Source organism: Hymenobacter mellowenesis, from assembly GCF_030581005.1.
Taxonomy (GTDB): Bacteria; Bacteroidota; Bacteroidia; order Cytophagales; family Hymenobacteraceae; genus Hymenobacter; species Hymenobacter mellowenesis.
In genome coordinates this window covers 57,100-979,845 of record NZ_JAUQSX010000001.1, presented here as the reverse complement: position 1 = coordinate 979,845, position 922,746 = coordinate 57,100, and the positions used below count along the sequence as shown (strand labels likewise).

Genomic DNA, 922,746 nt, shown 5'->3' with positions numbered 1-922,746 from the left:
TGGCACGACGGCTCCTACCTGGAAGACCAGGACTTCTGGCGCGTCTCGGGCCTCGACCGCGACGTGTCGCTCTACAGCCTGCCGAAGCAAACCATTTGGGACTTCTTCGCCCATGCCGACCTCGACCCCAGCTACAAAAACGGCCAGTTTTCGGCCGACGTGACGCTGCGCAACTTCGCTGCAACAGCCACTGCGCCGACTCGCCTCACCGTGGAGGTTTTAGACCCCAACGGCAAAACTGTGTTGCGTCAGCAGCAGTCCGTGCCTTCAATTGTAGGAAATGTCAGCTCGAATGCCAGTGGCACCCAGACGGTGAAGCTGGCCGGCACCATCAAAAACGTGCGGCCCTGGAGCGCCGAAATCCCCACGCTCTACCAGTGCCGCCTCACGCTGGAGGACGCGCAGGGCAAGGCGTTGGCCGTGACGGGCTGCGCGCTGGGCTTCCGCCAGGTTGAAATCAAAAACGCCCAGCTCATGGTGAACGGCGTGCCCGTGGAAGTGCACGGCGTGAACCGCCACGAGTGGGAGCCCACCACGGGCCGCGTGGTGACCGAGGCCGGCATGCGCAAGGATTTGGAGATGATGAAGCGCTTCAACGTCAATGCGGTACGCACCAGTCACTACCCGAACGACGAGCAGTGGTACCGCCTCTGCGATGAGCTGGGTATGTACCTCGTGGACGAGGCCAACATCGAAACCCACGCCTACGGCGCCGAATTGCAGGGCGGTTTCGACAAGAGCAAGCACCCGGCCTACCTGCCCGAGTGGAAGGCCGCTCACCGCGACCGCATCGACCGGCTGGTGGAGCGCGACAAAAACCACCCTTCGGTCATCATCTGGAGCCTGGGCAACGAGTGCGGCAACGGCCCGGTGTTCCACGAAGCCTACACCTGGCTGAAGCAGCGCGACCCCAGCCGCCCCATTTCCTTCGAGCAGGCCGGCGAGGACGTGAACACCGACATCGTGGCCCCGATGTACCCGTGGATGGGCTCGATGAAGAAATACGCCGAGGCCACCGACAAGAAGCGCCCCTACATCATGTGCGAATATGCCCACTCGATGGGCAACGGCCAGGGCAACTTCCAGGAGTACTGGGACTTGATTCGGGCGCACCCGCACATGCAGGGCGGCTTTATTTGGGACTGGGTCGACCAGGGCATCCCGGTGAGCAACTACGGCGCGCCCTTCTGGGCCTACGGCGGCGACCTGGGCGGCTACAACCTGCAAAACGACGAAAACGGCTGCGCCGACGGCCTCGTGACCGCCGACCGCCGGCCCCACCCCGGCCTGTACGAGGTGAAAAAGGTGTATCAAGATATTCGGTTCAGCGCCGCGCAGCCCGCTTCGGGCCGCGTCACGGTGCTCAACGGCTTTTCCTTCAAAAATCTGGATAACTACGCCTTCCGCTGGGAAGTACTGAAAAACGGCGTGGCGGTGAAAACCGGCACTTTCGCCGCCAAGGCATCTCCGCGCCAGCAGCAGGAAGTGAAGCTGGACCTGCCCAAGCTCACGTCGGAGCCCGGCGCCGAATACGTGCTCAACGTCTTCGCCCACACCAAAGCGGCCGAGTCGCTGCTGCCGGCCGGCCACGAGGTGGCCCGCGAGCAGTTCCGCCTCACGCCCGCTGCCGCCTATTTCACGCGCCCAGCGGTGGCTGCCACCGGCCTGCAAATCAAGCGCGAAGGTGATAAGTTAACCTTCACTTCGGGCGAAGTGAGCGGCGAATTCAATACTGCCCAGGGCCGCCTGAGCAACTACCGGCGCGGCAGCAACCAGGTCATCGGCCAGTACCCGGAGCCTTATTTCTGGCGCGCGCCGACTGATAACGACTTCGGCAGCAACATGCCGCAGCGGCTGGGCGTGTGGCGCACGGCCCACGCGGCCCGCAAGGTGCAGCGCGTGACGGTGGGGGAGGAGTCGGCCGCCGGCCTGCCCATTAAGGTCGAGTACCTGCTCACCGACATCAACGTGCCCTATACCGTGGCCTACCTCATCCATCCCGACGGTGCCGTGAACGTAACCGCCTCCATGGACATGACCGGCCGCGACCTGCCCGAGCTGATGCGCTTCGGGATGCGCATGGAACTGCCCGGCCGCTACAGCAACCTCAGCTACTACGGCCGCGGCCCCTGGGAAAACTACCAGGACCGCAACACCGCCACCTTCCTGGGCGTGTTCCGCGACTCGGTGCGCAACCAATACCCGAACGTGTACATCCGCCCGCAGGAGGCTGGCTACCATACCGATGCCCGCTGGCTCGCCCTCACCAACGCCACCGGCCAGGGCCTGCGCATCGAAGGCGCCCAGCCACTCAGCTTTAGCGCCCTCGACGTGCGCACCGAAGAGCTGGACCCCGGCCTTACCAAAAAGCAGCAGCACACCAGCGACGTGAAGCGCCACGACCGGGTATTCCTGAACGTGGACCTGAAGCAGCGCGGCGTGGGCGGCGACAACAGCTGGGGCGCCTACCCCCACGACCAATACCGCCTGCTCGACAAGCAGTACAGCTACAGCTACACCCTGCGGCTGGTGGACGAGAAAGCGCCGCAGGCGGGGGCGGGTATGTAAAAGCGCGGCACTTCGCATCTCGTAGTTGAACGACCGGTACCTTGTCGGTCAGACATCATTTTCAAGGTGATGTCGTTCAACCGCGGGCGCGAAGTGTCGCGTCCCTGCCCTATTCCTGCTCACCGCTAACGACTTCGCCATGCGCCACCACTGGATTCCCTCGCTGCTTCTGACTACTTGTTGCTTGGCTTGGCTACCGAGTATGGCGCAACCAGCAGCAGTAGCGCCCATTGCCCCTAAGTTGGCGACCGTTTTGCCGGATGCTTTAGTGCACCAGAGCGTGGCGGTCACTCCGCAGCCACCGGATGCAAGGCCGGCGCCAGCGGCTGCTATGGTACGCCCGATTGCTGCACCGGGTCCGTTGGCGCTCTTAAATTCTTCGATTGTCATCGACCTTGCTACCCCGGCAATTAACCCGAATGACATTGACAAGCTGAGGATTTACAAAGGCGCCGATGCGCCGCCGCAGTGGCGTCCGCTTGCGACTTATGGCATTATCGATATCACGATGAAACGCAAGGCGAAGCTGAAAGTGACCAGCCGCACTCTCGCCCAGCTTGGGCGTAGCCTGGCCTTATCGGGCACCGTCAGCTACGCAATTAATGGCATGCCGGTGGCCGAAACCAAGCTGCGCATTGCCAACGACGCCATTGCGCGCATCGACATCACACGGGCCGTGGGTTCGAGTTCCGATGTGCTGGTTGATGTTCGGATTACCAACCGTACCCCGCCGCCCCCCGCGCCCGACCCGTCCGGGAAGCCCCGGATTATGATTCGCGGCACGGCCTCGCTCTAAATCACCTACTTACTTGATGCGTCCTTTTCAATTTGCCGGTTGCCTGTTGCTGACGCTCGTAAGCGGCGCCCTTTTTCAATCTAAGACGGCGCAGGCCCAAACGCCCGTCGGCCTGGGCTGGGCGAAGAACAACGTGAACGGCGCGGTGTTCCGCAAAAACTCCGTGGTGACGCAGGGCCGTGACCAATACACCGCCTACTACGACTCGACCGGCTACGTAACGCTGGCCAAGCGCCGCCTGCCCGCCGGCCCCTGGCAGGTGCAGCGCACTGCTTACAAGGGCAATGTAAAGGACGCCCACAATGTCATCAGCCTAATGGCCGACGGCGCGGGCTACCTGCACCTGAGCTTCGACCACCACAACAACCCCCTGCGATACTGCCGCGGCAAAGCGCCCGGCTCGCTCGAAATGGGCCCGCTCGAAGCCATGACCGGCCAGCAGGAGCAGAAGGTGAGCTACCCCGAGTTTCATCGTTTCCCCGGCGGCGACGTGCTGTTTATGTACCGCGACGGCGGTTCCGGCAACGGCAACCTCGTGCTGAACCGCTACGCGGTGAAAACCCGGCAATGGACGCGCCTGCACAGCGTGCTCATCGACGGCGAAGGCAAGCGCAACGCCTACTGGCAGGCCTGCATCGACGCGCGGGGCACCATCCACGTCTCCTGGGTGTGGCGCGAAAGCCCCAACGTGGCGTCCAACCACGACATGGCCTACGCCTGCTCGAAAGATGGCGGCCAAACCTGGCAGCACAGCACCGGCGAAGCCTACCTCCTGCCCATCACCGAAAGCAGCGCCGAGTATGCCGCCCGCATCCCCCAAAACAGCGAGCTGATTAATCAGACGGCCATCACGGCCGACGCGGCGGGCACGCCGTACATCGCCACATATTGGCGGCCGGCCGGCACGCAGGTGCCGCAGTACCAGCTGATATACAAGGACGGCAAAGCGTGGAAAACCGTGCAGGTCAGCCAGCGCACCACGCCGTTCAGCCTGAGCGGGGTGGGCACGAAGAAGATTCCGATTGCGCGCCCGCAGCTGCTGGTTTCGACGCAGAAAGGCCGCACGGCTGCCTATTTGCTCTACCGCGATGCCGAGCGCCAAGACCTCGCCTCCGTGCTGCAATGCCCCGACCTCGCCCAGAACCAGTGGACGCCCGCCGACCTCACCGCCAGCTCCGTGGGCAACTGGGAGCCCAGCTACGACACCGAGCGCTGGAAGTCCGAAGGCATTCTCAGCCTCTTCGTGCAGCGCACCGGCCAAGGCGATGGCGAAACCCTGGAAAACCTGGCCCCGCAGCCCGTGTACATCCTGGAATGGAAGCCTGGCCAACCCGTGCAGCCGGCCAGCATCGGCGCCGTGACCACGCCGGGCGCCCCGGCTGGCGGCGTGAAAAAGGCTAGTGGCGCTCAAGCCGCCGCGCCGTCCTACGACGGTTGGAAACTGGTGTGGGCCGACGAGTTCAACACGCCCGGCGCGCCCGACCCGAAGAGCTGGCAGTTCGAAACCGGCTTCGCCCGCAACCACGAGCTGCAGTGGTACCAGCCCGACAATGCCCGCGTGGAAGGCGGCTACCTCGTCATCGAAGCCCGCCAGGAAACCCGGCCCAACCCCAACTACAAAGCCGGCAGTACCGACTGGCGCACCAGCCGCCCCAGCATCGAGTACACCTCGGCCAGCCTGAACACCCACGGCAGGCAGCAGTGGCAGTACGGCCGCTTCGAGATGCGCGCCCGCATCGACGCCCGCTCCGGCCTGTGGCCCGCCTTCTGGACGCTGGGCGTGGACAAGCCCTGGCCGAGCAACGGCGAAATCGACATCATGGAGTACTACAAAGGCAACCTCCTGGCCAACGTCGCCTCCGGCACCACCCAGCCCTACACCGCCAAATGGCACTCCGAAACCAAGCCCGTCGCCAGCTTCGCCGACCCCGCGTGGAGCCAGAAATTCCATGTCTGGCGCATGGACTGGGACGAGAAAGCCATCCGTCTCTACGTCGACGACCTGCTGCTCAACGAAACCCTGCTCACCAATACTGTGAACCAGGACGGCACCCAGTTCAACCCCATGATGCAGCCGCACTACGTGTTGCTCAATCTCGCCCTGGGCGGCGACAACGGCGGCCCACTCACGGGCACCACCTTCCCCAGCCGCTACGAAATCGACTACGTGCGGGTGTACCAGCGGTGATTTTGGTCATCTTAAGGCAGCTTCGGCAGATGTAGGGGCGGGGCTTGTCCCCGCCCGACTATTGGCGCCGTCTCAACTATTTCGTTCAACGGCCGGGCGGGGGCAAGCCCCGCCCCTACGTCGTTCTCCTGCCCACTGGCGTGAAGCTGGGGGCCCCGTCCGCACAAAAAAAAGGCCCCTGCCAATCGACAGGGGCCTTTTTATACAAAACCAAGCAGAAATTACTTCGCCAGCTTGGCTTTCAAATTCTCGTCCAGCGCGGCCAAGAACTCCTCGGTGTAGAGGTAGTCGCGGCCGTGCTCTACCTTGTTGCCGTGGATGCAGACGGCCAGGTCCTTGGTCATTTTGCCGCTTTCCACGGTTTCGATGCACACCTGCTCCAGCGCCTGGCAGAAGTCGATGAGCTCTTGGTTGCCGTCGAGCTTGCCGCGGAACTCCAGGCCGCGCGTCCAGGCAAAAATCGACGCAATCGGGTTGGTGCTTGTGGGCTTGCCGGCCTGGTGGTCGCGGTAGTGGCGCGTCACGGTGCCGTGGGCGGCTTCGGCCTCCATGGTGCCGCCGTCTGGCGTCACCAGCGTGCTGGTCATCAGGCCGAGCGAGCCGAAGCCCTGGGCCACGGTGTCGGACTGCACGTCGCCGTCGTAGTTTTTGCAGGCCCACACGAAGTTGCCGTTCCACTTCAGCGCCGAGGCCACCATGTCGTCAATCAGCCGGTGCTCGTAGGTGATGCCGGCTTCCTTGAACTTGGCCAGGTAATCGGCTTCGTAAATCTCCTGGAAGATGTCCTTGAAGCGGCCGTCGTATTTCTTCAGGATGGTGTTTTTGGTGCTCAGGTACAGCGGCCAGCCCTTCATCAGGGCTTGGTTGAAGCAGGCGTGGGCGAAGCCGCGAATGCTTTCGTCGGTGTTGTACATGGCCAGGGCCACGCCGTCGGACTTGAAGTTGAACACCTCAAACGACTGCGCCTCGCCGCCGTCTTCGGGCTGGAAGGTGATGGTGAGCTTGCCCTTGCCCTTGGTCACGAAATCCGTGGCGCGGTACTGGTCGCCGAAGGCGTGGCGGCCGATGCAAATCGGGGCCGTCCAGTTAGGCACCAGGCGGGGCACGTTGCTCATCACAATGGGCTCGCGGAACACCGTGCCGTCCAGAATGTTGCGGATGGTGCCGTTCGGCGACTTCCACATCTGCTTGAGGTTGAATTCCTTTACCCGCTCCTCGTCGGGGGTGATGGTGGCGCACTTGATGCCCACGCCGTACTGCTTGATGGCGTTGGCCGCGTCGATGGTCACCTGGTCGTTGGTTTCGTCGCGGTACTCGATGCCCAAGTCGTAGTATTTGATGTCGAGGTCGAGGTAGGGCGTAATCAGCTTGTCCTTGATGAACTTCCAGATGATGCGCGTCATTTCGTCGCCATCGAGCTCCACTACGGGATTGGCTACCTTAATTTTAGTCATTAGTAAGGGCTTGAGTAAGATGTTGTTGGTTGATGCGCAGCCAACGAAACCGGGGCCGGCGGCCGGCTGGCCGCGCCGCCCCCGCTTCATCGTGCGCTCTACAAAACTACAGCGGCCCGTTGCTGCGGCAGCATCGGCGCGCCCGAAGGCCCGAATTTTTCACTTCCGGCCAGCCTTTTTGGCCTCCCGCACCTGCTCGTAAGCCACGCGCTGCAAGGCCACGGCCTGGGCAGGCGCGAGGCCCAGCGCGGAGGCAGACTGCTCGGCGGCGCCCAGCTTGCGCGGGTCCTTGCCCGTGAGCTCGGCGAAGAGCACGCAGGCATTCAGGTAGGCGCCCGAGGCGCTGGGGTGGCGGCCGTCGGGCGCCCAGAGGTTCATTTTGCTGGCGTTGGGCGCGTAGGGGTTGGGCATGGCCGCGCCGCTCTGGATGGCGCGCAGCCAGGCATCGCCGGCCGGGGCCACGCCCGCGATGCGGCCGTCGCCCCGGGCCAGGCCGTAGTAGGCCGCGTGCAGGTCGCGGGTCATCGAATCGAGGGGCTGGCCGGCGTAGGTGGCGCCCGGCGTGTAGGTGAGCTGGGCATTGGCCCAGGTTTGGTAGAGGTAGACTTGGGCGCTGGGGTTGGCCTCGTGCACCGCCTGCTCCATCTTGGTGCCGTAGGTGACGAACCGCTCGGGCTGGCCGCCGTGGCGCGTTGGCAGCGGGCCGGTGCTGTGGTCGTGCATGACTACCACTTCCCACTTGGGCTGTTTGATGACGGCCAGCAGGCTGTCGTAGTGAAACTGCAACGACTGTCCGCTGAGGGCTTCAATATGCACCTCGTAGTTGAGCCCGGCCTCATCGGTCATCTTCTTGAAAATGCCGGGAATGCCGCCCCAGGGCCCGGGCTCGTTCAGGTACTGGCGGTAGCGCTGCCCGTGGCGGTTGGGCGTAAAGTTTTCGTCCGTGACGTTGGCCGCGTTGTAGTTGAGCACGGGAGGCCGGGCGCCGTGGAAAAAGCTGTTGCCCACGAACAGGATGACCGTGGGTTTCCTGGGTGGCTTAGCGGCTTGGGCGGCGGGGGAGAAGAGGGCGCCGGCTAGGAGCAAGAGGATGCGGGGAAGGCGCATAGAGGAATTGAGAACGATGTAGAGACGCAATATTTTGCGTCTCGTCGTTGCGGATGTTGTTTAATCTGCGCGGCCGTGAACGCCGAACGTTATGGTCCCGGTCGTTCAACGACGAGACGCAAGATATTGCGTTTCTGCCTCGTTCAATTGAAATCGAGGTGCTTGTCGAAAAACGGCAGCACGTGCTGGAACATCCGGCCGTCGTGACCCATGATGCGACTACCGTGCGTGCCCTCGTACTCCTCGGCCGTGTGGCGAATGCCGAACGACGAGAGCCACTGGCTAAAGGTGCGGCAGGTGGGCGGAATGTGCCGCACCTCGTCCTGCGCGCCCCAGTCGAAGGCGAGAGCCCGCAGCTGCCGCAGTGCGGCCGTGTGCGTGGGCAGCAAATAAGTGGGCGTGCCGGCCACCCAGCGGGCCAGCGCCGCATCGCGCCGGGCCAGGCTGTCGGCGCCCAATGAGCCGGGCAAGTCAGCCCCGAACAGCGGCGCTTTGGGATTGGGCGAGAAGGCCCGCGACACCGCCACCGTGGACAGTACCGGGTGGCTGCTCAGGGCCTCGGCGGCGCTCGTGGCGCGCAAGGCCTGGGACAGGCCCGGGCCCGGCAGGTAGCTGGGGTGCGGCCCCAGCAGCGCCGGGCTCAGCGCGTAGGCCGCCGCCCAGTTGCCGGGGTATTGTAGTGCCAGCCGCAGCGTGCCGCCGCCGCCCATGGAGTGGCCGGCCAGCCCGCGGCTGCCGGGCCGGGCCAGCGTCCGGAACTGCTTGTCGATGAAGGTAGTCAACTCGCGGGAGGTGAAGTCGCCCCACGGCCCGTTGGTGGCGGAGTTGACGTACCAGCTGCCGCCGAAGCGGGTTTGCTCATTGGGCACCACTACGATGAGCGGGCGGATTTTGCCTTCGGCAATGGCCTGGTCGAGCAGCGGCTTCATGCCGTCTTTGTTGAAAATTAGGCTGTCGTTCCAAGTGAAGCCGTGCAGGTAGTAGAGCACCGGGTAGCGCCGGGCGGGGGTGGCGTCGTAGCCGACGGGCAGGTACACGCTCACGCGGCGGCGCGGGTTTTCGCCGCCGGGGTTGCCGCGTAGCAGCTTGGAGTCGAGGTAGGTGACGACCACGCGGCCAGCCGGCGCGTTGATTTGGGCTTTAAGACCGGGGCTGCTGAGTAGCGTCAGCAGCAGGAGTAGCAACGGTAACGGGTGTTTCATTGGCGCATTTTGGCAGGTTTGGGACAAGCCAGAACGGTCATGCTGAGCGTAGCCGAAGCATCTCTACCGCTTTGTTGCCGGGGTGTCTCACCAAACCCTAGCGACGAAGCTTTTCAGCAGTCATTCGTTGCAGCGAATGGATTACTGCTGCGGTAGAGATGCTTCGGCTGCGCTCAGCATGACGTTCTTTTCTCGTTGTTCTTGTAGATTCTTTCGGAATTTACCTAACACCCTTTTGCAGCTCCGCCTTCAGCGCGGCGATGACGTCCGGGTTCGGCAGGCAATTCTGAAACTTGATGTTTTCCAAAATCTGGGGCAGCTCGGCGGCGTTTTTCACGTCCACGATATAGGGCGGCTTGATGCGTAGCAGGGCCGCAATGGGCTTGTCGTTGAAGCGCTTGTAGGTCCACTGGCACCAGCCGATGCCCACGCTGTTGAGGTTGTGAGCCGCATCGCCCATCCACTGCGCCGAGTTTTCGCCGGTTTCGCCCACCCAGACGGGCACGTTCTGGGTTTCGCGGAAGCGGAGCAGGTTGGCGATGGCGCCGAGCTGGTTGGCGTCGGGGTTGGTGGCGTCCAAGGCGTTGCTGAGTGGGTATTTGGGCAGGATGCTGTAGCGGTGCGAGTTGTACACCAGGTTCTGCTGGTGGGTGAAGGTGCGCTTTTCGATGGCGTTGTAGTTATTGCCGTAGCCGTTGCCTTCGAGCAGCAGCAGGTGCTGGTCGCCCTCGGCGCGCACCGTGTTGATGAGTCGTTCTAGCATGGCCTGAATGGGCGGGTTGCCGCCGGGCACGTTGTTGGGCTCGTTCACGAGGTCGTACATCGCAATGCGGCCGTCGTTCTTGTAGCGACGCGCCAGCGTGGCCCACAGCCCGTTGGTGATATCCTGAAACACGGGCTCTTTCCAAAAATCCAGCGGCTGCAGGGCGTCGGCAATGTTGGAGTCGGTGCCCTGGGCGCCGGGCGCGGCGTGTAAATCCAGCACCACGTAGAGCTTGTTTGCCGCGCACCAATACAGCGTCTTATCAATCAGGCGAATGGCTTCCAGCTGGGCCGGTTTCTGGAAAAGCTGGCCGGCTTGCTGCCACTGCTTCAGCTTAGCCACGTACTCCGCATACGGCACCGTGCCGCGGATGACGCCGTTGCGCACGGCCCGCTGCGGTGGCGTCAGAAACAAGTCGTAGTGTAGCGGCAGCCGGATGCAATTGAAACCTTGCTGCGCAATAAAGTCGATATCCGCCTTCGTGATGAAGTTGGTGCGGTAGCGCTGGTAGAATTTTTCCACCGCCGCGTCGCTCATGCCGGATTGGTAAAGCACCTTTTTCACCGCGCCCTGGGTGCCGCCGTAGCCGGGCTTCATCATGTAGCCTTCCTGCAACAGCCAGCCGCCCAGGTTCATGCCCTGCAGCAGCACCTCGCGGTTCTGGGCGTCCACGATTCTGGGGCCGTCGGCGCGGAGCAGGGGCGTTTGGGCGAGGGCGGGGAGGGCAAGCAGGGCCAGGAAAGCGGCGAGAAGCTTCATGCGCGGGTGAATTGTAGCGTGGACTCTGCGAGTCCGCGCAGGAGTAGGAGGTTCGCCCATGCGCGGACTCGCAGAGTCCACGCTACATTTTGCTAGTTAACAACATAGGTAGCAATGGAATGCGCCGGGCTGGTGGTGGCCGCCGCCTGGCCTTTTATCCAGAGCTGAAACTCCTGGGGCTTGTCGCCGCTGTTCATCACCACCACGGCCAGCTTGCCGTCGGGGTTGCGATAGGCGGTGGCTTGCAGCCAGTCGCGGTTGGTGGTGCTGGCCACGCGCCTGGCGCCTGGGCGGATGAACTTCGAGAAGTGGCCGATGTAGTAGTAGGCGCTGGTGTAGATGAGCTTGCCGGCCTTGGTGTCGCCGATGACGGGGGCGAAGCAGAAGTTGCCCACGTGGTTGGGGCCGCCGGTTTCATCCAGCAGCACGTTCCAGTCGGTCCAGCCCACGGTGCCGGCGTTGAAGTCGCCAATCATCGACTGGCCGTACTTCTCGCCCAGGGCCCAGTCGTCCACTTTGGCCAGGTCGAATTTCTCCTTGCAGCCCTCGGTGAAAATCAGGTTGGTGTTGGGGAAGGCCTCGTGCACGCGGCGCTCGTTATCGAAAAGCATCCCCGAGCCGGTCCAGGTTTCGTACCAGTGGTAGCCGATGCCCCACACGTACTTGGCGGCCTCGGGGTCGTCGAGCACGGTGCTGGCGCGCTGGAACAGCAGGTCGCGGTTGTGGTCCCAGGCGATGAGCTTTTTGCCGCCCAGCCCGCCCTTGGCCAGCGTGGGCCCGAGGTAGCCCTTGATGAAATCCCGCTCGTCCTCGCCGGTGAAGATGCACGACTCCCACTTCTGGGTAGCCATCGGCTCATTCTGCACCGAAAGGCCCCAGATGGGGATGCCCATCTGCTCGTAGGTCTTGATGAACTTCACGTAGTAGTCGGCCCAGGCCTGGCGGTACTGGGGCAGCAGCTTGCCGCCGTGCAGCATCTCGCCGTTGGTTTTCATCCAGCCCGGCGGGCTCCAGGGCGTCACGTACAGCGTGAGCTTGCCGCTGGCCGCCGCCATCACCTGCTTGATGAAGGGAATGCGAAACTGCTCGTCGTGCTTCACGCTGAATGTTTTCAGCGCCGCGTCCTTGTCTTCCACATACGTGTAGCTGCCGCTCGAAAAGTCGGAGCTGTGGATGCTGGTGCGCCCCAGCGTGTAGCCGATGCCCGCCGTGGGGCTGTAGTAGGCCTTCAGAAATTCCTGCTGCTGCGCCTTGGGCAGCTTGGCAAAGGTTTCGGCTGAGGCATCCGTCAGCGCCCCGCCGATGCCCAGCATGGTCTGGAACGTGTGCCCGGGGTCCACAAACACGCACACCTGCGTCTCCAGCGGCTGCGCCGACGGCTGAAAACTCAGCGCCGAGCCGGCCGCCATTCGCTGCGTGGTGCCCTGAGCCGTAGTGAATACCTGCACCTGCTTACCCGCAGCCGAGTAAGCCGTTGATTTGGCCGGGGCTGGTTTGGCAGCGGCTGTTTTGGACGTTTGAGCGGCCACGCCTGCCGCGTGCAGGGCCGTGAGCAACAGGACAGGCAGGACTTTATTGAAAGAAGGCGTCATAGTGGGAATTGGCGCAAGCGCCGAAAAAAGGAAGGATTACAGATGAAAAGCCTGATTGGGAAAAGCGGCATCCTCGTACGGCTTGAGCGGTTGGGCCCGACTCACCGAATCAAACACCAGAGCCTGCGGCTTGGCCGTAACGTAGGCTGGCCACGCCGCGCCGGGGCTGCCGGTGGCAATGAAGCTCACCCAGCGCCGGTGCATCTGCCGCGCCAGCTCCTGGGCCGATGGCACGCCGGCCGCTTTCGGCCCCAGCGAATTCCAGACGAAGCCCAGCTCCTGGGCGTGCACCGGGCCCGCGCCGCCGGGCACGCGGTAGTCGAAGCGGTAGAGCCAAACGGCGTGGCCGGCGCGGGCCAGCGTGCTGACCAGCCGGTACGAGGCCAGGCGGTAGAGGTAGTCGGTGGTGGTGCGCAGCCAGGCCTGGTCGGCAGGCTGGGTGCGGGCGGCTTGCTGATAGGCTTGCCACACGCTGGAGCCATTAGTCCCGAACAAGTTAGTGAGCACCTCCGCATTGGGCTGGCGCAGGGCGGGCCAAAAGCCCATGAACAGGCCGGCTTCGTCGCGGTTGGTGCCTACCAGGGCTCGCAGCGGCGGCCGCTTGCGGGCCAGGTGAGCCAGCGGCTCCTCTGGGATGATGCGCCCATCCCGCACCGGCCCGAACAGCTGCAGGCCATTGGGGCCGGCGGTCATTTGCTGCTGCGCGCGCAGGATGTCGGCCGTGGGCAGCGTCAGGAGCTGTTTGGCCTGGTCGGGGCGCAGGCCCAGGGCGGCCAGCAGGCGGGTGGTTACGGTGGCGGCCGTGGCAGTGTCGCGCACGGCCTGGGTGCCGCCGCTTTCCAGAATGACCTGCTGGAAAAGGCCATCGGCAGCGGGTGTAGCCAGAACCGCACCCAGCAGCTTGGCCCCGGCCGACTCGCCCATTACTGTCACGCGGCCCGGGTCGCCGCCGAAAGCGGCGATGTTGGCGTGCACCCAGCGCAGGGCCGCCACGGCATCGAGCAGGCCCAGGTTGCCGGCCTGGCGGTACTCCGGGCCCAGCAAATTCCCCAGCTGCAAAAAGCCGAAGCTGCCCAGCCGGTAGTTGATACTCACGGCCACAAGGCTGTCGGCCCCGGCAAAATTCTGCCCCGGAAAGTCGTCGCCCGAGCCGCCCGTGAAGCTGCCGCCGTGTACCCACACTACTATGGGCTTGAGGCGGGCGGCGCGTAGCGAGGGCGTCCACACATTTAGCGTGAGACAGTTTTCCTCGCCAGCCGGCGCATTGTTGGTGTTCTGCGGCGCGTGCGGACCGAATGCGGTGGCAGGGCGCACATCGGTCCAAGGCCGCAGCAGCTGGGGCGGCCGGAAACGGGTGGCCCCCACCGGCGCCTCGGCATACGCCACGCCTCGAAACACTAGTGTTCCACGGGCCTCTCGGGTGCCTTGTAGGCGGCCGGCTTGCGTCTGGCAAACAGGCCCGGTGGCGGCGGGTGGCATAAGCTGTTGCCCAGCAGCCAGCAGCGGCGCGCCGCTAGCCAGCACGTAAATTCTTAGCCACCGGAACAAGTCTGACACCATGAAACCAACGGGAAGGAACGGCTGCAACTACCAGACGAAGGTAGCTACGGACCCGCCGTATAGTGAGGTATTGATTAGTTTTCCTTTGTATTGAATATTAAATGGTTGTAGTGTATTGCTGGTGTTCAACACCACCAGCACGCGCTTGCCGTTGGGGGTTTTATAGGCCACGTTAGGCAGGTTGGCGGGCAGGTTGGTGGCCACGCGTACCGAGCCCGGCCGCACAAACTTGCTGGAATGCGCTACCGTGTAGTAGGCCACGTTGCGCGTCACGGTATTGCCCGATATGGTGACGGCGCCCAGGCACTGCGTGCAGCCGCCGGGCGTGTGCGGGCCGTAGTTCTGGTCGTTGGCCAGGTTCCACTCCAGCACGTTGCGGCTCCAGTTGCGCGGCGCCCCAATTTCGAGATTGTTGACGTGGTAGGCCAAGTCGCCGGCGAAGCTGGTGGTGCCGGGCGCCTGCGTCCACTGCTCCGTGAAGTAAATGTTTTTAGTAGGGAAGCTGGTATGCACCCCGTTCAGCGCCCCAATGGTGCCGCCGTAGAGGTGGAAGGCCGAGCCATCGGTGAAGGCACTGGCGGCGGGGTCGCTGAGTACGGTGTTCACGAAGGCTAGCCCGTCGGCGTCGGGGTTGTGGTCGTAGGCAATGATTTTGGTGCTGAGGCCGGCGGTCCGAAAGGCCGGGCCCACGTTGTTTTTGATGAAGGCGGCCTGCTCGGCGCCGGTCATCACCATGCTGGGGTTGTTGCCGCCGTACAGTGGCTCGTTTTGCAACGTCACGGCATCGATGGGAATGCCCTGGGCCTGCATCCCCTGAATGTATTTTACAAAGTACTGGGCATAAGCCGCGTAGTATTGCGGCTGCAGGCTGCCGCCCACGGGGCTGTTGTTCGACTTCATCCAAGAGGGAGCCGTCCAGGGCGAGCCCAGGATTTTAATGGCCGGGTTCACCGCCAGAATCTCCTTCAGCACCGGAATGAAATAGGCCTGGTCGGGCGCCAAACTGAATTGAGCCAGCGTGGGGTCGGGCGTGCCCGAGTCGTCGTAGGTATACACCTGGCTGCTCAAATCCGACGCCCCGATGCTGACACGCAAATAGCTAATGCCCAGCGAGGTGCTGTCGGTGGCAAACAGCTCCTTAATCAGTGCTGCCCGGTTGCTGGCTGCCATCTGGCTCATCACATAAGCGCTGCCGCCGGTGAGGGTATAGCCGAAGCCGTCCATCGTTTGGAAGGTCTGGGTGGTGTCCACCGCAATGGTGGGGTCCGCGTTGGCCACGCCGTTGAAGCTCAGCCCGGTCCGCTGCCGATAGAAGAGGGCCGTTTTATCCGGCGTAGTCAGCCACACGGCTACCTGCGAAGCGCCCGACGTGGTGGGCGGCGTGACGGGCGGCGTCACCGGCGGCGTATCGGGGTTGTCCTTTTTACAGCTGCCGAGCAGCAAGGACAACCCCAGCAGCAGGCCGGCCGGGTAAGAAAAACGGGTGGGAAAGGACCGAGGCATAACAAACGGGGAAAAGAAGGATGGGTAGTGCAGTTTAGAAGCCGTCAGAGCCAGTAGAACGTGTACCCCGAAGCTCTGCTTCGGCGACGTTGAACGATTGTCGCGCGGGCCGAAGCGGAGCTTCGGGGTACACGTTCGGCCGGCTCAAACGGCGCAGGCGTTATTCGACAACTACCCGGTGGCTGCTCTGCTGGCTGCCCACGCGGAGCATCACCACGTAAGGACCAGCCGCCAGCTGGCGCAGGGCCGTGAGCGGCAGCTCGTGCTTGCCGGTGGCCTGGGTAGTGTTCAGCAACGACAGGGCTTTCTGGCCGAGGCTGTTGTATACCTCCACCGTCACGGGCTGGGCGCCGGCGGGCACGGTGTAGGCCAGGCGGCTATCGGCGGCCACGGGGTTAGGGTAGGCCGAGGTTTGCAACTCAGCCGCGGCGTTGCGGCTGGCCAGCACGCCCGTGCCCACCTGATAGGTGTAGAACTGGTTGCCGGCGATGTTGGCGAAGTTGGGGTTGGCGCCCAGCGCGTTAACCTGACCGGCAATCTGCGGCAGCACATCCGACGAGAAGTCGGCGTTGTCGCCCACGTAAGCCACCATCACCCGAATCAGGTTGGTGTTCACGGCTCCACCCAGCACCGACAGCGGGTATTCAATTTCCCAGCCCGTGGTGGTGTTGCTGGCCACGCTGCCCGTGGGGCTGGTTTTGAAGGAAACCTTGGCGCCCACAATGCCGCTGGCGGGGTCCGTCACGGTGAAGGCGTTGCCCTGCTTGTCGGTCGAGCCCAGGTACACGTCGGGCGCCTGGCCGGCGCCGTTGCGCGGCAGGGTGTAGTCAATCTTGCTGTGGTAGGCATTCAGGTCGTTGCCGCCCAGGGGAGAGGCCGTGAGGCGGAAACCGAAATCGGCCTGCATATCCAGCGTGGGCGTGCTGCGGAACTGCGAGCTGTTATCGGAGCCGGCCGGCAGGGCCACGTTGGCCGGCGCACCGGTTTTGTTGGGCATGTCGAGATACATGAGCATGGCGTTGTAGTCCGACTTCTCAGGCGAGGCCACTACCATGATGTTCAGCGTGGTCGACGTGGTGCCCATGTAAATGGACTTCAGGCCGCGGTCGGTGGCCGAGTGCGCGTTGGTGTAGGTGCCCAGCAGCTGGTACTTGCCGGTGCCCGTGCCCACCTCGCCAGCCGATAGGGTGCCATCAACGGTGAACTGGGCCTGCGCCCCCAAGGAGCTGAGCGCCAAGGCGGTGATTGCGGAAAGAGTAAACAGGTTTTTCATGAAAATTTGGTGGGGTTTTAAAAATGAAAAAGGTGACTGAATGACTGATTTTAAAGATATTACCACACGTAAGTGGCCACTGCGCCCGCGGGCAAAGTGGCGGCGGCCGTCCGGCCCTGGTGGCGCAGGCTGAAGGTTTGGGGCGTAGCTTGGTCGTTGAACACCAGCAGCACGTGGCCGCCGGTGGGGGTGCGGTAGGCCACGTTGGGCAGCACGCCCGCGCTGGTCGAGCCCACGCGCACGGCGCCGGGCCGCACAAACTTGCTGCTCTGAGCCACCGTGTAGTAGGCCACGTTGCGCGTCACCACGTCGCCGGCCAAGGTGATGGCGCCCAGGCACTGGTTGCAGCCGCCGGGCGTGTAGGGTTTCTGCTCGGGGTCGGCGGCCAAGTTCCACTCCAGCACAGTGCGGGCCCAGTTGCGCGGCGCCCCGATGAACATGTTCTTGGTGTGCCAGCCCAGGTTGCCTTCAAACTTGGTGCGCGAGCCCACCCACTGCTCCGTGAAGTAGAGGTTTTTGGTGGGGTAGGCGTCGTGCACCTTGCTCAGGGCCTCAATGGGGCCGCCGTAGAGGTGAAAGGCCGAGCCATCCACGTAGGGGTTGGCCTCGGCGTTGCCGAGCACCGTGAGCGGGTACTCGGGCTTGTCGGCGTTGTGGTCGTAGCAAATGATTTTGGTATCGAGCTTGGCCGCCTTGAAGGCCGGCCCCAGGTGCTTGCCGATGAACTCGGCCTGCTGCTCGGCCAGCATCAGCAGGCTGGGGTTGTTGCCGGGGTGCAGCGGCTCGTTCTGCACCGTGATGGCGTCGAGGCGAATGCCCTGGGCCTTCATCCCCTGCAGGTATTTCACGAAATACTGCGCATACGCCGCGTAGTATTCCGGCTTGAGCGAGCCGCCTTTGGTGGCTTCGTTGGTTTTCATCCAGGCCGGCGGGCTCCAGGGCGAACCCAGGAGCTTGATGGCGGGGTTGATGGCCAGAATTTCCTTCAGCACCGGAATGAGGTGCTGCTCGTCGGGCGCCAGGCTGAACCTGGCCAGCGTGGGGTCGGTCTGGCCGGCGGGCAGGTCGTCGTAGCTGAACACCTGCGCATCGAGGTCCGAAGCCCCGATGCTCAGGCGCAAGTAGCTGATGCCGATGGCCTTTTCGCCGGTGCCAAACAGCTCGCGCAGCAGCTCGGCACGCTTGGCCGGGCTCATGGCGTGCAGCAGCTGGGCGCTCCCCCCGGTGAGGCAGTAGCCGAAGCCGTCCATTGTCTGGTAGGTCTGGCTGTCGTCCACCTCAATCACCGCGCCCGTGGCCGCGCCGGCCCCGAAGGCCAGGCCCGCCGGCTGCATTTGTAGCAGCTGCGACTGGTCGGGCGTGGTCACCCAGCTGTCGATGCGGGCGGGGGCACTGGTTTTGGTCGTCGTTTTGGTTTTGACTTTGGTGCTGCGCTGCTGGCCATAACCTGGTAGTACCGCGAGGGCGAACAGGGCACTCAGCCCCCAGCAACGAACAGAAACAGATGGCATTGGCATGGAAAGAGAAAGAGGCATCGGGGGAAGTAGCAAAAAGGGCTGGTCTGGATTCAGGAGCCGGCAAACGCCGGATGAGCCCTCGAACCGAAACCAGCCCTGCTGCTTGGGATTTAAACCGTCATTCTTCGGCTGCGCTCAGCATGACGGTTCTTTCCTCATCAAATCAATAGCGCCCTAGCATGTCGCTCCGGAGCAGAAAACCGGAAACACTGTTCCCACCATTTTTTCCACCCTCCACCCCGAAACGACAGCTTGGCTAGAACCCCGGGTTTTGCTGGGCCTGGGGGTTGGTGTTGAGCTCGGCCAGGGGAATGGGGAAGAGCAGGAAGTTCACGTCGCGGGCCCCGCCCTGGCGGCGGCGCGAGATGATGTCGAGGGCCGTGATGGTGTGCGTGGCCGAGCCATCGGCCAGGGTGTGGCGGGCGTAGCGTACCAAATCCCACCACCGCTCGCCTTCAAAAGCCATTTCCAGGCGGCGCTGGCGGTCAATTTCGGCGCGCAGCGTGGTTTTGGTCGCGGCCTGGGCCGAGGATAGGGTGAGGGCCGTGAGGCCGGCGCGCTGGCGCACCACGTTCAGCTTGTTGAGCACGTCCTGATTGGGGCCGGTTTGCTCGTTGGCGGCTTCGGCGTAGGCCAGGTACACTTCGGCCATGCGCAGCACGTAGTTGTTGTCGACGGAGTTGAAGCCGTTGCCGATGCTGGTCCACTTGAATACGAAGGGGCCCCGGTCGTTGGCGTTGGCACCGCTGGTTTGCGGGTTTTTGGCGTCGAGGTAGCTCACGTGGTCGCGACCAATCAGGCGGCCCGCGCTGTTGAACAGCACGCCGTTGAAGGCCCAGCGGCGGTCGTTCACGGTGTCAGCAAAGGCGATGAGCTCGGCGCTGGGCACGTTGAATTTCGGAAACGAGTACGTGGCGTAGGGCAGGGGCAGCAGCAGGTCGGGCAGGATGTTGCCGCCGTCGGCCGTGCCGGAGTATTGGATTTCGAAGAGCGACTCGGCGCCCTTGTTCTCGGCCGGGAATAGCGACTTGAAGGAGTTGTTCAAGGGCACGTTGCGGGCAATCACCGTTTGGGCGGCGGCCTGCGCGGCGGCCCAGTTGCGGCGCGTGAGCTGCACACGGGCCAGCAGGGCGCTGGCGGCGTTGCGGCCCGCGCGGTTGTTGTTGCTGGCGGGCATGCGTGTGGCGGCAATTTGCAGGTCGCTCACCACCTGGTCGTACACGGCATCGGCCGAAGCGCGGGGCAGGTTGGTTTCCGAGGGCTGGCTGCTTTCGGTGGGCAGCAGGCGCAGCGGCACCCCGCCGAAAGCCCGCACCAGGTTGAAGTAGTTCAGCGCCCGGATGAAGCGGGCCTCGCCCACAATCTGGCTGCGGCGGGCGGTGTCCATCACCACGTTGGGCACGTACTTGATGACGATGTTGGCCCGGTTCACGCCGATATAGGCCTGCCGGAACACGCTGCCCACCTGGCCGGTCGTGGGCGTCCAGGCAATGTTTTGCAGGGCGGCCACGTCGCCGTTGGTGCTGGTCACGTTGTCAGAAGGCGCTTCGCCCATCACAATCAGGTCCTGGCCGTAGGCGCCGGTGTTCTGCAGGGCGTCGTACACGGCCGTGAGGCTCGATTCGGCGTCGTCGGCCGAAGTGAAGAAGTTATTGGGCGTGATGCTGGTGAGGGGCTCTTTCTTCAGAAAGTCGCAGCCGGCCAGCAGCGTCAGGGCACAAAGCGGGAGGATATATAGCTTTTTCATGGGAATTCTAGCGAGTAAAGCGGCTTAGAAAGTGGCGTTGAGCCCCACGGTGTAGGTGCGCGACTGCGGGTATACCCCAAAATCGCGGCCGAAACCGGTGGTCGAGAACGGGTCGGCGCTCACCTCCGGGTCGTAGCCCGAGTATTTGGTCCAGGTCACCAGGTTTTGGGCTGTGCCGTAGATGCGCAGGCTCTTGATGGCCGCACGCTTGGAAATGTCGGCGGGAATGGTGTAGGCCAGGGTCAGGTTCTTGAGGCGCACGTAGGAGCCGTCCTCGATGAAGCGGGTCGACACGCGGTTGTTGCCGGCCGGGTCGTTGGCCACGGCGCGCGGAATGTTGGTGTTGGTGTTTGTAGGCGTCCAGCGGTTCAGCACGGCCGTGCTCTGGTTGAGCGCGGTGGTCTGGCCTTCGGTGATGGTCCGGTTCTGGTTGTAGATGTCGTTGCCGAAGCTGCTCTGGAAGAATACGCTCAACTCGAGGCCTTTGAAGGTGAAGTTGTTGGTGACACCAGCAAATGCCTTAGGATTGGGGTTGCCAATGATAACCCGGTCCTGGTCGTTGATGATTTTGTCGCCGTTCACGTCCTCAAAGCGCAGGTCGCCGGCCTTGGGAGCAATGCTGTTTTGCTTGGGCAGGGCCGCGCCTTCGGCGTCCGACTGCACAATGCCCAGCGCCCGGTAGCCGTAGAACACGCCCAGCGGCTGGCCGGCCTGCTGAATGCTGTAGCCGCCGATGAAGGTGCGCGGCACCTGCTCGCCCTTCTCGTTGGGCAGGGTGCCCAGTTCGAGCACCTTGTTGCGGTTGCCGGTGATGTTGAAGTTCGTCGTCCAGCTAAAGCCCCCGTCGTTGCCCTGCACGTTGGTCGTCACCAAGCCCAATTCCAGGCCCCGGTTCTGAATGCTGCCCACGTTCTGAATCACGTTCAGGTTGCCGGCGCCGGTGCTCTGCGGCAGCGTCACGCCCAGCAGCAGGTCGGTGGTGCGCTTGTCGTAGGCATCCAGGGTGAGGGTGAGGCGGCCGTTGAACATACCAAAGTCGATGCCGCCGTTGAGCTGCCGGGTGGTTTCCCAGCGCACGTCGTTGCCGATGTCGCTCTGGGTAATGCCGCCCAGAATGGCCGAGCCCGTGCCCTGGTAGTTGTTGCCCACCGAGTAGCGCGAGAAGCGCTGGTAGGTGTAGATTTCCTGGTTGCCGTTGGCGCCGTAGCTGGCGCGCAGCTTCAGGTCCGACACCAGGCCGCCCTGCGGGAAGAAGCTTTCCTTCGACACGCGCCAGCCCAAACTCACGGCCGGGAAGTAGCCGAAGCGGTTGGCCCCGCTGAAGCGGCTGCTGGCATCGGCCCGGAAGCTCACCATGGCCAAATACCGCTCGTCGTAGTTGTAGTTGACGCGGCCGAAGTAGCTCAGCAGCGACCATTGGTCGGCGTAGCTACCGGGAATGCCCGACGCCGTAGCGCCGCCGTTCAGGTAGGGCACGGCGTTGGAGGCGAAGCCCCTCGTGCCGGCGCCCGACGTGAACCGGTCCGAAGCCTGCATCGACTGGCCGCCGAGCACCGTGAAGTTGTGCCGGTCGCCGAGGGTTTTGTTATACGTCAGCGTGTTTTCCAGCAGCCAGATAACCTGCTGGTTAGTGGCCGTGTTGGCCGAGCCGCGGGTTTCCGTCGGCGACGACGAGGTGCCGGGGTAGTTGCGGCTATAGAACGTGTTTTCCGTCTGGGTGCGGAAATCCAAGCCCAGCGAGGTCTTGAAGGTCAGGCTTTTGAGAATGTCAAACTCGCCGTACACATTGCCCAGGCTTTGGTACACAATGGCTTGGTTGCTGGTTTCCAGTAGGTTGCCCACCGGGTTGTCGCTTAGCGTGAAGGGGTTGGTGCCGTAGGTGTTGTCGGCGTTGCGCACCGGCACGGTCGGAATCTGCGTTAGCGCCCCCAGCACCGTACCCGAGTTGCCCAGCGCCGATTCCGAACGCACCGAGCCGTTGGTGTGGCTGCGGCTCAGGTTCAGGTTGGTACCCAGCCGGAACCGGTCGGTCACGCGCTGGTCGAGGTTAATCTTGAAGTTGTAACGGTCGAAGCCCGAGTTGATGTTGATGCCGTCCTGCTTGAAATAACCGCCGGCCACATAGTAGCGCGTCTTGTCCGAGCCGCCGCTCACGTTCAGCTGGTAGCTCTGCATATCGGCCGGCCGGAAAATCTCGTCCTGCCAATCGGTGTTGTAAGGCGGCAGGTTATTCAGGTCCGGGAAGCCGGGCGCCTGCCCGGCATTGGTCCGGATGGCGTTGTATTCCTCGGCAAACTGCCGGGCGTTCAGCACATCCAGCTTCTTGCGCAGGTACTGGCGGCCGTAGTACACGCTCAGGCCCACCTGGGCCTGGCCGGCCCGGCCCTTTTTGGTAGTCACCACCACCACGCCGTTGGCGGCGCGCAGGCCGTAAATGGCCGCCGCGGCCCCGTCCTTCAGCACGTCGATGCTCTCGATGTCATTCGGATTCAGGGTGTTGAGCGGGTTCAGGCGCTGGTTGTTGCTGGTGAGTTCCTGCTGGTAATCGGGCAAAATCGGGATGCCGTCAATCACGTACAGCGGCGAAGCGTTGAGGCTCAGCGTGGCATTGCCGCGAATGCGGATGTTGATGCCCGCGCCGGGCGCGCCGCTGGGGGCCGTCACCTGCACGCCGGGCGCCTGGCCCTGCAAGGCCTGGTCGAAACCCGCCACCGGCTGGCGCGCAATGGCCGCCGCCCCCACCGACGACACCGCCGTGGTCAGCTCCTGGCGGCTCTGGGTGCCGTAGCCCACCACCACCACTTCCTTCAGCGACTGCGCATCGTCCTTCAGCTGGATGTTGAAAGTCGTAGTGCTACCTACGGGGATTTCCTGCCGGGCAAAGCCCACCGAGCTGAACACCAGTGTGCTGCCCTCGGGTACGCTCAGCGAAAAGTTGCCGTTGGTGTCCGTCGCCGTGCCAATGCTGGTGCCTTTCACCAGCACCGTCACGCCGGGCAGCGGCTCGCCGGTGCCGCTGGTCACGCGGCCCGACACGGGGATGTCCTGCACCGCGCGGGTCGTGGCACCTGCCGTGGGCGCGGACACGCCAGCGGCGGCCGGGGCCCCGGTAATCACGAAGTAGTTCACGCGCAGCTCTTTGTACTGCAGCGCCACCTGCGGCAGCACCGCCGCCAGCTTGTCGGCCAGCGAGCCGTCGCCGGCCTGGGCCGATACGCGCTTGTTGTCCACCAGCTTGCTTTCGTAGAAGATGGTGGCGTGGTACTCGCTTTCCCACTGCTTGAGCAGCGACTTGAGCAACACCGTTTTCGTATTAGCCGGCGTGTCGGAGGGCGTGTTCTGACGCACCGAGTTCACCGCGAGAAGTTGGGCGTGGGCCGGCGAGGCAAGCAGCTGAAGCGCTGTGACGCCGGCAACCAAACACGCGGGCCGGAAGGCCAGCAAACCCAGGTGGGTAAGGGTTTTGTTCATGATTGGGTGGGAAAAAATGAAAAAAGGTTAGTTCTGTTCGGTCAGCGTCAGGCGGTTGCCCTGCCGCACGGCCCGGATGTGAAAAGTTTCTTCCAGCGACTGCAGCAGCACGTCGAGGTCCTGCACGGGCACGGTGCCCGTAACTTTGCGCTCGTTCAGCTCCGGCGTGGCCACGATGACCTGCAGGCCATAAGTGTCTTCGAGGCGGTTGGCCAGCTCGGCGATGGTGGTGCCGTCGAGCACCAGCATGTTGTCTTTCCAGGAGGCGTAGGGGGCCGTGGGCACGTTGCGGCGGGCCGTCACCTCCAGCTTGGCCGGGGCGGTTTCGCGGGTGTCCACCAGGTCGCCGGGCGCCAGCACCACGTCGGGCTGGCGCTTGTCGTCGAAGCTCACCCGCACCTTGCCCGAGAGCAGCACCACCCGGCCCTGCGTGCGCCGCTGCACCACCGTGAACTTGGTGCCCAGCACTTCCACGCTAAACCCGCCCAACGTGTGCACCACAAAGCGCTGGTTGTCGGCCTGGTGCTGCACCGCGAAGTAGGCTTCGCCATCGAGCCACACCTCGCGGGGCTTGCCGGGCACCCAGGCCGTGGGGTAGCGCAGCGTGGAATGCCCGTTCAGGGTCACGCTGCTGCCGTCGGGCAACTGCAGGGTGCTGGTCTGGCCGTAGGCCGTGGCGTATTCCTGCGGCGCGGCGGCGCGGTGCGAGTACAGCCAGCCACCGCCGGCTAGCAGCGTGCCGGCCACCGCCGCGGCGGCCGCCCAGCGGCGCCACATGGGGGCCACCGTCGGCTCGGCCCGCGGCTCATTTGTTTCGCTCATCAGCATCTGCACGTGCAGGCGCGTCAGCATTTGCTCGTAGTCGGGTTCGTCGGCTAGGCTGATTTCGTCGTTGGCCGCGGCCAGCGTTTCCCAGTGCTCGTGCATCCATTGCTGGGCTTGGGGTTGGTTTTCGGGCTGGCCCAGCCAATGGCGCACGGCCTCGGCCTCGGTGGCGCTGGCTGTGCCCTGCACGTAAGCCGTGAAAGAAGTTTGTGTAATAGCTGTTGGCATAGAGGGCGGGTAAAACAGGCGACTAGGCCCGTTGCGGCCGACGATAAAAGGCGTTGAAGCCGCTGGTATTTGGTTGGCAACGATTGCGGAAAATCCCAAACGTTTGCGGTAATACACCGTGCCCTGCCTTTCCCCCTACACGACTTGTAAATATTTTTTTCGTTGGCCTGTCAGCACGACGTAGGGGCGGGGTCGTACCCGGTAGGGCTTGCCCCCGCCCGGACGTTGCACGGAACCGTTGAAATGGCGCGAACAGCCGGGCGGGGGCAAGCCCCGCCCCTACGTCGTTCATATGAGCCCCAACCTTTCTTCCTAATGCTTTTCTAGCATCCAGGCCAGCAGCATGCCCAGGATGCCGCCGCCATGCAGGCGCAAGTAGCTGCGCATGGTTTTGAGGGCGCGGGCGATGTGCGCCTCCACGGTTTTAACCGACAGACCCTGCATTTCGGCTATTTCGGGGTAGGTGAGGCCCTGCTGCCGGCTCAGCACGAACACCTCGCGCTGCTTGGGTGGCAGCTGCTCCAGGGCGGCCTGGTAGAGGTTTTCCATTTCCTCGTATTCGGCCTCGTTCGTCACGCTCTCGGGGCGGCCGGCGGCTACCTGTCCTTGCAGGCGCAGGTGGTGCTGGTCGCGGCGCAGCTCGTTGAGCACGGCGTGGTGCGCAATGGTGAAAAGGTAACTTTTCAGGGGCTGGTCGTCGCGCACCTGCTCGCGCTTTTCCCAGATTTTGATGAAGCACTCCTGCACGATTTCCTCGGCCACGGGGCGCGACTTCAGGTAGCTGTAGGCAAACCGGTAGACCAACGCGCTGTAGTGACGGAACAGCGCATCAAAGGCCCGCTCGTCGCTCAGCTTGAGCCGCCGCAGGTACTCTAATTCCGAAAAGCCGGACGCTGTTTTCACCGAAATAGAAGGGAACTGAATGGAAAAAGAAAAACGATTTTGCAGCCGAAAAGTAAGGGAAGATACTGCTTTGAAGCGTGAGTATAACCAAGCCGCAAGGGTAGCCCGATGTTTTCGGCCCCGAACGCCGAAGCGTCCGGAACAATGGAAACTTGTGGTACGCGCATCCGGCAGCCACGAGCCCGTGCACTAGCCGTTAGGATGCCGCCAACCAAGCGGCCGGCTGGGTGCCGCAACACGGCCTGGAATGCGCTTAAACGTTGGTTTTGTTTTTTTGGGATGGAAGCAGGGTAGTGGGCGGGCCAGGTGTATTACCCCAAACGTTTGCGACCTTTCGGCCGCGCATACGCCGCAACAGCGTTGCAATGCCCTGAGTTTTCAGGCCCACTATTTCTCCTAACAAGTAAATAAGCCGGGCGGCGGTATGCTGCCACTGCTCGACGCCTGGCTTTCAGAAATGCTATGAAATTTCTTAAACACTTGTTTTGCCTCTTGCTGCTGGCCGCCGCCGGACGTCCGGCCCTCGCCCAAATACCGCAAACCCCACCAGCGCCGCCCGCCCCCAGGCCCGCCGCCGCCGACGCCGAGCACCAGCGGCAGGATTACCAGCTGCGCAACGACTGGGCCAACCTGCAGCGCTACGCCGCCGCCAACCAGCGCCTGCCCGCGCCCGGTGCCGGCCCGGCCCGCGTGGTCATCATCGGCAATTCCATCACCGAAGGTTGGGTGAAAGAAGATTCGGCCTTTTTTGCGGGCAAGCCTTATGCCTACATCGGGCGCGGCATCAGCGGCCAGGCCACGGGCCAGACGCTGGTGCGCTTCCGCCCCGACGTTATCGACCTGAAGCCGGCCGTGGTGGTCATTCTGGTGGGCACCAACGACGTGGCCGAAAACAACGGCCCCTACAACCCGCAGACCACCATGAACAACCTCATGAGCATGGTGGAACTGGCCCAGGTCCACCACATCCGGGTGGTGCTGGGCTCGGTGGCGCCCAGCACCGATTTCTGGTGGCGCAAGGGCCTGAACCCGGCCCCGAAAATCATCGCCTTAAACAAGCTCATCAAAGCCTACGCCGACCAGCACAACTGCGTGTACTACGACATGCATACCGCCCTCACCGACGAGCAGCACGGTCTGAAAAAATCTTACGGCGAAGACGGCGTACACCCCAACCTGGCCGGCTACCGCGTGATGGAGCCATTGCTCAACCAGGCCGTGGCGGCGGCGCTCAAGCGGAAGTAACGCTGCCAGAAGAGGCAGGAAATTGGGCCTGTTTAGCGCCATAAATCGGGGTTTTCCCGGCTATGAACAACTGGTTGTTGGTAAAGCAAAATTTTAGGGCCGTCTAATTTCCGTTGCCGGGCCAAAAGCCACCGTTGGCCGGGTCAGTCAGTGCATTCAGCCAGCGCAGTAGGAAAATGAGATAGGTGCAAGGTTAAATTTATATCGTTCAACAACGGTAGCCTTCACGCCTTTCCCCGCTTGCTTATGCGCTCTTCGTTCCTTCTGGCCGTTTTAGTTACTAGTGCTTTGTTTTGCAACTCCTTCGGTGCTCAGGCACAAGCGGTTTACGCCAGCAGCTCGGCTTACACGCCCCGCCCGGCCGGCAGCCCGCGCGAAGACGGCACTACCCACACCTTCATCGGCCGCGTGGTGAACCCCGACGGCGCCCTGCCCGGCGCGGTGATATCGGTGGTGGGCACCAAGGAAATGGCTGTGAGCAACTCCAACGGCGAATTCAGCCTGCTGCTGCCGGCCACCAACGCCCCCGTGAAGCTCACGGTGAGCTACGCCGGCTTTGCCGACGAAACCGTGTCGGTGCAGCCCGACTCGCCCGACACCACCCTCCGGCTGGCCTCGCCCCAGCCCATCAAAGTAGGCCGCAAGCAGGAACTGAAGGCCTACATGAAAACCGCCCACCGGGAGGCCCGCCGCAGCTTGCGTCGCCTCAAATAAAGATTTATTCCACCGTTCACTCCCACCAGTTACCAGCGCCCCCAGCCAGTATAGGTTGGGGGCGCTTCTGCATTAGGCCCGTGGCAGATGGCTTCGCATTGAGGTCAGGCTGTAGCTTCGCTACCCTGACGGGCATCGGGTGATGCCGTTTTCTTCTCTCGGTGCTATGCAATTGTCTGGGGTGTCATATAAAGGATGGGGCCGGCTGGCTATTGCAGCGCGGGCGCGGCGGTGGAGCTCAGCGCTACTGCTGGCCTGCATGACCTGGCACGCGCAGGCCCAGCCTGCCGCACAACCGGCGGCGGCCGGGGCCATGCTACTGCGGCCCGCGGCCGTGTTCGACGGGCAGGAGTTGCACGCTGGTTGGGCCGTGCTGGTCGAAAACGACCGGATTACGGCAGCGGAGCCGGCTGCGCAAATCAGCCCGCCGGCCGGCGCCCGCACCCTCGACCTGCCCGGCCTCACCCTGCTGCCGGGCCTGATTGAAGGCCACTCGCACCTGCTGCTGCATCCCTACAACGAAACGCCTTGGAACGACCAGGTGCTGCTCGAATCGCAGGCCCTGCGCGTGGCCCGCGCCACCGTGCACGCCCAGCGCACGCTGCTGGCCGGCTTCACCACCGCTCGCGACCTGGGCACCGAGGGCGCTGCCTACGCCGATGTGGGCCTCAAGCAGGCCATTGATAAGGGCATTATTCCCGGCCCGCGCCTGCTGGTGGCCACCCGGGCACTGGTGGCCACGGGCAGTTACGGCCCCAAGCTATCGGTGGACGAGGACGTGCCCCAAGGCGCCCAGGAAGCCGATGGGGTGGACGGCATCATTCGGGCCGTGCGCGAGCAGATGGGCAAAGGCGCCGACGTGGTGAAGGTGTACGCCGACTACCGCTGGGGCCCCAGTGCCAGCCCCCAGCCCACCTTTTCGCTCGAAGAGCTGACCTTGATTGTGCAAACGGCCCGCTCGGCGGGGCGGGGCGTGGTGGCCCACGCCAGCACGCCGGAGGGCATGCGCCGCGCCGTGCTGGCCGGCGTCGAAACCATCGAGCACGGCGACGAAGGCACGCTGGAAGTATTCCAGCTGATGAAAAAACGCGGGGTGGCCCTGTGCCCCACGGTGGCCGCCAGCGATGCCATCGCCCAGTACAAAGGCTGGCATAATGGCCAGGGCCCCCTGCCGCCGCGCCTGCAGCAAAAGCACCTCAGCATGCAGGCCGCCCTGAAAGCGGGTGTGACACTGGCGCTGGGCGGCGATGTGGGCGTATTTGCCCACGGCGACAACGCCCGCGAAATGGAGTTGCTGGTGCGTGACTACGGCCTCACGCCGCTACAAGTGTTGCGCCAGGCCACCAGCGGCAACGCCCAAATCTTCCACCTCGCCGACCGCGGCAGCATCCGCCCCGGCCTGCTAGCCGACCTGGTGGCCGTGGCCGGCGACCCCACGCAGGACGTAGCCGCAGTGCGCCAGGTGCAGCTGGTGATGAAAGGCGGCGTGCTGTACAAGCAGCCTTGAAGACACTTGTGAGTAGCAGATTTGTGCCGAGTGATTGGTACAAAAAAAGCCCAAACCGGTCAGGTTTGGGCTTTAGATTTTTAGAATATGAAGGGCGCTTACAAGCCCAAATATAGGGCATTAACGGACATTAGCTGCCGCTTTATTGCACGCGGCGCACGCTGCTGCCGCCGGAATGCGAAGCATTGGTGACGCGGGCGGCGCCCTTGTAATGCACATCGGAGCCACCCCCCGCGTCGGCCGACAGCTCGCCATCCACAGTCAGGTTTGCGTCGGAGCCACCGCTGGCGCGCACGGTGGCGGTGGTGCTGCGCAGGTCGAATGCGTTGTAGTCGGAGCCCCCGCTGATGTCCACGGTCTGCCGCTCCACGCGGCCGCTCAGGTCGACGTCGCTTCCGCCCGAGGCGGAGCAGGTGAGGGTTTTGGCCGACAGGCTCAGCTTCACATCGGAGCCGCCGCTGGCTTGAATTCGGAAGGCATCGGCGGTGAAGGTGGACTGGCCTTTCGCATCGGCGCCGCCGCTCAGGCTGAGGCCCGTGAGGCGTGGGCAAGTGATGTACACGTTGGCTTTGCGATTGTTGCTGAGCAGGTTTTTCCAGGAAAAGCCCGATTCCCAGCCAATTTTCAGGGTGCCGCCCTCTACTTTGGTCACAAGGTGGGTCTGGGCCTCGTCGGAAGCCTCCACTACCACCGAGGTGCCGACGCCCTGCGTGAGCACCACGTCAATACCGCCGCTGGACTCCACGGCCTGAAAGCTGCCCACCTGGCGGGGCTGCTTCACCTGGGCCTGGGCCGTGCAGGAACAAATGGCGACGGTAGCCGCGACGGCCAGCAAATAAGAAAGGACTTTCATGGCTGCAGATAATGAGGTGAAACGTAGTGGCCGACAGATGCTTGGCGCGCACAGACGGGTGCCTGGCCCGGTACTCATTTGGCTTTGCGAAACAGGTAGCGCGTGGTGAGCACGCCCACTTCCGAAACCGGATAAACGTGGACAAGTTCCCAGCCCGCCGCGGTCAGGGCCTCCAGCTGCTGGGTCACGAGCAAGGCATTGCGCTGGTATTTGTCGAGGTTTTTGCTGGTTGAGAAGCCGCCAAAGTCTTCCAGCTGAATATCCGCCTTGCCTTGGAAAGGCGGAGCCAGCAGGATGTGCGACAGCGCTTTGGCCTGTGACTCAAAGGTGCTCATGGTCATGAATTCATAAGCCCTGGGCGGAGCCGTTTGCGCGTGCGCCGTCAAACTCAGCCCGGCCACCAGGCCGAATAGGACAAAAATCCGGCGTAGTGAGTGCCGCGCAGCCGGCTGAAAGGAAATAAAGGTCATGTGCATAGGGCAGGAAAAATAAAAAAGCCAGGGAAAGCGGCTCGCGCTTTCCCTGGCTAAATCTACTGCCGCCCTGGCAAACGATACTAGTCCCGCTTGCCCTTCAGCATGGTTTTCAGCGCGGCCAGCTCGTCGCGCAGCTTGGCGGCCGTGAGGAAGTCGAGGTCCTTGGCGGCGGCTTCCATCTGCTTCTCGGTGGTTTTGATGAGCTTTTCGAGCTCCGGTCGGGTCATCATGGCCACCACGGGCTCGGCGGCCAGGGCCAGGGCGGCGCCGCCATCGTCGGGGCCGGCGTAGGCCTGGGTGTCGAGCACGCGGTAGTCGGCCAGGTCGGTCTGGCCCATGATTTCGGCGTGGCTCTTGCGCACGGTGCGCGGCGTGATGCCGTGCTCCTGGTTGTAGGCCAGCTGAGTGGCGCGGCGCCGGTTCGTCTCGTCAATGGCCCGTTGCATCGAGCCGGTCATGCGGTCGGCGTACATAATCACCTTGCCGCGGTCGTTTCTGGCGGCGCGGCCCATGGTCTGAATCAGGCTGCGCTGGTCGCGCAGGAAGCCTTCCTTGTCGGCATCGAGAATGGCCACCAGGCTCACCTCGGGCAGGTCGAGGCCTTCGCGCAGCAGGTTCACACCGATGAGCACATCGATTTCGCCCAGCCGCAGCTTGCGCAGGATTTCCACGCGGTCGAGCGTTTTCACGTCGGAGTGCACGTATTCCACCTTAATGCCGAGACGGTCCATGTACTTGCTCAGTTCCTCGGCCATGCGCTTGGTGAGGGTGGTGACGAGCACCCGGTCGCCCATTTTCACGCGGTTGTCCACCTCGTCCAGCAGGTCGTCAACCTGGTTGAGGCTAGGCCGGATGTCGATTTCGGGGTCGAGCAGGCCGGTGGGGCGAATAATCTGCTCCACCACCACGCCGTCGGCCTGAGCCAGCTCGTAGTCAGAAGGCGTGGCCGATACGAACACCGCCTGCCGGTACATGCTTTCGAACTCGTTGAAGGTCAGCGGCCGGTTGTCCAGCGCCGAGGGCAGACGGAAGCCGTACTCAATCAGGGCGGTTTTGCGGCTGCGGTCGCCGCCCCACATGGCCCGGATTTGGGGCATAGTGGCGTGGCTTTCGTCCACCACCAGCAGGTAGTCATCGGGGAAATAATCGAGCAGGCAGAACGGGCGCGAACCTGGCGAACGGCCGTCGAAGTAGCGCGAGTAGTTCTCGATGCCCGAGCAGTAGCCCAGCTCCCGAATCATCTCCAAATCGAACTCGGTGCGCTCCATGATGCGCTTGGCTTCGGCGTCGCGGCCTTCCTTCTCGAAGTAGGCGTGCTGGTGCACCATGTCGTCCTGAATCTGCTTGATGGCCGAATTCAGCGTCTCCTTACCAGTCACGAACAGGTTGGCTGGATAGAGGGCAATACCGTGGGCTTCGTCGCTCAGCTTCTTGCCGCTCACCGGGTCAATCTTGTGGACAGACTCGATTTCATCGCCAAAGAAGTAGACGCGAATGGCGTAGTCGGCATAGGCCGGAAACACATCCACCGTGTCGCCCTTCACTCGAAACGAGCCCCGCGTAAATTCCACCTCGGTGCGCGAATACAGAATCTGCACGAACTGATAGAGCAGGTTATTGCGCGTGTAGCGCATGCCCGGCTTGAGGAAAATGACGTTTTTGGCAAATTCCTCGGGGTTGCCAATGCCGTAGATGCACGACACCGAGGCAATGACAATGACATCGCGCCGGCCCGAGAGCAGGGTGGAGGTGGTGTGCAGCCGCAGCTTCTCGATTTCCTGGTTGATGGCTAGGTCTTTCTCGATGAAAACGTCGGTGCTGGCGATGTAGGCTTCCGGCTGGTAATAGTCGTAGTAGCTGATGTAGTACTCGACGGCGTTGTTCGGGAAAAAGGCCTTGAACTCGCCGTAGAGCTGGGCGGCCAGCGTCTTGTTGTGGCACAGCACCAGGGCCGGCTTGCCGGTTTGGGCAATGACGTTGGCCATGGTGAAGGTTTTGCCGGTGCCGGTGGCGCCCAGCAGCACCTGGGCCGGCTCGCCGTTGTTGACGCCCTCCACGAGCTTGGCAATGGCGGTGGGCTGGTCGCCGGTCGGCTTAAATTCAGAGGTCAGTTGGTACTCCATGCAACGCGAAAGGTAGGCCGAATTGGTCAGCCTACCTTAACCATAACCGAGGAAATAGGGTTTCGCGGGAATTGGGAAAAGTCAGTTGGAAGTGAGCATCAAACAGAACGTCATGCTGAGCGCAGTCGAAGCATCTCTACCTTAATAGTATTCCTTTTGATTGGACTTACTACTGCAGTAGAGATGCTTCGACTGCGCTCAGCATGACGTTCTGTTTGATGCTTTATCCTGAAACCCTACCGCCCGAATTCCATCCCCGCCTCCAGGCCGAAGCTATACGGGCGGCTCTGGGCCAGATAGCTCTGCGCCGGATGGGCATTCATCGGCGTCAAGCCCAGCTCAGCCACCGGGCCGAGAGTGAGGGCCCAACCCGCCGTGGTCGGGCGGAACTGCGCGCCAGCCGCGCCGCGCACGCTGCCCAGCACCCGCCGGTAGGGCCCGGCCGAGAGGACAGAGTACGTTTTGGTAGCTTCCGGCTCACCTTCCACGTCGCTGCGGGCGCCGAGCAGGGCGCTCACCACGCCGCCGAGGCGGCCGTAGAGGCTCCAGCCGCGTTTCACGGGGTTGGAATAGCTCACTTGCAAGGGCACGCTGCCCATGCGGTAGCGGAAGTTGGTGGTCCGCATCTGGCCGTTGGTGAAGGAGCCGAGGTCGTAGAGTTGCTCGCCCACGAAAGACGCGGTAGAAGCCGATTGAGCAGTGGACTGGCTGAATTCCAAGCCCGTGCTTGCCGACCAATGGCCCTTGAGGTGGCGCGTAGCCAGCAGCGCCAGGCGCTGGCTCAGGCCGGGGCGCAGATGCTCACGGTACTGGGCGGCGGCGGCTTCGGTCAGCTTCGGCGAGTCGGGGCCCAGGGCGGGGTTGTAGCCGTATTCGGGCTCGATACCCGCCCGCGAGAAGTTCACATTCGGATTGAAAACCGAAGCCGCGTAGCTCACGCCATAGTTCCACTTACTAAGCTCGGCGGCCAGCGTAGGCTCGGGCAGGGCTACCGTGGCCAAGCCGTTGGGCAGCGCCGCGCCGTTGGTCAGGCTGAGCGTAGCCGGACGGGCGGCGAGGAAACCCACCTGCTGCGGTCCGGCCGACGCCTGCGCCAAACCGGCCGAAGCCGAAGTTGCGCCGGCTACTTCCGTTGCGGCGCCCGCGCTGGTAGCTGCTGCGTCCGAACCAGTGATGCCATCCACCGAAGTAACACCAGCCGGTGCGGTACCGGCGGCAACCAAGCCGGCCTCCGTGGCGCCATTGATGCCAACGGTACCAGCGGCAGACTGCGCGCCGCCTTGCGCGACGATGGCGCTGCGGCTAGCATTCTGAGCAGCAGTAGCATCAGGCGTTGCGCCTGGCGTGGTGCTGTTCCGGCCAGCTTCGGCGCGGGCATCGCGCTCAAAGCCGCCACGCACCGAGGCCGCGCCGAAGCCAGTGCCGGTGGGCGCGGTGTTGGCGGCGTAAGTAGGCGCAGTGTTGCTGGCGCGGCCATTCAGGCCGTTTTCGGAAGCTGCATCAGAGCCAGCAGTGCCGGCTGCGGTGCCGGCCAGTGTGGTGGCGGGGGCCTGAGTTGCTGCACCGTTTAAGCTACCGTTATCAGAAAAGACCCGGCCGGCCGAAGTGGCCGCCGAGCTGCCCAACTGGCCATTGCGCGAAGCGGCTGGGGCCGTCACCGTAGCTACTTCGGCGCCCCGGAAGGCACCGTCGTGCTGGGCCCACCAGCCGGTGCCGGCCAGCGAGGCCAGAAACAGGCTGGCCGCCGCCACCCAACGGGTAGCCACGAGCCGCTTGCGGTAGATTTCGTTCTGCCGAATCAGCAGCGAATTGTCAATCTGGTCCCACAGCATGGGGCGCGGCGGCACGGCGGCCTCCTCGCCCAGGTGGTGGCGAAACAGGTCCTCGAGGCTGCCGGTGGTTTTAGGCGTAGTGTTATCGTCGATAGGATTAGCTGACATGGCGGGTTGGATTGCCGAGGCGTTCCAGTTTAGTTTGTAAGATAACGCGGCCCCGGGAATACTGCGACTTGCTGGTACCCTCGGTGATGCCCAATAATTCGCCGATTTCCTTGTGGGTGTAGCCCTCAATGGCGTAGAGGTTGAAAACCATGCGGTAGCGCGGCGCGAGCTCCTGCACCATGGCCAGCAGCTCCTGGAAATTGTAGTTGCTGAGCGTGAACTCTTCGCTGGCCAGTGTTTCGGGGTATTCGCCGTCGCTCACCGCCACCAGCGAGGCGTTGCGGCGGTGCTGGCGCAGAGCGGCATTAATCATGATGCGGCGAATCCAGAACTCCAGCGGGCACTCGCGGCGGAAGCTGCCCAGCGTGCGAAACACGGTGAGGAAACCCTCCTGCAATACGTCTTCGGCCTCAAAAGTGGTTTGGGCGTAGCGCAGGCACACGGCCATCATTTTGCCGGCGTACTTGTCGTAGAGCAGTTTCTGGGCGAGCTGGCGGCCGCGCAGGCAGCCGTCAATCAGCTCGGCTTCGGTGGGCGGGCTGGTCACGGCCGAGTGGCGGCTGGCGGTGAGGCGCGGCGCCACGGGCGTGGCGGGCTGGTCGGGCAGCACATCGTCGGCACCGAACGCAAACCAGGTCGCGGCGCTCATGCCGGCAGCCGGTAACCCGTGCCGGCGGGGGAGAAGGTAGTAGAGAAGGTCATTTTCTGCAGCATGGAAAGGCGAGTCGAGCCAGGGAAAGCCGGCCCCGCAGGGGGCGTGTTGCAAGGGAGATGCACCCCGCTGCCAAAGGGTTGCAAGCCGGTGAAAAACCTGCTGCAGCATCCACGGAAATAAGGCGACCCACCAATCCATCTTCGAAGATATTTATTTCTCACGCAACAACCCTGGCAACAGTTTCGGAGTTGAGGTTGAACGATGTAGGGACGGGGCCTGCCCCCGTCCGGCCGCCTGCGCTGCCTCAATAATTTCGTTCAACGCCCGTGCGGGGCAAGCCCCGCCCTTACCTCGTTCTAACCTTTTTCAACCACCTTAACCCCTTTTTCATGAAGACCCTTGTGCTGTTTTATTCTACCTATGGCCACGTCTGGAAACTGGCCGAAGCCATTGCCGAAGGCGCCCGCCAGATAGCCGGCAACGAAGTAGTGGTGAAGCGCGTGCCCGAAACGCTGCCCAAAGAAGTGCTGGACCAGACCGGGGCCACCGGCGCCCAGCAGGCCTTTGCCCATGTGCCCGTGGCCACCCCGCAGGAGCTCACAGAATACGACGCCATCCTGTTCGGTACGCCCACGCGCTACGGCAACCTCTGCGGCCAGATGCAGGCTTTCATGGACAGCACCGGCGGCCTCTGGGCCAAGGGCGCACTGGTGGGCAAAGTGGGCGGCGCCTTCGTGAGCACCGCCACCCAGCACGGCGGCCAGGAAACCACGCTGCGCAGCTTCCACACCGTGCTGTTGCACCACGGTTTCGTGATTGTGGGCCTGCCCTACGCTTGGCAGGGCCAGATGGGCCACGAGGAAGTAACCGGCGGCACGCCCTACGGCGCCAGCACCGTGGCCGGCGGCCAGGGCGAGCGCCAGCCCAGCGAAAACGAGTTGGAAGGCGCCCGCTTCCAGGGCCGCCACACCGCCGAAATCGCGCAGAAGCTGGCGGCAAAGTAGTGTGATGCAGCCTTCATTATAAGTGAGTAAAACCAGAATAGCCGCTCCTTTGGGAGCGGCTATTTTCTTGGGTATCATGTGGGAAAGCTGCGGTGCATGAGCGTGCAAAAAGTGCTTTCCTTTTCTTCAAACTAAGAAATTAGTTTTGTAAGTGCGTCTTTTTTAGTGAGTAGTGTAATAAAACGATTGATAGTGCGATATACCTCTGGCTTGGCTGGTACTTTTGTAGCCGGCGCAACGCTTTCCTGCTTTCCACATCTTTCGCCACACCTTCTTTCTGCTGATGAAACACACCTTACTCGGCTTGTCGCTACTGGCGACCTGCGCTAGCTCTGCCTACGCCCAAACGCCCGCGACCGCGCCGGCCACCGCCACTCCCGCCGCCAAACCCGCCGCGCCCAAGCCGCTGGTGCTGCCCGAGGCGCCCAAAGGCACCGGCCGCCTCAACGGCACCGTGCTCGACGGCGCCACCAAAAAGCCCGTGGAGTTTGCCACCGTGGCCCTGCTGCCCACCACCGGCGACACGCCCATCGACGGCACCGTGGCCGATGAAAAAGGGAAGTTTAGCCTGCGCGGGCTGGCCCCGGGCAGCTACCGCCTGCAGCTCAGCTTCCTGGGCTACGCGGCCCTGACGCGCGACGTGACCGTGACCAGTGGCACCACCGACCTGGGCCCGCTCAGCCTCACGGCCAGCGCCCAGCAGCTCGGCGACGTGACCGTGACCGGCGAAAAGGAAACCATCGAGGTGAAGCCTGACCGCATTGTGTACAACGCCGACCGCGACCTGACCAACAAGGGCGGCGTAGCCGCCGATGTGCTGCGCAAAGTGCCGCTGCTGAACGTGGACCTCGACGGCAACGTGCAGCTGCGCGGCTCCTCCAACATTCGGGTGCTCATCAACAACAAGCCCAGCAGCATCCTGGCCGGCAACCTGGCCGACGCCCTCAAGCAGCTGCCCGCCGACCAGATTGCCTCCGTGGAAGTCATCACCACGCCGGGCGCCAAGTACGACGGCGAAGGCACGGCCGGCATTGTGAACATCATTCTGAAAAAGAACAACCTGCAGGGCGTAAATGGCAGCGTGAACGCCGCCGCCGGCAACCGCAGCTCCAACGCCGGGGGCAGCCTCAACGTGCGCCGCGGCAAAGTGGGCGTGAACACCAACCTCAGCAGCTACCTCTACTACAGCCCCAGCGCCAGCACCTCGGAACGCACCAACTTCGGCGGCTCGGCCGATAATGTCATCTCGCGGCTAAACCAGAACGGCAGCGGCGACAACCTGGGCGGCGGCGCCTACGGCCGCATGAGTCTCGACTACGACCCGGCCAAAAACCACAGCCTCACCGTGGGCTTTAGCGGCAGCCTGAACCGCAACCAGAGCGAGAGCCAGCAAACCAACGACCTGCGCGTGTTCAGCGGCCCCACCGCCAGCCAGCTCTTCACCCGCGCCACGGAGAATAACTACAACTCGTCGAGCTACGACCTGAACGGCACCTACACGCGCACCTTCGAGGGCCAGCCCCGCCGCGAGTGGAGCCTGCTGGCCCAGCACTCGCGCAACCGCAACCTGCAGCCCTACGCGCTCAATCAATTCGAAAACCAGTACACGGCCACCGGCCTGCCTAACTACCGCGAGAGCAGCGACAACCTCTCGCGCAACCTCGAAACCACGCTCCAGACCGATTACACGCACCCCATCGGCGACAAGCGCAGCGTGGAAGTGGGCGGCAAGGCCATTCTGCGCCGGGTGCTGAGCGACTACCAGATTCAGACCGCCACTGGCGTGGACGCGCCGTTTGTAGTGGATGCGCGTCGCTCCAACGTGTTCGACTACGACCAGAACGTGGCCGCCGCCTACGCCACCTACGGCTTCCCGCTGGGCAAAAAGCTGAACTCGCGCGTGGGCACCCGCCTGGAGCGCACCGACATCGTGGGCCGCTTCCAGCAGAACGACATCACCCGCTTCACCAGCGGCTACACCAGCCTACTGCCCAACGCCAGCATCAACTACACCCGCAAGCCGGGCAGCAGCATCCGCCTGGCCTACAGCCGCCGCATCCAACGCCCCAACATCTACTACCTGAACCCCTACGAAAACCGCGTCGATAAATTCAACGTGAGCCGCGGCAACCCCGAGCTCGACCCCGAATTCACCGACAGCTACGAGCTGAATTACAGCACCTTCGTGAAAGGCTCGGTGCTCAACTTCTCGCTCTTCACGCGCCAGACCAACAACGCCATCGAAACCGTGCGCACCCAGCGCCTCGATACTACCGTGACCACCTTCGCCAACGTGGCCCGCAACCGCACCTACGGCGCCAGCGTGTTCGGCTCCTTCAAGCCCACCACCAAGTGGGAAATCAGCGGCTCCACCTCATTCAATTACGTGGTGCTGCGCTCCGGCTTCCTCAATACCACCAACGAGGGCCTGATGTACAACTTCAACCTGAATTCAACCTACAAATTCACCAAAACCCTGAGTGCGCAGTTCTACGGCGGCATCAGCTCGTCGCGCGTGCAGCTGCAGGGCCGCTCTTCTGCATGGAACTACTATTCCATGGGCATCAAGAAAACCATTCTGAAAGAGAAGGGCGACCTGACCCTCAACGCCGACAACTTCATCACCGCCCGGCGCGACCTGAACTCTTACGTCACCACGCCCGTCTTCAACCTGGAGCAGCACAACTACATCGCCCTGCGCGGCATCCGCCTGGCGTTCGGCTACCGCTTCGGCAAAATTGAAAATGCACCGCCCAAGCAGCGTCGCAGCATCCGCAACGACGACACCAAAGCCGGCGAAAGCCAGGGCGGCCAGCAGTAGGAGGGAGGCGTAGGCGCCCGCTGCTGTCATTGCGAGCGCAGCGAAGCAATCCGTCCTGTCAAAGCCAGACACGTTCCTTTATCACAAAGCCCCGGTACTGCGCAGTATCGGGGCTTTCGTTTTTTAATCAAGGCTGGTCGCTAAAGAAAGAGACTGGTCTTGACAAGACGGATTAACTACGCTGACCTTCGGTTGCCACGGCCTGCGGCCTCGCAATGACAGATGCTGCCCAGGCGCCTGCCTCATTTCCCATTCCAGATATCCCACGCCGCCTCCGCCTGCAAACACAGCATCTCAAACCCGTTCTTCACCTGCGCCCCGGCCTCCTTGCCTTTGGCCATGAAAAGGGTTTCGGTGGGGTTATACACCAGGTCATATAGGTAGTGCTGCTCCGTCAGCGCCTCGTAAGGCAGCGGCGGGCACTCGTCGGTGCGCGGAAAGGTGCCCAGCGGCGTGGCATTGATGATGAGCGGATGCGCGGCCACCAGCTGCGGCGTCAGGTCGGCGTAGGTGAGGCCGCGGGCCAGCGGGTCGCGGCTCACCAGCCAGTACGCAATGCCCAGCTCCTGCAGCGCCACGCCCACGGCCTTGGACGCGCCGCCGGTGCCCAGCACCAACGCCCGCGCCTCGGGCCGGAGCGGAAAGAACCGGCGCAACGATTCGCGGAAGCCGATGTAGTCGGTGTTGTGGCCGCGCAGATGCCCGTCGGGCGTGCGCTCAATCACATTCACCGCCCCCACGTGGGTGGCCGAGGGCGCGAGCTCATCCAGGTAAAGCATCACCGACTCCTTATAGGGCACTGTCACGTTCAGGCCCACCAGGTTGGGGTGGGTGGCCAGCAGGCCCGGTAGCTCATTCACCGAGGCCAGCTCGAACAAGTCGTACTGATAGTCGCTCAGGCCCAGCGAGTAAAACTTCTGGGTGAAATACGTTTGGGAAAATGAGTGGCTGAGGGTGCGGCCGATAAGCCCGAACTGGCGCATGGAAGGGGATGGAAGGGGAAGAGCTTCAAAAGAACACAAAAAAACGCCCCCAACCTTCCGGCTGGGGGCGTTTTGGCTGAGAAATGACTGCTTACCGTGGGCAAACCCCGGCCGGCCGCTTATTGCACATCGGCCGCAGGCTGGGCGCCAAACTTGCTTTTCAGGAACGACCACAGCGGCGGCAGCACCGAAATCAGGATGATGCCATAAATCACCAGCGTGAAGTTATTCTTTACGAGCGGAATATTGCCAAACAGGTAGCCCGCCAACGTGAGCGAAATCACCCACAGCGCCGCCCCCGCAATGCTGAACGAGGCAAAGTAGCGGTACGTCATGGTGCCCACGCCGGCCACAAAAGGAGCAAACGTGCGCACAATGGGCACGAAGCGCGCCATGATGATGGTTTTGCCGCCGTGCTTGGCATAAAAGGCCTGCGTCTGGTCGAGGTATTTGCGATTCAGGAACTTGTAGTTCTCGCGAAACACGCGCGGCCCCAGATAGTCGCCCACCATATAGTTCAGGTTATCGCCGATGAAGGCCGCCGCGATGAGCAGCGGAATCAGCAGCCAGATGTTGAGCAGCGGGTGGCCGGTTTCGGGGTTGGGCTGGGCGGCCAGCGTGCCGGCCACAAACAGCAGCGAGTCGCCGGGCAGGAAGGGCATCACAATCACCCCGGTTTCGGTGAAGATGATGAGGAACAGAATGAGGTAGGTGAGGTTGCCGTAGTCGTGCACCACGTTCACCAGCGTCTTATCGAGGTGGAGTAAAAGGTCGAAAAAATGTTTGATGAGTTCCATGCCAGGCCTAATGTGAGCCACAAAGAAAACGGGCCGCCGCCAAAGTGGCCGCGCCTAGCCACTATTTCCGGGCGGGGGTAGGGTGGACGGAGTGCCTTCCTTACCTTTGCGCCCCCTTACGCGTTGGCCGGCCGAAGTTTAATTATTTTTTTCTGCCATTTCACTTCTGCCGGAAACGCCTTTCTGCATCGTGCTGGCCTCATTCTACCCAAACCAGGCCGCCGCCAGCGGCGGCTGGTGGCCGCCCGCTCTTCAAAAATGGCATGACCTGTGATAAGCGGCCTCACAACTACTGCCCACCTGTGGCCGGCGTTTCGCTGCCCAGAGACCAATCTACCCGGCTGCCCAAACCTCCACGATTCCTTTGCCGTTGCAGGACGTAGAAAAAAATTTACCTGAATAATGATTGTTTATCAAGGAGGTGATTGGTGGCGGGCCTTGTGGCACTTCCATACTTCCGCCGTCATCCGTCTGTTGCTGAAGCGCGTGGCGCTGGTCGGGCTCTACGGGTCGGCCATCGCCGTGATTAGCATCGACTTCCATACGCTCAACGTCCGCATCGGGCGCGAGTACCTGTCCATTCTGGGCATTTTGCTCAGCTTGCTGCTGGTGTTCCGCACCAACACCGCCTACGACCGGTACTACGAAGGGCGCGGCGTGTGGGGACAGCTCGTGTCGCACTGCCGCGGGCTGGCCATGGAAATGAACGCCCTGCTCCCCCGTGAGGCCAAATCGAGCCGCCGCTACTTTGCCGCCCTCATCTCCAACTTCCCCATTGCCCTCGAAGGCAGCCTGCGCAACCGCGTGCGCTTCGACAAGATGGAGGCTACCCCCGACATCATCGACCGCCTGCAAAAGGCCGAGAGCGTGTGCTCTACCATCATTGCCGTATTGATGGAAAGCGTGGAGCAGCTGCGGCAGGTCCAGATTTTCGACCCCATCCACCTCATCAACATCAAGCAGCACTACCTGGGCATGATGAGCGTGAACGGTACCTGCGAGCGCATCAAGGCCACGCCCATTCCGTATTCCTACAGCTTTTTCATCAAATGCTATATCACCATTTTCATTATGATAATGCCGTTGGTGCTCGTAGATTCGTGCGGCTGGTGGATGGTGCCCATCACCATGATTGGGGCCTACGCCATGCTGGGCCTGGAAATGATTGGCAATGAGATTGAAAACCCCTTTGGCTACGACAGCAACGACTTGCCCATCACACAGCTCTCCAATAAGATTCGGGTGAGCGTGCACGATTTGCTGGGCGTGGAACTGCCCGCTGAGAAAAAAGCGCTGGCCACCATCCCCTACAGCATCGTGCACTAGCTTCTGCCTCTGGTGTTTCGCACACCGGATGGCCTGCTTGACGCAGTGGCTACGCACAACATCCAGGAATCATTATTAATAATGATTTGAACAAAATATTTAACTTTTCCCAAGTTGGGTTACTTTTTTCCCAAACAGGTTTACCTTTTCCCAACTCCTGCGTATATGCGCCTCGTGACGAAACACGGGCTTTTCGTTTCCCTCCTTTTTACATCCAATTCCCAATCCAAATGCAAACTTTAACATTTACTCAGAAGCTGTTGCGACAGCGGCGCTTCCTCAGCTTTTTGCTCCCGCTGTTCGCCATTTTTGTCGGCCTAGGCTCGACGCAAACGGTGCAAGCCGCTGTGACACTAGGCAGTGCACAGGTAATCGTTAACCAAGGCAACGGCAACAATACTTATGCGAAAGCCACTTATGATGGCTCTACGCTAATTGACCAGAAGCCGGGTTCCACCACAGCGCCGAAGTTCGACATCAACACAGGTACGCTTATTTTCAACGGCGGCACCCTGACCACCACCGAAACCGGCACGAGCGTCGTCAACGGTGCTTTTATCGACTACACGATTTATGACCCTAGCTTCAACCCTGTTTCGTCGGGCACTGTTCAACTTGCGCAGACCACTGCAAGCGGAGGCGTACGCACTTTCTCTAACTCTACTGCAGCCACAAGCATCATTCCGCTCATTCAAACGGCCGGTGATGGTTATTCCCTTTCAGTAAGCTACCGCGCTACTTACCGCAACGGTTCCGGCCCGGTACTGACTACTCGCGACGATAACGGCGGTGCGGGCTATACAGCTTTTTTTGATGTGACGGGTACCCGTGCTCCGGCCCCCACGCTTAACCCTGCCAACATTCAGATTGCCTCTGATGGTGGGAATGCAACCTCGTACTACTTCCCGAACACCGGTACCAACCCTCAGTTTCCGGGCTATAATTTCTGCTCCAGCCAGAATGCCGGTGGAACCTCCTGCGCTTTTGACATCAACAACGGACAGCTACGTCTCACGAACACGACGGTGACGACCACCGAAGCGGGTTCTAATACGGTGAGCGGCGTAGTGCTTTATTATCGTGTTCGCTCTACTTCGTCGGGTGGCGGCGCCTTCCAGCCAATCACGCTCTCGCAATCGGGGACTGCCTCGGGCGGTGTTCGGACTTTCATCATCGACCCCAGCAGCCCCAGCAACTCCAACCCGCAACCTAACCTGATAGGTGCATCGGCAGTAACGTCAATTGGCAATTATGCCATTGATATTTACTACCAGGCTAGTGGGGTAAACAGCTCTACGGGTGTTCCTTTCACCGTTACCTATCCGCCTACCGGCTACTCCACTGCTACTTTCACGGTTGGGGGCACTCCCATTGCCGTAACCATCTGGACTGGCGCAGTTAACGACAACTGGTTTGACGCTGGTAACTGGACGAATGGTATTCCCAATCCATCTACGAATGCGCTGATTCGCGACTTGGGCACTGGCAACAGTGTACCCTATCCCAATATCCGCTCGGACTTCCGTTACGAAACGGCGGGCGGGGCGTTGATTTACGATAACAGGGGCTCGGGCCCGGCCCAGACGCTCAATTTTGTGATGGGTGGTAACTCGCAGGCAGCACGTTCTATCGCCCGCTTGGTAGTCGGTCAGTTGCGGGTGTTCGGCACCTTCGACAACACGTACGACAGCTTCATTCAGCGGGAAAACACCATCATGGAGTTCGCGGGGGGCAACCAGAATATTACGGGCGGCTCGTTCGTACGGGTCGACATCTCCGGCGGAGGCACCAAGACACTGCAAGGGGTAATGAACGTTTCGGAAGCGCTCAACTTCATGACGCCGAATGTGTACACTACCGCTGCTAACCCGCTGGCAAATAATCCTTACGTTACGCTGTCGAACAACGCTGGTATTTTGGCTACGGACATCACTCAGCCCGCCACCAACGTCGTTTTCCTGTCTGACCGGGCCTCTACCAACTTCAACAACGGCGCACAGCTGAACGGGGAGAATGACCCTTCTTTCCTGTATGGCTTTGTTCGGACAACCCGTCAGGGGGTATTGGTTGGTGAAACCCGCACGTACGGCAACATCGGTATGACTCTGACATTTACCGGGAATAATAGCCCCGGCAACGTAGAGGTTACCCGCAATACGGTTGAAGCATATTCCCCCGTTAGCGGCCGGTTCGGCATCCGTCGCATCATTGGTGTGCGGCCCAGCGACCAGCAAACGTCCAGTGGTGGCCTCCGGGCAAACATGGTTTTCCGCTACCGCGATGCCGAAACCATGAACCTGAACGGCCCCAACACCAGAACGCCGGGCACTGGCAGCATTCCTGAAGCCAGCCTGATTATTTTCCTTTCGACGAACTCGGGCAACACCTTTGGAGCCATTGGCCGCGACGGTGCGGTTGACCAAACGAATAACACGGTATCCAAGACGGGCGTAACGAACTTCGCTACCTTCACCCTCGGCGACCAAAACAACCCGCTGCCCGTTCGCCTCACGGCGTTCGATGCCAAGCGCTTCGGCAAGAATGCCCTCATCACCTGGCAGACGGCCACCGAATTCAACAGCAAAGGCTACGAAGTGCAGGCTTCGACCAATGGCACCGAGTTTCATACGGTGGCTTATGTGGCCAGCGCCGCTCCTAACTCTACGAAGCTGACCAACTATAGCTACGAAGACAAGACGAGCTACAGCGCCGGCACGGTTTACTACCGCCTGCACCAAATCGACCTCGACGGCAAGGAGGACTATTTCGGTCCCCGCACCGTTAGCTTCGATGGCAAAGCAACGGCTGCTAGCGCAGTGGCTTACCCGAACCCCTACAATGCCAACGACGAGTTGCACATCGCATTGGAGTCGAACGATGCCGGCAAAGGCACACTGCGCATCACCGACATGACCGGCCGTACGGTGCGCGAAGAGTCGATTGAGCTGAACAAAGGCTTGTCCGACATGCCGGTGAACGGTGTGAAAGAATTGAAAGCCGGTGTTTACATGGTGCGCGTGACGCTGCCTTCCGGCGAAACGAAAACCCTGAAAGTGGTGAAGCAATAAGCTTCAGACACAAACACGAAAAAGGCCGGCTCCCGCAAGGGGGCCGGCCTTTTTGCTTGTGGGGGCTAACTGGCCTCCGAACCGTTAGCCAAATCGGAAGCGAATCGCCGGTTTAGCCGCGGGGCATCGACGTGCCCGGCTTGGTGCTCTTGGCAGCCGGGTGGAACATGGGGTCCACGGCGTCCATGTCAAGGAAGTGGGTGAAGGTGTCGCCGCGCAGGCCCAATCGAATGGTTTCGAGGCTCACTACTTCGTTGGGGGCGATGTTGCCCACGTTCACGTTGGAGCCCAGCAGCTTGATGAACCACACCTGCTGGGCCTTCTGCGGGGCCTCCCAGATGATTTTCTCGGCCGGAATCTTGGTCAGGATTTCCTCTACCAGGCCCGAGCGCACCTCGCCGGTGCTGCGGAACAGGCCTACATTGCCGCCCTCGCGGGCCTCACCAATCACCTTGATGGCGCCGGCTTCGAGTTCGGTTTCCATCTGCGAAATCCACTTGTAAGGCGGAATGATTTTTTCGGCGTCCTTCGAGCCCACTTCGCTCAGCACGCGCACGCCCTTGCTCAGCTCGCGGATGTACTCGCACTTGCGGCCGTGGTCGAGGTCGATGCTGCCGTCCGACACCTCGGCGTACTCCATGCCGAACTTGTCGAGCAGACGGCGGTAATCGTCAAACTGGTTGCGGATGATGAAAGCTTCAAACAGCGTGCCGCCGAAATACACCGGAATGCCGGCCGCGCGGTAGATTTCGAGCTTGCGCTGGAGGTTGGGCACCACGTAGGAGGTGGCCCACCCCAGCTTCACCACGTCGGTGTAGGCGCCGCCCACTTCCAGAAAATCTTCCACTTCGCGCAGGCTCATGCCTTTGTCCATCACCATGGTGTAGCCTTGCTCGCGGGGCTTGGCCGTGCGCTCAGGAAGTTGAGAGAGGTCGTAATTCATCAATTTGAGGTGTAAAACAGTTGATTTAGGAGAAAACAGCGGCCGGAAACGGGTGGAGCCGGCAACAAAAAACCGCCCGTTCGCGAGAACGGGCGGTTACAAAAGTAGCGTCTAAGTGAGGGAAATGTTATTTCCGAAACTGCTCAATCAATTTCTTGAGGCCCGGCTGCTCACGCAGTTCCGGGAAATAGTCGAATAGCAGTACGTGTTGCTCGTAGTTGAGCGTGAGGGCCGTTTCGAGGGTGTTGTAGGCCTCGCGCATGCGGCCGTCGGCCAGCAGGTAGGCGCACAGCATATACTGAAAATGCGCCTCCATCGGATGCAGCTCCACGGCGTGGCGCACCAGTTCTACGGCTTCAGAAAAGTGGCCCTGCTCGTAGAGAATGGCGCTCCAGCTCACCCAGCCCTGCACGTCGTCGGGAGCCACTTCAGTGGCTTTCTCGTACGATTCAAGCGCGCTCACCACGTTGCCCACCTGGTTCTCGGCTGCGCCCAGCGCCGACCAGTACTCGCCGCTCTCCGCATACAACTCGGTAGCCTTGCGGAAGTAATGGATGGCCTCAAACCAACGCCCCTGTTCCTGCAGCAGCACACCCTGGCCAAACCACGCCTCGTCCATCTCTGGGTTTAGCTCCAGCGCCTGGCGGTAGTATTTGCGGGCGGGCTCCCACTCGCGTAGCTTCTCGTAGCATTCGCCGATGTTGCACAGGGCCTCATCAGTCGGCTGGCCGGCCGGGTAGGCCTGCTCAAACTCGGCAATGGCCTTCTGGTACTCCTGCTGGCACACAAAGGTGTCAGCCAGCCAGTGGTGGGCGTCGTGGAAATCGGGGCTGATGGTCACGGCGAAATCGAACGCCTCCGCGGCCTTCGTGAAGTCTTCGCGGCGGTACCAGTATTGACCCAGGTTGTACCAAGCCGTGGCCGAGTACGGGTCATCGTCGGTGAAGCGCTTGAAGAACTCCTCATGCTCCTCCAGCCGACCCGTGATGTCGAGGCAGTGCAGGAGCTCTTGCACGCCGGTTTCGTTGTCGGGGTTCAGGCGCAGGCTTTGCTTGTAGTGCTTGGCCGCGCTCTTGAATTTCTGCCAGCTCTGGAAAGCCAGGCCGAGGTTGAAATGAATGTCCTCGCGCTCGGGCTCCTGTTCCAGGCCGGCCCGGAAAAACTCCACCGCCTCGGCAAATTCGCCGCGCTGCGTGCTGATGATGCCGCGCGTCACGGCCACGTCGGCGTTGGTAGGGTCGAGGGCAGCTACGGCGTCAATCTGGCGCTCGGCTTCGGTGTAGTCGCCGCGCATGGCCGTCACCTGAGCGCGGTCAATCAGTAACTCGGTTGAGAAGGGGTATTGACCCAGCGCGGCCTCGCAGGCCTGCAGGGCCTTGTCAAATTCAGCGTTGGTGACGTAATGGTCGATGATGTTCTCGAAGTCCTCCAAGTCGAAGAAAACGGACTCCTGCTGGGCCAGCATGCGCTCGAAGCGGCGCACGGTGTCCAGCACAGCCCGGTGGTTTTCAAAATGTTCGTTCATGCGCATAAAATCGCCGTTAAGTGGATTAATCGGGGTTTTGTGAACGGGCGGCCTGAGCGTCGGATAACAAAAAATAAGCCGCCGGCAAACCGTTGTTCACTCCACTTGCTAGTACTCTGTCAATGATAACAAATATTGAGCAAAACCGTGCAATCCGGCTCTTGCTAAGATACGATAACCGCCGGGGCGCTGGTCGGGTTTTCGCTCAATCCGGCCGCGCACCAGGCCAGTGTCTCGGCTAACGGGCGGAATGTGAGCCCTGTAGCACTTTGGACTTTGCCGTGTGCGTACACCACCGGCCGACGGCCGGCCCGCGCCGTGTCTTTCGTAATGAGCGGCCGCGCACCCGTGAGCACCGCCCGGGCGTGCTCCAGCCGCCAGATGACTTCGGCAGCCCAGTCGGGCACAGCCACCGTGGGCGGGCGGCGCTGCAAAGCCGCCGCCGCCTGCCGGAAAAAGTCGCCGAGCGGCAGGGCTTCGGCGCTCAGAATGTAGCGCTCCCCGCTCACCTCCGGGTGGTCGAGGGCCAGGGCCAGTAGTTGGGCCACCACGTCGCGCACATCCACGAAATTGACTAGCCCGCGGGTGTAGAAGCGGTGTTGCTGGTGGGCGTAGCGCAGCAGGCGGGTGCTGCTGCGGTTCCAGTCGCCCGGCCCCAGCACCACCGACGGATTTACGATGACGGCAGACAAGCCCTCGGCCACGCCTCGCCACACTTCTAACTCGCCGAGGTACTTCGAGGTCGCATAGGCCGGGTGCGCGGCGCCAAGGTCCCAGGTGGCTGCCTCCGTCACGCTCAGCGTTCCGGTAGCCGTGGCAGCGCCCGACGGTGTGCCCAGCGCCGCTACCGACGACACATACGCCAACCGGATGCCCGGCCTCTCCAGACAGGCGTCTACCACGGCGGCCGTGCCTTCCACATTCACCTGCAGCAGCAGGGTTTCGTCCTGCGGGGCGTACGATACCAGCCCAGCACAGTGGAATACGTGCGTCACATCGGGCGTGAGGGCGGCGCGCAGCTGCTCGGTATCCAGCAGGTCGCCGGCTATCCATTCCACACCCGGCGCGGCCGTGGTGGGCACCGCCCCCCGGTGCAGGGCACGCACCGGCAGCCCCCGCTCGCGCAGGGCCCGCAACAGAAAAGAGCCAATGAGGCCCGTGCCGCCGGTAACGAAAACCATAGATTTAATTGTTAGTTGCTCGTTGTCAGTTGCTCGTTGTCAGTTGCTAGGTGTTCAGCAGAGTAGTTAACAGCTAACAACTGACAACCAAAAACAAAGTCATCAGAGCGTATTGTTCAGCAGCGGCATTTTCAGCAGCTTTTCCAGGTAGGGCTGCGGCACGGTACGGCGCAGCAGGGTGTCGGTGTGGCGCAGGTGATGGGTATCAGTACCCACAAAATCAACCAAGCCGCCGTCAATCAGCTGCTCTGCTACTTTCTTAGCGCCCGGCGAGTAGTAGCCCGACAGTGAATTCAGGTTCACTTGCAGGAGCACGTCGTAATCGCGGCGCATCTTCTCAATTTCCGCGAAGCGGCCGTACAGGTAGGTGTAGCGCTCGGGGTGGGCCAGCACCGGCCGGTAGCCCTGCGCTTTCATCTCGAAGATGATTTCGAACAGGTTGAGCGGCTCGTTCATGTACGATGTCTCAAACAGCAAATACCGCTTCTCCCCGCCGAAGGTGAGCATTTCGGTGCCATCGGCCAGCTTTCGGCCCAGGAACTCGTCCAGGTAATACTCGGCCGCACAGTCTAATTCTACATCAGTCAGGCCGGCCTCAGTGGCAGCGTCTCGCAGCAGCTTCAGCGCCGCCCGGATGCCTTCCGGGGTGTTCTTGTAGAAGTCGCCCATGATGTGGGGCGTCATCACCAGCTTGCGAAAGCCCAGCTCGCGCAGGGCCCGTAGCAATTCTACCGAATGCTCCACCGTTTCGGCTCCATCGTCGAGGCCGGGCAGCAGGTGCGAGTGCATGTCGGCCCCCAACGTAGCTAGGGCAGCCACCGGCGGCGCCAGATTGGCGGCCGGCGCGGCCCCGCCAAAAAGCTTTTGCCAGAGCGAAGCCATTTATCTAAAGTGTGTTAGGTGAAAAACTTCTTCAACTTTTGGCCGAAGGTGAGGGGCCGGCTGGATGGCTCTTCGTAATAGCCCTGGCCGTAGCCACCGTAGTTGCCGTAGCCGTAGCCGTAGCCGTAGCCATATCCATAGCCATAGCCCGCGCCAGCCGGTGCATCGTTGAGGATGGTGCACATGTTGGTGAGGTTGTTGCTGCGCATGAGGCGGTTCAGGTTCTTAATGAAGGCCTTACGCGAATAATCAGCCCGCACAATGTAGAGCGGGATATCCGCTTTGCGCATAATTAGGATGCCATCTGTCACCAGACCCACCGGCGGGGTATCAATCAGAATGACGTCATAGGTCCGGTACAGCTCCTGAATCATGGCATCGAACCGGTCGCTCAGAATCAGCTCCGACGGGTTGGGTGGCGTGGGGCCGGCCGAAATGAACTGCAACGAATCAATGGTGGTCGGCTGGATGCATTCCTGCACGCTGTGGCGCTCGATGAGAATGGTGCTTACGCCCTTGGTGTTTTCGGCGCTGAAAGCCAAGTTCACCTTGGGCTTGCGCATGTCCAGGTCAAGGATGACCACCCGCTGCCCCGACAGCGCGATGATGCCGGCCAGGTTCACCGTCACGAACGTTTTGCCTTCGCCCGAAATAGTAGACGTGACCGAAATCATCCGCTTTTTCTTCGAAGAGCTAATAAAATCCAGGTTCGTTCGGATGGAGCGAATGGATTCGGAAATAGCCGATTTGGGGTTTTTGTCCACCACCAGCCGCGAAATCTCCATTCTCTCCTTGTCGTAGGTGGGAATGATGCCCAGCACCGAGGCCTTGGTGCTGCGCTCCAGCTCCCGCACATTCGTCACGGTGTTGTGCATAAAATAGCGCACCGCAATCAGGCCCAGGCCCAGCAGCAGGCCCCCGGCCAGTCCAATGGCGTAGGCTAGCAGCTTGTTGGGGAAGATGGGGGCACCCGGTAAGGAGGCCGGCGACAAAATCGTGAAATCGGCAATGTTGCCGGCCTTTTGAATCTCAAAACCGATTTTCCGCCGAAACAAGTCCTGGTATTGCTGGCCGTATTGCTCCACCGGCCGGCGCAGGCGGTCTTGCTCGGTGGCCTGGGCCGGCTTGTCTTGCAACGATGCATCCAGTTTGCTGCTTTGCTGGTCCAGCAGCCTCATTTGCCGCCGCAGCAGCTTTTCGTCCTGCTGCAGAATGCGCCGGATTTTGTTGCGCGTAAATTCCAGGTTGGCCTGGCGCTGCTGCACGGCCTCTGTCTTGTCGGTGCTGGAGCGGCTGAGCCGGCGCAACTGCCACTGCTGGTCGTTCAATTCATTGAGGCCCGAGGCCAGCTGGGGGTCGTCGAGGCCCGCAATGGCGGGGATGCTCTGCTCCACCCGCTCGTCCTCCGAGGAAGTAATGCTTTCCTCTTTGATGAGCCGGCCGAGTTCGACCAACAGCCCCAACTTTTCATTCAGGGTTTCTTTGTCCAGTTCCAACTTTTCCAGCCGCTGCACAAGGGAACCTGCCTCGGCCGTCACGTCCAGCACCTTGTTTTTTTCCAAAAAGGCTTGCAGGCGAGCCTGGGCTTCCTGCAGTTGCTGCTTGGTGTCGTTGAGGGTTTTGTCCAGAAACTTGGTTTGTTGGTCAACCGACAGGGCCTTCTGGGCCATTTTCGCCTGTTTATAAACCGTGTCAATTTTGTTGACGATGCTCTGGGCCTTGATGGGGGTAAAGTCTTTAAACGAGATGCCAATGGTGTTGGCGTCCGGGTTCACAATTTCTACGGCCAGATTTTTATCCAGATAGGCATTAACGGCCCCCGCGTCCTGAATGGTGAAATGGTAGTCCGAGTCCAGCACCTCCTGGTTTAGTTGGGGGGTGCCATCAATCTGCAGTTGAATGCCGGGCAGATTGATGGGTTGCCCCAACGCGTATTCCTTGCCCGCAGTACTTCCGCTGTTGGCGAACTCTAGTTTAAAGCGCTGAAGACTTGTGAATTTCAGGCTGAATTTCCGGTTGTAAAAGCTAGGGTCGGCAATGGTGTACTTGACGTGGAAGGGAGAAGTGCCGTACAATTCTGTTTCCAGCACGGTGCCTTGCACATAATAATTCACGTCCAGTGCCAGGGAATCCTTTAGGCGCTGGTAAATAACATTGGACTTGATTAATTCTACCTCGCCCGCCAGCTTGCCTCCCCGGCCTTTATCGCCGGCTGGGGCTATCTGTTCGGCAATGCCCATTTCGGTCGCCTGTGCGCGCTCATCAATTCGCAGCAGCGACGACGATTGGTACACCGGCTTGGTATAGCGCAGGTACAGCCAAGAGGCCGTCATGCCCAGCACAATGAGCAGTATCATCCACAACAAGCTGCGGCGGGCCACCAGCACCAGAGTGGTGATATCAAGGCCCGCGGAATCGTCCTCATCAGCATCGTTGAAGGGAGTGGTGGGCGGGGCCACCACTCCCCCCGACGCGTTGCGGATGAGTTCTTCAAGCTCGAGGTTTTCGTTTATAGCCATTGCACTAGAATTGCCAGATTTGCCCGCTCCACAAAGGCGGTATAAGTATACGTGAGACCGGACAACGCAGCGGTTACCGTCTGACTTGAGAAATAATAAAGAACGTAGTCGTCAGCACCACGCTGGTCAGGCTGAGAATCGGACCCGCGTCGGTCAGCGCATCGAGGAATGGTCTCCGAATAGGCTCAATGTAAATCACGTCATTGGGCTCCACCTGCAGATTGGCCCGTCGCATGCCGTCGAGTGTCGATAAGTCGATTTGCTGCACCCGCGGGTTTTTCAAATCGCCGCGAATGATGCGGATGTTATCGGCCCGGCCGCCGTTGCGGTACAGGCCGCCGCTGCCGCCCCCCCCGCCATCGATGCCGCCCGCCAAGGCCAGCACTTCCAGCAGGTTCATGTTATCGTTATTCAGCGCAATAACCTGTCCGCCCACCGACCCCATCACCACAACGCGGTTATTGGTCACGCGCGTCGACACGAAGGCTTGCTTGTAGTATTCATTAAAGCGGATAGCCAGCATGCTATCGGCTTGTAGCAGCGACAGCCCGCTGACGCGAAGGCGGCCTACCAGCGGCAGCGTCACGGTGCCGTCTGCCTGCACCAAAAACTCAGACCCCCCACTGCTGGTACCCGCACCAGCGCCGGTGTTGCGTGTCGGCTGGGCACTACGCCCGGCACCGCCCACCACGCTGCCCCGGCTGGGCAGCCCGCCCGAAGGCGAGCCGAACTGCAGTTCCCCGTTGGGGTCCAGAATGCGTTCGCCTTTGTTGGTGTTCACCCGCACATCCAGGTAATCATTGGGCTGAATGACATAATTGCGCTCGGTCCGATTCACCGCAATGCGCAGCTTGGTGCTGTCGAGCTGGCGTCCTTGGCTGTCGGTGAGGCGAAAAAGGGTCCGCTTTTGATAATACTTCGTGGAGGCACACGACGAAAAAAGCAGCATAGCCGGCAGCGCCAGAAGCCACAGCCGCCCAAAGCGGCAAAGAAGAAATGTCGGCATGAAGGCCAATGAGTGCAGAATCAAATAAAAAAACCGGAAACTCCCGAAGCCCGCAACGGCAGGTTTCCCCCAAAAAGCCTCAAAAGTAACGCTTTTGCCGCGCCCTTTCAACAACAGCTCGTTAGGCTCGCCGTCCGCCCGGCCGTTGCCAACGCCGAAACCCGTACTTTCGCGTAGCCAAAACGAACAGTCGTTCGTTTCGAAATGGCTCATTCGTACGTACTCACAATTCCCACCAACCGTTCCCGTTCTATGGAAGCCGTAGCCACCGAAAACCAGACCATGATTGCGCAAATGGTGCGCGACTTTGGCGCCCAACACATCAAGCCCCACATGATGAGGTGGGATGAAAGCCAGGAGTTTCCCGTCGATGTGTTTCATAAGCTCGGCGAGCTGGGCCTGATGGGCGTGCTGGTGCCCCAGGAGTACGGCGGGGCCGGTTTTGGCTACGTGGAGTACGTTACGGCCATCGCCGAGCTGTCGAAGATTGACGGCAGCATTGGCCTGAGCATGGCCGCTCACAACTCGCTCTGCACCGGTCACATTTTACAGCACGCCTCCGAGGAGCAGAAGCATAAGTACCTGCCCAAGCTGGCCACCGGCGAATGGATTGGCGCCTGGGGTCTCACTGAGCCTAACACCGGCTCCGATGCCGGCAACATGCGCACCACCGCCGTGCTTGACGAGAGCGGCGAAAATTATATTCTCAACGGCGCGAAAAACTTTATCACCCACGGCAAAACCGGCAACGTAGCCGTCGTCATCGCCCGCACCGGCGAGGTGGGCGACTCGCACGGCATGACGGCCTTCATCATCGAGCGCGGCACGCCGGGCTTCGCGGCCGGCCGCAAGGAAGACAAGCTGGGCATGCGCGCTTCCGAAACCACCGAGCTGATTTTCACCGACTGCAAGGTGCCCGTGGGCAATGTGATTGGCAAAGTGGGCGACGGCTTCGTGCAAAGCCTGAAAGTGCTCGACGGCGGCCGCATCAGCATCGCGGCCCTGAGCCTGGGCATTGCGCAGGGCGCCTATGAGGCTGCCCTGCAATACAGTAAGGAGCGCCACCAGTTCAATCAGCCAATCAGCAACTTCCAGGGCATTGCTTTCAAGCTGGCCGATATGGCTACCGAGATTGAGGCCGCCAGCCTGCTCACCTACCGCGCCGCCGCCATGAAGGACGCCGGCCAGAACGTGAACCTGGAATCGGCCATGGCCAAGCTCTACGCCTCGGAAGTGTGCGTGCGCACGGCCAACGAAGGCGTGCAGATTTTCGGCGGCTACGGCTACACCAAAGATTACCCCGCTGAGAAATACTACCGCGACTCCAAGCTCTGCACCATCGGCGAGGGCACCAGCGAAATCCAGAAGCTGGTCATTGCCCGGGTGCTCCTCAAGTAGAACCACCGATTTAACAGATTCTAACGGATTTAACAGATTTTTTGTGGTTCCGCTCGTTTCTGGATTTGGGTTGAAAAGGCCCGAATTAGCGCATGAGGCGCGAAACCACAAAAAAACTGTTAAATCCGTTAGAATCTGTTAAATCTACGGTCTATCTTTGCGGCCCGGTTTACACCGCCCTCTTCTGAAAATCTCCCTCACTCCCTGATATGATTATCGTTCAAATCAAAGACAACGAATCGGTTGACCGCGCTCTGAAGCGCTTCAAAAAGAAATTCGAGCGCACCGGCGTCCTGAAAGAGCTGCGTCGTCGCACGTTCTTCCAGAAGCCCAGCATCACGCAGCGCAAAATGAAGCAGAAGGCAGTTTACAAGCTCGCCACCTACGGCCAGCCCGGCGAATAGTCCGCTGCCGTAAGCCTCGGTTAGCTTTGCTAAAACCGGCTGGCTTGCCCCATTGGGCAGGCCAGCCGGTTTTTTCGCGTCCGTATGGCAACGGTCAGTTGTTAGAAAATAAAAAAGCCCTACATTGGATGCCCGGCCCAACCGCCGGGCATTTTTGCTGTTGGTATGGACGCTTTTCTCGATTTTCTGCGCTTTGAGAAGCGCTACAGCGCGCACACGCTCACCTCGTACCAAACCGACCTCGGCCAGTTTGCCGCCTACCTGAAATCGGCCTACGAGCTAACCGACCCGGCCCAGGCCACGCACCCGCTCATCCGGGGCTGGGTGGTGGAACTGATGCAGCAAAATCTGGACCCGCGCACCGTAAACCGCAAAGTGGCCTGCCTGCGCTCCTACTACAAGTTCCTGCTACGCGCCGGCACCATTGCCAGCAACCCCATGCTGCGCATCAAGGCCCCGAAGATGGCTAAAAAACTGCCCGAGTTCGTGCCTGAAGAAGCGCTGAATGGCTTGCTGAACACGTTCGAGTTCAGCGACGACTTTGTGGGGCAGCGCGACCAGTTGGTGCTGGAAATGCTGTACGGTACTGGCATTCGCCTCTCCGAACTCATTGGCATTCACCCCGACGATGTGAGCCTGGGCGCGGGCACGGTGCGCGTCACGGGCAAGGGCAACAAGCAGCGCATCGTGCCCCTGAACCCCACGCTGAAGCTGGTGATTGAGAAATATCAGGCCCGGCGGGCGCACGAATTTGGCGCCGTTGGTGGCCCGCTGCTGCTCACCGACAAGGGTGACCCGCTGTATGAAAAGCTGGTGTACCGCACCGTGAAGCGGTATTTGAGCCAGATTACGACCTCTGCGGCGCAGCAGCACCCGCACGCGCTGCGGCACGCGTTTGCCACCCACCTGCTGGGCAAGGGCGCCGACCTGAATTCCATCAAGGAATTGCTGGGGCATGCCAGCCTGGCGGCCACGCAGGTGTACACGCACCTGTCCGTCGACCGCCTGAAATCCGTATTTGAACAGGCTCACCCACGGGCCTGAGTTTGCCACACCCTTTTTACCTCTTAATCAACTGCTTTATGAAAGTTCAGATGCATTCGGTGCACTTCGACGCCGACAAAAAATTGCTTGATTTTGTGCAGCAACGCCTCAATAAACTGGAAACTTTTTACGATAAAGTGACCGGCGGCGAAGTAATTATGCGCCTCAACAACAAAGACGGCATTGAGAACAAAACGGTAGAAATTAAGCTGCTGGTGCCCGGCAGCACCCTTTTCAGCACCGAAGACGCCGCTTCGTTTGAAGCCGCCGCCGACGCCGCCGCCGAAAGCCTGCGCCGTCAGATTACCCGTCATAAAGAGAAAACCCTGAGCCATTAATTCTGAGCTCTCTTAGTTCATACAAAAAGCCCCGCCTGAGTAATCAGGCGGGCTTTTCTTTTGTGGTAAGAACGAGAGTTAACCGCTAATTGATTAGAGGCTGAACTCGGCCTTAATCTGGGGCACGTAGTCGAGCTTTTCCCAGGTAAAGGTTTCGAAGGTTTTGGTTTCGCCGCTGGGCATCACCACGTTCACGGTGCCGGGCTGGCGGCCCATGTGGCCGTAGGCGGCGCTTTGGCCGAAGATAGGGTTTTGCAGGCCGAAGCGCTTCACGATGGCGTAGGGGCGCAGGTCGAACAGCTTTTGTACTTTCTGGGCTACTTCGCCGTCGGTGAGGGGCTGGCCGGCGGCAGTTTTCGCGTGGATGGTGCCGTAGGTGGTCACGAACACGCCCACGGGCTGGGCCACGCCGATGGCGTAGGCCACCTGCACCAGCACTTGGTCGGCTACGCCGGCTGCTACCAGGTTTTTGGCGATGTGACGGGCGGCATAAGCGGCCGAGCGGTCCACTTTCGAGGAGTCTTTGCCCGAGAAGGCGCCGCCGCCGTGGGCGCCTTTGCCGCCGTAGGTATCCACAATGATTTTGCGGCCGGTAAGGCCGGAATCGCCGTGCGGGCCGCCGATGACGAACTTGCCCGTGGGGTTGATGTGGTAGGTAATCTGGTCGGTGAACAGGGCCTGCACGTCGGCGCTCAGGCCGGCTTTCACGCGCGGGATGAGAATGCTGAGCACGTCGGCCTTGATTTTATCGAGCATCACGCTTTCCGAGGCATCGAACTCGTCGTGCTGGGTGCTGATGACGATGGTGTCGATGGACTCGGGCTTGTGGTCGTCGGAGTAGCGGATGGTGACCTGGCTTTTGGCGTCGGGGCGCAGGTAGGGCATGTCGCTTTTTTCGCGCCGGATGGCGGCCAGTTCCTGCAACAGGCGGTGCGAAAGGTCGAGGGCCAGCGGCATGTAGTTGGCCGTTTCGTGGCTGGCGTAGCCGAACATCATGCCTTGGTCGCCGGCGCCCTGGTCTTCGTCCTTGGCGCGCTCCACGCCCTGGTTGATGTCGGGCGACTGCTCGTGCAGGCGATTCATCACCTCGCAGGTGTCGGCGTTGAAGAGGTATTCGGGCTTGTCGTAGCCGATGCGGCGGATGGTGGCGCGCACAATGGGCTCGGCATCGACGTGGGCCTTGGACTTGATTTCGCCCGCCACGAGGACAAAATCGGTGGTTACGAGCGTTTCACAGGCTACTTTGGAGGTAGGGTCCTGACGCAAATACTCATCGAGGATGGCGTCGGATATCTGGTCGGCAACTTTATCGGGATGGCCTTCCGAAACCGATTCGGAAGTAAACAGATAGGGCATTGAGTGCGCGAAAAGAGCAAAAGAGAAAAAGAAAGACGCCCGCCCAGCCAGTAGGCGGCGGGCGGGCGCACCGCAAAAGTACGAAAAATCGGGGCATTGGCCGCGGTGAAGCGCACGGGCCGGCGCCGGCGGGGCTGCCTACAGCTGTGCCAGCCGGCCGCCGTCCACGGCCAGGGTGGTGCCGTGGATGAAACTGGCTTCGCCCGATGCCATGAAGGCAATGGCGGCGGCCAGCTCTTCGGGCTGCCCCACGGTGGCTTTGTCGATTTTCTCCCTGCCGCTCTTCACGTTGGGGTTGCTCCAGAGCATGGGCGTGTCCACGGCGCCGGGCGCCACGGCGTTGATGCGGGTGTGGCGAAAATCCAGCTCCAGGCTCATGCCCCGCACAAAGGCTTCGAGGCCGCCCTTGCTGGTGGCGTAGGGCACCACGTTGGCGGTGGTTTGGTGGGCGTGCACCGAGCTGATGGCCACAATGGCGCTGCCCTTGGGCATGTGCGGCAGGCAAAGCTGGGTGAGCTGGGCCAATGAGCGCAGGTTCACCTGCATGAGCAGGTCCCACTGGTCGAGGGTTAGTTTGGTGAGGGGTTCGAAGGTCATCATGGCCGCATCGCACACCAGCACGTCGACGCGCTGGAACTTGGCCAGCACTTTCTTTACGGTGGCTTCAATGGCCTTAGGCTTGGCCAAATCGCAGGCCATGAACACGGCTTTGCCGCCGGCTTTGGTGATGAGGCGCACGGTTTCGGCGCCGTCGGCTTTGTCGCGGCCTAGGGCAACGACCTGGCCGCCCTCGGCCCCGAGGCGCAGGCAGGCCGCCTGGCCGATGCCCGAAGTGCCCCCCGTAACGAGGCATATTTTATCTGTAAAACGCATGCTGAATCAACCGGTTTGAAAGACTTCCGCCGGCTGGCGGAACGGCTGCTTGTACGTCCGGCCGGCGGGCGCGGCTGTGCGGCTCCGAAAAAAAACGGCCCGCCCAGCAAGCCACTTGGCCGGTGCAACCGCCGCCGCCGCGTATTTTGCCGTTCCATTCAATTAGCGGCTGTGCGCAAAACATTAACCAGGCTTTTCTTTCTCGCGCTCGGTCTGAGCGGCGCCGGTGCGGCCCACGGGCAGGTATTCGAACGCGGATTTGTGGTGACGACGGCCGGCGACACGCTGCGCGGCGAAATCGAAAACCGCTTCTGGCAGCAGCCGCCAACCCGCATCGATTTCCGGCCCTCGGCCACCGCGCCCACGCAGGCGCTGGGCCGGGCCGGTGTGCGGGCGTTTGGGCTGGACGGTGGGCGGTATTTCCGTACCGAAGTGGTGCCGCTGGACCGCATGGCCCGCACCCAGGGCACCGACCTGCCTCAGCGCCTGGTGATAAACCCGCGCCCCGACACGCTGCTGGCTGAAGTGCTGGTGGATGGGCCGGCCCCGCTGCTGCGGGCCGTGGTCGACGACGTGACGCACTACTACGTGCAGCGGCCCGGCAAGCCCTTTGAGGAACTGGTGGACCGCAAGTACCTGAGCACCGTGGACGGACGGCAGGGCATTGTGAACGCCAACAACTACAAAGGCCAACTGCTGCTGTATTTCGGCGACTGCCCGGCGGCCACGAGTGCCGTGACCGCAGCGCCCTTCACCGTGGCGGGCCTGACCGGCGTGGTGCAGGCCTTCAACGAGCAATGCAGCCCGGCCCGGCGGCTCGGCGTGAGCTACACCGCACGCACGCACAGCCACCGCGCCTTTGCGTTCAACGGCGGGGTGCTGGCCGGCGTGGGCTACAACCACCTGCAGTTTGGCAGCACGGGCGGGGGCGAAGAAGCGCCGCTGCTCAACAACCTGAACCTCGACGGGCGGGCGCACCTGCTGGGCGGCCTCTACCTCGACGTGCTGATGCCCGGCCGGCGCTGGATGGCGCATTCCGAAGCCGTGTTCAGCGAATACGGCCGGAAGGGCACCTTCGCCCTGGCTGGCGGCGCGGGCTCCTACACGTGGTACGGCACCCGCATCGATGCCCGCCTGGGCGTGCGCAACGCGTTGCTCCAGCGCCCGCAGCGGGAAGTGTTTGTGGGCGGTGGCTTGCTGCTGAACATCACCACTAGCTCGCACTCGCAGGAGCAGTACGGCACTGGCAGCAGCCGGCTCACGCGCACCTTTGTGCTGGTGCCCACGCAGTCGAATTTTATTGGTGGACCGGCTTTCGGTATCGGGCCGTATGTGGAGGCCGGCCTGCGTTGCGGGCGTTTCACATTCAGCCTCGACGCGGCCCTGAACGAAGGCGCCAGCTACACCGACCCACTGACCGTGAAAGAAGCCGACCACGACCCCTCCGACCCACTGGCTACTACTACCTCCTACAACGGCTACAGCTACTCGGGCGTGCAATTAACATACCGGGCGCTGGTGGGCTTCCGCCTCGGGCATCGCCCCGACCAGCAAGCCAAACCGTAGAACGTTGAAGTGGCCGCTAAGCCGGCACCGTGCCGGGCACCACCTTGGTGCACACCAGCACCACGGGCCGGCCGCGCAGGTCGGTGGTGGCGAAGAGGTACACCTCGCCGCCTTCCCGGATGCCGGTGCGACGCCGGAAATCGGCCACCGAATCGGGGAAATTGCGGGTGGTGACGTGGGCGCGGGCTTCCGGGCCGAGGTAGGCTTTAAGGATGGGGCCGTCGGCTTTTTCGGCGGCCAGCACCCGGAAAATGCGGCCCGGGAAGTCCGGCCGTAGCACGTCGGAAGTGTAGAGGTGGCTGTGCTGGTGCAGCTTCAGCAGCTCGAACGCCGTGCCGATGCTGCGGAAAGCGCCCGCCTTTAGCACAGCCGCGTTGGGCTCGTAGAGGTATTGCTGGGCTTCCGCGTAGCGGGGGATGGCGCGGGCCTCGCGGGCGCGATTCAGGCGGAATTCCTGCTGGCTGCCGTCGCGGCGCAGGTTCAGGGCGTAGCGCTCGGGGTCGACGGCCGGCTCCTGGCCCAGCTCGTAGAGCACTTCCTTCACCTCGTTGTCCACGGCCACCACCCAGAGGCGGCGCACGTGGCCCAGGCCCTGCACCGCGTGCTCAATATCGAGCATGGGCGAGGTTTTGAGCAGCACCTTATCGGCCTTGTGCAGCAGTAGGGGGAGCAGCTTCACCACATCGGGCTCGCAGTCGCGCAGCAGGAAAATCTTGCGGGCGGCCGTGTCGCGCCGGGCCGGGTCGAGGTAAAGCCAGTCGTAATGCTGCGAAGTCTCCTTCAGAAATGCCAGCGCCTCGGCGGCGTGCACGTCCACGTTGGTCAGGCCGAGCTGGCCGAAATTGTAGCGCACCACTTCGGCCAGCGCGGGGTTGCGCTCCACGTAGTCGACGTGCGCCACGCGGGCCGCAAATGCCGCCGAATCGGCTCCGAAGCCGCCGGTGAGGTCGGCCAGGCGCTGGCCCTCCACCAGGCTGGCTTTGAAGGCCGCCGTGCGCGCCGACGACGCCTGCTCGACGGAAAGGGCGGGCGGGAAAATCAGGTCGGGGTTGTCAGCCCATTCGGGCAGTTTCACGCGGGCCTTCTGGCGGGCCTGAATCTGGCGCACCAGTTCGGGCACGGGCAGGCCGGGGTGGCGGCGGGCTTGCAGGGCCAGGTGAGCGGGGTCGTCATGTAGGTGCGCGGCCACGTAACGCCGGGCCGCTTCGGGCAGGGGGTAGTCCATTGAAGAAGCCTATACGGGAAAACAAGAGCCAAGTAGCAGGAGCCAAATAGCAAGTAGCAGGAGGCGGGAGGTTTCTGCTATGATGAGCAGCCCCTTGTCTCAATTCTTGCTACTTGCTACTCAATACTTACTACTGCTTAGCGCACCGCCCAGCCTAGGCTGAGTACCGGCTGGCCCGCGGGCGCCAGGCCCAGGCCCACGTTGGTGGGGCGCAGGCGCGGCCACACGCTGCCGTGCGCCGGGCTTCCGTTGTATGAGTCCACGGCGCGTTTGAAATAGGTGTTGGTGTTGCGGTTGATGAACACCGTGGCCAGCAGGCTGGTGGCAAATACGCCCAAGGCCACTTTCTGGGTGTTGTTGAAGTACTGCCGCTCGTCGCCGGCCAGGATTTGCTGGCCCCACAGGCCAAACGAGCCCACGGCCACTATCCGGTCAATCAGAAACGTGGTCTTCTGGCGGCGGTACTGGTCGAGGTAGGCCAGGGCTTCGGGATGGCCGGCCAGGTAGGGGCGCAGCTTCTGGCCGAAGAAGCCGGCCGACTGGTACTGGTCGCCGCCCACGCCGGGGGGCAGGAACTCGAAATTGTGCTGCGGGCCGCCTAGGCCGCGCTCGGCGTCGTCGGGGTGGAGGCGGATGGTGGCGGGCGCCTGTTGCGCCTGCGCGGCGGTAAGCGCCGTAAAAACCAAGGCCATAGCCGCTGCGCCGCGAAGCCGCCGCGGTGCGGCAGTCAACCCATTAAGTTTGTGCATATAACAAAGATAGAATGCGCGCGGAAGGAGAAAATACCCGTGGGCTCTACTTTTTTGCGCCGCTAACTCAACAAACCAGTTAGCGCACACGTTCAGGCCGGGCCGAGCCGTGGTTTTTCAAGCGGCCTGCTTCACCCTTTTTAGCTGCTTTTATTATGCAAACATCCTTCATCCCTCGTGCTTTGCGGGCCTTGGTTCCCGCTACGTTGCTACTGGCTGCCTGCGGCAAATCCGACACGCCGGCGCCCACCCCGGCGCCCGACCAAGGCAAAATAATGGTGGTACACGCCGCTGCCGCGGCCAACTCTACGCCGATAACCGCCTTAGCCAACGACCAACAAATTGGGCAGGTCAACTACGGCCAGAATTCTGCCTATACCGCGGTCAATACCGGGAGCATCGTCGTTAAGGCTAATAATGGCACGGCTCAGCTGTCGAACAAAACAATAACACTTCTGAAAGACCAGAGCTATTCGGTGTTTGCTTATTCACCAGCTGCTACCATCGGCAGCGTCGACCTGCTGCCGGTAGTTGACGACCTGACGGCTCCGGCCTCCGGCACTGCCAAGGTCCGCATTGTCCATCTGGGTGTGGGGGCACCCACGCCGGTTCGTTTGTCGATTCCATCGCCCACGCCCACAGGTAGCCCAACCGACCTGACGCCTGACGTAGCATTTGGCACGGCTTCCGGCTTTGTGGCAGTTAACGCCGGCCCGCTCAATCTGATTGTCACCTCTGGCACGACCACGCGCACGCAGCTAGTTGCTGTGGGCGACGGTTCGGGCGCCGGCACGGGAACAAAGACGTTTGATGCGGGCAAGATTTACACGGTTGTCGTCCGCGGCGTATCGGGCAATGGTGTTCCTGCGGCTCAGCAGATTCAGGGCGTTATTATCACCAATAACTAAGGTTTTACGGCTAGCTTCCGTTTTTCCAAATCAAAAGCCTGCACCTGACCGGTGCAGGCTTTTTCGTTCTTTGGCCCCGAACAAATGCCGTATCTTTGTGGTTGAAAGACGAATCAACAATTCAATCCTATCATGGTGGAAACCACGACGAAAACGTACGTTCCGTACAAAGTAAAGGACATGGGCCTGGCCGAATGGGGCCGCAAGGAAATCCGCCTCGCCGAAGCCGAAATGCCCGGCCTGATGTCGCTGCGTGAGGAGTTTGGCAACAGCCAGCCCTTCAAGGGCGCCCGCATTGCCGGCTGCCTGCACATGACCATCCAAACGGCCGTGCTCATCGAAACCCTACAGGCGCTGGGTGCGGAGGTGACGTGGTCGTCGTGCAACATCTTCTCGACCCAAGACCATGCTGCCGCCGCCATTGCTGCCGCCGGTACCGCCGTCTACGCGTGGAAGGGTTTGAACGAGGAAGAATTCGACTGGTGCATCGAGCAGACGCTGTTCTTCGGTGAAGACCGTCAGCCGCTGAACATGATTCTGGACGACGGCGGCGACCTCACCAACATGGTGCTGGACCGCTATCCCGAGCTGGCCGCTGGCATTAAAGGCGTTTCGGAAGAAACGACGACCGGCGTGCTGCGTCTGTACGAGCGCGTGAAGCAGGGCTCGCTGCCCTTCCCCGCCATCAATGTGAACGACTCGGTGACGAAGTCGAAATTTGACAACAAGTACGGCTGTAAAGAGTCGGCCGTGGACGCCATCCGTCGGGCTACCGACGTGATGATGGCCGGCAAAGTGGCCGTGGTGGCCGGCTACGGCGACGTAGGAAAAGGCACCGCTGCTTCGCTGAGCGGCGCCGGCGCTCGCGTTATCGTGACCGAAATTGACCCCATCTGCGCCCTGCAGGCGGCCATGGACGGCTACGAAGTGAAGAAGATGGAAAACGCCATTCCGCGCGCCGACATCGTCATCACTACCACCGGCAACTGCGACATCATCCGCGAGGAGCATTTCCGCGCGCTGAAGGATAAGGCCATTGTTTGCAACATCGGCCATTTCGATGATGAAATCGACATGGCTTGGCTGAACACCAACTACGGCCACACCAAAGACACGGTGAAGCCCCAGGTGGACCTCTACACCATCGAAGGCAAAGAGGTTATTATCCTCGCCGAAGGCCGCCTCGTGAACCTGGGCTGCGCCACCGGTCACCCCTCGTTCGTGATGTCGAACTCGTTCACCAACCAGACCCTGGCCCAGCTGGAGCTGTGGGAGCGCGCCGACCAGTACGAGAACCAAGTGTACACACTGCCCAAGCACCTCGACGAGAAAGTGGCCCGCCTGCACCTCGCCAAAATCGGCGTAGAGCTGGACGAGCTGAGCCCGAAGCAAGCCGACTACATCAAAGTGCCGGTAGAAGGCCCGTTCAAATCGGACCTGTACCGCTACTAGGAGGCTAGGCTTTCCACGATACTTTAACAAAGAGTCCGTCTGGTACGCCAGACGGACTCTTTTTTTTGCGTCTTCAGCGCAGCGGCTGGTCGGGTTTCATCAGCCCTTCAAATTCTCGGCCGTTGCTGAAAACTGAGGTGCCGAGCAGCAGCCAATGATGGTTCAGCACCGTCCAGTAGTGCAGCCGCGTTCCCTGCTGCTGCAGCAGGCCCAAAGCCGGCTCCCAGTCGTGCCCGAGCATAAAGCCCGAAACGCCGGCGTAGAGGCCATTCGGGGTAAGTGTGCCGCCGGCAGAATCGTACTCGGCCCGCAAGTAGAGCTTGTTGCTGCCGCCGAGGTCGATGGTGTGGCCGGCGCTGGCGTTGGAAACCGGGCCAGACTTTGGTGCTCTGGAAATCAGGTTTTTGGATGGTCCGGCTGGGCTGGTGGGGCGTCGGCTGCACATCAGGAGTAATGCCAGCCCGAAGAGTACGGCCGCGCCCCAGCCCATGTGCCGCCGCACCAGCCCTGCGGCCCGAAACAGAATGTAAATGATGCCCAGTAGCACCAGCATGTTCAGCGCTGACCACAAGATATTCGCCATAAAGTCAGGGGCGTAAACAGCAGTAAGTTCTGTCTACGCTGGCAAGGTAGTGGTTGCGCTCGTGTGCTGTCCCAGCGCCGCCCGCACGGCCGGCGCCACCTGCGTGCCCAGCAGCTCGATGGAGCGCAGCACGCTCTGGTGCGCAATGCCTTCGATGACGAGCTGGGCCAGGAAGCGGGTGTTGTTGAACAGGCGGTGCTGGTAGAGGAGCTTGTCGATGATGTCCTGCGGCGAGCCCACCAGCAGCGGGCCCTGCGGGCCGCAGAGGTAATCGAAGTGGCGGCGGTCCATGGGCGACCAGCCCCGCTCGCGGCCGATGCGGTTCATGAGAGTGGAGTAGGGCGGGAAAAACTCGTCGCGGGCCTGCTCGGCGGTATCGGCCAGGTGCAGGTGGCAGTTGATGGCCAGCTGCAGCGCGGCTACGTCGTGGCCGGCTTTCTGGGCCGATTCGCGGTAGAGCTCGGCAAACGGCACGTACTGCGCCGGCGCCCCGCCCAGGATGGCAATGGTGAGCGGCAGCCCCAACTGCCCGGCCCGAATGACCGAGGCCGGCGTGCCGCCCACCCCAATCCAAACCGGGATTTTGGCCTGGGCCGGGCGCGGGTACACGCCTTTGGCATCAATGGCGGCGCGGTGCTTGCCCTGCCAGGTCACTACTTCGTTGTCGTTGATTTTGAGGAATAACTGCAGCTTCTCGATGAACAGCGCATCGTAGTCCTTCAAGTCCTGCCCGAAGAGCGGAAACGATTCGATGAATGAGCCGCGCCCGGCAATCATCTCGGCCCGGCCGTTGGAAATGAGGTCGACGGTGGCGAAGTTCTGGAAGGTCCGCACCGGGTCGACGGAGCTGAGCACGGTGACGGCGCTGCTGAGGCGGATGCGCTTGGTGACGGCCGCCACGGCCGCCAGTATGACTTCGGGGGCGGAGATGATGAAGTCGGGCCGGTGGTGCTCACCGAGGGCCAGCACGTCGAGGCCGGTTTCATCGGCCAGCTGGCCCATGACCAGCAGTTCCTGCATGCGTTGGGCGGCGGCGTGGTCGTGGCCGGCGAGGTGGGCGGGCGCTACTTCGCCAAATGAACTGATTCCTATTTGCATGGAGCGGGTATCAAGTATAAAGACAGCAAACGAGACGCGCGAACGGGGCGAATTGTTTTGGCGGCGGGGTGGTGGCCTCGTGGGCCGGGCGAAGTAGCTTTGGCGATGCGTAATCTTTACCTTTTAGGACTGTTGGCGGTGGCCGCCCAATCTGCACTGGCCCAGGCGCCTGCCACCGCGGCCGGGAGCCTGGCCCCGCTCACCGTCGATAAAATCATGCGCGAGCCGGCGCAGTGGGTGGGCACCGCGCCGGCCAACATCTACTGGGCCGAGGATGGCCGCCGCATCTATTTCAGCTGGAACCCCACCAAGGACCGGCGCGACTCGCTCTACCAGGTGGCGCCCACGGGCCCGGCCGTGCCGCGCAAAGTGAGCCAGCGCGAGCAGCGGGAACTGCCCGCCAGCACCGGCGCCTACGACGACGCCTACACCCGCAAGGTGTACGAGCGCGAAGGCGACATTTACCTGCTCGACCTCAAAACGCAGAAAATCCGGCGCGTGACGAACACCACCGAGCGCGAAAGCACGCCCGATTTTGCGCGGCAAGGCAAGCTCGTGAGCTACGTGCGCGCTCAAAATCTTTATACCTGGAACCCCGCCACGGGCGAAACCGTGCAGCGCACCGACTTCCGCAAGGGCAGCAAGCCCGCCAGCCCCACGCCCACCGACAAGGCCGAGCGCTACCTGCGCGCCCAGCAGCTGACGCTGTTTGAGGTGGTGCGCCTGCGCGACCAGGACAGGCAGGCCCAGGAGCGCCAGCAAAAAGCCCTGGCCCGGCTGCAGCCCAAAGCCATTTACTTGGGCCTGCAAACCGTGGCCAACCTGCAGCTCAGCCCCGACGGCCGCTACGTGACCTACACCCTGCGGCAGGAGCCCACGGCAGCCAAGGTGGCGCTGGTTCCCAGCTACGTCACGGCCTCGGGCTTCACGGAAGATATTTCGAGCCGCACCAAAGTGGGCGCGCCCCAAACGGCCGAGGAGCTGGGCATCTACGACGTGGCCCGCGACACCACCTTCGTGCTGGGCTACAAGGAATTGAAAGGCCTGGACGAGCTGCCGGCCTACCGCAAAGAATACCAGCTGCCCGCCAAAGCCCCCTTGCCCGCCGACTCGGCCAAGGCCGCCGCCAGCAAAGCCAAAAAGCCCACCCCCGAGCTGCGCCGCGTGCAGCCGTTTGGCCCGTACTGGTCGGCCGATGGGCAGCAGGCGTTTCTGGTGATGCGCACCACCGACAACAAGGACCGGTGGATAGTAGGCCTGGACCCGGCCACCCAAAAAATCAAGCTGCTCGACCGCCAGCACGACGATGCCTGGGTGAACGGCCCGGGCATTGGCTACGCGGCCGGCAGCGTGGGCTGGCTGCCCGACAACCGCCGCGTGTGGTTCCAAAGCGAGGAAACCGGCTACAGCCACCTCTACACCGTGGACGTGACCACCGGCCAGAAAAAAGCCCTCACCAGCGGCAAGTTTGAAATTCAGAGCGCCCAGCTGAGCCGCGACCGCAAAACCTGGTACCTCACCGCCAACGCCACCCACCCCGGCGAACGGCATTTCTACCAGCTGCCCCTAAACGGCGGCGCGCTCCAGCAAATCACCACCCGGCCCGGCGCGCACGAGGTGGCCGTATCGCCCGACGGCCGCACGCTGGCCGTGCGCTACAGCTACACCAACAAGCCCTGGGAACTGTTTGTGATGGCCAACAAGCCCGGGGCCCCGATGCGGCAGCTCACCCACAGCACCACGCCGGAATTTGAGGGCTACCCGTGGCGCGACCCCGAAATCATCACCATCAAAGCCCGCGACGGGGCCGACGTGTACGCCCGCCTCTACCGCCCGGCCAACCCCGTGGCCCAGGGCCCGGCCGTGATATTCGTGCACGGCGCCGGCTATTTGCAGAACGCCCACAAGTGGTGGAGCCAGTACTCGCGCGAGTACATGTTCAACAACCTGCTGGTGGAAAAGGGCTACACCGTGCTCGATATCGACTACCGCGGCTCGGCCGGCTACGGGCGCGACGTGCGCACGGGCATCTACCGCTACATGGGCGGCAAGGACCTCTCGGACCACGTGGACGGCGCCAAGCTGCTGGCCGAGAAGTACGGCGTCAGTCCGCAGCGCATCGGCATCTACGGCGGCTCCTACGGTGGATTTATCACGCTCATGGCCATGTTCACGCAGCCCGAGGTGTTCCGGGCCGGTGCGGCGTTGCGCTCCGTCACGGACTGGGCACACTACAACCACGGCTACACCGATAACATCCTCAACGAGCCCTACAACGACTCCCTGGCCTACGCCCGCTCGTCGCCCATCAACTACGCCAACGGCCTGAAAGGCGCGCTGCTCATGTGCCACGGCATGGTGGACACCAACGTGCATTTCCAGGACATCGTGCGCCTGTCGCAACGCCTCATCGAGCTGAAAAAGGAGAACTGGGAGCTAGCCGTGTACCCCGTCGAAGACCACGGCTTCGTGGAGCCTTCCTCGTGGACCGACGAGTACAAACGCATTCTCAAGCTGTTCGAAACCAACCTCAGGCCCGTCGGGGACCGGGGCGGAGCCGGGCAGTAAGCTCCGGGCACACTCTTCGATTGCATTGCCGGCAAAGCCTTTTGCCGGCGCCCCTATTTAATGGTGGCCGGCCGCTACCTATCGGCTTTTCTTTTTGGGCTTCGTGATTGGGGGCAGATGTGCCAGATAAGGGCGCACATATTGATTCTTGGGAAAGAATTGCAGGGTGCGGCTGCCGTAGTAGCGGCAGATTTCGGGCTCATTCAGGCGGAAATAGCATTCGGTCAGGTAGCCCAAGGCCTGTTCGTAGAGCAGGGGGTTTTGGGTAAGCTCGCTCAGCGATGACGCCCCGATTAGAAAGCGCGCCATGTTGTACGCCGCCGGTTTCCATTGCTCCTGGTCCATTTGCAGGGTGCTGAGTTTCCAATAGGCCTCCAGAAACCAATAGTCGATGGTGGCCATGGAGTCATTTTCACCGTTTTCACGGTCTAAGTCGTTGACCAACTTCTGGTACGCATCAAACGCCTGCGGCTTGGTTGACTCCGTTTGATAAAGCGCCCGGGCGTAGTGAAAAAGCAGGAAGCGGTTTTGGGGCTCGCTGGCGACGGCAAGGCTTAACCCAGCTGCCGCTTCGGCAAAATGGGCTTGGTCATAGGCGGATTTGGTTGCAGAAAGCGCTGGCCCATACACAATCGATTCCGCCGCGGGCAGCGGCTCGGGCTGCATCATGTGCTGACCAGCGGCGGCAATCTGCTTGGCCGAGGCACCGGCAATGGCGCTAGCATGGGCCTTGAGAATGGTGTTTTTGACGTAAGGCAGCACCGCATCTGGGGTCATCAAGTGATACTGCGCATTCCCGGTGGCAGGCAGCAGTAAGCTGAAAATCACAATGAAACCGAGCAGGGTGGTAGCCCGCCGGTGCACGAAACGAAAATTAACGGCTTGCAGAAAAGCATTCATCGCCGGGAAAAAGGAAGCCAATTGAAAAAGAAGTGAGCAAACTACTACCGTCCCTCCGGCGTCACGCCCATGTTGGCGTAGCAGAAGCTCCACACGTCGGCCCATTCATCAATGAGCAGGGCCGTGCTTTTGCCCGCGCCGTGGCCGGCGTTCACATCGATGCGGATGAGGGTGGGATAGGGGCCGGCGTTGGCTGCCTGCAGGGCAGCGGCATACTTGAAGGAGTGCGCGGGCACCACCCGGTCGTCGTGGTCGGCGGTGGTGATGAGCGTGGCGGGGTAGGCAGTGCCGGGCCGTATGTTATGCAATGGCGAAAAGGCCAGCAGGTTGTGAAACTGCGCTTCGTCGTCGGAAGTGCCGTACTCGGGCGCCCAGTTCCAGCCAATGGTGAATTTCTGGTAGCGCAGCATGTCCATCACGCCCACGGCGGGCAGGGCCACACGGCACAGGTCGGGCCGCTGGTTGGCCACGGCGCCCACCAGCAGGCCACCGTTGGAACCGCCTGCGATGGCGAGGTGCTGGGTATCGGTGTAACGGTTCGTCTTCAGGTATTCGGCGGCGGCGATGAAGTCGTCGAAAACGTTCTGCTTGTGCGGCGTCATGCCGGCTTGGTGCCAGGCCTCGCCGTATTCGCCGCCGCCGCGTAGGTTGGCCACGGCCAGGACGCCGCCGTTTTCCAGCCACAGCAGCCGCGCCACCGAGAAGCCGGGCGTCAGGCTCACGTTAAAGCCGCCGTAGGCGTAGAGGTAGGTGGGGTTCTGGCCGTTCAGGGCCACGCCCTGCTTGTGCACGATGAACATCGGAATCAGCGTGCCGTCTTTGCTCGGGTAGAATACCTGCGTGGTGAGATAGTCGGCCGGTTGCACGTCCACCGTCGGCGCCCGGAAAACCGTGCTAACGTTGGTGGCCAGGTCGTAGCGATAAATCGTGGTCGGGTAGGTAAAGGACGTGAAGGCGTAGTACACCGCCGTGGCTTCGCGCCGTCCGCCGAAGCCGCTGGCCGTGCCAATAGCCGGTAGCGCCACCTCGTGCCGGAACTCGCCCGTCTCGGAATATACCTGCACCAGCGAGCGGGCGTCCTGTAGGTAGCCGGCAATGAGGCAGCCGCCAGCCTGCGTCACGCTTTCGAGCTTGTTGGCGGTTTCGGGCAGCACTTCGCGCCAGTTGCTTTCCTGGGGCTGGCTGGGGTCGATGCCGACCACGCGGTAGTTGGGCGCCAGGTAGTTGGTGTAAACCAGCACCTCGCCGCCCACGTTGCCGATGACGGTGTTGTTGAATTTAAAGGACTCAAATAACGTCGTCCAGGCGTCGGCCTGGGCCGCATCGGTGAGGTCGCGCACCAGCAGGCGGTTGCCGTCCGAAATGCCGTCGGTGAGGTAGAGGCACAGAAACCGCTCATCCTCCGTAGCGCCAGCCATGCGAAAGCCCAGCGCCATATCGAGGTTTTCGTACACCAGCTGGTCCTCGGCCTGCGGCGTGTTCAGCTGGTGGAAATAGACTTTGTGAAACTCATTTTTGCCGGAGAGGTCGTTTTCGCCGGGCCGTGGTGCATCGTAGCGGCTGTAATAGAAACCGTTGGCCGTCCACGACGTGCCCGAAACCTTCACCCAATCCAGCGTGTCGGGTAGCAGCTGCTGGGTATTGAGGTCCATGATGCGCACCTTATTCCAGTCGGAGCCGCCGCTGCTGGTGGCGTAGGCCAGGTAGCGGTGGTCGTTGCTGAACTCCATGCCGGCCAGGGCCGTGGTGCCGTCTTCGGAGAATTTGTTGGGGTCGAGTAGCACGCGGGGCACCTCGTCGTCGCGCTGGCGGTACACTACGGCCTGGTTCTGCAACCCGTCGTTTTTAGCAAATACCAGCTCGTCGCCCACCTGCTCGGGCACGCCGTAGCGCTCGTAATTCCAAAGCTTGGTGAGGCGCTCCCGGATTTTATCCCGAAACGGAATCTGGCCCAAGTAGCCAAATGTGGCCTCGTTCTGGGCCGCGACCCAGGCAGCGGTTTCTTCGGAATCGAGGTCTTCGAGCCAGCGGTAGGGGTCGGGGATGGAAGTGCCGAAATAAGTGTCGGTAACGTCGGATTTACGGCTGTTGGGGAGGTTCACGGCGGGAAGTATCGGGGAGTTCGAGGCCGGCTTTGCGGCTGGGCTCGGCGTTTTCGGGGGTGGTGGCTTCGGTGAGAGGCTGGCGGCGCGGCAGGGTGTTGCGCGCGGGTGGCGAGCTGGCCCGGCAGGCGGGCAGCGCTAAAGCTGCCAACAGCACAAATAGGCGAAAGGCAGCTTTCATAGCGGAGGTGAAAATGGTAAAAGGAAGAACGTCATGTCTCGGCAAACCCGATATGACATTCAAAGACTTGCTGTTGAGCACGCCGAGCTACCTAAAGTTACTCCACCTGCGCATTGTCGGCCACTGCTCCGCTCTGCGCAGCACCACCTGCTGCTTCTGTTTCTGGGGCCGCAGCCGGGGCCACAGCGGCGGCTACCAGCTCGGGCAGGTTGGCGCGCAGCCAGCGCAACTCCTCGTCTACGCGCTGGCTCACTAGGCGCTCTACTTCCAGGCGCTGGGCTGGGCTGAGCTGGTCGAGGGCCGGCGTGGGGGCCGCATTTGGGGCATCGGAAGTGGCGGCCAGCACCAACGCCTCGGCCCGTTTTACGCGGGCAATGGAGTCGGCCACGGCGGCGCTGGTTTCGGCGGCGGCAGCCTGGGCGGTGGTGGCGGCCTGCTTGGCAGTGAGGGTCTCGCGGCGCTGCTGGCGTCGCCATTGCCCCAGCGTGACGCGCAGCATGATGTAGAGCACCAAGCTCAAAATGCTCAAAATGAGGGCCAGCGGCGCGGCAAACCGGTAGAGCAGGCTGCCCGGACCCGTGGCGGGCAGGGCCGCGCTGCTGGCGCTGGCGGCATCGCGCTCGGCGGCGGCCTGGGCTTCGGCGGCTTCGGCAGGACCGGGGGCGCCGGGTACGGCCGTGGTGTCGGGCTGTTCGGGGGCCATGGCGGCGGCCACTTCGCCCATGGGCGTGCCGCTTTCCACGTAGTTGGTGAGGGCAGTTTCGAGGGCTTCGACCCGCGCCATGCGGGCAGGGTCTTTGCGGCGGGCCGGCGAGCCTTTCAGCTTGCTCACAATGGCCTTGGCCAAGGCGGCCAGCCGGGCGGGGTTGTCTTTTTTACCCTGGTAAATGGCCCCGCGGCCCTCAATGGGCTGGTAGAGCAGGCTGTACACGCGCAGGCTGTCGGGCCGAATGCTGGCGGCCAGGCCCTGCAGGTTGGCGCCCTCGCAGCGCACGGTGCTTTTGAGGTTGGGCCGGCCGGCGTCGTCGTACACAAAGCGTACCGTAGCGCACCAGATTTGCACCTTGCTCTCGTCGAGCGAGGGCTGTCCCAAGGGCGTTTGGGCCGTTGCCAACAACGGCAGGGCAACAGCAAAAGCAAGCAGTAGGCGGCGGAAAATCATGCGCAGAAAAGTGGTTGAGGACCGAAAAGTACGAAATGCCGGCCCAGCGTCCATCTTCTTCTTAGCTGTAGTCAATTTCCGTGTTATCGCCGATGTTCAGCGAGTGGTTCATGCCCCGGAAGGAGGCGTCGGAACCCACGATGCAGTCGTGCATCACGGCCGAGCGCAGCTCTGAATATGAACCTATGATGGAGTCGGTCAGGATGGTGTGGCTGATGATGGTTTTGTCGCCGATGGCCACGTTGGGGCCGATGATGGACTGCGAAATTTGGCAGCCGCGCCCGATGCTGACCGGCGGAATAATCACCGAATCGGGAAACTCCGAGTAGTCGCGGTGGTCCAGAAACTCGGCCGTGTTCAGCAGGCGGGCGTTGGCTTCAAGCAGGGTTTCCTTGCGGCCGCAGTCAAACCAGTTGTCCACGGGGCAGGTGGTCATCACCTCGCCGTCTTCGATGAGGTGCATCAGCGCGTCGGTGAGCTGGAATTCGCCGTGGGTGCGCACATCGGCCTCGCGCAGCCACTCCAAGGCCTCGGCCAGCTTGTCGGGGTAGGCCAGCTTGTAGAGGCCCACCATGGCGAAGTTCGACTTCGGGATTTTGGGCTTTTCGACCACCTTGCTCACCCGGCCGTCTCGCCCGATGTCGACGATGCCGAAGCGAGTGGGGTCCTTCACCTCCTTCACGGCCAGCACCGAACCGGGCGTGGCCAGCAGGGCGGGTAGGTCCACGTCCACGATGGTGTCGCCGAGCAGAATCAGTACGCCGTCAGGGTCGTTGCGGAACTCGTCGCGGGCTAGCCACAGGGCGTGGCCGAGGCCTTCGCGGGGCTCCTGCACCACGAACTTGGCGTTGAGGTCGGGGTAGTTGCGGCGCACGTAGCGCACGATTTTATCGCCCAGATAGCCCACAATGAACACAAACTCGGTGAGCCCGGCCGTGCGCAGGCGGTCGATGATGTGGCCCAGAATGGTGTTGCCGGCCACCGGTACCAGGCTTTTGGGCTGGGTGTGGGTGTGGGGGCGCAGGCGCGAGCCAATGCCGGCGACGGGAATTACGGCTTTCATTGTAATGAACCGAGGAAGAAACCGATTAAGGAGGAGCGAAGGCAGCCGGAAATGCCCAGCTAAGCAGCAAGCTACAACTACTAGGGCCAAGCTGCGTACTTTGCGCCAAGCCCGGAACCAAACCGGGCCGGCGGCGCCAGGTTTTGGCGCCGCCCAAATACTTGCCCCAACTCACCAATTCACCAACTTCCTAACTCCCCAACATGAAACGCTTTCTTCTGTACTTCGCGGGCCTGGCCCTGTTGCTCACCCAGTCGTCGTGCGGCTATAATGGCATGGTGCAGCGCGACCAGGCTGTGAAGGCCCAGGCCGGCAACGTGCAAAGCGCCTACCAGCGCCGCAACGACCTCATCGGTAACTTGGTGAACACCGTGAAAGGCGCCGCCAAATTCGAGCAGGGCACCCTCACTTCGGTCATCGAGGCCCGCGCCAAGGCCACCAGCGTGCAGCTGAACGCCAACGACCTGACGCCCGAAAACATCAAGAAATTCCAGGAGGCCCAGAGCCAGGTTTCGGCCGGGCTGGGCCGCTTGCTGGCCGTGTCGGAGAATTACCCCGACCTGAAAGCCAACGCCAATTTCCAGGAGCTGCAGGCCCAGATTGAGGGCACCGAAAACCGCATCAACGTGGAGCGCAACAAGTTCAACGCCGTCACCAACGACTACAACACTTTCACCCGCTCCTTCCCCAACAACCTGTTTGCCGGCATGTTCGGCTTCCCGCCCAAGCCCTACTTCGAAGCCGACCCGGCCGCGAGCAAGGCGCCCACGGTGCAGTTTTAGGTTTGATTGATAGCACGTCATGCTGAGCGCAGCCGAAGCATCTCTACCGCGCAAGTAATTAGTTGCTATTGCGGTAGAGATGCTTCGACTGCGCTCAGCATGACGTTCAATGTTCTTTCACTACTAATTCCCACCCATGACTTCCCCTCTCACTCCCGCCCAGGACGCGGCGCTGGTGGCCGCCATTAAGCAGGCCGAGGTCACGACGTCCGGTGAAATCCGGGTGCACCTCGAAGACACCTGCCCCACGCCCGAGCCGCTGGACCGCGCCGCGCAGGTGTTCGGCGAGCTAAACATGCACAAGACGGCCGCCCGCAACGGCGTGCTGTTTTACCTGGCCTGGCAAAGCCGCCAGTTTGCCGTGGTCGGCGATTCGGCCATCAACGCGGCCGTGCCCGACGACTTCTGGGAAACCACCAAGGAAGCCGTGCTGGAGCAGTTTCGGCACGAAAACTACGTGCTGGGCCTAGAGCGCGGCATCAAGATGGTGGGCGAGCAGCTGAAGCGCTACTTCCCCTACAACGCCAGCACCGACCAAAACGAGTTGGACGATTCTATTTCCTTCGGCGGCCAGAAGCCGTCTTCCGACGCATGAAAAATTCCGTGGCTGACGCCCGTTTGTTGACGCCTATTGCTGAGGTGGCGGGCCGGGCGCGCGCGTTGCGGCCTGCGCCGTGTCGTTGGCTGCTGGTGCTGCTGCTAGGCTGGGCCAGCCTCACGGCAGCGGCCCAGTCGCTGCCCCCGCGCCCCAACCCGCCGCGCCTCGTGAACGACCTCGCCGGCCTCATGCAGCCCGGCGAGGCCGACCAGCTGGAGCGCAAGCTGGTGGCCTACGACGACAGCACGTCTTCCCAAATTGCCGTCGTGACAGTGCCCACGCTCGATGGCGACGAGGTAGCCGACTATGCCCAGAAGCTTTACGAAGGCTGGGGCATCGGCCGCAAAGGCAAAAACAACGGCATCCTCATTCTGGTGGCGAAGCAGGAGCACGTGGCCCGCATTCAAACCGGCTACGGCTTGGAAGGCGCCGTACCCGACGCCATTGCCAAGCGCATCATCAGCAACACGCTGGTGCCCGCCTTTAAGCAAAACCAATACTACGCCGGCCTCGACCGGGCCACCGACCAGCTCATCGCCCTCGCCAAAGGCGAATACAAAGCCGACCCGGAGGACGCCCGCCCGCAGCGCACCCGCGACCGTAGTGGCTCCGGCTTCCCCTTCTGGGGCATCATTATCGTTATGGTTATCATCTTCGTTATGTTGCGTAACCGGGGCGGCGGCGGTGGCCGCGGCAACCGGGGCTTCGGCGGCGGCTTCATCCCGCCCATCATCTTCGGTGGCGGCTTTGGCGGCGGAGGTGGCGGTGGCTGGGGAGGCGGCGGCGGCGGTGGGGGCTTCGGCGGCTTCGGCGGCGGCAGTAGCGGCGGCGGCGGTGCCAGCGGCAGCTGGTAGGTTTTATAAAAAGCCAAAAAGAACGTCATGCTGAGCGTAGTCGAAGCATCTCTACCGCGAGAGTAAATCCTTTTGATTGGATTACTGCTGCGGTAGAGATGCTTCGACTACGCTCAGCATGACGTTCTTTTTTTGTGTTCTATGACCCTAATGTTCGCTCTGCACGCCCACCGGGATGGCCACGTTCAGCCGATTTTCAGCTGGGGGCACGGGGCAGGAGTAACCGTGGTTGTAGGCACAGGAGGGATTATAGGCCTTATTAAAATCAATCTGCATCACCGTGGTTCCACGGGGTGGAATGTGTAGGTCGATGTAGCGGCCGCCGCCGTAGCTGCCGCGCCCGTTGGTGAGGTCGGTGAAGGGCAGGAATAGGTAGTCCTCCAGGCCGGGCTGGCCGAGCGGCTCCTGGTCCTGGTACACGCTGAGCCGCTGGGGCTGGCCATTGAGCACGAAGCGCAGTTCTCCGTACTTGCGGTAGGTGGGCCGGCGGGCGGTACTGGTTTTCATAGCGAAGGGCCGGGACGTGGAATCGCGCACGAACGTGGCCGCCACATAGTAGCCGTAGCGGGTGGGGTAGAAGGGCAGGCTGGTGAGGGCCCGCTGCTCAGCCGGCGTTAGGGGCGACTCTTGGGGGTTGTGGAATTCAGCATTCAGGGCCTGCTGGAAGGCCAGCACACTGCGCTGGTGCGCCAGCGAATCGAGGCGGCTGGCGGCAGGTTGGGCCTGAGCCGGGCCTCCTAATAAAGAGGCGAAAATTGCAATAAAAAAGAGTTGCTTCATGGCCTCAAAGCTACTCTGCCACCCGTAGCAAGCCACTGTTTCCAACCTTTTTGGCAAAGGCCAAGTATCAGCTTGTATTCGGCGGTAGTCAGGCCGCGGACAATTTCTTTCACCCTTCTCTTGTCGATGCCATGAATGCTTCCCGCTTAACCCTGTTGTTCTTTTTCTTCGCGCTGGCCACCACGCTCACCGGCTGCGATGCCATTGCCGGTATCTTCAAAGCCGGGGCCTACACGGGCATCATTGCCGTATTTATCGTGGTAGCGCTGTTGTTTTTCATTGTGAATAGAATGCGCGGCCCGCGCCCCTAATTCGGTCCGTCACCCCACAAAAAAGCGCGGCTCCTGCGAAGGGGCCGCGCTTTTTGATTTCAAACCAAGATGTAACGTTATTCGCTGCGCTTGCTGGGCATGGTGCCAATGATATGGTCCCAGAGGGTGCTGCTCACGCCAAAGGCCACCTCATCCTGGCGGTAGTGGTGCTGGCTGTGGTGCGTCCACCACACTTTCAGGAAGTTTTTCGGCGGCGCGTAGGCGTGAATGGCGTAGTGCACAAACAGGTACATGGCGTAGCCAAACGTGAAGCCCGACAGCAGCCCAAACGCATAAGAGCCAAAGCTGAAGCGGAAAATAAAGAACAGCAGCGACGCCATAAACACCGTGATGATGGGCGGCATGGCCAGGCGCGTTTTGTCCTTGGGGTACTCGTGGTGCACGCCGTGCATGGTGTACTGGAACTTGGCCCGGCCCGGCGTGGTGGCCGGAATGTGGTACACATAGCGGTGCACTAGGTACTCTACCAGCGTGAACGCCAGCAGCCCCACCAAAAACAAACCCAGCGCCCCCAGGCCCGACATAAAGCCCCGGGTGAGGCCATAATACATGCTCAAAATGCCCGTGATAGCGAAAATGCCCACCGGCAAGGCAATGTGCGTGTGCGAAAGCCGCTCCAGCAAGGGGTTCTGAAACAGTTGCGCCGAGCCTTTGTGTTTGGGCCGCACCGGGGTGTTGGCGTCAAATGAAGGAGCTGGCTTAACGTCTGGTTCTTCGGTGGATACGGATTGCATAAGGCTAACGAACAACGAACTAATTAAGAAACAAAATTACGACGCGGGCGGCAAAGTGCCGGGCAAGGCAAAACCTGCGCCCGCCAGCTGCGCCACCACGGCCGGCAGCGTACACGCCGCCGAGCAGCGCAGCCGCGCCTGGGCATAAAACTTCATCCGGGCCGTAAGGGTTTCGCGCAGCCACGCTTCGGCCCCGCCCGCGGCGGCCAGCAGCGGGCGTTTGGCCACTTCTTCGGGCGGCAGGCGGGCGGCCAGCACGGCCACCGGCACATCGAGCCAAAGCGTGTGGCCGGCTTGGTTGAGCAAAGCCATATTATCGTGGAAGCAGGGCGTGCCGCCACCGGTGGCCAGCACCAGCGGTGCCCCAACATGCGCCAGCGCCCGGCGCAACACCGCCGATTCTATCTCCCGGAAACCCGCTTCGCCTTCGGTGGCAAAAATTTCGCGCACGCCACGTCCGGTCTGGGATTCAATCGCAATGTCCAAATCCAGAAACGGGCGGTTGAAGTGCGCAGCCAGCTGCCGGCCCAGGGTGGTTTTGCCCGCGCCGGGCAGGCCCACCAGGCTTAGGTGGCCGGAGCCGCCGGGTATCAGGGCGTCGTTGGGGAGGGGAGGGGGCACGGGGAGAGAGGGTGAAAGCACGTCATGCAGAGCGCAGCGAAGCATCTCGCATGTGGTAGTAATCAAGGCCGTTACAACGATTGGATTAGTGGCAGCACGCGAGATGCTTCGCTACGCTCTGCATGACGTGCTTCTATCCGACGCTGCTTCCAGCACCTACCCCAGCTTCACGCGCGGGTCAAGCACGGCGTAGAGCACGTCTACGGCAATGTTTATCAGCACGAACAGGGCCGCTACAAAGAGCGTAGCGCCCATCACCACCGGGAAATCGAGGTTTTCAACGGCGCGCAGCGTCACTGTGCCCAGGCCTTTCCAGTTGAAGATGTATTCGATGAAAAACGCGCCGGCCATGAGCGAGGCCAGCCAGCCCGAAACAGCCGTAACCACCGGGTTCAGGGCATTGCGCAGGGCGTGGTGCAGCACGGTGGCACCGCGGCTCAGGCCCTTGGCGCGGGCCGTGCGGATGTAGTCCTGGCTCAGCACATCGAGCATGCTGGAGCGCGTGAGCTGCGTGATGATGGCCAACGGCCGAATGCCTAGCGCTACGGCCGGTAGCAGCAAATTGCGCAGCACCAGATGCCGCTCCCCCGTGAATGGGTCGGTTTCGTACAGCTGTCCGGTGAGGCTCAGGCCCGTCCAGCGGCTCCAGTAGAAGCCGAACGTGACGGCGATGAGAATGGCCGCTACGAACGACGGCACCGAAATGCCCATCACCGAGGTGCTGACCAACAGCCGGTCCAGCCACGAGTGCGGCCGTAGCGCTGCCGCCACGCCAAACGCCACGCCGCCCACGCTGGCAATGAGCATAGCTGCCAGCGCCAGCCACGCCGTACCGGGGAAGTAATCGAGCAGAATGCGCAGCACGTCCTTGTTGCTCTGGAAGGAGCGGCGCAGGTAAGGCGTTTTCAGCACCAGCGCTTTCGAGCCCAGCGGCAGCACGGCCACGCCGCCGTAGCGGGCCCGGCCGGCTGAGTCGGCCGGGTGCAGGCCGAGCGGGGACACGTCATTCAGGTAGCCGAGCAGGCGGGTGGGCAGGGGCTGGTCGAGGCCGAGGTCGGCGGTGATGGCGGCTTTGGTGGCCAGGTCGGTGCGCTGGCCAGCCAGCAGGGCGGCGGGGTCACCGGGCAGCACGTTGAAGAGCACAAACACCGTGCACGCCACGCCCACCAGCACGAGCAGGCCCTGGCCTAGGCGACGGAGAATGAATGAAATCATAATGACGTAGTGGTGCGTCCGAAAATAAGCGGAACGTTATGCTGAGCGCAGCCGAAGCATCTCTACCGCGAAGAGTAAATCCAATCGAAAGGGATTAGTTGCGCGGGCAAGATGATTCGCTGCGCTCAGCATGACGTTCTACTATTCCTTCAACACCTTCTCTACTTCCCAGAGCGCGGGGAGGTCGTGGTAGTGGTACTTGGCTTTCACCACGCCGTTGTGCAGTACCATGAGGCCGGGGTTGGAGCGAATCATGGATTTGAGCACGGTGGCATCGGCGAAGTAGTAGGGGCCGGCCAGGTTCACGTCGTGGCGGAACGAGTCGAATTTGGCGGCGCTGGTGCTGGTGATGGTGAGGGCCGTGATGCCGCGGCGCGACTTGGCGGCGCCCTCCATCAGCGCGTTGATGGCCTCGAAACGGTCGCGGTCGGTCTTGTTGGTGTTTTGCACGATGAGCACCAGCTTGCTGCCTTTCAGCAGCTCCTGCGTGTAGGAGTTGCCCTGGGCATCGGATACTTCAAAATCGGTGATGACCGGCGTGGATGTTTTCGGATTCAACGACTCCATGGCCTTATATTTCCAAGTGGTGTCGGTGGGGTAGGAGTCGAATTCCTTGGTTTCGCCGTTGCGCGTCATGGTGTAGCGGTACTTGGCGGGCTCGGCGGGCTTCATCAGCTTGCCAATGTCGTTGCCCACTTTGTAAGGCAGGAAATCGAAGTAAGGCAGGTGGCCCAGCGCCCGCACCCCAATGCCAATGGCAATGGCCGTGGCAAACGTCATCACCATAATGCCGAAGGTGCCCTGCACAAACGAGTGGCGCAGGAAGCGTTGGTGCGTGAACACCACAAACCACAGCACCAACAGGAACATGTCCTTGGCAAACGACGTCCAGGGCGTGAGCTTGATGAAATCGCCGAAGCAACCGCAGTCCGTTACTTTATTGAAGGCGGCCGAATAGAACGTGAGGAAGCCGAAGAACGTGAGCAGCCCCAGCAGCACCCACAGCGTGACTTTGAGGTGCCAACGCAGCAGCAGCGCCACACCCAGAATCACTTCCAGCGAGCTGAGCACGATGGACAGCGTACGCGAAATGTTCTTGAACCACAGAAAGAATCCTTCGAGCGCGGGCACCGACACGGCAAACACCTCGAAGTATTCTTCGAGCTTGTAAGCCGTTCCCACCGGGTCGTTCAGCTTGATGAGGCCGGAAAAAATGAAAATGGCGCCCAGCACAAACCAGCACACGCGGGTGACGGTGCGCAACAAGTGAGGGGCCGGGGCAACAGCAGGGGCGGAACTAGTGGGGGACATAAGAACAAAGTAAGCCGGTGGCAAACGCGCGGGCAACGCCCAATGTTTGCATAAAGGTCGGGCCGGAAGTTGAATAGTTGTGCGGACGGTTCGCTCAGCGCGCAGCCGTTCACCTCACCCCCTGACCCCCTCTCCAAAAAAAAAGGGGCACCGGACTTGCTCCTGATGAGCTCAGCCATAAAATTGTCCTCACGAGCCGGTGCCCCCTCTTTTTTGGAGAGGGGGGCAGGTCCCGGCGTCTTGTCGGGAGCTTTACCGCCCCGCCACCACTTCCGCATACCCGCTTCGGGCCAGAAACGCCTTAGCGTCGCGGATGTTAAGGATGTCAGCCAGGGCCTGCTTCTTGTCGGGCTGCTGATTGTAATAGGCCTGCACAATGCGGTAGCCCACGTAGTAGCCCAGGTCGCAGGGTTTCTCGGGGGTTTCCTGTTTGCCGTTGGCCAGCCAATTGTCGGAATTGCTGCCGAGCATTTCCTTCTGAAAATCGGCCCAGAGCTGTTTTTCGTGGGCGTTGCCGTAGGGGTGCAAGCGCGCGTTGGGGTTGTGGCCGGTCACCAGCTCGGCCACGAAATCGGCCATGCCTTCGTTGAGGGCGTAGCTGAGCAGGGTGCCGTCCTGTGGGCCCTGGTTGCGGTGCACCAGCTCGTGCACCATCAGCGAGGGCATCTCCGAAACCGGGGCGCAGCGGTTGCGCTGCACCAGGCTCAGCTCCGAGGTGTTCACGCCGGGGCCGTTGGCAATCTGGTCGGCCCCGATGAGCAGGCCCGCGTCCGATACCGTGCCGCCCGACACCCAGCCGCCAATCACGAAATAAATGTTCTGGAAGCGCAATGCCGGGTACAGCTCCTGAAAATGCCGGAAGGCGGCCACAATCTTCGGCTTCTCGCCGGTAATGGCCATCGTGGTGGCCCGGATGGAGTTGTAATACTGCGGACGCTGCAGAATCCGCTTCGTGAAGAAGGCGTCATCCTTGATTTTGAGGTCGTAATAATCCCGCAGGCCCGCCGAGGCTTTGTTGAAATATTCGCGCCGGAAAATAGCCCGGGCCTGGGCCGTATCGCGCCGGGCGGCGGCGTAGGCGGTCCAGAAGTGGTCGATGTCGGTGGTGGTCAGCTGCACGTCCTCGGGCCGGCGGATGATTTGCTTTTCCTCCAGCCGGCGGGCGCGGGCCAGCAGCCGGGGCCACTGCTTATCGGCGTGCAGCAGGTCGAGGTCGGAATCGGTGCTAATCTGGTGGCTGTCGACGTAGCCCGCGTCGATGGCCTTGCGCAGGTTGGCCAGGGCGTTGGGGGCGTCGCGCTGCAGGCTGTAGTAGCAGGCCATGTTGTAAAAGCTCACCGCCTTGTAGCGCGGCTTAGCCGTGGGCTCCTGCGCCAAGCGCTGGTAGGCGGCAATGGCGGCCGGGTAGTCCTTCTTTTTGCCAGCCTGCTGGGCGATGTTGAGCAGCGAGTCGGCGCGGGAAGTGTTTTGGGCTGCGGCGGTGAAGACTGCGCCGAGGATGAGCAGCAGAAGCAGGAAGGGTTTCATCGGAAAGGAGCGCTGGGTTGGTACTGGTCAGATGCCGACGTCCGGCCGCGCGTTGCCTAAGAGAACGTCATGCTGAGCGCAGTCGAAGCATCTCTACCGGGTAAGTAATCCAATCGAAAGGATTTAGTGCTGCGGTAGAGATGCTTCGACTGCGCTCAGCATGACGTGCTTTCTGGTGGTGCTTTAGCCCCTTACTGCTCCCCGCGCAAAATCAGCGCGAATACGGCGTAGTTCAGCATGTCGCGGTAGCTGCCTTCCACGCTTTCGCTCACCAGCGCGGCCCCGCCAATGTCTTCGAGCTGCTTCACGCGGTGCAGCTTCATTAGTATCAGGTCGGTGATGCTGGATACGCGCATCTGGCGCCAAGCCTCACCGTAGTCGTGGTTTTTGGCCAGCAGCAGGCGGCGGTTTTCGGCGGCTTCGGCGTCGTAGGCTTCGGCCACGGCGTCGGGCGTCATGTCCAGCGACGTTTCCTTGGGCAGGTGCAACTGCATCAGGGCAATGAGGCAGTAGTTGATAATGGCCACGAACTCCTCGTTCACGTCATCGGCCACGAGCTGCACGCCGGTTTCCTGAATGGTGCGGATGCGGTTGGCCTTGATAAAAATCTGGTCCGTAACCGAGGGCAGGCGCAAAATGCGCCACGCCGTGCCGTAGTCGTGGGTTTTGGCCAGAAACAGGGTGCGGCAGCGGGCCAGCAGCAGGTCGTAGTGGTCGGGAGTAGTCAAGTGGTGGGTGAGCGGGTTGGTGGAGTGGCGGGTTATGCGCGTCGCCGCAAGTTCGGGCCGTTGGCCGGATATTGGTGTTTTCGTCGTCTTTTGGTCCGGTCCTATGCTCACCATTTATCCACCAATCCACCAGTCCACCACTTCACTACTCAGCCCCCACGGCCGCCTGCTCAGCCTGGACCGGCCGCAGGTGATGGGCATCCTCAACCTCACGCCCGACTCGTTTTTTGCCGATAGCCGCGTGGCCTCCGAACGCGACTTGCTCGCCCGCGCCGAGGCCATGCTGACGGCCGGCGCCGCCGTGCTCGACCTCGGCGCCTACAGCACCCGCCCCGGCGCCGACGACATTTCCGCCGAAGAAGAAACCCGCCGCCTGCTGCCCGCCATCCAGGCCCTACGCCGCGAATTCCCGCAGGCCTTCCTCTCCGCCGATACCTTCCGGGCCGGCGTGGCCGAAGCCGCCGTGCACGCCGGCGCCGACCTAGTGAACGACGTGGGCGGCGGCACCCTCGACCCGCAAATGTTCAGCACCGTGGGCCGCCTGCGCGCACCCTACGTGCTGATGCACCTGCGCGGCACGCCCCAAACCATGAGCAAGCTCACCCACTACGAAGACGACCTCGTGCTTACGCTGCTGCGCTACTTCCGCGACCGGGTGGCCGCCTTGCGCCAAGCCGGCGTGGTCGACATCGTTCTCGACCCCGGCTTCGGCTTTGCCAAAACCGCCGCCCAGAGCCACGAGCTGCTGCGCCGCCTGCCCGAGCTGCACATGCTGGGCCTGCCGCTGCTGGCCGCGCTGTCGCGGAAGAAGATGGTGTACGGCCCGTTGGGTTTGGGACCTGAAACGGCCCTCAACGGCACCACGGCCCTGCACATGGTGGCCCTGCAGGGCGGCGCCAGCCTGCTACGCGCCCACGACGTGGCCGAAGCCCGGCAAACCATAGAATTATTTGCGCATACCTTTCCAATGGCAGAATAATGGCCGTAATTTGAGGGGCGAAGGGGCTGCCGGTGCAACGGCGGCGCTTTATTATTGTCATCCTGCGTGGCGTTTGTTAGCCCGAGCTTGCGAAGGACCTTTTCACGTTCGCACAGGTAACACTGCAAGCCGTTCTTCGGTGATAAGGCCCTTCGCGGTGCTTAGGATGACAGCCGATTTTTCTTCCTCTTTCCCCAACCGCCATGTCCGGCCCATTCCCCATCAATTTCCTGCATTTCGGCTGGATTGACGCGGCCGATGTGTTGCTGGTGACGGTGCTGCTCTATCAGCTCTACAAGCTGCTGCGCGGCTCGGTGGCCCTGAATGTGGCGCTGGGGCTGGTGTCGTTCTACATCCTGTATCTGCTGGTGAAGGCCACGGGCATGGAGCTGCTCACCAAGATTCTGGGCCAATTTATGAGCGTGGGCGTGCTGGCCAGCATCATCCTGTTTCAGCAGGAAATCCGACGCTTTTTGCTGAACGTGGGCAAGGCCACGGCCCTGGAGCGGGTGCGCGGCTGGAGCTGGGGCCGCCCCACCGAGGCCGCGCCGCTGGCCATCGGCGCCTTCGTGGAAGCCGCCAAAAGCCTCTCCAACAAGTACACCGGCGCCCTCATCTGCTTTGCGCAGGCCTCCGACCTCACGGCCTTTGCCGAATCCGGCGACCGGCTCGATGCCGAAATCAGCAAGCGCCTGCTGCTGTCCATCTTCAACAAAACTTCGCCGTTGCACGACGGCGCCGTCATCATTGCCGGCGGGCGCATTCAGGCCGCGCGCTGCATTCTGCCGGTGAGCGAAAACCCCGACGTGCCCGCCTCGCTGGGCCTGCGCCACCGCGCCGCTATCGGCCTGAGCGAAATCACCGACGCCGTGGTGCTGGTGGTGAGCGAAGAAACCGGCGCCATGAGCCTGGTGCACCACGGCGAGGTGTTCCGCAACCTGGCCACCGCCGAGCTGCGCACCCGCCTCAACGAGTGGCTGCTGAGCAGCGCCGCCAGCCCCGCGGCCACCACCCTCAAGCCGGAAGCGGCCGCCTAGGCCAAGGCCGAAGCAGGAGCGGACGGGGCAGCCGAAGTTCGCATTTTTGAAAACCGGAAGGAGGAAGACGGCCGTTGGCGAATAGCACAGATTCGGTGTGCTGACAGTTCGTAATGCTCAAGATAATCAGCTTGTTGCTTGCCTCGTAGCGTGCTTGAAGGGCATTGCCGGGCAGAGGCCAAATTAGGTTTTTGAGCTTTTTGGCTTTACTTTTCTCAAGACGTTCGGCCCAACGCCTTATTGGACGTGGCTTTTGCGGGCTTCTTTTCGACGCTCGTGGGGGCTGCTGCCCGTCGTCCGGTCACACCCAGGCCGTTGCTTTCCACCATCCGTACAACTTTCGTTTTTCACACCCATTCCCCTTCACCCACCCCGTATTCACTCACTTTTTCCCCATTTTCATGTTCGAAAACTTACTTCGCAAGCCGCAATCCCAGCGGTGCGGAACCCTCGTGGCCGGTAAGCGGCTGGCGCGGGTACTAGGCGTAGGCGCCCTGCTGCTCGGCGGCCTCAGCGCCCGGGCCCAAACGCCCACCACTGTCTTCAGCGAAACGTTTGAAGGCGCCACCAATTCCTTCACCATCGTCAACGGCACCCAGACCAACCAGTGGTATGTGGGCACGCCGGGCGGCAACGGTCCCACCACCGCGGGCACCAAAGCGGCCTTTATCTCGAACGATGCCGGCGTGACCAACGCCTACACCATCACGGCCACCACGCCCGTGGCGACCTCGGTGGTGCACCTGTACCGCGACGTGACCTTCCCGGCCGGGCAATCCATCGTAGACCTGGGCTTCGACTGGAAGGCCGGCGGCGAAAGCACCTACGACTACATCCAGGTGTTTCTGGTGCCCACCACGGTGACGCCCGTGGCCGGCACGCAGCTCGTGAGCGGCACGGCCGGCGCGGTGCAGCTCGGCACCAACCTCAACCTGCAGACCGCCTTCGGGCGCACCACTTTCCAGCTGCCGGGCAACGTAGCCGGCACTACGCAGCGCGTGGTCTTCACCTGGCGCAACGACAACTCGGGCGGCGTGCAGCCACCGGCCACCATCGACAACATCACCTCGACGGCGGCCACGGCCAACCCCATCAGCGGGGCCTACACCATCAACAGCGCGCTGCCCACGGCGGGCACCAACTTCACCAGCTTCACAGATGCGGCCACGCGCCTGAACCGCGACGGCATCAGCGGGCCACTTACCCTCACGGTATCGGGCGGGCCCTACACCGAGCAGTTTTTGCTGAACGAGGTGACCGGCACCAGCGCCACCAATACCATTGTGGTGAACGGCGGCGGACGCACCATTCAGTTTGCCTCGGCCAACTCCAACCAGCGCGCCGTGGTGCAGCTCAACGGCACCGACTACACCACTATCAACAACCTGAACATTGACGCTACCAACGCCGGCACCCCGGGCACCTACGGCTACGGCATCTTGCTGACCAACGCGGCCGACAACGACCGCATCACCAACAACGTGGTGAACGCGGGCCAGGCCAGCACCTCCACTTTCTTCACCGGTATCGCGGTGAACGGCTCGGTGGCGGGCGCGACGACCAGCGGCAACGCGGCCAACAACCTCACCCTGGAGGGCAACACCGTGAACGGCGGCTACTACGGCATCACCCTGATGGGCGTGAGCGCCACATCGCTGAACACGGGCAACATCATCCGCAACAACACCGTGCGGGATTTCTATACCTACGGCATTTATGTGGGTTATCAGGATGGCCTGCGCTTGGTGGGCAACGACATTGCCCGGCCCCTGCGCACTACTGTGGGTACCTTCTACGGCGTTTATTTCAGCGGGGCCTCCATCAATACGGCGGTGGAGAAAAACCGCATCCACGACCCGTTCACGGGTAACCTCACCTCGACGAGCAGCGCGTATTTGTTCTACATCGCCACCAGCACCACGGCCACGGCCGCTACGCCCAACGACTTTGTGAACAACCTGTGCTACAACATGAACGGCAACGGCCTGCTGGCGGCGTTCTACAACACGGGGTCGTCGTTTATTCGGATGTACAACAACACCGTCAGCTGCGACGACCAGGTGGCTTCGACGGCCACTACGTACGGCATCTATAACTCGGGCGCTTCGGCCGACATCAAGAACAACGTGGTGAGCGTCACGCGCGCGGGCACCGGCACCAAGTACGGCCTGTACTTCCTGACCAACATCCCGGCCAGCAACTACAACGACATATATGTGCCCAACGGCAACGTGGGCTACTACACCTCGGCCTACGCCACCCTGACCGCTTGGCAGGCCGCCAGCAACAGCGTGTTCGACCAGAACAGCGTGTCGGTTGACCCCTTGTTCGTAAACCCCGCCTCCGGCAACTTCACGCCCGGCAACGTGGCGCTCAACAACGCGGGCACGCCCCTGACGCGCGTCACCGACGACATCACCGGTGCCACCCGCGGCGCGGCTCCCGACCTGGGCGCCTACGAATTCACGCCGGTGAGCCTCGACGTGGCGCCCGTGAGCCTCGTGGGTCCGGCCACGGCCACGGCCTGCTACAGCACCACCGAGCCCATCACGGTGCAGGTGCGCAACGCCGGCACCGCCGCCCTGAACTTCGCCACCAACGCCCTGACCGTGACCGTGGTGGTGACCCCGCCCACCGGCGCGGCCCAAACCTTCACCACCACCGTGAGCACGGGCACGCTGGCCAGCGGCGCCACCCAGAACATTACGCTGCCCACCACGCTTGACATGTCGGCCCTGGGCACCTACTCCTTCGCCGTGACGGCCACGGCCGTGGGCGACCTCAACACCACCAACAACGTGCTGACGCCAGCTCCCACCCGCACGGTAGTGGCCCCGGTGGCCGGCACGCTCTCGCCGGCCAGCACGAACATCTGCTTCAGCGGCACCGCCGCCTTGTCGCTGGCGGGCGCGGCCAACGGCAACCTGCAGTACCAGAGCAGCAGCAGCGCCACGGGCACCTTCACCGACATTGCCGGGGCTACTTCGGCCACTTACACCACGCCGGTGCTCACCAGCACCACCTACTACCGCGTGCGCATCACCTGCAACAGCAACACGGTGTACAGCAACGTGTCGACCATCACGGTGAACAGCCCGGCCATTACGACGGCGCCTTCGCCGCTGAGCATCTGCGCCGGCGGCACGGCTTCGCTGTCGGCCACGGTGCCCACGGGCATCAACGTGCGCTACTACACGGCCGCCACCGGCGGCACGCTGGTGGGCACCGGCAACCCCTACGTGACGCCGGCCCTCACGGCCAGCACCACCTACTACGCCGAAGCCTTCGCGGGCGGGCAGGAAAACGTGGGCAAGGCTTCAACCACCGGCGCCGACGGCACCAATACGGGCGGCGGGCTTTATTTTACTACCACCGGCCCCACCACCATTGCCAACGTGACGGTGTACCGCACGGCCAACTCGGCGGCCGGCACGGCTACTATCAACCTGCTATCGGGCAGCACCTCCAGCACTACGGGCGCCCTGGCCACCATCACGGTGCCGGTGCCGGCCAACACCACGGCCGCTGTGTCGCCCACCGTGCTCACGCTTAACTTTGCCGTGCCCGCCGCTGGCAACTACACGCTCTACCTGAGCGCGGCCACGCCGAGCTTGGTGCGGGACTACTCGGTTAACGCCGGCATCACCTTCCCCTACGTGTCGCCGAGCGGCACGGTGCGCATCACCGATGGCACCCTGGCCGGCTACTACTATTTCTTCTACAACTGGCAGATTGGCTCGGAGTGCGTGAGCACCGCCGCCCGCACGCCCATTCAGGTGAACGTGACGCCGGGCCTGGTGGCCACGCTGCCAGCTGCGGCCGCTACCATCTGCGGCAGCTCGACCTACGCTCTCACCGGCACCATTGCCGGCACGGCTACGGGCGCTACCTACACCACCAGCGGCACGGGCACGTTCTCGCCCAACGCCACCACGCTGAACGCTACCTACACGCCTTCGGCCGCTGATATTGCCGCCGGCACGGTCACCATCACGCTCACGCCCACCGGCCCGTCCGCGCCCTGCACCCAGACGGCGCGCACGGTGCTCACCCTGACCACGCCTCCGAACAGCTCCTTCAGCTACCCGTCGGGCGTATACTGCACCAACTCGCCCGTGACGGTAGCGCCCATCTTGGCGCCCGGCGCGTCAATCGGTACGTTCTCCGCCTCGGGCGTGGGCCTGCGCATCGACCCCGCTACGGGCGTTATCACGCTGTCCAACACCAACATCGACGGCACGTTCACCATCAGCAACACGGTGACCGGCACGGGCGCTTGCAGCACGGGCTCGTCGTCCACGGCCACGTTCACGGTCATCTTCGGCATCGGCCAGCCCACGCTCACGGCCACCCCGCAAACGGGCGGCGCAGTGCAGCTCAGCACCCCGCCCCTGACGGGCGTGACGTACCAGTTCTACCGCAACACGGGCGGCACGGCTACGGCCGTGGGTGCGCCCACTGCCACTGGCACGCTGCTGCTGAACGCCGGCACGCAAAGCGGCAGCTATACGGTGGTAGCCATTTCGTCGGCGGGCTGCTCGTCGCTGCCCTCGACGGCGGTAACGGCCACCGTGCTGGGCACGCAAACGGCCACCCTCAACGGCGTGAGCCTGCGCGTGTTCCCCAACCCCACGCCCAACGGCCAGCTCACGCTGGAACTGAGCGGCATACACGCCAAGGCTTCGCAGCTCACCGTACTGAACTCACTGGGCCAGCTGGTGCACACCAGCATGCTGCCGGTTGGTACCGGCGCGCTGAACCTGGCGCATCTGGCGGCGGGCGTGTACACGGTGCGGGTGCAAACGGAGCAGGGCGTGCTCACGCAGCGCATCGTGCGCGAGTAGTCGAATTCCCGTTGCATTAGTAGAAAAGCCCCGCTGGCAGCACGCCAGCGGGGCTTTTTTGTGCCCGAAGGTTTTGTTGCAACGGCGGTGCGGTGCAGTGCGCCGGTTGGGATGGTGGGCGAAGGCACGAGAAATACGCCACGGAATTGCGGAAAAAAATAGGGGTCGGTTTATATTTGTTTTTAAAGGCGTTGCAGCCGGAGGCCAACCCGAGGCTTGCGTGCCTGAGCAAAGCGTAGGTCAGCAGTAGCATTCTGACCAGCTGCTGATTAATTTCCCCGGAGCAACCGGAACCAACGCCCACCCCACTGCCAAATTCTGTGTTGCGCCCGGGCCTGGCAGCCCGCCTGCTGTTCTTCTGGTTGCGTTGCCCTCTTCCACCTGGAGGGATTGTTTTTTGCTACCCTTCTTCTTCTCTTATTCAACAACCTTTACCATTCTTTCTTCATGGAGAAAAAATACCTTCGCAAGCAACCGGTCAGGTTGCTCCAGGCCTCGTCGGCGCGTGCGCGCCTGTCGCGGCTATTAGGCGCGGGCCTACTGCTGTTCGGCAGCTTTAGCGCGCAAGCCCAGCTCTCGGGCGCCAAAGCCATTCCGGGCTCGGGCAGTACCGGCTACGCCACGCTGACGGCGGCCATCGCCGACCTGAACGCGCAAGGGGTGGGCCCGGGCGGCGTCACCTTCAACTTAGCGGCGGGCTACACCGAAACCTTTGCCTCGCCCACGGCGGGGTCCATCACGGCCACCGGCACGGCGGCCAACCCCATCGTTTTCCAGAAATCGGGCACCGGCGCCAACCCCACCATCACGGCGGGGGTGGGCACTTCGCCCACGCTGGACGCCATCATCGGCCTGCAGGCGGCCGACTACGTGACCTTCGACGGCCTGACGCTGGTGGACCCGGCGTCCAACGCCAACGTGACCACCCAGATGGAATGGGGCTTTGCGCTGCTGAAAACCACCACGTCGGCCGTGGACGGCTGCCAGAGCGTGGTGATTCGGAACTGCACCATAACGCTGCAAAAGAGCACCGTGACGTCGGGCATCTACTCCAACAGCCACACGGCCACCGCCCTCGCGCAGGTGGTGCCCACCACAGCGGCCGGCACCCACTCGAACAATAAGTTCTACGGCAACACCATCAGCGGCGTCAACAACGGCATTTACGTGGGCGGCTACGCGGCGGCCAGCCCCTACACGTACTACGACCAGAACAACGAGGTCGGCAGCATCGTGAGCGGCACCACGGCCACCGGCAACACCATCACCAACTACGGCACCACCGCCACGGCCTATGGCATCTACGCCATTTACCAGAACGGCCTGAAGGTGCAGGGCAACACCGTAGATTCGGCCCCGACGGGCGCGGCGGCGGGCCCCACCAGCACGCTCTACGGCATCCTGGTGACCACGGGCGGTAATGCCGACCTGCTCGGCAACACCGTGCGCGTGGCCACCAACACCACCACCACGACTACCTACGGCATCCAGAACGGCAGCGGCGGCAACGCCACCAACGGTACGGTCAACATCGCCAACAACAGCCTGACGATGACATCGGCCACGGCCACTACGGCCACGTTTTATGGCCTCTACAACACGGTAGGGGTGGCCAACCTGAACATTTCGGGCAACACCCTCAACAACTGGAGCCGCCCCGCGGCTACCTCGGGCGCCAACTACATGCTGTATGTGAGCACTGGGGCCACCACCACCCAGAACGTGTTCAACAACACGGTCAGCAACTTCAGCACCCCCGGTACGTCGTCGGTGTACAGCATCTACGCCTTCAACAACTCGTCGGCGGCGGTGCAGTTCTACGGCAACACGGTGCAGAACATCAGCACCGACGGCAGCACGCTCTATGGCATGTACCTGAGCGGCGGCGCCACGCTTGATGTGTACCGCAACCGCGTGTCGGGCCTGACGGCCAACGGTACCAGCGGCTTCATCTACGGCATCTACACCTCGGGCACCACCACCAACATCACCAACAACATCGTTGGTGATTTGAACACGCCCGCCGCTTCCAGCACCGCGGCCCTTTCGGGCCTGTACGTGGGCGGCGGCACCACGGTGAATGCCCAATACAACAGCATTTACCTGAATGCCAGCAGCACGGGCGCCAACTTCGGCACCACGGGCATCTACTACACCTCCACGGCCACCACGCTGGTGACGCTGCGCAACAACGTGGTGGTGAACACCTCCACGCCGGCCGGCACGGGCCTCACCGTGGCCCTGCGCCGCACGAGCGGCACCGCGGGCGCCGCGCCCAGCAACCTGGGCACTGCCACCAACAACAACCTGTACTACGCCGGCACGCCCGGCACGGCCAACCTGATTTACGCCGAAGGCACCAGCCCCGTCACGAACGGGCAGCAGACGCTGGCCGATTACAAGGCCTTCGTATCGGGCCGCGACGCCAGCGCCGTGACCGAGAACCCGCCCTTCCTGAGCACCAGCGGCACCAACGCCAACTTCCTGAAGGTAAGCACCACCACTCCCACCCAGATTGAGAGCGGCGGCGCGCCCATCAGCGGCATCACCACCGACTACGCCAACCTCACGCGCAGCACCACCGCCCCCGACCTGGGCGCCTTTGAAGGCACCTACCAGCCGCTCGACCTGACGGGCCCGCTCATCACGGGCGCTACGCTTATCAACACCAACAGCACCGCCAACCGCACGGTAGTCATTACCATTTCGGACCCCAGCGGCGTGGCCACCGGCACCAACGCCCCGCGCCTGTACTACCGCAAGGGCACCTCGGGCGCCTTTGTGTTTGTGAATGCCACCAGCGTGAGCGGCAGCAGCTACACCTTCACCCTGAACTACGCCTTGCTGCCCGGCGGCAGCGTGGCCCAGGGCGACGTGATTCAGTACTACGTGGCGGCCCAGGACCTGGCCACGGCCGGCAACGTGAGCACCAGCCCCGGCGGCGGTAGTGGCGCCACGCCCCCCGGCACCACGGCCCCGGCCAACCCCGGCTCGTTCCAGATTGTGGGCAACATGAGCGGCATCTACTACGTGGGTACCTCCACGCCGCCCGCCGGCACGCCGGCGAGCCGCGTGTATGCTACCCTCACGGCGGCGGCCAACGCCTACAGCATCAATACGCTGGTGGGCGCCACCACGTTCTACCTGCTCGACGCCACCTATTCGACGGCGGAAACCTTCCCCATCATCTTCGGCAATAACCCCACCGCTTCGGCCACGAACACCCTGCTCGTGAGCCCCGCCCCGGGCGTGAGCCCGGTGGTGACGGGCACCAGCGGTGCTCCGGCCGTGGTGCTGCTCAGCAGCGCCCGCTACATCACCCTGGACGGCGCCAACACTACCGGCGGCATCACCCGTAACCTCACGCTGACCAGCACCAACACCGGCGCCAACGCCGTGGTGTGGGTGGGCAGCCAGGGCGCCGGTGCCGGCTCTACCAACATCACCGTGCGCAACCTCAACGTGGTGGGCGGCAGCATGAGCAACACCGCCTCGTTCGGCATCTACGCCTCGGCGGCGCCCTCGGCGGCGGTTTCCGTGCCCAGCACTTCGACCTACGGCGACGACAACGACAACCTCGTGATTCAGAACAACGCCGTGACCACGGCCTACGAAGCCATTTACGCCAAGGCCAACGGCGTGGCTACGTCCTACGACGGCCTGCAGATTGTGGGCAACCGCATCGGGGCCGCCCCCACCACTACGGGCACGGTATCGTCCGATAACGTGATGAACCGCGGCATCGACCTGCAGGGCGCCACCGCGCCGCTGGTGTCGCGCAACACCATTCTGGGCATGGACGCCACGGCTGCTTCCATCAACATTGCCGGCATCGAGCTGAACACCAACGTAACCGACGCCGTGATTTCGCGCAATTCCATTTCGGGCCTGCGCCAGCTGAACACTGGCGGCTGGGGTGCTTATGGCATCAACGTGAACAGCACTACCAACGTGACCAACACAGAAATCTCGAACAACGTGATTTCTGACATTCTAACGGCGGCTTACACCAACAGCACCACCTACAACCCCTTCGGCATTCGCCTGGCGGGCGGCACGGGCATCAAAATCTACTACAATACGGTGGGCTTGTCCGGCTCGTTTACGCCGACCACCAACTACGCCAGCCCGAGCAACATCAGCGCGGGCCTGCTGGTGACCACCACCCTGGCCACGGGCCTGGACGTGCGCAACAACATCTTCGCGAACGCCATCACCACATCGGCCGCCACCAGCACGGTGAAATCCTACAGCGTGTACTACTCGGCCGCCAGCGTGCTGGCCGTGAGCGACTACAACGACTACTACGTGAGCGGGCCCCGGGGCGTGCTGGCCTACGTGGGGGCCGATGCGGCCACCCTGGCCGCCCTGCAAACCGCCACCGGCAAGGACGCGAACTCGATTAGCACGGACCCGATTTTCACGTCGGCCACCAACCTGCTGCCGATTTCGCCGGCCGTGGCCAGCGCCGGTACGCCGCTGCCCATCACGATAGACTTCGCCGGCAATACCCGTTCGACCACGGCCCCCAGCCTTGGGGCTTACCAGTTTGTGCCCCAGGCCGTGGACGTGGCCCCTAGCGCCCTGGTTTCGCCGGCTAACGCAGCTACCTCGACCTGCTTCGGCGCCAACACGCCGGTGACGGTGCAGGTGCGCAACCTCGGCACGAGCGTGCTCAACTTCGCTACTAACCCGCTCACCGTGACGGTGGTCATCAGCGGCCCGAACAGCTCGACGCAGACCCTGACCCAGACCATCAGCGCGGGTACCCTGGCCTCGACGGCCACGCAGGACATCACCCTGACCAGCCTGGCCGACTTCACGGCCCTGGGCAGCTACTCCTTCGCCATCACGGCCACCGTGACCGGCGATGCCAACACCGGCAATAACCTGCTCACGCCTGCGCCCACGCTCAATGTGGCAGCGCCGGTGGGTGGCACTTTGTCGCCGGCTTCGTACTCGCTGTGCGTGAGTGGCACGGCTTCGCTGGCCCTGGCCGGCGCGGCCAATGGCAGCGTGCAACTGCAGAGCAGCAGCAGCGCCACGGGCACCTTCACCGACATTGCCGGGGCTACCTCGGCCACTTACACCACGCCGGTGCTCACCAGCACCACCTACTACCGCGCCAAAGTGAGCTGCGGCATCAACGTAGCGTACAGCAACGTGGCCGTGGTGACGGTGAACAACCCGGTGATTTCGGCGGCGCCCTCGCCGCTGAGCGTGTGCGCCGGCGGCACGGCTTCGCTCTCGGCCACGGTGCCCACGGGCATCAACGTGCGCTACTACACGGCCGCCACCGGCGGCACGCTGGTGGGCACCGGCAACCCGTACGTGACGCCGGCCCTCACGGCCAGCACCACCTACTACGCCGAAGCCTTTGCGGGCAGCCAGGAGAACGTAGGCAAGCCTTCGACGACGGGCACCGACGGCACCAACACGATTGGCGGCCTGTATTTCACGGCCACTGCGCCCACCAGCATCGTGAACGTGACCGTATACCGCACGGCTAACGCCGCCGCGGGCACGGCCACCATCCAACTGCTGAACGGCAGCACCACCACCGGCACGCCGGTAGCCACCGTCACGGTGCCGGTGCCGGCCAACACCACGGCTGCCATTTCGCCCACGGTCCTCACGCTCAACCTGGCCGTGCCGGCCGCTGGCCAGTACACGCTGTACCTGAGCGCTGCCACTCCCAGCCTCATCCGCGACTTCAGCGCCGGGCCTCAGCCCGCCACCACGTTCCCTTACACGTCGCCTAGCGGGGTGATTACCATCACCAGCTCCACGCTGGGCAACGATTACTACTACTTCTTCTACAACTGGCAAGTGGGTTCTGAGTGCGTGAGCACCGCTGCCCGCACGGCCATTCAGGTGAACGTGACGCCGGGCCTGGTGGCCACGCTGGCTTCCAACGCGGCCAGCATCTGCGGCCGTACGCCTTATACGCTGGCCGGCGCCATTGCCGGTACGGCCACGGGCGGCATCTACACCAGCAGCGGCACGGGCACGTTCTCGCCCAGCGCCACGGCCCTCAACGCCACCTACACGCCTTCGGCCGCCGATGTAACGGCCGGCACCGTGACCATCACGCTCACGCCTACCGGCCCGGCCGCGGCCTGCACCCAGACGGCGCGGGCGGTGCTCAGCATCACCACGCCGCCGAACTCCTCGTTCAGCTACCCTGCTGGCGTGTACTGCACCAACTCGCCCGTAACGGTAGCGCCCATCTTGGCGGCCGGCGCGGTGGCGGGCACGTTCACGGCTTCGGGCTTCGGCCTGCGCATTGACGCCACCACCGGCGTCATCACCCTGAACAACACCAACATCGACGGCACGTTCACCATCACCAACACGGTGACGGGCACGGGCGCCTGCAGCACGGGGGCGTCGTCGACGGCCACGTTCAACGTCATCTTCGGCATTGGCCAGCCCACGCTCACGGCCACCGCCCAAACGGGCGGCACGGTGCTGCTGAGCGCCAACCCGGTGTTGTCGGGCGTGACGTACCAGTTCTTCCGCGGCTCGGGTAGCACGGCTACGCCGGTGGGCTCGCCCACCACCACGGGCACGCTGGTGCTGCCGGTGGGCTCGCCATCGGGCACCTACACGGTGCAGGCCACGTCGACCCAGGGTTGCGCGTCCATTCCTTCGGCCGCTGTCAACGTGGTGGTGACCACGGGCACGCAAACGGCCACGCTGGCCGGCGTGAGCCTGCGCGTGTTCCCCAACCCCACGGCCGATGGCCAGCTGAGCATCGAGCTGAGCGGCATCAACGCCAAAGCATCGCAGCTCACGGTGCTAAACGCGCTGGGCCAGGTGGTGCACACTGGCACGGTGGCCGCCGGCACGGCTCAGCTCAAGCTCAGCCAGCTGGCGTCGGGCGTCTACACCTTCCGGGTGCTGACCGAACAGGGTGTCCTCACGCAGCGCGTGGTGCGGCAATAGCCTTCGCGCTTCGGCGCATTGAAAAGCCCCGCTGGCAATGCCAGCGGGGCTTTTTTTGTGGTCTGCCGGTCCGACCGCCCCAGACGGTCCGAGCGGTGCTGAATATTACTTCAGCACCTCCAGCTCCTTGCCCACTTTGGTGAAGGCGGCAATGGCCTTGTCGAGGTGTTCGCGGTTGTGGCCGGCGCTGAGCTGCACCCGGATGCGGGCCTTGCCCTGCGGCACCACGGGGTAGTAGAAGCCCACCACGTAAATGCCCTCCTTGAGCATCCGGGCCGCGAATTCCTGGGCCAGCTTGGCGTCGTAGAGCATGACGGGCACGATGGGGTGCTCGCCGGGCGTGATGTCGAAGCCGGCGGCGGTCATCTTCTCGCGGAAGTACTTGGTGTTTTCTTCGAGCTTGTCGCGCAGCGCGGTGCTTTCGGTCAGCAGCTCCAGCACGCGCAGCGAGGCGCCCACGATGGCGGGCGCCAGCGTGTTCGAGAACAGGTACGGGCGGCTGCGCTGGCGCAGCATGTCGATGATTTCCTTGCGGCCCGAAGTGAAGCCGCCCATGGCCCCGCCCAGGGCCTTGCCCAGCGTGCCGGTGATGATGTCGACGCGGCCCATTACGTTACGGTACTCGTGGGTGCCGCGGCCGGTGCGGCCCAGGAAGCCGCTGCTGTGGCACTCGTCCACCATCACCAGGGCCTGGTACTTATCGGCGAGGTCGCAGATTTTATCGAGCTGCGCGATGGTACCGTCCATCGAAAACGAGCCGTCCGTCACGATGATGCGGTGGCGCGTACCCTTGGCCTGGGCGTCCTGGAGCTGCTTTTCCAGGTCGGCCATGTCGTTGTGGGCGTAGCGGTAGCGCTGGGCCTTGCACAGGCGCACGCCGTCGATGATGCTGGCGTGGTTGAGGGCGTCGGAAATAATGGCGTCCTGCTCGTTGAACAGCGGCTCGAACACCCCGCCGTTGGCATCGAAAGCGGCGGCGTAGAGAATGGTGTCCTCGGTGCCCAGAAACTCGGCCAGCTTGGCTTCCAGCTCCTTGTGGATGTCTTGCGTGCCGCAGATGAAGCGCACCGACGACATGCCGTAGCCGTGGGTATCGATAGCCTCTTTGGCCGCCTTTATGACCTCGGGGTGGGAGCTCAGGCCCAGGTAATTGTTGGCGCAGAAGTTCAGCACTTCGCCGGCTTCGTCGGTTTCAATCTCGGCGCCCTGGGGCGAGGTGATGATGCGCTCCTTCTTGAAAAGGCCGGCGTCCTTGATTTCCTGAAGCTGCTGCGTGAGGTCGGGCTGGAGAGTGGCGTACATAATGGCGGGTTGGTGGAGTGGTGGGATAGTGGATTGAGGACCCAAAGATACCGGGCTGCGCCGGCCGGTGTGGTTGCTCAGCTCAAACGTGTTTGGTTGGGATGCCAACCGGCCGGGTGAAAAGCTGTAACCTTCGCGCGGTAGTATCGTTAAGCTAATTAAATTAGTCTTACTCTTCCAAAAAAATTAGTTATATGAAAATCGCAGTTGACCAGGGCCAGGACAAAGGCTTCCTCCCCGACGGCCGCCACACGGTCGAAATCACCTCCATCGAAGAAGGCACCAGCGAGCACCAGAACGTGCCCTTCTTCGCCGCCCGCATGGAAAGCGAAGACGGCTTCGTGACCCAGCGCTTCTACAATTCCGAAGCTGGCCACCCCATCATCCTCCAACTCTACTCGGCCGTCGGCATCAAGCCCGAAGCTGGCAGAGACCTCGACACCAAGCAGCTGGTGGGCAAACGCCTGTCGGTGGAAGTAAGCGACCATTCCTACGCCGACCCCGCCACCGGCAACGAGCGCAGCGTGCGCCAGGCCACGGGTTTTCGCACGGCGTAACCGGAATCTGGCAATGGCCTGAACCGAATGGAGGTGCAGCAAACTAGCGTTGCTGCACCTCCATTCGGTTCAGGCCATTGCCATTGTGCTGCTCCTTTTTAGTTGGCTATTGCTTAGAAAAAGGACTGAAAAACCTTCTGAATTTGGGGTTGGTGGGCAACCACGCAAAGCGTTGATTGATAACCTCGGCTTTTATGGCCGGTAATACGGATAGCCAATCAATTGCATCGCACAACAATGAGGTAACCAGCAGTTCGCGAGTGTTCGTGAGATGCAGAATTGCATAGCTGTAGTCGGAACTAGCGGTCCGAGTTGTGGCGGGAGTATATTGAACGAGACGTTCGATTTCCACCGCGGCAAAAGTGAAGTTGATTGCCCGATTGGTGTACGTCATCTCGCTTCTCGCCCGGTCGAAGCAAAGGCAAGCCCGGCCGTCCCATTGCCAGTAAGCCCACCACAGACAAATAGCCGGAAAGCAACGCCAAGCCAGTAGCAGTAGCACCGCATCCGCAATGCACGTGAATGCGTCGACTCCCAGCCTGACCGTCATAACCCCCGCTGCCGCCAGCAAAGCCAGGCCATAGAAAGTCTGCAGTAACGTCCACCAGAAGCTCATATCCCGCCACGGTCTGTAGACAAATCGAACCACTGGTTGCGCAAGCTTTTGGGTCTGCCGATACTCACCGATACTGAGCACCAGCGGCAGCACCACGGCCAGCAGCAATAATGCCGCAATGCCTATTTCAGTTTCTGGGCTCATGAACGGAAGGAATCAGGTTTCACAAGCGACTTATCGTCTCCGCCGGCTTGCTATTACACCGCTTATTTTCCGTGCTCCCGCGCCAGAAACGCCTGCACGCCCTTGCGCCCGCTGTCCATTAGCTGCTTTTTCTGAGCATCCGAAATGCGCTTGATTTTTGGGCTGAAATTCAGGAAATCGATATTGATGGTGCGGGCGCGGTCGGCGGGCTGCACGGGGTTGAGGTTTTCGAGGGCCACGGTGTAGAGGGCGGCCAGGTAGGAGTTGAAATCCTGAATGTCGTAGGGGGCGAGCTGCTGGCGGCCGGTGGGGGAGGTGTCGAGCGGAATCTGTTCGGCGCGGTCGAGGCGCAGGCCCAGGGTTTCGGGGTTGTAAACGTGGCCGCGGGCGTCCGTGGGGCCAGTGAATCCGGCGGGCAGGTAGCGCGGGTAGTCGAACAAATCGACGGGGTAGTTGGCCAGCAGGCCGCCATCCACGAGCACCTGCGTGGGCTGGCCGGGGGCCGGGTCGCCGGTCACCACGTTGCCTTGCGCATCGAGCAGCACGGCCCGGAAATAGAGCGGAATGCTCATGCTGATGCGCACGGCATCGGCCACGCGCATGGTGGGGTTGGTTTCGTAGCTGAACACCTGCACGCGCTGCGTGGTCAGATTGGTGCCCGTGGTGTAGAGGTCGCGGAAGCGGCCGGGCTCCTTTTGCGCCAGCTGGTGCAGGCCGGCCAGGGTGAGGTTGGGCTGCTGGGTTTTGCGGGCCACCAGCTCGCTGAGGTAGGTGGCAAACTCATCGCCCCGGTACCAGCCGTACTGCGTGATGAGCCGGTGCGTGCCTCCGAAAAAGATGAACCGGCCGTCATTCAGTCGCTGCACAGGCGTGGCATTCACCACGTCGATAATCTCCTGGGCCGAGTAGCCCACCGCCAGCAGCGCTGCCTGAATAGCCCCCGCCGAGGTGCCGCCCACCCGCCGGATGTCGCGCAGCAGCCCGCGCTGCTCCAGCTCCTGCAAAGCGCCACCGTAGGCAATGCCGCGGATGCCGCCGCCCTCCATCACCAGGTTGCGGTAGCGCGGTGGGGCAGGGGCCGTTTGGGCGCCGGCCGCAGCGCTGCCCAGCAAAGCCGCCCACGTGGCCATCAGGAAAATCAGCCGGCTGTTCATGGGTCCAAAGATATTGCGGGCCGCCCGAGGTGCGGGGCTAGAGCTGTTGGTCGTGCTCCTTGGCGAAGTCGCGCAGCAGCTGGGCCACTTCGGGGCAGGGGGGCGCGGTGAGGCCCACGGCGGCGGGCCGGGGCAGGCATTTAGCTACACTCTCTAAAAAAGCAGCATTGACCGACGCGTAGGCCAGCGGCCAGCGGCCGAAGGCGCGCAGCTCGATGGGGCCGTAGGCGAGCGTGGTCACGTCGTAGTGTCGGGCGTCGTCGTTGATGCGGGCGTAGAGGTCGCTCAGGGCGGGCTCGGGGCCCTCCAGCAGCTGCAAAAACTGCCCTTTGGCATACAGCAGCATGCCGGTGATGCGGGCCTGCTGGTTGTAGAGGCGGGCCTTGCGCACGAGCGTCGTGAGCGTCACTTCGTGCACAGCACGGGAAGCTTCGCTGCGGTAAAGCAGCGAATAGAGGGAGGAGGGTTCAGGCATAGGACAAGGCACCCTGGTAGGGGCGCGCAGGCAACGTGGAAGTTGACAATACGTAGCAAGCCACGCTTGGGCTGCAACGCGCCCGGTATCTTTGTGCCAATTCCCGCCTCCCACCCCACCAATTTGACTTTTCTGATGGCCACAACTCCCGGCGATACTGATACTTCTGTTTTACCCGGCTCGGTGCTGGTCATTGGCGCCTGCGGGCAGCTCGGCTTGGAGCTGGTGGCCGCCCTGCGCCAGCGCTACGCGCCCCACCTAGTGGTAGCCGCCGATGTGCGCCCCCCCAAGAACCCCGAAATGCTGGCCGGCGGCCCCTTCGAGCTGCTCGACGTGCTCGACCGCACCCGCCTCGACAAGCTCATCCGCCAGTACCGCCCCAAACAGATTTACCACCTCGCCGCCCTGCTCTCGGCCACGGCCGAGAAAAACCCGCTCTTCGGCTGGCAGCTGAACATGGACGGCCTGCTCATTGTGCTCGAAGCCGCCGTGGCCCACGGGGTGGCCCAGGTGTACTGGCCTAGCTCCATCGCCGTGTTCGGGCCCGATACGCCGCGCGACCACACCCCGCAGGTCACCATCATGAACCCCAACACGGTGTACGGCATCAGCAAGCTGGCCGGCGAGCAGTGGTGCGAGTGGTACCACCGCAAGCACGGCCTCGACGTGCGCAGCCTGCGCTACCCCGGCCTTATCGGCTACAAGAGCCTGCCCGGCGGCGGCACCACCGACTACGCCGTGGACATTTACCACAAGGCCGTGGCCGGCTCAACCTACGAGTGTTTCCTCGAAGAAGACACGTATTTGCCGATGATGTACATGCCCGACGCCCTCAAGGCCACGCTGGACCTCATGCACGCGCCGGCCGAGCAAATCAAAGTCCGCACCAGCTACAACCTGGGCGCCATGAGCTTCTCGCCGGCCGAAATCACGGCCAGCATCCAGAAGCACATTCCTGGTTTTGAAGTGACTTACAAACCCGACGGCCGCCAGCAAATCGCCAATTCCTGGCCCGCCAGCATCGACGACTCCAAAGCCCGGCAGGACTGGGGCTGGCAGCCCGATTTCGACCTCGACAAGATGACGGCCGACATGCTGCTGCATTTGAAGGAGATGCAGCCGGCGTAAGATAATCAGCGATAATAAAGAACGTCATGCTGAGCGGAGTCGAAGCATCTCTACTGCAGTGCTAAAATTGATTAGTTGTGCAGTAGAGATGCTTCGGCTGCGCTCAGCATGACGTTTAAGTGTAGCGCTAAGCTAAACCCTACTCCACGCGCAAACGGCTGGCGGCTGCGCCGCAGCGCACCACATACAGGCCGGGTGCGAGGCCCGTTACGTCGAGCGTGGTGGCGGTAGCGCGAGCGGGCAGCAATTGGCGCCGCACCTCGCGGCCCACGGCATCGAGCAACTGTACCGGGCGGGCGGTGCTGCTGGCTTCGGGCCAGGCAAGGTGTGCAGCGCCAGTGGCAGGATTGGGGGCCACGGAGAAAGCTTCGGCCGCCGTGGCTGAGGCAGCGTGCGTAGCCAGCACCCCGCTGCTGAGCCGGGCCACGAAGGCCATAGCGTAGTTGCTGTCGCCGGTAAGGGCGGTATTTCCAAAAGCGGCCAAGCCTGTGTAGATGCCGCCCACGGTGGCATTGCCGGCGGCATCGACCACAACCGGGCCGGCCACATCGCTGCCCGTGCCACCGGCGCCCACGGCTTGCAGCCACTGCCCGCTGGGGCTGAGCGTAGCCACAAAGGCATCGTATTGCCCGGCGCTGGTGAGGGTGATATTGCCAAAGCTGGCCGTGAGCGACGGGCTGAACCCGCCATAAGGCCCAAACAGCCCGGTGACAACGGCATTGCCGTCCGCATCGAGGGCGATGGAGCTGGCGATGTCATTGGCCAGGCCGCCGGCGCGTACGGCCTGCGTCCACTGGCCGGAAGCGTCGAGCTTGGCCACGAAAATGTCGTAGCTGCCCACGCTGGTGAGCGTGGTATTGCCAAAGGTGGTGCTTTCGAGCAGGGTGCCCAGCACCGTGATGGTGCCGGTGGCATCCACCACCAAGGCGTTGATGGTGGTGGGCGGGGCATTGCTGCTACGCGACTGCACTGGCGTCACGGCCTGCGTCCACTGCCCGCTGGTAGTGTTCAGGCGGGCCAGAAAAGTGCCTTCGTTGCGGCTGGAAATAAGGGTGGTGCTCCCGAACGTGATGCCGCTGCCGCAATGGCCGACTACGACCACGTTGCCGGCCACATCCAATGCCAGGGCGCTGGGCTGGGCGCCGTAGGGGGGCGGGCCTTGGTTCAGGAGCGTCCAGGTGCCCGTGCCCGGGTTGAGCCGGCCCACGAACAGCTGCATAGTGCCGGCGGGCGCGTTGAAAACGTGGCTGCCCAGGTTGCCGGAGCCAGTGATGGTGCCCAGCACCAGGACATTGCCCGTGCCGTCGAACACCAGGTCCGCCACCTGGTCGGCGTTGGTGCCGCCGGCACGCACAGCCTGCGTCCATTGGCCGGTGGTGCTGAGCGTGGCCACAAAGGCATCGGCGTTGCCGGCGGAGATGAGCGTGAGCGGGCCAAACGCAGCCGTGGCTCCCGTCACCAGGTTGCCAAAGCGGCCACCCACCACGGCGTTGCCGGCGGCGTCCAGCTTCAGGGCGCTCACCAAGTCGTCGCCCGCGCCGCCAGCGCGCACAGCCTGTAGCCATTGGCCAGTGGGGCTGACTTTGGCCACAAAAATATCGTTGTGGCCGGCGCTGGTCAGCGTGGTGGTGCCCAGCGTGAGGGTGCCGTGAAACTGCCCGGCCACGACGGTGTTGCCGGCCGCATCCAGGGCCATGGCCGACACGCCGGAGCTGCCCAGGCCGGCCGGGGCGGCGGGACCGGGCGCTGCTGCCCATTGCCACCTTTGGGCCTGCGCACGGGCCAGGCCGGGCGCCGCCAGCAAGCCAAAACAAAGCAAATGGCGCAAACCCACGGTAAATTTTTTCATGCGGAAGGAGGGCTGAAGTGGAAAAGAGGTCAAGAATTACGAAATTATAACACCTTCGCCGCTACAATCCTGCATCAGCAACGAGCACCAACATGGGCCGTGGCTACGCTTCCGGCGCTCTGGTTGCTGACCGGCTTTTCCAGCCTTTAATTGCCTGCCGCCACCAACTTCTTTTCTTGGGCTGAGCGGCGGCCCTGCTGCCAGAACGCCAGCCCCACCACCAGCCCCAGCGCTCCCTGCAGCGCCACCGTGTGCGGCGCCCCAATATGCCGCGCCAGCCACCCCACCAGCAGCGCGCCCAAGGGCTGAATGCCCTGGAACGCCATCACGTAGTAGCTCAGCACGCGGCCGCGCATGTGGTCGTCTACATTGGTTTGAATGGCCGTGTTGGTGCCCGCAATGAAGAGCATCATGCCTGCCCCGCCCAGCGTGATGAACACCAGCGCCAGCCCCAGGGCCGGGCTGAGCGCAAACGCCAATACGCTGGCACTGAACACCAGCGCCGCGTAGGTGATGAGCTGCGGCCTCCGCGCCTCCGCCGGCTGCCCGGCCAGGTAGAACGCACCGACAAGTGAGCCCAGCCCCGACAAGCTGTTCAGCCAGCCAAAGGTGCCCGCCGCCCCGTGAAACACGTCCTTGGCAAACACCGGCAGCAGCGTGCCAAAAGGCATCACGCAGAAGCTGATGCCCGCCATGAGCGAAATCTGGCGGCGCAAAATGGGGGCCTGCCGCAGGTAAGCCCAGCCCTCGCGCAGGCCCTCCCAGGCGCCGGGGCGGTGCGTGCGTGCCGGACGCGGCGCAATGCGCATGAGCAGCAGCGAGGCCACCACGGCCACGAAGCTCACCGCATTTACCACAAAGCACGGCCCCTCGCCGAAATGCGCCAGCAGCAGCCCTGCCACGGCCGGGCCCACCAGCCGGGCCAGGTTCACCATGGTCGAGTTCAGGGCAATGGCATTGGGCAGGTGGGTGCGGTCGTCCACCAGCTCCACAATGAGCGACTGCCGGGCCGGAATGTCGAACGCATTGATGGTGCCCAGCAGCAAACTCAGGCCCGCCACGGCCCAGGTGGCGTAGTGCCCGCTCAGCACCAGCCAAGCCAGCACGCTAGCCTGCACCAGCGAGGCAATCTGAGTGATGAGCAGCACGCGGTAGCGGCTGTAGCGGTCGGCCACGGTGCCGCTGTAGGGCGAGAGCAGCAGCGTCGGAATCTGCCCGCAAAACGACACCAAGCCCAGCAAAAAGGCGGAGTGCGTGGCCTGGTACACCAGCCAGCCCACGGCCAGCCGCTGCATCCAGGTGCCAATGAGGGAGACAGACTGGCCGGCGTAGTACAGCCGGAAATTGCGGTGTTGCAGCGAGCGGAAAACCTCGGCCACGCGCTAGGCTTTTTGGGCGGCCGAGTCGGCTTGCTCGGCGGCCTTAGCCTCGGCCGCGCGGTTGCCGCCGGGCCGCTGGGGCACGTTGAAGAGCAGCGAGGTAGCCCACGGCACCAGGAAACAGAGCACCGTGAGCACCGTGAGGGCCACGTCGGCGGCTTCGCCTTCCAGGGCCTCGCTCACGGGGTGGCCGGGCAGGAAGTGACTCACCAGCGAGAAAAGCAGCTTGAACCCCAGCAGGGCGATGACCACAAAAGCCGCCGTTTCCAGAAACGGGTACTTGCCCATAAGCAGCACGAAGGCCTGCGCCACCAGCCGCATGGCCAGAATGCCGATGAACACACCCACGCAAATCAGAATCAGGTTGTCGGTGAAGGCCACCACGGCAAACACGTTGTCGATGCTGAAGGCCAGGTCCATCAGCTCAATGAGCGCCACGGTAGCCCAGAACTTTCCAAACAGCCCTAGCGTGTTGCGGTAAATCCAGCTTTTTTCCTTTTCGATTTTCTCCTCGTCGTGCGCCGGGCCGGCCTTGAAATGGTCGTACACCAGGTACAGCAGGTAGAGCCCGCCGAGCGGCTTCAAAAACCAGAACTTGATGAGAAACGATGCGAACAGAATGCACAGCCCCCGGAAAATGTACGCCCCGAAAATGCCATAGCGCAAGGCCTTGTGCCGCTGCTCCTTGGACAGGTCGCCCACCATGGTGGCCAGTACGGCAGCATTGTCCACCGAAAGCAGGCTTTCGATGATGACCAGATTGCCCACGATGGCCAGCGAGGCCAGCGGGTTTTGGATGATTTGCTCGATGTAGTGGTTCACGGCGGAGAAGCTAGGGTAGCTGGGTAACGCGGTAGATTAGGCAAAGATGCCAGAGGTCGTTAAATACAAAAGAACGTCATGCCGAGCGTAGCCGAGGCATCTCGCGTGTGGTAGTAACTCAATCGTTGGAACGGTTTTGATTACTGCCGCACGCGAGATGCTTCGACTACGCTCAGCATGACGTTCTAAATAATCAGAGCGGAATGATGCCCAGCAACAGCGAAGTTACCAGCATCACCAGCACCGTGCCGCCGGCCCACTTCAGCGTGAAGCGCTGATGCGCCCCGATGTCGACGCCCGCCAAACCCACCAGCAAATACGTGGACGGCACCAGCGGACTCAGCAGGTGCACGGGCTGGCCCAGCAGCGAGGCCTTGCCCATGGTGGCCGCCGAAATCCCGAACGCCGAGGCCGCCTTGGTGAAAAACGGCAGGATGCCGAAGTAAAACGCGTCGTTCGACATGAAGAAGGTAAGCGGCGCGCTCACCAGCCCCGTCAGCACCGGGAAGTGCGGCCCCAGCGACTGCGGCACCAGCGCCACGAAGGACTGCGCCATGGCATCGACCATGTGCGTACCGCCGAGGATGCCGGTGAAAATGCCCGCCGCGAACACCATCGCCGCCACCGACAGCGCATTGCCCGCGTGCGCCGCAAACCGCTGCCGCTGCTGCGCCAGGTTCGGGTAATTAAGCACGGCGGCCAGCGCGAAGGCCAGCATAAACAGCACCGGCAGCGGCAGCAGTTCGCGCACCAGCGCCACCATCAGCACGATGGTGAGCAGAGCATTCAGCCACAAAAGCCTGGGCCGGCGCAGGGCTTTTTCTTCGGGCGAAATCTCCAAATCCAGTACTTCGGGCAGCGGCTGGGGCAGCCCGGCGGCGAGGCCGTAAACGACGGCTTTGGTTTCTTTAGCTTCGATAAGATGCTCCAGCCCCAGCCGTTTCCGCTCCTTTTTGCCGAAGCGCCAGGCCACGAAAAACACCCACACCAGCCCCGCGCCCATGGCCGGAATGAGCGGGTTGAACAGCTGCGTGCTGTCGAGGTGGAGCACGCTCATGGCGCGGGCCGTGGGGCCGCCCCAGGGCAGAATGTTCATCACGCCGCCCACCAACATATTCATGCAGGTCAGTATCAAGGGGCTGATGCCCAGGCGGCGGTAGAGCGGCAGCATGGCCGTGACGACGATGATATAAGTCGTGGCCCCGTCGCCGTCCAGCGACACCAGCAGGGCCAGCAGCGCGGTGCCGACGATGATTTTCAGCGGGTCGCCGTGGGCCACGCGCTGGATGCGGTTGATGACCGGGTCGAACAACCCAGCGTCGGTCATCAGCCCGAAGTACATGATGGCGAACACCAGCATGATGCCCGTGGGCGCAATATTCTTGATGCCGTCGAGCATCATCGGCCCCATTTGCCCACCGAAACCGGTGAGCACCGCAAACGCCACCGGCACCAGCAGCAGCGCCGTAATGGCCGAAAGACGGTTCGTCATAATCAGCACCATGAAGGTGAGAATCATGGCAAAGCCAGCGAGTGCGAGCATGGTGGTGGGGTGGTGGGTGAGTGGATTGGTGGGTTAGCGGAACGGGCTGGCGGAATAAAAAGAATGGTCATGCTGAGCGCAGTCGAAGCGTCTCTACCGCTTCGTTGCGCGGCTCACCATCCGCAGGCAACGAATTCGTCCCACCTCATTCGTTGCAGCGAATGATTTACTGCCGCGGTAGAGATGCTTCGGCTGCGCTCAGCATGACCGTTCTTTTTTCAGTAGCACATGCTTTAGCTTGTGCGGCGTTGCACGTTCTGGCGGCTGCACAAGCTAAAGCATGTGCTACTAGAAGCTAAACCGCAGCGCCGTGAAGTAATACGCGCCCATGAAGCCGAACTGCGAGGTGAAGCGCGTGTAGGGGGTCTGGCCCGAGGCGGTGAGGGAGGGGAAGGCGATTTCGTCGGGGTAGACGTTGAAGAGGTTGTTGGCGCCCAGGGTGAGGCCCACGCGGGGCGTGAAGGCGTAGGTGAGCGAGGCGTCGGTGATGACTTTGGCCGAGAAGGTCTGGTCCAACTCGGGGGTACTCTGGATGGCGGTTACTTCGCCGAAGCGGGTGGCGCGCACCAGGCCTTCGATTTTCTTGAAGCGATAGTTGGCCGAGCCGATGAACTTGGAGCGCGGCTGGGCCACTTCAATCAGCCCAATCATCACGCGGTCGACGAGCGGGGTGCCCAGGTTGGCCAGCGAGGCGGGGGTGCGGACTTCGCCCACCACCTTGGTCGAGTTCAGGGCCATGGCCAGGTTGAGGCTCATTTCCTGGTCGCGGTCCATCTTTTTGCGGTAGCTGGCCACCACGTCGAGGCCGCGGGTGCGGGTGTCGAGGGCGTTGGAGAAGAATTGCACCTGGGCGTAGCCTGAGCCGGTGAACACGGGAGCCAAGGCCGGCTTGGAGGCGTCGAGCTGGCCCGAAATCACCACCCGGTCGGTGATGTCAATCTGGTAGGCATCGGCCGTGAACACGAGGTCGGGCGTGACCTGGGCCGTGAAGCCGAGGTTGTAGTCGAGCGTGGTTTCGGCCTTGAGCTGGCCCACGCCCAGCTTCTGCACATAGGGGTTGTCGTTGCGCAGGTGGGCAATGGGGTAGGAATCGAACACGCCGTTGAGCGTCAGCCACTGGGCATCGGCGTAGTTGGAGTAGTAGAGCTGGTGCATCGACGGTGCCCGGAAGCCCCGGTTGAGCGAGCCGCGCACCGAAAACATCTCCGAAAACTTGTAGCGGGTCGAAATCTTGCCGCTCACGTTGGAGCCGAAATCGGAGTAGCGCTCGAAGCGGCCGGCCACGCCCACCAGCCAGTTGTCGGTGATGTCGCTGAGCACGTCCACGTACACGCCCACGTTGTTGCGGGTGCGGGCCACGGCGTTCACGGCCGCGATGCCTTCGCGGCCGCTGCTGCCCACGTCGGGGTTGTTGGTGGTCACGGGGCCTTTTTTCCAGGAGGCTTCGTCGCCGGCCAGCAGCTGGTAGTTTTCCACCCGAAACTCGCCGCCGTAGCTCAGGCTGAACGACTTGAGGCCGCCGATGGCAAAGCCTTTCGACACGTTGACGTTGGCCAGGGCCTGGCCGAACTTGTTGGTACCGGTGTAAAACTCAGTCGGTGAGGCGCTGCCGTACGAGGGGTTCACCGTGTGGTTGGCGTAGGTCTTGATGATGTTCTGGCCGCCGCCGAGGCTGAAATCGAGGTTCCAGCCGCTGGCCGTTTTGCGGCGCAAACCCACCGTGGAGGCCAAATCCTGCACCGTGGCCGGGAATACGGGGTTGTAGCCGTTCGGAAACAGCGAGAGTACCGCCCGCGCCTTGTTGCTCGGGTTGCGGAAGAAGCCGTAGGCCGTCATGTCCTTGTAGGAAATCCCGCCGAAGGAATACAGCCGCCATTTCTCGCCCAGCGCCACCTCGCCGTTATAGAAAAACTGGCCCATCGTGTTGCGGGCCGTGCCATACTTGGTCACGTCGCGGTTGAAATTGTTCTGGGCCACCAGGGCGTCGTCGGTGGCTTTGTCGGAGTTGTACACCCGGCCGGTGTACTCGCCCGAGCGGTCGGTGGGGTCGTTGTGGTGGCCCTGCACGGTCAGGTTCAGGAAGCCGTCGCGCTTACCCACGGGCAGGCCGAAGTTCAGGCCCGTGTCGTAGGTGGCGCCGTCGCCTTTGGCCGTGATGCCGTAGTTGCCGGTCACCACGCCGCCGCGCGGGTTGGATTTGAGCACGATGTTCACGATGCCGGCAATGGCATCGGAGCCGTACTGGGCCGCCGCGCCGTCGCGCAGAATCTCCACCCGCTCGATGGCGGCCGTTGGAATGGCGTTCAAATCGGTGCCCACCGAGCCGCGGCCCACCACGTTGTTCACGTTCAGGGCCGAGGACTGGTGGCGGCGCTTGCCGTTCACGAGCACCAGCGTCTGGTCGGGGCCCAGGCCGCGCAGCGTGGCCGGGTCCACGTACGAAGTCACGTTGCTGATGGCGTGCTTGGTGGAGTTGAACGAGGGCGCCGTGAAGTGAATCATCTGGCCCAATTCGGTCTGGCCGGTTTTGGTGATTTCCTTGGCCGTGAGCACGTCCACGGGCACGGGCAGGTCCACGTTGGTGCGGGCCTCGGAGGCCCGGTTGCCCACCACAATCACGTCGGCGGTGGTGTGGGTGGCGGTTTTCATCGGCACGTCGAGCGTGCTGGCGCCGTTGGGCACGGGCATCTCACGCAGCTCGTAGCCCACGTAGGAAATCACCAGCACGTCACCGTCGTCCACGTCGAGCTTGAAGCTGCCGTTGGCGTCGGTGGTGGTGCCGCGGTTGGTGCCCTTCACCGCCACCGAGGCGAAGGCCAGCGGGCTTTGGTCGTTGCCATCCAGAATGCGGCCGGTGAGCGGCCGGCGTGCCAGCGGGCTGGAATCGTTTGGGGCCGCAGCTACAGCTGTAGCCAGCGAAGCGGCGGTGGCCGGGGCCGTCGCCGCGCAGGCGGCCAGCAGCAGCGCCGCGCCCGCCGTCCGGGCCGAGAGGGGAGAGGAGGGTAGGATTCGCTTCATGGGAATTTTGGGAAAGTGAGAATGAGTTCGTGGTTTAGGGAAGCGAAGTAGCGCGGCGATTTAGAATACATTTGGAAGAAATCGGAATTTTGAAAAATAAGTGAGTGGGGGCTTACTTTCTTGCGTCACCCAACGGTTCACCTCACCCCCTGACCCCCTCTCCTCAGGGAGAGGGGGCACCGGTCTTGCATGGTTGTAGCGTGGACTCTGCGAGTCCGCGCCGGAGCGAACGACTCCCTCTGTTCTAGCAGGCGCGGACTCGCAGAGTCCACGCTACAAATCGTCAGGCTCCCCTCTCCGCGGGGGGGGGGGCTGGGGGTGAGGTTCCGGCATCAGGCGCCGCATCGCTGCTACCTTGCCATTCATTCCCATTCGTTCCCTCATGAAACTGCTGCTCGTTGAAGATGAACCGGCCCTGCTGGCCAGCGTGGTGAGCTACCTGCAGGCCCAGCATTACATCTGCGAAGTGGCCACCAACTACGCCCAGGCGCAGGAAAAAATGCTGCTGCACGATTACGAGTGCATTGTGCTCGACCTCACCCTGCCCGGCGGCGACGGCCTCGACCTGCTGCGCGAGCTGCAAAAGCACCAGAAAGCGGCTGGCGTCATCATCACCAGCGCCCGCGCCGCCGTCGACGACCGCATCACCGGTCTGGAGCTGGGCGCCGACGACTACCTGCCCAAGCCCTTCTACCTGCCCGAGCTCAGCGCCCGCATCGCCGCGCTGGTGCGCCGCCGCCACTACCAGGGCACCAACTTGCTGCAAGCCGGCGAACTAAACGTAGACGTGCCCGCCCGCCGCGCCGCCGTGGCCGGTAAGCCGCTGACGTTGACGCGCACCGAGTTTGACCTGCTGCTGTTGCTGCTGGCGAATCAGGGCCGCGTCATCACCAAAGGCGCCATTGCCGAGCACCTGTCCGGCGACGCCGCCGAGCAGTTCGACACGTTCGAGAATGTGTATGCTCACGTCAAAAACCTCAAGCGCAAGCTCACGGAGGCCGGGGCGCCGAACTATATTCGGATGGTGTACGGGCTGGGGTATCGGTTTGAGCCGAATTGAGCCATTCGGAAAATTCAGAACGTCATGCAGAGCGCAGCGAAGCATCTCGCGTGCCACCACTAATCCACAACAATAGAGTTAGCTGTTGCGGGCAAGATGCTTCGCTGCGCTCTGCATGACGTTCAAGTAAGTCGCGACCATTCATGAAGCTCCTGGCCCGCACCACCGTTTACTTCCTCATCTACGCCAGCGTGGTGGCCGGGGCGGGCACGTTCGTGTACTATGGCTTCATCCGCAAAATCTACTACGCCTACGTCGACCGCACCCTGAGCCGGCGCAAGCTGCGCGTCGACAAGGCCCTGCGCCTGCACCTGCGCACGCCGGCCGACCTGGACTTCTGGCACCGGCTCGACCACAACGTGGAGTTCAAGGCGTTGAAGCGAGGCGGCGGGGCGCCGGTTTTCAGCGTGCGGATGATGTACAACGAGCTCACCGGCAACGTGACGCCCTACCGGCAGCTGGCCGCGCCGGTGATGTTCCAGGGGCGGCCCTACCGGCTGGAGCTGCGCACCACCATGCTCGATAGCCAGGAGTTGCTGGCCCGCATCGTGCAGGCGGGGGCGCTGCTGTTTGGGGCGCTGCTGGTGGGGCTGCTTGTGCTACAACACGTGCTGGCCCGGCGGCTGTGGGCGCCCTTCTACCGCACGTTGGGCGAGCTGCAGCGCTACAAAATCGACCAGCCCGAGCCGGTGCATCTGGCCCCGACGCGCATCCCGGAGTTCAAGGAGCTGAACATGGCGCTGGGCCGCCTGCTCAACCGCAACCAGCGCATCTACCGGCGGCAGCGCGAGTTCACCGAAAACGCGGCCCACGAGCTGCAAACGCCCCTGGCCATTCTGCGCACCAAGCTCGATATGCTGGTGCAGGCCCCCGGCCTCACCGAGGAGCAGGCCGGCCACATCGAGCCGCTGCTGGATGTGACGCAGCGCCTCACCCACCTCAGCCGCAGCCTGCTGCTGCTGGCCCACCTCGACCAGCAGCTGTTCTTTCCCACCGAAACCGTGGACTTGGCCGCCGCCATCCGTACCCAGCTGGGCCACCTGCGCGAGCAGCTGGCGGCCACCAACCTGCGTCTCGAAACCGACTTACTGCCGGCGCTGCCTCTAGCTGCCAACCGCTCGCTGATTGACATTCTGGTGAGCAACCTGCTCAGCAACGCCATCCGTCACAACGTGCCCGGCGGCGAGGTGCGCGTGCAGCTTACGCCGGAGCTGCTGGTGGTCGAAAACACCGGCCGCCCCCGCGCCTTGCCCGCCGACCAACTCTTTGTCCGCTTCCGGCCCGGGCCGGAGCGCCCGCCCGGCAGCGTGGGCCTGGGCCTGGCCATTGCGCGGCAGATTTGCGAAACGTACGGGTTTTTGCTCAGCTACCACTACGAGGAGCCCGGCCGGCATCAGTTGCGGGTGCGGCTGGGGTAATGAGTGCGGCAAATAAAAAAGCACGTCATGTCGAGCGCAGCCGAGACATCTCGCATGGTGTAGTAACTCAATCAATTGGATTACTTCGGCACGCGAGATGTCTCGGCTGCGCTCGACATGACGTTCTAAATCTCTGTCTCCTCATCCAGCAGCCCGCTCATCTCCTCCAGTATCGCCGGCCAGTTTTCTAGGTACAGCATGTGGCCCTGGCCAGGCAGCAGGTGCACCGGGGCGCCGCCCAGCCGCCGGGCCAGGTAGGGGATGTTGCCGGGCGCCCACACGCCATCGGCCTGGCCGTGCCAGAGGCGCACGAGGCAGCGCACGTCCTCGATGCGGAAGCCGGGCGGGCGGCACCAGGCTTGCGCGTCGTCGTACACGCCGCGGCCGTGGTGGGCGAAGCCGGCCACGGCGGCATCGCGCAGCAGGGCGCGGAAGCGGCTGGTCACGCGGGCCTCTTCCCGAAACATGAGGCGGATAAACCAGTCAATCGTGCGGTCGGGGTGAAGCTGCCACTGCCGGCTTAGCCAGAGGAAGGTAGTCCGGTTCAGCCAAGGAAAGCCGATTTGGCCCCAGCGCAGAAATTTCCATAACGGCGAGAGGTGGCGGTAGGCGGCCCGCTCGCCCAGCGGCAGGCAGGTGCTGAGCAGCTGGGCCGCCGCTACCCGCGCCGGGTGCTGCGCCGCCAGCGCCAGCGCGTGCACCCCGCCGACGGACCAACCCATCACGCCCACCGGCTCCCGGATTTCCAGCGCATTGAGCATGGCCACTACGTCATCGGCAAACGAAGGAAACGTGAGCGGCCGGTACACGCTGGACTGGCCGACGCCGGGCCGGTCGGGCGCCAGAACCTGGAGCTGCAACCGGGCCAGCAGCGCCGCATCATCGGGCAGCTCCAGGCCCGAGGAGCCGAAGCCGTGGTGAAACACCACCGCCCGATGCGCGGGGTGGCCGTAGCGCGTCAGGCCCAGGCGGCGGCCGTCGGGCAGGCCGATGGTGAGGGGCATGGGGTGGCCGGCGGTGGGGGAGGGCATGGGGCCGAAAGTAGCGCGAACTTTGTAGTTCACGTCCCCGCGCCGATTCAACGGTTGACGTTCTGACACGCGAACTACAAAGTTCGCGCTACTTTCGGCCCGGCGGTTTATTCCACCACCAGCTTGCCCGTGGCCGCGCCGCAGCGCACCAGGTAAAGGCCCGGCGCCAAACCGGCCACGTCGAGCGCGGCCGAGGTGGCGCGGGCGGGCAGCTCCTGCCGGCGCACTTCGCGGCCCAGGTTATCGAGCACCAGCACGGGGCGCGGGGCGGTGGTGGCTTCGGGCCAGCTCAGGCGCACCTGGGCGGTGGCGGGGCCGTGCCCGGTAGGGTTGGGGGCGAGGGTGAACACCTCGGCCGGGGCGGCGGCGCGGGCGGCCGTGACCAAGCCGCTGAAGCGCGCCACAAAAGAAATGGGGGAGTAATTGCTGGGCGTGAGAGGTGATACCAGCGTATAAGGGCCGAAACGGATACTGGAAGGCTCGAAATCACCAAAAAGAGTTGCCTGGCCTCGGCTGTCGGCGGCCACGCCTGCCAAGCGGGCGAAGCCGGCGTCGGGCACTACGTAAGCCGACAGCCATGTCCCGGCAGGAGTTAGCTGCGCTACGAAACTGTTAGTGCCGCCCGTGGGCGGGGCGTTGCCGCTGAGTGTGGTGGTCCCCAGTGTTGCGCTGGTGCCGTTAAAAGTGCCCAGCACCGTGACGTAGCCCGCGGTATTTACCTGCATCCGGGCCAGGGTTTCGGTGGCGTTGCCCGTGGCGCGAGCCGCCCACGTCCAGGTGCCGGTTGCGTCCAGGGCAGCCACGTAGCCATCGGCCGTGCTGCCCCCGTCGTGGGCGAGGGTGACGCTGCCCAGCACCAAGCCGTTGCTATAATAAGCGCCGCTGACGAGCAAGGAACCCGCGGGCCCGAGCGCGAGGCCGCCCACGGTTTCAATGCCGGCTCCGCCGGTGCTCACCGCCCGCGTCCAGTTGCCGGTTGGGCCGAACGTGGCCACGAAAATGTTGTATAAATTGGATGTTCCCACGGCAAGCAAGCCAAAGCGCATGGTGTAATTAAATGTGCCGGCCACGTGCACGGCCCCGGTAGCATCTACTGCCATGCCGCCCAGGCCGTCGTTGTAAGCGCCTCCGGCCTGCACCAGTTGGGTCCAGATGCCGGCAGAACTCAGGCGGGCCACAAAGACATCGCCGTTTTGGCCAGTGCTCGACGGGGTGCCGGCATTCAGCACCGTAGTGCTGCCGAGCGTGAGCGAAGGGCCACCAAATTCGCCGCCCACCACCAAGTTTCCGCTGCCGTCAAATGCGACTTTCTTCACAAAGTCCCGGTACGTGCGGGCGCCCACCACCTCCGCTTGCGTCCAAGCCCCAGCTGAATTGAGCACCGCCACAAATCCGTCTTCGCCACCCCCGCCGCTGTTGCTCAGGCCAAAGCTGCCAATCTGCAGGGATGAGCCGGTGAAGGAGCCGGCAAGGGCCACGTTGCCGGCTGGGCTCAAAGCAATGTCGTAAACAACCAGCACCAGGCCGGCACCGTCTATTTTCACGGCTTGGGTGCACACTCCCGCACTGTTGTAGCGCGCGACGTACACGCCGTTGACGTTGCCAGTGGTCAGAGTGAAAGTTCCGAGGGTGATGGTGTTGATGAAGCGCCCGCAGACCACAACATTACCCGCGTCATCCGACGCCATCGCCGCCGCCGCCGCCGGACTCGGCCCGCCCAGAACGGTGGCCCACTGCCACGCCGGCTGCGCGCCCACCCGCCCGGCCCCGAGCAGCAACAACAGAAACAGCAGCGCCCGCAGGCAGGGGGTAAAAAGCTTCATAGCAGGCAGAATTTAGGGTAGCCAAAGATATAGCCCGCACCTGCCCGAAGCCAATTCCGTAAGCAAGCCCACTCCCCGCCTCCCATCTTCCCGCCACCCTCCCCATGATAGTCAATTCCACGCCCGCCGGCTGGCAAATCATCTACCAGCAGGCCCACGCCCTGCTGGCCATGCAGCTGGCCTGGCACTGGCCGCCCACCCTGCCCCCCGACCAGTGGGTGGGCCTGCTGGCCGCCGTGTCCCAGCACGACGACGAGCAGGCCGCCTGGCGCGGGCACGGCGGCCACCACGGCCTCACGGCCGCCGGCGCCCCGGCTAACTTCACCCAGAAAGCCTTTTCGATGGAGCAGGCCGCCGGGGTGCTAGCCGCCGCGCGTTTCCAGGGGCGCTGGCGCAGCCTGCTCACCAGCCTACACCTGAGCTGTCTGTACGAAGGCCTGCGGGGCAAAGAGAAAGAAATCGACGGCTTTCTGGATGAGCTCAGGGCCGGCCAGCAGCAGTGGGAGCGGGCGCTCAAAATCACCAAAAAGGAAGCCGACCGGGCCTACACCCTGCTGCACTGGTGCGACCGCCTCTCGCTCATCCTCTGCCGGCACGAAATCCCGGAAATGGGCCGCGCCGTGGAAATTCACCACGGCCCCGACGGCCGCCGCTACGACCTGCGCCAGCCCGCGCGCCCCGTGCTGATAGAGCCCTGGCCGTTTCAGGCCCCCGAATTTGAGGTGAGCGTGGAAGCCAGCGTGCTCACACAGCTGCGGTTCGAGGACGACGCCGAACTGGCCGCCGCCCTGCGCGCCGCGCCCATCGAAACCCTGCGCTGGACGTTGGCAAAGGCCTAAAGCCAGCTATTTAATAACTGTGCGGGTTTCAGGCCGTACTAGAAAGGCGTTTCCACTCCTTTCCCTTCTGCATGCCTACGCACTATAAGCTCTCCGATGTGCTCGCTGTCATTAAGTCCTCGGCGGCCGAATTCAGCACCAACAACTCCTTTCGGCACGCGGCGGCGCTGTCGTACTACACCATTTTTTCGCTGCCACCGCTGCTGCTCATCGTCATCACGCTGGCCAGCACGGTGTACGGCGGCGAGGCCATTAACGGGCAGGTGTACGGGCAACTCAAGGGCATAGTGGGGCCGGAGTCGGCCAAGTTCCTGCAGGACAGCATTGCCAAGTTCACGCTGCAGCAGCGGGGGCCGGTGGCCACTGGCATTGGGGTGGCCACGCTGCTTTTCGCGGCCACCACGTTTTTCGTCACCTTGCAGGAAAGCATCAACGATATCTGGAACCTAAAGGTGAAAACCAACGGCATCGGCATCGGCGACTACATCAAGCAACGCCTCCTCTCGTTCGGGCTGATTCTGAGCGTAGCCCTATTGCTACTTATTTCCTTCGTGGTGAGCGCCGTGCTCAATGCCTTTACCGGCTGGCTACAGGCCCAGATTCCTGAAGTGGGCGTCATCGTCATCAAGCTGGTCGATTTTGCGCTCTCACTGGGCATCACCACGCTGCTGTTTGCCATGGTGTACCGGTTTCTGCCCGATGCCATCATCCGCTGGCGCGACGTGCTGATTGGGGCCTTCATCACGGCCTTGCTGTTTGTGCTGGGCAAGTTTCTCATCGCCTTCTACATCGCTAAGGCTGACCCCGGCTCGGCGTTCGGGGCGGCGGGCTCGGCCATTGTGCTGCTGCTGTGGGTCAACTATTCGTCGCTCATTATCTTCTTCGGGGCCGAGTTTACCCAGGAGTTTGCCGATGCCTTCGGCCAGAAAGTGCAGCCCAAGGCCCATGCCGTGCGCGTGCGCCTGGAGGAAGTGGCCCCTGGCGAGTCGGAAGAGGAAATTGCCACCGGCCGCCCGCGCTCCACGGGCCGCTGGCGGGCATAGGCACCGGCGGGCAATTCGGTGAAAAGTCCTTTGGCAGTGAGTCAGTGGCCGAAAATAAGGCGGTTGGGTTGGGCTATAACGGCTTTTTTCGGGGCGAATTGGCCAACGTTGTGGTCTGGTTGAGGTCCTTTGCGGCAAAATATTGCCTTGCAACTTATAGCGTGCGTGGAGGCATCTTTGGGAAAAATTCCCACTATGCATTCAACCTTACGCACTTTTTTCTGCAGCCTTCCCCTGGCCCTGGCCAGCTTGTCGGCCCTCGCCCAAACGCCCGCCGAGCGGGTCATCATCGTGAGCCCCGTGGTGGGCGAAGTTATCGACGGAGCCGAAAAGGCCCGTTTTGGCCTGTTTCCCTACTATTCGGCCGATAGTTTTCAAGATGCGCGCTTCCTGCGGGCCCTGGCGCCGGACAGCGCCATCACGCTGCGCACCCGCCTGCGCGACGGCCGGCAGGTAGCCAAGCCCTTCACCTTCGCCGAGTTTCAGGCCGCCCACGACCTCATCGAGCGTCGCCAGCGCGAGCTCGACGCCAACCCCCAGCCGGCGGCCGGCACCGCTTCCAGCAGCCAAGGCACGCCCGAGCTGCCGGGCCGCAGCTACAGCATCGAGCTACGCTCGGGCACTACGTTCACGGGCGTGCTGCAAACCACGGCGCCCGATGCGCTGGAGTTCATGACCAAAGACCTGGGCCTGGTGACGGTGCAGCGCAGCAACCTCAAGCGCCTCTCGCTGCTCACCACCGAGCAAGCCGCCAAGGGCTACACCGATGCCGGCAACGGAACGCGCATCTTCTTCGCGCCCACGGCTCGCAACCTCCGCCAGGGCGAAGGCTACCTGCAGGACATCGACATTATCCTGGTGGGCGTTAACTACGGCATTACCGACAATATTTCGGTGGGCGCGCTGGTGCCACTCCTCCCCGGGGTAGGGGGCAATGTGTTTGCCATCACGCCCAAAGTGAGCGGGCAGATATCGGAGAAGTTTAGCATAGGCGCCGGCGCGCTGTACGCGCGGGCTTTCGGCGTGGGCGGCGGCGTGGCCTACGGCGTGGGCACCTACGGCACCGCCGACGACAACGCCACCCTGGGCCTGGGCTACGGCTTTGCCGACGGCAAGGGCGCCAGCAGCAGCCCGGTGCTGCTGCTGGGCGGCGCCAAGCGGCTATCGCGCGGCTTTTCGGTGCTCAACGAAACCTACATTTTCTCGGAAGGCCTTGCGGGCCTGGTGGGTGGGCGCTTGCAGGGCGAGCGGTACGGCGGCAGCCTGGGCTTCCTTTACGGCAGCGGTTACATTGGGGGCATCTACCCCGCCTACCTGGAGCTGACCTACCGCTTCGGTAAGCACAAATAGCGCGCGGTCCAATGGGCGGACTTGCCGGGCTGTGCAACACGCGGGCACGGTTTGGGGTATGAGCCGGTGGGCGTGAGCGGTGCATGTTTACGCCGCACGGTCCTTGTTCAGCCCGGTCTATGTCCAAACTTTTCGTCTGCACGGCACTCCTCGGCCTGCTTGCGGCCCGGCCCGCGGTGCTGCGCGCCCAGCCGGCCGCCCCACGCCCGGCCCCCGGCGACACCACCACCCGCCGGCCCGTGGGCCTGCGCCCCGGCTACGACGACGTGGGCAGCGGCGACCACCTGTTTTTCATGCCCACGGCCCGCAACCTACGCCGCGGCGAAGGCTACGCGCAGGACCTGGAGCTGGCCGTGCTACGCGCCGACTACGGCCTCACCGACCATTTTTCCCTCGGTATTCTGGCTTCGGTCATTCCCGGGCAGGGGCTCGATAACATTGTAGCCCTCACGCCCAAGGTGAGCGTGCCGGTGGCGGGCCGGCTGCGGGTGGGCGCGGGCAGCTTCCTAGTGGGCACGCGCTCGGGCGTGGGCGCCCTCACCTACGCCAACACCACCTACGGCACCGCCGACCACAACATAACCCTGGGCGCGGGCTACGGCGCTACAGGGCAGCGCGGCATCTTCAGCACGCCGCTGGTGATGGTGGGCGGCGCCACCCGGCTGGCCCGGCGCGTGGCCCTCGTGAACGAAACCTATTTCCTCTACGACCGCGCTTTTCTGGATTTGGGCAAGGTGCTGCTGGTGGCCGGCGTGGCGGGCGTGCGCGTGGCGGGGCCGCGCTTTGGCGGCGGGCTGGGCGTGTTCTATGCCCACGGCCAGCTGGAAGACGCTGACTATTTGAACGGTTCGGGCAGCTACGCCTACCCGTTCGGGGAGTTTACGGTGCGGTTTGGGAAGCTGCAGTAGCGGGCGGGTAATGTGTTCATGCCGAAGTAGCAGAGCACCATTGAACGTCATGCTGAGCGCAGTCGAAGCATGACGTGCTTTTTTGTTGTTTCTCAACTTCCCAAGCGGGTTCGATGCTTCGGCTGCGACAAGTTCAGCCGGGCCTTTTGCTCGATTATTTGGCGCCAAACCGTACCTTCCCCGGATGAAAATTCTACCCCTGATTTATGCCTGCGGCCTGCTGGCAATGACTTTGCCCACTCACGCCTTCTCCCATCCGCAAGCCGCGCCGGCCGATACGATAGCGGGCCACAGTCGCATGGTGCGCAAGCTCACCGACGCCATGTGCACGGGCGTTACCAACGACCGCAGCGTCAATTTCGACAAGATGAGCCCGGCCGAGGCCATGCAGTTCACGCAAGGGCTGTTTGTGAAAGCCATGCAGCGCGACAGCGTGGCGTTTATGGGCATGATAACGGCGGCCAGCAAGCAAGGCCAAAGCTCCCAGCAGGTGGGCCAGGCCCTGGGCAAAGACGTGATGATGAACCTGGCCAACAACTGCCCGGCCGCCATGCCCCTGGTGATGCGTCTGAGCCAGACCGAACAGGTGCAGCAGGCCGCCAATGCGAAGCTGCCGACCGTCACCGACGTCGAAAGAAAAACGCTGCAGCCCATGGCCACCCATCTGTGCACCCAGCTCGACGCGGCCAATGCCAAGCAGGCGTTCGACAAAATGCCCACTGCGCAGCGCGCGGCTTTGTTCAATAAGCTGATTGAGCAGGAATTCCTGGCCAACCGCACCAAGCTGCAGGCCTACTACAGCAAGGCCCAGCTCGATGATGCACAGCAGCGCGAAGAAATCGGCAAGAAAATAGCCAGCCTGATGATGACGCAGGGCTCCTGCGCCAAGTATCTGATTGTTATCGGGATGGATATGATGAAGCAGCAGAAGCCGTAGCGGCGCAGCCGCTTACGCCGCGGCTGCGCCTTTTTCCTCCTTCACCGCCAGCTGCCCGCAGGCGGCATCAATGTCCTTGCCGCGCGAGCGGCGGATGTTGGTTTGTACGCCGCGGTCGGCCAGGAATTTGTGGAAGGCGGTGATTTTATCGGCCTCGGCGTTCTGGTAGCTGGCGTTGTCGATGGGATTGTACTCGATGAGATTGATTTTGCAAGGCAGCCACTTGCTGATTTTCAATAGCTCGGCCGCATCGTCCAGCCCGTCGTTGAAACCATCAAACACGATGTATTCATACGTCACTTTGCGGCCGGTTTTCTGGTGGTAATACTGCAGGGCTTCCTTGAGCGCGGCCAGGGAATTGGCCTCGTTGATGGGCATGATTTCGTTGCGCTTGGCGTCCGTCGGGGCGTGCAGCGAAAGGGCCAGATTGGCCTTCACGTCATCGTCAGCCAGCTTTTTAATCATCTTGGCGATGCCGGCCGTGCTGATGGTGATGCGGCGCGGGGCCATGTTCAGGCCATCGGGCGCGGTGATGCGGCGCACGCTTTCCACCACGTTGGCGTAGTTGAGCAGCGGCTCGCCCATGCCCATGTACACGATGTTGGTGAGCGGCGTGCCGTACTGGGCCTCGCACTGCTCCCGAATGCGCACCACCTGGTCGTAAATCTCGGCCGCGTCGAGGTTGCGCTTGCGGTCCATGTAGCCCGTGGCGCAGAACTTACACGTGAGCGAGCAGCCCACCTGCGAGCTGATGCAGGCCGTCATGCGCGTGTCGTGCGGGATGAGCACGCCCTCCACCACGTTGCCGTCGTAGAGCTTGAAAGCCGATTTGATGGTGCCGTCGTTGCTGAGCTGCTTGTTCTGCACCGTCACGCCGTTGATGACGAAATGAGCATCCAGCAGCTCGCGGGTGGCCACCGAGATGTTGTTCATCTCCTCAAACGTGGCGGCGGTGTTTTTCCACAGCCACTCCGTTACCTGCTTGGCACGGAAGGGCTTCTCGCCGTGCTCTACCATAAAGGCCTTGAGCTCGTCGGGCGAGGTTTTGCGGATATCGCGCTTTTTAACAACGGGGGCGAGGGGCAGTTCCAGTAACATAGCACAAAGATACAAGCCAGTAGGGCGTTGGGTTCCCGGGCCATGCAAACGGCGAGCGGCTTAATTTAACTGCATCACCAAATTAACGGCCACGCGTCGGCCGTTTTGAGTACCAGGCTTAAGGCGCGGCAGCTTTTGAGCGGCGGCCACCAGTGCCTGTTCACAAGCTGCGGGCAGCAGTGTTAAGCTCCGGTGTGCGGTTTGGCCCCGGCCGTCGGCTTGTGCTCCTTTGTGCTCGTCCGATGCAGGGGGCAACGCTTGGTTATTGAGGCTTTTTACGTCGTAGATAGTGCCGCTTGGTCCTATCGTGAGGGTCACGAAGACACGGAAATCTGGTGGGGCACACCCACTGGCGGCGCTGGCAGCGTTGAATTCGCGGGATAAGTCTTTGGCTAACTTCTTGGTTCCTTCCTCGCCTTGGTAAAGGGGCATGTGCTCTACGTAGGTGTACACACGAGCAGAATCGGGGGCTGCTGCAGAAGCCACAAGTCCCAGCTGCCTGAACGTGACCGGTATGGTGAAGCGTACCGGCACGGCCTGCCCCGCCTGCCGGCCCGGCTCGAAACGGGGCAGCTGTTTCACCGCCGCCACCACCGCCGAATCGCAGTCGCGCCGGAAGCCCTTGGCCACGGCCACGTCTTCTACCAGCCCACTTGCCGCTACTGTGAAGCTGACGAACACCCGACCCTCGGCCCGCGCGCGCATGGCTTGGTAGGGGTAGCGAACGCGCTGCTGGATATACGTCACAATGGCCAGGCTGCCCCCGCCGCCGTGCAGCTCCGGCATCTGCTCCACAATGGTGTAGACCTTCTCGGCGGGCGGGGCTGCCGGAGCGGTTTGGGCCATAGCGGGCGCAATGAGTAGAAACAGGGCGCTCAGAACCAATGAATAGAGCGTGGGTAGCGGGTTATTCATGCAGCGGGGCTGGGGGTAGAATTTCAAAAATAAGCCTCGGTACGTTTTCGCTGCCGCACCTGCGCCGTCAGGGCCTCGGGCAGCAGGTGTAGCTTATTCGGCGGCGATAGTCGAACCGGGGCAATGCCTCAGGTGAAAAATTCAGGACTTCACCGGCAGCGGCGGGCCCAGCAATTTCATGCCGTGGTCGGTGAACAGCTTTTCGCGCTCGGCCACGCTGAGCGGCGCCTTGCTGCCCGAGCGGGCGCGGAAGAAATCTTCCATCTGGCCGGCGGGCTGCAGGAAATACACCAGCTTGCCGGTGTCGCTGAGCTGCGTCCAGGTGTGGGGCACCTGGCGAGGCAGGAAAATGGTGTCGCCGGCTTTGAGCTGGCGCTGCTCTTCGCCCACCACAAACAGGTAGTCGCCGCTCACCACGTAGAAAACCTCGTCCTGCGCCAGGTGCAGGTGCAGCGACGGGCCGCCCTTGGCCATGCCCGTGTATTCGAACACGGCCAGCGCGCCGCCCGTGTCTTTGCCGGAAATCTTGATGTCGTTGGGGTTCGGGCCCACGAAGGTTTTCTCCTGAAAACGACCCTCGCCTGCGGTCACCGTGAAGCTGCGGGTGGGCGGGGCTGCTGGTTCCGCATTAGCAGTAGGAAAGCCAGTGGGCAGGCCGGTGGCGGCCAAAGCGGCGGCCGGGGCGGCCAGCAGGGTGGTGGCGAGAAAGTGTCGGCGTTGCATAACCAGCGGTTTTTAAGTTGGGAATGCACAAAGGTTCGGCTCAAACGGCTGCGGCTATTGGTAAAAAATGGACGTTTTCAGCTGGCCCAGGTCAGGCTTCTACCAGGCCAAAGGCCCGCTCCGGAGCCCGGTTGTCCTGCTCAAAGAAGGCGCTGGGGCTGCTGCCCGTGAAGGCGCGGTAGTCTTTGGCGAGGTGCTGGTGGTCGTAGTAGCCGCAGGCCAGGGCAATGCTGAGCCAGTCGAGCCCCGGCTGGCTGTTCTTGAGCCGAAAGGCGCGGTCGAAGCGCACGATGCGGGCGTAGAGGGCTGGCCCCACGCCCATGCGCCGGGCAAACTGCCGGTCGAGCTGCCGGGGGCTGAGGCAGGCGTGGCGGGACAGCGCATCGAGTGTAGTGTGGGGCGACGGGTGCAGCAAAAGTTGGCCCACGGCATCGGCCGGATGGGCGGCCGCGCGCACGCGCCGGATGCGGCCCAGCAGAAAGGCTTCAATCAGGGGCAGCATTTCGGGCCAGGCGGCGGCGCTGCTCAGGCGCTCGTTCAGCTGGCGCAGCTCGGCGGCCCACACGGCTTCGGCGTCGATGTAGGTATTAGTGAGTTCGGGCTGCGGAATGCCGGTGAGGCGGTAGAGGGCGCCCGGCTGCAGCACCACCTGCAGGGCCAGAAACTCACGGCCCACGTAGCGGTGGCTCACCACGGCGTGCTGCCCGATGAGCGCCGCGCGCGGCCGGGTGGCTTTGGCCGGGCCGGTGGGGTACGCCACCGCTTCGGCATCGCGCGGGTAGAAGGCCAGGCACTGCTCCGGCCGCGGCGGGTAGGCCTTGAGGGGCAGGGGCACGCCCTTGTCGAATACGAAATGAATGACCTGAATCAGGCGCACGTATTCCCGCAGCGGCGGACTGGGTAAAAAATCCTGGAGCAGCATGGCCGGCGGCTTGGAATAGCTGGTAGTGAAGCACCTAAGCTACGCATTTTCTGCATGCGGCTTTTGCCGTTGGCCGGCGGCGGCTACCGCACCTGCGCCGCCAGCGCCTCGGGCAGCAGGCGCAGCTTGCGGATGTTGTAGTCGAAGCAGAGCATACCGGTTTTGGCGCGGGCTATTTCCCTGCCGGTTTGGTTATGCACCTGGTACACCACGTCGAAACCGTACTTGTTGGCGTCAGCGGCAGCCATTTGGATGTGCAGCACGTCGCCGTGGAAGGCCTCGCCCTTGTACTCCACGGCGGCATCGACCATGATGAGGCCGAGCTTGCTGACGGGGTCGTAGTCATTTTCGAGGCCCAATGAGCGCAGGAACTGCACCCGCGCCTCGTGCAGCAGCCCCAGCAGCGCATCGTTGCCGAGGTGGCCGCCGTAGTTGAGGTCGGTGATGCGCACGGGGATTTGCGTGGTGAAGGAGAAGGTATCGGGCAGGGCTACTTTTACGCGGGGCATGTTTTAATGAGGAATGAAGAATGAGGAATGAAGAATTCGCCGACAAGCCAAAGGTAGAAGTGCGGCGCACCGCCGACGGCTCGGCCACGCTCTACGTACCAGCGCTCGATGAGCACTACCACTCGCGGCACGGCGCCCGGCAGGAATCGGAGCACGTGTTCATTGAGGCCGGCTTGCTGCCGTTGCTGGAAGCCGGCCTGGGCGGCCCCTGCGCCCGGCCGCTGCACCTGCTCGAAGTGGGCCTCGGCACCGGTCTCAACGCCCTGCTAACCCTGGACCGCGCCCACGCCGCCGGCGCCGCCGTAGCTTATGACGCCCTCGAAACCGTGCCCCTCCCGCCCGAGGTGGTAGCCGAGCTGGCCCGCAAATGGACCGCCGATTCGCCCGAAACCGTGCCACTGCTGCAACGGCTACACGCCGCGCCCTGGGTTGAAACCGTGCCGCTGGCCCCCCATTTCTTCCTCACCAAGCTGCCCGAGGCGCTGGAAGATGCCACCCTGCCCGGCGGTTATTACGACCTGATTTATTTCGATGCCTTCGCCCCCGAAAAGCAGCCCGAGCTGTGGACGGAAGCCATTTTCGCCCAGCTCTACGCCGCCGCCGCGCCTGGCGCGGTGCTGGTGAGCTACTGCGCCCAGGGCCAGTTCCGGCGCAACCTGCGCGCCGCCGGCTGGCATACCGAAAAGCTGCCCGGCCCCCCCGGCAAGCGCGAAATGACGCGGGCGCGGAAGGAGGCTGCTGGTTAAAAAAGGACGTCATGCTGAGCGCAGCCGAAGCATCTCTACCGCAGCACTAAATCCAATCAAAAGGAATACTATTGCGGTAGAGATGCTTCGGCTGCGCTCAGCATGACCGTTGTTTATACCCTTCTATTACCCCAACCCACCGCCTTGTCCCGCAAATTTCTCGAAAACGAAAGCCCCGGCTGGGTGGCCGACGGCCTCATCAGCGAGGCGCAGCAGCAACAGCTGCTGGCCCGCTACCCGCCCGAAGCGCAGGCCCTCGGGCTGCTGCCGCTGCTGGGCAGCGTGCTGGTGGGCCTGAGCGCGCTGAGTGTGGTGGCCGCCAACTGGCAGGCGCTGCCCGCCGCGCTGCGGCTGGCGCTGCTGCTGGGCAGCCTGCTGGGCTCCTACGGGGCGGGCGCCTATTTCCTGCGGCGCGGCAATGCCGATTTGGGCCACGGCCTGATGGGGCTGGGCTTGATAGTATTCGGGGCCAGCATCATCCTCGTCAGCCAGCTCTACCAGCTGGTGGGCTACGACGTGAGCGGGCTGCTGGCCTGGGTGGTGGCGGGTACGGCGTTGAGCTACGTGTACGGCTCGCGGCTGCTGGTGCTGCTCACGGTGCTGATTGGGGCGACCGTGCAAACGTATTGCGTGGAGGTGCTGGGCAGCTTCAGCTACGCCACGGCGGGGCTGGTGGCCGTGGGGCTGGGCTACTACTGGTGGCGCCGGCCGGCGGTGGTGAGCAGCTCGGTGCTGGCCATTGGGCTGCTGTGGCAGGCGGGGCTGCTGGTCATCGTGCTTCATGCCAAAATTACCTGGTTCTTTGTGCCGGCCATGGCTATTTACGCAGCCGGCGACTGGCAGGCCAGCCGCCCCGGCGCCCGGGCCCTGCAGGCGCCGCCGCTGGTGGCGGCCTACCTGTTCATGTTCGGGCTGGCCACCTTCGGCGAAACCGACACTTACGCCAACGTGCTGCGGCCGCCGCTGCTGCCCTACCTGGGGGCGTTGGGGACGGTATTTGCGCTGTCGGTGGCCGGCAAGCGGGTGCGCGGCCGAATGAACACGCTGCTCGACTGGCTGCTATTGCTGCCGGGCTTCTACCTGCCGGGCGGGCTGCCGCTGGCCGTGGCCACGCTGGTGGTACTCTACGCCCACGCCGGCTCGGTGCTCGCCCGCGCCCACCGCAACCAAGACTCCGACCAACTCACCCTCGGCGCGGTGCTGTTTGTGGTGGCCACGGCTGTGGCCTACTTCAAGCTGACCTGGGCATTTCTGGATAAGTCGCTTTTCTTCCTGCTCGGCGGCGTGCTGCTGCTCAGCCTGAGCTGGTACCTGCGCCGCCGTAACGCCCAAGCCCTGGCCGCCACCCCGCCGCCCGCAGAATCTGCTGCCGCAAAAGACACTAGCGAGCCAACTCGTAACTCATAATTCAAAACTCATAACTCCAAAGAATGGCCGACCTGCTCACCTGGGCTTCGGACCCGGCCCGCCGCCGGCCGCTGCTGCGCCTGCTGGTGGCCGCGCAGATGCTCTACGTGCTGGGCGTGGCCGGCGCGGGCTACGCCACCACGGCGCTGGGCCAGCACATCGTGCTGGCCACCACGCCCGTCGACCCGCGCGACCTGCTCTCCAACGATTTCGTGCGCCTGCGCTACGCCGTGAGCGAAGCGCCCTTGAGCCAGTGGCACGAGGCCGCGCCGCCGCGCCGCCGCCAGGGCGTGTTCGTGCTGCTGGCCGCCGGGCCCGACAGCCTCAGCACCACCGTGGGCGTGTACTCCAAAGCCCCCATGGCCGGCCCGGGCCAAGCCGTGCTGCGCGCCTGGGTGACGGATGTGTACCGCCATTCGCTGTCGCTGCGCTTCAACCTGGAGCGCTACTACGTGCCCGAAGGCAGCGGCCTGCGCCTCGAAAAAGCCGGGCGACTGCACCCGCTGCGGGTGCACGTCAGCATCGCGCCCTGGGGCCAGGCCCGCATCACCCGGGTGGAGGATGTGGTGGTAGGTAAGAAGTAGTGGATTGACGGAGTGGCGAGCGGCGGCCCTGTCATTGCGAGGCCGCAGGCCGTGGCAACTAAAGGTCAGCGTAGCTAATCCGTCCGTCCTGTTCTCATCGGTTAGGCTTCTGATGTGGCAAAGCCTTTTCAAAATGCAAAGCCCCGGCACTGCGCAGTGCCGGGGCTTTGTGGTGAAAGAAAGGGTCTGGCTTTAACAGGACGGATTAGCTACGCTGACCTTTAGTTGCCACGGCCTGCGGCTTCGCAATGACAATTACTGAATTTTGAACGTCACAGGCACGGTGAACGACACGTTCACCTCGCGGCCGTTCTGCTTGCCGGGTATGAAGCGGGGCAGCGTTTTGATGGCACGCATGGCTTCTTCATCCAGCCCGAAACCGACGCTTTTCACAATTTTCACGTCCGTGATGTCGCCTTTCGAGTTCACCGTGAAGCTTGCGTACACCTTGCCCTCGATGCCTTGGTTCTGGGCGCTGCCGGGGTAGCGGCAGGCTTTCTGAATGGCCGCCACGATGGCGCCCATGCCGCCGCCGCCGGGCAGCTCGGGCATCTGCTCCACGTAGGTGTAGGTGGTGGGCGCCACCACGTCGCTGATGACGTTTTCGCCTTTGCCGGTCTTCAGGTCGTCGAGGTTGGTTTCGGCGCTGGCGCCCTCATCGCCTTTGATGTTGCGCAGGCCGGAGGCTTTGTCCTTGAGTTCGTCCTGTTCGGGTACCTCGCTTTCATCGGGCGCTTTCTTGTCTTCCACCACCACGGGCACCACGTTTTTCACCGTGGGCGGCTGCGGAGGCGGGGGCGTGGAGGGGTGGCTTTCGGCGGGTGGCGGGGGCGTTATCTGGTCGGGCTGCAGCGGTGGGATAATGGGGTTAAGTTCCACTAGCTTCTTCGGGGGCGCCACGGGCAGCTTGTCCTTCAGCCACTGCGCGGCCAGCGGAAACACCAGAATCAGCGCAAAAATGGTGGTGGCAATTATCAGCGCCCGCGTCACGTGGCGTTGGTAGAGGGCGCGGAGCTGGTAGGCCCCGTACTGGCGGTTGCGACCATCGAACACGATGTCGTTGAGGCTGGCCGTGGCCAATTGGGTATTGGTCATCATAACGTTGCGGTTTTAAGAAGGGTGAGGTCGTCGGAGGTGATTTTCACCAGCGCGTATTTCTGCTGGTTCGTGATGTTCATCTCATCGAGAATGTCCACCATGTCCTTGTATTTGGAGTCCTCGGTGGGCTTGATGAGTACCACCAGCCGCCCGCGCTCCTTCTGCCGGTTCAGCAATACCTGCCGAATACCGTCGGCCGAAAAGGTGGTCGTTTTCAGCTCCGGTACCCGCACGGTTTTATCGCCAGGCGCATTCAGGCCGAAGAAATAATGTACTCGGTGGCCCTTGCCGAGGATGATGGTCAGGGCATCATAATCCCGAATGGGCATGTCAGGGCCCTCTTTCTTCACCGGCATCTGCAAGTCCATGGCGTAGGGCTTGGCAAACGTGGTGGTGAGCATGAAAAAGGTGAGCAGCAGAAACGCCAAATCCACCATCGGCGTCATGTCGATGCGGGTCGACATCTTCTTGGCGCGGCGCTTGCCGGCTTTGGTAGGCCCGGCGGCCTGGGGTTGGATTTCGGCCATGAGTTCAGTCCTTTTCAGGTGATTGATACCCGGCCAACGCGCTGCGCTATTGCCTTATTGTAAGGATTTTATCGCAAATATTTAAATTTATGCGCCCACACTAGACCCGCTTTTTCAACGTTTTATCAGGTTGCCCGCGCGGCGGGCTCAGAACCGCCACACCCGCCCCGGCGTGATGTAGGCCGTGAGCGGCACATCGGTGGGCAGCACGTCGGCAATGCGCCGCACGGGCGCCTCGTTCAGCAAATTCAGGCCGATAAGCTGCGTTCCCGGCCGGCACTGCACCAGAAACCGGTCGTAAAACCCGCCGCCGTAGCCCACGCGCTGCCCGCTACGGTCCACGGCCAGCAGCGGCACCAGCACGGCGTCCAGTATTTGCGGGAAGACTTCGGGGGCGGTGATGGGGTGGGGCACGGGCTCGTCAATTCCCCAGCGGTTTTGGGTGAGTTGGGTGTCAGGAAGCAGCTCGTAGTGTTTCAGCGAAACGCCATCCGGCTGCACCACGGGCACGGCCAGCCGCAGGGGCAGCTCCTCGCCCCACACCCAGCGAATAAAAAACCATATGTCGGGCTCATTCCGCTTCAACAGCGGCAGAAACAGGTGCAGCCACTGCCACTGCGCCACCGGAAACTGGCGGAACAGGTTCTCGCGCAGCTTGTCGCTGCGGCGCGCCACTTCGCCGGCATCCAGGGCCAGGCGGCGGGCCAGGGCGGTGCGGCGCAGGTCGGCTTTTCGCATTACATGTCGCGCGCTGGGGTTTCGGCCAGCAACTGCGGCAGCAGGGCAGCAAAGCTGGGACTGAACGGCTGGGCACGGCCGTCTTCGTGGTCGTAAAACACCACCGGGTAATCTGCCGTGGCTTGGTTTGGCCCGGTGTAGAAGCACAGGATGTCGCCGGCTCCGCCATAATTGGCAAAGGGAATGCAACCCGCCCGTAATGCATCGGGCCAGTTTGCCAGCATTTCTTGGCGAAGCAACTGCTGCCATTCGTCTACCGGGTGCGGAAAGAATTCAGCGCCTCCTAGTAACAAATCATAGAAATGCTTATGCTGCAAAAAACGACGATAATCCGCAGGTAGTGGATAGTGAATGGCTGCTTCCAAGCTATCCAACGCTGCATTCGTGACGGTGCTGGGAATGGGTAGCCAGCTTTCATATCCATCCTCAGCATAAGGACAGGGGTGCGAATCCGCCATTGCAGGATGAACCGGCAAGGGTATGCTGTTAAGCTGATGGCTCATCATCCATTGCAGGCAGCGGTCCACTATTTCTAGCATGAAGCGTCTTTTGGTCTATTCCTCCTCCAGCACCACAAACTCCAGCGCCAGCGGCTCAAACGCCTCAATCAGCTGCTCGATGAAGCCGGGGTTATTTATCAGAATGCTGAGCACATTCTCGCTGCGCTCCTGCAGGCCGCCGCCGGGAAACAGCTTTTCCTTGAGTGCCGTGAGCTGGGCGTAGGCGGTTTCGTGCTTGGCTTCGGCGGCTTTGCTCAGGCGCTTTTCGAGGCCGGCGAGGCCACCCGCGGCTTTCTGGGCTTCGGCGGCAACGGTTTTTACGAGGGTGGGGTCGAGGCGCTGGGCCAAGTCCTGTACTTGCTGGAAGGCGGCGGCCAGCGCCTGCTGCTGCGCTGCAAGGCTAATTTCCTCCTGGCCCAGGGCGGCGCCCACCTGCTTCTTGAGCTCCGGCAGTGGGCGGAAAATTTCCCGCGAAGTCAGCCCCAGCTTCTTCAGCTTGCCCGCGTTGGTCCGGCTAATGTATTCGGCCGAGTTGCGGGGCAGCACGATGGGGTAGGGTACCCCAAACGCCGCAAACACGTCTTTCAACTGAAACCAGTACGCCACCTCGGCCCCGCCGCCGATGTAGGCCAGGTTGGGCAGCAGGATTTCCTGGTACACCGGCCGCAGCACCACGTTGGGGCTGAACTGCTCGGGGTGCGTCTGGGCCAGCTCCAGCAGCTCAGCCTGGCTGTGGCACTTGGCCGTGTTGCGGATGGTCACTTCCACGCAGTCGGCACCGCTGGCGTCGGGCTCCAGCCGCTCGCGCTTGCCTTCGTCGGTGATGAAAAACAGGTTGATGGGCCGCGAGTACACCTGCGGCTTGTAGCCGGCGGCCGTGAGGCGGGCGTTGGTGGCCTGCACGGCGGCGTTGGAGGCCTGCTCCCGGATTTCCTTGGTCAGCAGCGGCGCTAGGGCCTGTTTCAGAGCCGGGCGGTCGGCGTCCAGCGTCACCAGTCCAAATTCGCCAAACAGCGCATCGGCTAGCTTGCGGGTGGCTTCGGCCAGATTTTGGGAGGTTGAATACGCCTCGTGAAAAGCCGCCGGCACCTCGGGCGGCAATTGGCTCAGCAGCTGCTCGCTCAGGCCATCGAGCGGCAGCCGGCCCACGGGCCCGCCGGTGCCGGCCGCATCCCACGAGTACGTTTTGCCAAAGAGCGAGAAGTGGTTGATTTCGGCGAAATCATGGTCCTCGGTAGCCATCCAGTACACCGGCACGAAATCGTACTGCGGGTATTTCGCCTTCAACTCGCGGCTCAGCTTAATGGCCGATACGATTTTGTAGATGAAGTAGAGCGGCCCGGTGAGCAGGTTGAGCTGGTGGCCCGTGGTCACAGTGAAGGTGGTGGGCTCGGCTAGCAGCAGCAGGTTGGCTTCAATGGCCGGCTCGGGTTCGGGCGCCAGGCCGTACTGGTCGCGCAGGGCGGCCACCAGGCGTTTGCGGGCTTCGGGCGTGTAGCTGGCCTGCTTTTCTTCTATTTGGGCCGCAAAATTTTCCAGCGAAGGAAAGCGGTTGTAGAACGGCGCCAAAGCGGGTTTCTGGGCCAGATAATCAGTAAGCAGGCCGGAGAAAGCGCCGGTTTCGGCGTAGGGCAGGGTGGTACAGCGAGTGGGCATGGGGGGAATACGAGCGGGGCCGGGTTCGGTGTGAACCTTGGCCAATGGCAAAAGTCCGCACAAAACCCGGCCCCGGCCGAAAAGTTACAACAAGCGGCACAGTACCTGCGCTGTCTACAAAATCCGACGAATCCGTGGTTGGCTACGCCTTCCTTCGGGTCAGACCAAGTGCCCGTACAAATCGAAATCGGAGGCCGAATCAATCTTCACGTTCGCGAAATCGCCGAGGCGCACAAACGTGTCCTTTTCCACCGGCACCAGCACTTCATTGTCCACTTCCGGCGAGTCGAACTCGGTGCGGCCCACGAAGTGGCCGCTTTCCTTGCGGTCGAACAGCACTTTGTATGTCTGGCCCACGCGGGCTTCGTTCAGTTCCATCGAAATGCCCTGCTGCAGTTCCATGATGGCGTCGGCGCGCTCCTGCTTCAGCTCGGCCGGCACGTCATCCACGAGGGTGTGCGAGTGCGTGTTTTCCTCATGTGAGTAGGTGAAGATGCCCAGGCGCTCGAAGCGCGTCTGCTCCACGAAATCATACATCTCCTGGAAATCCTGCTCCGTTTCGCCGGGGTGGCCGGCGATGAGCGTGGTGCGCAGCGCAATGCCCGGCACGCGCTGCCGAATGGTGTCAACCAGCTCGATGGTGCGGCGCTTGGTGATGCCCCGGCGCATGGTCTTCAGCATGTTATCCGAGCCGTGCTGCAAGGGCATGTCGAGGTATTTGCAGATGTTTTCGCGCTCGGCCATCACGTCCAGCGCATCCAGCGGGAACTGCGAGGGGTAGGCGTATTGCAGGCGAATCCAATCGATGCCGTTCACGTCGGACAGGTTGCGGAGCAGGTCGGCCAGCTTGCGCTCGCCATAGTGCTGCAGGCCGTAGTAAGTCAGGTCCTGGGCAATGAGAATCAGTTCCTTGGTGCCCATGCCGGCGAGGCGCTTGGCTTCTTTCACCAGGTCCTCAATGGGCCGGTCGACGTGCTTGCCGCGCATCAGCGGGATGGCGCAGAACGAGCAGGGGCGGTTGCAGCCCTCCGCGATTTTGAAGTAGGCGTAGTGGCGCGGCGTGGTAATCAGGCGCTCACCGATGAGCTCGTGCTTGTAGTCGGCATTGAGCACCTTCAGCATCTGGGGCAGTTCCAGGGTGCCGAAATAGGCGTCCACCTGCGGAATTTCCACTTCCAGCTCGTCCTTGTAGCGCTGTGAGAGGCAGCCCGTTACGTAGAGCTTTTCAAGGCGGCCGGCTTCTTTCTCATCCGCGTAGCGCAGAATGGTGTCGATGCTTTCCTGCTTGGCGTTGTCGATGAAGCCGCAGGTATTGATGATGACGATGTTGGCGTCCGATTTCTCGGCCTCGTGCGTCACATCGAACTGGTTGGCTTGCAATTGGCCCATCAGGACTTCCGAGTCCACGATGTTTTTCGAGCAGCCGAGAGTGATGACGTTTACTTTATTGGTGGTCTGATTTCTAACCTTCATGAATGCGGAATGTGTCGGCTGGCGCGCGGATTAGGCGAGTTTTCGCAGGATAGCGGCGCGGATAATGACTTGAATAAAAACAGGTAATTCGGAATGCAAAATGAACAGGCAGTCCGCTCAGGACGACAAATTTACGACGTAGCCAGTCCCCGCCCACCAGTCAGCACCGCATAAACCCGCGGTAACGCCCAGCGCAGCAGCGCGCCCAGCCCGGCGCTGACGGCCACAATAAGCAGCGGCAACAATAAATAAGTGAGCAAATGGATGTGCGGCACGGTCCGGCCATAGCGCAACGCCAGTTCGGTGGCATAGTTCACCAGCGGCACGTGCAGCACGTAAATCATGAACGAAAAGCCCGTCAGCCAGCGAAACCAGGCTCGGGCCATGCACCAGCGCACCAGCCCGTTCAGCCCAAACCAGGCCACCAGCATGCCGCTGGCCTCGCCCACTTTGTGCAGCGCCAGCATGCTCAGCGCCAACGGCAGCGAAAACGGCGGGCCGACGTGAAACGCCATCCAGGTTTTGAGCGCGCACACGCCCAGCCACAGCCCCGCCAAGGGAAGCAGCCGCAGCCAGTGGGGCGGCGTCAGCACGTCCGCGTTGCGCAACGCCAGCCACACGCCCAGCGCAAAAAACAGCAGCCCTTCGCCCTCCACCAATGGCAGCGGCACCATGAAAAACCACAGCAGCCCCGCCACGCTGAAGTAGATAGCGGGCTTGCGTAAAATAGCCACCCGTAGCCACGGGTACGACAGATTGAACACCAGCAAGCTGCGCAAAAACCACAGCTGAAACGGCGCGGGCTCCACCAGCCAGCGCGTCAGCAGCTCGCCGATGCTGAGCTGGCTAAGCAGCTGCCGGGGCCAGAACGGGCTGATTTCGGCGTCGATAACGGCCTGTTTGGTAATGGGAAACTGCTCCAGCGCCCACAGCGCCGCCAGCCACAGCCCACTCCAGAGCAAGTAGGGGAGGCCCAGCGTGCGCAGGCGCCGCTTCACGCGCTGGCCGTGCGGCGCCGCGCCCTCACGCCAGGCAAAGAGGTAGCCCGAAATGGCAAACAAAATGGGAATGCGGAAGCGCAGCAGCCCATTGGCCAGGATGTATTGCAGCCAGGTGCCCGGCCCCAGCGGCTCCTCCACGGGCGTGAATGGCTGCAAATAGCGCGGGTGCAGGTTGTAGCCGTGCACGTAAATCAGCAGCACCATAGCCACCAGCGACCAAAACCGCAGCTTCTGGCTCAGAAAAGGGTCGAGGCGGGCGGGGAGGAGTAGTGGCTGGGTGGGCATCGTGCCCGCAAGAAGGCAAAAAAGCGGGAAACGGTTGGCCGGTCAGCCCGTTATGTCGCTTGGCGGGCGCCGAAGCATCAACCGCCTTCGCCGGCCGGCGGCGCGGCCGCGAGCCGTTGCATGAGGCCGTTGAACGGGGCGGCGTCGGGGGCAATGGGACGGAAAAAAGCGTCGTCCACCCGCTGCACGATGGTGTAAGCCTGCCGGAGCTGCGCTTCTCCAAAGGAAGTTAGCAGCAACTGCCTGGCGCGGCCATCGCGGGGGTTTTCCAACCGCTCCACCAGGCCTTTGCGGGCTAGGGTTTGCAGCACCTTCGACGTCATCATCTTGTCGGTGTGGGCGTAGTCGGCCAGGCGCTGCTGGGTAACGCTTTCGCCCTGCTGCGTGAGCCAGTACAGGCCTGCCAGCAACGAAAATTGGGTCAACGTCAGCCCAACCGTCCGTAGCTGCTGATTCATGAGCAATTGCCAGCGCATACTCACCTGCCAGAGCAAGTAGCCGTTGTTCTCTTCTGGCTGGCGATAAGCAAAAATGGGAGGAGAAGCCATGAGCAGCAAAGCAAGGGAATATTCACCGACTACCCCTCATCCGCTCAAAAGGTTGGTTAGGCCAGTAATGCCTGACGGATACGCTCAAAGTCATTGGCGGGAATGCCAAAGCAGCCCACCCGAAACGAATACCCCCAGTGCGTTTTATTCTGAATAAACGACAGGTCTTCAAGCAAGGGCTGAATCGGAGCTTCCTGTACCGCTTGGTAGAGCACCTTGCGGCGGAAAGGCTGAAAGTCGGCCGCTACGTGGGCCTGAAATACCTCCTCATCCGCCACCGTGCCCAGGCCAACAAAGAGCTGGCAGGGCTCGGAGCGGCCATACGTCAGCTTGGGTGCGTAGAGGACCACCCGGTCGCCCGGCTGCATCCGGCGCAGCGGCGCGGCCTTGCCGTGGTTGGCTTGCACAATGCCTTGCGCAATGCCCGAAAGGGCATGGTCGCGGGCCGCGACCACCACCCAGTACTGCGGCTGTGTGCTCACGACTGCTTGGTTTCTTGCAGCGTCAGCCAGTAGCCGTCCGGGTCGGCAATGATGGCGGTGTTGCCGAAGGGCGTCGACTGCACGCCCTGAACCAAAGTGGCTTTGCCCGCAATGCGTTGCAGCAAGTCATCGAGGCCAGCAACGGCAAACCACAGGCCCACTCCCCAGCCGAGGTTGGTGGTGGCTTGCAGGTCTACCATGGGCTTGCGAATGGCGAAAGTGGCCCCGCTCTGCGTTTCAAATACGCAGGCATCCGGCGGCGTTTGGGCGGCGGGGCGGAAACCGAGCACTTCGGTGTAAAAATGACGGGAGGCTTCAAGGTCGCTTACCTGAAGCGAAACGAATCCGAGCTGAGTGGCGCTTTGCATGAGTGCTAATTTAGTAGTTGCGACTACTAAATTAAGATTTATTTTTAATTCGCTGTGTGAGCGTAAGAAAAAAATTACAAACCCAACTCGGCTAACACCAGCACTTGTGGCTGCAAGCTGCTGAGTGCTAATTAATCATAAAGCCCAAGCGCAATGAAGCACCTTTCCACGTCCGAACAAATCGTTCTCACGTGAGAAGGTGCTTCACGGTGTTCGGCATGACAGAACCTATTGGTTGCTACAGCGCCTCAAACTGCCGCAGGAAGCGCATGTCGTTTTCCGTGAACAGGCGCAGGTCCTTAATCTGGTACTTGAGCATGGCAATGCGCTCGATGCCCATGCCCCAGGCGTAGCCGGAGTATTTCTCGGGGTCGATGCCCGCGTTTTCGAGCACGGCGGGGTCCACCATGCCGCAGCCGCCGATTTCGACCCAGCCCGAGTACTTGCAGATGTTGCAGCCCGCGCCCTTGCAAATCAGGCAGGTGATGTCGATTTCAGCGCTGGGCTCGGTGAAGGGGAAGAAGCTGGGGCGGAAGCGGATGTTGATGTCGGCCCCAAACAGCTCCTGCACAAAGTAGTACACCGTCTGCTTCAGGTCGGCGAAGCTCACGCCTTCGTCAATGAAAATGCCTTCCACCTGATGAAACATCATATGCGCCCGCGCCGAAATGGCCTCGTTGCGGAACACGCGGCCCGGCATCACGCGGCGGATGGGCAGGGGCTCGGTTTCCATCACGCGCACCTGCACGGTGCTGGTGTGGGTGCGCAGCAAGTGGGGTTGTGGGTTGGCGGGTTGGTGGGTTAGTGCGTTTTCGTCCGAAGAATCCACCAATCCACCACTCCGCGATTCCACAAAAAACGTGTCCTGCATGTCGCGCGCCGGGTGGTTTTCGGGGAAGTTGAGGGCGGTGAAGTTGTGCCAGTCGTCCTCAATTTCGGGGCCCTCGGCCACGGCAAAACCAATGCGGGCGAACACGCGCAGCATCTCCTCGCGCACCAGGCTCAGGGGGTGGCGGGTGCCCAGGGCGTTGGGCACGGGCGGCAGGGTGTAGTCGAAGTCGGGGTTGGCCGGGGCGTTGTCAGCGGCGGCTTCGGCGGCCTGCTGGGCCTCGTCGAAACGGGCCTGGGCCTGCTGCTTCAGGGCGTTGAGCTGCTGGCCTACGGCGCGCTTTTCTTCGTTGGGCACGGTCTTGAGCTGGTCGAACAAATCGGCCAACCGGCCCTTGCGGCCGAGGTAGCTGATGCGAAAAGCATCGAGTTCGGCGGGATTATTCAGTTCGGCTTTCGTAATTTCGGCCGTAAGAGCGGCAATGGATTCCTGCATCATAGGCCGCAAAGTTACGGCAAGGGCCCGGCCCTGGCCGAACGATTCACCAACACATTCAGTTACCGCAATTCCTGATTCACCTTCCTTAAATTTTTTACCATGAAACGTGCGCTATTTTTCTTGCTAATTCTCGGAGGCGTAGCTTCTTCCGCCTCGGCCCAGGCCGGCTGGGACACCCCCGCCAGCGGCTGGGATACGCCCAAGAAAGCTCCCGCCAAGAAAACCACGACTAAAACCAACGCCGCGGCCACCAGCACCAAGGCCACGGCAAGCGGCGGCGCAACCCCCGAAGCCCCTGCCACCGAAGCCGCTCCCTCGCTGGAAGCCGCCGCTGCCGCTGCCCCCGCCGCCGACAAGGGCTTTGGCGGCGCCGGTGCCGCCGCGCCGAGCAGCGCCAGTATTGGCCAAGGCATTTCGGTAGCGCCCGGCTCACCGGTGATGATGCGCGGCGGCCGCAACGTGATGATGGACGACGCCATTGCTGCCCGCGAGCGCCGCCTCAACCGCAAGCCGCGCCGCGAGAAGCCCTGGCCGCCGCGCCCCGCCGCCGAGCCGGCTGCGGTAGCCGCTCCCGCCCCGGCTGCCGCCGCAGCTCCCGAGCCCGCTCCGGCTCCGGCTGAAGCCACGGCCGGCACGGCTGCCACCGCCGCCAAAGGCGGCAGCGCCGACAAAGCTAAAGCACCCGTGAAAGCGGCTCCCAAGAAAAAAGCCCCTGAGCCCCTCGGCTGGTAAGCTGGCGCCGTTTTTCGTCGGCTTTTGAATAGTCCGGCCCGGTTGTTTTCCGCTTTTGCGGCAAGCAGCCGGGCCGTTTGGCGTTGGCGGGGAGCTAAGATGGTTTTTGAACGATGTAAGACCCTGCCCATGCATCGTCCAGATGGTCCTAATGGCATCAGTAAAGGCGAAATCTTTGGCTCATTGGCGTACCAAGCGGCGCAGTTTCGCGTATGCCGAGCACGACGGTACTGCCTGGGAGCGCGCTGCTCTGGGGGCACCTGGCCCGTTATTCTTTCACCCCTTCACCACCCTTTTTATGCTTCGTTCCTTGCTTTCGGCCCTGCTCGCACTAGCCCTTGTTGCTGAAGCGGCGGCCCAGTCGGCACCCGCCACCAAGACTACCACCAAAGCCAAAACCACCAAAACCTCCACCCGGCCCGCTGCCACGCGCAACACCACCATGAAGCCGGCCGCCGCGTCCGCGCCTAATTCCGGCGGCCGCAACGACATTGGCCCCGGCGGAAATGGTGCTGTGGGCTCTACCGAAAGCGCCGATGGCAAAGGTCAGAGCATCTATGCCGCCCCCGGCATGCCCGTCAATGTCGACAACCCCAAGAAGGTGCAGGGCTACAACGGCCCCGCGCCCGCCCGCACCAAAAGCCGCACCACGCTCAGCCCGCGGTAAAACTCCAGAGTTGGTCGAGACAATGACCCGTTTGGTATGCGTTTGCATACCGGGCGGGTCTTTTTTTGGGTTGAAAATGCGCAGAAGGAAAAGTTGGCACGCCTTTGGAATATGTCCATACAGCTACGGTAATCAACTTTTCAACTTCTTCTTTATTCTTTTTCAGCCATGCTTCGTTCGTTCCTCACCCTTGCCCTGTCGATGTTCCTGCTGGCTGAAGCTAGCGCCCAAACCACCCCGGTTGCTTCGACTAAAAAGACCACCAAAGCCGCGAAAGTAGCGGCCCGCCAAGCCAAGAAAGCCCGCCGCGTCGCCGTGAAATCGGCCCCCGTTGCGCCCCTCAACGACGGCTGGCCCCCCATCGAAAACAACACCCAAACCGCCGTGGCCTCGAACGACGGCTGGAACTCGCCCGAATCGGTGCTGCCGGCCAGCACTTCGCGCGGCGAAATCGACAACCAGAACATCTCGGCCGCGCCCGGTATGCCCGTGCACGTTCGCACCAGCAACGGCCTGACGCCCTACAGCGTGCGCCCCGCCCGCAAGCCCGCCGCCACCCAAACCACCCTCGGCAACTAACAACGCCCAACCCGGAGCTTTGCCAAAAAGCCTGACCGGCGGCCCGACTACTTTTGCATCGGCTCCCAATTCATGCCACTATCCGCCCCGGGCAGTTGTGCGTATGAGTGGGAGCCGATTCGCTTTCAGCCCGGCTTCGGCTGAGCTTATTCCGGTTGATTCAGCCCACCCTTTTCCTCAACAATATGATTCGCTACATTTTCGCCGCGCTGGTGTTGCTGGCAGTGGCCGCTACGGACGCCTCGGCGCAGTCGCGCAGCAAAAAACTCACCCCATACTCCACGCGCGGCCCGCGCAAGGTGAAAACGACGGTGAAAATCAATCCCCACACCGGCAAGCCCTACGGCGCCGGCGTGCCCGAAGACATCAAAAACGGCTCGATGTATCTGGCGCCCGCCACGCCCATGCGCCGGCAGGTGGGCTACACTAACAATGGCGGCTACAACGACAACCGTACCCCGCGCCCCCGCTACACCAAGCCCGCCAACAGCTCCCTGAGCCGCGACAGCAACCTGCCCACGACGCCGGCCTCGAAAACCAAAGTGAAAGTGAAGCGGAAGTAGCCGTTAGGCAGAAAATATAAGAACGTCATGCTGAGCGCAGCCGAAGCATCTCCACCGCTGAAGTAATGATTTACTCTCATAGTAGAGATGCTTCGGCTGCGCTCAGCATGACGTTCTTGTTTTCAGACTGAACAAACAAGTCCCCTGTTACTCCGCCTCTATCAGCTCATTCTGCTCCACGGCTTCGTAATACAGCGTGCTGCAATTTTCGGGGCGCAGCACTTCCTGGGCGGCGGCGCGCACGCTGGCCACGGTCACGGCCTGAATGCGGCGGCTTTCCTCATTCACCAGGTTGGCATCGCCCTGCAGCTTGCTATAGGCTAGGTTCAGGGCGCGGTTGAGAAGGTCGATTTCGCCGAAAACCAGGCTGCTTTCAGCCTGGTTTTTTACTTTTTCCAGCTCCTGGGCATCCACATCGGCGGTCAGGAATTCGGCCACCACGGCTTCCACGGCCGCATCGGCTTCCCTGATGTCTACGCCCGCGTTCAGCTTGCCGCTGATGACGAGCAGGCCGGGGTCGAGCGAGCCGGTGAGGGAGGAAGAAATATTATTGAACAAGGCCTGCTCCTTCACCAGCCGCTGGTGCAGGCGGGCCGACTTGCCGTGGCCCAGCATGTCGCTGAGCAAATCCACAGAATGGTACCGCTCATCGCCACGAGCAGGCATGTGGTACACTTTGTAAAGGGCCGACAGCGGCACCGGGGCCGTGGCGGTGCGGTGGCGGGCTTCGGTCTGGACGGGCTCTTTGGGCAGCTGGCGCTGGTAGGCCGGGCCGCCGGGAATGGGCCCGAACCACTTTTCGGCCAGGCGGCGCACGTCGGCCGCGCTGGCCGCGCCGGCCACCACCAGAATGGCGTTCTGGGGCGCGTAGTGCTTCCGGAAAAAGCCGCGCACGTCGTCCATCACCGCATTTTCGATGTGCGAAATCTCCTTGCCGATGGTATTCCACTGGTAGGGGTGGGTGTGGTAAGCCAGGGGCTTGAGCTGCAGCCACACGTCGCCGTAGGGCTGGTTGAGGTAGTTCTGCTTGAACTCCTCTACCACCACTTTACGCTGCACTTCGAGTCCATTCTCGGAGAAAGCCAGGTTCAGCATCCGGTCTGATTCCAGCCAGAAGCCGGTTTCGAGGTTGGCCGCCGGCAGTGAGAGGTAGTAGTTGGTGATGTCGCTGGAGGTGAAGGCGTTGTTCTCGCCGCCCACGCGCTGCAAGGGCTCGTCGTAGCTCGGAATATTAACCGAGCCTGAAAACATCAGGTGCTCAAACAAGTGCGCGAAGCCGGTGTGGCCGGGGTCCTCATCGCGCGAGCCCACGTCGTACATCACGTTGAGCACGGCCATGGGGGTGGAAAAATCTTCGTGGACGATGCAGCGCAGGCCGTTATCGAGGGTGAATTCGGTGAAGTGAATCACGGGAAGTAGCGGGAAAAGGTGAAGGCGAATCAGACGCCAAAGGAACAACAGCCAGCACGGGAAAACCGTTGTCGAATTTGGCAGCTGTTGGGCAAAGTGCCGACTTTTTGGTTCAGAAGCTGGCGCGCACGCCCAGCAGCCAGGTGCGGGGCACGGGGTAGGCATTAGTGTCGTAGCCGGCGGCCAGCAGGGTGGCACCCCCGCTGCTCACGTTGGGGTCGAAGCCGCGGTAGCTGGTGAGCACAAACAGGTTTTGGCCGCCTACCCATACGCTCACAGGGTGGGGGGCACTGGCCGGACGCAGCGCGCAACTGATGGTCAGCTGGCTCAGGCGCAGGTTGGCGGCCGACTGCAGCTGGGCGTCGTCGTAGCGGGCGGGCAGGCTGTTGGCGTAGGCGGCTGGCACATCGGTGTCGTCGTGCGTGCTGGTCCAGCGGTCGAGCAGGCGGGTGGTGCCGTTGGTGTTGCCGGTGGGCAGGTCGAGGCGGGCTAGGGTGGTGTTGAGCAGCTGATGGCCCGCCAGGGCATCGAACTGGGCATCCAGGTCGAAGCGGCTCAGATGCAGCGTTTGCGAAAATGTGAGGGTGCGCGTGGGCAGGGCCGTGCCCTGGTACTGGGCCACATAGGTCGCGTTGTACGGATTAGTGCCCACGGTCTGGTAGCGCAACAGGCCGTTGGCGGGTTGGCCGGTGGCGTCAAATTCGCCCACGCGCAGCAGCGGCAGCCGCTGAAACAGCAGGTAGGGGTGCGGCGTCTCGCCTACCACCAGGCCAGGCACGTCGGCCACGCCCGCAATGGGCGTCACCGACTGCACCTGCTGCTGCTGGAGTGCGGCGGCCACCCGGCTCCGGCCGCTGAGCTTGCCCAACTGCCAATCGCCCGCTACCGTCAGCAGCAGGCCCTGGGTTCGGAGGCTGGCTTCCCGCTCTTCGCGGCTGATGAGCATGCCCGACGGCGCGGGTAAAAGCACCAGCTGCGACACGGCCACGTGGGCCGTGGTGCGCCGGTAGGCCGAAAAATCCAGCAGCACCCGGTCTTCCCACAGGCCTACCCGCATGGCCGCCTCCAGCTGGGTGGTGCGGGAGGGCGCCAGGGTCGGCCCTCGGGGCTGCAGGGTGGTGAGGCCCTGCCCCGGGCTCAGCCGAATAAAATCGGACAGCACCGCGCTGCCCAGGCCCAGGGCCGGCAGGCCGGCGTTGCCGGTCTGGCTTAGGCCAGCCCACACCGTGACCGTGCTCAGCGGGCGTACATCGGCCAGAAAGGCCTCGCGGTGCAGGTGCCAGCGCACTTCTGCCCCGGGCAGCCAGCTGGCCGGCACCGGCGTCGTGGCCGGATAAAGCTGCAGGTTGCGGTTGTCGTCGGCGCGCAGCGAAGCCAGCACTTCGTACCGCTCCCGGTAAGTATAGGTGCTCACCAGCGAGGCGTGCAGCAGCGAATACGTCGTCTGCTCGGCCGTGCTGCCGGCGAAATAACCGGCGTTGTTCTGCTCGCTGCTCAGGGCCCGCTCGTAGCGCTGGTAGCCGGCTGCCGCGGTCAGCAGCAGGTGGTGGTCGTCGAAAGTCTGGTCGTAATCGAACTGGAGCTGGGCCACGGTCACGGCGGCGTCCAGCGCGGTTGTCGTCACGTTGAGCGGGGCCGGCGGTGCGGATGAATTGTCGGGCTTGGTCAAAAAACGGGCCTGGTTGCCGGCCCGCGACTGCTCGCGGCTGGCCATCAGGCGCAGCACGAAGGAAGGCGCCAGCTGGTAGCGGCCCCCGGCCTGGAGCAGCAGGCGCCGCGTGGTGCCATCGGAGCCGGCCTCATTGGCCATGGCCAGCGGGTTGTAGAACGTGTCGGTGCCCGGGTAGCGGTAGTATTCGCCCTGGAAGTAGCTGCCGTCGGGGTTGCGGGCGCGCAGCGTGGGCGGCGCCAGCAAGGCCGCTTCCACGGCGCCCTGGCCCGGCAGGGTTTGGGCAATGTGGGCCGCCGAGGCATTCAGAAACACGCCCAGCCGCTGGCCTACCTGCTGGTCGAGGTTGAGGCGCAGGGCGTAGCGGCGCAGGCCCGAGTGCTGCACCACGCCGCTTTGGTCCAGAAAATCGGCGCTGAGGGCGTAGCGGGTGCTCGGGCTGCTGCCTTCCAAGGTGAGGTGGTGGTTTTGCAGGAAAGCCGGCCGAAACAGCTCGGCTTGCCAGTCGGTGCCCGGGTCGAGCTTGTTTAGCGAAGCCGGGGTTGCGTACGGCGCCTGGCCCGGATAATACCCCGTATTGGTCCAGGCGTTGTTCACCACGGCGGCGTACTGGCTGGCGCTCAGCAAATCGTAGCGCTGGCGCACCTGCTGCACCCCGGCAAAGGCGGCGTAGCGCACGCGCAACGGCTTCTTCTGGCCGGCAAGGCCCCCGCGTTTAGTCACAATTTGGATAACCCCGTTGCTGCCTTGCATGCCGTACCGGGCCGTGCCCACCCCGCCGCTCAGCACCGTAATGCTGGCCACGTCTTCGGGCGCCAGAAACAACAAAGGGTTGGCCCCCGGCTGCGCCGCTTCTGGCCGGGAAAATGTGCTGTAGCCGGCACCAAGGGCCACACCGGGGGCGAAATCGGCATTCAGCGCTGGCACGTTGTCCACCACGTACAGGGGCTGGTCGGTGCCGGCCAGGCTGCTGCCGCCCCGGATGCGGACGGCTGCCCACGCCCCCGGCGCGCCCGAGGTGGGCGTCACCTGCACGCCGGCTGCCTGCGTGAGCAGCGGCTGCACGCTGAGGAAAGTCGGCGGCACCCACTGCGTGGTAATCCGAACAGATACAAGTTCACAAACAAGTTCGCAACTGTAGCAAAACCGAGGCCTCAGTACGGTATCAAGGCGCATTGCCGGCGCCACGGCCAAGGGCACCGGACGGGAAGGCAAAACCTCCACCGGCTGCTGGGCACAGGCGACGGAAGCCGAAGCCAGTAGGAAAGGAATGGATAGAATTCGAATCATAAAACAGCGAAAAGCACTACTGAGAAAACAGATGCCGGCCCCGGCCTGATTGCACAGGCAATTACCGCCGGGGGTTTCGCCATTTCAGTCTGCGGCTGGCGCTCTAGCCTTGCTTCAGCTAGCTTCTACCGGCGCGCTTCCAGCCGCAGCGTCACGCAGGAATCTGTGACCAGCACCACGCTGGTGCGGTACATGCTTTCCCAGGCTCGGCGCGTGGCCGCCCCGCACACCACCACCTCGTGCCCAACCGTGGCTTTACCCAGCTCCCGGTACGGCACGGCCATGATGCGGTGGCCATACTGCAGCTCCGCCGCCCCCTGGTAGAACCACATACTTGGGCTGTAATCAGGTGGATAGCCGATGGAATAGGCTTGCAGGCCGGGCCGGGCCTGCACCTGATGGCGGATATGGGGGCCCAGGCGTAGGGTAGCGGTTTGGTAGCGGGCATCGTAGGTGCGTACCAGCGCCCGGCATTGCGCCCAGTAGGGCAAGGCCGCCACCAACGCCAGGGCTCCCAGCCGGCCGGCCACGCTGCCGGCCTGGGGCTGCTGGGCCAGTAGCGCCCGGGCCGGCAGTAGCAATCCGGCGGCCGCCAGCAAGGCCAGCAGCGGGTATATGGGGGCGTCGTACCAGGGCAAGCGGTTTTGGGTGGCGGCCAAAATCAGGCTGAAGCTGCCGGCTACGCACACCGCCAGCCGGGCCAGCGCCCGGCCGCGGCTGCCGGCGGGCAGTCGCCAGCCCAGCAGCCCGCCCACCAGGGCCGGCACCACCCAAAACATAAACTTGCTCTCTATCAGCGTAGTCAGGTAATAATAGGGCTCGGTGGTGTGGCCTTCCAGCTGGGCCAGGGCGGGGCCGCCCAACTCGTATTGCCACACCGCGTGCAGGTAGCCTGGGCCGGCCAGCTCGCGCACGCCATACCACGCGCCCATGCCCAGCACCAGCGGCAGCAGTGCCAGCCAGGGCGCCGGGCGCCGCAGCCGCTGGCCCTGCCCTAGGGCAAAGGTGGCCAGCAACAGGCCCGGCCCAAACAGCAGCCCGGCCACCCCTTTGGTGAAGGCCGCCAAGAAAAAGAACCCACCCGTGAGCCATGCGTGGCGGTCGCGCCCTTCGGCTAGGTAGCGCAGCCAGCTGAGCGCGCCCAGGGTGGTCCAGAGCGTGAGCAAGGCGTCGAAATCGCCGGAGCGGGCCACGTGGTAGCCCACGTAGCCGGCCGCGGTGAGCAGCACCAGGGCGGCCAGCAGGCCGCCTTCCCAGCCGCCCAGCCAACGCCAGCCGGCCCGGTACACCACCAGCACCGTGGCCAGGCCGGCCAGGGCCGCGGGCAGCCGCAAGCCCAGCTCCGTAGGCCCGAGTAGCTTGAAGCTAATAGCTAAAATCCAAGGCCACAGCGGCGGCTTGCAGTTCCAGAGGTCGGGTTGCTGGAGGGCGTCGCGCAGCACCAGCCACTCGTGGTTGCGCAGAATGTTGAGGGCATTGATGCCCGTGCTGGCCTCGTCCCAGGACTGCACCGGGTGGCTGCCCAGCAGCCAGAACAAGGGTAGGTAGGCCAGCGCGGCCACCAGCAAAGCGCCGGGCCACCAGCGGGAGCGTGGCGGAATCAAGGAATTAACAGGCAATGCGAATGCAGGCAGCAGGGTGGGGTATCGGGCAGCAGGAGCGGCAAAGTACCGACATCCGCCGCTGATTTGCCAGGCCTGGGCTGCCCCGGCCATTGGCCCAACGCTGATTTATTGGCGCTGGTCGGCATCGCCCACCTCACCGCCGAGGCCCCGCGCAGTAGCCCGCCTGGGCAAGCGGGCTACTGCGCGGCCGCCGGGTAAAAAGTAGTGGCGAGGGTGAAACCAAGCCAGGGACTAAAGCCCACATCGCGGCTTTCGGCGGCGACGTGGGCGCCTTGGCTGGTGGTGTAGTAAACCGGGTAGCTGTACTCGTAGGAAGGCGTGAGCGAGGCGCGCAGTCGCAGGCCAAAAGTGGTTTCGTAGCGGTGCCAGGGCGCCAGGCGTACCTCCGCGCCCAGCAGCAGCGCCAGCTCGGCGGCGCGCGGGGAATAGGCGGCATCCGGCGCCGAGCGGAACAGGGCCAGCACCGGCCCGGCGCCCAGCAGCCCGTGCAACACGCTGGCCGGGGTGCCCGTGCGCAAGTAGAGCGGCACGAATAGCCGCCCCTGAAACACGGTTTGCGGATGGTAAACCGGTTCAGGCGTGGCCCGCTGGTACGTCACCTTTACCAGGTTATACTCTATCAGCGCCTCCAGGCCGATGCTGGCCCGGGGCTTAGCCACGTAACGGGTCAGGACCAGGCCCACGGCGGCACTGGGGTAGCTGAAAGTGTCTTCGCCCCTGGCATTGCTGTTGCGATACGGGCCGGTGCTGTAGCCCAGTGCGCCGCGCGCGCCCCAGCCCCATTGCGAAGGCAGCGCGGCGGGCAGCGACTGGCCTGTGGCAGTTTTTGCCGCCAGCAGCCCGAAGCAAAGAACCATTAACGGGCGCATAAACCGAAACGGAAAAGGAAAGACCGATGCTCAAATATAGCCGCCGCCGCGTCCGCTACCTTTGTGCCTCCCAACCCACCCCATTTGCCATGACTCCAGCTGCTGTCGCCCTTCGGTTCGACCGTCAAGACCTCTCTAACGAAACCCTACTGCACCTCTACCAGCACCTGCTGCGCCCGCGGCTGATTGAGGAAAAAATGCTGATTCTGCTGCGCCAGGGCAAAGTAAGTAAGTGGTTTTCGGGCATCGGGCAGGAAGCCATTTCGGTGGGCAGCACGCTGGCGCTGGAATCCGACGAGTACATTCTGCCGCTGCACCGCAACCTGGGCGTGTTCACGGGCCGTGAGGTGCCGCTGGGGCGCCTCTTTGCGCAGTGGCAAGGCAAGCGCACGGGCTATACCAAGGGCCGCGACCGCAGCTTCCACTTCGGTACCAACGAGCACCACATCGTGGGCATGATTTCGCACCTCGGCCCGCAGCTGGCCGTGGCCGGCGGCATTGCCCTAGCCGATTTGCTCGATAAAAAGCCTAAAGTCACGCTGACCTACAGCGGCGACGGCGGCGCTTCCGAAGGTGACTTCCACGAGGCCCTGAACGTGGCCGCCGTGTGGCAGCTGCCCGTCATTTTCATGATTGAAAACAACGGCTACGGCCTCAGCACGCCTAGCAACGAGCAGTTCCGCTTCAAGTCCTTCGTCGACAAAGGCCCCGCCTATGGTATGGAAGCCGTGCAGGTCGACGGCAACAACGTGCTGGAAGTGTACACCACCGTAAAGCGCCTGGCCGAGGACCTGCGCGAAAACCCGCGCCCGGTGCTCGTCGAAGCCCTCACGTTCCGCATGCGCGGCCACGAGGAAGCCAGCGGCACCAAGTACGTGCCCCAGAGCCTGATGGAAGAATGGGCCGCCAAAGACCCGGTCGAAAACTACGAAAAATGGCTGCTGGCCGAAGGCATCCTCACCGAAACCGCCCGCCACAGCATCCGCGAAACCATCAAAGCCGCCATCGAGGCCGGCCTGCAGGAAGCCGATGCGGTGCCCATGCCCACAGCCGACATTCAGGAGGAAATAGCGGATATGTACCAGCCCTTCGAAGCGCCCGTGACGGACGCGCCAGCGGGTAGCGCCGCGCCCGAAAAGCGCTTCATCGACGCCATTTCTGAAGGGATGAAGCAGAGCATGGAGCGCTACCCCGACCTCGTGCTCATGGGCCAGGACATTGCCGACTACGGCGGGGTGTTTAAAATCACGGAAGGCTTCGTGGCGGCGTTTGGCAAGGCGCGGGTGCGGAATACGCCGCTCTGCGAGTCAGCCATTGTGGGCATTGGCCTGGGCCTGAGCATTAAGAAGAAGAAAAGCATGGTCGAGATGCAGTTCGCCGATTTCGTGACTTGCGGCTTCAACCAGATTGTGAACAACCTAGCCAAGAGCCACTACCGCTGGGGCCAGAACGCCGACGTCGTTATTCGCATGCCCACCGGCGCGGGCTCGGCGGCCGGCCCGTTCCACTCGCAGAGCAACGAGGCCTGGTTCACGCACGTGCCCGGCCTGAAAGTGGTGTACCCCAGCAACCCGCACGACGCCAAGGGCCTGCTCTGCGCCGCCTTCGAAGACCCCAATCCGGTGCTGTATTTCGAGCACAAAATGCTTTACCGCAGCATGTCGGGCCCGGTGCCGGCGGCCTACTACACCACGCCCATCGGCCAGGCCGCGCTGGCGGCCGAGGGCAATGAGCTGAGCATCATCACCTACGGCATGGGCGTGCGCTGGGCCCTCGACGTGTGCCAGGACCTGGGCGTGTCGGCCGACGTGCTCGACCTGCGCACCCTGCTGCCCTGGGACCAAGAAGCGGTGCGCCGCACCGTACTCAAAAACGGCCGCGTCCTCATCCTGCACGAAGACACGATGACCGGCGGCATCGGCGGCGAAATCGCGGCTTGGATAGGGGAGAACTGCTTCGAGCACCTCGACGCGCCGGTGCGCCGCGTGGCCTCGCTCGATACGGCCATTCCGTTCGCGCCGCCGCTGGAAGCGGCCTTCCTGCCCCAGCAGCGGCTGCGCGAGCAGGTGCAGGCCCTGCGCAATTATTAAGCAATAAGACCGTCATGTCGAGCTTACCGAGAATGTCATGTCGAGCGCAGCCGAGACATCTCGCGTGCCGAAGTAATTCAATTGACAGAGTTTACTACCATAAGCGAGATGTCTCGACTGCACTCGACATGACGTTCCTCTTGCCCGCTACCTAAGAGTGGCGCGATTTTAGCGCGGACACGCCGTACTTTGTCTTCTGCTTCCTTCCTGATTTTGTCCGTCTTACGGTGATATATCGTATACCTTCCGTTGTTCTCCGGTGCTTGCTGGGCGTATGGCTGCTGAGCAGTTGCACGCTCTACCACAAGGTGTTCCATCCCTACCGTCTGCCCACGCCCAAGCCTTCGCCCGAGTACATCGCCCAGCAGAAGGCCAAGAAGGAAAAAGAAAAGAAGATGCTGGCGTTCCAGCACGACACGGAGAAGAATGCCAAGAAGGGCGGCTCCGACGCGGAAGAAGCCGCTACCGATGTGTCAACACCTAGCGGTGGCACCATCACGGCCCCGACAGAGGCGGCAGCGGCCCGCACCCTGCCCGAAAAGTCGACCGTGCGCTACGATAAAAAGGGGCTCATGAAAAAGCCCAAGCTCAAGCGCCGCAAGGTGAATAAGCAAACCAAGTCGTTCCATCCCTGGCAATCTATCCGTAACTTCTTCAAGTATGGCCTCCATAAGAAACCTGATTACGAGCATGGTGCCTCACCAAAAGCTCCTAAAGAAGAAGCAGCGCCCGATGCCGCGCCTGATGGCGGCGGCAAGCCCTAGCGTCGCCTGGCTGGTGCTGGCCGTTGCGCTGTGTCTGGGCAGCGAGACCGCGCAGGCCCAAATTGTGGACGCCAAGCCGGCCCAGGTGAAGGCCGCCAACCGCCGCGCCCTGCGCGAGGCCAGGCGCACCGATTCGCCCTTTAAGGAAAGCCACCTCGATGTGACGGCCGAGCAGCTCAAGCGCGGCAAAAGCACGCAGCCCCAAACCGAGACGAGCCGCGACGTGAACTACAAAAAAGGCACTGCGCCTAACGTGAAGCCCGCTGGCCTGCTGGGCCTGCGCCGCGACAAAACCACCACCCTCGTGCGCAAGGAAAAGCGCCAGCGCAACCGCATGGCCAGCCGCAACGACGAAAAAAAATGACCGGCCCCGTGGGAATCAACTAGCTCCAAAACTGTTGTAGTCTTTCGGAGCGTCCGCCGGCTGCCCTGGGCAAGCCGGTGCGGCCTTTGCATCATTCGCTATTTATCCAGCATTTCCCATGTCCACCCCCTGGCTTCCGCTCACCCAACCCGAACAGCTCATCGACCTGGCCCAGGCCTCGCACGAGCAGCCGGTTCTTATTTTCAAGCACAGCACCACCTGCTCCATCAGCGCGGCGGCCAAGGGCAAGATTGAGCGCCAGTGGGCCGACAGCGGCCTCGACCTGCCCATCTACTACCTCGATTTGCTGCGCTTCCGCCCCCTCTCGGCCCAGATTGCCGAGCAATTCGGTGTGCGCCACGAGTCGCCGCAACTGCTGCTCATCAAAGACGGCGAATGCACCTACGACGCCTCGCACATGGGCATCCGCCTGAGCGACGTGCAGGCGGTGGTTAAGTAGGATGGACAGTTAGAAAGCAAAAAAAGAACGTCATGCTGAGCGAAGTCGAAGCATCTCTACCGCGCAACTAATCAGTTTTAGTATTGCGGTAGAGATGCTTCGACTTCGCTCAGCATGACGATACCATCAAAAAATCATTTCTCTCTACCGATACTCAAACACTACGTTCTGCTTGATGTCCGGGTGCAGGCTCAAGGCCACGGGGCAGGTGAGAGCGGCGCGCTCCAGCACGGTGCGGTCGGCGGGGGCGAGGGCGGCGGGCAGTTCAAACGTCACGTCGATTTGGGCGATGCGGCGCGGCGGCTCCGGGCTCATGTGCTTCGTCACGGCCCAGGTGGTGCCCACCAGGTCCCAGGCGTGGCGCTCGGCTACGATGCCCATGATTGTCATCATGCACGAGCCCAGCGCGGCGCTCACCAGGTCGGTGGGCGAAAACGCTTCGCCCCGGCCGTGGTTGTCCACGGGCGCGTCGGTTTGAATAAGGGTGCCGGAAGCGACGTGCGTGGCTTCGGTGCGGAGGTGGCCGGCGTAGCGGGCGGTGGCGGTGTTCATCAAGTCAGCGAGTTACCTTTACCAAGTAGTTTCTTCTTTCGCTAAATTACGTATTATGCCGTGCGCCGCTCCGGTGGCGCCGGCAACGGCTCTTTTTCGGTTGATTTATGCTTCCTTCCTTTTCCCGTTATCTTGGCTTACTGGCGGCTGTCGGCCTGGCCACGGCTGCCCAGGCGCAGGACCGCCCCGCGCGCCCCGTAGCTCCTGCATCGCGCCCGGCTCCGACGGCATCCGAAACGCCGGCTCAGGCGCCCACGCGCCCCGCGCCGGTGCCCGATGCACCGTCCGATGAGCAGTCGTACAGCAAGGAGTTCGTCTACGGCATCAACTTCAACACCCAGGGCGGCCTGCTCGGGGGCGCTTCCATCCGTTCCACCCGCGTGCTCGACGACCGGCTGCTGCGCTTTTGGAGCCTAGAGGGAGTGATGCTGAAAAACGCGAAAGAGGAGCGCATCAACACCGTCGTGGGCGGCAGCTACATCGACCGCAAAACCAACTACGCGTTTGTGCTGCGCCCGTCCATTGGCATGCAGCGCATCCTGTTCCGCAAAGCCGCCGATGCCGGCGTGCAGGTGAACGGCCTGCTGAGCGTGGGGCCGTCCATCGGCCTGCTCATGCCCTACTACATCAGCTACGACTACACGGCGGCGCGCACGCAGGTCATCAACGTGGCCAGCGACGAAATCGTGAACGAGCAGTACGACCCGCTCAAGCATACCTCCCCGGGAGCCATTCTCGACCACGGCCCGCTCTTCAGCGGCATCAGCGACACCAAGGTGGTGCCGGGCTTCCACGTGCGCGGCGGCCTGAGCTTCGAGTATGGCCGCTACCGCGACGCCGTGACCGGCCTGGAAGTGGGCGTGCTGGTGGAGGCCTTCACCAAGCGTATGGTCATCCTCAGCCCTTACAGCCGCCCCGAAGACCAGGCTGTCAACCGCCAGTTCTTCCCCTCCGTGTACCTCACGCTGTATTTCGGGCACCGCTCGTAGCGCGCCAGCCCCGGTGATGGCTTGATAGTGAACAGCTAAGGGGCCGTGCCCCATCCGGCACGAACGGCTGCGCCCAGGCGCAGCCGTTCGTGCTTATTTTTGTGTAGCCGTTTGGTTGAAACGTTTTGGCGGCGAATTGCTTTTGCATAGGGTTGATGTGCTCCGTCAACTGCTAATCGATAACTGAAGATGATTGACTTGCCCGTTATTCAGCCCGAAACGGCTGCCCCCGCTCGCCCCCGCAAGCCCGACTGGCTGCGCGTGAAGCTGCCCGTGGGCGAAGAATACGCCGCCGTGCGCCGCCTCGTGGATGAGCACAAGCTGCACACCATCTGCGAAAGCGGCAACTGCCCCAACATGGGCGAGTGCTGGGGCGCTGGCACGGCCACGTTCATGATTCTGGGCAACATCTGCACCCGCTCGTGCTCGTTTTGCGCCGTGGCCACCGGCCGCCCCACCGAGTACGACCTCGACGAGCCCCGCCGCGTGGCCGAAGCCATTGCCCTCATGAAAGTGAAGCACGCCGTCATCACTTCGGTGAACCGCGACGAGCTCAAGGACCGCGGCGCCAGCGTGTGGCGCGAAACCGTGGTGCTCACCAAGCAGCTCTCGCCCGGCACCACCATCGAAACCCTGATTCCGGACGTGAAAGCCAACTGGGACGCGCTGGAGGTGATGATTTCGGGCGGCCAGGAAGTGATTTCGCACAACATCGAAACCGTGGGCAGCCTCTACCGCCTCGTGCGCCCCCAGGCCCGCTACGACCGCAGCCTGGAGCAAATCCGCCGCACCAAGCAGGCCGGCCACCGCACCAAATCTGGCATAATGCTGGGCCTGGGCGAGAAGGCCGACGAGCTGTATCAGGCCATGGATGACCTCGTGGCCAACGGCCTCGACATCCTCACCCTCGGCCAGTACCTGCAGCCCACCAAGCGCCACCTCGACGTGGCCGAGTTCATCACCCCCGACCAATTTGCCCACTACCGCGAAGAAGGCTTGAAGCGGGGCCTCAAATACGTGGAAAGCGGCCCGCTGGTGCGCAGCTCCTACCACGCTGAGCGCCACGTGAACGTGCCGGTATAAATTTGCTGTACATTAGGCCGAAAAATTGATTTATGGCCTTTTTTACTGCTGCTGGCCGCTTGCGGCGCCGGGATTATTTTCTGCGGGTAGTTGCGCTCTATGCCCTGGGAATTGGCGTTTACGCCATTCCCGGACTGCTCTACGCGGCCGAAGTACCTGGTATGGTTGGCCTGGCGGTTTTTGTGGCCCTGCTGGCCGTGGTTTACCTCTGCATCATTCAGGCCTTGCTGCGATTGCACGACCTGAATTTGCGAGGCTGGTGGTTTTTGATAGCCTTTCTGCCCATTGTGAGCTACATACTGGGCGCCGGAATGCAGTTTGTGCAGGGCACCATCGGGCCGAATCGGTTCGGCCTCGACCCCAAGCGCCCGACCCTGTTGCCTCCTCTGGTCGCACCTCTTGAAACCGATGAAGCTGACAATGAGCCCACGCCTTCGCCGCTGACATAAGCGAAAGGCCCCTTCGGAAACGGAGGGACCTTTTTTTGCTCGTCAGTAGCTGCAACGGGGTACAACCCCGCACCGGCTCCGTTTCGAATCCAAAGCAGGAGATTCACTGAGCCACCAGCTTTGATTTGGCTTCAAGTTGAGCCTGCCGGGTTTCCAGGTAGGTGGCCAGGTTGTCGTTGTTCACGAATAGAAGCCGAACGGCATTTTGCGGGCTTGCCAGCGCAGCATTGCGCTGGGCGGCTTGTATCAGACGTCGGCTCTGGCGCCCCATAAACCGGCTCCACTGAATAATGACGGTGTGCTTGGTTAGGGGCTGGGCCGGCAGGGGCTGGCCATTGGGCTGCCGCAGATAGGTCAGGTATTCGGAGAGGGGCAGGGCCGTGTCGATAGGGGCCTGGGGCTTGGGTGGAAACTGGTTGAGCCCGCCGGCGGCGTTCCAGGCAAGGTTGGGGAAGCCCCCGGCGTAGCAGTTGATATAAAACGACTGCAACCGGCCCGCCCGGTCGTAGTAAGCCGCCTGCAACGGCTGGTAGTGATTCTTAGCCGCTACAGAATCGTGCTGGTGCAGGTGCGAAAGAAAGGTCCGGTAGCTGGTATCCAGCACGAAAACCTGATGGGCCGGAATGCCATAGCGGCCGGCCAACTTTTGCAACTCAACCGGCGGTACGGCCCGCAGTCCATGCATGCCATACAAACTTTGAAATACCGTCTGGCAGCTGCTTACGCTTAGCAAGCAGCTCAGCATCCTAAAAATGAGTTTGAAACGCCGGGCCATAAAAAAAGTCTCTTCCGCAAAGGAAGAGACTTTTTCGAGGTAACTGGTGGCAACGCGCCACTGTCTTAATTAGCGACGGGCGTTGTTGTCCTGCGGTGGGTAGGTGCTCAGGATGCCGTTCACGATGCGGTGGGTTTCGGCTTCGTCAATCGTATTCTGATTCACCTGGGCCTGGCCGGTGCCGCGCCACGCCAACTCCTTGCGGCGGGCGTCGATGATGTCAATCACCACGGTGCCGGCTTTGTACTGCGTCACGGGTGAGTAGGCACGGCCGTAGTAGCCATAGCCATACCCGTAGGGATAGCCGAGGCCGTTGTAGTAGGGCGAAACCTGCTGCTTATCTTCTACGCGGGCACTGTAGGCCACGTAGATATCGGGCGCGGTGGTTACTTCGGTCAGGCCCTTGGCCGTCATCTCGGCCGCCACGGAGGCACGCATGCGCTTGTCGAGAAAGGACTCATAGCCTTTGGCCGGGCCGCCTTCCGCGTCGCGGGGCTGCTGCGGGTACCAGGCCCAGGTTTTGAAAGCACGGAAGTTAACAGCGTGGTCGAAGTCGTTGGTAACGCCCACGCGGGCGGCCGGGGTGCAGGCGCTGGGGCCGAGCAGCAAGGCAATGGCGGCCACGGCTAAACCAATAGGACGGGCCAGGGAACGGGTGAGGCGGTTCATAAATGCGGGTGTAATACGAAATTGGGAAGAGCGGAAACGGCTGCGGCAGAAGCCCGTTGGGCCGTTATCGTGAGCTAGTAGACTAACGAAAAACCGAACGCTGTCGTTCACATTTTAGTCGAATGAAGCTTGGGTTTGAGCGATGAATTTCCGGCTGTCCAGAATTGAGATAACCGGATTTTGTCCTACCTTACCCCCAAATTCCCATTCTTTCGTTCCTGCTCCGTCGATGAAAAATACTGTCTTGTTGGTTTTGGCTAGCGCCGGTTTATTCTCTGCCTGCACTTCCTCGCGCGACGAGCTCCGGCGCACGGCGCCCAACACGGTGCCCGTGCCGCACAATACCATCGTAGACTGCCCCGTGTACGATGGCATGACCAAAACTTCCAACATCCTCGTGCAAACCACCTCCGGCAACACCGTGCAGGTGCTCGATACCATCAACGCCTACTTCGTGCGCGTGCGCCTCGAAAAAGCGGGCTTAGTCCAAACCGGCTACATGGACCGCCGCTGCTTCGGCGAACGGGGCGATAAATAAAAACTGACTCGTCCGTCATTGCGAGGGCGCAGCCCGTGGCAACCGAAGGACAGCGAAGCCAATCCGTCCTGTCAAAACCAGATGTGTCCTTTTACCAGAAAGCCCCGGCACTGCGCAGTGCCGGGGCTTTCTGTTTTGAAAAGACTTTGTCACATTACTAAGCGAGTCGCTGAGAATAGGACTTATTGCCGCGCTCCATCTCTGCTTAATGCGCAGAATGTTTCGCTCGCAATGACAGATGATTAATACGACGGCCCTTTGTCGGCCTGCACCAGGCTTTCTTCCTGGTCGGCGTACTGCTCGATGGGCGTGCAGCTGCAAATGAGGTTACGGTCGCCGTAGGCCGAGTCGATGCGGCTCACGCTGGGCCAGAACTTGTTGGCGCGCACGTACTCCATGGGGTACACGGCCTGCTCGCGGGTGTAGGGGCGGGTCCACTCGTGCACCAGCACGGTGGCGGCAGTGTGCGGAGCGTGCTTGAGCACATTCTCCTTGGCGTCAGCCTTTCCTGATTCCACGGCCGCGATTTCCTTGCGGATGGAAATCATGGCGTCGCAGAAGCGGTCCAGCTCATCCTTGCTTTCGCTTTCGGTGGGCTCCACCATCAGCGTGCCGGCTACAGGGAAGCTCACGGTGGGGGCGTGGAAGCCGTAGTCCATCAGGCGCTTTGCAATGTCTTCCACCTCAATGCCGGCCTTTTTGAACTGGCGGCACTCCAGAATCATTTCGTGGGCGCAGCGGCCGTTGCTGCCCGAGTACAGCACCGGGTAGTGCTCCTCCAGGCGGGCTTTGATGTAGTTGGCGTTCAGGATGGCAATTTCCGTGGCGCGTTTCAGGCCGTCGCCGCCCATCATCGAAATGTAGGCGTAGCTGATGGGCAGGATGCTGGCCGAACCCCACGGCGCGGCCGAAACCGAGCCGGCGTCGCGGCCCTCGACGGGCACCACGGCGTGGCCGGGCAGGTAGGGCACCAGGTCTTCCACCACGCCGATGGGGCCCACGCCAGGGCCGCCGCCGCCGTGCGGGATGCAGAAGGTTTTGTGCAGGTTGAGGTGGCACACGTCGGCGCCGATGTTGGCGGGCGAGGTGAGGCCCACCTGGGCGTTCATATTGGCGCCGTCCATATACACGCGGCCGCCGTGGTTGTGGATGGTTTGGCAGATATCGACGATGGTTTCCTCGTACACGCCGTGCGTGCTGGGGTAGGTCACCATGAGGCAACTCAGGTTGGCGGCGTGCTTCTCGGCCTGGGCCTTGAGGTCGGCCACGTCGATGTTGCCGTCTTCGGTGCTCTTCACCACCACCACCTGCATCCCGGCCATCACGGCCGAAGCGGGGTTGGTGCCGTGGGCCGAGGCCGGAATCAGGGCCACGGTGCGGTGGTGGTCGCCGCGCGCATCGTGGTAGCCCTTTATGGCCAGCAGGCCGGCGTACTCGCCCTGCGCGCCCGAGTTGGGCTGCAGGCTCACGGCCGCGAAGCCGGTCACCTCGCACAGCCAGTGCTGCAAATCGGAGAAAATCTGCTGGTAGCCCTGGGCCTGCTCGATGGGCGCGAAGGGGTGCAGGCCGCCGATTTCGGCCCAGGTCACCGGAATCATCTCGGCGGTGGCGTTGAGCTTCATGGTGCACGAGCCCAGCGGAATCATGCTGTGGGCCAGGCTCAGGTCCTTGTTTTCGAGCTGCTTCATGTAGCGCAGCATCTCGTGCTCGGCGTGGTGCGTGTTGAAGACGGGGTGCGTGAGGTACTCGCTGGTCCGCACCAAGCCGGTGGGCCAGGTCAGCTCCACTTCGGCGGGCAGCTCCACGGCGTCGGCTTCCTGGCCCAGCACTTTGGCAAACACATCCAGAATGTCGTTTACGTCGTGCAGCTCGGTGTTCTGGTTGAGCGAAATGCCTACGCGCACCTCATCGAAGTAACGGAAATTGAGGCGGGCGGCTTCTGCTTCCTTGCGCAGGGCCTGCGCCAGCTCGGCGCTTTCCAAGCGCAGGTTCAGGGTGTCGAAATAGTTTTCGTTGGTCTGCTCGATGCCCAGCTTTTTGAGGCCGGCGGCCAGGGTTTGGGCCAGCACATGGGTGTTGGCGGCAAACTGCTGGATGCGCTGCGGGCCGTGGTACACGGCGTACATGCCGGCCAGCACGCTCAGCAGCACCTGGGCGGTGCAGATGTTGCTCGTAGCTTTTTCGCGGCGGATGTGCTGCTCACGGGTTTGCAGGGCCATGCGGTAGGCCTTGTTGCCAGCGGCGTCGATACTCTGGCCGATGAGGCGGCCGGGAATCACGCGCTTGAACTGCTCTTTGCAGGCGAAGAAGCCGGCGTGCGGGCCGCCGTAGCCCATCGGCACGCCGAAGCGCTGGGAGTTGCCCACGCACACATCGGCGCCCAATTCACCGGGCGAGGTGAGCAGCGTGAGGGCCAGCAAATCGGCGCCCATCACCACGAAAACGTTGTTTTTCTGGGCTTGCACGATGAAGTCTTTGTAGTCGAACACCTCGCCGTCGGCGGCGGGATACTGCACCATGGCGCCGAAGAAGCCTTCGCCGCTGAGGTCAATCTGGCGGTGGTCGCCAACTACCAGCTCGATGCCGACGGGCGTGGCGCGGGTGCGCAGCAGGTCGATGGTCTGGGGCAGCACCTGGTCGGACACGAAGTACTGGTGCGCGCCTTTCTTCTTGGTATGGCTGTGCAGCATGTGCATGGCCTCGGCGGCGGCGGTGCCTTCGTCGAGCAGGCTGGCGTTGGCGATTTCGAGGCCGGTGAGGTCAATTACCATGGTCTGGTAGTTGATGAGGGCTTCGAGGCGGCCCTGGGCAATTTCGGCCTGGTAGGGCGTGTAGGCGGTGTACCAGCCCGGATTTTCCAGGATGTTGCGCTGAATGACCGGGGGCAGGGTGGTGTCGTGGTAGCCGAGGCCGATGTAGGATTTGAATACCTGGTTCTGGCTGGCAATCTGCTTGAATTTCGCCAAAAAAGCCCGTTCGCTGAGGGCGGCGGGCAGGTCGAGTGGTTTTTTCAGGCGGATGGCCGGGGGCACGGTTTCGTTGATGAGCTGCTCGATGCTTTCCACGCCGATGGTGCGGAGCATGGCGGCCTGCTCGTCGGCGCCGGGCGCGTTGTGGCGAGCTTCAAAAACGTCGACTAGCTGGAGTTTCAGCGTCATAAGAGCGGAAAATTGGAGGTGGGAAGCCGTTGTGGCGGGGGGAGTTTCAGGTTCAGATTCCTTAACAAAGGTAAGCCCGAAAAGGCCCGACGAACTGAAGGCAAAGGCGTAATTTTGGCGCGTTACTATTCAAAATCGCCTGTCATCCTGAGCGCAGCGAAGGACCTTGTCACGCCAGAAAAGTTAGCAGTAACCCAAATTCGCGCAATCGTGATGAGGTCCTTCGCTGCGCTCAGGATGACAGCCGATTTCACATTCTACCCACCATTACCTCACCCCCTCCTCACCCAATGCAATTCCCACCCATGTCCCTCACCATCGGCCTCATCCGCGAAAGCAAAACCCCACCCGACAAGCGCGTACCGCTCACGCCCAAGAAATGCACCGAAGCGCTGAGCTCGTTTCCTAACCTGCGGCTGGTGGTGCAAAGCAGCGCCGTGCGCAGCTACTCCGACCAGGAGTACCGCGACCTGGGCCTGGAAGTGCGCGACGCCGTGGCCGACTGCGACGTGCTGATGGGGGTGAAGGAAGTGGCCATCGACCAGCTCGTTCCCAATAAAACTTACTTCATGTTTTCGCACACCGTGAAGAAGCAGCCCGCCAACCGCAAGCTGCTGCAGGCCGTGCTTCAACACAACATCACGCTGGTTGATTACGAGTTGCTGACCAACGAGCGCGGCGAGCGCATCGTGGCTTTCGGACGCTACGCCGGCATTGTGGGCGCCTACAACGCCCTGCTCACCTACGGGCGCAAGCACGGCCTGTATGACCTGAAGCCGGCCTACGAGTGCGTGGACATGGACGACATGCAGGAGGAATTTTTCAAAGTGAAGAAGCTGCCGCCCATCAAGATGGTGGTCACCGGCTCGGGCCGGGTGGCGCAGGGCGCGCTGGAGGTGCTCGACCGCATGGGCATTCGGCGCGTGAGTGTGTACGACTACCTCTACCTCACGTTCAACGAGCCGGTGTACACGCAGCTGCGCAGCTCCGACTACAACCGCCGCCGCGACGGCCGCGTGTGGGATACCCAGAATTTCCATCAGGAGCCGGAGGCTTACGAGTCCACGTTCGGCAACTTTCTGCCCGTTACGGACCTGCTCATTGCCTGCGCCTACTGGCACCCGGCGGCGCCCCGGCTGTTTGAGGAAGCGGACACCCAGCGCCCCGACTTCCGCATCAACACCATTGCCGACGTGACCTGCGACGTGGACGGCTCCATTCCCACCACTAAGCGCAGCAGCTCCATCGCCGAGCCTGCCTTCGACTACAACCCCGCCACCGGCGAGCTGGAGCCGCCCTATTCTCGGCCGACAAACATCACCGTGATGGCCGTGGACAACCTCCCCTGCGAGCTGCCCCGCAACGCCAGCCGCGACTTCGGCCGCCAGCTGCTCGACAACGTGCTGCCCCACCTGCTGGGCTCCGATGCCGAAGGCGTGATTGCGCGCGCTACCATTGCCAAGGGCGGCCAGCTCACGGAACGGTACGCATATTTGGCTGACTATGTGGCGGATGGCAATGCCGCGCCCGTGGCCTGAAGCTCGTAGGTTCTGGCAGGTATGCTTCGCCCTCGGCGGGCTTATTCCACGGCTATGCGCCGCGTCACGAAACCGTCGGCGTATTGCACCCGCAGCACGTAAGCGCCGGTTTGCAGCCGTGCGACATCAAGCGCCAATTCGGGTTGGCCGACGGCCCGTGCCAGCACCACGCGGCCCAGGGCATCGAGCAGTTCTACGCGTTGGGGCCGGCTCGCCGCATCGAGGGCAAGGTGCAGTTGGCCGTGGGCGGGCACGGGCCAGGCTCGCGTAGACGCCATAAGCTGCTGGCTGCTCACCTTTAGTACATTGCCGTCGAGCAGCCGCACGAGGCCGATGATGGTTTGCCCCCCGACACTCAGGAAACTACCCGCTACCATGATGGCCCCGTCGGCTTGCACCAGAATACGTTTCACCGCAGTAGTCGGGCCATTGGCTGGCAGAAAACTGGCGTCGGGGGCCAGCGTGCTCAGCACGCGGCTGAGGCCCGGCTGCGAGGTGGGCAGCGTCGTGCGGGTTCCCAATAGCACGCGGCCATTGGGCTGTACGGCCAAGCTGCTGGTGTTGGCAAAAGACAGGTTTTGGACGGTGCCAGCTGTGCCACCATTGGGCAATAGATGGTTGAGGCTTGCGCCCGTAATAAATGGAGACGTGTCGGTGTAGAAGTAGCTGGTGTAATACAGGTCGCCATTGAGGTCCTGGCCAATGGCCGTCACCACGGGCCCACCGCCCAGGCCGGTGTTCAGGCTGAAAACTGCGGTGAAAGAAGGGTCGAGGGCCCCGCTTGGAAGGAGTCGAAAAACGCAGGAGCCACTGCCGAAACGGGACCCGTTCACATTGTAAAATCCGGCTACCACCAGCTTGCCATTGGGCTGCACCACCAAGTCGCTGGCATTATAGCGTGGAAAATTGAGGTCGGCCTGGCCCGTGGTGCCATCCAGCGAGCGAAGCCAGTCTTCGCTGGTGGTGGTGCCCGTCAGCTGCGTAGTGCCGGCCGCGAATACCCGGCCACTTGGCAACACCGCCACCCGGTTAATCGAGCCAATTGCAAATGGCGGCGCAAACGCGGCATCGAGGGTGCCGTTGGGCAGCAGGCGAGCCAGGCCTGCCCGGCTTGCGCCCGCAATATTCTGAAAATCACCGCCCACCAGTACTTTGCCATCGGGCTGCACCAGCACGGCTCGAACTTCGCGGTCAGGGCCGGCTGCGGCCGGCCAGGTGGCATCGGGCACACCCGTAGCGCTTAGCTTGGCTAGATTTGTGCGGGCCACGCCGTTTATCTGCGTGAAATTGCCCCCCACAATGTAACCGCCGCCGGGCAGCTGCACGACGTCGTTAATCTGCCCTGGGACGTTAAACGACGCGCCAATTTGGTAGATAAGGGTGGCTTGAAACCCCGGGTCGGGTGCCTGGGCCCACGCTGCTTGTTGGGTGAGTAGCACCAATATCCCCAACAAGCCATACCACCAGCGTAAAGAGTTTGCCTGCATAAAATCCAGCGTTAAGTACAACTGCCGAATAAGCAAGAATAAAGCCTGTTTTTAGAAACAGCGTTGTAACAAGCAGTGCATCAACAAAAAAGCCCCTTCTGAAACCAGAAGGGGCTTTTTGTGACGAAGCGGCCGTGTGTGGAGCTGGAAGGCGCGGTTACTTCATCGGGGAAATGCGGAAATTAGAAGGTCTTGTTGAACCAAGCTTTGATGTCGTCCACAGCGTGGCCGGTTTTCTCCTGCAGCTTGCCGAACCACTCGTCCTGCTTGCCTTCCTGGTAGTCGAGGTCATCGTCGGTGAGGTTGCCCCACTTCTGTTTGGCTTCGCCTTTAATTTGGTTCCAGTTGCCGCGGGCGCGCAGCTCGGTGCCGCTCTCCGACGCCGTAGCGTTGTCGGTTTTTTCGTTGAACCAGTTTTTGATGCTATCGATGGTTTCGCCGGTTTTCTCTTGCAGGCGGCCAAACCATTCGTCTTGTTTGCCTTCGTGGTAGGTCAGGTCGTCGTCGGTCAGGTTGGCCCATTTCTGTTTGGCTTCGCCTTTCAGCTGGTCCCAGTTGCCTTTTGCCCGCAGTTCCGTGCTGTCGCCGATGTTATTGTTGTTCAAGTCCATGATTGAAAGGGTGGGAAGGAAATGTGAAAAGAAAAGGTGATTTGTGAGCTTGTACGCGGCGCTGCACGGCCGTGTTTATCGTCTCGTCCCGAATGCCCGAATTTTGCACCAGCCGCCGTGTTTCTGCCCAAGAGGCTAAAACGCAAAAAGCCCCGCCATGCGAATGGCGGGGCTTTTCAGTCGCTGAATGATTCAGCTTACTTCTGAGGGGTGGCGGGCGTTTCTTCAATCACGCCGTTGGCGGGCGTGTTGCGCACCACGGCGGTGTCGCCGGGTTCGCGGGCCATGTCAGCTTTAACGGTGTCAACGGCACCTTCCACGGCGTCGCCAGTGGCGGTGGCAGCGTTTTCGGTAGCGGTGGCCGCCTCATCGGCTTTTTTCTCGGAGCACGAAGCGAAGGTGAACGTGCCCAGGGCAGCCACCAGCAGCAAGGTTTTGAAGGAAGTCTTCATGTGATGATAAGGAAAGGAATGATTGAAAAATGTACCCTTTATCGGGCAGGAAGCAAAAGGTAACCCGGCAAAATGCTGCGGCCGAGCTTATCGAGGGGCTGTAAGCGGGAGCGAAGGGGAGAGTAAGACCGTCAGGCAGAGCGCCGCGCGGCATCTTGGCCTCGGAAGTAAATAATTGTCATTGGGATGCTACGCGGTGCTCTGCCTGACGCCCTTTTTTATATCCTGCTTCTCTTAACGCCACAACCGCGCGGGCGCCGTAATTTGGCCGCATGGACGACTTGCGCACGACGCTTCTCACGCTGGCCCCCGACGAGCGCCGCGACTTTGGCGTGTTCATTCAGCGGCAGCGCCGCAAGGCCGCCGGCCGGCAGGATTCGCGCCTCTACGAGCTGCTGGTGCAGGCCAAAGAACTTAAGCCCGAGCAGCTCATCGCCAAGCTCTACCCCGACGAGCCCAACCCCGTGGCCTACTACGCGCTGCGCAAGCGCCTGCTGCGCCACCTCACCGATTTCCTGCTGCTGCGCCAGCGCCAGCTCGATACCACAGCCGCCGCCTCGGTGCGCGGGCAGCTCACCCTGGCCCAGTACCTGTTCGAAGCCGGCATTCCGCGCCTGGCCTGGAGTACACTGCGCAAAGCCGAAAAGCTGGCGCGCGAAAACGAGCAGTACGAGCCCCTGAATGCGGTGTACAACCTCCAGATTCAGCACGCGGGCTCGCCCCACGCCGTGCCGCTCGACGAAATACTGCCCCGCTACCGTGCCAATAAGAAGGCCGCCGACGAGGAAGAGCGCGCCAATATTGCCGACAGCCTGCTGCGCCAGCGCCTGCGTGAGTCGCGGGCCCGGGGCCGCGCCACCGTGGCCGTGGATGGCATTTTGCAGCAGATTCTGGCCGAGTACGACCTACAGGAAGCCTTCGCCCGCTCGCCCTCGCTGCTGAGCCGGCTTATGTCCATTGCCCGCAACGCCATGCTGGTGCGGCGCGATTTCACCTCCTTCGCACCCTTCATCGAACGCTGCTACAACCTCATGGAGCGGCGCCACGGCTTCGCGCCGGCGCAGCGCGGGCACCAGCTGCGGCTGCTCTACATGCTGGCGCACGCACTCTACCGCTCGCGCCGCTTCGCCGAGTCGGTGGCGTATCTGGAGAAGGGGCAGGCGCTGATTGCGGCCGGCCCGGCCCGGCAGTTTGGCGAGCTGGTGCCGCGCTTCACCTTCCTGCTGGCGGCCAACTACGCCTTTCTGCACCGCAACGCCGAAAGCATTGCCCTGCTTGAAAGTGCCCTGCGCGGCGCCAAGCCGCTGGCCGCCGCCGACGACCTCACGGCCCGCTTCCAGCTCTCGTTCCACTACTTCGCCGAGGGTAAATTTGCCAAAGCCAACCAAAGCATGCTCAGCCTCAACCGCACCGACCATTGGCTGGAGCAGCACCTGGGCTTGGAATGGATGGTGAACCGCAACATCGGCGAGCTGCTCATCCAGTTCGAAATGGGCAACCAGGAGCTGGCCCTCACCCGCCTGCGTGCCATTGAGCGGGCCCTACGCGAACAGTTTCCGGCCGTGCCCGCCACCGACGAAGCGCCCGCTGTGCCCGTGGGCGGCCCCTACCAGGCCGTGCTGCTCTACCTAAGCCTGGTGCGCGAAGTGGTGGAAGACCCCGCCGCCGCCCGCCGGCCGGAGTTCACCGACCGGGTGTGGCGCATGCCCAATTTCCTCTCTTCGGAGCGCGAGGACCTGCAGGTACTCAGCTTCTACGCCTGGCTGCGCGCCCAGACGCTGGGCCGGCCCTACTATGACGTGCTGCTGGAGCTGGCGTATGCGTGAGGGCGAGACTAACAACACCGTCATGCTGAGCGCAGCCGAAGCATCTCGCGTGTGGTAGTAACTCAATCGCAAGAAAAGAATTACTACCACACGCAAGATGCTTCGACTGCGCTCAGCATGACGTTCAGACAATCATGCACAAAAGAGGCCCGAACACAGCTGCATTCGGGCCTTTTTGCAATATTCTACAGCAGCCTACTTTTTGGCGGCTTCCTTCACGTTGGCTTTGGTTTGTTCGGCCGAGCGTTCGGCGGCATCGCCGAGGGCCTTCATTTTGGCTTCCAGCTTATTGCCAGCGGCGTCGAGCTTTTCACCGGCCGCATTCATTTTGGCGTCCAGCTTTTCGCCGGCGGCCTCCAGCTTGGCATCGGCTTTGGCAGCGGCGGCGTCGATTTTGGCGCCGGCCTCGGCGGCCGAGCCGGCGGGGGCGGTGCTGTCGGTCGTTACGGTGGTGGTCGTGGTGCCGTCGGCAGCGGTGGTCGTCTCGGCGGTTTTGGTTTCGCAGGCCGTGGCGGTGAGAGCCACGGCAGCAGCCATGAACAGGGATTTCAGCGACATTTTCATGATGAAATAAAGTGGCGGTAAATGGATGAGCTTAATAAAAAGTGGCGGCAAAAGGTAACCCGGCTCGCCGGCCCGGGGCGCAAATCGGCAACCGTGGCCGGGCTAACTTTTTAGCCGCCGCCCTAGTATAGCCCCTTACGCATTCTCTCTTTTTCGCATTCTCATGGACTCAACCGCCAACATCCCGCAAACGCCCGCCACTCCCGAAGTGCCCATGGCCGTGAGCGACCAACAGAATTCCGCGCTGCTCGACGATACCCTCACTTTCCTCACCGCCAGCACGCCCACCAATTCCGGCCCCCAAGGCTTGGCCGAAGTAGAGCGGTGGCAGGCGGTGTTGGCTTCCTCTGAGCGGCCGGGCCTCGCCAAAATCAAGCAGGAGCTCAACCAACTCAACGAGCTGCTGACCGATTCCAAAACCCCCGCCCACGACATTGCCGAACTCCTCGCCAGCCTCGGCGCTGAAACTGCCAAGGTGGCCGAAGATGCCGGCGGCGACTATAGCAGTCCCCTCACCAATCTGAGCAAGCTGCTCATCAAAGCCGGCAATACGCTCTCGAAGTAAGCCGGCGGCTTGCAGCCTCCTTAACCATTGTAGCGCGAACTTTGTAGTTCGCGTCGCCACGCTGCCCGGAAAATTCCGGCAGCCCGTGGCCGACGCGAACTACAAAGTCCGCGCTATTGCTTTTTTATGTCCCAGCTAACCCCAGCCGACCTGCTGCCCTACGACCCGTTCGACGGCATGCGCTTCGGCCCCGAAACCTGCTTCCTCAGCGGCCAGCCCGTCGGCCCCGCCGATACCGTGCCCGTGTTCGCCGAGTGGCTGCAAAACAGCTACAACCTGGCCGAGCGCCCCATTCAGCTCCTCGACCAGCGCACGGTTCTCATGAAGGATTTGCGCTTGCCCGCCAGCCCCGCTGCCCGCCAGCGCATTGAAGAACTGGAGAGCAGGGTAGAAGCCGCCGCCGCGCAAGGCCCCGCCGCCCTGCGCGCCCTCGGTGACGACACGGTGTTCCTCTGGCTGGGCAAAATGTTCTACGGCATCTTCATCACCGAACTGCTGAACGAATTTGAGCCCCTAATAAAGCCCAAGTACCCGCTGGCCGAAAACGCCGCGCTGGTGCGCCGCTTCCAGGCGTTTTTTCAGCTGCTACAGGGCCTGCGCGTACCCACCGAGTACGCCGACTTCGTGCCTGGCTCCGTGTTCGTGCTCGAAGCCGACCCCACCGAGGACATCACACCCTTCGAATACGACGATGACCTGAACACGCTCGTTTTCAGTATCAAGCTCGATAAAGCGGTACTGGTAGCCTGTCTGGTCGATATCGGCCTCGTGGGCCAGGCCATGCGCAAGGTCTACGCTGACGCCCAGCGCCCGCTGCACCCCGTCCAAATTGCCGAGTTCAAGGCCCGCGTGTACTACGCCGCCCACCTGCTGCACGTCGTGCCCGACGTATACCCGCGCCACCCGCGCCCCGGCGACACGAAAATCGTCTTCGATGCCCTCATCGACGACGTCACCGGTGCCATCTTCAACCCCTGGGAAAACAGCGCCTACACCCAAACCCTGGCCGAAATGTGGCAGCGCTGGGGCATCAGCCTCGCCGACTTAGTAGCCAAACCTGCCGAGCCGCTAAGCTTGCTCTACAACCCCGACGGCACCCCGCGCGAGCTGAAGCACTGGCCTGCAACTATTCAGTAAAAACCGAGGAACGTCCTGCCGAACGCCCTCGAACCACTGCACCGCGCCGCCGTAGCTCCCCTCTCCTGTGGAGAGGGGCCGGGGGTGAGGTTCCGGCGTCAGGCGGCGCGTTGTACGAAGTTAAAATATGCTCCGGTTATCCTCTCACCTCCGCACCGCGCTGATTCTGTTGCTGCTCCTGCCGCTAAATGGCTGCATCCGGCTGCTGCTCAAGCCCGGCCGGGAATTTGAAAAATACACGCCACCACCCGCACCCGATTACGCGCAGGCCAGCAGCTGGGCCGCCCTGCCCACCCAACGCGACTCGGCCGATGCCGTGCCCCAGCATTCTACGTTGCGCGACCAGCAGGCCAATGCCGCTATCGATGTGTTTTTCGTGCATCCCACCACCTACTACTCGCCCCGGCACTGGAACGCCGACGTGCGCAAAAAGTGGCTGAACAAGTACACCGACCGCACCACCATCAAGCAGCAGGCCAGCGTGTTCAATGCCACCGGCCGCATCTACGCGCCGCGCTACCGTCAGGCCACCCTCTTCTCCTTCCTCGACAAAGAACCCAATGGCGAGAAAGCCCTGGAGCTGGCCTATTCCGATGTGCGCTCCGCCTTCCAATACTACCTCGCGCACTACAACCAGGGCCGCCCGTTCATCATCGCCAGCCACAGCCAGGGCACCGACCACGCCACGCGCCTGCTCCACGAGTTTTTCGACAAAGACACCAAGCTGCGCCGCCAACTCGTAGCCGCCTACCTCATCGGCTTCCAGGTGAAACCCAACGAATTCCTCACCATTAAACCCTGCCCCGACTCGCTGGCCACCGACTGCTTCGTCGCCTACAACACCTCCGATGCCGGCCACGAGTCGCCCATGTTCCAGCCCAGCATCGCCGTCAACCCCCTCACCTGGACGCTCGATTCCACTCTAGCCCCGGCCAGCCTCAACCGCGGCGCGGTCAGCATCCGCTTCCGGCACGTCCACCCCAACTTCACCGATGCCCAGATTCACCACGGCCAGCTCTGGGTGCACGCGCCCCGCTTCCGGGGCTTCCCGCACTTCCCGCCCTCCGGCAAGAAGAAGCTGCGCTACTCCCGCCACATCGCCGATTATGCGCTGTTTTACATGAACATCCGCGAGAACTCTAAGGCGCGGGTGCGGGCGTGGTTGAAGCGTCATCCGGAATAGAATCAGGCTGATTTCAGAAGCTTTATTACATCATGAACCAGTGAGGGATATTTTTCTGGCACAAATGAATCGCAGAAATCTTCGTAACCAATCGCGAAATATTCATCGTGCCAGTTATTCCAACCTTCAAAATTTTTGGCGGAGTGCATAGCCAAATCATGGAGTAAATCGGACAACCCGGCGATGTATGCCATTATCTCATCGTGGTTTAGCAGTGGAAACCACGGGTTGATAGTTTCTTGAGATGCTCGGTGGCTTAAGTTGCGAATGTCAACCAAACCCACATAGAGCACTCTGCGATAAATAGCTTCTTTTTCTTGGGTCATAACCACAAAGAAAAGCCCCACTGGCACGATGCCAGCGGGGCTTTCAATTTAGCTAAAAACGGCAATTAAGCGCCGATAGCCACGCGCTTGAAGTCCGTTACGGTCATGCCTTTCGACTTGCTGTCGAGCAACTGGGCGATGGTCATCGAGCCGTCTTTCACGAACTCTTGGTTCAGCAGGGTCTGCTCTTTGTAGAACTTGTTCAGCTTGCCCTGGGCAATTTTCTCCAGCATGGCCTCGGGCTTGCCTTCGGCACGCGCCTGCTCTTTGCCGATTTCAATTTCGCGCTCCACCGTAGCCGAGTCCACACCGTCTTTGTCAACGGCAACGGGCTTCATGGCCACGATTTGCATGGCCACGTCGCGGCCCACGGCAGCAGCGTCGGCCGAACCTACGTTCTTCAGGCCCACGAGCACACCTTTCTTGCTGTCGGAGTGGATGTACGAAGCCACTTTCTCGGCGGTCAGCGTTACGTAAGTCAGGTCCAGCTTCTCGCCGATTTTGCCGGTCAGGTCGGTGATGTGCTCCTGAATGGTCAGGCCATCGTCCTCTTTCACGGACAGCAGCTCCTCTTTGGTCGCAGCGTTAGTGCGCACAGCGGCATCCAGGATGCGCTGCACCAGCTCGCGGAAGTTTGCCACTTTGGCTACCGATTCGGTTTCGCAGGCCAGGGCCACCAGCTTGCCGTTGGTGCCGTCCTCGCTCACGTTCACGGCCACGAAGCCTTCCGACGTTTCGTTCTCGGCGCGCTTGTCAGCGATTTTCTGACCGGCCTTGCGCAGAATGTCGCGGGCAGCTTCGAAGTCGCCATCGGCTTCGGTCAGGGCTTTTTTGCAATCCATCATGCCGGCACCGGTCATGGTGCGGAGCTTGTTTACGTCTGCGGCGGTAATAGCGGCCATTGGAAGTAGCGCGGACTTTTAGTCCGCGAATTAAGTGAATGGTTGTTTTTTGAGAAAAGTCGCGGACTAAAAGTCCGCGCTACGAAAAGAAAAAGGGAACCTCCGGAGCCTAGACTACTCGAAGGTTCCCTTTTTTCAAAGAGCTCGGAAGGGACTATTCTTCGTCAGCAGCCGTTTTTTCAGCAATGGCAGCCTCGTCGGCTTCCTTGCGGTCGGCGTCTTCTTTGTCAACTTTGCGCTCCGACAGGCCGTCTTCGATTGCCTTGCCAATCACGCTCACGATGAGCTGAATCGACTTCGAGGCATCGTCGTTGGCAGGAATCGGGAACTGCACCAACTCGGGATTCGAGTTGGTATCGCAGATAGCGAATACCGGGATACCCAGTTTGTGGGCTTCTTTCACGGCGATGTGCTCGCGCTTCACGTCCACTACGAACAGGGCAGCGGGCAGACGGCCGAGGTCGGCGATGCCGCCGAGCACGCGGTCGAGCTTCTCGCGCTCGCGCTGCATCATCAGCTTCTCGCGCTTAGCCAGTGCCGCGTAAGCGGTGTTCTCTTTCACCATCTTGTCGATGGTGGCCATCTTCTTCAGGCTCTTGCGAACCGTGGCGAAGTTGGTGAGCATGCCGCCCAACCACCGGTCGGTCACGAAAGGCATTTTCAAACGCTCGGCTTCCGTCGTAACGATTTCCTGCGCCTGCTTTTTCGTGGCTACGAACATGATTTTGCGGCCGCTTTTCGCAATGTTGCGAATAGCCTGGGCTGCGTAATCAAGCGAAACCAACGTTTTGTTGAGGTCGATGATGTGGATGCCGTTCTTCTCCATGAAGATGTACGGCGCCATTTTGGGGTCCCACTTGCGGGTGAGGTGACCAAAGTGGGCACCTGCGTCGAGCAGGTCCTTATAAGTCGTCTGAGCCATGATGTATTTCCTCCTGGATTAGCGTTTCGAGAACTGGAACGAACGACGAGCCTTGCGCTTGCCGAATTTCTTGCGTTCCACCATGCGCGGGTCGCGGGTCATGAAACCTTCCTTCTTCAAAGCCGGACGGGTTTCTTCGTTGTCGCTAACCAGAGCCTTGGTGATAGCCAAACGGATAGCCTCGGCCTGAGCCGAAATGCCGCCGCCGCGCACGTTCACCTTGATGTCGTACTGGCCGACTTGCTCGAGGATTGCCAGGGGTTGGTTCACTACGTTCTCCAGCAACTCGTTGCTGAAGTACGATTTCATGTCCCGGTCATTGATAGTGATATTCCCTTGCCCGGCCTGCATGTAGATGCGGGCCACCGAGGTTTTTCTTCTACCAGAGGTGTTGGTAATTGCCATTAGGTTAAAAAAATGTGAAAATGTGCTGAATGTGGAAAATGTGAGAAATGAAGAGGTAGAGAAAATCTCCACATTTTCACATCAAACCACATTTTTCACATTCAAAAGAATTACAGGTTTTTCAGTTCGATGGCCACGGGCTGCTGGGCCTCGTGGGGGTGCTGGTCGCCGGCGTACACGTACAGGTTGCGGTACTGAGCGGCGCCGAGGCGGTTGCCTTGCAGCATGCCTTTCACGGCGTGCTCAATCACGCGGCGCGAGTCGCGCTCCATTTGCTCGCGCACGGTGCGACGCTTCTGGCCGCCGGGATAGCCCGAGTGGGTGATGTAGACCTTCTCGGTCATTTTTTTGCCCGTCACGCGCAGGTTGTCAGCGTTGATAACGATGACGTTGTCGCCGCAATCCGCGTTGGGGGTGAACGAAGGCTTGTGCTTGCCACGCAGGATGTTGGCAATTTGGCTGGCAACGCGGCCCAGCGGGGCCACGCTGGCGTCTACGATAACCCAGCTCTTCTGGGCGTTGGCCTTATTGACGTGGGTCGTCTTGAAGCTCAGGTGGTCCATGAGTCGAAAAAAAGGTATGCTAAACTATTGAATAAGAGAGCGGAGCCGCTAGGGCTCCGGGAAAAACGGACACAAAGGTACTGATTTGTCGCGAAATAGGCAAACGTAGTTGAGTAGTTTTTCTTGGATTCGCTTTCCTCCGGTCCAATCATGAATACCGATAAATGGCAATGCTTGGCTTGAGGGCGTACTTTTGAAGCTTATTGTCGCTTATGAATCCTTCGGCTGCTTTTCCCGATACAACTGCTTCCGACCGCCGTGCGCGGCTGCTCTTAGCGGTATTGTTCCTGATTTCGGTAGTCATGGCCTTCATCACCAAAGGCACTTACGACTCGGGCGACAGCGTGAAGCACTACCTGTTTGCACACTACGCGTTTCAGTACCCGCTCAACTATTTCGATTCGTGGGCCAAGCCGCTGTTTACGCTGCTCTCGTCAGGGCCGGCGCAGGCGGGGTTCATCGGCATGAAGCTGTTCCAATGCATGGTGGTGGCCGTTTCGGCCTGGTGCGCCTACGTGATTGCGCGGGCGTTGCGGCTGCCGGCGCCGGAGCTGGCGGTGCTGTTCTGCTACGCCGCGCCCGATTATTTCCTCATCCAATTCTCCGGCCTCACCGAGCCGCTGTTCGGGCTGATACTCGTGGCCTCCGTGGCGCTGGCCATGACGGGCCGGCCAGGCTGGTCGGCGGCGCTGATTTCGTTTCTGCCCTTCGTGCGCTCCGAGGGCTTTATCCTGATTGGCATCTGGGTGGTGTACTTAGCCTGGGAGCGGCAGTGGCGCTATTTGCCGCTGGTGGTGCTGGGCTACGTGCTGTTCAGCGCGGCCGGCGCCATTGTATTGGGTGAACTTGGTTGGGTATTTGGCCACAACCCGTACGCCACCGTTTCGGTGTATGGGCACGGCGACTGGCCGCATTTTGTGGCCAGTCTGCCGGGCTTGCTGGGCTGGGTGCTGTCGGTGCTGGTGGCGGTGGGCGGGGTGTGCATGCTGCGCGACTGCCTGCGGCCGGCGCGGCGCCGGGAGCCTTTATTCGTTGCCGAACTGCTGCTGGTGTACGGCAGCGCCACCGTATTTATTGCCGCGCACACCATTTTCTGGGCGAAAGGCTTGTTCAATTCCTTCGGCCTGACCCGCGTGCTAGACGTGACGACACCGCTATTTGCCCTGGTGGCGCTTCGGGGGCTGACCAATCTGGCCCTGCTTGGGCGCAGCCCGCTGGCCCGGCGGCGCATTCAAATCGGCTTTGCGGTGGCGGTGGTGCTTTTCCTCTTTACCGGCGCGCGCAATGCTTTCCGCTGGAAGCGCGACTTCACCGTGCCCCCCGACCAGTTGGTGGTGGACCAGGCGGCTGCCTGGCTGCGCCAGACCGGCGACCTGGCCGCCCGGCCCATGGCATACGAGTTTCCCTACGTGTCTGTCGCCACGGGCAACGACCCTTTTACTGCCCGCACTCACCCCGGCATTACGCTAAATAACAACAGCCAAGTCGAGTCGCTACCCGTAGGCACGCTGCTGATATGGGACGACTGGTTTGCCCGCACCGAAGGCCGCGTGCAATTGGCCACCATGCGCGCCGATGCCCACTTCCGCGAACTGTGGCAAACGGCGATGCCCCGCCACCCCGAGCACCCCGAACGCGACACCACGCGCATCGTCATCTTCGAGCGGGTGCGGTAGCGTTCAGCTTACAGGTTCTGCCGCAGGGCTTCCACCAAAACCCGGAAATCCTTTGGATAAGGCGCTTCGACGGAAATTTCTTCACCGTTCAGGCCCGTGAACTGCAGCTTGAGGGCGTGCAGGGCGAAGCGCTTGATGAACGGCTGCTCTTCCTCGCCTTCCTTCATGTTGAACTTCTTCTTCAGCGAAGACAGGTAGAAGTCCTCCCCGCCGTAGTCCTTGTCGCCCACGATGGGGGCCTGCAGGTACATGAGGTGCAGGCGAATCTGGTGCATGCGGCCTGTCACGGGCTCGCACAGCATGAGGGCGTGGCGCTTGAAGGTTTCGAGGGTGGTGAAGTGCGTTTCGGCCGGCTTGCCTTTGTAGGCGAGGCGGGCTTTGCCGCGGCTGGTGGTTTCGATGTTGCGCTCCACCACTTCGTCCTGTAGCTGCGGGGTTCCCCACACCACGGCGTGGTACTGCTTTTTCACCTCGCGGTTTTCGAACTGCATGGCGAGGTGGCGGTAGGCGGCCGGGTTTTTGGCGAAGGCCAGCGCGCCGCTGGTTTCGCGGTCGAGGCGGTGGGCGGCTTGGATGTCGTCGTGGTGCTGGCGGGCCAGGCGTAGCATGTTGGGCGCGCCGCCCACCCGCTCGTCGAGCGTGGCCAGAAACGGCGGCTTGTTGACAACGAGGTAGTCGTCGTTTTCGAAAATAACGAGGTCGGAGAAATTCGGAAGCTTCATAGGAAGCGGCAAAGGTACGGCCCCGGGTGCGCTATCAATTTTCGTTCTGGGCTTTAGGGAAGCATCGTAATTTCCTTGGTTACCGCATTTATTTTGAAAACACGCAGCTTGTTGTCGTCAAAAAAGCTCACAAAGCGGCATTCCATCCAGTCATCCTCAAAGCCCTGATGCAGCCCGTCCGTCCACCAAATATTATCGGGTGCATTGAGCAAGGTCACTTCAAAATGCTGGTCGATATCGTAAACCGTAATGCCGCATCCAGCTACAATGATGTAGTTATTTGAACCCAGAATGATGGCAGAAGCAGGGTCGCCGTAGTGCCACGCAACGGATAAATCTGATTCCTCAAAGTCACTGAGGGTTCGGCAAGTGGCCTTGGACTTCAGATAAACGCTTTCGTGTAAAGAATAAACCTTGTAATCAGCATTCTCTGCTAAGTGCTTAATCATGTGCTATTAATTTTCAGCGCCAGTAAAATACAACCTCTTTATTCTGGAGCTTCTAGTTGCTCACCGGGCTCCCGCCTTTTGGCTTGCTCAGCTTGAATTCCAGTGTAGTGCCCTCGCCCACGGTGCTTTTGACTTTGATGGTGGACTTGTGCGCCTCCACGATGTGCTTGCTGATGGCTAAGCCCAGCCCCGAGCCGCCCGACTCACGCGAACGGCTCTTGTCGATGCGGTAAAAGCGCTCAAAAATGCGGTTCTGGTGCTCGGGTGCGATGCCGCTGCCGTCGTCGCGCACGGCAATGCGAACGGAGGTTTTGCCCTCGACCAGCGACACCACCACGCGGCCATTGTCGCGGCCATACTTGATGGCGTTGTCAATCAGATTGACCAGTACTTGGCGGATGCGGTTGCGGTCGGCCACCACCAGCAGGCCGGTTTCGGGCAGGGTGGGCGGGAATAGCTCGACGGTGGTGCCGCGCCGGGCGGCCTGCTGCTCCAACAGCTCGAAAATGTCGAGCACTAGGGCCACCAAATCGAAGCGCTGGCGGCGCATGCGGACCACGCCTTTTTCGAGCTGCGCGATGGTGACCAGGTCCTGCACGAGGGCGTCGAGGGTATCGAGGCTGGCGGCGGCTTTGCGCAGGAACTTGCGGCGGGTGGCCAGGTCGATGTCGTCGTCCTCGTCGTCGAGAATGGTGTGCACAAAACCCTGGGCGGCGAAAAGCGGTGTCTTTAATTCGTGCGAGACGTCGGCCAGAAACTCGCGGCGCAAGGCCTGCAGGCGCACCAACTCATCGAGTTCCTGCTGGCGGCGCTCGGCCATGAGCAGGATTTCGTCGCGCACGCGCTTCACGGGCTCGGGCCGGAACAGGAACTTGCTGCTGAGCTTCTTGAACTCCTTGCGTTTGATGTGCTCCAAACCCGCGTAGATGCCGTTGATTTCCTTGAAAATCAGCGCTTCAAACGATAAGTATATCAGCAAAAAGCACGCCGCCACCGTGACGCCTGCCGCCAGAAACGCCTCCCGGAACGGCAGCGTGGGGCCGATGCGAGCATACGTAGTGAGCACGCCCGCCACCAGCAGCGCAATGAGAATGGCAATGGTGCGAGAGGAGAGGTTCATAACAACGGTAAGTAATTAAAAAAGCACGTCATGCAGAGCGCAGCGAAGCATCTTGCGTGCAATAGTAAATAATTACCGGTGGCGGGCAAGATGCTTCGCTGCGCTCTGCATGACGTGCTTTTGGCAGCACCTTATCCCCAATCAGTCCACGTTGAACTTGTAGCCCACGCCCTTGATGGTCTGGATGTGATGGTCGCCCACCTTTTCGCGCACTTTGCGCACGTGCACGTCCACGGTGCGGGCCAGCACGAAGACGTCGTTGCCCCAGATATTCTTGAGCAGTTCTTCGCGATTGAAGACCTTGTGGGGGGTGGCCGCCAGGAAGGCCAGCAACTCGAATTCCTTTTTGGGTAGGGTGATTTTTTTGCCGTCCTGGTACACGGCAAAGGCCGTGCGGTCGATGCGCAGGCCGTTGATGTCGATGGCATCGACGGCGCCGTGGGGGTCTTGGTCGCGGCGCTTCACGGCGGCCAGGCGGCCGAGCAGGGCGCGCGGCTTGATGGGCTTGGCGATGAAGTCGTCGGCGCCGGCCTCGAAGGCGGCCACTTCGGAAAACTCCTCAGCGCGGGCCGTCAGGAACAGGATGTAGGTGTCCTTGAACTTGGGCTGCTCGCGCAGCAAGCGGCAGGTGGCAATGCCGTCGAGGTGGGGCATCATCACGTCGAGCAGGATGATGTCGGGGTTGAAGTCGGCGGCGATTTCCAGGGCCTTGCGGCCGTCGCCGGCCGAGGCGGTTTGGTAGCCCTCTTTCTTGAGGTTGAACTCCAGCAGCTCGACAATGTCCGGGTCGTCATCGACCACGAGAATCTTGTACACGGCGGATTTGGGAGTACTCACGGCGTAACGGGCTTAAGTGAAGCAATGGTTGCGGCTACAAAAGTACCGCCCGCCGCGGCGTGCCCCATGTTACGATTATGTGACGAAGGCCCGCCTGCACCCAAAACGCGCTGACTTCCAGTCCCCAAGCTGCTACGATGCCGCGCTGTCATCCGGGGCCTGCGGCTTCAGGCTGAGGGCAATGCTGTAGAACACGTTCAGAAATGCGTAGAGCATGGCGTGAATGGCCCACACGTGCCGGCTGATGGCGGGCGAATATTTCAGCACCAGGTTGCTGGTCAGGAAAATCAGCAGATTGCCCGAGAAGTACAACAGCAGGCCGGTCGAAGCCCAGAACATGGGGTCGCGCTCCAGGTGTCGCGTCACGACCTGGCGGGTGATTTCGCGGCGGAAATAGTAGAATACAAACGTCAGCACCGCCACGCCTTCGATGAAATGCTGCATCGGGCTGAACTCCGCGGTGTCGAGCCGCGGGCGGTAGGTGAGGGCCGTGCCTAACAGAAACACCGCCACCATGGCCGGAATAAAGCGGCTGATGGCCAGCTCGCGCAAGCTGTGGCGGTACATGAGCGCCAGCAGGGTGAATTCGATGGCCGTGTCGATGGGAAACAGAAACAGGTTGGGCCGGTGCTGCCGTTGCAGCGTCATGGCCACGGCCGTCATTACCAGCGCCAGCAGCGTGAGCACCACCAGGTAGCGCATGGCGCGGTCGAGCCGGCGGTACCGAACTACCCCAATAAGCCCGGCAACAGCCAAAGGAACCGCCGAGAAATCGATAATAAATTTTTCAACGGCCAGCCACATATCCACAAATATTAGTTGCCCAGCCCGATAATTCGCGCCGAAATACGGCACCTCTTCGGCCTCATTGCCGATAATACGTTCTTCCCAATAGCTAATTCACCAAATTAAGCCGCGATTTCAGGCCCTGATAGCGCACCATGTCCACCTTCACGGTGCCCACAAACATCTCGGCCTGAAACAGCACCGGAATCTTGTTGCGGTCGTCGGAGAAATACACCGAAATGGCGTTTTCGCCCCGAAACAGCTTGTTGTTGGGCATTTTGGGCACCAGCTTGAAGGCGCGCACGTCGCCGGCTTTGGTTTCCACCACTTCGCGGCCCTTAAACACTACTTCCAGCATAAAATTGTCGCCGTCGAAGTAGCCCGGCACGCGCACCACGTCGCCCACCTTCATGCGGTCGAAATTCAGGGTGCGCAGGTAGTAGAAGCCGCTCACCAGCTCCAGGGTATTGTTGGCCACCTTCACGGTGGTGCGGGCGTTTTCGTGGGTGTGGTCGGTCACCTCGGCCATGTCGTGGAGGTGGTCGAAGTCCACGGTTTCGCGCTTGCGGTAGTTCTTCTCGGCAATCTCGCGCTGGGCCCGCAGGGGCAGAATGCTGGTGGTGTCGATGAGCGCGCGCCATTGGTCGCGGATGCGCAGGAAGTAATCGAATGAGCCGGTGGTTTTGCCGCTCACCGAGGCCTTGTAGCAGGGGCGGCCATTGAAGCGCTCTAAGCTGCCGGAGGTTTCCACAGTGGCCTCGCCGCCGTTGATGAGGCCGTAATGCACCGTGTATTTGATGACCTCGCCGCGCCCGAAGCTGGACTGCGGAATGCTGCGCACGGCATCGCCGGGGCCCAGGGGCAACTGCGCAGCGGCTAATACTAACAAGATAGCGGGGGTAAGAAAAAGCCAGCGGCGGTTCATAAAGGAGTAATAAATAGAAGCGAACCAGCTTTAGACAAACGCAATGCCAGCCCGTAGCAATATCAAATATACGGACGTAAAAAAGCCCGCTGCGGATTGCAACGGGCTTTCAGTTTTACGGGTTTCGCCGCGACTACAGCGTGTCTTCGCCGTCGTCGGCGATGCTCATGTCCACGGGGATGACGTCTTCGTCGCCCTTGGCCATGGTGCGGATTTTGTCCTCAATTTCGGCGGCCAGCTCGGGGTTGTCGAGCAGCAGCGTCTTCACGGCTTCGCGGCCCTGGCCGATTTTGGTGTCGCCGTAGTTGAACCACGAGCCCGACTTGCCGATGATGCCCATGTCGACGCCAAGGTCCACAATCTCGCCGACTTTCGAAATGCCCTGGCCGTAGATGATGTCGAACTCCACCACTTTGAAAGGCGGCGCTACTTTGTTCTTCACCACCTTCACCTTGGTGCGGTTGCCGGTCACGTTGTCCTTGTCTTCCTTGATTTGGCCGATACGACGGATGTCGAGGCGTACGGAAGCGTAGAATTTCAGGGCGTTACCACCGGTAGTGGTTTCGGGCGAGCCGAACATCACGCCGATTTTTTCGCGCAGCTGGTTGATGAACACGCAGCAGCAGCCCGTCTTGTTGATGGTGCCGGTGAGCTTGCGCAGGGCCTGGCTCATGAGGCGGGCGTGCAGGCCCACTTTCGAGTCGCCCATGTCGCCTTCGAGTTCACCTTTCGGCACGAGGGCGGCCACGGAGTCAATCACGATGATGTCGATGGCACCCGACGAAATCAGCTGGTCGGCGATTTCGAGGGCTTGTTCGCCGTTATCGGGCTGGGCAATGAGCAGGTTGCTGGTGTCGATGCCCAACTTCTCGGCGTACGACTTGTCGAAGGCGTGCTCGGCGTCGATGAACGCGGCCATGCCACCTTTCTTCTGCGCTTCGGCAATCATGTGCATCGTCAGCGTCGTCTTACCCGACGATTCCGGGCCGTAGATTTCAATCACGCGGCCGCGGGGCACACCGCCAATGCCGAGGGCAATATCCAGCGAAAGCGAACCCGTGCTGATGCTCGGAATGTCGCCCACCTTGTTGTCGGAGAGCTTCATCACGGTGCCTTTGCCGTAGGCTTTGTCCAGCTTGTCCAGCGTGAGCTGGAGGGCTTTCATCTTTTCGGCGGCGGTGTTCACTTCGCCCTTCTCTGCTTTTTCGGCTTTCGGGGCCGCTTTGGTAGCTAGTGCCATGTGGGGGTGTTTAAGAAAAACGGGTTAGGTTTGGTAAAGTTAACGGTTTTGGCCGGGTCGCAATCGAATAAATCTATTCTTTAGCAAAAGCCCCGAATGGGCTGTTTTGCGGCGGCTTTTTCTAACAGAAAGACCAGTGGTTTGGTGCCGTTGAAAGGCGAAATATATGCGGATTTATCTAAAAATATTAGTTGGCCTTGTGGCTCTGCTAATTAGAGTGGGAGAAGCGCGGGCACAACTCGACAACAAGGCATTTATTCATCCATATCCAGGTATTACACCACTTGTTTTTGGGGTGGAAGTGGATAACCCAAGCCAGCAGGGAATCCAAAGATTGGATTCTGTCAACAGGCTTTGGCAGAAGCGGAAGTCTGAAGAAGTCTACGAAGCGGGCGACCTGCGCCTTTCGCTCAATGCCTTCGTTTTCTTCAAAGACAACGAATACTTCAACAAGATTATCGACGGCTACACGCTCTACGGCACGCAACTGAACCCACAGCTGGTGTACTACCCCAGCAAAAACCTGCGGCTCGAAGGTGGCGTGTTTCTGTGGAAAGACTTCGGCAACCCGGTGCTGAAGGCGGTGCGGCCCACTTTCCGGGCCACCTGGACGCACGGCAAGCAACAGATGGTATTCGGCAACATCCGGGCGAACCTGCACCACAACTACATCGAGCCGATGTTCAATTTCGAGCGGGTGATGCTAAACCCGCTGGAAGAAGGCATTCAGACCATCTACCGCGGCAAGCGCTTTTTTCTGGACCAGTGGGTGGACTGGCAGCGCCAGCAATACCGCTACAGCAACTACCAGGAGGAAGTAGCTGGCGGCCTGAGCACCAGCTACCGCACCAGCCGCGACGGCAGCCGCTGGACCACCACCGTGCCGTTTCAGTTCACGGCCATCCACCACGGCGGCCAGATTGACACGCTTGACAAACCCTTGCAAACGGTGTTCAACGGTGCTTTGGGCCTCGAAACGCGCTACCAGCTGCAAAGCCCCACCGTGCGCGCCGTGCGCTTCCAGGGTTACGTGCTGGGCTACCAGGACTATTCCTTCACCCGTGGCCAATTTCCCTTCCGCAACGGCTGGGGGCTGTACCTGAACGGCACCGTCGAAACCCGCTTTCTGGACGTGATGGTGAGCTACTGGCAGGGCCAGCGCTTCCTCTCGCCGCTCGGGGGCGACTTCTACCAGAGCGCCTCGCGCACCGTCTCGGACCCCGGGTTTCTGGACCCCAAGCGCAAGATTATCATGGTGCGCCTGATGCGCGACGTCCGCATTGCTGACGCGGCCGCCATCACGGCGCGGGTTGAGCCGGTGTACGACCTCAACAGCAAAGCCCTGGATTATTCGCTGGCCCTGTACTTCAACTTCCGGCAGGAATGGTTGCTGGGCAATATCGGCAAGCGCGCGCGGGTAGGGCAGTAGGCTGGTAGCATTAGCTTTGGTTTGAACATCGTTGAACGGCACACCGGCAAGCACAAGCGAAAGCCTACGCTACATCCGCACCAGCCAGAAACGGCGGATTTGACTCATGGCGTCGGAGTTGCGGAACCAGACCGGGCGCTTGGGCGGTGGCTCGGGCTGGAAGCCAATGGCGCGGGCCACGGCCTGGCCCCGTTCGTTGCTCAGGAAGCAGCGCACCAGCAGGCGCTGGCTGCCCACGGGTCCAAAGCCAAATTCGGTCACGGCCGTCAGGGCCTCGCGGGCGTAGCCCTGGCCCTCGGCGGCAGCTGCCAGGTAGTAGCCAATTTCAGCCTGGCCTTTCTGCTGGGGCATGAGGCAGATGTCGCCAATGTATTCGCCCGCCGCGCGATGCCAGATGCCGAACACGTAGAAGCGTCCCGTGCGCCAGTCGTCGGCAAATGCGCTCAGGGCCGCGTCGGCATCGGCCAGGCAGCGCACGGCCTGCAGGCGGTCGGGAAAGGACGGCTGGAAGCGCGGTCGGTCGGCGTGCAGCAGTTCGAAAAAAGCCGCGGCGTCGGCTGGCTCGTAGGGGCGCAGGCACAGGCGTTCAGTGTAGAGCGGGGCGCGGGGCAGCATGGCGTCGAAATACGGCAAAAGCACCGCCAGGGGATGTACGGTCTGAAAAATAAAAAGGCCGCTACTGAACCCAGAAGCGGCCTTTTTAAAAAAAAACTCAAGCGGCTATTTGTTCTCGCCCACGTATTGGCTCGGGCTGCCCAGCGACTGCTGGGTGCGCATCACGTTCACCTGCCGGGCGGCTTCGTTGAAGAATTCGAGGCGGCGAATGAGCATTTCCTTGGCCAGCACCCGGCCTTCGGGCGTGCGCATGGTAGCGCGCTTGTCGGCCAGCACGTGCTGCATGGCAGCCAGCGTCTGGCCCTCGTGCTTCATGAACTGCTGCTGAAACTCGGCCAAGCGGGCCACACCGCTGGCGGTGAGGGTAAAGTTCTCGCCGGCGGCCTGGTTCAGCACTTCGCAAAGGACGTAAACCTCAATGGGCAGGCTGGTTTCGAGGGCCGTGGTGCGCAGGTCGAGGCCGGCGGCCAGGGCGTCGAGGATAATGCGCACGTTGCGCTCAAATTGCTGATAGTAGGCTTGGGCTTCCATGTTGGTATTGGGGCAGGCAGTCGATTAGGATACAAAGAACGTCATGCTGAGCGAAGCCGAAGCATCTCTACCGCTATAGTAAATGAATACTTGCGCGGTAGAGATGCTTCGGCTTCGCTCAGCATGACGTTCTTTTTATTTCTACAACAACTCTTTCACAATCTGCTCCACGCCGATGCCTTCGGCTTCGGCCTTGAAATTGCGCACGAGGCGGTGGCGCAATATCGGCACGGCCACGGCGCGCACGTCCTCAATGTCGGGCGAATACTTGCCGTTGAGCAGGGCGTTGCATTTGGCGCCCACAATGAGATGCTGCGAGGCGCGCGGCCCGGCGCCCCACTCCAGCAGCTGGTTGGTGCGGGCGTGGGCGCGTTCGGAGTTGGGGCGGGTTTTGTGCACGAGGCCCACCGCGTATTCCACCACGTTGTCGGCCACCGGCACGCGGCGCACCAGCTCCTGGAAGGCTTGAATATCGGCGGCGTGTAGCACCTTGTTTACCGTGTTTTTGATATTCGAAGTCGTTTGCTTCACGATGTTCAGCTCCTCGGCATAGGTAGGGTAGCCCAGTTCGATGTTGAACATGAACCGGTCGAGCTGCGCCTCGGGCAAGGGGTAGGTGCCTTCCTGCTCAATGGGATTCTGGGTGGCCAGCACGAAGAAGGGGCGGCTGAGCGGGTAGCGCTGCCCGGCCACCGTCACGGCGTATTCCTGCATGCTTTCGAGCAGGGCGGCCTGGGTTTTGGGCGGCGTCCGGTTGATTTCGTCGGCCAAGATGATATTGGCGAAAATGGGGCCTTTCACGAAGTGAAAATCCCGCTGCTGGTTCATCGTCTCGGAGCCCACGATGTCGCTGGGCATCAGGTCCGGCGTGAACTGGATGCGGTTGAACGACAAATCCAGCGAGTCGGCTATGGTCTGAATCAGCAGGGTTTTGGCCAGGCCGGGCACGCCCACCAGCAGGCTGTGGCCCTGCGAAAACACGGCCGTGAGTACCAGCCGCACCACCTCGTCCTGCCCCACAATGACTTTGCCGATTTCCTGGCGCAGCTTCTGGAAGGAGGTTGCCAGGGCGTCGGCGGCTTCTTTGTCGTTTTGGAATTGAGCCATTGATAGAAATGAGCTAAGCTAAAAAAACTGTCATCCTGAGCGTAGCGAAGGACCTTATCAAGCGAGAACGGTTTTCGTTCAATGGTGATAAGGTCCTTCGCTACGCTCAGGATGACAAAGAAAGGTTGCTACCGGTTGTCCGTCGATTCCAGCACCTTGCACTGGGCGTATTCCGGCGCCACTTCCAGGTACACACTGCCGCGGTTCTTGGCAAACCACTCATCCAGCGCTTTGTTGCGCTTCTCGTTGAGGGCGGCGGCGGCAATTTTCTGGTAGTCCTGCTCCAGGTTGGCCTGATGGGGCGGCGTGTTCGATTTCAGGTACAGGATGCGCATGGCGTCCTTGCCGTCGTCGGTGCGGTAGGGCATCGGCGGGGTGATGTGGCCCACCTTCATGGTGTCGATAACGAAGAAGATGGCCGGGTCGAGCTTGTCGAGGGGCAGGCGCGAGCCACCGTCCTGGCGGTTGGCCAGCAGGCCGCCGTTGGTGCTACTCTGCTTGTCGGAGGAATTATCCTTGGCCGCTTTAGCAAAGCTGATGCTGTCAGTCAAAATCTGGCGGCGCAGCCGAACCAGCTGCTTGGCCGAGGCGCTGGCATCGGCCGCGCCGGTTTCGGGCTTGAGCAGGATGTGGCGCGTCGAATACGTGTTGCCCTTGCGCTCAATGAACTGAATGAGGTGGAAGCCGAACTGCGACTGCACCACCGGCGACAGCTGCCCCGGCTCCAATTTCATCGAAGCTGCTTCGTATTCCGGCACCAACTCGCCGCGCTTGAAGAAGCCCAGATAGCCGCCTTCCTTTGCCGAGCCCGGGTCTTCGGAATACTGCTTGGCCAGCGTGGCAAAGTCGGCCCCAGCCAGCACCTGCGCCCGAATGTCGTTTAGCTTGGCCATAGCGGCCTGCTTGGCCTTGTCATTCACCTGCGCCGGAATCACAATCTGGCCCACTTCCACCTCGGTGCTGAAGTAGGGCAGGCTGTCTTTAGGCACGCGGCTGAAGTACTGGGCCACTTCGCGAGGCGTCACCGCCACCTTGCCGGTGATGGTTTCCTGCATTTTCTGCTGGGTGAGCTGGTCTTTAATCTGGGGCCGCAGGTCGTCCTTCAGCGCCTTGATGGGCTTGTTGTACTGCTCCTCCAAGCGTTTTTCCGAGCCGATTTGCTGCACGAAATAGGCCATGCGGCGGTCTACTTCGTTGTTCACCGTCTTGTCTTCTACCACCACCGAGTCAGTTTCGGCCTTGGCCAGCATCAACTTGTTCAGCACGAGGCTTTGCAGGATTTTGCACTTCAAATCGGGCGGCAGGGGTTTGCCGGCCGCGCGGGCCACCTCCTGGGCGTAGATGAGCTCTACGTCGGAACGCAGCACAATCTGGTTGTCCACCTTCACCACAATGCCGTCGAGCAGCTCCTGCCCTTTAGGCCGGGTGATGCCCAACTGGGCTTTGGAGGCGGGCGCCAAGCCCATTATCAGCAACAACGTAAGCAGGGCCGACGCCGCGGCGCGATTCACTTTAACAAGCATAAATCAAATAAGTAAAGCCCAACGGCCAGTTTGCCGGGGCCTGAGCCACACCCACGCCTAACACGCAAACGGGCGCACAAATTTCACGATAAATCCGCGGGCGGACAAAAACAAGGAGCCGCGGCGGGCTCTGAGGGTTGCAGAGGCACAAATAGAACGTCATGCCGAGCGCAGCAAAGCATCTTTACCGCTGTTTACTGCCGCGGTAAAGATGCTTCGCTGCGCTCGGCATGACGAGCGTTTACTTCGTGATGAGTTTGCTCACCTCGGCCTCGTTCACCTTCACGGGGCGAGCGGCGCGCATCTGCGCAATCCACTCTTTTTCCAGGTAGGTCTGGTAGTCGCTGGTGGCTTGGCCACGGGCTTCGGCCAGTGTTTTGGGACCGGCGGGCAGCGTTTTGTCGATGGTAACGGCGTAGTAGCGGCCGTCTTTCTGCACATTATAGGTGCCGGGGCCCTTGCTCAGCAGCTCGTCCATCACCTTGTTATCGCCCTTCTGGAAAATACGCTGGCTGATTTGCACCGACAGCGGGTTCTGCTCATTCAGCTCGCTCTCGATGGCCGCCGGGTTGGCGCTTACCAAGGCCACTTGCACCGATTCCGTGCCCGGGGCTTTGGCCACGGTTTTGCTGATGCGGCGGGCCGAGATAGTACCCCGCCGACGCAGGTAGCTGGCCACTGAATCGGCGCGGGCGCTAGCCAGGCTGGCCTTTTCGTCCTTTTTCACGCGGCCGGTCAGGGTCACGCGCGAGAGCGTATCCTGCAACATCGTCTTAATCAAGTCTTGCAAAGCAATGCCCCCAATTTTGCTGGGCACGGCCGAACCCGGACGAATAGCAATGGCTTTGGGCACGTTCTTCGTCACAGGGAAACGGCCGGCTTTCAGCTCTTTCTGCACGCGGGTGAGCAGGGCGGGCGTAGCGGCGCTCACCACGGTGCCTTGCACGCGCTGGTCCCACTGGTACTTGGCCTGGTTGGCGGCGAAGTACTTTTTCAGGCCCACGGTGTCCTCAATGGCCTTGCTCCACACCTTTTCGTCCATCAGTTGGAAGAGCAAGATGCCGTCGCGGTACTCCTTCACCAGCATGCGGTAGTCCTCGTACTTGGTGTCGAGGCTGTTTTTCTCGAAGTCGGTCAGGCTTTGCTCCACATACTGGTCGTAGAGCTGCTGCATGGCGAAGCTGGGCTGCGCGCCGATGCGGGGCCGCTGGTTTTGCTGCGCGAAGGTCAGGAAATCCTTCACCGTGTAGGGCTTGCCCTTGATGGTGAATAGGGCCGAATTGTCGGTCACGGCGTTTTTGGTGGGCTTGCCGGTAGCGGCGGTCGGGGCCACGTACTTGTAGCGGCCGGCTACCAGGGCCGTATCAGCTTTGCTGAAGGCGTAGGTTTTCGCGGCGGGCACTTCCGCAAACTGGTCTTCCTGGCGTATGCGCTTCAGAAAAGCGGCTTTGTTCAGCTCCGAGCGCGAGTCTTTGGCCACTTTGCTTTTCAGGCCGGGCTCCAAGTCGGCAAACTTGGCCAGCGGCTGCTTCTCAATCAGCTTGATGACGTGCCAGCCGTAGGGCGTTTGCACGGGCGCCGAGATGTCGCCAGGCTTTTGCAGCTTGAAGGCCACTTCCTCGAACGAAGGAATCATGCGGCCAGTGCCGAAGGGCGGCAGCTCGCCGCCGTTGGCGGCCGAGCCGGCGTCTTCCGAGAACTGGGCCACGAGTTTGTCCCAGTTTTCACCCTTTTTCAGGCGGCTGTACAGCTCGTCAATTTTCTTCTTGGCGGTGATGGAGTCAGGTTTCGGAGCGTTGGCGTTCATCCGAATCATGAGGTGGGCCACCTTGATTTCGCCCTGCGCGGCGCGCTTGTCGTTCACCTTGATGAGGTGGTAGCCGAAACGCGTGCGAATGGGCTGCGAAATCTGCCCCACGGGCGTTTTGTAGGCCGCCGACTCAAACGGGTAAACCATTTGCATGGCCGTGAAGTAGCCCAGCTTGCCGCCGTTCTCCTTGGCCGAAGGGTCTTCGCTGTTGGCGCGGGCCAGCTGGCCGAAGTCTTCGCCCGCCAGCGCCTGCTGGCGCAGCTTGACAACTTTCTGATAAGCCGTCAGGGTGTCCTGCGGGGTAGCATCGGGGGCCACCCGGATGAGGATGTGCGAGGCGTTCACCTCCTGGCTCATGCGGTCGTAGGCCTCGCGCACCAACTGGTCGGTCACACTCTTCTCGGTGAGGTAGGGCTGGGCCAGTTGCTGGCGGTAGCCGTCGAGCTCGCGCTTGAAGGCCTGGGTGGTATCGAGGCCGCGCTGCTCGGCTTCCAGTACCTTCAGCCGGAAGTTGGTGTAGAGGTCGAGGTAGTCGTTGACGCTCTGGCGGGTGCCGTAGTCGGGCGCCGAGCTGTTGTTTTTGCGGTACACGTAGGCAAACTCGTTGGCCGGTACCGGGTAGGTGCCCAGCGTCTCGACCACGGGCCCGGTGGCAGTAGAAGCCACAGCGGCCGTAGCGGCCGGTTTGGAGGTCTGGCAGCCAGCCAGCAGCGTGACGACGGCCGCGCCGGCGTACAGAATGCGTTTGTGCATATATAAAGTAGGAGAAAACAAAAACGTCGGCGGGAAAGAAGTCAGCCGCGCGGGCATAAAATTACCGGTGCGAAATTAACTAATTTCCGGACGGAAAGAAAGGCGACCGTTGGTGAGGGGACAGTGAAAAGCAAAACGGTCAGGCTGAGCGCAGCCGAATCATCTCTACCGCGCCAGTAATTGATTACTGGCGCGGTAGAGATGATTCGGCTGCGCTCAGCCTGACCGTTCTTTAATTACCGCCTTACTAAGCCAGATGCTTGCTCAGGTGGCACACCGTATGGTTGCCGCGGGTGAAAAATTCCACCCTGTCCATGAGCCGGTTCACCAGGGCCATGCCCATGCCGCCCTTGCGGCCTTCTTTGATGTATGCCCGCAAATCGGGCGACTGGTGCTCGCCGGGCAGGTAAATGGTATCGCCGTGGTCGGCAATTTCTACATTCAACTCCTGCTTCTCAAAGGCCAGCTCCAGGTCCAGAAACTGGGTTTCATCCTCCCCGTTGGCATGGATGATGAAATTAGCCACTACCTCGTCAATGGCCAGCACTACCTGATTAATCGTGATTTCGGGCAGACTGAGGCCGGTGAGGTAGTTCCGCACAAAGTCCCGCACCTCTTGAAGGTGGCTGCGGGAGCAGGCAATGCGGAGGGAAGACTTCACGTTGGGAGTGTTGAATGTTGAGGGTCGAATGTTGAATGAATAGTTGCGTAAAACACGAGCCAAAGCCCCTATCAACTCACCATTCAACTCTCAACACTCAAAACTTAAATTTAGGCTGCTTCGGCTTCGGTGGCGCTGGGCACGATGGTCATCAGCGCATCCAGGCCCAGGATTTCGAACACGTTGAACACTTTTTCCTGCATGTTGAAGAACACCAGCTTCACGTTGGCATCCTGAAAACGCTGCAGATGCGAAATAAATACGCCCAGACCCGCCGAGGAGATGTAGCTCAGCTTGGCACAGTCAATCAGTACCTTGCGGTAGTTGAGAATGTCGGGTTTGGCCAGCTCGGTGTCGAGGACAATGGCGGAGCTGGCGTCGAGCTCGCCGTCGAGCAGGAGGGTAAGCGTATCAGCGGAGGGTTGGGCAGTTACTTTCATAATGAGGTCGATACGTCAGGCCAACGGCAGGGGTTGGGCCGACTTGAATTTAATGACCAGCAGGGTCTGGTCATCGTGAATCGGATGCCCGTGCGTGAAGCTGTTAAGGTCGTCGAGGATGAAGCTTTTGATGTCCTCGGCTTCCTGGAAATAACTTTCTTCGAGGCGCAGCTTCAGCCGGTCCTCGCCGTATTCCTCGGTGCCGTCGCCGCCGCGCGCTTCTACGATGCCGTCGGTATAAATCACCATCACGTCGCCGGGGCTGTAATCGTAAAACTGGTTTTTGATGTGCTTCTCGTAGCTCTCGTTGCGGATGATGCCCAGCCCGAGCCCCTGCGACTCGAAGTAGAACACCTCCTCGCGCATGGCGTGGTAGTAGAGCGTGTGGCAGTGGCCAGCGCGGGCAAACACAAATCCACCCTGCTCATAATCAATGATGTAAAGCGAGGAGGTGATGAACGATGACTTCTCCAGGCAGTGGGTGAGGGCCATGTTGGCCTGGGCCATAAAGCGGCTGGGCACCGGGAATTTGTCGCGCTCATTCTTCGCCAGCGGGTTTTCCTGCATCAGCGAATGAAAGATGCCTTTCATCTGGGCCATGTGGAAGGCAGCCGTGACGCCTTTGCCGCTCACGTCGCCAATGATGACGGCCAGCCGCCGGCCCGGCAGGTGCAGGAAATCGTAGAAATCGCCGCCCACTTCCTTGGCCGCCAGCGAGTGCGAGCTGATGTCGAACCAGTTGTCCGTCGGCAGGTTTTTGGGAATGAGGCTGTCCTGCACCTGGGAGGCAATTTTCAGCTCTTCCTGGGTGCGCTGGTTGGCCAGCGAGGTTTGCACCAGCTCCAGGTTTTCGATGCTGAGCACGGCCTGGCTGGTGAAGGTTTGCAGGATGCTCAGGTCGGCGCGGTCGAAGGTGTGGGGTTTCACCTTCAGCAAGTAAAGGGTGCCGTAGCTGAAGTGCAGGCCTCGCAACGGCAACTCAATAAGCGAGCGAAACGCGGGCAGCGCCTTGGCAAAGCCCGGGCGCAGGTGCAGGTCGTTGGTCAGGTAGTCGCCTTCAGGGGCGGGGTGGGCCTGCAGACCGGTCCGCAACGCCTCGGCCTGGGCTGCGGTGATGCCGTGGTACTGGCTGGTGCCGGCCCCTTCAAAGCCCGGGTGGGTGGGGTCGAGGTCGAGCCAGGCGGCATCGGCGTGCACGGTTTGCACAGCGGCTTCCAGCAAAATGCGGTACACTTCGGCCGACGTATGGCCGCGCTGCACCAGCTGCGCGAGGCGCTGCAGGCTTTGGATTTCGTCGTGCCGGGGCGCGGAAGCGGGCTCGACACGACGAAAATAGAGGCGAACCAATACCACCAGGGTCCCCACATCGGCCAGCAGCAGCAGCCAGCTGGCCCACGGCGTGTCCGTGCCGGGCGCCGACACCAGGCCGCCGATGGCCAGTGCGCCACTCAGCAGAACCAGCAGAAAACCAAGGTATAGTAGCGGATGACGCACAGACAGAACGTAGGAATAGAAATTATACCAGCCCGCCGCGTCCTGGCCGGGCGCTCAACCGGCGTGCAAGATACAAGTAGCGGCCCGAAAAGGACTCACGCGGCGAGTACGTAAAAAAGCGGGCAGCGCCGGCTCTCGCCCAGCGCTGCCCGCGGCAAACTACGCAGCCCGCCGAAAGTTAGCGGCTCGAATAATTCGGGGCCTCGCGGGTAATCTGCACGTCGTGCGGGTGGCTTTCGCGCAGGCCCGCGCCGGTGATGCGGACAAACTGCGCCGCCTGTAGGGCCTCGATGTTGGCGGCGCCCACGTAGCCCATGCCGGCGCGCAGCCCGCCCGCCAACTGGTAAATCACCTCCGATACATTGCCTTTGAACGGCACGCGGCCCACAATGCCCTCGGGCACGAGCTTCTTCACATCGTCCTCGGCGTCCTGGAAGTACCGGTCCTTGCTGCCATCCTCCATGGCCTCCACCGAGCCCATGCCGCGGTAGGACTTGTACTTGCGGCCTTCGTAAATAATCAGGTCGCCAGGAGCTTCCTCGGTGCCAGCCAGCAGCGAGCCCACCATCACGGCGGCGGCGCCGCCGGCCAGGGCCTTCACCAAGTCGCCGGAGAACTTGATGCCGCCGTCGGCCACCAGCGTCACGCCGGTGCCGGCGAGGCCCTTGGCGGCTTCGAGCACGGCCGAGAGCTGCGGCACCCCAATGCCGGCAATGATGCGCGTGGTGCATATGGAGCCGGGCCCGACACCCACTTTCACGCAGTCAGCCCCGGCGTCGGCCAGGGCTTTGGCGCCAGCGGCCGTGGCCACGTTGCCGGCCATCACGTCGAGGTTAGGGTAGGCGGCTTTGATGGCGCGGACGGCGTCCATTACGCCTTTGGAGTGGCCGTGGGCGGTGTCGAGGCTTACGATATCCACGCCGGCTTCGACCAAAGCGGCCACGCGCTGAAGCAGGTCGGGCGTGACGCCCACGGCAGCGCCGACGCGCAGGCGGCCCAACTGGTCCTTGCTGGCGTGCGGGGCGCGTCGGCGCTTGCGGATGTCCTTATATGTCATCAGGCCGGCGAGTCGGCCTTCGCTATCTACCAGCGGTAGCTTGTCTACTTTGCTATCGGTGAGCAGTTCTTCGGCCGCGGCCTGGTCGATGCCGGCGGGGGCCGTCACGAGGCGGGAAAGGGGCACCATCACCGTGGTTACAGGCTGGCTCATGTCTTTCTCGAAGCGCAGGTCGCGGCTGGTGAGAATGCCTTCGAGCTTGTGATTTTCACTTACCACCGGAATGCCGCCGATGTTGTGCTTGCGCATGAGCTGGCGGGCATCGGCCAGGGTGGCGGTGGGCGGCAGGGTGAAGGGGTCTTGAATCAGGGCCGACTCGCTGCGCTTCACGCGGCGCACCTGCTCGGCCTGCGCCTTGATGGACATATTCTTATGAATGATGCCCAGGCCGCCTTCCTGCGCCAGCGCGATGGCCATGTCCGACTCCGTGACGGTGTCCATGGCCGCCGAAATCAGCGGGGTTTGCAGCCGGATGTTGTTAGTGAGGCGGGTGCCGGTGTCGCAGTCGCGGGGCAAAACCTCGGAGTACGCCGGCAGCAGCAGTACGTCGTCGTAGGTGAGGGCCTCGAAGGCAATTTTTGGGGTTGCGGAGTCCGCCATGGCAAAAGGGGTTGGGGGTTGTAACCTTTTGCCGGACGAAGTTACGGCGGGAAGTTGGGTTAGACCCCGTTTTCCCGCCGCTTAGTCGTTATTCTTTGGTGAATTTGCCGGTGCCCACCGCGCCGCCGGCCGTGAGGCGCGAGAGGTACAGGCCCGCCGCCAGCCGACTCACGTCCACGTGCTGGCCGTTGCGCACGCGGGTGCGCAACACGGCCCGGCCCCGCGCATCGGTTATTTCGAGCTGGGCTTCCTCGATGAGATTAGTGGGTAGCGACACGCGCAACTCGCGGGCCGTCGGGTTGGGATAGAGGTTGACGCTCAGCGTCTGGACCGGGCGCGCCGCGGTGGTCGTGGTGGGCGCGTAGAGCCAGGAGTAGGCGGCCGGGAACTCGCGCCGCCAGAACCATTCGGCGTGCTGGCCGTCGGCGCGGGTATTGAAGTTGAGGTTGGCGGTGGGCACACCGCCGCGCTGCAGCGAGTCGCGCAGGGCCTGCATCTGGGGCACCATGGTGGTGCTTTCGGTGGTGCCGCTCACGAAGTAAAAGCGGGTGTTGGGGTTGGCCGGGTGCTGGTGGGCGTAAGTGGCCAGCTGCTGATACGCAAACCAGTAAGCGGGCGAAAAGGACGCCACTTTGCTAAACACCGATGGGTGGCGCAAAGCCGCGTAGGTGGAAATGAGCCCGCCCATACTGGAGCCGCCGATGCCGGTGTTCTCGCGGCCCGGCAGGGTGCGGTAATTGGTGTCGATGTAGGGCTTGAGGGTTTGCACCAGAAAATCGAGGTACAAGTCGCCTTGGCCGCCGCCGTAGGCCGGGTTGTTCCAGGGCGAGTATTCGTCGAGGCGGTTGGGGCCGTTGTCGACGGCCACCACGATGCAGCCGGTGGGGTCTTGACCGCTGGCCGCCAGTTGGTTCAGGGCCTCGTCCACGCCCCACTCGCCGGCAAAAGCAGTGGCGGCATCGAACACGTTCTGGCCATCCTGCAAGTAGAGCACCGGGTAGCGGCGGCCGCTGCTGGCGTAGCCGGGCGGCAAATACAGCCACACGCGCCGGGTGCGGCCCAGCTGCGGCATGGCAAACGTGGTCGAAATCACGCTCACGTTGGCCGCGGCCGTGGAGGTGCCCGTGCCGGGCGAGCCGCCGGCCAGGTCTTCCCAGTTCAGCACCGTGGCCAGCACGGTGGCCGCGCTGCTGCCGAAGGTATAGGTGCGGTTGGGCACGGAGCCGTTGGAGGCGTTGGTTTCGACGGCGGCCCAGGAGCCGCGCGTAAACTTGTATTCCATGGTACCAGTGGCGGCGGGCAGCGTAATCTGGTAGCTGCCGTCGGGGTTGCGGGTGAGGGCATGGGCGGCGCTGCCAGGGTTCCAGCTATTGAAAGTGCCCGCGATGTAGAGGGTGGCGTTGGCCGGCGTGTTGGCCGGCACGGCCGTGATTCGGAAGGTGACCTGGGCTTGGGCAGCGAAGCCGAGGAGCGCCAATAGCAGCGAGAAAAGCTTTCTCATGGGAAGTGGGTGGGAGTGGGAAGGATGAGCGGATTGGGGCGGCGAAGGTACGGTGGGCGTTTTGGTGGTGGTGTGTCGTCTGTGTGGTGGGGTGCCGTCTGTCATCCTGAGCGCAGCGAAGGACCTTCTCACGGCCGCACAGTTCAGGCGTGATAAGGTCCTTCGCTGGGCTCAGGGTGACAGACGATTCTGCGGTTCACAAACAATTCACAGTCCCAACCCGTCTTAGCACCTACCATTTTAATAACCGACTTTCTATGTCTGATTCAACTGCCAAAACCTGGTTCATTACCGGCGCCTCGTCCGGCTTTGGCGAAGCCCTGGCCGACTACGTGCTCGAAAAAGGCGACCGGGTGGCCGCCACCTTCCGCAAGCCCGAGCAAGCCGACGAGTTCACCAAAAAAGCCGACGGCCGCACCCTCGGCCTGGTCTGCGACGTGACCGACGAAGCCACCGTCAAAACCGCCATTGCCGACGCCATTGCCAAGTTCAGCCAGCTCGACGTCATCGTGAACAACGCCGGATACGGCTCCATGGGCAGCATCGAGGAAGTGCCGGCCGAGGAGGTGCAGCGCCAGTTCGATGTGAACGTGTTCGGCGCGCTGCACGTGCTGCGGGCCGTGCTGCCGCAGCTGCGCAAGCAGCGGAGCGGCCACGTGCTCAACATTACCAGCATCGGCGGACTGAAAACCTTTCCCGGCGTGGGCATCTACAACGCTTCAAAATTTGCCTTGGAGGCCATTGGCGAGAGCCTGAGCCAGCAGGTGGGCCCGCTCGGCATCAAAGTGACTAATATCGAGCCCAGCGGCTTCCGCACGAAGTGGGCGGGCGAGTCGGCCACTATTGCCAACACCAAGATTGCCGATTACGAAGCCACGGTGGGCGAAAACCTGCGCGGCATCCAGGGCTACAGCGGCCGCCAGCCCGGCGACCCCGTACGCGCCGCCAAAGCCATGTACGACGTGGTGCAGCTGGAGAACCCGCCGTTGCACCTGCCGCTGGGCAAAGCGGCCGTGAAGGGCGCGCGGGAGAAGTTCGCCGGTATCGCGAAGGAGCTGGAGCAGTATGCCGAAGTAGGCGACGCGGCCGATTTTCCGGCCGGGGAGTAGGTGACGCATGAGGTAGGGGCGGGGCTTGCCCCCGCCCGGTCGTTGAACGGAATCGTTGAGGCGGTGCAGACGACCGGGCGGGGGCAAGCCCCGCCCCTACGCTCTGTATAACCATTTTTTAACACCACTCTGCTTATCGCCCGGCGTATCTTCGCCCCATGCCGCATTCCACCAACGACCACCGCGCCGCTTCCTGGGAAGACTTGCAGCGGCTGCTGTTTCAGGATACTTGGGACGGGCGCATCGGGCGGTTTCGGTCGCCGTTTGTGTACCGGGGCAGCCGCTCGCGGCATTATTTGCTCAATACCAGCCTGCAGCGCCTCGGCGGCGAATACCAGAACCTGGAGCACCACCTGCTGCGCAACTTCCGCAAATACGCCCGCGACACGCCCATGCCCGTGGTGGGCGCCAGCACCTGGGACTGGCTGGCCCTGGCTCAGCACCACGGCCTGCCCACGCGCCTGCTCGACTGGACGTACTCGCCCTACGTGGCCCTGCACTTCGCCACCGACGACCTCGACGCCTACCACGAAGACGGCATTGTGTGGGCCCTGAACTACGTGAAAGCCGCCGAGCACCTGCCCGAACGCCTCCGCCAGGCCCTGCGCCACGAAGGCTCCAACGTTTTCACCTCCGAGCTGCTCCAACCCGAAAGCAGCAGCCTCGATGAACTCGAAGAGCTGCAGGCTGAGCCCTACGTGCTGTTTCTGGAACCGCCCAGCCTCGACGCGCGCATCGTGCACCAGTACGCGCTTTTTTCGCTGATGAACACGGCCGAAAGCGTGCTTCACGATTGGCTGGCCGCTCGCCCCGAGCTGTATTTCCGCATCATCATCCCCGCCGAGCTGAAGTGGGAAGTGCGCGATAAGCTCGACCAGGCCAATATCACCGAGCGGGTGTTGCTGCCGGGCCTCGGCGGCCTCAGCCGCTGGCTGCATCGCCACTACTCGCCCCGGACGGATGGCCGTAGCTTCTTGGATGAGAACGAGATGCGGTGATTGGATGGATTGGTTGAAGCAATATAGAACGTCATGTCGAGCGCAGCCGAGACATCTCGCGTGCCGAAGTAATCAAAACCGATTCAACGATTGAGTTACTACCACACGCGAGATGTCTCGGCTGCGCTCGACATGACGTTCTGTTTTTCACCATTCCACCGCTCCACAACCCCACCATTTACTGCCCCAGTCGCCTCTTGGTGAGCTTGGTCGGAATGTGTTCCATCGGCTTATCCGGCCAAGGATGGCGGGGGTAGCGCCCTTTCAAATCCTTGCGCACCTCAAAATAGCCTTTCTCCCAAAAGCTCCGCAGGTCGCGCGTCACTTGCGCTGGCCGCCCGCCGGGTGACAGCAGATGCAGCAGCAGCGGCACCCTGCCGGCGGCCACGGTAGGCGTTTCGGTCAGGCCAAATAGCTCCTGGAGCTTCACGGCCAGTACTGGCGCGGCGGGGTCGCTATAATCGAGGGTGATGTGCGAGCCGCTGGGCACTTCGAGCGCGGCAGGGGCGAGGCGGTCGAGCTCCTGGCGCTGGGCCCAGCCGCCGGGCAGGCGGGCCAGCAGCAGCTCGTAGAGGTCGAGGCGCTGCACTTGGTCGAGGGTTTTGAGGCCGGTGAGGTGTGGGCCCAGCCAGTCGGCCAGTTCCTGCGTCAGCGTGGCATCGTCAAAAGCCGGCCACGTTGTAGTTGTCAGTTGTTCGTTGTCAGTTGTTAGGTTGGTTCCAAGAGCCGGGAAGTGCTGCCGCAGAAACTCCAGCCGCTGCTGCAGCTGGCGGGCGGCGGGCGTCCAGTTCAGCTTGCTCACGCCGGCTTCCTGCAAATAATTGAGCAGGGCCCGCGCCACTAGCGCCGCATCGGGCTGGCCGATGACTTTTTCATCGAGCAGCAACGCCCCCAGGCGGCGCACGCGGCGGCCGGTCACGCGCTGGGTGGCGGCGTCGTAGCGCACTTCATCGGTGGTCGTAATCTGGTCGGCGAAGGCCAGCTCCAGCTCATCCTGCCCCAGCGGCGCGGCCAGCGTGGCGCGCGGCGCCGAGGCCGTGCCCGCCAAGTGCGCCACGGCGAAAAAAGTGGCTTGCGGGTCTACATCGGTCGTGTTCAAACCTACGCGCTGGCCCGTCACGAGGCGCAGGCGGTCGTGGGTTTCGCGTTGGGCCAGCCGGTCGGGATAGGCCAAGGCGGTGAGCAGGCCCACGGGTGGTTGAGCGGCTTGGTGGGTTGGTGGGTTGGCGGATTTGCCCAGGCGGCCGGTGAGGTTGCGGGCCACGTCGCGCACGCGCTGCAAGGTGGCGTGGTGCAGGGCCAGGCCCGGCAGCGGCGGCCGGCCGCTGGCCAGCGCTTCGAGGCGCAAGCGCAGGTCGGGCGGAGCGGGGCGGGTGTCGGTGGGGGCAGCCCAGCGCAGTAAGTCCCGCTCGGCCAGCAGTGCCGCCAACGAAGCCGCCGCCGCACTGTGGCCGAGCTCCTGCCCGCGCACCACTAGGTGCCCCAGGCGCGGCGGCAAACCCAGCGCCGCCAGCTGACGGCCGTGGGGCGTAGGTTTTAGGGCAGGAGGGTATGGGGGTAGGAGGGCAGGAGTTGCGATGGGAGAATCAGATGGTATCAACCCTTGCCCTCTTACCCCCTTACCCTCATGCCCTACCACCGCGCCCAATCGAATCAATAATTCCCGCGCCTGCCCATAAGCAGCGGCGGGCGGCACATCCAGCCAGCGCAGGCTGGTGGGCTCGGCGGCACCCCAGAGGGCCAGCTCCAAGGCCAGGCTGCTGAGGTCGGCGGTTTGGATTTCGGGGGGGCGGTGGGCGGGCAGGTTGTGGTGCTCGGCTTCGGTCCAGAGGCGGTAGCAGGTGCCGGGCGCGAGGCGGCCGGCGCGGCCCCGGCGCTGGTCGGCGGCGGCGCGGGCCACGGGCACGGTTTCGAGGGTGGTGAAGCCGGTGCGCGGCACGAAGCGCGGCACCCGCGCAAAGCCGCCGTCAATCACCACCCGCACGCCCTCAATGGTGAGGCTGGTTTCGGCAATGCTGGTGGCCAGAATGACCTTGCGGCGGCCCGCCTTCGAGGGGCGCAACGCGGCGTCTTGGGTTTCGAGCGGCAGCTCGCCGTGCAGCAGGTGCAGGTCGATGTTATCTGGCAATGATTCGAGCTTGCGGGCGCTGCGCTGCAAATCGCCCACGCCGGGCAGAAAAACCAGGATATCGCCCTCAGCATGCGTGTTTAGCGCAGCGCGCACCTGGGCTGGCACCAGCTCGGCTAGCCGCTCATTGGGCTTGCTGGGCAGGCTCGACGCGCGGCGCGGGTCGAGGTAATGCGTGTCAATCGGAAACAAAAAACCTGCCGACGATACCACCGGCGCCGGCAGCCATTGCCCCAGACGCTGGGCTTCCAGCGTGGCGCTCATTATGAGAATGCGCAGCTCGGGCCGCAGCACCGCCTGCGCATCTAGCGCTAGGGCCAGGCCCAAATCCGCGTTCAGACTCCGCTCGTGGAATTCGTCAAACACAAGCGCCGCCACGCCTTCTAGCGCTGGGTCGTCCTGAATCATGCGCGTGAGAATGCCCTCGGTGATGACTTCCACGCGGGTTTCCTTGCTCACCTTGCTGTCGAGCCGCACGCGGTAACCGATGGTGCGGCCTACGGGCTCGCCCAGCAGTTGGGCCAGGCGGGCGGCGGCTCCGCGCACAGCCAGCTGGCGTGGCTCCAATACCAAAATTTTATCCTCGGGCGCGCGCCAATCGGCGGCCAAGAGCTCCAGCGGCACCACGGTAGTTTTGCCGGCGCCGGGCGGCGCTTCTAGCACTACGCGGGCGTGGGCGGCCAGGGCGGCCCGCAGCTCGGGCAGCGCCGCGATGATGGGCAGGTCGGGAAGCGGCGGTAGGGTGAAGGCGTTGGGCATCGGGCCAAAATTACGGCCTGATGCGGGGCGGCCAGGCATTCGGCAAAACGGCGCTAAGTTTGGCGTGTCACCGTATGATTTTCAGTTCGTCACGCTCTTTATGTCCACCACATCACTGCCTGCCACCGCTGACGCCTTGGCCTACCTGCCCGCCATGCGGCATTTCCTGGCCGAAATCGGCATCCCAACCCAAGAAACGGAGTTGACTGCCGACACCTTCCTGCCGGGCATTCTCATCGAAGGGGGCGGCCTGCTGATTGACCCCGCCAAGCTGCTCTATCCCGGCGACATCCTGCACGAGGCCGGCCACCTGGCCGTGACGCCCACCGCCGAGCGCGCCCAGCTGGCAGGCAACGTGATGGCCGGCAAGCCCGAGCAGCACGGCACCGATGGCGACGAAATTGTGGCCATGCTGTGGTCGTACGCGGCCGCACAGGCCATTGGAGTGCCGCCCGAAATCGTGTTTCACCCCGCTGGCTACCGCGGCAGCAGCCAGTGGATTCTAGATAACTTCCGCCATGGCATCTACTCCGGCCTGCCCCTGCTGGTCTGGATGGGCCTGACCACCAACGAAGAATTTCCTCGCATGACGCGCTGGCTGCGCGAATAAACCCTGGCTATACCCGCTGCATGGGCCACAGCTCCACGCTCACCGGGCCGCCCGCGTGCAGCAGCGGCGCGCCGGCCGGCGTGGGCAGGCCGTGGCTTTCTATTAGGGTTGATTCGTAGTGCAGCACCTGCGCCGAACTCAGCGGCCAGGGCTGGTGGGCCACCCGGCCCCGGTAGAGCTTGGTTTGAGCCTTGTTGCTGGCATAGAGGGCGTAGCGCTCGGTGAGAAAAAACGCCAGCGAGCCGGGCTCGGCGGGCGGCAGGGGCGCGCCGATTTTCCAGGTGGCGCGGAACTGCGCGGCCGGCGCCCCGCCGTGCGTGCGCCGGGCTGTGAACTGCCGCAGCTGCGCGCCCGGGCTTTCCATGTGCATAGTGGCCCGCAGGTAGGGCAAGTGGAAAAAGGTGCGCGCCACCCACACCGCCAGCGGACTGGTGGCATCGAGCGAGAAAAACCATACGCCGGGCACGCCGTCGAGGTGCACGTAGGTGCGTACATTCAGTTCCAGAAACTCATCGGTGCCGCGCACCGGCGGGCTCACCCGCGTCCGCACCTTGGCCATCTGAAACGGCACCACGGCCAGCCAGGCCATGCCGTCGTGCGTGTCGATGCGCAGGCGCGGCGGCAGGTGGGGCTGTAGCAGCTCAGCCGGCACCGGCCAGTGCATAAACAGCAGGTCGCGCCACTCCTGCCGGAGCAGGGGCGTGCCCATCGGCCGCTCGCGCAGAGCCAGCCGGTCGGCCAGCGTGGGGGCGTTGGGGTCGGCTGGCGCGGGCGGGGCAAATGCGAAATCAGGCATGGGTAGAAGCAAGGTGTGCCCCTACAACGGATTTTGGCCCCAAACGATTGGGAAAACGGAAGTTGATTGAATGCTGTGCTGTAGTAGAACTGCTGAAAAAGTCGTCATGTCTCGGCAAGCTCGACATGACGACTTTTAAAACACAGCTTTAACAAACTCAGTACGTTGGAAAAGCCGCATCCACCTGCTCGGCCCAGGCGGCCACTCCGCCGCGCAGGTTCAGCACGTTGGTGCGGCCCAGGCGGTGGCGCAGGTAGCCGGCCGCCTGGCCGGAACGCACGCCGTGGTGGCAAATAACTACCACGGGGCCTTCCGTGCGGATTTCGTCGGTGCGGCGCGTCAGCTCGCCTAGCGGCAATAGCTGGCTGCCGGGCAGGTGGCAGTAGTCAAATTCTTCGGGTTCGCGCACGTCAATGAGCTGCAGGTCGTGGCCGGCTTGCAGGCGGCGGTGCAGTTCTGCGGGGCTGATTTCGAGGGAGGCGCTTTCCATTAGTAGAGTGTCTTGAAGGCGCAAAAGTAGGGGCGGGGCTACCTTGCGGCTCCGCTTTTCCTGTTGCCGTGGCTGCCTTGTACCTCTTCGACTTCCTGACCGCCGTCGCGGCTGCCATCAAATCGTCCAGCCCGCTGGAAGTGGCCGGCGTGCTCACCGGCGCGGCCTGCGTGTGGCTGGCGGCTCGCAATTCCATCTGGAATTTTCCCGTCGGCATTCTCAACGGCGCGCTCTATACCGTTGTGTTTTGGCGGAGCAACCTCTATTCCGATACGGGTTTGCAGCTGGCTTTCATCGCCTTACTGGTATACGGCTGGGTGAAATGGCTGCGCGGCACCGCCGCTGCCGACGCCGCTCCGCTGCCCATCACGCACACGCCCCGGCGGGTGGCGGCCTGGCTCATAGGGGCAGGCCTGCTGTACGCGCTGGGCATGGGCTATTTTCTTTCAACCCGGCCCACTGCCGCGCTGCCGTATTGGGACAGCACAACCACGGCCATCAGCTTGGCGGCGCAGCTGCTCCTTTCGCGCCGCCATATCGAAAACTGGCTGCTTTGGATTGGCGTCGATGTGGCCTACGTGGGCATGTATTGGCACCGCCACCTCTATCTCACCAGCGGCCTTTATGCCGTGTTTCTGGGGCTGGCAGCTTACGGCTACTGGCAATGGCGGCGCGAGCTGGCCGCGCCGGCCCAGGCGGTCACGCACTAATATTTAGGCGATTAAGGCGGTACATGCCTATAAAGTCATGGCGATGTGCAATCTTTGGCTGACTGTGTAGCCCGGAGGCACCCCCGTTAGTCCACCCCCTAACGTCTCTGCGCGGCTGCCCTAGCCCCTTTCCACCCCCGTTTTCTGCCACCCCTCCTTTGCTACGCATTTCCCTGACCGGCCCCGAATCTACGGGCAAAACGACGTTGGCTGCCCAGCTGGCGACGCACTACGGCACGTCCTTCGCCCCCGAGTACGCCCGCGAATACCTGGCCGAATCCGGCCCGCGCTACACGCTCGAAGACCTCGAAGAAATTGCCCGCGGCCAGCTGCAGGCCGAGGCCACGGCCGAAGCCAGCGCGCGCGACATCGTGTTCAGCGACACCGACTTGCTGGTGATTAAAATCTGGGCCGAGCACTCCTTCGGCATCTGCCCGGAGTGGATACTGCACCGCATCGACCAGCAGCAATACGACCTGGTGCTGCTCATGGGCGTGGACCTGCCCTGGCAGCCCGACCCGCTGCGCGAGCACCCGCACCTGCGCCAGCAGTTCTACGACCTCTACCTGCGCGAATTGCGGGAACGGATGTCCAACTTTGCCGAAATTTCCGGCGATGCCGACCGCCGCTTTGCCCAGGCCTGTTTTCTGGTCGATGAGCTGTTGCAAAGCGCCAGGCCGGCCGCCCTTTTGGAAGAACCCACCATGCCCAACACCTCCACCCCCTACACCCTGCAAAACCCGACCTGCCGGGCCACCTTCGCGGCACACGGCGCCGAGCTCACCAGCCTCGTCACGCTTGCCGACAACCTCGAATACGTGTGGCCCGGCGACCCGGCGGTGTGGGCCCGGCACGCGCCGGTGCTCTTCCCGCTGGTGGGCCGCCTGCCCAATGACGTGTACCACTACGAGGGCCGCGACTACAAGCTGCCACAGCACGGCTTCGCCCGCGACCAGGAGTTTGCCGTGCTGCGCCACGATGCCACGGAGCTGGCGTTCCGCCTGCAACACGATGAAACGACCCAAACCATTTTCCCCTTCGCCTTCGAGCTGACCATTACCTACACCCTGCGCGGCACGCAGCTCACCGTGCGCTGGGACGTGCGCAACCCCGCCGCTGACCAGCCGCTGCTCTTCAGCATTGGCGGACATCCGGCCGTGCGCTGCCCCCTGCTGCCGGATGAAAAATTCGAGGACTACTATTTCGAGTTCGACCACCCCGTCACGCTGGAGCGCCATCTGCTGCAGGGCGGCCTGCTCACCGGCGCCACCGCCCCCGTGCTCAGCGACGCGCGGGAGCTGCCGCTGAGCTACGAGTTGTTTGCCGATGACGCACTGGTGTTCAAGCACTATGATTTCACCAGCCTCACACTGCGCTCGCGCAAGTCGGCGCATTTCGCGCGCTTCCGCTTCGATGGCTTTCCCTATCTCGGCCTCTGGACCAAAGGCCCCGGCGCCGGCTTCGTGTGCGTTGAGCCCTGGCACGGCATCGCCAGCCCCACCGGCGAGCCCGGCGAGCTGCGCGACAAAGAAGGCATCCTGACGCTGGAGCCGGGCGAGGTGTTCTCGGCCGCCTTCAGCATTGAGGTGGGATAGATTGGTTGTCAGTTGCTTGTTGTCAGTTGTCAGATGTTTAGCAGGGTAGTCAAAAAACTAACAACTGACAACTAACAACTAACAACGAACCAATGTCCGACCCGTTGACTATCCAGCCCATCGCGCCCGAGGCTACCTACGCCCTGCGCCACAAGGTGCTGTGGCCCGACAAGCCGCTGGCCTACGTAATGATTGCCGAAGACGCGGCCGGCCACCATTTCGGCGCTTTCCAGAACGGCGAGCTTGTGGCCGTCATCTCCCTGTTTGTGACGGGCGCGGAAGCCCGGTTCCGCAAGATTGCCGCCCGGCCCGACTGCCAGCGGCAGGGCATTGGCAGCCAGTTGCTGCGCCACGTTTTTGAAGAAGCCCAGCGGCTGGGTGCCACCCGCATCTGGTGCGACGCGCGGCAGGACAGCGCGGCTTTCTATGCCCGGTTTGGGATGCAGCCCGAGGGTGAAATATTCTACAAAGGGCCCGTGGCCTACGTGCGCATGGCGTGCGCGCTGTAGACCACGGGCCCTTCGAAATTAACTAAAATGAAGCCTCAGACGCCGATGCGGCGGCGGTTGTATTCGGGTTCCCAGTCGTTGATGGGGCGCGAAATGCCGGGCGGCAGGTCCAGGTCGGGCAGGCCGGGGTCGTGGGGTTCGCCGCCGTCGTCGTCGCCATCGGAGGGCGGGGGCGGGGGCAGCACGCGCCGACGGCCCGGCATGGCCAGCACAAACAGGAAGAAGGCGCAGAAAGCAACGGCGTAGACGAGGCTGAACATGGCGAAGGCAGCTAAAACGGTGCGGAAACCTGAAACGCAGGTTCCGGGCGCGGCGTTGCGCCGCCCGACGTCCCTAAATTAACTGACGGTCAGCAAACGTGTACGCTTCGGGCCCGGGAATAATAAAAAAATGATGCCCGGCGCCCAGGGTGCTACCTTTGCGGCATGTTTAGGGGTGCTGGTGTCGTGTGCGACATTGGCTGAGATGATACCCATCGAACCTGAACCGGGTAATGCCGGCGCAGGGAACAAACAATCCGCGGACGTTTCCGCTGCCGCTCCGACCCCTGGGGCGACGGCGCGTTCCATTTTTTTACGCCAAAATCTTTTTGAAAACTGTACTTCTCGCGGTAGCCGCCTTCTTTGGGCTGGCCGCCGCGCCGGCATGGGCGCAAGGCCCCGTGTCCGGCACCATCACCGATGCCCGCACGGGGGAGGCGCTGCCCGGCGCCACCATTTTGCTCGACGGCGCCGCCAGCGGCACCACCGATGCCACCGGCACCTTCAATATTTCGACCGTGCCGGCCGGCGCGCACGAAATCCGCATCACGTTTTTGGGTTATGACGCGCTGGTGCGCCCGCTGCAGGGGCAGGCAGCCGAGCAACGGCTGAGCGCGAAGCTTACGCCCGCCACCTTGTTCACCGGCGAGGCTCTCGTGACGGCCAGCCGCGCCAACGACCGCACGGCCATGGCCTACACCAACCTCGGCAAGGAGGATTTGGCCAAGCGCAACTTCGGCCAGGACCTGCCTTATCTGCTCGACCAGACGCCTTCGGTGGTGGTGAATTCCGATGCCGGGGCGGGCGTGGGCTACACCGATATCCGGATTCGGGGCACGAGCAACACGGGCATCAACATGACCATCAACGGAGTGCCGCTGAACGACCCAGAATCGCGCGGCTCGTTTCTGGTGAATTTGCCGGATTTGGCGTCGTCCATCAACAGCCTGCAGGTGCAGCGCGGCGTGGGCACCAGCCAGAACGGCGGCGCGGCCTTCGGGGCCAGCATCAACATCAGTACGCTCGATAACCGCCGCGAGGCCTACGCCGAAACCCAGAACACCTACGGCTCCTTCCGGACCTGGAAAAACAACGTGTCGTTCGGCACGGGGCTTATCAACGGCCATTTCACGGTGGACGGCCGCCTCTCGCGCATCCGCACCGATGGCTACATGAACCGGGCAGCGTCGGATTTGAAGTCATACTATTTCGCCGCCGGCTACCAAGTCAAGAACACGCTGCTGAAATTCATCACCTTCTCGGGCCGCGAAAAAACCTACCAGGCCTGGAACGGCGTGCCCGAGCCGGCCCTCACCGGCGACCGCGCCCGGCTCCAGACCTTCATCGACAACGGCGAGCTGAGCGCCGCCGACGCGGCCCGCGTGCTGACGGAAGGCCGCCGCTACAGCTATTACACCTACGACAACCAGACCGACAACTACCAGCAGAACCACTACCAGCTGCACCTCTCGCAGGGCCTGGGCCCGAACTGGAATCTAGGCGCGGCGCTGCACCTCACCCGCGGCTTCGGCTACTACGAGAGCTACCGCACGCGCCGCAAGTTTGTGGACTACGGCCTGGCCAACGTGATGATTGGCAACCAGACCATTACCCGCACCAACCTCATCGACCAGAAATGGCTCGATAACTACTTCTACGGCGGCACCTTTGCCCTCAACTACCAGCCGCGCGCCGGCAAGCTGCAAGCCACGCTGGGCGGCGCCTGGAACCAGTTCGACAACGACCACTACGGCGAAATTATCTGGGCGCAGTACGCGGCCAACCTCCAGCCGCGCCAGCGCTACTACTTCAACAACGCCACCAAGACGGACTACAACGCCTACGCCCGCGCCACCTGGCAGGTGCTGGACAAGCTGGGCGTGTACGCCGACGTGCAGGTGCGCCACATCAACTACCGCATCGATGGCCTGGAGGACGACCAGAACGACGTGACCACCCGCGCCAGCTACACCTTCTTCAACCCCAAGGCCGGAGCCACGTTGGAGCTGAGCCCCGGCCAGCAGCTCTACGCCAGCTTCGCGGTGGGCCAGCGCGAGCCCGTGCGCGCCGACTTCACCGACCGGCCCGCCGGCGACCAGACCGCCAAAGCCGAGCGGCTGGAGGACTGGGAAGGCGGCTACCGCTTCAGCCGAACGGGCCTGACCAGCCTGGGCCCCATCACCGCGCTGCGCCTGGAGGCCAACGGCTTCTACATGAACTACCACAACCAGCTGGTGGCCACCGGCCAGCTCAACGACGTGGGCGCGGCCCTGCGCACCAACGTGGCCCGCAGCTACCGGCGCGGCGCGGAGCTGACGGCCTTCGCGTCGGCCAACGACAAAATCAGCCTCAGCAGCACGCTCACGCTGAGCCAGAACCGCATCCGGGATTACCAGGACGTGGTGTATGATGCCAACTACGCGCCCGTGGTGGCGGCCCCGCGCACGTCCACCATTTCCTACTCGCCCGCCGTGGTGTCGGCGCACACGCTGGAAGGCCAGCCGCTGAAAGGCCTGCGCCTGGCGCTACTGCTCAAAACCGTGAGCCGCCAGTACCTCGACAACTCCCAGAACGAAGCCCGCAGCATCCGGCCCTACGAAACCCTGGATTTCCGCCTGCGCTACGCCCTGCACCCGTCTTTCATGAAGGAAATCGAGCTGGGCCTGCTCGTGAACAACGTGCTCAACCGCGAGTACGTGGCCAACGGCTACACCTACAGCTACGTGGGCGCCAGCGGCAGCCAGGAAACCTTCAACTGGTTTTTCCCGCAGGCCACGCGCAATTATCTGGCCTCGGTGGGGCTGAAATTCTGACCACGGATTCGCTCGAATTTTTCGGATTGCACGGATTTTGTGGATGATTAACTTTAAAACAACAGCAAAAAAGGCCATCCCCACGGATGGCCTTTTTTGTTTGATTTACTAAATGATTATCGAATTGCAGCGCCGTCCATAAAATCCGTGCAATCCGAAAAATCCGAGCGAATCCGTGGTCAGATAATCAGCCGCACGCCGCCCAGCTCCGACACCTGGTAGGGAAACCGGTCGCCGGGCGAGCCGATGAACATGAAGTTTTTGGGGATGTTCCACTTCGCCGACAGCTCCTCAATCAGGTCCGGGCCGAAGTGGCCTTCCATCGTCACCAGCTCCACCTCAATCTGCTCGTAAGCCCGGTCCAGCACCCGAATATCGTTGAGCAGCTCCTCGGGGTATTTCTCGCCGTCTTTGAGTAAAGTGACGATTTTCAGGCGGTTGGTGAACTCGTTTTCCACCACGTAGGTCATCACCTTATTGAGGTTGGCCACGTTGTCGCCCTTCGTGAAAAACACGAACTCTTGCTGGGCCAGCTCCCGCAGTTGCCGCCGCACCTTGAGGCGCGCCAGCCGCGACACCCGCGGCAGGTGCCGCGCCAGCGAATCGACGGCCGACAAGGCTAGGTTCAGAATGGCCGTCCGGTTGAGCATAATGCTCACGATGGCCATGGCCGGCAGGAAATATTCGAGGAACACAATCAGGTATTCGGGGTGAATCTGCACGTTGCCAAACAGGGCTATCAGCACGCCCAGCATGGCCAGCGTCACCGTGAGCACGCCCGCGTACACTGGGCGCGGCAAGTTGGGCCGCTTGCCTTTGAGCAGGAAATTGCCGAGGGCAAAAAAGGCCATTACCGACAAAAACGAGATGGTATAGACGCCCGCCAGCGGCCCCAGTTGCCCGTTGGTGATAAGCAGTACCGACACGCACAGACCAAAAAAGGTAGTGAGAATGAAGTAGTTGCTGCCCCGCTTATTCTCACGCAGGAAAAACTGCGGCAGAATGCGGTCCAGCGTCATGCGCTTCATCAGCCCGCTCACGCCCACGAAGGAGGTGAGCACAGCCCCGCTGAGCACGGCCACCGCGTTGATGGAAATAACGGTGCCCAGCCACGGCCCGCCCGTGACCGTGCCCAGGTGCGAGAGCAGCGTTTCGGTGTGCTGGCCCACTTCCACCAGCGGCAGCACGGCCACGGCCAGAAACGCAATGAGCGGATTAAACACCGTGACCACCACCCACATGTTGCGCAGCGTTTTCTGGAACACGCCCCGGGCCTGCTCCTCCACGAAGTTGGCCGAGCTTTCAAACCCCGAAATGCCCAGCATGGCCGCGCTGAACCCGAAAAACAGCGCGTTCAGGATGCTGCCGCCCTTCACGGGCAGCGCAAAGTTGAGCGAGAGGTTGTGCAGGCCGTGGGTAGCCAGGTACCAGCCCGCCACGCCCACCAGCAGCGTGAGCGAAGCCAAGTGGACGATGAAAATAACCACCGCCACGATGGCCGACTCCGACATGCCCAAAATGGTGAGCGCCAGAAACAGCGCCAACAGCCCCATGGTGGCCCCGATGATGGGCAGCCCGTGCCACAGCGTGTGCAAATAATGCATGGCCTCGTTGGCCGAAAGCACCGCCGTGGCCATGTACGACAGGATGGTGAGGCAGGCCGCCAGCGCGGCGTTGCGCTTGCTGGTGGTGTTCAGCAGCACGTTGTAGGCGCCGCCATTCAGGGGCAGGGCGCCCACCACTTCGCCGTAGATTTTGCGGAACAGAAACAGCACCGCGCCCACCACCAGCAGGGCCAGCCAGGCATATTGCCCGGCGTAGGAAATAGCCAGCGCCGACACGTAGAGGCACGACGAGGAAATGTCGTTTCCGCAAATGGCGGTGGCTTCCAGCTCGTTGAGCTTGGGGGCGTGGTGGGTGGGAGGCCCGGCGGGGGTGGACATGAGGGTAAGATGAATTTTTGGCAAGCATACGGCTTTATGCGCCAAATGGAGAGGCCGCCCCCGCCAGACTATTGAAATTGAGCAGGCAAGCGGCTGATTGTTGGGCCGCGGCTGCAACCACGCCTGCGCCCCGGCTGTTACCTTTGCGCCCACACTCCCACCCAATCATTCCCCTTAAACGCCCGCCCCATGTCTTCCGAAGCCGACGTTCTCTCCCCCCAGTCGAAAGCCCACACCGCCCAGAAAGGCAGCACCAACGCCAACGGCTTCACCGATTATTTCGACCTCGACGGCCTGCTGACCGAGGAGCACCTGCTCATCCGCCAGTCCATCCGCGACTTCGTTAAGAAGGAAATCAACCCCAACATCGAAAAGTGGGCCCAGGACGCGCACTTTCCTTCGGAAATCGTGCGCAAGTTTGGCGACGTAGGCGCCTTCGGCCCCACCATTCCGGCCGAGTACGGCGGCGGCGGCCTCGACTACATCAGCTACGGCCTGATTATGCAGGAAATTGAGCGCGGCGACTCCGGCATGCGCTCCACGGCCTCGGTGCAGGGCTCGCTGGTGATGTTCCCCATCTACCAGTACGGTTCCGAAGAGCAGCGCAAGAAGTACCTGCCCAAGCTGGCCTCCGGCGAGTGGCTGGGCTGCTTCGGCCTGACGGAGCCCGACCACGGCTCGAACCCCGGTGGTATGACCACCAACCTCAAGGACATGGGCGACCATTACCTGCTGAACGGCGCCAAGCTCTGGATTTCGAACTCGCCCGAATGCCAGGTGGCCGTGGTATGGGCCAAAAACGAGCAGGGCCGCATCAAAGGCGTCATCGTGGAGCGCGGCATGGAAGGCTTCAGCACCCCCGAAATTCACAACAAGTGGAGCCTGCGCGCCTCCTGCACCGGCGAACTGGTGTTTGAGGACGTGAAAATCCCCAAAGAGAACATCCTGCCCAACGTTGACGGCCTCAAAGGTCCGCTTTCCTGCCTCGATTCGGCCCGCTTCGGCATCGCCTGGGGCGCCATCGGCGCGGCCATCGACTGCTACGAGTCGGCCCTGAAATACTCCCTGCAGCGCGAACAGTTCGGCAAGCCCATCGCCAGCTTCCAGCTCCAGCAGAAGAAGCTGGCCGAGATGATTACCGAAATCACCAAAGCCCAGCTCATGGCCTGGCGCCTGGGCGTGCTCAAAAACGAAGGTAAAGCCACCAGCGCCCAGATTTCGATGGCCAAGCGCAACTCCGTGGACATGGCCCTGCACGTGGCCCGCGAGGCGCGCCAGATTCACGGCGGCATGGGCATCACCGGCGAGTACCCCATCATGCGCCACATGATGAACTTGGAGTCGGTGATTACCTACGAGGGCACGCACGACATTCACCTGCTCATCACGGGCGCAGATATCACGGGTATTCAGGCGTTTAAATAAAAGCCATTTATCTAGCTACAGAAGGGCCGTTCTATACATAGAGCGGCCTTTTTGCGTTAGACCTGCCGATGAAAAAGGTTATCTGGTTTCTAGTGTGGCTTTTGCCACAGGCAATTCCTAGCCGTGCCCAGTCGGCCGCCGAGAAGCTGAGGTACCAGCTGGCCGAGTCCATCCTCAAGGAGTTTCCGGCCCCATTTGCCTATGCGAAGCGAACTTCCGACGGCAAGTACCACCGGCAGCCCCCGATGGCCACCGATACCCCCACCGTGCGGCTCCTGTTGCTGGACCGTCCGTATTCCACCGATGCCGACTACGAAATCGTGCTGGCCGGCGAGGGAACCCCGGCGCAGGCCCAGGCCCGGAAGTATTTTTCCACAGCCGATATCGCCTATATGCGTCAGCAGCTGCCTGCCAGCAAGCGTTTTAAATTCGAGCAAGCCAGAATCCGTGAGCCCGGCGTCCGGGTCATTTCGCTTGATACCTTAATGGCCATGAACAAAAGGCTGGGCTGGCGAGCCCGTATTCTGGCCCGCGATTCCCTGTTCCAGCGGTTCGGCAGCGACCGGACTTTCGCCATCGGCGGAATTTTATTTTCGAAGAACCACCAACGGGCCTTGGTAAACGTGGGCGGCGAAGGGTGGGAAGCCTGCGTCTACACCAAAGTGGGAACAGGCTGGCGGAGGGAGGCCACCTTGATTATGGTTGAGTATTGACAAGGCGACCGTTTCCGGGCCAAACAAAAAGCTTTAGCGCCGCTCCATCATGTACACCGTTTCGGTGGTGGCACCCACGCCCACGGTGCTCTGGGCCACGCTCACCAGCCGCCAGCCCTGGGTAGCTAGCTTATTTACTTGCAGCAGCTCGGCGTGGTGCAGGGCCACGGCTACGTCGGTGGTGCTACGGTCGGAGCTGGCTTTGACGTTGGTGAGGCGCTGCACTTGTTGCTTGCCGTCGGGCTGAATGGTAACGATTTCGGGCACGTACGACTCATTGCCGGGGCGGCCGCTGCCCACCACCATCAGGTAGCCCGTGGGCACGGGGGCCGTGTTGGGGTAAAAGGCCCAGGAGCCGGCCACGGCCAGCGCTATCGCGACGGAGAGAGCTACTTTTTTCATACAGTTTGCCGGAATGAAATGTGGAATGTGGGCGCAACATACTTAAGCTGTGGGCAAGAAGCTGGCCGTACCAGCACTGGCCGCTATCAAAACCCGTCCTCTGTGCCGTAATTTGGCCCCATGATGAAAATCGTCCCTGCGTCCGAACCCCTCGTGCTGCTCGAATGCCTCGTGGCCGGCACCTCGCACCGCCCCAACCTGGAGAAGTACGAGCCCAAGCTCACGGTGGGCCAGGCCCTGCACCTGAGCCGCGAAGCTGATAACCACTACGACGACTGGGCCGTGCAGGTGCACACCGCCCCCGCCACCGACCCTGCCAACGTGTGGCTTGGCTACCTGCCCGAGGGCCGCAACGAAACCGTGGCCCGGCTGCTCGACGCCGGCAAGCACCTCTCGGCCCGCCTCAACCACAAATCCTGGGAAACCGACTGGCTGCATCTCGACATTGAAGTGCTGCTGCACGAGTAGGCGCGGAGAAAAAGGGGAAAAAGAACGTCATGCAGAGCGGAGCATCTTGCCCGTAGTCGCTAATTAGTTGAAGCATGCGAGATGCTTCGCTCCGCTCTGCATGACGTCCCAGATAATTCTAATGTCGTGGAGCTTTTTTGCTCGTAACTTAGTTACTCATACGCTTAGCAAGCGCCGACCAATCATTTTAGCAATATCATTATGCGCGAAGCCTATCTCACCGGCGGAACCGACGGATTCGATGCCACCGACAAGGACATCGACAAAGCCCTCCGCCCGCTCAGTTTCGACGATTTCACGGGCCAGGACAAGATTCTGGAAAACCTGAAAGTGTTCGTGGCCGCCGCCAAGCAGCGCGGCGACGCCCTCGACCACGTGCTGCTGCACGGCCCTCCCGGCCTGGGCAAAACCACCCTCTCGCACATCATCGCCAACGAGTTGGGCTCGGGCATCAAGATGACCAGCGGCCCGGTGCTGGATAAGCCCTCCGACCTGGCTGGCCTGCTCACCAACCTAGAGCCGCACGACGTGCTGTTCATCGATGAAATCCACCGCCTCAACCCCGTGGTGGAAGAGTACCTGTACTCGGCGATGGAGGACTACCGCATCGACATCATGCTCGATTCGGGCCCCAACGCCCGCTCGGTGCAGATTTCGCTTTCGCCCTTCACCCTCGTGGGCGCTACCACGCGCTCGGGCATGCTCACGGCGCCGCTGCGGGCCCGCTTCGGCATCTCGGCTCGTTTGGAGTATTATGATTCCAAGCTGCTGACCACCATCGTGCAGCGCTCGGCTGAAATTTTGGGCACGCCCATCCATGAGGATGCGGCTTTTGAAATTGCCCGCCGCTCGCGCGGTACGCCTCGTATTGCCAACAACCTGCTGCGCCGCACCCGCGACTTCGCTCAAATTAAAGGCGACGGCACCATCACGGTCGATATCGCGCAGTTTGCTTTGAATGCCTTGGACGTGGACGCCCGCGGCCTCGACGACATGGATAAGCGCATTCTGACCACCATCATCGACAAGTTCAAGGGCGGCCCGGTGGGTATCAGCACCATCGCCACGGCTTGCGGCGAGGAGGGCGAAACCATCGAGGAAGTGTACGAGCCTTTCCTGATTCAAGAAGGCTACATCAAGCGCACCTCGCGCGGCCGCGAGGCCACCGAGGCCGCGTACCAGCACCTGGGTCGCCTGCTGCCGAACCACTTGCGTGGTAACAACGGCGTGAGTTTGTTCGACGAAATAACGTCGTAATGTAGCGTGGACTCTGCGAGTCCTCGCTTTGTTCACACGATGCTACACCTGCGCGGACTCGCAGAGTCCACGCTACACCACGGAACGCGCCGCCCCCAGCGGCGCGTTTCCTGTTTCTTTGCAGCTCAGTTTCGCTTTATTGCCCATGCTTCCTCCCTCACAGTGGGCTCCCTTTATCAAGCGCCGTGCGGCGGAGCTGGGCTTCATGGCCTGCGGCATTTCAAAGGCTGAATTCTTGGAAGAAGAAGCTCCGCGCCTCGAAACCTGGCTCACGCGCCGCATGAACGGCAAGATGGGCTACATGGAAAACCACTTTGACAAGCGCCTCGACCCGCGTCTGCTGGTGGACGGCGCTAAATCGGTGATTTCGCTGCTGCTCAACTACTACCCCGCGCCCGAAACCCAGCAGCCCGACGACACCCTCAAAATCAGTAAATACGCTTACGGTCGCGACTACCACTTCGTCATCAAAGACAAGCTGAAAACGCTGCTGGCCGACATGGAAGCCGAAATTGGTGCCATAGGCGGGCGTTGTTTTGTGGACTCCGCACCGGTGCTGGACAAGGCCTGGGCGAAGAAATCGGGCCTCGGCTGGGTGGGTAAAAATTCCAATCTGATAACGCCGGGCACGGGCTCTTTCTACTTCATCGCCGAGCTGATTGTGGACGTGGAACTGCCCGCCGACGGTCCCATCCGAGACTACTGCGGCACCTGCACCAAGTGCGTGGATGCCTGCCCCACCCAAGCCATCACCGAGCCCTACGTGGTGGACGGCAGCAAGTGCATCAGCTACTTCACCATTGAGCTCAAGGACCAGATTCCGACCGAAGTGGCCGGGCAGTTCGGCAACTGGGTATTTGGGTGCGACATCTGCCAGGACGTATGCCCTTGGAACCGCTTCTCTAAGCCGCACAATGAGCCGCAGTTCAACCCCGCGCCTGGCCTCAAAGACCTGACGCCTGGCGACTGGCGCGAAATCACCCACGAATTATTTACGGAGCTGTTCCGGCAGTCGGCCGTGAAGCGCACGGGCTACGAAGGGCTGAAACGCAACATCCGGTTTGTGACGGAAGGCCAGGAGGCCCTGCCACCCGCCAACGACTAGCCGACGCCGGCCACGGGAAAATCATCCCGGAAACGGCCGAACACACGCTTCAGCACGTGCCGGTATACCCGGGAAAACTGCTGGTAGCACCAGCTGCGGAAATCCGCCAACTCGGCCGGGAGCACCATGTTAAGAGCTTTGCGCAGTTCTTTCTCGAACAGCGCTTTGTTGAAGCTGACTTTTGTCAGAATAATTTTCACATATTCTAGCATCGGGTGGAGTACAAGGGCAGTGAAAAATGGGTGGAAACAGCGAACTCGCGATAAGAACAAGCTTGCCCGCCTTGATGATAGGAAAGGTACAATATATGGGAAGCCGAACGCAATCAGCAGAATGGTTCTAGGCTTTGGCAGGAGGCTTAATACGCGAAAAGAGCGGCCAGGGCCGCTCTTTTCGGGGGGAATGCCAAAATTTTGTATTCTCCTATATGACCTTGTTTAGAAGAATAAATTGAGTGCTGCCTGAGCCACCGCGCTGGTGATGGGCTCATCAAAAGCCTCAGCCAAAGCCGGGTCCTGAATGGCCGTATTGTCGCGCACCAGGAAGATGCTGGCCGTAGGCAAGGTAGCAGTGGTCGATACGGGTTGGGCCACGTTGGCCTCGCCGCCGGTGGCGGCCGTGGTGAGGGCCTGGGCCGCGGCGGGCCGCGCAATGGCCGTGTCTTTTTCGCTGGGCCAGTTGCTCACCGTGGCGCCGCGGCTGCGGCGCAGCCCGCGCACGTGGGCCGAGTGCTGGGCTTCCACGCTTTGCATGCGCAGCACGGCCCCGTTCAGGCGGTAATCGGAGAGGACGTTGAAGACGTGGTTTTTATAGAGCCGGACGCCAAAGTCCTCAATCTGCTGCGCCAGGGCCAGAAAATTGTCGTAGTTGGTGAAAACGGCCGGGAAAAGCTCCGGGTTGGCCGTCACGTTGCGCCGGCCGCTGAAGTCGAAAGTGGGCGTGGCCGGCACCACGCTGCCCGCGCCCTGCAAAGTCTGCGTCAGGAACGTGATGTGCTGGGTTTGGTGAGCCAGCAGGCGCTGGAAATCGGCGGTTTGGGCGGCCGGAATCAGGCCGGTGGCGGCCAGGGCCTGGGTGTAGAGGGCGGCTTGCAGGCGCTCGAGCTGCAGGAGTTGCAGCACGGCGTCCTGGGTCGAGTCCTGGGTGGCGGCGGTGGCCGGCAGGGCGCTTAGTGCGAGCGGCAGCGCGGCAGCGGCAGCCCGGCCCAGCTGCGCCAGCACGGCACGGCGCGGCGCGGCCGAAGTAGAGGCCGGCGTGGCGGCCAAATGGTCAAGCAAGGATATCAGCTTCATGCGAAAACCGGCGGGGCGGCTGTAGAAATAACGGGTAAGGCCGCGGCAATTAGCCGTTGGCGGTGCACAAGCCCGGGTCGGTGCTGGGGTTGGTGTCGGGGCAGGTGATGGACAGCACGTACGGCGCCAGGAACGGAGCCAGCGCTGCGAGCACCTCGGTAGGCGTTTTGGTGATGAGCTGACCGGTGCTGTTCACCACCGTGCTGTCGGCAAACGAGCCGGGCGTGAGTAAATCGCGAACGGTAGCCGCGTGCCGGGCCTGCACCGTCGACATCTTGAGCAGCAGCGTGCGGGCGTAGCTGTTTGAGGTGGTGAAGAACGGCACAATCACCGGATAGGCCGCCGCCGCCAAGTCTTCAAGCTGCAGGGCGGCCGCCAGCACCCCGGCCCGCGACGTGAGCGTGAACCGCGTGAGGATGAAGGCAAAATCCGAAGGGAAAAGGGCCTTGGCGCGGGTGGGGTCAATGAGATATTTCAGCGTTTCGCGGTGCACCACTTCGTGGTCGCGCATATCGGCAAAAATGGCCCGTTCGGCGGCCGGCAGGTCACCGGGAGGCGAGTCGACCACCTTCTGATAGGTGGTGGATTTGGCCAGCGACAGCAGGTACGCGTAGTACAGCATGCCCTGGTTGCCCTGGGGCAGCAAAATCTGGTTGGTGTCGACGGTCGGCGTGGGGGTGGAGGAGGTGTCGCAGCCCGCTACCACTAGGGCAGCCGAAGCCGCCGATGCGGCCGAAACCTGCAAAAACAAGCGTCGCCCCAGCGACTGCTCCCGCCAGGCGGGCAAATGAGAGTGGTCAGACATTCGTAAAATATTCAAGCCAGCCCGCCAACCCGATAAGCCGGGCCCCAGCCATTACAAAGGTACTCCCTGCCCGTCCAATGGTTGCAAAGCCCCCACAACAAAGCCGGCCCCGCGCAAGCAGAACCGGCTCCATAAGCTGAATTGGGCCGAAAAAGTGTCCTGTTAGCTGGTTTATGCCAACAAGCCGCCCGCCCGCGAAGCGTCCACCACCTCGGCGGGTTGCAGTACCTGGTCGAAAGCCGCTGCCGCATCGGCTGCGCTATAAACGGCCGGAGCCGTGGTAATGCCCGTAGTGAGCGGCACGGTGCCTATCACGGTGCTGGATTCGGCAGGGCTGGCAGTGCTATAGGCCGGAATGCCAAACGCGCCCCCGGCGGTGGTTACCTGCGTGCTGGTGGTCCCGGTCACGCCGCTGGTATAGGTCGGGTCCGTGGCCAGGTCGTCGGCACTGTTCACCCAGGGCAGCTGGCCGCGCATGAGGCGAATGTGCGCCGCGTGGCGGGCTTCTACGGAGTGAATCTGGAGTGCCGTGGTGAGCAAGGTGGTGCCCACGAGCTCGGCCGCGCGGCCCTTGTAGGCCCGCACGCCGGTGTCTTCCAGCAGCTGGGCTACGCGCAGTTGCCCGGCGTAGGTGCTCGGAAAGGCCGACGGCTTGAAGCGAATGCCCGTGGTGGCTGTGCCCGTGACGGGCGTGCCGCCCGCCGCCTGAATGGTGCGCGTGAGCAGGGCCACATGAGCGTCTTCGTGCTTTTTGATTTGGGTGATGGCGGCCGTGGCCGTGGCATTGGGCAGGGTGCCGGCGGCCAGAAACAGCCGGTAGAAGTCGGCTTCGAGCAGCTCCAGGGTCAGGGCGTAGTTCAGCACATCCACGGGCGTGGAGGTGGTGCCGGCGTAGGCTTTCTGAAACAGCGCGCCCAGAAACAGCGGCGTAGCGGCCAGCGCCGAGCGTTTGGCCACCGAGCCCAGTGAGCTGAACACCGCGCGCCGCGAATCGAAACGGTCCAGCACGTCGGGGTCTACGGCCGCCAGCTGGTCAATAATCTGAAAAAAATTCATGATGCGAAGAATGACGAAGGGAGGAAAACGGGCTACTTGCCCACGCTGCTGGCGTCCAGCTTCTCGGTGATGAAGGGCTGGGCGGCGGCGATGACGTCGGTGGGTGTCATCTGCTTGTCGAGGCCGGTGGCGTCCACCTGGTTGTCGTCGGCAAATGAGCCCGGTGACAGCAGGTCGCGGATGAGGGCGGCGTGGCGGGCCTCCACCGACACAATCTGGCCGGCAATAGTGAGGTAGGTCTGCGATTTCAGCAGCACGCCCGCGCCGTTGTAGGCGGCCACGCCCAGGTCTTCAAACGTTTTGGCGGCGTTCAGCACACTGGCCCGGCTGCTGAAGTTGATGCTGGTAAAAATGGGTGTGAGCGTGGGCAGCAGCGAGCCGCCCGCGCCGGAAATGGCGGTTTTCAGAAAGTCGCGGTGAATGGCTTCGTGGGTGGCAATCTGGGTGAAGTAGGCCAGCTCGCCGGACAGAAAATCGGCGGCCGGCGTTTTCACCACCTGCGCATAAAAGGCGGCTTCGAGCTGCTCCAGCGCATACGCGTAGTTGAGCATGCCCACATCGCCGGTGCCAAGGCTAATGCTGCTGACCGGGACAATGGCCGCCGGGTCGCTGTCTTTGGAGCAGCCGGCCAGCGCGAGGGCCGTAGCTCCCGCCGTGGCGCCGGCATATTGGAAAAACGAGCGCCGCTTGATGGGCGTGTGCAGCGGCTGAAGAGTATCAGACATGAAAAAACAAAATATGAGGCTGGGCACCCGCCCAAGCCTTGCTACAACAAGCAAGAGCCCACGCAAGGCCCGGAGGTTGTACGGTTGAACAAGTAAAAGTAACGGCCCGGCAACGGAAGTCGCTCGTCGGGACCGCAACAGCTACCCAACAGGCGCCGCGCTGGCTGCCTGGCGGGCACAAAAAAAGGGCCGACCCGCAGGTCAGCCCTTTTCATTGGCAAATTACGTGGCAGAGCCGAAAGGCTACGCCAGGAAGGTGCTGCCGTTCACTACAAAGGTGCGGGCGATGGTTTTTACCGTCGTCACGTCGAGGGCCTCATCAAAAGCCTCCGTGATAGCCACAGCGAAGGCGGCCGCCGACAGGCCGGTGGTGTTGGGCAAACCAGTCAGGTTCGTACCGCCTTGGGTGGTGTTGCTTTCGGCATCAAACGTCACGTTCGTAGGGGCGTTGGTGTTGTTGCCCGCGCCGTAGATAGGAGCCGTCTGGGTAGGCGAAGCACCACCGTTGTCGGTACCGGAAATCCAGCTTTTGGGGGCAGCGTTGTAAGGTGCCACCGGCACGCCTTGCGAGGCAGCATTATTGTTGGGGCCGGCGCGGCGCATGGCGCGCAGACGAGAAGCGTGGCGGGCTTCCACCGAGTGAATGTTGAGGGCCGCCGTGAGCACAGTTTTGTTGCTCATCAACAGCGCTGCGCCGCCTTTGTAGGCACGCACGCCGGTATCTTCCAGCGACTGGGCCACAGCGAGGTAGGTGGCCGGGTTGGTGAATACGTCGGCAAATGGGCCGCCAGCGGAACCCTTGCCGCCGGTGAAGTCGAACGTAGCAGTGGTGGGGGCCGCAATAGCCGCCGTGCCCAGCACCCCGCGCAGGAAGGTTACGTGGTTGGCCTCATCGATTCTGATGAGTTCCAGCGCCGCCTTATTGGTCGCGCTGAGGCCACTCTGCAAGGTAGTAGAAGCCTGGCCGGCGTTGTAGAAATACGATTCCAGGTACTCCAGGCTCAGAGCGAAGTTGAGCACATCGTTCACCGTAGCGCCCACTGGCGTCTGGGCATACGCTTTATTGAAAATGGCACCCAGCGCCAGCGGCACGGCAGCCGCCGTGAGCTTCTGGCCGAGACCGGTCATGTGCTTGAAAATGCTGCGACGCGAGTCGAGGCGGTCGTACACTTCCGGGTCCACTTTCTCGATTTCCGAGATGATTTGGAAAAAATTCATGGCGAAGAGAATTCAGAGTTGAAGAGAAAGGGATATTATTTCAGGCCCGAAACGTTGAGCTTGGAGCCTTCGGCCAGGAAAGTGTTGGCCACGGCCACTACTTCGGACGGCGTCTTCGAGCGCTCCTGGCTGGAGCCGCTGGAACCGGCCCCGCCGGCGCTGGCGCTGTTGTTGGCGCTGCTGATGGTCACGACGTCGTTGCCTACGAACGAGCCTTCCATCACCAAGTCGCGGATGATGGCGGCGTGGCGTGCTTCCACCGATACGATTTTGCCGGCCAGCGTGAGGTACAGCGGCGAGCTGATGTACTGGCCCGCGCCGTTGTAAGCCGCTACGCCGAGGTCTTCGAACGCCATGGCAGTGCCCAGCACGCTGGTGCGGCTGTTGAAGTCAATTTTGGAGAAGTCCGGCGTCAGGCTGTCGCTGATGCGGCCGCTCGTGATGGCCGCCTTGAAGAATTCGCGGTGAATAACTTCGTGGTAGTAGAGGTCGTCCAGAATCTGCTTCTCGGCGCTGGCAGAGCCCAGGCCGGTGTAGTAGGTGCCGGTGCGCAGGCGGGTGTAGAAACCGGCTTCGAGTTGCTCCAGCGCATAGGCGTAGTTCAGCACGCCGGTATCACCCGAGCCCACATTGATGAGGTTATCAGAAGTAACAGGGTCGTTGTCTTTCGAGCAGCCGGCCATCACCAGGGCCGTAGCACCTGCCGTGGCGCCGGCATACATGAAGAAGGAGCGACGCTTAATGGGCGTGTACAGCGGCTGGGCGAACGAAGCATCGTCGGAGCCACGGGGCTGGAGATTGTCGGACATGGTGAAAATAGGTTAGGTGAAAAAAACGATTTGGTGGGAAAAGGCAATAAGAATCCGCACGGCGCCGAAGAGCCATTTTTTGGAGAATTAAGCCAGCATTGTTGAGGTGTTGTGTGGGCAGATACGGCAACAGGGAGTATGAAGGATTCATAAAACCCAAATTTTGTGTTGCGAATGCTGTAAAAGTTGATTATATCAGGATTGACAGCATTGCTAAAAAGTGGGGATTCCGTTGCTGAGGGCTACTTTTAAGGTCTGCTAAAGCGCCGGCAACTATGCGAATACTTTTTAGGCAAATGCTGTGGCTCTGGTGGCTGGTGGGGGCGGCAGCGGCCGCCGCGCAGCCCGCTGCCCCCGCCACTAGCCCGTCCAAGCCCGCCAGCACCGCGCCGGCCGACGTGGCCCTGGTTCCGGGCCCGGCTGCGCTGCCCGTCACGGGCGTTTTCACGCTGGCGTTCCGGCTGCGAGGCGGCACCCTGGAAAAATATTCCGAATTCCCCGAGCTGGAAGGCTTCAAAAAAACCGGCAAAACCCGCACCAATACCACGCGCACGGTGCAGGGCCGGCGCTTCGTGGATGTGACCATCACGCAGCGCTACGTGCCCTACGGCGAAGGCGATGTCGTCATCAAACCCTTCCAAATCACGGTGAACGGAGTGGTGCTGCGCGGCGGCGGCAACACCGTGCACGTGGGCCCGGCCCCGGTGCCCAACCCCGGCACCCTCACCAAGCCGGCCAACCCCACCGCGCCCCTGCAAGCCGTGGCCGACCTCGACAAGATGTTTGGCAAGCCCAAGGCCGTGCTCTACCAGGACGTGCCCGACCACGCCTTTCTGGCGGTGGTGGCCGAGCAGCCGCGCGTGTTTGTGGGCGAAGGCGTGCGCGTGGGCCTGTATTTCTACCTCAAGCCCGAAGACCAGGCCCTGCTGGCCTTTCACGATTTCAACGACCAGCTGCCGCCGCTGCTGCACGAGCTGCACCAGCCTACGGCATGGCAGGAGCCCGGCCCAGAAGCCAGCGTTACGCCCGATACCGTGCGCCACCTGGGCCAGAAATACCTGCGCTTCCGGCTGGCCGAAAATATTTATTATCCGCTCACGGCCCAGCCTCTGCGCTTCCCGCCCCTGGCCCTGACGATGGTGAAATTCAAAGTGCTGAAAAAGCCCGAGCCGGGCCAGGACAACCGCCTGGCGGGTTACAAAACCTACTACGCGCCGGGCGTGGCGGTGCAGGTGCGGGCCTTGCCGCAGGCGGCTCGACAGGGCGCGGTGGCAGTGGGTTCGTTTGAGGTGCGGGAGGCCATCAGCCGCACCCAATTTCGGGTGGGCGAGTCGTTCACTTACTCATTCGGGGTAGAGGGCCGCGGCAACCTGGCGGCCGTGCTGGCACCCGCGTGGCCCACCCGCCCGGGGCTGGAAGTGTTTGGCTCCGAGGTGAAAGAAGAACCCGTGCCGGGCGGCGGGCGCAAAATGTTTCGCTACCGGCTGGTGGCGCGCCGCCCGGGCGTGCTGCCGCTCGACAGCCTCATCAGCCTGGTGGTTTTCAACCCAACTAAGGCGCGCTACGACACGCTCCGGCCCGAAGTGCGCCCCGATGTGCGCGGCGTGGTGGCGGCCCCCGCCCCCTTGCCCAGGCCCGAGGACGACCCCTTCTACGGCCCCGCGCTGGCCAGTGCCGACGACACCCTGCAGTCGATGGACGTGTACCGCGACGTGCGCCGCTACGCCGACTGGCTGCTCATCGGGCTGGCCGGGGTGGCGGCCTTCGGCTGGTGGCGGGCGGGGCAGCGGGCGTAGTTTTGGGGCCAGTGCTGGGGAGAAAAAACGTCATGCAGAGCGTAGCGAAGCATCTCGCCAGTGGCAGCAATTAATTCTGTGACGCGAACGATAATAATTATTGTGGCGGGCAAGATGCTTCGCTACGCTCTGCATGACGTTCTTTTTTAATCATTAAAACTATGTCCAACACCTTCGGCTCCCTCTTTCGCATCACCACCTTTGGCGAGTCGCACGGGGCGGGCATCGGCGTGACTATCGACGGCTGCCCGGCCGGTGTGGCCGTGGAGGCCGCGCAGATTCAGGCGGCGCTGGACCGGCGCCGACCCGGCCAGTCTGACCTCACCACGCCGCGCAAGGAGGCTGATACCGTCCAGATTCAGTCGGGCCTGTTTGAGGGCTTTACCACCGGCACGCCCATCAGCCTGTTCATCCCGAACGCTGACCAGCGCTCCGACGACTACTCGCACATTGCCCACGCCTACCGCGCCAGCCACGCCGACTACACCTACGACGTGAAATACGGCCGGCGCGACTACCGCGGCGGCGGCCGCAGCTCGGCCCGCGAAACGGCTGCCCGCGTGGCGGCCGGCGCCGTGGCCATGCAGCTGCTGGCGCATTTCGGGGTCGAAATTGCCGCCTACGTGTCGGCCGTGGGTGAGGTAGAAGTGCCTCTGGAGTATCAGGAGCTGGACTTAAGCCTCATCGACAGCAACCCCGTGCGCTGCCCGCACCCCGAAACGGCCGCGCTGATGGAGGCCCGCATCCGGGCGGCCCAGGCGGCGCGCGATACGGTGGGCGGCGTGATTACGGGCGTAGCGCGCCATGTGCCCGCCGGGCTGGGCGAGCCCGTGTTCGACAAGCTGCCGGCCGTGCTGGGACACGCCTTGCTCAGCATCAATGCGGTGAAAGGGTTTGAATTCGGCTCCGGGTTTGAAGGCACGAAGCTGCCCGGCTCGGTGCACAACGACGAATTTTACACCGACGAAACCGGCGCCGTGCGCACCCGCACCAACCACAGCGGCGGCAGCCAGGGCGGCATCAGCAACGGCCAGGACATTTATTTCCGCGTCGCCTTCAAGCCAGTGGCTACGCTGCTCCAGCCCCAGCAAACCATCAACGACCAGGGCGAGGCCGTGACGCTGGTGGGCCGCGGCCGCCACGATGCCTGCGTGCTGCCCCGCGCCGTGCCCATCGTAGAAGCCATGACGCAGCTGGTGCTGGCCGATTTGCTGCTGCGGGCCCGCTCCAACCGGCTTTAACGCTTCACAATCACAAATTCGACGCGGCGATTGCGGGCTTTGTTGGCCTCAGTGTCGTTGGCCGCCACGGGCCGCGAGCCCCCGTAGCCCCGGGTGCTGAGGCGAGCGGGCGCAATTTTTTGCCGCACTAGATAGGCCTTCACCGCCTGGGTGCGCTGCTCGCTGAGCACCTGGTTGGGCTTGGGGTCCTTGGCGTCGCCGGTGTTGTCGGTATGGCCGTCGAGGCGGATTTCCAGGCCCGGGTGCTCGGTCAGCGTCTGGGCCAGGCGGTTGAGCTCGGGGAAGGAAGCTGGCAGCAATTCGGCCTTGCCGCGCACGAAAAACAGGTTGTTCAGGGCAATGTGTTCTTCGGCTGCGGCCGCGATGGCCACGGGCGGCGCCACGGCCACACCACTCAACTGCCGGGGCACGGCGGCAGCGGCGGGGCGGGCAACTTGCAGGGCCGTCGCTTTGGCGGCCAGTGCTTCGGTGGGCGCCGTCAGGGGCATGAGGTACAGGTCCTGGGTTACCTGGCCGTATTTCGTGGCCGTAGTCAGGTTCAGGCTTTCATTCACCGACAGGTAGCCGGGGGCCGTGGCGCGCAGGCCGTACTGCTGCCCGGCCGGCAGGGTGGCTTCGAACGAGCCGGCCACGGCGGGCAGCACCACGCCGGCCTCGGTGCCGGTGGGCAGCTGCTCGTAGCGCACCTCGGCCGTGGTAATGGCTTGGCCCGTGCGGGCGTCGAGCACCCGGCCGCGCACCAGCACGGCGGGGGCCGGCTTGAGCGCCGCTGGCAGCACCACCCGAAAGATATCGCCCAGGTGCCCCGGTCCGGTATCGCTCACCAAATAGGCCACGTCGCCGGCGGCGGAGGTGGAATAATAGCTGTCGCCCAGCGGCGTGTTGATGCTTGGTCCCAGGTTCAGCGGCTCGCTCCACCGGGTCCAGGTATCATCGAGGCGGGTGCTCATAAAAATGTCGAGCCCTCCGTAGCCGGGGTGGCCATCCGAGGCGAAATAGAGGGTTTTGCCATCGGGAGCCAGAAAAGGGGATACCTCTCGGGCGGGCGTATTGATGGGGGCAGGCAGCAGGGCCGGGGCCGACCAGGAACCGTCCGGCTGACGCCGGCAGAGGTAAAGGTCGGTGTTGCCGAGTGCCGTGGTGAGAGACGCCGAGCGTAGCAGGATGGTGCCGCTGGCATCGAGGCAATACGTCGAGTTGCGCCGCGCAAAGTCCGGCCGGTAGCCGGTGCCTTCGGGCAGGGCCTCGGGGACGGTCCAGGTACCATCGGGGAGGTGGCGGGTGCGCGACAAGCCCGGGCCCAGCAGATTGCCGTCCGGTCCGTAGCGGTTGTTGATGAGCAGCGTTTGGCCATCGGGCGACACGTGCTGGGGGTAGTCCGAAGCGGCTGTATTGATGGGTGGCCCCAGCGCCTGTACGTGTCCCCAGCTGCCATCGGAGTTGCGTTCGGCCACGTAGACGTCGGAGTTGAAGGCTATGGCATCGTCGAGGGCGTTGTAATTGCCCATCACCCGCGAGAAATACAGGAACCGCCCGTCGGCCGAAACCAGCGGAGTCACTTCATAGCGCTCCGTGTTCAGGCTGGGGGCCTCCAGGCGTTCGCGCTTCAGAGTAGCGGGCAGGCCCGGGGCCAGCCGAATGGGGTGGTGGTGCCAGAGGCGCAGGCGGCGCAGGGTCACGGCGCCCCCGGATTCCACCGTCAGGCCGAAGTCCGGGCCGGGCGGGTTGGGCCAGGGCTGCCGCAGCACTTGGTGGCCATCTACCCAATACGTTACCTCGGCTCCCGCGCGGGCAATGCGGATGGTGTGCCAATCGGCTGGGGCTACGGCAGTGGGGAGGGGCATGGTGGCCAGCATGGTCCAGGCGCCGGCTTGCAAGCGAAATACCGTCGCGGTAGGAGCCGCCAGCGCGAGGTTCAACTGCGTGGTAGTGAGTTGCTCGGCCGTGCCCACGCGCTGCCCACCCCAATACACGCCAAAACTTCCCTGGCCGCGCAACTCACCCTCTATCACAAAGTCCTGCTGCTGGTTCAGGGCCGGTCCGTAGGGCTCAATGGGAATGTTGCTGAAAGTAGTGCCGAGGGATTGGAAGGAATAGCCAGTCGCGGTTATCTCCCCCACCAGGTTGGGGATGCGGCCCACCCAGTAGTGGCGGGCCTGCTGAAACGTCTCATCCATGAGCAAATCAGGCGGCAGCTGCTGGCCCCGGCTCTCGGCCGGATTCAGCAGCGCCAAACCGATTAGTAGCGCGGGCGCCAAGTATTTCATGCTGCTTAGTAGTAGGGAGAAAGTCGTGTTATCGGCCCGAGCCAGCGGTTTCGATGCGGCGGTTCGGCCCGCCGGCAAGGTAGGGCCGGGGTGGGCCGGCGCGCCATCCGTGCCAGCGCGTATTTTTCTGGGCCGGGGCAATCAATGTAGCTACATTTGCAACCTCCGATGCCCCGACGCGGTTGTACCTTTGCCGCTGCAAACGCGTCAAGCTTCCCCCTTGATTTTAAGCCCCCCAGCCATGTCTGTTTCCATCTATGCCGAAGCTTCTCCCAACCCGGAGAGCATGAAATTTGTGCTCAACAACAACCTGCTGGTTGATGGCGTGAGCGTGGATTACCCCAACCTCGAAGCCGCCGCCAACTCGCCGCTGGCGCAGGAGCTGTTTAACTTCGACTACGTGGGCCGCGTGTTCATCGCCCAGAACTTCGTGACCGTGACCAAAACGCAGCCCGACCTGGGCTGGACGCAGTTGATTCCCGAGCTGCGCCAGTTTCTGAAAGGCTACGTGGAGGCCGGCGGCCCCATCTTCACCGTCGACCCCGCCGCTGAGCAGAAAGCTGCCCAGGCCGCCGTGGCCGGCGACCCCACCCAGCAGGAAGGCCAGATTGCCCAGAAAGTCATCGACCTGCTCGACAACTACGTGCGCCCCGCCGTGGAACAGGACGGCGGCAACATCACCTTCAAAAGCTACCACGAAGGCATCGTGACCGTGAACCTGCAGGGCTCGTGCTCCGGCTGCCCCTCGGCCACCGTCACGCTGAAATCGGGCATCGAAAACCTGCTCAAGCGCATGGTGCCCGAGGTGCAAAGCGTCGTGGCCGAAGGTATTTTGGTGTAACCAAAAACGCCGGTCATTGCGAGCGGAGCGAAGCAATCCGTCCTGTTCTCAGCGACAAACATTCTAATGTGAGAAAGCCCCGGCACTGCGCAGCGCCGGGGCTTTTTGTGTTTTGAAAGGGCTCATCACAACTCAGGGCTGGTCGCGTCAGAGAGGACGGATTGCCGCGTTTCGCTACGCTCAACTCGCAATGACAGGCGCCCTCCTTACAACTGCGACTTGATAGTGAAATTCCGCGCCACGGTGAAGCCGAAATAGATGTCGCCTTTGAAGAAATTGCCTTCGGTTTGGGGCACGAAGAACTTCTCGGTCATGCCCTTGGAGTTGGTGACGTGGAGTTGGAACACGTGGCCGCCGGTTTCGATGTCGACGCCCAGGCCGAGGGCGTTATGGAAATTATCGGCCACGTAGCCGGGCAATACATAGAAATAGTCGGCGGTGAGGGCTACGCGCTTGGTCAGCTTCTGGCGCAGGCCCGCCCCGATGGAATACACATCGTTCTGCATGCCGGCCAGCGCCACGTAGTTGCGGTGGATAAGCGTGGGCATGAGCTGCACCGACAGGTTGGAGTTGAACTTGCGGGCGATGAGCACTTGGTAAGCATAGTCCAGCCGCGAGCCCACTCTGCGCTCTGAGGTATTGGCCACTTCGTTGAATTTGAGCGTGGTGATGGCCGACGACGCAAACAGGGTGACCGAAACCGGCACCGGCCGCGCGCCGCTGGTTTGGCGCAGGGCGCGGTATTTCAGGAAGCCGTCGAAGGTTTTCTCCTGCGAGCTGCGGCCCACGCCCACGGCCAGCCGGTCGCTCAGGCCGTACTCGAAGCTGAGGCGCAGTTCGGCATTGTCGAGGCCAAAAAACTCGTAAGCGCCGCTGTTGAGCGTGCCGAAGCGGTGCTGAATGAGGAAGGCCAGCGTGCCGTGCCCGGGCGTTTCGACGGACTGGGCATTGATGATGTGCGTGCCCTTGAACGTGGCGGCCACCGGCTCGCGCTTGGTCGAATCGGTGGTTTGTTTTTCGAGGTCGCGCAGCAAATCGGTTTGGGCGCGGGCGGGGCTGGTCAGTGCCAGCAGGCCGACCAGCAGCAGGCCTGCAAAGCAAAAATTAGTGTAAAAGTGACGGCGCATAAAAAGAGGAAATAGGCGGGAGGTTTGGTTAATGGGCCGGCGTGACGGCGCCCACGGCACCTGGGGCGGCGTCGCAGGCGAGAGCCACGCGCACGGTCACGATTTTGGCGATGTTGTTGCGCACGAGCAGCGGAATCTCGATGTTGTAGTCGGCCGTAGCCACCGGAAACACGGCGAATGCCAGCAACTGGCCGCCCTTCAATTCCACGCTGGCGGGCGCCTGAATGTGGTGCTTCACGCCGTGCAGGGTCAGGTCGCCTTCCACCTGCACGTTGTGCGGGCCGGCAGTGGCCAGCGTGGCCGCGTCGAAGCTCACGAAGCGGCCCGAGAAAGTGGCTTTCGGAAATTTATCCGACTCCATATAGTTCTCGTTGAAGTGTTCCTGCATCAGCGTGCGCTTGAACACGAAGCCCTTGATGGGCACCGAAAAAGCCAGCTGGCCGGCCGCAAAATCGAGTACGGCGGCCACCTGCTGGTTTTTTGCCTCGATGTCCTCGATGGGGCTGGCCGAAAAAAACGATACCTGCCCCGTTTTCGTCATGAACCTGCTTTGCGCGTGCGACTGGCTCAGGGCCGAGAGCGAAAAGAGCGCAAGCAGCAAAAAGGAAGGGCGTTTCATAGCAGAAAGAAGGTTAATTGTTGGGCTTGCCGGCTGCTATCCATTTCTCGATGCGCTGGATGTCGCATTCCGAAAGCATGTCGCGGCCCTGCGGCATGGCAATGGCGTTGGGAGCGTGCCGGATGCTGCCGATGATTTTGGCGGGCGAGAAGTAGCGGTTGATGGCGGCGTAGTCGCCAAAATTATTGCCGCTGCCTTTTGTCGTGTACACGGTGGTGCCGTGGCATTCGCGGCAGTGGGCGTCGAAAATGGGCGAGATGACGGCGCTGTAGGTCACGTTTTCGCTCGGCACGTCGCAGGCCGGCGCGGGCTCGCCGTGCGAGTAGGAGCAACCGGCCGCCAGGCCGAGCGCGAGGAGCGAGGCGCCCGCCAGCACGGGCCGCAGCAATGCAGAAAAAGAGTAGTTGACGGCCATACCGAACAGCATCAGAAGAAAAGAAAAAGAGAAGTCCGCTTGCGCTTGAAAACGGAAAGCTACGACGCGCGGCGGGCCTTTGCGCGCCTGCCTAAAACCCGTACTTCACCCCCAGAAACACGCCGGCACTGGTCAGCTTCACTTTGCCCGCGCCCACGCCGCCCAGTGGAACCTTGAAGTAGGGTTCGCCCTGCAGGCGCCAATGCCGCCCCAGGCTGCGCTCGTAGCCGGCCGACAGATTGAGGACGCTGAACAAGTGGTGGTTGGCGTTGACCAAGCCCGGCATGTCCCAGGGTTTGTAAACGCCGCCTTCCAGGTATTCATAGTTGTAGTTTTCGCGCTGCATGAAGAAGGACGACAAGCCCGCCGCGCCAAACCAGCGGGCGTTGTTCCGCACCAAGGCATCGTAGCGCAGGTTCAGCGGCACGTCGAGCACGGTGCATTTGCCTTCCACCCAGGTGATGTCGCGGGTTTGGGCCCGGGGGTAATTGGTCCAATCGTAGTCTTCGCGCCGGGCGTAATATTCTTTGTTGGCCCGCAGCAGGCCGGTGCTGATGCGCAGGCGGTTGGTGAGCTGGTATTCCAGCGTCAGGCCCAGGTTCAGGAGCGGCCGCTCCACGCTGGCAAACCGCACAGTGCTCACGTCGGGTGCTCCCACCAACCCAACAAAGAAGCGCGGCTGACGTGCCGCCAGCGCCGACGGCACCCCGGCGCCCGGGGCCAGCGGCATCGGCAGCGCATTCGTGGCTGCCAGCAGTACGTTCACCGCAACCGGTGCCAACGGCGCGTTATCGGTTTCAGGCGAAGAATCCGGGTTCTGGTCGGAGGCTGTCATTGCTACCGGCGCAGAGGAGGCGGCCGGCGCGCCCGCATTGCCAATGGCAAGCGTGGACTTGCTGCCTTCAGAACGTGAAGCAGCATCGTTGCGCTGAGTAAATGGAGCAGCATTGCGGCTGCGCGGCCTATTCTCAGCCAGGGCAGCGGGGCTGACAAATGCTGATGCGCTGGAAAGACGCGCTGGGAATTTTGCTTCAGCTGGCTTGGAGCGGCCCCGCCGTTCGGGCGTTGCTGCCGGAGCAAAAGCCAATTGCCGCTGGGCTTGCTGGCGGTTTTCTGCCAGCTGCGGGCTTTGCTGCGTGCGCTTTGGAACAACCACTGCGGCCAATAAATCCCGGGTTGCCGGCGCCGGATTCCGCACTGCCGGAGTCGTGCTCTTTGGCGAAAGCTCAGTCGAAGTCGTGGCCTTTGGCTCGTCTGCCGCCGCTGTCGCAGCCGCTACCGGGCCTTTTGCAGTTGGCGAAACGGCCGCAGCTCCCGAGGCTGCAACTGGAGCAACCGGAGCCAGCCGGTGGGCGCGCACAGTAGAGCCGGTGGGCGAAAATGCCGGCGAAGGCGTTGCCGAATGCTCGGTGGCTGTAGCAGCGGCCGTGGCTGGCGCGGTGGCCAAGCCAGCGGGCTTCCAAAGCAGCCAACCTAAACCCACAAAGGCCACAATAAGCACTTCGAGCGCGACAAAGCGCCACAGCTTGCGGCGCACAGTGCGCGCCACTTCTTCTTTGTCCAATTGGGTTTCCAGGCGCAGCCAGGCGTCCAGCGGGAAGGGCGCGGGCTCCGGCTCCGGCGGGTTTAGCCGTTGGAATGCGTTATCAATATCGTTATCCGACCACATAGCGGGCTGTTGAAATAGAAGTCATTTGGGCCAGCATGACGCGTAAATGGGCACGGGCCTTGAATAGATTGGACTTGGAAGTCCCCACCGAAATGCGCAGCTGCTCAGCAATTTCCTCGTGGCCAAAGCCATCAATCACCGCCAGGTTGAACACCGCCCGGTAGGCCGGCGGCAGGCGCTGCACCAGGCCCAGCAGCTCGTCGTAGCTCAGGGTGTCGAGGGGCGTGGCGGCCTGGTCGGCCTGGTTCAGGGTCACGTCGTCGAGCTCCTGCTGGTGCTGGTGGCGCTCGTTGGCGCGGTAGTGGTCGATGGCCGTGTGAATCATGATGCGCTTGAGCCAGCCCCGGAACGAGCCCGCCACGTCCTCGGGGTGGCGGGTGGCATCGAAACGGTACAAGTCGCGGAATACTTTCAGAAAGCCGTCGTTGGCCGCTTCCAGGGCTTGGTCCCGGTCGCGGGCGTAGCGCAGGCAAATGCCCATCGCAAACCCGTGGAACTGCCCGTACAGCCGGCGCTGGGCCACGCGGTCCTGCCGTTGGCAGGCGGCCAGCAGCTCCGGCAGCGTCGGGGGGGCAGAAGAAGAGGAGGAGAGGTGCAGCATACGCAGCAGTTGGGAGGGCTTCACTAGACCACTCGGAAGTTAAGCAAAATCGGTTGCCTGTCTATGAATAATGGAAGCAAAACGGCACCAAGCCACTGCCGGCGGGAACTGCGGTGGCGGGCGGCATAGGTAAGTGAGTCAGTGGCTTCCGGGCCTTACCTTTCGCCCCCATGCATTTCTTCCCATGAAACATTCGTTACTTCCCGCTACCGCTTTTCTCCTTCTCACCACGGCGGCTTGGGCGCAGGCGCCCAGCGTCACGGCCCTGAGCCCTGGCAGCAACGCGCCTGCCGCGCCGCCCACGGCGCCCGTGCGCGTCACGTTCTCGCAGCCCATGAGCGCGGGCGGGGCAGGGCTGGCCGTGTTTGGCGCGCTGCACGGCGGGCGGCTGAGCGGACCAACGGCCGCCAGCGGCAACGCCCTTTCCTTCCAGGCCGCGCGGAGTTTCCAGCCCGGCGAAACCGTGTCCGTTACCATTCCCGCGGCGGTGCAGAGCAGCGCGGGCATCGCGCTGGGCAATCCCAAAGTGTTTCAATTCACGGCGGCGGCCACCGGCGGCACGGGTACTTTCGGGCCGGGCGGCATGGTGCCCTCCGGCACCAATTACACCGGCAACGTGGTGGGCGATGTGGACGGCGACGGCGACCTCGACCTGGTGATGGCCAACTTCGACTACAACCCTGGCACCGTGGATGTGCGCCTCAACAACGGCAGCGGCCTCTACTCGGCCGGCGCCGGGGCCACCGTGGGCGGCTTCACCGGTGCCCTGAGCCTGGCCGATGTCGACAACGACGGCGACCTCGACCTGCTGGCCTGCAACGGCAGCGTGAGCGTGCGGCTCAACAACGGCCAGGGCGTGTTCAGCGGCAGCACCACGGTGGCCATCAGTGCCGCCCATGTTATCGCGGCCGACCTCGACGGCGACGGCGACCTCGACCTGGCCGCCGCCGGCCTGGTGGCCAACGTGGGCACCGTCAGCGTGGCGCTGAATGCGGGCGGCAGTTTCGGGCCGGCCACCGTGATAAACACGAATAACCGGTCGACCACCGCGCTGGCCGTGGGCGACATGGACAACGACGGCGACCTGGACGTGCTGAGCGAAGGCACCAACGCCAACGTAGCCATTCGCCTCAACAACGGCGATGGCACGTTTGCCGCCACTCCGTTGTCGGTGCCCGTCAACCAAACCACCCTGCGCGACGTGCTGGTGGCCGATGTGGACAACGACGGCGACCTCGACGTGCTGGCGGCGGACCTCGGGTTCGACATCAGCGTTTGCCTCAACAACGGCGCCGGAAGCTTCGGTTCTTACACGATGCTGCCCATGGGCGGCAGCCCGAGCTACCTGAGCCTGGCCGATGTGGAGGGCGACGGCGACCTCGATATGGTGGCGGCCACTCTCGCGGCCGGCACGGTCAACATCCGGCTCTATCTCAACAACGGACTGGGGACGTTTACTGCGGGCAACAACCTGCCAGTAGGGCCGGCAACGGACCTTTCGGGCCTGGACGTGGCCGACGCTGACGGGGACGGCGACTTGGATTTGCTGGTGGTATTGGGGCGCTTCGGCGTCAAAATACTATTGAATGCGAACAGCCTCACGCCCAGCCCCGCGCTGACGGTTACCGCCCTCGCCCCGGCCCGCAATGCCCCCAGCGCTCCGCGCAACAGCCGCGTGGCCGTGACGTTCAATCAGACTCCCAGCAACACCCCGGCCACCCGCAACGCGCTGCAAGTAACCGGCGCCCAGCGCGGGCGGCTGGCCGGCGCCGCCACCCTGGCCGGCGCCACCCTCAGCCTGGCCCCGGCCAGCCGTTTCTTTGCCGGCGAGCGGGTGGCCGTGAGTGTGACCCGGGCGGTGCAAAGCGGAGCCGCGTTTCAGGCCGCGCCGCAGGTGTACCAGTTCACAGCCGCCGTGGGCGGCGGCACGGCCACGTTTGGCGGCGGGGGCGAGGTAAGTAACTACAGCACCCAGGTATTTCCTGCCGACGTGGACAACGACGGCGACCTGGATATCGTGACTTCCGGGGGAGTGAGCGTGAACAGCGGCAACGGCACGTTCGCCCGCACGCCCACTTATTTCCCAAGTCGGGCCGAGGCCTCCGGCCTGGTTGTGGCCGATGTGGACGGCGACGGCGACCTCGACATTGTGTCGAGTAACGGCTACGGTGGCGCAACCGGCCAGCCCGGCACCATTTGCGCGACGCTCAACAACGGCAACGGCACGTTCGGGGCCCTGCGCTCCTCGCCGGTGGGCCGGTCGGCCATGTGGCTGGTGGTGGGCGATGTGGACGGCGACGGCTTGCCCGACGCCGTCACCGCCAACGATTATAACCAGGTCGGCATAGCGTTGGGCGCGGGCAATGGCACGTTCGGCGCTGTCAGAAACCTGGTGGTGGGCTTTGCCGCCACGCAGCTGCACCTGGTCGACGTGGACAACGACGGCGACCTGGACCTGATGCTCAGCAACAGCACGCTGTTCACGCTGAGCCTTAACGACGGTTTCGGTGCTTTTGGCGCGCCCATCACCGTGCCAGCCACCACGGGCGGCCTGCTGGTCATGGCCGACATTGACAACGACGGCGACCTGGACCTGCTCACGGCCAGCACTCAGCTGGTGAACATCATGCGCAACAACGGCAGCGGCGTTTTCACCAGCAGCTCCTCGTTTTCGCTGGTCAATAACGGTCTTAGCCCTCAATTCGTCGGCCTCGTGGCGGGCGATGTGGACGGCGACGGCGACCTGGATTTGATAGCTGCCGGGGGCGGCGGCTCGTATTCCGCCGTCATGGCCGTGCGGCTCAACAACGGCACCGGCACCTTCAGCCCCGGCACCGACTTCCTGCTGGGTTCCAACATCACCTGGCCTTCGCCCCAGGCCCTGGCCGACCTGGACGGCGACGGCGACCTCGACCTGATGGCTTCGACGTGGGCTTCGGGCCTGGCCGTGCGCTTCAACCTAGGCACGCCCACCGCCGCCCGCCCGGCTACCGGCCCCGCCATCGGGCTTTATCCCAATCCCGCGCACGATGTGCTCAACATCTCGTTGCCCTTTGATGCCGCTTCGGGCGGCCCCGGCCAAGTGGCGTCCTCCGTCGAACTGCTGAACACGCTGGGGCAGGTGATGAGCCGCGCCCCGCTTCGCTCCGCCGGGCAAGCGGCCGTGGCTGCGCTGCCCGTAAACCAGCTGGCCCGGGGCCTCTATCTGGTGCGGGTTCGTACCAGCAGCGGGGCCACGCTCACGAAGACTGTCGAAATCAATTAGCCCTGCCCTTATCGGTAGCATCCGCCGAATGCCCTGGCTACTCACAAACAAAAAAGGCCGCTCAGTTGAGCGGCCTTTTTTGCTGGAGCAGAAGCTTGGCGCTTCTGCTAAAGTTGGTGCTACACGTTGGCCGTGCTCAGCTTGGGCGCGTCGCCGGGAAGGCCGGTTACGTCCTCACCAGCGGCTTTGCGCTCCCGCTCCTCTTTCTTGCCGTAGGTGTCGAGGATAATCGGGGTGGCGATGAACAGCGACGAGTACGTGCCGAAAATCACGCCGATAATCATGGCGAAGGAGAACGAGCGGAGGGTTTCGCCACCGAACACGTACATCACGAACACCACCAGAAACACCGTGGTGAACGTAATCATGGTGCGCGAGAAGGTCGAGTTCAAGGCCGGGTTCACCACTTGGGCGAAGGTCAGCTTGGGGTTTTCGCGCAGGTACTCGCGAATCCGGTCGTAGATAACCACCGTGTCGTTCATCGAGAAGCCGATAACCGTGAGCAGCGCAGCCACGAAAATCTGGTCCATCTCGTAGTTTAGGCCGAAGAGACGGGCAATGGGGAAAGCCGCAATCACGAGCAGGGCATCGTGGAACAGCGCCACTACCGCAGCCATCGAGTACTGCCACTTCTCGAAGCGGAACAGCACGTACACGAAGATGCCCAGCAATGTGAGGCCCAGCGACAGCACCGAGGTGCGCTTGATGTCGTCGGCGATGGTGGCACCCACTTTCGAGGTCGATTTGATAACCGGCGCGTCGGCGCTATAGGCCGCCAGGCCCTGGTTGAGGGCGGCCACTACTTTGGCGTCGGCGGCGGGGCTCTCGTCCTCAGCCAGGTAGCCGGTGGTGATGCGCAGGCGGTCGGGCGAGCCGTACTGCTTCACTTCGAGGCCGGCGTCCTGGAACGAGGGACGGATTTTGTCGGCCACGTCAGAAGCGACCATCGTCTTGTTGAAATCAACTACGTAGGCGCGGCCCCCTTTGAAGTCCACGCCCAGGTTCGGGCCGCCCTGGTAAGCCATCAGGCCGAAGCCGATGAGGATGAACACGGCCGAGAAGGTGTAGGCCATCTTGCGCTTGCCCACGATGTCGAAGTTCAGGTTCTTGAACAGGTTGCGCGAAATGGCGGTGCTGAACGTCATCGGGTGGTTCTCGTTGCCCTTCACCATCCATTCGATGATGAGGCGCGACACGAACACGGCCGACAGGAACGAGGTGAGCACGCCAATACCCAGCGTCACGGCGAAGCTTTGCACCGGGCCTGTGCCGAAGAAGCCGAGAATCACGGCAATCAGCATGGTGGTCACGTTCGAGTCGAAAATGGCCGAGAAAGCGCGCGAATAGCCTTTGTTGATGGCGTCGGGGAGGCTCAGGCCGTGGTCCAGCTCTTCCCGAATCCGTTCGAAAATCAGTACGTTGGCATCCACCGAAGTACCCATCACCAGAATCAGACCGGCGATGCCGGGCAGCGTGAGGGCCGTGCCGAACTGGGCGAGCACGCCCAGAATCAGGAAGATGTTGAAGAGCAGCGCGATGTCGGCCACGATGCCGGCGCGGCCGTAGTAGAAGGCCATAAAGAGCATGATAATCACCACACCGGCCAGCGACGAGTACAGGCCCTGGTTGATGGCTTCCTGGCCCAGCGAGGGGCCTACCACGGCTTCTTCCACGATGCGGGTAGGAGCGGGGAGCTTACCAGCCTTCAGGCTGTTGGCCATATCCTGGGTTTCTTCAATCTGGAAGTCGCCCGTGATGCTGGTGCCGCCGCCCGTGATTTCGTTCTGCACCACCGGCGCCGAGATGACGTAGTCGTCGAGCACCATGGCCACCTGCTTGCCGATGTTGGCAGCCGTCATTTTAGCCCACTTGCGCGAGCCGGCGGGGGTCATGTTCATCAGCACTTCGGGCTGGCCGGCCTGGCCGATGTCGGCGCGGGCATCGCTCACCAGCTCGCCGCTGATGGGGGGCACGCCGTCGCGGGTTTTGCGCACCGGAATCAGCTCCAGGTACTCCTGCTTCTCAATGGTTTTGGGTTTGTTGAGCCAGGTCAGAGCCAGGGTGGGGGGCAGCACAGCTTTGGCTTCGGGTGAGCGCAGGATTTTGTTCATCGCCGAGGTGTCGCGCAGGTTCACGCCCAGGCGGCCGGGCATGGTGAAGAGCTTGGCGAGCACGCCGGGCTTGTTGGCCGAAGCCGAATCAGCGGCGGTTTTACCAGCCTTGTTTTTCTTGGCGAGCTGAGCAGCAAGCGAGGTCGAGTCGCCGGCAGCGGCGGCAGTGGCCGTGGTGTCGGTGGTAGCGGCGGCGGTGGCGGGAGCGTCTTTGGCAGCGGCCTGCTTGGCCGAAAGCTGCTGGTCGAGGGTCACGAGGTAGGGGCCGATTTCGTTCTGGTTCCATACTTCCCAGAACTCCAGCTTGGCTTGGCCTTGCAGCAGCTTGCGCACGCGGTCGGGGTTATCCACGCCGGGCAACTCGATTTGCAGGCGGCCGGTGCCTTTCACGCGCTGGATGCTGGGCTGGTTCACGCCAAACTTGTCGACGCGGGTGCGCAGGATGTTGAACGAGCGGTCGATGGCTTCTTCCACTTCCTTGTCGATGGCGCCAATCACCTTCTCGTTCGAAGAGTTGATGTCGATGTTGCGGCTCTTGTTGGTGGTGTTGGCGAAGATGGTGGCCAGCGGCTTGCTGGGCGCCAGGCGCTGGTAGGCCTGGGCAAACAGCGCCGTGAAGGGCGTGCTGGAGTTCACCTTCTGGGCTTCCTGGGCGTCGGCCAAGGCCTTGTTGAAGGCGGGGTCTTTGCTGTTGCCGCTCATGGCGCGCACAATTTCCACCGGCGATACTTCCAGCGTCACGTGCATGCCGCCTTTCAGGTCAAGGCCGAGGCCGAGCTCGCTCTGGCGCACTTCACGGTAGGTGAAAGGGCCGAACACTGGCGCCCGCCACACCGAGTCGAGGTAGTGCTGGCGCTGCCCTTCGTCGAGCTTGCCGTTTTTGGTGGCATAGGCCACCGCCTTCTGCTGCACCCCGCGCGAGACGTAGGTGAAGAACAGGAAATACGCGCACAACGCCGTGACGACGAGAGTGAGCGCAATGATTAATCCTTTGTTACGCATTTTGAGTCATTTAACATTTAACAATTATCATTTAACAGTTCAAACCGGGAACATCTAACAGCAGCATTCTGCACCCCGTAGTCAGGGTGTTAAATGATAAATGTTAAATGTTAAATGACCCTAAGGGGCCTGCGGCGACAAGGCCACGGCCAGCAGCCGCGCCCGAAACACCTCACCCGCCCGGATGCCGGCGCGCAGGCGCGGCACGGCCAGGGCCCGGCGCAGGGTGGGCAGCCAGGTGGCGGCCAGCGCCGGCAGCGGCAGCCAGGCCGTGGCCGGCGGGGCCACGAAATGCTTCAGCGAAGCCGTGGCTTCGAGCATCACCTTCTGCTTCACCACTGTGGCGCGCACGAACCGCGCTTCGCCTTTGCCCACGGGGCGCAGCACGCTCACGGCGCGCTGGTTCAGGCCCAGCACCAGCAGCACCGTGGCGGCGAGCAGGGCAAAGCGGAGCGAGAACCAAAAACGGGAGAGCAGAGCCAGCATGGGTATGTACGGGGTCTGCAAAGATACCATTTTGAGGGGAATGCGGGCAAGGGGCACTCTGCATCCTAGAAAAAGCCGCTCGCAGGCGTATAAATGAGGCTTGCCCCCCTGTGCGGCCGTTGTGCAAGCAGCCGCTACCGGCCGGTGGCTTGCGGCGGGCATACCCACCGCGACAGGCGCTGGCCCCGCCGCACGGTCAACTCCACCGAATGGGCGCGCTTGCTGATAGAGTCGCCGACGTGCAGATACTGATTCAGGCTGCTGCTATCCTGCTGGAATGGCGCCTGGTCCGGGGACGGCGCGAAGGCACCGAAGTCATACCGGGTGTCCGTCTGGCCGTTCAGGAAAAAGAAATGGGATTTCTGCACGTGGAATACCCCGCTGATGCGGCCTTTCAGCGCCGTATCCGTGGCCACTTCCAAGCGCGGGAAACGTTGCCGCAGGCCGTATGAAACCCCGAAGTAAGCCAGCAGCGCCACCACGCCCAGCGCCAGAATAAGTTTGGTCGACATGGCAGCAATATAGCGTCGGGTTACTTCAGCGCCTCAAACGTGTATTGCGCATCGGCCCAGAAGGCATCGAGGGCGATGATGCGCGGCTTGAAGAACGAAATCAGCTTCGGCCAGTCGTCGCGGTTGAAGATGTTGACGGGGCTTAGCTCCTGGTAGATGCAGCTCAGCGGCAGGCCTTGGGCATCGAGGGCCTCGGGCTCCCAAATCCATTGTTCGCCCAGCGTTTCGTGCAGCAGCGTTTTCAGCTCTAAAAATTGCTCCCAGAACAGCTCCCGGATGCCGGCGTCCGGGTGGTTCAGCTCGATGGCGATTTTGGCCTGTCGGTTGTCGGCCTGCATCCGGAAATACAGGTGCTTGAAGCCCGTCTTGTAGTTAATCCAGTTCGTGGTTTCGCCCTCGGCCGAGGGCACGGGCGCCATATACTGCCCAAAGGCCGTCCAGAACGCCTGCCGCAGCTGAGTAGCTTCTGCTTTGCTATACATTTTTTTAGGGTAGGAGGGTAAGGGGGCAGGAGGAGAGGAGTTATTACCACAATAATAATGACTCCTCCCCTCCTGCCCCCTTACCCTCCTATCCTAAAAACTACAGCGGCGTGGCCCACCAGCCGGCCTCGTTGCTCTGAATGGCCACGCCGCCGGCGTTGTGGTAGTATTCCTGCACGCACTCCTTGAAGCCGGCGTTGTTGGTGCTGGCGAAGCACACGGCGTGGTCGGCGGTGGGCAGCGGGCCGGTGTGCATGGCAAATACGCTGCCGCGCTCGGCCTTGGTGATGATGAGGTAGGTGGTGTCGTTGAGCTTGCCTAGGTTGGCGTCGAAGGCTTGGCCGTAGGCGTCGTCAGGCGTCACCACTACGTGGTAGGCGTCGTTGCCGGCCGGGTGTTGTAAAATGCCGGCCTGGCCGTTTTTATCGCAGCTAATCAGCCCCAGCAGGCCGGCCGAAACCACGGTGAAAGTGGCCAGGCGAGAGAAGAGTAAACGTGTGCGTTTCATAAGCAGCAAAGCAAAAAACTATCTGAACCGGATGAAAGCGAAGCAGCGCGACCCCGTTGGCCGGCGCCCGGCTGTTCGTAATTCCAGGTCCAAGATAATCTGTTTTTACTTCAATACGGACGAAAGGGCCAAAAAAATGCACGTCCCGCCGGGCAAAACCCGTTAGTCGGGACGTGCTAAAAAGGGCCTGATTGCCGCGTACGAAGGCTTATTGCTCCGTCGCCGCCACCTTGCTCTGCAGGAAGCCCACCAACACTTCCAGCCCCTTCTCGAAGTGGCGGTTGTTGGGAATCACAATGTCGGCGTAGTGCTTGTAGGGCGCAATGAACTGCTCGTAGGTGGGCGCCACGTGATGGGTGTAGCGGTACAGCACATCGGCCAGGTCGTAGCCCCGCTCGTCGCGGTCCCGGATGATGCGGCGGTGCAGCTTCACGTGCTCCTGGGCGTCGATGTACACCTTGAGGTCGAGCAGCTCGGCGATTTCCTTGAAGTGAAACACGAAAATGCCCTCCACCACCACAATGGGCGCCGGCCGAAACACCAGCTCCTGGGGCGTCGCGGCCGCGTTGTTGAAGGTGTACTCCTTGCGCCGCACCTCGTGGCCCTGGCTGATGCGCAGCACGTCGTTGGCATACGCCGCGGCATCGATGCTGGCGGGCAAGTCGAAGTTTTCCACGCCCTGGTCGTCGCGCATTTGCTTTTCGCGCGGGTGATAATAATTGTCCTGCGAGATGAGGCAAATCTGCTCCTCGGGAAACGAAGCCAGAAGCCGGCGCAGAAACGTGGTTTTACCAGAAGCGCTGCCGCCGGTGATGCCAATTAGATACGGGGTGTGCATAGCAGGCAAAGGTAACGCTTCGCTTAATTAGAAAGGAAAAAAGAACGTCATGCTCATCTGGCGTCCGCGCAGCCGAAGCATCTCTCCCGCGCAACTAAATGATTTCAGTATTGAGGTAAAGATGCTTCGGCTACGCTCGGCATGACGTTCTTCTAGTTGTTCCAAACAGAATTACTCCGCCTTATTACTCCGCCTTCAAAAACGCCAGCAGGCCCGCCACGGCCCGCGCCCGGTGGCTGATGCGGTTTTTCTCGGTGCCGCTCATTTCGGCAAACGTGCGGCCGTCGCCCTCCGTGGGCACAAACACGGGGTCGTAGCCGAAGCCGCCCGCGCCCCGGCCTTCCTCGCTGATGTGGCCCAGCACCTCGCCCGCAAACTCGTGCGTGCGGCCATCGGCCCGGGCCAGGGCCACCACCGTGCGGAACCGGGCCGAGCGGTCGGGAGCGTCCTGCAGCTCCTGCAGCAGCTTGGCCACGTTGTCTTCGGCCAGCCGCTGGGGGCCGGCGTAGCGGGCCGAGTACACGCCGGGCGCGCCGCCCAGGGCCGTCACTTCCAGGCCGGTATCATCGGCGAAGCAGTCCACGCCGTAGTGCTGGCGCACATATTCGGCTTTCTGGCGGGCGTTGCCCTCCAGGGTGTCCTGGGTTTCGGGCAGTTCCTCGTGGCAGCCGATGTCGGCCAGGCTCAGCAGGGAGAGGCCGGCGGGCAGCAGCGGCCGGATTTCATCGAGCTTGTGGGCGTTGTTGGAGGCGAAGCAGAGCTGGGTGGGGGCGGGCATGAAGGAAGGCGTGGGTTGAAAGAAGCGCAAAATTGACAAAGCACAAAAGAACGTCATGCAGAGCGCAGCGAAGCATCTTGCCCGCAGTCATTAAACCCAATCATTGGAAAAAGGAATGGTAGTAGCGGGCAAGATGCTTCGCTGCGCTCTGCATGACGTTCTTTCAACAAAAACGTTCTTGCTACAGTCGGCCTCTTACCGAAACATCGACTTGATGGTGCCCCAGGAGCGTTGCACGCTGCTGGGGGTGCCGGCCAGCACCGTGAGGAAACTCTGGTCGCCGGCGGGGCTGTGGATGGTGAGGCGGTAGGTGAAGGGGCCGCCTAGCTGGGCCGGCGTGGACGCGCCGCCAGTAGGAGCGGTGCGGAAGACGTTGGTATCGTAGTACGTGTAGCGGCGCTGGCCGTTGGGCATCACGCTGCCGACGGCGGTGTAGCTGGTCTCGGTAGCGCCCTTGCGGGCCAAGTCGAAGCCGGTGACGTCGGTTTCGCTGGTCACTTCCCAGTCGATGCGGATGCGCGAGCTGTCGTAGGCGGCGCTGAACAGGCTGAGCGAGGCAGCCACGGCCACCACGGCGCTCCACAGCACCAGCAGCAGCACGGCGGGGCCGGCACGGCGAATCAAGCGGCGAACGAGTATGGGTTTCATCACGCGCAACGAAGCGGCCCCGAGTGCGGGCCGGATTCAAATGTACAAACCTTTTCGGAAAGCCAACAAGCCCACGTTCAGGACTTGCGGCCGCGCGCTCTGCGGAAAATATTGGGCCGGAGGTTGGGTATTTCGGAGCTAAGCTGTACTTTTGCAGTCCCTTCCGCAAAATCGGCAGGGTTCAACCGGTAAAACCGACCTCTCGATATGAAAAAGGACACCCACCCCGAGTACCAGGAAGTCGTATTCCAGGACTCTTCTTCGGACTTTAAGTTCATCACGCGCTCCACGATGAAGCCGACCGACACCATCACGATGGAAGACGGCAAAACCTACCCGCTGGTGAAAATCGAAGTTAGCTCCGCTTCGCACCCCTTCTACACGGGCAAAAACATGTTCATCGACACGGCCGGCCGCGTGGAGAAATTCCGCAGCCGCTATGCCAAGAAAGAGCAGAACAGCGCCAACAAAGAATAGCTTTATTCGAGCTGTTAGCCATTGGTTGCTAGCCGTTAGCTTTTTGAAGACTCCTTCCGGCATCGCCGGGAGGAGTTTTTTTATGGCCCGTGGCCAAAGCCGCCGCCGTAAATTTGCCCTTCCTCATAGAAGCTAACAGCTAACGGCTATTAGCTAATAGCTCCAAAAGAATGCACGTTCTCCTCTTCGACGACCCGGCCATTCGGCCCCACTTGCTGCCGTTCACCTTCACGCGGCCGGTGGCGGCGCTGCGCTGCGGCATCCTCACGCTGGCCGAGAAGTGGCAGCATCGGCTCGGGGTCGAAACCGTGGGCTACCTCACGCAGCCGTATCTGCAGGCCAAGTTTCCGGCGGGCGACGTGAGTGGAGCGGCTCTCATTATTAACGGCGCCGTGTGCCCCGACGATTTGCTGACGCGTCAGGTGCAGGCCCTACAGCCCGGCCAGGCCCTGTACTGCGACGAGCTGCTGGTAGCCGCCCACGTGGCCGACGCCTCGCTGGTGGCCGAGCTCATTCAGGACGGCATCCCCGAAACCCGGCAGGTGGCCGAGCCCGTGACGGTGATTGACCGGCCGTGGCAGCTGTTTCTGCGCAACGGCGTGGAAATCCGCCGCGACTTCGCCCTGCTCACCAAAGGCCGCACCTCGCAGCCGGTGGGCGACGCGCACACCATTGTGTATGGCGCCGAAAACATCTTTATCGAAGAAGGCGTGAAAATTCGCGCGGCCATTTTAAATGCGGAAGACGGCCCGATTTACCTGGGCAAAAATTCGCAGGTGCACGAAGGCGCCATCATCAAAGGCCCGCTGGCCTTGTGCGAAGGCTCGCACATCAACGCGGGCGCCAAGATGCGCGGCGACAACACGGTGGGCCCGTTCTCGAAGGTGGGCGGCGAAGTGGGCAACAGCATCCTGCTGGGCTACAGCAACAAGGGCCACGACGGCTACCTCGGCAACTCCGTCATCGGCGAGTGGTGCAACCTGGGGGCCGACACCAACACCTCGAACCTTAAAAACAACTACGCGCCCGTCAAAATCTGGAGCCACATCGCCAAGCGCTTCGTCGACACCGGCCAGACCTTCTGCGGCCTGATGATGGGCGACCACAGCAAGGCCGGCATCAACACCATGTTCAATACGGGTACCGTGGTGGGCGTAGGGGCCAATATTTTCGGCGCCGGCTTCCCGCGTACCTTTATCCCAAGCTTCAGCTGGGGCGGCGCGGCCGGCTTCGAAACCTTCAAGCTGCCCAAAGCCAACGAGGTGGCCGAGCGTGTGATGGCCCGCCGCACCCTGCCGTATGACGCGGTAGAACAGGGGATTATGAAGGCGGTGTTTGAGGCGACGGAGGAGGACCGGATTTGGGAGAAGTCGAAAGGATAGTAATGCAACTCTCCGGAAACAATCGTCATTCGTTCCTACTAGCAATTCATCAATCAATTGAGGAAGAGGCGGCTGGCAGTGCCAAAGAATTGTTGCAAGGCCAAGTCAACGAGCCAGCCTATCCACCGAATGGCGGATTTACTACTGAAGAAGAAGGGGCGCTGAAGCTGCTCCAGAATAATGAGGTGCTTCAGTCGGCTGTGCGCAAGGTGCTGGCAGATTGTGCCGCCGGAGTTGTTTTCAATTTGTTGAATCTGATTGACGGAACCAGCGACCCTGAACACGGCGACTGGACCGGGGTGATGCTGGTTGACAAGCCGAGGAACAACGAAGAGTACCGGGAACTCCTCCACGATGATTTCTTTGAGGCCTATTGGAATTGGCGCGAAACCCGACCCGATAAAACCTGGTGCCTGGACACCTTCTCCGAATAATGACCTTCGCTGCAATTCCCAACCAAACCGCCGTCAAACAACTCCTGCGTCAGTCGGTGCAGCGGCAGCACGTGGCGCACGCCCAGCTTTTCCGGGGGCAGGAGGGCGGCGCGGCGCTGGCCCTGGCCCTGGCCTACGCGCAGTTTCTGAACTGCGAGGCCCGCGCCGCCGATGCCGACGACAGCTGCGGCCACTGCCCCGCCTGCACCAAAATAGCCAAGCTGGCCCACCCCGACCTGAACTTCATTATGCCCGTGACCACCACCAAATCGGTGGCCAAGGACGCAGTGAGCAGCAAGTTCATGGCCGAGTGGCGCACTTTCGTGCTCGACAACCCCTACCAAGGCCTCAATGACTGGATGCAGCACATCGGGGCTGAAAACAAGCAGGGCAATATCAGCAAAGACGAGGCCGTGCAGATTCTGAAGCTGGTGAGCCTTAAAGCCTTCGAGGCCCGCTTCAAAATCGTGATTCTCTGGCTGCCCGAGCTCATGCACCCGGCCGCCGCCAACGCCGTGCTCAAGCTGCTGGAAGAGCCGCCGCCCGCCACCATCTTCCTGCTGGTGAGCCACGCGCCCGAGCAGCTGCTGCCCACCATCATCAGCCGGGTGCAGCCGGTGGTGGTGCGCCCATTTTCGGAGGACGACATTACGGCCTACCTGCGCGATGCCTACCACGTGCCCGAGGTGAAAGCCCGCCAGGTGGCCCAGCTGGCCGAAGGCAGCCTGGGCGCCGCCATCGCCAGCCGCGACGCCAACGCCGACCACGACTATTTCGAGTTCTTCGTGAAGTGGATGCGGCAGTCCTACAGCCAGAAAGCGGCCGATATTCTCAAGCACAGCGACGAGTTTCAGAAGCTGGGCCGCGAGAACCAGAAGGAGTTGCTGAGCTATTCGCTGGGCTTGCTGCGCAAGGTGCTGCTATTCGGCATCGACCCTAAGTTCATCCCCCATCTGCCCGCCGCCGAGCAGGATTTCGTCACCAAATTCTCCAAGCTGGTCACCCCCCGCAACGCCGACCTGCTCACCAAAGAACTCACCGACGCCCACTACCACATCGAACGTAACGCCAACGCCAAAATGGTGTTCGTGGACAGCTCGCTGCGGATGGGCGGCTTTCTGAGGGTTTGAGTGAATAAGAAAGCACCAGTCATGCTGAGCGCAGTCGAAGCATCTCTACCGCAATAGTAAATGAGTTGCGTTGCGCGGTAGAGATGCTTCGACTGCGCTCAGCATGACGTTTTAAATAATAACTGCCTGTTAAATGAAAATCCGCCTCGCCACCCGCGCCAGCCGCCTCGCCCTGTGGCAAACCGAACACGTGGCCGCCCTGCTGCAGCAAGCCGGTTTTGAAACCGAAATCGTGCCCATGCAAACCACCGGCGACGCCGTGCAGGACCGCAGCCTGGCCAAAATCGGCTCCAAAGGCGTATTCACCGAAGAGCTGGAAAATAGCCTGCTGCGCGGCGAAACCCACTTGGCCGTGCACTCGGCCAAGGATGTGCAAAGCAGCATCCCGCGCGAGCTGGAGCTGCTGGCCTTTCTGGAGCGCGAGCAGGTGAACGACGTGGTGCTGAGCTTCGACGAACAGTTTTCGCTTGATAAACCCGGCATTGTGCTGGGCACCAGCAGCACCCGCCGCAAGGCCCAGCTGCGCCGCTTCTACCCCCACGCCGACACCGCCGAAGCCCGCGGCAACCTCCAAACCCGCCTGCGCAAGCTCGAAGAAGGTCAGTTCGACGCTCTGGTGCTGGCCTACGCCGGCGTGCACCGCATGGGCTACGAGCACCTCGTGCGCCACACGCTGCCGGCCCACCAGTTTGTGCCCGCCACCGGTCAGGGCAGCATCGCCATCGAATGTGCTGCCGACTTGGATGAAGACCTGAAAGCCCGCCTTAAAGCTGCCCTCGACCACCCCGCCACTCACACCTGCCTGCTGGCTGAGCGTGCCTTCCTGCACACCATGGAAGGCGGGTGCAGCATTCCGTCGTTCGCCCTGGCTACGCTGGAAAGCGGCCATCTGCGCCTGCACGGCGGCCTCATCAGCCTCAGCGGCGAGGAATACGTGGAGGAAATCCAGACCACCGGCACTTCCACCGAGGCCGGCGCCCACGCGCTGGGCGTGGCCGTGGCCGATGCCGTGCTCGGGCGCGGCGGGCGCGAAATCCTGGCCAGCATCCGCGAGCACCGGGGCTAAGTCGGAGGAATAGGGTGCCTGTTGCATCCGGCCTGGTTTCGGCCTGCGGGGGGCAGAGCGGGCCGGTTACTTGTCCGGCGAATTGGAACCGCGGCCAACCAGCGCGTAGAGCAGCAGTGCCACCACGGCGCCGCTCGTGTCGGCCAGCATGTCCTTCTGTGCGTCCCAGATGTCGCCCTGGCTGCCCAGGAAGGCCGCGCCGGCCGCGCCACCGGCTTTCGCGGCGTATATCCACTCAATAATTTCGTAGGTCATGGCCACCGTGGCAATGGCAAACAGCGGAAACAGGTACGAAACCAACCGGTTGCGGATGGTGCCCAGCCGGTCGGTTAGCTCGATGATGGGGTAGGCGTAGAAGCCCACCGAGAAGTGCGCCACCCGGTCGTACATGTTGCGCTTGAAGCCAAACAAGTCGTTGAACCAGGCAAACGGCACCTTCTCAAAGGTGTAGTACCCGCCAATGGTGTGCATGAATAGCAGCACACTCATCAGCGCGTAGGCCAGGTTCGAAAACCGAATGCCGCGCAGGTAAAGCATCGTCAGCGTGGCGGCAATGGCCACAATGGGCAGGTTCTCGGCCACCCAGGTGCCGCGCTCGGCCGGGTTGATGGCGCACACGGCAAACAGCAGCACGTAAGCCGCCAGCAGCAGCCCGGGAAACAAATGGCCGGTGGCGGGCGCCGGCCGGGTGGGGGCCGAAACAGTAGGAGAAGTAAACATCAGCAAGTGAGAAAGAATGAGTGCCGCCATACGCACCAGCCAGCCCGTGCGTTGGCTGTGAGCATAGCCCGGTAGCGGCCCGACGCCGGGCGCGTGTATTTTTGCAGCTCATCTGCCCCTTTTCGCATATCATGACTCAGAAATTTCACCGCGCCCTCTGCGGCCTGCTGGCGCTGCTGTGGCTGGCCGGCCCAGCCGCCGCCAAACCCGGCAAACCCAAAAAGAGCGGCAAAGACGAGGTCGTCACCATCACCACACCGCAGGGCGTTATCCGGCTCATTCTTTTCGATGACACGCCGCTGCACAAAGCCAACTTCCTGAAAAAAGCGCAGAGCGGCTTCTACAATGGCACCACCTTCCACCGCGTCATTGAGAACTTCATGATTCAGGGCGGCGACGCCAACTCCAAGGACGCCGACCCAACCAACGACGGCCAGGGCCAGCCCAACGAGGCATCCATCCCGGCCGAGCTGGTGGGCCACCAGCACAACTACGGCGCCTTGGCGGCTGCCCGCATGGGCGGCCCGGCCGGCACACCCAGCAGCGGCAGCCAATTCTACCTGGTTGAAAACCACGACGGCACTCATTTCCTCGACGGTCAGTACACCGTGTTCGGCCAAGCCATTCAGGGCCTCGACGTCATCGACAAAATTGCCAAGCTGCCCAAAGACCCGCGCGACCGGCCACTGGCTGATTCCAAAATGACCGTGAAAGTGGAAAAGCTCAAACGCAAAAAAATCACCAAGCTCTACGGCTATTCATTTAACAGTTAACATTTATCATTTAACAAGCGCGTGCGTTTGCAGTCAAGGGCACGTACGGGCCGGGCAATTTCAGTCGAATTGTTAAATGATAAATGTTAATTGTTAAATGAAAATTCTCCTCACCGGTTCCAACGGCCTGCTGGGGCAGAAGCTGGTGGCGCTGCTGCACCAAAAGCCCAACGTAATCCTGGTAGCCACCTCGCGCGGCGCCAACAAGCTGGCTGGCCTATACCCCGACCTGCGCTTCGTGCCGCTCGACGTGGCCGATGCCACCCAGGTGCAGCAGGTCCTTGCGCAGGAGCAGCCCACCCATGTTATTCACACCGCTGCCCTCACCAATGTGGACGAGTGCGAACTGAACCACGAAGCCTGCTGGCAGCAAAATGTGACGGCCGTCGGGCATCTGGTCGAAGCCTGCGCCGCGCGCAATATTCACCTCACCCACCTCAGCACCGACTTCATTTTCAGTGGCGAAGCGGGCCCGCTGGCCGAAGACGCCAAGCCCGGCCCCGTCAACTTGTACGGCGAAAGCAAGCTAGCTGCTGAGCAATTGGTGCAGGCCAGCACCGGCCGCTGGGCCATCGCCCGCACCGTGCTGGTCTACGGCGTGGCCCACGAATACGGCCGCACCAACATCGTGCTGTGGGTGCGCGACTCCCTGCGCGCTGGCAAAGCCATCAAGGTAGTGGCCGACCAGTGGCGCACGCCCACCCTGGCCGAAGACCTGGCCGAAGGCTGCTGGCTGCTGGCCGCTCACGCCGCTCAGGGCATCTACCACCTCAGCGGGGCCGACATGCTCACGCCCCACGCCATGGCCCTGCAGGTGGCCGACTATTTCGGGCTCGATAAAACGCTGATTGAGAAGGTCGACGCCAGCACGTTTTCGCAGCCGGCCCGGCGGCCCGCCCGCACCGGCTTCCGCATCGACAAGGCCCGGCATGAGTTGGGCTATGCGCCCTGTTCTTTCACCGAAGGCATTGCCATCATTGGCCAGCAAAGCGAAAACGGGCAATAAAAAAACCCGCCGGGGTAGACGGCGGGTTAAAACTCGTCAGGGGTAGCCAGCGAGCGGTAGAGGCGAAATGTGGGTAGAAATGGAGTAGCGTATTATACCAAATGCGACGTGGTTAATAAGTAATGGTTAATCGACTGGATATGAGATTTAATAGCTAAGTAGAAAGGAAGACTCAGGACTGAGGCCACACACCTACCAGCAGGCCACCAACCAGCACGGCCGTGCGGCCCAATAGGGCTGCTTCGCCCAAAGCACGGGGCACTACCATGCCATCGGGCGTCACGAAATCGATGCCTACCGAAACCGGCTTGACGGCATGGGAGGAGGGTTTCGGGCGGCGAGGCGAGCTCAGCGAAGGGTAAATGAGGAGATACATGGGCGGGTAGGTAGAAAAAATGAGCAGATATTGCTTGGAGCCGAAATGGCATTTCCCAAAAGCAATACAATGTTACAGCTCCATTTTACCCTAAAAAAGGACACAACAGGTAAGATTGAGACATCCACTAAAATGCGTTTTAATCAATTTAGTGTAATGGAATGTCGGTATAAATCAATTAATCTGAAAAGTGGCTCAGGTGTTTGTTTAATTAATAAACTGAATATCAAATGAATAATGAAATTGTGACTTGACGAATTGCTGTTTTATTTCTTCAAAAAAAACCTGATTTGCGACATCGGTAATATTCAACGCACGCAATGCCTTCCACATATTTTTTTGCTCTTTGGGGCCACTGGTACGGTTGAAAATGCGTGGGTCTTATTTTCTTGAATTAGTCAGTTTTTGTAAGCTTAAAATGGTGATTATTAGCATTGTTGATGGAAATGCGAAAAGCCACCAGGCGGAAGACTCCTGCCGGTAAGAAGCCATCAGGCGGCCCCAGCTGGCCACCTCCGGCGGCAGGCCAATGCCCAAAAAAGACAGGGTACTTTCCAGCCCCAACAGCCGCGCCAGGCTAAGCGGAAACAATGTGTATAAAGGCCTGATAGCATGTGGAATAGCGTGCTTCAGCCAAATGCGCCACGCTGGCACACCGGCAGCCTGAGCGGCCTCCACAAAAGGCAGCGTGCGGATGCGCAGCATCTGTGCGCGAACCAGGCGAGCGGGCGTGGCCCACGACGTAACGGTGAGCAATACCAGCAAGCCAGGGGCCGAAATGCTCCCCGCACTGGCCGCTAGTGCCACCACCAACACCAGCCGCGGAACGGTGTCGAGCGCGGTTGCGCCCCCTCTAACCAATGCATCCAGCGGCAGGCGGAAGGCAAGCTTCCTGCGGCGGATGCCGCCCGTTGCCACGCCCACGAGGCCCAGCGCGCCAGCTACGCCGCCCAGCCAGGGCGCGGGCAGCCGCAATACCCACCACACACTCCCGGCCACCACAGCCCCATACGAAATGTCGACCCGGGCCCGATTGCCCCAAAAGCCCGCCGCACTGCCCAGCAGCGCCCCAATGATGGCCGCCAGCAGCGCCGCTGGCAAAGTAAGAAACACCGCTGTGCGCGTGCCAAAAACCAGCAGGGTAAGTACATCGCGCCCCTGAGCATCGGTGCCGAGCCAGTGTTGGCCGGGAGCCAGCGGGGCCTGGGCAATATGCGCCAGGTCGGGTACATGAGGCGGGTAGGGCAGTGGCAGCACGGGCGCCACAACCGCCACCAGCACCAGCAGGCCTAGCCACGCCACAGCCCATTTGGGCGGGCCAAATAACGACTGTGACGCTAGCGCTGCCACCGGATGCGAGGGTCGGCCCATAAGGAAAGAAGGTCCGTGAGGAGCAGGGCCAGCAGCCGTGCCGCGCCAATGAGCAGCACGCCGCCCACCAGCACGGGGAAATCGCGCGCGGCGGCGGCTTCGGCCAGCAAGCGGCCCATGCCGGGCAAGGCAAATGCAACTTCCACCACCACGGCGCCGGCCACCAGGGCCGGGAGCAATTCGGCCAGCTGGGCCAGCGACGGCAGCAGGGCATTGCGCAGCGCATGGTGGCGAATAACGGCGCGCTCGGCCAGGCCTTTGGCGCGGGCCGTGGTGGCATAGCCGGCGCCAAGCTCCTGCTCCAGCGCGGCGGTAAGCTGCAGCGTGAGCTCAGGGAGGGCGCTAAGCGTGAGGGCTGCCACCGGCAAGGTCATGTGCCACAAATAAAAAGGAAGCTGTTCGCCGACGCCCATTTCAGCGTCAACGGCCTGGTCGAGGCCGTAGCTGGGAAACCAGACCAACATTGCTGGATTGGCAAAAAACAGCAGCAGCCCCAGCGCAATAACAAAAAGGGGCAGCGCCTGCAGGGCCACCAGCGCGCCCCGCACCGGCCGGTGCCAGCCCGGGCGCGCCGCCAGGCGCTGGGCCAGCACCAGCGCCAGCAGCACAGCCAGCGTGGCGGCCGTGCCCGTAAGCGGCAGCGTGAAAAGCAGCGCCTGCAGCAGGCGGGAGCCCACGCTCTCGCCCGTGCGATAGGAAGTGCCGAACTCCCCCTGCAGTAGGCCAACGAGCCAGCGGTGGTATTGGTTGGGCAGCCCGTTCCAGTGCCACTGGCCCGCCGTGGCGGACGTTGGGCGATGCGTGCCGACGTAGAAAAGCGGAATATCAAGCCCCAGACGGTGCCGGGTGGCCAGGTCGAGGGTTTGCCGCGCGGCAAGGGTGGACGCGCGGCCAGTGGTGCGCAACTCGGCCAGGTCGGGCTGGGCCAGTTCCACGGCCGTATCGCCTTCGAGGTGGCTCAGCAAAAACACCCCCGATGCCAGCGCCCATACCGCCAGCGCCGTCCGCAGCAGCCGCCAGAGAAATAGCCGGCCCATGCGTTAGGGTGCAGTGGGAGGAGCAGCCGCTTCGCCGATGGCCATGGCCGCAAAGCCCGGTTTTAGACTGGTCGGGTGCAGGCCGGTCAGCCGTTTTTGCGCCGCAATGTGGTTCGACAGGAAGAAGAGGGGCAACAAGGGCATTTCCTGCTGCATCAGCCCCTGGAAGCGCCGCAATAGCTGCGCGCGGCGCGGCGCGGTGTTCGCCGCCGCAATGGCGGCAATCAACTGGTCGCTCTCGGGCGTGCTGAAGCCAGTGTTATTGCCCGCGCCAATGGCTTGCGAATGCAGAAAAGGCGTAAAATTGAACATGAACGGATTGCCGCGCAGGGCCCGCACGTACACGTCGAACTCGCCATTACGCAGGGCCATGCTGAACGCGCCCGACTCGGTGGGCTGCAAGCTCACGGGCACTCCAATGCTGGCCGCCGCCGCCTGAAATTGCAGCGCAATTGTCGCAAACAGCTGTTCGTCGGTCCGGTAGCGCATCACCAGGCGCAACTGCTGAGGGCCCTGGGAACTGTTGCGCCGCCAGCCGGCTTCGGTGGTGGCCCCGCGCTGCCAGCCGGCGCGGCGCAACAGCGCCACGGCGCCGGCGGGGTCGAAAGGCACCGGGGCCAGGCTGTCGTTGTAATTCAGCCGGTCGGCGGGGTTGAGGAGGCCCACCGTGCGTTGGCCTTCGCCCAACTCACTGCCCTGCAGAATGCCCGCCGCATCGAAGCAGCGGCCCAGGGCCTGCCGCGTCAGGGCATCGGACAAGGCCGGCCGGCGGGTATTGAAGCCCACCGTGACGACGTCGTAGGATGCCGTGGTGTAAAAATTTAGGTTCGCGCGCGTGGCCGGCGCCTTGCGCAGGCGCGTGAACTCACGCGTGGGCATTTGCGGAAAAACGTCGATGTCACCCCGCTGCAAGGCCAGCGAGGCCGTGGCCGCGTCGGGAATAATGGCGTATTCGAGCTGTGCGGGGCGGGCCTGCAGCACAAAAGGCCGGTGGGGCACTCGGTCGGCCCACCAATGGGGCTTCCGCGCAAAGCGGAGGTATCGGTCTTTTTCCCACTTCACCAGTTGGTAGGGGCCGCAGCCGGGCAGGCGGGCGGGCGTTTGGCCGGGGGCCGCGGCGGCGTAGCGCCGGGACAGGGCTTCCAGCACCGCATTGGGCGGCGCCGAAGCCGGGCGCTGTTGTAGCGCCGCCAGCGAGAAGGCCCTCAATTCCCCTTTGGGGTCGAGCGCGGCTTCGGGCAGGATAAAAAAATCGCCGGACGCCTGCACGTATTCCACCGCCTGGCTGGTGCACACGAAGCTGAAACGCCGCGGATTGCGGGGGTCAATCAGCACCTCCCGAATGAAGCGGTACTGGCCACCGGGGCCCGCGTTGGGCAGCCCGGGACAAAACATCAGCTTGAGCGTGAACGCCACGTCGGTGGCCAGCACCGGCCGGCCGGTGTCCCAGGCGGCCTCGGGCCGGATGGTGTATTGCAGCCGCATGAGCGAATCGCCGAATAGCTGCACGGTGGGCAGGGCTTCAGCCAGTGCCGGGGCAAACTGGTTGGTGGTAAAATCGGCCTGCAGCAGGCTGCAGTTTAATAGATTGATGGCGTCGATGGCCGTCTGGTTGGCCATGACCATCGGGTCCAGGTTTTCCGGGTCGTGCGCCCAGCGGATTTTGATGGGCGCCTCAGCGCGGCGCTTGGCCGTGCAACCCTGTAGCAGCAAGGCGATTGCAAGACAGAGACGGGCTCCAGCCAGGAAATTTTGCCTCACGCGATACATTCAGACTATATTAGCCTTGCTACAGTGAGCAGGCAATATAGGCACTAAACGGCAGTGCGTTATTTGGCAACGATGTCGCCGGCCCAGCCGCCCGTGCCGCCTGCGGCTGCAATGTCGCCAGCCCAACCGCCCGTGCCGCCAGCAATGTCGCCGGCCCAGCCGCCCGTGCCGCCCACAGTTGCGAGGTCGCCGGCCCAGCCGCCGGTGCCGCCGGTGATGTCGCCAGCCCAGCCGCCCGTGCCGCCATATACATCCGTGTCATCGCCGTCACCGTCGCCGTCGCCGTCGCCCGGGGTGATGTCGCCGGCCCAGCCGCCCGTGCCGCCCAGATTGGTTGCGGTGGTTACGTTCGTGGTGGTAGTCAGAGCCGCATCCGAAGGGGCGGGGGCGCAGAGGCTAGCAACTTGAAACAGGGCGATGGTGAGGAGATTCAGCACGGTGGTTAAGACTTAGAATGTGTGTCAGCTATTTGAACAACACAAAGTTGGGGCTCGCCAGAACCGTGCAAAAGGACATTTTTGCCCTAAAGTTGACTTGTATCCAAATTATAAATAAGTTGACTAAAAAAAGAAAAAATATAGTAAGGTGTCTTCCCTGTTTTTAAATAAACTTTTTTTTGGTGGATATTCAGAAAAATCACTCAATTTGTGACCTCTGAGCGTTAAACCAGCCATAAATATTCACAATACAAATATTGCCGGACGCTTGCACGGAAAAAAGGAAAGAATCTGCGTTTTTGTGACGTCGGTTTTGAGCGTCTGTTTCGAATGAAAAGCCTGTTTCCACGCCATTAGTGCATATTTTAGATGAATGAAATTGCAAATTTGGCGCGAATTGTGACATCGCGTAGCCTGAACTCTTTGCCGGTATTGGACCTGAATAGCCGCCAACCGAACAAGGAGAACCTGTTTGTCAAGACCCTGGCCAAGACGCCTGATGCCACCCAGTTGCAGGTGGTGAAGGCATTGTATGGCAAGGCCACGACGGCCAACGTGCGGGCGCTGCAAAAGCTGCAGTCGCGGGTGCGCAGCAAATTGCTCAACCAGCTCTACTTTCTGGACCATTCGGATTCCCGGCACCTGGTGTCGCGCCGGTACGAGCTGGAGTGCCTGGACATGCTCCACAAGGTGAGTATTTTGTATGCGGAGCGCGAGTACAATCTCTCGGAGCGGTTGCTGCAACGCTGCCTGGCCCTAGCCGAAAAAGGCGAATTCACGCAGTATGCCGTGTTATGTGCCCGCATGCTGCGCAACCTGCACGCCGAAAAGCGCGATGCCATTCCCTATAAGAAGGCGGTGAAGGTGCTGGCGCACGTGCAACAGGTGCTGGCCCTGGAAGACGAAGCCGAGCAGCTGTACACGGCCACCCAACTGGCCCTGAGCGGTACCGTGGCCGCGCGCCGGGCCGTGCTGGCCGTGCTGCCCGACCGCATTGCCCAGCTGGAAGCCCTGCATCGCAAGGCCCGCAGCTTCACTACTTATAATGTGGTGTACCGGGCGCGGCTGGCCTACGAAGAGCTGCAGGGCAATTTCCAGGAGATGATTCGGGTGACGGCGGCGGCTTCGCGCCGCCTAAAGGAGGGTAAGCTGAACGAGCGGCGCTTCGATTTGCGCTTCAACCACTTCGTGAGCATTTATGCTTACCTGCGCAGCCGGCAGCCGGTGCAGGGCCTGCGGCTGGCCGAGGAATACACCCGGGATTTTCACCCGTCGTCCAACAACTGGTTTTATTTTCAGGAGCACCATGTGCTGCTGGCGCTGCACGCCGAACAATACGAGCGGGCCCAGCAGCTGATGGAAGTCATTACCAAAAACCCCGCCTACCTCATCCAGCGCGAGGCGGCGCTGCAGCGCTGGGACTTGTACCGGGCTTATATTGACTTTGTGCTGCCGCCGCCGCGCCCTTCGGTGGCCCGGCAGCGCCAAATGGCCCAGTGGGTGCTGCAACTCCCGGAATACAGCCGCGATAAGCGGGGGCACAACGTGGCCATTCTGGTGCTGCAGCTACTGCACTTCCTGCGCGAGCGCAACCTCGAAGCCGTGCTTATGCGCCTGGAACGCCTGCGCAAGTACCAGCAGCGGCACCTGTACGAGCCCACTACGGTGCGTAGCCGGCTGTTTTTGCGCCTGCTGCAGGTGATTGTGGAAAAGAACTTTGATGCAACCAAGGCGGCGGAGCGCGGCAAGGTGCTGCTGCAACAGCTGCACGACACGGCCCCGCCCGGCGAGGCTTTTGCGGAAGTGGAGATTATCCCCTACGAGCACCTTTGGGAGCTGGTGTTGACGCTGCTGCGAGAGGGCGCGCCGATGGCGAGTGAATAAGAGGAGAGGAATTGACTGAAAGAAGAACGTCATGCTGAGCGTAGCCGAAGCATCTTTACCGCCATTCAAAAATGAATTAGTTGCGCGGTAGAGATGCTTCGGCTACGCTCAGCATGACGACTTCACGTCTGCTTTTTTTCTCTGCTCTTCCCCGCTACGGTTCCACCACGATTTGGCGCGACACGCAGTAGCTCTGGATGCAGGCCTGTGAGCCGTAGCCGCGCATGTTGAAACGCACGGCGTAGGTGCCGGGGCGGCGGAAAGTGTGCTCGGCGGTGCGGCCTTTGAAGGTGGTACCGTCGCGGAAGTCCCACACGTACTGCACGTTCTGGCAGTTGAGCAGCTGGGCTTCGGGCGAGGCAAAGGAAACCGGCTGGCCCACGCGCACGCGGGTGGTGGAGGCCGTGAAATCGACCACGTCCTGTTGCACGAGGTTGATGGGGATGTATTTCTGGCCGGTGCGCACCTCGCCGGTTTTGTCTACTATCACATCGAGCTGCACCACATAGTTTTTGCGCTCCTTATAGCAGTGCGTGATGGTGGTGCCGGTGAGGGTGGTGCCGTCGCCCATCAGCCATCGGTAGGTGAAGGGGCCGGCGGCTTCGTCGATGGAACCGCGGCCGTCGAGGTCGACGCAGAGCATGCGGGGCAGGGGCGGCCCACAGCTTACGCTGGTGGTGTCGCCAGCCTGCTGGGCGCGGGCGGCGGCGCTTATTAAGAGGAGGAAAAAAGCAGAAACAGCAAAAATGCCGCGGCCGGGTGCAAGTTGGAAGCGCATGCGAAGAGGAAAAGCGGGAAAGTGAAACGCGGCTTGCGTGCGCGGTTTAAAACTTGTTGAGGCGCTGCATCACGTCGCGCAAGTACGTCTGGCCCACGGGAATCTGCTTGCTGTCCACGGTCAACATGTTGTCTTCCAGGGCCTGAATGTACTGGACGTTGACAATGAACGAGCGGTGCACCCGCACGAACAGCTTGCTCGGAAACTTCTCTTCCACACCCTTCATAGTGCTGTACACGATGAGCTTGCTGTGGCCGGTGATGATGTGCACGTAGTCGCCGAGGGCTTCCACGTAGCGCACATCGGCGAAGGTGACGCGCACCAGCTTGTTGTCGACTTTCACAAACGTGAACGCGGCATTGGGCGCCGGGGCTTCGATGGCGTCGGCGTCGGCCGGATGCTGGCGCTCCGCGATTTCCAGGGCTTTCTGGGACGCTTGCAGGAAGCGGGCGTAGCTCACGGGCTTCACCAGGTAGTCGACCACGGCGTGCTCGAAGGCCTGCACCGCGTAGTCTTTGCTGCTGGTGATGAGCACCACCAGCGGCGGGTTTTGCAGGGTGCGCAGCAACTCAATGCCCGACATGAGGGGCATTTCCACGTCCAGAAACAGCAGGTCGATGGGCTGGGTGCGCAGGGCTTCGGCCGCTTCGACGGGGTTGGTGTAGCTGCCGGTGGCCGAGAGGAAAGGCGTGTTGTTGATGCAGTTGAGCACCACTTGCACCGACAGCGGGTCGTCGTCGACAACCAAACAACTTAGTACAGAAGTAGACATAGCAGCGAAAAGGTAGGCGTAAGGAAAAACGAAAGTAACCTGTGCGATTGGTTTTTAAGCCGATGCCCGGGCTTCAAGCTGCGGATATAGCTCAGCCAGCTGCTGGCGGATGGCATCGACCAGCGGCTCGCAGTAGGCATGAGCGGGGTGCCGGGCGGCGCGCTCCAGTTCATCGAGCTGGGTATGCAGCACCGGCACGCCGAAGTAGGCCACCTGGCCCTTGAGCTTGTGGGCCGTGCCGGCCAGCGCCGCCGGGTTGTCGACGCAGTTGGCGGCCAGCAGGGCCTCTAGGGCCGGCGCTTCGGTCAGGAAAGTGCCTACAATCTGGCGCAGGAAGCCTTCGTTGCCACCGGCCAGCTCTTCGAGCAGGTGCCAGTCGGGTTTTAGGGAAGGGTGAAGAGGAGAGAAGGGCTGATGTTCGGAGCCGCTTCCTGCCTTTTCCGCTTTTCCCTCTTCCCTCTTCCCACCTCCCTTTCTTCCTGTGAAGTGCGCCAGGCGCGCATACAGCACGGCCGGCTCGAAGGGCTTGGCGAGGGTGTCGTTCATGCCGGCGGCCAGGGCCAATACCCGGTCTTCGGGCAGCACCGAGGCGGTGAGGCCGATGATGGGGAACTGGCTGGCATCCGGGAATAAGGCGCGCAGGCGGCGGGCGGCCTCGTAGCCGTCCATTTCAGGCATTTGCACGTCCATCAGCACGGCGTCGAAAGGCACGGGGTCGGTGGCGGCGGCTTCCACGGCCAGGCGGCCGTTTTCGGCGATGACGACCTGCACGTTCCAGGCTTCCAGGGTTTTGCGGGCCACCAGTTGGTTGAGGGCGTTGTCTTCGGCCACCAGCACGCGCAGAGCGGGCTCGAAGGGCGCGAGCAGGCCGGCGTGGGCTTCGGGCTGGGCGGCGCTGGCGTCGGCCACTTCGTAGGGCAGCTCGAAGAAAAACTCCGAGCCCTGGCCTTCTTCGCTGCTCACGCCCAACTGGCCGCCGTGCAGCTGCACGAGGTTGCGGGCAATGCTCAGGCCCAGGCCCGTGCCGCCGAACTCGCGCGTGGTGGAGGTGTTGGCCTGCGAGAAGTCCTCGAAAATGGCCCCCAGCTTGTCCTGCGGAATGCCAATGCCAGTGTCGCGCACCGCGAAACGAACGAGGGAATGGGCTGGTTTGGAAGCAGTTTCGGGCGAAAGCACGGTTTGCACTGTTACCGTCACACCGCCCTGGCGGGTGAACTTGATGGCGTTGCCGACCAAGTTGACCAAGATTTGGTTCAGGCGTACCGGGTCGCCGAGCACGGCAGCGGGCACGTTGTCGGCTACGTTGATTTGCAGGGCCAGCCCCTTGCTTTCGGTGGCAAACTTGAACATGGCCCCGAGGCGCCGCACGGCTTCGGGCAGGCGGAAGGGCACTTGCTCTAGCGAGAGCTTGCCGGCTTCCATCTTGGAGCTGTCGAGAATGTCGTTGATGATGACCAGCAGGTTTTGCGACGACGACTCGATGGCCGTGAGGTACTCGGCCTGCTCGGTGTTGGGGTGGGTGGCCTGCAGCAGGTTGGTGAGGCCAATGACGGCGTTCATCGGCGTGCGGATTTCGTGGCTCATATTGGCCAGAAACTGCGCTTTGGCCCGGCGCGAGGCCTCGGCCGCATCGCGGGCTACCACCAAATCGGCGTTGATATCCTCAATCTGGGCTTTTTGCTGGCGCAGCTCGGCGGTGCGCTCGCGCACGGTGCGTTCCAGCACGTACTGCGTGCGGCGCAGGGCGCGCTCCCGGAATCGAACCAACCCAAAAACCACGGCCCCACCAATCAGCAGCGCGAACGTGGCAAACCACCAGGTGCGCCAAAACGGCGTGGCAATGCCGAAGCTGGAGGCCACTACTCTGCTCCACGGGCCGGCGCTGCCGCGGCGCACCCGCGCCTGCAACTCGTAGCGGCCGGCGTCGAGGCCCGGAAACTGGGCTTCGCCGGCGGGGCTGGGGCGGCTCCACTCGTCGGACAGCCCGCGCAGGCGGAACTGGTACTGCAGCGGCGCGCCAGCCGTGAGGCTGATGCCCTCAAACGCAAACGTGACGCGGTGCCGCGTGGCCGAAAGCTGGCCCAGCGCCTGCACGGGGCGCGCTTCGCCGTCCACCTCGGCCCCGGTAAGCGCCAGGCCGGGCGGCTGGGCCGTGAGCTGGCGCAGGCCGGCCGTGAGGTCGAGGCGGAGCAGGCCGGCGCGGGTGCTGAGCCAAGCCACCGTGGGGCGGCCGGCGCGGTGGGCCAGCGCGGCCGGGCCCAGGCAGTCGCGCACCAGCGGGTTGTCGGGCGCGGCGAGGGGCGAAAACTGCTGGGTGCGGGCGTGCAGTACCGTGAGGGCCTGCTGGTGCACCAGCAGCAGGCGCGGCGCGGGGCCGGGCAGCGGCAGCAGGCCGTAGATATAATCAGAAGGCAGTTGGGCGCCCGTAAATTGTTCCCATTGGCCGGCGGGCAGGTGGCAAAACAGCCCCTGGCCCTCGGTGCCCACCCAGAGGCGGCCGTCGGCATCTTGGGCGAAGCTGCTCACGTCGATACCTTTTTTGGTGAGGCGGGCGTAGGCGAAGGAGTTGGTGCGGGGCTCAAAGGTGGCCAGCCCGGTGTCGTGGGTGCCAATCCAGACGCGCCCGTCGTGGTCGGCCAGCAGGGCTGTGATGGTGTTGTGCAGCAAGCCCTCGGCGGTGGTGAAATGGCGGACAGGCCGGGCCGCATCGGTGGGTATGTTGTAAAGGCCATCAACGGCGGTGCCCACCCACAGGCCGGTGCCGGGCGCATAGGCGAGGGCGGTGATGCTCAACTGAGCATTGCCGAGCAAGCCGGCAATTGCCTGCGGAATGAGCCCCGGTTGGATTGCCGTGAAAAGGCCCGCCGTGGTTCCCATCCAAAACCCATCGCCCAAGGCCACCGGGCGCGGCAGCAGTGCCTGTACGGAATGGCCAGCCAGGTCAGGAGCCACAAAGTTGCCATCCCGAACGCGCACCGGCCGATTAAGCGACAACTGAAAAAAGCGGTTGCCGCCAAAAGCTGCCCAGGCTTCCTCGGTTGCTTTGGCGCCGGTAGTGGCAAGGGCAGGCAGCTGGCCCGCCGCGCCGCTTGGGTAAGGCTCCAGCCGCAAATGCCGGTCGGAATGCCGCAGCAGGCCCTGGCCGGCGGTGCCCAGCCAGGTGTTGCCTTCGCGGTCGGGCAGCAGGCAAATGGGCACGGTGCCTTCGGCCAACACGATGTGGTACCGGCGCAGGTAGCGGCCAATCGCGGCCGTATCGACGGGTGGCGCGCCGTCGGCGTGCAGGTGCAGGGCGGCGGGCACGGCGGCCAGCTTGGCCGGCTCGAAGCGGCCGGCTGCGTCTTTCCTAACCGAAATACCGCCTTCGGCATGGCCCACCCACAGCCGGCCAGTGGCCGGCTCTTCGCGCAGCGACACCACGAAATCTTCGGCCAGCCCGTCTTTTTTGGTGAACGTGACGAAGCGCGTGCCGTCGTAGCGCACCAGCCCCTCGCCGGTGCCCAGCCAGAGGTAGCCCTGCTGGTCCTGCAGCAGCGCATAAATGAAGGACGGTTGCAGGCCCTCGGCCGGCCCAAACGGCTGCAAGAAAACCCGCTGAGCCCGCGCCGGCCGCGTGAGCAGCAACAGCCCGCTCAGCAGCGCCAGCAACAGCAGCCCCAACCGGCGCCGATAGATAAAGTGAAGTAAAAGTTTCAAGCCGAAAAAGCTGCCCAATGGTTTAGCTGCGCAAGGTAAATGCAGGGGCCGGGCCAGACGCCAACTTTCCGATTATCAAAGCGCCCCGCCCGGCCAATGTGGCCTTTTACCCGACCGCGCAGTTTTTCGGTAGCGCGGACTTTGTAGTCCGCAACTGCATCCACTTGCGGACTACAAAGTCCGCGCTACTTAGCCGTCACCTTAAACTCGGTACGGCGGTTGAGCTGGCGGTTGCCTTTGCTGGTGTTGGGCACTTCGGGACGGGTTTCGCCGTAGCCGGCGGCCGTGAGACGGGCACCGGAGATGCCGTGCTGCGTCAGATACGCCACCACGGCCTGGGCGCGGCGCTGGCTCAGGTCCTGGTTCATGGCGGCTTCGCCCACGTCGTCGGTGTGGCCGGCCATTTCCAGCTGGAGGGCGGGCGTTTCGGTGAGGAGCTTTTGCAGGCGCTCCAGCTCGGCGGTGCTTTCGGGGCGCAGGGTGGCCTTGCCGGTGTCGAAGAAAATGTTGCGCAGCACGATGGTGGTGCCCACTTCCAGCTTCTTCAGGGGAATGTCTTTGATGACTTCGGCGAAGGCGGCGCCGGCGGGCAGGTCGAAGTTTTCGGAGTGAAACAGGTAGCCGTCCTGCCGCACCACGATGCCGTAGTTGGTGCCCGAGGGCAAACTCACGAGGTAGCGGCCCGAGGTGGCGTTGCTGCGGAAGGTGGCAATGGTCTGGCCGCTGGTGTTGTCGATGAGGTCGATGGCGGCGTCGAGCGGCTGCTGGCTGGCGGCATCGGTCACGGTGCCTTTGAGGATGGTGACTTGGGCGGTGGCCACGGCCACGGCGGGCGCCAGCACGGTTTGCTTCACCGGCGCCAGGCGCGAGGCCAGCAGCTGGTCTTCCTGGCTGAGCACGGGCGGTTTTTCGGGGCCGAGGAAGGTGATGCGGTAGATGTCCTTGGCCCCCAGACCGCCGGGCCGGTCGCTGCTGTAGTAGCCGTGCCGCCCCGAGGCCGATGTCACAAAAAACACGTCGTCGTCGGGCGTATTGATGGGCCAGCCCAGGTTCTCGGGCTCGCTCCACTTGCCGTTCTCGAACACCGATTTGAAGATGTCGTAGCCGCCCATCGAGTTGTGGCCTTCGGAGGAAAAGTACAGCGTCTTGCCATCGGGGGCCATAAAAACGCCCTCCTCGCCCGCGCCCGTGTTGATGGTCGGGCCCAGGTTCACGGGCTGGTTGCGGCCTTCCATGTCTACTTTATAGATATCGGAGCCGCCCAGGCTGCCCTCTGTCCGGTCGCTCACGAAGTACAGCCAGCGCCCGTCAGGCGAGTAGCTGGCCGATGTTTCGTGGCTTCGGGTATTGATGCGCGAGCCGAGCTGCTTGGGCTTGGTCCAGGTGGTGCCGGTAAGGTTAGCTTCGAGCAGGTCGCCGCCGTTGGTGCCCACGTACACGAGCATGCGCTGGCCATCGGGCGCCAAGCCCACGGTGGCGTTGTGGTCGTCGGTGTTCACGGGCGCGCCCAGGTTGGCGGCACGGCTCCACTTTTTGCCCTGCCAGGAGGCCTGGTAGATGTCCTCGAAGTAGCCGTTGCCCTCCGGGTCCTTCTTCCCGCCAACCGAGCCCGCCCGGCGCGAGGTAATCAGAATGGTCGACTCATCGGCCGACACTACCGGGCCGTAGTCTGAATCCGGCGAGTTCAGCTCCGGCCCGGCATTGTCGATAAATACACGGGTGGGGTGGGCGGCCAGCAGCTGGCCGTTGCGGCACTGCTGCACGTAGCGCTGCAAGTCGGTGGCCGTGATGGTTTCGGCGTCGCCGTTGCGGGTGTTGCCACCAACGGGCTGGGCCTGCTGGTACTCGGCTAGGGCCTCGCGCCACTTGCCGCTCAGGTGCAGGGCCCGGGCCAGCAGGAAATGCGTGCGCGCATCAGCCGTGGCATCCAGCCTGGCCGCCTTTTGCAGGTAGGGGAGGGCGGCGGTTTTGGTGGGCGAGTGCAAGTAGCAGTCGCCGATTTTCACGTTCAGGGCCGCATTGTTGGGGTTGAACTGCTGGGCGGCCAGGTAGTGCGGCAGGGCGGCGGCGTAGCGCGGCGGGTCGGCGCGGTATTCGGTGTCGCCGTCCTTCAGCTCGCGGTTGGCTTCGCGCAGGCCGTCCTTGTTGTCGCTGAAGTTGTCTTTGGTGAAGGCGACGCTCTGGGCGGCGGCGGGCAGGGCGACGCTGAGTAGGAGCAGGAGGAATAGGCGGAAAGGCATGGTAAATACGTATTGATTGTTCTGATGCGAGGCGCGGGCTGCTTGTAGCGTGGACTCTGCGAGTCCGTGCATTGCTGGGGTCGTTCGCCTGGGCGCGGACTCGCAGAGTCCACGCTACACGGCGCTCGGCTTACTCTGCCGCCTCGCCCACGCAGCCGGCCGCCGCCGCATACTGGTTGCCCACCGTGAGGCCCAGCTCAGCGGCCCGACGCCAGTCCTGGCAGGCTTCGTCGGCCTGGCGGAGCATTTCGCGGGCGTGGCCGCGGTTGAGGTAGGCCTCGGCGTAGTCGGGTTTTAGCTGGATGGCCTGGCTGGCGTCGGAAGCCGCGTCGGCGTACTTTTCCTGCTTGAGCAGGGCGGCGGCGCGGTTGTTCCAGGCGTAGGCGTACTTCGGGTCGAGCTGCAGGGCCTGGCCGAAATCGGCAATGGCGCCGGCGTAGTCCTTATTTTCGAAGCGGGCGCTGCCGCGGTTGGTGTAGGCCAGGGCGTTGTCGGTTTTCTTCGCTAGGTAAGCGTCGTAGTCTTTCAGGGCCTGGGGCAGCTGGCCGGTGCGGCGCTCGGCGGCGGCGCGATTGAGCAGGGCGGGCAGCAGGTCGGGCTGCAGGGCCAGGGCCTGGGTGTAGTCCTGCGCGGCGGCGGCAAAGTTGCCGAGCTTCTGCTGGGCGCTGGCGCGGTCGTGGTAGGCGTAAGCTAGCTTGGGGTCGGCCTTTAGGGCACCGTCGAAATCGTCGCGGGCGGCCTGGTAATCGCCTTTTTCGAAGCGCAGCACGCCGCGGTTGTACCAGGCGGGGGCGTAGTCGGGCTTGGCCTTCACGGCTTCGGAGTAGTCGGTTTCGGCCTCCGCGAGGCGGTTCTGGGCTTCCTGGGCGCGGGCGCGGCCGAAGTAGCTGGCGTAGCTGCCGGGCTCCAGCTTCAGGGCCTGGTCGTAATCGGCCTGGGCTTGGGGGTAGTCTTTCAGCTCGAAGCGGGTGGCGGCGCGGTTGGTATAGGCAGCCGCAAAATCGGGCTTGGCGGCAATGGCCTGGTCGAAGCTTTGCAGCGCGGCCGGGTAGCGCTGGGCCTGGAAGCTGGCCAAGCCGGCATTATAGGCTTTTTCGGCCAGCTGCGGGCCGGGCAGGGTGCTGGCCCGCACGGTATCGACCTCCTGAGCGCGACTGGCAAACGGCAGGCCCAGTAACACGAGAAAAAGTAGAGTATTTTGCATCATAGCCAGCTGATGATTAGAATAGAGGGCGTAGAAAGCGAAGATATTGGATTTTGGACGATGAAGGGCAATGTGAATGTTGGAACGACGTAGGGGAGGGGCTTGCCCCCGCCCGGTCATTGAACAACACCGTTGAAGCGGCGCGACCACCCGGGCGGGGGCAGGCCCCGCCCCTACATCGTGCTGATTATTCCCAGCCAGCGCGTAGATTTGGCCCATAAACTTTAGGGGTGCTTCGCTTCGGCGCGGCTGAGATAATACCCTTGGAACCTGATTCCGGCTAATACCGGCGAAGGGAAAAGTACTGGTCCGCTCGCGGCTGCCCATGGGGTAGTCCGTCGTCGGCACCCCTATTGTTTATGGACTGATTTCACTGCCACCTGCCCCGGTTGCCATGATTTGCTACGTAAACAATTCGCCCCAGGAAACTCCCGATTCTCAGACGCTCACGCAGCTGCTCGCCGGCCTCGCGCTGGCCGGGCAGCGCGGCCTCGCCGTGGCCGTGAACGACGAAGTGGTGCCCCGCGCTGCCTGGGAGGCGCATGAGTTGCGTGAGCACGACCGGGTCACGATTATTCGCGCCACGCAGGGCGGGTAGGGCCTTTCGTTGTCAGTTGCTGGTTGTCAGTTGTCAGGCCTTTCAGGGATGCAGCGACAGTCAACTTTCTGACAGCCGATGTCTAACAACTGACAACCAACAACTGACAACTAACCCAGTTATGAAAAAGAAAGACCAGGCCCCGCAGCAGACGCTGGTGGAGCGCCAGCCGCTCACCGGCTCCCGCAAAATCTACGTGCCCGGCAAGCTGCACCCCGAAATCCGGGTGGCCATGCGCGAAATCGCCCTGGCCGACACCGAGCGCAAGTTCGATTTCGGCTTCCCATCGGAGCAGAACGCGCCCGTGACGGTATACGACACCAGCGGCCCCTACACCGACCCCAATGTTGAAATCGACCTGAAAAAGGGCCTGCCCCGCCTGCGCCAGCAATGGATTCTCGGCCGCGGCGACGTGGAGCAGCTCACCGGCACCACCTCCGAGTACGGCCAGCAGCGCGCCGCCGATGCCGGCCTCGACCACCTGCGCTTCGAGCACATCGCGGCCCCGTTGCGCGCCAAACCGGGTTACAATGTGAGCCAGATGCACTACGCCAAAAAGGGCATTATCACGCCCGAGATGGAGTACATCGCCATCCGCGAAAACCAGCGCTTCGACGAGCTGCCCGCCGATGACCCGTTGCGCACGCAGCACCGCGGCCACAGTTTCGGGGCTAACACGCCGGAAGGCCACATCACGGCCGAATTTGTGCGCCAGGAAGTGGCTGCCGGCCGCGCCGTGATTCCCAGCAACATTAACCACCCGGAGAGCGAGCCCATGATTATCGGGCGCAATTTCCTGGTGAAAATCAACACCAACATTGGTAATTCGGCCGTTACGTCATCCATTGAGGAAGAAGTAGATAAGGCCGTGTGGAGCTGCCGCTGGGGCGGCGACACGCTGATGGATTTGAGCACCGGCAAGAACATCCACGAAACCCGCGAGTGGATTATCCGCAACTGCCCGGTACCGGTGGGCACGGTGCCGATTTACCAGGCGCTGGAAAAGGTGAACGGCAAGGCCGAGGACCTGACCTGGGAGCTGTTTCGCGACACGCTCATTGAACAGGCCGAGCAGGGCGTCGACTACTTCACCATCCACGCCGGGGTGCTGCTGCGCTACGTGCCGATGACGGCCAAGCGCGTGACGGGCATCGTGTCGCGCGGCGGCTCCATTATGGCCAAATGGTGCCTGGCGCACCACAAGGAGAGCTTTCTGTACACGCACTTCGAGGAAATCTGCGAAATCATGAAGGCCTACGACGTGGCCTTCTCGCTGGGCGACGGCCTGCGCCCCGGCTCCATTGCCGATGCCAACGACGAAGCGCAGTTTGCCGAGCTGGAAACCCTGGGCGAACTCACCAAAATTGCCTGGAAACACGACGTGCAGGTGATGATTGAGGGCCCCGGCCACGTGCCCATGCACCTCATCAAGGAAAACATGGACAAGCAGCTGAAGGAGTGCCACGAGGCGCCTTTCTACACGCTGGGGCCGCTCACGACGGACATCGCGCCGGGCTACGACCACATTACCTCGGCCATCGGCGCGGCCATGATTGGCTGGTTTGGCACGGCCATGCTGTGCTACGTGACGCCCAAGGAGCACCTCGGCCTGCCCAACAAGCAGGACGTGAAGGACGGCGTTATTGCCTACAAAATCGCCGCCCACGCCGCCGATTTGGCCAAAGGCCACCCCGGCGCGCAGTACCGCGACAACGCCCTTAGCAAGGCCCGCTTCGAGTTCCGTTGGGAAGACCAGTTCAACCTCAGCCTCGACCCCGACACGGCCCGCGAATACCACGACGAAACCCTGCCCGCCGAGGGCGCCAAAGTGGCCCACTTCTGCTCGATGTGCGGGCCGCACTTCTGCTCGATGAAAATCACCCAGGAAGTGCGCGACTACGCGGCGGCCCAGGACCTGACCGCCAGTGAGGTGCTGGCGAAAGGGCTGGTGGAAAAGTCGCGGGAGTTTGTGGAAAAAGGTAGTGAGATTTATTTCTAGAAACGATGTAGCGTGGACTCTGCGAGTCCGCGTGTGAACGAACATCTTTCCGTCAAACGCGGACTCGCAGAGTCCACGCTACATTCAACCCCATGTCCCAATCCTTCCGCCCCTACGCCCTCAGCATTGCCGGCTTCGACCCCAGCGCGGGCGCCGGCCTGCTCGCCGACGTGAAAACGTTCGAGGGCCACGGCGTGTATGGGCTGGGCGTGTGCACGGCCCTCACCGTGCAAAATGACGTGTCGTTTGAGCGCGTGAACTGGGTGCCAGCGGCGGAAATCCGGGAGCAGATTCGGGTGCTATTTGCCCGTTTCAAAGTCGATTTTATCAAAGTCGGCTTGGTCGAGAGCCTGCCGCAGCTGCTGGAGCTGGTAGGCTGGCTGAAGATGCAGAACCCAAAGCTGCAAATCGTGTGGGACCCGGTGCTCAAGGCCTCGGCCGGCTACGAGTTCCACCGCCGAACCGACCGCCAGCTGATGCAGGCCCTATGCGCCGAAATGGCCCTCGTGACCCCCAACAAGCCCGAAATGCTGCGCATGTGGCCCAGTGAAGCATCGGCCGAAGTCGCGGCGCAAGTCGTGAGCAACTTCTGCCCGGTGCTGCTGAAAGGAGGCCACGACACCGGCGAATTATCGACTGATGTACTCTATACCCGCGGCAAATGGGACTCGTTTTCGGTGGCGCGGCTGGCGCACGGCGAGAAGCACGGCAGCGGCTGTGTACTCTCGGCCGCGGTACTGGCCAATCTGGCCAAGGGCGAAACGCTGGTCGATGCCTGCGAGGCCGCCAAGGACTATACCACCGAATTTCTGGCTAGCAACGACACACTGCTGGGCTACCATTCGAAAAGCTAATCCATTATGAAAATCAACGCGCTTCACTACATCACCACCAGCGCCGAAGCGGCCGAGTTGGCCTGCCAGGGCGGGGTGCACTGGGTGCAATTGCGGGTGAAAAACCAGCCGCCGGCCATCTGGAAGCAGCTGGCGCTTGATACGCTGGCCGTTGCCCACCGCTACGGCGCCACGCTCATCATCAACGACAACCCCGCGCTGGCCCGGGAAATCGGGGCCGACGGCGTGCACTTGGGCCAGCAAGACCTGCCGCCCGCCGAGGCCTGCGAAATGCTGGGCCCGAAAGCCATCATCGGCGGCACGGCCAACACCTTTGCCGACGTGCAGCACTTGGCCGCGGCCGGCGTCGATTACGTGGGGCTGGGGCCCTTTCGCTTCACGAGCACCAAGGAGAAATTGAGCCCGATTCTGGGCCTTGCGGGCTACACCGAAATCATGCGGCAGTGCCAGGCGGCCGGCATCACGGTGCCGGTTATCGGCATTGGCGGCATTGCTTTGGAGGACGTGGCCGCGCTGTTGGCGACAGGGCTGCACGGCGTGGCGGTATCCGGCGCCATTGGCGGGGCGGAAAATCCAACGGAAGCTGCGCGTCTGTTCGTCAGTGAATTACCCGCTGTAAAACCTGTTTAATTATTATGTTAAACAAGAATTTGGTCATTGCTGACCGCACATTTAGCTCCCGACTGTTTACCGGCACGGGCAAATTTAGCTCGTCGGAGCTCATGGAAGAAGCGCTTTTAGCGTCGGGCTCTGAATTGGTGACGGTGGCCCTGAAGAGGGTGGACGTGGCCGCCGTGGAGGATGACATCCTGCGCCACCTGTCGCATCCGCAATTCAGCCTGCTGCCCAATACCTCCGGCGTGCGCACTGCCCGGGAGGCCGTTTTTGCCGCTCAACTGGCCCGCGAGGCCTTGAAAACCAATTGGCTCAAGCTCGAAATCCACCCCGACCCCAAGTACCTGCTGCCTGACCCCATCGAAACCCTGAAAGCGGCCGAGGAGCTGGTGAAGCTGGGTTTCGTGGTGCTGCCCTACATCCACGCCGACCCGGTGCTTTGCAAGCGCCTGGAGGAAGTGGGCGTGGCGGCTGTGATGCCGCTAGGCTCACCCATCGGCTCGAATAAGGGCCTGCTGACGCGCGAATTCTTAGAAATCATCATCGGCCAAAGCAAGGTGCCGGTGGTGGTGGATGCCGGCATCGGCGCGCCCTCGCATGCGGCGGCGGCCCTGGAAATGGGCGCCGATGCTGTGCTGGTGAACACGGCCATTGCCGTGGCCGGCAACCCGGTGGCCATGGCTACCGCCTTCAAGATGGCCGTGGAGGCCGGCCGAATGGCCTATGAGGCGCGGCTGGCCGCGCCGGTGGCGCACGCCGGGGCAGTGGCCAGCTCGCCGCTCACGGCGTTCCTGGATATGTAGATTTTAGTTGTCAGTTGCTCGTTGTCAGTTGTTAGTATCCGACAGCTGTTCGAAAGAGCTAACAACTGACAACGGGCAACTGACAACTAATTATGAGCTTCCAACCCATCTTCGAAGCCCAGCCCTGGGACGACGTCAAGGCCAGCATCTACGCCAAGACTGCTGCCGACGTGGAGCGTGCCCTGGCCGCGCCGCGCCGCACGCTGGAGGATTTCAAGGCGCTGATTTCGCCCGCCGCCGCGCCGTATCTGGAGCAGATGGCGCAACTGAGCCACCGGCTTACACGCAAGCGGTTCGGCAACACGGTGCAGCTGTACGCGCCCCTGTACCTGAGCAACGAGTGCCAGAATATCTGCACTTACTGCGGTTTCAGCCTCGATAATAAGATTGCACGGCGCACCCTGAGCAGCGTGGAAATGCTACAGGAAGCGGCCGTGCTCAAGGACTGGGGCTACGACCATGTGCTGCTGGTGACGGGCGAGGCCAACGTGACGGTAGGCGTGGATTACCTCGAAAAGGCCCTGCGCACGCTGCGGCCGCACTTCGCGCATCTTTCCCTGGAAGTGCAGCCGCTCGACCAGGCCGACTACGAGCGGCTGATTCCCGAGGGTCTGAACACGGTGCTGGTGTACCAGGAAACCTACCACCGCGACGACTACAAAAAGCACCACCCCAAGGGCAAAAAGTCGAACTTCAACTACCGCCTCGATACGCCCGACCGGCTGGGCCGCGCCGGCATCCACAAGATGGGGCTGGGCGTGCTCATCGGGCTGGAAGACTGGCGGACGGACTGCTTTTACACGGCGCTGCACCTTGATTACCTGGAACGCACTTACTGGCAAACCAAGTACAGCCTATCGTTTCCGCGCCTGCGGCCGGCCGAGGGCTTGCTCCAGCCCAAAGTGGAGATGAGCGACCGGGAGTTAGTGCAGCTGATTTGCGCCTACCGGCTGCTGAACGAGGAGGTAGAGCTATCGATTTCGACCCGCGAAAGCCCGGTTTTCCGCGACCATGTGGTGAAGCTGGGCATCACCAGCATCAGCGCGGGCTCGAAGACCAACCCGGGTGGCTACGCGGTGGCGCCGGAGTCGCTGGAGCAGTTCGAGATTTCGGACGAGCGCAGCCCCGCCGAGATTGCCGCCATGCTGCGCCGTCAGGGCTACGAACCGGTGTGGAAGGACTGGGATGCCACGTTGGTGGGGCCGAGCCGCTAGAAAAAGGCCGTCATGCAGAGCGCAGCGAAGCATCTCGCTTGGGGTAGTAACTCAATCGTTGAAAAACAGTTTAGTGTTGGCAGGCGAGATGCTTCGCTACGCTCTGCATGACGTTCAATTTTCATCCTGATGATTCCTGCCGACCTCCCGCTTTCCTCCGCCGAAACCAACCGCTACAGCCGCCACCTGCTGCTGCCCGAAATTGGCCTGGCGGGCCAGCAGCGCCTGAAAACGGCCCGCGTGTTGGTGGTGGGCTGCGGCGGCCTGGGCTGCCCGGTGCTGCAGTACCTGGCCGCCGCCGGCGTGGGCACGCTGGGCCTGCTCGATTTCGACACCGTGGACGACAGCAACCTGCAGCGCCAGGTGCTCTACGCCACCGCCGACGTGGGCCGGCCCAAAGCCGTGGCAGCCGCCGAAAAATTGGCGGCGCAAAACCCATTCATCATGCTGCAAACGCACCAAACGCTGCTGTCGCGCGACAACGTGTTGACGCTGTTTGCCGGCTACGACATCGTGGTGGATTGTTCCGACAACTTCGCCACACGCTACCTCGTGAATGATGCCTGCGTCATCCTCGGTAAGCCGTTGGTGTTTGGGGCCATTTTCAAGTTTGAGGGGCAGGTGTCGGTTTTCAATTACCAAAACGGCCCCACCTACCGCTGCCTCTACCCAGAGCCGCCCGCGCCGGGCGACGCCCCTAGCTGCGCCGAAATCGGCGTGCTGGGGGTGCTGCCGGGCCTAGTGGGCACCATGCAGGCAACGGAAGCGCTGAAAATTATTCTGGAGCTGGGCGAGGTGCTGAGCGGCCGCCTGCTGCTGGTCGATGCCCTGGGCATGCGCTTCCAAAGCATCAAGTTCCGGGCGGTGGCGGCCCACCAGCAGCTCACCGAATTGGCACCCGACTACGCGGCATTTTGCGGCGAGGCGCCAATGGCCGCCGCGCCGCAACGCGCCCCCGAAATCTCGGCCGACGACCTGAAGGCCTGGCAGCAAAGCGGCCGGCCGCTGCAGCTGCTCGATGTGCGGGAGCCGCATGAGGCGGCCCGGCACAACATTGGCGGCGTGCTGATTCCGCTGGGACAGCTAGGGGAAAAGCTCGGTGAGCTCTCGCCTGAAGTGCCGGTGGTGGTGCATTGTGCCGGCGGCACGCGCAGCCAGAAAGCCGCGCAGCAGCTATTTGCGCAAGGCTTCCGGGAGGTGTATTCGCTCCGCAACGGCTTGGCCGATTACTAGCCCACCACGGCTTGCAGCGCGCGGAAAGCAGCCACCGGGTTGGTGCTTTGCCACACGGCACCCAGCACGGCGGCGCCCGCAAATCCGGCTTGCTGCACAGCGGCCAGTCGGTGCGCCTCAATGCCACCCAGTGCCAGCACCTGCGGCACGTAGCCGGCCCGCCGCCTCAACTGCCGAAGTGCCTCAGCCACTGTGGATAACTCGAAGCCGGCCATGTAGTTGCTCTTGCTGAGGCTATCGAAAACCGGGCTCAGGAACACGTAGTCGTACTTTCGGCGGTGCTGGCGGATTTCGGCCAGCGTGTGGAAAGAGGTGGATAACTTCTGGCCGGTGGCTAGTTTAGGCCGGCTGGTCAGGGCCTTACGAGCGGTAGTGGTGAGGTGCAGGCCGCCGAGCTTCATGCCCGAAACCAGGGCCGGATGCCCGTGCAGCACCAGCCGCGCGCGGTAGCGGGCCGGCAGTTGCGCAATCAAATCAGCCATTTGCGGCTCGCTGAAAGCGGGCTTGCGCAGGTGCAGACGGGAGAGGCCGGCGGCCAGCATTTCGCTCATCAGCGCGGCTTCTTGCGCTACCGCTTCGGGCGACGAAATGACGATGAGCTGCACGGCGGTGAGTGGGAGAAATTAGGGTCGGTTAACAGCTCAGGTGTTTTTGAACGGTCATGTCGAGCTTGCCGAGACTCTCGCGTGGGGTAGTGATTCTTTCTTGCGATTGAATCACTACCCCACGCGAGAGTCTCGGCAAGCTCGACATGACGTTCTATGTGCTTTGATGAATTCCTACACCGCTTCGGCCTCGCCGGGCGCGGGCCAGTTGGCCAGCAGCGCCAGAATGTGGTCGAGCCGGGCCTGCTTGGGGGCGGCGCGCCGGGCAATGGCCGTGGGTGTCCAGAAATGGTGGCCGGCCAGAAACCGGGCCTGCAGCTGAAACCAAGCGTACTCGTCGGCGATGAGCTGGCGGGCCGTGAGCTCGTCGAAAAGGCTGGTAGAAATGGGCACGAAATCGGGCCGGCCAAGGTAGTCGAGGTCGGCGTCGCAGAGAATTTCTTCGAGGTGGTTTTGTGGCTCCTGCGGGTATTTGGTGGCCGTAATTAGGCCGCAGATTTGCGCAATTTGCGCGTCGGAATAATCAAAATCCGGCAGGGTGGCGCGGGCCAGCGCGCTGCCTTCGTCCTCGTGGCCCTGGTAGCTGCTCAGGAAGCCGGCGTCGTGGTAGAGGGCGGCGGTGCGCAGCAGGGCCAGCGCTTCGGGGTCGGTGATGCCCTCGGCGGCGGCCAGCTCCAGGGCCACTTCGGCCACGTCGAGGGTGTGGTGCAGGCCATGGTAATAGAGCGTGGGGGAGAGGCCGCGCCGCAGCTCGTTCACGATAAAATTTTCGGCGGCCTGAAGATTCATAAGGTAGGGACTACGGGCGGCGGGGGCTGGCAGGCGGGCAAAGCAAGCAGGTAAAATTGAAAACAGAAAATCAAGCGCTTACCGGGCGCGGGCCGGCCCTACAATTATGGCCCCGGTTGTGGCGGTTGCGAAGGAAATATTTCATCTTTACGGCATGGAAATGGCGGCATGCACCCGAACCTGGCAAAACGGCGGATTAAAAAGCCCGGCCCGTGCCGTATTTTCCATGCTTTACGCTTAGGTTCTACCGATGAGATGGATTGTTATGGTGCTGGCAATGTGGGCGCTGAGCGGACCCTTGCAGGCCCGGCAGCGCTACTGGGACGCGGACTACGATTCGCTGGCCCGCACGTTGCCCCGGCAAACGGCTGACTCGGCCCGGCTGCGCACCATCGTTCACCTGCTCGACCTGCGCCCCACCAATGCCGAGGCCCGGCCCCTGCTCGGCCAGCTGCTCGTCCTCAACCAGCGCCTGCAAACCCTGGACGACGCGCCCTACCGCCGCCTGCGGGCCGGCCTCTTGCTCTGGGACCGGAGCTCGCCCGCGGCCCTGGACACCATGAAGGCGGCCATAAACGAGTTTGACCGCGTGGGCCGCCCCATTCCCTGGCTGCTGATAAACCTGGTGAGCCTGTACAACCAGCAGAACGACATGGCGGCCCGGAAGAAATACTACGAGGAAAAGCTGACCTACTACCGGCTGCACAACGCCACCGAAAATATCACGGCTTGTTACATTTCGCAGGGTGCCTACTACCGGCGCATGGGCGACTACAACCGGGCCATCAACAGCACCCTGCGCGCGGCCGATACGGCCCTGCTATTCAGCAATAAGCTGCACATCAACGAGATAATTGTGACCGGTGGGCTGTATGCCGACTGGGGCAACAATGCCAAGGCCGTGCAATACCTGAGCCAGGCCCAGGCCATGCCCGAGTTTCGGCGGGTGCAGGGCACCAACCGGGTGTTCACGTTTCTGGCCCTATCGAAACTGTTTGGGCAGCAAAAGCGCTACCCGGCGGCGCTGCGCTCGGCCGATTCGGCCCTGGCTGCCCACGTTTCGGACCCCAGCGAGCAGCAGGTGGACCGCGCCTGTGCCCTGGTGCAAAAGGCGGCCGTACTGCTGCAAATGCGCGCCATCGACCAGGCCGCGCCGCTGTTGCAGCGGGCGCAGCAGCTCGATGATTCGTTGGATTTGCCCATGTCCAGCGGGCCCGGCGAGTTTGAGATTGACGCGACCCTGGCCCAGTACTACGTGGCCAAGGGCGACTACCAGCGCGCCGAGAAGCACTGGCTGCTGGCTTACCGCAAGGCCACGGCGGCGCGGCTCGACCGCCTGCGCCCGAAATACCTGCAGCAGCTGGCCGCCTTCTACGACGCCCGGGGCCAGATGGTGGAGGCCCAGCGCTACTCGCGCGCCTACATTGCCCTGGCCGATACCTTTCGCACGGCGCAGGCCGCCTTCAACGTGGCCCAGTACGAGGGCGAGCGCATCGAGCAGGCCCAGAATAGCCAGATAAATAACCTGCGCCAGGCCCAGGCCGTGCAGGCCGTACGCCTACGCCTCGGCAACCGCCTGCTGCTGGGCGCGCTGCTGGCCGTGCTGCTGGTGTCGGGGCTGGGCGTGTTTATCTACCGGCAGCTGCGCGTGAACCGGCGCAACCTGGCCCAGCTCCGCCAAACGCAGTCGCAGCTGGTGCAGGCCGAGAAAATGGCTTTCCTCGGCGAGCTCACGGCCGGCATTGCCCACGAGCTGCAAAACCCGCTCAATTTCATGAAGAACTTCGCCGAAGTCAGCTCCGACCTCGTGGAGGGCATGCACGGCGAAGGCGCCGCCCGCTCGGCCGATTTGGAACAGGAAATTCTGAGCGGCCTCAAGCAGAACCTCCAGCAAATCAGCCAGCACGGACAGCGGGCGTCGTCCATCATCAAGGGCATGCTGGAGCACTCGCGCAGCGGCACCGGCCGGCGCGAGCCCAGCGACCTCAACGCCTTGGCAGAGGAAAGCCTGACGCTGGCCTATCAGGGCCTGCGGGTTGATGACAAAAGCTTTGAAGCCACGCTGGACAAAGAATTTGACCCCCGAATAGGCGCCGTGGCCGTGGTGACGCAGGACATAGGCCGCGTGCTGCTCAACCTGTGCACCAACGCCCTGCACGCCGTGCGCCAGCGCCAGCACGAAGCCCGCTCCGGCGCGGCCTACGTGCCCACCGTGCTGGTGAGCACGCGCCGCCCGGCCGGCCGCACCGTCGAAATCCGGGTGAAGGACAACGGCACGGGTATGTCGGCGGCCGTACAGGCCAAAATCTTCGAGCCCTTCTTCACCACCAAGCCCGCCGGCCAGGGCACCGGCCTGGGCCTCTCGCTGAGCTACGACATCGTGACGAAAGGCCACGGCGGCACCCTCACCGTGGAAAGCCGCGAGGGCGAAGGCACCGAATTCCTCATTGTGCTGCCCGCCTAAAGGCCATCCCGGATGGCGAATTGCCGTTCCGGCGAAGGAGGCATCGGGGTAAAGCTCCCTGGCAGACAGCTCTCAGATACCTCTTTCGTTGGAACGACAATTCGCTATTCGGCCAGCCGCTGCGCCCGCGGCAGCATAGCGGTTCGGCTATTGCTGAGTAACATTGCCGCACACATTGCCGGGCCCGGCCCCGGCGGGCAGCTGCTCCCCCCTCACTCATGGCTCACTACTCGGGTTTAGGCGATATTTTTTTCACGGCTCCGGTGGCCTTCGGGATAGTGGGCGCCCTGCGCAAGTTCCTGGACCTGCCCAAGCGCCTGCCGCGCTGGAACCCGTTGCTGACCTGGATTTGGGTGCCGGTGCTGGTGCTGTACCTGGCCGCCCAGGCGTTCGATTTCTGGAGCCCCAAGCTCGGCGATGCGTATTGGCTGCTGGTGCTGGGCATGGTGATGGCCGTGCTGCTGGCCGTGCGCGACTACCGCCCGGCCCGCTCGCTGCTGCTGGCCATGGGGCCGTTGGTGCTGTACAAGCTGGTGGAATACGTGCTGGAAACGCCGCAGGGCAAGGTTCCCAAGCAATACGACTCGGCGCTGGATACCACGCAGGCCTTTGTCATCATCTGGCTGGTCACCTTCATTCTCATTGCCCGCAACCAGAAGAAAACCCTGGAAAAAGAGCGCCTGCTGCGCGAGGAAGAAGAAAAAGCCAAGCGCCTCATCGAGGCCCAGAACGCGCAGTTGGAGCACTTGGTGGCCGAGCGCACCGCCGCCCTCACCAACCAGGCCGAGGAGCTGCGCGCCGCCCTTACGGAGCTGCGCACCACCCAGGCCCAGCTCATTCAGAGCGAGAAAATGGCCAGCCTGGGCGAACTCACGGCCGGCATTGCCCACGAAATCCAGAACCCGCTCAATTTCGTCAACAATTTCGCCGAAGTCTCGGCCGAGCTGGTGACCGAGCTGGAGGAGGAGCGCGAAAAGCCGGCCCGCGACCTGGAGCTGGAAGCCGACCTGCTGGCCGACCTCAAGCAAAACCTGCAGAAAATCCATCAGCACGGCGGGCGCGCCGCCAGCATCGTGCGCGGCATGCTGGAGCACTCGCGCGCCAGCTCCGGCGAACGGGTGCCCACCGACCTCAACCAGCTGGCCGACGAGTACCTGCGCCTGGCCTACCACGGCCTGCGCGCCAAGGACAAGACCTTCAACGCCACCCTCAAGCCCGATTTCGACCCCGCCCTGCCGCCCGTCGAAGTCATTGCCCAGGACCTGGGCCGGGTGCTGCTCAACCTGCTCACCAACGCCTTCTACGCCGTGAAGCAGCGCCAGCAGCGCGCCGAGCCCGGCTACGCGCCCACCGTGAGCGTGAGCACCCGGCGCGTGGGTGAGGAAGTGGAAATCCGGGTGAAGGACAACGGCACGGGCATGCCCGAGAGCGTGCAGGCCAAAATCTTCCAGCCCTTTTTCACCACCAAGCCCACGGGCGAGGGCACGGGCCTGGGCTTGTCGCTGAGCTACGACATCATCACCCAGGGCCACGGCGGCACGCTGGCCGTGGAAAGCCGCGAGGGCGAAGGCACCGAGTTTGTCATTTGCTTGCCGCTCTAATCGCCAATTTTACTGGAATTAATTCCATTCGCGCGAAGAAGACGTTTTCTGCGCGCCGCCTGCCGCTGCCCATGCGCTTCTTGTTATTGCTCGCGGCCCTGGGGCTGCTTTTCGGCATTGCCACGGCCGCGCCATTGCCCGCCGATACGGCCGCCGTACGCGTCGACCACCTGCCCGCCACGGGCCTGACGCTGGAAAAAGGCTGGCGCTACCACGCCGGCGACGACCCCGCCTGGGCCCGCCCCGGCTTCGACGACCGCGCCTGGGACACGCTCAACCCCGCCCGGCCGCGGCGCGAGCTGCCGGCTGTGCTGGGCACGGGCATCAGCTGGCTGCGGTTGAGCTTCCACCTCGCCGACAGCCTGCGTGCGCGGGCCGTGCTCCTGCAGGCGTCCGGCTACGGGGCTTGGGAAATTTACCTCGACGGACGGCTGGTGCAGCGTGCGGGCACCGTGCAAGCCCACCCCACCGACGTGCGCAACCCCGACCAGCCCCAGACGGCCGGGGTGCCCGCGGGCACCGTCGGCGGGCAGGTGCTGGCCATCCGCTTCGCCCCCTGGCAGTCGCCGCTGCTGCGGGTAGCCCCGGACCGGCAGCTGCTGAGCGTGCTGCTGTGCGGCGCGGCGCAGGTGCGGCAGCAGGAGTCGGTTCGGCTGGCGAAGGTGGTTGTATTCAGTGTGTTGTCGGGCGTATTTGGCCTGCTCGCCGTATTGCACCTGGCGTTTTTTCGCTACTACCCGGCCCAGCGGGCCAACCTCTACTTCGCCTTTTTTGCTCTGGCTATGACGCTGCTCAGCCTCAACGTGCTGAGCCGTCAGGCCCTGGCTTTCTCTGGCCCGGTGGCCGCGCTGCTGCAACAATTAGCCGGGGGCCCGTTGATGCTGGGCGCTTACTTGTGGGCGGTGCGGGCCCTCTATGCCTTGTTTGGCTTCCGGCCCGGCTGGCTCTATAAGGGGTTGTGGACGGGGTTTTGGGTGACGGCTGCCATCCAGCTATACGATGCGGCCTACGCCGCACCGCTCCTGGTCATCCTACTCGTGGTGGCCATTGCCGAGTTGCTGCGCCTGACGAGGCACGCCCTGCGGCGGCGGCAGCGCGGCGTTTGGCTTATCGGGGTGGGGTTTGGCGTGGTACTGCTGCTGCTGCTGTTCATCGCGTTCAACATCGCCACCAACCTGCTAAAAATCTCGGGTCCATCCTCAGCCTCCGAAGACAGCGTTACGATACTAATTCGCTTGCTGCTGTACCTGGCCCCGGCGCTGGGCATCAGCCTGTATCTGGCCCGCGAGTTTGCCCTCGATGCCGAGCTGCTGCAAGTCAAGCTCAGCGAAGTGGAGCGCCTATCGGCCCAAACCCTAGCCCAGGAGCAGGAGAAGCAAGCCCTGCTGGCCGCGCAAAATGGAACCCTCGAAACCCAGGTGGCCCAGCGCACCGGCGAACTGCAACGCTCCCTGATGGACCTGCGCGCCACCCAAGCCCAACTCATTCAGAAGGAGAAGATGGCCAGCCTGGGTGAGCTCACGGCCGGCATCGCCCACGAAATTCAGAACCCCTTGAATTTCGTCAACAACTTTTCGGAGGTGAGTACCGAGCTGATGGCCGAGTTGCAGGAAGCGCAGGCGGCCGGCGACGCGGAAGAAGTGGCGGCGTTGGCGGAGGACGTGACGCAGAACCTGGGCAAAATCAGCCACCACGGGCGCCGGGCGGCGGCCATCGTCAAGGGCATGCTGGAGCACTCGCGCACGAGCACCGGCGAGCGGGCGCCCACCGACCTGAACCAGCTCTGCGACGAGTACCTGCGCCTGGCCTACCAGGGCCTGCGCGCCAAGGACAAGTCCTTTAATGCCGCGCTGGAGACGGACTTCGCTCCCGGCTTAGCGCCGGTGTCGGTGGTGGGGGCCGACGTGGGGCGGGTGCTGCTCAACCTGTTCGGCAACGCCTTTTATGCCGTGCAGCAGCGCCAGCAAATCGGCGAGGCCGGCTATGCGCCCACTGTAAGCGTGAGCACCCGGCGCGTGGGTGAGGAGGTAGAAATCCGGGTGCGCGACAACGGCGTGGGCATCCCCGACGGCATCAAGGCCAAAATCTTCCAGCCCTTCTTTACCACCAAGCCCACGGGCGAGGGCACGGGTCTGGGCCTCTCCCTGAGCCACGACATCATCGCCCAGGGCCACGGCGGGCGGCTTGCGGTAGCGTCTCAGGCAGGGAAATTCACCGAGTTTCTGATTAGCTTGCCACTTAATTAAGCAGGTCTTTTTCAGGGTAACTTATCGGTTCGCTTGCCTGTTGAGGTGCTGGCCGGTCAATTCCGCAACGCATTCGTGGCCAGCGGGCAATTTGGCCGTTTTTGATTGGAAAAACAGCCGGTAGCCTGCCGTCTGCCAAGGCAGCTGGGCGGCGCGGTGCGAGCCCGGTGGTGCTTCTCAGATTTGGAATCTGCTTGTCCTTTGTCAGCGTTCAATCGTCGTTTCTTGCACAACCTATTTACGCCCTTTTCTGCAACATTGCCTAAGTCTGGCTGGCTGCGTCTGGTGCTGGCGTGCTGCCTGCTGCTGGGGCCGGGCCGGGTTTGGGCGCGCGCCCTGCCCGTGCAGGCGCCGCGGCCCGCCCAAAGCCGGGCCGTCGACAGCCTGCGCCACCTGCTGTCGCTGCCCCAAACCAACTACGACCAGGTGCTGCTGCTCTGCCAGCTCAGCGACCAGCTCTGGACGCAGCGCACCGATTCGGCGGCCGTGTACGCCTTCAAAGCCCTGAACCTGGCCCGGCGCATCGGCTACCGCCACGGCGAAGGCGAGGCCCTCAACCGCCTGGGCGCCGCCCTGCGCGAAAGCAACCTGGCCCGCGCCTTGGAAGTGTTTCAGAAGTCGCTGCGCATTGCCGAAACTACCCACGACCGCGCCCTGGCCGCCCAGAACCTGCGCAGCATCGGCATCATCTACGTGTATTTGCGCGACCAGCGCCAGGGGCTGTCCTACTATTTCCGGGCCCTGCGCCTGGGCGAAGAGCTGGGCGACGACCGCCGCGTGGTCATCGAGCTCAGCAACATCGGGCTGGCCTACGACCTGTTCAATCAGCTCGATTCGGCCCGTATTTTCCAGGAGCGCGCCTACACCCTGGCCCGGCGCCTGCACACGCCCACCAACTACATCCTCTACGGCCTCGGCAACGTGGCCCGTAAGCAGGGGCGCACGGCCCAGGCCAAGGCGTTTTACCGGGCCAGTATCATCGAGTCGAAGCAGGTGCAGCACCTGCGCAGCCTCAACTTTTCCTACGTGGGCCTGGCCACCCTTTACCAGCAGCAAGGCCAGGCCGATTCGAGCATTTATTACGCCCGCCTGGGCTACCAGGCCGCTCAAACCAACGGATTTCTGCGCGGCGTGCTCAATGCCAGTACCTTGCTCACGCAGGATTTCAAAGCCCGCAACAACGCCGACAGCGCCCTCAAGTACCAGAGCCTGAAGATAATTATGCAGGACACGCTGTTCGGTCAGGAGAAGGTGATGCGCCTGCAAAGCCTCAACTACCGCGAGCAGCAGCGCACCCAGGAAGCCGCCGCCGCCCAGGCCGCCCTCAAGGCCCGCTACCGCACCTATGCGTTGGTGGCGGGCGTGGTGGCGCTGCTGGCGCTGGCGCTGCTGCTGGGCCGCCACGCCCGCCAGCAGGAGCGCGCCCGCGAAGCTCTCGAACAATCGTTGGCCGAGCTCAAAACCGCCCAGGACCAGTTGGTGCAGCGCGAGAAAATGGCTTTTCTGGGCGAGCTCACGGCCGGCATTGCCCACGAGCTGCAAAACCCGCTCAACTTTGTGAAGAACTTCGCCGAGGTGAGCACCGACCTCGTGGACGAAATCACCGGCGAGCACCGCGACCCCGCCCGCAATACCGGTCTGGAGCAGGAAATCCTGGCCGGCCTAAAGCAGAATCTGCAGAAAATCAGCCAGCACGGCCAGCGCGCTACGTCCATCATCAAGGGCATGCTGGAGCATTCGCGCAGCGGCACCAGCCAGCGCGTGCCCACCGACCTCAACGCCCTGGTGGACGAAAGCCTGCGCCTGGCCTACCAGGGCCTGCGCACCAAGGACAAAGACTTTAGCGCCGAGCTCGACACGCAGCTCGCGACTGCGCTGCCGCCGGTGCCGGCCGTGTCGCAGGACTTGGGCCGCGTGCTCATCAATTTGTTTACCAACGCCTTCCACGCCGTGCAGCAGCGCCAGCGGCAAGCCGACGACCCCGCCTACCAGCCCCGGGTGAGCGTGACCACCCGGGCCGTACCGGGCAGCGTCGAAATCCGGGTGCGCGACAACGGCGTGGGCATTCCCGACGGCATCAAGGCCAAAATCTTCCAGCCCTTCTTCACCACCAAGCCCGTGGGCGAGGGCACGGGCCTGGGCCTCTCGCTGAGCCACGACATCGTGACCACCGGCCACGGCGGCACCCTCACGGTGGAAAGCCAGGAGGACCAGGGCACCGAATTTGTGGTGACACTGCCGGCCTAAGCGGCCCTGGCTTTACCTTTGGCTTCCTCAAATCCGATAAAAAAATCTGCCCATGCAAATCTTGGTGGTCGACGATGAAACCGATGTGCGCGACCTGTTTCAGCAGCGCTTCCGGCGCGAAATCCGCAGCGGCGAATGGACCTTCAGCTTCGCGTTTTCGGGCGAGGAGGCGCTGGAATACCTGCGCGCCCACCATTCCGAGGTGCTCATAATCCTCTCCGACATCAACATGCCCGGCATGAGCGGACTCGATTTGCTGAGCCACGTGAAGGAGGAGTTTGAGATGCCGCCCACCACCATGATGATGATTACGGCCTACGGCGACGACGACAGCTACCGCAAAGCCATGGCGCTGGGAGCCAACGATTTTCTGACCAAGCCGGTGGATTTTGCCGTACTCAAAGAAAAATTAGCACATTTGCTGCCGTCGTAAACGTCGCCTGTAGCTTTGTAAACGGTCATGCAGAGCGTAGCGAAGCATCTCGCTCGGGATAGTAATTTCAATCGTTGAGAAAAGATTAGTGGTAGCATGCGAGATGCTTCGCTGCGCTCTGCATGACGTTCTCGCTGCGTAATAATACGTTCTACTACAATCAGTTCTATGAAAACAAAAATTCTGGTGGTCGACGACGAAACCGACCTGGAACTGCTGATTAAACAGAAATTCAGACGCAAGATTCGGGAGCAGGCCTACGAGTTTGTTTTCGCCACCAACGGCGAGGAAGCCCTCTCGCGCATCATCGAGCACCCGGACACGGACATCATCCTCTCCGACATCAACATGCCGGTGATGGACGGCCTGACGCTGCTCACGCATACCCACTCGGAGCACCCGGCCATGAAAACGGTCATTGTGTCGGCCTACGGCGACTTGGGCAACCTGCGCACCGCCATGAACCGCGGTGCCTTCGATTTCGTGGTGAAGCCCGTGGACTTTGCCGATTTGGAAGTCACCATTGAGAAAACCGCCGACCAGGTGCGCCAGCTGCGCGACACGCTGCGCGCCATCCAGGAAAACAACATCCTGAAGATGTACGTGGACGAAACGGTGCTCAACTTTATGACCCGGCCCGACTTCGAAAACCGCCTGCTGGCTTCCGAAACCGTGGAAGCCACCGTGGTTTTTCTCGACATCTGCGGCTTCACGGCCCTGGCCGAAAAGCTGGCGCCCACCGACGTGGTGAGTTTGCTCAATACCTATTTCGACCTGATTGTGCAGGAAGTCATTGCGCAGGGCGGCCACGTCGATAAGTTCATGGGCGATGCCGTGATGGCCGTTTTCCGCGGCGAGCACCACCTCGACCGGGCCATCGACGCCGCCCTCTCGGCCCGCGCTGCCCTGGCTGATAACCAAACCCCGCTGCCCGCCGGATTCGACTACCGCCCCGAGGTAAGCATCGGCGTGAACACCGGCGAAGTGGTGTCCGGTAATATCGGCTCGGCCTCCCTCAAACGCCTGGACTACACCGTTATCGGCGACGTGGTAAATATGTCGCAGCGTCTGCAATCAGCTGCCAAAGCCGGCCAGATTATCATCAGCGAAGCCGTGTACGAGCGCGTGAAAGAGTCGTTCCACTGCCAGTTTGTGAGCGAAGTGACGCTGAAGAACAAGGCCCTGCCGGTGAAGATTTACGAAGTGATGGAGTAAACTGTAGCGTGGACTCTGTGAGTCCGCGTTTTGCTAGTTGCGGGCGGCGCGTTCAGGCGCGGACTCACAGAGTCCACGCTACGGCTATTTACCCCGCCAACTCCCGCATCTTCTCGTTCTGGGTGCGGATGCGCTGGCAGAGCATGCGCAGGATGTTGCGCAGCACCTCGGCGCGCTCCTCCATCACGTCGTAGAAATCTTCCTGGTCGATGCGGAAGGCCAGTACCTGGCTTAGGGCCGACGCGGACGCCGAACGGGGCTCGGCATCAAGCAGGGCCAGCTCGCCGAAGAAGTCGCCGGGGCCGAAGGTGGCCAGCTGCTGCTCGCCGTTGAAGATGCCCACCTGCCCGTCGTGCAGGATGAAGAGCGAGGTGCCAATGTCGCCTTTGGCAAAAATCTCCTCGCCCTCGTGGAACGTCACCTCATTCATGATGGGCACGATGCTGCTGAGCACGTTTTCGGGCGTGTGGGCAAATAGCGTGGTGCTTTTGAGCACCACCACGCGCTCCAGGGCGGATACGCGGGTTTCGGAAGTGGCAGCGTGGCTCATGGGAGAGGGCGGAAGAAGCGAAATGGATAGCGGCCGGCCGGTATGGGCGGCCAGGGCATGGCCCGCCAGCTGCGCGCTTTCCAGCAGCAGCGCATTGGGCGAGTGGAGGTAGGGGCGGAGCAGGGCCTCGGCGTCGGGCTCGGTGGGCTGCCAGTGGCGCAGGGCCACGCTCAGCGTCCAGGTGGTGAAGGCGGCCTGGCCGCGGCGGAGCAGCAGGGTGGGCAGCGGCTCGTCGGCGGCGGGCACGGGCGGGACCGGCGCGGCCGTGATGACGGCGCTGCCGGCGGCGGCGGCGTTGCCGGCCGGGAGCAAAACGTGCGCGCGGGAGGCGGCCGCGCCGGTGGTGGTGAGGGCGGTGAAAACGCGGGCTTTTTCGGCCACCGGGCTGTCGTCGAGCAGGGTTTGCAGGCCCTGGTACAGCGCGCGCGGAATCAGGTTGTCGAGGATTTCGAGGGCGTTGGCTTGGCGTTCGCGCGCGGCGTGGGCCACGTTGCGCTGGGCCGTGGCCACCAGCTCGGCATCGTAGAGTTGGGCCAGTAGGCCAAAAATGCGCTGGTGCAGCAGGTCAAACTCGTAGAGCACGGCCGCGTGCAGGTCCGCGGGCTGGGTGGCCACAAGGCCGCGCAGCAGTTGCGCCGCCAAGCCAAATTCTTCGTGTAGCAACCGCTCAAAAAGCGAGATTTCGGTGGAATGGGCCGGAAACCGACGCAACGCCCGCAGCGCCACCAACCGGGAAAACAGGTTGGGCCGCTGCGCCAGCTCGATGAGGGCGGCGCGACTAGCCGGGGCATCCAAGCGCTCAAGCACCGTGGTGAGGCGGTGGGTAATGGCATTGCCGGGGTCGCGCAGCAGGGCTTCGCGCACCAGCGGCACCACGGCGGGGCCCAGCGCCACCAGGCTGTCGGCGGCGGGCTGCCAGCGCTGCTTGTCGCCGAGCGAATGCAGTAAGTAATGCGCCAAAGCGGTGTGCCCCACGGTGCCAATGGCCGTGAGGGCGGCTTGGGCTTCGGCCGCATCGGAGCTCCGCAGGCTGCGCTCCACCAGCTCGATTTGCACATCGAGCGGGAAGAAAGCCAGCAGCGCCAGCGCCGCGTGGTGGGTGGCCGGGGTGGCGGCCAGCGCCCGCAGGTTGGCGCGGGCGGCGGCATGCTGTGGGGCGGTTTCGAGGCTGCCGCGCAGGGCGCCCTGGCGGGTGGGCAGGTCGGGGCTTTCGAGCAGGGCGGTGAGCGTGGGCACGTCGGGCGCGGCGGCGGCGAACTCGCGGGCGGCGGCTTCGCGCACGGCGGGAGCGGGGTCGTGATGAGCCAGCTGCTGCAGGGTGTCGAGGGGCAGGGGGCGTACTTCGGGCGTGGCCAGCAGCGCCAGGCGTACCCGCTCGTCGGGGTGCTGGAGTAGGGCTGGGGCGTGGTTGGCCAGCGCGTGGGGCTCGTGCCGGTGCAGCCAGCTCATGGCGTTCAGGACCTCTAATGGGTGGGCGCTTTGCAGGTGGCCGAGCACCACCTGGCGGGCGGCATCGGGCAGGGCCAGCTCGGCGGTTTCGGCGAAGCGGCGGCCCAGTCCTTCCTTCAGTTCGGCCAAATAGCTGCGATAGGTGCGGGCCAGAAACAGCAGCGCCAGCAGCAGCAGGGCGCCCATCCAGATGAATGGTGCCGCCCCGCTCAGCCAGTCGGCGTAGCGGAAGGTGAAGAACAATAGGCCCGTGAGGCCCATGCCCAGCGGCTCGTAAAAACCCTTGGCCAGCGTGTGGGCGGCCAGCCGCTGCTGCGGGGCCAGGGGCTGAAACAGCACCAGAAATACGGGGTCGAACACGGTGCGGCGCAGCACTTCCAGCAGCAGGTAGAGCCCGCAATAGAAGGCCAACTGGCCGGTTTGGGAGTACGCGCCCGTGGCCTGTAGGCCGCCAAAAATGGTGAGGGCCGCCAGCGCCACCACCGGCAGCAGCCGCAGCGACCACTGCACCCCGTAGCGCTCCAAGGCCTGCCGGCTCACCAGCAGCTTGAAAAACATGGCGGCCAGGTAGGTGCCGCCCAGCACCCAGCCCACCGAGCGCATCACGTCTTCGGAAGCGTGAAACTTCTGCTTCACGTTGAGGAAAAACATGTACTCGACGCCCGTGAGCACGGCCCCGATGGCCAGCAAGCTCAGGCACATGCTCAGCACAAGCTCGCTGCCGCCGAAGAGCTGCCGGGCCAACTGGCCCGGCGCCCGCTGCGGCCGGCGCACTGGCCGGGCGGCGGCCTCCACCACATGTGAGCCCAGGGTGGCGCGCAGGGCAAACAGTGCCGCCAGGTACGCCGCAAACGACACGCCCAGCAGCATAGGCAGCTGGGCATCGCCGTGTATAAGGGCGGCCAGCATCGCGCCCAAAGCCTTGGCCGGCATGTCGCCCGAACTGATGACGCTGAACAGGCGCTTGCTCTGCCGCACATCAAACACCACGGCCGACACGCCCCAAAACTCCAGATTGGTAAGTAGATAAATAACCCGGTAGCCCGCCATGATGGCCACGGCCGCCGCCACCGAATGCCCAAATACCACCAGCGCGCCCACCACGCCGGTGAGGGCCACCACAGCCAGTAGCACGCGCACCGCCAGCGTTTTCAGCAGCAGATGGTGCTCGAAGTAGGTGTAAATTTTTCCCACGGCCATCATGGCGGCGGCGCCGGCCAGGTAGCCCAGGGGCAGGCTCAGCTCGGGCTCGTGTTCGAGCAGCAGCACGTTGGCCGACACGTACACCAGAATGGAGCCAATGCCGAGCAGAAAATTATGCAGCAAAAACAGTCCCACCGTGCGGGTTTCGCTGGCTTTGATGCCGAACAGACGTTGGAGAGAAGTAGCCGAAAGCATGCGCAACAGGAAGCCGGCGCCACGGGGCGCGGTCGTTGCCAAAGATACGGGCGGGGAGAAGCTGTACTGAGCCGTCGGCTTAGAATGGAATAAAATAGAAGGTCATGCTGAGCGTAGTCGAAGCATCTCGCATGTATTGCTAATCCTTTTCAACGATTGGATTACTACCACACGCGAGATGCTTCGGCTACGCTCAGCATGACCTTCTATTAGGGTTGTTGTCAACCCGGCCCCTGCTTCTAATACACCTTGAGCGGCCGGCTGAAGCTGTTGTTGCTTTCCAGCCACTCGCTGATGGTGTTGCGGCCATCGACCACGGCGCCGACGGTGACGGTGCCGCTGGCGGCGGGCTTCCAAGTGTTGGTGGTGGCGGGTAGCAGGCGTGCCTGGCCGGGCAGCAGCGGCTGCTGCAGGCCTTTGAGGCTGCCTACGTTGGCTTTGTCGATGGTGAAATTCACCCCCAACTGGCTGCCGGTAGCCACCGGCGCGGTGCCCATGTTCTTTACCATGGCGTAAAAGGTCACGGCCTGGCCGGGGCGCGGGTAGCGCGGCACGGTGAACACCTGCGTTACCTTCAAATCAGGTTTGCCGGCGCCAGCTTGTAGCGTGAAGGCGCCGCCCAGGGGCAGCTTATCCGAGGCGCTGCCCATGTTGAAGGTGTAGGCGCCGGGGTGCACTTCGTAGGCTTTGGTTTGCTCGTTCCAGAAATAAAAGTCTTCGGCCGAAAGGGTGAACGTGACCGTTTTCTTCTGCTTCGGGGCCAGGTTGATGCGCTCGAAGCCTTTGAGCTGCTTCACCGGCATGGGCACCTTGGAGGACTTGTCGCTGAGGTAGAGTTGTACCACTTCGTCGCCGGTCATGGTGCCCGTATTCGTCACGTCCACGCTGATGGTGACGGGTGCGCCGACGGCCACGGGGCCCTTGGGCTTTTGGAGGTTGCTGTATTGGAACGTGGTGTAGCTCAGACCTGCCCCGAAGGCGAATTCCGGCTTCATGTCTTTCTGGTCGTACATGCGGTAGCCAACGGCGTTGGCGTCGCGCAGGTCGTCGCTCCAGGCGGGGAGCTGGCTGTCGCCGGTGGGCATGCTCACGGGCATACGGCCGGCGGGGTTGTAGTCGCCGAGTAGCACGTCGGCCAGCGCGGTGCCGGCTTCCTGGCCGGCGTAGAAGCTGTAAACGAGCCCCTTCATGCGGGGCAGGCTTTCGTGCAGCGCCACCACGCCGCCGCTTTGCACCACCACCACCACGTTGGGGTTGGCCTTGGCCAAAGCTATAATGAGGGCCTGCTGCTGGCCGGGCAACGTGACGGAGTTGTTGGTGCGGTCGTGGCCCGAATTATATTGCTCGCCCTCCTGGGTGCTGTCGAGGCCGGCGGCAAAAATGACGACGTCCGATTTCCGGGCCAGTTCGCGCGCCATTCTGAAGCCTGATGTGTCGGCGCTGTTCATGTCGCAGCCTTTCAGGAAGGCGATTTTATCGACGCCGAGCTTGGTTTCCAAGCCCTGTTTCAAACTCACGGAGTAAGGCGGGCTGGTTTCGGAGCTGCCGAAGCAGTTCAGGTTTCCTTTGTCGGCGTTGGGGCCGATGAGGGCAATACGCTTCACCGCCGCCTTTTTCAAAGGCAGGATATTGCCCGCGTTCTTGAGCAGAATGATGGATTCGCAGGCCGCCTGCTGGTTGAGTTTAGTGTGGGCCGGTGTGTTAGCGTCAGCCGGGGTGCCTTTCGGATAATAATCGAGTAGGCCGGCCATTATTTTGGTCCGCAGCACATTGCGCACGGCCGCGTCGATGGCCGTCATCGGCACGGCGCCGCTGGCCACCAGGCCTGGCAGGTCCTTCAGGTAGTCGTCGGAGCCCATGCACACGTCGTTGCCGGCCAAAATGGCCTTCTTCGTGTCGTGCACCGCGTCCCAGTCCGACACCACGTAGAACGGGAAGCCCCACCGCTCGCGCAGCACTGTGTTGAGCAGGTAGGGGCTTTCTGCCGCGTGTTCGCCGTTGATGAGGTTGTAGGCCGACATCACGCTCAGTACCGCACCCTCCTGCACTACCGTGCGGAAGTGGTAGCCGTAGTGCTCCATCACGCCGCGGTCGGTGAACAGCTCGTTGCGCGAGTGGCGCGTGGCCTGCTTGCCCTCAATCATGAAGTGCTTCACGGTGGCCATCACCGGCGTTTTCTGGATGCCCTTGGCTACATGCGACTGTACCTGGCCAATCAGATATGGGTCTTCGCCGCCGCTCTCGGCGCTGCGGCCGCCGCGCGGGTCCTGCGTCAAATCGATGCACGGGCCCAGCTGCTGTTGCTTGCCAAAAGCCCAGAATTCCTCGCCCATGGCCTGGCCCACCCGCTCGGCTAGGCCGCTGTTCCAGGTCGAAACCATGCCCATGCCCGTGGGCCAGGCAATAGCTTTCTGGAAGCGTACGCCGTGGGGGCCGTCGTCCATCACAAAGCCCGGGATTTTGAGCCGTGCGTTGTCGGGCGTGGTCATGAAGCTGTTTTTGGTCAGCTGGGCCAGCTTTTCCTCGGTACTCATGGCTTTAAGCAGGGAATCGACGCGCAGCTCCAGGCCCAGACGCTGGGCCGTGGCGGCGGAGCTGGCGCCTAGCATCAGAGCACAGGCCACAGCCAGCCGCCGGATAATAGAAGAAGTTTTGCTCATATAAAAGAGAGGATTCGGAAGCAATGAAGCGGCAGGTACAGTTGCCGCAGAAGGAACGGGCCGGGCTGGCGCCTCACCAAAAGCGCCAGCGGGCCCGTTCCTTCACGATGACGCCGGCTTGTCCATTAGCGCGGCATCGGCAACACCGGGCGGAGTCTCACCAATCCGTCGGCGTAAGGGGGGGGGATAGTCGGGGTAAGAACGGTTATGAGAGGCCGTCATGCTGAGCGCAGCCGAAGCATCTCTACCGCGCAACTAATCAATGCCGACTGCAACGAAGCGGTAGAGATGCTTCGGCTGCGCTCAGCATGACGGCCTTTTTCGACCATTATTAGTTCTTTTTTATCGCATAAAACCGCACGTAGTCCACCACCATCTGCTGGGGGAAGGCGGCCTCGTCGATGCCTTTCTGGCCACCCCACTCGCCACCTACGGCCACGTTCAGCAGCAGGTGGAAGGGCTTGTCCCAGGGCCAGGCTTCCCAGCCGGTGCGCTCGTTGCGGGTGGCGAAGTACAGCTCGCCGTCGACGTCGGCGGTGATGGTTTCCGGCGTCCACTCAATGGCGTAGGTGTGGAAGGCGGTGGTGGCATCGGGTAGCTTGGTGATGCCGGTTTTCTGGTTGTTGATGCGGAAGTAGTAAGCCTTGCAGTGCGTGGTAGCGTGTATCACGTTGGGGTCGTAGCCCACGTGCTCCATGATGTCGATTTCACCGTTGTCGGGCCAGCCTTTGTTGCCGTAGGTGTTTTGGTCGGGCAGCATCCAGATGGCGGGCCAGGTGCCACGCCCGGCCGGAATTTTGGCCCGCACCTCGATGCGGCCATAGGTCTGGCTGCCGCCCGGGCCGCGCGACAGCAGGCGGGCCGAGGTGTACGGGTTGGCCGCTACCAGCGCCTCCTTGCGGGCTTCCACTATCAGGTGGCCGCCCTCCACGCGGGCGTTCTGAAGGCGCCGCCGGGTGTAGTACTGCTCTTCTTTGTTGCCCCAGCCGCTGCCGCCCACATCGTAGGTCCACTTGGTCGAGTCAGGCAGGCCGGTGTAGTTGAACTCGTCGCTCCACACCAGCTTGGTGAAGGTATAGCGCGGCTTGGCGGGCGGCGCGGCGGCTGGCGGGTCGGCGTGGCCCAGCAGCATTAGGCCGGTAAAAAGAATGGAAATCATAGCGAAAAGAAAAGGCTAAGTCAGAACGTGTATCCCGAAGCGCTGCTTCGGCTCGCGCTGCAAATCGCCGGGAGGCTTTCGTTCTGGTTTCGTGCCACGCACCAAAGCAGCGCTTCGGGGCACACGTTCTGCCATCGGGGGCAGCCACGCCCGGCCTGTCCGAGCCGAGCGCAGCCGCCGCCCTATCCGGCGGGTCAGAATTCCCACCAAGTCCCGACCGGAGTAGCAGCGAGCAAGCCGATAGGCCTGCTCAGTTGTATTGGTAAAACCGCACGTATTCCACTTCCATCTGCTGCGGGAAGACGGTCGTGGCGTCGGGGTTGCCGTCGAAATTGCCGCCCACGGCCACGTTCAAAATCGTGAAAAACTGGCTGTTGAACGGGTTGGGACTGGCCCCGCCGTTGTTGAAGACGTAGTACTGCTGGCCATCAATGAAGAAGCGCAACAGGTCCTTGCTGCGCACCAGCGAGTAGGTGTGGAAGGCGTCGGACAGGTCGGCGGGCTGGGCTTGGGTGATGCCCGACTGGCCGTGGGCGCCCTGCGCATTCTGGTAGTGCATGGTGCTGAGCAGCTCGCGGGGCGTGCTGCCACGCAGCTCCATGATGTCGATTTCGCCGCAGCGGGGCCAGGGGTTCTGGTCGATGTCGGCCCCCAGCATCCAGATGGCGGGCCACACGCCCTTGCCCTTGGGCACTTTGGCGCGCACGTCGAGGCGGCCGTACTGTAAAGTTTTCCGGCCCTTGGTCAGGATGCGGCCCGAGGTGTAGGCGTTGCCGGTGGGCGTGGTTTTGATGGCCTTAATCACCAGGTTGCCGCCGCTCAGGTACACGTTGTCGGTCGAGTTGGTATAGGTTTCGAGCTCGTTGTTGCCCCAGCCGCCGCCGCCCAGGTCATAGGTCCACTTGCTAAGGTCTAAGGAGTTGCCGTCGAACTCGTCGCCCCATACCAGGGTATTGTAGTCGGCGTAATTGCGCTGCTCCTCGTTGACGACGGGCACCACCGGCGGGGCCGGCGGAATCACTTTTGCGGCTTCTTTGGTGCAGCCCGCCAGGCTCAGGGCCAGCCAAAGGCTGGCCCCGGCCCACGGCCGACCAGTAGAATAGCGCCGGGAAAAATTCATAAGCAGGAAATGAGGAAAGGTATCGGTTAAAGTAAGGGTAAGGCGTTATTTCACCACCAGCTTCATGTCGAACACTACGCCGGCGGCCGTGCTGCCGGCCCGCAGCACCATGTTGGTGTTGGTGATGGACAGAATGCGGTAGGTGAAGCCGGGCGCATCCGTCACGCCGATAAACGGCGCGGGCGTGGCGCTGGCCAGGGTAATCTGGGCCACGCCCGCGCCGGTGGCGTCGCCGAAGGTGAAGGGCGTGGTCACGTTGCGCGGGGCCTGGCAGCCGCCAGTGGCGCCGGCCACAAAGGTCTGGCCCTTGGCATCGTAGGTAAACACGTTGGCGTTGCTGAACGTGTACTCGTCGTCGGCCTGGCAGGCGGGCAGGCCGCCGGGTGCGGGGTTGCCGCCGTAGTAGCTCACCGGGTCGGCGTCGGAGGGGCCCACGGTGATGGGGGCCACCACCGTGTTGTCCAGCTTCCAGGTGCGCGACGAGCCGTTGGTGAGCAGTTGCTTCACGATGTTCAGCGAGGAGGGAATCACCACGTCTTTGGGCGCGGAGAAAGTTTGGCCGCCGCGGCCGTCGGTGATGAGTTGGGCCTTGAAGGTGCCGCCTTTGGAGTACACGTGCGTCACGGTCTGGCCCGTGGCCACCGAGCCGGTGCCGTTGGTGCCGGTGCCGTCGCCAAACTCCCAGTGGTAGAGGAAGACGTCGGGATTAGGCGCGGCCGTGAAGGTGACTTCGGTGGTCAGGCCCACGGTGCGCGAGGTGGTGGTGAAGGTGCCCGCCGGCACGGGGTCGCCCAGGGTGCCGGTGTCTTTTTTGTCGCAGGCGGCCAGTAGCAGGGCGCCGCCCAGCAGCAGCAGCGCCACGTTGTTTCGGAGGTTTTTCATATCAGGTTCAAGCTGAGAAACGGTGGGAGGAGCAGCCTAGTAGCCGGGGTTCTGCTTCAGGCCAGGGTTGGCGTCCAGTTCCGATTGCGGAATGGGCAGCACCAGGTTGGTTTGGGTCGGGATGCCGCGGTCGAAGCCTTTGTTGAGCGAGCGCAGGTACAGGGCCTGCTCGGTCATGCGCGAAATCAGCTTGCCCTTGCGCTTCAAATCAAACCAACGGTCCATCTCGAAGGCCAGCTCATAAAGGCGTTCGCGCAGCACGGCGTCGTCGAAGTTGGGCGTGCTGGCCGTCAGGTCGCGGGCCGTGGAGGGCGTGTTGATGGGCAGGCCAAAGGCCCGGCGCCGCACCTTGTTGATGGCTTCGAGCCCCTCCGCGGTCGGGCCCACGGCCTCGGCCAGAATCAGGTAGATTTCGCCCAGACGCAGCACCTTCATGTTCAGCGGCGAGTCCCAGATGTTGGTGTTCACCTTGCCCACAAACCACTTTTTGCAGTTGTAGTCGCCCAGCGGCGAGCCGGCCACCGGCTTGGTGGTGGCAGTGGTGCCGTCGGGGTACACGTCGCCGGGCACGAAAATGGTGGCGGCCTTGCGGGTGTCGCCAGCCTCGTAGCCGTTCACGAAATCAATTTCCGGGATGTTGAAGCCGTAGCCGCTGCCCGGCGTCAGGTTTTTGCCGCGCGGCCCGAAGAATTCGTTGGCCGCCGAACCGGCCTGGTTGCGGGTGTAGCCGTAGTTCTCGGTGTTTTTCCCGCTGATGAACTGCACCTCAAACAACGACTCCGAACCGTTGTCATTCGACACCTTAAAAATGTCAGCGTAGTTGGGGTACAGGGTTTTGCCCGAGTTGGCAATCACGTCGCGGGCACGCTGGGCGGCTTCCGATTTCTTGCCTTCGGTGATGTAGACCTTGGCCAGCAGCCCGGCAGCGGCCCACTTGGTGGCCCGGCCCAGGTCGTCGCCGGTGTAGGAGCCGTCGAGGTTGCCGTAGGCGTCAATCAAATCCTGCTCAATCTGCTTGTACACGTCGGCCACCGGCGTGCGCGCAATGTTGACTTCGGCCGGGCTGGTCGGAGGCTTGGTAAATAGCGGCACGTCGCCGTACACCCGCACGAGGTCGAAGTAGTACTTGGCGCGCAGAAACTGGGCCTCGCCCAGGCAGCGGCGCTGAATGGCGGGGTCAATGTTCGTGATGCCGGGCACCTTCTGCAGCACCAGGTTAGCGCGCTGAATGCCGATGAAGCTGCCGCCCCACAGGCGGTTCACAATCGTGTTGGTAGCCGGAATGGAAAACCTCTCCAACTGCTTGTACTCAATGCCGTCGTTGCCGTCGTCGGCCCCCGTGCCCGACACGTCGGCCATGATGTCGATGGCCCATAGGGCCGCGTTGTATTGGCCTTCCTTGGTCAGCTCGCTGTAGGCCGAGTTCACGGCCTGAATGGCGTCGGTCTGGGTCTGGTAAAAGTTAACGTCCGTCACCTGGTCGGTGGGGGCTTCGGCCAGGAACTTCTCGCCGCAGCCCGCCGAAAACAGGCCCAGCGACAACAGAAAAACGCCGCAGGTAAATTTCGAAATAGTCATGATTGCTAGGTGGGAATTAAGTAAGTATTTAGTATCGAGTAATAAGTAGTAAGACAATGGTAGATAGATGCTTATTGTGCTGTCCCGTGTCTCACTACTTGCTACTTATTACTTACTACTTGGTGTGAGGATTAGAACCCAATGTTGAGGCCGCCCATGAAGACGCGCGTCTGCGGATAGATGCCCAGGTCGATGCCGCTGGCGCTCACCTCGGGGTCGTAGCCGGTGTATTTGGTCAAGGTCAGCAGGTTCTGAGCGGTGAAGTACACGCGAATCTGGCTGGCCGAAATGCGGCTCATCACGCTGCGCGGCAGGGTGTAGCCGAAAGTCAGGTTCTTGAGGCGCACGTAGGAACCGTCCTCCACGTAGTGCGACGACACGCGCAGGTTGTTGTTCGGGTCGCCATTGATGGCGCGGGGCACGTCGTTGCTGGTGCCCGCGCCGGTCCAGCGGTTCAGCAGGCGCGTGGTGCCGTTGGTGGTGCCGTACAAGGCCCCTTCCGTGATGTAGCGGTTGAGATTGTACACGTCGTTACCCTGAATGCCCTGAATGAAGAAGCTCAGGTCGAAGCCTTTGTAGGCGAGTGTGTTGGTGAGGCCGAACGAGAAGTTCGGGTTCGGGTTGCCGATGAACGTCCGGTCCTTGTCGGTGATGGTGCCGTCGCCGTTCAGGTCCTTGAACTTGATGTCGCCGGGGGCCGTGCCGCCCTGCTGGTAGTAGTCGGCCTTGGCCGGGCCGGTCTTCGCAGCGTTGTTCAGGGTCGTCAGCTCTTCCTGGGTCTGAATCAGGCCATCGGCCACGTAGCCGTAGAACGCCCCAAACGGCTGGCCCACATCGTAGCGCACCACGCTGCCGCTTAGGTAGCCGGCCCCGTTATACGGAATGCCCAGGCCCAGTGACTCCAAGCGGGTTTTGAAAGCCGATACGTTCAGCGTGGTCGACCAGTTCAGCGCCCCGTCGGCGCCCGCGAAGTTGTGCGAAGTCAGGGCCACGTCCACGCCGCGGTTGTATGCCGAGGCCGCGTTGCGGTCCACCGACTGATAAGTGCCCGACACCAGCGACACCGGTACCGGCGCAATCAGGTTGGGCGAATTGCGGCTGTAGAGGTCGATGCTGGCCTCGAAGCGGTTGTCGAGGAAGCCGAAGTCCAGGCCGACGTTGGTCTGGTTGTTTTTCTCCCAGCGCAGGTCCGGGTTGGCCAGGCGAATGGGCGCCGCGCCCACGTTCAAAGCACCGTCGGGCCCGAAGGGATAGGAGCTGCCGAAGTTGATGTTGTACAGGTAGGCGAAGCGACCGGCGTTCAGCTCGTTGCCCACCTGCCCATAGCCCACGCGCAGCTTCAGGTTGCTAATGGTGTGGTTGCCCTTCAAAAATTCCTCTTCCGAAATGCGCCAGCCGGCCGAAGCTCCCGGGAAGAAGCCAAACTTTTGGCCCGGCTGAAAGCGCGAAGAACCATCGTAGCGGGCCGTGGCCTGGAAGATGTACTTGCCGCCAAATTCGTAGTTCACCCGGCCAAAATAGCTGGCCAGGCGCCGCGACGGGTCGATGGCGCCCGCATTGGAAACCAGCGTGTTGATGGGCCCCGCGTTAATCACCTGCAGGTCGTTGCGCAGGTACTGCGAGCGGTAGGCCTCCACATTGCTGTAGTTGAACTCCTGCGCCGACTGGCCCACCAGGAAAGTCAGCTGGTGCTTGCCGCCGAACAGGTGGTCGTAGGTAGCCGTGTTCTCAATCAGGTAGCTGGGCGCGTAGCTGGCCGTGGCCGAGGCGCCCGCCGTGAGGTAGGCCGGCCGGGTGGTGTAGCCCGCTAGCTCCGGCGCCTTGGGCGCGAAGCTGTTGAAGTTGTCAAAGATGAAATCGACGCCCACGTTGGTGCGAAACTTCAGCCCCTTCAGCGGCTCCAATTCGGCGTAGAACGTGGTGATGGCGCGGTTGCGGGTAAACTTCTGGTTGTTGCGCAGCGAGGTGGCCAGCGGGTTTTCTTCCGTGAAGTTGTCGTGCTCACTATCAGGCTGGTACCAGAAGCCGTCGGGGCGGTAGGCCTGCACCGTGGGCGGCATGCGCAGCAGTTGCTGCACGGCGCCGTATTCGCCGCTGTTGCTCGTCACCTGCCGGTCGTTCAGATGCGTGAGCGAGATGCTGTTGCCGATTTTCAGCATCTTGCCCACCTGCACGTCGCCGTTGGCCCGCAGTGTGAAGCGCTCAAAATTCGAGCCCACAATGATGCCGTCCTGCTGGAAATACGTGCCCGACAGCGCGAAGCGGGCCTTTTCGCTGCCCCCCGTGGCGCCCAGCGAGTAGTTCTGAATTTTGGCCTGCCGGAACACCAGGTCCTGCCAGTCGGTGCCTTCGCCCAGCGCGGCCGGGTCGCGCAGCTTGTCGAGCGCAATGGGTTTGCCGGCCGCAATGCGGCTTTCGTTATTGATGACAGCGTACTCCTGGGCGTTCAGCAGGTCCAGCTTGCGGGCCAGCCGCTGCACGCCCCGGTAGCCATCCAGGTTGACGGTGGCCTTGCCGGCCTTGCCCCGCTTGGTGGTGATGATGACCACCCCGTTGGCCGCCCGCACGCCGTAGATGGCCGTGGCTGAGGCATCCTTCAGAATGTCAATGGTTTCAATGTCATTTGGGCTGATGGCGTTCAGCTGGTTGTCGCCGCCGTCGGGCAGCGGGAAGCCGTCCACCACGTACAGCGGGTTGTTGTTGCCGGCCGAGGTGATGCCGCGCACCCGCACCGACGTGCCCGCTGCCCCGCCCGGTGCCCCGCCGTTGGAGGTAATCGTGACGCCCGCCACCTTGCCCTGAATGGCCTGGGTCACGTCCGGCACCGGCTGCCGCACAATGTCGGCCGCCCCCACCGAAGAGATGGCGCCCGTCACACTCCCGCGCTCCTGAGTGCCGTAGCCCACCACCACCACTTCGCTCAGCTTCTGGGCATCTTCGCGCAGGCTCACGCTCACGGCACCGGCGTTGGCGGCCGTCAGCACCACCGTTTGGGTAGTGTAGCCCACAAAGCTGAACACCAGCGTGCTGCCCTCGGGCGCCGTCAGGCTGAAAGCCCCGTCGGAGTTGGTGCTCGTGCCGATTGTGGTGCCGCGCACCAGCACCGTCACGCCGGGAATGCCGGCGCCGTCGGGCCCGGTCACGCGCCCGCTCACGGGCACATCGGCCACGGGCTGGGTCAGGGGCCGGGCGGCGGCCACGGCCGGCGCGCTCGTGGCCAGCGCGGGCACACCGCAAGCCAGCATCACCGCAGTGCGGCCGAGCAGCGCATTCTTGTAAACGTCTCGCTTCATAGTGAGTTTTCTGAAGTGGGTGGGAAAATGCTGAAAATCAAAAGGTAAATCGCAGAAAAACAGGTTGGTGTAATTGGCTAATCAGTAGAGCCCGATGCCGCCCGGGCCTCCGCCGCGGCTGCTTTGCCCGCGTAGCGGAACCGGGCCATCTGCGAGCCCACCCGCAGCGTGTACCAGCCGTCCTCCAACTGGGGCCGGCCCTGCCCGTCGGGGTAGCTCAGGTCGCGCAGCGGGTCGATGGTAAAAGCCATTTCGCGCGCCTGCCCAGCCGCAAAAGGTTGTTTTTCAAAGTGCTTGAGCAGGCGTACCGGCCGCGCAATACGGCCCACCTCGTCGGTGAGAAACCACAGCACCGCTTCCTGCCCGGCGCGCGGGCCGGTGTTGGCCACGCGTACCGTGGCGCGCAGCTTGCCAGCGAGGCCGGTCAGCACCGAGTCGCTCAGCGTCAGCCCCGAATAGGTGTAAGACGTGTAGCTCAGCCCCTCGCCAAACTCAGTAAGCATGGCGGCCTTGTATTTCGGTCCAAACTGCCCAAAGCCCGCATCAAAGTCGTTCAAGTCGAGGCTGTTCTCGTTGTTATCGTGGTGATAGTTGCTGACGTGCCCGGCAAATTGCGGGTATGTGAAAGGCAGCTTCCCGCTGGGATTGGTCCGTCCGCTGATGACTTCGGCCAGCGCCGTGCCGCCGCCATACCCCGGCAGCCCCGCCCAGATGATAGCCGCGCTACTTCCCGCCACGCTCCGAATAATACTTGGCCGCCCCCCAATGACGATTAGCACGGTAGGCTTGCCGCTGGCCTGAGCAGCCCGCGCCAGCACCTGTTGGTCCTCGGGCAAGGTCAGGTCCGACGTGTTGCCCAGCCCTTCGGTGTAAGGCCGTTCGCCCAGCGCCAGCACCACTGCATCGGCTCGTTTGGCCGCAGCTGCAACGTTGGCTGACAGCAGTTTGCCCGTAGTGTTTCGGTAGGGCAGCGTTTCGATGATGACGCCAGGGTACTCTTTGCGCAGGGCCTCTACCAGCGTAGGCACGTCCTTGGGGTAAGCTTCTTCGGGGCGGCCCTGCCAGGCCAGCGTCCAGCCGCCGCACAGGTTGGCGCGCGAGTCGGCCGACGGTCCCAGCACCAGTAGGCGCTTCACGCGGGCCAGAGCCAGCGGCAGCACGTTGTTCTGGTTTTTAAGCAACACCAGCGACTCCCGGGCCGCCGCCACGGCCTGGGCGCGCAGGACCGGGTCGCCTACGCGGGCCAGCCGGTCGGCGCGCGGCATGGGGTTCTCGAAGAGGCCAATTTCGTCCTTCATCTGCAGCACCCGCCCGGCCGACAGTTCGATGCGCGCCGGCGTCAGCCGCCCTTCCTGCACCAGCTCCTTCACGAAGCGGCAGAAATTGGTGTTGTAAGGCGTCATGGCCACGTCGATGCCTGCATCCAAGGCCATCCAAGTAGCTTCTTTCTCATTTGGGGCAATTTTCTGCACCTTCACCAAGCGGTTGATGTCCTCCCAGTCGGTCACCACCACGCCTTCGAAACCCATCTGCCGCCGCAGCAGGTCGGTGAGAATAGCGCGCGAAGCATGCACGGCCTCGCCGTTAATCTCCCCGGAGTTCACCATCACACTCTTAACGCCCGAATCGATTGCGGCCTGAAACGAAGGCCGGAAGAATTCCTGCAGCCGCTGGTCAGGAATCAGCGCGTTGTTGCGGTCCCAGCCATTGCGAGGGTCCGAGTAGCCGATGAAGTGCTTAGCGCAGGCCGCTACCTTGTAGGGGCTTATCTCGCTGTTGGTCTGCATTTCCCGCACGAATGCCGCGCCCATTGTAGCCGCCACCAGCGGGTCTTCGCCGTAGGTTTCGTACAGGCGGGGCCAGTAGATGTTCACTCCCAAATCCAGGTTGGGGGCGAATATCCACCGGTGGCCCAGGTCGGCCGATTCCAGCACCGTGGCGCGGGCCGTAAGGCGGGCCAGCTCAGGGTTGAAAGTGGCACCCAGGTTGAGATTGTGCGGGAAGATGGCTGTGCCGCTCACGTAGCTGGCCCCGTGCACATGGTCGATGCCGTAAATCATGGGGATGTGCAGCCGCGACTCGCGCAGGGCAATGCGCTGCAGCGCCGCGCAGTAGCGCACCCATTGGGCCGCTGGCACGGCTTCCCCGTTGATAAACGAGCCAATATGAAAATCCCGGACTAAGGCTGCCGCTTTTGCCGAGTCGAGCAATACATCCTTGTTGTCGCCCGTCGTGTTTATCGCCGAAAGGTTGAGCTGGGTCATCTGCCCAATTTTCTCCTCCAGTGTCATCTGCGTCAACAACTGCTGCACCCGCGGGCTAAACGTGGGCGTTTCGGCATCAACACTCACTTGAGCTGCAGGGCTTGCAACTGACGCGACGGCCGCAGTAGGCACCGCGCCGCGTTGGCAGGCAGCCAGTAGCGGGAGCACGAGCGCCAGTTTCCGGTAGCTTGATGAACACGAATTAATGCTCGCTACAATGCGGAGACAACCAGCCGAAAAGACGTTCAGAAAAGAGCGAAACACGGACATCAGGTGGGATGAGATGTCCAAATGTATAGGTGTGTGTCTGGCAAACGCAAGCCTAAAAAATGCCCTAGTGCGCTGTTTTTGCCCTTTTTTCGGCTAAGGCGCCAGGCGCTTATACGCTTGCTGCACACGTAGGAAATCTGTATTCAGCCCTGAGTCGCTCCGTGGCTGCCATTTCATATTTTGAGTAGCAAGGCTAAAAAACAACGAAAAAAAATAGCCCGAACTGAAAAAAAATATGTTTGCAGTCCTCGGCAGAACCAATCCCTTCGATTTATGGATTAAATGTCCGCTAAAGCCCTTTAGCTAATTATTGCACGTCTGCAAACGTTGCCGGATTATATAAGGTGGTTCATTCACCGGTTTCGGCTGCTTCCGCTTCCACCATTTCTACCTCAACAGTAGCATCCAGTAGTACGTGGGTCCACGCTTCGCCTTCCTGGTAGTCGCTGGCCTGGCGGCGCCGCTGGAGCGCTGCCAACACTTTTTGCGCAAAAGCCCAGCCGGTGGCCTGACGAAGTTCCAGCACTCTCGCCAATTCCGAAGAGGAGTAGCTGCCCTTGTGAGCATGCAGCAGGAACACGGCATACATCGCTTTCACAATGGAGAATTTGCACTTTTGCAATAAGGTGCCCGCCGTGGCCGACTCCACGTAACGGCAGCGCGTGCAGCGGCGGGCGTGTGGCTCGCGGGCTTCGCAGCTTTTTTCATGGCCGCATTTGCGGCAACGGTAGCCGCCCTGCGCCCATTTCAGGTCGGCCAGGTAACGGAGGCAGGCGTCTTTGTCGGGGTAAATCTGGCTGAATTCGCCAAAGTCAACTTCCCGGGCCTCGATGCGGGCGGCTTTTTCGGCGTGTAAGTCGCGGCTGAGGTCGTTGTTCAGCTTCTCGATGGCAGCCGACTGCAGGGCCAGCAATCCATTGGCTTCCAGTAGCTCCCGGTTCTGGGTCGCCACGGTTTCGTTCTGGCGGCGCAATTCAGCCGTGCGCTGGGCCACCAGGGCCTCCAACTCGGTATTGAGCCGGTCTTTGAGCTCTTGGTTTTCGCGCATCTGCTCCACCAGACGGTCCTGGGCCTGGTGCTTTTTGCGGAGCTGCTTCAGCAGGCGGTGCTGGGTGAGCAGGGTGGTGTCCATCAGGCCCTTCAGCTTTTCGCCCAGCGCATAGCTCAGAATAACTACCTCGGCCACAAAGGCCGCATACAGGCTATACACCGTGTACGCGTTGTTATAAAAATCAATACCCAGCTTGCGCATGATGAGGAACGTGAGGCTGCTGGCTACCAGCGCCTGGGCCAGAAGCAGGTAGCGCGCCGGCCGCAGCCCGTTGCGATAGGCACAAAAGGCCGAGTAATAGAGCAGCCCGTAAGGCAGCAAGTACAGCCAGAAACTAAAACCGGAGTGGACCACTGCCACATCAAGCACCAGCAGGACCGTGCTCAGCCCCACCACCCAGCGTCCCAGACGGTGCAAAGCTGGCAGGCGCGAGGCCATATCCAGAAAGCCGCTGGCGTACACGGCAAATGTGATGAGCAGCAGCACCGGCGCTACCGCCCCAATAAAGTGGTTGAACCGCGGCCAGTCCGACCAGAGGTACTGGAAGCCCAGCCCGTCCTCGGTGAGGAACAGCAGCGTGCCGCTGAGCACATACAGCACATAGGACAAGTAGGTCTGCTCCTTCAAAAAGAAAAAGAGTATCAGGTTGTATAACAACATGATAATCAAAATTCCATAGAATATTCCCAATAGCCAGTACTGCGCCGACAGCTCCGGTATAAGCCCGGCGCTGCTGTGCAGCATAGCCCGGAAGCTGGTGCGGGTGTCGGAGTGCAGGCGCAGGTAGTATGTCGCCGTTTGGCCGGGCCGGGGCGGAATGTCGAAAAGAAAGTTCTTATAAGGATGCGGGCGCGTGGCAAATGGCAGGTTGGCACCCGTCACCACGCTGTCGTAGCCGGCAGTTAGGCCGGGCTGGGGCCGGAAAAACACGGCCTGTCCAATGTGCGAGTCGTACAGCTCCAGGTACCAGGCCGCCGTTTCGGTGGTGGCATGACGCACCGTAAGGCGCAGCCAGTAGGTACTGTGCGTGCGGTTGATATTGGGCGGATGCCCCGAGCCCCGCATCTGCACGAAGCGCTGGCTCCAGGCCGGTGATTGCACGTCGGCTATGGTGAGCAGGCCGGATGGGTCTTCCAGCATGCTGTAGTAGTTCTCATCGAGATACAGGGCCGGCTGTGATGGATTCACGACCAGCGTGTCTTCGGGCGCCGCCAAGGTCGGCAGACTTAGCCCCAGCAGGCTAGCTAACAGCAGGCCCGTGCCCAGTACTAGCTGCATCAGCGTCCTTCCAACCGCTTCGTGCCGGCCCCGACGCCCGCCAAACTTATGTGATTGTGGCATAGGGAGCTAAAATACGAAAAGCCCACCGGCTTTGAACCAGTGGGCTTAGCGAGGGCTTACTCACCCAAAAACTACAGTCGGAACTGGGCGCCTACTTTGATACCAAAGTCGTTGGTGCCGGGTACGTTGCGGTAGGTAAGGCGGTGAATAAAATCGACCCGAATGAATTTGAAGATGTTTTCGATGCCGTAGCCCACTTCCACATAAGGCGTCGAAATGTTGCCGGGCAGGTCGGGGTTGTCGCCATTGGCGCGGCGGCTGCGGTCCGAGAGCTTGCCGTAGAGCACGTTGCTGGTGGCCACCAGGCGCCAGTTGAGCGCCCGGATGCCGGGGATGGCGTTCACCAGCAAGCCTTCAAAATGGTGGTCGAGGCGCAGCGTGGCCGAACGGTCTGTGACGAACTCGAAGTAGTTCATCAGGTTGAAGGCGTTGGCGTTGTAGAACGGCGTCTGGTTGCCAAGCGGGGTTTTGAGGATGAAATAGGGCAGGGCCGAGGGAATGTAGTTGGCCTCGGCGCGGTAGGTGAGGCGGCCCAGTTGGCCCACCGACACGCTGTGCGCAACCGACAGGTTGAACTTGTGGTACATGAAGTCGCCCTTGTTCCAGTCGATGGCGCCCAGCGTGTAGCGGAAGCCAAACACCGGCAAGCGCTTCAGGCCCACGGCCCGGCGGCGGTTTTCGCTCTGCACCAGGTTTTCATCGGGGGCGTAGCGCCACTCCGATACCATCTCACTCAGGTGCAGAATGTTGGATTTCGGGTCATTGTCGACGGCGGGCATGCCGGGGGCGGGGCGCGACCGGATGGTGAACAGCGGGTTGATGCTCTGGTAGCGCGCGGTGAGGGTCTGGGTGAAGCCGTGGAACAGGTCGCGCTGCACGCTCAGGGCCGTGAGGTCGCGCATCACGGGCAGGCCCTGGCGGAAGCGGCCCCAGCGCGAGGCGGCCACAAACAGGTTGTTGTTGTCCAGAAAGTCGTTGTCGAGCAGCGCGGCCTGCTCCACATCGTGCCGGAACTCGCCGGTGAATACCGTCCAGTGGCGGCGCTCGGCGATGAAGCTGGTCCGCACGCCGTACTTAAACTTCTCGTCCTTGGTGCCATAGGCCACGTAGGCCTGCGTCACCCAGTTGCGGCTGATGTCGGGCGTGGTGCGGAAGCCGAACCGGAAGCGGTTGCCCTCGAAGTCGTTGTGGGCATAGATGTTGGCGATGGGGCCGATGTCGAGCTTGCCCACGCGCTTGTAGCCATTCACCAGCAAATCAACCCAGTCGAGCACGTTGCGCACCGAAGGCAGCTGCTTGGCCGAATCGAGCACGGCAAACGTCTGGCGCTCCGAGAGGCTGAGGGTATCGGGCCGGTGCTGGTCGAAGTACCCACTGGCACCGCCCTGGGGCAAGCCACTGATAAGGCTACTAACGCCCTGGTCGGCCGGTTCCATGAGCGACGACACAATGGGCTGGTCGTAAAAGCCCGTCTCGGTGTGCGCCTGGTTGCGCACGAAGTTGCTGTTCACCGTGGTGAAGCGCACCAGCATGGCGGCCTGCTTCTCGTAGGGGCGCACGCTCAGCAGCAGCTTGGTCCGTACCGGCAGGCCCGCGCCATCGCCGGGCGAGGTGAGGTCCTGATAAATACGCAGGTCGCTCACAAAGTTGATGTTAGCCTCGGGGCTGGCTACGAGGTCGGCACGGCGCAGTGCATAGCCCTCCTGGGTAATCCAGATGGTGCCTTTGAAGGCCAAATCGTGGCTGCGCTTAGGCGTCACGGCAATCTTGTAGCACCAGTCTTTGCCCACAAACACGGAGTCCTGCAACTCGTACTCGTAGGTGAGGCGGCCGCCTTCGGCAATGGGCGAGATGAAGTCCTTGCCCAGCACGTTCTGCCAGTTGGGGTAGAAGTCGAAATTCTGGAAGTTTGAACCCAGCATTTGCGAAAGCACCGAGCCTTCGCGCGGGCCGGCGCCACGCATCTGCTTGTGCAGCAAGTCTTCGCGGCGGCGCAGAGGCGAGTATTTTTGGTACACCCGCGAGCCCACTTCCGAAGCAAAAACGGGCAGGGGCGCATCGGTGTCGGACGCTGCGGCCGCGCCTTGGCGCACGGCCAGCGCCCGAATGTCTTTGATGACCTTGCGATTGGACAAGCTCTTGGGCAAGTCAATCAGGCTGGTTTCGATGCGGTTGTAAGAGTCGAACTCGGCGGCCGTGAGGGCTGCGCGCTCGTTCTGGGGCTTGTGCTTCTGCACTTCGCGCAGGATGCGGAAAGCCGGGTTTTCGGGCTGGCGCGACGATACGAATACCTCGCCCAAGGTGACGCCGCCGGTCTTCATCCGAAACAGCACCGTTTGCGTGGCGGCGTTGGTGAGCTTGCGCCGCTGCGTGGCAAAGCCCATGGCCGAAGCGGCAATGGAGTCGGGCGAGCCAGCTACGGTCAGCTTGAACTTGCCGTCGGCATCGGCCGTGACGCCGGCGCTGGTTTTGGGCACAAAGATGGACGCGAACGGCACGGGCTCGCCGTTGACGGCTTCCACCACTTGGCCGCTGATAATGATACGCTGGGCTGCGGCTGGAAATACCAAAAGGCACACCAGGAGCAACGGAGCAAGGAATTTCATAGAAAGTAATAAAGAGCCAAATACCAGAACGAGTAGTAGTCTCGCAATTTACGCAAAGCATGGGTGGCTCCCAACTAGTTCCGCAGCGAATGCATAAAAAAAACGGGTGAACGATTAAACCCGCTGGCTGAACTGCTGTCGGGGCACCCCAAACAAAACGGCCGCAGATAGTGAGTGCTTCCTCACTATCTGCGGCCGTTTGTTAAAATGTTGCGCCAAGATGGGGGCGGGGCGCCGAAATGCGTTTGCGCGCCGTTAGCGGATGACGATGGCGCCACTGCCGCTGGTGGCTTTGCGCTGCTGGCCCGCCGACAGCAAGCTGCGACTCGAGCCAAACGCGAAGCCGGGCGAGCTCGCGCTCAGGCCCGTAATGTTGCCGCCGCCCGCCGCCACGATGTTGCCACCGCCGGCCGCCACAATATTGCCGCCGCCCGCCGCCACCACATTAGCCCCGCCCGGCGCGATGACGTTGCCGCCGGAATTGACCACCGAAACGGCCGAAACCTGGTTGCCGGTCAGCACGGCCATAGCAAAATTGCCGTTGGAAAGCGGCGCATAACCCACGCGGGTACCGCTCTGCAAAAACTGCTTCACGTAGCCCAGTAGCTCGTCGTAGTTGCCCCAGCTGCCGTTGTTGTACAGTTTAGTGTTGCATTCGCACACATCGGCCTGGCCCACGGGGGCGCGGTTGGCGGCTTGCTGGTAGGCTTTGGCAATCCACGGGTCGCGGCATTGGGCCGAAGCCGCGAGGGGCCGGCCGGCCAGCGCCAGCAGCACACAGAACGTGAGAGCAGTGAGAATTTTGGACATAATGAGATAAGTGAAAGGTGGGAAATGAACGCCGGAAACCGCTGCCACAGCGGGAGCGGTCGTTTCCGGTAGTCGCCAAGCTAGTGGCCTCTTTCGGGCCAGCCAACGCGCGTCTATCAGCCTTTCTAAAAAGTCGACGGGCCGTGCCGGGTATCGGCGAAGGCGCGCCTACCTTTCAATCTCACTATTTAGTCAAGACCCATAAATGGGTCGCTTTCTGGCTCCGCCAGCCAGACTTCCGTACCAGCCGGCACTTCTATCGGCGCGCTGAAATCGAGCAATAAGCCCCGCGAAGGGACTACTTCGCCGAGCCGGCTTATCTCTTCCACGGTGGCCATGCCGGGGTAGCGGGCGCCGTCGGGCAGTATTGCTTCAACAGCTAAGGCCGTGTGCAATTCATGGTTCGCTAATGCGAGCGCCGGGCCATCGGGCAGGGCCAACAGGCCGAGACCGGGCAGGGGCCAAGCCTGGGCCACGCGCAACAGCAGCACCGCAGGCGCCGCCACTACACTTCTACTTTGAGCGTGGCCGGCGCTTTCGTCACCTCAAACAGCTCGCCGTGGGGCACGATGGTAATCTGGCCGTACTCCTGCAACAGCATTTTGTAGGCGTCGGCCACGGGGCGCGGCTTGCGGTCAAGGTCGAACAGGCCGCAGGGGTTCACGGTGCCCACTTTGCGCTCGAGGCCTTTGTCCCAATCCACTTGGTCGATGAGCGAATACCAGGTGAAGCCGAGCACTGGTACGCCCTCCTTGCGCATGCGCAAGATGTTGACCCACTGCTTCCACAGCCAGGTGGAGGCCTCTTTGGCATCCAGCACATTGGTTTCGGTGTGCATCACCGGCTTTTTGTAGCGCAGGTAATAGTCGCGGGTGATGTTGTACCAGCCCAATACGTCCATGCTGGTGCAGATTTCGCCGTTCGGCAGCATGATTTTTTCGTTGCGCCCGTAGTAATCGTTGCCCATCACCTGGTAGCCGGGCGGCTCGCCGGCCATGAACCAATCGTACTCGCGCCGCGTCAGGCCGTTGTCGTAGAGGTAGTTGAGGACGTCGCCCTCCGGGTGATGGCCGTAGAGCAAGTCGAGCGACACGAAGCGCAGCTTGTTCTCCATCTGCACTTCGTAGGTGTGCTCGGCGCGCAGCTCGTGGGTGAACTCGGCCGACTCGCTCTGCACAATGATGCAGTCGGGCCGGTGCTTGGCAATTTTCTGCGTGCCCATGATGCTGGCCGCCACCAAGTGCTTTATGGCCGTCACAAACGCCTTGTCTGACTTCAGCTGCTCATTCCAGATGCCGTCCTTGGCGCTCATCTTGGCCGTCACGTAAATCTCGTTCACCGGCGTGTAGTAGCGCACCCAGGGGTAGCGCTGCACCACCGCCTCGCAGTAGGCCGCGAAGTGCACCGGCAGTTCAGGGTTCTGGAAATTGCCGATGAAATCGGGCACGCCAAAATGCATCAAATCCAGAATTGGGGTGATGCCCAGGCGCTGGATTTCGGCCATCGCCTTATCGGCAAATTCCCAGTCGTATTTATCGGGGCTGAGCTGAATTTTATAGTAGGGCAGGCCGTAGCGCAGCACCTTCAGGCCCATTTCCTTCACCAGGGCCAGGTCTTGCTTGTAGCGGTTGTAGTGGTCGCATTCGGTCAGCAGGTCGCGGCGGGTTTTGCCGTTATCGATGGTGGGGTAGCTGCACTCGATGCCGGTGGCAAACATGAAGTTGTTGGGCAGGCCGGTGGGCAGGCCGTTGCCGTTATGGCCGCGCGCGCCGCCGTATTCGTCGCCCTCGTAGTTGCCGTTGCCGAAATGGTCGTGAATTTCCGTGAGAAAGGATTTCATGAATTGGTTTTTTAGAACGTCATGCTGAGCGCAGCCGAAGCATCTCGTGTGGGGTAGTAATTCAATCGTGAGAACATCATTGATTAGTGGTGGCACGCGAGATGCTTCGGCTGCGCTCAGCATGACGTTCTTGTTTCATGGTTCTAAGCGTCCCGGCGCTGTTGCTGCTCCAGAAACTTATCAGCCGTGCGCAGGCTCAAGGCCATGATGGTCAGAGCCGGGTTCACACTCAGGGCGCTGGGGAAGGTCGAGTTGTCGGAGATGTAGAGGTTGGGCACGTCGAAGGCCCGGCCTTTGGCGTCCACCACGGCGTCGTCGCCGCTGCGGCCCATACGGGCCGTGCCGATGACGTGCGCGTAGCGCTGAAACGCCCAGATGTCGGTAGCACCGGCCGCTTCCCAAATGCCGCGCATAATTTTCTCGGCATGGGCGTTCATGCGCTGCTCGTTTTCCTGGGCTGTGAAGTGCAGGCGCGGTTTGGGCAGGCCCCGGGCGTCCTTTTCCTCGGCCAATTCCATGAAATTGTCGGCGTGCGGCAGGCAGTCGCCGAGGATGTTGATGCCGGCAATGTGGTTGTACTGGCGCATGTAGTCGCGCAGGGGCTGGCCCCAGAGCTTGCGGCCCCGCGCCACCTGCCCGGCAAACGTGACGGGCATCACGCCAATGCTTTGCAGCAGGTAGCCGCCCGCGAAATCGGCATCCTGTGGCCGGTGCGTGTCTTGCGAAATCAGGCCGCCGGGAATGCCCTTATTGGGCCGCACCTCGTCGGCAAACGTGCCCCACACCTGCAGGCCGGGGTGGGCCATCAGGTTGCGGCCCACCTGCCCACTGGTCAGCGCCAATTCGTTGAGCAGCAGCAGGCGCGGCGTTTCCACCGAGCCGCCGCAGAGGAACAGGTGGCGGCAGCGCTGGCGTTTCCGCTCGCCGTTCTGGGTATACACCACGCCGGTGATGTGGCCCCGCGCATCGCGCTCAATCTCGGTTACGAAGCTATTGGGCCGGATGTCGGCCCCGTGCTTCACGGCCAGCGGAATGAAGGTGACGTCCATGCTGGCCTTGGCGCCGTTGGAGCAGCCGGCCTGGCAGAAGCCGCGGTTGGTGCAGGCTTCGCGCCAGCCAATGCCTTCCTGGTAGTAGCGGGCCGACAGCGCCGCATTAGCCGCCGGCGAGGTGCGGATACCCAGTTTCTCGGCGCCGCGCACCATCAGTTGGGCGGCGCTGTTGAGCGGCAGCGGGGCCAGCGGGTAGCCCTTGCGGCGAGCCGGCCCCCACGGGTAAGGCGTAGGGCCCGAAATGCCCAGAAACTGCTCTATCTCCTCATAATAAGGTTCCAGTTCCTCGTAGCTCAGCGGCCAGTCCTCGCCCTTGCCAAAGTCGCGCTGCAAGTGCAGGTCGTCGGGCAGGGGGCGGGGCGTGTAGGCGGTATAGTGCAGCGTGGAGCCGCCCACGCCCGTGCCAGAGTTGTTCTTGCCCATAGCCAGCGGGTCGTGGCCGGCGGCCAACCGCTCATCATTCCAAAACAGGAAGTCCTGGGCTTTCTCGTCGGTAGCGAAGTCCTTTTCGGGATTGTGCCAGGGGCCGGCTTCCAGGGCCACTACCTTCAGGCCGGCCATGGCCAGGCGGGCCAGCAGCGGCGCGCCGCCCGCGCCCAGCCCAATCACCACGCAATCCACCGCATCGGCTTCGGGTGCAATGGCTTGCGGCTTTTCCTGGGGTGTGTCGGCGGCTACCGGCGCGGTGGCAGCGGGCTCATCGGCCAGCAGGGCGCGCAGCAGTGGGTCCTGTATTTCAGGCTTGACGGGGTTGAGGACGCCTTCTTCGAGAACTTCTTCGTCGGGCATTTTTGCAATGGGTGAATGAGTGATTGGGTGAATGGGTGAATGAGGCAGTGGAGCGAATGGGCGCAGGACCAAAGTCATTCACCCATTCACCCATTCACTCATTCACCCATTGCCACTTCCCGGTCTTCTTTTTCGTTGAGGCCGATTTTCGTCCAGGCGGGCAGGTCGGCCATGCCCACGTAGCCGATTTCTTCCTGGGCCAGCGGGTGGGCATAGTAAGTTTCTGTCAGCTCGGCTAGCAGCTCCTCGAAGAAGCGGCCGGCGTCCAGCGTGGCCCAGGTGGCGCCGGGCGGGTGGCCATCGGCCAGCGTCCGCAACACGGCATCCTGTTGGACAGCTTTCAGACCAATAAAATCAGCTTGGAACATAGCCTGCGCAATTTCCTGGATGCCGCCGAGGCCCAGGCGGTAGGCCTCGCGGTCGGGCGGCAGAGCGTCGTAGCGCCAGCCGTCGGCGCGGCCTTCGGCCAGGCGCTGGTCCACGGCCGGAGCCAGCGGGATGGGCTCGTCGGCGCGGTCGGGCTGGGGAAACAGGCGGGCGGCCACGGCTTCGAGCAGGGCGTAGGTTTCGGGGGCTAGCAGCTGGGGTGCGTAGGTGGCGGGCGCATCGAGCCGGGCTTGCAGGGCAGCGCGGGTGGCTTCGGAAACGTGCGCAGTATTGAGGAGGGCGCGCACGGTGCCGCTGGGGTATTCGGGAACGGGCATATAAAGGGCTTGGGCTGATGGCCGCGCCGCGGGAAATGGCTCAGCTAATAATTCCTTACGAGGGAAGGCCGGGTAAAGGGTGCAGGTTTTGGGGGATATTTCTTAAACAAAACCCACAAAAAAGCAGCCGACTTGGAGCCGGCTGCTTTCCTGAAAGAGCCTATTCTGGAAGCGGATGCTACATGAGCATGACGTTCTGTTGCTTTGTTTAACAGCTTCAATAAACCGAAGCAATTGGACTTACTTAAACAAAGCCAGGGCTTTGATAAAGGTTTGCGACACGCCCCAGGCCAGGGGCAGGCCCACCACCAGCCAGGCCAGCACCACCGAGCCGCCGGTGCCGGTATCGGCGGTGGCGGGTGCCGGGGCAGAGGAATTAGGTTGCGAAGTCATAAGTAGTTCGATTTATAGATTGGAAGACTGAGACTTAGTGCGCGCCGGGCTCTACTGTGACCGGGCCTTTTTCGTGGTACCGCTCGTTCACGGCCGTCACGATGATGTTGGCGATGAAGCCTACCACCAGCAGGCCGGCCATAGTGTAAAACACCGTTTGATAAGCCGCCGCGCCGGTAAAGCCTTCGGCCTTGCGGCTGTCGGAGAGGTAGTGCACGATGAGCGGGCCCAGCACCCCAGCCGTACTCCAGGCCGTGAGCAGGCGGCCGTGGATGGCGCCCACCTGGAACTTGCCAAAAAGGTCGGACAAATACGCCGGCGCCGTGGCAAAGCCGCCGCCGTACATGCTGATAATCACGCAGGCCACTACCACAAACAAGGTGAGTTGCAGGTTGTGGCCCAGCGTCGGAATCAGGGCGTACAGCAGAATGCCCAGGCCGAAATAGATGGCATACGCCACCTTCCGACCCAGCTTATCCGACGCCGACGACCAAAAGAAGCGCCCCAGCAAATTGAACAAGCTGAGCAAGCCCACAAAGCCGGCCGCCGCCGCTGCCGTTACGCCCTTGCCCGCGCCCATGGCCGTGTCCGAAAACGTCTCCTGAATGAGCGGCGAGGCCGTTTCGAGCACGCCGATGCCGGCCGTCACGTTGCAGAGCAGCACCACCCACAGCATCCAGAACTGCGGCGTTTTGATGGCGTTGTCGGCCGATACGTTGGCCGTGGTGATGAGGTCGTTGTGCTCGGTGCTGGGCACGTAGCCGGCCGGCTTCCAGTCATCGGCCGGCACCCGAATGGTCCAGACGCCGAACTGCATAAAAATCAAATAGATGATGCCCATCACGATGAACGTGGGGGCCACGCCCAGCGGGGCCGAATCCTTGAAGTGCGTCATCAGGTTGTTGGCCAGCGGCGAGCCAATCATGGCGCCGCCCCCAAAACCCATGATGGCCATGCCCGTGGCCACGCCCTTACGGTCGGGAAACCACTTGATGAGCGTGCTCACCGGCGAAATGTAGCCAATGCCCAGCCCGATGCCGCCCACAAAACCATACCCGAAATACAGCAGCCAGATGTTGTGCAGATGCACGCCCAGCGAGGCAATGAGAAAGCCGCCCCCAAAGCACAGCGACGACGCCAGCATGGCCTTTCGCGGCCCCACGCGCTCCAGCCACTTCCCGAAAATGGCCGCCGAAAGCCCCAGCAGCACAATGGCGATGGAAAACGTAATGCCGATTTGCAGCGGCGTCCAGTCGTCGGCCGCGGGCTTGGCCACGTCGAGGCTACGCAAGGCGCCCAGCGGCTTGTTGAACACGCTGAACGCGTAGGCCTGCCCAATAGCAAGGTGAATGGCCAGCGCGGCCGGCGGCACCAGCCAGCGGTTGTAGTTGGGGCCTGCCACGGTGCGGCTGCGGTCGAGCAGCGAAGAGGAATTGTCGGCCATAAGGGCTGGGAATGGAGGTGAAAGAAGCGTGAGGCGCTGGCTGTCAGCGCCAGCAGGTTGCGTGCGGGGCGTAGCAGCGGGTATAGGGTAACCGGCGGCTTGACAAGTTGATTATTGGGCTGCCGGAAAATTCAGTGAACTGGTGTAGAGTTTTTCATTGAGAATAAAAAAAGGCCGTCATGCTGAGCGCAGCCGAAGCATCTCTACCGCATTAGCAATTCAATCGACATGGATTAGTTGCGCAGTAGAGATGCTTCGGCTGCGCTCAGCATGACGGCCTTTTTCATCGCTACAGAACAAAGCGCTACTCGTCGCTGCTGAGCTTGCCGCCGGTCACGTGCACGAGGCTGCCGGTCATGAACGAGCCGTCCTGCGAGGCCAGCAGCACGTAGGCGGGCGCCAGTTCTTCGGGCTGGCCGGGGCGCTTGAGGGCGACTTCGTGGCCGAACTTGGCGATTTCCGCCCGCGGCATGGTGCCGGGGATGTTGGGCGTCCAGACCGGCCCCGGCACCACGCAGTTTACCCGAATGCCTTTCTCGCCCAGGTACAGCGCCAGCGACTTTGTAAGGGCATGAATGCCAGCCTTCGAGCACGAATAATCGACCAGAATGGGAATGCCCGTGATGCCCACAATGCTGCCCGTATTGATGATGCAGTCGTCCTTCTTCAAATGAGGAATTACGGCCTGCGCCATCCAGATGTAGCCCAGGATATTGGTGTCGAACGTGCGGCGGATTTGCTCTTCGGGAATCTCCTCAAACTTCTCCTGGCTGTTCTGGAAGGCCGCGTTATTCACCAGAATATTCAGCCCGCCCAGCTCGGCCAGGGTGCGGCGCACGGCCTGCTTGCACTGCTCCGGGTCGCGCACGTCGAGCTGCAGCAGCAGGCACTTGCGCTTCTCGCGCTCCACCAGCTGCTTGGTTTTTTCGGCGTCTTCCACGTTTTCGTTGAAGACCACGGCCACGTGGGCGCCCTCCTTGGCGAAGGCAATGGCCACGGACCGGCCAATGCCCGAGTCGGCCCCGGTAATGATGGCCACCTTGTCTTGAAGCTTACCGGCGGCCTTGTAGTTGGCTAGGTCCGAGTCAGGTTGCAGCTTCATGTCGGCTTGTTTGGCCGGATAGGGCAGCTTTTGGGCGGCGGCCTTCATGTCTTTGGCCGTGGGGCGGCGCTCGGCTTTGGCGGGGGCGGCTTTGGCCGCAGCGGCCGGTTTTTTGGTGGCGGGCTTGGCGGTGGCAGGTTTTTTGGTGGGCATGGCTGGAAGAAATAAGTTGCCCTGCATTACGCGAAAACCCTGGGAAAGGCTATCGGCCGATTCCTTTGCCGGGCGGCTACTGCGCCGCAGCGTCGGGGTATTGGGGTGGGCGCTCGGTGGGCGGGCGGCGCTGGCGGTAGCGGCGGTAGGCTTCGGCGGTAGCCCACATGGCCGCCAGCGGGCCCAGGAAATACAGCCACAAACCCGCCGCCTCACCGGAAGCCACGGCGGTGCCCAGCGTGCGGGCCGGGTTCAGGCTCATGCCCGACAGCGGCGACTCCACCACCACAAACACCGCCAGCAGCAGGCCGGCCAGTGCGCCTGTCCACTTTTTGCCCTGGGCCGAGTGCAGCGAACCCAACAGCCCCAGCATTAGCAAGCCCGAAATAAGCATTTCGGCCCCCAGTGCCAGCGCCCAGCCGTGGGTGGCATCGATGGGCTGAGTGGTATTGTGGTGAATGAGATGATGGCCAAACCACGGCGCCAGCGCCCACACCACGCCAAAGCCCGCCACCAGCGCCCCCACAAACTGCGCCAGCACATACCACAGCGCATCGGCCGTGCCGATGTGCCCCAGCTGCCAGAAGCCCAGCGTCACGGCCGGGTTGAAGTGAGCGCCCGAGCGTTTGCCCCAAGGCGAGTAGGCCATGACGACAATCAGCAGCCCTACCACCAGCCCCACGCCCACGCGCTGCACCCACTCCTGCGGCCCCAGTGCCCGCGCCGCAGCGGAGTCTGGGTGGTGAAATACCACCGCGGCCAAACTTGAAACCGTGAGAAAGGCCATCGGCCCACCGGCTTCCACCAGGTAGTGGCGCCAGTTTTGGCGCAGGGCCTGGGTCATGCGGGTGGCAAAAGCCATAGGATTAGGTCGGTCGGTACGCTGCTGCAACGTAGAAACCCGCGGCGGGTTGGCCGCGGGGCAGCATTGGCTCGGGCCCGGAGTTTGTTGTGAAAGCCATAGCGCCCGTCACGCTGAGCTTGTCGAAGCATCTCCACTGCGCAAGTAATTATTTGCTGCTGCGGTAAAGACGCTTCGACGAGCTCAGCGTGACGGGCGTTATATCTAGCCTCAAAGGCGGCGCAGGGCTACCCGGCGGTTGCGGGGGCGCTGGGCGGGGTCGGCGTTGTCGGCCACGGGCTGGGTGCCGCCGTAGCCCACGGGGCGCAGCTGTCCGGCTGCCACGCCGTGGGCCGTGAGGTAGAGGCACACCACCTCGGCGCGCTGCTGCGAAAGCTGGCGGTTCAGCTCGGCATTGCCCACGTTGTCGGTGTGGCCCTGTACCTCGAAGCGCAACTCGGGCTGGGCGTGCAGGGCAGCCGCCAGCCCGTCGAGGGCGGTGCGCACGGCCGGCAGCAGCCGCGCCTGGCCCTGGTCGAAATACAGGTCGGGCAATGTCACGGCCTCGCCCACGGCGAGGTTGGCCAGGCGCGCCGTGCGGTCAGAATCGGCTAAAACCAACGGCTTAGCTGCCGCGGGTATGATTGTTGGGGCTACTTTGGCAGGCGGCGGCATTTTGACTACCGGACGCGGAGGACGGAGGGTTCGGACGCGCGGCGCCGGGGTTGGAGCAGGCGTGATGGGCTGGGGCTTCTTTGCTGCCAGGGCGGGAGGGGCGGCCGGAGCAGGCGCTGGCGCTGGGGGGGGAGGACTCGCGCGCTTTGCTACCGGCCTGGGGTTATTCCTGAATAAGTAGGCGGTAGAAATGGGCCGGGGGCCAGGCTTTTCGGCGGCAACGCCCCAAAGGTTTCGCCAGGAAGAGGACGCTGCCGTGAGCGAAGCCGGCAGCTCCCAGGTGACAAAAACGCGGGTATCGAAGCTGTATTGGCAATAATCGACCCGCAGGCGGTACGGCTCGCCGGCCCGGAGCTCCACCGTGGCGGTGTAGTTGCTTTGGACCTGGCCCCGCCACTCGTTGAGCAGCATTCGGTCGTTCAGCCACAGCCGAATGCCGTCGTCGACGGTCACATGGAAAATGTATTTGCCGCTGGCCGGCGGCACCAGCCAGCCCGTCCAGCGCACCGAAAATTGCTCCGCCGGGAGCCCCGGCGCGGGCGGCTGCTGGCCCCAGTTGAAATTAATGGTGGCATCACGCCGGGTCAGAACGAATTTTTCAAAATCCGTGCCTTCGTAGTAGTCGCCGCGCAAGCCGTTGCCGGCGGGTTGTGCCTGAGCATGCGCAGCAAGTGTTGCCAGCAGCAGGGGCAACAGCGCCAGCAGTTGCCGGAGGCCGCGACGGTTAGTGAGCCATTTCATGCCTTGAATAACGACTCCTGCAAGGAATAAAGTATTCGCGGCCGGCAAGCCAATCAGCCGCCACCAGAAAGTAGCTCAACCATAAGCCTGCATGTAGGCGGGCGCTTTGCCGCTACCACAGCTCCGTCAGGCGGAGGTCGTCGATGTACACCGGGCCTTCCGAATTGGCTGCCAGCTCGATGGTCAGCTCGCTGTCGGGGCTGGTGTTGTTCGGCAAGTCAACGTCGAGGCTGATGTGTTTCCAGGCCTGATAAGGGCCGGCATCGGCGGCAAACATCGATTGCTGCAAGGCCGGGGCCGCGGTGCCAGGGTTGCGGATGGACAAAACCACGGCGGCATCAGCTCCAAAGTCCGGCGCCCAGGCCCACGCGCTCAGCGTGAATCGGCGCGGCCGGTGGTCGCTCAGCTGCCCCAGCCGGACGTGGTAGAGCCGGGCCCGCCGGTGCTGGCCATCGACGCGCATGGCAAACCGGCCGGTGTGCGCTTTTTCGGTCGTCATGGCCGGAGCCGGAGCCTTGTGTCGCTCAAACCCGGTGTACACCAGCAGGTGTTGCGCCACATCGGCGCGGCCGTCGCGCGGGTGGCAGCCTGCCACCCCCAACAGCCCGCCCAATGCCGCTAGCAGCCCGATTTTACAAGAATTATTCATTGCTCACACGCTAACAAAGTCACGATGCTTACCAGGGCTGCCGGTGGTTGCGCCGCCGCAAAACCACGGCTGGCTGCTGCCCCACCAGCTCGAAGCCCGCGGCCAGCGCGGCGTGCTGCGGGGCCAGGCGCGCATACACGGCCGGTGCCATTATCAGGTAATCGAGGTGGTCGATGGCCATGCGCTTCAGTAGGGCATCGGCCGTTACCTGCGCCGTGTCGGGGGCTTGCCATATCTGGCCGCGGCGGTCAAAGTAGACCGGGCCCAGGTTGGGGGCCGGTTCGTTGAACAACAGAATGGTGGCCGTGGCAGGCACGTGCAGGCGGGCCAGCTCGGCCGCGCCGCCGCGCATCCAGAGGTGCCCGTAGGGGGTGAAGGGCGGGTAGTCGTCGCTCATGCGGCGGTGCAGGTGCTTGTAGGCGCGCACCAACGAGAAAACCACCAGCACCGCCAGCCCCAAGCGCATGATGCGGCCCACCGTGCCCTGGTAGCGGCCCAGGTTCAGCAGGGCCAGCAGCAGCAGCAAAATGGCCGGCGGAAACAGCGAGCAAATCATATAGTAGTCGTGGTCGCGAAACTGCGCGCCCATGAGCTGCACAAACAGCCCTGCCACGGCCAGCGCGGCCAGTAGCAGCAGCGTCAGGGGCAGGTAGTGGCGCAGGTTGCGCCGCGCAAAAACCACCAGCAGCCCCCCCGCTATGCCCAGGGCCGCATATTGCCACAGGGCCGCGTACTGGCCAGACCACATGTTGTGCACGTTTCGTACCACCTCGTGCCGCGTCTGCGGGTCGGTTATGGGCCGGGCTTCGGCCAGAAACATGGAGGACTGGTACGTGGCGTTCAGGTATTGTGTGCGGAAATAAACCCCAGCAATTGCCCCCAGCACCCCCAGCGCCACCCCCAAAAAGTAGAGCCGTTGGCGAAAGCTGAGCAGGTCGGGATATAAAAAGCACCACAGCGAAGTGATGCCCAGCACCGCCCCCAGGTGTAGCAGCACGGTGGTTTTGATAAGCGCCGCCAGCCCCAGTACCAGCAGCGCCGTCAGCAGGTCGGCAAATTGGCGCCGGTCCATAAACCGCAGCCAATAGTAATAGCCAATAAAGCTAAGGCTGAGGCTAAAAGGGTCGGGCAAGGTGCTGACGGCGTAGAAGCCAAAAGCCGGCGAAACCAGCAGAAAAACGCCCGGCACCAGCCCGGCCACAAAGTTGCCGGTGCGCTCATACACCAACCGGAACAGGTAGAAGAATCCCAGCAGCACCATGGCCACATCCAGCAGCCGGAAAAGAATGCCAATATTTTCGCGCCCAAACACCAAGCCGCCCAAAGCGGCGAGGTAGGCCTGCAGCGGGAATTCGACCCCGGTGATGCCGCCGATGGAGGACAGGTTGGAGGTGCGGGGCGTGAAAAACTGAAAACCGTAGTCGTAGAAATTGATGGCCAACGCCAGGCGGTCGGCCTGCGCCCAGGCATGAATGCCGTCGGGCAGCTTGGCCAGGTAAGGCACGTACAGAATAGCCCCGGTCACCAAAAAAAACAGGCCCGCTGCAGCATGGTAAGGGCTTAGCCGAAGCCGTTGCTTCAGTGCGATAAAAACCCCCATTCAAAACAAATTAACGGTAATCGGATGCTCAGCATACCGTCAAAAGTACGGCAAAAGCCGGCAGCGCCGGCCGCTACTTAAACTCGTTCCCGCAATGGAAACAGTGGAAGCGGTTGCCCCGCACCGGGTAACGCAGCAGCACCGACAGCAGCCCCGACCACAGCCCGTAGGTGTTGCGCGTGGCCGGCCCCCACGCCACGTTCGACGACCCGCAGCGCGGGCACCGGGGCGTCACGGGGTCGGGCGCATCGGCCGCGAAGGAGGCCACATCGGGCTCAGTAGATGGTGGCACCGGCTCGTGGTGCAAAATCTCCAGCGCCTTCTCCGCATCGCGCCGCATCACATAAAGCCGCACGCCGCCCGTGATGGGACTGTAGAGCGGCAGCAGCGACACCAGATTCTCATTGCTCAGAAAGCACGGGATGTCCGCCGCCTCCAGCCGGGTGCGGGCCAAGTTGGCGGCCATCGGCTCGTAAAACGACTCGAGGAAAACAACGGAATCGGGGTTTTCCATGCGGAAAGGGCTGTGGCTGTCTGAGGTCAAAAAGGAAAAAGCACGTCATGCCGAGCGCAGCGAAGCATCTTTACTGCGATAGTAAATGAATTGCGTTGCGCGGTAAAGATGCTTCGCTGCGCTCGGCATGACGTGCTTTTTCACACAGCCTTCTACCTACCAATCTTAACTTTATTTCCCTTGTTGCTTGGTAGCCTCGCTAATGCCCGAGGCCGTGTGGCCGGCCTGCAGCGTCACCCATTCGGCCTGGCGGGCCCGGATGGCCACTTCGTAGCGGGCCGGCATGTCGAGCCGAATCTGCTTGAGCTGGTCGTTCAGGCGCTGGTACACGGCGCGAGCGTAGTCCCAGTCGCGGTCGGTCCAGGTGGCGCGCTCGGTGCGGGCCGTCCGGATAAATTGGGCGTAAGCGTTGGGCAGGTCGGCCGGGGTCAGGGCATTCACCTGGCCCGAATAGGGGCCCAGCAGCTTGGTTTCCATGGCAATTTGCTGGCGCGGGTCGAGGGGGCGCGAGCGGCGGGCGCGGTTGGCGGCGTCGTAGCGGGCCGTGGCCTTGCCTACGTTGGCAATTTTGCGGGTAGCTTTTCCGGCCAGGGTATCGAGCTCGCGGCCGGCGTTGCGGGCGGCGGCGCGGCGCTCGTTGGGCGTCGAGTCGCAGCCCGTAAGCAGGGCGGCGGCCAGCGCCAGGCCCGAAAACAACCGCACGCCGCGGCTAGCGGCAAACCCTTCAAATTGGTGATTCATAGCAAGCCATTAAAAGTAGCAGGACGGGCCGAAAGCAGCCCGCCGCCTTCTACGGCTGCGCCAGGCGAAAGGTCAGCGTCAGCTCGTACTCGGCGGCCACGGCATGGCTACCCACCCGGGCCGGAATCCACTCGTTGGGAATGGTGCGCGCCACGCGCAGGGCTTCCTGGTCGCAGCCGCCCCCGATGCTGCGCAGCACCCGGTGCCCGCTGGTGCGCCCCAGCGTATCGACGGCAAACCCGACCGTCACCTGGCCCTGAATGTTGCGTTCCTGGGCCTGCAGCGGGTACTGCAGCTGGGTGGTGTACACGGCCAGGGCCGGGTCGCCGCCGATGAACAGCGGCGGGCGGTCCACGGCGTGGCGCTGCCACTGGCCGGGCGTCGCCTCAATGTTGTAAATGAACTCGCCGCTGGGCCGGAAGTACAGCAGTTCGTTGGTGGAGTGGTCGTAGCGCTGCACCACCACCCGCTCTTTCGAGGCCGTGTAGCCGTAGTATTCCCACACGCCCACTTTGGTGCGCCGGTCCAACTGGCCACTTTCCCATTTGGTGGTGTGCAGCTTTTGCGCATTAGCCGTCAGCGTCAACGATAGCAGGATAAGCTGGCAAAACGTGTAAATATAATTATTCATAGTAGCACGGGTATTGAAGAATGAGAAATTGCCGGTGGTGCGGTCCCAAACGTTTGCTGGAGCCTAAGGTAGCAAAATCTTCTTCTTTTCCGATGTTACTATTCCAGCCCGCCGCCGTCGGCTAGGCGTTCACGCAGGTGGAGCTGCTGCTCCTGCAGGCCCGCCATGTGCGGGCAAACGGCTGACAACCGGTTTAGTACCCGCAGGGCGTGCCCGAGGTCGCCCAGCTGGCGCAGGATGCTGGCCTGCCCCCACAGCGCCCCAAAGTGCCGGGGCTCGCGCCGCAGCGTCTCGGCAATATCAAGCAGCGACGCCCGGTATTCGCCCCGCAGATAGTAGGCCGTGGCGCGCTTATTCCAAGCCTCGGCAAACTCCGGCTTGAGTTGAATTATTCGGGTAAAATGTTTAATGGCCAGCGTGTGGTCTTCGGCTTGCAAAGCGCGCATGCCAGCTTCCAACTCTTTGTCGATGGCTACGTCGCCGCTCGTCAGCCATACCTGCCAGATGCCGCTTTGCAAGGCTTCAATCTCGGCCGGCGCCGTGGCCGTGCGCAACTGGGCAAACAGGTCGTCGAGCATTTTCTAGAAGGGATTGATAGAATAAATCAAAAAAAGAACGTCATGCTGAGCGCAGCTGAAGCATCTCTACCGCAATAGTATATAGTTACTTATGTGGTAGAGATGCTTCGGCTGCGCTCAGCATGACGTTCTGCGTTACGTTTTACTACCGACGTTTGATTCGACCTAAAACAGCTCCGCGGCTACGCGCCGGATGCTTTCCGACTTGCCCATGCTGTAGTAGTGCAGGCAGGGCACGCCGTGGGCCATCAGTTCGCGGCTCTGGTTGAGGCACCACTCGATGCCGATGGCGCGGGCGGCTTCGTTGTCGCGGCACTGGCTCACGGCTTCCACCAGCGGCTCGGGCAGGTTGAGGTAGAAGGAGCGGGGCAGCATCGAGAGCTGGCTCTTGGTGGTGAGCGGCTTGAGGCCCGGAATGATGGGCACGTGGATACCGGCCGCCCGGCACAGCTTCTCAAAACGAAAAAACTCCTCGTTGTCGAAGAACATCTGCGTCACGATGTAGTCGGCGCCGCGGTCCACCTTGTGCTTGAGGTAGCGGATGTCGGCGTTGTAGTTAGGCGCTTCGAAGTGCTTTTCGGGGTAGCCGGCCGTGCCGATGCAGAAGTTGGTGGCCCAGGTATCGTCCTGTTCCTCGTCCAGATACTCGCCCTTGTTTAGGTTGGCCACCTGGCCGATGAGGTCGCAGGCGTAGGCGTGGCCGTCGGGCTCGGGTTTGAAGACGCCTTCCGATTTGATGGGGTCGCCGCGCAGGGCCAGAATGGAGTCGATGCCCAGGAAATGCAGGTCGATGAGGGCATTCTCGGTTTCTTCCTTCGTGAAGCCGCCGCAGATAAGGTGCGGCACGGTGTCCACATCGAACCGGTTTTTGATGGCCGCGCAGATGCCCACGGTGCCGGGGCGGCGGCGCACGGTTTTTTTCTCCAGCAGGCCGTTGGGGTGGTGGCGGTACACGTACTCCTCGCGGTGGTAGGTCACGTCGATGAACGGCGGCTTGAACTCCATCAGCGGCTCGATATTCGAAAAGAGCGTGTGGATGTTTTCGCCCTTTTTGGGCGGCAGCACCTCAAAGGAGAAGAGGGTTTTGCCGTTGGCGCGGGCGAGGTGGTCGGTAACTCTCATATAGGTAGCGTGGACTCTGCGAGTCCGCGCATGGAAGCGTGAGGGCAATAATTGAGGTTGGTGCAGGCGCGGACTCGCAGAGTCCACGCTACGTTACTTCGGCTCGTAGTTCAGGTTGGGCATTAGCCAGCGCTCCAACTCGGCCAGCGGCATGTGCTTCCGTTGGGCGATGTCGGCCACCTGGTCTACGCCAATGCGGCCGAGGCCGAAATACCGCGAACCCGGGTGGGCATAGTACATGCCGCTTACCGAGGAGGCCGGGTACATGGCCAGGTTTTCGGTGAGGGTGATGCCGGTTTTGCCCTCCGCATCCAGCAGTTGGAAAAGGGTGATTTTCTCGGTGTGGTCGGGGCAGCCGGGGTAGCCGGGCGCCGGGCGCACGCCGCGGTATTTCTCCTGCACGAGGTCTTCGTTGGTGAGGTGCTCGTCGGGCGCGTAGCCCCAGAACTCGCGGCGCACCCGCTCGTGCAGGCGCTCGGCGAAGGCTTCGGCCAGGCGGTCGGCCAGGGCCTTCACCATGATGCTGGAGTAGTCGTCGTGGTCGGCTTCGTACTGCTCAATGAGCTTTTCGATGCCAATGCCGGCCGTGACGGCGAACCCGCCCAAGTAGTCGGCGCGGCCCGATTCTTTCGGGGCCAGGAAATCGGAGAAGGCGATATTGGGGATTTTCGGCCCCTTCTCGCCCTGCTGGCGCAGCGTGAAAAACTCAGTAGCTACGGACTCGCGCGAGTCGTCGGCGTAGATTTCGATGGTGTCGTAATCCTTGGTATTGGCTGGCCAGAAGCCCAGCACCGCGCGAGCCGTGAGCAGCTTCCCGTCGATAATGCGCGTGAGCATGGCCTGGGCGTCGGCAAACAATTTGGTAGCGGCTTCGCCCAGCGTTTCATCTTCCAGAATGCGCGGGTAGCGCCCCTTCAGCTCCCAGGTGTGGAAGAAAGGCGTCCAGTCGATGTACTGAGCCAACTCCGCGAGGTCGTAGTCTTCGAGCACTTTAGTGCCGAGGAAGCTGGGCTTGGTAATCGAAACCGTGTGCCAGTTCGACTTAAAGCCGTTGGCGCGGGCGGCTTCAATTGTCAGGTAGCTTTTGTCGCGCTGGCGGCTGGCGTAGTCGGCGCGCAGGGCGGCGTAGTCGTCGGCCACGGTCTGGGCGTAGGCCCGTTCGCCTGAGCCGAGCAGGCCGGCCGCCACGCCCACCGAGCGCGAGGCATCATTCACATGCACCACCGCGCCGCTGTAGGAGGGCGCGATTTTCACGGCTGTATGCAGGCGTGAGGTGGTGGCGCCGCCGATGAGCAGGGGGATTTTCAGGCCGCGCTTTTCCATGGCCTGGGCCACGTACACCATCTCATCAAGCGAGGGCGTGATGAGGCCGGAAAGTCCAATCACGTCCACCTGCTGCTTCTGGGCTTCGTCCAGAATGCGTTCCAGCGGCACCATCACGCCGAGGTCGATGATGTCGAAATTATTGCAGGCCAGCACTACGCCCACAATGTTCTTGCCGATGTCGTGCACGTCGCCTTTCACCGTCGCCATCAGGATTTTGCCGGCCGTCTGGCGGTCCGAGCCCTGCTTGTCGGCCAAGAGGTAGGGCTCTAAGTAAGCCACGGCCTTCTTCATCACGCGGGCCGATTTCACTACCTGCGGCAGAAACATCTTGCCGGCCCCAAACAGGTCGCCCACCACGTTCATCCCGGCCATCAGCGGGCCCTCAATCACCTCCAGCGGCCGCCCAACTTGCTGGCGCACTTCTTCGGTGTCCTCGTCGATGAACTCGGTGATGCCCTTCACCAGCGCGTGTTGCAGGCGGTCCCACACGGGGAGGCTGCGCCACTCGTCGGCTTTCACTTCGGCCTTGTCTTTCTGCTTCACCGTGTCGGCAAATTCCACGAGGCGCTCGGTGGCATCGGCGCGGCGGTTGAGTAGCACGTCTTCGGCCAGTTCGAGCAGGTTGGGCTCGATTTCATCGTACACGCCCAACTGGCCGGGGTTTACGATACCCATGTCCAGGCCGGCTTTAATGGCGTGGTAGAGGAAGGCCGTGTGCATAGCCTCGCGCACCACGTCGTTGCCGCGGAACGAGAACGAAATATTCGAAATGCCGCCGCTGGTGAGCGCGCCGGGCAGATTATGCTTAATCCAGCGCACGGCTTCGATAAAGTCGAGCGCGTAGTTGCGGTGCTCGTCCATGCCCGTGCCCACGGTCAGGATGTTGGGGTCGAAAATGATGTCGGATGGGTCGAAACCCACTTCCTTGGTCAGGATATTGTAGCTGCGCTGGCAGATTTCGATGCGGCGTTCCAGGGAGTCGGCCTGGCCGTTTTCGTCGAAGGCCATCACCACCACGGCCGCGCCGTACTGGCGCACTGTGTGGGCCCGCTCGCGGAATGCCGCCTCGCCCTCTTTCAGCGAAATCGAGTTCACGATGCTCTTGCCCTGCACGCATTTCAGGCCGGCTTCGAGCACACTCCACTTCGAGGAGTCAATCATCACCGGCACTCGGGCAATATCGGGTTCCGAGGCGATGAGGTGCAGGAACGTCGTCATCACCTGCTCCGAATCGAGCATACCCTCATCCATGTTGATGTCGAGCACCTGCGCACCTTCCTCCACCTGCAGGCGGGCCACGGCCAGCGCTTCCTCATAGGCGCCGGTGCGAATGAGACGGGCGAAAGCGCGCGAACCGGTCACGTTGCAGCGCTCGCCCACGTTCACGAACAGGCTTTCCTCTTTGATGGTAAACGGTTCCAGCCCGCTCAGACGCGTGGTGGCCGGCACTTCGGTGGGCAGCTGGCGGGGCTGATATTTCTCGGCCAACTTGCTCAGCTCGGCAATGTGCTGGGGCGTGGTGCCACAACAGCCGCCCACCACCGTCACGATGCCTTCCTTTAGGTATTCCTCCACCAGCGCGGCGAATTCCTGCGCTGATTCGTCGTAGCCGCCAAAAGCATTGGGCAGGCCGGCGTTGGGGTAGGCCGAGATGTGGACGTCGGAAATGCGGCTCAGCTCCTGCACGTACTGGCGAAGCTGGTCGGCCCCGAGGGCGCAGTTCAGGCCCACGCTCAGCAATGGCAGGTGGCGAATACTGTTCCAGAAGGCCTCCACCGTCTGGCCGCTCAGCGTGCGGCCCGAGGCGTCGGTAATCGTGCCCGAAATCATGATGGGCACCACGCGGCCTCTCTCGTCGAAGAACTTCTGCACGGCGTAGAGGGCCGCTTTGGCGTTCAGCGTGTCGAAGATGGTTTCGATGAGTAGCGTGTCCACGCCGCCGTCCACGAGGCCGCGCACCTGCTCCAGGTAGGCGGTGGCCAGCTCATCGAAGGTCACGGCGCGGAAGCCGGGCCGGTTCACATCGGGCGAGAGCGAGGCGGTGCGATTGGTGGGGCCCACTGCGCCGGCCACGAAGCGCGGTCGCTCGGGCGTACTGTACTCGTCGGCGGCCTCGCGGGCCAGGCGGGCTGATTCGTAGTTCAGCTCGTACACCACGTGCTCCAGGCCGTAGTCGGCCTGCGCAATGGTGGTGCCGCTGAAGGTATTGGTTTCCACCATATCGGCCCCGGCGGCGAAGTATTCGGCGTGGATGCCCTTAATGATGTCGGGCCGCGTGATGCTCAGCAGGTCGTTGTTGCCGCGCAGGGGCTTGGGGTGGTCGGCAAAGCGAGTGCCCCGGAAATCCTCCTCGGTCAGCGGATGGTGCTGAATCATGGTGCCCATCGCGCCGTCGAGAATGAGCAGGCGCTGGCGGAGCAGCTCGGGAAGAGGAGAAGGGGCGGCGAGGGTGGCAGTGGACATTTCTTATCTGGGGCGAATAGCTACGTAAGCGCGTATCCAGAAAGAAACCCAGGCGCGGGCGCACGGTTCCGGCTGTCATCTTCTTTCACCAAAAAAAACGCGGTGAAACGGGAGTTGGCACCTACTCGTGGTAGGTTGCCAAGACGTCATCGGGCCCGGTCCCTCGGTCTTTCTGGATAGCAGCGTAAGGCGAAGATACAACGCAACCACAAAAACGGCTCTGCGCCGGGCCGGGGCCGAAAAAGTGCGGCCCCGGCCCGCGCCAGGTGAGGCGCGGGCCGGGGCCGGCTGGCGTAGCGAAAAGAACGGAAGCTAATCTTTCTTCACGCAGTTTGGGACGGTTTTGCCGTCCTTTTTCTTGGTGCCATCCTGCTCGTAGCCTTTCCAGCAGGGGTCTTTTTTGGCGGTGCTTGCTTTTTTCGTCGGCATAATCGGGATGGGTTGCGGTGAGAAAAAAGACGGTGGCCAATGCGCCGGGCCACCCTCCACACTCAGCCGCTGGCGCTGCGACTCCCGCGGGTTTACGCAGCCTTTTCCCCGAGGTTTTGAAACCTTTTGGCTTACAATGCCCATGCTGGCCATACTGAACCTGCTGCAAACACCGCCGGCTCGGGCGGCAGCTCCAGAAACGCAGTGGCGCCCACCAGCCCCATCATATCGCCGGAGCCGCCCACACGGAGCGGGGTAGCTAGGTGGCGGCCGTCGGTATCCACAGTCAGGCGCACGGGCACAAAGTGCGTTAGTTGGGGTTTGAACTGAATATCCACCGTGAGCATGGCCGGTTGAGGCGCTTCGATAGCGGCGACGGTTTCGGGCGCGCCTTCGGGCTGCTGCACAGCGCGCAGCCAGGGCCGCACGTAGCGGCAGGCCGTGATGAAGGTAGAAACCGGGTTGCCAGGCAGCCCGAACACCACCGGGCCATTGGCCCGCGCCCCAAACCAGAGCGGCTTGCCCGGTCGCTGCTGCACTTCGTGGAAAATTTCTTCGACGTGCAACTCGCGCAGCAGGCCGGGCAGGTGGTCGGCGCGGCCCTTGCTCACGGCTCCGCTCAGCACCACGGCATCGAAGCCCGCCCCGAGGATTTTGGCGAGGCCGTCGCGCAGCTCATCCAGCGAGTCGGAGAGGTGAAACAGCGACACATCGGCGCCCGCCTGCGCAAACAGGGCCTGCAGCGCATACACGTTGGACCGCCGAATCTGGTGCGCCAGGGGCGTTTCCTGAATGCCCACCAACTCATCGCCGGTGCTCACCACGGCTACGCGGGCGTTGCGCGTTACCTGCATTTCGGCGGCGCCCACAGTAGCGGCCACGGCCAGCTCGGCGGGGCCGAGGCGGGTGCCGGCCGGTAACAGCGCATCGCCCGCGTGGCGGTCAGCGGCCTGGTGGTGGATGTTGACGCCGGGCGCCTCGGGCGGCGGAATCTGAATGCTGGCGCGGTTATCGGCCAGCAAAATGTCCTCGTAGCGAATAACCACATCGGTACCGGCGGGCAGTACCGCGCCGGTCATCACCTCCACCGCCTGGCCCGGGCTGAGCAGCGGGCGGGGCGGGGCCCCGGCATACTGCGCGTGCTGAATGTCGAACGCTGTCTGGCCGCCGGCCCAGGCAGCGTGGGCCACCGCAATGCCGTCCATGGCCACCCGGTTGAAGGGCGGGAAGTCGCGGTCAGCTGTCAGCGTTTCGGCCAGCATGCGCCCGGCGGCGTGGGGCAGGGCCACGGTTTCGGGCAGCAGCGGGCGGGCAGTGGCGAGGACGCGGGCGGTGGCTTCGGCGGGAGTGAGCATGGGGCGGATTTGTGGCAGTGTGGAGTATTGGGAGGTCAAAGAAAACAGAACGTCATGCTGAGCGTAGCCGAAGCATCTCTATCGTGTAGGTAATCAATGCGATTGGGTTACTACTGCGGTGGAGATGCTTCGACTGCGCTCAGCATGACGTTCTGGATGGTTTTGTGTCGGCTCTACGGAATCAGCCGGTCTTCGCGCAGCTTGGCAAATAAATCAAAAAACGAATCTTCCGTCGATTGAAACACGGTGAAGCCCCGTTTGCGACTGTTGGCCATATCGGTCATCACTTCAATGGGCCGGCCCAGGTCCAAATCGGTGTGCCAGGGCGAAGCCAGGCGGCTCAACTCGGTTTCGGCCAAGCCATGCTTGGTGGCGATTTCGCGCCACAAGTCGGCATCGCCCGCCATCTCGGCTTCCAAAGGATGAATGCTGCCATCGAAGCCCACGGCTTCCACGCCAAACCATTCGGCCAGGCGGCCCCACAGCTGGCTCCAACGGAAAATGTCGCCATTCACCACGTTGTAGGCTTCGTTGCGAGCGGCGTCGGTAGTGGCAGCCCACAATAGCTGCTTGGCAATGACACGGGCATCGGTCACGTCCGAAAGGCCTTCCCATTGCGCTTTCGAGCCGGGCCAGCGGAATGGTCGACCAGTGGCTTTGCAAATGCTGGCGTACACGGCCAGCGTGGTGCCTAGGTTCATGAGGTTGCCCACGGCCTTGCCGATGATGGTGTGCGGCCGGTGGATGCTCCAGGTGAAGCCGTCGCGCGCAGCGGCGGCATACACTTCGTCTTCCTGGGCGTAGTAAAAGTTGTCGAGCGCCAGCCGGGGCTGGCTTTCGCGCAACGGCGTGGGCGGGGCCACGCCGCCGCTCACGTAGGCTTCAAACGGTCCGAGGTAGTGCTTCAGGCCGGTAACGAGGGCCACGTGCTGCACCGAGTGCTTTGGGCCTAGCACGGCCAGCAGGTTGCGCACCATGGCACTATTCACGCGGATGTTTTCGGCCTCGGTGTCGTTGCGCATCCAGCTGGTAATGAACACATGCGTAGGCTTGATGTCGGCCAGGACCGTTTCGAGGCTAGCCACATCCATGAGGTCGGCGGCTACGGGCTGCAGGCCGGCGATGTCGGTGCCGGGGCGGCGGGCTAGGCCGTAGGTGGTCCAGTTGTTGGCCAGCAGCTCCTGGGCCAAGTTGCTGCCGATGATGCCACTGGCACCCACGACTAATGCGGTATTGCTCATAAAAATCAGGGGAAAGGAAACGGCTCGGACGAGCCGGCGCGGCGAAATTCGCCGGAACTGCCGGGGATGTTTGGCCCGGCGGTGGGTAGAAAACGGGTGGCGGGCCCAATAGTTTGCGGCAAAACAATGAGCGTAGCGCGGACTTTGTAGTCCGCGAGTCAGACGTGAGTCGGAAGCGTTAAAACATTGCGCAACGAAACAGCGCACTCGCGGACTACAAAGTCCGCGCTGCAAATTGCCCAACGATTAGACGCAATTATGCGTCTCTACAGCCCTATGCTCACCAAAAACTTCACCCACGTTAACGCCGCCAATCAGCCCACGATGGTGGATGTCGGCCAGAAAACGCCCACCCGCCGCGTGGCCCGCGCCCACTGCCGCGTGGTGCTGGGCGAGGAGCTGCTGAGCCGTGTGCAGGCTGGCGAAATGCCTTCGCACAAAGGGCCAGTTATCCACACGGCCATCTTGGCGGGCATCATGGGCGCCAAAAAAACGGCCGACCTCATCCCCCTCTGCCATCCGCTGGGACTCGATGATTGCAGCATCACCATCGAGCCCGACGGCCCCGCCGCCCTGCGCGTGGTGTGCACCGCCGTGGTCACGGGCCGCACCGGTGTGGAGATGGAGGCCCTGACCGGCGCTACCGTGGCCGCCCTCACCATCTACGACATGTGCAAGGCTTTTTCGCACGACATTTCTATTGAAAGCGTCCAGCTTATCGAGAAAACCGGCGGCAAAAAGGACTTTCATCGGCCCGAAAATTCGTAAATTCCGACATGGAAAACCCGGCAAACTCAACCATAAAACGCTTCAAGCACGCCGCCCTTACCCGCCCCGACGTGGGCGAATTTGGCAGGGCAGAGCTGGCCATTCTGGGCGCGCCCTGCGGCGATATTCAAACACTGGTGGCCCGCCTACTGCCGCACCTCGCCCCGCAACTGCGCGTGGCCTACGTGGATGCCGACCACGCCGCCGACGACTCCGCCGCCGCTGAAGAAACATCAGTTGCTCCCGCCAAACCGGTGCCCTACGTAGCCGAAAACGGCCTTTCGGCCGAGCTGGTTGATAAAATAAAGTACCGCCAGCTTAACCTTACGCGGGCGCTGGACCGCTTCTCGCAGCCCGAATTATTGGCCCACGAAAGCGTGGTACTGGTGAATGGCAACCACTTCCGCGCCCGCCAGCAGGTCGTCATCGTCGACCCGCGCAAGCCGCTGGATAAGAAGCTCGACCGCCTCACCGACGTACGCCTGATTCTGCTGGCCGAGGGCCAGACGGAGCTGCCAGGCGTGCTCACCGAGCACCTTAGCGCCGCGCCGCTGCCGCCCGTGCTGCCCTTCAACGACACGGCTAAAATTGCCGCTTTCATCCGGCAATGGTACCAGCTAGCGGTGCCGGTGCTGCGCGGCCTCGTGCTGGCCGGCGGCCGCAGCGAGCGTATGCAAACCGACAAGGGTGCGCTGCACTACCACGGCCTCGACCAGCGCCAGCACACTGCCGCGCTGCTCAGCGAGTTCTGCCCTGACGTGCGCGTTTCCGTCCGCCCCGACCAGGCGGTCGACCTGCCCGCTGGCCTCACGGCGCTGCCCGATACGTTCCTGGGCCTGGGCCCGCTGGGCGGCATCCTCTCCGCCTTCCAGGCCGACCCGAATGCGGCGTGGCTGGTGCTGGCCTGCGACTTGCCCTTCCTCACCCGCGACACGCTGGAATACCTGGTGAGCAACCGCCAGCCGGCGCGTATGGCCACGTCGTTTCGTAGCCCGTGGGATGAGTTTCCGGAGCCGCTGGTGAGCATCTGGGAGCCGCGCAGCTACGGGCAGCTGCTGCGGTTTCTGAGTATGGGCTACTCTTGCCCGCGCAAGGCGCTTATCAACTCCGATATTGAGCTGCTGGCCCCGCCCGCGCCCGGCGAGTTGCGCAATGTGAACACGCCGGAGGAGCGCGCCGCCGCCGAGCAGGAACTGGAGCCGCGCCGGTAGCTTTTATCAGGAGCCGCTTGGGTGTTATGCAGAGCGCAGCGAAGCATCTTTACCTCGATAGTAATCCAATCAATTGAGTTACTATCGAGGTAAAGATGCTTCGCTGCGCTCTGCACGATGTTCTGGTGTTAGCCATAACCGGAGGAAAACCACGGCCGCCTGCCACCTTGCAGCCGCGTTCAGCCTCTCTACTTCTGATGAAACACTTCTGCTTATTCTTGGCACTGCTGCTGGCCGTGCGCACGGCCGCCCCGGCCCAAACCACCCCTGCGCCGAACTTGGATTTCGAGCGCATCGACCGCCAGACCGGCCGGCTCGCTGATTGGTGGGCGCAGCCCAACGGAGTCTACGAGATGGCCGCCGACTCGGTGGTGCGCCACCAGGGCCAGTACTCGCTGCGCATCCGGTCGGCGAACAAGAAGCCGGACAGCAAGGAGTTCGGAGTGGCTACGCTGCGGATTCCGGCCAGCTTTCGGGGCAAAATCATCAAGCTCACGGGCTTTATGAAAACCGAAAACATCCGGGGCAGCTACGCCGGCCTCTGGATGCGGGTGGACGGCGACCAGGAAACCATTGACTTCCAGAATACCAGCAAGCTCAACGTGCAAGGCACCACCGACTGGACGCCTTACACCATCGATCTCAGCTTGGGCACCGAAGCCCGGGCGGTGCTGCTCGGCGGCCTCACGCCCGGCACCGGCACGCTGTGGCTCGACGACTTTGTGCTGACCGTGGACGGCCAGCCACTCTCCCAAGCCCCGGCCCAGGTAATTAAGCAATACAAGGCCGCGCAGGACACCGCTTTCCGGCGCCGCTCCGGCATCGCGCTCGATAACCTGAGCCCGGCCCAAATCGAAAACCTGGCCGTGCTGGGCCGGGTCTGGGGCTTCGTGAAATACTACCACCCGGCCGTGGCCCGCGGCGACTACAACTGGGACGCCGAACTGCTCCGCGTGTTGCCCCGGGTGCTCAGCAGCCCCGGCGCGCCGGCCCGCAACGCGGTGCTGAGTGCCTGGCTCGCTGGCCTCGGGCCGGTGCCGGCCTGCACCACCTGCCGCGAGCCCGGCGGCGATACCATCCGCCTCCGGCCCGACCTGGCCTGGCTCACCGACGAAAAGACGCTGGGCCCCGCCCTGAGCCGGCAGCTGGAATACCTGCGCCTCAACCGCAACCAAGGGCCGCACTACTACGTGCGCGCTGCCCAGGCCGGCAACCCTGTTTTCCGGCACGAGCAAGCCTATGCCCACACCGCCATTCCCGATGCCGGTCTGCGCCTGCTGGCCCTGTACCGCTACTGGAACATGGTGCAGTATTTCTTCCCCTACCGCTACGCCATCGGCGAGGATTGGAAGCAGATTTTACCCGAGTTTATTCCTCAATTCGCCACCGCCACCACCGCCGAAAACTACCACCTGGCGGCCCTGCGCCTCATTGCCCGCGTGCACGATACGCACGCCAACATCTACGGCGACAAGGTATTAGATAATTACTTCGGCCTGCTCCGCCCGGCCGTGCAGGTGCGTTTCGTGGAAGGCCAGGCCGTGGTAACTGCCTACTACGACGCCAAGCTGGGCCCCGCCACCGGCCTGCGCCCCGGCGACGTGCTGCTGAAAGTAGACGGCAACGACGTGGCCGATTTCGTGCAGGCCCGCCGGGAACTCACGCCCGCTTCCAACGAGCCCACCCAAATGCGCAACATCGCCCGCGAGATGCTGCTCAGCCACGCCCCGCACCTGGCCCTGACGGTGCGCCGCGAGGGCAAGCTGCGCACATTTCGGGTGGACTGCTACCCGGCTCGCGAACTGCGCAACATGGCCATCGAATCGGGCACGCCCGACCCACAGGCCCCGGCCTGGCGCCTGCTGCCCGACAATATCGGCCTGCTCACCATTGGCACGCTGCGCAAAAGCCAAGTTCCGGACATTATGCAGGCTGCCCAACGCACCAAAGGCCTCATCATCGACCTGCGCAACTACCCCGCCGACTTCGTGATATTCGATGTGGCGCAGTACCTAATGCCCCAAAAAACCGTTTTTGTAAAGTTCAGTGGCCCCCGGCTCACTTACCCGGGCCTGTTCCCGATAGTGACGCCGGAGTTGGTGTCGGCCAGTCCGGGCACGCCCTACGCCGGCAAGGTTGTGATTTTGGTGAATGAGCTGACGCAGAGCAGCGCCGAGTACCACGCCATGGCCTTCCGCGCCGCGCCGCGGGCCGTGGTAGTGGGCAGCACCACGGCCGGGGCCGACGGCAACGTGTCCAGCATCACGCTGCCCGGCAACATTTCCACCACAATAACCGGCCTGGGCGTGTACTACCCCGACGGCCGCGAAACCCAGCGCGTCGGCATCGTGCCCGACGTGGTGGTGACGCCTACCATCGAGGGCATTCGCGCCGGGCGCGACGAGGTGCTGGAACGCGCCGTGCAACTGATTGAAACCCGGTAGCTTGCTACCAACTGCACCAGGCGGTGGACTTTGTGCAGGCCCAAAATAGCCGTTCTGCCGACGGTTATTTTTTGTGCCTGCGTTCCAGATAATTATTCGGGCAATGGGCGTTGGGAGCCTGCGTTGGCACGTTTTTGAATAATGAGCCCGCGTTACGCTTTACCAACCAACCTTATTTCTTTATGAAAAAGACTGCAATCGTAGCCGCCGCGCTTCTGGCCGTGGCCGCTGTTTCTTCGGCGCAGGCGCAGGACGTGCGCTTTGGCCTGCGCGCCGGCGCCAACTATTCCAACCTGGCTGGCGACGTCAAAAACGAAGCGACCTACAACAACAAAGTCGGCTTCCTGGGCGGCGTGATGGTGAACGTGCCCGTCACCAGCGACGGATTTTTCTCAGTGCAGCCCGAGGTGCTCTACTCGCAAAAAGGCTTCGAAAACAAACCCACCGAGTACACCAGCCTGCTCGGCACCAAGCAGAAGCGCGAAGGCCAGGTGAACTACAACTACCTCGACGTGCCGGTGCTGCTGAAAATCAACGCCGGCGGCTTTATTGCCGAAGCCGGCCCGCAATACTCCTACCTCATCAGCGCCAACGACGAAACAAAAGTCACCACCACCTCGGCCCTGAACGGCACGCCCACCACCACCGAATCGCAGAACAAGCGCAACGTGAGCGGCCTCAACCGCAACGAGCTGGGCTACCTGGCCGGCATCGGCTACCAGGCCGACAACGGCCTGAGCCTGAACCTGCGCTACACCGGCGCCTTCAGCGACTTCGTGAAATCCGACAACGGCAACTATTTCAACGGCGACCTGAAAAACGCCCGCCACTCCGCGTTTCAATTATCGTTGGGGTATCTGATTGCGGGCAAGTAAGCTGAAATCAAACAAAACGTCATGCTGAGCGCAGCCGAAGCATCTCTACCGCAGCAGTAATTATTTGCGTTGCGCGGTAGAGATGCTTCGGCTGCGCTCAGCATGACGTTTTGTTTGAACGCAATTCGCACACAAAAGCCATTACGGATGTGCCGCCACCCATTCGGTCCCATCCTCGTACTCCTCGCGTTTCCAGATGGTGACCACCTGCTTCAGCGTGTCGATGATGAACTGGCAGGCGGCAAAGCTCTCGGCGCGGTGCGGCGTAGCCACTGCTACCACCACGGCCACATCGCCCAGTTCCAGCGTGCCTTTGCGGTGCACCACGGCTACTTCCTGCAGCATGGGCCATTTTTCGTAGGCTTGGGCTACCACGTGGTTCAGCTGCGTGAGGGCCATGCTGTCGTAGGATTCGTAGTGCAGGCGCCGCACCGGCCGCCCGCCCGACTGGTTGCGCACCGTGCCGATAAAGGAGTTGACCGCCCCAGCGGCATCCGTTTGCACAGCCGCGAGAGCGGCGGCAATATCAATGGGCTGGTCGGTGATGGAAAGGGTAGGAGTCATACTTGTAGCGTGGACTCTGCGAGTCCGCGCATGGATGGGTTCGAATGGATATGCTTGCTCAACTGCGCTCAACTGCGCTCAACTGCGCGGACTCGCAGAGTCCACGCTACGGAAAATCACCCTCCAGCCACGGGCGGAATCAGGGCAATTTCGTCCACCGTATGCAGGGGCGTATCAGCGCTGGCGTATTCGTTGTTCACGGCTACGGCACAGCTGCGTAGTTCGCCCAGCGCAGGGTATTGTTTGCGCATTTCGGCCAGCAGCTCGCCCACATTGGTAGGGGCGGGGGCCGGCAATTCGATGATGGACGTGCCCACGATGTCGCGGGTGATGCCGAAGAGGGCGACTTTTAAGGACATATCTTTCGACGTAAATTTTGGGGCGAAAACCGGCCGCTGGCGGTGCTTTGGGTTATGGTCTGAACACCTTACCGGCCTCCGGGGTTTACCGCAGGCCGGCCGTCTTACGTACAGCCGGGCAAAATTGGTGATAAACGTGCTTCCATCTCTCCTCGCCCCAGCCGCTCCGGCCATTTCGCCGCTCTACGACCAGCACGGCCGCCCGCTGGAATACCTGCGCCTGGCCGTGACGGACCGCTGCAACCTGCGCTGCTTCTACTGCATGCCCGAAGAAGGCATCAAGTACATGCCCAAGCACGAGCTGCTGAGCTACGAAGAGATGCTGCGCCTCACCGGCCTGCTGGCAGGCCTGGGGGTGCGCAAGGTGCGCCTCACCGGCGGCGAGCCCTTCGTGCGGCGCGACCTGGTGCCCTTCATGGAGCGCCTGGCTGAGCTGCCCGGCATCGACGATATCAGCCTGACCACCAACGGCGTGCTCACCGCGCCGCACGTGCCCGCCCTGGCTCGCCTGGGCGTGAAAGCCGTGAATCTCAGCCTCGACACGCTGGACCGCGAGCGGTTTTTTCAAATCACTCGCCGCGACGAGCTGCCCAAGGTGCTGGAAACCTTTCACGCCCTGCTCGATGCCGGTATTCAGGTGAAAATCAACGCCGTGGTGATGGACGGCCAGAACATCGACGCCCTCGTGCCGCTGGCCAGCCTCAGCCGCGACCTGCCTGTCGACGTGCGCTTTATCGAAGAAATGCCCTTCAACGGCGGCAGCCACGAAGCCGGCCCCGCCTCGCTGCCCTGGAACCACGTTCGCATCCGTCAGCACCTGGAAGACCATTTCGGTGCGCTCCTGCCCGTCAGTATGGCGGCCGGGGCCACGGCTTCGGAGTACCGCGTTGCCGGGCACCAAGGCACGGTGGGCATCATCGCGGCATACTCGCGCACCTTCTGCGGCACCTGCAACCGCCTGCGCCTCACGGCCGAGGGCGGCATCAAAACCTGCCTTTACGACCAGGGCGTGCTCGATACCCGCGCCTTGCTGCGCGGCGGCAAGTCCGACGAGGAAATCGTGGCCGCCCTCTCGGCCGCCTTCCGCCACCGCGCCGCCAACGGCTTCGAGGCCGAGCGGCAGCGGCCCCTGCACCAACTCAGCTTCGAGAGCATGGCCACGATTGGGGGGTAAGGAGGCGTAAGCCGCTAAATCGTGTACCCCGAGGCTCGGCTTCGGCTCGTGGAACGATGCCGGCGTGAACCAAAGCACAGCTTCGACTTGTGCAACGAGTTGGCTAGGCTACCTTGGCCGCGCGGGAAGCAAATGCCTCTCCTGAGACGGCTAGCAGCTTATGAAAGTGGTACTGATTATTGTCGGAATCGTGGCAGCGCTGTACGTGGTACTATGCGCGGTGCTCTACTTTAAGCAGGAAAGCCTGCTGTTTTCCCCCAGCCGGCTGCCAGCCGATTATCGGTTCCAGTTTCCAGGCCGGTTTGAGGAGCGATGGACGAAAATGGCAGATGGTACCCGGCTGCATGGCCTGCTTTTCCATGCGCCCAATGCGAAAGGCCTGGTGTTTTACCTGCACGGCAACGGCGGCGACGTGAGCAGCTGGGCCACCGCCGCGCCCGTCTACACCCGCCTGGGCTACGATGCGTTCTTCCTCGACTATCGCGGCTACGGCAAAAGCGAAGGCCGCATCACCAGCCAGCAGCAGCTGCTAAGCGACGTGCAAACGGCTTACCGCCAGCTTCTCCCCGAATACCCCGAAAGCCGCACGGTCATCCTGGGCTACTCCGTGGGCACGGGCCTGGCAACCTGGCTAGCCGCTCACGAGCATCCCCGAATGCTTATTCTGCAGGCGCCCTATTTCAGCATGCGCGACCTGGCCAAGCGGCTCTACCCGTTTGTGCCGGGCTTTCTGGTGCGCTACCCGCTGCCCACCAACGAATTGATAACCAAAGTGCAAGCGCCCGTCGTGCTCTTTCATGGCGACCACGACGAGGTGATTTACTACCAGTCGTCGGTTCGGCTGAAAGCGCTGCTCAAGCCTGCCGACCGGCTGGTGCTGCTGCCCGGCGCGGGCCACAATGGCATGACTGATAACCCCTATTATCAGCGCGAACTGGCCAGAATATTGTAATAATTTTCCATAGGTGAGGAGCCTGCGAAAATAATTTTAGACAAGCATAATGAGCCTGGTTGGGCTTGTTGCGCGCTTTATTGATATGCTCCTGTCAGTGAAAGTTTGGGGTTTATATGTTTTATTAAATAAGTCATAAATATTAAAAAGTCAATCATAAGAAAATAAGAGTGTTAAAATGGATTGAAACATTATATTTGCTACTTATTAGTGTATCTGAGATTATAGAATATGGCCGAATTGTACAATTTAGAATCCCTGCCTTCTTCCGTTAGCATTCGGCCTGAAATGGCCAGTGAGTTGGCGGCGGCCCAGCAAATTGCCGAACTGCGCCGGGAACTTGCCGGCGCCCAGGCGGCGCTGCGCTGCGCCGAGCAGCGTTTGGCCGACCAGAAGGAATATTACCAGGCCGTGCTCGACCACCTGAAGGTGAACGTGGCCGTGTTCGACACCGAGCACCGGTTTCAGGTGGTCAACGCCAAGTCCTTCAGCAACCCGGAATTGCGGGAGTGGGTCATCGGCAAAACCAACGACGAATACTGCGCGCACCGGGGCGTGGCGCCCGAAATTGGTGCCACCCGCCGCCGGCTGCTGGCTCAGGTGATTGAAACCGGCGCTGAAACCAGCTGGGAAGAAACGCTGCAAACAGCCGACGGCCCGTGCCAACTGCTGCGCTATTACGTGCCCGTGCTGGATGCCGCCGGGGCGGTGCGCATGGTGGTGGGCACCGGCACCGACATCACCAAGCGCCGGCTGGCCGAGCAGAAGCTGGAAGAGCAGCGCGAATTCTTCGAGTTCACGCTCAACCACATACCCAGCGACATCGGCGTGTTCGACGCCCAGGGCCGCTACCTGTTCGTGAACGCCAACGGCATCAAAGACCCTAACAAGCGGGCCTGGGTGTTAGGCAAAGACAACTTTGAATACTGCGCCGAGTACGGCTACCCCCAGACGCTGGCCGAGGAGCGGCAGGAGCGTCTGCACGAGGCCTTCCGCGAGCGGCGGTTGGTGACGTTTGAAGAGGCGTTTGACCGGCCCGAGGGCATCCGGCACCAGATGCGCTGTCTGCAGCCGGTGTTTAATCCGGACGGCTCGCCGCGCATGGTGGTGGCCTACGGGCTCGACATCACGGAGCGGGTGGCCACCGAGCGTGCCCTGCGCCACGCCAAGCTGGCGGCCGAAAGTGCGGTGCGGGCCCGCGAGCTGTTTCTGGCCAACATGAGCCACGAAATCCGCACGCCCATGAACGCCATTCTGGGCATGAGCCAACTGCTGGCCAAAACGCCGCTGGCGCCCGACCAGGACAGCTACCGCCAGGCCATCACCACGTCGGCCGAGCATTTGCTGGTGATTATCAACGACATTCTGGACTTGTCGAAGCTCGAAGCCGGCAAGATGGCGCTGGAGCATGTCGGTTTCACGCCGGTGCATTTGCTGGCCGAAATCGAGCAAACCCTGCACTATAAAGCCGAGGAAAAAAGCCTGCGCCTGCTCACGCGCGTGGATGCCGCGGTGCCGCGCGTACTGCTCGGCGACCCCTACCGCATCCGGCAGGTGCTGCTGAACCTGGCCGGCAACGCCATCAAGTTTACCGAGGCCGGGTACGTGTCCATCACCTGCACCTACGCGCCCGACCCGGACGGCAAAGGCGGCGAAGTGGTGTTCCGCGTGGCCGATACCGGCATCGGCATCGAGCCGGAATACGTGCAGAACATCTTCAATGAGTTCAGCCAGGCCGATTCGTCGGTGACGCGCAAGTTTGGTGGTACGGGCCTGGGTTTGAGCATTTGCCGCAACTTGCTCAAGCTCATGGGCAGCGACGTGCAGCTCGAAAGCGAGCTGAACAAGGGCACTGTGATGTACTTCGGCTTGCGCCTGCCCTTGGGCACGCCCGAAGACCTGGCGCCCAAAAACGTGCTGCCGCCCGACAACTCGGTGCGCCGCCACCTGCGCAATAAGCAAGTGCTGCTGGTGGAAGACAACCGCTTCAACCGCCAGATTGCCAAGACCTTCCTCACCCACGCCCATGTGCAGGTGACCGAGGCCGAGCACGGCGCCATGGCCGTAGAGCTGGCCCAGCATACCCGCTTCGACCTGATTCTGATGGACATCCAGATGCCGGTGATGGATGGCTACGCGGCCACGGCGCTGCTGCGCCAGCAGCTGGGCCTCACCACGCCCATCATCGCCCTCACGGCCAACGCCGTGAAAGGCGAGCGCGAAAAATGCCTCGCCGCGGGCATGGACAGCTACCTGGCTAAGCCGTTCAAGGAAGAAGAGCTGCTGAAAGTGGTGAGCGAGTGGGCCTTGCCGCCGGGCTCGCTCCCGGCAACGGAGCCGGCCGGCGCCGATGATGCACCCGTGTTCCTGCTGGCCCCGGCCCCGCCGGTGGAAGTGCCCGCCGGCCGGCTCTATGCGGTCGACGAGCTGCTGTCAGTAGGCCAGGGCGACTCCGAGTTTGTCGCCTTCATGCTGGAAACCTTTGTAGAAAGCTGCGAGGAAGCCATTCTGAACCTGCGCCAGGGCCTGGACCAGGCCGACCTGACTTTGCTGAAAACCACGGCCCACACCCTGCTGCCCAACTTGGTACACCTGCGGGCGCAGCACTTGCTGCCGCCCGTGGATGCGCTTGACAAATGGGAGGGCAGTTTCCGGTCCGATGAACTGCAGCTGCTGGTGAATACCATCACAATGCTGCTGCGCGACATCATCACGCAGATAAAGCTCGATACCATTGCCTGAGTTGGTGTCGTCTCTGAACGGCGTAGGGGCGGGGCTTGCCCCCGCCCGGTCGACCGCAACGGCTCAACGATTCCGTTCAACGACCGGGCGGGGGCAAGCCCCGCCCCTACGCCGTTCAATAGGCGTGGTGAGCTTCACGATGGTGTAAAGTGGTGTTAGCTAGACTGATAAATGTGGATTTTGTAGTGAAATCGTTTGCTGAAAGCAGCGCCTCACTTTGGCTGCTCGGGCAACTTCTCGCGCCGCGCGGGCGTTGGGGGAGCTTGTATTTTTGCTGAGCGCACGCGCCGGGCTGGTCCCGCTGTGGGCTGCGTGAGGACCTGTGCTTATGATTTCGTTGACTGTATCAGCCCGCCCGATTTCCCGGACGGCGCACCGCGTGGCCGTTGGGGCATTGTTTTTTTTGCTGGGATTGTGCTTCGCTACTTGGGCCTCGCGGATTCCCAGCATTCAGCAGCGCATGGGCATTTCGGAAGCCGGACTGGGCGGCGTGCTGCTGTCCATTCCGCTGGGGCAACTGCTTACGCTGCCGCTGGCTGGCTGGCTGGTGGCCCGGCAGGGCAGCCGCAAGGTGGTGCTGTGGGGCGTAGTGCTCTATGCCACCGCGCTGCTGGGCCTGGGCTGGGCCGAGAATCTGTATCAGCTGATTCCCTGTCTGGTGCTGTTCGGGGTGGGCGGCAACCTCACCAATATCTCAGTAAATACCCAGGCCGTGGGCGTGGAGCGGCTCTATAAGCACAAGCCCATTATGGCTTCCTTCCACGGGCTGTGGAGTCTGGCTGGTTTTGTGGCGGCGGCCATTGGCACGTTCATGATTGGGCACGCCATCACGCCGGGCGTGCATTTCATCCTCATTGCTGCGTTCATCGTCACCGGCATGCTGGTGAGCGCCGGCTCCACCGTGCGCCAGGACAGCGGCGTCGACCCCGACCAGCCCATCTTCGTGAAGCCTGATAAGGAACTGCTGGGCCTGGGCGCCATTGCCTTCTGCGCACTTATCTGCGAGGGGGCGATGTTCGACTGGAGCGGGGTGTATTTCAAGAAGGTCATTCAGGCTGATAAGGACTGGGTGGGCGCGGGCTACACTGCATTCATGAGCACCATGGCGCTGGGCCGCTTCGGGGCCGACTGGCTGGCCGAGCGCCTCGGGCCACGCCGTGTTATTCAACTCTGCGGCCTGCTCACGGCCACGGGCCTGAGCATTGCCGTGACCTTGCCCACGCTGCCCACGGCGCTGCTGGGCTTTTTGCTGGTGGGCTTTGGCACGTCGGCGGTGGTGCCGCTGGTGTACTCGGCGGCGGGCAGGTCCGCGCACATGTCGGCGGGCATGGCGCTGGCGGCGGTGTCCACCATCGGCTTCTTCGGGTTTTTGCTGGGGCCGCCGATTATCGGCTTCGTGGCGGGCGCCACGAGCTTGCGGGTGTCGTTTGCGTTTATTGCTTTTATGGGGCTATGCGTGTCGGCGGTGGCGAGTCGGGTGCGGGTGTAGGATTCGGGAAGTAAGGAAGGTGGGAGGCAGAACGTCATGCAGAGCGCAGCGAAGCATCTCGCTCGGGGCAGAAACCCTTTTCTTGCGATTGAGTTACTACCCCACGCGAGATGCTTCGCTGCGCTCTGCATGACACGCTGTTTTTCGTTCTACGCTTTCTTTCCTATTCCCAAGCCCTGATGCCCGAAAACCCCACTGCTACCAAATACACCTGGAACGACATGCCCGTCGAACCGGTGACCGACCAGCTTTCGCGCCGCCTCATCACCGGCGACAAGATGATGTTGGCCCACGTCTACCTCAAAAAGGGCTGCATTGTGCCCCTGCACCAGCACGAAAACGAGCAGATTACTTACATCCTAGAAGGGGCTCTACGCTTCTGGATTGGTTCCGAAGACGCCGAGCCCATTGTGGTGGGTGTGGGCGAGGTGTTGCACATTCCCGGCAACGTCCCGCACAAAGCCGAGGCTATTGAGGACACGCTCGACGTGGATATTTTCAGCCCGCCCCGCCAGGACTGGCTCGATAAATCGGACGACTACCTGCGCCAGAAATAACCCGCCTATGGACCTCGGATTGAAAGGAAAAGTTGCCTTGGTGGCCGCCGCCAGCAAGGGCCTGGGCCGCGCCGTGGCCGAAGAACTGGCCGCCGAAGGTGCGTCACTCGTCATCTGCGCCCGTGGCGATAAAGCCCTGCAAGAAGCCCGCGCCGCCTTTGAAACTACCTACGGCGTGCCCGTGCTGGCCCTGGCGGCCGACGTGGCCAACCCCGCCGACGTGGCCCGGGTGGTGCAGGCCGCGCAGGAGCGTTTCGGCCGCATCGACATCCTCGTCACCAACACCGGCGGGCCGCCCGCCGGCACCTTCGACACGCTGAGCGCCGAGCAGTGGCAGGCCGCCACGCAACTGCTCCTCACCAGCGTGGTAGAGCTGACGCGCGCCGTGCTGCCCGGCATGAAGGCGCGCGGCTGGGGCCGCATCCTCAACATCACCTCCATCTCGGTGAAGCAGCCGGTGGAAAACCTGATGCTCTCCAACAGCCTGCGCGCCGCCGTGACGGGCATGGCCCGCACCCTGGCCACGGAAGTGGCGGCGCAGGGCATCACCGTGAATAACATTTTGCCCGGCTACACGCGCACCGAGCGGGTAGTAGGCCTGGCCGATGCCACGGCTGCCAAAGAAGGCATTTCGGCTGCCGACGCCACCGCCCGCTGGGAAAGCCAGATTCCGATGCGCCGGCTGGGCGAGCCCCGCGAGTTTGCCGCGCTGGCGGCGTTTCTGTGCTCGGAGCGGGCCAGCTACATCACCGGCACGTCGGTGCCAGTGGATGGAGGGTGGATTCGGGGGTTGTTTTAGGTGCTGGTTGTAAATGTTAAAGGTTATGCAGAGCGTAGTGAAGCATCTTGCGCGTAATCACTAATTATTAACGTTTTCACGATTGAGTGACTACCCCACGCGAGATGTCGCTACGCTCTGCATGACGTTCTTTCTGCTGCTAAAGGAATTCACCTTCGCCCGCGCCGTACCTTCGCCGCGTTGGTTCTCGGTTTGATTTCCTTCAATCAGCGGACGGTTTTTCACCCGGGCTTCGGCCGGGGTAAAAATGAAAAGGGAATCGGGTGCAACTCCCGAACAGACGCGCTACTGTGAGTTTCCCGGCCCCGAAAGCGGCCGGAGCCGGTGGCCCCGGATATGCCCATTGGCTCTTTGAAAAGGCCGAGAAGGGCGGGGCTCACCCGAAATAAGTCAGGAGACCTGCCGGCCGCCGAGTGATGCTGCCCTCGCGCTTTGGGGCTGGCATCGGCGGTGCTGTGCCGCCGCGCCTGGGCGCGGCCGGGAGGGCGTGCGTCGGTGGTGGCTTTGATGAAAAAAGGGCTTGAAGGCAAACGGAGGCCGTTTATCACCCCTTTTTTTCTGTTGCTCATGCTCCTCGCCGACCGCATTGCCCGCGCCGAAACGCGCATTTTCAAAGCCGTATTTCCCAACACCACCAACCACTACGATACGCTTTTCGGCGGCACCACGCTGCTGCTCATGGACGAAGTGGCCTTCATCGCCGCCACCCGTTTCTCGCGCCTCAAAATGGTGACGGTTTCCTCCGAGCGGGTCGACTTCACCCACCCCATTCCCGGCGGCTCCCTGGTCGAGCTGGTGGCCAATATCGAGCACGTGGGCCGCACCAGCCTCAAAGTGCGCGTCGAATTATTCGTGGAGCAGATGTATTCCGAGGACCGCCATAAAGCGGTGACCGGCCTGTTCACCTTCGTGGCCGTGGACGAGCACAAGCAGCCCGTCCGCATTCTGGCCGAGGAACCGGCTGCCGTGTCGGCCCCGGCAGCCCAGGCGTGAGCGCGCCACGCCAGCCGTAGCATGAGCTTTTACGTTCGCGTCCCCGCGCCGCCAGCAGTCGTTTGGGGGCGCGAACTAAACGTTCGCGCTGCTTCGCTAGTGCTTGCCCAGCCCCACCCAGCCGCGCTGCATGGCGTAGTAAATGGCCGTGCCCACCACCAGCCCCACCAGGTAGCCATACGGCAGCCCGGCGCAGAGCAGGCCCACCAGCAGCGCCACCAGCAAATCGGCGCGGTTGGCGCTCACGTCGCGCAGCAGTGTGGCCAACGATAGGGCCTCAAACAGCAGCAGCACGCCCAGCACCGGCAACGGGAAAATCTGGACCACGTCGGCGAAGCCTTGGCTGAAAAACAGCCCCATCACCAGGAAAATGCTGCCATAAATAACCACCGAACCACCCGTGCGCGCCCCAAACGCGTAGTGCCCCACCATGCCGCCCGAGCCGTGGCACACCGGAAAGCCCCCGAAAAACGGGTTCACCAGGTTCATCAGCGCGTAGGTAAAGCTGATTTTCTTAATCGTAAGCGGCGCCCGCTCAGGGAATAAGTCCTGGGCCACCTGCTTGGTGGCCAGAATGGAGTTGCCGAGCGACAGTGGAATCTGGGGCAGTGCCAGCAGCACGGCGCCGGTGAGGATGTCGGCCGTTTCGGGCAGGTGCCAAGTCGGTAGGTGCAGGCCCACGGCCTTCTGCGCCGTGGCAAAATCGAGCTTGAACACCAGCGCGTACGCCACGCCCAGCGCAATGACGACCAGCGCCGCCGGCCAGCGCCGGTTGCCAAACAGCACTACCGTGACCGCAAACGCCACTGCCGCCAGCGCGTAGCCCGCCGCGCCATCCGAGCCCACATACTTGGTGAGCGCCAGCGTGGCCAACTGCAAGGCCAGCCCAAACTGAATGCCGCGCACCACGGCCTTGGGCACCAGCCGCGCCAGCCCATCAATGAGCCCGGTGATGGACAGAAAAAACATGCTGATGCCAATGGCCAGCCCCCCACCGAAAATGACGCGCCCGGGGATTTTCTGGGCAATGACCAGCGCCGCGAAAGCTTTGAGCGGCTGCACCGGCATGGGCATGCGGTACCACAGCCCGGTGAACACCTGCATCAGCCCGAACAGAATGAGCACGCTCGCGCTGTCGATGCCCGAGGCGGCAATGACGCCAATGAGCAGCGGCAGGTCAGTGCCGAGGTCGCCAAACGCCCCGGCCACCTCGTTGCGGTCGAAGCGAATGGGCGGGCGGGTAGGGGCGGGCGGTAAGGGTTGGGTAAGTGTCATGAAAAGCGGTTAGGGGCACAAAGGTGCGGCTGGACGCAGTAGACCGTCATGCAGAGCGCAGCGAAGCATCTTGCCCGCAGCAAGTAATTCAATCGCCAGAAAACGGATTAGCGGTGGCGGGCAAGATGCTTCGCTGCGCTCTGCATGACGGTCTATTTCTTATTCTTCAGCAAACGGGCCACTTCGCTGGCCTGTTCGGCCGCCTCGCCCAGGTATTCGCCACTGGTATAGCCTTTGCGGAAGCGCAGCGGTTTCAGCCGCCGGCCCAGCACTTCCACGGCCCGCTCGTGGTCGAGGGCGTCCTCGGTGTGGGCCAGGAAAATGGTGGCCACGCCGTTGCCAATGAAGTTGGTGATGCTACGCGCCTCCGACATAAACCGGTCCACGCCCAGCAGAAGGGCCAGGCCCTCCACCGGAATCACTTTCATGGCCGTGAGCGTGCTGGCCAGCACCACGAAGCCGCTGCCCGCCACGCCTGCCGCGCCCTTGCTGGTCACCATCAGAATCCCCATCATGGTCAGAATCTGGGCCCCGGAAAGCTCAATGTGGAACACCTGGGCCAGAAACAGGGTCGAGAGCGAGAGGTAGATGGTGGTGCCATCCAGGTTGAAGGAATAGCCCGTGGGCACCACTAGCCCCACCACCGGCTGCGCGCAGCCCATGCCCTCCAGCTTCTCCATGAGGCCCGGCAGGCCAGCTTCGGACGAGGACGTGCCCAGCACAATCAGCAACTCGGCCTTGATGTATTTCAAAAACGACCACATGCCGATGTTGCAATAGCGCAAAATGGCCCCCAGCACCAGAAAAACAAACAAACCCATGGTGATATACACCGTCACCATCAGCTTGCCCAGCGGCAGCAAAGTAGCAATGCCGTACTTACCAATGGTGAAAGCCATGCCGCCAAACGCCCCGATGGGTGCCAGCAACATCACCAGGTGCAGGCCGCGGAATACGTATTTCGAGCATTCCTTCAGGAAGTGAATAATGGGCTTGCGGCCGGCGTATTTGCTGAGAATGATGCCCAGAATGATGGCCACGATGAGCACCTGCAGCGTCAGGTTATCGGCCAGAAAGTGGCCCCAGGAGAACTCCGTGGCGCGTTTCGTGAACTCGCCCACCTTGCCCGTATCGAGCTTGCCGGTGCTCACGCCCGCGCCCGGCCGCACCAGCGCCGCCACCCCCACGCCAATGAGTAGCGCCAGCGTGGTCACAATCTCGAAGTACAGCAGCGCCTTACCCCCAATGCGCCCCACCTTTTTCAAGTCGCCCATCGTGCTGATACCGAGTGTGATGGTGAGGAAAATAATCGGGTTGATAAACAGCTTCACCACGTTGATGAAGTACTTGCCCAGCGGCTCCATTTGCACGGCCGTGGCGGGTGCGAAGTGGCCCAGCAGCGCCCCGGCCACAATGGCCAGCAGCACCCAGAAAGTGAGGTTGCGGGTGATTTTCTTCAGTTTCATGGGCAGCGGGTGGGGTAGAATTGAATCACAAGAACGTCATGCAGAGCGCCACAAGAACGTCATGTCGAGCTTGCCGAGACATCTCGCGTGCCGCCACTAATCCTTTTTGTTTGCCGATTGGTTTACTGAAAGCACGCGAGATGTCTCGGCTGCGCTCGACATGACCGTTCCAATAACCCCACAATGGACCCTGCCATCCTGCTCCCCGCCGCCAGCTACGAATTCGTCACCATCCAAAAGGTGAGTGGCGCCGGCCCGCCCGTGTCGGCCTCCGACCAGCTTGCCGCTGAAGAGCCACTGGAAATCCGCGTGGGCTACGAAACCGACGGCCAGCACCAGCACCGCACCCTCTCCGTGACCATGCGCACACCCGGCCACGACGAGGAGCTAGCCGCCGGCTTCCTGCTCACCGAAGGCCTCATCCACGATAAAGCTGACCTGCTCGGTATCATTCCCTGCCCCGATGTCAAGAAAGTCGAAGAAGCCGGGAACGTCGTTCGGGCCGAGCTGGCGGCGCATGTAAAAGTCGATTTTGCGGCCATGGAACGGCATTTCTACACCAGCTCCAGCTGCGGGGTGTGCGGCAAAACCAGCATCGATGCCGTGCGCACGGCCTCCTGCCCGGTGCTGCCCGCCGCCGGCCCGCACCTCAGCGCCGCCGTGGTGCACCAGTTGCCCCAGAAACTGCGCGCCGCCCAAGCCGGCTTCGAGCAAACCGGCGGGCAGCACGCCTCGGCCCTGTTTTCGCCCGAAGGCGAACTGCTGCTGCTGCGCGAAGACGTGGGCCGCCACAACGCCCTCGACAAGGTGATTGGGGCCGCGCTACTGGCAGGCTGGCTGCCCCTGCACCAGCACGTGCTGCTGGTGAGCGGCCGTGTCAGCTTCGAGCTGGTGCAGAAAGCGGCGGCAGCCGGTATCGGGATTCTGGCAGCCGTGGGCGCCCCCAGCAGCCTGGCCATTCAGGCCGCCGAAAGCTTCGGCATGACGGTGCTGGGCTTCGTGCGCCAGGAGCGGTTCAACATCTATAGCCACGGCTGGCGGGTGCTGGCCTGATGCATGGAGCCCGCTGCGGGCTCCGGCGTTGCGATGATAATTAAGTACAACGGCCTCCTGTGCCTTACGTTAAACTACTCTCTCCCATTCCCACCCGCCTCATGAAACTCCGCATCGAAGACGACACCCTGCGCCTGCGCCTGGCCCAAAGTGAGCTGGACGAATTTGCCTCAACCGGCCGCGTGGAAGGGGCCGTGCATTTCGGCTTAGGCCCCGACCAGCGCCTGACCTACGCCCTGGAGCGCGGCTCCGAGCGCCCCCAAACCATGCCCAACGACGAGCCCGTGCAAGTTCACTACGAGCCCGGCGCCCTCACTGTGCTGGTGCCCTTCACCTTAGCCAAGGAGTGGGTAGAAACCGACCAGACCGGCTTTTCGCACAGCCTGCCGCTGGCTGAAAACCAGCACCTGCGCATTCTGGTTGAGAAAGACCTGGACTGCCGCCACTAGCGCATTCGGCACCCGTCAAATCTATAAAAATCCCACCTTTCTGTTCCGATGAGCTCCATGGAAGATTCCCCCAAAACGGACCCCAGCAAAGCTGGTAAGACTCACCAGCAAGGTGCTGAGGATAACGCCCCGAAGAGCGGCGAGCGCCCCGACCAAGGGAAGGCTCCCGCGCCCGACCACTACCGTTCCGACCCCAACCGAACCCACGTGCACGCCCACATCCCCGCCCCCGACGTGGCCAACGCCAAATACGAGCACCCCATTCTGGCTCAGCCGCCCGAAGCCCTCACCGGCCTGCGCCTGGAAGGCCGCGAAAAGATAGCCGCCGGAGTCACGGCCGTCATCAAATCCATGCAGTTCAGCTGGACCGAGGGCGGTGTGGGGCGCGGCACCAAGGCCCTGCTCGGCCTCAACCAGAAGGACGGTTTCGACTGCTCCAGCTGCGCCTGGCCCGACCCCGACGAGCACCGCTCGGTGGCCGAATTCTGTGAAAATGGGGCCAAAGCCACAGCGTCGGATGCCGACGACAAGGCCGCCGGACCCGAGTTTTTCGCCAGACACAGCCTCGCTGAGCTCTCGCGCATGACCGACCGCGACCAGAACAACGCCGGCCGCCTCACGCACCCCATGGTGAAGCGTCCCGGCGACAACCACTACTCGCCCATTGCCTGGCCCGATGCCTTCGACATCATCGCCAAGGAGCTGAACGCGCTGGAATCGCCCGATGAGGCCGTGTTCTACACCTCCGGCAAGGTGCCGAACGAGCCGGCCTTCCTGTTCCAGCTTTTCGCCCGCGAGTTCGGCACCAACAACCTGCCCGACTGCTCCAACATGTGCCACGAAAGCAGCGGCTCGGCCCTGAGCCCCACGCTGGGCCTGGGCAAAGGCTCCGTGACCCTCAACGACTTGCACGAGGCCGAAGTCATCCTCATCATCGGCCAGAACCCGGGCACCAACCACCCGCGCATGCTCACGGCCCTGCAAAAAGCCAAGCGCAACGGCGCCAAAATCATCGCCGTGAATCCGCTGATTGAAGCCGGCCTCGTCGCCTTCAAAAACCCGCAAGATTTCATGAACCCGCTCCGCGCCCTCGGCGCGCTCATGGGCGACGGTACCCCGCTCACCGACGTGTTTCTGCAAGTGAAAGTGGACGGCGACATGGCCCTGCTGCGCGGCATCATGAAGCACCTGTTCGAAGCCGAGGATATGAACCCCGGCCAGGTAGTCGATAAGAAATTTGTCGACGAATTCACCGTGGGCTTCGCTGATTTTGAGCAGAATATCCGCAACACCAGCTGGGAGGAAATCGAGGAAATCAGCGGCATCAGCCGCGCCCAACTGCTCGAAGCCGCCAATCTCATTGCCCACAAGCAGAAGATTATCACCTGCTGGGCCATGGGCGTTACGCAGCAGCGCCAGGGCGTGCAGACCATCCAGGAAATCGTGAACCTGCAGCTCATGAAGGGCGCCATTGGCAAGCCGGGCGCCGGCACTTGCCCGGTGCGCGGCCACTCCAACGTGCAGGGCGACCGCACCATGGGCATCTGGGAGCGCATGCCGAAGACTTTCCTGGACGCGTTGCAGAAGGAGTTCAACTTCACGCCGCCCACCAAGGATGGGTTCGATGTGGTGGAATCCATCAAGGCCATGCACCTGGGCCATACCAAGGTGTACTTCGGCCTCGGCGGCAACCTGCTGGCCGCCGGCCCCGATACCGAGCTCATCGCCGAAGCCATGCGCCGGCAGAAGCTGACCGTATTTGTGGGCACCAAGCTCAATCGCGGCCACCTCACCACCGGCGAAACCAGCCTGTTGCTGCCCACCTTCGCCCACGTCGATATCGACATGCAGAAGTCTGGTCATCAGATGACTTCGTGCGAAAACTCGATGGGCGTGGTGAGCCAGAACAAGGGCATTCTGGTGCCGCTGGCCGGCGACCAGCTCAGCGAAGTGGCCATCATCAGCGGCATGGCCATTGCCACCCTCGGCGACAAAACCAAAACCGACTGGGTGGCCATGACAGAGAATTACGACGTTATCCGCGACCACATTGCGCGCGTCATCCCCGGCTTCGAGAACTTCAACGAGAAGCTGCGCAAGCCCGGCGGCTTCTACCTGCCCAACGGCCCGCGCGAGCGCAAGTTCACCACACCCGACGGCAAGGCCCACTTCTCCAAAACCACGCTGGAAAAGTACGAAGTAGCTCCCGACCAGCTCATTCTGATGACGGTGCGCTCGCACGACCAGTTCAACACGACCATCTACGAGTACAACGACCGGTATCGCGGCATCCACGGCGAGCGCCGCGTGCTGTTCATGAACCCAGCCGATATGGCCTCGCGCGGCCTCAAGGCCAAAGACCTCATCGACATCACCAGCCACTACAAGGGCGAGGAGCGCCGGGTAGAAAAATTCGTGGCCGTGCCCTACGACATTCCGAAAGGCAACGTCTGCGCCTACTTCCCGGAGGCCAACCCGCTGGTACCCATCGGCTCTGTGGCCAAAATCAGCAACACGCCCACCTCGAAATACGTGGTGGTGACGGTGGTGCCCACGGCCGTGAACAACGACCTGCGCATTAAGGAACGCGAGAAAATGATGGAGCAGGCGTAAGTGCGCCGTCTGTTATTGCGAGGACGCAGCCCGTGGCAACCGGAGGACGGCGTAGCTAATACGTCCTGTTCTCATCGACTAGCTTTCTAATATAAAGTCAATAAAAAGCCCCGGCACTGTGCAGTGCCGAGGCTTTTTGCGTGATGAATGTCGCTTATTCGCGCACCAGCTTCAGGGTTTGCTGGTGATTGCCTTGCTGCACGCGCAGCACGTACACGCCGGTGGCCAAGTCGGGGCCGTCCAGTGGCAGAGTGGTAGTGCCGATGGGCAGGGCTACCTGCTGCTGGCGCAGCTGCCGGCCCAACGCATCGGTGAGTAGCAGCGTGGCCGGGCCGGACTCGCCGGTTCGGATGGTTAGCCTGACAGCGCCCTTCGAGGGGTTGGGAGCCGCCTGCACCGCGAAACCGGCCAGCAGCGGCACCTGCAGCGTGCGCACCGGCGAGAAGCTTTCGGTGCCGTCCTGGTCTACCTGCCGCAGGCGGTAGTACACTTGTTCGGCCGCGTAGCGGGCCAGATTTTTATCCACGAAGCTGTAGGTCTGGCGCTGGCTGCTGGTGCCGTGGCCGGCCACCCGGCCCAGCTGCTGGAAAGCCTGGCCATCGAGGCTGCTTTCCACAGTGAAGTAGGCGTTGTTTTTCTCCGAGGCCGTGGCCCAGCGCAGGAGGCCGTCGGCTTCCTGCCGCTCGGCCGTGAATTCGGCCAGCTCGACGGGCAGCGGGGCGGTTGAGCTGCCTAGCGTCCAGACCGAAAAGTCGGCGATGCCGGTTTTGCTTACGGTGCTGCCGCTGGCCGTGGTGCCGCGCTGCAAAATCCAGGGCGTGGTGCCGCTGGCGGATTTAAACAAGGCTAAGTTAGCCACCGGAATGCCGTTGAGCTCGTGAGCGAAGTAGCTGAAGGACAAGGCCACGTTCAGGCCGGAGTTAGTGGTCGGGCGAATATCGAACGACCGCAGAATGCTCTTGCTAGTGCCCGCGCCCGTCAGCACCGCTCCGGTGGTGCGCACCACCAGCGTGCTGCCGGGAGCCACGGAGCCGGTAGCTGGCAGCAGCGTGAGGCCCAGGCCGCCAAAGTCTTCGGCAGTGCCAGCGGCCAGCGGGCGAGTGGCCGACACAGTGCCCGTCACGTAGCTGGCATCGGTTTCGGCCAAGGTGGCCGCGCTGCCCAAAACCACTTTATAAGTTGTCGTGGTCAGCAGTGTGCCGCTGGTCAGGGTCAAGGTCGTGCCAATGGGCAGGTCGCGGGTCAGCGTCACGCTGCCACTGGCTTTGTTCACTTGCAGCTGGGCAATGCTGGTGCTGCTGCCCAGCGTTTGGGCCGCAGTGCCGCTGAGGACAAGGGTGCCGTTGAGGGTGGTCGTGCCGCTGTTGTTGGCGAAGTTGCCGTTCACCTGCAGCGTGGCGAGGTGGGACAGGGTGAGTGTGGCGCCGTTGTCGATGGTCAGGCTGGCCACGGTGGTGGTGGTGCCGTTGGGCAGGCTGGGGTAGTTATTTTTCCCCGCCGGCAGCACCGCGCCGACGGTGGCGCTGGGGGCCAGGCCGTAGTCCCAGTTGCGGCAGTCGGCCCAGTCGGTGCCGGCGCTGCCGTTCCAAGTGGTGTTGGCCTGCGCCGGCGGGCTGACGGTGACCGTGGCTACGGCTGTGCCTACACCCGTGCCCGCCGTTGCGGTGAACAACACCAAGTTGTCGCCGGTGTCGGTGCACGTGTAGCTGAGCTGCGATTGTGGCGCGCCATATACGGCCTGCACCACCAGTCGCTTCGGAACGCCACCGCAAGGGTCCGGGCTGAAATTAAAGTTGTTGGCCACGATGCTGCCCGAGTTTTTATTTAGCAAAATCGACTCCATCACCGACTGACTGACGGGCGCGTGGCAGCTGCTGGCGGTGTAGGTGCCGTTGGCGTTGCGGGTGGGCGTGCCGTAGCTGGCAAACGTAACGGCCGTGAACACCTGCCCCGTCGGGGCCGTCAGGGTCAGGGTGCCCCCTTCCGTCACCACGGCGGTCATGATTCTCTGGACGCCTACCGTCAGCGACGTGCACGAGCTGCTGCTGCCGTTGTTGAGCTGCGCGGCCGTGACGGTGGCCGTGCCGGCCGCCCCCAGCGTGGCGCTCACGTTCTGTGCCACCGCCGTCACGGCGCAACGGGTAGTCACCGTAATGGCATTCGACGGCGTGCCCTGGCCCTGGGGCACCAGGCTGGTTTTTTCGGCCCGCAACCGGTAGTAGTACGCCGTGTTGGGGCTTAGGCCAGTGAGCGCCTTGCTTAGCGTGCCGCCCGCCACGGCGAAGGGCGACCCGCTGACCATCGCCGTGAAGGCGCTATTGGTGGCCACATCAAGCAGGTAGCTGCCAGCCGAGCCCACCGCCGGGGCCGTCCAGTTGGCCGTGAAGCCCGTGCTTCCCAGGCCCGTGGCGGCCGTGGCCGTGGGCATCACCAGCGCGTAGCTTTCCACCCAGTTCGAGGCGGTGCCGGTGAGGTCGGCATTAGTCACGGTGCCGGCGTAGGCGCTGGCCGTTTGGTCGAAGAGAATGTTCTGGCCGGTGTTGGTGCCGCCAGGCGTGCCTTGGTCGAAGTTGAAATAGGCCGTCAGGCTGGCCGGTGCGGCGCTGGCGGTGCTTTGCATATCAGCCCGAATATTCGCCGCCGTGAGCACCGTGCTGTAGAAGCGCAACTCGTCGAGGCGTCCGCTGAAGTAGCCGCCCGCCCCGCTCTGGATGGCGCCCAGCCGCAGCGTGGGCGAATTGCGCGCGCCCGTGCCAGCTCCCGTACCCGAGGCATCGAGCACGCCATCTACGTACAGCTGCAGGGTAGCGCCCTGGCGCGTGGCGGCCAGGTGGTGCCAGCGCCCGTCGTTGATGTTGGTGCTGGAAATGATGGTGTAGTCGGCGCTGCCGGCGTTGCCCAGGCCGAAGGCGGCCTTGCTGCCCAGCAGCGTCAGGCCCAGGTCGTTGGTGGCGCCGCCCACTTCGCCATCCACCAGGCCCACGCCCTGCCACCAGCTGGTGCCGGTGCCGCCGGTCTGGGTGGTATTCACCCACGTTTCGATGGTGAAATCGTTGCTCACCAGCAGCGGCAAACTCACGTAGTCGTCGGTGCCGTCGAAGGCCAGGGCGTTGCCCGGCGGCGTGGCCGCCACCACGGCCAGGGCGGTGGAATTGGCCGTGCCCAGCGGGGTAATGAGGGTGGTGGTGCCGCTGGAAGCCGCCGTGAGCGGCACCCGGAACGTGGCCGAGGTCGAGGTGTTATTGAGGATGGCCGCGGCGGGCACGGCCACGCCGTTCACCGTCAGGCCCGAGATGTTGAACAGGTTGGTGCCCGTCACGGTCACGGCCTGGCCGGCGGTGCCGGGGTTGGGGCTGAAGCTGGCGATGCTGGGCGGCGCGGGCGCCAGCAGGAAAGTGGGCTGATTGTAGCTGTCGGCCACGGCGTTGCTGGCGTCGAGCAGCTTCACTTGCTGCGGGCCGCCGCAGCCGCTCATCACCTTGATGTCGTCGAGGTACCAGCCGGTATAGCCGTAGTCGACGCCCCGATACCGTTTGCCCGTCAGCAACTGAAACCGGATGAGAATGCTGCGCCCGCTAAACGACGACAAGTCGATGACCGAGGGGCGGTACAATTCGGCCGAAGGGCCCGCGTCGGCGCCGCCGAAGCAGGCCACGTTGGGGCGCGGCACGTTGGCGTTGCTGTTCATGAACACCATGTTGTAGCCGCCCTGCACGAAATACGCGCCCGCGTCCTGCCAGGTCGCGCCGTTATCGGTCGAGATGCCGACCAAGCCACCGTCGAGCGCCCGGTTGGTGTCGTAGTACAGCAGGTGGTCATAGTGGTAAAACGAGAGTATCGTTTCCGGCCCCGGCGTGAAGGCTGCCGAAGTGAGCGTGTAGTTCTGGTTGAGGGTCAGGCCCGGGGCTTTCCAGGCGGCTGCACCGGCGTGGGCCTCGGCCGCGGTGGAAGTAGTCCAACCGCCGCTGCCGCTCACCACGGCGGCCGTCAGGCCGGTTTGGTTGGCGTCGCGGTCGTCGTTCACGGGCAGGGCTACGGCGCAGCCCTTGCCAGTAGCCGTTTGGGCCTGAATGCGGTAAATGCGCTGCTGACCGGCCGTGAAGGTCTGGTTGGCAAAGCTGACTGTGTTGTTGGCCCCCAGGGTGCCGCCCGAGCTGCCGAGGTACTGCAAATCGGCCGGCAGCTGATTGGAAATGGTGTAGGTGCTCTGCGACGTGGGGCACTCGCAGGTGGCCGCCAGGGTAATGTCGAACTGGCTGCCGACCACGGGCGTGGTGTTTCGGCGCAGCGTCACGGCGGGCAGGTCGTAGGCCGGGGTTTGGTCGGTGGCGCTGTTCGAAGAGCCCTCGCGGGCGCTGTAGCCCATGCCACGCCGGGCAAAAGCCCCCCAGATGGCGCAGTGGTAGCGCCCGTTATACAGCAGCGAGTCGGCCGCCAGAATGGCGTCGCGGCTGTCGAGGAAGCCAGGCTGGCAGGGCTGCAGCTTCAGGCCCTGCATCACCAGCTGCAGGGCCACGGCGTTGCCGCCGGTGCTGGTGCCGTTGTAGAGGTTGGGCTCGATGCGGTTTTGCTGCTGGATGATGTTCCAGGTCATGTCCCAGAGCGTGACGGCCCAGATTTCGCCGATGTCGTGCACCTCCGGGCTGGTGGCCATGTTGGCGTAGGTGAGCGGGTTCACGCTCATGTCGGTGCTGTAGGGGTATCGCCGGATGGTGCCTCCGTTGGCTCCCAGGCCCGCCACGTAGCCGCCCTCGCCCCGCCGCAGGGGGCCGTCGGTGATTTGGACCGAGGTCCAGTCGGTGGTCATCATCAGGGCGATGTAGTCGCTCCAGCCCTCGCCGGCCTCTTCGGCATTGTAGAGGCAGCTAGTGTTGGTGCCGCCGCCGGTGAGGCGGTTGCTCACGCCGTGGCCAAACTCGTGGGCCACGATGCCGTTGTCGTAGGCGCAGTCAATCTTAGGCCCCTGCGTGCCGGTGGCTTTGGGCAGCGTCACCCGCAAGTCGTTGGCCACTTGGCCAGCCAGCAACGCGCCATCGGCTCTCGACACCATCACAGCCGGAATGGTGATGGTGTTGTCGGAACCGGTTAGCTGGTAAGGCACGTAGCTGCTGCTGCTGACCATAATGACTGCAATGGCCCCGGCCGTCTGCGCATTTTTAATTTTAGCAACCGAGGTAACGCTCCCGCACGAGCCCAGCTGAATAAAGGCGATTTTGCCCGCCAGCGGGGTGCCCGTCGCCGCCGCGCAGGCCAGGCTGGTGGCCAGCGAGGTAGCCCCGGGATAAAATGCTACTGAACCCGAAATCGGCCCCAGGGTGGCGAGGCTGTTGTTGGCGCTCACCGCGGCCTCCACAGCGTTGTAGGAACCCGCCACGCTGGCCGGCGCATCCACTTTGATGGTGAGAGGCGGCGGCGGCGCGGCCCACAGGTACATCTGCATGTGCCCGTTGATGCCATCGGGCGGGGTGCTGAAGTTTGCGTTGTCGGTGCCGCTGCCGTCCTGGGCTTCGGCCAGCACGTAGTCGCTGCCCACGCCGCCCCGGCCCAGGTTATCGGTCTGGAAGTTGCCGGTGGCTTCCGTCAGGCCGTACTGGTACAGCACGTCGTGGAGGATGTTGTTCCAGTAAAACAGGTTCACGGTGCCGGCGATGCGGTTCTGGCTGGTGGTCGGCACTTTGGTAAAGTCCGGGGCCAGCCCGAAAGTCAGGTTGCCGCCCGCGCTGGTACCCGGCGCGAAGCGGCCCGGCTTGTCCTGGTTGAGGCTGTCGTCGTAGGCCCACACGTTGTTGCCGCGCGTATCGGTGTAGTTGGTGGTGCCGTCGAAGTGCCAGCCGTGGGTGGTGGCCGCGTTGCCGATGCCCGCCTTCTGCCAGGGGTTGCTCTCCATGCGCAGGGTGCCCACGGTCGGGTTTTCGCGCGGGTAGGGCACCACGTTGTAGCGGGCCGGCGTCACGGCCTGGGTGCGTTGCGGGCCGGCGGGGCGCTGCCGGGCCATCGGCTGAACAAGGCGTTGCGGCTGAACGGCCGCGCCGGTCCGGGCGGCCGGCCGCGCCGCCGCTTCGTGCACCGTCCAATTGTCCTTCTCCAGCACCTGGCCAGTGAGGGCATCCACTCGGATGTTAAACCAGTCGGCCGAAGCGCGCACGTCCACGTTCACGTTCCAAGCCAGGTGGGGCTGCCCTTGGCTCATCGCCCACACCAGCCGCACCACCAGGGGCCGACGCGCCACCCCGCCCGAGGCGAAGCTCTGCTGCTGGTCGGGGCCGCTGGGGCTGCCCTGGGGCGTGGGCCGCTCGCCGCTGGCGTCGGGCAGCGTGGCTACCGCCGCGGCCACGGCCGCCGCCGCCGTCACCTTGGGCGTGGCCGAAAGCTTATCAAACACCACTGCCGGCAAGAAGCGCCCGGCGTGGTGGCGCAGCTTGCCATCCTTGAAAACCAACGTCACCACCTGGTTATACACCGGAATACCGGCGCGCAGCTGCTGGGCGTAGGCATACAGCAGCCCCGAAGGCTCCACGTAGGCCTTGGTAATGCGCAGTTCGGCCGGGGCCACGGTGGTGCCGGCCCATTGGGCCTGGGTGCGCAGGGCCAGCTCGGTGGCCTGCTGTGCGGTTTCTGTTTGAGCCCGGGCAGGCTGCCAGGCGGCAGGCAGCAACAGGGCCAGCAGCAATAGCAGAAAACAGTAGTTTTTTATCATCTTTCAGAAGCATTAGCCAAAGGCAGCCCTATGGAACTACAAATTTCCCCCGCGCGCCGAAGCGGTTACAAGCCGGAGGCCTACCGCATTTGCGGTAGGCCTCCGGCTTTTTTGGGTCTTTGTGTCCCAAAAGGTTGTTTACAAACTCAAGGTGCCCGCAAAGCCGCCCCGCAATACGACTGAAAAAGAAATGCCCTGACTTTGGAAGGTCAGGGCATTTGAATACGGGTTTAGACTCGGAGCTTAAACGGCTTCGCTCGTCTTCTCCAGGTCGAATAGTTCGCCCAGCAGCTCCACCAGCTGGCCGCCGTCGTCGCGGCGGCAGGCGGCTTTGAGCTGGAGCACATGCTGCTTGAGAATCTTCTGCATCAGCGAGCGGGTGGCGTCGTCGAGAAGCTTGCTTTCGGCGGGGGTGGCTTTTTTCTGGAAGCGGTCCAGCTCTTCCTGGCGCAACTGCTCCAGGCTGGCCTTCATTTTCTGGATGAGGGGCGACACCATCATTTCCTTGGCCCAATCGTTGAGGCCGGCAATGCTTTCGCCGATGATGGCGCGCACCTGCGGCACGGCCGCCAGGCGGGTTTGCAGCGCGGCTGATGCCTTGCTCTGAATGGCGTCGATGTTATACACCAGCACGCCGGGCACCTGCTCCACATCGGCGGCAATGCTGCGGGGCACACTCAGGTCGATGAAGAACTTGAAGCTGAGCACGTCGAGGTGCTGCACCAGCTCTTTGGTAAAGAACGGCTCGGCGCGGTTGATGGAGGAAATGATGACGTCAGCTTCCTTGAGGGCGGGCACGAGGTTTTCAAACTCCACGATGCGCATGTTGCACTCGGCGGCCAGCTCTTCGGCCTTGGCGCGGGTGCGGTTGCAGAGGGTGACTTCACCAAAGGCCTTGCTGGCGGCCAGATGGCGGCATACATCAGCCCCGATTTCGCCCAGGCCCACCACCAATACCTTGGGGTTGGCCACGTCGGCGGTCAGCTCTTCCACCAGCTCCAGGGCGGCGTAGCTTATCGACGCAGCGCCGTCGCGGAAGCTGGTTTCGGTTTGCACGCGCTTGTTGGTGAAGAAAACCGTGTGCAGCAGGCGGTGCAGGAAAGGGCCGGCGGCGTCGGCATCGGCCGACCACTGGTAGGCCGTTTTCACTTGGTTGCTGATTTGCAGGTCGCCCACCACTTGGGCGTCGAGGCCCATGGCGACTTCGAAAAGGTGTTGCACGGCCGCGTCGGCGGTGGGCAGCAGGTCGAAGTAGGGGAGGAACTGGCCGATGTCGGCGCGGCCTTTGAGGCTGCCCAGCGCGAGGATGATTTCGCGGCTGCGGTCGTCCTCGGCGGCGTAGTACACCTCGGTGCGGTTGCAGGTGCTCAGTACAAGCAGGTCGGTGAGGGCCAGCTCATTGTGCAGCGTATTCAGGAAGCGGCGGCAAGCGGCCTCGTCCAGCGAAAGCAGCTCGCGGATGGCAAGCGGGGCTTTCTTAAAGGAGAGGCTGACGGCCTTGAACGGATGCGACATAGAGTAAATCGGTACGAAACCGGGCTGCAAAATTACGGCAGGAATCGGCAAGTATGAAACATGCATACCAAACCCGAGGTTCGACGTCAAACCAATAAGCTGCCGCGGGCATACCTGCCACTCGTAGCCGCGAGCGTAAACCGTTGCCTGGCCGCATTTTCTTGTGGCGATGCTCAGCTTAATTTGGTCAGCTTTTGATTGTGGCTTCCGGGATAGTGTGCTACGCGCCGCCTTCAGTCGCGGCGGCGCCTTTCATGCCCGGAGGTTTCAGTTGAAAGCCGTGCGGGGCTGGAAAAGAGGCTGAACCTGGTCCCGCGTGTTGACTCGCTCCTGCGGGGTTCGCATTTCGAGCAGGCATCACCCGGTATCGGTTCAACCAGCGCAGGTAGTTGCTTGAGCAAGCGAAAATGGACGTCTGGAGCAGCTCGCTCGGGGTGCCGTACGCGCTGGCCGGGCCGTGGCTTAAGCGCTGGCAGTTCGACTATTATCGCTAACGCCAACCTGGCCGCTACCACCCCGCCCCGGTGGGCACCAGGCCCCGCGAAGGGCCCGCGAAGGGCCCGCGTACCTTTGCGGCATGCATCCTAAATTCCCACCCACTGCCGATTTAGCACCCAACGCGCGCCCCACGGGCGCAGCCGACGAATCGGCTTCCCTCGAAGCTACTGAGGCACTGGCCCCGGCCGCGCCGGCCGCCACCACGCCCGTGGCCTGGGCGCTGCTCATCATTCTGGCCTGCATCTGGGGCACGTCTTTTATCCTGATGAAGAAGGGGCTGGTGGTGTTTTCGGCGCTGGAGCTGGGCGCCATTCGGGTGAGCGTGGCGGCGTTGCTGCTGCTGCCGTTTGCGTTGCGGCACGTGGGCAGCGTGGAACGCAGCCGCTTCAAGTGGCTGGCATTGAGCGGGGTGGTGGGTACGCTCATTCCGGCGTTTCTTTTTGCGTATGCCGAAACCAAGCTGGCCTCAGGGCTGGCAGGCGTGCTCAATGCCCTCACGGCGGTGTTTGTGCTGCTGGTGGGGGCGCTGCTGTTTGGGCAGCGGCTCACGGGGGCTCGGGTGCTGGGCATCGGGCTGGGCTTGGCGGGCACGGTGGTGATGCTACAGCTGGGCGGCAGCGGCGGCGACGCGACGCCCGCCGGCGAGGGCAACGCATGGTACGGCCTCTACATTCTGGCTGCCACCATCGGCTACGGCCTGAGTGTGAACGTGATAAAGTATCGGTTGAGCGGCCTCACGCCGGTGGCCGTCACCTCCGTGCTGCTCATGCTCATTGGCGGACCGGCGCTGGCTTTCCTGCTGCTGGCTACTGATTTCGTGCACAAGCTTAGCACTACGCCCGGCGCCTGGACGGCCTTCGGCTACATCGCCCTGCTGGCCACCATGAGCACGGCCGTAGCCATGGTGTTGTTCAACAAGCTCATTCAGCAATCCACGGCCCTGTTTGCCTCATCAAGCACCTACCTCATTCCCATTGTGGCATTGGCGCTGGGCGCGCTCGATGGCGAGGCGTTCAACATCTGGCACTTCGTGGGCATGGTCGTCATTCTGGGCGGCGTGCTCATTATCCACCGGGCTAAGTAGGGGAGGAGCAGGTGGAGGCGGGAAAAAACGTCATGCAGAGCGCAGCGAAGCATCTCGCGTGTACTGTGTACGTGTATTATGTAATTACTTGAAGCACGCGAGATGCTTCGCTGCGCTCTGCATGACGTGCTTTTTTATATCCCATCAAAACGCTACCGCTACGCCCAGCTGCCCCCAGCGGTGCGAGCGGCTCCCCTCGAATTCCGGCGCCACCCAGGTGGCTGTGGCACTAAAGCTGAGCTCGCCGTGGCTAAGTACCACACCGCCGGAGCTGCGCAAAACGGCCCGACGCACTGCGCTGGCGGCCAGCGTGTACGGGTCGTTGTTGGCGAAGAGCGTGCCCTGCAGCGTGGCATCGTAGCCAATAAGCCGGCCAGCTAAGAGGGCTTCGCCATAAAGCTGCCAGCGCGGCGAGCGGTCGAGCGGATTTGAGGTGGCGAAGGAAGGCCGGAACTGCCCGGCACGCAGCCGCAGTCCCGTGCTGCCATAGGTGTAGAGCGTGCCCAACGACGCCTCCGCGTCGGCCAGCCATTCGGCGTTGCGGCCTATGGCCCACACCTGCTTCTCAAACACCACACGGTAGCCGATGATGGGCGCGTTGCGAACCTGGAAGTCCCAGCCGCGCGGCTCTGCGTTGCCCGTGACGCGGTGGATGGCCGTTTGCAATTCCTTTCCGCCCGCGGCCGGACCAATGAAGCCGATTTCCAGCGCCGTGGTCAGGCGCTGGCGCCGGACGGGCTGGGTACTGATTCGGAAAAACGACCCGTACAAATACGCCGCATACGGCCGGTCACCGACGCGAATAAACGCGTCCTGAATGCGCAGGGGCGTAAATCCATCGTAGCGCAGGGTGAGGCCGTGCTGCTGCGTGCTGCCCGCTGGGCCAGCCGCCAGCAGGTGCCGCACCGGCAGCCGGGCCAGGGCTGGGTGCACCAGTGTGAGCGTCATGCCCTGCGTGAAATAATAGTCGGTGCGGAAAAACAGGTCGTTGGCGTAGGTATAGCGCAGCAGCCGAACGGGGCTCAGCGGGCGCAGCGTATCGGCCGGCGCGGGGGCGGCATCCGCCAACCGGGGCAGCCACGATAGAAGCACAAGGAACAGCAGGCGCATAAGTGGCCGGAGGTACGCGCTGGCCGGCGGAAGGGATTGGGGTTAACGCCGTTTGGGAAATCTTTAGAACGTCATGACGAGAGAATGTCATGACGTTCTACTCAACATGACGTTCTAAAGGATTTCGTTGGTTCAGCCGCTAACCTCCTCATTCACATAAGGCCACTCCTGAAATCGGCCGGGCAGCCCGGCAGCGCGGGCGTTGCCGCGCACGTAGGCCAGCAGGCGCGTGAGCTCGTCCTCGTCCTGCACGGCGTATTCGAGCCAGCCCACCTGCCAGAACTCGGCTTCGGGCGGCAGCTTGGGGCGCACCAGGCGGCGGCAGGCGGTACCGGTGCGCAGGTGCAGCAGGTCGACGGCCTTTGCGAAAGACAGACCACTGCCCGCCGGCAGGTGCAGCACCAGATGGGCGTGGTTGGGCAATACGGCAAAGCCGTGCACCACAGAGCCGGTTTCTTCCAGCATCATGATTTCGCCGGCCAGCACCTCGGCCATCTGCTCGTTTTCGAAATAAGCCGGCCCGACGGCAGCGCGGTCGAGCACGGCATCGAACCGGGCAAAAAACTGCTTCTCGGCACGGCGATGGTCGGTGCCGGCGGTCTGGGCCGCGCGCCGCGCGGCCTGCAGCTCGCGGCCGGTGGCGGCCCCGATGGTGCCGTGCAGGCGGAAGGTGAGCAGGGAAGTTTCGCCGGGAGCCATGGCCGCGCAGGAACAGAATGAGAGGAAGCAAACTAGCCGGCCGAAGGTAGCGCTTAACGCCTCCTGCCGGCCCGGGCCTGACGCCGCAACGCCCGGCGTTGGGGCGACAGTGGCTTAATTGGCATCCGAATGGGCCCGGAGCGGCCCCGATGCCTGCCCTCTCTACTCCGCTACAATCCGGCCCGGCCGGCCTTTCCTTCTGCACCTTCTCCCATGCACACCCTGCTCATCGACGACGATGAAATCGCCCTTTTTCTGACCGAACGCCTGCTTCGGCGCGAAGATTTCTCCGACGATATTGCCGCGTTTGGCAGCGGGGCCGAAGCCCTGGCGTTTCTGCGGAAAGCTCCCATCGAAGAGCTGCCCCGCGTCATCTTTCTCGACCTGAACATGCCCGGCATGGACGGCTGGGAGCTGCTCGAAGCGCTGCAGCCGCTGCAGGCCCGGCTGCGCGGGCGCTGCCACATCTACATTCTCACCTCGTCGCTGGCCTACGCCGACGCGGCCCGGGGCCAGGCCAGCGGCCTCGTGGCCGGCCTCATTCGCAAGCCCATCGACCGGGACCAGATTCTGGCCGTGCGCGCCCAGCTGGCACCCGAGACGGACCCGGAATAAAAACGGGCAGCGGGCTATTCGGCCAGCGAAGCGGTGGGAGAGGGAAGCTGAATATAAAAAGTAGTGCCGTGTTGCTCAGTGCTTTCAACCCAGATGCGGCCGTGGTGCAGGCGCACAATGGTTTGGATGATGTGCATGCCGAGGCCGGTGGTTTTCTCGCCGCGCAAGCCCGGGCGACGTGCCTTAGTAAAGCGGTCGAAGAGCACGGGCAGCAGCGCGGGCGGAATGCCGATGCCGTCGTCGGCCACGGTCACGAGCACGTGCTGGGGTTGCTGTTCCACGCGCACCGTGATGCGGCCGCCCTCGCGGGTGAACTTGATGGCGTTGGACATCAGGTTGTTGATAACCTGCAGGAACTTGTTATTGTCGATTTCGACAAACAGCGTGGCCTGCGCGGGTTCGAAATGGAAGTGCTTGGCCACCAGGCGCTCGCCCTGCTGGTAGGTTTCCACCACCTGGCGCAGGGCCAGCACCAGGTCCACGCGCGTGCGCTTCAGCTCCACGCTGGCCGAGTCCATGAACTCGCCGTCCACGAAGTCGCGGATGAGGTTCACGCTGTCGCGGCAGGTGTCGCGCATCAGGCCCAGCATTTTCTGCACCTGCGGGTCGTTCAGCGGCTGGGTTTTCTCGCCGATGTACTCGGCCAGCTGCTGGAGCATGTTGAAGGGCCCGGCCAGGTCGTGCGACAGAATTTCCAGCGTGGTGTTCTTCTTGGCCATGTACTTATCGGCGTTGCGGATGTACTCCTGGTCCACGGTCACGTCGTCCACGGTGCCGGACAGCAGCACTTGGCCGTCGGCCGTGGCCGAGCGGTGGGCCCGCACGCACAGCCAGCGCAGAGGCGTATCGGGGCGGGGCTGCACGCGCAGCAGCAAGTCGTCGTGGAGCTGGCCGTCGGCCAGGTCGGCGAAGCATTTGCGGGCGTAGGCCTGGTCCTCGGCGGGCAGGTAGCTCAGGAGAAGCGGGAGGTCGGCGGGGGCGTTTTCGCGCCGGTGGCCGGGGAACAGTGTTTCGTAGGCCGCGCTCACGTACAGCAGCCGGCCGGTGCTCACATTGTAGATAAAGGAGGCGTGTTGGCTGCCTTCGAGTAGGTAGTGAAACGGTTCGGGAGGCGCCAGCATGGGAGGGGAAAGAGAGAGAAAAGTAGTGGGCTACGAAAAGTTTAGCAGATGGTATTTAAATAAGGTTTTCTGAATATAGTAGAATAAATTCAAAAAAGCATGCCTGCGGCCGACAGTCGGCCGGGCCCGGAGGAAACCATCAATCCGGCAAATTACGGCCAGCAAAAAGGGCCGCCGACGGAAATTCGCCGCGGCCCTTTTACCGTAAACGTAAAAAAGCATGGTTGAGGCTTGGGGCGCCAAGGTAGTGCCGGCCCGGCGGGCAGCTCAGCGCTTGAGAATGTTGCGAATGCCACCGGCGGGGTGGCGCACGTCGCCCGCGTAGCGCGGAATGACGTGCAGGCTGGCGTGGCCCATGCGCTGCCCGGCCGCCGCCCCGATGTTGAGGCCCACCGTGAAGCCGGCCGGGGCGTAGCGGTTGGTAAGCATCCGCTGGGCCTGGCCGGCTAGCCGCCAGCAGTCCTGCTGGTCGGCCAGGGGCAGGTCGAAAAAATTGGCGACGTGGGCCTTCGGCAAAATGAGGGCGTGGCCCTTGCTGACCGGATAGCCGTCGAGTACGGCGTAGCTACGGGCAGTTTCGGAGAGCAGGCGCAGCGTGGGGCGGGGCGCGCAAAACGGGCAGGCGCTGGCCGGGTGCGCTACCTGCGTGTAGTGCTGATACTCGTAAAACTCGGTATTCTCGTTGCGGAAAATCGACGCAAAGGGCAGCGTTACGGCGCACTGGTACACGGGCTTTTTATGCACGTAGTGCTGTCGGAAGCCGTCCTGCGCGATGTCGCGCCGCACCGCGAAGTAGGCCCGCCCGCCGGGCTTGAGCAGCCGCGCCACATCCATGAGCACGGCCGTTTGCTCGTCGGCAAAAAGCACGTTGAGCACGTAGAAGCACACGATGGTATCAAACTTCCGGGCCGGGCTTTCCGGGAAATAATGCGGGTCGTAGCCCTGCACGTCGAGACCCCGGCTGCGCAGATACTCCACGTCGCGCCCGTAGCCGCAGCCATAGTCCAGCACCGCGCCGCGCAGCAGGCCGCGCCCATGCAGCATCCGCACGGGCAGCGAGGGGGCGTCGCGCTCTTTGGCGGTGAGGTAGCTGTGCGGGTTCTGCGGATTCATGCCCAAATAAACAGCGCGTTACCGCAAGTTGCGCTACCCCCCGCCGTAGCGAAAAGGGTGGGCAAAGCCCATGTTGCGCGCCGTTTGGTGCTGGGGCTGAATCTGCTGGCTTAGCCGCTCCTCAAACCAGGCGGCCGGCTGCTGCTGGATGTCCTTCACGCTTTGCGCAAAAAGCAGGTGGTATTCTTCGAGCAGCCGATAGTGCCCCTGCCCGGCGTGAAACTGAAACGCCGCGCTTTGCCACTGCACGAATGGCCCCAGGTAGCGCTCCAAATCGGGCAGCGCGTTATTCTTGGCCGAATTGACCGTTTTGGAGGTTGGAATCAGATTCCAAAGCTGGTTGTGGGCCACGTAAGACCACGGCAAAAAATGGTCGATGCTCAGCGTGGCCGTCGTGAGCGGCTGCCCCGAATAGATGCACCGAAAATCGGGCGTGGCGGCCAGGAAGCTGCCCCAGTAGCCGGTAGCGGTTTTCAGGTTGCGGTCGGCAGCGGTGGGGCGGCGCAGCTTTTCGGAGAGCCCAATCACGTTGGGGTTATTCTTTTGCAGAAAGCGCAGCAAATGCCACTGCGTAAAGGCGCGCAAAATACCCTGGTGCTCCTGCAAATAGGCCAGCCACTCGGGATGCAGTTCGATGGCCTCGCGCCCCAGTCGGTAGGGCGCGGCGGAGCTGAACTGCGATAGCTCGGCAATGCGTTTGTCAACCTTCGCTTCGGGCACGCCACTCAGCTCGGCTTTGAGAAATGGCCGGATGAATCGGCTGGGCACGTAGCGCAGCAAGCCTATCACCTTCTGCCCCACCGTCGCCAGCGCGTCGCCCCCCAGCCCTGCTTGCAGCTGCTCGAACAAAGGCCGGGCGGTGGGCCGGTTGTCTACTTGCATGTGCGCCGACACAAAGTCGGCAATCAGCTTAAAGCCATCATCCACGCCAAACGACAGCTTATAGTAATCAAGCGGATACCACACGTTGGCCACCATGCGCAGCGCCAGGCTGCGCAGCGCAATGCGCGGCTGCCCCGTTTCAGCCAGCTCATCCAGAATGGCCAGAAACCAGTAAAATTTATAGGAGTTGGTGGTGCTGGCAAAAACGGCCGACAAGTCGGCGACGCTCAGACGGGGGCTGGCGGGTAATTCCATCAAAAGAAGGCGTTAGCGGGCTTAAATAAAGCACGACGCGCAGCCAATACCTTCCTCATCATCCAGCGTATCGAGTAGGAAGGGGCTAGCGGCAGTAGTCGTTTTGCGCTGCTTCTTTAGTGCGTCCAGCTTGATTTGCCGGATACGCTCGGGCTTAATCAGTTCGGTTAGCGATTCTTCCATCCAGGTGTAGCCGTCTTTTTCGTAGGCCATTGCTTGGGCAAATTTTTCGGGGTGCTGCTCGTAGAGCCACACCCATTCTATTTTTTGCTGGAAGAAGCAAAAGTAGCAGCCCGAGCGGCTGCGGGCGTACTCGCCCGTTTGGCCATCTACCTCAAAGGTGCGCTTCTCGTAGTAGGCCGGCACGCCCACCCCGCTTTCGCGCAGCAGCCGAAAAATGTCTTCCCGAATCAGGTTCTCATCGTTGTCGAGCAGGGCAAAATCGGGGGCCTGCGCGAGTGGGTAGGCCGTGTCGCGCAGCAGCTGAAACACCACTTGGTTGAACAGCTTCACGTCGGCCGCGAGCAGGGCATTCAGCTTCTGCGGGCGCGTAAAGCTGCGGCTCACGGGCGCTTCGGCGAGGGCGAGCAGGCGGGCGCGGGCGGCCGGCTCGCTCAGCTCGGCGTAGAGGCCGCGCAGGCGGGGCAGGGCGTCGGGCTGCAACACCCGCTGCACCACGTCTTCGCTCCACATGTTGCGCCGAAACGGGAAGATGGACTGAATGTTGGGCTTGCGCGAGATATAGCCCTCGCGGTCCTCATCGCCCCGGATGCCCACGTAGGATACCACCGGGTCGGTACCCACGTAGCGCTCAAACGGCTCGAGCTTCAGCTTCTTGGTGCACCACCGGGCGCTCGACGAGGGCAGGTAGCCGCCGTACACCTGCACGAAGTGGTCGAACGAGTCTTCGGGGCTGCCCGTCACTGCATCGAGGTGGGTTATCTTCTGCCCCAGGTAGTTTTCGAGGTTGCTGATGAGGGTATAGGTTTCCGGTAGCTCCTTACCCGTGTCGCAGAAATAGTAATCCATTTCCAGCTCGGGGTGACGGTGGCGCAGGTAGATGGCCAGCGCGGCGCTGTCTTTGCCGCCCGAGATGCCCAGGACGTGGCGAATAGTCGTACTCATGGCATCAGGTTTTCGGCCAGTAAGGTACCCAGCACGCGCTTGCTCTGCTCTTTATTGGTAGCTAAAAGCTGGCGCAATTCCTTTTCCAACGCCTGCGTCTGCTTGCGCGCCGATTTGGGAGCCCGAATATTCCGCACCATTCCGGGCTGTCCAAACTGCGCCACGCGCACCTGATAAAATTCTTCGGTGCTGGGGTTGATGGCCGCCGTGGTCGGGTCGCAGAAGTTATCCAGCTCATGCACCGACTGCTGAAACTTCTCCTGAAACCGCGTTTCGTCGGCATCGGTGAAATAGGTCAGGCTTTTGCTCAACAGGGCATTGGCCATCGAGTTTAACCAAGCATCCCGGTCATCGAGCCGCGACATCAGGCGCTGTTGAAACTGTCGCAGCCCTTCCGGCAGCTGCGCCGGGCTCAGGCTCCGAAACCGGTACTGCAACTGCCGCTTGTACTGCGCAAAATCGGGCTCGGTGGCGGCCACCTCGCGGGCAATAAACTCTTCGAGGCGCTGCAACAGCGTGGGGTAGGCCTGCCGCAGCCGGGCAATGGCATCTTGCAGGGTGCTCACGTAGCGCTCGCGCATGGCCGCGTCGCGCTGTAGCTCCAGTCGGTTGAAGCCCAGCGCGCCCGGAAATTGCTCGAAAAAGGCCGCTTCGGGGTCTTTGGCCGTGGCAATGGTTTCGCGCAGCCGCTGCGTGGTGGCCGAGAGCTTACTCGTTTTCTTGGCGTAGGCCGGTAGCTGCTTGTAAAAGGACAGGAACGGCTTGATGGACTCAATAAAGCTCACGTTCGACATCTGCTCGGCGGGCGCGAGCTGCAATAGCTCGCGGTACTCGTTGAACAGGGCCAGCTTTTCGGGCAGCAGCGAAAACGCCTTGATGGTGTACAGCGACGGGTTTTTGGTGAACAAGTCCACCACGTCGGGCGTGAGGTCGGGAATGTAGCGGCCCTGCTCGCCGTAGAGCGCAAACTCGTGGCGCTTCATAAACAGGAACGTGGGCACCCAAAAATCGACAAATCCCTGCTTAAGCTTAAAGGGCTTGGCCGTGAGGTCGTCCATCAGCTCGCGCACCTTGAGGTGGCCGTCCTGCGAGCGCTGCAAGAATGCCTCCGATGCTTCCCACAGCGGCAGAAACGTAGCATCGGTGGGCGCGGTGAGGGTGTACTCGCCGCCGAGCACGCGGTGCATCCCGGTTTCGCGCAGCAGCGAGAGGTAGATGGTTTTTTCGGGCGGGTAGTTTTTGGCCGGAAAATCGAGCTCGGCGTACTGCCACTTCTCAAACAAGGCCCGGATGTAGTTCTTGCGCGCCGTGAGGATGGGCACCGACAGGTTGGTGCGGTTCACCAATTCGCTGCGGTAGATGGGCGTGGCCGTATACACCTCGCGGGCAATGGCCGAGAGGCAGCGGTTGAATGCCCGGCGGCCCGTAAACTCGGTGTTCGCCTCGCCGTTGAAAAACCAGGTAATATTGCCATCGGGCGCGTACAGGCTGTCGAGCACGTAGTGGCGCAGCAGCGCCTCTTGGTGCTCCAGGATGCCGTCGAGCTCGCGCTTGGCTACCCGGTCATTCAGATTCTGCTCGCGCACCTTAGCCACCTTGTCAATCTCCCGGATGAGGCGCTTTATCTCGCCCGAGCGCCGGTAGATGCCGTAGAGCGTGGCCGAGCGCCGCTCGCCTACCTGCTGCCGCAGCGTATCCTCAGTGATGCTGTCCGAAAAAATGAGGTTGATGAATCCGTCCACCTCGCCTTCCGGCTCATCCAGCAGCACGTAGTCCGTCATGCGCACCTGAAAGATGCGCGGCGTACCCACCTCAAACGACGCCTGTTTGGCCGGAATGTAGGGGAAGTCGAAGAAGCCGCTCAGCCGCGTAGCCACATCCGTAACCTGCTCCACGAGCGTGCCGGCCTCGTCGATGGCCAGCTCAATATCAAGCGCTGTGCCCTCAAACAGGATGTAGCTATTTTTGTGGGCCACGAAGCGCACGATTTGCTGCGTTTGCAGCACCCGTAGCGCCGGGGCCACCGAGGGCACGCCCAGGCTCGTCTGCGCGTACACTTCTAAAAACTCGGCGCTGATTTCGGCCCCGGCCGGCGCGAAAATGGTCAGCAAGCCAATGGTTTTGACCAACTGCCGGGCCGCGTCGAGGTCAACCTGCGTCTCAAAATGCTTGCTGAGCCGGTCGAGCGAATCGCGAATAATGGCCCACTGCGCAAAGTTGGGGTTGAAGCGCGAGGTGAGCAGGGCGTAGTAGTGGTAGCTGAGGTAGTCGTAAACCCGGCTCACGCTGTAGTAGGTGCCGGCCTCGGCGCTCTGCTCCAGACCCAGGTAGTCGCCAGCCCGCAAAAAGGTAAAGAGCGAGCGCTCGTTTTGACCATAGCGTTGCAGGGCCTGCACCAGTACGGCGGCCGACAGCAGGTCGAGCGGCCACAGCCGCCGCTGCATCTCGGCCGTGAAGTAGTCGCGCAGCGGAAACACCTGCGCCCGCGCAATGACCGCGAGCAGGCGCTCGTTGGTGGCGGGGTCGGGGGCAGTGGGCTGCCCGGCGGCGGCGAGCTGCTCGGCGGCCAGGGCCAGCAGTTGCTCCACCGGCTCGTTGAAGGTCAATTCCTTGAGGCGGCCCTTCACCTTTTCCCACTCCAGGCGCTGCGGGCGGCTCAGGCCCACGGCGTAAGCGCTCACATCTTGGTGGGCGGTGCTGAGCAGCAGTACGTCCTTGGTGGTGTCGTTGGCAAACTCGGCCAATTCCTGAATGAAGTACAGCTCCTGCTCGGGATTTTCGCGGGCCGCGTATTCCAGAAATTTCCCAAACTCGTCAATGACCAGCACGAGCACGCCCGGCGCGTGGGCGCGGTAGTGCGCCTCAATGCCGGCCAGAATGGCGGCCGTGGGCGTATCGGCCGCGCCACCGGCCACGAAGCGCTGCGCAAACGCCTCGCGCAACGACATGTACTGTCCCACAAACTGCTCGAACCGCACCGGCCGGCTCGCGAGCGGGTCTTTGTCGGCCGTAAAATAGGCGTGCTGCCCAGTCAGGTTTTGATGGAAAGCCCACAGAAAGGCCGACTTGCCGGTGCCGTAGGCGCCGACGATATTAAAGCAGTGCGTGCCGGTTCGGTAGTTGTTGGCCAGCTGCTTATACACGAGCTGCGCGTTGGGCGTGGGCAGGTAGTTGAGCGGCTGCGCCGCGTCGCGCACGATATTAACGGAAGGACTGAACACGAGGTAAACTAGAAAATCAGATGGGTGGTATCGAATCAGTAAGCCGCCGCTATTTGCGGCCCGTAGTGCTCCTGCATAATGGATGCTACATCGAGCAGCTCGCGCTTGAGCGTCAGCACGCGGTTGCCGGCCGTGCTTGAATAGATGATGGCATTCGGATACCGGGCCATCATCTCCTCAATTTTGGTAAACAGCCCGGCCGAATTGAGCGCGAATACCAACCCCGGCGAGTCGGGGGCCACCTCCAGGTCGTTGAAGCTGATGTTGTCGCTCCAATCGGGGTGCTCCAGTATCACGCGTAGTACCACCGGCCAGGGCAGCTCGGGGCGCTCCAGGTTTTCGATGTGGTAGCGGGCCGTGCCCTCGTCGTCGTGGCTGATGGTGAGCAGGCCCAGATCTTGCAGCAGGCCCGTCGATTCCTCTTCAATGTCGAGCTTGCCCGCGCGGTCGCTTTTGCCCGAAGGGGCGTAGCTGCGCAATAACACGGTCAGGTCCGAATCGAGCGTGTTTTCGTTGATGGCGTAGCCACGCTCGGCGCACTTGCGCACGATGAATTGGCGTAGCTGCGCCCGGTTGAAGGAGAAGCCCTCCTTGCGCAATTCGTTGAATACAAAATGGTAGAGCGAGGCGCGGCCGGTACGCACCAGCAAGTAGTGCAGATACCACACGGTGGCTTCATCTTCCACGTAGGGGTCGCGGCCGCCGATGGCGGCCAATAACTCGTGGGCCACGGGCAGCAGTTCGTCGTTCTCGTTGGCCAGCCCAAAGGCCCGCAGCCAGTACCGAATGGCGGTGACCATGTTCTTGCCCACCCCGAGCCGCACCACCGCGTCGGCGTCGTTGAAGCCGCCGTTGGCTTGCGCAAAGTCATAGCCTTTTTTCAGCCAGCTTGTGCGGCACAGAAAGGTGTCGTGGCCCTGAAACGTTAAGCGGGAAGTAAGCATAGCAAGCGGTTTTTCTGCTAAGGTACGCCGCGCGCTGGGGGCATCCGAACCCGGAAAACCGTTGTATTTGCTAACCGCTTGAGCCTAAAAAGGCCAGGTTTTTTCGAATTGGTCTAGCCCTCAAACAGGGCTAGGTACTCGCTGAATACGAACAGCCGGTTGCGCTTGTAGCCAGTCATTTCGCGCAGAATTCCCAGGCTTTCAAGGTCGGCAAGCAGCTTATTGGTAGAAGTGGGCGAGCCGCCGAGGGCGGCCGTCACGTCGCGGGCCGACAGCACCGGCCGCTGATAAAACAGCTGCAACAGCTGCTGCGCCTGCGGAATGCGCCGGCCCAGCGGATGAATGCGCTCGCCCTCTACCTGCTGCTTAAGCGCCAGCACCTGCTTGAGCGTCGTGAGGGCCTGCGTGCAGGTTTCGGCCACCGCCACCAGGAAAAAGCGCAGCCACTGATTCAAGTTGTTATGCGTCCGCACGCCCGTCAGGTTGTCGTAGTAGAGGGGCTTGTTCTTTTCCAGAAAGTCGGATAGATAAAGCACCGGCCGGCGCAAAATGCCGTTGCTGACGAGGTAGAGCGTGATGAGCAGACGACCCAGGCGGCCGTTACCATCCAAAAACGGGTGAATGGTTTCAAACTGATAGTGCGCGATGGCGATTTTGATGAGGTGCGGCACACGCGCGTCGGTGTTGTGCAGAAAAGCCTCCAGGTCGCCCATCAGGGCCTGTACATCCAGGTGGTGCGGCGGCACAAAGGCCGCGTCGCGCAGCGACGCGCCGCCAATCCAGTTTTGGCTCGTGCGAAACTCGCCGGGGTTCTTGTGCTGACCGCGCACGCCCTGCATCAGCTGCTGATGCGTGTGGCGCAGCAGGCGCAGCGAGAGCGGCAGTTTTTCCAGCTCCGCGATGGCTCCGTTCATGGCTTCGATGTAGTTATGCACCTCGTCCCAGTCGTCGCGGCGCTCGGGTTGCAGGTCTTCCTTACGCATTAGCGCCTCGTCCATCGCCGTTTTGGTGCCCTCGATGCGGCTCGACTGCGTGGCTTCCTTCACCACATGCATCTGAATGAACAGGTCGATGCTCGGGGCCAGCTCCGAGTAGGTATTCAGCTCGCCCAGCTTTAGCGTGGCTTCTTCGAGCAGCATATTCAGCTCGGGGTCGGCCCACGTAAGCGTGTGGTTAATCGGATGCGGCTGAAAGCTTTTGTAGCCCACCTGCGGCTGCCAGAAGCCCGCCCGAAATTCCTTTAAGTCCATGAGATAGTCCCGGCTTGATTGATAACGCAAAGATGGAATATAAAAACCCATAATCCACTTTAGGTACCTAAAGTGGATTATGGGTTTTTATATTCCATCTTTCACCGGCTTGCAACTGCCTAGCGGGCCGTCTGGTTCAGCTTGGAGTTTTTATATCCGTAGCCAAAATATACGGCCAGCCCAATCAGCAGCCACACAAAAAACAGGGTCCAGTTGCTGATGCCCAGCTCGGTCATCAGGTACAGGTTGATGAGCAGGCCCAGCGTGGGCAGCAGCGACAGCTTCTTGCGAAACGACAAGATGCTCAGCGCGATGCAGAACAGGAAAAACACCAGCGTCGGAATCTGGTGGGCGAAGCCGCCCGTCACCTTGCCGCTCACGGCATCGGTGAGCAGCCAGCCGTGCGCCCCGCTCACGTCGAGCATGAACTCGTGGTTGCTGGCCGCGTTATAGCGCACCACCAGGAAGGCGCCCAAGGCCAGAATGAGCGGCACCAGCCATTGGCCGTTGATGTAGGGCACCTTGAAGCGGGCCTCGGAGCGGCCGTAGGGGTCGATGATGAGAATGCCGCCGCACACCAGCGCAAACGCGAACAGCGTGCCGATGCTGGTGAGGTCGACCACCAAATCCATGTTCAGCACCAGCGCCGGCACCGCCACAAAAAAGCCCGTGACAATGGTGCTGAACGACGGCGTGTGGAAGCGCGGGTGAATGCGCGAAAAGATGGACGGCAGCAGCCCGTCGCGGCTCATTGTGAGCCAGATGCGCGGCTGGCCCAGCTGAAACACCAGCAGCACCGAGGCCATGGCAAACACCGCACTCACCGCCACCAGGCCCGAGAGACGCGGCAAACCCACCTTGGCAAACACAAAGGAAAGCGGGTCGCCTACGCCCAGCTCCTTATAGCTCACCATGCCCGTAAGCACCAGCGTAATAATGACATACAGCACCGTGCAGATGATGAGGGCGTACATCATGGCCTTGGGCAGGTCGCGCTGTGGGTTCTTGCATTCCTCGGCCGTGGTCGAGATGGCATCGAAGCCGATGTAGGCGAAGAAAACGGCCGACACGCCCTTGAGCACGCCGCTCACGCCGTTAGGGGCGAAGGGCGTCCAGTTGGCGGGCTGCACGTAGAACGCGCCCACCGCAATGACGATGAAGACGATAATCAACTTCAGCAAAACCAGCAGGTTGGAGGCGTTTTTGCTCTCCTTGATGCCCACGTACACCAGCGCCGTGATGAGGACGGTGATGACGAAGGCCGGCAAATCCATCACCATGTGCAGGCCGCCGAACAGCGCGGGCGCCTGCGTCCAGGCCTTGTAGCCATCGAGCTGCGCGGGCGACACGGCGGCCAGCGCTTCCGTCAGCGACTTGCCCTGCTCGGTGAGGGCCGTGACGGCCGCATAGCCGGCGTGGCCCGTCTGGGTGCCCATTGTGAGCCAGAGCGGTAGGTGAATTCCAATACCATCAAGTAAACCAGTGAAGTAGTCGGACCAGGAAATGGCTACCACGATGTTACCCACCGCGTATTCCATAATCAATGCCCAGCCAATAATCCAGGCCGCCAGCTCGCCGAAGGAGGCGTAAGCATAGGTGTAAGCCGAGCCACTGACCGGGATGGTGGCCGCGAACTGCGCGTAGCAAAGCGCCGAAAACGCGCAGGCCACCGCCGTGAACACAAACAGCAGCGACACGGCTGGGCCGCCGTCCAGACTAGCCTTGCCGATGGTGCTGAAAATGCCGGCCCCAATGATGGCCGCGATGCCCAGCGCCGTGAGGTCGCGCACGGTGAGGTGACGCTCCAGGCCGCCGGCGGCGCCGTGGCCCTCGTGGTCGGCGGGGGGATTCTGGAGGATGGCCGCAATGGTTTTGCGGCGGAAAAGTGATTTGTCGGAACGCATGAAAGGTAAGCGGGGCGGGTTTGAAGGGCAAAAGATAGCGCCCCGGCGCGGGTTATCGGCCCGCCGCCCGCCCGCGCCTTACCAGTATGTCGGGTTCAGAAGGCCTTGCAGCAAGGCCCCGCCCACGTTCAGCACGGCCGAGCTACGGCCTACCTGCATCGGAATTCCAACCGAAAAAGCGCCCAGCCCACCGTAGCTGCCGTAGGGCAGCGCCCCATACGGCGCATTGCGCACCGCCAGCGGCGCAAATCCCGCATTGGCGGGCAGGCCGGCCGCATCGAGCCCGGTGAGCGCACCGGTGCCGTAGGTGGGCACGCGGTAGGGCGCAAAACTGTATTGCACGTAGGGCCGGGCCCGGCCGCCCGTGCGGCTGCCCAACTGGTAGCGCAGAAACGGCTGCACGCCGTAGCCGTAGCTGCTCGTAGCGGGCAGGGGTAAGTAGGTGCCCACCACGTAAGTGCCCGTCAGGAAATGGCCTCTGCCAGGCGGCGCCGGAGCCGGCACTTCCAGCCCGACGGCATTGGCCGCGCCCGTTTGAGCGTGGCCGATGGCCGGGAGCGCCAGAAGCGCCAGCGGGGCAAAGCGAGACAAGACAAGCATGGCCGGACGATGAGGTGGAGAAGAGAACCCCAAGGTACTGAATTTTACGAAGCTGCCAGACCAAAAAAGGTGACAAGGGATATGAATAAAATAAATATAAAGTTGAATATTTATGCTGTGGTGGTCGCGTTGCAGCGGTAGCAGGCTTGTCATTTCTTTCGCCCAATCTGACTTATGAAACCGTTCGTTTTTATGTGGCTAGTGGCGAGCACCGCCATGGCCTGCGACAGTCCTGCCGCCACCCAGGCCACCGCCGAGCCCGCGCGGCTGGCCCCGGCCGTACCAAATCAGCCCGATGCTATGAACCCCGCTACGCCACCGCCGCCCGCGCCCTACACGGTGCGCGGCATCATCGACCCGGGCCTGCACAACATGGTGGCCTTTGCCATCAAGGTGCCGCGGGGCTGGCAGTTCCGGCAGCAATTCACCCGCAAGTGGAACGGCGCGCAGCCGGTCAATCAGATATCGCTGAAGCTGCTGGCGCCGGGGGGCGCCCAACAGGTTGATTTCCTGCCCGAGCGGCCATACTATTATCAGGACGGGCCCACCTCGCGGAGCCTGCGCCAGCAGGCCATTTCGATGGGCATGCCCATGCCGCAACACGACGAGTACGAACTGGCGCCCATGACGCCGCTGCTCTACATCCGGCAGGTGCTGCTGCCCAACCTGGCCCGGCAGGGCCTGACCATCCAGCCTACCGGCTCGCAAGAGCAGCCGGCGCATGCCACCGGTGCCGGCGCCACATCGGCCACCGGCTACGTGGATGGCCGCCTGCCCAACGGCCGCATGGCGCGGGTGGAAGTGGTGCTGAACACGCAGGCCCGCAACATGAACGGGGAGGTATACTACAACTGGGCCGCGCTGCCGTCGATAACCCAGGCCAGCGCGGGCGAGCTGGCCGCTGCCTATGGCCAGACCCAGGCGGCGCGCAAGTCGTTCAGCATCAATCCGGCCTGGCAACGGGAGACGCAGCAGCTCAGCCAGCAAGGGCAGGCCAGCAACCAGCGCATCACGCAGCAGGACCAGAAAGCCTACGAGGCTTTTCAGCGGCACGAGCAGCAGCTCAACGAGGGCATGGCGGCCGACCGGGACCGGTCGCAGCGGCAAATTGCCGAGGGCCGGGGCGACGTGCTCAGCGGCAAAGCCCGCTACGACAACACGGCCACCGGCGAGCGGTACCGCGTCGATGACCGGTACAACCACGTGTACCAGGACCGCAACGGCGCCTTGCACGGCAGCAGCGTGCCGCTCGATGCCGCCGCCCTCAACTGGCAGGAGCTGCAGCGGGTAGAAATGAGCGGCTACTGATTATTAGCCGGCGGCGTGTGCAAAGCGGGCCGGGCCGGCATCAGCCTTGATGTCGCCCTGCACGCTTTGCTTATGGCCCGTAACATTTCTCTTCAGATTCCGCAGCCCTGCTCCGAAAGCTGGGCTGCCATGACGCCCACCGCCCAGGGCCGCCACTGCGCCGCCTGCCAGCAAACGGTGGTCGACTTCACCCTGAAAACCGATGCCGAAATCCTGGCCCTGCTGGCCGATGCCGCGGGCAGCCGCACCTGCGGCCGTTTCGCGGCGGGGCAGCTCGGGCGACCGTTGCAGCGCGCCGCCCCGGCTGCCCCAATGCCGGCGCGCTGGCGCACCTGGCTGGCGGCCGCGGCGGCTTTGTGGGCCGTGCGCGAGGGCGTGGGAACGGCGGCCAAAGCGCAGGTGCCTACGGAAGTGCGCAAGCTGAGCAAAGTGGCTTTGCGCCCCGAGGAGGTGCGGGCCGAGCGCAAGCCGGAGAAGGAAGACGCATTGCCGGCGCCTTGGGTGTTGAAGGGAATGGTACAGGATTCAGTTACGCGCGAGGGGCTGCCGGGCGTGACCGTATTGATTAAAGGCACCACGACAGGAACTTCGACCGATGCCAGCGGCCAGTTCAGCCTGACGGTACCGGCTGAAAACAGGTTGACTGGATTGGTACAGCTGCAAATTACCTATCTCGGCTACGTAACCGAAGAGAGGCTAATAAGTGCCAACGCTCCAGTTGCGCCTGTGCTACTAAGAGCTGATGTGAAGGGCTTGATGGAAGTGGTTGTTGCGGGTGGGGTGCACCTGTCGCGCCCGTGGCCGTGGCACCCGCGCAGCTTCCTCTACTGGGGCAAATACTGGCTTACGCGCCCCTTCCGGCGCGGTTAAGCCGCCAAAAACACTACATTAGCCGCATGACTTCCAGCCAAGCCCCCCGCATTCCGCAGCCCTGCCCCGAAAGCTGGGCCGCCATGACGCCCACTGCCCAAGGCCGCCACTGCGCCGTGTGCGCCACCGAAGTGGTCGATTTCACTCGCATGAGCGAAGCCGAGGTGCTGGCGTTTCTGGCGGCGCGCTCCGGCCAGCGGGTGTGTGGGCTGATGGCTGCCCCGCTCACGCCCCGGCCCGCCGCGCGGCTGCAGGGCCCCCGGCGCTGGCTGTGGGCCGCGCTGGCGTTGCTGGGCTGGCACCCGGTAGCCTCCTGCGCCAGCAAGCCGCCCCAGGCCCCGCCCCCCACGCCCACCGCCGCCGTGGCCGACCCGGCCGCGTCGCAGAAATCCATTGTCATCCGCGGGCAGGTGCTAGATGGCGAGAAAGGGCCCGGCGTGGCGGGCGCCTTCGTCTTCATCAACAAAACCGAATACGGCGCGACCACCGACGAAAACGGCCGCTTCGAGCTGGTGCTGGCCTCCAGCTGGGCGCCCGTGAAGGCCGGCGCCCTCACCCTACACGTGCAGGGAAACCCGTTCGAACTCAAGCCCCAGGACGTGCCCGTGAACGTGCGGACGGCCGTGCAGCCCATCGAACTCAAAATCAAGCTGCAGTCGACCGAGGGGCGCGGCCACATCATGGGCCGCATGGTGCCGCCCGTGCCGCCCATGACGCCGCCGCGGGGCTAGCGGAAAGCCACCGTGGAGCGAAATGAGGCGCTGGGTTGGTTGCTTAAAACTGGTAGTCGAGAGATAGCAGCCCGAAAGCCATGGAGCCGGGACTGAACCCCAGGTACCAACCAAAATCGGGCCCCAGAAAGCTGGATTCTAACCGGTAAATGCTGGAATCGAAGTCGGGCTGGGGGCGTGGGTTGCCCCGGTAGCCGAGCAGGGCGTTGACGAGCAAGTGGCTTTTGGTGGCTTTGCGCACCAGGTAGCGCCGGTACCCCAGCCCGATGCCGCCGCCCATGCTCACGGCCTGGTACCGGTATTCGGTGTACTGTTTGGTCTTGATGTTGACCAAGTCCGCCGTCTGTTCAACATGGAGCAGGCTGAGTTGGCAATGGAAGTACAGGCCCGTGGGAAACGGCCGTTTCACGAAGTAGCGGTAGTAAACCGTTGCTTGCGGGCCTTTGTAGCCCTCAATTACGCCGTAGTGGTAGCTGCCCAGCAGGCCCACCGCGCTGTGCGGGCCCACGCCCCGCTCGTAGCCCAACTGCGTTTTGTAGAACAGCTCGGCGGGCGAAAGCGAGACAATGTTGCGACCAACGGATGCTGGCGGCTCCCTCGGAGCCTGGGCGTGGCTGGCGTGCGCGTAGCCCGTTGAGAGCAATAGCAGCGCCGCGCGCCAGAACAACAGAGGGTAGCGTGCTTTCATGGCCTGAACTACGGAAATATTTCTCCAGCTTTCCAACACATAAATCAGCCAATGAGGACTTTGCGCAAGTGCCCTTGCGAGACACGAAGTGGCGCGCAGGTGCCTGGCCTGCACTTTTGAGGTGAATAAAAAGGACTTTAGTGAAATTTCTCCCGGCCTCCTTTTTTTCCCGGGCCAACGTGGTGCCACTTTTCGCCAGCCGCGGCGGCCGTAGGCGTTGTGTGGAATTTGGAATTGCGCGCGTGCTTATTGACTCACCATTAAGGCCTTGCCGCCTATATTTGGCGCATGCCCGAAACGACTATTCACCTCCCCAGCCCCTGCCCGGAAAGCTGGGCCGCCATGACGCCCACGGCCACCGGCCGCCACTGCGCCAGCTGCCAGGAAACCGTGGTGGACTTCACTCGCATGAGCGAGGCCGAGGTAGTGACGTTTCTGCGGCAATACCCAGCCGTGAGCTGCGGCCGGTTTCGGAACGACCAACTCGACCGGCCTTTGCGGGCGCCGGCCCGGGCCGTGGGCGGCTGGCGGCGCTGGTGGGGCGCCACGCTGGCGCTGCTGGGCCTGGGGGCGCTGGCCGGGCCGCAGGCGCGCGGGCAGGCCGCGCCCCCGGCATACTGGGGCGGGCCACTGCCAAAAAATATGACGCCGCCAGCCAATGCGGGCGCGGCATCGGCCGAACGCCCCGACTCGGTGGCCCGCGCCCAACCAGCGGTGGCGAACGATATCGCTGCACTAACCATTCGGGGCGTGGTGTATAATGCCCATGGCAAGCCCCAGGCGGGCGTTACCGTGAGTTTGTGGTCGGCTATGTCCGGTGATTTTGACACCACCACCGATGACCAGGGAAGGTTTCAATTGGTAGTGCCTGCTGCCGCGCTCGGCGACGAGCCGAACGTGGGGGCTTATCACTGGAAGGAGGTGGGCTGGTATTACCAGATGGCCAGTGCGGCCGTCGACCCAACCGGCCAGAAGCCGAGCCTGCTTTACCTGAAAAACCATTTGAAAAGAAAGGTGCATTCGGCAGGCAAATTCCGCTAGCCCCGGCTTGTACCAAACCTTTCTGCCCCAAAAAGCCTTCTCAAGGGGTATGAAATTCCTGCGTTTCGCCCTGCTGCTCACGGTTGCCACTGCCTGTTCCATCCTCAAGCCCACCACTAAAAACGACCTTTTTCCTGGCCGCGCCCAGCTGCCCCAGGAAGAAGCACCGCACGTGAATAACTCGCTGGAATGGTGGTATTTCACGGGCCACCTCAAGGACGTGAAAACGGGTGAAACCTTCGGCGTGGAATACGTTTTCTTCCACTTCAACCCCAGCGGCAAGCAAGACCAGCAGATGGTGCACTTCGCCCTCACCGACCCGCAAACCCAACAGTTTCGTTACGACTATTACCTCGGCAAGCTGCCCCAGCCGCTCACGGCCACCTTGCCGCTTAGCCTGGCCCAGCCCAAAGCCGCCCAAACCTGGACGATGACCGGCCAGGAGGGCACCTACCAGCTGCAAGCCCGCATGACCAACCACGCCGGCCAGGCCATCAGCCTGCGCACCACGCCCACCAAGCCCGTGCTGCTACACGGCGGCACCGGCTACGAGCAGTACGGCCCCGTGGCCCAGGCCGGCTACTACAGCTACCCGCGCCTGGCCACCACCGGCACCATCGAAGTAGCCGGCAAAACGCACGAAGTGACTGGCGAGCTGTGGTACGACCGCCAGTGGAACTGCGGCGGCGTGAACAAGAAAAACGTGGCCTGGGACTGGCTCAGCCTGCAGCTCGACGAGCCCCGCGAGGAACTGATGCTCTACACCGTGCACGACACCCAGACCGGCCAGCACATCGGCGGCGGCTCGCACTTCGGCGCCAAGGGCGAGAACCTGCACCTCGCCGAAGCCGATTTCAAGCTGGAGCCCCTCACGTACTGGACCAGCCCCGTTTCAAAGAAAAAATACCCCGCCACCTGGCACATCAGCGTGCCCAGCAAGGGCTACGAGCTGACCGTGACGCCGTTGGTGCCTAACCAGGAACTGAACCTGCGCGTCTTCAAAGTGCTGAACCTGCGCTATTGGGAAGGCATGTGCCGCGTGACGGGCACCCACAACGGCCAGCCCGTGACGGGGAATGCGTATGTGGAAATCACGAACCGTTAGTCATTTAACATTTATCAATTAACATTTAACAGCCGTTCTGTCGGACCAATTGGGGCCAGCAGAACGGCTGTTAAATGTTAATTGATAAATGTTAAATGAAATCACTGGTTCAGCACGACCCGGAAGGTGGTGCCGCGGCCCATCTCGCTCCACTTCACGAAGAGCTGGCCCTCGTGGTAGTTCTCGATGATGCGCTTGGCTAGGGCCAGGCCCAGGCCCCAGCCGCGCTTCTTGGTGGTGAAGCCGGGCATGAACACGCTTTCCATCTTGTTTTTGGGGATGCCCTTGCCGGTGTCGGTGATGTCGACGGCCACCTGGCGGGGCGGGGCGCCGCGCCGGTACCAAGTGCGGCGCGTACGCACCCGCCGCAGGTGCAACGTGATGGAGCCGCGGCCGTCCATGGCATCGACGGCGTTTTTGCAGATGTTTTCGATGACCCAATCAAACAGCGGCACGTTGATGCGGGCGGGCGTGTCCATCGGCAGGTCGGATTCAATCTTGAAGATGACTTTTTTCGACACCCGGCTTTGCAGGTACTCGATGGCGTTGCGGGTGGTCTGGAACAGGTTTTCGTCCTTCAGTACCGGCACGGAGCCGATGTTGCTGAACCGCTCGGTGATGATTTCCAGGCGCCGGATGTCCTTGCCCAGCTCCTCCACAATGGGCTCGTTTTTGAAGCGGTCGGAGTCGCGCAGGTAGTTCTGCCAGCCCACGAGGCTGCTGAGCGGCGTCCCCAGCTGGTGAGCCGTTTCTTTAGCCAAGCCCACCCACACGCGGTTTTGCTCGGCCCGGCGCGAGGAGCTGAACGCGAAGTAGGCAATGACGGCCAGGCAGCCGATGACCACCAACTGCACCAGCGGGTAGGTGCGCAGCTGCCGCAGCAGCTGCGAGTCGCGGTAGAAAATGTAGTTGCGCGCCCCGGCCCCCAGCTCCACCACAATGGGCGGGTGCAGCAGCTTCATCTTGGCCAGCTCCTGCTGCAGCACGGCCATCGAATCGGCTTCGGGCAGGTGCGGCGGCATGTCGATGTTCTTGGCGCTGACAACGTTGGTGCCGTCGGTGAGGATGACCGGAATAGTGGTATTGCCGTTGATTATTTGGTCGAAAATGAACGGGTTGATGGTTTCCGAATTAACGGTGAATTGCTGGGCCTTGGCGTAGAGCTGAATCTGCTGCTGCTCGCGCTCGGCCACCCGTTTCACCAGCCAATTGGTGTAGATGACGGTGGCCGCGCCGATGAGCAGCGCCAGCACCGCAATCAGGATTTTGATGCGGGTTTTCTTTTCGTAAATCGGAATCATCAACAGGGTTTCAATTGGAATAAATAGCACGTCATGCTGAGCGCAGCCGAAGCATCTCTACCGCAGTAGTAACTCAATGGTTGGTTTACTATTGCGGTAGAGATGCTTCGGCTGCGCTCAGCATGACGTGCTACGAGGACGTTCTATCACCCCACCAGCACGGCGTCGCTGTTGGCAATTTCCTGCAGAATCTCATACACTTCGGCCGGCGTGCCCACATCCACCAGGCGGGTGCGCCAGGCCTTGGCGCCCTCCAGGCCGCGGAAATAGTGCGCGTAGTGCCGGCGCATTTCGAAAACGCCCACTTTCGGGCCTTTCCACTCCACGCTGCGGTCGAAGTGCATCTGGCACATGGCCACGCGCTCTTCCAGCGTGGGCGGGGCCAGGTGCTGGCCGGTGGCCACGTAGTGCTTCACCTCGCGGAAAATCCAGGGGTAGCCGATGCTGGCCCGGCCTATCATCACGCCATCCACGCCGTAGCGGTTTTTGTATTCGAGGGCTTTTTCGGGCGAGGTGATGTCGCCGTTGCCGAAGATGGGGATTTTGATGCGCGGGTTGTTTTTGATGCTGGCGATGAGGCGCCAGTCGGCCTCGCCCTTGTAGAGCTGGGCGCGGGTGCGGCCGTGCACGGTGAGGGCCTGAATGCCGACGTCCTGCAGGCGCTCGGCCACCTCTTCCACGTTTTTGGTGCCCTCGTCCCAGCCCAGGCGGGTTTTCACGGTCACGGGCAGGTGGGTGCTTCGGACCACGGCGGCCGTCATGGCCACCATTTTGGGAATGTCCTGAAGCAGGGCGGCGCCGGCGCCGCGGCAGGCCACCTGCTTCACCGGGCAGCCGTAGTTGATGTCGATGAGGTCGGGGCCGGCTTCGGTGCTGATGGCCGCGCACTCGCCCATCGTTTCCACGTCGGAGCCGAAGAGCTGGATGCCGATGGGCCGCTCGTAGTCGAACACGTCGAGCTTCTTGCGGCTCTTGGCGGCGGCCCGGATGAGGCCTTCCGAGGAAATAAACTCGGTGTACATCAAGTCGGCCCCGTTGGCCTTGCACACGGCGCGGAAGGGCGGGTCGCTCACGTCCTCCATGGGCGCGAGGAGCAGGGGGAAGTCGGGGAGGGAGATGTTGGGACCGATGTTGACCACGGGGGATATCGAATTATGGTATTCAGAACGTCATGCTGAGCGCAGCCGAAGCATCTCTACCGCGCAACTAACCAAGCCAATTGGATTTACTATTGCGGTAGAGATGCTTCGGCTGCGCTCAGCATGACGTTCTGATGTGACGTGCTATTCAAGCCTAAGTTAAAAACTGCGGTAAATTTACGCCCTTCCCAACTTGCACCCCGCTATGAAAGGTTTCCTGCCCCGCACGCTGCACCCCGGCCTGCAGATACTGCTGCTGCTGGGTTTCATGGCTTTGGCCCTCTGCGTGGCCTATGCCGTGATTTTTGCCTGGGGCATGGGCGGCTTCGGGCTGTCGGTGGGCGAGCTGATGGCGGCCCTGCAAAACCCCGCCGGTTCGCCCGCCGGCTGGGGCGTCATGATGATGGTGCAGGGCGTGACGCTGGGGCTGGTGTTTGGCGGGGGCGCGCTGGCGCTGGCTTCGGCGCTGGGCTACGGCTGGGCCGCGTATTTCAGCCCGCGCCGGCTGGGGGCGGGCTGGTGGCTGCTGGCGGCGGGCGCGCTCATGCTCGTCCTCATGCCACTGATGTCCGTCGTCATTGCCTGGAACGCGGGAGCGCACTTCCCCGGTTTCCTGCACGATTTTGAGGGCTGGGCCCGCGCCAGCGAAGACCGCGCCGCCGTGCTTACCAAGTTCCTCACCCGGTTCAATTCCGGGACGCGGTTTGCGGTGGCCGTGGTGGTGGTGGCGCTGGTGCCGGCCGTGGCCGAGGAACTGGTGTTTCGGGGCGTGATTCAGAAAAACCTGGTGCGCTGGTTTTCGCCGCATGTGGGCGTGTGGCTGGCGGCGGCCATTTTCTCGGCCATTCACGTGCAGTTTTTCGGGTTTGTGCCGCGCTTTCTGCTGGGTTTGGTGCTGGGCTACCTGTACCTCTGGAGCGGCAATATTCTGGTGAGTATGGCGGCCCACTTCACCCAAAACGCCTTCCAGCTGCTGCTGGTGTACCTCACGCAACGCGGCCAGTTCGGCTGGGGCTTCGACCCTGATTCCAACGAAGCGCTGCCGTGGTGGCTGGTGCTGCCCTCGGGCCTGCTCACGGCGGCCCTGCTCTACGTGCTGAGCCAGCGCATGGCAGCGGCCCCGGCCCCGCCCACCCAAATGCTCACCCTCAGCAGCGAGGGGGTGAAAAGAACGGTGTAGAGACGCATACTTGCGTCTCGTCGTTGAACGATAAACACCTTGAATGACCCTAGCCGCACAGATTGAACAACATCAACAACGACGAGACGCAAGTATGCGTCTCTACATCCCTTTCCACCTTGCCTGACTCTACACCTCCGATTCCCACCGAAACCTCCGCCGAAAAAGGCGGCCCCAGCAACCTGCAACTGCGCCTACTCTGGGGCATCATCGGGGCCGCGCTGCTGCTGGGTAGCGTCTGGTTCAGCCCCGTCACGTTCGGGCTGTTTTTCGCCGCCGTGCAGGCCGTGATGCTCTGGGAGTTCTACCGCATGATGCGGGCGGGCGGCTACGCGCCGGCTACGTGGATTGGGGTGGTAATGGGCACGACAACCTTTTTGGTTACCTGCTCAACCCAAGTTTATTCCTCAATGAAAGATGAATTGGGAGAGCTGTGGGGCGTTTCCGTATTTGGGGTCGTAGTCTTTTTTCTATTGGTGCTGCCAATCCTATTGATAATTCGTGAAATGTTGGTTTGGCCTAAATTCAAACAGCCTTTCGTAAATATTGCTACAGTGATTGGGGGACTGCTATACATCAGCTTTCCAATGACTATGCTGGTGTTCATATCACTCAGTAAGGCCAATACCTACGACTACCGCCGCATCTTCGGCCTGCTCTTTCTCATTTGGGCTTCCGACATTGGTGCCTACGCCGTGGGCCGGGCCATCGGCAAGCACAAGCTGGCCCCTAAAATCTCGCCCGGCAAAACCTGGGAGGGCTGGGCCGGTGGCTTCGCGATGACCTTACTGGTGGGCTGGGCCATCGGCTTCATGCTGCCCGACATGCCGCTCACGCACCGCCTTGTGGCGGCCGGCGTGGTGGCCGTGTTCGCGCCGCTTGGCGATTTGGCCGAGTCCATGCTCAAGCGCAGTGTGGGGGTGAAGGATTCGGGCAGCATCATGCCCGGCCACGGCGGCCTGCTCGATAGGTTCGATGCGTTTCTGCTGGTGCTGCCGGTGCTAGCGCTGCTGCAACTGCTGGCAGAGTAGGGCAAGGTGAAACCATAGAAAAAGCCCCGCGGCCTGATTGGCGGCGGGGCTTTTTCTATGGAATGTGCAGAGCAGTATCGGAGTCTTTGCTGACCTTTAACGGCGTAGGGGCGGGGCTTGCCCCCGCCTGGTCGTTGAACGGTAGTCATTGCATCGGCGCCGGTATCCGGACGGCGCGAGCGTCCGGGCAGGGGCAGGCCCCGCCTCTACGTCGTTCTACTCCACCACCAGCTTCTTCACCACCGTGCCCAGGTCCGTGGTCAGGCGCATGGAGTACACGCCAGCGGCCACCTCGCTGAGCGGTAGCGCGTGCACGGCCACCCCGGCGGGCAGCACCTGCTGGCGCACCACGCGGCCCAGGGCATCGACCAGCGCCACCGTCACGGGCTGGCGGCTCAAACCCAGCGGTAGCTCGATGTTTACCTGCTTGGTGGCGGGGTTGGGGTACAGGGCCACTTGTTGGGCTAGGCCGGCTGGCGCGGTAGCCAGCACTTGCAGCGCACCAAACACCAACTCAAAGCGCGTGGTGTTGAGTGCCGCCGCATTGGCTACGGTGAAGCGGTAGCTGGGCTGCTGGCGCAGGTCGGTGAGAGTGCCGAGCTGCAGGTCGCGCAGGTACACAGGTACGGTGCTCAGATTCAGCATTTCGCCCACATTGAAAGTGTAAATCCCCGCGGCCGGCACGCCCACGGCCAGCGGTACCACGCGCACGGCCACGCCCAACTCGGGCTGGCCGTCGATGCTGAATTGATGGCTGCTCTGGCTGGTGGCCAGGTTGAGGCCCGAGGGGTTTGGCAGCTTCTCGGCATCGAAGGAACGGTCGAAGCCGCTGGTGGCGCCGCGCTCGAAGTACACCGTGGCCTCATCGGCCAGTGGGCTGCCGGCACCTTGCAGAGTGAGGCGCAGCAGCGGCCGGGTTTCGGCGGTGCTGCGCTGGAAGGTGGTGCCGTTGGCCGCCGTCAGGCGCTGGCTGTTGCGGAAGGTGAGCGTGGCCGAACTCTGCCCGGCCGCCACGCGGGCGAAAAAGCCCTGGCCCACCGGCAGCACCGAATTGCCCACGCGGTTGACGTAGCTGCGGTACTGGCCCGCGTACTGCCCGGTGCTGGCATAGACGTAAATGGCGTCGTCGAGGCCCGCGCGGTCGGCCGCATCTACCAAAGAGTAGTCGAGCGGGGCAGGGTAGGGGTTGCCCACCAGCTGCCAGCCGCCATCGGTATAGGTAGGGCGGCTGCTCGTGAGGGCCAGCGTGAGCGGGCCATCGTTGAGCGCGCCCCGAAAATCGACCAGCTCCCCGGCCCCGATGTTCACAGTGTAGCCCCGGCCCACGGTCAGCGCATCGGTGGTGGCGCTTGACGAGAAAAAGCCTTTGTCAAAGGAAGTTGTGGCGTTGGTCAGAGCCAACCGGCTGTCGTCGTAGCCGTACACCGTGGGGAAGGGCGTGATGCTGTTGGGCACAGCAGCCGAGTTGTAGGCCGCATTCAGCACCGGCGCGAAGCCGCCGCCCTGGGCTGCCGTGTTTAGGTCAGCCACGGTGGTGTTGCTCACCGGCGAGGAATAATGGCGGTAGCCCAAGCCCGGGTTCAAGCTGGGGTCAATGGCGCGCTGCACCGTTACGACGCCATTGACCAAGCCGCCGCTGTTCACCACCAGTCCGTCATTAGCCACACCGCCGCTCACGCTGGAAAGCAGCGTCAGCCGCTGGCCGTTCGTGGTCAGGTTGCCCAGCAACGTGAGGGCGCCCTGGAAGCTGGTGGGTGTGCCCAAGCTGGCCCCGGCGGCGCCAATGCTCAAGCCCTGCACCCGCAGCGGGCTGCTGCCGCCCAGCACCTGGCTGGCGCTGCCGGTGGTGGCCAGCGTGCCGCCGGTAGCCGTCCAGGTGCCGTTGTTGGTCAAATTGCCCGTTAAACTCAGGGTGCCGCCGCTCTGCGTGAGCGAGGCGCCGCTACTCACCACTAGGGCGCGGGCTACAGCCGTGCCGGTGCTCAGTACCGGGAAGCGCGTAACGGCCACGCTCGGAACGAGGGCATCGAGGGTGGCCACCGGCACGCCGCCGGTCCAGTTGCCGGCCGTCAGCCAGTCGGTGCCGGCCGCGCCGGTCCACAGGTTGGCGTACTCGTAGGCGCCCAAGTCGGGGGCGCTGCCGGTGTAGGTGAAGTTGGTGGGGTAGTTGGCCATGGTGCCCGCGTCGATGAGGGCGCTATTGCCCGCCAGGCGCAATGTCTGGATGATGGGCAGGCTGCCGTCGGCCTGGCGCGGGGCCCGCAGCAGGGTGGTATCAATGCTAAGAAAGTCGCTGCTACTCACCGTCACGCCCACGCCGTTGGGCGCGAAGGTGTTATGGTCGACGGTGCTGGTGGTGGCGTCGCAATTGGTGAGGTCGGCGCCTGCTATGGCCGGGCTGTAGCTGATGTTGTTCTGCACAATGTGGCCGTAGCCGGGCACGTCAGTGTTCGTCGCCAGGCTGGCATTGCCGCGGTTCAGCATGTTGTAGTTGGCGCTGCTCGAACCACTGCCGTTGCGGTAGGCCGTGTTGTCGACAAAGGTGAGCCCGCCCAGGTGGTGGTTGGCGTAGAACCCGTTCGCCTTGTTGCGCACCGACACGCAGCCCTGCACCACGTTGCGCGGAATGGGGTTGGGCACGCTGGGGTTGGCCCCCACGCCGTAGCCGCCTGCCTTGAAGCCGTTGCCATCGCCGCGGCTCACGAATTTCGGCGTGTACCCGTTGTAGAAAGCCCAGCAGTTCTCAAACGTGACGGCCGCGTTGTTCGAGATGCAGTCGAAGCCGTCGTCGCTGTTTTGCCAGGCGCGGCAGCCGCGAAACACGTTGCCGGTATAAGTAATCTGGTTCACGTGAGCCCCGAAGCCGTCGACGTTGCCGCCGTTGGCCGTGCCGGTGGAGTTGGGCGCGTTCACGTTGTCGTTGTTGCGGTAGGCGTCGCAGTTCAGCACCAGGGTATTGCCCCCGCGCGTCATGTAGAAGCCGATGGCCTGCCCGTCGTGCATGCTCAGCCGCTCGAAGATGTTGTTGCCGGTCGCCCCGCTCTGCGACACGCAGATAGACAGCGTATTAACAGTAGAGCTCACCAGGGGCACTCGCAGCCCCACTATTTCCAGCCCGCGAATGTGGATGTAGCCGCCCGTCACCTCAAACGCGCTGAGGCGGTAGGGGGGCGGGTTCGGGGCCCCGGCGTTGGTGGCGTTGGGGTCGACGTTGGCGTAGTTGAACACCGGCTGCTCGCCGGGGTAGGCCCAGTAATTGACGCGTTTGCCGGCTACGCCGCTGATGTTCAGGAGCGTGATGTAGGCGTAGTTGCCGTTGGCAACGGTCGAATAACCGGCTATGTGCGAGTTCTGCATCATGTACGTGCCGCCGCGGATATACACCGTGTCGCCGGTGCTGATGGTCGTGGTAGAAACGGGCGTAGAATTGGCCAGCATCACCGCCTGCGCCCGCTGAACGGTGAGAAAGGGCGACGTAATCGTGCCGGGGTTGGTGTCGCTGCCCGTCGGGGCCACGTAAAACTTGGTGGCGAATGCCGGGCCGCAGCTCAGGGCCAGCAGCAGGGCCAGAAGGTAATGTTTAACCATAAGGATGTGGGAATTAAAGTTTGGGATGAACTTACATGGGCTGTTTCCCGGCACTCTCCTGCACCGTCAGGCCCGAACAATATTTTGGCGCTGATAATGTGCGCGGTAGCCGAAAGCAACGGGCTTATAATCAACAGAAAATTGCCTTGTGCGTTGAAACATTATTCTGATTGTCAATTATTTGAAGTAGGCGCGTTGTGCCGGTTGCAACTTCGTGCCGGCGGCCTTCGGTTGCGTGGACATATCCCCAAACGTTTGCAGGGAATTCCTTCATCCTCCCGACAAAAGCAATACCTTTGCGGCCCTAAAACGTATCCATCATCCCACCCAACGCTTCTCAAACCAACCCCCCTTCCGCATGGCAGCCCACACTGTGTATAAAGAGCCCGCGCCCTTAATGGACCGCGAAAACCCGCTCGAATCGATGATGTCGCGCTTCAACATCGCGGCCGAAATCCTTGGCCTTGATGACGAAACCTACAACGTGCTCAAAGCGCCCGACAAACAGGTTATCGTCAACATTCCGGTGACGATGGACGACGGCAAGATTCACGTTTTTGAAGGCTACCGCGTCATTCACAATACCATTCTGGGCCCGAGCAAGGGCGGCATCCGCTACGATAAGAACGTGCACCTCGACGAGGTGAAGGCCCTCGCGGCCTGGATGACCTGGAAGTGCGCGGTGGTCGACATCCCCTACGGCGGCGCCAAGGGCGGCATCATCTGCGACCCCACCACCATGAGCGCCGGCGAAATTGAGCGCATGACGCGCGGCTACACGCTGGCCCTGAAAGACATTTTCGGCCCCGACCGCGACATTCCGGCCCCCGACATGGGCACCGGTCCCCGCGAAATGGCGTGGCTGATGGACGAATTCTCGAAAACCAACGGCATGACCTCGCCCGCTGTAGTGACCGGTAAGCCGCTGGTGATGGGCGGCTCGCTGGGCCGCACCGAGGCCACCGGCCGCGGCGTGATGGTGTCGGCCCTGGCCGCCCTCAAGAAGCTCGGCTTGAAGCCGACGGAAGTATCGGCCGCCGTGCAGGGCTTCGGCAACGTGGGCTCTTGGGCGGCGGTGCTGTTGCACCAGCAAGGCGTAAAAATCAAGGCGGTGTCGGACATTTCCGGCGCTTACTGGAACGAGGATGGCATCAACATCGACGAGGCCATTGCCTACAAAAACGCGCACAACGGCCGCCTTGAAGGCTTCAGCGGCGCCACGCCGATGAACCCCGACGACCTGCTGACCTCGGCCGTAGACGTGCTGGTGCCCGCTGCCGTGGAAGACGTCATCACCGAGCACAACGCCCACGACATCAAGGCTAAGCTCATCGTGGAGGGTGCCAACGGCCCCACCTCGGCCTCGGCCGACCCGATTATCAACGAGAAGGGCATCATGGTGGTGCCGGACATCTTGGCCAACTCGGGCGGCGTCACGGTGTCGTACTTCGAGTGGGTGCAGAACAAGCAGGGCTTCAAGTGGACGCTGGAAATGGTGACCGAGCGCGCCGACCGCATCATGTCCGACGCCTTCGAGAAAGTGTACCAGACCAGCCAGAAGTATAAAATCCCGATGCGCATCGCGGCCTACGTGGTGGCCATCGACAAAGTAGCCCAGACCTACAAGTACCGCGGCGGCTTCTAAGGACCGCGGATTTAGCGGATTTAACGGATTTTTGTGGTTCGGCTCATGATGGGTCGCCCGCTTCCAACCGTTTTTAAAATCCTGACGTAATTGCTTATGAAAAGGCACGGGCCATAAGGTTCGTGCCTTTTTGGTTTTCCTGCCGACCTTTGTTTGCCGGAATTCACCCCGACCCCTCATCTTAGCGGCTGTTCGGAACCACAAAGAATCTGCTCAATCCGTTAAAATCTGTTCAATCCGCGGTTCATGAAAATACATAAAGAAGGACGACGCATTCTGTTCGTCACGCTGCTGATTTTGCTGACGCTCAACCTGCTGATGTTCTATTTCAACAAAGGCAATGTGCTGGTGAACCGCTTGTTTGCGGGCGCCACGGTCATCATCTTTTTGCTGATTCTACAGTTTTTCCGGAGCCCGTTCCGGCACATGTTCACCCACGAAGACCTGCTGATTGCGCCGGCCGACGGCAAGGTGGTGGTGATTGAAAACGTGTTTGAGCCCGAGTATTTTGAGGACGAGCGCAAGCAAATCAGCATTTTCATGTCGCCCATCAACGTGCACGTGACGCGCAACCCGATTTCGGGCCTCGTGAAATACTTCAAGTACCACCCCGGCAACTACCTCGTGGCCTGGCACCCCAAAAGCAGCACCCAAAACGAGCGTACCACCGTGGTGGTGGAGTCGGATGCCGGCCCGCTGGTGCTTTTCCGGCAAATTGCCGGGGCCATGGCCCGCCGTATTGTGTGGTACGTGAACGAGGGCGACGAAGTGAGCCAGGGCGAGGAGTTCGGCTTCATCAAATTCGGCTCGCGCGTGGATGTGTTCGTGCCGCTCGATACCGAAGTGAAAGTGGAGCTGGGCCAGAAAGTGAAGGGCGGCGAAACCGTCATTTGCCAGCTGAAAGTGGGGTAAATTCAGGCGCCCAATTCCTGCCACATTATAAGAAGCCCGGCCGCTCTGGTCGGGCTTCTTGCTTTTGGGCCATGCCTCAGTCGGGCAATACCAGCGCCTGAATCATCGGGTTTTCGGGGCCGTGGCCGGGCCGCATCACCGGGAAGCGGTGCCAACCCCGCCCGGCGGTGTACGACCAGGCGAGCGGCTCCTGCTCCTCGGTGCCTTCCAGAAACTGCCCGTACCAGATGTAGGTCTTTTTCGTCTTATCGGCTTTGTTCGTCACCTCGTATTCGCAGAGGTATTTGGCGTCGGTGAATACCCATTCCATGGCCACGTAGAAGCCGGTGGCGGGCAGCCGCAGGTTGCGGGCGCGCAGGTCGACGGTGTGCCAGCCAGTTTTGCGAGTGGCCGCCGTGAGCAAGGTGCTATTGAGCAGGTCGGTGCCGGGCGCGCCATCGGGTCCGTCGGCGGCGTAGAGGCGCACCCGAAACGGAGCCGTGTTGCGCAGCTTGTGGTCGCAGGGGCCCAGCGCCGCCACCAGGCCGTTGTCCATGTAGAAGCCGACGGACTGGAAATAGCCGGGCGCCGTCGCCGGGAAGAAGCGGGCTATCTGGTGGCCGCCGCGCCGGGCTGCCTCGCCCGAGGAGCTGAACCGCAGTGAATGGCTGCTGCCGGTAGCCCCCAGCAGCACGGGCGTGCTTGGGGCGGGCCGCACCTGCACCTCGGCCAGGGCCACGGGCGCGGCGCTGAGCACCAGTTGAACGGGCCCGCTGCCGGGCACAGGCACACGGCGCCGGCTATAGCCGAGGGCCGATACGGTCAGGGAATCGGTAGCCACGGGCGCGGCGGACAGCTCCAGGGAGAAGCGCCCCTGTAAATCGGCTTGCACCCCGGCTTTTTGGGTGAGCAACTCGACCACAGCGAAGGGCACCGGCTGCGCCGTGGTGGCGTCCGTCACCACGCCGGTGAGCGGCGCCTGCTGGGCCCGGGCTGCCATGGGCAGCAGGGCCAACAGAAAACAACGGTTGAAATAGGGGATGGGCAAAGGTGAAAGAAGCTCAGGATGGAGCAGAGCTGCGGAAAGGAGAAACCAGGTCGATTTTTGGTTGCAAGTGCCTCCGCGCTGCCTTGGAAATGGGCATCGGAAAGTCAGGCAAAAAAAGGCCGTCATGCAGAGCGCAGCGAAGCATCTCGCGTGCAATTACTAATCATTGACATTGTCACGATTAAGTTACTACCACACGCGAGATGCTTCGCTGCGCTCTGCATGACGACCTTTTTTGCCTGGTCTATTGGATATAAGGCATTATACCAAGACGTGCGGCACAAATTCTGACAGGTTGGTGATGAGTCCCACGTCGCGGCGGAAGCCGAGGGCGCAGGCCTCGCCGGCCCAGAACACGCCGGCCTGGTAGCGGCGGCCCTGCGCGTCGGTGGGTAGCTCGGCCCAGCGCTGGTAGAGTTGGGGCTGCTGGCCGAACTCGCCGGGCACCTCGGCGCCGGGGCGGCCATCGGGCTGGATTTCGGTCACGTTCTGGCCTTCGCGGCCCAGCAGGGGCTTGCGCACGTGGTGGCCGGGCAGCGGGCTCAGGCTGGCTTCGAGCAGTAGCGGGTGGTGCGGAAACGTGTCCCAGAGGTGCGCCAGTAGGGCTTTGCTCTGGAAAAGGAGGGTGTAGGCGGGGTTGGCCGTCAGCACGTCGCGGGTGAGCTGCAGGTGCACGAGGTCGGCGGTGAGGTCGGGTTCTTCTTCGGCCAAAATTTCCCAGGGCACCAGCTTGAACAGGAAGTCGAACCGTTGCCACTCGCCGGGCACCGATTCGGCCCATACGCCCCGGTCTTCGCCCGCCACCGAAACCGTCATCGCATCCACGGGGCAAATGAAAACGTCGGCAAAGCCGGCCGCGCGGGCGGCCTCGGCCAGCACGGCGCAGTTGGCTTCGTCCTCGGCGCTGCCGGGCAGGTGCACGAGTAGGAGGGTGGCTTGCCGGTCGTGGTTGAGGGCGCGCCAGTGGCGGAACTGGTCCTCCAGGCACTCAAACAGGCCGTTGGCCTGCCGGTCATCGTCCGACTGGCCGGCGGCTACCAGGCTGGCCCACTGCACCACGGCGGTTTCGGGCAGGCTGGTGGCGGTATCGGCGTTGAATTCCAGCAGCTTGGGGCCCTCGGCGGTGAGAGCCAGGTCGAAGCGGCCGTAGAGGTGCCAGTGCCGTTCGTCGTTCCAGGAGTGGCGCACAGCTTCCCACAGGTTGGCCGGAATGGCCAGCTTTTGCAGCAGCTCATCGGGGATGGGGTCGGGGATGGACTCCACCAGCATGTCGTAAAGTGTGTCGGCGGCCTGGAGCAGGGTTTCGGCCTCGGCTTCGGTAAGCTGCACGGCTTCGCGGGCCACGTAGTGCTGGCAGGCATCTTCAATGGCCCAGTCCCAGCCCAGTGTCCGCACGGCCGGGGCCACGTCGCCGGAAAGGGGGAGGAGGTTTATTGTCATTTAACAATTAACATTTATCATTTAACAATTCGGTCAGGAAATCAAATAGTGTGTAGGTGAGAGTGTTAAATGTTAATTGATAAATGTTAAATGAAAATTACCCCCCAAAGCCCCGGAAGCCGCCGCGGCTGCCGAAGCCGCTGCTGCGGCCGGACGGCGCGCTGCTGCGAAAGCTGGGCCGCGGCGCGCTACGCATCGTGGAGCGGCTTTCCTGAATGCCCGCCGTGGGGGAAGCGTTGCGGCCCGTGAAGCCGCGCCCGAAGAAGCCGCGGCCGTTTTGGCGCTCGTTGGTGATGCTGTTGCGCCAGCCCTGGTTTTGCTGCATCACGCCGGGGTTGGCGTAGTAGGCGGGGTTGGGCGTCATGTAGCGGCCGGCCATGTAGCCGATGCTGCTCCACATCAGCACGTTCATCAGGCCGTTGCCCTGGGCCCGGTTTTCGGGGTTTTGGCGACTGTAGTCCTGCATCTGGCGTTGCAGGGCCTGGCCTTGCAGGGTGTCGGTTTTGCCATCGGCGTGGTGCAGAATGGCGGCCACTTCCTCCTTGCCGGCCGGGCGCTCGGCCGTAATTTTCCATTCGCCGGGCGTCACTTCGGTCATTTCCGTGATGACGCCCTGGCTGTAGGTTTCGCCGCCCCAGCTGCCCTCGGCGCCGTTGTCGTCGGTGCGGGCGTTGTCGTTGGAACAGGCGGGCAGGGCCAGGCCGAGGCTGCTGGCGGCGGCGAGCAGCAGCACGTTGCGTCGCCAGTCGCCGAGGAGGTGGAAGTGCTTTTTCATAGAGTGGGCAAAGAATGAATGGCCCCTCTCAGGCCAATGAGAAGGTTTAAGTGGAGCAGCCTGCTAAACGAAGCAGAGCTTGCTGGATGGCAGTGCGGATGAATCTTCTTGGCTTTTTACTGCAACTCTGCCAATGAGAACTCAAAAGTTTGGGCGTTGGTAGTGGACGCTACGATGTATTCGTGGTCGGTTTGAATCCGTATCCGTACGGCATCAAAATCCTGCGGATTCTTCAAATCAACCACGAGGAGGCGGGCCAGCTTCTTCAGGCGGCTGGCAAGCGTATCGGGCTCGGTGGGTTGCCGCTTGGGGTTTAGCAGTAACAAATCAAGATACGTGCGCGTGGAGTCATTCGCCGTGGCGCGCTCAGTGCTCAGGCTTACTGTTTCGGCTTCAAAAGCGAGGGTTTGCGCATTGAAAACGTCGTCGTTGGCATGTTTGAAATCAGCGCCGGGAGCAAATTCCATGTTGCACGAAGCCACCAAACCGCTGAGTAGCACGAGCAACACCCCGGTCAGCAAACGAGACATCATAGGGAGCCTGAGCACGCAAGCCAGCTTTAGAACCACTGCCCCGCCAGCTGCATTAGCTGCTCCAGCGCCTGCTGGTCGTCGGCGTCGAAATCGTTGAGCTGGTCGCTGTCCACATCGAGCACGGCCACAACCTGGCCGTTTTTGAGGATGGGCACCACGATTTCCGACTTCGACTCCGAGCTGCAGGCGATGTGGCCGGGAAAGGCTTCCACGTCGGGCACGAGCAGGGTTTTGGCCCGCGCCCAGCTGGCGCCGCACACGCCCTTGCCGTGCCGGATGCGCGTGCAGGCAATGGGCCCCTGGAATGGGCCCAGCACCAGCTCATCGCCTTTCACGAGGTAAAAACCCACCCAGAAAAACCCGAAAGCCTGCCGCAGCGCCGCCGCCGTATTGGCCAGGTTGGCGGTTAGGTCGGGTTCGCCGGTGGTGAGGGCTTCGATTTGGGGCAGCAGCTGCCGGTACTGTTCGGCTTTGGTGAGGGTGGTGTCGAGGGCGAGGGTTTCGGCCATGATGGGTTTTAGTTGTTGGTTGCTCACGGACGCCTGTCATCCTGAGCTTGCGAAGGACCTTATCGCACGTGGGTAATTTGAATTACAGCGAGCTGCGCTCAAATGTGATAAGGTGCTTCGCAAGCTCAGGATGACAGGCGTCGAAGAAGAATTACTCGTTCACGTACCGGAACAGCTTATCCGGCCCAACGTTTTCGGTGCTGCGCAAGCCGCCGAAGCCGATGCGTGGCGCGGCAATGCCCTGCCCCAGCTTCATGGGCGACCGGAACACCCGGATTTCGTCCCACAGGCCCGCGTTCAGCAGCGCGTTGAGCACTGTGGGGCCGCCCTCCACCAGCACCGACTGCACCTGACGCTCATACAGGTCGGCCAATACCTGCGGGATGAGGTCGTCGGCTTCGGAGAGGTGCACCAGGTCGAGGTTGGCCTTGTGGTAGGGCTGGCGGTAGGTGTAGATAAGGGTGGGCTGCGAGCCGTCGAGCAGGTGGTGGGTGGGCGGCAAGCTCAGGTTTTTGTCGATGACAAGGCGCGTGGGCTGCTGGCCAGGCCAGTCGCGCACGCTCAGGCGCGGGTTGTCGTGCAGGGCCGTGCGGGTGCCCACCAGAATGGCCTGCTCCTCGGCCCGCCACTGATGGGTGAGCAGGCCCGCCTGCGGCCCGCTGATTTGAACCGGCTGGAAGTAGCGCCCGGCCAAAAAACCGTCGGCCGTTTCGGCCCATTTCAGCACCAGATGAGGCCGCTTTTTCTCGTGAAACGTGAAGAAGCGTCGGTTCAGCCAGCGGCCTTCCTCGGCCAGCAGGCCAGTTTCGACGTGTACGCCGGCGGCGCGCAGCTTCTCCAAGCCGCGGCCCGCCACCAGCGGAAACGGGTCGTCGTTGCAAATCACCACCTCGGGCACGCCCCGGGCAATGAGCAGGTCGGCGCAGGGCGGCGTTTTGCCGTGGTGGGCGCAAGGCTCTAGCGTCACGTACACGCGGCTTTGCTTTAATAATTCCTGGTCGGCCACGGCGGCCAGGGCGTTTACTTCGGCGTGGGGGCCGCCGTACTGCTGGTGCCAGCCCTCGCCGATGATGCGGCCCTGGTGCGTCACCACGCAGCCCACCAACGGGTTGGGACGGGCATGGCCCATGCCGAGCTGCGCCAACTCCAGGGCGCGGCGCATGAAAGGGACGTCTTCGGTTTTCATGAGTGTGAAGGTAGGGCCCGTGCCGTAGCTACGCCATGGGCCTACATTTGTTCCGATGACCACGCGCCAGTTCACCACCGACTTTGCTAAGGCCCTTCAGCCCCACTACCCCGAGCGTGAGGCCCAGGCCATTGCCGCGCTGGTGGTGGAGCACCTGCTTGGTATCGATTCCCTGCAGCGCATGATGGACGCCCAGGAGGCCGTGCCCGCCGCCGCCGAGGCCGCCCGGCCCGCGCTGCTGGCCCGCCTGCTGGCCCACGAACCCGTGCAATACGTGCTGGGCACCGCCTACTTCGCCGACATGGAGCTGGAGGTGACACCCGCTACGCTCATTCCGCGCCCCGAAACTGAGGAGCTGGTGCACCTCATCACGCAGGAACAGAAAGGCCGCGCCGGCCTGCGCCTGCTCGACGTGGGCACTGGCTCGGGCTGCCTGGCGCTGGCGCTGGCCCGCGCGCTGCCCGGCGCCGAGGTGCTGGCCGTGGATATTTCGGCCGATGCGCTGGCCGTGGCCCGCCGCAACGCCGCCCGCTATGCCCCGGCCGTGGCCTTTCAAAAGGTTGATATTTTGCAGACGCTGCCCGCCGGCCTGCCGCCCGGCACCCTCGATATGCTGGTGAGCAACCCGCCCTACGTGCGCGAAAGCGAACGAACGGAGATGCGCGAAAACGTGCTGGCCTGGGAGCCCGCCACCGCCCTCTTCGTGCCCGACGAAGACCCGCTGCTCTTTTACCGCCGCCTGGCCGAGGTGGGCCGAGGGCTGCTGCGTGCTGGTGGGGCTATTTATTTGGAAATCAACGAAGCACTGGGTGCGGAAACGGCTGCTCTGTTGATGCCCGCTGATTTTGAGAACGTGTGCGTGGTGCCCGATATGTTCGGGAAGGCGCGGATGGTGCGCGGCACCCGGCGGTAGGCCACCCGGGATGCCCGGCCGCAGGGACACTACAACGTGGTTAAAATAAGCGCAGCGACTGTGCGTTTACGGCTAGCCCTGCCTGTAGCACGAGCGCACACCCTTCACGCCGTTACCTTTGCACCATGCGCTTTCGCTTTCTGATGCTGTTCTGCCTGCCCGTGCTGCTGGGGGCTTGTTCTAAAACCAGCCGGCCCGTGCAGCTCGACTTCGTGGGCTCCTCCACGCTCACGTCCGGCAACAAAACGGTGGCGGCCAACGACACCCTCACCACGCGCATTTATGCCGTGGGCAACCAAGACTCGCTGCGCCGCCTGCGCGTGGAAGTAGCGTACAGTCCCGGACTTAGCCCCATCAATTACCCCACGCCGGTATCGAGCTTCGACCCCGGGAACGCCCCGGAAGGCGAGACCATCGTGTACCTCGATACCCTCGTCAAGCCGATTTATACCGGTAGCCGGCCCCCGGATGGCGGCGAGTATTTATTCAACAATGCCTTTGTGGCGCGCGCCACTTCGGGCACCGAGCAGTGGCAATACACCATCACCGACAAGAAAAGCGAAACCGCCAGCCGGGCCCTGCGCCTCACGGTGCGCAAAGCCGACTCGGCGGCCGTGTACCACAGCTATACCGCGCTGCTGCGCCCCGTGCCCCGCAACCGCACAGCGAACGACGCCGGGCTGCTGCGCGCCACCCGCCGCGTCTACCTGAACCTGCGCACCGGCCTGCAGCTGCCCAAATACGCCGTGGTGAACAACCTGGCCACCGTGCAAAGCAACCAGCTGCTGGTGGACCTGATATGCACTAGCACTGACGGGACCTCCGTGCGTCTGAGCTCCCCCACCGACACGGTTAATGTGAAGCTGAATGATGGGCAGTGGCCCCGAAGCCACCGCAACGCCACCGTGCTGCGCGCCACCCGCCTCAACGAAACCGATTTTGCCAACACCACCACCGTGGTGGGCATCAACAACGCTTTCACTGCCAGCACGCCATTCACCAGCGCCTCCAGCACGGGCATTTTGGCCAAAAATCAGGTCGTGGCTTTTCAAGTGACTGAAAAAGGGACGACGCATACCGGCCTGCTGCTGGTGAGCAACCTGGTGCTGGGCACCACCCCCGTGCTCACCTGCTCGGTGAAGGTGACGAAGTAAAGCAGGCCCGCAAGTCCATAAAAAAGGCGCCACTCATGCGAGGGCGCCTTTTTTATTGCGGCCTAGCCACTTGAACGACATCAGAACGTGATGCCGGCCGTGACGCTGGTGGTGAAGCGCGTGTTGTTCACTTTGATGGTGGGCTGCAGGCCGGCCAGGGTGTAGGGCGTGTAGATTTGGTTGAAAGTGGTGTACACTCCGGCGGCATCAATGAAGAAGTTGCCTTCCCGCAGGCCTAGGCCGGCGGTATAGAAATTCTGGGCCCGCTCGTTGCTGGCATCGGCCGTGTAGGGGTCGCCGTAGCGGGCGTAGCCCAGCCGCACCCGGAACACATCGAACCTGCCCTCGGCGCCAAAGCGCAGGTTGACGGTGTTCTTGTACAGGGTCTGGATGTCGTTATTTTCCTGCGTGAAAGCGTAGTTGTCGCCGTTGGCATTTTGGGGGTCGTTGCGCAGGCGGGCCTGGCCGTAGCCCACGTACTCCACATCGCCCGTCAGGAAACCGTGCTTGCCCAGCGTGTAAGCCACGCCGCCATTGGCCCGGAAGGGCGTGGTCATGGAATAGGCATAGTCGTTGGGCAGGGCATCCACCGACGTCACGCCCACGATGTCGGACGGAATGCTCCCGGCCGGCACCGAAGTCGAAACCACGTCGGTGCCTTGGGTGCTGAAGTCGGTGGTGAACTGGGCGTTGTAGGTGTCGGTAAACCGCATGAACGTGGGTGTCTGCACAGAAGCCCCGATGCGCAAGGCGTCGGTAGCCCGGAAAATAGCGCCGAGGCGAGCGTTGAAGCCGCTGCCTTTCACGTCGCGCGTTTCGTGCAGGGTGTAATTGTTGAGGTGGGTGGCCGTGGAGTTGTCCGACTCGGTGAAATCTTTCGTCTGGTGGTAGTTTGAGCTCACAATTCCCACCCCAATGCCCAGGTAGAGCCGGTCGCGGTAGCTGGCGCCGCAGCCCAGGTCGAACTGCGAAACGGAGCCCCGCGTGGTGATGTATTCCGACTGCCCGATGGGCCCGCGCAACGCCGTGGACGCAAACGCGGAATCGACGCCGCCGCGGGTTTTCACAATGCGCGTGAGGTAGGCGCCGTAAGCCAGCGGGTCGAGGCCGTAGCTGCCGGTGGTGCTGTAGTCGCCGGACCGGGCCTGGCGGCGAATTTCATCGAAGTAGCTCTGCCCGGCTTCGCCCCGCAGCGAGGCCAGATAAGACTGGTCGGCGCTGGTATAGTTGCGGCCGTTCACGCTGCGGTCGTTGAGCGTGGTGCTGTAGCGCGAGGCGGTGTTGAAATCAGCCACGCGGGTGAAGCCCAACGCGAACGAGCCGCCCCGCCAGTTGGTGCTCAGGTCGCCGTCGGGCCGGCGGTTGGTGAGCACCAGGCCGGTGCTGGCAATATGGAAGCTGTTTTTATCCTCGCTCACGGCGGCGGCCGAACTGCCATCGGGGCGGGCGTCGCTGCTGCCGATGCCGATGCCCGGCGTGATGTGCAGCTCCGATTTCTGGTAGAGGCCCAGCCCGGCCGGGTTGCTGGTGAGGTTGCCGAAATCGGCCCCCACCGCCACATTGGCGCCCCCGATGCCTTGGGTGCGGGCCGTACCGCCAAATTGCAGACGAGAATAGCGCAGGGCATCGCTGGGGCCCTGGGCAAAGGCGTGGCCGGCCTGCCCTGCTACGAGGGCCAGGCTAAGCCATAATATCCGTTTTTTCATGGGGTGGGAAGAAAAAGAGCCGGCCGTTCGGCCGGCTCGCTGGGAAAGTATTTTGCAGAAACCTTAGGGTCAAAATTTACTCGCCGCGGCCGCGGCTGTGGCCGCCGCCACCACCCCCGCCACCGCCACCCCCGCCCGACGGGGCCGAGTACGACGGCTGGCTAGGCTGGCTGAAGGTGCGTTGCTCCTGGCGCGGCTGCTCGTAGCTGCGCTGCTGCGGCTGCTCAAAGCTGCGCTGCTGCGGCTGCTCAAAGCTGCGCTGCTGTTGGGGCTGCTCAAAGCTGCGCTGAGCTTCCCGGTAGATGCGGCGCTGGGGCTGCTCAGCCGCCTGGGTGCCGGCGTTAGTGGGCTGCTCAACAGGGGCACTGCGGAAGAACCCACCGCGGCGGCGTTCCATGTCTTGCTGCTGTGGTGCGGCCTCGGGCTGCATCTGGCCGGGCTGGGGCTGGGCGCTCACGTCGGCATTGCGCCAGCGGCCCCGGGCGTTATTGCGCGTGTCCAGGTTCTGGACGGGGCTGAGGTCGGGCTGGGCCGGCTGGATAGTGGTGCCAGCCGACTGGTCCATGTTGCGGTATTCTGGCCGACGGGAGCCGTCCATCCGCTGCGGGCGGTTGTAGCCACCAATGGGCTGCTCTGCCGTGTTGGGCGTGGCGGCAGCGGCGTCGGTGCGCCCGCGGCCGCGCTCCAGCATCACGCCGTCGCCCGATTGCATCGTGCCATTCGTACCGCCCGGCTGGGCCACCATCTCGCTGCGGACCCGGCCGCCACCCGACGTCATGGGCATAGGCGTGGAGCCACCGCCACTGCTCACGCCGCCCGACGATACGCGGCCATCCGTGCTGCGGTCGTTGCGGTGGCCCGAGGTGCGGCCCCGGCCGTTGCCATTGTCGTAAGAGCTGTTGCCGTATCCATAGCCGTAGTTGCCACCGTAGCCGCCGCCGTAGTAGCTGTTGCCGTAGTAGCCGCCCCGGCCATAATAGCCGCCGTATAAGGGCCCGCCATAGTAGTAGGGCGAGTAGAAGGGGTCGTAGAAACCGCCGTACCCACCATAGCCATACCCGTAGGGCGCGTAGCCGTAGCCAAAGGGCGAGTAGCCGCCATAGCCGTACGAGCGGCCGTAGCCAAACCCAAAGCTTATGCTGATGCCCGACCGGTAGCCATAGCCAAATGGGCTATAGAAAGGGCTATAAAACGAGCTGTAGAACGGGTCGTAGAAACCTCCACCGTAAGCGTAGGGCGAATAGCCGTAGCCACCGGCATAGCTGAGGGTGGTGTAGGGGCTATACGGACTGTAGTAGCTCAGGCCCGGGCTGGTGGGCACCCCCTTCATGTAGGTATAAGTATTGTCGTAGTACTGGTCGGAACCGGTGCCTTGATTGGTCGATGACCGGGCCGGGCTGCCGTTGTAGTCGGGGTTGGCGGCTTCGTCGGTGCTGGCCGGAACCGGCGCAGCGGCCACCACGGCCGTGGTGCGGTCCTTGGAGGAATAATAGACCCCGTCGTCTTCCGACGTGGCGAGGCCCGCGGTGCTCGCGCAGCCGCCCAGCGCGAGCAGGGCCATGGCGGGCAACAAAGCGGTGAGCGAATTTTTCATAACGAAGGGCGAAAAGAGTGGGACAGCGTGCAGTAAAGTAACAACGCAAATAGTGGAAGGCGGATGAAGGAGGCAATGGGTCGAAACCCACTAACAAACAAGCAGAAAGCGCTGCGAAAGTTATCAGGCCTTGCGCGCCTGCCCGCAAGGGCCGGCCGCACGCCGCTGGGAAGGTCCGCGCATTACTAACGTAATTTGGCACCGAAACGGTGCCGCTCAGTCAATTCAAATGTTGTACCAGAGTTGGGAACTTTTTCGATTACCCCTAAGATGCCTTCCATGAGCAAAAAGTTGCCTACCCGCCAAGAAGATTACTCTCTCTGGTACAATGAGTTAGTGAAGCGTGCTGGCCTGGCCGAAAATTCGGCCGTGCGCGGTTGCATGGTTATCAAGCCCTACGGCTACGCCATTTGGGAAAAAATGCAGCGCCAGTTGGACGATATGTTCAAGCGCACTGGCCATGAAAACGCCTACTTCCCGCTTTTCGTACCCAAAAGCCTGTTCGAGGCCGAGGAGAAAAACGCCGAAGGCTTCGCCAAAGAGTGCGCCGTAGTAACCCACTACCGCCTCCAGACCGACCCCGACAAGCCGGGCAAGCTGCGTGTCGACCCCAATGCCAAGCTCGAAGAAGAGCTGGTGGTGCGCCCCACCTCGGAGGCCATCATCTGGAGCACCTACAAGAACTGGGTGCAGAGCTACCGCGACCTGCCGCTGCTCATCAACCAGTGGGCCAACGTGGTGCGCTGGGAAATGCGCACCCGCCTGTTTCTGCGCACCGCCGAGTTTCTGTGGCAGGAAGGGCACACCGCCCACGCCACCGCCGAGGAAGCCGTGGCCGAAACCCGCCAGATGCTCGACGTGTACGCCGAGTTTGCCGAGGAGCACATGGCCCTGCCGGTAGTGAAGGGCGTGAAAACGCCCAACGAGCGGTTCGCCGGCGCCGAGGACACGTATTGCATTGAGGCGCTGATGCAGGATGGCAAGGCCCTGCAGGCCGGCACCAGCCACTTCCTGGGCCAGAACTTCGCCAAGGCCTTTGATGTGCAGTTTGCCAACAAAGAAGGCGTGCGGGAGCACGTGTGGGGCACCAGCTGGGGCGTGAGCACCCGCCTGATGGGCGCCCTCGTGATGGCCCACTCCGACGACGAAGGCCTAGTGCTGCCGCCCAAGCTGGCCCCCATCCAGTGCGTCATCGTGCCCGTGTACAAAACCGGCGAGCTCGACGCGCTGCTGGAGCGCATCCGGCCCATTCAGCAGGGACTCATCGCGCGCGGCATTTCGGTGAAGCTGGACGCCCGCGACACCGAGCGCCCCGGCTTCAAGTTTGCCGAGTGGGAGTTGAAGGGCGTGCCCGTGCGCCTGGCAATCGGTGCGCGCGACCTTGATGCCGGCACCGTGGAAGTGGTGCGCCGCGACACCAAGGAAAAAATGAGCTTGCCCCTGGCCGACATCGTGGCCAGCGTCGACCAACTGCTCATCGACATCCAAACCAACATCTACGCCAAGGCCCGCAAGTTCCGCGACACAAACACCACCCGCGTGGACAGCTACGACGAGTTCAAGCGCATGCTGGACGAGGAGCCCGGCTTCCTGCTGGCCCACTACGACGGAACCTCCGAAACCGAGGAGCGAATCAAGGACGAAACCAAAGCCACCGTGCGCTGCCTGGCCCTGGCCGAGCCCGACGAGGAAGGCGTGTGCATGGTGACGGGCAAGCCCAGCGCCCGCCGCGCCTACTTCGCCCGCGCTTATTAGGGATTCCAACTGCTGCTACTGCATGACACAGTAGCAGCAGCAACGAGTGACTGGTCGGCCTTGATTTTATGGAAGCCGCAGCGCAACGACATACTCAAAACGAGTTTGTCGTTGCGCTGCGGCTTTATTGTTTGCAGCTATTGCAGGAAGCTAACTACCAGTAAATAATTTCTTAAGGCCTGTAAATTGTTCAGATTCAGATAAATTATTTGATTTTTCTAGTATGAATATTATATGTTCTAATTATCTTTGAATATGAATCGGCCGCGCGGTTGCGCGGTCACTACACTCTTCACTCTTCCCAGCTATGCGTCACATTCTTTTCGCCCTACTTTTTTTAATGGCTGGCTCCGCCTATGCCCAGACTTCCATCACCATTCCCAGCAAAGCCGCCGGCAAACTTGAAAAACTACTCAAGCAGACGCAGGATGCCGTGGTGGTTGGCAAGAAAGCGGCCATTCTGCCAGTAGAAGCCCGCCCAATGACCAGCCGCGTATTGGCGCAGTCAACTTCTGATTTCCTGGCTCTTGCCTCGCGCACTAATCCCACCAAAGAAGCTTTCCTGCAAAGCCTTGATGCCGGCCTGAGCCGCATCAATCCAATGATGAAAACGCTGGAAGACCGCCAGCAAGTGGCCTCCTTCTACCAAGACCTGCTCGACCTCGTGGGCATTGAAAGTTCCGAAGGCCGCCTCACGACCTTCGTCGAAGCCGAGGCTACTGCTAAGAAATAGCGCCCCCCCGGCCCGCAACAAAAAGCCCCGGCACCAATTGGTACCGGGGCTTTTGCTTTTCGACAGACCAGGAATTACTTCTTGGTAATTGTGAACTCCACGCGGCGGTTGCGGGAGCGGGTTTCCTCCTGGTCGTTGCTGGCGATGGGCTTGGTGCCGCCGAAGCCCTCGGTGGTGATGCGGCCGCCGTTGATGCCGTGGGCCACGAGGTACTTCTTCACCTCGTTCACGCGGTCCTGGCTGAGCTTGAGGTTCAGGGCGGGGTCGCCTTGGTTGTCGGTGTGGCCCGCAATCTTGATTTCCACCGTGGGGTAGTCTTTCATGATGCGGATGAGTCGCAGCAATTCGGGGTAGGAACTGGTGTTGAGGTAGTACTTGCTTTGCTGGAAGAAGATGTTGTTCAGTTTCACGGTCTGGCCCACGTCGAAGGGCACGAGGAACAGGTCCTGCTTCTGCTCGGAATATTTGTCCTTGGCCGTCACGTCGAGGTTGGCGTTTTCGGCGATGTAGCCTTTGGCCTCAGCGCGCATGCCGTACTGCACGCCGCTAGGCAGCACAATCGTATAGGAGCCGTCGCGCGGGTCGGTTTCAGTCACGCCGATTTCCTCGCCCGTGAGCAGGTTTTCGTAGTGAATAATGGCCCGGATGGGCTTTTTGGTGTTCACGTCGAGCACCTGGCCGGTCACCAGCGTCACCACTTCGGGCTGGAAGGCGGGGGCCAGCGAGATACGGAAAATGTCCTTCGAGCCGTCCACGCCGTTGCGCGACGACACCAGGTAAGCGTCCTGGCCGGCGGCCGAAATGGTGTAGTAGGCGTCGAAATCGGGCGAGTTCACCACCGGGCCCAGGTTGCGGGGCGTGCTCCAGTTGGTCCAGGTATCGTCCAGGCGCTTGGTGTAGAAAATGTCGGACTTGCCATAGCCGCCGCGGCCATCGCTGGCGAAGTACAAGGTCTTCTCATCAGCTGCCAGGAAGGGTGCGAAGTCCGAGCCTGTGGTATTGATGTTGCGGCCCAGGTTGAGCGGCTTGGTCCACTCGGTCTGTTTTTTTACCGTGGCCACGCCCTCGGGCAGCTTGTCGACTTTGGGGAAGCTCACGTACAAATCTTGGCCGCCGGCGCCGTCGGTGCGCTCCACGGCCATCAGCAGGGCCTTGCCGGAAGTGGCCAGGAAGCCGTCGATATGCTCGGGGTCTTTATTGTAGTAGTCGTCAATTTCCACCTTCAGGGGCTTGGTCCAGCCGCCGGGGGTGTACTTGCTCATGCTGAAGCCTTTGGGCTGCATCAGGCCGTCTTCGTACACGCCGATGAGCAGGGCCGACTTGCCGTTGGCCGACACCGAGGCGAGGCCGTTGGGGTCTTCAGGGGTGTTGCTGGGTTCGGTCATGTTCTTGGCTGGGCCCCAGGTTTTGTTGCGGCCCGACACCAGTTTCGAGTACCAGATGTCCTGCGGGTCGCGGGCGCCGCCCACGTTGCCTGGGTGGTTCTGGCGGGCGAAGTAGAGGGTGCGGCCGTCGGGCGAAATCACGGGGTGGGTGTCGACGTAGCGCGTGTTGATGTTCGGGCCGAGGCTCACCAGCGAAGAGTCGAATTGCGTCGACTTCACGGCATCGGGGCCTTTGGGAGCGGTGAAATCCTGCTTCACCATGGTCGAGGCTACGTCGGCCACGCCGATGGCGTCAATCTGGTTCACGCCTTCCACCTTGGCGGTGTTCATGTACACCTTCACGCCCAGCGTGCGGTAGTCGGCCACTGGAAACCGGATTTCCAGCGTGCGGAAGGTTTCGGGCAGCGGGCCGGGGTTGGCGTTGGCGTACACCTCGTGGGCCACGCCCTTGGTGTCAATCACCTCGACTTTGGTGATGGAGCCGGGGTTGAAGTTCTCCACGATGGTGACCTGCTGGGCCGCGATGGAGCGGGCAAAGCGCACTTCGATGAACTCATTGGGCCCCTCTTTGCGCGGAATCCAGGCGTCGTTGCTGATTTGGCCCAGCGGCAGGGCGTTGGGCACGCCCAGCACCTGGTTGGGGGAGAAGGGGTCTTTGCCCTCCGACTTGTAGGACGATACCGCGACGAGGCGGGCGGCCCACTGCACGTGCTGGGCCAGGGCCGGGGCCGCCGAGAGCAGTAGCGCCGCGGGCACCGCCAGTAGTGAGTTTCGGATAAGATAATTATTCATAGTAATGACCGAATGAAAACGTAGCAACAGCGGTAAGTCCGGCAAATAACGGCAATTGCAACGGAATGGCGAAGTGATTTACGGAAGCTAACCTAATGAAAAAGATTTGCGAAGCCTCCCAAACGAATGTATTACCTTCCCGAAACCGTTCCGCGAGCCAACATTTCGCGGGGCGCTGAAGCGTGATAATTCAGGGTTTTTCGGTGCTTGAACGGGGGAGAGGGGCGGATTTCTGGCCCTTGATTCGGGGCACCGTGGCCGGGCTGATTTTATTGTTTTTCCTAGTGTCGGGCCGGCGCGCCACAGCCCAGGTACTGGTGGGCGCCACGCCGTTTGGGCCGGTGTTCAGCGGCTTGCGGCCGGCCGGGGTCGATACGGCGCTGTTTCTGGTGGCGCAGGCGCGGCGGGTGGGCGTGAGCACCTTCGTGCAAACCAGCCGGGCGCTGGGCTACCTGCGCCTGGGGCCGCGCCAGCAGCTGCGCTACCGCGTGGGAAGCGACTGGATTTACGACTCGCGCGGCACGCCGCCCTTCGTGCGGCAGGACTACGGCGCCGACGTGGCCCACGTCTTCACCCTCGACGCGGCCAACCACTGGCAGGTGGGCCAGCAGCTGCACTACGACCAGAGCCGCGCCAACAACACCCGCACCGGCCTGTGGCTGGGCCGCGTGGGCTACCAGCGCCGCCTGCGGCCGGCCAGCCCCGTCGACACCCTGAGCCAACTGCACCTCACGGCCCTGGGCGGCCTGGCCACCGACCGCCGCAACGGCCGCGACGACGCCGGCGTGGCCTACGGCTTCGATGCCGCCGCGCTGTATTTCCTGAACGGCATGGCCGCGCCGCCGCTGGCCGTGCGCGTGCTGGGTACTCGCTCACGGCTGGGGCCGCGCACCATGCAGCGGCTGGTGGCCGAGGCCGCCGGTGAGCAGGTGTTTATGGAAAACGCGCCGCTGCTGGTGCAGGGCCGCTTGGGCTACCGCACCAACCGCGCCGAGGACTACCTGCTGGGCTCGGTGCAGCGCATTCAGTCCGACACGGTGCTGGCGCAGGCCGGCGCTACCTACAAGGTGAACGAGTACGCCACGCTGCGCTCCGACAACAGTATGCTACTGCCCACGCGGGCCTTTCTGTACCGGCGGCTGAGCGAGGGGGCCGATACGCTGCAGAACGTCGGCTACCGCCAGCGCGAGCTGGATACGCGGCAGGAGCTGCGCTTTGCCCGGCCCAAGCTGCAGGCATCTGTCACGTTCAACTACCGCGAGCGGACCCGGGCCTACTACCTCGACAACTCCCGCAACCTGAGTGCCGCGCGGCTGGTCACCGCCCTGGCCCGCGAGCAGGTGAAGGACATCACCGAGCAAACCACCCTCTGGCAGGGCAACCTAACCTGGCTGCCCACCGCCCGCCATGCGCTGGCCCTGCTGGGCACCGCCCAACTGCTGCGCGTGGACGCCCCCAGCAAAGACAACCAGCAAACCCGCGACGAAGCCCAGCACCTGCTGCGCCTGACCTGGACGGGCCGCTGGGCCGGGGCCTTCCGCACCACACTGGGCGTGGCCGGCGAGTACCGCCAGACGGTGTTCATCCGCTCCGGCCTCAGCGCCGAGAATTATACCGACCACTTGCTGCACTGGGAGCCGGGCTTTACCTGGGCGCCGGGCAAGTGGAGCATCCGCTCCAACTACCACCTCTGGGTGAGCTACCAGGTGCGCGACCAGGCCACCGAGCAGCTGCGCAACCGCGCCAGCCGCGTGCTGGAGCAAACCCAGGGCCTCACCTACCAGCTGCGGCCCCGCCTGCTGCTGCTGGCCGACTATGTGCGCCGCGAAAACCGCGTGGGCCAGCTCGACTGGTCCCGCTTCCGCGAAAGTCCGCTCGATACCAGCGTGACGCACGACCTCAACATTGGGGCGCGCCAGAGCTGGGCCGGGCCGCGCGGCAGCACCAGCCTGCGCCTGGGCTACCGCCTGCTGGAGCAGCGCAACTACGGCCGTGCCGCCCTGCTGCCCGACGCCTCGGCCGCGAATCCCGCCGTGAGCCTCATCTACCTGCACAACATCACCCGGCAGCAGGGGCCGGAGGTGGCCATCGAGCGCCGGGCCACGGCCGGCTTCAACCTCACGGCCAGCCTGTGGCTGCAATGGATGCGGACCTACTCGACCTACACCCTGGGCCGGGGCGCCTTCATTGGCACCAGCTACTCAGCCCTGGATTTGGACCGCGAGACGGAGCGGGTGCTGCCCTATTTTGAGGTGACGGCGGAGTGGCGCGTGGGCAAGTAGCGCGAACTTTCAGTTCGCGTCCCCGCGTCGGTGGGTGGTCGTTCGGGTGTCGCGTGGGGACGCGAACTGAAAGTTCGCGCTACGGATTTTCCGGCCAGTAGGTGTGCGGCCACTCTTACCAATTGGCGGCTAGTCCTGCTTTCACTGGGTTGTTCACGACATAGGCAATGATGCGCGTCATTTCCTCGGGGCTGCGGATGAGGTGGTCATAGGTTTCGCGCTGCCAGAACTGCCCCGTGCGCCCCAGCAGTTGGTTGGCCTGCTGGGCCGTATAGCCTTTCAGATGTTGGAGAGTTTTTAGTAATGGCGGGGCTTCATCGGGCAACGAAACCACCAGATGCACATGGTTTGGCATCAGGCAATAGCAAACGAGGGTGTAGGCATTGCCATGGTAATGGCGAAGTGCCGTGCCCACCATAGCGGCGACAGCTGGATTGCGAAGCCAGACAGGCCCGTGGTGCCCGGCATCAAGTAGCGCATCGAACCGGCCGAAATACCGGCGTTGTCAGGCATAAGAAGTTTCGGCGGTCTTGGCGTCTTCAGCATCGGTGCGGCTAAACTGTGCCCGCAGCTGCATTACCTGTGCGGCTGGCAGTGAATCAGCCCGCCGGAAGGTGAGAAAAATATCGGACCCAGGCGGAAGGCGGTGCGGCAGGTTGCGCTCATAATGTATCGGGTCACCCATGCCGTTAAGGTAGTAGCGCGAACTTTCAGTCCGCGTTTCCGCGCCGGTAGATAATCGTCCGGCGGTCGTGCAGGTATCGCGTGGGGACGCGAACTAAAAGTTCGCGCTACTAAGCTGAGCGCCGACCTGCAGGCCGCCGCGCAGGCCCTGGGCGGCAGCGTGGTGGCCCGCGAAGGTTAGGGCGCCACCGGCCAAACCCTCACCCGCTCCAAAAAGGACGTGCTACGCGCCATGCGCGTGTTTGTGCAGCACACCAACGCCGCGAAGCTGGTGCCCACCTACCTCGAGCACCCCGAGAAGCTCAAGGAACTGCTGCCCCAGGGCCTGATGCACCTCACCGACGCCAATACCACCGACCTGCCCGTGCGCTTCGAGGCCTTCGCCCAAGCCCTCAGTGCCCACGCCGCTGCCTTGGGCGCCGACCTGGGCCAGGATGCCAACGCCCTGCTGGCCGAGCTCACGGCCGCCACCACCGCCAAAGACGCCGGTCTGAAAGTGGCCAAGGAAACCATTGGCGCCCTGGGCGGGCAATGGGCGCAGGCCACCCGGCTGCTGTGGCAGGTGCATTGCACCGCGCTGGGGGCCTTCTGGGAACACCCCGCGCAGGCCGAGGCCTACTTCAATTACGGCCTGCTGCCCAACCGCACCGGCGGCAAGGCCAAGCCCGCCGCGGCAGCCACCAAGCCCTAACTCCCGAAAACTTCCGCCGCATGCGGCGAAGGATATACCCGGTGTGCCCACCTGACTAACCGCATGCGGCGGTCCAGGTGGGCACAGTGCTTGGGTGGCTCACCGCATGCGGTGATGGATGTAGGAGGTATGCCGAGGTATCCCGCCGCATGCGGCGGTGGGGGTGGGCGGTGTGCTGGGGTGGCTTGCCGCATGCGGCGAAGCGGGTGGGTGGCGCGGGCGGGTGCTCTGCTCTAACGGCATCTCAATGGCGCGGGCGGGGCGCCCCACCCGCGCCGTTAGCATGCCGGCCGGGGGGTGAGGCGTCCCGCCCGCGCCGTTAGTGCCCCAGCCTCCGCCCCCCTACGCCGCCACCCGCCCCGGCAGCCCTTCCAGCAGGGCCGTGAGTTCCGCGATGAAACCCTCCGTGGCCGCCTGCCGCCCGGCAGCGGTGGCTTCGGTGGCTTCCAGCGTTTCCAGGTACGGGGCCACGCGGGCGGCGCCCAGTAGGCGCAGCGAGGGGCGCAGGCGGTGGGCCACGGCGCCGGCAGTGGGCCAGTCGCCAGCCGCCAGGGCGGCCCGCAACTCCTCGATGCTGGCGGGCGTGTTGGTATGAAACGAAAGCAGGATGCGGTTCATGAAGGCCACGCTGCCGTGGGCCGTTTCGTGCAGCAGGGCCAGGTTATAGAGCTCGGCCGGGGCGGGGGCGGCTGGTGCGGGGGCGGGAGCAGGCTCGGGAGCAGGCGTGGGGGCAGGCTCGGGGGCCGGGGGCGGGGTTGGGGCCGCCTCGGCGGACTTTTTGCCCAGCAGGGGGGCGCTGCCGCCGGCCATCAGCGAGGCTAGCTTGCTGAGCAGCTCGGCCTCGTCGAAGGGCTTGGGCAGGGTGTCGTTCATGCCGGCGGCGGCGTACTTCTCGGCATCGGCCCGGAAGGCGTTGGCCGTGAGGGCCAGAATGGGCGTGGCCGCCTTGGTGGGGTCGGCGTGGGCCCGGATGCGGGCGGTGGCTTCCAGCCCGTTCATGCCCGGCATCTGAATGTCCATGAGCACCACGTCGTAGCGGTGCAGCTCGAACTGCTCCAGGGCCTCGATGCCGCTGGCCGCCTCGTCGACGAGCACGCCGTGGCCTTCGAGCAGCAGCTGGGCCACTTCGCGGTTCACGGGGTTGTCTTCCACCAGCAGCACGCGGGCGCCGCGCACGGCCGCTTCCTGCACCGGCGCGCGCGGGGCCAGGGCCGCCGCCCGGGCCTCGGGGCTGGCCTTGGGCAGGGTGGTGACGAAGGAGAAGGAACTGCCCTTGCCCACCTCGCTCTGCACCGTGAGCTTGCCGCCCATCTGCTGCACCAGCGCCCGGCTGATGCTCAGGCCCAGCCCGGTGCCGCCAAACTGCCGGGTGGTGTCGGCGTAGGCCTGGGTGAACTCCTGGAAGATGGTTTCGAGCTTGTCGGGCGCGATGCCGATACCCGTGTCCGTCACCCGAAACTCGGTGGTGAGCGTGTCGGCGGTTTCGCTCACAAAATGGCCGCCCACCGTGATGGTGCCGCCCATGGGCGTGAACTTGATGGCGTTCGAGAGCAGGTTGATGAGCACCTGGTTCAGCCGGTAGGAGTCGCCCAGCACCCAGGGGTGGGGGCAGGAGTCGCGCAGCAGCGTGCCCACCACCCGGATGCCTTTTTCCTGGGCCTGAATGGCCAGCGGCTGCCCGGCGTGGGCCATCGAGTCGCAGAGGTTGAAGGCCGACTTCTCGAGCTCCAGCTTGCCGGAGGTGATTTTGGCCATGTCGAGCACGTCGTTCACCACGTTGAGCAAGTGGCGGCCCGAGTGCTGAATGATGGCCGCGTAGTTGAGCTGCTGCTCGTTGAGGCCGGTTTTGGCCAGCAGGCTGGTCATGCCCAGCACCCCGTTCAGGGGCGTGCGGATTTCGTGGCTCATGTTGGCCAGGAAGTTTTCGCGGGCCGTGGCGGCGGCTTCGGCCGCGTGCTGGGCCTGCTTAAGGGCCGTGATGTCGGTGCTCACGCCCAGCACCTGGGCGGTGCCGTCGGCCAGCACCAGGGGGCAGCGCACGGTTTGGTACCAGCGCAGCGTGCCGTCGGCCAGCTTCATCGACATCTGGGTGGTGAGCGGCTGGCCGGTGCGCAGCACCTTCTGGTCGGCCTCCACGGCCACCTGAATTTCCTCCTTGTTCATGGCCGCCTCCATCGACGGGGCCCCCGCCACTTCGGCAATGTGGCGGCGCTGGGTTTTCATCTCGGCGTTCTCAAACACGGTACGGCCCTGGGCGTCGCGCACCCAAATCAGGTTGGGGTTGAGGTCGAGCACGAGGTTGGTAAAGGTCTGCTGGGCCTTGATTTCGGCCTCGCTCTGCTGCATGCGCGCTTCGGCCTGCCGCCGCACGGTGATGTCGAGGCCGTAGCACAGCACCTCGCGCAGCTCCCCCCCGGGCCCGAACACGGGCTGGTAGTAGCACAGCCAGTACAGCTGTATCTCGTTGTCGGGGCCGGGCCAGCGCTCTTCCCAGCTCACCCGCTCGCGGCTCTGCACGGCCCGCTCAAACAGGCGGCGGCGGCGCATCACCAGGGCGGTGGGCAGGCCCTGGCGGGCCGCGTGGTCGGCAAACGACTGGCCGATGCGTGCCCGGCGCTTCACCGGGTCGGGCTCGGCGTAGGGGTTGATGTAGCGGTAGCGCTGGTCGGGGTCGAGCACGGTCACCACGGCCGGCAGGTGGGCCAGCATGGTTTCGTAGAATTCGCGCTGCTCACCGTTGTCCTGCTCGGCCTGCCGCTGGGCCGTCACGTCGGTGAGGTAGAGCAGGGCCGTCTGGTCTTCCACCAGCGGCACCGTGTAAATCAGAAAATACTGCCCGTTGGCCACCACTTCGCCCTGGCTCACCTCGCCGGTGCGCAGGGCCTGCGTGGCCGCGTGCACCAACTGGGGCCGCACCCGCGAGGGGCCCGCCGTGCGCAGCTCCTGGGCCAGCGCCTCGGCCGCGTTGTTGGCAAACAGCAGCTGGCCCGTCGCATCGACCCGCAGGATGGGGTTGGGGTTGAGCAGCGGAATCTGGCTCTGGGCCTGCAGGCGCACCAGGTCCGCCTCGGCCCGCTCGCGGCGGGCGCGCTCGGCCAAGAGTAGTTGCTGGAGCTCAGTCGTATCGGTGGGCAGGGTGTCGGCGGACAGGGCGTTGGTTTTCACCCTGTAAATAACGGGAGGCCCGGCTTAAGGAATTATGAAGAAGGGATGAGGCATGAAAGACGGTTGTCGAAGAACGCCTGTCATCCTGAGCGTAGCGAAGGACCTTATCAAGCACGAACAAGTCGTTCAAGCGTGATAAGGTCCTTCGCTGCGCTCAGGATGACAGGCGTCTTACATTTCGCTCTCCACCCTACAGCTCCTTGCGCAGCCGGGCCACCGGAATGTTGAGCTGCTCGCGGTACTTGGCCACCGTGCGGCGGGCAATGTTGTAGCCGCGGGCGTTGAGCATCTTTTCCAGCTTGTCGTCGCTGAGGGGCCGCTCCTTGCTCTCCTTGCCGATGAGGTCTTTCAGAATGCTTTTCACCTCGCGGCTGCTGGCGTCCTCGCCCGAGTCGGTGGCAATGCCTTCGGAGAAGAAGTACTTGAGCGGGTAGATGCCGAACTCGGTCTGGATGGATTTCGAGTTGGCCACGCGGCTCACCGTCGAGATGTCCATGCTAATCATCTGGGCAATGTCTTTCAAAATCATCGGCTTGAGCTTGCCCTCGTCGCCTTCCATGAAAAACTCGCGCTGCAGTTCCACTATGGCGTTCATGGTGCGCAGCAGCGTGTTCTGCCGCTGCCGAATGGCGTCGATAAACCACTTGGCCGAGTCGAGCTTCTGCTTCACGAAGGTCACGGCCTCCTTCATCTTGGTGTCCTTCTTGGCGGCCTTGTCGTAGGTCCGGAACATCTCGGTGTAGGCTGGGCTCACGCGCAGCTCGGGGGCGTTGCGGGCGTTCAGGGTCAGGTTGAGCACGCCGTTGTCGTTCGTCAGAATGAAGTCCGGCATCAGGTACTGCGTCTTGCCCAGGCCGGTGGGGCCGCTGCCGCCCGGCTTGGGGTTCAGCTTCAGAATCACGCTGATGGCCTCCTTCAGCTCGTCATCTTCCAAGTCCAGCTTTTGCTGAATGCGCGGGTAGTGCTTCTTGCTGAACTCCTCAAACGTGTCGGTCAGAATGCGCTCGGCGTTGTTCGTGGCCTCGTCCTGCGGGCGGCGCTCCAGCTGCAGCAGCAGGCACTCGGGCAGGTCGCGCGCGGCAATGCCGGGCGGGTCGAACTGCTGCACCACGCGCAGCACGGCCACAATTTCGGGCACTGTCACTTCCAGGTTCTGGCTAAAGGCCAGGTCGTTGGCAATGGCCGCCAAATCGCGCCGAATGTAGCCGTCGCCGTCAATCGAGCCGATGAGCTGCTGGCCGATGGCCTCCTGCCGCTCGTCGAGGTTGGCAAAGTGCAGCTGGTCGAGCAGCGAGTCGAGCAGCGAGCCGCTGGTGTCGGCCAGCGGGGTGTCGCGCTCCTCCTCCTCGCCGGGGCCGTCGCCCTGCATCTTGTAGCCCGCTATTTCGTCGTCGTTGAGGTAGTCGCTCAGGTCGAGGTCGGTGTTGTCGGCGTTGGCATCGGTGTCGGCGGGGCCTTCATCCTTGGGCGCCAGGTCAGGCTCGGGCATCTCGTCCGACATCTCCGAGTCGTTGCCGCTGCGGTCGTCAAAGTCCTCGTCCAGGGTGTTTTCGTCGTTGTCGAGGCTGGCGTCCGGGTCGTCGGAGTCGTCGCTGTCGTCATCGTCGCGCTCCAGGTCCTCGGCGTCGTCGGGTTCGTCTTCCTCCAGCGCCGGGTTCACCTCCATTTCCTCTTTGATGCGCGTCTCCAGTTCCGCCGTTGGGATTTGCAGCAGCTTGATGAACTGAATCTGCTGCGGACTAAGCTTTTGCGAGAGGAGCTGTTTAAGGTCGAGGCGTTGCATAATGACGAAAGTACGGAAAGGACCAGCCGACAGTCCGTTTTACTAACCTTTGGCATGAAAAGTTGATGTAGCGTGGACTCTGTGAGTCCGCGCCCGGACGGGTCGGCACCAAGCCTCTGCAATGCGCGGACTCGCAGAGTCCACGCTATGGCTCTACCTTTGCCCTCTTACAATCCGCTTCCCCCGCAAGTTATGTCCCTCAAACGGTCCACCGTCAAAGAACTTCTGGCCAGCCAGGACCTCGACCGCGAAGTCCTCGTCAAAGGCTGGGTTCGCTCCCGCCGCGGCAACAAATACGTGCAGTTCATCATCGTAAATGACGGCTCCACCATCCACACCATCCAGGCCGTGGCTGCCGCCGAGAATTTCCCCGAGGAAACCCTCAAGGACGTGAGCAACGGCGCGGCCGTGGCCATTCGGGGCACGCTAGTGGCTTCGCAGGGCAAAGGCCAGGCCGTAGAGATTCAAGCCACCGAAGTCACCGTGCTGGGCGCCGCCGATGCCGAGGCCTACCCGCTGCAAAAGAAAGCCACCTCGCTGGAGCACCTGCGCGACATTGCCCACCTGCGCCCCCGCACCAACACCTTTGGCGCGGTGCTGCGCGTGCGCCACGCGCTGGCCTTCGCCATCCACGACTACTTCAACCGGAACGGCTTTTTCTACGTCCACACGCCCATCATCACCGGTTCCGACGCCGAAGGTGCGGGCCAGATGTTCCGCGTCACCACGCTGCCGCCCGAGCACCCGCCCCGCACCGAAGACGGCTCCGTGGACTTCACGCAGGACTTTTTCGGCAAGCAAACCAACCTCACCGTGAGCGGACAGCTTGAGGGTGAATTGGCGGCCATGGCCCTGGGCAGCATCTACACCTTCGGCCCCACCTTCCGGGCTGAGAACTCCAACACCGCCCGCCACCTGGCCGAGTTCTGGATGATTGAGCCTGAAGTGGCCTTCAACGAGCTCGAAGAAAACATGGACCTGGCTGAGGATTTCCTCCAAAGCCTGGTGCGCTACGCCTTGGCCAACTGCGCCGACGACCTCGCCTTCCTCAATGAGCAGTACGACAAGGAGCTGCTCACCCGCCTCAACTTCGTGGTCGATAACGCCTTCCAGCGCCTCACCTACACCGAGGCCGTCGAAATCCTAAAATCGGCGAAGCAGAAATTCGAATTCCCCGTCGACTGGGGCACCGATTTGCAGTCGGAGCACGAGCGGTACTTGGTGGAGAAGCACTTCAAGAAGCCCGTCATTCTCACCAACTACCCGAAGGAAATCAAGGCCTTCTACATGAAGCTGGACGACGACGGCCGCACCGTGCGCGCCATGGACGTGCTGTTTCCCGGTATCGGCGAAATCATCGGTGGCTCGCAACGCGAGGAAGATTACACCAAGCTCACCACGCGCATGGCCGAAATGCACGTGCCCGCCGAAGACCTCGACTGGTACCTCGACACCCGCCGCTTCGGCACCGCGCCGCACGCCGGCTTCGGCCTGGGCTTCGAGCGCCTCGTGCTGTTCGTGACCGGTATGAGCAACATCCGCGACGTGATTCCCTTCCCGCGCTACCCCAAAAACGCGGCGTTTTAAGCCAGCCTGCAGGTATAAAAAAACCGACCTTTTCAGGTCGGTTTTTTTATGCTATTACCTGAGCGTTTAGTCGCGCCGGCCGCGGCTGTGGCCATTGCCCCGGCCGTGGCCCTGGTCATTATCGTGGCGTCCTTCGCGGTAGCCTTCGCGGTAAAGCTTTTTGGCCTGGCCGGGCGGCAAGCCCCGGTTCACTATCACGGGGCGGGGCTGCACCACCACCACGCGGCGCGGGTACCGGTCGCGGTGGGCGCCCACGTACACCCACGGCTGGCGGCCGCGGTAGTCGAGCACCACCGGGTGGAAGGCGTAAGGGTCGTAGCCGTTCAGGGCCGGCAGGGCCACCCACTGGCCATTCTGAAACACGATGTACTGCTGGGCATATAGGTCGTAGTACCCGTCAATCTCGGGGATGTAGTAGAACTGCGTGCCCTGTGGCACGGGCGGCCCCCAGGCCGGCGGCGCGGTGTTGATGTTCACGTTGACCTGCGCGTGGGCGGCGGGCGCCAGCGCCCCGATGAGCGCGCAAAGTAGCGCCGTGCAGAAGGTTTTAGGAAGCAAGTTCATAGCTTGATTGAATTAAGTGACGGCAACGCATTGGCAAGCGCGATGCCAAACTGTGGACCACCAAAAAGCCCCGCCAATGTAGCGGGGCTTCGTGCTGACGGTTGCGGCAATTAGTGCTTGCCGTGCCCATGGCCTTTGCCACCGCCCATTTTCTTGGCCTGGCCGGGGGGCAGGCCACCATTGCTGGGGTTGGCGGGGTAGCCCATCTTTTTGGCTTGGCCGGGTGGCAGCGCGCCGTTGCTGGGGTTGCCGCCGCGGTAGGTCCAGGGCGAGTTGCCGCGGTAATCGATGTATTGCGGGTGGAAGTTGCGCGGGTCGTAGCCCTGCAGCCGCTCCACCCGTACCCAGTTGCCGTTGCGCAGCACGATGTAGCGTCGGGCCGGCACATCGTAATAACCGTTGATTTCGGGCACGTAGTAGTATTGCGCATCGGCCGGGGCGCCCACCACCACCGGCGGCGCCGTGTTGATGTTGACGTTAATCTGGGCCTGCGCTGCTGGCGCGGCGGCCAGTATAACGCCTCCAAGCAGGACGGCGCAAAACAAGTTGGGAATCAGTTTCATGGGCGGGAGCATCAAGTTAAAAAAATACACCCGGCGCCGCGCGGGCCGCACCGGGTGCCTTATACTGCATTCGTAGTGGGCAGGTTGAACGACAACTCGGCCCGCTGGCTTAGCCACGGCTGCGGCTGTGGCCACCGCCGTTACCACCACGCCCGCCGCCGTTGTAGCCGCCGTTGTAGCCGCCGTTGTAGCCGCCGGGCTGGCCCTGGCCGCCGTGGTTGCCCTGGTTCTGGCCCGGGCCGGGATTGTAACCGCCCTGCGGCTGCGGCTGCGATTGGGGCTGAGGCTGCTGGTTGCCGCGCGGCGGATTGTTGTAGCCCCCGCCGGGATACTGGCCGCCGCCGCGGTTGTCGTTGCCACGGTAGCCGTCGCGGCCGTTGTAGCTGCGGCCGTTGGAGTACGCGGTGCCCGGGCGGTTGTAGCCGCCGTAACCATTGTAGCCACCGCTGTAGCCATAGCCGCTATAGTAGCCGCCGCGGCTGGGGCCGTAGTTACGGTAGGGCTGGTAGGCGTAGCGCTGGCGGTAGTAGTCGACGCGCAGCCAAGGCTGGGGGCCGCGGTAGTCCACAATTACCGGGTGGAACTGGTAGGGGTCGTAGCCGTAGAGCTGCGGCAGCGGCACCCAGTAGCCGTCCTGAAAAACGATGTATTGTTGGTTGTAGAGGTCGTAGTACCCATCAATTTCGGGGATGTAGTAATACTGCGTGCCGTAAGGGACCTGCGGGCCCCAGGCCGGTGCGCCGATATTAATATTCACCCCCACCTGCGCCTGGGCGGCCGGCGTGGCCAACAGGGCAAACGCGCCCACCAGGGCCGCGCCAAAAAATCTTGCGAGGGGTTTCATGAGAATGGATTGAATGAAGAAGTGGAACAGGCCCCTAACGGCGCTGCAACTCAATAGGTGCAAGGCAAGTGCCAAGGTGCCCGGCGAAGTAGCCTCAGCCCGAAAAAACATCGCCCAACTCTCACAAATCGTCGCCCATTGGTTTTCTGTCCGAAAGCCGGGGACAAATGAGGGCCGCTTGCTGTTGTGCACCGACGCCCCCGGCCCTGCGCCGGCTAACGCAACTGGCAAATATGCCTTTCGCATTAGCCTTCGGGGGCGCTTCTACGTACCTTTACGCACTTATTCGCTGCGTTCCTGAATGGCCAAAAAATCAACTGCTACCCCGGCTGCTAAAGCTTCCAACCAAAGGTCGGCGTCGGCCAAAGCACCGAAAACCGCCGCTGCTCCGCTGAAAAAGCAACTGGCCGGCACCCTCACCGAACCGGCAGCTGCGGCGGCCACCCAGCCCAATTTGGCCAGCGTGGCCGTGGCCCTCCAGCATCAGACGCCCGAGACGCTGCCGCCCCCCGCGCCCCACGACGCGGCCCACCAGTCGCAGCACTTGGAAGCCCAGTACATTGAAGTGTACGGCGCGCGCGAGCACAACCTGAAAAACGTGAGTGTGCAGATTCCGCGCAACCGCTTGGTGGTGTTCACGGGCATCTCGGGTTCGGGCAAGTCGAGCTTGGCCTTCGATACCATTTATGCCGAGGGACAGCGGCGCTACATGGAGACGTTTTCGGCCTACGCCCGCAGCTTCATGGGCGGGCTGGAGCGGCCCGACGTGGACAAGATTGAGGGCCTGTCACCGGTTATCAGCATCGAGCAGAAGACGACCTCGCGCAACCCGCGCTCCACGGTGGGCACCATCACGGAGATTTACGATTTCCTGCGCCTGCTGTATGCGCGTACCGCTGAGGCTTTCAGCTACGCCACGGGTAAGAAGATGATTCGGCAATCTGATGACCAGATTATCAACTACATAATCAAGCACTCCGACGGCAAGAAGCTGGTGGTGCTGGCGCCTGTGGTGAAGGGTCGCAAAGGCCACTATCGCGAAGATTTTCAGAAGATTGCCAAGCTGGGTTTCACCAAAGTGCGCGTCGACGGCGAAATCCTCGACATCACGCCCAAGATGCAGGTGGACCGCTACAAAATCCACGACATCGAAATCGTAATTGACCGCCTGCTGGTGAAGGAGGAGGACCGATTCCGCCTCTCGGGCTCGGTGCAGAACGCCCTCACGCACGGCAAAGGCACCATGCTGGTACTCGACCCCGACGCCAAAAAGGCCGCGCCGCAGTTCTTCTCGCGCTTCCTGATGGACCCGACGACGGGCATCGCATACGACGACCCGGCACCGAACACATTCTCCTTTAATTCGCCCTACGGTGCCTGCCCCACCTGCAACGGCTTGGGCGAAGTGCAGGAAATCACCGAGGAAGCCGTGTTGCCCGACCGCAAGCTGAGCATCAGCCGGGGCGGCATCGCGCCGCTGGGCGAGTACCGCGACATCTGGATTTTTCAGCAACTGCAGCTCATTCTCAAGAAGAACAAGGCCACGCTGAACACGCCGATTGACAAGCTGCCCGAGGAACTGCTGAAGCGCCTGCTGCACGGTATCTCGGAAGATGAGGCCGATAGCGGCAAGGGCATGTATTCGGAGCCGTTCGAGGGCATTATTCCCTTCCTGCGCCGGCAGATGGATTCCGAGTCGGACAACATCCGTGAGTGGATTGCGCAGTACGCGCAGGCCCAGCCCTGCCCCGAGTGCCAGGGCTACCGCCTCAAGAAGGAAAGCCTGCACTTCAAAATGGACGGCAAGCACATCGGCGAGCTGTCGGTAATGGATTTGAACGAGTTGGCCGGCTGGTTTGAAGGCTTGGAAGACCGGCTGACCGACCGTCAGAACGTCATCGCCCGCGAGCTGCTCAAGGAAATCCGCAAGCGCATCGGCTTCCTCTTGGAAGTGGGGCTCGACTACCTGAACCTGCACCGCCCGGTGCGCACGCTAAGCGGCGGCGAAAGCCAGCGCATCCGCCTCGCTACCCAGATTGGCACCCAACTCGTGGGCGTGCTCTACATCATGGACGAGCCCAGCATCGGCCTGCACCAGCGCGACAACGAGCGGCTCATCAAGGCCCTGCAGCACCTGCGCGACATCGGCAACTCGGTGATTGTGGTGGAGCACGACAAGGACATGATTCTCAACGCCGACCATGTGCTGGATATTGGCCCTGGCGCGGGCATTCACGGCGGGCACATCGTGGCCTCGGGCACGCCGCAGGAAATTTTCAACTCCGGCTCGCTCACCTCGCAGTACCTCAGCGGGCAGAAGCACATCGAACTGCAGAAAAAGAAGCGCAAGGGCGAAGGCACCGAGCTGGTGCTGAAAGGCGCGAAGGGCAACAACCTGAAAAACGTGACCCTGAAGGTGCCGCTGGGCAAGCTGGTGGCCGTGACGGGCGTATCGGGCTCGGGCAAAAGCACGCTCATCCACGACACGCTGTACCCGATTCTCAACCAGCACTTCTTCAACGCCAAAAAGGAGCCGCTGGCTTATGGCAGCATCGAGGGGCTGGACTTGGTGGACAAGGTGATTGAGGTCGACCAGTCGCCCATCGGCCGCACGCCGCGCTCGAACCCGGCCACTTATACGGGTGTATTCACCGAAATCCGCCAGTTGTTTGGCGAGATGGCGGAGGCGAAAATCCGCGGCTACGGCCCGGGCCGCTTCTCCTTCAACGTGAAGGGCGGACGCTGCGAAACCTGCGAGGGCGCCGGCATCCGCACCATTGAGATGAACTTTCTGCCCGACGTACACGTGCCCTGCGAAACCTGCAAAGGCCGCCGCTACAACCGCGAAACGCTGGAAGTGCGCTTCAAAGGCAAATCCATCACCGACATCCTCGACATGACCGTGGAAAAGGCCGTGGAGTTCTTCGAGTTTCAGCCCCGCATCCTGCGCAAAATCAAGACGCTGAACGAGGTAGGCCTGGGCTACCTCACGCTGGGCCAGCAGGCCACCACGCTTTCGGGCGGCGAGGCCCAGCGTGTGAAGCTCGCCACCGAACTCAGCAAAAAGGACACCGGCAAGACCTTCTACATCCTCGACGAGCCCACCACCGGCCTGCACTTCGAGGATATCAACCACCTCGCCGACGTACTGCAGAAGCTGGCCGACAAAGGCAATACCGTCCTCATCATCGAGCACAACCTCGACCTGATAAAGGTGGCCGACCATGTTATCGACATTGGCCCTGAGGGCGGCGCGGGCGGCGGCACCATCGTGGCCCAGGGCACGCCCGAGCAGGTAGCCAAGGCTGGCAAGGGCCACACCGCCCGTTTCCTGGCCGAGGAATTGCGCACGAGCAAGTACGCCACAGTATAGCAATAGTTGAATATTTGCGAAAGAGGCCGGAAAAATTTATTTTTCCGGCCTCTTTTCATTTTTGCTCATGCGCGCCCTTGTACTGATTCCGCTGCTGGCCCTGAGCGCCGGCATCCCGCCCAAAGCACCCGCAGCGGGCACGCTGTTCAAAGCCAAAATTCTCAACGGCATGAAGGGCGACAGCCTGAGCTTCGTGCTGGCGCCCGACGGCAAAACCGTGCGCAACCTAACCTTCAAAGGCTACTGGCGCTGCGACGGCAAGCTGGAGCAGCAGCGCGCCGCCGACCCCACCAAAGGCACCTACGCCGTGCGCAACGGCACCATCTCGGGCCGCCTCTGCGAGCCGCCGAACGGCGGAGCCACGGCGTGGTGCTTCGATTTCGGCGGGCAGATTACCGGCAAAACCGCCAAGGGCCGCTTCCGCATGAACATCAACGCCCTGCGCTGCGATTCCTACGAGCTGCAGTGGGAAGGCGTGGCTGTGGGACCGGCCAGGAAGTAGGCCGCCTTACGAGTGCTGCCGCGCCGCCCCGGTCTGGGCGTGGTGTTGTTCCAGGCGCTGGTGCCGCCGGCGCAACAGCAGCGCCAGCAGCGGGAACACTACCGCCGGCACCATGCGCAGCGTCCAAGGCTGTACGAAGAACGACAGCACGATGCTGAGCCCAAACACGATGGGCGACGTGAGGGGCCGCATCAGGTCGAGGTCGGGATGGGTGCGCTCGTGGGCGGCCGTAACGCCGGGGCTCGGGTGGCGCAGGTAGTTTTGCAGCTGCGCCTGCATCAGCCCCGTGGCAATGATGTTGATGCTGTAGATAATCCAGGGCGTGCGCAGCATGGCGTACTCGCTCTGATATGCCGTGGTGAAGGGCATGAGCACAATGCAGAGCAAAAACAGCATGTTCAGCCAAATCAGCTTGTTATCCAGGTGCCGCACGAAGCGGAAGATGCGGTGGTGCGCCACCCAATAAATAGCAATGATGAAGAAGCTGATGAAGAAACCCACCAGCTTGGGAATCAGCCGCAGGAAGCCGTGCCAGGCCTCAGGCTCGGTGCGGTGTTCCAGCTCCGGCACCTTCAGCTCAATCACCAGCAGCGTGATGGCGATGGCAAATACGGCATCGGTGAACAGAATCAGGCGTTCCAGCTGAAACGCCTCGCGGTTGTGTTGGGCTTTTTCGTTGCCGTCCATGATACAGAGCCAACCCAAAGGCCAGCGCTGCAATATTAGGATTGTAGTCAACGAAAAACGCCGCCCGGTTTCCCGAAGCGGCGTTTTAAGTGGATGAAGCGTCGGAAAACCGGGGCTTACATCTTCATGTCCGAACCCTTTTTGGCCATGCCCAGGTGCATTTGCACCACGGGCAGCGTCTTGCCGATGAAGGCTTTCAGGTCGGCGTCGTTGGTCATTTTCTCGTGGGCCATCATGGTGTTGGCCGTTTTCTGGTGGTCGTCCTGCATCTGGGTCAGGTACTTGGCTTCGAAGTCTTTGCCCGAAAGCTTTTCCATCGCCGGGGCCATAGCCTTGTGCTCGGCGTCCATGTCGGTGGGCAGGGTGATGCCTTTTTTGGCGGCAATCTTTTTCAGGTCAGCCGTCGATTTGGTGTGGTCGGCAATCATCTTGTCGGCCATTTCCTTGGCCATGCCGGTCACGCCCTTGGCCAGCGCCATTTTGCTCTGCTGAATCTCATTCTGGTCGCTGTGGGCGGCCGTCATCATGAATTCGTTGTCGTCTTTGTGAGGGCCGGTGGGGCCGTTGGGGTCGCCCATGGCCGTGCCGCTGCCCGTGGCGGTGGTGTCGCGCATGCCGTCCATGGCCGTGGTGTCGGCTCCGGCGGCGGGTGTATTGGCCATGTTGCTGTCGGTGCTGCTTTCAGCGGTTTTGTTGGCGTCGCCGCAGGACGTGAGGCAAAGGCAGGCCGCGGCCAGCAGGGGAAGAAGGGTACGTTTCATGAAAAATAACGGAAAGGATGGAATGATGTCTACCAGCAGTACGGGGGAATTGCCGCACGGAGTTGCGCTACCATCTGTTTTTGTTTCAGACATTTAGTTAAAGCTGAGCAGTTGATTGTCAATAAAAAAGCCGGCCCGCTCCGATAAAGAGCAGGCCGGCTTGGCGTAATGCATGCAGACGCAGGAGGCTACTTCGCGGCATCCACGGCCACCTTCATTTTGGTCACCATGTCGAGGTGCATTTTCAGCATCGGGACGGTTTTGGCGGCGAAGGCTTTGATGTCGGGGTCAGAGGCTTTGATGGAGGCGTCGGTGTATTCCTTCACGTCTTCCTCGTGGTCCTTGAGCATCTCCTTCATGTACTCCTGGTCCATCTTCACGCCTTTTTCCTCCACCACGTCCTTCAGCACTTTGGCGTGCTCGTCGCCGAGGGTGGTGGGCAGGGTGATGTTCTTTTTAGCGGCCAGGGCCATCAGCTCGGCGTTGCCTTTGGTGTGGTCGTCCACCATTTGCTGGGCGTATTTCTTGGCCTCCGGCGTGATGGCGCGGGCCAGCACCTGCTTGCCCATCTCCACTTCTAGCATACCGCCGCTGGCCGCCTTGGTCAGGAATTCGGAGTCGTAGTCCATGCCTCTTTCTTCGGCTTTGCCCACAGCGTTATCGGCCGTGGCGCTGTCGGCTTTTGCTTCGTTGGTTTTCTGCGCCTCCTTCACGGAGTCGTTGGAGTTGCAGCTGGCGGCCGCGAAAAGCATAGTGGCAGCGCTGAGCAGGGCGATGAAAGAGCGTTTCATGGGAAAAAATAGGGTTGGTGAAAAGCTAAAATTCAAATAGTCGTATGAAAAATTGCTGAAGCGGACTGCCAGCTACGGCAGCTTATCGGCCGCGTCGGCGGCTTCTTTTGCGGCGTCTAGCTGCTCATCAATCGGCGTGTAGTACTTGGCGGCCAGCGCGCGGATGTCGCCGTCGTAGGCATCGTCCTTCATGTCGTCGAAGGCATCTTCGTCCTGCTTCTGGATTTTCACGAGCAAAGCCATCACGCGCTTGTCGAGTTGGCTGCCGGTTTGGGTGCTGGCTTCGTGATAGGCGCTCTGCTCGTCGTCGCCGAGCGCCGAGGGCACGGCCAGCTGCTTGGCGGCGGCCAGGCTGCGCAAGGAGGTCAGTAGTTCGAGGCGGCTTTGCACCGCTGCCGCGCCGAAGGCGCGCACGGCCGGCGCCGTGGCCCGCGTCTGGGCCAGCTTGCCCAACTCTACTTCCAGCAGGGCGTTGCTGGTGGCCCGCACCAGGAATTCGGCGTCGGCTTCCTGCTTTTTGGTGATGTCGGCATCCGCAATTTTGTGCTCGTTCAGAGCCGTGGCGTCTTTCACGGCGTCGGAGCTTCCGCCCTCATTAGAAGAGCACGCCACCGCCAGTGGCAGTGCCGCCAGGCCCAGCAACAGCCTCCGCACCGGAAGCAAAATATTCAGCGAAAGGCGCATGGCGAGTGGTGTTGTAAAAGATGTATGAGATGAGTTGGCCCGCTATACGCGGGCTCGGGTAGCAGGTTTTTCAATGATTTAGGCATTTTTTTGAAACCGTGTTAAACCTGAACCGGGGAGTTGCTTCCAACCGGCCACAAACGCAGTTCGTCTTTCAGTATCTTTATATTCATTCCCACCTTTTTCGCCATGCGTACTTTTTCGCTCCGCTCCCTGACTCTGGCCTGCCTGGCCAGCGGCCTGCTGCTCACCACCGCCTGCAACCGGAAAAACGATGAAGTCGCCCCCGACGACATCACCACCGCCGAAGACCGCAGCGAGGACAACATCGAAACCGCCATCAGCACCGACGCCATGAACATGGCCGGCCCGGCCGAGTTCTCCTCGACCAGCCCCGCTTTTGCCAGCACAACGGCCGATTTCCAAGCCCGTTTCGGGACCTGCGCCACCCGCACCTACGACGCGCAGAACCGCGTCCTCATCATCGATTTCGGCCCTACCAATTGCCTGTGCCCCGACGGCCGCTACCGCCGCGGCCAGATTCGGGTGGCTTTCACCACCGATGTGCTCAAGCGCCGCGCCGGTGCCGTGGTCACGCGCACCAACTACTTCGTGAACGACAACCAGCACACCGCCACCCGCACCTTCACCGACCTGGGCCAGGGCTCGTTCTCCGTCGATGTGACCAACGCCAGCATCATCCGGGCCAACAACGGCGGCACCCACTCCTGGACCGCCAGCTGGACCTTCAACCAGACCGCCGGCTATGCCACACCCCAGTTTTCGGATGATGTGTTCAGCGTGACCGGCGCTTCAGCCGGTACCAACCGCAAAGGCGTGAGCTACACCACCGCCGTCCAGTCGCCCCTTATCAAGCGCGGCGACTGCTTCAAATACTTCGTGCAGGGCACTATCAGCATCAGCAATTCCAACAACAAAACCATGGTGCTGGACTATGGCAACGGCGCTTGCGACAACACCGCCACCGTTTCCATCAACGGCCGCACCCGCACCATCACGCTTCGCTAGTTGCTTAGGGCTTCGGCCCATCTGTCTTCTGCTGCAAACAAAAGAGCCGTCCTTGCTGGGACGGCTCTTTTCATTCACGGTAAGTGCTAGCTTAGGAAATAGCCAGCAGCGTTTTATTTCCCCGTAAATACCGGCTTGCGCTTTTCGCTGAACGCCTGCACGCCTTCCAGATAGTCCGCTGATTCGCCGGCAATCTGCTGGCAATGGGCTTCGTAGTCCAGCATCTCGTCCAGGGTGGCCGCGCCGGCCTTGTTCAGCATCTGCTTGATGAGGCCGATAGATTTGGTGGGCGCTGAAGCGTAGCGGGCGGCTAGCGCATACGTCGCTTCATCGAGTTGTTCCGCTGGCACCACCTGGTTCACCAGGCCCAGCCGCAAGGCCTCCGCCGCCGGCACTTTCGAGCCCAGGCTGCACAGCTCAAACGCCTTGAGCGTGCCAACCAGCCGCGGCAAGAACCACGACGAGCCCGAATCTGGCACCAGCCCGATGTTGATAAACACCTCAATCAGAGAGGCCTCGCTGCTGGCGATAATGGCATCGCAGGCCAGCGCCAGCGAGCAGCCCGCCCCCGCCGCCACGCCGTTGAGGCGCCCGATAATGGGCTTCGGCAGCCCGCGCATGGCCCGGATGATGGGGTTGTAGCGCTGGTGCAGCGAGTCGTAAAAGGAGCGGGGCTTGCCCTCGGCCGCGGCCGCCTCCTGCGCCGCCTTCAGGTCCTGGCCCGAGCAAAAGGCCCGGCCGGCGCCCGTGAGCACCACGGCCCGCACGGTGGCATCGCGCGCCACCTGCTTCAGGGCGTCCTGCAGTTCGTAGCTCATAGGGTCGTTGAAGGCGTTGAACACCTCCGGGCGGTTCAGGGTGATGGTGGCCACGCCGTCGGGGCGCAGGTCGTAGAGCAGGCTGATGTATTCCATTTGGTGGAGTGGTGGGTTTGCGGATTGGTGAATTAAACGAAGCGCAAGAACGTCATGCAGAGCGCAGCGAAGCATCTTTACCGCTCAATGCATTCATTTACTATTGCGGTAAAGATGCTTCGCTGCGCTCTGCTTGACGTTCTTTTTTTGTGCCCGCCAGCCCGCAAATACACCAACCCACTACCCCACCAATCCGCCAAGCAGCGCCTCCGCCACCACCAAGTCCTCCGGCGTCGTGATTTTCAGGTTGCGGTAGTCGCCGTCCACTAGCTGCACGCGGCACAAGTCATCCACCACCGTGGCATCATCGGTAAACGAAGCCAGCTCCGGCATGGCGTAGGCGCGGCGCAGCAGGTCGATTTCAAACGTCTGGGGCGTCTGCATCAAACGCAGGCGGCTGCGATTCTGGGCCGCCGAGCCATGCTGCGACACCAGCCGCACCGAATCCTTGGGCAGCACGGCGGCGGCGGCGGCGGCGTGGGTAGCGGCGGCGGCATAGGTGCGCTCCACCACCTGGCGCGATACCAGCGGCCGCACGCCGTCGTGCACGGCCACCAGGCCTTCGGCGTGCGCACCCAGCGCGGCCAGGCCGGCTTTCACCGAAGCCCAACGCGTGGCGCCCCCCGCCACCAGCCGGTGCGGAATATCCACGCTGAACTGCGCGCACAGCCCTTGCCAGATGTCCAGCTGGTCGGCGGGCAGCACCAGCACAATTTCCCGCACGCCCAGCGCCGGTTCGGCAAAGCGGCGCAACGTGTGCAGCAGCACGGGCTCGCCGCGCAGCAGCAGAAACTGTTTGGGCCGGTCGGCGCCCATGCGGGTGCCGCTGCCGCCGGCCACCAAAATGGCCAGCCGGGGTGCGTGGGGACTGGGGAGCCCGGGCGCTTGCCGGGGAAGGTTAGGGGTTTTCATTGGCGCGAAGTTCTGGATAAAAAAGAACGCCGGAACTCCTGCGAAGGAATTCCGGCGTTCTCAAAAGCTCGTGGCTTGAATCCTTAAAGAATCAGCATCGCGTCGCCGTAGCTGAAGAACTTATACTTCTCGGCAATGGCCTGCTTGTAGGCTTCCATCAGCAGCGGGTAGCCAGCAAAGGCCGCTGCCAGCATGATGAGCGTGCTCTCCGGCATGTGCAGGTTGGTGAGCATGCAGTTGGCGATTTTGAAATCGTGGGGCGGGAAGATGAACCGGTCAATCCAGCCCTGGGTGGGCTTCATGCGGGCATTAGCCGACACCGACGCCTCCATGGCGCGGATGGTGGTGGTGCCCACGGCGCACACCTTCTTCTTGGCATCGAGGGCCTTATTCACCACTTCGCAGGCCGGGGCCGTCACGATGAAGTTCTCGGAGTCCATCTTGTGCTTGGTCAGGTCTTCCACGTCCACCGTGCGGAAAGTGCCCAGGCCCACGTGCAGCGTCACAAACGCCGGCTCCACGCCCTTGATTTCCATGCGCTTCATCACCTCGCGGGTGAAGTGCAGGCCGGCCGACGGAGCCGCCACTGCGCCAATGTGCTCGGCGTAGATGGTCTGGTACCGCTCCTTATCGGCGGGCTCGGTTTCGCGGTTGATAACCTCTTTCGGAATCGGGGTTTCGCCCAGCTCGTAGAGCGCCTTGCGGAACTCCTCGTCGGTGCCATCGAACAGGAATTTGATGGTGCGGCCGCGCGAAGTCGTGTTGTCAATGACCTCGGCCACCATGTCTGACTCGCCGAAGTAGAGCTTGTTGCCAACGCGGATTTTGCGGGCGGGGTCCACCAGCACGTCCCACAGGCGCAACTCCTTATTCAGCTCGCGGAGCAGGAAAACCTCAATTTTAGCGCCGGTTTTTTCTTTGTTGCCGTAGAGGCGGGCTGGGAACACCTTGGTGTCGTTGAACACCAAAACGTCGCCCTCGTTGAAATAATCGAGAATATCTTTAAAGTTGCGGTGCTCAATTTGGCCGGTGGCGCGGTGCACCACCATCAGGCGGCTTTCGTCGCGGTTGCGGGCCGGGTGCATGGCCACCAGCTCCTCGGGGAGTTCGAACTTGAACTCATGCAATTTCATCGCCATAGGGCAGGATTGGGGGAATATACGGAATTTTGGGGAGGCAAAAGTACGGCTTTTTCCGAGAATATTCTTTTTTTCCTGAATACCCGGCAGCGGGGCGTGCTTTCATCATCAGCAACTTCCCCGCCGTTTCCCGTCTTTTGAACTTGTAAACAAGCTTTACGAGAAACTGCCGCCGTCGGCAAAAGTTATCCGGTGCACTTTTGCAGGTGCCACCGGCATACTGCCGCTCTTTTCTGCATCTCACCCTTTCCCAATGCTCACGCTCCGTCTCGTCTTCGAAAGCTTTCGCTTTGCCCTCGATGCCCTCAAGGCCAATTTGTTGCGCACGATACTGTCGCTGCTGGGCGTCACGGTGGGCATTTTTTCCATCATCGCCGTCTTCACCGTCGTCGATTCGCTGGAAAGCAACATCCGCAGCAGCCTCGATTTTGTGGGCGACAAAATTATTTACGTCCAGAAATGGCCGTTTATTTTTTCGCCCGACTCACCCTGGTGGAAATACTTCAACCGGCCCAACCCCACGCCGCGCGAATTCCAGCAGCTGCGCCGGCAGCTCGGGCCGAATAATAAAGGCGTGGCCATGTTCGCCGCCAACAGCGGCAATACGCTCAAGTCCGGCTCCAACTCAGTGGCCGACTGCGTATTGCAGGGCGTAACCTACGATTTTCGCATCGTGAGCAACGTGCCGCTCAAGGAAGGCCGCTATTTCACCACGCAGGAGATGGACGCGGGCCGGCCGGTGGCCATCATCGGCGCTACCATTGCCGAAAACCTGTTTCCCAGCGGCAGCGCCCTGGGCCAGGAGTTCAAGGCGCGTGGCCGCACGTTCACCGTCATCGGCGTGATGGAAAAGGAAGGCAAAAAGCTGCTCACCATTTCGAGCAATGACGCCAACTGCATCATCCCATTCAGTTTGTTCGCCAAGCTCCTCTCCGTGAGTACCACGGGCAAGGGCGGCGGCCCCAGCGTGTCCATTGCCGTGAAGGGCCGCGACGAGGACGCGGGCCTGCTCGATTTGGAGTATGAAATGCAGGGTGTGATGCGCAACATTCGCGGCCTCAAACCCCGCGAGGAAGACAACTTCGCCCTGAACCGGCCCGAAATGATTGCCTCCGTGATTGGTACCCTCTTCAGCCGCATTGGCGTCATCGGGGCCATGATTGGCGGCCTGGCCACGCTGGTGGGTGGCTTTGGCATCGCCAACATCATGTTCGTGTCGGTGCGAGAGCGCACCAATATCATCGGGATTCAGAAGTCGCTAGGGGCCAAGAACTTCTTTATTCTGTTTCAATTCCTGTTCGAAGCTATTTGCCTGTGTCTGATTGGCGGCGGGGCCGGCATTTTCCTGGTCTGGCTCGTCACTACCATTCCGCAGGATGCCCTGCCGCTCACTATGACGACGGCGCGCATCGTGCTGGGGCTGCTCATCTCGGTGGCCATTGGGGTAGTGGCCGGCATCGTGCCGGCGGCCGTGGCCGCCAATCTGGACCCGGTGATTGCCATTCGGGCGAAGTAAGGGTTTTGTTCTAGCGGGCGCCTTACCCCCTGCCCCCATCTCCTTGGGGAGAGGGGACACCGGTTTTGCGCGGAACTGAATCGGCTGGCTCCCCTCTTCTGGGGAGAGGGGACGGGGGTGAGGTTTCGGCGTAAGGTGACTGCGGGCAAGATGCTTCGCTGCGCTCGGCATGACGTTCTTTATTTGTGGCGCTTTAACTGCACCATCCCAACAACGAGGCGCAATTATGCGTCTCTACGGCACAACCATTTCTCCATTTGATGGCGCTTCCTTCTTTTTTGAGCTACGAATTTCTGGGTAACTCCCTGGGCCAATACCTGCTGGCGGCCTTCATTCTGCTGGTGGGCGCGGCGTTGCGGCGGCTGCTGTCGCGGCTGCTGAGTGCCGTGCTTTTCCGCCTCACCAAACGCTACACGGCCGGCGTGAGCGAGCAGGAACTGCACGACTCGCTCATTCAACCGTTGTCGGTGCTGCTGCTGCTGGCCACGGTGTACCTGGCGTTTGGCGTGTTGCGCTACCCCTTGCCGCCCGATGCCGTGCCGGGCATCGAGCCTTGGCCCAAGGTGGCGCTGCTTCGCATCTTTCTGCTGGGTATTATCCTCACCATTACCTGGGTGGTGCTGCGGCTGGTCGATTTTGCTCTACTAGTGGTGCAGCGCCGCAACGAATTGCGCCAAACCGCCGGCGCCACGCGGCTCGACAATCAGTTTCTGCCCTTCGCCAAAGATTTGCTAAAGGTGCTCATCATCATCATCGGTCTGCTGGTGGTGCTAGGCGAGGTGTTCAACGTGAATGTGACGGCCCTGATTGGCGGCCTGGGCATTGGTGGGCTGGCCGTGGCTTTCGCAGCCAAGGAAAGCCTCGAAAATCTCATCGCCTCGTTCACCATCTTCCTCGACCAACCCTTCGGCGTGGGCGACCTCGTGACGGCCGGCGACGTGAGCGGTACGGTAGAGAAAATTGGCTTCCGCAGCACCCGCCTGCGCACCGCCGAGAAAAGCTACGTGACCGTGCCCAACAAAAGCATGATTGACAAGCCCCTGGATAACCTTTCGCTGCGCACCTCGCGCCGCGTGGGGTTCACGCTCATCTTCGACCAGAAAACCACCAGCGTCCAGCTCCACGACATCATTGCTGGCGCGATAACGGCCATGCAGGCCCACCCGCTCGTGACGCAGGACGTGCAGATGAAATTCAATGCTCTCACGCCCGCCGGCCGCGAGGTCACCGTGCAGTACTTCGTGGACACCACCAGCTACGACGAATACCTCGACGTGAAAGAAGACCTCAACTACCGAATTGTGGAAGTAGTGGAGCAGCATGGCGGCACATTTGCGGGCACGCCGGTGGTGGCACCACCTGTGGCCGGAAAAGTTTGAATAACATTTACAAAGAAAAAGGCCACTCAATCGAGTGGCCTTTTTCTTTGTAAATGTTGGGCTCTAATAGCCTAGCGGTTACCACCAAACAGGCCGCCGAGCATACCACCCAAGCTGCTGCCGCCAAGCAAGCCGCCCAAGCCGCCGCCGCCCGCGCTGGCCGGCTGCGAGTTGGGCCGCCCGCCCAGGCCGCCGAGAATGGACATCATCGAACCCAAGCCGCCACTGCCGATGGCCGAGCCCTGCTGCGGCAAGTCGGCCTGCGAATTGCCGCCGCCCATGAGGCCGCCCAGCATACCGCCGCCGAGCAAGCCGCCTAGCATGCCACCCAGGCCGCTGTGCGCTGCGCCGCCAAGCAGGCCGCCCAGGCTACCGCCGCCACCGAGGCCGCCCAGCAGGCCACCGCCGCTGCTTTGGTTGCCGTAGCCCTGGTTCTGGCTGCCGCCGCTCATCACGCGCGAAATCACCATGGGCGCCACCACGCCGAGCAGGCCGGCCATGAGGGCATTTTTGGGAATGCCCACGCTGGACAGCTTGTCGCCAATGCGGCTGAAGAAGCCTTCTTTGGCCGGGTCCTGCGGGTCGTGGGCCACGGTAGCGGCCTGGTCGACCACGGTTTCCAAGGCTTGTTTCTGCTCCGGGTTGATGCCGAGGTACTGCGACATTTTGCCAATCATGGCTTCCTCGTCGTTAGCGTAAGCGCCATCGGCGCGGGCGAAGCTGATGAGGTCGGTGACGAGCGAGAAGCGTAGGTCGCTGCCTTTGAGGGCGTCGAGGTTTTGCTGGATGGTTTGGTTGTTGGCATCCGAAGCGGCGGCCAGCACCTGTTGCGTGGCGCCGCCCGAGAGGCCGGCCTGCTGCGCCAGCGCCTGCAGAAACTGGGTTTCGGCGCCCGAGGCCTGGCGGTCGGCGGTGGCGAGGCTGGCAATGGCGCTCAGGTAAGCGGTTTTTTCGGCTTCGGAATAGTTCTGGAGGAGTTGCGCGTCCATAGGAAGGGAAAGGTTGGGTGAGTGGAAATGTTTGGGGGCTTAACGGGAGACGCCCGAATACGTTGCTTGCCGGCAAACCGGGAGGCAGACGAATTTTTTAAGCGAAGACCGTAAATTTTCTGGCCCTGAAAATGAAGTTATTGCCGCGTGAGAGCCGCTTTTGACAGAAAAATCTGGCGCTTAAATCAGCATTTTGTTTGGCGCTTCCAAAAACACCTCCCATCTTTGCAATCCCAAACGGGAACAACACCACGGGGGATTAGCTCAGCTGGTTCAGAGCATCTGCCTTACAAGCAGAGGGTCACTGGTTCGAACCCAGTATCCCCCACACTGAAAGACAGCCACTTAGGCATCACGCTTGGTGGCTGTTTTCTTTTTAATACCGGAATAATTGATGCCGGTTTTATTAGCTTGGGAGGTTAGCTCAGTTGGTTCAGAGCGCTGCTTTCACACAGCAGAGGTCGAAGGTTCGAGCCCTTTACTTCCCACATTGCTTAACAGCCGCCTAGCTTCATTGCTGAGCGGCTGTTTTGCTTTTGAGAAATTAGGGGAAATCAGGAAAAGGCAGCTTTGGGTTGATTGGATAGCCTTTTCGACCGAAAGAAGGCGGTGGCCGTAGACTGTTTTACCTTTGCCCGCTCATGTTTCGCTTGCTACCCGCCACCATTCGCCTCACTGCCTCGGCCTTGCTGGTCGTGTTTCTGAGCGCGCTGCTGGGGCCGGCGGTGGCGCTGGCGGAACTGCTGCCCCACCGCGCGGTCGGCGAGCACCTGCACCTGCCCAACATGCCGCAGGCGCATCATCACCACGATGATGACCACGACCAGAACCGCGACGACGACCATTACCAGGACCACCACGCTCCGGTAGCTCAGCACTCGTCGAGCCCGCACCACGGCCACCACGCCTGCACCGGCGACGACGACCAGTCCCTCACCGGCCTCGCCCCGCTGCTCAAGCTGCTCGGCGACTACCCGGCGCCCGCTGTGCTGGCCCTGCCGCCCGTGCAGGATTTCGCCTTCCGGCCGTTTCAGGCCTGGGACCGGCAGCAAGCCGTGGCCCTGGTGCCACCTGAGCACCTCAAACCCAAAATTCCCGACCTGCGAATCTTCATTGGTTCTCTGGTAATCTGATGCTTCGCGCCCGATAAGGTCCGCGCTGGAACGGCTGTGCCGTGCCCGGCGCGGACTTTTTGCGTACTGCGTCCGGCCGCGTTCCCCCGTCTTTTTCTGGTTTGTCTCCCTTCCCGTTCAGCAGCTCATGCTCGACCGCATTATTTACTTTTCCATCACCCACAAGCTGCTCATTGGCCTGCTCACGCTGGCGCTGGTGGCGTGGGGCGGCTACTCGGTGGCCAATCTGCCCATCGATGCCGTGCCCGACATCACCAACAACCAAGTGCAGGTCATCACCCAGACGCCGTCGCTCGGCGCGCCCGATGTGGAGCGGTTGGTTACGTTTCCCATTGAGCAGGCTATTGCTACCATTCCCGATGTGGAAGAGGTGCGTTCTTTCTCCCGGTTCGGCCTGTCGGTGGTCACCATCGTGTTTCCCGACGGTGTGGACGTGTACTGGGCGCGCCAGCAGGTGAGTGAGCGGCTAAAGGACGCTGAGCAGCAGATTCCGGCCGGCGCCGGCACGCCCGAACTGGCCCCGCTCACGACGGGCCTCGGCGAAATCTACCAGTATGTGCTGCATCCCAAGCCGGGCTACGAGCACAAGTATTCGGCCACCGAGCTGCGCACGCTGCAGGACTGGCTGGTGCGCCGGCAGCTGCTGGGCACGCCCGGTGTGGCCGACGTGAGCAGCTTCGGCGGCTACGTGAAGCAATACGAGGTGGGCCTTGACCCCGAGCGCCTGCGCAGCCTGAACGTGACGGTGGCCGACGTCTTCAACGCTCTCGAAAAGAACAACCAAAACACCGGCGGGGCCTACATCGACAAAAATCCCGCGGCCTATTTCATTCGCACCGAAGGCCTGGCTGGCTCGCTCGAAGACGTGGGCCGCATGGTGGTGCGGGCGCCCACCGGCGCCACCGGCGTGCCCGTGCTGGTACGCGACGTGGCCCAGGTGCGCCTCGGCCACGCCGTGCGCTACGGCCTGATGACCCGCAACCAGGAGGGCGAAGCGGTGGGCGCGCTGGTGCTTATGCTGAAGGGCGCCAATTCCTCGGCCGTCATCAAGGCCGTGAAGCAGCGCATGGCCACCATCCAGAAAACGCTGCCTGAAGGCGTGGTTATCGAACCGTTTCTGGACCGCACCAAGCTGGTGGACCAGGCCATTGGCACCGTGACCAAGAACCTGGCTGAAGGCGCGCTGATTGTGATTTTCGTGCTGGTGCTGTTTCTGGGCAACTGGCGCGCCGGGCTGGTGGTGGCCTCGGTGATACCGCTGGCCATGTTTTTTGCCATTGGCATGATGCGGCTGTTTGGCGTTTCGGGCAATTTGCTCTCGCTGGGAGCTATTGACTTTGGGCTGATTGTGGACGGCGCCGTCATTATTGTGGAAGCCATTGTGCACCGGCTGGCGGGGCTGCAGCGCCCGGCGGAAGCGGCGGAACTTTCCCGCCCCGACATGGACGACGAAGTGTACCACGCGGCCAGCAAAATCCGCTCCTCGGCGGCGTTTGGCGAGATTATTATCCTGATTGTGTACCTGCCGCTGCTGGCACTGGGCGGTATCGAGGGCAAGATGTTTCGGCCCATGGCCCAGACGGTGGCCTTCGCCATCCTCGGCGCTTTCCTGCTCTCGCTCACCTACGTGCCCATGATGTCGGCGCTGGCCCTGAGCCGCCGCACCGACCGCCACGGCTTTTCGGACAAGATACTGGGCCGGCTGGCCCTGCGCTACCAGCGCGTGGTGGCGTGGGCGCTGGGGGCTAAAACGCTGATTATTGGCACGGCACTGGCGTTGCTGGTGGGCACTGCGTTGCTGTTTCGCACGCTGGGCGGCGAGTTTATTCCCACCCTGGAAGAGGGCGACTTTGCTGTGGAAACCCGCGTGCTGCCCGGTTCCTCCATCAGCTACACGGCCGAGAAGGCCCAGCAGGCGGCCGGGCTGCTACTCAAAAACTTCCCCGAAGTGAAAGAGGTGGTGGCCAAAGTGGGCTCCTCGGAAATTCCGACCGACCCCATGCCACCGGAAGCCTGCGACCTGATTATCGTGCTCAAAGACAAGAAGGACTGGACCTCGGCCGACAGCCGCGAGGGCTTGGTAGAGAAGATGTCAGCCCGGCTCAGCACTATTCCCGGCGTCACATTTGGCTTCCAGCAGCCCATTCAGATGCGCTTTAATGAGCTGATTTCGGGTGCCAAGCAGGACGTGGTGATTAAGATTTTTGGCGAGGACCTGCAGCAGCTCGACGACTACGCCGGGCAAGTGGGGGAGTTGGTGAAGGGCCTGCCCGGCGCCACCGACCTCTACGTGGAGCGCGCCACCGGCCAAACCCAGATTGTAGCCCAGCTCGACCGCGACAAGCTGGCCCAATACGGCCTCTCGGTAGATGATGTGAACCGCACCGTGCAAACAGCTTTCGCGGGCCAGGTAGCGGGCCAGATTTTCGAGAAAGAGCGCCGGTTCGACCTCGTGGTGCGCCTTAAGGAAAGCTACCGTCAGGACATCAGCAACCTGCGCCAGCTGTTCGTGGCCACCCCCGACGGCCGGCAGATTCCGCTGGAGCAGGTGGCCAAAGTCGCCTTTGTTTCGGGCCCCAGCCAGATTCAGCGCGACGATGCCAAGCGCCGCATCATCGTGGGCTTCAACGTGCGGGGGCGCGACGTGGAAAGCCTCGTGAAGCAAGTGCAGCAGCGCTTGGCGCAACGCGTGAAGTTCGCGCCTGGCTACTACGCCACGTACGGCGGGCAGTTTGAGAACCTGCAGTCGGCCCGCGACCGGCTGCTGATTGCCGTGCCGGTGGCGCTGCTGCTCATCTTTTTGCTGCTCTATGCCACATTCAATTCCGTAGCCCAGTCGGTGATGATTTTCACGGCTATTCCGCTCTCGGCTATTGGCGGGGTGCTGGCGCTGTGGCTGCGCGGCATGCCGTTCAGCATCTCGGCGGGCGTGGGTTTCATTGCGCTGTTTGGCGTGGCCGTGCTCAACGGCATTGTGCTCATCGGCTACTTCAACCAGCTCAAAGAAGAAGGCGTGACTGACCTGCGCGCCCGCATTCTGGAGGGCACTCACGTGCGTCTGCGCCCGGTACTGATGACGGCCACCGTGGCCTCGCTGGGCTTTTTGCCGATGGCGCTGTCGAACTCGGCTGGGGGCGAAGTGCAGAAGCCACTGGCCACGGTGGTCATCGGCGGGCTGGTGACAGCCACACTGCTCACGCTGCTGGTGCTGCCCGTGCTCTACTACCTCGAAGAAATGTGGAGCGCCCGCCGCGCCGCGCGCAAGCACGAAACCGACGCCCCAGCAACTGCCGGAACGCCAGCCACCAGCCTGCCGGCTGCGGGCCTCTTGCTACTGGCTCTAGGGACTGGCCTGCTACCCGGCCGGGCCCGCGCCCAGCAGCCCGGCACGCCCGCCGATGGCGCCCTCAACGCCACCCAGGCCGTGGACGCGGCCCTCGGCCAAAGCGGCACCGTGCTCGGGGCTGAGCAGCAGCTTGCTGCCCAGCAGGCGGCCGTGCGCGCGGCGCGCGACATTGGCCGCACCACCGTGCAGGGCAGCTACGGCCAGTACAACTCGGCGCAGAACGACAACCTGTTCAGCATCACCCAGCCGCTGGCCTGGCCGGGCTACTACCGCACGCTCTCGGCCCTGGCCCGGGCGCAGGTGGCCACCAAGGAGCAGCAGCTGGCCCTGGCCCGCGCCGATGTGCGCCGCCAAGTGCGCCTGCAGTACGAAGCCGCCGTGCACGCCCGCCACCGTTTGCGCACTTTGCGCGCTCAGGACAGCCTCTACACTGAATTTGTGCGGGCCGCCCAGCTGCGCTTCCGCACCGGCGAAACCGACCGCCTCGAAGTGGCCACCGCGCTGGTGCAGCAGGGCGAAACCCGCATCCGCTTAACGCAGGCCCGCGCCGAATACCAGGTGGCAGTCCGGCAGCTGCAGGCTCTGCTCCAACGCCGGCAGCCCGTGGCGGTAGCCGACAGCACAATGGTGCCCCTCGCTCCCAAAGTTGCTATCTCACCCGGCGATACGGCCATCTTCGCCCGCAGCCTGCTGGCCCAGGTGCTGCGCCAGCAAGTGGCCGTGGCCCAGGCCGAAACCCGCGTGACGCAGGCCCAGGGCAAGCCCGGGCTGAGCGTGGGCTATTTCAATCAGTCAATAATAGGACCCCAGGTAGTGGACGGTACCACCCGCACCTACGGGGCCGGCGACCGGTTTCAGGGCGTGCAGGCTACCGTGGCGGTGCCCCTCATTCAGGGTCCGCAACGGGCCCGTGTGGACGCCGCCCGGCTGCAGGAAAAAGTGGCCCAAACCGGCCTGAGCCGCTACCAGGCCGAGCTGGCCGGCAAGGTAGAGGAGCTGCTCACTCAACGCGCCGAGCAGCAGCAGCGCCTGCAGTTTTACCAGCAAACGGGCCTGCCGCAGGCGGCCGTTATCACCCGCGTGGCCACCAAGGCCTTTAAAGCCGGCGAAAACGGCTACACCGAATACCTGCTCAACCTCGACCGCGCCCTGCGCCTGCGAACCGACTATCTGGACGCGCTGCTGCAACACAACCAGACGGTAATCGAGCTGGACTATTTGTTGAGCGCGGAGTAGCTGGTATTGAATGACTTATCCAATGCATCATATCATGCAGAGCCTTCTTCGCATAAAGTAGAATTTCTGCATGCCGTTTTTGATTCTTCGAATGAAACCCCTGTTCTATAAATCCGCCGCCTTGGTTCTATTTCTGCTAGCTGCAGGCTGTTCGGGTAAAACCGAACCCGTTGAAACAGCCGAAACTCCGGCCGCAACCAAAGCCGAGGGCCCCGCCGTACCCGCCGACCACGTCACCCTCACGCCCGATGAGCAGCAGCTAGCTGGCGTGCGAACCGGCCCGCTTACGGAGCGTGTGCTAGGCGGCGGGCTCAAGGCCAACGGCGTACTCGACGTGCCGCCCGACCAGCTTGTGTCCATCAGCGCGCCGCTGGGGGGCATTGTGGAGGCCACTTCGCTGCTCCAGGGCTCGCGGGTGCGCAAGGGGCAGGTGCTGGCCATCATCCGCAACCCGGAGTTTATTCAGCTGCAGCAGAGCTACCTCGAAACTCAAAGCCAGCTCACGTTCGCCAAGGCCGAGCTGGAACGCCAGCGCGAACTGGTGCGCGAGGAAGTGGCCCCGGCCAAAAACCTGCAGCGCGCCCAGGCCGAGTACGGCGCCCTGCAAGCCCAGGCTGCCGGCCAGCTGGCGCGCCTGCGCCTGGCGGGCTTGCCCGTCGGCCGCCGGCCCTTCGTGAGCACGGCCACGCTGCGCGCGCCTAAGGCTGCCTTCGTCAAAGCCGTAAACGTGACCGTGGGCCAGAGTGTGACGCCCACCGATGCGCTGTTTCAACTAGTCGACCCCGACCACCTGCACGTGGAACTCACCGTGTTTGAAAAGGACGTGCCGCTGCTCAAAAAAAACCAACGCATCCGGTTCACGCTGCCCAACGATAGCAGCGCCGAGCGCACCGCCCGCGTCTATCTCATCGGCCGCACGGTGGATGAGCAGCAGCGCACGGTGCGCGTGCACGGCCACCTCGACCAGGAAAACGACCCCGCGCTGCTGCCCGGCATGTTCGTGCGCGCCGTGGTAGAAACCACGAACCGCCGGGTGTTGGCCCTGCCCGACAAGGCCGTGGTGGACTACGAAGGCAAGCAATACGTATTCCGGCAAGAGCCCTCCACGGCCGGCAAGCAGGTTTTCAAAATAATTGAAGTGCGCCGTGGCGAGCAGGCCGACGGCTACAGCGAGGTGTTCATTCCCGGCCGCGCCGCCGCCGATTCCACGGCCCGCTACGTGACCGAAGGTGCGTATTCGCTGCTGAGCAAGCTGAAGAATGCCGGTGAGGAATAACGGTTAGGCAGGACTCCAGCCCGTCATATCGAGCTTGCCGAGACATGACGGGCTGGAGTCCTGCATGACGAAGGGCCGTGCTGGCGCGCGGTCTGGCGGGCAGCCGGTCATTGTCCAGCTACATCGTCCAACTACTTCGGCAAACCCTTACTTTTGAGTTGGCCCCGTTAGCGGCCTGCTTTATTTGGTGAAGAGGTTTTTTATCATTTGCGGTTTGCTGCTCAGTAGTTTGCTAGCCTGCGCGGGCGAGCAGGCCAGCACAACCGACAGCCTGCTGACGGAGCTGAACCAGGCGCTGGCCCACAAAAAAGAATACGACGGGCAACGCCTGAACCGCATTGCGGTGCTCACCGCCGATTTTGCTGCCTTGGAAGCCAACGACAATGCCCGCTTCGGTTTGGCCCTTCGCATCTACGATGAGTACAAGGCTTTTAAGTACGATTCGGCCTTTGTGTATTGTCAGAAAATCAGGCAGTTGGCTAAGAAGCTCCGCAGCCCTGAGAAGCTGGAGGTGGCCAAGCTCAAGCTGGCCTTCGTGCTGCTGTCGTCGGGCCTGTTCAAGGAAACGTTTGAAACGCTCGACAGCATCAATGCGCGCCGCCTGACGCTGCCTGACAAGCAGAGCCTGTACTTCCTGAAAGCTCGGGCTTATAGTGACTTGGGTAATTTCAACCAGGACCAAACCTACCGCCCGGCTTACTACGCCAAGGCCCTGGCCTACGCCGACACGGCCCTGCAGTTCTGCCGCCCGGGTTCCTATGAGTGCCTGGAAGTGCAGGAATTCCGGGCGCTGAAAAACGCCGACTTGACCGCGGCGGCGGCGGTATACCGCCAGATTTTGCGGCTGCCGCGTCTCACGCTGCACCAGCTGGCCGTGAGCGCCAGCACCACTTCCTACCTCTACGAGCAGGCCGGCCAGCCCGAAAAAGCCTTTGAGCTGCTGCTTGTTTCGGCCATTGCCGACGTGAAGACGGCCACCAAGGAAACCACGGCCATCTTCAAGCTTTCGGACTACTGCTACCGGCAGGGCGACCTCAAGAACGCCTACACGTTCATTAGGGAAGCCCGCGAAAACGCCACGTTTTACAAGGCCCGCCAGCGGCAGATTGAAATCAGCCACGTCTCGTCCATCATCGAAGGGCAGAAAATCAACATCATCGAGAACCAGCGCAAGTCGCTGAGAACCTACGCTATTGTCATGACGCTGCTGGCCGGCGTGGTCATCGCCTTCGCGGTGGTGAGCTGGCGGGCGCTACGCAAGCTGCGCCGGGCCGACCAGTTGATTTTCGCTGCTAACCGGGAGCTACAGGCCCGCAACGACGAGCTGCACCAACTCAACAGCGGCCTCAACGAAGCCAATACGATTAAGGAAGAATACATTGGCTACTACTTCCACAACAACTCGCAGTACATCGACAAGCTCGAAACACTCAAGAAGCGCGTGGAAGCCCTGCTCAGCAGCAAGCAGTACGCCGGCCTGCAGAAGCTGGTCGATGGCGTCAACATCAAGACCGAGCGCAACGAACTGCTGAAGGGCTTCGACACGGTTTTCCTGCGGCTGTTTCCCAATTTCATTGCGCAGTTCAACACCCTGTTTCGGGAGGAGGACCGCCTGACGCTGGCCGACGACCAACTCCTGACCACAGAGGTCCGCATCTTCGCCCTCATCCGGCTGGGTATCGATGACAGCGAGCAAATCAGCCGCATGCTGGGCTATTCCATCAACACGATTTACACCTACAAGACCCGGGTGAAGAACCGTTCGCTGGTGCCCAACGAAGAATTTGAAGCCCGCATTCTGGCCATCGAAGCCGTGTAGCGGAGCTAGGTGAGTGGCCCCTTAGACCGGCGCTGGCTGGGCTGCGCCAAGGCCCGGAGAACCCATGGGAATCGGGATAATAAAAGGGCTGCGGTCCCTTTTTTGTTGGTGATTCGTGCTGAATCAGACAATATTTATCCTATACTTTGAGTGTAGATTTTATACTTAAAATATTGTAAAACAGTTTATTGAATTGAGAAAGGGTTAATATTTTTCATACTTGGGTTTGATAAATTCCGGCTGGCTGGGGTGCGGGGTAGTTTTGGTCACTTTCTCCTCCAAAACGACTGCGACAACGCGGCGCTGGGCCCGGCTCAGTTGGCGCGGCGCGGCGGATGCAAGGGCCTTTTCAATTCCCACTTTTCCCTTTTCCTATGTTAACATCTTTTACCCCTCGGGGCGCCTGGCGCCTGCTGGGGCTGGCCGTAGCCGCGCTCGGCCTGACCACCACGGCGCACGCCCAAACCCGTGTGCTGTTTGTGGGCAACAGCTTCACGCACGGCCAATACACGCCGGTGCTCTACTACAATTCCGGGGCCGTCACGGACCTTAATTATAACCTGCCCGCCGGCGACCCGCGTGCCCACGACGCCGGCATGACGCCCGCTTTTGGCGGCGTGCCTGGCATCTTTAAGAAGTTCACGGTGCAGGCCGGCCTGAACTATAACGTGCAGACCGAGGCCGTGAGCGGCAAGTCGCTGCAGTTTCATTACACCAGCGCGCTGTCGGTCATAGCGCAGCCGGGCTGGGACAAGGTGGTGCTGCAGGAGCAGAGCACCCGGCCCGTGCCCAACGCCCGCGGTGGCAACCGCGCCCTGTTTTACAGCTACGCCGACCTGCTGGAGCAGGCCATCCACACGGCCAGCCCCGCCGCGCAGGTGTACCTCTACGAAACCTGGGGCCGCCCCGATTTCACCTATCCCACCGGCCAGCCTTACACGGGTTTCCCCATCGATACAATGACGGCCGACCTGCACAAGGGCTATTATCAGGAATTCGCTTCTAATCGCCGTTTTGCGGCCGTGGCCTCGGTGGGTGATGCTTGGCTGCGCGCCATCACAAATGGCGTGGCTACCCGCAATCCGTACTCGCCCGACCCCACCAAGGTAAACCTTTGGAACGTGGACTACGTGCACCCCAGCATTACGGGCAGCTATTTGAGCGCGCTGGTGCTGTTTTATCAGCTCACGAATGTGGACCCGCGCACCTTGGGCGCCACCGAGCAGGCGGCGGCCGACCTGGGCATTACGCCCACCCAGGCAGTGGCCCTGCAGCAGGTTGCTTATCAGCAGGTTTCATCGCCGACCAATGCCACGGCCTTCACACCGGGCAACATCGCCACGGTGCGGGTGGGCGACGGCTCGGCCACGCTCACCACGGCCGCCACGCCCGAGTTTGTGGACGAGTACACGCTAAGCGGCACGCTGGTGCGCAGCATTGCCCTGCCCACGGCCGACAACGGCACCGTGCGGGCCTTCACCAACAGCGGTACCGCCACTTCCGACAACATCACCCGCACGGCCGACGGCCGCTACCTGCTGCTGACTGGCTACAACGCCGTGCCCGGCACCGCCGGCATCGTGACGAGCACCAACAGCGGCACCACCAACAACCGTCTGGTGGCGCGCATCAGCGCCGATGGCAGCGTGGACACCAACACCCGAATCAACGACGCCTTTTCGGGCTCCAACATCCGCACGGCGGTAAGCACCGACGGCAGCGCGTTCTACGTGTCGGGCGGCAACAGCGGCATCCGCTACGTGCCCTTCGGCAACACCGGCACCACCACGGCGCTGAGCGGCGGCACGGTGGTGAACTTTCGTATTCTGGGTATTGCCGACGGCAACCTCTACGCCACCTCGGCCGCCAATTCCAACTACGGCCTGAACCAGATTGGCACCGGCCTTCCCACGACGGCCGGCGCGGCCGTGACGCTGCTGCCGGGCTTCCCCACGGCCAGCGGCCCCAGCCCCTACGGTTTCTATTTCGCCGACCCAAGCAGCACTGTGCCGGGCCTCGACGTGGTGTACGTGACCGACGACGCCAGCACCGGCGGCATCCAGAAGTGGAGCCTGGTGGGCAGCACCTGGACGCTGAACGGCACCATCGGCGGCTCTTCCACGGCGCTGCTGCGCGGCCTCACCGGCCAGCGCGTGGGCACGGCGGTGCAGCTGATTGCCAGCGGTGGGGGAGGACTTTATTCCGTGACCGACCAGGCCGGCTACAACGCGGCGCCCAGCACGACCACGCTGCCCGCGCCTTTCGTGCCGCTGGCGGCCAATACCTCGTTCCGGGGCGTGGCATTTGCGCCGGTAGCCACGGCGCTGGCCACCACTAAATCGGCCGTTGCGCCCGAAGTAGCGGTGTATCCCAACCCCGCCACCGACCAGTTCACGGTGCAGCTGGGTGGGCTGGCCGGGCCTGCAGGCACTGTGCGTGCCACACTGCTCAATATGCTGGGCCAGGTAGTGGCTGAGCAAATAGGCACGGGCAGCAGCTTCACGTTTGGACTGGCTGATGTAGCCAATGGCGTGTATATGCTGCGTCTGCAAACGGCCGCCGGTGTAAGCAGCCGCCGGGTGGAAGTGCGGCGGTAATAACAGATTTTATTCTCCATAGCAAACGATGGCGCGGGGAGCGCTCCGTGCCATCGTTCAATAATTTAAACCGCTTATTTTAGATAACCAACCCTTAGGTGCCCCTTCTGCCAACATAGGCTTTGGTGCTGCCCGATATTTACCTTATGAGAAAAATTCTGCTGGCAATTTGCCTGCTCCCGGCCGGATTCCGCGCCAGCGCCCAAACTACGACGCCTCTGAGTGCCCATCTCGAAAAAGTCAGCCTGACGGTGGCGCTGGGCGCCGACGGCCGCCCCGCCTACGCCGTGGCCTACGGCGCCAAAACGGTGGTGCAGCCCTCGCGGCTGGGTTTGAGCTTTGCCGACGGCAAGGGCTTTGACGGCCCGCTGGTGCTGGCGGGCAGCGAAACAAAGGACGTAGACGAAACCTGGACGCCGGTGTGGGGCGAGGTGAAAACCATCCGCAACCACTACCAGCAGCTCACGGTGCACCTGCGCCAGCCGGCCGCCCCGGGCCGGACGCTGGACGTGGTGTTCCGCGTGTTTGCCGATGGCGTGGGCTTCCGCTACGAGTTTCCGCGGCAGCCGCGCCTGCAGTACTTCACGGTGCAGGACGAGCACACCGAGTTCAACCTGCCGGCCAACCACAAGGCCTTCTGGATTCCGGGCGACTACGACTCCAACGAGTACGCCTACACCACCAGCCGTCTGAGCGAGGTGAATACCACGCCCATCGAGGCCATTCAGCTGAAGTCTGACCCCAAGCGGGTGCAAACGCCGCTGATGCTGAAAGCTGATAACGGACTGTACATCAATATTCACGAGGCGGCGCTGGTGAACTACCCGGCCCTGTTTCTAAACGTGGACACCAAGACCTTCAGCCTCAGCAGCCAACTCGTGCCCGATGCCACCGGCACCGGCGCCAAGGCCTATCTGCAGGCGCCGGAGCACACGCCCTGGCGCACCATCGTGGTGGCCGACAACGCCCCGGCCGTGCTGGCCAGCAAGCTCATTCTGAACCTGAACGAGCCCAGCAAAGTAGCCGAAACCGGCTGGATTCAGCCCCAGAAATTTGTGGGTGTGTGGTGGGAGATGCACGTGAACCGCGCCAGCTGGAACTACGCCGACACCAGCAACATCAAGCTGGCCGGCACCAACTGGAACGCCCTGAAAAACAACGGCCACCACGGCGCCAACACCGCCAACGTGAAGCGCTACATCGACTTCGCGGCCGCGCACCACATCCCTGGCGTGCTGGTGGAAGGCTGGAACGTGGGCTGGGAGGACTGGGCCAATAACTGGAAGGAGGAGGTGTTCGACTTCGTGACGCCCTACCCCGATTTCGACGTGGACGAGCTGCAGCGCTACGCCGCCAGCAAGGGCGTTAAGCTCATCATGCACCACGAAACCAGCAGCTCCGTCACCAACTACGAGCGGCGCCAGGATGCCGCCTACCGCTTTATGAAGCAGCACGGCTACGACGCCGTGAAAACCGGCTACGTGGGCCGCATCATCCCGCGCGGCGAGCACCACGACGGGCAGTGGATGGTGAACCACTACGTGCACACCGCCCAACTCACGGCCGACAGCCGCATCATGGTCGACATGCACGAGGCCGTGCGGCCCACCGGCCTGCATCGCACCTACCCCAACTGGCTGGCCAACGAGGCCGCCCGCGGCAACGAGTTTAACGCTTGGAGCAGCGGCAACCCGCCCGAGCACGAAACCATTCTGCCCTTCACCCGCCTCATGGGCGGCCCGATGGACTACACGCCTGGCATCTTTCAAATCAAGCTCGACGACTGGAACCCCGCCCGCAACCAGGGCAAGCAGGTGCACACCACCCTGGCCAAGCAACTGGCCCTGTACGTGACCATGTACTCGCCCCTGCAAATGGCCGCCGACCTGCCCGAAGCCTACAACCAGCACCTCGACGCCTTCCAGTTCATCGAAGACGTGGCCGTGGACTGGGACGATACCCGCATCCTAGCCGCCGAACCCGGCGACTACCTCACCACCGTGCGCCGGGCTAAGGGCCGGGACGAGTGGTACCTCGGCAGCATCACCGACGAAAATGCCCGCCAGCAGCCCATCAAGCTGGACTTTTTAACGCCCGGCCAGCGTTACGAGGCCATTATTTACGCCGACGGCCCGGGCGCCGACTGGCAGAAAAACCCCATGGCCTACCGCATCACCAAGCAGGTGGTAACCAGCAAATCGGCGCTTCGGCTGCAACTGGCGCCGGGTGGCGGCGCGGCCGTCAGCTTCAAACCGGTCCGGAAATAATTCTCCGCCCGCTCATTCATCCCCGCTTATCTAATCTTTTCGAAATGTCTGTTTTCCACATTTTACGCGCGAATACGCTGGTGCTGTTGGCTGCCGTGGGCCTGATGTCGGCCTGCAACAAGGACACGACGCCGCCCGTCCCCGTCACGCCGCCCATCACCTCCACGCCCACGCCGCCGCAGTACGGCACGCCCTTCGCCGGGGTGCCCAACCGCGAGGATGCGGTGATTTATCAGGTCAACATGCGGGCTTTTAGCCAAGCTGGCAATTTTGCCGGCGTACTGGCCCGGCTCGATTCCATCAAGGCCGTGGGAACGAACGTGCTGTACCTGATGCCGATATACCCGGTGGGACAGGCGGTGGGTTCGTATCCGTCGTATAACTCGCCCTACGCCGTGAAGGACTACCGCGCCGTGAACGCCGAATTCGGCACCCTCGCCGACCTGCGCACGCTGGTGGACGCGGCCCACGCCCGCGGCATGGCCGTGATGCTGGACTGGGTGGCCAACCACACCAGCTGGGACAATCCCTGGATAACCGCCCATCCGGACTGGTATAAGGCTAACGCGGCCGGCAACATCGCGGCCGTGTCCAACAACGGCACAACCTACAACGACGTGGCTCAGCTCGATTTCACCAACGCTTACCTGCGGGCCGAGATGATTTCGGCCATCAAGTCGTGGGTGTTCACGGCCAACGTGGACGGTTTCCGCTTCGACTACGCCGACTTCCAGCCCAACGACTTCTGGAAGCAGGCCATCGACACGCTGCGCAATGTGAAGACGCACAAGCTGCTCCTGCTGGCCGAAGCCACCCGCAGCGCCAACTTCGCCTCGGGCTTCGACTACAACTTTGGCTTCAATTTCTACGGCGGCATCCGCGGCGTGTACATCAGCAACGGCCCGGCCACCAACTTCGACGCCCTCAATGCCAGCGAATACGTGGGCGCCACGGGCACGCAGCAAGTGGTGCGCTACATCACCAACCACGACGCGAACGACTCTGACGGTACGCCGGTCACGCAGTTCGGTGGCAAGGCGGGGGCCATGTCGGCCTTCGTGATAACGGCCCTCTACAAGGGCGTGCCCATGATTTACAACGGCCAGGAAGCCGGCATGACGGCAAAAATTCCGTTCCCCTTCACCTCCGTGAAAGTGCAGTGGGGCGTGAACCCTGACGTGAAGCGCGCCTACCAGCAGCTCATGGCTGCCCGCGCCGCCAGCCCGGCCCTGCGCTCCGGCACGCCCACCGCCTACAGCACCGCCAACGTGTGCGCCTTCACCAAAACCGCCGGCTCCGAGCAGGCCTTCGTGCTGGCCAACGTGCGCAATTCGGTGCAGACCTTCACCGTGCCCGCCGCCCTGGCCAACACGAGTTGGACCAACGCCCTGCAAGGCGGCACCTACGCCGTGGGCGCCACCATCTCGCTGCCGGCCTACGGCTATCTGGTGCTGAAGAAGTAAGGAACTTCCAGAGTCATTAGAGAACAAACAGAACGGTCCTGCTGAGCGCAGACGAAGCATCTCTACCGCAGGAGTAATCCATCTACTCTCGCGGTAAAAATGCTTCGGCTACGCTCAGCAGGACCGTTCTGTTTGTTCCGTATCTAATTTCTACGAAAACCCCAGCACCGGGTGCGGCTGATATGGCTCCTCTAGCCGCTTGATTTCCTCCGCGCTGAGCTTCACATCCACCGCCGCCACGGCGTCTTCGAGGTGACCCGGCTTGCTGGCGCCCACGATGGGTGCTGTGATGGCCGGTTTGCTTAGCATCCAGGCCAGGGCAATCTGGGCGTTGGGCAGGCCGTGTTCCTGGGCAATTTCCGTCACGCGGTCGGCCACCGCGAAGTCGTCGTCGCGGCCGTAGAGGCTTTTGCCGAAAGCGTCGGTTTTGGCGCGCTCGGTTTCGTTGCGCTCCTTGCCACGGCCACCCGTGAGCAGCCCCCGCGCCAGCGGCGACCACGGAATGACACCTATTTTCTGGTCCTCGCACAGCGGCAGCATTTCGCGCTCCTCCTCGCGGTACACCAGATTGTAGTGCGGCTGCATGCTCACGAAGCGCGTCCAGTTGTGCTTATCAGCCAAATAAAGAGCCTGCGCAAACTGCCAAGCAAACATCGACGACGCCCCGATATAGCGCGCCTTGCCGGCCTTCACTACGTCGTGCAGTGCCTCCAGCGTCTCCTCAATGGGCGTATGGTAGTCCCAACGATGAATCTGGTACAGGTCCACGTAATCGGTGCCCAACCGCTTCAGGCTGGCATCGATGGCGCTCATGATGTGCTTGCGCGAGAGGCCCTTGTCATTCGGGCCGGGGCCCATGGCGTTGAATACTTTGGTGGCCAGCACCACCTCGTCGCGCTTGGCGAAGTCGCGTAGGGCCCGGCCCACCACTTCCTCGCTGGCGCCGTTGCTATACACGTCGGCCGTGTCGAAAAAATTGATGCCCAGCTCCAGCGCCTTCTGAATGAAGGGACGGCTTTGGTCTTCTTTCAAGGCCCAGGGCCAGCGCTCGGTGGGCGTGCCATAGGTCATGGTGCCCAGACAGATGCGCGAAACCTGCAGGCCGGTATTGCCCAAACGGGTGTATTCCATAAAAAGGGGAGAAAACCGGCTAATAGCCGGGTAGTTGTTTGATGTCGAAAGAATCTGATTTCAACTCCAAAATCGTAGGTGAGGTTTTGTGCGGCCCGCCCGGTTGTTCCATTTAGCAGAACCGATACGATGTGTTTATGTTTTGCACTATACCTGGTTTTGGCATGAACATATATTTTCTTTTAAATTAGAAAAATTCCATTCATTAAATTTGTTGTTGTTATCAAATAAAAGCTTCATATTGGTAATGATTAGGGTTTTTTAGTAGAAAAGCCTTTCTTGTTCATCTCGCCTTTCTTTAGAAAATTATCGATTAAATTATATACGAACTCGCTCATGACAAATTTCTACCAGTTGTGCCGTTCCCTGCGTTTAGTAGGAGCGGGGGTTCTTTGTTTTTTTTCGGTGAGCAACGCTCTGGCTCAGGCGCCGGTCACGGCTGCATGGCCATCGGCCGCCGATACCGTGCGTGCCATGCCCGATGTGGCCCTCGACGACGTGCTGGTGGCCCCGGCGGCCGTCGATACCAAAGAATGGCTGCTGCTCAACGCCGACATCCAGACCGAACTCGATGGCGCGGTACACAACCTCTACAACTTCAAGTTCGACCAGGCCGAGCGGCAGTTTCGGTCGTTGCGGCGGCGCTACCCCCAGCACCCCATGCCTTATTTCCTGCTGGGCCTGAGCACCTGGTGGAAAATCATGCCCAGCAACACTTTCAACCAGCAGTACGACAAGACCTTCTTCGCCTACATGGACACGGCCACCACCAAAGCCCAGAAGCTCTACGACGCCGACCACAACAACTACGAAGCCAGCTTCTTCCTGTCGGCCGCTTATGGTTTCGACGCCCGCCTGCACGCCGAGCGCCACGACTGGCGCAAGGCCACCGTGAGCAGCAAGCGCGCCCTGGCCTACCTGCAAAAAAGCCGCGAAGCCAACGGCCTCAGCCCCGAATTCGTGTTCGGCGAAGGCTTGTTCAACTACTACGCCGTCTGGATTGCCGACGAATACCGCTGGCTGCGCCCGGTGCTCTGGTTCTTTCCCAAAGGCGACCGCAGCACCGGCCTGGCCCAACTGGAACAAGTGGCCCAGCACGGCTTCTACACAGCGGCCGAGGCCCGGTTTTTCCGCATGCGCATCCTGGGCAGCGCCCGCGAAAATAACACCGCCGCCGCCCTCACCGCCGCCCGCGACCTCACTCGCGATTTCCCCGACAATAGCTGCTTCCAGCGCGCCCGCGCCCAAAACGCATTTGCCGAGGGCGAGCTGACCGAATGCGAACGCACCAGCCGCGACATCCTAGCCAAAATCAACAAGGGCCTGCCCGGCTACGAAGGCTTTAGCGGCCGTGCAGCGTCCTATTACCTGGGCTACGTGGAGCAGCACCGGCACAACAACCCCGCCGCCGCGCAGGACTTCTACCAGCGCTGCCTGGTGTTCTGCGAAGCCGTGGGCCAGACCAAGGGCGGCTACTACCTGTTTGCGGCGGCTGGGCTGGGCCGGTTGGCGGCGCAGGCCAGCAACCGGCCGCTGGCCCGCCGCTACTTCCAGGTGGTGGTGGAGCAGGCCGAACGCAAGTCAGACCTGTACCAGGAAGCCAACCGCTACCTGCGCAAATCGGCCCCCACCAAAGGCTCCGCATCCCTCGAAGCAGTCGCAACCAACTGAGCGTCGGGCTTCCGGCCAAGAATATAGCGGCCCGCTGGCATTGCGCCAGTGGGCCTTTGCTTTGTTAAGCAACGGGCTGGTTTGGTTGACGTTGGCCCAGCTTCAGGTCAACCCTTTGAGCGGAGCTGTCGTTAAAGCCAACTCACAGCCAGTAATTGATTTATGCCGGCTCAATGTTCTTCTAACTTCTCCATCCTATGAAAAAGCAACTTTTTCTGGCTCTATTGTTCGCCACAGCGGGCTATTCGGCCAGCGCCCAAACCAGCACCACCACCACCACTACGCGCCAAACTACGGTAACACCCGCCACCCCGGCGTATCCGGCCACGCCGGTCCAAACGCCCGCTTCATCGACCACCACTGAGTCGACCACTACGACGGTAGAGCCTTCCTCCAACACTGTCGTCGCCCCAACCACCATTGTGCCGAGCGACACGAAAATCAAAGGCAAGCGCAACGGCAAAACCAAAGTGAAGCCCAAAGATTAGCCATTAGAAGTCTTCGGTGACCACAAAAAAGGCCGACCCTAAGCAATTAAGGTCGGCCTTTTTTTGCATTGCCTCTGAAGTACATATCTGGGTCAACTGTCGCGATTGTTGAATTGTAATGCGCTGGCAACCCATATTCTCAACCCGTTTTCAGCGGGCAGACCAAATCGATTCAGACTCTATTTGCTTAGTAATAAGCAACATCAATACAAAACATATATCTGACTTCAAATTCTCCTTTTCAAATATTTTATGAGATTTTTTAATATGATAGGTAAATTAATTATTTTTTTTAGTACATTTATTTTAATAATAAGTGAATTGCCTCGGGCGGCAACGAGTACCATGTGAGAACCAACCTTCAGCGCTATGAGCTACAACTTGCCCTTCTATTCATCGGCGGCAGAAAATTCTGCTGCTGAGATTTACCACACGCATCCAGAGTGTCGGATAGCCCAACGAATAGCCCCGGGCAGCCGAATAAGTGGCACCGGCGATGGCCGCAAAGAATGCCCTTTTTGCTTTGTGCTGGGCCAGTTTCGCTCCAATAAGTTTGTGGATATGCCCGGCACCCCAATTCCGGCCGGTAGCCAAGCGTCTGCGCAGCCTGGCTTTGCCACTGCGGCGCATAGCGGAAATGCACTAGTGCAGTAAGGCAGCCGGACTCCTGATAGGCGGGCAGATGCTAAGCGGCAACTGAACCGTTTCTTTGCAGCGGTTTCCGGTTTGGAGCCACGCAGTTGCGTGGCCAGGCCGCAGGCCGCTGCCTTACTATGCTGCTCGAAGTTGCTGATGCCCGCCTGGCGCGGGAGTTTATTGAATTGCCGGCCCGCCTGCACGCGGCCGTGCCGAACTACATCGGCCCGCTGGAAAACGAAGTGGAAGCGGTGTTCGACCCCGCCAAAAACCCGAAGTTCAAAAACGGCGAGTGCGCACGATGGGTGCTCACCGACGCCAGCGGCCAGACCGTGGGGCGCGTGGCTGCCTTCCTGAACCGCGACGCGGTGGACGTGAAAAATGCTGACCTGCCTACCGGTGGCATGGGCTTTTTCGAGTGCATCGACGACCAGGCGGCAGCTAACCAGCTGTTTGAGGCGGCCCGGCAGTGGCTGGCGGCCCGGGGCATGCAGGCCATGGACGGCCCCATCAATTTTGGCGAGCGGGACCGGTTCTGGGGCCTGCTCATTGATGGCTACGACCTGGAGCCGAACTACGGCATGTTCTGGCACCCGGCGTATTACCGGCCGCTGTTTGAGAATTATGGTTTTGAGCTTTATTTCAAGCAATACACCTGCTACCGCACCACGGCGGCCGAACTGCATCCCAGCTTTGCGAAGCGGGCCGAGGAGCACGCCGACACCTACCGCTTTGCCCACGCCCGCAAGCAGGACGCCGAGAAGCTGGCGCAGGATTTCCACCACGTGTACAACCTGGCCTGGGCCAAGCACTCGGGGGTGAAGCCGATGACGCTGGACGAGGCGCGCAAAATTGTGAAGGAAATGAAGCCCGTGGTGGACGAGCGCCTGCTCTGGTTTGCCTACCACGGCGAGGAGCCGGTGGCCTTTTTCATCAGCCTGCCCGAACTGAACCAGATTTTCAAGCACGTGGGCCGGCGCCTGAACCTGCTGGGCAAGCTGCGCTTTTTGTGGGAGCAGCGGCGCTACATGCAGCGGCGCGACAAGAAGCTGTTTGGCATCATCTACGGTGTGGTGCCCGAGCACCAGGGCAAGGGCGTGGACGCTGCCATGCTAGTGTATGCCCGGCAGGCGTTTATCGACGCGGGTTACGCCGACATTGAAATGAACTGGATTGGCGATTTCAACCCGCGCATGCTGGTGACCACCCGTTCCATTGGCGCCAAGATTCTGAAAACGCACGCCACGTACCGGTTCCTGTTCGACCGGAACCGGCCGTTTGAGCGGATGCCGATAATTCGGTAGCCGCCTGTCATTGCGAGGAGGCACGACGAAGCAATCCGTCCTGTTCTCAGCGACCAACCAAGTAATGTGACAATCCCAACAAAAAGCCCCGGCACTGCGCAGTGCCGGGGCTTTCTGGTAAAAGAGCGTGTCTGGTTTTAACAGGACGGATTGCTTCGGCTTCGCCTCGCAATGACAGCGGAAACCTAGAAGGGATACCCAATGGCCAGGTTGAAGCGGCCGGTTTTGCTGTCGGGTGTGCCGTATCCGGCTTGCAAGGGCAGGGCGTAATCGAAGCGGATGACGAAGAACTGCACGTCGATGCGCAGGCCCGCGCCGTAGCCGATGGCCAGCTGCTTGAGGAAGGTATTGGCTTTGAACTCGCCGCCGGGGCGGTCGGGGTCGGGGGTGGCCAGCCAGATATTGCCGGCATCCATGAACACGGCGCCCTTCACGTAGGGAATCAAATCTTGGCGGTATTCCACGTTGCCTTCGAGGCGGATGTCGCCCACCTGGTCGTAGAACTGGTTGAGGGTTTGCTCGCCGGGGGCGGGCTTGTAGGTGCCGGGGCCGATGCCGCGGGCCGCGAAGGCGCGCACGCTGTTGGGCCCGCCGATGCCGTACTGCTTGGGGTAGGGGAGCACCACGGAGTTGCCGTAGGGCATGCCGATGCCGGCCTGCAGGCGCGCCACGATGCGGTTGCCGGACGTCGGGTTCGGGCTGATGCGGTAGTACTCGCGCAGCTCCAAATCAAACTTCAGGTATTGGCTGAACTGCTGGCCCAGCACGGTGTAGCCCCGGTCGGGCAGGCTGCGGGTTTGGCCGGCGGCCTGGCTGATGAGGCTGGCCAGGTTGCCGCTGCCCTCTACCTGCCCACTGAAATAAATCTGCTGGCGGCGCTGCTCCAGCACCTGCTGGTTGTAGGTGTAGCGGTAGGAGCTGGCCAGAATGAACTGCTGCTCGAAGGCGCTGCGCAGGTAGCGCCGCGTCTTTAGCAAGTCGCTGAAAGCCCGGGTGGTATCGGCCAGCCGCACGTAGGTGATGTCGATGGGCCGGATTTCCTGCTCGTTGGTAATCTTCGTTTTGAATGTGTAGCCGTAGTTCAGGTTGAAAAAGTCTTCCCGGAAGTAGCCGGCGCGCGTCACGGTGCGGTAGCCGGCCCCGATGGTGGTGCGCGGCTGAAAGTCGGAATTGGGCAGCTTAATGTCAAACAGTGGCAGGTGCGGCACCACGAGGCGTGGGAACACCAGCTGCGCGTTCAAACCCAGCTCGTAGCTGGTGAGGCCGAGGCCACCGCTACCGTTGCCGGTCTGGGTTTCGGTACTGGCCACGGCGTTGACGAGCAGCTGCTCGCCGCCGCGCAGGGCCGAGCGGTTACGAAACGACACCGTGAGGCCCGGCCCCGTGAAGCCGTTGCTCTTGCTCACCAGCTGCAAATCGGCCCGCAGGCTTTTCTTCTTAAGCTGGGTCATCAGCACGTCGGCGTCGAGGCGGGCGCGGCCGGCCGAGTCGCCCGCTGCCGACGGCTTGAGGCGGATTTCCACGAACTTAAACGTGTTCAGACTCATCAGGCGGCTGATGGTCTGGTCGCGGCGCTTGCGGCGGTACAGGCTGTCGGGGTAGAGGAAGGTGGCGTTGGTAATGGCCTTGGCCTTGAACACCTTCTCGTCGGGATAGTACTCGTATTTCTTGTACATCATTGGCTGCCGCGTGGTGGTGTCGGTCAGCACGTAGTTGGTATTCAAACGAATACGGTCGAGCCAATAGGGTTTGGTGGCTTTGTTGGGGGCCGTGGCCTTCACCCGCAGGTACACGTTGATTTTGTCGTTCAGCGTGCTATCTACCTGAAACAGGATGTAGTCGGGGTTGAAGTAGAAGTAGCCGTTGTTCTTCAGCTCGTTATCGATGCGGACTCGCTCGGCAATGAATGTGTTGAGGTTGTAGGCGTCGCCCACTTTGAGCAGACTGCCCGCCTGCGTAGCCCGGATATCCTTGTCAACCAGCGTGTCGCGGTCGGGAAAGTGGATTTCTTGGATGGTGTACACCCGGCCCGTGTTGGCCGTGTAGTCGACCTGCGCGGTCTTTTCCTGGGTTTTCACCTCGTTGGTCACCGTGCCCTTGAAGAAGCCGTTGTTGTAGAGCCGGTTGGTGATGAGGCCGCTGGTGGCGCTGATTTTCACGTCCTTCAGCAGCACCGGCGCCTCGCCAAACTTGTCGGCCAGAAAATGGCCAAAACCCTTGGTCTTGCCCTCGCCCAGGTGCCAGAAATACAGCTTCGGCCGCAACCCCAGAAACGACGCGTTGGGCTTGGGCCGCAGCACCGATTCCAACTCGGTTTGCAGCGCCGACTCGTTGGGTATTTTCTCCGGCGACTTAATGATGACCTTGCTGCCGGTGTACAGCTTCTGGCCCTCGGGCACGTATTTCAGGCCCGAGCAGGCGCTTAGCAGAATGAAGAATGAGGACTGAAGAATGAGCAATGGCCACCGGCGCATTCCTACATTCTTCAGTCCTGTTTGCACGTGCGTCATATCGAATTCTTCACTCTTCATTATTCATTCCTCATTAAGCGCAGCGTTCTAGCGTAACGTGTCGGCTTTGGCCGTGGGCTGGTTTTGCACCGAATCTTTCTCGGCTTTCTTCTCGGCCTTCACCTCTTTGCGCTCGGCCTTGCGGTCAGCTTTCACTTGTTTCGGCACTTTTGAAAACAGGTCTTTCAAATCCTGGTAGTCGCGCTGGAACACCAGGCCTGCGCCCGTGCGCACAATCTGGCCGTCGATGTCCTCGTAGCCGTTCTGGCGGAATACGCGCACCCGGAGGCGGCCGTCGGCCAGCACGCGGTATTCCAAACTCACGTCGCCGGCCAGGTTGCTGGTGCTGCTCTGGCCCGAGGTGGTCTGGGTGCCCGAGCCGCCGCTCAGGTTGATGTCGGTGCCCACGCGCACCGTGAGGCGGTTGTTGAGCAGCTGGCGGCGCACGGCCACGTTGAGGTCGGTGCGGCTGCGGGCCTCGCCGGTGCTGTAGTCGGCTTGGTTGGTCACGCCCAGGTCGAGGCCCAGGCCGGAGAGGTACTTGTCGGTGAGGTTGGTGAGCTGGTCGGTGAGCACGGCGCTGGCGCTGCCGCGCAGCTGGGTGGCCACGATGCCCTCACCGCTGCTGGTCTGGAAGGGGTTCTGGGCCACAAACCGGCCCAGAATCAGCAGCGAAAACACCTGCTTGCTGAGCTCCGAGGTCTGGCTGGGCTGGCGCAGTTGGGCCAGCTTGGTGTCCACCTGCCCGTTGAGGGCGCCGCGCTGGGCTTCGGGCAGCGTGATGTCGAAGCCGATGGTGGGCTTGCTGAGCTGGTCGGTCACCTTCAGCAGTACGTTGAAGGGCAGCCGGTTTCGGGCAATGGTGTTGCTGGTCTGGTCGTCAAGGCCCTGGCCGGCCAGCAGTTCGGCCGGCGCGGCCTGCACTTTATAAATGGCGGTGATGTCGAGCGCCGCGTTGTAAGGGTCGCCGTCCCAAGTGATGGACGAGCCGCGGGCAATGATGAAATCGCGCTGGGCCAGGTCGTAGAGCGACATGTGGTACTGCCCGCGGGCCACGTCCAGCCGGCCGCTGAGCGTGATGGTACCATCCGGCGCAATGTTGGTGTTGAGCGTGCCGGCGGCCCGCACCTTCAGGTTGTCGCCGCTGGCCGGGTCGATGACGATGGTAAAGGGCGTGCGGTTGGTGATGGTGACCACGGCCGTGATGTCGTAGCCCGTGGCGTTCACCTTGGTGGTATCCACCACGGGTTTGCGGGCCAGCATAGTATCGAGCGGGGCGCTCTTGTCGATGAATTCAACGATGCCCGTGCGCTCCTGGGTGGTAGGCGTGGCCGCCGGCGACTCCACCGTGAGGTTGGAGCCATCGACAACGGTCACGCGGGTATCAATTTTGATGAGTTCCACCGGCCCGGTCAGGCGCGTTTCCGAATCGAGCACCAAGCGGCCGTAGAACAGCTCGTTGTTCTCGCGGGTGCTGCGCACGGCCATGAAGTTTTTGGTCGTGGCGCGCATGTCGAAGGAATAATTGACGAAATCCTTGCTCAGCAGGTAGCCGTTGATGACAGCCTTGTTCGAGGCCGAATCCAGCACCGTGAAATTGTTGAAAGCAATACCCCGGTCATCAAACGTGAGCGCCTGGTTGGGCAGGCGGAAGGGCGAGCCCAGCTGCGGCACAATGAACCCAGCGTCATCCGACGTATTGAGCGTGCCGCGCACGACGGGGGCGGAGGGCGCGCCCGTCACCGTCAGTTGCCCACGTATGTAGCCGGTGGCGTTGCGCACCTGACCCACCGAAAACGGCTCGACTAGTTTCAGGTTGAGGCGGTTAGCGTCCACGGTCAGGTTGAGCGGGGTGGGGCTGGTGGCCAGGTAGGTGCCTGTGACGTGCACGTCGTTGCCGGCGCCGCCCACGGTGCCGACTGCCCCGCCGGTCAGGCGCGCGTCGATGTCGTAGCGGCCCGCGCTGGGGTTGGTGGCATTGAAGGCGATGTCGCCGATGGACGCTTTTTGGAACACCAGGTTTTTGATGGTGGCATCAGCCGTGAAGGCTTGGTTAGGCTTGCCCAGATTGTCGATGCGGGCCGTGCCGTTGAGCTGCCCGGCCACCAGCGAATCCTGCTGCTGCACAATTTTGGCCAACTCGGCCAGCTCAAAATTGGTGAACGTGACGCCCAGCGGCGAAGTGGGCACCTGCGGGTTCTGGCTTTGCAGGGCCAGGGTGCTGCGGCCGTTGGTCAGGTTCAGACCGTCGGCCACCACGGCGCCGCTGGGGTAGTAGCGCACATAGTTGTTGGCGCCGGCCGTCCAGTTTTCATAGTTGATAACCTGCTCCGGCGCGGCCTGAAACTCATACACTACGCTGCTGTTTTTGCCGCCGCCCTGCACCAGGGCCTGCAGCGTACCGGCCACCGCCAGCCGCTCCCGGTTGGCCGAGTCGCCGAGGATGGCCACGCGGGTGAACAGCTTGTTATTGGCCACGTTGCCCACAATGCTGGGGCGCCGCAGCCGCAGCGTGGTATCCTGCGCGGCCTGGGCCAGGCGCAGGCCGTATTCCAGCTTGGCGGGGTCGGAGTCCACGTTCAGGCGCAGCGAATCGAGGCGGTAGTTGTTGTACTGAATGAGCGGGATGCTGGTGTTGGCCGTGAGACGGGCGGCCTGCCGGGAGTAGTCGCCGGCCAGCGTGAAGGGCGAAATCTTCTTCAGGCCCGGCACCAGCTTGGTGGCCAGCTTGGGGTCTTTCAGCTTGAGTGAGTACGTGAAGTGCCGGTCGGCCGCGCTGGGCAAGTATTTCACGCCGGGCACGTCGAAGTAGCGGTCCAGGTGCTGCTGCAGCTCGGTCGCAATATCGCCGAGGTGGACGTTGCCATCGAGGTTCACGTTGGCAATATCGGAGGTGATATCGGCGGTGGTGCGGGTGGCCGTCTGCACGATGCGGCCGTTGAGCGAGTCGAGCGGGAAGGGCTGATTGTCGCGCACAATCACGATGTTGCGGCCGCTGAAGGTGCCGTTCAGCGTATTCAGGCTGGAGCCGCGCAGGTTGGCCACCAGGTTGCCCTGCACGCGCAGGTCGCCGCCGGTGTAGAAGCCCAGCGCCGTGAGGTTGGCGCCGCGCAGGTTCAGCTTCGTGACTTCGTAGGTGGGGTTGCGGGCGTCGCGCAGGTTCACCACGGCCGTCAGGTCGAGGTTCAGGTTAGGGTCGCTTTTGCTGCTGGCGTTGATGACGTAGCGGTTGCGGTCGAGGTCGACTGTCGCGGCCACGCCTTTATAGGTATAGCCGTTGTAGCGGGCGCTCTGCACGTTGGCGCGCACCTGGCCCACCAGCGTGCCGGGGTCTTTCAGGTCGCCGGTGGCGTTGATGCGGCCCGTAGCTGTGACGCGCCCGATGGTGGGGTCTTTCAGCAGCTTGCCAAAGTCGAACCCGCCCACCGCGAAGGTGCCCACCAGCGGCTGCCGCCCGTTGGCCTGCGCCGCGCCTAGCCGCCCGCTAAACGCCAGGTTGCCGTAGGAGCTGCGTAGCTTCAGATTCGTATCAAACGCCAGCGTGGTGGGCCGGCCCTTGAAGGTGCCGCTCACCGCCAGCGTGGGCGGAATGCTGATGTTGTTCGGAATGCTGCCCTTGGGCGCGAGGCTGAGAATGTCGGCCCGCGTGGTATGAAAATCCTGAATGTCGAGGTCGGCATACAGCCGCGCATCGGTGTTGGGCAGGCCCTGAATCCGGCCGCGCCGGGCCTTGAGCACCGTGTTACGCAGGCCCACAAACTCCAGGTTGCGCACCGTGAAGTCGCCCACGCGCCCGGCAATCTGTCCGTTAAGCAGCACGCTCTGATTAGGGCCGGTATTGAAAGGCGAAGTGCCGGCCAAACCCGGCGCCAGGTACAGAATGTCGCGGAAGCCGAGCCGCACGTCGCGCAAGTCACCTTCAATCTTCAGATTTGGCAGCTTTTTGGTGTCGCCCAGCGCGGCCAGGCTTTCGTATCCTATTGCCAGCGTGCGCCGGATGCGGGTGTGCGGCGTGATTAAGTCGAGGCTGTCGAGGCGAATCTGCACCGAGTCGTACACCACATTGGCCTTCCACTTGTCGACCCGGAAACCGCTTTTCTCCTGCCCGGCCAGGTTGTCAACCTTGCCCGTGGTGCGGTTTTCCGAATAGCTCAGGTCGCGCGTGTTCAGCACGAGGTTGGTGAAGTCGAGGTGATTGTAGTCGAGCGCCGGAATGCGCGTGCGCTGCTGAGGCTGATTGAAGTTGTCGAACTTCACGGCCAGCCCGCTGATGTCGGATTGGTCGAGCAGCACGCGCCAGCCGGGCGCGGCGGCGGTTTGGCCGGTGGCGGCTTTGGCCTTGTCAGTAGCTTCGTCGAGCTTGCGCACGGCTTCGGCGGGGTTCACCACGCGCTGCTCCACGGGCACCTGCTCGTTTTGGGCGTAGGCAAAGGTGGTGTTCTTGAGGGTGAGCTTACCCAGACGCACGCGCTGCGCCTGCAGGTCGATGTCCTTGGCGGTGATATCGGCCAGGCCGATTTTCGTATTGATGTACTGCGCCGCCGGGTCGTTCTTGTACGTGAACTGCACGCTGTCGAGCGTGGCGCGGTTCAGGCCCAGCTGCAGGGTGAGCGGCTCGGTGGGGCCAGGGTTTTCCACTTCCGGCGCCGTTTTCGTCTGCGTGATGCTGATGGCCGAGCGGCGCAGGGCGGCGTTATCCACCTTATAGATGGAGTTGTCCACGTCGACCTCGTCCATATTGGCCGTGAACTCGCCGATGCGGGCCCGGATGTCGGAGCCGGTAATCTGGTCGTTTTGGGTGAAGTAGATGTTGGTGAGGCGGGCCTTGCCGATGTCGTATTTCAGGGCTGAAGCCGTGGTGTCGACCGGCGCGGTGGGGTCGGTGAAGGCCGCGATGATGAAGTCGTAGTTGTTCGCCGAATCGGGCTCGGTGCGGGTAAGACGCACGCGGCCGTCGTTCAATTCCACGTTCGAAATATTGACCTGGCTATGCAGCAGGGCCCAGATATCGAGGTCGACGCCGAGGTGGCCCACCGACAGCAGCGTGTCGCGCTTCTGGTCTTCGAGGTACACACCGTCGAGGTTGATGGCGTGGCGGAAATCCGTCCGAAACTTGCCGATGCGAACCTCCGTGTTCAGCTTGCCACGTAAATAATTCTCGGCTTTCTTCGCCACAAAATCCTGTCCGGCATTGGTTTGCAGGTATACCACCACCGCAATAGCGAGCAGCAACACGAGGGCAATTAACCCCAACAATCCGTAAAGGGCACGACGCAGAAAAGTGGACAAAGCAGGACGGGATTAGCAGCAACACAAAGCAGGGCAGCCCTTCCAAACGCAAAAACGTATGCCGGGGTTGGAAACTAGGGCTACGCTTCACGAAGAAGACAGCCGAAGCACTAAAGAAGCCAACCCGGCAAAACCCGGCAAGCAACACTTGTCGGCGCATCTCTGCCGCTCCGTTAGTTCAATCGATTGCACAAAAGCGGCAGTTCTCGTTCAACATCCGCCGCCGGATGAGCTTTCATTCCTTACTTCTCATGAAGACGGGCCTTATCTTTCGACCCGAAATCCCACCAAGTCCCCATGACAATACGTTTTTCTCTTCCCTATCGCACGGTGCTGGGCCAGCGGCTGGCCGTATGCGGCTCGCGCCCGGAGCTGGGCAACTGGCAGCTGGCCGGAGCCGCCCTGATGCACTACGACGAAGCCACCACCTGCTGGCACCTCGACCTGGAAGTGCCCGATGCCGCCGGTGTCCTTGCTTATAAGTACGTGCTGCTCGACACCAACACTGGCGGCCAGCATTGGGAATACGGCCCCAATCGCAGCCTGACTTACGACCCCGCCCGCGCCCAGGCCGTGCGCCTGGCCGACTATTGGCGCGCCCCCGCTCAGCCCGAAAACGAGTTGCTAACGGCCGCCTTCACCAAGGCCCTGTTCCGCCGCCCCGGCCGGGCCACTCTGCCGGAAGCCCCGTCCCCCAAAGCCAAAAAAGCCTCCGTCAAAGGCTCTAAGGCTGCTAAAACCGCAGCTGAAGCAGCGCCTGAACTTGCCAGCCACTCGCAAGCCGCCGCAGCCGGCGAAACCGCGTTCCGGCTCGTCGCGCCCCGCGTGGCGCCGCACCTCGGCCTGTGCATCCTGGGCTCCGACCCGGCGCTGGGCGCCTGGGACAACACCAAGGGCCTTGTGTTGTCCGATGCTGATTACCCGACCTGGACCGGCCGCGTGAAGCTGCAAAACCCCGGCGAGGACTGCCATTACAAGTATGCCATGTGGGACGCCGCCGCCGGCCACGCCCTCGACATGGAAGGCGGCGAAAACCGCGTAGTGCCCGCCACCCAAGACCGCACCGCCGCCCGCGTCTTCAACGACGAAGCGTACCAGCACGCCACGGCCTGGCGCGGGGCCGGCGTGGCGCTGCCCGTGTTTGCCATGCGCTCCGAAAATGGCCTTGGGGTGGGAGAGTTCTCCGATTTGAAGCTGCTGACCGACTGGGCCGTTCAAACCGGCCTGCAGCTGATTCAGATTCTGCCCATTAACGATACCACGGCCACCCACACCTGGGTCGATTCGTACCCGTACGCGGCCATTTCGGTGTTTGCCCTGCACCCGCAGTTTATCCACCTCGAAGGCATTGCCGCGCTCAAGGACAAGAAAGCCGCCAAGGAGCTGGCCCAGCTCAAGCAAGAGTTCAACGCCAAGGATTTCGTGGACTATGAGCCAGTGATGAACGCCAAATGGAAGTTTCTGAAGCTGCTTTATAAGCAGGAAAAGCAGCATTTCCTGGCTGATGTCGGCTACCGCGCCTTCTACGCCAGTCAGGCCGAGTGGCTGGTGCCCTACGCCGTCTTCTCCGCGCTACGCGACCGGTTCGGCACTGCTGATTTCCAGCAGTGGCCCGCCGAGTTCCGCCGCCCGCAAAACCTGGAGGCCCTCACCGCCGAAACCGCGCCCGACTACGACGAATACGGCCTGTTCTTCTTCGTGCAGTATCACCTCGACAAGCAGCTGCTGGCCGCCGTCGATTACGCCCGTTCGCGCGGCGTAGTGCTGAAGGGCGACCTCCCCATTGGCATCTACCGCCACTCGGTCGACGCTTGGACGCAACCCGAGCTTTACCACATGGACAGCCAAGCCGGCGCCCCACCGGATGATTTCTCCACCACCGGCCAGAACTGGCGTTTCCCTACCTACAACTGGGAGCGCATGGCCGAGGACGATTACAAGTGGTGGAAGCAGCGCATGGGTCACCTGGCCCGCTACTTCGATACCCTGCGCATCGACCACATCCTGGGCTTCTTCCGCATCTGGGAGATGCCCATTGAGTCGGTAGAGGGCCTGCTGGGCCACTTTTCGCCCGCTCTGCCCATGCACCGCCACGAGATTGAGCACCGCCTCGGCTGGTTCGATTACTCACGCCTGTGCGAGCCCTATATCCGCTGGCACATGCTCCAGGACATCTTCCAGGGCGAAGCCCAGCAGGTGTTCGACGAGTACATGTACGACGCCAGCTACGGCCGCATTCACCTGAAAGAAGAGGTGGATAATCAGCGTAAGATTGAAGCCTACATCGCCCAAAAGATTGCCGACTACCCCGAGCACACCGATTATTTCCAGTGGCTGCAAACCGGTCTGTTCAAGCTGGTGAACGAGGTGCTGTTTGTGCCAGCCGGCAACGACTTCTACCACCCGCGCATCACGCTCAACAAGAGCTACTCCTTCCGCGAGCTGGACTCCGACGAAGACCGCCGCCGCCTCTACGACGACATCTACATCGACTTCTTCTTCCGCCGACACGAGGAATTCTGGCGCCAGCAGGGCTTGGTGAAGCTGCCGCCCGTGCGCTACGCCACTGACATGCTCATCTGCGGCGAAGACCTGGGCATGGTGCCCGCCTCGGTGCCCGGCGTGATGAAGGAACTCGGGATTCTGGGCCTCAACATCCAGCGCATGCCATCGAACCCCGCCACCGAGTTCGGCCACCCCGACGCCGCGCCCTACCTGAGCGTGGTCACGACCAGCAGCCACGACATGAGCACCATCCGCGGCTGGTGGGAGGAGGACCGGGTGCGCACCCAGCGCTTCTTCGAAACCATGCTGGGCCACTGGCGCGAGGTGGCGCCGTTCTACTGCGAGCCCTGGGTGGCGCGCGAAATCCTGGTGCAGCACCTGCACTCGCCAGCTATGTGGGCCATTTTCCCGCTGCAGGATATGTTGGCCATCGACAGCCACCTGCGCCGCGCCAACCCCCACGACGAGCAAATCAACGTGCCCAGCAACCCTACGCACTTCTGGAAGTATCGCCTGCACCTGCCGCTTGAGGAACTGGTAGATGCCGTGGGCTTCAACGAGCCGCTGCGGGCACTGGTGGCGGCCAGCGGCCGCGGGTAAACGGAGACAGCTCCGCTAGCTAGGGAGCCTAATTGCCAAGGGCGAATCATCATTCATTGATGGTTCGCCTTTTTTATTAGCACAGCTCAGGGATTGTCAAGTGGTTTTATGATTTTTACTGGTTAAGCAATTTTGCTTAGAATTTTCATAGTTATAAAAGGAGTTTTTCAAATTATAATTAAAATCAACTCGGGCGACAGTTGATTCTATGCCTCTAAAGCAGATAATTACAGGCCTCATTGGGGCTTATTAATAATTTTATCAATGTATTGACGAGATTTTCAGAATGTGCGTTACAATTTATTTATTGTAAAAATACATAATCATTAAACAGAGTGTATTTACTTTGTGCAATAAACGTCCTCATATGCGTTGGCCGTTGATTAATGTGATTTTGTATTTTAATTAGTATCCTTTGAATTGGGCTGAAGAATTGTTCAGCAGCTTGGCTTCAGTGAATAACCGTTCGGTCAGTCACAAGCTGGTGCGCAAATGGACACGATGCGCCACGCTCAGTTCCCGGCCGTGCGTCCATTCTCAATGCAACGGGCCCTTGAGGGCATAAAAGCCAATACGCTGCTGTAGAAGCCAGTCTACCCCTTCATTCAGCCATTAAAACGCGAACATCTCACTTATAAATTTTTACAATGAACATACCCTTACGATTGAAAACTAGCTTTTTAGCCGTTGTGGCGGTGCTGGGCTCGGCGGCCAGTGTGTTGGCCGAAGGTTCGAAGCAGCTTACCCCCAACACCAATCCGAGCGTGGCGCTGACGGACCCGGCCAACACTCGTTCGGGCTACCTATCGCACGATGACAACTCGCCGGCCGCCGTGTCGCTGGGCTTCCTGAAGCCCTCGACCTGGGTAGGGCCCGGTGGCGACGCGTTTTCGGAAGACTACCGCCTCTACGTGCACCTCGAACCCAACGAAGTGCTTTACTATGGCGTGCACCGTAACATTCGCACCGGCGCCGCAGCCGCTGTGGTCCAGTCCGACCTTATTCTGACCCTGCGCTACGGGTCCGGAGCGGGCAACGTGGTCCAGACCACTACGCTGGCGCGCAACACGGCCAGTACCAACCAGGCGCTGCTGCTGGCGCAGAACGGCGTCATCAACACGGCCGCCGAAGCCTTGGCCGGGCCGCAGCCCAACGCGGGCGGCTACGCCCCGCTGGTGTACACCAACACGACGGGCGCCGCCCTCGAATTCTACATCGAGTTCACCCAAGTGGGCGAAAGCGGCATGACGGAAGAAAATAAGCGTTCCGAATACGACTTCTGGGACTTCACGGTGCGCAGCGGCGGCGTGGAAAAGCCCGGGCGCTTGTACAGCAAGTACTGGGCTTTCTCGGCGGGGTCCTCGGTGGGCTCGAGCGATACTTTCCAGAACCGCTTGTCGGCTACGTTCAACCTCTTTCCTATGGTGGAGAGCCGCAAAACGCCGGGCCAGTACTACGTGAAGCAGGTGGAGCTGGCGGGCATGCGGCCGCTGTCGTTCTACTACGTGAGCAACGAGTTCGGCTCGACCTTTAACCCGGCGACCCGCAACACGGTGCAGACGCGCCAGCGCAGCCAAACCAGCCGCACCAGCTACGCGCAGTACCCCAACTTCGTGAACAGCCCCGACGAATCCGTCTGGCCCAGCGCGGCCATTCCCACGGTAAGCACCAGCGCCGCCACCTTCTGCAACAACGGCGTGACGCAGGTGGCCTTCACCACGCGTAGCGACGAAACGGGCGCTTTCGACATTTTGATTGACCTAAACGGCAACGGCATCAACGATGGCGTGGACGTGCTGCTGCAGCAGCAGGTGGCCGGGGGCACCATCAACACCATTGTGTGGAACGGCCGCAACAAGAGCAACGTCGTGGTGAACCCGACCGGCCAAACCATCAAGTACAACTTCATCAGCAAAGGCGCCACCATCAATTTCCCGGTGTTCGACGCCGAGGGCAACCCCGACGGCTTCCGGGTGCGCAACGCCCGTTCCGGCAACGCGACGTATGACTTGTTGTATTGGGACGATACCAACCTGACCAATTTTACTAATAAGGGTGTGCAACTCTCGGGCGTGGACTCGACGCCGGGCGTGCACATCTGGGGCACAGCCAACAATGAGGGCGACACCTACACCGTGAACAGTTGGACCTACGGCTTCACCGTGTTTCAGGGGGCCAAAACCTTTGTGTACACCACCGCCTGCGACAACGACGGTGACGGCGTGGACGACCTGGTGGACATCGACGACGACAACGACGGCATCCTCGACGCTATAGAATCGTTTTCGCCGGTGGGCCTGGCCTCCAACGACGGCTCGTACGTGGACCCCAGCGCATTCGTCGGGACGGCGGGTGTGCCTGTTTTCCTCAATCCGGGCTACTACCACCCCGTGCTTGGTGCTTACCGCGACGTCAACAACGACGGCATCAACGACATATACGACACGGACATGGACGGCATTCCGAACCACTTGGACCTCGACGCCGACGGCGATGGCCTGACCGATGCCTTTGAGGCTAACGGCAACGCCAACCCGACCTATACCTACGGTCCGGTGACGACCACCGTCAGAGGCACGGTCTACATTCACGAAAGCCACTTCGACGCGACCCTGGGCCGCTACACGACCACCGCTGCTGCCGCTGCTACGGCTTCGGGCGAACAGGCGGGGGTTGGTTCCAACGGCATGCCCGACGCCGTAGAAAGCTCGGTTGTGTATGGCACCACGGGCAATGGCGCCAACACGCGCTTGACGACCACCGAATCGGGAGTTAACAATAAATACACGGCCCTGACGGCCGATGCCGACGGCGACCTGCGCACCAGCGGCAGCTTCACCAGCCGCGCCTACAACTACCTCGACCTCGATTCCGACAACGACGGCATCACCGACAACCGCGAAGCCCAAACCACGGCCGCTTACCGCGCCCCCAGCGGCGTGGATACCGACCAGGACGGCATCGACAATACCTACGACCCGACGCCCGGCACCGGCCAAACCCTCGGCGTGGCCCTAACCACCGTGGCCAACACCGACGGCGACGCAACGGCTGACCTCTTCGACACGGATTCGGACAACGACAACGCTTCCCGGTCGGCCATGGCCATTTCCCGGCAAACGGCCGACTGGAGCGAGGGCTTCGACACCAACGGCAACGGCTTTGCCGGCGACGAGCTCGTGGCCAAGGCCCGTGCCTTTGCGGCCGCCAACCCGGAAATGGCTTCTTACTATGCTGTGACCGGCCCGGGCGGCTCCACCACGGCTTCGCCCTTCCTGATGGTGAGCAAGACGGTAGCCGGCGACAAAATCCCCGCCTTCCTCGACCCCGCTTCGTCCTACTACCACGATGACAACTTCAACGGCTTGGTTGATTTGTTCGACCCCGCGTACGGCGGCTCTCCTTCCTTGGCCCCGCGCAACGGCACGGGCCAGCCCGATGCCAACTTCCGCAATACGGCTGTGTCTACGCCTCTGCCGGTGGAGCTGACGGTCTTCACGGCCAAAGCCGTGGACGCCGACGCCCTGCTGACCTGGACCACGGCTTCGGAGAAGAATAACGACCATTTCGTCATCGAGCGTTCTTTCGACAGCCGCACGTTTAGCGCCGTGGGCACCGTGCGCGGCCAGGGCAGCACCACCCGCGCCACCGAGTACCGCTTCACCGATGCAGGCGTGGCCCGCTTGGCGCCCGGCACGGCCTACTACCGTCTGCAGCAGGTCGATGCCGACGGCACTGCTTCCTACGGTCCCGTCCGCCAGGTACTGTTTGGCACGGATAAGGCGGCGGTATTCATTTACCCGAACCCAAGCATGGAAAACAACGCGACACTGGACCTCCGCGGCCTAGCCGCTGGCACCTACCAGGTGCAGGTTCTCGACCTGACCGGCCGCGTGTTGCGCACGCAGCAGGCCGGTGCCGAGGCTGCCGTGCTCAACCTGCAGGGCTTGGCGCAAGGCTCTTACATGGTGCTGGTACAGGGCACCGGCGTTAGCCAGGCCCTCAAGCTCATCCGCCGCTAACAACCAAAGCAGCTGGCGCCTCGCTAGCGGCAGTTCTATCATAACTCAAGAAAAGCCCCGTCGGTATCCGGCGGGGCTTTTTTGATTTTGGAGCGTGGCCAGTGGCTACCAAGACAGTCGCTACTGGGAGCCCTGCCTAGGCAGCGCTAAATAAGATAACAAATAATTTATTTAAGTTTTAATATTAATCTGGTTATATATTGCGTACTTGCCCGTTGGTCAGTGACTTAACCATTAGAATAATTATTTTTGCCGAGAAGTGTCGACGCTTCTACAATTGGAGCCAACGGTTTATTAGATTGTGCTTTAGGTTTGGTAAGATTCATATTATTTCCTGTCTTTTTTAACTGAAACAATCTGCCGGAGCAAGCACCGGACTGGAATATAGAAATGGTAAGCAGCCTTCTCATTCATCCCCGCATTCGATGCATCTACCGACTGAGCGGCTTGGTTAAACGAAAAAGGCACCCCTTACAAAGGGCCAAAATTTAGTTTTGTAGCTGAATCATGCCCTTTTATAAGCTTGGGCCTCACTCCATCGAAGCAACACTTTTTAATTTTTTCACTTCTTTCCAACACGTAAGTTTTATGAGAGCATCCTTACGAAATGTGGCAGTCCCTCCCAATCGACGGGGCAGTCACACCACTAGGAAGCCGGCGTTGCAGCGCTGGCGCTTGGCGCTGCTAGCGCTATTGGCCACGTTCAGCCATGCGGCGCTGGCGCAAACGCCTGCGCTGGAGTTCGCGGCCAGCGCGGACAATCCAACTGGCAATGGTATTACCACAGGCAATCAGGTTATTACCTTTCAAAACAACATTGATAACCCCAACGGCAATACGTTTGCCGCCTACGTGCCTATCACCACGGCCACGTTCTCGCTGAGCAACCAGCAGTACACGGGCGTATCAACCGCTCGCATGAGCACGGGCACGGGGGTTGCCTTTGGTGCCAATGGGGGCACTGGAGGCATTGCTGCCGTTGCCGATGAGGTTTTCCCGCTAATGAACGATGTCGGCGGTTCGGTTGATGGCAACTACACGTCCGTATCGGGGGGAACTGACGGCATTTCGATAAATGCTAACCGCAGCGTGAGCATGCTGATGACTGCCCACGCGTTGGCCTACAATGCCAGTAGGAATCCGCGTTACCAGTATGCGGATTTGACCATCACCTTCAACCAGCCCGTTTCCAACCCGGTGTTGCACATCACCGGCATGGGCGGAACCTACGATGGCGGAAACAACGGTCTTCTGGGCTTTGCTGTTGACCTGGACCTGCTAACTGCGGGCGTGACGTTGTCGAAGTTGGACGGCCCGAATGAGTTTATCGTGACGAACGGCAACACGCGGATTCGCAACAACGCCACCGTCACCAAGGGTTTCATCAATGCGACCACCGGCTCGGGGGGCGCGAGCGGCTCGGTGTTGGTGAACACCACTGTCCCCATTACCAGTGTGTCTTTCCGGCTTTACCTGATTAATGACGGTAACGGCTCCCGGTGGCACCCACAGCCTGGCACCGCCGATGACAACATTCACGTGGGCGAAAAATGGCTGATGGGCGTATCGCAGCTGGCACCGGCCAGTGGCTCGGTGACCGGCTACGTGTTTGAAGACGTGAACTACGGCGGGGGCGTCGGCCGCAGCCTGGCCGCCTCGGGCGGAGTGGCCCGGCCCAATGCCCGCGTGGAACTCTACACGCCAGGAGGCGTCTATTTGGCGGCTACTACCACCGACGCCAATGGCCAGTACGCTTTCAGCGGCATCACCGCCGCGGGCAATTACACGGTGCGGGTAGTGAACAACACCGTCACCAGTTCGCGCGCCGGCTACACTTCGGCCCTGATACCTGTGCAAACCTACAACGGCGCCGGCACCGCTGTGGGCGGCGCCGACCCAAACAAGTACGACGCCGGCAACGGCACCACCGGCACCACCCTCGTTAGCCTGAACACGGCCAACACCATCGCCGAAAGCCAGGCCACGGTGGCTCTCAATGCAAACAGCACCGTTACGGGGCCGGACTTTGGCTTCAACTTCGATACCGTGGTGAACCCCAAGGACGTAGCCACCGTGACCGGCAACAACGCCCAGGGCACGCTGCGCCAGTTCATCATCAACTCGAACGCCCTGACGGGCTCCAACCTGTTGGCGCAGGCCGGCTTCTTCACCAACGCCGAGAACCTGGCCACGGGCTCGACCGCCGCCGGCCTGGCCGGCGTACCGCTGCCCGCCGGGCGCGAGACGAGCATTTTTATGATTCCGGCCTCGCTGCTCACCAACGGGGTGGCCGCCATCAACACGGCCGCCGTGCTGCCGCAAATAAACGGGGCCAACGTGGCCATCAACGGCGCGACCCAGACTTACAACATCGGCAACACTAACGACCGCCTGCTGGGCGCCGGCGGTAACGTGGGCACGGTCCCGGCCATCCTGAGCCGCCTCAACGGCCCCGAAGTGCAGCTGAAAGGCACGCGCACCGGCACCGGCCTGGAGTTTATAGCTGGGGCCACCAACGCCACCGTGCGCGGCTTGAGCATTTATGGCTACCAGAACCAGATTGGCGTGGCGGCGGACGTGAGCAACACGACCATCGCGCAAAACGTCATCGGCACCACGGCCATCAGCTTCTCCGACCCCGGCATGAACGTGCGCGGGACCGAGCAGGGCATTTACCTCAACAACTCCGACAACGGCACGGTGCGCAACAACCTCATCGGGTACAACGGCGGCATGGGCATCTGGGTATTTGGCAGCGGCAACGGGGCCAATGGCAACTCCATCGTTAACAACGAGCTGCGCGGCAATGCCCAAGAAGTGCTGGTGGGTAACTTCCCCACCGAGGGCCTGGTGTTTGACGGGCTGGAGCTGCAAGGCAACAGCACGGGCAACACCGTTTTGAACAACCTGATTACGGAAAGCCTGGGCCATGGCATCGACTCGTTCGGCAACGACGGCGTGGGTGGCAATACCATCACCGGCAACACCATCAGCAACAACGGCACGGGTGTGACCAGCAACCGCGGCGTGGAAGGCTCGGGCATCCGCATGTACGGCGCCACCAACACGACCACCATCTCCAACAACGTGCTGAGCGGCAACAACGGCTCGGGCGTGCTGGTGGAAGCGGGCGCTAACCTGGTGACCATTACGCAGAACTCGACCTTTGGCAACACCCGCCTGGGCATCGACATCCTGACCACGGCCGAGGGCAACGTGGCCGCTACCACCTACAACGGCGCTACCGGCACGGCCTCCAACGTGAGCATCAACGACAACGGCGACGGCGACACGGGCGGCAACGGCGTGCTCAACTTCCCGGTGATTACCACCGCCTCCGTGACGAGCAACGGCCTGCTGGTGCAGGGCTTTGCCCGCCCCGGCTCCATCATCGAATTCTTCACGGCCGACGGCACGGCCAACAGCGTGACGGCTAACCAAGGCTTTGGCCAGGGCCGCACCTACTTGGGCAGCGCCACCGAAGGCAGCGCCGCCGACCTTGATGGCGGCACCGGCACCTATACCAACCCGGTGAACGGCCTGAACCAAGGCACCGACAACACCAACCGCTTCTCGTTCCTCATTCCGCTGACCACGCCGCCGGCGGTGGGCTCAGCCCTGACCAGCACGGCCACGGTAGGCAATTCCACGTCCGAATTTTCGGGCAACGCTCCCGTATTGTCGGCCCTGACGGGCTACGTGTTTGAAGACGTGAATTACGGCGGCGGCGCCGGCCGGCCCCGCACGGCCACTGGCGCCGTGGGCCGCCCAGGTGCCAAGGTAGAACTCTACAACAGCAGCAACGCGCTGGTGGCCACGGCCATCACCGACGCCAACGGCCAGTACGCCTTCAACGCGCCGGTGGGTACCAACTACACGGTGCGCGTGGTAAACAGCTCGGTGATTTCGAGCCGTACGGGCGCCACTTTCACGGGCTCGGCCACGGCCGGCTACACCAGCACCCAGGTAGCGGTGCAAACCTACAACGGCACGACGACCGCCGTGGGCGGCTTCAACCCGACCTTTACCGACGCGGCCGCCAACTCCGGTACGCAGTCGCTCCTGGACCTGCGCACCGGCACGGTGACGACCGAGAGCGTGGCCACGACATCGGTGGTGACTGGCGGCACCAACGCCGGCCCCGACTTTGGCTTCAACTTCGACGTGGTGGTGAACCGCAACGACGCGGGCCAGGGCTCGCTGCGCCAGTTCATCAACAACGCCAACGCGCTGGGCGACGAAGCTTCGCTGACCCAGGCGGGCTTCTACACCAACGCCCAGGACCTGGCCACCGGCTCGACGGCCGCGGGCCGTGCCGGCGTGGCCCTGCCCACGGGCGTTGAAACGAGTATTTTCATGATTCCGGCCGCTAACCTGGCCGGCGGCGTGGCCACCATTACGCCCGCCACCTTCCTGCCGCAGATTACGGGCCCGAACACGGCCATCAACGGCGCGACCCAGACCTACAACATCGGCAACACTAACGACGTGCTGCTGGGCGCGGGCGGCACCGTGGGCACGGGCGCAACGGCCCTGAGCCGACTCAACGGCCCCGAGGTGCAGCTGGTGGGCAGCACCGGTGTGGCCTACGGTCTCATCGTGTCCGGCGCGGGCAGCCAGGTGCGCGGCATGGCGGTTTATGGCTTCGGCAACGAAACCGACAGCAACAACGGCGCGAACATCATCACCTCCGTCAATAACGTAACCATCGCCCAAAACGTGGTGGGCGCGACGGCCACCGCGTTTGGTGTGCCGCCCACGGCCACCAACGCCGACAACGTGCGCTTGGCGGGCGGCACGGCCGGCATCGTGGTGAGCAACAACCTGATTGGCTTCGCCAACGGCAAGGGCATCGCCATCAATGGCGGTGTGACCAACGTGAGCGTGACGGGCAACGAAGTGCGCGGCAACTCCCGCACTCGCGACAACCTCGACGGCCTCGACATCCAGGGCAGCAACGCCACGGTGACCAGCAACCTGTTTGCCGATAACTCGGCGCAGGGCATCGACAGCTACCGCTCGGCCGGTGGCAACACCATCACCGGCAACACGGTGACCAACAACGGCCGCGGCAACGCCGCCAGCCAGAACGCCTCCGAGCCCCAGGGTGTTCGCATCTACGGCGCGAATAACAGCATCAGCCAGAACGTTATTTCCAGCAACTACGGCTCGGGCATCACGCTGATTGGCAACGCCGGCGCTTCGCCGGTGACGAACACGCTCATCAGCCAGAACTCGATTTTTAACAACGGCAACGTGACCTCGCTCAACGGGCTGACCGCCTCGGGGGCCATCGGCATCGACCTGGGCGTGGACGGCAACAATGAGGCGACGGGCACCTCGCCCTACGTGACGCTGAACAATGCCAACGGCACCACCGGCGCCAACGGCCTAGTGAACTACCCAATTCTGCGCTCGGCCACCATCGTGGGCAGCAACCTGGTGCTGCGCGGCTACGCTAAGGCTGGCGCCACTATCGAGCTATTTACCGCCCAGGCCAACCCGGCCACCCCTAACGCTACGGGCGCTAACTTCGGCCAGGGCCGCGCGTTCCTGACGACGGTGGTTGAAGGCGTGGCCGATGCCGACGGCGGCACCAGCAACTACTCGGGCAACATCAACGGCTTTGCGCAGGGCTCCGACACGGGTGTGAACAACTTCACCTTCACCATTCCGCTGAGCAGCCTGCCCGGCGTGAGCAACGGCACGCTGCTGACCAGCACGGCCACGCTCGTGAGCGGTGCCAACAGCAGCACGTCGGAATTCTCGGGCAACGTGGCCGTGAACCTGGGCCCGGTGCCCAACACGCTCACCAACGTTAACATTCCGAGCAACAACGGCGCCACCGTGCTCAATCCCAACCTGAGCAGCTCGGTATCGGGCACGCTCCCGAATGGCACGGCCAACGCCATTCAGTACTACACCATCACGTCGCTGCCCGCCACGGGCACGCTGACTTACAACGGCACGGTGCTGACGGCGGCCAACATTGCCGCCACGCAGATTACCCCGGCCCTGCTGGGTACCCTGACCTACACGCCCACCTTCGGAGTGTCGGGCACGGTGAGCTTCACCTACACCTCGACCGACGGCAACAACGTGACGAGCGCCACCAACAACAACGGCGGCACCATCACCAACGGCCCGGCTACCTACACCATTCCGGTGGTGGACGTGGCCGACGTGACGACGGTGGTGACCGGCCCGGCTACGCAGAGCGCCGGCCAGCCTTCGGGCACCTACCTGGCCAGCTTCACCAACAACGGCCCCAACACGGCCGCCGGCGTGACGCAGAAAGTGACGCTGCCCGCGGGCGCTTCGCTGAGCGGCCAGCAGCAGTCCGACCTAGTGGCCGCCTACCCCGGCACCACCATCAGCGGCAACGTGATTTACTTCACCGGTGCGCCGGTGTCGTTAGCCAGCGGCGCTACCAACTCCTATAGCTTCGCTTACACCGCGCCCGCTACCACAGGCAGCACTACGCTGACCAGCAACGTGACCACCACCACCAGCCAAGGCACGGTGACGGCGGCGCCCGACTTCTTCAACCTGCCTATTACTGTGAACAGCGTGGCCGATGTAGTGGCCACGATTTCGGGCAACGGCCCGCGCAACGCCGGCGCTACCGCCACGTTCACGGCTACCTTCACCAACAACGGTGCCCAGACAGCTGCTAACGTGGTGCCCACCATCCAGCTGCCGGCTGGCCTGAGCAACGTGAGCATCACACCGCCCACGGGCTTGTCGTTCACCTACAACTCGTCCACGGGCCTGGTGACCTTCACGACCACGCCGACCGGCGGCACCATTGCCTCGCTGGCTCCCGGCGCGGGCAATGCCCTCACGGCCACCATTACCTACACCCAGCCCACGGGGGCGGTGACGGCTACGGCGGCCATCAGCACCACTTCGAACCAAGCCGGCCTCACGGCCAACGACCAGCAGTCGGCTACCATCAATGCCAGCACGGTGTTTGACGTAGCGACCACCCTGAGCGGCCCGACGACGGCCACGGCCGGCACCCAAGTGGCCTACAACGTGACCACCTCGAACAACGGCCCATCGGCCGCTGCTAACGTGGTGCAGACCATCACGCTGCCGGCTGGTGCTACCAACGTCTTCGTGACGGGCAATGCTACCATCAGCGGCAGCACGGTGACCTTCCCGACCATCGCCTCGCTGGCTTCGGGCCAGACGGTGAACAACACGGTGAGCTTCACGGCTCCGAGCGCCAACTACTCAGTGATGGCCAGCGTGACGCCTTCGACGACCGGCGGCGACACCGACGGCACCAACAACTCGCGCACGGTATCGGCTACGGTAGCAGCTCCGCCGGTAGCCACCACGTTTGCCAACGCCTTCGTAACGGTGGGCGTGGCCACCACGGCCGCTCCCGGCACGCCCGTAACGAGCGTGGACGCGGGTACGTCGGTCACCTTCACGGTGACGGAAGGCAACAACGGCCGCGACGCTGCCACGGGGGTGGTAACGCGCGTGGCCATTCCCACGAACCTGCCCATCACGGGCACCAATGCCCTGAAGATTGGCTTGAACGGCGCTACGCCTGCGGCGCCCACCAGCGTTTCGGGCACCCAGGCCACCTATGGCTCGGGCACGACGGCCATCACCTACGATTCGAGCACGGGCATTGTGACCTCGGGCACCACGACCACGCAGGCCACGGGCTCGGCCAACTACCAGACCTATGCGCTGGTGTTCAACGCCCCGACTTCGGGCGTGGTGACGGCCACGGCTGACGTGTCGACCACGACCATCGACAACGTGCTGGCCAACAACCTGGCCACTGCCCAAGTGACGGTGAACCCCGCCCTGACCGACGTGGCCACCAAGATGACCGGCCCCGCTTCGGCCACGGCTGGCCAGTTGCTGAGCTACACCGTGACGACGACCAACAACGGCCCCGCCCCCGCCAACAGCGTGGTGCAACTGGCCAACATCCCGGCCGGCCTGCCCGTGTCGGGCGCCAACGCTGTGCAAATCAACGGCGCGGCTCCGACCTCGGTAGCTACCGTGGCCGGCGTGACGACCGCCACCTATGGTAGCGGCACCTCGGCTATCACCTATAACCAGAACACGGGCCTCGTGACCTTCGCCAGCATTGATTCGCAGGCGGCCGGCAACACGGTGAGTAACACCATTGCCTACTACGCTCCGGCCAACGGCAATACCAATCTGACCAACACGGCCGAAGTGAGCACCAGCTCGCCGGAAGGCATCACGACCAACAACGCCGACGGCGTGGCCACCGCGCTGACGCCCGTGGCCGACCTGCAGGTGGCCATTCTGGGCCCGACCTCGGCCGTGCAGGGTGGAGGCATCACCTACACCGTGGTGACGACCAACAACGGCCCCAGCGTGGCTGGTACCGTGACTACTACCGTGCAACTGCCTGCCGGCCTGAGCGGCGTGGTGGTACGCGACGTGAACGGCTTGGTACTGACCAACAGCACCACGTCGGGCTATAACGCTGCCGATGGTGTGGTGCGCTTCACCGCGCAAACCAACCAAGCGCCCGGTACGCTGGATGCCAGCATCGGCTCCATCACCTTCGATGTTCCGGCCAACACCAACCTGATTCAGCCGACGGCAACGGTGGCTGTGACCGGCAGCGTGGTCGACCAGGTGGAACGCAACAACACCGCCACCCTGGCCACGGCCATCAAGCCGGCCACCTCGACGCTGATTGACATGGGCACCAGTGTAAGCGTAACCGTCCCGTCGGCCAACCCCGCTACGGTGGCCGTTGGCACCGCCGTAACGTTCTCGGTGAACACGCGCAACAACACTGCCAACACCACCGCTACCAATGTGGTGCAAACCCTGGAGCTGGTTGCCGGCCTGCCCGTAACCGGCACCAACGCGGTGCTGGTGAACGGCGCCGCCCCCACCAGTGTGAACACGACGACGGGCGTAGCCACCTACGCCGGCGGTACTACCTACGACCCCGCCACGGGCTTGGTGACGTTCGCCTACGCGACGTTCCCCACGGGCCTGCAGACGAACACCGTGACGGTGATTGCGCCCGGCGCTACGCCGCTGGTGGCTACCGCTGTGGTACGGGCCGACCAGTCGGAACCGGCTGGCAGCACCGCCAACAACACTGCCGTGCGGGCCCAGCTCGTGACGCTGACCCCGGACGTGGCCACGGCCATCACCGGCCCCAGCCAGACGATTGCCGGCGCGCCGGTGAGCTACACCGTGGTGACGAGCGTGGCGGGCCTCTCGGCCGTGAGTGGCGCAACCCAGACGGTGCAGCTGCCCGCTGGTGTGACGTCCTACTCGCTGAACGGCGGTGCCCCGGTGACGGTGGCTTCGGGTGCAACCATCAGCATCCCGGTGCCCGGTACCATCAACCCCGGCGCCGCCAACGCGGTATCGAATGTCATCAGCTTCGCGGCTCCCTCGGCGGCGTTCAACGTGACGGGTTTCGCTACGGCCACCGGCGACGCCGGCAACACGGGCAACAACACCGCGACGCAAGCCACGACCATCATCAACAAGGCCCCCATTGCGGCCAACGTGGTGAACACCCGTCAGGCGCCTCAGAGCAACTCGGCCAATACCGGTCAGCTGTTCATCTCGTCCCTGAGCGCCGCCGACCCTGAGGGCAACGCCATCACCTACACGGTGACGAAAGCCCCCGACGCGACGCAAGGCCGCCTTTACTACAACAACGCCGGTACCTACACGCTGGTGGCCGATGGCCAGACGCTGACGCCCACTCAGGCCACCACGCTGCGCTTCGACCCAACGCCGGGCTTCGTCGGCAACGCCCCGTTCCAGTACACGGCTACCGACGCCCTAGGCGCGGTGTCGAACACGGCCATCTACCTGGTGCCCGTGGGCTCGGATAACGCCGCTGTGTACACGGCCACGCCGACGAAAGGAGGCAACAGCAACCAGTACGCCAACGGCGATGTGCTGGCCTACGGCATCGACCCGAACGGCGCGGCTTACAACACGGCCGGACTGATTTACTCCACCACCGGCGGCGTGCCTGCCACCGGCACCGGCACCGTGAGCAACGGCATCTCGTTCGGCAAGCTGAGCGTGGCCGACTCGACCACGCTGGCCGGCCTCGGCATCCGCTATACTTCGGGCACGGGCCTGTTCACGGTTGTGGACCGCACCAAGCTGCCCCGCGCCGGCCGCTCTACCACGGTGAGCATCACCACGGTGGACCTGTTCGGTGGCATCACGGTGCAGAACTTCACGGTGGCCACGGGCAACAACCCGCTGCCGGTTGAGCTGACCGACTTCACGGCCACGGCGGTGAAGAACGTGGACGCCGCCCTTGTGTGGCGCACGGCTTCGGAGAAGAACAACGACCACTTCGACGTGGAGCGCAGCCTCAACGGCACGGACTTCGTGAAAATCGGCCAGGTGCGCGGGCAGGGCAACGCCTCGACCCCGACCGACTACAACCTGACCGACGCCGGCATCGGCCGCAAAACCACGGGCTTGGTGTACTACCGCCTCAAGCAAGTGGACGTGGACGGCACGGCTACCTACTCGCTGGTGCGCACCGTGACCTTCACGGCTACCGCCACCGCCGAGCCGGCCATCAGTCTGTTCCCGAACCCGGCCACTTCGACCACGCAGCTTGACCTGACCACCCTGCCCGCCGGCACTTACCAGGTGAGCGTGCTGGACGCCGCGGGCCGCGTAGTGCTGAGCGTGAAGCGTGAAGCCGGCATCGCCCAAGCCCTGGACGTGAACACCATCGCCAGCGGTACCTACATGGTGCTGGTGCGTGGCCAGAACAACGGCCAGGTCATCAACCTCACCAAGCGCCTCATCAAAGAATAAGGCAGCTTCCGGCCCGGCCGGTGATTCAATAAAAAACCCTCCCCACGCCGGGGAGGGTTTTTTTGTGCTCGTTTTTGCGGCGCCGGCCATAACCTGGGCGCCGTGCGGGCAGTTACAGCCCCCGACGTTCTTTCTTCTAAAGTTGATGCAATACGATGTCCTGATTATTGGCGCGGGCAGCGCCGGGCTCTCGGCGGCTCTCACGCTGGGGCGCTGCCTGCGCAAGGTGCTGCTGGCCGACGGTGGCCGCCCCCGCAACGAATGCTCGCCAGGCGTGCACGGCTTCCTCACCCGCGACGGCGTAGCCCCGGCCGAGCTGCTGCGCCTGGGCCACGAGCAACTGCGCCCCTACGATACCGTGGAGGTGCAGTGCCTGCGCATCGAAACCATCAGGCCGCAGGCGGGCGGCTTCGCGGCCACTGGCCGGGGCACCGCCGATGATGCGCCCGTGACCCTCACGTCCCGGCGCGTGTTACTGGCCACGGGCGTGACCGACGTACTGCCGCCGCTGCCGGGTTTCCGCGAGTTGTGGGGCATAGGGGTGCTGCACTGCCCGTATTGCCACGGCTGGGAGGTGCGCGGCCAGCCCCTGGCCGTGTATGGCCAAGGCCGTACCGTGACGGGCCTGGCCCTGCTGGTGAGCCGCTGGAGCCCCGATATTGTGGTGCTGACCGACGGCCCCGGCCACCTCACGCCCAACGCCCGCCGCCGCCTGCGCCGCCAGAAAATCAGCATCCGCGAAGAGCCCATTGCCCGGCTCATCGGCTCGCCGAAGCGGGAGCTGCAGGGCATTGAGTTTGAAGACGGTAGCCGACTGGAGCGGGCCGCCCTGTTTTTGCACGCGCCGCAGCTGCAGCGCAGCGCCCTGGCCGCCGATGCGGGCGCCCGCCTCACCAGCAAAGGCGCTGTGTGGGTCGATGCCGGGATGGAAACGTCCATTCCGCGCCTCTATGCCGCTGGCGATACCACGCCCGGTACTCAGCAAGCCCTGCTGGCCGCCGCCGATGGCAACCGCGCCGCCATCCTCATCAACGAAAGCCTGACGCGGGAAGAATGCCCGAAGTAACTCCCGACCAAATCTGAGCTAACCAAAACGGTCATGCTGAGCGCAGCCGAAGCATCTCTACCGCGCAAGTAATTAGGTTTACTGCTGCGGTAGAGATGCTTCGGCTGCGCTCAGCATGACCGTTTCTATGTTGGCCCGAATGCCGATTTCTACTTCGCCAGCTGCCCCAGCACCAGCAGGGCGGCGCGGGCGCGGGTTTTCACGGTAGCCAGCGGAATACCGAGCTGCTCGGCGGCTTCTACCTGGGTGCAGCCACCGAAATAGAGCAGGTCGATGACCTCGCGCTGCCGGGGCTTGAGGCGCAGCACCAGCTCGCGCAGCCCGATGTGCTCGGGGTTGAACGACACGGGGGCCGAGGCTTGCTGGGCGCTGCCTACTTCCAACGATTTATTGGCGCTGTGGAAGCGGTGCCGTGGGCTGCGCAGGGCATCGATGGCCTGGTTGCAGCACACCCGTACCATCCAGGTGAAGAGGCGGCCACGGCCGGGGTCGTAGCGGGCAATGCTGAGCCACACCTTCAATAACCCTTCCTGCAGCACATCCTGCGCCAGGTCTTCGTCGCGCACGAGGCGGAGAATGACGACGAGCAGGTTGCGCGAATAATGGTCATGGAGTAATCGTAGAGCCTGTTCGTCGCGGGCCAAGAGACGCTGCACCAGCGCTTCTTCGTCCGTCGCCGTCAGCAGCGCCAGAGTTGATTTCATGGATGGATGGAGACTGCCGCCCACCGGTAGACGGTGCGCAGCAGGGATTGTAATAAAGAGACAGTGAACCAGGATAGTAGTACGGGCTTATTGCAGATAAAGGCGGCGTAAGAAGTACGTAATTTATTTAAGGAATAATATGGCTGCCCTGAGCCGGGCTGCTGAATGAAAACAGGTAGTTGGGGCGCACTTACGGAAAAAAAATGGGCGCCGGTTTGCCTGGCTGCGAAAAAGCTTGATGCCGGTTGGCCAGGCGGGGCAGCCGGCGCTGGTTGGCCAAGGGCCACGCCCCGGCAGAGCGGCCGTGACGGCGGCCTTTATCGGTAGTCGTCCAGTGCTGCCGAACGCCTCGATTTTTGGGAAAGCGGCAAACAACCCGGCACTGGTTGCGCTTATTCAGGCTCGCCGCGGCCCTGGCGCCGGCGCTACTAGTTTTGTTTATGCCTCACACCATCATTGCCCTGCACTGCTGGGCCAGCGCGGGCCGCGAGTACGACCTGCTGCGCCCGCTGCTGCCCGCCGCCGCCACGCTGCTCACCCCCGACCTGCCCGGCTTCGGCGCGCAGCCGGTGCCGCCGGGGTTCGACTATTCGGTACTTGCTTACGCCGACTGGATTGCTGCCTTCATTGAGCAGCACGGAGCGGGCGAGTTCACGCTCATTGGCCACAGCATGAGCGGCAAAATGGCGCTGGCCCTAGCGGCGCGGCAGCCGGCGGGCCTGCGCCGGCTGGTGCTGCTCTCGCCCTCGCCGCCCGCCGGCGAGCCCATGACCGAGCAAGACCGCGCCGCTTCATTGGCCGCTTACGGCAAGCCCGAGGAGGCTGAAAAGACCTTCCGCAAAATCACCTGCCAGCCCTTGGCGCCTGAACTGCGCGCCCACGTCATCGCCGACAACCTGCGGAGCACCCAGCCCGCCTGGGACATCTGGCTGGAGCACGGCACCCGCGAGGACATCACCCGCCTGATGCCGCAGCTGGCGGTGCCCTGCCACCTGCTGGTGGGCGAGGGCGACCAAGCCATCACGCCCGCCAGCCAGCGCACGCTCACGCTGCCGCTGCTGCCGGCCGGCACGCCCTTCACTGTGGTGCCCGGCGCCGGCCACCTGCTGCCGTTGGAAGCCGCGCAGGCGGTGGCCGATGCGGTGCAGGGGTAGGAAGACAGAAAGGAAAAGCCAAAAAAGAACGTCATGTCGAGTTTGCCGAGACATGACGTTCTACAACTTCCCAATGCTACCCCGTTCCTATTCCAGCGCGCGGCTGCGGAACAGCAGGAAGCCCAGGTGCCCATACACGCCAAACCGCTCCGAAGGGTCGTCGTAGAAGCGGGCGTGCAGGGCCAGCGGGCCCACCGGCGTCTGGAAAATGAGGCCCGTGCTGGCGGTCACGCGCGGCCGGTCGAAGCCCGATTGACGCACGGCTTCCTGCAGGTTGCCTTGCTTGAGGGGCTGGCCGTTCACGTGCACGTACACTTCGGTGCGCCACTCCAGCTTCTTCAGGAAGGGCTGGTTGTAGCGCAGGCCCACGGCCGCGTAGCGCGACGAGCGGTAGGCATCCATAAATAGCGTGCGCGAGTCGGGCAGCGGGGCAAACACCGGCGACGTGGTTTGCGACGAGCGGTAGTTCGAGAACGTGCCCTGCGAACTCACCATCAGCTCGCCAAAATAGCCCCAGGCGTGGCGGTCAGCCTTCAGCCCGAAGTACCGCTCCACCGTGGCCCGGAACTGCAGCCACTCGCGGTGGCTGGTGCTGGCCAGCTGCTGGGCCGTGGAGCCGGGCGTGTACGTCGACTCGCCCGTCACACCGCGCAGCGTGTACACGTAGCGGTGGCCGCTGGTGGCGTACTGCTTGCGGTTGAGGGTGTTGCGGGCCAACCGCAGGGCGGCCGTGGCGCCCCGGAATACGGTGGCATCGAGCACGTCGGCCGAATTGATTTCCTTGGAATTGGTGTACTCGTCCTTGGTCACGAAGGTGGCGACATCGAGCAGGAAGCGGCTGCGGTAGGTGGGGCTGATGCCGAACTGCCCGCCCAGCTTGGTATCCTGCTGCCGCACCTGGGTGTTGATAACGTCGCGCCCGAGTACGCCGCCCGTATTCTGGAAATCCCACTGGTTATAGGTGATTTCGGGCTCGAAAAAATAGGCGTACTTGGCGGGAATGTTGACGCGGAACGAGCCGTGCGCGCCGTTGTAGAAGCGGCCCAGGCTCACATCGGCCGAGGCCGTGTAGAGCAGCCGGCGCAGGTAGCGGTATTCGATGCCGAAATACAGGTTGTCGATGGGCCGGTTTGAGAGCACGAAGCCTACCTCGGTGCTCACGTTGTTGTTGCGCTGGGCGTCCACGCTGAACACGTAGCCCTGCCGTGCCGCATCGTAGCGAATGCGCGGGTAAATGTTCTTGAAATAGTCGTCCGACGCCAGCCGGTAGTAGCCTTCCTCAATATCGTCGAGCGAATACTCGCGGCCGGATTTGCGGAAAAAGCGCGCCGCGTACTCGTTCTGGTCGGGCCGCAGGCCGTTCACTTTCACGTCGATGAAGCGCGGCTTGGGCGCCAGGCCCTGGAAAGCCAGCCGCCGCTTCTGCAAATCGGTCGAGTCGACGCGGCGGCTGATGCGGGCCTTAATCTTGGCCATGCTGCGCAGGGCGGCCGTGTCGCCTTCGGCAATGAAGTCCTTCACGCGGTCAAAATCGCCCACGCCCATGCCATCGAGGTCGGGCTGAATGTAGATGCCGTTTTTGCCCACGCTGCTCGTGTCGGCCACGCTTGTGCCCAGAAAAGCCACCGTGCTGCCCAGCAGCTGGTCGTCGTTTTTGGGATACTTTTTCATGGCCACATCGCCCACGTTTACCCCGATGATGATGTCGGGGGCGAAGGTTTTTTTCATGGTGCCGGTAGGGAAGTTGTCGTACACCGCGCCGTCGTAGTAGTACTTGCCGTCGAGGTTGCGAATAGGCCGAAACGCCAGCGGAAACGACATCGAGTTGCGAATGGCGTCCGACAGCGAGCCCGATTTCTGCTCCACTACCTGCCGCGTAAACACCTCCGAGGCCATGCAGCGGAAGGGCACAAACAGCTTGTCGAAATTGTAGCCGCTGCTGGCCGAGGCCGGCGCCAGCAGGCGGGCCAGGGCCAGGTTCAGGTTCAGGTCGTTCACCAGGTTGGTGCTCACCCGCGCCTTAAAGGTCGAGTCGATGGCAATGCCGAGCCGCAGCGCCGAAGGTGAAGGCTCAGCGGTGAGGAAATTGAACGTTTTACTCTCCAAGGGCTTGCCCGAAGTCCAGCGCTGAAACTCCGGGCTGAGCACTACCTGCTCAATCTCCTCGGGCGAGTAGCCGGCCGCGTACATGCCGCCCACCACGGCGCCCATGCTCGTGCCCACGATGTAGTCGATGGGAATGTGGTTTTTCTCCAACTGCTTGAGTACGCCAATGTGGGCCAGGCCCTTGGCCCCACCACCGCTGAGCACGAGGCCCACCTTCTGGGCCTGGGCCGAAAACACAAAAACACCTGCCAGCAGCAGCGCCAGCAGCATCCGGGAGCAGAAATGAACCATAAAATGCAGAAAAAGGGCATGGCCCAGAGCCGTGCCATTGCCGCTGGTACGCCGCGCCGGCCTCCTAGGTTTTTATCGGCCGAAAGCTAAAAAATGACTGGCCGAAACCTGAACGACGTAGGGGCAGGGCTTGCCCCCGCCCGAACGTTGAACGACATCGCTGCAGTTGCGCGCACATCCAGGCGGGGGCAAGCCCCGCCCCTACATCATTCTGGCTCTAAACCGGAAAGCCCAGCGTGACACGCAGCCGTCCCGCCTCCTCGGCCAGCGCCAGCTTCAAGCCCAAACCCTGCGCCAGCCGGCCGGCTATCCACAGGCCCAGGCCGGTGCCGGGCGCCAGCGGGTCGGCTTGGTACCAGGCGGTGGTTAGTTGGGCCAGGCGCTCTCCCAGCGGGGCTGCCAACTCGTTTTCAATGCTGACCACGGGGCCCTGGCCCGCGGCGGCCTGCAGGCGTAGCACCACGCCGGTGCCGGGCCGGGCGTGCTTGCGGGCGTTGTCGAGCAGGTTCAGTAGGAGCGTGGTGAGCTGGTCGACATCGGTTTCCACCGTGGCTTGCGCGGCATCGGTTTCCTCCGTGGGCAGCTCAATGGTGAGGGTGCGGTCGGCCGCCCGGAAGCGCGGCAGCTCTCGGTCGGCCAGCGCTAGCAGCAGCTCATCAAGGGCCACAGGGCGGCGGGCGGCGGGCGGAGCGGCCCCATTGCCCAGCCGGCCCACCAGCAGAAAATCGTCCACGAGGCGGCCCAGGCGGGCCAGCTCGGCATCGTGGCCGGCCAGAGCGGCGCGGGTGGCGGGCGGCAGGCTATGGTCGCGCCCGCTTACGTCGAGGCCGGTTTGCAGCGTGGCCAGGGGCGTGCGCAGCTCGTGGGCGGCAGCGGCCAGGAAGTTGGCCTGGGCCGTAGCCTGGCCGCGCAGTCGGGCCAACAGCTGGTTCAGGGTTTCGGCCAGTTCCTGCACTTCGTCGCCGGTGTCGGGCACGGGCAGGGGCGCAATGTCCTGGGCCTGCTGAATGCGGCGGGCCTGCGCGGCCATGCGCCGCAGAGGCCGCAGCACCACGCCCGCCACCAGCAGCGCCAGCGCCCCGGCCAAGCCCGCACTACCCAGCAGCCCCAGCCACAGCGTGCGTTGCACCCGCGCCAGGGCTTTTTCGAGGGGCGCGGCGGGGTGGGCCAGCCAGAGCGTGAGACGGCCAGTGGGCTCGGCGTAGTCGGCACCGGGGCCGGGTGGGGCGGCCAGGCGGGCCACGGCCACCACGCGGCCGTGCTGCAATTTGTGGCCGGGAGTGCCGGGCCGGGGCAGGCCGGCTGTGTCGTGGGCTGGCCAGCGGGCCGAGCGGAACAGCTCGCGGGCCGGCTGGCCCGGCTCCTCAAACACCAGGCGCATGGTTTCGCCGGTTTGGTCGGGCAGGGGCAGGGTGGGCTGCGGGTCGAGGCTGACGCGGGCCAGCAGCTGGCTGGCCCGCAGGCGCAGGCGGTCGTCGTCGGCGCGGGCCAGCAGGCGGCCCAGGCTGCGGTACTGGTAGCTGCCCGCCGCCAGCGTGGCCAGCCCAAACACCAGCCCGAACACCAGCAGCAATTGCCCGCGCAGGCCCAGGCGGAAACGGCGGTTTTTGGCGGGTGGGGTGGGGAAGGGAATAATAGAGGAGTCCATGATTAAAAGAACGTCATGCTGAGCGCAGCCGAAGCATCTCGCGTGCTTCTACTAATCAATGACGTTGCAACGATTGAGTTACTACCACACGCGAGATGCTTCGCTGCGCTTAGCATGACGTTTCTCTTAACCCTACATCACCCCGCTGCACCCGGCTCGCGCAGCCGATAGCCCTGCCCAATCACCGTTTCCAACAGCGCCGGCGCGGGCGCAAAATCCCGGTCCAGCTTGCGGCGCAGCTGCGAGATGTGCACCTCAATCACGTTCGAGCCCATGTCGTAGTCCACGTCCCACACCTTTTCGGCGAGGCGGGTTTTGCTCACCACGCGGCCGGCGTTGCGCAGCAGCAGCTCCAGCACTGCAAACTCCCGGTTGGTAAGATTCAACGTTTTGCCCGCCCGCGTCACCACCCGGCCCAGCGGGTCGAGCACGAGGTCGGCCAGGCGCAGGGCGTCGGCGCCAGCCGGCCCGGCGGTTTTGCGACCGATAATGTGCAGCCGGGCCAACAGCTCGTCGAAAGCAAAGGGCTTGCGCAGGTAGTCCACGGCCCCGGCTTCGAGGCCCTTCACCACGTGCTGCGTGTCGGTGAGGGCGCTGAGAATGATGACGGGCGTCTGAATCCCGAACTCGCGCAGGTTGCGCAGCACGTCGAGGCCGCTCTGACCGGGCAGCATCAGGTCGAGCAGCACGGCGTCGTAGGGCGTGGTGGCGGCTTGCTCCAGGCCCTCGGGGCCGGTGGTGGCCACGTCGGCCACGTGCCCGGCCTGCGTGAGGCCCTGCTGAATGAAGCCCGCCAGTCGGGCTTCGTCTTCGACGATGAGAATGCGCATGAAGGGAGATACGTAGCGTGGACTCTGCGAGTCCGCGCCTGGATGAACGAACGAAACCATACGGGCGCGGACTCGCAGAGTCCACGCTACGAAAAAACGGCGCGAAGTTTTGCTCCGCGCCGTTTACTCTCTTTAACCAAACTACCGCACTAGGTACTTCACGCCGCCCAGCGCCAGCGTCTGGGCGTGCACTACGCGCGGGGCGCTGGTGCCGGCCACGCGGGCCTCACCGGCCTGAGCGGTGCGCAGGTTGCCGGTGGCTTCCACGGCAGCGCCCACGGTCAGCTTGTCGCCGAGCTGCTCCAGGGCCGAGGGCGGTAGCTGCACCACGGTCTGGTCGCTCAGCACCACGCCCCGGACGCGGCCTTTGGGGTCGCGCCGCAGCTCCTTGATGGTGCCTTTGGCGGTGGCGGTTTCCGGCGTGGGCGGGGTGGTGGGGCGCACGGGCGGCGCGTCGTTGACGGTCTGGCTGCCGCTGGTCAGGCTCACGAAGCGGAAGTGGCTGCGACCGTCGGGGCCGGTGTGGCGCACGCCGCTCACCGTCACGGCGTTGCCGGCTTTGGCGGCGGCCTGCAGCTGCTGGCCCAGGTGGCGCGGGAAACGCACGGTATCCACGGCGCCGCTGGCGGGCTTCAGGATGAAGGCGTCGTACACCTGGTCGTCGTTGTTAGCCAGGTAGCTGCTCAGGGTGCCGCGCACGTCGGTGATGGTTTGCAGGCCGCCGCGCTCACCGCCCGGGCCGGGGCCGCGCTCGCCGCGGGGGCCGCCTTTGGGGCCGTGTTCGCCGCGGGGGCCACGGGGGCCGCCGGGGCCTTCCGGGCCGTCACCTTCGGCGGGCGGCGGCGGTGGAGTGGCTAGGTTGCCGGCCGTGGCTTTGGCCGATTTCGAAGTTTTGGTTTTGATTTTGGTCGTGGTCTGGGCATCGGCTTGGATGTGGCCGGCGAGCAGGGCGGCGGCCAGCAGGGCTACCGAATAAAAGGGCTTGTTCATGGGAATTATAAAGTTGGGGTTGAAAAGATGAATCGTTGGTGTCGGCGAGCTCCGGTTGCTCTTCCGACGATACAAAATTTCTACCGCGCCCTGAACCCGGGCTGAAGGCCACATTAATTTTTCTTCAGGTGTTTCAACCGCCGCTCAGCTACGCCGAAAACCAATGCTGAGAAATGCTTAACAAGCTGATTATTTAGTTTCTATATTGCTGGCAGGCTGCCGCGCCACGGCGGCCCCGATTCTTGCAAGGCTCATGAAAAACAACTACTGGCTACTCATTATCCTTTTTGCCTTCACGGCCCAGGGCCAAAACTTCCGCCCGTTCCGGCCGGGCCATTCCTACGAATTCAGCCAAGTAGGGAGCGATTCGCTCTACTCGTTTCGACTGGAGCGAAACGTTGACATTACAAGTGGCGACTCGGCGTATTCCTTTAACTACCGCGTTGGGCCCAACGTGGGGGCGTCGAGCCGCGCCAACTGCACCACCTGCCGCTACTCCGATAATCTTTTCGGCGGAGCCATGTGGGTCAGCAGTGCCAGCACCACGCAGGTCAAATATCTGCTGGTGTTTGGCGACTATTGGCTTACCAGCACTTCCTACCTGAAAATATTTGAACTCCGCCCCCGCGCCCCGCTCAATCAGCCGTGGACGCTGGACGTGTCGGCGGGCGGCGAAACGGCCCGCGTCACGGCGCGCGGCCTGGCCACGGTGCTGGGGCAAGTCGATTCGGTGGTAACCATCACCTCATCTGCCGGCAAAGTGTGGCGGCTTAGCAAGAAAAACGGGTTGATTGAAGGGCCTTCGCTGCGCGATGCGCGGCTGCGGGCCGCCAGCCGGGTGCGGCAGTTGGTGCTGAGCGCGGTGCTCAGCCGCCGCCTAGGCACCGCGCAGCTCACGCCCCAGGCCATCTATAATTTTCAGCCCGGCGATACATTCTGGTACAACAGCCACGAGTTCAATCTCAACACCCCCACGCCTTCGCCCGTCATCTACAATTATAATTACGTGGATAGCGTGCTCACGCGGACGGTCAGCCGCACGGGCGATACGCTGACTTATCGCATCTGGCACTGCGCCCCCACCCGGCAGACTTATGGCCAGGTTACTACCTTGGTCGTCTCCAGCCAGACGATGCCTCACCTTGCCTACGGTACCGGTGAATACGTGCCCGACGGGCCGCGGCTGCGCACCGGCGGGGTGCTGCGCGATGCCAGTCGCTCGGCGTAGTGGAACCAGCGAACTGTCTGGCGTTATGATGGCCGCTATAGTTGGAGTGGTGGCAGTTTCAGCACTCCGCCCAACGACTCGGTATGCCTGCAAAGGCCAATTGCCGACGGTACGCTATTTGAAACCTATGCCGCCGGGCTGGGGCAAACCAATAGCTCTTCCCAAAACACCAGTTGCTGCTCGCAGGGCACCGATTTGATTGGCTACCGGAAGGGCGCCGAAACCTGGGGCCAAACGCCGCGCCTGACTTGCCGGCCCCTGGCTACAATTGCCAGCCGCCCAGCCGCCACCACGGCGGCGTTTCCCAACCCGTTTGGGTCCGAATTGTCGGTTGCTTTCATCCTAGTGCATTCCCAAACGGTGGCCCTCACGCTGCACGACGGCCTGGGCCGCGCGGTGCTGGCCCGGCCGGCGGCGCCCCTGCCGGCCGGCCAGCAGCAAGTAGCACTGCCTACCGCCGGCCTGCCCGTGGGCGTGTACAGCCTGCACCTGCGCTTTGTGGGCGAAGGCCGCACCGAAGTGCTACGGGTGGTAAAAACGCAGTAGCCGGGCGCGCTTTTACCACTTCTTGAAAATGACGTACACCGCCGCCACCAGTAGCACGAAGCCGGCCACATGGTTCCAGCCCAGCTTGTCGGTTTTGAAGATGAACACCGCGCACAGCGTGAACACCGTGAGCGTAATCACCTCCTGAATGACCTTGAGCTGAAACAGGCTGAACGGCCCGCCGTTTTCCACAAAGCCCAGCCGGTTGGCCGGCACCTGGAAAATGTACTCGAACAACGCCAGTCCCCAGCTCACCATGATGACGCCAAAAATGCCCAATTTGGCAAACCAGGCCATTTTTTTGAACAAATGCAGGTGCCCGTACCAGGCAAACGTCATGAACAGGTTGGAAATGGTGAGGAGCAGGAGGGAGTAAACGCCTTTCATGAAAAGGGAAGGAATTTCGAAGAGAATAAGAACGTCATGCTGAGCTTGTCGAATCATCTCTACTGCTGAAGTAACTCAATCGTTGCAACAAAGCGGTAGAGATGCTTCGACAAAGCGGACGCCAGATGAGCATGACGTTCTTATTCCTCCTTCCTCACCGCTACTCATCGTGCCCCGGCGCCGACACGGCGGGCTTCACGGCCAGCTCTTTGGTTTCACGCTCCAAGCGCAGCTGTTCTTTCTCCGATGGCGTGCGGGGCAGTTGGCTGAGGTCGGGTGAGCCACCATCGACCCAGCAGGTAAACCAGAAATCGCCGATGAGCGAGGCCGCGTAGCGCATCTGCCGCTCCACCTGGCCGTTGAGCTTGGCGTGGTAGGCCCGGCTGAACTCGCGCGAGTAGGCCCGTACGGTATTATTACCGCGCTGCTCGTAGCCGTATTTCTGGTCGCCCGACATCTGGCCCGTGAGCTGCCGCTCGAACAGCAGCACTGAATCGACGGCCGCGTGCGAGCGGATAACGGCCGCCCAAATGGCGTTGGTGGGGTTATCGATGTATTCGGCCTTGCCCGTGAACAGGTCGTAGTCGGCGCTCAGCAGCTCGGGCAGCCGCGACTCCCACAGCCCGTGAATGCCGCGCTGGCCCGTGAGCTGGCCGTTGTAGTTCTTGGTGGTGTGCAGCGGCACGCAGGCATCGGCCACGTAGTGCCCCAGGTCGGCCGAAAGGCTGAGAATGCGGTCGGTATCCTTGGCCTTGAAGGCGGCCGTAAGCTTGTTTTTCATGGCCACCACGTTCCAGGGCACAATGCCGTGGCGTTGCAGCGAGTCCTCGCCGTAGCGGGCCACGGCGTCGGCGTACTTGCGCGGCAGCTTGTACTCGGCGCTGTCGCCGTAGCGGTCCACGTCGAGGAAGTGCTTGGGGGCCTCGTCGGGCACCACCGTGCGGCGCGAGTCGGGCCGGGTGGCGTTCACCGTCAGGTAGTCGATATTGGCCTTGTAAAAGCCAATCATACCCGGCGGCAAGGTGTACACCGCCAACCGGTTGAGCAGCCGGTGGCCGAAAAACCCCCACGCCTGCGCCCGGTGGGCAATGAAAAGCAGAGGCGCACAAATGAGCAGTAGGTAACCGTATTTTTTCACGGCTAACAAGATACGGACTTGGCTGTGTAATTCATTAAAAACGGTCATGCTGAGCGTAGCTGAAGCAGCTCTACCGCGCAAGTAATTAATTACTTCTGCACGCGAGATGCTTCGGCTGCGCTCAGCATGACGTTCTATTCTTTCGCTCTGCTAGCACAATTACCGCCGCTTGCCGTCGCCGGCAAACTTCATGCGGTAGTCGTGCTTCACGTCGCCCTTGCTGATGCGGGCCAGCTTGCCCTTCAGCAGCTGCTTCTTGAAACCCGAAAGCTTGTCGGTGAAAAGGATGCCCTCCAGGTGGTCGTATTCGTGCTGAATGACCCGGGCAGCCATATCCGAAAAAGCCTCCTCGTGCACCTGTCGGTTTTCGTCCTCATAGCGTAGCACAATGTCGGCGTGGCGCGTCACCAGCTCGCGCACCCCGGGAATGCTCAGGCAGCCTTCCTCGAAGCCCCACTGCTCGCCGGTTTCGCTCACCATCTGCGGGTTGATGAAGGCACGCTTGATGCCGGCCTCGGGCACTTCGCCTTCTTCCAGCTCGGCCAGGTCTTCTTCGTCGAGCTCCACCATAGGGGTCGTATCAATCACGAACAACCGAACGGCCTTGCCAATCTGGGGCGCCGCCAACCCCACGCCGTTGGCCGAATACATGGTTTCGTACATGTCGGCAATCAGCTTCTGCAACTCGGCGGCGGGCAGGTCGGCGGGCAGGTTCTTGGCTTTGGTTTTCAGCACGGGGTCGCCGATGGCGACAATGGAGTAAATCATGGTAAAAGGGACTATATGGCTGTCATGCAGAGCGCAGCGAAGCATCTTGCCCGCAGTCACTAATCAATGTTGCTGCAACGAAGCGGGCAAGATGCTTCGCTGCGCTCTGCATGACGCTTTTTTTAATAACTAAACAGGTTACACTTCCCGCATCAGCGGCGATTCAAGAAAAGACTGGAGAATAATAGTGGCGCTGATGCGGTCCACGGTGGCTTTGTCGCGGCGGGCCTTTTGGCCGAGGCCGCCGGCCAGCATGGTGGCGTGGGCCATGCGCGAGGTAAACCGCTCGTCGAGCTCGTGAATGGGCAGTTCGGGCAGGGCGCGGCGCAGGGTGCGCAGCAGGCCTACCACGGCGCTGGTCACGTCGGTGGGCTCGTTGAGCAGGGTGCGCGGCATGCCCACCACAATGGCCCGCAGCGGTTCGCGCTGGTGGTAGGCTTGCACGTAGGCCACCAAATCCTTGCTGTGAATGGTTTCCAGCGGCGAGGCAATCATGCACAGCGGGTCGGTCACGGCGAGGCCCACGCGCTTGTTTCCGTAGTCGATGGCGAGGATGCGGGGCATGGGCGGGCAGGGGAAAAGAAAGTCGGGCGGCCGATGCCCAACGGAGCGCAAAGGTACTGCGGCTCCGCGGTGCTTGCCGCCACCCACTCGGCCGGCTCAGGACCGGCGTTGGAGTGAGTACTGGCAAACGCGATAGGCAGCGGGCTTAAATTATTAGCCATAGTATCGGCTCGAATAGCCCCTTCCCCATCACCCTGTTTCTGGCGCAACTCCCCACCATGAAAACTGCTTTACTGCCGCTGCCCACCTACGGACTGTCCCTGCACACCTAGGCAACGTGGCCGGGCCGCTGGTCGTTTTTGTGCCCGGCAATCTGCTGCGAGCTCTGGCCTTGTAATACCTGGTCGAGCACCTGCCGCTAGCGGGCGCTCAGGGGCGGCTGGGCGGTGGGGGGTACCAACTCATCGAGTCACTGCTGCAGCTCGGGGTGGGTGCCGTGGAAGGACACGTCGTCGGGGCGCTTGTGGTGGCTGATGTTGGTGAAGGTGCTGCCGGCTACGGTGGGCGTACCATCGGGGCCGAAGTCGAGCGAAAAGTTGTGGCGCAGCACGCGCAGGTGTTGGCCGGTCTGGTGGCGCAGGCGGTAGTCGGCGGTGAAGACGTGGCCTGCCCCAGCAAAGGGGCGTCGTCGGGGTGCACGCGGCTGTAGAGCCAGGCCAGGATGAAATCGGCGGGCGGGCAGCCCAGCAGCGCCTGCACCCCCGGGCTTACAAAGACGTGCTCCAGCACCTGCAGGTCGAGAACGAGCATGAATTGGTTTTGGAGCAGGTACTGGGCCATGCGGCGGCCCGCTTCGGCGGCGGTGGGCAGGGCCACCGGGGTGCTGCCGGCATGAATCTGCTGCTAGGCGCTTTGCACTTGTTGAAGCGCGGCGGTGATGGTGGCGGGCATAAGCAAATGGAATAAGCGACCAGAGGTCGAGTGGTAGAATTCCAGATTATCAACCTTGCGCCCATCGGTCGCGGTCGGAGAAGACAATAACCGGCCGCAACGTGGGCCAGCGAACGGGGCTTTGCGCAGCTGCAATTTCCAGGGAAACCAAAGGAAATATAGCAGGTGGCCAGCAGCAGGCCTTCGCTTAGGAAGTGATGGCAAGGACAAATGACCGTTTTGTCGGGGATGATTTTGTTTTTAAAGACTGCCTCGTGCCTCTCTATATAAGCTTGGTTTTTAAGTACGTGACTGAAGTGTATGGCTGAAGAGGATGCCTGATTCAGCGGGAGCGCAGCGAGCTACTCCAGCCGGCTGGAATAGTGAGGAAATGATAAGCAATATTTAATAGTGAGTATTGTAAATATTGAATGGATTTTCAATCTTTGCATCGCAAAATTTTGAATAATAGTTAGAACAAATTGAATCCTGGCTGAAAGGCGAGTTGGGACTTCCATGCCCTTTCCTTCAGAAACCATTTTCAACCGTCTGTTTCCTTTTTCACTTTTTTCCAGATAACATGAAAAACCTATTCGCCACATTCTTCTTCGTACTGGCCGTGGCCGCCTCCCAACTGGCCCAGGCCCAAACCATCCGCCGCGTCAACAACACCGGCGTCGCCGTGAGCGGCGTCAACGTGTACTCCTCCCTGCAGGCGGCCCACGACGCGGCCAGTTCGGGCGACATCATTTACCTGGAGCCCAGCGGAATTTCCTACGGCGCCCTGACCTGTATCCGCCCGCTCACCATTATCGGCAACGGCTACTACCTGACCCAAAATACGGGCTTGCAGCTCGATACGCGGGAGTCGATAGCCGACGCGATAACGTTTGCTGCTGGCAGCGCGGGCTCGCGCATCACGGGTTGCACCCTCAATACCAGCATGAATATTGCGGCCAGCAACGTTACGGTGGAGCGCAACCGCTTCGCCAGTGGCTACTGCTACATTGGCTACAATCCTTCGATAGGCTCGGTGGGGGTGAGCGGCATTATTTTCCGCCAGAATATTGTGGAGAATGGGTATAGCGTCTCGCTATATCCCGGCTCTACAGCGGGCACGGCGGTTAGTAATGTCAACATTACCAACAACATTCTTACCGGGGGTATCACCTCATCGGGCCAATACACCCGCATGAGCAATATTCTCATTTCTAATAACGTCATCGGAACCCTGGCCGGCACCAGCCAATACGGCATTGATGTGGACAACGCCGTTATCAAGAACAACATCATGACCTACACCGGCGCGGGCAACAACTTCACGCCGCGCAACAACGCCTACAGCTACAACATCGCCGGCAATGCGGAGTTTGGCACGGCCAACGGCAACCAGCAGAACGTGACGCCGGGCAACCTGTTTGTGGGCGGCACGGCCTCGACGGACGGCGCGTTTCAGCTGCGCACGACCAGCCCGGCCATTGGCACGGGCGAGAGCGGAGTGGACGTGGGCGCGTTTGGCGGGGCGCTGCCCTACCGCCTCTCGGGCATTCCGAACGTGCCCACCATTTACCAGTACAACCAGTCGGTGTCGGGCAACAGCCTGAACGCCACCATCAGCACGCGCTCCAATAACTAAATGGAAAGGCGCCCTTTGCGGGGTGTTTTTTCACGTCTGTATATGGACTTGCTGCGCTTGATACGGCACACCGGGCTAGGCCTGGCGATGCTGCTGCTATTGGCAGTAGGGGCGCTTTTTTCGCCTCTGCACGCCCAAGTTTCTTACGATTTCACCCGGGTAGAATACTTCTTCGACGCGGACCCCGGCCAGGGTCAGGGCACGACCGTGCCCCTGCCCAACAACCCGGGCACCACGCTGAGCAACCTGAGCTTCACGGCCAGCCTCGCGCCGCTGACCCCGGGATTCCACAGCCTGTTTATCCGCTCGCGGGCCGCTACCGGCTTCTGGAGCCAGACCTACCGCCGGATTCTCTACAAAGAGGCGGCGACCAGCACCGCCCCGCCGCCCAACCTGGCCGGGGCCGAATACTTCATCGACGCCGACCCGGGCTACGGCGCGGGCACGGCCGTCAGCATCACGGGCAGCAGCTCGAACGCGGCCGGCGTGGCCTTCACCGTTGGGCTGGGTAGTGTGACGGAGGGTTTTCATTCGCTGAGCGTGCGCTCGCGCGATGCAAACGGACGCTGGAGCCAGACTTACCGCCAGATTTTCTACGTGGAGCCCACTACCACTACCGCGCCGCCCGCCCGTTTGGCGGCCGTGGAGTATTTCGTGGATACCGACCCCGGCTACGGCCAGGGCACGAGCGCGCCCATCACGGGCGGCGGCACCAACGCCACGGGCGTGAGCTTCACGGTGGGCCTGGGCGCGCTGCCGGTGGGCTTCCATACCTTGTTTTACCGGGTGCGCGACGTGGCCGGCAAGTGGAGCCAGACCCAGAACCGGATTTTTTACGTGGACGACCTCACGGTGGCCACCGCGCCCAACATCAACAAGGCCGAGTATTACTTCGATACCGACCCCGGCTACGGCGCGGGCGTGAACGTGCCCATTGCCACGCCGGCCACCAACCTTACCAACCTCAACCTACTGGCCGACGCCAGCGGCCTGAGCAGCGGCCAGCACCGCCTGTTTGTGCGGACCCGCGACGCCAACGGCGGCTGGAGTCAGGTGCTGAGCCGCGCCTTTGCCAAGAGCGGCTGCAACAACTCGCCCAACTACGCCGCCAACCAGCCCACGACCAGCTACACAGGCAACGGCATTACAGCCACCGCCGTGGAGCAGATGTTCAACGGTGCGGCGGTGACGGGCGGCTCCTCGACCTTCTTCAATAACTACTACGCCCAGGTTGACCTGGGTGCCAGCACGCTGCGCACCGTTTCGGAAGTGCAGCTGGCCCTGCAGAACGTGAACGGCACGGCCGTGAGCTACACGCTAACCACCGAAGCGTCGGGCAACCTGAACACCTGGAGCACCATCGACACCTATACCGCCACGCTGCCTGCCAACCAAACCACGCCCACCAACATTGTGCGGACCCTGGCCACGGTGCAGAACAACGTGCGCGGGATACGTCTGCGGCTCACGCTGCCCACCCTGGCGCAGGGCATCCGCCTGACGAATGCTGGGGTGTACTTCTTCCCGACCACCTGCCCGGTGCCGGTGATTACCAACTTCACGCCCGCCACCGGCCCGGCCGGCACAGTGGTGACCATCACGGGCACCGATTTGGGGGGCGCCACGGCCGTGACCTTCAACGGCACGCCCGCCGGGCCGATTACCAATAACACGAGCACCGGCCTGACGGTAGCGGCCCCGGCCGGGGGCACCGATGGGCAGATTTGCGTGACCACGGCGGGCGGCACGGCCTGCTCGGGCGCCAGCTACCTGTACCCGGCGACTATTGCGACGGGCACGATTTCGCCCAGCTCGTATTGCACCGGCAACACCCTGACGGTGCCGTTCAGCACGAATACTTCGCGCTTCGCGACGGGCAACACCTATAACTTCCAGCTTTCAGATGCCAGCGGGGTGTTCGCGGCCAACGCGCCGCTGCTGGGTACGCTGCAAAGCAGCAACGCCACGGGTGGCGTGCTCACGGGCTCCATTCCGCAGGCCACGCCGGCCGGCAGCGGCTACCGCGTGCGCGTGGTGGCCTCGAACCCGGCCGTGACCGGTACCGACAACGGCGCGAACCTCACCATCGGCACCACGCCGGTGAGCCAGGCCACCGGCCCGGCCTCGGTGGCCAACGGTGCGCCCATCGCGCTGAGCGTAACGCCGACCTACTCCGGCGCGACTTACAGCTGGAGCGGGCCGGGCGGCTTTAGCTCGACGCTGGCCAACCCCACCACCAGCACCACCACGGCCGGCACGGCCCGCTACTTCGTGACCGTGACGCTGGGCAGTTGCTCGTCCAGCAGCTTCGTGGACGTGACGGTGCAGCCCTCGACGGACCCAATTCTGACCATGAGCACGTTTGGCGGCTCGTTGTGCCTGGGCGCTTCGCGCACCGTCAGCTTTGCGGTGTCGGGCAACCCGTATCCGGCCGGCAACACCATTACGGCGCAGCTGTCGGACGCCTCTGGTTCGTTTGTCTCGTCCGTTAACATTGGCTCGACGAGCTTTAGCGGGCAGGGCAATGGCGCGCTCACGGCTACTATTCCGGCCAGCGCCACGGCCGGCACGGGCTACCGCATCCGCGTGATTAGCTCGAACCCGGTCATTACCAGCAACGACAACGGCTCGAACCTCACGCTGAATGCCCTGCCGACGGTGACGGTGAGCAGCAACTCGCCGGTGGCGCAGGGCGGCACCATCATCCTGAATGGCGGCCCCGCCGTGACCGGCAACTCCTACGTCTGGACCGTGGCCTACACCGGCGGCGGCTCGGCCACGGTGGGCACCACCCAGAACCTGACTTTGACCAACGCCCAGCCCAGCCAGTCGGGCAATTACACGCTCACCATCACCAACGCGGCGGGCTGCTCGGCCTCGGCCAGCACGCCCGTAACGGTGAACGCCGCTGCACCCGTGACCACGCTCACGCTCAATCCGCTGGCCGGCCCGCTCTGCGCGGGCACGGGCTATACGCTGAGCTACACGGCCGGTGGGCCCAGCTTCAATGCGGGCAATACCATCACGGCGCAATTGTCGGACGCCTCTGGCTCGTTTGCCGCGCCCGTCAGCATTGGCTCGGTGAACACCACAGCGGCCACCAACGGCACGCTGGGCGTCACGATTCCGGCCTCGGCCAGCGGTACCGGCTACCGCATTCGCCTGCAAAGCTCCAGCCCGGCTATTACCAGCAACGACAACGGCTCCAGCCTGACCATCACCAACCTGAGCACGGTTTCGGCCGGTTCCAACTCGCCGGTGGCCTCGGGCAACACCATTACCCTCACCGCTACCGGCATCAGCGGCGCCACCTACGCCTGGACCGGCCCGAACGGCTACACCTCTTCCGGCCCCAACCAGAACATCGGCAGCGCCACGACGGCTAACAGCGGCACGTATTCGGTGACGGTGTCGCTGAACGGCTGCTCGACCACGGTGAGCACCACGGTGGTGGTGAACCCGCCCGTGGTAGTGGCCAGTATTCAAACCAGCAGCCTGGCCAGTGGCTATTGCGCGGGCTCGGCGCTGAGCGTGTCGTTTACGGCCAACGGCTTCACGGCCGGTAATGTCTTCACGGCGCAGCTCTCGAATGCCAGTGGCTCGTTTGCCAGCCCGGTAGCTATTGGCACCTTGAGCGGCACGGCATCGGCCACCATTGCGGCCGTTATTCCGGCCGGTACCGCACCGGGTGCGGGCTACCGCATCCGGGTGGTGGGCAGCCAGCCCGCCACGGTGGGCGCCGATAATGGCGCGGACATTCTCATTGGCGCGGCCAATGCCTACACTTGGCTGGGCGCCGTGAATACGAGCTGGAGCAACGCCGCCAACTGGAGCTGCAACGCCGTGCCCACGGCCGCTACCAACGTCACCATTCCGGCTGGCCTGAGCCTGTACCCCGTAGCTGGCGCGGGCAGCACCGCCCAAAACCTGACCATCGCCAGCGGCGCGTCGCTGACGCTGAGCGGGCAGTTCGTACTCACTGGTAACTTGACCAACAACGGCACGTTTGCCCCCGGCACCAGCGCTTTCGTGTGCGGCGGCACCACTGCCCAAACGCTGGGCGGCAGCGGCACGCTGCGCTTTTACGACCTGACTATCAACAACGCGGCGGGCGCCACACTGACCAGCGCGGCCGGCGTGCAGCACGTCCTCACGCTCACAGCCGGCAATCTGGCTTCGGGCAATAACCTCACGCTGCTCTCCGATGCCAGCGGCACGGCCATGGTGGTGAACCCCGCCGGCGGGGGCGTCGTCACGGGCCGCGCCACCATGGAACGCTTCATTATGGGCGCGGGCACGGCGGGCTACCGGCACTACTCGTCGCCGATGCAAACCGGCACGGCCACCGTGCAGGAGTTTGCCGACGACGTGCCCAACTTCAACGTGAACCCGGCCTACAACACGCAGGGCAACACGGTGACGCCGTTCCCGACGTTGTTTCAGTACAACGAAGCCCGCCTGACGGTTGCCCTGCCCACCTTCGACCAGGGCTGGATGGTGCCCGCCGCCACCGACATCCTGACGCCCGGCCGGGGCTACTCGGCCCAAACCGCGCCCGGCACGGTGGTGGATGTGAGCGGTACGCTGGCCAGCGCCAGCGTGAGCTACCCGCTCAGCCGTGGCCCGTTGGCCGAGGCCGGCTGGCACCTGCTCGGCAACCCCTTCCCCTCGCCCCTTGACTGGGACCAGGTGCCCGCCGTGGCGGGTATCAACCAGGCGCTGTATGTGTTTGTGCCTTCAGGACCGTATTCGGGCACCTACCGCTCCTACGTGGGCGGCATTGGGCAGAATGGAGGCACCAAGGACCTGGCCGCCATGCAGGGCTTCTTCGTGCGGGCCACCTCCGGGGCGGGTGCTACCCTGACTTTGCCAGCCAGCGCCCGCCCCAGCGCCTACCTCAACCCCGGCTTCAACCGCACGACTACTTCGACTACCCACCCCCTGGTGCGCCTGCAAGCCCAGAGCGCCAGCGGCCCCGCCGATGAAACCGTGCTGTACTTCGACCCGGCCGCCACCCCGGCTTTCGACGCCGCGCTTGATGCCTACAAGGTGCAACTCAACGGCAATGGCGCGCCCTCGCTCTGGAGCGTGGCCGGAGCCGATGGCTTGTCCATCAATGCCTTGCCGAGCTTGGCCGCCGGGCCCAGCATCCCGCTGGGCGTGCGCGTAGGCCAGGCCGGCAGCCACACACTGGAAGCCACCGAGCTGCTCAACCTGCCCCCCGGCACCGAAGTCTGGCTCGAAGACCGGGAGCTGGGCACGCGCCAAAACCTGACGCTGACTCCCACCTACGCCTTCACCATGAGCCCCAGCTACACCGGCCAGCGCTTCTACCTCTGGCTGCAAGCCAGCAGCGTGTTGGGCACGGCCACCGGGGGCCTGCAAGCCACCACCCACCTCTATCCGAACCCCACCACCGGCGCCGCTACGCTGGAAATGGCCGGCCTGACGGGCACGGGCGCCGTGCAGCTGGAAGTGCTGAACGCCCTCGGCCAAGTGTTGCTGAAGCGGAGCGCCCAGCCCCGCGCCGGCATCCTGCGCGAGCAACTCGACCTCACGGGTCTGGCCACGGGCGTGTATTCGGTTCGCATTTTCACCGCGCAGGGCGTGCTCACCCGCAAACTGACGCTCAACTAACACGCCATGAAAGACATTTCATCTTCGCTCTCGTGTCCCCGGCCCCACGCCGGGGACACCACGTCGCTCACGCGGCGGCTTGGTTTCGTTGTTCTATTCGGCTTGGGCGTGTTGGCCAGCCCGTCGGCCGGGGCGCAGCCGACTTCGGGTGGCCCCGGGCCCGGCACGCCACCGCCCGCTGCCTCCGATGTGCCGCTCGACGGTGGCGCCTCGTTGCTGCTGGCTGGCGGCCTGGGCTACGCGCTGCGGCGGCTGCGCCGCGCCCGTAAGCCGTAAGCACCGGTGCTTGATTACCGGAAAAGGGTTGGCCCGCTGCAAGGGGCCAACCCTTTTTCTGTTTTGGAATGGATGCGCTGAACAGTGTAGAAATGGATGCGTTGAACAGTGTGGAGGCGAGGTCGTACCCGGTAGGGCTTGCCCCCGCCCGGCCATTTGCGTCTTTTGTGCAACAACCGATAAGCCTTGCCCTGCAATATTGGGTCGGCAACTTCCAAACCGCAGAAACGCAGCTCCGGTAGGGGGTAAATCCAAAGCTCGACCGTGTCCGTATCCACCTTCCACTGTGCTTCATCTTGGTATCGAAAAAGAATCCGTTGAGCGACAATTTCAGCAAGCTCATCGAAGGTGCTTTATCTGTATATTAGCAAAATTATACTTTTGCAATGCGATTTATAAGCTGTTTAGCTAGGTGATTAATTGCAATATGCCGCTATAGAGTGCGGATTTTTGCTTTTTGGGAGTAGGATTTTGTATTTATTAAATAAATTCACCTTATTCGAAACAATAAGGTTTGGAGCTAAGAAAATTTCAATAGTTTTGACCCACACTATTCTATACTTTATTCCAGCACTTCTATACTTTACATGTCTATTTTGCCGCCCGATTCTTTAGAGAAATCCCGGCCCGTCGCGAAAAAGTGGCGGGCCGGGCTGCGGCAAATTCTGATGCTGAGCCTGGCTCTGGGCTGCGGCGTGCTGGTGGCCAATAACCCCTTTCGACCCTCATCCGAAAACCCCGACGCCACCGCCCGCGGCTACCTGCGCTTCAAGGAAATCCTGAGCTACGTCGACCGCGACTACGCCGATTCTGTAGACACTGAAGGACTGGCTGACTACGCCGTGGTGCAGATGCTGGAAAAGCTCGACCCGCACTCCGTCTACATCCCGGCCCGCGACCGGGAAAAAACCGATTCCTTCCTGCAGAGCGACTACGATGGCGTGGGCATCGAATTCAACGTTTTCCGCGACACCATGACGGTGGTAGCCCCGCTCAGCGGCGGCCCAGCCGAGCAGGCCGGCGTGCAGCCCGGCGACCAGATTCTGAGCATTGCCGGCAAGCGGGTGTCGGGCGCCCACCTCAGCACCCCACGCCTCAGCGAGCTGCTGCGCGGCCCGCGCGGCAGCAGCCTCATCCTGGAACTGCGCCGCCGGCACCTGGCCCAGCCGCTGCGCCTGAGCATTGCCCGCAGCCGCATTGCCAATTCCTCAATTGACGCGGCTTATCTGGTAGATGAGCAGACCGGCTACATCAAGGTGAGCCGCTTTGCCTCGAATACCTACGACGAGTTCAGAGCCGCGCTGGTCGATTTGCGCCGGCAGGGCCTCACGCGCCTCGTGCTCGACCTGCGCGGCAACCCCGGCGGCTACCTCGACCGCGCCACCCGCCTGGCCGATGAATTCATTGGGGGCTCGCGCAAAATCGTGTACACCGACGGCAAGGGCGAGCAATATGACTCGCAGACCTATGCCAAAGTAGCCGGCGAATTTGAGGAGGGCGCCCTGGTGGTGCTCGTGGACGAAGGCAGTGCCTCGGCTGCCGAGGTGGTAGCCGGGGCCCTGCAGGACCACGACAGGGCCATCTTGGTGGGCCGGCGCACCTTCGGCAAGGGGCTCGTGCAGCAGCCCATCTCGCTGAGCGACGGTGGCGAGCTGCGCCTCACCATTGCCCGCTACTACACGCCCGCCGGCCGCTCCATCCAGAAGCCCTACGGCGCCAACTACGCCGAATACAGCGCCGATGTAGCCAATCGCGCCGCCCGCGGCGAGCTGCAATCGGCCGACAGCGTCCGTTTCGCCAAAGAGCTGAAATTCCGCACCGACCACGGCCGGGTGGTGTATGGCGGCGGCGGCATCATGCCCGACGTATTCGTGCCGCGCGACTCGGTGGCGCACTCGGCCTACTACACCCGCCTGCTGGCCCACGGCGTGGCCCGCGCCTTCGCCCTGAACTTCTACCAGAGCCACAAGGCCGAGCTGGAAGGCCTGCGCTTCGAGCAGTTCAACGCCACCTTCCGCATCTCCGACGTGCAGCTGGCGAGCCTGGCCGCTCAAGCCGCTCAGGACGGCGTGAAGGCCGACCCGGCTACCGTGCGCCGCTGCGCGCCGCTGTTGCGCAACCAGCTCAAGGCATACATCGCCCGCAGTGCCTACGGCCTGGTGCCCTACTACACCGTGCTGCGCGAGCAGGATGCTGAGCTGCAAAGCGCCCTGCACGCTGTGAGCGACAGCTCGGCCCAATTGGCGCTGCTGGGGAAGTAGGGGAGGGCTCGTCGTCATTGCGAGGCGAAGCGTTTGTCATTGCGAGGCCGCAGGCCGTGGCAACCGAAGGTCAGCGTAGCTAATCCGTCCTGTTCTCAGCGACTAACCTAATAATGTGACAAAGCCTTATTCGAAACAGAAAGACTCGATATTGCGCAGTACAGGTACTTTCTGGTAGAAGGAAGTGTCTGGCTTTGACAGGACGTATTGCGTCGCTACGCTCGCAATGACAGACGCTCCGCCTCGCAATGACAAGCGGTACTCGTAACTTCACGGGCCCTAACCACCCCTGAAATCCCACCCCGAACCATGTCGCATTACCATCGCCTCGGCCAGATTCCGCTCAAGCGCCACACCCAGTTCCGGCAGCCTGATGGCTCCCTATATTCGGAGCAATTGGTGGGCACGCTGGGTTTTCACGGCGTGTCGTCGCTGCTCTACCACGTGCACCCGCCTACGCAGATTAAGCACGTGGGCGAGCCCCGGCCCTTCGCGCCCAAGCTGCTGAAGGACCGGCCGCTACAGCCTGAGCACCTGCGCACGCTGGCCCAAACCACCACCGGCGGCGACTACCTCACCGCCCGCCAAACGCTGCTCGGCAATGCCGACGTGACGATGAGCATCTGCAATCCCACGGAAAAGCAGATGAGCTACTACTACAAGAACGCCCAGGCCGACGAGGTGATTTTCGTGCACGAAGGCCGCGGCGAGCTCTGGAGCCAGATGGGCAAGGTGGCCTTCGAGCCCGGCGACTACGTGGTGGTGCCGCGCACGGTCATTCACCAGCTGCATTTTGAGGAAGGGCCGGTGCGGCTGATGATTGTGGAGTCGTTCAGCCCCGTGGAAACGGTGCGGCGCTACCGCAACCACTTCGGCCAGCTGCTGGAGCACTCGCCCTACTGCGAGCGCGACATGCGCCCACCGAGCGAGCTGATTACCGGCGATTTTCCGGAAGGGGATTACTTGGTGCAGGTCAAGAAAGAAGGCCTGATGCACCAGCTCACCTACGCTCACTGCCCGTTCGACGTGGTGGGCTGGGACGGGTACTTTTACCCCTACGCCTTCAGCATCCACGATTTTGAGCCTATTACAGGGCGCCTGCACCAGCCGCCGCCCGTGCACCAGACGTTTGAGGGGCATAACTACGTGATTTGCTCCTTCGTGCCGCGCCTGTTCGACTACCATCCGCTCAGCATTCCGGCACCCTACAACCACTCCAACGTCGATTCTGACGAGGTGCTGTACTACGTGGCCGGCAATTTCATGTCGCGCAAGGGCGTCGATTTGGCGTCCTTCACCTGGCACCCCACGGGGCTGCCCCACGGCCCGCACCCGGGCACGGTGGAGGCCAGCCTCGGCAAGAAGGAAACCCACGAGCTGGCCGTAATGGTCGACACTTTCCGCCCCCTCTACCTCACCGAAACCGCCCTGCCCTACGTGGACGCTCGCTACCCCATGAGCTGGAATCCCGGCTTCGTGCCCGACCCGCCCCGCTCGGCCGATATGATGGATTAACGGCCAGCCGGCGGAACTTCCGGCCCATTGCTTGTCGTATAGATAGCCAACTCACTTTATAGACCATGAAAAAAATCCTCCTCCTGGCACCGCTGCTGCTGTTTCTGGCCGTTGTGGGCTGTAAAAAAGTTGACCAGCTGCTGACCTTCACGGTCGATACGTCGCAGAGTGTGGTCATTCCGGGTTACTTCGTCAATGCCCAGCTGCCAGCCGTGACGGTAACCACAAATTCGGCCGATTCCTTCAAGAACAACAAGACCTCGAAAGACAAGGTCAAGGACGTATACCTCGACCAGATGGTGCTGACCGTGACCAACCCGGCCAACTCCAACTTCGACTTTCTCAACAAGCTAGATGTGTTCATCAATACGCCCAACACCAACAATAAGATTCTGCTGGCCAGCATCACCAACGTGCCCCGGGGCGTGAACACTATCAAGCTGACGCCCACCACGGCCCGTCTTGATGAGTACCTGAAAGCTGATACTTACCAGCTCACGGTGAATGCCACGCTGAACGGTTTCAACGCCAACGACTTTACGGTGCGCTCCGACGCCCGCTTCAAAGTAACGGCTGACCCGCTGTAGGGTATGTCTGGATTGCATCAACAAAAAAAGCCGGCCTGTGAGGGCCGGCTTTTTTTGTGGTTATGAATTGTTCTGAACGTCATGCAGAGCGCAGCGAAGCATCTCGCGTGTGGTAGTAAATGAATCGAAAGGATTACTGCTGCACGCGAGATGCTTCGCTGCGCTCTGCATGACGTTCTTTTTACAACGGCATGCGCGCTACTTCACCACCGCAATGCGGTTGTAGTGGTCCATCATCTTGGCGATGTCGGCAGGGCGGGTGTAGTCGAGGTGCTGGGCGGTGGCGAAGCTGCGCACATCCTTGGCCCGGCTGCCGAAGAGGCGCAGCACCGCCGATTCGGTGGGTTCGAGGGGGCGCAGGGGCTCGCTGCCCGAGGTGCCGGGGCCGGCCAGCAGGGTGCCTACCAGCGGGCGCTTGCTGGTCGGCGCGTCGTCGGCGGGCGCGTAGAGCCAGGCCAGCAGCAGCGGGCTGGCGTCGGTGGCGGTGATGACTTCCACGTATTCGCGGCGGGTGCCGTCGCTGCCTTCCTTCACGAGGCGCGAGCGGAAGCGGCGCTGGGGCGCGGCTGGGTCGCCGGGCTCGCCGAGGTCGAAGCCGCGCAGGCTACCGGCGGGCCACAGGTGCGTCGATTCGAGGTCGATGGAGTCCTGGGCTTCGAGCAGGTGCAGGCCGGCGTGGTAGCGCAGGCCGGGCACCAGCAAGGTGCGGCCATCGGCGGTGCGCAACGAGCCCAGCTGAAAAGCCGGGCCGCCCACAAACCCACCGGTTTGCTGCTTGAGCGAAGCCCGGTAGCCTTCTGCGGCCGGGCCGGTGTTGGCTTGCTGGTAGGCCACGCGGGCGTCGGCCACATCGCGCGAGGTTTGGGCGGCGGCAGTTCCCGCGCCCGCTATGGCCAGGAAAAAGGCGAATAAGTAAACAGTAGTTTTCACAAATAATGACAGCAAAAGAAAGGCTAAAAACGGGCACGAATTTACAACATTATCGGCGGCGATAATGCAGGCAATGGCCCGGCGAGCGGCACCTTACCAGCTGAATTTCACGTGCTCAGCTTACGGATATGGCTATTTGCCTTGCTGGTTGTAGTATTCCACCATGCGCAGCACCTGGGCCAGGTCGGTGTAGGCGAGGTGCTCCTTGGCGGCGTAGGCCTCGACCTGCGCGGCGCGGGTGCCAAACAGCCGCGATATCTCCTTGCGGTTGAGCGCTACCGGCCGCAGCGGCTGCTGCGGCATGGCCGCCGAACCGGCCAGCACCACTTGGCCGATTTCGGTACGGGCCGGGCGGGTTTCGGTGTGCAGAATGGGGTCCATCACGGCGTCGTCGTGCACGTAGTGGTGCAGCACGGCCAGGATGAGGAAGGCATCGTCGTCGGCCGTCAGCACTTCCACGAAGTTGCGTTCGGTGCCGCTGTTGCGCACCATGAAGGTGCGGAAATGCCGCTCATTGGCCCCGCGGCCCATGAAAAAGCCGTCGAGGCTGCCGGGCGGCCACACGTGGCTGCCGGTCGAGTCGCGTACTTCGAGCAGGTGCAGGGCCACGTTGTACCTCATGGCCGGCACCCGCACGCGGCGCTTGTTGGGCAGCACCAGCACGCCGGGCTGCTCGATGCTGACGAGGTAGGCTTCCGGGGCGTTGATGAGGTCTTTGCGCATGCGCTCCAGCGCGCCCGGCGAGTTGGCCTGCTGGTAAAGCCCGAGCGCTACTTCGCCAAGGTCGCGCGAGTACGTAGGCTGGGCTTGGGCCGGATTCATCAGCCCGCTGATGGCCAGCGCCAGTCCGGCGAGGAGGAGAGTAATGGGTAGCTTCATGGAAAGGAGTTTTAGCTATCGACAGAACGTGTGCCCCGAAGCTCCGCGTTGGCCCGTGCGAACAATTCAGATGCGGGCCAAAGCAAAGCTTCGGGGTACTCGTGCCTAGCGGTTGCGGCCGTACTGCTCGTGGCTGCTCACCCAGTCGGAGCTGGAAATGGCGGCGCCCAGGCTCAGCTCTCCTGCCAAAACCACGCCAGCTACGATTTCGGCGAACTTGCGCACCGTGCCGCGGCCCACGCAGCCCAGCATCTGCAGGCTCTCATTCTGGGTGGCCAGGCCCGTGCCGCCGCCGTGGGTGGCCACAATGAGCGAGGGAATGGTGATGCTGATGTAGAGGTCGCCCTCCTTGGTCACCTCCGAGTACAGGATGCCGGCGCTGGATTCGCTCACGTTGGCTACGTCCTGGCCGGTGGCAATGAACATGGCCGTAATGCCGTTGGCCGAGTGCGCGCCGTTGTTGTTGGCGCCCGAGATGAAGGCGCCCACGTTGCTCACCTGGCCGTGGTAGGCCAACTGCTCGGGCGTCACGCGCATGCGCTGCATCAGCACGTCGCGCTTCACCACGGCTTCGGCCACCACGCGCTTGCCGCGGGTACGCATCACGTTGATTTGCGAGGCCTTTTTGTCGGTGGCGAAGTTCGATTCGAGGTAGAAATGCTCGATTTTCGGGCCCTTGTAATTCTCCAGAATCCAGGAGCAGGCGGCGAAGGTGGCGCGGCCCACCATGTTCTGCCCCGCGGCGTCGCCGGTGCTGAAGTTGAAGCGCAGGTAGGCAAACTTATTGCTCAGGTACGTGTCGATGTACTGCAGCTTGGCCACGCTGGAGGTGCTTTCGGCCTGCGGCCGAATCTGGTCGATGGTGTCTTCCACCCACTTGCCGAAGTCGCGCGCCCCGCGCGCGTCCTCAAACACGAACACCGGCGCCCGCTGCATAGCGTCGCCCACCACGGTGCATTTCACGCCGCCGCACAGGTTCAGCACCTGCATGCCGCGGTTGTAGCTGGCCACCAAGGTGCCCTCGGTGGTGGCCATTGGAATCAGGAAATCGCCCTGGGCGTGCTCACCGTTCACCGTCAGCGGGCCGGCCAAACCCACCGGAATCTGGGCCACGCCCATGAAATGCTCGCAGTTGCCCTGCAGCATGTGGGCATCGAAGGAGTAGTGCTTGAGGTGCTTGAACTGCTTGCCCGAAAACTCCTCGGCGAAGCGCTGGCGGGCCGCAATGGCGGCGTCGGAATAGTCGTCTTCCTCCGAGCGCGGGATGCGCGGCTTGTGGTTGGCGGCGCTCACAATGGCGTCTTCCACCTCCACGTGCAGGTCGCCGAAGGCATCGCTCGAAAACCAGGCCTGCACGGCGTGCATGCCCTCGGGCAGGGCTGGCGTGTCGAGGCGGATGGTGAGGGAGCGGCCCACCGGCAGGTCGATGGCCTGGCCGTCGGCATCAATCTGGCTGGCGGGGCGCTGCTCGCCGTCGCCGAGGTCGACCATTATTTTATCGGCCGGAATCACCACGTCGCCAATCTGCACCTGCTTGAAGCCGGTGACTTTCACGTTGTCGAGCCGGTTTTTGATGCTGAAGGCCACGCCCGCGTTGTCGGGCAGGTTGTGCAGGCTGCCGCGCGTGTAGAGCAGCTTGAGAAGCATGGGGCTGGGAGTGAAAACCATCGGAGCGGTGGGATTGAGGAGATGAATGGATGAGGTGTGCCGGAAAGTGAAGGTGGCAATATTTGGCCGCAATGTCCAAATATTGCCCAAATCCTACTGCCAGCAAAAGGTAATGGGCATTCGAAAGCTAACGCTTACCGCGCGACCCTGCTGGCGGCCGGGCGTGAAGCGCGGCAGCGCCCGCACCGCATGCACGACGGCCGAGTCGACCCGGGCATCGATGCTTTTGTGAATGCGCACATTCCGCACCTGGCCGGCCTCCGTCACCGTAAATCCGACCACCACCCGGCTGCTTTCCGGATAATTCCCGTGAAAAAGCGGAATGCGAATGCCCTTCTGAATAAGCGTCACCATAGCCGCATTGCCCCCACCGCCGGGTGGCTCCGGCATTTGCTCCACGTAGGTGTACACTTTGGTCACCGATGGGGAAGTGGAAAATGCGGCTTTAGAAGTCTGTCCCCGGGCCAATCCGGTAGCCAAAGCGGCCGCGAGCAGGATGAGCCATCGGTGTGTCATGGTTGCCTGGGGAGAGGAGCGAAGGGGCTTTGATTATTCTATCTTAAATGTAATCGGGACGGTGAAGCTCACCGCTACCGCTTCGCCCTGGTGCCGGCCGGGCGTGAAAGCCGGCAGCACCTGAACGACGCGCAGGGCTTCAGCATCCAGCAACGGGTCTAGGCCTTTCACGATGCGGGCCTCGCGCACCACTCCGTCTTTGCCCACGATGAAGCTGGCGTAAACCCGGCCTTCTACATCAGCTTTAAGCGCTTGGGGATACCGCACGCGCTGCTGAATGTGGTCCACAATGGCCTTGATACCCCCGCCACCGGGCAACTCAGGCATTTGCTCCACGAAGGTGTACACCTCGTTGCCGGTGGGGACGGGCGGGTTTGTTTCCGAAAAAGGCAATATGTCGCCACTGATTTCCATCTCTCTTTCATGAATGGCTTCGGATGGAAGCTGCCCCTTTAGCCGGCTCTTTTGCGAAGGCTTCTTAGCCCCAGTCGCGTGCTTGTTGTGAGGCGTGGTCGGCCTGGGCGGCACCGGCCGCCGCACCTGCGCCAGGGCCTCCCGGGCCGTGAGGCCCTGGCCTACCACCAGCACCAAGGCCATGAGAAACCAGCGCAGCCGTTGCGGCAGTTTAGGTCGTTGCACCTGTGCCTTCCTGAACCGGCCGCACACCCGCCCATCGGGCGAGGCGGCGCGGGCGGCGGCCAGGTCGGCCACGGGGTCGGTACTTTGGCTGAAGTCCTGCACTACGCGCTGGCACTGGCTGCAGAAATGGCCCGCCGGATGGGGCGTAAATGCTGCCGGGCTCACCGAACAGGGCGTGAGAGCGGCGCGAAAGGTGGGGAGCAGGAGCATGGCTGGGATAGTAGGGTGATTCTGGGGATTTGTCCGGTGCAGACAGCAGACAGCCGGCAGCCCACACCGGGCAAATCCCAGCTAACGTTTTGGTGCGGACAGCCCTTCCCCGCTGGGGCTCAGGTTTAATGGTCTATGGTTTGAGCTATTTCAGCTTAAAAGTAACCGGCACGACCATGTCCACTGCCACGGATTTGCCGTTTTGCCGGCCCGGTTTAAAGTTGGGCATGATGCGCAGCACCCGCAACACTTCCGCGTCGAAGAGCGGCTGCAGACTTTTTACGATTTTCGGATGGCACACCCGGCCACTTGCGTCCACGGTGAATGAGGCAAAGACCCGGCCCTGGGCCTGAACGATTTTCCCGTCTTGCCGGGGCCAGACCACCTGTTGTTGAATATAATTAACCACCTCCCTATTGCCGCCGCCCCGAAAAGAGGGCATTTCCTCGATGACGGCGCCATAAACCTGGTTTAAGTGTTGCGCCGATTCAGCGGAATCGCGTTTGACGGCGGCCAGCCGCTCGCTCCGGTTTTTTGCAATTTCCTGGGTGTAATCAATTCCCCGCCGCACCTGCGCCAGCGCCTCCCGCGCGCTCAGCCCCTGGGCCAGCACCAGCCCCAGCGCCACCAGAAACCAGCGCAGCCGTTGTGTCAGCTTCGGGGGCGGCGGGGCCTGCACCTGCGCCGCCCCAAACCGGCCGCACACCCGCCCGTCGGGCGAGGCGGCGCGGGCGGCGGCCAGGTCGGCCAGGGGGTCGGTACTATGGCTGAAATCCTGCACCACGCGCTGGCACTGGCTGCAAAAATGGCCCGTCGGATGCGCAGCAAAGGCGGCCCTATCGACGGGGCAAGGATTCAGCGCGGCATTGAAAGTGGGTAATTGCAGGAACATAGAAAAGCATGTTGTGTGCCAGTATTGGGGCCACCTCAAACGAGCACAGCCAGTGGGCTAACGCTGGCAGCCGGCCATTTAGCGCGCGAGTGGTGTGGCTAAGTTCGGACGGTTAAGGTATTTAGCGGGGCTGGCCGTCGGCCGGGGCCGAAACGGGACGCCGTTCACAATCTGTTCACCCAGCCGGCGCGTAGTTTGCTCTTTAAAAACACCTGCGCGCTGCCCCGGTTACTACCCGCTACGTAGCTTCCGAAACTGCTGCCAACGGGCAGGGGCGACGTCCCACGTATTACCTTTGCGTGTCGGCCGGAACCCCTGCCGGCCGCCTTTATTCTGCTATGGCTTTATCTGCTGACTACCCTCGCTTCACCCTCGGCAACGCCCTCACGGCCGAGCAACGGGCTTTTTTTGCTAAATACGGCTTCCTTCATTTCCGCCCTTTCGCCTCGCCCGAATACGTTCAGCAAATCCTGAAAGCCACCCAGGACGTGCAAGCCAAATGGCTGGCTGAGGGTGTGGAGAAAGTGAATGGCGTACCCATCAAGTACGGCCACGACGTGGACGGCTCGCGCATTGTGCAGCGCTTCGCGTTTGCCTCGCAGCATCATCCCGTGCTGCACGAACTGCTGCAAGACAAGCGGTTCGAAGCCCTGTTTCCGCTGCTCGAAGCCGAAGGCGGCCGGGTAGGGGAGAACGAAAAAGACGGCCTCGTGGTGAACCACTACGTGAACGTGGAAGGCTCCGAATTCAGCCAGATGGGCTGGCACACCGACTCGCTGCGCGACGTGTTCTACGGCAAGCGCATCGGGCCCATGCTCAACGTGGGCCTGCACCTCGACGGCACCAAGGCCACCAACGGCGGCCTGCGCGTGATACCCGGCACCCACCGCCAGGGCCTGCACAAGATGCTGTTTCGCAAGAAATACTACAAGGACGTTTTCTACGACCCCAACGAGCTGGCCATCGAAACCGAGCCCGGCGACCTCACCGTGCACGACGGCCGCATGTGGCACCGCGTGGCCCAATCGCCGCTACTGGGCGCCGAAAGCCGCCGCCGGGTGATGTACGTTCCCATCATCTCGGGCAAGTACCAGCCCAAGCGCGAGGACAGCCCCACGCCGTTCTACCTGCGCTTTCTGCACTTGGTGAAGTAGTGGATTGGTGAGTGGGACCGCCCGTCATGCAGAGCGCAGCGAAGCATCTTTACCGCAGCAGTAATCCAATCGGCAGAAGTTAGTATCGAGGTAAAGATGCTTCGCTGCGCTCTGCAGGACGTTCTAATTTCAAAAGCATGTACGCACTCGTAACTGGCGCTTCGCGCGGCATTGGCCGGGCCATTGCCCTTCAACTGGCCCGGCGCGGCTACGACCTGCTGCTGGTAGCGCGGTCCGAAGACCTGCTTACGGCCCTGGCCGAAGAACTCAGTCAGAAACACCAGCGCCAAGCCCGCCTGCTGGCCCTCGACCTAGCCGCTCCCGGCGCTGCCGAAACCGTGTCCACCTGGGCCACCCAGCAAACCGACCAGTTGGCCGTGCTGGTCAACAATGCCGGCTACGGCCTATGGGGGCGCTTCGAGCAGCTGAGTTTAAGTGAGCAGCAGAACATGCTGCAGCTGAACATGGCCCTGCCCGTGGCCCTCACCCACGCCTTGTTGCCCACGCTGCACAAGGCCCCCAAAGCCTACATCCTGAACGTGGCCAGCACCGCCGCCTACCAGGCCGTGCCTTCGCTCTCGCTCTACGCGGCCAGCAAGGCGTTTTTGCTGAGCTTCAGCCGCGGCCTGCGCTATGAACTAAAGACCAGCAATATCTCGGTCACCTGCCTGAGCCCCGGCGCCACCACCACCAGCTTTGCCGACCGCGCCGGCATGGGCGCCGAGCTGCAGGCCACCGCCAACAAAGTATCGATGACGCCCGAGGCCGTGGCCGAAGCCGCCGTGACCGGCCTGCTGGCTGGCGAGGCCGAAATCATCCCGGGCGTACTCAACAAGGTATCGGCCGGCCTCACCAGCGTGGTGCCCAAGGGCATTGTGGAGAAAATAGCGGCCGGGATTTACGAGAAGTATCTATAAAGCTTGGCTGTTGTTTCGACCGCAACCTGATAGAATTAAAAGCCCCGAATCTGAGTGGATTCGGTGCTTTTGCTTGCTGAATCAGGACGGTTTTTGGGGATGCCAACGGGTTTACGAAACTCATCTACTTGCCGCGTTTTGTAAACGTTGATTCGTGGATGAGTTTCGTAAACTCGCCAGGTGTCCCGATAGCGTGGAGGCGTCCGGTGGCGGGCTATCATTGGTAGTTCAACTCAATGAGCAAATAGAAGGAAGGTAGCCCGGTAGTTGTTGCCCGTCGCTCTATCTTCGTTGGGTCATCAGGTGTTTTGTCGGGATTTTGGAATTGAAACGCCTTTTTTAACTTGGGCCGTCGCCGGTTATTTTTCCTGCCAAAACTGGCACAAAAGTCTTACTCCACTTTTTTCCTGCCGTCCATGACTGGTTTTTCTTCCCTCCGCCGCGCACTGAGCTTGGTTGGCAGCGCATTGTTGGTGACTATTCGCGCGATTAACTGGTGCTTTTTCAGTCAGTTGCCCTAAAATAACTTTTAGTTACCGGGTTCGTCACGCTGCGGGCCGATTTGCGCCATGTGCTGGACATGTCCTTGCGCGGGCAGAATAAGAAAATCCACGGCCTTAAAGCAGTGCTGGGAGGTTAAAAAAGAAGTAGACCGCTCTGCTTACGAAAACGGTAGTATTCTAAAAAGGCGTTCAAATTACTCCCTAAGAAAAGGCCCCGAAAATCACGTTTTCGAGACCTTCAGATGTATCGCGAAAAGTGTTCAAAGCAAGAACAGATTACCGAACGGCGGACTGTTGCTTCGTGACTCGCCCCGCCAGCCAGTAGGCCAGCCAGGCAAACAGCGGCGCGGCTAGTACGTCGTACGAGTAATGCACGCGCTGCACCAGCACCAGCAGGCCCACGGCCACGCTCATCAGGCCCAGCACCCAGCGCCAGCGTTGGCCCCGGCCCACCAAGGTCAGGAGCACCATGGTGGCGGTGTGGCCCGAGAAAAATAGGTCGCGCACGATGGGCTGGGTCGTCACCTCAAAAATGCGGTCCATTACCGGGTCGTGCAGTAAGACCAGCGTGGTGGGCGGCTCCAGCGGCAGCAGCCACAGCGTGAGCATCCGCAAGAGTTGGAGGAAATAATAGGCCCACAGTGCCTGTAGCAGCCGTTGGGGCCGGGGCAGCAGGTACACCAGCGTGCCCGCGATGGCTCCGTAAATGAGCGCGAACGTAGGCACCGATACGTCGTGTACCGGCAGCAGGGCCAGCAGCGGGTCGGCCAGCCGCTGGCCCGGCCGCGCCTGAATGAAATGGTAGAACCCCGGCACCACCGGCAGCAGGCCCAGCAGCAGCAGCAGCACCAGCCCCAAGCGCAGCCGGAAGCCGGGCCGGGCCCAGGCAGCCGGCCAGCGCTCCGTTTCCGGAGTGGCGGCCGGCCGCCCGGTTTCCAGGATGGTGGGTGGAGTAAGTTCGAGCGGTTTGGGAAGGCTGGCCACGATGGAAAGACAGTCGGCTAATGAGCCGGCCGGGAAGAAGGAGCGCGCAAAAATACGCCACCGGCCGAACCGCCGCGCGCCGGCTGACAGCCAGCGCGTAACATTGCGGGCCGCCTAAAGCGGACTGCCACGTCATTTCCCTCGCCCCGAATCCTATGCGTCATCTCATTACCCCAATTTGCGCCGCGGTGGCCCTGGCCCTCGCTACCCCCGCCGCCCACGCCCAGAACGCAGCCCTCGATGCCCGCATTGCCCAGCTAGCCACGCAGGAAGAAGCCAAGGTCATTGCCTGGCGGCGCGACATCCACGAGCACCCCGAGCTGGGCAACCAGGAAACCCGCACCGCCGCCCTCGTGGCCGCTCACCTCAAAAAGCTGGGCCTGGAAGTGCAAACCGGCGTGGGCCGCACCGGCGTGGTGGGCATCCTGCGTGGGGGCAAGCCCGGCCCCGTGGTGGCCCTGCGCGCCGACATGGACGGCCTGCCCCTCACCGAAGCCAACGACCTGCCCTTCGCCTCCAAAGTGAAAACTACCTACCTGGGCCAGCCCGTGGGCGTGATGCACGCCTGCGGCCACGACACCCACGTGGCCATGCTCATGGGCGCCGCCGAGGTGCTCAGCCAGGTGAAGGCCGACCTGCCCGGTACCGTCAAATTCATCTTCCAGCCCGCTGAGGAAGGCTCCCTGCCCGGCGTGGAAGGCGGCGCCAAGCTCATGGTGAAGGAAGGCGTGCTCGACAAGCCCAAAGTAGATGCTGTGTTCGGCGTGCACATCAACTCCAAAACCGAAGTGGGCAACCTGAACTACCGCCCCGGCGGCGAAATGGCGTCTTCCGACCGGTTTACCATCAAAGTGCACGGCAAAGGTGCCCACGGCGCCTATCCCTGGAACAGCGTGGACCCCGTGGTGACGGCCGCCCAAATCATCATGGGCCTGCAAACCATCGTGAGCCGCGAGGTGAAGCTGATTGACGACGCGGCCGTGGTGACGGTGGGCACCATCAACGGCGGGGTGCGCTACAACGTCATCCCGCCCGATGTGGAAATGAGCGGCACCATTCGGGCTCTCAACCCCGAGGTGCAGAAGCAAATCTGGGCCAGCATCCGCCGCATTGCCACCAACATTGCCGAAAGCGCCGGGGCCACCGCCGAGGTCAGCATCGACCCCTACGTGCCCGTGACCATCAACAGCCCCGCCCTCACGGCCCAGATGCTGCCCACGCTGCAAGCCGTGGCCGGAAACGCCAACGTGCACGAAATAAAAGCGGTGACCGGCGCCGAAGACTTCTCCTTTTATCAGGAAAAAGTGCCCGGTCTGTTCCTCTTCGTGGGCGGGATGGGCAAAGGGCAGGACCCGGCCACCGCCGCCGACCATCACACGGCCGGCTTCCGCATCGACGAGAGCGGCCTGACGCTGGGCGTGAAAACCCTGGCCACGCTGGCCGCCGACTACCTCACCGCTAATCCTGCCAAGCAAAAATAGGCCCATAGGTGGCAATTCAGGATAAAGGAATATTTCAATTTGGCTGAGTGCAACTTCATCTTCAAAATCTGTGTAAAATTTTGGCTTTAATATTAAAACTATTAATCGGGAACGATTGCGGAATGAAATAATGACTAGGTTGCGGCGGTAAAAGCACGAAATATTGTAAATCGTGCTAAGTCGTTCCCACCACAATTTTCATTATTTGCATGAGAAAACAATACTCAGCTGTAGCACTTACCCTGCTCAGTGCCATGGCCGCTACTTCGGCCCAAGCGCAGGATGCCGCGCGCATTCAAAACAAAGTTTTGGGCAATGACAAGCAGCCCGTACTGGTGCAGTTCAGCCCGGAAGGCAAAGCCGCCTACCGCGGCGTGAGCGGCGACCAGGTGCTGCGCCAGCAGCTGGCCCTCACCAACGCCGACGAGATGCGCGTGGCCCGCACCGAAACCGACCAGCTCGGCTTCACTCACCAGAAATTTGCCCAGTACTATCAGGGCATCCGCGTAGAGCACGCCGACTACACGGTGCACGCCAAGGGCGGCACGGTAGAGAGCATCAGCGGCGATTTTGAGAAGATTTCGGGCCTGAACACCACGCCCGGCCTCACCGCGAGCACGGCCCTCGGCCGGGCCATGGCCCACGTGGGTGCCACCAAATACATGTGGCAGACCAAAGAGGCCAACGCCGCCGACTTCGCCCCGCACGGCGAGTTGGTTATTGTGCGCGACATGCGCCAGAGCGCCGAAACCGGCCCGCTGGTGCTGGCCTGGAAGTTCAACGTGTACGCTGCGCAGCCCATCAGCCGCTCCTACGTGTACGTGGATGCCCGCACCGGCGACGTGGTGTTGCAGGACAACATCATCAAGCACGCAGCGGCCACCGGCACCTTCGCCACGGCCTATAGCGGCACCCGCTCCTTTGCCGATGGCACCACCACGGGCGGGTACTACCTGCGCGAAACCACCCGCGGCCAGGGCATCCAGACCTTCAACTGCAAAAAGGGCAACAGCTACACCTCGGCCACCGACTTCATCGACGCCGATAACAGCTGGACCGAATACAACAACGCCAACTTCGACAACGTGGCCGGCGATGCCCACGTGGGCGCCCAGGCCACCTACGACTACTGGAAGAACGTGCACGGCCGCAACAGCTACGACAACGCGGGCGCCATCATCAAAAGCTACGTGCACTTCGACGACGTGCCCGGCGGGGCCGGCTACGAGAATGCCTACTGGGACGGCGTGCGCATGACCTACGGCGACGGCGCCACGCGCTTCCGCCCGCTGACGGCGCTGGACGTGTGCGGCCACGAAATCGGCCACGCCGTGTGCGAAAAGACGGCTAACCTGACCTACGCCAACGAGTCGGGCGCCATGAACGAAGGCCTGTCCGACATCTGGGGCGCCTCGATTGAGGCCTATGCGGTGGCCAGCCTGGGCTTCACCTCGGGCGGCGTGAAAGCGAAATCGACCTGGCTTATTGGCGAGGAAATCGACAAGCAGCAGGCCGCTTTGCGCTCGATGAGCGACCCCAAGTCGCTGGGCCAGCCGGCTTACTACAAGGGCCAGTACTGGGTAGCTACTACTTCGTCGCCTTCGAATGCCAACGACCAGGGCGGCGTGCACACCAATTCGGGCGTGCTCAACCACTGGTACTACATCCTGGCCGTGGGCAAAACGGGTACCAACGAAGGTGGCAACACCTACAGCGTAACCGGCGTGGGCCTCGACGCCGCCGCCAAAATCACCTTCCGCATGGAAAGCGTGTACATGACGGCCAGCTCGACCTATGCCCAGGCCCGAACCTACGCCATTCAGGCCGCCACGGACCTCTACGGCGCCGGCTCGGCCCAGGTAACGGCCACCACCAACGCCTGGTTTGCCGTGGGTGTGGGCGCAGCGGCGGGCGGCACCACACCTCCTCCTGCCACCACGTATTGCACCATCAAGGGCAACAGCCAGTCGTATGAGTGGATTGACCTCGTGCAGCTGGGCAGCATCAACCGCGCTTCCTCGAAAGATGGCGGCTACTACAACGGCACCGCGCTGAGCACCAGCGTAGCCGCCGGCTCGGCTCAGACGGTATACTTCTCGGCCGGCTTCACCAGCACCGCCTACACCGAGTACTGGAAGGTGTACATCGACTACAATAAAAACGGCGTGTTCACCGATGCCGGCGAGCTGGTGGTGAGCGGCAGCAGCGCCAGCACCGGCACCCTGAGCGGCGCCTTCACCGTGCCCACCACGGCCCGCAACGGCGCCACGGTGATGCGCGTGATAATGAGCGACAACTCGGCCACTACCAGCTGCGGCACCTTCAGCTACGGCGAAGCCGAGGACTACACCCTCAACATCACGGGCGGCGCGGCCCTCACGCCCACCACCCTCACCGGCGACGCCACGCCCCTCGGCAACGAGCTGGCCCGCACCCTGGAGCTGTACCCCAACCCGGCTACCGACGCCCTGCGCTTGGTGCTGCCCGGCAATGCTGAAGTAACGGCCGTAACGGTGAGCGACGTGCGCGGCGCCCGCATGGCCGGCACCACGCTCAGCAACGGCATCCTCAACATCAGCGGCTTGGCCAAGGGCATGTACACCATCAGCGTGAGCGACGGGCAGAAAGTGTTCCACCAACGCTTCGTGAAAGAATAACTTTTCTTTCGAGGTTATAAAAAAGGCCCGTCAGCATTGCTGGCGGGCCTTTTTGTTGTTTTCTCAGAAATTTTCCGGAACGTTATGCAGAGCGCAGCGAAGCATAACGTTCCAAAATGCATTAAAACCTACTTCAACGAATAGTCCAGCTTCAGCATCACGGTGCCGAAGCCGTCGTTGCCGCGCGAGGCGCCGCCCAGCTTCAGGCTGATGTCGTCGAGCTGGTCGGTGTTCGTGAAGTAGTAGTTGGCTTCCACGTTGGCGCTCAGCCGGTCGATGAGGCGCACGCTGAAGCCGCCGCCCACTGGCGCCACGCCGGCCAGGAAGGGGTAATCGTTGCGTTCGGGGGCCAGGTACACCGTCCCGTCGGTGGGGCGCGCGGTGCCCAGGTAGGAGCGCGGGTCATAGAGCAGGAGGCCGGCGCCGCCCTGCACGTACACCTGAAAAATGGGTGCCTCGGCCATCGACGATGCAAACACCGACTCATCGGGCAGCAGGTCGAAGCGCAGGAACACCGTGCCCAGGCCGTTGCGGCTGGTGAAGGCCAAGCCGCGCTCCTTAGCTTTGTCGCGGGCGCCCAGCTTCACGTAGCTCACCTCGCTGCCCAGGTGCAGGTGCGGCGTGAGGCGGTAGCGCACGCCGGCACTCACGGCCGGCCCAAAAAAGTTGTCGCCGGGGCTGTTGCCCAGGTCGCCATTATAGAGGCCCGTGCCCCCGCCGAGCGTGACGTGCAGCGGCCCCCGGTAGTAGGGCCGGCCCTGCCGGTTGTAGTGGCGCACCGAGTAATGATATTGGGCGTGAGCCGACTGGCTGCTGAACAAGCCAGCCGCCAGCACGCCCAGAAGGATGGAGCGGAACCGCATGCTGTGGGGAAAAGAATGATGAAACTGCATTTGATACGAGCCGCAACGCCGGAACTACCGGAATCCGTCTGCCCGGCCCGGGTTTATTTGAAGATACCCTGCGGGTCGGGCAGCTTGGTGAGCAAGTCGCCGATGAGGTTGAAATCGAGGCTGCTCACGCTGGCGTTTTGGCCTTTGTGCACGGCGGCCCAGGCTTCGGCGTACTTTTCCTGGTAGTAGTAGCCACGGGCCAGCTGCTGCCAGCCTTCGGCGTTGGCGGGGTCGGCGGCGGTGGCGCGCTGTAGCAGGTCTATGCCCGTGGTGAGGTCTTTTTTCTTCTTGGTCTGGTTGTAGCGCAGCAGGTAGCTGGTGCCCAGGTCGCTCAGCATGGCCGAGTTGGTGGGCGCCAGGGCCAGGCCTTGGCTGAGGATGGCAATGGCGGCGTCGGGGGTGGGCTGGCTGCTGGCCACGATGCCGAGCCCGCGGTAAGCTTCGGCGTTTTTGGGGTCGAGCAGCCAGGCCACGTTGAAGCGGTACACGGCCGTGTCGGGCTGGCGCTCGCGCAGATATTCGTAGCCTTTGGTGGTGAAAAACGCGCTGGCCTCAGCCGTGGAGCCAAAGCTGGCCGCAATGGCCTTGAGCTGGGCCGCGCCGATAATCTGGGTGGCCTGGGCCGGGCTGAGGCCGCCGAACATGGGCTGCAGGCGGGCGGGGCGGCCCGGCTGTGTGGGCGTAGTGGCTAGGCTGCCGTCGGCGTTGGCAGCCGAGGTTTTGCCCCGGCGCTGGGCCTGCGCTGGGGCAGCCTGCAACAGCCCCAGCAGCAGCACAGCCGCCAGCACCGGCGAAATCGTTTTGAGCGAAGCGGAAATAAACACGTTGAAAATAAAATTAATGAGTAACCCCGGCCACCATTAAAATGGGCCAGACGCGGTTTCTGACAAAGATAAAGCCAAGCGCCGCACGCAGGCCGCCGGGCCATCCGCGGGGCACCGGGCAAACTGCCACCGCCGGCCGGGCGTAGGTGAGGCGCGTCGCGGCCGGTTGTCGGGCTGGCGGCTTTCTCATTCTTGCTTCCTTCTATGCGCCGTTTCCTATTGTTGGCTCCTGTAGCCGTGTTGCTAACGGCCGTGGTTGTCGTCCTCGCCACCGAGTATGCGATGGCCCGGCCCAGCCACCGGGCCAAAAACGTGACCTATGTGGCCAGCTCCGCCCCCGATTTCGACAAGGAGCGCCACATCCTGGACGTGTACTCGCCCAAAAAAGCGGCGCCCAACGCGGCCGGCTACCCGGTGGTGCTGTTCATCCACGGCGGCAGCTGGACCAGCGGCAACAAGAACATCTACACCTTCATCGGCCGGCGGCTGGCCAAGCAGGGCGTGGTGGCCGTGGTGATTAACTACCGCCTGGCGCCGCCCGTGCACGTGCCCGAGCAAGCCGCCGACTGCGCCCGCGCCCTGGCCTGGACGGTGCAGCACATCCAGCAATACGGTGGCGACCCGGCCCGCGTCTTCGTCATGGGCCATTCGGCCGGCGGCGGCCTGGCCGCCCTGCTGGCCACCGACGACGCCCTGCTGGCCGCCAATGGCTTGCCGAAAAACCCAGTGCGCGGGGCCATCATGGACGACCCGGCGGGACTGGATATGTACCGCTACCTCACGGAAATGACCTACGAAGGCGACGCCCAGTATAAAGTCCCGTTCGGCAACGACCCGGCGGTATGGAAGGAAATGTCGGCCATTTACAAGATTCGGCCGGGCATTCCGCCCTTCCTGTTCTACATCGGCGGCGAGACGTACCCGAGCATCAGTGGCAGCTCGGGGCGCTTCCGTGACAAGCTGAAGGCCATTGGGCAGCCGGCGCCTTACAACATCATTCCGGGCCGGCACCACATTCCCATGGTGCTGCAGCTGTACTGGCAGCACAACGTGATTTATCAGGGCGTGCTGAAGATGGTGGGGGCTTGAGGTGAAATGGAGCGGTGGAAAAAGACCGTCATGCCGAGCGCAGCGAAGCATCTTGCCCGCAGCAAGTAATCCAATCGAGAGGATTTACTGGTGGCAGGCAAGATGCTTCGCTGCGCTTGGCATGACGGTCTACAATCAAGCACGTTACCCAAACAACCCGCCCTGCCGCACCGGCTGCTCAAATTCCAGCAGCCACTTTTTGCGGTGCATGCCTCCGGCGTAGCCCGTGAGGCTGCCGTCGGCCCCGATGATGCGGTGGCAGGGCCACACAATGGCCAGCGGGTTCTGGCCATTGGCCGCGCCCACGGCCCGCACTGATTTAGGGTTGTTCAGCAGCTTCGCTACGTCGAGGTAAGAAGCCGTGCGGCCGTATGGAATGCCGGTGAGCACCTGCCACACCTGTCGCTGAAAGTCGGTGCCGAAATCGGGCGCGTAAGTGAGGTCGAACACACGCAGCTCGCGGCCGAAGTAGGCCAGCAGCTGCTCGTGGGCCGGGCGCAGGCACTCCGCAACGTTAGCAGCAGCCGTTGCCTCCGCGGCTTCATCCAGAAACGTAACGGCGCTTAGGCCCGCATCGGAGCCGGTGAGAGCTAGCAGTCCGAGGGGGGTGAGGAGCGTGGCAGTGGCGGCGTTCATGCGGGCAAAATTATTGTAGCGCGAACTTTCAGTTCGCGTCCCCGCGCCGTTCGAATTGCCTTGACGGCACGGGAATACGAACTGAAAGTTCGCGCTACAGCAGTTCCGGCAACTGGGGCAACAGCACCCGGCGGCGCGGCGGCTTAGCGGCGCTCACCACGGCCTGGGCTTGGAGCAGTGCCTCGGCGCTGGGCTGGTGCAGCACGCGGGCGGGGCCGGGCTGCGAAAGGTCGGCATCCCAGAGGCCGGACTGGTGCCATTCGTGGGTGTGGTCCCAATCGGGCCGGTCGATGAGCGGGTAGATGCAGACGCCCTGCAGCGGCAGGCCTTTGCGCAGCACCTGGGCGCACTCGTCGGCAATCATGCGCCACCAGATGGGCCGGTCCACGCCGGGGTGGCTGGTTTCGGTGATGGCGAAGGGGCGGCCGTAGCGCTGGTAGGCCTTGCGCAGCAGCTTGTGCAGCGGCACCCAGCGCGGGTCCATCTGCACGTCGTTCCAGCCCAGCTTCTGGTAGGGATGCAGCTGCCACTGGTTGTCGTAATAGTAATTGAAGCCCACGATGTCGAGCAGCTCGGGGCTGCCGCCCAGCTCGGGGCACAGCCGGCCGCAGAGGATGTCGGTGGCCTGAAACTGGTTTTCGTGCGATTCGCGGGCTTCGCGGCGGTGCTGGGGCCAGGGGTTGGGCGGGGGCACAATGCTGATGAGCGGCTCGGTGGTGAGCAGGCGGATGCTGGGGTCGGCCTCGCGCAGAGCGTAGCTGCCCTCGATGTAGGCGCGCATCAGGCCGTATTTCACGCGCCAGCCCTGGCCGTGGCAGTAGGGTGTGGTGCCGTTGGCGTCGCCGCCCAGCCACGAGATGAAGCTCACCTCGTTGATGGGCGTGACGATGAGCACATCATCGGGCCGTTGGGAGCGGTAGAAATCCACGAAGGCGCGGCAAAGCGCGGCAAAGCGCCGGGCAAACATGGGGTGCAGCGGCGTCAGGTCGTCGGGGTAGCCGAAGTGGCACAGGTCCCAGATTTGTTGCACGCCGTGGCGTTTGCCAGCGTCCAGCATCATCTGCACGGTGCTGAAATCGTATTGATAAGGCGTTTTCTCAATCATCGCCCAGCGAATGCCCTCGCGCACGGTGCCGATGTTGAAGGGTTTTTGCGCCGCATAATCTTCGTCAATAAGCTGCAAATGGCCGGTCAGGGGCAGGAAATCGACGCGGTTGCCGAAGGCGTTGAGCTGGTCGGTGCATTCGTAGCCGCCCCACCAAAAGGACTGAAAAGGATTGGAATCGGAAGTAAGAATGGTCATAGCTCGGAAACAGGTTAATAGGCGAATGCCCGCGTCCGCTGGTTGGGCGGGCGCGGGCAAGGGTAGTAGTTAAACCGGAAAAACGCGGTTAGGGTTAAGGTCGAGGTTATCGGAACGGAGCCAGAACGTCATTGGAACGTCATGCAGAGCGCAGCGAAGCATCTCGCTCGGGGCAGTAAGTCAGAATTACTGGTGGCGGGCAAGATGCTTCGCTGCGCTCTGCATGACGTTCCTTTCAGCTAAACCTTTCTTACTTCCCGCCCGTTGGGGCGGCCTGCACCAAGTTCTTCGCCTCGATGAAAATGCGCTGCACTTCGGGGTGCTCCTGGCGGATGGCGTCCTGCAGCTCCTCCACGGCGGCGGCCACCTGGGTCGAGCTCAGGTTGTCGGCAAAATCCACGTCGAGGGCCATAATGACGTCATTCGGGCCTAGGTACATGGTGAGGGGTGAGCGGATGTCGCGCACCTGCGGCTGGTCGCGGGCAATGCGCTCCAAGTTGGCCAGGGTGGGGGCGTCGACGCCAGTGCCGACGAGCAGGCCCTTGGTGCGGCCCACCAGAAACACGGCCACCAACATCAGCAACAGCCCGATGGCGATGGAGGCGCCGCCGTCGAAATACGGATTATTCAGCAAGTGCCCCAGAAACACGCCCAGGCCGGCTACTGCCAACCCGACCAGAGCGGCCAGGTTTTCCATCACCGATGCGAATACGGCCGGGTCGCGGCTGGTTTTCAGCATCTTCACGAAGCCGGTGTTGCCGTCGGCCTGGGCCAGCAGGGCCTTCACGGAGAGGTAGAACGCAATGCCTTCAAACAGGAAGGAGAGGCCCAGCACCACGTAGTTCCAGCCCGCGTCCTCGATGGGTTCGGGGTGCTGAATGTGCTTGATACCCTCGTAAAACGACATGCCGCCGCCGATGGCGAAAATCAGCACTGCCACAATCAAACCCCAGAAATACAGTTCTTTGCTGTGGCCGAAGGGGTGCTCGGCGTCGGGCGGGCGCTGGCTCTGGGCGGTGCCGTAGAGCAGCAGGCCGCTGTTGCCGGTATCCACCAGCGAGTGAATACCTTCCGAGAGCATGGCCGACGAGCCGGTGAAATACGCCGCCACGAACTTGCTGATGGCAATGGCGACGTTGGCGGCAATGCCACCATAAAGGGAAAGTTTAGAAGCGTTAGCGTTGGCCATGCGGCGGGGTATTGGGGAATATTAGAAGGTTCAAAGAACGTCATGCAGAGCGCAGCGAAGCATCTCGCGTGCCACCACTAATCCTGTCTAATGAGTTAGTGGTGGCACGCGAGATGCTTCGCTGCGCTCTGCATGACGTTCCGTTATGGATTCGTTGCCGCCCGGCTCGACAGCGACTTGGCTTCGATAAAGATGCGCTTCATTTCCGGGTACTTGGCCCGGATGTCGTCCTGCATTTTATCGATGGCCAGCTCTATCTCATTGGCCGCCAGTTTTGAAGAAAACTCCACGTCGAGGGCCAGAATCACATCGGCCGGGCCGAGGTAGGAGGTGAGAGGCGGGCCCACCTGCTCAACGTTGGGCTGGGCTTTCACCAGCGCCTCAATGGCGTCCATGGTTTCGTCGTCGACGCCGGTGCCCACCAGCAGGCGCTTGGTTTTGTAGATGAGAAACAGCGCCACGCATACCAGCAGCACGCCAATGGCGATGGAAGCCGAGCCGTCGAGGTAAGGATTGTTGAGCAAATGGCCGAAGTACACGCCGGCCAGCGCGATGACCAAACCCAGCAGCGCGGCCAGGTCTTCGAGCAGAATGGCAAACACCGACGGGTCTTTGCTACGCCGCAGCGTGTCCCAGAAACCGGCCTCGCCCCGGTCGGCGTTGAAGGCCTTGAATGCCAGGAAGCAGGAAATGCCTTCGAACAGCAGCGACAAGCCCAGCACCCAGTAGTTCCAGGTGGGGTCGGTGATGGGGGCGGGGTGCTTGAGGTGCTCCACGCCCTCGTAAAACGACATGCCGCCGCCCACCGAAAACACCAGAATAGCCACAATCAGCGCCCAGAAATACAGCTCCTTGCTGCGTCCGAAGGGGTGGCGCTTGTCGGCCGGCTTCTCGGCCTGCTTCACGCCGTGCAGGATGAGCAGGCCGTTGCCGCTGTCGACCAGCGAGTGAATGCCCTCCGAGAGCATGGCCGACGAGCCGGTGAAATACGCTGCCACAAATTTGCTGGCCGCAATGGCCACGTTGGCCGCGATGGCCCCGTAAATGGCCAGCTTGGAAGAACCCGGTGAACTCATGGCGAGGCTTACGCGGTGGATTAGGTTGGCGTTGGGGTTGTAGCGTGGACTCTGCGAGTTCGCGCCGGGTCCAACTTTCTGGAATACGTTCTGGAATGCGCGGACTCGCAGAGTCCACGCTACAGCGGTACTGCTTGCCCGGTGTGCCCGGTGAGCGACGAGGCCTCGATGAAAATCTTGCTGAACTCCGGGTATTGAGCTTTAATAGCGGTTTGCAGGCGTTGCACGGCTTCCTCCACTTCCACGGCCGTGAGATGGTCGTGAAACGCGATGTCGAGGGCAAGAATGCCGTCGGCCGGGCCCAGGTACATGGTGAGGGGCGCGCGGAGCTGGCTCACGGCGGCATCCTGGCGGGCCAGGGCTTCGAGGCGGCCCAGCACCTCGGGGCTGGCGCCTTCGCCCACCAGCAGGCCTTTCGACTCTTTCAGCATGAACATGGCCATGCCCACCAGCAGCGCGCCGATGGTCATCGAAGCCGCGCCGTCGAGGTACAGATTATTCAGCAAGTGGCCGAAGAAAATGCCGGCCAGCGCAATCACCAGGCCCACCAGCGCGGCCAGGTCTTCGAGCAAAATAGCGAATACCGCCGGGTCGCGGCTGGTGCGCAGGGCCTGCCAGAAACCCTGGTCGCCCTGCGTCTTGCGGAACTCGCGGTAGGCCAGCGTGCACGCCACGCCCTCGAACACGATGGCCAGCCCCAGCACCCAGTAGTTCCACGTCGGGTCGGTGAGCGGGGCGGGGTTGCGGATGTACTGGTAGCCCTTGTAGAGCGACATGCCGCCGCCCACGGCAAAGATTAAAACGGCCACAATCACCGTCCAGAAGTAGATTTCCTTGCTGTAGCCGAAGGGGTGGCGCGCATCGGCAGGCCGGGCGCTGCGGTTCATGCCGAAGAGGATGAGCATGCCATTACCGCTGTCCACCAGCGAGTGAATGCCCTCCGACATCATGGCCGCGCTGCCGGTGAAGGCCGCCGCCACAAACTTAGAAACGGCAATGGCCAGATTGGCCCCGATAGCGCCGTAAACCACGATTTTGGAAGAGCTGCCCGCCATGGAATTTTGATGAAGATTGGATGAAGTGTCGGCCGGGCTTACGGGGCGGCGGCGGCAGGGGTTGGTATGTAGCGTGGACTCTGCGAGTCCGCGCCCAACAGAACGTTCGCCCAGGCGCGGACTCGCAGAGTCCACGCTACAGCGCGCGGCGGTACTTTCGCCCCATGTCCGCACCCACTTTGCAGCGCCGCCTTGGCCTGGTTCAGGCCACCGCCCTCAACATGATTGACATGGTGGGCATTGGCCCCTTTGTCACCCTGCCGCTCGTGATGGGCTTCATGGGACCCAACTTCCTGCTGGCCTGGCTGGTGGGCGCCGCCCTAGCCTCCGTCGACGGCCTTATCTGGAGCGAGTTGGGCGCGGCCTACCCCGAAGCCGGCGGCAGCTACCGCTTCCTCAAGCTGGCCTACGGCGAGCAAAAGTGGGGCCGCTACATGTCGTTCCTTTACGTGTGGCAGACGCTCATTCAGTCGCCGCTGGTGCTTGCCTCGGGCGCCATCGGCTTCGCTCAGTACTTCGGCTACCTCGTGCCAATGACCGAGTGGTGGCAGCCCAAAGCCGTGGCCGGCGGCGTGGTATTGCTGCTGATTGTGCTGCTCTACCGCCGTATCGAGGACATCGGTAAGCTGGGCGTAGCCCTTTGGGTGGGCGTACTAAGCCTCATGGGCTGGCTGATTTTTGGCGGCCTCACGCACCCCAACCACCACGTCGACATCTTCCCGGCGGGCGGCTTCCCTGCCTTGCCCGGCCTGCTGATTTCCGTAGCCATGGGCCAGGCCGCCGTCAAAACCATCTATTCCTACCTCGGCTATTACAACGTGTGCCACCTTGGCGCCGAAATCAAAGGCCCGGAAAAGGTGATTCCGCGCAGCATCTTCCTCAGCATCCTGGGCATCGCGGCGCTCTACCTGTTGCTCAACTGGAGCGTGGGCACGGTCATTCCCTGGCAGGAAGTGCAGGGCTGGCAGGCCAGCGCCGGCGACAAGTCGCAGTTCATCGTGAGCGTATTCGTGGAGCGGCTCTACGGGCCGGCCGCTGCCACGGTGGCCACGGGCATGGTACTGCTGGTGGCGTTTGCCTCGCTGTTTGCGGTGCTGCTGGGCTATTCGCGCATCCCCTACGCGGCGGCGGCCGACGGCGAGTTTCTGCCCGTGTTCGGCAAGCTGCATCCCACCAAGCAGTTTCCCTACGTGTCTCTGCTGCTGCTGGGCGGCGTGGGCTTCGTGTTCAGCTTGCTGTTCCGGCTGGGCGAGGTGATTTCGGCCATTCTGGCCATGCGGATTCTGGTGCAGTTTGTGGGGCAGGCCGTGGGGCTGGTGCTGCTGCGGCGGCGGCGCGGCACGGCGGCCCTGCCGTTCAAAATGCCGCTCTACCCGCTGCCCGTCGTCCTTGCCATCATCGTATGGCTGTTCGTGTTCGTGGGCATCGCGCCGGTTGAGGTGACGTGGGGCGGCGTGCACTTCAAGCTCTACTTCCAGCTGGCCGCGCTGGGCATGATGGGCCTGGGCACCGTGGCCTTCCTGCTCTGGAGCCGGCGGCTGGGGCGGTGGCCGTTTGTGCGGTAAGCGAAGTTAATAGTCTTCAGCTTCTGTTCCATCCCAATAGCCCCAAGTCGTAATATCCTTTGGTTCGTCAAAATCGCCCCAGAATTCTATGTGTTTCGGCTTTTTTGTTGGTTGACTATCAAGAGGATAACGCAAGTTGAATTCATGCGCAAAGTAAGTAAGCAAGTCATATCCATAGTAGATGGTGTCGTAGCCGCGGACTGAGAAAACCGGGTTGCCCGCTTCGTGGGGCAGTTCGGGTAAATATCGATGGCCATAAATGGGAATGAGTTGTGGGCAACCGGATAAATGTTGCCGTGCTATTTCTTCTCTCTGTTCCTTATCGGAAGGCCGGCTGCCCCACTCCGGCCGCCAGAAAGTCCCCTCTCTCACATCGAATAAAAGCTCATTCTTTGGCTGATGTATGCGCTTAATTATTTTGCGGGCAATGCCCATACTGCGGATTCCCCGACGCCAGGGTACAAATTCCTTACTCGTGGGCAGTGCTGCTTGCAGAAACGCTCGTAGGTCAGGTGGGAAACAGAAGCTAAAGGTTTGCTCTATCTGTTGCACCTCCACAGTAGTAAGCCCAGCGTCAAATTGTACGCCGTTTGCTTTTAGGCAATCTATTACATAGGAAATATGGTCTTGATTCATCAGCTAAATCCAGCTAAATTCTCTCTTTTGGTGTCATAAAGCCGACAGCCACTGCTTGTAGCAAAAGAAGCCTTACCCCAGCCACCACCCCAGCCCGCCCGCCACCAGCGCCCCGGTCAGGGTGTTGAGGAAGTTTACCGCGTTGTTGCCCAGCCAGCCGCGCCGCTCCAGCGTGGCACCCAGCACCGAATCCAGCAGGTTGCCGGCCGTGCCCGCCACCAGCAGCCACCCACACGCCGGCCCCCAGCCAAAGCCGAGGCCGTAAGCCGCCGCCAGCACCGCCGTGCCCGCCAGCCCCAGTAGGGTGCCTTCCAGGCTCACCACGCCGTTGAGGCCGCGCGCGTCGGGCCGCAGCGTGAGGATGTTGTAGTAGCGCCGGCCGTACACGTTGCCCAGCTCGGAGGAAAGCGTGTCGGCCGTGGCGGCGGCGAAGCTGCCAGCCAGCATCAGGCCGGCTAGCGGCGCGGCGGGCGCGTATTGCCACGCCAATAGGCCCAGCAGGCCCGCCACCCCGGCATTGGCCACCACCTGGCCGGCGGTGCGGCGGCCCTTGTTTTCCTCGGCCAAGCCCAGGCGGCGCTTGTCGGCCACGCGCCAGCTGGAGGCCGCCGTGCCCAGCCCGAAAAACAACGTCAACAGCGCCAGCCCGCCAAAGCCGCTACCGAGATAAATCAGCAGACCCAGCGCCCCGCCCGTCACGGCGGCGGCCGTGGTCAGCTTGCCCGCGCGTACGCTGTAGAGCATGCCAAAGCTCAATAACACCGCCACCAAACCCAGCCGCAGCAAATCCATCAGGCCAACCGCTTCTCGTAGCAAAAGAACCGTAGCCCCGGCCGGAACGCCAGCGTAATCTCGCCCGCAAAGCGGTAGCCCAGCTTCGGGAACAGCCGCTGCGTGGCCGCGTTTTCGGAGTTGGTATCGACGCGCAACACGCGTAATCCTTCCGCTACGGCCTGCTTTTCGGCCTGCTCCATGAGGGCCAGGGCCACGCCCCGGCCCTGCGCGGCCGGGTCTACGGCCAGGCGGTGCGTCACCAGGGCCGGCTCGCTCACGTCCCAGTCGGCTTGGGCGTATTCGGCGTCCTGGTCTTGCGTAAGGGCGGCCACGCCGGCTATGGCGCCCTCCAACTCCACCACCCAGAGGTGTTTTTGCTCGATATCCGCCCTGAAAACTTCCGCATTCGGGTAGTCGGCCGACCATTGGAAGTTGCCGCTGGCCTGCATCAGCGGCACCACGCGCCGCACCAGACCGAGGATGGCGGGAATGTCGTCAGGGGTGGCGCGGCGGGTTACGAGCATTGTACGAAGTGGTAAAGCGAGAATTTGAGTAAACAACCTTGAAAAAGAACGTCATGCTCATCTGGCATCCGCGCAGCCGAAGCATCTCTATCGCAGCAGTAATCCAATTAGCAGGATTAAGTATTACGGTAGAGATGCTTCGGCTACGCGGACGCCAGATGAGCATGACGCCTGGTTTTCTTATCTAAAACATCTTATCCGCGGCGCAGCACCGCCGCCGCTTCCTTGGCAAAATACGTCAAAATCGCATCGGCCCCGGCGCGCTTGATGCTCGTGAGCACCTCCATCATTGTGCGCTCGCCATCGACCCAACCGTTCTGGGCGGCGGCTTTTATCATGGCGTACTCGCCGCTCACATTGTAGGCCGTCACGGGCAGGTGGGTGCGGTTTTTCACTTCCCGAATGATGTCGAGGTAGCTCAGCGCCGGCTTAATCATCACCATGTCGGCGCCTTCGGTCTCGTCCAGCGCCAGCTCACGCAGGGCTTCGAGGCGGTTGGCGGGGTTCATCTGGTAGCTTTTTTTGTCGCCTTTCTTCGGCGCCGACGACAGCGCATCCCGGAACGGCCCATAGAACGCCGATGCATACTTGGCCGTGTAGCTCATGATGCTGACGTGCGAAAAACCGTTCTCGTCCAGCACCCGCCGAATCCAGGCCACGCGGCCGTCCATCATGTCGCTGGGCCCGATGATGTCGGCGCCGGCGCGGGCCTGCGCCAGGGCCATATGGCCCAGTACTTCCAGGCTGGGGTCATTGAGGATTTCGCCCGAATCGGGGTCCACTACGCCGTCGTGGCCGTCGGAACTGTAGGGGTCCATGGCCACATCGGTCATGATGACGACCTCCGGAAACTGGCGCTTGATGTCGGCCACGGCTTTCAGGTAGAGGCCGTCCATGTTGGCGCTTTCGCGGGCCATCGGGTCCTTCAGCACCTCGTTGATGTTGGGGAAGGGCGCGAAGGCTTTCACGCCCAACTCCACGCACTGCCCGATTTCATCAATCACTCGGTCGGCCGTGAAGCGCATGATGCCGGGCATCGACTTGATTTCCTCGGTCTGATTCTGGCCTTCGGTGATGAAGACGGGGTAGATAAAATCGTGGGCGGTGAGGCGGGTTTCCTGCACCATGTCGCGAATGACGGCGGATTTGCGGTTGCGGCGGGGGCGGTGAGTTGGGAGCATAAAGGGGGAGAACAGTGATAATTAAACCAAAAAATGCTTGTCTGTTAGCGAGCAATTTGGAGCTTTACAGTAGAAGAACGGTGATGTGGTGAACTTCTTCGTTTGTCAGAGGTGCCCGGACTCAATCAGGAAATAAAGCAACGACAGCAGGCCGATGCCCAATCCGACCAAGACCACGGGCACTGAAGCAATGAACCAGCCGACCAACAAGACAATCAGGCCGAGGCAAATACCCAAAAAGCAGATGCCGAACGTTTCCCATCCGTGGTCGTAGTCATTGGCCGGGGCCACTTGCGAGCGGACAGTTGAAACAGCGCGAACACGAATTTTGCTTAAAATCTTCGTGGAATACCCAACTGAGTGCCTCGGCGGCAAGAAGAACGACTTCGCGGGTTTCTCAAGCCTTGGCAGAACGGCATTTGCGGCAGGAAGCTTGCGGCCGTCGCCCCGCCGACGCTTGGAATTCTCTGCTTTCGGAAACACCAGTGGCAAGGTGCTCGGCGCGGATTGGCTCACCGGTTGGCAAACAGCGTGCGGACCCGGAACTGGCTGAACACTAAACGCTACCCGTTCCGCCCGGCATCCGGCCTGCAACCCAGTCACGAGCAATAACAATGCTTTTTGGCGGCAGGTTGGGAGCATCAGGAACGAGTTTGCCTGCGTTTTTTGGAGTCGTTGACAATCAAAATAACGAACCCAATCAGCAAAGTGACGGCACCTAGAATAAGGAGCATGCTGCCGAAATAAGCCTGCCCTAAGCTCTGCCCAAGCGAAGCGCCAGCCCTAACGCCCGTAACAGCTGCGTTTCTCAAGAGAAAGCCTCCTAGTAATTCCGCGGTTCCGAAGGCGAGCAACCCAAACCCTGCCGTTTTTCCGGGAGGCGTGTGCTCACTGCGCCAGCCCTGGCGCCACCGCTGCTTGGCCGAATCGGCAGGTGGCAAGCGAACGCAGAAGCCCGCTGGCGCCTCCCGCCGGGACACCCCCAAGGCCTGTCGCCTAGCGTAGCTGGTGGCGAGGCGCCGCCGTTGGCCGCCGAACCAGTGGGCGCTTGCAGGGACGGGCTGTCGCGTTGGGCGCGTCGCTTGTGGAACTGCCTGCATCCCGGCGGGGAGCACTGTAGCACCCGGTGAAGCCAACGATGCCACGCATTGGGTATGGTGAAACGGGAACGCGGAACGGGCGCCCTGACACCCGCCCAACGCGCCCGCCACGGTTGCCAGCAGTCTGTAATAGCGCAGTTTATTCATTGGGAGAACGCGAGTTGCGGGGCAAAAGCAGGCAATTCCCCGCAAAGTTCGTCCCAAACCCCAAACTACCTGCCAAACGGGTCGATGTACGCCACCAGCACCGCTAGCGCCGCCAGTCCCGCCAGGATGCCCCACACCAGCCCGCCGCCGCTCAGCAGCAACCCTACCAAGGCAATGGGCAGCACCACAAGGCCCAGCACGCCCAGCACGGTGGTGCCCAGGCCGGCCTCAGCCGTGGCGTGTGGGCGCGTCAGCCACGGCCGACGCTGCACGGCCGAAGCGCGTTTTGCAACGGAAGCAACCCCAGCCGCTTTTGTTTCGGGAGCTACAGCAGTTTCCATCACTAAATTCGGTTGAGCAAGATGCGGCCGCTGGGAGGGCAAGCGCATTGCCTGAGGCGAAGCAGCGCGCGACAGTGAAGCAGGCTTTTCTCGCGCCGAATCAGGAACTGAAGCCGCCGAAACGGCCGGCCCGGCCACCGGAGACACGCGCCCGGCTACCGGCTGGAACGAGAAGCTGGCCCGGCTGCTCTGGCAGCCACTGGCCAGCCCGGAAAAGGCCAGCAGCGCAATCAGCGCACGAGAAGAAAACAAGCGAAAACGCGTAGCAAGAGGCATAGAAGAAGCCGAATGAAGAACCTGAACTGTGCTCTACGAATCTGCGGCAGTTTCCGCTACCCGGCGGCCAGCTTTTGCGCCGCGCGCCAGCCGGTGCCCGCGCCCAGGGCCACGCCCATGCCGTTGCAGCGCACGGCGGCCAGCACGCCCGGCCTAACCCAATCGATGATAGGCGCCAGCGCCGGCCCGAAGCCCATTACCCCGCTCCAACGGTAGTCGACGCGGGGCCGCCGGCCGGGCACGATGACATCGTGCAGCAGGTTTTCCAGATAAGCCTGCACAGCGTTGGTGAGGCCGGGCGTGGTGGTGGCTTCGGCCTCGAAATCGAGGTTGCGGCCCCCGCCCAGCAGGATGCGGCAGTCGGCCAGCTGGCGGAAATAGGCGTAGCCGTGGTCGTAGTGAAACGTGCCAGGCAAGTGCACATCGGGCAGCGGTTCCGTCACCAGCACCTGCCCGCGGCCGGGGGTCACGGCCAGCTCCGGCAGCAGCTCGGTGGCGAAAGCATTGGTGGCCAGCAGCACTTGCCCGGCTTCCACTACCGCGCCGTTGGCGAGGTGCAGGCGCGCCCCGGCGGCCGTGGTTTCCAAGGTTTCCACGGCGCAATTAGTGAGCACGGGCACATCGGCGGCCCACACGCGGGCCAGCAGGGAGCGCATCATACGGCCGGCGTCGAGGCTGCCTTCGTGTTCGTTCTTCAGCAACGTATCCACGCCGCGAAACCCAAAGCGCCTCGCCTCCGCGCTGGCATCCCGAAACGTAACGGCATGACCTACCACCGGCGCCAGCAGCCGGTTGAAATAACCGATTTTCTCGCGGCACTCCGCTGCCAAAGCCGATTCCTCGTGCCGAAATAACTCATAGCCACCCACCGGCCGGTAGTCCAGCTCGGCATCGCCCAACAGCTCGCGCAGCCGCGCCAAGCCCTCCCAGCGCGCCGCCACCACCGCCTGCAAATCGCCCCGTTTTTCCTGCTCCATCAATTCCGAAATCGACCCAAAGCAGGCAAACCCGGCGTTTTTGGTACTGGCGCCGCTGGGCAGGGCGCCGCGCTCAAGCACCACCACGCGCCACGCGGGCCGTAGTTGCTTCAAATAGCGCGCCGCCGTCAGCCCCACCAGCCCTGCGCCAATGACTGCCACATCGGCCGAGCCGAAAAAGGATTGGTGCTCCCAGTAAGAAAGGTTGGGTTCAGACATGGAGCAAATAAAACGCCTGTCATCCTGAGCGCAGCGAAGGACCTTCTCACGATTGAATTGCTTGTCCAGGCGTGAGAAGGTCCTTCGCTGCGCTCAGGATGACAGACGATTCAAAGAATAACTTAAAACGCCAGAATCACCTCCTCAATCACGTCGCAGGCGGCATTCAATTGCTCTTCCGTAATCACCAGCGGCGGGGCGAAGCGGATGATGTCGCCGTGCGTGGGCTTGGCCAGCACGCCGTGCTCCATCAGCGTCACGCACACGTCCCAGGCCGTGCGGCCGTCGTCGGTGGGATTGATAACCACCGCGTTGAGCAGGCCCTTGCCGCGCACCAGGTCCACCAGCTCGGGGCGCTTGGCCTGCACCTGGCGCATGCGCTCGCGGAAGATTTCGCCCAGCGCGAAGGCTTTATCGGCCAGCTTTTCGTCCATCAGCACGTCCAGCGCGGCGCGCATCACGGCGCAGGCCAGCGGGTTGCCGCCAAACGTAGAGCCGTGCTGCCCCGGCTGAATGGTGAGCATGATAATGTCATTTGCCAGCACCGCCGATACCGGCATTACGCCGCCGCTCAACGCCTTGCCCAAAATAAGAATATCGGGGTCCACGCCCTCGTAATCACACGCCAGCATGCGGCCCGTGCGACACAGCCCGGTCTGAATTTCATCGGCAATAAACAGCACATTATGTGCCTGGCAAATGGCCGCCGCCTTCTTCAAGTACCCTTCCGACGGCACCATCACACCCGCTTCGCCCTGAATGGGCTCGACCAAAAACGCGCACACATGCGGCTCTTTCACCGCCTCCTCCAGCGCCTCCAAATCTTCATACGGCACCACTTGGTAGCCCGGCATGTAGGGCCCGAAACCGCCCGTGCTGTCGCCGTCGGTGCTGAAGGAAATGATGCCCGTGGTGCGCCCGTGAAAGTTATGCTCGGCCACGATGATGCGGGCCATGTTTGGGGCGATGCCCTTCTCCTGGTAGCCCCACTTGCGGGCCAGCTTCAGGGCCGTTTCCACAGCTTCGGCGCCGGAGTTCATCAACAGCGCTTTGTCGTAGCCAAACAGCTCGCACAGTTGCTTCTCAGCCGCGCCCAGCTGGTCATTAAAAAAGGCCCGCGACGTGAGCGTGAGCTGCTGCGCCTGCTTGGTGAGTGCCCCGATGATGCGCGGGTGGCAATGCCCCTGGTTAACAGCCGAGTATGCTGAAAGAAAGTCGAAATACTGCTTGCCGTCCACATCCCACAGCAGGGGGCCTTCGCCGCGGCTCAGCACCACGGGCAGCGGGTGGTAGTTGTGGGCGCCGTACTGGTCTTCGAGTTGCATCAGCTGCTCGGCGCGGGCGCTGGTAGCGGTGGGGGAGGCGGAGGTATTCATAAGTCGGTGGGAACGGGAAATGAGTCCACGAACTTACGTTTTTTCGGCCATCAGGGCCGAAAGCATTGCACAGTATTTGAATTTATAGAAACGGTCATGCTGAGCTTGTCGAAGCATCTCTGCCGCAGCAGTAAATGAATTGCTTGCGCGGTAGAGATGCTTCGACAAGCTCAGCATGACCGTCCATAAAACAGCTTTTTATTTAAATGTCCTGACCGTTTCCTAGCGAAAGGGCAGGTTTTCCATTTGCCGCGAGGTATCAATGTATCGGCCCACATAATTTCCCTCCTCGCGGCCGCTAGCGCGCAACAGCGTCCAGTCCACCACGGCGGTTTCGGGGAAGCTCACCGGCACCGGCTCGGTGGCGCTGGCTGAGTTCTTGGCGTCGGGCAGCAGAAGCGCTTGCACAGTACTGCCGTGCCAGCCCAGCACCCGTGCCGAAACCTGCCGAAAGCTGGTGTCCGTCGCAATGACCCGCACCGAGAGCAGAAACTGGTCGCCGGAAGGCAGGCCGGCCAGAAAGCGCTTTTTCGCCTGGGGCAGCGTCCGCAGGGCCTCGCGCATGGGGTCGGCCAGGGCGGTTTCATCGCGGGTCAGGGCCGGCCGCACACTGGCCGGGGCCGTGTCGGCGGTCAGCACCACCGGCGTGGTGCCCTGCGCATAAACCAATTCGGCTAGGCTCGAAAACCCGGCGAGGCCAGCCAGCAGCAACAGGCGAAAAGGTGCTTTCATGGGAAATAGTTGAAGATTAACAATAGCAAGGTACCACGCAAATTTCTTCCAACAGCCGCCGCCGTAACTTTGATGCACCGATGCCCCCAGCCCAGCCCCAGCCGCTCCAGCCCGGCGATTTCTACTATACGCCCGAGGGTTACCTTGTCTTCACCGAGCAGTACCACCTTCGCCGGGGCAGCTGCTGCCGGAGCGGCTGCCGCCACTGTCCCTGGAAATTTCGGCCCAAAGCAGCCACTGGAGGGGCATCCGACGGGAAATAGGGCGGGGTGTTTGGTGAATGCCAGACTTTTGCCGATATTTGCGGCCCGTTTCCCTGCTTTGTATAAAATTTAACCCTCCGATATCATGGCCCGTGTTTGTGATTTGACCGGCAAGCGTACCCGCGTTGGTAACAACGTTTCGCACGCTAACAACAAGACCAAGCGCAAGTTCTATCCGAACCTGCAGAAAAAGCGCTTCTACATCCCCGAGCAAGACGCCTGGGTGACGCTGAAAGTAGCTACCTCCACCATCCGCACCATCAACAAGAACGGCATCATGGCCACCTTGAAGAAGGCCAAGGAGCAGGGCTTCATCGTTTACTAGAATTTTCAGTATTGAGTGCTGACTAGCAAGCAATAAGCGCCACCAAAGGCAGCTTATTGCTGAATATTCACTACTTGCTACCTAAAGCCAGCGCCGCTGCGGTTGTCTCTCAGGCAATCGCAGCGGCGCTGGCTTTGTCTGTTGGCGGCTATCTTGCCTTATCGCCGGATTCTTTTTGCCCAGCCTGATTTTATGCTGCCTCAATTTTACCCCCGATTTATGGTGCCACGGCCGTGGCAGCGCGTTTCACAGATGATTTTAGTGAGCTGGCTGGGGCTGGCCGGCTTCGGGGCCGCCGCGCAGGCGCCCACGTCCATTCCGGAGCCGATGGTGGACGCTGCGGCGCCCGCTCGGCCCACCGATTTCCTTTCGCCGGCCTTCCACAAGCAGCGCCGCGAGCTGTTGCGGGCCCAGTTGCCGCCCAATAGCGTGGCCGTGGTGTTTGCCGCGCCCGTCCGCAACCGGGCCAACGACGTGGACTACGTCTACCACCAAAACCCCGATTTCCACTACCTCACCGGTTACGAGGAGCCCGACGCCGTGCTGCTGCTCTTCAAGGAGCCGCGCACCGTGGGTGGCCAGCCGGGCATTACCGAGGCCTTGTTCACCCAGCCCCGCGACCCGGCGCGCGAGTCTTGGACTGGCCGCCGGTTGGGCGCTGCCGGCGCCAAAGGGCAACTGGCCCTGCAATACACGGCCGACAACAAGGACTTCGCCGCTGCCGGCCTCAAGTGGGCCGATTTTGACAAAGTGCTTTTCGACCACCTGCCCGCCGATACGCGCGACGACGCCCGCAACCCCGCCGACCTGCACAACCTGGTGGCCACCTTCCGCCAGCAGGCCGGCCTGCCCGCTGACTACAGCGCGGACGTGAGCGAATGGGAAAATGCTGTTCGGCGCTTCGGGCTCACCCGCTCCAAAGGTTTTGCCGAGTATTTGAGCAGCCAAGTAAAGGAAAGCCCCGCCCTGGGAAAGTCCCCGCTGATTCGCGACTACATCGCCGCCACCACCGATGCCGCCCGCAAAGCCGCCATCGCCGCCCATCCGCCCGGCCGCCTCGACGACGCCACGCTGGGCGAAAAGCTCGGCGACCTGCGCGCCATCAAAACGCCCGAGGAACTGGTGCTGCTGCGCCGGGCCATCCGCATCAGCGCCCAAGGCCAGCGCGAAGTGCTGAAGCTGCTGCGCCCCGACATGGGCGAAATGGATGTGCAGGGCCTGCACGAGTATGTGTACCGCCGCTACGGCGCAGAGTTCCAGGGCTACCCCAGCATCGTGGGCGGCGGGGCCAACGGCTGTATTCTGCATTACGAAACCAACGACCGCCAGCGCCTCGACAACGACCTCGTGCTCATGGACTGCGGTGCCGAATACCACGGCTACTCGGCCGACGTGACGCGCACCGCGCCGCCCTCCGGCACCTTCAGCCCCGCCCAGCGCCAGATTTACGAGCTGGTGCTGGCTGCCCAGGAAGCCGGCTTTGCCGCCTGCCGCCCCGGCGCCGACTTCGACGCCCCCAACAAAGCCACCCAGGACGTGGTAGCCGCCGGCCTGCAAAAGCTCGGCATTATCAAAAAGAAAGACGAATTCAGCCGCTACTACCCGCACGGCGCCAGCCACTACCTCGGCCTCGATGTGCACGACAGCGGCAGCTACGGCCCGCTGCAGGTCGGCAACGTCATTACCGTCGAGCCCGGCATCTACATCCCCGCCGGCTCGCCTTGCGACCCCAAGTGGTGGAACATTGGCGTCCGCATCGAAGACGACGCCCTGATTACGCCCACCGGCTACGAAAACCTGTCGGCCGAAGCCCCCCGCACCGTAGCCGATATCGAAAAGCTCATGGCCGAGCCCAGCGCGTTGGAGGGGTTTAAGCTGCCGGATTTGAAGTAATAGTGGGCTTTCGGTCTTAAGACGCAGAACGTCATGCTGAGCACAGCCAAAGCACCTCGCGTGTGGTAGTAATCCTTTTCCTGTGATTGAATTCGCTGCTGCGGTAGAGATGCTTCGACTGCGCTCAGCATGACGTTTTCCCAGCTGTTTGTGGCTCCGTTCTGCTTCGCCGACTGAAAGTTGCGTTAAGTTGCTTTGGCATTTCCAAAAATCCCCGTACCTTTGCAGTCCTAAATTTAAAAACACACACCCCCGTCGAGATGGCCAAGAAAGGAAACCGGGTGCAGGTTATCATGGAATGCACCGAGCATAAAACCTCGGGGATGCCGGGCACCTCGCGCTACATCACCACCAAGAACCGCAAGAACACCCCTGAGCGCATCGAGTTGAAGAAATTCAACCCCATCCTCAAGAAAATGACCGTTCACAAGGAAATTAAATAACCTGAACAATGGCTAAGAAAGTAGTTGCTACGCTGAAAACCACCGAGAACGCCAAGAACTGGGCGAAGGTGATTCGGGCTGTGAAATCGGAGAAAACCGGTGCTTACACCTTCAAAGAAGAAATGGTGCTCCTCGACAAAGTGCAGGAATACCTCGCTACCGGCAACAAATAGTTGCAGGCTGCCATAGCTTTGTAAAAGTTAAAAAAGTCCCACCTTCGTGGGACTTTTTGCGTGTTATACCCCTTGTCATGCTGACTTTTGTCATGCTGACGCCGAAAACGCTTATCACGGCGGCTTTCAGTAGAGTTACCAATCCGAGCAGGGCGAACGTGATAAGTTGCTTCGCAAGCTCAGCATGACAGAACCCCCATGGGCCTCTTCGATTTTTTTAAAAAGGATAAAGAAACCCCCGCCCAGCAGGCCTCACTGGACGCGGGCCTGGAAAAAACCAAAACCAACTTCTTCGAGCAGCTGAGCAAGGCCGTGGTGGGCAAAAGCACCGTGGACGAAGCCGTGCTCGACGACCTGGAAAGCCTGTTGGTGCACGCCGATGTGGGCATCGAAACCACGGTGAAGGTTATCGACCGCATCGAGGCCCGCGTGGCCCGCGACAAATACGTGAGCACCGGCGAGCTGGACCGCATCCTGCGCGAGGAAATCGCAGCGCTGCTGGAGGACAATAAATCGGGCTCCACGGCCGTGCTGGACAGTGCGGGCAGCACCGGGCAGCCATACGTTATCATGGTGGTGGGCGTGAATGGCGTGGGCAAAACCACGACCATCGGCAAGCTGGCCCACCGCTTCCACTCGGCCGGCAAAAAAGTGGTGCTGGGCGCCGCCGATACCTTCCGGGCCGCGGCCGTGGACCAGCTCATCATCTGGGGGCAGCGCGTGGGCGTGCCCGTGGTGAGCCACGGCATGAACACCGACCCCGCTTCGGTGGCCTTTGACGCCGTGAAAAAAGGCGTAGAAATGGGCGCTGATGTCGTCATTATCGACACGGCCGGCCGCCTGCACAACAAGGTGAACCTGATGAACGAACTGAGCAAAATCAAGCGCGTGATGCAGAAGATGATTCCCGACGCCCCGCACGAGGTGCTGCTGGTACTCGACGGTAGCACGGGTCAGAATGCCTTCATGCAAGCCAAGGAGTTCACCAAAGCCACTGAGGTAACGGCCCTGGCCATCACCAAGCTCGATGGCACGGCCCGCGGCGGCGTGGTCATTGGCATCTCGGACCAGTTCAGCATTCCGGTGCGCTACATCGGGGTAGGGGAGAAGATGACCGATTTACAGCTTTTCGACCGGCACACTTACGTCAATTCGCTGTTTAAAAAATAAACGCTACCGGTTGGCGTTTGCTGTATAAGCCACTTCGAGCGCCGAACTATTGGTGCTTGAAGTGGCTTATCGTTTTCCTGCTTAAATTAAACCTTATGAGCTGCTATTCCTGGATTCTCCCTGCCGCTGGTATTGCCTTAGCGCTGGCCAGCTGCGGTAGCAAAAACGACGACCAGCCGGCCATTCCCTATGCGCCGGTCAACCTGAGCATCAACCTCACCACGCAGGAATACAGCCGCCTGCGCGTCGACAATGGTGCCGTGACACTGCCTGTGAAAGGCCCCGCTGGCGACGGAGGCGTGAAGGGCGTGATTGTGGTGCGGCAAAATGCGAATTCTTATCTGGCCTTTGAGCGCAACTGCCCTTACCAGCCCTATAACGCCTGCGCTACGGTGACTTTAGACCGCAATTCACGCCTGTTTATGCGCGATTCGTGCTGCAATTCCCAATTTAATTTACAGGGCCAAATCACCGGTGGACCGGCCCCACGGCCGCTCAAGCAGTACAGTGTCAGCCAACAAGGCTCCCAACTCAATATTACAAACTGAGCGTCATTGGAAATTTTAAGAAAAAAAGTTGCAGTCGGCTTGCTTATCTTCAAAAGACGTTTGTAGATTTGCACTCCGAAACAACAACAACCGGGTTTCGGACTAGAAAAAGCTTCCTTAGCTCAGCCGGTTAGAGCATCTGACTGTTAATCAGAGGGTCCCTGGTTCGAGCCCAGGAGGGAGCGCTAAAAGGCCACTTACGATATCGTGAGTGGCCTTTTTAATTATTGCCCCCGGTTTTATCCGCAGTATAGGTGCGAGTCATTCGGCATCAAATTACTTGGAGCGAATGGCGGCGCGGCACTTGGTTTAGTGAATGTAAAGGTGGTTTGACTTTATGCTATATTTCAACAGCATGACCGGACCATTTCCCAACCAAGGACGACTACAAAATAGCAGCGCATTACCCAAACGCTTGTAAACTTATTGAGCGTGTATGACTTATGTCTGGTTTATTGAGTAAAATAAGCCACTATGTCACGTGGCACCTGCTCACGCTATATACCGCAGCTTCTTCAGCTTGGCCAAGCTAAGAAAGGAATATCCGACCAACTGGGCCACTTCTACTTAAGATGCTCCAGCCACTAAGTGCCCAGCGGTTGGCTGTCGGGAGCCGCGCCGGTGGCTGGGGGCAGCGGCTGGCAGGGGGGCTGGTCGGGGGCGGTGAAATTGGGGCCGCTGTCGGCGTGATAGGCGCGGGTGGCTACTCGGCGCTTCAGGTGGCCTAGCACGTGACGTGGTAAGCACCACGGGCCTTTTTTTGAGCAACTGGCGCTTTTATACGGGCCGGCCGGCGGCATGCTGGCCTTGAAAAGTGGGCGCGGTGTCGCTCACGGCCAAAGCCGAAATCATGAGGGAAACGGTTGGGGTTTGGGCCTGAGCAGCCAGGGTGCTGAGCAGCAATAAGCTGGGCATGTATTGCCGTTTTTTCGTAGCCGAAGTCAGCTAAAAGCCCACGCCAACCAGCGCGGCGCTCTACCAGATGCGCCGGCTCGTTCATCGCTACAACCCGTCTTTTCCCGCTGCGGGCCGACGTATACAAGATACCGTTAGCATACCTCGTCGTTCGCCACCTTTTTCGGACTAGGTGTAAGCACTTGCCAGCTGCCGCGTCTAGTCCTCTGGCACTCATCTTCAAATTCTTATTTCCCATTATATGGCACGCTCCCTAGTTATCCTGTTGCCCGTGCTCATCGTTGCGGCGGGCCTAGCTGAATCGAACACCCCAGCCGCCGGGCGTGTGCCGGTGGTGGTCGAGTTGTTCACCTCCGAAGGCTGCTCGTCCTGCCCAGCAGCCGATGCGGCCCTGCGCGAGTTGGAAACCGCCCAATCGGTGACCGGCGTGGAAGTTATCGCCCTGGGCCAGCACGTCGACTACTGGAATCGCCTGGGCTGGAAAGACCCGTTTTCCGCGCCCCAGTTCACCGAGCGCCAGCGCTGGTACGCGCAGGGCTTCAAGACGGGCAGCTACACGCCCCAGGCCGTCGTAAATGGCCGCTATGAGTTCGTGGGCAACCAGCGCAGCACCCTGGCCGAAACCGTCGCGAAAGCCGCCCAGGTGCCCAGGGCCACCGTCACGCTGGCCGCGTCCGCTCCCGGCATGCTGCGAGTCAGCGTGGGACAGCTGCCTGCTGGCACTCCGGCCGCCCGCGTCGAGCTGGCACTCACCGAAACCGGCCTTTCCAGCCAGGTAGGGCGGGGCGAAAACTCGGGGCGCCTATTGCGTCACGCGGCGGTGGTACGCGCCTGGCGCACGCTAGGCAGCGTAGGCGCCGATGGCACATTCACCGCGACCGCGCCGCTCAACCTGGATGCCGCCTGGAAAACCGCGAATCTGCGGGCGGTGGTGCTGGTGCAGGAAACCGGCTCGCACCACGTGGTGGGCGTGGCCAGCCTGCCGCTGGCCGCGGCTACTTCCGCGGCCAATTAGCCCCTTTCGTCGCGTTCAGCAACTTCCTCCCGCTCCGGGCGGGAAGTCAGTTTTGGCGCGGGCTGGTCGAGGGTTTCGCGCATGAAGCTCACTTTCAGGTGTTCATAGAGCGAGTGCGGGTCGATGAGCGAGGCTACGGCCTGCGCCATCATCCCGCTGAGCAAGAGTTGAAAGATGGCCGAGTGGCGGTCCGTCATTTCCAGTACCAGGATGGCGGCCGTGAAGGGCGAGCGCACCACGCCCGTCAGGAAGCTGACCATGCTCACCAGAATCAGCAGGTTGCGGTCTTCGAGGGGCACCGCGCCCAGCCGGCACAGGCCGTCGCCCAGGATGGCCCCGGCGCTGAGCGAGGTGGCAAACACGCCGCCCGCCCCGCCGCCGCTGTAGCTCAGAGCCATGCCCGCGAAGCGCGCCGGAAACAGGTACCAGGGCGTTTGGCTATCGTTGGCAAACAGCAGCCGGTTGATAATGGGCTTGCCCGTGCCCACGCCCTCCTGGCCCACCAGGTAGGCCAGCCCGGCCATCAGCAGGCCGCAGGCCAGCACCCAGCCCGCCTGCTGGCCGAAGCTGGCGAAACGCTTGCGGTAAGCGCCCAGCCACAGCAGCGTTTTGGCAAACAACGCTCCGGCCAGGCCGCATACCACGGCCACCAGTACCACCGTGGCCAGAATCCAGCCCACGTGGGCCGTCACCTTCGGGAAGCCCAGGTAGAGGTAGGGGCCCAGGAAGGCCTGGGCCGTGAGCCCGGCGATGATGACGGCCGAAAACACGGCCATCCGAAAGCGGGCCATGTGCATCTGGGTCAGCTCTTCGACCACGAATACGATGCCGCCCAGCGGGGTATTGAACGCCGCTGCCAGGCCGGCCGCGCCGCCCGTGACCAGGGCAATCTGGCGCGAGAGCTGCGGCCAGCCCGCCGGCTGTAGGCGGTTGATGGCCCGGAAAATGGCCGCTGAAATCTGGATGGTCGGCCCCTCGCGGCCAATGACGCCGCCGCCCAGCAGCAGGGCCACGCTGCTCAGTACCTTCATGATGGCCACGCGCAAGCTCAACAGATAGCCCACGCGGTGGTGCTGGCTGGGGGTCGATAGCTCGATGCCGGCCATCACCTGCGGAATGCCGCTGCCCCGCGCCGCCGGAGCCAACTGCTGCACCAGCACCCACGACACCAGAAAGGCCAGCGGCGTGAGCCCGAACGCCAGCAGCGGCTGGTGGCGCAGCCAGGCAAAGCTCAGCTGCTCGGCCCAGGCAAACAGCCGCTCGTAGACCACGGCCACCCCGCCCACCACCACCGACGCAAACCAGAACGGGAAGCTCTGCAAAATCAGCCGGCGCACCCGGTCGGTGTAGAGCCGACGGAGCAGGCGCTGGTCGAGCCAGGCGAGGAAGCGGGTGTAGCGGGAGGGCGAATCAGGCATTCAGGGGAATTTCGGTTGCAGGGACGCCAGAGTTTGGCGGCGGAGCCATTCCCTTGCAAGGTCGGCACTTTTAGGTGGGGGTTTGGTGAAAAGCGGGCCCCTAATTGAGCTCTCGCCTGCGCCGGGCACGGTAGTTGGTACTGCTGCCGTTGCCCCCGATGCGTGGCTTTTTCCTTGTTGGCTGGTGCTACTGGCCGGGCTGGCGGTGAGCCGGCCGTGGCCCAAACGCAGCTTCAACTTTTAATTGGAAACCAAGCTTCAGGCAGCCGTGCGGATGAAAATCCATTTTCCAGCCTTCGTAAATTTTCGTTACCCAAATACCCCCAAGAGCCTCCGCACCGCTGAGGCTTTTCGTTTCTCAAGCTGCGGCGGGTTGTTTGATTCGGGCTGTGAATGGGGCGAATTAGCAAAAGCAGTCCGGCTCCGTTCTTGAGAAAAAAGGTAGCCCGTTTTCTATTCACAATACCGGGGCCACCGAGGCACCTGCGTACCTGCATAACCTTTACTGTCGGGATTTCGTACGAGCCCGGTTATCTCTATTACGACTATTCTAAATGTCTTACTCCCATCTGGAGCCGCCCAATGAACAGGCCCGGCTCCTGATTATTCGGAAGTACCACGTTCCAACCGCCTTTCAAGAGCCCATCTTTCAGGAGTTGACCACGCTGGCCGCCCACATCTTTGGGTTGCCGGTTGCTTTTCTGTCGCTCGTCGACGGTGCGCAGGTAGATTTTCCGGCCACGCACGGCGTGCCGGACCTGCGGGTACTGCCCCGCGAGGCGGCGCTTTGCTCCATGGCGGTGCACCAACACGCCACGGTGGTGCTCAACGACATCAGTCAGGGCAGCGATTCGCCGCACTGGCAAACGGCGCAACGGTTTCGGATGGAGTTTTATGCGGGCGCGCCCCTGCTCATCGAGCAGCACTATGCTGTCGGGGTCATGTGTTTGAGCGACAATCAGTCGCGGGCCTTTACCAGCCAGGAAGAAGCTGTGCTGAATGAGCTGGCCGCCATTGCCAGCCAGGCCATCACCACGCGGTGGCAATACGTAACCGAAGCGGCAGGCGCACCCCGCTGGCCGGCCGTGCAACAATTGGCCATCGAGGACATCAACCTTTTGCGGGCTCTTATTCGCCGCCTGCGCGCCCAGTTTGCCGATGCCGCCCTCCACGTCGTGCAGCGGCGCCTGGTGAACTTGCGGGAAACCGTCGCCGGACTATCGGCGCTGCTGCCATCGGCGAGTATCCCGGTGCGCCCTCCGCTTGGCGCCTGAACTTGGTGGGGCGGGAGCGCCCTGCCTGGCGGGCGCCGCGGGTGATGGCTGCCTGACGGGTAATTTTGTTTGATTGTGAGCGTACTTCCGGCTCATTAGTATGTAGCCCGCTGCGGTAGCGGCTGCGGGTGTTCCGGCGCGAAGCCAACTTTCTTATGCTGAATCCCTCTGCGCCGGGGCTGCCGGCCGATGTGGCCCATCCCACCGGGCTGCTGCACACGTTGCTCACCATGTCCCTGACGGCCGTGGCCGTCCTGCGGCCGCTCTACGAGGCCGAAACGGCCGTCATCCGGGATTTTGCCTGGGTGCACCTCAACCCGGCCGGCCAGCAGATGCTCCAGCAACCGGCGGTGCCGGCCGCCTCGCTGCTCACGCTCTTTCCCACCGCGCAGGCCGATGGCGTATTTGCCAAGTGCTGCCAGGCCTTTGAAACGGGCGAGCTGCAGCGCAACCAGACCTACTACCGGGCCGATGGCCTTGACGGCTACTTTGTGCTCGTGGCCCAGCGCTACGAAAACCTGCTGGTCGTCAACTTCACTGATACTGCCAACTTTCCCCGCACCGACGCCGAAGAAGCCCTGCGCCAGAGCCAGGCCCGCGAGCAGCAAGCCCGGGCCGCGGCCGAGCGGGAGCGGGCTGACCTGGTGCGGGTGTTTGAACAGGCCTCGGTCGCCATTGGCTTGTTTCGTGGGCCCCATCACCTCGTCGAACTGGCCAATGAGGAAATTGGCCATATCCTGAATCGCCCGGCCGCTCAACTGGTCGGCCACCCCATTTTTGATGCGGCCCCCGACCTACGCGAACAAGGATTAGAGGCGCTGATGGACAGCACCTTCCGGGAGGGTACTCCCCACGACTTGCGCGCCGTGCCCGTGCTGATTGCGCGCACCGGCAGCCAGCGGCCTACCCAAGGCTACTTCAACATCATCTACCGGCCCCAATACGACGAGCACGGGCAACGCAGCGGGGTGGTTTGCCTGGCGACGGAAGTCACGGACCAGGTGCTGGCCCGCCAGCAGGTAGACCAGCTCAACCAGGAACTCGAAGCCCGCGTGCAGGAGCGGGCGGCCCAGCTGGCTGAGCAGCAGAACCTGCTGCACCAGATACTGCGCCAGTTGCCTGCCTTTGTGGCCACGCTCAGCGGCCCCGAGCACCGCTTTTCCTTCGCCAACGACCTCTACCAGCAACTCGTGGCCGGGCGGGCCACGCTGGGCGCGTCCGTGGCCGAAGCCCTGCCCGAGGTGGTCGAGCAGGGCTTTATCCAGGTGCTCGACCAGGTCTACGCCACCGGCCAGCCCTACCTGGGCCGCGAGGTGGCCGTCATTCTGCACCCGCCGGGCCAGCCCACGGCCCAGCACTACCTCGACCTGACCTACCAGCCCCTGACCGATGGGCAGGGGCGCGTGCAGGGCATCCTGGTCTTTGCCGTGGACGTGACCGCGCAGGTGCGCACCCGCCGCCAGGCCGAAACGCTGCAGGCCGCCATGCTGGCCGTGGCCCAGCGCAAGGCCCAGGAGCGGCAAGACCTCTACCAGGTATTCGAGCAGGCCCCGGTGGCCGTGGTGCTGCTGCGCGAGCCCGACCACCGCATCGACTACTTCAACCCGGCCTTCACGGAGCTGTTTCCCCCCGAGCCGGGCCACGACGTCCAGCGCGGCCTGACGCTGCCCCAGGCCTACCCACAGCTCCAACTGGCGAGCCTGGTCCAGCTGCTGGACCGCGTCTTCCGCACCGGCGAGCCGCAGGTGGTGCTGGACATGCCCCTGGCCGACTGGCAGCCCGGCAGCCCGCGCTTCGTGACGTTTTCCTACCAGCCCTACCGCGAGGAGGGGCGCATTGCCGGCGTGGCCGCCTTTCTCTACGACGTCACGGAGCAGGTGCTGACCCGCCGCCGGGTGGAGGAAGCCGCCACCGAGCTGCGCCTGCTCACGGCCCACGCCTCCGCGTTTCTCTTTCGTACCGACGCGGCCGGCCACCTGGTGTACCTCAACGACTCGTTCTTTGCCTGGACGGGCCTGGAGGCCAGTGCGCTGGCCACGCTCGATGAAGCCTGGGCCGCCGTGCATCCCGACGACCTGGCCGTGCAGCAGCCCCGCTTCGCGGCGGCCGTGGCGGCCGGCCAGCCGTGGCAGAGCACTCCCTACCGCTTTCGCCGCCACGACGGCCACTACCGCTGGATGCTCAGCCGCAGCCAGCCCATCGCGGGGGCCGACGGCCAGCTGAGCGGGTCGGCCGGCCTCACGTTTGACGTCCATGAGCAGGTGGAGCTTCAGCGCCAGCTGGAGCGCACCAATGCCGACCTCGACACCTTCGTCTACACCGCCTCGCACGACCTGAAGGCCCCTATCGCCAACATCGAGGGCCTGCTCGACGTGCTGAGCGAGTACCTGCCCCCCGACGACCAGGAGCCGATGGTGCCCCAGCTGATGAAGCGGGTGCGCGGGGCCATCGCCCGCTTCCAGCAGACGGTGGGCCACCTCACCGACGTGTCGTACCTGCAGCCCCAAACCGGCCCGGCGCCGGAAGAAGTGGACGTGGCCCGCATCATCGAGGACGTGCGCCAGGACTTGCTGCCCCTGCTGGAAGGCACCCAGGCCCGCCTGCTGCTGGAAGTGGCCGACTGCCCGCCCGTTCGCTTCGCCGCCAAAGACCTGCGCAGCATTGTCTACAACCTGCTCAGCAACGCGGTGAAGTACCGCGCCCCCGACCGCGCGCCCGTGGTGCACCTGCGCACGCGCTGCACCGCCCACCAGCTGGTGCTCGAAGTGCAGGACAACGGCCTGGGCCTGGACGCGGCCCAGCAGGGCAAGCTCTTCCAGATGTTCAAGCGCCTGCACACCCACGTCGAAGGCTCGGGCGTGGGCCTCTACATGATTAAGCGCTTGATTGAGAATGCCGGGGGCACCATTGCCGTCCAGAGTCAGTTAGGCGTGGGCTCCACCTTCACCGTCACGCTGCCGCAAGCCGGGTACAACGCCTTATAAAATAAATGAATAAGCTTCCGCATATCCTGCTCGTCGACGACGACGATACCACCAATTTCCTCAACGAGCTGCTCTTCAAAAAGCTCAACGTCACCGACCACGTCCGCACCGCCTATACCGGCGAAGAGGCCCTGCAGCTGCTCACCCAGGACCCGCCCTACGAGCCGACCCTGCTCATGCTCGACGTGAACATGCCCGGCATGGGCGGCATCGAGTTCCTGAATGCCTACCAGCGCCTGCCCCAGGCCCAGCAGGACGCCACGGTCATCGTCATGCTCACCACCTCCATGGATGCCCGGGACCTGGCCCGCCTGAACGACCTGCCCATCGCCGGCCTCATCAGCAAGCCGCTCAACCGCGAGAAAATCGAAACGCTGCTCCAGCTCCACTTTCAGCTGCAACTGCCGTCGGGCGAGTAGGCCGCGGGCAAACTGAGTTGGCCTCAAGTCGAAGCGGGCGTTCAACTAGCGGAGCAGCGGGAAAATCATCGGCAAAAAATAGGGTTGGGAGGCTTCAGTGGCCGATGTCGGCGCCGCATCTTGCAGGGCCACGCGCAGCGCGGGCAGCTCTTTGGGAAACTGAATTTCGGTGATGTCGGCCGGCAGGCTTATTTCGGTGGCAGCCATAAGCGTGTTTTCACCCGCATCATCGTCCGGCTGCGCAGCTCCAGCACGCTGCGCAAATGCTGTCGCGCCGCCGGCCCGATGCCAGCCATACGCTGGCCATCGCGGCGGCGGCCCGCAGCAGCTGGGGCAATACGTACAAAAACTGGGTCCAATGCGTGTGCGCGACGGTCGTAAAATACTGAAGAATAACGGATAGTGAACTAAGCAGCAGGCCCGGCAGCCGGCGCAGCGGCGCTTTCGGTTTTCAGCCAGTTGGCGGCTTTTTCCAGGTCATCAAACACGCGCACCACCAGGTAGTGCTCCAGGTCGCGCAACACTTCTTCGGTGTGCAGGCGGCGGGCTTGGCTGGAGCTGGGCAGCACGGCGTAGCGAATGATGGGCGGCGGCGGCGGCACGGCCTGGGGTAGCCATTCGGTCAGGAGCCACTCGCGGTCGGGGGCCGCAAAGGCCGAGGGCATGGCGCGGTGGTCGGCCAGAATGCCGGGCAGCGCGTGGCGGCTGAGCAGGTTGGCGGCGTGCACGTACAGGGCCCGCAACTCGGGGCTGCTCATCGGCTCGCCCGAAAAATGCAGGTAGGCGAAAGACTCGGGCACGAAGAGCACCGAGCCCACGGCGTTGGAAAAATAGAGTTGGGTGGGAAGCACAAGAAATGGGTTAGTACATAAAAATGAGAAGCCTGAAACCGGGGTATCTATCCCCGGTTCAGCCAGCTCAGCAGTTGCTTTAACGTAAGCCCCTGCACCACGGCCGAAAACAGCACCACGGCAAACGTCATGGGCACAAATACCTCCGGGTGCAGCGCCGGGGGCAAACCCAGCGCCAGGGCCAGTGAGATGCCGCCCCGCAGTCCGCCCCAGCTCAGAATGGCCAGCGTGCGGGCCGGCAGCTGCTTGGAGAGCCCCAGCAAGCGTGTGGGCACGGCCAGCGCTACGTAGCGCACCAGCAGCGCCAGCACCGCTGCCGCCAGCCCCAGGCCGAGGTAGAACGGGCTGAACCCCACCACCACCAGCTCCAGCCCCATGAGCACGAAGAGCACGGCATTCAACACCTCGTCCAGCGCCTCCCAGAACTTCTCCAGGTAGTCGCGCGTGGTGTCCGACACGGCCTCGCTGCGGCTCACGTTGCCGATGATAAGGCCCGCCACCACCATGGCCAGCGGCCCCGACACGTGCAGAGCGTGGCACAGCGCGTAACCGCCCATCACCAGGGCCAGCGTCAGAATTACCTCGGTCTGGAAGTGGTCGATGGTTTTAATTAGCCGGTAGCCCAAGTAGCCTAGCGCCGCGCCAGCCAGCAGCCCGCCCCCGGCTTCCTGCAAGAGCAGCAGCCCCACCGAGCCCGCCGTGGGCGCGCTGCCGGGCGTGGCAATTTCGAGCAGTGTCACGAACACGACCACCCCAAAACCGTCGTTGAACAGCGACTCGCCGGCCAGGTTGGTTTCAATCTTGGGGTCGAGGTCGGTGGTTTTCAGAATACCGAGCACGGCAATGGGGTCGGTGGGCGCGATGAGGGCCCCAAACAGCAGGCACGGCAGCAGCGCCAGTGGCGCGCCCGCCAAGTGCAGCAGGCAGTAAGTGCCCAGCCCCACCAGGCCCGTGGCCAGCAGCACGCCCAGCGTGGAATACGCCGCGATGCTGCGCCAGACGGCTTTTAGCGCTTCTGCCCGCACGTGCAGCGAGCCGGCAAAGAGCAAAAAGCTCAGCACCGAGCCCATCAGAAACTCGGTGAAATCGAACTGCACCAGTGTGGCCTTCACTTGCGCCGCGAAGCCCGGCACCACCTGGCCCACGGCCAGCACCCCCATCGCGGCCACTACACCCAGCAATAAAAACATAATACCCGCCGGCTGACGCAAAAAGCGGGCATTCAGGTAAGAAAACAGGCCCGCCAAGGTGAGCAGCGCGGCCAGAAAGGAGAATAAACTCATCCCTGCCTAACGTTGAACCAAGAAAGTGAGTTGGAAACTTGGCGCAACAACAGCAATGCTATCAAAGAGCACGTTGCTTGTGTTACACGACTCTGCTCCAACTCGGGCCACCAGTACACGGCCATCCGCTTCAAAGGCCTGATTGCCAGAAAACACGGGGCACTGCAAGCAGAAGCCGGCGCGGCAACGGCTACGATAATGCCCACGCCGAATCTTTCCGGAACCGATTCAAAGCCGAGCTACCCGACGGCGGCTACTTCCCCGTCCTCGCCGAGGCCAGGCTCGAAATCAGCCGCCCCATCGCCTGTTACAACGCGGAGCGGCAGTATTCTTCACCCGGCTATCTTGCCCTCAGCCGCTTCGAAACTCAACTCCAAACCAAGTCCCAGTTGTGTCCGGCTTAGCCAGACCGCCTTGCTATTGAAAGAAAATTGAAATCCGCATCCTGCTTTCTGACCGTACTTTGCTGCAATGAGACTGTGGCGCTTACTGCTGGGGATATTGGCGCTGCTGCTGCCGGGCTGGGCCGCAGCCCAAACCATGCCCGCTGCCGGCTGGCAGGCCGAGCCCGCCCTGGGCCGCCTGATGCTGCGCCGCCTGGCCCAGACGCCCGACGGCATGCTCTGGGCCGGCACCGACGAAGGCGTGTACCGCTTCGACGGCAGCCAGGCCATACCTCTCAACGCCCTGCGGCGCGGCGGCCCGGCCCTGCCCCCGGTGCCCTGCAATGCCCTGCTGGCCACTCCCGACGGCTGCCTCTGGCTGGGCACCGACAACGGCCTCTACCACTTTTCGCCCACCGGCACACTTAGGCGGCTTCCGCTTCCCGCCAGCGGCAGCCAAGCGGTGCCGGCCCTGGCGCTGGCTGCCGACGGCCGCCGGGTGTGGGTGGGCCAGGGCGGCACCGCCGTGCAGTCCTACACGCTGGCCGGGCAGCCCACCGGCCCGGTGCTGCCCGGCATGCCCGGCCTCAGCAGCGTGCTGCCCGCCCCCGATGGCAGCCTCTGGCTCAGCGGCGATGGCACCCGGCACCTGGCCGCTACGGGCCGGGTGCTGGGGGCCTGGGCCCACACCGGCCGCACGCTCCGGCCGGTGCTCGACCCCGCCGGCCACCCCTGGCTGCTCAGCGACCAGGCGGCGTACCGGGCCGGGGCCGGCGGGCGGCTGGAGGAGGTGCTGCGCTGGGAGCAGCCCGGCACCGGGCAGCCCGTGGAAGTGGTGCCCACAGCCGGCGCGCCCACCCTGCTCAGCCAGGGGGCGGTGCGCCAGCTGGCCTGGACGCCCGGCCCCGCCCCGCGCCCCCGCGTGCGCTTCGCCCTGGCCCTGCCGCCCTGGCCCACGGCCAACTGGAGCGGCCGCCTCTGGGCCGACCACGCCGGCCACTGGTGGGTGTTCGACACGGGCACGCGCGGGTGCTGGCAGCGCGAGGCCGCGCCGGTGTTCATCCGGGCGCTGGCGGGGCCGGGCGGGCGGCCCTACAGCGTGCGGGCCAGCGTGCGCCTGCCCGACGGCCGCCTGCTGGTGAGCAGCTACGAAACCGGTCTGCTCACCCAGGCCGCCGACTCGCCGCTGGCCCCGCTACGACGCTGGGCGGCCGCCATGCTGCCCACCGGCAACGCACCCGTGCTGCTGGCCGTGCTGCCCGGCCCGCGCGGGCCGGGCAGCGACTGGCTGGCGGCGGGGGCCTTCCCTTTCCTGCGCTTCAACCCCCGCACGGGCCGGTTTCAGAAACTGCCCGTGGCCGGCCAAACCGCCACCGACATCGGCCTGCGCACCCTGGTGCTTGACAGCGCCAGCGGGCGGGTGTGGGCCGGCACCCAGCAGGGTCTTTATTATTACGACCCCGCTGCCCAGGCCTACCGGCCCTACGCGCCGACGGGCCGGCCGCCGCTGGCCGGGCGAGTTATCGAGGACATCCGGCCCGATGGGCGGGGGCACCTGTGGCTGGCCACGCCCGAAGGCGTGGAGCACCTCACGCTGGCCACCGGGGCACGGGAAGTGTACGGCCCCGCCGCGCCCGTGCCGCGCCGGGCGGCCGTGGAGGGCGCCCGCTGCCTCTACCTGGCCCCCGATGGCCGCCTGTGGGTGGGCACGCGCACCCACGGGCTGGCGGTGGTGGAGGCCGATGGCCGCATCCGGGCCGCCCTGACGCCGAGCCAGGGGCTGCCTAGTGCCTCGGTGGCCAGCATATTACCAGGGCCGGGGGGCTTTCTGTGGCTGGGCACTTACCAGGGGCTGGTGCGCTACCAGCCGGCCACGGGGCAGCTGCTGGTATTCACCACGGCCCATGGGCTGGTGTCAGACGAGTTCAACGCCAACGCGGCCTGCTTAGACCCGCGCGACGGCTCGCTGCTGCTGGGCGGGGTGGCCGGGCTGCACCGCATTGTGCCCGGCCAGGTGCCCGCGCCGCCCGCCGCCCGGCCCCGCCTGCTGCTCACGGCCCTCACGGCCCTCAGCGCCTCGGCCGAGGCCAGCCGCACGCGCTACCTGCTGGGCACTGACGCGCCGCCCGCCCTGCGCCTGGCCCCCGAGCAGCCGCTCATCGACCTGCACCTGGCTCTGGCCAACAGCGCCGACGGCCGCCGGGCCCGCTTCGCCTACCGGGTGCGCGGCTGGCTGGCCGACCGCTGGCTGGGCCTGGGCACCACGCCCCGCCTGCGCCTGCAGGGGCTGCCGCCGGGCCAGTACACCGTGGAGATAAAAGCCGCCACAAGCCAGGGCGTGGCGGCCGCCAACATCCTGCGCCTGCCCCTGACGGTGAGCACGCCCTGGTGGAACCGCCCCGTGACCTGGGTGCTGGCCGCGCTGGCCGCCAGCGCCGCCGTGTATGGCTGGCAGCGGGGCCGCCTGCGCCAGCTGCGCCGCGAAAATGCCCTGCGCGCCCGCCTCGCCGCCGACCTGCACGACGAGGTGGGCACCTTGCTCACCCGCGTGACCATGCAGGCCGAGCTGCTGCGCGAGCTGGAACAGGGCCCCGCCCTCCGCCTCACGGCCCTAGCCGAAGACAGCCGCGCCGCCGCCAGCACCGTGCGCGACATCATCTGGAGCGTGGACGCGGAGGCCGACACCCTGGCCGCCCTCGTCGACCGCATTCGCGACCACGTGGCTGCCACGGCCCGCGCCACCGGCCGCGACGTGGAGTTCGACGGCGACGGCTTGCCGGCCGACGGCACCCGGGCCCTGCCCCCGGCCGTGCGCCAGCACACCTACCGCATTTACCAGGAAGCCCTCACCAACGCTCTCAAGTACTCGCCGCCCGGCAGCCTCATCGTGGTAGGCCTGCGCCTGACCGCGCTGCTGGAGTTGACGGTGACCAACGAAGTTGATGCAACCCTGCCCAGCTCCCGCGCCGGCCAGGGCCTGCGCAACCTGCGCCAGCGCGCCGACCTGCTCCGCGCCGAGCTGGCCGCCGGCCCCGTGCCCGGCGGCTGGCAGGTGCGCCTGCGCGTGCTGGTGTAGGCCGGATGGCCTTTCTACAAATCTCCCTTAGCGGCGCGGGCCAGCAGCTCGCCGCGCGAGCGTACTTGGAGCTTGCCGTAGAGGCGCTTGACGTAGGTATGCACGGTTTCGGGCGAGAGGGTGAGGCGGGCGGCTACCTGCTTCTCGCTGAGGCCATCCACCAGCAGCTGCATCACCTCCTGCTCGCGGGCCGAGAGCAGCTCGGGCTGCTGGCTGGGGGCGGGCTGGAAGTGGAGCAGCGCCTTGCGGGCCACCGAGGGCGAGAGGGCCGCGCCGCCAGCCAGCACATCGAGAATGGCTTGCTTGTACTGGGGCAGGCTGGTGGCGTTTTTGATGACGTAGCCCGTGGCCCCGGCCCGTAGCGCCTGGTAGATGCGGTCGGGGTCGTCGTGCATGGTTTGCAGGATGACGTCGGTGCCGGGCAGGCGCTTGCGCAGCTCGGGCAGGGCCTGCAGGCCGGTCTGGCCGGGCAGGCTCACGTCGAGCAGGATGACGCGCGGCACGAGGCTCAGCTCCAATTCCTCCCATAATTCTTCGACGGAGCCCACCACGATGGGGCAGCTGAACTCGGGCTGATGGCAGAGGTACTCGCGGAGCAGCTCGCGCACGCGGGCATCGTCTTCGACGATGGCCAGGGCGACGGGAAAGATGGGATGGGCGGAAACAGGCATAAGGGGCAGCAAAGGTGCGGCCGGCCGGTGGGTTTGGCGCGGCGGCGCTGTCCCCTGATTAGGGTACAAGGCCGGTGCGGGGCAGCGGGGTGGCGGGGCGGAGTTTTGCGGGAGCCAAAACGCTACGCCCTGCCTTATGCAAACTCCTACTCCTTCTTTGCCCCAACGGCTGCCGGCCGTGCTGCTTTTGTTACTGCTGCTGCTGACTAGCGCGGCGGCCTGGGCCCAGCCCAGTGTCACCGGCTTCTCGCCCACGAGCGGGGCCTCGGGCAGCAGTGTTGTCATCACGGGCAGCGGCTTCACGGGCGCTACCAGCGTGCGCTTCGGCGAGCTGTCGGCGGTGTTCACCGTCAATTCGGCTACCCAGATTACGGCCACCGTGCCGCGCGCGGCCTCCACGCAACTCATCAACGTGACGACCAGCGCCGGCTACGGGTTGTCGGCGTCGGCCTTTGCGGTGACGCGGGGTAGTAGCGTGAGCTACTCGCTGGTAGCCAACAACTTTGCCGGGGTGAGCGGCGGCAACGTCGCGCCGGCGGTGGCCGACCTTGACGGCGACGGCCGCCTCGACCTGCTGGTGGGGGAGCTCGACGGCACCATCGGCCGCTACGAGCAAACTGCCGTCAACGGCTCGGTCTTTAGCTTCTTGGGTTTGCTGAACACGGGCTCGGCCACCATCGACATGGGTATACAGGCCACGGTGGCCATCGTGGACCTGGAGGGCAACGGGCGCTACAACCTGGTGCTGGGGCGCGGCGACGGCACGGTGAGCGAGTACGAGCAGACGAGCGTGGGGGCGGCCACCTTCGGCTTTGTGCAGGATAACCTGTCGGGCATCTCGACCCCCAGCAATACGGCTACCAGCATGACCGACCTCGACGGCGACGGCTACCTGGAGCTGCTGGTGGGCAAGGGCGACGGCATTACCAGCCATTCTGAGCAGAGACTTGGTAATATAAACACTGACGTATTTGACCGCGTTGATACCAACTTCAACCAGCTGCAGCTGAGTGGCAACGCGGCGCCGTTTTGCGTGGACTTGGACGGCAACGGGCGCATCGACATTCTGATGGGCGTGAGCACGGGCGCCATCTACCGCTACGAGCAGAACGCGGTCGGTAGCTTCACTGTCAGCCAGCTATCGAGCAATTTCAATAGTATTTCGGCGGGCAACAACGCCAAGCCCTGTGTGACGGACATCGACGGCGACGGCCTGCTGGACTTGCTGGTGGGCCGGAGCGACGGCACCATCTCGCGCTATGAGCAGGCGGGCACTGTGCCGGCGCCCACCATCACGAGCTTCACGCCCACGAGCGGGCCGGTGGGCACTACCGTGACGGTGACGGGCACTAACCTGGGCGGGGCCTCGGCGGTGACGGTGAACGGTACGGCGGGCACCATCACGGGCACGCCCACGGCCACTAGCTTCACCTTCACGGTGGGCAGCGGCAGCGGCACCGGCCCCATCGGCGTGACCACGCCCGGCGGCTCGGCCAGCAGCAGCGGCAGCTTTACGGTGGGGAGCAACACCGCGCCCACCGACATCAGCCTGAGCAACGCCAGCGTGGCCGAAAACCAGCCGCTGAACACCACGGTGGGCAGCTTCAGCACCACCGACGCGCAGGGCGGCACCTTTACCTACACCTTCGCCGTGGGCGGGGCCGACAACGGTTCGTTCAACATCTCAGGCACCGCCCTGACGACCAACGGGTCGTTTGACTTTGAGACGAAAAGCAGCTACAGCGTCAAAATCCGCAGCACCGACGCGGGCGGGCTATTTTTTGAGAAAACCTTCACCATCAGCGTGACCGATGTGGCCGAAGTGCCGACGGTCACGAGCTTCACGCCCACCAGCGGGACGGTGGGCACGAGCGGCATCGTCATCACCGGCAGCAACTTCACCAGCGCGGGGGCGGTAACGGTGCGCTTCAACGGCACCACGGCCACCACCGTGACGGTGAACAGCAACTCGCAGCTAACGGCCACCGTGCCGGCCGGGGCCACCACGGGTACCATCTCGGTGCAGAATGCCGACGGCACGGGCACCAGCACCGGCAGCTTCACGGTGACGACGCTGGCCACCGTGACCACGGCCACGCCCACCACCGTGACAGCTAGCAGCGCTGTGCTGGGTGGCAGCGTGACGTCGGGCACGGCCCTGACCGAGCGCGGCGTGGTGTACGTGGCCGGCAACGGCACGCCCACCACCAGCGACACCAAGGCGCTGACGGGCACCAGCACCGGCAGCTTTTCGGGCACGGTGAGCGGACTGGCGGGCAATACGCTGTACTCGGTGCGGGCCTACGCCACCAACGGCGCGGGCACGGCCTACGGGGCGGTGCAAACCTTCACCACCGGCAACAACCCGCCCGTAGCCGGCGACGACAGCTACACCGTGGCTGAGGACAGCGGGGCCAATGCCTTCAGCGTGCTGGGCAACGACACCGACCCCGACGCTGGCACCACCCTGAGGATTACGGGCGTGACGCAGCCGGCCAATGGCTCGGTGACGTTTACCGGCACCGGCGTCAGCTTCACGCCGACGCTCAACTTCAACGGCACCACCAGCTTCACCTACAACATTTCGGACGGCGACGGCGGCACCGACACCGGCACCGTGACGGTGACCGTGACGGCCGTGAACGACGCGCCGGTAGTGACGGTGCCGGGCACCCAGTCGACACCCGAGGACACACACCTCGCCTTCAGCAGCGGGGCCGGCAACGCCATCACCGTGAGCGACGTGGACGCGGGCAGCGGGCAGCTGGAAATCTACCTGGGGGCTACCCAGGGCGCCGTTTCGCTGAGTTCTTTTTCGGGCCTGACCTTCACGGCCGGCGACGGCACGGCCGACGCGAGCATGACCTTCCGGGGCACGCTCAGCAGCATCAACGCGGCGCTCAACAACATGGCCTTCTACCCCAATACCGGCTACAGCGGGGCAGCGGCCCTGCAGGTGCAGGCCAACGACCTGGGCAACACCGGCAGCGGCGGGGCCAAGTCGGACAGCAAGACGGTGACCATCAACGTGACGGCCGTGAACGACGCGCCGGTGCTGGTAGCCAGCAGCGGCAGCACGGCCTTCACGGCGGGCAGCGGCGCGGTGGCGGTGGATGGCGGCCTGACGGCCAGCGACAGCGACAACACCACGCTGGCCTCGGGCACGGTGAGCGTGACCACCGGCTTCGTGAGCGGGCAGGACGTGCTGGCCTTCAGCAACACCAGCAGCGCCACGTTTGGCAACATCGCGGGCAGCTACGCCAGCGGCACGGGCGTGCTGACGCTGACCAGCAGCGGGGCCACGGCCACGGTGGCGCAGTGGCAGGCCGCCCTGCGGGCCATCACCTACAACAATACCAGCACCCCGCCCACCGGCACCAGCCGGGTGGTGAGCTTCCGGGTGAATGACGGGACGACCAACAGCAACACCGTCACCAAAACCATTACCCTGACGGTGCCTGCGCCGGTGGTGAGCAGCCTCACGCCCAGCAGCGGGCCGGTGGGCACCAGCGTGGTGGTGGCGGGCAGCAACTTCACGGGGGCTACGGCCGTGAGCTTCAACGGCACGGCGGCCAGCAGCTACGTGGTGAACTCCGGCAGCCAGATTACGGCCGTGGTGGCGGCGGGCACCACCACCGGCCCCTTCACGGTGACCACGCCCTACGGCGTGAGCAACAACAACGGCACCTTCACCGTCACGGCGGCCACCACCAGCACCACGCTGACGAGCAGCGCCAACCCATCGGTATTCGGGCAGAGCGTGACCTTCACGGCCACGGTGACGAACACCAACGGCAGCGCCACGCCCACGGGCACCGTCACTTTTAAGGACGGCGCTACGACCATCGGCACGGGCACGCTGAACGGCAGCGGGGTGGCGACTTTCAGCACCAGCACCCTGAGCGTAGCTACGCACACCATTTCGGCGGTGTATGGCGCGGCGACGGGCTTCAGCGCCAGCACCTCGGGTAACCTGAGCCAAGTGGTAAACGCGGCCGGCACCACTACCACGCTCACCAGCAGCGCCAATCCGTCGGTGTTCGGGCAGGGCATTTACCTGAACGCCTCGGTGAGCACCGTGGCGCCCGGCTCGGGCATTGCCACGGGTACGGTGACGTTCAAGGAAGGCGCTACCACGCTGGGTACGGTGGCGGTAGCGGCCAGCGGCAACGCCTCGCTGCTCATCAGCACGCTGAGCGTGGGCAGCCACGCCATCGTGGCCACCTACGCGGCCACTACCAACTACGGAGCCAGCACCAGCAACACGCTCACGCAGGTGGTCAACAACGCCGCCACCAGCACTACGCTCAGCAGCAGCGCCAACCCCTCGACCTTCGGGCAGAGCGTGACCTTCACGGCCACGGTGGCGGTGACTTCGCCCGGCGCGGGCACCGTAGCGGGCACGGTCACCTTTAAGGACGGCAGCACCACGCTGGGCACCGGCACCATCAGCGGGAGCACGGCCACGTTCAATACCAGCGCGTTGTCGCAGGGCAGCCACTCGATTACGGCCGTGTATGGCGGCACTACGGGCCTGGCCGCCAGCACCAGCGCCGTGCTCACGCAGGTGGTGAACGCGCCGCCGGCCCCGGCCATCACCAGCCTCTCGCCCACCAGCGGGCCGGTGGGCACCAGCGTCACCATCAGCGGCAGCAACCTGGCCGGGACCACCAGCGTCAGCTTCGACGGGGTGGCGCAAACTACCATCACCGGAAATACGGGCACCAGCCTGACGGTGAACGTGCCGGCCGGGGTAGCCCTCGGCGCCACCGACGTCGTGGTGACCACGCCCAGCGGCAGTTCCAACACCTCAACCTTTACCGTGACGCCGCCCGCGCCGGTAGTCACCAGCGTGGCCGCGCCGGCCAACGGCACCTACCGCATTGGTCAGTTCGTGACCTTCTTAGTAAGCTTCGACCAGCCCGTGACGGTGAGCACGGCCGGCGGCACGCCCGTCATCCTCATGACAGTAGGCAGCACCCCCCGCGGCGTCACTTACCTCAGCGGCAGCAATACGAATACGCTCACCTTCCGCTACCTCGTGCAGGCCGGCGACCTGGACACCGACGGTGTGACGCTGGGCAACAGCATTGCCCCCAACAACGGCACCCTGCGCAACGCCACCGGCACCGACGTGGTGCCCACACTCAACAACGTGTCGCCGCTAACCGGCGTGCTCGTGGACGGCGTGGCCCCCACGGCCACCGTGGCGACCACCGGGGCCAACCCCACCAGCAGCAGCCTGATTCCCATTACCATCACCTTCTCGGAGGCGGTGACGGGCCTGACGGCCGCCAACATCGTGGTAACCAACGGCACGAAGGGCACGCTCAGCGGCAGCGGCACCACCTACACCCTGAACGTGACGGCCACCGCCAGCGGGGCGGTGACGGTGCAGGTGAACGCCAGCGCCGCCCAGGACGCGGCCGGCAACCCCAACGCGGCGTCGAACACGCTGAGCGTGACCTATAACCCGCCGCCCGTGTCCATCGCCAGCTTCACGCCCACCAACGGCTCGGTGGGCACGGTGGTGACGATTACCGGCAGCGGCTTCACCGGCGCCACGGCCGTGACCATCAACAACGTAGCCGTGGCCAGCTATACCGTGGACTCGAACACCCAGATTACGGCCACGGTCAGCGCCAGCAACACCACGGGCCTTATCCGGGTGACCACCGGCGCGGGCACGGGCACCAGCAGCACCAACTTCGTGGTGGGGCCGGCCATTACGGGCGTCACGGCCACCAGCAACGGCACTTACCGGGTCGGACAGACGCTGACGTTCTCCGTGGCCTTCAGCCAGGCTGTGACGGTGGTCACCACCGGCGGCACGCCCACGGTGGCCCTGACGGTGGGCAGCACCGTGCGCAACGTGCCCTACGCCAGCGGTAGCGGCAGCAGCACGCTGCAATTCCGCTACGTCATCGTGGCCGGCGACCTCGACACCGACGGCGTGACGCTGAGCGGCACCGGCATCGACCTCAACGGCGGCACCATCCGCAACAGCAGCGGCGTGAACGCCGACCTCGACTTCGACAACGTGGCCGACACCAGCGGCCTGCTCGTGGATGGCGTGGCCCCCACGGTGGCCATTTCGAGCCCGGCGGGCAGCAGCACGCCTACCTCGCCCATCCCGGTCACCATCAGCTTCTCAGAGCCGGTAACGAACTTCACCACGGCCGGCATCACAGTGACCAACGGCAGCAAGGGCACGCTGAGTGGCAGCGGCACTACGTACACCATCAACATCACACCCACGGCCGCAGGCGCGGTGACGGTGAACGTGGCTGCCAACTCAGCCCAGGACGCGGCCACCAACGGCAACGTGGCCGCCCCGCAGTTCAGCATCACCTACGCCCCGCTGCCCACTATCACCAACTTTTCGCCCGCGAACGGGCCGGTGGGCACCAGCGTGACCATCACGGGTACCAACTTCACGGGCGCCACGGCCGTGGCCTTTAACGGCCTGGCCGCCGCCAGCTTCACGGTGAACTCGGCCACCAGCATCACGGCCGTGGTGCCGGTGGGCGTAACGGCGGGCAAAATCAGCGTGACCACGCCCAGCGGTACAGTTCTCAGCCCCAGCAACTTCCTGCCCACGGCTCCGGCCGTGCTCAGCGTGGCGGTGCCGGCCAACGACACCTACGGCGTGGGGCAGAACCTCGATTTCAGCGTGCTGTATGACCAGGTGGTGAACGTGACGGGCAGCCCCTACCTGACGCTGACAGTGGGCAGCACCGCCCGCAACGTGGCCTACGTGAGCGGCAGCGGCAGCCGCACGCTGCTGTTCCGCTACGTGGTGGCCGCCGGCGAAACCGATAATAACGGCGTCGCGCTGGGCGGCAGCATCAACCCCGGCACCGGCACCATCCGCAACGCCGGCAACTCATCTGCCACCTTCACCCTCAACAGCGTAGCCCCAACCACCGGCGTGCTCGTGGACGGCGTGGTGCCCACCGTGGCCCTGAGCAGCACCGCCACCAGCCCCACCAACACCAGCCCGATTCCGCTCACCATCACCTTCTCGGAGCCCGTAACGGGCCTGACGCTGGCCGCCTTGACGGTAACCAACGGCACGGCCAGCAACCTGGGCGGCAGCGGCCGCACCTACACGGTAGACATCACGCCCGCCGCCGACGGCGCGGTAACGGTGAACCTGCCCGCCGCCTCGGCCCAGGACGTGGCCGGCAACGACAACACCGCCGCCCCGCAGTTCAGCATCACCTACGCCGCGCCGACGGTGCTCATCAGCACCCTATCGCCCAACAGCGGGCCGGTGGGCACCAGCGTCACCATCGGCGGCAGCAACTTCACCGGGGCCACCAGCGTGACGTTTAACGGCACGACGGCTGCGTTCACGGTGGTGAGCAATACCCAGATTACCACCACCGTGCCGGCCGGCGCCAGCACCGGCAACGTGGTGGTGACGGCCCCCATCGGCACCAGCAACGGCGTGAATTTCACCGTGACCCTGCCCGCCACCACCACCACGCTCACCAGCAGCCTGAACCCGGCCGTCACCGGCCAGACGGTCACCTTCACGGCTACCGTGACGACCGCGGCGGGCACCCCCACGGGCACCGTCACGTTCAGCGACAACGGCACCCCGCTGGGTACGGGCACCCTCAACGGCAGTGGCGTGGCCACCTTCAGCACCAGTTCGCTGGCGGGGGGCAGCCACCCGATTACGGCCGTGTACGGCGGCTCGGGCAGCCTGGCGGGCAGCACCTCGGCCACGCTCACGCAGGTGGTGAACGCCCCGGCCGGCCCTACTATTACCACCCTCACGCCTAACAGCGGCGCGGTGGGCACCAGCGTTACCATCGCGGGCTCCAACCTGGGCGGGGCCACCAGCGTGAGCTTCAACGGCACCGACCAGACCACCATCACCGCCAACTCGGCCACCAGCCTGACGGTGGCCGTGCCGGCCGGCGCCACCACTGGCCTCGTGACCGTGACCACGCCCAACGGCGTCAGCAACGGCCTGACGTTTACGGTAGTGAATACGGCTCCCACCGTCACCAGCCTCAGCGCCGCGGCTGAATTGCCGGGTATGCCGGTGGTCATCACCGGCACGGGCTTTACGAGCGGCAGCACGGTGAGCTTCGGCGGCACGGCGGCGAGCAGCGTCACGTTCACTTCGGCTACTTCGCTCACGGCCGTGGTGCCGGCGGGCGCGACCGTGGGCAGCAGCCCCATTGTGGTGACCACCAACGGCACCAGCAGCACCAGCGCCCCGGCTTTCAGCGTGCTGAAAGTGTACGATGCCGTGGCCAGTTGCCTGAGCACTGTGCCCTACGCTACCACCGGCGACGGAGCCTGGCACTACCTGCTGGCCAGCAACGGCCAGGTGGTAGCCGCCCTGCAGGACACCCGCGCCGCTCTGGGCAGCGTGAGCCTCGATTTCCTGACCACCGGCACCGCCGGCGCGGTGCGCCAGGACGCCCGCGGCCACGCTTACCTCGACCGCAACTGGCACCTGACGGCCACCAATTCTACGTTCACCGGCAGCAGCGTCAACGTGCGCTTCTACGGCCTCGTGAGCGAGTTTACTCGCCTGCAGGCCGCCGATGCCAGCGTGACTTACGCCACCCTGAAAGCAACCCAGTACAGCGGCCCCAACGAGGACTGCCAACTCGGCAACAACAACAGCGCCGCTGGCGAAGCCCGCACCTTGTCCCTGACCGCCAGCACGCCCGGCAACGGCGTGGCCTGGTTCGTGGCCGAGGCCAGCGTGCCCGACCATTTCTCCGAGTTCTACCTCACCGGCAGCAGCACCCCGCTGCCCGTCGAGCTCACCGCCTTCACGGCCGAAGCCGAGGGCGCTGCGGTCCGGCTGAGCTGGCGCACGGCCTCCGAGAAAAACAGTGCCCTTTTCGAAATCGAGCGCAGCCTGGATGGCAAAGCCTTTGCCCGCATTGGCGAAGTGGCGGCGCAGGGCAGCAAAACCAGCCTGACGGACTACACCTTCCGCGACGGCCAAACCCCCAAGTCGCCGACCCTCGTTTACTACCGCCTGCGCCAGGTAGACCTGGACGGCACCGCCAGCTACTCGCTGGTGCGCGCCGTGACGGTGGGCCCGGCCGCGCTGGCCCTGTACCCCAACCCGGCGCACGGCGGCCCGGCCACGCTCACGGGCGCGGCGCCCGGCACCACCGTGGCGGTGTTCGACGCCGTGGGCCGCCTGGTAACCCAGGCCACTGCCGAAGCCGATGGCACGGCCCGCTTGAGCTTGCCCACCGGGCTGGCCACGGGCGTGTACGTGGTGCGCGGCGGCAACCACACCCTCCGCTTGGTAGTGGAGTAGCAACCCTGCGCTCTTTGTTCCCTAATCAGGGGACAAGGAGCGCAGGGAATGCGTGAACCAAGCCACGGTTTTTGCAGCGCTACCTTGCATCCCAATACTGCTTTTTCGTCATTTTATCCTTAGCCATGAAGTTACGCTTACCCTTGCTGGCCGCTGTGGCCGCGCTTCCCTTTGCCGCGCAGGCCCAGAACATAGGCATTGGCACCACCACGCCCAATGCCAAAGCCGCCCTCGAAATCTCGGCTACGAATAAGGGCCTGCTCATTCCGCGCCTCACGCAGGCCCAACGCACGGGTATTACAGCGCCCCCCGATGGCCTGATGGTGTTCCAAACCGATAACACCACCGGCTTCTGGTACGCCTTCGGGGGCAGCTGGGTGAACATTCCCAACGCCAACACGGCCACGCCCACCGGCACGGCCGGCGGCGTGCTGAGCGGCACCTATCCCAACCCCGGCCTGGCCAACAATGCAGTGACCAACGCTGCCGTGGCCGACGATGCCATTGGCATTGCGGAGCTCTCGGCCACGGGTACGGCCAGCGCCACCACCTTTCTGCGTGGCGACAACACCTGGGCCGTGCCCGCCGGTGGCACTCCCACCGGCACGGCCGGCGGCGACCTCACCGGCACCTACCCCAACCCCACGGTGGCCGCCAGCGCCATCACCAGCACCAAGCTGGCCGATGACGCGGTGACGATTCCCAAGCTCTCGGCCACGGGTACGGCCAGCGCCACTACTTACCTGCGCGGCGACAACACCTGGGCCACCATCCCCAGCAGCAACGGCTGGAGCCTGAGTGGCAATACGCTGGACGGTACCCAGTTTATTGGCAGTCTCAACAACGAGGACTTCGTCGTGAGGCGCAACAACGCCGAAGCCTTCCGGGTGTACAGTAACGGGCGGGTGTCGCTGGGCAACAATACACCCAGCGCCTCGTCAGTGCTGTTGGGCTTCAACGCGGGCGTGGGGCTGACCACGGCCGTGTATAACGTCGTCATCGGGGCGCGGGCGGGCGAGGCTATTAACAACAGTGCCAGTACGTTCATCGGCTACGGAGCGGGCCAGAGTACCACCGGCGGCAGCAACACCCTGCTGGGCTACTACGCCGGCAATAAGCTGACCACCGGCACCAACAACGTGTTTATCGGCAACCAGACGGCCTACAACGCCAACATCTCCATCACCGGCATCAATAACATTGCCATCGGCACCAGCAGCGGCTCCAGCCTGACCAGCAACACCAACAACATCCTGCTTGGCGGCAACGCGCAGGCCGATGCCGGGCTCTACGATGCCTACGCCATTGGCAACAATGCCAGCGTGAGCCAAGCCAACTCGCTGGTCATCGGCAACGAACGCGGCACCAACGATGCGGTGAGCGTGGGCATTGGCACGGCCACGCCCAACAGCACGCTGCAAGTCAACGGCACCTTCGCCGTGGGCGTGGTCAACGGCTTCGGCGGCGGCACCAGCGGCGGCGCCAACTCCATCGACCAGGGCACCACCCAGGCTACCACCATCATTGGCGGCTACTATGGCCTGACGCCAACCGGCACCAGCAACCAGTACTACCTGCTACCCAACCCCACCAGATGCCCCGGCCGGATTTACTACCTCCGCAACAACAGCGCGGGCACCAGCGCTTTCCTGCTCACAACGGGGGGCAGCATCTACGGAGCCAGTAGCAGCAGCGCCGTGCCGAGCAGCACGGGCTACGAGCTGCGGCCCAACGCGGCTTCCAAAACCGTCGTTGCCATCTCGGACGGCATCAACTGGACCGTCGGCTACCTTAATTAGGCCATGCTTCGTTCCGCCCCCGTCGAGCGTCCCAGCCCACTACCGTAGTCCCTGCTTTTCATGAAGTACCTGCTTACTCTCACACTCCTGCTGGGCGGTGCCAGTGCCACCCAGGCCCAGGACCTGACCAACAACGGCGCCACCCTGACCCTGGCCAATGGCGCCGTGCTGTCGGTCGTGGGCTCGCTCAGCAATAACAGCGGCACCCTCGACCTGAGCAGCGGGGCCAATGAGCTCTACGTGGGCGGCAACCTGCTGAACGCCGCCGGAGCCACCCTCACGCCCGGTACCGCCAGCACCGTCACCCTCAACGGAGCCGCCGCTCAGCAGCTCAGCCTCAACGGGGCCGGGCTGGCCAACCTCACCGTGAACAACACCGGCGGCGGCGTGGCCCTGCCCGCGGGCAGCAACGCCGATGTGGCCGGCACCCTCACGCTGAGCATCGGCATGCTCACCACCGACCCCGCCGCCACCCTGCGGCTGCTGAACGGGGCCACCATTGCCGGCGAAACCAGCACCCGCTACGTGGCCGGCAACCTGGCCGCCGTGAAAGCCAGCGTGCCGGGCGGAGCCACCACCGCCTTCCCCAACGGCCTCGCCATCACCCCGGGCGCCACCCTCACCAACCTGACTGCCATCCGCACGGCCGGCCTCAACACCGCGCAGGTCAGCTACGGCACCAACGCCAGCGGCACCAATGCGGGTATTGACCAAATCTGGCGAACTTCGGCGCCGCTTACCAACGCCAGCGTGCAACTCAGTTGGCTGTCGGCCAACGACAACGGCCTCAACAACCTGAACAACAGCCAGGCGTGGGCGCGCTCGGCGGCGCCGGTGGCCGGTTCCGGTTGGGCCCGCATCAGCGCTTCGCAGAATGCGAACGGCTCCCGCACCGTAACCGGGACGGTGCCAGCCAGTGCCAGCTTTTCCTTTTTCACAGTGAGCATTGCTGCTGCGCCTTTGCCCGTGACTTTGGTTGATTTCACGGCGCAGGCCGAAGGCCCGGCCGCCGTGCGCCTGCGCTGGGCCACGGCTTCAGAACTCAACAACGCGGGCTTCGTGGTGGAGCGCAGTCTGGATGGGCGGGCATTTGCAGCCATTGGCACGGTGCCGGGCGCGGGCACTAGCAGTGCCCCGCTGTTCTACACCTTGCTTGATGCCGAGCTGCCCAGCCACCAGGGCACGCTTTACTACCGCCTGCGGCAGGTAGACTTCGATGGCACGGCTAGCTATTCGCCCGTGCGCACGGTGCGGGTGGGCGGCCCGGCCGCGCTGGCCCTGTTCCCCAACCCGACCACCCGCGCAACCACACTCATGGGCACTGCGCCCGGTCAGGGAGTGCAGGTGTTCGATGCTCTGGGCCGCGAGGTGCTGGCCGCCACGGCCGACGCGGCAGGCACGGCCGCGCTGGCGCTGCCCGCCGGACTGCCTACCGGCGTGTACGTGGTGCGCGCGGGCAGCCAGGCGCTGCGTTTGACGGTGGAATGAGCAAAATAACTGTTCAATTGCAACCCGGGATGCAAACCAGATTGATACCCCATGAAGTAGCCGGAGCGGCTACGCGGCCGGGGCCATCGGGGCCGGCGCTACGGGCGCGGCTTTCCCGCTATACGCCAAGCGGAGCAGGCTGGGCAGCACCACCAGCAGCAAGGGCAGCGCCAACAGCAGCCCGCCAATGACGGCAATGGCCAGGGGCTGGTGCAGCTGCGCACCGGCCCCAATGCCCAGCGCCAGCGGCAGCAGCGCCGCGATGGCGGCCAGGGCTGTCATCAGCTTGGGGCGCAGGCGGGCTGCAATGGCGTAGCCAATAGCCTGCTCCACGGGCGCTTCCTCGCGGGCTTCGTTGAACTGCTGGAAGGTGAAAATGGCATTCTCGCCGATGATGCCCACCACCATGATGAGGCCGGTGTAGGAGCCCACGTTCAGCGGTGTGTTGGTGAGGAACAGGGCCAGGCTGCCACCGGCGGGGCCCAGCACGGCCACCAGCAGAATAAGCCCGGCCGCTTTCAAATCCCGAAACAGAAATAGGCCCACGGCAAACACCAGCAGGCAAGCCGTGCCCAGAATGGTGAGCAGCTCCTGAAACGACTGCTGCTGCTCGGCATACGAGCCGCCGTACTGGATGAAATAGCCGGGCGGCAGGGGCACTTCCTTCTCCAGCTTCTGGCGGATTTCGGCCATGGCGCTGCCCAGGTCGCGGTTGTCGAGGCGGGCCGTGACGGCCGTCATGGCCTGTAGGTTTTCGCGCTCCAGCTCGGCCTCGCTGGGCGTCACGCGCACGGTGGCCAGCTCGTCGAGGCGGCGGCGCTGGCCGTTGGGCAGGAACACGGTCTCGGCCTGCATTTGGGCCAGGTTGGCCTGGGCGGCGCCCGGGTAGCGCAGGCGGATATTGAGCAACTGCTCGCCTTCGAGCACATTGCCGGCCGTGGTGCCCTGGAGCTGGGTTTGGAGCTGGGTCTGGAAATCGAGGGCGGTGAGTCCGTATTGGGCCAGGCGGCGCGGGTCGGGGCGCACGTCCACGCTGGGGCCCATGCGCACGATGCCGTTGAAGACGTCGGCGGTGCCGGCCACTTTTTCTACCACGGCCGTCACCTGGTTGGCCAGGGCGTAGCGCTTGGTGGCGTCGGGGCCGAAGACCTTGATTTCGATGGGCTGCACGGTGCTCATGAGGTCGCCCAGCATGTCGCCGATAACTTGGCCGAAGTCGATGGTGAGGGCCGGCTGGGTGCTTTCGATGCGCTCCCGAATGTCGGCAATGACGTCTTCGGTGCTGCGCTTGCGGTCGGTTTTGAGGCGGATGAGGTAATCGCCGCTGTTGGGTTCGGTGATGAAAAAGCCCATTTGGGTGCCCGTGCGGCGCGAGTAGCTCGCTACCTCGGGCACTTTCACAATCAGCTTTTCGGCCTGGCGCAGCATACGGTCGGTTTCCTCCAGGCTGGTGCCGGGCGGCGAGGTATAGTCGAGCACGATGGCGCCCTCGTCCATGTCGGGCAAAAAGCCGGTGGCCAGGCGCGGGATGATGAGCACCATACTGCCCACCAGCACTAGGATGCCGACAATGGAATAAGCCGGATGCCGGATAACGGCGCGCACCCACGGGATTTCGTGGTGGTTGGAATCCGTTTTGGCGGCGCCCTTCGCGCCAACCTCACCCCCTGACCCCCTCTCCAAAAAAGAGGGGGCACCTGACTTGCTCCTAACGATTCCTTCAGCATAATCGTCCTCATGGACCGGTGCCCCCTCTTTTTTGGAGAGGGGGTCAGGGGGTGAGGTCGACGCCTGCCGGACCCTACCGCTCAGCAGCAGATAAATCACCGGCAACCCCAGCCACGCCACGAAGAACGAGCACAGCAGCGCCACCACCATCGTGGTAGCCAGCACCTTAAAATAGGCCCCGGCCACGCCGCCCAGCAGGGCGAAGGGCAGGAAAATTACAATCGTAGAAAGCGAAGAGCCGATGAGCGCGGGCAGCAAATGGCCCACCGAGCGCCGCACCACCTCGCCGGGTGAGGCCTCGGGGTGGTCCTCGCCCACGCGGTGCAGCTGCTCCACCATCACCACGGCATCGTCAATCATCAGGCCGATGGCGGCGGCGATGGCGCCCAGCGTCATGATGTTGAACGAGTAGCCCAGGCCGAAATACAGGACTGCAATGGTGAGCGCCAGCGCCACCGGAATGGCCCCCAGAATGGTCAGCGTGGCCTTCCAGGAGCGCAGAAACAGCGCCGTCACCACCAGCGCCAGCGCCAGGCCAATCCACAGCGCATCCTGCACCGAGCGGACCACTTCGGACACGAAATCGGCCTGGTCGTAGTATGGGGCCAGACGCACGCCTTTGGGCAGCCCGGCCTTGAGGGCCGCCACCTTGGCCCGCACGCCGTCTGACACGAGCACCACGTTGGCATCGGGCTGGCGCAGGATGGACACGAGCACGGCGTCGTTGCCGTTGGCGTTGATGCGGGTGTATTCCTGCTGCTCGCCCAGGCCCACGGTGGCTACGTCGGCCAGGCGCACGATGCGGCGGCCGTCGTTGCGCAGCACGATGTTTTCGAGGTCTTCCTTTTGCTCGATGGTGGCGTCCGTGACGGTGAGGTAGAGGCGGCGGTAGTCGCTCAGGTAGCCGTTGCTCTGCACGAAGTTGGTGGCGTTGAGGGCCGTAGCCACGTCGTCGGGGCCCAGGCCGAGGGCGGCCAGCTGGTCGGGAAGCAGCTGCACCTGGTATTCCTTGGTGCGCCCGCCCTGAATTTCCACCGACGAAACACCTTCCACCTGCGAGATAAACGGCTTGATGGTGTAAAGCGCCAGCTTGCGCAGCTCCAGCGCCGACTTGCCCGGGGCTTCCAGCGTGTAGCCCATCACCGGCAGAATGGCCGGGTTCATGCGCTCGACGGAGATGTTGGCGGTGGGCGGCAGGTCGGCCCGAATCTGGTTCAGGCGCGACTCAATCAGGCTTTGGCTTTTGGCCACGTCCACATTCCACTCCAGGAAGGCCGAGATTTCGCAGCTGCCGCGGCTGGTGGTGCTGCGCAGCAATTTCAGCCCCGGCACGCGCTTCATGGCGTCTTCCATGGGCTTGGTCACGGTCACCATCATGCGGTCGACGGGCACCAGCCCGTTTTCGGCAATCACCTTCACCTTCGGAAACGTTACCTCCGGAAACAGGGCCACGTTGATGCGCCGGTAGGCCACCGTGCCCAGTGCCAGGGCCAGCGCCAGCAGCACCGCAATGGGCGCCTTGTAAGCTTGAAAAGGGGAGAGGCGAGTGGGCATTTGAGGAGAATTCTTGATTTCTAAGAACGTCATGTTCTAAGAACGTCATGCAGAGCGCAGCGAAGCATCTTGCCCGCAGTCACTAAATCATGTTGTCTCAGCGATTAGATTACTGGTGGCGGGCAAGATGCTTCGCTGCGCTCTGCATGACCGTTCTTGTTTGTTCGTTTCGGGTCGCTGCAATGGCTACTCCGGCTCCGCCGCCGCCGGCCGGGTCACCTTCACGGCCGCCGTGTCGTCCAGCCCGAAGTTGCCGCTGAGCAGAATCTTGTCCTTGGGGGAGAAGCGGGGCTGCTTGATTTCGATGTGGTCCTTTTCCTGGGCGCCAACGGTCACGGGCACCTTCACGGCGGTGGAATCATTGAGCAAGCGCATTACCCAGAACTCGGTTTGCGTCTCATCCGTGAGCACGGCGCCGCGCGGCAGGGTGCTGGCCAGGTGCGGCGCCGTCCGGTCAATTTCGACCTGCACGGCCAGGTTTTCGGGCAAATCCGGCACCGCGCCGGTGGGCCGGATGGTGTAGCGCTGGGTCTGAATGCTGACATCGGCCGTGGGCAGCACCTCGGCCACGCGGCCATTGAGCACGCGGCCATCGGGCAGGAAAATGCGGCAGCTCTGGCCGGTGTGCACGTAGCGCAACTGCGTCACCGGCACATCGAGCACGAAGCCGAAGCGGCTCTTGTCGTAGGTGAGGCCCAACTGCTCGCCGTCCTGCACGTAGTCGCCAGCCAGCTTGTCCACCGTAGCCAAAATGCCCGAGCGGGCCGATTTTATCGGAATAATGCCGCTAAATTTCAGGCGGGGGTCGCCGGTGAGCTTGTCGAGGTGCAGAGTTTTCGACTCCTTGGTTTGGATGGTGAACACCGTCTGGCCGGGGCGCACCTGCTGGCCTACCACCGGCGTAGGCGTCAGCACGTAGCCCGTGGTGGTGGCCCGTAGCGCATCCTTGGCCGGGAAGGCCGACACGGCGCTCAGCCGCAGCACGTCCGTGAGCGTATCCGTCTGCACCGTGCCGATGGTGACGAGGGCGCGGGGCTTCACGGCGGCTTCTTCCTCGTCGGCGGCCGGGGCATCTGCTTCGGCCGCGGCCGGGTCTTTCGAGCCGCAGGCGGCGAGGCTGGTGAGGGCCAGAAGGAAAAAGAGGCGGTGGGGGAGATTCATGAAAGCAAGTAGAAAAATGTAGCGTGGACTCTGCGAGTCCGCGAGCGAGCGCAGCGAGCAACGTCGTTGGAGTAAGCCGCGTGGTTCGTCCGGCTCGCTGCGCTCGCTCGCGGACTCGCAGAGTCCACGCTACTGCTCGGCTAGGTAATCCAACGCAAAACGGCTGCGGAGCTGCTCGGTTTGGGCTTGCGTCAGGCTGAATTGCAGGGTGCGGTAGCTGGTCACCAGGTTCAGGTAGTCGAGAATGGCCACGTCGCCGGTGGCCAGCTGCTGCCGGGCGGCGCCCACTAGCGCATCGGCCACCCGCACCTGCTCCCGGATGCGGGCCAGCAGCGCGTCCGACGCCCGAATCAGTCCTTCCAACTGCTCATATTGCTGCCGCCGCTGCACCGTGATGAACTGCCGGTAGCCGCGCCGGCTCTGCTCGCTCAGCTCGATGCGCTGGTACTGCAGCTGGCGCTGGTGCCCGTCAAAAATCGGCACTGCAATCTGCAAACCGCCCCCAATACCCACGCTGTGCGCCAGCGCCACGGGCAGGTACGACGACGACTGCAAACCCGCATCCACCACCGCGCTGAGCTTGGGCCGGTAGGTGGCATCAATGGCCTGGCGGTCGAGCCGCAGACGTAGGCTGTCGAGGGTATATTGGCGCTGAGCAGGGGCCAGCAGGCCGGCCAGCGGGCGGTGCGTGGGCGGCGAGGGCGTTTCGATGGTGACCAAAGCCGTGTCGGCCACGCCGGCCAGGGCGCGCAGGGTGCCCAGCTCGCGGCGGTAAGCCAGCCGGTCCTGCTCCACGGTCACTTCCTGGGTGCGCACCGAGAGGTAGAAGCTCAGGTACTGCGTCTGCTTGAAAATGCCGGCGTTCACCAGTTGGCGCAACTGGGCGTCCTGCTGGCGCAGCACGGTGAGCAGCGAACGGCTAAAAGTGAGCTGGGTTTCGGCGGCGTAGGCCGTCAGAAATTGGTCGGTGATGCTGCGGCGCAGGTCTAGGGCTGAAAGGCGGCCGGTGTTGCGCAGCACCGCGCCCTGGCTGGCCAGAATCTGGTAGTCGGTTTGCAGCTGAAACCGGTTGAGAATGGGCTTGGTGGCCTGGGCGATGGCGGCGTAGTTGCCGCCGTTGGTCACGGCGTTGTCGTAGCCCACCACGCTTTCGCCCCGGCTGTTCGTGATGGACGGGTAGTAGAGCGCCGAGCCGATGCCGGCCACCTGCACGCCGTTCTGGCGGGCCCGCACGAGGCTGTCGATGCGGTTCTGGCCGAGCTGGTTGGCGTTCTCGCGCAGCAGCGGGCTGTTTTGGCGGGCCACCCGCAGGAAGTCATCGAGCCGGCGCGGGCTGGCTGGCGGCGTAAGCGTTGGGGCCGAATTGAGCACCGCCGGCGCGCCGGGCTGCTGGCCCCGGGCGGGCACGGCGGCGCCTAGCGGCAACAGCAAGGCGATATAAAGCAGGGTTGAACGCAAAGCACTTGAGGTCAAGTGAAGGATGGGGCAAAGCTCCCGGAGGATTCTGGGGAAATTCTGGGTTGGCCGAATGGGGCGCTGCGAAGCCGTATGAAGCGTCGACAGTCCGTCATGCACATGCAGCAGATAGAACGTCATGCAGAGCGGAGCGAAGCATCTCGCGTGCCGAAGTAATTCTGACGATTGGATTGCCGAGGTAATTCTGACGATTGGATTGCTACCACACACGCGAGATGCTTCGCGGCGCTCTGCATGACGGCCAAACGACTTTCCAAATAGCTTTAATATCAGCAACCGATGCCCTGGTTCCGGCTGCTCCCTCGCCTGTACGCCGTATCGACCGGCCTCGTTTTTGCCGGTTGGCGCTGGCGGCGGCTCCAGATTTGCTCCAGATTTTCTTTTCTACTTGCCGGTCTTGCGGCAAGCTGCCGGAGTTGCCCTTTTCCTTTCTATGCTGTGAAAATTCTAATTGTTGAAGACGAAGCGCCGTTGCGCACCACCTTGCTGGAGTTTCTGCGGCACGACGGCTACGTGTGCGAAGTTGCCGAGAACTACGCGCAGGCCCATGAAAAAATCAAGCTCTACCAATACGACTGCGTGCTGGTCGACCTCACGCTGCCCGACGGCTCGGGCCTGGATTTGGTGCGCACGCTCAAGGCCGATAAATCCATTGCCGGTGTGCTCATTATTTCGGCCCGCGGCTCGCTCGACGACAAGGTGCAGGGCCTGGAGCTGGGCGCCGACGACTACCTGCAAAAGCCCTTTCACCTGGCCGAGCTGAATGCGCGGCTGCGCGCCATCATCCGGCGGCGGCAGTTCCAGGGGCAGCGCCACATCGCCTTCCGCGACCTGACCATCTTCCCCGACCAGAGCTTGGTGTTGGTGAAGGACCAGCCCCTCACGCTCACCCGGCGCGAGTACGACCTGCTGCTTTTCCTGCTGGCCAACCCCAACCGCGTGCTCACCAAGGAAGCCATTGCCGAGCACATCTGGGGCGACGACGCCGACATGGCCGACTCGTTCGACTTCATTTACACGCACTTCAAAAACCTGCGCAAAAAGCTGCAGGAACACGGCGCCGACAACTACATTCGCACCATCTACGGCCTGGGCTACAAGCTCGAAACCGCGTGAAGCTTCTTGCCCGCACCAACCGCTACTACCTGGGCCTGAGCGCCCTGCTTTTCGTGCTGGGCACGGGCTTGCTCTACGGCGGCCTGCAATACGCCCTGGCCCACGAGGTGGACGAGCAGCTGCAGCAGCAGCGCGTCTACCTCACCGAGCGCATCCGGGCGACGGGCGCGCTGCCCACCATTACTATGCCGCAGGAGCTGACCATCGACGGCCCCACCCGGTCCGAAAGCCTGCGCGACACCATCATCTTCGACACCATCGAGCACGAGGCGGTGCCGTTTCGCGTCATCTCGTTTCCGGTGGCGGTGCGGGGGCAGCCGCACTGGCTCACGCTGCGCAAGTCCTTGCTCGAAACCGAGGACATTCTCAAGGTCATCCTCATGGTAATGCTGGCGGTGATGACGCTGCTCTTCGGCAGCCTGCTGCTGCTGAACCAGTGGCTTTCGCGCTGGCTGTGGGCGCCGTTTCGGCGCACGCTCAAGGCCCTGCGCGGCTACCAGCTGCAGCAGCCGCAGTCGCTGGAGCTGCCCGAAACGCCCATCGACGAGTTCAGCGAATTGAACCAGGCCGTGGCCCAGCTCACCCAGCGCGTAGCCGCCGACTACCGCGCCCTCAAGGAATTTACCGAAAACGCGGCCCACGAAACCCAGACCCCGCTGGCCATCATGCAGGCCCAGCTGGAGCAGCTGGTGCAGGACCCCGAGCTGCCCGAGCGCACCCTGGCCGCCGTGCAGGACGTGTACCGCGCCGCCCGGCGCCTCTCGCGCCTGCACCAAGCCCTCACGCTGCTCAGCAAGATTGAAAACCGGCAGTTTGGCAGCGACGGCCGCCCCGTGCAGCTGGACGGCGTGGTGCAGGAAAAGCTGCGCCAGCTCCAGGATTTTATGGAAGCCAAAGCGGTGAACCCGCAGGTGGACCCACTGCCGCCCGTGGCGCTGGTGATGCACCCGGCGCTGGCCGAGTCGCTGGTGGGCAACCTGCTGCAGAACGCGGTGAAGCACAACGTGCAGGGCGGCCAGCTACAGGTGCGCCTCACGGCCGCCGCCCTGGAAATCACCAACACCGGCCCCGAACTACGCACCGACCCCATGCTGCTGCTCGGCCGCTTCCGCAAGCACAACGCCGCCTCCGACTCGCCCGGCCTGGGCCTGTCCATCGCGGAGCAAATCTGCACCTACTACGGCTTCCGGCTGACGTATGCGTACGCGCCGGTCGGCAGCCTGCACACGCTGCGGGTGACGTTTTAGCGCTGGTGGTTGGTTGAAACAGCGTAAGCAGCACGGTCATGTCGAGCTTGCCGAGACATCTCGCGTGAGGTAGTAACTCAATCGTTGAATCGATTTTGATTATTTCGGCACACGAGATGTCTCGGCTGCGCTCGACATGACGTGCTGACTGTTTGAATGACTTTCTAAACGGCTCTATTGGTTAATCCGGCCAAAGCGCATTCAACGCTCCTGCCGAAAAAAGCGGCCATACAGAATAGCGCCAGATTCGGCCGATAGGTTTGCGGGGTACTTCAACCAACCAAACCGCGCAAACTCCATGAAAACCTTGCTGATGCTCGCCGTGGCGGCCCTGCTCGCCGAGAAGGCCCAGGCCCAGAAAGTACCCGCCGCCCAAGTGCCCGCCGCTGCCAAAGCTGCCTTCAAAGCCAAGTTCCCGGCGGTGAAAACCGTGGCTTGGGAAAAGGAAGGGGCCGACTACGAAGCCGGCTTCAAGCAGAATGGCCAGACCATGTCGGCCGTGATTACGCCCGCCGGCGTGTGGCAGGAAACCGAAACCGACATGAAAGCCGCTCAGCTGCCCGCCGCCGTGCGCGCCACCCTGGCTCGCGACTACAAAACTTACCAAGTGAAGGAAGCCGCCACCATCGTGAAAGCCGACGGCCGCACCGTGTACGAAGCTGAAGTGAGCAAAGCCGGCAAGTCGCAGGACGTGCTGTTCACGGCCGACGGCAAGGTGGTTGCCCAATAAAACTAGGATTGAAAAAGAGTGTCCTGCCGGCCACCCTGGTCGGCAGGACTTTTACTGAAAGAACGTTGGATGCGGGTGGTGTTTGTATTAATAATCAGGAGAATGTTGCGAAAAAATGTGCTGTCCCGGTTGGGGCTTTTGGTGGGTTTGCTAGTGGGATTTGGGCTGGCGGCGCAGGCCCAGCCGGGCACGGTGCGCGGCACCTTGCAGGAGGCGGGCACCAATCAGCCAATCTCCTTTGCCAGCGTGGTGGTGCTGCGCAGTGCCGATTCGACCTTCGTGGCCGGCGCCCAGGCCAGCGAGGCGGGCGCGTTCGAGCTGGCGCAACTGCCGCTGGGCCAGTACGTGCTGCGGGCCACGGCCGTGGGCTACCGCACCGGCCGGCGCATCATCAGCCTCACGGCCGGCGCCCCCGTGCTGGCGCTGGGCACCCTGAAGCTGCGCACCGCCGCCACCCAGCTCAATGACGTGGTGGTGACGGCCGAGCGGGCCGTGGTGACGGGCGGCCTCGACAAAAAAGTCATCGACGTGAGCAAGGACCTGACCGTGAGCGGCGGCACGGCCATCGACGTGCTGCAAAACGTGCCCTCCGTGACCGTGGACCAGACCGGCGCGGTGAGCATTCGCGGCTCCGGCGGCGTCACCATTTTCATCGATGGCAAGCCCACCGGCACCACGCTCGACCAGATTCCGGCCAGCAGCATCCAAAGCGTGGAAGTGGTGACCAACCCCTCGGCGCGCTATGACGCCAGTGGCGCGGGTGGCATCCTCAACATCATCCTCAAGAAAGAACAGCGCGACGGCCTCAACGGGCAGGCCACGGCCCTGGTGGGCACCGGCGACAAGTACAACACGGCCCTGAGCCTGAACTACCGCAAAGGCAACCTCAACTGGTTCGGCTCCTACGATTTCCGCCGCGACAGCCGCCGCATCAACGGCACCCTGGACCAGACCACCCGCGCCGGCACCGACAACCTGGTGCTGCACCAGGACCGCGCCGGCACCAACCTGCAAACCTCCCACGCCGCCCGCCTGGGCTTCGACTACGCCCTCACGCCGGAGCAAACCCTCACGCTGGCCGTGCAGCCGCGCTTCAACCCGCTGGCCAACGACGAAACCCTGGATTCGCGGCAGGTGAACGCGGCCCTGGGCGACCAAGTGGTGCCGGCCGGCACCAGCCGCCGCCGCAACGTCGGCACCGGCACCTACCGCTCGGCCGACGTGACTGCCGACTACCGCCGCATCTGGGAGCAGCACAAGGGCCGCGAGCTGACAGCCAGCGCCGTATACACGCCCCTGCTGGCCGACAACGACGTGGCTTCCAATATCCTGTACGCCGATACCCGGCTGGTGCAGCAACAACAGCGCACCACCACCCGCACCCAGCAGGGCACGGCCCAAATCGACTACGTGCACCCGCTGGGCGAGAAAAGCCGCTTCGAGGTGGGGGCGCGCAGCAGCCTGCGGCAGTACGATATCGACTACCATTTCAGCAGCACGCCCGCTCTGGGCTTCGACCCCTCGAACCGCTTCGTTTACAACCAGTACGTGCAGGCGGCCTACGGCATTTATGCCGGGGCGAAAGGCAAATTCAGCTACCAGGCCGGCCTACGCGCCGAGCAAACCAACCTCGACGGCAACCAGGTGGCTACCAGCGAAAAATTCACCCAGCAGTATCTGGCCCTCTTTCCCAGCGCGGTGCTGGCGTATGATTTGCCCCACGAGCAGCGCGTGCAGCTGAGCTACTCCAAGCGCATCCAGCGGCCCGACGCCAGCGAGCTGAACCCCTTCACCGACCGCTCCGACCAGCTCAACCTCGTGACCGGCAACCCGCAACTGCTGCCCGAATACGTGCATTCGGTGGAGCTGGGCCACGAAATCAGCTTCGCCAACGGCCGCAGCCTGAACACCACGGGCTTCTACCGCGCCGAAACCAACACGGCCCAAGGCTTCCGCCGCGTCATCACCGACCCGCTCACCGGCAACCTCGTCACGAGCACCACCCGCCAAAACCTGGGCACCGAAACCACCTACGGCCTCGAAATCGTGGCCGCCAGCCCCCTCACCGCTTGGTGGAAGGCCAACGCCACGGCCTCCACCTTCCGTCGGCTCATCGTGGGCGCTTCGGTCGATGGCACGCCCATCAACACGGTCAGCCAGGTTTTCACCACGCGGCTCAACAACGTGTTCACGCTCGGCAAGCGGCTGGATGCGCAGCTGGCGCTGAACTACCGCTCGCCCATCAATTCGGCCCAAGGCACGCGCAGCGGCAATTTCAACGTCGACTTCGCCACCAAATACAACGTGCTGGGCGACCGGGGCACCATCACGCTGCGGGTGGCCGACGTGTTCAACACCCTGCACTTCGATTTCACGGCCTACGGGGCCGATTTGGCCACGGCCAGCCACTTCAAGCGCGAGTCGCGCATTGCCTTCCTGGGATTCACCTACCGTTTCGGCCAGAACCGCAACGCCAAACCGGACAAGAAGCAGCGGGACGACGAAGGCGGCGGCTTCGAATAAAGAGCATCGTGGGCATGACTTCGCTCTTCAACCACCTGCTGCACAAGCTGCTGGCGCACCGTCGGCACCTGCTCTGGTTGCTGCTCCTGGGCGTGGTGTTGCCGTGGGCTGTTTTCCTCAAAGCCAGCTCCGAAATTGAAGAAGGCGAAGGCTTCTACGGCGACCTGCAGATTCTGCGCTGGGCCCACGCGCACGCACGGCCGGCGCTCGATTCGCTCAGCCTGTTCTTCACCACCATCGGCGGGCCCGTGCCGATGACGGTATTCGCCGGGCTATTCACCGGCGGGCTGGTGTGGCGTCGGCACTACCGTTACGCCGGGTTTTTCGGGCTGGCCGTGGGCGGGGCCGCCGCCCTCAACCTGCTGGCCAAGGCCCTGTTGGGGCGGCCCCGGCCGGCGTTCTGGGTGTCGTTGGCGCCGGAAACGTCCTACAGCTTTCCCAGTGGGCACGCCATGGGCTCGGCCGCGGTGGTGCTGGCGCTGGGCCTGCTGCTGGCCCGGCGGCGCTGGCGGGTGTGGCTGCCGGGGGGGCTGTTCGTGCTGGGCGTGGGCTTTTCGCGGGTGTACCTAGGCGTGCATTACCCCAGCGACGTGCTTTCGGGCTGGATAGCGGCGCTGGGCTGGGTCACGGGCGTGTACGTGCTGCTGCCGCCCACCCGGCCACTAACCTAAATCTGCACAGAATTGGCCGGTAGCTTCCCGACCAGATTGACCTCGCTACTTCCCGCCACAGCTATTTCTTGATGAAGACGCCTCCTTTTTTTCGCCACACCCAGCACGTCACGGGCATCATGGCCCCCGCGCCGGAGCCTGTGCGCTACCCGTTTCACGACAACGACGCGTGCCCCGAAGGCCAGACCGTGAAAAGCAGCGGCGAATGGCAATACTACGAGCCCCATCAAATAGCCGAAACGCGCCCCCGCTGCCCCCTGTGCATCGCCCTGAACCGCGAGGGCAAGTAAGAAAGGGTCAGAGGTGACAAGCAAACAGAACGTCATGCTGAGCGCAGCCGAAGCATCTCGCGTGCCGAAGTAATCATTTACTCGCACGGTAAAGATGCTTCGCTACGCTCAGCATGACGTTCTATTTTTACTACAACTGCTTTCGCCGCATTTCTTACTTCCCGTATTCCAGTACCCGGAACGTGCCGGGCACAATGCTGGGGCGTGGTTTCGGGTTCTCGGCCGTAGGGGCGGGGGCGGGGCCGTAGTCGGCCGTGCAGGTGAAGAGGTGGTGGGTTTTCGGGTCCAGCGCAATGGTGCGGGCCCCGCGCGCCGTGGGCACGTCGCCCACCACGCGGTACTTCGTAGGCGAGTCCTGGTGAATGACCGTGAACGTGCCCGAGGCGCCGTTCGACGTCACCACATTACCCGTTGTCGGGTCGAATACGGCGCCGTCGGCGCCCCGGCCGATGGGCAGCACGGCCACCTGCTGGCCGGTTTTGCTGTCCGTCACCACCAGCTTCTCATTAGCGCAGGCGCTGAACAGGCGGTTGGTTTTGGGGTCGTAGCCGAGGCCGGTGGGCTCTTCGCCGGGCGCCAGGCGGCTGCGTCGGCGCACGGCTAGGGTTTTGGCGTCGAAGGCGATGACTTCACCCTTGTCTTCGAGGTTGACGAAAATGGTGCCTTTGCCGTCGGTGGCGGGAGCTTCCACGTCGCCGCCCAGCTCGGCGGTGCCTACCACGGCGCCGGTGGCGGCGTCAAGCACGGTGCTTTTGCCGCCGTCGTTGCTGAAGAGAAACACGCGCTTCGAGAAGGCGTCGTAAAACAGCGCGTCGGGCTTGGGGCCAGTGGGGATGGGCGCGCCGATGGGCTTGAGCGTTTTCAGGTCGAACACCACGCAGGTGTTGGTGCGCCCGCAGGTGATGTAGCCACGCCCGGCGGCGGGCACCACCTCGATGCCGTGCACGCCGGGCGTGTCGGGGATGGTGCCGATGACCTTGCGCGTCTTCAAATCGACCACTTCCACCTGCCGGCCGTGCGACACGTAGAGCCGCTCACCAGCGGGGTCCACGCTCAGGTAGTCCCAGCCTCCCTCGCCGCCAATGGTAATGGTGCTGAGCAGGCGATAGGGCGCGGCCTGCTGGGCTTGGGCAGCGCCAGCGCCAAGGGCGAATGCGCCCGCAAGGAGAAGCTTCTTCATGGAATAGTGAGTAGGGAAGTAGATTGTCAGACCCGCATATGGCATCCGGAACCGGCCCGGAGCCTGCGAAAGACGGTCGGGACGGACATCTGCGCGCCGGGCTGAAGCATCGTGATGTCGCGCCACCCGCCGCTCCGGCCATCCCGCCGGCAAGCTGATGCGCAAACGTAGCGGGCAATTCTGGCGCAAATCTGGCCGACAGCTGCCACCACTCCCAACGCAAAACCGGTTGACTCAGCCCCTGAGGGCCTGAATCAACCGGCACATAGAAAGCCCCGACTTTTGCCTGCTCGTTATCCTACGCAATCTGCCTGATGCGCGGAACAATCAGGCTGGCAGTTACTTCGCTTTAGCAGCGGAATCCTGGCGCAACAGCGGCGCCACGCGGATGCCGAGCAATTCGGTGGCTTGCAGCACTTTTTCGTGCGGCAGCACGGCCACGTCCATCTGGAAGGTGACGCGGGAAATGCCGCCCAGCGCCTCGCTGTGCCGCAGAATCTTGGCGGCTACTTCCTCGGGGCTGCCCACCAGCAGCGCCCCCAGCGGGCCGGCCTGCGCCTCCACATGGGCCCGCGTGGGCGGAAAGCCGCCCCGCTCACGGGCGCGCTGGCCGAAGGTCTGGATGTAGCCGGGCGCGAAATCGTCCAGGGCTTCTTCGGTAGAAGGGGCCACGTAGCCTAGGGAGTGCAGGCCCACTTTGAGCTGCTCGGGCGCGTGCCCGGCCCGGCGGCCGGCTTCGCGGTAGAGGTCGACCAGCGGCCGGAAGCGGTGGGTGTCGCCCCCGATGATGGCCACCATCAGCGGCAGGCCCAGCGCGCCGGCCCGCACAAACGACTCGGGCGTGCCGCCCACCCCCAGCCAGATGGGCAATTGCGCCTGCGCCGGGCGCGGGTACACGCCCTGGCCCGTCAGGGCCGGCCGGAACCGGCCCTGCCAGCTGATTTTTTCGGTGTCTCGAATGGCCAGCAGCAGCTCCAGCTTCTCGGCAAACAACTCGTCGTAGTCATTCAGGCTGTAGCCGAAAAGTGGGAAGGCTTCGGTGGAGGAGCCCCGGCCCACTACCATTTCGGCCCGGCCCTGCGCGATGAGGTCCAGGGTGGCAAACTCCTGAAACACGCGCACCGGGTCGGCCGCCGAGAGCACCGTGACGGCGCTGGTGAGGCGAATGCGCTTGGTGCGGGCCGCGGCGGCGGCCAATATCACGGCCGTGGCCGAGTCGAGGTATTCGGCCCGGTGGTGCTCGCCGATGCCGAACACGTCGAGCCCGACCTGGTCGGCCCGCTCGATGCGCTCCAGCAGCAGGCGCATGGCCTCAGTGCCGCTGAGGTGGTCGCCGCCGTTTTGCAACAGGTGCGACGCAAAACTATCAATTCCAATTTCCATCTTGAGGTTTTTAAAGGGCTGTTTGTAGGACTGGCCTCGGGGGCGCTTAGCGGGTGGCCACGCCGTTGACTTTGGCGATGACGTTGAAAATCAGTGAAAAATTGTCGTCAACGGCCTTGTCGGCCGCCGCCCCGAACAGCGTCGAGCCAAACGTGACGTCGTATTTCGTGCGGTCGATACTGGCCGTGCCCGAAGCGGCGGCCACCCCGTCTTTCACGCCCACTTTGGCGGGGAAGCTGATGGGGTTGGTTTTACCCTTAATGGTCAGGTTGCCGGTGATGGTGGCGTTGTTGCCGGCGGCGCTGCCTTTCAGCGGCTTGATGTTGGTGATGACGAAGGTGGCGGTGGGGTTTTTCTCTACGCCAAAGAAGTCATCAGATTTCAGGTGACCAACGAGTTTGGCGTTGTAGTCGGCGTCCGTGAGGTCGGTGTTCTTGATGGAGGTCATGTCCACGACGAACGTGCCGCCCACCAGCTGGCTGCCTCTTACCTGAACCGAGCCATCTTTGAAACCGACGGTGCCACTGTGCTGGCCATCAATTTTCTTGCCCGTCCAGCCGAGCGAGCTCAGTTGAGGCTGCACTTTGTAAGTTTCAACGGCGGGGTTGGTGGGCTTGCTGGTGGCCGGGCCATTAGCAGCTTGAACAGGGCCCGACAGAATGGTAGCGGCAAATAGCAGGGGAGAGAGGAGCTTTTTCATGGTTTTTGAAGGTGTGATAACGCAGGATGCAAAACGTGAAATAGATGGGCGATAATGGCTACCACCCGTATTCAAATGTACATACATTTAATGTATGTACATCGTTCGAATGATAAATGTTTTTTGAATTCAGTGCGCAGTTGAATTCTTTAGGTTGAGCCGAATGTGAGATAGGAATGGTGCTAAGGCACTTGAGCAGGCTAGTGCCGGCCCCTGGCGCAGCATTGAGCGCACGAAGCGGCGGGCCAGGCGATGGAAAAAGCGGAGTAGACGAATGAGAGCGCGGCGGCTCAGTAGGCTTTTGGCTTTGGTGAAAAGCACGGATTACCGGCTGCCAGGCATCGCACCTGGCAGCCGGCAGTCAAGTGACGGACCCACCATCTTTTCAACAAGCGCGCATGCAGGCAACGGTACAAAACCCCAGCCTTGCCTAACCCAAGCATGAAAAGCCGCCTTAAATTTCTCCACCTCGCCACCGCAGGCAACCCGCCACCATCGCCATTCCAGCCAGCAGACTTTAACCCAACTATGAGTAGAAAAATATTTATTTTTCTACATGAAACCAGTCAATGTCCGCGTTGCCGGCATCGTTGAACTTCGCCGTGCGTGAGCATAACAAGCCCATTTTAGCCCCAATCCATTTCCCTTCGCGGGCCCTGAATTCGGCGCCCAGCGGCTGAAAACCCTGGTTATCGAAGCTGTAGCTGAACTGGCACATGGCGCCGGCCCGCACGGCCACGCGCAGGTAGAGAGGCTGGCCGGCGCGGGCCGCGGGTACTTCCACGGCGGGCGTCGCGGTTTCGGCGGTGCCTTTGTCGGCGTCCTTGCATACGCTTTGGCTGAGCAGCAGCTTGCCGCCCTGGTTGCTGAGGGCAATGTAGGCGTAATCGAGCCCCATCATCAGCAAAGCCACTTTTTCGCCCTCCACCCGGGGGCTGAAGGTGAGCTTGGCCGTGGCCGTGAACACCTCTGCGGGCAGCTTTTGCAGCAGCAGGTTGGGCACTTGCCAGAGGTTCTTATACGCCTCGGGCAGCGGCACCGAGTAAAGGCGCAGGTAGCCGGCCGCCGGGTTGAGGTAGGCCCAGTAATCCTGCGGGTTGGCGTGCCACTGCCACTGCCGGCCCAGCGGCACACGGCCAAAATCGTCGGAAGTGGGCGGCGTGGCCAGCGGCTGGGCCGGGCTCTTGATGCGCGGCTTGCGGTAGTTGAGCACCGGCTGGCCCTTGCCGTCGCCGTCCGGGTCTTCGCCGATGACAGGCCAGTCGTTTTTCCAAACCATGGGCTGCAGGTGCACCACCCGGCCATAAGCGCCCTGGTCCTGAAAATGCAGAAACCAGTCCTCGCCCGCGTCGGTATCTACCCAGGCGCCCTGGTGCGGGCCGTTAATGGGCGTTTTACCCTGGTCCATCACAATTTTCTCCTCGTAGGGCCCGTACACGCTTTTTGAGCGCAGCACCAACTGCCAGCCCGTGGGCACGCCGCCAGCCGGCGCGAAAATGTAGTAGTAGCCGTTGCGCTTATAGAATTTGGGCCCTTCCAGCGTGGGATGGCCGGCGTGCCCATCAAACACCAGCACGTCGTCGCCAATCAGGCGCAGGCCGCTGGGCGCCATCGGGCTTACGGCCAGCACGGTTTTGATGCCCGCGCGCGAGCCTGCGAAGCCGTGCACGAGGTAGGCCCGGCCGTCGGCGTCCCAGAGCGGGCAGGGGTCAATCCAGCCCCGGGCCTCCTTCACGCACACCGGCGTCGACCACGGCCCGGCCGGGTTCCGGGCCTTGGTCACGAAAATGCCCAGGTCCGGGTCGGGGTAGTAGATGTAGAATTCCTGGTTGTGGTAGCGGATGGCCGGGGCCCACACGCCGTTGCCGTGCTGGGGCTCGCGGTAGCGCGCCAGCGGCGGCTGCGCCCCGAACACGTTGCCGATGATGGTCCAGTTCACCAGGTCTTTGGAGTGCAGAATCGGCAGACCCGGCACGCAGTTGAAGCTGGAGGACGTCAGGTAAAAGTCGCTGCCGACGCGCACCACGTCGGGGTCAGAATAGTCGGCATAGAGCACCGGGTTTTTGTAGCGGCCGTTGCCCAAATCGGGCACCCACACTTTGGAGAGGGCAGCGCTGGGCGTTTGGGCCGGGGCCGGCGGCAGCACCAGCAAAAGCAGGCCCGCCAGCAGGCCAATAAAAGGCCGGAAGCGGCCGATGGAGCGTTGTTTCATAGATGGAGTGAAGGTCGGGCAGAACGGTGAATTACCCGCCTGCTCGCCGGAAATATGCCGGATTACCGGAAATTAGTCCCACCTTTCAGTTGTTCAACTGCCCCAGTTTTGCTTTTTATGATGAACCGCTTGTTTGCCAGCACCATCGGGCTGGGCCTGCTGCTGCTGAGCGCCTTCGCGCCGGCGCCGGGCAAAATCACCGTTTACCTCATCGGCGATTCCACCATGTCCATCAAAGAGGTGAAAAACTACCCCGAAACCGGCTGGGGCATGCCCTTCGTCAACTTTTTCGACGAAACCGTGACCGTCGACAACCGCGCCCAGAACGGCCGCAGCACCAAAAGCTTCCTGGCCGAAAACCGCTGGCAGCCCGTAGCCAGTGCCCTCAAGGCCGGCGACTACGTCTTCATTCAGTTCGGACACAACGACGAGGTGCCCACCAAGAAAACCTACACCACCGAAGCCGAATTCAAAGCCAACCTCGTCCGTTACGTCACCGAAACCCGGGCCAAAAAGGCGCTGCCGGTGCTCATCACGCCCGTGGCGCGCCGCAAGTTCGACGCATCCGGCCAGGTCGAGGGCACCCACAATGTCTATTCCGAAATCGTGCGCGTCACGGCCCGGGAGCAGCAGGTGCCCCTCATCGACCTCGACCGCGAAAGCCAGGCGCTGCTCCAGCAATTGGGCGTCGAAAATTCCCGCCTGCTATTCAACCAACTAGCCCCCGGTGAGCACCCCAACTACCCCGACGGCAAGGAAGACAACACCCATTTCAACGAACTGGGCGCCCGCAAAATGGCCCAAATCGTGCTGGCTGATATCCGCACCCTGAAATTAGAATTGGCTGACCGAATTGTGCACCGCGCCGCCGCCAAGACGGTGGACCCGCAGGCGCGGTAGTCCCAACCGGTCACTGCCAGAACGGTCATGCTGAGCGCAGCCGAAGCATCTCTACCGCGAGAGTAAATGAATTACTTGCGCGGTAGAGATGCTTCGGCTGCGCTCAGCATGACCGTTCCCTTGTTCAATCTTTGCCTAAACTCAACCCGCTACTTCAGCACTGTGCTGCGGTGATTGAGGCGGATAACCTGGCCTTGCTTCTTGCCGTGCTGCTTGAACTTGGCACCGGGCAGGGGCGCCAGCACCAAGCGCGGCAGGGTGCAGTCGTCGAGCGGTACTTCGATGAGGCCGTAGCCGGCGGCCTGCACGTCCAGAATCTGGCCCTCGTACACTGGGTCGGTGAGTTGGAAACGGCCTTCCGAATCCGTCACATAGGTTTCGTGGGTGCCTTTGATGAGCAGAGTGGCGCCGATGAGGGGCTTGCCGTTGGGGTCGTAGACGGTGCCCATGAGCGGGGCGCAAGCCAGGCGCGGGCGGGCGGGGGCCGCACGTTCGGGCCGGGCCGAAAGAGCAATGCGCTCCGGCGAATTGCCCGGATTGGCTACCCGCGAATCGGCTTGCTGGGCCGAGGCCGAATGCGCTCCACTAAGGGTTGCTGCTGCGAAAAGGAGAAAAAAAAGACGCATAGAAACTGAGTGAGAGAGGGAGACAGAAGCGCCAGCGGATACCGGGTGGAACTGGCAATTCCTTAACATGCAACCACCTGTGAGAAGTTGCTTAGCCCAGCTAGAATCCACGCAATCGATGGCGTTAGCCTGGCTCGGTTTTTATTCGGCAGCGGTGCCGGGTTTTCACCCGGTTTTCACTGCCGAACCTCTAAGTTGCAACTTAAAACCGATAACATGCTATCCTTTTTCAAAGATTTTTTTTCAGTGGCGGTTTTCCGGCCTGTATTTGGGGCGTTGGGTCTGGGCCTGCTGGCGGCGGGGCCGGGCCAAGCGCAGGGCCTGCCGGCCTTTCCGGGGGCCGAGGGCGCGGGGCGTTTCACCACCGGCGGGCGGGGCACGGCGGCGGTGCCGACGACGGTGCTGGAAGTCACCAACCTGCTCGACGACGGCCAGCCCGGCAGCCTGCGCTATGCCGTGCAGCTGAACGCGGCGAAGGCCCCGGCGCGCACCATTGTGTTTCGGGTGTCGGGCACCATTCACTTGGTTTCGCCGCTCACCATCAGCAAGGCCAATACCACCATTGCGGGCCAGACGGCGCCCGGCGACGGCATTTGCCTGGCCGATTTTCCGGTATCGGTGAAGGCGAATAACGTCATCGTGCGCTTCATCCGGTTTCGGATGGGCGACAAAAACCAGAACCAAGGCTTCGTGGATGGGGCCGGGGGCGACGATGCCTTCGGCGGCCTGCGCAACAACCACCTCATCATCGACCACTGCTCGATGAGCTGGAGCACCGACGAGGCTTTGAGCGTGTACGAAGGCGACAGCACCACGCTGCAGTGGAACATCATGGCCGAGCCGCTGAACTACTCCTACCACTACGAAAAAGGGGATACCGATTTTGAGCGGCACGGCTTCGGGGGCATCTGGGGCGGGCAGCACTCCTCGTTTCACCACAACCTGTTTGCGCACTGCAAAAACCGCACGCCGCGCTTCAACGGCAGCCGCTACACCCACCCGGCGGGTTTTGAGAATTGCGATTTCAGCAACAACGTCATCTACAACTGGGGCGAAAACAACGTGTACGCCGGCGAAGGCGGCAACTACAACATCGTGAACAACTACTACAAGCCAGGGCCCAGCACCAGCCCCAAAGTGAAGACCCAAGTGCTGAATCCCTACAAAATCGACAAGGAAAAAGGCCGCCTGCCCTACGGTAAGTTCTACCTCATGGGCAACTACGTGGACGGCGCCCCCGCCGTGACGGCCCACAACTGGCGCGGCGTGGTGATGAACGGCGGCACCGCGGCCGACACAGCGCAGGCCAAAGTCACCACGCCTTTTGCCCTGGGCGCCTTCACCCTACAGCCCGCCCGGGCGGCCTACGAAGCGGTGCTGCAGGGCGTGGGCGCCATCCGGCCCGTGCGCGATACGCTGGACCAGCGCATCATTCGGGAGGTGCGCACGGGCACGGGCACCGTCATCGACGTGCAGGGCCACTACCCCCACGGCACGCCCTACAGCGTGAGCCAGCGCGCCTGGCCGGTGCTGAAAACCGCCCCCGCTCCGGCCGATGCCGACCACGACGGCATGCCCGATGCCTGGGAAAAAGCCCACGGCCTCAACCCCCAAAACGCCACCGACCGTGCCCTGGCCGCCGCCAACGGCTATACCAACCTGGAGAATTACCTGAACAGCTTAGTGCCGGGGACGCCCGAAAGCAAGAAATAAACAGAACGTCAGGTCGAGCTGGCCGAGACAGCTCGACCTGACGTTCTTCTTTTCCCAGCTTCCCAACTCTTTACCGCCTTACGCTGGCAGCGTGGCAATCTCGCAGAACACGAGACGATTGCCGAAGGGGTCGACGACTTCCATTTCCAGCACCCGGCTGTTCCAGTAGGCGGGCTGGACGGTGGGGCGGCGGAGGTTTTTGCTGAGCAGCTGGTGGTGGAAGGCAAGGATGCCCTGTATTTCGGCTCGGGCCTTGGCGCCGGCCGGCACATCGTCGGCCAGGGCATTGAGATGGAGGATGATTTCGCCCCGCGATACCTGCACGTAAACCGGTTTTTTGTCGTGCTCTTCCTGCCAGTCGATGCGAAAGCCTAACCAGTTGATGTAGAATTCAATGGCTTTCGCATAATCTAAAATCGTGAAAACCGGGGTTACCATAAATGCGGGCAGCAGCATGCTTGGACAGTGGCGTAAAGAATGGCTCTGGGTATAATGCTGTTAAATCACGGTAAGGTAAAGGGTAATGACGGGCTTTCTGCAAGCGGCTGCCTGAATTATTGTCGGAAAGGCATTACCCGATGTTCACGGGCTACATTTAGCGCTATGATTTCTTTCGCCGAATACGACCAGCTCGACGGCCTGGCCATGGCCCACCTGCTGCGCACCGGCCAGCTCACGGCCGCTGACTTGTGTGCCGCCGCCATTGCCCGCGCCGAAGCCGTGAACCCGCGCATTAATGCCGTGGTGCATCCGTTGTATGCGGCGGCGCGGGCGCGGGCCGGGGCCGGGCTGCCAGCCGGGTCGTTTGGCGGGGTGCCTTTTTTGCTGAAAGACTTCGGGGCGCAATACGCCGGGGCGCCGCACACGGCGGGCAGCCGGGCGCTGCGCGGCTTCGTGCCGAAGGAAGATGCCGAGCTGGTGCGCCGCTGGCAGGCCGCCGGCCTCAACATCCTGGGCAAAACCAACACGCCCGAGTTTGCCCTCATGGGCGTGACCGAGCCCCTGCTGCACGGCCCCACCCGCAACCCCTGGAACCTAGGCCACACACCCGGCGGCAGCAGCGGCGGCGCGGCTGCGGCCGTGGCGGCGGGCCTGGTGCCGGTGGCCGGAGCCGGCGATGGGGGCGGCTCCATAAGGATTCCGGCGGCGTGCTGCGGGCTGTTTGGGCTCAAGCCGAGCCGGGGCCGCGTACCCACCGGCCCAGAACAGGGCGAGAAGTGGCAGGGCGCCGCCGTGGAGCACGTCCTCAGCCGCTCGGTGCGCGACAGCGCGGCGCTGCTCGACGCTACCTGCGGGCCCGACGCGGGCGCCCCCTACTTCCTGCCCAACCCGGCACGGCCGTATCTGGAAGAAGTGGGCCGCGAGCCCGGCTGCCTTCGCATTGCCTTCAGCCTGGGCCACCCGCTGGGCAGTGCCCTGCACTTGGAATGCGCCACGGCCGTGCGCGACGCCGCTCAGTTGCTCGAAAGTCTGGGGCACGAGGTGGAAGAAGTGCCGCTGCCCTTCGATGGCCGGGCCGTGGCGTCGGCTTTTCTGATGCTGTATTTTGGCGAAACCGGGGCCAGTATTGCGGCGCTCAGCAAGCACCTGGGTCGCCCCGCCCGGCCCGCCGATGTGGAGCCCACCACCTGGCTGCTGGGCCTGCTGGGCCGCACCTACACCGCCGCCGACTTCGCCGCCGCCCGCCACACCTGGAACGACAGCGCCCGCCGCATGGGCCGCTTCCACCAAACCTACGACCTGCTCCTGACGCCCACCCTGGCCACGCCGCCCGTGCGCATCGGCGAGCTGCAGCCCAAGCCGCTGGAGCAAAAGCTGCTGAAACTGGTGAATACCTTCGGCCTCGGCGGGCTCATTCGCCGCTCGGGCATCGTGGAAAAATTGGCCGAGCAAAGCCTCGAAAAAACGCCCTATACCCAGGTGGCCAACCTCACGGGCCAGCCTGCCATGTCGGTGCCCCTGCACTGGACGGCCGACGGGCTGCCCTGCGGTGTGCAGTTCATTGCTCAGTTGGGGGCCGAGGACGTGCTGTTCCGGCTGGCCGGGCAGTTGGAGCAGGCCCGGCCTTGGTTTGGCCGGCGGCCGGCGCTGGCGGGGTAGGCACGGGGTATAAGAACGGTCATGCTGCGCGCTGCATGACCGTTCTAGGGTCTGTGGACAGTTGGCTGGAAATCCCATTTAGAACGTCATGCTGAGCGCAGCCGAAGCATCTCTACCGCGCGAGTAATCCAATTGCTCCACAACGAAGCGGTAGAGATGCTTCGACAAGCTCAGCATGACGTTCCTTTTTCTCACTGTCCACACAGCCTAAATGAGTTTGGCTAATTCAAGCAACAACTCAATCGAGCTGCTTGAACAGGCCCTGGCCGGTGCTGGAGTTCTCCCACTGCTGCGTTGAAACGTGCTGGTGGGCGTTGGCTGGGGCCACGGAGTCGCGTAGGGCAAGCGTCGCGCTGGCATCGTTCAGGCTGCCGCGCAATGGGTTGGTCATGCGGTACTGCACGCTGTCGGGCGTGACGCGGGTAACTTCAATCAGGCTGTATTGCCGGCCGTCGTCGGTCACGTTGAAGCGGTAGCGGCTGCCGACGGCCACGGTGCTGGCGGCTGTATTGGTGGCGGCGTCAGGCCGAGTAGTTGATTTGCCAAATAAGCTCATCACCAGGCCCAAAGCTACCACCGCCCCGAAGAGCAGCAGCAGGGCAAAATGCGTCAGGGGCGTGCGCGCCTGCTGCTGCACGGCTTGCACGGGGGCGCGGTAGCTGGCCGGCATTTCGCGTGTAGTGAGGGCCTGCTTGCAGTGCTGGCATACCGTGATGCTGGTTTTGCTGATGGGAAAGGCCGGTATCCAGAACAGATGCACGTAGCGCGAAAACACGGCGCAGGTGAGGGCCTCGGGCGTGTGGCAGTTGGCGCAGGCCAAGCCGGGCAGGGGCGCGGTGGCAATGGTGGCGTTGCGGGTTCCGAATAAAAACAGCATGGTAGCGGGAAGGAGGTTCTGGAGTGGAAGGCGGCCTCACATCCGAGCAAAGCTAGCAACAACAAGCCCCGGCTGCACGGGCAGCTGGGGCTTCTTTATCGATTGCGAAAAGACCCGTGCGAATCGGCTATTTATCGAACACCTCGTTCAGCATGCCGGCCAGCCGGATGCCGGCTTTGAGAATCTGGTCCTCCACGGTGGGGCCGAAGGTGGGGTAGAAGTGCCAGTCGAACTTGGGGTTGGTAGCGGCGGCAGCGTAGGCCGGCGGGCATAGTTGGTACGACTCGAAGAGCCAGGCCGTGGGGTCGCTTTTCTGCCAGTCCTTGATTTGGGCGGGGGTGGCGCGGTCGTAGGCGGCCGTCATTTCGGTGAAGGTGAAGCCAGGATATTCCACCAGGTCGCCGTCCCAGATGCTGTGTAGGTTGGTGTCGCGCCCGCGCCAGCTCACCATGATGCTGTTGCCGCCCTTGTCTTCGAGGTGGCCCAGGTGCAGGGGCTGGTGCACGTCGCCCACCAGGTGAATGAGGAACTTGAGGGCAATGCGCTTCTCGTCGGCGGTTTTCTTGGGGTCTTTCAGGTCCTGGCGCATTTGCAGCAGGGCGGCGTAGGCGTTGGTGGGCAGGGCCGGGGCGGGCTGCACGGTGGCCTTGAGCTGGGTGGTGAAGGCGGTGTAGTCGAGCCCGGTGGGCACGTTCACGTAGTGCCAAGGCGCCGTGTCCTTGAACTGCGGGTCGTTGCGCAGCTCATCAGCCCAGGTGCTGACCAGCGGCATGGTTTCGCGGCCCAGAATACGGGCCACTTCGCGCTTGGCCGTGCCGGAAAGGTGGTTTTCGGCAATGCGCGCCACGGCCCGGTGGCCGAGCACGCCCCAGGCCAGCAGGCTGTACGGGGCGCAGGAAAGGACGAGCAGCGCAACGAGTTTTCGGAACATCGGGGAGTTGAAATAAGAATGAAGCAGCCCCGCAACGCGCCGGGCCAAACCGCAAAGCTAACAGGTGCCGACACCTCATTCGAAAGCGGTGAGGAGTTGTCAGCGCTGTCACGAAGGAAAGAATGTCATGTCGAGCTTACCGAGACATCTCGCGTGGGGTAGTAACTCCATCGTAAAAACGAGTTTGATTACTTCGGCACGCGAGATGTCTCGGCAAGCTCGACATGACGTTCTTTGGTTTCCCGCCTCCCTATTATTCCACCCTTCCCGCCGTCCTATGCCATACCAAAACCCCGTCATCGACGACAATTTCCCGGACCCCACAATCATCCGCGCCGCCGATGGCTGGCACTACGCCTACGGCACCCAAACCAAGCGCGCCGGCGTCATCATCAACCTGCAGGTGGCCCGCTCCCGCGACCTAGTTCAATGGGAATATCTTGGTGAAGGCTTGCCCAAAAAGCCCGATTGGGCCCGCGAGAGCCAGAAAATATGGGCGCCGCACGTGAGCGAGCACGGCGGCCGCTATTACCTCTACTACTCCACCCGGCCCGATGGCGCCGACTTTTTCAGCTTGGCCGTAGCCGTTGCCGAACAGCCCGCCGGCCCGTTTGTGGACAGTGGTCAGCCCATGCTGCCCGGCCCCGGCTTCACCTGTATCGACCCCATGGCCTACGACGACCCCGCCACCGGGCAGCGGCTACTGTACTGGGGCTCGGGCTTCGGGCCCATCTGGGTGCGCGAATTGGCCGAAGACCGGCTCAGTTTCCGGTCTGGCAGCGTGGCGCAGGCCGTGGTGCAGCCCAGCCAGAGCGACGACCCCGACGACTACCACCGCCTCATCGAAGGTGCCTGGGTGCACCACCACGAGGGCTGGTACTACCTCTTTTTTTCGGGCGACAACTGCTGCGGGCCGCACGCCCACTACGCCGTGCTGGTGGCCCGCGCCCGCCACGCCACCGGTCCTTTTGAAACCTACGCCGCTGCCACGGCCAACCCCCACGCCGCCCTGCTGGCCGCCAACGAACACTGGCGTGCCCCCGGCCACAACTGCGTGGTGACCGATGCCGCCGGCCACGACTGGCTGGCCTGCCATGCCATCGACCCGCGCCAGCCCACCTTCGACGCCATCGACGACTCCGAAGGTTACTCGCGCCGCGTGCTGCTACTCGACCGGCTGACCTACGCCGACGGCTGGCCCGTGGTGGCCGGCGGCTCGCCCTCGTGGGGGCCGCAGCCCGCGCCGACGGCGGGCTAAACCCGGGGCGCTGGCGGCTGTCTGTAGAGCGTGGGCGGGAATTGGGCGTTTTGGGGCGCGCTACCCGCCGGGTCGTTTTTAGCTTTGACTGCATGAGTCTACTCTACCCTGATTTCCAAGGTCGTGGCTGCCGGTGGGGCTTCTTGCTGGGGCTGGTTCTGGCCGGCCCGGTGGCGGCCCAGCAGCCGGCGGCCGCCCCGCCCCGCGATTCGGTGGCCGACGGGCCGCCCTGCCCGCCGCCCGCGCCGGCTCCGCGCCGGGTGGGCTTCGTGTTTTCGCTCGACAACCGCGAGTCGTTTCTGCACTCGTCGGCCGTGAGCATCATTGGGCTGAACGCGGGCGTGGTGCTGCCCGGCCACCGCTGGCGCCTGGGACTGGGCGCCTACACCCTGAGCCGCGACTACGCTAACCTCTACACTTACCAATACAAAAACGGCAAGCGCACCAAGAAAATCGCCGATGTGCTCACCCCGCAGCTCAGCCTCACCTACCTCACACCCAACATCAGCTACGTATTCACGCCGCGCCGCTGGCTGGAAATCAGCTTTCCGCTGGAGGCCGGGCTGGGCCGCAGCCACTACTCCGAAACCGACCAAAACGGCCGCGTTACCACCGAATCCTACGGCCTGTTCGTGCCCGTAGAAGCGGGCCTGAGCGTGCTGTTCAAGCCCACGCGCTGGGTGGGCGTGAGCGGCAGCGTGGGCTACCGCAAGTCGGTGTTTGAGGTTGATTACAAGGACGATTTCGACGGCATGTACTTCAGCTATCGGCTCAACGTGTTTGTGGGCGCCATCTGGCGCGACTGGCGCCGCTACCGGCAAACCCGGCATTCGGCACCCGACCCGGCGCCGGCCCCGCGCGGCAATTAAAAGAGTCCGGCGCCCCGGGTTTGCCGTATCTTGGTTGCCCTAGCTTCTCTGCTTCGCCTATGCTGCTTTCGTTACCGTTTTTTCGAGTTTTGAGCCGCCGCCTGGTGCCCGCGCTGGCCCTGCTGGCGGCCAGCGCCGGGGCCAGCTGGGCTCAGGCGCCCGCGCCGGAGCTGCACTGTCTCATGGCGCCCGTCGAGCCCGCCCAGCGCGCTCGGCAGGCCGCCTTGGTAGTCGAAGCCCAAGTGCTCGATGCCCAAGGGTTTTGGAACGCCGGCCACACGCGCCTGTTCACGCGGCACCGGCTGCGGGTGTTTTCGCTGCTAAAAGGCCAGGTGGCCGACACCACCGGCCTCATGCTCGTCACCGAAGGCGGCCGGCTCGGGCTCGACCAGCAGGTGCTCACCAATACGCTGGCGCTGGCTCCCGGCCAGCAGGGCGTGTTTTTCCTGACGCCCGCGCCCTGGCCGGGCCTGCCCGCCGGCGCCGCCTACACGCCCTACGCCAGCCAGCAGGGCTTCATCGAATTCAACACCACCGAGCGCATCGCCACCGAGCCATTTCGCACCTACCCGGCGCTGGATGCCGCGTTTTTTAAGGAAATCACCAGCCTCACCGGTCAGCCCCGCCAACTGCTGCACGCCAACCCGGCCTTGGCACCGGCCACCATTCCGGTGCGGCGCACCACGGCGGCCACCATTAGCAGCTTCTCGCCCCAGAGACTGCCGGCGGGCGCGGGCGCGGTGCTCACCATCGTCGGCGACGGCTTTGGCAGCAGCCGGGGCACTGGCTTTGTCGATTTTCGCAACGCCGACGACGGCGGCAGCACCCGCGTGAAGGCGCGTGAAGCCGACTACCTGAGCTGGACCAATAACCGCATCGAAGTGCGCGTACCTTCGGCGGCCAGCGGCGGCTCGCCCATCAGCGGAGGCCACCCGGCTGGCTCGGGCACCGTCCGCGTCACCACCGCCGACCAGTCGGTGGTGGAAAGCGCCGGTGCTGTTACCATCATTTACGCGCTTTCGAACGTGGAAAGCACCGACGGCACCCTTCTCCAGCGGCCCAACCACATTGCCCTCAATGCCAGCGGCGGCATCAGCTTCCGCTTCGGCCCCAATTTCACGGCCAATGCCGCTGCCTCGGCCGCCTGGCAGCGGGCCCTGGCCACCTGGCGCTGCCAGACGGGCATGAACTGGGATGTGGCCGCCACTAACGCCACCAACGCCATTGCTGACGACGGCCAGAACGTGGTGGCCTTCGACGCCGGCGCCGAGCTGCCGGCCCTGGTGCTGGGCCGCACCACCAGCTACTACCGAGGCTGCTACGCGCCCAGCGGCGAGGTGGTGTTCTGGGTGAAGGAAATCGACATGCAGTTCGACGACGGGGCCACGTTTCAGTTTGGGCCCGCGTTTGCAATTGGCGTCCTGGGCCAGATTGATTTTGAAACGGTGGCCGTGCACGAGCTGGGCCATGCCCAGCAGCTCACCCACCTCATCCTGCCCGGCGCCGTGATGCATTACGCTGTGGCCCGCGGCCAGAATACCCGCGCCCTCAACACGAATAGCGACGTGGCCGGAGGGCGGCAGGTGCTGCGGGTGCGCAGCTTCCGCCAGCTTGGGTGCGGCGGCCCGGCGCTGCTGCCCGCGCCGCTCACCAGCTTTGCGGCGCAGTATGCCGCCGGCACGGGCACCACCCTCACCTGGGCCACGCGCGACGAGTGTTTCCTGAGCAGCTTCGTGGTGGAGCGCAGCCTCAGCGGCGATACCCTGGCCTGGACGCGGCTGGCCACCGTCGCGCCCAGGCCGCCCGACGCCCAGTACCAGTACGTGGATGCGCAAGCGCCCGGTGGCCTGCACTACTACCGCCTGCGCCTGCTGCGCCCCGACGGCTCGCTCGACAACGTGGCGCCTGCCCTCGTCACCTCCGAGGGCGCAAGTGCCACGGCCTCCATCTTCCCCAACCCCGTGACTGGCGATGTGCTGCGCCTGCAATACCCCACCGCCGCCGACGGCACGGTAGTTTTCCGCATCTACGACCGGCTGGGCCGCCGCCTGCGCACCACCTCCGTCGCCCTCACCACCGGCCTGAACGTAGTGCCCCTCAGCCTGACCAATCTGATTCCCGGCCTCTATATCCTGCGCTGGCAGGATGCGCAGGGCCGAACCGGCAGCCGCAAGTTTGTGCGGTATTGAGTGGCAAGGCGGGGGTAACCCAATAAAAAGAACGTCATGCTGAGCGAAGTCGAAGCATCTCGCGTGTGGTAGCAACTCAATCGTGAAAACAGATTTGATTACTTCAGCACGCGAGATACTTCGATTTCGCTCAGCATGACGTTCTTTTTATTGGGTCAATTGCCCCTGTCAGCCCTACAAATTCCGCTCTACCCGCGGCGTGGCTGCCACAGCTGCCGCTGGTGCTACGGCGTAGCTGGCCAGCTGGGCCTCGTCGAGGTTGCCGTTGAACCAGTCCTGCTCAATGGTAGCGCCCAGCTTTTGGTAGAAGCCAATGGCGGGCTCGTTCCAGTTCAGCACCTGCCACTTCAGGCGCACGGCGCCGGTGGTGCGGGCCTCGGCCACCACGGCATCGAAGAGCAGCCGGCCCAGGCCGCCGCGCCGGGCCGTTTCCGTCACCACCAAGTCTTCCAGGTACAGCATTCGGCCTTTCCAGGTCGAGTACGCGGTGTAGAACAGGGCTAGGCCGATGATGTCGGCGGCTTCGTTTTCGAGCACGAAAAACCCGAAGATGGGCGTCGGCCCAAATCCGTCGCGCTGCATGGCCATCAGCGTGTTGGTCACGGCCTCGGGCGCGCGCTCGTACAGTGCCAGTTCGTGAATGAGGCCCAGCACCTGGGGTAAATCGGCTTCGACGCCGCGGCGGAGCTTGTAGTTTTCAGTAGCCAAGGGGCAATGGGCAAAGGGTGAAACGAAAAGGGCCGGCAACAAAAATGAGCAACGAAAAACGCCGAAACCGGCATCATTCATTGCTCATTCGGTAGCAGCAAATGGCCAGATTACATCTGGGGCTGCATCTTTTTGATGTCTTCGGTGGCATTCACCGAATTCAGCTCGCGGAACTGCTCGGGCTGCTTGGCACCTTTGGTGGTGTCGGGGGCAGCGGGCAGGGGCGGCAATTCGGTGGTGGCAATATCGTCATCGCCTTCCGTGGCCGAAGGACCGCAGGACGGCAGCGTGAACGACAGCAGGGCAGCGGCCAGCAGGCCGGGGAGGAGCGTTTTTTTCATGTGTGGGGAAACGAATGCGGGCGCAAGTTACGCACGGAGTGCGGCTTGCCATACGGAAATATCAGACTCGTGGCGGCCACAACGGTCAGTTGAAACCCCGCGTACCTTTGCCCACCCATGCCCGTTCCGCTTTCCGTCGTCATCATCACCTTCAACGAAGAAGCCAACATTGCCCGCTGCCTCCAGGCGCTGGCCGACGTGGCCGACGACGTGCTGGTGGTCGATTCCTTCTCTACCGACGCCACTGTGGCCATCTGCCGGCAGCACGGCGCCCGCGTCATCCAGCACGCCTTTGCCGGCTACGTGGAGCAGAAAAACTACGCCACCAGCCAGGCCGAATTCGACTATGTTTTGCAGCTTGATGCCGACGAGGTGCTGACCGAGGAACTGCGCCAATCCATCCGCGCGGCCAAGCAGAACTGGCAGCACGCCGCCTACAGCCTAGCCCGCCTCACCAACTACTGCGGCCACTGGGTGCGCCACGGCGGCTGGTACCCCGACCGCAAGCTGCGCCTCTATGACCGCCGCCTGGGCCGCTGGACCGGCGTGCTGCTGCACGAGAAATTTGAGGTTGACGCCGGCCAAACCACCGCCCCCCTCGCCGGCGACGCCCTGCACTACAGCTACCACAGCATCGCGCAGCACGTCAGCCAGCTCAACAAGTTCACCAGCATCACGGCCCAGGAGCTGGCCCTGCGCGGCAAAACGCAGGTCGGCCTGTTTCACCTGCTGTTCAAGCCACTCTGGAAATTCGTGCACGGCTACGTGTTCCGCCTCGGCTTTCTCGATGGCTTCGCGGGCCTGTGCATTGCCGGCATCTCGGCTTGGGGCGTGTTCCTGAAATTTGCCAAGCTGAAAACCCGCACGGAACACGCCGAAGCATGAGCCCCGAAGCGCCCCGCACCTTCCTCATTTCCCGCACCGATGCCATCGGCGACGTGGTGCTGACCCTGCCCGTGGCCGGGCAGCTCAAGCAGCTGTTTCCGGGCTGCCGGGTGGTACTCATCGGCCGCACTTACACCGCGCCCGTAGCCGCCGCCTGCCCGTGGGTCGATGATTTTCTGAACCTAGATGAGCTGTTGAAGCTGCCGGAGCCGGAGCAAGTCGCCGCGTTGCGCCGCCACAAAGCCGAGGCCATCATCCACGTTTTTCCTAACAAAACCCTCGCCCGCCTCGCCCAAAAGGCCCGCATTCCCGTCCGCATCGGCACGCGCAACCGCTGGCAGCACTGGCTCACCTGCAACCGGCTGGTGGCCCTCAGCCGCCGCCACTCGCCCCTACACGAGGCCCAACTGAACCTCCAGCTGCTCCAGCCACTGGGTTACACCGCCACGCCGCCGCTGAGCGAAGTAGCCAAGCTGGTGCGCCTGCAAGCCACTGAGACGCTGGGGCAGCAATGGCAACAGTTGCTCCAGCAGCGCCAGTCTGGCCAGCTCAACGTCATCCTGCACCCGCGCAGCCGGGGCAGCGCCCGCGAATGGGGCCTCGATAATTTCGCCCGCCTCGCCCAGTTGCTGCACCAGGCCGGCCACCGCGTCTTCATCACCGGCACCGCGGCAGAAGGGGAGGAGCTGGCCGACTGGCTCCACCAAAACGCCGCCTTCCTCGCCGCCGACCTCACCGGCCAGCTCAGCCTGCCGCAGTTCCTGGCCTTCATCGCCGCCGCCGATGGCCTCGTAGCGGGCAGCACCGGCCCCTTGCACCTGGCCGCCGCGCTGGGCCGCCACGCGTTGGGCCTTTACCCGCCCATCCGGCCCATGCACCCGGGGCGCTGGGCGCCGCTGGGGCCGCACGCCGGCTTCATGGTGTTCGATAAACCCAACTGCGACGACTGCCGCCAGCAGCCCGCCGCCTGCGCCTGCATCCGGGCCATTGAGGCGGCAACGGTAGCAGCGCAAATAGTAGCTTGGCCACCCCTGCCCGTCGAATAATTGTGGCTATCTGTTGATATAGCCGGGCCGATTCATCGGGTTAGTTTGTTAGTTACGGGCCGCTTTGCAACCTAGCGGGCGTTGCAATCCGTACATCGGACGAAGCTTAGCCCGCTGCTTGGTGCGTTTTAAGGTGTTTTTAACACGCGATAACGCGCTTTGGTGGGTAGCTTCGCCTTGGCGTGAAGCAACCCGGCCACCCATTTTCTCCGAGTTGCTGATTGCGCCGATTTTGTCCTAATTCCCTATTCTTTCGTAGGTTTCGACCTGCAATTTCCCCCGCCCACCTGTATGAGCGATTCTCCCGAACGGGTTAAACTGAGCAAAGAGGAAAAAGACCGCCGCTTTCAGGCCGAGCTCATGCCCGTGCTCGACCCGCTCTACAACTTTGCCTACCGGCTCACCCTCGACGAGGACGATGCCAACGACCTCGTGCAGGAAACCTACCTGAAAGCGTACCGCTTTTTCGAGTATTTCGAGCCCGGCACCAACGCCAAGGCGTGGCTTTTTCGCATTCTCAAGAATTCGTTCATCAACGACTTCCGCAAGAAGAGCAAGCAGCCTGCCAAGGTCGATTACAGCGAGATTGAGGGCTACTATAACCCTGATGACGTAGAAGCCGAAGGTGAAATCGGCGCCTCGTCGTCCGACATGCGCCAGCAGTCGGCCCGCGACCTGATTGGCGACGAAGTGGCCAGCGCTCTAAATTCTTTGCCGGTTGATTTCCGCACCGTCATCATCCTCTGTGACCTCGAAGGCTTCACCTACGAGGAAATGGCTAAAGTGCTTGATATTCCGATTGGTACGGTACGCTCGCGCCTGCACCGGGCTCGCAATTTCCTCAAGGATAAACTGGAGAAATACGCCCAATCAATGGGATATGGCAATGATGCAATTGATGACGAAACGGAACTAACCGACTCCGAAAATAATTAACCTCCCCGACAAGAGCACGCAGCTGGCGGCTCGCTCGCATTTCGTTGGCTTTCACTCCTTTCCCGGCTTTTCAATTATGACCCCATCCGCTACTACTAAAACCAATACGTCGGCCCCCGTTGCTGCTACCCCCGATAACGGCCCCGACTGTGAACGCGTGAATACTGTACTTGACCAACTCATCGAAGGCCAGCCCCTGACGATGGAAGAGGAGGATTACCTCATCGACCATGCCAACGACTGCTCGCCTTGCTTCGACGACATCGAGAAGCAGCGCATCTTCATCTCCTTCCTGAAGCAGCGTGTGCCCTCCCCGTCGACTCCCTCCACCCTGCACAACTCCATTTTGGCCCGTGTAGGAGCCGTATTGGCCTAATACCGGGTTCGGCGGCTTAGCTTTGCGCGATGCAAGGCAAAATCATTGTGTTTTCGGCGCCCTCGGGCGCGGGCAAAACCACCATTGTGCACCGGCTCATGGAGCGGGTGCCGGCGCTGAGCTTTTCCATTTCGGCCTGTACGCGCGACCGCCGCGGCCGGGCCGAGGAGAATGGCAAGGACTACTATTTCATCACGGCAGATGAATTCCAGGACAAGATTCGTCGCGACGAATTTGTAGAGTGGGAGGAAGTCTACGAGGGTGCCTTCTACGGCACGCTCAAGTCGGAAATCGAACGCATCTGGGAAAGCGGCAAGCACGCCATTCTGGATGTGGACGTGAAAGGTGGCCTCAGCATCAAGGACTTCTACAAGGACCGCGCGCTGGCCATTTTTGTCCGCCCGCCGTCCATTGAAGTTCTGGAACAGCGCCTGCAGGCCCGCGCCACCGATTCACAATCCAGCATTTCCTCGCGGGTGTACAAGGCCAAGTTCGAGCTGGCGTTTGAAGACCGGTTCGACGTAACCGTCGTCAACGACAATCTTGACGAAGCCAGCGACCAGGCCGAAAAGCTCGTGCGCGACTTCATTAGCGCCGAGCCCGCCGTGGTATGAGCGGCCGGCGAATAGGTCTGCTCTTCGGCTCGTTCAATCCCATCCACATCGGTCATCTCATCCTGGCCGAGCATTTCGCCACGCGCACCGATTTGGCCGAAGTCTGGCTCGTCGTCACGCCCCACAACCCTTTCAAGCAGGCCGCCGACCTGCTGCCCGACACCCAGCGCCTGCGTATGGTAGAGCTGGCCCTGGCCGGCAACCCGCGCCTCCGCGCCGAAGCCATCGAGTTCAGCCTGCCGCGTCCCAGCTACACCATCGCCACCCTCGACGCTCTGCGTGAGCAGCATCTAGCGCACGATTTTGTGCTCCTCATGGGCTCCGATAATTTGCCCGGCCTGCCGCGCTGGCAGGAAGCTCAGCGCCTGCTGGCCGAAGTCGACATCTACGTATATCCGCGCCCCGGCACCCCGCTGCCCCACTTGGCCGCCTTCCCCCGCGTGCAGATGATGACCGCGCCGCTACTCGACATTTCAGCCACCTACATCCGCGAGAGCCTGCGCGCCGGCCGTAGCATCCGCTACCTGGTGCCCGCCGCCGTCGAAGCCGAGTTGCTGAAATAGAACAACACTGCGAGCCACTGCATTTTCTCTGCGAATACTGCGGGAAATAGCACCCACAAAAAAGCCCGACGATAACTCGCCGGGCTTTTTCGTAGAAGACAAATGACCAAATCAGATGGTCATAATCTCCGATTCCTTCTTGCCAAGGGCCTTTTCTACCTCCGCAATGTAAGTGTCGGTGGTTTTCTGCACCTTTTCCTCGGCCAGCTTCACGGCATCTTCCGAAGCGCCTTCTTTCAGCAGCTTGCGCAAGGCCTCGTTCACATCCTTGCGGATGGCACGCACGCGCACCTTGCCGGTTTCCGATTCGTTCTTAGCCTGCTTCACCAGGTCGCGGCGGCGCTCCTCGGTCATGGCCGGAATGTTGAGGCGCACGCCTTCGGCATCCGACACCGGGCTCAGACCCAAGTCGCTGTTGCGAATGGCCTTGGTCACCTCGCTAATCATGTTTTTCTCCCAAGGCTTGATGAACAGCGAGCGGGCATCCGGCGTCGAGACGTTCGCAATCTGCGCGATAGGCGTGGGCGTGCCGTAATAATCCACCCGAATGCCGTCGAGCATGGCCGGCGAGGCCTTGCCGGCCCGGATGCGGCTCATTTCCACGTTCACGTGGGCGAGGGCTTTGCTCATCGACTCCGCGAGCTCATCAAGGTAAAACTGAATTTCTTCGTCCATTTTGGTAAGTTGTCGGTTGATAGTTGGCTGTTGTCAGACCCTGCTATCAGTGTGGTTTCGCAATGCAAACTAACAACTGACAACAAGCAACTGACAACTAAAAATTAGGCTTGTTCCGGCTGATTGCCCACCAAGGGTTGTAGCAGGCTTTGCTTGGGGGCAAGGGCCGGCTTGCGGCCGTCGCGCTTGCCGCCGTCGTTTACCAGCGTGCCCATGGCTTCGCCGTTCAGCAAACGCTCCAGGTTGCCCTGCGTGTTCATATCGAATACGATGATGGGCAGATTATTCTCCTTGCACAGCGTGAAAGCAGTCATGTCCATCACGTTCAAATTCTTGCTCAGCACCTCATCAAACGTGATTTGGTCGAAGCGCGTGGCTGTGGGGTCTTTCTCCGGGTCGGCCGTGTAGATGCCGTCCACGCGCGTGCCTTTCAGCACCACGTCGGCCTCAATCTCGATGGCCCGCAGCGACGCGGCCGAGTCGGTGGTGAAATACGGCGAGCCGATGCCCGCCCCGAAAATCACCACGCGGCCCTTTTCCAGGTGCCGCACCGCGCGCCGCCGGATATACGGCTCGCACACCCGCTGAATGGTGAGGCCGGAGAGCAGGCGCGTACTCACTTCCAGCTTTTCAAGGGCGCTTTGCAGGGCCATGGAGTTGATGACCGTGGCCAGCATGCCCATGTAGTCGCCCTGCACGCGGTCAAGGCCAAAGGCTTCGGCCTCCACGCCGCGGTAGATGTTGCCACCGCCAATTACCACGGCTACTTGCACGCCGGTAGCAGCTACGGATTTAATTTCAGAGGCGTACTGCATCAGCCGCTCGGCGTCGATGCCGTACTGCTGCTGGCCCATCAGCGCTTCGCCGCTGAGCTTGAGAAGGATGCGGTTATATTTCAAGTCGAAAAGGTTGAGAATGTCAGACGAATGAATAACGGCGGGCTAGGCAAACTGCACCAGCACCTGGCCTTTTTGCACGTTGTCGCGCAAGTTAATTTTGATGGAGCCCACGGTGCCATCGGCGGGTGCTTTCAGGATATTCTCCATTTTCATGGCTTCCAGCACCAGCAGCGGGTCGCCTTTGAGCACGGCCTGGCCGGGCTCCACCCGAATGTCTACGATAAGCCCGGGCATGGGGGCTTTCAGTTCGTTTACTTTCGCAGCGATGGCGTCGCTCATACCGAGGCGTTCGAGCAACAGGTCGAACCGGTCTTTGGCGTTGAGCTCCACGCGCTGACCGTTGATTTTGAGCGCGATGCTTTTAGTGGCATAGTCGGCCGAAACAACTTCGGCGTTGTAGGAGCGACCTTCGTGCAGTACATGAAAGCGGCCTTCGCCCAAATCGACTAAGTCCCAGGCAAAAGGCTCGCCGTTGAGCGTAACCGTGTCGGCGGCGCGGTAGTCAACTTCCCAGAGTTGACCAGGGCCAGTGCTGATTTGAAGCATCTGAAGCGAATAGGGTGGGAGGAAAGCTGGGGTTAAAGGTAGCCCAAATCTCAAATTAATTCAGAAATTGACGCGTTTTTCGCCCGTTCTTGTTGGCATGAAGTATCTGGTTCCGGGCCTTACTAGCCTGCTGTTGTTTGTGCACCTGCTGGCGGCCGCCCAAGCCACCAAGCCGCGCGCTGGCAAGCCCGCTCCCAAAGCGACGGTGCAAAAAAAAACAGCACCCGCGGCTGCCCCCGCGCCCGCGCCGGCCGGTCTCGTGGTGCCGTCGTGGCTGCCGGCCGAGGCGCCGCTACAGCCCGCTGCCACCATCCTCACCGATGTAATCGACACGAAGCTCGACGTGCGCTTCGACTATAAGAAGCAGTACCTGCTGGGTACGGCCATCCTCACGCTCCGCTCGCATTTCTACCCACAATCGGAAGTGGTACTCGATGCCAAGGGCTTCGATATTCAAAAAATCGAGTTGGTAGGAGAGAAGAAGAACCGCAGCCTTAACTACAATTACAACCGCCGCAAGCTCGTCATCGCCCTCGACCAGCCCTACCCGCGCAGCACGCCCTACCAGTTGCGCATTGTGTACGTGGCCAAGCCTAACGAACTCCCCCTAGGAGGTTCCGCTGCCATCACATCCGATAAAGGCTTGTACTTCGTCAACCCGCTGGGCACCGAGAAAAACAAGCCCCGTCAAATCTGGACCCAGGGCGAGACCGAAGCCAGCTCCTGCTGGTTCCCCACCATCGACAAGCCCAACCAGCGCATGACCCAGGAAATCAGCCTGACGGTTGAAAAGCAGTTCAAAACGCTGTCCAACGGCACCCTGACCTCCTCCCGCGTCAACGCCGACGGTACTCGCACCGATACCTGGAAGCTCACCCAGCCTCACGCGCCTTACCTGGCCACGATGGTGGTGGGCGACTTCGCCGTGGTGAACGACTCCTGGCACGGCAAGCCCGTCGACTACTACGTGGAGCCGCAGTATGCCGGCACCGCCCGCGCCATCTTTGGCCACACGCCCGAAATGCTGGATTTCTTCTCCAAGAAGCTGGGCGTAGAGTATCCTTGGGAGAAATACGCCCAGGTAGCCGTGCGCGACTACGTGAGCGGCGCCATGGAAAACACCACCGCCACTACCCACGGCAGCACCATCCAGGCCACCCGGCGCGAGCTGCTCGACGCCAACTACCAGACCGCCGAGACGGTCATCGCCCACGAGCTGTTCCACCACTGGTTCGGCGACTACGTGACCTGCGAAAGCTGGTCCAACCTGCCCCTGAACGAATCCTTCGCCGACTACTCCGAATACCTCTGGGCCGAGTACAAATACGGCGCCGACGAAGCCAGCCTGGTCCAGGAAATCAAGCTCAATAACTACCTCGAAGAAGCCACTGCTAAGCGCGAACCCCTCATCCGCTACCGCTATGTCAACCGCGAGGACATGTTCGACCGCCACTCCTACGATAAGGGCGGCCGCGTGCTCCACATGCTCCGCAAATACGTGGGCGATGACGCCTTCTTCACCGCGCTCAACCGCTACCTCACCCAGAACAAGCTGTCAGCAGTAGAAGTCTCGAAGTTGCGCACCGCATTCGAAGAAACCACCGGCGAGGACCTGACCTGGTTTTTCAACCAATGGTTTATGCAGCGCGGCCACCCGGAGCTACGCATCACCCACAGCTACGCCAACGGCCAGGTAAGTCTGCACGTGCAGCAAATCCAGGACACCTTGTTCCAGCCCGTGTACCGCCTGCCCGTCAGCGTAGCTGTCTGGACCAACGGCAACCAGCCCACCGAGCACCGCATCACCGTCACCAAAGCCGACCAGACGTTTCAGCTACCCGCTGGCCAAAAACCGGTCTTGGTCAAATTCGATAGCGAAAACCAGCTCTTGGCCCAAATCGACGAAGACCGCAGCCAAGACGAACTGGTGTTTCAGTTCTACCACGCCAAAACTTACCAGCAGAAATCCGAAGTGATGGAGCTGCTCCAAAACAAAACCGCCGACCTAGCCGTGAGCAGCCTGCTCCGCAACGCCATGAACGACAAGTTCTGGCAGGTCCGCCGCCTCGCCCTCGACCACCTCCGCCGCTACCGCGGCCCCGAGCCCGAAGGCATGCGCAAGGACATCCAGCGCCTCGCCACCACCGACCGCAACTCCCGCGTCCGCGCCCAGGCCATCGCCACCCTCGCCACCTTCCCCGACGGCAGCTATGGCCCCATCTACGGCGCCGCCATCGCCGACAGCTCCGCCCTTGTCGCCGCCGCCGCCATCAAGGTACTCGCCAAAAAGCCCGAGCCCAGCACCCGCCAGCAGGTCGCCTCCATCGACAACACCCCGAGTAGCCCGCTCATCGTCGCCATCGCCGACTACTACGCCCTCAACGGCGGCCTCGACCAGTACCAGTGGTTCCTGCGCCGCCTTCCCGACGTGGCCGATGCTGACCTCTACGCCTACTTCCAGTCCTTCGGCACGCTCATGACCCACATCCCACCCGTGGAGCGCGACAAAGGCCTCAAAATCCTGGAAGATTACGCCCGCAACGCCCCGCGCTACGAAATCCGCCTGGGCGCCTACCACGGCCTCGCCCTGCTGCTCCCATCCATGCCAAACCTCAAGGCGGTACTGCAAAACATCCGCGAGAAGGAAACCGACGACCGGCTCAAAGCATTTTATAACCTTATGTAAAAGCCAGTTCCGACATTCTCCGGAAAAAAGAACAACCTTTTTTTACAGCAATGCTTGCCTTGTGTCGAAAAACCTCTAATTTTGCAGCTCCTTACGAAACACTACTGGTTCAGCAGTCAGCAAATAGAAAGGGAAACGCCTCTCGGCAATCGGCCAAGAAGCACCAAAACTGGGGGTATCGCATAGCGGCAATTGCGGGTGACTGTAACTCACCTCCTTCGGGTTCATAGGTTCGAGTCCTGTTACCCCCACTTTTTTACAAGATGCCATCTGCGGGAGTAGCTCAGTTGGTAGAGCGGCAGCCTTCCAAGCTGCAGGTCGCGGGTTCGAACCTCGTCTCCCGCTCATTTTTCAGAATAAGCCGTTTTAGCTCAGTGGTAGAGCACTTCCTTGGTAAGGAAGAGGTCATGGGTTCAAATCCCATAAATGGCTCAGATTACATTACAAGTCCAGCGGTCGGCGCAAGCCGGCCGCCGGCACGGTTCTCTCAGGCAAGCGACGCACAGTTTTCTATTACAGTAGGGGCTGAGTCTCGCTTTCTTCGTGTACGGTCCGTTTTTACCTCAAATTCACTTCACCACCTCTTTTTTTACTCTTTACAATGGCTAAAGAAAATTTCGACCGGTCCAAGCCGCACGTAAACATCGGTACCATCGGCCACGTCGACCACGGCAAGACCACCCTGACCGCTGCTATCACCATGGTGCTGGCAAACCAGGGCCTGGCCGAAAAGCGTGACTTCTCTTCGATTGACAATGCTCCCGAAGAAAAAGAGCGTGGTATCACCATCAACACCGCTCACGTAGAGTACTCCACCAAAAACCGTCACTACGCCCACGTTGACTGCCCCGGTCACGCTGACTACGTGAAGAACATGGTAACGGGTGCTGCCCAGATGGACGGCGCTATCCTCGTGGTAGCTGCTACCGACGGCCCGATGCCCCAGACCCGTGAGCACATCCTGCTCGCCCGTCAGGTAGGTGTTCCCCAACTGGTGGTGTTCATGAACAAAGTGGACATGGTGGATGACCCCGAGCTCCTCGAGCTGGTGGAAATGGAAATCCGCGAACTCCTCTCGTTCTACGACTTCGATGGCGACAACATTCCGGTTATCCAGGGTTCGGCCCTCGGCGGCCTGAACGGCGATGCCAACTGGGTTCCCAAAATCAACGAGCTGATGGACGCGGTTGACTCGTTCATTCCGATTCCCGCTCGTCTGACCGACCTGCCCTTCCTGATGCCTGTTGAGGACGTGTTCTCGATTACCGGCCGTGGCACTGTGGCCACCGGTCGTATCGAGCGCGGCATCATCAACTCGGGTGAGCAAGTTGACATCCTGGGCATGGGCGCTGCTGCCGGCCTGAAGTCGACGGTGACGGGTGTGGAAATGTTCCGCAAAATCCTCGACCGTGGCGAAGCTGGTGACAACGTAGGTCTGCTGCTCCGCGGTATTGAAAAAGAAGCCATCCGTCGCGGCATGGTTATCTGCAAGCCCGGTTCGGTAACTCCTCACCAGAAGTTCAAGGCTGAGGTGTACGTTCTCTCGAAAGAGGAAGGCGGCCGCCACACCCCGTTCTTCAACAACTACCGTCCGCAGTTCTACCTGCGTACCACCGACGTTACCGGCATCATCTCCCTCCCCGAGGGCGTTGAAATGGTAATGCCCGGCGACAACATCACCATCACCGTTGAGCTCATCAACAAGGTGGCAATGGAGAAAGGCCTCCGTTTCGCTATCCGTGAGGGTGGCCGTACGGTAGGTGCCGGTCAGGTAACCGAAGTTCTCGACTAAGCTCCGGCTTAACAGTAAAAAAAGCCGCTCTCGAAACCTCGGGAGCGGCTTTTTTACGCTGAAACAGAAGCGAGTATTTGTTTTCTCTTCTGTTTCTCTTACCTTTGCACTCCCTTTAGCGAAATGCGTTACCGGGATGTGTCTTTACACGAGTGTAGTTCAAGGGTAGAATAGAGGTCTCCAAAACCTTTGATGGGAGTTCGAATCTCTCCACTCGTGCAATCTGGGCCAGTTGGTCCGCTCCATGTTATTTCAGCGGCAACGCTGTTTTTCCCATCACAATGGACAAACTGAGCAATTATTTCCGCACCACCATCGAAGAGATGCGCTACAACGTGACGTGGCCCTCGACGACGGAACTGCAAAAAAGCGCCGGCCTGGTGCTGATTGGTTCGCTCGTGTTTGCCATCGTCGTGGGCGTCATGGATGTCAGCTTTGAGTCGGTACTTAAAGCGTTTTACAACTCGTTTCGCTAGTCAGCAATCAAGATGGGCGAATTGAAATGGTACGTGGTGCGCTCCGTGAGCGGCCAAGAAAAGAAAGCCAAGAATTATCTCGAAACGGAGCTCGGTCGGCACAACCTGACCGAGCTTGTTCCGCAGGTACTGATTCCGGTAGAGAAGGTGTTTGAGATGCGCAACGGTAAGAAGCGCGTCCGCGAGCGGAACCTCTACCCCGGTTACATCATCATCCACGCCGACCTCGGCCACGGTGAAGTTGACCACATCATCACCAGCACGCCCGGTGTGATTGGTTTTCTCGGCGACAAAGACAAGAAGGACGCAACGAACAACAAACCCGTTCCGCTGCACATTTCGGAAGTCAACCGCATCCTCGGCATCGTGGATGAAGCCGAGCAGCAGGCTGACGCGACGCTCGACAAGCCATACGTAGTGGGCGAACTCGTGAAAGTGGTGGACGGCCCGTTCAACGGCTTCTCCGGCAACGTGGATGAGGTATTTGAAGAGCGTAAGAAGCTGAACGTAGTCGTGAAAATCTTCGGCCGCTCGCAGCCGGTAGAATTGAGCTACACCCAAGTAGAAAAAGAGGTTTAACCTCATCGGTTATACCACGCCGGCTAATTGCTCCGGGTCGGCGGGGCTTCCAAACAGGAGTTTACTAAACTGAGGCAAGCGCGAGTTACGACGCAGGAGCCACAGCCAAACCAATCAAATGGCCAAAGAAATCAGAGGTTATCTGCGTCTGCAGATAAAGGGAGGCGCCGCGAACCCTTCGCCGCCGGTAGGACCTGCACTTGGTAGCAAAGGCTTGAACATCATGGAGTTTTGCAAGCAGTTCAATGCTCGCACCCAAGATAAAGCCGGCCAAGTTTGTCCTGTACTCATCACCATGTACACCGACAAGTCGTTCGACTTCGTGGTGAAGACGGCACCGGCTCCGGTGCTGCTCATGGAAGCTGCTAAGTTGCAGAGCGGTTCGAAAGAGCCGAACCGTAACAAAGTGGGCTCCGTGACGTGGGACCAGGTGCGTACCATTGCCGAAACCAAAATGCCTGACTTGAACGCTTTCCAAGTGGAAGCCGCTATGAAGCAGGTGGCCGGCACGGCTCGCAGCATGGGCATTACCATCAAGGGCGATTCTCCTTTTGCTGAATAATTAAACGGAGAAAAGAACAGATGGCACAAGTAAGCAAAAAGCGCAAGGAAGCCCTTGCCAAACACGACCTGACGCAAGTGCGCAGCCTCGTGGAAGCCGCAATCGTGGTGAAGGACATTACCTACACCAAATTCGATGCTTCGGTAGATATTGACGTTCGCCTCGGCGTGGACCCCCGCAAAGCGGACCAGATGGTTCGTGGCGTGGCCACCCTGCCCCACGGTACCGGCAAAACCGTTCGCGTTCTGGCCCTGGTTACTCCTGACAAGGAGGCCGAAGCTCTGGCCGCCGGCGCCGACTTCGTGGGTCTGGACGACTATATTGCCAAAATCGAGAAAGGCTGGACCGACATCGACGTAATCATCACCATGCCCGCCGTAATGGCGAAGGTAGGTCGTCTGGGCCGTGTGCTCGGTCCCCGTGGTCTGATGCCGAACCCGAAGTCGGGCACCGTAACGACCGACGTAGCCAAGGCTGTGCAGGAAGTGAAAGCTGGTAAAATCGACTTCAAAGTTGACAAAACCGGTATCATTCACTGCTCGGTTGGTAAAGTATCGTTCGACCCGAAGATGCTGGCCGAAAACGCCCTGGAGGTAATCCAGACGTTGGGTCGCCTGAAGCCTTCGTCTTCGAAAGGTACCTACATCAAGAGCATCACGCTCTCGAGCACGATGTCGCCCGCCGTTCCGGTTGACAGCCAAGTAAATTCCGCTAGCTAATTAAACCAACCAAACATGACTCGGGAAGAAAAACAAGCCCTCGTGGATGAGTTGAGCGGAAAAATGCAATCGCACAACTCGTTCTACATCGTCGATGCTTCGGTGATGTCGGTAGCGAAAATCAACGACTTCCGTCGTCTGGCGTTCAACCGCGGCCTGGAATACAAGGTGTACAAAAACACCTTCATCCGCAAGGCACTGGATACGCTCGGCCACGACACGTCGGAAATGGATGCCGCGCTGAAAGGCCAGTCGGGCGTGTTGTTCTCCACGGAGAGCGGCTCGGCTCCTGCCAAGATGCTGCGTGACTTCTATAAGGCCCAGGCGTACCCCCGCGGTGCCACGCCGAAGCCCGTGCTGAAAGGCGCTTATGTGGATGCCAGCATCTACATCGGTTCCGACCAGCTCGAAGGTCTCACAACCATCAAAGGCAAACAGGAACTGCTCGGTGAACTCATCGGCCTGCTCCAGTCGCCTGCCAAAAACGTTATCTCGGCTCTTCAGAGCGGTGGTAACAAGCTGGCCGGAATCCTCAAAACCCTCAGCGAGAAAGAGGCCGCTTAGTCAGCTGCTTTTTCGCCCTCCAATCAAAATTTTCAACAACACATTTTTTTAACAATCTACAGAAATGGCAGATTTGAAAGCATTCGCTGAGCAGCTTGTAAACCTGACGGTGAAAGAAGTAAACGAGTTGGCAACCATCCTGAAGGACGAGTACGGCATCGAGCCCGCTGCTGCTGCTCCTGTAATGATGGCCGGTGGTGGCGCTGCTGCCGCTGACGAGGCTCCCGAGGAGAAGACGTCGTTTGACGTTATCCTGAAGGCTGCCGGTGGTGCTAAACTGGCTGTGGTGAAACTGGTGAAAGACCTGACCGGTCTGGGCCTGAAAGAAGCCAAAGAACTGGTTGACGGTGCTCCCAAGCCCCTGAAAGAAGGCGTAACCAAAGACGAGGCTGAGTCGCTGAAAAAGCAGCTCGAGGAAGCCGGTGCTGAAGTAGAAGTTAAGTAGTTTCTGCTCCTGAAGCATCTCCGGACCCGCTTCGAATAAGGATTAGACCTGGCAACTTAGCCAGGTCTTTTCCTGTTTGTAGCGTGTCAACCGCGCGAGCTACCCGGTTCGCGCTTTTGCTATGTCAGCTAACCATCTTGTTGCAGAGGTGGTTAGGGAGTGCACCGCACCGCTGACGGGCCGCCACCCCGGCCTCCTTTATTACGCTTCTGTGTCCATCTTTTAATCCCCATCGCATTGGCTACACCGAAAGCAAAGACGGCCGCCCTGAAGAAAACGGCCGCCGAGCGAATCAATTTCGCCAAGATTAAGAAGGTTATCGAGTACCCGGACTTCCTCGACGTGCAAGTGCGCTCGTTCCAGGAATTCTTTCAGTTGGAAACCGCTGCCGAGCGTCGTTCTAACGAAGGATTGTTCAAAGTGTTCGCCGAGAACTTCCCGATTTCGGACTCGCGCGAAAACTTCGTGCTCAACTTTATCGATTACCACGTCGACCCGCCGAAATATTCGGTTGACGAGTGCATCGACCGTGGTTTGACTTATTCGGTTCCGCTGAAAGCCAAGCTGCGTTTGATTTGCAATGATAAGGACAACGAGGATTTCGAGACGATTGAGCAGGAGGTGTTCCTCGGGAACATCCCTTACATGACCGTAAAGGGCTCGTTTGTTATCAACGGCGCTGAGCGCGTTATCGTATCGCAGCTGCACCGCTCACCGGGCGTGTTCTTCGCCCAGAGCAAGCACACGAACGGTACCAAGCTGTATTCGGCCCGGATTATTCCGTTCAAAGGTTCGTGGATTGAATTTGCCACGGACGTGAACAACGTGATGTACGCGTACATCGACCGGAAGAAGAAATTCCCGGTGACGACGCTGTTGCGCGCCATCGGCTACGGCACGGACAAAGACATTCTCGACCTGTTCGGTTTGTCGGAGGAAGTGAAGTCCGACAAGAAAAACCTCAAGAAAGCCGTTGGTCGCAAGCTGGCTGCCCGGGTGCTCCGCACTTGGACGGAAGACTTCGTGGACGAGGACACCGGCGAAGTGGTATCGATTGACCGCAACGAAGTGTTGCTGGAGCGCGATGCTACCATTGAGGAAGCGGATATCGACGTGATTCTGGAGGCCGGCGCGAAGTCGGTTATTCTGCACCGCGAGAATGTGAACATTGCGGATTTCGCAATCATTTACAATACGCTGCAGAAGGACAACTCCAACTCGGAGAAGGAGGCTGTAGAGCAGATTTACCGTCAGCTCCGGAACACGGAGGCTCCTGATGAAGAAACCGCTCGTGACATCATCCAGAAGCTGTTTTTCTCGGACAAGCGCTACGACCTCGGCGAGGTGGGCCGCTACCGGATTAACAAGAAGCTCCAGATTGGCATGGACCAGGAGTCACGGGTGCTGACCAATGAGGACATTGTGCTCATCGTGAAGTACCTGATTGGTCTGAGCAACTCGAAGGCCATTGTCGATGACATTGACCACTTGAGCAACCGTCGCGTGCGTACTGTGGGCGAGCAGCTTTACGCCCAGTTCGGCGTGGGCCTGGCCCGGATGGCACGTACCATTAAGGAGCGCATGAACGTGCGGGACAACGAGGACTTCAAGCCGGTGGACTTGATTAACGCCCGGACGTTGTCCAGCGTAATTAACTCGTTCTTCGGTACGAACCAGCTGTCGCAGTTCATGGACCAGACGAACCCGCTGGCCGAGGTGACGCACAAACGTCGCGTATCGGCACTCGGGCCGGGAGGTTTGTCGCGTGAGCGCGCTGGCTTCGAGGTACGTGACGTTCACTACACGCACTACGGCCGTCTTTGCACCATCGAAACGCCGGAGGGACCTAACATTGGTCTCATTTCGTCGCTGTGCGTGCACGCTCGCGTGAATGCCATGGGCTTCATCGAAACGCCTTACCGCGACGTGAAAGGCGGCAAGGTGGACATGAGCGCCAACGTGAAATTCCTGACCGCTGAGGAAGAGGACACCCACCACATCGCGCAGGCCAACTCCCTGCTGGATGAAGGCGGCAACCTGACCCAGGAGCTGGTGAAAGGCCGTTTTGAAGGTGACTTCCCGGTGGTGAACCCGTCGGAATACTCCTACATGGACGTGGCCCCGAACCAGATTGTATCGGTAGCTGCTTCGCTGATTCCGTTCCTGGAGCACGATGACGCCAACCGTGCACTGATGGGCTCGAACATGCAGCGCCAGGCGGTGCCGCTGCTCCGTCCCGAGGCTCCGATTGTGGGCACGGGTCTGGAAGGCCGCATTGCCAGCGACTCGCGCACGCTGATTATGGCCGAAGGCGAGGGCGTGATTGACTTCGTGGACGCCAACAAAATTGTGGTGAAGTACGACCTCACGGAGGACGACATCATGGTAAGCTTCGATGCCGAGCGTATTACGTACGACCTCATCAAGTTCCGTCGCACCAACCAGGACACCTGCCTCAACCTGACGCCGCTCGTGAAGCGCGGCGAGCGGGTGACCAAAGGCCAGGCGCTCTGCGAAGGCTACGGCACCAACCAGGGCGAACTTGCCTTGGGCCGCAACATGCAGGTGGCGTTTATGCCGTGGCAGGGCTACAACTTCGAGGATGCCATCGTCATCTCGGAGCGCGTGGTTCGCGACGACATCTTTACCTCGATTCACATTGAGGAGTTTGAGCTGGAAGTGCGCGAGACCAAGCGTGGCGAAGAAGAGCTGACCTCGGAGATTCCGAACGTGAGCGAAGAAGCCGTGCGCAACCTCGACGACAACGGCATCATCCGCCTCGGCGCGGAGGTGAAGGAAGGCGATATCCTGATTGGTAAAATCACGCCGAAAGGCGAGACGGACCCGACCCCGGAAGAGAAGCTGCTCCGCGCCATCTTCGGCGACAAGGCCGGCGATGTGAAGGATGCTTCCCTCAAAGCGCCGCCCTCCTTGCAGGGTGTGGTTATCGGTACCAAGCTGTTCTCGCGTCCTAAGAAAGACAAAAACCTCCGGGCCAAGTCGAAGAAGGAAGTGGAAGACTTGAAGGCGACCTACGCGCAGGAACTGCGTGGCGTGAAAGCCATCATGATTGACAAGCTGGTGCAGTTGCTGGAAGGCAAAACGTCGCAGGGCATCAAACACCGCTTCGGTGAGGAGATGATTGCCAAGGGCGTGAAGTTCAACCGCAAGAACATCAACGAGGGCATGTTCCCCGAGAAGAACCCTTATAAGGATGAGAGCAACTACGCCGTTCCGGAAGAAGTGAACCTGTTTAAGGACCTGATTCTGGAAGGCTGGACGGCTGATGCCCGCGTGAATGGCTTGGTGCTGGAGCTGGTGCGTAACTACGCCAAGCGCCGCAACACCATCACCGCGAAATTCAAGCGTCAGCGTTTCACCCTGGAAGTGGGCGACGAACTGCCTGCCGGCATCGTGCAGCTTGCCAAAGTGTACATCGCCAAGAAGCGCAAGCTGAAGGTGGGTGATAAAATGGCCGGCCGCCACGGTAACAAGGGTGTGGTAGCCCGCATCGTGCGCGATGAGGACATGCCCTTCCTGCCCGACGGCACGCCGATGGACATCGTGCTGAATCCGCTCGGTGTACCAAGCCGCATGAACATCGGTCAGATTTACGAGACCGTACTGGGCTGGGCTGGTCTGAAAATGGGTCGTACCTATGCTACCCCGATTTTCGACGGTGCTACCGAGGACGAAGTTGCTCGTGAGTTGACCGAAGCCGGTCTGCCGGACTGGGGTCGTGCTTATCTGCACGATGGCTTGAGCGGCGACCGCTTCGACCAGCCGGTAACCGTGGGCGTGATTTACATGCTCAAACTGGGTCACTTGGTGGATGACAAGATGCACGCTCGTTCCATCGGGCCGTACTCGCTCATCACGCAGCAGCCGCTGGGTGGTAAGGCACAGTTCGGTGGCCAGCGCTTCGGCGAGATGGAAGTATGGGCACTGGAGGCCTTTGGTGCTTCCAACGTGCTGCAGGAAATCCTGACCGTGAAATCGGATGACGTGGTGGGCCGCGCGAAAGCGTACGAAGCCATTGTAAAAGGCGATATTCTGCCCAAGCCGAACATCCCCGAGTCGTTCAACGTGTTGCTCCACGAACTCCGTGGTCTGGCACTCGAAATCACGATGGAATAGTGAATTGCTGCAGTTGCGGCCGGGGCGAAAGTCTCGGCCGCAACTCGCGGTTTGTCTGCCGGCAGGCAACAGGAGGCGCTAATTGAGCGACCTTGGTAACGAAAGGTGAGAAAACGCTTCGGTGAAAGAAGCTGGGGAAGCTGTTTCGAGATATGGTCAGTTCAGCATCAAAGCTCCCTAAGCGACTTAATCGAAGGCCTTCCCGCCGTTCTGCTCCGCCATCAGATTTAATAAATAGACCTTTTGAAAGTGCCTTTGCTCAACATACCTATCTGTTCCGCAAAGGCACTTTTCTAAGAGTCAAACTGTTTGGAACTCTTGCATTCTTCTGGCGAAGAATGAGGCGTCAAACAGCTCAAAGCCAACAGCTATCAGCTTAAAACCAATCAAATGGCTTTCGCAAAAAACAAGAAAATAGTTCAGGACTTCTCCAAAGTCACTATTTCGCTGGCCTCGCCCGAAGCAATTCTGGAGCGCAGCACCGGCGAAGTCGTGAAGCCTGAAACCATCAACTACCGCACGTACAAGCCCGAGATGGGTGGCTTGTTCTGCGAACGGATTTTCGGTCCGGTGAAGGACTGGGAATGCCACTGCGGTAAGTACAAGCGCATCCGCTACAAGGGCATCATCTGCGACCGTTGCGGCGTGGAGGTGACCGAGAAGAAGGTGCGTCGTGAGCGCATGGGCCACATCGAACTGGTGGTGCCCGTTGCTCACATCTGGTACTTCAAGTCGCTCCCCAACAAAATCGGCTACCTGCTGGGCCTGCCCACCAAGAAGCTCGACCAGATTATTTATTACGAGCGGTACGTCGTGGTTCAGCCCGGTTCGCTGGCGGAAGAAGGCGTGCAAGTGCTCGACTTCCTCACTGAGGACGAATATCTGGACATCATCGACAAACTCCCCCGGGAGAACCAGATGCTGCCCAACGAGGACCCCAACAAGTTCATCGCCCGCATGGGTGCCGATGCCCTGCATATGCTGCTGGAGCGCATCAACCTGGACGAGTTGAGCTACTCGCTGCGTGACTCCGCTGCCCACGAAACTTCGCAGCAGCGTAAGGCGGAAGCCCTGAAGCGTCTGCGCGTAGTGGAAGCTTTCCGTGACGCCGCTACCCGCGTGGAGAACAAGCCCGAGTGGATGGTTATCCGCATGGTGCCGGTTATTCCCCCGGAACTGCGCCCGCTGGTTCCGCTCGACGGTGGCCGTTTCGCCACTTCCGACTTGAACGACCTGTACCGCCGCGTCATCATCCGCAACAACCGCCTCAAGCGCCTGATTGAAATCAAAGCGCCCGAGGTGATTCTGCGGAACGAGAAGCGGATGCTGCAGGAAGCTGTTGACTCGCTGTTCGACAACTCGCGTAAGGTGAACGCCGTGCGCGCCGAAGGCAACCGTGCCCTGAAGTCGCTGTCCGACATGCTGAAAGGCAAGCAGGGCCGCTTCCGTCAGAACCTGCTCGGTAAGCGTGTCGATTACTCGGGTCGTTCGGTAATCGTCGTTGGTCCGGAGCTGAAGCTGCACGAGTGCGGTCTGCCCAAGAATATGGCGGCCGAGCTGTTCAAGCCGTTCATTATCCGCAAGCTCATCGAGCGCGGCATCGTGAAGACGGTGAAATCGGCGAAGAAGATTGTCGACCGCAAGGACGCCGTGGTGTGGGATATTCTGGAAAATGTGCTGAAAGGCCACCCAGTGTTGCTCAACCGGGCTCCTACGCTTCACCGTCTGGGCATCCAGGCGTTCCAGCCGCGCCTCATCGAAGGCAAGGCTATCCAGCTGCACCCCCTCGTTTGTACGGCCTTCAACGCTGACTTTGACGGTGACCAGATGGCTGTGCACGTGCCCCTCGGCCCGGCCGCTATTCTGGAAGCCTCCATGCTCATGCTGGCCTCGCACAACATCCTGAACCCCGCCAACGGCGCGCCCATCGCGGTACCGTCGCAGGACATGGTTCTCGGTCTGTACTATGTAACCAAGGGCAAGCGCAGCACTGAAAACGAGAAGATTGTCGGTGAAGACCGGGTTTTCTACTCGGACGAAGAGGTTGTGATTGCCATCAACGAAGGCCAGCTTTCTAAGCACGCTTTCATTAAGGTGCGGACGCAGATTCGTGACGAAAACGACGACTTGGTAACCAAAATCGTGGATACCGTTGCTGGCCGCGTGCTGTTCAACCAGCTCGTACCGGAGGAAGTAGGTTTCGTGGACGAACTGCTGACGAAGAAGAAGCTTCAGCAAATCATCTCGACGGTATTTAAGCGCACGGGCATGGCTCGTACCGCTCAATTCCTGGATGACATCAAGACCCTTGGTTTCCAGTCGGCCTACAAAGGCGGCTTGAGCATGGGTCTGGGCGACATCAACATCCCGAAAGAGAAGGACGAACTGGTGCTGCAAGCCCAGAACGACGTGAAAGCCGTAACCCAGAACTACCAGATGGGTCTGATTACGGACAATGAGCGTTACAACCAGGTTATCGACATCTGGACGCGCATCAACAACCAGATTACGGAAACGTTGATGGGCCGTCTGGAGAAGGAGAACCAGGGCTTCAACTCCATCTACATGATGATGCACTCGGGAGCCCGTGGCTCGCGCGAGCAGATTCGTCAGCTGGGTGGGATGCGTGGCCTGATGGCCAAGCCCCAGAAGTCGTTGCAAGGCTCGATTGGCGAAATTATCGAAAACCCGATTCTGTCGAACTTCAAAGAAGGCCTCGACGTAATCGAGTACTTCATCTCGACCCATGGTGCCCGTAAAGGTCTGGCTGATACGGCTCTGAAGACGGCTGACGCCGGCTACCTGACCCGTCGTCTGGTAGACGTTTCGCAGGACGTAATCGTGAACGAGCCGGACTGCGGTACGCTGCGCGGTATCGAAACCTTCGCGTTGAAAGACAACGAGGACATCGTGGAGCCGCTGGCCGAACGTATCTTGGGCCGCGTGACGGTGCACGATATCATCGACCCGCTGACCGGCGACGTTATCCTGACTTCGGGTTCCGAAATCAAGGAAGACACGACCCGCCGCATCGATGCCACGAGCATTGAATCGGTGGAAATCCGTTCGGTGCTGACGTGCGAAAGCAAGCGCGGCATCTGCGCCAAGTGCTACGGCCGTAACCTGGCTTCGGGCCGCATGGTGCAGCGTGGCGAGGCCGTGGGTGTTATCGCCGCCCAGTCGATTGGTGAGCCCGGCACGCAGCTGACCCTGCGTACCTTCCACGTAGGTGGTACGGCTTCCAACATCGCCGTCGAGTCGAACATCAAAGCCAAATTCGCTGGTGTGGTGGAATTCGAAGACGTTCGTACCGTAGCTACCACCGATGCCGAAGGGCGGAAGGGTGCTGTGGTAATGGGCCGCTCGGGCGAAATCCGCATCGTGGAGAAAGGCACCGGCCGCGTCTTCACTTCCAACCACGTTCCCTACGGCTCTTTCATGCTGGTAGAGGAAGGTCAGGAAGTGGAAAAAGGCACCGAGCTGAACACCTGGGACCCCTACAACGCCGTTATTCTGGCCGAGTTTGATGGTACGGTGCAGTTCGACGCCATCACCGAAGGCGTTACCTACCGTGAGGAGTCGGACGAACAGACCGGTCACCGCGAGAAGGTCATCATCGAATCGAAGGCCAAGGACCAGAACCCGTCCATCATCATTCGCCCCGGCAAAAAGGGCGATGCCGAAGGCCAGAAGGCTTACAGCATCCCGGTAGGCTCGCACTTGAACGTCGAGAACAACGAGAAAATCACGGCAGGTCACATCCTCGCCAAGATTCCTCGCTCGGTGGGCAAGACCCGCGACATCACCGGTGGTCTGCCGCGTGTAACGGAGCTTTTCGAAGCCCGAAACCCGTCGAACCCCGCCGTGGTATCGGAAATCGACGGCGTAGTAACCTACGGCACCGTGAAACGCGGTAACCGTGAAATCTACGTGGAGTCGAAAGACGGTGTGAAGAAGAAGTACATGGTGCCGCTGTCGAAGCACATTCTGGTGCAGGACAACGACTTCATCCGCGCCGGCATGCCGCTGTCGGATGGTGCCATCACGCCTTCGGACATCCTGAGCATTCAGGGCCCCGGCGCCGTGCAGGAGTACCTCGTGAACGAGATTCAGGAAGTGTACCGTTTGCAAGGTGTGAAAATCAACGATAAGCACATCGAGGTGGTCGTTCGCCAGATGATGCAGAAAGTCGTGATTCTGGATGCCGGTGACACGTCGTTCCTCGAAAACCAGGTGATTGATAAAATCATCTTCATGGCCGAGAACGACATGATTATCGACATGAAAGTGGTGACCGAAGCCGGTGACTCGACCAACCTGAAGCCCGGCCAGATTGTGACGGCTCGTCGCCTCCGTGACGAGAACAGCAGCCTGAAACGTCGCGACCTTACCCTCGTGCAAGTGCGCGACGCGCAGCCTTCGGTTTCGCGCCCCACGCTGCAAGGCATCACGCAGGCCTCGCTGGGCACGCAGTCGTTCATCTCGGCCGCATCCTTCCAGGAGACGACCAAGGTGTTGAGCGAAGCCGCCATCCGTGGCAAGGCCGACCAGCTGTTGGGCTTGAAAGAGAACGTAATCGTCGGTCACCTCATCCCGGCCGGTACTGGCTTGCGCGAGTACACGCGTCAGGTAGTAGGCTCAAAAGAGGAGATGGAAGCTGCCCAAGCCGCCCAGGCAGCCGAAGCGGCCGTTCCCGCCAAGCGCCCCAGCCGTGCTGGCAAGCGCGAAGTGTCGGCTGAGTAATCCGCCGTAGGTTTGTAATGGAAAAGCCGACTGGGGTATCCCGGTCGGCTTTTTCTGTTTCTTTGTCGGAATGAACATTTGGAAGAAGACTCGTTACATTGCGCTTTTAGTCTGTGCAGTTTGGTTGATTATGCTGCAAATCGTGTTTTGCGTATTCAGTATTACCAATGCTCACACTAATCCTACTCCTTTAGATTCTGTTGATTTACTCGGGTACATTGCGTCCCTTCTGACAGTCATCGTGTCGCTTTTCACCATCTCTGCAAGCAAAAGCAAACTCAAACAATTGAGAGTAGAGAGTACAGATTGATTTACCATGCAACCAACCGACCAAAACCCGGACCCCAACGCCATCAACATCGAGCTTTCCGAAGCCATGGCCGAGGGCGAATATGCCAACCTCGCCATGATTGCGCACAGCAACAGCGAATTTGTGATTGACTTCATCCGCATGATGCCCGGCCTGCCCAAGGCCAAGGTGAAGGCGCGCATCGTCGTCACGCCCGAGCACGCCAAGCGCCTGCTGCAAGCCCTCACCGAAAACATCGAGCGGTTTGAAGCCGCTTTCGGCACCATCAAGATGCAGAGCGAAGCCCCCAGCTACCCGATGAACTTCGGCGGCGCGGTAGGGGAGGCGTAAGCTGAACCAAGGGCTCTAGCTGCGAAAGCGTCTTCATTTCGGTGAGGACGCTTTTGCGTTTTTAGCCTAAATGGGGTGTCCTGAAAATTAACATCCTCACGCTGTTTGCTATTGCGGCGAAATAAACTTACCTTTGCAAGCCAAATTTTAGGGGCAAACGGCTCCAAACCAACCATTCTCTAAATGCCAACCATTAACCAACTCGTACGGAAAGGCCGTGAGGCTTTGACTACCAAGTCGAAGTCGCCCGCCCTTGATTCGTGCCCGCAGCGTCGGGGCGTGTGCACCCGTGTGTACACCACCACGCCTAAGAAGCCGAACTCGGCTATGCGCAAAGTGGCCCGTGTGCGCCTTACCAACGGTAAGGAAGTAAACGCATACATCCCCGGTGAAGGCCACAACCTCCAGGAACACAGCATCGTGCTGATTCGTGGCGGCCGGGTTAAAGACTTGCCAGGTGTTCGCTACCACATCATCCGTGGCGCCCTGGACACCGCCGGTGTAAGCGGCCGCACGCAGCGCCGCTCGAAGTACGGTGCCAAGCGTCCGAAGCCGGGTCAACCCGCAGCAGCAGCTGGCAAGGGTGGCAAAGGCGCACCTGCTAAAAAGAAATAAATAGAATTAGTAGCGAGTAGTAAGTATTGAGTAGCAGGCTAGTCCTGCTGCTTGCTACTCAATACTTACTACTACATACTTACTACTATCATGAGAAAGTCAAAACCGAAGAAGCGCATCTTGCTGCCGGACCCTAAGTACAAGGAGACGCTGGTAACCCGTTTCGTGAACTACATGATGTACGACGGCAAGAAAAACCTGGCGTACACCATCTTCTATGACGCCTGCGACCTCGTGGAGCAGCGCACCAAGGAGAGCGGCCTCGAAATGTGGCGCAAAGCGTTGAACAACGTGATGCCCACCGTGGAAGTGAAAAGCCGCCGCGTAGGTGGTGCCACCTTCCAGGTTCCGATTGAAGTGCGCGCCGACCGCCGCATTTCGGTGGGTGCCAAGTGGATGATTCAGTACGCCCGTCGTCGTGGTGAGAAGACCATGAAGGACAAGCTGGCTGGCGAAATCATCGCTGCCGCCAAAGGCGAAGGTGCTGCCGTTAAGAAGAAAGACGACACCCACCGCATGGCTGAGGCCAACAAGGCCTTCTCGCACTTCCGTTTCTAAACTGGAAATTTGGGTTTGGGGTCTTAGGGACTTGGATTTATTTGACGGACTGTTCTGTTAAACGACCCAAGACCTGAGACCCCAAATTTTAAGCCTTAACCAACATCATGGCCGTTAACAAAGAACTTTACTACCTCCGCAACATCGGGATTATGGCGCACATCGACGCCGGTAAGACCACGACGTCGGAGCGTATTCTGTATTACACGGGTAAAACCCACAAAATCGGGGAAGTGCACGACGGTGCCGCCACGATGGACTGGATGGAGCAGGAGCAGGAGCGCGGCATCACGATTACTTCGGCTGCCACCACCACGTTCTGGAACTACCCCACCGATATCAAAGGTGACCCCACCGCTGATACCAAGCAGTACAAAATCAACCTGATTGACACCCCCGGCCACGTTGACTTCACGGTAGAAGTAGAACGTTCGCTGCGCGTGCTCGACGGTGCCGTGGCCCTGTTCTGCGCCGTTTCGGGCGTGGAGCCGCAGTCGGAAACCGTATGGCGTCAGGCGGACAAATACAAAGTGCCCCGCATCTGCTTCGTCAACAAGATGGACCGGGCCGGCGCTGACTTCTTCAAAGCCGTAAATGAAATCAAGGAGAAACTGGGCGCAAACCCCATTCCCCTGCAGATTCCGATTGGTGCCGAAGAAACCTTCAAAGGCGTAGTTGACCTGCTGACTGGCAAAGCCATCGTGTGGGACGACAAAACCGAAGGCAAATCGTACGACGAAATCCCCGTTCCCGAGGACCTCGTTGAGACGGTAGCTGAGTGGCGTCAGAAGCTCATTGAGAGCGTAGCCGAGTATGATGACGCGTTGCTGGAGAAATTCTTCGACAACCCCGATTCCATCACGAAAGAGGAAATGATGGTCGTTATCCGCCAAGCGGTTATCGACATGAAGTTCTCGCCCGTGCTCTGCGGTTCGGCCTTCAAGAACAAGGGTGTACAAACGATGCTGGATGCCGTTATGGCTTACCTGCCGTCGCCCCTCGACATGCCCGCCATCATCGGTACCAACCCCGATAGCGGTGAGGAGATGGAGCGTCACCCCGACAACTCGGAGCCCTTCACCGCCCTGGCGTTCAAAATTGCTACCGACCCGTTCGTAGGCCGTCTGTGCTTCTTCCGCTGCTACAGCGGCGTGCTGGACTCGGGTTCGTACGTGCTGAACAACCGCACCGGCAAGAAGGAGCGTATCTCGCGCCTCATGCAGATGCACTCCAACAAGCAGAACCCCATCGACAAGATTCAGGCCGGTGACATTGCTGCAGGTGTTGGTTTCAAAGACATCAAAACCGGTGATACGCTGACCGACGAGAAGAACCCGATGGTTCTGGAGTCGATGAGCTTCCCCGAGCCGGTAATTGGTTACGCCATCGAGCCAAAAACGCAGGCTGACGTCGACAAAATGGGCATGGCCATCGCCAAGCTCATCGAGGAAGACCCCACGCTGCGTGTGAACACGGACGAGGAAACCGGCCAGACCATCCTCCGCGGCATGGGCGAGCTTCACCTTGAAATCATCATCGACCGCATGCGTCGGGAGTTCAAAGTGGAAATCAACCAGGGTGCCCCGCAGGTGGCCTACAAGGAGATTCTCACCAAGGTGGTTGACCACCGCGAGACGTACAAGAAGCAGACTGGTGGCCGCGGTAAATTCGGCGACATCGTTTTCGAACTCGGCCCGAAAGAGCTGGAGCCCGAAAAACCCGGTCTGGAGTTCGATAACGCCATCGTAGGCGGTGTTATTCCCCGCGAATTCATCCAGCCCATCCAGAAAGGTTTCGAAGAAGCCATGAAGCGTGGCCCGCTGGCCGGCTTCCCGCTCGAAACCATGAAAGTGCGTCTGTACCACGGTTCGTTCCACGACGTTGACTCGGACGCCCTGTCGTTCGAACTCGCCGCCCGTGACGGCTTCCGTGAGGCAGCCAAGAAGGCTGGTCCGAAGTTGCTGGAGCCCATCATGGCCGTTGAAGTAGTTTGCCCCGACGAGTACACGGGTCCCGTAACCGGTGACTTGAACCGTCGTCGTGGTCTGATGAAAGGCATGGACACCAAAGCCGGTGCCCAGGTTATCAAGGCCGATGTTCCGCTGTCGGAGCTGTTCGGTTACGTAACCGCGCTCCGTACGATTTCGTCGGGTCGTGCTTCGGCTTCGCTCACGTTCTCGCACTACGAGCAAGTGCCGACGAACCTGGCCGATGCCATCGTTGCCAAAACCAAAGGAGGTAAATAGTTGCTAGTTTTTAGTTGTCAGTTGTTAGAAAAAGCTCGCGCTTAAGACTAACAACTGACAACCAGCAACGAACAACTAAACAATCAAAGCTTTTCAAAACGGAGGCAATCGGCTTCCACCAATCACAATGAACCAGAAAATTCGCATTAAGCTGAAAAGCTACGACCACAACCTCGTAGACAAATCGGCCGAGAAAATCGTGAAAGCTGTGAAGGCCACCGGTGCCATCGTTAGCGGCCCGATTCCTTTGCCGACCCAAAAGGAGAAGTTCACCGTGCTGCGCTCGCCCCACGTGAACAAGAAGAGCCGGGAGCAGTTCCAGCTTTGCACCTACAAGCGTCTCGTGGACATCTTTTCGACCTCGTCGAAGACCGTTGATGCCCTGATGAAGCTGGAATTGCCCAGCGGCGTTGACGTAGAAATCAAAGTCTGAGGCACCGATTTCAGTCCTAATTGAGTTAAAGCCCCACCGCAATTCGTTGCGGTGGGGCTTTTTCTTTGGAACTTGCGCGGCCACTACTGATTATTCATGCTTGCTGTCTTTTCTCTTGAGCGATTACACCGTTCTGCCTTCTTCTTCTGTGTATGCATTATCATCAGCATTTTCCTGGCCAATTGGCTGCGGGTAGCGCTGGGAATTGCTATGGGAGGATTGGCCGTGACCGGGGTGGTTTACGCCTTGGTGCATAAGCGCATTGCCAATCTGAAGCTCTGGCCAGTGTTCGGAAGTATCGCCTTGGTATATGCGTTGCACCTAGCGGCGGGTATTCACACCGAGCCAGCCAACATGGACGAATACCGGTTCGACCTGGGAATGCAGCTGCCTTTCCTGATGCTACCGCTGGCATTCTGGCTTCTGCCACCACTTCCGGGACGATACTTACGCTGGCTATGGTTGCTGCTGATTGCAGTGACCGCCCTGGCCGCAGTGGGCGCCACCATCAACTATGCGTTGCACGCGGCTGAAATCAACGAGAGCTATTACCGCTCGAAAGTGATGCCGACCGAGCCCGACCACATCCGCTTCAGCTTGTTGATTACACTTGCCATCGCAGCTGGGGTGACATTGCTGGAGCATAAGGCGGTGAGGTTAGCGTGGCGGCCCTGGATGATAGGGATTATAATAGGGCTGGTCCTATTCCTGCACTTACTGGCCGTACGTAGCGGCGAAATGACTTTTTACGCACTGGCCGGTCTAGCAGTGCTGTGGCTAGTGCTCCGCAAGCAACAGTGGAAGCGGGCTGGAATATTAGCAGCTGCTCTGTTCTTATTGCCGGTCTTCAGCTACGTGGCTTTCCCTACTTTTCGGAATAAGATATCGAATACGAAGACTGACGTGACCGTAGCTCGTCAGAAGACCAGCGACGAAGGCAAGAAATTCTCTATATCCGGTCGCCTCTATTCCTACAAAGCCGCGCTGAGCGTTTGGGAAGACAACAAGCTATTCGGCGTAGGCAAGCCGGATTTGGAGAGCGAAATGGCCATTCGCTACGCCGAGACTTATCCCGAGATGACCAGTGAATACTACATTCTGCCGCACAATCAGTACCTATATAATTTGGCCGCTTACGGTATTGTAGGGTTATTAGTCTTTTGCTGGGCAATGTTCTACCCTGCGTGGTGGGCCCGACGCAAATGTGCACCATTGCTATTGGCCCAGTACGTGAGCATTGCCTTGTCGTTTTTGGTCGAATACACGCTGGAAACACAGATTGGCCTCGCCTTCGTGGTGTTCTTCCTGCTGCTCGCGCTACAGGGCTCGCTACCCAGCGATGACCCCGACCCGACCTGGCGCCCCGCTTAGCGCCCCGAAGCCAGAAGGGTAGGAGAGGCCGCCTTTTCCGGAGCTAACAGCCTCACTGAGAAAATATTTCTACACTCGGTTGTGATTCCCGAGCCTTTTTTCCTATCTTTGCACTCCCTTAGCGAAAACGGCACTCGGTCGTTTTCTTTTTGTGTCATTTAATCATTAACAGAATGCCTGGCATCATCGGTAAAAAAATCGGTATGACAAGCCTCTTCACTCCGGACGGGAAAAACATTCCCTGCACGCTCATCGAAGCGGGTCCGTGCGTAGTGACGCAGGTTAAGACTATCGCGAATGACGGTTACACCGCCATTCAAATTGGGTACGGCGAGAAAAAAGAGAAGAACACCACCAAAGCTTTGGTTGGTCACTTCAAAAAAGCCGGTACGACCCCCAAGAAAAAATTGGTTGAATTCCGCCTCGACGCCGAATCGACCTACGCCGCTGGCGCAACCATCGACGCTACCCTCTTCGAGGAAGGCGAGTTTGTTGACGTTGTAGGCACTTCTAAAGGCAAGGGTTTCCAGGGCGTTGTAAAGCGTTACAACTTCCAGGGTGTTGGTGGCCAGACCCACGGCCAGCACAACCGCCTGCGTCACCCCGGTTCTATCGGTGCGTGCTCCTGGCCTTCGCGCGTATTCAAAGGAATGCGCATGGGTGGCCGCATGGGCAACGACCGCGTGAAAGTGCAGAACCTGAAGGTGATGCGCGTAGTAGGCGACAAGAACCTGATTCTGGTGAGCGGCTCGATTCCCGGCGCGAAGAATTCTTACGTGGTAATCGAGAAATAGACTAGTACGATGGAACTCGCAGTATATAACCTCAAAGGCGAAGACACCGGCCGCAAAGTGACCCTGTCTGACGCCATCTTCGGTCTCGAAGTAAACGAGCACGTGATGTACCTGGACGTGAAGCAGTACCTGGCCAACCAGCGCCAGGGTACGCACAAGTCCAAGCAGCGCAACGAGGTGCACGGCACCACGAAGAAACTGAAGAAACAAAAAGGTACGGGCGGCGCCCGCGCCGGCAGCATGAAGTCGGGTGTGTTCGTTGGTGGTGGCCGGATGTTCGGTCCGCAACCCCGCGACTACAGCTTCAAGCTGAACAAGAAGACCAAGCGCGTAGCTCGTTTGTCGGCTCTGTCGAGCCTGGCGAAGGATGGCAAAATCTCCGTTGTGGAGAACATTGCCATGTCGGCTCCCCGCACCAAGGACTTCGTTGCCATCCTGGACGGCCTCAAGCTGACCAACGGCAAAAAGACCATGCTTGTAACCGGCGAGGTGAACAAGAACGTCATCCTCAGCGCCCGCAACCTGCAGAAAGTGAAAGTGTCGACGCCCATCGGCCTCAACACCCACGACCTGCTGAACACGGACACGCTCCTGATTTCGGAAGACGGCATGGCTTCATTGGTTGAACTCTATAGCACCGCCGAATAATGAGCACGCTGAAACGCCCCATCGTTACCGAAAAGGCCACCGGCCTCAACGAGAAAGGTCGCTACACTTTCGAAGTGGAGCGCACCGCCAACAAAGTGCAAATCAAGAAGGACATCGAAACGCTGTACGGCGTGACGATTACCAACATCAACACGATGCGCACCATTGGCAAAATGAAGTCGAAAGGCACCAAAGGCGGCCAGGTTTCCGGTCGTCGCGCCCACGGCAAGAAAGCCATTGTGACCGTGAAAGAAGGCGATGTAATCGACTTCTACGGCAACCTCTAGGCCGACCAAGCTTCGCCTCAAATTTTTCGCCGCAAAAGCACAACTAGCTAGTAATGGCACTTAAAAAACTCAGACCAACAACCCCAGGGCAGCGCTTCCGCGTTGCGCCGGCGTTCGACGAGATTACGACGTCGACCCCGGAGAAGTCTTTGATGACTTCCCTCTCCAAATCGGGTGGCCGGAACTCTTCCGGTAAAATGTCTAACCGCTACATCGGCGGTGGTCATAAAACCCAGTACCGCATCGTGGACTTCAAGCGCGACAAAGCCGGTGTTCCGGCCGTCGTGAAGTCCATCGAGTACGACCCCAACCGCACTGCGCGCATCGCCTTGGTAAACTATGCCGATGGTGAGAAGCGTTACATCATCGCTCCCGCCGGCATGACGGTAGGCGCGAAGATTGTGTCGGGTCCTGGCGTCGCTCCCGAAGTAGGCAATACGTTGCCGCTGCGCGAGATTCCCCTCGGTACCATCCTCCATAACATCGAATTGCAGCCCGGTCAGGGCGCCGCAATGGCTCGCTCGGCCGGTACCTACGCCCAAATCGTAGCCCGCGAAGAGAAGTATGCCACGCTGAAATTGCCTTCCGGCGAGATGCGCATGGTGCTCGTTACCTGCATGGCCACCGTTGGTACCGTATCGAACGGCGACCACATGAACACCGTGATGGGTAAAGCTGGGCGGAACCGGTGGGCTGGTCGTCGTCCCCGCGTTCGTGGTGTGGTGATGAACCCTGTTGACCACCCCATGGGTGGTGGCGAAGGCAAATCGTCGGGTGGTCACCCGCGGAGCCGCAACGGCATTTTGGCTAAGGGCCAGAAGACCCGTAACAAGAACAAGTATTCGGAGAACCTGATTGTGAGCCGCAAAGGCAAGAAGTAATATATGGCACGTTCACTCAAAAAAGGGCCGTACATTGACTTCCGGCTGGAAAAGAAAGTCATGGCACTCGAAACGGCTGGTAAGAAATCGGTGGTGAAGACCTGGTCGCGCCGCTCGATGATTTCCCCGGATTTCGTTGGCCACACGTTCGCTGTTCACAACGGCAATAAGTTCATCCCGGTGTATGTGACCGAGAACATGGTAGGGCACAAGTTGGGCGAATTTGCCCCGACGCGTAACTTCCGTGGTCACGTCGCCAAAAAAGATAAAGGCAAGCGCTAAGATGGAAGCAGTAGCAAAACTCCGCAATGTGCCGACCTCGCCTCGTAAGATGCGACTGGTGGCCGACCTCGTGCGCGGCAAGAAAGTGACCCAGGCCCTCGGCCTGTTGCGCTTCGAAGCCAACATCGGCGCCGAGAAGATTGAGAAACTGCTCCTTTCGGCCTTGGCCAACTGGCAGCAGCACAACGAAGAAGAGCGGATTGAGGATGCAAACCTCTACATCAGCGAAATCTTCGTGGACGAAGGACGCCAGCTGAAGCGCCTGCGCCCCGCCCCTCAGGGCCGTGGTCACCGCATCCGCAAGCGCAGCAACCACGTGACGCTGAAAATCGACACGAAAGTGGAGAAGCTCGGCAGCAAAGGCGCTAAAGCAGCCGCCACTACCGAAAACCCTAAGGCCGACGCCAAATCCTAATTTAGTATGGGACAGAAAGTAAATCCGGTTGGCTTCCGCTTGGGAGTTATCAAAGGCTGGGACTCCAACTGGTACGGCGGCAAGGACTTCGCCGAGAAATTGGTGGAGGACGAGAAAATCCGCAAGTACATCAACGCGCGCATTCAGAAAGGCGGCATCAGCCGCATTGTGATTGAGCGCACCCTGAAGCGCATCACCATCACCATCAACACGGCCCGTCCGGGTGTGGTGATTGGCAAAGGCGGCCAGGAAGTGGACAAGATTAAGGACGAGCTGAAGCAAATCACCAGCAAAGACGTTCAAATCAACATCTTCGAAATTAAGCGTCCGGAGTTGGATGCCAAGCTGGTAGGCGAGAGCATCGCCCAGCAGCTGGCCGCTCGTATCTCCTTCCGTCGCGCCATGAAAATGTCGATTCAAGCTGCCATGCGTGTTGGTGCCGAAGGCATCAAGATTCAGTGCGGTGGCCGTCTCGGCGGTGCAGAGATTGCCCGTTCGGAGCAGTACAAAGAAGGTCGTACGCCGCTGCACACGCTGCGCGCCGATATCGACTACGCTTTGTCGGAAGCTCAGACCGTGTATGGTAAAATCGGCATCAAGGTGTGGGTAATGCGCGGTGAGGTGTTCGGCAAGCCCGACCTCTCGCCGAACCAGCAGCTCACCAACCCCGGTGGTGGCGAAGGTGGCGGTGGTCGTCGTGACGACCGTGGCCCCCGCGGCGAGCGTCGCGAAGGCGACCGTGGCCCGCGTCGTGACGGTGGTGCCGGTCGTGGCAACGCTGGCGGTGGCGACCGCGCCCCCCGTGGCGCTGGCGACAACGCCGGTCCCCGTCGCAACGGCCCCGCCCAAGGCGGTGGCGCTGCCGGCGGTGCCGCTCGCGGCCCGCGTCGCTAGAACAAAGCCAAGTCATTTCGCTTCGTTTGCCGCTTTCCGGTGAACGAAGCGAAATGTTCGGCTATTCGCCCCTCTCTCTTACAGAACACTCTCTTTTATTAAAATCAAATGTTACAACCGAAAAGGACCAAGTATCGCAAGATGCAAAAGGGTCGCGTAACAGGCCTCGCCTACCGCGGCAGCTCCATAGACTTCGGTTCGTTCGCTATCAAGTCGCTGGAAGTGTCTTGGATTACGGCTCGCCAAATTGAGGCTGCTCGTATTGCCATGACCCGCGCCATGAAACGCGAAGGGCAAGTATGGATTCGCATTTTCCCCGACAAGCCGATTACCAAGAAGCCCGCTGAGGTGCGCATGGGTAAAGGCAAAGGCTCGCCCGAGTATTGGGTGGCCTGCGTGAAGCCCGGCCAAATCATGTTCGAGTCGGACGGGGTTTCGCTGGAAGTAGCTAAAGAATCGCTGCGTCTGGCGGCTCAGAAGCTCCCCGTAAAAACTTCATTCGTGGTTCGCCGCGACTATACGGACGCTGCTTAAGTCATGAAGAACAAGACCGACCTCAAAGGCCTTTCCGCAGAAGCGCTGAAAGAGCAAATCAAAACCGAGCAGGCTCAGGGCCAGCAGCTGCGTTTCGCCCACGCGATTTCGCCCCTGGAAAACCCCGCCCGCCTCAAGGCCAACCGTAAAAACGTCGCCCGCTTGCTCACCGAGCAGACTCGTCGGAACAACGAGCAGGCCTCTAACCCCGCTTAATTCCGATGGCAACCGACGTAACAACCCAAGACCAAGCCGTAGCTGAAGACTCGCGCAACATGCGCAAGGAAATCACCGGCACGGTAACGAGCTCGAAGATGGACAAGTCCATCACCGTGGCTGTGGTGCAGAAACAAAAGCACCCCAAGTACGGCAAGTTCGTGACCAAAACCACGAAATTCCACGCCCACGACGAGAAAAACGAGTGCGGCGAAGGCGACACGGTGCGCATCATGAGCACCCGTCCGCTGAGCAAGACCAAGCGGTGGCGCTTGGTTGAAATTGTTGAACGCGCTAAATAATCTGAACCGATGATACAGCAAGAATCCCGCCTGACGGTGGCCGACAATAGCGGCGCCAAGGAAGTCCTCTGCATCCGCGTTTTGGGTGGCACGGGCAAGAAATACGCCAGCGTTGGCGACAAGATTGTGGTAGCCATCAAGTCGGCTATCCCTTCGGGCAACGCCAAGAAAGGCACCGTGAGCAAGGCCGTCGTGGTACGTGTGAAGAAGGAAGTGCGCCGCAAAGACGGGTCGTACATCCGCTTCGACGACAACGCCGCCGTGTTGCTCAACAACAACGACGAGCCCCGCGGCACGCGCATCTTCGGCCCAGTGGCCCGCGAGCTGCGTGAGCGTCAGTTCATGAAAATCGTATCCCTAGCCCCCGAAGTACTCTAAGCCATGGCTATCAGAAAAGCAGACCCCGTGCAGCTGCACGTAAAGTCGGGCGATACCGTGAAGGTGATTGCTGGCGACGAAAAGGGTAAAACCGGCGTTATCAAGTCGGTGAACCGGGTGACTCAGCGCGTAACCGTTGAGGGCCTGAACCTGGTGACGAAACACAACAAGCCGAGCGCCAAATCGCCCCAGGGCGGCATCACCAAGATGGAGGCGCCCATGCACGTGAGCAACGTGCAGGCTATCAACCCCACCACCGGTGAGCGGGTACGTAAAGGTGCCGCCGCGGCCGCAGCTCCGGCTGCTGCTCCGGCCAAAGCCAAGCGTACCTCTGCCAAAACGGCTTAAGCAGCCCCCACCATCATGGCCCGTCTCAAAGACATTTATAAAAAAGACGTCGTACCCGCGCTCCAGGAGAAATTCCAGTTCAAGAGCATCATGCAGGTACCCCGTATCACCAAAATCTGCATCAACCGCGGCATTGGCGCGGCGGTAGCCGATAAGAAATTGGTTGACAACGGCGTGGAAGAACTGACGGTTATCACCGGCCAGAAAGCCATTGCCACCATCGCCAAGAAATCGGTGTCGAACTTTAAGCTCCGTGAAGGCATGCCCATCGGTGCGAAAGTGACGCTGCGTGGCGAGAAAATGTACGAGTTCATGGACCGTCTCTTGACGGTGGCCCTGCCCCGCGTACGTGACTTCAAAGGCATCAACGACAAAGGGTTCGATGGTCGTGGCAACTACACGCTCGGCGTGAAGGAGCAAATCATCTTCCCCGAAATCTCGATTGATAAAATCAAAGGCATCTCGGGCATGGACATCACGTTCGTGACCACCGCCGAGAACGACGAGCAGAGCTACGAGCTGCTGAAAGCGTTCGGTATGCCTTTCGCCAACGCTAAAAAAGACGCTTAATCTTCCGAACTCATGGCTAAAGAATCCATCAAAGCACGGGAGCGCAAGCGCATTGCCACCGTGGCCCGCTACGCTGAGAAGCGCAAGGCTCTGAAAGCTGCCGGCGACTACGAAGGTCTCGACAAGCTGCCCAAAAACGCTTCGCCCGTGCGCCTGCACAACCGCGACATGATTGACGGCCGCCCCCGCGGCTACATGCGCAAGTTTGGCATCAGCCGCGTGCGTTTCCGCGAAATGGCTCTGGCCGGGAAAATTCCCGGTGTGACCAAGTCGAGCTGGTAAGCTTCGATTTTCGCAATAAAGTTTTAATTCCCAAGTTGAGGTTTCTGACCTTAGCTTGGGAATTTTGCTTTTATGCTATAGCTGTCGAGATGAAAAATATCAATTCAATCTACTGCATTACAACCGCGTTGTTGATTGGATGCGGACATAAGAACCCAGCGAATATTAGGCAACGAATCAAGGGCGAGTGGCGTCGAGATAAAGCGCCCAATGATTCGACAATCATAATTGGCGAATACAGCAAGAGGCCACAACCAGACTTTGTAGTTTGGAATCATTATACCACTTACTACTCTGAATTCAACAAAACGAGAGATACCCTCGAAATGCGTCAAGGATGCATGCACTATCGGATGCCCATTTCATATTACCCTCAAGGGGATAGTCTTATGATAGGGTTATTCGGAAAGATGAGCAGAGTAATTGGCAGCAGATACAATTCTCCGGTAAATAAGAATTGAGGAAAGATAGCTAGATATTGCAGTTACTTAATGAATATCTTGAGCCTCGCGCCCCTCCGAGTTTCTTCAGCTGTGCGCCGAGCGGGTGGGGGAGGGGCGAGGAAAAAGTGCAGATATATAGGTAAGCCGTACTATTTGGCTTGTTGGTGCGTTAGAGCAACCCTTGTTGCTGCGGCGTTGCCGTGGCTATTGTCTCACCCGCTCTTCAATCGGAACCCATGCGGATACCCTTCTTCCAGCCCAAACGCGTTACCCCCAACCCCGCGCCCAAGCCGCCCAAAACCAAAACCCGGGAGTGGGCCGACTCCCTCATTTTCGCCATTGTGGCCGCCACGCTGCTCCGCTGGTCGGCGGTGGGGGCCTACACCATTCCCTCCGAAAGCATGGAGGGAACCCTGCTGGTGGGCGACTACCTCATGGTGAGCAAGCTGCACTACGGCCCCATTACGCCCCAAACGCCGCTACAGGTACCCCTCACGCACCAAACCCTGTGGGAGCATGGCCCGCAGAGCTACTCCGACCTCATCCAACTGCCAACCTATCGTTTCCCGGGTTTCAGCTCGGTGAAGCGCAACGACGTAGTGGTATTTCACGTGCCGCACGAGCAGCAGCGCCCTGCTGATGTGCGCACCAACCTCATCAAGCGCTGCATCGCGGTGGGGGGCGACACGCTGAGCATCCGCCGCGGCCAGGTGTTTCTTAACGGACAGCCCGGCGCGGTAGCCGGCCGTCCGCAAACCACCTATTTCCTGGAAGTGCCTGCGCCTAACGATGAAATTGTGGCGGCGCTGCATGCCCAGGGCGTGGTCGACTACCGCGAGCCCGATGGCGTGCCCCGCGCCATCATCAACCCTGAAACGGGCAAGCCCGGCTTCGTCATCAGCTGCCCGGCCGAGGTGGCCGCTTACTTTCGTCGGCAGCCCTACACGAAGTCACTGAAGGTGGTGCAGTACCCCCTGCAGCTGTTCCCCGACGTGGCCGACTTCGATGTATCGCAAGCCGCCAGTGCCACTCCCCGCCGCTGGCAGCTCGACGACTACGGCCCGTTGCCCGTGCCAAAGAAAGGCCAGACCATCACCCTCACGCCCGCCAACGCGGCCATCTATTATAAAATCGTGTCGCAATACGAGCACAACTCTGGCATCACCTGGCAGGATGGCATGATACAACAAAACGGCCAGCCCCTCACCCGCTACACCATCAAGCAGAACTACTACTTCATGATGGGCGACAACCGGCACAACTCCGAAGACTCCCGCTTCTGGGGTTTTGTGCCGGAGGACCATATCGTGGGCAAAGCCGTGTTCACGTGGCTGTCACTCGACCCCAATGCGGATGTGCTGCACAAGGTCCGGTGGAGCCGGCTGTTCCGACCCATTGAGTAACCGCGCCTCGCATCGCAGGCCACCAGAAAATTGGAGTAAGTGAAACAAATGGGGTTGTTCCGGTATTCGGAGCAACCCCATTTGCCGTTATAGCCTACGCCAGCTCCCGCGCTGGTTCATGTTATTAATCCCTCACAACCTATTATGGAATCACCAACCACCACCGGCTGGATTGGCCTGGGCAACATGGGCAAGCCCATGGCCCGCCGCCTGCTCGCCGCCGGCCTCCCCGTTATCGCCTACAACCGCAGCCCCGCTAAGGCCGAAGCCCTGCGCGCCGAGGGCGCCACAGTCGCGCCCACGCCCGCCGCCGTGCTCGATGCCGCGCAGGTCGTTTTCCTCATGGTGTCGGATGACCAAGCCACCCGGGAGCTATTCACCGGGGAGCACGGCCTGTTGCAGTCGTCTACTACCGGTAAGCTCGTTGTCAACATGAGTACCGTCTCGCCCGGTATCAGCCAAGAGATGGCCGAACTAAGCCGCGCCCACGGCCACGAGTACCTCGATGCCCCCGTATCCGGCAGCGTGAAGCAGGCTGAAACCGGCCAACTCGCCATCATGGTCGGCGGCGATGAAGCTGCTTTCAAGCAAGCGCAGCCCTTGTTCGCACACCTCGGCAAGCTGGCCCTGCGCGTGGGCCCCACCGGCGCGGGCAACAATGCCAAGCTCGCCATGAACACCCTGCTCGGCTTCCAGGCCCAAGGTTTGGCCGAAGCCGTCCTGTTCGCCCAGCAGCACGGGCTGCAAACGGCCGACTTGCTCGAACTCATCAAAAGCAGCGCCCTCGCCAGCGTCTTCCTCAACCTCAAGGGCGACGCCATTCTCAACGAGAACTATCAGGCCGCCTTCGCCCTCAAGCTGCTCGCCAAAGACTTGCGCCTAGCCAAAGCCGAAGGCTCGGATACCCCACTGGCCAATGTGGTTCACCAGACCTTTCAGGAGGCAGAGACTACGCATGGCGACGAGGACGTGATTGCCATTCTCAAGCACCTGAAGCAGCAATAGCGCTTCCCCCGATTCGGTCGTTTTGGAGGCACGGCTGTCCAATAGTCAAGAATATTTCTGTCAAGCACTTGCAAAAGCCCCTGAAAGCCTGCTACCTTTGCACTCCCAAAACCTGAGGCTTGCCTCAAAACCATTTGGCAGGTTGCCAAAAGAAACCATTGGCCGGACCGTCGCCGGACGTGCCAAGTAGTCTTAACCGAAATTTCGTTGGTCCCGTTGGGCACCCGGCGAAATTTTCTTATCTTTGCGCTCCGAAAAAAGCGGACGTATTTAAAAAATAATGAACACTGACCCCATTGCCGACTACCTGACCCGGGTACGCAACGCCATCAAGGCGAACCACCGGGTGGTAGAAATCCCGGCCAGCAACATCAAAAAGGAAATCACGAAAGTGTTGTACCACAAAGGGTACATCCAGTCGTACCGTTTTGATGATTCGTCGGTTCAGGGCACCATCAAAATCGCCCTGAAGTACAACCCCACCACGAAGGCCCCCGCCATCACCAAGCTGCAGCGCGTTTCGACGCCCGGCTTGCGTCAGTACGTGGCCGCCGACAACCTGCCCCGCGTCCTCAGCGGCCTGGGTGTCGCCATCATCTCGACCTCGAAAGGCGTGATGACGGAGAAAGAGTGCAAAACCGAGAACGTGGGCGGCGAGGTGCTGTGCTACGTGTACTAGTCCGGAACCGCTTTAGCAAATTCAATTATGTCACGTATTGGTAAACTGCCGATTTCCGTCCCCGCCGGGGTCGCTATTTCGGTCGACAAAGACAACGCGGTGACGGTGAAAGGCCCCAAAGGCTCGCTCACTACGCAAGTAGACCGCGACATCACCGTAGCCATCGAAGACGGTACCCTCACCGTAACCCGCCCCACCGAGCAGAAGCGCCACAAGGCCATGCACGGCCTCTACCGCTCGCTCATCAACAACATGGTGACCGGTGTTAGCGCTGGTTTCGAGAAGAAACTTGAACTCGTGGGCGTAGGTTACAAAGCCTCGCTCGTGGGCAGCACGCTGGAACTGGCCCTCGGCTACTCGCACAACGTGTACATCGCCCTCCCCGGCGAAGTATCCGCTACCGCGGTAACCGAAAAGGGTAAGAACCCGATTGTGACGCTCAACAGCATCGACAATCAGCTGCTGGGCCAGGTGGCCGCCAAAATTCGTTCGCTGCGCAAAGTGGAGCCCTACAAAGGCAAAGGTGTGCGCTTCGTGGGCGAGATTATCCGTCGCAAAGCTGGTAAAACGGCCTCTAAATAAATTCGCATCATGGCATTTGATAAAGCAACTCGCCGCAAGCGGATTCAGCGCATCATCCGCACGAAAGTGTCCGGCACCTCGGAGCGTCCGCGCCTGTCGGTGTTCCGCAGCAACACGGGCATTTATGCTCAGATTATCGACGACACGACCGGCCGCACCCTGGCTGCCGCTACGTCGAAAAAAGTAACCGCCGAAGGTGGCAACGGTGTGGCCCTGGCCGCTGCCGTAGGCCGCCAGGTAGCCGCGGTTGCCCTGGAGAAAGGCATCACGAAAGTGGTGTTCGACCGCTCGGGTTACCTCTACCACGGTCGCGTAAAATCATTGGCTGAAGGTGCTCGCGAAGGCGGCCTCAATTTCTAAACTATCATGGCGCAAGAACGCGACAACAATCGTCCTGGCGGAGACCGTCAGCGCAGCAACGACCGCGACCGGAACAAGGACAACTCCCGCATGGGTGCTGACTCCGACTTCAAAGAAAAAGTAGTAGCCATCAACCGCGTAGCGAAGGTGGTGAAAGGCGGTCGCCGCTTTAGCTTCTCTGCCATCGTGGTAGTGGGCGACGGCAACGGCAACGTAGGCTACGGCCTCGGCAAAGCCAACGAAGTAACCGACGCCATTGCCAAAGGCATTGACGACGCCAAGAAGAACGTGGTGAAAGTGCCTATGTACAAGCACACCGTTCCTCACCTCATGGAAGGCCGCTACGGCGGTGGTTTCGTGCTCATCCAGCCGGCTGCTGCCGGTACGGGTGTAATCGCCGGCGGTGCTATGCGCGCCGTGTTCGAGAGCGCCGGTATCAAGGATGTGCTGGCGAAGTCGAAAGGCTCGTCGAACCCTCACAACGTGGTAAAAGCTACGTTTGCAGCCCTCGCCAAAATGCGCGACCCGTTGCAAATCGCTCAAGCCCGTGGTATTTCTTTGGCCCGCGTTTTTAACGGTTAATTGACATGGCACAAATTCAAGTAAAGCTCGTGCGCAGCGCCATTGACCGCCCCGAGCGTCAGAAGCGCACCGTTCAGTCCCTCGGCCTGAACAAACTCAACAGCACCGCTACCCACGAATCGAACCCGTCCATCCTGGGCATGGTGAAGAGCGTGCAGCACCTGCTCCAAGTAACCGAACTGTAAGACTATTATCGTCATGCTTAATCTCAGCAATCTATCGCCCGCCTACGGCTCGACTAAAAACGAGAAGCGGATTGGCCGGGGCGAAGGCTCCACGCGCGGTGGCACGTCGACCCGTGGTCACAAAGGCGCCAAGTCGCGTTCGGGCTACAAGCGCAAGTCCGGCTTCGAAGGTGGCCAGATGCCCCTCCAGCGCCGTGTGCCCAAGTTCGGCTTCACGAACATCAACCGCGTCGAGTACAAAGCCATCAACCTCGATGTGCTCGCTGGCCTCCTCGAGAAGAACAGCGCCACCACCCTGGATGCCGCTTACTTCGTGGCCGCCGGTCTGGTTTCGAAAAATGCCAAAATCAAAGTTCTCGGCCGCGGCGAAATCGCCACTGCTGTAGAAGTTCATGCTCACGCCTTCTCGAAATCGGCTGTTGAAGCCATCGAGAAAGCTGGCGGCAAAGCGGTAACGCTCTAATAGCTACCTTCGGCAATGAATAAGTTTATCGAGTCGATAAAAAACATTTTTGCGATTGAGGATTTGCGTACGCGAATCCTCAATACGCTTTTCTTCATTGCCATCTATCGCCTAGGCGTTTACGTGGTGTTGCCGGGCGTTGACCCCACGCAGCTCAAGACCGGCGCCCAAGGCTTGTTTGGCATTCTGGATACGCTGCTCGGCGGTGCATTCAGCCACGCGTCCATCTTCGCGCTGGGCATCATGCCGTACATCTCGGCGTCGATTGTGTTGCAGCTGCTCACCATCGCCGTGCCCTACTTCCAGAAGCTCCAGAAGGAAGGCGAGTCGGGACGTAAGAAAATCAACCAGTACACCCGGATTCTCACGATTCCGATTGTATTGGCCCAATCAGTTGGCTTCATCGCCACGATTAACGCCGAAGCCATCATCAACCCCGGCACGTTCTTCACCGTCTCGACCATGATTATCATCACGGCCGGCACGTTGTTCTGCATGTGGCTGGGCGAGAAAATCACGGACAAAGGCATCGGCAACGGTATCTCCATGATTATCATGATTGGTATCGTGTCGCGTCTCCCCGGTGCCATCATCGGTGAGGCAGCTGCCAAAGGCGTGAACAAATCCCTCATCTTCCTGCTGGAAATGGTGGTGCTGTTCCTCGTGGTCATGGCGGTTATCGTGCTCACGCAAGCTGTTCGCCGCATTGCGGTGCAGTACGCCAAGCAAGTAGGTGGCACTACGCAGCTGGATGCCCAGCGTCAGTTCATTCCCCTCAAGGTGAATGCGGCCGGCGTAATGCCCATCATCTTCGCACAGTCGCTGATGTTCGTACCCGCCATCGTGGCATCGGTATGGCAGAACCAGAGTGATACCGCCAGCTACATCGGCGTTAAGTTCTCGGACTATACCTCGTGGCAGTACAACCTGACCTTCGGCTTGCTGATTATCATCTTCACCTACTTCTACACGGCCATCAGCGTTAACCCTAACCAGATTGCTGATGACCTGAAGCGGAGCGGTGGTTTCGTGCCCGGCGTAAAACCTGGCCGCGATACCTCGGAATACATCGATGAAATCCTGACGCGCATCACCCTGCCGGGTGCCGTGGCGCTGGCCCTCATCGCCATCTTCCCCGCGCTGGCTTTGTTACTGGGTGTTACGCGTCCGTTCTCGGCTTTCTATGGCGGCACGTCGCTCATCATCATGGTGGGTGTGGTGCTTGACACGGTGAACCAGGTGCAGAGCTACTTGTTGATGCAGCACTACGACGGCATGATGAAATCGGGTAAGCTGCGCGGTCGCACGGCCCAGCCCATTTCCATCGCCTCGTAACCAAGCAATGGCAAAAGGTCCGATACAATACAAAACCGAAGAAGAGATTGACCTCATGCGGGCGAGCGGCCAACTGCTTGCCCGGGCTCACGGCGAAGTCGCGAGTCTCATCAAGGAAGGAGTGACGACGCGGCAGCTCGATAAGCGTGCGGAAGAATTCATTCGAGACAATGGAGGCATTCCTTCTTTCAAAGGTTTATACGATTTTCCCTACAGCCTGTGCCTCTCGCCGAACGCGGTGGTGGTGCACGGGTTCGCCACCGATGAGCCGCTGAAAAGTGGTGACATCATCTCGGTGGACTGCGGGGTGTTGCTGAATGGCTACCATTCAGATAGTGCTTACACCTACCCAATCGGGGAGGTGGCGCCGGAAGTGCTGACGCTGCTCAAGGAGACGAAAGCGGCGCTGTATAAAGGCATCGAACAAGCCGTGAGCGGCAACCGCGTGGGCGACATCAGCCACGCCATCCAGAACCATGTGGGCCCGTTGGGCTACGGGGTGGTGCGCGAGCTGGTAGGTCACGGAGTTGGCGCGAAGCTGCACGAAAGCCCCGATGTGCCGAACTACGGCAAGCGGGGTTCCGGGCCGCTCTTGCAAACGGGGTTGGTCATCGCGATTGAGCCGATGGTGAACTTAGGCAAGAAAGACGTGGTGCAGGAAGCGGATGGTTGGACCATCCGCACCAAGGACCGCAAGCCCTCGGCGCACTTCGAGCACACCGTAGTAGTTAGAAAAGAAAAGGCGGAGATTCTCACCTCCTTTGAATACATCGAAAAAGCATTGCAGCAGTAGCCCTTATGGCAAAACAAGCCTCGATTGAGCAGGACGGAACCATCCTGGAAGCCCTTTCTAACGCCATGTTCCGCGTGGAATTGGAGAACGGTCACCAGCTGATTGCCCACATTTCGGGCAAGATGCGGATGCACTACATCAAGATTCTGCCCGGCGACAAGGTGAAACTGGAAATGTCGCCCTACGACTTGTCGAAGGGCCGGATTAAGTATCGTTATAAATAAACCCGTTTCCCTTCACAGGTCATGAAAGTAAAAACCTCGGTGAAAAAGCGTAGCGTGGACTGCAAACTGGTCCGCCGTAATGGCAAGCTCTACGTCATCAACAAGAAAAACCCGCGTTTCAAGCAGCGTCAGGGTTAATTCAATTTTTAGAACCCCGGAACCTTGGGTACTGGGTCGTTGGTTGTTAGCCTTCGGCCCGCCTTCCAAGTAGTTGCCGGGTTTCTGTCCGCAAACACATAACCACACACAATGGCTCGTATCGCAGGGGTTGATATCCCGGACAACAAGCGCGGCGAAATTTCGCTGACTTACATTTTCGGCATTGGCCGGAGCAACGCCAGCAAGATTCTGGTAAAAGCTGGCGTCGACGTCAACAAGAAGGTGAAGGACTGGACCGACGAGGAGTCGGGTGCCGTCCGCGCCATCATTGCCGCCGAGCACAAGACTGAAGGCGTGCTGCGCTCGGAAGTAACGACGAACATCAAGCGTTTGATGGACATCGGTTGCTACCGTGGTCTGCGTCACCGCAAAGGTCTGCCGGTTCGTGGTCAGCGCACCAAGAACAACTCGCGTACCCGCAAGGGCAAGCGCAAAACGGTGGCCGGCAAGAAGAAGGCAACCAAATAAATTCACACGGGAATCGGCGCTGGCTCTGGCGGGTAATTTACTCGCGCAGCCAGCGCCAACACCTCCCGCATTTTTTGCGATAACCAAATGGCACAAAAAAGAAAAGACAAAGCCAAGAAGCGCGTTGTCGTGGTGGAGCAGGTGGGCCAGGTACACATTCGTGCCTCGTTCAACAACATCATCATCTCCATCACCAACAACAACGGTCAAGTTATTTCGTGGGCTTCGGCCGGCAAAATGGGCTTCCGTGGTTCGAAGAAAAACACGCCCTACGCCGCTCAAATGGCGATGAGCGACTGCGGCAAAGTGGCTCACGACCTGGGCATGCGCAAAGCCGAAGTATTCGTTAAAGGTCCAGGCTCGGGCCGTGAGTCGGCCATCCGCGCCCTCGGCAACGTGGGCATTGAGGTGACCACCATCCGCGACGTAACGCCGCTGCCGCACAACGGCTGCCGCCCCCCCAAGCGTCGTCGCGTTTAGTTTTCCACTTCAGAAATTAGATTACAATGGCACGTTATACCGGCCCTACCTCAAAAATTGCCCGTCGCTTCAACGAGCCGATTTTCGGCCCGAGCAAAGCGCTCAACAAAAAAGCCTATCCTCCGGGCCAGCACGGCCGCGGCCGTCGCAAGAAGCAGTCGGAGTACGCTGTCCAGCTGATGGAGAAGCAGAAGGTGAAGTACATGTACGGCATGTTGGAGAAGCAATTCGAAAACCTGTTCCACAAAGCAGCAGCGCTCCCCGGCATCACCGGTGACAACCTGCTCGCCCTGCTGGAAGCCCGTCTGGACAACGCCGTGTACCGTTTGGGCATTGCCTCGACGCGTCGCGCTGCCCGCCAGCTCGTTGGTCACAAGCACATCACCGTGAACGGTGAAGTGGTGAACATCCCTTCGTACCACTTGCGTCCCGGCGACATTGTGGCCGTGCGTGAGAAGTCGAAGTCGCTGGAAGCCATCACCACGAGCCTGTCGGTTCGCAACTCGCGCCAGTTCTCGTGGCTGGAGTGGGACGGCAAGGAGTTGGCTGGCAAGTTCCTCAACGCCCCCGCCCGTGAGCTGATTCCGGAGAAAATCACCGAGCAGCTCATCGTCGAACTGTATTCGAAGTAAGTAACGCTACTGGTAGCGGCCCGGCAGTTTGTCGGGCCGCACTTGTGCTTATACTTCACCAATTTTTTTCAAATTTTTTACGCCCCACATATGTCAATCTTAGCTTTTCAGATGCCGGAGAAAGTGGTGATGGAGAAATCCGACGACTTCACCGGGACGTTTGAATTTAAGCCGCTCGAGAAGGGCTACGGCGTCACCATCGGCAATGCGCTGCGTCGCATTCTGTTGTCGTCGCTGGAGGGTTTCGCCATCACGTCGGTGCGCACCAACAGCGTGCTGCACGAGTTTTCGACCATCGAAGGGGTGATTGAGGACATGTCCGAAATCATCCTGAACCTGAAAATGGTTCGCTTCAAGAAGGTGAGCGACGCCATCTCGGATAAAATTACGGTGCGCGTGAAAGGCCAGGATACCTTTTCGGGCGCTGATATTGCCAAGTTCGCCAGCGGCTTCGAAGTACTGAACCCCGACCACGTGATTGCCCACCTCGACCCTAGCGTAGAGCTGGAGTTGGAGCTGACGATTGCCCGGGGCCGTGGCTACGTGCCCGCCGACGAGAACAAGCCGGCTGACCAGGTTTTCGGTCAGATTGCCATCGATGCTATCTACACGCCCATCAAGAACGTGAAGTACAGCATCGAGAACACCCGCGTGGAGCAGAAGACCGACTATGAGAAGCTCGTTATCGAGATTCAGACCGACGGTTCGATTCACCCGGAGGAAGCATTGAAAGGTGCGGCCAACATCCTCATTCAGCACTTCATGCTGTTCTCGGACAACACGATGACCCTCGAAGGTCCGCGCGTGACCGAAGACGAGCCGATTGACGAGGAAACCATGCAGATGCGCAAGATGCTCAAGACTCCGCTGGAGGACATGGAGCTCAGCGTACGCGCCAAGAACTGCCTCAAGGCTGCCGACATCAAGACGATGGGCGAGCTGGTGCAGCTCGAAATTGCCGACATGATGAAGTTCCGCAACTTCGGCAAGAAGAGCCTGACCGAGCTGGAAAACCTCGTGGAAGAGCGTGGTCTGGAGTTCGGCATGGACCTGGGCAAGTATCGCCTGGACGAAGACTAGAATATCGATTAAAGATGTGCTGATTGGCTGGACTTGTCCGGCGGGTTAGCACATCTTCTTTTTTATCCATTTACTATTTCACCAGTGTGCCCAAGGGGCAGCGGTTCTAATGAGGCCTCAGAGGCCCGCCGTGGTCGCCGCCCGCAAGCACACATTTTTTCAAACGACCGATGCGTCACGGAAGAAAAATCAACCACCTGGGCCGGACCACCGCCCACCGCCACGCCATGTTGTCGAACATGGCTTCGTCGCTCATCCTGCACAAGCGTCTGACGACGACTGTGGCCAAAGCCAAAGCCCTGCGCAAGTACGTGGAGCCGATGCTGACCAAGTCGAAGGAAGACACGACGCACTCGCGCCGCATGGTGTTCGCCGCTCTGCAGGACAAAGAGTCGATTAAGGAGCTGTTTGGCAACATTTCGGGCAAAATTGCTAACCGTCCCGGTGGCTATACCCGCATCCTGAAGCTGAGCGATACCCGTCTGGGCGACAACGCCGAGATGTGCATCATCGAGCTGGTGGACTTCAACGAGACCCTGATTGAGTCGAAGCAGGCGGCTGCTGATAAGGCTGCTGCTGGCACTACCCGTCGTTCGCGTCGTGGTGGTAAGAAAGCTGCTGGCGATGCCGCTGCTACTACTTCGGCTACCGAAGTGAAAGGCGAAGCTGTTGCTCCTAACGCAGTAGTTGAGCAGTCGGCTCCGGCTGACACGGCTACCGAAACTGTTAAGGACGGCGAGAGCCGCGAAGAAGCTAAGGCTGACGAAGCTGGTGCTTAATTCGTAGCAATTGCTATTGATAGAAAAGGGACGCTCCGTGAGGGGCGTCCCTTTTTTTGTTTATTTATCGCTTCGTTTTAGCTTGTCATTTCAATGAACCATGCTTTCAATCAAAACAGCGGTTTTAGCAGTAACATGTGCTGCAATGCTGCATTCGTGTCAGGTGAACCCTCGATTTAGCAAGCTCTCCAAGAAAGAACAAGCGGAGTTGCAACCTGCTGCTTTGCCTGATTCCGGTAAGCCGGAGCAAGCAACCACGGGTGAAGGAGGGATTGCGGCCGGAGCGCAGGTCTTTAAGGTGGACGCGGCGGGTATCCAACGATTGGTAGGGGAGAAGGACATCACGCATGTTTATATCTACGGGAGCTTTTGCAAGCCTTGCGTAGCGGAAATGCCTGTTATCATGCGCATGCATGAGGCACAGCCAGCAGTGGGGCTAGTGATGGTGACGCCGGAAAGTTGGGTCGAACTCAATCAGGTGAAACGGTTCTTGGTTGCTCGCCAAGTTGTGTTTCCGACCTACATACTCGATATGGAGAAGTACGGAGATGAGTTCACGGGCATCAAGCGTTATTCTAAGCTGCTGAATGAACTGTACCCGGGTTATACTGGTCCGACAGGGTTTCCTACGCACTTGCTGCTGAACCGGCAGCATAAGGTGCTGTATGCGACGGCTGGCGCGGGGCACTTCAACGCCAGCGTGCTGGATTCGGTGTTACGGTCAAACCGTTGATGCTGCGGTTAAGTGCGGCAATTGGGAACCAGGGGCGTAAGTTTGCGCCGAACTAATCTCACTTAAGTTATGAGCTTCATCTCGCAAATTCACGCTCGCCAGATTTTTGATTCCCGCGGTAATCCGACCGTGGAAGTGGACGTAACGCTTGATTCGGGCGTGGTAGGCCGCGCCGCCGTTCCTTCGGGCGCCAGCACGGGCAAACACGAGGCTGTAGAGCTGCGCGACGACGACAAGTCGATGTACATGGGCAAGGGTGTGCTGAAGGCTGTAGAGAACGTCAATTCTCGCATTGCCGAGGAATTGGTGGGCTTCTCGGTGTATGAGCAGGCACTGCTCGACAAGATTATGCTGGAAATGGACGGTACGCCTAATAAGGCGAACCTGGGTGCTAACGCCATCCTAGGCGTGAGCCTGGCAGCGGCCCGTGCGGCAGCGCAGGATGCTGGGATGCCGCTGTATCGCTACGTGGGCGGGGTAGGGGCAGCCACACTGCCGGTGCCGATGATGAACATCCTAAACGGTGGTTCGCACGCCGATAACTCGATTGACTTCCAGGAATTCATGATTATGCCCACGGGCGCGTCTTCTTTTTCGGAAGCGCTGCGTTGGGGCACGGAAATTTTCCACCACCTGAAGAACGTGCTCAAGAAGCAAGGCTTCAGCACCAACGTGGGCGATGAAGGCGGTTTTGCTCCGAACATTAAGTCGAACGAAGACGCTATTAAAATTGTGTTGCAGGCCATTGAAACGGCCGGTTACCGGCCTGGCGAGGACGTGTTCATTGCCATGGATGCGGCCGTTTCGGAATTCTACGAGGATGGCGTGTACCACTTCAAGAAGAGCACTGGCGACAAGCTGACTTCGAGCCAGATGGTGGACTACTGGGCCGATTGGGTGAAGAAATATCCCATCATCAGCCTGGAAGACGGCATGGACGAGGACGACTGGAGCGGCTGGAAATCCCTCACCGAGCGTGTGGGCAAGCAGACCCAACTGGTGGGCGACGACTTGTTTGTGACCAACGTGGACCGTTTGCAGCGCGGCATTGACGAAGGCATTGCCAACGCCATTCTCATCAAGGTGAATCAGATTGGTACGCTAACCGAAACTATCAACGCCGTGAACCTGGGCCGCCGCAATGGTTACAAGTCGGTGATGAGCCACCGCTCGGGTGAGACGGAGGACAGCACAATTGCGGATTTGGCCGTGGCGCTGAACACCGGCCAGATTAAGACGGGCTCGGCGTCGCGCTCGGACCGGATGGCCAAGTACAACCAGCTGCTCCGCATTGAGGAGGAGCTGGGCGAGGTGGCTTACTTCCCTGGTAAAAAGATGTAACCATTCTGATGGTTAGTTGAATAAAAGGCCAATTTCGTTAGCACGGAATTGGCCTTTTGTATTACCTTTATCCCCGATGAATCTACCTCATTTCATTAGCCCGGTACTCCGGGTGGCCCGCAGTTTCTACTTTCTCACCGGCATGGGCTTTCTGGTCTGGATGCTGGTCTTCGATGCAAACGATTTGGGCAAGCAGTTCGACATCTACCGCAAGTGGCAGGAGCTACGTAGTGAGAAGCAGTATTACCTCGACAACATTGAGGTGGTGAAAAAAGAGCGGGCCGAACTAATGAGCTCGCCGGCGTTGCTCGAAAAATTTGCGCGGGAAAAATACCTCATGAAACGTCCTGGTGAGGACGTATTCGTGCTGGTGCCCCAAAATGACAACTAACGACTGACTTAGTGCCCGACGTGGCTGGCAGCTTTTTTGCTGTGAGCGCGCCGGGATTTTTTTGTCCTTCAAAACAATATTCATTCCTTTTTATCAACAAATTTTCACATGAAACAAACCTACCCTCTGCTGTTTCAAGGCAAATTATGGCTGGCGCTGATGGCCGCCATTCTGTGGTGGAGCCAGGCGGCTAACGCCCAGACCTACAACCTGCCCACCACCGGCATTACGTCGGTAACCACCTGTTCCGGCACGCTTTACGATGACGGCGGCCCCTCGGGCAACTACGCGTTGAACGCCTACGGCGGCACGACGCTGACGCCTTCAACTGCTGGTAACAAGATTCGCCTGCAGTTCTCGACTTTCAACATCGACCCTTACTACGATGTGGTGCGGATATACGACGGCAGCTCGACCTCGGCGCCGCTGATTGGCGAGTACTCCAACTACAATCTGCCCCCGGCTTCGGTGTACGCGACCAACTCGGCGGGCACGCTCACCGTGCTGTTGCAGAGCGACAGCTACTATAGCTACAGCGGCTTCGCGGCTTCGATTGCCTGTGTGACGACCGTGCCGCTCGCAGATTTGGCCGTGCAGGGCGCTTCGGTGAGCCCGCTGAGTACGGTGGCCGGCAACTCGGTTTCGCTGAGCTGCTCCATCTACAACATTGGCGCGAACACGGCGGCCAGCAGCAACGTGGGCTACTACTTCTCAACTGATGCCACGCTGGATGCCAGCGACGTTCTACTGAATTATACGACGGGCTACGCGCTGAACTCGGGCGTGTCGAGCACGCGCTACGCCACGGCGACCATTCCGGCCACGGCCACCCCGGGCAACTACTACATCCTGTTTGTGGGCGACTACCTGAACCAGGTGACGGAAAGCAACGAGAACAACAACGTGGCTTCGGTGAACGTGACGGTGGTGGCGCCGAGCATTGACCTGACCATTGTGCAGCCATCGGTTTCGCCGCTGAACACGGCGGTGGGCACGCCCATCAACATGAACTGCTACATTCTGAACTCGGGCAACGCGGTGGCGCCCAGCAGCAGCGTGGGCTTCTACATTTCGACCGACCAAACACTGGATGCCAGCGACATTCTGTTGACTTCGCAGTACGGTGGCGCGCTGACGACGACGTATTCGTCGTCGCGCTACGGCACGGCGGCTATTCCGACGGGCCTCACGCCCGGCACATACTACATCCTGTTTGCGGCCGATTACCAAAACCAGGTTAGCGAGACCAACGAAACCAACAACGTGGCTTCGGTAGCTATTACGGTGGCACCTCCTGGTGTCGACTTGGTGGTGCAGCAAGAGACGTTGTACCCCAGCTCCAGTGCTGCCGGTGGCACCACGCAGGCTTCGGCCTCGATATATAACCAGGGCAACGTGACGGCAACGAGCAGCAACATGGGTTTCTACCTCTCGACCAACACCACGTTTGACGCCAACGACGTGCTGCTGTACACGGCCTCGGGTAGCGCGCTGGGCTCCAACCTTTCGTCGTACCGTTCGGGCTACCTAACCATTCCGGTGGGCACCACGCCCGGTAGCTATTACATTCTATTTGTGGCCGACCCCACCAATGTGGTGAGCGAAACCAACGAAACCAACAACGTGCGCAGCGTGGCCTTCACGGTGATTGCGCCTTCGATTGACTTGTCAGTGTCGTCGGCTTACGTGTCGCCGAGCACCGTGGCGTCGGGCGGCACGGCCACTGCCTCGGCCTACCTATACAACCAAGGCAATGCGCCGGCCACTCCGGCCAACATGAGCTTCTACCTGTCGACGAACACCACGTTCGACGCCAGCGACGTGCTGGTGGGCAGCCAGAACTCCACCACCCTGGCTGGCGGCAATTACGTCAGCATCTATTCCACCGTCACGGTGCCGGCCGCAACGGCCACGGGCACTTACTACCTGCTGTTTGTGGCCGACCCCACCAACCTGGTGACGGAAACTAACGAGAACAACAACGTCGCCTACACGACCCTGACGGTAACCGCCCCGGGCATCGACCTGCAGGTGAGCCAGGCGTACGCGACGCCGTATACGGTAGGTGTAGGCGGCTCGCTCAGCATGTCTTCGTACATCTACAACACTGGCACGCTCTCATCGCCGAGCAGCACGATGGGTTACTATTTGTCGACCAATGCCGTGCTGGACGCCAGCGACGTGCTGCTGACCACGGTAGCCGGCACCTCCCTCGGGGCCAACCTGAGCGCCTACCGCACGGCCACGAGCACCATTCCGGCGGGCACGGCGCCCGGCTACTACTACGTATTGTTTGTGGCTGACCCCGCCAACGCGGTGAGCGAAACCAACGAAAACAACAACGTGGCCTATACCACGATTCAGGTAACGGTACCGTCCATCGACCTGCAGATTACACAGCTGTACCTGGGCGCGACTTCGGTATCGCCCGGCGGCACGCTGGCGGTTTCGTCCTACGTTTACAACGCGGGCAACACTAGTTCGCCGAGCAGCAACGCGGGCTATTACCTTTCGACCAATACCACGCTGGACGCCAGCGACGTGCTGCTGACCACCACCACCGGCGGCGCACTGGGCAGCTACCAGTACTTGTCCTCGGCCGCCACGGTGACGATTCCGACCGGCACCACGGCGGGCAACTACTACATGCTGGCCGTGGCCGACCCTACCAACGTGGTGAGCGAAACCAACGAAACCAACAACGTGGCCTACTACCAGTTCACAGTAACGGGGCCGTTTACGGGCACGGTGGTGCCCTTCACCGGCACGGCTACGGTTACGACCTGCAACACAACGGTGTACGACCACGGCGGTTTCGGCAACTATTCGGACAACGCCAACGGTACCCTCGTTATCAACCCCGGCACGACGGGCAGCCGCGTACAGCTCACCTTCAACTCGTTTGCCGTTGAAACCTGCTGCGATGCTCTGCGCATTTATGACGGCCCGAACACCCAGTCGCCTTTGCTGGCCACGCTGACCTACCTGCCTTCGCTGCCCATTCAGGCCAGTGCCACCAACACGTCGGGCGCCCTGACGCTGGTGTTTACGAGCGACGGCAGCGTGACGGCTTCGGGCTTTGATGCCGCCGTGACGTGCGTGAACGCGCCCACGGTATCGCCCGACCTGCTGCTGACCCAGATTGGCGCTTCGCCTTCGTCGGTGCCCGCCGGCGGCAACTTGTCGCTGAGCGCCACGATTCAGAACCAGGGGGTGGGTTCGGCCGCTACGTCGGCCGTGGGCTACTACCTCTCCACCAATCAGACGCTGGATGCCAGCGACGTGCTGCTGGGCACCAGCGCCGGCACGGCCCTCGCCTCGGGCGCCAGCGCCAACCGCCAACTGACGGCTCCTGTACCGGCTAACACGGCGGTAGGTGCCTACTACGTCCTCTTCGTGGCCGACCCGCTGAACGTGGAAACGGAAACCAACGAAACCAACAACGTGGCTGCCCTGGCCGTGACGGTAACCCGTGGCACTGCTACCCGCGACCAGACCACTGGCTACACCGTGGCCGTAGCACCGAACCCCGTAGTGAGCGGCAACGCCCTGCGCGTGCAGCTGAGCGGCGCTGGCAACAGCGGCGCGGCTTCGATTGACCTCTACAATGCCCTGGGCCAGCGCGTGCTGACGCAGGCCATGCAGTTGGGGGCCGGCCGTGCTAATCAGGCCGAATTGCCGACCCACGGCTTGGCTACGGGTGTGTACACCCTGCGCCTCACCGGCAGCGGCCTGAGCGTGACGCGCCGCGTAGTGATTGAATAAATGCAGTAGCTGAAACCAGTGCCGACGGCTCTGGAACGAAGGCGGCAGGCCCAGCGTAACAGCCGGACCGGCCGCCTTCGCTTATTTTGGGCCATGGTAGAGATGATGCGCCATTGGCCTGTGTTGATGCTAATGGCCGCGGGAACAGTCCTGCCTCTGGGCAGAACGCCGCCAATGCAGGCCGAGCGGCGGCCCGGCCAGGCGCAGGCGGCCGGCCTGTTTCTGCGGGCAGTGCTGCACGCCGACTACCCGGCCGCTTATGCCCGGCTGGCACCAGAAGTGCGCCAGGGACTCACCCTGGCTCGCTTTGCGGCGGCGGCCCGGCCACTTTGGAAGAGCGGCCAGCGCCACGGAAGCGGTATTGAGCTCTACAAGCTGGGCGTGCGCTTGGGCGACCGGGGCGGCTCCCGCCTGTTCTACTCATTCTCCTTTGCGGCCGATTCGGTGGCTAAAAGCCCATCTGAGCTGCTGGAAGTGACTTTCCGGGACACTGCATCGCGGGCCGTGCTGGGCTTCAGCCTGCGCACCCCGGCCAAAGCAGCCAGCAGTCGGCCACCACTTCCGCGAAGTGGAACCAAGTAGGAGGCCGCTCAGCCTATAGCTTTGGCTACTGGCAGCAGACTTGTCAGGCGTGCGTGTCCAGCGCCGGCTCGGGTTTGCCCATGGCGGCGGGAGCTACGGGCATGGCTGCCCGCGCGTAATGGCGCTGCAGGCCCACGGCCAGCCAAAATAACACGATGACCCGGGGTTCCTGCCAGAAGTCCTGTGTGAAGGAGTGCAGCAGGAAAAACAGCAAATAGGCCGTGAAGCCCACCTGCGCCGGCGTTTGCTCCCACCGAAACACCCATTTCAGTTGGCGCACCAGCAGGTAGCCGAGCAGCAACAGGCCCGACAGCAGGCCCAGCGCGCCAGCCTCGGCCAGCCAGTCGAGGTAAAGGTTGTGGGCGTTCATGCGCCGCAGGGTGGGGGTGTAGTTGGGGTGGGCCGGGTCGTGGCGCACAAACTCCAGGTAACGGTCGGGGAAGGTGCCGGGGCCTACGCCCACCACCGGCTCCTGCTGGAACAGGTCGAGGCTGAACACCCAGCGGCTCATGCGTTCGGCGTTCGACTCGTTAGCCGAGGAGAAGTCGCTCACCGAGCCCAATTCATGCAGCAGGTTGGTTTTGGTAGCCGTGGGCGGGTGCGGGTGCGCAATATTAATAACCTGCCAGGCACTGAGCACTAGGCAACTGGCCACCGCCCATGGCAACAGCAGCCGCACGCCCGCCTCGCGCCCCGAAAACGCCAGCAGCAACAGCGCCTGCGCCAGCAGCGAGATATAGGACGCCCGCGAGTACGAGAACGCCACCACCATCAGCACGCCCGTGAGCAGAATGGTGACTAGGAACCGCCCGCGCTGGTTTTGTGCCCGCGGGTGGTAGAGCAGCACCATGTTGAGCAGCAGAATGAGCGGCTCCAGCACCACCGTGAGGTTGGTGTGGCCGTGCTCCAAAAAAGGGCGCGCTACGAAATACGAAAACGTGTAGGAGATGCCGGTACTTGCGTGCCGTAGCAAGGCATAGGCCGCCAGCAGGCTGGTGCCCAGCGCCAGCGCCCCCAGGGCCCGGAACCACTCAGTACGCTCCAGTCGCAGCACCCGCTGCACCCCGTAGCCGAAACCCGTATAGAGTAATATCGTGGCGAAGTACTTGGCCGACACCAGCACATCACCCGAAAAAACCGTGGACAAAAACAACGCCCCTACGTGCAGCCCGATGAGCTTGTCGAGGCGCCGGGCAGTGCGGGGCCAGGCCACCCAGCCGGCCAGCAACCCCACTATCAAAATGCCCACCGTGAGGGCCATGAGGGGCTCCGAAGCCAGCAGCAGCCCGAAATGCCAACGCGGCGAAAACCAGGCTACCGACAGCGGCACGCTGGCCAGCGCCACGTAAAACAGTCCCAACAACAGGCTCCGAAAACGCGAAGGAGTCATGCAGAAAAAGAAAATGCACCGCCGCCCGGTGCAATGAAGCCCGTCGGCACTACCCGATTTCTTTGCCCGCCATGGCCTGCTGAATGGAGATGTTCATCACCCGCTCGGCGTAGGGCCGCGTCAGCTCGTCCAGCTCGTCCATGGCTTTGAGAATGGGGTCGCGGTCGGTGCCGGCCAGGGCGGTGCGCACGTTAGCCACTTGGGCTTCGGTATCGGCCAGCTCAGTTTCAGTAAGGTGCTGGCGGTTTTTGCGGGTAAAGTTGTCGACTTGGTAGAGCAACTGCTCGGCGGCCGTGCGGGCTTCGATGAGCAGGCGGGCGGCCACATCGTCTTTGGCGTTCACCAGCGAATCCATCAGCATCTGCTCCACTTGCTCGTCGGTGAGGCCGTACTGGGGCTTGATTTCGACCTGCTGGCGCGTATTCGAGCGCAGCTCAACGGCTTCTACTTTCAGAATGCCGTCGGCATTGAGCAGGAAATTGACATCGACTTTGGGCAGGCCCGCCGGCATGGCCGGCAGGCCGGTTAGCACAAACTCGCCCAGCTTGCGGTTCTGGCTCACGAGGTCGCGTTCGCCCTGATACACGGCGATTTTGAGGTTCACCTGCCCGTCCACGCTGGTGGTGTACTGGCGGCCGGCTTTGGTCGGAATCTTGGAATTGCGCGGAATGATGGGGTCGAGCAGGCCGCCCAGCGTTTCGATGCCCAGCGTGAGCGGCGTCACATCCAGCAGCAGTACATCGCGCCGGTTGCCGGCCAGAATATCGGCCTGAATGGCGGCGCCCAGCGCCACCACCTCGTCGGGGTTCAGCGAGTTGTTGGCCGGCTGGCCGAAGAACTCACTCACCGCCTCGTACACCAGCGGCACGCGCGTAGAGCCGCCCACCAGCAGCACGGCGTCAAGCACCGTGTCGAGCTTGGCGTCGGCCACGGCCTGGCGGCAGGCCGCGATGGTGCGGTCTACCAGCGGGCGAATGAGGTCGTTGAACTGGGCACGGGTGAGCGCGACGGTGGTGTTCTGGCCCGCCTCGTCGGTCAGGTGCGTGGTGAAGTCGTCGTGCTGGCTCAGGTATTTCTTGGCCATCTCGGCCGCCAGGCGCAGCTGCTGCTGCAGGTGCGGATTGGTGTGGAAGGTTTCGGGCAGGTCGAACGTGGCCGTCCAGTGGTCCACCACGGCGCGGTCTAGGTCGTCGCCGCCCAGGTAGGTATCGCCATTGGTGCTCAGCACCTCAAAAATGCCCTGCTGAATGCGCAGAATGCTGATGTCGAAGGTGCCGCCGCCAAGGTCGTACACAGCCACGGTCTTCTCCTCGTCGGGGTCGAGGCCGATGCCGTAGGCCAGCGCGGCGGCCGTGGGCTCGTTCACGATGCGAAGCACTTCCAGACCCGCCAAGCGGCCGGCGTCGCGGGTGGCCTGGCGCTGCGAGTCGTTGAAGTAAGCCGGCACGGTGATGACGGCGCGGTTGACGGGCGTTTTGAGGGCATGCTCGGCGCGGGCGCGCAGCTCCTTCAGAATATCGGCCGACAGCTCGATGGGCGAGTAGAACCGGTCGCCAACCCGGATTTTTACCAAGCCTTCCGAATTGTCGTCGATGACTTTGTAGCCGAGCTGGGTGGCGTGCTGGCCGAGGTCGCGGTAGCTTTTGCCCAGCAGGCGCTTCACCGAATAGATGGTGCGCTGCGGGTCGGTGAGCAGAAACTCGCGGGCTTCAGTGCCGATGACGGGCTCGGCCCCATCGGCCGGGAAATGCACCACCGAGGGCACGATGGTGCCGCGGCCCAGGTCGTTGATGGCCATGGGCTGGCGGGTTTCGGGGTGCACGTAGGCCACTAGGCTGTTAGTGGTGCCCAGGTCGATGCCCACAATGATTTCTTCTTGCTGAAGGCTGCCGGTGGCAAGGTTGATAGCGACTGTAGCCATTTATCGGGGAGGGGCCGGCGTGTCCGTCGGCCCGGAGTAATAATAAAATAACGCCGAATAGCGCGGTACAAAAGTAGCCCCTAAACCAGCGCGGCCCCGAAATGATGCAGAACCGACGGCCGTGGTTCGCCAAAGCCCGAATTTTATTTGGCTATTTTATAAAAGTTCCAAACCGAAACGATTGTTGGGGACGTAAGGAGAGAAGAATACCACATAACTGCCGGGAAGCTAATTATCTGGGTGCTCCGGCAACCAGTGTTCAGCTACCGTATTGCCACCTTTTTTTCCACCATAACCCGTTCTTTTACATGAAAAACCTGCTTACTCGTCCTCTACTTCCTGTTGCTCTGCTCGCAACCGCGGTAGGAGGGATACTGGCCATCAGTGGCCAGCACAATACGCTGGAGGCCTCGAGCCACCGCGAAGCCCCGCTCATCGCTGACGACCCGCTGGCCGACAACACCGACCTCTACGTGTTCCGTTCGCCCGACGCCCCGAACAATGACGGCAACGCCACGGCCACCATCATTGCCAACTACATCCCGTTCGAGTTGCCGCAGGGCGGCCCCAACTTCAACTCGTTTGGTGAGAACATCCGCTACGAGATTCACGTCAAAAACAACCCTGCCACGACGGGCGACGACATCACATACCGCTTCACGTTTACCCGCACCAACCAGGCCCCGACGACCTTCTTCCGGGTACGGCTGGGCCAGGAAAACCTGAAGACCACCTATATGCTTGAGCAAAGCCTAGCTGGCGGTGCTTTTACCACCCTGGTGACAGCCGGACAGGTGCCTGCCCCTAACATTGGGCCGCGGTCTATCACCAGCACGCCGGCTGGTCTGGGCCAAACCAATTATCAAACCTATCTGGAAAGCACTGTTCAACAAGTGGCAACTACTGGGGGCAACATGCAGGTATACTGCGGTCCTTCCGACGATGCCTTCTTTACAGACCTGGGCGCTATTTTCGACCTGGGTGCGGTGCGTTCGCCCGGTGGCGCCCGCGATGGCTTGGCCCGTAAGAACGTGCACAGCATTGTGATGAAGATTCCGGTGGCCGCTCTGGTCCGTACCGGCACTCCGGCTCTCACGGCCACCACCAACCCCTTGGCGGGCACTACTTCGCCGGCCTCGCCCGTGTCGCCCTACACCATTGGTGTGTGGGCTTCGGCCAGCCGCCTGTCGCTGCGCACCATCAATACCGACGGTACGCAGACCCAAACCGGTACTTACGTGCAGGTATCGCGCATTGGTATGCCCCTGACCAACGAGGTAGTGCAGCCCGTGGGCATGAAGGATGCCTGGAACAACGACACGCCGTATGGCGTGGCAACGCCGGCCGCTGGCTCGCGCCAAGCCATGTTTGAGGCCAACCTGAAAAACCCCGAACTGGGGTTGTACATGGCCGATAACGTGCCCGTGAACGGCGCGGCTCCTAAGCCGGCCAACCAAACGTACTACGGCGAAGCCATTCAAGGTCCGGTCGGTCCGACCCGCGGCCTGGGCTTGTTGCGTATCCAAACCAAGTCGCTGGCCGGCCTGCTGCCTGCGCCTTTGGCTGGTGGCTTCGACTTCCGGAACGGTGCTCCCGGTCTGGCTCCGATTTTCGGCAACGCGCTGACGAACGGTACGGCCCTGGCTCCTGTGGCGCAGGGTGGATTTGGCGAAGTGCTGCTGAATGGCGGCGTAAGCGGTTCGCCGCGCTCGGTTGACTTGCTGCCCATCTTCCACACCGGCGTACCCAACCTGCCCCCCTACCAGTTGGCCACCGGCAAAACCGGCAACAACCCGCTGACGGCTGGCAAGCCTTTTGTGAACAACTTCCTGCCCACCTTCGGCGACATGCTGCGCATCAACTTGGCGGTGCCCCCCACGTCGCGCACTTCGGCCGACTTTAGCTCGGAAGGCCTGCTCGCCGCTGCCGTACTGGGCCTCACCGATGCCCGTTACACCGCCAGCGGTGCCAACTACATCGCCATCCCGAACATGGACGGCTTCCCGAACGGCCGTCGCCTCGAAGATGACGTCACCCGGATTGAACTGCAAGCTGTGGGTGGTGCCGTACTGGCCGCCATCGGCCTGTGGTACGACGACTACACGGTGGGTACTTCGCCCTCGCCCCTCACTACGCAACTGACCAACGTGGTGGGTTTCACTACCAATGTGGAGCGCAACGACACGACCTTCCGCACGACTTTCCCGTTTGTGCAGACGCCCTGGAGCGGTACCACCGCCCAGCGCGTGGCCCTCGCTCAGCGCTCGTCCAACCTCGGCCTCTCGCCCAACCTGACCGTGGCTCAGGCCTACCCGAACCCTTTCATCGGCACCACCACGCTGCACTTCGAGTTGCCTGCTAAAGGCACGATGAGCGTTGTTATCAGCGATGTGACCGGCCGCCGGGTAGCCACCATTGCCAAGGACAAAACCTTTGCCCAAGGCGTGAACGAGTTGACCTGGAACCCGGGCCGCGATGTGGCCGCCGGCCAGTACATCGCCACTCTTTACAGCGGCCAGACGGTCGTGCAATCCATCCGCATCGAACGTCAATAACCGACCTTAGTGCCTGAATGAAGAGCCGTCGTTGGGCCCGCATGGGACTGGCGGCGGCTCTCTTTTAATTCAGAACTTTAGGTATTTCGTAGTCAGTAATCAAGCTCAGTCAAAGCTGCCGAGCTGTTATTCTTAGTTTGATTGATGACTGCCAAATACCAACTATCTTGATAAAAACTTCTGCTTTGAAAAAGTATCTATACCCAGCTTTACTAGTGGTTTTCGGCCTGCTGGCCGCCGCTATTTTTGTTTTTAAGAAACCTGCCCCGCGCACGCCGGAGCTGAAAATGCGCCACGGCGACCTGGCCGCTGGCGGCGAATGGCTGAACACCAAGGCCGCCATTGAGGGCTTGCTGGCCAAATTGCGCACCAACCCCAACGACCAGAAAAGCCGCCTGCTGCTGGCCCAGGCCTACATGCAGGAAGCCCGCGTGACCGGCGACCACCCCTACTACGACGGTGCCGCCATGGGCCTGCTGGAAGAAGTGGTGCAGGCCGAGCCCGAAAACTTCGAGGCCCTGTGCTGCAAGGCTTCGCTGTGCCTCACGCAGCACCATTTTGCTCAGGGCCTGGGCATTGCCCAGCAAGCCCAGAAAATCAACCCCAATAGTGGCTTCGTGTACGGCCTGCTGACCGATGCCAACGTGGAGATGGGCCACTACGACGAGGCCGTGAAAATGGCCGATAAGATGAATGCCCTACGCCCCGATTTGGCTTCATACGCCCGCGCCAGCTACCTGCGCGAGATTTATGGCGATGTGCCGGGCGCCATTCAGGCCATGGACATGGCCGCTAAGGCCGGTTACATTGGCCTGGAGCAAACCGAGTGGACGCGCGTGGCCCTGGGCCACCTCTACGAAGTGAGCGGCGACACGGCCAGCGCCCACGGCCACTACCTGATGGCGCTGGCCGCCCGCCCCGGCTATGCTTACGCGCTGGCCGGCCTGGGCCGCATTGCCGCCGCCCGCAAAGACTACGCGACGGCCATCAAATACTACCAGCAGGCGCGCGTGACGGTGAAGGATTATGCTTTTACGGATGAGCTGACCGACCTGTACCGCCTCAACGGCCAGCCCGCCGAGTCGAAAAAAATGGCTGCCGAGTCCATCGACATGCTGGCCAGCGCCGCCCAGGAAGCCGACGACAACGAGCAGATGGGCCACTACGCCGACCGCGAGTTGGCCTACGCCTACCTCAAAACCAACGAGCTGGACAAGGCCCTGGAGCACGCCAAAATTGAGTACGACCGCCGGCCTGACAACATCGACGTGAACGAAACCATGGCCTGGGTGCTCTATAAGCGTGGCCAGTATGCCGACGCCCAGAAGTATATGCAGGTGGCCCGCCGCACCGGCTCGAAGAACCCCGTGCTGCTGTGCCGCGCCGGCCTTATTCTGACCAAGCTGGGCAAAACGACCGAAGGCCAGGCCCTCATCGAAAGCTCGCTGAAAACGGCTCCCTACCTGAACCCTGACGTGGAAGCAGAAGGCAAGAAGCTGCTGGCTGCCCGGTAGCGTTGTAGCGTGGACTCTGCGAGTCCGTGCCTGTGTGACCGTTCTGCAACGAGCGGACTCGCAGAGTCCGCGCTACATTGCGCCGAAACCGCTTTCCATGAAACCACCCACATTGCTTGCTGAAATACGCCTGCCGCGCCGTGCCTTGGTGCTGCTGCCGCTACTGGCGTTGCTAGCTACGCCGGCCGCCGCGCACGTCCTCAACACGGACCTGAGCAAGCTTTCGCGGACGGAGATTTTCTGGACCTACCTGCAGCTGGGCTTCACGCACATCATTCCGCTGGGGTTCGACCACATCCTATTCATCATCAGCCTCTACATTCTGGAGCCGCGCCTCAAGCCCGTACTCATGCAGGCCACGGCTTTCACCGTGGCGCATTCCATCACGCTAGGGCTGGCCATGTACGGGCTGATTTCGCCGCCCTCGGCCGTAATTGAGCCCATTATTGCGCTGTCCATTCTGTTTGTGGCCATCGAAAACATCATTACCGACAAGCTGAACCCGTGGCGCCTGCTCATTGTGTTCGGCTTCGGGCTGGTGCACGGCATGGGGTTCGCTTCGGCGCTCACGGGGCTGGGGCTGCCGCAGAAAGACTATTTCGGCTCGCTCATTTCCTTCAACGTGGGCGTGGAGCTGGGCCAGGTTTCGGTGATTTTGCTGTGCTGGGCGCTGGTGGGCCGCTGGGCCGCCGGCAGAAGCTGGTACAAGCAGCGCGTGGTGGTGCCGGTGTCGGTGGTCATCGGGCTGGTGGCAGCGTACTGGACCGTTGAGCGCGTGTTTTTTGCTTGAGCCAGCCAGATGAGCATGACGTTCTGAAAAAAAATACCCCTTACACCCAATTGCATCGTAGATACCGCAACCGCCGCCGCTTATGTCCCGCCAACTCCTCACGCTGCTGCTGCTGCTCAACTATCTGCTGGTAGTTGGTGCCGGCCTCGTGGAGCGACCGGCGCGGCCCATCACCCGGCCTTTTGCCTACGTGCACAGCCCCGATTGCCAGCTGAAGCACACCCTGCGCCTGGCCTGCTTTGATGATTGCAATGGCGTGCAGTACACCGTAAAGAAAGCAGGCGAGCGCCTGCCGCTACAGCAGTTGCTCAACTCCTTCAAAGGGTTGGATACGCATTGCCTTTCTGAAGTGCGGGTGGCGTTTGTCCGGCCGGTTTTTATTGCTTTGGAATCCCGGCTGGGGGCCCGTATAGTGGCCGTGCCCGTCGGGTACCGGGGCCAGATTGAGTTGCCGCCCCGTCGGGGATAAGTTGATTTCGGGCCTGTTTGCTTTCAGTTTGAATCCAAACGGGGCCACTGCGCACGGCTGCTAGCAAGCAGCCGCGCCGATTCATCTTATCCAATCATCCGACGCTGCCTGCCGGGCCGTGGGGCCCGGGCGCGTTCAACTCCCATTCCCATGATTTTCCGGGCCAATTCCCTCCAACCCGTAGCGGCTGCTGCGGGCATTACCTCTCGTGTGCAACTGCCGGCCGCTGGCCGCCTTGCCGCCAATCCATTAGGGCTGAATGGCCGCCAAGTCCTGCCCACCGAAGCCATTACGCGCAACCAGGCGCGTGGCCACATGGGCCAGCAACGCACCCAGCACCAGGTGCAGTGCCGGGCCAACTGCATGAGCAAAGCCAACTTCTAATCCGAACGAGCGGCTTCGCTCCGGCGGGGCCGCTCATCTTTCTTCTGCATCACATGAAACAACTCTCTACTGTTCTTATTGCTTTGCTCATGGCAATTTGCGGGCTGACACCAACCGCTGCCGCCCAAACTACCGCCACCCTGCGCGGCACCGTGGCCGATTCCCTGTCCGGCCTGCCGGTGGCGGGCGTGAGCGTGGGCCTGCAGGGCCAGCCCGGCGGCACCGCCACCGATGCGCTCGGGCAGTTCCGTCTCGGCGGCATTGCGCCCGGCACGTATTTGCTGCGCATCGGCGCCTTGGGCTACCGCGCCCAAACCATGCCCGTAGTCCTGGCTGCCGGCGAAACCCGCAGCCTGAAGCTGACCGCCGCTGCTACCACCCTCAACCTCTCGGAAGTGACTGTGAGCCAGCCGCGCGACCCCAACCAGAGCCTGGCCGCCATCTCGCACATTGACCAGCTGCTGCGGCCCGTGAACTCGGCCCAGGACCTGCTGCGGCTGGTGCCGGGTTTGTTCATCGCGCAACACGCGGGCGGCGGCAAGGCCGAGCAGATTTTTCTGCGCGGCTTCGACTGCGACCACGGCACCGATTTCGCGGTGAGCATTGACGGGCTGCCGGTGAACATGGTGAGCCACGCCCACGGCCAGGGCTACGCCGATTTCCACTTCGTGATACCCGAAACGGTGGAGCAGCTCAAGGTGTACAAAGGCCCCTACACGGCCCGCTTTGGCGATTTTGCTACGGCCGGCGCGGGTGAGTTCACCACCAAAACCAGCTTAGAGCACAGCCAGGTGAAGCTGGAGTTGGGCCAGTTCGACACCCGCCGGGCCTTGGTGATGCTGGACCTGCTGGGTACCAGCCGCCACCTGCTCAGCAAGCGCCCCGAAAGCGCCTACGTGGCGGCCGAGTACAACTTCACCAACTCCTACTTCGACAACCCGCAGCATTTCAAGCGCTTCAATGGCTTGGCCAAATACACCGGCCAGCTGTCGGAAAAAACCTCGCTCACGCTGCTGGGCTCGCATTTCACCTCGCGCTGGGATGCCAGCGGGCAAATTCCCGAGCGCGCCGTGCGCGACGGCAGTATCTCGCGCTACGGCAGCATCGACCCCAGCGAGGGCGGCAACACCAGCCGCACCAATGCCTCCGTCGTCCTCACCACCGCACTGCCGCACGACGCGGTGCTGCGCCAACAGGCCTACTACTCGAAGTACGATTTCAGCCTGTTTTCCAACTTCACGTTCTTCCTGCGCGACCCGGTGAACGGCGACGAAATCGAGCAGACCGACGACCGCCACCTCTTCGGCTATACTGCCACCTACGACCGCGACGACCAGCTTGGCGCCCGCCAACTGCACAGCACGCTGGGCGTGGGCACCCGCAACGATTTCTCCAACCTGGGCCTCTACACGGCCGTGCGGCGCCGGATTCTCGGCACCACCACCCAGGGCAAGTTGTTCGAGCAAAATATCAACGCCTACCTCGACGAAACCCTGAGCCTCACCGACCGCCTCACGGTGAACGCCGCCCTGCGGGCCGATTTCTTCACCTTCGATTTCCGGGGCACCGCAACCAACGAAGACAGCCGGCAGCTGGAGCCGCTGCGGGGCCGCGTCAGCCACGCGCGCGTCTCGCCCAAGCTCAACCTGTATTACCAGCTCACGCCCGCCGTGCAGCTGTTTGCGCGCTCGGGCTTCGGCTTCCATTCGAATGATGCGCGGGGCGTAATTCGCGACGCCAACGCCAACGTGCTGCCCCGCGCCATCGGCTCGGAGGTGGGCAGTACCTTCAAGCCCCTGCCCAGCCTGGTGGTGAATGCGGCGCTCTGGAGCCTGCATTTGCAGGATGAACTGGTGTATGTGGGCGACGAGGCCGTGGTGGAGAGCACCGGCCCCACCCAGCGCTACGGCCTGGATTTGTCGGTGCGCTACCAGCTCAGCCGCCGCCTGTTTCTCGACGGCGACTTCAACTACAACCACGGCCGCCAGCTCGACGCGCCCGCCGAGGCCAACTACATCCCGCTCGCGCCCACCTTCACTAGCACCGGCGGCCTCAGCTACAAGGCACCCCGGGGCCTGGGCGGCAGCCTGCGCTACCGCCATATCGACAACCGGCCCGCCAACGACGACGGCAGCATCACGGCCCGCGGTTACTTCCTCTTCGATGCCGTGCTGGCTTACACCACGCCCCGCTTCCAAATCGGGGCCACCGCCGAAAACCTGCTCAATGTGGAATGGAACCAGGCCCAGTTTGCCACCGAAACCCGCCTGCGCACCGAAACCGACCCGGTCGATGAGCTGCATTTCACGCCTGGCACGCCGTTTTATGCGAAGCTGAACGTGAGCGTGTTCTTTTAAAGGGAAGCGGAGGTTTGCAAAGGGTCAATCAGGTGCATCTTCGCTTGGCGAATGCACTTGATTGACCCTTTCCTATGCCAAAACATTACTTGTTGTTTCTACCGGGGCTGTTAGCGGCCGTTGGCAGTCTGGCCCAAACGCCTCAGCAAACCGTGAAGCCACCGCTCACCAACGTCACGGTGTACCTGAACGGTACAGCGCTGGAACACCGGGGCAAGGTCACCCTATTAGCCGGACTGAACCGCATCATCGTCAATAATTTGTCGCCGCGCATGAAGTCCGAAACCCTGGAGGTGCGCCTGGGCGATGAGGCCGAGCTGCTTTCGGTGAGCGACGACGACGACGAAGCCAAGGCGCCCGCCCCGACGCCCCTCTACCAAACGGCCGCCGACAGCCTCAGCCGGGCCGAGGCCGAATTGCTCACCATCGACGGCGAACTGCAGGGCCTGCAACAGGAAAAAGCGTTTTTGCTGGCCAATCAGGCGCTGCCTTCGGGCACGCAGGCCAATTGGAGCACCGAGGTGCAGAAAGGGGCCACGCTCATGCGCACCCGCCTGCCGGTCATTCAGCAGGAAACCAACCGCTTGCAAAGCCGACAGCAGGCGTTGCGCGGCCAGGTCAGCCAGCTTCGGCCACGGGCGAACGAAACCACTTACGGCGACTGGCAGGTGCTGCTGGTGCGGGCTGCCCGCCCCGTGACGGTACCCCTGACAATGACGTACTACGTTTCGAGCCGCATGCCGTGGCGGCCGAAGCTGGACATTCGGGCCAATGCCACGGGCCGGGAGCTGGCCTTCATCACGCACGGGTTCCTGCGCAACCAATCGGGGCTGCCGTGGCAGCAGGTGCGCCTCGTGCTGATGCGCCACGCGCAAAGCGAGGACCTCACGCGCCCCAACCTGGAGCCCTGGGCATTGGATTTTGACGGCGGCGACCACACCGGGGAGGGCCGGGTCGACGAGTTTGTGGTGAAAGGCACTGCCAAGGGCCGCCCCATTGAAGCGGCGCAGAGCACGCGCTACGAAGTGCCGGAACTGGTAACACTGGCGCCCTACAAGTCCCGGGAGCTGACGCTGCCGCCGGCCAACCTGACGGGCCGCCCCGAGTACCTGGCCATCCCGCGCTTGTCGGACAAGGTGTTTTTGCAGGCCAAAGTGTCGGGCTGGGAAGGTTTGCAGCTGCCCGATGAAGCCCGGGTGTACCACCAGGGCATGTACGTGGGCGATACCGAGCTCAACGACCGGGCCTACAACGACTCGCTGGAAGTGGTATTGGGCCACGATGAGCAGCTGGTAGTAGGCCGGGCCAAGCTTGAGGATTTCAGCAGCAACGCCCCGCTCAGCGACAAGCGCCGCGTGCGCCTCACCTACGAGCTCAACGTGCGCAACCGCCACCCCGAAACCGTGCGCCTGCGCTTGCTCGACCAGATTCCGATTTCCGAAGAGAAAGAAATCAGTGTGAAAGTGCTCGAAACCAGCGGGGCCGAGCTGGACGCTCTCTCCGGCAAGCTAACGTGGCTGCTCACCCTGAACTCCGGCGAGAACAAGCGCGTGCGCTTCACCTTTCAGGTCGATTATCCAAAGGACAAAAAGGTGGAAATCATCAACCATCAGGTTCGGATTTCAAATCCCAAATTCCGGTAATCACGGCTGCCAATGCCCAAGCAAAAGGCCCGTCTGCAAACGCAGACGGGCCTTTCAAATTAAGAGCTATAACGAAGTCAATACCCTTCTTTACTGCACTGCCACCTTCTGGCTCACATGGAACTCCGGCACGCTCAACTGGTAAATCCCCGTCGGTAGCGCCTTTTTCACGCCCAGCCGCAGCTCGTTGGTGCCGTTGTAGAGGCGCACAGTTTCCTGGTGCACCAGGCGGCCCATCAGGTCGTGCAGCTGCAGGGTGGCGGTCTGCTCGCGGTTGGCCGAAATCACCACGTCGATGCGGTCGGCGGCGGTGGGGTTGGGGTACACCATAATTTCGGCGGTGGCCGACTCGGCCTTGGTGGCCAGTACGTTGGCCTCGCGGCGGCCGGTCATGGCGCCGGTCACCACGGTGGGGGCGGTGTAAGTCACTTTCACAAAGGCGCCCTGGGCGGGGTTGGCGGTGCTGGCGTTTTTGGCCTTGAGGGTGTACCAGCCTTCGGCGGTGGGCGTGTAGGTGCCCGTGAGGGTGCCGGTGCCGGTCTGGCTGCTCACCACCGTGCCGGCGCTGTTGAGCACGGCTACTGTTAGGCTGCGGGTAGCGTCGGTGGGGTAGAGGTTGTAGGTAATGCTCTTGTTGGCCGCGCCGTAGATGCGGCCGGCCGTGCGGTAGGCCGTGGAGCTGGCGGGTAGGGCGCCGCCCTGCATCAGGCTGCGGCTGTCGGCGTCGCCGAGGTCGTTGGCCAGCTCCCATTCCTGGGTGGTGGCGCGGCCGGTTTTGGTGTAGTTGGTGGTGGCGTTCACGGGCGCCCACACCGAGTAGCCGCGCCGGCCACCGGCGGCCGTGCCGTTGCAGGGCGGCGTGTTGATGGCCACGGTTTGCGAGCCGCTCACCGTCACGGTGGCCGTGCCGTTGGCGCCGGAATAGTCCTTGAGCACGGTGCCGGGGGCGAAATCGCAGCTTACCGTGCTGTTTTGCCAAGTACTGAAATTGTCGTTGATGCCGATGATGGCCTTCGTGCTACGCTCAATCACCAGGTGGTCGGCGGCCTGCCAGCGCACCTTGTAGGCGCCGTCCTTGAAGCGCAAGTTCTGGTGGCACCAAATCAGGTTTTCCAGGTCGCCACGCACGGGCAGGTCGGTGGTGCTTTTGGGGCTGTGCGAGTAGCGCTTGCCGGTGCTGCCCAGGTTGAACAGGTCCTCGAAGAAAATCTGGGGCGAGCCGTCCACCGCCAAAGCCGCCGCGTAGGTGGCCGACAGGCGCGGGTCGAACGGGTCGATGTGCGGGGCCAGCTCCGAGCCGGTGTTCCAGCCGGTGTAGTTGCCGTTGGCATCGGTCTGGGGCCGGAAGGTGTCGTGGTTGTTCACGAAGGGCACCGTGCGGTGCACGTAGGTGCCGTTGGTGAGTACCACGCGGGTGCCCTGCTGGTAGCTGGGCAAGGTGCCGATATCGAAGTTGCCGCCGCCGCTCACGATGCTGTAGAGGCCGTTGCGCAAGGAGAAATCGAAGGTGCCGGCGCGGCTCTGCACGTTGCTCACCCAGCCGTCCATCTGGCTGCTGGAGCCCACCCATTCGCCCACGGCAAACATGGTGGCGCCGCCGTTAGCCCAGCCCGCGTTGCTTTGCAGGTTATAGAGGAAGTCCTCGCACGCGAAGTCCGGGAAGTGCTTCACCGCATCGAGCCGCACGCCATCGAACCCGACCTGCTTCTTGTACCAAATCAGCCATTCGCGCTGCTTGTTGCGCATGTAGTCGGCACTCTGGGCGGGGTTGAAGGTGGCGTTGGAGCTTTGGCCGTACGAGCCGTTGTAGTAGCTCACGTCGGGGCCGAAATACACCGCGTTCCAGTCGCCGCTGGTGGAGTTGTTGCCGGGGTTGGGGTTGAAGTTTTGCCAGTTTTTCGAGAATCGGCCGCTCCGGGCCAGGTAGTTGGCCGCCGTTTCATCAGTAGCCGACGAGTTGTAGCTCACGTAACGGAAGTTCTTGTACTTGCTGGTCGCATTGTCCTCCCAGGCATTGGGGTCCTGCCCGCCCTGTCCGCTGGCCGAGCCCGCGCCGTCGTTGTGGTTCAGCACAATGTCCTGCACCACGTCGATGCCGTTGGCGTGCAGAATGGCCACGCCGCGCAGCAGCTCGTCCTTGTTGCCCACGCGGGTGTTCAGGAAGCCTTTCTGGTACTTGTCGCCCAGGTCGTAGTTGTCGAAAGGCGAGTAGCCGTTGCCCTGGTTGGGGCCTTTCACGTTCGGCGGCATCCATACGGCGTCGATGCCCATGGCTTTCAGGCGGGGGGCCAGGTCAGCAATGTAGTTGGCCCAGCCGTTGGGATAGTTCGAGTTCCAGTAGTCCCACCAGAAGCCTTGCAGCACCACCTGTTGGGCCTTGGCGGTATGGTTGCCGGCGCCCAGCAGCGCCATAGCCAGCGCCAGCGTAAGCCGGAATCGTTTGCGGAACGGAAAATGAGGAGAAAAGTGCATCATGCGTGGGAATTTGGGGGTTGTGGAAAAGAGTGAAGGATGGCAGGAGCGTCAAGTTCATCCAGGCCGTGAACGCACTACTGCCGATTTGGTAGCTGCCAAGGTAGGCGGGTTTTCGTCAGCCTTGAAAGGAAGCCAAAATCTTGTACGTGGCTGTGGTTGAACTTTTTAAATAATAATTATTGCGATGTGCAAACGAATGCACAAAGGCATGTGCATTCGTTTGCGCAATTGACACTGTTCACCCGTTTTAGTGAAAAAATCGATGAGCCTGTGATTCAGTCGGAACGGCCGGCATCCACCACTCCATTCACTTGCTTTTCCGCCCCAGCAATTGGAGGACAGCCGCCAGCGGCCGTAACTTTCGGGCTATGGTGGGGCCAACTGAAATGAACAGAAACCGGGCAAAAGGATTGGGCTCGCGAAGCCTCAGCAGTCTGGCTGCCGCCACGCTGCTGCTGGCCGGCTGCCAGTTGCGCGCCGATGAGCTGCGGAGCACGGCCGCGCCGCGCCTGCCGGCCACCGCAGTTGCAGCCGCGGCTACTGATACTGCTGCCCCCCGCCGCCCTACGGCCCCGGTACCCGATTCGCTGCGCCTCACGGCCGTGGCCGCCACGCCCGGCGTGCCCGATACCCTGCGCCAGGCCATTCGGCAACTGCACGCGGCCCTTGGCCCGGCTGCCGCTGAGCTGCGCCCCGAGGTGCTGGAGCAGGCCTGTGTGGGCTACCTCACGCTGCACCCCACCGGCCGCATCGAGCGGGCCGGCCTGCTGGCCGTGGCCGACATGGACCTGCCCAACACCACCGAACGCCTCTGGGTCATTGATTTGAAGGCGGCCAAAGTGCTGCACCGCAGCTACGTGGCCCATGGCGAAGGCTCGGGCCATCTGCGCGCCCGCCGCTTTTCCAACGAGGAAAAGTCGGCCTGTACTTCACTGGGCTTCTACCGCACGGCCGGCACCTACGACGGCATCCATGGCTACTCGCGCCGCATCGAGGGACTGGATAAAGGCCAGAACGGCAATGCGTTCGACCGCTACGTGGTGCTGCACGCGGCCGATTATGCCAGCCCCAAGTATATTGAAAAGTACGGCCACCTGGGCTACAGCCGCGGCTGTCCGGCCCTGCCGCCCGAGCAGTTCAAAGACATCATCGCCACCATGCGGGTGGGCAGCATGATGCTGCTCAGCGGCCCCGGCATCAAGTCGCGCTGGCTGGATGGGCCGGCGGCCGGGCGGCGCTTCGTGCAGCGCGGCTGGCGGTAGGGCAGGGGCCCAAGAATAGCGGATTGGAATTATTTGGTGAGCGGAAACGTTTAGACCTCGCCCATCAGGGCGCCGCACACGTATAAGTCTCTAAACCAGTTGAAGCTTATTTCAAGGGCCGAAACAGCGGTTTATCCACCAGCAATTCTTTCACTATCATGCACCAGACCAGCATAGTTCAGCGGAAACGGAAATCCTTGCGTCGTCAGCGCCTGGCCCGTCGGGTGTTGCCTTTCTTGGCCTCGTTGTTTCTGGCCACGCCGATGGCTGGCCCGGTAACCAAGTCGATGGCTGGCAACTCGCGCAGCGAGATGCAGAACATCAAGCTTGCTTTCTCGCCCCAGGCGCAGTTCGACCAGACCCTGCGCGCCACCTACACCGCCCTCGGGGCGGAGCAGGAAGGCCTGCGCTTCGAAACCTTCGCCAAGGCCATGACCGGCTACCTCAACCTGCGCCAGGCCGGCAAGCTGGCTGAGGATAAGCAGACCCTGACGGTGGTTGACTTCGACCTGCCCAGCACCGAAAAGCGCCTGTGGGTACTTGATTTAGCCAAAAACGAAATCCTGTTCCATACCCTCGTAGCCCACGGCCACAACTCTGGTGAGAACGAAGCCACCAACTTCTCCAACACCGACCAGAGCAACATGAGCAGCCTAGGCTTCTATGCCACGGGCAGCGAGTATGAGGGCAAGCACGGCCACTCCCTGCGCCTGCAAGGGCTGGATGAAGGCTTCAACACTAACGCCGCCGCTCGCTCGGTAGTAATGCACGGCGCCGACTACGTGAGCGAAGACTTCATCAAGCAGAACGGCCGCCTGGGCCGCAGCCTCGGCTGCCCGGCCCTGCCCATGGACCAGTACGCGCAGATTATTGATGCTGTGAACGGCGGCACCTGCTTGTTCCTGAATAAGTCGGACGCTGGGTATTCTTCGCAGTACCTGAACCAGGACGTGGCCATTGCCGCATTGGTGCCTTCTGCAATGGCGTCGGCTACGCATACTTCGTAGAATTTCAAGGAATTAGTATAATTTGCACGGCGCGGCCGGGCTGCTCAATAATGGGCAGGCCGGCCGCGTTGTTGCATCATGACACACCGCTACTTCCGTTTCCTTCCGGGCCTGCTCATCCTGCAATTGGCGGCTTGCTCAACCGACCAGCCGTCTGAGCGCAGCGCTGCTCGCCACCAGTCGACGCCCAAGCCAGCAGTTACGGCTGCTGATGCGGTGGCCGCTACGTCAGCCTCCGCAGGCACTGGGGCGGTGCCCGGCCCGGCGGCGGCGCCCGCCGCTGAAATGCCGGTTGCTGTGGGGCGGCAAATGGTCGGCCCGCCCGCCTCTCCGTCCAGGAAGACCCCGCGCCCGCTGGCTTATCATTCGGCAAAACTGCCCAAGGCACGGCCCACAACCTTTGCCAATGCCGTTGTCGACACGGCCGCTGATGAGTTGGAAGGCATTGATGCGCTTGGGCTGCCAGCGCCCTCTTTGCCCGATGGCCTGAACAGTTTTCTGCTTTCCGGCCTGCCGCCTGTGCAGGAATTCACCGTGCGGCCGGGCCGCGATACACTTTTGATAGGCCGACAGGGCACCCAGCTGCACGTGCCGGCCGATGCCTGGGACGTGCCGGCTTTAAGTGGGCCGGTTCGGGTGCAGCTGCGGGAGTTTTATTCGATTGCCGACATGGTGCTGGCCGGGCTGGGCACTACCGCCAACCGGGACTTGCTCGAAACTGGGGGCATGTTGCATGTGGCGGCCACCAGCGAAACAGGAAAGCCGGTGGCGTTGCGCCAGGGGCAGCGGCTGGGGCTGCGGATGCCCACGCCGGCAATCAAGCCCGATATGCGCTTGTTTCGGGGCGAAACGGTGGGGCGCCGCTCGCCCAATTGGGTGCTCGACTCGCTGGCCCACGATGCCACGGCGGCCAGCAGCCGACACGCTTCGGCCACTAGAAGGCGCCGGCGGGAGAAATACGACCGCAGCCGCCGCATACCCAAAGACCAATGGCCGGTATATTCCCTGGGTAGCAAGCGCCTGAATCGCGCCATTCTGGAGGGCACGCGCTATCAAACCAGCACCGTGGCCCGGCTGCGCCGCGGACGTGCCCAATCCGACGAGGAACGCGCGGCCGTGAAAAGCTACAACCGCAAGGCCCGGAGCAGTGGCGCCGGCAAGCTCCGGCGGTACGCCGCCGTGGAGTTTGTGGTGGATACCACCGGCCGGGTGCTGAGCCCCAAAGTGCGACCCGGCTGCGACGCCGACCTGGCCGCCCCGGTGCTGGCGGTAGTTGCCAAACTGCAAGCCTGGAAGCCCGCCCGCTACGCGCAGTGGGAGCCCGGTAAAAACGGCCGGGGCGGTCAGCTGCGCTGGAAGCTGAAGCCCGCCATGGGGCTGGTGGAAGTAGGTATCACGCCGGCCGGCACCATTCTGGTGAGCCCGACCTGGGACGCCAATGCTACAATGGGCCTGCTAATGACCCAGCAGGCGGCCCGGCAGAGAGCTATTTACCTGGCCAAGGTAGAAGCCCAGGTGGCCCGGCGCGACAGTATTCTGCGCAGCGGCGGGCAGCTCTCGGCGACCGACCTGGCTGGGCCCACGGCCGAGAGCCTGTTTTATGAATTTGGCAGCGCTGGGCTGGGCTGGGTCAACTGCGACCGGTTTGTTGAGTCGCGCCAGCCGTTGGTGCGGTTTGCCGTGAAAGCGCCGGTGCGGAATGCCCAGGTGATGCTGGTGTTTCGGGAGATGCGCTGCATGGTGGCTGGTGCCGCCGGGCCCGGTGCCGCCAGTATCTTGTTTGACAAGCTGCCCAGTGGGGCCAATGTCACCATTGTCGCCATCCGCTGGGAGGAGGGGAAAGCGCTGCTGGCCACGCTGCCCACCACCGTATCGGCCCGCCCTTACGTAGCGGCGCTCGATTATCGGCCCGTTACGATGGTGGAGCTGCAACAGGCACTGGCGCGCCTCTAATCGGGCTAGGACGCCGGAGCGTAAGCTGTGAGATTAAGATTTTGACATTGGGCTAACCCTGGCCTGAAGAGGAGAGTATTAAGCCCGCAACCTCGACACTGCGGGTCAGCCAGGCGGTAGGGTAAGCAGCAAAATTCCTTACCCCTTACTCCTGGCCCGGTGGGGCCAACGCATCTCATGGCTCATTCTGCCTCCGTGGCCGGCAAGCGGCGCAGCATCCGCGCGTTGGCGCCGCTGAATCTGTTTCTAGCCGACGTGCGCGACGGCGTGGGGCCGTACCTGGCCATTTACCTGCTTTCGGTGCGGCACTGGCAGCCGGGCAGCATCGGGCTGGCCATGGCGCTGCCCGGGCTGGTGGCGGTGCTGCTTCAGACGCCCGCCGGCTCATTGGTCGACACCTCCACACACAAGCGGCGGCTGCTGGTGCTGGCCTCGGTGGTGGTGGCGGTGAGCTGCGTGGCGGCCGTCACGTTCGTGTCGCCGCCCGTCATTTATGCCACCCAGATGCTGACCGGGGCAGCCACCACCATTTATGCGCCGGTGGTGGCGGCCATCACGCTGGGGCTGGTGGGGCACCGCCGCTTCGCCCAGCAAACCGGCCGCAACGAGGCCTGGAACCACGGCGGCAACGTGCTGGCGGCCGTACTGGCCGGCCTCATCGGCTACTACTGGCGCTACGAGGGCATCTTCTACCTCGTGGCCGTGATGTGCGCCTTGGGCTGCTGGTCGGCCCTGCGCATCAACCCCGAGGACATTGATAACGACCTTGCCCGCGGCCAAGGCGCCGACAATCCGAAAACGGACGAAATCGAAACCGCGAAGGATGGGCCTGCCGCCAAAGACGCAGCAGCCCCGAAAGAAGCTGTTGCAGCTACAGATGCTTCTGTCGCCGAAAATTCGTCCAGTTCTAAGCCGGTAGAAAATGAAAAGGCCGGCGAAAAGGACGGTGGTCAAACCGCCGGCTTCCGGCAAGTGCTGGCCGACCCGCGCATTTTGCGCTTCGCCATTGCGGTGGTCCTGTTTCACTTTGCCAACGCGGCCATGCTGCCGCTGGTGGGCCAGAAGCTGGCCCTGAGCAACCAGAAAGCTTCGGCACTATTTATGTCGGCCTGCATCATCGTGGCGCAGCTGGTAATGATTCCGGTGGCCGCCTGGGTGAGCCGGCGCGCGCCCGATGCGGGCCGCAAGCCGGTATTTCTGCTGGCATTTGCGGTGCTGCCGGTGCGCGGCGTGCTCTACACGCTCAGCAGCAACGCCTATTTCCTGGTGGGCGTGCAAGTTCTCGACGGGCTGGCGGGCGGCATCTTCGGCGTCATCAGCGTGATTATGATAGCCGACCTCACGCGGGGCACCGGGCGTTTCAATTTCGTGCAGGGCGCCATTGCCACGGCGCTGGGCATTGGTGCTTCGCTGAGCACGGTGGGGGCGGGGTATCTGGTGCAGCACTTCGGCTACCGGGTGGGCTTCCTAGCCTTGGCGGCTGTGGCGGCGGTGGCGCTGGCGTTTTTCTGGTTTTTTGTAGAAGAATCGAACCCGGCAAAAAACGAAGCAATAAAAGGCGAATTACAGGCGGTGTAGGGGAGGGGCTGGCCCCCGCCCGTCTTTGAACGAAATCGGTGAGTAGGGCACGCCCGGCGAGCGGGGGAAGGCCCCGCCCCTATAGCTTCACGCCAAACTTGGCGCCCACGCCTTCCAAATCCTTCACCACGGCATCGAGCAGCGGAATGCCTTCCAGCAGCCGGTGCGCGGCCATCTCCCGCTCCGGGTCGCCGGGAATGAGGACCTTTTTGCCTTCCACCGCCTGGGCGCTGCGGAAGGTCGAAATCCAGTTGTCCATGTGCGCTTTGAACTCGTCGGCTGGCCGAAACGCATCGACGCGCATGGCCCCGAAGAAGTGGCCGAGGCCCTGTCCCACGGGGTTGGCCGAGGGCTGGAGAAACGCTACGAAAGGCGGCACCCACGGCCCGTAGTTGGCACCGGACAGAACGGCCGAGAAAATATCGACCACTGCGCCCAGGCCGTAGCCTTTGTGCGAACCGGTGGCCCCGCCGAGGGGCAGCAGCGCGCCACCGTTCTTCACGGCGTTGGCATCGGTGCTGGACTGGCCGTCGGCGGTTTGGGCCCAGCCTTCGGGTAGGGGGAGGCCTTTGCGTTGGGCGATTTCGAGTTTGCCGTTAGCGGCAGTGGTGGTGGCCATGTCGAGCACGAAATCGGGCTGCTCGCCGGCGGGTACGGCCACGGCAATGGGGTTGGTACCGAGCAATCTATCCAGCGAATACGTGGGCGCTACCAGCGGCGAGGCGTTGGTCATGGCAATGCCCATCATGTCGTGCGCCAGGGGTAGCATGGCGTGGTAGCCGGCAATGCCGAAATGGTTGGAGTTCTTCACCGAAACCCAGCCGGTGCCCACCTGTCGGGCCTTCTCCATGGCCACGCGCATGGCCTTGGGGCCTACCACGAGGCCGAGGCCGCCGTCACCGTCCACTACGGCAGTGCTGGGGGTTTCATACGTCACGCCCACGCGGGGCGTCGCGTTGATACGGCCGGCTTCCCACAGCCGCACGTAGCCCACGAGGCGGGCCACCCCGTGCGAGTCCACGCCGCGCAGGTCGGCCGAAAGCAGGGTTTCGGTGGCGAGGGTGGCGTCTTCGTCGGAGCAGCCGATGTTGCGGAAAACGGCTTCGGTGAAGGTGAAAAGTTGGCTATAGGAGAACGTGGGCATGGGGCGAAATTACGCTCTACCCGTCAACCTCATCCCCTGACCCCCTCTCCTGCGGAGAGGGGGTCAGGGGATGCTCCTGATTATTTTAATTGATTCGTCTTCACGAGCAGGTGTCCCCTCTCCGCAGGAGAGGGGGCAGGGGGTGAGGTTGACGCCAGGGTCGTTACTGCTGCTGCTGCGCCCAGGTTACGTACTTCCGGTAGGAGTTCACCGGCGCCACTGGCTCCTGCGCCTCGCGCACGTACACGGGCTCATCTTCGGAGGCTTGGCCGGCTTTGCGGGGCGTACCGTTTTCGATGTGAACAGATACCGTGAGCGTATGCGCGCCCGTACCCTTATAAGTGCCTTTGATGGGCGTGCAATCAGCAAAATTGCGGCCGATGGCCATGCGCACGTGGCCGTCGTTCACGATGGTGTTGTTGGTGGGGTCAAGGCCGAGCCAGCCGTAAAAGGGAATGTAGGCTTCCACCCAGGCGTGGGTGGCGCCGGCCCCGCGCACGCCCTCTTCCTTGGGGCACACGTAGCCGCTCACGTAGCGCGCCGGAATGCCGATGAGGCGCAGCATGAACAACAGCAAATGCGCGAAGTCCTGGCACACGCCGGCTTTCAGGCGCCAGATTTCCTCGGTGGGCGTTTCCACGCTGGTCACGCCCTGCTCGTAGGCCAGGGTGGCATTCACGTATTCGGAGAGCACGAGGGCGTTTTTCAGCGGCTTGTCGTCGCCGCTGATGATGCCGGCCAGCACGGCCCGGATTTCCTCGTGCAGCGCGGAGGTGTGCGGGTCCAGAAAATCCATGAAAGCCACGTCGTGCCGGATGCTGGTCAGGTGCTGCCACTGCTGCTCGGCCGTTTCCTCGTCCATCGGAAACTGAATAGGCGTGGTCACCACGTCCACATTCGACTCAATCACCAGCTCCGTGTGCGGCTTGATGAGGGTGAACACGCCCACCTGATTGCCGAAATAATCGGTGAAAAACGCGGTTTCAGGGTTGAGGGAGATGGTGACGGTTTGGTTCTTTACTTCCAGCCGGTCGTCTTCCAGTGGGTAAATCATCAGCTGGTTGGCGCAGTCGATGACCGGGGCGGCGTAGGCGTAGCGCGTGAGGTGCTTGATTTTATAGGAAGGCATGGGGCGGGGTAGGCGAATAATAAAATTGGGCGTCATGCAGAGCGTAGCGAAGCATCTTTACCGCGCAACGCGATTCAATTATCATGATTAGTGGTGGCAGTAAAGATGCTTCGCTGCGCTCTGCATGACGGTCTAGCTATTACCGAAATAATGCGTGTTCAGCGCCGTAGTCACGTCCAGCAGTTCGTTGCGGGTCTGGCGGAGGAAGTTGGCGAGGGCGGGCGCATCATCGGCGGGGAGGGTGCTGTAGGCCACACTGTTGCGCGCCTTGCCGATGAGGAAGTGCAGGTGGTCATAGCTCTCGGGCAGGCTGTCGTCGCGCAGACGCTCGCAATAGTGTTGCAGCTGGCTGAGGCTGTAGGCCAGCGAGTGCGGGAAATTCTCGGCGTAGATAAACAGCTCCAGCACGTTTTCGGGCGCGATGACGCCCTTGTAAGTTTTGGTGTAGAGCTCGAAGCCGAACGATGAGTACAGCAGGTAGCGCAGGGCCGACGTGGCCGCGTGTGGCTCCGTGGCCGAGGAAAACGCCTCTTGCTTGAGGCGCAGGATGTCGATGGTTTGCAGGGCGCGCTCCATGAATTTGCCCAGCTTGAGGAAGACGTAGCCTTCATCGCGCGGCATGGTTTGCTGCACCGTGCCGCCGAACAGCAGGCCCTGCCGCAGCAGCAGGTCGATGCCCGAAACGGGGTCTTCGTGCTGCACCTGGCGCGCCAGTTCTTCTTGCCGGATGACGTGGTAGTAGTCGTTCAAACACAGCCACACTTCCTTGGTGATGTGGTCCTGTACGGCGCGGGCGTTTTCGCGGCCCTGAACGATGTTGGTGTAGGCCGAAACGCCGTTTTCCCGGTCGAAAATGAGGTGGCCGAGCACCTGCGCTGTATCGGCGGCCGTGGCTGTTATTTCGGCCTCTGTCAGGTCACCGTAGGTGTGGAGCAGGGGCGTCCAGCCGCCGAACGACTGCTCATCCTGCGAGGCGATGTAATTGATACGCAGCACTTGCAGCATGGCCTGGGTGCGTTCGAGGTAGCGGGCCAGCCAATAAATAGTATCTGCGACGCGGCTTAGCATGAGGTGGGGTGAGAGGGGGAAGGGGAATAGGAGGGGAGATGGGTAGGAGAGGGAAAAGAACGTCATGCTGAGCGCAGCCGAAGCATCTCTACTGCGCAACTAATCCAAGCCGTTACAACGAAGCGGTAGAGATGCTTCGGCTGCGCTCAGCATGACGGCCCAATAGCATCGCGCTTGCACCGTAACCAAAAGAACCCATCCGAATCGAGCCTGTCGAAGCATTCCGAAGCGAAACCACTTCTATTCTAACCGAAGCCCGGAAATGCTTCGACAAGCTCAGAATAACGGATGGAAACAAGGTCATTGAAACTCCGGCCCCAGCACCCAGGTGTCTTTGCTGCCGCCGCCCTGCGAGGAATTCACCACCAGCGAGCCCTCGCGCAGAGCCACCCGCGTGAGGCCGCCCGGCACAATGTCAATCCCCGACGGCCCGTAGAGCGCAAACGGCCGCAAATCGACCCGGCGCGGCTGCAATACGCCATCAATATAGCAGGGTGTCGACGAGAGGCTGATGATGGGCTGGGCAATGAAGCTGCGCGGGTCCTGCGTGATGGCGGTGCGGAATTCGGCCATCTGCTCCTCCGTGGCAGCGCTGCCGATGAGCATGCCGTAACCGCCCGATTCGTTGGTTTTCTTGATGACCATCTTCGCCATGTTGTCGAACACGTGCTGGCGCTGGTCGGCATCGTCGAGGCGCAGGGTGGGCACGTTTTTCAGGATGGGCTCCTCGTTGAGGTAGTAGCGAATCATGTCGGGCACGTAGCAATACACGGCCTTGTCGTCGGCCACGCCGTTGCCCATGGCGTTCACGATGGCCACGTTGCCCTTGCGGTAGGCCCAGTACAGGCCCGACACGCCCAACGCGCTATCGGGCCGGAACACCAGCGGGTCGATGTACTCGTCATCGACGCGGCGATAAATCACGTCCACGCGCTGCAGGCCCTTGGTGGTTTTCATGTACACGAAGTGGTTGTGCACGATGAGGTCGCGGCTTTCGACCAGCCGGATGCCCATGAGGCGGGCTAGGGCGCTGTGCTCGAAATAGGCCGAGTTGTAGATGCCCGGCGAGAGCAGCACCACGGTGGCCTCGCTGGCCTGCCGGCTGCCCAGCGCCAGCAGGTTGCGAAACAGCAAATCGGGGTAGTCCTTCACCGGTTGCACGTGGCTTTTGGGCAGCACGTCGGGGAAAATGCGGTAGGTAATGCTGCGGTTTTCGAGCATGTACGACACGCCGGAGGGCGTGCGCAGGTTGTCTTCGAGCACGTACAGCTCGCCGTCGTTGTCGCGGATAAGGTCGACGCCCGCGATATGCGTGTAGATGTCGTGCGGCACGTCCACGTTCACCATCTCGCGCAGAAACTGCGGGCACGAGTACACCAGCGCCGCCGGCACGATGCCGTCTTTGATGATGAACTGCTGGTGGTAAATGTCCTTCAGGAAGATGTTGAGCGCCTTGAGCCGTTGCTTGATGCCAGCCTCGATGCGGACCCACTCGCGGTGGGTGATGATGCGCGGGATGATGTCAAACGGGAAGATTTTCTCGATGCCCTCGCCGCTGTTGTACACCGTGAAGGTGACGCCCTGGCTCAGAAACAGCTTTTTGGCCAGCTCGGCCTTGCGCGTCATTTCGGGACCGGCCAGCTTTTCAATGGCCGCCACGAAGTGCCGGTACTCGGGCCGCACGTCCTGCGAATGGAACATTTCGTCCCACACATCGGCCTGGCCCGGGTAAGAGTTGAGTAGCGGATTTTCAGGCATAGCCTTTCTATAAAAGGTCGAAATCAGGAATATTGATGTAATAAACGACAGAGTGCCTTAAAATCAGCAGGCCTTTACTAATAAAATAATTAGTTGGAATGAAAGTAGGGGTAAATATTTCAAGCCGGAGAAACAGTTCTCATCTATGGTGAGGATATCGCCGTACTACCAGACCTCTCCGCCCGTCCGAACGATGAAGCTTTTCACCTGCACGCACTGTGGCCAAGTGCTCTACTTCGAAAACAACCGCTGCGAAAAGTGCGGCTACTCTTTGGGATTCGAAACCCGGCAACTTGAGTTGCTGCCGCTGCTGGCCCAGGCCGACGACACGTTCTGTCTATTCGGTGCTGGGCCCGCTTCAGCTACTTACCGCTACTGCCAGAACCACGCCGACGCTAATTGCAACTGGCTGGTGCCCACTGGCAGCCCCACGCCGTTCTGCACCGCCTGCGCTCTCAACCGCACCATCCCCGACCTCGGCAACACCGCTTACCGGCTGCGCTGGCAAGCCCTCGAAGCCGCCAAGCGCCGGCTGGTGTACACGCTACTGCGCATGGGCCTGCCCGTGGTGAGTAAGGTAACTGATTCCGAAAACGGCCTGGCCTTCGACTTCAAAGCCGATACCGGCCCCAACGAAACCGACAAGGTGCTGACCGGCCACGCCAACGGCCTCATCACCATCAACATTGCCGAAGCCGACGACATCGAGCGCGAACAGGCCCGCCGCGCCATGGCCGAAACCTACCGCACGCTGCTGGGCCACTTCCGCCACGAAGTGGGCCACTACTACTGGAACCTTCTGATTGACAACACCCCGAATTTGGCCGAATACCGCCAGATTTTCGGCGATGAGCGGCAGGACTACGCCGCGGCCCTGCAACAGCACTACGCCGACGGCCCGCGCCCCGACTGGCCACAGCACTACATCAGCGCCTACGCCAGCAGCCATCCTTGGGAAGACTGGGCCGAAACCTGGGCCCACTACCTGCACATCCTCGACACGCTGCAAACCGCCCACGCCTTCGGCCTCGCCGTGAACCCCGAGGGAGCCGGTGACGCGCAGCTCCTGCGCGCCACCATCAGCGAAGAGCCCTACGAGCAAGCCGATTTCAACCGGCTCATGGAACAGTGGCTGCCGCTCACCTTCGCCATGAACAGCCTGAACCGCAGCATGGGCCAGCCCGATTCCTACCCCTTCATCATCCGGCCCGAAGTGGTGCGGAAAATGGCATTTATCCACCAGGTATGCCGAAACGCCGCCGCCTGGCGGCTGTCAAATCCAGGCTAATCCAGCTTATGCAACCGGCGTAGCAGCTCGTGGTGGTAGGTTTCGCCCACCGGCAGCAGCTGTTCGCCCACTTGCACCAGGTTGCGCGTTGGGTCGAAGCGTTCGAGGTAGTCGAGGTTGATGTGGTAGCTGCGCTGAATCTGCACGAACCGGTCGGGGGGCAGGTGGCGCATCACGTCGCGCAGGGGCATTCGCACCGTCACCACCCGCCCGGCCAGCACCAAGCGGCATACCTTGTTGTCGGCCTCCACGCTTTGAATCTCGCTCACGCGGATTTTCTCCAGCAGGCCATTTTCCTTGATAAACAGCGAATCCGGGGTCTTTGCCGACGCTTGAGAAGCTGGGGTGGCCGGGGCGCTAGCCACCGGCGCCGCGCCCGAGAAGCTGTCGATGGCCAGCGCCATAGCCCGTTGCAAGGCCCCAAACGCCACGGGTTTAATGAGGTAGGCCGCCGGGCCCAGCGGCCGGGCGCGGGCAAACGCCTCGTCGTCGGCCCGGGAGGTCAGGAAAATCAGCGAGACGGGGCGCAACTCGCGCAGCTGGGCGGCCAGCTCGATACCATCCACCGCGCCGCGCAGGTGCACATCGAGCAGCACTAGGTCAACGGCCTCGGTGCGAAACAGCGAGAGAGCCGTGCGCGCGTCCGTGGCCGGGCCGATGAACTCGCAGCCCAGGTCTTGCAGGTAAAGCTCCAGCTGGTCGGCGTAAATCGGCTCGTCTTCCACCACCAGCACGCGAATAGCTAAATCGGCCATAGGTTTTTCAGGTTTCTGCCGAAAAGTACGCAGCCCGAACGAGTAGGGGCGGGGCCTGCCCCCACCCGCCGGGCGCGCCGCCTCACCGGTTTTGTTCAATGCCGGGCGCGCCGCCTCACCGATTTTGTTCAAAGCCAAGCGCGCCGCCTCAATGATTTCGTTCAACGCCGGGCGGAGGCAGGCCCCGCCCCTACACCGCCTCTCCCGCCAGGTGAGGCACCTTCATACCCACCGCCACGCTCCCCGCCGCCGGCAGCTTCAACATTACCGTAGTGCCCCGCCCCGGCGCGCTCTCCAAACCCAGCTGCCCGCCCTGGGCGCGGGCAAACGACTGACTCAGGCGCCAGCCCAGGCCGGTGGGACTGCGCCGACCGGCCGGCAGGGCCAGGGGCGCCTCGGCCAGCAGGCGCTGCACCTGCCCGGCGTCCATGCCCGTGCCGGTATCGCGCACGCTCAGCACTAGCTGGCCGGGCTGGCTGGCGCGGGCGTCGAGGGTAATGGTGCCGCCCGGCGGCGTAGCGCGCAGGGCGTTACTGATGAGGTTGCGCAGGATGGTATGCGTCATGTTGCGGTCGGCGAGGAGGTGGCCGGCGGCTTCGGGTGCCACGAGGAGCTGCACGCCGCCGGCTTCGGCACCGGGCTGGTAGAGCTCGGCAGCTTCGGCCAGCAGGGCGGCGGCGGCCAGTGGCTCGGGCTGGGGCGTGAGTTCGCCGCGCTGGGTGAGGGCCCAGCTCAGCAGGTTGTCGAGGAGGCCGCGCAGGCCCTCGGCGGCCTGGCGCATGCGCTCACCCAGGCCCAGCAGGCGGACGGTGTCGTGGCGCTCCACGTAGCGCTTCAGCAGGTCGGCCAGGGCGGTGAAGGCGACGACGGGGCTGCGCAAATCGTGGGCAATGAGGGCGTATAGGCGGTCCTGCTCGGTGCGGGTGGCCTGCAGCTCGGCGTTCTGATTGGCCAGCAGCGCCCGGCTCAGGCGCAGGCGCCAGGCCAGCAGGCCGGCCACGCCCAAGCCGCCGGCCACGGCTAGCAACAAGCCCCCCAGCAGCCACAGGTACTGTCGCTGCCGGGCGGCCTGCTGCTGCTGGTGCCGGGTGCGCTGGGTGAGCTCGCGCACGCGGCTTTGCTGCCGCTCGGTGTCGAACTGTACGCGCAGGCGGGCCAGGGTTTCGCGCCGTTCGGCCGACTGCAGGCTGTCGAGCAAAGCCTGACCAGTGTGGGCCAGCCGATAGGCGGCCAGGCCCTGCCCGGTTTCGGCCAGGGCGGCGGCCAGCAGCTGGTCGCCCTGGGCTTCGAGGCCGGTGGCTTTGAGCTGGCGGGCCCAGGCCACGGCGGGGCGGAGCAGGGCTTCGGCCTCGGCGGGGCGGTGGCGGGCCAGCAGCACTTCGGCCAGGCCAAGGCGGGTTTCGGTCTGGCCGAATCGGTCGCCGAAGCGCTGGTAGAGCCGCAGCGACTCGTGAAAGCAATATTCGGCCGAATCATATTGCCGGTGCAGGGCGTGCACCTTGCCCATGTCGGCGAAGCAGGAAGCCAGGTTGGTATCGGGCGGCAGGCGGCGGAAGGTGGCCAGGGTCCGGCGGGTGTAGGTGGTGCAGAGGCGGTCGATGGAGTCGGGAGCGGGCTGGCCGGAGCGCAGCCAGCCGTAGTAGAGCGAGGCCAGGCTGTACTGGCTCAGACCCTGGTCGGTGAGCGAGACCGGGCGGTGGCGCTGCAGGTGGGCCAGGGCCAGGCGGCCGTACTTCTCGCCTTCGGCAAAATCCTGTTGCTGAATGGCCACCCGGCTCAGGCCCAGCAGGGCCAGCATGAGTTGGCGGTCGGCCCGGGGCGTGGCTTCGGCGCGGCGCACGGCCTGCTGGTAGTAGCGGATGGCGGCCAGCTCATCGTGCTGCAGGAAGGCGGCCCGGGCCAGGGCGTTGAGCAGGTACACTTCGCCCAGGCCGAAGCGCAGCTGCCGGGCCAGCGTCAGGCCCTGCTGCCCGTAGGCGAGGGCCTGGGCCACGTTATGAGTGCTGGTTTGCCAGCACAAGTGATTGAGCAGCAGCACGCGGTTGGTGTCGGGCGGCGTGGTGGCCAAACGCTGCTGCAGGCTGTCGATGGACGCCTGGGCCCCGGCTCCGAAGGGCAGCAACAGCAGAAACAAGAGGCGAAAGAAGCGCACAGACAAAGCGAAACAGACAGGATTACCCAAGATACGGTGGCGGGGCCGAAAACCCTGAATTGGGGCGCCTGCCCGGCTTGGTAGCAGCCGGTTGCGCCGGATTGGGCTTTAAAGCGAACTCGCACTCCAAAAATCCGGACTCGCACCCGAAACCGCCGGACTCGCGCCGGGGCGGTTTTAGCGGTATTGGGGCAAGGCTACCTTGTGCGGCAAGAGCGCCCGTCGCAACCGCTCCTGCGGGTGTTTGCACGCAGGGCACAGCGGTTGCTGGTCAGCGTTTTATTCGCTTCAAAATCCTTCATTCTTTTTCCTATGTCTGAAACAACTACGATGATGCCCCGCCCGGCCCGCTGGTACCGCCTGGGCGGCGCGCTGCTGGCGTTGCTGCTGAGCGGCCCGGCGGCCCTGGCCCAACTCAGCGGCGCCTACACCATCAACAGCGCCCTGCCTACGGGCGGCACCAACTACGCCAGCTTCGGGGCGGCGGCTACGGCCCTGACCACCAGCGGCGTGAGCGGCCCCGTGACCTTTGCGGTGAGCGGCGGGCCCTACACCGAGCAGCTGAAGCTGCCGGCCATCACGGGCAGCAGCGCCACCAACCGGGTGACGTTCAACGGCAATGGCCGCACCCTGCAGTTTACGCCCACCGTGGCGGCCGAGCCGGCCGTGGTGATACTAAACGGAGCCGACTTCATCACCCTGAACAACCTGAACGTGACGGCCCTTACCGGCACCACGGCCAGCTGGGGCGTGCAGCTGGTGAACAACGCCGACAATAACGTGGTGAGCAACTGCACCGTGACTGCCGGCATAGCCTTCAACTGCGCCGGCATCGTGTCGGGGGCTTCCACCACCAGCATCACCGGGGCCGGCGCCACGGCCAACCAGAACGTGACCATCAGCGGCAATACGGTGCAGGGCGGCTACTACGGCATTGTGGCCATGGGCAACACGGCCGCTGCGCCCACGCCGGGCGTGGTCATCAGCAACAACACGGTGCGCGACTTTTACCAGTACGGCCTGTACGCGGGCTACCTCGACGCGCCGCAGCTGACCGGCAACGAGGCCACGCGGCCTACGGCCACGTCGGTGACGACTTACTACGGCATCTACCTCACCACCGGCGTGAGCGGCGCAGCCGTGGAGCGCAACCGCCTGCACGGCGCCTACGCGGCGGGCACCGGCGGCACGTCGTACGGCATCTACGTGGGCACGGGCACGGCGGCCACGGCCACCAGCCCCAACTACATCATCAACAATCTGGTGTACGACATTTCCAGCTCGGGCGCGGTGTACGGGATTCAAAACAACAGCTCGGCCTACACGCGCTACTACCACAACACCATCGACATCAACGACCCCAGCAGCACGTCCATCAACAGCTCGTATGGCTTCTACCAGCTGCTGGGCCCGAACGTGGAATTCCTGAACAACATCGTGCGGGTGAACCGGGGCGGGGGCATGCCGCAGTACGCCGTGTTCCTGTCCACGGGCACCACGGGCTCGACCGTGTGCAACTACAACGACTTGAGCGGGCAGGGCGCCAACTTCATCACGGGTTCTTATGTGCTGACCAACTACATCAGCTTCGCCGCTTGGCGCACCGCCAACAACGCCGCCTTCGACCAGAACAGCACCAATGCCGAACCCGGCTTCGAGAATGTGACCGCCGGCAACCTGCGCCCCACCGCCAGCCCCCTCGATGGCAAGGCCACCCCGCTCACCCGCGTGCCGCAGGATTTCACGGGCACTGCCCGCGCCGCCGCGCCCGACCTGGGCGCCTACGAGTTTACGCCGCCGGCTTTTGATGTGGCTGTGCTGAGCATTGATGCGCCCACCTCGCCAGTGGTAGCGGGTGCGCGGCCGGTGGTGGCCACCGTGCTCAACAACGGCAGCACCACGCTGACGTCGGTGCGCCTTCAGTACGTGCTGAACGGCGGCCCGCCCGTGGCCCAGACCTTCACCCTAAGCGGCCTGGGCCCTGCTGCCACCCAAAGCCTCACCTTCACCACGCCGGCCACGCTGCTGGCCGGCTCCGATACCCTGACCGTGACGTCCAGCCTGCCCAACGGCCAGCCCGACGCCAACGCTACCAACAACGCCCGCACCACGGTGCTCTACACCGCCCTGCGCGGCACTTACACCATCAACCAGCAGCAGCCTGCCAGCGCCACCAACTTCGCCAGCTTCGGGGCGGCGGCGGCGGCCCTGAACGGCGGCGGCGTGGCCGGCCCCGTGCGCCTGAACGTGCTCAACGGTCCCTACACCGGCCCGTTTATTCTGGGTGTGATACCCGGCGTGAGCGCCACCGACACCGTGGTGGTGGATGGCGGCGCTAATAAGCAGACCCTGACCTACAACGGCACGGTGGTGCAGTCGGCGGCCATTTCGCTGCTCGACACCGACTACGTAACGCTGCAGAACCTCACCATCGACGCCACGGGTGGAGTTGCCCCGGGCGTGAGCTACGGTACGGGCGTGCAGCTGCAGGGAGCGGCCGAAAACAACCGCATTGCGTCCTGCGTGATACTGACCTCCTTGTCCACCACCTCGGGCGGCTGCGTGGGCATTCTGACAGCAGCGGGCAATTCCAGCACGTTGGTGCCGCCCGGCAACGCCAACAACCTGCGGGTGGAGCGCAACCTCATCAGCGGCGGCTACAACGGTGTAGTGCTGGTGGGCTACACCAGCGGCAGCCGGGCCACCGGCCAGCGCGTGACCAACAACGAGGTGCGCGACTTTTACATGCGCGGTATTGACGTGGAAACCTGCACCGGCGCGCGGGTGACGGGCAACAACGTGCACCGCCTGAACCGCTCGGTGACCACCACCTTCTACGGCATTTACGCCTACAACAACCTGTCGTCGGTTGTCGAAAGCAACCGCATCCACGACTCCTTCACGGGGGCACCCACGGGCGGTGCGGGCGCCAGCGCCTACGGCATTTACTACACTTCGAACAGCGGCACGCTGGGGACGGAAAACGAGGTGGTGAACAACGTGATGTACAACTTCACCGGCACGGGCGTCGACTACGGCATTTACAATTCGAGCACCGGCTACACGCGCTACTACCACAACACCGTGTCGCTCGACAACGCGGCCTATACCGGCACGTCGGCTTGCTACGCCTTTTATCAGACGGGCGTGGCCAATTTTATTGACTTCCGCAATAACCTGCTGAGCGTGACCCGCGGCGGTACCGGCAACAAGTACGCGCTGTACTTCGGGGCCCCTACTTCTGCCATCACCTCCGACTACAACAACCTATACGTGACCGGCACCAACGGCTACACGGGCTACTACAACAGCAACCAGGTGACCCTAGTCAACTGGCGCGCCGTGAACAGCGCCGCCTACGACCAAAACAGCGTGGCCCTGGCCCCGCAGTTTGCCAGTGTGGCCACCGGCGACCTGCGGCCCCTGAACGCGGCCCTCGACGGCACCGGCACCGGCGCACTGCTGGCCCGCGTGCCGCGCGACATCGTGGGCACGCTGCGGCCGGCCTTGCCCGACCCGGGCGCCTACGAGTTGACCGTAGTGCCCAACGACGTGGCCGTGCTGAGCATCAACGCGCCCGCCACGCCGGCCGTGCTCGGCACCAACCCCGTCACGGTGACTATTCGCAACGACGGCACGGCCCCGCTCACGTCCGTCACGCTGAGCTACGCGGTGAACAACGGTGCCACGCCCGCCACCAACTCGCAAACCTTCACGGGCCTGAACCTGGCCTACCGCGCCACCCAGCAGCTGACGTTCACCACGCCCATCGCCCTCACGCAGGCCGGCACCTACACCCTCAGCGTGACCGGCAGCCTGCCCAACGGCCAGCCCGACGGCAACGCCGCCAACAACACCCAGACCATCACCTTCGACCAGCTCACCCCGGCCTACGACGAGCCCTGCGGCGCCATCGCCCTCACCGGCCAAATCACCGCTTCCAACGTGAACTGCACCACCAGCACCATCGGCGGCATCGTGAACACGCTGCCCACCTGCTCGAATGCGCAGCTGCCCAAGGACGCCTGGTTTACCTGGACGCCCGCCGTGAGCAACCCCACGCTCTACTTCAGCGGCAACGCGGCCGGGCTGGTGCGCGTGTTCACGGCCACCACGTGCTCCACCGGTTTCGTGCAGGTGGCCTGCCGCGCCAGCGCGGGCGCCAACACCAGCCTGGGCAACGTGGCCCTGACGGGCCTCACCGCCGGCCAGCGCTACTACCTGGCCGTGAGCGGCTACGCCAGCAACGACCCCACCGGCTCCTTCACCGTTGGCCTCGTGCCGCTCGGCACCCGCCCGCAAACCAACGCCGCCGCCCTCACGGTATTCCCCAACCCCACGGCCACCGGCGCCTTCACCCTGCGCCTGTCGGGCCTCGACGCCCGCGCCGGCCGCCTGCAGCTGCTCAACGCCCTGGGCCAGGTGGTGCGCGCCCAGGCGCTGACCACCGCGACGGAGCAGCAGGTGAGCACCCGCGACTTAGCCCCGGGCCTCTACACCCTGCTGGTGCAGGCCGGCGCCGAAACGCTGACCCGCAAAGTGGTGGTGGAATAAAAAAACGACGTAGGGGCGGGGCTTGCCCCCGCCCGACCGTTGAACGATTCTGTTGGAACGGCGCGAATAGCCGGGCGGGGGCAAGCCCCCCTTACGTCGTTCAGGCGTACACCGATTTTAAGCAAACAGGAGGCATTTCCCACTGGGAAATGCCTCCTGTCCTAATTATGGAGTGACCAGCCTTACAGCCCCAGCATTTCCGCCAGTACGCCTTCCTTCAGGGCATAAGCCGAGGTGCGAATGCGCGTGATTTCCGTGATGCCCAGCACGTAATCAACGAGCACGGCGGCCACCACCAGCATGTCGGCCCGCATGGGCAGAATGCCCGGAATGGCCACGCGCTGCTCGTGGTTGCCGCTCAGCAGGTGGCGGTAGCTTTCCTGAAAGCTGCTTAGGGCCAGTTCGGTGCTGGGCGACAGGTTGGCTTCGGTGCGCAATTCGCCCAGCTGCATGTCGGCCAGGCTGTCGAAACTGCCGGAGGCGCCCACCAAGCTCACCGGCTGGTAGCGCCGCACGGCTTCGAGGAGCGGTTCCAGCACGGTGCCGAAGTACTGCTGCTCGGCCTCGACGGCGGCGGCCGGAAACACGCCGCTGGGGTCGGGGAAGAACTTATCCAGCAAACGCTGGGCGCCGATTTCAAAGCTTTGCTTCCAGAAAATGGTGGCCTGGTTGGCAATGATGAACTCCACGGAGCCGCCGCCGATGTCCATTATCAGGTGGTGCTCCTGGCCCAAATCCACGGCCTGGCGCACGCCCTCGCAGATGAGCTCAGCCTCCCGCTCGCCGGGAATGACGTTGACCTGAATGCCGGTTTGCTCAAAAATGTCGCGCACCAAATCGGGGCCGTTTTTGGTCACGCGCATGGCGCTGGTGGCCGTAGCGCGTACTTCCTGGGCCTGGTGCAATTCTATTTCTTCCTTGAAGCCGGCCAACGTGTGCAGAGCCCGCGCATAAGCGTCGGGCGCGATGATGCCTTTGCTGATGCCACCTTCGCCGAGGCGCACGCCCACTTTGGTGCGCAGCAGCACCAGCGGCTTGTTGCCGGGCGTGGTGGCCATCTCCACAATGAGCAGGTGAAACGTGTTGGTGCCCATGTCGATGAGGGCGACGCGGCGATGGGCGTGCGGTTTGTGCATGAAGTAGCGCGGACTTTTAGTCCGCGAGTTTAGCGAAGCAGTGGTGCAATACGGCTGATAGTGTGACGCGGACTAAAAGTCCCCGCCGGGTACGACTGCGCTACGTGGCAAACCGGCAGAACGTGCCCAGCGGCAATTTCCGCTGCCCGGCATCGTGCAGGTAAATCTCGCCCAGCTCACGCACAACCTTCTCGCCGGGGAAAATGGCTGTCGTCAGGTTGTCGAGAATCAGGGCTGAGAAGCCCAGCGAATACAGATTGACCACGAAGAAATGGTCTTCCGGGTCGAGGAGCTGTTGGCTGAGTTTGAGCATCTCGTTGAGCTCGTCTTCGAGCTGCCATTTCTCGCCGTTGGGGCCGCGGCCGTAGGCGGGCGGGTCGAGGATGAGGCCCTGGTACTTGCTGCCGCGCTTCACTTCGCGCCGCACGTACTTCATGGCGTCTTCCACCAGCCAGCGCACGCCGTCGAGCTGGCTGGCTTCCATGTTGTCGCGGGCCCAGAAATTCACCTGCTTCACCGAATCGAGGTGGGTCACGTCGGCCCCGGCGGCGCGGGCGGCCAGCGTGGCGGCGCCGGTGTAGGCAAACAGGTTGAGCACGCGCGGCAATTTGGCGCGGCGCTTCCGGGTTTGGTTGTAGATGAACTGCCAGTTGGGGTCCTGCTCCGGAAACAGCCCGACGTGCTTGAACGACGACAGGCCCAGGCGGAATTTCAGCTTCAACCCGTCGGGCCGCTCGTAGGCGATGACCCACTGCTCGGGCATGCTGGGCTTGAGGCGCCACTGGCCTTTTTCAGTGGAGCCGGGGGCGCGGGCGAAGGCGGCATCGGCCTTTTCCCATTCTTTGAGCGGCAGGTGCGGGTCCCAGATGGCCTGCGGCTCGGGACGCGCCAGCACGTACTTGCCGAAGCGTTCGAGCTTCTGGAAATTGCCGGAATCAATCAGCTCGTAGTCGGGCCAGGGCGAGGTGGTGAGGAAGTCGTACATAAGCAGGCCGCAAAGGTAGGGGCGGGGCCCGGTAGGGCGAGGCGGCATGGCCGTCGCCGACAGGGCAGGACGCTTGGGCAATGGCGCTGGTCCGAAGCCTTTCACACAAGGCGGCCGTATGCTGATTACAGCGTGCCATTATTCGCTTTTCCATCATGCCCGAAATTCCTCGCCTGCTCGACCAGCTTCGCCGTGCTTTCGACGGTGAGCCGTGGTGTGGCCCGTCATTAATGACCAATCTGAAAGGTGTAACCGCTACTCAGGCGGCCCAATACCCCATCGAAAACGCCCACAGTATTTGGGAAATCGTGGTTCACGTCGCGGGTTGGTCGGAAGTAGTTCGGCGGCGCATTGCCGAGAACCAGCCGCTGCAAGCCGGCGACGCCGAGGACTGGCCGCCGCAGCCCGAGCAGCTCACCGAAGCCAACTGGCAGGCTGCCCGCGCCACCCTGCACACGGCCCACGAGCAGCTGCTGGCCTTCGTCGCAACCCTGCCCGAAGCGGAGCTGGACCGTACCATCGGCGCCACGTTCGAGCCGCCGCAGGGCGACAGCTACACCGCGTACCAGATGCTGCACGGCGTGGCCCAGCACTACCTCTACCATGCCGGGCAGGTTGTGTTGCTGCGCAAGCGGCTGCAATAGCCGGGCGGCATTTTAGGCAGTTGCGAATGCAGTGGTCCGGCCGGCTGGGCTGCTTGGAAAGGCAGGCAGCCCTGTTCATCGAACCACCGACGCCCACCGGCCAGCCGGATACTAGCTTTACCGGATGCAAACAGCTTTTCCCTGGAAACCCTTCATCCTGGCCTTCATGCTGCTGCTGAATGCCTGCTCCTCGCCGGGGCAGGAAGTGGGCGCGCCGCCGGCCGTGCAGGATTCTACCTTCGGGCCGCTCACGCCGCGCCGCGTTGTCTCAACCGAAGCGCTGCAGCGCGGCCGTGTGCTCGACCGCAACGACTCCGTGCTGGTGGCCACCCGCCCCGTCTACCTGCTGGCGCTGCCCACGCGCCCGCCCCTCGATTCCCTCAAGCTCAACCGCCTGCTGGGCTGGCGCGACAGTGCATTGTGGCGCCGCATCGAAGCCGCCCTGCCCTACGAAGGCGCCCGCCCTAAAGGCGGCGTGAAGCTGCTGCTGACCAACGCTGAGGCCAAAAAAATCCAGGATAACCAGGCCGACTGGCCCATGCTCAAGCTAGAGCAGCGCACCCTGCGCAGCTACACCACCAGCACCGGCGCGCCCATCCTCGGCTACGCCTATGCCAATGCCCAGGCGTTTCTGAATCTGGCGCAGCGCCAGCAGCGTGGTCGTTTTTACCGCCTGCGCAACGGCGGCATCGAGAGCTACTACAACGGCCTCCTCACCGGCCACCGAGGCTACGCACACCCGCTCTTAGATACGCTGGGCCAGCCCCATGGCTCCTGGGCTGCCGATACGGCCTTCCAGCAAGGCCAGGACCTGCACCTGAGCATCGACGCCAAGCTGCAGGCCTACGCCGAAAGCCTGCTGGCCGGCCGCAAAGGCTACCTCGTGGCCCTCGACCCGCGCACCGGCGAGGTGCTGGCGGCGGTGTCGGCGCCCACGTTCGCGCCCGGCGCCCTCACCGCGCCTGACCGCTCCGGTACGCGCCACAAGCTGCTTGAAAATGAGGACATGCCCCTGCTCAACCGCTCGGCCACGCTGGCCAACCCGCCCGGCTCGGTGTTCAAGCTCGTGAACGCGGCCGTGGCGTTGCAGCTCGGGGCCATCAAGCCCACCACCGGGTTTCGGTGCGACCAGTCGCTCATCAACTGTGTGCACCACCACCCGCAGGCCCGCAACCTCAGCATGGCCCTGCAATACAGCTGCAACCCCTATTTCTACCAAGCGATACGCAAGCTCATCGAGCACGTGCCCGACAGCCTCGTGGCCGACACAACCACCGCCCGCCACCGCAACCTCGCCGCCTGGCAGCACTATGCCAAATCCTTCGGCCTCGACACCTTGCTTGGTGTCGATTTGCCCCGCGAACAAGCCGGATTCCTGCCCACGCCCGCCTTCTACGACAAGGCCCGGCGCACCCGCTACTGGAAGTTTCGCTCCATCTATTCCCTCAGCGTCGGCCAGGGCGAAATCAACCTCACCGGCCTGCAAATGGCCAATATGATGGCCATCATCGCCAACCGGGGCTGGTACTACACCCCGCATTTCGTGCGTAGCATCGGCGAGAATGGCCCGCTGTCGCGCTTCACCGAAAAGCACCACACCCTCATCGACAGCGCCAACTTCGAGGCACTCATCCCCGGCATGATAGCCGTGATGCAGCGCGGCGGCACGGCCGCCACTTCCAATCTGGCCGACGTAGGCATCACCGTGGCTGGCAAAACCGGCACCGTGCAAAATGACGAGGGCGACGACCACGCCACCTTTGTCGGCTTCGCCCCCGCCGACAATCCCAAAATCGCCATCGCCGTCTACCTCGAAAACGCCGGTTTCGGAGCCACCGCCGCTGCCCCGGCCGCCGTGCTGGTCATCGAGAAATACCTGCGCGGCTACATCGCCCCGAAGCGTAAGAACTCGGAACGGCGCATGAAATACCGCGGGCTGGCGTATGAGCGGGAGCACCGGTAGAGGCAAGGTACAGCCGAAAAAAGAACGTCATGCAGAGCGCAGCGAAGCATCTCGCGTGGGGTAGTAACTCAAACGTCAGAATCAGTGGTCGCACGCGAGATGCTTCGCTGCGCTCTGCATGACGGTCCCTAATCTTTCATCGCAGGGCTACTTTTGCAAGCGTTAAACACCACTCAAATGCAATTCCATAAATACCAAGGCACCGGCAACGACTTCGTCATCATCGACGACCGCGCCCGCCAGTTCGACGAAACCGACCAAGCCCGCATTGCCCACCTCTGCCACCGCCGCTTTGGCATCGGGGCCGATGGGCTGATGCTGCTGCGCAACAAGGAAGGTTTCGACTTCGAAATGGTGTATTTCAACGCCGACGGCCTGCCCAGCTCCATGTGCGGCAACGGCGGCCGCTGCCTCGTGGCCTTCGCCAAGTTCCTCGGCGTGATTCAGGACCAGGCCCATTTCCTGGCCGTGGATGGCCCCCACGACGCCCGCGTGGAGCCCGACGGCACCGTACGCCTGCGCATGATTGACGTAAACGCCCCCGTCGAAGCCGAAGTAGGGGAGGAGGGCGACGTGTTTCTGCACACCGGCTCGCCCCACCACGTCCACTTCCTCGACGCCGAAGAGCACCCCACGCTGGCCGAATTCGACGTGTACGGCACCGGCCACGACATTCGCTATGACCAGGCCTACGACCCTGCTGGCACCAACGTCAACTTCGTGGAAATCCCCGCCGACCCCGCCCACCCCTGGCCCGTGCGCACCTACGAGCGCGGCGTCGAAAACGAAACCTTCTCCTGCGGCACCGGCGTCACGGCCGTGGCCCTGGCCGCCTCGCAGCGCGGCGCCGCCTCGCCCGTGCGCCTGAGCACGCCCGGCGGCGAGCTGGCCGTGTCGTTTGAGCCGCGGGCCGATGGCGGCTTTAAGAACGTATGGCTGAGCGGGCCAGCGGTGCGGGTGTTTTCAGGGCAGATTTAACGTTTTCTGCTTCTGCCCGCCGCTATTCGGCATTAGGTCCTTGCAGGCGGTTGGCATCGTCGTTGAGGGGCAAGACGCCGGACAGGCGGCCTTGCATCTTGCGTAGCCAGTGCTGGCCCAGCGCGGGACAGGCGGCCAGCTCCGCTACCAGGGCGCGGTTGTGGCGCTGCTCGTACTTGGCGCTGTTGGCGCGCGCCACGGTCCATTCGGGATAAGGGCGTTCCAGCAATTCCAGGCTGCTGGTGGGCTGGATATGGCCGGGCCTGAGCACGCGCATGTACCAGCCGGTGAAACCGGTTTCCTGCAGCCACTGCGAAAGCAGCGGTGCCTGCCAGCGGCGGGCAATTTTCCAGCAAGGCGAGCGGGGTTGCGAAACCTGCACGGTGGCCTCCCCGAACTGGAAAATGTCGCCGATGCAAACGTCCGATTCCGTCCATGGGCCGGCCAAAGTCAGGTTTTCTCCGAAGCTGCCTGCTGGCATGGCCTGGCCCAGTTGCGCGCTCCAGTGTGCATAATGCACTCCTGGATAAACGCACAGGGCTTGGTCGGGGCCGCCATGATTGCGCAAGTCGGCTTGCTCGTCACCGTCAATGTTCAATTCCGACAACCAGTGCGGTGCGGTTATTGGCTCCTTCAGCAGGGCGGTGGTCCAGGCCCGGTGCAGCGGGTTTGGGGCATCGGGCTCGCCCAAGGTGCGCGGGCGGCCCACTTGCAGCGAAGCCAGCGGCAGGGTGAGCAGGGGAGTGGCCATGTCGTTCAAATAGAAAGGATTCGTGTACCAACGCGGAAAGAGGCCATTAAAGTACTGCTCCCATGCAATGGTTGCTGCTGCTGCGGGCGAAACGCCGCTTGCTTTCAGCGCCCTTTGGTTAATTCGTGCAATGGCGCGCTTCGCCAACCAGCTTCGCATTTGTACCAGACGAGTTTCTTTCAAATTTCTATTTTCCCAATGCCGGCTTCTCGTCTTATTCACCTCCGCGCCCTCGAACCCACCGACCTCGACTTCCTCTACGCGCTGGAGAATGACCGTGACATCTGGGGGGTGTCGGACACCTTGGCGCCCGTGTCGCGGCATGAGTTGCGAGAGTACTTGGTCCATGCGGCTGCGGATATATACGTAGTGCGCCAGCTGCGGCAGGTGATTACTACTGAAATTGGCCAGATTCCGGTCGGCGTAATCGACCTTTTTGAGTACGACCCGTTGCACCAGCGGGCCGGTGTAGGCATCACCATTCTGGCCAGCGAGCGGCGCCACGGCTACGCCCGGCAGGCCCTCGGGCTGCTGAAAAAATACGCCCGCGAAGTACTGCGGCTGCACCAGTTGTATGCCACTGTCGGGGCCAGTAACGGGGCCAGTATGAGGCTGTTTCAGGCGGCGGGATTCCGACGCGTGGGCACACGGCGGCAGTGGCTGCGCACCCCCAGCGGCTGGGCCGATGCCGTGGAATGGCAGTGCTTGCTAGGGGATGAAGGCAACGAATAAGAACGGGATTTTAATAATGTATACTTGTTTATATACTTATTGCTACCCAATCTAGCCGATAAGCTCAACCATATCCTTCGGCCCGGCGGCTGCGTATAGAGTGGCAAGCGCCCCGGTTACTATCCGATTATTACCCCGGAGCGGCGCGAAACTCCTTTTTCCTGCCAGTTTTCATGCCCCCTTCATCGACGGTGGAAGTGCCTTTGCGTGCCTCTGCCACCGCTGCCCGGCCCAGCGCATCAGCCGCCGAAACCACTTCTCCCTATACCCTGCTCGACCTGGTTTGCTTTGCGCATTTGCATTGGGACTTTGTGTGGCAGCGGCCCCAGCATTTACTTTCCCGCTTCGCCCAGCATGGCCGCGTGTTCTACGTGGAAGATGCGTTTTACCACAACGACGACCTCATCGAGCCGCACGTTGAAATCAAACTTCGGGACAATGGGGTGAAGGTGGTGGTGGTGCACTTGCCCCAGCGCCTGCGCTCCGATGAAAGCGCCGCCGACCAGGCCCAATTCGAAGTGCTCAGCCATTATTTCAATGAGCAGGGCGTTCGGGATTACATTTTCTGGTACTACACGCCGATGGCTCTCGGCAAGTCGCGCCAGTTCACGCCCAAGCTCACCGTGTACGACTGCATGGACGAGCTGGCCGCCTTCAAATTCGCGCCGCCCGAGCTGAAAAAACGCGAGCTGGAACTGTTCGAGAAAGCCGACCTTGTGTTCACCGGCGGCCACACGCTCTACGAATCGAAGCGCGAGCAGCACAACGACGCGCACCCTTTCCCGAGCAGCATCGACAAGGCCCATTTCGGCCAGGCCCGCGGCCCGCTGGCCGAGCCCGCCGACCAGGCCAAGATTGCGCACCCGCGCATCGGCTTCTTCGGCGTGGTGGATGAGCGGCTCGATATTGAGTTGCTCCGCGAACTATCGCAGCAGCATCCAGAGTGGCAGTTTGTCATCATCGGGCCAGTGGTGAAAATTGACCCGGCTACGCTACCGCGCACGGCCAACGTACATTACCTCGGCGGCAAAGACTACAAGGAACTGCCGGCCTACTTAAAGGGTTGGGATGTGGCGACGCTCTTGTTTGCTGACAACGAAAGCACCAAGTTCATCTCGCCCACCAAAACCCCCGAATACCTCGCTGCCGGCAACCCCGTGGTGAGCACGCCCATCCGCGACGTGGTGCGCCCTTACGGCGACCTCAACCTTGTCCAGATTGCCGATAATGCCGCCGATTTCGGCAAGGCCATCGAGAAGGCCCTCACCCAGCGCGAAGATGCCGACTGGCGGAAGCGCACCGATGATTACCTGGCCACCATATCGTGGGACCAGACCTGGCAGCAAATGGTGGACTTGATGCAGGCCCGCCTCCACGCCAAAAAAGACGACGCGGCCACCACCACACAGGCCCACGCGCCGCTGATGGCCCCCAAAGTGTCGGAAGTGACGCTGCCGCCCATCACGCCCGCTTCGTAGCCGGACGCCGGTTTGTTCATGCTGGCTACAGGTAGTCAGTTTCTTATTGCCTCATTCCCTCCCGATAGTCCATTCCTTACCACATTCCATACCCTACGCACCATGTTTGATTACCTCATCGTTGGGGCCGGTTTTGCCGGCAGCGTGCTTGCCGAACGGCTGGCCACCCGCAGCAACAAAAAAGTCCTCATCATCGACAAGCGCAGTCACATCGGTGGCAACGCCTACGACCATTACAACGAGGACGGCATCATGGTGCACAAGTACGGTCCGCACATCTTCCATACTAACTCGAAGGACGTATTCGACTACCTCGGCAACTTCACCGACTGGCGTCCCTACGAGCACCGCGTGCTCGCCTCGGTTGATGGCCAGATGGTGCCCATGCCCATCAATCTCGACACCATCAACAAGCTCTATGGCCTGAACCTGACCAGCTTTGAGGTAGAGGAATTCTTCGCCTCGGTGGCCGAACCGGTGGACGTTATCCGCACGTCGGAAGATGTGGTGGTGAGCAAGGTGGGCCGCGAGCTGTACAACAAGTTCTTCAAGAACTACACCAACAAGCAGTGGGGCCTCGACCCCTCGCAGCTCGATAAATCGGTGACCTCGCGCGTGCCTACCCGCACCAACCGCGACGACCGGTACTTCACCGATACCTACCAGGCCATGCCCCTGCACGGCTACACCCGCATGTTCGAGAAGATGCTCGACCACCCGAACATCAAGGTGATGCTGAACACAGATTACCACGAAATCATGGATTTCATTCCGTTCAAGGAAATGATTTTCACCGGCCCCGTAGACGAGTATTTCGACTTCAAGTTCGGCAAGCTGCCCTACCGCTCGCTGGAGTTCAAGCACGAGACGCTGAGCAAGGAAAAGCACCTCGCCGCGCCGGTGGTGAACTACCCCAACGACAACCTCTACACGCGCATCACCGAGTTTAAGGCCCTCACCGGCCAGGAGCACCCCAAAACGGCCCTCGTGTACGAGTACCCGCAGGCCGAGGGCGACCCGTACTACCCCATCCCGATGCCGGAAAACGCCGAGCTGTACAACAAGTACAAGAAGCTGGCCGACGAGACGCCCAACGTGCATTTCGTGGGCCGCCTCGCTACCTACAAGTACTACAACATGGACCAGGTAGTGGCCCAGGCCCTGACGCTCTACAAAAAGCTGACGGAGAAGGAAAACGCCGCCAAGCCGGCGCTACCCGCCATTTCGGGCAGCACCGCGCTGGTAGAAAAGCTCATCAGCCGCTCGCCGAAACAGGAGTAGCCCGTAGCGTGGACTCTGCGAGTCCGCACCTCGCCGCGAAGCGGCGAATGCAGGCCCGCAAAACGCCTGCACAACCATCATAACAATTATTCGCTGCTACGCACCGAGGCGCGGACTCACAGAGTCCACGCTACAGAAAAAGCCCCGCCAATTTGGCGGGGCTTTTCGTTTTGGGACGGTTTTAGCGGAAGGCTGCGTAAATTTGAGGTGCGCCCAAGGCGCTTATTCGCTAAAAGACTACCTAATGTTAGATTTTCTCGGCAAAACCATCGCCAAAATCTTTGGCTCCAAAGCTGAAAAGGACCTCAAGGATGTAGTGCCCTATGTGGCCCTCATCAACGCCGAATATGCCAAACTGGCCGGCCTGACCGATGACCAGCTGCGCGAGCAGACCGATATTGTCCGGGCCCGCATTGCCGAGCGCCTGGCCAGCCTCGATGGCCAGATTGGCGGGTTGCACCAGCAAATCGACACCCAGCCGCAGTTGGATGTGGCGCAGAAGGAGGTTTTGTTCGAGCAAATCGATGCCCTGGAAAAGCAGCGCAATAAAGACCTCGAAGCCGTGCTGCTGGAGGTGCTGCCCAACGCCTTCGCTATCGTGAAGGAAACGGCCCGCCGCTACAAGGAAAACGGCCAGCTGGTGGTAACCGCCAACGACCGGGACCGCGAATACGCCGCCACGCACGCCAACGTGACCTTCGAGGGCGATAAAGCCATCTGGAGCAACAAGTGGACGGCGGCCGGCGCCGAAATCACCTGGGACATGGTGCACTACGACGTGCAGCTCATCGGCGGCGTGGTGCTGCATCAGGGCAAGATTTCGGAAATGGCCACGGGCGAGGGCAAGACGCTGGTTTCGACCCTGCCGTCGTTCCTGAATGCGCTGTCGAAGCGCGGCGTGCACCTCGTGACGGTGAACGACTACCTGGCCAAGCGTGACTCCGAGTGGAACGCGCCCCTGTTCGAGTTCCACGGCATCACGGTGGACTGCATCGACAAACACCAGCCCAACACGCCGGAGCGCCGCGCCGCCTACCAGGCTGATATCACCTACGGCACCAACAACGAATTCGGCTTCGACTACCTGCGCGACAACATGGCGCGCGACCCCGAGGAGCTGGTGCAGCGCAAGCACCACTACGCCATGGTGGACGAAGTGGACTCCGTGCTGATTGACGATGCGCGGACGCCGCTCATCATCTCCGGCCCGGTGCCGCGCGGCGACGTGCACGAGTTCTACCAGCTCAAGCCGCGCATCCAGCGCCTGGTGGACGAGCAGAAGAAAATCGTGCAGAACTACCTCGTGCAGGCCCGCAAGCTCATCGCCGAAGGCAAAACCGGCGTGGAAGAAGGCGACAAAAACGGCGAGGGCGGACTGATGCTGTTCCGCGCCCACCGCGGCCTGCCCAAGAGCAAGCCCCTCATCAAGTTCCTGAGCGAAAGCGGCAACCGTGCCGTGCTCCAGGCCACCGAAAACCACTACCTGGCCGACAACTCGCGCCAGATGCCCAAGGCCGACGAGCCGCTGTTCTTCACCATCGACGAGAAGAACAACCAGATTGAGCTGACTGAAAAAGGCATCGATTTGATTACGGCCCAGGGCGAAGACCCGCAGCTGTTCATCATGCCCGACATCGGGATGGGCATTGCCGACATTGAGAAAAACGCCGCGCTTTCGGCCGAAGAGAAGCTCCAGCAAAAGGAAAAGCTGATGAGCGACTACAATGAGAAAAGCGAGCGGGTGCACACCGTGAACCAGCTCCTGAAAGCCTACACGCTGTTCGAGAAAGACGACCAGTACATCCTGAGCGAGGACGGCAAGGTGAAAATCGTGGATGAGCAGACCGGCCGCGTGATGGAAGGCCGCCGCTACTCCGATGGCCTGCACCAGGCCATCGAGGCCAAGGAAAATGTGCGCGTGGAAGACGCCACCCAGACCTACGCCACCGTGACGCTGCAGAACTACTTCCGCATGTACCACAAGCTGGGCGGCATGACCGGCACGGCCGAAACTGAAGCCGGCGAGTTCTGGGAAATCTACAAGCTCGACGTGGTGGTGATTCCCACCAACCGCGCCATCAGCCGCAAAGACTCCGACGACCAGGTGTACAAGACGGTGCGCGAGAAATACAACGCCGTGGCCCTGGAAATCCAGAAGCTGGTGGAAGCCGGCCGCCCAGTGCTGGTAGGTACTACTTCGGTTGAAATTTCCGAGCTGGTGTCGCGCATGCTGAAGCTGCGCGGCATCCAGCACCAAGTGCTCAACGCCAAGCAGAACCAGCGCGAGGCCGAGATTGTGGCCGCCGCCGGCTACCCCGGCACCGTAACCATTGCCACCAACATGGCCGGCCGCGGTACCGACATCAAGCTGCGCGAAACGTCGAAAGACGCCGGCGGCCTGGCCATCATCGGCACCGAGCGCCACGAAAGCCGCCGCGTCGACCGCCAGCTGCGGGGCCGCGCCGGCCGCCAGGGCGACCCGGGCACCTCGCAGTTCTTCGTGTCGCTGGAAGACAACCTGATGCGCCTGTTCGGCTCCGACCGGATTGCGAAGCTGATGGACCGCATGGGCATGGAAGAGGGCGAAGTGATTCAGCACTCGATGATTACCAACTCCATTGAGCGCGCCCAGAAGAAGGTGGAGGAAAACAACTTCGGCACCCGCAAGCGCCTGCTGGAATACGACGACGTGATGAACGCCCAGCGCGAAGTGGTGTACAAGCGCCGCCGCAACGCCCTGCACGGCGACCGCATGGAGGTCGATATCCTCAACATGATTTACGACGTGAGCGAGGATATCGCCGCAGGCCACAAAATCACGGGCGACTTTGAGGATTTCAAGCTCAACATCATTAAGGTTTTCGGCTACGACACCTTCCTGACGCAGCAGGACCTCACCGGCCTGCAGTTGCCGGCCCTCACCCAGAAGCTGTACGACGAGGCCCTAGGCTACTTCCAGAGCAAGAACGAGCACATTGCTACGAACTCGCTGCCGCTCATCAACGACCTGCTGAGTCAGAACGCGCCCTACGAGAACATCGCCGTGCCCTTCACCGATGGCAAGAAGCAGGTGCAGGCCATTGCCAACCTGCGTCGCGCCCAGGCCACCGGCGGCCACGACATCCTGCGCCAGATGGAGAAAGTAGTGGTGCTGAGCGTGATTGACACGGCCTGGACCCAACACTTGCGCCAGATGGACGACCTGAAGCAGGTGGTGCAAAACGCGGTGTACGAGCAGAAAGACCCGCTCTTGGTATACAAGTTCGAGAGCTTCGAGCTGTTCAAGCGCATGATTGCGAAGGTGAACGAGGAAACGACCAGCTTCCTTTTCCACGCCGACGTGCCGGTGCAGCAGGGCGCCGTGGGCACCAACGAGGAGCAGGACTACTACCTCGAAGACGAAGAGCAGCACACCAACTTCACCGTGGAGCACGAGAGCAACCTCGACTCGCTCGGCGCCGGCCCCGAGGACATGGGCCCCGACTACCAGACGCCCCAGGCCGCCGAGAAGCAGGTACCCGTGCGCAGCCAGAAAGTGGCCAACCGCAACGACAAGGTGAACGTGCAGTACATGGACGGCACCGTGAAGCGCGACGTGAAATACAAATCAGTAGAGCAGGACGTGGAAAGCGGCCGCGCCGTGCTGGTGGATTAAGCTGCGGCTTCGATGGAAAATGGGAACGCCCCGGCCGGATGGTCGGGGCGTTTTCATTCGAGAGAAACGTCTTTGCACAAAAACTGTCTCTGCCAATGCACGCACCAAGAAGGCTGGCGCTCGAGGCGGGGGCTGTGAAAGGGTTAGCCCGGTCTGGCATCAACTGCGAGGCTAGCCGGGTGGGCGGTCCCACGCGCTTTCATTCTATTTATTGCCTATTTTGTCAAAGTTTTAAGCAACTTGTCTATGCGTCTCATTTTTACTTTCATGTGTTTGCTGCTGGCCGCTGCGGTGGCTTCGGCCCAAGGGTCGATGTGGCGTTCGGCGGTGGCGCCGGGCATGAGCGCGTCGGCCGCTTATTCGTCCACGGTTATTGCTTCGGCGGTAGATGCGGCGGGCTATGTGTACCAAGCGGGGCAATTTTCGGGCGGCATCACCTTTGGTGGTACTACGCTCACCAGCGCCGGCAGCACCGACGTGTTTGTGGTGAAATGGAACCCCAACACGGCCAGCGTGGTGTGGGTGCAGCAAGCGGGTGGGCCCGGTCGCGACGCAGTGAATGGCCTAGCGCTGAACGGCAGCAGCGTATACGTGGTGGGGACGTATCAGAACACGGCCACTTTCGGGTCCCTGTCGGTGGCCGGCGCGGGCGCAGACGATGGATTCGTGGCCAAGCTTAACGACACCGGTCCGGCCGCCTCTTTTTATTGGGTGCAGGCCATCCGTAGCCCCGATGCTGAGGCCGCTACGGCTGTGGCGGTGGTGGGCAGTGCAGTGTACGTGACCGGGAATTTCAACAATACCATTGCCTTGGGCAGCAATAATCTCGCTACGGCCGGCGGGGTCGATGCGTTCGTGGAGAGGCTTAACGATAACGGCAGCGCACCCGCCGTGGCGTGGGCAGTGCGGGGCGGTGGCGCGGGGCTGGACGCCCCCTTTGGCTTGGCCTTGAACGGCACCAGCGTGTACATAAGTGGCTATTTTACGGGTCTTGCCGAAACCTTTGGCGCCACCACCTTGGCTTCGGCGGGCAGCTACGACGTGTTCGTGGCCAAGCTCACCGACGCAGGAACCTCGGCTGCTTTTGGCTGGGCCCTGCGGGCTGGCGGCACCGGCGATGACTTGTCATACGGCCTAGTGGCTAACGGCTCGGACCTCTACTTGGCGGGCGGTTTTGGGGGGGGCACGGCCGCTTTTGGCGCCACCACGCTTACCAACGCCAGCAGCCCCATCACCTTCACCGACGGCTTCGTGGCCAAGCTGACGGACGGGGGAAGCGGCGGCTCCTTTGTGTGGGCCAAATCGATAGGCGGTGCCGCCGGTGACTTGGCCGTGGGCCTCACCTACCAAACGGGCCACGTGTACGTCACGGGCTATTTCGCGGGCAGTGCGGCCATATTCGGCACGCATAGCCTGGCCTCGGCTGGCGGTAAGGATGTGTTTTTAGCCGGCTTGCTCGACCTGGGAAGCGCGGCGCAAGTACAATTGGCTGAACGTGCCGGCAGCGCCGGCGACGACCAAGGATTTTCAGTACAGGCGGTGGGAAATTTGCTCTACGTGAGCGGCGTGGCCTTAGTGCCGGCCGCTTTTGGGGCTTACGCGCTAGCCGGGCCAGTGGGCACGCCGGAAGGCTTTGTGGCCACGGTATACGCGGTACCCACTGGGGTGGCACCCGGGGCGGGGCCGGCCGTGGCTTTCGGCCTCTTTCCCAACCCCGCCCACGGCCGCGCCACCGTGCAGCTGCCGCCCGGCGCCGGCCCGGCCACCCTCACCGTGCTCGACGCCTTGGGCCGCGCCCTGCGTACCCAAACGGCCACTGGTTCAAAAGCCGAGTTGGACCTGATTGGGCTCGTGCCCGGCCTCCACGCCGTGCGCGTGGCGACCGGCGGCGGCACTGCCACCCAAAAGCTGGTGGTGGAGTAAGCTCATCTGAACCCATTGAGTAGATTATCCGAAGCCCCGCCCGCAAGGTGGGGCTTCTTTGCTTTTGGCGGGTGGTTAAACCCGTCGCCGCCGGGGCGGTCCATCGGAACAGCGCGGCCGGGCCGCCCTTTTTACTGTTCCAACTCTCCGTCATTCGATGAAAAAAATGTCTACGCTCCTGCGAAGCTTCCTGCTCAATGGCCTCTTATTGGGCAGCGGCCTCGCTCGCGCCCAGGCCCCCGCCTGGCAAAGCGCGGTGCCCGTGGCCTCGGCCGCCAACGGCGCCTATACCGTGACGGCCACCGCCCCCGACGCCACCGGCGCCAATGTGTACGTGGCCGGCTCCTTCACCGGCACGGTGGCCCTGGGCAGCTCTTTGCTCACCAGCTACGGCCTCGCCGATGCATTTGTGGGCAAGTGGAACGTGGCCAGCCGCAGCTTTGCCTGGGTGCAGCGCATGGGCGGGGCAGCCAACGACCAGGCCCTGGCGCTGGGTGTGAGCGGTGCCAACGTGTACGTGGCCGGCGTATTTGCCAACGCGGCCAACTTCGGCGGCACCACCGTGAGCACCAACGGCGCGGCCGATGGCTACGTGGCCAAATTTGTGGACGCGGGCACCAGCGCCGGCGTGGCCTGGGTGCAGGCCACCGGCGGGGCCAACGAAGACCGCGCCACCGCCGTGGCCGTGAGCGGGACCAGCGTGTACGTGGCCGGCACCTTCCGCAGCCCTAGCATGGCGCTGGGCAGCATCACGCTCAACAACCCCACCGCCACCGGCGGCACGGCGGGCCTGGCCCACTGCTTCGTGGCGAAGCTGGCCGACGCCGGCACCCGCAGCACCTTTGGCTGGGCGCGGGCCAACGGCGGCAACGCTGGCGACGACCAGGTGGCCGCGCTGGCCGTGAGCGGGACCAACGTGTACATGGCCGGCGATTTCGTGGGCAACATTCCCTTCGGCACCACCACGCTCAGCAGCAACGGCGGGCGCGATGCCTACGTGGCCAAGCTGGTGGATGGCGGCACCAACACCGCCTTCGCCTGGGCCAAAAATGCCGGCAGCACCGGCCCCGACCAGGCCACCGCGCTGGCCGTGAGCGGCAGCAATGTGTACGTGGCCGGCAGCTTCAGCGGGCTGGCCGTCTTCGATGCCCTGGGTTTGGTGAGCGCCGGGACTGTTAATGCCTTCGTGGCCCGCCTGACGGATGCCGGCCTGAGCAGCGCCTTCACCTGGGCCCAGCAGGCCGGCGGCACGGCTTCGGACCAAGCCACCGCGCTGGCCGTGAGCGGCAGCAGCGTGTACATGGCCGGCGCTTTTTCGAGCCCCACGGCGGCGTTTGGGAGCATCGTTCTAAACAATACTTCGCCCGGTGGGCGCGCCACCGATGTGTTTGTGGCCCGTCTGACCGACACCGGCACCATTGGCAACTACGTGTGGGCGCAGCAGGCCGGAGGCGCCGGCAACGACCAGGCCGGCGGCCTGTCTCTGGCGGGCACCACGCTCTATGTGAGCGGCAGCGCAGTGCCCCCGGCCACTTTCGGCAGCGTGGTTATTCCCAGCGGCACGGCCACTACGGTCGGTTTTCTGGCGTCGCTGGCTGCGGCGCCGCTGGCCACCCGGGCGGCCGAACTGGGCGGGATTGAATTATTTCCCAGTCCGGCCCATGCCACGGCCACGGTGCGGGCGCCCGTTGGGGCGGTACTCACCGTGCTCGACGCGCTGGGTCGCCCCGTGCGTACCTGCCCAGCTACTGCCAGCCCCACCACCGTGCTGAACCTCACCGGCCTGGCCCCCGGCGTCTACGCCGTTCGCATTAGCGCCGGGGCCCGCACGGCCACCGGGCGCTTGGTGGTAGAGTAGGGGCGCCTGGAACGGTGAAAAAAGGGCCCGCTGCATCTGCAGCGGGCCCTTTTTGTCACTGGCAAGTTGGTAGCCGGGAAGCGATGGTTGCCAATGCGGAAAAAGCTACTGCCGGGGCGGGCGGTGGGCGTGGTCCTGGCTGTCGGCCAGCCAGAGGCGGGCGGCGGCTTCGTCGGAGAAGAAGTAGGGGTAGAACTCGTGCTCGGCCTGCTGGCGCAGCAGGGTTTCGGTGCCAATGCTCTCGATTTCGGTCCGGTGGCTTTCATCGGCCACGCAGGCCATGAACACCGGCGAACTCAGTACCGACACCACCTGCTGGGCCAGCAGGCCGCCTAGCCACTCCAGCAGCAGGGGCGAATAAGCTTGTTGGGCGCGCATATCCAGCAGCCAGAACCGGCAGCGGTTGTGGTGCAGGGCGGCCGTCAGCAGCTCTTCCTGCGGGGGCAGCAGGCTGCGGTCGGGCACGTTGGCCATCCAGCGGCCCACCAGCAGGTTAGAGACGGGCTCGTAGGTGAGGGCAAAAACATCGGAGAAAACGTCGTTCATAGCAGGGGTTGATGAAGCAAAAGGCCGCGAGGTCGAAGCAAATTCGGCGGGTAGCCGATGGCGCAAGGCCGCGCCGCCGGAAATGGTTCAGTCCCGATGGCCGGGGGCGGCGCCCGGCCCGCCGAACCCGCTACCTTTGCGGGCATGAACCTCGCCGCCCGCCTCGACCACACCCTGCTGCGCCCCGACTGCACGGAGGCCGAAATCATTCAGCTCTGCGAGGAGGCCGTGGCCCACGGCTTCGCCAGTGTATGCGTGCCGCCCTGCTACGTGGCCCTGGCCGCCGCCAAGCTAGAAGGCACGCCCGTGCCGGTGGGCACGGTCATCGGGTTTCCGCTGGGCTACGCGGCTTCGAGCGTCAAGTTCAAGGAAGCCGAGGTGGCCTTGTATGACGGAGCCCATGAGCTGGACATGGTGATGAATATTTCGGCCCTGAAATCGGGTAAGACGGCCGCTATTCAGGACGAAATCCTGGACCTTGCCGACCTCTGCCACGTGCACCAGGCCCTGCTCAAGGTCATCATCGAAACCGCTTTGCTCACCGATGAGGAAATCGAGCTGGCCTGCCAGCTCTGCGTGGCTGGCGAGGCCGACTTCGTGAAAACCTCTACCGGCTTTGCCAGCCGGGGCGCTTCGGTGGCCGACATCGAGCTGATGCGCCGCGTGCTGCCCGAAACCATGCGGATTAAAGCCTCGGGCGGCATCCGCACCCGGGCGGCAGCCGAGGCCCTGGTGGCCGCCGGCGCCGACCGCCTCGGCTCGTCCAATAGTGTGGCCCTGATTGCTGAAGACCATGACCCGACCGTTGCTTAAGGTGCTGCTTTTTCCCGCGTTGCTCTCGTTGGTGGCTTGCGCCAGCACCGCCCAGCAGGCCCCGCAGGCCAGCGCCCCGCCCGATACCACCCGCAAGCCCGTGGCCACAGCCGCCCCAGCCCCCGCCCCCCTGCCCGCTGAGGACGTGACGCGGTACCGCCCCGTGTTTGCGGCGCCCAAGCCGCTGCCCGCCACGGCCGCCCCCGCCGCGCCCAAAACCGCCGTGGCGCCCACCGCCCACGTCAACCCCCAGGTGGAGCAGCGCCTACGCGACCAGGCCTACACCAACCAGAACGTGAAGTATGCCCAGGGCTACCGCATTCTGGTGTACCTCGGCCTGGAGCGCGACAAGGTGATGGCCATCCGGCGCACCATCATCGGCCGCTACCCCGACGAGACGGACTACATCGTGTTCAAGTCGCCGGTCTACCGCCTCTACATCGGCGACTACCTCACCAAGCTCGACGCCGCCCGCGGCCTGGCCCGCCTGCGCGGCCTCACGCCCAAGCTGGAGCTGGAACCCACCCAGGTGTTGCTAAACAAGAACCCGTAGGGGAGGAGGCGCGCGGGGACGTGTGGGTAAAAGAACGTCATGTTGAGCGCAGCGAAGCATCTTTACCGCTTCGTTGCTTCGATTGGTTTAGTATCGAGGTAAAGATGCTTCGCTGCGCTCAGCATGACGGCCTGATTTCACCGTTCTATTTATACCATCCTTGCCTCGCTATGCCCATGTCCGCTCTCATTCCCCGCATCCAAGCCCTCGCTACCCAGTACGCGGCCGATACCGTGGCCATTCGGCGCCACCTGCACGCCCACCCGGAGCTGTCGTTTGAAGAAACCAACACCGCCGCCTTTGTCACGCAGGAGCTGCAGAAGCTGGGCCTCACGCCCCAGCCCATCGCCAATACCGGCGTGGTGGCCCTGATTGAAGGCCAACCCGGCGGCCCCACCATCGCGCTGCGGGCCGACATGGACGCACTGCCCATTCAGGAAGCCAGCGACGTGCCTTATCGCTCAACCAACCCCGGCGTGATGCACGCCTGCGGCCACGACGTGCACACAGCCTCGCTGCTGGGCGCCGCGCGCATTTTGAACGAGCTGAAAGGCGAGTTTAAAGGCACCGTGAAGCTGATGTTTCAGCCGGGTGAGGAGCGGCTGCCGGGCGGCGCGTCGCTGATGATAAAGGAAGGCGTGCTCGAAAATCCGGCCGTGGGCCACGTGCTGGGGCAGCACGTATTCCCGCACTTGCCGGCCGGCAAAATTGGCCTGCGCCCTGGCCGCTACATGGCCAGTACCGATGAACTGTACCTCACCATCAAAGGCAAAGGCGGCCACGGCGCCATGCCCGAAATGAACCTCGACCCCGTGCTGGTGGCCGCGCACATCATTGTGGCCGCCCAGCAGGTGGTGAGCCGCCGCGCCAACCCCAAGATTCCCTCGGTGCTCAGCTTCGGCAAGGTCATCGCCAACGGCGCCACCAACGTCATTCCCAACGAGGTGTACATTGAGGGCACTTTCCGCACCCTCAACGAGGAGTGGCGCGCCGAAGCCCACCAGCACTTGCGCAAGCTGTGCGAGGGCCTGGCCGAGAGCATGGGCGCCGTGTGCGAGCTCGAAATCCGCCACGGCTACCCGTACCTGGAAAACGAGCCCGCGCTCACCGCCCGCGTGCGCGCCGCCGCCGAAGCCTACCTCGGCCCCGAAAACGTGGTGGAACTCGACCAGTGGATGGCCGCCGAGGACTTCGCCTATTTCTCGCAGGCGGCCCCAGCGTGTTTCTACCGCCTCGGCACGCGGCACGAAGACGGCCGCTTTGCCGCCTCGGTGCACACCCCCACCTTCGACATCGACGAGCAGGCCCTCACCACTGGCCCCGGCCTGATGGCCTGGCTGGCCGTGCAGGAGCTGGCCGGGAAGTAGGAGAGGGAGCACAGACCGTCGCGTCGGGCGCAGCCGAGACCTTTCGCTTGGGGTAGTGACTTAATCGATTGAATTAGTCAGGCCCGCGAGACGTATCGGCTGCGCCCGACGTGACGGTCTGTTTCTGAACAGCCTCAATAGCTATTCATAACTTGCGTGTCTTTCCACGCTTGTTGCTAATTTTCAGGATGAAAAAAACGCTTCTCTTCGCACTCACCTTTGGGGCGCTGGCAGCCTATCCCGCCGCCGCCCAAACCCGCCGCGCAGTAATGGACTACCAGCTATGGGCCAACCTGCAGGGCGAAATGGCCCTGAAAAACGGTGACTATCTGCTGCTGGAACTGCACGGCGAAAAAACTCCTGCCTACAACAAATACGCGGGCACCGACCGGTTCCTCGGCTTCGACCAGCGGGCGGTATCCTTATCCTACGAGCATTTCTGGAGCGACAAGTGGAGCGGCGGCGGCGGCCTGCAATACCAGCCCAGTTCCGATTTAAAAGTGCTAACGCCCGAGCTGCGGCTGCGGCACCGGAGCAATATCGGGCCGCTCACGTTTGGGCAACGCCTGAGTGCCTACCGCGCTTTCCCGCTTGTGAAAGAGCGTTACTACACGCCGGTTGCCCAGAACTACGCCAGCCTGCGCGTCGATTTGGAGAAGGTATTTCCGGTCGGGGCCAACGGCTTTGCCCTGCGTCCGCGCCTCAGCTACGAAGCCGTTACCAACGTGCGCTTCCAGAAGGCCGCGACCGATGCCGACCAGCGCACCATTCAGTACACCAGCCTACGGGCCGAAGTGGGCTGCCGCGTCGGCAACCATTTCGACTTCACGCCCTGGTTTGCCTACACCACGTCCTACTACTTCACCCTGCCCCAGTACAGCGCCATCAGCGGAACGCCCACCTCCGACCCCGGCCGGCTCAACCTCGTGACGCCCGTCATCGGGTTGGATGCGCGTTTCACCCTCTTCGCCGGCAAAACGGTGTTCGAGCGCCGTCAGCTGCCCACGCAGCACTAGTACCGCTGCCGTTTCAGCTGTTTGTTGACAAATTGTCGGGCGTCGGAATGCCGATTTTTAGGGCTTAAAGCTGCTGGGAGTGGGCTTTGTGCGAAAAAATGGGCGCAGCATCGTTCACAGATATTGTTAAAATAAGACAAATTGTCGGGCAGTTGCTTGAAAACTGGTTTGGTATAAAATTTAAGGAAAGCAGGTGTGCCGCGCATCGGCAACCAGTCTTTTACTTAAGTATTATCTCCCTCACCCATGGCAACTCTGCTGTATAATAATCGCCCTTCCCTCCGCCCCAACCGCGCCCTGAGCGCCATGCTGGCCGACATGCTGCAGGCCCCGCAAACGGCCCTGGCCCAACCCGCGCCGGCCTTCGCGCCGGCCGCCGACATTCTCGAAACTGCCAACGGCTTTGAGTTGCACCTGGCCCTGCCCGGTCTGAAAAAGGAGGCGGTGAACATTGAATTTCACGACGGCCAGCTGGTGATTTCCGGCGAGCGCGCCAACCCCGCCGCAGCCGCCAAAGAAGCCACTGCTACCGCTACCGAGGCCAATACCGACGAGAACCAACCCGCCGTGGTAGCCCCCGAGGCGCCCAAGTTCCGCCGCCTCGAAACCAACTATGGTACCTTCTCCCGCAGCTTCCGCCTGCCCGACACGGTGAACGTGAAGGCCATTGGCGCCGAGCTGACCGACGGCATCCTGCGCGTCACGCTGCCCTTCGACACCGACAAGGTGACCAAGCAGCACATTGAAATCCGCTAAGTGCGGGCCGTTTAAGTAAAAAAGGCACCCCTCGGGGTGCCTTTTTTGCAGCTTCGTGTGTTACGAATTCAAGCAACCCCATCTGGCCTGTTTTCTGCTAAAAGCAACCATGAGACGCTAAAGCGAATCTTTCCAGCGTTGGTAGCAAAAACGCCGGAATTTCTCATCCGGTTTTCATGCTCGCCACGTTAAATTAGTTGCTTCATTACCTGGTTTCACCCTTTTTTCAATTTTTCCTTACCCCATGCAAGCAAAACAAATGATGCTCGGCCTGCTCGGTTCCGCCATTCTGGGCGGCGGCGTGGCCGTGGGGGGGTACAAGCTGCTGGAGCCCGCCCAAGTGGCGCCCCAGGCGGTAGCGGCCAACCCCCAGGTGCGTTATACGTCCGAAATGCGGAGCACGCCCTACACCGTGCCCGAAGGCCTGAACTTCGTGGCCGCCGCCGCCGCCGTGACCCCGGCCGTGGTACACGTAATGACCGAATACGCCGCCGCGCCCGTGGACCGGCAGCGCCAGCAAATGGACCCCTTCCTGCGCCAGTTCTTCGGCGACCAATTCGACCAGTTTCAGCAGCAGCCGCAGGGCGGGGGCCAGGGCTCCGGCTCGGGCGTCATCATCGCCGCCAACGGCTACATCGTGACCAACAACCACGTCATCGACAAAGCCTCGAAAATTGAGGTGGTGCTCGACGACAAGCGCAAGTTCGACGCCGAATTAGTAGGCGCCGACCCTAACACCGACTTGGCCGTGCTCAAGGTGAAAGCCGACAACCTGCCCTTCGTGAAGTACGGCAACTCCGACGACGTGAAGGTGGGCCAGTGGGTACTCGCCGTGGGTAACCCCTTCAACCTGAATTCGACCGTGACGGCCGGCATCATTTCGGCCAAAGGCCGGAACATTGACATCCTGCGCCGCAAGGACAACATGGGCATCGAGTCGTTCATCCAGACCGACGCCGTGGTGAACCCTGGCAACTCGGGCGGCGCCCTCGTCAACCTCAACGGCGACCTCATCGGCATCAACTCGGCCATTGCTTCGCACACGGGCTCGTTCGAGGGCTATGCCTTCGCCATTCCCAGCTCACTGGCCAGCAAAGTGGTCGATGACCTGCTGAAGTATAAAGTGGTGCAGCGCGCCCTGCTCGGCGTCAGCATTCGCGAAGTAGATGCCAAGCTGGCGTCGGAGAAAAAGCTCAACACCCTGAACGGCGTGTACGTGGAGGGCCTGAGCGAAAGCAGCGCCGCCGCCGCCGCTGGCCTGAAAACGGGCGACATTATCACTCAAATCAACGGCGTGAACGTGAACACCTCCTCGCAGCTGCAGGAGCAAGTAGCCCGCTTCCGCCCTGGCGACAAGATTAAGGTAAGCTACACGCGCGGCGGCAGCGCCGGTCTGGCCGAAGCCACGCTGCGCAACTCGACCGGCACTACCGCCGTGGTGCGCGAAGACGCCGTGGCCGCTATCAAGTACGAAGGCGCTACCATTGCCGCTGTGCCGGCCCGCGACCTGGCCAAACTCGGCCTAGAAGGCGGCGCTAAGATTTCGGGCATCAAGGGCAGCAATTTCCGTGAAACCGGCATGGCCGACGGCTTCATTATCACCCACATCGATAAGAATGAGGTGACCAAGCCATCGGATGTGAAAAACATTCTCGACCAAGCCCGCAACGGTTCCGGGGTGCTGATAAAAGGCGTCTATCCGGACGGCCGCAAGGCGTACTATCCCATCGGCGCCGAATAACATCTTTCTGCGTTGAAAAAGCCCCTGCCGAATAGGCAGGGGCTTTTTTTTGCACTCAGACAGGACACTTTTTTTGACTGAGTATTGGCTAAGATTATTAGGGAAAATTTATTTAGCAAAACCCGTCGAAAAGATTGAATTATGGGTATAACTTCGGCAAAAATACTGCTGACTGACTGGCAATTTACTTGGCAAAGCTGAGTCTGGTTGCCAGTTTTATCCGTAAGTAGCAGTCCCAACTTGGGAAGTTTTGCTTCCGGTTTGAACGGTAAACGGTCCAGCTTGTTTGCCAATACATGCGCATGGAAAACGTCATTAACACCCTGTACATCCAGAATTTCAAGTCGATTCGGAGCGCTGTGCTACATCCGCGGCGCGTCAACCTCATCATTGGTATGCCCAATGTGGGAAAATCGACGGTGCTGGAAGCCATGAGCCTGCTGGGTGGTTTACCGTTCGAAAAGAAGAAGAAATTCCTGAGCAGCTTTGTGCGCTACGAGAAGCCGGCGCACCTCTTCCACGACGGGGTAATGACGCACCCCATTCGCGTGGAAACCGACCGCGACGTGTGCCTGCTGGGGCACGAACCCAAGAACAAACGTTTCCGGTACGGCGTGTTTAGCCAAGCCGTGTACCGCCTGTTGCGCGCCCAGCTGGGCTTGCCGCTGCTGGAAGGCCGCAACAAAACCCGAACTGCCGACGATTCGCGGTTGCTTGAGCGGCTCTACCCGCACTTGTCCACGGCTTCGCCCTTGCCCGAGCCCGGGTTTCTCTACACCGAGTTCGACCGGCACGGCCTGATGGACCAGCCCGGCGAGGACGGCCATTTTGTGGCATCGAGCCCGTCCTGGCAGCCGCGGGCGGTGAAATCGTACCGCTACAAGTCGGGGGTGCACATCGACCGCCGCTACGCCGATGCCTCCCTGCGGCCGCCGCACGGCAACAACCTGGTGCAGGTGCTGGAACAGCACGCCGATTTGCGCCAGGAGTTCGCTGGCCTCTTCGCCGAGCGCGGCCTGCGCATGCGCGTGCGCCCCGACACCGGCCGGTTTGAGGTGATGAAGGAAATCGACGGCCTCAGCTTCGCCTATCCATATTCGAGCAGCGGCGACACGCTGCAGCGCTACGGCTTTTACCTGGCGGCTATGGAATCGAACCGCAACACGGTGATTTTGCTGGAGGAGCCGGAGGCGCACTCGTACCCATTGTATGTGTCGCAGCTGGCCGAGCGCATCGCTACGCAGCAAGACAACCAGTTTTTTGTGACCACTCATAGCCCGCACTTCTTCAGCGAAGTGCTGGAAAACATGGTGCCCTACGAAAATCGGGTGCCCGAACTAGCGGTGTTTTTGGCCTACTACAAAGATTTTCAAACCAAAGTCCGGCAGCTTTCCGACGAGGAAGTACGCGGCCTGCGGCGCGACAGCCTGGATGTTTTCAACAACCTGGGCGACCTAGAGCAGGAGCGCGTGGCCCTGCGGAAAGTGGGCTAACAGGTATTTAAGGCCCAGATTGGAGCTCTTTCCTGGGTTTAGGAAAGAGCTTTTTTATGGGTAATCAGTGATGTGCGGGTCGGCCAGATGACGGCCGGGCCGGTTTAACCTCGTCTTTCGCCTAGCGTATAAGAGGGCTATTCGCCAACCTTTTCCTGCCTGTGTCGACATTTCCCACCCATGCATTCTCGCTTGAATACCGGCCCGACTTAGGGGTGCTTATTGGCCGATGGCTGCAGGCCATGCCGCCGCCCGAGGTACAGGGCACCTACCAGGCCATGCTGGCGGCAGCCAAGGAGCACGGCAACTGCCGATTTTGGCTGCTGGACTTGCGCCGCCGCCCCTTGGATGGGCCCGACCTGAACGAGTGGTTTCGCGACCAATTTTCGCCGCAGGTAACGGCCGAATTGGGCGGGCCGCTGTTCACGGCCTACCTGTCGGGGCCGCACCAGCGGCAGGCGGCCGAAAGCGAAGAGATGGAAGAGCGCATGCGCCAGGCCGCCGCCATTGACTCGTACCCGCTTTTTTACGACAACGAAGCCGAGGCCATGAACTGGCTGCACGACCAGCAGGAGCGAGCCGGCATGCTGCCAGCCGATGAGGATGAAAACAGCCCCCGCTAACGGCCTTACCGAAGCAACTACGGATAGGGATTTGAGGAAGCGAATGACGGCTTCGTTCGTCGGCAAACCGTAGCTTTGCCACTGCATCATCCCACCCCCAATTCAGATATGAAGCAGGCCCTCGAAGAAGCCACCGCGCCCGACGTCACCGTGGCGCACCCGCATGAAGACCCCCACGGCATCCAGGACGTGCTGCGCCAGCTGGGCGTAGAAGCCGAAAACGCCGCCTACAGCACCGGCCGCACCTGGGGCGGCAGCGCCAACGCTGAGCGCCGCGTCATCAACGCCCCCGCCGACGGCCGCCGCATTGCCAGCGTGGCCTTTGCCACCGCTGACGACTACGAAACCGTTATTAAAACCGCGCAGGAAGCTTTCCAGACCTGGCGCCATGTGCCGGCGCCCAAGCGGGGCGAAATTGTGCGCCAGATTGGCAACAAGCTGCGCGAATACAAGGAGCCGCTGGGCAAGCTGGTGAGTGCCGAGATGGGCAAAATCCTGCAGGAAGGCCTCGGCGAAGTGCAGGAGATGATTGACATCTGCGACTTCGCGGTGGGCCTCTCGCGCCAGCTGCACGGCTTCACCATGCACTCGGAGCGGCCCGCGCACCGCATGTACGACCAGTACCACCCGCTGGGCCTGGTGGGCATCATCTCGGCCTTCAACTTCCCAGTGGCTGTATGGAGCTGGAACGCCATGCTGGCCGCCGTGTGCGGCGACGTGAGCATCTGGAAACCCTCCGAAAAGACGCCCCTCACGGCCGTGGCCGTTCAGCACATCATCAAGGACGTGCTGGCCGAAAACGACATTCCCGAGGGCGTGTTTAGCGTGATTATCGGCGGCGCCAGCATTGGCGCGGCCATGGCTGCCGACCGGCGCGTGCCGCTGGTGTCGGCCACGGGCAGCACCCGCATGGGCCGCAAGGTAGGCGAAGTGGTCGGCGCCCGCTTGGGCCGCGCCCTGCTGGAGCTGGGCGGCAACAACGCCATCATCGTGACCAAAAACGCTGACCTCGACATTGCCATCCGGGCCATTGTGTTTGGGGCGGTGGGCACGGCCGGGCAGCGCTGCACCAGCACGCGCCGCGTCATCATTGAAGACAGCGTGTTTGAGGAAGTGAAAAACCGCCTGCTGGCCACTTACCCGAAGCTGCCCATCGGCCACCCGCTAAAGGAAGGCACGCTGGTAGGCCCCCTCATTGATGCCGACGCGGTGAAAATGTTTACCGAAGCCCTCTCCAAGGTGCAGGCCGAAGGCGGCAAGCTGCTCACCGGCGGCCAGGTGCTGAGCGGCGCCGAGCTGCACGGCGGCCACTACGTGCAACCCGCGCTGGTGGAAGTAGAAAACCACTATCACACGGTGCAGGAAGAGACGTTTGCGCCCATTCTCTATCTCATCAAGTACAGCGGCGACGTGCAGAACGCCATCGACCTGCAGAACGACGTGCGCCAAGGCTTGTCCAGCAGCATCTTCACCCTGAACATGCGCGAGGCCGAAGCCTTCCTGGCCGCCGCCGGCTCCGACTGTGGCATTGCCAACGTGAACATCGGCACGAGCGGGGCCGAAATCGGGGGGGCCTTTGGGGGCGAAAAAGAAACCGGCGGCGGCCGCGAGTCCGGCTCCGACGCATGGAAAGTGTACATGCGCCGCCAGACGAATACCATCAATTATAGCACCGAGCTACCACTGGCACAGGGTATTAAGTTTGATATCTAATCGGCTTGTCATGGCATTGAAAAAGGCCGCTCGGGAAACCGGGCGGCCTTTTTCGTGCGGGAAGATGGTCCGTTTCGTTCTGGCGTGGCGCCTCACCACCTGACCCTCGGTTCGCTTGAAGCGCGAAGCCTCAGGGAGAGGGGGCACCGGACTAGCTGCTGACGAATGAAGCCAGACTCCCCTCTCTCTGAGGAGAGGGGCCGGGGGTGAGGCGCCACGCTAGAAAAACCTACTCCTGCTTCTTCTTGAAATCGCCCCGCGAAAAGTGCTTTTCGATGAGGCAGTACATCATGATGAAAAAGTAGCGGCTGCCCATCTCCTTGATTTTGAGCTTGCTCTCGCCGTATTTGCGGTTGGTCCAGGAGTTCGGCACCACGGCGTAGGAGTAGCCGCGCACGATGGCCTTAAGCGGCAGCTCCAGCGTGAGGTTGAAGTGGGGGGAGAGGAAGGGCTTGAGGCCTTCCATGGTGTGGCGCCGGTAGAGCTTGAAGGCGTTGGTGCAGTCGTTGTACTTCAGCCCGAACACCGTTTTCACGATGGCGTTGGCCACGCGGTTGATGACCTTTTTGTGGGGCGGGTAGTCAATCACGCGCCCGCCCTTGCCCCAGCGCGAGCCGAATACGCAGTCGTAGCCTTCCTGCATCTTGCGGTAGTAGCGTATCAGGTCGGCGGGGTCGTCGCTGAGGTCGGCCATCATCACGGCCACGCAGTCGCCGCGGTAGCGTTCGAGGCCGTAGCGCACGGCGTAGCCGAAGCCGTTGGGGCCGGCGTTGGTGTAGTGCACCAGCGTAGGGATTTCGCGGGCCAGCTCCTCCAGCCGGGCCAGGGTGCCGTCCTTGGAGTTGTCGTTGGTGACGACGATTTCGTGGGCAATGCCCTCGGCCAGCAGCGCGGCGTGCAGCGTGCGCAGCGTTTCGCCGATGCTGTCTTCCTCGTTGTAGGCCGGGATGACCACGCTCAGCAGCGGGGCCGCCGCTGGCACGGCCGGGGGCGTGGGTTCACTCATGCCGAGGGGGCGGGTTGGCGCTGGCGCAGCTCGTTGAAAATCTGGTTCAGGGTGGGCGTCAGGCCGTACTCGAACTGCCAGCCGGGGTAGTGCTCCTGGAAGCGGCGCACGTCCGACACGTACCAAATGTGGTCGCCCACGCGGTTTTGCTCCGAGTAGGAGTAGCTCATCTTGTTGCCCGTGATGGTTTCGCACAGCGCAATGGCTTCCTGCATCGAGCAGTTGGCGAAGCGCCCGCCGCCGGCGTTATACACCTCGCCGCCGGTGCGCGGCTGCTGGTAGAAGTGCCAGAACATGTTCACCAGGTCGTGCGAGTGGATGTTGTCGCGCACCTGCTTGCCCTTGTAGCCAAACACCGTGTAGTGCTGCCCGGTGATGGCGCACTTCATCAGGTACGACAGGAAGCCGTGCAGCTGCGCGCCCGAGTGGCGCGGCCCCGTGAGGCAGCCCCCGCGGAACACGGCCGTCTTCATGCCGAAGTAGCGGCCGTATTCCTGCACCAGCACGTCGGCCGCCACCTTGCTGGCCCCGAAGAGCGAGTGCGTGGTGTGGTCGATGCTCATCTTCTCGTCGATGCCGTGGGCAAAGTAGGGGTGGCTTTCGTCGATTTCCCAGCGGGTTTCCAGCTCCACCAGCGGCAGCAGGTTGGGGTTGTCGCCGTACACCTTGTTGGTGGACGTGAAGATGAACACGGCCTCCGGGCAGTGCTGGCGCGTCATTTCCAGCATATTAAGCGTGCCGTTGGCGTTCACCGTGAAGTCGGTGAAGGGCTCGCGGGCGGCCCAGTCGTGGCTGGGCTGCGCGGCCGTGTGCACCACCAGCGCGATGTCGGTGCCGTACTCCTGAAAAATGGCTTTCAGCGCCTCCTGGTCGCGGATGTCGGCGGCGTAGTGGCGGTAGTTGTCGAAGGTGGTTTGCAGGCGGGCGCGGTTCCAGTCGGTGGAGGCCTGCTCCCCGAAAAAGTAGCTCCGCATGTTGTTGTCGATGCCGACGATGATATCAAATTTATCGGCAAAGAATTCCACGGCTTCGCTGCCAATCAGGCCACCGGCCCCGGTAATCAGTGCTATTTTCATGGGTGTCTTGTTGGAAAGGGCTTAGCCTAGAATGGGTTTGAGCTGCGCCTCATTGGCGCGCAGCCAGTTGTACACGTCGGTCACGATTTGCTCGGCCGAGCGTTGGGGCGTCCAGCCGGTAAGTTCGGTGACGCGGGAGTTGTCGGTGAGGTAGAGCTGGATGTCGGCCTGCCGGTTTTCGACCTGCGAGCTGATGGGCACAGTATGGCCCGTCACGCGCTGGCAAATGGCCGTCAGCTCCTGCAAACTCACGCTAATGTCGCGCCCGCCGCCCACGTTCAGCGTCTGCCCGCTCACCTGGTCGAGGTTTTCGAGTTGGTATTTCACGAGGTCGAACAGGTCGTCAACGTGCAGAATATCGCGCACCTGCTTCCCCGTGCCGCCGAAGCCGAAGTAGCCCAGCGGCTGCTGCCAGAAGTGGCGCGCCACCCACAGCACCACCACGCCTTGGTCGACCTTGCCCATCTGCCAGGGACCGGTGAGCACGCCGCAGCGGTTAATCACCGTGCGCATATTGTAGAAGTGGTGGTACTCCTGAATCAGGTATTCGGAGCACAGCTTGGTGGCGCCGTAGAGCGAGCGGTAGCCTTCCAGGGGAAAATCTTCGGCCAGCCCGCGCGGCGAGATGCCGGCAATGGGCTGCTCCGGGCTCACCTCGAAGCGGGTTTCGGCCTCCACGGTCTGGATTTTGTCGATTTGGTTAATCGGGTAAATCCGGCTGGTGGATAGGAACACGAAGGCCGCGTTGTGCTGGCGGGCGTAGTTCAGGCAATTCACTGTGCCCGATAAGTTCGTGTTAATCAAATAATCCGGCGCCGAGGTGAGGCCTGCTAATACCGAGGGTTCGGCCGAGGCTTCGATGACGGCCTCGACGGCCGGCAAGGCGTCGAAATCCTCCTTGTTGCGGATGTCGCCGTGGACGAACTCAATGCCCGCTTCGCGCAGGCGCGGCAGGTTCAGCTCGGAGCCCCGGCGCTTGAGGTTGTCGAGGGCGAAGATGCGGCACTCGGGATAGGCTTCGCGGAAGCGCAGGGCCAGGGCCGAGCCCACAAAACCCGCGCCGCCGGTAATTAATAAGGATTTTACAGACATCGGGAAAGACTAGGCGGTAAAATTAGGAATAAAATAGCGGCAGGAAGCAGCTTTCCCTAAACTCAATTTCGGGCTGTTGGCTGGCCCCCGGCCGGCACCCGTCGGCTAAAGCGGGGCAATGCGCCGGGGCCTACTGCGGGTCGTAGCGCACATCGCCGTGGCCTTTGTACACCAGCCCGCTGGCGTCCGTCACCACGTAGTAGAGCCGGTATAGCTCGCGGGGGCTCAGGCCGGCCTGGGTGTAGCTGAACTCCGCCGAAAGCCCGTTGGCCGTCAGGGGCAAGGGGCCAAAGCGGACCATGGATTGATACTGGCGGTTGACCAACACGCCCCGCACGGTGAACGGGCCAGCGCTGCCGCTGCTGCCGTTGCGGGGCCATACGGACCATTTGGCCCGCCCACTTCTCGTAGGATTGGGATATACCGTCGTTTCGCCAAATAAGGCGGTGCGTTGCGCGCCGTTCAGGTCCACGTTCACGTCGGCGAACAGGGCGCGTTCCTGCTTGTTCCAGGTGGCGTCCGTGGTCCAGTCGGTGTAGTCGTGCGGGCCGACAGGGAAGTTGTTCACTTCGCGGTAGGTAATGCCCTCGCCTTCGCCAAAGTCGACAATGGGGTTGGTGTCGGAGGTGCTGCAGCTCCACAGCGACAAGGTGGGCAACAGCAGTAGCAGCGGAATGAAGCGACGGCGCATGAGAATGGAAGAAGGCACGGTTAGGTGTCAAAGGTAAAGAACCAGTAAATTGCACTGCGTCCCCAACCGCCCGCGGCCGGCCTGCAACCCTGCGGGCCGGGCTGGGGTCCTTCACTCGCTTAAGCATTTCAAACCCCGCCTTTCGCTGCCCATGGAAGCCGCCGTTGCCTACGTTGACATCAATGCGCCCCTAGTGGAGCGCTGCCGCCTGAACGACCGCCAGGCCCAGGCCGAAATTTACCGGCGCTACGCCAAGGCCATGTTCAACGCGGCCCTGCGCATCACCGGCGACTACGCCGAGGCCGAAGATGTGCTCCAGGAGTCGTTTCTGAGCGCGTTCCGGGAGTTGAGCAGCTACAAGGGCGATTCCTCGTTTGGAGCTTGGCTGAAGCGCATTGTCGTCAACAAAAGCATCAACTGCCTGCGGCAGCGGCGTTTGGCGCTGGTGCCGCTGGGCGAGCAACACCACGAAGAGCCCGCCGAAACCAGCAGCCTCTCGCCCGACGACGATGCCGACACCCACTACCGGGCCGACGTGCTGCGGCGCTGCATTCAGGAGCTGCCCGATGGCTACCGCGTGGTGCTGAGCCTGTATCTGCTCGAAGGTTACGACCATCTGGAAATTGCCGGCATCCTGGGCATTTCCGAATCCACTTCCAAGTCGCAGTACAGCCGGGCCCGGGTGCGCCTGCGCGAGCTGGCCGCCCAGCGCGGCCTGAGTTAAACCATTACCCTTATCCATTCATTACGTTAACGTATTTCCACCCTACTCTTCATCCTTATTTCGCCTGGCTGCGGCCCCACCCATTATATCCCCGCCGCCCCCTGAAACCTGGAAGAACCGTGCGTCTGTAACCCTTTCATGAACACGAATAAGCCGAATTCTTTAGAAAACTTCGTCGAGCGGCACCGCGCCGATTTCGACACCCACGAGCCGCGCCCCGACCTCTGGGCCGCGCTGGAACAGCAGCTTGCCGAGCCTGTAGCGGCGCCCACCATGCGCCTGGCCACGGAGCCTGCCGCGCCCAAAGTGGCCGCGGCTCCCGCCAGCTGGTTGCAGCGCTACGGCGTGGCGGCGGCGCTGGCCCTACTGGTGTTTGCCGCCGGCGCCAGCGAAGCCTGGAAATCGAATCACTCCACTGCAGATGTTGTAGCCGTTGCCGCCCCGGCAAGCGCCAATAATTCAAGTCTGAACACCCAGGATGACGCCGCGCTGTACCAGGACGGCAACCCGCTGGCCATCTCGGCCGCCGAGCGCAGCTCCGGCGCCGACAGCCAGCTGGTGCGGGCCGTGCGCGGCATGGAAACCTACTACACCAGCCAGCTGGCCCGCCGCCAGCACGAACTGAGTGCGGTGACCGGCCCCGGCATGGCCAGCATGACGGCCGACTGGCAGCGCGAACTCGTGTCGCTCGATTCGAGCTACCGCCAGCTCAAAGCCGAGCTGCTGAACCACCCGCAGCCCGACGCCGTGCTCACGGCCATGAACCGCAACCTGCAGGTGCGCCTCGACATCCTTGACCAGCAATTGCACCTGCGCGCCACCACCGCGCCGGAAGAGCGCAACACCACCAGCTCCTTCGTGCTGGCTGATAGCCGGCGTCAGGCCGAATGAGCAAGCTAAATAATGGCCCGGTCCGCCGGGCTGGAGCTTTGCTGCTGGTGGTAGTGGCCGCGCTGCTGGGCTTGTTGCCCGGGCAGGCACGGGCCAGCCGGGTAGTGGTAGTCACGCCGTTGAGTGTCGGCCCCGAGCCCATATTCAACGCTTTCGCGGCCGAAGAATCGGCCGCTGCCCGGCAGCAAAACCCGGTGGCTGAGCAGCCCAATGGAGAAGCGGGCATCTTGCAGGCCGAGCAGCGGCGGCGCCTGAGCCGCAGCTACAGCGTGCCCAAAACCGGCCGCCCCTTCTCGCTCGAAACGCGTTACGGCCGGGTGCAGGTCAACACCTGGAGCAAGCACGAAATCAAGGTAGAGGCCGAACTGGTGGCCCGCTCCGAAACCGAAGCCGGCGCCCGCCTGGTGCTGGATGCGCTGGGCGTGCAGTGGCTGGACTACGACGCCCGCACCGGCGGCGTGGCCGTGAGCACGCAGTTTGGCCCCGCCCTGCGCGGGCGCCCGGGCGGCTGCCGCTACGAGGTGAACTACGTGGTGTGGCTGCCCCGCACCACGGCCCTGCAGGTGCACAACAACTTCGGTGAAGTCAACATAGCCGGCGACCTGAGCGGCCCCACCGAGCTGGCCGTGGACTACGGCACCCTGCGCGCCGGCCGCCTCGACGGGCCGCGCAACCTGCTGCGCATCGGCAACGGCGACTGCACCGTGGCCTTCGCCGGCCGCGCCAGCATCGATGCCAGCTACGCCCGCCTGCGCCTCGACGAAGGCACCACCGTGGATTTGCGCAATAATTTCTCCGATATCGACATCGGCACCGTGCAGGACCTGACGGTGCACAGCAAGTACGGCGACGTGGCCCTGGGTACCGTGCGCAACCTGCGCGGTTCGTCGGGCTACTCGCGCTTTACGATTGATAAACTGAGCGAAGGCCTTGACATGGCCCTACGCTACTGCCCCGATTTTGTGGTGCGCGACATGGGCGCCAACTTCCGCCAGGTGAACCTCGACGGTGGTTTCAGCACTATCCGGCTGGGCTTTGCCGAGGCCCCAGGCTTCCGCTTCGACGTGAGTACCGAGCAAGGGCAGCTTTTGGTGGATAAGAACTTCGTGCGCGTATTGTCGCAGGAAAACGGCCCGCAGACCAGCGACGTACTAGGCGTGTTTGGGGGCGCCGTGCCGGCCCACAATGCCGGGAATGTCAATATCAAAGTGCGGTATGGGACCGTGCGGTTTGTGAAGTAGGGCAGGGCTTCGTTCTCACGGGCGCCTCACCCCCTGACCCCCTCTCCTCAGGGAGAGGGGGCACCGGTCTTGCGCGTGCAGCTTCAGCTTGTGCGGTGTTATGCAGCTCCGGCACAAGCTAAAGCAAGTGCTATAGGAATCGTCAGGCTCCCCTCTCCTTTGGGAGAAGGGCCGGGGGTGAGGCGCCACGTTTGAACGAAGCGCGCGCCGTCCAGTTCCACGGCCTTACCTTGCCCCGTGCTTCGTATCCTGCTCTTTTGCCTGCTGGCCGGCCCCGCGCTGGCCCAAACCGCGCCCGCCGTGCCCGCCGCTTTCACTTCCAACCTGAAAACCTACGCCCTGCGCCTGCGGCCCGGCGACGACCTGCGCCAAAGCCTCACCGCGTTTGTCAAGGCCAACAATATCCGAGCGGGCGCGCTGGTGACGTGCGTGGGCAGCCTCACGGTGGCTACGCTGCGGCTGGCCAACCAGGAAGGGCCCAGCGTGTACCGGGGCCACTTCGAGATTGTGTCGCTGGTGGGCACGCTGTCCACCAATGGCTCGCACGTCCATATATCCGTGGCCGATAGCACGGGCCGCACCATCGGCGGGCATTTGCTCGATGGCTGCCGGGTGTACACCACGGCCGAAATCGTGCTGAGCGAGCTGCCGGAACTGGAGTTTCGGCGCGAAACCGATGCCACATTCGGGTATCAGGAGCTGACGGTTTATCCGGCCGCGAAGGCTGAGCCGGGGCCGGTTTCGACGCCGCCGAAAAAAAATCAGCCCAAGGCCAAGAAATAGATGAACTGAACATGAAGGGATAGCCGCAGATGATTATCATTGTGGCACTGTAGGCACCGCTGCTACGGCCAGCGGCCGGGAAGTGGCCTTCTCTGTTTCCTTCCCTTGTTCGTTATGTCTACTGTTATCCGCGGTGCCTCGGTGGCGCTGCTTGTGGCTGCCCCGCTGCTGGGCCTGAGCCAGCAAACCCCCACTGCCTGGCCCAAGCCCGGCCAGCTCATCAAAGAAGGCGTGGCCCTGCACGACAAGGAGGACTATGCCGGAGCCATTGCCAAGTACCGAGCCGTGACGCCCGGCGACTCGTCCTACGCCACCGCCCAAAGCGAGCTGGCCCTGAGTTTGAGCGCGGCCGGCAAGCACGAGGACGCCGTGGCCGCCGCCCGGCGCGCCATCGCCCTCCAGCCCTTCGAGCCCCAGACCTACAACACGCTGGCCAGCGCCCAGGAAGAACTGAAGCAACTGGACGCCGCCCGCGCCACCTACCAGCAGGGCCTGCGCCTGTTCCCCTACAGCCAGAGCCTGTACTACAACTTGGGGGTGATGGAATTTGGCCAGCACGACCGGGTGGCCCCGGCCCTGGCCAATCTGGAGCACAGCATCGAGCTGCGCCCACTGCATCCTAATTCGCACCGGCTGCTGGGCTCGCTGGCCGCCGAACAGGGCCAAACTTCGCACGCGCTGATAAGCTGGCTCACCTTCCTGGCCCTGGCCGACGACGGCACCACCAGCCACAGCATCCTGGTGAATGCCGAGCGCCTTTCCAAGGGCGAACCCACAGTGCGGGATCAGGACAAGGAGAAGCCGCTGGCGCCCAACGATGCCTTTGCCGAGCTCGACCAATTGTTGGAAAGCAAAATTGCTCTGCAGAAGAGCTACGAAAGCAAGGTGAAATTTCCGGCAGCGGTGGTGAAGCAAACCCAGCTGCTGGTGGAGAAATTTCCGGTAGATGGGCCGGCCACCGACTTCTGGATTCGGGCCTACGGGCCGATGGTGAAGGCCTTGCGCGAGGGCGACAACCTGACGACGTTCACCTACCTCATCCTGCAGTCGGCCGACGATAAAAAGGCGACGCAGTGGGTGAAATCGAACAAAAGCAAGGTGGAGGCCATGCTAAAAACCGTGCTGGAGCCGCTAATGAACCTGCGCGGCCAGCAGCAGGTGGTGGGTGGCCCGGCCGGCCAGCGCCTCAAGGGCTGGTTCAGCGACGGCAAGCCAGAGGGGCTGGGCGCGGGCCGCAACGAGAAGGACAAATTCATCCACGAAGCCGGGGAGTGGATTTCGCTCAGCAACCAGGGCTCGATTGATGCCGTGGGGCGCTACAACGCGGCTGGGGAGCGCATCGGGCTGTGGAAAGTGCTGCGGCCCGATGGCACCGTGGAGAAGACCTTCCTCTACAACGATAAGGGCGAGCGCGAGGGCCTGGCCCACGAGTTTCATGCCAATGGCCAGCCGTCGCTGGATATCCCATACCGGGCCGATAAGGTGGAGGGCACCCTGAAAGCGTACAACGAGTGCGGCGCCCGCATCGGCAGCCGCACCTTCAAGGCCGGCAACCTGGATGGGCCCTACGCCACCTACTACGACACCGGCCAGCTGCACCTGCGTGCTACGCTGCACGACGACAAAGTGGACGGCCTGGAGGAAGGCTTCTACCCGGACGGCACGCCCGAATACACCACCATGCTGGTGAAAGGCGTGAAGCAAGGCCCCTTCTTCACCTACTACCCCGATAAAACGCCGGAGAATAAAGGCACCAACGACAAGGACGAGCACGACGGCGACTACACCGAATACCACCCCAACGGCACCGTGAGCGAGCAGGGCCGCTACACCCACGGCAAGCGGGTGGGCACCTGGCGCACCTTCCATGCCAATGGCAAGCCCAGCGTGGAGGAAACCTACGACGACACCGGCGAGCGCCAGGGCACCCACCGCAGCTTCGACGACACCGGCCACCTTTTTGCCGAAACCGAGTACACCCACGGCCGCATCACCCGCCTGCGCTACTTCGATGCGGGCAACAAGCTCGTGCTCGACCAGCCCGTGAAAAAGGGTCGCGTGGCCGTGCAAACCCTCAATGCCAAGGGCCAGAAAGCCGCCACCGGCACGCTCGTGGACGGGCAGCTGGCCGGCGAGTGGAAGTGGTTTTACGCCGACGGCGGGGTGAAGGAAGTGGCTCACTACGACGACAAAGGCGTCAAGAACGGCGCTTCCGAACTTTATTACCACGGCGGGCAGCTGCAGCGCCGCCTGCAATACGGGCCCGATGGGCAGGAAAACGGCTATTTCGAGCAGTTTTACCAGGATGGGCAGCCCTCGGGCACCGGGTACTACCTGGCCGGCCAGCGCCACGGCGCCTGGAAGGACTACTACGCCGATGGCCGCGTGAGCGAGGAGTACGAGTATTTCAAAGGCGAAGTGAACGGCCTTTCGCGCAGCTACGAGCCGGACGGCAAGGTGACGCAGGAGCGGCTAACCGAGTTTGGCACCCTGCGCCGCGTCGTATCCTTCGATTCCACGGGCAAGGAACTGAGCCGCGTGGAGCTGAAGCCCGACAGCAAGGACCTGGACCTGAGCTACCCGAACGGCAAGAAATACTACCATGCCGCCATGACGTGCTACAGCGGCAACGGCGTGGCCCTGTCGTACCGGCCCGACGGCAGCACCGAATCGACCCTGACGCAGGTGGACGGCCGCCGCCACGGCCCCTACAAACTCCTGTTTGCCAACGGCAAGCCCGAGCGCGCGGGCGAATACCGCAACGGACGGCAGGAAGGGGAATGGCTCACCTACTACGAAAACGGCCAGCTGAACCGCAAGGGCCGCTACCGCGCCGGCGACGAGGAAGGCGAGTGGACGTTTTACTTTCCCAACGGCCAGGTGGCCTTCGTGGAGCACTACGAGGGCGGCGAACTGCACGGCTCCAGCCGCCGCTTCAACCCGGCCGGTGAGCTGGTGGTGGAAAAGATATACGACTACGGCCAGCTGGTGAGCTTCCGTGGGCCGGGCGAGGGCGCAGCCCTGCAGCCGCTGCCCAACCAGACCGGCCCCGTGGCCGTGGCCTTCGCCAACGGCAAGCCCGCCGCCGCCGAAACCTTCGACCACAACCTGACCACCGGCACCTCCACTTACTACTACGCCTCGGGCGAGGTCTTCCGGCGCTCCAGCTACGTGAAAGGGCTGCGCTCGGGGTTGCTGGAAAGCTTCTACCCCGGCGGCAAGCGCATGGAAGAGGAGCAGTACCTGCACGGCCAGCTACACGGCCGCTGCCGCTACTACCGCCCCGACGGCACCCTGGAGCGCGAGGAAACTTACCGCAGCGGCGAGCGGCGCGGCCCCACTACTTACTTCGACGCCAGTGGTAAGCCCCAGCGCACCGAGGTGTACTGGAACCAGATGGTGTACGCCACGAAGTAAAGCCCACTGTGGAAAACAGCTCAGCCGACTTCAGAAACGCTGAATGATAACACTTTTTAGCCGGCCGCTTTGTACATTGTGAGGCTTTTCTATAGCTCTGATTTTAAGCCATTCATTAGATGTATTCTCCCAAACTATTCTTCTCGCTGCTTCTGCTGATTGGTTGGTCCGCCCGCGCCCAGGCGCCCAGCCAGCAGGTAGCCGAGCTGAAAAAGCAGTATCCCGGCGAGAAGGCCGTGTACCTGGAAATGCGCCAGGACCTGACCGTCGAAATCCGCAACGACTCGGTGCAGGTGCTGGCCCGGCACCACGCCGATATGCTGCACCTGGATGAGCAGTCGGGCATGTACGCCGACGACCGGGTGTTCAGCTCGCACTTCAACCGCCTGCAGAAGCTGGAGGCCCGCACCATGGTGCCCAACGGCGAGAAGTTCAAGACGGTGAAGGTGACCGAGTTCAAGGACAAGTTCGAGATTCAGTCGGGCGTGTTTTTCGACGACACGCGCTCCACCTCGTTCTCGTTTCCGAACGTGACGCCCGGCGCCCGCACCATCACCGACTACACCGTGCGCCACGTGGACGCGCGCTTCGTGATGCCTTTTTTCGTGGGTTCCTACGTGCCCGTGAAGCACGCCGAGCTCACCATCACGGCCCCTAAGGGCGTGGTGATTGGTTACAAGACGTTTCACGCCGAAAACACGCCCATTAAGTACACCAAAGAGGAAAAAGGTAATAACGTGGTGTACCGCTGGACGGCCGACAACCTGCCCAGCCCGCCCCGCGAGGAAGACGGCCCCGAGGCCAGCTACTACCTGCCGCACCTCGTTTTCTTCGTGCAGGAAGCCAACGTGAACGGCCAGACGCGCAAGCTGCTGGCCGGCGTGCCGGAGCTCTACACGATGTACGCCGACTTCGTGCGCCGCATCGACCGGCAGCCCAGCCCCGGCCTGCAGCACCGCGTCGATTCGCTGGTGGCCGGCGCCAAAACCGAGGAGGAAAAGGTGCGCCGCATCTACTACTGGGTGCAGGACAACGTGAAGTACATCGCCTTTGAGCAGGGCCTGCGCGGCTTTATTCCGCACGATGCGGGCCTGGTGTATGCCCGCCGCTACGGCGACTGCAAGGACATGGCCAACCTCACCAACGACATGCTGCACCTAGCCGGCGTGAAAAACGCCTACCTGACCTGGGTGGGCACCCGCGACCTGCCCTATAAGTACGCCGAGCTAGCCACGCCCGGCGTCGATAACCACATGATTGCCACCTACGAGCCCAAGCCGGGCCAGTACGTTTTCCTGGATGCCACCAGCAAGCACACGCCCTACGGCATGCCCTCGGCCATGATTCAGGGCAAAGAAGGCCTGCTCGGTATCGACCCTAAGAACAGCCTCGTGGTGCCCATTCCGACGATGGACAAAGCCCGCAGCGGTTTCGATGATGCCTCGGTGCTGACGCTGGACGGCACCACCCTGCGCGGCACCGGCAAGCTCAGCCTGGCCGGCTACACCAAAGTCAACCACAGCTACGGCCTCGACGGTCTCGACCGTACAGCCGAGCCCAAGTACATCAAGGCACTGCTGGAGCGCGGCAACAACAAGTTCTTCGTCGACAAATACAGCATCGCCAACCTCGACGCCCGCGACCAGCCGCTGAGCATCAGCTACGACTACCGCCTGCAGGACTATGTGCAAAAAGTGGACGACGAAGTGTACGTGAACCTGAGCCTGGAGCGCCCCTACGCCACCGACCGCATCGACTCGACCACGCGCAAGCTGCCGCGCTACAACGAATTTGCCCACACCGACCACACCCGCACCGAACTGGTGGTGCCCGCCGGCTACGAGGTGAGCTACCTGCCGCCCACCGTGCAGGCCCAGGGCGACGCCCTCGGCTTCAAGGTGAGCTACGAGCGCCAGGGCGACAAAATCATCCAGGACCGCGAGGTGTACGTGAACTACCTGCTGCTCCAGCCCAGGCAGTTCGGCAACTGGAACGCCGTGGTGGGCAAGCTCGGCAATGCCTACCGCGAGGTGGTGATTTTGAAGAAGAAAAAGACCTAGTAGAACGGTCATGCAGAGCGCAGCGAAGCATCTCGCGTGCTTTAGCTAACTCAATCGATTGAATTACTCCTGCATGCGAGATGCTTCGCTGCGCTCTGCATGACCGTTCTTAATTACTTGCTACTGAACACCGACTTCTGAATATGCGCCCCTTCCTCCTCGTCTTCTTTCTGCTGATTTTCACCGCTTCGGCCTTCGGCCAAACTCTGCCGCCCGACCTCATACACGCCGGCTACAACTGGGACGTGGCCCGCAAGCAGCGCCTGCCGATTTCCAAAGAGGAGGCCGAGCTGCCAGCCATCATCCTGCGCGATTTCACGAGCATTGAGTACTACTACGACAAGGCGCGCAAGGACATGCGCCTGTTTGCCACCGAACACCGCATTGTGCGGGTGAACTCGTCGGACGGCATCGAGCGCTTCAACAAGATTGTGGTGCCGGTGCTGGAAACTGGCGCGCCGGTAGATATCAAGGCCCGCACCATCAGCCCGCGTGGCGAGGTGCACGAGGTGAAAGCCGCCGACATGAAGGAACTGAAGGACCAAGAGGGTGGCCGCGGCTTTCGCGTGTTTGCCGTGGATGGCGTGGAAAAGGGCAGCGAGGTGGAATACTTCTACACCCGCGAGCGGCGCTTCAACCACTTTGGCAGCGAGGTGCTGCAAACCGACATCGCGGCCCGCGACGTGGTGTTTGAGCTAATTTCGCCCGAGGCGCTGACCTTCGAAGCCCACGTCTACAACGGCCCGGCCGTGAAGCCCGATACCACCATGACCGGCCACCGCGCCCTGCGCCTGAGCCTGAAATCGGTGCCGGGCCTGCGCGACGAAGCCTTTGCCAACGTGCCCGCCCAGCGCATGCGCGTGGAATACAAGCTGGCCTATATTGCCAGCAAGGGCCAGGTGCGCCAGTTCACCTGGGCCGACGCCAGCCAGTACCTCTACCGCAACATGACCGAGCTGGGCAAGGACGACGTGAAGGCCGTGGCCAAGGTGCTGGCCGCCGCCAAGCTGCCCACCAGCGGCCCGCTGCCCGAGCGCATCATGGCCGCCGAAAACTACGTGAAGCTCAATTTCAACCTCGAAGAAGGCGCCAGCTCGGCGCTGAGCCAGGTAGTGGCCACCCACAACGCCCCCGAAGCCGGTTTCACCCACCTACTGGCCGCCATCTACCGCACGCTGGGCATCGATTTTGAGGTGGTGGTGACGAGCGGGCGCGAGGCTGCGCCCTTCGACGGCAGCTTCGATACCTGGAACTACCTCGACCATTTCGCGCTGTATTTCCCCGCCACCGGGCAGTACCTTGCCCCCGGCCGCCCCGAGTACCGCTACGGCATGCTGCCCGCCGACTGGACGGCCGGCTCCGGCTTGTTCATCAAAGGCGTGAAGCTGGGCAACATCGAGTCGGCGGTGGGCAAGGTGAAGGAAATTCCGGCCCTGACGGCCGAGCAGAGCCCGCAGAACATCGACGCCACGGTGATTTTCGCGCCCGATTTGAGCAGCAGCACCGTGCAGCTGCGCCAGACCATGGGCGGCTACCCGGCCCTGCAAATCCAGCCCTTCTGGGCCCTGATTCCGGAAGCCAAGCGCACCGAAATCATGCAGCAGCTGCAAAAAGGCGTGGTGGCCGACGCCACCAATTTCCAGAAAATGACCGTGCGCAACGTGGAGCGAGGCATCAGCCCCCTCGAAAAGCCCTTCATCATCGAAGGCCAGCTCGATTCGCCTTCGCTGCTCGACAAGGCCGGCCCGCGCTACCTCTTCAAAATCGGCACCCTGCTGGGCCCGCAAACCGAGCTTTACCAGAAAGAGGAACGGCAGTTCGACGTGGAAAACGACAACAACCGCCGCTACCTGCGCACCATCCGTTTCGACGTGCCGGCCGGCTACACCGTGCGCAACCTCAACGACCTGAACGTGGACGTGAAAGCCGGCGCCGACGCCGCCAAGCCCGACTACGACTTCCATTCCTCCTACGTGCAGCAGGGCCAGACTGTGACGGTGACAGTGGACGAAAACTACCGCCAAATTCGTTGGCCCAAAGCCGACTTCGAAGCCTTCCGCGCCGTGGTAAACGCCTCGGCCAACTGGAACAAGGTGGTGCTAGTGCTGGATAAGAAAAGCTAGCCGCCTGCGCCGGACTGGTTAAAAAAAGAACGTCATGCTGAGCGAAGTCGAAGCATCTCGCGTGTGGTAGTAAACCAATCGATTGAATTACTACCACACGCGAGATGCTTCGACTTCGCTCAGCATGACGTTCTTTAAGCCAATTAACTTGAAACCATGCCCACCACCGCCGATTCCCCGCAAGCCGCCGCCTTCCGCCGCCAGGTCCTCAACCCGCTGAAGCTGCGGCTCTTCCTGCTGCAAAAGCTGCCCATGGCCTGGCTGGCGGGCCTGCGCCTCACGGCACTCACACCGGAAGCGGCCACCGTCACCATCCGCTACAAGTACCTCACCCAAAACCCGTTTCGTAGCCTGTACTTCGCCTGTCTGGCGATGGCGGCGGAACTGGCCAGCGGCATTCAGGCCATGATGCACGTGCAGGCCGGCGGGCCGGTTTCGATGCTGGTGGTGAGCATTCAGGGCGACTTCACCAAGAAAGCGGTGGGCCTGATTTCCTTCAACTGCCCCGACGGCCCGCGCATTGCCCAGGCCGTAGCCGAGAGCCGCGCCACCGGCGAAGGCCGTACCGTGGAATGCACCAGCACCGGCGTGGACGAGGCCGGCGACGTGGTGGCTGTGTTCCGGCTCACCTGGTCGTTTCGGGCAAAGCGTTAAATTGTCATTGCGGGCGCAGCGAAGCAATCCGTCCTGTTCTCAGCGACCAGCCTCCTAATGTGACAAAGCCCTGACGATGCACACGTACTACGTCTACCTGCTTACCAATGCCAATCATGCCGTCCTTTATGTCGGCGTTACCAACGATTTAGCCCGGCGCGTCTCAGAACACAAGGCCGCTGTACACGAAGGCTTACTAAGAAGTACAACGTGCACAAGCTGGTGCATTTCGAAACCTACTGGACAATTGTTGACGCCATAGCGCGGGAGAAGCTGATTAAAGCTGGTTCTCGGGCTAAGAAGCTGGCGTTGATAAATGCGAGTAATCCGGCTTGGGAGGAATTGACAGGGTAAAAGGGCTTGTCACATTAGAAGGCTAGTCGCTGAGAACAGGACGGATTGCCGCGGGCTGCGCCCTCGCAATGACAGACGGCGCACTCACGCTGTCCCACTTACTCCCGCTCCGACGGAATCACATCCACCAGCCCGTCCTCGCTCACCACGATGGCGATGCACGGGTACTCCGAGCTTTCCACGTAGCGCAGGGCCGAGTTGTAGCGGGCACCGCGGGCGCCGTCGCCGCGGCCCGAGGCGCGGCCGTCCAGAATTACGCCGATGGAGTAGCAGTAGCCCTCGGGGTCGAGCAGCACGGCGCCGTCGATGCTGGTGACGAGCTGGGTGATGAGCGGCGTGAGCGGCACCGGCTCAATCAAAGTACATTGGAGCTTGAGGCGGTCGGCTTCGGCCAGCGCCTCGGTGGTGATGACGAGCAGCGTGCCGTGCTTCTGGCGGCTGGCTTCGAGCACTACATCCCAGAGGCGCTCCACCTTGGTGGGGTCGGTGAGGGCGAAGGTGCGCTTGAGGGCCTTGCGGAATCCGGTGCGGTTGAGGCGCGTGTGGGGCAGGCCGGGCAGGCCGTAGTGCGAGCGCAGCAACACTTGGCCGGCGTGCTGCAGCTCCCAGGCGTAGTGTGTCACGAAATTGATGACGAACAGGTCTTCGCGCTCGCCGTCGTAGGGGCCCACCTGGCGGCCCAGGGCGTACACGCTGTCGCCATCGGCCAGTAGGTGCACGTCGGGCGTGGTCATCTCCAGCAGCTTGCGCACGGCGCGGAAGTCGGTGAGGGCCGTGGGGCAGGTGAGGGCAAAAATTTCTTCCAGATTAGGATGGCCGCGGCGGGCCAGCAGCAGCTTGCCCACGCCCTCAGCGCCCTCGTAGCGCAGGCTGCTGATGGTGTTGCAGGTACTGAACAGCTGCGTCACGGCCGGGTCGAGGCCCAGGGCCTGGGCGGGCGTGTCCATCAGGGCCCGGCCGGCGCTGCGCAGCAGTTCCTCGCTCTCGCGGGGCCGCACGAAAATGCCCATGCCGGCCGCGGCGTCCTTCAGCGCCTTCACGGTTTCGTCGTTGAAGCGGTACATGGCCGCCACCAGCAGCGAGGGCGCCAGCGGCCGGCCACTGGTGTAAAAGCGGTGGGGCCGCAGCGACGGGTAGGCCCGCAGCGGCTTGCGCTGCAGGCGCAGCACCGTCACCACGTAGTGGCCGTGCATCTCCACGGGCCAGCCGGCAAAATGCTGGTGCGGCGCGTGCTCGTCGAGCTGGTCCAAGGTTTCCTGCACGGCATCGCGAATGCCCAGCACCTCATGCTTGCGTCGCACCATATCGGCGGGCACCTCATCGCTTTCCACGTAGGGGCGGGGCGAGGTGAGCTGAATGACCTTGCCGCGCGCCACGGCCCCGTCGAACGGCTCGCTGGGCAGGCCGCAGTCGTCGGGTTCCAAGCAGCGGGCGCACTGGGTGGGGTCGGTGGGCAGAGCCAGTAGCAGCACAAAAGGCTTCAGGTCATCGTCGAGAAAATCGAAGAGGTCGTTGGCCAGCGCCTGGGTGGCTTGGTGGTAGCGGATTTGATGGGCCCAGAGCAGGGTGGGCGAGGTGGCGAGGATGAGGGAGGGAATCATATAGCGCTATAACAAACGACTGGCAAAAACCTCCCGCTTCCGGATGCCTACGCGGGACGAAGCGGAGTTTCGCGGCACTCGTGCCGGCCGAAACCCTTTTCTCCCGAACGCCGCAAAGCCAAGGCCTACAACTGAAACAAGACGGGCAGCAGCATCTTTTGCTTTATGGGCTTGCCCTGAAACATGGCGGGCTCCCACTTAGGCGCGGCTTTGATGAGGCGCAGGGCTTCCTCATCCAGGCCCGAGCCCATCTTGCGGGCCACGCGCACATCGGTCAGGCTGCCGTCGGGCTGCACCATAAATTCCACCATCACCTTGCCCTGAATCTTACGCTGTTTGGCCAGCAAAGGGTACTTCTGGTTTTTCTCAATCCAGTCGAAAAAGGCCTGGGTGCCGCCCACGGGCTGGGTGGGGCGGTCGGGGGCCACCACGGGCCGCACGTTGGGGTTGGCCGAGGCCGCAATGTCGGCGGCCGAGGTGAGGATGGGCCGCTCCTTACCGGCCGCGCCCACCGTGACGGTGCTGCCCGGCGACATTACGAACGAAACGGGCACCACCACGCGCTGGCGCACGATTTCGTTGCGGTGGTGGCGCGCCGGCGTCCATTTTGGGGCACTTTTAATGAGGCGAATGGCCTCGGCGTCCAGCTCCGGCGAGAGCGGGGTTTCCACCTTCACGTCGTTCACGGTGCCGGTTTTCTCCACGATGAAGCTCACCTTCACCGTGCCCTGGATGCCTTTCTGCATGGCACTGGCGGGGTATTTCTGGTGGTCGGCCAGGAACTGGGCGTAGCGCTCGGTGCCGCCGATGGGCACGGCCGGCTGGGCCACCGAGTCGTACACGGTGCCACTGGAGGGCTTGGGCGGCATCTTGAGCTTTTGGGCCTGGGCGCTGAAGCCGATGAAACAGGTGAGCAGTAGAGCGGGCAGGATTTTCATGCGAATAGCTGGATAATTTCGTCGGAGATGCGTGCAAATAACGGCATTCAGAACACAGCCTACTGAAAAAACCTTGCCAGCCGGAGCCATTAAATAAGCTGACGTGCGGCCCGGCGTTTTACTTTCGTCCCGTCGCACCTCATTTTACTTTCCGCATGGCCGAGTCCCCCTCCACCTCCCGCGCCCCCGAGCCCGTGGGTGCCTACCCCTACACCCGCCGCGTGGGCAACCTGCTGTTCCTGTCGGGCGTGGGCCCGCGGCAGCGCGGCCAGAACGGCATTCCCGGCGTCGAGGTCGACGAGGACGGTAACGTGCTGCAATACGACTTCGAAAGCCAGTGCCACGCCGTGTTTCAGAACGTGCGCTACATTCTGGAAGAAGCTGGTGCCAAATGGGATGATTTGGTGGACGTCACCGTGTTTCTCACCAACATGAAGGACGATTTCCCGGTGTATAACCGCCTCTACGCCGAGTACTTCGCCTCGGCCCAGCCCTGCCGCACCACCCTCGAAATCAACTGCCTGCCCACGCCCATTGCCATCGAGCTGAAGTGCATTGCGGCCCTGCCGAATTAACCGGACTTTAATTCCGGAACGCAACCACAGGCTTCCTTTTCAGGTTTAGGTAGGCAATGTACATTCGTAAAAACCTCCGTTGGAACGTCGTTTGGCGGCTCACCTGGCGCAGCCTGCTGCTGTTCACCGTTTACAACACCCTGATTTGCCTGCTCTACGGGCCGCTCAATGTGCATTTCCTCGACATTCCGTGGCAGCCGGTGGCGCTGCTGGGTACGGCCGTGGCGTTCTACATCGGGTTTAAGAGCAACGGCTCCTACGACCGGTTCTGGGAAGGCCGGCAGCTGTGGGGCAGCATCGTGAACACCAGCCGCGTCTGGGCCATTCGGGTGTTCGATTTCGTGGACCCCGACAGCGCCGCGAAGTCCGAAATGGCCGTGCTGCACCGCCGCCTGGCTTACCGGCAGGTGGCGTGGTGCAATGCCCTGCGCCTGCACCTACGCCGCCAAACCGCCGAGCTCTGGGACACCGAAGTGGCGCCCTTCCTGCCCGTCGATGAAGCCATTCAGGCCAAGGCCCTCAGCAACCCGCCCACCCACCTGCTGCGCCGCCAAAGCATCGAGCTGCGCGAGCTGTCCGACCGCGGCCTGCTCACCGAGTTCCGCCAGGTGGCCCTGATGCAGACCATTCAGGACCTGTTCAACGCGCAGGGCGGCTGCGAGCGCATCAAAAACACGCCTTTTCCGCGTCAGTTTGCGTTTTTTAGCTTTGCTTTTGTCTGGATATTCGCCGCCATTCTGCCCCTGGGCCTGGTGGAGGAGTTCGACCACCGCGTGGCCCTGGGCCAGTACCACGTCTGGCTGATGGTGCCGTTTTCGGTGCTGGTGTCGTGGGTGTTCAACGTCATCGAAGTGGTGGGCCACACCAGCGAAAACCCCTTCGAAAACGACATCTACGACGTGCCGATGACGACCATCTGCCGCAGCATCGAAATCGACATCCGCGAGCTGCTGCAGGAAACCGAGCTACCTGCCAAGATTGAAGCCGTGGACGACGTGCTGTATTAAGGGCGTTGGTTGGTGGTAAAAAAACAAAAAGGCCGTCATGCTGAGCGCAGCATGACGGCCTTTCTATTGCTGCCCCGTGCCTTAGCAAGACACGGGGCAACGACCTTACTTCACCACTTCAATCCAGGTTTTGTGCAGCTGCTGGCGGCCGGCGCAGTCGGCGTATTCTACCTGGTAGTAGTACATGCCGGCGCTGTTGTCTTCGGCTTTCCAGCCCTTGGCGGCGTCATAGCCTTCGTACACCTTGCGGCCCCAGCGGTTGAACACGCGGATGTGGTAGCCCGTCACGTCGCTGATGGTGAGCTTCAACTCATCGTTCTTGGTGTCGCCGTTAGGCGTGAGCACGTTGGGGAAAGTGGGCAGCGCGTCGCTTTTCACAGTGAGGGCGGCCGTGGCCGTGGCCGGGCAGGCGCCGCTGCTGGTGTAGCTCACGGTGTAGTTGCCGGCCGTGGAGCTGCCCAGGTCGATGGCGCCCGTGCTGGGGTTGAGCGACAGCCCGGCTGTGCTCGTGAACGTGCCACCCTGCGGCGAGAAGGTGGGCGCGCCGGTGGTGCCCACGCGGCAGAACGAGGAGCCTGGGTAAGCCAGCGCGGCCACCGTGCGCACCAGCGTGATGGACGTGGAGGCCACCGCCTGGCAGGAGTTCGGAATGGTGTAGGTCACGGTGTAGGTGCCGGGCGTGGAGGTGGACAGGTTCACGGCGCCGGTGGCAGCGTCGAGCACCAGGCCCGTGGTGCTCGTGAATATGCCGCCCGTGGGGGTAAAGGACGTGGGCAGCGCCGTTTGGGTGGGGCCGCCGGCATTGCCCTGGCAGAAGGGGCCGGCCGCGTAGGTCACCGTGGCCACGGTGGGGGGCACGGTCACGTTTACTACCGTCGAGTTGCTCGACTGCAAGCGGCAGGTCACCACGGCCCGGTACTGGGTGCTCACGGTGGGGCGCACCGTGAAGAAGGTAGTAGTAGCGCCCGCAATGTCGGTAAACGTAGTGCCGCCATTGGTCGAAGCCTGCCACTGGTAGGTGATGCCGCCCGTGGCCGAAGCGCCCGTGAGGCCCAGCACCACCGGCAGGCCGGGGCACACCGTAGCGGGGCTGGCCACGGCTGTGCCGCCGGTGGGTACGCCCAGGCAGTTCGAGCCCAGGCTGATGCCCATTACGTTAAGCACCGGGTCGGTGGAGGTTTTTGTCACGCTCACGCTTTGTACCGAGCGGCTGTAATTGCTCACGCTCAGCGTCAGCCGCACTTCGTAGATGCGCGGGTCGTTGGCCGGGTTGTCAATCACGTCATCGGGCCGGTTCACGCGGCTACCCACGATGATGGCCGGCGTGATGGTGCCCCCGAACCAGTCCGGTACCACGATGTTGTTGAACGTCTGGCTGGTACCATCGGTGAAGGTGACCACGAAGGTTTTTCCAACGGTGTTGCCGTTGCCTTCGGTGGCCAGCACCATCACCTCGCTGCAGGGCTGCGGGTTGGTGAGGGTGAGGGTGCCGGAACTGGCGCCGTCGATGCGCAGCGAGTTATTGCCGGTGAACGGGCCCATTTGGTAGGTGAGGCCCGGCGTGCTGATACTGGTGATGAGGCCCGACGGCGGCAGGGCGCGGGTGGGGCGCTGGCCCGAGGGGTTCACAAAGTTGGTGGTGGCAAAGCACCAGCGTACCGCCGAGTTGCCGCGGTCCACGGTGTTGGTAGTTTGGCTGGCCACGGTGCCGGCACCTTCGGCCACCACGTCGGCAGTGTAGCCGGTCACGGCCGCGGGCACATACACGGTTTGCGCCCGAGCGGTGCGCAATGCCCCCGCGCCCAGCAGGGCTAAAAGGAAGGCCAGATGCGTAATTTTTGTTCTCATTGGGTGATGAGGGGGTGAAAAAATGAAGGGGTGGTGAAGAAAAGGTGTTGAAAAGTTGCTTACTGCGGGCAAATTAGCCACAATAAACGTTTAAGCAGCGACAATTTTCATGCCTGCATTCGGATTCTGCTAGGGTGGAGCTTGCGAACGGGATATTTTTTTCTGCGGCCCGCCGTCTTTCGCCGGGCGTTATGGCCTCCAAGCTGGTGAAAAGTCGTTTTTGGAGGCTTGGCTGGTGAGCTCAGCCGCAAACCCTTACCGGGCCGGCCCCCAAAAAGAAACTCCCCTTTCCCTGCGCCATGCCCAACCGGCGCCCAGTTCGGCCCACGCCACCGCCGCGTCGGGGCGGGGCACGGAGGCTTTCCCCCGGCAAACTGGCCGGGACTGGGCCGGAGTGGCCGGGAAAGGAGAAGCCCGTCAGAGCCACCGTTTTCAGGCCCGCTAATTCTATACAAATACTTGCTTATTTTTGGTAATGAACCACCGCTTCCGGCTGCTAACCTGGCTGCTACGCCCCCAGCCGCTGCTGTATCTGCTGCTGCTGGGCTGCCTGTGGGGCAGCTGCAAGCACAACCCACCCGAGCCGCCTGCGCCGGAAGTAAACATCAGCCCGCTGCCCGCGCTGGCAGCCCGCGACGCGGTCCTGTATGAGGTGTTCGTGCCCGATTTCAGCGCCGCCGGCACCTTTGATGGGATGCTACCCCGGCTCGATTCACTGCAAAAGCTGGGCGTGAACACGCTTTGGCTGATGCCGCTGCACCCCACGCACGGCTCCCCCTATGCCGTGGACGCCTACGCCGCCGTGAACCGCGAGCTGGGCGACCTGGCCGCCTTCGACCGGCTGGTGGCCGCCGCCCACCAGCGCGGCCTGCGCGTGCTGCTCGACTGGGTGGCCAACCACACCTCGTACTACCACCCCTGGATTCAGCAGCACCCCGACTGGTATACCCGCGACGCCAGCGGCCAGATTGTGCACCCCAACCCGCAGTGGACCGACGTGGCCGACCTTAACTACAGCCGCCCCGAACTGCGCCAAGCCATGACGGCCGCCATGAAAACCTGGGTGACCGGGCACGCCATCGACGGGTTCCGCTGCGACGCGGCTGACCTTGTGCCCGACGACTACTGGCAGGCCGCCATCGCGGAGCTGCGCCAGGCCAACCCCAACCTGTTTTTCCTGGCCGAAGGCAGCCAGACCAGCCACTACGCCGCCGGCTTTCAGCTCACCTTCGGCTGGAATTTTTATAATGCCCTGCAGCGCGTGGTCATCAACCAGGCCCCGGCAGCTGCGCTGGCCGCTGCCCACAGCACCGAACTGCAAAATGTGCCCGCCGGCAGCTACCGCCTGCGCTTCACCACCAACCACGATGAGGTGCAGGCCGGCGCACCCGCCGCGCGCTTCGGCAGCGAAGCTGCCGCCCGCGCCGCCTACGTGGCCACGCTGGCTTTCGGCGCCGCGCCGCTCATCTACAACGGCCAGGAGGCCGGCGACCCGGCCCAGCTCAACAGCCCCAGCCGCACACCCATTCGCTGGAGTAATGACCCCACGGCGGGCACTTTCTACCGCGGCTTGCTGGCGGTGTACAACGCCCAGCCGGCCTTGCGCTCCGGGCCGGCCGAGTATTTCGACCAGGCGCCCGGCGCCGTGGTAGTGCGCCACCGCTTAGGCGCGCAGGAAGTGCTGGTGCTGGTGAATCTGCGCAACAGCGCCGTCTCGGTGCCGCTACCCGCCGCGCTGCAAGGCGCAGGCTGGACCAATGCGCTAACCAAAACGGCCGTGGGCAGCCCCGCCGCCGTGCCGCTGGCCGCCTATGGCTACGCAGTGTGGCAGCGCTAAACCCAACCGCCAACTTCAGGGCGCCTGGCAACTACGGCGGGCCTTGTGCGTAATTTTGGCGTGATGAAAGCCTTATTATCTGCCTGGAATCGGGGGCGTCGCGGCGCGTGGGTAGCCGTGCTGGCGTTGGCCCTGCCCGCCTGCCAGACCAACCAGCAACGCCTTGCCCAACTCGAAGCTACCCAGCAGCAGCAAGCCCGTGAGCTGGCCACCCTGCGCCAGCAGCTAGCCGAAAAAGAGGAAGAAGTTGCCCAGCTCGAAACCTGCGTCGACGACCTGGAAAGCGCCGTGTATGAGGACGAAGGCGACTCCGCGGCTTATGACGACGAGGACGGGCGGCCGAACACGACGACGCTGTAGGGCCGGGGCAAACAGCTGGGTATCGTCTGTCATCCTGAGCATTCTGCGAATCAAGCAGAGACGAAGGACCTTATCGCGCCTGTGTCGAATGAAGAACTGTGGATTGTTCTCGCTTGGTTAGGTCCTTCGTCTCTGCTTGATTCGCAGAATGCTCAGGATGACAGACGATACCCAACTATCAACCCATTTGCCCCGGCTTCCCGTTTATTCGCAGCCAGTCCGCCGCTTCTCCGAATGAACACCTACTCCCGCCGCCTTCGCTATTTCCTGTCCGGGCAGCATTTTTCCGATGGGGTCCGCACCACGGTTTCCATCCTGCTGCCGGCGTTGCTGCTGGCTCAGTGGGGGCATTTCGACCTTGGCCTTACCATCTCGACCGGAGCCGTGTGCGTGAGCGTGACCGACACGCCCGGCCCCGCCGCCCACCGTCGCAACGGCATGCTGGCCGCCCTGGCCCTGGTGGTGGTCACGTCCCTGCTCACTAGCGTGGCCGCCCTCAACATCTGGACGCTGGCCCTGGAAATCGGGGTACTCAGCTTCGGGCTGACCATGCTGCTTGTCTGGGGCGCGCGGGCCGGGGCCGTGGGCACCGCCGGCCTGCTCAATGTGGTGCTGCTGCTGGCCCACCCGCCCACGCTGGCCATGGCGCTGCCCCACGCGGGCCTGCTGCTGCTGGGCGGCCTCTGGTACGCGGGCCTGGCCATGGTGGCCTACCAGGTGCTGCCCTACCGGCCCGCGCAGCAAGCGTTGGGCGAGAGCATTCACGCCTTGGCTCGCTTTCTGGAGCTAAAAGCCACTTTCTACAACCCCGCCACGGCCCTGGATGACGACTACCGCGCCTTGGTGGCCCAGCAGGTGGTGGTGAATGAAAAGCAGGAGGCCGCGCGCGACATCATGTTCCGCACCCGCCAGATTGTGAACGAAACCACCAGTACCGGCCGCCGCCTGGTGCTCACCTTCGTCGAAACCGTAGACTTGTACGAGCGGGTGACGGCCGGCTACTACGACTACGCGGCCGTGCGCGCCAGCTTTGGCCGGAGCGGGGTGCTGCCCTACATTTCCACCCTCATCCGCCACATCGCCACCGAGCTCGACCACCTCGGCGTGGCCATTCAGGCCAACCGCCCCTACGACGGCCCGGGCCCCGACCTCAGCGACGAATGGATGCGCCTGCAGGCGCGCATCAGCACCCTCGACAACGAGGCCGAGGGCAACAAGCGGGTGCTGAAGAAAATCTTGGTCAACCTGCGCGACATCATCCGGCGCGTGGGCAACATCCGCCGCTATTTCGATGAAAGCCTGACGTCGGCCGACGTGCCCAGCCGCGCCGCCGAGCACACCCGTTTCGTGGCCCACCAGGAAATCGAAACCCAGGCCCTGAGCCAGAATTTCACGCTGAAATCGGGCGTGTTCCGCCACTCCGTGCGCATGACATTGGCCTGCCTCACGGCCTTTGGCATCGCCGAGGGCCTCTGGCACGGCCAGCACAACTACTGGATTCTGATGACCGTCACCATCATGCTCAAGCCCGGCTTCAGCCTCACGCGCCAGCGCAACCAGGAGCGCATCATCGGCACGCTGGCGGGCGGGGCGCTGGGGGCCGCCATCCTCTGGCTGCTGCCCTGGACGGAGGTGCGCTTCGGCGTACTGGTGGTATTTATGGTGCTGGCCTACAGCTTCCAGCGCACGGTGTACCTGGCCACGGTTGTTTTCCTCACGGCCTATTTGCTCATCATGTTCAGCTTCCTGGGGCTGAACTACATCGGCGTGGCCGAGGAGCGAATTACGGATACGCTAATTGGCTGCGCCATTGCGTTTTCGGCGGGATATTTCCTGTTTCCGCGCTGGGAATCGGAGCAACTCACCGACTATATGGCCGCCGCCCTGCGCGCCAACCTGGCCTACCTGCGCCAGCTGGCCAACCGCTTGGCCGGCCGCCCGCTGCCGCCGCACGAGTACCGCCTGCTGCGCAAAGACGTGTACGTAAGCGGAGCCAACCTCGCAGCCGCCTTTCAGCGCATGCTCACCGAGCCCAAAAGCAAGCAGCACCGCCCCACCGAAACCCACGAATTTGTGGTGCTGAACCACATTCTTTCCTCCAACATTGCCGCCCTCACCGGCACCCTCCGCGAGGCCGCGCCCGCCGTGCCGCCCTTCGCCGCCGAGGGCCGCCGCGCCCTCACCAGCGCCGCCGCTGCCCTCCAGAAAAGTATAAGCTGCATTGCGCCCGCCACCCCCGAGCCCAGCCCCGAGTTGCTGCCCACCGCCCCCGAAGTGCCCGCCGATGCCGACGACAGGTCGCTGCTAGAGCAACTCACGTTTCTGCAGAAAGTGAGCGGGGACATTGGAAAGATTACGGAGGTGCTGGTGAAGTAGGGGACTTTCGCCGGGCGCAACCCAGAAAGAACGTTATGTCGAGCTTGCCGAGACATCTCGCGTGGGGTAGTAAATCCTGCCGATTGGATTACTTCGGCACGCGAGATGTCTCGGCTGCGCTCGACATGACGTTCTTTTTATTACACTCAACCCTCAGCACGGCAAGCTCACCACCACCCGCGTGCCCACTTCCGGCGTTTCGATGCGAACGCTGCCGCTCAGGTAGGCGGCGCGGGTGCGCACCCCGCGCAGGCCGATGCCGGTGGTGGGGGAGTCCTCGCCGCGCCCGAAGCCGCGGCCGTCGTCCTGCACGCAGATTTCGAGGGCGGCCAGGCGGCGGCGCAGCTGCACCTGCACGTGCTGGGCCTGGGCGTGGCGCACGGCGTTGTTGAGCAGCTCGGCCACGATGCGGTAGGCGGCCGACTGCACGGCGGAGGGCAGGTGGTCGAGGTCGCCGTCGAACTGGGTGGCCACATGCGGCGTGCCGTTGAGGTTGAAGGCGTCGCAGAGGGCCGCCACGGAGGTGCTGAGGCGGTTGGTGCCCGGCGCGGTGGGCAGCAGCGCGTGGCTGAGCTGGCGCACCTGCCCGTAGAGCTGGCCCAGAATTTCCTCGGTGAGCAGGCCGATGGTGGCGGCGTTGGGGGCGGCGGCCAGGGCGTCGCGCACGGCGTTGCTTTGCCAGGCCATGTGCAGGGCGGCCAGGTTGGGGCCCAGGGCATCGTGCAGCTCGCGGGCCAGCTGTTCACGCTCGGCATCCTGGGCGGCGATGAGGCGGGCGCCTTCGTCGTTGCGCTGCTGCAGGCGCCGGATGCGCAGCTGGGCGTTCTGGCGCAGCGTGTGGCGGAAGCGGCCGGTGAGTAGGGCGCTCAGCACCAGCAGCTCGGCAAAAAGGCCCCACGCCAGTGTATTGGGGTAGATGGGATTGAAGCTGCTCAAGCCTAAGTGGTTCAGCCAGAAAATGCCGTAGCCCACGAAAAAGAACAGGTAAGTCAGCGCATAATAGGCCGCCAGCCGCCGCCGGTGCCGGGTCAGAAACGCCGTTATCAGCGTCACCCAGCCGTAGCCGAACACCAGCACCATGAGCATTTCACGGCCGAAGTTCAGGGCTTCCACCAGCGGCAGGCTGTGGCGCACGGCCCACGGAAACAGCACCGCATACCCCGCCACCAGCCCCACGGCCCCGCCCGCCAGCCAGGTGCCGGCCCGGTAGAGCCGCCGCCGCTTAGGCAGCCGCAGAAACAGCAGCATGATGCGAATGCCCGCCGCCCCGGCCAGAATCATGAAGTTATACTGCCCCACCGACCACAGCAGCTGGTAGAGCCAAGTGGGCAGCAGCATGGCGTCCAGCCCGTCTTCCATCATCAAAAACAGCGTCACGGCCACCACGTAGGCCACGTACCAGAGGTGAATCCGGTCGCGCAGAAAGGCAAATAGCACGAGGTTGAACAAGGCGCTGCTCAGGTAGAAGCCCAGCAGCCACACCCAGTGCCGCTCAAACGGAAAGCCCATTTCCCAGGCCAGAAAATGCTCAGTGGTTTCGATGTAGGTGGGCAAATACACGCCGCCGGTGTGCACGTCAATCCGGAGCAGCAGCACCGCCGCCTCGCCCGCGTCCAGCTCGAACGGAAAGCTGAGCGAGCGGGCCGGAAACTGCCGGTCGGCCGCCGACACCCACGAGCTGGCCGCGCCGATGCGGGTGTATGTCGTTTCGCCCGGGCGGCGGCAGTACAGCGCGGCACTGTCGGCGAAGTTGAAAATGCCCCACACGAAGCGCAGGCGCCGGGCCTCGGTGTTGCGCACCGGCAGGCGCAGCCACACGCGCTGGTGCAGCAGGCCCAGATTGAGGGTTTTGTGCCAGGGGCCGGGGCGGAAGCGGCCGGCGCGCCACTGGGCTTCGGCCTGCTCCGGGCCGGGCGCGATGCCGAAGGGCTCGGTGTAGTAGCGGTAGGCTTCGGAGAGGTGCGGGCCTTCGGGGTCCTTCAGCAGCAGCGTGTCGCGGAGGAGGTGCGGGGCCTCCGCCCAGGCGGTGCCGGCCGCCCACAGCATGAGCACGACAAATAGGCAAAACCGCATAGGCAGATAATTAAAGGCTGCTGAGCCGGCAAATAGCAATTAATTCATCAAAAAATCATTTTCGAGTGGCAGGTATTCTAGAAGGTTGCCAGCACGTCATGCAGAGCGCAGCGAAGCATCTTTACCGCAGCAGTAAATCCAATCGACCGGATTTACTACTGCGGTAAAGATGCTTCGCTGCGCTCTGCATGACCGTTTTTGATTGTCTTAAATAGCTTCGAAGCAAGAAAACCGGGCCTATGCCTGCGCCCGCACGCCGTGCAGCGTCTGCGACAGTCGCTGGAGCTTCTCTTCCAGTTCGGCGGCAGCCTGTTCGCACACGGTTTCAATCTTCAGAAACAGGCGGTGGACCTCGGCCAGATTTGCGGCGGTGGCCCCGGTGCCGTCGGCATCGGCCAGTAGCAGGCCGGCCAGGGCCTGCAATGCCTTGGCGTTGTCCTCGAATTTGGGGTTGATGCCCATGGTGGCAAAAGTGGGAATGATGGAGTGCGTGGCCGATTTCAGGGCCCGCCACTCGTTTTCTTCAATGGCCTTTTTCATGGTTTGCACCAGCGGCGGAATCTCCTGCAAATACAGGTATATCATCTCGGCCATGCGCGCGTCGGTCTTCGTGACGCGGCGCAGGTACTCGAAGTTGACGCAGGTGCGCGGGGCGGCCACCACGGCCTCGATGGCTTCCACCACCGCTTCTTTCTCGTAGCCCGAGCTTTTCAGGTACTTGATGATTTTGCCGTAGAGCAGCTTGTCGTCGATGGGTTTGGAGATGTAGTCGTTCATGCCCACGGCCTTGCATTTCTCCACGTCCACGGTGGTCACGTCGGCCGTGAGGGCGATGATGGGCACCGTGGACTGCAGCACCGTGCGGATGTGGTGGGTGGCCTCGAAGCCGTTCATGACGGGCATCTGCAGGTCCATCAGCACGATGTCGAAGTGGGTGGTGGCCATTTTCTCGATGGCAATCTGCCCGTTGCCGGCCACTTCCATCGCAAAGCCAAAATCCTCCAGCAAGGTCTTCATCAGCAGCTGGTTGAGGGCAATGTCTTCCACCACCAGGATGCGGACGTCCTTGAAGCCGGCTTCCAGCTCCACGGTCATGTTCGATTCCGCGTCGGCCTTTTCCAGGGTTTTGTTGAAGCTCAAAATGAAGCTGAACGTGGAGCCCTGGCCCACCTTGCTTTTCACGCTGATGGTGCCGCCCTGCGGCTCCACCAGGTTTTTCACGATGGCCAGGCCCAGGCCCGTGCCGCCGTACAGGCGGCTGGTGTCGCTGGTGGCCTGCTGAAACGTGTCGAACACCGTGCCCAGCTTGGCCTGCTCGATGCCGATGCCGGTATCGGTCACGGCAAACTCCAGGATGACCTTCTCCGCGTCCTGCACCAGCATGCGCACGCCCACCGTGATGCTGCCTTCGCTGGTGAATTTCACCGCGTTGCTCACCAGGTTCAGAATAATCTGGTGCAGGCGCACGGGGTCGCCCACCACCACTTCCGGAATTTTCTCGTCGTATTCCATCACCAATTCCAGGTTTTTTTCCTGAATCTTGGTTTCGAACAAGTGCACCATGGCCGCCACCGAGGCCGAGAGCTTGAACGGAATCTGCTCGAACGTCATGCGGCCGGCGTCCACCTTGGCCAGGTCCAGAATGTCGTTGATGAGCACAATCAGCGTGTCACCGCTCAGCTTGATGGCCGTCAGGTATTCCTGCTGCTTGTCGGTGAGCTCCGTTTTCAGCACCACCTTCGTGAAGCCGATGATGGCGTTCATGGGCGTGCGGATTTCGTGGCTCATGTTGCTGAGAAACTGCTGCTTGGCCTTCACGGCGTCCACGGCCGTTTGGGTGGCGCTTTCGGCCTTGGCCTGGGCTTCCTCGGCCAGCACGGTGGCGCGCTCGGCGGCTATTTTGGCCTCGGTCAGCTCGGTGGCGATGCGCTTCTGGTCGGTCACATCGCGCGCCACGATGACCACGCCCAGCACGTGCCCCTCGTCGTTCTTGTACACCGAGCCGTTGAACAGCACGTCGGTCAGCTTGCCGTTTTTGTGGCGCAGCGTGAGGGGCGAATCGGCCACGGTGCCCTTGGCAAACACCTCCTGGTACACTTCGCGGGCCATCTGCGGCTCGGTGAAATAGGCGAAGAAATCGGAGCCAATCAGCTGCTCGCGCTCAATGCCGGTGATGTACACCGTGGCCGAGTTCATGTCCGTAATCTTGCCCTCGGGGCTGATGGTTACCAGCGGGTCGCGGCTGGCCTCAATTAGGCTGCGGGCGTAGTTGGCAATGCGCAGCTCGGCCGCGCGCTTCACCTTCTCGTCGTTCTGAAACGCCAATTCCTTATTGGCAATCACCAGCTCGGCCGCCCGCTTCTCCTTCTCGTCGTTTTGGAACGCCAGCTCGATGTTGGCAATGCCCAATTCAGCCGCGCGCTTCTCCTTCTCGTCGTTCTGGAAGGCCAATTCGGTGTTGGCAATGCTCAGTTCCTGTGCCCGTTTCTCCTTCTCATCATTCTGAAATGCGAGTTCGGTGTTCGCCACACTCAATTCCTGCGCCCGCTTTTCCTTCTCGTCGTTCTGGAACGCCAATTCGGTGTTCGCCACACTCAATTCCTGCGCCCGCTTTTCCTTCTCATCATTCTGAAACGCGAGTTCGGTATTGGCCACGCTCAATTCCTGGGCCCGCTTTTCCTTCTCATTGTTCTGAAACGCCAGCTCCTCGTTGGCCACGCTCAGCTCCTGGGCGCGCTTCTCCTTCTCGTCGTTCTGGAACGCCAGCTCGGTGTTGGCCACGCCCAGTTCCTGGGCGCGCTTCTCCTTCTCATCATTCTGAAAGGCTAGCTCCGTGTTGGCAATGCTGAGCTCGGCGGCCCGCTTCTCTTTCTCGTCGTTCTGGAAGGCCAGCTCCTTGTTGGCAATCACCAGCTCGGCGGCGCGCTTCTCCTTCTCATCGTTCTGGAAGGCCAGCTCTTCGTTGGCAATGCTCAACTCGTCGGCCCGTTTCTCCTTCTCGTTGTGCTGAAAAGCCAGCTCCTTGTTGGCCAGGCTGAGCTCGTCGGCCCAGTTTTTTTCGGCCACTTCGCGGGCCACCAGCACGGCGCCCAGCACCTGGCCCAGCTCGTCCTTGTTCACGGTCCCGTCCAGCAGCACTTCGGCCAGGGTGCCGGTGGCGTGGCGCAGCGTGCAGGGCACGTTGGTCATCTCCTGGTGGTCGAGCACCGCGCGGTACACCGCCCGCACCGCCGCCGGCTCGGTGAAGTAGCCAAAGAAATCGGAGCCCATCAGGGCCTCGCGGCTGGCGCCGGTCAGCTTCACGGCCGCCTCGTTGGTGTCGATGATGTGTCCCCGCAAATCCACGGTGACCAGTAAATCCTGGCTGGCTTCAATCAGCTGGCGGTAACGCTTTTCGCTTTCCTTCATGGGGTGGACTGGCCCAGAAGGCAAGTTGCTTTTATTGATAATGCGGTGGACTGGTTTGGCGGCAGAGCAAAAAGGCGTCCATATCCTGAAAACCCCGGTATACCACAGGCAGCTATGAGATGAATCCTAAATAATTGTTTTTCAGAAAAATAGCCGTCATCTAAGGTAGCTGTTTTTAGCTGGCCCACGCCTGCCATAGCCGGCTTTGCGCACGGTCGCACCGTCATCGGCCTGATGGTTAATCCCGTCCGAAATCAGATTAATCCGGGCAAGCTGTCCGGCCCGCGGAAAACCGCGCATCTCAAAAAGCCAACAGCCCGTTTGGCGTGGCCAAACGGGCTGTTGCAATCCTGCTACCGGGCGCTACTTCGCCGCCGGCCCGCCGGGCTTGAGCGTGCGACCCAGCCAATCGAAAAACACGCGCTGCCACAGAATGGCGTTTTGCGGCTTGAGTATCCAGTGGCCCTCGTTGGGGAAGTAGAGGAAGCGGCTGGGAATGCCGCGCAGCTGCGCCGTGCCAAAGGCCTCCATGCCCTGCCCCTCGGGCACCCGGAAGTCCTTGCCGCCGTGGATGACGAGCATGGGCGTGTCCCAGTTTTTGGCAAACATTTGCGGGTTGAACTCGGTGTAGGATTTCGTGGGGTTGGCGTCCCAGGGCGCGCCGCCCATGTCGTGTTTGGCGAAAAACATTTCCTCAGTGCTGGGGTACCAGCTGGTGAGGTTGTAGAGGCCGCAGTGGGCAATGAAAGTTTTAAAGCGGCCTTCGTGTTTGCCGGCCAGGTAGTACACCGAGTAGCCGCCGTAGGAGGCGCCTACGCAGCCGCGCCGGTCCTTGTCCACGTAGGGCTCCTTGCTCACGTCGTCGATGGCCGCGAGGTAGTCCTGAATAGGCTGGCCGCCCCAATCGCCCGAAATGGCGTCGTTCCACTGGCGGCCGAAGCCGGGCAGGCCGCGCCGGTTGGGCGCCACCACGATGTAGCCGTTGGCCGCCATCAGCTGGAAGTTCCAGCGGTAGCTCTGGCTTTGGGTGATGGGGCTTTGCGGGCCGCCCTGGCAATAGAGCAGCGTGGGGTACTTCTTGCTGGCGTCGAAATCGGGCGGGTAAATGACGTACACCTGCATCTGCTTGCCGTCGGTGGTGGTCACGCGGCGGTCTTCCACCCGGCCCATCTTAATGCCGGCCAGCTCCTGCTGGTTGATGGTGGTAAGCGGGGTTTCCCGGCCGGTTTTCAGGTCGAGCCGCACGATATCGGCGAAGGTGCTGAGCGTGGTGCGGTTGGCCACGGCTTGGTCTTTCCCGACTAATTCAAACGAGTTGTAGTTCTGCGCGCCAACCGTCAGTTGACGGATTTTGCCGCCCTTGCTGGGTACTGCAAATAACTGCTCGGTGCCTTCCACCACGCTCAGGAAGTAGATGGTTTTGCCGTCGGCGCTCCAGCGCACGTTGGCCGCGCTCAGCTCCGAGCCCTTGGTGATGTCCTCGCGCTTTTTGCTGGCGAAATCATACACCATGATGCCGTTGCGGTCACTCTCGAAGCCCGGCGTGGCCATGCTCAGCCAGGCCACCATCCGGCCGTCGGGCGAGAAGGTGGGCTCGGTGTCGTAGCCGCCCAGGCCCTCGCTCAGGTTCACGGTTTGCTGGTTGTGGATGTCGTAGAGGTAGATGTCGGAGTTGGTGCTTTCGGCCTCGGCCTTGCCCGTGAGCTTGCGGCTGGTGTAGGCCAGGCGGTAGCCATCGGGCGAGAAAGCCAGCTGCTCCGAGCCGCCGTCGGGCATCAGGGGCGAGTCGAACTTCTCGCCGGCCATCACGTCCTTGCCGTAGCCGGTGGGCCGGCCGTCGGCCCCGAGGGGCTGGAAGAAAACGTGGCTGGCCAGGTGGTCGTCCCACACGTTCCAGTGGCGGTAGTTCAGGTCGTCGATGATTTTGGCGTCGGCCTTGGGCAGGTCCGGGAACATATCCAGCGTGCCCGGGCTCGATTTCACGTCCTGAGTATAGAGGATAAAATTGGCCTTGGGCGCGTATTTCAGGTTACTCAGGCCCTGGTCGGGGAAGTCGCTGAGCCTGGTTTTGCCGCTGCCGTCGGCACTCATCACATACAGCTGGTCGTTACCGCCTTCGCCCGAAATGAAGGTGAGCTTGCCATCGGGCCGCCAGTTCAGGGTATTTTCCGAGCCGGGTGTGTCGGTGAGTTTCCGGGCCGGGCCGCCGGCCACGGGCACCGTCCAGATGTCGGCGTTGCCTTTGTTGTCGGCCAGGCTGTATTTGGTGACGGTATAGGCAACGGTTTTGCCGTCGGGCGACACCTGCATTTCGCCCAGGCGGCCCAGCTGCCAGAGCTTTTCGGGCGTGAGCACGCCGGACGGTGGGGGAGGGGTTTGGGCGGCTGCCGCGAGTGGGAGCAGGGCCAGCGCGCCAAGAAAGAGCTTGTTCATGCCCGAAAATTACGGGCCGCCGGCCGATGAAAGGCGTAGCTGCCGTTCAGCCACAAAAAAGCCCCGCCGGACTTAACCGGTGGGGCTCTTCAAGTGGCATTACGAACCACGGGGCTGCGCATAGGCGCACTCAATAGCTACTTGCTGTTCTTTTTACGGCCCGAGCCGCCGGGAAGTTTCCCGCCGCCGTCCTGTTTGTTCACTGTGGCCCAGGCGCGGGCTTCGGCTTCTTCCTCGGGCACGCCCTTCTTCTCGTAGCTTTCCTCGATGTGCTCTGCCTGGCGTTTCTGCTTGTCGGTGTACTTCGACTTATCTCCCTGTGACATGGCGGTGATGAATGAAAAGTGGAAAGGAAACGGCCCGCGGCGCCGGGCCACGGCTGGTTTTACGCCGCCGGCCGCCGGGGAGTTAGGTGGAGCTTACTATCTTCGCCCCGGTTCTGGCCATTCAAAAATCAATTCATGCGCCACGTCGCCGACATTCCGCACCCCGCCGTCAAAATCACGCTGCTGGCCTGGAACGGCAAGTTTCTGCTCAAGCTGGAGCAGGGCAACCTCGAACAAACCTATAAAGTGGCCGAGCTCGACCTGCTCACCGGCTCCGACGCCGAAGCCCGCGAATTGCTCGACGACGAGTTCCTGGCCGCCGCCATTGCCCGCTTCCAGGCCATGCGCGCCGACCTGCAGGCCGCCTTCGACCGCCACGAGCTGCGCTAGCCGCGCCATCCCTCACCTCACCTTTCTCATGCAAAAAATCTATTTCCTCCTGCTGCTGCTAGCCGGCTGGCTGGCGCCCGCCCTGGCCTCGGCCCAGCTCTACGACGTGCGCCCCGGCGAAGTCAACTACAACAAGAAGTCCCGCCCGGCCCTTAAGGTGCAGGTCGATGGCAAGGCCACTGACGTGCGCGAGTTTCTGCAGGACTGGATGAAGTCGAGCTACAACGTGAAGTTCAAGACCGGCGGCGTGCTGGGCATGGGCAAAAGCGACGTGCTCATGGCCAAGCAAACGCCCGCCAGCACGGTTTCGGGCAAGCTCGTCGACCTCTACGCCACCATCGTGGCGCCGTCGGACTCGGTGGCGGAAGTCATGATTTTCGGTGGGTTCGACGACAACACGTTCTTCGACCCCAGCAGCACCAAAACCGAGTACGAAGCCCTGCGCGCCATGACGCAGAACTTCGCCGGCGCCGTGCGCCTCAAGGCCTACCGCGACATGATAGCCGAGGCTGAGAAGAAGCTCAAGGCCACCGAAAAGGAGAAAGAACGCCTCGAAAAAGAGCAGGCCGCCCTCAAAAGCAACACCGACGCCAACCTGGCCCGCATCGAAGAGCTAAAGAAAAAGAACATCGAAAACCTGGTGCAGTCGCGCGCCGACTCGGCCGCGCAAGTCAAAAACAAGGTGCTGCTCGACGACAGCCGCCTGCGCCTGCAGCGCCGCCGCGACCGTCTCTCGGCCCTCGACCGCAAAAACTAGCCCCACCGCCGGCCGTATTCTGGTAATGGACAACCCCAATTCCTCGCCCCTCGACACCCTGCGCCAGCTAAAGGAAATGCTCGATGCCGGCGCCCTCACGCCCACCGAGTTCGAAGCCCTGAAGCAGCGCCTGGTGTTTCACGACGGCGCCGCGTCGGCGGCCCCCGCCACGTCGGCGCCAGCCGCCGCCGTGCCCGAGGCGCCTGTCGTGCTGCCGCCCGCGCCGGCCCTGGAAACGCCCTCGCCCATGTTTGAGGACCTCGGGACGGCGGTGCCGCCCACCGCACTACCCACTTCCGGCTACTCCGCACCGCTCGCCGACAGCGAGCCCGAACCCGAAGAGCCGGCCTTCATTCCACCCGCCGTGCGCCGCGCCCTCGAAGCCGACAGCCCGCCCGCTGCGCCCCCGCTGCCGCCGCCCGCCGTGCCATCGCCAGGACTAGCCGCGGCCGACGCGGGCTACGTGGCCGATGAATTCCCGGAAGGCACCGCGCCGGCCGCCCGCAGCCCGCTGGCACTGATTTTATCGATTGGGGGCCTGCTGGCCTTGCTCGGGCTGGTGCTCTACCTTTCGCTCAACCGCCAGCCGTCGGAGCGCCTGTCCAGCACCAGCCTCACGCCCGCCGACACCCTGGCCGCGCCCATCGAAACCGGTCCCCAGGCCGAGCAGATGCCCCAGCCCGTGGCCGCCCCCGAAACCATCCGCCTGGCGCCCACCAACCCCGCCCCGGCGCTGCCCTCGCGCTCGGAGATGGAGCAGAAAGCCGCCGCCGTGCGCGACTCGGCCGTTCAGGCTCCCGCAGCTGTTTCGGATTCGGCTGCCCGTCAGTAGTTCCTGGTTTCTACTGTCTGGGTTGATTCGATTTGCGTCAACGTGCGCATCAGCCGGCCGTATGTAAAGCCCCAACCTGTCCGGTTGGGGCTTTTTGCTTTCCTTTCCACCCCATCTGTTTTTTCATGTTTGCTTATCGCATCACCACCATCGGGAGCGCCGCCGCGCTGGCCGTCGCCGGCCTGCTGAGCGGCTGTTCGTCGCCTTCCAATAACGCCGATACCGCGGCCACCGCCGATTCTTCGGTTGCGACCGACGCTGCCCGGGCCGGTACTGCCGCTGGCGCGCCCGCCAACTCGCCCCTGCAAGTGGTGGCCGAATTCAACGACCCGCAAATGGTGGGCGTGGCCGTGGCCCCCGGCGGGCAGGTGTTCGCTTGCTTCCCGCGCTGGGACTGGAATCCGTCCTTCCCCATCGCCAAAGTGGGCCCCAACAACACCCTCACGCCCTATCCCAACGCCGGCTGGTGCACCTGGAACGACTCCGTGAAGTCGGAGCCGCTCAAGCACTGGATTTGCCCGCAAAGCGTGTTCGCCGATAAATCGGGCATGGTCTGGGTGCTCGACCCCGCCTCGCCCGGCTTGAAATTCACCGTGCCCGGCGGCCCCAAGCTGGTCAAAACCGACCCCAAAACCGGCCAAGTGCTGCTCACCATTCCTTTCTCCGAAATCGTGGCCCCGCGCAAGTCCTACCTCAACGACGTGCGCATCGACCTGCAGAACAACTACGCCTACATGACCGAATCGGGCCTGGGCGCGCTGGTAGTTACCGATTTGAAAACCCTGAAATCGCGCCGCCTGCTGGCCAGCCATCCATCTACCAAAGCCGTGAAGGGCCTCGTCATCAAAGCCGAAGGCCACCCCATGCTCGACCTGCAGGGCAAACCTGCTCAGTTCAACGCCGACGGCATCGCTCTGAGCACCGACAACGCCTACCTCTACTACTGCCCGCTCACCGGCCACACCCTCTACCGCATCAAAACCGCCGCCCTGCGCGACGCCGCCCTCACCGAAGCCCAACTCGGCCAGCAGGTTGAAACCGTGGGTGAAATCCCCGGCACCGATGGCCTCGAAATCGACGCGGCCAACAACGTGTACCTCACATCTTTCGAGAACAGCGCCCTCATGCGCCGCACCCCGGCCGGTAAAATCGAAACGCTGGTAAAGGACTCACGCCTGCAGTGGCCCGATACCTACAGCTTCGGCGCCGACGGCATGCTCTACGTCACCAATTCGGCCATTCACAAAACCCCCAACTGGAACAAGGGCGTGGGCCAGCCCCGCGAGCCCTTCCGCATCTTCAAGATGGCCCTACCCAGGTAGCAGGTAAAGAGGTTGCTCAATCAAACAAAAAGCCGCGCCATTATTGGCGCGGCTTTTTGTTTGGCTAACGATAAAGCTAAGATAATGCGAGCTCGGGCACTGCGGTCAGCGGGATGCTACCTTCTGAATCTTAACGCCCTTGGTGAAAATGTCGAGCTTTTCGCTCGGGTGCGCCAGGATGTCCATGCAGTGGCGGTGGCGGCGGTTCATGGTATCGTGCACCGTGTACACGCCATCGAGTTTGGGCGAGATGCCGCGCACCCGCACCTTGTCGCCGTAGTTGAAGTGGCCGCCCCAAGGCTTCAGCAGGTCCCTGGAAAGGGCCATCCAGCGCTTTTTGGTGCCAAAATGCCGCTTAATGCGGGAGTTATCGGCCGTAACGAAGGGCTCATTGTCGGTCTGGCCGGGCACTGCTTCATATATGGTGGCCGTCACGGTGTAGGTAAGACGGTGGGCCACCATCTTTTTGGCTTTGGTAGCGCTGGTTTTGGCAGTGCGGCGGCTGGTGCCCCGCGACCCAATAAAGGCGCGCATACCAGAAGCTTCCGCGAGCGGCGCGGCGCTGAAAAGAGGGGATATAAGCGTAGTAATTGCTAAAAACGCTTCTATAAATAACCTTGCATTGTGCATCTATTAGGAGTTCATAAGGCCGCCATTCCAGCCCGGCGGTATAGGCAAGCCCTTGCTTTTTAGGCAAAGACGGAAAAGTAAAACGGCAGAAGGGGGGCATAAGTTTGCTAAAAATAAATTATCCAATTGCTAACGGCCTTAGAGCGTCTGTAGCGAAGGATATAGTAAAAACTTTATAGAAAAAGCGAGGATGCACTTGGCGCTTCATTCATTTTATCAGGTATGGTAAGCACCGGCCATGTCCGCCGCGAAACCAGCCTATGGGTAAGCACAACTGCAGACATCCCGCGAAATTTGATAAATTGACCACGAAAGACACTTGCTCAATCAGTTATGGTGTGAATATATCTGATTGATTTGCAAGTTTATTCGCGAAACCGAATGTAAGTTTTTAGCTGTGTATGAAGCTAGTTACATTTGTGCAGCCTTACCCAAGCTCCTTTATCCATGGACGCATACTCGTATATCGCCAACGCCGACGCGGCGGCCATCGAAACCCTGTACCAAGCCTACCAGCAGAATCCGGAATCGGTTGATTTTGGCTGGCGCAAGTTTTTTGAGGGTTTCGATTTCTCGCAGCAATTCCCCGAAGGCGCCTCCGTGCTGCCCGGCGTGGCCGCTCCCGCCAATGGCGCGGCTTCCACTAACGGCGCTGCCACCAAAGCAGCCCCCGCCGCTCCGCAGGCCGACGACTACGGTGTGCTCAACACCCCGGCCTCGACCAACAATGCTCCCGCCGGCCTGAGCAGCGGCGAAGTATCGGCCGACAAAGAGACGGCCGTGCGCAACCTCATTCACGCCTTCCGAAGCCGCGGCCACCTGCGCGCCAAAACCAACCCGGTGCGCGAGCGCAAAGACCGCAAGCCCCGCCTCGACCTTGCCGATTTCGGCTTGGGCGAAGCTGACTTGGATACGGTATTTAAGAACGGTGAGGTGCTGGGCCTCGGCGGCCAAGCCAAGCTGCGCGACATCGTGGCGGCCCTGGAGAAAATTTATACCGGCGCAATCGGTTTCGAATACATGTACATCCGCGACCCGCAGGTGCTGGACTGGTTCCGCGCCAAAGTGGAGAAGGACTCGCTGGCTTTCAACCCCGGCGTGGAGTACAAGAAGCGCATTCTGAAGAAACTGAACGAGGCTGTGGTGTTTGAGAACTTTCTGCACACCAAGTTTTTGGGGCAGAAGCGCTTCTCGCTCGAAGGCGGCGAAACGACCATTCCGGCGCTCGATGCCATCATCGGCAAGGGCGCGGAGTTGGGCGTGAAGGAAGTGATGATTGGCATGGCCCACCGCGGCCGTCTCAACGTGCTGGCCAACATCATGGGTAAGACATATGAGCAGATTTTCAGCGAGTTCGAAGGCACGGCCGTGCCTGACCTGACGATGGGCGACGGCGACGTGAAGTACCACATGGGCTACTCGTCGGAAGTGGAAGCCAGCGGCGGCCAGAAAGTCAACCTAAAACTGGCCCCCAACCCCTCGCACCTAGAGGCGGTGAACCCGGTGGTGGAAGGCTTCGTGCGGGCTAAAATCGAGCACCAGTACGGCGGCGACTACCACCAGATTCTGCCCATCCTCATCCACGGCGACGCGGCTTTGGCCGGCCAGGGTATTGGCTACGAGCTGACGCAGATGTCGCAGCTCGAAGGCTACAAGACGGGCGGCACCATTCACTTCGTGATTAACAACCAAGTGGGTTTCACGACGGATTTTGAAGATGCCCGCTCGTCGATTTACTCGACGGACCTCGCCAAAATCATCGATGCGCCGGTGGTGCACGTGAACGGCGACGACCCCGAAGCCGTGGTATTTGCCGTGCAGCTGGCCACCGAATACCGCCAGCAGTTTCATGCCGATATCTTCATTGACATGGTGTGCTACCGCCGCCACGGCCACAACGAGTCGGACGAGCCCAAATTCACCCAGCCCACGCTCTACAACATCATCTCGAAGCACCAGAACCCGCGCGAGGTGTACAACGCCATGCTGGTGCAACGCGGCGACGTGGACGCCGAGCTGGCGGCCCAGATGGACAAGGACTTCCGTGACATGCTCCAGGCCCGCCTGGATATGGTGAAGCAGAAAGCGCTGCCTTATAAGTATCAGGCCCTGGAAAACGAGTGGCGCAGCCTGCGCCGCAGCACGCCGGAAGACTTCGAGCAGTCGCCCGAAACCGGCATCTCGGCCGAGGTGGTGGAGAAGGTGGCCAAGGCGCTGACCACGATTCCCGAAGGCTTCAAGCCAATCAAGCAGATTGATAACCTGCTGAAGGAGCGCCGCAAGATGTTCTACGAAACCCGCGTGCTGAACTGGGCCGCCGGCGAACTGCTGGCTTACGGCTCGCTGCTGAGCGAAAAGCACATTGTGCGCGTGAGTGGCCAGGACGTGCAGCGCGGCACGTTCTCGCACCGCCACGCGGTGCTGCACGATGCCGAAACATCGGCGCCGTACAACTCGCTCAACTTCATGGAGGGCGAAAATGAGAAGCTGAGCATCTACAACTCGCTGCTGAGCGAGTACGCAGTGCTGGGCTTCGAATTCGGCTACGGCATGGCCAACCCCACGGCGCTGGTGATTTGGGAAGCCCAGTTCGGCGACTTCGCCAACGGCGCCCAGACCATGATTGACCAGTTCGTGGTGAGCTCCGAGAGCAAGTGGCAGCGCATGAACGGCCTCGTGATGCAGCTGCCCCACGGCTACGAAGGCCAGGGCCCGGAGCACTCCAACGCCCGCCCCGAGCGGTTCCTGCAGCTCGCGGCCGAGAACAACATCGTGGTGACCAACATCACCACGCCGGCCAACTTCTTCCACGCCCTGCGCCGCCAGCTCACGTGGAGCTTCCGCAAGCCGCTGGTGGTGATGTCGCCGAAGTCGATGCTGCGCCATCCGCTGTGCGTGTCGCCGGTGGAAGAGTTCACCAGCGGCCGCTTCCGCGAGGTGCTGGGCGATGATTTTGCCGAAGCCAAAAAGGTGAAGCGCGTGCTGCTGTGCTCGGGCAAAGTGTATTACGACCTGTTGGAAGAGCAGCGCAATTCCGACCGCAAGGACGTGGCCATCGTGCGCCTGGAGCAGCTGCACCCCTTCCCCAAAAAGCAGCTTGATGCCGAGCTGGCCAAGTACGGCAAGGCCAAAATCTACTGGGTGCAGGAAGAGCCGGAGAACATGGGCTACTGGAACTTCATGCTGCGCTACATGCGCCGTGAATTGGAGGACGTCATTGCCCGCAAGGCGTCGGCCTCGCCGGCCACGGGCTACAATAAAATCCACGTGAAGGAGCAGAAGGACCTGGTGGCCCGCGCCTTCGACAAACCCAAAGAAGCCGTGGCCGACAACAACATCGAAGCCACCGCCGAAATCGCCAAAAAGCAGGACTAGCGTTTCTTCTTTGCGATAAGCGAAGCGTCCTTTTTCCGCATATATATAATGGGCCGTGCTGCCCAACCTTCTCAAAACTTCTCTTTCCGCCACCTAGCTCTATGGCCCTCGAAATCAAAATTCCCGCCGTTGGCGAATCCATCACCGAAGTCACCATTGCGAAGTGGCTCAAAAAAGACGGCGACGCCGTGAAGCGCGACGAGGTTATCGCCGAGCTCGAATCGGATAAAGCCACGTTTGAGCTGCCCGCCGAGGCCGACGGCGTGCTGAAAATCCGCGTGGCGGAAGGCGAAACCATCGGCATCGGTACTGTAATCGCCGATTTGGACGGTACCGCTGGTGCTGCTCCCGCGCCGGCCGCGGCTCCGGCCGCTCCCGAAGCTGCTGCGCCGGCTGCCGCGCCCGCCGCCGACCCCATCGCCAAGGGTGAAGAAAACCCCGCCGCCAGCGACCAAGCCGGCTACGGTGGCAAGCCGGAAGGTGGTGCTGCTCCGGCCGCTCCCGCTGCTGTCGCCTCAGCCGCTCCCGCCGCTGGCGGCGGTGGCTCGGTCGAAATGAAAATTCCCGCCGTAGGCGAATCCATCACGGAGGTGACGGTGGCCAAGTGGCTGAAAGAAGACGGCGCCCAGGTGAGCCGCGACGAGGTGATTGCCGAACTGGAATCGGACAAAGCCACCTTCGAGCTGCCCGCCGAAGCCGCCGGCACCTTGCGCCACGCCGTGAAGGAAGGCGAAACCATCAGCATCGGCGCCGTGATTGCGCGCATCGAAGGCGGTAGCGGCGCGGCGGCTGCGGCTCCGGTTGCCGCAATGGCCACGGCTCCCGCCGCTGGCGGCGCGGCCACTTATGCCACGGGTGTGCCCTCGCCGGCCGCTGGCAAGATTCTGGATGAGAAAGGCATTGCGGCTGGTGACGTGGCCGGTACCGGCCGCGACGGTCGCATCACAAAGGAAGACGCCCAGAACGCCCAGGCCAAGCCGGCCGCTCCGGCTCCAGCTGCTGCCCCGGCCGCCGCTGCTCCTGCGGCAGCTCCCGCCGCCGCACCGACTGCCGGTGGCAGCCGCGAAGTGCGCCGCGAGCGCATGAGCAACCTGCGCAAAACGGTGGCCCGACGCCTCGTGACGGTGAAGAACGAGACGGCTATGCTCACCACGTTCAACGAGGTGAACATGCAGCCCATCATGGACCTGCGCAACAAGTTCAAAGACAAGTTCAAGGAGAAAAACGGCGTGGGCCTCGGCTTCATGTCCTTCTTCACCAAAGCGGTGTGCATTGCCCTGAAAGAGTGGCCCGCCGTGAACGCCCAGATTGACGGCACCGACATCGTGTACTCCGACTTTGCCGACATCAGCATCGCCGTTTCGGCCCCGAAAGGGCTGGTGGTGCCCGTGATTCGCAACGCCGAGCAGCTGAGCTTCGAGGGCATCGAGAAGGAAGTGGTGCGCCTGGCTGGCCTGGCCCGCGACAACAAGCTCACCATCGAGCAGATGAGCGGTGGCACGTTCACCATCACCAACGGTGGCGTGTTCGGCTCCATGCTCAGCACGCCCATCATCAACGCGCCGCAGTCGGCCATTTTGGGCATGCACAACATCATTCAGCGCCCCATCGCCGAAAACGGCCAAGTGGTGATTCGCCCCATGATGTACCTGGCCCTGAGCTACGACCACCGCATCATTGACGGGCGCGAGTCGGTTTCGTTCCTGGTGCGGGTGAAGGAGTTGCTCGAAGACCCGACGCGCATGATGTTCGGAGTATAATTCCTGATTTAGGATTTTTAAAAGGCCGATTCCCGAATGGGGAATCGGCCTTTTTCATTTTTGGACGTTGGAATAACTATTTTGCTCGATGAAACGGGTAAAATGCACGTTGAAAAAATATTATGCTTGTTATCTATTTAAGCCCTCTATTATCTTTGACCCAACTTAAGGGGCGTAAAAATTATATTTTATGGGAAAATTCATTACTCCGACGTGCCAGGACTGCCCCCATCGCAAAGGGCCGCTGATGGGCTGCTGCCAATTAGAAGAATTGGACTTTATTGCGGGAAATAAGATTTCCCAGAGCTACCAGAAGGGCCAGCGAATTTTCCACGAAGGCAGCCCGGCGCTCGGCCTGCATTGCGTGAGCCAGGGCAAAATCAAAGTGACCAAGGCCAGCGGCGACGGCAAAGAGCAAATTGTGCGGCTGGCCAAAGACGGCGACATGCTGGGCTTCCAGTCGGTGCTGACCGAAACGCGCTACACCACCTCGGCCGTGGCGCTCGAAGACTGCGTGGTGTGCTTCATTCCGCGCGCCGACTTTTTCCGGGTGTGGCAGTCGAACGTGCAGTTCTCGACCTCGCTCATGCAAATGATGGCCAAAGCCCTCGGCGCGGCCGAAGTGCAGATGCTGCACCTCGCCTACAAGCCCGTGCGCGAGCGGCTGGCCGAGGCCCTGCTACTGCTCTACCACACCTTCCGCGAGGATGATACCTTGCCCTTCAGCATGTCCGTTTCGCGCGAAGACCTGGCCTCGCTGGTGGGCACGGCCAAGGAAACGGCCACGCGGCTGCTGTCTGATTTCAAAGAAGCGGGCATTATAGCCACCCGGGGCAGTCAGGTCACGATTCTGAAGCCGAACAGCCTCAGCGAAATCGCGTCGCTCTACGACTAAGGCCAAGCGCGGCGGCCATTCTTAATCACTTGCGGGCTATTGCAGCGCTGCCGCTACGCCGGCAGTGGAACCGGTTTTATGCGTCTGAAGGAAACGGTTGGTGAATAAATAATTATTGAATAAGTTATAAAATTGAATGAAACGGAAATACGTATTTAGTCGCGTTTCGGTTTGCAGTTTGACTTAAATCATTGTCAAAAATGACGGATGTCATTTTTAAAGGGGTAGGGTGGGACGGAGCTTTGTAATATAAATTAAGTGCTGGATATTTATAGTAAAGCGCAATAAATGTGCACGATAACATACCAAATTATCAAGTCTATTTATAATGAATGTGTCTGTTGCTGCCGACGTGCCACTGAGAAAACGCATCGGGAGTGCGCGAATTATTGAAGGGAGCCAAGCAATCGCCGCTTCTGAAATCAACCTGTCTAAAATTCAAAAAGTAATTAATCGGGCACTCGTCGATTTGCCCGCTCTCACGACGATTGCCGTGGTGGAGGTGACGACAGCCAACTGCCTGGCTCACTTCAGCCGCTCGCGGGGTTTCGACCCCGTGGCCACGGCCGCCCACCACGCCGAAACGGTGCGCCAGCAGCAACAGGCTCTGGCCACGTTGCCGAAGCGCGGCGAACGCCTCGAAGACATCCTTATCCCGCTACGAAAACAACTGCATCTCATTCGTTTATCTAAAAACGGCCAGTGGTTCGTGTACCTGGCCGTGAAGGCGCAGGACACCAGTTTGGCCCTGGCCCGCGAAGTATTGAAATCAATCATTTTTTAACAACTCATCCACCCCAAACCCTTCATTTTTTTACTCTTACCCTTATCATGGCTTACTCAACGAATTCCCCCGCTGGCAAAGTAGTACAAGACGTATTGAACGATTTGCCGGGTCTGGTGGCCGTGGCGGTGGTCGACATCACCTCGGGCATGGCCCTGGCGTCGCACTCCAACTCGCCCGCTCTGAACCCCGAGACGGCCGCCGCTTACAACACCGAAGTGGTGAAGCAGAAGCAGAAAGCCATGTCGGCCCTGAAGCTGACCGGCGAGAACATCGAGGACATCCTCATCACCCTCACCAACCAGTTTCACCTCATCAAGCTGGCCGGCAACAAGTTTATCTACCTGGTGGTGAACTCGCGCGAAACCAACCTGGCCATTGCCCGGGAAGTGCTGCGCAGCAGCGCCGACAACCTGAACTAGCTCTGACAACGGCGGCCCGGTGGCCGCCGGCCCCACACACCGCTGCCGCGCCCGGTCTGCCCCCGGGCGCGGCACCAGCCGGGACTACCCACCCCGCGCCCCATGAAAATCCCTTTTCTCAAGCAGTTGCAGCGCCTGGCGGGCCCGATGGCCCACGAAGTGGAATTGTTGGCCCCTACCGGTCCGGCCAGCGCTGCTATTGAACGCGCCATACGGCACCTGCTGGCCGATTTGCCCGACCTGCTGATGGGGGCCGTGGTGGAAGTGGCCACCGGCAAGCCCCTGGCCACCTACACCACCGACCGTGACCTGCGGCCCGGGCCCGTAGTGGGCTTCAACGCCGAAGCGGTGCGGCAGGTGCAGGCGGCGGTGCGGGCCCAGGGCACGCCCGGCGAGCGAGTGGAAGAAATGCTGTTTACGCTGCCGTCGCAGCTGCATTTGCTGCGGCTGGAAACCACGGGGCGCTGGTTTATCTACCTGGCGGTGGAAACGCGCGACACCAACCTGGCCATTGCCCGCGAGGTGATGCGCGGCGCCATTGCGCTGCTTGACGCGGGGTAGGAGGGAGCCGTAGTTAGGCCCGTGGCTGGCCGGTAAGCCACATTATTTCTTTTCTCACCCTTTTTTTCTGTCATCCAAATGAAGCTGACCGCTACCCCATTTGACGCGCAGACGGGCGAATTGCTGCCCGTTTACCGCGACGCCTACCTGCGCGGCGACCTGGCCCGTTCCTCGGCCCGCGCCGTGGAAGACTACCTGCGCAAGGACGCCACCCAGGCCCACACCACCGTCACCCGTTGGCACGAAATGTCGACCAGCGAAGCCGAAGCCGCGGCCCCCACCACCTGGGTGCAAAAGCAGATGCTGTTCATCCGCGAGCAGCCGCAGCGCTTCCGCCGCCGGGCGTTCTCAATGGTGGGCGCCGCCGCGCTGGTGGCCGGCGTATCGATGGCCGGCACCCGCCTGCCCTCGCACAACGCGCCGGCCGTGCCGGTGTCATTGCCCGAAATGACGGCCCTGGCCACCGCCAGCACCGCCGCCGCTGAGGCCGCCGCTACCGCCAATGCCAACCGCATGGTGACGGTGAGTGGCCGCATTGTGGACGAAGCCGGCCAGCCGCTGGTGGGCGCCACCGTGCTGCGCAAAGGCACCGCCCAAGGCGTGAGCACCGATGCCAACGGCAACTACAGCCTGCGCATGCCCGCCGGCACGGCCGCCACCACCACTCTGCAGTACGGCTACGCCGGCTACCACGACCAGGAGCTGAAGGCGACCGACGCCTCGGCCCAGGGCGTGACTCTGCAGCCCCGCGTCGCCAAGCGCAAGCACTGGCTGTTTTTTTAAATAGACCTTAAGCAGCAAGAGCCAAGTAGCAGGACTCAGGACAAAGCATTGATTGTCGAAATCCAGTACTCTTACTACTTGCTCCCAACTACCTGCTACTTAATTCTATCTACTTACTAGTTGCCGGCCCGCGTGGCCCTATCGTAGTGAAAGCGAGGACCTACCGTAAGCACGTTGCGAATAAGCTCAAAGAATCTTCTTTATCTAACCCCCTTCCTTTAGCCGAAATGGCCTACTCCAAAAATAGTCCTGCCGGCAAGGCAGTCGACGGAATTATCAACGATTTGCCGAGCCTGGTGGCGGTGGCCGTGGTCGACATCACCTCGGGCATGGCCCTGGCCTCGCACTCGAATTCGCCGTCCCTGAACCCGGAAACGGCTGCGGCCTACAACACCGAAGTGGTGAAGCAGAAGCAGAAAGCCATGTCGGCCCTGAAGCTAACGGGGGAAAAGATTGAGGACATTCTCATCACGCTGACCAACCAGTTTCACCTACTGAAGCTGAACAATGCCGGCAACAAGTTCATCTACCTGGTGGTGAATTCGCGCGAAACCAACCTGGCCATTGCCCGGGAGGTGCTGCGTACCCACGCCGACGAAATCAACTAAGCAAGGCATTTTGCCATTCAAAAAGGCCCGTCCAATTTTGGACGGGCCTTTTTTTGTGTGTTTCCGGAACGTCATGCAGAGCGCAGCGAAGCATCTTTATCGCGATAGTAAATATGATTACTGCTGCGGTAAAGATGCTTCGCTGCGCTCTGCATGACGGTCTGGTTTACTCCGGCGCCACGTGCGGTTCCTCATCCTCAGCCGTGAAATCAGGCAGAGAGAAATCCTCTTCGGGTTCGGCCTCAATAGACGCAAAGCGGGCTTTGAAGCGGGCGTAGAGCGCATTCATGCCAAGTAGGAGCAGGCCCATGAGGATGAAGACAATGGCCCGCGTAATGGTGCCGCTCCGGCTGAGGTCGAAGAACACCAAGCGCACCAGGCAGGCCATCAGGCCGGCCAGCGAAATGTAGCGTAAGTCCTGCCGGCGCAGCAGCAGGCTGGTGCTGAACACGGCCACCACTTCCAGCATCAGCAGCACGGTGAGCACCGAACGGTCGAAGGACTGGATGAGTAGCAGCGCGAGCGCCAGGAAAGCGGGGTAGAGCAGCCAGGCTTCGAGGGCGCGGTGCGGCGTGCGGGCCAGGATGTCCCAGGCCGGCGAGAGGCCCCGGAAGGCCTTTTCGCCCTGCGTGAGCGCCTGCCACACGTAGCCAAACAGCAATACGACGGCCGTCGTGATTTCCCACCACTCGGCGCTGAGCAGTTGGTCGGGGTCGAGGTGAATCAGGCTCACCGCACCGGCCGTGCCGGCCGCCAGCCAGTAATACAGGCGGCCGTATACCCCCAGCCGGCGGAAGCGTTTCGGCAGGCGGGCAGCTACTGAACCCAAGCCCAGCGCCGCGCTGGCCCACAGCAGCGGCAGCCAGAAAGTGCGGACGTTATGCCCCAGCGTGGCCGTGCCGAACAGCAGGGCCGCTTCGGCCAGCCACGGGTGCAGCCGCCGCCAGGAGTTGTAGATGGGCGCCGTGGCCGGCGGCCGTACGGAAGCCCAGCCCGCCAGCACCGCGAAGAGCAGCGCGGCCGTGAGGTATTCGGCCGGCTGGCCGAAAAAACTTTCATCCCGCGCCAGCAGCCACATGTGCGTGAGCAGGCCGCCGCTGAGCAGCCAGTAGCCGAGATGCAGCAGGTAGCGGTCGGGCTGGCCGGCGCTGCGCACGGCGGTCGCATCGGGCAGAGCACGCCGCCAGAGTTGGGCCGCCGCGAGGGCTGTGGCTGCCATGCCCAGCAGGCCCAGCGAGAAGTAGGCCACGTGCCCGGCCGGCACCGCTGCCACCAGCGTCACTACCCCGTGGACGCCGAGCAGATACACCCAAGGCCAGCGCACGAACCGCTCGCCCGCCGCCCACCACGAGGTGCGTAGGCCCGCCACTGGCACGGCCAGCGTGGGCAGCAGGTAGAGCAGCACGTAGCCCGGACTGTACACCTGGCCGGCAGCCGGTGCCAGCACATGGCCCCATTGCAGCGTGAGGTAACCCACGCCGGCCAGCACCAGCCCGGCCCAAACGCCCGGCAAGTTCATCCGTGAACGCAGCCAAAGCAGGCTGCCCAGCAGGCCCACCGTGGCCCAGGCCGCCCACGGCAGCTCGTACACCAACGTGCCCGCCCCCAGCAGCAGCCAGCCCATGGCGAGGCCCAGCACCGAAAGCTGCCAAGTGCCGCCGAGGCGCAGGGTGCCGTATTCTTCGGCTCCGGCGGTGCGGGGCAAGAACTGCCGGCGGGCCTGGTAGGCCACCGTGAGTAGGCCTGCGCCCGCCAGCAGGCCAGCACGGGGCAGGGCGCCCAGCGTGCCGGGCCAGAGGCTGTGCACCAGCAGCGGCAGCAGCAGCGCCTGCAGCACCAGCAGGTAGGTTTGGGTGTGGAGCAGGCCGTCTTCGTCGCGCCCCGTGAGGAGCAGGGCCACCAGTAGGTTTTCGGCATAGAGCACGGTGAGTACCGCCGGCCAGCTCAGGCCAATTTCGTGCAGGCCGAAGACTGTCAGCACTGCGAAGTATTGGCCCAGTACCAGTTGCTGGCGCCGCACCCAAACAGGCAGCACACCACTGGCGCGGACCCAGGCTGCCAGCGCCACCGAAGCACCTGCCAGTACCAGCAGGGCCGTTAGGAGAAGAAGTGTCGGCGCATTGTGCCAGGCAAACAGTGCCCGGGCCAGCCATACGCCGGTGCCCGCCTGGAGCAAGCCTGCCAACGCGGCAAAGCCACCCAGCACTTCGAACACAGACCGGCCAATTTCCGGCTGATTGGATTGAGGGGCGGTGGATGCGGAACTGAATTGCCGGTAGGTGAGCTGAGCGAATATGATGCCGATCCAGCCGGCCAGCGCCAACACCACGGCATCGCGGTAAAGCACAGCGGCGGTTGGAATGCCCTCCTGGCTCCCTACTAGCAACAGCAGGCCTGTGCCCGAGAAAAAGGCGCCACCCAGCGTGAGGTGGTAGAGCAGCATTTCGCGCCGACGAGCGGTGAACAGGGCCACGCCCAGGTTTTCGAAATAGAGCAGGCCCAGCACCAGCGGCCAGCTCAAGCCGGTTTCGTGCAGGCCCAGCACGGCCAACCCGGCAAAAAGCTGCGTCAATACCAATTGCTGCTGGCGCACCCAGCCGGGCACTCCTTGCGCCGTGCGCACCCATACCGACAGGCCAAGCGAGACGGCCGCCAGCCCCAGCAGCGCCCCGATGAGTAGCCACACCGGTACCGGCTGCCAGCCGAAAAGCACACGCGCCAGCAACGCGCCGGCGCCCACCTGCAACAAGCCGGCGAGGCCTGCCACGCCATTCAGCAAGGTGGTGGTAAGCTGGCCAGCGGCAATTGCGGTTTCGGCAGCTTGGCCGCCTTTGGCCGATGCTGAACGCAGGCGGTGGACAAGCGCCAGGAAGGCGATGCCCGCCCAGCCCGCCAGAGCCAGCCAAAGTGCATCGCGGTAGAGGACGGCCGGCACGCCGAAGCTGTTTTTGCTGACAGCCACCAGTAGTAAGCTGCCCCCCGACAAATAGCCGCCGATAAGGCTGATGCGGTGCAACAGGTTTTCGTGCTGCCGGGCCGTTATCCAGGCCACCAGCAGGTTTTCGAGATAGAGTAAAAGCAAAACGGCAGGCCAGCCGAGGTTCATTTCGTGTAAGCCAACTACTGCCAGCAATGCGAAAAACTGCCCCAAAATCAACTGCTGCTGCCGCACCCAGGCAGCGGATTGCTGCCCGGTGCGCAGCCACGCGGCCAAACCGACGGAAATGGCCGCCAAGGCCGCCAACGCCACCAGCAGCAAGCCAACGGGCACACCCTGCCAGGCAAACAGTGCCCGCGCCAGCACTAGTCCGGCGCCCACTTGCAGCACGCCCGACAAGCCAGCCAAACCACTCAGATAGTCCTGCTCCGTTTTGCGGAAAACAACTTCATGGGTTGATTTCGAATCGGCCAAACCAGCCAGCAATTGCTGCGCCCGATTGATGAAAAATAAGCCAGCCCAACCGGTCAGGGCCAGCACCAGCGCGTCGCGGTACAGCACCGGCGGGTGGCTGTGGCCGGCCTGCATGCCGGCTACGGCCAACAAACTTACCGCTGTCAGGTAAGCGCCCTTGAGCGTGACGTGATACAGTAGCTTCTCGCGCTGCTGGGCCAGCAGCAGGGCCGCCAGCAGGTTTTCGGCGTAGAGAATGCCCAGCACGACGGGCCAGTTCAGGCCCATTTCGTGCAGCCCGAATACGGCCAGCACGGCAAAGAATTGGCCCAGAAGTAACTGTTGCTGCCGCACCCAGCCGGGCGCCAGCTTGGCGGTCCGAACCCAGAAAGCCAGGCCCACGGAAACGGCCGCCAGCCCTGCAAGCGCTCCAATGAGCAGAGACGCCGGTTGGGTGGCGTAGCCAAACAGCACCCGCGCCAGCAACAGGCCCGCGCCGGCTTGTAGCAGCCCGGCCAGGCCCGCGAAGCCGCTTATCAGGTCGTGATGCGCTTTGTTTCGGCCATCAGAAGTCGTAGCCAACAAAGGCTGGCGGTAAATCAGCTGCGCGAACGCCAGTCCGGCCCAGCCAGCCAGGGCCAGCACTAAGGCGTCGCGGTAGAGCATGAGCGGCGGGTTGCCCGCGCGGCTTGCCGCTACCAGCAGCAGGCCCACGCCGGCCAGGCTGGCCCCGGCCAGCGCCACGCGGTACACCAGCGCCTCCCGCTGCCGGGCCATGATGAGCGTAATCAGCAGCGACTCCAGCAGCATAAACAGCAGGATGACCGGCGGCGTGGCGTGCCAGCCTTGCAGCGAAAAGGCCGTGGCCAAAGCCAAAATCAGCGAGATGATGGTATCGGTCTGGAACAGCCAGCCGATGCCCAGCCGCTTGGCCTGTCGCCCGGCCCAGTGCGTGAGCAGCGCGCCCAGCGCCAGCGGAATGGTTTTCCAGATGGAGCCCGTGCTGTGCAGGTACAGGCTGATGCCCAGCGTGGTCCAGTTCAGCACGTGGGCCGTGAAAAGCAGGGGCTCGAACCGGCGCTTGGCGTACACGCTGCGGTATTGCACCACGGCCGCCGCCGCGCCCACCAGCAGCACCAGGCCCATGGCCGTGAGGCGTAGCGTATTCGGAATAGCGCCCGCCTGCTGGTGCCAGTAAAGGTGAAACGCAAAGAAGCTGGCGATGCTAAGCAGCAGCTGGTACTTCCACAGCTGCCGGTAGGTGATGGCGATGCTGAATGCCGTGACGCCCGCCGCCGCCGCCAGCGTGAGGGCCGTGGGCGGCAGTACCGCCAGCGCCACCAGACTCAGCACACCGTGTAGCGTGGCCACCGCCTCGCGGCTGGACCGCCAGGCCAGGTACAGGTTGGCACTCACCCCGGCCAGCAGCAATAGGTAATTGAAGGGCGGCACGGCCCAGCGCAAACCCGCAATGCTGACCGACCCCACGCAGGCAAACAGAAAAATGGCCGCCGCACTGCTCAGCAGCCAGGCATTGAGCTGCTGCGCAAACGCTTTGTTGCGCAGCCCAAACCGCGCCCCCAGCAAGCCCGCCGCAAACCCGCAAATCAGCAGAAACCGATACGGCGGCGCCAGCCGCAGCGCCGCGTAGATGCCCAGGAAACCCACGCCCGTGACGAGCACCACGGCCCCGAGAATGCCGGTCCAGTTTTCGAGCAGGATGGTGGCGGCCTTGTCCCACCAGCTGGGGCCGGCGGGCACCGGTGCGGGCATAGGCCGGCGCGGCGGGGGCGGCGTGGGGGGCACCACGGGCGGGCGTTGGGCGGGCGTTGGAGCGGGGGCCGCCACGGGCCGCGGAACCGGAGCCGCTGTCGGCGCAGGAGTTGGCGCGGGCGCAGGAGTTGGCACCGAAGCCGGCTGTTCAACTACTGGCGGAGGCGGAAGTGCGGCCACAGGATGCACTACCGGAACTGGCGGCGTGGACACTGGCGGCACTGGCACCGGAGCCGCTGGAGCAACCGGTTTGGTTTCTACCACCGGAACTACCACCGGAACCGGAGCTACCACTGGCGTCAGAGTAACCAGCTGTGGCGCTTCAGTGACCGGGGCAATAGCTGGCGTGGCAGCGGGCGTAACGACCGGCGCAGGTGCTGACGGTACCACCGCAGGTACTGTCGGAATCACGGGTACAGGCGCTACTACTGGCGCTTCGACCGGCGGCGCTGTTGCTGGCGCAACAACGACGGGCGGCGCAACTGGGAAAGCCGCTGCCTTTGTTACGGCCACCGCCGAGGGCGCAGCCAAGGGTGCAGCTGCTGTCACGGGCGCCGTGGCGGGCGCGCTGGGCGGAGCCGCCAGGCCGGCATCGCGCAGTACGGCCAGCTGGTCGCGCAGGCGATGGAGCTCGGCCCGCATTTCTTCCTGAATTTTATGACGCCGGTCCAGTTCGGCTTGCATCGCCGCCAGCTTCTTGGGCAAATCCCAGAGCCGGGCGATGAGGACGACGGCGATGATAAAGGCAACCACGGATGCTTCCATGCGCAGGGCAGGTTTACGGTGTGGATGAAAGCCCGCCAGGCGCGGGCCGATGCCGTCGGAGCAAGAGGTAAAGCTGGGCGGGGCGTTGCAGCGTTTGGGGAACGAATGTTTTTTTAAGCAGCCGATGACCTTGGCGTGCCCGACACCGTTAAACTGCGCACACCCATATTTTAGTATGAAATCATCCAAATCTTTGGCTCGCCGTTCGCGCCCGGCCAAATTCTGGCCCGCTATGGGCTTTGCCACCCTGGCTGGCATGCGCAGCATGAGCGCGCCCGCGTTTCTGAGCCACTATCTGTCGCGCCAGCCCAGCAGCGGCTTGGCCGGCTCCTCGTTGCGCCTTTTGCAAAAGCCCTTCACCGCCGGCCTGCTCAAAGCCGCGGCCGCCGGCGAAATGGTGGGCGACAAGCTCCCCAACGCCCCCGACCGCATTGCCCTGCCCGTACTCACGGGCCGACTGCTGTCGGGCGCACTGGTGGGGGCGGCCTGGTACCGCTCGCGCCACGGCAGCGCGCTGGGCGGTGGGCTGCTAGGCGCGGCCGTGGCGGTGGCCTCCACCTTCGTGAGCTACGCCTTGCGCACGGGCATCAGTGAGAAATCGGGTGTGCCCAGCGCGTTGGTGGGCGTGGGTGAGGATGCGCTGGTGCTGGCTGGGGGCAAGGCTCTCATTGGTGCCCAGCGCCCGGCGGCCAGCGAATGGCACCCGATGTAGCGCAACGTAGCGTGGACGCTGCGAGTCCGCGTTTACCAGCTGCTAGTTGAACAGCGCCAGAACGTCGGGGAAACGCGTACTCGCAGCGTCCACGCTACAGCAGCGACAGCGGATTCGGGTTCATGCGGTGCTCAAACATGGCCCCGATGCTCTGCGCCCGCAGCTTGGCATCGTCGGCTTTCGGGCCGGCGAACAGCTCGTCGACGCTAGCCCGAAACAACACCAGCCACTGCTGGAAATGCTCGGGTTTGATGGGCAGCGGGAAATGCCGGGCCATCGGCCGGCCCTTGTAGCGGCTGGTGCCCAGCAGCACGCTGCTCCAGAAATCGTACATGGTGGGCAGGTGGTGCGCCCAATCCACCTGCGCCACGTCGTTGAAAATCGGGCGCAGCAGCGCGTCCTCGTTCACGCGGCCGTAGAATGTGTCTACCAGCCGGACGATGTCGGCTTCGGTTTCTAGGTCGGGGAGGGCAGTAGGAGCATTCATCGCAGGTTGTTAAAAGGCGTTTGGAGGAAAGAATGTCATGCTGAGCGCAGTCGAAGCATCTCTACCGCAGTGGTAATCCTCCAATCGCATGATTTAGTTGTGCGGTAGAGATGCTTCGACTGCGCTCAGCATGACGTTCGTTTAATTCTTGACTGAAACCCGCCGCCCGCCCAGCACCACCAGCACCACGGCCAGCACAATGAGCGCGGCCCCGCCCAGCATCTGCGGGTTCAGCACCTCGCCGGCGAAGGCCCAGCCCAGCAGCACGGCGACTACCGGGTTTACGAAAGCATATGTGCCCGCCAGCGCTGGCTCCACCACGCGCAGCAGCCAGATGTAGGCCGTGAACGCCACGATGGACCCGAACGTGACCAGATACGCGTACGCCCACCACGACTTGGCCGTGATTTGCGCAAATTCAAACCCCGTGGCTTCACCCTTCAGCAAGCCTACCACCAGCATGGCCGCGCCGCCACATAGCATCTGCATGCCGCCCGAGAGGAAGGGCGAGTCCGCTGGCCGGTGGTTTTTGGCATACAGCGAGCCGATGGACCACACCAACGAGGCCAGCAGCACCGCAAACACGCCCAGGCCGGTGTGGCCGGGCTGCTTCACCGCGCCGCCGGTGGTGTGGGCCACCAGCAAGTACATGCCCGCCATGCCGGCGCCCAGCCCCAGCGTCACCCACTTGGTGGGGCGGGGCGAAATGCCGCTGGCCCACCCCAGCACCGCCAGAAACATGGGCACCGTGGCCACCAGCAACGCCGTAATGCTGCTGGGCAAGTACACCACGCCCAAGGTGGTGCCGCCGTTGCCGAACCCCAGCAAACAAACGCCAATGATGGCCGCATAGCCCCAACCCCGCCACGTGGGTGCCGGCTCGCCCTGCCAGCGCATGTAGGCGTAGAGCAGCCCGCCCGCCAGCCCGTAGCGCGTGCCGGCCATGAGCAGCGGCGGCATAGTGGCCACGGCAAACTTCATCACCACATAAGTAGAGCCCCAGATGAGGTAAACCAGCGCAAAGGCCGTAAGCAGCGCGGCCCGCGAAGGCGCGGCCGGAGTGGAATCAGACATGGAAATCGAAAGGGATGGCTGCAAAACTACGGCTGCTGACAAGGGCAGTGTTTTGAATTCTATAAAGGGGCATGCTGAGCGGAGGCGCAGCCGCAGTCGAAGCATCTCTACCGCTTCGTTGCAATAGTCTTGACTAGTTGCACGGTAGAGATGCTTCGACTGCGCGGACGCCAGATGAGCATGACGCCCCTCATGCCTCTCCTTGATTATCGGCTGGGCGCTTATTTCTGCCGTCCGTTGTTGCTTTGTGTCATGAAGAAGAACCTCCTTTGGGTGCTGCTGTTGCTGGCCGGCGCGCTGCACCCGGCCGCCGCGCAGCTCCTGCAGCCCAAGCCCGCCTTCACCCGCGCCGATACGCTGCGTGGCAGCCTCACCACGCCGCTGCGCACCTGCTACGACCTCAACTACTACCACCTCGACGTGAAGCTGGACCCGGCCCAGCGCTTCATCAGCGGCTCCAACCTCTTCCGCTTCACCGCCACGCAGGATTTTACGCGCCTGCAATTCGACCTGTTTGCCAATCTGAAAGTGGAAAAGGTGCTCTACAAAGGCAAGGACGTGCCCTTCACCCGCGAGGCCAACGCCGTATTCGTCACCTTCCCGAAGGCCATTGCCAAAGGCAGCCGCGACGAGTTCACGGTATTCTATTCCGGCAACCCCACGGTGGCCAAAAAAGCGCCCTGGGATGGCGGCATGGTCTTCACCCAGGACGCCGCCGGCAAGCCTTGGGTAGCTACGGCCTGCCAAGGCACGGGCGCCAGCATCTGGTGGCCCACCAAGGACCAGCAGGCCGATGAGGTAGACTCCATGCTCATCAGCATCAGCGTGCCCACGGGCCTGAAGGACGTTTCCAACGGCCGCCTGCGCAAAACGACCAAGCTGAAAGACGGTTACACCCGCTTCGACTGGGCCGTGCGCAACCCCATCAACAACTACGATGTGGCCCTGAACGTGGGCGACTACCAGCACTTTTCGGATTCGTACCAAGGCGAAAAAGGGCTTTTGACGCTGGATTATTGGGTATTGCCCGAAAACGTGGCCAAAGCCAAAACCCAGTTCGCCGCCAACGTGAAGCCCATGCTCAAGAGCATGGAACACTGGTTCGGCCCCTACCCATGGTACCAGGACGGCTACAAGCTGGTGGACGCGCCGCACCTCGGCATGGAGCACCAGAGCGCCGTGGCCTACGGCAACAAGTACCAGAACGGCTACCTCGGCCGCGACCGCAGCAACACCGGCTGGGGCGCGAAATGGGACTTCATCATCATCCACGAAAGCGGGCACGAGTGGTTCGGCAACAACATCACCACCAAGGATATTGCCGATATGTGGGTGCACGAAGGCTTTACCTGTTACTCCGAAGCCCTGTTCGTAGAAACGCAATTTGGCAAAACTGCCGGCCAGGAATACATCCACGGCCAGCGCCGCAACATCCAGAACGACGGCCCCATCATCGGCCCCTACGGCGTGAACCAGGAAGGCTCGGGCGACATGTACGACAAGGGTAGCAACCTGCTGAACATGCTGCGCACCATCCTCAACAACGACGAAAAGTGGCGCCAGATGCTGCGCGGCCTGTCCAGTGCTTTCTACCACCAAACCGTCACCGGCCAGCAGGTTATCGACTACATCAACCGCGAAAGCGGCCGGGATTTTACCAAAATATTCGACCAGTACCTGCGCCACGCCAGCCTGCCCATTCTCGAAATCCGCTTTGAAGACGGCAAAACCCTGGCCCGCTGGGTGAGCGAAGTAGATAAATTCGATATGCCCGTGCGCGTGCGGCTGAAAGGCGGCGAGTACCGGTTTATCACGCCCACTACCCGCTTTGCACCTATTGCCGAGCTGGCCGGCGCTACGAAGGAAACGCTGGATGTGGACACGTTTAACTTCTACATCGGCGTGCTGGTTGATTAGCTGTAGCGTGGACTCTGAGAGTCCGCGCCCGGGCGAGACGGCACTGGCGATGCGCGGACTCACAGAGTCCACGCTACAAAAAACCGCCTCACCCGCCGCCGCTGTGCCGTACCTTCGCCCGAGCGTACAATCATCGAATACTTCCTCATGAATCAATACGACGTCACCGTCATCGGCTCCGGCCCGGGCGGCTATGTAGCAGCCATCCGCTGCGCCCAGTTGGGTCTCAAAACGGCCCTCATCGAGAAATACCCCACCCTGGGCGGCACCTGCCTCAACGTGGGCTGCATCCCCAGCAAGGCCCTGCTCGACTCGTCCGAGCACTACCACAACGCCCATTCGGTGTTTGCCGAGCACGGCATCGGCCTCGACAACCTGACCGTCGACATGAACCGCATGATTGACCGCAAGGCCGGCGTGGTGAAGGCCAACGTGGACGGCATCGCCTATCTGATGAAGAAAAACAAAATCGACGTCCTCACCGGCGTGGGTTCTTTTGTTGACAAAACGCACATCAGCATCGCGCCCACCGAAGGCGGCGAGGCGCAGCAGATTGAAACCAAAAACGTCATCATCGCCACCGGCTCCAAGCCCACGGTGCTGCCGTTCATCGCCCAGGACAAGGAGCGCATCATCACCAGCACCGAGGCCCTGAACATCCGCGAAGTGCCCCGGCACATGATGGTGATTGGCGGCGGCGTGATTGGCCTCGAAATGGCCTCCGTCTACGCCCGCCTCGGGGCGAAAGTGTCGGTGATTGAGTACCTGGATTCGCTCATCCCGACCATGGACCGCGGCCTGGGCAAGGAGCTGAAGCGCGTGCTGGGCAAAATCGGCATCGAGTTTTTCCTGAGCCACAAAGTGACCGGCGCCACCCGCGAGGGCGACAGCGTGACTGTGACCGCCACTAACCCGAAAGGGGAGGAGGTGAAATTTGAGGGCGACTACTGCCTCGTGGCCGTGGGCCGCGTGCCCTACACCGCCGGCCTCAACCTGGAGGCTGCGGGCGTGGAGATGGAAGAGCGCGGCCGCATCAAGGTCGATGCCCACCTGCAAACCAACGTGCCCGGCATCTACGCCATCGGCGACGTGGTGCGCGGCGCCATGCTGGCCCACAAGGCCGAGGAAGAAGGCGTTTTCGTGGCCGAAACCATCGTGGGCCAGAAGCCGCACATCAACTACCTGCTCATCCCCGGCGTGGTGTACACCTGGCCCGAAGTGGCGGGCGTGGGCTACACCGAAGAGCAACTCAAGGAGCAGGGCAAGGCCTACAAAGTGGGCTCGTTCCCCTTCAAAGCCAGCGGCCGCGCCCGCGCCAGCGGCGACACCGACGGCTTCGTGAAGGTGCTGGCCGACAAAACCACCGACGAAATCCTGGGCGTGCATATGATTGGCCCGCGCATCGCCGACCTCATCGCCGAAGCCGTGACCGCCATGGAGTTCCGCGCCTCCGCCGAGGACGTGGCCCGCATGAGCCACTCGCACCCCACCTACGCCGAGGCCATGAAAGAAGCCTGCCTGGCGGCTACGGAGAACCGCGCCATTCACATGTAATCCGAAAAGCTGCGGCTATTATGTGGCTTTTTGACACTGCCCGGTACGGCCGCTTCCTGATGGGAGCGGCCGTATTGCTTTCGCTGCTGGCTTGCGAACAGAAGCGACCCCGTACGATAGAGCAAGTCGTCGCTGCGGCTAAAACAAGCCCGCTGGCCGACAGCCTACGGCAAAGGCAAGCGCTAGCGAAACCGCCACACGCAACTCTTAAAACAATAGTCCCGCCTGGGGCTGCTCCTACAGAAGACTCGGTGCGCGCCTACATAGGAGGGCGGCCCATGCAATACCGTGTCGTGCCAGCAGCTGACATGCCCGGTTATGGAGTTGGCGCGGACACTGTTTTGGGTAAATTATTGGTTATGATGGAGTTGGATGAGCGCCAGCACCTTCTTTATCCAATAGGGCCGTTGGCGGGAGACTGGATAGATGTACGTTTGGAACAAGTAGGCGAATTGAACCTTAAGGAAGCTGATATTGTGGTAGATACGGTGCGATTGGAAGGCTCGCTGAAGGCAGCTTTACGTGTCAGTGCTCAAGGGCACCAAGGATTCTGGGGAGGTAGTGTAGATACTCGTTGTATGCAGTTGCTTGATGTTAGCGTCCCGCCGACATTACTGCTGAAGGTGGAAAATGTTAATTTAGACGCGAGCTATGGGCGAACAGACCAAACAACATACGATGATGACGCACGGGGACTTGAAGCACGGGAGCAGAACGTGAAATTCCGGGATGGAGTAGTGCTTATAAGTGCGCCGTATCAGCGCACAACGGAAGGCCACCGGCGCGAACGGGTGAGTGTAATCCATCCACTTCCAAGAACCATGCTGCCTGCCGGCCGCTATCAGTACCGTGAAGGGCACTTGGTGCGGGTGGGGAAGTAACTACTGAAACGAGAAGCGGCTGAAGCTACGGGAGCTTCAGCCGCTTTTGCGTTAATAAACCGCCCCAATCGACTCAAGTCCCCGCCGTATTGGGCCGGGTCAGGTCCAGCACGTCGCCAATGCCGTGCTCATCGAATTTGTCCAGCAGCGCATCCACGCCCTGCTCCATTTTCAGGTCCATTTCCTCGCGGTAGATGGGGTAGAGGGTGTAGAACTGCACCGTCTTGTCAGAGCTGATTTCCAGCGTCTGAAACTCCTCGGGCAAACTCAGCGCCGTGAGCAGGAGCATGCAGCCCAGCTCGGTTTCGTCGGAAAAGGGCTCGGCGTTTTCGCCGTTGGGGATGGTGTGGCCGAAGCCCAGCCAGGTGTGGTACTCGTGCGGCAGGCGGGCCAGTATTTTCAGCCAGCGGATGGGCCAGTACACGTTTTCGTCCTCGAAGACCTCGGCGATGTCGGCCGGGTCGTCGGGGATGTTCCAGGTGCTGGGCAGCAGGATGCACAGCTCGGCGAAGCGCGGGGCGTCGTCGGCGCTGGCTTCGGGCGGCACGTTCATGGGCCGGTCGCTCATGCCCGAGGTGATGAGGGCGTAGAACGGGAAGTCGGCGCTGGGCGCCACCACATGCACGTCGAGGTGCACCTTGTCGGAAATGATTTCGTGGTACACGCCCTTCACCGGCCCCAGGTGGCGCTCGATATGGTCGGAAATGGCCGAAATGGTGACGTCGTCGCCACTGGCCAGCTCAAACGGCGCGGGCTCCACGTCCTCGTAGCGGTAGATGGGCGCGCCCGAAGGCGACAGTTCCGGCTCGTCGTCCGGGCCGGGGCGGGTGGGGGAGGTGGGCGTGTCTGACATGGTTGGCTGTACGGGCGCGGTCGTGGGTTGGGTTGCAGGACTGAAGTAGGGGCGGGGCTTGCCCCCGCCCGGTCGTTGAATTGAATCGTTGGCACAGCGCAGCCGACCGGGCGGGGACAAGCCCCGCCCCTACGTCGTCCTACCCCGGCGTGTAGCTAAAGTCGCTGGTGGTGGTGCCGGTGGCCTGGCTGCGGGCTTCCTTATACAGCGTATCGATGGCCAGACCGGCGGCCAGCAGCAGGGCGGCGGTGGCGGGCTGCGCGCTGCCCCGGTCGGTGAGGGAAATCAGGTAGTTGTCGGCGTTGGTGAACAGCTCCCGGCCGATGCCGGCCCATTTCTTCGTTACCAGCCCCAGCGCCTGCCCGCCGGCGTCGAGGAAGCGGAAATCCCAGCCAATCCAGTTGCCCTTGATGTCGGCCACCCGGATGCCGCGGGCATCATAGACGTGGAAGCCGCCGCCCAGAGTCAGAATCTTGCTTTCGAAGTAGCCCAGCAGCTCACCCTGGCCGTCGTAGATGCGGATTTTGGAGCGCAGGAAGCGCCAGCCGCGCTCCAAGCGCAGCATGGGCGCGTCGTCGGACAGGCGGCGCACCACCACGGTGGTGGGCATGCGGTGCTTTTGCAGCAGCAGGCGCGTCAGGTTCACCCAGATGGGATTTTCCTCGGTGGCGTAGCCCAGGTGCTCCTGGGTTTCGGCGTCGAGAATGTCGAAGGTGTCTTTGAGCTTCAGGAACCCAATGTGCTCGCGCACGAAGTAAGCGTGGCGGTTGAAAAACGAGGCGTTACCCATCAGAATCGGAAGAATGGTGCGGCTGTTTCTACGGCGGCCCGGCGGTAGTGGCCGTGGTGAGGACTGCGGCCGGCGCAGGCAAGGAGCGTGGCGCTGGTTTGATTTGCTTAATTTTGATTATGCCCATTCCCCGCCTGACGCCCGCCTCAGCCACTACCGAAGCCCCCGCCGCCGGCCAGCTGCCGGCCATCGTCGCCGCCGACTGCTTCAACGTGTACGCCCGCGAGCAGTTCAGCACGCGCAAGCTGGTGTTTGGGCGGCGCGACTACTACAAGATTTCGCTGCTCACCGGCAGCAGCCGCTACAACTACGCCACCCGCGGCGTGCTCATCGACCGGCCCGCGCTGGTGTTTTCCAACCCGCTCATTCCCTATTCCTGGGAGCCCGTTTCGGAAGAGCAGGGCGGCTACCTGTGCATGTTCACCGAGGAATTCCTCATCGTGAACGACCGCGCCGCCAGCCTGCAGGAGTCGCCGCTGTTTCGGCTCGGCTCCGACCCGGTGTACCTGGTCGATGAAACGCAGTATGATGACCTGAGCTACTTCTTCCGCAAAATGTTGCAGGAGCTGAATTCAAGCTACGTTTTCCAGCAGGAGGTGCTGCGCAACTACCTGAACCTGCTCATCCACGAAGCCCTGAAGCTGCAGCCGCAGGCCTCCTACTACCAGCACCCCAACGCCGCCACGCGCATCGCCACGCTGTTTCAGGGGCTGCTGGAGCGGCAGTTTCCCATCGACTCGCCCACCCACGGCCTGAAGCTGCGCACGCCCGCCGACTTCGCCCGCCAGCTCTCGGTGCACGTCAACCACCTGAACCGGGCCGTGCACAAGCTCACCGGCAAAACCACCTCCGCGCACATCGCCGAGCGCCTGATTCGCGAGGCCCGGGCCCTGCTGCAGCACACGAGCTGGAGCACCGCCGAAATTGCCTACAGCCTCGGCTTCGAGTACCCCACCTATTTCAACAACTTCTTCAAGAAGCAAACCGGCACCACGCCCTCGGCCCATCGGGCGCTGGTGAGCCCGGCCCCGCCGCTGGTTTGAATTTCTTACAATTTCGTTTGAATCTCGTTATGGCTCCGCAGGCGGCCGGGGGACTTTTGTGCTGTTCAATTAACGCAACCACTCCTCCCCATGAAGTACGTCCTCATCACCGGTGCCAACAAAAGCATTGGCTTCGAAACCGCCCGCCAGCTGCTCCAGCACGGCTACTACGTGTACCTCGGCAGCCGCCGCCTCGAAAACGGCCAGCAGGCCGTGGCCCAATTGCAGGCCGAAGGCCTCACCCAGGTCGAGCCCATTCAGCTCGATGTCACCGATGCCGCTTCGGTAGCCGCCGCCCGGCAGGCCATCGGCCAGAAAACCGCCGTCCTCGACGTGCTCATCAACAACGCCGGCATCAGCGGGGGCGGCGTGCCCCAGACCGCCATCGGCACCGACGTGGCCACGTTCAGGGAAGTGTACGACACCAACGTTTTCGGCGTGGTGCAGCTGACGCAGGCCTTCCTGGACCTGCTGCGGCAGTCGCCCGCGCCCCGCATCGTGAACGTGACCTCGGGCCTGGGCTCGGTGAGTTTGAGCGCCGACCCCACCTGGAAATACTACGCCGTGAAGACGGCCGCCTACGGCTCATCGAAAGCCGCCCTCAACATGTACACCATCGTGCTGGCCTACGAGCTGCGCGACACCCCCTTCAAAGTGAACGCCGTGGACCCCGGCTACACCGCCACCGATTTCAACCACCACAGCGGCCCCGGCACCGTGCCCGATGCGGCCGCCCGCGTCGTAAAAGCCGCCCTGCTGCCGGCGGATGGCCCCACCGGCCAGTTTTTCAGCGACGACAACGCGCCGGAAACGGGCATCAGCCCCTGGTAGCAACCGCCCCGCGGCGTCTTGCGTCCGGCCGCCGCGGTGTTACTTTGGGTCATGCCCACGCTACTTCTCGACCAGCAAGTCCCCGTTTATTCCCTGGAATCACAAGGGTCAGCCAACGGCTTGTTCCAGCTGGCGCGAGCAGAGGGCCAGCAGCCCGCCTTCCGGCAAAACATGCTGCAGCCGCACCGCAAGGACTATTACCACTTGGTGTTCGTGCAGCGCGGCGGCAGCCGGCACTGGGTGGACATGACGCCCTACATGCTCAAGGAAAATGCGCTGTACTTCTCGGCCCCCGGCCAGCTGCAGCTCAAGGAAAAGCTAGCGCCGCTGTGGGGCGTGAGCGTGGCATTTACGCGCGAGTTTCTGGCCCTACAGCCAAACGAGGCGCTGGCGCAGCTGCCGCTGCTGCGCAACCCCCAGAATGGCCACGAACTGCTCCTCACGCCCGCCGACGTGGCCTTTGTGGAAGACACCCTGGCCCGGCTCGAAGCCGAGTACCATCGGCCCGGCGAGTGGCAGCAGCCCATGCTCACGGCCCATCTCACTGTGCTGCTCACTTACCTCAGCCGGCTCTACACCGAGCAGTTTCCGGGCAACGAGCCCTCGGCCGACCAGCTGCTGCTCCGGAAATACCGGGCCCGGATTGAGGCGCATTTCCGCGAGCGGCACGAGGTGGGCGCGTATGCCGCCCTGCTGCACATCTCGGCCGGGCACCTGAGCGAGGTGGTGAAGGCCCAGAGCGGCAAGCCGGCCATTGCCCACATCCAGGAGCGGCTGGTGCTGGAGGCCCGGCGCCTGCTGTTCCATACGCCGCAGTCGGTGAAGGAAATTGCCTACGACCTGGGCTTTGCCGATGCGTCCTACTTCAGCCGCTTCTTCAAGCGCGAAACCGGCCTCACCCCAGCCGAGTACCGCGCCGGCAGCCGCGAAATGTACCCGTGATGCCGCCAAATGTGCCGTAATGGCGCTACTGGGGCCCGGTAGTTTTGTGGTGTTCAATAAGCAACACCATTCCCCATGAAGAAAGCCCTGATTACCGGCGCCAACAAAAGCATCGGTTTTGAAGCCGCCCGGCTGCTCCTGCAGCACGGCTACTACGTGTACCTCGGCAGCCGCGACCCCGAAAACGGCCGGCAAGCCGTGGCCCAGCTCCACGCCGAAGGCCTGACCCAGGTGGAACCCGTGCAACTCGACGTGGCCGACCCCGCCTCCGTGCAGGCCGCCCGCGCGGCCATCGGCCAGAAAACCAACGTCCTCGATGTGCTCATTAACAACGCCGGCATCAACGGCGGCATGCCGCAGTCGGCCCTCACCGCCGAACCCAGCCAGTTTCAAAAGGTGTTCGATACCAATTTCTTCGGCATGATAGCCGTCACGCAGGCTTTCCTCGACCTGCTGCGGCAGTCGCCGGCGCCCCGCATCGTGAACGTGAGCTCGGCCCAGGGCTCGCTCACCCTGCACAGTGACCCGGTGCACGGCTATAAGTATTACAACCACAAAGCGGCCGTGTACCACTCCTCCAAGTCGGCACTCAACATGTACACCATCAACCTGGCCTACGAACTGCGCGACACGCCCTTCAAAGTGAACGCCGTGGACCCCGGCTTCGTCGCCACCGATTTCAACGGCCACCGCGGCACCGGCACCGTGCAGGAAGCCGGCGCCCGCGTCGTGAAATACGCCCTCATTGGCGCCGACGGCCCCACCGGCAAGTTCGTGAGCGAGGAATACAACCCGGCCACCGGCGAGATTCCCTGGTAGCCACCGCCCCGCCCGGCGGCCGAAAGCACAAGAGGCTGAAGCTACGGGAGCCTCAGCCTCTTTTTTGTGGTTACGATTAGGTTTGGCTTTGTATAAAGTTATATTGCTTGCATTATCTTATTATTATGATTTCTCTTCTGTTGCAGCTGTCTTTTATTGTTATACGTATCTTTTCTTTGGTGTATTCTTCTATCAAAAGGTCGTCATCAGCTAATTTGATTTTGAAAGGTTTAATTGCGCCCTGGGTAATCACATTATCTGATTTACGGGGTGATATTGCGATATAAGTTATAGCCGATAATAAACCAAAAAGAAAGAGAGCTATAGCAAATTTGTTTGCCCAGATAGAAGTTTTATTTCTTATTGCTATTTGATTATTTAATACATTGTTAATATATGAATTAAGTGTAAGAATACTCATTAGTGCACAAAGGATGAATGCGCACAAAGCAATTTCAAAAGCTGGTTCATTATGAATGAAATTGCTTGAATTGTGATACGTAATTAACCCTGCGCTACTGGCTAATGCTATAGTTGTGTAAAGCTTTAACGATTCCGTATTTAGGTCTAAAGCTTTTTTTTCAAAATCGCTAGCATTGTCTGCTTTTTGAGTATTGTTATTCTCGGTTTCGGTGGGGGGAGTCATTTTTATCGGGAACAAGGATGGATTGAGCATCCACCACCTTTAGATTTTAATTCCTTTTGGGCGAATACAATATCTTGACGGGTAACTACGTCGTTGTTGAAAGTGTGTTGAAGTAAAATATTTGCAAATTGTCGAGCCAGCGAATGCAATATTATTCTTTGATATCTTTCTTCTAAATGTCTATTTTTGCTCGAATTTATGCTTCTGTTTACTGATGACAATATACCTTCAAAATCAAACTGTTCATCAAAAAATATAGTGTCTATATTTTGTGTATGTTTTGATTCCATCCATTCAGATAAGAAAGAACTTCTGAGGATTTTAATTATTTCGATGTATTCCATTTTTGTGTTGATGTTATTTGATTCGTAATTCAAATATAAGATTCATATGAATAAATACTAAGCTTATTTTTGTATATGAGACAAATAAATGAATGTAAGTAGCTGAAAGAAAGTCTATCCATATTGTTCATATGATTAATCAACAGTATGTTGCGTGTTGTGTCTGCCCGATAAATCTCCAAGACTTCTACGGTTTTTGATTAGAAGTACCAAAATGTATAATTGGTAGCTCGCATGAGCAATACTCATAGTTTGTGTGATAACATGACTAGAAAGACGATACGATTGCACAATATAGTAATACCGAAGTCACTCACAGCTTCCCCAGCCCCGCCAGCGGCTTCCCGATGCTCGCCAACGGCTTCCGGACCACAAACCTTTCCTTCCCGACGCCCGCCAACCGCTTCGGGACCACAAACCTTGGCCTCCGGGGCCTCGCCAAACGCTTCCGGATGCCTGCCAAACGCTTCCGGATGCCCGCCAACCGCTTCCGGATGCCCGCCAACCGCTTCCGGATAACAAACCTTCCAGCCGGAGCACAAACCCTCCCTCAGTGGTCGTAGCTCACGACGCGGGTGATTTTCCAGGTGCCGGCCTGCTGCTGCCACACCATCACGAATTTGGAGTTGCCGCAGTCGTTGCGGCCGTTTTCGACGTGGCAGAAGCGTTGCGTGGCAATGTGCATGGCCCCGTAGCCTTTCACGGGGTACACTTCCAGGGTGCCGGGTACGAGGGTGCGGGTGATGTCGGGGCTTTGGGCGAAGAGGCGGGCGAAGCTTTCTTTGGTCTGGGTGAAGTTGCTCAGGCCGCCTTTGTCGTGGTAAAACTCCACATTGTCGGCAAAGTAGGCCATGAGTTTGTTCACGTCGTGGGCATTGAAGGCGGCAAACATTTCCGTATCCAGCCGGGCCACCGTTTGGTAAAGCTCATCCTTCATGGCGGGTTTCGGGGCCGCCGCCGGTGGTGGGCTGGCCGGCCCGGCTGTGCGCGGCGTGCTTTGGGCGCGGGCGCCGGTAAGGGCCGAAAGCAAGAGGAGCAGGGCGAGGATGCAACGCATAACAAGGGCGATAAAGTGAAACAGGTTGAATTAGCCTCGCAAGCTGCCAGCCCGATGTAGCGACGCATATTTGCGGCTCGTCGTTGAACAGCATCGGCCAACGACGAAACGCAAATATGCGTCTCTACCGCAGAATGAATCTTCTGCCCAATCGACTCCCTCCATGCCCAGCCCCGACGCCCACCCCCAGTTCCAGCCCGCCAGTCGCGCCGAGTGGCGGCAGTGGCTGGCCGCGCACCACGCCAGCACCCCCGGCGTGTGGCTGGTGTACTGCAAAAAAGCCAGCGGCCTGCCCAGCCTCAGCTACGCCGAAGCCGTGGAAGAAGCCCTCTGCTTCGGCTGGATAGACTCGCACCCCCGCAAACTCGACGCCGACCGCTCGCAGCAGCTCTACACGCCGCGCCGGCCCCGCAGCGGCTGGAGCCGGGTGAACAAGGAGCGGCTGGAGCGCCTCGACGCCGCCGGTCAGCTCATGCCCGCCGGCCGCGCCGCCATTGCCCGCGCCCGGCAAAACGGCGCCTGGGAAAGCCTCGATGCCGCCGAAGCCGGCCTCGTACCCAATGACTTAGCCGCCGCCCTGGCGGCTGACGAAGCCGCCGCCGGGCACTTCGCCACCTTCGCGCCCTCGGCCCGCAAGGCCATCCTGACCTGGGTGCTGGCCGCCAAACAGCCCGAAACCCGCGCCCGCCGCGTGGCCGAAACGGTGCGAATGGCGGCCCTGGGCAAGCGGGCGAATGTTGATAAGGGGTAGGGGATAGGCGGATGAAAGGAACGTTCTGCTGAGCGCGGACGGGTTACCTCACCCCCTGACCCCCTCTCCCCAGGAGAGGGGGCACCGGTCTTGTTCCAAATGCAAATCGTCAGGCTCCCCTCTCCTGAGGCTTCGCGCTTCAAGCGAACCGGGGCCGGGGGTGAGGTTTTCGGCGTCAGGCGCCCCGCCCTTCCCATCTTTGCCCCATGCTTTCCGAACCCACCTACCTCACGGCCCGCATGGCGGCGCCCATGGTCGAAGCCCACTTTGCGCGGCACCGGGCGGCCAGCCTGGAAAACGAAAAACGCCTCGCCTCGCCGCCCGAAGCGCAGTGGGTGGAGGCCGTGATTGACGTGGCGTTCTGGGCCAGCCTGCTGCGCGAGGAAGGGCACCCGCCGCGCATCTCGCTGGCGCTGCTGCCGCTGGAGCAGGCCCGGCAGCCGCTGGTGCTGGGCCAGAAGCGCCGCCTCACGCCCGCCAACCTGCTCAAGCTGGCGCCCGCCGTGGAGCAGCCCGGCCTGCACCTGGGCGTGTGGCACGACGCCGACGGCCTCTACGTGTGGGGCACGGCCACGCGGGTGCCGCCGCTCTGCTTCGTGCTCGAAGTGGTGGAGCCCGGCCTGCTGGTGGTGAAGCACCGCCGCGCCGGCGGCTTCGGCAAGTTCGTGAACGTGGCCGTGCTGCGCGGCGACCACCTGCAGCTCATCGACGAAGCCCACGGCGGCCTGAGCGACTGCGCGGCCCTGCGCGCCTTTCTGCCCGGCCGCCACCTGCCCGCGCCCGACACCGGCGAAACCGACAACGTGCTGCTGGAGCTGGCCGCCGCCATGCGTGCCCACGGCCGCGGCGGCCTGGTGCTGGTGGTGCCGCCCGGTTCGGAGCGGTGGCAGCAGTCCATCGTGCAGCCCCTGAACTACCCCGTGGCCCCGGCCTACACCGGCATCCGGGCCGTGCAGCGGCCGGGGCAGTCGCGGCGCAAGTGGCAGGCCAGCTTGCGGCGCAACATTGGCATCGTGGGCGGCTTCACGGCCGTGGATGGGGCCACCGTCATCACCCGCGAGTACACGCTGCTGGCCTTCGGGGCCAAAGTAGCGCGGGCCGACACCAGCACGCCCGTCGAGACGATGGTGCTCACCGAGCCCGTGGTGGGCAGCGAGCCCCGGCACCTGCACCCGGCCCGCAACGGCGGCACCCGCCACCTGGCCGCCGCCCAGTTCGTGCACGACCAGCGCGATGCCATCGCCCTGGTGGCCTCGGTCGATGGGTTTTTCACGGTCTTCGCGTGGTCCGATGATTTGCAGCAAGTGCATGCCCACCGGATTGACGTATTGCTGCTGTGAGCAGATTGAAGGAGGTGAACAGCCGGAAAAACGTCATGCTGAGCGAAGTCGAAGCATCTCGCGTGTGGTAGTAAACCAATCGTGAAGGAGACGCAAGCGAGATGCCTCGGTCCTCTGCCTGATGCGCAGCATGCCCGGCATGACGGGCTGTTATCTGGGCTGCTTCTTTGGCTGGGGCACGGTAGCTTCGTGCGCTACTCTTCCATCCAAAAAACCGCGATGCCCTATTCACTACGCCCTTGCCTGCTTGCCTGGCTGTTTTTGTTGCTGGCCGGGCCGGCCATGAGCCAAACCACCGCGCCAGCCGCCGCGCTGGCCCAGGCCGCCAGGCTGGAGGCGGAGAAAAAATACGAATCGGCCTACCAGCTTCTCGACAAAGCCGACCCCAAAAACCAGCAGCCCGAGGTAGTGCTCCAAAAGGAAAAGCTGCTGCTCCGGTACTACCTCGTGGCCATCAACTTCCAGGCCTTCGGGCTGAAGGACCTGGCGCCCGGCGAAACCGTGGAGCAGCTGCGCGGCAAGGAAGGCCAGTACAGCACCCACCTGCTCGACATTCCGAAGACACTGACGCAGCTGCAGAAGCGCTTCCCGCAGGACTACCGCCTCAGCCAGGGCCTCGGCGACTATTACTACCGGGCCGTGCTCTGCCACTGCGGCGAGCAGGACAAATCTGAAGCCCAGCTCCTCGACCTCGTGATTGCACACTACGGCCAGGCTCACGCGCACCAGCTCGGCGATTTCATGACCTACTACGCCGTGGGCTACGCGCACCTGGCGCAGGGGCGGGCCCAGCCCAGCGTCGCGCCGTTCGAGAAGTCCATTGCCCTGAACGCGCAGTACCCCGATTCGCCCTACAACCTGGCCTATGCCCTCATGCTGCTCAAGGAGCCCGCCCGGGCCATTCCCTACGCGCAAACGTCGTTGCGGCTCTACGCCGACCCCGAAATGAAGGCCGATGCTGCCCGCATGCTCGGCACGCTCTACCAGCGCACCCAGCAGCCCGCCGAAGCCAAAAAAGCCCTCCTGCAAAGCCTGGACCTGCAGCCGCAGCACTACGCCACCCTGCGCAACCTGCTGGAGCTGGCCGTAAACACCCACGCCCCGGACGCCCCCGCCTGGGCCGCCCGGCTCTACCAACTCAATCCGGCCGATGACCAGATGTTTTCCGACATCATGGACATCTACCAGGCCCAGAACCAGTGGGCCGAAGCCGAGGCCTTTTTCAGCAGCCAGCTGCCCAAGGCCCCAGCCAAGCCCAGCGCGCAGGGCCTGCTGCATTTCTACGTGGCCATCCTCAACATGCAGCTCCAGCGCCCGCAGCTGGCCCGGCCCCACTTTCTGGCCGCCCAGCGCGAGCTGAAAAAAGTGGCGAAACCGGATAACCCGATGTTTCAGCTGATTGACAAAGGCCTGGCCGAGAGCAAACCCTAAGCAGGGACGCCCCTGTCTGGAAGCAGCCAACGAGCGCGGCCAGGCGGAACCACCAAAAAGAAATCGGCAACATTCTGGTCGCGGCTTGCGAATACCTCAGTTCGCCGGCCGCGCAAGTGCCCCGGTATGCCTCCGCACCACCGCCATGGCCTTTCCGCTACAATTTTTCCTCGAAACTGTTGTTTTACCCCACCTTCTTATGGCCAAAGACAAAAACAAGAAGCACAAGAAAGACGACGTTTCGGGAGATATTCTGGATGTTGCCGCCTTGTCCATCAAGAAGTTTCGGAAGGTGACCAAGGAAATCGGCAAGCTCAGCACCGGCCAGAAGCTGGTGGGCGGCATTGCGCTGGTGGCCGCCGGCCTCGCCTACCTGGCCGCCCAGGACACGCCCGAAGCGCCTGACGCCGCGCCCGAATCTGACCAGCCGGGGCCACTCAAACGTTTGGCCGCCAGTTTCTCCGGAGAAACGGAAGAAGGCCCGGTCCACCGCAAATCCCGCAAAACCCCCAAAGTCAAACCAGCCCCCGGCGTTGACTTTTAAACTAAACGCCTGGAATTCTTCCAGTGCGTCTGCTTCCTCCAACCCAACCAGGCATCATGAAAAAGACCAAGAAAAACAAAGCCGCCAAAAAAGGCACGCTACTCGGCGGCGCCACCAAGTCGCTGAAGAAACTGGGCAAAGGCAAAACCCTAGGCAAGCTCAGCACCACCCAGAAAGTAGTGGGCGGTGCTGCCCTGGTGGCCTTGGGCCTGAGCTACCTCTCCAAGCGCCGCGCCGCCAAGGCAATCGACGCCACGCCGCCCGTCACCAGCGCCACCTCCGACGCGCTGGCCGCTGAAGAAAGCCTGGCCGCCATGGACAGCAACGCTTAGATTGGATTTAGAACGTCGTGCGCAGCGCAGCATCCCGCATGAGATAAGTGCCTCAATCGTCTGTCATCCTGAACGCAGCGAAGGACCTTATTACGGCTAAACTATTAACAGTAATTCAGACGATAGCAAATGTGATAAGGTCCTTCGCTGCGCTCAGGATGACAGACGATTGAGGCATTACCAAAAGAAAAAAGGCTGACGCTCCCAGAGCGTCAGCCTTTTTTCGTGTTCTCGAAGTTCGTTACTCGGCAGCGGGGGCAGCGGGGGCAGCCGGGGCGGCGGGCGGCGTGGGGCTGCCCAGGCGCACGCGCACGGCGTTAGGGCCTTTGGGGCCCATTTCTACCTCAAACGTCACCTTGTCATTCTCGTTGATGGTGATGCCACCCAGCGCGTTGGCGTGCACGAAAATGCTTTCCTGGCTCTGCGCGTCGCGGATGAAGCCGTAGCCCTTCGAGCTGTTGAAGAACGTGACGGAGCCGGAGCGCATCGTGTCCTCGGGCTCCCGGTCTTCCTGCTTAGCCACGCTGATGCGGATGTCCTCGTCCTTGATGACGCGCTTCTTGGTGGGGTCGGGCGGGGTGGAGGTAATGTTGCCGTTTTCGTCAACGTAGGCAAACATTTCTTCCAGCGCTACGCCAGATTTGGCGTTGGCCTGCCGCTCTGCTTTGCGCTCCTCTTTTTCGGTTTTCTTCTTGGCGCGCTTTTTCTCGTTGTCTTTCTTACCAAATGTCTCTTGAGACCTACCCATAGTATTTGTTTTGTTGCTGATTCGTTGGTGCGGCGGGGCTTGGTGGGGGAAAGGCGGCCCCGCTGCGGAGTGGATTATCACGAAGATACGCAATATTCGGAGCCTTTCCGCGGGGCTTAGTCGCGGGCCTCGCTCCAGCGCGTTTTTCGCCAGGCTTCCCGCTGCTGCGGCTTGAGGAAAGTCCAGGCCACGAGGCGGCTTTTCTTCTGGCCCTGTGCCATTTCGATGGTGCGCACGTCGGTGGCGCCGGCCGTTTGCAGGGCGCGGTACACGCCGGGCAGCGTTTCTTTTTTCGACACCAGCGAGGTGTACCAGTAGGCCGAAGTAGGCCGCCGCCCGCTCTCCTGCACCATGCGCCGGATGAAGCCGGCCTCGCCACCCTCGCACCACAACTCGTTGTTCTGACCGCCGAAGTTGAGCGTGGGGCGCGGGCCGCGCCGGGTGCCCAGGGCGGCAGTTTTGCGCTGGGTGCCGGCCGCCGCCTCGGCCGCCGAGGCGTGAAAGGGCGGGTTGCACATCGTCATATCGAACACCTCGCCGGCCTGAATGAGGCCGTCGAAAATGCGGGTGCGGGCCGGCTGCAGGCGGGCCTCGATGGCGCCGGCCAGGCTGGGGTTGGCGGCCTCAATCTGCTGGGCGGCGCGCACGGCTACGCCGTCCACGTCGGAGCCCACGAAGTGCCAGCCGTATGCGCGCCGGCCGATGATGGGGTAGATGCAGTTGGCCCCCACGCCCACGTCGAGCACGGTGATATCTTCGCCGGGCGGCAGGGCGCCGCCGTTGCTCTCGGCCAACAAATCGGCCAGATAGTGCACGTAATCGGCCCGGCCGGGGATGGGCGGGCACAGGTAGCCGCGCGGAATGTCCCAGTGTTCGATGCCGTAGAATTGCTTCAGCAGGGCCCGGTTGAGGGCTTTCACGGCGGCCGGGTCGGCAAAATCAATCGACAGGTTGCCGAATTTATTGGTTTGCACGAAAGCCTTCAGTTCTGGGCTGATTGTGCTCAGCTGCGGGAAATCGTAGGGCGCGCGGTGCGGGTTGCGCGGGTGCAGCTGCTCCTTTTCGGGAGCGGGCGGGGCGGGTGGTTGTTTCATGGGCCGGTAGCGTTGGCGACAAAGGTACCAGCCCTGGCGCCGGCCGCCGGCAGGCAAAGCCGGTGGCAGCCCGGCCTGCCCGGCGGGCGCGGGTTAATCGACGCCGTCGTATTCCTGGCGGCCCTGCCGGGTGCTCACAAAGCTGAGCCAGGGCCGGGGCTTGAATGTTGACCCCTGAAGGCCGCACCGCAAGTAATACTCTTTGCCCGGCTCCACTTCCAGCGTGAGGGGTTTGCCGCCGTTTTCGGTCCATAAGGTGACCGCGCCCGGCTTGGTGAGCCGGATGATGGACCGGCTGCCGAAGCGGGCCTGATACACCACGGAGTCGTTCAGGCGCACGTCGTAGGTCAGGGCCGTGGCCCCCAGGCTGGTGGGCCGGTACACGTAAAGCAAGGCGTAGGGCGTACCCGCCGGCAGCCGGGGCTTCTCATCGGCCGCCCGCTGGCGGCTGATGTCGGCTTGCACGGCGGCCAGGTCCGGGGCGTAAAACACTTCGCCCGTAATCTGATAGCAGGTGCTGGCCATGCTCGGAGGCCGCAGCTCGGTTAGCTTGAGCACGTTGCCCCCGGCCTGGCGGGCCTGGCGCAGGGCCTCGCTCATCATGCGGTCCAAGCCGCAGTTCAGCGTCGTGCCCGACTCGCCCACGAACACATTGGCTACCAGCGCGCACCCGTTGGGGCTGTACTCGTCCACATCCAGCACCAGTACCGGGGCATCGGGCGCCAGGGCGGCCACGGCCGGCCCGTTCAGCTGGGTAATTATTCGGGGAGCGCAGCTACTCAGCAGCAGGGCCGCGGCGGCCACCAGCACACAGGGTTTCATGGAGCGAAAATAGCAGGCAAATGCACACCAGCCGCCAGAAGCTGATGTTGTGCTGCTAATTGCTTATAATCAATAAGCTGAACCAACGTGCTCAGGTAGTTTTGTACAGATACCAGCCGTCGCCCAGCGGCTTGAGCACGATGAGGCGTTCGGGCGTCATGGCCGGTAGCTGGGCGCGGTCGGCCTGGTAGAGCAGGCCCACCGTGCTGTTCACCTTGCCGCCGATGACAAACTCCAGGCAACTCGCGCAGCCGGTTTCGCGGCGCGTCACGCGGCTCAGAAACAGCTTGCGGAGCAGGGCGTGCACGGCGGGGTTGGCATTGGCAGCTTTTTCGCCGACGGCCGCGCTGTCGGTGGTGAAATAGTTGCCGGCCTGCACCAGGCGCAGCATCTTGCGGAAATCGGCCCGGTTTTTCCGGAAGTGGGCGGCAATGTCGGCGTCGGCGGCGGTCCACAGGCGCAGGTTGCCCACGGTGAAGGCGTGGCTGGCGTCGGGGTGCTTGCGGTCGTAGTCGGCCACTTCGGCGGGCGGCAGGTTCGAGAGCAGCTCCACCATGGGCGGCCCGAGGTGCGTCATGGCCAGGTTGCGGATGGCCTGCAGCTTCCAGGCGTCGCCTTCTTTGGCGAAGTGGAGGTAGAAGTCGCGGTGCTCGGCGGGGCCCCGCAGTTCCACGGCCACCACGGCGGTGCTGTCGCCCTGCGCCACCAGCTGGCAGGTGCGCTGCAGCTGCGGCGGAATCTGCTGGCCCAAAGTTTCGCGCTTGGCCTGGCCGGCGGCCTCGCAGCAGAGGTAGTCCTTCATCTCGGCCCAGCCCGTGGGCGCCACAAACTGCTCGGCAATCTGGAGCGGCGCAAGGGTCGGGGCCGTCGCGGCCGCAGCCGGCAGCCACAGGCAAAGGAGCAGAAGCAAGTATTTCATTCGGAAGCTAACGGCAAAACAGCCGGGTTAAATTCCGGGATGCCCGCGCAATATGGGGACCAGGCGCGTTTCTTTGCCGCATGAAGCGTTGGCGGTTTCGGTTTGGGCTAGGGGTGCTGATGCTGCTGATGGCCGCCGGGCTGGCCGCCCAAACGCCGCCGCTCACCCACCAGCAGTACCTGGAGGATTTCGATTTTTTCTGGGAAACCGTCCGGGATAACTACGGCTACTTCAACCACAAGCAAACCGACTGGCCGCGGGTGCGCGCCATCTACCGGGCCCAAGCCGATACTGTGCGCAGCCGCCGCGCCTTCGTGCGGCTGCTCGAAAACGCCCTGGCCGAACTCTACGACAACCACGCCAGCCTGAACACCAACCGGCTCGACTCGCGCCGCCTCGTGCCTACCGGCACCGACGTGTGGGCCACCTTCGTGAACGGCCAAGCCGTGGTGCAGCAAGTGAGGGCCAGCTACGGAGCCGCGAAAGTGGGCGTGCAGACCGGCGCCGTCATCGAGGCAGTGAACGGGGTGCCCATGGCCGAAGCCCTGCGCCCCTGGCTGGCCCAGACCCTGCGCCAACCCGACCCCGCCGCCCGCGATTTTGCCCTGGGCCAGCTGCTGGCCGGCGACCACATCGCGCCGCGCGTGTGGACCGTGCGCCTGGGCACCCGCACCTTCACCGCCCAGCCCGACGTACCCGCGCCGCTGCTCGAAACCTCACTTTACAAGGACTTACTGGAAGTGAAACGCTTGGGCAATAAAGGCACTATTGGCTACATCAAAATCAACAACAGTCTGGGCGACAATCGCCTCATCGCCAAATTCGACAGTACCCTGACGGCGCTCAAAGGTACCGAAAGCCTCATCCTCGACCTGCGCGAAACGCCCAGCGGCGGCAATACCACCGTGGCCCGCGCCATCATGGGGCGCTTCATCGAGAAGGAAATGCCCTACCAGCGCCACGAACTGCCCAACGAGGAAGATGAAACCCGCATCCCGCGCCGCTGGCTGGAGCTGGTGTCCCCGCGTGGCCCGCGCTATACCAAGCCGCTGGTAGTGTTGGTGGGCCGCTGGACGGGCAGCATGGGCGAGGGCCTGACCATCGGCTTCGACGCCCTGCATCGCGCTACCGTGGTCGGCACCGAAATGGCCCGGCTCCGAGGCGCCATTTATTCCTACAAAATGCCGCATTCCGGCATCGGGTTCAGCTTTCCCGTCGAACGTCTTTACCACGTCAACGGCCAGCCCCGCGAAGCCTACCAGCCGCCCGTGTTCGTGGATTTGACGAAAACCGGCCCACAGTCGGCTGCCAAAACCGACTCCGTTTTGCAGGCTGCGCTGGACGTGCTACAGAAAATGAAGTAAGGGCAGGCCCTACCGGGTACGACCCTGCCCCTACAACTGCTAACGGGGACGGTTGGAGCCTTTGCGGGCGCTGCCTTTGCTGCCGGCCGCCGGGCGGCTGCCGAGGCTGCCGCTTTTTGGTCGGGCGGGGCCGCCGGGGCCGGCGCTTTTGGGCCGCTGGGGCGATGGGGCCGAACTCTTGGGACGGGCTGAGCCGCTGGGGCCGGCCTTGGCGGGGCGCTTGCTGCCGGGCGTGATTTTGCCGGTGGCGGGGTCTTTTTCGGGGCGCGGGCCCCACCAGCCGGTGCCCGAGGGGTTGAACATGGACGGCGGGCCCGGCTTGCGCGGCTTGGGTTTGCCGGGCTGGCCGGCCGGGGTATCGGCCGAATCTGTGATGGTTCTGCGGGCCGGGGCCTTGCGGCTGCGGCCGCCGGAAGCTTCTTCGGTGCCGCTCGATTTTGCCACCATTTTCATGATGCCGGCCAACTCCTCGGGCGTCAGCTCGCGCCAGTCGCCTACGGGCAGGCCTTTCACGGTCACGTTCATGATGCGGACGCGCTCCAGCTTCACCACTTCGTAGCCGAAATGCTCCACCATGCGCCGAATCTGGCGGTTGAGCCCCTGCACCAGCGTGATGCGGAAAATGTAGGGCGTTTCCTTTTGGATGAGGCACTTTTTGGTGACGGTGCCCAGCATGGGGATGCCGTTGGCCATTTCGTCGAGCATGCGGTCGGTGAGAATGCGGTCCACCGTCACCACATATTCCTTTTCGTGCTGGTTGCCGGCCCGCAGAATCTTGTTCACGATGTCGCCGTCGCTGGTCAGAAAAATCAGGCCCGACGAGTCCTTGTCTAAGCGTCCGATGGGGAAGACGCGGGCGGCGTGGTTCACGTAGTCCACGATGTTGCCGCGCACGCCCGGCTCCGAGGTGCTCGTCACACCCACCGGCTTGTTAAAAGCCAGGTACACCGCGTCTTCGGCCTGCTTGGGCTCTAGCTTGTGGCCGTTCACGCTCACCCGGTCGCGCGGGCCCACTTGGTCGCCCACCTTGGCGGGCTTGCCGTTGAGCAACACCATGCCCTGCTCGATGTAGCGGTCGGCCTCGCGGCGCGAGCACAGGCCGCTTTCGCTGATGAATTTGTTGAGGCGGGTGGCGGAACTGGACGGCATAACGGGCGGCGGGAAGTGGGAAAAGAAACGCAGCAGCTAAAGCAACGAGCGTATCGGAAGGTGCAAAGGTATGCCCGGACGCTAGCGGCGCATCACCGATTCCGTTCAACGACCGGGCGGGGCAAGCCCTACCGGGTACGACCCCGCCCCTACGTCGCTCAACCCTTATTCGTCGGTATAAGCGTCGCCGCCGATAAAAATCAGCTCATTCGACGGCCGGGCCGGCGTGCCCGCCGCGCCGATGGCGAACGACTTGCGCACGGTGCGGCCGTCGGCATACGTGAGGGTGAGGGTGTGGCCCTGCAGGCGGTAGGTACCGTCGGCGCTGCGGCGGCTGCCGCCCGCGGCGTTGGCGGTAACCACGCCACCGTCGGCGCCCTCGCTGAAATGGCTGCCGTCGACAAAGGTGAGCTTGGAAATGACCAGCGACGTGGCGCCGCCCACGCTGCCGCCGCTGCTGTTTTTGTAGGTCCGCTTGAGCGGCACAGCGCCCGCCGCATAGGCCGGAAACCAGCTGCCCGTGCCCAGCGTGTAATCGTTCGATTGGTTTTTGTAGTTGGTGAGGACCACGCTGCTGCCGCTTTTGCGCCAGGTGCCCCAGGCGGCGGGGCGCCTGGCCCGGTCGGCGGCGGGGCTGAGGGTTTCCAAGGGCGCCTCGCCCACGTCGCAGTATTGCCCGTTGGCCAGCAACGCCACCGGCTCGAAGGTGATGCCGCCGTAGGCGTCGCCCACGGAGCGGAAAAACCATTGCGCTCCGGCCGCCGCGCCCGTGCCCGTAGCGGCGGCTGGTGCCGTCGAAGTTGTGACCGGAGCTGTCGTGCCAGGCGTTGCGGCCGGTGCTTTGGCACTGGCCGCGCTATTGCCAGCCCCGCGCTTCACGAAGCCGTTTTCGGTCAGGGTCAGCGCGTTTACGTCAACTTTGAACAGCTTCTTGAGCTGGGCCGCCACGCCCTGCCGGAACGCCGGGAGGCTGGCCGGCTGGCCCTGTGCGCCCACGTATATCAGCGCCGTTTGCAGCTTCAAAAACTCGCCCAGCTCGGCCGTGGTGCTGGCCGGGCGGCCGTTCAGGGCGCGGGCCGCCGCCGGGGCATACTGCGTCCGCACGGCGCCCGCCAGCCGGGGCGGCAGCAAGGCGCCGCCCGGCACCTCGCCGTGGGCCACCCGGTAGGTGCTCACTAGGTAGGCCGCGAAGGCATCGGCCACGTCGTTTTCCCGCAGCCCCGAACCCTGGATGGCCTTCGCGTAGAGCGGCGCGTAATCGGCCTCGCCGCCGGGGCCAAACGCGGCGGGCAGCTTGGCCGCCAGGGTCGGGTTGCTGGCTTTGAGGCGCCGGGCCTGCGCGTCCACGGCCTTGCGGCGGGCATCGAGGGTGGGCGTGTAGGAGAGGCGGGTGGCGCTGGCCGACGTGGAAGCCTTGCCGCCTTTGCCGTTGGCGGAGGCCATCACGGCGGCATTGTTGATGTTGGTGAGGCTGGTATTGAGGGCGCTGCTCGTGAAATTGTCCATTATCACCTCCACGGATTGGGCCCGGGCGGCGGGCGCGGCCAGCAGCAAGCCGGCCACGGCGCAGCAGTTAGGAATGTATTTCATAAGTATTTAACAATGAAAAACATATAGGCTTTTGAGGAGCCCCACCCAACTGCGCGATGGTTGGCCGGATGGGCCCGCGTTGACCGCGTTGAGAAGCTGCTGGCATGCATTCTAACCACCACCCGCCTGCCGGGACAGTCATAAGATTACGGGCTTTAGGGCAGAGGGTTAGCAAAATCACTGCTTATAACCCGGGCGGCTTACGCCCGTTAGCGAGGTATTCCTAACCACAACCCCTGCGTTCGCGCATTTCGCTGATGTCTGATAAACCCACCATTTTCCCGCCCCAAAGCCAGGACGCGGGCGCCGGCAAACCCGGCCTCGAATACAAGATGACCCCCGAACCCGAATACCTCCGCGAAGGCTACAAGGGCGCCGACAAGCTGAAGGGCAAAGTAGCCCTCATCACGGGCGGCGACTCCGGTATCGGGCGCGCCGTGGCCGTGCACTTCGCCGTCGAAGGCGCCGACGTGGCCATTTGCTACTTCCCCACCGAGCAGCAGGACGCCGAAAAGGTGCAGGAGCTGGTGCAGGCCCGCGGCCGCCGCTGCCTGCTGCTGCCCGGCGACCTGAAATCGCCCGCTTTCTGCCAGGAAATCGTGGACCGCACCGTGGCCGAGTTGGGAGGACTCAACATTCTGGTGAACAACGCCGCCGAGCAAAACTGGCACGACTCGCTAGAGGATATCAAAGATGAGGAGCTGGACAGCATCTTCAATCTGAACATCATTGCCATGTTCCGCATCTCGCGGGCCGCGCTCAAGCACCTTACCGAAGGCGACTCCATCATCAACACCGCTTCGGTGAACGGCTTCAAGGGCAACGAGATGCTGCTCGACTACACGTCCACCAAGGGAGCCATCACGGCCTTTACGCGGGCACTGTCGCTGCAGCTCATCAAGAAAGGCATTCGGGTGAATTCGGTGGCGCCGGGGCCCATCTGGACGCCGTTTATCACGGGTGTGGGCTTGCTGAAACTGCCGCTGTTTGGGCACGACGTGCCCATGGGCCGCGCCGGCCAGCCATCGGAAGTGGCGCCGGCATATGTGTTTCTGGCGTCGGAGGATGCCTCCTATTTCTCGGGCCAGACCCTGCACCCCAACGGCGGCTCGGTGGTGAACGCCTAGCCTCACCGCGCCGATTGGCACAAGTGCCCCGAAATTTCATTTCGGCCCGCCGAAACGAGTCGTTCGCCCGGGCCGAAATGAAATTTCGGGGTGCTCGTCCTTTGCAGGAATAACCCCGCCCCAAGCGCTACCGTATCAGCCCCTAAAAATGGCTACATGGTCGTTTACAATTTCTCAACCGCATCCCATGAACACGAAACTGCTCGGCCTGCTGGCCGCCGCCTCGCTGGCCACCGCCTCTTGCCAACAAGATAAAAAGGTGGAAACCACCACCACGACCACCCCCGAAACCACCACTACGGCCACCACGACCACCACCACCACCGTGGACACCGTGGCCCTGCACGACGACGCCCGCCGCATGGCTGCCCGCGTGGCCGAAGACCTCAAGCTGACCGACCCGACCGTGACGACGCGCATCGAGCGCACCTACTACACCCGCGGCCGCCGTCTGAACGAGCTCGAAACCCAGTACGCCAACGATACCACCGGCCGCAACGCCGCCATCCGCCAAGCCAATGACCTGGCCGACGAGCAAATCCGGACCGACCTCAACAGCCCCGATTACTACAATACCTATTCCTCGAACCGCGCCAACTACGGTGACGGCCCCTACTCGCTGGCCCCCGTGGCCGTGACGACGACCACTACGACCACCCGCCGCACCGGCAGCGGCAGCGTGGGCCAGGGCTCGGGCGTGAAGAAAATGGAGCGCGAAAACGACGGCGACCACAAAGTGAAATATGAAAACGGCGCCAAAATCAAGCGCGACGACGACGGTTCGGTGAAAATCAAGCGTGCCGACGGCACGAAGATTAAAATCGACGAAAACGGCAACCGCACCGTGAAAAAGGGCTTGTTTAAATAAGCCTTCGCTAAAGCAAAAAAGCCCGCTCCTGGTCAGGAGCGGGCTTTTTTATTGGGTTATATTCTACCAGTGCAGCGACCACGAGGCGCCGGTGAAGGGGCCGTAGGTGTAGGGCGAAAAACGGCCCTGCCGGAACCACGGCCGGGGCTTGCGCGGCGGGGCCATGCCGGTGCCGTTGGCCGCCGCGCCAGTGGAGGTGGCCTCGACGCGGGTGCGGCCGTTGCGCACGGCAATTTTGGCGAAGGCGTAGCCCAGGGCGATGCCAATGGGGTAGTCGGAGGCCCAGTGCACGCCGTTGTTGAGCATGGAATAGCCCAGCAGGCCCATCAGCGAGTAACCCACGGGGCGGATGAAACGGTACTCGGGGTAGTTGTCGGCGATGACCGTGACCGTGGCCATGGCCGTGGCCAGGTGGCCGGTGGGGAAGGCGTCGTAGTTGGGCACGAAGCTCTGGTAGCGGCTGTACGAGGGGAACAGGTGCCACTCGCCGCGGTCCTGAGTGGCCACGTAGGGGCTCTGGCGGCCGGTGAGGCGCTTGAGCGTCTGGACGACGAGGCCGGTGGTGAGAATGGCCTCGCCGAGCTGGCTGGAGGTTTGCAGGGCGCGGTTGTCTTTCTTGATGCCGCCGTAAATCCAGAAGCTGCTGGCCACGGTGAGGTGCGTCCAGCCGTCGCCGAGGAAGTAGAACGTGCTGTTGAGGTTGTCGGGCACGTTAAACTCGAAGGGCAGGTTGGCCGAGCCCACGCGGAAAGGAATGTAGACCAGGGTTTTCTGGGTGCTGGCCGCCTTCAGGCCGATGAACTTGCCAAAGTCCTGGCTCCAGTCGATGATGGCCTGGTCGGCCACCCACAGCGCTACAGAGGCCGTGGCCAGGCCGATGAACGTCTCCTTGTTTTCCTTGCGGAAGATGTAGCCGGGCGCCTGGCCCAGGTCGCGCGGGATGTGCAGGAGCCAGCGGAAGGGCTTAGTGTTTTCGTAGTGCCACGTCACGCCGGGCGCCACGGTGTAGTCGCTGATGCGGCCATCGGCGCCGCGCGGATGGATGTGGACCAGCGAATCGGCAGGAGCGGTTTTGGCGGAAGCGGGCCGCGCTTGGATGGTGTCGGAAGCTGTTGGAATTGCCAACGAATCGGCGGCGAGGCCGGTAGAATCCGAGGCAGTAGAAGTGAAATTAGCGGTGTGAGCGGAGCTACTGGCGGCAAAACTCAAACTAAAAAACAGCGCAACGAACAGCCGCAGGGCGCGGCAAGGGTAATAAGAGTTCACGAAAAGAGGAATAGCTAAATAACGCGGTGCGGCCTCGCGGCAGGGGTGGGGCGAGGGGGCACCAAATGGGAAAACGGGCAAGCTGTGGCTCGCATAACGGACCACAAAGGTAACACCGGCGTCACGTTGGGCTAACCGCCGGGGCACCGGCTTGCGCTGACGGATGGCGGCACCGGATATTTTAGGCAAGCCGCGTATCTTTCTGCGAGCCCTGACCGGCGCCGGTCTGCTGCGCGTATTATCTGCTCCTCTCAGCTTATCCCACCTCATGCCCGAAACCGCTGCCGCGCCCCTCGAAGGCCTTGTTTCGCCCGCCACGGCCATTGCCGCCAACCGCTACGGGGCCGCGTTTGAGGCCTTGCGCCAGCGCACGCCGGCCCTGCGCCAGGAAGACGTGGCTGCGCGCCGCGCCCGCCTGCAAAAGCTCAGCAACTGGCTGCACGCGCACCGCGCCGACATTCAACAGGCTCTGCTGGCCGACTTCCGCAAGCCCGCCGCCGAAACGGATTTGACGGAAATCTGGACTTCGCTGGTTGAGCTCAAGCACACGATGAGCCACCTGAAAAAGTGGATGGCGCCGCGCCGGGTGGCCGCGCCCCTGGCCTTGCTGGGCACCCGCGCCTGGGTGCAGGTCGAGCCCAAGGGCGTGGTGCTCATCATCGCGCCCTGGAACTACCCGTTCTACCTGGCCGTGGGCCCGCTGATTTCGGCCATTGCCGCCGGCAATGCCGTGGTGATAAAGCCGGCCGAGCAGACGCCCGCTACCTCGGCGCTGCTTCAGAAGCTGTGCGAAGACCTGTTCCGGCCCGACGAGGTGCTGCTGCTACAGGGAGACAAGGAAACCGCTACCGAGCTGCTGAAGCTGCCCTGGGACCATATTTTCTTCACCGGCAGCCCCGAGGTGGGCAAGATTGTGATGCGCGCCGCTGCTGAGCACCTCTGCGGCCTCACGCTGGAGCTGGGCGGCAAAAACCCCGCCGTGGTGGACGAAACCGCCAACCTGCGCGACGCGGCCGAGAAAATCGTGTGGGGCAAGTTCCTCAACAACGGCCAGACCTGTGTGGCCCCCGATTACTTACTGGTGCAGGAAAGCGTACAGCCCGCCTTGCTCACCGAGCTCACGGCCGCCATTCAGCGGGCCTACAACCCCGCCGGGGCCGGCATCGAGCGCTCTGAGTCGCTGGCTCGCATCGTGAACCAGCACCACTTCGCCCGCCTCGCCGGCCTGCTCGAAGACGCCCAGACCCGTGGCGCCACCGTGGCTGCCGGCGGCACCGTCGATGCTCTGCAGAACTACATCGAGCCCACCCTCCTGACCAACGTGCCAGCCGGCGCCCGCGTGCTGGAAGAGGAGATTTTCGGCCCGCTGCTGCCCGTGCTCACCTTCAAGACCCTGCCCGAAATGACGGCCTACATCAACGCCCGCCTTAAGCCGCTGGCCCAGTACGTGTTCAGCCGCAGCGCCGACAACCGTCGCTACCTGCTCGAAAACGTGTCGGCCGGCGGCGCGGGCGTGAACGAAACGGTGCTGCACTTCGCCCACCCCGAGCTGCCCACCGGCGGCGTGGGCAACTCGGGCCTCGGTAAGGCGCACGGACACTCCGGCTTCCTGGCCTTCAGCAACGAGAAGGGTGTGCTGCGGCAGCGCGTAGGCTTCACCGGCATCAAGGCCATGTACCCGCCATACACGGGCCGGGTGCAGAAGCTGATTGGGCTGCTGGTGAAGTATTTGTAGCGGTTGGGCGCACACAGTTTGTAGGGAACGCCATGCCCGAACGTCATGCTGAGCTTGTCGAAGCATCTCTACCGCAATAGTAGATGGATTGCTTACCCGGTAGAGATGCTTCGACAAGCTCAGCATGACCAGTGCCTCTATGCGTGTCAAGGGGTTACTTTCTGGGCTAAAGCAGCATGAAAGCCCATGACAACCACACAACGCTTGCGCGGCTGGGGCCTGGGGGCCGCCGGCCTGTTGCTGACCGCCTGCGACGACGGCCTCGAAGTGCGCTTCGCACAGCCATTTCCGGCGGAAGCGGCTGATATGGCGGCTTTTCCGGCCCGGCATCAAGGCGTGTACACCGCCGCCGATTCGGGCAAGTCGTTGTGCATCGGCCGCACGGCGGTGTGGCGGCAGGAGCTGCAGCAGGGGCTGGGCCGCCGCCGGGAAGTTGATTCGCTCCTGGGCCACCATTTGCGGGCCGATACCACGTACGAGCAAGGCGGGCACCTGCACTACGTGCACCTGCTGGGCCGCGACTCGGTGCGCGACAGCTGGCTGTGGACCGATACCGTTTTCACGCTTGCGGGCTCGGGCCCGGGGGTACTGCGTCGGTTTCAAGGCCGCTACTACCTCAACACGCCCAACGACAGCGGGGATAAATGGTGCGTGCAGCGCCTCGAAATCGAGGGCAAGGACTTACGCTGGCAAACCTTCGGCACCGACACCCTGCGCCTGCTGGCCCTGGACCCGGCCACCGTGCGCTACCACCGCGAAAACGGCCGCCTGACTTCCTTTCAACTAGTGCCCGCCACCGCCCAGCAAACGCGCCGCCTGGGCCGCTACGAGGGCTTATGGGACACTCAGGAAGCGTACCGACGCCGCTATTAGTTACACGTTATTTCTGTCGCTGCTGCATCTCAGCGGCTATTTTCTGCTGGGTGGCCCGGGTTTGCAGCTGTTTGAACTTGGCGGGGCCCACTACGGCGCTTAGCTCGCGTTGCGACTTGGTGTTGATGCGCTTGAGCTCGGCCAGCAGCTGCGGCGATTTGGGGGCGAATTTTTCCTTGGCGGCGTTCGACTCGCTGAGTGTGCCGTTGAGGATGATGCGGATGCGGCTGGTTTGGTCGGGGGTGAGCTTGAGCTCGGTGCCCATCACGTCGGCCAGGTCGCGGGCGGCGGTGGGCGGCGCGGGCGAGTCGGCGGTGCGCACGGTTTCGACCACCGGCGCGGGCTTGTCGCGATGGAAAATAGAACAGCTGGCGGCGGTCAGGCTCAGGGACAGCAGCAGGGAAAGACGGGAAGCGCGCATAAGGAATCACTGGTTTTAGCCAGCAGGAAGCTTATACGGACTTGTTCCGCCAAACAGCTAGTTTGGGCCCAGCGTGGGCCTTTGCGGGCTGGCTTTGCCAAAGGCGCGTGGCGAGCCATCGGGGTTGTAATTGAGCAGCAACTGGCGTTCGGTTTTGTTGCGGCGCTTATTGAACTTGTCAAGCTCATGGCGGCGGAGCACGGAGTCGGCTTTGTTGTTGGCTACTATTTCAATCTGTTGATAAGCTTGCTGGCGGGCCCGGCCGTGCAGTTGTTTCGCCGCCAGGGTTCGGCATTGCTCCCGGCGCACTACACTGGCCCGAAGCTCGGCGCGGCGCGCAATGCTCATGCTGTTCAGCATTCCGCGTACGCCACCGCCACAATTGCCAAACAAGAGCACCGCCAGCAGCGGCAGCAACAGCAGATAGGGCAGGGCCGGGCGTTTCATCAACCCAAACATAGCATGTCATCAGCTAATTAGCTTCTTGCCGAAACACCGTCAGAATTGGCATGCCATCGACTTGAATATGATGCACGGGCTTGCCAAACCGGGCCTCATAGGGCCAGGGGTGCCAGCGGTAGATGCCCAGAAAATACCGGGCCTGCGCGTGGGGCACGAAGCGCAGCCGGGCGCTGGCCGCCGTGGGCAGCAGCAGGGCGTTGTTGTGCAGCACATCGCGCTGCGTGAGCGTGTCGCTGACGGCCACGGTGGCGCTGGCATCGTGAGTTAGCACCCAGCTCAGGCCCTGCCGGGCCGAGATGCCCCAGTAGTCGCGCTCGAACAGCCGGGCCGCCACCGGGCCGGGCAGGAAGCTGAAATACACGTACTGATGCGGATGGTCGAGTACCTGCCGGTAGGCGGTGTGGGCCACGCCCAGGGCCAGCAGCGCACCCGCCGCCGTGCCCAGCCGCCGGTGCGCTGAGGCCGCCGGGGCCGCCCGCCAAGCCTGCACGCCCGCCCGCAGGCCCCGCACCGCCAGCAGCAGAAAGGCCGGGTAGATGAAATAAACGTGCCGCCAGCCGTCGTACACCACCGAGTTCATGGCCACAATGAGCACCAGTGGCCCCACGCACCAGGCCCCAAAAAGCAGGTCGCGCCGGCCGGCCGTGCGGCGCAGCAGCGCCAGCGGCTGCCGTACTAATTCGCGCAGCACCCCGGTGGCGCCGGCCACAAACAGCACCGAATAGGCCACGGGCGTTGTAATGAGCAGCCACACCGGCAGGTAATGCCACGGCAACTCCCGGCACGAGCGTAGCTGGCCCAGGTAAAATACCCGCATGGTTTGGCGGAAGTAGCGGAAATTTCCGAAGCACTCCCACAAACGCGCTATTGGCGCCTCCCACAAATAGGGCCAAAACAGCACCACCAACGCCATAGTGGCCGCCCCGCACAGCCCCAGCGTCCGCAGCAGGGCCGCCCGGCGCAGGGGCCGCGCCCATGTTTCCAGCGCCACAAAAGCCACCGTGAGCACCGGCAGCAGCAGGCCCATAATCCGCACATCGGTGGCCAGGGCCATCACCAACGCGTGCAGCACGGCCCGACCCGTCGTAGGCCGGCGCAGCAGCTGTGTAAGCGTGAATCCGCCCAGCACGAACAGGTTCATGAATACCAAGTCCTTATGGTTGTAAAAAGCTTCAGCGAAAATGCGGGGCGAAAGCACCAGCGCCGCCGCACCCGCCAAGCCCCAGCGCCAGCTGCCAAACCGCTCGGCGCCCAGCCGGAACAGGGCCCACGCGCCCGCCACAAACGTGGCGAATACCAGCAAGTGTCGCATCCAGTAGGCGCCCGGCAGGTCGTGTGGGTAGAAAATTTCTTCCAGCGCCGCCAAGGGCATCGTGAAAGCCACGCCGTGGTCGGCCTCGCGGTAGGTGCGCAGCTCGGGCAGGTGGGCCAGGTGTTCGGTGCGGAGCAGGCCCGGGGCCAGGCGCTGGGCCACGTAGCGCAGGCTGATGTAACCGCCCTCGCGGTCGGTTGGCTCGTCCCAGCCCATGCCGTAGCTGCTGGTGAGCAGCAAGCCGAGCAGCAACAGGCCGCCAAAAAATAAGGTTGTAATCAGCCGGCGCGAGGCGCGGAAATTCTCAGGTAGTAGTCGCAGCATGGTGGCCCAAAGTCGAGGCCAAAGGTAGCGGGCGGCGGGAGGGATGCTCGGCGGCTTTCATTCCCTGTGCCGTGAAGTGGGCCAGGGCCATGATGGTGAGCATGGGGTTGACGCCGCTGCAGGCGGGGAAGGCCGAGCCGTCGGCCACGAAGAGGTTCTGCACCTCTACGGTTTCGCCGTTGAGCTTGAGGGGGTGGGTGGCGGCGTCGCCGCCCATGCGGCAGGTGCTCATCTGGTGGGCGCTGTAGAGGCCGAACTGATTGGGCTTCCAGCTTAGGTGCGGCAGCTGGTCGAGCACTTCGGGGTTTTGAAGCGCGCCGTCTTTCGTCTCCAAAGTGGGCAGCGTGTTGTGGGGCAGGTACACTTTCTCAGCCCCGGCGGCAATGTGGATTTGGGCAGCGGCGCGCACGCCCTCCAGCATGTTGGCGCGGTCAAAATCGGACAGCGTGTAGTCAATCAGCGGGGAGCCGTTTTTGTCGATGCTCACCCGGCCGCCGTCGCGGTCGCGGGTCAGGACGATGAACGAGCCCAGGTGGCTGGCGTCGCGCAGCAGCTCGTGGTGCTGGCGGCCTGAGCGCCAGGGCAGTACCATGCTCAGCAGGCCGGGGTGGGTGGGGGGCGTTTCGAGCTTGGCGCCGAAGTTGGTGCCGTGCAGCTGGGTGTAATTGTCGTTGACCACGCTCATGCTGGGGCCGTGCCAGGAGTTCATAGCCTGCGGGTAGCGGGCGCCCACCACCACCGTGGGGTGCAGGTGCAAGTGGCGGCCCAGGTGCGGGTGCTTCAGGCCGGAGCGCAGCAGCAGCGCGGGCGTCTGGATGGCCCCGCCGGCCACCACCACGCGCTTCGCACGCACGATAATCTGGATTTGGCGGCCGTCCGCCGTGGTGTGCAGGGCCTCCGCGCCGGTGGCGCGGCTCTGGCTGATGGTGACTTTAGCCACTTTGGTATCGGCCAGAATGCGGGCGCCGTGCTCGAAAGCGGTGAGCAGATAGGTGTTCAGCGTGCCCTGCTTGATGCCGTGGGCGTCGCCCAGCGTGGTATAGCCCAGGCTGCGGAAGTGGCTATCGGAGTCGGTCAGGCCCTTTTCGTTGCGCGGAATCAGCTTCACTTCCTGGCCCAGCTTGGTCGAGCCATCCCAAAGGGCCTGGTTCTGGCCGTTGTGGCGGGTGTAGTTGGTGTTCACGCCGATGGTGCGGGCCACGGCATTGAGGCTTTCCTTGAATTCGAGGGTGGTGAAGTGGGGCGCGGCATGCTCGCGGGCCCATTCCTGCAGCACATAATCGGGGGTGCGGAAGGCGCCGGCCCAGTTCACGGTAGTCCCGCCGCCCAGGCAAGCGCCAGCCAGGATGCCGATGCTGCCATCCTGGGTGCAGAGCGTGCCCTTGGCGTCGTAGAGCGTACCCAGCATATCCACTTCGCGCTGGGTGAAGTCGCAGCCGTGGCAGTAGGGGCCTTTTTCGAGCACCAGCACATCAAACCCGGCCTCGGCCAACTCGCCAGCCACCACGCCGCCGCCCGCGCCGCTGCCGATTACCAGCACGTCGCAATCATAATTCGTAGCCGCAGTAGGCTTGAGCGTACGGATGGGCTTGGGCGAATCCACGGGCTTTTCATCAGGTCCGGGGTAGCCCAGGAAGCCCCAGGCGGCCGGCACCTCGGCCATGCTGCCGCCGTAGTACAGCAGCGTGCACAGCTTGCGCAGCGCCTGAAAACCCTTGCGCAGCTGCGGCACGTTGCTGGCGGCCCAGCTTTGCAGCAGCTGCTCGCGGTGCGCCGCGTCGAGCTTGCGGAAGGGCTTCAGCGGGCCAAACCACGTCAAACCCAGCAGCGGTTTCTCCAGCAAATCCAGGAGCTGGCCGAACTCGTTCTGCGCACCCTCAGGCTGCTCCCGGATAGCGGCTTCCAGCTTCTCCAGGTTCACGCCCTGGGAGCCGGATGGGCTGCCATCGGGCAGGGTGGGAATGAAGGTGTCGGCGAGGACTTGGAGGACGAGGGAGCGGGCGGGCGTGAGCGAGAACATGCGGCGGGAATTTGGGTGGTAAAAGATAGGCAATTTTCCGCAAAGTGTTAGGCGTGCCGAGCATATTGAGGGTGGTAGGGCGCGGCTTCATGCCCTCCACGCCAACCTCACCCCCTGACCCCCTCTCCAAAAAATAGGGGGCACTGGAAATGGACGGATTGTAGCGTGGACTCTGCGAGTCCGCGCATAGTTGGGCGCGGTAGGTCGTTCGCCTAGGCGCGGACTCGCAGAGTCCACGCTACGAATTCGTCAGGCTCTCCTCTCTTTTGGAGAGGGGCCGGGGGTGAGGTCCCGACGTCAGGCGGCGCGGACAAGATGCTTCGCTACCCTCTGCATCACGTTCTGCTTGCCGACCTTTGCCCCAGACAACCCCCGCACCCCATGCCCAAGCTCATCCAAACGCCCGAAACCACCTACCGCGTCCACTTCCAGGACTGCGACATGCTGGGCCACCTCAACAACGCCCGCTACTTCGACTACTTCCTCAACGCCCGCGAGGACCACACCACCGAGCATTACCAGCTCAACATGGGTGAAATTGCCCGCGAGCAAAAGGCCGGCTGGGTCATCACCAAGCACCACATCAGCTACCTCAAGCCGGCGCGGCAGGGCGCGCGGGTGCGCATCCTGAGCCAGCTCATCCACTTCGACAACTCCAACCTGGTGCTCGAAATGCAGATGCGCAGCGACGACGGCCTGCGCCTGCTGGCCCTGCTGTGGTCGGAAATGACCTTCGTGAGCATGCCCGCCGGCACCCGTACCGACCACTCCAACGCCATGATGGACCTGCTCGAACAGCTCGACGTGGACGCCGTGAACTACGACCCCGACGGCTTTGATGAGCGGGTGAAGGAGGTGCGCCAGCAGCTGAAGAAGCAGCGGCGCAACGCGGGAAGCGACGAATAAAAGAACGTCATGCTGAGCGCAGCCGAAGCATCTCTACCGCGAGAGTAAATAACGAGAGTAAATAATTACTTCCCCGGTAGAGATGCTTCGGCTGCGCTCAGCATGACGTTCTGTTTTTATGCTAACAGCCCTTTTTGACCCTAATTGAACGAGTAGCGCAGGCCCACCTGGCCCTGCCAGCGCGAGCTGATGGGGTCGGTTTGCCAGGGCGTGCTGGTGGGGTTTTTGAATTGATAGACCGGCCGGTTGTTGTCGATGCGTAGGAAATCGAGCAGGGCGTAACCGGAGTTGTTGATGTTGGGCACGAAGTACTGGCGGCCCCAGTCGTTGTTGAGCAGGTTGCCGAGGTTGAGCACGTCGAGGGTGATTTCGAGGCGCTGGGTGCCGGCCTGGGTGAGGGGCAGCTTGGCGGTGAGGCGCAGGTCGAGCTGCTGCGTCCAGGGGGTGCGGGCGGCGTTGCGCTCGGCGTAGCTGCCGCGGCGGGCGGCCAGGTAGGGGTCGTTGGCGATGTAGGCGTCGAGCTGGGCGTACTGCTGGTCGGCCGAGACGGGCGCGGCGCCCGTGATGTCGGCCAGCACGATGTCGTCGCGGGTGCGGGGCACGAACAGCAGGTCGTTTTTGGCCGAGCCGTCGCGGTTCACGTCGCCTTCGTACACGAAGGAAAACGGGCTGCCCGAGCGGGCAATGTACACCAGGCTGGCGCCGAGGTTCACCTTCTTCACGTTCAGGTTGTAGTACACGTTGCCGATGAACTTGTGGCGCAGGTCGAAGTTGCTGTAGGCCAGGGCCGGCGAGTTGGCCACCAGCGCCTGGTTCCACTCGTAGTTGGCGGCCGGCGACACGCGGACGCCGTTCACGATGTCCTTGCTCTGGCCGTAGCTGTAGCCGGCGGTGGCCTCCAGGCGGTTCTGGATGCGCTTATTGAGCGTGAACGTGGCGTTGTAGTTGTAACCCTGGTTGGTGTTGCTCATCACAAATACGTTGGTGAAGGCGGGGTCAATCTTGGCCGCGTTGCCGGTATTGGTGAAGTAGGGCCGGTTGTCGGCGCCGGCGAAGATCGACTTGACGTCCTTGAAATTGATGGACTGAAACAGCATGCCCGTCACCACTTTCGAGTACAGCCCCTCGGCCGTGAAGGTGAAATCATGCGGCAGCTTCACATCAAAGGCCAGCGTTGATTTCCAGTCGCGCGGCAGCTTGAAGTCGTTGTCAATCAGGTTGATTTCGGCAATACCGGGCTGCACCGATTGCAGCGCCGACAGGTCCTCGGCAATGCGCAGCACGCCGGTGGGGCGGTAGTCGATGTTGTTGTAGCGATTGCCGGAGATGTAGTGCGCGTAGGCGTACCACACAAACGGAATCCGGCCCGTGAACAGGCCCGAGCCGCCACGCACCTGCATCGTGCCGGCCTCGTTCAGCTGGTAGTTGAAGCTTAGGCGCGGATTAAACTGCGGCACGCCGCCGAACTTGTTCTGATACTGGGCAAACTCCGGATTCCTGAACACGGCCGCGTTCACGGGCACCTTGTCGGGGTGCAGCTGCATGTCGAGGCGCAGGCCCAGCTGCACGTTCAGGCGGTTGGTCACGCGGTAGTCGTCCTGGGCGTAGGCGCTGAGCAGCAGCACCCGGTAGTCGGCCGAGGGTTCGTTTTTGTTGAAGGCCGCGTCGTTGTTTTCGGTGTTGTACACGCCGCGCACGCGGTTGGGCCGGCTGGCCAGGAAAGCATCCACCGACGAGTACTGCCAGCGCCCGTTGAATGCCGTCAGGAAGCGGTATTCGATGTTATTCAACTCGTTCGAGGTGCCGAAGGTGAGCGTGTGCTTGTCCTTGAAAATCGTCAGGTTGTCGGTCAGCTGCGTGGTGCTCAGGCTGGAGCCGTAGATAGCCGCCTCGCGGTAGGTGCCGGCGTAGATGATGGTGGAGGCGTTGTAGTTGATTTCGAGGTGCGGAAACAGCCGGTTTTCGTAGCTGCGGTTCTCGTTCACGGTGTTGAAACCGACAATCAGCTGATTGGAAACCTGGTTGCTGAAGGTGCTTTTCAGCTCGGCCACCAGGCTGTTGGTGCGGCTGTTGTGCCGGAAGCCCTGGTTGCCGTAGTTGAGCACCGTGGGCGAGCGTTCGAGGTTGTCGGCGAAGCCGGTCACGTAGTTGTCGCGCAGCGTGAGGCGGTGCCGGTCGGAGAGGTTGTAGTCGAGGCGGAGCAGGAATTTGTCGCTGTTGCGCTTGATGGCCGCGTCGCCAAACGTGCCCGGGTCGTAGCCGTACTGCGTTTTCAGGAAGTCGCTCACCTGCTGGGCCACCGCCAGCGGCACGCCCGCGCCGGGCTGGCCGGGCGCGAACGACACCGGCTCCTCGCGGCGCTGCAGCTCGTAGTTGCCGAAGAAAAACAGCTTGTTTTTGATAATCGGCCCGCCCAGGCTGGCGCCCGACTGGATGTCGTAGTAGTTCTCGATGGGCGTTTTCAGCCCGTCCACGCTCTTGCCCGTGATAAGCTGGTTGCGGCCGTAGCTGTACACGCTGCCCGCCAGCCGGTTGGTGCCGCCCTTGGTCACGGCGTTGATGTTGGCCCCCGTGAAGTTGCCCAGCGTGACGTTGAAGGGCGACAGCACCACCGAAATTTCATCAATGGCATCGAGCGAAATGGGCTGCGTGCCCGCCAGCGCGCCCGGCGTGCCGGCCGCCACCGTGCCCGCCGCCCCGCTGGCCGGCTCCTGAAACCCCAGCACGTCGTTGGTGGCCATGCCGTCGATGCTCAGGTTGTTGAACCGGTAATTGGCCCCGCCGAAGGAGTTTTTGTTGCCTTGCGGCATCAGCTTGGTGAGGTCGCCGAGGCTGCGGTTCACGGTGGGCGTGTTCTGAATGGCCGTCTGGCCCAGGTGGTAGGCCTGGCCGTTTTTGTCGGTCGTGAAGGGGTCGCTCTTGTTGGCCGTCACCTGCACGCCGGCTAGCTCGGTGCTGGCTTCGCGCAGCGTGAAGGTCTGGCGCGCCACCTTTCCCAGGCTCAGAAACACGCCCTCCTGGGTTTGCGGCGCGTAGCCCACGAAGCTCACCTGCACCTGATAGGGGCCGCCTGGCTTGAGGTTGTTGAGCAAAAACTTCCCACTGGCGTCCGACTGCGTGCCGCTGCGGGTGCCCGTCGGCACGTGCGTCAGCACCACCGTGGCGCCGGGAATGCCCTCGCCCTGCTGGCCCGTCACCTGGCCCTCGAAGGCGCTGGTGGTTTGCTGGGCGAAGGTGAGGAAGGGAAGGAGGTAGGTGAGGAGGAAGAGGAGAGGTTTGGTCATATGGGGAAGGCTTTTTGAGTCGTAATTATTCTGGCATTCATGCAGAGCAGAGTAGAGGATATCGTTCGCGCCGCCGGGCGTCCACCTCACCCCCTGACCCCCTCCAAAAAAGAGGGGGCACCGGAAATGCACGGACTGTAGCGTGGACTCTGCGAGTCCGCGCATGGTTGGGCGCGGTAGGTCGTTCGCTCAGGCGCGGACTCGCAGAGTCCACGCTACGAATTCGTCAGGCTCCCCTCTCTTTTGGAGAGAGGTCGGGGGTGAGGTCCCGGCGTCAGGCGCTACCGGCCCAGCGTGTGAAAAACGAAATAGAACCCCGCGCTCAGCAGCGCCGCCACCGGCAGCGTGAGCAGCCACGACAAGCCGATTTTGGCGATTTCGCGCGAATTGGCCGTGCCATTCACCAAGCCGATGCCGTAGATGCTGCCCACCGAAACGTGCGTCGTGGACACCGGCAAACCCAGCTTGCTGGCAAAAATCACGAGCAGGCTCGTCACCATGTTGGCCGTGAAGCCCTGGCCGTGGTTGAGCTTGGAAATCTTCTTGCTCATGGTGTCGGCCACTTTTCGGGCGTTCAGCCAGCCGCCGATGGCCATGGCTACGGCCAGGATGAGTACGTTCACGGGCATGGCGAAAAACTTGCACAGCAGCAGCAGGCCCACCAGCTTGGGCGTGTCGTTGAGGCCGCGGGCGAAGCTCATGGCGGCGGCGCTGAAGTAGTGCAGGTTGTTGATGAGCGGCTGAAATTTTAGGCCGATGAAACTGCCCTGGTAGCGGCTCTGGCACTCGGCCTCGGTGCCGATGCCGGCTTGCAGCGTGGGCAGCGCCGTGAAGGCGGCCGTGGGCGCGGCGGCCACCGGCACCCAGGAATCGCCCACGCACACGCACGATTCTTCGGTGATGCCCGCCGCCCGGCGGCCCCGGTGAAACAGCACGTACACCAGGCTGCCCACGCCCACGGCCAGCACCGGGCCCAGAATGAGCGGCAGGAAAAACGTGCTGCCCAGCTTGCCGAAATTCACCGCCGTGCCCACCGCCACCAGGCCGGCGCCCACCAGCGCACCCACCAGCCCGTGGGTGGTCGAAACCGGGAAGCCAAACCGCGTGGCCAGCAGCACCGTGACGCCCGCCGCCAGCGCCACCGACAGCGTGAAATCAACCGACCCGATAATCTCATCCGGCACCAGCCCTTTGCCGGAGAAGTTCTTAATCAGCTCCTCGGCAAAGAAATACGAGCACACCGAACCGGCAAACGTGGCCACCGTGGCCAGCACCAGGGCCGGGCGGTAGGCCAGCGTGCCGCTGCCCCAGAGCGTGGCCACGCCCTTGAAATTGTCGTTGGCGCCGTTGGAGTACGTGAGCAGCAGCACCGCCAGAAACAGGAAAAGTAGGAGCATAGAGTCGCGTGAAGGTGAGCAAGCAAAAGCCCCGCGCTGACCGGCAGCGCGGGGCTTTGCTACGCAACCTACGAAGGGGTTTTCGCAGTTGGTTTGGCTGATGTTAAGAAAATGTTACCCGCCGGCCAATCAACAGCAGATGAGCGGGTGAAGCGGGCCTAGCGTTGTGACCAGGCGTTGTCCTTCTCGTTGGCATCCATGAAGATGCCGCCGTCCAGGCGCACTGATTTCGCGGCTTTGGGCAGGATAATAACAGCTTGCCGCTGGTTGGCCTGCCACACGGCGGGCGACTGGTGCAACGTGGCCTTGCTGCCGTCGGCATACTCCACCACCACGTCGAAGGGCACGGCGAAGCCGCCGATGTTCTGCACCGTCACGGTGTTGCCGCTGGTCGTCACGGCCAGGTCGATGTAGTTGTTGGTGAAGAACCAGTTGTTGAAAAACCAATTCAAATCCTGGCCGCTGGCGCTGCTCATCGAGTTGAAATAATCCCACGGAATGGGGTGCTTGCCGTGCCAGCGGTCCATGTACTCGTGCAGGCTTTTCTTGAACAGCGCATCGCCGAGCATATCCTTGAGGGCGAAGTAGCTGAGCGAGGGCTTGCCGTAGGCGTTGTTGCCGTAGCCGGCCTTCAGCTCGCTGCTGGGCGTGATGATGGGCAGGTCCTGGGTGGTGCTGCGGTCGTTAATCCAGCGGCTGACGCGGAACTGCTTGTAGAACTTGTCGGCCGTTTCGGCGCCGTTTTCGGCGGTGTTGATGAGGCGCTCGAACGTGGTGGCCCAGCCCTCGTCCATGTAGGCGTAGCGGCTCTCGTTGATGCCCATGTAGAAGGGAAACCAGGTGTGGGCGATTTCGTGGTCCTGCACGAACTGCGCGAATTTGGGGTCCTTCTGCGGGCTGTCGTTCACCATCATCGGGTATTCCATGTCGGCAAAGCCCTGGAAGGCCGTCATTTTGGGAAACGGATACGCCACGCCGGGCCAGTTATTGGGGTTCGAAAACCAGCCCAGCGCAAACTGGGCGTTTTTCACCGACTCCCGGAAATCCACCGTCGAATCCGCATACGCAGCCTGCACGCTGGCGCGGCGCTTGGCCTTGGCATCCACAATCACGCTGGCAGCGTCCCACACGTAATGGTCGCTCAGCCCCACAGTCATGTCCGAAATGTCGCGCGCGGTCCACACCCAGGTGTTCATCGGCTGCTGGGCGGTGATGTTTTTCTTGGCCAAATCGGCGGCGGTGGCGATGTGCAGCACCTTGTCGCTGGTCATCGACTGCTTGAGGCGCTTGGCGGCGTCCTTTTGCAGTACCTGGTCGGGGTTTTGCAGCGTGCCGGTGGCCCATACGATGTAGTTGGCCGGCGCTTTCACGCGCAGGGTGTAATCGTTGAAGTCGTTGTAAAACTCCTTGCTGTCCACGAAGGGCAGTCGGTCCCAGCCGGCGTAATCATCATACACGGCAATACGCGGGTAGAAGTAGGCCAGGAAGTAAGTGGTGGGGTCAATCATGCCCTCACGGCCGCTTTCCTTGGAAATCGGAAAGTGCCAGGCCACGGCAAATTTCACCGAGTCGTGCGGGGCCAGCGGGCGCGGCAGGCGCACGCCCGGCGCGGTGCCCAGGTTCTGCGGCAGCGGGCGCGACTGCCCCGCCACCAGAAACGTGTCAATCACCACGCCCGAGGTGAGGTAGTCGGCCGCCGCATCGCCGTCGCGGCTGGCGCCGGGCTTGTGGATGTTCTGGATGATGCGCAGCACCACCTGGCGCAGCGTGTCGGGGCTGTTGTTGAAGTAGGTGATGGTTTCGCGGCCGCGAATGTCGCGGGCCGGCGGCGCGGCCTGCACGGTGATGTCGTAGCGGGCGCGGTTTTGCCAGTACTTGGGGCCGGGGCGGCCGTCGGGGCTGCGGGTACCTTTGGCGAAGGCGGCCTTGATGTCGCGCGGCATGTAGAGCGGCGTGGTTTGCGCGGCGGCCGTGTCGGCCAGGCCGGCGAGCAGGAGGAAGGTCAGCAGGGGTTTAATCATAGCAGAGACAGACGGAAGGAGAGGGGCGGGCGTTGCACGTAGCACACGGAACCGCGCCAGTGTGCCGGAACCGTGCAACGAAGTACAAGCTAAAGCATGTGCTACAAATATTCCGGCCCGTCGATGCAATGCTCCTGTTAAACGGCAGAATGCCCGGCTGCATCTTTTGCCGAAATCCGGGCCCGTCTTTCCGGCCGTTCGGCGCGTACTTTTCCGGTCTAAAGCTCCTGTATGCCCGTTCCAAATCCCTTGCCGGCTTCCGCAAAATTGCCCCTGACCTGCCTGCTGCTCTGGCTGCTGGCCGTGGCCCCGGCCCGGGCCCAGAGCACCGTCGTCAAAGAAGACACGATGGCCGTGGATACCACCGTGGCCCGCGACGATTCTTACCGCCTCGAAGTGGGCTACACCACGCTCAGCAGCATTTCGGGGCAGGTGCGTAAGGTGTTCGACACGCGCGGCCTGGCCGAGGACCTGCCCGACGTGGTGGAAAACCTCAAGGCCATTCAGTACACCCTCAAGCAGAAGGGACAGGTGGTCGACATCAAGCAGCTGCAGATGTGCCAGCTCATGCTCACCACCCTGCAGGACGAGCTGGCCGACTGGCGCACCGAGCTGGCCGAAGCCCACCAGCAGCTGGGCGCCATGCAGGCCCGGCTCAAAACCATTGCCCCGCCGCCCCCGCGCGTCCCGCGCCCCGATGCCACTACCCTGGCCCTAGAACGCTCCGACTCGGCCCTGCTGGCGCGGCAGCAGCGCATTGGCGGGCTGCTGGCCAAGCGGTTTCTCAAAGTGAAGCAGCTGCAGACGCAGGTGGCCGCCAGCTACATCCAGGGCATGGAGCTGCAGGACGAGGTGGGCGACCAGCTGCGCCGCTACAGCCGCACCAACGCCAAGCTCAACTACCCGCCCCTCTGGGAGGCCCAGTCGGCCCCGCCGAAGCTGCCGGCCGACCCCAAGGCCCGCAAGGCCGGCCAGTACCGCCGCGAAATCATCAACTTCTACTTCGTGCACAACTGGGACAACTGGGCCTACATGGCCCTCATCGGCCTGGTGTTCTACGGCTGGGTGTCGTTCAACTACCGCCGGGCCCGGAAGCAGGAGTTGGTCATCGCCGAGCCCTTTCACTACCTGCGGCCGGGGCCGGTGGCGGCCACGCTGGTGGTGATGTTCAGCCTGGCGCCGGCCCTGGAGCTGCACCCGCCGCCCGTGTACCTGGCGCTGCTGCAGCTGCTGCTGTTGGTGGCGCTCACGGCGGTGTTTGCGAGGAGTTGGCCGCGGCGGCTGTTTCTGTATTGGCTGGGGCTGGTGGCGTTTTTCGTGGGCCTGAGCGTGGCCAACGCCAACGCCACCACCGGCCTGCTGGCCCGCTGGGGCTTGCTGGGCCTCAACGCGCTGGCCGTGGGCGTGGGCGTGCTGCTGCTGCTGCGCCTGCGCGAAACCCTGGCTCAGATGCGGTTCCTGATTCCGGTGGCCTGGCTGTTCATCGGGCTCAACGGCCTGGCCATGGTCTGCAACGTGGTGGGTCGACTGAGCCTGGCCAAGATGTTCAGCACGGCGGCCATTTTCGGGCTCACGCAGGGCATCGGGCTGGCGGTTTTCATCGAGCTGTTCACCGAAGCCTTCCACCTGCAAATCCTGTGCAGCCGGGGCAGCGAGGGCGGCACGGCGGCCTTCGACTACGACAAAATCGAGCCCCAGCTCATGTGCCTGCTCACGGTGCTGGCCGGCGCGCTCTGGCTGGTGGTCTTCACCTCGAACCTGAACGTGTACAACGCCATCTACGGCTTCTTCGACCACGCCCTCACGGCGCCGCACACCATCGGCAGCACCGTTTTCACGTTTGGCAACATCCTGCTTTTCTTCCTGATTCTCTACATTTCCACCCTGTTGCAGCGCTACATCGGCTACTTCTTCGGCGAGGTGGGCGACGACGATTCCGACTCGCGCCGCCGGGGCTCGTGGCTGGTGGCGCTGCGGTTGCTGCTGGTGCTGGTGGGCTTCGCGCTGGCCACCGCCGCCACGGGCCTGCCGCTGAGCAAAATCGCCATCGTGTTCGGCGCGCTCAGCGTGGGCATCGGCCTGGGTTTGCAGAGCATCGTCAACAACCTGGTGTCGGGCATTATCCTGATTTTTGAGCGGCCTTTCCATGTCGGCGATTTCATCGAAGTAGCCGGCAAATCGGGCCGCGTGCAGGACATCGGCATCCGCTCCAGTAAGCTCACGTCCGTCACGGGCTCCGAAATCATCGTGCCCAACGGCGACCTGCTCTCCAACCACGTCATCAACTGGACGCGCACCAACGACCACATCCGCGTCGACCTCGTGCTGAAAATGACCTCCGCCACCGACGACCTGCAAACCAACCTGGCCCAAGCCCGCGCGCTCATCCAGGAGGAAATCAAAACCAGCCCCTACACCCTGCACAACCTGCCGCCCGAAATCCTGCTCAGCAGCATCAACGGCCAGGTGTACGAGCTCAAAGTGCTGTTCTGGATTACCAACATCCGCCAGGAGCAGCTCACCAAAAGCGAAATTCTGGCCGGGATTTACCGGCGCTTCACGGCGGAGGGGTTGACGTTGAGCTAGGGGCGGCAAATAGGGGCTCATAGTGTAGCTTGCTTCTTCTTGAAAGCACCGTGCTTCCAGGAAGAAGCCTTCATGAGGAAAAAACGGATTCGTGGTTTTCGTCGGCACCTGCAGCAGCACCAGCAGCGGGCAGCTGTGTTGGCATTGCCCAATATGACGCGAATAGCGCAGGACCAGTACGACACGCAAAAGCTGGGGCTAACACCCTGGCTCGTGAGTGACAAGCCTCCACTTGCCATTCGGAAGCTGTGGCTAGGCAAATTGGTTGCTGATTTCAAGCAATGGCAGGTGCAATTGCGGCAGCATTATCCGACCTTCTATCTGGCCGTGTGGCTGTTTGAACCTGCTTTTGGCGAATCGGAATTAGTGGCCGCCATTTGTGAGCGAACCCCTCGATATGAAACAGCATTTGGCGAAGCACTAGCGTTACCGCTGCCCGTTGAGTACCAGATGGTGGCGGGCATTGATGAGCTGCAATGGAGCGCCAGGAAAAGAATTGACATTTTCTGGCCAGAGGATTTTGCAGAGCTGGGCCAGTGGGCTTCCCGCAAGCCGCATTGGCCTATCGAATCACCAACCGGCGAGGCTTGCGTGGCCGTGCAAACTGGTCTGGTATGGGTGGGACAAGCCAGCTAGAGAATGAAAGGACCGGTTTTTATTGTCATTCTCGCTTGGGGTCTACTTCTACTCCTCAGTGCCTGCCAGCGGCCCGATGACGCCGTAGTCACCATCAGAAACCTGCAGTACCACCGCACACCCGCCCAATTGGCCCAGGGCCAGCTCACGCCCACGCTGCGCGATGCCGACTACCAGCTGGCATCCGATATGGCCATGCTCAGCGCCATCGTGTACTCAGGTGTGAAGACAACCACCCACCGGCCCGACTACCGCCAGGACACCGCCAAGTACGCCGTGGAGCGCTACGAGCTGGCCCGGCGCGGCTGGCGGCCATTTTCGTTCACGTATCCGTTAGCTGCCGCGCCAGGCCAAAAAATGCTGGGCGGCATGGTGTACGACGTGTGGGTGCAGGCGCGCCCCGGCGCCCGGCCGCTGGCGGTGCTGGTGTTTCGGGGCACCAACTACCTGGAGTTTGCCGACTGAGTGGCCAATACCCGACCCGTCACCAACTGGCCCGGCCTCTGGGACCAGTACGAACAGGCCCGCGCCCTCACGCCCGCCGTGGTGGCGCGTCTCGATTCAGCCTATGGCGGGCGGGCGCGCATTTTCGCGGTGGGCCATTCGCTGGGTGGCGGGCTGGCCCAGCACGCCGGCTACACCTGTCCGCGCATCGAAAAGGTGTTCGCCTTCAACTCCTCGCCGCTCACAGGCTACTTCGATTTGGCCCGAAAGGAGCGGCTGTTTCACGGCAGCCGGCGCCGCACCTTTCTCATCTATGAGAGCTACGAGGTGCTGGCTCTGTTTCGGGCTGTGCCATCGTATCTGGACCGCTTTCGCAACCTGGACATCGTGGTGGTGCGCTACAACTTCACCACCGGCCTCGATTCGCCCTCGCCCTTCCGGCAGCACGCCATGCAGCGGCTGGTGGCGGGGCTGGATGCGCAGAAATAAAAAAAAGAGGCCGGCCGTGGGAGCGACCAGCCTCGGGCTCAACAGCACGGTTCAACTTCACAGTTTGGGGTGTAGCGCGGACTTTGTAGTCCGCGTCCCCACGCCATTGGGGCAGTTCTAAATAGCGCAAGGACGCGGACTACAAAGTCCGCGCTACAAACCCCTAATTCTTCAACAGCAGCTGCGACTGCGTGAACGTGCCCGCCAGGTTAGCCACCTTCACGGTGGTCACGTAGCTGCCGGCGGCCAGCGCCGACACGTCCAAATCAATCATCTTTTCGCCGGCGCTCAGCGTGCCCAGCACCTGCCGGAGCACCTGCTGCCCGGTCATCGACACCACCGTCACCTGCACTTCGGAGGGCGTGCGCAGCACCACCGGAATCCGGGTCAGGTCGCTGGCCGGGTTCGGGAAGTTCTGCCGAATCTGGAACTGGGTTTCGGCCGCGGCGCTCTTGGTAGCCAGCGCCGTGGACGAGATGAAGGCGTCCCAGTTGAGCACGTAGCCCGCCGCCACGCTGCCCGTGATGGTGCTCATCTCGGTGGCCGTGCCGTCCGAAAACACGTTGTCGCTGGCGTTGTAGGTGTAGCCGCTCATGCCCTTGGTGTAGCCCATGGCCGTGGCCGCGTTCACCGTCACCACGGCGCTGGTGGCGCTTTCCGGGAAGGCAATCTGGGAGATGAGCAGGCTGGTGCCGCTGGCCGTGTAGATGTGCACGTGGATGTGCGTGGCCCGGCCCGAATACCAGCCGGGGAAGATGCTGGTGAAGCTCACCAGGCCGTTGGCATTGGTCACCTGGCGGCCGCGCAGGAAGTCCTGGGTGGTATAGTTGGTTTGCTGCATCTGCGTGCCGCCGTACTGCGAGTAGTTGCCGTCCTTGTCGCAGTGCCAGATGTCGACGAGCAGGCCGGCCACGGCGGCGCAGTTGCTCAGCACGTTTTTCACCGCGATGTTAATGGTGAATGGCACACCCGTGCGCGTGCCGATGATGTTGTTGCGCACGTAGCTGGCGGGGTTGATGGTGGGGAAGGGGCCGGCTGTTTCGGTGCTGGCCACGGTGCAGGCCTCGGCCTCGCTGCCGCCCAGCAGCGAGGGGCCCACCACCGCCATGCCCAGGAAGCCAAAGCTCTTTTTCAGGAAGTCAATTCGGTTCATAAGCGGAAAAGTTTAAGCATGCGTTGGGTTAAAATTTTAAAAATCTGTTTGTCAGGTCATGCTGAGCGCAGTCGAAGCATCTCTACCGCTTCGGCTGACGTGACACCTCACGGGACCCCTCCGGGGCGGCCCCTCTCCCAAGGGAGAGGGGAGCCAGAGGAGATATTGGCGCATTCTGAACTTTGCTCAGCTTGACGCGCCAAACTCCAGGTAAAGCAAAATGGCCGTTTCAGACAGGGCCTCGAATTCTATTTCAGCAGTTTCCCAGAGCAGCAGCGCGTCGCGGTGCTCGGCCAGCCGGTCTTCAATTTCGAACGAGCCGTTGAGGACGTAGCACAGCGAAAAGCCACCCAGGCCGAGGGCCGGGATATGTCCCTTCACCCGGCTGTCGTACAAGCCCACCCGCACCGGCAGGGCTGGATTGTCAGGCGCCACCAGCACGTTTTTCTCTGTCAGCGGCAATTGAAACTCCTGCACCACGGCCGCGGCGGCCGATGGCACCGGCGCCTGTATCAGCAGAATATTGACCGTTTCTTTCTCGAAAGGGTTGGTCAGCACGAGCGAACCGGCTTCCGCGGCCGGCACCGTGTAGAGGTAGCCCGGCAGCAAAGCCGTTTCCACCGTCTGGGCCGTGGTGAGCAGGGCCCCGCCCACAATGGGCAGCACAAGCAGTTGGCCGGTCAGGCCCGTCGCATCCATCTGCACTGAAGCGCCGGGCCGAATGAAAATATCATCGAGCCGCGCCGGCTGCTCGAAGCTGGTCCGGTACGTCTGCCCGCCTTCCGCTTGGATAACGGTGCGGCGGTCGGCCTTCAGAAACCGGGATTTGTAAACGGGTAGGGGAGCGGTAGTCATCGAAATTTACGCAGCCTTGAGATGGGCAACCAATTGTGTTTCAAAAATCCGCCGTGTCTTGAAACTGCGCCACCCACAATCGACGGTTGGCGCCCTGCACTCGCCCAACGGCGCGCCTGCCCCCGCAACCTCCCCCCGAACCCGGCTCACCAAAAAGCCCCGCCTGGCACGCCGGACGGGGCTTCTGCGCCGAAAGCCGGCCCGGCTACTCCAGCGTCACGCGCTGCGTCACGGCCGGGCTGGCATCGGCCTTCACACTGAGCAGGTAGACGCCGGCCGCCAGGCCGCCGATGGGCACCTCAGTGGCTTGGCCGCGGAACGAGGCCGTGCGCACCGCCTGGCCCAGGCTGTTGCGCAGCGTGTAGGTGGCGGCCACGGCGGGGCTGGCCAGCTGCACCTGCAGCAGCTGCCCGCCAATGAGCGGGTTGGGGTAGACCGAGAACGCCCGGGCTGCCGCCGCGGCTTTGGTGCCGCTCACGGTGGTGTAGGTGCCGAAGAAGTTGCCGCCGTAGTCGCGGGCGTGGTCGCGCCACACGGTGTGGTAGTGGATGCCGGACAGCACCACGCCGTTCTGGCAAATGAACTCAATCCAGACCGTGGGACCGTCGATGCGCACGTAGTCGCCGTTGGTGGTGAGGTTGCCGGTGCCGGCGTAGGCAATGTAGGTGCCGGCCAGCTCGTTGGTGTAGGTGGTCATCAGGCTGGCGGCGGTGGCATCGTCGGAATCCTGCACCCAGGGGCGCATGGCTTCCGTCACCAGCGCCTGCTGGGCGGCCGTGAGCGTGTTCACGGCCAGGCCCACTTTGGTGGCCGGAAACTGGCCGTTGCCGTTCGGCCCGAGCACCACGTCGTTGAAGCTCTGGCTGAGGCGGGCCGTGGTTTTCTGGGCGGCGGTGAGGCCGTTGAGCATGGCCAGCATGGCCGAGCCCTCGTTCGACATGGGCGCGCAGGCCGTGCCAGTGGCAAACACGTTGCTGTTGGGCGTGCTGAACGTGAGCGGCTCGGTGCCCTCAAACTTGGGCGAGGCGCCCTTTACCTGCCCATTGCCATACGTGATGTTGGTGGCCAGGTGGTGGCCGCCAAACTGCAGCTGCCAGGTGCCGGTGAGCGAGGGCGTACCCAGAAACGCAATCAGGTACACCCCGCTGCCGTAGGCTGCGCCGCCGCCGTTGGCCGCGAGGTAGTCGTCAGCCGCGCGGAGCTGCTGAATCTCGTTGTAGCCGTCGCCGCTCACGGTGCCCGTGGCTGCCTGCACTACGGCCAGCGCAGCCGTCTGCTGGGCCGCCGTTAGGGCGTCGAGGCGCAGGCCAATACGGTTGGTGGAATTCACCGGCAGATTTGACCACTTTGTGACTGTGGTCGAATTATACGCCTGCAACAGCGTGGCCTGCTGCGCGGTGCTGAGCGTGGCAATGAAGGCGTTAGCGGCATTCACCACGTCGCTCACCGCCGCCGTGGACTTTGTGCTTTTCAGGCCTTTGAGGGCCGCCAGCTTGTTCGTAGCGGCCGGCGCGGCCATCGCCGTGTAGCTGAGCGGGGATGCCGGCTCAAAGAAATCCGCAACCCAATCGTAGGCCGAAAAGGCGAGCAGCATAGGCGCTGCGAGGATGAATTTATTCATGATAAGGGGTGGGTAAAAGATGGAACATGCAGAGTTGGAATGATTAAAAGGAAGGCATCGAACGCGCCTTTTGCTGACGCCAGAAGCTGACGACGGCCACCATCGCCAGCGCCGCCAGCAGCCAGGGCGCATGCTGGGCCACCCGCGCCACTAGTGCGGTGAGCGGGTTGGCTTGGGCCGAAATGCGCTCCACCAGCCAGCCCAGCGCGGCCACGGCCGCTACTACCGCCCCCGCCACCCGCACGGCGGCGTAGCCGGGCGTCTGGCTCAGCAGCAGCAGCCACGGCACCGTGAGGGCGATGACGAACAGCTGCATCAGTTCGATGCCGATATTGAAACCCAGGATGCTGAGCGCCATGGGGCCGGCGGGCAGGTGCAGTTCGGCCAGCGTGCTGGCAAAGGCCAGCCCGTGCACCAGCCCGAAGCCCGCCGCCACCCAGCCCTCGCGCCCCGGAAACAGCGGCCGCACCGCGTGCCCCGCCGATACCAGAATGGACACCGCAATGAGCGTCTCGACCGGCTGCGCTGGCAGCCGCAGCCACCCCAGCGCCCCCGCCAGCAGCGTGACGGAATGGCCCAGCGTGAAGGCCGACACCACCCGCAGCAGCCGCCCCAGCGCGTAGCGCACCCCGCCGAAACGGCCCCAGCGCCGGGCCTTGGTGAGCAGCAGCGGCGCCGGCAGCAGCAGCACCAGCAGAAACAACAGATGGTCGGTGCCCTCGGCGATGTGGCGCGCGCCCAGCGCCACCATGCCCCGGAAGCCGGCCCACCACCCACCGCCCGCCTGACTGATGAACAGCGGCGGAATCACGTTATTCACCACGTCGAGCCGAATCACGCCCACGTCAATCGGTTGCTCGGCGCCCACGCGGCCCACCTCCCAGTCGCGCCGCACCGACACCAGCGCCACGTGCGTCACCAGTTGGTGCACTATCACGTCGTACCTGAAGGCAAAGGCGCGGGCCGTGGCGCCGGCCGGCGGCGTGAGCCACAGCTGGGCCGTGAGCTCTTGGTAGGGGCCGGTATCGGTTTGTTCGGCGCTGCCAATGCGCAGCTCGCGCACGGCCACGGCCCAGGGCTGGCCGTCGGGCGTTTCGGGGCGCACGTGCTGCTGGATGTAGGCGCGCAGCTCGGGGCCGAGGCGCTGCACCAGCGTTTCGGGGTGTTCGGTAATGTTGTGGCCGAAGGCAATTTCCAGCTGGCCCAACGGCAGCTGCACTTCGGCCGCTACGCCGCCGGGGTGCAGGTCGAGCAGCACCACCGAGTTGGGCATGGGGTGCGCCCGGGCCGCCGGGCTGCTCAATAATAGCAGTAGTAAAGCCGCCAGAAAAAATGGCCGCAAACTGCGGCGCAACTGGCAGGAGGAGAAGAGTAGCAGCATAAGGCAGAAAGGCAGGAGCTGGATAGTTGCCCAAAAATGCCCGCCGATGCCCGGTGCCGAAAACGCACTCGGCGGTTGGCGCCTTCGCACCGACCAGTGGCGGGGTGCGGCCGACTATTGTTTGGCAGCCTCGCTGTTTCTGCGCTTCGGGCCAACGTTTTGTCAGGGCCGGCTAAGTACCAGCCGCTTCACTTCAGGGGATTCAAGAGAGGAAAATAACTTGCCGCGACACCACCCGTAATAGAGGGTTGCTCAATACTACCCTTCACGGAGGCCCCAGACGGCCCGGCCTGCTGCTGTTTTCCTATGATTCACATTGTTTACATGAGCCGGGCCGTGCGCCCGCTGTCTGACCAGGACTTGCAGGAATTGCTCGACCAGTGCCGGCGCGACAACGCCGCGCGCGACGTCACGGGCGTGCTTTTCTACAGCCACGGCAACATCGCGCAGCTCATTGAGGGCGAGGCGGAAGTGCTGGAGCCGCTGTTCGATGTCATTTCCCGCGACGGCCGCCACTCCAACGTCGTCAAGCTGGTCGACAAGCCCATCACGGAGCGCAGCTTCGCCGACTGGTCCATGGCCTTCCATCCCCTCGAGCCCGGCGGGTTTGAGGCCCTGCAGGGCTTTCTGCTGCCGCAGCACCTGCCGCCGCCGCCCAGCTCCCTCAGCATTGCCGACGCCATGCTGGTCGATTTGGTGAAGCTGGCCGTGTTTGGCGCCGATGCAACCCCGGCCGCGCCCGAGCCCGAGCATGCGTAAAACCTCGCCAGTAAGCCGGCTAATACGCCTCACAACCGGGCCGGCTGGCGCTGCCCTGCCCGCACTTCTGCCTACCTTTGAGCATGCGTGAGCAACAACTTCGCGACATCCTGGGACACATGCCCGCCGGGGTGGCCACCTTGCAAGGGCAGGAATTGCGCTACGGATTTGTGAATGAGGCCATGCGCGCCGTGCTCGGCGCGGCCGTGGAGGAAGGCGATGCCGTGGCCGAGCACCCGGGCACCATCCCGGCCGATTTGCTGGAGGTGATGCGGCAAGTGTACGACGCCGGGCGGCCCTATGTGGCCAAGGCTTACAGCCTGCCCCTGCCCGCGACCGACGGCGGCCCGTCCACGCCGCGCTACTTCGACATTGCCCTGGAGCCCGTGCGCGAAGGCAATGGCCCCGTGAGCGGCCTGCTGCTTTTTGCCGTGGACGTGACCGTGCAGGAAGAGGCCCGGCAGCGGGCGCACCACCTGTCCATCGAAACCCGGCGCCTCGACACCCGCCTGCGGGTGCTGACGGAAACCGTGCCCCAAATCACTTTCACCGTCGATGCCGCCGGCAAGTTCGAGTACGTGAGCCCGCAGTGGTACTACTTTACCGGCCAGCCCCCTACGGCCGATTTGAACGCCATCTGGCCCCTGCTCATTCACCCCGACGACCGCCTGCGCGTGCTCTACCAGGCCGACACGGCCCGCACCAGCGGCGTGGGCTGGAGCTATGAGTACCGTCTGCGCCGCCACGACGGCCAGTACCGCTGGATGCTGAGCCGCGCCCTGCCCGAGCTGCACGCCCCCGACCAGGCCGTGTTCTGGCACGGTGCCCTTACCGAAGTGCACGACCAGCGCGAGCTGGCCGACGCCCTGCGCCGCGGCGAGGCCGAGCTGCGCTTCCTGGCCGACAGCATCCCGGAGCTCATCTGGACGGCCACGGCCGAGGGCTTTATCGATTACTACAACCATTACACTGGCGAGTATTCGGGCCTGACTAAGGAAGAGCTGGGGCCCACCGGCTGGATAAACCTGCTGGAACCCAGCGAGCAGGCCGGCGCTGCCCGTCGCTGGGTGCAGAGCATTGCCACCGGCCAGCCCTACGAGGGCCTGTTCCGCATGCGCCGGCACGACGGGCGCTACCGCTGGCACATCATCCGGGCGCGGCAGCTGACGGACGAGCGCGGCCCGCGCTGGTTTGGCACCTGCACCGACGTGGACGACCAGTACCGCCTGCGCGAGGTACTCCAGACGCAGTACGATGAGTTGGCCCGCACCAACCGCGACCTCGACACCTTCGTCTACACCGCCTCGCACGACCTCAAGCAGCCCGTGCTCAACCTGCGCGGCCTGTTCGATGAGCTACGCCGCACGGCCACTTTCAACGACCCCGAGGAGGGCGAAATTATCGGTATGGTGGATGAAGCGCTGGGCCAGCTCGACGCCACGCTACAGGACCTGGCCGCCACCGTGCAGGAGCAGCGCGGCCTCTCGGCGCCGGTGGAGGCGCTGGATTTGCGCAGCGTGGCCGACGAGGTGCTGCTGGGCCTGCGCGCCCAGGTGCAGGAGTCAGAAGCCACCGTCAGCCTCGATTTCGCGGCCGCGCCCACGCTCACTTACGGCCGCGCCAACCTGCGTTCCATCCTGCACAACCTGCTCAGCAACGCCCTCAAGTTTGCCGACCCCGCCCGGCCGCTGCACCTGCAGGTGCGCAGCTTCCTTTCCGAAGCCGGCCAGCCCGTGCTCACCGTGCAGGACAACGGCCTGGGCATGGAGCTGCCGGGCCGCCCGGCGCCGGTGTTCCAGCCGTTTGCGCGCCAGCACCCGCACATTGCCGGCGCTGGCGTGGGCATGTACCTCGTGCAGCGTATCGTGGCCAGCCGCGGCGGCCACCTCGAAGTAAGCAGCACCGTGGGCGAAGGCACAACATTTACCATTCACTGGTTCGAGGACTAAGCCGTTTGAGCCAGCAAAACGAGTACCCCAAAGCGCGACTTCGGCTCGTTGAACGATGCTGACGCGAGCCGAAGCCGCGCTTTGGGATACTCGTTCTACTGGCTCCAATGCCCGAATTTTGATTAACCCACGGCCCGGAACGGGCGTAAGAACGAAGCCGGACTTGCTCCGGCTTTCTTTTTTACCTCCTTTCCAAATACCATGAGTCTTTTCAGCAGCGACAAACTCAAAGGCAAGAAAATTGCCATCATCGCCACCGACGGCTTCGAGCAGGCCGAACTCGACGAACCCAAAAAATACCTCGAAGGCGAGGGCGCCGAAACCCACGTCATCTCCCTCAAAAGCGGCTCCATCAAAGGCTGGGACGGCCCGAACAAGGACTGGGGCGACAAAGTCGACGTCGACAAAGTCATCACCGAGGTGAAGCCTGCCGACTACGACGCCCTGGTGCTGCCCGGCGGCCAGATGAACCCCGACATCCTGCGCGTCAACAAAGACGTGGTGGCTTTCGTGAAAGAATTTGCTGGCTCGGGCAAGGTGCTGGCCGCCATCTGCCACGGCCCCTGGCTGCTGGTGGAGGCCGATGTGGTGCGCGGCAAGCGCGTCACGAGCTGGCCCAGCGTGCATACCGACCTCAAAAACGCTGGCGCCCACTGGGAAGACTCCGAAGTGGTGTGCGACCACGGCCTCATCACCAGCCGCAAGCCCGAAGATATCCCCGCCTTCAACAAGAAAATCGTGGAAGAAATGCTGGAACCGCAGCACGGCGGCCACAATTAAGCACGAACTGGTTGGGGGCTATGTCATTGCGAGGGCGCAGCCCGTGGCAATTCGTCCTCTCAATGCGACAAACATCCTGTCAAAACCAGACCCGCTCTTTTACCAGAAAGCCCCGGTACCGCAGTGGTGCCGGGGCTTTCTGGTAAAAGAGCGGGTCTGGTTTTGACAGGACGGATTGCTTCGCTGCACTCGCAATGACAGTTTTGGTCCTAATTCTGGGTGCTAATCCACTTGTAGATATCGGCCGGAGTATCGGGGTTGAAGGCGGCCGAGGCGGCATCGGCAGGCGAGTCGCTGGCGAACTGCAGGGCGTGGTTGAGATTGGGGTAGCGCAGCTCGACCACGCGGGCGTTGCTGCGCAGGCCTTTTTTGAGCGAAGCGAGATTAGCGTTGGCGTTCACCTGCTGGTCGGCTTCGCCCTGCAGCAGCAGCACCGGGCATTTCACGGCGGGCAGTTCGGGCTGCGGGTCGAAGCTGAGGTAGCTGCGGTAGGCGGGCGTGGTGAGGGTTTGCACGCTGGTTTGCAGGTCGGTGGGCGCAATGCCGGGGTAGCGCTGGCGCAGCATGTTGCCCAGAATGGCCTGGGCCTGGCTGTTGTCGGGGGTTTGGCGCACGATTTCCAGCATGGCCCGCTGCTGCTTGATGAGGCCTTCCTCGTCGCGGCGCATGGCGGCTTTCTGGCGCAGGCGCTGCTGGTCGAGGTAGGTTTGCACCTGGGCGGCGTTGGAGCCTTTGAGGCGCATTTTGGCGGCCTCCTGCTCGGCGGCCACCATGTCGAGGCGGTACTTGCGGGCCCGTTGGGCATCGGTCGAGTCGTTGCCGAGCACCTTGCCGTACATGGCCGGCTGGGTGGCCAGCACCTCGCGGCCCGGTAGCCCGGCGGCGGCCATAGCCACCACAAACGTGGGCGCCAGCGGCTGCGCGCCGGCCAGCAGGGCCACGTTGGCCCCCTCGCCGTGGCCAATCAGGCCGAGGCGTGTCACGTCGACCTGGGGCCGGGTGCGCAGGTAGTTGAGGGCCGCAATGGCATCGGCCGAGCGTTCGGCCAGCGTCGTGGTTGCGGCCGAGCCGCCGGAGCCGCCCTGGCCCCGCTCGTGCAGCCGCAGCACCACCACGCCCTGGCTCACCAGGTAGTCGGCCAGGGTGTTAAGGAGCTGGTTGTCGGGCGAATTGGGGTTGCTGGCGTTCACGCCGCGCTCGGGCAGCAGCACCGCCGCCGGGAAGGGCCCCTGGCCGGTGGGCAGGCGCAGAATGCCGTTGAGGCGCACGCCACCGGCGGGGCTGGTCACGGCCACCGCCTCGGCGCGGTCAAGGATGCCGGCTGAAAATCCCAAAAAGGGAGCCAACGATAGAAAGCAACTGAAAGCGAGGGTAAAAAGACGCATATGGTTCCTGATAAGTGCTGAGCGGCGGGTGACAATCATCGGCCGGTGCCCGTAGCAGGAGTACCCAAAATTCATCTATTAGCATGATTACTAAAAGATAAATCAGTTGAACCCGACTCTTTAACCGACTTACTGGCAAAAATGCTCGGTGAAAGAAACGGTATTTTCCTCAAATTGGATTTAGTTCCCAAATTGAGATTTAACCTTCTGATTGGTTTGCTATCAGATAAGCGGAATCCAGGCCCGGCCCTGCCAGTGCAGCAGGCTCCACACCACTGCATCGAACACCAGCAGAAAGCCGCCCTGCACCCACAGCGCCCCGCCGAAACCGTGCAGGCGCGGCGCGTTGGCCTGCCCCAGCACGGCGGCCAGCGCCCGCAGGTAAAACCCCGTCATGAGGTAGGCCACATCGAGGCCGGTGTTGAGCAGGAAAAGGTTTTCGTTGTGCAACTGCTCGGCCACCAACTCGGCCAGCCGCAGGCCCGGCGGCGAGGTGAAGCGCAGTCGCAGAATGCCCCAGCAGGCCAGCACGGTGTTCACCAAGCCCCAGCCCACGTTCATGCCGTGGAAGTAGTAGGGCGCAAAGCGGCGGTCGGCCTGCCGGAGTAGGGTGCCGCCCACCAGCAGGTTGAGCAGGGCCCAGGCGGCCAGCACGGCCAGGGCCCGGCCCAGCAGCATTTCGCGGGCGTGGTCCAGCGCCGCTACGTCGAGCATCGGCAATTAGTGTTTAAAGCCCAGCCCCACGTATAGCTGGAAAACCTGGTTGCGGATGTTGTTGTCGCCAATCGCCGCGCCTGTGGCCGTATTGTAGCGCACCACGGTGCCGTCTTTGTAGAGTTTGCCCAGGCTCCAGTCGTAGCGGGCGCCCACTTTGGCGAAGCCCAGGCGGGCCTCCGCGCCGGCAATGGCGCCGTAGTCAAGGCTGTTGAAGCCGTTGTCGCCGATGCTCACGGTGGCGCCGTCGTTGCGCACGTTGGTGAGTAGCGACACCTGCGGCCCTACGTGAATGCTGAGCGTTTCGGTGAGGTTGCCCACGAAGAGAATGGGCAGCTCCAGGTAGTCGAGGCGGGTGTCGCGGGCGGCGGTGCCGAGGTAGTCGGTGCGGTAGCCCTTGCGCGAGTACAGCAGCTCCACCATGAGTGAGGCGAAGTTGTTGAAACCGAACTGCCCATACACGCCGGCGTGAAAATCCTTGAGGTTGTCGCGGTTGGTGAACAGGCTGGCGCCTGTGCCCTGGATGCTGGCCAGGTTGTAGCCGCCCTTGATGCCGAAGCCGGTATTGCGCGACTCGGTGCCGTCGGTGGCCGAGTAGTCGGCCGACGAGCCCACGCCGGGGCCTTGCTGGGCGTGCGCGGCCGGGGCCAGGGCCAGGCCCAGTGCTAAGGTGAATAAGGCTGTTTTCATGATGAAAAACAATGAAATGGAGTGCTTGCAGAAAACGGACACCTGCGGCCAAGGTTGCCTCAGCCGGCCGTGCCAGGCCCGCAGGCCCAAAAAAAAGAGGCCCGAAGGCCTCTTTTGTAGCAGTTTGGCAGCAGCGCCGCTTATTGCGTGAAGCCGATGCCCACGTACACCTGCAGCATGTTGTTGTAGAGCTTGCTGTTGACAAACTGCGCGCCGGCCGTTGAGACTTTGCTGGGGCCATCTTCAAAAATTTTGCCCAGAAACAGGTTGTAACGGGCGCCAATGCGGGCCGGGCCGATGCGGGCTTCGAGGCCAGCCACGCCGCCGTAATCAAACGAGTTGAAGCCGTTGTCTTTGGCATCGAGGGTTTGCTCGTCTTTGCGGATGTTGGTGAGCAGCGAGGCCTGCGGCCCGATGTGGAAGCTCAGGTGGTCGGTGAAGTTGCCCACGTACATCACGGGCAGCATCACGTAGTCCATGCGGTAGCGCTGGCGGGCGCCGCTGGTGCCAGTGTTGGCTTCAAAGCCCTGGCGCGAATAGAGCAGCTCGGCCTGGATGGACGAGAAATCGTCAAAACCAAACTGGCCGTAAACGCCGGCGTGGAAGTCGCTGCGGGCCTGGCGGTCAATGCCTTTCACGTCGTCGCCGCGCAGGCCATTGAGGTTGTAGCCGCCCTTGACGCCGAAGCCGGTGTTGCCCGACTCCGTAACCGCGCCACCGGTGTAGTCTTTTGAAGACTGGGAGCCGCCAGGGGCAGCTTGCGCGAAAGCAGCCGGCGCAGAAGCCACGGCGAGCAGAAGAAACAGAAAAATCTTTTTCATGGGTGAAAGAAGGTAAGGTAATGAGGCCAATGGCCCGGGAAGATTACTATTCCCGTTTGCCCCTATACTTTCCCGGGCCCAGAAAGTTGCCCACACGCCGGAAGAGCGACGAAAAAAAGCCGACTGAACTGGTGCGCCAAGCGCGGGCGCGTGCTACCTTTGGGGCCGCTCCGCCGCCAGCGCGGAGCTTTTTCCGGGGTGTTAGCTCAGTTGGTTCAGAGCGCCACCCTGACACGGTGGAGGTCGTTGGTTCGAGCCCAATACGCCTCACGGAAATGCCCCTTACGATATCGTAAGGGGTATTTTTAATATTCCGCACCCACAAAAGCAACCAGCCGGATAGAATCTTGGCCCCAAAAATTCATTTTTTGCGGCTTCGATGGCCTTGCCGGATTCCGCCACGGCCAAACTTACCAACTCATGCCTGGGACGACGGCAGTGTCACGGTGACGGTGGCGATGCCGCACGTGCCGAGTGCCGGCCGGCTTCTTCGTTGAGGTGAACTACGATGTGGGCGGCCTGGTGCAGCTGCACTGGCAAGCGCCCACCAAAACCGTGCGCTGGTGCGGCTGGCTGCTGGTGCGACGGGGCGAGGTGAACCAGCACTATGCCGTGTACTGGCTTGGGCCGCCGTACTCGGATTGCCATTTCAAGGCGAAACTGCGACCCATCGGCCACCAAGGCTAGCAATCTCCCTTTAATTATTAGGGTCTGGATGACAGCTGTTTTAATTGCCCAAACAACTCTCCTGTGATAGCGCCGCTGCCCGCGAAACGTGGGAAAATTATTCCGCCCAAGCGGCGCGGCGGCACAATCGGGTGGGTTCGGTTGCCGGGCAACTGCTAGCCCTGCTACCTTGGGGCTACTATCGGACCTGGCCGCTCCCCAGGCTGCCTCATCCGTCGTCATTTCCAGCTATTCCCACCATGCAATCTGCGGTTTCCGCCTCCGGCCTCTCTGCTCAAACCAAGGTGCCTTTCACCGAGAAGAAGTACATGCCGACGCTGGTCTTTGTGTCGTCATTGTTCATGCTCTGGGGCATTGCCATTACCATGGGCGACGTGCTCAACAAGCACTTCCAGAACGTGTTGCACGTGAGCAAGGCCGATTCGGGGCTGGTGCAGTTTTCCATTTTCGGGGCGTATGCCGTGATGGGCATCCCGGCGGGCGTGTTCATGAAGCGCTTCGGCTACAAAAACGGCGTGCTGCTGGGATTGGGGCTGTATGCGCTGGGCGCGTTCCTGTTTGTACCGGCCGCCAATGCCAGCTCGTTCGGGTTTTTCCGGGGCGCGCTGTTTGTGCTGGCCTGCGGGCTGGCCACTTTGGAAGCCGTGGCGCACCCCTTCATGGCCGCCCTGGGCAACCAGCACACCAGCGACCAGCGCGTGAATTTCGGGCAGTCCTTCAACGGCCTCGGCGCGGTGGTAGGGCCGCTGTTGGGTAGCTACTTCATCCTCAACGGCGCCCACGCCAGCGGCGACCTTAGCTCGGTCAAGTCCCTCTACATCGCCATTGGCAGCGTGATTGCGGCCATTGGAGTGGCTTTTTCCTTCATCAAAGTGCCCGCGTTGCAGGATGCCCATGCTCCCGCCGTGCCCGCCGAAACCGAAGCCGGCTTCTACACCGGCACCGCCGATACAGCCGCCCCGCTGGCCCAATCCAAGGGCGTGTTGCGGCACGCGCATTTCCGCTGGGCCTGGCTGGCGCAGTTTCTCAACTGCGCGGCGCAGGGCGGCACCTGGGCCTATTTCATCAACTACGGCGTCGAGAAAATGAACTTCTCCGATGCCACGGCGGCCGGCTACTTCTCGCTGTTCATGGTGATGATGATGAGCGGGCGCTTCGTGGGCACCTTCCTCATGCGCTACATCGCGCCGAGCAAGCTGCTGGCGGCCTTCGCGCTGGGCAATGTACTCATGTGCCTCATCGTGGCCCAAAGCTGGGGCTGGCCCTCCTTCATCGCCTTACTGCTGATTAATTTCTTCTTCAGCATCATGTTCCCTACCATCTTCTCGCTGGGCATCAAGGACCTGGGCCCGCAAACGCAGCAGGCCTCGTCCATCCTGGTGATGGCCGTGGCCGGTGGCGCCATTTTCCCCTACCTCATGGGCAAAATCGCCAACCACGACATCGCCGCGGCTTACTACCTGCCCATCATCTGCTACGCCTACATTGCGCTGTTTGGCGCCCGGCTCTACCGGGTGCGGGCCTAAGGCATCAAATCCATTGTTGCTACGCGCATCTGCGGCAGCAGTTTCCTTCAGCAAAAAGCCCTGCCAGTGAATACTAGGCAGGGCTTTTCCGTCAATAACTAGCTGTCAATTCAACGGCTACACCAGCTTGTCGGGCGTGATGGGCAGCTCGCGCACGCGCTTGCCGGTGGCGTTGAACACGGCGTTGGCAATGGCGGGCGCCACGCCGATGGTGGCAATTTCGCCGATGCCTTTCGTGCCCAGCGCGTTCACGTACGGGTCGGGCTGATTCACGAAGGCCACCTGGATGTCGGGCGCGTCGGCGTGCACGGGCACGTGGTAGTCGGCCAGGTCTTTGGTCACGTAGCGGCCGAACCGGTCGTCGATGATGGCGTGCTCCATCAGGGCCATGCCAATGCCACCCACGGCGCCGCCCTTCATCTGGTTGCCAGCGGTTTTCTCGTTGATGATGGTGCCCGCGTCGGCGCAGCTCACCAGCTTGCTCACCCGCACCTCACCGGTGAGCACGTGCACCCGCACCTGCGCAAAATGCACCGAAAACGAGTACATCGAATACTTCTGGCCGTTCTCGCCATTAGGCTTCGACTGCACCGTCACGGCCGTGCCGCCGGCCTGCTTCACCAGGTCGGCGTAGCTGGCGCGGGCCGTGTCGTTGCCGCTCAGCGTGAGGTGGTCGTCGGCAAAAATGACGTCTTCCTTTTTCGCCGAAGCAAAGGCCGCGTTGCCGGCGCCGGCCAGCTCGCGCAGCTTGTCTTTCAAAGCCAGGCAAACTTCCTGCACGGCCGGGCCTACCGTATTCACAATAGCCGAGCCGCCCTGGGTGGGCGCCTGGGCAAAGTCGGAATTGCCCCACTCGAACCGGATTTTAGCGGGGGCCAGACCTAGCGTGTCGGCGGCAATCTGAGTCATGGCCGTGCCGGTGCCGGGGCCGATGTCCGTCACGGCGCTTTGCAGCAGCACGGTGCCGTTGGGCAGCAGCCGGGCGCTGGCTTTGGACGAGCCCCGGTGCGCCCCGAAGGTACCCACGCCCATGCCGTAGCCCACCAGCCAGTCGCCGTCGCGCACGGCGCCGGGCGCCAGCTGGCGCTGGTTCCAGCCCACGCGCTCGGCGCCCAGCCGGTAGCATTCCTTCAGAAACTTGCTGCTCCAGGGCTTGCCGGTTTCGGGGTCCTGCTCGGTGTAGTTGCGCAGGCGAAATTCCAGCGGGTCGAGCTTGAGCAGGTAAGCCATTTCGTCCATGGCCGATTCCAGGGCGAAGGCGCCGGTGGCCTCGCCGGGCCCGCGCATCCAGATGGGCGAGCCCACGTTGAGGGCCGCCAAGCGGTAGCGCGTGGTCAGGTTCGGCGACTGGTACATCATGCGCGTCTGCGCCAAAGTCGATTCGGTGAACTCCTCATAGGTCGAGGTTTGGCCAATGCTTTCGTGGGTGATGGCCGTGATTTTGCCGTCGGCCGTGGCGCTCATCCTCACTTTCTGCCAGGTGTGGGGCCGGTAGCCCACCATCGTAAACATTTGTTCGCGGGTGAGCATCAGCTTAACCGGCCGGTTCGCCACCTTAGCCGCGATGATGGCCGCCGACTCGTGCGGCCAGCTGTGTAGGGCGTTGCCAAACGCACCGCCCACGAAGGTGGCAATCACCTTCACGTTCTCCTCGGGTAGGCCCCATTCCTTGGCAAAATCGCGCCGGGTGGCCATGGTGCCCTGCGTCTTGTCGTAGAGCGTCAGCCGGTCGGGCGCCTCCCAGTGCGCCGTAATGGCCTGCAATTCCATGGGGTGGTGCACCTCAGTCGGAATCACATACTCCTGCTCCAACTTGATGGCGCCCGTTTTGTAGGCATCGGCCTGGCCGCGCTGGTAATCGTTCATCGGCGACTTCGGGTTTTTCTTCGCAGAAGTAGGCAGGAAGGCCTGCGCCTTGCCGGCTTCCAGGTTGGTCTGGTGCTTCTCGGGCGCGTACTGGCCCTTCACCAGCCGGGCGGCGTAGCGGGCGCGCTCCAGCGTGTCGGCCACCACCACGGCAATGGGCTGGTCGTTGAAGCGAATCTGGTCGTCGGTGAAAATGCGCAGGGCGCTGCCCGTGGTCTGGGGCTGCGAGGGGTCTTTGCCCGTGGGCTTGCTGCCCGGCGTCTGGGGTGCGTTCAGGTGCGTCACCACGGCCAGCACGCCCGGCGCCCCGGCGGCGGCCTTGGTGTCGATGCCCGTAAGGCGGCCCTTGGCAATGGTGCTGCCCACCAGCACGGCGTATACGAGACCGGGCAGCTCGTACTCGGCCGAGTAGGTGGCCGCGCCGGTCACTTTCTGGCGGCCGTCCACCCGGTTCATGGGCTTGCCGATGTGCTTTTCAGGAGTTTTCATATGGGAAAGGATGTAGCGTGGACTCTGTGAGTCCGCGCCGGGGCGAACGTTCTGCAACGCGCGGACTCGCAGAGTCCACGCTACAACGACCTAAGCCGCCGCGGCGGTTTTCAGGGCCTGCACAATGGCATTGGGGCCAAGCCGCAGCTTGTATTCGTTATGCTTGAAAGCCTTTGCGCCCTGCATGGCCACGGCCGCCGCCCGCTGGAACGCGGCTTCCGTGGCGGGCTGGCCCACCAGCGCCTGCTCAGCGGCGGCGAGGCGCCAGGGCTTGTGGGCCACGCCGCCCATGGCCAGCCGCGCCGCTTTGATGGTGTTGCCATCAAGGTCCAACGCCGCCGCTACTGATAGCAGCGCGAAGGCGTAGCTGGCCCGCTCGCGCACTTTCTGGTAATGCACATGGCGGGTGAAAGGGCTGTCCGGGATTTCCACGGCCGTAATCAACTCGCTGGGCTCCAGGTTGGTGTCGCGCTCGGGCGTGGTGCCGGGCAGGCGGTGGAAGTCGGCGAAGGCCAGTTTCCGGTCGCCTTTGGGGCCGCTGAGCAGCACGGTGGCATCGAGGGCGACGAGGGCCACGCTCATGTCGGAGGGGTGCACGGCAATGCACTTATCCGAAAAGCCGAAGATGGCGTGCATGCGGTTGATGCCTTCCAGCGCGCCGCAGCCGGAGCCAGGCTGGCGCTTGTTGCAGGGCATCGCGACGTCGTAGAAATAGGCGCAGCGGGTGCGCTGCAGCATGTTGCCGCCCACGGTGGCCATGTTGCGCAGCTGCGGGCTGGCGCCGGCGTTGAGGGCCAGGGCCAGCAGCGGGTGCTTCTCGCGCACCAGCCGGTCGTCGGCCACGGCCGAGTTCAGGGCCAGCGCACCGATGCGCAGGCCGGTGCCGACGCGCTCAATCTGGCGCAACGGCAGGCGGTTGATGTCGACCAGCTTTTGCGGGGTCATCACGCCGCGCTTCATCAAATCCACGAGGTTGGTGCCGCCGGCAATGAAGGCGGCGTTGGCGTCCTTGGCAACGGCGTCGATGGCGGCCTGCGCCTTGGTGGGGCGCACGTATTGGAACTGGTTCATACTTTTTGCCCTCCCTGCTTCACGTCCTGAATGGCGGCCACAATGTTGCTGTAGGCGCCGCAGCGGCAGATGTTGCCGCTCATGTACTCCCGGATTTCATCGGCCGAGCCGGCGTGGCCCTCGCGCACGCAGGCCACGGCGCTCATTATCTGGCCCGGCGTGCAGTAGCCGCACTGGAAGCCGTCGTGCTTCACAAACGCCTCCTGCATGGGGTGCAGCTTGTCGCCATCGGCCAGGCCCTCGATGGTCGTGATTTCCTGCCCGTCGTGCATCACTGCGAAGCTCAGGCAGGAGTTCACGCGCTGGCCTTCCACGTGCACGGTGCAGGCGCCGCACTGGCCGTAGTCGCAGCCCTTTTTGGTGCCGTTCAGGTGCAGGTTTTCGCGTAGCAAATCCAGCAGGGTGGTGCGCGGCTCCACCGAGAGCTTGTATTTCTTGCCGTTCACTTTCAGGCTCAGCGGCACTTTCTCGATGGATTCGGCCACCCGCTCGTCGAGCTTGGCCTCAGCGGCCGATACTACCGGGGCCGGCACCAGGGCCAGCGCCGTGAGCAGCGACGACTGCTTGAGGAAGGTGCGCCGGTTTTCGTTGTGGTTGGCCGGTACGTCCGGCTCGGGGTTTGCTGCCATAGGAAGGAGATAGACGAGCTTAAAAAGAAAGGAGGCCAAGGGCTGGTCGGAAAGCAACCACTCAACCCGCTTCAAGTTATGAAAAGTCTACGGCAACGCGGCCGCCGCGCACCAGCTACGGCAGGCGCCGGGCCCTAATACGCCCGGCACAGCATGTCGGCGTACTCGTTGGGCAGGGGCGAGGCCTCCACGGCCCGCGCCGCCTGCTCCACGTCGTACTCCACCCGAACCAGTTCCGAGCGCACGCTGGCGGGGTCGGTTAGCCGGGTGTTCTCATCGAGGTGCAGCAACTGGTAGGCGGCGCGCGGGTCGCCGTCCTTGGGCTTGCCCACCGAGCCGATGTTGAGGGCGTGGCGGTAGCGGGTTTCGCCCGCGTGCTCGTAGGCGAAGGTGCGGTGGAAGGGCTTGTGGGTGTGGCCAAACAGCAGGATATCGGCGCGGGCCTCGGCCAGCACCCGCAGGAAACTGGCCTCGGGCCGGTCCTCAAACAGGTACTCGTTGATTTTGCGGGGCGAACCGTGCACCATCAGCAGGCTCAGCGTGCAGGGCTCGTCCTCAAAATCGAGGCGCATATGCTTGGGCAGCAGGCGCAGATAACGGCGTTCATCGTCACCCACCACGGCATTGGTGTAGGCAATACTTTGGGCGCCGAGGGCTTTGTCTGCGTCGGTTTTGTAGGCGCAGCCGCAGTTGCTGCTGGCCAGCCCGATGCCCTGGTCATAGTTGCCGGCCAGGGTGGGAATGCCGCGGCGGCGCACCTCGTTCACCACCTCGTTGGGCCAGGGCGCGTAGCCCACCAGGTCGCCGAGGCAGAAAATCATATCGGGCCGGCGCTGCTCCATATCGCCCAGCACGGCTTGCAAGGCCGGCAGGTTGCCGTGCACGTCGGAGAAAAAGGCAATGGTCATGGCGCGAAAGAACGACTGGTGGTTAATCTAGCAGCACCCGCCGCTGGGTGTGCAGCCGGCCACTTGTAGTTGGGGCAGGGCAAACTGGCCGGCCGGAACGCCGCAGGCGTCCTGGGCCAGGCAGGCCGTTTGCTTGGTGGTGAGCACGAAATGCTGACCATCAAAACGCAGTCCGAACTTGCCGATGGTGGCCTGCTGGTATTCCACCTCAATGTTCAGGTCCTCGCGGCCCAGAATTTTCTCCGACAGCTTCAGGATGTGCAGAAACTTCTGCGGGGCCAGCCGGTGGTCGTAGTCGCCGGCCTCCCAGAGCTGGAAGTTGGCCACCGTTTCGCGCCGCTCCACGCCGCCGCAATCGATGAAATGCTTGCTCACCAGCCCCACTTCCGTCACGTGGAAATGGGAGGGAAGAAAGCTGCCGTCGGGCAGCTGGAAGTTGACGGCATCCAGGCCCGCCAGGGCCTGCTTCATTTCCGAAATTTTCATGGCTGGAGTGGTTTTGGTTGAATGAAAAGTTTAGCAGGCGCAGGCGTCATCCGGCCCGCAGGCCGTGCCAGCGCTGGCCTCCGCGAAAAAGGCGCTGAACTGCTGCTGCACCTGCCGCAGCAGCGCGGTATTGAGGCAGTAGCACACCGTGAGCCCGTCAATCTCACCGCGAATCAAGTCTAGTGCCTTCAGCTCCTGCAGGTGCTGCGACACAGTGGTGCGCGAGAGCGGCAGCTCGGCCGCGATGTCGCCGGAGATGCAGGTTTTCTTGCTCGCCAGCAGCTGAATAATGGCCACCCGCGCGGGGTGCGCCAGGGCCTTGGCCACGCGGGCCAGCTGCTGCTGCCCGGCGGTGAAGGCAGCGGTTTTGGCGTAGGTCATAACGTTGGAAGCGAGGTGAGCGCAGCGAATCGGGCCGAAGTGAAGCCGCTGAATGAATTATGACGTAAATATACGACATACAATGACGTAAACTTGCGACATAGCTCGGCCTTTTTGACGCCCTCCCCCAATGCCTGCTCCAAAGGCAACCCCAGCGCGGCTGCTGTTGGCTGGCCTCCGCTCCCGATTATATCATTTGGTGCAAGTGGTTTAGCCCGGTTTTCGGGCTTATCTTAAGCAGGCTGAGAAAGTGGTTAATGCAGTGCCAGAAGTGGCCAATGCCGTGGCGATGGCCGTGTCCGGTGCCCGCTACCTTTGTGTTTCGTTTGCAGGTGCCTGTCGTGCCCTGTCGCTGCGCCCCTTCCTCCCACCCGCGCCGCAGCTCCATTCTTCTTCAGGGTAGTGTCAGCAATGGAGGCCCCGGATGGGGCTGCCCTGATTTCACGTTAAATACTCATTCTATGTACATTCCATATGTTTGGCAGCTCACGGCCGAAGACGGCCAGCGCGCCCTGCGGTACCTCAAAGTGTACCTGCTTCGCCGAATCCCCCACGTTCATTTTTACACGAAAGCCTGGTCCTGATAAACCAGGCTTTTTCGTAATCCTGCGCCCGGCCGCCGGCCCGTTTCGCCGCTGGCAATTCTTCTACACTTATCCTTTCCCGCATGACGTTTATCTCATTGCTGGGCCTGCTGGCGGCCTTTTTTACCACGGCTGCCTACATCCCGCAGGCCTACAAAACCATCACCACGCGCTCCACCGCCAGCCTGTCGCTGCCCACCTACCTGATGCTGTTTGTGGGCACGCTGCTGTGGGTGGGCTACGCCCTGTCTATCCATAACCTGCCGGTGCTCATTGCCAACGGCATCACGGCCGTGCTAGCCGGCATCATTCTCGCCCTGAAGCTGCTAAGCAAGCCGGAAGAAGCGCCGGCTAAATGATTGGGGCAGTTTGAGGGGCACATAGAACGACCCCGTCTTACATCGTTTTATATGCTATCTGGCTTCTGGCCCGTTGGCGGCCGGTGGTAGTCCGAGGGCCGCTGGCCAGTGAGCTTGCGGAAGGTGCGGTTGAAGTGCGAGAGGTTGTTGAAGCCCGTGGCGAAGCCAACCCCGGCCACCGGCCGGCCCTGCAATAGTAACAGCCGGGCCTGGCTGATGCGGTATTCCTGCAGCAGGGTGGTGAGGGTCTGGCCGGTCATTTTCTTGAGGTAGCGGCAAAAGGCGGGCACGGTCAGGAAGGTGAGGGCGGCCATCTGCTGCACGGTGATGGGCTCGGCAAAGTGCTGCTCGATGTGCGCGTACACGCGCTGGAGGCGCTGCTGGTCCCGGGCCTGCGCGGCGGATAGGCCCAGGTCGGCGTGCAGCTCGGTGGCGTCGGGGGCGGCGGCCAGCTGGTAGAGCACCTGCAGCAGCGTGAGCAGCCGCGTGGGGGGCGGCTGCGTCAGCATCTGGTGCAGCGCCGGGCCCACCGCCGCGCGCGTGGCCGCCCCAAAGGTGAGCCCCTGCCGCGACCGCCGGAACAGCTCCCGCACGGCCGCCAGCTCGGGCCGCTCCAGGAAGTTTTCGCCCATAAAATCTTCGCGCAGCTGCAACACCACCTGCTCGAAGGCCCCTTCCTGCTCGTAGCTGAAGCTTAGGTGCGGCAGATTGGGGCCGATGAACACCAGCTCGCCGCCGGCGTAGTGCGAGGCGTGCTGGCCGATGTGCCGCCGCCCGCTGCCCCGCGGGATGTACACCAGCTCATACTCGGGGTGGTAGTGCCACACAATGCTCCGGTCGCGCGCCTGGGTGTAGTGGCGTAGCGTGAAGGAGTTGCCCGGCGTGGGCTGAATGGGCTCAAATTCCAGTTTCATGGCCGGAGCGGCGGGGGTATCTGCACGAGGTAGGGGCGGGGGCGTACCCGGCAGGGCTCGCCCTCGCCCGCCGTTGAACGGAATCGTTGAAGCAGCGGAGGCATCCGGCGTGAACAGGCCTTGCCGGCTATGACCTCGCTTCTGCGAAACTGCCGTAAGATAAAGCCCCGGCCGGCCACCACAGCGCTTATTTCGTTAGCTGCCCGATGCTGTCCATTGCCTTCGCCCCCAATTACGCCCACGCCCTGCCCGCCGGCCACCGCTTCCCCATGCTCAAGTACGAGCTGCTGCCCGAGCAGCTCCTGCACGAAGGCACCGCCACGCCGGCCGATTTCTTCGTGGCCCAGCCCCCGCCCGATGAGGACATTTTGCGCGTGCACGATGCCGGCTACTACCAGCGCCTACGCCTCGGCCAGCTCAGCCGGCAGGAGGAGCGGGCCACCGGCTTCCCATGGTCGCCGGAGCTGTTTGAGCGCGAAATCACCATCCTGGGCGGCACCATTGAGTGCGCCCGCCGGGCCCTCGCGCACGGCGTGGCCTTCAATATCGCGGGCGGCACGCACCACGCCTTCCGCGACCGGGGCGAGGGCTTTTGCCTGCTGAATGACCAGGCCGCCGCGGCTGCGTGGCTGCTCGCCCACGGCCACGCCCGTCAGGTCCTCATCGTCGACCTCGATGTGCACCAGGGCAACGGCACGGCCGCCATTTTCCGGGACGAGCCGCGCGTGTTCACCTTCTCTATGCACGGGGCCCGCAACTACCCCGCCCGCAAAGAGCAGTCCGACCTCGACCTCCCCCTGCCCGACGGCACCGACGACACCCAGTATCTGAAGCTGCTGAGTGACACGCTCTCGCGCCTGCTAACCGACGTGCGCCCCAATTTTGTGTTCTACCTCGCTGGCGTCGACGTGCTGGCCACCGACAAGCTGGGCCACCTCGCCCTCACCCGCGAAGGCTGCCGCCGGCGCGATGAGCTCGTGCTTGGCGCCTGCCACCAGCACCAGCTGCCCGTAGTGGTGTGCATGGGCGGCGGCTACTCTGAGCGCATCGCCGACATCGTGGAGGCGCACGCTAACACGTTTCGGGTGGCGGCAGGTTTGTGGGGCTGAACGTCATGCGGCGCGCAGCGAAGCATCTCGCGTGTGGTAGTAATCCAATCGTCAGAATTAATTCGGCACGCGAAATGCTTTGCTGCGCGCTGCATGACGTCCTGGTTATTTCAGCAGCACCAGCTGCCACCGAAACGCCCAGCGCCAGCGCAGCTCGTAGCGCCGGATGCCAGCCTGGGACAGCAGCGCGACCCAGTCTTCACGCCGAAACGCGCGGGCCACCGACAGCGGCGCGTCGTGCCGCACCAAGTAGGAGCCGCCCAGCAGCCGCGTCAGCCACTTGATGCTGTGATAAGCCAGCCAGTGCCGATGCAGGTCGTTGATGACGACGGCCACCTGCGCCTGTTGCTGCCATTGCCGCAGCAGTGTCACCAGCTCCTCGTCGCTGAAATGATGGCAAAACAGGCTGCACGTCAGCACATCGTAGGGTTGGGACTGAAACCCGGGCGAGAAAATATCGAACTGCCGGTAATTAATTTCAGGAAAAGCCTGGCTTTTATCGGCCGCGTATTCCAGCATGAATTCGTTGGCGTCGATGCCAGTCAACTCTACCGCCACGCCTTTTTTGCGGGCCCAGCGGGCTATCTGGCGCAGTGTGTCGCCGCCGCCGCTGCCCAGGTCGGCCACGCGCAGGGGCCGCCCAGCCGGGAAGTAGGGCCGCAACCGGCTAAGCGCATCCAGCACCGGCGCGTAGCCGCCCAGCCAGGTATTGATGGTTTCCAGCTCATCCAGGTTCTGGCGCAGGGCGTCGGAGGCCAGCGTCAGGTCGTCCATCAACTCCGGGCCGGAAGCTCTTTCATTTAACATCTATCAATTAACATTTAGCAGTTCTGATTGAGCCGCAACGTCCGAAGGAGTTTCCGCTAATGCTGTATTGGCTTCAGCCTTGGATTCCTGCTTGTTAAATGTTGAATGATAATTGTTAAATGAAACCTCCAGCAGCATGGCCTCCATCGTCAGGCCCGGGCCGAAGGCGAAGCTGAGCACCGGCGCGCCGTGGTCGGCGGGCGTGGCGGCGGCCAGCACGTCGCGCAGCACAAACAGCACCGTGGCCGACGACATGTTGCCGTAGTCGCGCAGCACGCGGTAGGCGTGGCGGTTGTCGTCGCGGGTCAGGCCCAGCTCGGTTTCGATGGTTTCGAGAATCTTGCGCCCGCCGGGATGGATGGCGAAGTGCCGTACGTCGCCCAGCTGCACCGGCAGGCTTTCCAGCAGCCCATCGGTCAGCTTGCGGATGCCGCGCTGAATGAGCTTGGGCACGTAGCTGCTCAGCGTCATCTCAAACCCGAAATCGTTGATGTGCCAGGCCATGTCGTCGTGGCCGTCGGGCTCCAGGCCGCAATGGAAGCCCTGCAGGGCCAGGCTGGGCGCCTCGTTGGGCAGCGGCACGGCCTGCACCAAGCAGGCGGCCGCGCCGTCGCCAAACAGCGCGTTGCTCACCAGATGGTCTTCCTCCCGGCTTTTCTGGAAGTGCAGCGTGCACAGCTCCACGCTCACGATGAGCACACGGGCGTTGGCATCGGCCTGGCAAAAGGCGTCGGCTAGCTTCACGGCGTTCACGGCCGCGTAGCAGCCCATAAAGTTCACGCAGGTGCGGCGCACGTCATTCCGCAAGCCCAGGGCCTGCACCAGCTCAATGTCCAGCCCCGGCGCGTACATGCCCGTGCAGCTCACTGTTACGAGGTGCGTGATGCTGCCCACGACCACATCCGGCACTTGTTTCAGGCTGTTGCGCACGGCTTCCACGGCCAGCGGCAGGGCCTCGCGGCGGTACACGGCCATGCGCTGGCCCACGGTTGGGAAGGGCTCCAGGTCGGGCGTGTTCGGGAAAAACGTGTAGTCGCCGTTGGTGCGGCCGTAATCGGGCAGCACCGAGTAGCGGTGTTCGATGCCCGACACGCGGTACAGTGCCCGCAGCTTGCGCGTGTCGGCCTCGCCAAAGCCCAGCGCCCCGGCCATAAACTCGGCTATCTGCGGCTGGGCGATGCGGTGGACAGGATTGGCGGTGCCAATGGCACCTAAGTAACTCGGCATGCCGAAAAAAATTACGGGCGAAAGGGGAGGGCCGCCGCCCGGAAAAGGTTTCCGCGCCTTGGCAAGCCCTATTTACGGGAGAACAACTGGTTTTGCGCGCCGCCGGATTAAAATCGGGTTAATAACTTTTTGGCGTGGCTGAGCAAGTAGTAAGAATCAAGTAGTAAGTAACAAGCAGCGAATAGAATTTACGTCTTAATTAACCAAGCTCTTACCACTTGTTACTCACTACTTACTACTTAAAATTTCAGAATTCCGCGCCGTGGGTGCGCTGCATCAGCGCCTGCACCGCGCCGGGCCAGTGGCGCAGGCCGCCCACCACCAACTCGCTCAGCACCGGCCCGCCAAATAGACGCTGCACCGCCCGCCCCACCCGCAGCCGCGCCCCAAACTGCGCCTGCCAGGCCCGCGCATAGGCTGTTTCCATGCCCGCCCGCGTGGTTTTTCGGGTCAGGAAGTCGTGCGTCGCCGCTGCTGCCAGCGCCGCGCCATGCAGGGCCATGGCCATGCCGTTGCCGCACAGCGGCGTGATAAGGCCAGCCGCGTCGCCCACCATCAAAATATGCTGCTCCACGGGCTGCTTCGGCGCGAAGGAAATCTCATTAATTACCTCCGGCTGCGGATACAGCACCTCGGCCGCGCCCAGAATCTCGCGCAGTCGCGGGTTCTTGGCTAAAACCTCGGCTTCCATGGCCGGGATGGTGCCGTGGCGGCGCAGGTTTTCGCGGGTGGTGAGGTAGCAGAAGCACAGCTTGTCGGCCTCAATGGCCGAGATGCCCGCGTAGCCGTCGGCGAAGTTGTGCAGCGCAATCACGTCGCGCGCAAAGCCGGGCAGGCGCAGGTGGTATTTAACGCCCAGATAGGGCGAGCGTTGCCCAAAAAAACCGCGCTGCAGCTGCCGGTCGAGGTTGGCACGCTTGCCGTAGGTGCCCAGCACCACGCGCGCCGTCAATTGCCGGCCGTCGGCCAGCGACACCACGTGCTGGTCGGCGGCGGCGTCGAAGGCCACGTCGGTCACCGTGCTTTTCAAATAGAAGGTCACGCCCCGCGCCACGGCCAGTTGGTACAGAAAATCATCCAACACGAAGCGGCTCACGCCAAAACCGCCCAAATCGAGCGGCGCCGTGAGGGTGCGCCCGCCCGGCGACGAGAGCAGAAACTGCGTGATGGCGGCTGGCCCCAGCGCCGCCGGGTCGGCCCCGAGGCGGCGCAGGTAGGGCAGCACTTCGTTGCTCACGTACTCGCCGCACACCTTATGGAAGGGGTACTGCTTGCGCTCCACCAGGGCCACGCGGTGGCCGCGCTGGGCCAGGTCCAAGGCGGCCGCCAAGCCGGCCAGGCCACCGCCAATCAGGGTAATATCCACTTAGTTGGTCGGCAAAAGAAGAACTGTGGAAGTGAAAACGCCGTACTTCATCGAGGTTTCGGTATATTACAAGTGGCCCGACAAATTAACCGCCGTATCTTTGTCCAACTAAAATCAACACTTTTCGTTATTCCTTCTACGCTCTGCGTTCCTTTCCCCACCCGCTAACTATACTATGATGCAACGCTACTTTCTGTCCCTGTTACTATGTGCCTGCCTGAGCATTGGCTCCATGCTCGGCTCTCTGCCCAACGCGGCTGCGGCCACCATGCACCGCCCTGGCCAGCAAGGCAGCAAGCCCGGCGCCGACGAGAAAACCCTGGTGGTGTACCCCAACCCCAGCACCGGCATCGTGCACCTCACCATCAATAACCTGCAGGGCAAAAAAGTCGAGCTGAGCGTACTCAACGTTATCGGCTCGGTGATGTACCGCGAAACGCTGACGGAGCTCAACGACCGGTACACCAAAATGCTTGACCTGAGCAAGTTCACCAACGGCCTCTACTACGTGCGCCTCGAGTCGGACAACACCAGCCAGATGTGCAAGCTGGTCATTCGCTAACAACCTGTTTTGCCGGCTCGCCGGCTTTGCAAAAGCAACAAAAAAAGCAGCTTTCGGGCTGCTTTTTTTATTTATCACAAGGTCAACAGAAGGGAAGCTACTTCACCCGAACCGGTTCGGGAACGAGCATTTCTTTTACATCCGCAACGGTGCTGTAAGCGAGGATGGCCGTGATGACGAGGAGGCCGAGCATGAACAAGAACATAAATAAGACGAAAAAGCGGGTGGATGAGAAGCCGCTCCGGTCGGGGAGCTGCCGTTGCGTATTCAACCCCAAATAGCCGGGGCAGGTTTCAACAAGATTTGGGCATTTTGGCTGAAGTGGCGGGGCCAGCCGGGGTGCCGGTGCGGCGCCTAGGCTTGCTCCGGAAACTCGGCGCGCAGGCCGGCCATCACCTCCTCGGTCACGGCGCGCACCTGGGCAATCTGGCGGGCCGCCTGTGCGGGGGCGGGGGGCGCCTCGCCATAGCTCTCAATCTCGCGGATGACGTGGCGCAGGCTTTCCACACCCAGGCCATCGAGCGAGCTTTTGAGGTGGTGAGCGGCGTCGCCCACGGCTTCCCAGTCGGGCTTGACCAGGGCCTCGTCGAGGGCGGTGAGGATGGCGGGCGTGGTTTCGATGAACGCCCAGGCCAGGCGGCGCACAATGGTTTCGTCGTTGCGCACCAGCTGGCGCACATTGCTCAGGTCGTAAAGGGGTTTTGCAGAAGGCATGGCGTGAGAAGTATGGTAAGTGACGGTTGGTTCGGCGGCGGCGTGGCGGGCCAGCACGGCGCGCATGGTTTCGAGGAGCTGTTCTTCGCGGTAGGGTTTGGAAAGGTAGCCGTCGAAGCCGCCGGCCATCAGGCGTTCGGCCTCGCCGGCCTGGGCGCGGGCCGTGAGGGCAATGATGGGCGTGGCGGCGCGGGCGGCATCGGGGTGCTGGCGCAGGGCGCGGGCGGTGGTTTCGCCGTCCATGCCGGGCATCTGGATGTCCATCAGCACAAGGTCGAAGGGACGGTGTTCAAAGAGCTGAATGGCCGCCGGGCCGCTGGCGGCGGTGGTCACCTGCCAGCCCCAGTTGCGGAGCACAGTTTCGGCCAGCAAGCTGTTCACCAAGTTGTCTTCCACGAGCAGGATGCGGCCGGCTTCGGCTTCGGAGGGCGGCGCAGTGGTGGGCGCGGGCGGCGGGGCCACTTCCGGCACCTGCGGCAGCGCCAGCGTGAAGGCGAAGGTGCTGCCCTGGTTTAGCAGGCTGCTCACGCGCAGGGTGCCGCCCATCAGGCGTACCAAGCCTTCGGAAATGCTCAGGCCCAGGCCCGAGCCGCCGTATTCGCGGTCGGTGCTGGCGGCGGCCTGGGCAAAGGGCTCGAATATTTTGTCCAGGGTTTCGGGAGCAATGCCCACGCCGGTATCGCTCACCATGAACTGCAGCCACACCGTATCGGCGGGCTCGGCGTGCTGCCGGGGGGCGGGCACCAGGCGGCAGCGCAGGCGCACCTGCCCGGTTTCGGTGAACTTGATGGCGTTGCTGACCAGGTTGAGCAGCACTTGCCGCAGCCGGTGGGCATCGCCGAGCACCTCGGGCAGCCGGGCGGGCTTGTCGATGCGCAGGCGCAGGCCTTTTTCGCGGGCCCGGGGCCGCAACAGGGCCGCGCAGCCGCTCAGCAGCGTGGCGGGGTTGAAGGGCGTGGTTTCGGGCTGCAGCTTGCCTGCGCCGAGGCGGGCGGTGGTCAGCACGTCGTTCAGCACCGTGAGCAAGTGCTCGGCCGACTCGCCCAGCAGCCGCAGGTAGTCGTGCTGGCTGCGGCTGAGCGTGGTTTTCGACAAGACCCCGGTCAGACCCAGAATGCCGTGCAGCGGCGTGCGGATTTCGTGGCTCATGTTGGCCAGGAAGTCTTCCTTGGCCTGCACGTCCACCTGGGCATCGCCAATGGCTTTTTCCAGCGCCTGCTGGGTGCGCTTCAGTTCGGTGATGTTGCTATCCAGGCCCAGCACCTGGGCCGTGCCGTCGTCGCGCACAAACAGGCGCTTCACGCTGCTGAACCACGAAACGGTACCATCAAGGTCGGTGTACGATTCCTCGATGGTCATGTCCTGCCCGGTGGCCAGCACCTGCCGGTCCTGCTCAATGTAGCGGGCCGTGTCGCCGCTGTTGAGCATGACCGGCAGGTTGGCTGCTTCAAAGCGCACCAGTTCTTCGGGCGTCAGGCCATAGAGGGCGCCCATGGCGCGGTTGGCCAGCAGGTAGTTGCCGTGGCCGTCTTTGAGGTAGATGGGGTGGGGCAGCGCGTCAATGACCTGCCGGAACAGGCGGTGCTGCTCGGCCAAGCGGGCGGTGGCGGCGCGGCGGTGGGCATCGGTGGTGCGCCGGTCGGTGATATCCTCGGCCACCCCGATGATGCTGGTCACCTCGCCGTTGGCGGCCCGCCCAAACGGCGTGTGGGTGCTGCGCAGCCACCGCACCGACCCATTGCGGTGGTGTGCGCCATATTCCAGAGTCAGCATTTCGCCGTCGGGCAGCCGCGCCACCTCGGCCCAGTGGGTGCGCAGCCGTTCCTGCTCTTCGGCCGAAAGCAGGCCGGGCAGCAGGGTGCCCTGCGGAAAAGCCAGCAGCTCCTCGCTGGAATAGCCCAGCACCAGCTCGATGCGGCGGTTGGCGTAGATGTTGCGGTCCTGCTGCAGGTCGTAGATGTAAATCAGGTTCGGCACCAAATCCACCACTTGGCGCAGCAGGTGGCGGTTGTGGCGCAGTTCCTCCACGGCGGCCCGGTGGCGCGTCACGTCCTCGGCACTGCCCATTATCTCCCGGATGTCGCCGTGGGTGCCCCGCGCGCTGGCTTGCAGGCGCAGGCGCAGCCAGCGCCAGCTGCCGTCGCGGTGCCGCATGCGGCAGTCCCAGGTCAGCGGCCGCTGGGTGCCGAGCAGCGCGCGCAGGTCGCTGAGCTGCGCCTGCATCAGCGAATCGGGGTGCAGCATCGTCACGCTCAGGCGCGCGCCCAAGGCCAGCAGTTCCCGGGCCGAGTAGCCCAGCACGGTTTGGCAATACTGGTTGCAGTGCAGCAGCTGGCGGCGCTGCAGGTCGTAGCTGAACAGGATGAGCGGCACCTTGTCGGCCAAGCCGTTGCCGAAGGCCGGCGGCTCGGCGCTTGGCTGGGTGGCGCCCGCCAGGCGGGCCGCCCGCTCTGCCGCCCGCCAGTTACTGGGCACGGCCTTTCGGCGGGCCAGGCGGGGAGAGCGGGAACGACGCATCATGGGAAGAAGGCTAGGCAGAAGAACGCCGGGACAAGGTAGCAAAGCCCAAGGCTTCGCATCAGCTTACGTGTAAATCCTGCTGCTGTATCATTCGGTAAATGGTCGATTTGCCGATGCGCAACCGGGCGGCCACGGCCAGCACGTCGCCTTCCATCTCATCGAGGCAGTTTTGCACAATGGCCGTGGTTTGCTCGCGCAGCGAAAGCTGGCTGCCCGGGCCGATGGTGGTGCGGCCCGCGCGCAGGGGCAGGTCGTCGCCCTCAATCAGCTCGCCGTCGGCCAGCACGGTGGCCAGCTCCACCACGGCCTTGAGCTCGCGCACGTTGCCAGGGAAGGGGTGGGCCTTGAGGCAGTCGCGGGCGCCGTCGGTGAGCAGGCGCGGCGGCAGGTTGTTCTGGGCGCAGAAGTCGCGCACAAACACTTCGGCCAGCAGCAGCACGTCGTTGCCACGCAGGCGCAGCGGCGGCAGGGCAATGGGCAGGCCCAGCAGGCGGTAGTACAGGTCTTCGCGGAAGCGGCCGGCCTGCACCTCGGCCAGCAGGTCGCGATGAGTGGCCACTATCAGGCGCACATCGAAGGCCACGGCCTGGTTGCCGCCCACGCGCGTCACCTCGCGCTCCTGCAGCACGCGCAGCAGCTTGGCCTGCAGGCTCAGGTCGAGGTCGGCGATTTCGTCCAGAAAGAGGGTGCCGCCGTTGGCTTCTTCCAGGCGGCCCACCCGGCGCGCCACGGCGCCCGTGAAAGCGCCCTTTTCGTGCCCAAACAGCTCGCTTTCCACCAGCTCGCGCGGAATGGCCGCCATGTTGACGGCCACAAACGGCAGCGCCGCCCGCGTCGACTGAAAGTGAATGGCCTTGGCCACCAGCTCTTTGCCAGTGCCGGTTTCGCCGCTCACGCTCACCGTGATGGTGGTGCGGGCTGCTTTGGCAATGAGCGTGTGCACCTGCTGAATGGACGCGTGCTCGCCCAGAATGGCCTGCCCCGCGCCGTAGCGGGCCCCAATCTGCTGGCGGAGCTGGCTGTTTTCGCGGCGCAGGCGGGCCTGTTGCTCCACTTTGCCCACAATGTTCCACAGGCGGTCCAAGGTGTTTTCGTCCTTCACCAGGTAGTCATAAGCGCCCTGGCGCAGCATGCTCACGGCGGTGCCCACATCTTCCTGCCCCGACACGACGAGCACCTCGGTGCCGGGCAGGCGCTCCTTTATCTGGCGCAGCACCTGCTCGCCCTTGGCGTCGGGCAGGGAATAGTCGAGGGTGATAAAATCCGGCTTTTCGTCCAGATGGTCGAGGCAGGCGCGGGCCGTGGTAAAGCGCTGCACGCTGTGGTTGGGGTTTTGGCTCAGCCGGTACACGAGCAGTTCGCCATACCATTCGTTGTCTTCAATGACAAAAATCCTGAAGGGTAGAGTCGAGGTCATGGGAATGAAAGCTAAAAAGGGCCAAACAAGATATTCTTATAAAGAAATCGCACCCGGGATTTTCAGGTGATTGATACATTGGAAAAATTATAATCGTAAAAATACGTATGAATTCTGGAAAAGGGTAAAATATCGTCAAAATGGGGCATATACGAAGTGGATTGCCTATCGGATTGCCTGACTTCAATTACGCATTTCTCAAATTAGGAACATATTCCACGAATGGGACAATTTAAGATTGTGGCGGAATTTATATCTGATTGACTCTTAGTCAGACAACCCGTTCGGCACGGCATGGCCACGGAATTGCATCAAGATGGCTGGCACTACGCCAAAGGCCAAACTATTTTTTAGATAATCTAATGCAAACCGCTACTCCTACTTCCGTCTTTTGCGCCCGCTTGCTGCGGGCCTGGCTGGTTCCAGCCCTCGTTCTTCTATTGGTTGCTTCGGGGGGAAGCAGCTACGCCCAGGCCTTGCCCGCGTATTATTCCACTACCGGGCCAACCAACCCGGTCACTACCGGGGGCACCGTTACGGCCGGCGTGAATGCCGGGGCGGGTGTGCTCAGCGCCTTTGCCACGGTGCAGGTGAGCGGCGCATCGGTGGCCGGCTCGCCGGTGTCGGCGCGCTTCGGTCTGAGCGGTGAAGCCCCGGCGGGCTACCGCGCGGGCGTGGTGCTGGCCAACACCAGCGGCACCCTGAGCCTGACGGCGCTGGGGGCGGTCCGGCTTCGCACCTACTTGGGCGGCGCGGTGCGCGAAACCCGGCTGGTACGCGCCGATGTGCTGGAAGCTTCGCTGGGAGGCAACAGCCAGCCCACGCAGTTAGAATTTACCAGCACCCTCTCGTTTGATGCCGTCGAATTTGAAGTGCTTTCCGTCGCGAGCCTCAACCGCAGCTTCAATGTATTCTATGCTTACGGTGTGCGGCCGGGCGTTCAGACCCGCGGCAATGGCTACCTGTCGCGCTTCCCCCAACCCACGGCGGGGGTTGAATACCGCACCTCCGTGGCCACTGGCCCGTTCGTGGCCCTTTGCCTGAACACCGATGTGACAAACGCCGAGCAGGTGGCAGACGCTAGCCTGACCAATTTTGCCACCTTGCGCAGCACCGCGACGGTGGCCTGCAACCCAGCCATCTACGCCAAGCTGGCCGGGGTGCCCGCAGGAGGCACCACGGGCAGCTACTACGCCGGCTTCGTAATTGGCCAGAGCAGCCTGCTTGACGTGAGCGTGCTGAGCGGCCTGGAAATCAGCACCTACCTCGGCAACACGCTGGTTGAAACGCGCTCGGGCCTCAATCTGCTCAATCTGAACTTGTTGTCCAGCAATAAGGCCCTGGTGTCGTTCAAGACGGACGCTAGCAAGCGTTTCGACGGGGTGCGAATCGCGCGCACGGGCTTGCTGCAATCCATCGACCTCACCGCGCTCGACGACCTAGAGGTGTATTACGCCTTTGGCCTGGAGCCGCAGGCCATTGAAGGAATCAACCCGATACTGTCCAATTTTACGAACCCGCTGCCCAACGATGCCTACAGCAACAGCCCCCCGCAGCAAGTGAGCGTAGATGTAAACGTGACGACTGCCTTGGCCACCGTCCGGCTGAACGGCCAGCTGCTGGAAATTTCGCGCGTGGTCAACCCACAGCTGGCCGCCGACAATACCGTTCCGACCAGCGCAACTACCACCAACTATGCCGAGCTCAATACGTTGGGCGTCAACTTGGGCTCGCTCGGTTTGGGCGGGGTCGTTACGCTGGTCACGCCTCTTACCACGCAAGCCACGGCCAGCCTGAAGCTGAAGCTGAACGGCACCGGCAAAGCTGGCAACCGGGTAGGCTTTGCCGTGGGCCAGGGCGGCGGCCTGCTGGACCTGACGGCGCTGCAACGGCTGACAATTGCCACCTACGACGCGGACAACAAGCTTATCGAAACCAAAACAGGCGCCTCGCTGCTCGGGGTCACGCTGCTAGGCACCACCGACATCAATCGTATTTCCTTCCTGGCCTCGCGCGATTTCACGTATGCCGAAATCACGGTGACCAGTGCCGCCAGCGTGCTCTCTAATACCCGCGTGTATTACGCCTTTGCCGAGGACGTGCCGCTGCTCTCGCTGGCCGCCCCGCTGCCCGTGGAGCTCACGGCCTTCAACGCCAAGTGGAACAACGGCGCGGCCGACCTGACCTGGACCACCGCCTCGGAAAAAAACAGCAGCCACTTTGTGGTGGAGCGCGCCACGGGCGCCGAAAGCCCTTTTGAGGCCGTGGGCCAGGTAGCCGCCGCCGGCAACAGCACTCAGGCCCTGGCCTACAAGCTGCGCGATGCCGAAGCCGGTGCCTTGGGCGCCAGCGTGCTCTACTACCGTCTGCGCCAGGTCGACCGCGATGGCGCTACTGTTTTCTCGCCGGTGGTGGCGCTGGCCGTGGGCCAGCCCTTGGCAGCCGCGCCGCAGCTGCAGGTGTACCCCAACCCCGCCGTCGATGCCCAGGCCGTGCTGGTGCGTTGCCCCAACCTGCCCGCCACCGGCGGCCTAGTGCAGGCCTATTCGCAACTGGGGCAGCTTGTGGGCCAGGTATCTGTATCGGCCACGGGCGAAGCGGTGCAACTGCCCACGCTGAAGCCCGGCCTCTACCACGTAGTGCTGCGCGACGCGGCTGGCCAAGCCCTGGCCACGCAGCGGCTGGTGGTCGGCAACCGCTAGTTCCACCTTCCCTTTCTGCAAACAAAAAGCCCTGCCGACATCGTCGGCAGGGCTTTTTGTTTGCCATGAAAGTGGCGCGCTATGGCCGGCTTAGCGCACCGCGCTACGTAGCAAACGCACGCTCTGGCTGCCATCGGCAGAGCGGGCCAGGTAGAGGCCAGTGGGCAGGTTGGCGGCCGGCTGCCAGCGCACGGCGCCGTTGGGCTGGCTCTGCACCGTGGCCACGGCGCGGCCCAGGTAGTCGCTGATGGTGAGGAACTGCACGCCCGGCGTGCTCAGCTGAAAGTGCACCTCGTCGGTGAAGGGGTTGGGGTAGGCGGCAATGGAGGCGGCCGTTTTGGCGCGGGCGGCCAGCGTCGAGCTGGCCGCCGATACGCGGAAGGTGAGCGTCTTCGTGTCCATGCCTTTGATGGGGCAGGCGTTGTCTTCGGCCGTCACGGCCACGCGGTAGAGGCCGGGTGCGGTGCTGGCGGCCGGCGTGAAGGTGAGGCGGGCCTGGCCGTTGCCCAGGCTTTGCAGGCTGGCGCCGGGCACGGCGTTGTAGTCGAGGGTGAGGGCCAGGGATTGGCCGGCGTTGCGGTCGGTAGCATCAATGACCACCGACACCGACTGGCCCGCCACCACCGGAATGGTTTGGCTCAGGGCCTGCACCGTGCTGCTCGTGCCCGACTGCACGGCTACCTGCGGGCCCACCACCGGCATGAGGTTGGTGCCGCAGTCGTACACCATAAAGTAGAGCTCGCGGCGCATGGTGCCCACCAGCACGTAGCTGCCGCCGATGCGGCGGTACTCGCTGATTTTGACGGAAGCGGCGTACTTGTTGTCGCCATTGGCGCTGTTGGTGTTCAGGTAGCGGCCCGGCTGCAGGGAAATGTTGCCCGTGCGGGCATCAAAGCTGAAGCGCGTAACGCCCGTTTTCATCGGGCAGGTGCCTATGGTATCAACATCAACAAAAATGGGGAGTGTCGCGCTATAATAGGGAATGAACAGGGGCTGGTAGAAGCACGTGGGGTTGATAGGGACAGGGGCGTTGGCGGAAGAAGGATAATTCGTAAAGTTGACAGGCGAGCTGCAGGCCTGCAGCGGCGTTTCCAGCGAGTACACCAGCGAGTCGCCGTCGGTATCGAACGCATTGTTGCTCAACGTGGTGAGCTGATGCACGGGCACGAAGAAAGCCGGTTGCACACTGGCCACCGGCGAATTATTGATAATGGGCGTGCCTGCAGTGCCCGCCTGCGGCAGCAGGTTGTTCAGCGTTGCTTCGAAATACAGGTCGCCGGCGTTGTAGATGTTGGCGGTGCTGGGCCGGGCGCTCTGAGACGTGCTCAATGTCCACTGCGCGGCGGGGGGCAGGGTCACGGTTGCGGTGAACGTGTACGCTTCGGTGTTGGTAACGGTGCCGTTGCAGACGCCCGTAAGCGTGGCGCAGTACTGGCGCGCCGGTATGGGCAGCCCCACTTGCGTGAAGGGGGTCGTGATGCTGGCCGGAGCGTTGCAGCCGCCCGAGCGGCACTCCAGCGTGAAGGGAGACAGGGAGATGCCCGAGCAGTCGCGGAAAACGTGCAGCGTAACCAGATAGCGGTTGTTGCCCAACGAGGCATATGTCAGGTCGCCGCCCTGCATGTGGGAAGCCGCGGCGGGCTTGACGAAGAACAAGCCCAGCAGGGCCAATATCAAGGAGAGGTGTAAGCGTTTGTTCATGTGCAAAAAGGGTGAAAGAGTGAAAAAAGAGGTACGACGAGCCGTTAAATGTTCAGACCGGGTAATGTACGAAAAGGCTTCCGGCCTGAAATAAATAATGTGTTTAGGCATCAAGTATCATTCCATGAAACTGATAATCAATGCCCAAATCTTGTGCTCTTATTAGCTGGAAGAATGGTAACCAAGCCGTAACATTGCGGCGGTAGCATCAGCATTCCGGCGCCGGAATTTTGCGGCCACCATATCCCATCTCACCCCCAATCTTTTTATGAAGCAAGCATTTTTACGCATTGGCAGCCTGGCGCTGCTCACGGCCCTGGCCGTTTCCTGCTCGCGCACCGAGCAAGTGGCCCCCAGCCAGGACCCCACCGCCGCCACCGTGAACCAGGACGCCACGCGCGACAACAACCTGGCCATGGGCAACCCCAGCGGCGCCGTGACCGACGCCACGAACTACCCCAACAACTACCTGATGACCAAAACCCAGTACAGCCTCTCGTATAGCCGCGACAAGGGCAAGCCGAACTGGGTGAGCTGGCACCTGAGCAGCGCTTGGCTGGGCAGCACCGCCCGCCAGGACAATTTCGCGTCCGATGGCGCGCTGCCCAGCGGTTGGTTCCGGGCCACCAGCAGCAGCTACACCGGCTCGGGCTTCGACCGCGGCCACAACTGCCCCTCAGCCGACCGCACCGGCTCGGTGGCCGACAACTCGGCCACGTTCCTGATGACGAACATGATGCCCCAGGCCGCCAACAACAACCAGCAAACCTGGGCCAACCTGGAGAACTACGAGCGCACCCTCGTGGGCCAGGGCTACGAGCTGTACGTCATCTGCGGCAGCTACGGCACCGGCGGCACCGGCGTGAACGGCTACGCCACCACCATCGCCAGCGGCAACATCACGGTGCCCGCCCGCTGCTGGAAAGTGGTGGTGGTGCTGCCCGAAGGCAGCTCCGACGCCAGCCGCGTGACCACCAGCACGCGCATCATCGCCATCGACACGCCCAACACCACCAGCATCAGCTCCAGCTGGGGTTCGTACCGCACCACGGTGGACGCCATCGAGCAGGCCACGGGCTACAACATCCTCTCGGCCGTGAACAGCACCGTGCAGGCCACCATCGAGTCGAAAGTAGACACCGGCCCGACGAGCTGATATTGCGTTTGCTACCGGCGTTTGGGTTGATTTATTACGCTTGTAATAAGGATGCCCGCCGGAAATTAAAAAGGCCGTGAAATACAGCGTATTTCACGGCCTTTTTGCTGCCTGCTACATGCGGCCAGAGGCTGCATCTCAGAGCTGAACAGCTAAAGTTACGGAGGCTTGTGCTTGCAAAGCAATATGTTAGGGAAAGTCAAAAAAATTTTCCGAAGGGAAAAAGCTCCGAAAAGTGCGTCGGTTAGCTAGTTACGACGGAAATGAAAGCCGAAAAAAAGGCGGAATAAAAAGTTAATATTAACGGGTGTTGACTGGCCATAATGCTTCCTTAATTTTGCAGTGTGCTTCACCCCAATAACCAATTGATGAAGTGCGGAACGCTCGGCTACGACGCTCCGCAGCGAGACCGGAAGGTCTTGTCGCCCGCCGGGTTTGCCGATTTTTTTACGGCCTTTTCTGGTTTTTGCCCCGTTGCCGTTCCGGTTTTCCGAAACGGTTTTTTTGTGTCTAATCCGGCCGCAATGCCACCGCTTCCCCTGTAGCCATTTCGTTTTTCGGAGTGGCTTTTTTTCTGCCTAAAAAACCGAGTCGGACCGCGCCTTTGGGCGCTTGCCCAAGTCCGAGCTGACAACGGACAACCAGCAATTATTTTCTCCGCTGTGCTAACTTATAGTAGTGAAGCCAGCTGTCGGCATCGCGCCTGGCAACTGACAACCAACAACAGACACCCCCTCATATGAAACTCGGCGCTATTACCTTACAGAATGCCGTGTGCCTGGCGGCCGCGCCCTGGGACCTCGCTGGGGAAGGCTACGAGCAGCTGGGCGCGATTTTCACCAAAACCGTGACCATGGAGCCCCGCGCCGGCCTGCCCGGCGACGAAGGCATCCTGCAGGTGGCCGACCAAACCCTGCTCAACCGCACCGACCTGCGCACCGAAGGCGCCGAAGGGCTGGTGCAGGAGCACCTGCCGCGCCTGCGCCGCTTCGGCGTGCCGGTGTTTGTGAGCATCACCGCGCCGGGCGTGCCCGGCTTCCGCAAGATTGCGCGCTACCTGCAGCGCGAGGCCGGCGAGCAGATTGCGGGCCTCGAAGTGTACATCACCACGCCCCCCGGCGGTTCCGGCGCCGATGTGACGGCCCGCTTCGTGCGCGAGGCTACCGAGGCCGTGCGCAACGAACTGCGCGCCGACGCCGCCGTGGTGGTGAAGCTGCCGCCGTGGCCCGAGCACATCCGGAGCCTGGCCCTAGGCGCGCAAGAAGGCGGCGCCACCGCCCTGGCCGCCACCAACACCCTAAAAGTGCTCCACCTGCCCGCCGACCGCGCCGCCGCGCCGCTGGTGGGCGGCCTCTCGGGCGAGGCGCTGCGGCCGCTGGCCCTGCGCTGCGTGTGGGAGTTGGCCAATGACGAGAAACTGACGCTCCCCATCTTCGGCACGGGCGGCATTTTCACCCTTCGCGACGTGCAGGACTACCTGCGCGTGGGCGCCCAGGCCGTGCAAGTGGCCAGCGGCGAATGGCTGTCGCCGGGCCTCACGGCCCGGCTGGCCTCGGAGGTGGTGCTTAGTATGTAAACAGCCCGTCATGTCGAGCGCAGCCAAGACATCTCGCGTGCTTCAACTAATCCTTTTCGACGATTGAGTTACTACCCCACGCGAGATGTCTCGGCTACGCTCGACATGACGGTCTAAATAGATTTCCTCCTTACTCTTCCTCCCCAAAATCCCACCCAAACCCTCTTCGCGCTTCGCCATGCAAAAGCTCCTCACCCGCGTCGAAACTGCTAATTCCTTACTGTGCGTGGGCCTCGACCCCACCGGCGATGACGCCGCCGCCACCCAGCGGCTGCGCGAAGTCATTGCCGAAACCGCGCCCTACGCGGCCGCTTTCAAACCCAACCTCGCCTTCTTTCTGAGCCGTGAAAACGGCGTGGCGATGCTGCAGGAAACCGTGCGTAGCATTCCGAAGGACATTCCGGTTATCCTGGATGGCAAATTCGGCGACATTGCCAACACGGCTGAGCAGTACGCCCGCTTTGCTTATGACATTGTGGGGGCCGACGCCGTGACGGTGAACCCCTACATGGGCGACGATACCATCCGGCCGTTTGCGCGGCCCGGCAAGATGGTGTTTTCGCTCGCCAAAACCTCCAACAAACCCCTCCACGGCCTGCAGGACGCCGCTATGACGCGCGGTGGCTCCATCAGCGACTGGGCGGCCCGGCTGGCCAAGCTGATGGACGAGGAGCTGACCGAGTCGACCATCGGGCTGGTGGTGGGCGCCACCGAGCCGGCCGCTGTGGCCAAAGTCCGCGCCGCCTGCCCGGAGCAGTGGTTTCTGGTGCCGGGCATCGGCGCGCAGGGCGGCGACCTGGCCGCCACGCTCCGCGCCGGCCTGCGCAAAGACGGCAGCGGCCTGCTGATTAACTCCTCGCGGGGCATCTGGCAGGCGAAGGATGCGGGCGCCGCCGCCCGCGAATTGCAAGCACAAATCAACGAATTCCGGGTCGTGACGAGCCCGGCCCACGCCTGAACCAAAAAGCCGCTTTACCGCGGCTTTTTGCATGTTACCCTTTCTGAATCAAATGACTGAAGCCACCGAAACCCAAACGCCCATTGCCCTCGACGCCGAGCTGCTGACCGAGCAGCTGCAACGGGAAGACGCTCTGCTGCGCGGACACTTCCGGCTGTCGTCGGGCCTGCACTCCGATACCTATGTGCAGTGCGCCCGCTTCCTGCGCCGCCCGGAGTTGGCTGCGCCGGCCGCTGCCGCGCTAGCAGGCCAGATTCAGGCCGCCGGCCTGCAGCCCGATGTGGTGGTAGGCCCCGCCATGGGCGGCGTGGTGATTGGCTACGAGTTGGCCCGGCAGCTGGGCGTGCCCGGCATCTTCACCGAGCGCGACGCCGACGGGCAGATGACCCTGCGGCGCGGCTTCACCATCGAGCCGGGCGAGCGAGTTGTTATCGCCGAAGACGTGGTGACGACCGGCAAAAGCACGCTGGAAGTGGCCAAGGTGCTGCGAGAAATGGGCGCGGAAGTGCTGGCCGTGGCCTCGCTGATTGACCGCACTGGCGGAAAAGGGGGGCTGGATTTCCCGCATTTTGCGCTTTTACAGGTACAAGCCGCGACCTTTGCGCCCGAGAGTTGCCCCCTGTGCGCCGCCGGCGTGCCGGTGGTGAAGCCCGGCAGCCGGCCGGAGAAAGCGTTTTGAGGTTAGGTCCTGTCTCAGCTTGAACGTCATGCTGAGCGAAGTCGAAGCATCTCTACTGCTTCGTTGTGATAGTAACTAATTAGTTGTGCAGTAGAAATGCTTCGGCTTCGCTCAGCATGACGTTCTGATATCCTCGATGTCCGATACCAATCCCAACACTGCCCAGGCAACCCACACCATCCAGCTCACGCTGAAAGCCGGCCAGCACGACGGCGACGGCCAGCGCGTGGCCGAAGCCGCCGCCCGCCACCTCGGCCTGGCCACCGGCCGCGTGCGCAGCGCCGCCCTCTACACCGTGCGCTACCCGCTGAGCGAAACCCAGCTGCGTGACTTCGCCACCCGCTGCCTCGCCGACCCGGTGCTGCACGACGTGCGCCTGAACGAGCTGACCGGCGCGGCCGAATTTGCTACTTACATCCTAGTGGCCCGCCGCCCCGGCGTGACCGACGACGAAGGTACCTCGGCCCAGAATGCCCTCGCCGACCTGCTGAACGAGCCGCTGGACGTGCACACCCAGCACATTTTCAGCAAGAAGCTCTACCTGCTCGAAAACGACCTGCCCGAAACCGACCTGCGCCGCATTGCGGAGGAGCTGCTCGGCAACAAGCTCATCAACTGGCTCGAAGTGGGCCGCGTGGCCGACGGCATCCGCGACTACACGCCGCGCCCCGGCGGCGGTGCTGAAGCCATTACGGAGGTTGTTTCGCTGACGGGCCTGAGCGGCGCGGAGCTGTTACAGCTCTCGAAAGAGAACATCTACGCGCTGAACCTGGAGGAAATGCGCGCCGTGCGCGACTACTTCGCCGCTGTTGAGACGCAGGAGGAGCGGAAGTCAGCCGGCCTGCCCGCCGACCCTACTGATTGCGAGTTGGAAATCATTGCTCAGACCTGGTCGGAACACTGCAAGCACAAGGAATTCGCGGCCGTCATCAACTACAAGGACACCGAGACGGGCGAGGAAAAGCAGATTGACTCGCTCTTCAAAACCTACATCAAAAACGCCACTTCGGAAGTCGACCGGCAATTGCGCGCCAACGGCAACGACTGGCTGATTAAGGTGTTTTCGGACAACGCCGGCGCGGTGCGCATCAACCCCGATTCGCTGTTTGTCTGGAAGGTGGAAACGCACAACTCGCCTAGTGCCATCGACCCGTACGGCGGGGCCATTACGGGCATTCTGGGCAACAACCGCGACCCGCTGGCTACTGGCATCGGGGGCGCGCGGCTGCTGTTCAATACCAACGTGCTGTGCTTCGGCAACCCCGAATTTGACGGGCAACTGCTGACCGGGCAGCTGCACCCGCGCCGCATTCTGGAAGGCGTGCGCAAGGGCATCGAGGACGGCGGCAACAAGTCGGGCGTGCCCACGGTGAACGGCGCCATTGTGTTCGATGACCGGTACGCCGGCAAGCCGCTGGTGTACTGCGGCACCGGCGCGGTGATGCCCATGCAATTCGCCGGGCTGGACTCGTGGGAAAAGAAGATTGATGCCGGCGACCGCATCATCATGGCCGGCGGCCGGGTGGGCAAGGATGGCATCCACGGCGCGACGTTTTCGAGCATCGAACTGGATGAAACCGCGCCCGCCACGGCCGTGCAAATCGGCTCGCCCATCACCCAGAAGCTGGCGATGGATTTCCTGCTGCTGGCGGCCCGCCGCGGCCTGCTGAAATGCAGCACCGACAACGGCGCGGGCGGCCTCTCGTCGTCCGTGGGCGAGCTGGCGGGCATCTCGGGCGGTGCGGTGGTGGAGCTAGAGCGCGTGCCGCTGAAGTATCCCGGCCTGCGGCCTTGGGAGATTTTCGTGAGCGAGTCGCAAGAACGGTTTACGCTGGTGGTGGAGCCGGGCAAAATGGCCGAAATCACGGCCCTGGGCCAGGAAATGGAAGTGGAGCTGACTGATATAGGCTACTTCACTTCGGATGGTTTTCTGGACGTGCGCTTCGATGGGGCGCCGGTGGCGCGGCTGAATATGGAGTTTCTGCACGAAGGCGTGCCGCGCAAAATCCTGGAAGCGGAGTGGACCAAACCCGCTGCTGCTGAGCCGGAAATTCCAACTGCAACTGACTACACCGAGACGCTGACGCAGCTGCTGGGCTCGCTCAATATCTGCTCGCGGGAATCGGTGATTCGGCAGTACGACCACGAGGTGAAGGGCCGCACGATTGTGAAGCCGTTGATGGGTGCGACGGGCCAGGCCCCGCAGGACGCGGCCGTGGTGCGCTTCAATTTCGAGAGCTGGGAAGGCGTGGCCGTGAGCAACGGCATCCTGCCGCGCTACGGCGATTTGGACGCGTATGATATGTCGGCCGGCTCGTTTGATGAGGCGGTGCGCCAGATTATTGCGGTAGGAGGGAAGCTGCCGAACCTGACGCCCGGCGACGGGATTTTCTGGTCGGTGAACGACAATTTCTGCGTGCCCGACTCAGTGTACGACCCCGCCAGCAACCCCGATGGCAAGCAGAAGCTGGCCAAGCTGGTGCGCATGTGTGAGGCCCTGCGCGACGCCACCGCCGCTTACTGCATCCCGCTCACCAGCGGCAAGGACTCGATGAAAAACGACTTCAAGGCCGACGGCGTGAAGATTTCGGTGCCCCCCACCGTGCTCTACTCGATGACGGCCAAGATGGAAGACGTGCGCCGCGCCGTGACCTCTGATTTCAAGCAGGCTGACGACGTGGTGTACCTCCTCGGCGAAACCCACGACGAACTGGGCGGCTCCGAGTTCTACGCCCTGCATGGCCAGTTCGGCGCCAATGTGCCCAAGGTTGACTTCGCTAAGGCCAAGGCGCTCTACACCCTCATCGGCCAGGCCAACGACCAAAACCTCATCCAATCCTGCCACGACCTGAGCGACGGCGGCCTCGCCGTAGCGCTGGCTGAAACAACGTTTGGCTACGGCTACGGCGCGATGGTGGAGCTGCCCGAAACGGGCCTGCCGCTGGCCACGCAGCTGTTCTCGGAGTCGCACTCGCGCTTCCTAGCCACGGTGGCGCCGGAAGATGTGGTGGCGTTCGAGCAACTGCTCGGCGAGCGCGCCACGCGCCTTGGCATCGTGACGGCGGATGGCGAGCTGACTGTGCGCCACGCGGGCAAAACGGTGATTTCGGCGAATACCACTGCCCTGCGCGCCGCCTGGACCAACGGACCTGTAAATCACCTGCTTGGCGTGTTCTCGAACGATAACCTCAGCCATTCCAATTCGCTCTAAAAGCACAAGACCCTTTTCCATTGGCCCAAAAGACTTTTGAAATGGTACAAGACTCGGCTCAAGGAGCACATAAAGTTCAATTGGAGGCACAAGCCGACGCTTCGGGTTCGGCCGGCACGGTGCGGGCGCTGATTCTGACCGGCTTCGGTATCAACTGCGAAGAAGAGTTTGCCGCCGCCTACCGCTTGGCTGGCGCGGACGCCACCATTGTGCACCTCAACCAGGTGCTGCACGGGCAGGTGAGCATCCACGATTTCGACGTGCTGAATTTCCCCGGCGGCTTCTCCTTCGGCGACGACCTCGGCTCGGGCGTGGTGCTGGCCAACAAGCTGCGCTACCGCCAAACCAGCACCGACGGCCGTACGCTGCTCGACGACATCAAGCAGTTCATCGCCGATGGCAAGTTTGTGCTCGGCATCTGCAACGGCTTCCAGGTGCTGGTGAAGCTGGGCCTGCTGCCCAACCTGGGCGGCGACGTGACCCCCGAAGTGACCCTGACCCACAACGCCAGCGGCCGCTACGAAGACCGGTGGGTAACGCTCCGCGTGAACCCCGCCTCGAACACGCCCTTCCTCAAAGGCATTGATAAGCTGGAGGTGCCCGTGCGCCACGGCGAAGGCCGGTTGGTTATTCCAAATGACGCCACCCGCGCCGCCATCGAAGCAGCCGGCCTCAACTGCCTGAGCTACATCGACGCCAACGGCGACGGCACCAGCGAATACCCCCACAACCCCAACGGCGCGGACCTGAACTGCGCCGGCCTCACCGACCCCACCGGCCAGGTTTTCGGCCTCATGCCGCACCCCGAGGCTTTTTTGGCCGCTTACAACCACCCCGACTGGGCCCGCCGCCGCCGGCAGAACCCGGGCGCAAGCGAGGAAGGGGAGGGGCTGCAGATTTTCAAGAACATTGTCGCTCACATCACCCAAAAAAGTGCTTCTGCGGCTCCGGCTGTGCAACTCGCCAACCAAAACTAGCCTCCCAGAAACGTAGCTAATGAACACCCTCACCCACTTCGCTTCTCCTCAGCTCCCGCTGCTTCACCGCGGCAAAGTGCGCGACAGCCTCCGCGCGCCCGGCGGCGACCGCCTCATCATCGTGACGGACCGCCTCTCGGCGTTCGACAGCGTGCTCGAAACGGCCATTCCGCACAAAGGCGCGGTGCTGAACGGCCTAGCGAACTTCTGGTTTGAAAAGACGTCGCACATCATCCCGAACCACGTTATCAAACTCGTCGACGCCAACGCCATGCTGGTGAAGGAGGCCAAGCCCATCAAGGTGGAAATGGTGGTGCGCCAGTACCTGACGGGCTCGATGTGGCGCGGCTACCAGGCCGGTCAGCGCACGTTCTCGGGCGTGACCGTGCCCGATGGGCTGACGAAGAACCAAGCCTTCCCGCAGGCCATCGTGACGCCGACGACGAAAGAGGAATCGGACCGCGAAATCACCCCTGAAAACCTGGTGAGCGAAGGCTGGGTGACCAAGGAGCTGTACGACCAAATGGCCGTGAAGGCCCAGATGCTGTTTGCCGTGGGCTCGCGCCTGCTGGCCGAGAAAGGCATTATTCTGGTGGATACCAAGTACGAGTTTGGCGTGCTGAACGGCCAGCTGATTCTTATCGACGAGATGCACACGCCCGACTCGTCGCGTTTCTGGAGCACCGAGGACTACGCCCGGAACCCCGAAACGGCCGAGCAAATGGATAAGGAGTACGTTCGCCAGTGGCTCATTGCCAACAAAAAGGACGGCCAGTACCCCCGCGCCCTCACGCCCAAAGTAACCCAGGAAGCCAGCCGCCGCTACCTCGACATCTACGAGCGCATCGTGGGCGAGCCCTTGCCCACTGCCGAAACCGGCGCCGCCGACGCGCCCCACACCGGCCGCCAAGATACCCGCGCCCGCATGCAGGCCAACCTCGTGCAGGCCGGCCTGATGAAGGATGCCTGGGTGAACATCGTGCTGGACTCGCCGGCCGACAAAGAGCACGCTGAGAAAATTCGCCAGCAACTGGAGGGCTACGACGTCTTCACGCAGCTGCGCGTGACCTCGGCCCACAAAAACGGCGAAGCCATTGCCGGCATGGCCGAAATCTGGAACAACAGCATCGAGCCCGGCGTCATCATCGCCGTAGCCGGTCTGAGCAACGGCCTCGGCGGCGCGCTGGCGGCCAACGTGAACGTGCCCGTAATTTCGTGCCCGCCCTACAAGGACTACGTCGAGCTGGCCATGAACCTGAACTCGTCGGTCATCATGCCCAGCGGCACGCCCAACCTCACCGTGGTGCGCCCCGACAACGCCGCCCAAGCCGCCCTCCGCGCCCTGAATATCCCTCGTCTGCGCGAGCGGCTGAGCAAGGACATCCTCGCCACCAAAGCCAAGCTGAAAGCCGCCGACGAAGAGCTGCAGGTGCTCTAGCAACTGTTATGACGGAACCGCAAGCACGAGAGCTTATCGAAAATTACCTCGAAGGATATAATCTATTCGATGTGGCTGGTATGCTCTCGTGCATGCATCCGGAAGTAGTATTTGAAAATATTACGGATGGCGTCGTAACGCTTCGAACCGATGGGAAAGAGGCTTTCGAAGCACAAGCAACCCAGGCAATCGAATTTTTCATGGAAAGGAATCAGCATATTAAGTCTTTTCATTTCGGGACTGACCGCGCTGACGTTGGCATTGAGTATTTTGCCATTAGCGCTATCGACTGGCCTAACGGTGTGAAAGCGGGTACTATCCTGCAACTCACTGGCCAATCCATTTTCACCTTTCGCGACGGGCGCATTGCCTCTATTCAAGACATTAGCTAAGCGCCTGTCTTACCCAGTATGAACGCATCGAATAAAACCCTTCTCCTCCTCGGTTCCGGCGCGCGCGAGCACGCCCTGGCCGAAAAGCTGACCCGCGACGGGGCCACGGTGCACGTGCTGCCCGGTAACGCCGGCATCCCCAATAGCCACCCCGAGGTGAACCCGCTGGATTTTGAGGCCGTGCGCGCCTTTGCGCAAGCCCACGATTCCAGGCTGGTTGTGGTGGGGCCGGAGGCGCCGCTGGCGGCCGGTATCACTGATTTTTTTGCGGGTTCCGATATCCAGGTTTTTGGCCCAACCCGTTCGGCGGCGCGGCTGGAAAGCTCGAAGGTGTGGAGCAAGGAATTCATGCGCCGCCACGGCGTGGCCACAGCGCAGGCCTGGCCGTTTCGGAGCGACAACATTGCCGCCGCCCGGGCCAAAGCAGCCGAGCTGGGCGGGCACGTAGTGGTGAAGTACGATGGGCTGGCCGCTGGTAAAGGCGTGTACGTGTGCTCGTCGCCGGAAGAAGCCGAAGCGGCTTTCGATGACCTGCAAACGAGCTATTCGGGCTGGTTTTCCTTCCTGCTGGAAGAAAAGCTGACCGGCCCCGAAATCAGCATCATTGGCCTCACCGATGGGCACGTCATCCGCCTGCTGGCCACTTCGCAGGACCACAAGCAGCTGCTGGCCGGCGACCAGGGGCCCAACACCGGCGGCATGGGCGCCTACTGCCCCGTGCCCTTCGCCGATGCCAACGTGCTGGCTGCCATCCGCCGCGACATCGTGGACCCCACCCTGCGCGGCCTGCAAAACGAGCAGTTCGAATTCCGGGGCTTCCTCTACTTCGGCGTCATGCTCACGCCCACCGGCCCCAAGCTGCTGGAATACAACGTGCGCCTCGGCGACCCTGAAGCCGAAGTCCTGCTGCCCGCGCTGGACAGCAGCCTGCTCACGCTGATAGAAGCTGCCCTCAATGGCAGCCTCGCTCAGCAGGGCGTGAAGCAGCGCCCCGGCGCGTTCGTGGGCGTGGTGCTGGCCTCGGGCGGCTACCCGGCTCCCAAGTTCCCCACTGGCTTTTCCATCACCGGCCTCGACAACCTGCCAGCTGGTGTGCGGGCTTACCACGGGGCCACCAAGCAGAACGAGGCCGGCCAGTTGGTAACCAACGGCGGCCGTGTCCTCGTCCTCTCTGCCCACGGCCATGATTTGGAGGAAGCCACCGCCCGCGCCTACGAAGCCTGCGCCCGCGTCACGTTTGAGGGCGCATACTTCCGGCCCGACATTGCCCAGCGCCCCGCGCCGGTGCTCACCGCCGCTGTTGTAAATTGAGACCAGAAGCGCAACTCAAACTCATGAAGCTCCTCGACTCCTTTGAGCAATTTCGGCTGGCTCCCCTCTCCGCGGGAGAGGGGCCGGAGGGGAGGCGGGCTCGCCTGGCCATCCTGCTCTCGGGCCGGGGCTCCAACATGCTGGCGCTGCTGGAAGCCACCAAAACCGGCATTCTGAAGAACCTGGCCGAAGTGGTGGTGGTGTTCAGCAACAAGCCCGATGCCTTTGGCCTCGAAGCCGCTGCCGCCCTGGGCTGTCCGGTGGCCTCGCTGCCCAGCCAGGGCCGCAAGCGCGAAGCCTTTGATGCTGATGCCGCAGCGCTGCTCCAGCAGTACCAGCCCGATTTGGTGGTGCTGGCGGGCTACATGCGGATTATCTCGCCGGCCTTTATTCAGCCGTTTGCGGGCCGCATCGTCAACATCCATCCGGCCGACACTCATCAGCACCAGGGTTTGCACGCCTACGAATGGGCCTTCGACAACAAGCTGCCCGAAACCAAAATCACCGTGCATCTGGTTGACGAAGGCCTCGATACCGGCCCCATCCTCGCGCAGCAAACCGTGGATTTGCGTGGGGCTGATACGCTGGAAGAAGTTGAGCGGCGCGGTTTGGCCGTGGAGCACGAGTTGTACGCACGGACGCTGGCCGAATTAATTAAAAGCAAACAGAACGTCATGTCGAGCGCAGCCGAGACATCTCGCTCGGATGAGTAACTCAACCGTTTAACGGCGCAAGCGAGATGTCTCGGCTGCGCTCGACATGACCGTTTTTATAAGACACTAAAATCACCCCATCCCATGTGCGGAATAGTAGGTTTTCACGGTCCCGATAACGTCGTAGGCGACATGATAATTGGCCTCACCGCCCTCCAGCATCGGGGGCAGGATGCGGCCGGTATCGCCACGTTCGACGACTCGTTTCACCTCTGCAAGGGCCAGGGCCTCGTCAACGACGTCTTCAAGCCCAAGCACGTGAAGAAGCTGAAGGGCAACATCGGCATCGGGCACGTGCGCTACACCACTCAGGGCGCGAATGACTCCGACTTGGCGCAGCCTTTCACCACCAGCTACCCCTTCGGGCTGGCGATGGTGCACAACGGCAACGTCATCAACTTCCGCGACGTGGCCAAGCGCTTGCACGAGAAGTACCACGTGCTGCCCAAAACCACCAACGACCTGGAGCTCATCATGTACACCTTCGCCTCGGAGCTGCGCGTGAAAGACCTGGACCACATTTCGGTGGTGGATATTTTCGATGCCGTCGAAACCACCCAGGAGCTGGTGGAAGGCGCTTACGCCACCATCACCGTCATTGCCGGCCACGGCCTGCTGGCGTTTACCGACCCGCTAGGCATTCGGCCGCTGGCGCTGGGGCGGCGCGAAACGCCGAATGGCCCGGTCTATGCCTTCGTGTCGGAAAGCACGTGCTTCGATTACCTGGATTTTGAATTCATTGAAAACGTGGGCCCCGGCCAGGCCATTTTTATCGACAACAACTACCAGGTGCACCGCAAAAACCAGCACGCGCTGCCCAAGAATTTCTGCGTGTTCGAGCAGATTTACTTTGCCCGCGAAGACTCCGTCATTCACGGCCGGCTGGTGGCGCGGGAGCGGGTGCGGCTGGGCAAAATCATCGCCCGCAAGTTGGTAGATGCCGGTTTGAAGCCCGATATGGTGATTGATGTGCCGTCGTCGGGCTACTTCTCGGCTTCCGGTTTGGCCGAGGCCATTGGGGTGCCGTACCGCCGGGCGCTGGTGAAAAACAACCACATGGGCCGTTCCTTCATCGTGCCCACCCAGGCCGGGCGCGAGGACGTGGTGAAGAAAAAGCTCAACCCCATCCGTGAATTTGTAGAAGGCAAAAAGGTGGCCGTGGTCGACGACAGCATCGTGCGCGGCACCACGTCGCGCCGCATCGTGCGGCTACTGCGCGAGGCCGGCGCGGCGGAGGTTTACTTCATTTCGAGCGCGCCGCCCATCGTGTCGCCCTGCATCTACGGCATCGACATGGCCATGAGCACCGAGCTGATTGCGGCCAACTACACGGAGGACGAAATCTGCCGCTACATCGAGGCCGATAAGGTGATTTATCAGGACTTGCAGGACTTGTACGAACTGTTCTCGGAGGAGCGCGGCCACGGCGGCAGCTGCTTCGCCTGCTTCTCGGGCAAGTATCCGACGGGCGACGTGACGCACTACCTGCGCCACATCCAGGAGGAGCGCGCCAGCCACCGCGGCGATAAAAAGAAGAAGGACAAGAAGTCGGTGAGCGCGAAAGCGCCCGAGCCGACGGAGCACTAGAAACTTATGAAGCTGTCATTCCTGCTTATTGGGCTGAGCCTTGCGTTTTGCGCACATGCGCAGGAAAGCGCTTTGCCTAATAAGCTGGTTGCAGTGGAATCACCACCTAGTATAGAAAATGCTTTGCGTGGCATGGCAAATCCTCATTATGTGGTGTTAAAGCACGTGACTCCTGTATATTATCAAGCCGCTGATACCGTCAATGGGCGCTTCGCTCTTAAGCTGCCTCCCGGCACCAAAATCTACATCAGGGACTGGGTGCCCGGTGGTTTATTAATTGATTTTGGACTAGTAGGTGAGCGTTATTACCTGCCGGAAAAATCAGTAAAAGGTCTTCAAACAATGGTTGAGATTTAGAGCCTCGACCCAATTCCATTTCACTAGCCAATCCGCACCGCCGTGGCTCCCCTCTCCATCGGAGAGGAGCCGGGGGTGAGGCCCCCCGCATGAGCAATACCACCGAAAACCCCGCCGGCTACTCCATCGAAGAAGGCAATGCCGCCTCGCGCAACGCCTACAACTGGTCGAAAAAAACCTTCCAGAATCGCGCGGGCAAGCCCGGCGAGCCCGCCCAGGACCTCGACGGTGGCTTCTCCAACGAAATTCGCTTCGGCGCGGAGCGGATAGGCATCAGCTCCGACGGCATCGGGACCAAGATTGAAGTGGCCGAGCGCCTGAACAAGTACGACACCCTCGGCTACGACCTCATTGCCATGACGGCCGACGACCTCATTGCCGCCGGTTTCGTGCCCACCAACCTCTCCAACATCATCGACGTGAACCACCTCGACTACGACGTGGTGGACCAGATGATGCGCGGCCTGCACGATGCCGCCAACTTTGCCCAAGTAGCCATCACGGGCGGCGAAATCGCGGAGCTGGGCAATCGCATCGGCGGCTGGCCGGGCGCGAAAATGAACTTCAACTGGTGCTCCACGGCCATCGGCGTGCTGCACCCCAGCCTGGCCCAGCCGCTGAGCGGCAAAACCGCCCGGGCCGGCCACGTGGTGGTGGCCCTGCGCTCGCCCTCGTTCCGTTCCAACGGCTACTCGCTGGCCCGCAAAACCCTGCAAAAGGTATTCGGCGATAACTGGCACGAGGCCACCTACGACGGCACCGATGCCGACCAGCACGCTACCTGGGGCGAAGCCATGCTCGCGCCTTCGCTCATCTATTCGCCCGGCGTGGCGGCCCTGCTCGATGCCGGTTTGCCGCTGCATGGCGTGGCCCACATCACGGGCGGCGGTGTGGCCGATAACTTCTCGCGGGTGCTCAAAAACGGCCTCGGCGCGGTGCTGGATAATCTTTTCGAACCCCTGCCCGCCATGCAGCGCCTCTGCGAAATCGGCGGCATTGATGCCGAAACGGCCTACCTTTACTGGAACATGGGCACCGGCATGCTCGTCGTGACGGAAGAAGCCAGCGCCGCGGCCGTGGTGGCTTCGCTGCAAGCCAGCGGCTACGATGCGCAGGTAGCCGGCCATCTCACGGCCGAGAGTGGCGTGAAGTTGCGCGTGGGCGCGGGCGAGCTGCGCTACGCATAAGAAGAGCTGCTCCAAAAAAGCACGATGTTTGCACAGCCCGATACCAGGCGGGCAGTTCGGCCCGTTATGCGCTGGCAATAATCACTCGGCATGAAAGCTCAACGAATCCTGAACGGGGCGGCATTGGTATTCGGCTTGCTGGGCGTGTATTTCAAGCTCAATTGGTGGTACGGAGCTAATGCGCTGATGCTGGCCGGCTTCGGGGCCTTGCTGGTGTCGGTGCTGGGGTTCACGGCCCGCGCCAATGCCGAGGCCGGCACCTCCGATGCTCTGAATTACGTGATGATAGCCACGCTCACGGTGGGCATTTTGGGCGTGGTTTTCCGGGTGATGCACTGGCCCGGCTACGCCCTGCTGGTGGTGGCGTCGGATGTGCTGCTGCTGGCGCTGGCCATCATGCTCATTGCCTCCCGCAACCGGGTGGTGTCGCATCAGTTCGTCACGGTGCTGGCCATCTTTTTCGCGCTCGTGGTGGCGTTGCTGACATTCGCCTCGGGCCAACGCAGCGCTACGCCCCATGCCCGGCCGGTGGCTTTGGAAGAAAGCTGGCCGGAATTTGATTAAGCTTGCGGCTTGCCAACCTTCGCTCATGATAGCCCGCTCCGCCGCCTTGCAGCTGGCCCAAACGCAACTCGACTCGTGGGAATACAACGAGGCCGGTGATTCCTTGATGCTGTTGGCGCACGAAACCGAGGAAACGCCTTATGCCTGGGTGGTTTACTACACCTCCAGGCGCTGGTACGAAACCCGGAATAACCGGTACGCTATAGCTGGCGCTGGGCCATTTATCGTGGCGAAGCATACCGGCCGCGTCACTCAATATTCGTCGGCCTACAGCACGGAAGCGGCGTTGGAAAAATACGAGGAAGAGCAACAGCTCTACGGCCTGCGGGTAACGGCTGACCTGAGTAGCACGCGCACCCGGCTGCTGCTCAAGAAACTATTGTCACTATCGAATCAGGAGCTGTTGCTGCTCATTCGCGAGCCGGGCGCCTGGGCCGCACGGGGCGGCCAGCAACGGTTGCAGGAGTTGCGCCTGGCGTTGCTCAGCGAAGGAGTGGCTGCCGAAGTACTCTCGTGCTTTCCTGCATAGTTGAGCCGCTTCTTTGGCTCTCGCTGGCGCGCCAGTGGGGCATGGAGCAGTTAAACCTCCCGCTGACAGCCGTTATCGGCAGCCACAATTCACCTTTTGCATGTTCGACTTTATCCTGCTCATGTGCCTCATCAGCATGCTGGTGGGGCTGCCGCTGCTCTTCACGGGGGTGAGAGTGTGGTGCACGAACACGGAGAAAAGCTGGCTGGTTAGAGGCTTTGCGGCGTTGTTTGTAGCGTTTGCAACGCTGCTGTTGGGGCTGTCCGTCGTGCTATTTGTTGGCTGGTGGGTCGATTAGCGCCGATGCTACGCCCCGCGCACCGGCTTCTTCTCCAGAATAAGCTCCGTGCGGTACTCGCACAGCGTTTTTTCGAGGCCCACGGGGAAGATGTGCGGGTTGAGGAAGCGGCGGATGCTGGGGTCGAGGCTTTGCACTTCGCGCTGGGCGTGGGCGCGGCTTTCGGCCAGCGTGGGCAGCTCCAGCACCCGCTTGCCGGCGCGGAAAACCGGCTCCAGCAGCTCGCGGAACTTGGTTTCGGGCTTGATGGCGAGACGGCGCGTGAGGTCGGCGGGGTCGATGAGGGTGAGCTGGTCGGGGAGGGGCGCGGCGGTGTTGTAGAGCATGTCGGCGCGGGGCTTGCCATACTCGTTCAGGTAGCGGCGCACCTGCAGGATGCCCGGAATACTGGTTTTGGCCACTTGCTCGGAGAGCTTGATGGTGAAATCCCAGCCCGAGTCGTCGGCCTTGCGCAGGGCGGCCAGCTTATACACGCCCCCGAGGGCCGCCTGGTTGTAGGCCGTCACGAGCTGCGTGCCCACGCCCCAGGTGTCGATGCGCGCGCCTTGCTGCTTGAGGCTGGTGATAAGGTTTTCCTCTAAATCGTTGCTGGCCACGATGCGCGTTTCCGTAAAGCCGGCCTCGTCGAGCACCGCCCGCGCCTCGCGGCTGAGATAGGCGAGGTCGCCCGAATCGAGCCGGATGCCGGCCAGTTCGTGTCCCTTAGCCCGCATCTCGCGCGCCACCTGAATGGCCCGGCGCACGCCCTCAATGGTATCGTAGGTATCGACCAGAAACACCGAGTCGTCGGGGAACGCCTGCGCGTAAGCCGAAAACGCCTGGGTTTCGTCACCAAACGACATCACCCAGCTGTGCGCGTGCGTGCCTCGCACCGGAATGCCGTAGCGCTGCCCCGCCAGCACGTTGCTGGTGGCATCAGCCCCGCCCAGATAGGCTGCGCGGCTGGCCCCCAGGCCGCCATCGAAGCCCTGGGCGCGGCGCAGGCCAAACTCCAGAATCTGGTCCGTTGGGCCAGTGGCTTCGCGAATGCGGGCCGCTTTGGTGGCAATCAGAGTCTGAAAATTGACCAGCGTGAGCAGGGCCGTTTCCAGCAGCTGGGCTTGCAGCAGCGGCCCGCGCACCCGAATCAGCGGCTCGTTGCCGAACACCACGGTACCCTCGGCCACGGCATCGATGTCGCAGGTGAATTTCAGCTGGCGCAGGTATTCCAGAAACTCGGCTGGAAACATCACGCCGCCCTTGCTGCCGCGCAGGCTGCCCAAATAAGCGAGGTCATCGTCCGAAAAGTGCAGGTTTTCGACCCAGTCCACGGCCAGCGCTAGGCCGGCCGCCACCGCGTAGCCGCCCGCGAAAGGCGCCTTGCGGAAGTAGAGATGAAACACCGCCTCGCGGTCCTGCATGCCCTGCTGCCAGTAGCCGTAGGCCATGGTGAGTTGATACAAGTCGGTGACGAGGGCAAGGGAGGGCGCGTAGAGGCCGGAAAGGGGAGCTGCGTTCATACCACGAAATAACAGCCGGACGAGGGGTTTTGCTTTTTTAGGCTGGGAGCGACGGTCCGCCCGGCCCTACCTTGGCGGCCCCATGAGCCAGAAACCCACCCCTGCCCCCGCCACCACCCCCGAAAAAACGCCCGCCGAGCTGGTCCGCTCGCTCGACGTGCGCTGGCGGCTGGGACTGGCGCTGCTGGTGGGCGGCCTAGCCGCCTGGCTGCTCCCGCACGCCCTGGCCCCCTGGATAGCGCCGGCCGAAATCAGCCCGCTGGCCCGCACCGTCATGGGCTGGGTCGGGTTCGGGGCGGCCGATTTGGTGCAGGCGCTGGTGGGCATGTGGGAGGCCGATACCGAGGACATTCGCTGCGTGGCCGGCACCGAAGACCTGCCCCGCACCCTGGGTTTTGTGCTGGTGCTGGTGGCCGCTCTGGCGAGCCTGGGCGCGGTGGTAGGCCTGCTGCGCGGGCTCGATAAGCTGCCGGCCCACGTGTGCACGTTGCACGTGCTGCTCAGCGTGGCGGCTGTGGTGCTGGCCTGGCTGCTGGTGCACCTGGTATTCACGTTGCGCTACGCCCACACCTACTACGACCAAGACCGAGAAACCGGCCGCGACGTCGGCGGCCTCGTCTTTCCCGACGACCAAAACGACCCTGCCAAGCCCAAACTCAAACCCAACTACCTCGATTTCGCCTACTTCTCCTTCGTCATCGGCATGACAGCCCAAACCGCCGACATCGCCATTGCCAACCGCGAGCTGCGCGGCGTGGCGCTGCTGCACGGCTGCGTGTCGTTTCTGTTCAACACCGTCATCGTGGCCCTCACCATCGGCACCGTAGGCGGCCTGCTTTAGTCATTTAACAGTTATCAATGAACATTTAACAGTCGTTCAACGAGCCCAGTGGCGCAGATTGAACGACTGTTAAATATTCATTGATAACTGTTAAATGACTACGAAATCAGTCCCCGGCCCACGGCCAGCTTGATAAGGGCGGCCGTATTCTTGGCCTGGGTTTTGGCGATGATGTTCTGGCGGTGGGTTTCGATGGTACGCTTGCTGGTGAAGAGCTTGTCGGCGATTTCGCCGTTGGTCAGGCCCTCGGCAATGAGCTTGAGCACTTCCAGCTCGCGAGCTGTGAGGTCGGCCCCAGCGTGGCTGCTGATTTCGTCGGGCAGGGTGCTGCCCGAGTTGGCCACGGCTTTGTACAGCATGTTGAGCCCGATTTCGGTGCACAGAAACGGGTTGCCGGCCGCCACCGTCCGAATGGCGTACATGATTTCGTTGATGGCCGCGTTTTTGAGCACGTAGCCCAGGGCGCCGGCTTCCAGCATGCGGGCCACGTAATTTTCGTGGTCGAGCATGGTGAGCACCAGCACGTGCACCTCCGGAAAGCGCTGGCGCAGCTCGGGCATGGTGGCAAAGCCGTCGAGCACGGGCATCTGCACATCCATCAGCACCACGTCGGCGCGGGTGGTTTCGAGGATGGTCAGCACCTCAGCGCCGTTGCTGGCCTCGCCCACCACCTCCAGGTCAGGAGCGGTGGACAGCAAGGCCCGGATGCCGTCGCGCAGAATGGTGTGGTCGTCGGCTAGTAAGATGCGGGTCATAGCGGGGGAAGGGGTGGAAATGTCGAAACGGGCGGCGGCGCGCAAGGTTGGGGTGAACCCTGTATACGCAAAGTCAGGCTCCGTATTTGTACCAAATCGGCCCGTCCCGCCCGGGTATTTGAAGGGATTTATACGGCTTTTGATACGGAGCTTAGGGTTGAGCTTGCGGGTACTTGTACTTTCGGGGTGCTAAAAATCGTTTTTTGAATTTTTTAGTAGAAAAACGGTTTACTTTCGACCCTTGCCTTTGCTTCTTTTTTCTACATCAACATCATGATTCGCCTGCTCCTCTCCGACGGCCATTCGCCCACCCGCGAAGCGTTGCGCCTCGGTTTGGCGGCGGCGCCTGGCTTGGCCGTGGTGGGCGAGGCCGGCACCGGCGACGAGCTGCTGGCCCAGCTGAGTGCCGCCACGCCCACCGTCGTGCTCCTCGACCTAAACCTGCCCGGCCCCGATGCGCTGGCCCTGCTGCCCGCCCTGCGCGGCCAATACCCCCTGCTGCGGGTGCTGGCGCGCGGCGAGCTCACCAACGAAAACTACGTGGCCCGCGCCTTCGACCTGGGCGCCCACGGCTACATCCTGAAAAGCGCCCAGCCCACCGAGTTGGTGCACGGCCTGGGCACCGTGGCTTCGGGGCGGCCCTTTTTGTGTTCGGCCATCGGGCTGGCGCTGCTGGCCCGGTACTACTCCGGCGCACCCGCCGATGGCGACGCCGCCCGCGTGGCCCTCGGCCTGAGCAAGCGCGAAATGGAGGTGCTGTGTCTGGTGGCCGCCGGCCTCACCAACGCCGAAATTGCCCTCAAGCTCTTTACCAGCAAGCGCACCGTCGAAACCCACCGCCAGAACATCATGGACAAGACCCAGTCGCGCAACACGGCCGCCCTCATCCGGCTGGCCGCCAGCCAGGGCCTACTCCCGGAATAGCGGTGTATGACTGCTTGAGTGAATTGAAAAAGACCGTCATGTCGAGCTTGCCGAAACATCTCGCGTACTGAGGTAAATCCCTTCGATTGGATTACTTCGGCACGCGAGATGTCTCGGCAAGCTTGCCATGACGGTCTTTTTGCTCTCACTTTCTCCCTTCTCCGTTACTCACTGCCCTTGTCGTCTGCCGTCGGCTGGGCGTGGCCCTGGGCGGCGATGATGAACTCGGCCAGCTCGCGAAAACAGCCGTGCCCCCCGAAAGCCTGGCAATGAAAATCGGCGGCGGCCCGGGCGAAGGACGTGGCATCGCCGGGGCAAGCCGAGAAGCCCACCATGCCCAAAATTTCGAGGTCATTGGTGTCGTCGCCGATGAAGGCAATTTCGTCGGCGCGCAGGCCCGTGCGGGCCATAATTTTGTGCAGGCAGGCCGGCTTGTCCTTGATGCCGAGGTGCAGCTCCTCGATGCGCAGCTTGGCCGCCCGGGTGCGCACCGACGGCGACACCTCGCCCGTGATGATGCCCGTGGCAATGCCCTGGTTGCGCAGCCGCTCCACGCCCATGCCGTCGCGGATGTTGAAACGCTTCATTTCCTCGCCGCGCTCGGAGTAATACACGCCGCCGTCGGTGAGCACGCCGTCGCAATCGGTGAGCACGAGGCGGATGCGGCGGGCGCGGGCGGTGAGGTCGGCTAGTTTCATAAAAGCAAGAAAAATGAATTCAACGGAAAGCCCCCAAATATTTGAGCAAGGGCCAATGTAACCGCAAGAACGGCACGGCCGCGCAAACGAAATTGAATTGGAATTGTGATTATCCCGGAGTTGCTATCTTAGTCCTAGATAAGTCATTACCCTTGTATATTATGAAGAATTCCTTGACACTTATAGCGCTATTGGCCCTGGGACTGCCTTTTGGGGGCTGGGGCCAGGCCCGGCAGGCGGTGATTGATGCGGAAAATTCATTTGCGGCCCAGGCTACGCAGGCGGGCACCAAAGCCGCCTTTTTGGCTTTTAGCGCGCCCACAGGCTTTGTGGCCGAAGGCGGCAAGCTGATGAATGCCCAAGAGGTGTGGCAGGCCCGCCCGGCCCAACCCACCACTCGTCTGACGTGGTACCCCGTGCTGGCCGACGTGGCCCAGTCGGGCGACGTGGGCTACACCACCGGCCCGTGGACGCAACTAAAAGACGGCCAGCCCCAAACCGCCGGCGAGTACGTGACCGTGTGGCGCAAACAGCCCGACGGCACCTGGAAATTTGCCGTGGACATGGGCATCGAGCGCATTGGCGCGGCGCCGGCCAAGCCCGCTACGGTGCCCCAGCCGCGCCTGCAGGCAGCCGTGGCCACGCCCAGCATGGCCCCGTCGGGCATTATCCTCGACGTGGACCGCAAGTTTGCCACGGCCGAATTGTCCAAGCCCGGTGCCAGCTACGAGCAGTCGCTGAGTGCCGAAGCCCGCCTCTACCGCCCCGGCCTCTCCATGATGCAGGGCGCCGCCGCCGTGGCCAATATGAAAAACCTGGGCGACAGCTACATTTTTGCCCCCACCACCGGCTACCTGGCCGCCGCCGGCGACCTGGGCTACGTGGTGGGCGACCTGCGCCGTATTGCCACCGCCAAGCACCCCGAGGAAAAGGGCAGCTACTTGCGCATTTGGCGGCGTGAAGCCGTGGCCGGCTGGCGCCTGGTGCTGGAGATTTTCAACTTTGCGCCCGTGCCCGTGACTACCGCCGGGGCATCCAGCGGCGCCGCCGGGCAGTCGCCCCTGAAGCGGCCGCAGTAACCCCAAGCGGTTTCCTAAGAAATTGAAAAAGCCCCCGCTGCTGCTGTAGCGGGGGCTTTTGACTGTTGGGGGTTCAAAGGAGTAGCGACGTTGCATGCCGCTTATGCGCGGGCTGGCGGCCACGCAGCCGCCGGCCCGCGCTTGGCGTTGAGAGGGCTGTTTGCTGACGATTATTATAGTTTATAAAGGTGCAAGGGCCGGTTTGATGTCAGATTTTAAAGGGTAAAAAACCGCCTTTTTTCCGGTGACTGACGTAATCTTGCCTTGCGAGCCAGGCCCAGTCCCTCGCTGCCTTGCATGAATCCATCAATACCTATTCCGGCGCAGTGGCCCGACCGCTACGGCGACGAGCTTTTCCGCTTTGCCCTCAGCCGCGTGAGCGATACCGACGCGGCCGAAGAGCTGGTGCAGGAAACCTTCCTCAGCGCCCTCGACGGCCTCGCCACCTTCCGGGCCGAGGCGTCGGAACGGACGTGGCTGTTCGTCATTCTGCGCCGCAAAATCATCGACCATTACCGCCGTCAGGCCCGCACCAACCAGGTCAGCCTCGACGAGCTGAGCGACGGGGGAGCAATGGATGCTGACTTTTTCAATTCCGAAAACGGGCATTGGACCGGCGCGCAAGCTCCCGCCAGCTGGCTAAATGCCGACGCGGCACTGGAGCAGCAAGAACTGCACGAAATAATCCGGCGCTGCCAGCAGCGGTTGCCCGCGCAGCAGGAAGCGGTGTTCGTGATGCGCTTCGTGGAGGAATTATCGGCCGAGGAAATTTGTCAGGAACTGGGCCTCACCGCGTCCAACTACTGGGTGATTGTGCACCGGGCCAAGCTCCAGCTACGCCGCTGCCTCGAAAAACACGGCTTAGGTAAGAATTAACTGTTTGTGATGCTACGACTTATCAATTGCCGAAACGCCACCGTGTTGCTCGACCAACGTCCCGACCGCGCGCTGCCGTGGGGCCCGCGCGCCAGCCTGTGGCTGCACCTGCGCTACTGCCCCTACTGCAACCGCTACGCCAAGCAAACGGTGCTCATGGCCGAATGGGCCCGGGCCGCGGCCGCCAGTCGGGCTAGTTCCGGCGGCGCATTGTCGGAAGCTGCCAAGGAACGGATGCGGGCGCGGCTGGCGCCTACGGGCGCGTAGGCGTTTGTCATTGCGAGGCCGCAGGCCGTGGCACCCGAAGGTCAGCGTAACCTGTTCTCAACGACTAGCCTAATAGTGTGACACTTCCTTTTACCAGAAAGCCCCGGCACTGCGCAGTGCCGGGGCTTTCTGGTAAAAGGAAGTGTCTGGTTTCGATAGGACGGATTAGCTACGCTGACCTTCGGGTGCCACGGCCTGCGGCCTCGCAATGACAAACGCCTACGCGCCCGTAGGCGCCAGGCGCACTACTAGCCCGTCGGTGCGCGGCGTAAGGCGGATTTGGCAGCTGAGGCGGGAGCCTTCGTGCACCACGGGCAGGGTTTCGAGCATGTCGAGCTCGGCGTCTTCGGGCTCGGGGAGGGCGGGGCCAGCCAGCACCTCCACGTGGCAGGTGGCGCAGAGGGCCATGCCGCCGCAGGTGGCCATGATGTCGTAGCCGCTGGCTTTCAGCAGCTCCATCAGGCTCAGGCCCATGTCGGTGGGGCCGATTAGCTCGGTGCGTTGGCCGGGGGCGTCTTCGACGTAAATGCGGATATCTTCAGTCATAGGTGGGTTCAGTGAGAGTGACAAAAGAACGTCATGCTGAGCGCAGCCGGAGCATCTACCGCGATAGTAAATAGATTACTTGTGCGGTAGAGATGCTTCGGCTGCGCTCAGCATGACGTGCTGCTTTGTCAGATTACATGCTGGGTGCCCCGTTCACGGTGGTGTATTTCAGCGTGTATTTTTTGTCGGGGAAAATGTATTTGAAGGCGCCCTGGCACATGAGCGCGGCCTCGTGGAAGCCGCAGAGGATGAGCTTGAGCTTGCCAGGGTACGTGTTGATGTCGCCGATAGCAAACACGCCGGGCAGCGAGGTGCTGTAGTCGAGCGTATCCACTTTCACGGCGTCATTCTCGATTTCCAGACCCCACTCGCCAATGGGGCCGAGCTTGGGCGTGAGGCCGAAAAGCGGAATGAAGCAGTCGAGCGGGACGGTTTCGGCCTCGCCATTATTGCCGGTGATGGTCACCTCTTTCAGTTCGCCGTTGCCGTGCAGGTGCGTCACGTTGGAGCTGAGCACGAGCTTTATTTTGCCGGCTTCGTGCAGCTTCTGCACTTTCTCGGCCGAGTCGGCGGCGCCGCGGAAGGTGGTGCCGCGGTGCACCAGCGTCACATCCGAAGCCACGTTAGCAAGGAAGTTGGTCCAGTCGAGGGCCGAGTCGCCGCCGCCGGCGATGACAATTTTCTTATCGCGGAAGTGCTCGGGGTCGCGCACCATGTAGTGCACGCCCTTGCCGCCTTCAAACTGAGTCAGGTTTTCTACAGCCGGCTTACGCGGCTCGAAGGAGCCCAGGCCGCCGGCAATGGCCACGGCTTTGCAGTGGATTTCGGTGCCGTCGGTGGTGAAGAGCTGGAACGAGCCATCGTCGAGCTTCTCGAATTTCTCCACCCGTTCGCCCAGCGTGAAGGTGGGGTGGAAGGGCTCAATCTGCTTCATCAGATTGTCGACCAAATCGCCGGCCAGCACCTCGGGAAAGCCCGGAATGTCGTAAATCGGCTTCTTCGGGTAAATCTCGGAGAGCTGCCCGCCGGGCTGCGGCAGGGCATCAACAACGTGGCAGCGGAGCTTGAGCAAGCCCGCCTCAAATACTGCAAACAGACCGACCGGGCCGGCTCCGATAATGCAGATATCGGTGGAAATGGGAGTGGACATAAGGGTAAAAAGTGCCTTTAACCGGGCGTCGGCTTTGAAGCGGCCACAACGTAGGAGGCCGTTGGCGCAAAGGTACGGGGCAGGGTTGGGGCCGCCAACGCGGCCCCGGCTTATCCCGGCTTATAACAGCGCCGCCGCCGGAATCGTTGGCGATGGAAGGCCCAAAAAGGAAGTATTGGCCGGCGTCAGGCGGCCGTGCCGGCGCTGAGCGGCAAGGCGTCGAGAAACTGCGTGGCGTCCCAGATATCAAGGAAATATTCCACGGGCATGGCCTGGCGGGTGGTCACAGCGTCGGTGTGGCGGCGGGTGGCGCGGCCGGGCACGTGCACCTCGGCCACCAGTTGCACGCCGCTTTGCACGATGAGCTGCTCGACGGCCTGAAACCCGCTGAGCAGGGCGGCCCCGTTTTCGCTCACCACCTGCATGTCGGTGAGGATGCAGAACCCGGGCCGGACCTCGGCCAGGGCCGCTTGCCAGTCGGCGCGGTAGTGCGGCAGGGCCGTGGCCGTCCGCATCTGCGCGAAATTCTGGTAGAAAACCCGATTCCGGGCCCGGTCAACCGTAATTTGATATTCGGCGCGGAAAGCAATGAGGTGCATAGCGGCACGGAATCTGAAAAGACCAACAGCACAGTTCTCCGGCAATATTACTAACTAGTCCGGCTTAAAACGTGTTTTTGGGCCTTGTCAATGAGCAGGCCGTTGCCGCAAACAGGCGTAAAACAATGATTTATAGTGATAAATAAAGGAGTTTAATGAAAGCGTTTTTGATGGCAGTTAGTAATCGGTTGGCACTGTGCGGCCTGGCTGCGGCGGGCTTTTAAAAATTGATTCCGGTGCGGCACTGACCGTACTACGAGCGCCGGAGGCGCGTTTAAACAGTTGTGGTTTCGGCCGTAGGGCATTTCGTTGCGTAATGCCTATACTTCGGCCCAAAACCTTGCCCAGCGCTTACTCAATGCCAATATCCAAACCTGCGGCTCTGCCCGCATTGCGTTTTTTTCGTGGTTTCCGGCTGGCCGGCGTGCTGGCGGGAGCCATTGCCTTGCTGACCGGCTGCAACTCGGAGCCTGCCGAAACCGTGGCCACCAAGCCGGCCAAAGGGGCCAAGCCCGCTACTGAAGCGCCCGCCTCCACCGAAGCCGCGCCGCTACACGTCAGCGTTTTTCTGGAATATTCGGGCGGCATGAAAGGCTTCGTGCCGCGCGGCGGTGCCGACAAGCCAGCTACTGAGTTCCAGAAGCGCATCGGCGCGCTCATCACCGAAACGCAGGTGAACGGGGCCGTGGCCGAGCGCAAGTACTACCTCTGCGAAAACGCCGCGCCGCGCCCCGTGAAGTTCGAGGAGCTGCGCGACGTGGTGCAGGGCGAGGTAAGCCAGGCCGCCCTCGGCACCGAGCTGCCGCAGATGCTGGAAGGCATCCTCAACCGCCCCAAAGCGGGGGAGGAGGTGAGCGTGGTTATTTCGGACTTCATTTATGGCCCGGCGCGCAAGTCGGATTTTTCGCAGCTGCCCAATCTCATTCGCACATCCATCGCGCCCGTGAGCCGGCAGCAGCTGGCCGTGGCGGTGTTCGGTGAGACCTCGCGCTTCTACGGCAGCTACTTCCCCGCCGTGAAAACGCCGGTGCAAAAGCGCACGCTCAATGGCGAGAAAGTGCCTTACTACGTGTGGGTGATTGGGCCGCCCGCCCAGGTGGCGCGCTACGCGGCCGAGGTGTTCCGAAATGCGCCGGCCCAGCAGGCATTTTTTGGGTTGAAAACGGCCACGCCGGCCTTCGCGCCGCTGCTTACCAAGCTCACTGACCCGAAATTAAAGTCGAGCGGCGGCACCGTCTACGCCGAAAACAACGGCCTGACCCTGAACCCCTCCGACGACCCGGTGGACTTTTCGGTAGGGCTTGATTTGAAGGAATTGCCCGCCGCCTGGCAGCAGCCAGCGTTTTTGGCCCAACATCTGCAAGTGCGCCTACCCAACGGCCAGGCCAGCCTGCTGCCCAACTCGGTGCGCCCGCTCACCGACGAAGAGCAGAGCGGCCAGCCCGTGCTCGCGCCCTACACCCACGTGGCGCGCCTGCGGGTGAGCAAGCTGGCGGCCCCCACCGCCACGCTCACCCTGAGCTTGCCCGCCCCGGAAACGCCGGACTGGGTTTCGGCCTGGAGCACGGCTAACGATAACACGCCGGCCCCGCGCACGTTCGGCCTCGACCAGCTTCTGGCTGGCGTCCGGCAGTCGTATCCAACCACCTTGCCGGCCGTATTCACGGTTCAGCTTCCGCTCAAAAATGACAAGTAACCCTGCCCTTTTTTCAACCTATGCAAACCTTCTTCACCAGCCTATACTCGGCTCTGATTTCCATCTTCCAAAGCCAACGCCCGGCCGATTACGGCCTTTATAAAACGGACTTGTTTTCGCTGGTGGGCTGGAGTACGCTGGGCGTGAGCCTGCTGCTGGTGCTGGCGTTTTATTACGTGTTCAATTCAGCCCTGCGCACCGGCATGTTCCGCACGCCGCACTGGGCCGCCACGCTGGCGCTGGCCGCCGGCCTGGGCGTGTTTCTGGCCAATAGCCTCAGCAAAGGCCACGGCGCGGAAGTGACCAGCTACCTGGGCTATTTCATGGTGGTGAACATGATTGTGGCGGCGCTGTGGTTTTTTCTCTTTTCGGTGCTGCTGAAGCGCTGGAGCACGTACGCGCGCACCACGCCGTTTGTAGGGCCGTTTTAACGGTTGACCTCACCCCCGGCCCCTCTCCTCGGGGAGAGGGGAGCCTAATGATTTTCAGGCGGGAATTTTAAAAAGTATCTACAGAAACGACTTCGCCCGCGCGGCCGTAGCTCCCCTCTCCTGGGGAGAGGGGCCGGGGATGAGGTTTTCACGTCAGAACAAGCTATGTCCAAACTATTCATCTTCGCCGTGGGCGGCACCGGGGCACGCGTGCTGCGCTCCCTCACCATGCTGCTGGCCTCGGGCGTGCGCATTCCGAACTGCGACCAACTTGTGCCCGTCCTCATCGACCCCGACACCCAGAACGGCGACGTGACGCGGACCGTGGCCCTGCTCAAGCGCTACGCCCGCATCCACGAAGCCCTGTACGGCGATGGCCTAAAGGAGAAATCCGGCTTCTTCAGCCAGCCCATGAACACGCTGGCCCACCTCAACACCAGCGGCGGGGGCGAGGAGCTGCGCGACTCGTTCGTGTACGACTTCGGCGGCATCAGTCAACCCTTCCGCGACTACCTGAAATACAACGACCTCTCCGTGGAAACGCAAGGCCTGGTCGATTTGCTATTCACGCAGGACAGCCTCGCGGCCAACCTCGACGTGGGTTTCCGGGGCTCGCCCAATGTGGGTTCGGTGGTACTCAATGCGGTGGTACAGAGCAAGGAAATGCGCTACCTCGCCCAGAGCCTGCAGGACGGCGACCGGGCGTTTTTCATCAGCTCGATTTTTGGCGGGACGGGCGCGGCCGGCTTCCCGCTGCTGGTGAAAAACCTGCGCGACGCTAACTCCCCGCTGGCCCACCCCGAAATCCGCCGCCGCCTCAAAGCCGGCGCGCTGGTGATGCTGCCCTATTTTAAGCTGCAGGACCCCTCGGCCGACGAGAAAGCCGGTGGCCAGGATTTTATTGATTCCAACACCTTCATAACGAAAACGAAAACGGCCCTCTCATACTACGCCGACAACCTGCAAGGGCTGGAAGCCATGTACTACCTCGGCGACCAGCCCGGCCAGCCGCTGGCCAACCACCCCGGCCGCGCCGAGCAGCGCAACCAAGCCCATTTGCTCGAAATGCTGGGCGCGCTCTCCATCCAGCACTTCATGGAAGTGCCCGACAACCAGCTCGACGCCAACCAGCCCCTCCACCACGAATACGGTCTGAAGTCCGACAGTACCGACATCGACTTCGGCCAGCTGCCCAGCGACATGCGCCAGGAAGTGGCCCGCCCGCTCATCCAGCTGCACTACTTCGCCCGCTACTTCCTCAAGCACACGCCCGAGGATGCCAAAGCGCCCTACTACGAGGCTGGCGACCTCTCGGCCCAGTTGCGCAACAACCGCGCCCTGCGCGAGCTGACCGACTTTTTCGGCGAGTACAACGAGTGGCTGCGCGAGCTGGGCGTGAATCAGCGCCGCTACACCGCCATCCGCGCCGACGAGATGGATTTCAACAAAATGGTAACCGATAAAACGGTTGAAACTGGCATTTTCAGCAAAGGCATCACGCCCGGCTTCTTCCGCGATGAGCTGACGAAAGCGGTGGGCAAGGCTACGCTGAGCAACCCGACGGAGAATGAGGCACTGCGCTGGGTAGTGAAGGCCTTTGAGGAAGCGACGGGCGAGATTCTGGACAAGAAGCTGCAATACTCCTAACGTCAACCTCACCCCCTGACCCCCTCTCCAAAAAAGAGGGGGCACCGGACAAGAATTAAGATGCCTGAAAAGGCACAATCAATAAACTTAGCAAATACCTGACGTCAGCGCATTGCCGGTGCCCCCTCTTTTTTGGAGAGGGGGTCAGGGGGTGAGGTTGACGTGAGGCCGAAAACAACCTTCATGGCTAAAATCCTGCGTTTGCACGATACCGGCTCCAGCACCCACGAGGGCTGGGGGCCGACTGGTAAAATTGGCCCCCACGAAGTGGAGCGCCTGCTCGACCCGCAAGGCGGCCGCGCCGCCAAGGTGGCGGTTTCGATTCCCTCGCCTTTCGCCCGCATGCACTTGGTGGAGACGGCCTTGCGTTTCGTGACGCAAGGCGGTGCGGCTCAGGATTCGGTGTACCACCAGCTGGTGAGCCACTTCTGGGACGTGTGGGAAATGGTGTTCAACTTCCACCAGCGCAAGCTGGCCAGCCAGCGGCTGCAAATCCGGGCCTGGCGCAAGGACGAGGAGTTGGCCAACCTGCGAGCCAACCCTGCCACCCGCCCGCTGGCCGATGTGCTGGCCCTGTACCTCGATGGCCGCTTCGCGAAGCTGACCGAGATGCACCTCATCTACTTCCCTGGGGCCAATGGCGTGCCGCAGCTTATCGGTGGCACCTCGCCGCTCACGCTTTTTTTTCCGGCCCCGAATGTAAAGCCGCTGCCGGTGCAGCGCCCGCAGGGTGGGGGCTATTATTTTGATAACCAATACGTGCCGCTGGCCAACCGCGAAGCCGCCTTCCGCGACTACGTGTACCAGGAGTTTGTGGGCGACCCGGCCCTGACGGCCATGGCCCCGTTGGTGCGCGACACGCTGGACCGCGGCATGCTGCAAAAGTGGGCTATGGACGGCACCGCTAGTCTCAGCAATTTCCCGGTACTGACCGACGCCTCGAACAACCAAATTGACGTAGCCGGCGTGCTGCTGCGCGTGCGGCCTGATGAAGGCACCGTGCGCGGCTCCGACCTGTTCATCCGACCCACGCGGGCGGGGGTGGCGGGGCCGCTGCCCATTGTGCTGCGCCCGGGCCTCAAGGCTGTGGGCAAGAAGTACTACAACGAGACGCTGTTTGCTGACAGCGGGGCCACCGTGCCAGCTTCCGATGCCCGGCCGCTGAAAGAGCGCACGCTGCCCGGCCCGGAATTGCCGTACCCGTACTTGACGGTGAACGACTTGCTGGAAGAAACCCTGCTGGCCGTGCCGTATGAGGTGGATGAGACAAAGTTCTTCAGTGGCAACCTGAAAATTGCGCCCGGCTTCCGGCCTAGCAACTGGCCGCTGCTGCCCATCAAGCCGGCTTATTTCGACTATTTCACGCAGCAGGATTTGGCCGAGCACCTCACGCTGGAGCTGGAATCGGCCTGCATTCGAGTGCGGCTGCGGGTACCGGTGAGCGGCGGCGACTACGTAGACTACGAGCGCGCTTACTACGACAACCCGCAAGGGGAGGGCGTGGGCCGCCTGCGCGTGACCAACGTGGCGCTGTCGGTGTTTCCCTTCGTGAAAGTGGCCGACGCGCCGCAGTACAACGACTTCTACAAAGTCATGCTGGTGGATGCCAACAACATCGACCCCAGCATGGTGACCAAGAAAGTCGACCTAAAATTCTGGGCTAACGGTCACCAGCTCAGCGACACCGGCACCGACCAGAGCGCCACCCGCTACGAGCGCACACCCAAAACCAGCCAGGACGAAGGCAGCACCTACTACGAGGTACGCGGCACACATTTCGACTATCTCGAAGTGCTGAATCCGGCCCCGGCCGAGGGCCGCGCGCTCATCATCCCGCGCTGGCCCGAAGTGCGCCAGGGCACCAAGGAGTACCGTTTCGCCATCGACTTCGGTACCACAAACACCCACGTCGCCATGCAGGACAGCCCCGGCCAGGAGCCCAAGCCGTTCAGCTTCGGCCTAGCCGACTCGCCCGTGGCGCTGCTGAAAAAATCCACCGCCGAGCCCGACCGCAGCGTGTACGAGCGCCTGTACCGCGGCATCGACGATGACCCGGCCAACTTCGTGCAAATCAAGCGCTGGCAGCAGTACCAGGAGCGCGAGTTCGTGCCGCCGATTATTGGCGCCGACAGCTCGCCCTACGCCTTTCCGGCCCGCACCGCTACTTATGAGGCGGCCAACTACGCCACCCAGGAGCTGAGTGTGCTGGGCAACATCAACGTGGCCTTCGGCATTATCACCGAGGAGCAGCGCCGGCCGAATTATCACACCAATCTGAAGTGGGATAATTCGCTGAACATTGCCAATACCAACCGCGTGCGGGCGTTTTTCAAGGAAATCCTGCTGCTGTGCCGCGCCAAAGTAGCCCTAAACGGCGGCAACCTTGCGGCCACGCAAATCACTTGGTTTGCCCCGCTGAGCTTCTCGACTTACCAGCGCAACCTGTACCAGCGCGAGTGGGACACGCTGTTCCACGACGTGTTCAAGACGACCAACTCCATGCCCTGTATGGTCGAGTCGACGGCGCCGTACTACTACCTCACCCGCCGCAACATCGTGACGCTGGGGCCGGGCGAAAACGCCGCCTTCATCGACATCGGCGGCGGCACCACCGACGTGCTGCTTTATGCTGACCGCAAGCCGGTACTGAGCACTTCGTTTCGCTTCGCCGGTAATGATTTGTGGGGCGATGGTGGGGCCGAAGTGCGCGGCTCAAAGGACAATGGCTTGGTGCGTTTCGGCGTGGCCGGGGTGCAGAGCGCGGTGCTGAGCCCCGCCGCCCGCCGGGCCCGCGAATACGTGCTGGTGGCTGAAAGCACCGATAATTTCGGCTCGGAGGATGTAGCCAGCTTCCTGTTCAACTACGACCAGCTGCTGGGCTTCAGCGAGCGGCTGCTGCGGGCCGAGCACCTGCGGGTGCTGTTCTACCTGCACTTCGGCGCGCTGATTTACCACGTGGCGCAGGTGACGGTGGCCAACGGCCAGCAGCTGCCGCGCTACCTGTGCTTCACCGGGCGCGGCAGCCTCTACGTGCGGCTGCTGGCGGCGGGGGCCAACCTGCAGCCGGTGGAAAAGCTGGCCCGCCTCATCATGGAAAAAGCCACTGGCCAGCCCGTGCCAGCCGATTTCCGCATCAAGCTGGCCGACGACCCCAAGCAAACCACCGCCAACGGTGGCGTGCTCGCCACCGGCCAGATTCCGCAGGACCCGCCCATGGTGCGCCCCGTGGGCACGCTGCCCGACCCCGAGAACCCGCAAGCCGACAAAGGCGAACACCACCTCGAAGCCACGGCCGTAACCGATGAAATCAAGCAGGCCGTCATGGCCAACGCTCGCGCCTGCCTCAAGCTGCTGCTCGAAGACCCGGAGCTGAAGCGTGTGCAGGCCGACCTGGGCGTGAAAAATGACCCCGGTCTGGTGATGAACACGCTGGAGCGCAGTCTCGGCGACTCCTTCAACCTCTACCGCCAGCAGTACGCCGATGTGCTGCGCGACGGCGACACGATTCCCGAAACGCTGTTCTTCCTGCCGTTCAAAAACGCCCTGTATGAGCTATCCAAGGTGCTTCATGACGCGCAGCCGCTCAATTAACGGCGCGGCGCGGCGCCCGTTCCGGCCGGCCGGCTGCTCCCGTTGGGGCGGCCGGCCGTTGCTACTTCTTCTGCTGCTGGGGCTGCTGAGCGGCAGTCCGGCGGCGTGGGCCCAGCCGCCGGCCGGTGCGGCAGCGCTTGGCACCGCTGCTGATTCTGCTGCTGCACCAGTTGCCAGGCCCGCATCGAATGGCACGCTGGTGTGGGCCGTATTGGGCGGCGTGGCCATCGGCGCGCTGGGCGTATGGCTGTGGACGCGGCGCTCGGCCGGCAAAAGCGGAGCGGAAAATGTGCTGCCTGAGCCGGCGCGGCCAGCGCCTGCTGAGCCGGTGCGGAAAAAGCCGGCGGCGCAAAACGTGTACAAGTCCTCGCCGGATGCTCCCGCCATTCCTGCCAAAAATCCCGCGCCCCCGGTGGTACCCACCGCGCCCGCGCCGGCCGAGAATCCCGGTAAGGGCGTGTCGTTTCAGTCGATGCGCGAGGTGCAGGGCACGAAACCCAAGCCCGCCAACCGGCCAGCCGGCAAAGACAAGAAGTCGAAGCCCAATTTCAATTCCCGCCCCCCGTCGGCTGATAAGGCCGATGCCTGGCCAACAATAGCTCCCCGTCCTTCCGCTATGAACCCAACGATTCCCACGCCACCCACCGGCCCCGAACAGCCCCTGGAGCCCGGCCAAACCATCGAGTGGGCCGCGCCCACGTCCACGCCGCCCGCCATTCAGGAGCTGATTGAAGCCAGCGCGCCGGAGGCTACCGGCGTACCCGCCGAAACGTCGGCCGCTGCCGAAGCGGCTGTTGCTCCCAATAACGGCCCGCTGCACTACTACGCCCCGGCCCCCGATGTGCCCAGCATCGAGCACCGCAAGCTCAGTCCCAACCCGCTGCCGCAGATGCCGCTGCTCATCACGCTGCCACATTCGGAGGCCACCACGGCGCAATTCTCGTTCAGCCCGCAGGCCGACCAGTCGCGCATCATCGGCAATGGCGTGCGGGAGCTGAAGGAGTTTTTCCAGTTTGAGCTGCCGCCCACGGAGCAGTTCACGACCATCAAAAACCTGACAGCCGGCAAGCTGGAGCGGCGCGACGACGCCTGGCACGTGGTGCAGAAGGCGAGCATTGCACTGAGCTAAGCAGGCGCCAACCTCACCCCCTGACCCCCTCTCCAAAAAAGAGGGGGCACCGGTCTTGCTCCTGGCGAGTTTGACCATGAAATCGTCTTCACGAGCCGGTGCCCCCTCTTTTTTGGAAAGGGGTCAGGGGGTGAGGTGGACGTGAGGGCGGTACCTTCGGCCGTTATCCGTAAAAGCAGCTATGCTCTTAATCGAAATCCTTCTTATCCTGGCGCTGGTGGCGTGGCAGGCGGTGGTGTTCCTCCGCAACCGCCAGCTCATCGGGCGCATTCTGGGCATGTACCCGGTGGCGGGCGCGGTGGCCGTGCAGCCCATCGCCTACACCGCCGCGCAGCCCGAGAAAAACTTCGACGTGCAGTACGATGCCCTCATCACGAACGGGGCTTCGTCGGAATTCGGCCAAATCATCGCCGATACCAACGAGTACCTGCTGAACAACCGGGGCGCGGCCGCCGATTTTGGCATTTTGAAAGACATTTCCGAGCGCCACGCTGAGGCACTGGATGACGAGATTCAGGCCCAGATTACCACGCCGCTGTACCTGGGGCTGCTGGGCACCTTCACCGGGGCCATTATCGGACTGGTGGCGCTGGTAGGCAACCCGTTTGCCGACGCGGCGGCCAATCCGAACACCGATACTTCGTTCAGCAACGGCGACGTGCAGCATTTCCTCGGCGGGGTGCTCATCGCCATGATTGGCAGCCTGTTCGGCCTGGCGTTTACGCTGGCCGGCAACCAGCTGCTGAAGCAGGCCCGCGCCGTGCGCGACCGCAACAAAAACGCCTACTACACCTTCCTGCAAAAGGCCCTGCTGCCCAAGCTGAACTCCGACATGCAGGCCGGTATGAGCAACCTGAAAGCGGTGCTGGACTCGTTCAACGCCGAGTTTTTCAGCCAGATTCAGAACGACTTCTTCAGCAAGATTCACGAGTTCACGCCGCTCATCGCCAGCATCACCGAGAACGTGAGCGTGCAGAAGCGCTTCTTAGAGCAACTGGAGAAAATCGGCTACTCGGAGTTGGCCAATGCCACTATCAAAGTGTTTGACCGGGTGGATGAAAGCGCCCAGACGTTCGAGAAATTCCTGGGCTACCAGCAGGCGCTGAATACCACCGTGGTGCATAGCAACGAGGCGGCCCAGACCATTGGCTCGCTCCTCAACCGCCTCACCGCCCTGGAGCAGGGCCTCGCCAGCGTGCCGCAATACCTGCAGCAGCACGATGATGCGCTACGCCAGCAGGTGGCCTTCTTCAGCCAGCACGGCAAGCTGCTGGTCGATTTGGGCGCGCAAATCCGACAGGGCGTGAGCGAGGGCGTGCACCGGATGGACGCCGAGCTCGACGGCCGCCTGCAGGAACTACAGAAGGAAGCCAGCGCCGCCCACGAGCAGTGGCAGCAGCACTTCCGCCGCCTGAACCAGGACAATATCTACCAGAAAATTACCGAGTACCTCAACCCCTTCACCCAGCTCCCGGCCCAGCAAAAAGACCTCAACATGCTGCAGGAGCGCCAGGCCAACCTGGCTGCGCAAGCCATGCAGCGCATGGAAGCCCGCCTGCTGGCCGATGCCCAGCTACAGCAGCAACTCTTGCAACAGGTGGACCGGACCAACAAGGTGCTGGAGGAAATCACGAAGCCGAACTGGTTCCAGCGCACGATTTTGGGGAAGAAATAAAGTTGCTACTGAAGGTGAACGGTCATGCCTATCTAGCGTCCACGCAGCCGAAGCATCTCGCGTGCCACCAGTAATTCAATCGTTGAACACAAGAATTATTACTACAAGCGAGATGCTTCGGCTGCGCTCAGCATGACGTTCTGATATGAAAGAAAGCAAGGACTTTTTCTGGCCCAGCTACGTGGACCTCATGACGGCCTTGTTCCTCATCATGCTCGTGCTGTTCGTGCTGGGATTCAAGCGGGCCAACGACAAGCAGCGCGACAACGAGCGCTTGATTTCGGAGCTGAAGGTGCAGGTGCAGGAAAAGCGCAAGCTCGACGAAATCAAAGCTGCCCTCAAGCGGCTCGAAAGCAATTATTTCGAGTACAACGCTACCTACAAGCGCTACGAACTGAAGTTCCCGGTCACGTTCGCACCCAAGAGCGACGTGCTGCCCTACGAGGCCCAAACGCCGCTCGTGAAAGCCGGCCGCTTCCTGCTCAGCGAGATGCAGTCCATCAAAAACGACGACAACGTGCAGTACCTCATTGTGGTGGAGGGCCGCGCTGCCAAAGACCTGCGCTACCCCGCCAACGACCCGCACAACCTCGACGGTCCCGCCGTGCGCCAGCTCAGCTACAGCCGCGCCCTGAGCGTAATTCGCCTCTGGGAGCAAGCCGGCCTGCGTTTCCCCGCCAACCTGGAAGTGGTGGCCGCCGGCAGCGGCTTCCGCGGCGCCGGCCGCTACACCGGCAGCCAGGAGGCGCTCAATAAGCGCTTCATTATCCAGATTCAGCCCAAGATTGGCTCGATTGGGAAATAGAATAGTGGGAGAACGAACGTCATGCCGAGCGCAGCCGAGGCATCTCGCGTGTGGTGGTAAATCAATCGGTCCACGATTTTGATTGCTACCATACGCGAGATGCCTCGGCTGCGCTCGGCATGACCATTTAGACTACATCGTCCTAGCCGCGCAGAACTTCCTCAATTCCGGCCAGCTCCTCTGCGCTAAAAGCCAGGTTCTCCAGGCAGCGCAGCGAGTCGTCGAGTTGCTCGGGCTTGCTGGCGCCGATGAGGACGGACGTGACCCGCTCGTCTTTCAGCAGCCAGGAAAGGGCCATTTGGGCGAGGCTTTGGTTGCGTGTTATTGCCAGTTCATTGAGGTGGCGGACTTGCGAGAGGCGTTCGGGCGTGAGGTTGCTTTCTTTCAGGAAGCCCACGCCTTTGGCTACGCGGGAGTCTTCCGGGATGCCGTTCAGGTATTTGTTGGTCAATAAACCCTGGGCCAGCGGTGAGAAGGGAATGCAGCCTACGCCTTCCTCGCCCAGCAAATCAAGCAGGCCGCCTTCTACCCAGCGCTCAAACATGGAGTATTTGGGCTGATGGATGAGGCAGGGCGTACCCAACTCGCGCAAAATGCGGAAGGCTTCGGCTGCCTCGGCGGGGCGGTAGTTGCTCAGGCCCACGTACAGGGCTTTGCCCTGGCGCACCAGTAGGTCGAGCGCGGCCATGGTTTCGGCCAAGGGCGTGTTGGGGTCGGGGCGGTGGTGGTAGAAGATGTCGACGTACTCCAGGCCCATGCGCTTCAGGCTTTGGTCGAGGCTGGAAACCAGGTATTTCTTGGAGCCCCAGTCGCCGTAGGGGCCGTCCCACATGGTGTAACCGGCCTTGCTGGAAATGATGAGCTCGTCGCGGTGAGCTGCAAAATCTTCGCGCAGAATGCGGCCGAAATTTGTTTCGGCCGAGCCGGGGGGCGGGCCGTAGTTGTTGGCCAAGTCGAAGTGCGTGATGCCCCGGTCGAAGGCGCGGCGCAGGATGGCACGGCCGTTTTCGAGCACGTCCACGCCGCCGAAGTTGTGCCATAGGCCGAGCGAGAGGGCCGGCAGTTTCAGGCCGCTGCGGCCGCAGCGGCGGTAGGTCATTTCCTGGTAGCGGGTAGGGTTGGGCTGGTAGGGCATGAGGGCGGAATGGGAAATAGCGTAATAAAAGAACGTCATGCTGAGCAAAGTCGAAGCATCTCGCGTGCAGTAGTAAATCCTGTCGATTGGATTACTACCACACGCGAGATGCTTCGACTTCGCTTAGCATGACGTTCTTTTTTCTTCAGCAGGCCTAATAGCGGCGGTTGATGCAGTTCAGGTCCTCAAAGGCCTGCTTGAGGCGCGCCACGAAGGTTTCTTCGCCTTTGCGCAGCCACACGCGCGGGTCGTAGTACTTCTTGTTGGGCGAATCGGCGCCGGTGGGATTGCCAATCTGGCCCTGCAGGAAGCCTTCGTTCTTCACGTAGTAGTCCTTGATGCCTTCCCAGAACGCCCACTGCAGGTCGGTGTCGATGTTCATCTTGATGGCGCCGTAGCTGATGGCTTCGCGGATTTCCTCCTGCGACGAGCCCGAGCCGCCGTGGAACACGAAGTCGATGGGCAGGGTCTCCTGGATGTTGTGCTTCTGGCGCAGGAACTCCTGCGAGTTGTGCAGAATCTTGGGCTGCAGCTTCACGTTGCCGGGCTTGTACACGCCATGCACGTTGCCGAACGCGGCCGCGATGGTGAAGCGCGGGCTGATTTCGCTCAGCTGCTCGTAGGCGTAAGCCACTTCCTCGGGCTGGGTGTAGAGCTTGCTGGAATCCACGTCGGAGTTGTCGACGCCGTCTTCTTCGCCGCCGGTCACGCCCAGCTCAATCTCCAGCGTCATGCCGATTTTGGCCATGCGCTCGAGGTAGCGCTTGCAGATTTCGATGTTTTCCTCAATCGGCTCTTCCGACAAGTCGAGCATGTGCGAGCTGTAGAGCGGCTGGCCGTGCTGGGCGTAGTACTTCTCGCCGGCTTCAAGCAGGCCGTCAATCCAGGGCAGGAGTTTTTTGGCGGCGTGGTCGGTGTGCAGCACTACGGGCACGTCGTAGAGGGCGGCCATCTGGTGCACATGGTAAGCGCCCGAAATGCCGCCCGCGATGCTGGCCTGCTGCTTGTCGTTGGGCACCGATTTGCCGGCGAAGAACTGCGCGCCGCCGTTTGAGAACTGAATCATCACCGGCGAGTTCACCGCCTTGGCGGTTTCGAGCACGCCGTTCACGGTGTTGGTGCCGGTCACGTTCACGGCGGGCAGGGCGTAGCCGTTGGCCTTGGCATTTTTGAAGAGGGCCTGCACTTCGTCGCCGTGCAGCACGCCGGCGCGCAGGCCGGTAAGGGTTTGGTCAGCCATAAAATGGAATTGGTGCGGCGGGGCCGCGGTGGGAAGTGAAAGCAGCAGAACGGGCGGGCCGCCCGGGCGGCGGCTCCGGCAGCGAAAGTACGGCCGCCGCCGCCTAACCTGAAAGACCCCGCCCTCCCGAGTTAACACCGCCATCGATTAATCCCCAAAAAAAGGCTGGCCGTTGCAGCGGCCAGCCTTCGGAAGGAGCGTCACTTCACCTCCTGCTCCTATTCGGCCGTCATCAGCATTCGTTGGCGGTATACGCCGTGGCGGGTGGTCACTTCGAGTTGGTAGGTGTAATCGCCGGCGGCCAAGCCCATGCCGTCGAGGTTGAGCTTGATGCTTTGGGCGCCGGCGTGGCGGCTTTTGCGCACTACGCCGGCCATTTTGCGGCCCATTAGGTCGAAGAGGTCGAGGCGTACGTCGGCCGCGACATTCAGCGTGAAGGGCACGGTGGTTTCGCGCACGAAGGGGTTGGGGTAGTTCTGGCCCAGGGTGAACTGCCCGCCGTTCTCGCGGGTGTGGCCATCGTGCACGCCCAGGCCAGTGGCTGAGGCGTGCGCAGGTACATCGGGCGAAACAGCGCAGCCACTGTTTAAAAGGTCAATTGCCGAGTAAGAATTACGGTTGGAGTCGGGCATGGGCCGAACAGACAAATGTCAGGAATGAGAAAGCACCGGCCGGCTTCGCAGCGAAAGATACCCACGGCCTTAACGGAAAGCAAATATTGAATTCTTGCAGTAGAGGATGGACGTTTTATCGATGACATGGTTTAAAGTGCCGATAAAGGGAGGAATTATGCGTCCGAAGGAGCGCAATGGGGCGGTGCAAGGCCTTTTGGCCCCGCCCGCCGGTCCCGGCCGGGGCCAAAAGGCGGGCTGGTCGGTGCGGGCGGGCCGCTGGTCGATTGCGCGGGGCATTGGCGGCGGCGCCCCGCACTTTTGCTTTGGTCGGCCGGGTTCTGCACCGCCGCGCCGCCATCCCAGGTTTCACCCTTTTTGCCCTTATCCCATGCATCGTTATCAGGAAGACGAGTTTGATTCCCAACTCCGTGCCGTGCTCAAAGCCGACGAGTTTGCCAAGTTCCGGGCCAAGCGCGCCGCCCAGAAGCGGGCCTTCCGGCCCGGCCGCCGCCCCAATAAGTAAGGCCGGTTGCGGCGCTGGTGGCCAGTTGGTTGCTGTGATTACAGCAGTCCGTCATGTCTCGGCAAGCCTGACATGACGGACTGCCTGGCCTGGCTAACCTACGACCCCGCCCCTGCGTCGTTCTACAGGCGCTTGAGGCCGGCGGTGGCCGCCGCATCGCCGGGGCGGATGAGCAGGGCCTTGGTGTAGAGGGCGCGGGCTTCGGCTTTCTTGCCGAGGTTGAGGTAGGACCAGGCCAGCGAGATGTTGGAATCGTAGTCGAAGGGGTAGAGGTTCACCACGCGCTCGAAGTAGCGGGCGGCCTGGGCGTAGGCTTTGCGGTTGAGGTAGATAACGCCAATCCAGTAGTTGGCCTGGGTGTTCTGCGCGTCGATTTTAAGAATGTCGGCATAGAGGTTTAGCATTTTCTCCACCTGGCCCAGCGCGTTCAGGGGCTTCACCAGGCCAAACTTGGGCTCCAGGGCGTAGGGGCGCTGCTCCACGGCTTTCTGGTAGTGGGCGGCGGCGGCCGTGTAGTTTTTGGCCAGGAAATAGAGCCAGCCCAGGCGCAGGTTCTGCTCGTAGGTACCGGTGTAAATGGCCTTGAGCGGCGCGATGGCGTCGGCGTAGTCGGCCTTGGCTTCGGCGGCGTAGCTGCTGGCAAAGGCGGGGGCCTGGTCGGCCTGGGCCCAGGCCGTGGCCGGGGCGGCACACACCAACGCGGCGGAAAAGGTCAGCTTTACCAGGTCCATGCGAGGGCGGTGGTTAGGGAGGTCAAAGTGTAGGGGTTGCCGTTGATGGCATCGCGCCGCTGCTCGGCGCCGAGGCTGAGGCGCAGCAGCAGCGGGCGGCTCAGCAAAATAAGCAGACTGGCGCTGCCGCGCTGCCGCACGGCATCGAAAAGGTTGTAGACGTAGGTGCCGTCGAGCTCGGCCAGCACGGGCACTTGGCCCAGGCCGCCGTAGGCCTCGGCCCACACGCGGCGGTGCAGCCGGCCGCCCACGCCCAGCACGCCGTTGGGATAAGAGCGGCCGCCGGAGCGCACCACGCTGGCCCGCCCGAAACCATACAGACGCAGGTTGCCCAGCGGGTACACGGTCAGGCGCAGGTCGGCCTGCTGGCGAGCCGTGTCGGTGAGGGTACCGAAGTAGTAGCCGGCCTGGGCCGTCCAGTAGGGGCGGGCGTAGGCCAGCGCGGCGTAGCCCAGGCGGTCGGGGGCCAGCTCCTGTCGGCCAAAGTCGCTGCTGAGCGAGTGGTAGGCCGCCAGCGCGCGCCAGCGCGGGGCCAGCTGCACGCCCAGCAGCGCGTGGTACTGGTTCTGGCGCACGCCGTAGCGCTCCCCAAAGCGGGGCCGGCGCGGGTCGGGCAGTTCAATTTCCTGGCCGAAGTGGCTCACGTTCTGGGTCAGGGTCAGGCGCGGGCCGAGGCGGCTGCTCAGGCCCAGGCGCACGTATCCGGCCCCGCCGCGGTGCTGGTTGCTGGTGTGCTGGCCACTGGCTTCCAGCTCCACGCGCGTGACGGCCCGGAAGCCCACCAGGTGCAGCGGCCGGCGCAGCGAGTCGGGCAGGGCGCGGGCCAGCAGGGCGGCCGGGCCGGGCTGGTTCAGCTCGAGGTAGGCCAGGGCGAGGCCGTAGCGGGCGGTGGTGTCGAGCGGGTTTTCGCGCAGGGCGCGACCGTAGTGGCGCAGGGCCAGGGCCGGGCGGTCCTGGGCCAGGGCAGCCTGCCCCAGGCGGCGGCGCAGGGCCGGGTAGTCGGTGCCCAGGGCCAACGCGGCGCGGCCTACGGAGTCCAGCTCGGCCCAGCGGTACTGGGTGGCGAGGGCCTGGGTGAGGCTGTCGGCGTAGGCGAAGTTGAGGAGCTGCTGCCCGTGGGCCGGGGCGAGGCAGAGCAGCAGGCATGCCAGCAGCAGCGGCAGGAACAGGCAGGAACCGGCGGTCCGGTCCGACCGGTTGTCGGCCGAACGAACCCCGCCGTGCAGATGACAACTGGTCGGACCGCCTGGGACGGTCGGACCGGGAGGAAAGTGGCAGGTGAACGGAGTTGGTTTTCTGTTCATGCCGTGGCCAAGGAAAAAGTCAGATTCAGCGCCTCGCCCGGGCGGTGCACGCGCAGGGCAGTTAGGGTGCCGTCTTCCACCAGCAATTCGGCAGCCTGGATTTCGTGCTCCTGGCCAAACCAGGCCACGGCCACGCGGCTGCGCAGGCACACAGCGCGCCCCGGCCAGCCGGCTGGGCCGCTGGGCTCTTCTTCGAGCTGGAAAGTGGGCCGCACGAAGCGGTAGAACGGCGCCAGTACATCCTGCACCCAGGCCAGCACGGGGTTCTTCACCACGGTCAGAGGAAGGGCATCGTACACCACCTGGCCCGGCAGGCTGGCCAGCGGCACCCGGTAGGCCGCCTGGTAGAAACGGTAGAGCCAGGAGTCTTCGGCCCCGTAGAAGGCCGTGAAGTAGAACACCGAGGCATCGCCGCCAAAATAGGCCACCGCGCCCGTGGCGTGGCAGCGCAGGTAAGGCAGGTTGTAGGCATCAGTGAAAACTTCCCAGCGCTGGGCCGGGCTGTCGGGGGCATCGGCCGCGCGCACGGCCAGCGCGTAGCCAGGCGGGAAACGTAGCGCCTGGCTTAGGGAGCGGTTGAAGGCGGGCGGGCGCACGGTTTCGCCCGCCATGGGCACAGCGAAGTGGCGCAGTTGCGGCGTTTTCGCCCCGTTGACTGTGCTATCCGATGGCCTGGACAGCGTCTCCCGCTCGATGGACACGTCTTCCCTCTTTAAGGAAGGCATAACCATTGAGAGGGAAGGCTTATCCATTGAGAGAGAAAGCACATCCATTGAATCGGATTTGGCCTTCCAAGGTTCGGCCACGAAGTAAGCTAGCGGGTACACTAGCGTCTTCGAGCCCACGTAGGGCGTGGTCTGCACCTGGAAATGCAGGTGTGGCTCGGGCGAGCGGCCCGAGTTGCCGCAGGTGCCGATGATTTCGCCGCGGCTCACGAAGTCGCCAATTTTCACCGGCACTGAGTGGGCGCGCAGGTGCGAGAGCTGCGAGTACAGGCCGGGCGCGTGGCGCAGCACCACGGTGTTGCCCCAGTTCTGGGCTAGGTTCACTTCGCCCACGGCGTTGTCTTCAATGTGCTGAATGACTTCCTCTACCACACCGTCGGCGGGGGCCAGCACGGGCTTGTTATAGGCGTAGAAATCCGAAGGCGAGAGGCCGGCGCCCTGGTAGGTGCGGCCGTCGGCGTCCACGATGGCGAAGTCCAGCGCCTGGGCCCAGTCCCCGAGGTGGGTGGGGCCGCCGTCGGCGTAGCCCTGGGTGCAGGTCCAGGCGCCTAAGAAGGGTAGGGTGAGGGACACCGCGCCCGGGGCGGGCAGCCGTTCGCGGTCAGTGGCGTAGGCGTAGAGGTTGCGCTCGGGCGAGTAGCGCTGCACCGGCGTGAGCACGAGGCTCGGGCCGGGCCGCTCGCGCAGCAGCAGCACATACAGGAAGAGCAGCGCCGTGCCGCAGTAGGGCAGCGAGAGCGCCGGCAGGCCCAGCCGGTCGAGCAGCGCCGTGCCGGCCGCCAGCAGCAACACCGTCACCAGCACGCTGCCCAGCGCCCATCCGTAGCTGGCCGGCGAAGGAATCACAAACACGCTGCCCACCGCAATGGCTGCCACGATGTAGTTGGCCCCCAGGTTGTATTCGTTGATGCCGCCTGTGGCTGGCCCCGTTAGCACGCTCAAGCCATAAGCTCCCAAAAACGCCAGCCCCGACAGCGAAAACGCAATGCGCGAGTGCCACAACAGCCCGCCGGCGACCAGCAGCCCGGCGGCGGCGCTGTCCTGAAACAGCACCGAGCCCAGGGCCCGCAGGTAGGTGGCCAGCAGCGGCGGCCAGGGCCAGTCGCCCACCCATTGGGCCACCGCCACCAGGCGCGGGCCGCCCAGGGCGTACACTTCATTAAGCCAGTAGAGGCTGCCCTCGCCAGCCGGCAGGTGCAGCAGCGGGTCGCCGCCCAGCAGCAGCAGCCACACTGTGCCCACAAAGGGCAACGACAGAAACGGCAGCCCCCGGCCCCCCAGCCAGCCGCCCAGGGCCACGCTCAGCAGCAGGGCCACGCCGGCGCCCACCACCACCAGCCCCGCCAGCGCCCACCCCGCCGGGTAGAACGAGGCCAGCGCCAGCCCGGTGAGCAGGGCGTTGAAGCTGTAGGCGCCGCGGTCCGTCCACTCCCGGTTGAAGCCCGCCGCCCGGGCCCCGGCCACCGCCAGCGCCGCGCTGGCCAGCCCCGCCACCCCGGCTGCCGGGTGGCTGAACGAAACCAGCAGCAGCACCCACGCAAAGCCCCGGTGCTGCGAGAAGAACAGCATGGCGTAGCTATGCAGCACGGCGCGGAAGAAGGAGGAGGTGGAAGAACTATTTGTCATTGCGAGTGAAGCGCAGCGGAACGCGGCAAACGAAGTTCAGCGTAGCTAATCCGTCGTATAAACGCGACCAACCTGATAAACTCAGACGGCTTTCAATTGGGAGATGTACTTGGATTAGGAGGTATGCTTGGACGAGTTGGGGAGAAGAGAATTTAGAGGTCAAGGAAGCTGGTCGCGACGAGAGGACAGATTAGCTACGCTGAACTTCGTTTGCCGCGTTGAGCTGCGCTCCACTCGCAATGACAGACGAGGCAAGAGGCACGAGTTACAACAAATGCGCCGGCACCGCTTCCAACTGCTGCAAATATTCCAGCGTTTCGGCGGCCCGGATTACGTGTGGCTGGCCGGCCTGGTCGATGAGCACCACGTTGGGGCGCAGGTTGATGAACTGCTGCCACTGGCTCATGTTGTAGGCGCCCACCTTGTGCACCACCACGATATCGCCGGGCGCGAGCAGGGGCAGGGCGATGCTCTCGCGCAGCATGTCGATGTTCATGCACAGCGGGCCGTAGAGCACGGTGGGCTCGGCAGCGGTGGAAAACTCGCGGGTGGGGCTGATGTGGTGGTCGTACCAGAAGGAGGTGAAGAGCAGGTTCACGCCAAAGTCGAGGATGGTGGCGCGGCGGCCGTCGGCCAGGCGCTTGTTGGCCAGCACCGTGCCGATGAGCGAGCCCGCCTCATCCACCAGCGCGCGGCCGGCTTCGAGCACCAGCAGCGGCAGTTCATCGGGCGGGAAGCCGGCGCCCAGCAGTGCCCCGGCCACGGCTTCGGCGTAGTCGTCCAGGGGCGGCACGGTGTCGGTGGCGGGCAGGTAGGCGCCCTTCAGCGTGTTGGTCGAAGGGAAACCGCCCCCCAGGTCCAGGTAGTGCACGGCCGTGTGCAGCTCCTGCGCGCAACGCCGGGCCAGCGCCGCCAGCTTGGTGGCTGCCGCGCCGTAGGCCGCCGGCTGCAGCACGTAGGTGCCAATGTGGCAGTGCAGCCCCACCAGCGCCAGCCGCCCCGAGCACGCCACGCGGCCCAGCGCCTGCCAGGCTTCGCCGTTCTCCAGGTTGAAGCCGAACCGGTCCCACTGCGGCACAATGCCGGCATCAAGGTTCACGCGCAACGCCACGCGGGGACGGCGGGCGCGGCCGGCAGCCACGTCCAGCAGCAGGTGCAGCTCGTCGGCATTATCCAAGTGAATAACGGCATCGACCTCGCAGGCGCGCTCCAAATCGGCCCGCCGCTTGCCGGGGCCATTGAAGAGAATGTGCGGGCCGGGCACGCCGTTGCCCAAGGCCTTTTCCAGCTCCATACCGCTCACCACCTCGGCCCAGGCTCCTTCCTGATGAAACACTCGACACACCGCGTTCAAATAGTTCGTCTTGTACGACCATGCCAGCTGCACCCGCGGGTAGCGCGTGCCGAAGGCCCGCACCGCCGCTTGGTAGCTGCGGCGCAGCTGCCGCTCGCTCAGCACAAACAGGGGCGAGCCGAACCGCGCCACCAGTTCCGCCACCGCCACGCCATCGAGGGCCGTCACGGCCCGGGCCCCGGCGCGCGGCCCAAACTTATTGGGCATGCCGGCCGTGAGCTTGCGGAGGGTGGGGCGTTCGTAGGGGAGTTTCATGGGTGGGATTTTAAGAACGTCATGCTTCGCTGCGCTCTGCATGACGTTCTTTTGATGGCGTTCAACCGGCTCAAAGTTCGCCCAGCGCGGCCACTTGCTGGAACTGGGTGTGGTCGGTAATCAGGTCCCAGGCATAGCGCACGAACATCTTGCCCACAGCGTAACCATCCATCATCGGCACCGGCAGGTCCAGCGCTAGGCGCAGCAAGGCGGCGGGCTGGTTCTGGCCGGCGGCGGCCGTCAGGTATATCCAGGCCGGGAAGCGCGGGTTGATTTCCATGATGAACAGCTCGCCAGTGGCCGCGCGCATGATTTCCAGCTCGAAGCCGCCGCGCCACTTCGTGGCTTCGGCGAAGCGGCGGGCCAGGGCCAGCAGGGCCTCGTCTTCGAGGGTGATGCCGGCCCAGGCCTTGCCCTTGTCGGTGATGGTGAGCTTGCGCATGGGCACCACGCTCAAGGCGCGCCCGTGGCCGTCGCCCAGCCCTGCGATGTTGATTTCCTGCCCCGCCACAAATTGCTGCGCGATGAGCGGCACGCCCCATTGCCCGGCCAGCCGCCCAAACGCCTGCTCGGCCTGCACTAGCGAGTGTACCACGGCGGCGTCGTAATAGCGGCCCTTCAGCACCAGCGGCCAGCCTAGTTCCTCGGCGGCGGCCAGCAGCTCCCCGGCGTGGAGCAGCGGGCGACTGGCCGGCACATGTAGCCCGTGCGCCGCCCCGAAAGCGGGCAGGTTGAGCTTGTCGCGGGCCTCCAGCTGGGCCAGCGTGGGCAGAAACGTGCGGATGCCCAGCGCCCGCAGCTGCGGCTCCAGCTTGATGAAGTTGAACAGCTCGGCGTCGAAATTGGGGATGAGCACGGCCACGTCTTCTTGCTCCTTGATGTACTGGAGCCGTTCGAGCAGCGCCGCCGTGCCGGCCGAGGGGTAGGGCAGCTGGTAGGTGCGGTCCACCATGTCGCGCAGGTAGATGCCCGGCTCCAGCGCCTCGTAGCTCAGCCCGATGACGCGCAGGTCGAAGTCCACCGTTTCGCGCAGGGCGCGGATGACGGCCACGCCCGGCCCGGGGCTGTCGGTGGCGTTGAGGCCGGTCACGGCCACGGTCAGGCGCGGGCGGGTAGCGGAAAGAAGCACGGTGGGTTAGTCTAGCAGATTGAATTCACGCAACTGGGCCAGCAGGTCGTCCCAGTCCTTTTCGAGCTGGCCGGGGGCCACGTCGTAGTGCTCCAGGATGTCGGCCTTGATGGCGGCGGCCTCCTGCCCGGCCTTGGTGCGCGCCAGGATGTCGGCCGCCAGCGGGTTGGCCGCGAACGAGTCGCCGGTAGCGGGGTTGAAGACAAACCCGGCTTCGCTGGTGGCAATGTTCTTTTTGAGCTTCATGGAGGGGAGACGGGGAGGAAGAAGCAGTTGAAATTGGGTTCTAAAAGGCCGTCATGCTGAGCGTAGCCGAAGCATCTCTACCGCTCCGTTACAACGGAATTGGTTAGTTACGCAGTAGAGATGCTTCGGCTACGCTCAGCATGACGTTCTCATTCACTGTGCTAAATAGCGGCTTCCACTCCTTACGGCACCACCTCCACCCAGCCCTTAAATTTACGGCCGTCGGTGTAGGTGACGAGGTAGTAGTACATCCCGCCCGTCCCGGCGCCGCTCCAGCGGAAGTCGCGCGCCTCCGACTCGTACACCTTCTGCCCCCAGCGCGAGAAGATTTTGATGGCCGCAAATTTACGGTCGCAGAAATCCACCGGCAGGCTGGGCATCCTGAACTCGTCGTTCACGCCGTCGGCGTTGGGCGTGATGATGTTGGGCGGAATGAACGTTTGCGTCTCGCCCGCCGGCACCACCTCAAAGCGCACCAGGCGCTCCTGCGGCACGGGCACGCAGGGCCCGGTTTCGGCCAGCCCAAAGCGCACCAGCAGGCCACCGCCCTCGCCGGCTGCCGCCACCGCCGTGCACGTCGGCTCCCAGCTGAAGGTGCCGCTGGCCTGCCCCGTGCCGTTTTGGGCGGCAAACTGCATGCCCACGGCGCCCAGGTCGAAGCCCACGCCGGTGGCCGTCATCGTCAGGGCGTCGCGGTCGGCGTCGGTGCCGGCCAGGGTGGCGGTGTAGCGCTGGCCGATGACAACGCGCACCACGGCGGGCGCCTGGTCCGACACGGGCAGCGGCGCCGGCGGCAAGGTGCTGGTGAGCACCGGCGCCGCGTTGGGCGCCAGCGCGGCCGTGAAGGCCACCCGCACGGTATCATGCTTGGGCAGGCTGCAGCCGTTGTCGGCCACAATGATGTCGAGCAAATACACCTTGCCCTTGGTGTCGGTGCAGGCCGGGAAGCAGAGCGTGGCCGTGAGCGTATCGGCGGCGGTGCGGACCGTGCCGCTGGTGCTGGTGGTGAAGGCCACGGCCGGCGTGGTGAAATTCACCGGGCGGGCGCTCATGCTGAGCACCGAGTTGGGGTCGGCATCGGTGTAGCGAATGGTGAGGCAACGGTTGCCACCGGGCAACAGGCGCAGCGTGTCGCGGCCCGGGCGGTAGGTGACGAGGCTGCCGGCGGCGCGCACTTGGGCTTTGGGCGCCACGTTGGTGGGGCAGGCCAGCACGTAGAGCTGGAAGTCGCGGCGCGTTTCGCCAATTTTCACGCCCCGGCGGTATTCCGAGCAGCGCACCCCGAACACGAACAAGCCCAGGTTGCTGGGCCGCACCGTGAGGCGGCCGGTACGCGCGTTGATGCCCAGGGTGGGCGCGCCCGGAATCTGGTTGGCGGTGCCCAGGCCCGCGTTCCAGGTGATAGTGGAGTAGGGGGCCGGGCTGGGCGTGGGGGCGGTGTTGCCCACGGCGGCCGTGGCGTGGCCATTGAGGGGCGTCACCATGTCGTAGGCCAGCGAGTCGCCGTCCACGTCCTGCCCGCCGAAATCGTAGTAAAACAGCTCGTTACGGCAGGCATAATCGCCCAGGGGCGGGAAAATGCGGGGCGTCGAGTCGATGAAAGCCGCGCCCGCGCGCACCACGGCCGGAAACTCCAGGTAAAAGGTTTGGGCCGCGCCGCCGGGGTTCACAATGTTGCTGATGGTGATGTTGCGGCAGCAGCGCTCCACGGCCACGTAGTAGCCGGTGGCGTTGGTGTAGGTGGCAGCATCGAGGGTAATGTCTTTGGCATACACCAGCTTGCGAGTGCTCAGCCCCCCCACCGAACAGACTGGGTTGGTATACTGCACGAAGGTGTTGCTGGTGAGCGGCAGCACCACGTTGGCCATGCGCTGGTTGGTGCCTTTGGCAAAAATGCCGGCCGTCAGTTCCTGGTCGAGGGCGTTGGGGTCGCCGTTGATGGCGTCGAAATACAGGTTGAGCGTGAGGGCGTAGGTGCTGCCGGACTTGTGCTGCAAATCCAGCTCGCCGCCCACGATGTGCGTGGCCGAAGCCCCCAGCGGCGCCAGCAGCAGCCCCAGCAACAGCCACGGAGAAGAACACAGAGCCGTCCAGAAACGCTTCATAGTGAGATAGTAGTAAATGTTCGATATTGAGTAGTAAGATGTTGTTTCAAATAGTGCCGCTTTAAAGAGTCGCCTGTTACGGAAGGTTAATTTACTCAAAATCAATGCAAAATTCACGTCTTACCCAATGCCGGGCCCCGCTCCGAAGAGCCGGGCCCGGCCGGGTAGAACAAACCTTCCGCGGCTTAGCCGGCCCCGCCCGACGAGCTGCTGCTCGTGGTGGTGGGCGGGGTAGTGGTAGTCGGCGTGGTCGGCGTGGTGGTTTTCTTGTTCTGGCAACCGCCGCTGGGGCTCACGTTGTCTTTCTCGCAGCCCGAGAAACTGCTCATGGAGCAAATCAGCGCGGCAGCGCTGACAATGCGAAGAATGGAAGTGGTACGCATAAAACTAAATGGGAAAAAGGGTGAAAAAAATGAATTGGGTTGAAGGGAAGGCGGGGAAGGTGGGAAGAGGAGGAGGTGGGAAGGTGTGGAGAGGGAAGAAGGAACGTCATGCTGAGCGCAGCCGAAGCATCTCTACCGCTTTGTTGCAGTCGGCATTAGTTAGTTCTGAGGTAGAGATGCTTCGGCTGCGCTCAGCATGACGTCCTTTTCCGGCATCTCATCTCCCCCTCTCACAAATTGCCTCCTACGGGCAGGCCGCTGGGCACGCTGACGGGCACGGTGCGGTCGTAGCTGGCGGCGGTGAGCGACTGCAGGAAAGCGATGATGTTGGCCGGGTTGGCCACGCGGCCCGGAAACAGCGGGTCGCGCTGGGCCACGCTCACGTGCGGATTGAGGGAAGGGGCCTGGCCGCCGCGGCCGGGGTCGTAGAAGTTCAGCACAGCCTGCAGGTTGGCCAGGGTGCCATCGTGCATGTAGGGTGCCGTGAGGGCCACGTTGCGCAGGCTGGGCGTGCGGAAGGCGTAGGTGCCGTTCAGGCCCGAATCGGAGGTGGGGTTCTTGGGGTTGTCGGCCACGCCCAGCACGTGGGTTTTGTAGTCGCTCAGCATGGGGCCGCTGTGGCATTTGGCGCAGCCGCTGGTCACGAAATCATTCAAACCCTGCACCTGCTGGGACGTGAGGGCCGACGTTTCGCCGCGCTTGTAGCGGTCGAAGGGCGAATCAGTTGCCACCAGCGTGCGCTCGAAGCAGGCCAGGGCCTTGCCGATATTGACGCTATTAACCGGCGCCGTCTCCGCAAACGCGGCGCTGAACATAGCCGCGTACGCCGGAATCCGCCGCAGCCGCGCCACCACCGAATCGAGGGCCACGCCCTCGGCGTACTGGTGCCCGCGCATCTCCTCCAGCGTGGCCACGGGCAGCAGCGACTGCGCCTCTAGCGACTGCGCCCGCATGTCCCAGAACATGGCAGCCGTGGTGGGGTCACAGCTGCCGTCGGCGTGCAGGCCGTTGAAGGCGGCGTTGAGCACCGTGGGCGAGTTGCGCTTCACGAAGGGAATGTCATTCGGCGCGCGGAAGCGGCGGCTAGTGCCCAGTCCCTGGCCGTTGGCCCCGATGCTCAGGTCCACGGCGTCGGCGTAGCCGTTGGCGGGGTGGTGACAGCTGGCGCAGCTCACGTCCTTGCCTCCGGACAGCACGGGGTCCCAATACAGAGCGCGGCCGAGGGCAATTTTCGCGGGGCTGCCGGGGTTGTTGGCCGGGGCGGGCGCCACCAGCGGCAGGGCCGCGAGGTCGGCCAGGTCGGCGGCGTTGGGGTCGGCGGCTTGCTTCTGGCAGGCCACTACGATAAGCAGCACGGCGGCCGCCAGCATCGATGCAACCCGGGGAAGTATAGAAGCGGCCATAGCGGAGCGGGAAGTGGAAGGCGGGGAGGGAACCGTTGGACTCGTTACTTCAAATTTGCTTGCGTGATAGGAGGCATTCCAACTGCAATCGGCGAGTTGCGGGGCGGCGTCGCCGAGTTGGCAGTTTGATTGGGTAAGTCCGGCCCCCGGTCTTTCAGCCGCCGCTGATGTGAGGGCCGGCGCCCCAAACCGCCGACTAGCCGACGAACCCGCCCGGCTGGCCGATACCACCCAGTGCGCCATAGGCGCCGGTTGTAGCTTGCGGCGGTGAAAAGGCTGCTTCACTGGTTCGTTCCGACGGGGCGCCTCACCCCCTGACCCCCTCTCTTCAGGGAGAGGGGGCACCAGTTATGCTTCTGACGGCTGGCTCCCCTCTCCTTTGGTTTTGCGCTTCAAGCGAACCGGGCCGGGGGTGAGGCGCCACACAGGCGAAGAAGTAGAGAGCCTAACTCAACCCTCAGCACTCAACCCTTTTTAAATGCCCTTACCACTACTCCGCTCTGCTTCCACGCTGCTGCTGCACGCCCTGGTGTGGGGCTTGGTAATGGTGCTGCTCTGGGCCCAACAGCCCGACTACCCCGGCCCGAAGCCCACCGAGTTCTGGCTGACGCAGGCCGTGGTGCTGGGCCTGTTGGTGGGCGTGTTCTACCTGAATGTGGCCTGGGCCGCGCCGCGCCTGCTCTACGGCGGCAAGTGGTGGGCCTATGTGGGGCTGAACGCGGCCTTGGTGCTGGCGGTGCTGGCCATCCACCAGCAGGTCGAAACCCGGCTGGACGTGCCCGAGCTGGTGGCCACCGCCCGCGAAGCGGTGCTGAACCCGCCCAACCCATGGTCGGGCCCGCGCCCGCACCCGCAGCTGGGGCCCGAGGAAGGCCGGCCGCTGTTCAACAGCGGCGTGCTGCTCATCACGCTCATGGTGCTGGGCATTGCCACCAGCCTGGCGGCCATGCAAAAGGGCCAGCGCGATGCCGAAAGCCGCCTGGAGCTGGAGCGCCGCCAGGTAGCCACCGAACTGAGCCTGCTGAAGGCCCAAATTAACCCGCACTTCTTCTTCAACACCCTCAACAACATCTACGCCCTCACGCTGCTCAACGCCGACCAGGCCCGCGCCGCCCTGCACCGTCTCTCGCGCATGATGCGCTACGTGCTGTACGAGTCGCCGGCCGGCCATACGCGCCTGAGCCAGGAAATCGATTTTTTGCAGGACTATATCGACCTCATGCACCTGCGCCTTACCAACAAGGTGCAGGTGCAATTTGAGCGGCCCGACCCGCTCAGCCCCGACCCGTTCATTGCGCCCATGCTGTTTCAGCCCTTCGTCGAAAACGCCTTCAAGCACGGCGTGAGCGCCACCTCGCCCAGCCGCATAAGCATTGCGCTGCGCCAGCCCACGGCCCACACCGTGGAGCTGTGCGTGCGCAACACCGTGTTTCCCGACCGGCCCGACGAGGCCGACGACGACGAGCCCGGCGGCATCGGCCTGGTGAACACCCAGCGCCGCCTCGATTTGCTTTACCCCCAGCAGCACACCATCCACGTCGTGCCCCGCACGGCCTCCAACGAGTACGAAGTATGTCTCCAGCTGAATCTGTAACCCCGCTTGTCATCAACTGCATGGCCGTCGACGACGAGCCGCTGGCCCTGGGCCTGGTCTGCTCCTTCATTGAGCAAACGCCGTTTCTGCGCCTCGTTGGCCGCCACGAAAGCGCCGTGGCCGCCCTCAAAGCCCTGCATGAGCAGCCCGAAATCCAGCTGCTGTTTCTCGACATCAAGATGCCCGACCTCAGCGGCCTGGAGCTGGCCCGGGTGCTGCAGCGCGGCCCGCGCGTCATCTTCACCACCGCCTTCAACCAATATGCGCTCGAAGGCTTCCGCGTCGATGCGCTCGACTACCTGCTCAAGCCCTTCAACTACGAGGAGTTTCTGCGCGCCGCCCTCAAGGCCAAAACCTACTTCGAGCTGAAGCAAACCCAGGCCGCCAACGCCGCCGCGCCCGCCCCCGTCGCCCCGGAGCCCGAGCAAGACCACATTTACCTCAAAGTGGAATACCAACTGGTGCGCGTGGCCCTGGCCGACATCGTGTATGTGGAGGGCCTCAAGGACTACGTGAAGGTGCACCTGGCCAGCCAGACGCGGCCGCTGCTCTCGCTCACCAGCCTGCGCAGCATGGAGGAAAAGCTGACCGCCAGCAAGTTTCTGCGCATCCACCGCAGCTATATCGTGGGCTTAGGGCACATCCAGGCCGTGGGACGCGGCACGGTGCAGATTGCCGGCGAAACCCTGCCCGTGAGCGACGGCTACCGGGAGGCCTTCGACCAGTTTTTCAGCCGCTGGAAATAATTGCCGAGGGGCGCAACCGAAAGCCGAAAAATTCACTCAGGCTTAATAAATATCCGAGTATCTTGCCGTGTCTATGAGCGAGTCTGAGCCCAATTATTTCGACACCGACGGCCGCCCCGAGCCGGCCCGCGATGCCAGTGCCGACGCCGAGCGCAAGCTCAAGGTGTGGGCTGTGCTCAACGCCGTGGAGCAGGGCCTCATGGATGCCGACGAAGCCTGCGCCGCCTACGGCATCAGCGCCGGCGAAATGGACGAGCACCGCGCCGGCTGGCTAGATTTTGAGGCGGGGAGCCGGTAGGAACGTGCCGGCGGGGAACCTCACCCCCTGACCCCCTCTCCAAAAGAGAGGGGGCACCGGCCATGCGCGGACTGTAGCGTGGACTCTGCGAGTCCGCGCATGGCAGAACGTTCGCCCCGGTGCGGACTCGCAGAGTCCACGCTACAACTCGTCAGGCTCCTCTCTCTTTTGGAGAGGGGCCGGGGGTGAGGTTCCCCAGTCGCGCCGCCGCGCATTTCCTACCGATTACCTTTACCAGGTTATCCCCTTTTTCATGCAGGAAAATACTCTGTCCAGGCCGGCCGCACTGCCTCAGCTGCCCAAATCGCCCACCGGCATCGAGGGGCTCGATGAAATCACCGAAGGCGGGCTGCCGAAGGGCCGGCCCACACTCATCTGCGGCAGCGCGGGCTGCGGCAAAACGCTGATGGGCATTGAGTTCCTGGTGCGCGGCATTCAGGAATTCGATGAGCCGGGCGTGCTTATGGCCTTTGAGGAAACCGGCGAAGAGCTGGCCGCCAACGTGGCCTCGCTGGGCTTCGACCTCAAGGACCTGCAGGAGCGCAAGATGCTGCGCGTCGACCACGTGCACGTCGACCGCTCCGAGATTGAGGAAACCGGCGAGTACGACTTGGAGGGCTTGTTCATCCGGCTGGGCTACGCCATCGACTCCATCGGGGCCAAGCGCGTGGTGCTCGACACCATCGAGTCGCTGTTTTCGGGCTTCCCCAACCAGGGCGTGCTGCGCTCCGAAATCCGCCGCCTGTTCCGCTGGCTCAAGGACCGGGGCGTGACCACCGTCATCACCGCCGAGCGCGGCGACGGCACGCTGACTCGTCAGGGGCTGGAAGAGTACGTGTCGGACTGCGTGATTCTGCTCGACAACCGTGTGATTGACCAGATTACCACCCGGCGGCTGCGCATTGTGAAGTACCGCGGCAGCACCCACGGCACCAACGAATACCCTTACCTGATAACCGAGGACGGCATTTCGGTGCTGCCCGTGACGTCGCTACGCCTGGAGCACGAAGTGTCGAACAACATCGTGTCGTCGGGCATTCCGGCGCTGGACGAGATGTTTGGCCGGCGCGGGTTTTACCAGGGCAGCAGCGTGCTCATCACCGGCACGGCCGGCACGGCCAAAACTACGCTGGCCTCGGCCTTTGCCGAAAAAATCTGCCAGCAGGGCCAGCGCTGCCTGTTTTTTGCGTTTGAAGAATCGCCGCAGCAGCTCATCCGCAACATGGGCTCGGTGGGCATCGACCTGCAAACCCACGTGCGCGAAAACCGCCTGCGCATCGAGGCCTCGCGCCCCACGCTCAACGGCCTGGAGCAGCACCTTGTCACGCTGCACCGGCTGGTGAAGGAGTTCCGGCCCGACGCCGTGGTCATCGACCCTATCACCAACCTCATCACCGTCGGCAACGTGTCGGAGGTGCGCAGCATGCTCACCCGGCTCATCGATTTTCTGAAGGTGAGTGGCATCACGGCCTTCTTCACGGCGCTGGTGAACGGCGGCGCGGGCCGGGCCGAAATGACGGAGGAAGGCGTGTCGTCGCTGGTCGATACCTGGATTTCGGTGCGCGACCTGGAGGGCATCGGCGAGCGCAACCGCGGCCTGAGCATCCTCAAATCGCGCGGCATGGCCCATTCCAACCAGGTGCGCGAGTTCATCGTGACCGACCACGGCATTGAGTTGCTCGACGTGGTGCTGGGCCCGACGGGCATCGTGACCGGCGCCGGCCGCCTCACCCAGCAGCTCGAAGAGCACGCCCAGACCCTGGCCGTGCAGCAGGAAGCCGAGCGCCGCGACCGGGAGCTGGAGCGCCGCCGCCGCATGCTCGAAGCCAACATCGCCAACCTGCGCACCGAGTTCGAGAGCGTGGAAGAAGAGCTGCGCCAAATCAGCACCCACGAGCAAAGCCGCCAGCAGGCCCTGACCACGGGCAAGCAGCGCATCACGGCGGCCAACCCCCCGGCCCAAACCGCACCCACCCCCGAAAGCGGCCAATAAGGTCAATTATTACGTTACGTACCGCAACGGTGTCGCCCCGCTCGCGCGCTCCCCACTCTTTCCATGGCAGAAGATTTTAACGACCCCCTCGACACCGAGACCTGGGAGCTGCGCTTGTACGTAGCCGGCCAGACGCCCAAGTCGGTGACGGCCGTGGCCAACCTGCGCAAGTACTGTGAGCAACACCTCAAAGGGCGCTACAAACTGGAGGTGGTCGACCTGCTGGTGAACCCGCAGCTGGCCGAGGGCGACCAGATTCTGGCCATTCCCACGCTGGTGCGCAAGGTGCCCGAGCCCATCCGCAAAATCATCGGCGACCTCTCGAACGAGGAGAAGGTGCTGGTGGGGCTCGACGTGCGCCCAATAATCAGCAAATAGCCCGGCCATGGAACCCGAACCATTTCCGGATTTTCTGGACCCGACGCCCGCCGACAACGGCCCCGAGTACGTGCTACACCTCTACATCACGGGGGCCACGGTGAACTCGACGCGCGCCGTGCGCAACATCAAGGACATCTGCGAGCAGTACCTGAAAGGGCGCTACGAGCTGCTGATTGTGGATATTTTTCAGCAGCCCGAGCTGGCTCAGCAGGAAGACCTCATCGGCGTGCCCACCCTCATCAAGCTGAAGCCCGGCCTGGTGCGCCGCCTGGTGGGCGACCTTTCCGACCGCGAACGGGTGCTCAAAGCCCTGGGCCTTAACGCTGCCGACGGCGCGCCCGGCCATGAGTGAAGCCCCGCTGCCCACCGCCGCCGAGCTGGCCCGCGCCAACGAGGAGCTGCGCTACCAGCTGGAGGAAGCGCACGACCTCATCCACGCCATCCGGACCGGGGCCGTGGACGCGCTGGCCGTGCAGGGCACCGAGGGGCCGCGCATTTTCACGCTGCAAGGGGCCGACCAGGGCTACCGCACCCTCATTGAACAGATGAACGAGGGCGCCCTGCTGCTGAGCGAAGACGCCACTGTGCTCTACTGCAACGCCTGCCTGGCCGGCCTGCTCGAATGCGACCTGAGCGAGGTGATGGGCAGCGCATTTGAAACCTTTGTGCCGCTGGCGTTTCAGGAGTACTGGGCCGGGCTGCTGCTGAAAGGCTGGGAAGGCAAGAGCAAGGGCGAGCTGCCGCTGCAAACGCGTAGCGGGGCGCTGGTGCCGTTTTCGGTGAGCATGAATGTGCTGAGCTTCAACGAGACGCCCACCCTGGCGGTGATAGTGACGGACCTCTCGGCCCGGCGCGAAATCACGGCCATTCGGGCGCAGGTGGCCGAGCAAAACGCCCTGCTCGACCGCACCAACGCCGAGCTGAAGCGCGAAGAAGCCGCCCGCCTGGCCGGCGAGCGCGCCGCCGCCGAAGCCAGCCGCATGCTCGAAGGCATTTCGCAGATTGCCTGGACCGTGAGCCCGACCGGCGCCAACACCTACCGCAACCGCCGCTGGTACGACTACATTGGGCAGGCGCCCGGCGAAGGTCCCGGCATCGGCCGCGCCTGGCGTGAACGCCTGCACCCCGACGACGCCGCTGCCACCCTGGCCCGCTGGGACGAAAGCCTGCGCACCGGCGCCCCGTACGAGGTGGAATGCCGCCTGCGCGACGGCGCCGGCGGCTACCGCTGGATGCTGGGCCGGGCCCAGCCCTCGCGCAACGAACAGGGCGAAATCGTGCAGTGGATTGGCACTTACACCGACATCCACGAGCACAAGCTGGCCCTGGAGCGCATCGACCAGGGCCAGCGCGAACTGCGCGACAACAACGACCAGCTCACCCGCGTGAACGTGGATTTGGACAACTTCATTTACACCGCCAGCCACGACCTGAAGGCGCCCATCAGCAACATCGAGGGCCTGCTTGATGCCCTGCTGGCCGAGCTGCCCCCCGAGGCCAGCCAGCACGAGCCCGTGCAGCCCATTCTGGCCCTCATGCACGACTCGGTGAACCGCTTCAAGCGCACCATCGAGCAACTGACCGACGTGAGCAAGCTGCAAAAAGAGCACGGCCTGCCCACCGAGCCCGTGGACCTGGCCGCCGTGGTGCGCAACGTGCGCCTCGACCTGGAACCGCTCATCCAAAGCTCCGGCGCCCAGCTGGAGGTGGATGTGGACGCCGCGCCCAATGTCATGTTTTCGGAGAAAAACCTGCGCTCCGTGGTGTTCAACCTGCTCTCGAACGCCCTCAAATACCGCGCGCCCGACCGGGTGCCCCAAGTGCGCCTGCGCGCACGCCCCGAGGGTGACGCCGTGGTGCTGGAAGTGCAGGACAACGGCCTGGGCCTCGACGCGGCCAATAAGCAGAAGCTGTTCGGCATGTTTCAGCGCTTTCACGACCACGTGGAGGGCTCGGGCATTGGCCTGTATATGGTGAAGAAGATGGTGGAAAATGCCGGCGGGCGCATCACGGTGAAGAGCGAACTGGGGCAGGGCTCTACTTTTCTGGTGTACTTTAGCCGGTAGGCCACCCTCACTTGCGTCCTGCTTCGGGGCGGCCGTGGCCCGTTGCTGATTCCCATGCAAAAGCTCACCTGCGCCCTGCTCGTCGACGACGACCAGACAACCAACTACCTCAACCAGTTATTAATTAAGCGGTTGAATATTACGGACAATCTGCTCGTGGCACTCAACGGCCAGGAAGCGCTGGAACTGGTGAAAATCCATTGCCAGATGGCCACGCCCGACTGCCCCGCCCTGATACTGCTGGACGTGAAGATGCCGGTGATGGACGGCTTTCAGTTTCTGACGGCTTACAACGAGCTGCCGCTGCCGGAAAAAGAATCCATCATCATCGTTATGCTCACCACCTCGCTGCATCCGCAGGACGTGGACCGCGTGCAAAGCCTCAACATTGGCGGCTTCCTCAACAAGCCCCTGACCAAGGAAAAGCTGAACGACGTGCTGAAAAACCATTTCAACCGCCATTTGCCGGAGTAAACCCCATGCTACGCCTCGTCCGCACCACTTCCGACAACGCTGATTTCCGGGCGCTCGTGCAGTTGCTCGACCAGGATTTGGCCCACCGCGACGGGGCCGAGCACGCCTTCTACGCGCAGTTCAACAAGATTGACAAAATCAACCACGCCGTGGTGGCTTACCAAGATGACGAACCCGTAGGCTGCGGCGCCATCAAGGAATTCGACGCCAATCAAATGGAGGTCAAGCGCATGTTTGTGCAACCGGCGCACCGTGGCACGGGCGTGGCCCCCGCCTTGTTGGCCGAACTGGAGGGCTGGGCGCGCGAGCTGGGCTACGCCGCCTGCGTACTCGAAACCGGCAAAAAGCAGCCAGAGGCTATTCGGCTTTATCAAAAAAGCGGCTACGATTTCACGCCGAACTACGGGCAGTACATCGGCGTGGATAATAGCGTGTGCTTGCGCAAGGCGCTTTAGCAGAACGACGTAGGGGCGGGGCTTGCCCCTGCCCCTACGTTGAACGGAATCGTTGTAATGGCGTAGGCGCCCGGGCGGGGGCAAGCCCCGCCCCTACGTCGTTTACTATCTTCTCACCGCACCACGCTTTCCTGCGAGCGGTGCAAGGACGAGTTGCGAATCACCAGCTCGGGCTTGAGGATGAGGTGGGGCGGCGTGTAGGCCGGGCCGCGCTTGAGCAGCTGCAGAAACAGGCGCACGGCAGTTTCGCCCATCTGCTCGGGGCGCTGGTCGATGACGGTGATTTGCGGTTGCGTCATGGCTGTGAAGGGGTCGTTGCTGAAGCAGGCGATGGCCAGGTCCTGCGGCACGCGGCGGCCCTGGTCGCGCAGCACCTCCATGGCGCCCACCGTGGGGATGGCGTAGGCCGCAAACACGGCGTCGAGGCCGGCATTGAGGGCCAGCAGGTGCTGCATGCCCAGGCGGCCGGCCTCGTGGGTGAGGGCCGGCAGAGAGTAGGTCCATTCCTCTTCGTAGTTGAGGCCGTGGGCGCGCAGGGCTTCGCGGTAGCCCAGGTAGCGGTTGCGGCTGGTGTTGAGGTGCTGTGGACCGGCCAGGTGGGCAATGCGCGTGCAGCCCTGCGCAATGAGGTGGGCCACGGCCCGGTAGGCGCCCTGGAAGTCATCGAGAATCACGGCCATGCTGTGGGGCAGCTCGGGTACGCGGTCGAAAAACACCAGCGGAATACCCTGGCGCCGCACCTGCTCGAAGTGCTGGGTTTCGAGGTGCGTGGTGGCCGATACGGAGATGAGAATGCCTTCGACCTGTGCATCGAGGAAGGTTTCGATGTTGCGCTGCTCGCGCTGCACGTCTTCGTTGCTCTGGCACATGAGCACGTTAAAGCCTTCGCGGGTGGCCACTTTTTCGATGCCGTTCATCACGGCCGGAAAAAAATAACCCTTGATGTGGGGCACAATCACGCCCAGCGTCTTGCTGTGGCCTTTGCGCAGGGCGGCGGCCAGCTGGTTGGGGCGGTAGCTGAGCTGCTGGGCCAGCTCGCGCACCCGCTGCTTGGTACTTTCGCTGATGTCCTTATGGTCGGCCAGCGCCCGCGAAACCGTTGAAATGGAAAGGTTAAGCTGCTGGGCTAAGTCGCGGATGGAAGTTTGTTGTTTTTTAGCGGCCATGGGGCAAGGGCGTAAGGAAAGCAGAAAGGAGGTACGGAGCTGGTGTTACCGTGAGGGCACAAATTCCTCCAAAGTACCCCCGAAAACCGGGCCGGCAAGCTCATGGGTAGCGCACGCGTGGCCGCTGTGGCGGTAGAGGCGTTGGTTTCGGCCGGGAGCCGCGCGCTCACGTAAGCAGAAGGGAGGCCGGGCCGGCAAGTCTGGCCGGGTTTCTACCTTTGCGCCCCTTAAGCCTGCAAAGCCCCTTAAATGAGTGAAAAAGTAAAAAAGCGCACGCTGATTAGCGACATCGCCAGCCATCTGGGGGTTTCCATTGCCACGGTGTCGCTGGTGCTGAATGGCAAGGCCAAGCAGAGCCGCATCAGCGACGCCGTGGCCGCTCGGGTACTGGCCTACGTGCAGGAGGTGGGCTACAAGCCCAACCAACTGGCCAAAAGCCTGCGCACGGGCAAAACCCACGTCATCGGGCTGGTGGTGGAAGACATTGCCAACCCGTTCTTCTCCACCGTGGCCGCCCTTATCGAGCGGCAGGCTTTCGAGCGCGGCTACCGCATCATTTACTGCAGCACCAACAACGACCCCGCCCGCGCCCGGGAACTGATTTCCATGTTTCAGGAGCGGCACGTCGATGGCTACTTGGTGGTGCCCGCCGAAGGCATTGAGGAGCAGATAGCTGAGATTATGCAGGAAAAAACCCCTTTGGTGGTTTTCGACCGCTACCTGCCGGAGCTGGCCACCAACTACGTGGTGGTAGACGGCGCCCAGGGCACCCACGCCGCCGCACGACACCTGCTGGAGCAGGGCTTTTCCAACCTTGCCTTTGTTACAACCAGCTCGGCCCAAACGCAAATGCAGGCGCGCCTGGACGGCTACCGGCAGGCCATGCAGGAGCACGGGCTGCCCGAAACCGTGAAGCAGGTGGCCGTAGGCCAGGATGCCGAAACCGTCATCACCGACATTCTGTCGTTCATCCGCGACAACCGGCAGTGCGACGCCATTATCTTCTCCACCAACTACCTCAGCATCTACGGCCTCGAAGCCATCGGCCGCCTGGGCCTGCGCATTCCCGACGATTTGGCCATGGTTTCCTACGACGACCACGACCTGTTCCGGCTCTACACGCCGGCCATCACGGTGATTGCGCAGCCGGTGGAAGCCATTGCCAAAAACGTCATCGACATCCTGCTGGAGGAGCTGAAAAACTGCGCCGGTGAAGCGCCGCGGCCCGTGCAGCAGGTGCTACTGCCGCCCACGCTGGTGGTGCGTCAGTCGTCGCTGCGCCAGCCGGCAGGGGCGGCCAGGAAGGCACGCAAGCAGGAAGCCGCGAGCTAGAAGCCGTCAGCCCGACGTAGGGGCGGGGCTTGCCCCCGCCCGTCGTTGAACGGCATCATTGCGACGGCGCAGGCGTCCGGGCGGGGGCAAGCCCCGCCCCTACATCGGGCTGCTACTCTTGATTTTTCTTTTTCACCATCGTCAAAATCGTGGCTACGGCCACGGTTTCGCCGGTTTGGTCGGTCACTTCCACGTACCAGCGCACGATGCCCTTGGCCACGTCGGTTTCGTCGCGCTTTTCCTGGCCAATTTTCTCTTTCACCGTCAGCGTCACGCCGATGGTGGTGCCGGGGTACACGGGCTTGGTGAAGCGGCACTCGTCGAGGCCGTAGTTGAGCAGCACGGGGCCTTTGCGTGGGTCGACGAACATGCCGGCGGCCTTGCTCAAGATGTAGTAGCCGTGGGCCACCCGGCCCGTGAAGAGCGTGCCTTCCAAGGAAGTAGCGTCGACGTGGGCGTAGAAATTATCGCCCGACACCTGGGCGAAAGCGCTGATGTCGGCCTCCGTCACGGTGTGCCTGTGCGTGGTGTAGGTCTGGCCGATTTCCAGCTCCTCGAAGTAGTGCTGGAAGGGGTGCTTGTCCTTTTCAATCTGCTTCGCCTTGGGCTGATACACTTCCGTGATGGCCGTAATCATGCTGGGCGAGCCTTGCAGGGCCACACGCTGCATAAAGTGCTCCACTCCGCGCATGCCGCCCATTTCCTGACCGCCGCCCGCCCGGCCCGGCCCGCCGTGGATGAGCAGGGGCAGGGGCGAGCCGTGGCCGGTGCTTTCCTTGGCCATTTCCTCGTTGATGACCAGAATGCGGCCGTGGTTGGTGGCCGCGCCCAGCACGAAATCCTGGGCCGTGCGCGGGTCGTTGGTGGCAATGGAGCACACCAGTGAACCCTTGCCCATGTTCACGAGCTGCACTGCTTCTTCGGTGTCGTGGTAGGGCATGAGGGTGGCCACGGGGCCGAAGGCTTCAATTTCATGCGAGTCGAGGTGCTTGAAGGGCTCCCTGTTGAGCAGCAGAATGGGCGAGCAGAAGGCACCTTTGTCGGCGTGGGCGCCGCGGTCCTGGCCCAGTAATTCCACGTTGTCCAGGTCGCCGTACACGATGGGCGTGTTTTTGGCGAGGTGCGTTACCTGCTCGCGCAGGCGCTGCAGCTGCTCGCGGCCGGCTAGCGCGCCCATGCGCACGCCCTCGGCCAGCGGGTGGCCGATGGTGGTTTGCTTCAGGAGCTTGCCCAGCGCAATCTGCACGTCTTCCAGCACGTCTTCGGGCACCAGAATGCGGCGGATGGCCGTGCATTTCTGGCCCGACTTGCCGGTCATTTCCTTGCGCACTTCCTTCACAAACAAGTCGAACTCCGGCGTGCCCGGCTTGGCATCCAGGCCCAGTACGGCGGCGTTCAGCGAGTCGGCTTCCATGGTGAAGGGCACGGCCTCGCTGAGGATGCGCGGGTGGGCGCGCAGCTTGCGCCCGGTAGCGGCCGAGCCGGTGAAGGTCACCACGTCCTGGTAGGTCACGTGGTCGAGCAGGCCCTCGCCGGTGCCTACCACCAGCTGTAGCGCGCCTTCGGGCAGGATGCCGGAGGCGATGATTTCGCGCACCACCGCCTCGGTGAGGTAGGCCGAGGGCACGGCGGGCTTCACCACGGCGGGCATGCCGGCCAGCAGGTTCACCGCAATTTTTTCGAGCATGCCCCACACCGGGAAGTTGTAGGCGTTGATGTGCACGGCCACGCCCTCGCGCGGCACCATCAGGTGCTGGGCCATGAAGGTGCCTCCCTTGCTCAGCCCCACCGGCTCGCCCTCCACATAGAAAGGCTTGTCGGGAAACTTGCGACGCAGCGAAGCATTGGCAAACAGGTTGCCGATGCCGCCCTCAATGTCGACCCACGAATCGGCGCGGGTGGCGCCGGAGCGGTAGCTCAGCTCGTAGAAAATTTCCTTTTTCTCCAGCAGGTGGAAAGCCAGCGCCTTGAGCATGCGGCCGCGCTCGTGAAACGTCATGCGGCGCAGCTTGGGGTTGCCCACGCGGCGGCCGTAGTCGAGGATGGCTTCGAAGTCGAAGCCGCCGGTGTTGGCCAGGGCAATGACTTCGCCGGTGCTGGCGTCAAGGAGTTCCTGCGGGGCGGTGGCGCCGGGCGTCCAGCGGCCGAGGGTGTAGTTTTCGAGGGTGGGCGTCATGGGTGGGAGGGGAGTGGGGGAGAGAAGTGAGTAAAAAGAACGTCATGCTGAGCTTGTCGAAGCATCTCTACCGCTTCGTTGCAAGCGTGACGCCTCACCCCCGGCCTCTCTCCCAAGGGAGAGGGGAGCCGAGCGGAGCAGGCAAGATTCTCAGCATGAAACAGTTTTTTTAGTTCAGTCAAACTTTCAGAAGCTGCGCCGCAAAGTTAGGTTCCCTGCCGGGCCCGTGCGGGTACTTTGGGCGGCGCTACGCTACTTGCCGTTCCATTCCATTTGCGGCCCCTTCGTCCTTCTTCAACTGCTATGACTCTGCATCGTTTCCTGTTGGCCGGCAGCCTGCTTTTCGCCAGCCAAAGCCTTTTTGCCCAAGTCACGCCAGCCACTCCAGCTGCGCCCGCCAAAATAGAAACCTTCCTGGTACCCATCCGCCTCACGGTGACGCCCGACGGCACCGGCGACTACCGCACCGTGCAGGAGGCCGTGCTGGCCGTGCGCGATTTCATGCAGGTGACGGCCACCATCTTCATCAAAAACGGTACCTACAAAGAGAAGCTGTTGGTGCCCTCACAGAAAACCAACATCACGCTGCTGGGCGAAAGCCGCGAGGGCGTCGTCATCACTTTTGGCGACTACTCCGGCGATGCCGCCAAGCACAGCACCTACAGCTCGTCCACGGTGCGGGTGCAGGCCAACGACTTCACGGCTGAAAACATCACCTTCGAGAATTCAGCTGGGCCGGTGGGGCAGGCCGTGGCGCTGCACGTGGAGGGCGACCGCGCCACCTTCCGCCACTGCCGCATGCTCGGCAACCAGGACACCCTGTTTCCGGCCGTGGAAAACAGCCGGCAGTACTACCAGGACTGCTACATCGAAGGCACCACCGATTTCATTTTCGGTGGTAGCACGGCCGTGTTCGACCATTGCATCATCTTCAGCAAGTCGAATTCCTACATCACGGCGGCCTCTACTTCGCCGCGCCAGCAGTTCGGTTTCGTGTTCCTCAACTGCACGCTCACGGCCGCGCCGGCGGCTACCAAGGTGTACCTCGGCCGGCCCTGGCGCCCGCACTCCAACACGGTTTTTCTCAACACTGATATGGGAGACCACATCACCTCTGCCGGCTGGGACAACTGGCACGCGCCCACCAACGAGCAGACGGCTTATTATGCCGAATTCAACTCCCGCGGCCCCGGCGCCAACGCCGCCGGCCGCGTGAAATGGGCGCATCAGCTCACGGCTAAACAGGCCCGGAAATACATGCTGGAAAGGATTTTTGGCAGCTCGCAGGCTTGGCTGCCCGCTCAGCAATAGCTTTTCATTACAAACGAGAGAAGCCCCGGCGCAGCGCTGCGCCGGGGCTTCTCTCGTTTCTCTGATAGTAACATCAGAGCAGTTTTGGCTTCAGAACGACGTAGGGGCGGGGCTTGCCCCCGCCCGGACACTAGCGTCGTTTCAACGATTCCGTTCAGAGACGGGCGGGGGCAAGCCCCGCCCCTACGTCGGCCGCACTACGGAAGGAACCTTACGGCACCAGCAGGTAGTAGAGCAGGTAGCAAATGGCTCCGCCAGCAATGCCCACCACCACGCCCCGCACCCGCTTATTTTTCAAGAAAAACAGCATGGCCAACCCGCTGAGCGACACCACAACCAAGAAAACGGCCGAGATGTCAATCAGCCAGCTCCAGCCCGGGCCGCTGTCGCGGCCCTTGTGCAGGTCGTTGAGCACGGCCACCCAGCCCAGGCGCAGCTCCGTGAGCTTGAAGGTGCCGGTGGCGCGGTCGATGAAGGCATCGGCGCTGTAGCCGGGGCCTTTGAAGGACACGGAGCACTGGTCGTCTTCCACCAGGAAGTCGCTCAAGGCGCCCTTGACGGCGTATTTGCCACGCAACAGTTCCACGATTTCCAGCTTGCGGATGCGGGCGGTGTCGGGTGCGTTCACCCAGGCCACGGGCAGGGTACCGGTGCGCTTGCTCTCAGCCTGCTGTCTGTCGAACCACTCGGCGTGGTTGAGGGTGAGGCCCGTGACGGAGAAGAACAGCACCACGAAGAAGCTGAGCATCGACAGGTACAGGTGCAGCCAGCGCGACCACGCGGCCCCGCGCTTTTTCCAGACCTGCTTGGCAGGCTTGCCGGGGGCGCCAGCGGCTGGTTTCAGTGGCGCCGGGCTACTTGTCATCGGCCTTTTTGCGGAAGTCCACCGACGCCGATGCTACCTCGGTGTTGGGCGGCAACTCAAAATGCTGAGGCTTCTTTTTGGCCACGTTGAGTTCCTGCTTCAGCATCTGGTGGGTGCCGTGCTCGCGCGCTACTTCGACGAATAGCGTGTAATTGCCGTTCTGGGGCACCGGGTTGCCTTTGTCGTCCTTGCCGTCCCATTTCAGGGTGTACTTGCCCGGCGAGCGGGTAGCGCTGGCGGTGGAGCTGAGGGTGCTGTTGGCGGCCGCGAACTGGTCGTAATAGGTGGCGTACCAGAAGCGCATGTCATCCAGCCAGCGGGGCTTGTTGTACCACAGCGCAATCTGGCGCACGGGCTGCTTCTTTTCATCCACCACCCACACGGCCACGAAGGGCCGGTGCACGCGCACGCCCTCAATGGTGGCCAGCTCTAGGTTGATGGCTACTTCGTAGGCCGGGTCCCAGGGCTTGTCTTTGGTCGGGGCGGCCGGTTTTTCGGCGGCCGGTTTCGTGGCGGGCCGTGCCAGCTTGCGCCAGCCGGCACTTTCCAGCCGGCGGCCGTCGGCGGTGAGGAGCATGAACTCGGCGCCGGGCACGGCGGCTACCAGCGCCTGGCCTTCGGTGGTGGGCAGCACGTTCAGGGCGGTGGCCAGGGCGCCGGCGTCCGTCGCCTTATCGGCCACCACGGTGGCGCTGATGACCTCGCTGGCCGGGCGGCCGGTGCGTGGGTCGATGATGTGCGAGTACCAGCGGCCACCGATGAGCTCGCCGCGGCGGTAGTTGCCGCTGGTGGCAATGGTTTTGCCGCTCACCTGCAGCTGGGCCACGGGCAGGTCGTTTTCGGCATCGGCCCGCGGGTTGCTCACGTTGATTTGCTCGGTGTGCTCGCCCCGGACCAGAATGTCGCCGCCGATGTTCACCACCAGGCCGCTCACGCCGGGCGTGGCCAGCGCGGCATCCGCAGCCTTGTTCATGATGTAGCTTTTGGCGAAGGAGTTCAGCATCAGCGGCGCGTCGCTGGTGCGCTGGACGGTGTGGGTTTGGGCATTGAGCACGTAATGCTGCTGGTGCACGGTGGCCACGGCGGCGGCAATTTCGGCGGCCGTGGGCTGCCGGTTCTGCTTCGCGGCCTCGCGCCAGAGCTGGCCCACGGTTTCGGCCGAGGCGTCCAGGGCGCCGTCGCTTTTCAAACGCCATTGCTCAAATAGCGCCAGCACCTCGTACAGCTCCGGCGACACGGCCAGCGGCGTTTTGCCGGCCCGCATCCAGCGGCTGAACTCGCTGCTGGCATCGTAGCCGCTGAGGATTTTATTGAGCCGGTCCACCTCGTGCAGGGCGGCGCTTTCGGCCTGGGCGGCGTGCTGTTCGGCATCGGCGTCAATCTTGATTTCGAGGGACGTGCCCAGCACATTCTCGTAGTCTGAAACGTAGAGCTTGGGGGCATTGCTGGCCTTGTGGGGCAGAAACGCAACGCTGGCGGCCACAGCCAGCGGAAACAGAGAGCCGACTACGCGGTCTGAAAGCAGGTTTATCATCTTGAAAAATCAGGCGATTGAAAACGGGGTCCGGCGGCTTCGGGCCATCCCGGTCGCCAAGAACTCAGCGGTTGAGGACATCAACCCCGTCGCTAAATAACGTGCCAATCAGCCCGTGTAAAAGCCCGGCCACGCGGCCATCGGCAGCGAGGCGCGGTTTATCGGCCAACGGTTGCACTTTGCCGCCCGGCCGGCTTGATAGGTCTCCCGAAGTAATGGGCGAGGCCATTTTGGGTGTGTATGTCATCCTGAACGCAGTGAAGGACCTTATCACCGTTGAACAACTGCTGTTCCGACGTGATAAGGTCCTTCGCTGCGCTCAGGATGACAACGATTTCGAC

744 protein-coding genes, 8 tRNA genes and 4 riboswitches (1 of these 756 only partly in view) are annotated in these 922,746 nt (G+C 62.5%); of the genes, 383 read left to right on the top strand and 369 right to left on the bottom strand.

The window, feature by feature from the left end:
* The 3 genes from lacZ to Q5H92_RS26610 form a co-directional block, all read left to right on the top strand.
* A protein-coding gene (gene lacZ, locus Q5H92_RS04005; RefSeq protein WP_305010193.1) for a beta-galactosidase, LacZ type crosses the window boundary here: on the top strand, nucleotides 1–2,568 show its 3' portion. The gene continues 618 nt to the left of window position 1, outside the view; only the last 2,568 of its 3,186 coding nucleotides appear in the window; its start codon lies beyond the left edge, outside the window; the stop codon is at nucleotides 2,566–2,568.
* A 508-nt stretch (nucleotides 2,569–3,076) separates the two neighbouring features.
* Nucleotides 3,077–3,364 carry a hypothetical protein gene (locus tag Q5H92_RS04000; protein ID WP_305010192.1) on the top strand — a complete coding sequence of 96 codons (288 nt, stop codon included), beginning with the start codon at nucleotides 3,077–3,079 and terminating at the stop codon, nucleotides 3,362–3,364.
* 16 nt (nucleotides 3,365–3,380) lie between these two features.
* Complete coding sequence (locus Q5H92_RS26610; protein WP_369811109.1) at nucleotides 3,381–5,552, top strand: BNR-4 repeat-containing protein; 2,172 nt, start codon at nucleotides 3,381–3,383, stop codon at nucleotides 5,550–5,552.
* Between the two features lie 221 nt (nucleotides 5,553–5,773).
* Here Q5H92_RS26610 and Q5H92_RS03985 read toward each other — a convergent pair whose 3' ends face one another.
* The 13 genes from Q5H92_RS03985 to Q5H92_RS03925 all read right to left on the bottom strand — a co-directional run bounded on the left by Q5H92_RS03985 (nucleotide 5,774) and on the right by Q5H92_RS03925 (nucleotide 25,456).
* The gene (locus Q5H92_RS03985) at nucleotides 5,774–7,006 is read right to left on the bottom strand and encodes an NADP-dependent isocitrate dehydrogenase (protein ID WP_305010191.1); all 1,233 of its coding nucleotides are present in this window, start codon (nucleotides 7,004–7,006) and stop codon (nucleotides 5,774–5,776) included.
* 159 nt (nucleotides 7,007–7,165) lie between these two features.
* On the bottom strand, nucleotides 7,166–8,113 hold the full coding sequence (locus tag Q5H92_RS03980) for an SGNH/GDSL hydrolase family protein (RefSeq protein ID WP_305010190.1): 948 nt from the start codon (nucleotides 8,111–8,113) through the stop codon (nucleotides 7,166–7,168).
* Between the two features lie 143 nt (nucleotides 8,114–8,256).
* Nucleotides 8,257–9,315, bottom strand: a complete 1,059-nt coding sequence (locus Q5H92_RS03975; protein WP_305010189.1) for an alpha/beta hydrolase — start codon at nucleotides 9,313–9,315, stop codon at nucleotides 8,257–8,259.
* Nucleotides 9,316–9,535: 220 nt separating this feature from the next.
* Nucleotides 9,536–10,837, bottom strand: a complete 1,302-nt coding sequence (locus Q5H92_RS03970; protein ID WP_305010188.1) for a glycoside hydrolase family 5 protein — start codon at nucleotides 10,835–10,837, stop codon at nucleotides 9,536–9,538.
* A 92-nt stretch (nucleotides 10,838–10,929) separates the two neighbouring features.
* Nucleotides 10,930–12,429 carry a glycoside hydrolase family 30 protein gene (locus Q5H92_RS03965; protein WP_305010187.1) on the bottom strand — a complete coding sequence of 500 codons (1,500 nt, stop codon included), beginning with the start codon at nucleotides 12,427–12,429 and terminating at the stop codon, nucleotides 10,930–10,932.
* Between the two features lie 36 nt (nucleotides 12,430–12,465).
* Nucleotides 12,466–13,989 (bottom strand): carboxylesterase/lipase family protein, encoded by a 1,524-nt coding sequence (locus Q5H92_RS03960; protein WP_305010186.1) that lies wholly within the window; start codon nucleotides 13,987–13,989, stop codon nucleotides 12,466–12,468.
* Nucleotides 13,990–14,016: 27 nt separating this feature from the next.
* Nucleotides 14,017–15,492 carry a glycoside hydrolase family 30 protein gene (locus Q5H92_RS03955; protein ID WP_305010185.1) on the bottom strand — a complete coding sequence of 492 codons (1,476 nt, stop codon included), beginning with the start codon at nucleotides 15,490–15,492 and terminating at the stop codon, nucleotides 14,017–14,019.
* 160 nt (nucleotides 15,493–15,652) lie between these two features.
* Nucleotides 15,653–16,765, bottom strand: a complete 1,113-nt coding sequence (locus Q5H92_RS03950) for a T9SS type A sorting domain-containing protein (protein ID WP_305010184.1) — start codon at nucleotides 16,763–16,765, stop codon at nucleotides 15,653–15,655.
* A gap of 59 nt (nucleotides 16,766–16,824) precedes the next feature.
* Nucleotides 16,825–18,276 (bottom strand): glycoside hydrolase family 30 protein, encoded by a 1,452-nt coding sequence (locus Q5H92_RS03945; RefSeq protein WP_305010183.1) that lies wholly within the window; start codon nucleotides 18,274–18,276, stop codon nucleotides 16,825–16,827.
* Between the two features lie 262 nt (nucleotides 18,277–18,538).
* Complete coding sequence (locus tag Q5H92_RS03940) at nucleotides 18,539–20,029, bottom strand: RagB/SusD family nutrient uptake outer membrane protein (RefSeq protein ID WP_305010182.1); 1,491 nt, start codon at nucleotides 20,027–20,029, stop codon at nucleotides 18,539–18,541.
* A gap of 24 nt (nucleotides 20,030–20,053) precedes the next feature.
* Nucleotides 20,054–23,500, bottom strand: a complete 3,447-nt coding sequence (locus tag Q5H92_RS03935; RefSeq protein ID WP_305010181.1) for a SusC/RagA family TonB-linked outer membrane protein — start codon at nucleotides 23,498–23,500, stop codon at nucleotides 20,054–20,056.
* A gap of 27 nt (nucleotides 23,501–23,527) precedes the next feature.
* Nucleotides 23,528–24,553, bottom strand: coding sequence for a FecR family protein (locus Q5H92_RS03930; RefSeq protein WP_305010180.1), 1,026 nt, complete (start codon nucleotides 24,551–24,553; stop codon nucleotides 23,528–23,530).
* Between the two features lie 312 nt (nucleotides 24,554–24,865).
* A complete protein-coding gene (locus tag Q5H92_RS03925) occupies nucleotides 24,866–25,456 on the bottom strand; it encodes an RNA polymerase sigma-70 factor (protein ID WP_305010179.1) in 591 nt (196 codons plus the stop codon).
* Between the two features lie 462 nt (nucleotides 25,457–25,918).
* On the opposite strand from Q5H92_RS03925, the gene Q5H92_RS03920 reads away from it, so the two are divergent.
* From Q5H92_RS03920 to Q5H92_RS03910, 3 genes are all read left to right on the top strand, one after another.
* Complete coding sequence (locus Q5H92_RS03920; protein WP_305010178.1) at nucleotides 25,919–26,701, top strand: GDSL-type esterase/lipase family protein; 783 nt, start codon at nucleotides 25,919–25,921, stop codon at nucleotides 26,699–26,701.
* 246 nt (nucleotides 26,702–26,947) lie between these two features.
* Entirely contained in the window at nucleotides 26,948–27,415 is a 468-nt protein-coding gene (locus Q5H92_RS03915) for a carboxypeptidase regulatory-like domain-containing protein (protein WP_305010177.1), read from the top strand.
* A 259-nt stretch (nucleotides 27,416–27,674) separates the two neighbouring features.
* Nucleotides 27,675–28,922 (top strand): metal-dependent hydrolase family protein, encoded by a 1,248-nt coding sequence (locus Q5H92_RS03910; protein ID WP_305010176.1) that lies wholly within the window; start codon nucleotides 27,675–27,677, stop codon nucleotides 28,920–28,922.
* Between the two features lie 142 nt (nucleotides 28,923–29,064).
* On the opposite strand, the gene Q5H92_RS03905 is transcribed toward Q5H92_RS03910, so the two are convergent.
* The 5 genes from Q5H92_RS03905 to Q5H92_RS03885 all read right to left on the bottom strand — a co-directional run bounded on the left by Q5H92_RS03905 (nucleotide 29,065) and on the right by Q5H92_RS03885 (nucleotide 34,963).
* A complete protein-coding gene (locus Q5H92_RS03905; protein WP_305010175.1) occupies nucleotides 29,065–29,775 on the bottom strand; it encodes a head GIN domain-containing protein in 711 nt (236 codons plus the stop codon).
* 74 nt (nucleotides 29,776–29,849) lie between these two features.
* Nucleotides 29,850–30,245 carry an RNA-binding protein gene (locus Q5H92_RS03900; RefSeq protein ID WP_305010174.1) on the bottom strand — a complete coding sequence of 132 codons (396 nt, stop codon included), beginning with the start codon at nucleotides 30,243–30,245 and terminating at the stop codon, nucleotides 29,850–29,852.
* A gap of 86 nt (nucleotides 30,246–30,331) precedes the next feature.
* Nucleotides 30,332–32,374 (bottom strand): excinuclease ABC subunit UvrB, encoded by a 2,043-nt coding sequence (uvrB, locus tag Q5H92_RS03895; protein WP_305010173.1) that lies wholly within the window; start codon nucleotides 32,372–32,374, stop codon nucleotides 30,332–30,334.
* A 236-nt stretch (nucleotides 32,375–32,610) separates the two neighbouring features.
* Nucleotides 32,611–34,314 carry a TrbL/VirB6 family protein gene (locus Q5H92_RS03890; RefSeq protein ID WP_305010172.1) on the bottom strand — a complete coding sequence of 568 codons (1,704 nt, stop codon included), beginning with the start codon at nucleotides 34,312–34,314 and terminating at the stop codon, nucleotides 32,611–32,613.
* Nucleotides 34,304–34,963, bottom strand: a complete 660-nt coding sequence (locus tag Q5H92_RS03885) for an RNA polymerase sigma factor (protein WP_305010171.1) — start codon at nucleotides 34,961–34,963, stop codon at nucleotides 34,304–34,306. Before Q5H92_RS03885 ends, Q5H92_RS03890 begins: the two co-directional genes overlap by 11 nt.
* A 395-nt stretch (nucleotides 34,964–35,358) precedes the next feature.
* Here Q5H92_RS03885 and wrbA point away from each other — a divergent pair, with 395 nt between their 5' ends.
* Complete coding sequence (wrbA, locus tag Q5H92_RS03880) at nucleotides 35,359–35,973, top strand: NAD(P)H:quinone oxidoreductase (RefSeq protein ID WP_305010170.1); 615 nt, start codon at nucleotides 35,359–35,361, stop codon at nucleotides 35,971–35,973.
* Nucleotides 35,974–36,256: 283 nt separating this feature from the next.
* On the top strand, nucleotides 36,257–38,794 hold the full coding sequence (locus tag Q5H92_RS03875) for a TonB-dependent receptor (protein ID WP_305010169.1): 2,538 nt from the start codon (nucleotides 36,257–36,259) through the stop codon (nucleotides 38,792–38,794).
* A gap of 242 nt (nucleotides 38,795–39,036) precedes the next feature.
* Here the strand turns inward: Q5H92_RS03875 and Q5H92_RS03870 are convergent, their stop codons facing one another.
* Together Q5H92_RS03870 and Q5H92_RS03865 are read right to left on the bottom strand one after the other, a co-directional pair.
* Entirely contained in the window at nucleotides 39,037–39,777 is a 741-nt protein-coding gene (locus Q5H92_RS03870; protein ID WP_305010168.1) for a shikimate dehydrogenase family protein, read from the bottom strand.
* A gap of 119 nt (nucleotides 39,778–39,896) precedes the next feature.
* Nucleotides 39,897–40,574 (bottom strand): DedA family protein, encoded by a 678-nt coding sequence (locus Q5H92_RS03865; protein ID WP_305010167.1) that lies wholly within the window; start codon nucleotides 40,572–40,574, stop codon nucleotides 39,897–39,899.
* A gap of 402 nt (nucleotides 40,575–40,976) precedes the next feature.
* On the opposite strand from Q5H92_RS03865, the gene Q5H92_RS03860 reads away from it, so the two are divergent.
* Both Q5H92_RS03860 and Q5H92_RS03855 read left to right on the top strand, forming a co-directional pair.
* On the top strand, nucleotides 40,977–41,900 hold the full coding sequence (locus tag Q5H92_RS03860) for a bestrophin family protein (protein WP_305010166.1): 924 nt from the start codon (nucleotides 40,977–40,979) through the stop codon (nucleotides 41,898–41,900).
* Between the two features lie 86 nt (nucleotides 41,901–41,986).
* Nucleotides 41,987–44,968: a T9SS type A sorting domain-containing protein gene (locus Q5H92_RS03855; RefSeq protein ID WP_305010165.1), complete on the top strand. Its 2,982-nt coding sequence runs from the start codon at nucleotides 41,987–41,989 to the stop codon at nucleotides 44,966–44,968.
* A gap of 112 nt (nucleotides 44,969–45,080) precedes the next feature.
* Here Q5H92_RS03855 and Q5H92_RS03850 read toward each other — a convergent pair whose 3' ends face one another.
* The 6 genes from Q5H92_RS03850 to Q5H92_RS03825 form a co-directional block, all read right to left on the bottom strand.
* Nucleotides 45,081–45,911, bottom strand: coding sequence for a phosphosulfolactate synthase (locus Q5H92_RS03850; protein WP_305010164.1), 831 nt, complete (start codon nucleotides 45,909–45,911; stop codon nucleotides 45,081–45,083).
* Between the two features lie 127 nt (nucleotides 45,912–46,038).
* Nucleotides 46,039–47,436 (bottom strand): tetratricopeptide repeat protein, encoded by a 1,398-nt coding sequence (locus Q5H92_RS03845; protein ID WP_305010163.1) that lies wholly within the window; start codon nucleotides 47,434–47,436, stop codon nucleotides 46,039–46,041.
* 164 nt (nucleotides 47,437–47,600) lie between these two features.
* Nucleotides 47,601–48,617, bottom strand: a complete 1,017-nt coding sequence (locus tag Q5H92_RS03840; protein ID WP_305010162.1) for an NAD-dependent epimerase/dehydratase family protein — start codon at nucleotides 48,615–48,617, stop codon at nucleotides 47,601–47,603.
* 102 nt (nucleotides 48,618–48,719) lie between these two features.
* Nucleotides 48,720–49,499 carry a tyrosine-protein phosphatase gene (locus Q5H92_RS03835; protein WP_305010161.1) on the bottom strand — a complete coding sequence of 260 codons (780 nt, stop codon included), beginning with the start codon at nucleotides 49,497–49,499 and terminating at the stop codon, nucleotides 48,720–48,722.
* Nucleotides 49,500–49,513: 14 nt separating this feature from the next.
* A complete protein-coding gene (locus tag Q5H92_RS03830) occupies nucleotides 49,514–52,018 on the bottom strand; it encodes a polysaccharide biosynthesis tyrosine autokinase (protein ID WP_305010160.1) in 2,505 nt (834 codons plus the stop codon).
* 73 nt (nucleotides 52,019–52,091) lie between these two features.
* Entirely contained in the window at nucleotides 52,092–53,024 is a 933-nt protein-coding gene (locus Q5H92_RS03825) for a polysaccharide biosynthesis/export family protein (RefSeq protein WP_305010159.1), read from the bottom strand.
* 252 nt (nucleotides 53,025–53,276) lie between these two features.
* Here Q5H92_RS03825 and Q5H92_RS03820 point away from each other — a divergent pair, with 252 nt between their 5' ends.
* From Q5H92_RS03820 to hpf, 4 genes are all read left to right on the top strand, one after another.
* A complete protein-coding gene (locus Q5H92_RS03820; RefSeq protein WP_305010158.1) occupies nucleotides 53,277–54,422 on the top strand; it encodes an acyl-CoA dehydrogenase family protein in 1,146 nt (381 codons plus the stop codon).
* 209 nt (nucleotides 54,423–54,631) lie between these two features.
* Nucleotides 54,632–54,826, top strand: coding sequence for a 30S ribosomal protein S21 (rpsU, locus tag Q5H92_RS03815; RefSeq protein WP_243516325.1), 195 nt, complete (start codon nucleotides 54,632–54,634; stop codon nucleotides 54,824–54,826).
* A 165-nt stretch (nucleotides 54,827–54,991) separates the two neighbouring features.
* Nucleotides 54,992–55,870: a tyrosine-type recombinase/integrase gene (locus Q5H92_RS03810; RefSeq protein WP_305010157.1), complete on the top strand. Its 879-nt coding sequence runs from the start codon at nucleotides 54,992–54,994 to the stop codon at nucleotides 55,868–55,870.
* 38 nt (nucleotides 55,871–55,908) lie between these two features.
* Entirely contained in the window at nucleotides 55,909–56,208 is a 300-nt protein-coding gene (gene hpf / locus Q5H92_RS03805) for a ribosome hibernation-promoting factor, HPF/YfiA family (protein ID WP_305010156.1), read from the top strand.
* Between the two features lie 93 nt (nucleotides 56,209–56,301).
* On the opposite strand, the gene metK is transcribed toward hpf, so the two are convergent.
* Nucleotides 56,302–57,564 carry a methionine adenosyltransferase gene (metK, locus tag Q5H92_RS03800; RefSeq protein WP_305010155.1) on the bottom strand — a complete coding sequence of 421 codons (1,263 nt, stop codon included), beginning with the start codon at nucleotides 57,562–57,564 and terminating at the stop codon, nucleotides 56,302–56,304.
* Between the two features lie 138 nt (nucleotides 57,565–57,702).
* A complete protein-coding gene (locus tag Q5H92_RS03795; RefSeq protein ID WP_305010154.1) occupies nucleotides 57,703–58,437 on the bottom strand; it encodes an SDR family NAD(P)-dependent oxidoreductase in 735 nt (244 codons plus the stop codon).
* A 171-nt stretch (nucleotides 58,438–58,608) separates the two neighbouring features.
* Here Q5H92_RS03795 and Q5H92_RS03790 point away from each other — a divergent pair, with 171 nt between their 5' ends.
* On the top strand, nucleotides 58,609–60,003 hold the full coding sequence (locus tag Q5H92_RS03790; protein ID WP_305010153.1) for a hypothetical protein: 1,395 nt from the start codon (nucleotides 58,609–58,611) through the stop codon (nucleotides 60,001–60,003).
* 16 nt (nucleotides 60,004–60,019) lie between these two features.
* Here the strand turns inward: Q5H92_RS03790 and Q5H92_RS03785 are convergent, their stop codons facing one another.
* Nucleotides 60,020–61,228, bottom strand: coding sequence for a class I SAM-dependent methyltransferase (locus Q5H92_RS03785; protein ID WP_305010152.1), 1,209 nt, complete (start codon nucleotides 61,226–61,228; stop codon nucleotides 60,020–60,022).
* Nucleotides 61,229–61,365: 137 nt separating this feature from the next.
* Nucleotides 61,366–61,920, bottom strand: coding sequence for a hypothetical protein (locus Q5H92_RS03780; RefSeq protein ID WP_305010151.1), 555 nt, complete (start codon nucleotides 61,918–61,920; stop codon nucleotides 61,366–61,368).
* 212 nt (nucleotides 61,921–62,132) lie between these two features.
* On the opposite strand from Q5H92_RS03780, the gene Q5H92_RS03775 reads away from it, so the two are divergent.
* Both Q5H92_RS03775 and ahcY read left to right on the top strand, forming a co-directional pair.
* A complete protein-coding gene (locus Q5H92_RS03775) occupies nucleotides 62,133–62,885 on the top strand; it encodes a DUF4397 domain-containing protein (protein WP_305010150.1) in 753 nt (250 codons plus the stop codon).
* A 132-nt stretch (nucleotides 62,886–63,017) separates the two neighbouring features.
* Nucleotides 63,018–64,337, top strand: a complete 1,320-nt coding sequence (gene ahcY / locus Q5H92_RS03770) for an adenosylhomocysteinase (RefSeq protein WP_305010149.1) — start codon at nucleotides 63,018–63,020, stop codon at nucleotides 64,335–64,337.
* 73 nt (nucleotides 64,338–64,410) lie between these two features.
* Here ahcY and Q5H92_RS03765 read toward each other — a convergent pair whose 3' ends face one another.
* The gene (locus Q5H92_RS03765; protein ID WP_305010148.1) at nucleotides 64,411–64,920 is read right to left on the bottom strand and encodes a hypothetical protein; all 510 of its coding nucleotides are present in this window, start codon (nucleotides 64,918–64,920) and stop codon (nucleotides 64,411–64,413) included.
* A 33-nt stretch (nucleotides 64,921–64,953) separates the two neighbouring features.
* Nucleotides 64,954–66,018, bottom strand: coding sequence for an LLM class flavin-dependent oxidoreductase (locus Q5H92_RS03760; RefSeq protein WP_305010147.1), 1,065 nt, complete (start codon nucleotides 66,016–66,018; stop codon nucleotides 64,954–64,956).
* Nucleotides 66,019–66,123: 105 nt separating this feature from the next.
* Between Q5H92_RS03760 and Q5H92_RS03755 the strand changes: the two genes are divergently transcribed.
* Nucleotides 66,124–68,586, top strand: a complete 2,463-nt coding sequence (locus tag Q5H92_RS03755) for a S9 family peptidase (protein WP_305010146.1) — start codon at nucleotides 66,124–66,126, stop codon at nucleotides 68,584–68,586.
* A 78-nt stretch (nucleotides 68,587–68,664) separates the two neighbouring features.
* On the opposite strand, the gene Q5H92_RS03750 is transcribed toward Q5H92_RS03755, so the two are convergent.
* From Q5H92_RS03750 to Q5H92_RS03730, 5 genes are all read right to left on the bottom strand, one after another.
* Nucleotides 68,665–69,507 carry a hypothetical protein gene (locus Q5H92_RS03750; RefSeq protein WP_305010145.1) on the bottom strand — a complete coding sequence of 281 codons (843 nt, stop codon included), beginning with the start codon at nucleotides 69,505–69,507 and terminating at the stop codon, nucleotides 68,665–68,667.
* 23 nt (nucleotides 69,508–69,530) lie between these two features.
* Nucleotides 69,531–71,588: a prolyl oligopeptidase family serine peptidase gene (locus tag Q5H92_RS03745; protein ID WP_305010144.1), complete on the bottom strand. Its 2,058-nt coding sequence runs from the start codon at nucleotides 71,586–71,588 to the stop codon at nucleotides 69,531–69,533.
* Complete coding sequence (locus Q5H92_RS03740) at nucleotides 71,566–71,769, bottom strand: hypothetical protein (RefSeq protein ID WP_305010143.1); 204 nt, start codon at nucleotides 71,767–71,769, stop codon at nucleotides 71,566–71,568. Before Q5H92_RS03740 ends, Q5H92_RS03745 begins: the two co-directional genes overlap by 23 nt.
* Before the next feature lie 97 nt (nucleotides 71,770–71,866).
* The gene (locus Q5H92_RS03735) at nucleotides 71,867–72,931 is read right to left on the bottom strand and encodes a hypothetical protein (RefSeq protein ID WP_305010142.1); all 1,065 of its coding nucleotides are present in this window, start codon (nucleotides 72,929–72,931) and stop codon (nucleotides 71,867–71,869) included.
* A 61-nt stretch (nucleotides 72,932–72,992) separates the two neighbouring features.
* Nucleotides 72,993–73,994, bottom strand: coding sequence for a sugar phosphate nucleotidyltransferase (locus Q5H92_RS03730; RefSeq protein WP_305010141.1), 1,002 nt, complete (start codon nucleotides 73,992–73,994; stop codon nucleotides 72,993–72,995).
* Nucleotides 73,995–74,197: 203 nt separating this feature from the next.
* Between Q5H92_RS03730 and Q5H92_RS03725 the strand changes: the two genes are divergently transcribed.
* The 3 genes from Q5H92_RS03725 (at nucleotide 74,198) to Q5H92_RS03715 (ending at nucleotide 76,228) form a co-directional block, all read left to right on the top strand.
* The gene (locus Q5H92_RS03725; protein ID WP_305010140.1) at nucleotides 74,198–74,776 is read left to right on the top strand and encodes a LemA family protein; all 579 of its coding nucleotides are present in this window, start codon (nucleotides 74,198–74,200) and stop codon (nucleotides 74,774–74,776) included.
* Between the two features lie 136 nt (nucleotides 74,777–74,912).
* Entirely contained in the window at nucleotides 74,913–75,371 is a 459-nt protein-coding gene (locus tag Q5H92_RS03720; protein WP_305010139.1) for a TPM domain-containing protein, read from the top strand.
* Nucleotides 75,368–76,228, top strand: a complete 861-nt coding sequence (locus Q5H92_RS03715) for a TPM domain-containing protein (protein WP_305010138.1) — start codon at nucleotides 75,368–75,370, stop codon at nucleotides 76,226–76,228. Before Q5H92_RS03720 ends, Q5H92_RS03715 begins: the two co-directional genes overlap by 4 nt.
* 147 nt (nucleotides 76,229–76,375) lie before the next feature.
* On the opposite strand, the gene Q5H92_RS03710 is transcribed toward Q5H92_RS03715, so the two are convergent.
* Nucleotides 76,376–77,008 (bottom strand): DUF1684 domain-containing protein, encoded by a 633-nt coding sequence (locus tag Q5H92_RS03710; protein WP_305010137.1) that lies wholly within the window; start codon nucleotides 77,006–77,008, stop codon nucleotides 76,376–76,378.
* A 131-nt stretch (nucleotides 77,009–77,139) separates the two neighbouring features.
* Between Q5H92_RS03710 and Q5H92_RS03705 the strand changes: the two genes are divergently transcribed.
* A complete protein-coding gene (locus Q5H92_RS03705) occupies nucleotides 77,140–77,319 on the top strand; it encodes a hypothetical protein (protein WP_305010136.1) in 180 nt (59 codons plus the stop codon).
* Nucleotides 77,320–77,396: 77 nt separating this feature from the next.
* Here the strand turns inward: Q5H92_RS03705 and Q5H92_RS03700 are convergent, their stop codons facing one another.
* The 6 genes from Q5H92_RS03700 to Q5H92_RS03675 form a co-directional block, all read right to left on the bottom strand.
* Nucleotides 77,397–78,074, bottom strand: a complete 678-nt coding sequence (locus Q5H92_RS03700; protein ID WP_305010135.1) for a sterol desaturase family protein — start codon at nucleotides 78,072–78,074, stop codon at nucleotides 77,397–77,399.
* A gap of 36 nt (nucleotides 78,075–78,110) precedes the next feature.
* Nucleotides 78,111–78,695, bottom strand: a complete 585-nt coding sequence (locus tag Q5H92_RS03695; RefSeq protein WP_305010134.1) for a shikimate kinase — start codon at nucleotides 78,693–78,695, stop codon at nucleotides 78,111–78,113.
* Nucleotides 78,696–78,851: 156 nt separating this feature from the next.
* On the bottom strand, nucleotides 78,852–79,910 hold the full coding sequence (locus Q5H92_RS03690; protein ID WP_305010133.1) for an ABC transporter permease: 1,059 nt from the start codon (nucleotides 79,908–79,910) through the stop codon (nucleotides 78,852–78,854).
* Nucleotides 79,911–80,051: 141 nt separating this feature from the next.
* Nucleotides 80,052–81,221, bottom strand: coding sequence for a BT_3928 family protein (locus Q5H92_RS03685; RefSeq protein ID WP_305010132.1), 1,170 nt, complete (start codon nucleotides 81,219–81,221; stop codon nucleotides 80,052–80,054).
* Between the two features lie 252 nt (nucleotides 81,222–81,473).
* Nucleotides 81,474–82,748 (bottom strand): gliding motility protein GldB-related protein, encoded by a 1,275-nt coding sequence (locus Q5H92_RS03680; RefSeq protein ID WP_305010131.1) that lies wholly within the window; start codon nucleotides 82,746–82,748, stop codon nucleotides 81,474–81,476.
* A gap of 191 nt (nucleotides 82,749–82,939) precedes the next feature.
* Entirely contained in the window at nucleotides 82,940–83,476 is a 537-nt protein-coding gene (locus Q5H92_RS03675; RefSeq protein ID WP_305010130.1) for a DUF1599 domain-containing protein, read from the bottom strand.
* 103 nt (nucleotides 83,477–83,579) lie between these two features.
* Between Q5H92_RS03675 and folP the strand changes: the two genes are divergently transcribed.
* The 4 genes from folP to Q5H92_RS03655 all read left to right on the top strand — a co-directional run bounded on the left by folP (nucleotide 83,580) and on the right by Q5H92_RS03655 (nucleotide 97,284).
* Nucleotides 83,580–84,455, top strand: coding sequence for a dihydropteroate synthase (folP, locus tag Q5H92_RS03670; RefSeq protein ID WP_305010129.1), 876 nt, complete (start codon nucleotides 83,580–83,582; stop codon nucleotides 84,453–84,455).
* A 203-nt stretch (nucleotides 84,456–84,658) separates the two neighbouring features.
* Nucleotides 84,659–85,492 carry a diadenylate cyclase CdaA gene (gene cdaA, locus Q5H92_RS03665; protein WP_305010128.1) on the top strand — a complete coding sequence of 278 codons (834 nt, stop codon included), beginning with the start codon at nucleotides 84,659–84,661 and terminating at the stop codon, nucleotides 85,490–85,492.
* A 401-nt stretch (nucleotides 85,493–85,893) separates the two neighbouring features.
* Nucleotides 85,894–90,336, top strand: coding sequence for a T9SS type A sorting domain-containing protein (locus Q5H92_RS03660; protein ID WP_305010127.1), 4,443 nt, complete (start codon nucleotides 85,894–85,896; stop codon nucleotides 90,334–90,336).
* 447 nt (nucleotides 90,337–90,783) lie between these two features.
* Nucleotides 90,784–97,284: an Ig-like domain-containing protein gene (locus Q5H92_RS03655; protein WP_305010126.1), complete on the top strand. Its 6,501-nt coding sequence runs from the start codon at nucleotides 90,784–90,786 to the stop codon at nucleotides 97,282–97,284.
* Nucleotides 97,285–97,389: 105 nt separating this feature from the next.
* On the opposite strand, the gene kbl is transcribed toward Q5H92_RS03655, so the two are convergent.
* Nucleotides 97,390–98,586: a glycine C-acetyltransferase gene (gene kbl, locus Q5H92_RS03650; RefSeq protein WP_305010125.1), complete on the bottom strand. Its 1,197-nt coding sequence runs from the start codon at nucleotides 98,584–98,586 to the stop codon at nucleotides 97,390–97,392.
* A gap of 194 nt (nucleotides 98,587–98,780) precedes the next feature.
* On the opposite strand from kbl, the gene Q5H92_RS03645 reads away from it, so the two are divergent.
* Nucleotides 98,781–99,143, top strand: a complete 363-nt coding sequence (locus Q5H92_RS03645; protein WP_305010124.1) for a hypothetical protein — start codon at nucleotides 98,781–98,783, stop codon at nucleotides 99,141–99,143.
* Between the two features lie 106 nt (nucleotides 99,144–99,249).
* On the opposite strand, the gene Q5H92_RS03640 is transcribed toward Q5H92_RS03645, so the two are convergent.
* From Q5H92_RS03640 to Q5H92_RS03630, 3 genes are all read right to left on the bottom strand, one after another.
* Entirely contained in the window at nucleotides 99,250–99,903 is a 654-nt protein-coding gene (locus Q5H92_RS03640; protein WP_305010123.1) for a PH domain-containing protein, read from the bottom strand.
* A 62-nt stretch (nucleotides 99,904–99,965) separates the two neighbouring features.
* Complete coding sequence (locus Q5H92_RS03635; RefSeq protein ID WP_305010122.1) at nucleotides 99,966–101,057, bottom strand: patatin-like phospholipase family protein; 1,092 nt, start codon at nucleotides 101,055–101,057, stop codon at nucleotides 99,966–99,968.
* A 37-nt stretch (nucleotides 101,058–101,094) separates the two neighbouring features.
* Complete coding sequence (locus Q5H92_RS03630; RefSeq protein ID WP_305010121.1) at nucleotides 101,095–101,532, bottom strand: BLUF domain-containing protein; 438 nt, start codon at nucleotides 101,530–101,532, stop codon at nucleotides 101,095–101,097.
* 135 nt (nucleotides 101,533–101,667) lie between these two features.
* On the opposite strand from Q5H92_RS03630, the gene Q5H92_RS03625 reads away from it, so the two are divergent.
* Entirely contained in the window at nucleotides 101,668–102,660 is a 993-nt protein-coding gene (locus Q5H92_RS03625; RefSeq protein WP_305010120.1) for an NAD-dependent epimerase/dehydratase family protein, read from the top strand.
* Nucleotides 102,661–102,799: 139 nt separating this feature from the next.
* On the opposite strand, the gene Q5H92_RS03620 is transcribed toward Q5H92_RS03625, so the two are convergent.
* From Q5H92_RS03620 to Q5H92_RS03600, 5 genes are all read right to left on the bottom strand, one after another.
* The gene (locus Q5H92_RS03620) at nucleotides 102,800–104,509 is read right to left on the bottom strand and encodes a T9SS type A sorting domain-containing protein (RefSeq protein ID WP_305010119.1); all 1,710 of its coding nucleotides are present in this window, start codon (nucleotides 104,507–104,509) and stop codon (nucleotides 102,800–102,802) included.
* Nucleotides 104,510–104,655: 146 nt separating this feature from the next.
* Complete coding sequence (locus Q5H92_RS03615) at nucleotides 104,656–105,888, bottom strand: MFS transporter (RefSeq protein ID WP_305010118.1); 1,233 nt, start codon at nucleotides 105,886–105,888, stop codon at nucleotides 104,656–104,658.
* 3 nt (nucleotides 105,889–105,891) lie between these two features.
* On the bottom strand, nucleotides 105,892–106,710 hold the full coding sequence (locus Q5H92_RS03610) for a TerC family protein (RefSeq protein WP_305010117.1): 819 nt from the start codon (nucleotides 106,708–106,710) through the stop codon (nucleotides 105,892–105,894).
* 193 nt (nucleotides 106,711–106,903) lie between these two features.
* Nucleotides 106,904–108,253 carry a CitMHS family transporter gene (locus Q5H92_RS03605; RefSeq protein WP_305010116.1) on the bottom strand — a complete coding sequence of 450 codons (1,350 nt, stop codon included), beginning with the start codon at nucleotides 108,251–108,253 and terminating at the stop codon, nucleotides 106,904–106,906.
* Between the two features lie 288 nt (nucleotides 108,254–108,541).
* The gene (locus Q5H92_RS03600) at nucleotides 108,542–111,271 is read right to left on the bottom strand and encodes a TonB-dependent receptor (protein WP_305010115.1); all 2,730 of its coding nucleotides are present in this window, start codon (nucleotides 111,269–111,271) and stop codon (nucleotides 108,542–108,544) included.
* 382 nt (nucleotides 111,272–111,653) lie between these two features.
* Between Q5H92_RS03600 and Q5H92_RS03595 the strand changes: the two genes are divergently transcribed.
* Both Q5H92_RS03595 and Q5H92_RS03590 read left to right on the top strand, forming a co-directional pair.
* Complete coding sequence (locus tag Q5H92_RS03595) at nucleotides 111,654–112,331, top strand: response regulator transcription factor (protein ID WP_305010114.1); 678 nt, start codon at nucleotides 111,654–111,656, stop codon at nucleotides 112,329–112,331.
* A 143-nt stretch (nucleotides 112,332–112,474) separates the two neighbouring features.
* Entirely contained in the window at nucleotides 112,475–113,749 is a 1,275-nt protein-coding gene (locus tag Q5H92_RS03590; protein ID WP_305010113.1) for a sensor histidine kinase, read from the top strand.
* A gap of 125 nt (nucleotides 113,750–113,874) precedes the next feature.
* Here the strand turns inward: Q5H92_RS03590 and Q5H92_RS03585 are convergent, their stop codons facing one another.
* Entirely contained in the window at nucleotides 113,875–114,780 is a 906-nt protein-coding gene (locus Q5H92_RS03585; protein WP_305010112.1) for an alpha/beta fold hydrolase, read from the bottom strand.
* A 107-nt stretch (nucleotides 114,781–114,887) separates the two neighbouring features.
* Complete coding sequence (locus Q5H92_RS03580) at nucleotides 114,888–116,603, bottom strand: T9SS type A sorting domain-containing protein (RefSeq protein WP_305010111.1); 1,716 nt, start codon at nucleotides 116,601–116,603, stop codon at nucleotides 114,888–114,890.
* A gap of 104 nt (nucleotides 116,604–116,707) precedes the next feature.
* Between Q5H92_RS03580 and Q5H92_RS03575 the strand changes: the two genes are divergently transcribed.
* From Q5H92_RS03575 to Q5H92_RS03555, 5 genes are all read left to right on the top strand, one after another.
* Nucleotides 116,708–117,442, top strand: coding sequence for a DUF3891 family protein (locus Q5H92_RS03575; RefSeq protein ID WP_305010110.1), 735 nt, complete (start codon nucleotides 116,708–116,710; stop codon nucleotides 117,440–117,442).
* A gap of 71 nt (nucleotides 117,443–117,513) precedes the next feature.
* Nucleotides 117,514–118,485, top strand: coding sequence for a YihY/virulence factor BrkB family protein (locus Q5H92_RS03570; RefSeq protein ID WP_305010109.1), 972 nt, complete (start codon nucleotides 117,514–117,516; stop codon nucleotides 118,483–118,485).
* 195 nt (nucleotides 118,486–118,680) lie between these two features.
* A complete protein-coding gene (locus Q5H92_RS03565) occupies nucleotides 118,681–119,835 on the top strand; it encodes a hypothetical protein (protein ID WP_305010108.1) in 1,155 nt (384 codons plus the stop codon).
* A 119-nt stretch (nucleotides 119,836–119,954) separates the two neighbouring features.
* Nucleotides 119,955–120,743, top strand: coding sequence for a hypothetical protein (locus Q5H92_RS03560; RefSeq protein WP_305010107.1), 789 nt, complete (start codon nucleotides 119,955–119,957; stop codon nucleotides 120,741–120,743).
* A 184-nt stretch (nucleotides 120,744–120,927) separates the two neighbouring features.
* Nucleotides 120,928–121,680 carry a hypothetical protein gene (locus Q5H92_RS03555; protein ID WP_305010106.1) on the top strand — a complete coding sequence of 251 codons (753 nt, stop codon included), beginning with the start codon at nucleotides 120,928–120,930 and terminating at the stop codon, nucleotides 121,678–121,680.
* A 12-nt stretch (nucleotides 121,681–121,692) separates the two neighbouring features.
* Here Q5H92_RS03555 and rlmN read toward each other — a convergent pair whose 3' ends face one another.
* The 5 genes from rlmN to Q5H92_RS03530 form a co-directional block, all read right to left on the bottom strand.
* A complete protein-coding gene (gene rlmN, locus Q5H92_RS03550; RefSeq protein ID WP_305010105.1) occupies nucleotides 121,693–122,778 on the bottom strand; it encodes a dual-specificity RNA methyltransferase RlmN in 1,086 nt (361 codons plus the stop codon).
* Between the two features lie 60 nt (nucleotides 122,779–122,838).
* Nucleotides 122,839–123,693, bottom strand: coding sequence for an energy transducer TonB (locus Q5H92_RS03545; protein ID WP_305010104.1), 855 nt, complete (start codon nucleotides 123,691–123,693; stop codon nucleotides 122,839–122,841).
* Between the two features lie 141 nt (nucleotides 123,694–123,834).
* On the bottom strand, nucleotides 123,835–124,416 hold the full coding sequence (locus tag Q5H92_RS03540) for a cupin domain-containing protein (RefSeq protein ID WP_305010103.1): 582 nt from the start codon (nucleotides 124,414–124,416) through the stop codon (nucleotides 123,835–123,837).
* 91 nt (nucleotides 124,417–124,507) lie between these two features.
* Nucleotides 124,508–125,338 carry a helix-turn-helix domain-containing protein gene (locus Q5H92_RS03535; protein WP_305010102.1) on the bottom strand — a complete coding sequence of 277 codons (831 nt, stop codon included), beginning with the start codon at nucleotides 125,336–125,338 and terminating at the stop codon, nucleotides 124,508–124,510.
* An 83-nt stretch (nucleotides 125,339–125,421) separates the two neighbouring features.
* Nucleotides 125,422–125,847: a thioesterase family protein gene (locus Q5H92_RS03530; RefSeq protein WP_305010101.1), complete on the bottom strand. Its 426-nt coding sequence runs from the start codon at nucleotides 125,845–125,847 to the stop codon at nucleotides 125,422–125,424.
* A gap of 20 nt (nucleotides 125,848–125,867) precedes the next feature.
* Between Q5H92_RS03530 and mnmC2 the strand changes: the two genes are divergently transcribed.
* The 3 genes from mnmC2 to Q5H92_RS03515 all read left to right on the top strand — a co-directional run bounded on the left by mnmC2 (nucleotide 125,868) and on the right by Q5H92_RS03515 (nucleotide 128,584).
* Nucleotides 125,868–126,593, top strand: coding sequence for a tRNA (5-methylaminomethyl-2-thiouridine)(34)-methyltransferase MnmC2 (gene mnmC2, locus Q5H92_RS03525; protein WP_305010100.1), 726 nt, complete (start codon nucleotides 125,868–125,870; stop codon nucleotides 126,591–126,593).
* Nucleotides 126,594–126,737: 144 nt separating this feature from the next.
* The gene (locus tag Q5H92_RS03520) at nucleotides 126,738–128,000 is read left to right on the top strand and encodes a DUF2157 domain-containing protein (RefSeq protein WP_305010099.1); all 1,263 of its coding nucleotides are present in this window, start codon (nucleotides 126,738–126,740) and stop codon (nucleotides 127,998–128,000) included.
* 23 nt (nucleotides 128,001–128,023) lie between these two features.
* A complete protein-coding gene (locus tag Q5H92_RS03515) occupies nucleotides 128,024–128,584 on the top strand; it encodes a GDYXXLXY domain-containing protein (RefSeq protein ID WP_305010098.1) in 561 nt (186 codons plus the stop codon).
* A gap of 255 nt (nucleotides 128,585–128,839) precedes the next feature.
* Here Q5H92_RS03515 and Q5H92_RS03510 read toward each other — a convergent pair whose 3' ends face one another.
* The 11 genes from Q5H92_RS03510 to pheS all read right to left on the bottom strand — a co-directional run bounded on the left by Q5H92_RS03510 (nucleotide 128,840) and on the right by pheS (nucleotide 138,584).
* Entirely contained in the window at nucleotides 128,840–129,682 is an 843-nt protein-coding gene (locus Q5H92_RS03510; protein ID WP_305010097.1) for an energy transducer TonB, read from the bottom strand.
* Complete coding sequence (locus tag Q5H92_RS03505; RefSeq protein WP_305010096.1) at nucleotides 129,679–130,209, bottom strand: ExbD/TolR family protein; 531 nt, start codon at nucleotides 130,207–130,209, stop codon at nucleotides 129,679–129,681. The genes Q5H92_RS03510 and Q5H92_RS03505 overlap by 4 nt, the downstream gene beginning before the upstream one ends.
* Before the next feature lie 147 nt (nucleotides 130,210–130,356).
* Nucleotides 130,357–130,947: a 5-formyltetrahydrofolate cyclo-ligase gene (locus Q5H92_RS03500; RefSeq protein ID WP_305010095.1), complete on the bottom strand. Its 591-nt coding sequence runs from the start codon at nucleotides 130,945–130,947 to the stop codon at nucleotides 130,357–130,359.
* Nucleotides 130,947–131,474: an SMI1/KNR4 family protein gene (locus tag Q5H92_RS03495; RefSeq protein WP_305010094.1), complete on the bottom strand. Its 528-nt coding sequence runs from the start codon at nucleotides 131,472–131,474 to the stop codon at nucleotides 130,947–130,949. The genes Q5H92_RS03500 and Q5H92_RS03495 overlap by 1 nt, the downstream gene beginning before the upstream one ends.
* Before the next feature lie 27 nt (nucleotides 131,475–131,501).
* A complete protein-coding gene (gene bshC / locus Q5H92_RS03490; RefSeq protein ID WP_305010093.1) occupies nucleotides 131,502–133,103 on the bottom strand; it encodes a bacillithiol biosynthesis cysteine-adding enzyme BshC in 1,602 nt (533 codons plus the stop codon).
* Nucleotides 133,104–133,262: 159 nt separating this feature from the next.
* Nucleotides 133,263–134,576 carry a 30S ribosomal protein S12 methylthiotransferase RimO gene (gene rimO, locus Q5H92_RS03485; protein ID WP_305010092.1) on the bottom strand — a complete coding sequence of 438 codons (1,314 nt, stop codon included), beginning with the start codon at nucleotides 134,574–134,576 and terminating at the stop codon, nucleotides 133,263–133,265.
* Nucleotides 134,577–134,707: 131 nt separating this feature from the next.
* Nucleotides 134,708–135,862: an acyltransferase family protein gene (locus Q5H92_RS03480; RefSeq protein ID WP_305010091.1), complete on the bottom strand. Its 1,155-nt coding sequence runs from the start codon at nucleotides 135,860–135,862 to the stop codon at nucleotides 134,708–134,710.
* A gap of 77 nt (nucleotides 135,863–135,939) precedes the next feature.
* Entirely contained in the window at nucleotides 135,940–136,410 is a 471-nt protein-coding gene (locus Q5H92_RS03475; RefSeq protein ID WP_305010090.1) for a MarR family winged helix-turn-helix transcriptional regulator, read from the bottom strand.
* A gap of 56 nt (nucleotides 136,411–136,466) precedes the next feature.
* Complete coding sequence (locus Q5H92_RS03470) at nucleotides 136,467–136,892, bottom strand: EVE domain-containing protein (protein ID WP_305010089.1); 426 nt, start codon at nucleotides 136,890–136,892, stop codon at nucleotides 136,467–136,469.
* Nucleotides 136,889–137,260 carry a VOC family protein gene (locus tag Q5H92_RS03465; RefSeq protein WP_305010088.1) on the bottom strand — a complete coding sequence of 124 codons (372 nt, stop codon included), beginning with the start codon at nucleotides 137,258–137,260 and terminating at the stop codon, nucleotides 136,889–136,891. The genes Q5H92_RS03470 and Q5H92_RS03465 overlap by 4 nt, the downstream gene beginning before the upstream one ends.
* A gap of 238 nt (nucleotides 137,261–137,498) precedes the next feature.
* The gene (gene pheS / locus Q5H92_RS03460; RefSeq protein ID WP_369811113.1) at nucleotides 137,499–138,584 is read right to left on the bottom strand and encodes a phenylalanine--tRNA ligase subunit alpha; all 1,086 of its coding nucleotides are present in this window, start codon (nucleotides 138,582–138,584) and stop codon (nucleotides 137,499–137,501) included.
* 123 nt (nucleotides 138,585–138,707) lie between these two features.
* Here pheS and Q5H92_RS03455 point away from each other — a divergent pair, with 123 nt between their 5' ends.
* From Q5H92_RS03455 to Q5H92_RS03440, 4 genes are all read left to right on the top strand, one after another.
* Nucleotides 138,708–139,319 (top strand): hypothetical protein, encoded by a 612-nt coding sequence (locus Q5H92_RS03455; RefSeq protein WP_305010086.1) that lies wholly within the window; start codon nucleotides 138,708–138,710, stop codon nucleotides 139,317–139,319.
* Between the two features lie 298 nt (nucleotides 139,320–139,617).
* A complete protein-coding gene (locus Q5H92_RS03450; protein ID WP_305010085.1) occupies nucleotides 139,618–139,986 on the top strand; it encodes a hypothetical protein in 369 nt (122 codons plus the stop codon).
* A gap of 168 nt (nucleotides 139,987–140,154) precedes the next feature.
* Nucleotides 140,155–140,565 (top strand): hypothetical protein, encoded by a 411-nt coding sequence (locus tag Q5H92_RS03445; protein ID WP_305010084.1) that lies wholly within the window; start codon nucleotides 140,155–140,157, stop codon nucleotides 140,563–140,565.
* Between the two features lie 185 nt (nucleotides 140,566–140,750).
* The gene (locus tag Q5H92_RS03440) at nucleotides 140,751–141,128 is read left to right on the top strand and encodes a hypothetical protein (RefSeq protein ID WP_305010083.1); all 378 of its coding nucleotides are present in this window, start codon (nucleotides 140,751–140,753) and stop codon (nucleotides 141,126–141,128) included.
* Between the two features lie 147 nt (nucleotides 141,129–141,275).
* On the opposite strand, the gene Q5H92_RS03435 is transcribed toward Q5H92_RS03440, so the two are convergent.
* From Q5H92_RS03435 to Q5H92_RS03420, 4 genes are all read right to left on the bottom strand, one after another.
* The gene (locus tag Q5H92_RS03435) at nucleotides 141,276–142,538 is read right to left on the bottom strand and encodes a M16 family metallopeptidase (protein ID WP_305010082.1); all 1,263 of its coding nucleotides are present in this window, start codon (nucleotides 142,536–142,538) and stop codon (nucleotides 141,276–141,278) included.
* 112 nt (nucleotides 142,539–142,650) lie between these two features.
* Nucleotides 142,651–145,293: a TonB-dependent receptor plug domain-containing protein gene (locus Q5H92_RS03430; RefSeq protein ID WP_305010081.1), complete on the bottom strand. Its 2,643-nt coding sequence runs from the start codon at nucleotides 145,291–145,293 to the stop codon at nucleotides 142,651–142,653.
* A gap of 329 nt (nucleotides 145,294–145,622) precedes the next feature.
* Nucleotides 145,623–147,101, bottom strand: a complete 1,479-nt coding sequence (locus tag Q5H92_RS03425; protein ID WP_305010080.1) for an ArnT family glycosyltransferase — start codon at nucleotides 147,099–147,101, stop codon at nucleotides 145,623–145,625.
* A 197-nt stretch (nucleotides 147,102–147,298) separates the two neighbouring features.
* The gene (locus tag Q5H92_RS03420) at nucleotides 147,299–147,979 is read right to left on the bottom strand and encodes a hypothetical protein (RefSeq protein ID WP_305010079.1); all 681 of its coding nucleotides are present in this window, start codon (nucleotides 147,977–147,979) and stop codon (nucleotides 147,299–147,301) included.
* Between the two features lie 101 nt (nucleotides 147,980–148,080).
* On the opposite strand from Q5H92_RS03420, the gene Q5H92_RS03415 reads away from it, so the two are divergent.
* The 4 genes from Q5H92_RS03415 (at nucleotide 148,081) to ytxJ (ending at nucleotide 151,669) form a co-directional block, all read left to right on the top strand.
* On the top strand, nucleotides 148,081–150,081 hold the full coding sequence (locus Q5H92_RS03415) for an alpha-ketoacid dehydrogenase subunit alpha/beta (protein ID WP_305010078.1): 2,001 nt from the start codon (nucleotides 148,081–148,083) through the stop codon (nucleotides 150,079–150,081).
* A gap of 263 nt (nucleotides 150,082–150,344) precedes the next feature.
* Nucleotides 150,345–150,845: a hypothetical protein gene (locus Q5H92_RS03410; RefSeq protein ID WP_305010077.1), complete on the top strand. Its 501-nt coding sequence runs from the start codon at nucleotides 150,345–150,347 to the stop codon at nucleotides 150,843–150,845.
* Nucleotides 150,826–151,209, top strand: a complete 384-nt coding sequence (locus Q5H92_RS03405) for a hypothetical protein (RefSeq protein WP_305010076.1) — start codon at nucleotides 150,826–150,828, stop codon at nucleotides 151,207–151,209. The genes Q5H92_RS03410 and Q5H92_RS03405 overlap by 20 nt, the downstream gene beginning before the upstream one ends.
* 118 nt (nucleotides 151,210–151,327) lie before the next feature.
* A complete protein-coding gene (ytxJ, locus tag Q5H92_RS03400; RefSeq protein ID WP_305010075.1) occupies nucleotides 151,328–151,669 on the top strand; it encodes a bacillithiol system redox-active protein YtxJ in 342 nt (113 codons plus the stop codon).
* Between the two features lie 144 nt (nucleotides 151,670–151,813).
* Here the strand turns inward: ytxJ and Q5H92_RS03395 are convergent, their stop codons facing one another.
* Entirely contained in the window at nucleotides 151,814–152,221 is a 408-nt protein-coding gene (locus tag Q5H92_RS03395; protein ID WP_305010074.1) for an OsmC family protein, read from the bottom strand.
* A gap of 107 nt (nucleotides 152,222–152,328) precedes the next feature.
* Here Q5H92_RS03395 and Q5H92_RS03390 point away from each other — a divergent pair, with 107 nt between their 5' ends.
* The 3 genes from Q5H92_RS03390 (at nucleotide 152,329) to Q5H92_RS03380 (ending at nucleotide 154,742) form a co-directional block, all read left to right on the top strand.
* Nucleotides 152,329–153,210, top strand: a complete 882-nt coding sequence (locus Q5H92_RS03390; protein WP_305010073.1) for a hypothetical protein — start codon at nucleotides 152,329–152,331, stop codon at nucleotides 153,208–153,210.
* 189 nt (nucleotides 153,211–153,399) lie between these two features.
* Complete coding sequence (gene lipA / locus Q5H92_RS03385; RefSeq protein WP_305010072.1) at nucleotides 153,400–154,293, top strand: lipoyl synthase; 894 nt, start codon at nucleotides 153,400–153,402, stop codon at nucleotides 154,291–154,293.
* 32 nt (nucleotides 154,294–154,325) lie between these two features.
* Nucleotides 154,326–154,742, top strand: coding sequence for a DUF805 domain-containing protein (locus Q5H92_RS03380; RefSeq protein WP_305010071.1), 417 nt, complete (start codon nucleotides 154,326–154,328; stop codon nucleotides 154,740–154,742).
* Between the two features lie 103 nt (nucleotides 154,743–154,845).
* Here Q5H92_RS03380 and Q5H92_RS03375 read toward each other — a convergent pair whose 3' ends face one another.
* Together Q5H92_RS03375 and Q5H92_RS03370 are read right to left on the bottom strand one after the other, a co-directional pair.
* Nucleotides 154,846–155,427, bottom strand: a complete 582-nt coding sequence (locus Q5H92_RS03375; RefSeq protein WP_305010070.1) for a hypothetical protein — start codon at nucleotides 155,425–155,427, stop codon at nucleotides 154,846–154,848.
* Between the two features lie 159 nt (nucleotides 155,428–155,586).
* Entirely contained in the window at nucleotides 155,587–156,186 is a 600-nt protein-coding gene (locus Q5H92_RS03370; protein ID WP_305010069.1) for a DUF4136 domain-containing protein, read from the bottom strand.
* A 229-nt stretch (nucleotides 156,187–156,415) separates the two neighbouring features.
* On the opposite strand from Q5H92_RS03370, the gene Q5H92_RS03365 reads away from it, so the two are divergent.
* A complete protein-coding gene (locus Q5H92_RS03365; RefSeq protein ID WP_305010068.1) occupies nucleotides 156,416–156,724 on the top strand; it encodes a hypothetical protein in 309 nt (102 codons plus the stop codon).
* 242 nt (nucleotides 156,725–156,966) lie between these two features.
* Here the strand turns inward: Q5H92_RS03365 and gcvP are convergent, their stop codons facing one another.
* Nucleotides 156,967–159,882 (bottom strand): aminomethyl-transferring glycine dehydrogenase, encoded by a 2,916-nt coding sequence (gcvP, locus tag Q5H92_RS03360; protein ID WP_305010067.1) that lies wholly within the window; start codon nucleotides 159,880–159,882, stop codon nucleotides 156,967–156,969.
* A gap of 305 nt (nucleotides 159,883–160,187) precedes the next feature.
* On the opposite strand from gcvP, the gene Q5H92_RS03355 reads away from it, so the two are divergent.
* Entirely contained in the window at nucleotides 160,188–161,420 is a 1,233-nt protein-coding gene (locus Q5H92_RS03355; protein WP_305010066.1) for an NAD(P)-dependent oxidoreductase, read from the top strand.
* A 41-nt stretch (nucleotides 161,421–161,461) separates the two neighbouring features.
* Here the strand turns inward: Q5H92_RS03355 and Q5H92_RS03350 are convergent, their stop codons facing one another.
* From Q5H92_RS03350 to Q5H92_RS03335, 3 genes are all read right to left on the bottom strand, one after another.
* Nucleotides 161,462–162,907 (bottom strand): T9SS type A sorting domain-containing protein, encoded by a 1,446-nt coding sequence (locus tag Q5H92_RS03350; RefSeq protein ID WP_305010065.1) that lies wholly within the window; start codon nucleotides 162,905–162,907, stop codon nucleotides 161,462–161,464.
* 182 nt (nucleotides 162,908–163,089) lie between these two features.
* Complete coding sequence (locus Q5H92_RS26605; protein WP_369811108.1) at nucleotides 163,090–163,518, bottom strand: CsbD family protein; 429 nt, start codon at nucleotides 163,516–163,518, stop codon at nucleotides 163,090–163,092.
* Nucleotides 163,519–163,715: 197 nt separating this feature from the next.
* Nucleotides 163,716–163,970 (bottom strand): hypothetical protein, encoded by a 255-nt coding sequence (locus Q5H92_RS03335; protein ID WP_305010064.1) that lies wholly within the window; start codon nucleotides 163,968–163,970, stop codon nucleotides 163,716–163,718.
* A 272-nt stretch (nucleotides 163,971–164,242) separates the two neighbouring features.
* On the opposite strand from Q5H92_RS03335, the gene Q5H92_RS03330 reads away from it, so the two are divergent.
* The gene (locus Q5H92_RS03330) at nucleotides 164,243–165,796 is read left to right on the top strand and encodes a tetratricopeptide repeat protein (protein ID WP_305010063.1); all 1,554 of its coding nucleotides are present in this window, start codon (nucleotides 164,243–164,245) and stop codon (nucleotides 165,794–165,796) included.
* Between the two features lie 195 nt (nucleotides 165,797–165,991).
* On the opposite strand, the gene Q5H92_RS03325 is transcribed toward Q5H92_RS03330, so the two are convergent.
* The gene (locus tag Q5H92_RS03325; protein WP_305010062.1) at nucleotides 165,992–166,354 is read right to left on the bottom strand and encodes a hypothetical protein; all 363 of its coding nucleotides are present in this window, start codon (nucleotides 166,352–166,354) and stop codon (nucleotides 165,992–165,994) included.
* A gap of 169 nt (nucleotides 166,355–166,523) precedes the next feature.
* Between Q5H92_RS03325 and Q5H92_RS03320 the strand changes: the two genes are divergently transcribed.
* The 3 genes from Q5H92_RS03320 (at nucleotide 166,524) to Q5H92_RS03310 (ending at nucleotide 169,245) form a co-directional block, all read left to right on the top strand.
* Nucleotides 166,524–166,925, top strand: a complete 402-nt coding sequence (locus tag Q5H92_RS03320; RefSeq protein WP_305010061.1) for a hypothetical protein — start codon at nucleotides 166,524–166,526, stop codon at nucleotides 166,923–166,925.
* 126 nt (nucleotides 166,926–167,051) lie between these two features.
* Nucleotides 167,052–168,062 (top strand): hypothetical protein, encoded by a 1,011-nt coding sequence (locus tag Q5H92_RS03315; protein ID WP_305010060.1) that lies wholly within the window; start codon nucleotides 167,052–167,054, stop codon nucleotides 168,060–168,062.
* Nucleotides 168,063–168,189: 127 nt separating this feature from the next.
* The gene (locus Q5H92_RS03310; RefSeq protein ID WP_305010059.1) at nucleotides 168,190–169,245 is read left to right on the top strand and encodes a DUF3089 domain-containing protein; all 1,056 of its coding nucleotides are present in this window, start codon (nucleotides 168,190–168,192) and stop codon (nucleotides 169,243–169,245) included.
* Nucleotides 169,246–169,247: 2 nt separating this feature from the next.
* Here the strand turns inward: Q5H92_RS03310 and Q5H92_RS03305 are convergent, their stop codons facing one another.
* The 5 genes from Q5H92_RS03305 to rplM form a co-directional block, all read right to left on the bottom strand.
* Entirely contained in the window at nucleotides 169,248–169,571 is a 324-nt protein-coding gene (locus tag Q5H92_RS03305) for a hypothetical protein (protein ID WP_305010058.1), read from the bottom strand.
* 65 nt (nucleotides 169,572–169,636) lie between these two features.
* Nucleotides 169,637–170,473: a translation elongation factor Ts gene (gene tsf / locus Q5H92_RS03300; RefSeq protein ID WP_305010057.1), complete on the bottom strand. Its 837-nt coding sequence runs from the start codon at nucleotides 170,471–170,473 to the stop codon at nucleotides 169,637–169,639.
* 154 nt (nucleotides 170,474–170,627) lie between these two features.
* A complete protein-coding gene (rpsB, locus tag Q5H92_RS03295; protein ID WP_201977389.1) occupies nucleotides 170,628–171,395 on the bottom strand; it encodes a 30S ribosomal protein S2 in 768 nt (255 codons plus the stop codon).
* A gap of 18 nt (nucleotides 171,396–171,413) precedes the next feature.
* On the bottom strand, nucleotides 171,414–171,800 hold the full coding sequence (gene rpsI, locus Q5H92_RS03290; RefSeq protein WP_208176116.1) for a 30S ribosomal protein S9: 387 nt from the start codon (nucleotides 171,798–171,800) through the stop codon (nucleotides 171,414–171,416).
* Between the two features lie 110 nt (nucleotides 171,801–171,910).
* Nucleotides 171,911–172,363, bottom strand: coding sequence for a 50S ribosomal protein L13 (rplM, locus tag Q5H92_RS03285; RefSeq protein WP_305010056.1), 453 nt, complete (start codon nucleotides 172,361–172,363; stop codon nucleotides 171,911–171,913).
* 212 nt (nucleotides 172,364–172,575) lie between these two features.
* Between rplM and Q5H92_RS03280 the strand changes: the two genes are divergently transcribed.
* Nucleotides 172,576–174,039 (top strand): putative hexosyltransferase, encoded by a 1,464-nt coding sequence (locus Q5H92_RS03280; RefSeq protein WP_305010054.1) that lies wholly within the window; start codon nucleotides 172,576–172,578, stop codon nucleotides 174,037–174,039.
* Nucleotides 174,040–174,047: 8 nt separating this feature from the next.
* On the opposite strand, the gene Q5H92_RS03275 is transcribed toward Q5H92_RS03280, so the two are convergent.
* The 7 genes from Q5H92_RS03275 to recA form a co-directional block, all read right to left on the bottom strand.
* Nucleotides 174,048–174,761: an RluA family pseudouridine synthase gene (locus Q5H92_RS03275; protein ID WP_305010053.1), complete on the bottom strand. Its 714-nt coding sequence runs from the start codon at nucleotides 174,759–174,761 to the stop codon at nucleotides 174,048–174,050.
* A gap of 53 nt (nucleotides 174,762–174,814) precedes the next feature.
* Nucleotides 174,815–175,210 (bottom strand): hypothetical protein, encoded by a 396-nt coding sequence (locus tag Q5H92_RS03270; RefSeq protein ID WP_305010052.1) that lies wholly within the window; start codon nucleotides 175,208–175,210, stop codon nucleotides 174,815–174,817.
* A 52-nt stretch (nucleotides 175,211–175,262) separates the two neighbouring features.
* Entirely contained in the window at nucleotides 175,263–176,330 is a 1,068-nt protein-coding gene (locus tag Q5H92_RS03265; RefSeq protein ID WP_305010051.1) for a sensor histidine kinase, read from the bottom strand.
* A gap of 141 nt (nucleotides 176,331–176,471) precedes the next feature.
* A complete protein-coding gene (locus Q5H92_RS03260; protein WP_305010050.1) occupies nucleotides 176,472–177,167 on the bottom strand; it encodes a response regulator transcription factor in 696 nt (231 codons plus the stop codon).
* Between the two features lie 132 nt (nucleotides 177,168–177,299).
* Nucleotides 177,300–177,971, bottom strand: a complete 672-nt coding sequence (locus Q5H92_RS03255) for a hypothetical protein (protein WP_305010049.1) — start codon at nucleotides 177,969–177,971, stop codon at nucleotides 177,300–177,302.
* Nucleotides 177,972–178,062: 91 nt separating this feature from the next.
* Nucleotides 178,063–178,842 (bottom strand): DUF3108 domain-containing protein, encoded by a 780-nt coding sequence (locus Q5H92_RS03250; RefSeq protein WP_305010048.1) that lies wholly within the window; start codon nucleotides 178,840–178,842, stop codon nucleotides 178,063–178,065.
* A gap of 169 nt (nucleotides 178,843–179,011) precedes the next feature.
* Nucleotides 179,012–180,043 (bottom strand): recombinase RecA, encoded by a 1,032-nt coding sequence (gene recA / locus Q5H92_RS03245; RefSeq protein ID WP_201977602.1) that lies wholly within the window; start codon nucleotides 180,041–180,043, stop codon nucleotides 179,012–179,014.
* Nucleotides 180,044–180,452: 409 nt separating this feature from the next.
* On the opposite strand from recA, the gene Q5H92_RS03240 reads away from it, so the two are divergent.
* Entirely contained in the window at nucleotides 180,453–181,547 is a 1,095-nt protein-coding gene (locus Q5H92_RS03240) for a lipid A deacylase (protein WP_305010047.1), read from the top strand.
* A 69-nt stretch (nucleotides 181,548–181,616) separates the two neighbouring features.
* Here Q5H92_RS03240 and Q5H92_RS03235 read toward each other — a convergent pair whose 3' ends face one another.
* The 10 genes from Q5H92_RS03235 to Q5H92_RS03190 all read right to left on the bottom strand — a co-directional run bounded on the left by Q5H92_RS03235 (nucleotide 181,617) and on the right by Q5H92_RS03190 (nucleotide 193,639).
* Nucleotides 181,617–182,162 (bottom strand): GNAT family N-acetyltransferase, encoded by a 546-nt coding sequence (locus Q5H92_RS03235; protein ID WP_305010046.1) that lies wholly within the window; start codon nucleotides 182,160–182,162, stop codon nucleotides 181,617–181,619.
* Nucleotides 182,163–182,267: 105 nt separating this feature from the next.
* Nucleotides 182,268–182,693 (bottom strand): hypothetical protein, encoded by a 426-nt coding sequence (locus Q5H92_RS03230; RefSeq protein WP_305010045.1) that lies wholly within the window; start codon nucleotides 182,691–182,693, stop codon nucleotides 182,268–182,270.
* A 141-nt stretch (nucleotides 182,694–182,834) separates the two neighbouring features.
* Entirely contained in the window at nucleotides 182,835–183,800 is a 966-nt protein-coding gene (locus tag Q5H92_RS03225) for an AAA family ATPase (RefSeq protein WP_305010044.1), read from the bottom strand.
* 128 nt (nucleotides 183,801–183,928) lie between these two features.
* The gene (locus Q5H92_RS03220; protein WP_305010043.1) at nucleotides 183,929–185,323 is read right to left on the bottom strand and encodes a peptidylprolyl isomerase; all 1,395 of its coding nucleotides are present in this window, start codon (nucleotides 185,321–185,323) and stop codon (nucleotides 183,929–183,931) included.
* 241 nt (nucleotides 185,324–185,564) lie between these two features.
* Nucleotides 185,565–187,886, bottom strand: coding sequence for a peptidylprolyl isomerase (locus Q5H92_RS03215; protein WP_305010042.1), 2,322 nt, complete (start codon nucleotides 187,884–187,886; stop codon nucleotides 185,565–185,567).
* 247 nt (nucleotides 187,887–188,133) lie between these two features.
* The gene (locus Q5H92_RS03210) at nucleotides 188,134–188,547 is read right to left on the bottom strand and encodes an ATP-binding protein (protein WP_305010041.1); all 414 of its coding nucleotides are present in this window, start codon (nucleotides 188,545–188,547) and stop codon (nucleotides 188,134–188,136) included.
* A 110-nt stretch (nucleotides 188,548–188,657) separates the two neighbouring features.
* Nucleotides 188,658–188,987 (bottom strand): STAS domain-containing protein, encoded by a 330-nt coding sequence (locus Q5H92_RS03205; RefSeq protein ID WP_305010040.1) that lies wholly within the window; start codon nucleotides 188,985–188,987, stop codon nucleotides 188,658–188,660.
* Nucleotides 188,988–189,002: 15 nt separating this feature from the next.
* Nucleotides 189,003–190,481: a PP2C family protein-serine/threonine phosphatase gene (locus Q5H92_RS03200; RefSeq protein WP_305010039.1), complete on the bottom strand. Its 1,479-nt coding sequence runs from the start codon at nucleotides 190,479–190,481 to the stop codon at nucleotides 189,003–189,005.
* Nucleotides 190,482–190,659: 178 nt separating this feature from the next.
* Nucleotides 190,660–192,138, bottom strand: coding sequence for an IMP dehydrogenase (guaB, locus tag Q5H92_RS03195; RefSeq protein ID WP_305010038.1), 1,479 nt, complete (start codon nucleotides 192,136–192,138; stop codon nucleotides 190,660–190,662).
* An 88-nt stretch (nucleotides 192,139–192,226) separates the two neighbouring features.
* Nucleotides 192,227–193,639 (bottom strand): alpha/beta hydrolase-fold protein, encoded by a 1,413-nt coding sequence (locus tag Q5H92_RS03190; protein WP_305010037.1) that lies wholly within the window; start codon nucleotides 193,637–193,639, stop codon nucleotides 192,227–192,229.
* 257 nt (nucleotides 193,640–193,896) lie between these two features.
* Here Q5H92_RS03190 and Q5H92_RS03185 point away from each other — a divergent pair, with 257 nt between their 5' ends.
* Together Q5H92_RS03185 and Q5H92_RS03180 are read left to right on the top strand one after the other, a co-directional pair.
* Nucleotides 193,897–194,748: an oxidoreductase gene (locus Q5H92_RS03185; RefSeq protein WP_305010036.1), complete on the top strand. Its 852-nt coding sequence runs from the start codon at nucleotides 193,897–193,899 to the stop codon at nucleotides 194,746–194,748.
* A gap of 158 nt (nucleotides 194,749–194,906) precedes the next feature.
* Nucleotides 194,907–195,746, top strand: a complete 840-nt coding sequence (locus tag Q5H92_RS03180) for an FRG domain-containing protein (protein WP_305010035.1) — start codon at nucleotides 194,907–194,909, stop codon at nucleotides 195,744–195,746.
* Between the two features lie 178 nt (nucleotides 195,747–195,924).
* Here the strand turns inward: Q5H92_RS03180 and hrpB are convergent, their stop codons facing one another.
* Nucleotides 195,925–198,633 (bottom strand): ATP-dependent helicase HrpB, encoded by a 2,709-nt coding sequence (hrpB, locus tag Q5H92_RS03175; protein ID WP_305010034.1) that lies wholly within the window; start codon nucleotides 198,631–198,633, stop codon nucleotides 195,925–195,927.
* A gap of 100 nt (nucleotides 198,634–198,733) precedes the next feature.
* Here hrpB and Q5H92_RS03170 point away from each other — a divergent pair, with 100 nt between their 5' ends.
* Nucleotides 198,734–199,243: a hypothetical protein gene (locus Q5H92_RS03170; RefSeq protein ID WP_305010033.1), complete on the top strand. Its 510-nt coding sequence runs from the start codon at nucleotides 198,734–198,736 to the stop codon at nucleotides 199,241–199,243.
* A gap of 7 nt (nucleotides 199,244–199,250) precedes the next feature.
* Here Q5H92_RS03170 and Q5H92_RS03165 read toward each other — a convergent pair whose 3' ends face one another.
* Both Q5H92_RS03165 and Q5H92_RS03160 read right to left on the bottom strand, forming a co-directional pair.
* Nucleotides 199,251–200,039 (bottom strand): YqjF family protein, encoded by a 789-nt coding sequence (locus Q5H92_RS03165; RefSeq protein WP_305010032.1) that lies wholly within the window; start codon nucleotides 200,037–200,039, stop codon nucleotides 199,251–199,253.
* A gap of 157 nt (nucleotides 200,040–200,196) precedes the next feature.
* Nucleotides 200,197–200,529: a rhodanese-like domain-containing protein gene (locus Q5H92_RS03160; protein WP_305010031.1), complete on the bottom strand. Its 333-nt coding sequence runs from the start codon at nucleotides 200,527–200,529 to the stop codon at nucleotides 200,197–200,199.
* Nucleotides 200,530–200,597: 68 nt separating this feature from the next.
* Between Q5H92_RS03160 and pnuC the strand changes: the two genes are divergently transcribed.
* The 3 genes from pnuC to Q5H92_RS03145 all read left to right on the top strand — a co-directional run bounded on the left by pnuC (nucleotide 200,598) and on the right by Q5H92_RS03145 (nucleotide 203,343).
* Nucleotides 200,598–201,239, top strand: coding sequence for a nicotinamide riboside transporter PnuC (pnuC, locus tag Q5H92_RS03155; protein WP_305010030.1), 642 nt, complete (start codon nucleotides 200,598–200,600; stop codon nucleotides 201,237–201,239).
* 158 nt (nucleotides 201,240–201,397) lie between these two features.
* Nucleotides 201,398–202,834: an aldose epimerase family protein gene (locus Q5H92_RS03150; RefSeq protein ID WP_305010029.1), complete on the top strand. Its 1,437-nt coding sequence runs from the start codon at nucleotides 201,398–201,400 to the stop codon at nucleotides 202,832–202,834.
* A gap of 92 nt (nucleotides 202,835–202,926) precedes the next feature.
* Complete coding sequence (locus Q5H92_RS03145; protein WP_305010028.1) at nucleotides 202,927–203,343, top strand: GNAT family N-acetyltransferase; 417 nt, start codon at nucleotides 202,927–202,929, stop codon at nucleotides 203,341–203,343.
* A 35-nt stretch (nucleotides 203,344–203,378) separates the two neighbouring features.
* On the opposite strand, the gene Q5H92_RS03140 is transcribed toward Q5H92_RS03145, so the two are convergent.
* On the bottom strand, nucleotides 203,379–203,603 hold the full coding sequence (locus Q5H92_RS03140; RefSeq protein WP_305010027.1) for a hypothetical protein: 225 nt from the start codon (nucleotides 203,601–203,603) through the stop codon (nucleotides 203,379–203,381).
* 161 nt (nucleotides 203,604–203,764) lie between these two features.
* A riboswitch (TPP riboswitch) is annotated at nucleotides 203,765–203,870 on the top strand.
* 62 nt (nucleotides 203,871–203,932) lie between these two features.
* Here Q5H92_RS03140 and Q5H92_RS03135 point away from each other — a divergent pair.
* Complete coding sequence (locus tag Q5H92_RS03135; protein ID WP_305010026.1) at nucleotides 203,933–206,416, top strand: TonB-dependent receptor; 2,484 nt, start codon at nucleotides 203,933–203,935, stop codon at nucleotides 206,414–206,416.
* Nucleotides 206,417–206,595: 179 nt separating this feature from the next.
* Here the strand turns inward: Q5H92_RS03135 and Q5H92_RS03130 are convergent, their stop codons facing one another.
* Complete coding sequence (locus Q5H92_RS03130) at nucleotides 206,596–208,359, bottom strand: APC family permease (protein ID WP_305010025.1); 1,764 nt, start codon at nucleotides 208,357–208,359, stop codon at nucleotides 206,596–206,598.
* Between the two features lie 189 nt (nucleotides 208,360–208,548).
* Here Q5H92_RS03130 and Q5H92_RS03125 point away from each other — a divergent pair, with 189 nt between their 5' ends.
* Entirely contained in the window at nucleotides 208,549–209,784 is a 1,236-nt protein-coding gene (locus Q5H92_RS03125; RefSeq protein WP_305010024.1) for an acyl-CoA dehydrogenase family protein, read from the top strand.
* A gap of 68 nt (nucleotides 209,785–209,852) precedes the next feature.
* Nucleotides 209,853–210,497, top strand: coding sequence for a hypothetical protein (locus Q5H92_RS03120; protein WP_305010023.1), 645 nt, complete (start codon nucleotides 209,853–209,855; stop codon nucleotides 210,495–210,497).
* 33 nt (nucleotides 210,498–210,530) lie between these two features.
* Here Q5H92_RS03120 and Q5H92_RS03115 read toward each other — a convergent pair whose 3' ends face one another.
* The gene (locus Q5H92_RS03115) at nucleotides 210,531–210,899 is read right to left on the bottom strand and encodes a DUF4177 domain-containing protein (protein WP_305010022.1); all 369 of its coding nucleotides are present in this window, start codon (nucleotides 210,897–210,899) and stop codon (nucleotides 210,531–210,533) included.
* Between the two features lie 120 nt (nucleotides 210,900–211,019).
* Between Q5H92_RS03115 and Q5H92_RS03110 the strand changes: the two genes are divergently transcribed.
* From Q5H92_RS03110 to queG, 3 genes are all read left to right on the top strand, one after another.
* Nucleotides 211,020–211,367 (top strand): HIRAN domain-containing protein, encoded by a 348-nt coding sequence (locus Q5H92_RS03110; protein ID WP_201977355.1) that lies wholly within the window; start codon nucleotides 211,020–211,022, stop codon nucleotides 211,365–211,367.
* A 201-nt stretch (nucleotides 211,368–211,568) separates the two neighbouring features.
* The gene (gene ruvB / locus Q5H92_RS03105; protein WP_305010021.1) at nucleotides 211,569–212,624 is read left to right on the top strand and encodes a Holliday junction branch migration DNA helicase RuvB; all 1,056 of its coding nucleotides are present in this window, start codon (nucleotides 211,569–211,571) and stop codon (nucleotides 212,622–212,624) included.
* 145 nt (nucleotides 212,625–212,769) lie between these two features.
* Entirely contained in the window at nucleotides 212,770–213,729 is a 960-nt protein-coding gene (gene queG / locus Q5H92_RS03100) for a tRNA epoxyqueuosine(34) reductase QueG (protein ID WP_305010020.1), read from the top strand.
* On the opposite strand, the gene Q5H92_RS03095 is transcribed toward queG, so the two are convergent.
* The 7 genes from Q5H92_RS03095 to Q5H92_RS03065 all read right to left on the bottom strand — a co-directional run bounded on the left by Q5H92_RS03095 (nucleotide 213,726) and on the right by Q5H92_RS03065 (nucleotide 219,634).
* On the bottom strand, nucleotides 213,726–213,941 hold the full coding sequence (locus tag Q5H92_RS03095) for a hypothetical protein (RefSeq protein ID WP_305010019.1): 216 nt from the start codon (nucleotides 213,939–213,941) through the stop codon (nucleotides 213,726–213,728). The two genes, queG and Q5H92_RS03095, sit on opposite strands and share 4 nt — an antisense overlap.
* Nucleotides 213,942–214,166: 225 nt before the next feature.
* Entirely contained in the window at nucleotides 214,167–215,021 is an 855-nt protein-coding gene (locus Q5H92_RS03090) for a ferritin-like domain-containing protein (RefSeq protein ID WP_305010018.1), read from the bottom strand.
* A 49-nt stretch (nucleotides 215,022–215,070) separates the two neighbouring features.
* Complete coding sequence (locus Q5H92_RS03085; RefSeq protein ID WP_305010017.1) at nucleotides 215,071–215,826, bottom strand: ferritin-like domain-containing protein; 756 nt, start codon at nucleotides 215,824–215,826, stop codon at nucleotides 215,071–215,073.
* Nucleotides 215,827–215,997: 171 nt separating this feature from the next.
* A complete protein-coding gene (locus tag Q5H92_RS03080; protein WP_305010016.1) occupies nucleotides 215,998–216,882 on the bottom strand; it encodes a ferritin-like domain-containing protein in 885 nt (294 codons plus the stop codon).
* A 32-nt stretch (nucleotides 216,883–216,914) separates the two neighbouring features.
* On the bottom strand, nucleotides 216,915–217,607 hold the full coding sequence (locus tag Q5H92_RS03075) for a ferritin-like domain-containing protein (protein WP_305010015.1): 693 nt from the start codon (nucleotides 217,605–217,607) through the stop codon (nucleotides 216,915–216,917).
* A gap of 243 nt (nucleotides 217,608–217,850) precedes the next feature.
* Nucleotides 217,851–218,825, bottom strand: a complete 975-nt coding sequence (locus Q5H92_RS03070; protein WP_305010014.1) for a ferritin-like domain-containing protein — start codon at nucleotides 218,823–218,825, stop codon at nucleotides 217,851–217,853.
* Nucleotides 218,826–218,860: 35 nt separating this feature from the next.
* Entirely contained in the window at nucleotides 218,861–219,634 is a 774-nt protein-coding gene (locus tag Q5H92_RS03065) for a ferritin-like domain-containing protein (protein ID WP_305010013.1), read from the bottom strand.
* 296 nt (nucleotides 219,635–219,930) lie between these two features.
* Here Q5H92_RS03065 and Q5H92_RS03060 point away from each other — a divergent pair, with 296 nt between their 5' ends.
* Together Q5H92_RS03060 and aroC are read left to right on the top strand one after the other, a co-directional pair.
* Nucleotides 219,931–221,430, top strand: coding sequence for a BatD family protein (locus tag Q5H92_RS03060; RefSeq protein ID WP_305010012.1), 1,500 nt, complete (start codon nucleotides 219,931–219,933; stop codon nucleotides 221,428–221,430).
* 161 nt (nucleotides 221,431–221,591) lie between these two features.
* Nucleotides 221,592–222,671, top strand: a complete 1,080-nt coding sequence (gene aroC / locus Q5H92_RS03055) for a chorismate synthase (protein ID WP_305010011.1) — start codon at nucleotides 221,592–221,594, stop codon at nucleotides 222,669–222,671.
* On the opposite strand, the gene Q5H92_RS03050 is transcribed toward aroC, so the two are convergent.
* The gene (locus Q5H92_RS03050) at nucleotides 222,668–224,938 is read right to left on the bottom strand and encodes an OmpA family protein (protein WP_305010010.1); all 2,271 of its coding nucleotides are present in this window, start codon (nucleotides 224,936–224,938) and stop codon (nucleotides 222,668–222,670) included. The two genes, aroC and Q5H92_RS03050, sit on opposite strands and share 4 nt — an antisense overlap.
* Before the next feature lie 241 nt (nucleotides 224,939–225,179).
* On the opposite strand from Q5H92_RS03050, the gene Q5H92_RS03045 reads away from it, so the two are divergent.
* Complete coding sequence (locus tag Q5H92_RS03045) at nucleotides 225,180–225,779, top strand: NifU family protein (RefSeq protein ID WP_305010009.1); 600 nt, start codon at nucleotides 225,180–225,182, stop codon at nucleotides 225,777–225,779.
* A 206-nt stretch (nucleotides 225,780–225,985) separates the two neighbouring features.
* On the opposite strand, the gene Q5H92_RS03040 is transcribed toward Q5H92_RS03045, so the two are convergent.
* The 5 genes from Q5H92_RS03040 to Q5H92_RS03020 all read right to left on the bottom strand — a co-directional run bounded on the left by Q5H92_RS03040 (nucleotide 225,986) and on the right by Q5H92_RS03020 (nucleotide 230,210).
* Complete coding sequence (locus tag Q5H92_RS03040) at nucleotides 225,986–226,906, bottom strand: DUF5777 family beta-barrel protein (protein ID WP_305010008.1); 921 nt, start codon at nucleotides 226,904–226,906, stop codon at nucleotides 225,986–225,988.
* A gap of 28 nt (nucleotides 226,907–226,934) precedes the next feature.
* Complete coding sequence (locus Q5H92_RS03035) at nucleotides 226,935–227,525, bottom strand: YceI family protein (RefSeq protein ID WP_305010007.1); 591 nt, start codon at nucleotides 227,523–227,525, stop codon at nucleotides 226,935–226,937.
* 13 nt (nucleotides 227,526–227,538) lie between these two features.
* On the bottom strand, nucleotides 227,539–227,940 hold the full coding sequence (locus Q5H92_RS03030) for a c-type cytochrome (RefSeq protein WP_305010006.1): 402 nt from the start codon (nucleotides 227,938–227,940) through the stop codon (nucleotides 227,539–227,541).
* 91 nt (nucleotides 227,941–228,031) lie between these two features.
* Entirely contained in the window at nucleotides 228,032–228,775 is a 744-nt protein-coding gene (locus Q5H92_RS03025) for a porin family protein (protein WP_305010005.1), read from the bottom strand.
* An 820-nt stretch (nucleotides 228,776–229,595) separates the two neighbouring features.
* Nucleotides 229,596–230,210 (bottom strand): RNA polymerase sigma factor, encoded by a 615-nt coding sequence (locus Q5H92_RS03020; protein WP_305010004.1) that lies wholly within the window; start codon nucleotides 230,208–230,210, stop codon nucleotides 229,596–229,598.
* Between the two features lie 184 nt (nucleotides 230,211–230,394).
* Between Q5H92_RS03020 and Q5H92_RS03015 the strand changes: the two genes are divergently transcribed.
* Nucleotides 230,395–233,475, top strand: coding sequence for an FG-GAP-like repeat-containing protein (locus Q5H92_RS03015; protein WP_305010003.1), 3,081 nt, complete (start codon nucleotides 230,395–230,397; stop codon nucleotides 233,473–233,475).
* A 119-nt stretch (nucleotides 233,476–233,594) separates the two neighbouring features.
* Here the strand turns inward: Q5H92_RS03015 and secDF are convergent, their stop codons facing one another.
* From secDF to Q5H92_RS02975, 8 genes are all read right to left on the bottom strand, one after another.
* Nucleotides 233,595–236,588, bottom strand: a complete 2,994-nt coding sequence (gene secDF / locus Q5H92_RS03010; protein WP_305010002.1) for a protein translocase subunit SecDF — start codon at nucleotides 236,586–236,588, stop codon at nucleotides 233,595–233,597.
* Between the two features lie 120 nt (nucleotides 236,589–236,708).
* Nucleotides 236,709–237,074, bottom strand: coding sequence for a hypothetical protein (locus tag Q5H92_RS03005; RefSeq protein ID WP_305010001.1), 366 nt, complete (start codon nucleotides 237,072–237,074; stop codon nucleotides 236,709–236,711).
* 134 nt (nucleotides 237,075–237,208) lie between these two features.
* The gene (locus Q5H92_RS03000; protein ID WP_305010000.1) at nucleotides 237,209–237,586 is read right to left on the bottom strand and encodes a hypothetical protein; all 378 of its coding nucleotides are present in this window, start codon (nucleotides 237,584–237,586) and stop codon (nucleotides 237,209–237,211) included.
* A gap of 20 nt (nucleotides 237,587–237,606) precedes the next feature.
* On the bottom strand, nucleotides 237,607–238,068 hold the full coding sequence (locus Q5H92_RS02995) for a DUF4268 domain-containing protein (RefSeq protein ID WP_305009999.1): 462 nt from the start codon (nucleotides 238,066–238,068) through the stop codon (nucleotides 237,607–237,609).
* A gap of 100 nt (nucleotides 238,069–238,168) precedes the next feature.
* Nucleotides 238,169–238,576 carry a hypothetical protein gene (locus tag Q5H92_RS02990; RefSeq protein ID WP_305009998.1) on the bottom strand — a complete coding sequence of 136 codons (408 nt, stop codon included), beginning with the start codon at nucleotides 238,574–238,576 and terminating at the stop codon, nucleotides 238,169–238,171.
* Between the two features lie 208 nt (nucleotides 238,577–238,784).
* Entirely contained in the window at nucleotides 238,785–239,414 is a 630-nt protein-coding gene (locus Q5H92_RS02985) for a uridine kinase family protein (RefSeq protein ID WP_305009997.1), read from the bottom strand.
* Nucleotides 239,415–239,598: 184 nt separating this feature from the next.
* Complete coding sequence (gene rdgB, locus Q5H92_RS02980; protein WP_305010219.1) at nucleotides 239,599–240,192, bottom strand: RdgB/HAM1 family non-canonical purine NTP pyrophosphatase; 594 nt, start codon at nucleotides 240,190–240,192, stop codon at nucleotides 239,599–239,601.
* A gap of 195 nt (nucleotides 240,193–240,387) precedes the next feature.
* Nucleotides 240,388–240,816, bottom strand: a complete 429-nt coding sequence (locus Q5H92_RS02975) for a hypothetical protein (protein ID WP_305009996.1) — start codon at nucleotides 240,814–240,816, stop codon at nucleotides 240,388–240,390.
* Nucleotides 240,817–241,047: 231 nt separating this feature from the next.
* Between Q5H92_RS02975 and Q5H92_RS02970 the strand changes: the two genes are divergently transcribed.
* The 5 genes from Q5H92_RS02970 to hemC all read left to right on the top strand — a co-directional run bounded on the left by Q5H92_RS02970 (nucleotide 241,048) and on the right by hemC (nucleotide 245,329).
* Nucleotides 241,048–241,317 (top strand): type B 50S ribosomal protein L31, encoded by a 270-nt coding sequence (locus Q5H92_RS02970; RefSeq protein WP_196294405.1) that lies wholly within the window; start codon nucleotides 241,048–241,050, stop codon nucleotides 241,315–241,317.
* A gap of 170 nt (nucleotides 241,318–241,487) precedes the next feature.
* The gene (locus Q5H92_RS02965) at nucleotides 241,488–242,699 is read left to right on the top strand and encodes a GlmU family protein (protein ID WP_305009995.1); all 1,212 of its coding nucleotides are present in this window, start codon (nucleotides 241,488–241,490) and stop codon (nucleotides 242,697–242,699) included.
* A gap of 2 nt (nucleotides 242,700–242,701) precedes the next feature.
* Nucleotides 242,702–243,133 (top strand): hypothetical protein, encoded by a 432-nt coding sequence (locus Q5H92_RS02960; protein ID WP_305009994.1) that lies wholly within the window; start codon nucleotides 242,702–242,704, stop codon nucleotides 243,131–243,133.
* Nucleotides 243,133–244,263 (top strand): DNA polymerase III subunit, encoded by a 1,131-nt coding sequence (locus tag Q5H92_RS02955; RefSeq protein ID WP_305009993.1) that lies wholly within the window; start codon nucleotides 243,133–243,135, stop codon nucleotides 244,261–244,263. Before Q5H92_RS02960 ends, Q5H92_RS02955 begins: the two co-directional genes overlap by 1 nt.
* 133 nt (nucleotides 244,264–244,396) lie before the next feature.
* Entirely contained in the window at nucleotides 244,397–245,329 is a 933-nt protein-coding gene (gene hemC / locus Q5H92_RS02950; protein WP_305009992.1) for a hydroxymethylbilane synthase, read from the top strand.
* A gap of 66 nt (nucleotides 245,330–245,395) precedes the next feature.
* Here hemC and Q5H92_RS02945 read toward each other — a convergent pair whose 3' ends face one another.
* The gene (locus Q5H92_RS02945; RefSeq protein ID WP_305009991.1) at nucleotides 245,396–246,049 is read right to left on the bottom strand and encodes a DUF2238 domain-containing protein; all 654 of its coding nucleotides are present in this window, start codon (nucleotides 246,047–246,049) and stop codon (nucleotides 245,396–245,398) included.
* A gap of 131 nt (nucleotides 246,050–246,180) precedes the next feature.
* Here Q5H92_RS02945 and Q5H92_RS02940 point away from each other — a divergent pair, with 131 nt between their 5' ends.
* Both Q5H92_RS02940 and Q5H92_RS02935 read left to right on the top strand, forming a co-directional pair.
* Nucleotides 246,181–246,822 (top strand): peptidylprolyl isomerase, encoded by a 642-nt coding sequence (locus Q5H92_RS02940; RefSeq protein ID WP_305009990.1) that lies wholly within the window; start codon nucleotides 246,181–246,183, stop codon nucleotides 246,820–246,822.
* 97 nt (nucleotides 246,823–246,919) lie between these two features.
* Entirely contained in the window at nucleotides 246,920–247,828 is a 909-nt protein-coding gene (locus tag Q5H92_RS02935) for an SDR family oxidoreductase (RefSeq protein WP_305009989.1), read from the top strand.
* Nucleotides 247,829–248,000: 172 nt separating this feature from the next.
* Here the strand turns inward: Q5H92_RS02935 and Q5H92_RS02930 are convergent, their stop codons facing one another.
* The 5 genes from Q5H92_RS02930 to Q5H92_RS02910 form a co-directional block, all read right to left on the bottom strand.
* Complete coding sequence (locus Q5H92_RS02930) at nucleotides 248,001–248,204, bottom strand: hypothetical protein (RefSeq protein WP_305009988.1); 204 nt, start codon at nucleotides 248,202–248,204, stop codon at nucleotides 248,001–248,003.
* A 381-nt stretch (nucleotides 248,205–248,585) separates the two neighbouring features.
* Nucleotides 248,586–249,575 carry an ABC transporter permease gene (locus Q5H92_RS02925; RefSeq protein WP_305009987.1) on the bottom strand — a complete coding sequence of 330 codons (990 nt, stop codon included), beginning with the start codon at nucleotides 249,573–249,575 and terminating at the stop codon, nucleotides 248,586–248,588.
* Nucleotides 249,542–250,612, bottom strand: coding sequence for an ABC transporter permease (locus Q5H92_RS02920; protein WP_305009986.1), 1,071 nt, complete (start codon nucleotides 250,610–250,612; stop codon nucleotides 249,542–249,544). The genes Q5H92_RS02925 and Q5H92_RS02920 overlap by 34 nt, the downstream gene beginning before the upstream one ends.
* A gap of 3 nt (nucleotides 250,613–250,615) precedes the next feature.
* Nucleotides 250,616–252,325 carry an ABC transporter substrate-binding protein gene (locus Q5H92_RS02915; RefSeq protein ID WP_305009985.1) on the bottom strand — a complete coding sequence of 570 codons (1,710 nt, stop codon included), beginning with the start codon at nucleotides 252,323–252,325 and terminating at the stop codon, nucleotides 250,616–250,618.
* A 116-nt stretch (nucleotides 252,326–252,441) separates the two neighbouring features.
* The gene (locus tag Q5H92_RS02910) at nucleotides 252,442–252,819 is read right to left on the bottom strand and encodes a hypothetical protein (protein WP_305009984.1); all 378 of its coding nucleotides are present in this window, start codon (nucleotides 252,817–252,819) and stop codon (nucleotides 252,442–252,444) included.
* Between the two features lie 432 nt (nucleotides 252,820–253,251).
* Between Q5H92_RS02910 and Q5H92_RS02905 the strand changes: the two genes are divergently transcribed.
* The gene (locus Q5H92_RS02905) at nucleotides 253,252–254,703 is read left to right on the top strand and encodes a hypothetical protein (protein WP_305009983.1); all 1,452 of its coding nucleotides are present in this window, start codon (nucleotides 253,252–253,254) and stop codon (nucleotides 254,701–254,703) included.
* Between the two features lie 154 nt (nucleotides 254,704–254,857).
* Here Q5H92_RS02905 and Q5H92_RS02900 read toward each other — a convergent pair whose 3' ends face one another.
* The 5 genes from Q5H92_RS02900 to Q5H92_RS02880 form a co-directional block, all read right to left on the bottom strand.
* Nucleotides 254,858–255,481 carry a PKD domain-containing protein gene (locus Q5H92_RS02900; RefSeq protein WP_305009982.1) on the bottom strand — a complete coding sequence of 208 codons (624 nt, stop codon included), beginning with the start codon at nucleotides 255,479–255,481 and terminating at the stop codon, nucleotides 254,858–254,860.
* A gap of 46 nt (nucleotides 255,482–255,527) precedes the next feature.
* The gene (locus Q5H92_RS02895; protein ID WP_305009981.1) at nucleotides 255,528–256,253 is read right to left on the bottom strand and encodes a LytR/AlgR family response regulator transcription factor; all 726 of its coding nucleotides are present in this window, start codon (nucleotides 256,251–256,253) and stop codon (nucleotides 255,528–255,530) included.
* 54 nt (nucleotides 256,254–256,307) lie between these two features.
* The gene (locus Q5H92_RS02890; RefSeq protein WP_305009980.1) at nucleotides 256,308–259,949 is read right to left on the bottom strand and encodes a hybrid sensor histidine kinase/response regulator; all 3,642 of its coding nucleotides are present in this window, start codon (nucleotides 259,947–259,949) and stop codon (nucleotides 256,308–256,310) included.
* 185 nt (nucleotides 259,950–260,134) lie between these two features.
* Entirely contained in the window at nucleotides 260,135–262,189 is a 2,055-nt protein-coding gene (locus Q5H92_RS02885; protein ID WP_305009979.1) for an OmpA family protein, read from the bottom strand.
* Nucleotides 262,190–262,319: 130 nt separating this feature from the next.
* Nucleotides 262,320–263,396 (bottom strand): tetratricopeptide repeat protein, encoded by a 1,077-nt coding sequence (locus Q5H92_RS02880; RefSeq protein ID WP_305009977.1) that lies wholly within the window; start codon nucleotides 263,394–263,396, stop codon nucleotides 262,320–262,322.
* A gap of 213 nt (nucleotides 263,397–263,609) precedes the next feature.
* Nucleotides 263,610–263,708, top strand: a riboswitch (TPP riboswitch).
* 79 nt (nucleotides 263,709–263,787) lie between these two features.
* Here Q5H92_RS02880 and thiS point away from each other — a divergent pair.
* The 7 genes from thiS to moeB all read left to right on the top strand — a co-directional run bounded on the left by thiS (nucleotide 263,788) and on the right by moeB (nucleotide 270,709).
* Nucleotides 263,788–263,991 carry a sulfur carrier protein ThiS gene (gene thiS / locus Q5H92_RS02875; RefSeq protein ID WP_305009976.1) on the top strand — a complete coding sequence of 68 codons (204 nt, stop codon included), beginning with the start codon at nucleotides 263,788–263,790 and terminating at the stop codon, nucleotides 263,989–263,991.
* Between the two features lie 121 nt (nucleotides 263,992–264,112).
* Nucleotides 264,113–265,990: a phosphomethylpyrimidine synthase ThiC gene (thiC, locus tag Q5H92_RS02870; protein WP_305009975.1), complete on the top strand. Its 1,878-nt coding sequence runs from the start codon at nucleotides 264,113–264,115 to the stop codon at nucleotides 265,988–265,990.
* 92 nt (nucleotides 265,991–266,082) lie between these two features.
* Nucleotides 266,083–266,844 (top strand): bifunctional hydroxymethylpyrimidine kinase/phosphomethylpyrimidine kinase, encoded by a 762-nt coding sequence (thiD, locus tag Q5H92_RS02865; protein ID WP_305009974.1) that lies wholly within the window; start codon nucleotides 266,083–266,085, stop codon nucleotides 266,842–266,844.
* 6 nt (nucleotides 266,845–266,850) lie between these two features.
* The gene (locus tag Q5H92_RS02860; protein ID WP_305009973.1) at nucleotides 266,851–267,474 is read left to right on the top strand and encodes a thiamine phosphate synthase; all 624 of its coding nucleotides are present in this window, start codon (nucleotides 266,851–266,853) and stop codon (nucleotides 267,472–267,474) included.
* 5 nt (nucleotides 267,475–267,479) lie between these two features.
* A complete protein-coding gene (locus Q5H92_RS02855) occupies nucleotides 267,480–268,262 on the top strand; it encodes a thiazole synthase (RefSeq protein WP_305009972.1) in 783 nt (260 codons plus the stop codon).
* A 92-nt stretch (nucleotides 268,263–268,354) separates the two neighbouring features.
* Nucleotides 268,355–269,476, top strand: a complete 1,122-nt coding sequence (gene thiH, locus Q5H92_RS02850; protein ID WP_305009971.1) for a 2-iminoacetate synthase ThiH — start codon at nucleotides 268,355–268,357, stop codon at nucleotides 269,474–269,476.
* 129 nt (nucleotides 269,477–269,605) lie between these two features.
* A complete protein-coding gene (gene moeB, locus Q5H92_RS02845; protein ID WP_305009970.1) occupies nucleotides 269,606–270,709 on the top strand; it encodes a molybdopterin-synthase adenylyltransferase MoeB in 1,104 nt (367 codons plus the stop codon).
* Here moeB and Q5H92_RS02840 read toward each other — a convergent pair.
* Nucleotides 270,706–271,314, bottom strand: coding sequence for a thiamine phosphate synthase (locus tag Q5H92_RS02840; protein WP_305009969.1), 609 nt, complete (start codon nucleotides 271,312–271,314; stop codon nucleotides 270,706–270,708). The two genes, moeB and Q5H92_RS02840, sit on opposite strands and share 4 nt — an antisense overlap.
* Nucleotides 271,315–271,488: 174 nt before the next feature.
* Nucleotides 271,489–272,103 (bottom strand): HD domain-containing protein, encoded by a 615-nt coding sequence (locus tag Q5H92_RS02835; RefSeq protein ID WP_305009967.1) that lies wholly within the window; start codon nucleotides 272,101–272,103, stop codon nucleotides 271,489–271,491.
* A gap of 250 nt (nucleotides 272,104–272,353) precedes the next feature.
* Here Q5H92_RS02835 and Q5H92_RS02830 point away from each other — a divergent pair, with 250 nt between their 5' ends.
* The 6 genes from Q5H92_RS02830 (at nucleotide 272,354) to Q5H92_RS02805 (ending at nucleotide 282,309) form a co-directional block, all read left to right on the top strand.
* Nucleotides 272,354–274,567: an ATP-binding protein gene (locus Q5H92_RS02830; RefSeq protein WP_305009966.1), complete on the top strand. Its 2,214-nt coding sequence runs from the start codon at nucleotides 272,354–272,356 to the stop codon at nucleotides 274,565–274,567.
* A 218-nt stretch (nucleotides 274,568–274,785) separates the two neighbouring features.
* Nucleotides 274,786–276,168 carry an ATP-binding protein gene (locus tag Q5H92_RS02825; RefSeq protein WP_305009964.1) on the top strand — a complete coding sequence of 461 codons (1,383 nt, stop codon included), beginning with the start codon at nucleotides 274,786–274,788 and terminating at the stop codon, nucleotides 276,166–276,168.
* 71 nt (nucleotides 276,169–276,239) lie between these two features.
* Entirely contained in the window at nucleotides 276,240–278,414 is a 2,175-nt protein-coding gene (locus Q5H92_RS02820) for a sensor histidine kinase (RefSeq protein WP_305009963.1), read from the top strand.
* A gap of 258 nt (nucleotides 278,415–278,672) precedes the next feature.
* Nucleotides 278,673–280,661: a tetratricopeptide repeat-containing sensor histidine kinase gene (locus Q5H92_RS02815; protein WP_305009962.1), complete on the top strand. Its 1,989-nt coding sequence runs from the start codon at nucleotides 278,673–278,675 to the stop codon at nucleotides 280,659–280,661.
* 52 nt (nucleotides 280,662–280,713) lie between these two features.
* A complete protein-coding gene (locus tag Q5H92_RS02810; protein WP_305009961.1) occupies nucleotides 280,714–281,094 on the top strand; it encodes a response regulator in 381 nt (126 codons plus the stop codon).
* A 168-nt stretch (nucleotides 281,095–281,262) separates the two neighbouring features.
* Complete coding sequence (locus Q5H92_RS02805; protein ID WP_305009960.1) at nucleotides 281,263–282,309, top strand: adenylate/guanylate cyclase domain-containing protein; 1,047 nt, start codon at nucleotides 281,263–281,265, stop codon at nucleotides 282,307–282,309.
* Nucleotides 282,310–282,397: 88 nt separating this feature from the next.
* On the opposite strand, the gene Q5H92_RS02800 is transcribed toward Q5H92_RS02805, so the two are convergent.
* The 30 genes from Q5H92_RS02800 to Q5H92_RS02655 form a co-directional block, all read right to left on the bottom strand.
* Nucleotides 282,398–285,748, bottom strand: a complete 3,351-nt coding sequence (locus Q5H92_RS02800) for a cyclic nucleotide-binding domain-containing protein (protein WP_305009959.1) — start codon at nucleotides 285,746–285,748, stop codon at nucleotides 282,398–282,400.
* 197 nt (nucleotides 285,749–285,945) lie between these two features.
* Nucleotides 285,946–288,366: a glycoside hydrolase family 3 C-terminal domain-containing protein gene (locus Q5H92_RS02795; protein ID WP_305009957.1), complete on the bottom strand. Its 2,421-nt coding sequence runs from the start codon at nucleotides 288,364–288,366 to the stop codon at nucleotides 285,946–285,948.
* A gap of 331 nt (nucleotides 288,367–288,697) precedes the next feature.
* Entirely contained in the window at nucleotides 288,698–289,525 is an 828-nt protein-coding gene (locus tag Q5H92_RS02790) for a glycoside hydrolase family 16 protein (protein WP_305009956.1), read from the bottom strand.
* A 250-nt stretch (nucleotides 289,526–289,775) separates the two neighbouring features.
* Nucleotides 289,776–290,645 (bottom strand): glycoside hydrolase family 16 protein, encoded by an 870-nt coding sequence (locus Q5H92_RS02785; protein WP_305009955.1) that lies wholly within the window; start codon nucleotides 290,643–290,645, stop codon nucleotides 289,776–289,778.
* A gap of 45 nt (nucleotides 290,646–290,690) precedes the next feature.
* Complete coding sequence (locus Q5H92_RS02780) at nucleotides 290,691–291,527, bottom strand: PKD domain-containing protein (protein WP_305009954.1); 837 nt, start codon at nucleotides 291,525–291,527, stop codon at nucleotides 290,691–290,693.
* Between the two features lie 36 nt (nucleotides 291,528–291,563).
* Nucleotides 291,564–293,105, bottom strand: a complete 1,542-nt coding sequence (locus tag Q5H92_RS02775) for a RagB/SusD family nutrient uptake outer membrane protein (RefSeq protein WP_305009953.1) — start codon at nucleotides 293,103–293,105, stop codon at nucleotides 291,564–291,566.
* A 131-nt stretch (nucleotides 293,106–293,236) separates the two neighbouring features.
* Nucleotides 293,237–296,398, bottom strand: a complete 3,162-nt coding sequence (locus Q5H92_RS02770) for a SusC/RagA family TonB-linked outer membrane protein (RefSeq protein WP_305009952.1) — start codon at nucleotides 296,396–296,398, stop codon at nucleotides 293,237–293,239.
* 77 nt (nucleotides 296,399–296,475) lie between these two features.
* Complete coding sequence (locus Q5H92_RS02765; protein ID WP_305009951.1) at nucleotides 296,476–298,749, bottom strand: beta-glucosidase family protein; 2,274 nt, start codon at nucleotides 298,747–298,749, stop codon at nucleotides 296,476–296,478.
* Between the two features lie 532 nt (nucleotides 298,750–299,281).
* Nucleotides 299,282–301,324, bottom strand: a complete 2,043-nt coding sequence (locus Q5H92_RS02760; RefSeq protein WP_305009950.1) for a 7TM diverse intracellular signaling domain-containing protein — start codon at nucleotides 301,322–301,324, stop codon at nucleotides 299,282–299,284.
* A 71-nt stretch (nucleotides 301,325–301,395) separates the two neighbouring features.
* On the bottom strand, nucleotides 301,396–303,930 hold the full coding sequence (locus Q5H92_RS02755) for a DUF5686 and carboxypeptidase-like regulatory domain-containing protein (RefSeq protein ID WP_305009949.1): 2,535 nt from the start codon (nucleotides 303,928–303,930) through the stop codon (nucleotides 301,396–301,398).
* Between the two features lie 255 nt (nucleotides 303,931–304,185).
* On the bottom strand, nucleotides 304,186–304,740 hold the full coding sequence (locus Q5H92_RS02750; protein WP_305009947.1) for a hypothetical protein: 555 nt from the start codon (nucleotides 304,738–304,740) through the stop codon (nucleotides 304,186–304,188).
* Between the two features lie 188 nt (nucleotides 304,741–304,928).
* Entirely contained in the window at nucleotides 304,929–305,246 is a 318-nt protein-coding gene (locus Q5H92_RS02745; protein WP_305009946.1) for a hypothetical protein, read from the bottom strand.
* Complete coding sequence (locus tag Q5H92_RS02740; RefSeq protein ID WP_305009945.1) at nucleotides 305,246–306,580, bottom strand: family 1 glycosylhydrolase; 1,335 nt, start codon at nucleotides 306,578–306,580, stop codon at nucleotides 305,246–305,248. The genes Q5H92_RS02745 and Q5H92_RS02740 overlap by 1 nt, the downstream gene beginning before the upstream one ends.
* Nucleotides 306,581–306,723: 143 nt before the next feature.
* A complete protein-coding gene (locus tag Q5H92_RS02735; RefSeq protein WP_305009943.1) occupies nucleotides 306,724–308,421 on the bottom strand; it encodes a GMC family oxidoreductase in 1,698 nt (565 codons plus the stop codon).
* A gap of 98 nt (nucleotides 308,422–308,519) precedes the next feature.
* Nucleotides 308,520–309,125, bottom strand: coding sequence for a gluconate 2-dehydrogenase subunit 3 family protein (locus Q5H92_RS02730; RefSeq protein ID WP_305009942.1), 606 nt, complete (start codon nucleotides 309,123–309,125; stop codon nucleotides 308,520–308,522).
* 240 nt (nucleotides 309,126–309,365) lie between these two features.
* Complete coding sequence (locus Q5H92_RS02725; protein WP_305009941.1) at nucleotides 309,366–309,518, bottom strand: MFS transporter small subunit; 153 nt, start codon at nucleotides 309,516–309,518, stop codon at nucleotides 309,366–309,368.
* A 34-nt stretch (nucleotides 309,519–309,552) separates the two neighbouring features.
* On the bottom strand, nucleotides 309,553–310,962 hold the full coding sequence (locus Q5H92_RS02720; RefSeq protein WP_305009940.1) for an L-lactate MFS transporter: 1,410 nt from the start codon (nucleotides 310,960–310,962) through the stop codon (nucleotides 309,553–309,555).
* A gap of 304 nt (nucleotides 310,963–311,266) precedes the next feature.
* Entirely contained in the window at nucleotides 311,267–312,112 is an 846-nt protein-coding gene (locus Q5H92_RS02715; protein WP_305010218.1) for an SDR family oxidoreductase, read from the bottom strand.
* A 181-nt stretch (nucleotides 312,113–312,293) separates the two neighbouring features.
* Nucleotides 312,294–313,079, bottom strand: a complete 786-nt coding sequence (locus Q5H92_RS02710) for an aquaporin (protein WP_305009939.1) — start codon at nucleotides 313,077–313,079, stop codon at nucleotides 312,294–312,296.
* Between the two features lie 210 nt (nucleotides 313,080–313,289).
* Nucleotides 313,290–314,474 carry a PA14 domain-containing protein gene (locus Q5H92_RS02705; RefSeq protein WP_305009937.1) on the bottom strand — a complete coding sequence of 395 codons (1,185 nt, stop codon included), beginning with the start codon at nucleotides 314,472–314,474 and terminating at the stop codon, nucleotides 313,290–313,292.
* Between the two features lie 112 nt (nucleotides 314,475–314,586).
* Nucleotides 314,587–315,123 (bottom strand): hypothetical protein, encoded by a 537-nt coding sequence (locus Q5H92_RS02700; protein WP_305009935.1) that lies wholly within the window; start codon nucleotides 315,121–315,123, stop codon nucleotides 314,587–314,589.
* Nucleotides 315,124–315,151: 28 nt separating this feature from the next.
* On the bottom strand, nucleotides 315,152–316,648 hold the full coding sequence (locus Q5H92_RS02695; protein ID WP_305010217.1) for a glycosyltransferase family 39 protein: 1,497 nt from the start codon (nucleotides 316,646–316,648) through the stop codon (nucleotides 315,152–315,154).
* A gap of 148 nt (nucleotides 316,649–316,796) precedes the next feature.
* Nucleotides 316,797–317,237: a putative signal transducing protein gene (locus Q5H92_RS02690; RefSeq protein WP_305009934.1), complete on the bottom strand. Its 441-nt coding sequence runs from the start codon at nucleotides 317,235–317,237 to the stop codon at nucleotides 316,797–316,799.
* 171 nt (nucleotides 317,238–317,408) lie between these two features.
* Entirely contained in the window at nucleotides 317,409–317,978 is a 570-nt protein-coding gene (locus tag Q5H92_RS02685) for a hypothetical protein (RefSeq protein ID WP_305009933.1), read from the bottom strand.
* Nucleotides 317,979–318,027: 49 nt separating this feature from the next.
* Nucleotides 318,028–318,609 (bottom strand): energy transducer TonB, encoded by a 582-nt coding sequence (locus Q5H92_RS02680; RefSeq protein WP_305009932.1) that lies wholly within the window; start codon nucleotides 318,607–318,609, stop codon nucleotides 318,028–318,030.
* Between the two features lie 98 nt (nucleotides 318,610–318,707).
* Nucleotides 318,708–319,187: a tetratricopeptide repeat protein gene (locus tag Q5H92_RS02675; protein ID WP_305009931.1), complete on the bottom strand. Its 480-nt coding sequence runs from the start codon at nucleotides 319,185–319,187 to the stop codon at nucleotides 318,708–318,710.
* A 165-nt stretch (nucleotides 319,188–319,352) separates the two neighbouring features.
* Nucleotides 319,353–320,309 (bottom strand): methylenetetrahydrofolate reductase [NAD(P)H], encoded by a 957-nt coding sequence (metF, locus tag Q5H92_RS02670; protein ID WP_305009930.1) that lies wholly within the window; start codon nucleotides 320,307–320,309, stop codon nucleotides 319,353–319,355.
* A 93-nt stretch (nucleotides 320,310–320,402) separates the two neighbouring features.
* Nucleotides 320,403–324,098 carry a methionine synthase gene (gene metH, locus Q5H92_RS02665; protein ID WP_305009928.1) on the bottom strand — a complete coding sequence of 1,232 codons (3,696 nt, stop codon included), beginning with the start codon at nucleotides 324,096–324,098 and terminating at the stop codon, nucleotides 320,403–320,405.
* Between the two features lie 72 nt (nucleotides 324,099–324,170).
* Nucleotides 324,171–324,281, bottom strand: a riboswitch (SAM riboswitch).
* Nucleotides 324,282–324,658: 377 nt separating this feature from the next.
* Nucleotides 324,659–325,882, bottom strand: a complete 1,224-nt coding sequence (locus Q5H92_RS02660; protein ID WP_305009927.1) for a molybdopterin molybdotransferase MoeA — start codon at nucleotides 325,880–325,882, stop codon at nucleotides 324,659–324,661.
* 173 nt (nucleotides 325,883–326,055) lie between these two features.
* On the bottom strand, nucleotides 326,056–327,123 hold the full coding sequence (locus Q5H92_RS02655; RefSeq protein WP_305009926.1) for an SDR family oxidoreductase: 1,068 nt from the start codon (nucleotides 327,121–327,123) through the stop codon (nucleotides 326,056–326,058).
* Nucleotides 327,124–327,381: 258 nt separating this feature from the next.
* Between Q5H92_RS02655 and moaC the strand changes: the two genes are divergently transcribed.
* The 4 genes from moaC (at nucleotide 327,382) to Q5H92_RS02635 (ending at nucleotide 332,421) form a co-directional block, all read left to right on the top strand.
* Nucleotides 327,382–327,891, top strand: coding sequence for a cyclic pyranopterin monophosphate synthase MoaC (gene moaC / locus Q5H92_RS02650; protein ID WP_305009925.1), 510 nt, complete (start codon nucleotides 327,382–327,384; stop codon nucleotides 327,889–327,891).
* Between the two features lie 8 nt (nucleotides 327,892–327,899).
* A complete protein-coding gene (locus tag Q5H92_RS02645; protein WP_305009924.1) occupies nucleotides 327,900–329,102 on the top strand; it encodes an NTP transferase domain-containing protein in 1,203 nt (400 codons plus the stop codon).
* Between the two features lie 197 nt (nucleotides 329,103–329,299).
* Entirely contained in the window at nucleotides 329,300–331,546 is a 2,247-nt protein-coding gene (locus Q5H92_RS02640; RefSeq protein ID WP_305009923.1) for a S41 family peptidase, read from the top strand.
* 182 nt (nucleotides 331,547–331,728) lie between these two features.
* On the top strand, nucleotides 331,729–332,421 hold the full coding sequence (locus Q5H92_RS02635; RefSeq protein ID WP_305009922.1) for a porin family protein: 693 nt from the start codon (nucleotides 331,729–331,731) through the stop codon (nucleotides 332,419–332,421).
* 141 nt (nucleotides 332,422–332,562) lie between these two features.
* Here the strand turns inward: Q5H92_RS02635 and Q5H92_RS02630 are convergent, their stop codons facing one another.
* Both Q5H92_RS02630 and Q5H92_RS02625 read right to left on the bottom strand, forming a co-directional pair.
* Nucleotides 332,563–332,985, bottom strand: a complete 423-nt coding sequence (locus Q5H92_RS02630; protein ID WP_305009921.1) for a molybdenum cofactor biosynthesis protein MoaE — start codon at nucleotides 332,983–332,985, stop codon at nucleotides 332,563–332,565.
* A gap of 116 nt (nucleotides 332,986–333,101) precedes the next feature.
* Nucleotides 333,102–333,344 carry a MoaD/ThiS family protein gene (locus Q5H92_RS02625; RefSeq protein ID WP_305009920.1) on the bottom strand — a complete coding sequence of 81 codons (243 nt, stop codon included), beginning with the start codon at nucleotides 333,342–333,344 and terminating at the stop codon, nucleotides 333,102–333,104.
* Between the two features lie 136 nt (nucleotides 333,345–333,480).
* Between Q5H92_RS02625 and moaA the strand changes: the two genes are divergently transcribed.
* The 7 genes from moaA to Q5H92_RS02590 all read left to right on the top strand — a co-directional run bounded on the left by moaA (nucleotide 333,481) and on the right by Q5H92_RS02590 (nucleotide 342,050).
* The gene (gene moaA / locus Q5H92_RS02620; protein WP_305009919.1) at nucleotides 333,481–334,518 is read left to right on the top strand and encodes a GTP 3',8-cyclase MoaA; all 1,038 of its coding nucleotides are present in this window, start codon (nucleotides 333,481–333,483) and stop codon (nucleotides 334,516–334,518) included.
* A gap of 190 nt (nucleotides 334,519–334,708) precedes the next feature.
* Nucleotides 334,709–335,470 (top strand): alpha/beta hydrolase, encoded by a 762-nt coding sequence (locus Q5H92_RS02615; protein ID WP_305009918.1) that lies wholly within the window; start codon nucleotides 334,709–334,711, stop codon nucleotides 335,468–335,470.
* A 288-nt stretch (nucleotides 335,471–335,758) separates the two neighbouring features.
* A complete protein-coding gene (locus Q5H92_RS02610; protein WP_305009917.1) occupies nucleotides 335,759–338,212 on the top strand; it encodes a response regulator in 2,454 nt (817 codons plus the stop codon).
* A gap of 328 nt (nucleotides 338,213–338,540) precedes the next feature.
* Nucleotides 338,541–339,701, top strand: coding sequence for an MFS transporter (locus tag Q5H92_RS02605; protein WP_305009916.1), 1,161 nt, complete (start codon nucleotides 338,541–338,543; stop codon nucleotides 339,699–339,701).
* Nucleotides 339,702–339,880: 179 nt separating this feature from the next.
* A complete protein-coding gene (locus Q5H92_RS02600) occupies nucleotides 339,881–340,258 on the top strand; it encodes a cupin domain-containing protein (protein ID WP_305009915.1) in 378 nt (125 codons plus the stop codon).
* Between the two features lie 7 nt (nucleotides 340,259–340,265).
* Nucleotides 340,266–341,057: an SDR family oxidoreductase gene (locus Q5H92_RS02595; protein ID WP_305009914.1), complete on the top strand. Its 792-nt coding sequence runs from the start codon at nucleotides 340,266–340,268 to the stop codon at nucleotides 341,055–341,057.
* Between the two features lie 197 nt (nucleotides 341,058–341,254).
* Nucleotides 341,255–341,478, top strand: a riboswitch (cobalamin riboswitch).
* 146 nt (nucleotides 341,479–341,624) lie between these two features.
* Nucleotides 341,625–342,050, top strand: a complete 426-nt coding sequence (locus Q5H92_RS02590) for an acyl-CoA thioesterase (RefSeq protein ID WP_305009913.1) — start codon at nucleotides 341,625–341,627, stop codon at nucleotides 342,048–342,050.
* A gap of 96 nt (nucleotides 342,051–342,146) precedes the next feature.
* On the opposite strand, the gene Q5H92_RS02585 is transcribed toward Q5H92_RS02590, so the two are convergent.
* Nucleotides 342,147–343,325 carry a putative sulfate/molybdate transporter gene (locus Q5H92_RS02585; protein WP_305009912.1) on the bottom strand — a complete coding sequence of 393 codons (1,179 nt, stop codon included), beginning with the start codon at nucleotides 343,323–343,325 and terminating at the stop codon, nucleotides 342,147–342,149.
* A 152-nt stretch (nucleotides 343,326–343,477) separates the two neighbouring features.
* Nucleotides 343,478–344,785 (bottom strand): cation:dicarboxylate symporter family transporter, encoded by a 1,308-nt coding sequence (locus Q5H92_RS02580; RefSeq protein ID WP_305010216.1) that lies wholly within the window; start codon nucleotides 344,783–344,785, stop codon nucleotides 343,478–343,480.
* A gap of 189 nt (nucleotides 344,786–344,974) precedes the next feature.
* On the opposite strand from Q5H92_RS02580, the gene fdhD reads away from it, so the two are divergent.
* The 3 genes from fdhD to Q5H92_RS02565 all read left to right on the top strand — a co-directional run bounded on the left by fdhD (nucleotide 344,975) and on the right by Q5H92_RS02565 (nucleotide 348,906).
* Nucleotides 344,975–345,844 carry a formate dehydrogenase accessory sulfurtransferase FdhD gene (gene fdhD, locus Q5H92_RS02575; protein WP_305009911.1) on the top strand — a complete coding sequence of 290 codons (870 nt, stop codon included), beginning with the start codon at nucleotides 344,975–344,977 and terminating at the stop codon, nucleotides 345,842–345,844.
* A gap of 101 nt (nucleotides 345,845–345,945) precedes the next feature.
* Nucleotides 345,946–346,293 carry a DUF7009 family protein gene (locus tag Q5H92_RS02570; RefSeq protein WP_305009910.1) on the top strand — a complete coding sequence of 116 codons (348 nt, stop codon included), beginning with the start codon at nucleotides 345,946–345,948 and terminating at the stop codon, nucleotides 346,291–346,293.
* A 57-nt stretch (nucleotides 346,294–346,350) separates the two neighbouring features.
* Nucleotides 346,351–348,906 carry an FdhF/YdeP family oxidoreductase gene (locus tag Q5H92_RS02565; protein ID WP_305009909.1) on the top strand — a complete coding sequence of 852 codons (2,556 nt, stop codon included), beginning with the start codon at nucleotides 346,351–346,353 and terminating at the stop codon, nucleotides 348,904–348,906.
* 154 nt (nucleotides 348,907–349,060) lie between these two features.
* Here the strand turns inward: Q5H92_RS02565 and Q5H92_RS02560 are convergent, their stop codons facing one another.
* Both Q5H92_RS02560 and hemA read right to left on the bottom strand, forming a co-directional pair.
* Complete coding sequence (locus tag Q5H92_RS02560; protein WP_305009908.1) at nucleotides 349,061–355,603, bottom strand: M36 family metallopeptidase; 6,543 nt, start codon at nucleotides 355,601–355,603, stop codon at nucleotides 349,061–349,063.
* 243 nt (nucleotides 355,604–355,846) lie between these two features.
* The gene (hemA, locus tag Q5H92_RS02555; RefSeq protein WP_305009907.1) at nucleotides 355,847–357,118 is read right to left on the bottom strand and encodes a glutamyl-tRNA reductase; all 1,272 of its coding nucleotides are present in this window, start codon (nucleotides 357,116–357,118) and stop codon (nucleotides 355,847–355,849) included.
* A 577-nt stretch (nucleotides 357,119–357,695) separates the two neighbouring features.
* Here hemA and Q5H92_RS02550 point away from each other — a divergent pair.
* Complete coding sequence (locus Q5H92_RS02550; RefSeq protein WP_305009906.1) at nucleotides 357,696–358,700, top strand: DMT family transporter; 1,005 nt, start codon at nucleotides 357,696–357,698, stop codon at nucleotides 358,698–358,700.
* A gap of 144 nt (nucleotides 358,701–358,844) precedes the next feature.
* Here Q5H92_RS02550 and Q5H92_RS02545 read toward each other — a convergent pair whose 3' ends face one another.
* Together Q5H92_RS02545 and Q5H92_RS02540 are read right to left on the bottom strand one after the other, a co-directional pair.
* Nucleotides 358,845–359,810, bottom strand: coding sequence for a lipid A deacylase LpxR family protein (locus Q5H92_RS02545; RefSeq protein WP_305009905.1), 966 nt, complete (start codon nucleotides 359,808–359,810; stop codon nucleotides 358,845–358,847).
* 132 nt (nucleotides 359,811–359,942) lie between these two features.
* Entirely contained in the window at nucleotides 359,943–360,509 is a 567-nt protein-coding gene (locus Q5H92_RS02540; protein ID WP_305009904.1) for a hypothetical protein, read from the bottom strand.
* A 213-nt stretch (nucleotides 360,510–360,722) separates the two neighbouring features.
* On the opposite strand from Q5H92_RS02540, the gene Q5H92_RS02535 reads away from it, so the two are divergent.
* Nucleotides 360,723–361,124: a response regulator gene (locus Q5H92_RS02535; protein ID WP_305009903.1), complete on the top strand. Its 402-nt coding sequence runs from the start codon at nucleotides 360,723–360,725 to the stop codon at nucleotides 361,122–361,124.
* A gap of 14 nt (nucleotides 361,125–361,138) precedes the next feature.
* On the opposite strand, the gene Q5H92_RS02530 is transcribed toward Q5H92_RS02535, so the two are convergent.
* The 9 genes from Q5H92_RS02530 to Q5H92_RS02490 form a co-directional block, all read right to left on the bottom strand.
* Nucleotides 361,139–362,245: a sensor histidine kinase gene (locus tag Q5H92_RS02530; protein ID WP_305009902.1), complete on the bottom strand. Its 1,107-nt coding sequence runs from the start codon at nucleotides 362,243–362,245 to the stop codon at nucleotides 361,139–361,141.
* Nucleotides 362,246–362,512: 267 nt separating this feature from the next.
* Entirely contained in the window at nucleotides 362,513–363,358 is an 846-nt protein-coding gene (locus tag Q5H92_RS02525; RefSeq protein WP_305009900.1) for an HIT family protein, read from the bottom strand.
* Nucleotides 363,359–363,391: 33 nt separating this feature from the next.
* Nucleotides 363,392–364,495, bottom strand: a complete 1,104-nt coding sequence (locus Q5H92_RS02520) for an HNH endonuclease domain-containing protein (RefSeq protein WP_305009899.1) — start codon at nucleotides 364,493–364,495, stop codon at nucleotides 363,392–363,394.
* Between the two features lie 21 nt (nucleotides 364,496–364,516).
* Nucleotides 364,517–365,620: a phosphoadenosine phosphosulfate reductase family protein gene (locus tag Q5H92_RS02515; protein WP_305009897.1), complete on the bottom strand. Its 1,104-nt coding sequence runs from the start codon at nucleotides 365,618–365,620 to the stop codon at nucleotides 364,517–364,519.
* Complete coding sequence (locus tag Q5H92_RS02510; protein WP_305009896.1) at nucleotides 365,617–368,841, bottom strand: hypothetical protein; 3,225 nt, start codon at nucleotides 368,839–368,841, stop codon at nucleotides 365,617–365,619. The genes Q5H92_RS02515 and Q5H92_RS02510 overlap by 4 nt, the downstream gene beginning before the upstream one ends.
* 35 nt (nucleotides 368,842–368,876) lie before the next feature.
* On the bottom strand, nucleotides 368,877–369,785 hold the full coding sequence (locus tag Q5H92_RS02505) for a DUF4007 family protein (RefSeq protein WP_305009895.1): 909 nt from the start codon (nucleotides 369,783–369,785) through the stop codon (nucleotides 368,877–368,879).
* 113 nt (nucleotides 369,786–369,898) lie between these two features.
* Nucleotides 369,899–371,035 carry a Fic family protein gene (locus Q5H92_RS02500; RefSeq protein ID WP_305009894.1) on the bottom strand — a complete coding sequence of 379 codons (1,137 nt, stop codon included), beginning with the start codon at nucleotides 371,033–371,035 and terminating at the stop codon, nucleotides 369,899–369,901.
* Nucleotides 371,036–371,154: 119 nt separating this feature from the next.
* Nucleotides 371,155–372,939: an amino acid permease gene (locus Q5H92_RS02495; protein WP_305009893.1), complete on the bottom strand. Its 1,785-nt coding sequence runs from the start codon at nucleotides 372,937–372,939 to the stop codon at nucleotides 371,155–371,157.
* A 78-nt stretch (nucleotides 372,940–373,017) separates the two neighbouring features.
* A complete protein-coding gene (locus tag Q5H92_RS02490; protein WP_305009892.1) occupies nucleotides 373,018–373,539 on the bottom strand; it encodes a hypothetical protein in 522 nt (173 codons plus the stop codon).
* A gap of 174 nt (nucleotides 373,540–373,713) precedes the next feature.
* Here Q5H92_RS02490 and Q5H92_RS02485 point away from each other — a divergent pair, with 174 nt between their 5' ends.
* From Q5H92_RS02485 to Q5H92_RS02475, 3 genes are all read left to right on the top strand, one after another.
* Complete coding sequence (locus Q5H92_RS02485; RefSeq protein WP_305009891.1) at nucleotides 373,714–374,847, top strand: hypothetical protein; 1,134 nt, start codon at nucleotides 373,714–373,716, stop codon at nucleotides 374,845–374,847.
* A 72-nt stretch (nucleotides 374,848–374,919) separates the two neighbouring features.
* Complete coding sequence (locus Q5H92_RS02480; protein ID WP_305009890.1) at nucleotides 374,920–375,717, top strand: carboxypeptidase-like regulatory domain-containing protein; 798 nt, start codon at nucleotides 374,920–374,922, stop codon at nucleotides 375,715–375,717.
* Between the two features lie 26 nt (nucleotides 375,718–375,743).
* The gene (locus Q5H92_RS02475) at nucleotides 375,744–376,448 is read left to right on the top strand and encodes a carboxypeptidase-like regulatory domain-containing protein (protein ID WP_305009888.1); all 705 of its coding nucleotides are present in this window, start codon (nucleotides 375,744–375,746) and stop codon (nucleotides 376,446–376,448) included.
* A gap of 43 nt (nucleotides 376,449–376,491) precedes the next feature.
* On the opposite strand, the gene Q5H92_RS02470 is transcribed toward Q5H92_RS02475, so the two are convergent.
* Complete coding sequence (locus Q5H92_RS02470; RefSeq protein WP_305009887.1) at nucleotides 376,492–377,136, bottom strand: hypothetical protein; 645 nt, start codon at nucleotides 377,134–377,136, stop codon at nucleotides 376,492–376,494.
* Nucleotides 377,137–377,424: 288 nt separating this feature from the next.
* Here Q5H92_RS02470 and Q5H92_RS02465 point away from each other — a divergent pair, with 288 nt between their 5' ends.
* Nucleotides 377,425–378,177 (top strand): carboxypeptidase-like regulatory domain-containing protein, encoded by a 753-nt coding sequence (locus Q5H92_RS02465; RefSeq protein ID WP_305009886.1) that lies wholly within the window; start codon nucleotides 377,425–377,427, stop codon nucleotides 378,175–378,177.
* A gap of 49 nt (nucleotides 378,178–378,226) precedes the next feature.
* Nucleotides 378,227–379,282 carry a lipocalin-like domain-containing protein gene (locus Q5H92_RS02460; RefSeq protein WP_305009884.1) on the top strand — a complete coding sequence of 352 codons (1,056 nt, stop codon included), beginning with the start codon at nucleotides 378,227–378,229 and terminating at the stop codon, nucleotides 379,280–379,282.
* 101 nt (nucleotides 379,283–379,383) lie between these two features.
* Here Q5H92_RS02460 and Q5H92_RS02455 read toward each other — a convergent pair whose 3' ends face one another.
* Together Q5H92_RS02455 and dusB are read right to left on the bottom strand one after the other, a co-directional pair.
* Nucleotides 379,384–380,583: an ATP-binding protein gene (locus Q5H92_RS02455; protein ID WP_305009882.1), complete on the bottom strand. Its 1,200-nt coding sequence runs from the start codon at nucleotides 380,581–380,583 to the stop codon at nucleotides 379,384–379,386.
* 146 nt (nucleotides 380,584–380,729) lie between these two features.
* Nucleotides 380,730–381,722, bottom strand: coding sequence for a tRNA dihydrouridine synthase DusB (gene dusB, locus Q5H92_RS02450; protein WP_305009881.1), 993 nt, complete (start codon nucleotides 381,720–381,722; stop codon nucleotides 380,730–380,732).
* A 205-nt stretch (nucleotides 381,723–381,927) separates the two neighbouring features.
* On the opposite strand from dusB, the gene Q5H92_RS02445 reads away from it, so the two are divergent.
* Together Q5H92_RS02445 and Q5H92_RS02440 are read left to right on the top strand one after the other, a co-directional pair.
* Entirely contained in the window at nucleotides 381,928–382,902 is a 975-nt protein-coding gene (locus Q5H92_RS02445) for a CPBP family intramembrane glutamic endopeptidase (RefSeq protein WP_305009880.1), read from the top strand.
* Nucleotides 382,903–383,021: 119 nt separating this feature from the next.
* Complete coding sequence (locus Q5H92_RS02440) at nucleotides 383,022–383,933, top strand: phosphatidate cytidylyltransferase (protein ID WP_305009879.1); 912 nt, start codon at nucleotides 383,022–383,024, stop codon at nucleotides 383,931–383,933.
* Between the two features lie 216 nt (nucleotides 383,934–384,149).
* Here the strand turns inward: Q5H92_RS02440 and Q5H92_RS02435 are convergent, their stop codons facing one another.
* Nucleotides 384,150–387,521 carry a right-handed parallel beta-helix repeat-containing protein gene (locus tag Q5H92_RS02435; protein WP_305009878.1) on the bottom strand — a complete coding sequence of 1,124 codons (3,372 nt, stop codon included), beginning with the start codon at nucleotides 387,519–387,521 and terminating at the stop codon, nucleotides 384,150–384,152.
* A 358-nt stretch (nucleotides 387,522–387,879) separates the two neighbouring features.
* On the opposite strand from Q5H92_RS02435, the gene Q5H92_RS02430 reads away from it, so the two are divergent.
* Both Q5H92_RS02430 and Q5H92_RS02425 read left to right on the top strand, forming a co-directional pair.
* Nucleotides 387,880–389,166 carry a Glu/Leu/Phe/Val family dehydrogenase gene (locus Q5H92_RS02430; RefSeq protein ID WP_305009876.1) on the top strand — a complete coding sequence of 429 codons (1,287 nt, stop codon included), beginning with the start codon at nucleotides 387,880–387,882 and terminating at the stop codon, nucleotides 389,164–389,166.
* A 246-nt stretch (nucleotides 389,167–389,412) separates the two neighbouring features.
* On the top strand, nucleotides 389,413–390,078 hold the full coding sequence (locus Q5H92_RS02425) for a phosphatidylserine decarboxylase family protein (RefSeq protein WP_305009875.1): 666 nt from the start codon (nucleotides 389,413–389,415) through the stop codon (nucleotides 390,076–390,078).
* Nucleotides 390,079–390,154: 76 nt separating this feature from the next.
* Here the strand turns inward: Q5H92_RS02425 and Q5H92_RS02420 are convergent, their stop codons facing one another.
* The 6 genes from Q5H92_RS02420 to ribD all read right to left on the bottom strand — a co-directional run bounded on the left by Q5H92_RS02420 (nucleotide 390,155) and on the right by ribD (nucleotide 395,548).
* Entirely contained in the window at nucleotides 390,155–391,105 is a 951-nt protein-coding gene (locus Q5H92_RS02420) for a carboxypeptidase-like regulatory domain-containing protein (RefSeq protein WP_305009874.1), read from the bottom strand.
* 261 nt (nucleotides 391,106–391,366) lie between these two features.
* Nucleotides 391,367–392,545, bottom strand: a complete 1,179-nt coding sequence (locus Q5H92_RS02415) for a glutathionylspermidine synthase family protein (protein ID WP_305009873.1) — start codon at nucleotides 392,543–392,545, stop codon at nucleotides 391,367–391,369.
* Between the two features lie 97 nt (nucleotides 392,546–392,642).
* The gene (locus tag Q5H92_RS02410; RefSeq protein ID WP_305009872.1) at nucleotides 392,643–393,320 is read right to left on the bottom strand and encodes a Cj0371 family chemotaxis-regulating polar lipoprotein; all 678 of its coding nucleotides are present in this window, start codon (nucleotides 393,318–393,320) and stop codon (nucleotides 392,643–392,645) included.
* A gap of 116 nt (nucleotides 393,321–393,436) precedes the next feature.
* Nucleotides 393,437–393,853, bottom strand: a complete 417-nt coding sequence (locus Q5H92_RS02405; RefSeq protein WP_305009871.1) for a hypothetical protein — start codon at nucleotides 393,851–393,853, stop codon at nucleotides 393,437–393,439.
* Nucleotides 393,854–393,879: 26 nt separating this feature from the next.
* On the bottom strand, nucleotides 393,880–394,362 hold the full coding sequence (gene msrC, locus Q5H92_RS02400) for a free L-methionine (R)-S-oxide reductase MsrC (protein ID WP_305009869.1): 483 nt from the start codon (nucleotides 394,360–394,362) through the stop codon (nucleotides 393,880–393,882).
* 151 nt (nucleotides 394,363–394,513) lie between these two features.
* Nucleotides 394,514–395,548 (bottom strand): bifunctional diaminohydroxyphosphoribosylaminopyrimidine deaminase/5-amino-6-(5-phosphoribosylamino)uracil reductase RibD, encoded by a 1,035-nt coding sequence (ribD, locus tag Q5H92_RS02395; RefSeq protein ID WP_305009868.1) that lies wholly within the window; start codon nucleotides 395,546–395,548, stop codon nucleotides 394,514–394,516.
* A gap of 55 nt (nucleotides 395,549–395,603) precedes the next feature.
* Between ribD and prmC the strand changes: the two genes are divergently transcribed.
* Together prmC and Q5H92_RS02385 are read left to right on the top strand one after the other, a co-directional pair.
* A complete protein-coding gene (gene prmC, locus Q5H92_RS02390; protein WP_305009867.1) occupies nucleotides 395,604–396,461 on the top strand; it encodes a peptide chain release factor N(5)-glutamine methyltransferase in 858 nt (285 codons plus the stop codon).
* 125 nt (nucleotides 396,462–396,586) lie between these two features.
* A complete protein-coding gene (locus Q5H92_RS02385; RefSeq protein ID WP_305009866.1) occupies nucleotides 396,587–397,615 on the top strand; it encodes a hypothetical protein in 1,029 nt (342 codons plus the stop codon).
* Between the two features lie 80 nt (nucleotides 397,616–397,695).
* Here Q5H92_RS02385 and Q5H92_RS02380 read toward each other — a convergent pair whose 3' ends face one another.
* On the bottom strand, nucleotides 397,696–399,321 hold the full coding sequence (locus tag Q5H92_RS02380; protein WP_305009865.1) for an OmpP1/FadL family transporter: 1,626 nt from the start codon (nucleotides 399,319–399,321) through the stop codon (nucleotides 397,696–397,698).
* Between the two features lie 76 nt (nucleotides 399,322–399,397).
* Nucleotides 399,398–400,915 carry a hypothetical protein gene (locus tag Q5H92_RS02375; RefSeq protein ID WP_305009864.1) on the bottom strand — a complete coding sequence of 506 codons (1,518 nt, stop codon included), beginning with the start codon at nucleotides 400,913–400,915 and terminating at the stop codon, nucleotides 399,398–399,400.
* A gap of 279 nt (nucleotides 400,916–401,194) precedes the next feature.
* Here Q5H92_RS02375 and proS point away from each other — a divergent pair, with 279 nt between their 5' ends.
* A complete protein-coding gene (proS, locus tag Q5H92_RS02370) occupies nucleotides 401,195–402,670 on the top strand; it encodes a proline--tRNA ligase (protein WP_305009863.1) in 1,476 nt (491 codons plus the stop codon).
* Nucleotides 402,671–403,010: 340 nt separating this feature from the next.
* Nucleotides 403,011–403,403 (top strand): DUF4844 domain-containing protein, encoded by a 393-nt coding sequence (locus Q5H92_RS02365; RefSeq protein ID WP_305009862.1) that lies wholly within the window; start codon nucleotides 403,011–403,013, stop codon nucleotides 403,401–403,403.
* Between the two features lie 74 nt (nucleotides 403,404–403,477).
* Here the strand turns inward: Q5H92_RS02365 and Q5H92_RS02360 are convergent, their stop codons facing one another.
* Nucleotides 403,478–405,580: an OmpA family protein gene (locus tag Q5H92_RS02360; RefSeq protein ID WP_305009861.1), complete on the bottom strand. Its 2,103-nt coding sequence runs from the start codon at nucleotides 405,578–405,580 to the stop codon at nucleotides 403,478–403,480.
* A gap of 239 nt (nucleotides 405,581–405,819) precedes the next feature.
* Here Q5H92_RS02360 and Q5H92_RS02355 point away from each other — a divergent pair, with 239 nt between their 5' ends.
* On the top strand, nucleotides 405,820–407,862 hold the full coding sequence (locus Q5H92_RS02355; protein ID WP_305009860.1) for a hypothetical protein: 2,043 nt from the start codon (nucleotides 405,820–405,822) through the stop codon (nucleotides 407,860–407,862).
* 115 nt (nucleotides 407,863–407,977) lie between these two features.
* On the opposite strand, the gene Q5H92_RS02350 is transcribed toward Q5H92_RS02355, so the two are convergent.
* Nucleotides 407,978–408,280, bottom strand: coding sequence for a transposase (locus tag Q5H92_RS02350; protein ID WP_305009859.1), 303 nt, complete (start codon nucleotides 408,278–408,280; stop codon nucleotides 407,978–407,980).
* A gap of 486 nt (nucleotides 408,281–408,766) precedes the next feature.
* On the opposite strand from Q5H92_RS02350, the gene Q5H92_RS02345 reads away from it, so the two are divergent.
* Nucleotides 408,767–409,237: a hypothetical protein gene (locus Q5H92_RS02345; protein WP_305009858.1), complete on the top strand. Its 471-nt coding sequence runs from the start codon at nucleotides 408,767–408,769 to the stop codon at nucleotides 409,235–409,237.
* 342 nt (nucleotides 409,238–409,579) lie between these two features.
* Here the strand turns inward: Q5H92_RS02345 and Q5H92_RS02340 are convergent, their stop codons facing one another.
* A complete protein-coding gene (locus Q5H92_RS02340) occupies nucleotides 409,580–412,402 on the bottom strand; it encodes a response regulator (RefSeq protein WP_305009857.1) in 2,823 nt (940 codons plus the stop codon).
* Nucleotides 412,403–412,592: 190 nt separating this feature from the next.
* Entirely contained in the window at nucleotides 412,593–414,185 is a 1,593-nt protein-coding gene (rpoN, locus tag Q5H92_RS02335) for an RNA polymerase factor sigma-54 (RefSeq protein ID WP_305009856.1), read from the bottom strand.
* A gap of 192 nt (nucleotides 414,186–414,377) precedes the next feature.
* Here rpoN and asnS point away from each other — a divergent pair, with 192 nt between their 5' ends.
* On the top strand, nucleotides 414,378–415,772 hold the full coding sequence (asnS, locus tag Q5H92_RS02330) for an asparagine--tRNA ligase (protein ID WP_305009855.1): 1,395 nt from the start codon (nucleotides 414,378–414,380) through the stop codon (nucleotides 415,770–415,772).
* Between the two features lie 66 nt (nucleotides 415,773–415,838).
* On the opposite strand, the gene Q5H92_RS02325 is transcribed toward asnS, so the two are convergent.
* From Q5H92_RS02325 to Q5H92_RS02315, 3 genes are all read right to left on the bottom strand, one after another.
* Complete coding sequence (locus Q5H92_RS02325) at nucleotides 415,839–416,336, bottom strand: hypothetical protein (RefSeq protein ID WP_305009854.1); 498 nt, start codon at nucleotides 416,334–416,336, stop codon at nucleotides 415,839–415,841.
* A 110-nt stretch (nucleotides 416,337–416,446) separates the two neighbouring features.
* The gene (locus Q5H92_RS02320; RefSeq protein WP_305009853.1) at nucleotides 416,447–416,899 is read right to left on the bottom strand and encodes a hypothetical protein; all 453 of its coding nucleotides are present in this window, start codon (nucleotides 416,897–416,899) and stop codon (nucleotides 416,447–416,449) included.
* Nucleotides 416,900–417,008: 109 nt separating this feature from the next.
* Complete coding sequence (locus tag Q5H92_RS02315) at nucleotides 417,009–417,743, bottom strand: hypothetical protein (RefSeq protein WP_305009852.1); 735 nt, start codon at nucleotides 417,741–417,743, stop codon at nucleotides 417,009–417,011.
* A 301-nt stretch (nucleotides 417,744–418,044) separates the two neighbouring features.
* Between Q5H92_RS02315 and uvrA the strand changes: the two genes are divergently transcribed.
* Complete coding sequence (gene uvrA / locus Q5H92_RS02310) at nucleotides 418,045–421,116, top strand: excinuclease ABC subunit UvrA (RefSeq protein WP_305009851.1); 3,072 nt, start codon at nucleotides 418,045–418,047, stop codon at nucleotides 421,114–421,116.
* 67 nt (nucleotides 421,117–421,183) lie between these two features.
* Entirely contained in the window at nucleotides 421,184–421,618 is a 435-nt protein-coding gene (locus Q5H92_RS02305; protein ID WP_305009850.1) for a hypothetical protein, read from the top strand.
* Between the two features lie 6 nt (nucleotides 421,619–421,624).
* On the opposite strand, the gene Q5H92_RS02300 is transcribed toward Q5H92_RS02305, so the two are convergent.
* The 4 genes from Q5H92_RS02300 to Q5H92_RS02285 all read right to left on the bottom strand — a co-directional run bounded on the left by Q5H92_RS02300 (nucleotide 421,625) and on the right by Q5H92_RS02285 (nucleotide 424,541).
* The gene (locus Q5H92_RS02300; protein WP_305009849.1) at nucleotides 421,625–422,305 is read right to left on the bottom strand and encodes a TMEM175 family protein; all 681 of its coding nucleotides are present in this window, start codon (nucleotides 422,303–422,305) and stop codon (nucleotides 421,625–421,627) included.
* Between the two features lie 116 nt (nucleotides 422,306–422,421).
* Complete coding sequence (locus Q5H92_RS02295) at nucleotides 422,422–423,066, bottom strand: DUF4142 domain-containing protein (RefSeq protein ID WP_305009847.1); 645 nt, start codon at nucleotides 423,064–423,066, stop codon at nucleotides 422,422–422,424.
* A 188-nt stretch (nucleotides 423,067–423,254) separates the two neighbouring features.
* A complete protein-coding gene (locus tag Q5H92_RS02290; RefSeq protein ID WP_305009846.1) occupies nucleotides 423,255–423,857 on the bottom strand; it encodes a DUF4142 domain-containing protein in 603 nt (200 codons plus the stop codon).
* A gap of 72 nt (nucleotides 423,858–423,929) precedes the next feature.
* The gene (locus tag Q5H92_RS02285; protein ID WP_305009845.1) at nucleotides 423,930–424,541 is read right to left on the bottom strand and encodes a DUF4142 domain-containing protein; all 612 of its coding nucleotides are present in this window, start codon (nucleotides 424,539–424,541) and stop codon (nucleotides 423,930–423,932) included.
* A 189-nt stretch (nucleotides 424,542–424,730) separates the two neighbouring features.
* Here Q5H92_RS02285 and Q5H92_RS02280 point away from each other — a divergent pair, with 189 nt between their 5' ends.
* A complete protein-coding gene (locus Q5H92_RS02280) occupies nucleotides 424,731–425,570 on the top strand; it encodes a hypothetical protein (RefSeq protein WP_305009844.1) in 840 nt (279 codons plus the stop codon).
* Between the two features lie 113 nt (nucleotides 425,571–425,683).
* On the opposite strand, the gene Q5H92_RS02275 is transcribed toward Q5H92_RS02280, so the two are convergent.
* The 3 genes from Q5H92_RS02275 to queA form a co-directional block, all read right to left on the bottom strand.
* Nucleotides 425,684–426,484 (bottom strand): enoyl-CoA hydratase-related protein, encoded by an 801-nt coding sequence (locus tag Q5H92_RS02275; RefSeq protein ID WP_305009843.1) that lies wholly within the window; start codon nucleotides 426,482–426,484, stop codon nucleotides 425,684–425,686.
* A gap of 180 nt (nucleotides 426,485–426,664) precedes the next feature.
* On the bottom strand, nucleotides 426,665–427,396 hold the full coding sequence (locus tag Q5H92_RS02270) for a 2-C-methyl-D-erythritol 4-phosphate cytidylyltransferase (protein ID WP_305009842.1): 732 nt from the start codon (nucleotides 427,394–427,396) through the stop codon (nucleotides 426,665–426,667).
* An 83-nt stretch (nucleotides 427,397–427,479) separates the two neighbouring features.
* Nucleotides 427,480–428,529, bottom strand: a complete 1,050-nt coding sequence (gene queA, locus Q5H92_RS02265) for a tRNA preQ1(34) S-adenosylmethionine ribosyltransferase-isomerase QueA (RefSeq protein WP_305009841.1) — start codon at nucleotides 428,527–428,529, stop codon at nucleotides 427,480–427,482.
* A gap of 259 nt (nucleotides 428,530–428,788) precedes the next feature.
* Between queA and Q5H92_RS02260 the strand changes: the two genes are divergently transcribed.
* On the top strand, nucleotides 428,789–430,051 hold the full coding sequence (locus Q5H92_RS02260; RefSeq protein ID WP_305009840.1) for an ABC transporter permease: 1,263 nt from the start codon (nucleotides 428,789–428,791) through the stop codon (nucleotides 430,049–430,051).
* 260 nt (nucleotides 430,052–430,311) lie between these two features.
* Nucleotides 430,312–431,430: a mechanosensitive ion channel family protein gene (locus Q5H92_RS02255; RefSeq protein ID WP_305009839.1), complete on the top strand. Its 1,119-nt coding sequence runs from the start codon at nucleotides 430,312–430,314 to the stop codon at nucleotides 431,428–431,430.
* A 71-nt stretch (nucleotides 431,431–431,501) separates the two neighbouring features.
* Here Q5H92_RS02255 and Q5H92_RS02250 read toward each other — a convergent pair whose 3' ends face one another.
* Complete coding sequence (locus Q5H92_RS02250; RefSeq protein ID WP_305009838.1) at nucleotides 431,502–432,419, bottom strand: TerB family tellurite resistance protein; 918 nt, start codon at nucleotides 432,417–432,419, stop codon at nucleotides 431,502–431,504.
* A gap of 253 nt (nucleotides 432,420–432,672) precedes the next feature.
* On the opposite strand from Q5H92_RS02250, the gene Q5H92_RS02245 reads away from it, so the two are divergent.
* The 9 genes from Q5H92_RS02245 (at nucleotide 432,673) to Q5H92_RS02205 (ending at nucleotide 447,556) form a co-directional block, all read left to right on the top strand.
* Nucleotides 432,673–432,747 (top strand) — tRNA-Val (locus tag Q5H92_RS02245).
* Nucleotides 432,748–432,832: 85 nt separating this feature from the next.
* A tRNA-Val gene (locus Q5H92_RS02240) sits at nucleotides 432,833–432,907 on the top strand.
* Nucleotides 432,908–433,060: 153 nt separating this feature from the next.
* Complete coding sequence (locus Q5H92_RS02235; RefSeq protein ID WP_305009837.1) at nucleotides 433,061–433,552, top strand: hypothetical protein; 492 nt, start codon at nucleotides 433,061–433,063, stop codon at nucleotides 433,550–433,552.
* A gap of 127 nt (nucleotides 433,553–433,679) precedes the next feature.
* Nucleotides 433,680–438,134, top strand: coding sequence for a CusA/CzcA family heavy metal efflux RND transporter (locus tag Q5H92_RS02230; protein ID WP_305009836.1), 4,455 nt, complete (start codon nucleotides 433,680–433,682; stop codon nucleotides 438,132–438,134).
* A 91-nt stretch (nucleotides 438,135–438,225) separates the two neighbouring features.
* Nucleotides 438,226–439,410 carry an efflux RND transporter periplasmic adaptor subunit gene (locus Q5H92_RS02225; RefSeq protein WP_305009835.1) on the top strand — a complete coding sequence of 395 codons (1,185 nt, stop codon included), beginning with the start codon at nucleotides 438,226–438,228 and terminating at the stop codon, nucleotides 439,408–439,410.
* Between the two features lie 214 nt (nucleotides 439,411–439,624).
* Nucleotides 439,625–441,229 carry a SusR family glycan utilization regulator gene (gene susR / locus Q5H92_RS02220; RefSeq protein WP_305009834.1) on the top strand — a complete coding sequence of 535 codons (1,605 nt, stop codon included), beginning with the start codon at nucleotides 439,625–439,627 and terminating at the stop codon, nucleotides 441,227–441,229.
* A gap of 374 nt (nucleotides 441,230–441,603) precedes the next feature.
* Nucleotides 441,604–443,826 carry a T9SS type A sorting domain-containing protein gene (locus Q5H92_RS02215; RefSeq protein WP_305009833.1) on the top strand — a complete coding sequence of 741 codons (2,223 nt, stop codon included), beginning with the start codon at nucleotides 441,604–441,606 and terminating at the stop codon, nucleotides 443,824–443,826.
* Between the two features lie 146 nt (nucleotides 443,827–443,972).
* The gene (locus Q5H92_RS02210; protein WP_305009832.1) at nucleotides 443,973–446,093 is read left to right on the top strand and encodes a glycoside hydrolase family 97 protein; all 2,121 of its coding nucleotides are present in this window, start codon (nucleotides 443,973–443,975) and stop codon (nucleotides 446,091–446,093) included.
* Nucleotides 446,094–446,137: 44 nt separating this feature from the next.
* Nucleotides 446,138–447,556 (top strand): alpha-amylase family glycosyl hydrolase, encoded by a 1,419-nt coding sequence (locus tag Q5H92_RS02205; protein ID WP_305009831.1) that lies wholly within the window; start codon nucleotides 446,138–446,140, stop codon nucleotides 447,554–447,556.
* A gap of 150 nt (nucleotides 447,557–447,706) precedes the next feature.
* On the opposite strand, the gene Q5H92_RS02200 is transcribed toward Q5H92_RS02205, so the two are convergent.
* On the bottom strand, nucleotides 447,707–448,687 hold the full coding sequence (locus Q5H92_RS02200) for an aldo/keto reductase (protein WP_305009830.1): 981 nt from the start codon (nucleotides 448,685–448,687) through the stop codon (nucleotides 447,707–447,709).
* A 405-nt stretch (nucleotides 448,688–449,092) separates the two neighbouring features.
* Between Q5H92_RS02200 and Q5H92_RS02195 the strand changes: the two genes are divergently transcribed.
* From Q5H92_RS02195 to Q5H92_RS02185, 3 genes are all read left to right on the top strand, one after another.
* Complete coding sequence (locus Q5H92_RS02195) at nucleotides 449,093–450,358, top strand: tol-pal system protein YbgF (RefSeq protein ID WP_305009829.1); 1,266 nt, start codon at nucleotides 449,093–449,095, stop codon at nucleotides 450,356–450,358.
* A 197-nt stretch (nucleotides 450,359–450,555) separates the two neighbouring features.
* Nucleotides 450,556–450,846 (top strand): hypothetical protein, encoded by a 291-nt coding sequence (locus tag Q5H92_RS02190; protein WP_305009828.1) that lies wholly within the window; start codon nucleotides 450,556–450,558, stop codon nucleotides 450,844–450,846.
* Between the two features lie 773 nt (nucleotides 450,847–451,619).
* Nucleotides 451,620–452,786, top strand: a complete 1,167-nt coding sequence (locus tag Q5H92_RS02185) for a hypothetical protein (protein ID WP_305009827.1) — start codon at nucleotides 451,620–451,622, stop codon at nucleotides 452,784–452,786.
* A gap of 185 nt (nucleotides 452,787–452,971) precedes the next feature.
* On the opposite strand, the gene tamL is transcribed toward Q5H92_RS02185, so the two are convergent.
* Together tamL and Q5H92_RS02175 are read right to left on the bottom strand one after the other, a co-directional pair.
* Nucleotides 452,972–455,245: a translocation and assembly module lipoprotein TamL gene (tamL, locus tag Q5H92_RS02180; RefSeq protein ID WP_305009826.1), complete on the bottom strand. Its 2,274-nt coding sequence runs from the start codon at nucleotides 455,243–455,245 to the stop codon at nucleotides 452,972–452,974.
* 99 nt (nucleotides 455,246–455,344) lie between these two features.
* The gene (locus Q5H92_RS02175) at nucleotides 455,345–460,531 is read right to left on the bottom strand and encodes a translocation/assembly module TamB domain-containing protein (protein ID WP_369811107.1); all 5,187 of its coding nucleotides are present in this window, start codon (nucleotides 460,529–460,531) and stop codon (nucleotides 455,345–455,347) included.
* A gap of 351 nt (nucleotides 460,532–460,882) precedes the next feature.
* Here Q5H92_RS02175 and Q5H92_RS02170 point away from each other — a divergent pair, with 351 nt between their 5' ends.
* The 4 genes from Q5H92_RS02170 (at nucleotide 460,883) to Q5H92_RS02155 (ending at nucleotide 479,608) form a co-directional block, all read left to right on the top strand.
* The gene (locus Q5H92_RS02170) at nucleotides 460,883–463,690 is read left to right on the top strand and encodes a 4-alpha-glucanotransferase (protein ID WP_305009825.1); all 2,808 of its coding nucleotides are present in this window, start codon (nucleotides 460,883–460,885) and stop codon (nucleotides 463,688–463,690) included.
* A 665-nt stretch (nucleotides 463,691–464,355) separates the two neighbouring features.
* Nucleotides 464,356–467,712 carry a T9SS type A sorting domain-containing protein gene (locus Q5H92_RS02165; protein ID WP_305009824.1) on the top strand — a complete coding sequence of 1,119 codons (3,357 nt, stop codon included), beginning with the start codon at nucleotides 464,356–464,358 and terminating at the stop codon, nucleotides 467,710–467,712.
* Between the two features lie 609 nt (nucleotides 467,713–468,321).
* The gene (locus Q5H92_RS02160; RefSeq protein WP_305009823.1) at nucleotides 468,322–478,542 is read left to right on the top strand and encodes a T9SS type A sorting domain-containing protein; all 10,221 of its coding nucleotides are present in this window, start codon (nucleotides 468,322–468,324) and stop codon (nucleotides 478,540–478,542) included.
* Between the two features lie 145 nt (nucleotides 478,543–478,687).
* The gene (locus Q5H92_RS02155; RefSeq protein WP_305009822.1) at nucleotides 478,688–479,608 is read left to right on the top strand and encodes an NAD(P)/FAD-dependent oxidoreductase; all 921 of its coding nucleotides are present in this window, start codon (nucleotides 478,688–478,690) and stop codon (nucleotides 479,606–479,608) included.
* Between the two features lie 149 nt (nucleotides 479,609–479,757).
* On the opposite strand, the gene Q5H92_RS02150 is transcribed toward Q5H92_RS02155, so the two are convergent.
* Entirely contained in the window at nucleotides 479,758–480,312 is a 555-nt protein-coding gene (locus Q5H92_RS02150) for an RNA polymerase sigma factor (RefSeq protein WP_305009821.1), read from the bottom strand.
* Nucleotides 480,313–480,752: 440 nt separating this feature from the next.
* Here Q5H92_RS02150 and Q5H92_RS02145 point away from each other — a divergent pair, with 440 nt between their 5' ends.
* Nucleotides 480,753–481,466, top strand: coding sequence for an alpha/beta fold hydrolase (locus Q5H92_RS02145; RefSeq protein WP_305009820.1), 714 nt, complete (start codon nucleotides 480,753–480,755; stop codon nucleotides 481,464–481,466).
* Between the two features lie 87 nt (nucleotides 481,467–481,553).
* Here Q5H92_RS02145 and Q5H92_RS02140 read toward each other — a convergent pair whose 3' ends face one another.
* The 4 genes from Q5H92_RS02140 to Q5H92_RS02125 all read right to left on the bottom strand — a co-directional run bounded on the left by Q5H92_RS02140 (nucleotide 481,554) and on the right by Q5H92_RS02125 (nucleotide 487,331).
* Nucleotides 481,554–483,863, bottom strand: a complete 2,310-nt coding sequence (locus tag Q5H92_RS02140) for a patatin-like phospholipase family protein (protein ID WP_305009819.1) — start codon at nucleotides 483,861–483,863, stop codon at nucleotides 481,554–481,556.
* 217 nt (nucleotides 483,864–484,080) lie between these two features.
* Nucleotides 484,081–485,511 (bottom strand): histidine kinase dimerization/phospho-acceptor domain-containing protein, encoded by a 1,431-nt coding sequence (locus tag Q5H92_RS02135; RefSeq protein WP_305009818.1) that lies wholly within the window; start codon nucleotides 485,509–485,511, stop codon nucleotides 484,081–484,083.
* Between the two features lie 137 nt (nucleotides 485,512–485,648).
* The gene (locus Q5H92_RS02130; RefSeq protein ID WP_305009817.1) at nucleotides 485,649–486,341 is read right to left on the bottom strand and encodes a response regulator transcription factor; all 693 of its coding nucleotides are present in this window, start codon (nucleotides 486,339–486,341) and stop codon (nucleotides 485,649–485,651) included.
* Between the two features lie 141 nt (nucleotides 486,342–486,482).
* Entirely contained in the window at nucleotides 486,483–487,331 is an 849-nt protein-coding gene (locus Q5H92_RS02125) for a hypothetical protein (protein ID WP_305009816.1), read from the bottom strand.
* 253 nt (nucleotides 487,332–487,584) lie between these two features.
* On the opposite strand from Q5H92_RS02125, the gene Q5H92_RS02120 reads away from it, so the two are divergent.
* Nucleotides 487,585–488,559, top strand: coding sequence for a hypothetical protein (locus Q5H92_RS02120; protein ID WP_305009815.1), 975 nt, complete (start codon nucleotides 487,585–487,587; stop codon nucleotides 488,557–488,559).
* Between the two features lie 195 nt (nucleotides 488,560–488,754).
* The gene (locus tag Q5H92_RS02115) at nucleotides 488,755–489,105 is read left to right on the top strand and encodes a T9SS type A sorting domain-containing protein (RefSeq protein WP_305009814.1); all 351 of its coding nucleotides are present in this window, start codon (nucleotides 488,755–488,757) and stop codon (nucleotides 489,103–489,105) included.
* Between the two features lie 12 nt (nucleotides 489,106–489,117).
* Here Q5H92_RS02115 and Q5H92_RS02110 read toward each other — a convergent pair whose 3' ends face one another.
* From Q5H92_RS02110 to Q5H92_RS02085, 6 genes are all read right to left on the bottom strand, one after another.
* Nucleotides 489,118–489,492, bottom strand: coding sequence for a DMT family protein (locus tag Q5H92_RS02110; RefSeq protein ID WP_305009813.1), 375 nt, complete (start codon nucleotides 489,490–489,492; stop codon nucleotides 489,118–489,120).
* Between the two features lie 160 nt (nucleotides 489,493–489,652).
* Nucleotides 489,653–490,630, bottom strand: coding sequence for a zinc dependent phospholipase C family protein (locus Q5H92_RS02105; protein WP_305009812.1), 978 nt, complete (start codon nucleotides 490,628–490,630; stop codon nucleotides 489,653–489,655).
* Between the two features lie 159 nt (nucleotides 490,631–490,789).
* Entirely contained in the window at nucleotides 490,790–491,398 is a 609-nt protein-coding gene (gene def, locus Q5H92_RS02100) for a peptide deformylase (protein WP_305009811.1), read from the bottom strand.
* Between the two features lie 138 nt (nucleotides 491,399–491,536).
* Complete coding sequence (gene ruvX, locus Q5H92_RS02095; RefSeq protein ID WP_305009810.1) at nucleotides 491,537–491,962, bottom strand: Holliday junction resolvase RuvX; 426 nt, start codon at nucleotides 491,960–491,962, stop codon at nucleotides 491,537–491,539.
* 409 nt (nucleotides 491,963–492,371) lie between these two features.
* Complete coding sequence (locus Q5H92_RS02090; protein WP_305009809.1) at nucleotides 492,372–492,512, bottom strand: hypothetical protein; 141 nt, start codon at nucleotides 492,510–492,512, stop codon at nucleotides 492,372–492,374.
* Nucleotides 492,458–492,778 carry a PAS domain-containing protein gene (locus Q5H92_RS02085; RefSeq protein ID WP_305009808.1) on the bottom strand — a complete coding sequence of 107 codons (321 nt, stop codon included), beginning with the start codon at nucleotides 492,776–492,778 and terminating at the stop codon, nucleotides 492,458–492,460. The genes Q5H92_RS02090 and Q5H92_RS02085 overlap by 55 nt, the downstream gene beginning before the upstream one ends.
* Nucleotides 492,779–493,412: 634 nt before the next feature.
* On the opposite strand from Q5H92_RS02085, the gene Q5H92_RS02080 reads away from it, so the two are divergent.
* From Q5H92_RS02080 to Q5H92_RS02055, 6 genes are all read left to right on the top strand, one after another.
* Complete coding sequence (locus Q5H92_RS02080; RefSeq protein WP_305009807.1) at nucleotides 493,413–494,468, top strand: right-handed parallel beta-helix repeat-containing protein; 1,056 nt, start codon at nucleotides 493,413–493,415, stop codon at nucleotides 494,466–494,468.
* A 42-nt stretch (nucleotides 494,469–494,510) separates the two neighbouring features.
* On the top strand, nucleotides 494,511–500,105 hold the full coding sequence (locus tag Q5H92_RS02075; RefSeq protein ID WP_305009806.1) for a DUF8693 domain-containing protein: 5,595 nt from the start codon (nucleotides 494,511–494,513) through the stop codon (nucleotides 500,103–500,105).
* A 6-nt stretch (nucleotides 500,106–500,111) separates the two neighbouring features.
* Nucleotides 500,112–500,381 (top strand): PID-CTERM protein-sorting domain-containing protein, encoded by a 270-nt coding sequence (locus tag Q5H92_RS02070; protein ID WP_305009805.1) that lies wholly within the window; start codon nucleotides 500,112–500,114, stop codon nucleotides 500,379–500,381.
* Between the two features lie 587 nt (nucleotides 500,382–500,968).
* On the top strand, nucleotides 500,969–502,642 hold the full coding sequence (locus Q5H92_RS02065; protein WP_305009804.1) for a S41 family peptidase: 1,674 nt from the start codon (nucleotides 500,969–500,971) through the stop codon (nucleotides 502,640–502,642).
* Nucleotides 502,643–502,951: 309 nt separating this feature from the next.
* Nucleotides 502,952–504,157: a homogentisate 1,2-dioxygenase gene (locus Q5H92_RS02060; RefSeq protein ID WP_305009803.1), complete on the top strand. Its 1,206-nt coding sequence runs from the start codon at nucleotides 502,952–502,954 to the stop codon at nucleotides 504,155–504,157.
* 65 nt (nucleotides 504,158–504,222) lie between these two features.
* Nucleotides 504,223–504,744, top strand: a complete 522-nt coding sequence (locus Q5H92_RS02055; protein ID WP_305009802.1) for a hypothetical protein — start codon at nucleotides 504,223–504,225, stop codon at nucleotides 504,742–504,744.
* Nucleotides 504,745–504,942: 198 nt separating this feature from the next.
* Here the strand turns inward: Q5H92_RS02055 and Q5H92_RS02050 are convergent, their stop codons facing one another.
* The 6 genes from Q5H92_RS02050 to Q5H92_RS02025 form a co-directional block, all read right to left on the bottom strand.
* Complete coding sequence (locus tag Q5H92_RS02050; RefSeq protein WP_305009801.1) at nucleotides 504,943–505,674, bottom strand: hypothetical protein; 732 nt, start codon at nucleotides 505,672–505,674, stop codon at nucleotides 504,943–504,945.
* A gap of 132 nt (nucleotides 505,675–505,806) precedes the next feature.
* Nucleotides 505,807–506,553 (bottom strand): hypothetical protein, encoded by a 747-nt coding sequence (locus tag Q5H92_RS02045; protein ID WP_305009800.1) that lies wholly within the window; start codon nucleotides 506,551–506,553, stop codon nucleotides 505,807–505,809.
* 105 nt (nucleotides 506,554–506,658) lie between these two features.
* On the bottom strand, nucleotides 506,659–508,200 hold the full coding sequence (locus Q5H92_RS02040) for a hydroxymethylglutaryl-CoA reductase (protein WP_369811106.1): 1,542 nt from the start codon (nucleotides 508,198–508,200) through the stop codon (nucleotides 506,659–506,661).
* A 114-nt stretch (nucleotides 508,201–508,314) separates the two neighbouring features.
* Nucleotides 508,315–508,737: a TonB family protein gene (locus Q5H92_RS02035; protein ID WP_305009798.1), complete on the bottom strand. Its 423-nt coding sequence runs from the start codon at nucleotides 508,735–508,737 to the stop codon at nucleotides 508,315–508,317.
* Nucleotides 508,738–508,770: 33 nt separating this feature from the next.
* Complete coding sequence (locus tag Q5H92_RS02030) at nucleotides 508,771–509,586, bottom strand: energy transducer TonB (protein WP_305009797.1); 816 nt, start codon at nucleotides 509,584–509,586, stop codon at nucleotides 508,771–508,773.
* Nucleotides 509,587–509,731: 145 nt separating this feature from the next.
* Nucleotides 509,732–510,478, bottom strand: coding sequence for an energy transducer TonB (locus Q5H92_RS02025; RefSeq protein WP_305009795.1), 747 nt, complete (start codon nucleotides 510,476–510,478; stop codon nucleotides 509,732–509,734).
* A 338-nt stretch (nucleotides 510,479–510,816) separates the two neighbouring features.
* Between Q5H92_RS02025 and Q5H92_RS02020 the strand changes: the two genes are divergently transcribed.
* Together Q5H92_RS02020 and Q5H92_RS02015 are read left to right on the top strand one after the other, a co-directional pair.
* A complete protein-coding gene (locus tag Q5H92_RS02020) occupies nucleotides 510,817–511,632 on the top strand; it encodes a phytanoyl-CoA dioxygenase family protein (RefSeq protein ID WP_305009794.1) in 816 nt (271 codons plus the stop codon).
* A gap of 137 nt (nucleotides 511,633–511,769) precedes the next feature.
* A complete protein-coding gene (locus Q5H92_RS02015) occupies nucleotides 511,770–512,549 on the top strand; it encodes an SDR family NAD(P)-dependent oxidoreductase (RefSeq protein ID WP_305009792.1) in 780 nt (259 codons plus the stop codon).
* 779 nt (nucleotides 512,550–513,328) lie between these two features.
* Here the strand turns inward: Q5H92_RS02015 and Q5H92_RS02010 are convergent.
* Nucleotides 513,329–514,036 carry a phosphatase PAP2-related protein gene (locus Q5H92_RS02010; protein WP_305009791.1) on the bottom strand — a complete coding sequence of 236 codons (708 nt, stop codon included), beginning with the start codon at nucleotides 514,034–514,036 and terminating at the stop codon, nucleotides 513,329–513,331.
* Nucleotides 514,037–514,191: 155 nt separating this feature from the next.
* Between Q5H92_RS02010 and Q5H92_RS02005 the strand changes: the two genes are divergently transcribed.
* Both Q5H92_RS02005 and Q5H92_RS02000 read left to right on the top strand, forming a co-directional pair.
* On the top strand, nucleotides 514,192–515,517 hold the full coding sequence (locus Q5H92_RS02005) for an amidohydrolase (RefSeq protein WP_305009790.1): 1,326 nt from the start codon (nucleotides 514,192–514,194) through the stop codon (nucleotides 515,515–515,517).
* 209 nt (nucleotides 515,518–515,726) lie between these two features.
* Nucleotides 515,727–518,174 (top strand): M4 family metallopeptidase, encoded by a 2,448-nt coding sequence (locus Q5H92_RS02000; protein WP_305009789.1) that lies wholly within the window; start codon nucleotides 515,727–515,729, stop codon nucleotides 518,172–518,174.
* Nucleotides 518,175–518,302: 128 nt separating this feature from the next.
* Here the strand turns inward: Q5H92_RS02000 and Q5H92_RS01995 are convergent, their stop codons facing one another.
* Together Q5H92_RS01995 and Q5H92_RS01990 are read right to left on the bottom strand one after the other, a co-directional pair.
* Nucleotides 518,303–519,037, bottom strand: a complete 735-nt coding sequence (locus Q5H92_RS01995) for a hypothetical protein (RefSeq protein WP_305009788.1) — start codon at nucleotides 519,035–519,037, stop codon at nucleotides 518,303–518,305.
* Between the two features lie 83 nt (nucleotides 519,038–519,120).
* Nucleotides 519,121–519,891 carry a tetratricopeptide repeat protein gene (locus Q5H92_RS01990; protein WP_305009786.1) on the bottom strand — a complete coding sequence of 257 codons (771 nt, stop codon included), beginning with the start codon at nucleotides 519,889–519,891 and terminating at the stop codon, nucleotides 519,121–519,123.
* A 204-nt stretch (nucleotides 519,892–520,095) separates the two neighbouring features.
* Between Q5H92_RS01990 and Q5H92_RS01985 the strand changes: the two genes are divergently transcribed.
* Entirely contained in the window at nucleotides 520,096–520,980 is an 885-nt protein-coding gene (locus Q5H92_RS01985; RefSeq protein ID WP_305009785.1) for an alpha/beta fold hydrolase, read from the top strand.
* Between the two features lie 144 nt (nucleotides 520,981–521,124).
* Here Q5H92_RS01985 and Q5H92_RS01980 read toward each other — a convergent pair whose 3' ends face one another.
* From Q5H92_RS01980 to Q5H92_RS01960, 5 genes are all read right to left on the bottom strand, one after another.
* Nucleotides 521,125–521,616 carry a methylated-DNA--[protein]-cysteine S-methyltransferase gene (locus Q5H92_RS01980; RefSeq protein WP_305009784.1) on the bottom strand — a complete coding sequence of 164 codons (492 nt, stop codon included), beginning with the start codon at nucleotides 521,614–521,616 and terminating at the stop codon, nucleotides 521,125–521,127.
* A gap of 94 nt (nucleotides 521,617–521,710) precedes the next feature.
* Nucleotides 521,711–522,919 (bottom strand): amine oxidase, encoded by a 1,209-nt coding sequence (locus Q5H92_RS01975; protein WP_305009783.1) that lies wholly within the window; start codon nucleotides 522,917–522,919, stop codon nucleotides 521,711–521,713.
* Nucleotides 522,920–523,169: 250 nt separating this feature from the next.
* A complete protein-coding gene (locus Q5H92_RS01970) occupies nucleotides 523,170–524,108 on the bottom strand; it encodes a cation diffusion facilitator family transporter (protein WP_305009782.1) in 939 nt (312 codons plus the stop codon).
* A gap of 143 nt (nucleotides 524,109–524,251) precedes the next feature.
* Nucleotides 524,252–525,184 (bottom strand): cation diffusion facilitator family transporter, encoded by a 933-nt coding sequence (locus tag Q5H92_RS01965; RefSeq protein WP_305009781.1) that lies wholly within the window; start codon nucleotides 525,182–525,184, stop codon nucleotides 524,252–524,254.
* A gap of 119 nt (nucleotides 525,185–525,303) precedes the next feature.
* On the bottom strand, nucleotides 525,304–526,239 hold the full coding sequence (locus Q5H92_RS01960) for a cation diffusion facilitator family transporter (RefSeq protein WP_305009780.1): 936 nt from the start codon (nucleotides 526,237–526,239) through the stop codon (nucleotides 525,304–525,306).
* 164 nt (nucleotides 526,240–526,403) lie between these two features.
* On the opposite strand from Q5H92_RS01960, the gene Q5H92_RS01955 reads away from it, so the two are divergent.
* Complete coding sequence (locus tag Q5H92_RS01955; protein ID WP_305009779.1) at nucleotides 526,404–527,804, top strand: APC family permease; 1,401 nt, start codon at nucleotides 526,404–526,406, stop codon at nucleotides 527,802–527,804.
* A 6-nt stretch (nucleotides 527,805–527,810) separates the two neighbouring features.
* On the opposite strand, the gene Q5H92_RS01950 is transcribed toward Q5H92_RS01955, so the two are convergent.
* From Q5H92_RS01950 to Q5H92_RS01910, 9 genes are all read right to left on the bottom strand, one after another.
* Nucleotides 527,811–528,440, bottom strand: coding sequence for a hypothetical protein (locus tag Q5H92_RS01950; RefSeq protein ID WP_305009778.1), 630 nt, complete (start codon nucleotides 528,438–528,440; stop codon nucleotides 527,811–527,813).
* A gap of 72 nt (nucleotides 528,441–528,512) precedes the next feature.
* Nucleotides 528,513–529,256, bottom strand: a complete 744-nt coding sequence (locus Q5H92_RS01945) for a DUF92 domain-containing protein (protein WP_305009777.1) — start codon at nucleotides 529,254–529,256, stop codon at nucleotides 528,513–528,515.
* Complete coding sequence (locus Q5H92_RS01940; RefSeq protein WP_305009776.1) at nucleotides 529,232–529,738, bottom strand: GNAT family N-acetyltransferase; 507 nt, start codon at nucleotides 529,736–529,738, stop codon at nucleotides 529,232–529,234. Before Q5H92_RS01940 ends, Q5H92_RS01945 begins: the two co-directional genes overlap by 25 nt.
* Nucleotides 529,739–529,932: 194 nt before the next feature.
* Nucleotides 529,933–530,919 carry a porphobilinogen synthase gene (gene hemB / locus Q5H92_RS01935; RefSeq protein WP_305009775.1) on the bottom strand — a complete coding sequence of 329 codons (987 nt, stop codon included), beginning with the start codon at nucleotides 530,917–530,919 and terminating at the stop codon, nucleotides 529,933–529,935.
* Between the two features lie 105 nt (nucleotides 530,920–531,024).
* Entirely contained in the window at nucleotides 531,025–531,561 is a 537-nt protein-coding gene (locus Q5H92_RS01930; RefSeq protein WP_305009774.1) for a hypothetical protein, read from the bottom strand.
* Between the two features lie 670 nt (nucleotides 531,562–532,231).
* Nucleotides 532,232–532,507 carry a hypothetical protein gene (locus Q5H92_RS01925; protein ID WP_305009773.1) on the bottom strand — a complete coding sequence of 92 codons (276 nt, stop codon included), beginning with the start codon at nucleotides 532,505–532,507 and terminating at the stop codon, nucleotides 532,232–532,234.
* A gap of 332 nt (nucleotides 532,508–532,839) precedes the next feature.
* Entirely contained in the window at nucleotides 532,840–533,979 is a 1,140-nt protein-coding gene (locus tag Q5H92_RS01920) for an NAD(P)/FAD-dependent oxidoreductase (protein ID WP_305009772.1), read from the bottom strand.
* Nucleotides 533,980–534,101: 122 nt separating this feature from the next.
* Nucleotides 534,102–535,355: an ornithine--oxo-acid transaminase gene (gene rocD, locus Q5H92_RS01915; RefSeq protein WP_305009771.1), complete on the bottom strand. Its 1,254-nt coding sequence runs from the start codon at nucleotides 535,353–535,355 to the stop codon at nucleotides 534,102–534,104.
* A gap of 222 nt (nucleotides 535,356–535,577) precedes the next feature.
* On the bottom strand, nucleotides 535,578–536,087 hold the full coding sequence (locus Q5H92_RS01910; protein ID WP_305009770.1) for a hypothetical protein: 510 nt from the start codon (nucleotides 536,085–536,087) through the stop codon (nucleotides 535,578–535,580).
* Between the two features lie 80 nt (nucleotides 536,088–536,167).
* Here Q5H92_RS01910 and Q5H92_RS01905 point away from each other — a divergent pair, with 80 nt between their 5' ends.
* The 8 genes from Q5H92_RS01905 (at nucleotide 536,168) to Q5H92_RS01870 (ending at nucleotide 541,087) form a co-directional block, all read left to right on the top strand.
* Entirely contained in the window at nucleotides 536,168–536,350 is a 183-nt protein-coding gene (locus Q5H92_RS01905; RefSeq protein WP_305009769.1) for a C1orf53 family protein, read from the top strand.
* Between the two features lie 85 nt (nucleotides 536,351–536,435).
* Nucleotides 536,436–536,675: a 50S ribosomal protein L28 gene (gene rpmB / locus Q5H92_RS01900; protein ID WP_305009768.1), complete on the top strand. Its 240-nt coding sequence runs from the start codon at nucleotides 536,436–536,438 to the stop codon at nucleotides 536,673–536,675.
* A 192-nt stretch (nucleotides 536,676–536,867) separates the two neighbouring features.
* Nucleotides 536,868–538,568, top strand: a complete 1,701-nt coding sequence (locus Q5H92_RS01895; protein WP_305009767.1) for an aminopeptidase P N-terminal domain-containing protein — start codon at nucleotides 536,868–536,870, stop codon at nucleotides 538,566–538,568.
* Between the two features lie 260 nt (nucleotides 538,569–538,828).
* Complete coding sequence (gene rpmG, locus Q5H92_RS01890; protein ID WP_035567317.1) at nucleotides 538,829–539,011, top strand: 50S ribosomal protein L33; 183 nt, start codon at nucleotides 538,829–538,831, stop codon at nucleotides 539,009–539,011.
* An 8-nt stretch (nucleotides 539,012–539,019) separates the two neighbouring features.
* A complete protein-coding gene (locus tag Q5H92_RS01885) occupies nucleotides 539,020–539,184 on the top strand; it encodes a DUF4295 domain-containing protein (protein WP_196295226.1) in 165 nt (54 codons plus the stop codon).
* A gap of 198 nt (nucleotides 539,185–539,382) precedes the next feature.
* Nucleotides 539,383–540,354, top strand: a complete 972-nt coding sequence (gene ftsY / locus Q5H92_RS01880) for a signal recognition particle-docking protein FtsY (RefSeq protein ID WP_305009766.1) — start codon at nucleotides 539,383–539,385, stop codon at nucleotides 540,352–540,354.
* Between the two features lie 95 nt (nucleotides 540,355–540,449).
* Nucleotides 540,450–540,902, top strand: coding sequence for a Rieske (2Fe-2S) protein (locus Q5H92_RS01875; RefSeq protein ID WP_305009765.1), 453 nt, complete (start codon nucleotides 540,450–540,452; stop codon nucleotides 540,900–540,902).
* A gap of 111 nt (nucleotides 540,903–541,013) precedes the next feature.
* Nucleotides 541,014–541,087 (top strand) — tRNA-Asn (locus Q5H92_RS01870).
* Between the two features lie 399 nt (nucleotides 541,088–541,486).
* Here the strand turns inward: Q5H92_RS01870 and Q5H92_RS01865 are convergent.
* Nucleotides 541,487–541,633: a hypothetical protein gene (locus Q5H92_RS01865; RefSeq protein WP_305009764.1), complete on the bottom strand. Its 147-nt coding sequence runs from the start codon at nucleotides 541,631–541,633 to the stop codon at nucleotides 541,487–541,489.
* Between the two features lie 46 nt (nucleotides 541,634–541,679).
* A complete protein-coding gene (locus tag Q5H92_RS01860; protein ID WP_305009763.1) occupies nucleotides 541,680–541,817 on the bottom strand; it encodes a hypothetical protein in 138 nt (45 codons plus the stop codon).
* 241 nt (nucleotides 541,818–542,058) lie between these two features.
* Here Q5H92_RS01860 and Q5H92_RS01855 point away from each other — a divergent pair, with 241 nt between their 5' ends.
* Nucleotides 542,059–542,832, top strand: a complete 774-nt coding sequence (locus Q5H92_RS01855) for a DUF1223 domain-containing protein (RefSeq protein WP_305009762.1) — start codon at nucleotides 542,059–542,061, stop codon at nucleotides 542,830–542,832.
* On the opposite strand, the gene Q5H92_RS01850 is transcribed toward Q5H92_RS01855, so the two are convergent.
* Nucleotides 542,829–544,250: a chloride channel protein gene (locus Q5H92_RS01850; RefSeq protein WP_305009761.1), complete on the bottom strand. Its 1,422-nt coding sequence runs from the start codon at nucleotides 544,248–544,250 to the stop codon at nucleotides 542,829–542,831. The two genes, Q5H92_RS01855 and Q5H92_RS01850, sit on opposite strands and share 4 nt — an antisense overlap.
* 554 nt (nucleotides 544,251–544,804) lie before the next feature.
* On the opposite strand from Q5H92_RS01850, the gene Q5H92_RS01845 reads away from it, so the two are divergent.
* From Q5H92_RS01845 to Q5H92_RS01835, 3 genes are all read left to right on the top strand, one after another.
* On the top strand, nucleotides 544,805–545,524 hold the full coding sequence (locus Q5H92_RS01845; protein ID WP_305009760.1) for a GAF domain-containing protein: 720 nt from the start codon (nucleotides 544,805–544,807) through the stop codon (nucleotides 545,522–545,524).
* Nucleotides 545,525–545,679: 155 nt separating this feature from the next.
* Nucleotides 545,680–548,508, top strand: coding sequence for a PAS domain-containing sensor histidine kinase (locus Q5H92_RS01840; RefSeq protein WP_305009759.1), 2,829 nt, complete (start codon nucleotides 545,680–545,682; stop codon nucleotides 548,506–548,508).
* A gap of 5 nt (nucleotides 548,509–548,513) precedes the next feature.
* Nucleotides 548,514–548,927 (top strand): response regulator, encoded by a 414-nt coding sequence (locus Q5H92_RS01835; protein WP_305009758.1) that lies wholly within the window; start codon nucleotides 548,514–548,516, stop codon nucleotides 548,925–548,927.
* 45 nt (nucleotides 548,928–548,972) lie between these two features.
* On the opposite strand, the gene Q5H92_RS01830 is transcribed toward Q5H92_RS01835, so the two are convergent.
* The 3 genes from Q5H92_RS01830 to Q5H92_RS01820 all read right to left on the bottom strand — a co-directional run bounded on the left by Q5H92_RS01830 (nucleotide 548,973) and on the right by Q5H92_RS01820 (nucleotide 551,061).
* Nucleotides 548,973–549,134 carry a hypothetical protein gene (locus tag Q5H92_RS01830; RefSeq protein WP_305009757.1) on the bottom strand — a complete coding sequence of 54 codons (162 nt, stop codon included), beginning with the start codon at nucleotides 549,132–549,134 and terminating at the stop codon, nucleotides 548,973–548,975.
* Nucleotides 549,135–549,334: 200 nt separating this feature from the next.
* Nucleotides 549,335–549,778, bottom strand: a complete 444-nt coding sequence (locus Q5H92_RS01825) for a hypothetical protein (RefSeq protein WP_305009756.1) — start codon at nucleotides 549,776–549,778, stop codon at nucleotides 549,335–549,337.
* Nucleotides 549,779–549,825: 47 nt separating this feature from the next.
* Entirely contained in the window at nucleotides 549,826–551,061 is a 1,236-nt protein-coding gene (locus Q5H92_RS01820; protein ID WP_305009755.1) for a cation:proton antiporter, read from the bottom strand.
* A gap of 38 nt (nucleotides 551,062–551,099) precedes the next feature.
* Between Q5H92_RS01820 and Q5H92_RS26600 the strand changes: the two genes are divergently transcribed.
* Together Q5H92_RS26600 and Q5H92_RS01815 are read left to right on the top strand one after the other, a co-directional pair.
* Nucleotides 551,100–551,465, top strand: coding sequence for an integrase core domain-containing protein (locus Q5H92_RS26600; protein WP_369811105.1), 366 nt, complete (start codon nucleotides 551,100–551,102; stop codon nucleotides 551,463–551,465).
* Nucleotides 551,466–551,532: 67 nt separating this feature from the next.
* Entirely contained in the window at nucleotides 551,533–554,520 is a 2,988-nt protein-coding gene (locus Q5H92_RS01815) for a sensor histidine kinase (protein ID WP_305009754.1), read from the top strand.
* A 14-nt stretch (nucleotides 554,521–554,534) separates the two neighbouring features.
* Here the strand turns inward: Q5H92_RS01815 and Q5H92_RS01810 are convergent, their stop codons facing one another.
* On the bottom strand, nucleotides 554,535–555,191 hold the full coding sequence (locus Q5H92_RS01810) for a response regulator transcription factor (protein WP_305009753.1): 657 nt from the start codon (nucleotides 555,189–555,191) through the stop codon (nucleotides 554,535–554,537).
* Nucleotides 555,192–555,327: 136 nt separating this feature from the next.
* Here Q5H92_RS01810 and Q5H92_RS01805 point away from each other — a divergent pair, with 136 nt between their 5' ends.
* The 3 genes from Q5H92_RS01805 to Q5H92_RS01795 all read left to right on the top strand — a co-directional run bounded on the left by Q5H92_RS01805 (nucleotide 555,328) and on the right by Q5H92_RS01795 (nucleotide 567,785).
* Entirely contained in the window at nucleotides 555,328–564,498 is a 9,171-nt protein-coding gene (locus Q5H92_RS01805; protein WP_305009751.1) for an Ig-like domain repeat protein, read from the top strand.
* 125 nt (nucleotides 564,499–564,623) lie between these two features.
* Nucleotides 564,624–566,297 carry a phage tail-like protein gene (locus tag Q5H92_RS01800; RefSeq protein ID WP_305009750.1) on the top strand — a complete coding sequence of 558 codons (1,674 nt, stop codon included), beginning with the start codon at nucleotides 564,624–564,626 and terminating at the stop codon, nucleotides 566,295–566,297.
* 60 nt (nucleotides 566,298–566,357) lie between these two features.
* Nucleotides 566,358–567,785 (top strand): T9SS type A sorting domain-containing protein, encoded by a 1,428-nt coding sequence (locus Q5H92_RS01795; RefSeq protein ID WP_305009748.1) that lies wholly within the window; start codon nucleotides 566,358–566,360, stop codon nucleotides 567,783–567,785.
* A gap of 69 nt (nucleotides 567,786–567,854) precedes the next feature.
* On the opposite strand, the gene Q5H92_RS01790 is transcribed toward Q5H92_RS01795, so the two are convergent.
* From Q5H92_RS01790 to Q5H92_RS01780, 3 genes are all read right to left on the bottom strand, one after another.
* On the bottom strand, nucleotides 567,855–571,067 hold the full coding sequence (locus tag Q5H92_RS01790; protein ID WP_305009747.1) for an efflux RND transporter permease subunit: 3,213 nt from the start codon (nucleotides 571,065–571,067) through the stop codon (nucleotides 567,855–567,857).
* Nucleotides 571,068–571,253: 186 nt separating this feature from the next.
* A complete protein-coding gene (locus Q5H92_RS01785) occupies nucleotides 571,254–572,228 on the bottom strand; it encodes an efflux RND transporter periplasmic adaptor subunit (protein WP_305009746.1) in 975 nt (324 codons plus the stop codon).
* Nucleotides 572,229–572,357: 129 nt separating this feature from the next.
* The gene (locus Q5H92_RS01780; protein ID WP_305009745.1) at nucleotides 572,358–573,686 is read right to left on the bottom strand and encodes a TolC family protein; all 1,329 of its coding nucleotides are present in this window, start codon (nucleotides 573,684–573,686) and stop codon (nucleotides 572,358–572,360) included.
* A gap of 456 nt (nucleotides 573,687–574,142) precedes the next feature.
* On the opposite strand from Q5H92_RS01780, the gene Q5H92_RS01775 reads away from it, so the two are divergent.
* From Q5H92_RS01775 to Q5H92_RS01750, 6 genes are all read left to right on the top strand, one after another.
* Entirely contained in the window at nucleotides 574,143–574,820 is a 678-nt protein-coding gene (locus Q5H92_RS01775; protein ID WP_305009744.1) for a response regulator transcription factor, read from the top strand.
* Nucleotides 574,817–576,067, top strand: a complete 1,251-nt coding sequence (locus Q5H92_RS01770) for a sensor histidine kinase (RefSeq protein ID WP_305009743.1) — start codon at nucleotides 574,817–574,819, stop codon at nucleotides 576,065–576,067. The genes Q5H92_RS01775 and Q5H92_RS01770 overlap by 4 nt, the downstream gene beginning before the upstream one ends.
* Nucleotides 576,068–576,365: 298 nt before the next feature.
* Nucleotides 576,366–576,797: a PepSY-like domain-containing protein gene (locus tag Q5H92_RS01765; protein ID WP_305009742.1), complete on the top strand. Its 432-nt coding sequence runs from the start codon at nucleotides 576,366–576,368 to the stop codon at nucleotides 576,795–576,797.
* 102 nt (nucleotides 576,798–576,899) lie between these two features.
* The gene (locus tag Q5H92_RS01760) at nucleotides 576,900–579,320 is read left to right on the top strand and encodes a TonB-dependent receptor (protein WP_305009741.1); all 2,421 of its coding nucleotides are present in this window, start codon (nucleotides 576,900–576,902) and stop codon (nucleotides 579,318–579,320) included.
* Nucleotides 579,321–579,334: 14 nt separating this feature from the next.
* Nucleotides 579,335–579,991, top strand: coding sequence for a phosphatase PAP2 family protein (locus Q5H92_RS01755; protein ID WP_305009740.1), 657 nt, complete (start codon nucleotides 579,335–579,337; stop codon nucleotides 579,989–579,991).
* Nucleotides 579,992–580,062: 71 nt separating this feature from the next.
* Nucleotides 580,063–580,281: a hypothetical protein gene (locus Q5H92_RS01750; protein ID WP_305009739.1), complete on the top strand. Its 219-nt coding sequence runs from the start codon at nucleotides 580,063–580,065 to the stop codon at nucleotides 580,279–580,281.
* Nucleotides 580,282–580,435: 154 nt separating this feature from the next.
* Here the strand turns inward: Q5H92_RS01750 and Q5H92_RS01745 are convergent, their stop codons facing one another.
* The 4 genes from Q5H92_RS01745 to Q5H92_RS01730 all read right to left on the bottom strand — a co-directional run bounded on the left by Q5H92_RS01745 (nucleotide 580,436) and on the right by Q5H92_RS01730 (nucleotide 585,756).
* Entirely contained in the window at nucleotides 580,436–581,461 is a 1,026-nt protein-coding gene (locus Q5H92_RS01745; RefSeq protein ID WP_305009738.1) for a YncE family protein, read from the bottom strand.
* Between the two features lie 339 nt (nucleotides 581,462–581,800).
* Nucleotides 581,801–582,844, bottom strand: coding sequence for an Atu2307/SP_0267 family LLM class monooxygenase (locus tag Q5H92_RS01740; protein ID WP_305009737.1), 1,044 nt, complete (start codon nucleotides 582,842–582,844; stop codon nucleotides 581,801–581,803).
* A 46-nt stretch (nucleotides 582,845–582,890) separates the two neighbouring features.
* The gene (locus Q5H92_RS01735; protein ID WP_305009736.1) at nucleotides 582,891–583,544 is read right to left on the bottom strand and encodes a YceI family protein; all 654 of its coding nucleotides are present in this window, start codon (nucleotides 583,542–583,544) and stop codon (nucleotides 582,891–582,893) included.
* Nucleotides 583,545–584,088: 544 nt separating this feature from the next.
* Complete coding sequence (locus tag Q5H92_RS01730; protein WP_305009735.1) at nucleotides 584,089–585,756, bottom strand: glycoside hydrolase family 43 protein; 1,668 nt, start codon at nucleotides 585,754–585,756, stop codon at nucleotides 584,089–584,091.
* Nucleotides 585,757–585,873: 117 nt separating this feature from the next.
* Between Q5H92_RS01730 and Q5H92_RS01725 the strand changes: the two genes are divergently transcribed.
* Nucleotides 585,874–586,656 (top strand): rhamnogalacturonan acetylesterase, encoded by a 783-nt coding sequence (locus tag Q5H92_RS01725; RefSeq protein WP_305009734.1) that lies wholly within the window; start codon nucleotides 585,874–585,876, stop codon nucleotides 586,654–586,656.
* A 149-nt stretch (nucleotides 586,657–586,805) separates the two neighbouring features.
* Here Q5H92_RS01725 and Q5H92_RS01720 read toward each other — a convergent pair whose 3' ends face one another.
* Entirely contained in the window at nucleotides 586,806–587,282 is a 477-nt protein-coding gene (locus Q5H92_RS01720) for a carboxypeptidase-like regulatory domain-containing protein (protein WP_305009733.1), read from the bottom strand.
* A 216-nt stretch (nucleotides 587,283–587,498) separates the two neighbouring features.
* On the opposite strand from Q5H92_RS01720, the gene Q5H92_RS01715 reads away from it, so the two are divergent.
* Nucleotides 587,499–588,995, top strand: coding sequence for a pectate lyase family protein (locus tag Q5H92_RS01715; RefSeq protein ID WP_305009732.1), 1,497 nt, complete (start codon nucleotides 587,499–587,501; stop codon nucleotides 588,993–588,995).
* Nucleotides 588,996–589,073: 78 nt separating this feature from the next.
* On the opposite strand, the gene Q5H92_RS01710 is transcribed toward Q5H92_RS01715, so the two are convergent.
* Nucleotides 589,074–589,433, bottom strand: a complete 360-nt coding sequence (locus Q5H92_RS01710; protein ID WP_305009731.1) for a glyoxalase superfamily protein — start codon at nucleotides 589,431–589,433, stop codon at nucleotides 589,074–589,076.
* Between the two features lie 165 nt (nucleotides 589,434–589,598).
* Between Q5H92_RS01710 and Q5H92_RS01705 the strand changes: the two genes are divergently transcribed.
* Nucleotides 589,599–591,095: an amidase gene (locus Q5H92_RS01705; RefSeq protein WP_305009730.1), complete on the top strand. Its 1,497-nt coding sequence runs from the start codon at nucleotides 589,599–589,601 to the stop codon at nucleotides 591,093–591,095.
* A gap of 238 nt (nucleotides 591,096–591,333) precedes the next feature.
* Here the strand turns inward: Q5H92_RS01705 and Q5H92_RS01700 are convergent, their stop codons facing one another.
* Together Q5H92_RS01700 and Q5H92_RS01695 are read right to left on the bottom strand one after the other, a co-directional pair.
* Complete coding sequence (locus tag Q5H92_RS01700) at nucleotides 591,334–591,972, bottom strand: flagellar basal body-associated FliL family protein (RefSeq protein WP_305009729.1); 639 nt, start codon at nucleotides 591,970–591,972, stop codon at nucleotides 591,334–591,336.
* Between the two features lie 127 nt (nucleotides 591,973–592,099).
* Entirely contained in the window at nucleotides 592,100–592,903 is an 804-nt protein-coding gene (locus Q5H92_RS01695; RefSeq protein WP_305009728.1) for a S1/P1 nuclease, read from the bottom strand.
* 277 nt (nucleotides 592,904–593,180) lie between these two features.
* Between Q5H92_RS01695 and Q5H92_RS01690 the strand changes: the two genes are divergently transcribed.
* From Q5H92_RS01690 to Q5H92_RS01680, 3 genes are all read left to right on the top strand, one after another.
* Nucleotides 593,181–594,161: a glycoside hydrolase family 43 protein gene (locus tag Q5H92_RS01690; RefSeq protein WP_305009727.1), complete on the top strand. Its 981-nt coding sequence runs from the start codon at nucleotides 593,181–593,183 to the stop codon at nucleotides 594,159–594,161.
* Nucleotides 594,162–594,253: 92 nt separating this feature from the next.
* Nucleotides 594,254–595,030, top strand: a complete 777-nt coding sequence (locus Q5H92_RS01685; protein ID WP_305009725.1) for a hypothetical protein — start codon at nucleotides 594,254–594,256, stop codon at nucleotides 595,028–595,030.
* Nucleotides 595,031–595,119: 89 nt separating this feature from the next.
* Entirely contained in the window at nucleotides 595,120–597,219 is a 2,100-nt protein-coding gene (locus Q5H92_RS01680) for a T9SS type A sorting domain-containing protein (RefSeq protein WP_305009723.1), read from the top strand.
* Between the two features lie 174 nt (nucleotides 597,220–597,393).
* Here Q5H92_RS01680 and Q5H92_RS01675 read toward each other — a convergent pair whose 3' ends face one another.
* Together Q5H92_RS01675 and Q5H92_RS01670 are read right to left on the bottom strand one after the other, a co-directional pair.
* Complete coding sequence (locus Q5H92_RS01675) at nucleotides 597,394–597,927, bottom strand: GNAT family N-acetyltransferase (RefSeq protein ID WP_305009721.1); 534 nt, start codon at nucleotides 597,925–597,927, stop codon at nucleotides 597,394–597,396.
* Between the two features lie 110 nt (nucleotides 597,928–598,037).
* Nucleotides 598,038–598,268: a hypothetical protein gene (locus Q5H92_RS01670; protein ID WP_305009719.1), complete on the bottom strand. Its 231-nt coding sequence runs from the start codon at nucleotides 598,266–598,268 to the stop codon at nucleotides 598,038–598,040.
* A 117-nt stretch (nucleotides 598,269–598,385) separates the two neighbouring features.
* Here Q5H92_RS01670 and Q5H92_RS01665 point away from each other — a divergent pair, with 117 nt between their 5' ends.
* The 6 genes from Q5H92_RS01665 (at nucleotide 598,386) to nadD (ending at nucleotide 602,688) form a co-directional block, all read left to right on the top strand.
* Complete coding sequence (locus Q5H92_RS01665; RefSeq protein ID WP_305009717.1) at nucleotides 598,386–599,153, top strand: glycosyltransferase family 2 protein; 768 nt, start codon at nucleotides 598,386–598,388, stop codon at nucleotides 599,151–599,153.
* Nucleotides 599,150–600,199: a glycosyltransferase family 9 protein gene (locus Q5H92_RS01660; protein ID WP_305009715.1), complete on the top strand. Its 1,050-nt coding sequence runs from the start codon at nucleotides 599,150–599,152 to the stop codon at nucleotides 600,197–600,199. The genes Q5H92_RS01665 and Q5H92_RS01660 overlap by 4 nt, the downstream gene beginning before the upstream one ends.
* A gap of 291 nt (nucleotides 600,200–600,490) precedes the next feature.
* Nucleotides 600,491–601,135: a sigma-70 family RNA polymerase sigma factor gene (locus tag Q5H92_RS01655; protein WP_190925630.1), complete on the top strand. Its 645-nt coding sequence runs from the start codon at nucleotides 600,491–600,493 to the stop codon at nucleotides 601,133–601,135.
* A gap of 76 nt (nucleotides 601,136–601,211) precedes the next feature.
* Entirely contained in the window at nucleotides 601,212–601,511 is a 300-nt protein-coding gene (locus Q5H92_RS01650; RefSeq protein ID WP_305009712.1) for a hypothetical protein, read from the top strand.
* Nucleotides 601,512–601,540: 29 nt separating this feature from the next.
* Nucleotides 601,541–602,125, top strand: coding sequence for a guanylate kinase (gene gmk, locus Q5H92_RS01645; protein WP_305009710.1), 585 nt, complete (start codon nucleotides 601,541–601,543; stop codon nucleotides 602,123–602,125).
* Nucleotides 602,122–602,688 (top strand): nicotinate (nicotinamide) nucleotide adenylyltransferase, encoded by a 567-nt coding sequence (nadD, locus tag Q5H92_RS01640; RefSeq protein ID WP_305009708.1) that lies wholly within the window; start codon nucleotides 602,122–602,124, stop codon nucleotides 602,686–602,688. Before gmk ends, nadD begins: the two co-directional genes overlap by 4 nt.
* A 111-nt stretch (nucleotides 602,689–602,799) precedes the next feature.
* Here the strand turns inward: nadD and frr are convergent, their stop codons facing one another.
* The 3 genes from frr to Q5H92_RS01625 all read right to left on the bottom strand — a co-directional run bounded on the left by frr (nucleotide 602,800) and on the right by Q5H92_RS01625 (nucleotide 604,808).
* Nucleotides 602,800–603,363 carry a ribosome recycling factor gene (gene frr / locus Q5H92_RS01635; RefSeq protein ID WP_305009706.1) on the bottom strand — a complete coding sequence of 188 codons (564 nt, stop codon included), beginning with the start codon at nucleotides 603,361–603,363 and terminating at the stop codon, nucleotides 602,800–602,802.
* A 104-nt stretch (nucleotides 603,364–603,467) separates the two neighbouring features.
* Nucleotides 603,468–604,262, bottom strand: a complete 795-nt coding sequence (gene pyrH, locus Q5H92_RS01630; RefSeq protein WP_305009704.1) for a UMP kinase — start codon at nucleotides 604,260–604,262, stop codon at nucleotides 603,468–603,470.
* Between the two features lie 42 nt (nucleotides 604,263–604,304).
* Entirely contained in the window at nucleotides 604,305–604,808 is a 504-nt protein-coding gene (locus Q5H92_RS01625) for an acyl-CoA carboxylase biotin carboxyl carrier protein subunit (protein ID WP_305009702.1), read from the bottom strand.
* A 97-nt stretch (nucleotides 604,809–604,905) separates the two neighbouring features.
* On the opposite strand from Q5H92_RS01625, the gene Q5H92_RS01620 reads away from it, so the two are divergent.
* The 56 genes from Q5H92_RS01620 to Q5H92_RS01345 all read left to right on the top strand — a co-directional run bounded on the left by Q5H92_RS01620 (nucleotide 604,906) and on the right by Q5H92_RS01345 (nucleotide 652,669).
* Nucleotides 604,906–607,494, top strand: coding sequence for a M1 family metallopeptidase (locus tag Q5H92_RS01620; protein ID WP_305009700.1), 2,589 nt, complete (start codon nucleotides 604,906–604,908; stop codon nucleotides 607,492–607,494).
* A 171-nt stretch (nucleotides 607,495–607,665) separates the two neighbouring features.
* Nucleotides 607,666–607,745, top strand: a tRNA-Tyr gene (locus tag Q5H92_RS01615).
* 21 nt (nucleotides 607,746–607,766) lie between these two features.
* Nucleotides 607,767–607,839 (top strand) — tRNA-Gly (locus tag Q5H92_RS01610).
* A 15-nt stretch (nucleotides 607,840–607,854) separates the two neighbouring features.
* Nucleotides 607,855–607,926, top strand: a tRNA-Thr gene (locus Q5H92_RS01605).
* A 169-nt stretch (nucleotides 607,927–608,095) separates the two neighbouring features.
* The gene (tuf, locus tag Q5H92_RS01600) at nucleotides 608,096–609,286 is read left to right on the top strand and encodes an elongation factor Tu (protein ID WP_046245268.1); all 1,191 of its coding nucleotides are present in this window, start codon (nucleotides 608,096–608,098) and stop codon (nucleotides 609,284–609,286) included.
* A gap of 148 nt (nucleotides 609,287–609,434) precedes the next feature.
* Nucleotides 609,435–609,505: transfer RNA gene (locus tag Q5H92_RS01595), tRNA-Trp, on the top strand.
* A gap of 62 nt (nucleotides 609,506–609,567) precedes the next feature.
* On the top strand, nucleotides 609,568–609,762 hold the full coding sequence (gene secE / locus Q5H92_RS01590; protein ID WP_201985341.1) for a preprotein translocase subunit SecE: 195 nt from the start codon (nucleotides 609,568–609,570) through the stop codon (nucleotides 609,760–609,762).
* 12 nt (nucleotides 609,763–609,774) lie between these two features.
* Nucleotides 609,775–610,341, top strand: coding sequence for a transcription termination/antitermination protein NusG (gene nusG / locus Q5H92_RS01585; protein ID WP_196290995.1), 567 nt, complete (start codon nucleotides 609,775–609,777; stop codon nucleotides 610,339–610,341).
* 118 nt (nucleotides 610,342–610,459) lie between these two features.
* Complete coding sequence (gene rplK / locus Q5H92_RS01580) at nucleotides 610,460–610,903, top strand: 50S ribosomal protein L11 (RefSeq protein ID WP_198067444.1); 444 nt, start codon at nucleotides 610,460–610,462, stop codon at nucleotides 610,901–610,903.
* 20 nt (nucleotides 610,904–610,923) lie between these two features.
* A complete protein-coding gene (rplA, locus tag Q5H92_RS01575) occupies nucleotides 610,924–611,622 on the top strand; it encodes a 50S ribosomal protein L1 (protein ID WP_305009697.1) in 699 nt (232 codons plus the stop codon).
* Nucleotides 611,623–611,637: 15 nt separating this feature from the next.
* Complete coding sequence (gene rplJ, locus Q5H92_RS01570; protein ID WP_305009696.1) at nucleotides 611,638–612,186, top strand: 50S ribosomal protein L10; 549 nt, start codon at nucleotides 611,638–611,640, stop codon at nucleotides 612,184–612,186.
* A gap of 64 nt (nucleotides 612,187–612,250) precedes the next feature.
* Complete coding sequence (gene rplL / locus Q5H92_RS01565; RefSeq protein ID WP_068191708.1) at nucleotides 612,251–612,631, top strand: 50S ribosomal protein L7/L12; 381 nt, start codon at nucleotides 612,251–612,253, stop codon at nucleotides 612,629–612,631.
* A gap of 267 nt (nucleotides 612,632–612,898) precedes the next feature.
* The gene (rpoB, locus tag Q5H92_RS01560; RefSeq protein ID WP_305010214.1) at nucleotides 612,899–616,768 is read left to right on the top strand and encodes a DNA-directed RNA polymerase subunit beta; all 3,870 of its coding nucleotides are present in this window, start codon (nucleotides 612,899–612,901) and stop codon (nucleotides 616,766–616,768) included.
* 390 nt (nucleotides 616,769–617,158) lie between these two features.
* Nucleotides 617,159–621,511: a DNA-directed RNA polymerase subunit beta' gene (gene rpoC, locus Q5H92_RS01555; RefSeq protein ID WP_305009695.1), complete on the top strand. Its 4,353-nt coding sequence runs from the start codon at nucleotides 617,159–617,161 to the stop codon at nucleotides 621,509–621,511.
* A 316-nt stretch (nucleotides 621,512–621,827) separates the two neighbouring features.
* Nucleotides 621,828–622,151, top strand: a complete 324-nt coding sequence (locus Q5H92_RS01550) for a DUF3467 domain-containing protein (RefSeq protein WP_046245258.1) — start codon at nucleotides 621,828–621,830, stop codon at nucleotides 622,149–622,151.
* A gap of 183 nt (nucleotides 622,152–622,334) precedes the next feature.
* Entirely contained in the window at nucleotides 622,335–622,766 is a 432-nt protein-coding gene (rpsL, locus tag Q5H92_RS01545) for a 30S ribosomal protein S12 (protein WP_068191715.1), read from the top strand.
* 90 nt (nucleotides 622,767–622,856) lie between these two features.
* Nucleotides 622,857–623,324: a 30S ribosomal protein S7 gene (gene rpsG / locus Q5H92_RS01540; protein ID WP_035567919.1), complete on the top strand. Its 468-nt coding sequence runs from the start codon at nucleotides 622,857–622,859 to the stop codon at nucleotides 623,322–623,324.
* A gap of 107 nt (nucleotides 623,325–623,431) precedes the next feature.
* Nucleotides 623,432–625,570, top strand: coding sequence for an elongation factor G (fusA, locus tag Q5H92_RS01535; protein ID WP_305009693.1), 2,139 nt, complete (start codon nucleotides 623,432–623,434; stop codon nucleotides 625,568–625,570).
* Between the two features lie 127 nt (nucleotides 625,571–625,697).
* Nucleotides 625,698–626,003: a 30S ribosomal protein S10 gene (gene rpsJ, locus Q5H92_RS01530; RefSeq protein WP_035567915.1), complete on the top strand. Its 306-nt coding sequence runs from the start codon at nucleotides 625,698–625,700 to the stop codon at nucleotides 626,001–626,003.
* Nucleotides 626,004–626,099: 96 nt separating this feature from the next.
* A complete protein-coding gene (locus Q5H92_RS01525; RefSeq protein WP_305009692.1) occupies nucleotides 626,100–627,374 on the top strand; it encodes an O-antigen ligase family protein in 1,275 nt (424 codons plus the stop codon).
* A 173-nt stretch (nucleotides 627,375–627,547) separates the two neighbouring features.
* The gene (gene rplC / locus Q5H92_RS01520; RefSeq protein WP_196291005.1) at nucleotides 627,548–628,168 is read left to right on the top strand and encodes a 50S ribosomal protein L3; all 621 of its coding nucleotides are present in this window, start codon (nucleotides 627,548–627,550) and stop codon (nucleotides 628,166–628,168) included.
* A gap of 9 nt (nucleotides 628,169–628,177) precedes the next feature.
* Nucleotides 628,178–628,816: a 50S ribosomal protein L4 gene (rplD, locus tag Q5H92_RS01515; protein ID WP_245115527.1), complete on the top strand. Its 639-nt coding sequence runs from the start codon at nucleotides 628,178–628,180 to the stop codon at nucleotides 628,814–628,816.
* A complete protein-coding gene (gene rplW / locus Q5H92_RS01510) occupies nucleotides 628,816–629,103 on the top strand; it encodes a 50S ribosomal protein L23 (protein WP_305009691.1) in 288 nt (95 codons plus the stop codon). Before rplD ends, rplW begins: the two co-directional genes overlap by 1 nt.
* A gap of 53 nt (nucleotides 629,104–629,156) precedes the next feature.
* Nucleotides 629,157–629,984 (top strand): 50S ribosomal protein L2, encoded by an 828-nt coding sequence (gene rplB, locus Q5H92_RS01505; RefSeq protein WP_196291007.1) that lies wholly within the window; start codon nucleotides 629,157–629,159, stop codon nucleotides 629,982–629,984.
* A 3-nt stretch (nucleotides 629,985–629,987) separates the two neighbouring features.
* Nucleotides 629,988–630,266 carry a 30S ribosomal protein S19 gene (gene rpsS / locus Q5H92_RS01500; protein WP_035567903.1) on the top strand — a complete coding sequence of 93 codons (279 nt, stop codon included), beginning with the start codon at nucleotides 629,988–629,990 and terminating at the stop codon, nucleotides 630,264–630,266.
* Nucleotide 630,267: 1 nt separating this feature from the next.
* Nucleotides 630,268–630,681, top strand: a complete 414-nt coding sequence (gene rplV, locus Q5H92_RS01495) for a 50S ribosomal protein L22 (RefSeq protein WP_305009690.1) — start codon at nucleotides 630,268–630,270, stop codon at nucleotides 630,679–630,681.
* Nucleotides 630,682–630,687: 6 nt separating this feature from the next.
* Entirely contained in the window at nucleotides 630,688–631,575 is an 888-nt protein-coding gene (gene rpsC, locus Q5H92_RS01490) for a 30S ribosomal protein S3 (RefSeq protein ID WP_196291009.1), read from the top strand.
* Nucleotides 631,576–631,683: 108 nt separating this feature from the next.
* A complete protein-coding gene (gene rplP / locus Q5H92_RS01485; protein ID WP_046246580.1) occupies nucleotides 631,684–632,109 on the top strand; it encodes a 50S ribosomal protein L16 in 426 nt (141 codons plus the stop codon).
* A gap of 3 nt (nucleotides 632,110–632,112) precedes the next feature.
* Nucleotides 632,113–632,325 carry a 50S ribosomal protein L29 gene (gene rpmC, locus Q5H92_RS01480; RefSeq protein ID WP_196291010.1) on the top strand — a complete coding sequence of 71 codons (213 nt, stop codon included), beginning with the start codon at nucleotides 632,113–632,115 and terminating at the stop codon, nucleotides 632,323–632,325.
* 5 nt (nucleotides 632,326–632,330) lie between these two features.
* Nucleotides 632,331–632,627 carry a 30S ribosomal protein S17 gene (rpsQ, locus tag Q5H92_RS01475; protein WP_196286022.1) on the top strand — a complete coding sequence of 99 codons (297 nt, stop codon included), beginning with the start codon at nucleotides 632,331–632,333 and terminating at the stop codon, nucleotides 632,625–632,627.
* Nucleotides 632,628–632,636: 9 nt separating this feature from the next.
* Nucleotides 632,637–633,005, top strand: a complete 369-nt coding sequence (gene rplN, locus Q5H92_RS01470) for a 50S ribosomal protein L14 (protein ID WP_035567895.1) — start codon at nucleotides 632,637–632,639, stop codon at nucleotides 633,003–633,005.
* A gap of 3 nt (nucleotides 633,006–633,008) precedes the next feature.
* Entirely contained in the window at nucleotides 633,009–633,353 is a 345-nt protein-coding gene (gene rplX / locus Q5H92_RS01465) for a 50S ribosomal protein L24 (RefSeq protein ID WP_305009689.1), read from the top strand.
* Between the two features lie 15 nt (nucleotides 633,354–633,368).
* Nucleotides 633,369–633,923: a 50S ribosomal protein L5 gene (gene rplE, locus Q5H92_RS01460; protein ID WP_201985298.1), complete on the top strand. Its 555-nt coding sequence runs from the start codon at nucleotides 633,369–633,371 to the stop codon at nucleotides 633,921–633,923.
* A 12-nt stretch (nucleotides 633,924–633,935) separates the two neighbouring features.
* Nucleotides 633,936–634,205 (top strand): 30S ribosomal protein S14, encoded by a 270-nt coding sequence (gene rpsN, locus Q5H92_RS01455; RefSeq protein ID WP_035567891.1) that lies wholly within the window; start codon nucleotides 633,936–633,938, stop codon nucleotides 634,203–634,205.
* Between the two features lie 679 nt (nucleotides 634,206–634,884).
* A complete protein-coding gene (lepB, locus tag Q5H92_RS01450; RefSeq protein WP_305009688.1) occupies nucleotides 634,885–636,051 on the top strand; it encodes a signal peptidase I in 1,167 nt (388 codons plus the stop codon).
* 144 nt (nucleotides 636,052–636,195) lie between these two features.
* A complete protein-coding gene (locus Q5H92_RS01445) occupies nucleotides 636,196–637,056 on the top strand; it encodes an NAD(P)-dependent oxidoreductase (protein ID WP_305009687.1) in 861 nt (286 codons plus the stop codon).
* Between the two features lie 280 nt (nucleotides 637,057–637,336).
* Nucleotides 637,337–637,735: a 30S ribosomal protein S8 gene (gene rpsH / locus Q5H92_RS01440; protein ID WP_068191741.1), complete on the top strand. Its 399-nt coding sequence runs from the start codon at nucleotides 637,337–637,339 to the stop codon at nucleotides 637,733–637,735.
* Between the two features lie 27 nt (nucleotides 637,736–637,762).
* Nucleotides 637,763–638,317, top strand: coding sequence for a 50S ribosomal protein L6 (rplF, locus tag Q5H92_RS01435; RefSeq protein WP_245115530.1), 555 nt, complete (start codon nucleotides 637,763–637,765; stop codon nucleotides 638,315–638,317).
* A gap of 9 nt (nucleotides 638,318–638,326) precedes the next feature.
* A complete protein-coding gene (gene rplR / locus Q5H92_RS01430; protein WP_245115532.1) occupies nucleotides 638,327–638,677 on the top strand; it encodes a 50S ribosomal protein L18 in 351 nt (116 codons plus the stop codon).
* A gap of 90 nt (nucleotides 638,678–638,767) precedes the next feature.
* The gene (gene rpsE, locus Q5H92_RS01425) at nucleotides 638,768–639,259 is read left to right on the top strand and encodes a 30S ribosomal protein S5 (protein ID WP_035567955.1); all 492 of its coding nucleotides are present in this window, start codon (nucleotides 638,768–638,770) and stop codon (nucleotides 639,257–639,259) included.
* Nucleotides 639,260–639,264: 5 nt separating this feature from the next.
* Entirely contained in the window at nucleotides 639,265–639,444 is a 180-nt protein-coding gene (gene rpmD, locus Q5H92_RS01420) for a 50S ribosomal protein L30 (protein WP_190925707.1), read from the top strand.
* A gap of 13 nt (nucleotides 639,445–639,457) precedes the next feature.
* Nucleotides 639,458–639,907, top strand: coding sequence for a 50S ribosomal protein L15 (gene rplO / locus Q5H92_RS01415; RefSeq protein WP_196291018.1), 450 nt, complete (start codon nucleotides 639,458–639,460; stop codon nucleotides 639,905–639,907).
* Nucleotides 639,908–639,922: 15 nt separating this feature from the next.
* On the top strand, nucleotides 639,923–641,242 hold the full coding sequence (secY, locus tag Q5H92_RS01410) for a preprotein translocase subunit SecY (RefSeq protein WP_196286032.1): 1,320 nt from the start codon (nucleotides 639,923–639,925) through the stop codon (nucleotides 641,240–641,242).
* A gap of 7 nt (nucleotides 641,243–641,249) precedes the next feature.
* On the top strand, nucleotides 641,250–642,035 hold the full coding sequence (map, locus tag Q5H92_RS01405; protein ID WP_305009685.1) for a type I methionyl aminopeptidase: 786 nt from the start codon (nucleotides 641,250–641,252) through the stop codon (nucleotides 642,033–642,035).
* A 5-nt stretch (nucleotides 642,036–642,040) separates the two neighbouring features.
* A complete protein-coding gene (gene infA, locus Q5H92_RS01400; RefSeq protein WP_035567874.1) occupies nucleotides 642,041–642,259 on the top strand; it encodes a translation initiation factor IF-1 in 219 nt (72 codons plus the stop codon).
* 21 nt (nucleotides 642,260–642,280) lie between these two features.
* Nucleotides 642,281–642,397 (top strand): 50S ribosomal protein L36, encoded by a 117-nt coding sequence (gene rpmJ, locus Q5H92_RS01395; protein ID WP_046246595.1) that lies wholly within the window; start codon nucleotides 642,281–642,283, stop codon nucleotides 642,395–642,397.
* Between the two features lie 111 nt (nucleotides 642,398–642,508).
* Nucleotides 642,509–642,886 (top strand): 30S ribosomal protein S13, encoded by a 378-nt coding sequence (gene rpsM, locus Q5H92_RS01390; RefSeq protein WP_196291020.1) that lies wholly within the window; start codon nucleotides 642,509–642,511, stop codon nucleotides 642,884–642,886.
* Between the two features lie 87 nt (nucleotides 642,887–642,973).
* A complete protein-coding gene (rpsK, locus tag Q5H92_RS01385) occupies nucleotides 642,974–643,366 on the top strand; it encodes a 30S ribosomal protein S11 (RefSeq protein ID WP_035567868.1) in 393 nt (130 codons plus the stop codon).
* A gap of 26 nt (nucleotides 643,367–643,392) precedes the next feature.
* On the top strand, nucleotides 643,393–643,998 hold the full coding sequence (gene rpsD / locus Q5H92_RS01380; RefSeq protein ID WP_196291021.1) for a 30S ribosomal protein S4: 606 nt from the start codon (nucleotides 643,393–643,395) through the stop codon (nucleotides 643,996–643,998).
* Between the two features lie 90 nt (nucleotides 643,999–644,088).
* On the top strand, nucleotides 644,089–645,078 hold the full coding sequence (locus tag Q5H92_RS01375; protein ID WP_196291022.1) for a DNA-directed RNA polymerase subunit alpha: 990 nt from the start codon (nucleotides 644,089–644,091) through the stop codon (nucleotides 645,076–645,078).
* Between the two features lie 170 nt (nucleotides 645,079–645,248).
* Entirely contained in the window at nucleotides 645,249–645,857 is a 609-nt protein-coding gene (gene rplQ / locus Q5H92_RS01370; RefSeq protein ID WP_305009684.1) for a 50S ribosomal protein L17, read from the top strand.
* Nucleotides 645,858–645,957: 100 nt separating this feature from the next.
* Nucleotides 645,958–646,590: a TlpA family protein disulfide reductase gene (locus Q5H92_RS01365; RefSeq protein WP_305009682.1), complete on the top strand. Its 633-nt coding sequence runs from the start codon at nucleotides 645,958–645,960 to the stop codon at nucleotides 646,588–646,590.
* A 69-nt stretch (nucleotides 646,591–646,659) separates the two neighbouring features.
* On the top strand, nucleotides 646,660–647,931 hold the full coding sequence (gene eno / locus Q5H92_RS01360) for a phosphopyruvate hydratase (RefSeq protein WP_208178140.1): 1,272 nt from the start codon (nucleotides 646,660–646,662) through the stop codon (nucleotides 647,929–647,931).
* Nucleotides 647,932–648,007: 76 nt separating this feature from the next.
* The gene (locus Q5H92_RS01355; RefSeq protein ID WP_305009681.1) at nucleotides 648,008–648,322 is read left to right on the top strand and encodes an FtsB family cell division protein; all 315 of its coding nucleotides are present in this window, start codon (nucleotides 648,008–648,010) and stop codon (nucleotides 648,320–648,322) included.
* 108 nt (nucleotides 648,323–648,430) lie between these two features.
* Entirely contained in the window at nucleotides 648,431–652,087 is a 3,657-nt protein-coding gene (locus Q5H92_RS01350) for a CARDB domain-containing protein (protein ID WP_305009680.1), read from the top strand.
* A 174-nt stretch (nucleotides 652,088–652,261) separates the two neighbouring features.
* The gene (locus Q5H92_RS01345) at nucleotides 652,262–652,669 is read left to right on the top strand and encodes a hypothetical protein (RefSeq protein WP_305009679.1); all 408 of its coding nucleotides are present in this window, start codon (nucleotides 652,262–652,264) and stop codon (nucleotides 652,667–652,669) included.
* 43 nt (nucleotides 652,670–652,712) lie between these two features.
* On the opposite strand, the gene Q5H92_RS01340 is transcribed toward Q5H92_RS01345, so the two are convergent.
* Together Q5H92_RS01340 and hscA are read right to left on the bottom strand one after the other, a co-directional pair.
* Complete coding sequence (locus tag Q5H92_RS01340) at nucleotides 652,713–654,059, bottom strand: O-antigen ligase family protein (protein ID WP_305009678.1); 1,347 nt, start codon at nucleotides 654,057–654,059, stop codon at nucleotides 652,713–652,715.
* A gap of 49 nt (nucleotides 654,060–654,108) precedes the next feature.
* Entirely contained in the window at nucleotides 654,109–655,980 is a 1,872-nt protein-coding gene (gene hscA, locus Q5H92_RS01335) for a Fe-S protein assembly chaperone HscA (RefSeq protein ID WP_305009677.1), read from the bottom strand.
* A gap of 308 nt (nucleotides 655,981–656,288) precedes the next feature.
* Between hscA and Q5H92_RS01330 the strand changes: the two genes are divergently transcribed.
* The 7 genes from Q5H92_RS01330 to Q5H92_RS01300 all read left to right on the top strand — a co-directional run bounded on the left by Q5H92_RS01330 (nucleotide 656,289) and on the right by Q5H92_RS01300 (nucleotide 665,692).
* Nucleotides 656,289–658,535 (top strand): DUF4331 family protein, encoded by a 2,247-nt coding sequence (locus tag Q5H92_RS01330; RefSeq protein WP_305009676.1) that lies wholly within the window; start codon nucleotides 656,289–656,291, stop codon nucleotides 658,533–658,535.
* Nucleotides 658,536–658,720: 185 nt separating this feature from the next.
* Nucleotides 658,721–660,049, top strand: a complete 1,329-nt coding sequence (locus tag Q5H92_RS01325) for a tetratricopeptide repeat protein (RefSeq protein ID WP_305009675.1) — start codon at nucleotides 658,721–658,723, stop codon at nucleotides 660,047–660,049.
* A gap of 97 nt (nucleotides 660,050–660,146) precedes the next feature.
* Nucleotides 660,147–660,839 (top strand): HupE/UreJ family protein, encoded by a 693-nt coding sequence (locus Q5H92_RS01320; protein ID WP_305009674.1) that lies wholly within the window; start codon nucleotides 660,147–660,149, stop codon nucleotides 660,837–660,839.
* A gap of 82 nt (nucleotides 660,840–660,921) precedes the next feature.
* On the top strand, nucleotides 660,922–661,308 hold the full coding sequence (locus Q5H92_RS01315) for a hypothetical protein (protein WP_305009673.1): 387 nt from the start codon (nucleotides 660,922–660,924) through the stop codon (nucleotides 661,306–661,308).
* Between the two features lie 150 nt (nucleotides 661,309–661,458).
* Nucleotides 661,459–661,692: a hypothetical protein gene (locus Q5H92_RS01310; RefSeq protein WP_305009672.1), complete on the top strand. Its 234-nt coding sequence runs from the start codon at nucleotides 661,459–661,461 to the stop codon at nucleotides 661,690–661,692.
* Between the two features lie 53 nt (nucleotides 661,693–661,745).
* The gene (locus Q5H92_RS01305) at nucleotides 661,746–664,049 is read left to right on the top strand and encodes a TonB-dependent receptor (protein WP_305009671.1); all 2,304 of its coding nucleotides are present in this window, start codon (nucleotides 661,746–661,748) and stop codon (nucleotides 664,047–664,049) included.
* A gap of 74 nt (nucleotides 664,050–664,123) precedes the next feature.
* Nucleotides 664,124–665,692, top strand: coding sequence for a DUF4139 domain-containing protein (locus tag Q5H92_RS01300; RefSeq protein ID WP_305009670.1), 1,569 nt, complete (start codon nucleotides 664,124–664,126; stop codon nucleotides 665,690–665,692).
* 90 nt (nucleotides 665,693–665,782) lie between these two features.
* Here Q5H92_RS01300 and Q5H92_RS01295 read toward each other — a convergent pair whose 3' ends face one another.
* Nucleotides 665,783–668,167, bottom strand: coding sequence for a T9SS type A sorting domain-containing protein (locus tag Q5H92_RS01295; protein ID WP_305009669.1), 2,385 nt, complete (start codon nucleotides 668,165–668,167; stop codon nucleotides 665,783–665,785).
* A 386-nt stretch (nucleotides 668,168–668,553) separates the two neighbouring features.
* Between Q5H92_RS01295 and Q5H92_RS01290 the strand changes: the two genes are divergently transcribed.
* From Q5H92_RS01290 to Q5H92_RS01275, 4 genes are all read left to right on the top strand, one after another.
* A complete protein-coding gene (locus tag Q5H92_RS01290) occupies nucleotides 668,554–669,429 on the top strand; it encodes a murein L,D-transpeptidase catalytic domain family protein (protein ID WP_305009668.1) in 876 nt (291 codons plus the stop codon).
* A gap of 197 nt (nucleotides 669,430–669,626) precedes the next feature.
* The gene (locus Q5H92_RS01285) at nucleotides 669,627–670,436 is read left to right on the top strand and encodes a murein L,D-transpeptidase catalytic domain family protein (RefSeq protein ID WP_305009667.1); all 810 of its coding nucleotides are present in this window, start codon (nucleotides 669,627–669,629) and stop codon (nucleotides 670,434–670,436) included.
* Between the two features lie 78 nt (nucleotides 670,437–670,514).
* On the top strand, nucleotides 670,515–672,389 hold the full coding sequence (locus Q5H92_RS01280; protein ID WP_305009666.1) for a hypothetical protein: 1,875 nt from the start codon (nucleotides 670,515–670,517) through the stop codon (nucleotides 672,387–672,389).
* Between the two features lie 177 nt (nucleotides 672,390–672,566).
* Nucleotides 672,567–673,967 carry an MFS transporter gene (locus Q5H92_RS01275; protein WP_305009665.1) on the top strand — a complete coding sequence of 467 codons (1,401 nt, stop codon included), beginning with the start codon at nucleotides 672,567–672,569 and terminating at the stop codon, nucleotides 673,965–673,967.
* 79 nt (nucleotides 673,968–674,046) lie between these two features.
* On the opposite strand, the gene Q5H92_RS01270 is transcribed toward Q5H92_RS01275, so the two are convergent.
* The 4 genes from Q5H92_RS01270 to Q5H92_RS01255 form a co-directional block, all read right to left on the bottom strand.
* On the bottom strand, nucleotides 674,047–675,111 hold the full coding sequence (locus tag Q5H92_RS01270; protein WP_305009664.1) for an Ldh family oxidoreductase: 1,065 nt from the start codon (nucleotides 675,109–675,111) through the stop codon (nucleotides 674,047–674,049).
* 163 nt (nucleotides 675,112–675,274) lie between these two features.
* Nucleotides 675,275–676,240, bottom strand: a complete 966-nt coding sequence (locus Q5H92_RS01265) for a transglutaminase family protein (protein WP_305009663.1) — start codon at nucleotides 676,238–676,240, stop codon at nucleotides 675,275–675,277.
* A gap of 132 nt (nucleotides 676,241–676,372) precedes the next feature.
* Complete coding sequence (locus tag Q5H92_RS01260; protein WP_305009662.1) at nucleotides 676,373–677,308, bottom strand: alpha-E domain-containing protein; 936 nt, start codon at nucleotides 677,306–677,308, stop codon at nucleotides 676,373–676,375.
* Between the two features lie 300 nt (nucleotides 677,309–677,608).
* Complete coding sequence (locus tag Q5H92_RS01255; protein WP_305009661.1) at nucleotides 677,609–679,066, bottom strand: circularly permuted type 2 ATP-grasp protein; 1,458 nt, start codon at nucleotides 679,064–679,066, stop codon at nucleotides 677,609–677,611.
* Between the two features lie 193 nt (nucleotides 679,067–679,259).
* Between Q5H92_RS01255 and Q5H92_RS01250 the strand changes: the two genes are divergently transcribed.
* A complete protein-coding gene (locus Q5H92_RS01250; RefSeq protein WP_305009660.1) occupies nucleotides 679,260–680,354 on the top strand; it encodes a zinc-binding metallopeptidase family protein in 1,095 nt (364 codons plus the stop codon).
* On the opposite strand, the gene Q5H92_RS01245 is transcribed toward Q5H92_RS01250, so the two are convergent.
* Both Q5H92_RS01245 and Q5H92_RS01240 read right to left on the bottom strand, forming a co-directional pair.
* The gene (locus Q5H92_RS01245) at nucleotides 680,351–681,109 is read right to left on the bottom strand and encodes a LytR/AlgR family response regulator transcription factor (protein ID WP_305009659.1); all 759 of its coding nucleotides are present in this window, start codon (nucleotides 681,107–681,109) and stop codon (nucleotides 680,351–680,353) included. The genes Q5H92_RS01250 and Q5H92_RS01245 overlap by 4 nt on opposite strands.
* A gap of 190 nt (nucleotides 681,110–681,299) precedes the next feature.
* Nucleotides 681,300–683,261 carry a sensor histidine kinase gene (locus Q5H92_RS01240; RefSeq protein ID WP_305009658.1) on the bottom strand — a complete coding sequence of 654 codons (1,962 nt, stop codon included), beginning with the start codon at nucleotides 683,259–683,261 and terminating at the stop codon, nucleotides 681,300–681,302.
* Nucleotides 683,262–683,573: 312 nt separating this feature from the next.
* On the opposite strand from Q5H92_RS01240, the gene Q5H92_RS01235 reads away from it, so the two are divergent.
* Nucleotides 683,574–687,815 (top strand): beta strand repeat-containing protein, encoded by a 4,242-nt coding sequence (locus tag Q5H92_RS01235; protein WP_305009657.1) that lies wholly within the window; start codon nucleotides 683,574–683,576, stop codon nucleotides 687,813–687,815.
* Between the two features lie 182 nt (nucleotides 687,816–687,997).
* Here Q5H92_RS01235 and Q5H92_RS01230 read toward each other — a convergent pair whose 3' ends face one another.
* Nucleotides 687,998–688,951 carry a Ppx/GppA phosphatase family protein gene (locus Q5H92_RS01230; RefSeq protein ID WP_305009656.1) on the bottom strand — a complete coding sequence of 318 codons (954 nt, stop codon included), beginning with the start codon at nucleotides 688,949–688,951 and terminating at the stop codon, nucleotides 687,998–688,000.
* Between the two features lie 100 nt (nucleotides 688,952–689,051).
* A complete protein-coding gene (locus tag Q5H92_RS01225) occupies nucleotides 689,052–689,936 on the bottom strand; it encodes a class I SAM-dependent methyltransferase (protein WP_305009655.1) in 885 nt (294 codons plus the stop codon).
* Between the two features lie 155 nt (nucleotides 689,937–690,091).
* Between Q5H92_RS01225 and Q5H92_RS01220 the strand changes: the two genes are divergently transcribed.
* From Q5H92_RS01220 to dapF, 3 genes are all read left to right on the top strand, one after another.
* Nucleotides 690,092–690,580 (top strand): DinB family protein, encoded by a 489-nt coding sequence (locus tag Q5H92_RS01220; RefSeq protein ID WP_305009654.1) that lies wholly within the window; start codon nucleotides 690,092–690,094, stop codon nucleotides 690,578–690,580.
* A 124-nt stretch (nucleotides 690,581–690,704) separates the two neighbouring features.
* Nucleotides 690,705–692,543 carry a peptidoglycan D,D-transpeptidase FtsI family protein gene (locus Q5H92_RS01215; RefSeq protein ID WP_305009653.1) on the top strand — a complete coding sequence of 613 codons (1,839 nt, stop codon included), beginning with the start codon at nucleotides 690,705–690,707 and terminating at the stop codon, nucleotides 692,541–692,543.
* A gap of 177 nt (nucleotides 692,544–692,720) precedes the next feature.
* The gene (gene dapF / locus Q5H92_RS01210; RefSeq protein WP_305009652.1) at nucleotides 692,721–693,521 is read left to right on the top strand and encodes a diaminopimelate epimerase; all 801 of its coding nucleotides are present in this window, start codon (nucleotides 692,721–692,723) and stop codon (nucleotides 693,519–693,521) included.
* Between the two features lie 22 nt (nucleotides 693,522–693,543).
* On the opposite strand, the gene Q5H92_RS01205 is transcribed toward dapF, so the two are convergent.
* Entirely contained in the window at nucleotides 693,544–694,272 is a 729-nt protein-coding gene (locus tag Q5H92_RS01205) for an MOSC domain-containing protein (protein ID WP_305009651.1), read from the bottom strand.
* 198 nt (nucleotides 694,273–694,470) lie between these two features.
* Between Q5H92_RS01205 and Q5H92_RS01200 the strand changes: the two genes are divergently transcribed.
* The 6 genes from Q5H92_RS01200 (at nucleotide 694,471) to Q5H92_RS01175 (ending at nucleotide 705,199) form a co-directional block, all read left to right on the top strand.
* On the top strand, nucleotides 694,471–695,004 hold the full coding sequence (locus tag Q5H92_RS01200; protein ID WP_305009650.1) for a GNAT family N-acetyltransferase: 534 nt from the start codon (nucleotides 694,471–694,473) through the stop codon (nucleotides 695,002–695,004).
* A 173-nt stretch (nucleotides 695,005–695,177) separates the two neighbouring features.
* Nucleotides 695,178–696,482 carry a glycosyltransferase family 1 protein gene (locus Q5H92_RS01195; RefSeq protein WP_305009649.1) on the top strand — a complete coding sequence of 435 codons (1,305 nt, stop codon included), beginning with the start codon at nucleotides 695,178–695,180 and terminating at the stop codon, nucleotides 696,480–696,482.
* Between the two features lie 102 nt (nucleotides 696,483–696,584).
* Nucleotides 696,585–697,763 carry a UDP-galactopyranose mutase gene (glf, locus tag Q5H92_RS01190; RefSeq protein ID WP_305009648.1) on the top strand — a complete coding sequence of 393 codons (1,179 nt, stop codon included), beginning with the start codon at nucleotides 696,585–696,587 and terminating at the stop codon, nucleotides 697,761–697,763.
* A 244-nt stretch (nucleotides 697,764–698,007) separates the two neighbouring features.
* Nucleotides 698,008–701,418, top strand: a complete 3,411-nt coding sequence (secA, locus tag Q5H92_RS01185; RefSeq protein ID WP_305009647.1) for a preprotein translocase subunit SecA — start codon at nucleotides 698,008–698,010, stop codon at nucleotides 701,416–701,418.
* 246 nt (nucleotides 701,419–701,664) lie between these two features.
* Nucleotides 701,665–703,341: a T9SS type A sorting domain-containing protein gene (locus Q5H92_RS01180; RefSeq protein ID WP_305009646.1), complete on the top strand. Its 1,677-nt coding sequence runs from the start codon at nucleotides 701,665–701,667 to the stop codon at nucleotides 703,339–703,341.
* A 166-nt stretch (nucleotides 703,342–703,507) separates the two neighbouring features.
* Nucleotides 703,508–705,199 carry a T9SS type A sorting domain-containing protein gene (locus Q5H92_RS01175; RefSeq protein ID WP_305009645.1) on the top strand — a complete coding sequence of 564 codons (1,692 nt, stop codon included), beginning with the start codon at nucleotides 703,508–703,510 and terminating at the stop codon, nucleotides 705,197–705,199.
* Nucleotides 705,200–705,304: 105 nt separating this feature from the next.
* Here Q5H92_RS01175 and Q5H92_RS01170 read toward each other — a convergent pair whose 3' ends face one another.
* Nucleotides 705,305–705,745: a hypothetical protein gene (locus Q5H92_RS01170; protein WP_305009644.1), complete on the bottom strand. Its 441-nt coding sequence runs from the start codon at nucleotides 705,743–705,745 to the stop codon at nucleotides 705,305–705,307.
* Between the two features lie 144 nt (nucleotides 705,746–705,889).
* Here Q5H92_RS01170 and deoC point away from each other — a divergent pair, with 144 nt between their 5' ends.
* The 9 genes from deoC to amaB all read left to right on the top strand — a co-directional run bounded on the left by deoC (nucleotide 705,890) and on the right by amaB (nucleotide 715,820).
* Nucleotides 705,890–706,558 carry a deoxyribose-phosphate aldolase gene (gene deoC / locus Q5H92_RS01165; protein ID WP_305009643.1) on the top strand — a complete coding sequence of 223 codons (669 nt, stop codon included), beginning with the start codon at nucleotides 705,890–705,892 and terminating at the stop codon, nucleotides 706,556–706,558.
* Nucleotides 706,539–707,111: a sporulation protein gene (locus Q5H92_RS01160; protein WP_305009642.1), complete on the top strand. Its 573-nt coding sequence runs from the start codon at nucleotides 706,539–706,541 to the stop codon at nucleotides 707,109–707,111. The genes deoC and Q5H92_RS01160 overlap by 20 nt, the downstream gene beginning before the upstream one ends.
* Before the next feature lie 176 nt (nucleotides 707,112–707,287).
* Entirely contained in the window at nucleotides 707,288–708,478 is a 1,191-nt protein-coding gene (locus Q5H92_RS01155) for a M20 metallopeptidase family protein (protein ID WP_305009640.1), read from the top strand.
* Nucleotides 708,479–708,666: 188 nt separating this feature from the next.
* Nucleotides 708,667–709,494 carry a hypothetical protein gene (locus Q5H92_RS01150; RefSeq protein ID WP_305009639.1) on the top strand — a complete coding sequence of 276 codons (828 nt, stop codon included), beginning with the start codon at nucleotides 708,667–708,669 and terminating at the stop codon, nucleotides 709,492–709,494.
* 246 nt (nucleotides 709,495–709,740) lie between these two features.
* The gene (locus Q5H92_RS01145) at nucleotides 709,741–710,250 is read left to right on the top strand and encodes an Hsp20/alpha crystallin family protein (RefSeq protein ID WP_305009638.1); all 510 of its coding nucleotides are present in this window, start codon (nucleotides 709,741–709,743) and stop codon (nucleotides 710,248–710,250) included.
* A 244-nt stretch (nucleotides 710,251–710,494) separates the two neighbouring features.
* Complete coding sequence (locus tag Q5H92_RS01140; protein WP_305009637.1) at nucleotides 710,495–711,991, top strand: S1C family serine protease; 1,497 nt, start codon at nucleotides 710,495–710,497, stop codon at nucleotides 711,989–711,991.
* 302 nt (nucleotides 711,992–712,293) lie between these two features.
* Nucleotides 712,294–713,484, top strand: a complete 1,191-nt coding sequence (locus tag Q5H92_RS01135) for an AAA family ATPase (RefSeq protein ID WP_305009635.1) — start codon at nucleotides 712,294–712,296, stop codon at nucleotides 713,482–713,484.
* Between the two features lie 161 nt (nucleotides 713,485–713,645).
* A complete protein-coding gene (locus tag Q5H92_RS01130; RefSeq protein WP_305009634.1) occupies nucleotides 713,646–714,107 on the top strand; it encodes a hypothetical protein in 462 nt (153 codons plus the stop codon).
* Nucleotides 714,108–714,215: 108 nt separating this feature from the next.
* On the top strand, nucleotides 714,216–715,820 hold the full coding sequence (gene amaB, locus Q5H92_RS01125) for an L-piperidine-6-carboxylate dehydrogenase (RefSeq protein ID WP_305009633.1): 1,605 nt from the start codon (nucleotides 714,216–714,218) through the stop codon (nucleotides 715,818–715,820).
* Nucleotides 715,821–716,049: 229 nt separating this feature from the next.
* On the opposite strand, the gene Q5H92_RS01120 is transcribed toward amaB, so the two are convergent.
* The 4 genes from Q5H92_RS01120 to Q5H92_RS01105 form a co-directional block, all read right to left on the bottom strand.
* The gene (locus tag Q5H92_RS01120) at nucleotides 716,050–716,826 is read right to left on the bottom strand and encodes a glycosyltransferase family 2 protein (RefSeq protein WP_305009632.1); all 777 of its coding nucleotides are present in this window, start codon (nucleotides 716,824–716,826) and stop codon (nucleotides 716,050–716,052) included.
* The gene (locus tag Q5H92_RS01115; protein ID WP_305009630.1) at nucleotides 716,823–717,902 is read right to left on the bottom strand and encodes an NAD-dependent epimerase/dehydratase family protein; all 1,080 of its coding nucleotides are present in this window, start codon (nucleotides 717,900–717,902) and stop codon (nucleotides 716,823–716,825) included. The genes Q5H92_RS01120 and Q5H92_RS01115 overlap by 4 nt, the downstream gene beginning before the upstream one ends.
* Nucleotides 717,903–717,923: 21 nt before the next feature.
* Complete coding sequence (locus Q5H92_RS01110; RefSeq protein ID WP_305009628.1) at nucleotides 717,924–718,994, bottom strand: NAD-dependent epimerase/dehydratase family protein; 1,071 nt, start codon at nucleotides 718,992–718,994, stop codon at nucleotides 717,924–717,926.
* A 130-nt stretch (nucleotides 718,995–719,124) separates the two neighbouring features.
* Entirely contained in the window at nucleotides 719,125–719,685 is a 561-nt protein-coding gene (locus tag Q5H92_RS01105; protein WP_305009626.1) for a hypothetical protein, read from the bottom strand.
* 151 nt (nucleotides 719,686–719,836) lie between these two features.
* Here Q5H92_RS01105 and Q5H92_RS01100 point away from each other — a divergent pair, with 151 nt between their 5' ends.
* The 9 genes from Q5H92_RS01100 (at nucleotide 719,837) to Q5H92_RS01060 (ending at nucleotide 731,840) form a co-directional block, all read left to right on the top strand.
* Nucleotides 719,837–720,409, top strand: coding sequence for an RNA polymerase sigma factor (locus tag Q5H92_RS01100; RefSeq protein WP_305009625.1), 573 nt, complete (start codon nucleotides 719,837–719,839; stop codon nucleotides 720,407–720,409).
* Nucleotides 720,410–720,547: 138 nt separating this feature from the next.
* Nucleotides 720,548–721,300, top strand: a complete 753-nt coding sequence (locus tag Q5H92_RS01095; protein WP_305009623.1) for a hypothetical protein — start codon at nucleotides 720,548–720,550, stop codon at nucleotides 721,298–721,300.
* Nucleotides 721,297–722,541: a hypothetical protein gene (locus Q5H92_RS01090; protein WP_305009622.1), complete on the top strand. Its 1,245-nt coding sequence runs from the start codon at nucleotides 721,297–721,299 to the stop codon at nucleotides 722,539–722,541. The genes Q5H92_RS01095 and Q5H92_RS01090 overlap by 4 nt, the downstream gene beginning before the upstream one ends.
* A 237-nt stretch (nucleotides 722,542–722,778) precedes the next feature.
* A complete protein-coding gene (locus Q5H92_RS01085; protein ID WP_305009621.1) occupies nucleotides 722,779–723,324 on the top strand; it encodes a PPC domain-containing DNA-binding protein in 546 nt (181 codons plus the stop codon).
* 114 nt (nucleotides 723,325–723,438) lie between these two features.
* Entirely contained in the window at nucleotides 723,439–726,741 is a 3,303-nt protein-coding gene (locus tag Q5H92_RS01080) for a tetratricopeptide repeat protein (RefSeq protein WP_305009620.1), read from the top strand.
* 119 nt (nucleotides 726,742–726,860) lie between these two features.
* Complete coding sequence (locus Q5H92_RS01075; protein ID WP_305009619.1) at nucleotides 726,861–728,801, top strand: DUF3857 domain-containing protein; 1,941 nt, start codon at nucleotides 726,861–726,863, stop codon at nucleotides 728,799–728,801.
* Between the two features lie 143 nt (nucleotides 728,802–728,944).
* The gene (locus Q5H92_RS01070) at nucleotides 728,945–730,924 is read left to right on the top strand and encodes a DUF3857 domain-containing protein (RefSeq protein ID WP_305009618.1); all 1,980 of its coding nucleotides are present in this window, start codon (nucleotides 728,945–728,947) and stop codon (nucleotides 730,922–730,924) included.
* A gap of 156 nt (nucleotides 730,925–731,080) precedes the next feature.
* A complete protein-coding gene (locus tag Q5H92_RS01065) occupies nucleotides 731,081–731,578 on the top strand; it encodes a PaaI family thioesterase (RefSeq protein WP_305009616.1) in 498 nt (165 codons plus the stop codon).
* Between the two features lie 76 nt (nucleotides 731,579–731,654).
* Nucleotides 731,655–731,840, top strand: a complete 186-nt coding sequence (locus tag Q5H92_RS01060) for a GIY-YIG nuclease family protein (RefSeq protein ID WP_305009615.1) — start codon at nucleotides 731,655–731,657, stop codon at nucleotides 731,838–731,840.
* Between the two features lie 190 nt (nucleotides 731,841–732,030).
* Here Q5H92_RS01060 and Q5H92_RS01055 read toward each other — a convergent pair whose 3' ends face one another.
* Nucleotides 732,031–733,533 (bottom strand): DNA integrity scanning protein DisA nucleotide-binding domain protein, encoded by a 1,503-nt coding sequence (locus Q5H92_RS01055; RefSeq protein WP_305009613.1) that lies wholly within the window; start codon nucleotides 733,531–733,533, stop codon nucleotides 732,031–732,033.
* A gap of 125 nt (nucleotides 733,534–733,658) precedes the next feature.
* The gene (locus Q5H92_RS01050; protein ID WP_305009611.1) at nucleotides 733,659–734,471 is read right to left on the bottom strand and encodes an energy transducer TonB; all 813 of its coding nucleotides are present in this window, start codon (nucleotides 734,469–734,471) and stop codon (nucleotides 733,659–733,661) included.
* A gap of 155 nt (nucleotides 734,472–734,626) precedes the next feature.
* Between Q5H92_RS01050 and Q5H92_RS01045 the strand changes: the two genes are divergently transcribed.
* Entirely contained in the window at nucleotides 734,627–735,046 is a 420-nt protein-coding gene (locus Q5H92_RS01045) for a RidA family protein (protein WP_305009609.1), read from the top strand.
* Between the two features lie 56 nt (nucleotides 735,047–735,102).
* Nucleotides 735,103–736,053, top strand: coding sequence for a bestrophin family protein (locus tag Q5H92_RS01040; protein ID WP_305009608.1), 951 nt, complete (start codon nucleotides 735,103–735,105; stop codon nucleotides 736,051–736,053).
* A 105-nt stretch (nucleotides 736,054–736,158) separates the two neighbouring features.
* On the opposite strand, the gene Q5H92_RS01035 is transcribed toward Q5H92_RS01040, so the two are convergent.
* Nucleotides 736,159–737,901: a T9SS type B sorting domain-containing protein gene (locus tag Q5H92_RS01035; protein ID WP_305009606.1), complete on the bottom strand. Its 1,743-nt coding sequence runs from the start codon at nucleotides 737,899–737,901 to the stop codon at nucleotides 736,159–736,161.
* Nucleotides 737,902–738,376: 475 nt separating this feature from the next.
* Here Q5H92_RS01035 and Q5H92_RS01030 point away from each other — a divergent pair, with 475 nt between their 5' ends.
* The 3 genes from Q5H92_RS01030 to Q5H92_RS01020 all read left to right on the top strand — a co-directional run bounded on the left by Q5H92_RS01030 (nucleotide 738,377) and on the right by Q5H92_RS01020 (nucleotide 742,474).
* Nucleotides 738,377–739,738: an alpha-amylase family glycosyl hydrolase gene (locus tag Q5H92_RS01030; protein ID WP_305009604.1), complete on the top strand. Its 1,362-nt coding sequence runs from the start codon at nucleotides 738,377–738,379 to the stop codon at nucleotides 739,736–739,738.
* Between the two features lie 63 nt (nucleotides 739,739–739,801).
* Complete coding sequence (locus Q5H92_RS01025; RefSeq protein WP_305009602.1) at nucleotides 739,802–740,098, top strand: hypothetical protein; 297 nt, start codon at nucleotides 739,802–739,804, stop codon at nucleotides 740,096–740,098.
* Nucleotides 740,099–740,332: 234 nt separating this feature from the next.
* Entirely contained in the window at nucleotides 740,333–742,474 is a 2,142-nt protein-coding gene (locus Q5H92_RS01020) for an FUSC family membrane protein (protein WP_305009600.1), read from the top strand.
* 153 nt (nucleotides 742,475–742,627) lie between these two features.
* On the opposite strand, the gene Q5H92_RS01015 is transcribed toward Q5H92_RS01020, so the two are convergent.
* From Q5H92_RS01015 to Q5H92_RS01000, 4 genes are all read right to left on the bottom strand, one after another.
* A complete protein-coding gene (locus tag Q5H92_RS01015) occupies nucleotides 742,628–744,547 on the bottom strand; it encodes a sensor histidine kinase (RefSeq protein ID WP_305009598.1) in 1,920 nt (639 codons plus the stop codon).
* Between the two features lie 237 nt (nucleotides 744,548–744,784).
* Nucleotides 744,785–747,955, bottom strand: coding sequence for a PAS domain S-box protein (locus Q5H92_RS01010; RefSeq protein ID WP_305009596.1), 3,171 nt, complete (start codon nucleotides 747,953–747,955; stop codon nucleotides 744,785–744,787).
* A 363-nt stretch (nucleotides 747,956–748,318) separates the two neighbouring features.
* Complete coding sequence (locus Q5H92_RS01005) at nucleotides 748,319–750,388, bottom strand: S9 family peptidase (protein WP_305009595.1); 2,070 nt, start codon at nucleotides 750,386–750,388, stop codon at nucleotides 748,319–748,321.
* 137 nt (nucleotides 750,389–750,525) lie between these two features.
* Nucleotides 750,526–750,714: a hypothetical protein gene (locus tag Q5H92_RS01000; protein ID WP_305009594.1), complete on the bottom strand. Its 189-nt coding sequence runs from the start codon at nucleotides 750,712–750,714 to the stop codon at nucleotides 750,526–750,528.
* 135 nt (nucleotides 750,715–750,849) lie between these two features.
* Between Q5H92_RS01000 and Q5H92_RS00995 the strand changes: the two genes are divergently transcribed.
* The 4 genes from Q5H92_RS00995 (at nucleotide 750,850) to Q5H92_RS00980 (ending at nucleotide 754,015) form a co-directional block, all read left to right on the top strand.
* Nucleotides 750,850–751,104, top strand: a complete 255-nt coding sequence (locus Q5H92_RS00995) for a hypothetical protein (RefSeq protein WP_305009593.1) — start codon at nucleotides 750,850–750,852, stop codon at nucleotides 751,102–751,104.
* Nucleotides 751,105–751,132: 28 nt separating this feature from the next.
* A complete protein-coding gene (locus tag Q5H92_RS00990) occupies nucleotides 751,133–751,861 on the top strand; it encodes a hypothetical protein (RefSeq protein ID WP_305009592.1) in 729 nt (242 codons plus the stop codon).
* A gap of 25 nt (nucleotides 751,862–751,886) precedes the next feature.
* Entirely contained in the window at nucleotides 751,887–752,693 is an 807-nt protein-coding gene (locus Q5H92_RS00985; RefSeq protein WP_305009591.1) for an SHOCT domain-containing protein, read from the top strand.
* A gap of 125 nt (nucleotides 752,694–752,818) precedes the next feature.
* Entirely contained in the window at nucleotides 752,819–754,015 is a 1,197-nt protein-coding gene (locus Q5H92_RS00980) for an SMP-30/gluconolactonase/LRE family protein (RefSeq protein WP_305009590.1), read from the top strand.
* A gap of 105 nt (nucleotides 754,016–754,120) precedes the next feature.
* Here Q5H92_RS00980 and Q5H92_RS00975 read toward each other — a convergent pair whose 3' ends face one another.
* On the bottom strand, nucleotides 754,121–754,549 hold the full coding sequence (locus Q5H92_RS00975; RefSeq protein WP_305009589.1) for an RlpA-like double-psi beta-barrel domain-containing protein: 429 nt from the start codon (nucleotides 754,547–754,549) through the stop codon (nucleotides 754,121–754,123).
* A gap of 543 nt (nucleotides 754,550–755,092) precedes the next feature.
* Between Q5H92_RS00975 and Q5H92_RS00970 the strand changes: the two genes are divergently transcribed.
* The 8 genes from Q5H92_RS00970 (at nucleotide 755,093) to Q5H92_RS00935 (ending at nucleotide 763,833) form a co-directional block, all read left to right on the top strand.
* Complete coding sequence (locus tag Q5H92_RS00970) at nucleotides 755,093–758,020, top strand: 2-oxoglutarate dehydrogenase E1 component (RefSeq protein WP_305009588.1); 2,928 nt, start codon at nucleotides 755,093–755,095, stop codon at nucleotides 758,018–758,020.
* A 101-nt stretch (nucleotides 758,021–758,121) separates the two neighbouring features.
* The gene (gene odhB, locus Q5H92_RS00965) at nucleotides 758,122–759,780 is read left to right on the top strand and encodes a 2-oxoglutarate dehydrogenase complex dihydrolipoyllysine-residue succinyltransferase (RefSeq protein WP_305009587.1); all 1,659 of its coding nucleotides are present in this window, start codon (nucleotides 758,122–758,124) and stop codon (nucleotides 759,778–759,780) included.
* Nucleotides 759,781–759,970: 190 nt separating this feature from the next.
* Complete coding sequence (locus Q5H92_RS00960; protein WP_305009586.1) at nucleotides 759,971–760,675, top strand: Crp/Fnr family transcriptional regulator; 705 nt, start codon at nucleotides 759,971–759,973, stop codon at nucleotides 760,673–760,675.
* Nucleotides 760,676–761,009: 334 nt separating this feature from the next.
* On the top strand, nucleotides 761,010–761,459 hold the full coding sequence (locus tag Q5H92_RS00955; RefSeq protein WP_305009585.1) for a hypothetical protein: 450 nt from the start codon (nucleotides 761,010–761,012) through the stop codon (nucleotides 761,457–761,459).
* 47 nt (nucleotides 761,460–761,506) lie between these two features.
* Nucleotides 761,507–761,881 (top strand): roadblock/LC7 domain-containing protein, encoded by a 375-nt coding sequence (locus tag Q5H92_RS00950; RefSeq protein WP_305009584.1) that lies wholly within the window; start codon nucleotides 761,507–761,509, stop codon nucleotides 761,879–761,881.
* A 102-nt stretch (nucleotides 761,882–761,983) separates the two neighbouring features.
* Entirely contained in the window at nucleotides 761,984–762,442 is a 459-nt protein-coding gene (locus tag Q5H92_RS00945; protein WP_305009583.1) for a hypothetical protein, read from the top strand.
* Nucleotides 762,443–762,520: 78 nt separating this feature from the next.
* Nucleotides 762,521–763,225: a carboxypeptidase-like regulatory domain-containing protein gene (locus Q5H92_RS00940; RefSeq protein WP_305009582.1), complete on the top strand. Its 705-nt coding sequence runs from the start codon at nucleotides 762,521–762,523 to the stop codon at nucleotides 763,223–763,225.
* A 227-nt stretch (nucleotides 763,226–763,452) separates the two neighbouring features.
* The gene (locus tag Q5H92_RS00935; protein WP_305009581.1) at nucleotides 763,453–763,833 is read left to right on the top strand and encodes a hypothetical protein; all 381 of its coding nucleotides are present in this window, start codon (nucleotides 763,453–763,455) and stop codon (nucleotides 763,831–763,833) included.
* A 166-nt stretch (nucleotides 763,834–763,999) separates the two neighbouring features.
* On the opposite strand, the gene Q5H92_RS00930 is transcribed toward Q5H92_RS00935, so the two are convergent.
* Nucleotides 764,000–769,762, bottom strand: coding sequence for a hypothetical protein (locus Q5H92_RS00930; protein WP_305009580.1), 5,763 nt, complete (start codon nucleotides 769,760–769,762; stop codon nucleotides 764,000–764,002).
* Between the two features lie 175 nt (nucleotides 769,763–769,937).
* On the opposite strand from Q5H92_RS00930, the gene Q5H92_RS00925 reads away from it, so the two are divergent.
* Nucleotides 769,938–770,474, top strand: a complete 537-nt coding sequence (locus tag Q5H92_RS00925; RefSeq protein ID WP_305009579.1) for a DUF4126 family protein — start codon at nucleotides 769,938–769,940, stop codon at nucleotides 770,472–770,474.
* A 94-nt stretch (nucleotides 770,475–770,568) separates the two neighbouring features.
* Here the strand turns inward: Q5H92_RS00925 and Q5H92_RS00920 are convergent, their stop codons facing one another.
* Both Q5H92_RS00920 and Q5H92_RS00915 read right to left on the bottom strand, forming a co-directional pair.
* Entirely contained in the window at nucleotides 770,569–770,961 is a 393-nt protein-coding gene (locus Q5H92_RS00920) for a group III truncated hemoglobin (protein WP_305009578.1), read from the bottom strand.
* Between the two features lie 141 nt (nucleotides 770,962–771,102).
* Nucleotides 771,103–772,035 carry an EamA family transporter gene (locus Q5H92_RS00915; protein ID WP_305009577.1) on the bottom strand — a complete coding sequence of 311 codons (933 nt, stop codon included), beginning with the start codon at nucleotides 772,033–772,035 and terminating at the stop codon, nucleotides 771,103–771,105.
* A 252-nt stretch (nucleotides 772,036–772,287) separates the two neighbouring features.
* Between Q5H92_RS00915 and Q5H92_RS00910 the strand changes: the two genes are divergently transcribed.
* The 3 genes from Q5H92_RS00910 (at nucleotide 772,288) to Q5H92_RS00900 (ending at nucleotide 776,387) form a co-directional block, all read left to right on the top strand.
* Entirely contained in the window at nucleotides 772,288–773,952 is a 1,665-nt protein-coding gene (locus Q5H92_RS00910; protein WP_305009576.1) for a M1 family metallopeptidase, read from the top strand.
* Nucleotides 773,953–774,099: 147 nt separating this feature from the next.
* Nucleotides 774,100–775,506, top strand: a complete 1,407-nt coding sequence (gene lpdA, locus Q5H92_RS00905; protein WP_305009575.1) for a dihydrolipoyl dehydrogenase — start codon at nucleotides 774,100–774,102, stop codon at nucleotides 775,504–775,506.
* 278 nt (nucleotides 775,507–775,784) lie between these two features.
* Entirely contained in the window at nucleotides 775,785–776,387 is a 603-nt protein-coding gene (locus Q5H92_RS00900) for a hypothetical protein (RefSeq protein ID WP_305009574.1), read from the top strand.
* 73 nt (nucleotides 776,388–776,460) lie between these two features.
* On the opposite strand, the gene Q5H92_RS00895 is transcribed toward Q5H92_RS00900, so the two are convergent.
* A complete protein-coding gene (locus tag Q5H92_RS00895) occupies nucleotides 776,461–777,240 on the bottom strand; it encodes a suppressor of fused domain protein (RefSeq protein WP_305009573.1) in 780 nt (259 codons plus the stop codon).
* A gap of 139 nt (nucleotides 777,241–777,379) precedes the next feature.
* Entirely contained in the window at nucleotides 777,380–778,030 is a 651-nt protein-coding gene (locus tag Q5H92_RS00890) for a phospholipid scramblase-related protein (RefSeq protein ID WP_305009572.1), read from the bottom strand.
* A gap of 119 nt (nucleotides 778,031–778,149) precedes the next feature.
* Here Q5H92_RS00890 and Q5H92_RS00885 point away from each other — a divergent pair, with 119 nt between their 5' ends.
* The 4 genes from Q5H92_RS00885 to Q5H92_RS00870 all read left to right on the top strand — a co-directional run bounded on the left by Q5H92_RS00885 (nucleotide 778,150) and on the right by Q5H92_RS00870 (nucleotide 781,665).
* Nucleotides 778,150–779,073 carry a helix-turn-helix domain-containing protein gene (locus tag Q5H92_RS00885; protein WP_305009570.1) on the top strand — a complete coding sequence of 308 codons (924 nt, stop codon included), beginning with the start codon at nucleotides 778,150–778,152 and terminating at the stop codon, nucleotides 779,071–779,073.
* A gap of 90 nt (nucleotides 779,074–779,163) precedes the next feature.
* On the top strand, nucleotides 779,164–779,904 hold the full coding sequence (locus Q5H92_RS00880) for an SDR family oxidoreductase (RefSeq protein ID WP_305009568.1): 741 nt from the start codon (nucleotides 779,164–779,166) through the stop codon (nucleotides 779,902–779,904).
* 51 nt (nucleotides 779,905–779,955) lie between these two features.
* Complete coding sequence (locus Q5H92_RS00875; protein ID WP_305009567.1) at nucleotides 779,956–780,846, top strand: AraC family transcriptional regulator; 891 nt, start codon at nucleotides 779,956–779,958, stop codon at nucleotides 780,844–780,846.
* A 75-nt stretch (nucleotides 780,847–780,921) separates the two neighbouring features.
* Nucleotides 780,922–781,665, top strand: a complete 744-nt coding sequence (locus tag Q5H92_RS00870; RefSeq protein WP_305009566.1) for an SDR family oxidoreductase — start codon at nucleotides 780,922–780,924, stop codon at nucleotides 781,663–781,665.
* Between the two features lie 112 nt (nucleotides 781,666–781,777).
* On the opposite strand, the gene Q5H92_RS00865 is transcribed toward Q5H92_RS00870, so the two are convergent.
* From Q5H92_RS00865 to Q5H92_RS00855, 3 genes are all read right to left on the bottom strand, one after another.
* The gene (locus Q5H92_RS00865) at nucleotides 781,778–782,311 is read right to left on the bottom strand and encodes a hypothetical protein (RefSeq protein ID WP_305009565.1); all 534 of its coding nucleotides are present in this window, start codon (nucleotides 782,309–782,311) and stop codon (nucleotides 781,778–781,780) included.
* Between the two features lie 2 nt (nucleotides 782,312–782,313).
* Complete coding sequence (locus Q5H92_RS00860; RefSeq protein ID WP_305009564.1) at nucleotides 782,314–782,655, bottom strand: hypothetical protein; 342 nt, start codon at nucleotides 782,653–782,655, stop codon at nucleotides 782,314–782,316.
* Nucleotides 782,656–783,205: 550 nt separating this feature from the next.
* Complete coding sequence (locus tag Q5H92_RS00855) at nucleotides 783,206–783,712, bottom strand: nuclear transport factor 2 family protein (protein ID WP_305009563.1); 507 nt, start codon at nucleotides 783,710–783,712, stop codon at nucleotides 783,206–783,208.
* A gap of 163 nt (nucleotides 783,713–783,875) precedes the next feature.
* Between Q5H92_RS00855 and Q5H92_RS00850 the strand changes: the two genes are divergently transcribed.
* The 5 genes from Q5H92_RS00850 (at nucleotide 783,876) to Q5H92_RS00830 (ending at nucleotide 788,110) form a co-directional block, all read left to right on the top strand.
* A complete protein-coding gene (locus Q5H92_RS00850; protein WP_305009562.1) occupies nucleotides 783,876–784,463 on the top strand; it encodes a YdeI/OmpD-associated family protein in 588 nt (195 codons plus the stop codon).
* Between the two features lie 206 nt (nucleotides 784,464–784,669).
* Nucleotides 784,670–785,803, top strand: a complete 1,134-nt coding sequence (locus Q5H92_RS00845; RefSeq protein ID WP_305009561.1) for a putative sensor domain DACNV-containing protein — start codon at nucleotides 784,670–784,672, stop codon at nucleotides 785,801–785,803.
* A 219-nt stretch (nucleotides 785,804–786,022) separates the two neighbouring features.
* On the top strand, nucleotides 786,023–787,234 hold the full coding sequence (locus Q5H92_RS00840; RefSeq protein WP_305009560.1) for a tetratricopeptide repeat protein: 1,212 nt from the start codon (nucleotides 786,023–786,025) through the stop codon (nucleotides 787,232–787,234).
* A gap of 199 nt (nucleotides 787,235–787,433) precedes the next feature.
* A complete protein-coding gene (locus Q5H92_RS00835; RefSeq protein WP_305009559.1) occupies nucleotides 787,434–787,778 on the top strand; it encodes a hypothetical protein in 345 nt (114 codons plus the stop codon).
* 56 nt (nucleotides 787,779–787,834) lie between these two features.
* Complete coding sequence (locus Q5H92_RS00830) at nucleotides 787,835–788,110, top strand: hypothetical protein (protein ID WP_305009558.1); 276 nt, start codon at nucleotides 787,835–787,837, stop codon at nucleotides 788,108–788,110.
* 241 nt (nucleotides 788,111–788,351) lie between these two features.
* On the opposite strand, the gene Q5H92_RS00825 is transcribed toward Q5H92_RS00830, so the two are convergent.
* The 4 genes from Q5H92_RS00825 to Q5H92_RS00810 form a co-directional block, all read right to left on the bottom strand.
* Nucleotides 788,352–788,858, bottom strand: a complete 507-nt coding sequence (locus tag Q5H92_RS00825) for a cold-shock protein (protein WP_305009557.1) — start codon at nucleotides 788,856–788,858, stop codon at nucleotides 788,352–788,354.
* A gap of 116 nt (nucleotides 788,859–788,974) precedes the next feature.
* Nucleotides 788,975–789,952, bottom strand: a complete 978-nt coding sequence (rlmF, locus tag Q5H92_RS00820) for a 23S rRNA (adenine(1618)-N(6))-methyltransferase RlmF (protein ID WP_305009556.1) — start codon at nucleotides 789,950–789,952, stop codon at nucleotides 788,975–788,977.
* Nucleotides 789,953–790,045: 93 nt separating this feature from the next.
* Complete coding sequence (locus Q5H92_RS00815) at nucleotides 790,046–790,774, bottom strand: hypothetical protein (RefSeq protein ID WP_305009555.1); 729 nt, start codon at nucleotides 790,772–790,774, stop codon at nucleotides 790,046–790,048.
* Between the two features lie 91 nt (nucleotides 790,775–790,865).
* Nucleotides 790,866–791,693, bottom strand: coding sequence for a hypothetical protein (locus Q5H92_RS00810; protein ID WP_305009554.1), 828 nt, complete (start codon nucleotides 791,691–791,693; stop codon nucleotides 790,866–790,868).
* Between the two features lie 80 nt (nucleotides 791,694–791,773).
* On the opposite strand from Q5H92_RS00810, the gene Q5H92_RS00805 reads away from it, so the two are divergent.
* Nucleotides 791,774–793,057 (top strand): S41 family peptidase, encoded by a 1,284-nt coding sequence (locus Q5H92_RS00805; protein ID WP_305009553.1) that lies wholly within the window; start codon nucleotides 791,774–791,776, stop codon nucleotides 793,055–793,057.
* Between the two features lie 39 nt (nucleotides 793,058–793,096).
* On the opposite strand, the gene rluF is transcribed toward Q5H92_RS00805, so the two are convergent.
* Entirely contained in the window at nucleotides 793,097–794,206 is a 1,110-nt protein-coding gene (gene rluF / locus Q5H92_RS00800; RefSeq protein ID WP_305009552.1) for a 23S rRNA pseudouridine(2604) synthase RluF, read from the bottom strand.
* A gap of 165 nt (nucleotides 794,207–794,371) precedes the next feature.
* Entirely contained in the window at nucleotides 794,372–795,796 is a 1,425-nt protein-coding gene (locus Q5H92_RS00795) for a hypothetical protein (protein ID WP_305009551.1), read from the bottom strand.
* Nucleotides 795,797–796,053: 257 nt separating this feature from the next.
* Here Q5H92_RS00795 and Q5H92_RS00790 point away from each other — a divergent pair, with 257 nt between their 5' ends.
* Together Q5H92_RS00790 and Q5H92_RS00785 are read left to right on the top strand one after the other, a co-directional pair.
* Entirely contained in the window at nucleotides 796,054–796,923 is an 870-nt protein-coding gene (locus tag Q5H92_RS00790) for an SDR family oxidoreductase (RefSeq protein ID WP_305009550.1), read from the top strand.
* A gap of 187 nt (nucleotides 796,924–797,110) precedes the next feature.
* Nucleotides 797,111–797,791, top strand: a complete 681-nt coding sequence (locus Q5H92_RS00785; RefSeq protein ID WP_305009548.1) for a carbohydrate-binding protein — start codon at nucleotides 797,111–797,113, stop codon at nucleotides 797,789–797,791.
* A 63-nt stretch (nucleotides 797,792–797,854) separates the two neighbouring features.
* Here Q5H92_RS00785 and Q5H92_RS00780 read toward each other — a convergent pair whose 3' ends face one another.
* Nucleotides 797,855–799,057, bottom strand: coding sequence for a phosphatase PAP2 family protein (locus tag Q5H92_RS00780; RefSeq protein ID WP_305009547.1), 1,203 nt, complete (start codon nucleotides 799,055–799,057; stop codon nucleotides 797,855–797,857).
* Between the two features lie 268 nt (nucleotides 799,058–799,325).
* On the opposite strand from Q5H92_RS00780, the gene Q5H92_RS00775 reads away from it, so the two are divergent.
* Together Q5H92_RS00775 and Q5H92_RS00770 are read left to right on the top strand one after the other, a co-directional pair.
* The gene (locus Q5H92_RS00775) at nucleotides 799,326–800,792 is read left to right on the top strand and encodes an aldehyde dehydrogenase family protein (RefSeq protein WP_305009546.1); all 1,467 of its coding nucleotides are present in this window, start codon (nucleotides 799,326–799,328) and stop codon (nucleotides 800,790–800,792) included.
* Nucleotides 800,793–800,978: 186 nt separating this feature from the next.
* A complete protein-coding gene (locus Q5H92_RS00770; protein WP_305009545.1) occupies nucleotides 800,979–801,665 on the top strand; it encodes a hypothetical protein in 687 nt (228 codons plus the stop codon).
* A 7-nt stretch (nucleotides 801,666–801,672) separates the two neighbouring features.
* Here Q5H92_RS00770 and Q5H92_RS00765 read toward each other — a convergent pair whose 3' ends face one another.
* The 4 genes from Q5H92_RS00765 to Q5H92_RS00750 are packed head-to-tail and all read right to left on the bottom strand — an operon-like array spanning nucleotide 801,673 to nucleotide 806,204.
* A complete protein-coding gene (locus Q5H92_RS00765) occupies nucleotides 801,673–802,086 on the bottom strand; it encodes a hypothetical protein (RefSeq protein ID WP_305009544.1) in 414 nt (137 codons plus the stop codon).
* 57 nt (nucleotides 802,087–802,143) lie between these two features.
* Entirely contained in the window at nucleotides 802,144–802,533 is a 390-nt protein-coding gene (locus tag Q5H92_RS00760; protein ID WP_305009543.1) for a hypothetical protein, read from the bottom strand.
* Between the two features lie 25 nt (nucleotides 802,534–802,558).
* Entirely contained in the window at nucleotides 802,559–804,184 is a 1,626-nt protein-coding gene (locus Q5H92_RS00755; RefSeq protein WP_305009542.1) for a hypothetical protein, read from the bottom strand.
* Nucleotides 804,165–806,204 carry an FAD-dependent oxidoreductase gene (locus Q5H92_RS00750; protein WP_305009541.1) on the bottom strand — a complete coding sequence of 680 codons (2,040 nt, stop codon included), beginning with the start codon at nucleotides 806,202–806,204 and terminating at the stop codon, nucleotides 804,165–804,167. The genes Q5H92_RS00755 and Q5H92_RS00750 overlap by 20 nt, the downstream gene beginning before the upstream one ends.
* Before the next feature lie 381 nt (nucleotides 806,205–806,585).
* Here Q5H92_RS00750 and Q5H92_RS00745 point away from each other — a divergent pair, with 381 nt between their 5' ends.
* Nucleotides 806,586–807,110, top strand: a complete 525-nt coding sequence (locus Q5H92_RS00745; protein ID WP_305009540.1) for an acyl-CoA thioesterase — start codon at nucleotides 806,586–806,588, stop codon at nucleotides 807,108–807,110.
* Nucleotides 807,111–807,250: 140 nt separating this feature from the next.
* On the opposite strand, the gene Q5H92_RS00740 is transcribed toward Q5H92_RS00745, so the two are convergent.
* The 3 genes from Q5H92_RS00740 to Q5H92_RS00730 form a co-directional block, all read right to left on the bottom strand.
* Nucleotides 807,251–810,394 carry a TonB-dependent receptor gene (locus Q5H92_RS00740; RefSeq protein WP_305009539.1) on the bottom strand — a complete coding sequence of 1,048 codons (3,144 nt, stop codon included), beginning with the start codon at nucleotides 810,392–810,394 and terminating at the stop codon, nucleotides 807,251–807,253.
* A gap of 281 nt (nucleotides 810,395–810,675) precedes the next feature.
* On the bottom strand, nucleotides 810,676–811,791 hold the full coding sequence (locus tag Q5H92_RS00735) for an inorganic phosphate transporter (protein WP_305009538.1): 1,116 nt from the start codon (nucleotides 811,789–811,791) through the stop codon (nucleotides 810,676–810,678).
* A 158-nt stretch (nucleotides 811,792–811,949) separates the two neighbouring features.
* Nucleotides 811,950–813,812: a M1 family metallopeptidase gene (locus Q5H92_RS00730; RefSeq protein ID WP_305009537.1), complete on the bottom strand. Its 1,863-nt coding sequence runs from the start codon at nucleotides 813,810–813,812 to the stop codon at nucleotides 811,950–811,952.
* Between the two features lie 267 nt (nucleotides 813,813–814,079).
* Between Q5H92_RS00730 and Q5H92_RS00725 the strand changes: the two genes are divergently transcribed.
* Genes Q5H92_RS00725 through Q5H92_RS00710 form a run of 4 tightly spaced genes read left to right on the top strand, consistent with a single transcriptional unit; the run spans nucleotide 814,080 to nucleotide 817,967 of the window.
* On the top strand, nucleotides 814,080–816,398 hold the full coding sequence (locus Q5H92_RS00725; RefSeq protein WP_305009536.1) for a mechanosensitive ion channel domain-containing protein: 2,319 nt from the start codon (nucleotides 814,080–814,082) through the stop codon (nucleotides 816,396–816,398).
* A 39-nt stretch (nucleotides 816,399–816,437) separates the two neighbouring features.
* Nucleotides 816,438–817,034, top strand: coding sequence for a hypothetical protein (locus Q5H92_RS00720; RefSeq protein WP_305009535.1), 597 nt, complete (start codon nucleotides 816,438–816,440; stop codon nucleotides 817,032–817,034).
* Nucleotides 817,035–817,037: 3 nt separating this feature from the next.
* Nucleotides 817,038–817,499, top strand: a complete 462-nt coding sequence (locus Q5H92_RS00715; protein WP_305009534.1) for a hypothetical protein — start codon at nucleotides 817,038–817,040, stop codon at nucleotides 817,497–817,499.
* Entirely contained in the window at nucleotides 817,500–817,967 is a 468-nt protein-coding gene (locus tag Q5H92_RS00710) for an alpha/beta hydrolase family protein (RefSeq protein ID WP_305009533.1), read from the top strand.
* A gap of 163 nt (nucleotides 817,968–818,130) precedes the next feature.
* Here the strand turns inward: Q5H92_RS00710 and Q5H92_RS00700 are convergent, their stop codons facing one another.
* The 4 genes from Q5H92_RS00700 to Q5H92_RS00685 all read right to left on the bottom strand — a co-directional run bounded on the left by Q5H92_RS00700 (nucleotide 818,131) and on the right by Q5H92_RS00685 (nucleotide 822,977).
* A complete protein-coding gene (locus Q5H92_RS00700) occupies nucleotides 818,131–819,120 on the bottom strand; it encodes a dioxygenase family protein (protein ID WP_369811104.1) in 990 nt (329 codons plus the stop codon).
* 186 nt (nucleotides 819,121–819,306) lie between these two features.
* The gene (locus tag Q5H92_RS00695) at nucleotides 819,307–819,975 is read right to left on the bottom strand and encodes a hypothetical protein (protein WP_305009532.1); all 669 of its coding nucleotides are present in this window, start codon (nucleotides 819,973–819,975) and stop codon (nucleotides 819,307–819,309) included.
* Between the two features lie 205 nt (nucleotides 819,976–820,180).
* The gene (locus Q5H92_RS00690) at nucleotides 820,181–821,596 is read right to left on the bottom strand and encodes a DUF3500 domain-containing protein (RefSeq protein WP_305009530.1); all 1,416 of its coding nucleotides are present in this window, start codon (nucleotides 821,594–821,596) and stop codon (nucleotides 820,181–820,183) included.
* Between the two features lie 43 nt (nucleotides 821,597–821,639).
* Nucleotides 821,640–822,977 carry a HupE/UreJ family protein gene (locus Q5H92_RS00685; RefSeq protein WP_305009529.1) on the bottom strand — a complete coding sequence of 446 codons (1,338 nt, stop codon included), beginning with the start codon at nucleotides 822,975–822,977 and terminating at the stop codon, nucleotides 821,640–821,642.
* Nucleotides 822,978–823,283: 306 nt separating this feature from the next.
* On the opposite strand from Q5H92_RS00685, the gene Q5H92_RS00680 reads away from it, so the two are divergent.
* From Q5H92_RS00680 to Q5H92_RS00670, 3 genes are all read left to right on the top strand, one after another.
* Complete coding sequence (locus Q5H92_RS00680) at nucleotides 823,284–823,736, top strand: BLUF domain-containing protein (protein ID WP_305009528.1); 453 nt, start codon at nucleotides 823,284–823,286, stop codon at nucleotides 823,734–823,736.
* Nucleotides 823,737–823,819: 83 nt separating this feature from the next.
* On the top strand, nucleotides 823,820–825,685 hold the full coding sequence (locus Q5H92_RS00675; RefSeq protein WP_305009527.1) for a PAS domain-containing sensor histidine kinase: 1,866 nt from the start codon (nucleotides 823,820–823,822) through the stop codon (nucleotides 825,683–825,685).
* A 201-nt stretch (nucleotides 825,686–825,886) separates the two neighbouring features.
* Nucleotides 825,887–826,465: a type 1 glutamine amidotransferase domain-containing protein gene (locus tag Q5H92_RS00670; protein WP_305009526.1), complete on the top strand. Its 579-nt coding sequence runs from the start codon at nucleotides 825,887–825,889 to the stop codon at nucleotides 826,463–826,465.
* 209 nt (nucleotides 826,466–826,674) lie between these two features.
* Here Q5H92_RS00670 and Q5H92_RS00665 read toward each other — a convergent pair whose 3' ends face one another.
* The 4 genes from Q5H92_RS00665 to Q5H92_RS00650 all read right to left on the bottom strand — a co-directional run bounded on the left by Q5H92_RS00665 (nucleotide 826,675) and on the right by Q5H92_RS00650 (nucleotide 830,075).
* Nucleotides 826,675–827,799 (bottom strand): CocE/NonD family hydrolase, encoded by a 1,125-nt coding sequence (locus tag Q5H92_RS00665; protein WP_305009525.1) that lies wholly within the window; start codon nucleotides 827,797–827,799, stop codon nucleotides 826,675–826,677.
* A 273-nt stretch (nucleotides 827,800–828,072) separates the two neighbouring features.
* Entirely contained in the window at nucleotides 828,073–828,564 is a 492-nt protein-coding gene (locus tag Q5H92_RS00660) for a DUF6992 family protein (protein WP_305009524.1), read from the bottom strand.
* Nucleotides 828,565–828,570: 6 nt separating this feature from the next.
* Nucleotides 828,571–829,254, bottom strand: coding sequence for a porin family protein (locus Q5H92_RS00655; RefSeq protein WP_305009523.1), 684 nt, complete (start codon nucleotides 829,252–829,254; stop codon nucleotides 828,571–828,573).
* A 140-nt stretch (nucleotides 829,255–829,394) separates the two neighbouring features.
* Nucleotides 829,395–830,075 carry a porin family protein gene (locus tag Q5H92_RS00650; protein WP_305009522.1) on the bottom strand — a complete coding sequence of 227 codons (681 nt, stop codon included), beginning with the start codon at nucleotides 830,073–830,075 and terminating at the stop codon, nucleotides 829,395–829,397.
* 195 nt (nucleotides 830,076–830,270) lie between these two features.
* Here Q5H92_RS00650 and Q5H92_RS00645 point away from each other — a divergent pair.
* The 3 genes from Q5H92_RS00645 to Q5H92_RS00635 all read left to right on the top strand — a co-directional run bounded on the left by Q5H92_RS00645 (nucleotide 830,271) and on the right by Q5H92_RS00635 (nucleotide 832,288).
* Nucleotides 830,271–830,345, top strand: a tRNA-Val gene (locus Q5H92_RS00645).
* Between the two features lie 204 nt (nucleotides 830,346–830,549).
* Nucleotides 830,550–830,762 (top strand): hypothetical protein, encoded by a 213-nt coding sequence (locus Q5H92_RS00640; protein WP_305009521.1) that lies wholly within the window; start codon nucleotides 830,550–830,552, stop codon nucleotides 830,760–830,762.
* Between the two features lie 239 nt (nucleotides 830,763–831,001).
* Complete coding sequence (locus Q5H92_RS00635) at nucleotides 831,002–832,288, top strand: sugar MFS transporter (RefSeq protein ID WP_305009520.1); 1,287 nt, start codon at nucleotides 831,002–831,004, stop codon at nucleotides 832,286–832,288.
* Between the two features lie 117 nt (nucleotides 832,289–832,405).
* Here the strand turns inward: Q5H92_RS00635 and Q5H92_RS00630 are convergent, their stop codons facing one another.
* The 6 genes from Q5H92_RS00630 to Q5H92_RS00605 form a co-directional block, all read right to left on the bottom strand.
* Nucleotides 832,406–834,643, bottom strand: a complete 2,238-nt coding sequence (locus Q5H92_RS00630; protein ID WP_305009519.1) for a xanthine dehydrogenase family protein molybdopterin-binding subunit — start codon at nucleotides 834,641–834,643, stop codon at nucleotides 832,406–832,408.
* A gap of 90 nt (nucleotides 834,644–834,733) precedes the next feature.
* Nucleotides 834,734–835,714, bottom strand: coding sequence for an FAD binding domain-containing protein (locus tag Q5H92_RS00625; protein ID WP_305009518.1), 981 nt, complete (start codon nucleotides 835,712–835,714; stop codon nucleotides 834,734–834,736).
* Nucleotides 835,711–836,343, bottom strand: a complete 633-nt coding sequence (locus Q5H92_RS00620) for a (2Fe-2S)-binding protein (RefSeq protein ID WP_305009517.1) — start codon at nucleotides 836,341–836,343, stop codon at nucleotides 835,711–835,713. Before Q5H92_RS00620 ends, Q5H92_RS00625 begins: the two co-directional genes overlap by 4 nt.
* Nucleotides 836,344–836,477: 134 nt before the next feature.
* Nucleotides 836,478–837,251 carry a metallophosphoesterase family protein gene (locus Q5H92_RS00615; protein ID WP_305009516.1) on the bottom strand — a complete coding sequence of 258 codons (774 nt, stop codon included), beginning with the start codon at nucleotides 837,249–837,251 and terminating at the stop codon, nucleotides 836,478–836,480.
* Between the two features lie 27 nt (nucleotides 837,252–837,278).
* Nucleotides 837,279–837,737 (bottom strand): DUF6428 family protein, encoded by a 459-nt coding sequence (locus tag Q5H92_RS00610; RefSeq protein ID WP_305009515.1) that lies wholly within the window; start codon nucleotides 837,735–837,737, stop codon nucleotides 837,279–837,281.
* Nucleotides 837,738–837,767: 30 nt separating this feature from the next.
* The gene (locus tag Q5H92_RS00605) at nucleotides 837,768–838,118 is read right to left on the bottom strand and encodes an ArsR/SmtB family transcription factor (protein WP_305009514.1); all 351 of its coding nucleotides are present in this window, start codon (nucleotides 838,116–838,118) and stop codon (nucleotides 837,768–837,770) included.
* Between the two features lie 667 nt (nucleotides 838,119–838,785).
* Here Q5H92_RS00605 and Q5H92_RS00600 point away from each other — a divergent pair.
* Complete coding sequence (locus tag Q5H92_RS00600; RefSeq protein ID WP_305009512.1) at nucleotides 838,786–839,061, top strand: SemiSWEET family sugar transporter; 276 nt, start codon at nucleotides 838,786–838,788, stop codon at nucleotides 839,059–839,061.
* Between the two features lie 47 nt (nucleotides 839,062–839,108).
* Here the strand turns inward: Q5H92_RS00600 and Q5H92_RS00595 are convergent, their stop codons facing one another.
* Nucleotides 839,109–839,975 carry an AraC family transcriptional regulator gene (locus tag Q5H92_RS00595; protein WP_305009511.1) on the bottom strand — a complete coding sequence of 289 codons (867 nt, stop codon included), beginning with the start codon at nucleotides 839,973–839,975 and terminating at the stop codon, nucleotides 839,109–839,111.
* Nucleotides 839,976–840,181: 206 nt separating this feature from the next.
* Between Q5H92_RS00595 and Q5H92_RS00590 the strand changes: the two genes are divergently transcribed.
* The gene (locus tag Q5H92_RS00590) at nucleotides 840,182–841,084 is read left to right on the top strand and encodes a histone deacetylase family protein (RefSeq protein WP_305009510.1); all 903 of its coding nucleotides are present in this window, start codon (nucleotides 840,182–840,184) and stop codon (nucleotides 841,082–841,084) included.
* A gap of 105 nt (nucleotides 841,085–841,189) precedes the next feature.
* Here the strand turns inward: Q5H92_RS00590 and Q5H92_RS00585 are convergent, their stop codons facing one another.
* The 3 genes from Q5H92_RS00585 to Q5H92_RS00575 all read right to left on the bottom strand — a co-directional run bounded on the left by Q5H92_RS00585 (nucleotide 841,190) and on the right by Q5H92_RS00575 (nucleotide 844,484).
* Nucleotides 841,190–841,891, bottom strand: coding sequence for a methyltransferase domain-containing protein (locus tag Q5H92_RS00585; protein WP_305009509.1), 702 nt, complete (start codon nucleotides 841,889–841,891; stop codon nucleotides 841,190–841,192).
* A 3-nt stretch (nucleotides 841,892–841,894) separates the two neighbouring features.
* Nucleotides 841,895–843,118 (bottom strand): type III polyketide synthase, encoded by a 1,224-nt coding sequence (locus Q5H92_RS00580; protein ID WP_305009508.1) that lies wholly within the window; start codon nucleotides 843,116–843,118, stop codon nucleotides 841,895–841,897.
* Nucleotides 843,119–843,365: 247 nt separating this feature from the next.
* Complete coding sequence (locus Q5H92_RS00575) at nucleotides 843,366–844,484, bottom strand: NAD(P)/FAD-dependent oxidoreductase (protein WP_305009507.1); 1,119 nt, start codon at nucleotides 844,482–844,484, stop codon at nucleotides 843,366–843,368.
* A gap of 175 nt (nucleotides 844,485–844,659) precedes the next feature.
* Between Q5H92_RS00575 and Q5H92_RS00570 the strand changes: the two genes are divergently transcribed.
* The gene (locus Q5H92_RS00570) at nucleotides 844,660–845,046 is read left to right on the top strand and encodes a T9SS type A sorting domain-containing protein (RefSeq protein ID WP_305009506.1); all 387 of its coding nucleotides are present in this window, start codon (nucleotides 844,660–844,662) and stop codon (nucleotides 845,044–845,046) included.
* 354 nt (nucleotides 845,047–845,400) lie between these two features.
* On the opposite strand, the gene Q5H92_RS00565 is transcribed toward Q5H92_RS00570, so the two are convergent.
* The gene (locus tag Q5H92_RS00565) at nucleotides 845,401–848,280 is read right to left on the bottom strand and encodes a PAS domain-containing hybrid sensor histidine kinase/response regulator (RefSeq protein ID WP_305009505.1); all 2,880 of its coding nucleotides are present in this window, start codon (nucleotides 848,278–848,280) and stop codon (nucleotides 845,401–845,403) included.
* Between the two features lie 58 nt (nucleotides 848,281–848,338).
* Nucleotides 848,339–849,697 carry a sigma-54-dependent transcriptional regulator gene (locus tag Q5H92_RS00560; RefSeq protein ID WP_305009504.1) on the bottom strand — a complete coding sequence of 453 codons (1,359 nt, stop codon included), beginning with the start codon at nucleotides 849,695–849,697 and terminating at the stop codon, nucleotides 848,339–848,341.
* A 362-nt stretch (nucleotides 849,698–850,059) separates the two neighbouring features.
* Here Q5H92_RS00560 and Q5H92_RS00555 point away from each other — a divergent pair, with 362 nt between their 5' ends.
* Nucleotides 850,060–852,399, top strand: coding sequence for a T9SS type A sorting domain-containing protein (locus Q5H92_RS00555; protein WP_305009503.1), 2,340 nt, complete (start codon nucleotides 850,060–850,062; stop codon nucleotides 852,397–852,399).
* A gap of 90 nt (nucleotides 852,400–852,489) precedes the next feature.
* On the opposite strand, the gene Q5H92_RS00550 is transcribed toward Q5H92_RS00555, so the two are convergent.
* Nucleotides 852,490–854,100 (bottom strand): T9SS type A sorting domain-containing protein, encoded by a 1,611-nt coding sequence (locus Q5H92_RS00550; RefSeq protein WP_305009502.1) that lies wholly within the window; start codon nucleotides 854,098–854,100, stop codon nucleotides 852,490–852,492.
* A 268-nt stretch (nucleotides 854,101–854,368) separates the two neighbouring features.
* Here Q5H92_RS00550 and Q5H92_RS00545 point away from each other — a divergent pair, with 268 nt between their 5' ends.
* The 16 genes from Q5H92_RS00545 (at nucleotide 854,369) to Q5H92_RS00470 (ending at nucleotide 871,033) form a co-directional block, all read left to right on the top strand.
* Nucleotides 854,369–855,256 (top strand): DNA/RNA non-specific endonuclease, encoded by an 888-nt coding sequence (locus Q5H92_RS00545; protein ID WP_305009501.1) that lies wholly within the window; start codon nucleotides 854,369–854,371, stop codon nucleotides 855,254–855,256.
* 739 nt (nucleotides 855,257–855,995) lie between these two features.
* Nucleotides 855,996–856,832, top strand: coding sequence for a dihydroorotate dehydrogenase (locus Q5H92_RS00540; protein WP_305009500.1), 837 nt, complete (start codon nucleotides 855,996–855,998; stop codon nucleotides 856,830–856,832).
* A 178-nt stretch (nucleotides 856,833–857,010) separates the two neighbouring features.
* Entirely contained in the window at nucleotides 857,011–857,790 is a 780-nt protein-coding gene (gene pyrF, locus Q5H92_RS00535) for an orotidine-5'-phosphate decarboxylase (protein ID WP_305009499.1), read from the top strand.
* A gap of 52 nt (nucleotides 857,791–857,842) precedes the next feature.
* On the top strand, nucleotides 857,843–858,469 hold the full coding sequence (gene pyrE, locus Q5H92_RS00530) for an orotate phosphoribosyltransferase (RefSeq protein WP_305009498.1): 627 nt from the start codon (nucleotides 857,843–857,845) through the stop codon (nucleotides 858,467–858,469).
* 136 nt (nucleotides 858,470–858,605) lie between these two features.
* Nucleotides 858,606–861,680, top strand: a complete 3,075-nt coding sequence (locus Q5H92_RS00525) for an AIR synthase-related protein (protein ID WP_305009497.1) — start codon at nucleotides 858,606–858,608, stop codon at nucleotides 861,678–861,680.
* A gap of 80 nt (nucleotides 861,681–861,760) precedes the next feature.
* On the top strand, nucleotides 861,761–862,657 hold the full coding sequence (locus tag Q5H92_RS00520; protein WP_305009496.1) for a phosphoribosylformylglycinamidine synthase subunit PurQ: 897 nt from the start codon (nucleotides 861,761–861,763) through the stop codon (nucleotides 862,655–862,657).
* A gap of 19 nt (nucleotides 862,658–862,676) precedes the next feature.
* Nucleotides 862,677–864,095, top strand: a complete 1,419-nt coding sequence (locus tag Q5H92_RS00515) for a phosphoribosylaminoimidazolesuccinocarboxamide synthase (protein WP_305009495.1) — start codon at nucleotides 862,677–862,679, stop codon at nucleotides 864,093–864,095.
* An 8-nt stretch (nucleotides 864,096–864,103) separates the two neighbouring features.
* The gene (locus Q5H92_RS00510; protein ID WP_305009494.1) at nucleotides 864,104–864,487 is read left to right on the top strand and encodes a nuclear transport factor 2 family protein; all 384 of its coding nucleotides are present in this window, start codon (nucleotides 864,104–864,106) and stop codon (nucleotides 864,485–864,487) included.
* 18 nt (nucleotides 864,488–864,505) lie between these two features.
* Nucleotides 864,506–865,798: a phosphoribosylamine--glycine ligase gene (gene purD, locus Q5H92_RS00505; RefSeq protein ID WP_305009493.1), complete on the top strand. Its 1,293-nt coding sequence runs from the start codon at nucleotides 864,506–864,508 to the stop codon at nucleotides 865,796–865,798.
* A gap of 23 nt (nucleotides 865,799–865,821) precedes the next feature.
* A complete protein-coding gene (purN, locus tag Q5H92_RS00500; RefSeq protein WP_305009492.1) occupies nucleotides 865,822–866,511 on the top strand; it encodes a phosphoribosylglycinamide formyltransferase in 690 nt (229 codons plus the stop codon).
* 84 nt (nucleotides 866,512–866,595) lie between these two features.
* Complete coding sequence (gene purF / locus Q5H92_RS00495; protein ID WP_305009491.1) at nucleotides 866,596–868,098, top strand: amidophosphoribosyltransferase; 1,503 nt, start codon at nucleotides 866,596–866,598, stop codon at nucleotides 868,096–868,098.
* Between the two features lie 6 nt (nucleotides 868,099–868,104).
* Nucleotides 868,105–868,455, top strand: coding sequence for a hypothetical protein (locus Q5H92_RS00490; RefSeq protein ID WP_305009489.1), 351 nt, complete (start codon nucleotides 868,105–868,107; stop codon nucleotides 868,453–868,455).
* A gap of 89 nt (nucleotides 868,456–868,544) precedes the next feature.
* A complete protein-coding gene (locus tag Q5H92_RS00485) occupies nucleotides 868,545–869,642 on the top strand; it encodes an AIR synthase-related protein (protein ID WP_305009488.1) in 1,098 nt (365 codons plus the stop codon).
* Nucleotides 869,643–869,732: 90 nt separating this feature from the next.
* Nucleotides 869,733–870,206, top strand: coding sequence for a hypothetical protein (locus Q5H92_RS00480; RefSeq protein WP_305009487.1), 474 nt, complete (start codon nucleotides 869,733–869,735; stop codon nucleotides 870,204–870,206).
* Between the two features lie 25 nt (nucleotides 870,207–870,231).
* Nucleotides 870,232–870,735, top strand: a complete 504-nt coding sequence (locus Q5H92_RS00475; RefSeq protein ID WP_305009486.1) for a YrhB domain-containing protein — start codon at nucleotides 870,232–870,234, stop codon at nucleotides 870,733–870,735.
* A 100-nt stretch (nucleotides 870,736–870,835) separates the two neighbouring features.
* Nucleotides 870,836–871,033 (top strand): hypothetical protein, encoded by a 198-nt coding sequence (locus Q5H92_RS00470; RefSeq protein WP_305009485.1) that lies wholly within the window; start codon nucleotides 870,836–870,838, stop codon nucleotides 871,031–871,033.
* A gap of 8 nt (nucleotides 871,034–871,041) precedes the next feature.
* On the opposite strand, the gene Q5H92_RS00465 is transcribed toward Q5H92_RS00470, so the two are convergent.
* Nucleotides 871,042–872,532 carry a nicotinate phosphoribosyltransferase gene (locus tag Q5H92_RS00465; protein WP_305009484.1) on the bottom strand — a complete coding sequence of 497 codons (1,491 nt, stop codon included), beginning with the start codon at nucleotides 872,530–872,532 and terminating at the stop codon, nucleotides 871,042–871,044.
* A gap of 82 nt (nucleotides 872,533–872,614) precedes the next feature.
* Between Q5H92_RS00465 and Q5H92_RS00460 the strand changes: the two genes are divergently transcribed.
* Entirely contained in the window at nucleotides 872,615–873,373 is a 759-nt protein-coding gene (locus Q5H92_RS00460; protein ID WP_305009483.1) for a DUF1345 domain-containing protein, read from the top strand.
* 98 nt (nucleotides 873,374–873,471) lie between these two features.
* Here the strand turns inward: Q5H92_RS00460 and Q5H92_RS00455 are convergent, their stop codons facing one another.
* Nucleotides 873,472–874,128, bottom strand: a complete 657-nt coding sequence (locus Q5H92_RS00455) for a response regulator (RefSeq protein WP_305009482.1) — start codon at nucleotides 874,126–874,128, stop codon at nucleotides 873,472–873,474.
* Between the two features lie 273 nt (nucleotides 874,129–874,401).
* Between Q5H92_RS00455 and Q5H92_RS00450 the strand changes: the two genes are divergently transcribed.
* The gene (locus tag Q5H92_RS00450) at nucleotides 874,402–875,052 is read left to right on the top strand and encodes a LuxR C-terminal-related transcriptional regulator (protein ID WP_305009481.1); all 651 of its coding nucleotides are present in this window, start codon (nucleotides 874,402–874,404) and stop codon (nucleotides 875,050–875,052) included.
* A 164-nt stretch (nucleotides 875,053–875,216) separates the two neighbouring features.
* Here Q5H92_RS00450 and Q5H92_RS00445 read toward each other — a convergent pair whose 3' ends face one another.
* On the bottom strand, nucleotides 875,217–875,750 hold the full coding sequence (locus Q5H92_RS00445) for a KdsC family phosphatase (RefSeq protein WP_305009480.1): 534 nt from the start codon (nucleotides 875,748–875,750) through the stop codon (nucleotides 875,217–875,219).
* A gap of 161 nt (nucleotides 875,751–875,911) precedes the next feature.
* Between Q5H92_RS00445 and Q5H92_RS00440 the strand changes: the two genes are divergently transcribed.
* The 3 genes from Q5H92_RS00440 (at nucleotide 875,912) to Q5H92_RS00430 (ending at nucleotide 877,972) form a co-directional block, all read left to right on the top strand.
* On the top strand, nucleotides 875,912–876,829 hold the full coding sequence (locus tag Q5H92_RS00440; protein WP_305009478.1) for a DUF4440 domain-containing protein: 918 nt from the start codon (nucleotides 875,912–875,914) through the stop codon (nucleotides 876,827–876,829).
* Nucleotides 876,830–877,126: 297 nt separating this feature from the next.
* Nucleotides 877,127–877,705: a sigma-70 family RNA polymerase sigma factor gene (locus tag Q5H92_RS00435; RefSeq protein ID WP_305009477.1), complete on the top strand. Its 579-nt coding sequence runs from the start codon at nucleotides 877,127–877,129 to the stop codon at nucleotides 877,703–877,705.
* A gap of 9 nt (nucleotides 877,706–877,714) precedes the next feature.
* Nucleotides 877,715–877,972 (top strand): anti-sigma factor family protein, encoded by a 258-nt coding sequence (locus Q5H92_RS00430; protein ID WP_305009475.1) that lies wholly within the window; start codon nucleotides 877,715–877,717, stop codon nucleotides 877,970–877,972.
* Nucleotides 877,973–878,191: 219 nt separating this feature from the next.
* Here Q5H92_RS00430 and Q5H92_RS00425 read toward each other — a convergent pair whose 3' ends face one another.
* From Q5H92_RS00425 to Q5H92_RS00415, 3 genes are all read right to left on the bottom strand, one after another.
* Nucleotides 878,192–878,518: a 2Fe-2S iron-sulfur cluster-binding protein gene (locus Q5H92_RS00425; protein WP_305009473.1), complete on the bottom strand. Its 327-nt coding sequence runs from the start codon at nucleotides 878,516–878,518 to the stop codon at nucleotides 878,192–878,194.
* A 133-nt stretch (nucleotides 878,519–878,651) separates the two neighbouring features.
* Nucleotides 878,652–879,668 carry an NAD(P)/FAD-dependent oxidoreductase gene (locus tag Q5H92_RS00420; protein ID WP_305009471.1) on the bottom strand — a complete coding sequence of 339 codons (1,017 nt, stop codon included), beginning with the start codon at nucleotides 879,666–879,668 and terminating at the stop codon, nucleotides 878,652–878,654.
* 185 nt (nucleotides 879,669–879,853) lie between these two features.
* Nucleotides 879,854–880,267: a hypothetical protein gene (locus tag Q5H92_RS00415; protein ID WP_305009469.1), complete on the bottom strand. Its 414-nt coding sequence runs from the start codon at nucleotides 880,265–880,267 to the stop codon at nucleotides 879,854–879,856.
* Between the two features lie 391 nt (nucleotides 880,268–880,658).
* Between Q5H92_RS00415 and Q5H92_RS00410 the strand changes: the two genes are divergently transcribed.
* The 7 genes from Q5H92_RS00410 to Q5H92_RS00380 all read left to right on the top strand — a co-directional run bounded on the left by Q5H92_RS00410 (nucleotide 880,659) and on the right by Q5H92_RS00380 (nucleotide 891,241).
* Nucleotides 880,659–881,963, top strand: coding sequence for a hypothetical protein (locus tag Q5H92_RS00410; protein WP_305009468.1), 1,305 nt, complete (start codon nucleotides 880,659–880,661; stop codon nucleotides 881,961–881,963).
* A 20-nt stretch (nucleotides 881,964–881,983) separates the two neighbouring features.
* Nucleotides 881,984–882,394, top strand: coding sequence for a hypothetical protein (locus Q5H92_RS00405; RefSeq protein WP_305009467.1), 411 nt, complete (start codon nucleotides 881,984–881,986; stop codon nucleotides 882,392–882,394).
* 165 nt (nucleotides 882,395–882,559) lie between these two features.
* Nucleotides 882,560–884,041, top strand: coding sequence for a hypothetical protein (locus Q5H92_RS00400; RefSeq protein WP_305009465.1), 1,482 nt, complete (start codon nucleotides 882,560–882,562; stop codon nucleotides 884,039–884,041).
* Nucleotides 884,042–884,224: 183 nt separating this feature from the next.
* Nucleotides 884,225–887,632 carry an acetate and sugar kinases/Hsc70/actin family protein gene (locus tag Q5H92_RS00395; RefSeq protein WP_305009463.1) on the top strand — a complete coding sequence of 1,136 codons (3,408 nt, stop codon included), beginning with the start codon at nucleotides 884,225–884,227 and terminating at the stop codon, nucleotides 887,630–887,632.
* Nucleotides 887,610–888,761 (top strand): hypothetical protein, encoded by a 1,152-nt coding sequence (locus Q5H92_RS00390; protein WP_305009461.1) that lies wholly within the window; start codon nucleotides 887,610–887,612, stop codon nucleotides 888,759–888,761. Before Q5H92_RS00395 ends, Q5H92_RS00390 begins: the two co-directional genes overlap by 23 nt.
* A gap of 181 nt (nucleotides 888,762–888,942) precedes the next feature.
* On the top strand, nucleotides 888,943–890,436 hold the full coding sequence (locus Q5H92_RS00385) for a hypothetical protein (RefSeq protein ID WP_305009459.1): 1,494 nt from the start codon (nucleotides 888,943–888,945) through the stop codon (nucleotides 890,434–890,436).
* 145 nt (nucleotides 890,437–890,581) lie between these two features.
* Complete coding sequence (locus Q5H92_RS00380; RefSeq protein ID WP_305009457.1) at nucleotides 890,582–891,241, top strand: hypothetical protein; 660 nt, start codon at nucleotides 890,582–890,584, stop codon at nucleotides 891,239–891,241.
* Nucleotides 891,242–891,383: 142 nt separating this feature from the next.
* On the opposite strand, the gene mgrA is transcribed toward Q5H92_RS00380, so the two are convergent.
* The 3 genes from mgrA to Q5H92_RS00365 all read right to left on the bottom strand — a co-directional run bounded on the left by mgrA (nucleotide 891,384) and on the right by Q5H92_RS00365 (nucleotide 894,248).
* Nucleotides 891,384–892,376 (bottom strand): L-glyceraldehyde 3-phosphate reductase, encoded by a 993-nt coding sequence (mgrA, locus tag Q5H92_RS00375; protein WP_305010212.1) that lies wholly within the window; start codon nucleotides 892,374–892,376, stop codon nucleotides 891,384–891,386.
* 154 nt (nucleotides 892,377–892,530) lie between these two features.
* Nucleotides 892,531–893,616: a class II fructose-bisphosphate aldolase gene (gene fbaA, locus Q5H92_RS00370; RefSeq protein ID WP_305009455.1), complete on the bottom strand. Its 1,086-nt coding sequence runs from the start codon at nucleotides 893,614–893,616 to the stop codon at nucleotides 892,531–892,533.
* Nucleotides 893,617–893,834: 218 nt separating this feature from the next.
* Nucleotides 893,835–894,248 carry a T9SS type A sorting domain-containing protein gene (locus Q5H92_RS00365; protein WP_305009454.1) on the bottom strand — a complete coding sequence of 138 codons (414 nt, stop codon included), beginning with the start codon at nucleotides 894,246–894,248 and terminating at the stop codon, nucleotides 893,835–893,837.
* Nucleotides 894,249–894,618: 370 nt separating this feature from the next.
* On the opposite strand from Q5H92_RS00365, the gene Q5H92_RS00360 reads away from it, so the two are divergent.
* A complete protein-coding gene (locus tag Q5H92_RS00360) occupies nucleotides 894,619–894,753 on the top strand; it encodes a hypothetical protein (RefSeq protein ID WP_305009452.1) in 135 nt (44 codons plus the stop codon).
* 122 nt (nucleotides 894,754–894,875) lie between these two features.
* On the opposite strand, the gene Q5H92_RS00355 is transcribed toward Q5H92_RS00360, so the two are convergent.
* The 9 genes from Q5H92_RS00355 to Q5H92_RS00315 form a co-directional block, all read right to left on the bottom strand.
* Nucleotides 894,876–895,484: a tetratricopeptide repeat protein gene (locus tag Q5H92_RS00355; RefSeq protein WP_305009451.1), complete on the bottom strand. Its 609-nt coding sequence runs from the start codon at nucleotides 895,482–895,484 to the stop codon at nucleotides 894,876–894,878.
* Nucleotides 895,472–896,788 carry a hypothetical protein gene (locus Q5H92_RS00350; RefSeq protein WP_305009450.1) on the bottom strand — a complete coding sequence of 439 codons (1,317 nt, stop codon included), beginning with the start codon at nucleotides 896,786–896,788 and terminating at the stop codon, nucleotides 895,472–895,474. The genes Q5H92_RS00355 and Q5H92_RS00350 overlap by 13 nt, the downstream gene beginning before the upstream one ends.
* Nucleotides 896,785–899,139: an urea transporter gene (locus tag Q5H92_RS00345; protein ID WP_305009448.1), complete on the bottom strand. Its 2,355-nt coding sequence runs from the start codon at nucleotides 899,137–899,139 to the stop codon at nucleotides 896,785–896,787. Before Q5H92_RS00345 ends, Q5H92_RS00350 begins: the two co-directional genes overlap by 4 nt.
* A 265-nt stretch (nucleotides 899,140–899,404) precedes the next feature.
* Complete coding sequence (locus Q5H92_RS00340) at nucleotides 899,405–900,748, bottom strand: type III PLP-dependent enzyme domain-containing protein (RefSeq protein ID WP_305009447.1); 1,344 nt, start codon at nucleotides 900,746–900,748, stop codon at nucleotides 899,405–899,407.
* Between the two features lie 70 nt (nucleotides 900,749–900,818).
* Nucleotides 900,819–901,877 carry an ATP-grasp domain-containing protein gene (locus Q5H92_RS00335; protein ID WP_305009445.1) on the bottom strand — a complete coding sequence of 353 codons (1,059 nt, stop codon included), beginning with the start codon at nucleotides 901,875–901,877 and terminating at the stop codon, nucleotides 900,819–900,821.
* 6 nt (nucleotides 901,878–901,883) lie between these two features.
* On the bottom strand, nucleotides 901,884–902,123 hold the full coding sequence (locus Q5H92_RS00330) for an HPr-rel-A system PqqD family peptide chaperone (protein ID WP_305009444.1): 240 nt from the start codon (nucleotides 902,121–902,123) through the stop codon (nucleotides 901,884–901,886).
* Between the two features lie 182 nt (nucleotides 902,124–902,305).
* On the bottom strand, nucleotides 902,306–904,228 hold the full coding sequence (locus tag Q5H92_RS00325; protein WP_305009443.1) for a T9SS type B sorting domain-containing protein: 1,923 nt from the start codon (nucleotides 904,226–904,228) through the stop codon (nucleotides 902,306–902,308).
* A gap of 185 nt (nucleotides 904,229–904,413) precedes the next feature.
* Nucleotides 904,414–904,611, bottom strand: a complete 198-nt coding sequence (locus Q5H92_RS00320; RefSeq protein WP_305009442.1) for a hypothetical protein — start codon at nucleotides 904,609–904,611, stop codon at nucleotides 904,414–904,416.
* Between the two features lie 230 nt (nucleotides 904,612–904,841).
* Nucleotides 904,842–906,014, bottom strand: a complete 1,173-nt coding sequence (locus Q5H92_RS00315; RefSeq protein ID WP_305009441.1) for a cytochrome-c peroxidase — start codon at nucleotides 906,012–906,014, stop codon at nucleotides 904,842–904,844.
* Between the two features lie 478 nt (nucleotides 906,015–906,492).
* On the opposite strand from Q5H92_RS00315, the gene Q5H92_RS00310 reads away from it, so the two are divergent.
* From Q5H92_RS00310 to Q5H92_RS00270, 9 genes are all read left to right on the top strand, one after another.
* Nucleotides 906,493–907,608: a sensor histidine kinase gene (locus Q5H92_RS00310; protein WP_305009440.1), complete on the top strand. Its 1,116-nt coding sequence runs from the start codon at nucleotides 906,493–906,495 to the stop codon at nucleotides 907,606–907,608.
* A 20-nt stretch (nucleotides 907,609–907,628) separates the two neighbouring features.
* Nucleotides 907,629–908,354: a LytR/AlgR family response regulator transcription factor gene (locus Q5H92_RS00305; protein ID WP_305009439.1), complete on the top strand. Its 726-nt coding sequence runs from the start codon at nucleotides 907,629–907,631 to the stop codon at nucleotides 908,352–908,354.
* A gap of 73 nt (nucleotides 908,355–908,427) precedes the next feature.
* On the top strand, nucleotides 908,428–908,652 hold the full coding sequence (locus tag Q5H92_RS00300) for a DUF1153 domain-containing protein (protein ID WP_305009438.1): 225 nt from the start codon (nucleotides 908,428–908,430) through the stop codon (nucleotides 908,650–908,652).
* A gap of 253 nt (nucleotides 908,653–908,905) precedes the next feature.
* Complete coding sequence (gene kaiC, locus Q5H92_RS00295; protein WP_305009437.1) at nucleotides 908,906–910,645, top strand: circadian clock protein KaiC; 1,740 nt, start codon at nucleotides 908,906–908,908, stop codon at nucleotides 910,643–910,645.
* Between the two features lie 63 nt (nucleotides 910,646–910,708).
* The gene (locus Q5H92_RS00290; RefSeq protein WP_305009436.1) at nucleotides 910,709–911,023 is read left to right on the top strand and encodes a circadian clock KaiB family protein; all 315 of its coding nucleotides are present in this window, start codon (nucleotides 910,709–910,711) and stop codon (nucleotides 911,021–911,023) included.
* 7 nt (nucleotides 911,024–911,030) lie between these two features.
* Nucleotides 911,031–911,378 carry a circadian clock KaiB family protein gene (locus Q5H92_RS00285; RefSeq protein ID WP_305009435.1) on the top strand — a complete coding sequence of 116 codons (348 nt, stop codon included), beginning with the start codon at nucleotides 911,031–911,033 and terminating at the stop codon, nucleotides 911,376–911,378.
* Nucleotides 911,371–913,092 carry a sensor histidine kinase gene (locus tag Q5H92_RS00280; RefSeq protein WP_305009434.1) on the top strand — a complete coding sequence of 574 codons (1,722 nt, stop codon included), beginning with the start codon at nucleotides 911,371–911,373 and terminating at the stop codon, nucleotides 913,090–913,092. The genes Q5H92_RS00285 and Q5H92_RS00280 overlap by 8 nt, the downstream gene beginning before the upstream one ends.
* 54 nt (nucleotides 913,093–913,146) lie before the next feature.
* On the top strand, nucleotides 913,147–913,566 hold the full coding sequence (locus Q5H92_RS00275; protein ID WP_305009433.1) for a response regulator: 420 nt from the start codon (nucleotides 913,147–913,149) through the stop codon (nucleotides 913,564–913,566).
* A gap of 5 nt (nucleotides 913,567–913,571) precedes the next feature.
* Nucleotides 913,572–914,021, top strand: a complete 450-nt coding sequence (locus Q5H92_RS00270) for a GNAT family N-acetyltransferase (protein ID WP_305009432.1) — start codon at nucleotides 913,572–913,574, stop codon at nucleotides 914,019–914,021.
* A gap of 113 nt (nucleotides 914,022–914,134) precedes the next feature.
* Here Q5H92_RS00270 and Q5H92_RS00265 read toward each other — a convergent pair whose 3' ends face one another.
* Nucleotides 914,135–915,187, bottom strand: a complete 1,053-nt coding sequence (locus Q5H92_RS00265; protein WP_305009431.1) for a LacI family DNA-binding transcriptional regulator — start codon at nucleotides 915,185–915,187, stop codon at nucleotides 914,135–914,137.
* A 249-nt stretch (nucleotides 915,188–915,436) separates the two neighbouring features.
* Between Q5H92_RS00265 and Q5H92_RS00260 the strand changes: the two genes are divergently transcribed.
* Nucleotides 915,437–916,519, top strand: a complete 1,083-nt coding sequence (locus Q5H92_RS00260; RefSeq protein WP_305009430.1) for a LacI family DNA-binding transcriptional regulator — start codon at nucleotides 915,437–915,439, stop codon at nucleotides 916,517–916,519.
* A gap of 112 nt (nucleotides 916,520–916,631) precedes the next feature.
* On the opposite strand, the gene paaZ is transcribed toward Q5H92_RS00260, so the two are convergent.
* On the bottom strand, nucleotides 916,632–918,695 hold the full coding sequence (paaZ, locus tag Q5H92_RS00255; protein ID WP_305009429.1) for a phenylacetic acid degradation bifunctional protein PaaZ: 2,064 nt from the start codon (nucleotides 918,693–918,695) through the stop codon (nucleotides 916,632–916,634).
* Between the two features lie 303 nt (nucleotides 918,696–918,998).
* Here paaZ and Q5H92_RS00250 point away from each other — a divergent pair, with 303 nt between their 5' ends.
* On the top strand, nucleotides 918,999–920,006 hold the full coding sequence (locus tag Q5H92_RS00250; protein ID WP_305009428.1) for a pectinesterase family protein: 1,008 nt from the start codon (nucleotides 918,999–919,001) through the stop codon (nucleotides 920,004–920,006).
* A 211-nt stretch (nucleotides 920,007–920,217) separates the two neighbouring features.
* On the opposite strand, the gene Q5H92_RS00245 is transcribed toward Q5H92_RS00250, so the two are convergent.
* Nucleotides 920,218–920,871 (bottom strand): PepSY-associated TM helix domain-containing protein, encoded by a 654-nt coding sequence (locus Q5H92_RS00245; protein ID WP_305009427.1) that lies wholly within the window; start codon nucleotides 920,869–920,871, stop codon nucleotides 920,218–920,220.
* The gene (locus Q5H92_RS00240) at nucleotides 920,861–922,405 is read right to left on the bottom strand and encodes a DUF2271 domain-containing protein (protein WP_305009426.1); all 1,545 of its coding nucleotides are present in this window, start codon (nucleotides 922,403–922,405) and stop codon (nucleotides 920,861–920,863) included. Before Q5H92_RS00240 ends, Q5H92_RS00245 begins: the two co-directional genes overlap by 11 nt.
* Between the last annotated feature and the right edge of the window lie 341 nt (nucleotides 922,406–922,746).

Coding starts and splice junctions, on each gene's coding strand:
- Q5H92_RS00465 (WP_305009484.1), bottom strand. CDS start 872,532: ATGAACGCAGCTCCCCTTTCCGGCCTCTACGCGCCCTCCCTTGCCCTC.
- bshC (WP_305010093.1), bottom strand. CDS start 133,103: ATGCCCACTCGCTGTACCACCCTGCCCTACGCCGAAACCGGCGCTTTC.
- rplE (WP_201985298.1), top strand. CDS start 633,369: ATGGCCCGTCTCAAAGACATTTATAAAAAAGACGTCGTACCCGCGCTC.
- Q5H92_RS03255 (WP_305010049.1), bottom strand. CDS start 177,971: ATGTGGCTGGCCGTTGAAAAATTTATTATCGATTTCTCGGCGGTTCCT.
- Q5H92_RS02710 (WP_305009939.1), bottom strand. CDS start 313,079: ATGGCTTTTGCCACCCGCATGACCCAGGCCCTGCGCCAAAACTGGCGC.
- Q5H92_RS01965 (WP_305009781.1), bottom strand. CDS start 525,184: ATGAGTTCACCGGGTTCTTCCAAGCTGGCCATTTACGGGGCCATCGCG.
- Q5H92_RS03045 (WP_305010009.1), top strand. CDS start 225,180: ATGTCTGTTTCCATCTATGCCGAAGCTTCTCCCAACCCGGAGAGCATG.
- Q5H92_RS03280 (WP_305010054.1), top strand. CDS start 172,576: ATGAATCCTTCGGCTGCTTTTCCCGATACAACTGCTTCCGACCGCCGT.
- Q5H92_RS02700 (WP_305009935.1), bottom strand. CDS start 315,123: ATGAATAATTCTTGTAAAATCGGGCTGCTAGCGGCATTGGGCGGGCTG.
- Q5H92_RS03160 (WP_305010031.1), bottom strand. CDS start 200,529: ATGGAAAGCGCCTCCCTCGAAATCAGCCCCGCAGAACTGCACCGCCGC.
- Q5H92_RS02140 (WP_305009819.1), bottom strand. CDS start 483,863: ATGGTTCATTTCTGCTCCCGGATGCTGCTGGCGCTGCTGCTGGCAGGT.
- Q5H92_RS01045 (WP_305009609.1), top strand. CDS start 734,627: ATGGCCGAGTCCCCCTCCACCTCCCGCGCCCCCGAGCCCGTGGGTGCC.
- Q5H92_RS01175 (WP_305009645.1), top strand. CDS start 703,508: ATGTCTACGCTCCTGCGAAGCTTCCTGCTCAATGGCCTCTTATTGGGC.
- Q5H92_RS03190 (WP_305010037.1), bottom strand. CDS start 193,639: ATGAGAAAGCTTTTCTCGCTGCTATTGGCGCTCCTCGGCTTCGCTGCC.
- thiH (WP_305009971.1), top strand. CDS start 268,355: ATGAGCTTCCAACCCATCTTCGAAGCCCAGCCCTGGGACGACGTCAAG.
- rplX (WP_305009689.1), top strand. CDS start 633,009: ATGGCTATCAGAAAAGCAGACCCCGTGCAGCTGCACGTAAAGTCGGGC.
- Q5H92_RS02025 (WP_305009795.1), bottom strand. CDS start 510,478: ATGTTCCTGCAATTACCCACTTTCAATGCCGCGCTGAATCCTTGCCCC.
- Q5H92_RS00630 (WP_305009519.1), bottom strand. CDS start 834,643: ATGAAAACTCCTGAAAAGCACATCGGCAAGCCCATGAACCGGGTGGAC.
- Q5H92_RS01930 (WP_305009774.1), bottom strand. CDS start 531,561: ATGCTCCCAACCTGCCGCCAAAAAGCATTGTTATTGCTCGTGACTGGG.
- Q5H92_RS02185 (WP_305009827.1), top strand. CDS start 451,620: ATGCTGCTCGAAGTTGCTGATGCCCGCCTGGCGCGGGAGTTTATTGAA.
- rpmD (WP_190925707.1), top strand. CDS start 639,265: ATGGCACAAATTCAAGTAAAGCTCGTGCGCAGCGCCATTGACCGCCCC.
- Q5H92_RS01845 (WP_305009760.1), top strand. CDS start 544,805: ATGTCTTACTCCCATCTGGAGCCGCCCAATGAACAGGCCCGGCTCCTG.
- Q5H92_RS02785 (WP_305009955.1), bottom strand. CDS start 290,645: ATGAATTTTTCCCGGCGCTATTCTACTGGTCGGCCGTGGGCCGGGGCC.
- Q5H92_RS01040 (WP_305009608.1), top strand. CDS start 735,103: ATGTACATTCGTAAAAACCTCCGTTGGAACGTCGTTTGGCGGCTCACC.
- Q5H92_RS00960 (WP_305009586.1), top strand. CDS start 759,971: ATGGGAAAATTCATTACTCCGACGTGCCAGGACTGCCCCCATCGCAAA.
- Q5H92_RS03755 (WP_305010146.1), top strand. CDS start 66,124: ATGCGTAATCTTTACCTTTTAGGACTGTTGGCGGTGGCCGCCCAATCT.
- Q5H92_RS01950 (WP_305009778.1), bottom strand. CDS start 528,440: ATGAATCAAGACCATATTTCCTATGTAATAGATTGCCTAAAAGCAAAC.
- Q5H92_RS00850 (WP_305009562.1), top strand. CDS start 783,876: ATGCCCAGCCCCGACGCCCACCCCCAGTTCCAGCCCGCCAGTCGCGCC.
- Q5H92_RS03050 (WP_305010010.1), bottom strand. CDS start 224,938: ATGAAATACTTGGCGCCCGCGCTACTAATCGGTTTGGCGCTGCTGAAT.
- Q5H92_RS02990 (WP_305009998.1), bottom strand. CDS start 238,576: ATGAAACGCACACGTTTACTCTTCTCTCGCCTGGCCACTTTCACCGTG.
- Q5H92_RS01625 (WP_305009702.1), bottom strand. CDS start 604,808: ATGCTTCAAATCAGCACTGGCCCTGGTCAACTCTGGGAAGTTGACTAC.
- Q5H92_RS03110 (WP_201977355.1), top strand. CDS start 211,020: ATGATGAAAATCGTCCCTGCGTCCGAACCCCTCGTGCTGCTCGAATGC.
- Q5H92_RS01660 (WP_305009715.1), top strand. CDS start 599,150: ATGAGCCCCGAAGCGCCCCGCACCTTCCTCATTTCCCGCACCGATGCC.
- Q5H92_RS01705 (WP_305009730.1), top strand. CDS start 589,599: ATGATTTCTTTCGCCGAATACGACCAGCTCGACGGCCTGGCCATGGCC.
- Q5H92_RS03580 (WP_305010111.1), bottom strand. CDS start 116,603: ATGAAGCTTTTTACCCCCTGCCTGCGGGCGCTGCTGTTTCTGTTGTTG.
- Q5H92_RS03500 (WP_305010095.1), bottom strand. CDS start 130,947: ATGCGAAAAGCCGACCTGCGCCGCACCGCCCTGGCCCGCCGCCTGGCC.
- Q5H92_RS02550 (WP_305009906.1), top strand. CDS start 357,696: ATGCATCCTAAATTCCCACCCACTGCCGATTTAGCACCCAACGCGCGC.
- Q5H92_RS02780 (WP_305009954.1), bottom strand. CDS start 291,527: ATGAAAAACCTCCGAAACAACGTGGCGCTGCTGCTGCTGGGCGGCGCC.
- Q5H92_RS00480 (WP_305009487.1), top strand. CDS start 869,733: ATGAAAGCTCAACGAATCCTGAACGGGGCGGCATTGGTATTCGGCTTG.
- Q5H92_RS01230 (WP_305009656.1), bottom strand. CDS start 688,951: ATGCACAAACCGCACGCCCATCGCCGCGTCGCCCTCATCGACATGGGC.
- Q5H92_RS01195 (WP_305009649.1), top strand. CDS start 695,178: ATGCCCCCTTCATCGACGGTGGAAGTGCCTTTGCGTGCCTCTGCCACC.
- Q5H92_RS02675 (WP_305009931.1), bottom strand. CDS start 319,187: ATGCTCGACGACCTGTTTGCCCAGTTGCGCACGGCCACGGCGCCGGCC.
- Q5H92_RS01860 (WP_305009763.1), bottom strand. CDS start 541,817: ATGCCCAGCTTATTGCTGCTCAGCACCCTGGCTGCTCAGGCCCAAACC.
- Q5H92_RS03630 (WP_305010121.1), bottom strand. CDS start 101,532: ATGCCTGAACCCTCCTCCCTCTATTCGCTGCTTTACCGCAGCGAAGCT.
- Q5H92_RS03545 (WP_305010104.1), bottom strand. CDS start 123,693: ATGAATAACCCGCTACCCACGCTCTATTCATTGGTTCTGAGCGCCCTG.
- Q5H92_RS01070 (WP_305009618.1), top strand. CDS start 728,945: ATGCGCCCCTTCCTCCTCGTCTTCTTTCTGCTGATTTTCACCGCTTCG.
- Q5H92_RS01820 (WP_305009755.1), bottom strand. CDS start 551,061: ATGAGTTTATTCTCCTTTCTGGCCGCGCTGCTCACCTTGGCGGGCCTG.
- Q5H92_RS03325 (WP_305010062.1), bottom strand. CDS start 166,354: ATGTCGCTGAAATCCCTGTTCATGGCTGCTGCCGTGGCTCTCACCGCC.
- Q5H92_RS01215 (WP_305009653.1), top strand. CDS start 690,705: ATGCAAACAGCTTTTCCCTGGAAACCCTTCATCCTGGCCTTCATGCTG.
- Q5H92_RS03945 (WP_305010183.1), bottom strand. CDS start 18,276: ATGCCATCTGTTTCTGTTCGTTGCTGGGGGCTGAGTGCCCTGTTCGCC.
- rimO (WP_305010092.1), bottom strand. CDS start 134,576: ATGAAGGTTAGAAATCAGACCACCAATAAAGTAAACGTCATCACTCTC.
- Q5H92_RS02880 (WP_305009977.1), bottom strand. CDS start 263,396: ATGATGCAAAATACTCTACTTTTTCTCGTGTTACTGGGCCTGCCGTTT.
- purN (WP_305009492.1), top strand. CDS start 865,822: ATGAAGCTCCTCGACTCCTTTGAGCAATTTCGGCTGGCTCCCCTCTCC.
- Q5H92_RS03395 (WP_305010074.1), bottom strand. CDS start 152,221: ATGAACACCGCCACCGCCCGCTACGCCGGCCACCTCCGCACCGAAGCC.
- Q5H92_RS03935 (WP_305010181.1), bottom strand. CDS start 23,500: ATGAACAAAACCCTTACCCACCTGGGTTTGCTGGCCTTCCGGCCCGCG.
- Q5H92_RS03910 (WP_305010176.1), top strand. CDS start 27,675: ATGACCTGGCACGCGCAGGCCCAGCCTGCCGCACAACCGGCGGCGGCC.
- Q5H92_RS02320 (WP_305009853.1), bottom strand. CDS start 416,899: ATGAAACTGATTCCCAACTTGTTTTGCGCCGTCCTGCTTGGAGGCGTT.
- Q5H92_RS03330 (WP_305010063.1), top strand. CDS start 164,243: ATGGACGACTTGCGCACGACGCTTCTCACGCTGGCCCCCGACGAGCGC.
- Q5H92_RS01110 (WP_305009628.1), bottom strand. CDS start 718,994: ATGTCTGTAAAATCCTTATTAATTACCGGCGGCGCGGGTTTTGTGGGC.
- Q5H92_RS03975 (WP_305010189.1), bottom strand. CDS start 9,315: ATGAAACACCCGTTACCGTTGCTACTCCTGCTGCTGACGCTACTCAGC.
- Q5H92_RS01730 (WP_305009735.1), bottom strand. CDS start 585,756: ATGAAACAACGCTCCATCGGCCGCTTCCGGCCTTTTATTGGCCTGCTG.
- Q5H92_RS00670 (WP_305009526.1), top strand. CDS start 825,887: ATGAGTCTTTTCAGCAGCGACAAACTCAAAGGCAAGAAAATTGCCATC.
- Q5H92_RS00600 (WP_305009512.1), top strand. CDS start 838,786: ATGACGTTTATCTCATTGCTGGGCCTGCTGGCGGCCTTTTTTACCACG.
- Q5H92_RS03555 (WP_305010106.1), top strand. CDS start 120,928: ATGAAAATTCTACCCCTGATTTATGCCTGCGGCCTGCTGGCAATGACT.
- Q5H92_RS01115 (WP_305009630.1), bottom strand. CDS start 717,902: ATGAAAATAGCACTGATTACCGGGGCCGGTGGCCTGATTGGCAGCGAA.
- Q5H92_RS01075 (WP_305009619.1), top strand. CDS start 726,861: ATGTATTCTCCCAAACTATTCTTCTCGCTGCTTCTGCTGATTGGTTGG.
- Q5H92_RS00755 (WP_305009542.1), bottom strand. CDS start 804,184: ATGCTGCGACTACTACCTGAGAATTTCCGCGCCTCGCGCCGGCTGATT.
- secA (WP_305009647.1), top strand. CDS start 698,008: ATGTTAGATTTTCTCGGCAAAACCATCGCCAAAATCTTTGGCTCCAAA.
- Q5H92_RS02065 (WP_305009804.1), top strand. CDS start 500,969: ATGTCTATTTTGCCGCCCGATTCTTTAGAGAAATCCCGGCCCGTCGCG.
- Q5H92_RS03140 (WP_305010027.1), bottom strand. CDS start 203,603: ATGTTCAGCCTCGTCTACGCCGTTGCTTTCTGCGCCTTCTTCCTGTTT.
- Q5H92_RS01955 (WP_305009779.1), top strand. CDS start 526,404: ATGTCCGCACCCACTTTGCAGCGCCGCCTTGGCCTGGTTCAGGCCACC.
- rplJ (WP_305009696.1), top strand. CDS start 611,638: ATGACTCGGGAAGAAAAACAAGCCCTCGTGGATGAGTTGAGCGGAAAA.
- rpsG (WP_035567919.1), top strand. CDS start 622,857: ATGAGAAAGTCAAAACCGAAGAAGCGCATCTTGCTGCCGGACCCTAAG.
- Q5H92_RS03775 (WP_305010150.1), top strand. CDS start 62,133: ATGCAAACATCCTTCATCCCTCGTGCTTTGCGGGCCTTGGTTCCCGCT.
- msrC (WP_305009869.1), bottom strand. CDS start 394,362: ATGGCCGAAACCCTCGCCCTCGACACCACCCTCACCAAAGCCGAACAG.
- Q5H92_RS00280 (WP_305009434.1), top strand. CDS start 911,371: ATGAGTGAAGCCCCGCTGCCCACCGCCGCCGAGCTGGCCCGCGCCAAC.
- Q5H92_RS02860 (WP_305009973.1), top strand. CDS start 266,851: ATGAAAATCAACGCGCTTCACTACATCACCACCAGCGCCGAAGCGGCC.
- Q5H92_RS01725 (WP_305009734.1), top strand. CDS start 585,874: ATGATGAACCGCTTGTTTGCCAGCACCATCGGGCTGGGCCTGCTGCTG.
- Q5H92_RS01795 (WP_305009748.1), top strand. CDS start 566,358: ATGAAGTACCTGCTTACTCTCACACTCCTGCTGGGCGGTGCCAGTGCC.
- Q5H92_RS01260 (WP_305009662.1), bottom strand. CDS start 677,308: ATGCTAAGCCGCGTCGCAGATACTATTTATTGGCTGGCCCGCTACCTC.
- hrpB (WP_305010034.1), bottom strand. CDS start 198,633: ATGCCCAACGCCTTCACCCTACCGCCGCTTCCCGACCTGCCCATCATC.
- Q5H92_RS01265 (WP_305009663.1), bottom strand. CDS start 676,240: ATGCCTTCCTATAAAATCAAGCACCTCACGCGCTACGCCTACGCCGCC.
- Q5H92_RS02605 (WP_305009916.1), top strand. CDS start 338,541: ATGATTTCGTTGACTGTATCAGCCCGCCCGATTTCCCGGACGGCGCAC.
- Q5H92_RS02145 (WP_305009820.1), top strand. CDS start 480,753: ATGCCTCACACCATCATTGCCCTGCACTGCTGGGCCAGCGCGGGCCGC.
- Q5H92_RS03625 (WP_305010120.1), top strand. CDS start 101,668: ATGGCCACAACTCCCGGCGATACTGATACTTCTGTTTTACCCGGCTCG.
- ruvB (WP_305010021.1), top strand. CDS start 211,569: ATGCGCGAAGCCTATCTCACCGGCGGAACCGACGGATTCGATGCCACC.
- Q5H92_RS02500 (WP_305009894.1), bottom strand. CDS start 371,035: ATGGACTTAAAGGAATTTCGGGCGGGCTTCTGGCAGCCGCAGGTGGGC.
- ftsY (WP_305009766.1), top strand. CDS start 539,383: ATGGGCCTCTTCGATTTTTTTAAAAAGGATAAAGAAACCCCCGCCCAG.
- Q5H92_RS00875 (WP_305009567.1), top strand. CDS start 779,956: ATGCCCACGCTACTTCTCGACCAGCAAGTCCCCGTTTATTCCCTGGAA.
- Q5H92_RS02920 (WP_305009986.1), bottom strand. CDS start 250,612: ATGGGCCGGCTATTTCTCTGGCGGCTGCTGCGGACGGCGCTGGCGGTA.
- Q5H92_RS03205 (WP_305010040.1), bottom strand. CDS start 188,987: ATGAAAGTAACTGCCCAACCCTCCGCTGATACGCTTACCCTCCTGCTC.
- rpsU (WP_243516325.1), top strand. CDS start 54,632: ATGATTATCGTTCAAATCAAAGACAACGAATCGGTTGACCGCGCTCTG.
- map (WP_305009685.1), top strand. CDS start 641,250: ATGGCAAAAGGTCCGATACAATACAAAACCGAAGAAGAGATTGACCTC.
- Q5H92_RS00430 (WP_305009475.1), top strand. CDS start 877,715: ATGCTACGACTTATCAATTGCCGAAACGCCACCGTGTTGCTCGACCAA.
- Q5H92_RS00860 (WP_305009564.1), bottom strand. CDS start 782,655: ATGGAATACATCGAAATAATTAAAATCCTCAGAAGTTCTTTCTTATCT.
- Q5H92_RS02940 (WP_305009990.1), top strand. CDS start 246,181: ATGACTCAGAAATTTCACCGCGCCCTCTGCGGCCTGCTGGCGCTGCTG.
- Q5H92_RS02170 (WP_305009825.1), top strand. CDS start 460,883: ATGACAATACGTTTTTCTCTTCCCTATCGCACGGTGCTGGGCCAGCGG.
- Q5H92_RS00870 (WP_305009566.1), top strand. CDS start 780,922: ATGAAGAAAGCCCTGATTACCGGCGCCAACAAAAGCATCGGTTTTGAA.
- Q5H92_RS02705 (WP_305009937.1), bottom strand. CDS start 314,474: ATGAAATGGCTCACTAACCGTCGCGGCCTCCGGCAACTGCTGGCGCTG.
- Q5H92_RS02035 (WP_305009798.1), bottom strand. CDS start 508,737: ATGACACACCGATGGCTCATCCTGCTCGCGGCCGCTTTGGCTACCGGA.
- Q5H92_RS00565 (WP_305009505.1), bottom strand. CDS start 848,280: ATGATGCGTCGTTCCCGCTCTCCCCGCCTGGCCCGCCGAAAGGCCGTG.
- Q5H92_RS00270 (WP_305009432.1), top strand. CDS start 913,572: ATGCTACGCCTCGTCCGCACCACTTCCGACAACGCTGATTTCCGGGCG.
- Q5H92_RS03970 (WP_305010188.1), bottom strand. CDS start 10,837: ATGAAGCTTCTCGCCGCTTTCCTGGCCCTGCTTGCCCTCCCCGCCCTC.
- Q5H92_RS03030 (WP_305010006.1), bottom strand. CDS start 227,940: ATGGCCGTCAACTACTCTTTTTCTGCATTGCTGCGGCCCGTGCTGGCG.
- Q5H92_RS03060 (WP_305010012.1), top strand. CDS start 219,931: ATGCTGTGGCTCTGGTGGCTGGTGGGGGCGGCAGCGGCCGCCGCGCAG.
- rplQ (WP_305009684.1), top strand. CDS start 645,249: ATGCGTCACGGAAGAAAAATCAACCACCTGGGCCGGACCACCGCCCAC.
- Q5H92_RS02235 (WP_305009837.1), top strand. CDS start 433,061: ATGTTTCGCTTGCTACCCGCCACCATTCGCCTCACTGCCTCGGCCTTG.
- Q5H92_RS00560 (WP_305009504.1), bottom strand. CDS start 849,697: ATGACCTCGACTCTACCCTTCAGGATTTTTGTCATTGAAGACAACGAA.
- rpoC (WP_305009695.1), top strand. CDS start 617,159: ATGGCTTTCGCAAAAAACAAGAAAATAGTTCAGGACTTCTCCAAAGTC.
- metF (WP_305009930.1), bottom strand. CDS start 320,309: ATGAGAGTTACCGACCACCTCGCCCGCGCCAACGGCAAAACCCTCTTC.
- Q5H92_RS00750 (WP_305009541.1), bottom strand. CDS start 806,204: ATGTTCTCGCTCACGCCCGCCCGCTCCCTCGTCCTCCAAGTCCTCGCC.
- Q5H92_RS03310 (WP_305010059.1), top strand. CDS start 168,190: ATGCTCCGGTTATCCTCTCACCTCCGCACCGCGCTGATTCTGTTGCTG.
- Q5H92_RS00525 (WP_305009497.1), top strand. CDS start 858,606: ATGTCCGATACCAATCCCAACACTGCCCAGGCAACCCACACCATCCAG.
- Q5H92_RS01035 (WP_305009606.1), bottom strand. CDS start 737,901: ATGAGAACAAAAATTACGCATCTGGCCTTCCTTTTAGCCCTGCTGGGC.
- rplM (WP_305010056.1), bottom strand. CDS start 172,363: ATGGACCACCTGAGCTTCAAGACGACCCACGTCAATAAGGCCAACGCC.
- Q5H92_RS02610 (WP_305009917.1), top strand. CDS start 335,759: ATGGCCAGTGAGTTGGCGGCGGCCCAGCAAATTGCCGAACTGCGCCGG.
- Q5H92_RS01985 (WP_305009785.1), top strand. CDS start 520,096: ATGCGCCGTTTCCTATTGTTGGCTCCTGTAGCCGTGTTGCTAACGGCC.
- Q5H92_RS00930 (WP_305009580.1), bottom strand. CDS start 769,762: ATGGAAGCATCCGTGGTTGCCTTTATCATCGCCGTCGTCCTCATCGCC.
- Q5H92_RS01020 (WP_305009600.1), top strand. CDS start 740,333: ATGAACACCTACTCCCGCCGCCTTCGCTATTTCCTGTCCGGGCAGCAT.
- Q5H92_RS02075 (WP_305009806.1), top strand. CDS start 494,511: ATGGACTTGCTGCGCTTGATACGGCACACCGGGCTAGGCCTGGCGATG.
- Q5H92_RS02985 (WP_305009997.1), bottom strand. CDS start 239,414: ATGCACACCCCGTATCTAATTGGCATCACCGGCGGCAGCGCTTCTGGT.
- Q5H92_RS03575 (WP_305010110.1), top strand. CDS start 116,708: ATGATAGTCAATTCCACGCCCGCCGGCTGGCAAATCATCTACCAGCAG.
- hemC (WP_305009992.1), top strand. CDS start 244,397: ATGAAAATCCGCCTCGCCACCCGCGCCAGCCGCCTCGCCCTGTGGCAA.
- dapF (WP_305009652.1), top strand. CDS start 692,721: ATGCAATTCCATAAATACCAAGGCACCGGCAACGACTTCGTCATCATC.
- Q5H92_RS01180 (WP_305009646.1), top strand. CDS start 701,665: ATGCGTCTCATTTTTACTTTCATGTGTTTGCTGCTGGCCGCTGCGGTG.
- Q5H92_RS03165 (WP_305010032.1), bottom strand. CDS start 200,039: ATGCCTGATTTCGCATTTGCCCCGCCCGCGCCAGCCGACCCCAACGCC.
- Q5H92_RS02795 (WP_305009957.1), bottom strand. CDS start 288,366: ATGAGCAAAACTTCTTCTATTATCCGGCGGCTGGCTGTGGCCTGTGCT.
- Q5H92_RS02325 (WP_305009854.1), bottom strand. CDS start 416,336: ATGAACTTGCTTCCTAAAACCTTCTGCACGGCGCTACTTTGCGCGCTC.
- queG (WP_305010020.1), top strand. CDS start 212,770: ATGCTTCCTCCCTCACAGTGGGCTCCCTTTATCAAGCGCCGTGCGGCG.
- Q5H92_RS03785 (WP_305010152.1), bottom strand. CDS start 61,228: ATGGACTACCCCCTGCCCGAAGCGGCCCGGCGTTACGTGGCCGCGCAC.
- Q5H92_RS02735 (WP_305009943.1), bottom strand. CDS start 308,421: ATGCCCGACGAAGAAGTTCTCGAAGAAGGCGTCCTCAACCCCGTCAAG.
- lpdA (WP_305009575.1), top strand. CDS start 774,100: ATGAATCAATACGACGTCACCGTCATCGGCTCCGGCCCGGGCGGCTAT.
- Q5H92_RS00265 (WP_305009431.1), bottom strand. CDS start 915,187: ATGGCCGCTAAAAAACAACAAACTTCCATCCGCGACTTAGCCCAGCAG.
- Q5H92_RS00510 (WP_305009494.1), top strand. CDS start 864,104: ATGACGGAACCGCAAGCACGAGAGCTTATCGAAAATTACCTCGAAGGA.
- Q5H92_RS03480 (WP_305010091.1), bottom strand. CDS start 135,862: ATGCCCACCCAGCCACTACTCCTCCCCGCCCGCCTCGACCCTTTTCTG.
- Q5H92_RS03335 (WP_305010064.1), bottom strand. CDS start 163,970: ATGAAGACTTCCTTCAAAACCTTGCTGCTGGTGGCTGCCCTGGGCACG.
- Q5H92_RS00790 (WP_305009550.1), top strand. CDS start 796,054: ATGTCTGATAAACCCACCATTTTCCCGCCCCAAAGCCAGGACGCGGGC.
- Q5H92_RS01790 (WP_305009747.1), bottom strand. CDS start 571,067: ATGCCCACTCGCCTCTCCCCTTTTCAAGCTTACAAGGCGCCCATTGCG.
- Q5H92_RS02720 (WP_305009940.1), bottom strand. CDS start 310,962: ATGGCCGACAATTCCTCTTCGCTGCTCGACCGCAGCCGCACCGTGGCA.
- mgrA (WP_305010212.1), bottom strand. CDS start 892,376: ATGCCCTACCAGCCCAACCCTACCCGCTACCAGGAAATGACCTACCGC.
- Q5H92_RS03415 (WP_305010078.1), top strand. CDS start 148,081: ATGACTCCAGCTGCTGTCGCCCTTCGGTTCGACCGTCAAGACCTCTCT.
- pyrF (WP_305009499.1), top strand. CDS start 857,011: ATGCAAAAGCTCCTCACCCGCGTCGAAACTGCTAATTCCTTACTGTGC.
- Q5H92_RS01650 (WP_305009712.1), top strand. CDS start 601,212: ATGACCCCATCCGCTACTACTAAAACCAATACGTCGGCCCCCGTTGCT.
- Q5H92_RS02535 (WP_305009903.1), top strand. CDS start 360,723: ATGCACACCCTGCTCATCGACGACGATGAAATCGCCCTTTTTCTGACC.
- Q5H92_RS01910 (WP_305009770.1), bottom strand. CDS start 536,087: ATGAAAGCACCTTTTCGCCTGTTGCTGCTGGCTGGCCTCGCCGGGTTT.
- Q5H92_RS03220 (WP_305010043.1), bottom strand. CDS start 185,323: ATGCTTGTTAAAGTGAATCGCGCCGCGGCGTCGGCCCTGCTTACGTTG.
- Q5H92_RS01700 (WP_305009729.1), bottom strand. CDS start 591,972: ATGCTGTTTTTATTCGGAACCCGCAACGCCACCATTGCCACCGCGCCC.
- Q5H92_RS02530 (WP_305009902.1), bottom strand. CDS start 362,245: ATGCTGGCGCCTCCCGAACCGTTTCACTACCTACTCGAAGGCAGCCAA.
- Q5H92_RS00345 (WP_305009448.1), bottom strand. CDS start 899,139: ATGACAAATAGTTCTTCCACCTCCTCCTTCTTCCGCGCCGTGCTGCAT.
- Q5H92_RS00900 (WP_305009574.1), top strand. CDS start 775,785: ATGCAATACCGTGTCGTGCCAGCAGCTGACATGCCCGGTTATGGAGTT.
- hpf (WP_305010156.1), top strand. CDS start 55,909: ATGAAAGTTCAGATGCATTCGGTGCACTTCGACGCCGACAAAAAATTG.
- Q5H92_RS03660 (WP_305010127.1), top strand. CDS start 85,894: ATGTTCGAAAACTTACTTCGCAAGCCGCAATCCCAGCGGTGCGGAACC.
- Q5H92_RS00260 (WP_305009430.1), top strand. CDS start 915,437: ATGAGTGAAAAAGTAAAAAAGCGCACGCTGATTAGCGACATCGCCAGC.
- Q5H92_RS02805 (WP_305009960.1), top strand. CDS start 281,263: ATGAAAACAAAAATTCTGGTGGTCGACGACGAAACCGACCTGGAACTG.
- Q5H92_RS00545 (WP_305009501.1), top strand. CDS start 854,369: ATGAAGCAAGCATTTTTACGCATTGGCAGCCTGGCGCTGCTCACGGCC.
- Q5H92_RS00485 (WP_305009488.1), top strand. CDS start 868,545: ATGAGCAATACCACCGAAAACCCCGCCGGCTACTCCATCGAAGAAGGC.
- thiC (WP_305009975.1), top strand. CDS start 264,113: ATGAAAAAGAAAGACCAGGCCCCGCAGCAGACGCTGGTGGAGCGCCAG.
- Q5H92_RS02465 (WP_305009886.1), top strand. CDS start 377,425: ATGCCCGAAACGACTATTCACCTCCCCAGCCCCTGCCCGGAAAGCTGG.
- Q5H92_RS01010 (WP_305009596.1), bottom strand. CDS start 747,955: ATGAAGGAAAGCGAAAAGCGTTACCGCCAGCTGATTGAAGCCAGCCAG.
- Q5H92_RS03810 (WP_305010157.1), top strand. CDS start 54,992: ATGGACGCTTTTCTCGATTTTCTGCGCTTTGAGAAGCGCTACAGCGCG.
- Q5H92_RS02545 (WP_305009905.1), bottom strand. CDS start 359,810: ATGCGCCTGCTGTTCCTTGTGCTTCTATCGTGGCTGCCCCGGTTGGCG.
- Q5H92_RS03125 (WP_305010024.1), top strand. CDS start 208,549: ATGTCTTCCGAAGCCGACGTTCTCTCCCCCCAGTCGAAAGCCCACACC.
- Q5H92_RS01685 (WP_305009725.1), top strand. CDS start 594,254: ATGAGTCTACTCTACCCTGATTTCCAAGGTCGTGGCTGCCGGTGGGGC.
- Q5H92_RS00470 (WP_305009485.1), top strand. CDS start 870,836: ATGTTCGACTTTATCCTGCTCATGTGCCTCATCAGCATGCTGGTGGGG.
- Q5H92_RS03275 (WP_305010053.1), bottom strand. CDS start 174,761: ATGAAGCTTCCGAATTTCTCCGACCTCGTTATTTTCGAAAACGACGAC.
- Q5H92_RS02495 (WP_305009893.1), bottom strand. CDS start 372,939: ATGCGTTCCGACAAATCACTTTTCCGCCGCAAAACCATTGCGGCCATC.
- Q5H92_RS01875 (WP_305009765.1), top strand. CDS start 540,450: ATGAGCTGCTATTCCTGGATTCTCCCTGCCGCTGGTATTGCCTTAGCG.
- rpsD (WP_196291021.1), top strand. CDS start 643,393: ATGGCACGTTATACCGGCCCTACCTCAAAAATTGCCCGTCGCTTCAAC.
- Q5H92_RS00300 (WP_305009438.1), top strand. CDS start 908,428: ATGAGCGAGTCTGAGCCCAATTATTTCGACACCGACGGCCGCCCCGAG.
- Q5H92_RS01815 (WP_305009754.1), top strand. CDS start 551,533: ATGAGACTGTGGCGCTTACTGCTGGGGATATTGGCGCTGCTGCTGCCG.
- Q5H92_RS02945 (WP_305009991.1), bottom strand. CDS start 246,049: ATGTTTACTTCTCCTACTGTTTCGGCCCCCACCCGGCCGGCGCCCGCC.
- Q5H92_RS00810 (WP_305009554.1), bottom strand. CDS start 791,693: ATGAAATACTTGCTTCTGCTCCTTTGCCTGTGGCTGCCGGCTGCGGCC.
- Q5H92_RS02635 (WP_305009922.1), top strand. CDS start 331,729: ATGAAAAAGACTGCAATCGTAGCCGCCGCGCTTCTGGCCGTGGCCGCT.
- Q5H92_RS02505 (WP_305009895.1), bottom strand. CDS start 369,785: ATGCTTACTTCCCGCTTAACGTTTCAGGGCCACGACACCTTTCTGTGC.
- Q5H92_RS01235 (WP_305009657.1), top strand. CDS start 683,574: ATGTCTGAAACAACTACGATGATGCCCCGCCCGGCCCGCTGGTACCGC.
- Q5H92_RS03710 (WP_305010137.1), bottom strand. CDS start 77,008: ATGAAGCAACTCTTTTTTATTGCAATTTTCGCCTCTTTATTAGGAGGC.
- Q5H92_RS02690 (WP_305009934.1), bottom strand. CDS start 317,237: ATGGAAAACCCCGATTCCGTTGTTTTCCTCGAGTCGTTTTACGAGCCG.
- Q5H92_RS02730 (WP_305009942.1), bottom strand. CDS start 309,125: ATGCCCGTTCCCGAATACCCCAGCGGCACCGTGCGCGCCCTCCTCAAT.
- Q5H92_RS03795 (WP_305010154.1), bottom strand. CDS start 58,437: ATGCGTTTTACAGATAAAATATGCCTCGTTACGGGGGGCACTTCGGGC.
- Q5H92_RS01620 (WP_305009700.1), top strand. CDS start 604,906: ATGAAGTATCTGGTTCCGGGCCTTACTAGCCTGCTGTTGTTTGTGCAC.
- moeB (WP_305009970.1), top strand. CDS start 269,606: ATGATTCCTGCCGACCTCCCGCTTTCCTCCGCCGAAACCAACCGCTAC.
- purF (WP_305009491.1), top strand. CDS start 866,596: ATGTGCGGAATAGTAGGTTTTCACGGTCCCGATAACGTCGTAGGCGAC.
- tuf (WP_046245268.1), top strand. CDS start 608,096: ATGGCTAAAGAAAATTTCGACCGGTCCAAGCCGCACGTAAACATCGGT.
- Q5H92_RS02210 (WP_305009832.1), top strand. CDS start 443,973: ATGAGAAAAATTCTGCTGGCAATTTGCCTGCTCCCGGCCGGATTCCGC.
- Q5H92_RS03515 (WP_305010098.1), top strand. CDS start 128,024: ATGGCCGACCTGCTCACCTGGGCTTCGGACCCGGCCCGCCGCCGGCCG.
- Q5H92_RS02470 (WP_305009887.1), bottom strand. CDS start 377,136: ATGAAAGCACGCTACCCTCTGTTGTTCTGGCGCGCGGCGCTGCTATTG.
- cdaA (WP_305010128.1), top strand. CDS start 84,659: ATGTCCGGCCCATTCCCCATCAATTTCCTGCATTTCGGCTGGATTGAC.
- Q5H92_RS00985 (WP_305009591.1), top strand. CDS start 751,887: ATGGACAACCCCAATTCCTCGCCCCTCGACACCCTGCGCCAGCTAAAG.
- Q5H92_RS02760 (WP_305009950.1), bottom strand. CDS start 301,324: ATGCCACAATCACATAAGTTTGGCGGGCGTCGGGGCCGGCACGAAGCG.
- Q5H92_RS01225 (WP_305009655.1), bottom strand. CDS start 689,936: ATGTACGACTTCCTCACCACCTCGCCCTGGCCCGACTACGAGCTGATT.
- folP (WP_305010129.1), top strand. CDS start 83,580: ATGCTCACCATTTATCCACCAATCCACCAGTCCACCACTTCACTACTC.
- Q5H92_RS03450 (WP_305010085.1), top strand. CDS start 139,618: ATGCTTCGTTCCTTGCTTTCGGCCCTGCTCGCACTAGCCCTTGTTGCT.
- Q5H92_RS00815 (WP_305009555.1), bottom strand. CDS start 790,774: ATGAAACCCTGTGTGCTGGTGGCCGCCGCGGCCCTGCTGCTGAGTAGC.
- Q5H92_RS01850 (WP_305009761.1), bottom strand. CDS start 544,250: ATGCCTGATTCGCCCTCCCGCTACACCCGCTTCCTCGCCTGGCTCGAC.
- Q5H92_RS01710 (WP_305009731.1), bottom strand. CDS start 589,433: ATGGTAACCCCGGTTTTCACGATTTTAGATTATGCGAAAGCCATTGAA.
- Q5H92_RS02255 (WP_305009839.1), top strand. CDS start 430,312: ATGGCGCTTCCTTCTTTTTTGAGCTACGAATTTCTGGGTAACTCCCTG.
- Q5H92_RS02820 (WP_305009963.1), top strand. CDS start 276,240: ATGCGCTTCTTGTTATTGCTCGCGGCCCTGGGGCTGCTTTTCGGCATT.
- Q5H92_RS03940 (WP_305010182.1), bottom strand. CDS start 20,029: ATGAAAAAGCTATATATCCTCCCGCTTTGTGCCCTGACGCTGCTGGCC.
- Q5H92_RS00310 (WP_305009440.1), top strand. CDS start 906,493: ATGCCCTTACCACTACTCCGCTCTGCTTCCACGCTGCTGCTGCACGCC.
- Q5H92_RS02385 (WP_305009866.1), top strand. CDS start 396,587: ATGCGCTTTCGCTTTCTGATGCTGTTCTGCCTGCCCGTGCTGCTGGGG.
- Q5H92_RS03740 (WP_305010143.1), bottom strand. CDS start 71,769: ATGAAAGCTGCCTTTCGCCTATTTGTGCTGTTGGCAGCTTTAGCGCTG.
- deoC (WP_305009643.1), top strand. CDS start 705,890: ATGAACCTCGCCGCCCGCCTCGACCACACCCTGCTGCGCCCCGACTGC.
- Q5H92_RS03840 (WP_305010162.1), bottom strand. CDS start 48,617: ATGGTTTTCGTTACCGGCGGCACGGGCCTCATTGGCTCTTTTCTGTTG.
- Q5H92_RS02045 (WP_305009800.1), bottom strand. CDS start 506,553: ATGAAGCTACCCATTACTCTCCTCCTCGCCGGACTGGCGCTGGCCATC.
- Q5H92_RS03445 (WP_305010084.1), top strand. CDS start 140,155: ATGCTTCGTTCGTTCCTCACCCTTGCCCTGTCGATGTTCCTGCTGGCT.
- Q5H92_RS00455 (WP_305009482.1), bottom strand. CDS start 874,128: ATGACCCGCATCTTACTAGCCGACGACCACACCATTCTGCGCGACGGC.
- rpsJ (WP_035567915.1), top strand. CDS start 625,698: ATGAACCAGAAAATTCGCATTAAGCTGAAAAGCTACGACCACAACCTC.
- Q5H92_RS01755 (WP_305009740.1), top strand. CDS start 579,335: ATGACTTCGCTCTTCAACCACCTGCTGCACAAGCTGCTGGCGCACCGT.
- Q5H92_RS01200 (WP_305009650.1), top strand. CDS start 694,471: ATGCCGGCTTCTCGTCTTATTCACCTCCGCGCCCTCGAACCCACCGAC.
- Q5H92_RS02460 (WP_305009884.1), top strand. CDS start 378,227: ATGAAATTCCTGCGTTTCGCCCTGCTGCTCACGGTTGCCACTGCCTGT.
- Q5H92_RS00385 (WP_305009459.1), top strand. CDS start 888,943: ATGCTCTTAATCGAAATCCTTCTTATCCTGGCGCTGGTGGCGTGGCAG.
- secY (WP_196286032.1), top strand. CDS start 639,923: ATGAATAAGTTTATCGAGTCGATAAAAAACATTTTTGCGATTGAGGAT.
- Q5H92_RS01120 (WP_305009632.1), bottom strand. CDS start 716,826: ATGAGTGAACCCACGCCCCCGGCCGTGCCAGCGGCGGCCCCGCTGCTG.
- rpmG (WP_035567317.1), top strand. CDS start 538,829: ATGGCCAAGAAAGGAAACCGGGTGCAGGTTATCATGGAATGCACCGAG.
- rpmC (WP_196291010.1), top strand. CDS start 632,113: ATGAAGAACAAGACCGACCTCAAAGGCCTTTCCGCAGAAGCGCTGAAA.
- Q5H92_RS02740 (WP_305009945.1), bottom strand. CDS start 306,580: ATGAAATCCTTTCTCACGGAAATTCACGACCATTTCGGCAACGGCAAC.
- Q5H92_RS01000 (WP_305009594.1), bottom strand. CDS start 750,714: ATGTCACAGGGAGATAAGTCGAAGTACACCGACAAGCAGAAACGCCAG.
- Q5H92_RS01095 (WP_305009623.1), top strand. CDS start 720,548: ATGAACACGAATAAGCCGAATTCTTTAGAAAACTTCGTCGAGCGGCAC.
- Q5H92_RS03000 (WP_305010000.1), bottom strand. CDS start 237,586: ATGTCGACCAAACTTATTCTGGCGCTGGGCGTGGTGGCGCTGCTGGCT.
- Q5H92_RS00400 (WP_305009465.1), top strand. CDS start 882,560: ATGTCCAAACTATTCATCTTCGCCGTGGGCGGCACCGGGGCACGCGTG.
- Q5H92_RS00765 (WP_305009544.1), bottom strand. CDS start 802,086: ATGCGCGCTTCCCGTCTTTCCCTGCTGCTGTCCCTGAGCCTGACCGCC.
- odhB (WP_305009587.1), top strand. CDS start 758,122: ATGGCCCTCGAAATCAAAATTCCCGCCGTTGGCGAATCCATCACCGAA.
- Q5H92_RS03725 (WP_305010140.1), top strand. CDS start 74,198: ATGAAACGCTTTCTTCTGTACTTCGCGGGCCTGGCCCTGTTGCTCACC.
- Q5H92_RS03315 (WP_305010060.1), top strand. CDS start 167,052: ATGTCCCAGCTAACCCCAGCCGACCTGCTGCCCTACGACCCGTTCGAC.
- Q5H92_RS03185 (WP_305010036.1), top strand. CDS start 193,897: ATGTCTGATTCAACTGCCAAAACCTGGTTCATTACCGGCGCCTCGTCC.
- Q5H92_RS02570 (WP_305009910.1), top strand. CDS start 345,946: ATGAAACTCCGCATCGAAGACGACACCCTGCGCCTGCGCCTGGCCCAA.
- Q5H92_RS01920 (WP_305009772.1), bottom strand. CDS start 533,979: ATGTCTGAACCCAACCTTTCTTACTGGGAGCACCAATCCTTTTTCGGC.
- ytxJ (WP_305010075.1), top strand. CDS start 151,328: ATGTCCACCCCCTGGCTTCCGCTCACCCAACCCGAACAGCTCATCGAC.
- Q5H92_RS01220 (WP_305009654.1), top strand. CDS start 690,092: ATGCCCGAAATTCCTCGCCTGCTCGACCAGCTTCGCCGTGCTTTCGAC.
- Q5H92_RS01765 (WP_305009742.1), top strand. CDS start 576,366: ATGAAAACCTTGCTGATGCTCGCCGTGGCGGCCCTGCTCGCCGAGAAG.
- Q5H92_RS02155 (WP_305009822.1), top strand. CDS start 478,688: ATGCAATACGATGTCCTGATTATTGGCGCGGGCAGCGCCGGGCTCTCG.
- Q5H92_RS02935 (WP_305009989.1), top strand. CDS start 246,920: ATGAAAATTCTCCTCACCGGTTCCAACGGCCTGCTGGGGCAGAAGCTG.
- Q5H92_RS03845 (WP_305010163.1), bottom strand. CDS start 47,436: ATGAACGAACATTTTGAAAACCACCGGGCTGTGCTGGACACCGTGCGC.
- kaiC (WP_305009437.1), top strand. CDS start 908,906: ATGCAGGAAAATACTCTGTCCAGGCCGGCCGCACTGCCTCAGCTGCCC.
- Q5H92_RS03070 (WP_305010014.1), bottom strand. CDS start 218,825: ATGAATTTTTTCCAAATCATCTCGGAAATCGAGAAAGTGGACCCGGAA.
- Q5H92_RS02600 (WP_305009915.1), top strand. CDS start 339,881: ATGCCCGAAAACCCCACTGCTACCAAATACACCTGGAACGACATGCCC.
- Q5H92_RS00365 (WP_305009454.1), bottom strand. CDS start 894,248: ATGCCCGACTCCAACCGTAATTCTTACTCGGCAATTGACCTTTTAAAC.
- Q5H92_RS00580 (WP_305009508.1), bottom strand. CDS start 843,118: ATGCCGAGTTACTTAGGTGCCATTGGCACCGCCAATCCTGTCCACCGC.
- Q5H92_RS00360 (WP_305009452.1), top strand. CDS start 894,619: ATGCATCGTTATCAGGAAGACGAGTTTGATTCCCAACTCCGTGCCGTG.
- Q5H92_RS02995 (WP_305009999.1), bottom strand. CDS start 238,068: ATGTATAGCAAAGCAGAAGCTACTCAGCTGCGGCAGGCGTTCTGGACG.
- Q5H92_RS00680 (WP_305009528.1), top strand. CDS start 823,284: ATGATTCACATTGTTTACATGAGCCGGGCCGTGCGCCCGCTGTCTGAC.
- Q5H92_RS02365 (WP_305009862.1), top strand. CDS start 403,011: ATGGCTGGCTCCGCCTATGCCCAGACTTCCATCACCATTCCCAGCAAA.
- Q5H92_RS02680 (WP_305009932.1), bottom strand. CDS start 318,609: ATGAATAATTATATTTACACGTTTTGCCAGCTTATCCTGCTATCGTTG.
- fdhD (WP_305009911.1), top strand. CDS start 344,975: ATGGACCCTGCCATCCTGCTCCCCGCCGCCAGCTACGAATTCGTCACC.
- Q5H92_RS01015 (WP_305009598.1), bottom strand. CDS start 744,547: ATGCGGTTTTGCCTATTTGTCGTGCTCATGCTGTGGGCGGCCGGCACC.
- Q5H92_RS00770 (WP_305009545.1), top strand. CDS start 800,979: ATGACAACCACACAACGCTTGCGCGGCTGGGGCCTGGGGGCCGCCGGC.
- rpsL (WP_068191715.1), top strand. CDS start 622,335: ATGCCAACCATTAACCAACTCGTACGGAAAGGCCGTGAGGCTTTGACT.
- Q5H92_RS03700 (WP_305010135.1), bottom strand. CDS start 78,074: ATGCAATCCGTATCCACCGAAGAACCAGACGTTAAGCCAGCTCCTTCA.
- Q5H92_RS03850 (WP_305010164.1), bottom strand. CDS start 45,911: ATGAATTACGACCTCTCTCAACTTCCTGAGCGCACGGCCAAGCCCCGC.
- Q5H92_RS03690 (WP_305010133.1), bottom strand. CDS start 79,910: ATGATTTCATTCATTCTCCGTCGCCTAGGCCAGGGCCTGCTCGTGCTG.
- Q5H92_RS00435 (WP_305009477.1), top strand. CDS start 877,127: ATGAATCCATCAATACCTATTCCGGCGCAGTGGCCCGACCGCTACGGC.
- Q5H92_RS00945 (WP_305009583.1), top strand. CDS start 761,984: ATGAAAATCCCTTTTCTCAAGCAGTTGCAGCGCCTGGCGGGCCCGATG.
- rpsM (WP_196291020.1), top strand. CDS start 642,509: ATGGCTCGTATCGCAGGGGTTGATATCCCGGACAACAAGCGCGGCGAA.
- Q5H92_RS03170 (WP_305010033.1), top strand. CDS start 198,734: ATGTCCACCACATCACTGCCTGCCACCGCTGACGCCTTGGCCTACCTG.
- Q5H92_RS01960 (WP_305009780.1), bottom strand. CDS start 526,239: ATGGCGGGCAGCTCTTCCAAAATCGTGGTTTACGGCGCTATCGGGGCC.
- Q5H92_RS02955 (WP_305009993.1), top strand. CDS start 243,133: ATGACCTTCGCTGCAATTCCCAACCAAACCGCCGTCAAACAACTCCTG.
- Q5H92_RS03605 (WP_305010116.1), bottom strand. CDS start 108,253: ATGCTCGCACTCGCTGGCTTTGCCATGATTCTCACCTTCATGGTGCTG.
- Q5H92_RS03680 (WP_305010131.1), bottom strand. CDS start 82,748: ATGAAACCCTTCCTGCTTCTGCTGCTCATCCTCGGCGCAGTCTTCACC.
- Q5H92_RS03820 (WP_305010158.1), top strand. CDS start 53,277: ATGGAAGCCGTAGCCACCGAAAACCAGACCATGATTGCGCAAATGGTG.
- Q5H92_RS03120 (WP_305010023.1), top strand. CDS start 209,853: ATGAAAAAGGTTATCTGGTTTCTAGTGTGGCTTTTGCCACAGGCAATT.
- Q5H92_RS00285 (WP_305009435.1), top strand. CDS start 911,031: ATGGAACCCGAACCATTTCCGGATTTTCTGGACCCGACGCCCGCCGAC.
- Q5H92_RS01525 (WP_305009692.1), top strand. CDS start 626,100: ATGCTTGCTGTCTTTTCTCTTGAGCGATTACACCGTTCTGCCTTCTTC.
- Q5H92_RS03270 (WP_305010052.1), bottom strand. CDS start 175,210: ATGATTAAGCACTTAGCAGAGAATGCTGATTACAAGGTTTATTCTTTA.
- rplL (WP_068191708.1), top strand. CDS start 612,251: ATGGCAGATTTGAAAGCATTCGCTGAGCAGCTTGTAAACCTGACGGTG.
- Q5H92_RS02475 (WP_305009888.1), top strand. CDS start 375,744: ATGACTTCCAGCCAAGCCCCCCGCATTCCGCAGCCCTGCCCCGAAAGC.
- fbaA (WP_305009455.1), bottom strand. CDS start 893,616: ATGGCTGACCAAACCCTTACCGGCCTGCGCGCCGGCGTGCTGCACGGC.
- rdgB (WP_305010219.1), bottom strand. CDS start 240,192: ATGCCCGCCCCCACCCAGCTCTGCTTCGCCTCCAACAACGCCCACAAG.
- pheS (WP_369811113.1), bottom strand. CDS start 138,584: ATGCAGGAATCCATTGCCGCTCTTACGGCCGAAATTACGAAAGCCGAA.
- Q5H92_RS01155 (WP_305009640.1), top strand. CDS start 707,288: ATGTCCGCTCTCATTCCCCGCATCCAAGCCCTCGCTACCCAGTACGCG.
- Q5H92_RS03035 (WP_305010007.1), bottom strand. CDS start 227,525: ATGAAACGCCCTTCCTTTTTGCTGCTTGCGCTCTTTTCGCTCTCGGCC.
- Q5H92_RS01830 (WP_305009757.1), bottom strand. CDS start 549,134: ATGGCTGCCACCGAAATAAGCCTGCCGGCCGACATCACCGAAATTCAG.
- ruvX (WP_305009810.1), bottom strand. CDS start 491,962: ATGCCCCGCATCCTCGCCATCGACTACGGAAACAAGCGCGTGGGCCTC.
- Q5H92_RS02660 (WP_305009927.1), bottom strand. CDS start 325,882: ATGCTCACTCCCGCCGAAGCCACCGCCCGCGTCCTCGCCACTGCCCGC.
- Q5H92_RS00570 (WP_305009506.1), top strand. CDS start 844,660: ATGATGCAACGCTACTTTCTGTCCCTGTTACTATGTGCCTGCCTGAGC.
- Q5H92_RS03720 (WP_305010139.1), top strand. CDS start 74,913: ATGACTTCCCCTCTCACTCCCGCCCAGGACGCGGCGCTGGTGGCCGCC.
- Q5H92_RS02900 (WP_305009982.1), bottom strand. CDS start 255,481: ATGCGCTTCCAACTTGCACCCGGCCGCGGCATTTTTGCTGTTTCTGCT.
- Q5H92_RS01445 (WP_305009687.1), top strand. CDS start 636,196: ATGGAATCACCAACCACCACCGGCTGGATTGGCCTGGGCAACATGGGC.
- Q5H92_RS01995 (WP_305009788.1), bottom strand. CDS start 519,037: ATGCGGTTCCGCTCCATCCTTCTGGGCGTGCTGGCGGCTGGCTTGTTC.
- Q5H92_RS00355 (WP_305009451.1), bottom strand. CDS start 895,484: ATGGACCTGGTAAAGCTGACCTTTTCCGCCGCGTTGGTGTGTGCCGCC.
- Q5H92_RS02000 (WP_305009789.1), top strand. CDS start 515,727: ATGAGAAAACAATACTCAGCTGTAGCACTTACCCTGCTCAGTGCCATG.
- Q5H92_RS01980 (WP_305009784.1), bottom strand. CDS start 521,616: ATGAACGCCGCCACTGCCACGCTCCTCACCCCCCTCGGACTGCTAGCT.
- Q5H92_RS01275 (WP_305009665.1), top strand. CDS start 672,567: ATGGCTCATTCTGCCTCCGTGGCCGGCAAGCGGCGCAGCATCCGCGCG.
- Q5H92_RS02260 (WP_305009840.1), top strand. CDS start 428,789: ATGCTCACGCTCCGTCTCGTCTTCGAAAGCTTTCGCTTTGCCCTCGAT.
- hemA (WP_305009907.1), bottom strand. CDS start 357,118: ATGTCGCATCCGTTCAAGGCCGTCAGCCTCTCCTTTAAGAAAGCCCCG.
- rplW (WP_305009691.1), top strand. CDS start 628,816: ATGAGCACGCTGAAACGCCCCATCGTTACCGAAAAGGCCACCGGCCTC.
- Q5H92_RS01905 (WP_305009769.1), top strand. CDS start 536,168: ATGCCCCCAGCCCAGCCCCAGCCGCTCCAGCCCGGCGATTTCTACTAT.
- Q5H92_RS02525 (WP_305009900.1), bottom strand. CDS start 363,358: ATGAATCCGCAGAACCCGCACAGCTACCTCACCGCCAAAGAGCGCGAC.
- Q5H92_RS03475 (WP_305010090.1), bottom strand. CDS start 136,410: ATGGCTTCTCCTCCCATTTTTGCTTATCGCCAGCCAGAAGAGAACAAC.
- Q5H92_RS00615 (WP_305009516.1), bottom strand. CDS start 837,251: ATGACCATTGCCTTTTTCTCCGACGTGCACGGCAACCTGCCGGCCTTG.
- Q5H92_RS02895 (WP_305009981.1), bottom strand. CDS start 256,253: ATGTCTACTTCTGTACTAAGTTGTTTGGTTGTCGACGACGACCCGCTG.
- Q5H92_RS02120 (WP_305009815.1), top strand. CDS start 487,585: ATGAAAAACAACTACTGGCTACTCATTATCCTTTTTGCCTTCACGGCC.
- Q5H92_RS03965 (WP_305010187.1), bottom strand. CDS start 12,429: ATGACGCCTTCTTTCAATAAAGTCCTGCCTGTCCTGTTGCTCACGGCC.
- Q5H92_RS00845 (WP_305009561.1), top strand. CDS start 784,670: ATGCTTTCCGAACCCACCTACCTCACGGCCCGCATGGCGGCGCCCATG.
- Q5H92_RS01310 (WP_305009672.1), top strand. CDS start 661,459: ATGATTTTCCGGGCCAATTCCCTCCAACCCGTAGCGGCTGCTGCGGGC.
- Q5H92_RS03735 (WP_305010142.1), bottom strand. CDS start 72,931: ATGATTTTCCGCCGCCTACTGCTTGCTTTTGCTGTTGCCCTGCCGTTG.
- rplP (WP_046246580.1), top strand. CDS start 631,684: ATGTTACAACCGAAAAGGACCAAGTATCGCAAGATGCAAAAGGGTCGC.
- Q5H92_RS02350 (WP_305009859.1), bottom strand. CDS start 408,280: ATGGTGGGCACGGCACTTCGCCATTACCATGGCAATGCCTACACCCTC.
- Q5H92_RS01690 (WP_305009727.1), top strand. CDS start 593,181: ATGCCATACCAAAACCCCGTCATCGACGACAATTTCCCGGACCCCACA.
- Q5H92_RS03375 (WP_305010070.1), bottom strand. CDS start 155,427: ATGCATGGACTGCGGGCCGTACCGCCGGTTGAGTTGCAAAAGTTGGCC.
- Q5H92_RS03950 (WP_305010184.1), bottom strand. CDS start 16,765: ATGAAAAACCTGTTTACTCTTTCCGCAATCACCGCCTTGGCGCTCAGC.
- Q5H92_RS00655 (WP_305009523.1), bottom strand. CDS start 829,254: ATGAAAACAGCCTTATTCACCTTAGCACTGGGCCTGGCCCTGGCCCCG.
- Q5H92_RS03930 (WP_305010180.1), bottom strand. CDS start 24,553: ATGCCAACAGCTATTACACAAACTTCTTTCACGGCTTACGTGCAGGGC.
- Q5H92_RS03540 (WP_305010103.1), bottom strand. CDS start 124,416: ATGCAACGCCGACACTTTCTCGCCACCACCCTGCTGGCCGCCCCGGCC.
- Q5H92_RS03730 (WP_305010141.1), bottom strand. CDS start 73,994: ATGAAAGCCGTAATTCCCGTCGCCGGCATTGGCTCGCGCCTGCGCCCC.
- Q5H92_RS02750 (WP_305009947.1), bottom strand. CDS start 304,740: ATGTCCAAAATTCTCACTGCTCTCACGTTCTGTGTGCTGCTGGCGCTG.
- Q5H92_RS01295 (WP_305009669.1), bottom strand. CDS start 668,167: ATGATGCACTTTTCTCCTCATTTTCCGTTCCGCAAACGATTCCGGCTT.
- Q5H92_RS00475 (WP_305009486.1), top strand. CDS start 870,232: ATGATAGCCCGCTCCGCCGCCTTGCAGCTGGCCCAAACGCAACTCGAC.
- Q5H92_RS01760 (WP_305009741.1), top strand. CDS start 576,900: ATGTTGCGAAAAAATGTGCTGTCCCGGTTGGGGCTTTTGGTGGGTTTG.
- Q5H92_RS00555 (WP_305009503.1), top strand. CDS start 850,060: ATGCAAACCGCTACTCCTACTTCCGTCTTTTGCGCCCGCTTGCTGCGG.
- Q5H92_RS01340 (WP_305009678.1), bottom strand. CDS start 654,059: ATGACTCCTTCGCGTTTTCGGAGCCTGTTGTTGGGACTGTTTTACGTG.
- Q5H92_RS00625 (WP_305009518.1), bottom strand. CDS start 835,714: ATGAACCAGTTCCAATACGTGCGCCCCACCAAGGCGCAGGCCGCCATC.
- Q5H92_RS26610 (WP_369811109.1), top strand. CDS start 3,381: ATGCGTCCTTTTCAATTTGCCGGTTGCCTGTTGCTGACGCTCGTAAGC.
- Q5H92_RS00550 (WP_305009502.1), bottom strand. CDS start 854,100: ATGAACAAACGCTTACACCTCTCCTTGATATTGGCCCTGCTGGGCTTG.
- Q5H92_RS03320 (WP_305010061.1), top strand. CDS start 166,524: ATGGACTCAACCGCCAACATCCCGCAAACGCCCGCCACTCCCGAAGTG.
- Q5H92_RS02275 (WP_305009843.1), bottom strand. CDS start 426,484: ATGGAATACATCAGCCTGCTCTACGACCTGCGCCCCGACGGCGTGGCC.
- Q5H92_RS00745 (WP_305009540.1), top strand. CDS start 806,586: ATGCCCAAGCTCATCCAAACGCCCGAAACCACCTACCGCGTCCACTTC.
- rpsB (WP_201977389.1), bottom strand. CDS start 171,395: ATGGCTCAGACGACTTATAAGGACCTGCTCGACGCAGGTGCCCACTTT.
- Q5H92_RS03635 (WP_305010122.1), bottom strand. CDS start 101,057: ATGAACAGCCGGCTGATTTTCCTGATGGCCACGTGGGCGGCTTTGCTG.
- Q5H92_RS00635 (WP_305009520.1), top strand. CDS start 831,002: ATGCAATCTGCGGTTTCCGCCTCCGGCCTCTCTGCTCAAACCAAGGTG.
- hscA (WP_305009677.1), bottom strand. CDS start 655,980: ATGGCTACAGTCGCTATCAACCTTGCCACCGGCAGCCTTCAGCAAGAA.
- Q5H92_RS01885 (WP_196295226.1), top strand. CDS start 539,020: ATGGCTAAGAAAGTAGTTGCTACGCTGAAAACCACCGAGAACGCCAAG.
- Q5H92_RS00395 (WP_305009463.1), top strand. CDS start 884,225: ATGGCTAAAATCCTGCGTTTGCACGATACCGGCTCCAGCACCCACGAG.
- Q5H92_RS02405 (WP_305009871.1), bottom strand. CDS start 393,853: ATGATGTCTCGTTTGCTGACCGGGGTGTTGCTCGTGCTACTCAGCGGT.
- Q5H92_RS02430 (WP_305009876.1), top strand. CDS start 387,880: ATGGCAGCCCACACTGTGTATAAAGAGCCCGCGCCCTTAATGGACCGC.
- Q5H92_RS03130 (WP_305010025.1), bottom strand. CDS start 208,359: ATGTCCACCCCCGCCGGGCCTCCCACCCACCACGCCCCCAAGCTCAAC.
- Q5H92_RS00895 (WP_305009573.1), bottom strand. CDS start 777,240: ATGTCAGACACGCCCACCTCCCCCACCCGCCCCGGCCCGGACGACGAG.
- Q5H92_RS01785 (WP_305009746.1), bottom strand. CDS start 572,228: ATGAATCTCCCCCACCGCCTCTTTTTCCTTCTGGCCCTCACCAGCCTC.
- Q5H92_RS03115 (WP_305010022.1), bottom strand. CDS start 210,899: ATGAAAAAAGTAGCTCTCTCCGTCGCGATAGCGCTGGCCGTGGCCGGC.
- Q5H92_RS00925 (WP_305009579.1), top strand. CDS start 769,938: ATGAAATCATCCAAATCTTTGGCTCGCCGTTCGCGCCCGGCCAAATTC.
- Q5H92_RS03620 (WP_305010119.1), bottom strand. CDS start 104,509: ATGAAAAAATTTACCGTGGGTTTGCGCCATTTGCTTTGTTTTGGCTTG.
- Q5H92_RS03510 (WP_305010097.1), bottom strand. CDS start 129,682: ATGATGACCAATACCCAATTGGCCACGGCCAGCCTCAACGACATCGTG.
- lipA (WP_305010072.1), top strand. CDS start 153,400: ATGATTGACTTGCCCGTTATTCAGCCCGAAACGGCTGCCCCCGCTCGC.
- Q5H92_RS01160 (WP_305009642.1), top strand. CDS start 706,539: ATGACCCGACCGTTGCTTAAGGTGCTGCTTTTTCCCGCGTTGCTCTCG.
- nadD (WP_305009708.1), top strand. CDS start 602,122: ATGAGCGGCCGGCGAATAGGTCTGCTCTTCGGCTCGTTCAATCCCATC.
- Q5H92_RS00840 (WP_305009560.1), top strand. CDS start 786,023: ATGCCCTATTCACTACGCCCTTGCCTGCTTGCCTGGCTGTTTTTGTTG.
- Q5H92_RS01050 (WP_305009611.1), bottom strand. CDS start 734,471: ATGAAAATCCTGCCCGCTCTACTGCTCACCTGTTTCATCGGCTTCAGC.
- Q5H92_RS01030 (WP_305009604.1), top strand. CDS start 738,377: ATGAACCACCGCTTCCGGCTGCTAACCTGGCTGCTACGCCCCCAGCCG.
- Q5H92_RS01720 (WP_305009733.1), bottom strand. CDS start 587,282: ATGCGTCTTTTTTTTCTCCTTTTCGCAGCAGCAACCCTTAGTGGAGCG.
- thiS (WP_305009976.1), top strand. CDS start 263,788: ATGATTTGCTACGTAAACAATTCGCCCCAGGAAACTCCCGATTCTCAG.
- Q5H92_RS00250 (WP_305009428.1), top strand. CDS start 918,999: ATGACTCTGCATCGTTTCCTGTTGGCCGGCAGCCTGCTTTTCGCCAGC.
- Q5H92_RS00415 (WP_305009469.1), bottom strand. CDS start 880,267: ATGCACCTCATTGCTTTCCGCGCCGAATATCAAATTACGGTTGACCGG.
- Q5H92_RS02835 (WP_305009967.1), bottom strand. CDS start 272,103: ATGAATCTTCAGGCCGCCGAAAATTTTATCGTGAACGAGCTGCGGCGC.
- rocD (WP_305009771.1), bottom strand. CDS start 535,355: ATGAATACCTCCGCCTCCCCCACCGCTACCAGCGCCCGCGCCGAGCAG.
- Q5H92_RS01940 (WP_305009776.1), bottom strand. CDS start 529,738: ATGCTCGTAACCCGCCGCGCCACCCCTGACGACATTCCCGCCATCCTC.
- moaC (WP_305009925.1), top strand. CDS start 327,382: ATGCGTCTCTACAGCCCTATGCTCACCAAAAACTTCACCCACGTTAAC.
- Q5H92_RS02725 (WP_305009941.1), bottom strand. CDS start 309,518: ATGACTTCGCAACCTAATTCCTCTGCCCCGGCACCCGCCACCGCCGAT.
- Q5H92_RS02205 (WP_305009831.1), top strand. CDS start 446,138: ATGTCTGTTTTCCACATTTTACGCGCGAATACGCTGGTGCTGTTGGCT.
- Q5H92_RS00275 (WP_305009433.1), top strand. CDS start 913,147: ATGCAAAAGCTCACCTGCGCCCTGCTCGTCGACGACGACCAGACAACC.
- Q5H92_RS00490 (WP_305009489.1), top strand. CDS start 868,105: ATGAAGCTGTCATTCCTGCTTATTGGGCTGAGCCTTGCGTTTTGCGCA.
- Q5H92_RS03830 (WP_305010160.1), bottom strand. CDS start 52,018: ATGGCTATAAACGAAAACCTCGAGCTTGAAGAACTCATCCGCAACGCG.
- Q5H92_RS02410 (WP_305009872.1), bottom strand. CDS start 393,320: ATGAAAAAGCACTTCCACCTCCTCGGCGACTGGCGACGCAACGTGCTG.
- Q5H92_RS03685 (WP_305010132.1), bottom strand. CDS start 81,221: ATGTCCCCCACTAGTTCCGCCCCTGCTGTTGCCCCGGCCCCTCACTTG.
- Q5H92_RS02830 (WP_305009966.1), top strand. CDS start 272,354: ATGAGATGGATTGTTATGGTGCTGGCAATGTGGGCGCTGAGCGGACCC.
- aroC (WP_305010011.1), top strand. CDS start 221,592: ATGTCCAACACCTTCGGCTCCCTCTTTCGCATCACCACCTTTGGCGAG.
- Q5H92_RS03075 (WP_305010015.1), bottom strand. CDS start 217,607: ATGTCTGATACTCTTCAGCCGCTGCACACGCCCATCAAGCGGCGCTCG.
- Q5H92_RS03585 (WP_305010112.1), bottom strand. CDS start 114,780: ATGCCCTCCCCCACCGCCGGCCACCCCATGCCCCTCACCATCGGCCTG.
- rlmN (WP_305010105.1), bottom strand. CDS start 122,778: ATGTTACTGGAACTGCCCCTCGCCCCCGTTGTTAAAAAGCGCGATATC.
- Q5H92_RS02965 (WP_305009995.1), top strand. CDS start 241,488: ATGCACGTTCTCCTCTTCGACGACCCGGCCATTCGGCCCCACTTGCTG.
- Q5H92_RS00350 (WP_305009450.1), bottom strand. CDS start 896,788: ATGAACAGAAAACCAACTCCGTTCACCTGCCACTTTCCTCCCGGTCCG.
- Q5H92_RS00885 (WP_305009570.1), top strand. CDS start 778,150: ATGCCCATTCCCCGCCTGACGCCCGCCTCAGCCACTACCGAAGCCCCC.
- Q5H92_RS00935 (WP_305009581.1), top strand. CDS start 763,453: ATGGCCTACTCCAAAAATAGTCCTGCCGGCAAGGCAGTCGACGGAATT.
- Q5H92_RS00585 (WP_305009509.1), bottom strand. CDS start 841,891: ATGTTAAATGAAAGAGCTTCCGGCCCGGAGTTGATGGACGACCTGACG.
- Q5H92_RS00695 (WP_305009532.1), bottom strand. CDS start 819,975: ATGACTACCGCTCCCCTACCCGTTTACAAATCCCGGTTTCTGAAGGCC.
- Q5H92_RS02520 (WP_305009899.1), bottom strand. CDS start 364,495: ATGGAATTACCCGCCAGCCCCCGTCTGAGCGTCGCCGACTTGTCGGCC.
- amaB (WP_305009633.1), top strand. CDS start 714,216: ATGAAGCAGGCCCTCGAAGAAGCCACCGCGCCCGACGTCACCGTGGCG.
- Q5H92_RS01090 (WP_305009622.1), top strand. CDS start 721,297: ATGAGCAAGCTAAATAATGGCCCGGTCCGCCGGGCTGGAGCTTTGCTG.
- Q5H92_RS03225 (WP_305010044.1), bottom strand. CDS start 183,800: ATGGCTCAATTCCAAAACGACAAAGAAGCCGCCGACGCCCTGGCAACC.
- Q5H92_RS01665 (WP_305009717.1), top strand. CDS start 598,386: ATGCCCGTTCCGCTTTCCGTCGTCATCATCACCTTCAACGAAGAAGCC.
- Q5H92_RS00740 (WP_305009539.1), bottom strand. CDS start 810,394: ATGACCAAACCTCTCCTCTTCCTCCTCACCTACCTCCTTCCCTTCCTC.
- Q5H92_RS01345 (WP_305009679.1), top strand. CDS start 652,262: ATGCAGGCCGAGCGGCGGCCCGGCCAGGCGCAGGCGGCCGGCCTGTTT.
- Q5H92_RS02110 (WP_305009813.1), bottom strand. CDS start 489,492: ATGAAAGGCGTTTACTCCCTCCTGCTCCTCACCATTTCCAACCTGTTC.
- Q5H92_RS02540 (WP_305009904.1), bottom strand. CDS start 360,509: ATGGCTCCCGGCGAAACTTCCCTGCTCACCTTCCGCCTGCACGGCACC.
- Q5H92_RS01800 (WP_305009750.1), top strand. CDS start 564,624: ATGAAGTTACGCTTACCCTTGCTGGCCGCTGTGGCCGCGCTTCCCTTT.
- Q5H92_RS01375 (WP_196291022.1), top strand. CDS start 644,089: ATGTCAATCTTAGCTTTTCAGATGCCGGAGAAAGTGGTGATGGAGAAA.
- Q5H92_RS01975 (WP_305009783.1), bottom strand. CDS start 522,919: ATGACCATTCTTACTTCCGATTCCAATCCTTTTCAGTCCTTTTGGTGG.
- asnS (WP_305009855.1), top strand. CDS start 414,378: ATGTCCCTCAAACGGTCCACCGTCAAAGAACTTCTGGCCAGCCAGGAC.
- Q5H92_RS00700 (WP_369811104.1), bottom strand. CDS start 819,120: ATGAACCGAATTGACTTCCTGAAAAAGAGCTTTGGCTTCCTGGGCATG.
- Q5H92_RS02215 (WP_305009833.1), top strand. CDS start 441,604: ATGTTAACATCTTTTACCCCTCGGGGCGCCTGGCGCCTGCTGGGGCTG.
- Q5H92_RS01970 (WP_305009782.1), bottom strand. CDS start 524,108: ATGGCCAACGCTAACGCTTCTAAACTTTCCCTTTATGGTGGCATTGCC.
- Q5H92_RS00785 (WP_305009548.1), top strand. CDS start 797,111: ATGAACACGAAACTGCTCGGCCTGCTGGCCGCCGCCTCGCTGGCCACC.
- Q5H92_RS00590 (WP_305009510.1), top strand. CDS start 840,182: ATGCTGTCCATTGCCTTCGCCCCCAATTACGCCCACGCCCTGCCCGCC.
- Q5H92_RS02685 (WP_305009933.1), bottom strand. CDS start 317,978: ATGAATCACCAATTTGAAGGGTTTGCCGCTAGCCGCGGCGTGCGGTTG.
- Q5H92_RS00805 (WP_305009553.1), top strand. CDS start 791,774: ATGAAGCGTTGGCGGTTTCGGTTTGGGCTAGGGGTGCTGATGCTGCTG.
- Q5H92_RS03915 (WP_305010177.1), top strand. CDS start 26,948: ATGCGCTCTTCGTTCCTTCTGGCCGTTTTAGTTACTAGTGCTTTGTTT.
- Q5H92_RS01925 (WP_305009773.1), bottom strand. CDS start 532,507: ATGGAAACTGCTGTAGCTCCCGAAACAAAAGCGGCTGGGGTTGCTTCC.
- Q5H92_RS00940 (WP_305009582.1), top strand. CDS start 762,521: ATGAAGCTGACCGCTACCCCATTTGACGCGCAGACGGGCGAATTGCTG.
- Q5H92_RS02770 (WP_305009952.1), bottom strand. CDS start 296,398: ATGAAGCGAGACGTTTACAAGAATGCGCTGCTCGGCCGCACTGCGGTG.
- Q5H92_RS26605 (WP_369811108.1), bottom strand. CDS start 163,518: ATGGACTTGAACAACAATAACATCGGCGACAGCACGGAACTGCGGGCA.
- Q5H92_RS04000 (WP_305010192.1), top strand. CDS start 3,077: ATGAAACGCAAGGCGAAGCTGAAAGTGACCAGCCGCACTCTCGCCCAG.
- queA (WP_305009841.1), bottom strand. CDS start 428,529: ATGAAATTGCATGAGTTCAAGTTCGAACTCCCCGAGGAGCTGGTGGCC.
- Q5H92_RS03780 (WP_305010151.1), bottom strand. CDS start 61,920: ATGGCCTTGGTTTTTACGGCGCTTACCGCCGCGCAGGCGCAACAGGCG.
- Q5H92_RS02930 (WP_305009988.1), bottom strand. CDS start 248,204: ATGTATCTCCTCATTTACCCTTCGCTGAGCTCGCCTCGCCGCCCGAAA.
- def (WP_305009811.1), bottom strand. CDS start 491,398: ATGATTTACTCCATTGTCGCCATCGGCGACCCCGTGCTGAAAACCAAA.
- Q5H92_RS01305 (WP_305009671.1), top strand. CDS start 661,746: ATGAAACAACTCTCTACTGTTCTTATTGCTTTGCTCATGGCAATTTGC.
- Q5H92_RS03870 (WP_305010168.1), bottom strand. CDS start 39,777: ATGCGCCAGTTCGGGCTTATCGGCCGCACCCTCAGCCACTCATTTTCC.
- rpoN (WP_305009856.1), bottom strand. CDS start 414,185: ATGCAACGCCTCGACCTTAAACAGCTCCTCTCGCAAAAGCTTAGTCCG.
- rpsQ (WP_196286022.1), top strand. CDS start 632,331: ATGGCAACCGACGTAACAACCCAAGACCAAGCCGTAGCTGAAGACTCG.
- Q5H92_RS02775 (WP_305009953.1), bottom strand. CDS start 293,105: ATGACTATTTCGAAATTTACCTGCGGCGTTTTTCTGTTGTCGCTGGGC.
- Q5H92_RS02855 (WP_305009972.1), top strand. CDS start 267,480: ATGTTAAACAAGAATTTGGTCATTGCTGACCGCACATTTAGCTCCCGA.
- Q5H92_RS01270 (WP_305009664.1), bottom strand. CDS start 675,111: ATGCCCACGTTCTCCTATAGCCAACTTTTCACCTTCACCGAAGCCGTT.
- Q5H92_RS00855 (WP_305009563.1), bottom strand. CDS start 783,712: ATGCGTTGCATCCTCGCCCTGCTCCTCTTGCTTTCGGCCCTTACCGGC.
- rpsE (WP_035567955.1), top strand. CDS start 638,768: ATGGGTGCTGACTCCGACTTCAAAGAAAAAGTAGTAGCCATCAACCGC.
- Q5H92_RS02030 (WP_305009797.1), bottom strand. CDS start 509,586: ATGCTCCTGCTCCCCACCTTTCGCGCCGCTCTCACGCCCTGTTCGGTG.
- Q5H92_RS00795 (WP_305009551.1), bottom strand. CDS start 795,796: ATGAAATACATTCCTAACTGCTGCGCCGTGGCCGGCTTGCTGCTGGCC.
- metK (WP_305010155.1), bottom strand. CDS start 57,564: ATGCCCTATCTGTTTACTTCCGAATCGGTTTCGGAAGGCCATCCCGAT.
- Q5H92_RS01355 (WP_305009681.1), top strand. CDS start 648,008: ATGAATCTACCTCATTTCATTAGCCCGGTACTCCGGGTGGCCCGCAGT.
- Q5H92_RS01735 (WP_305009736.1), bottom strand. CDS start 583,544: ATGAAAAAGCTCCTCTCTCCCCTGCTATTTGCCGCTACCATTCTGTCG.
- Q5H92_RS03645 (WP_305010124.1), top strand. CDS start 98,781: ATGAAAATCGCAGTTGACCAGGGCCAGGACAAAGGCTTCCTCCCCGAC.
- Q5H92_RS03440 (WP_305010083.1), top strand. CDS start 140,751: ATGATTCGCTACATTTTCGCCGCGCTGGTGTTGCTGGCAGTGGCCGCT.
- Q5H92_RS00650 (WP_305009522.1), bottom strand. CDS start 830,075: ATGAAAAAGATTTTTCTGTTTCTTCTGCTCGCCGTGGCTTCTGCGCCG.
- Q5H92_RS00880 (WP_305009568.1), top strand. CDS start 779,164: ATGAAGTACGTCCTCATCACCGGTGCCAACAAAAGCATTGGCTTCGAA.
- Q5H92_RS03355 (WP_305010066.1), top strand. CDS start 160,188: ATGTCCCTCACCATCGGCCTCATCCGCGAAAGCAAAACCCCACCCGAC.
- Q5H92_RS02280 (WP_305009844.1), top strand. CDS start 424,731: ATGCGTACTTTTTCGCTCCGCTCCCTGACTCTGGCCTGCCTGGCCAGC.
- Q5H92_RS02290 (WP_305009846.1), bottom strand. CDS start 423,857: ATGAAACGCTCTTTCATCGCCCTGCTCAGCGCTGCCACTATGCTTTTC.
- Q5H92_RS02755 (WP_305009949.1), bottom strand. CDS start 303,930: ATGAAATTCCTTGCTCCGTTGCTCCTGGTGTGCCTTTTGGTATTTCCA.
- Q5H92_RS01245 (WP_305009659.1), bottom strand. CDS start 681,109: ATGGCCGATTTAGCTATTCGCGTGCTGGTGGTGGAAGACGAGCCGATT.
- Q5H92_RS02590 (WP_305009913.1), top strand. CDS start 341,625: ATGCTCCTCGCCGACCGCATTGCCCGCGCCGAAACGCGCATTTTCAAA.
- Q5H92_RS02135 (WP_305009818.1), bottom strand. CDS start 485,511: ATGGACTCCTCTATTATTCCCTTCCCCACCCCACCCGCCAAAAACCGC.
- Q5H92_RS00760 (WP_305009543.1), bottom strand. CDS start 802,533: ATGAAACGCCCGGCCCTGCCCTATCTGCTGTTGCTGCCGCTGCTGGCG.
- Q5H92_RS02645 (WP_305009924.1), top strand. CDS start 327,900: ATGGAAAACCCGGCAAACTCAACCATAAAACGCTTCAAGCACGCCGCC.
- Q5H92_RS00920 (WP_305009578.1), bottom strand. CDS start 770,961: ATGAATGCTCCTACTGCCCTCCCCGACCTAGAAACCGAAGCCGACATC.
- Q5H92_RS02315 (WP_305009852.1), bottom strand. CDS start 417,743: ATGAAACCCCTCGCAAGATTTTTTGGCGCGGCCCTGGTGGGCGCGTTT.
- frr (WP_305009706.1), bottom strand. CDS start 603,363: ATGGACGAAGAAATTCAGTTTTACCTTGATGAGCTCGCGGAGTCGATG.
- Q5H92_RS02020 (WP_305009794.1), top strand. CDS start 510,817: ATGGCTTTATCTGCTGACTACCCTCGCTTCACCCTCGGCAACGCCCTC.
- Q5H92_RS03640 (WP_305010123.1), bottom strand. CDS start 99,903: ATGAGCCCAGAAACTGAAATAGGCATTGCGGCATTATTGCTGCTGGCC.
- Q5H92_RS03600 (WP_305010115.1), bottom strand. CDS start 111,271: ATGAAGCGAATCCTACCCTCCTCTCCCCTCTCGGCCCGGACGGCGGGC.
- Q5H92_RS00975 (WP_305009589.1), bottom strand. CDS start 754,549: ATGCGCGCCTTTATTGGGTCGCGGGGCACCAGCCGCCGCACTGCCAAA.
- uvrB (WP_305010173.1), bottom strand. CDS start 32,374: ATGGAGTACCAACTGACCTCTGAATTTAAGCCGACCGGCGACCAGCCC.
- Q5H92_RS01025 (WP_305009602.1), top strand. CDS start 739,802: ATGAAAGCCTTATTATCTGCCTGGAATCGGGGGCGTCGCGGCGCGTGG.
- rlmF (WP_305009556.1), bottom strand. CDS start 789,952: ATGAAACAACCACCCGCCCCGCCCGCTCCCGAAAAGGAGCAGCTGCAC.
- Q5H92_RS03305 (WP_305010058.1), bottom strand. CDS start 169,571: ATGACCCAAGAAAAAGAAGCTATTTATCGCAGAGTGCTCTATGTGGGT.
- Q5H92_RS03420 (WP_305010079.1), bottom strand. CDS start 147,979: ATGGTTCTTTGCTTCGGGCTGCTGGCGGCAAAAACTGCCACAGGCCAG.
- Q5H92_RS02640 (WP_305009923.1), top strand. CDS start 329,300: ATGAAACACTTCTGCTTATTCTTGGCACTGCTGCTGGCCGTGCGCACG.
- Q5H92_RS03920 (WP_305010178.1), top strand. CDS start 25,919: ATGAAATTTCTTAAACACTTGTTTTGCCTCTTGCTGCTGGCCGCCGCC.
- Q5H92_RS02455 (WP_305009882.1), bottom strand. CDS start 380,583: ATGATTCCGATTTACGAAAAGAAAACCCGCATCAAAATCCTGATTGCG.
- Q5H92_RS00420 (WP_305009471.1), bottom strand. CDS start 879,668: ATGTCCACTCCCATTTCCACCGATATCTGCATTATCGGAGCCGGCCCG.
- Q5H92_RS02300 (WP_305009849.1), bottom strand. CDS start 422,305: ATGGACGGCAACGAAAAAGCCCAACACAACCGCGAGGCGTTTCAGCTG.
- Q5H92_RS00690 (WP_305009530.1), bottom strand. CDS start 821,596: ATGAATAAATTCATCCTCGCAGCGCCTATGCTGCTCGCCTTTTCGGCC.
- Q5H92_RS00675 (WP_305009527.1), top strand. CDS start 823,820: ATGCGTGAGCAACAACTTCGCGACATCCTGGGACACATGCCCGCCGGG.
- Q5H92_RS03085 (WP_305010017.1), bottom strand. CDS start 215,826: ATGTCTGACCACTCTCATTTGCCCGCCTGGCGGGAGCAGTCGCTGGGG.
- Q5H92_RS02305 (WP_305009850.1), top strand. CDS start 421,184: ATGCGCGCCCTTGTACTGATTCCGCTGCTGGCCCTGAGCGCCGGCATC.
- Q5H92_RS02485 (WP_305009891.1), top strand. CDS start 373,714: ATGAAACCGTTCGTTTTTATGTGGCTAGTGGCGAGCACCGCCATGGCC.
- Q5H92_RS00990 (WP_305009592.1), top strand. CDS start 751,133: ATGCAAAAAATCTATTTCCTCCTGCTGCTGCTAGCCGGCTGGCTGGCG.
- Q5H92_RS03885 (WP_305010171.1), bottom strand. CDS start 34,963: ATGAGCGCCGCGACCTGGTTTGCGTTCGGTGCCGACGATGTGCTGCCC.
- Q5H92_RS03465 (WP_305010088.1), bottom strand. CDS start 137,260: ATGCAAAGCGCCACTCAGCTCGGATTCGTTTCGCTTCAGGTAAGCGAC.
- Q5H92_RS00910 (WP_305009576.1), top strand. CDS start 772,288: ATGAAGAAGAACCTCCTTTGGGTGCTGCTGTTGCTGGCCGGCGCGCTG.
- Q5H92_RS02790 (WP_305009956.1), bottom strand. CDS start 289,525: ATGATTTCCATTCTTTTTACCGGCCTAATGCTGCTGGGCCACGCCGAC.
- Q5H92_RS02925 (WP_305009987.1), bottom strand. CDS start 249,575: ATGGGCCGACCCTCGCATCCGGTGGCAGCGCTAGCGTCACAGTCGTTA.
- rplD (WP_245115527.1), top strand. CDS start 628,178: ATGGAACTCGCAGTATATAACCTCAAAGGCGAAGACACCGGCCGCAAA.
- Q5H92_RS02480 (WP_305009890.1), top strand. CDS start 374,920: ATGGCCCGTAACATTTCTCTTCAGATTCCGCAGCCCTGCTCCGAAAGC.
- Q5H92_RS00915 (WP_305009577.1), bottom strand. CDS start 772,035: ATGTCTGATTCCACTCCGGCCGCGCCTTCGCGGGCCGCGCTGCTTACG.
- Q5H92_RS02200 (WP_305009830.1), bottom strand. CDS start 448,687: ATGGAATACACCCGTTTGGGCAATACCGGCCTGCAGGTTTCGCGCATC.
- Q5H92_RS00605 (WP_305009514.1), bottom strand. CDS start 838,118: ATGACCTACGCCAAAACCGCTGCCTTCACCGCCGGGCAGCAGCAGCTG.
- Q5H92_RS03020 (WP_305010004.1), bottom strand. CDS start 230,210: ATGCTGCACCTCTCCTCCTCTTCTTCTGCCCCCCCGACGCTGCCGGAG.
- Q5H92_RS03015 (WP_305010003.1), top strand. CDS start 230,395: ATGAAACATTCGTTACTTCCCGCTACCGCTTTTCTCCTTCTCACCACG.
- Q5H92_RS02445 (WP_305009880.1), top strand. CDS start 381,928: ATGAAAGGTTTCCTGCCCCGCACGCTGCACCCCGGCCTGCAGATACTG.
- Q5H92_RS03145 (WP_305010028.1), top strand. CDS start 202,927: ATGTCCGACCCGTTGACTATCCAGCCCATCGCGCCCGAGGCTACCTAC.
- Q5H92_RS00835 (WP_305009559.1), top strand. CDS start 787,434: ATGGCCAAAGACAAAAACAAGAAGCACAAGAAAGACGACGTTTCGGGA.
- Q5H92_RS00830 (WP_305009558.1), top strand. CDS start 787,835: ATGAAAAAGACCAAGAAAAACAAAGCCGCCAAAAAAGGCACGCTACTC.
- Q5H92_RS03230 (WP_305010045.1), bottom strand. CDS start 182,693: ATGGAAGCCCAAGCCTACTATCAGCAATTTGAGCGCAACGTGCGCATT.
- Q5H92_RS02565 (WP_305009909.1), top strand. CDS start 346,351: ATGGAAGATTCCCCCAAAACGGACCCCAGCAAAGCTGGTAAGACTCAC.
- Q5H92_RS01750 (WP_305009739.1), top strand. CDS start 580,063: ATGAAGACGCCTCCTTTTTTTCGCCACACCCAGCACGTCACGGGCATC.
- Q5H92_RS01150 (WP_305009639.1), top strand. CDS start 708,667: ATGAAAAAAACGCTTCTCTTCGCACTCACCTTTGGGGCGCTGGCAGCC.
- Q5H92_RS02060 (WP_305009803.1), top strand. CDS start 502,952: ATGTCGCATTACCATCGCCTCGGCCAGATTCCGCTCAAGCGCCACACC.
- Q5H92_RS00610 (WP_305009515.1), bottom strand. CDS start 837,737: ATGAAAATTTCGGAAATGAAGCAGGCCCTGGCGGGCCTGGATGCCGTC.
- Q5H92_RS03960 (WP_305010186.1), bottom strand. CDS start 13,989: ATGGTGTCAGACTTGTTCCGGTGGCTAAGAATTTACGTGCTGGCTAGC.
- Q5H92_RS00620 (WP_305009517.1), bottom strand. CDS start 836,343: ATGGCAGCAAACCCCGAGCCGGACGTACCGGCCAACCACAACGAAAAC.
- Q5H92_RS02380 (WP_305009865.1), bottom strand. CDS start 399,321: ATGAAAAAACGGATATTATGGCTTAGCCTGGCCCTCGTAGCAGGGCAG.
- Q5H92_RS03215 (WP_305010042.1), bottom strand. CDS start 187,886: ATGCACAAACGCATTCTGTACGCCGGCGCGGCCGTCGTCACGCTGCTG.
- Q5H92_RS01205 (WP_305009651.1), bottom strand. CDS start 694,272: ATGGCCACTCCCCTGCTCACCCTGCCGCTGGCTTCGCTGCAAGTGGGC.
- Q5H92_RS02715 (WP_305010218.1), bottom strand. CDS start 312,112: ATGAAGGCCGCCGCCCAAAAGCTGCCCTATCCGGCCAAACAAGCCGAC.
- Q5H92_RS03180 (WP_305010035.1), top strand. CDS start 194,907: ATGCCGCATTCCACCAACGACCACCGCGCCGCTTCCTGGGAAGACTTG.
- Q5H92_RS00825 (WP_305009557.1), bottom strand. CDS start 788,858: ATGGGTAGGTCTCAAGAGACATTTGGTAAGAAAGACAACGAGAAAAAG.
- Q5H92_RS01080 (WP_305009620.1), top strand. CDS start 723,439: ATGTCTACTGTTATCCGCGGTGCCTCGGTGGCGCTGCTTGTGGCTGCC.
- Q5H92_RS00440 (WP_305009478.1), top strand. CDS start 875,912: ATGAAGAATTCCTTGACACTTATAGCGCTATTGGCCCTGGGACTGCCT.
- Q5H92_RS01550 (WP_046245258.1), top strand. CDS start 621,828: ATGCAACCAACCGACCAAAACCCGGACCCCAACGCCATCAACATCGAG.
- rplO (WP_196291018.1), top strand. CDS start 639,458: ATGCTTAATCTCAGCAATCTATCGCCCGCCTACGGCTCGACTAAAAAC.
- Q5H92_RS03980 (WP_305010190.1), bottom strand. CDS start 8,113: ATGCGCCTTCCCCGCATCCTCTTGCTCCTAGCCGGCGCCCTCTTCTCC.
- Q5H92_RS01135 (WP_305009635.1), top strand. CDS start 712,294: ATGGAAAACGTCATTAACACCCTGTACATCCAGAATTTCAAGTCGATT.
- Q5H92_RS01065 (WP_305009616.1), top strand. CDS start 731,081: ATGCCCACCACCGCCGATTCCCCGCAAGCCGCCGCCTTCCGCCGCCAG.
- recA (WP_201977602.1), bottom strand. CDS start 180,043: ATGAAAGCCCTCCAGCTCACGCTGGACAAGCTGGACAAAGCCTACGGC.
- Q5H92_RS00325 (WP_305009443.1), bottom strand. CDS start 904,228: ATGAAGCGTTTCTGGACGGCTCTGTGTTCTTCTCCGTGGCTGTTGCTG.
- ahcY (WP_305010149.1), top strand. CDS start 63,018: ATGGTGGAAACCACGACGAAAACGTACGTTCCGTACAAAGTAAAGGAC.
- Q5H92_RS00405 (WP_305009467.1), top strand. CDS start 881,984: ATGCAAACCTTCTTCACCAGCCTATACTCGGCTCTGATTTCCATCTTC.
- Q5H92_RS03835 (WP_305010161.1), bottom strand. CDS start 49,499: ATGGCTTCGCTCTGGCAAAAGCTTTTTGGCGGGGCCGCGCCGGCCGCC.
- Q5H92_RS02560 (WP_305009908.1), bottom strand. CDS start 355,603: ATGATAAAAAACTACTGTTTTCTGCTATTGCTGCTGGCCCTGTTGCTG.
- Q5H92_RS00340 (WP_305009447.1), bottom strand. CDS start 900,748: ATGAAACTCCCCTACGAACGCCCCACCCTCCGCAAGCTCACGGCCGGC.
- pyrE (WP_305009498.1), top strand. CDS start 857,843: ATGACTGAAGCCACCGAAACCCAAACGCCCATTGCCCTCGACGCCGAG.
- Q5H92_RS01740 (WP_305009737.1), bottom strand. CDS start 582,844: ATGGAAATTGGAATTGATAGTTTTGCGTCGCACCTGTTGCAAAACGGC.
- Q5H92_RS02230 (WP_305009836.1), top strand. CDS start 433,680: ATGCTCGACCGCATTATTTACTTTTCCATCACCCACAAGCTGCTCATT.
- Q5H92_RS00460 (WP_305009483.1), top strand. CDS start 872,615: ATGAGCCAGAAACCCACCCCTGCCCCCGCCACCACCCCCGAAAAAACG.
- Q5H92_RS02585 (WP_305009912.1), bottom strand. CDS start 343,325: ATGACACTTACCCAACCCTTACCGCCCGCCCCTACCCGCCCGCCCATT.
- Q5H92_RS01745 (WP_305009738.1), bottom strand. CDS start 581,461: ATGAAGAAGCTTCTCCTTGCGGGCGCATTCGCCCTTGGCGCTGGCGCT.
- Q5H92_RS02415 (WP_305009873.1), bottom strand. CDS start 392,545: ATGACAATAAACCTCCTCCCCCTTTCCGGCGACGTGGCCCCGGCCGTG.
- Q5H92_RS00685 (WP_305009529.1), bottom strand. CDS start 822,977: ATGCTGCTACTCTTCTCCTCCTGCCAGTTGCGCCGCAGTTTGCGGCCA.
- Q5H92_RS02960 (WP_305009994.1), top strand. CDS start 242,702: ATGCAACTCTCCGGAAACAATCGTCATTCGTTCCTACTAGCAATTCAT.
- Q5H92_RS02130 (WP_305009817.1), bottom strand. CDS start 486,341: ATGCGCATTCTCATCGTCGAAGACGAAGCCCGACTGGCGGGCTTCATT.
- Q5H92_RS00540 (WP_305009500.1), top strand. CDS start 855,996: ATGAAACTCGGCGCTATTACCTTACAGAATGCCGTGTGCCTGGCGGCC.
- kbl (WP_305010125.1), bottom strand. CDS start 98,586: ATGTACGCCACTCTCCAGCCCGACCTCACGCAGCAGCTTCAGGAAATC.
- Q5H92_RS00995 (WP_305009593.1), top strand. CDS start 750,850: ATGCGCCACGTCGCCGACATTCCGCACCCCGCCGTCAAAATCACGCTG.
- Q5H92_RS03090 (WP_305010018.1), bottom strand. CDS start 215,021: ATGAAGCTGATATCCTTGCTTGACCATTTGGCCGCCACGCCGGCCTCT.
- Q5H92_RS02425 (WP_305009875.1), top strand. CDS start 389,413: ATGAAAATACATAAAGAAGGACGACGCATTCTGTTCGTCACGCTGCTG.
- Q5H92_RS01290 (WP_305009668.1), top strand. CDS start 668,554: ATGAACAGAAACCGGGCAAAAGGATTGGGCTCGCGAAGCCTCAGCAGT.
- rpmB (WP_305009768.1), top strand. CDS start 536,436: ATGGCCCGTGTTTGTGATTTGACCGGCAAGCGTACCCGCGTTGGTAAC.
- wrbA (WP_305010170.1), top strand. CDS start 35,359: ATGAAGACCCTTGTGCTGTTTTATTCTACCTATGGCCACGTCTGGAAA.
- Q5H92_RS02295 (WP_305009847.1), bottom strand. CDS start 423,066: ATGAAACGTACCCTTCTTCCCCTGCTGGCCGCGGCCTGCCTTTGCCTC.
- Q5H92_RS01330 (WP_305009676.1), top strand. CDS start 656,289: ATGAAAAACCTGCTTACTCGTCCTCTACTTCCTGTTGCTCTGCTCGCA.
- secDF (WP_305010002.1), bottom strand. CDS start 236,588: ATGCGTAACAAAGGATTAATCATTGCGCTCACTCTCGTCGTCACGGCG.
- Q5H92_RS03370 (WP_305010069.1), bottom strand. CDS start 156,186: ATGAACCGCCTCACCCGTTCCCTGGCCCGTCCTATTGGTTTAGCCGTG.
- Q5H92_RS01655 (WP_190925630.1), top strand. CDS start 600,491: ATGAGCGATTCTCCCGAACGGGTTAAACTGAGCAAAGAGGAAAAAGAC.
- Q5H92_RS03405 (WP_305010076.1), top strand. CDS start 150,826: ATGGCGGCGGCAAGCCCTAGCGTCGCCTGGCTGGTGCTGGCCGTTGCG.
- Q5H92_RS02595 (WP_305009914.1), top strand. CDS start 340,266: ATGGACCTCGGATTGAAAGGAAAAGTTGCCTTGGTGGCCGCCGCCAGC.
- rplC (WP_196291005.1), top strand. CDS start 627,548: ATGCCTGGCATCATCGGTAAAAAAATCGGTATGACAAGCCTCTTCACT.
- infA (WP_035567874.1), top strand. CDS start 642,041: ATGGCAAAACAAGCCTCGATTGAGCAGGACGGAACCATCCTGGAAGCC.
- Q5H92_RS02625 (WP_305009920.1), bottom strand. CDS start 333,344: ATGTCCTTAAAAGTCGCCCTCTTCGGCATCACCCGCGACATCGTGGGC.
- Q5H92_RS03760 (WP_305010147.1), bottom strand. CDS start 66,018: ATGCAAATAGGAATCAGTTCATTTGGCGAAGTAGCGCCCGCCCACCTC.
- Q5H92_RS00865 (WP_305009565.1), bottom strand. CDS start 782,311: ATGACTCCCCCCACCGAAACCGAGAATAACAATACTCAAAAAGCAGAC.
- Q5H92_RS01805 (WP_305009751.1), top strand. CDS start 555,328: ATGCAAACTCCTACTCCTTCTTTGCCCCAACGGCTGCCGGCCGTGCTG.
- Q5H92_RS01255 (WP_305009661.1), bottom strand. CDS start 679,066: ATGCCTGAAAATCCGCTACTCAACTCTTACCCGGGCCAGGCCGATGTG.
- rpsH (WP_068191741.1), top strand. CDS start 637,337: ATGAACACTGACCCCATTGCCGACTACCTGACCCGGGTACGCAACGCC.
- Q5H92_RS03505 (WP_305010096.1), bottom strand. CDS start 130,209: ATGGCCGAAATCCAACCCCAGGCCGCCGGGCCTACCAAAGCCGGCAAG.
- Q5H92_RS00775 (WP_305009546.1), top strand. CDS start 799,326: ATGCCCGAAACCGCTGCCGCGCCCCTCGAAGGCCTTGTTTCGCCCGCC.
- proS (WP_305009863.1), top strand. CDS start 401,195: ATGAGCAAAAAGTTGCCTACCCGCCAAGAAGATTACTCTCTCTGGTAC.
- secE (WP_201985341.1), top strand. CDS start 609,568: ATGGACAAACTGAGCAATTATTTCCGCACCACCATCGAAGAGATGCGC.
- Q5H92_RS03765 (WP_305010148.1), bottom strand. CDS start 64,920: ATGGCGAATATCTTGTGGTCAGCGCTGAACATGCTGGTGCTACTGGGC.
- Q5H92_RS01300 (WP_305009670.1), top strand. CDS start 664,124: ATGCCAAAACATTACTTGTTGTTTCTACCGGGGCTGTTAGCGGCCGTT.
- Q5H92_RS03595 (WP_305010114.1), top strand. CDS start 111,654: ATGAAACTGCTGCTCGTTGAAGATGAACCGGCCCTGCTGGCCAGCGTG.
- Q5H92_RS00450 (WP_305009481.1), top strand. CDS start 874,402: ATGATTCGCCTGCTCCTCTCCGACGGCCATTCGCCCACCCGCGAAGCG.
- Q5H92_RS00245 (WP_305009427.1), bottom strand. CDS start 920,871: ATGACAAGTAGCCCGGCGCCACTGAAACCAGCCGCTGGCGCCCCCGGC.
- Q5H92_RS01055 (WP_305009613.1), bottom strand. CDS start 733,533: ATGATTCCCTCCCTCATCCTCGCCACCTCGCCCACCCTGCTCTGGGCC.
- rplA (WP_305009697.1), top strand. CDS start 610,924: ATGGCACAAGTAAGCAAAAAGCGCAAGGAAGCCCTTGCCAAACACGAC.
- hemB (WP_305009775.1), bottom strand. CDS start 530,919: ATGCTCCCAACTCACCGCCCCCGCCGCAACCGCAAATCCGCCGTCATT.
- Q5H92_RS03715 (WP_305010138.1), top strand. CDS start 75,368: ATGAAAAATTCCGTGGCTGACGCCCGTTTGTTGACGCCTATTGCTGAG.
- Q5H92_RS03265 (WP_305010051.1), bottom strand. CDS start 176,330: ATGAACCTCTCCTCTCGCACCATTGCCATTCTCATTGCGCTGCTGGTG.
- Q5H92_RS02810 (WP_305009961.1), top strand. CDS start 280,714: ATGCAAATCTTGGTGGTCGACGATGAAACCGATGTGCGCGACCTGTTT.
- Q5H92_RS03900 (WP_305010174.1), bottom strand. CDS start 30,245: ATGACCTTTATTTCCTTTCAGCCGGCTGCGCGGCACTCACTACGCCGG.
- Q5H92_RS00445 (WP_305009480.1), bottom strand. CDS start 875,750: ATGAAACTAGCCGACCTCACCGCCCGCGCCCGCCGCATCCGCCTCGTG.
- Q5H92_RS01320 (WP_305009674.1), top strand. CDS start 660,147: ATGAAACCACCCACATTGCTTGCTGAAATACGCCTGCCGCGCCGTGCC.
- Q5H92_RS01365 (WP_305009682.1), top strand. CDS start 645,958: ATGCTTTCAATCAAAACAGCGGTTTTAGCAGTAACATGTGCTGCAATG.
- rplV (WP_305009690.1), top strand. CDS start 630,268: ATGGAAGCAGTAGCAAAACTCCGCAATGTGCCGACCTCGCCTCGTAAG.
- Q5H92_RS00305 (WP_305009439.1), top strand. CDS start 907,629: ATGGCCGTCGACGACGAGCCGCTGGCCCTGGGCCTGGTCTGCTCCTTC.
- Q5H92_RS01250 (WP_305009660.1), top strand. CDS start 679,260: ATGAAGCTTTTCACCTGCACGCACTGTGGCCAAGTGCTCTACTTCGAA.
- prmC (WP_305009867.1), top strand. CDS start 395,604: ATGACCACGCGCCAGTTCACCACCGACTTTGCTAAGGCCCTTCAGCCC.
- Q5H92_RS02375 (WP_305009864.1), bottom strand. CDS start 400,915: ATGAAAAATTCGCTCACCGCTTTGTTGCCCGCCATGGCCCTGCTCGCG.
- Q5H92_RS03235 (WP_305010046.1), bottom strand. CDS start 182,162: ATGCTGCCCCGCGCCCCGCTCTACACTGAACGCCTGTGCCTGCGCCCC.
- Q5H92_RS02190 (WP_305009828.1), top strand. CDS start 450,556: ATGAAAAAGCAACTTTTTCTGGCTCTATTGTTCGCCACAGCGGGCTAT.
- Q5H92_RS01895 (WP_305009767.1), top strand. CDS start 536,868: ATGCTGCCTCAATTTTACCCCCGATTTATGGTGCCACGGCCGTGGCAG.
- Q5H92_RS00290 (WP_305009436.1), top strand. CDS start 910,709: ATGGCAGAAGATTTTAACGACCCCCTCGACACCGAGACCTGGGAGCTG.
- Q5H92_RS00950 (WP_305009584.1), top strand. CDS start 761,507: ATGGCTTACTCAACGAATTCCCCCGCTGGCAAAGTAGTACAAGACGTA.
- Q5H92_RS00730 (WP_305009537.1), bottom strand. CDS start 813,812: ATGATTAAACCCCTGCTGACCTTCCTCCTGCTCGCCGGCCTGGCCGAC.
- Q5H92_RS02490 (WP_305009892.1), bottom strand. CDS start 373,539: ATGCTTGTCTTGTCTCGCTTTGCCCCGCTGGCGCTTCTGGCGCTCCCG.
- Q5H92_RS01670 (WP_305009719.1), bottom strand. CDS start 598,268: ATGAAAAAAACGCTCCTCCCCGGCCTGCTGGCCGCTGCCCTGCTGTCG.
- rpmJ (WP_046246595.1), top strand. CDS start 642,281: ATGAAAGTAAAAACCTCGGTGAAAAAGCGTAGCGTGGACTGCAAACTG.
- Q5H92_RS03905 (WP_305010175.1), bottom strand. CDS start 29,775: ATGAAAGTCCTTTCTTATTTGCTGGCCGTCGCGGCTACCGTCGCCATT.
- Q5H92_RS00715 (WP_305009534.1), top strand. CDS start 817,038: ATGAAAGGACCGGTTTTTATTGTCATTCTCGCTTGGGGTCTACTTCTA.
- Q5H92_RS01100 (WP_305009625.1), top strand. CDS start 719,837: ATGGAAGCCGCCGTTGCCTACGTTGACATCAATGCGCCCCTAGTGGAG.
- gcvP (WP_305010067.1), bottom strand. CDS start 159,882: ATGACGCTGAAACTCCAGCTAGTCGACGTTTTTGAAGCTCGCCACAAC.
- Q5H92_RS02005 (WP_305009790.1), top strand. CDS start 514,192: ATGCGTCATCTCATTACCCCAATTTGCGCCGCGGTGGCCCTGGCCCTC.
- ribD (WP_305009868.1), bottom strand. CDS start 395,548: ATGAAAACCGAAGACGTCCCTTTCATGCGCCGCGCCCTGGAGTTGGCG.
- Q5H92_RS03040 (WP_305010008.1), bottom strand. CDS start 226,906: ATGCGCCGTCACTTTTACACTAATTTTTGCTTTGCAGGCCTGCTGCTG.
- Q5H92_RS03530 (WP_305010101.1), bottom strand. CDS start 125,847: ATGCCCCGCGTAAAAGTAGCCCTGCCCGATACCTTCTCCTTCACCACG.
- Q5H92_RS01855 (WP_305009762.1), top strand. CDS start 542,059: ATGGCACGCTCCCTAGTTATCCTGTTGCCCGTGCTCATCGTTGCGGCG.
- rpsK (WP_035567868.1), top strand. CDS start 642,974: ATGGCACAAAAAAGAAAAGACAAAGCCAAGAAGCGCGTTGTCGTGGTG.
- Q5H92_RS03005 (WP_305010001.1), bottom strand. CDS start 237,074: ATGCTGGCTCTGCTCTCCCGTTTTTGGTTCTCGCTCCGCTTTGCCCTG.
- rplB (WP_196291007.1), top strand. CDS start 629,157: ATGGCACTTAAAAAACTCAGACCAACAACCCCAGGGCAGCGCTTCCGC.
- Q5H92_RS03955 (WP_305010185.1), bottom strand. CDS start 15,492: ATGCCTCGGTCCTTTCCCACCCGTTTTTCTTACCCGGCCGGCCTGCTG.
- Q5H92_RS02015 (WP_305009792.1), top strand. CDS start 511,770: ATGTACGCACTCGTAACTGGCGCTTCGCGCGGCATTGGCCGGGCCATT.
- Q5H92_RS03875 (WP_305010169.1), top strand. CDS start 36,257: ATGAAACACACCTTACTCGGCTTGTCGCTACTGGCGACCTGCGCTAGC.
- guaB (WP_305010038.1), bottom strand. CDS start 192,138: ATGGCGGACTCCGCAACCCCAAAAATTGCCTTCGAGGCCCTCACCTAC.
- uvrA (WP_305009851.1), top strand. CDS start 418,045: ATGGCCAAAAAATCAACTGCTACCCCGGCTGCTAAAGCTTCCAACCAA.
- Q5H92_RS01060 (WP_305009615.1), top strand. CDS start 731,655: ATGCACACGTACTACGTCTACCTGCTTACCAATGCCAATCATGCCGTC.
- Q5H92_RS03560 (WP_305010107.1), top strand. CDS start 119,955: ATGTCCAAACTTTTCGTCTGCACGGCACTCCTCGGCCTGCTTGCGGCC.
- purD (WP_305009493.1), top strand. CDS start 864,506: ATGAACGCATCGAATAAAACCCTTCTCCTCCTCGGTTCCGGCGCGCGC.
- Q5H92_RS02125 (WP_305009816.1), bottom strand. CDS start 487,331: ATGAACAAGCCCTTTTATTCGGTAGCCCTGCTGGCCGCCGCCCTGCTC.
- Q5H92_RS00240 (WP_305009426.1), bottom strand. CDS start 922,405: ATGATAAACCTGCTTTCAGACCGCGTAGTCGGCTCTCTGTTTCCGCTG.
- Q5H92_RS03655 (WP_305010126.1), top strand. CDS start 90,784: ATGGAGAAAAAATACCTTCGCAAGCAACCGGTCAGGTTGCTCCAGGCC.
- Q5H92_RS00380 (WP_305009457.1), top strand. CDS start 890,582: ATGAAAGAAAGCAAGGACTTTTTCTGGCCCAGCTACGTGGACCTCATG.
- Q5H92_RS00425 (WP_305009473.1), bottom strand. CDS start 878,518: ATGACTGAAGATATCCGCATTTACGTCGAAGACGCCCCCGGCCAACGC.
- Q5H92_RS01715 (WP_305009732.1), top strand. CDS start 587,499: ATGCTATCCTTTTTCAAAGATTTTTTTTCAGTGGCGGTTTTCCGGCCT.
- Q5H92_RS02055 (WP_305009802.1), top strand. CDS start 504,223: ATGAAAAAAATCCTCCTCCTGGCACCGCTGCTGCTGTTTCTGGCCGTT.
- Q5H92_RS00515 (WP_305009495.1), top strand. CDS start 862,677: ATGAACACCCTCACCCACTTCGCTTCTCCTCAGCTCCCGCTGCTTCAC.
- Q5H92_RS00595 (WP_305009511.1), bottom strand. CDS start 839,975: ATGAAACTGGAATTTGAGCCCATTCAGCCCACGCCGGGCAACTCCTTC.
- Q5H92_RS03890 (WP_305010172.1), bottom strand. CDS start 34,314: ATGTCAGCTAATCCTATCGACGATAACACTACGCCTAAAACCACCGGC.
- rluF (WP_305009552.1), bottom strand. CDS start 794,206: ATGCCGTCCAGTTCCGCCACCCGCCTCAACAAATTCATCAGCGAAAGC.
- Q5H92_RS02655 (WP_305009926.1), bottom strand. CDS start 327,123: ATGAGCAATACCGCATTAGTCGTGGGTGCCAGTGGCATCATCGGCAGC.
- eno (WP_208178140.1), top strand. CDS start 646,660: ATGAGCTTCATCTCGCAAATTCACGCTCGCCAGATTTTTGATTCCCGC.
- Q5H92_RS03365 (WP_305010068.1), top strand. CDS start 156,416: ATGAAAAATACTGTCTTGTTGGTTTTGGCTAGCGCCGGTTTATTCTCT.
- Q5H92_RS03065 (WP_305010013.1), bottom strand. CDS start 219,634: ATGTCCGACAATCTCCAGCCCCGTGGCTCCGACGATGCTTCGTTCGCC.
- rpsN (WP_035567891.1), top strand. CDS start 633,936: ATGGCTAAAGAATCCATCAAAGCACGGGAGCGCAAGCGCATTGCCACC.
- Q5H92_RS03390 (WP_305010073.1), top strand. CDS start 152,329: ATGCTTCCTTCCTTTTCCCGTTATCTTGGCTTACTGGCGGCTGTCGGC.
- Q5H92_RS01695 (WP_305009728.1), bottom strand. CDS start 592,903: ATGTTCCGAAAACTCGTTGCGCTGCTCGTCCTTTCCTGCGCCCCGTAC.
- metH (WP_305009928.1), bottom strand. CDS start 324,098: ATGTCCACTGCCACCCTCGCCGCCCCTTCTCCTCTTCCCGAGCTGCTC.
- Q5H92_RS02040 (WP_369811106.1), bottom strand. CDS start 508,200: ATGCTTCTCAAGCTGCTCTACACGCGCGGCAGCCTGCACAACCTGCCC.
- Q5H92_RS03590 (WP_305010113.1), top strand. CDS start 112,475: ATGAAGCTCCTGGCCCGCACCACCGTTTACTTCCTCATCTACGCCAGC.
- Q5H92_RS03705 (WP_305010136.1), top strand. CDS start 77,140: ATGAATGCTTCCCGCTTAACCCTGTTGTTCTTTTTCTTCGCGCTGGCC.
- Q5H92_RS01810 (WP_305009753.1), bottom strand. CDS start 555,191: ATGCCTGTTTCCGCCCATCCCATCTTTCCCGTCGCCCTGGCCATCGTC.
- Q5H92_RS01145 (WP_305009638.1), top strand. CDS start 709,741: ATGGCAACTCTGCTGTATAATAATCGCCCTTCCCTCCGCCCCAACCGC.
- paaZ (WP_305009429.1), bottom strand. CDS start 918,695: ATGACGCCCACCCTCGAAAACTACACCCTCGGCCGCTGGACGCCCGGC.
- Q5H92_RS01835 (WP_305009758.1), top strand. CDS start 548,514: ATGAATAAGCTTCCGCATATCCTGCTCGTCGACGACGACGATACCACC.
- rplN (WP_035567895.1), top strand. CDS start 632,637: ATGATACAGCAAGAATCCCGCCTGACGGTGGCCGACAATAGCGGCGCC.
- Q5H92_RS01315 (WP_305009673.1), top strand. CDS start 660,922: ATGTCCCGCCAACTCCTCACGCTGCTGCTGCTGCTCAACTATCTGCTG.
- rpsC (WP_196291009.1), top strand. CDS start 630,688: ATGGGACAGAAAGTAAATCCGGTTGGCTTCCGCTTGGGAGTTATCAAA.
- rplF (WP_245115530.1), top strand. CDS start 637,763: ATGTCACGTATTGGTAAACTGCCGATTTCCGTCCCCGCCGGGGTCGCT.
- Q5H92_RS01105 (WP_305009626.1), bottom strand. CDS start 719,685: ATGCGCCGTCGCTTCATTCCGCTGCTACTGCTGTTGCCCACCTTGTCG.
- Q5H92_RS03825 (WP_305010159.1), bottom strand. CDS start 53,024: ATGCCGACATTTCTTCTTTGCCGCTTTGGGCGGCTGTGGCTTCTGGCG.
- Q5H92_RS02885 (WP_305009979.1), bottom strand. CDS start 262,189: ATGCCTTTCCGCCTATTCCTCCTGCTCCTACTCAGCGTCGCCCTGCCC.
- rplR (WP_245115532.1), top strand. CDS start 638,327: ATGGCATTTGATAAAGCAACTCGCCGCAAGCGGATTCAGCGCATCATC.
- Q5H92_RS02270 (WP_305009842.1), bottom strand. CDS start 427,396: ATGAAAACCCCTAACCTTCCCCGGCAAGCGCCCGGGCTCCCCAGTCCC.
- lepB (WP_305009688.1), top strand. CDS start 634,885: ATGCGGATACCCTTCTTCCAGCCCAAACGCGTTACCCCCAACCCCGCG.
- Q5H92_RS00390 (WP_305009461.1), top strand. CDS start 887,610: ATGACGCGCAGCCGCTCAATTAACGGCGCGGCGCGGCGCCCGTTCCGG.
- tsf (WP_305010057.1), bottom strand. CDS start 170,473: ATGGCCGCTATTACCGCCGCAGACGTAAACAAGCTCCGCACCATGACC.
- Q5H92_RS00315 (WP_305009441.1), bottom strand. CDS start 906,014: ATGGCCGCTTCTATACTTCCCCGGGTTGCATCGATGCTGGCGGCCGCC.
- Q5H92_RS03080 (WP_305010016.1), bottom strand. CDS start 216,882: ATGAATTTTTTTCAGATTATTGACCAGCTGGCGGCCGTAGACCCCGAC.
- Q5H92_RS00660 (WP_305009524.1), bottom strand. CDS start 828,564: ATGCTCGACGTAGCGGCGCTGGACCACGCCCGCGAAATGCTGCTGGGC.
- Q5H92_RS02080 (WP_305009807.1), top strand. CDS start 493,413: ATGAAAAACCTATTCGCCACATTCTTCTTCGTACTGGCCGTGGCCGCC.
- Q5H92_RS02360 (WP_305009861.1), bottom strand. CDS start 405,580: ATGAATAATTATCTTATCCGAAACTCACTACTGGCGGTGCCCGCGGCG.
- Q5H92_RS03860 (WP_305010166.1), top strand. CDS start 40,977: ATGATTGTTTATCAAGGAGGTGATTGGTGGCGGGCCTTGTGGCACTTC.
- Q5H92_RS02225 (WP_305009835.1), top strand. CDS start 438,226: ATGAAACCCCTGTTCTATAAATCCGCCGCCTTGGTTCTATTTCTGCTA.
- Q5H92_RS02515 (WP_305009897.1), bottom strand. CDS start 365,620: ATGAGTACGACTATTCGCCACGTCCTGGGCATCTCGGGCGGCAAAGAC.
- Q5H92_RS00320 (WP_305009442.1), bottom strand. CDS start 904,611: ATGCGTACCACTTCCATTCTTCGCATTGTCAGCGCTGCCGCGCTGATT.
- Q5H92_RS01840 (WP_305009759.1), top strand. CDS start 545,680: ATGCTGAATCCCTCTGCGCCGGGGCTGCCGGCCGATGTGGCCCATCCC.
- Q5H92_RS01005 (WP_305009595.1), bottom strand. CDS start 750,388: ATGAACAAGCTCTTTCTTGGCGCGCTGGCCCTGCTCCCACTCGCGGCA.
- Q5H92_RS03985 (WP_305010191.1), bottom strand. CDS start 7,006: ATGACTAAAATTAAGGTAGCCAATCCCGTAGTGGAGCTCGATGGCGAC.
- Q5H92_RS02435 (WP_305009878.1), bottom strand. CDS start 387,521: ATGGTTAAACATTACCTTCTGGCCCTGCTGCTGGCCCTGAGCTGCGGC.
- Q5H92_RS03350 (WP_305010065.1), bottom strand. CDS start 162,907: ATGCAGGCAAACTCTTTACGCTGGTGGTATGGCTTGTTGGGGATATTG.
- Q5H92_RS01170 (WP_305009644.1), bottom strand. CDS start 705,745: ATGAACGACGTTTTCTCCGATGTTTTTGCCCTCACCTACGAGCCCGTC.
- Q5H92_RS02070 (WP_305009805.1), top strand. CDS start 500,112: ATGAAAGACATTTCATCTTCGCTCTCGTGTCCCCGGCCCCACGCCGGG.
- Q5H92_RS00735 (WP_305009538.1), bottom strand. CDS start 811,791: ATGCTCCTACTTTTCCTGTTTCTGGCGGTGCTGCTGCTCACGTACTCC.
- gmk (WP_305009710.1), top strand. CDS start 601,541: ATGCAAGGCAAAATCATTGTGTTTTCGGCGCCCTCGGGCGCGGGCAAA.
- mnmC2 (WP_305010100.1), top strand. CDS start 125,868: ATGAGGAATGAAGAATTCGCCGACAAGCCAAAGGTAGAAGTGCGGCGC.
- Q5H92_RS02825 (WP_305009964.1), top strand. CDS start 274,786: ATGGCTCACTACTCGGGTTTAGGCGATATTTTTTTCACGGCTCCGGTG.
- nusG (WP_196290995.1), top strand. CDS start 609,775: ATGGGCGAATTGAAATGGTACGTGGTGCGCTCCGTGAGCGGCCAAGAA.
- Q5H92_RS02150 (WP_305009821.1), bottom strand. CDS start 480,312: ATGAAATCAACTCTGGCGCTGCTGACGGCGACGGACGAAGAAGCGCTG.
- rpsS (WP_035567903.1), top strand. CDS start 629,988: ATGGCACGTTCACTCAAAAAAGGGCCGTACATTGACTTCCGGCTGGAA.
- rplK (WP_198067444.1), top strand. CDS start 610,460: ATGGCCAAAGAAATCAGAGGTTATCTGCGTCTGCAGATAAAGGGAGGC.
- Q5H92_RS00980 (WP_305009590.1), top strand. CDS start 752,819: ATGTTTGCTTATCGCATCACCACCATCGGGAGCGCCGCCGCGCTGGCC.
- Q5H92_RS02630 (WP_305009921.1), bottom strand. CDS start 332,985: ATGACTCCTACCCTTTCCATCACCGACCAGCCCATTGATATTGCCGCC.
- Q5H92_RS03865 (WP_305010167.1), bottom strand. CDS start 40,574: ATGGAACTCATCAAACATTTTTTCGACCTTTTACTCCACCTCGATAAG.
- Q5H92_RS01350 (WP_305009680.1), top strand. CDS start 648,431: ATGAAACAAACCTACCCTCTGCTGTTTCAAGGCAAATTATGGCTGGCG.
- Q5H92_RS03095 (WP_305010019.1), bottom strand. CDS start 213,941: ATGCTAGAATATGTGAAAATTATTCTGACAAAAGTCAGCTTCAACAAA.
- Q5H92_RS03565 (WP_305010108.1), top strand. CDS start 118,681: ATGCATTCAACCTTACGCACTTTTTTCTGCAGCCTTCCCCTGGCCCTG.
- Q5H92_RS01280 (WP_305009666.1), top strand. CDS start 670,515: ATGACACACCGCTACTTCCGTTTCCTTCCGGGCCTGCTCATCCTGCAA.
- glf (WP_305009648.1), top strand. CDS start 696,585: ATGTTTGATTACCTCATCGTTGGGGCCGGTTTTGCCGGCAGCGTGCTT.
- Q5H92_RS02250 (WP_305009838.1), bottom strand. CDS start 432,419: ATGGACGCGCAACTCCTCCAGAACTATTCCGAAGCCGAAAAAACCGCT.
- Q5H92_RS00970 (WP_305009588.1), top strand. CDS start 755,093: ATGGACGCATACTCGTATATCGCCAACGCCGACGCGGCGGCCATCGAA.
- rpsI (WP_208176116.1), bottom strand. CDS start 171,800: ATGGCAATTACCAACACCTCTGGTAGAAGAAAAACCTCGGTGGCCCGC.
- fusA (WP_305009693.1), top strand. CDS start 623,432: ATGGCCGTTAACAAAGAACTTTACTACCTCCGCAACATCGGGATTATG.
- Q5H92_RS02970 (WP_196294405.1), top strand. CDS start 241,048: ATGAAAAAGGACACCCACCCCGAGTACCAGGAAGTCGTATTCCAGGAC.
- Q5H92_RS00330 (WP_305009444.1), bottom strand. CDS start 902,123: ATGAAGCTCAAAAAGAACATTGCCACCAGCGAAGCCGGGTTTGTCTTC.
- Q5H92_RS03535 (WP_305010102.1), bottom strand. CDS start 125,338: ATGCTGCTCCAGGATTTTTTACCCAGTCCGCCGCTGCGGGAATACGTG.
- Q5H92_RS03025 (WP_305010005.1), bottom strand. CDS start 228,775: ATGACAGCCTCCGACCAGAACCCGGATTCTTCGCCTGAAACCGATAAC.
- Q5H92_RS03570 (WP_305010109.1), top strand. CDS start 117,514: ATGCCTACGCACTATAAGCTCTCCGATGTGCTCGCTGTCATTAAGTCC.
- thiD (WP_305009974.1), top strand. CDS start 266,083: ATGTCCCAATCCTTCCGCCCCTACGCCCTCAGCATTGCCGGCTTCGAC.
- Q5H92_RS02285 (WP_305009845.1), bottom strand. CDS start 424,541: ATGCGCCTTTCGCTGAATATTTTGCTTCCGGTGCGGAGGCTGTTGCTG.
- Q5H92_RS01140 (WP_305009637.1), top strand. CDS start 710,495: ATGCAAGCAAAACAAATGATGCTCGGCCTGCTCGGTTCCGCCATTCTG.
- Q5H92_RS03380 (WP_305010071.1), top strand. CDS start 154,326: ATGGCCTTTTTTACTGCTGCTGGCCGCTTGCGGCGCCGGGATTATTTT.
- Q5H92_RS00890 (WP_305009572.1), bottom strand. CDS start 778,030: ATGGGTAACGCCTCGTTTTTCAACCGCCACGCTTACTTCGTGCGCGAG.